Origin of the sequence: Pseudomonas sp. SG20056, assembly GCF_031764535.1 — a bacterium.
In the GTDB taxonomy this organism is placed as follows: Bacteria; Pseudomonadota; Gammaproteobacteria; order Pseudomonadales; family Pseudomonadaceae; genus Aquipseudomonas.
The window spans coordinates 1465743-2388488 of sequence record NZ_CP134499.1; the positions used below are offsets into that span (position 1 = coordinate 1465743).

851 protein-coding genes, 23 tRNA genes, 18 pseudogenes and 1 riboswitch (2 of these 893 running past the window's edge) are annotated in these 922746 nt (G+C 59.2%); of the genes and pseudogenes, 508 read left to right on the top strand and 384 right to left on the bottom strand.

From position 1 onward, the window contains the following. From RHP75_RS07010 to ung, 3 genes are all read left to right on the top strand, one after another. Positions 1-1694: the 3' portion of a multidrug efflux RND transporter permease subunit gene (locus RHP75_RS07010; protein WP_311091101.1), read on the top strand. Its footprint begins 1444 nt before the window's first position; only the last 1694 of its 3138 coding nucleotides appear in the window; the start codon falls outside the window, past its left edge; it ends in the stop codon at positions 1692-1694. Beyond that, positions 1694-3127: an efflux transporter outer membrane subunit gene (locus tag RHP75_RS07015; protein WP_311091102.1), complete on the top strand. Its 1434-nt coding sequence runs from the start codon at positions 1694-1696 to the stop codon at positions 3125-3127. Before RHP75_RS07010 ends, RHP75_RS07015 begins: the two co-directional genes overlap by 1 nt. Positions 3128-3328: 201 nt before the next feature. Then, the gene (gene ung / locus RHP75_RS07020; protein WP_311091104.1) at positions 3329-4021 is read left to right on the top strand and encodes a uracil-DNA glycosylase; all 693 of its coding nucleotides are present in this window, start codon (positions 3329-3331) and stop codon (positions 4019-4021) included. Positions 4022-4028: 7 nt separating this feature from the next. Here the strand turns inward: ung and RHP75_RS07025 are convergent, their stop codons facing one another. The 6 genes from RHP75_RS07025 to RHP75_RS07050 form a co-directional block, all read right to left on the bottom strand. Then, positions 4029-4898 (bottom strand): DUF6279 family lipoprotein, encoded by an 870-nt coding sequence (locus RHP75_RS07025; protein ID WP_311091105.1) that lies wholly within the window; start codon positions 4896-4898, stop codon positions 4029-4031. Positions 4899-5045: 147 nt separating this feature from the next. After that, complete coding sequence (locus RHP75_RS07030) at positions 5046-6077, bottom strand: AbrB family transcriptional regulator (RefSeq protein ID WP_311091106.1); 1032 nt, start codon at positions 6075-6077, stop codon at positions 5046-5048. Beyond that, positions 6070-7578 (bottom strand): tripartite tricarboxylate transporter permease, encoded by a 1509-nt coding sequence (locus RHP75_RS07035; protein ID WP_160087998.1) that lies wholly within the window; start codon positions 7576-7578, stop codon positions 6070-6072. Before RHP75_RS07035 ends, RHP75_RS07030 begins: the two co-directional genes overlap by 8 nt. 2 nt (positions 7579-7580) lie before the next feature. Then, positions 7581-8024: a tripartite tricarboxylate transporter TctB family protein gene (locus RHP75_RS07040; RefSeq protein WP_160087996.1), complete on the bottom strand. Its 444-nt coding sequence runs from the start codon at positions 8022-8024 to the stop codon at positions 7581-7583. Between the two features lie 138 nt (positions 8025-8162). Then, positions 8163-9140, bottom strand: coding sequence for a tripartite tricarboxylate transporter substrate binding protein (locus tag RHP75_RS07045; protein ID WP_311091108.1), 978 nt, complete (start codon positions 9138-9140; stop codon positions 8163-8165). A gap of 29 nt (positions 9141-9169) precedes the next feature. After that, the gene (locus tag RHP75_RS07050; protein WP_311091109.1) at positions 9170-10441 is read right to left on the bottom strand and encodes an OprD family porin; all 1272 of its coding nucleotides are present in this window, start codon (positions 10439-10441) and stop codon (positions 9170-9172) included. A 371-nt stretch (positions 10442-10812) separates the two neighbouring features. On the opposite strand from RHP75_RS07050, the gene RHP75_RS07055 reads away from it, so the two are divergent. After that, complete coding sequence (locus tag RHP75_RS07055; protein WP_311091110.1) at positions 10813-11484, top strand: response regulator; 672 nt, start codon at positions 10813-10815, stop codon at positions 11482-11484. Then, positions 11480-12892 (top strand): sensor histidine kinase N-terminal domain-containing protein, encoded by a 1413-nt coding sequence (locus RHP75_RS07060; RefSeq protein ID WP_311091878.1) that lies wholly within the window; start codon positions 11480-11482, stop codon positions 12890-12892. The genes RHP75_RS07055 and RHP75_RS07060 overlap by 5 nt, the downstream gene beginning before the upstream one ends. Position 12893: 1 nt before the next feature. Here the strand turns inward: RHP75_RS07060 and RHP75_RS07065 are convergent, their stop codons facing one another. The 3 genes from RHP75_RS07065 to RHP75_RS07075 form a co-directional block, all read right to left on the bottom strand. Then, positions 12894-13655, bottom strand: a complete 762-nt coding sequence (locus RHP75_RS07065) for a transporter substrate-binding domain-containing protein (protein ID WP_311091112.1) — start codon at positions 13653-13655, stop codon at positions 12894-12896. Between the two features lie 68 nt (positions 13656-13723). Continuing rightward, positions 13724-14560 carry an HDOD domain-containing protein gene (locus RHP75_RS07070; protein ID WP_311091114.1) on the bottom strand — a complete coding sequence of 279 codons (837 nt, stop codon included), beginning with the start codon at positions 14558-14560 and terminating at the stop codon, positions 13724-13726. Between the two features lie 52 nt (positions 14561-14612). Next, the gene (locus RHP75_RS07075; protein WP_311091116.1) at positions 14613-15554 is read right to left on the bottom strand and encodes a folate-binding protein YgfZ; all 942 of its coding nucleotides are present in this window, start codon (positions 15552-15554) and stop codon (positions 14613-14615) included. A gap of 174 nt (positions 15555-15728) precedes the next feature. On the opposite strand from RHP75_RS07075, the gene RHP75_RS07080 reads away from it, so the two are divergent. Then, entirely contained in the window at positions 15729-15983 is a 255-nt protein-coding gene (locus RHP75_RS07080; protein WP_311091117.1) for a succinate dehydrogenase assembly factor 2, read from the top strand. Further along, positions 15967-16419, top strand: a complete 453-nt coding sequence (locus RHP75_RS07085) for a protein YgfX (protein WP_311091119.1) — start codon at positions 15967-15969, stop codon at positions 16417-16419. Before RHP75_RS07080 ends, RHP75_RS07085 begins: the two co-directional genes overlap by 17 nt. Here the strand turns inward: RHP75_RS07085 and nadB are convergent. Then, positions 16388-18004, bottom strand: a complete 1617-nt coding sequence (nadB, locus tag RHP75_RS07090) for an L-aspartate oxidase (protein WP_311091121.1) — start codon at positions 18002-18004, stop codon at positions 16388-16390. The two genes, RHP75_RS07085 and nadB, sit on opposite strands and share 32 nt — an antisense overlap. 368 nt (positions 18005-18372) lie before the next feature. Here nadB and rpoE point away from each other — a divergent pair, with 368 nt between their 5' ends. From rpoE to pdxJ, 12 genes are all read left to right on the top strand, one after another. Continuing rightward, the gene (rpoE, locus tag RHP75_RS07095) at positions 18373-18954 is read left to right on the top strand and encodes an RNA polymerase sigma factor RpoE (RefSeq protein ID WP_090252003.1); all 582 of its coding nucleotides are present in this window, start codon (positions 18373-18375) and stop codon (positions 18952-18954) included. Positions 18955-18985: 31 nt separating this feature from the next. Continuing rightward, positions 18986-19579: an anti sigma-E factor RseA C-terminal domain-containing protein gene (locus RHP75_RS07100; RefSeq protein WP_311091122.1), complete on the top strand. Its 594-nt coding sequence runs from the start codon at positions 18986-18988 to the stop codon at positions 19577-19579. A 22-nt stretch (positions 19580-19601) separates the two neighbouring features. Continuing rightward, entirely contained in the window at positions 19602-20549 is a 948-nt protein-coding gene (locus tag RHP75_RS07105; protein ID WP_311091123.1) for a MucB/RseB C-terminal domain-containing protein, read from the top strand. Then, the gene (locus RHP75_RS07110) at positions 20546-21001 is read left to right on the top strand and encodes a SoxR reducing system RseC family protein (protein WP_311091124.1); all 456 of its coding nucleotides are present in this window, start codon (positions 20546-20548) and stop codon (positions 20999-21001) included. The genes RHP75_RS07105 and RHP75_RS07110 overlap by 4 nt, the downstream gene beginning before the upstream one ends. Positions 21002-21083: 82 nt before the next feature. Next, positions 21084-22466: a DegQ family serine endoprotease gene (locus RHP75_RS07115; protein WP_409079725.1), complete on the top strand. Its 1383-nt coding sequence runs from the start codon at positions 21084-21086 to the stop codon at positions 22464-22466. 162 nt (positions 22467-22628) lie between these two features. After that, positions 22629-24428, top strand: coding sequence for a translation elongation factor 4 (gene lepA / locus RHP75_RS07120; RefSeq protein ID WP_311091126.1), 1800 nt, complete (start codon positions 22629-22631; stop codon positions 24426-24428). A gap of 6 nt (positions 24429-24434) precedes the next feature. Further along, on the top strand, positions 24435-25289 hold the full coding sequence (gene lepB / locus RHP75_RS07125; RefSeq protein WP_311091127.1) for a signal peptidase I: 855 nt from the start codon (positions 24435-24437) through the stop codon (positions 25287-25289). A gap of 104 nt (positions 25290-25393) precedes the next feature. Continuing rightward, positions 25394-25771, top strand: coding sequence for a DUF4845 domain-containing protein (locus tag RHP75_RS07130; protein ID WP_311091129.1), 378 nt, complete (start codon positions 25394-25396; stop codon positions 25769-25771). After that, positions 25768-26457 (top strand): ribonuclease III, encoded by a 690-nt coding sequence (rnc, locus tag RHP75_RS07135; RefSeq protein WP_160015377.1) that lies wholly within the window; start codon positions 25768-25770, stop codon positions 26455-26457. The genes RHP75_RS07130 and rnc overlap by 4 nt, the downstream gene beginning before the upstream one ends. Then, positions 26450-27352 carry a GTPase Era gene (era, locus tag RHP75_RS07140; protein WP_311091131.1) on the top strand — a complete coding sequence of 301 codons (903 nt, stop codon included), beginning with the start codon at positions 26450-26452 and terminating at the stop codon, positions 27350-27352. Before rnc ends, era begins: the two co-directional genes overlap by 8 nt. 44 nt (positions 27353-27396) lie before the next feature. Continuing rightward, positions 27397-28095 carry a DNA repair protein RecO gene (recO, locus tag RHP75_RS07145; RefSeq protein WP_311091133.1) on the top strand — a complete coding sequence of 233 codons (699 nt, stop codon included), beginning with the start codon at positions 27397-27399 and terminating at the stop codon, positions 28093-28095. After that, positions 28088-28834 carry a pyridoxine 5'-phosphate synthase gene (gene pdxJ / locus RHP75_RS07150; protein WP_311091135.1) on the top strand — a complete coding sequence of 249 codons (747 nt, stop codon included), beginning with the start codon at positions 28088-28090 and terminating at the stop codon, positions 28832-28834. The genes recO and pdxJ overlap by 8 nt, the downstream gene beginning before the upstream one ends. A gap of 71 nt (positions 28835-28905) precedes the next feature. Here pdxJ and cmoB read toward each other — a convergent pair whose 3' ends face one another. The 5 genes from cmoB to RHP75_RS07175 all read right to left on the bottom strand — a co-directional run bounded on the left by cmoB (position 28906) and on the right by RHP75_RS07175 (position 32712). Next, positions 28906-29874: a tRNA 5-methoxyuridine(34)/uridine 5-oxyacetic acid(34) synthase CmoB gene (gene cmoB, locus RHP75_RS07155; RefSeq protein ID WP_311091136.1), complete on the bottom strand. Its 969-nt coding sequence runs from the start codon at positions 29872-29874 to the stop codon at positions 28906-28908. Continuing rightward, positions 29871-30647: a carboxy-S-adenosyl-L-methionine synthase CmoA gene (gene cmoA, locus RHP75_RS07160; protein WP_311091138.1), complete on the bottom strand. Its 777-nt coding sequence runs from the start codon at positions 30645-30647 to the stop codon at positions 29871-29873. Before cmoA ends, cmoB begins: the two co-directional genes overlap by 4 nt. 69 nt (positions 30648-30716) lie before the next feature. Further along, positions 30717-31352 carry a lysoplasmalogenase gene (locus RHP75_RS07165; RefSeq protein WP_311091139.1) on the bottom strand — a complete coding sequence of 212 codons (636 nt, stop codon included), beginning with the start codon at positions 31350-31352 and terminating at the stop codon, positions 30717-30719. Between the two features lie 189 nt (positions 31353-31541). Then, the gene (locus RHP75_RS07170) at positions 31542-31937 is read right to left on the bottom strand and encodes a protease inhibitor I42 family protein (RefSeq protein ID WP_311091140.1); all 396 of its coding nucleotides are present in this window, start codon (positions 31935-31937) and stop codon (positions 31542-31544) included. Positions 31938-31977: 40 nt separating this feature from the next. Then, on the bottom strand, positions 31978-32712 hold the full coding sequence (locus RHP75_RS07175) for a hypothetical protein (RefSeq protein WP_311091141.1): 735 nt from the start codon (positions 32710-32712) through the stop codon (positions 31978-31980). A gap of 238 nt (positions 32713-32950) precedes the next feature. Between RHP75_RS07175 and RHP75_RS07180 the strand changes: the two genes are divergently transcribed. The 5 genes from RHP75_RS07180 to RHP75_RS07200 all read left to right on the top strand — a co-directional run bounded on the left by RHP75_RS07180 (position 32951) and on the right by RHP75_RS07200 (position 38161). Then, positions 32951-33703, top strand: a complete 753-nt coding sequence (locus RHP75_RS07180) for an AraC family transcriptional regulator (protein ID WP_311091143.1) — start codon at positions 32951-32953, stop codon at positions 33701-33703. 166 nt (positions 33704-33869) lie between these two features. After that, entirely contained in the window at positions 33870-34556 is a 687-nt protein-coding gene (locus RHP75_RS07185) for a methylamine utilization protein (RefSeq protein ID WP_409079708.1), read from the top strand. Then, positions 34543-36879, top strand: a complete 2337-nt coding sequence (locus RHP75_RS07190) for an EAL domain-containing protein (RefSeq protein WP_311091144.1) — start codon at positions 34543-34545, stop codon at positions 36877-36879. Before RHP75_RS07185 ends, RHP75_RS07190 begins: the two co-directional genes overlap by 14 nt. Positions 36880-36881: 2 nt before the next feature. Further along, positions 36882-37739 (top strand): DUF3034 family protein, encoded by an 858-nt coding sequence (locus RHP75_RS07195; RefSeq protein WP_311091145.1) that lies wholly within the window; start codon positions 36882-36884, stop codon positions 37737-37739. 2 nt (positions 37740-37741) lie between these two features. Next, positions 37742-38161, top strand: a complete 420-nt coding sequence (locus tag RHP75_RS07200) for a group 1 truncated hemoglobin (RefSeq protein ID WP_311091146.1) — start codon at positions 37742-37744, stop codon at positions 38159-38161. Between the two features lie 40 nt (positions 38162-38201). On the opposite strand, the gene RHP75_RS07205 is transcribed toward RHP75_RS07200, so the two are convergent. Beyond that, positions 38202-38729, bottom strand: coding sequence for a metal-dependent hydrolase (locus tag RHP75_RS07205; RefSeq protein WP_311091147.1), 528 nt, complete (start codon positions 38727-38729; stop codon positions 38202-38204). Between the two features lie 68 nt (positions 38730-38797). Further along, positions 38798-39655 carry an HDOD domain-containing protein gene (locus RHP75_RS07210; RefSeq protein WP_311091148.1) on the bottom strand — a complete coding sequence of 286 codons (858 nt, stop codon included), beginning with the start codon at positions 39653-39655 and terminating at the stop codon, positions 38798-38800. Between the two features lie 720 nt (positions 39656-40375). On the opposite strand from RHP75_RS07210, the gene putP reads away from it, so the two are divergent. From putP to RHP75_RS07380, 34 genes are all read left to right on the top strand, one after another. After that, complete coding sequence (gene putP, locus RHP75_RS07215) at positions 40376-41863, top strand: sodium/proline symporter PutP (protein WP_311091149.1); 1488 nt, start codon at positions 40376-40378, stop codon at positions 41861-41863. A 380-nt stretch (positions 41864-42243) separates the two neighbouring features. Further along, complete coding sequence (locus RHP75_RS07220) at positions 42244-42465, top strand: VF530 family protein (RefSeq protein ID WP_311091151.1); 222 nt, start codon at positions 42244-42246, stop codon at positions 42463-42465. A 93-nt stretch (positions 42466-42558) separates the two neighbouring features. Further along, positions 42559-42888 (top strand): flagellar hook-basal body complex protein FliE, encoded by a 330-nt coding sequence (gene fliE, locus RHP75_RS07225; RefSeq protein WP_311091152.1) that lies wholly within the window; start codon positions 42559-42561, stop codon positions 42886-42888. Between the two features lie 15 nt (positions 42889-42903). Next, entirely contained in the window at positions 42904-44688 is a 1785-nt protein-coding gene (fliF, locus tag RHP75_RS07230; protein WP_311091153.1) for a flagellar basal-body MS-ring/collar protein FliF, read from the top strand. Then, positions 44681-45697 carry a flagellar motor switch protein FliG gene (gene fliG, locus RHP75_RS07235; RefSeq protein ID WP_275963036.1) on the top strand — a complete coding sequence of 339 codons (1017 nt, stop codon included), beginning with the start codon at positions 44681-44683 and terminating at the stop codon, positions 45695-45697. Before fliF ends, fliG begins: the two co-directional genes overlap by 8 nt. A gap of 3 nt (positions 45698-45700) precedes the next feature. Next, positions 45701-46564 carry a flagellar assembly protein FliH gene (fliH, locus tag RHP75_RS07240; protein WP_311091156.1) on the top strand — a complete coding sequence of 288 codons (864 nt, stop codon included), beginning with the start codon at positions 45701-45703 and terminating at the stop codon, positions 46562-46564. After that, a complete protein-coding gene (gene fliI, locus RHP75_RS07245; RefSeq protein WP_311091157.1) occupies positions 46554-47915 on the top strand; it encodes a flagellar protein export ATPase FliI in 1362 nt (453 codons plus the stop codon). The genes fliH and fliI overlap by 11 nt, the downstream gene beginning before the upstream one ends. 3 nt (positions 47916-47918) lie before the next feature. Continuing rightward, positions 47919-48371 (top strand): flagellar export protein FliJ, encoded by a 453-nt coding sequence (gene fliJ / locus RHP75_RS07250; RefSeq protein WP_311091158.1) that lies wholly within the window; start codon positions 47919-47921, stop codon positions 48369-48371. Between the two features lie 157 nt (positions 48372-48528). Continuing rightward, on the top strand, positions 48529-48834 hold the full coding sequence (locus tag RHP75_RS07255) for an STAS domain-containing protein (RefSeq protein ID WP_090383787.1): 306 nt from the start codon (positions 48529-48531) through the stop codon (positions 48832-48834). 15 nt (positions 48835-48849) lie between these two features. After that, a complete protein-coding gene (locus RHP75_RS07260) occupies positions 48850-50544 on the top strand; it encodes a fused response regulator/phosphatase (protein WP_311091159.1) in 1695 nt (564 codons plus the stop codon). A 30-nt stretch (positions 50545-50574) separates the two neighbouring features. Further along, positions 50575-50928, top strand: coding sequence for an Hpt domain-containing protein (locus tag RHP75_RS07265; RefSeq protein WP_311091160.1), 354 nt, complete (start codon positions 50575-50577; stop codon positions 50926-50928). 115 nt (positions 50929-51043) lie between these two features. After that, positions 51044-52294 (top strand): flagellar hook-length control protein FliK, encoded by a 1251-nt coding sequence (locus RHP75_RS07270; RefSeq protein WP_311091161.1) that lies wholly within the window; start codon positions 51044-51046, stop codon positions 52292-52294. 234 nt (positions 52295-52528) lie between these two features. Next, positions 52529-53056, top strand: a complete 528-nt coding sequence (gene fliL / locus RHP75_RS07275; protein ID WP_311091162.1) for a flagellar basal body-associated protein FliL — start codon at positions 52529-52531, stop codon at positions 53054-53056. 13 nt (positions 53057-53069) lie between these two features. Next, a complete protein-coding gene (gene fliM / locus RHP75_RS07280) occupies positions 53070-54041 on the top strand; it encodes a flagellar motor switch protein FliM (RefSeq protein WP_090252087.1) in 972 nt (323 codons plus the stop codon). Positions 54042-54073: 32 nt separating this feature from the next. After that, positions 54074-54544, top strand: a complete 471-nt coding sequence (gene fliN / locus RHP75_RS07285) for a flagellar motor switch protein FliN (RefSeq protein WP_311091164.1) — start codon at positions 54074-54076, stop codon at positions 54542-54544. Between the two features lie 2 nt (positions 54545-54546). Then, a complete protein-coding gene (fliO, locus tag RHP75_RS07290; protein WP_311091165.1) occupies positions 54547-54978 on the top strand; it encodes a flagellar biosynthetic protein FliO in 432 nt (143 codons plus the stop codon). Beyond that, positions 54978-55763: a flagellar type III secretion system pore protein FliP gene (gene fliP, locus RHP75_RS07295; RefSeq protein WP_311091166.1), complete on the top strand. Its 786-nt coding sequence runs from the start codon at positions 54978-54980 to the stop codon at positions 55761-55763. Before fliO ends, fliP begins: the two co-directional genes overlap by 1 nt. Positions 55764-55765: 2 nt before the next feature. Then, a complete protein-coding gene (gene fliQ, locus RHP75_RS07300) occupies positions 55766-56035 on the top strand; it encodes a flagellar biosynthesis protein FliQ (RefSeq protein ID WP_311091167.1) in 270 nt (89 codons plus the stop codon). Position 56036: 1 nt separating this feature from the next. Beyond that, positions 56037-56813 (top strand): flagellar biosynthetic protein FliR, encoded by a 777-nt coding sequence (fliR, locus tag RHP75_RS07305; RefSeq protein ID WP_311091168.1) that lies wholly within the window; start codon positions 56037-56039, stop codon positions 56811-56813. A gap of 3 nt (positions 56814-56816) precedes the next feature. Then, positions 56817-57953 (top strand): flagellar biosynthesis protein FlhB, encoded by a 1137-nt coding sequence (gene flhB, locus RHP75_RS07310; protein WP_311091170.1) that lies wholly within the window; start codon positions 56817-56819, stop codon positions 57951-57953. Between the two features lie 133 nt (positions 57954-58086). Further along, a complete protein-coding gene (flhA, locus tag RHP75_RS07315) occupies positions 58087-60210 on the top strand; it encodes a flagellar biosynthesis protein FlhA (protein ID WP_170048246.1) in 2124 nt (707 codons plus the stop codon). A 15-nt stretch (positions 60211-60225) separates the two neighbouring features. After that, positions 60226-61527: a flagellar biosynthesis protein FlhF gene (gene flhF / locus RHP75_RS07320; protein ID WP_090252103.1), complete on the top strand. Its 1302-nt coding sequence runs from the start codon at positions 60226-60228 to the stop codon at positions 61525-61527. A 77-nt stretch (positions 61528-61604) separates the two neighbouring features. Next, a complete protein-coding gene (gene fleN, locus RHP75_RS07325) occupies positions 61605-62435 on the top strand; it encodes a flagellar synthesis regulator FleN (RefSeq protein ID WP_090252106.1) in 831 nt (276 codons plus the stop codon). After that, positions 62432-63178 (top strand): RNA polymerase sigma factor FliA, encoded by a 747-nt coding sequence (gene fliA / locus RHP75_RS07330; protein WP_160015347.1) that lies wholly within the window; start codon positions 62432-62434, stop codon positions 63176-63178. The genes fleN and fliA overlap by 4 nt, the downstream gene beginning before the upstream one ends. A 97-nt stretch (positions 63179-63275) precedes the next feature. Continuing rightward, on the top strand, positions 63276-63650 hold the full coding sequence (locus tag RHP75_RS07335) for a chemotaxis response regulator CheY (RefSeq protein WP_178091816.1): 375 nt from the start codon (positions 63276-63278) through the stop codon (positions 63648-63650). A gap of 19 nt (positions 63651-63669) precedes the next feature. Continuing rightward, on the top strand, positions 63670-64458 hold the full coding sequence (locus RHP75_RS07340) for a protein phosphatase CheZ (RefSeq protein WP_311091171.1): 789 nt from the start codon (positions 63670-63672) through the stop codon (positions 64456-64458). A gap of 11 nt (positions 64459-64469) precedes the next feature. After that, on the top strand, positions 64470-66695 hold the full coding sequence (locus RHP75_RS07345; protein ID WP_311091172.1) for a chemotaxis protein CheA: 2226 nt from the start codon (positions 64470-64472) through the stop codon (positions 66693-66695). Between the two features lie 43 nt (positions 66696-66738). Next, positions 66739-67854 carry a chemotaxis response regulator protein-glutamate methylesterase gene (locus tag RHP75_RS07350; protein ID WP_311091173.1) on the top strand — a complete coding sequence of 372 codons (1116 nt, stop codon included), beginning with the start codon at positions 66739-66741 and terminating at the stop codon, positions 67852-67854. Next, a complete protein-coding gene (locus tag RHP75_RS07355; RefSeq protein WP_090383884.1) occupies positions 67854-68594 on the top strand; it encodes a flagellar motor protein in 741 nt (246 codons plus the stop codon). The genes RHP75_RS07350 and RHP75_RS07355 overlap by 1 nt, the downstream gene beginning before the upstream one ends. A gap of 12 nt (positions 68595-68606) precedes the next feature. After that, positions 68607-69476, top strand: coding sequence for a flagellar motor protein MotD (gene motD, locus RHP75_RS07360; protein ID WP_311091174.1), 870 nt, complete (start codon positions 68607-68609; stop codon positions 69474-69476). 51 nt (positions 69477-69527) lie between these two features. Then, positions 69528-70316, top strand: coding sequence for a ParA family protein (locus tag RHP75_RS07365; protein WP_090383890.1), 789 nt, complete (start codon positions 69528-69530; stop codon positions 70314-70316). Positions 70317-70403: 87 nt separating this feature from the next. Beyond that, a complete protein-coding gene (locus RHP75_RS07370; RefSeq protein ID WP_311091175.1) occupies positions 70404-71264 on the top strand; it encodes a CheW domain-containing protein in 861 nt (286 codons plus the stop codon). 105 nt (positions 71265-71369) lie between these two features. Continuing rightward, positions 71370-71849, top strand: coding sequence for a chemotaxis protein CheW (locus tag RHP75_RS07375; RefSeq protein WP_090383900.1), 480 nt, complete (start codon positions 71370-71372; stop codon positions 71847-71849). A gap of 3 nt (positions 71850-71852) precedes the next feature. After that, positions 71853-72257 carry a DUF2802 domain-containing protein gene (locus RHP75_RS07380; RefSeq protein ID WP_090383903.1) on the top strand — a complete coding sequence of 135 codons (405 nt, stop codon included), beginning with the start codon at positions 71853-71855 and terminating at the stop codon, positions 72255-72257. Between the two features lie 22 nt (positions 72258-72279). On the opposite strand, the gene RHP75_RS07385 is transcribed toward RHP75_RS07380, so the two are convergent. Continuing rightward, positions 72280-72606 (bottom strand): EscU/YscU/HrcU family type III secretion system export apparatus switch protein, encoded by a 327-nt coding sequence (locus RHP75_RS07385; protein ID WP_311091176.1) that lies wholly within the window; start codon positions 72604-72606, stop codon positions 72280-72282. Beyond that, positions 72603-74141: a flagellar hook-length control protein FliK gene (locus RHP75_RS07390; RefSeq protein WP_311091177.1), complete on the bottom strand. Its 1539-nt coding sequence runs from the start codon at positions 74139-74141 to the stop codon at positions 72603-72605. Before RHP75_RS07390 ends, RHP75_RS07385 begins: the two co-directional genes overlap by 4 nt. 217 nt (positions 74142-74358) lie before the next feature. Here RHP75_RS07390 and ccmA point away from each other — a divergent pair, with 217 nt between their 5' ends. From ccmA to RHP75_RS07440, 10 genes are all read left to right on the top strand, one after another. Next, positions 74359-74940 (top strand): cytochrome c biogenesis heme-transporting ATPase CcmA, encoded by a 582-nt coding sequence (gene ccmA / locus RHP75_RS07395; protein WP_311091881.1) that lies wholly within the window; start codon positions 74359-74361, stop codon positions 74938-74940. Continuing rightward, on the top strand, positions 74937-75608 hold the full coding sequence (ccmB, locus tag RHP75_RS07400; protein ID WP_108490504.1) for a heme exporter protein CcmB: 672 nt from the start codon (positions 74937-74939) through the stop codon (positions 75606-75608). The genes ccmA and ccmB overlap by 4 nt, the downstream gene beginning before the upstream one ends. 73 nt (positions 75609-75681) lie before the next feature. Continuing rightward, on the top strand, positions 75682-76440 hold the full coding sequence (locus tag RHP75_RS07405; RefSeq protein ID WP_311091882.1) for a heme ABC transporter permease: 759 nt from the start codon (positions 75682-75684) through the stop codon (positions 76438-76440). Next, positions 76437-76613, top strand: coding sequence for a heme exporter protein CcmD (gene ccmD, locus RHP75_RS07410; RefSeq protein ID WP_267807376.1), 177 nt, complete (start codon positions 76437-76439; stop codon positions 76611-76613). The genes RHP75_RS07405 and ccmD overlap by 4 nt, the downstream gene beginning before the upstream one ends. After that, positions 76610-77098 (top strand): cytochrome c maturation protein CcmE, encoded by a 489-nt coding sequence (gene ccmE / locus RHP75_RS07415; RefSeq protein ID WP_311091178.1) that lies wholly within the window; start codon positions 76610-76612, stop codon positions 77096-77098. The genes ccmD and ccmE overlap by 4 nt, the downstream gene beginning before the upstream one ends. Next, a complete protein-coding gene (locus RHP75_RS07420) occupies positions 77095-79068 on the top strand; it encodes a heme lyase CcmF/NrfE family subunit (protein WP_311091179.1) in 1974 nt (657 codons plus the stop codon). The genes ccmE and RHP75_RS07420 overlap by 4 nt, the downstream gene beginning before the upstream one ends. Beyond that, positions 79065-79601 carry a DsbE family thiol:disulfide interchange protein gene (locus tag RHP75_RS07425; RefSeq protein ID WP_311091180.1) on the top strand — a complete coding sequence of 179 codons (537 nt, stop codon included), beginning with the start codon at positions 79065-79067 and terminating at the stop codon, positions 79599-79601. Before RHP75_RS07420 ends, RHP75_RS07425 begins: the two co-directional genes overlap by 4 nt. Further along, positions 79598-80080 carry a cytochrome c-type biogenesis protein gene (locus RHP75_RS07430; RefSeq protein ID WP_311091181.1) on the top strand — a complete coding sequence of 161 codons (483 nt, stop codon included), beginning with the start codon at positions 79598-79600 and terminating at the stop codon, positions 80078-80080. Before RHP75_RS07425 ends, RHP75_RS07430 begins: the two co-directional genes overlap by 4 nt. After that, a complete protein-coding gene (gene ccmI / locus RHP75_RS07435; protein ID WP_311091182.1) occupies positions 80080-81282 on the top strand; it encodes a c-type cytochrome biogenesis protein CcmI in 1203 nt (400 codons plus the stop codon). The genes RHP75_RS07430 and ccmI overlap by 1 nt, the downstream gene beginning before the upstream one ends. Then, on the top strand, positions 81279-81605 hold the full coding sequence (locus RHP75_RS07440; RefSeq protein WP_311091183.1) for a hypothetical protein: 327 nt from the start codon (positions 81279-81281) through the stop codon (positions 81603-81605). The genes ccmI and RHP75_RS07440 overlap by 4 nt, the downstream gene beginning before the upstream one ends. A gap of 6 nt (positions 81606-81611) precedes the next feature. Here the strand turns inward: RHP75_RS07440 and RHP75_RS07445 are convergent, their stop codons facing one another. The 4 genes from RHP75_RS07445 to RHP75_RS07460 form a co-directional block, all read right to left on the bottom strand. Further along, entirely contained in the window at positions 81612-82055 is a 444-nt protein-coding gene (locus RHP75_RS07445) for a MerR family DNA-binding protein (protein ID WP_311091184.1), read from the bottom strand. 75 nt (positions 82056-82130) lie between these two features. Continuing rightward, positions 82131-82883, bottom strand: a complete 753-nt coding sequence (locus RHP75_RS07450) for a VacJ family lipoprotein (RefSeq protein WP_311091883.1) — start codon at positions 82881-82883, stop codon at positions 82131-82133. A gap of 16 nt (positions 82884-82899) precedes the next feature. Next, on the bottom strand, positions 82900-84198 hold the full coding sequence (locus RHP75_RS07455; RefSeq protein ID WP_311091185.1) for a serine/threonine protein kinase: 1299 nt from the start codon (positions 84196-84198) through the stop codon (positions 82900-82902). Between the two features lie 143 nt (positions 84199-84341). Beyond that, positions 84342-84914, bottom strand: coding sequence for a hypothetical protein (locus RHP75_RS07460; RefSeq protein WP_311091186.1), 573 nt, complete (start codon positions 84912-84914; stop codon positions 84342-84344). Between the two features lie 104 nt (positions 84915-85018). On the opposite strand from RHP75_RS07460, the gene RHP75_RS07465 reads away from it, so the two are divergent. Continuing rightward, positions 85019-85387 (top strand): hypothetical protein, encoded by a 369-nt coding sequence (locus tag RHP75_RS07465; RefSeq protein WP_311091187.1) that lies wholly within the window; start codon positions 85019-85021, stop codon positions 85385-85387. Here RHP75_RS07465 and RHP75_RS07470 read toward each other — a convergent pair whose 3' ends face one another. The 5 genes from RHP75_RS07470 to RHP75_RS07490 form a co-directional block, all read right to left on the bottom strand. Further along, positions 85388-86947: a beta (1-6) glucans synthase gene (locus RHP75_RS07470; protein ID WP_311091188.1), complete on the bottom strand. Its 1560-nt coding sequence runs from the start codon at positions 86945-86947 to the stop codon at positions 85388-85390. Positions 86948-87053: 106 nt separating this feature from the next. Then, on the bottom strand, positions 87054-87278 hold the full coding sequence (locus tag RHP75_RS07475; protein WP_311091189.1) for a DUF2061 domain-containing protein: 225 nt from the start codon (positions 87276-87278) through the stop codon (positions 87054-87056). 336 nt (positions 87279-87614) lie between these two features. Further along, positions 87615-87691 (bottom strand) — tRNA-Pro (locus RHP75_RS07480). Between the two features lie 9 nt (positions 87692-87700). Further along, a tRNA-Asn gene (locus RHP75_RS07485) sits at positions 87701-87776 on the bottom strand. Between the two features lie 64 nt (positions 87777-87840). After that, positions 87841-89037 (bottom strand): amino acid aminotransferase, encoded by a 1197-nt coding sequence (locus RHP75_RS07490; protein ID WP_304864281.1) that lies wholly within the window; start codon positions 89035-89037, stop codon positions 87841-87843. Positions 89038-89213: 176 nt separating this feature from the next. On the opposite strand from RHP75_RS07490, the gene uvrB reads away from it, so the two are divergent. Beyond that, positions 89214-91229 (top strand): excinuclease ABC subunit UvrB, encoded by a 2016-nt coding sequence (gene uvrB, locus RHP75_RS07495; protein WP_311091190.1) that lies wholly within the window; start codon positions 89214-89216, stop codon positions 91227-91229. Positions 91230-91256: 27 nt separating this feature from the next. On the opposite strand, the gene RHP75_RS07500 is transcribed toward uvrB, so the two are convergent. Continuing rightward, a complete protein-coding gene (locus RHP75_RS07500; protein ID WP_311091191.1) occupies positions 91257-92153 on the bottom strand; it encodes an EamA family transporter in 897 nt (298 codons plus the stop codon). A gap of 245 nt (positions 92154-92398) precedes the next feature. On the opposite strand from RHP75_RS07500, the gene gltX reads away from it, so the two are divergent. From gltX to RHP75_RS07535, 7 genes are all read left to right on the top strand, one after another. Beyond that, positions 92399-93880, top strand: coding sequence for a glutamate--tRNA ligase (gltX, locus tag RHP75_RS07505; protein ID WP_311091192.1), 1482 nt, complete (start codon positions 92399-92401; stop codon positions 93878-93880). A 146-nt stretch (positions 93881-94026) separates the two neighbouring features. Then, positions 94027-94102: transfer RNA gene (locus RHP75_RS07510), tRNA-Ala, on the top strand. 63 nt (positions 94103-94165) lie between these two features. Further along, a tRNA-Glu gene (locus RHP75_RS07515) sits at positions 94166-94241 on the top strand. Between the two features lie 51 nt (positions 94242-94292). Further along, a tRNA-Ala gene (locus RHP75_RS07520) sits at positions 94293-94368 on the top strand. A gap of 60 nt (positions 94369-94428) precedes the next feature. Further along, positions 94429-94504, top strand: a tRNA-Glu gene (locus RHP75_RS07525). Positions 94505-94743: 239 nt separating this feature from the next. Next, the gene (locus tag RHP75_RS07530; protein WP_311091193.1) at positions 94744-95283 is read left to right on the top strand and encodes a TetR/AcrR family transcriptional regulator; all 540 of its coding nucleotides are present in this window, start codon (positions 94744-94746) and stop codon (positions 95281-95283) included. A gap of 10 nt (positions 95284-95293) precedes the next feature. After that, positions 95294-96133, top strand: coding sequence for an alpha/beta fold hydrolase (locus tag RHP75_RS07535; RefSeq protein ID WP_311091194.1), 840 nt, complete (start codon positions 95294-95296; stop codon positions 96131-96133). Here RHP75_RS07535 and RHP75_RS07540 read toward each other — a convergent pair. After that, positions 96103-97959, bottom strand: coding sequence for a diguanylate cyclase (locus tag RHP75_RS07540; RefSeq protein WP_311091884.1), 1857 nt, complete (start codon positions 97957-97959; stop codon positions 96103-96105). The two genes, RHP75_RS07535 and RHP75_RS07540, sit on opposite strands and share 31 nt — an antisense overlap. A gap of 100 nt (positions 97960-98059) precedes the next feature. Here RHP75_RS07540 and RHP75_RS07545 point away from each other — a divergent pair, with 100 nt between their 5' ends. The 5 genes from RHP75_RS07545 to RHP75_RS07565 all read left to right on the top strand — a co-directional run bounded on the left by RHP75_RS07545 (position 98060) and on the right by RHP75_RS07565 (position 102880). Continuing rightward, positions 98060-98740 (top strand): 6-phosphogluconolactonase, encoded by a 681-nt coding sequence (locus RHP75_RS07545; RefSeq protein ID WP_311091195.1) that lies wholly within the window; start codon positions 98060-98062, stop codon positions 98738-98740. Between the two features lie 102 nt (positions 98741-98842). Beyond that, on the top strand, positions 98843-100651 hold the full coding sequence (edd, locus tag RHP75_RS07550; RefSeq protein WP_311091885.1) for a phosphogluconate dehydratase: 1809 nt from the start codon (positions 98843-98845) through the stop codon (positions 100649-100651). Positions 100652-100687: 36 nt separating this feature from the next. After that, positions 100688-101338: a bifunctional 4-hydroxy-2-oxoglutarate aldolase/2-dehydro-3-deoxy-phosphogluconate aldolase gene (locus tag RHP75_RS07555; RefSeq protein WP_269382738.1), complete on the top strand. Its 651-nt coding sequence runs from the start codon at positions 100688-100690 to the stop codon at positions 101336-101338. After that, positions 101335-101784, top strand: a complete 450-nt coding sequence (locus tag RHP75_RS07560) for a thioesterase family protein (RefSeq protein ID WP_108489074.1) — start codon at positions 101335-101337, stop codon at positions 101782-101784. The genes RHP75_RS07555 and RHP75_RS07560 overlap by 4 nt, the downstream gene beginning before the upstream one ends. A gap of 115 nt (positions 101785-101899) precedes the next feature. Then, a complete protein-coding gene (locus RHP75_RS07565; RefSeq protein ID WP_311091196.1) occupies positions 101900-102880 on the top strand; it encodes a tRNA-dihydrouridine synthase in 981 nt (326 codons plus the stop codon). 173 nt (positions 102881-103053) lie between these two features. Here RHP75_RS07565 and RHP75_RS07570 read toward each other — a convergent pair whose 3' ends face one another. Then, complete coding sequence (locus tag RHP75_RS07570; RefSeq protein WP_311091197.1) at positions 103054-103800, bottom strand: SDR family oxidoreductase; 747 nt, start codon at positions 103798-103800, stop codon at positions 103054-103056. 130 nt (positions 103801-103930) lie between these two features. On the opposite strand from RHP75_RS07570, the gene RHP75_RS07575 reads away from it, so the two are divergent. Beyond that, positions 103931-104374 (top strand): Hsp20 family protein, encoded by a 444-nt coding sequence (locus RHP75_RS07575; protein WP_257778627.1) that lies wholly within the window; start codon positions 103931-103933, stop codon positions 104372-104374. A gap of 48 nt (positions 104375-104422) precedes the next feature. Here the strand turns inward: RHP75_RS07575 and RHP75_RS07580 are convergent, their stop codons facing one another. Together RHP75_RS07580 and RHP75_RS07585 are read right to left on the bottom strand one after the other, a co-directional pair. Then, on the bottom strand, positions 104423-107722 hold the full coding sequence (locus RHP75_RS07580; protein ID WP_311091198.1) for a PAS domain S-box protein: 3300 nt from the start codon (positions 107720-107722) through the stop codon (positions 104423-104425). Between the two features lie 103 nt (positions 107723-107825). After that, the gene (locus RHP75_RS07585; protein ID WP_311091199.1) at positions 107826-108719 is read right to left on the bottom strand and encodes a LysR family transcriptional regulator; all 894 of its coding nucleotides are present in this window, start codon (positions 108717-108719) and stop codon (positions 107826-107828) included. Positions 108720-108901: 182 nt separating this feature from the next. On the opposite strand from RHP75_RS07585, the gene leuC reads away from it, so the two are divergent. The 16 genes from leuC to RHP75_RS07665 all read left to right on the top strand — a co-directional run bounded on the left by leuC (position 108902) and on the right by RHP75_RS07665 (position 131221). After that, complete coding sequence (leuC, locus tag RHP75_RS07590; RefSeq protein ID WP_311091200.1) at positions 108902-110329, top strand: 3-isopropylmalate dehydratase large subunit; 1428 nt, start codon at positions 108902-108904, stop codon at positions 110327-110329. A 10-nt stretch (positions 110330-110339) separates the two neighbouring features. Beyond that, entirely contained in the window at positions 110340-110987 is a 648-nt protein-coding gene (leuD, locus tag RHP75_RS07595; protein WP_311091201.1) for a 3-isopropylmalate dehydratase small subunit, read from the top strand. A 50-nt stretch (positions 110988-111037) separates the two neighbouring features. After that, positions 111038-112120, top strand: coding sequence for a 3-isopropylmalate dehydrogenase (gene leuB / locus RHP75_RS07600; protein ID WP_311091202.1), 1083 nt, complete (start codon positions 111038-111040; stop codon positions 112118-112120). Between the two features lie 54 nt (positions 112121-112174). Beyond that, positions 112175-113287: an aspartate-semialdehyde dehydrogenase gene (asd, locus tag RHP75_RS07605; protein ID WP_311091203.1), complete on the top strand. Its 1113-nt coding sequence runs from the start codon at positions 112175-112177 to the stop codon at positions 113285-113287. A 143-nt stretch (positions 113288-113430) separates the two neighbouring features. Further along, positions 113431-114441 carry an aspartate-semialdehyde dehydrogenase gene (locus RHP75_RS07610; RefSeq protein WP_311091204.1) on the top strand — a complete coding sequence of 337 codons (1011 nt, stop codon included), beginning with the start codon at positions 113431-113433 and terminating at the stop codon, positions 114439-114441. 154 nt (positions 114442-114595) lie between these two features. Further along, positions 114596-117415 (top strand): FimV/HubP family polar landmark protein, encoded by a 2820-nt coding sequence (locus tag RHP75_RS07615; RefSeq protein ID WP_311091206.1) that lies wholly within the window; start codon positions 114596-114598, stop codon positions 117413-117415. A 3-nt stretch (positions 117416-117418) separates the two neighbouring features. Then, positions 117419-118285: a tRNA pseudouridine(38-40) synthase TruA gene (gene truA, locus RHP75_RS07620; RefSeq protein WP_311091207.1), complete on the top strand. Its 867-nt coding sequence runs from the start codon at positions 117419-117421 to the stop codon at positions 118283-118285. A 51-nt stretch (positions 118286-118336) separates the two neighbouring features. Further along, positions 118337-118957, top strand: a complete 621-nt coding sequence (locus tag RHP75_RS07625; RefSeq protein ID WP_311091208.1) for a phosphoribosylanthranilate isomerase — start codon at positions 118337-118339, stop codon at positions 118955-118957. A gap of 215 nt (positions 118958-119172) precedes the next feature. After that, positions 119173-120057 (top strand): acetyl-CoA carboxylase, carboxyltransferase subunit beta, encoded by an 885-nt coding sequence (accD, locus tag RHP75_RS07630; protein WP_311091210.1) that lies wholly within the window; start codon positions 119173-119175, stop codon positions 120055-120057. Continuing rightward, positions 120054-121361, top strand: a complete 1308-nt coding sequence (gene folC / locus RHP75_RS07635) for a bifunctional tetrahydrofolate synthase/dihydrofolate synthase (RefSeq protein WP_311091211.1) — start codon at positions 120054-120056, stop codon at positions 121359-121361. The genes accD and folC overlap by 4 nt, the downstream gene beginning before the upstream one ends. Then, positions 121345-121953, top strand: a complete 609-nt coding sequence (locus RHP75_RS07640) for an SPOR domain-containing protein (protein ID WP_311091212.1) — start codon at positions 121345-121347, stop codon at positions 121951-121953. Before folC ends, RHP75_RS07640 begins: the two co-directional genes overlap by 17 nt. Before the next feature lie 148 nt (positions 121954-122101). Continuing rightward, complete coding sequence (locus RHP75_RS07645; RefSeq protein WP_090384421.1) at positions 122102-122656, top strand: CvpA family protein; 555 nt, start codon at positions 122102-122104, stop codon at positions 122654-122656. Positions 122657-122701: 45 nt separating this feature from the next. After that, positions 122702-124210 (top strand): amidophosphoribosyltransferase, encoded by a 1509-nt coding sequence (purF, locus tag RHP75_RS07650; protein WP_090252254.1) that lies wholly within the window; start codon positions 122702-122704, stop codon positions 124208-124210. Positions 124211-124255: 45 nt separating this feature from the next. After that, the gene (locus tag RHP75_RS07655) at positions 124256-125467 is read left to right on the top strand and encodes an O-succinylhomoserine sulfhydrylase (RefSeq protein WP_311091213.1); all 1212 of its coding nucleotides are present in this window, start codon (positions 124256-124258) and stop codon (positions 125465-125467) included. Between the two features lie 232 nt (positions 125468-125699). Further along, complete coding sequence (locus RHP75_RS07660; protein ID WP_311091214.1) at positions 125700-128339, top strand: LuxR C-terminal-related transcriptional regulator; 2640 nt, start codon at positions 125700-125702, stop codon at positions 128337-128339. A 137-nt stretch (positions 128340-128476) separates the two neighbouring features. After that, positions 128477-131221 carry a peroxidase family protein gene (locus tag RHP75_RS07665; protein ID WP_311091215.1) on the top strand — a complete coding sequence of 915 codons (2745 nt, stop codon included), beginning with the start codon at positions 128477-128479 and terminating at the stop codon, positions 131219-131221. A gap of 84 nt (positions 131222-131305) precedes the next feature. Here RHP75_RS07665 and gspD read toward each other — a convergent pair whose 3' ends face one another. Next, a complete protein-coding gene (gene gspD, locus RHP75_RS07670; protein ID WP_311091216.1) occupies positions 131306-133261 on the bottom strand; it encodes a type II secretion system secretin GspD in 1956 nt (651 codons plus the stop codon). 4 nt (positions 133262-133265) lie between these two features. Next, the gene (locus RHP75_RS07675; protein WP_311091217.1) at positions 133266-133835 is read right to left on the bottom strand and encodes a type II secretion system protein N; all 570 of its coding nucleotides are present in this window, start codon (positions 133833-133835) and stop codon (positions 133266-133268) included. Between the two features lie 325 nt (positions 133836-134160). On the opposite strand from RHP75_RS07675, the gene gspE reads away from it, so the two are divergent. The 12 genes from gspE (at position 134161) to RHP75_RS07735 (ending at position 142012) form a co-directional block, all read left to right on the top strand. Then, entirely contained in the window at positions 134161-135648 is a 1488-nt protein-coding gene (gspE, locus tag RHP75_RS07680; RefSeq protein ID WP_311091218.1) for a type II secretion system ATPase GspE, read from the top strand. Next, entirely contained in the window at positions 135648-136865 is a 1218-nt protein-coding gene (gene xcpS / locus RHP75_RS07685) for a GspF family T2SS innner membrane protein variant XcpS (protein WP_311091219.1), read from the top strand. The genes gspE and xcpS overlap by 1 nt, the downstream gene beginning before the upstream one ends. 42 nt (positions 136866-136907) lie before the next feature. Beyond that, a complete protein-coding gene (gene gspG / locus RHP75_RS07690) occupies positions 136908-137294 on the top strand; it encodes a type II secretion system major pseudopilin GspG (RefSeq protein ID WP_311091887.1) in 387 nt (128 codons plus the stop codon). Between the two features lie 5 nt (positions 137295-137299). Beyond that, positions 137300-137842: a type II secretion system minor pseudopilin GspH gene (gene gspH / locus RHP75_RS07695; protein WP_311091220.1), complete on the top strand. Its 543-nt coding sequence runs from the start codon at positions 137300-137302 to the stop codon at positions 137840-137842. Continuing rightward, the gene (gspI, locus tag RHP75_RS07700) at positions 137839-138228 is read left to right on the top strand and encodes a type II secretion system minor pseudopilin GspI (RefSeq protein ID WP_311091221.1); all 390 of its coding nucleotides are present in this window, start codon (positions 137839-137841) and stop codon (positions 138226-138228) included. Before gspH ends, gspI begins: the two co-directional genes overlap by 4 nt. Beyond that, the gene (gene gspJ, locus RHP75_RS07705) at positions 138225-138911 is read left to right on the top strand and encodes a type II secretion system minor pseudopilin GspJ (protein WP_311091222.1); all 687 of its coding nucleotides are present in this window, start codon (positions 138225-138227) and stop codon (positions 138909-138911) included. The genes gspI and gspJ overlap by 4 nt, the downstream gene beginning before the upstream one ends. After that, the gene (gene gspK, locus RHP75_RS07710; RefSeq protein ID WP_311091223.1) at positions 138908-139873 is read left to right on the top strand and encodes a type II secretion system minor pseudopilin GspK; all 966 of its coding nucleotides are present in this window, start codon (positions 138908-138910) and stop codon (positions 139871-139873) included. Before gspJ ends, gspK begins: the two co-directional genes overlap by 4 nt. Beyond that, positions 139870-141006, top strand: a complete 1137-nt coding sequence (gene gspL, locus RHP75_RS07715) for a type II secretion system protein GspL (RefSeq protein ID WP_311091224.1) — start codon at positions 139870-139872, stop codon at positions 141004-141006. Before gspK ends, gspL begins: the two co-directional genes overlap by 4 nt. Continuing rightward, positions 141003-141524 (top strand): type II secretion system protein M, encoded by a 522-nt coding sequence (locus tag RHP75_RS07720; protein ID WP_311091225.1) that lies wholly within the window; start codon positions 141003-141005, stop codon positions 141522-141524. The genes gspL and RHP75_RS07720 overlap by 4 nt, the downstream gene beginning before the upstream one ends. A 125-nt stretch (positions 141525-141649) precedes the next feature. Beyond that, positions 141650-141725, top strand: a tRNA-Val gene (locus RHP75_RS07725). A gap of 33 nt (positions 141726-141758) precedes the next feature. After that, positions 141759-141835 (top strand) — tRNA-Asp (locus tag RHP75_RS07730). A gap of 100 nt (positions 141836-141935) precedes the next feature. Further along, positions 141936-142012, top strand: a tRNA-Asp gene (locus tag RHP75_RS07735). A 362-nt stretch (positions 142013-142374) separates the two neighbouring features. Here RHP75_RS07735 and RHP75_RS07740 read toward each other — a convergent pair. After that, complete coding sequence (locus tag RHP75_RS07740; protein WP_409079709.1) at positions 142375-143415, bottom strand: AraC family transcriptional regulator; 1041 nt, start codon at positions 143413-143415, stop codon at positions 142375-142377. A gap of 231 nt (positions 143416-143646) precedes the next feature. Here RHP75_RS07740 and RHP75_RS07745 point away from each other — a divergent pair, with 231 nt between their 5' ends. The 5 genes from RHP75_RS07745 (at position 143647) to RHP75_RS07765 (ending at position 149913) form a co-directional block, all read left to right on the top strand. Beyond that, positions 143647-145680: an NADPH-dependent 2,4-dienoyl-CoA reductase gene (locus tag RHP75_RS07745; RefSeq protein WP_311091226.1), complete on the top strand. Its 2034-nt coding sequence runs from the start codon at positions 143647-143649 to the stop codon at positions 145678-145680. A 128-nt stretch (positions 145681-145808) separates the two neighbouring features. Beyond that, entirely contained in the window at positions 145809-146177 is a 369-nt protein-coding gene (locus RHP75_RS07750; RefSeq protein WP_311091889.1) for a nuclear transport factor 2 family protein, read from the top strand. Between the two features lie 264 nt (positions 146178-146441). Beyond that, complete coding sequence (locus tag RHP75_RS07755) at positions 146442-147812, top strand: chromosome partitioning protein ParA (protein ID WP_311091227.1); 1371 nt, start codon at positions 146442-146444, stop codon at positions 147810-147812. Between the two features lie 41 nt (positions 147813-147853). Continuing rightward, on the top strand, positions 147854-148762 hold the full coding sequence (locus RHP75_RS07760; protein ID WP_409079710.1) for a 1-aminocyclopropane-1-carboxylate deaminase/D-cysteine desulfhydrase: 909 nt from the start codon (positions 147854-147856) through the stop codon (positions 148760-148762). Positions 148763-148803: 41 nt separating this feature from the next. Next, positions 148804-149913, top strand: a complete 1110-nt coding sequence (locus tag RHP75_RS07765) for a cyclic nucleotide-binding domain-containing protein (protein WP_311091229.1) — start codon at positions 148804-148806, stop codon at positions 149911-149913. A gap of 1 nt (position 149914) precedes the next feature. Here the strand turns inward: RHP75_RS07765 and RHP75_RS07770 are convergent, their stop codons facing one another. Next, a complete protein-coding gene (locus tag RHP75_RS07770) occupies positions 149915-150862 on the bottom strand; it encodes a DUF1853 family protein (protein ID WP_311091231.1) in 948 nt (315 codons plus the stop codon). Between the two features lie 173 nt (positions 150863-151035). On the opposite strand from RHP75_RS07770, the gene RHP75_RS07775 reads away from it, so the two are divergent. The 10 genes from RHP75_RS07775 (at position 151036) to RHP75_RS07820 (ending at position 165342) form a co-directional block, all read left to right on the top strand. Beyond that, positions 151036-151923 (top strand): NAD(+) kinase, encoded by an 888-nt coding sequence (locus RHP75_RS07775; RefSeq protein WP_090252309.1) that lies wholly within the window; start codon positions 151036-151038, stop codon positions 151921-151923. Next, positions 151923-152897 (top strand): metallophosphoesterase, encoded by a 975-nt coding sequence (locus RHP75_RS07780; protein ID WP_311091232.1) that lies wholly within the window; start codon positions 151923-151925, stop codon positions 152895-152897. Before RHP75_RS07775 ends, RHP75_RS07780 begins: the two co-directional genes overlap by 1 nt. Then, positions 152894-153763 (top strand): rhomboid family intramembrane serine protease, encoded by an 870-nt coding sequence (locus RHP75_RS07785; RefSeq protein WP_311091233.1) that lies wholly within the window; start codon positions 152894-152896, stop codon positions 153761-153763. The genes RHP75_RS07780 and RHP75_RS07785 overlap by 4 nt, the downstream gene beginning before the upstream one ends. Before the next feature lie 45 nt (positions 153764-153808). Then, positions 153809-154072, top strand: coding sequence for a YeaC family protein (locus RHP75_RS07790; RefSeq protein ID WP_090384516.1), 264 nt, complete (start codon positions 153809-153811; stop codon positions 154070-154072). Continuing rightward, complete coding sequence (locus RHP75_RS07795) at positions 154072-154908, top strand: DUF2797 domain-containing protein (protein WP_311091234.1); 837 nt, start codon at positions 154072-154074, stop codon at positions 154906-154908. The genes RHP75_RS07790 and RHP75_RS07795 overlap by 1 nt, the downstream gene beginning before the upstream one ends. 54 nt (positions 154909-154962) lie before the next feature. Next, positions 154963-157623, top strand: coding sequence for an aminopeptidase N (gene pepN / locus RHP75_RS07800; RefSeq protein ID WP_311091235.1), 2661 nt, complete (start codon positions 154963-154965; stop codon positions 157621-157623). Between the two features lie 636 nt (positions 157624-158259). Then, the gene (locus tag RHP75_RS07805; RefSeq protein WP_311091236.1) at positions 158260-160251 is read left to right on the top strand and encodes a DUF1302 domain-containing protein; all 1992 of its coding nucleotides are present in this window, start codon (positions 158260-158262) and stop codon (positions 160249-160251) included. A gap of 66 nt (positions 160252-160317) precedes the next feature. Then, entirely contained in the window at positions 160318-161688 is a 1371-nt protein-coding gene (locus tag RHP75_RS07810) for a DUF1329 domain-containing protein (RefSeq protein ID WP_090384529.1), read from the top strand. A 195-nt stretch (positions 161689-161883) separates the two neighbouring features. After that, on the top strand, positions 161884-162972 hold the full coding sequence (locus tag RHP75_RS07815; protein WP_409079711.1) for a WD40/YVTN/BNR-like repeat-containing protein: 1089 nt from the start codon (positions 161884-161886) through the stop codon (positions 162970-162972). 15 nt (positions 162973-162987) lie between these two features. Continuing rightward, a complete protein-coding gene (locus RHP75_RS07820; protein WP_311091238.1) occupies positions 162988-165342 on the top strand; it encodes an RND family transporter in 2355 nt (784 codons plus the stop codon). A 303-nt stretch (positions 165343-165645) separates the two neighbouring features. Here RHP75_RS07820 and RHP75_RS07825 read toward each other — a convergent pair whose 3' ends face one another. The 6 genes from RHP75_RS07825 to RHP75_RS07850 are packed head-to-tail and all read right to left on the bottom strand — an operon-like array spanning position 165646 to position 172461. Next, entirely contained in the window at positions 165646-167286 is a 1641-nt protein-coding gene (locus tag RHP75_RS07825; protein WP_311091239.1) for a BatD family protein, read from the bottom strand. Beyond that, on the bottom strand, positions 167283-169043 hold the full coding sequence (locus RHP75_RS07830) for a VWA domain-containing protein (RefSeq protein ID WP_311091240.1): 1761 nt from the start codon (positions 169041-169043) through the stop codon (positions 167283-167285). The genes RHP75_RS07825 and RHP75_RS07830 overlap by 4 nt, the downstream gene beginning before the upstream one ends. Beyond that, a complete protein-coding gene (locus RHP75_RS07835) occupies positions 169040-170071 on the bottom strand; it encodes a VWA domain-containing protein (RefSeq protein WP_311091241.1) in 1032 nt (343 codons plus the stop codon). The genes RHP75_RS07830 and RHP75_RS07835 overlap by 4 nt, the downstream gene beginning before the upstream one ends. Then, the gene (locus RHP75_RS07840; protein WP_311091242.1) at positions 170064-170558 is read right to left on the bottom strand and encodes a DUF4381 domain-containing protein; all 495 of its coding nucleotides are present in this window, start codon (positions 170556-170558) and stop codon (positions 170064-170066) included. The genes RHP75_RS07835 and RHP75_RS07840 overlap by 8 nt, the downstream gene beginning before the upstream one ends. Continuing rightward, entirely contained in the window at positions 170555-171496 is a 942-nt protein-coding gene (locus tag RHP75_RS07845) for a DUF58 domain-containing protein (protein ID WP_311091243.1), read from the bottom strand. The genes RHP75_RS07840 and RHP75_RS07845 overlap by 4 nt, the downstream gene beginning before the upstream one ends. A gap of 5 nt (positions 171497-171501) precedes the next feature. Then, positions 171502-172461: a MoxR family ATPase gene (locus RHP75_RS07850; RefSeq protein WP_311091244.1), complete on the bottom strand. Its 960-nt coding sequence runs from the start codon at positions 172459-172461 to the stop codon at positions 171502-171504. 185 nt (positions 172462-172646) lie between these two features. Here RHP75_RS07850 and RHP75_RS07855 point away from each other — a divergent pair, with 185 nt between their 5' ends. Then, entirely contained in the window at positions 172647-177488 is a 4842-nt protein-coding gene (locus RHP75_RS07855) for an NAD-glutamate dehydrogenase (RefSeq protein ID WP_311091245.1), read from the top strand. 298 nt (positions 177489-177786) lie between these two features. On the opposite strand, the gene rnt is transcribed toward RHP75_RS07855, so the two are convergent. Both rnt and pyrC read right to left on the bottom strand, forming a co-directional pair. Next, positions 177787-178461, bottom strand: coding sequence for a ribonuclease T (rnt, locus tag RHP75_RS07860; RefSeq protein WP_305589285.1), 675 nt, complete (start codon positions 178459-178461; stop codon positions 177787-177789). Continuing rightward, positions 178458-179504, bottom strand: coding sequence for a dihydroorotase (pyrC, locus tag RHP75_RS07865; protein WP_311091246.1), 1047 nt, complete (start codon positions 179502-179504; stop codon positions 178458-178460). The genes rnt and pyrC overlap by 4 nt, the downstream gene beginning before the upstream one ends. A 205-nt stretch (positions 179505-179709) precedes the next feature. Between pyrC and RHP75_RS07870 the strand changes: the two genes are divergently transcribed. The 3 genes from RHP75_RS07870 to gloA all read left to right on the top strand — a co-directional run bounded on the left by RHP75_RS07870 (position 179710) and on the right by gloA (position 182470). Next, positions 179710-180633 (top strand): OmpA family protein, encoded by a 924-nt coding sequence (locus tag RHP75_RS07870; protein WP_311091247.1) that lies wholly within the window; start codon positions 179710-179712, stop codon positions 180631-180633. 131 nt (positions 180634-180764) lie between these two features. Beyond that, positions 180765-181982 carry an argininosuccinate synthase gene (locus RHP75_RS07875; protein ID WP_090252361.1) on the top strand — a complete coding sequence of 406 codons (1218 nt, stop codon included), beginning with the start codon at positions 180765-180767 and terminating at the stop codon, positions 181980-181982. A gap of 95 nt (positions 181983-182077) precedes the next feature. Then, positions 182078-182470: a lactoylglutathione lyase gene (gloA, locus tag RHP75_RS07880; RefSeq protein ID WP_090252363.1), complete on the top strand. Its 393-nt coding sequence runs from the start codon at positions 182078-182080 to the stop codon at positions 182468-182470. 67 nt (positions 182471-182537) lie between these two features. Here gloA and RHP75_RS07885 read toward each other — a convergent pair whose 3' ends face one another. From RHP75_RS07885 to metG, 9 genes are all read right to left on the bottom strand, one after another. Further along, positions 182538-182717: a PA3496 family putative envelope integrity protein gene (locus RHP75_RS07885; protein WP_269382801.1), complete on the bottom strand. Its 180-nt coding sequence runs from the start codon at positions 182715-182717 to the stop codon at positions 182538-182540. A gap of 249 nt (positions 182718-182966) precedes the next feature. Continuing rightward, the gene (gene nth, locus RHP75_RS07890; protein ID WP_311091249.1) at positions 182967-183605 is read right to left on the bottom strand and encodes an endonuclease III; all 639 of its coding nucleotides are present in this window, start codon (positions 183603-183605) and stop codon (positions 182967-182969) included. Next, positions 183602-184315 (bottom strand): electron transport complex subunit E, encoded by a 714-nt coding sequence (locus tag RHP75_RS07895; RefSeq protein ID WP_311091250.1) that lies wholly within the window; start codon positions 184313-184315, stop codon positions 183602-183604. Before RHP75_RS07895 ends, nth begins: the two co-directional genes overlap by 4 nt. Then, entirely contained in the window at positions 184308-184922 is a 615-nt protein-coding gene (gene rsxG / locus RHP75_RS07900; RefSeq protein ID WP_311091891.1) for an electron transport complex subunit RsxG, read from the bottom strand. Before rsxG ends, RHP75_RS07895 begins: the two co-directional genes overlap by 8 nt. 29 nt (positions 184923-184951) lie before the next feature. Continuing rightward, positions 184952-185983 (bottom strand): RnfABCDGE type electron transport complex subunit D, encoded by a 1032-nt coding sequence (locus tag RHP75_RS07905; RefSeq protein ID WP_311091251.1) that lies wholly within the window; start codon positions 185981-185983, stop codon positions 184952-184954. A gap of 39 nt (positions 185984-186022) precedes the next feature. Beyond that, a complete protein-coding gene (gene rsxC / locus RHP75_RS07910; RefSeq protein WP_311091252.1) occupies positions 186023-188719 on the bottom strand; it encodes an electron transport complex subunit RsxC in 2697 nt (898 codons plus the stop codon). Then, positions 188716-189291 carry an electron transport complex subunit RsxB gene (gene rsxB, locus RHP75_RS07915; RefSeq protein ID WP_167145151.1) on the bottom strand — a complete coding sequence of 192 codons (576 nt, stop codon included), beginning with the start codon at positions 189289-189291 and terminating at the stop codon, positions 188716-188718. Before rsxB ends, rsxC begins: the two co-directional genes overlap by 4 nt. Beyond that, complete coding sequence (gene rsxA, locus RHP75_RS07920; protein WP_311091253.1) at positions 189288-189872, bottom strand: electron transport complex subunit RsxA; 585 nt, start codon at positions 189870-189872, stop codon at positions 189288-189290. Before rsxA ends, rsxB begins: the two co-directional genes overlap by 4 nt. Before the next feature lie 155 nt (positions 189873-190027). Further along, complete coding sequence (gene metG, locus RHP75_RS07925) at positions 190028-192070, bottom strand: methionine--tRNA ligase (RefSeq protein ID WP_311091254.1); 2043 nt, start codon at positions 192068-192070, stop codon at positions 190028-190030. 156 nt (positions 192071-192226) lie between these two features. Here metG and apbC point away from each other — a divergent pair, with 156 nt between their 5' ends. After that, the gene (gene apbC, locus RHP75_RS07930) at positions 192227-193318 is read left to right on the top strand and encodes an iron-sulfur cluster carrier protein ApbC (protein WP_311091255.1); all 1092 of its coding nucleotides are present in this window, start codon (positions 192227-192229) and stop codon (positions 193316-193318) included. 108 nt (positions 193319-193426) lie between these two features. Here the strand turns inward: apbC and RHP75_RS07935 are convergent, their stop codons facing one another. Next, positions 193427-193636: a cold-shock protein gene (locus tag RHP75_RS07935; protein ID WP_004423761.1), complete on the bottom strand. Its 210-nt coding sequence runs from the start codon at positions 193634-193636 to the stop codon at positions 193427-193429. 324 nt (positions 193637-193960) lie between these two features. Here RHP75_RS07935 and dcd point away from each other — a divergent pair, with 324 nt between their 5' ends. Next, on the top strand, positions 193961-194527 hold the full coding sequence (dcd, locus tag RHP75_RS07940; protein ID WP_090384763.1) for a dCTP deaminase: 567 nt from the start codon (positions 193961-193963) through the stop codon (positions 194525-194527). Positions 194528-194586: 59 nt separating this feature from the next. On the opposite strand, the gene nadE is transcribed toward dcd, so the two are convergent. From nadE to RHP75_RS07965, 5 genes are all read right to left on the bottom strand, one after another. After that, positions 194587-195414, bottom strand: a complete 828-nt coding sequence (gene nadE / locus RHP75_RS07945) for an ammonia-dependent NAD(+) synthetase (RefSeq protein ID WP_311091261.1) — start codon at positions 195412-195414, stop codon at positions 194587-194589. A 298-nt stretch (positions 195415-195712) separates the two neighbouring features. Beyond that, a complete protein-coding gene (locus RHP75_RS07950; RefSeq protein WP_409079726.1) occupies positions 195713-198226 on the bottom strand; it encodes a penicillin acylase family protein in 2514 nt (837 codons plus the stop codon). A gap of 155 nt (positions 198227-198381) precedes the next feature. Next, the gene (locus RHP75_RS07955) at positions 198382-198846 is read right to left on the bottom strand and encodes a DUF2489 domain-containing protein (protein WP_311091263.1); all 465 of its coding nucleotides are present in this window, start codon (positions 198844-198846) and stop codon (positions 198382-198384) included. Between the two features lie 7 nt (positions 198847-198853). After that, positions 198854-199057 (bottom strand): SEC-C metal-binding domain-containing protein, encoded by a 204-nt coding sequence (locus RHP75_RS07960; protein WP_311091264.1) that lies wholly within the window; start codon positions 199055-199057, stop codon positions 198854-198856. A 5-nt stretch (positions 199058-199062) separates the two neighbouring features. Continuing rightward, entirely contained in the window at positions 199063-199554 is a 492-nt protein-coding gene (locus tag RHP75_RS07965) for an LEA type 2 family protein (protein WP_311091892.1), read from the bottom strand. A gap of 112 nt (positions 199555-199666) precedes the next feature. Between RHP75_RS07965 and RHP75_RS07970 the strand changes: the two genes are divergently transcribed. After that, positions 199667-200242, top strand: a complete 576-nt coding sequence (locus tag RHP75_RS07970) for a hypothetical protein (protein WP_311091265.1) — start codon at positions 199667-199669, stop codon at positions 200240-200242. 59 nt (positions 200243-200301) lie between these two features. Here RHP75_RS07970 and RHP75_RS07975 read toward each other — a convergent pair whose 3' ends face one another. Next, positions 200302-200772, bottom strand: coding sequence for a YchJ family protein (locus tag RHP75_RS07975; RefSeq protein WP_311091266.1), 471 nt, complete (start codon positions 200770-200772; stop codon positions 200302-200304). 4 nt (positions 200773-200776) lie between these two features. Further along, entirely contained in the window at positions 200777-201274 is a 498-nt protein-coding gene (locus RHP75_RS07980; protein WP_311091267.1) for a DUF6231 family protein, read from the bottom strand. Between the two features lie 437 nt (positions 201275-201711). Here RHP75_RS07980 and RHP75_RS07985 point away from each other — a divergent pair. The 4 genes and pseudogenes from RHP75_RS07985 to RHP75_RS08000 all read left to right on the top strand — a co-directional run. Continuing rightward, a pseudogene (locus RHP75_RS07985) lies at positions 201712-202065 on the top strand (OmpA family protein); the annotation flags it as partial. A gap of 141 nt (positions 202066-202206) precedes the next feature. After that, the gene (locus RHP75_RS07990) at positions 202207-202929 is read left to right on the top strand and encodes an OmpA family protein (RefSeq protein WP_409079712.1); all 723 of its coding nucleotides are present in this window, start codon (positions 202207-202209) and stop codon (positions 202927-202929) included. A 189-nt stretch (positions 202930-203118) separates the two neighbouring features. Then, complete coding sequence (locus RHP75_RS07995; RefSeq protein ID WP_311091269.1) at positions 203119-203427, top strand: DUF1145 domain-containing protein; 309 nt, start codon at positions 203119-203121, stop codon at positions 203425-203427. After that, positions 203420-204181 carry a collagen-like protein gene (locus tag RHP75_RS08000; protein ID WP_311091270.1) on the top strand — a complete coding sequence of 254 codons (762 nt, stop codon included), beginning with the start codon at positions 203420-203422 and terminating at the stop codon, positions 204179-204181. The genes RHP75_RS07995 and RHP75_RS08000 overlap by 8 nt, the downstream gene beginning before the upstream one ends. A gap of 52 nt (positions 204182-204233) precedes the next feature. Here the strand turns inward: RHP75_RS08000 and RHP75_RS08005 are convergent, their stop codons facing one another. Continuing rightward, positions 204234-204698 carry a CopD family protein gene (locus RHP75_RS08005; RefSeq protein ID WP_311091271.1) on the bottom strand — a complete coding sequence of 155 codons (465 nt, stop codon included), beginning with the start codon at positions 204696-204698 and terminating at the stop codon, positions 204234-204236. A 191-nt stretch (positions 204699-204889) separates the two neighbouring features. Here RHP75_RS08005 and dinG point away from each other — a divergent pair, with 191 nt between their 5' ends. The 5 genes from dinG to pdxH all read left to right on the top strand — a co-directional run bounded on the left by dinG (position 204890) and on the right by pdxH (position 212173). Further along, a complete protein-coding gene (dinG, locus tag RHP75_RS08010; RefSeq protein WP_311091272.1) occupies positions 204890-207034 on the top strand; it encodes an ATP-dependent DNA helicase DinG in 2145 nt (714 codons plus the stop codon). A 249-nt stretch (positions 207035-207283) separates the two neighbouring features. Beyond that, entirely contained in the window at positions 207284-209377 is a 2094-nt protein-coding gene (locus RHP75_RS08015) for a beta-agarase (RefSeq protein ID WP_311091893.1), read from the top strand. A gap of 116 nt (positions 209378-209493) precedes the next feature. Then, positions 209494-210639: a serine hydrolase domain-containing protein gene (locus RHP75_RS08020; protein ID WP_311091273.1), complete on the top strand. Its 1146-nt coding sequence runs from the start codon at positions 209494-209496 to the stop codon at positions 210637-210639. 95 nt (positions 210640-210734) lie between these two features. Further along, positions 210735-211421 (top strand): OmpA family protein, encoded by a 687-nt coding sequence (locus RHP75_RS08025; protein ID WP_409079713.1) that lies wholly within the window; start codon positions 210735-210737, stop codon positions 211419-211421. A 104-nt stretch (positions 211422-211525) separates the two neighbouring features. After that, positions 211526-212173 (top strand): pyridoxamine 5'-phosphate oxidase, encoded by a 648-nt coding sequence (gene pdxH, locus RHP75_RS08030; protein ID WP_311091274.1) that lies wholly within the window; start codon positions 211526-211528, stop codon positions 212171-212173. A 7-nt stretch (positions 212174-212180) separates the two neighbouring features. Here the strand turns inward: pdxH and RHP75_RS08035 are convergent, their stop codons facing one another. Continuing rightward, on the bottom strand, positions 212181-212417 hold the full coding sequence (locus RHP75_RS08035) for a hypothetical protein (protein WP_311091275.1): 237 nt from the start codon (positions 212415-212417) through the stop codon (positions 212181-212183). Between the two features lie 175 nt (positions 212418-212592). Here RHP75_RS08035 and RHP75_RS08040 point away from each other — a divergent pair, with 175 nt between their 5' ends. From RHP75_RS08040 to RHP75_RS08085, 10 genes are all read left to right on the top strand, one after another. Beyond that, complete coding sequence (locus RHP75_RS08040) at positions 212593-213054, top strand: glycine zipper domain-containing protein (protein ID WP_311091276.1); 462 nt, start codon at positions 212593-212595, stop codon at positions 213052-213054. 327 nt (positions 213055-213381) lie between these two features. After that, a complete protein-coding gene (locus RHP75_RS08045) occupies positions 213382-216174 on the top strand; it encodes a monovalent cation/H+ antiporter subunit A (protein WP_311091277.1) in 2793 nt (930 codons plus the stop codon). 1 nt (position 216175) lies between these two features. Next, positions 216176-216505 (top strand): Na+/H+ antiporter subunit C, encoded by a 330-nt coding sequence (locus RHP75_RS08050; protein WP_310286413.1) that lies wholly within the window; start codon positions 216176-216178, stop codon positions 216503-216505. After that, on the top strand, positions 216502-218007 hold the full coding sequence (locus RHP75_RS08055) for a monovalent cation/H+ antiporter subunit D (RefSeq protein WP_311091278.1): 1506 nt from the start codon (positions 216502-216504) through the stop codon (positions 218005-218007). The genes RHP75_RS08050 and RHP75_RS08055 overlap by 4 nt, the downstream gene beginning before the upstream one ends. Beyond that, positions 218004-218507 carry a Na+/H+ antiporter subunit E gene (locus RHP75_RS08060; RefSeq protein ID WP_311091279.1) on the top strand — a complete coding sequence of 168 codons (504 nt, stop codon included), beginning with the start codon at positions 218004-218006 and terminating at the stop codon, positions 218505-218507. The genes RHP75_RS08055 and RHP75_RS08060 overlap by 4 nt, the downstream gene beginning before the upstream one ends. Then, complete coding sequence (locus tag RHP75_RS08065; protein ID WP_311091281.1) at positions 218492-218761, top strand: K+/H+ antiporter subunit F; 270 nt, start codon at positions 218492-218494, stop codon at positions 218759-218761. Before RHP75_RS08060 ends, RHP75_RS08065 begins: the two co-directional genes overlap by 16 nt. A 10-nt stretch (positions 218762-218771) precedes the next feature. Further along, on the top strand, positions 218772-219104 hold the full coding sequence (locus RHP75_RS08070; RefSeq protein WP_257779688.1) for a Na+/H+ antiporter subunit G: 333 nt from the start codon (positions 218772-218774) through the stop codon (positions 219102-219104). A gap of 151 nt (positions 219105-219255) precedes the next feature. Beyond that, positions 219256-220161 (top strand): DMT family transporter, encoded by a 906-nt coding sequence (locus RHP75_RS08075; RefSeq protein ID WP_311091282.1) that lies wholly within the window; start codon positions 219256-219258, stop codon positions 220159-220161. Positions 220162-220171: 10 nt separating this feature from the next. Further along, the gene (locus RHP75_RS08080) at positions 220172-221266 is read left to right on the top strand and encodes a PLP-dependent cysteine synthase family protein (RefSeq protein WP_311091283.1); all 1095 of its coding nucleotides are present in this window, start codon (positions 220172-220174) and stop codon (positions 221264-221266) included. An 82-nt stretch (positions 221267-221348) separates the two neighbouring features. Beyond that, positions 221349-222209: an OmpA family protein gene (locus tag RHP75_RS08085; RefSeq protein WP_311091285.1), complete on the top strand. Its 861-nt coding sequence runs from the start codon at positions 221349-221351 to the stop codon at positions 222207-222209. Positions 222210-222251: 42 nt separating this feature from the next. Here the strand turns inward: RHP75_RS08085 and RHP75_RS08090 are convergent, their stop codons facing one another. The 14 genes from RHP75_RS08090 to RHP75_RS08155 form a co-directional block, all read right to left on the bottom strand. Beyond that, complete coding sequence (locus RHP75_RS08090; RefSeq protein WP_311091287.1) at positions 222252-223871, bottom strand: NAD(P)/FAD-dependent oxidoreductase; 1620 nt, start codon at positions 223869-223871, stop codon at positions 222252-222254. A gap of 136 nt (positions 223872-224007) precedes the next feature. Further along, complete coding sequence (gap, locus tag RHP75_RS08095; protein ID WP_311091288.1) at positions 224008-225015, bottom strand: type I glyceraldehyde-3-phosphate dehydrogenase; 1008 nt, start codon at positions 225013-225015, stop codon at positions 224008-224010. An 82-nt stretch (positions 225016-225097) separates the two neighbouring features. Next, positions 225098-225769 carry a hypothetical protein gene (locus tag RHP75_RS08100; protein ID WP_311091289.1) on the bottom strand — a complete coding sequence of 224 codons (672 nt, stop codon included), beginning with the start codon at positions 225767-225769 and terminating at the stop codon, positions 225098-225100. 143 nt (positions 225770-225912) lie between these two features. After that, positions 225913-226245 carry a YegP family protein gene (locus RHP75_RS08105; RefSeq protein ID WP_311091290.1) on the bottom strand — a complete coding sequence of 111 codons (333 nt, stop codon included), beginning with the start codon at positions 226243-226245 and terminating at the stop codon, positions 225913-225915. Positions 226246-227267: 1022 nt separating this feature from the next. Continuing rightward, on the bottom strand, positions 227268-227624 hold the full coding sequence (locus RHP75_RS08110) for a hypothetical protein (RefSeq protein ID WP_311091292.1): 357 nt from the start codon (positions 227622-227624) through the stop codon (positions 227268-227270). Positions 227625-227738: 114 nt separating this feature from the next. Then, positions 227739-228215, bottom strand: coding sequence for a hypothetical protein (locus tag RHP75_RS08115; protein ID WP_311091294.1), 477 nt, complete (start codon positions 228213-228215; stop codon positions 227739-227741). A gap of 100 nt (positions 228216-228315) precedes the next feature. Continuing rightward, complete coding sequence (locus RHP75_RS08120; protein ID WP_311091296.1) at positions 228316-228618, bottom strand: hypothetical protein; 303 nt, start codon at positions 228616-228618, stop codon at positions 228316-228318. A gap of 103 nt (positions 228619-228721) precedes the next feature. Then, positions 228722-229147 carry a hypothetical protein gene (locus RHP75_RS08125; protein WP_311091297.1) on the bottom strand — a complete coding sequence of 142 codons (426 nt, stop codon included), beginning with the start codon at positions 229145-229147 and terminating at the stop codon, positions 228722-228724. A 581-nt stretch (positions 229148-229728) separates the two neighbouring features. Next, complete coding sequence (locus RHP75_RS08130; protein ID WP_311091298.1) at positions 229729-230148, bottom strand: VOC family protein; 420 nt, start codon at positions 230146-230148, stop codon at positions 229729-229731. 89 nt (positions 230149-230237) lie between these two features. Then, positions 230238-230663 (bottom strand): hypothetical protein, encoded by a 426-nt coding sequence (locus RHP75_RS08135; RefSeq protein ID WP_311091299.1) that lies wholly within the window; start codon positions 230661-230663, stop codon positions 230238-230240. A gap of 73 nt (positions 230664-230736) precedes the next feature. Continuing rightward, positions 230737-231153 carry a hypothetical protein gene (locus RHP75_RS08140; protein ID WP_311091300.1) on the bottom strand — a complete coding sequence of 139 codons (417 nt, stop codon included), beginning with the start codon at positions 231151-231153 and terminating at the stop codon, positions 230737-230739. A gap of 651 nt (positions 231154-231804) precedes the next feature. After that, a complete protein-coding gene (locus RHP75_RS08145; RefSeq protein WP_311091301.1) occupies positions 231805-232239 on the bottom strand; it encodes a hypothetical protein in 435 nt (144 codons plus the stop codon). Between the two features lie 103 nt (positions 232240-232342). Beyond that, positions 232343-232726 (bottom strand): hypothetical protein, encoded by a 384-nt coding sequence (locus tag RHP75_RS08150; protein WP_311091302.1) that lies wholly within the window; start codon positions 232724-232726, stop codon positions 232343-232345. Positions 232727-232821: 95 nt separating this feature from the next. After that, on the bottom strand, positions 232822-233100 hold the full coding sequence (locus tag RHP75_RS08155) for a hypothetical protein (RefSeq protein WP_311091303.1): 279 nt from the start codon (positions 233098-233100) through the stop codon (positions 232822-232824). 158 nt (positions 233101-233258) lie between these two features. On the opposite strand from RHP75_RS08155, the gene RHP75_RS08160 reads away from it, so the two are divergent. Further along, positions 233259-234227 carry an integron integrase gene (locus tag RHP75_RS08160; RefSeq protein ID WP_311091304.1) on the top strand — a complete coding sequence of 323 codons (969 nt, stop codon included), beginning with the start codon at positions 233259-233261 and terminating at the stop codon, positions 234225-234227. A 92-nt stretch (positions 234228-234319) separates the two neighbouring features. Here the strand turns inward: RHP75_RS08160 and rimO are convergent, their stop codons facing one another. From rimO to RHP75_RS08185, 5 genes are all read right to left on the bottom strand, one after another. After that, positions 234320-235642 carry a 30S ribosomal protein S12 methylthiotransferase RimO gene (gene rimO / locus RHP75_RS08165; protein WP_311091306.1) on the bottom strand — a complete coding sequence of 441 codons (1323 nt, stop codon included), beginning with the start codon at positions 235640-235642 and terminating at the stop codon, positions 234320-234322. Positions 235643-235786: 144 nt separating this feature from the next. Continuing rightward, positions 235787-236338 carry a cytochrome b gene (locus RHP75_RS08170; protein WP_311091307.1) on the bottom strand — a complete coding sequence of 184 codons (552 nt, stop codon included), beginning with the start codon at positions 236336-236338 and terminating at the stop codon, positions 235787-235789. 136 nt (positions 236339-236474) lie between these two features. Continuing rightward, a tRNA-Met gene (locus RHP75_RS08175) sits at positions 236475-236551 on the bottom strand. Between the two features lie 122 nt (positions 236552-236673). Beyond that, positions 236674-236750: transfer RNA gene (locus tag RHP75_RS08180), tRNA-Met, on the bottom strand. A 120-nt stretch (positions 236751-236870) separates the two neighbouring features. Further along, positions 236871-236947 (bottom strand) — tRNA-Met (locus RHP75_RS08185). 206 nt (positions 236948-237153) lie between these two features. On the opposite strand from RHP75_RS08185, the gene RHP75_RS08190 reads away from it, so the two are divergent. Beyond that, positions 237154-237369, top strand: a complete 216-nt coding sequence (locus RHP75_RS08190) for a zinc-ribbon domain-containing protein (protein ID WP_311091308.1) — start codon at positions 237154-237156, stop codon at positions 237367-237369. 22 nt (positions 237370-237391) lie between these two features. Continuing rightward, complete coding sequence (gene dinB / locus RHP75_RS08195) at positions 237392-238453, top strand: DNA polymerase IV (protein WP_311091309.1); 1062 nt, start codon at positions 237392-237394, stop codon at positions 238451-238453. 73 nt (positions 238454-238526) lie between these two features. Here the strand turns inward: dinB and rhlB are convergent, their stop codons facing one another. The 5 genes and pseudogenes from rhlB to RHP75_RS08220 all read right to left on the bottom strand — a co-directional run bounded on the left by rhlB (position 238527) and on the right by RHP75_RS08220 (position 245180). Continuing rightward, entirely contained in the window at positions 238527-239969 is a 1443-nt protein-coding gene (gene rhlB, locus RHP75_RS08200; protein ID WP_311091310.1) for an ATP-dependent RNA helicase RhlB, read from the bottom strand. Between the two features lie 104 nt (positions 239970-240073). After that, positions 240074-241236, bottom strand: a pseudogene (locus RHP75_RS08205) (dipeptidase). 227 nt (positions 241237-241463) lie between these two features. Further along, a complete protein-coding gene (locus RHP75_RS08210; protein WP_311091311.1) occupies positions 241464-242402 on the bottom strand; it encodes a GGDEF domain-containing protein in 939 nt (312 codons plus the stop codon). 194 nt (positions 242403-242596) lie between these two features. Then, complete coding sequence (locus RHP75_RS08215) at positions 242597-244498, bottom strand: acyl-CoA synthetase (protein WP_311091312.1); 1902 nt, start codon at positions 244496-244498, stop codon at positions 242597-242599. Positions 244499-244520: 22 nt separating this feature from the next. Beyond that, positions 244521-245180, bottom strand: coding sequence for an alpha/beta hydrolase (locus RHP75_RS08220; protein ID WP_311091313.1), 660 nt, complete (start codon positions 245178-245180; stop codon positions 244521-244523). Positions 245181-245658: 478 nt separating this feature from the next. On the opposite strand from RHP75_RS08220, the gene RHP75_RS08225 reads away from it, so the two are divergent. The 4 genes from RHP75_RS08225 to RHP75_RS08240 all read left to right on the top strand — a co-directional run bounded on the left by RHP75_RS08225 (position 245659) and on the right by RHP75_RS08240 (position 249855). Beyond that, complete coding sequence (locus RHP75_RS08225) at positions 245659-246687, top strand: amino acid ABC transporter substrate-binding protein (RefSeq protein ID WP_311091314.1); 1029 nt, start codon at positions 245659-245661, stop codon at positions 246685-246687. 101 nt (positions 246688-246788) lie between these two features. Then, complete coding sequence (locus RHP75_RS08230) at positions 246789-247973, top strand: amino acid ABC transporter permease (protein ID WP_311091315.1); 1185 nt, start codon at positions 246789-246791, stop codon at positions 247971-247973. Between the two features lie 9 nt (positions 247974-247982). Continuing rightward, a complete protein-coding gene (locus RHP75_RS08235) occupies positions 247983-249080 on the top strand; it encodes an amino acid ABC transporter permease (protein WP_311091316.1) in 1098 nt (365 codons plus the stop codon). 10 nt (positions 249081-249090) lie between these two features. Further along, on the top strand, positions 249091-249855 hold the full coding sequence (locus RHP75_RS08240) for an amino acid ABC transporter ATP-binding protein (protein WP_305593780.1): 765 nt from the start codon (positions 249091-249093) through the stop codon (positions 249853-249855). A gap of 186 nt (positions 249856-250041) precedes the next feature. Here the strand turns inward: RHP75_RS08240 and RHP75_RS08245 are convergent, their stop codons facing one another. The 3 genes from RHP75_RS08245 to RHP75_RS08255 all read right to left on the bottom strand — a co-directional run bounded on the left by RHP75_RS08245 (position 250042) and on the right by RHP75_RS08255 (position 253697). Continuing rightward, on the bottom strand, positions 250042-250446 hold the full coding sequence (locus RHP75_RS08245) for an META domain-containing protein (protein WP_311091317.1): 405 nt from the start codon (positions 250444-250446) through the stop codon (positions 250042-250044). Continuing rightward, the gene (locus RHP75_RS08250; protein WP_311091318.1) at positions 250443-250883 is read right to left on the bottom strand and encodes a hypothetical protein; all 441 of its coding nucleotides are present in this window, start codon (positions 250881-250883) and stop codon (positions 250443-250445) included. The genes RHP75_RS08245 and RHP75_RS08250 overlap by 4 nt, the downstream gene beginning before the upstream one ends. Positions 250884-250946: 63 nt before the next feature. Beyond that, on the bottom strand, positions 250947-253697 hold the full coding sequence (locus RHP75_RS08255; protein WP_311091319.1) for an ATP-binding protein: 2751 nt from the start codon (positions 253695-253697) through the stop codon (positions 250947-250949). A gap of 117 nt (positions 253698-253814) precedes the next feature. On the opposite strand from RHP75_RS08255, the gene RHP75_RS08260 reads away from it, so the two are divergent. The 13 genes from RHP75_RS08260 to RHP75_RS08320 all read left to right on the top strand — a co-directional run bounded on the left by RHP75_RS08260 (position 253815) and on the right by RHP75_RS08320 (position 269058). Further along, positions 253815-254525 (top strand): response regulator transcription factor, encoded by a 711-nt coding sequence (locus tag RHP75_RS08260; RefSeq protein WP_311091320.1) that lies wholly within the window; start codon positions 253815-253817, stop codon positions 254523-254525. A gap of 3 nt (positions 254526-254528) precedes the next feature. Continuing rightward, the gene (locus RHP75_RS08265; RefSeq protein ID WP_311091321.1) at positions 254529-255869 is read left to right on the top strand and encodes a histidine kinase sensor domain-containing protein; all 1341 of its coding nucleotides are present in this window, start codon (positions 254529-254531) and stop codon (positions 255867-255869) included. A 136-nt stretch (positions 255870-256005) separates the two neighbouring features. Next, the gene (locus RHP75_RS08270) at positions 256006-258246 is read left to right on the top strand and encodes a TonB-dependent siderophore receptor (RefSeq protein ID WP_311091322.1); all 2241 of its coding nucleotides are present in this window, start codon (positions 256006-256008) and stop codon (positions 258244-258246) included. Positions 258247-258335: 89 nt separating this feature from the next. Beyond that, the gene (locus RHP75_RS08275) at positions 258336-259826 is read left to right on the top strand and encodes a class I SAM-dependent methyltransferase (protein WP_311091323.1); all 1491 of its coding nucleotides are present in this window, start codon (positions 258336-258338) and stop codon (positions 259824-259826) included. Next, positions 259823-260719: an alpha/beta hydrolase-fold protein gene (locus RHP75_RS08280; RefSeq protein ID WP_311091324.1), complete on the top strand. Its 897-nt coding sequence runs from the start codon at positions 259823-259825 to the stop codon at positions 260717-260719. Before RHP75_RS08275 ends, RHP75_RS08280 begins: the two co-directional genes overlap by 4 nt. Then, the gene (locus RHP75_RS08285) at positions 260712-261008 is read left to right on the top strand and encodes an iron transporter (RefSeq protein WP_311091325.1); all 297 of its coding nucleotides are present in this window, start codon (positions 260712-260714) and stop codon (positions 261006-261008) included. The genes RHP75_RS08280 and RHP75_RS08285 overlap by 8 nt, the downstream gene beginning before the upstream one ends. Then, positions 261005-262534 (top strand): PepSY-associated TM helix domain-containing protein, encoded by a 1530-nt coding sequence (locus RHP75_RS08290; protein ID WP_311091326.1) that lies wholly within the window; start codon positions 261005-261007, stop codon positions 262532-262534. The genes RHP75_RS08285 and RHP75_RS08290 overlap by 4 nt, the downstream gene beginning before the upstream one ends. Position 262535: 1 nt before the next feature. Further along, entirely contained in the window at positions 262536-262874 is a 339-nt protein-coding gene (locus RHP75_RS08295; RefSeq protein WP_311091327.1) for a DUF3325 domain-containing protein, read from the top strand. A 94-nt stretch (positions 262875-262968) separates the two neighbouring features. After that, positions 262969-263865: a cysteine synthase CysM gene (gene cysM, locus RHP75_RS08300; protein ID WP_311091328.1), complete on the top strand. Its 897-nt coding sequence runs from the start codon at positions 262969-262971 to the stop codon at positions 263863-263865. Beyond that, complete coding sequence (rlmD, locus tag RHP75_RS08305) at positions 263865-265217, top strand: 23S rRNA (uracil(1939)-C(5))-methyltransferase RlmD (RefSeq protein WP_311091329.1); 1353 nt, start codon at positions 263865-263867, stop codon at positions 265215-265217. The genes cysM and rlmD overlap by 1 nt, the downstream gene beginning before the upstream one ends. A 129-nt stretch (positions 265218-265346) precedes the next feature. Next, positions 265347-267590 (top strand): GTP diphosphokinase, encoded by a 2244-nt coding sequence (relA, locus tag RHP75_RS08310; RefSeq protein WP_311091330.1) that lies wholly within the window; start codon positions 265347-265349, stop codon positions 267588-267590. Positions 267591-267617: 27 nt separating this feature from the next. Then, a complete protein-coding gene (gene mazG, locus RHP75_RS08315) occupies positions 267618-268448 on the top strand; it encodes a nucleoside triphosphate pyrophosphohydrolase (RefSeq protein WP_311091331.1) in 831 nt (276 codons plus the stop codon). Positions 268449-268518: 70 nt separating this feature from the next. Then, the gene (locus RHP75_RS08320) at positions 268519-269058 is read left to right on the top strand and encodes a DUF2058 domain-containing protein (RefSeq protein ID WP_160015168.1); all 540 of its coding nucleotides are present in this window, start codon (positions 268519-268521) and stop codon (positions 269056-269058) included. Positions 269059-269135: 77 nt separating this feature from the next. Here the strand turns inward: RHP75_RS08320 and RHP75_RS08325 are convergent, their stop codons facing one another. The 3 genes from RHP75_RS08325 to purM are packed head-to-tail and all read right to left on the bottom strand — an operon-like array spanning position 269136 to position 271581. After that, on the bottom strand, positions 269136-269852 hold the full coding sequence (locus tag RHP75_RS08325) for a DUF3108 domain-containing protein (RefSeq protein ID WP_311091332.1): 717 nt from the start codon (positions 269850-269852) through the stop codon (positions 269136-269138). Between the two features lie 8 nt (positions 269853-269860). Further along, positions 269861-270511 (bottom strand): phosphoribosylglycinamide formyltransferase, encoded by a 651-nt coding sequence (gene purN / locus RHP75_RS08330; protein WP_311091334.1) that lies wholly within the window; start codon positions 270509-270511, stop codon positions 269861-269863. A gap of 11 nt (positions 270512-270522) precedes the next feature. After that, complete coding sequence (purM, locus tag RHP75_RS08335) at positions 270523-271581, bottom strand: phosphoribosylformylglycinamidine cyclo-ligase (protein ID WP_311091336.1); 1059 nt, start codon at positions 271579-271581, stop codon at positions 270523-270525. Between the two features lie 312 nt (positions 271582-271893). Between purM and RHP75_RS08340 the strand changes: the two genes are divergently transcribed. Together RHP75_RS08340 and RHP75_RS08345 are read left to right on the top strand one after the other, a co-directional pair. Next, positions 271894-272943, top strand: coding sequence for a DUF2066 domain-containing protein (locus RHP75_RS08340; RefSeq protein ID WP_311091338.1), 1050 nt, complete (start codon positions 271894-271896; stop codon positions 272941-272943). Between the two features lie 125 nt (positions 272944-273068). Further along, positions 273069-274139: an AI-2E family transporter gene (locus tag RHP75_RS08345; RefSeq protein WP_311091340.1), complete on the top strand. Its 1071-nt coding sequence runs from the start codon at positions 273069-273071 to the stop codon at positions 274137-274139. A 1-nt stretch (position 274140) separates the two neighbouring features. Here RHP75_RS08345 and RHP75_RS08350 read toward each other — a convergent pair whose 3' ends face one another. The 12 genes from RHP75_RS08350 to RHP75_RS08405 form a co-directional block, all read right to left on the bottom strand. Next, entirely contained in the window at positions 274141-275172 is a 1032-nt protein-coding gene (locus tag RHP75_RS08350) for a tyrosine-type recombinase/integrase (protein WP_311091342.1), read from the bottom strand. A gap of 69 nt (positions 275173-275241) precedes the next feature. Continuing rightward, positions 275242-276522 (bottom strand): hypothetical protein, encoded by a 1281-nt coding sequence (locus RHP75_RS08355; protein WP_311091344.1) that lies wholly within the window; start codon positions 276520-276522, stop codon positions 275242-275244. A gap of 126 nt (positions 276523-276648) precedes the next feature. Then, complete coding sequence (locus tag RHP75_RS08360; protein WP_311091345.1) at positions 276649-277938, bottom strand: zonular occludens toxin domain-containing protein; 1290 nt, start codon at positions 277936-277938, stop codon at positions 276649-276651. 1 nt (position 277939) lies between these two features. Further along, positions 277940-278302: a DUF2523 family protein gene (locus tag RHP75_RS08365; RefSeq protein WP_311091348.1), complete on the bottom strand. Its 363-nt coding sequence runs from the start codon at positions 278300-278302 to the stop codon at positions 277940-277942. Between the two features lie 9 nt (positions 278303-278311). Beyond that, complete coding sequence (locus RHP75_RS08370) at positions 278312-279289, bottom strand: hypothetical protein (protein ID WP_311091349.1); 978 nt, start codon at positions 279287-279289, stop codon at positions 278312-278314. Positions 279290-279758: 469 nt separating this feature from the next. After that, a complete protein-coding gene (locus tag RHP75_RS08375; protein WP_311091352.1) occupies positions 279759-279995 on the bottom strand; it encodes a major capsid protein in 237 nt (78 codons plus the stop codon). A 5-nt stretch (positions 279996-280000) separates the two neighbouring features. Further along, a complete protein-coding gene (locus RHP75_RS08380; protein WP_311091354.1) occupies positions 280001-280255 on the bottom strand; it encodes a hypothetical protein in 255 nt (84 codons plus the stop codon). Positions 280256-280257: 2 nt separating this feature from the next. After that, the gene (locus RHP75_RS08385) at positions 280258-280443 is read right to left on the bottom strand and encodes a hypothetical protein (protein WP_311091356.1); all 186 of its coding nucleotides are present in this window, start codon (positions 280441-280443) and stop codon (positions 280258-280260) included. Between the two features lie 11 nt (positions 280444-280454). After that, positions 280455-280823: a hypothetical protein gene (locus RHP75_RS08390; protein WP_311091358.1), complete on the bottom strand. Its 369-nt coding sequence runs from the start codon at positions 280821-280823 to the stop codon at positions 280455-280457. A gap of 179 nt (positions 280824-281002) precedes the next feature. Next, a complete protein-coding gene (locus tag RHP75_RS08395) occupies positions 281003-281269 on the bottom strand; it encodes a hypothetical protein (RefSeq protein WP_311091360.1) in 267 nt (88 codons plus the stop codon). A gap of 4 nt (positions 281270-281273) precedes the next feature. Next, the gene (pflM, locus tag RHP75_RS08400; protein WP_311091362.1) at positions 281274-281603 is read right to left on the bottom strand and encodes a lysogeny maintenance protein PflM; all 330 of its coding nucleotides are present in this window, start codon (positions 281601-281603) and stop codon (positions 281274-281276) included. Positions 281604-281729: 126 nt separating this feature from the next. Continuing rightward, complete coding sequence (locus RHP75_RS08405) at positions 281730-281954, bottom strand: DNA-binding protein (RefSeq protein WP_311091364.1); 225 nt, start codon at positions 281952-281954, stop codon at positions 281730-281732. A 136-nt stretch (positions 281955-282090) separates the two neighbouring features. Between RHP75_RS08405 and RHP75_RS08410 the strand changes: the two genes are divergently transcribed. The 5 genes from RHP75_RS08410 to RHP75_RS08430 all read left to right on the top strand — a co-directional run bounded on the left by RHP75_RS08410 (position 282091) and on the right by RHP75_RS08430 (position 289227). Beyond that, positions 282091-282363 carry a hypothetical protein gene (locus RHP75_RS08410; protein ID WP_311091366.1) on the top strand — a complete coding sequence of 91 codons (273 nt, stop codon included), beginning with the start codon at positions 282091-282093 and terminating at the stop codon, positions 282361-282363. A 376-nt stretch (positions 282364-282739) separates the two neighbouring features. Then, positions 282740-284194 (top strand): DUF6531 domain-containing protein, encoded by a 1455-nt coding sequence (locus tag RHP75_RS08415; protein ID WP_311091368.1) that lies wholly within the window; start codon positions 282740-282742, stop codon positions 284192-284194. Positions 284195-284332: 138 nt separating this feature from the next. Beyond that, on the top strand, positions 284333-285901 hold the full coding sequence (locus RHP75_RS08420) for a DUF6531 domain-containing protein (protein WP_311091370.1): 1569 nt from the start codon (positions 284333-284335) through the stop codon (positions 285899-285901). A gap of 12 nt (positions 285902-285913) precedes the next feature. Further along, positions 285914-288676: an RHS repeat-associated core domain-containing protein gene (locus RHP75_RS08425; RefSeq protein WP_409079727.1), complete on the top strand. Its 2763-nt coding sequence runs from the start codon at positions 285914-285916 to the stop codon at positions 288674-288676. 14 nt (positions 288677-288690) lie between these two features. Further along, positions 288691-289227 carry a hypothetical protein gene (locus RHP75_RS08430; protein WP_311091373.1) on the top strand — a complete coding sequence of 179 codons (537 nt, stop codon included), beginning with the start codon at positions 288691-288693 and terminating at the stop codon, positions 289225-289227. A 446-nt stretch (positions 289228-289673) separates the two neighbouring features. Here RHP75_RS08430 and RHP75_RS08435 read toward each other — a convergent pair whose 3' ends face one another. Then, complete coding sequence (locus tag RHP75_RS08435; protein ID WP_311091375.1) at positions 289674-290597, bottom strand: hypothetical protein; 924 nt, start codon at positions 290595-290597, stop codon at positions 289674-289676. A gap of 252 nt (positions 290598-290849) precedes the next feature. Continuing rightward, complete coding sequence (locus tag RHP75_RS08440) at positions 290850-291992, bottom strand: hypothetical protein (RefSeq protein WP_311091377.1); 1143 nt, start codon at positions 291990-291992, stop codon at positions 290850-290852. Between the two features lie 742 nt (positions 291993-292734). On the opposite strand from RHP75_RS08440, the gene RHP75_RS08445 reads away from it, so the two are divergent. The 4 genes from RHP75_RS08445 to RHP75_RS08460 all read left to right on the top strand — a co-directional run bounded on the left by RHP75_RS08445 (position 292735) and on the right by RHP75_RS08460 (position 297941). Further along, positions 292735-293703, top strand: coding sequence for a hypothetical protein (locus RHP75_RS08445; RefSeq protein ID WP_311091378.1), 969 nt, complete (start codon positions 292735-292737; stop codon positions 293701-293703). A gap of 216 nt (positions 293704-293919) precedes the next feature. Beyond that, the gene (locus RHP75_RS08450; protein WP_311091379.1) at positions 293920-295923 is read left to right on the top strand and encodes a hypothetical protein; all 2004 of its coding nucleotides are present in this window, start codon (positions 293920-293922) and stop codon (positions 295921-295923) included. A 251-nt stretch (positions 295924-296174) separates the two neighbouring features. Next, on the top strand, positions 296175-297161 hold the full coding sequence (locus tag RHP75_RS08455; protein ID WP_311091380.1) for a protein kinase domain-containing protein: 987 nt from the start codon (positions 296175-296177) through the stop codon (positions 297159-297161). 288 nt (positions 297162-297449) lie between these two features. Continuing rightward, complete coding sequence (locus RHP75_RS08460; RefSeq protein WP_311091382.1) at positions 297450-297941, top strand: hypothetical protein; 492 nt, start codon at positions 297450-297452, stop codon at positions 297939-297941. 78 nt (positions 297942-298019) lie between these two features. Here the strand turns inward: RHP75_RS08460 and hxsA are convergent, their stop codons facing one another. The 5 genes from hxsA to RHP75_RS08485 all read right to left on the bottom strand — a co-directional run bounded on the left by hxsA (position 298020) and on the right by RHP75_RS08485 (position 303163). Next, positions 298020-298655, bottom strand: a complete 636-nt coding sequence (gene hxsA / locus RHP75_RS08465) for a His-Xaa-Ser repeat protein HxsA (RefSeq protein ID WP_311091383.1) — start codon at positions 298653-298655, stop codon at positions 298020-298022. Beyond that, a complete protein-coding gene (gene hxsC / locus RHP75_RS08470) occupies positions 298652-299878 on the bottom strand; it encodes a His-Xaa-Ser system radical SAM maturase HxsC (protein ID WP_311091385.1) in 1227 nt (408 codons plus the stop codon). Before hxsC ends, hxsA begins: the two co-directional genes overlap by 4 nt. A gap of 3 nt (positions 299879-299881) precedes the next feature. Then, positions 299882-301372, bottom strand: coding sequence for a His-Xaa-Ser system radical SAM maturase HxsB (gene hxsB, locus RHP75_RS08475; RefSeq protein WP_311091386.1), 1491 nt, complete (start codon positions 301370-301372; stop codon positions 299882-299884). A gap of 2 nt (positions 301373-301374) precedes the next feature. Further along, entirely contained in the window at positions 301375-301668 is a 294-nt protein-coding gene (gene hxsD / locus RHP75_RS08480; protein WP_311091387.1) for a His-Xaa-Ser system protein HxsD, read from the bottom strand. A gap of 553 nt (positions 301669-302221) precedes the next feature. Next, positions 302222-303163 (bottom strand): restriction endonuclease, encoded by a 942-nt coding sequence (locus RHP75_RS08485; protein WP_311091389.1) that lies wholly within the window; start codon positions 303161-303163, stop codon positions 302222-302224. 326 nt (positions 303164-303489) lie between these two features. Between RHP75_RS08485 and RHP75_RS08490 the strand changes: the two genes are divergently transcribed. Both RHP75_RS08490 and RHP75_RS08495 read left to right on the top strand, forming a co-directional pair. Beyond that, positions 303490-304053: an antitoxin Xre/MbcA/ParS toxin-binding domain-containing protein gene (locus tag RHP75_RS08490; RefSeq protein ID WP_311091391.1), complete on the top strand. Its 564-nt coding sequence runs from the start codon at positions 303490-303492 to the stop codon at positions 304051-304053. Beyond that, entirely contained in the window at positions 304050-304571 is a 522-nt protein-coding gene (locus RHP75_RS08495) for an RES domain-containing protein (RefSeq protein WP_311091393.1), read from the top strand. The genes RHP75_RS08490 and RHP75_RS08495 overlap by 4 nt, the downstream gene beginning before the upstream one ends. 232 nt (positions 304572-304803) lie before the next feature. Here RHP75_RS08495 and RHP75_RS08500 read toward each other — a convergent pair whose 3' ends face one another. Beyond that, positions 304804-305619, bottom strand: coding sequence for a hypothetical protein (locus RHP75_RS08500; RefSeq protein ID WP_311091394.1), 816 nt, complete (start codon positions 305617-305619; stop codon positions 304804-304806). A gap of 219 nt (positions 305620-305838) precedes the next feature. On the opposite strand from RHP75_RS08500, the gene RHP75_RS08505 reads away from it, so the two are divergent. The 4 genes from RHP75_RS08505 (at position 305839) to RHP75_RS08520 (ending at position 309549) form a co-directional block, all read left to right on the top strand. Further along, positions 305839-306144, top strand: coding sequence for a hypothetical protein (locus RHP75_RS08505; RefSeq protein WP_311091396.1), 306 nt, complete (start codon positions 305839-305841; stop codon positions 306142-306144). Between the two features lie 264 nt (positions 306145-306408). Then, positions 306409-307953: an IS21 family transposase gene (istA, locus tag RHP75_RS08510; RefSeq protein WP_311091397.1), complete on the top strand. Its 1545-nt coding sequence runs from the start codon at positions 306409-306411 to the stop codon at positions 307951-307953. Continuing rightward, the gene (gene istB / locus RHP75_RS08515) at positions 307946-308695 is read left to right on the top strand and encodes an IS21-like element helper ATPase IstB (RefSeq protein WP_311091399.1); all 750 of its coding nucleotides are present in this window, start codon (positions 307946-307948) and stop codon (positions 308693-308695) included. Before istA ends, istB begins: the two co-directional genes overlap by 8 nt. Before the next feature lie 2 nt (positions 308696-308697). Beyond that, positions 308698-309549, top strand: coding sequence for a hypothetical protein (locus RHP75_RS08520; protein ID WP_311091401.1), 852 nt, complete (start codon positions 308698-308700; stop codon positions 309547-309549). Here RHP75_RS08520 and RHP75_RS21195 read toward each other — a convergent pair. After that, entirely contained in the window at positions 309467-309772 is a 306-nt protein-coding gene (locus tag RHP75_RS21195; protein WP_409079714.1) for a DUF2607 family protein, read from the bottom strand. The genes RHP75_RS08520 and RHP75_RS21195 overlap by 83 nt on opposite strands. A 201-nt stretch (positions 309773-309973) precedes the next feature. Here RHP75_RS21195 and RHP75_RS21200 point away from each other — a divergent pair, with 201 nt between their 5' ends. From RHP75_RS21200 to hda, 5 genes and pseudogenes are all read left to right on the top strand, one after another. After that, a complete protein-coding gene (locus RHP75_RS21200; RefSeq protein ID WP_409079728.1) occupies positions 309974-310513 on the top strand; it encodes a tyrosine-type recombinase/integrase in 540 nt (179 codons plus the stop codon). 255 nt (positions 310514-310768) lie between these two features. After that, the gene (locus tag RHP75_RS08530; RefSeq protein WP_311091405.1) at positions 310769-311713 is read left to right on the top strand and encodes a DUF4238 domain-containing protein; all 945 of its coding nucleotides are present in this window, start codon (positions 310769-310771) and stop codon (positions 311711-311713) included. Positions 311714-311828: 115 nt separating this feature from the next. Continuing rightward, positions 311829-311972: pseudogene (locus RHP75_RS21205) on the top strand (RHS repeat-associated core domain-containing protein); the annotation flags it as partial. Positions 311973-312337: 365 nt separating this feature from the next. Then, positions 312338-312754 carry a hypothetical protein gene (locus RHP75_RS08540; RefSeq protein WP_311091407.1) on the top strand — a complete coding sequence of 139 codons (417 nt, stop codon included), beginning with the start codon at positions 312338-312340 and terminating at the stop codon, positions 312752-312754. Between the two features lie 531 nt (positions 312755-313285). Further along, the gene (gene hda, locus RHP75_RS08545; RefSeq protein WP_311091408.1) at positions 313286-313990 is read left to right on the top strand and encodes a DnaA regulatory inactivator Hda; all 705 of its coding nucleotides are present in this window, start codon (positions 313286-313288) and stop codon (positions 313988-313990) included. A gap of 58 nt (positions 313991-314048) precedes the next feature. On the opposite strand, the gene RHP75_RS08550 is transcribed toward hda, so the two are convergent. The 3 genes from RHP75_RS08550 to arsC are packed head-to-tail and all read right to left on the bottom strand — an operon-like array spanning position 314049 to position 315404. After that, a complete protein-coding gene (locus RHP75_RS08550) occupies positions 314049-314456 on the bottom strand; it encodes a DUF2069 domain-containing protein (protein WP_311091409.1) in 408 nt (135 codons plus the stop codon). Further along, positions 314449-315054, bottom strand: coding sequence for an NAD(P)H:quinone oxidoreductase (wrbA, locus tag RHP75_RS08555; protein WP_311091410.1), 606 nt, complete (start codon positions 315052-315054; stop codon positions 314449-314451). Before wrbA ends, RHP75_RS08550 begins: the two co-directional genes overlap by 8 nt. Next, positions 315051-315404 carry an arsenate reductase (glutaredoxin) gene (gene arsC, locus RHP75_RS08560; protein WP_311091411.1) on the bottom strand — a complete coding sequence of 118 codons (354 nt, stop codon included), beginning with the start codon at positions 315402-315404 and terminating at the stop codon, positions 315051-315053. Before arsC ends, wrbA begins: the two co-directional genes overlap by 4 nt. Positions 315405-315511: 107 nt before the next feature. Between arsC and RHP75_RS08565 the strand changes: the two genes are divergently transcribed. After that, a complete protein-coding gene (locus RHP75_RS08565; protein WP_311091413.1) occupies positions 315512-316741 on the top strand; it encodes a virulence factor BrkB family protein in 1230 nt (409 codons plus the stop codon). A 166-nt stretch (positions 316742-316907) separates the two neighbouring features. Then, the gene (locus RHP75_RS08570) at positions 316908-317129 is read left to right on the top strand and encodes a hypothetical protein (RefSeq protein WP_311091414.1); all 222 of its coding nucleotides are present in this window, start codon (positions 316908-316910) and stop codon (positions 317127-317129) included. A gap of 49 nt (positions 317130-317178) precedes the next feature. Here RHP75_RS08570 and RHP75_RS08575 read toward each other — a convergent pair whose 3' ends face one another. Continuing rightward, positions 317179-317571, bottom strand: coding sequence for a hypothetical protein (locus tag RHP75_RS08575; RefSeq protein ID WP_311091415.1), 393 nt, complete (start codon positions 317569-317571; stop codon positions 317179-317181). Positions 317572-317710: 139 nt separating this feature from the next. After that, positions 317711-319120, bottom strand: a complete 1410-nt coding sequence (locus tag RHP75_RS08580; protein WP_257779282.1) for a PilZ domain-containing protein — start codon at positions 319118-319120, stop codon at positions 317711-317713. Between the two features lie 30 nt (positions 319121-319150). Between RHP75_RS08580 and RHP75_RS08585 the strand changes: the two genes are divergently transcribed. After that, the gene (locus RHP75_RS08585; RefSeq protein ID WP_257779281.1) at positions 319151-319630 is read left to right on the top strand and encodes a TlpA disulfide reductase family protein; all 480 of its coding nucleotides are present in this window, start codon (positions 319151-319153) and stop codon (positions 319628-319630) included. A 3-nt stretch (positions 319631-319633) separates the two neighbouring features. Beyond that, on the top strand, positions 319634-319909 hold the full coding sequence (locus RHP75_RS08590; RefSeq protein ID WP_311091416.1) for an acylphosphatase: 276 nt from the start codon (positions 319634-319636) through the stop codon (positions 319907-319909). A gap of 72 nt (positions 319910-319981) precedes the next feature. On the opposite strand, the gene RHP75_RS08595 is transcribed toward RHP75_RS08590, so the two are convergent. The 3 genes from RHP75_RS08595 to RHP75_RS08605 are packed head-to-tail and all read right to left on the bottom strand — an operon-like array spanning position 319982 to position 323256. After that, complete coding sequence (locus RHP75_RS08595) at positions 319982-320554, bottom strand: transglycosylase SLT domain-containing protein (protein ID WP_311091417.1); 573 nt, start codon at positions 320552-320554, stop codon at positions 319982-319984. Positions 320555-320560: 6 nt separating this feature from the next. After that, entirely contained in the window at positions 320561-321514 is a 954-nt protein-coding gene (locus RHP75_RS08600) for a hypothetical protein (protein WP_311091418.1), read from the bottom strand. 26 nt (positions 321515-321540) lie between these two features. Beyond that, positions 321541-323256, bottom strand: a complete 1716-nt coding sequence (locus RHP75_RS08605; protein ID WP_170050314.1) for a proline--tRNA ligase — start codon at positions 323254-323256, stop codon at positions 321541-321543. A 115-nt stretch (positions 323257-323371) separates the two neighbouring features. Here RHP75_RS08605 and RHP75_RS08610 point away from each other — a divergent pair, with 115 nt between their 5' ends. Beyond that, the gene (locus RHP75_RS08610; RefSeq protein ID WP_311091894.1) at positions 323372-323779 is read left to right on the top strand and encodes a PaaI family thioesterase; all 408 of its coding nucleotides are present in this window, start codon (positions 323372-323374) and stop codon (positions 323777-323779) included. Positions 323780-323842: 63 nt separating this feature from the next. On the opposite strand, the gene RHP75_RS08615 is transcribed toward RHP75_RS08610, so the two are convergent. Next, a complete protein-coding gene (locus RHP75_RS08615; RefSeq protein WP_311091419.1) occupies positions 323843-325126 on the bottom strand; it encodes an OprD family porin in 1284 nt (427 codons plus the stop codon). 750 nt (positions 325127-325876) lie between these two features. Here RHP75_RS08615 and RHP75_RS08620 point away from each other — a divergent pair. Both RHP75_RS08620 and RHP75_RS08625 read left to right on the top strand, forming a co-directional pair. Then, the gene (locus tag RHP75_RS08620; protein ID WP_311091421.1) at positions 325877-326302 is read left to right on the top strand and encodes an HIT domain-containing protein; all 426 of its coding nucleotides are present in this window, start codon (positions 325877-325879) and stop codon (positions 326300-326302) included. Positions 326303-326305: 3 nt separating this feature from the next. After that, positions 326306-326512 (top strand): SlyX family protein, encoded by a 207-nt coding sequence (locus tag RHP75_RS08625; RefSeq protein ID WP_160015123.1) that lies wholly within the window; start codon positions 326306-326308, stop codon positions 326510-326512. A gap of 54 nt (positions 326513-326566) precedes the next feature. Here the strand turns inward: RHP75_RS08625 and RHP75_RS08630 are convergent, their stop codons facing one another. The 5 genes and pseudogenes from RHP75_RS08630 to RHP75_RS08650 form a co-directional block, all read right to left on the bottom strand. Further along, a complete protein-coding gene (locus RHP75_RS08630) occupies positions 326567-326791 on the bottom strand; it encodes a cold-shock protein (protein WP_169852850.1) in 225 nt (74 codons plus the stop codon). Between the two features lie 105 nt (positions 326792-326896). Next, positions 326897-327169 (bottom strand): annotated as a pseudogene (locus tag RHP75_RS08635) (cold shock domain-containing protein membrane protein); the annotation flags it as partial. A 165-nt stretch (positions 327170-327334) separates the two neighbouring features. Then, positions 327335-328402: a GGDEF domain-containing protein gene (locus tag RHP75_RS08640; RefSeq protein ID WP_311091422.1), complete on the bottom strand. Its 1068-nt coding sequence runs from the start codon at positions 328400-328402 to the stop codon at positions 327335-327337. Between the two features lie 102 nt (positions 328403-328504). Beyond that, positions 328505-328975, bottom strand: a complete 471-nt coding sequence (locus RHP75_RS08645; RefSeq protein WP_167144942.1) for a Dps family protein — start codon at positions 328973-328975, stop codon at positions 328505-328507. 148 nt (positions 328976-329123) lie between these two features. Further along, complete coding sequence (locus RHP75_RS08650) at positions 329124-330242, bottom strand: HD domain-containing phosphohydrolase (RefSeq protein WP_311091424.1); 1119 nt, start codon at positions 330240-330242, stop codon at positions 329124-329126. Between the two features lie 291 nt (positions 330243-330533). Between RHP75_RS08650 and aspS the strand changes: the two genes are divergently transcribed. The 16 genes from aspS to nadA all read left to right on the top strand — a co-directional run bounded on the left by aspS (position 330534) and on the right by nadA (position 343944). After that, a complete protein-coding gene (aspS, locus tag RHP75_RS08655; protein ID WP_311091425.1) occupies positions 330534-332309 on the top strand; it encodes an aspartate--tRNA ligase in 1776 nt (591 codons plus the stop codon). A 103-nt stretch (positions 332310-332412) separates the two neighbouring features. After that, positions 332413-333162, top strand: a complete 750-nt coding sequence (locus RHP75_RS08660) for a YebC/PmpR family DNA-binding transcriptional regulator (RefSeq protein WP_311091427.1) — start codon at positions 332413-332415, stop codon at positions 333160-333162. A 242-nt stretch (positions 333163-333404) separates the two neighbouring features. Then, a complete protein-coding gene (gene ruvC, locus RHP75_RS08665) occupies positions 333405-333929 on the top strand; it encodes a crossover junction endodeoxyribonuclease RuvC (protein WP_160015117.1) in 525 nt (174 codons plus the stop codon). Between the two features lie 23 nt (positions 333930-333952). Continuing rightward, a complete protein-coding gene (gene ruvA / locus RHP75_RS08670) occupies positions 333953-334558 on the top strand; it encodes a Holliday junction branch migration protein RuvA (protein ID WP_311091428.1) in 606 nt (201 codons plus the stop codon). Then, complete coding sequence (ruvB, locus tag RHP75_RS08675) at positions 334559-335611, top strand: Holliday junction branch migration DNA helicase RuvB (RefSeq protein ID WP_311091429.1); 1053 nt, start codon at positions 334559-334561, stop codon at positions 335609-335611. It abuts the gene before it with no gap. 52 nt (positions 335612-335663) lie between these two features. Next, positions 335664-336116, top strand: coding sequence for a tol-pal system-associated acyl-CoA thioesterase (gene ybgC, locus RHP75_RS08680; protein ID WP_311091430.1), 453 nt, complete (start codon positions 335664-335666; stop codon positions 336114-336116). Between the two features lie 2 nt (positions 336117-336118). Further along, positions 336119-336814: a protein TolQ gene (gene tolQ / locus RHP75_RS08685; RefSeq protein WP_090385277.1), complete on the top strand. Its 696-nt coding sequence runs from the start codon at positions 336119-336121 to the stop codon at positions 336812-336814. A 33-nt stretch (positions 336815-336847) separates the two neighbouring features. Next, positions 336848-337300, top strand: a complete 453-nt coding sequence (tolR, locus tag RHP75_RS08690; RefSeq protein WP_311091431.1) for a protein TolR — start codon at positions 336848-336850, stop codon at positions 337298-337300. Further along, entirely contained in the window at positions 337300-338250 is a 951-nt protein-coding gene (gene tolA / locus RHP75_RS08695) for a cell envelope integrity protein TolA (protein ID WP_311091432.1), read from the top strand. The genes tolR and tolA overlap by 1 nt, the downstream gene beginning before the upstream one ends. Then, entirely contained in the window at positions 338247-339545 is a 1299-nt protein-coding gene (tolB, locus tag RHP75_RS08700; protein WP_311091433.1) for a Tol-Pal system beta propeller repeat protein TolB, read from the top strand. The genes tolA and tolB overlap by 4 nt, the downstream gene beginning before the upstream one ends. 66 nt (positions 339546-339611) lie before the next feature. Further along, positions 339612-340109, top strand: coding sequence for a peptidoglycan-associated lipoprotein Pal (gene pal / locus RHP75_RS08705; protein WP_090252626.1), 498 nt, complete (start codon positions 339612-339614; stop codon positions 340107-340109). A gap of 6 nt (positions 340110-340115) precedes the next feature. Further along, positions 340116-340937, top strand: coding sequence for a tol-pal system protein YbgF (gene ybgF, locus RHP75_RS08710; RefSeq protein ID WP_311091434.1), 822 nt, complete (start codon positions 340116-340118; stop codon positions 340935-340937). Positions 340938-341259: 322 nt separating this feature from the next. Continuing rightward, a complete protein-coding gene (gene queE / locus RHP75_RS08715; protein WP_311091435.1) occupies positions 341260-341907 on the top strand; it encodes a 7-carboxy-7-deazaguanine synthase QueE in 648 nt (215 codons plus the stop codon). A gap of 1 nt (position 341908) precedes the next feature. Beyond that, positions 341909-342583, top strand: a complete 675-nt coding sequence (gene queC / locus RHP75_RS08720; RefSeq protein ID WP_311091437.1) for a 7-cyano-7-deazaguanine synthase QueC — start codon at positions 341909-341911, stop codon at positions 342581-342583. Positions 342584-342640: 57 nt separating this feature from the next. Then, positions 342641-342716 (top strand) — tRNA-Lys (locus RHP75_RS08725). A 169-nt stretch (positions 342717-342885) separates the two neighbouring features. After that, complete coding sequence (gene nadA, locus RHP75_RS08730; RefSeq protein WP_160015108.1) at positions 342886-343944, top strand: quinolinate synthase NadA; 1059 nt, start codon at positions 342886-342888, stop codon at positions 343942-343944. A gap of 60 nt (positions 343945-344004) precedes the next feature. Here nadA and RHP75_RS08735 read toward each other — a convergent pair whose 3' ends face one another. Then, positions 344005-345438: a M48 family metalloprotease gene (locus RHP75_RS08735; RefSeq protein WP_311091438.1), complete on the bottom strand. Its 1434-nt coding sequence runs from the start codon at positions 345436-345438 to the stop codon at positions 344005-344007. 106 nt (positions 345439-345544) lie between these two features. On the opposite strand from RHP75_RS08735, the gene RHP75_RS08740 reads away from it, so the two are divergent. Further along, a complete protein-coding gene (locus tag RHP75_RS08740; protein WP_090385318.1) occupies positions 345545-345796 on the top strand; it encodes a sulfurtransferase TusA family protein in 252 nt (83 codons plus the stop codon). Between the two features lie 66 nt (positions 345797-345862). Then, positions 345863-346927: an AI-2E family transporter gene (locus RHP75_RS08745; RefSeq protein ID WP_311091439.1), complete on the top strand. Its 1065-nt coding sequence runs from the start codon at positions 345863-345865 to the stop codon at positions 346925-346927. Between the two features lie 51 nt (positions 346928-346978). Here the strand turns inward: RHP75_RS08745 and RHP75_RS08750 are convergent, their stop codons facing one another. Together RHP75_RS08750 and RHP75_RS08755 are read right to left on the bottom strand one after the other, a co-directional pair. After that, positions 346979-347452 carry a peroxiredoxin gene (locus RHP75_RS08750; protein ID WP_311091441.1) on the bottom strand — a complete coding sequence of 158 codons (474 nt, stop codon included), beginning with the start codon at positions 347450-347452 and terminating at the stop codon, positions 346979-346981. Positions 347453-347461: 9 nt separating this feature from the next. Continuing rightward, positions 347462-348019 (bottom strand): glycine cleavage system protein R, encoded by a 558-nt coding sequence (locus RHP75_RS08755; RefSeq protein WP_160015103.1) that lies wholly within the window; start codon positions 348017-348019, stop codon positions 347462-347464. 226 nt (positions 348020-348245) lie between these two features. On the opposite strand from RHP75_RS08755, the gene dapA reads away from it, so the two are divergent. The 4 genes from dapA to RHP75_RS08775 all read left to right on the top strand — a co-directional run bounded on the left by dapA (position 348246) and on the right by RHP75_RS08775 (position 351503). Then, positions 348246-349124, top strand: a complete 879-nt coding sequence (gene dapA, locus RHP75_RS08760) for a 4-hydroxy-tetrahydrodipicolinate synthase (protein WP_090252647.1) — start codon at positions 348246-348248, stop codon at positions 349122-349124. 17 nt (positions 349125-349141) lie between these two features. Continuing rightward, entirely contained in the window at positions 349142-350260 is a 1119-nt protein-coding gene (gene bamC / locus RHP75_RS08765; RefSeq protein ID WP_311091443.1) for an outer membrane protein assembly factor BamC, read from the top strand. Between the two features lie 87 nt (positions 350261-350347). Further along, positions 350348-351217 (top strand): phosphoribosylaminoimidazolesuccinocarboxamide synthase, encoded by an 870-nt coding sequence (locus tag RHP75_RS08770; RefSeq protein WP_311091445.1) that lies wholly within the window; start codon positions 350348-350350, stop codon positions 351215-351217. Between the two features lie 196 nt (positions 351218-351413). Continuing rightward, positions 351414-351503 (top strand) — tRNA-Ser (locus tag RHP75_RS08775). Between the two features lie 147 nt (positions 351504-351650). On the opposite strand, the gene RHP75_RS08780 is transcribed toward RHP75_RS08775, so the two are convergent. Further along, the gene (locus RHP75_RS08780) at positions 351651-352187 is read right to left on the bottom strand and encodes a DUF3087 domain-containing protein (RefSeq protein ID WP_311091895.1); all 537 of its coding nucleotides are present in this window, start codon (positions 352185-352187) and stop codon (positions 351651-351653) included. A 174-nt stretch (positions 352188-352361) separates the two neighbouring features. Here RHP75_RS08780 and RHP75_RS08785 point away from each other — a divergent pair, with 174 nt between their 5' ends. Continuing rightward, the gene (locus RHP75_RS08785; RefSeq protein ID WP_311091446.1) at positions 352362-352934 is read left to right on the top strand and encodes a hypothetical protein; all 573 of its coding nucleotides are present in this window, start codon (positions 352362-352364) and stop codon (positions 352932-352934) included. Positions 352935-352967: 33 nt separating this feature from the next. Here RHP75_RS08785 and RHP75_RS08790 read toward each other — a convergent pair whose 3' ends face one another. Continuing rightward, entirely contained in the window at positions 352968-353183 is a 216-nt protein-coding gene (locus RHP75_RS08790; protein ID WP_311091447.1) for a CsbD family protein, read from the bottom strand. Positions 353184-353436: 253 nt separating this feature from the next. Here RHP75_RS08790 and RHP75_RS08795 point away from each other — a divergent pair, with 253 nt between their 5' ends. Next, positions 353437-354165 (top strand): serine protease, encoded by a 729-nt coding sequence (locus RHP75_RS08795; RefSeq protein WP_311091448.1) that lies wholly within the window; start codon positions 353437-353439, stop codon positions 354163-354165. Between the two features lie 10 nt (positions 354166-354175). Here RHP75_RS08795 and RHP75_RS08800 read toward each other — a convergent pair whose 3' ends face one another. Next, positions 354176-354730: a hypothetical protein gene (locus RHP75_RS08800; protein ID WP_282876229.1), complete on the bottom strand. Its 555-nt coding sequence runs from the start codon at positions 354728-354730 to the stop codon at positions 354176-354178. A 497-nt stretch (positions 354731-355227) separates the two neighbouring features. Between RHP75_RS08800 and RHP75_RS08805 the strand changes: the two genes are divergently transcribed. Both RHP75_RS08805 and RHP75_RS08810 read left to right on the top strand, forming a co-directional pair. Then, positions 355228-355632 (top strand): DUF4398 domain-containing protein, encoded by a 405-nt coding sequence (locus RHP75_RS08805; protein WP_241693772.1) that lies wholly within the window; start codon positions 355228-355230, stop codon positions 355630-355632. Continuing rightward, positions 355629-356441: an OmpA family protein gene (locus tag RHP75_RS08810; protein WP_311091450.1), complete on the top strand. Its 813-nt coding sequence runs from the start codon at positions 355629-355631 to the stop codon at positions 356439-356441. The genes RHP75_RS08805 and RHP75_RS08810 overlap by 4 nt, the downstream gene beginning before the upstream one ends. Positions 356442-356544: 103 nt before the next feature. Here the strand turns inward: RHP75_RS08810 and RHP75_RS08815 are convergent, their stop codons facing one another. The 3 genes from RHP75_RS08815 to betC all read right to left on the bottom strand — a co-directional run bounded on the left by RHP75_RS08815 (position 356545) and on the right by betC (position 360677). Continuing rightward, complete coding sequence (locus tag RHP75_RS08815; RefSeq protein ID WP_311091452.1) at positions 356545-358110, bottom strand: SulP family inorganic anion transporter; 1566 nt, start codon at positions 358108-358110, stop codon at positions 356545-356547. An 81-nt stretch (positions 358111-358191) separates the two neighbouring features. Beyond that, positions 358192-359115, bottom strand: a complete 924-nt coding sequence (gene choX / locus RHP75_RS08820; RefSeq protein WP_311091454.1) for a choline ABC transporter substrate-binding protein — start codon at positions 359113-359115, stop codon at positions 358192-358194. Positions 359116-359168: 53 nt separating this feature from the next. Continuing rightward, a complete protein-coding gene (betC, locus tag RHP75_RS08825) occupies positions 359169-360677 on the bottom strand; it encodes a choline-sulfatase (protein ID WP_311091456.1) in 1509 nt (502 codons plus the stop codon). Between the two features lie 112 nt (positions 360678-360789). Between betC and RHP75_RS08830 the strand changes: the two genes are divergently transcribed. Continuing rightward, entirely contained in the window at positions 360790-361707 is a 918-nt protein-coding gene (locus RHP75_RS08830) for a choline sulfate utilization transcriptional regulator (protein WP_311091457.1), read from the top strand. On the opposite strand, the gene RHP75_RS08835 is transcribed toward RHP75_RS08830, so the two are convergent. Continuing rightward, positions 361704-362654: a sigma-54-dependent transcriptional regulator gene (locus RHP75_RS08835; RefSeq protein WP_311091458.1), complete on the bottom strand. Its 951-nt coding sequence runs from the start codon at positions 362652-362654 to the stop codon at positions 361704-361706. The genes RHP75_RS08830 and RHP75_RS08835 overlap by 4 nt on opposite strands. A gap of 68 nt (positions 362655-362722) precedes the next feature. Then, the gene (locus tag RHP75_RS08840; RefSeq protein WP_311091460.1) at positions 362723-363304 is read right to left on the bottom strand and encodes an alpha/beta hydrolase; all 582 of its coding nucleotides are present in this window, start codon (positions 363302-363304) and stop codon (positions 362723-362725) included. 262 nt (positions 363305-363566) lie between these two features. On the opposite strand from RHP75_RS08840, the gene oscA reads away from it, so the two are divergent. The 5 genes from oscA to RHP75_RS08865 all read left to right on the top strand — a co-directional run bounded on the left by oscA (position 363567) and on the right by RHP75_RS08865 (position 367761). Further along, complete coding sequence (oscA, locus tag RHP75_RS08845; protein WP_311091462.1) at positions 363567-363749, top strand: sulfur starvation response protein OscA; 183 nt, start codon at positions 363567-363569, stop codon at positions 363747-363749. A gap of 162 nt (positions 363750-363911) precedes the next feature. After that, positions 363912-364922, top strand: a complete 1011-nt coding sequence (locus RHP75_RS08850; RefSeq protein WP_311091463.1) for a sulfate ABC transporter substrate-binding protein — start codon at positions 363912-363914, stop codon at positions 364920-364922. Between the two features lie 141 nt (positions 364923-365063). Continuing rightward, positions 365064-365882, top strand: a complete 819-nt coding sequence (cysT, locus tag RHP75_RS08855; protein WP_311091465.1) for a sulfate ABC transporter permease subunit CysT — start codon at positions 365064-365066, stop codon at positions 365880-365882. Positions 365883-365892: 10 nt separating this feature from the next. Next, the gene (cysW, locus tag RHP75_RS08860) at positions 365893-366765 is read left to right on the top strand and encodes a sulfate ABC transporter permease subunit CysW (protein ID WP_090252919.1); all 873 of its coding nucleotides are present in this window, start codon (positions 365893-365895) and stop codon (positions 366763-366765) included. 3 nt (positions 366766-366768) lie between these two features. After that, positions 366769-367761, top strand: a complete 993-nt coding sequence (locus RHP75_RS08865; protein WP_311091467.1) for a sulfate ABC transporter ATP-binding protein — start codon at positions 366769-366771, stop codon at positions 367759-367761. A 191-nt stretch (positions 367762-367952) separates the two neighbouring features. Here RHP75_RS08865 and RHP75_RS08870 read toward each other — a convergent pair whose 3' ends face one another. Genes RHP75_RS08870 through RHP75_RS08880 form a run of 3 tightly spaced genes read right to left on the bottom strand, consistent with a single transcriptional unit; the run spans position 367953 to position 371104 of the window. Then, a complete protein-coding gene (locus RHP75_RS08870; protein WP_311091468.1) occupies positions 367953-368297 on the bottom strand; it encodes a YdbL family protein in 345 nt (114 codons plus the stop codon). Between the two features lie 11 nt (positions 368298-368308). After that, complete coding sequence (locus RHP75_RS08875) at positions 368309-368500, bottom strand: YnbE family lipoprotein (protein WP_090252927.1); 192 nt, start codon at positions 368498-368500, stop codon at positions 368309-368311. 15 nt (positions 368501-368515) lie between these two features. Further along, positions 368516-371104, bottom strand: a complete 2589-nt coding sequence (locus RHP75_RS08880) for a YdbH domain-containing protein (protein ID WP_311091469.1) — start codon at positions 371102-371104, stop codon at positions 368516-368518. Positions 371105-371252: 148 nt separating this feature from the next. Here RHP75_RS08880 and RHP75_RS08885 point away from each other — a divergent pair, with 148 nt between their 5' ends. From RHP75_RS08885 to rmuC, 4 genes are all read left to right on the top strand, one after another. Next, positions 371253-371621 (top strand): antitoxin Xre/MbcA/ParS toxin-binding domain-containing protein, encoded by a 369-nt coding sequence (locus tag RHP75_RS08885; protein WP_160015068.1) that lies wholly within the window; start codon positions 371253-371255, stop codon positions 371619-371621. Between the two features lie 43 nt (positions 371622-371664). Then, a complete protein-coding gene (locus RHP75_RS08890; protein ID WP_311091470.1) occupies positions 371665-372417 on the top strand; it encodes an RES family NAD+ phosphorylase in 753 nt (250 codons plus the stop codon). A 381-nt stretch (positions 372418-372798) separates the two neighbouring features. After that, positions 372799-373203 carry a sel1 repeat family protein gene (locus tag RHP75_RS08895; protein WP_311091471.1) on the top strand — a complete coding sequence of 135 codons (405 nt, stop codon included), beginning with the start codon at positions 372799-372801 and terminating at the stop codon, positions 373201-373203. A 276-nt stretch (positions 373204-373479) separates the two neighbouring features. Next, entirely contained in the window at positions 373480-374847 is a 1368-nt protein-coding gene (rmuC, locus tag RHP75_RS08900) for a DNA recombination protein RmuC (protein ID WP_311091896.1), read from the top strand. Between the two features lie 27 nt (positions 374848-374874). Here the strand turns inward: rmuC and RHP75_RS08905 are convergent, their stop codons facing one another. From RHP75_RS08905 to RHP75_RS08915, 3 genes are all read right to left on the bottom strand, one after another. Next, the gene (locus tag RHP75_RS08905) at positions 374875-375765 is read right to left on the bottom strand and encodes a metal-dependent hydrolase (protein ID WP_311091472.1); all 891 of its coding nucleotides are present in this window, start codon (positions 375763-375765) and stop codon (positions 374875-374877) included. 11 nt (positions 375766-375776) lie between these two features. Next, entirely contained in the window at positions 375777-376736 is a 960-nt protein-coding gene (locus RHP75_RS08910; protein ID WP_311091473.1) for an alpha/beta fold hydrolase, read from the bottom strand. A 314-nt stretch (positions 376737-377050) separates the two neighbouring features. After that, positions 377051-378307 carry an MgtC/SapB family protein gene (locus RHP75_RS08915; RefSeq protein WP_311091475.1) on the bottom strand — a complete coding sequence of 419 codons (1257 nt, stop codon included), beginning with the start codon at positions 378305-378307 and terminating at the stop codon, positions 377051-377053. A gap of 148 nt (positions 378308-378455) precedes the next feature. Between RHP75_RS08915 and RHP75_RS08920 the strand changes: the two genes are divergently transcribed. From RHP75_RS08920 to RHP75_RS08930, 3 genes are all read left to right on the top strand, one after another. Then, positions 378456-379169: an AzlC family ABC transporter permease gene (locus tag RHP75_RS08920; RefSeq protein ID WP_311091476.1), complete on the top strand. Its 714-nt coding sequence runs from the start codon at positions 378456-378458 to the stop codon at positions 379167-379169. Next, a complete protein-coding gene (locus RHP75_RS08925; protein WP_311091478.1) occupies positions 379169-379498 on the top strand; it encodes an AzlD domain-containing protein in 330 nt (109 codons plus the stop codon). The genes RHP75_RS08920 and RHP75_RS08925 overlap by 1 nt, the downstream gene beginning before the upstream one ends. 129 nt (positions 379499-379627) lie before the next feature. Then, positions 379628-381502, top strand: a complete 1875-nt coding sequence (locus RHP75_RS08930) for an MFS transporter (protein ID WP_311091479.1) — start codon at positions 379628-379630, stop codon at positions 381500-381502. A 57-nt stretch (positions 381503-381559) separates the two neighbouring features. On the opposite strand, the gene sugE is transcribed toward RHP75_RS08930, so the two are convergent. Both sugE and rdgC read right to left on the bottom strand, forming a co-directional pair. Beyond that, positions 381560-381874 (bottom strand): quaternary ammonium compound efflux SMR transporter SugE, encoded by a 315-nt coding sequence (gene sugE, locus RHP75_RS08935; RefSeq protein WP_090387039.1) that lies wholly within the window; start codon positions 381872-381874, stop codon positions 381560-381562. A gap of 153 nt (positions 381875-382027) precedes the next feature. Beyond that, positions 382028-382948 carry a recombination-associated protein RdgC gene (gene rdgC / locus RHP75_RS08940; RefSeq protein ID WP_311091481.1) on the bottom strand — a complete coding sequence of 307 codons (921 nt, stop codon included), beginning with the start codon at positions 382946-382948 and terminating at the stop codon, positions 382028-382030. Positions 382949-383214: 266 nt separating this feature from the next. On the opposite strand from rdgC, the gene RHP75_RS08945 reads away from it, so the two are divergent. The 4 genes from RHP75_RS08945 to RHP75_RS08960 all read left to right on the top strand — a co-directional run bounded on the left by RHP75_RS08945 (position 383215) and on the right by RHP75_RS08960 (position 385112). Then, positions 383215-383290: transfer RNA gene (locus RHP75_RS08945), tRNA-Val, on the top strand. Between the two features lie 21 nt (positions 383291-383311). Further along, positions 383312-383388: transfer RNA gene (locus RHP75_RS08950), tRNA-Asp, on the top strand. Positions 383389-383578: 190 nt separating this feature from the next. Further along, positions 383579-384286 carry an FKBP-type peptidyl-prolyl cis-trans isomerase gene (locus tag RHP75_RS08955; RefSeq protein ID WP_311091483.1) on the top strand — a complete coding sequence of 236 codons (708 nt, stop codon included), beginning with the start codon at positions 383579-383581 and terminating at the stop codon, positions 384284-384286. 370 nt (positions 384287-384656) lie between these two features. Then, positions 384657-385112, top strand: a complete 456-nt coding sequence (locus RHP75_RS08960; protein WP_311091485.1) for a DUF1232 domain-containing protein — start codon at positions 384657-384659, stop codon at positions 385110-385112. An 8-nt stretch (positions 385113-385120) separates the two neighbouring features. Here the strand turns inward: RHP75_RS08960 and RHP75_RS08965 are convergent, their stop codons facing one another. Further along, positions 385121-385843: a transporter substrate-binding domain-containing protein gene (locus tag RHP75_RS08965; protein ID WP_311091486.1), complete on the bottom strand. Its 723-nt coding sequence runs from the start codon at positions 385841-385843 to the stop codon at positions 385121-385123. Positions 385844-385977: 134 nt separating this feature from the next. Here RHP75_RS08965 and RHP75_RS08970 point away from each other — a divergent pair, with 134 nt between their 5' ends. Genes RHP75_RS08970 through RHP75_RS08980 form a run of 3 tightly spaced genes read left to right on the top strand, consistent with a single transcriptional unit; the run spans position 385978 to position 387130 of the window. Continuing rightward, positions 385978-386298, top strand: a complete 321-nt coding sequence (locus tag RHP75_RS08970) for a helix-turn-helix domain-containing protein (RefSeq protein WP_311091488.1) — start codon at positions 385978-385980, stop codon at positions 386296-386298. Beyond that, positions 386295-386660 (top strand): hypothetical protein, encoded by a 366-nt coding sequence (locus RHP75_RS08975; protein WP_160015055.1) that lies wholly within the window; start codon positions 386295-386297, stop codon positions 386658-386660. Before RHP75_RS08970 ends, RHP75_RS08975 begins: the two co-directional genes overlap by 4 nt. After that, complete coding sequence (locus tag RHP75_RS08980) at positions 386660-387130, top strand: sel1 repeat family protein (RefSeq protein ID WP_311091489.1); 471 nt, start codon at positions 386660-386662, stop codon at positions 387128-387130. Before RHP75_RS08975 ends, RHP75_RS08980 begins: the two co-directional genes overlap by 1 nt. Positions 387131-387152: 22 nt before the next feature. Here the strand turns inward: RHP75_RS08980 and RHP75_RS08985 are convergent, their stop codons facing one another. Beyond that, positions 387153-388913, bottom strand: coding sequence for a bifunctional diguanylate cyclase/phosphodiesterase (locus RHP75_RS08985; protein ID WP_311091491.1), 1761 nt, complete (start codon positions 388911-388913; stop codon positions 387153-387155). Positions 388914-389006: 93 nt separating this feature from the next. Continuing rightward, positions 389007-391088 (bottom strand): carboxy terminal-processing peptidase, encoded by a 2082-nt coding sequence (locus tag RHP75_RS08990; RefSeq protein WP_311091493.1) that lies wholly within the window; start codon positions 391086-391088, stop codon positions 389007-389009. A gap of 128 nt (positions 391089-391216) precedes the next feature. On the opposite strand from RHP75_RS08990, the gene RHP75_RS08995 reads away from it, so the two are divergent. The 4 genes from RHP75_RS08995 (at position 391217) to RHP75_RS09010 (ending at position 395608) form a co-directional block, all read left to right on the top strand. Next, complete coding sequence (locus RHP75_RS08995) at positions 391217-392182, top strand: NAD(P)H-quinone oxidoreductase (RefSeq protein ID WP_311091494.1); 966 nt, start codon at positions 391217-391219, stop codon at positions 392180-392182. 116 nt (positions 392183-392298) lie between these two features. Further along, the gene (gene ahpC, locus RHP75_RS09000) at positions 392299-392862 is read left to right on the top strand and encodes an alkyl hydroperoxide reductase subunit C (protein ID WP_090252986.1); all 564 of its coding nucleotides are present in this window, start codon (positions 392299-392301) and stop codon (positions 392860-392862) included. A 152-nt stretch (positions 392863-393014) separates the two neighbouring features. Then, a complete protein-coding gene (gene ahpF, locus RHP75_RS09005; protein WP_311091496.1) occupies positions 393015-394568 on the top strand; it encodes an alkyl hydroperoxide reductase subunit F in 1554 nt (517 codons plus the stop codon). Positions 394569-394813: 245 nt separating this feature from the next. After that, entirely contained in the window at positions 394814-395608 is a 795-nt protein-coding gene (locus RHP75_RS09010; protein ID WP_311091497.1) for an SDR family oxidoreductase, read from the top strand. Between the two features lie 75 nt (positions 395609-395683). Here the strand turns inward: RHP75_RS09010 and RHP75_RS09015 are convergent, their stop codons facing one another. Together RHP75_RS09015 and RHP75_RS09020 are read right to left on the bottom strand one after the other, a co-directional pair. Next, positions 395684-396253: a TetR/AcrR family transcriptional regulator gene (locus tag RHP75_RS09015; RefSeq protein WP_311091498.1), complete on the bottom strand. Its 570-nt coding sequence runs from the start codon at positions 396251-396253 to the stop codon at positions 395684-395686. Between the two features lie 39 nt (positions 396254-396292). After that, positions 396293-396874: a PaaI family thioesterase gene (locus tag RHP75_RS09020; RefSeq protein ID WP_311091499.1), complete on the bottom strand. Its 582-nt coding sequence runs from the start codon at positions 396872-396874 to the stop codon at positions 396293-396295. Between the two features lie 120 nt (positions 396875-396994). Here RHP75_RS09020 and RHP75_RS09025 point away from each other — a divergent pair, with 120 nt between their 5' ends. Together RHP75_RS09025 and lpdA are read left to right on the top strand one after the other, a co-directional pair. Next, positions 396995-398203 carry an MFS transporter gene (locus RHP75_RS09025; RefSeq protein WP_311091500.1) on the top strand — a complete coding sequence of 403 codons (1209 nt, stop codon included), beginning with the start codon at positions 396995-396997 and terminating at the stop codon, positions 398201-398203. Positions 398204-398228: 25 nt separating this feature from the next. After that, positions 398229-399617, top strand: coding sequence for a dihydrolipoyl dehydrogenase (gene lpdA / locus RHP75_RS09030; protein WP_311091501.1), 1389 nt, complete (start codon positions 398229-398231; stop codon positions 399615-399617). A gap of 180 nt (positions 399618-399797) precedes the next feature. On the opposite strand, the gene zapE is transcribed toward lpdA, so the two are convergent. The 7 genes from zapE to RHP75_RS09065 form a co-directional block, all read right to left on the bottom strand. Further along, positions 399798-400919 (bottom strand): cell division protein ZapE, encoded by a 1122-nt coding sequence (gene zapE / locus RHP75_RS09035; RefSeq protein WP_311091502.1) that lies wholly within the window; start codon positions 400917-400919, stop codon positions 399798-399800. 73 nt (positions 400920-400992) lie between these two features. Further along, on the bottom strand, positions 400993-401646 hold the full coding sequence (locus RHP75_RS09040) for an HAD family phosphatase (protein ID WP_289240083.1): 654 nt from the start codon (positions 401644-401646) through the stop codon (positions 400993-400995). Continuing rightward, on the bottom strand, positions 401646-402635 hold the full coding sequence (locus tag RHP75_RS09045) for an ABC transporter ATP-binding protein (protein ID WP_311091504.1): 990 nt from the start codon (positions 402633-402635) through the stop codon (positions 401646-401648). The genes RHP75_RS09040 and RHP75_RS09045 overlap by 1 nt, the downstream gene beginning before the upstream one ends. After that, positions 402632-403426 carry an ABC transporter permease gene (locus RHP75_RS09050; RefSeq protein WP_090387003.1) on the bottom strand — a complete coding sequence of 265 codons (795 nt, stop codon included), beginning with the start codon at positions 403424-403426 and terminating at the stop codon, positions 402632-402634. Before RHP75_RS09050 ends, RHP75_RS09045 begins: the two co-directional genes overlap by 4 nt. Next, on the bottom strand, positions 403413-404252 hold the full coding sequence (locus tag RHP75_RS09055) for an ABC transporter permease subunit (RefSeq protein ID WP_167145738.1): 840 nt from the start codon (positions 404250-404252) through the stop codon (positions 403413-403415). The genes RHP75_RS09050 and RHP75_RS09055 overlap by 14 nt, the downstream gene beginning before the upstream one ends. Beyond that, the gene (locus RHP75_RS09060) at positions 404252-405058 is read right to left on the bottom strand and encodes an alkaline phosphatase family protein (RefSeq protein WP_311091507.1); all 807 of its coding nucleotides are present in this window, start codon (positions 405056-405058) and stop codon (positions 404252-404254) included. The genes RHP75_RS09055 and RHP75_RS09060 overlap by 1 nt, the downstream gene beginning before the upstream one ends. A 56-nt stretch (positions 405059-405114) precedes the next feature. Next, positions 405115-406173, bottom strand: a complete 1059-nt coding sequence (locus tag RHP75_RS09065) for an ABC transporter substrate-binding protein (protein WP_160087428.1) — start codon at positions 406171-406173, stop codon at positions 405115-405117. A 342-nt stretch (positions 406174-406515) separates the two neighbouring features. On the opposite strand from RHP75_RS09065, the gene RHP75_RS09070 reads away from it, so the two are divergent. Next, positions 406516-407232, top strand: a complete 717-nt coding sequence (locus tag RHP75_RS09070) for a UTRA domain-containing protein (protein WP_108489051.1) — start codon at positions 406516-406518, stop codon at positions 407230-407232. A 71-nt stretch (positions 407233-407303) separates the two neighbouring features. Here RHP75_RS09070 and RHP75_RS09075 read toward each other — a convergent pair whose 3' ends face one another. The 3 genes from RHP75_RS09075 to RHP75_RS09085 form a co-directional block, all read right to left on the bottom strand. Next, the gene (locus tag RHP75_RS09075) at positions 407304-408593 is read right to left on the bottom strand and encodes a M18 family aminopeptidase (protein WP_311091508.1); all 1290 of its coding nucleotides are present in this window, start codon (positions 408591-408593) and stop codon (positions 407304-407306) included. A gap of 72 nt (positions 408594-408665) precedes the next feature. Beyond that, the gene (locus tag RHP75_RS09080) at positions 408666-409376 is read right to left on the bottom strand and encodes a 4'-phosphopantetheinyl transferase superfamily protein (protein ID WP_311091509.1); all 711 of its coding nucleotides are present in this window, start codon (positions 409374-409376) and stop codon (positions 408666-408668) included. Positions 409377-409670: 294 nt separating this feature from the next. Then, a complete protein-coding gene (locus RHP75_RS09085; RefSeq protein ID WP_311091510.1) occupies positions 409671-410669 on the bottom strand; it encodes an alpha/beta hydrolase in 999 nt (332 codons plus the stop codon). A gap of 363 nt (positions 410670-411032) precedes the next feature. On the opposite strand from RHP75_RS09085, the gene RHP75_RS09090 reads away from it, so the two are divergent. From RHP75_RS09090 to RHP75_RS09110, 5 genes are all read left to right on the top strand, one after another. Then, on the top strand, positions 411033-412217 hold the full coding sequence (locus tag RHP75_RS09090; RefSeq protein WP_311091897.1) for an MFS transporter: 1185 nt from the start codon (positions 411033-411035) through the stop codon (positions 412215-412217). Between the two features lie 107 nt (positions 412218-412324). Next, entirely contained in the window at positions 412325-412930 is a 606-nt protein-coding gene (locus RHP75_RS09095; protein WP_311091511.1) for an outer membrane beta-barrel protein, read from the top strand. A 63-nt stretch (positions 412931-412993) separates the two neighbouring features. Continuing rightward, complete coding sequence (locus RHP75_RS09100) at positions 412994-413671, top strand: response regulator (RefSeq protein WP_289240090.1); 678 nt, start codon at positions 412994-412996, stop codon at positions 413669-413671. Then, on the top strand, positions 413668-415050 hold the full coding sequence (locus RHP75_RS09105; RefSeq protein ID WP_311091513.1) for an ATP-binding protein: 1383 nt from the start codon (positions 413668-413670) through the stop codon (positions 415048-415050). The genes RHP75_RS09100 and RHP75_RS09105 overlap by 4 nt, the downstream gene beginning before the upstream one ends. Positions 415051-415194: 144 nt before the next feature. Beyond that, on the top strand, positions 415195-416382 hold the full coding sequence (locus tag RHP75_RS09110) for a GGDEF domain-containing protein (RefSeq protein ID WP_311091514.1): 1188 nt from the start codon (positions 415195-415197) through the stop codon (positions 416380-416382). A gap of 328 nt (positions 416383-416710) precedes the next feature. On the opposite strand, the gene RHP75_RS09115 is transcribed toward RHP75_RS09110, so the two are convergent. The 9 genes from RHP75_RS09115 to RHP75_RS09155 all read right to left on the bottom strand — a co-directional run bounded on the left by RHP75_RS09115 (position 416711) and on the right by RHP75_RS09155 (position 422715). Then, positions 416711-417361, bottom strand: a complete 651-nt coding sequence (locus RHP75_RS09115) for a hypothetical protein (RefSeq protein ID WP_311091515.1) — start codon at positions 417359-417361, stop codon at positions 416711-416713. Positions 417362-417440: 79 nt separating this feature from the next. Continuing rightward, positions 417441-417860, bottom strand: a complete 420-nt coding sequence (locus tag RHP75_RS09120) for a hypothetical protein (protein ID WP_311091516.1) — start codon at positions 417858-417860, stop codon at positions 417441-417443. Between the two features lie 133 nt (positions 417861-417993). Beyond that, the gene (locus tag RHP75_RS09125) at positions 417994-418479 is read right to left on the bottom strand and encodes a hypothetical protein (protein WP_311091517.1); all 486 of its coding nucleotides are present in this window, start codon (positions 418477-418479) and stop codon (positions 417994-417996) included. An 88-nt stretch (positions 418480-418567) separates the two neighbouring features. Then, on the bottom strand, positions 418568-419236 hold the full coding sequence (locus RHP75_RS09130) for a hypothetical protein (protein ID WP_311091518.1): 669 nt from the start codon (positions 419234-419236) through the stop codon (positions 418568-418570). 101 nt (positions 419237-419337) lie between these two features. Continuing rightward, a complete protein-coding gene (locus tag RHP75_RS09135; RefSeq protein ID WP_311091519.1) occupies positions 419338-419880 on the bottom strand; it encodes a TonB C-terminal domain-containing protein in 543 nt (180 codons plus the stop codon). A 208-nt stretch (positions 419881-420088) separates the two neighbouring features. Beyond that, positions 420089-420394: a hypothetical protein gene (locus tag RHP75_RS09140; RefSeq protein ID WP_311091521.1), complete on the bottom strand. Its 306-nt coding sequence runs from the start codon at positions 420392-420394 to the stop codon at positions 420089-420091. Between the two features lie 85 nt (positions 420395-420479). Continuing rightward, positions 420480-420947 carry a hypothetical protein gene (locus tag RHP75_RS09145; protein ID WP_311091523.1) on the bottom strand — a complete coding sequence of 156 codons (468 nt, stop codon included), beginning with the start codon at positions 420945-420947 and terminating at the stop codon, positions 420480-420482. Between the two features lie 115 nt (positions 420948-421062). Next, positions 421063-421341: a 30S ribosomal protein S21 gene (gene rpsU, locus RHP75_RS09150; RefSeq protein WP_311091524.1), complete on the bottom strand. Its 279-nt coding sequence runs from the start codon at positions 421339-421341 to the stop codon at positions 421063-421065. Between the two features lie 375 nt (positions 421342-421716). Continuing rightward, entirely contained in the window at positions 421717-422715 is a 999-nt protein-coding gene (locus tag RHP75_RS09155) for an AraC family transcriptional regulator (RefSeq protein WP_233684716.1), read from the bottom strand. A gap of 160 nt (positions 422716-422875) precedes the next feature. Between RHP75_RS09155 and RHP75_RS09160 the strand changes: the two genes are divergently transcribed. The 9 genes from RHP75_RS09160 to trhA all read left to right on the top strand — a co-directional run bounded on the left by RHP75_RS09160 (position 422876) and on the right by trhA (position 434890). Continuing rightward, a complete protein-coding gene (locus RHP75_RS09160; RefSeq protein WP_311091525.1) occupies positions 422876-424015 on the top strand; it encodes an acyl-CoA dehydrogenase family protein in 1140 nt (379 codons plus the stop codon). Positions 424016-424048: 33 nt separating this feature from the next. After that, entirely contained in the window at positions 424049-424879 is an 831-nt protein-coding gene (locus RHP75_RS09165; protein ID WP_311091527.1) for an amidohydrolase family protein, read from the top strand. Positions 424880-424918: 39 nt separating this feature from the next. Further along, on the top strand, positions 424919-426556 hold the full coding sequence (locus tag RHP75_RS09170) for an AMP-binding protein (protein WP_311091528.1): 1638 nt from the start codon (positions 424919-424921) through the stop codon (positions 426554-426556). Positions 426557-426641: 85 nt separating this feature from the next. Next, complete coding sequence (locus tag RHP75_RS09175; RefSeq protein ID WP_311091530.1) at positions 426642-427823, top strand: CaiB/BaiF CoA-transferase family protein; 1182 nt, start codon at positions 426642-426644, stop codon at positions 427821-427823. Between the two features lie 189 nt (positions 427824-428012). Next, entirely contained in the window at positions 428013-428528 is a 516-nt protein-coding gene (locus RHP75_RS09180; protein ID WP_311091531.1) for a molybdopterin-dependent oxidoreductase, read from the top strand. A gap of 2 nt (positions 428529-428530) precedes the next feature. Further along, positions 428531-431572 (top strand): response regulator, encoded by a 3042-nt coding sequence (locus RHP75_RS09185; RefSeq protein ID WP_311091532.1) that lies wholly within the window; start codon positions 428531-428533, stop codon positions 431570-431572. After that, entirely contained in the window at positions 431572-432678 is a 1107-nt protein-coding gene (locus tag RHP75_RS09190) for a two-component system response regulator (protein WP_311091533.1), read from the top strand. The genes RHP75_RS09185 and RHP75_RS09190 overlap by 1 nt, the downstream gene beginning before the upstream one ends. Before the next feature lie 31 nt (positions 432679-432709). Continuing rightward, the gene (locus tag RHP75_RS09195) at positions 432710-434146 is read left to right on the top strand and encodes a response regulator (RefSeq protein ID WP_311091534.1); all 1437 of its coding nucleotides are present in this window, start codon (positions 432710-432712) and stop codon (positions 434144-434146) included. A gap of 126 nt (positions 434147-434272) precedes the next feature. Continuing rightward, positions 434273-434890 carry a PAQR family membrane homeostasis protein TrhA gene (trhA, locus tag RHP75_RS09200; protein WP_311091535.1) on the top strand — a complete coding sequence of 206 codons (618 nt, stop codon included), beginning with the start codon at positions 434273-434275 and terminating at the stop codon, positions 434888-434890. A gap of 13 nt (positions 434891-434903) precedes the next feature. Here trhA and RHP75_RS09205 read toward each other — a convergent pair whose 3' ends face one another. From RHP75_RS09205 to RHP75_RS09215, 3 genes are all read right to left on the bottom strand, one after another. Then, positions 434904-435398 (bottom strand): SprT family zinc-dependent metalloprotease, encoded by a 495-nt coding sequence (locus RHP75_RS09205; RefSeq protein WP_311091536.1) that lies wholly within the window; start codon positions 435396-435398, stop codon positions 434904-434906. Positions 435399-435512: 114 nt separating this feature from the next. Then, positions 435513-436112 carry a Yip1 family protein gene (locus RHP75_RS09210; RefSeq protein WP_090253063.1) on the bottom strand — a complete coding sequence of 200 codons (600 nt, stop codon included), beginning with the start codon at positions 436110-436112 and terminating at the stop codon, positions 435513-435515. A 158-nt stretch (positions 436113-436270) separates the two neighbouring features. Then, positions 436271-436873, bottom strand: a complete 603-nt coding sequence (locus tag RHP75_RS09215) for a DNA-J related domain-containing protein (protein ID WP_311091538.1) — start codon at positions 436871-436873, stop codon at positions 436271-436273. Between the two features lie 97 nt (positions 436874-436970). On the opposite strand from RHP75_RS09215, the gene ttcA reads away from it, so the two are divergent. The 26 genes from ttcA (at position 436971) to RHP75_RS09345 (ending at position 459963) form a co-directional block, all read left to right on the top strand. Beyond that, positions 436971-437795, top strand: coding sequence for a tRNA 2-thiocytidine(32) synthetase TtcA (gene ttcA / locus RHP75_RS09220; protein WP_090253070.1), 825 nt, complete (start codon positions 436971-436973; stop codon positions 437793-437795). 31 nt (positions 437796-437826) lie between these two features. Beyond that, a complete protein-coding gene (locus RHP75_RS09225; RefSeq protein WP_311091539.1) occupies positions 437827-438498 on the top strand; it encodes a DNA-3-methyladenine glycosylase I in 672 nt (223 codons plus the stop codon). 10 nt (positions 438499-438508) lie between these two features. Further along, positions 438509-439267 (top strand): NAD-dependent deacylase, encoded by a 759-nt coding sequence (locus RHP75_RS09230; protein WP_311091541.1) that lies wholly within the window; start codon positions 438509-438511, stop codon positions 439265-439267. A gap of 76 nt (positions 439268-439343) precedes the next feature. After that, positions 439344-439958, top strand: a complete 615-nt coding sequence (locus tag RHP75_RS09235; RefSeq protein WP_311091542.1) for a C40 family peptidase — start codon at positions 439344-439346, stop codon at positions 439956-439958. Between the two features lie 165 nt (positions 439959-440123). Then, positions 440124-440648, top strand: a complete 525-nt coding sequence (locus RHP75_RS09240; RefSeq protein ID WP_311091544.1) for a C40 family peptidase — start codon at positions 440124-440126, stop codon at positions 440646-440648. A gap of 27 nt (positions 440649-440675) precedes the next feature. Beyond that, entirely contained in the window at positions 440676-441338 is a 663-nt protein-coding gene (locus RHP75_RS09245) for a class I SAM-dependent methyltransferase (protein ID WP_311091545.1), read from the top strand. Positions 441339-441344: 6 nt separating this feature from the next. Beyond that, positions 441345-441665: a hypothetical protein gene (locus RHP75_RS09250; protein WP_167144814.1), complete on the top strand. Its 321-nt coding sequence runs from the start codon at positions 441345-441347 to the stop codon at positions 441663-441665. Positions 441666-441729: 64 nt separating this feature from the next. After that, entirely contained in the window at positions 441730-442995 is a 1266-nt protein-coding gene (locus RHP75_RS09255) for an alpha/beta hydrolase (protein ID WP_311091547.1), read from the top strand. 106 nt (positions 442996-443101) lie between these two features. After that, positions 443102-443695, top strand: coding sequence for an MliC family protein (locus RHP75_RS09260; protein ID WP_311091548.1), 594 nt, complete (start codon positions 443102-443104; stop codon positions 443693-443695). A 67-nt stretch (positions 443696-443762) separates the two neighbouring features. After that, a riboswitch (cobalamin riboswitch) is annotated at positions 443763-443988 on the top strand. 109 nt (positions 443989-444097) lie between these two features. Next, positions 444098-444709: a cob(I)yrinic acid a,c-diamide adenosyltransferase gene (cobO, locus tag RHP75_RS09265; protein ID WP_090253090.1), complete on the top strand. Its 612-nt coding sequence runs from the start codon at positions 444098-444100 to the stop codon at positions 444707-444709. Further along, complete coding sequence (locus tag RHP75_RS09270) at positions 444706-446013, top strand: cobyrinate a,c-diamide synthase (protein WP_311091549.1); 1308 nt, start codon at positions 444706-444708, stop codon at positions 446011-446013. The genes cobO and RHP75_RS09270 overlap by 4 nt, the downstream gene beginning before the upstream one ends. Then, positions 446010-446657 carry a 5,6-dimethylbenzimidazole synthase gene (gene bluB, locus RHP75_RS09275; protein WP_311091550.1) on the top strand — a complete coding sequence of 216 codons (648 nt, stop codon included), beginning with the start codon at positions 446010-446012 and terminating at the stop codon, positions 446655-446657. Before RHP75_RS09270 ends, bluB begins: the two co-directional genes overlap by 4 nt. After that, a complete protein-coding gene (gene cbiB / locus RHP75_RS09280) occupies positions 446654-447562 on the top strand; it encodes an adenosylcobinamide-phosphate synthase CbiB (RefSeq protein ID WP_311091551.1) in 909 nt (302 codons plus the stop codon). Before bluB ends, cbiB begins: the two co-directional genes overlap by 4 nt. Then, positions 447555-448547 (top strand): threonine-phosphate decarboxylase CobD, encoded by a 993-nt coding sequence (cobD, locus tag RHP75_RS09285; RefSeq protein WP_311091552.1) that lies wholly within the window; start codon positions 447555-447557, stop codon positions 448545-448547. The genes cbiB and cobD overlap by 8 nt, the downstream gene beginning before the upstream one ends. Continuing rightward, on the top strand, positions 448544-450001 hold the full coding sequence (locus tag RHP75_RS09290; protein WP_311091553.1) for a cobyric acid synthase: 1458 nt from the start codon (positions 448544-448546) through the stop codon (positions 449999-450001). The genes cobD and RHP75_RS09290 overlap by 4 nt, the downstream gene beginning before the upstream one ends. After that, positions 449994-450515: a bifunctional adenosylcobinamide kinase/adenosylcobinamide-phosphate guanylyltransferase gene (gene cobU, locus RHP75_RS09295; protein ID WP_311091554.1), complete on the top strand. Its 522-nt coding sequence runs from the start codon at positions 449994-449996 to the stop codon at positions 450513-450515. The genes RHP75_RS09290 and cobU overlap by 8 nt, the downstream gene beginning before the upstream one ends. Continuing rightward, positions 450512-451567, top strand: a complete 1056-nt coding sequence (gene cobT / locus RHP75_RS09300; RefSeq protein ID WP_311091555.1) for a nicotinate-nucleotide--dimethylbenzimidazole phosphoribosyltransferase — start codon at positions 450512-450514, stop codon at positions 451565-451567. The genes cobU and cobT overlap by 4 nt, the downstream gene beginning before the upstream one ends. Further along, complete coding sequence (gene cobC / locus RHP75_RS09305; RefSeq protein ID WP_311091556.1) at positions 451564-452139, top strand: alpha-ribazole phosphatase family protein; 576 nt, start codon at positions 451564-451566, stop codon at positions 452137-452139. The genes cobT and cobC overlap by 4 nt, the downstream gene beginning before the upstream one ends. Beyond that, positions 452136-452861 (top strand): adenosylcobinamide-GDP ribazoletransferase, encoded by a 726-nt coding sequence (locus tag RHP75_RS09310; protein ID WP_311091558.1) that lies wholly within the window; start codon positions 452136-452138, stop codon positions 452859-452861. The genes cobC and RHP75_RS09310 overlap by 4 nt, the downstream gene beginning before the upstream one ends. A 37-nt stretch (positions 452862-452898) precedes the next feature. Further along, the gene (locus RHP75_RS09315) at positions 452899-453786 is read left to right on the top strand and encodes a hypothetical protein (RefSeq protein ID WP_311091560.1); all 888 of its coding nucleotides are present in this window, start codon (positions 452899-452901) and stop codon (positions 453784-453786) included. A 213-nt stretch (positions 453787-453999) separates the two neighbouring features. Further along, positions 454000-455208, top strand: a complete 1209-nt coding sequence (locus tag RHP75_RS09320) for an MFS transporter (RefSeq protein ID WP_311091561.1) — start codon at positions 454000-454002, stop codon at positions 455206-455208. Then, positions 455205-455330 (top strand): hypothetical protein, encoded by a 126-nt coding sequence (locus RHP75_RS09325; protein ID WP_256665152.1) that lies wholly within the window; start codon positions 455205-455207, stop codon positions 455328-455330. Before RHP75_RS09320 ends, RHP75_RS09325 begins: the two co-directional genes overlap by 4 nt. Before the next feature lie 19 nt (positions 455331-455349). Then, a complete protein-coding gene (locus RHP75_RS09330) occupies positions 455350-455901 on the top strand; it encodes a glutathione peroxidase (protein WP_311091562.1) in 552 nt (183 codons plus the stop codon). Positions 455902-456024: 123 nt separating this feature from the next. Continuing rightward, complete coding sequence (locus tag RHP75_RS09335) at positions 456025-456951, top strand: alpha/beta fold hydrolase (RefSeq protein WP_311091563.1); 927 nt, start codon at positions 456025-456027, stop codon at positions 456949-456951. Between the two features lie 48 nt (positions 456952-456999). Next, positions 457000-458070 carry a lipase secretion chaperone gene (locus tag RHP75_RS09340; RefSeq protein WP_311091564.1) on the top strand — a complete coding sequence of 357 codons (1071 nt, stop codon included), beginning with the start codon at positions 457000-457002 and terminating at the stop codon, positions 458068-458070. Between the two features lie 3 nt (positions 458071-458073). After that, positions 458074-459963 (top strand): ATP-binding protein, encoded by a 1890-nt coding sequence (locus RHP75_RS09345; RefSeq protein ID WP_311091565.1) that lies wholly within the window; start codon positions 458074-458076, stop codon positions 459961-459963. Between the two features lie 4 nt (positions 459964-459967). Here the strand turns inward: RHP75_RS09345 and RHP75_RS09350 are convergent, their stop codons facing one another. The 4 genes from RHP75_RS09350 to RHP75_RS09365 all read right to left on the bottom strand — a co-directional run bounded on the left by RHP75_RS09350 (position 459968) and on the right by RHP75_RS09365 (position 463632). Then, complete coding sequence (locus RHP75_RS09350) at positions 459968-460585, bottom strand: response regulator transcription factor (RefSeq protein ID WP_311091566.1); 618 nt, start codon at positions 460583-460585, stop codon at positions 459968-459970. Between the two features lie 70 nt (positions 460586-460655). Beyond that, positions 460656-461903, bottom strand: a complete 1248-nt coding sequence (locus RHP75_RS09355) for an outer membrane protein transport protein (RefSeq protein WP_311091567.1) — start codon at positions 461901-461903, stop codon at positions 460656-460658. Between the two features lie 163 nt (positions 461904-462066). Beyond that, a complete protein-coding gene (locus tag RHP75_RS09360; RefSeq protein WP_311091568.1) occupies positions 462067-462546 on the bottom strand; it encodes a hypothetical protein in 480 nt (159 codons plus the stop codon). A gap of 231 nt (positions 462547-462777) precedes the next feature. Then, the gene (locus RHP75_RS09365; protein WP_311091569.1) at positions 462778-463632 is read right to left on the bottom strand and encodes a sulfurtransferase; all 855 of its coding nucleotides are present in this window, start codon (positions 463630-463632) and stop codon (positions 462778-462780) included. 163 nt (positions 463633-463795) lie between these two features. Between RHP75_RS09365 and RHP75_RS09370 the strand changes: the two genes are divergently transcribed. Beyond that, the gene (locus RHP75_RS09370) at positions 463796-464473 is read left to right on the top strand and encodes an MnmC family methyltransferase (protein ID WP_311091571.1); all 678 of its coding nucleotides are present in this window, start codon (positions 463796-463798) and stop codon (positions 464471-464473) included. Positions 464474-464518: 45 nt separating this feature from the next. Here the strand turns inward: RHP75_RS09370 and RHP75_RS09375 are convergent, their stop codons facing one another. Continuing rightward, on the bottom strand, positions 464519-465346 hold the full coding sequence (locus RHP75_RS09375) for an HDOD domain-containing protein (protein ID WP_257778548.1): 828 nt from the start codon (positions 465344-465346) through the stop codon (positions 464519-464521). Positions 465347-465511: 165 nt separating this feature from the next. Beyond that, positions 465512-466573, bottom strand: coding sequence for an SMP-30/gluconolactonase/LRE family protein (locus tag RHP75_RS09380; RefSeq protein WP_311091573.1), 1062 nt, complete (start codon positions 466571-466573; stop codon positions 465512-465514). Between the two features lie 141 nt (positions 466574-466714). On the opposite strand from RHP75_RS09380, the gene rnd reads away from it, so the two are divergent. The 11 genes from rnd (at position 466715) to RHP75_RS09435 (ending at position 478646) form a co-directional block, all read left to right on the top strand. Next, on the top strand, positions 466715-467848 hold the full coding sequence (gene rnd / locus RHP75_RS09385; RefSeq protein ID WP_311091574.1) for a ribonuclease D: 1134 nt from the start codon (positions 466715-466717) through the stop codon (positions 467846-467848). Beyond that, a complete protein-coding gene (locus RHP75_RS09390) occupies positions 467845-468138 on the top strand; it encodes a YcgL domain-containing protein (RefSeq protein WP_090253148.1) in 294 nt (97 codons plus the stop codon). The genes rnd and RHP75_RS09390 overlap by 4 nt, the downstream gene beginning before the upstream one ends. Before the next feature lie 29 nt (positions 468139-468167). Continuing rightward, on the top strand, positions 468168-469100 hold the full coding sequence (locus tag RHP75_RS09395; protein ID WP_311091898.1) for a D-2-hydroxyacid dehydrogenase: 933 nt from the start codon (positions 468168-468170) through the stop codon (positions 469098-469100). 92 nt (positions 469101-469192) lie between these two features. Beyond that, on the top strand, positions 469193-469642 hold the full coding sequence (locus tag RHP75_RS09400; RefSeq protein WP_160087331.1) for a YcgN family cysteine cluster protein: 450 nt from the start codon (positions 469193-469195) through the stop codon (positions 469640-469642). A 64-nt stretch (positions 469643-469706) separates the two neighbouring features. After that, positions 469707-470933: a hypothetical protein gene (locus RHP75_RS09405; RefSeq protein ID WP_311091577.1), complete on the top strand. Its 1227-nt coding sequence runs from the start codon at positions 469707-469709 to the stop codon at positions 470931-470933. A 50-nt stretch (positions 470934-470983) separates the two neighbouring features. Further along, positions 470984-471868 carry a LysR substrate-binding domain-containing protein gene (locus tag RHP75_RS09410; protein WP_311091578.1) on the top strand — a complete coding sequence of 295 codons (885 nt, stop codon included), beginning with the start codon at positions 470984-470986 and terminating at the stop codon, positions 471866-471868. Positions 471869-471969: 101 nt separating this feature from the next. Then, positions 471970-473082 (top strand): agmatine deiminase, encoded by a 1113-nt coding sequence (gene aguA, locus RHP75_RS09415; protein ID WP_311091579.1) that lies wholly within the window; start codon positions 471970-471972, stop codon positions 473080-473082. A 9-nt stretch (positions 473083-473091) separates the two neighbouring features. Next, the gene (locus RHP75_RS09420; RefSeq protein WP_311091580.1) at positions 473092-474189 is read left to right on the top strand and encodes an extracellular solute-binding protein; all 1098 of its coding nucleotides are present in this window, start codon (positions 473092-473094) and stop codon (positions 474187-474189) included. Positions 474190-474435: 246 nt separating this feature from the next. Continuing rightward, positions 474436-474975 (top strand): sigma-70 family RNA polymerase sigma factor, encoded by a 540-nt coding sequence (locus RHP75_RS09425; protein WP_311091581.1) that lies wholly within the window; start codon positions 474436-474438, stop codon positions 474973-474975. A gap of 8 nt (positions 474976-474983) precedes the next feature. Beyond that, positions 474984-475949 (top strand): FecR family protein, encoded by a 966-nt coding sequence (locus RHP75_RS09430; RefSeq protein WP_311091582.1) that lies wholly within the window; start codon positions 474984-474986, stop codon positions 475947-475949. Between the two features lie 195 nt (positions 475950-476144). Further along, positions 476145-478646 (top strand): TonB-dependent hemoglobin/transferrin/lactoferrin family receptor, encoded by a 2502-nt coding sequence (locus RHP75_RS09435; protein ID WP_311091900.1) that lies wholly within the window; start codon positions 476145-476147, stop codon positions 478644-478646. A 67-nt stretch (positions 478647-478713) separates the two neighbouring features. Here RHP75_RS09435 and RHP75_RS09440 read toward each other — a convergent pair whose 3' ends face one another. Together RHP75_RS09440 and RHP75_RS09445 are read right to left on the bottom strand one after the other, a co-directional pair. Beyond that, positions 478714-479184, bottom strand: coding sequence for an RNA methyltransferase (locus RHP75_RS09440; protein WP_167144790.1), 471 nt, complete (start codon positions 479182-479184; stop codon positions 478714-478716). A 243-nt stretch (positions 479185-479427) separates the two neighbouring features. Next, positions 479428-479799 carry a YajD family HNH nuclease gene (locus RHP75_RS09445; RefSeq protein WP_311091583.1) on the bottom strand — a complete coding sequence of 124 codons (372 nt, stop codon included), beginning with the start codon at positions 479797-479799 and terminating at the stop codon, positions 479428-479430. A gap of 123 nt (positions 479800-479922) precedes the next feature. Between RHP75_RS09445 and RHP75_RS09450 the strand changes: the two genes are divergently transcribed. Next, positions 479923-480222 (top strand): hypothetical protein, encoded by a 300-nt coding sequence (locus RHP75_RS09450; protein WP_311091584.1) that lies wholly within the window; start codon positions 479923-479925, stop codon positions 480220-480222. An 11-nt stretch (positions 480223-480233) separates the two neighbouring features. Here RHP75_RS09450 and RHP75_RS09455 read toward each other — a convergent pair whose 3' ends face one another. From RHP75_RS09455 to RHP75_RS09465, 4 genes and pseudogenes are all read right to left on the bottom strand, one after another. Further along, positions 480234-480707, bottom strand: a complete 474-nt coding sequence (locus RHP75_RS09455; protein ID WP_311091585.1) for a cyclic nucleotide-binding domain-containing protein — start codon at positions 480705-480707, stop codon at positions 480234-480236. Between the two features lie 117 nt (positions 480708-480824). Next, complete coding sequence (locus tag RHP75_RS21210; protein WP_409079729.1) at positions 480825-481820, bottom strand: methyl-accepting chemotaxis protein; 996 nt, start codon at positions 481818-481820, stop codon at positions 480825-480827. A gap of 150 nt (positions 481821-481970) precedes the next feature. Then, positions 481971-482450: pseudogene (locus RHP75_RS21215) on the bottom strand (Tar ligand binding domain-containing protein); the annotation flags it as partial. Positions 482451-482669: 219 nt separating this feature from the next. After that, on the bottom strand, positions 482670-484700 hold the full coding sequence (locus RHP75_RS09465; RefSeq protein ID WP_311091589.1) for a S9 family peptidase: 2031 nt from the start codon (positions 484698-484700) through the stop codon (positions 482670-482672). A 151-nt stretch (positions 484701-484851) separates the two neighbouring features. Here RHP75_RS09465 and RHP75_RS09470 point away from each other — a divergent pair, with 151 nt between their 5' ends. The 4 genes from RHP75_RS09470 to RHP75_RS09485 all read left to right on the top strand — a co-directional run bounded on the left by RHP75_RS09470 (position 484852) and on the right by RHP75_RS09485 (position 487177). Then, on the top strand, positions 484852-485337 hold the full coding sequence (locus RHP75_RS09470) for an MFS transporter (RefSeq protein WP_311091590.1): 486 nt from the start codon (positions 484852-484854) through the stop codon (positions 485335-485337). An 87-nt stretch (positions 485338-485424) separates the two neighbouring features. After that, positions 485425-485868 carry an HIT family protein gene (locus tag RHP75_RS09475; RefSeq protein WP_311091592.1) on the top strand — a complete coding sequence of 148 codons (444 nt, stop codon included), beginning with the start codon at positions 485425-485427 and terminating at the stop codon, positions 485866-485868. After that, positions 485861-486637, top strand: a complete 777-nt coding sequence (locus RHP75_RS09480; protein WP_311091593.1) for a class II glutamine amidotransferase — start codon at positions 485861-485863, stop codon at positions 486635-486637. Before RHP75_RS09475 ends, RHP75_RS09480 begins: the two co-directional genes overlap by 8 nt. A gap of 15 nt (positions 486638-486652) precedes the next feature. Further along, the gene (locus RHP75_RS09485) at positions 486653-487177 is read left to right on the top strand and encodes a DUF2937 family protein (RefSeq protein ID WP_311091594.1); all 525 of its coding nucleotides are present in this window, start codon (positions 486653-486655) and stop codon (positions 487175-487177) included. Positions 487178-487240: 63 nt separating this feature from the next. Here RHP75_RS09485 and RHP75_RS09490 read toward each other — a convergent pair whose 3' ends face one another. Continuing rightward, a complete protein-coding gene (locus RHP75_RS09490; protein ID WP_311091595.1) occupies positions 487241-488227 on the bottom strand; it encodes a DMT family transporter in 987 nt (328 codons plus the stop codon). A 105-nt stretch (positions 488228-488332) separates the two neighbouring features. Between RHP75_RS09490 and RHP75_RS09495 the strand changes: the two genes are divergently transcribed. Next, positions 488333-489223: a LysR substrate-binding domain-containing protein gene (locus tag RHP75_RS09495; protein WP_311091596.1), complete on the top strand. Its 891-nt coding sequence runs from the start codon at positions 488333-488335 to the stop codon at positions 489221-489223. A gap of 41 nt (positions 489224-489264) precedes the next feature. Here RHP75_RS09495 and RHP75_RS09500 read toward each other — a convergent pair whose 3' ends face one another. From RHP75_RS09500 to RHP75_RS09515, 4 genes are all read right to left on the bottom strand, one after another. Further along, a complete protein-coding gene (locus tag RHP75_RS09500; RefSeq protein ID WP_090253197.1) occupies positions 489265-490443 on the bottom strand; it encodes a VWA domain-containing protein in 1179 nt (392 codons plus the stop codon). A gap of 34 nt (positions 490444-490477) precedes the next feature. Further along, the gene (locus RHP75_RS09505) at positions 490478-490873 is read right to left on the bottom strand and encodes a GFA family protein (RefSeq protein WP_311091597.1); all 396 of its coding nucleotides are present in this window, start codon (positions 490871-490873) and stop codon (positions 490478-490480) included. Positions 490874-490897: 24 nt separating this feature from the next. Continuing rightward, positions 490898-491743, bottom strand: coding sequence for a MoxR family ATPase (locus RHP75_RS09510; RefSeq protein WP_233684776.1), 846 nt, complete (start codon positions 491741-491743; stop codon positions 490898-490900). A gap of 139 nt (positions 491744-491882) precedes the next feature. Further along, positions 491883-492947, bottom strand: a complete 1065-nt coding sequence (locus RHP75_RS09515; RefSeq protein ID WP_311091600.1) for a DUF748 domain-containing protein — start codon at positions 492945-492947, stop codon at positions 491883-491885. 123 nt (positions 492948-493070) lie between these two features. Here RHP75_RS09515 and cysK point away from each other — a divergent pair, with 123 nt between their 5' ends. Then, positions 493071-494045: a cysteine synthase A gene (gene cysK / locus RHP75_RS09520; RefSeq protein WP_311091601.1), complete on the top strand. Its 975-nt coding sequence runs from the start codon at positions 493071-493073 to the stop codon at positions 494043-494045. 68 nt (positions 494046-494113) lie between these two features. Here the strand turns inward: cysK and RHP75_RS09525 are convergent, their stop codons facing one another. Then, positions 494114-495013: a DMT family transporter gene (locus RHP75_RS09525; RefSeq protein ID WP_311091602.1), complete on the bottom strand. Its 900-nt coding sequence runs from the start codon at positions 495011-495013 to the stop codon at positions 494114-494116. 201 nt (positions 495014-495214) lie between these two features. Here RHP75_RS09525 and aceK point away from each other — a divergent pair, with 201 nt between their 5' ends. The 6 genes and pseudogenes from aceK (at position 495215) to RHP75_RS09550 (ending at position 501683) form a co-directional block, all read left to right on the top strand. Then, entirely contained in the window at positions 495215-496945 is a 1731-nt protein-coding gene (gene aceK, locus RHP75_RS09530) for a bifunctional isocitrate dehydrogenase kinase/phosphatase (RefSeq protein ID WP_311091603.1), read from the top strand. Between the two features lie 5 nt (positions 496946-496950). Then, positions 496951-498990 carry a TonB-dependent receptor gene (locus RHP75_RS09535; RefSeq protein WP_311091604.1) on the top strand — a complete coding sequence of 680 codons (2040 nt, stop codon included), beginning with the start codon at positions 496951-496953 and terminating at the stop codon, positions 498988-498990. Between the two features lie 99 nt (positions 498991-499089). Further along, positions 499090-499221 carry a PA1414 family protein gene (locus tag RHP75_RS09540; RefSeq protein ID WP_311091605.1) on the top strand — a complete coding sequence of 44 codons (132 nt, stop codon included), beginning with the start codon at positions 499090-499092 and terminating at the stop codon, positions 499219-499221. A gap of 184 nt (positions 499222-499405) precedes the next feature. Beyond that, positions 499406-499687, top strand: a pseudogene (locus RHP75_RS21220) (PAS domain-containing protein); the annotation flags it as partial. A gap of 309 nt (positions 499688-499996) precedes the next feature. Further along, positions 499997-500971: pseudogene (locus tag RHP75_RS21225) on the top strand (methyl-accepting chemotaxis protein); the annotation flags it as partial. A gap of 91 nt (positions 500972-501062) precedes the next feature. Next, a complete protein-coding gene (locus RHP75_RS09550) occupies positions 501063-501683 on the top strand; it encodes a DTW domain-containing protein (protein WP_311091607.1) in 621 nt (206 codons plus the stop codon). Positions 501684-501689: 6 nt separating this feature from the next. On the opposite strand, the gene RHP75_RS09555 is transcribed toward RHP75_RS09550, so the two are convergent. Genes RHP75_RS09555 through RHP75_RS09565 form a run of 3 tightly spaced genes read right to left on the bottom strand, consistent with a single transcriptional unit; the run spans position 501690 to position 506595 of the window. Then, a complete protein-coding gene (locus tag RHP75_RS09555; protein ID WP_311091609.1) occupies positions 501690-503048 on the bottom strand; it encodes an HlyD family type I secretion periplasmic adaptor subunit in 1359 nt (452 codons plus the stop codon). 8 nt (positions 503049-503056) lie between these two features. Then, positions 503057-505207: a type I secretion system permease/ATPase gene (locus RHP75_RS09560; protein WP_409079730.1), complete on the bottom strand. Its 2151-nt coding sequence runs from the start codon at positions 505205-505207 to the stop codon at positions 503057-503059. Between the two features lie 32 nt (positions 505208-505239). After that, positions 505240-506595: a TolC family outer membrane protein gene (locus RHP75_RS09565; RefSeq protein WP_311091611.1), complete on the bottom strand. Its 1356-nt coding sequence runs from the start codon at positions 506593-506595 to the stop codon at positions 505240-505242. Between the two features lie 438 nt (positions 506596-507033). Between RHP75_RS09565 and RHP75_RS09570 the strand changes: the two genes are divergently transcribed. Next, complete coding sequence (locus RHP75_RS09570; RefSeq protein ID WP_311091612.1) at positions 507034-517374, top strand: retention module-containing protein; 10341 nt, start codon at positions 507034-507036, stop codon at positions 517372-517374. 80 nt (positions 517375-517454) lie between these two features. On the opposite strand, the gene RHP75_RS09575 is transcribed toward RHP75_RS09570, so the two are convergent. Further along, positions 517455-518339, bottom strand: a complete 885-nt coding sequence (locus RHP75_RS09575; protein WP_311091613.1) for a DUF6685 family protein — start codon at positions 518337-518339, stop codon at positions 517455-517457. A 150-nt stretch (positions 518340-518489) separates the two neighbouring features. On the opposite strand from RHP75_RS09575, the gene RHP75_RS09580 reads away from it, so the two are divergent. After that, a complete protein-coding gene (locus tag RHP75_RS09580) occupies positions 518490-518711 on the top strand; it encodes a DUF2835 domain-containing protein (RefSeq protein WP_311091614.1) in 222 nt (73 codons plus the stop codon). An 80-nt stretch (positions 518712-518791) separates the two neighbouring features. Further along, positions 518792-519820 (top strand): quinone-dependent dihydroorotate dehydrogenase, encoded by a 1029-nt coding sequence (locus RHP75_RS09585; RefSeq protein ID WP_311091615.1) that lies wholly within the window; start codon positions 518792-518794, stop codon positions 519818-519820. A gap of 86 nt (positions 519821-519906) precedes the next feature. Here the strand turns inward: RHP75_RS09585 and rmf are convergent, their stop codons facing one another. Beyond that, on the bottom strand, positions 519907-520122 hold the full coding sequence (rmf, locus tag RHP75_RS09590; protein ID WP_090255928.1) for a ribosome modulation factor: 216 nt from the start codon (positions 520120-520122) through the stop codon (positions 519907-519909). A gap of 425 nt (positions 520123-520547) precedes the next feature. On the opposite strand from rmf, the gene rlmKL reads away from it, so the two are divergent. Beyond that, complete coding sequence (gene rlmKL, locus RHP75_RS09595) at positions 520548-522821, top strand: bifunctional 23S rRNA (guanine(2069)-N(7))-methyltransferase RlmK/23S rRNA (guanine(2445)-N(2))-methyltransferase RlmL (protein ID WP_311091617.1); 2274 nt, start codon at positions 520548-520550, stop codon at positions 522819-522821. A gap of 33 nt (positions 522822-522854) precedes the next feature. On the opposite strand, the gene mnmC is transcribed toward rlmKL, so the two are convergent. The 4 genes from mnmC to RHP75_RS09615 are packed head-to-tail and all read right to left on the bottom strand — an operon-like array spanning position 522855 to position 528558. Continuing rightward, positions 522855-524834, bottom strand: a complete 1980-nt coding sequence (mnmC, locus tag RHP75_RS09600) for a bifunctional tRNA (5-methylaminomethyl-2-thiouridine)(34)-methyltransferase MnmD/FAD-dependent 5-carboxymethylaminomethyl-2-thiouridine(34) oxidoreductase MnmC (RefSeq protein ID WP_311091618.1) — start codon at positions 524832-524834, stop codon at positions 522855-522857. 11 nt (positions 524835-524845) lie between these two features. Continuing rightward, entirely contained in the window at positions 524846-525343 is a 498-nt protein-coding gene (greB, locus tag RHP75_RS09605; protein ID WP_311091620.1) for a transcription elongation factor GreB, read from the bottom strand. Positions 525344-525376: 33 nt separating this feature from the next. Then, positions 525377-527875, bottom strand: coding sequence for an ABC transporter permease (locus RHP75_RS09610; protein ID WP_311091621.1), 2499 nt, complete (start codon positions 527873-527875; stop codon positions 525377-525379). Then, a complete protein-coding gene (locus RHP75_RS09615; protein WP_167144446.1) occupies positions 527875-528558 on the bottom strand; it encodes an ABC transporter ATP-binding protein in 684 nt (227 codons plus the stop codon). Before RHP75_RS09615 ends, RHP75_RS09610 begins: the two co-directional genes overlap by 1 nt. A gap of 10 nt (positions 528559-528568) precedes the next feature. Here RHP75_RS09615 and RHP75_RS09620 point away from each other — a divergent pair, with 10 nt between their 5' ends. The 3 genes from RHP75_RS09620 to RHP75_RS09630 all read left to right on the top strand — a co-directional run bounded on the left by RHP75_RS09620 (position 528569) and on the right by RHP75_RS09630 (position 530543). Further along, positions 528569-529174 (top strand): arylesterase, encoded by a 606-nt coding sequence (locus tag RHP75_RS09620; RefSeq protein ID WP_311091624.1) that lies wholly within the window; start codon positions 528569-528571, stop codon positions 529172-529174. 58 nt (positions 529175-529232) lie between these two features. Continuing rightward, a complete protein-coding gene (locus tag RHP75_RS09625) occupies positions 529233-529514 on the top strand; it encodes a hypothetical protein (protein WP_269380922.1) in 282 nt (93 codons plus the stop codon). A gap of 75 nt (positions 529515-529589) precedes the next feature. Further along, positions 529590-530543 (top strand): L,D-transpeptidase family protein, encoded by a 954-nt coding sequence (locus RHP75_RS09630; RefSeq protein WP_311091901.1) that lies wholly within the window; start codon positions 529590-529592, stop codon positions 530541-530543. Positions 530544-530679: 136 nt separating this feature from the next. Here the strand turns inward: RHP75_RS09630 and oprI are convergent, their stop codons facing one another. After that, positions 530680-530931: an outer membrane lipoprotei OprI gene (gene oprI / locus RHP75_RS09635; protein WP_090242095.1), complete on the bottom strand. Its 252-nt coding sequence runs from the start codon at positions 530929-530931 to the stop codon at positions 530680-530682. Between the two features lie 518 nt (positions 530932-531449). Between oprI and RHP75_RS09640 the strand changes: the two genes are divergently transcribed. Then, on the top strand, positions 531450-531731 hold the full coding sequence (locus tag RHP75_RS09640; protein WP_311091627.1) for a GNAT family N-acetyltransferase: 282 nt from the start codon (positions 531450-531452) through the stop codon (positions 531729-531731). A gap of 67 nt (positions 531732-531798) precedes the next feature. Here RHP75_RS09640 and RHP75_RS09645 read toward each other — a convergent pair whose 3' ends face one another. Beyond that, on the bottom strand, positions 531799-532533 hold the full coding sequence (locus tag RHP75_RS09645) for a phosphoadenylyl-sulfate reductase (protein ID WP_310288695.1): 735 nt from the start codon (positions 532531-532533) through the stop codon (positions 531799-531801). Positions 532534-532722: 189 nt separating this feature from the next. Here RHP75_RS09645 and thrH point away from each other — a divergent pair, with 189 nt between their 5' ends. Beyond that, positions 532723-533340 carry a bifunctional phosphoserine phosphatase/homoserine phosphotransferase ThrH gene (thrH, locus tag RHP75_RS09650; RefSeq protein ID WP_311091628.1) on the top strand — a complete coding sequence of 206 codons (618 nt, stop codon included), beginning with the start codon at positions 532723-532725 and terminating at the stop codon, positions 533338-533340. A 54-nt stretch (positions 533341-533394) separates the two neighbouring features. Here the strand turns inward: thrH and pabB are convergent, their stop codons facing one another. Then, positions 533395-534744, bottom strand: a complete 1350-nt coding sequence (gene pabB / locus RHP75_RS09655) for an aminodeoxychorismate synthase component I (protein WP_311091629.1) — start codon at positions 534742-534744, stop codon at positions 533395-533397. Positions 534745-534907: 163 nt separating this feature from the next. Between pabB and RHP75_RS09660 the strand changes: the two genes are divergently transcribed. The 7 genes from RHP75_RS09660 (at position 534908) to RHP75_RS09690 (ending at position 545684) form a co-directional block, all read left to right on the top strand. Further along, positions 534908-537622, top strand: coding sequence for a LuxR C-terminal-related transcriptional regulator (locus RHP75_RS09660; protein WP_311091630.1), 2715 nt, complete (start codon positions 534908-534910; stop codon positions 537620-537622). Continuing rightward, positions 537619-540342 carry a LuxR C-terminal-related transcriptional regulator gene (locus RHP75_RS09665; RefSeq protein ID WP_311091632.1) on the top strand — a complete coding sequence of 908 codons (2724 nt, stop codon included), beginning with the start codon at positions 537619-537621 and terminating at the stop codon, positions 540340-540342. The genes RHP75_RS09660 and RHP75_RS09665 overlap by 4 nt, the downstream gene beginning before the upstream one ends. Positions 540343-540586: 244 nt before the next feature. Continuing rightward, positions 540587-541021, top strand: coding sequence for a DUF6160 family protein (locus RHP75_RS09670; RefSeq protein WP_311091633.1), 435 nt, complete (start codon positions 540587-540589; stop codon positions 541019-541021). Positions 541022-541109: 88 nt separating this feature from the next. Further along, complete coding sequence (locus RHP75_RS09675) at positions 541110-541871, top strand: C39 family peptidase (protein ID WP_269380928.1); 762 nt, start codon at positions 541110-541112, stop codon at positions 541869-541871. A gap of 39 nt (positions 541872-541910) precedes the next feature. Further along, on the top strand, positions 541911-542918 hold the full coding sequence (locus RHP75_RS09680) for a transporter (protein WP_409079715.1): 1008 nt from the start codon (positions 541911-541913) through the stop codon (positions 542916-542918). 18 nt (positions 542919-542936) lie between these two features. Continuing rightward, a complete protein-coding gene (locus RHP75_RS09685; protein ID WP_311091635.1) occupies positions 542937-544529 on the top strand; it encodes an outer membrane protein transport protein in 1593 nt (530 codons plus the stop codon). A gap of 9 nt (positions 544530-544538) precedes the next feature. Then, positions 544539-545684 (top strand): MalM family protein, encoded by a 1146-nt coding sequence (locus RHP75_RS09690; protein ID WP_311091637.1) that lies wholly within the window; start codon positions 544539-544541, stop codon positions 545682-545684. A 64-nt stretch (positions 545685-545748) separates the two neighbouring features. Here RHP75_RS09690 and RHP75_RS09695 read toward each other — a convergent pair whose 3' ends face one another. Genes RHP75_RS09695 through RHP75_RS09705 form a run of 3 tightly spaced genes read right to left on the bottom strand, consistent with a single transcriptional unit; the run spans position 545749 to position 548808 of the window. Next, the gene (locus RHP75_RS09695; protein ID WP_090255909.1) at positions 545749-546735 is read right to left on the bottom strand and encodes an alpha-L-glutamate ligase-like protein; all 987 of its coding nucleotides are present in this window, start codon (positions 546733-546735) and stop codon (positions 545749-545751) included. 4 nt (positions 546736-546739) lie between these two features. Continuing rightward, on the bottom strand, positions 546740-548266 hold the full coding sequence (locus RHP75_RS09700) for an inactive transglutaminase family protein (protein WP_311091638.1): 1527 nt from the start codon (positions 548264-548266) through the stop codon (positions 546740-546742). 5 nt (positions 548267-548271) lie between these two features. Continuing rightward, a complete protein-coding gene (locus RHP75_RS09705; protein WP_311091639.1) occupies positions 548272-548808 on the bottom strand; it encodes an ATP-dependent zinc protease in 537 nt (178 codons plus the stop codon). A 302-nt stretch (positions 548809-549110) separates the two neighbouring features. On the opposite strand from RHP75_RS09705, the gene RHP75_RS09710 reads away from it, so the two are divergent. From RHP75_RS09710 to prpF, 5 genes are all read left to right on the top strand, one after another. Continuing rightward, complete coding sequence (locus RHP75_RS09710) at positions 549111-549842, top strand: GntR family transcriptional regulator (RefSeq protein WP_311091640.1); 732 nt, start codon at positions 549111-549113, stop codon at positions 549840-549842. Then, positions 549839-550723 (top strand): methylisocitrate lyase, encoded by an 885-nt coding sequence (prpB, locus tag RHP75_RS09715; protein WP_311091642.1) that lies wholly within the window; start codon positions 549839-549841, stop codon positions 550721-550723. The genes RHP75_RS09710 and prpB overlap by 4 nt, the downstream gene beginning before the upstream one ends. Before the next feature lie 31 nt (positions 550724-550754). Next, positions 550755-551915: a 2-methylcitrate synthase gene (gene prpC, locus RHP75_RS09720; protein WP_311091643.1), complete on the top strand. Its 1161-nt coding sequence runs from the start codon at positions 550755-550757 to the stop codon at positions 551913-551915. Between the two features lie 11 nt (positions 551916-551926). Continuing rightward, complete coding sequence (gene acnD, locus RHP75_RS09725) at positions 551927-554539, top strand: Fe/S-dependent 2-methylisocitrate dehydratase AcnD (RefSeq protein ID WP_311091904.1); 2613 nt, start codon at positions 551927-551929, stop codon at positions 554537-554539. 106 nt (positions 554540-554645) lie between these two features. Further along, the gene (gene prpF, locus RHP75_RS09730) at positions 554646-555833 is read left to right on the top strand and encodes a 2-methylaconitate cis-trans isomerase PrpF (protein WP_311091644.1); all 1188 of its coding nucleotides are present in this window, start codon (positions 554646-554648) and stop codon (positions 555831-555833) included. 67 nt (positions 555834-555900) lie between these two features. On the opposite strand, the gene RHP75_RS09735 is transcribed toward prpF, so the two are convergent. Continuing rightward, positions 555901-556719, bottom strand: a complete 819-nt coding sequence (locus tag RHP75_RS09735) for a pyruvate, water dikinase regulatory protein (protein ID WP_304867712.1) — start codon at positions 556717-556719, stop codon at positions 555901-555903. Between the two features lie 180 nt (positions 556720-556899). Between RHP75_RS09735 and ppsA the strand changes: the two genes are divergently transcribed. The 9 genes from ppsA to RHP75_RS09780 all read left to right on the top strand — a co-directional run bounded on the left by ppsA (position 556900) and on the right by RHP75_RS09780 (position 565179). Further along, positions 556900-559275: a phosphoenolpyruvate synthase gene (gene ppsA / locus RHP75_RS09740; RefSeq protein ID WP_090255903.1), complete on the top strand. Its 2376-nt coding sequence runs from the start codon at positions 556900-556902 to the stop codon at positions 559273-559275. A 142-nt stretch (positions 559276-559417) separates the two neighbouring features. Then, the gene (locus RHP75_RS09745) at positions 559418-560425 is read left to right on the top strand and encodes an alpha/beta fold hydrolase (protein WP_311091645.1); all 1008 of its coding nucleotides are present in this window, start codon (positions 559418-559420) and stop codon (positions 560423-560425) included. A gap of 48 nt (positions 560426-560473) precedes the next feature. Next, complete coding sequence (locus tag RHP75_RS09750; protein WP_311091646.1) at positions 560474-560773, top strand: Rieske (2Fe-2S) protein; 300 nt, start codon at positions 560474-560476, stop codon at positions 560771-560773. Positions 560774-560803: 30 nt separating this feature from the next. After that, positions 560804-561292 carry a ribonuclease E activity regulator RraA gene (gene rraA, locus RHP75_RS09755; protein WP_090255901.1) on the top strand — a complete coding sequence of 163 codons (489 nt, stop codon included), beginning with the start codon at positions 560804-560806 and terminating at the stop codon, positions 561290-561292. A gap of 20 nt (positions 561293-561312) precedes the next feature. Continuing rightward, positions 561313-562308, top strand: a complete 996-nt coding sequence (locus RHP75_RS09760) for a zinc transporter ZntB (protein WP_311091647.1) — start codon at positions 561313-561315, stop codon at positions 562306-562308. A gap of 54 nt (positions 562309-562362) precedes the next feature. Continuing rightward, positions 562363-562608, top strand: coding sequence for a CrfX protein (locus RHP75_RS09765; protein ID WP_090255899.1), 246 nt, complete (start codon positions 562363-562365; stop codon positions 562606-562608). Positions 562609-562610: 2 nt separating this feature from the next. Then, the gene (locus RHP75_RS09770; protein WP_160014145.1) at positions 562611-563426 is read left to right on the top strand and encodes a mechanosensitive ion channel family protein; all 816 of its coding nucleotides are present in this window, start codon (positions 562611-562613) and stop codon (positions 563424-563426) included. Positions 563427-563514: 88 nt separating this feature from the next. After that, positions 563515-564114, top strand: coding sequence for an RNA polymerase sigma factor SigX (gene sigX, locus RHP75_RS09775; protein ID WP_090386790.1), 600 nt, complete (start codon positions 563515-563517; stop codon positions 564112-564114). A gap of 99 nt (positions 564115-564213) precedes the next feature. Then, on the top strand, positions 564214-565179 hold the full coding sequence (locus RHP75_RS09780) for an OmpA family protein (RefSeq protein WP_311091648.1): 966 nt from the start codon (positions 564214-564216) through the stop codon (positions 565177-565179). 132 nt (positions 565180-565311) lie between these two features. Here the strand turns inward: RHP75_RS09780 and cobA are convergent, their stop codons facing one another. The 11 genes from cobA to RHP75_RS09835 all read right to left on the bottom strand — a co-directional run bounded on the left by cobA (position 565312) and on the right by RHP75_RS09835 (position 577110). Next, complete coding sequence (gene cobA, locus RHP75_RS09785; RefSeq protein WP_311091649.1) at positions 565312-566049, bottom strand: uroporphyrinogen-III C-methyltransferase; 738 nt, start codon at positions 566047-566049, stop codon at positions 565312-565314. 434 nt (positions 566050-566483) lie between these two features. After that, positions 566484-568151: a bifunctional protein-serine/threonine kinase/phosphatase gene (locus tag RHP75_RS09790; protein ID WP_311091650.1), complete on the bottom strand. Its 1668-nt coding sequence runs from the start codon at positions 568149-568151 to the stop codon at positions 566484-566486. Between the two features lie 120 nt (positions 568152-568271). Beyond that, on the bottom strand, positions 568272-569483 hold the full coding sequence (locus tag RHP75_RS09795; RefSeq protein ID WP_311091651.1) for a nitrate/nitrite transporter: 1212 nt from the start codon (positions 569481-569483) through the stop codon (positions 568272-568274). A gap of 812 nt (positions 569484-570295) precedes the next feature. Beyond that, positions 570296-570742 (bottom strand): thioesterase family protein, encoded by a 447-nt coding sequence (locus RHP75_RS09800; protein WP_311091652.1) that lies wholly within the window; start codon positions 570740-570742, stop codon positions 570296-570298. An 81-nt stretch (positions 570743-570823) separates the two neighbouring features. Then, positions 570824-572668, bottom strand: coding sequence for a sulfatase-like hydrolase/transferase (locus RHP75_RS09805; RefSeq protein ID WP_311091653.1), 1845 nt, complete (start codon positions 572666-572668; stop codon positions 570824-570826). A 66-nt stretch (positions 572669-572734) separates the two neighbouring features. Next, positions 572735-572878, bottom strand: coding sequence for a polysaccharide lyase family 7 protein (locus RHP75_RS09810; RefSeq protein ID WP_311091654.1), 144 nt, complete (start codon positions 572876-572878; stop codon positions 572735-572737). A 4-nt stretch (positions 572879-572882) separates the two neighbouring features. After that, entirely contained in the window at positions 572883-573221 is a 339-nt protein-coding gene (locus RHP75_RS09815; protein ID WP_311091655.1) for a polysaccharide lyase family 7 protein, read from the bottom strand. A gap of 143 nt (positions 573222-573364) precedes the next feature. Beyond that, entirely contained in the window at positions 573365-574156 is a 792-nt protein-coding gene (locus tag RHP75_RS09820) for an ABC transporter ATP-binding protein (RefSeq protein WP_311091656.1), read from the bottom strand. Between the two features lie 39 nt (positions 574157-574195). Beyond that, positions 574196-575047 (bottom strand): nitrate ABC transporter permease, encoded by an 852-nt coding sequence (ntrB, locus tag RHP75_RS09825; protein WP_311091657.1) that lies wholly within the window; start codon positions 575045-575047, stop codon positions 574196-574198. Positions 575048-575061: 14 nt separating this feature from the next. Beyond that, entirely contained in the window at positions 575062-576345 is a 1284-nt protein-coding gene (locus RHP75_RS09830) for a CmpA/NrtA family ABC transporter substrate-binding protein (protein WP_311091658.1), read from the bottom strand. 447 nt (positions 576346-576792) lie between these two features. Further along, positions 576793-577110, bottom strand: coding sequence for a transcriptional regulator (locus RHP75_RS09835; protein ID WP_160088470.1), 318 nt, complete (start codon positions 577108-577110; stop codon positions 576793-576795). A 211-nt stretch (positions 577111-577321) separates the two neighbouring features. On the opposite strand from RHP75_RS09835, the gene RHP75_RS09840 reads away from it, so the two are divergent. Beyond that, on the top strand, positions 577322-577714 hold the full coding sequence (locus RHP75_RS09840) for a hypothetical protein (RefSeq protein ID WP_311091659.1): 393 nt from the start codon (positions 577322-577324) through the stop codon (positions 577712-577714). Between the two features lie 36 nt (positions 577715-577750). Here RHP75_RS09840 and alaC read toward each other — a convergent pair whose 3' ends face one another. The 4 genes from alaC to acnB form a co-directional block, all read right to left on the bottom strand. After that, on the bottom strand, positions 577751-578977 hold the full coding sequence (gene alaC, locus RHP75_RS09845) for an alanine transaminase (protein WP_311091661.1): 1227 nt from the start codon (positions 578975-578977) through the stop codon (positions 577751-577753). 139 nt (positions 578978-579116) lie between these two features. Then, the gene (locus RHP75_RS09850; protein ID WP_311091662.1) at positions 579117-579695 is read right to left on the bottom strand and encodes an ANTAR domain-containing response regulator; all 579 of its coding nucleotides are present in this window, start codon (positions 579693-579695) and stop codon (positions 579117-579119) included. 1 nt (position 579696) lies between these two features. Next, positions 579697-580893 (bottom strand): CmpA/NrtA family ABC transporter substrate-binding protein, encoded by a 1197-nt coding sequence (locus tag RHP75_RS09855; RefSeq protein WP_311091664.1) that lies wholly within the window; start codon positions 580891-580893, stop codon positions 579697-579699. A gap of 214 nt (positions 580894-581107) precedes the next feature. After that, positions 581108-583717, bottom strand: a complete 2610-nt coding sequence (gene acnB / locus RHP75_RS09860; RefSeq protein WP_311091906.1) for a bifunctional aconitate hydratase 2/2-methylisocitrate dehydratase — start codon at positions 583715-583717, stop codon at positions 581108-581110. Between the two features lie 406 nt (positions 583718-584123). Here acnB and RHP75_RS09865 point away from each other — a divergent pair, with 406 nt between their 5' ends. Beyond that, positions 584124-584600, top strand: a complete 477-nt coding sequence (locus RHP75_RS09865; protein WP_090386754.1) for a DUF1289 domain-containing protein — start codon at positions 584124-584126, stop codon at positions 584598-584600. 62 nt (positions 584601-584662) lie between these two features. Here the strand turns inward: RHP75_RS09865 and RHP75_RS09870 are convergent, their stop codons facing one another. Then, the gene (locus RHP75_RS09870; protein WP_311091666.1) at positions 584663-585526 is read right to left on the bottom strand and encodes a universal stress protein; all 864 of its coding nucleotides are present in this window, start codon (positions 585524-585526) and stop codon (positions 584663-584665) included. 243 nt (positions 585527-585769) lie between these two features. Between RHP75_RS09870 and RHP75_RS09875 the strand changes: the two genes are divergently transcribed. Beyond that, positions 585770-586375, top strand: coding sequence for a tRNA isopentenyl-2-thiomethyl-A-37 hydroxylase MiaE (locus RHP75_RS09875; RefSeq protein ID WP_311091667.1), 606 nt, complete (start codon positions 585770-585772; stop codon positions 586373-586375). Positions 586376-586424: 49 nt separating this feature from the next. Here the strand turns inward: RHP75_RS09875 and RHP75_RS09880 are convergent, their stop codons facing one another. From RHP75_RS09880 to RHP75_RS09890, 3 genes are all read right to left on the bottom strand, one after another. After that, positions 586425-587759, bottom strand: coding sequence for an SPFH domain-containing protein (locus RHP75_RS09880; protein ID WP_311091668.1), 1335 nt, complete (start codon positions 587757-587759; stop codon positions 586425-586427). 99 nt (positions 587760-587858) lie between these two features. Next, a complete protein-coding gene (gene lpxH / locus RHP75_RS09885; RefSeq protein WP_311091670.1) occupies positions 587859-588587 on the bottom strand; it encodes a UDP-2,3-diacylglucosamine diphosphatase in 729 nt (242 codons plus the stop codon). Further along, positions 588584-589078: a peptidylprolyl isomerase gene (locus RHP75_RS09890; protein ID WP_311091671.1), complete on the bottom strand. Its 495-nt coding sequence runs from the start codon at positions 589076-589078 to the stop codon at positions 588584-588586. The genes lpxH and RHP75_RS09890 overlap by 4 nt, the downstream gene beginning before the upstream one ends. Positions 589079-589241: 163 nt before the next feature. Here RHP75_RS09890 and RHP75_RS09895 point away from each other — a divergent pair, with 163 nt between their 5' ends. Then, positions 589242-590906 (top strand): glutamine--tRNA ligase/YqeY domain fusion protein, encoded by a 1665-nt coding sequence (locus RHP75_RS09895; RefSeq protein ID WP_311091673.1) that lies wholly within the window; start codon positions 589242-589244, stop codon positions 590904-590906. Between the two features lie 206 nt (positions 590907-591112). Beyond that, on the top strand, positions 591113-592495 hold the full coding sequence (gene cysS / locus RHP75_RS09900) for a cysteine--tRNA ligase (RefSeq protein WP_311091908.1): 1383 nt from the start codon (positions 591113-591115) through the stop codon (positions 592493-592495). A gap of 59 nt (positions 592496-592554) precedes the next feature. On the opposite strand, the gene RHP75_RS09905 is transcribed toward cysS, so the two are convergent. Both RHP75_RS09905 and RHP75_RS09910 read right to left on the bottom strand, forming a co-directional pair. After that, complete coding sequence (locus tag RHP75_RS09905) at positions 592555-593385, bottom strand: polysaccharide deacetylase family protein (RefSeq protein ID WP_311091675.1); 831 nt, start codon at positions 593383-593385, stop codon at positions 592555-592557. 253 nt (positions 593386-593638) lie between these two features. Continuing rightward, the gene (locus RHP75_RS09910) at positions 593639-595510 is read right to left on the bottom strand and encodes a sigma-54-dependent Fis family transcriptional regulator (RefSeq protein WP_311091677.1); all 1872 of its coding nucleotides are present in this window, start codon (positions 595508-595510) and stop codon (positions 593639-593641) included. Positions 595511-595771: 261 nt separating this feature from the next. On the opposite strand from RHP75_RS09910, the gene RHP75_RS09915 reads away from it, so the two are divergent. The 6 genes from RHP75_RS09915 to RHP75_RS09940 all read left to right on the top strand — a co-directional run bounded on the left by RHP75_RS09915 (position 595772) and on the right by RHP75_RS09940 (position 601757). Continuing rightward, positions 595772-596866 (top strand): ABC transporter ATP-binding protein, encoded by a 1095-nt coding sequence (locus RHP75_RS09915; RefSeq protein ID WP_311091678.1) that lies wholly within the window; start codon positions 595772-595774, stop codon positions 596864-596866. Further along, positions 596866-597978: an ABC transporter ATP-binding protein gene (locus RHP75_RS09920; RefSeq protein ID WP_311091679.1), complete on the top strand. Its 1113-nt coding sequence runs from the start codon at positions 596866-596868 to the stop codon at positions 597976-597978. Before RHP75_RS09915 ends, RHP75_RS09920 begins: the two co-directional genes overlap by 1 nt. Then, a complete protein-coding gene (locus RHP75_RS09925; RefSeq protein WP_160014187.1) occupies positions 597975-598838 on the top strand; it encodes a carbohydrate ABC transporter permease in 864 nt (287 codons plus the stop codon). The genes RHP75_RS09920 and RHP75_RS09925 overlap by 4 nt, the downstream gene beginning before the upstream one ends. Before the next feature lie 8 nt (positions 598839-598846). Continuing rightward, on the top strand, positions 598847-599647 hold the full coding sequence (locus tag RHP75_RS09930; protein WP_090255867.1) for a carbohydrate ABC transporter permease: 801 nt from the start codon (positions 598847-598849) through the stop codon (positions 599645-599647). An 11-nt stretch (positions 599648-599658) separates the two neighbouring features. After that, a complete protein-coding gene (locus tag RHP75_RS09935; RefSeq protein WP_090386722.1) occupies positions 599659-599931 on the top strand; it encodes a DUF2160 domain-containing protein in 273 nt (90 codons plus the stop codon). Between the two features lie 83 nt (positions 599932-600014). Then, the gene (locus RHP75_RS09940) at positions 600015-601757 is read left to right on the top strand and encodes an ABC transporter substrate-binding protein (RefSeq protein WP_311091680.1); all 1743 of its coding nucleotides are present in this window, start codon (positions 600015-600017) and stop codon (positions 601755-601757) included. 71 nt (positions 601758-601828) lie between these two features. Here the strand turns inward: RHP75_RS09940 and folD are convergent, their stop codons facing one another. After that, entirely contained in the window at positions 601829-602683 is an 855-nt protein-coding gene (gene folD, locus RHP75_RS09945; RefSeq protein WP_311091681.1) for a bifunctional methylenetetrahydrofolate dehydrogenase/methenyltetrahydrofolate cyclohydrolase FolD, read from the bottom strand. A 271-nt stretch (positions 602684-602954) separates the two neighbouring features. Between folD and RHP75_RS09950 the strand changes: the two genes are divergently transcribed. From RHP75_RS09950 to RHP75_RS09990, 9 genes are all read left to right on the top strand, one after another. Next, a tRNA-Arg gene (locus RHP75_RS09950) sits at positions 602955-603031 on the top strand. 34 nt (positions 603032-603065) lie between these two features. Further along, positions 603066-603141 (top strand) — tRNA-His (locus RHP75_RS09955). 52 nt (positions 603142-603193) lie between these two features. Continuing rightward, positions 603194-603278 (top strand) — tRNA-Leu (locus tag RHP75_RS09960). Between the two features lie 127 nt (positions 603279-603405). After that, positions 603406-604716: a trigger factor gene (gene tig / locus RHP75_RS09965; protein ID WP_311091682.1), complete on the top strand. Its 1311-nt coding sequence runs from the start codon at positions 603406-603408 to the stop codon at positions 604714-604716. A 90-nt stretch (positions 604717-604806) separates the two neighbouring features. Then, a complete protein-coding gene (gene clpP / locus RHP75_RS09970) occupies positions 604807-605442 on the top strand; it encodes an ATP-dependent Clp endopeptidase proteolytic subunit ClpP (RefSeq protein WP_275962616.1) in 636 nt (211 codons plus the stop codon). Between the two features lie 113 nt (positions 605443-605555). Next, on the top strand, positions 605556-606836 hold the full coding sequence (clpX, locus tag RHP75_RS09975) for an ATP-dependent Clp protease ATP-binding subunit ClpX (RefSeq protein ID WP_311091683.1): 1281 nt from the start codon (positions 605556-605558) through the stop codon (positions 606834-606836). Between the two features lie 149 nt (positions 606837-606985). Next, a complete protein-coding gene (gene lon, locus RHP75_RS09980; protein WP_311091685.1) occupies positions 606986-609379 on the top strand; it encodes an endopeptidase La in 2394 nt (797 codons plus the stop codon). Between the two features lie 136 nt (positions 609380-609515). Continuing rightward, positions 609516-609788 (top strand): nucleoid-associated protein HU-beta, encoded by a 273-nt coding sequence (hupB, locus tag RHP75_RS09985; protein ID WP_010490206.1) that lies wholly within the window; start codon positions 609516-609518, stop codon positions 609786-609788. A gap of 220 nt (positions 609789-610008) precedes the next feature. After that, complete coding sequence (locus RHP75_RS09990; protein ID WP_311091687.1) at positions 610009-611886, top strand: SurA N-terminal domain-containing protein; 1878 nt, start codon at positions 610009-610011, stop codon at positions 611884-611886. Positions 611887-611954: 68 nt separating this feature from the next. On the opposite strand, the gene fabI is transcribed toward RHP75_RS09990, so the two are convergent. From fabI to RHP75_RS10020, 6 genes are read right to left on the bottom strand one after another with little or no spacing between them, the layout of a single operon-like run. After that, a complete protein-coding gene (gene fabI, locus RHP75_RS09995) occupies positions 611955-612749 on the bottom strand; it encodes an enoyl-ACP reductase FabI (RefSeq protein ID WP_090255858.1) in 795 nt (264 codons plus the stop codon). Between the two features lie 30 nt (positions 612750-612779). Further along, positions 612780-614387, bottom strand: coding sequence for an ABC transporter ATP-binding protein (locus tag RHP75_RS10000; protein WP_311091688.1), 1608 nt, complete (start codon positions 614385-614387; stop codon positions 612780-612782). A 1-nt stretch (position 614388) separates the two neighbouring features. Continuing rightward, complete coding sequence (locus RHP75_RS10005) at positions 614389-615408, bottom strand: ABC transporter permease (RefSeq protein ID WP_160088428.1); 1020 nt, start codon at positions 615406-615408, stop codon at positions 614389-614391. A 1-nt stretch (position 615409) separates the two neighbouring features. After that, entirely contained in the window at positions 615410-616483 is a 1074-nt protein-coding gene (locus tag RHP75_RS10010; protein ID WP_311091689.1) for a microcin C ABC transporter permease YejB, read from the bottom strand. Between the two features lies 1 nt (position 616484). Further along, positions 616485-618338 carry an extracellular solute-binding protein gene (locus RHP75_RS10015; RefSeq protein ID WP_311091690.1) on the bottom strand — a complete coding sequence of 618 codons (1854 nt, stop codon included), beginning with the start codon at positions 618336-618338 and terminating at the stop codon, positions 616485-616487. Beyond that, positions 618335-620164, bottom strand: coding sequence for an extracellular solute-binding protein (locus RHP75_RS10020; protein ID WP_311091909.1), 1830 nt, complete (start codon positions 620162-620164; stop codon positions 618335-618337). The genes RHP75_RS10015 and RHP75_RS10020 overlap by 4 nt, the downstream gene beginning before the upstream one ends. Before the next feature lie 167 nt (positions 620165-620331). Between RHP75_RS10020 and RHP75_RS10025 the strand changes: the two genes are divergently transcribed. Next, entirely contained in the window at positions 620332-621756 is a 1425-nt protein-coding gene (locus tag RHP75_RS10025) for an HDOD domain-containing protein (RefSeq protein WP_311091691.1), read from the top strand. On the opposite strand, the gene RHP75_RS10030 is transcribed toward RHP75_RS10025, so the two are convergent. Further along, positions 621757-623334: a LysM peptidoglycan-binding domain-containing protein gene (locus RHP75_RS10030; protein ID WP_311091692.1), complete on the bottom strand. Its 1578-nt coding sequence runs from the start codon at positions 623332-623334 to the stop codon at positions 621757-621759. It abuts the gene before it with no gap. A 98-nt stretch (positions 623335-623432) separates the two neighbouring features. Next, a complete protein-coding gene (gene gloB / locus RHP75_RS10035) occupies positions 623433-624206 on the bottom strand; it encodes a hydroxyacylglutathione hydrolase (RefSeq protein WP_311091693.1) in 774 nt (257 codons plus the stop codon). Positions 624207-624280: 74 nt separating this feature from the next. Between gloB and RHP75_RS10040 the strand changes: the two genes are divergently transcribed. The 7 genes from RHP75_RS10040 to nudC all read left to right on the top strand — a co-directional run bounded on the left by RHP75_RS10040 (position 624281) and on the right by nudC (position 632257). Continuing rightward, positions 624281-625042 (top strand): methyltransferase domain-containing protein, encoded by a 762-nt coding sequence (locus tag RHP75_RS10040; RefSeq protein ID WP_311091694.1) that lies wholly within the window; start codon positions 624281-624283, stop codon positions 625040-625042. A gap of 37 nt (positions 625043-625079) precedes the next feature. After that, the gene (gene rnhA / locus RHP75_RS10045; protein ID WP_090255849.1) at positions 625080-625532 is read left to right on the top strand and encodes a ribonuclease HI; all 453 of its coding nucleotides are present in this window, start codon (positions 625080-625082) and stop codon (positions 625530-625532) included. Next, on the top strand, positions 625525-626268 hold the full coding sequence (dnaQ, locus tag RHP75_RS10050) for a DNA polymerase III subunit epsilon (protein WP_311091697.1): 744 nt from the start codon (positions 625525-625527) through the stop codon (positions 626266-626268). The genes rnhA and dnaQ overlap by 8 nt, the downstream gene beginning before the upstream one ends. Before the next feature lie 118 nt (positions 626269-626386). Beyond that, positions 626387-628645 carry an Orn/Lys/Arg decarboxylase N-terminal domain-containing protein gene (locus tag RHP75_RS10055; RefSeq protein ID WP_311091698.1) on the top strand — a complete coding sequence of 753 codons (2259 nt, stop codon included), beginning with the start codon at positions 626387-626389 and terminating at the stop codon, positions 628643-628645. A gap of 239 nt (positions 628646-628884) precedes the next feature. Continuing rightward, entirely contained in the window at positions 628885-629697 is an 813-nt protein-coding gene (locus RHP75_RS10060; protein WP_311091699.1) for a crotonase/enoyl-CoA hydratase family protein, read from the top strand. Positions 629698-629747: 50 nt separating this feature from the next. Continuing rightward, entirely contained in the window at positions 629748-631427 is a 1680-nt protein-coding gene (locus RHP75_RS10065; RefSeq protein WP_311091700.1) for a ferrous iron transporter B, read from the top strand. Between the two features lie 2 nt (positions 631428-631429). After that, on the top strand, positions 631430-632257 hold the full coding sequence (nudC, locus tag RHP75_RS10070; protein ID WP_311091701.1) for an NAD(+) diphosphatase: 828 nt from the start codon (positions 631430-631432) through the stop codon (positions 632255-632257). On the opposite strand, the gene RHP75_RS10075 is transcribed toward nudC, so the two are convergent. After that, the gene (locus tag RHP75_RS10075) at positions 632225-633010 is read right to left on the bottom strand and encodes a TSUP family transporter (protein ID WP_311091702.1); all 786 of its coding nucleotides are present in this window, start codon (positions 633008-633010) and stop codon (positions 632225-632227) included. The genes nudC and RHP75_RS10075 overlap by 33 nt on opposite strands. Before the next feature lie 102 nt (positions 633011-633112). Here RHP75_RS10075 and RHP75_RS10080 point away from each other — a divergent pair, with 102 nt between their 5' ends. Then, a complete protein-coding gene (locus RHP75_RS10080) occupies positions 633113-633760 on the top strand; it encodes a hypothetical protein (RefSeq protein WP_311091703.1) in 648 nt (215 codons plus the stop codon). Positions 633761-633814: 54 nt separating this feature from the next. On the opposite strand, the gene RHP75_RS10085 is transcribed toward RHP75_RS10080, so the two are convergent. The 4 genes from RHP75_RS10085 to RHP75_RS10100 all read right to left on the bottom strand — a co-directional run bounded on the left by RHP75_RS10085 (position 633815) and on the right by RHP75_RS10100 (position 636978). Further along, positions 633815-634582 carry an SDR family oxidoreductase gene (locus RHP75_RS10085; RefSeq protein WP_257778482.1) on the bottom strand — a complete coding sequence of 256 codons (768 nt, stop codon included), beginning with the start codon at positions 634580-634582 and terminating at the stop codon, positions 633815-633817. Between the two features lie 37 nt (positions 634583-634619). Beyond that, positions 634620-635687: a phosphotransferase family protein gene (locus RHP75_RS10090; protein WP_311091704.1), complete on the bottom strand. Its 1068-nt coding sequence runs from the start codon at positions 635685-635687 to the stop codon at positions 634620-634622. Positions 635688-635895: 208 nt separating this feature from the next. Then, positions 635896-636207 (bottom strand): SCP2 sterol-binding domain-containing protein, encoded by a 312-nt coding sequence (locus RHP75_RS10095; RefSeq protein ID WP_090255840.1) that lies wholly within the window; start codon positions 636205-636207, stop codon positions 635896-635898. Positions 636208-636267: 60 nt separating this feature from the next. Then, complete coding sequence (locus RHP75_RS10100; protein WP_311091706.1) at positions 636268-636978, bottom strand: histidine phosphatase family protein; 711 nt, start codon at positions 636976-636978, stop codon at positions 636268-636270. A gap of 210 nt (positions 636979-637188) precedes the next feature. Here RHP75_RS10100 and sohB point away from each other — a divergent pair, with 210 nt between their 5' ends. Both sohB and RHP75_RS10110 read left to right on the top strand, forming a co-directional pair. After that, the gene (sohB, locus tag RHP75_RS10105) at positions 637189-638208 is read left to right on the top strand and encodes a protease SohB (RefSeq protein WP_311091707.1); all 1020 of its coding nucleotides are present in this window, start codon (positions 637189-637191) and stop codon (positions 638206-638208) included. Positions 638209-638233: 25 nt separating this feature from the next. Beyond that, entirely contained in the window at positions 638234-639223 is a 990-nt protein-coding gene (locus RHP75_RS10110; protein WP_311091709.1) for a YhdH/YhfP family quinone oxidoreductase, read from the top strand. 53 nt (positions 639224-639276) lie between these two features. Here RHP75_RS10110 and RHP75_RS10115 read toward each other — a convergent pair whose 3' ends face one another. Further along, positions 639277-639714 (bottom strand): hotdog fold domain-containing protein, encoded by a 438-nt coding sequence (locus tag RHP75_RS10115; protein WP_311091710.1) that lies wholly within the window; start codon positions 639712-639714, stop codon positions 639277-639279. A 113-nt stretch (positions 639715-639827) separates the two neighbouring features. On the opposite strand from RHP75_RS10115, the gene RHP75_RS10120 reads away from it, so the two are divergent. Further along, positions 639828-640406, top strand: a complete 579-nt coding sequence (locus RHP75_RS10120) for a TetR/AcrR family transcriptional regulator (RefSeq protein WP_311091711.1) — start codon at positions 639828-639830, stop codon at positions 640404-640406. Between the two features lie 44 nt (positions 640407-640450). Here RHP75_RS10120 and RHP75_RS10125 read toward each other — a convergent pair whose 3' ends face one another. The 5 genes and pseudogenes from RHP75_RS10125 to RHP75_RS21235 all read right to left on the bottom strand — a co-directional run. Continuing rightward, a complete protein-coding gene (locus tag RHP75_RS10125; protein WP_311091712.1) occupies positions 640451-640948 on the bottom strand; it encodes a DUF934 domain-containing protein in 498 nt (165 codons plus the stop codon). Next, a complete protein-coding gene (locus tag RHP75_RS10130) occupies positions 640932-642590 on the bottom strand; it encodes a nitrite/sulfite reductase (protein WP_311091713.1) in 1659 nt (552 codons plus the stop codon). Before RHP75_RS10130 ends, RHP75_RS10125 begins: the two co-directional genes overlap by 17 nt. A 431-nt stretch (positions 642591-643021) precedes the next feature. After that, positions 643022-643639, bottom strand: coding sequence for a hypothetical protein (locus tag RHP75_RS10135; protein WP_090386664.1), 618 nt, complete (start codon positions 643637-643639; stop codon positions 643022-643024). 7 nt (positions 643640-643646) lie between these two features. Continuing rightward, positions 643647-644417: pseudogene (locus RHP75_RS21230) on the bottom strand (methyl-accepting chemotaxis protein); the annotation flags it as partial. A gap of 135 nt (positions 644418-644552) precedes the next feature. Continuing rightward, positions 644553-645281 (bottom strand): annotated as a pseudogene (locus tag RHP75_RS21235) (cache domain-containing protein); the annotation flags it as partial. A gap of 333 nt (positions 645282-645614) precedes the next feature. Between RHP75_RS21235 and RHP75_RS10145 the strand changes: the two are divergent. Together RHP75_RS10145 and RHP75_RS10150 are read left to right on the top strand one after the other, a co-directional pair. After that, positions 645615-646445 carry an undecaprenyl-diphosphate phosphatase gene (locus RHP75_RS10145; protein ID WP_311091716.1) on the top strand — a complete coding sequence of 277 codons (831 nt, stop codon included), beginning with the start codon at positions 645615-645617 and terminating at the stop codon, positions 646443-646445. A gap of 85 nt (positions 646446-646530) precedes the next feature. After that, positions 646531-647499, top strand: a complete 969-nt coding sequence (locus RHP75_RS10150; protein WP_311091717.1) for an alpha/beta hydrolase — start codon at positions 646531-646533, stop codon at positions 647497-647499. 2 nt (positions 647500-647501) lie between these two features. Here RHP75_RS10150 and RHP75_RS10155 read toward each other — a convergent pair whose 3' ends face one another. Then, positions 647502-648401: a LysR substrate-binding domain-containing protein gene (locus RHP75_RS10155; protein WP_311091718.1), complete on the bottom strand. Its 900-nt coding sequence runs from the start codon at positions 648399-648401 to the stop codon at positions 647502-647504. A gap of 123 nt (positions 648402-648524) precedes the next feature. Here RHP75_RS10155 and RHP75_RS10160 point away from each other — a divergent pair, with 123 nt between their 5' ends. Further along, the gene (locus RHP75_RS10160; protein ID WP_311091719.1) at positions 648525-649133 is read left to right on the top strand and encodes an FMN-dependent NADH-azoreductase; all 609 of its coding nucleotides are present in this window, start codon (positions 648525-648527) and stop codon (positions 649131-649133) included. Positions 649134-649202: 69 nt separating this feature from the next. Here the strand turns inward: RHP75_RS10160 and RHP75_RS10165 are convergent, their stop codons facing one another. From RHP75_RS10165 to RHP75_RS10190, 6 genes are all read right to left on the bottom strand, one after another. Continuing rightward, a complete protein-coding gene (locus RHP75_RS10165; RefSeq protein ID WP_311091720.1) occupies positions 649203-650789 on the bottom strand; it encodes an ABC-F family ATPase in 1587 nt (528 codons plus the stop codon). A 281-nt stretch (positions 650790-651070) separates the two neighbouring features. Then, positions 651071-651379 carry an AzlD domain-containing protein gene (locus RHP75_RS10170; protein ID WP_311091721.1) on the bottom strand — a complete coding sequence of 103 codons (309 nt, stop codon included), beginning with the start codon at positions 651377-651379 and terminating at the stop codon, positions 651071-651073. After that, positions 651376-652086: an AzlC family ABC transporter permease gene (locus tag RHP75_RS10175; RefSeq protein WP_311091722.1), complete on the bottom strand. Its 711-nt coding sequence runs from the start codon at positions 652084-652086 to the stop codon at positions 651376-651378. Before RHP75_RS10175 ends, RHP75_RS10170 begins: the two co-directional genes overlap by 4 nt. Positions 652087-652470: 384 nt before the next feature. After that, complete coding sequence (gene sph / locus RHP75_RS10180; protein ID WP_311091723.1) at positions 652471-653985, bottom strand: sphingomyelin phosphodiesterase; 1515 nt, start codon at positions 653983-653985, stop codon at positions 652471-652473. Between the two features lie 133 nt (positions 653986-654118). Next, a complete protein-coding gene (locus tag RHP75_RS10185; RefSeq protein WP_311091724.1) occupies positions 654119-654487 on the bottom strand; it encodes an MmcQ/YjbR family DNA-binding protein in 369 nt (122 codons plus the stop codon). 18 nt (positions 654488-654505) lie between these two features. Next, positions 654506-654784 (bottom strand): peptidylprolyl isomerase, encoded by a 279-nt coding sequence (locus RHP75_RS10190; RefSeq protein ID WP_160014225.1) that lies wholly within the window; start codon positions 654782-654784, stop codon positions 654506-654508. A 143-nt stretch (positions 654785-654927) separates the two neighbouring features. On the opposite strand from RHP75_RS10190, the gene RHP75_RS10195 reads away from it, so the two are divergent. Next, positions 654928-656154, top strand: a complete 1227-nt coding sequence (locus RHP75_RS10195) for a PilT/PilU family type 4a pilus ATPase (RefSeq protein WP_311091726.1) — start codon at positions 654928-654930, stop codon at positions 656152-656154. 10 nt (positions 656155-656164) lie between these two features. On the opposite strand, the gene RHP75_RS10200 is transcribed toward RHP75_RS10195, so the two are convergent. From RHP75_RS10200 to RHP75_RS10245, 10 genes are all read right to left on the bottom strand, one after another. Beyond that, complete coding sequence (locus RHP75_RS10200; RefSeq protein WP_311091727.1) at positions 656165-656827, bottom strand: transporter substrate-binding domain-containing protein; 663 nt, start codon at positions 656825-656827, stop codon at positions 656165-656167. A 153-nt stretch (positions 656828-656980) separates the two neighbouring features. Further along, positions 656981-658936 (bottom strand): acetoacetate--CoA ligase, encoded by a 1956-nt coding sequence (locus RHP75_RS10205; RefSeq protein WP_311091728.1) that lies wholly within the window; start codon positions 658934-658936, stop codon positions 656981-656983. A 216-nt stretch (positions 658937-659152) separates the two neighbouring features. Next, complete coding sequence (locus RHP75_RS10210; RefSeq protein ID WP_311091729.1) at positions 659153-660055, bottom strand: hydroxymethylglutaryl-CoA lyase; 903 nt, start codon at positions 660053-660055, stop codon at positions 659153-659155. Between the two features lie 136 nt (positions 660056-660191). Then, positions 660192-662153, bottom strand: coding sequence for an acetyl/propionyl/methylcrotonyl-CoA carboxylase subunit alpha (locus RHP75_RS10215; protein WP_311091730.1), 1962 nt, complete (start codon positions 662151-662153; stop codon positions 660192-660194). Next, positions 662150-662950: a gamma-carboxygeranoyl-CoA hydratase gene (locus tag RHP75_RS10220; RefSeq protein ID WP_311091731.1), complete on the bottom strand. Its 801-nt coding sequence runs from the start codon at positions 662948-662950 to the stop codon at positions 662150-662152. The genes RHP75_RS10215 and RHP75_RS10220 overlap by 4 nt, the downstream gene beginning before the upstream one ends. Before the next feature lie 61 nt (positions 662951-663011). Further along, complete coding sequence (locus RHP75_RS10225; protein WP_311091732.1) at positions 663012-664616, bottom strand: carboxyl transferase domain-containing protein; 1605 nt, start codon at positions 664614-664616, stop codon at positions 663012-663014. Positions 664617-664713: 97 nt separating this feature from the next. Further along, positions 664714-665877 carry an isovaleryl-CoA dehydrogenase gene (locus RHP75_RS10230; RefSeq protein ID WP_311091733.1) on the bottom strand — a complete coding sequence of 388 codons (1164 nt, stop codon included), beginning with the start codon at positions 665875-665877 and terminating at the stop codon, positions 664714-664716. A gap of 29 nt (positions 665878-665906) precedes the next feature. After that, positions 665907-666308, bottom strand: coding sequence for a MerR family DNA-binding transcriptional regulator (locus RHP75_RS10235; protein WP_311091734.1), 402 nt, complete (start codon positions 666306-666308; stop codon positions 665907-665909). A gap of 143 nt (positions 666309-666451) precedes the next feature. After that, positions 666452-666781, bottom strand: a complete 330-nt coding sequence (locus tag RHP75_RS10240) for a low molecular weight protein tyrosine phosphatase family protein (RefSeq protein WP_311091735.1) — start codon at positions 666779-666781, stop codon at positions 666452-666454. A 19-nt stretch (positions 666782-666800) separates the two neighbouring features. Beyond that, positions 666801-667733 carry a LysR family transcriptional regulator gene (locus RHP75_RS10245; protein WP_311091736.1) on the bottom strand — a complete coding sequence of 311 codons (933 nt, stop codon included), beginning with the start codon at positions 667731-667733 and terminating at the stop codon, positions 666801-666803. A 158-nt stretch (positions 667734-667891) separates the two neighbouring features. Between RHP75_RS10245 and RHP75_RS10250 the strand changes: the two genes are divergently transcribed. Beyond that, positions 667892-669121 carry an acyl-CoA dehydrogenase gene (locus RHP75_RS10250; protein ID WP_311091737.1) on the top strand — a complete coding sequence of 410 codons (1230 nt, stop codon included), beginning with the start codon at positions 667892-667894 and terminating at the stop codon, positions 669119-669121. Positions 669122-669170: 49 nt separating this feature from the next. Here RHP75_RS10250 and RHP75_RS10255 read toward each other — a convergent pair whose 3' ends face one another. From RHP75_RS10255 to xthA, 5 genes are all read right to left on the bottom strand, one after another. Next, positions 669171-669380 carry a hypothetical protein gene (locus tag RHP75_RS10255; protein WP_311091738.1) on the bottom strand — a complete coding sequence of 70 codons (210 nt, stop codon included), beginning with the start codon at positions 669378-669380 and terminating at the stop codon, positions 669171-669173. A 4-nt stretch (positions 669381-669384) separates the two neighbouring features. Then, on the bottom strand, positions 669385-670350 hold the full coding sequence (locus tag RHP75_RS10260; protein WP_409079731.1) for a TerC family protein: 966 nt from the start codon (positions 670348-670350) through the stop codon (positions 669385-669387). Between the two features lie 164 nt (positions 670351-670514). Continuing rightward, entirely contained in the window at positions 670515-671264 is a 750-nt protein-coding gene (locus RHP75_RS10265) for a transporter substrate-binding domain-containing protein (RefSeq protein ID WP_311091740.1), read from the bottom strand. 122 nt (positions 671265-671386) lie between these two features. Then, complete coding sequence (locus RHP75_RS10270; protein ID WP_311091741.1) at positions 671387-672769, bottom strand: phosphate ABC transporter substrate-binding/OmpA family protein; 1383 nt, start codon at positions 672767-672769, stop codon at positions 671387-671389. 104 nt (positions 672770-672873) lie between these two features. Then, positions 672874-673689, bottom strand: coding sequence for an exodeoxyribonuclease III (xthA, locus tag RHP75_RS10275; RefSeq protein WP_311091742.1), 816 nt, complete (start codon positions 673687-673689; stop codon positions 672874-672876). Between the two features lie 143 nt (positions 673690-673832). Here xthA and RHP75_RS10280 point away from each other — a divergent pair, with 143 nt between their 5' ends. The 9 genes from RHP75_RS10280 to RHP75_RS10320 all read left to right on the top strand — a co-directional run bounded on the left by RHP75_RS10280 (position 673833) and on the right by RHP75_RS10320 (position 691452). Further along, positions 673833-674474 (top strand): GNAT family N-acetyltransferase, encoded by a 642-nt coding sequence (locus RHP75_RS10280; RefSeq protein ID WP_311091743.1) that lies wholly within the window; start codon positions 673833-673835, stop codon positions 674472-674474. A 138-nt stretch (positions 674475-674612) separates the two neighbouring features. After that, entirely contained in the window at positions 674613-676301 is a 1689-nt protein-coding gene (locus RHP75_RS10285; protein ID WP_409079732.1) for an autotransporter assembly complex protein TamA, read from the top strand. Further along, positions 676298-679969, top strand: coding sequence for a translocation/assembly module TamB domain-containing protein (locus RHP75_RS10290; protein ID WP_311091745.1), 3672 nt, complete (start codon positions 676298-676300; stop codon positions 679967-679969). Before RHP75_RS10285 ends, RHP75_RS10290 begins: the two co-directional genes overlap by 4 nt. Before the next feature lie 294 nt (positions 679970-680263). Then, complete coding sequence (locus RHP75_RS10295; RefSeq protein ID WP_311091746.1) at positions 680264-681607, top strand: sodium:alanine symporter family protein; 1344 nt, start codon at positions 680264-680266, stop codon at positions 681605-681607. Between the two features lie 289 nt (positions 681608-681896). Further along, positions 681897-682397 (top strand): thiol peroxidase, encoded by a 501-nt coding sequence (gene tpx, locus RHP75_RS10300; protein ID WP_311091747.1) that lies wholly within the window; start codon positions 681897-681899, stop codon positions 682395-682397. 193 nt (positions 682398-682590) lie between these two features. Then, positions 682591-683817, top strand: coding sequence for an MdtA/MuxA family multidrug efflux RND transporter periplasmic adaptor subunit (locus RHP75_RS10305; protein ID WP_311091748.1), 1227 nt, complete (start codon positions 682591-682593; stop codon positions 683815-683817). After that, positions 683814-686912 carry an MdtB/MuxB family multidrug efflux RND transporter permease subunit gene (locus RHP75_RS10310; RefSeq protein ID WP_311091749.1) on the top strand — a complete coding sequence of 1033 codons (3099 nt, stop codon included), beginning with the start codon at positions 683814-683816 and terminating at the stop codon, positions 686910-686912. Before RHP75_RS10305 ends, RHP75_RS10310 begins: the two co-directional genes overlap by 4 nt. Next, the gene (locus tag RHP75_RS10315; RefSeq protein WP_311091750.1) at positions 686909-690016 is read left to right on the top strand and encodes an efflux RND transporter permease subunit; all 3108 of its coding nucleotides are present in this window, start codon (positions 686909-686911) and stop codon (positions 690014-690016) included. The genes RHP75_RS10310 and RHP75_RS10315 overlap by 4 nt, the downstream gene beginning before the upstream one ends. Then, positions 690013-691452 carry an efflux transporter outer membrane subunit gene (locus RHP75_RS10320; RefSeq protein WP_311091751.1) on the top strand — a complete coding sequence of 480 codons (1440 nt, stop codon included), beginning with the start codon at positions 690013-690015 and terminating at the stop codon, positions 691450-691452. The genes RHP75_RS10315 and RHP75_RS10320 overlap by 4 nt, the downstream gene beginning before the upstream one ends. A gap of 60 nt (positions 691453-691512) precedes the next feature. On the opposite strand, the gene RHP75_RS10325 is transcribed toward RHP75_RS10320, so the two are convergent. From RHP75_RS10325 to RHP75_RS10350, 6 genes are all read right to left on the bottom strand, one after another. Then, positions 691513-692520, bottom strand: a complete 1008-nt coding sequence (locus RHP75_RS10325) for a DctP family TRAP transporter solute-binding subunit (protein ID WP_311091753.1) — start codon at positions 692518-692520, stop codon at positions 691513-691515. 263 nt (positions 692521-692783) lie between these two features. Next, complete coding sequence (locus RHP75_RS10330) at positions 692784-693788, bottom strand: TRAP transporter substrate-binding protein (protein WP_311091754.1); 1005 nt, start codon at positions 693786-693788, stop codon at positions 692784-692786. A 318-nt stretch (positions 693789-694106) separates the two neighbouring features. Beyond that, entirely contained in the window at positions 694107-694607 is a 501-nt protein-coding gene (locus RHP75_RS10335) for a disulfide bond formation protein B (protein WP_311091755.1), read from the bottom strand. Between the two features lie 73 nt (positions 694608-694680). Continuing rightward, on the bottom strand, positions 694681-694845 hold the full coding sequence (locus RHP75_RS10340; RefSeq protein WP_311091756.1) for a hypothetical protein: 165 nt from the start codon (positions 694843-694845) through the stop codon (positions 694681-694683). Positions 694846-694871: 26 nt separating this feature from the next. Continuing rightward, complete coding sequence (locus RHP75_RS10345) at positions 694872-695270, bottom strand: cupin domain-containing protein (RefSeq protein ID WP_311091757.1); 399 nt, start codon at positions 695268-695270, stop codon at positions 694872-694874. A gap of 25 nt (positions 695271-695295) precedes the next feature. Then, positions 695296-695487, bottom strand: coding sequence for a hypothetical protein (locus tag RHP75_RS10350; protein WP_269381016.1), 192 nt, complete (start codon positions 695485-695487; stop codon positions 695296-695298). Positions 695488-695707: 220 nt separating this feature from the next. Between RHP75_RS10350 and katG the strand changes: the two genes are divergently transcribed. Together katG and RHP75_RS10360 are read left to right on the top strand one after the other, a co-directional pair. Then, positions 695708-697918 (top strand): catalase/peroxidase HPI, encoded by a 2211-nt coding sequence (gene katG, locus RHP75_RS10355; RefSeq protein WP_311091759.1) that lies wholly within the window; start codon positions 695708-695710, stop codon positions 697916-697918. A 157-nt stretch (positions 697919-698075) separates the two neighbouring features. After that, the gene (locus RHP75_RS10360) at positions 698076-698627 is read left to right on the top strand and encodes an ATP-dependent zinc protease (RefSeq protein WP_311091760.1); all 552 of its coding nucleotides are present in this window, start codon (positions 698076-698078) and stop codon (positions 698625-698627) included. A gap of 90 nt (positions 698628-698717) precedes the next feature. Here the strand turns inward: RHP75_RS10360 and RHP75_RS10365 are convergent, their stop codons facing one another. Genes RHP75_RS10365 through RHP75_RS10375 form a run of 3 tightly spaced genes read right to left on the bottom strand, consistent with a single transcriptional unit; the run spans position 698718 to position 701451 of the window. Beyond that, a complete protein-coding gene (locus RHP75_RS10365) occupies positions 698718-699734 on the bottom strand; it encodes an FUSC family protein (protein ID WP_311091761.1) in 1017 nt (338 codons plus the stop codon). A gap of 4 nt (positions 699735-699738) precedes the next feature. Then, positions 699739-700869, bottom strand: coding sequence for an HlyD family secretion protein (locus tag RHP75_RS10370; RefSeq protein ID WP_311091762.1), 1131 nt, complete (start codon positions 700867-700869; stop codon positions 699739-699741). Positions 700870-700926: 57 nt separating this feature from the next. Next, the gene (locus RHP75_RS10375; RefSeq protein WP_311091763.1) at positions 700927-701451 is read right to left on the bottom strand and encodes a transporter suffix domain-containing protein; all 525 of its coding nucleotides are present in this window, start codon (positions 701449-701451) and stop codon (positions 700927-700929) included. A gap of 434 nt (positions 701452-701885) precedes the next feature. On the opposite strand from RHP75_RS10375, the gene RHP75_RS21240 reads away from it, so the two are divergent. The 5 genes from RHP75_RS21240 (at position 701886) to RHP75_RS10395 (ending at position 704601) form a co-directional block, all read left to right on the top strand. After that, entirely contained in the window at positions 701886-702263 is a 378-nt protein-coding gene (locus tag RHP75_RS21240; RefSeq protein WP_409079733.1) for an MAPEG family protein, read from the top strand. Between the two features lie 52 nt (positions 702264-702315). Further along, positions 702316-702795, top strand: a complete 480-nt coding sequence (locus RHP75_RS10380) for a GNAT family N-acetyltransferase (RefSeq protein WP_311091764.1) — start codon at positions 702316-702318, stop codon at positions 702793-702795. Positions 702796-703208: 413 nt separating this feature from the next. Beyond that, positions 703209-703679 (top strand): GNAT family N-acetyltransferase, encoded by a 471-nt coding sequence (locus RHP75_RS10385; RefSeq protein WP_311091765.1) that lies wholly within the window; start codon positions 703209-703211, stop codon positions 703677-703679. 82 nt (positions 703680-703761) lie between these two features. Further along, on the top strand, positions 703762-704211 hold the full coding sequence (locus tag RHP75_RS10390; protein ID WP_311091766.1) for a hypothetical protein: 450 nt from the start codon (positions 703762-703764) through the stop codon (positions 704209-704211). 48 nt (positions 704212-704259) lie between these two features. Beyond that, complete coding sequence (locus RHP75_RS10395; protein WP_311091767.1) at positions 704260-704601, top strand: YciI family protein; 342 nt, start codon at positions 704260-704262, stop codon at positions 704599-704601. A gap of 104 nt (positions 704602-704705) precedes the next feature. Here the strand turns inward: RHP75_RS10395 and RHP75_RS10400 are convergent, their stop codons facing one another. The 4 genes from RHP75_RS10400 to RHP75_RS10415 all read right to left on the bottom strand — a co-directional run bounded on the left by RHP75_RS10400 (position 704706) and on the right by RHP75_RS10415 (position 711715). Next, a complete protein-coding gene (locus RHP75_RS10400; RefSeq protein ID WP_311091768.1) occupies positions 704706-706109 on the bottom strand; it encodes an efflux transporter outer membrane subunit in 1404 nt (467 codons plus the stop codon). Beyond that, a complete protein-coding gene (locus tag RHP75_RS10405) occupies positions 706106-709285 on the bottom strand; it encodes an efflux RND transporter permease subunit (RefSeq protein ID WP_311091769.1) in 3180 nt (1059 codons plus the stop codon). Before RHP75_RS10405 ends, RHP75_RS10400 begins: the two co-directional genes overlap by 4 nt. A 100-nt stretch (positions 709286-709385) precedes the next feature. Then, complete coding sequence (gene mexE, locus RHP75_RS10410) at positions 709386-710624, bottom strand: multidrug efflux RND transporter periplasmic adaptor subunit MexE (RefSeq protein ID WP_311091770.1); 1239 nt, start codon at positions 710622-710624, stop codon at positions 709386-709388. A gap of 173 nt (positions 710625-710797) precedes the next feature. Further along, positions 710798-711715 (bottom strand): LysR family transcriptional regulator, encoded by a 918-nt coding sequence (locus RHP75_RS10415; protein ID WP_311091772.1) that lies wholly within the window; start codon positions 711713-711715, stop codon positions 710798-710800. A gap of 261 nt (positions 711716-711976) precedes the next feature. Here RHP75_RS10415 and RHP75_RS10420 point away from each other — a divergent pair, with 261 nt between their 5' ends. Together RHP75_RS10420 and RHP75_RS10425 are read left to right on the top strand one after the other, a co-directional pair. After that, positions 711977-712999 carry a zinc-dependent alcohol dehydrogenase family protein gene (locus RHP75_RS10420; RefSeq protein ID WP_311091773.1) on the top strand — a complete coding sequence of 341 codons (1023 nt, stop codon included), beginning with the start codon at positions 711977-711979 and terminating at the stop codon, positions 712997-712999. A 532-nt stretch (positions 713000-713531) separates the two neighbouring features. Then, a complete protein-coding gene (locus RHP75_RS10425; RefSeq protein WP_311091775.1) occupies positions 713532-713801 on the top strand; it encodes a hypothetical protein in 270 nt (89 codons plus the stop codon). An 809-nt stretch (positions 713802-714610) separates the two neighbouring features. Here RHP75_RS10425 and RHP75_RS10430 read toward each other — a convergent pair. Further along, positions 714611-715752 (bottom strand): IS3 family transposase gene (locus RHP75_RS10430; RefSeq protein WP_311091777.1). Its coding sequence is split into 2 segments (ribosomal slippage): positions 714611-715500 and positions 715500-715752, totalling 1143 coding nucleotides; the frame shifts between segments, so codons are not numbered across the junction. A gap of 163 nt (positions 715753-715915) precedes the next feature. Here RHP75_RS10430 and RHP75_RS10435 point away from each other — a divergent pair. Beyond that, positions 715916-716275 carry a hypothetical protein gene (locus tag RHP75_RS10435; protein ID WP_311091778.1) on the top strand — a complete coding sequence of 120 codons (360 nt, stop codon included), beginning with the start codon at positions 715916-715918 and terminating at the stop codon, positions 716273-716275. A 982-nt stretch (positions 716276-717257) separates the two neighbouring features. Here the strand turns inward: RHP75_RS10435 and RHP75_RS10440 are convergent. Then, on the bottom strand, positions 717258-717452 hold the full coding sequence (locus RHP75_RS10440) for a hypothetical protein (RefSeq protein ID WP_311091780.1): 195 nt from the start codon (positions 717450-717452) through the stop codon (positions 717258-717260). Between the two features lie 113 nt (positions 717453-717565). Between RHP75_RS10440 and RHP75_RS10445 the strand changes: the two genes are divergently transcribed. From RHP75_RS10445 to RHP75_RS10475, 7 genes are all read left to right on the top strand, one after another. Further along, a complete protein-coding gene (locus RHP75_RS10445; RefSeq protein ID WP_311091781.1) occupies positions 717566-718954 on the top strand; it encodes a phage/plasmid replication protein, II/X family in 1389 nt (462 codons plus the stop codon). Positions 718955-719089: 135 nt separating this feature from the next. Next, the gene (locus tag RHP75_RS10450; protein ID WP_311091782.1) at positions 719090-719434 is read left to right on the top strand and encodes a DNA-binding protein; all 345 of its coding nucleotides are present in this window, start codon (positions 719090-719092) and stop codon (positions 719432-719434) included. A gap of 15 nt (positions 719435-719449) precedes the next feature. Then, on the top strand, positions 719450-719686 hold the full coding sequence (locus RHP75_RS10455; RefSeq protein WP_311091783.1) for a hypothetical protein: 237 nt from the start codon (positions 719450-719452) through the stop codon (positions 719684-719686). Positions 719687-719832: 146 nt separating this feature from the next. Beyond that, positions 719833-719967 (top strand): hypothetical protein, encoded by a 135-nt coding sequence (locus tag RHP75_RS10460; protein WP_311091784.1) that lies wholly within the window; start codon positions 719833-719835, stop codon positions 719965-719967. Between the two features lie 119 nt (positions 719968-720086). After that, positions 720087-721634, top strand: coding sequence for a hypothetical protein (locus RHP75_RS10465; RefSeq protein ID WP_311091785.1), 1548 nt, complete (start codon positions 720087-720089; stop codon positions 721632-721634). A gap of 1 nt (position 721635) precedes the next feature. Further along, positions 721636-721974, top strand: coding sequence for a DUF2523 family protein (locus RHP75_RS10470; protein ID WP_311091786.1), 339 nt, complete (start codon positions 721636-721638; stop codon positions 721972-721974). Continuing rightward, positions 721975-723165 carry a zonular occludens toxin domain-containing protein gene (locus tag RHP75_RS10475; protein ID WP_311091787.1) on the top strand — a complete coding sequence of 397 codons (1191 nt, stop codon included), beginning with the start codon at positions 721975-721977 and terminating at the stop codon, positions 723163-723165. Positions 723166-724181: 1016 nt separating this feature from the next. Here RHP75_RS10475 and RHP75_RS10480 read toward each other — a convergent pair. Continuing rightward, positions 724182-724376, bottom strand: a complete 195-nt coding sequence (locus RHP75_RS10480; RefSeq protein WP_311091780.1) for a hypothetical protein — start codon at positions 724374-724376, stop codon at positions 724182-724184. Between the two features lie 113 nt (positions 724377-724489). Here RHP75_RS10480 and RHP75_RS10485 point away from each other — a divergent pair, with 113 nt between their 5' ends. The 7 genes from RHP75_RS10485 (at position 724490) to RHP75_RS10515 (ending at position 730089) form a co-directional block, all read left to right on the top strand. Continuing rightward, positions 724490-725878, top strand: a complete 1389-nt coding sequence (locus RHP75_RS10485) for a phage/plasmid replication protein, II/X family (protein WP_311091781.1) — start codon at positions 724490-724492, stop codon at positions 725876-725878. A 135-nt stretch (positions 725879-726013) separates the two neighbouring features. Beyond that, positions 726014-726358, top strand: coding sequence for a DNA-binding protein (locus RHP75_RS10490; protein WP_311091782.1), 345 nt, complete (start codon positions 726014-726016; stop codon positions 726356-726358). Between the two features lie 15 nt (positions 726359-726373). After that, positions 726374-726610: a hypothetical protein gene (locus RHP75_RS10495; RefSeq protein WP_311091783.1), complete on the top strand. Its 237-nt coding sequence runs from the start codon at positions 726374-726376 to the stop codon at positions 726608-726610. Between the two features lie 146 nt (positions 726611-726756). Continuing rightward, entirely contained in the window at positions 726757-726891 is a 135-nt protein-coding gene (locus RHP75_RS10500; protein WP_311091784.1) for a hypothetical protein, read from the top strand. Between the two features lie 119 nt (positions 726892-727010). After that, on the top strand, positions 727011-728558 hold the full coding sequence (locus RHP75_RS10505; RefSeq protein ID WP_311091785.1) for a hypothetical protein: 1548 nt from the start codon (positions 727011-727013) through the stop codon (positions 728556-728558). A gap of 1 nt (position 728559) precedes the next feature. Beyond that, positions 728560-728898, top strand: coding sequence for a DUF2523 family protein (locus RHP75_RS10510; protein ID WP_311091786.1), 339 nt, complete (start codon positions 728560-728562; stop codon positions 728896-728898). Then, positions 728899-730089 (top strand): zonular occludens toxin domain-containing protein, encoded by a 1191-nt coding sequence (locus RHP75_RS10515; RefSeq protein WP_311091787.1) that lies wholly within the window; start codon positions 728899-728901, stop codon positions 730087-730089. It abuts the gene before it with no gap. A gap of 484 nt (positions 730090-730573) precedes the next feature. On the opposite strand, the gene RHP75_RS10520 is transcribed toward RHP75_RS10515, so the two are convergent. Then, positions 730574-731197, bottom strand: coding sequence for a trimeric intracellular cation channel family protein (locus RHP75_RS10520; RefSeq protein ID WP_311091789.1), 624 nt, complete (start codon positions 731195-731197; stop codon positions 730574-730576). A 7-nt stretch (positions 731198-731204) separates the two neighbouring features. Next, complete coding sequence (gorA, locus tag RHP75_RS10525) at positions 731205-732563, bottom strand: glutathione-disulfide reductase (protein WP_311091790.1); 1359 nt, start codon at positions 732561-732563, stop codon at positions 731205-731207. Between the two features lie 82 nt (positions 732564-732645). Between gorA and RHP75_RS10530 the strand changes: the two genes are divergently transcribed. Further along, positions 732646-733068: a VOC family protein gene (locus RHP75_RS10530; RefSeq protein ID WP_311091791.1), complete on the top strand. Its 423-nt coding sequence runs from the start codon at positions 732646-732648 to the stop codon at positions 733066-733068. A 51-nt stretch (positions 733069-733119) separates the two neighbouring features. Here RHP75_RS10530 and galU read toward each other — a convergent pair whose 3' ends face one another. The 9 genes from galU to RHP75_RS10575 form a co-directional block, all read right to left on the bottom strand. Beyond that, positions 733120-733959, bottom strand: a complete 840-nt coding sequence (gene galU / locus RHP75_RS10535) for a UTP--glucose-1-phosphate uridylyltransferase GalU (RefSeq protein WP_311091792.1) — start codon at positions 733957-733959, stop codon at positions 733120-733122. A 44-nt stretch (positions 733960-734003) separates the two neighbouring features. Next, positions 734004-735365 (bottom strand): UDP-glucose/GDP-mannose dehydrogenase family protein, encoded by a 1362-nt coding sequence (locus RHP75_RS10540; RefSeq protein ID WP_311091793.1) that lies wholly within the window; start codon positions 735363-735365, stop codon positions 734004-734006. A gap of 189 nt (positions 735366-735554) precedes the next feature. Beyond that, positions 735555-735641 (bottom strand) — tRNA-Leu (locus tag RHP75_RS10545). A gap of 112 nt (positions 735642-735753) precedes the next feature. Further along, a tRNA-Cys gene (locus RHP75_RS10550) sits at positions 735754-735827 on the bottom strand. Between the two features lie 39 nt (positions 735828-735866). Next, positions 735867-735942, bottom strand: a tRNA-Gly gene (locus RHP75_RS10555). Positions 735943-736009: 67 nt separating this feature from the next. Further along, positions 736010-736570, bottom strand: a complete 561-nt coding sequence (gene pgsA, locus RHP75_RS10560) for a CDP-diacylglycerol--glycerol-3-phosphate 3-phosphatidyltransferase (RefSeq protein ID WP_311091794.1) — start codon at positions 736568-736570, stop codon at positions 736010-736012. A gap of 33 nt (positions 736571-736603) precedes the next feature. Beyond that, a complete protein-coding gene (gene uvrC, locus RHP75_RS10565; RefSeq protein WP_311091795.1) occupies positions 736604-738445 on the bottom strand; it encodes an excinuclease ABC subunit UvrC in 1842 nt (613 codons plus the stop codon). After that, positions 738432-739076: a UvrY/SirA/GacA family response regulator transcription factor gene (gene uvrY / locus RHP75_RS10570; protein WP_160014285.1), complete on the bottom strand. Its 645-nt coding sequence runs from the start codon at positions 739074-739076 to the stop codon at positions 738432-738434. The genes uvrC and uvrY overlap by 14 nt, the downstream gene beginning before the upstream one ends. Positions 739077-739214: 138 nt before the next feature. After that, positions 739215-739304, bottom strand: a tRNA-Ser gene (locus RHP75_RS10575). A 132-nt stretch (positions 739305-739436) separates the two neighbouring features. Here RHP75_RS10575 and RHP75_RS10580 point away from each other — a divergent pair. The 6 genes from RHP75_RS10580 (at position 739437) to RHP75_RS10605 (ending at position 742654) form a co-directional block, all read left to right on the top strand. After that, positions 739437-740105, top strand: coding sequence for a Bax inhibitor-1/YccA family protein (locus RHP75_RS10580; RefSeq protein WP_311091797.1), 669 nt, complete (start codon positions 739437-739439; stop codon positions 740103-740105). A 181-nt stretch (positions 740106-740286) separates the two neighbouring features. Next, positions 740287-740679 carry a sulfurtransferase complex subunit TusD gene (gene tusD / locus RHP75_RS10585; RefSeq protein ID WP_311091798.1) on the top strand — a complete coding sequence of 131 codons (393 nt, stop codon included), beginning with the start codon at positions 740287-740289 and terminating at the stop codon, positions 740677-740679. A 1-nt stretch (position 740680) separates the two neighbouring features. Beyond that, complete coding sequence (tusC, locus tag RHP75_RS10590) at positions 740681-741040, top strand: sulfurtransferase complex subunit TusC (protein ID WP_311091799.1); 360 nt, start codon at positions 740681-740683, stop codon at positions 741038-741040. Then, positions 741040-741339 (top strand): sulfurtransferase complex subunit TusB, encoded by a 300-nt coding sequence (gene tusB, locus RHP75_RS10595; protein ID WP_311091800.1) that lies wholly within the window; start codon positions 741040-741042, stop codon positions 741337-741339. Before tusC ends, tusB begins: the two co-directional genes overlap by 1 nt. Then, the gene (locus RHP75_RS10600) at positions 741336-741671 is read left to right on the top strand and encodes a TusE/DsrC/DsvC family sulfur relay protein (protein ID WP_310285388.1); all 336 of its coding nucleotides are present in this window, start codon (positions 741336-741338) and stop codon (positions 741669-741671) included. Before tusB ends, RHP75_RS10600 begins: the two co-directional genes overlap by 4 nt. Beyond that, positions 741668-742654, top strand: coding sequence for a glycosyl transferase family protein (locus tag RHP75_RS10605; RefSeq protein WP_311091802.1), 987 nt, complete (start codon positions 741668-741670; stop codon positions 742652-742654). The genes RHP75_RS10600 and RHP75_RS10605 overlap by 4 nt, the downstream gene beginning before the upstream one ends. Here RHP75_RS10605 and cysG read toward each other — a convergent pair. From cysG to RHP75_RS10640, 7 genes are all read right to left on the bottom strand, one after another. Next, entirely contained in the window at positions 742639-744033 is a 1395-nt protein-coding gene (gene cysG / locus RHP75_RS10610) for a siroheme synthase CysG (protein WP_311091803.1), read from the bottom strand. The two genes, RHP75_RS10605 and cysG, sit on opposite strands and share 16 nt — an antisense overlap. A 73-nt stretch (positions 744034-744106) precedes the next feature. Then, positions 744107-745387 carry a serine--tRNA ligase gene (serS, locus tag RHP75_RS10615; RefSeq protein WP_311091804.1) on the bottom strand — a complete coding sequence of 427 codons (1281 nt, stop codon included), beginning with the start codon at positions 745385-745387 and terminating at the stop codon, positions 744107-744109. 105 nt (positions 745388-745492) lie between these two features. Beyond that, positions 745493-745873 (bottom strand): fluoride efflux transporter CrcB, encoded by a 381-nt coding sequence (crcB, locus tag RHP75_RS10620; RefSeq protein WP_311091805.1) that lies wholly within the window; start codon positions 745871-745873, stop codon positions 745493-745495. Next, complete coding sequence (locus tag RHP75_RS10625) at positions 745870-747195, bottom strand: replication-associated recombination protein A (protein WP_311091807.1); 1326 nt, start codon at positions 747193-747195, stop codon at positions 745870-745872. The genes crcB and RHP75_RS10625 overlap by 4 nt, the downstream gene beginning before the upstream one ends. 33 nt (positions 747196-747228) lie before the next feature. Further along, on the bottom strand, positions 747229-747855 hold the full coding sequence (gene lolA / locus RHP75_RS10630; protein ID WP_167144629.1) for an outer membrane lipoprotein chaperone LolA: 627 nt from the start codon (positions 747853-747855) through the stop codon (positions 747229-747231). 28 nt (positions 747856-747883) lie between these two features. Then, positions 747884-750286, bottom strand: coding sequence for a DNA translocase FtsK (ftsK, locus tag RHP75_RS10635; RefSeq protein ID WP_311091808.1), 2403 nt, complete (start codon positions 750284-750286; stop codon positions 747884-747886). Further along, entirely contained in the window at positions 750273-750548 is a 276-nt protein-coding gene (locus tag RHP75_RS10640; RefSeq protein ID WP_170049958.1) for a hypothetical protein, read from the bottom strand. The genes ftsK and RHP75_RS10640 overlap by 14 nt, the downstream gene beginning before the upstream one ends. Between RHP75_RS10640 and trxB the strand changes: the two genes are divergently transcribed. The 4 genes from trxB to infA all read left to right on the top strand — a co-directional run bounded on the left by trxB (position 750517) and on the right by infA (position 753293). Further along, positions 750517-751467 (top strand): thioredoxin-disulfide reductase, encoded by a 951-nt coding sequence (gene trxB / locus RHP75_RS10645; protein ID WP_311091809.1) that lies wholly within the window; start codon positions 750517-750519, stop codon positions 751465-751467. The two genes, RHP75_RS10640 and trxB, sit on opposite strands and share 32 nt — an antisense overlap. A 63-nt stretch (positions 751468-751530) precedes the next feature. Continuing rightward, positions 751531-752211 (top strand): leucyl/phenylalanyl-tRNA--protein transferase, encoded by a 681-nt coding sequence (aat, locus tag RHP75_RS10650; RefSeq protein ID WP_311091810.1) that lies wholly within the window; start codon positions 751531-751533, stop codon positions 752209-752211. Positions 752212-752266: 55 nt separating this feature from the next. Next, positions 752267-752974, top strand: coding sequence for an arginyltransferase (locus tag RHP75_RS10655; RefSeq protein ID WP_310285398.1), 708 nt, complete (start codon positions 752267-752269; stop codon positions 752972-752974). Positions 752975-753074: 100 nt separating this feature from the next. Continuing rightward, on the top strand, positions 753075-753293 hold the full coding sequence (gene infA, locus RHP75_RS10660; protein ID WP_002553999.1) for a translation initiation factor IF-1: 219 nt from the start codon (positions 753075-753077) through the stop codon (positions 753291-753293). A 100-nt stretch (positions 753294-753393) separates the two neighbouring features. On the opposite strand, the gene clpA is transcribed toward infA, so the two are convergent. Next, complete coding sequence (gene clpA / locus RHP75_RS10665; RefSeq protein ID WP_311091812.1) at positions 753394-755664, bottom strand: ATP-dependent Clp protease ATP-binding subunit ClpA; 2271 nt, start codon at positions 755662-755664, stop codon at positions 753394-753396. A 29-nt stretch (positions 755665-755693) separates the two neighbouring features. Next, positions 755694-756056, bottom strand: a complete 363-nt coding sequence (clpS, locus tag RHP75_RS10670) for an ATP-dependent Clp protease adapter ClpS (RefSeq protein WP_311091814.1) — start codon at positions 756054-756056, stop codon at positions 755694-755696. A gap of 226 nt (positions 756057-756282) precedes the next feature. Here clpS and cspD point away from each other — a divergent pair, with 226 nt between their 5' ends. Next, a complete protein-coding gene (cspD, locus tag RHP75_RS10675; RefSeq protein ID WP_090386463.1) occupies positions 756283-756546 on the top strand; it encodes a cold shock domain-containing protein CspD in 264 nt (87 codons plus the stop codon). Between the two features lie 79 nt (positions 756547-756625). On the opposite strand, the gene icd is transcribed toward cspD, so the two are convergent. After that, a complete protein-coding gene (icd, locus tag RHP75_RS10680) occupies positions 756626-757882 on the bottom strand; it encodes an NADP-dependent isocitrate dehydrogenase (RefSeq protein WP_090253672.1) in 1257 nt (418 codons plus the stop codon). A gap of 362 nt (positions 757883-758244) precedes the next feature. On the opposite strand from icd, the gene RHP75_RS10685 reads away from it, so the two are divergent. The 14 genes from RHP75_RS10685 to RHP75_RS10750 all read left to right on the top strand — a co-directional run bounded on the left by RHP75_RS10685 (position 758245) and on the right by RHP75_RS10750 (position 774038). Next, on the top strand, positions 758245-760470 hold the full coding sequence (locus RHP75_RS10685) for an NADP-dependent isocitrate dehydrogenase (protein WP_311091816.1): 2226 nt from the start codon (positions 758245-758247) through the stop codon (positions 760468-760470). 125 nt (positions 760471-760595) lie between these two features. Further along, positions 760596-761036, top strand: a complete 441-nt coding sequence (locus RHP75_RS10690) for an NUDIX hydrolase (protein ID WP_311091817.1) — start codon at positions 760596-760598, stop codon at positions 761034-761036. Positions 761037-761096: 60 nt separating this feature from the next. Next, positions 761097-762215 (top strand): tRNA 2-thiouridine(34) synthase MnmA, encoded by a 1119-nt coding sequence (mnmA, locus tag RHP75_RS10695; RefSeq protein ID WP_311091819.1) that lies wholly within the window; start codon positions 761097-761099, stop codon positions 762213-762215. Continuing rightward, complete coding sequence (gene hflD / locus RHP75_RS10700) at positions 762212-762832, top strand: high frequency lysogenization protein HflD (RefSeq protein ID WP_090253665.1); 621 nt, start codon at positions 762212-762214, stop codon at positions 762830-762832. The genes mnmA and hflD overlap by 4 nt, the downstream gene beginning before the upstream one ends. A gap of 4 nt (positions 762833-762836) precedes the next feature. Then, the gene (locus RHP75_RS10705) at positions 762837-763697 is read left to right on the top strand and encodes a DMT family transporter (protein WP_311091823.1); all 861 of its coding nucleotides are present in this window, start codon (positions 762837-762839) and stop codon (positions 763695-763697) included. Positions 763698-763773: 76 nt separating this feature from the next. Beyond that, on the top strand, positions 763774-765144 hold the full coding sequence (gene purB / locus RHP75_RS10710; protein ID WP_311091825.1) for an adenylosuccinate lyase: 1371 nt from the start codon (positions 763774-763776) through the stop codon (positions 765142-765144). Positions 765145-765222: 78 nt separating this feature from the next. Continuing rightward, a complete protein-coding gene (locus RHP75_RS10715) occupies positions 765223-766389 on the top strand; it encodes a cupin domain-containing protein (RefSeq protein WP_311091827.1) in 1167 nt (388 codons plus the stop codon). Then, entirely contained in the window at positions 766382-766807 is a 426-nt protein-coding gene (locus RHP75_RS10720; RefSeq protein WP_311091829.1) for a GNAT family N-acetyltransferase, read from the top strand. The genes RHP75_RS10715 and RHP75_RS10720 overlap by 8 nt, the downstream gene beginning before the upstream one ends. 8 nt (positions 766808-766815) lie before the next feature. After that, the gene (locus RHP75_RS10725; RefSeq protein ID WP_311091832.1) at positions 766816-767457 is read left to right on the top strand and encodes a histone acetyltransferase HPA2; all 642 of its coding nucleotides are present in this window, start codon (positions 766816-766818) and stop codon (positions 767455-767457) included. Continuing rightward, complete coding sequence (locus RHP75_RS10730; protein WP_311091834.1) at positions 767454-768263, top strand: secretin N-terminal domain-containing protein; 810 nt, start codon at positions 767454-767456, stop codon at positions 768261-768263. The genes RHP75_RS10725 and RHP75_RS10730 overlap by 4 nt, the downstream gene beginning before the upstream one ends. A 632-nt stretch (positions 768264-768895) precedes the next feature. Then, entirely contained in the window at positions 768896-770491 is a 1596-nt protein-coding gene (locus RHP75_RS10735; RefSeq protein WP_311091836.1) for an isocitrate lyase, read from the top strand. Between the two features lie 268 nt (positions 770492-770759). Continuing rightward, positions 770760-772760 (top strand): PhoX family phosphatase, encoded by a 2001-nt coding sequence (locus RHP75_RS10740; protein WP_311091838.1) that lies wholly within the window; start codon positions 770760-770762, stop codon positions 772758-772760. Between the two features lie 91 nt (positions 772761-772851). After that, a complete protein-coding gene (locus RHP75_RS10745) occupies positions 772852-773340 on the top strand; it encodes a DUF4442 domain-containing protein (RefSeq protein ID WP_311091840.1) in 489 nt (162 codons plus the stop codon). 59 nt (positions 773341-773399) lie between these two features. Further along, positions 773400-774038 carry a hypothetical protein gene (locus RHP75_RS10750; protein ID WP_311091841.1) on the top strand — a complete coding sequence of 213 codons (639 nt, stop codon included), beginning with the start codon at positions 773400-773402 and terminating at the stop codon, positions 774036-774038. Between the two features lie 37 nt (positions 774039-774075). Here the strand turns inward: RHP75_RS10750 and RHP75_RS10755 are convergent, their stop codons facing one another. From RHP75_RS10755 to RHP75_RS10765, 4 genes and pseudogenes are all read right to left on the bottom strand, one after another. Continuing rightward, positions 774076-775470, bottom strand: coding sequence for a pectin acetylesterase-family hydrolase (locus tag RHP75_RS10755; protein ID WP_311091842.1), 1395 nt, complete (start codon positions 775468-775470; stop codon positions 774076-774078). Positions 775471-775887: 417 nt separating this feature from the next. Then, positions 775888-776904: pseudogene (locus RHP75_RS21245) on the bottom strand (methyl-accepting chemotaxis protein); the annotation flags it as partial. Between the two features lie 141 nt (positions 776905-777045). Beyond that, positions 777046-777570: pseudogene (locus tag RHP75_RS21250) on the bottom strand (cache domain-containing protein); the annotation flags it as partial. Positions 777571-777688: 118 nt separating this feature from the next. Further along, complete coding sequence (locus RHP75_RS10765; RefSeq protein ID WP_311088185.1) at positions 777689-779008, bottom strand: Na+/H+ antiporter NhaC family protein; 1320 nt, start codon at positions 779006-779008, stop codon at positions 777689-777691. Between the two features lie 497 nt (positions 779009-779505). Between RHP75_RS10765 and RHP75_RS21255 the strand changes: the two are divergent. The 3 genes and pseudogenes from RHP75_RS21255 to RHP75_RS10775 all read left to right on the top strand — a co-directional run. Then, positions 779506-780525 (top strand): annotated as a pseudogene (locus RHP75_RS21255) (cache domain-containing protein); the annotation flags it as partial. A gap of 393 nt (positions 780526-780918) precedes the next feature. Next, positions 780919-781431: pseudogene (locus tag RHP75_RS21260) on the top strand (methyl-accepting chemotaxis protein); the annotation flags it as partial. Between the two features lie 115 nt (positions 781432-781546). After that, on the top strand, positions 781547-782143 hold the full coding sequence (locus RHP75_RS10775) for an NAD(P)H-dependent oxidoreductase (protein ID WP_311088187.1): 597 nt from the start codon (positions 781547-781549) through the stop codon (positions 782141-782143). Between the two features lie 27 nt (positions 782144-782170). Here RHP75_RS10775 and RHP75_RS10780 read toward each other — a convergent pair whose 3' ends face one another. Genes RHP75_RS10780 through RHP75_RS10795 form a run of 4 tightly spaced genes read right to left on the bottom strand, consistent with a single transcriptional unit; the run spans position 782171 to position 784781 of the window. Further along, on the bottom strand, positions 782171-783490 hold the full coding sequence (locus RHP75_RS10780; protein WP_311088188.1) for a sensor histidine kinase: 1320 nt from the start codon (positions 783488-783490) through the stop codon (positions 782171-782173). Further along, a complete protein-coding gene (locus RHP75_RS10785) occupies positions 783487-784155 on the bottom strand; it encodes a response regulator transcription factor (protein ID WP_311088189.1) in 669 nt (222 codons plus the stop codon). The genes RHP75_RS10780 and RHP75_RS10785 overlap by 4 nt, the downstream gene beginning before the upstream one ends. Further along, positions 784156-784473, bottom strand: coding sequence for a PepSY domain-containing protein (locus RHP75_RS10790; protein WP_311088190.1), 318 nt, complete (start codon positions 784471-784473; stop codon positions 784156-784158). Next, positions 784473-784781: a PepSY domain-containing protein gene (locus tag RHP75_RS10795; RefSeq protein ID WP_160014321.1), complete on the bottom strand. Its 309-nt coding sequence runs from the start codon at positions 784779-784781 to the stop codon at positions 784473-784475. The genes RHP75_RS10790 and RHP75_RS10795 overlap by 1 nt, the downstream gene beginning before the upstream one ends. A 196-nt stretch (positions 784782-784977) precedes the next feature. Here RHP75_RS10795 and RHP75_RS10800 point away from each other — a divergent pair, with 196 nt between their 5' ends. The 5 genes and pseudogenes from RHP75_RS10800 to RHP75_RS10820 form a co-directional block, all read left to right on the top strand. Next, complete coding sequence (locus tag RHP75_RS10800) at positions 784978-786057, top strand: patatin-like phospholipase family protein (RefSeq protein WP_311088191.1); 1080 nt, start codon at positions 784978-784980, stop codon at positions 786055-786057. Between the two features lie 48 nt (positions 786058-786105). Further along, a complete protein-coding gene (locus RHP75_RS10805; RefSeq protein ID WP_311088192.1) occupies positions 786106-786945 on the top strand; it encodes a hypothetical protein in 840 nt (279 codons plus the stop codon). Positions 786946-787134: 189 nt separating this feature from the next. Next, entirely contained in the window at positions 787135-787404 is a 270-nt protein-coding gene (locus tag RHP75_RS10810; RefSeq protein WP_108487995.1) for a hypothetical protein, read from the top strand. A 170-nt stretch (positions 787405-787574) separates the two neighbouring features. After that, positions 787575-788570 (top strand): GlxA family transcriptional regulator, encoded by a 996-nt coding sequence (locus tag RHP75_RS10815; RefSeq protein WP_311088193.1) that lies wholly within the window; start codon positions 787575-787577, stop codon positions 788568-788570. 22 nt (positions 788571-788592) lie between these two features. After that, a pseudogene (locus RHP75_RS10820) lies at positions 788593-788763 on the top strand (DUF1272 domain-containing protein); the annotation flags it as partial. A 51-nt stretch (positions 788764-788814) separates the two neighbouring features. Here the strand turns inward: RHP75_RS10820 and RHP75_RS10825 are convergent. Beyond that, entirely contained in the window at positions 788815-789198 is a 384-nt protein-coding gene (locus tag RHP75_RS10825) for a hypothetical protein (protein WP_311088195.1), read from the bottom strand. A 187-nt stretch (positions 789199-789385) separates the two neighbouring features. Between RHP75_RS10825 and RHP75_RS10830 the strand changes: the two genes are divergently transcribed. Then, positions 789386-789844, top strand: coding sequence for a hypothetical protein (locus RHP75_RS10830; protein WP_311088196.1), 459 nt, complete (start codon positions 789386-789388; stop codon positions 789842-789844). Between the two features lie 59 nt (positions 789845-789903). On the opposite strand, the gene RHP75_RS10835 is transcribed toward RHP75_RS10830, so the two are convergent. Next, complete coding sequence (locus RHP75_RS10835) at positions 789904-790458, bottom strand: pesticin C-terminus-like muramidase (RefSeq protein ID WP_311088197.1); 555 nt, start codon at positions 790456-790458, stop codon at positions 789904-789906. Between the two features lie 163 nt (positions 790459-790621). Between RHP75_RS10835 and RHP75_RS10840 the strand changes: the two genes are divergently transcribed. The 5 genes from RHP75_RS10840 (at position 790622) to RHP75_RS10860 (ending at position 793699) form a co-directional block, all read left to right on the top strand. Beyond that, entirely contained in the window at positions 790622-791005 is a 384-nt protein-coding gene (locus tag RHP75_RS10840) for a Mor transcription activator family protein (protein ID WP_311088198.1), read from the top strand. 79 nt (positions 791006-791084) lie between these two features. After that, positions 791085-791747, top strand: coding sequence for a DUF2589 domain-containing protein (locus RHP75_RS10845; RefSeq protein WP_311088199.1), 663 nt, complete (start codon positions 791085-791087; stop codon positions 791745-791747). 61 nt (positions 791748-791808) lie between these two features. Continuing rightward, positions 791809-792381: a DUF2589 domain-containing protein gene (locus tag RHP75_RS10850; protein WP_311088200.1), complete on the top strand. Its 573-nt coding sequence runs from the start codon at positions 791809-791811 to the stop codon at positions 792379-792381. A gap of 80 nt (positions 792382-792461) precedes the next feature. Continuing rightward, positions 792462-793061 carry a hypothetical protein gene (locus tag RHP75_RS10855; RefSeq protein WP_311088201.1) on the top strand — a complete coding sequence of 200 codons (600 nt, stop codon included), beginning with the start codon at positions 792462-792464 and terminating at the stop codon, positions 793059-793061. A gap of 422 nt (positions 793062-793483) precedes the next feature. After that, complete coding sequence (locus RHP75_RS10860; protein WP_311088202.1) at positions 793484-793699, top strand: DUF2970 domain-containing protein; 216 nt, start codon at positions 793484-793486, stop codon at positions 793697-793699. 1 nt (position 793700) lies between these two features. Here the strand turns inward: RHP75_RS10860 and RHP75_RS10865 are convergent, their stop codons facing one another. Then, the gene (locus RHP75_RS10865; protein ID WP_311088203.1) at positions 793701-794771 is read right to left on the bottom strand and encodes an ABC transporter substrate-binding protein; all 1071 of its coding nucleotides are present in this window, start codon (positions 794769-794771) and stop codon (positions 793701-793703) included. 189 nt (positions 794772-794960) lie between these two features. Here RHP75_RS10865 and pnuC point away from each other — a divergent pair, with 189 nt between their 5' ends. Further along, positions 794961-795527, top strand: a complete 567-nt coding sequence (pnuC, locus tag RHP75_RS10870) for a nicotinamide riboside transporter PnuC (protein ID WP_311088204.1) — start codon at positions 794961-794963, stop codon at positions 795525-795527. After that, positions 795524-796054 (top strand): AAA family ATPase, encoded by a 531-nt coding sequence (locus RHP75_RS10875; protein ID WP_311088205.1) that lies wholly within the window; start codon positions 795524-795526, stop codon positions 796052-796054. The genes pnuC and RHP75_RS10875 overlap by 4 nt, the downstream gene beginning before the upstream one ends. Here RHP75_RS10875 and RHP75_RS10880 read toward each other — a convergent pair. Next, positions 796043-796510: a DUF3429 domain-containing protein gene (locus tag RHP75_RS10880; RefSeq protein ID WP_311088206.1), complete on the bottom strand. Its 468-nt coding sequence runs from the start codon at positions 796508-796510 to the stop codon at positions 796043-796045. The genes RHP75_RS10875 and RHP75_RS10880 overlap by 12 nt on opposite strands. Positions 796511-796670: 160 nt before the next feature. On the opposite strand from RHP75_RS10880, the gene RHP75_RS10885 reads away from it, so the two are divergent. From RHP75_RS10885 to RHP75_RS10900, 4 genes are all read left to right on the top strand, one after another. Continuing rightward, complete coding sequence (locus RHP75_RS10885; protein WP_311088207.1) at positions 796671-798584, top strand: di-heme-cytochrome C peroxidase; 1914 nt, start codon at positions 796671-796673, stop codon at positions 798582-798584. 14 nt (positions 798585-798598) lie between these two features. After that, the gene (locus tag RHP75_RS10890) at positions 798599-799732 is read left to right on the top strand and encodes a catalase family protein (protein ID WP_311088208.1); all 1134 of its coding nucleotides are present in this window, start codon (positions 798599-798601) and stop codon (positions 799730-799732) included. A 105-nt stretch (positions 799733-799837) separates the two neighbouring features. Next, on the top strand, positions 799838-800194 hold the full coding sequence (queD, locus tag RHP75_RS10895; RefSeq protein WP_090241991.1) for a 6-carboxytetrahydropterin synthase QueD: 357 nt from the start codon (positions 799838-799840) through the stop codon (positions 800192-800194). Positions 800195-800447: 253 nt separating this feature from the next. Continuing rightward, positions 800448-800756, top strand: a complete 309-nt coding sequence (locus RHP75_RS10900) for a TRL-like family protein (protein WP_311088209.1) — start codon at positions 800448-800450, stop codon at positions 800754-800756. 54 nt (positions 800757-800810) lie between these two features. On the opposite strand, the gene ligA is transcribed toward RHP75_RS10900, so the two are convergent. The 4 genes from ligA to RHP75_RS10920 all read right to left on the bottom strand — a co-directional run bounded on the left by ligA (position 800811) and on the right by RHP75_RS10920 (position 808409). Further along, complete coding sequence (ligA, locus tag RHP75_RS10905) at positions 800811-803180, bottom strand: NAD-dependent DNA ligase LigA (RefSeq protein ID WP_311088210.1); 2370 nt, start codon at positions 803178-803180, stop codon at positions 800811-800813. A 61-nt stretch (positions 803181-803241) separates the two neighbouring features. Then, positions 803242-804066 carry a cell division protein ZipA gene (gene zipA, locus RHP75_RS10910; protein WP_311088211.1) on the bottom strand — a complete coding sequence of 275 codons (825 nt, stop codon included), beginning with the start codon at positions 804064-804066 and terminating at the stop codon, positions 803242-803244. A 182-nt stretch (positions 804067-804248) separates the two neighbouring features. Continuing rightward, on the bottom strand, positions 804249-807737 hold the full coding sequence (smc, locus tag RHP75_RS10915) for a chromosome segregation protein SMC (RefSeq protein ID WP_311088212.1): 3489 nt from the start codon (positions 807735-807737) through the stop codon (positions 804249-804251). A 12-nt stretch (positions 807738-807749) separates the two neighbouring features. After that, positions 807750-808409, bottom strand: a complete 660-nt coding sequence (locus RHP75_RS10920; protein WP_275962918.1) for a GntR family transcriptional regulator — start codon at positions 808407-808409, stop codon at positions 807750-807752. A gap of 239 nt (positions 808410-808648) precedes the next feature. Here RHP75_RS10920 and RHP75_RS10925 point away from each other — a divergent pair, with 239 nt between their 5' ends. The 5 genes from RHP75_RS10925 (at position 808649) to guaD (ending at position 816314) form a co-directional block, all read left to right on the top strand. Next, complete coding sequence (locus RHP75_RS10925; RefSeq protein WP_311088213.1) at positions 808649-809788, top strand: alkane 1-monooxygenase; 1140 nt, start codon at positions 808649-808651, stop codon at positions 809786-809788. A gap of 310 nt (positions 809789-810098) precedes the next feature. Next, positions 810099-811538 carry a xanthine dehydrogenase small subunit gene (gene xdhA / locus RHP75_RS10930; protein WP_269381215.1) on the top strand — a complete coding sequence of 480 codons (1440 nt, stop codon included), beginning with the start codon at positions 810099-810101 and terminating at the stop codon, positions 811536-811538. Beyond that, positions 811531-813927: a xanthine dehydrogenase molybdopterin binding subunit gene (gene xdhB, locus RHP75_RS10935; protein ID WP_311088214.1), complete on the top strand. Its 2397-nt coding sequence runs from the start codon at positions 811531-811533 to the stop codon at positions 813925-813927. The genes xdhA and xdhB overlap by 8 nt, the downstream gene beginning before the upstream one ends. A 184-nt stretch (positions 813928-814111) precedes the next feature. Then, the gene (gene xdhC, locus RHP75_RS10940) at positions 814112-814948 is read left to right on the top strand and encodes a xanthine dehydrogenase accessory protein XdhC (protein WP_311088215.1); all 837 of its coding nucleotides are present in this window, start codon (positions 814112-814114) and stop codon (positions 814946-814948) included. A 61-nt stretch (positions 814949-815009) separates the two neighbouring features. Beyond that, positions 815010-816314 carry a guanine deaminase gene (gene guaD / locus RHP75_RS10945; protein ID WP_311088216.1) on the top strand — a complete coding sequence of 435 codons (1305 nt, stop codon included), beginning with the start codon at positions 815010-815012 and terminating at the stop codon, positions 816312-816314. Positions 816315-816385: 71 nt separating this feature from the next. Here the strand turns inward: guaD and RHP75_RS10950 are convergent, their stop codons facing one another. Then, complete coding sequence (locus RHP75_RS10950; RefSeq protein ID WP_090253579.1) at positions 816386-817144, bottom strand: GntR family transcriptional regulator; 759 nt, start codon at positions 817142-817144, stop codon at positions 816386-816388. Positions 817145-817390: 246 nt separating this feature from the next. Next, the gene (locus tag RHP75_RS10955) at positions 817391-817603 is read right to left on the bottom strand and encodes a hypothetical protein (protein WP_311088217.1); all 213 of its coding nucleotides are present in this window, start codon (positions 817601-817603) and stop codon (positions 817391-817393) included. 167 nt (positions 817604-817770) lie between these two features. Here RHP75_RS10955 and RHP75_RS10960 point away from each other — a divergent pair, with 167 nt between their 5' ends. Continuing rightward, entirely contained in the window at positions 817771-819120 is a 1350-nt protein-coding gene (locus RHP75_RS10960; protein ID WP_409079643.1) for an NCS2 family permease, read from the top strand. A 67-nt stretch (positions 819121-819187) separates the two neighbouring features. Next, positions 819188-819814 carry a LysE family translocator gene (locus tag RHP75_RS10965; RefSeq protein WP_090253577.1) on the top strand — a complete coding sequence of 209 codons (627 nt, stop codon included), beginning with the start codon at positions 819188-819190 and terminating at the stop codon, positions 819812-819814. A gap of 150 nt (positions 819815-819964) precedes the next feature. Here RHP75_RS10965 and uraH read toward each other — a convergent pair whose 3' ends face one another. Further along, positions 819965-820318, bottom strand: coding sequence for a hydroxyisourate hydrolase (gene uraH, locus RHP75_RS10970; RefSeq protein ID WP_090253575.1), 354 nt, complete (start codon positions 820316-820318; stop codon positions 819965-819967). Positions 820319-820731: 413 nt separating this feature from the next. On the opposite strand from uraH, the gene puuE reads away from it, so the two are divergent. From puuE to RHP75_RS11005, 7 genes are all read left to right on the top strand, one after another. Then, positions 820732-821673 (top strand): allantoinase PuuE, encoded by a 942-nt coding sequence (gene puuE, locus RHP75_RS10975; protein ID WP_311088218.1) that lies wholly within the window; start codon positions 820732-820734, stop codon positions 821671-821673. Next, positions 821670-822185, top strand: coding sequence for a 2-oxo-4-hydroxy-4-carboxy-5-ureidoimidazoline decarboxylase (uraD, locus tag RHP75_RS10980; RefSeq protein ID WP_311088219.1), 516 nt, complete (start codon positions 821670-821672; stop codon positions 822183-822185). The genes puuE and uraD overlap by 4 nt, the downstream gene beginning before the upstream one ends. 50 nt (positions 822186-822235) lie before the next feature. Further along, the gene (gene alc / locus RHP75_RS10985) at positions 822236-823231 is read left to right on the top strand and encodes an allantoicase (protein WP_160014353.1); all 996 of its coding nucleotides are present in this window, start codon (positions 822236-822238) and stop codon (positions 823229-823231) included. A gap of 59 nt (positions 823232-823290) precedes the next feature. After that, entirely contained in the window at positions 823291-823794 is a 504-nt protein-coding gene (locus RHP75_RS10990; RefSeq protein ID WP_311088220.1) for an ureidoglycolate lyase, read from the top strand. Positions 823795-823841: 47 nt separating this feature from the next. Further along, complete coding sequence (locus RHP75_RS10995; RefSeq protein WP_311088221.1) at positions 823842-825173, top strand: urate hydroxylase PuuD; 1332 nt, start codon at positions 823842-823844, stop codon at positions 825171-825173. A gap of 379 nt (positions 825174-825552) precedes the next feature. Next, complete coding sequence (locus RHP75_RS11000) at positions 825553-827049, top strand: nucleobase:cation symporter-2 family protein (RefSeq protein ID WP_311088222.1); 1497 nt, start codon at positions 825553-825555, stop codon at positions 827047-827049. An 82-nt stretch (positions 827050-827131) separates the two neighbouring features. Beyond that, positions 827132-828004: an outer membrane protein OmpK gene (locus RHP75_RS11005; RefSeq protein WP_311088223.1), complete on the top strand. Its 873-nt coding sequence runs from the start codon at positions 827132-827134 to the stop codon at positions 828002-828004. A gap of 162 nt (positions 828005-828166) precedes the next feature. On the opposite strand, the gene RHP75_RS11010 is transcribed toward RHP75_RS11005, so the two are convergent. Both RHP75_RS11010 and moaA read right to left on the bottom strand, forming a co-directional pair. Further along, complete coding sequence (locus tag RHP75_RS11010) at positions 828167-828988, bottom strand: transporter substrate-binding domain-containing protein (protein WP_311088224.1); 822 nt, start codon at positions 828986-828988, stop codon at positions 828167-828169. Positions 828989-829061: 73 nt separating this feature from the next. After that, positions 829062-830054: a GTP 3',8-cyclase MoaA gene (moaA, locus tag RHP75_RS11015; protein ID WP_409079644.1), complete on the bottom strand. Its 993-nt coding sequence runs from the start codon at positions 830052-830054 to the stop codon at positions 829062-829064. A gap of 215 nt (positions 830055-830269) precedes the next feature. On the opposite strand from moaA, the gene RHP75_RS11020 reads away from it, so the two are divergent. Continuing rightward, complete coding sequence (locus RHP75_RS11020) at positions 830270-830914, top strand: TetR/AcrR family transcriptional regulator (RefSeq protein WP_311088226.1); 645 nt, start codon at positions 830270-830272, stop codon at positions 830912-830914. A gap of 244 nt (positions 830915-831158) precedes the next feature. Here the strand turns inward: RHP75_RS11020 and RHP75_RS11025 are convergent, their stop codons facing one another. Then, the gene (locus RHP75_RS11025; RefSeq protein WP_090386575.1) at positions 831159-831599 is read right to left on the bottom strand and encodes a heme-binding protein; all 441 of its coding nucleotides are present in this window, start codon (positions 831597-831599) and stop codon (positions 831159-831161) included. 338 nt (positions 831600-831937) lie between these two features. On the opposite strand from RHP75_RS11025, the gene gcl reads away from it, so the two are divergent. The 7 genes from gcl to RHP75_RS11060 all read left to right on the top strand — a co-directional run bounded on the left by gcl (position 831938) and on the right by RHP75_RS11060 (position 840347). Then, positions 831938-833713 (top strand): glyoxylate carboligase, encoded by a 1776-nt coding sequence (gene gcl / locus RHP75_RS11030; protein WP_090253555.1) that lies wholly within the window; start codon positions 831938-831940, stop codon positions 833711-833713. A gap of 62 nt (positions 833714-833775) precedes the next feature. Further along, positions 833776-834558: a hydroxypyruvate isomerase gene (hyi, locus tag RHP75_RS11035; RefSeq protein ID WP_311088227.1), complete on the top strand. Its 783-nt coding sequence runs from the start codon at positions 833776-833778 to the stop codon at positions 834556-834558. 17 nt (positions 834559-834575) lie between these two features. Next, positions 834576-835466: a 2-hydroxy-3-oxopropionate reductase gene (locus RHP75_RS11040; RefSeq protein ID WP_311088228.1), complete on the top strand. Its 891-nt coding sequence runs from the start codon at positions 834576-834578 to the stop codon at positions 835464-835466. A 190-nt stretch (positions 835467-835656) separates the two neighbouring features. Further along, positions 835657-836943: a glycerate kinase gene (locus RHP75_RS11045; protein WP_311088229.1), complete on the top strand. Its 1287-nt coding sequence runs from the start codon at positions 835657-835659 to the stop codon at positions 836941-836943. Next, positions 836940-838355, top strand: coding sequence for a pyruvate kinase (pyk, locus tag RHP75_RS11050; protein WP_311088230.1), 1416 nt, complete (start codon positions 836940-836942; stop codon positions 838353-838355). The genes RHP75_RS11045 and pyk overlap by 4 nt, the downstream gene beginning before the upstream one ends. Before the next feature lie 142 nt (positions 838356-838497). Then, a complete protein-coding gene (locus tag RHP75_RS11055; protein WP_311088231.1) occupies positions 838498-839451 on the top strand; it encodes an urea transporter in 954 nt (317 codons plus the stop codon). Between the two features lie 56 nt (positions 839452-839507). Beyond that, positions 839508-840347 (top strand): ion transporter, encoded by an 840-nt coding sequence (locus tag RHP75_RS11060; protein WP_311088232.1) that lies wholly within the window; start codon positions 839508-839510, stop codon positions 840345-840347. A gap of 76 nt (positions 840348-840423) precedes the next feature. On the opposite strand, the gene RHP75_RS11065 is transcribed toward RHP75_RS11060, so the two are convergent. From RHP75_RS11065 to RHP75_RS11115, 11 genes are all read right to left on the bottom strand, one after another. Then, positions 840424-841293: a lipopolysaccharide kinase InaA family protein gene (locus RHP75_RS11065; RefSeq protein WP_311088233.1), complete on the bottom strand. Its 870-nt coding sequence runs from the start codon at positions 841291-841293 to the stop codon at positions 840424-840426. A 167-nt stretch (positions 841294-841460) separates the two neighbouring features. After that, the gene (argR, locus tag RHP75_RS11070; RefSeq protein ID WP_108486437.1) at positions 841461-842441 is read right to left on the bottom strand and encodes a transcriptional regulator ArgR; all 981 of its coding nucleotides are present in this window, start codon (positions 842439-842441) and stop codon (positions 841461-841463) included. A gap of 67 nt (positions 842442-842508) precedes the next feature. Next, positions 842509-843273, bottom strand: a complete 765-nt coding sequence (locus RHP75_RS11075) for an ABC transporter ATP-binding protein (RefSeq protein ID WP_269381195.1) — start codon at positions 843271-843273, stop codon at positions 842509-842511. An 18-nt stretch (positions 843274-843291) separates the two neighbouring features. Continuing rightward, on the bottom strand, positions 843292-844404 hold the full coding sequence (locus RHP75_RS11080) for a M14 family metallopeptidase (protein ID WP_311088234.1): 1113 nt from the start codon (positions 844402-844404) through the stop codon (positions 843292-843294). Positions 844405-844414: 10 nt separating this feature from the next. Continuing rightward, complete coding sequence (locus tag RHP75_RS11085) at positions 844415-845113, bottom strand: ABC transporter permease (protein WP_269381193.1); 699 nt, start codon at positions 845111-845113, stop codon at positions 844415-844417. Between the two features lie 15 nt (positions 845114-845128). After that, positions 845129-845818: an ABC transporter permease gene (locus tag RHP75_RS11090; RefSeq protein WP_170048877.1), complete on the bottom strand. Its 690-nt coding sequence runs from the start codon at positions 845816-845818 to the stop codon at positions 845129-845131. 192 nt (positions 845819-846010) lie between these two features. Then, entirely contained in the window at positions 846011-846790 is a 780-nt protein-coding gene (locus tag RHP75_RS11095) for an ABC transporter substrate-binding protein (protein ID WP_311088235.1), read from the bottom strand. Between the two features lie 527 nt (positions 846791-847317). Then, entirely contained in the window at positions 847318-849273 is a 1956-nt protein-coding gene (acs, locus tag RHP75_RS11100; RefSeq protein WP_311088236.1) for an acetate--CoA ligase, read from the bottom strand. Between the two features lie 246 nt (positions 849274-849519). Beyond that, entirely contained in the window at positions 849520-850437 is a 918-nt protein-coding gene (locus tag RHP75_RS11105) for a DUF4824 family protein (RefSeq protein WP_311088237.1), read from the bottom strand. Further along, complete coding sequence (locus RHP75_RS11110) at positions 850437-851507, bottom strand: DUF2157 domain-containing protein (RefSeq protein WP_311088238.1); 1071 nt, start codon at positions 851505-851507, stop codon at positions 850437-850439. Before RHP75_RS11110 ends, RHP75_RS11105 begins: the two co-directional genes overlap by 1 nt. Before the next feature lie 126 nt (positions 851508-851633). Then, positions 851634-853187 (bottom strand): sigma-54-dependent transcriptional regulator, encoded by a 1554-nt coding sequence (locus RHP75_RS11115; protein ID WP_311088239.1) that lies wholly within the window; start codon positions 853185-853187, stop codon positions 851634-851636. Between the two features lie 258 nt (positions 853188-853445). On the opposite strand from RHP75_RS11115, the gene phhA reads away from it, so the two are divergent. The 6 genes from phhA (at position 853446) to ggpS (ending at position 861197) form a co-directional block, all read left to right on the top strand. Further along, on the top strand, positions 853446-854231 hold the full coding sequence (phhA, locus tag RHP75_RS11120; RefSeq protein WP_269381189.1) for a phenylalanine 4-monooxygenase: 786 nt from the start codon (positions 853446-853448) through the stop codon (positions 854229-854231). Between the two features lie 59 nt (positions 854232-854290). Beyond that, the gene (locus RHP75_RS11125; RefSeq protein ID WP_037056381.1) at positions 854291-854644 is read left to right on the top strand and encodes a 4a-hydroxytetrahydrobiopterin dehydratase; all 354 of its coding nucleotides are present in this window, start codon (positions 854291-854293) and stop codon (positions 854642-854644) included. Beyond that, entirely contained in the window at positions 854641-855837 is a 1197-nt protein-coding gene (locus tag RHP75_RS11130; RefSeq protein WP_311088240.1) for an amino acid aminotransferase, read from the top strand. Before RHP75_RS11125 ends, RHP75_RS11130 begins: the two co-directional genes overlap by 4 nt. Positions 855838-855933: 96 nt before the next feature. Then, positions 855934-857322, top strand: a complete 1389-nt coding sequence (locus RHP75_RS11135) for a DUF2254 domain-containing protein (RefSeq protein WP_311088241.1) — start codon at positions 855934-855936, stop codon at positions 857320-857322. Between the two features lie 215 nt (positions 857323-857537). After that, on the top strand, positions 857538-858833 hold the full coding sequence (locus RHP75_RS11140; protein ID WP_311088242.1) for an MFS transporter: 1296 nt from the start codon (positions 857538-857540) through the stop codon (positions 858831-858833). Positions 858834-858929: 96 nt separating this feature from the next. After that, a complete protein-coding gene (gene ggpS, locus RHP75_RS11145) occupies positions 858930-861197 on the top strand; it encodes a glucosylglycerol-phosphate synthase (protein ID WP_311088243.1) in 2268 nt (755 codons plus the stop codon). Positions 861198-861257: 60 nt separating this feature from the next. Here the strand turns inward: ggpS and RHP75_RS11150 are convergent, their stop codons facing one another. From RHP75_RS11150 to RHP75_RS11160, 3 genes are all read right to left on the bottom strand, one after another. After that, a complete protein-coding gene (locus RHP75_RS11150; protein WP_311088244.1) occupies positions 861258-861677 on the bottom strand; it encodes a VOC family protein in 420 nt (139 codons plus the stop codon). A 30-nt stretch (positions 861678-861707) separates the two neighbouring features. Further along, on the bottom strand, positions 861708-862127 hold the full coding sequence (locus tag RHP75_RS11155) for a YciI family protein (protein WP_311088245.1): 420 nt from the start codon (positions 862125-862127) through the stop codon (positions 861708-861710). A gap of 258 nt (positions 862128-862385) precedes the next feature. After that, the gene (locus RHP75_RS11160; protein ID WP_311088246.1) at positions 862386-863288 is read right to left on the bottom strand and encodes a LysR substrate-binding domain-containing protein; all 903 of its coding nucleotides are present in this window, start codon (positions 863286-863288) and stop codon (positions 862386-862388) included. A gap of 101 nt (positions 863289-863389) precedes the next feature. Here RHP75_RS11160 and RHP75_RS11165 point away from each other — a divergent pair, with 101 nt between their 5' ends. Further along, positions 863390-864598 carry an MFS transporter gene (locus RHP75_RS11165; RefSeq protein WP_311088247.1) on the top strand — a complete coding sequence of 403 codons (1209 nt, stop codon included), beginning with the start codon at positions 863390-863392 and terminating at the stop codon, positions 864596-864598. 13 nt (positions 864599-864611) lie between these two features. On the opposite strand, the gene arfB is transcribed toward RHP75_RS11165, so the two are convergent. The 3 genes and pseudogenes from arfB to RHP75_RS21270 form a co-directional block, all read right to left on the bottom strand. Further along, on the bottom strand, positions 864612-865025 hold the full coding sequence (gene arfB, locus RHP75_RS11170) for an alternative ribosome rescue aminoacyl-tRNA hydrolase ArfB (protein WP_311088248.1): 414 nt from the start codon (positions 865023-865025) through the stop codon (positions 864612-864614). Positions 865026-865180: 155 nt separating this feature from the next. Then, positions 865181-866074: a methyl-accepting chemotaxis protein gene (locus RHP75_RS21265; RefSeq protein WP_409079734.1), complete on the bottom strand. Its 894-nt coding sequence runs from the start codon at positions 866072-866074 to the stop codon at positions 865181-865183. 9 nt (positions 866075-866083) lie between these two features. Then, positions 866084-867103: pseudogene (locus RHP75_RS21270) on the bottom strand (methyl-accepting chemotaxis protein); the annotation flags it as partial. A gap of 313 nt (positions 867104-867416) precedes the next feature. On the opposite strand from RHP75_RS21270, the gene ccoG reads away from it, so the two are divergent. From ccoG to RHP75_RS21280, 5 genes and pseudogenes are all read left to right on the top strand, one after another. Then, the gene (gene ccoG / locus RHP75_RS11180) at positions 867417-868832 is read left to right on the top strand and encodes a cytochrome c oxidase accessory protein CcoG (protein ID WP_311088250.1); all 1416 of its coding nucleotides are present in this window, start codon (positions 867417-867419) and stop codon (positions 868830-868832) included. Between the two features lie 64 nt (positions 868833-868896). Continuing rightward, complete coding sequence (mapR, locus tag RHP75_RS11185) at positions 868897-870306, top strand: GntR family transcriptional regulator MpaR (RefSeq protein WP_311088251.1); 1410 nt, start codon at positions 868897-868899, stop codon at positions 870304-870306. A 127-nt stretch (positions 870307-870433) separates the two neighbouring features. Further along, positions 870434-871513, top strand: coding sequence for a metal-dependent hydrolase (locus tag RHP75_RS11190; protein ID WP_311088252.1), 1080 nt, complete (start codon positions 870434-870436; stop codon positions 871511-871513). A 108-nt stretch (positions 871514-871621) separates the two neighbouring features. After that, positions 871622-872308: pseudogene (locus tag RHP75_RS21275) on the top strand (methyl-accepting chemotaxis protein); the annotation flags it as partial. 306 nt (positions 872309-872614) lie between these two features. After that, positions 872615-873211 (top strand): annotated as a pseudogene (locus tag RHP75_RS21280) (methyl-accepting chemotaxis protein); the annotation flags it as partial. A 13-nt stretch (positions 873212-873224) separates the two neighbouring features. Here RHP75_RS21280 and RHP75_RS21285 read toward each other — a convergent pair. From RHP75_RS21285 to RHP75_RS11250, 12 genes and pseudogenes are all read right to left on the bottom strand, one after another. Then, positions 873225-874106, bottom strand: a complete 882-nt coding sequence (locus RHP75_RS21285; RefSeq protein ID WP_409079735.1) for a methyl-accepting chemotaxis protein — start codon at positions 874104-874106, stop codon at positions 873225-873227. 24 nt (positions 874107-874130) lie between these two features. Further along, positions 874131-875246, bottom strand: a pseudogene (locus RHP75_RS21290) (methyl-accepting chemotaxis protein); the annotation flags it as partial. Positions 875247-875553: 307 nt separating this feature from the next. Next, complete coding sequence (locus tag RHP75_RS11205; RefSeq protein ID WP_311088255.1) at positions 875554-877014, bottom strand: sodium-dependent transporter; 1461 nt, start codon at positions 877012-877014, stop codon at positions 875554-875556. 123 nt (positions 877015-877137) lie between these two features. After that, entirely contained in the window at positions 877138-877797 is a 660-nt protein-coding gene (gene maiA, locus RHP75_RS11210) for a maleylacetoacetate isomerase (protein ID WP_311088256.1), read from the bottom strand. Then, positions 877787-878770: a fumarylacetoacetate hydrolase family protein gene (locus tag RHP75_RS11215; RefSeq protein ID WP_311088257.1), complete on the bottom strand. Its 984-nt coding sequence runs from the start codon at positions 878768-878770 to the stop codon at positions 877787-877789. Before RHP75_RS11215 ends, maiA begins: the two co-directional genes overlap by 11 nt. Then, positions 878770-879909 (bottom strand): homogentisate 1,2-dioxygenase, encoded by a 1140-nt coding sequence (locus RHP75_RS11220; protein WP_311088258.1) that lies wholly within the window; start codon positions 879907-879909, stop codon positions 878770-878772. Before RHP75_RS11220 ends, RHP75_RS11215 begins: the two co-directional genes overlap by 1 nt. Before the next feature lie 4 nt (positions 879910-879913). Then, a complete protein-coding gene (gene hppD / locus RHP75_RS11225; RefSeq protein WP_311088259.1) occupies positions 879914-880996 on the bottom strand; it encodes a 4-hydroxyphenylpyruvate dioxygenase in 1083 nt (360 codons plus the stop codon). A 343-nt stretch (positions 880997-881339) separates the two neighbouring features. Further along, the gene (locus tag RHP75_RS11230; RefSeq protein WP_311088260.1) at positions 881340-883118 is read right to left on the bottom strand and encodes an ABC transporter ATP-binding protein; all 1779 of its coding nucleotides are present in this window, start codon (positions 883116-883118) and stop codon (positions 881340-881342) included. Further along, complete coding sequence (locus RHP75_RS11235; protein ID WP_311088261.1) at positions 883111-883743, bottom strand: DsbA family protein; 633 nt, start codon at positions 883741-883743, stop codon at positions 883111-883113. Before RHP75_RS11235 ends, RHP75_RS11230 begins: the two co-directional genes overlap by 8 nt. A 2-nt stretch (positions 883744-883745) precedes the next feature. Further along, entirely contained in the window at positions 883746-884684 is a 939-nt protein-coding gene (locus RHP75_RS11240) for a rhodanese-related sulfurtransferase (RefSeq protein WP_311088262.1), read from the bottom strand. A 383-nt stretch (positions 884685-885067) separates the two neighbouring features. Continuing rightward, positions 885068-885361: a BolA family protein gene (locus RHP75_RS11245; protein ID WP_311088263.1), complete on the bottom strand. Its 294-nt coding sequence runs from the start codon at positions 885359-885361 to the stop codon at positions 885068-885070. A 12-nt stretch (positions 885362-885373) separates the two neighbouring features. Continuing rightward, positions 885374-885874 (bottom strand): DUF2059 domain-containing protein, encoded by a 501-nt coding sequence (locus RHP75_RS11250; RefSeq protein WP_311088264.1) that lies wholly within the window; start codon positions 885872-885874, stop codon positions 885374-885376. Between the two features lie 265 nt (positions 885875-886139). On the opposite strand from RHP75_RS11250, the gene RHP75_RS11255 reads away from it, so the two are divergent. The 3 genes from RHP75_RS11255 to RHP75_RS11265 all read left to right on the top strand — a co-directional run bounded on the left by RHP75_RS11255 (position 886140) and on the right by RHP75_RS11265 (position 889277). Further along, entirely contained in the window at positions 886140-887150 is a 1011-nt protein-coding gene (locus tag RHP75_RS11255; protein WP_311088265.1) for a DUF2804 domain-containing protein, read from the top strand. A gap of 119 nt (positions 887151-887269) precedes the next feature. Further along, positions 887270-888664: a class II fumarate hydratase gene (locus RHP75_RS11260; RefSeq protein WP_311088266.1), complete on the top strand. Its 1395-nt coding sequence runs from the start codon at positions 887270-887272 to the stop codon at positions 888662-888664. Further along, on the top strand, positions 888657-889277 hold the full coding sequence (locus RHP75_RS11265; protein ID WP_311088267.1) for an NAD(P)H-dependent oxidoreductase: 621 nt from the start codon (positions 888657-888659) through the stop codon (positions 889275-889277). Before RHP75_RS11260 ends, RHP75_RS11265 begins: the two co-directional genes overlap by 8 nt. Here RHP75_RS11265 and RHP75_RS11270 read toward each other — a convergent pair. Both RHP75_RS11270 and RHP75_RS11275 read right to left on the bottom strand, forming a co-directional pair. Further along, positions 889274-889582 (bottom strand): hypothetical protein, encoded by a 309-nt coding sequence (locus RHP75_RS11270; protein WP_311088268.1) that lies wholly within the window; start codon positions 889580-889582, stop codon positions 889274-889276. The two genes, RHP75_RS11265 and RHP75_RS11270, sit on opposite strands and share 4 nt — an antisense overlap. Further along, the gene (locus RHP75_RS11275) at positions 889579-890550 is read right to left on the bottom strand and encodes a DMT family transporter (protein ID WP_311088269.1); all 972 of its coding nucleotides are present in this window, start codon (positions 890548-890550) and stop codon (positions 889579-889581) included. Before RHP75_RS11275 ends, RHP75_RS11270 begins: the two co-directional genes overlap by 4 nt. A gap of 289 nt (positions 890551-890839) precedes the next feature. On the opposite strand from RHP75_RS11275, the gene RHP75_RS11280 reads away from it, so the two are divergent. Further along, positions 890840-891049 (top strand): DUF6316 family protein, encoded by a 210-nt coding sequence (locus RHP75_RS11280; RefSeq protein ID WP_311088270.1) that lies wholly within the window; start codon positions 890840-890842, stop codon positions 891047-891049. 75 nt (positions 891050-891124) lie between these two features. Here RHP75_RS11280 and RHP75_RS11285 read toward each other — a convergent pair whose 3' ends face one another. From RHP75_RS11285 to RHP75_RS11295, 3 genes are all read right to left on the bottom strand, one after another. Continuing rightward, entirely contained in the window at positions 891125-892309 is a 1185-nt protein-coding gene (locus RHP75_RS11285) for a thiolase family protein (protein WP_311088271.1), read from the bottom strand. Between the two features lie 113 nt (positions 892310-892422). Then, a complete protein-coding gene (gene pap / locus RHP75_RS11290) occupies positions 892423-893910 on the bottom strand; it encodes a polyphosphate:AMP phosphotransferase (RefSeq protein WP_311088272.1) in 1488 nt (495 codons plus the stop codon). Positions 893911-893985: 75 nt separating this feature from the next. Next, the gene (locus RHP75_RS11295) at positions 893986-894294 is read right to left on the bottom strand and encodes a class I SAM-dependent methyltransferase (RefSeq protein ID WP_311088273.1); all 309 of its coding nucleotides are present in this window, start codon (positions 894292-894294) and stop codon (positions 893986-893988) included. A 544-nt stretch (positions 894295-894838) separates the two neighbouring features. Here RHP75_RS11295 and RHP75_RS11300 point away from each other — a divergent pair. Both RHP75_RS11300 and RHP75_RS11305 read left to right on the top strand, forming a co-directional pair. After that, a complete protein-coding gene (locus RHP75_RS11300) occupies positions 894839-895783 on the top strand; it encodes a triacylglycerol lipase (RefSeq protein WP_311088274.1) in 945 nt (314 codons plus the stop codon). 81 nt (positions 895784-895864) lie between these two features. Beyond that, entirely contained in the window at positions 895865-896887 is a 1023-nt protein-coding gene (locus tag RHP75_RS11305; protein WP_311088275.1) for a lipase secretion chaperone, read from the top strand. 51 nt (positions 896888-896938) lie between these two features. On the opposite strand, the gene RHP75_RS11310 is transcribed toward RHP75_RS11305, so the two are convergent. Together RHP75_RS11310 and RHP75_RS11315 are read right to left on the bottom strand one after the other, a co-directional pair. Next, entirely contained in the window at positions 896939-897373 is a 435-nt protein-coding gene (locus RHP75_RS11310) for a DoxX family protein (RefSeq protein ID WP_311088276.1), read from the bottom strand. Between the two features lie 126 nt (positions 897374-897499). Next, positions 897500-898885 (bottom strand): transglycosylase SLT domain-containing protein, encoded by a 1386-nt coding sequence (locus RHP75_RS11315; protein ID WP_311088277.1) that lies wholly within the window; start codon positions 898883-898885, stop codon positions 897500-897502. Positions 898886-899121: 236 nt separating this feature from the next. Here RHP75_RS11315 and RHP75_RS11320 point away from each other — a divergent pair, with 236 nt between their 5' ends. Further along, complete coding sequence (locus RHP75_RS11320) at positions 899122-899940, top strand: TatD family hydrolase (protein WP_311088278.1); 819 nt, start codon at positions 899122-899124, stop codon at positions 899938-899940. Positions 899941-900817: 877 nt separating this feature from the next. Further along, positions 900818-901522 (top strand): methyl-accepting chemotaxis protein, encoded by a 705-nt coding sequence (locus tag RHP75_RS21295; RefSeq protein ID WP_409079736.1) that lies wholly within the window; start codon positions 900818-900820, stop codon positions 901520-901522. Positions 901523-901538: 16 nt separating this feature from the next. Here RHP75_RS21295 and RHP75_RS11330 read toward each other — a convergent pair whose 3' ends face one another. The 8 genes from RHP75_RS11330 to RHP75_RS11365 form a co-directional block, all read right to left on the bottom strand. Then, the gene (locus RHP75_RS11330) at positions 901539-902336 is read right to left on the bottom strand and encodes a thioesterase family protein (RefSeq protein ID WP_311088280.1); all 798 of its coding nucleotides are present in this window, start codon (positions 902334-902336) and stop codon (positions 901539-901541) included. Between the two features lie 105 nt (positions 902337-902441). After that, the gene (locus RHP75_RS11335; RefSeq protein WP_311088281.1) at positions 902442-903215 is read right to left on the bottom strand and encodes a CHAD domain-containing protein; all 774 of its coding nucleotides are present in this window, start codon (positions 903213-903215) and stop codon (positions 902442-902444) included. A 74-nt stretch (positions 903216-903289) separates the two neighbouring features. Continuing rightward, complete coding sequence (locus RHP75_RS11340) at positions 903290-905284, bottom strand: DUF3488 and transglutaminase-like domain-containing protein (protein ID WP_311088282.1); 1995 nt, start codon at positions 905282-905284, stop codon at positions 903290-903292. Beyond that, positions 905281-906237: a DUF58 domain-containing protein gene (locus RHP75_RS11345; RefSeq protein ID WP_311088283.1), complete on the bottom strand. Its 957-nt coding sequence runs from the start codon at positions 906235-906237 to the stop codon at positions 905281-905283. The genes RHP75_RS11340 and RHP75_RS11345 overlap by 4 nt, the downstream gene beginning before the upstream one ends. Then, positions 906234-907151, bottom strand: coding sequence for an AAA family ATPase (locus RHP75_RS11350; RefSeq protein WP_311088284.1), 918 nt, complete (start codon positions 907149-907151; stop codon positions 906234-906236). The genes RHP75_RS11345 and RHP75_RS11350 overlap by 4 nt, the downstream gene beginning before the upstream one ends. Before the next feature lie 117 nt (positions 907152-907268). After that, positions 907269-909233 (bottom strand): methyl-accepting chemotaxis protein, encoded by a 1965-nt coding sequence (locus tag RHP75_RS11355; RefSeq protein ID WP_311088285.1) that lies wholly within the window; start codon positions 909231-909233, stop codon positions 907269-907271. A gap of 189 nt (positions 909234-909422) precedes the next feature. Beyond that, the gene (locus tag RHP75_RS11360) at positions 909423-910031 is read right to left on the bottom strand and encodes a flavin reductase family protein (RefSeq protein WP_311088286.1); all 609 of its coding nucleotides are present in this window, start codon (positions 910029-910031) and stop codon (positions 909423-909425) included. Beyond that, on the bottom strand, positions 910031-910309 hold the full coding sequence (locus tag RHP75_RS11365) for a hypothetical protein (protein WP_090386246.1): 279 nt from the start codon (positions 910307-910309) through the stop codon (positions 910031-910033). The genes RHP75_RS11360 and RHP75_RS11365 overlap by 1 nt, the downstream gene beginning before the upstream one ends. A gap of 245 nt (positions 910310-910554) precedes the next feature. On the opposite strand from RHP75_RS11365, the gene RHP75_RS11370 reads away from it, so the two are divergent. After that, complete coding sequence (locus tag RHP75_RS11370; protein ID WP_311088287.1) at positions 910555-911580, top strand: patatin-like phospholipase family protein; 1026 nt, start codon at positions 910555-910557, stop codon at positions 911578-911580. Between the two features lie 89 nt (positions 911581-911669). Here the strand turns inward: RHP75_RS11370 and RHP75_RS11375 are convergent, their stop codons facing one another. The 9 genes from RHP75_RS11375 to RHP75_RS11415 all read right to left on the bottom strand — a co-directional run. Then, the gene (locus RHP75_RS11375) at positions 911670-912365 is read right to left on the bottom strand and encodes a response regulator (protein WP_311088288.1); all 696 of its coding nucleotides are present in this window, start codon (positions 912363-912365) and stop codon (positions 911670-911672) included. 10 nt (positions 912366-912375) lie between these two features. Next, positions 912376-915030: a sensor histidine kinase KdpD gene (locus tag RHP75_RS11380; protein WP_311088289.1), complete on the bottom strand. Its 2655-nt coding sequence runs from the start codon at positions 915028-915030 to the stop codon at positions 912376-912378. A gap of 5 nt (positions 915031-915035) precedes the next feature. Beyond that, positions 915036-915602: a potassium-transporting ATPase subunit KdpC gene (gene kdpC / locus RHP75_RS11385; RefSeq protein WP_311088290.1), complete on the bottom strand. Its 567-nt coding sequence runs from the start codon at positions 915600-915602 to the stop codon at positions 915036-915038. Positions 915603-915687: 85 nt separating this feature from the next. Next, positions 915688-917748, bottom strand: a complete 2061-nt coding sequence (gene kdpB / locus RHP75_RS11390) for a potassium-transporting ATPase subunit KdpB (protein ID WP_311088291.1) — start codon at positions 917746-917748, stop codon at positions 915688-915690. 12 nt (positions 917749-917760) lie between these two features. After that, a complete protein-coding gene (gene kdpA, locus RHP75_RS11395) occupies positions 917761-919461 on the bottom strand; it encodes a potassium-transporting ATPase subunit KdpA (RefSeq protein ID WP_311088292.1) in 1701 nt (566 codons plus the stop codon). Between the two features lie 8 nt (positions 919462-919469). Further along, positions 919470-919559, bottom strand: a complete 90-nt coding sequence (gene kdpF, locus RHP75_RS11400; protein ID WP_090253391.1) for a K(+)-transporting ATPase subunit F — start codon at positions 919557-919559, stop codon at positions 919470-919472. A 210-nt stretch (positions 919560-919769) separates the two neighbouring features. Further along, a complete protein-coding gene (locus RHP75_RS11405; RefSeq protein ID WP_311088293.1) occupies positions 919770-921314 on the bottom strand; it encodes a YdgA family protein in 1545 nt (514 codons plus the stop codon). 178 nt (positions 921315-921492) lie between these two features. Continuing rightward, a complete protein-coding gene (locus RHP75_RS11410) occupies positions 921493-922572 on the bottom strand; it encodes an AI-2E family transporter (RefSeq protein ID WP_311088294.1) in 1080 nt (359 codons plus the stop codon). Between the two features lie 91 nt (positions 922573-922663). Beyond that, a protein-coding gene (locus RHP75_RS11415; protein WP_311088295.1) for a DUF4892 domain-containing protein crosses the window boundary here: on the bottom strand, positions 922664-922746 show its 3' end. It continues 730 nt past the right edge of the window; only the last 83 of its 813 coding nucleotides appear in the window; its start codon lies beyond the right edge, outside the window; the stop codon is at positions 922664-922666.

The following is a 922746-nucleotide window of genomic DNA, read 5'->3' on the forward strand; positions in this document are numbered from 1 at the left end:
CCTTCCTCGCCCTGAGCCTGACGCCGGCGCTGTGCGCCACGCTGCTGCGCCCGGTGAGCGCGGATCATCATGAAAAACGCGGCTTCTTCGGTGCCTTCAACCGCAGCTTCGAGCGCCTTACGGCGAGCTATGCGGCGCGGGTGGCGCTTCTGGTCGGGCGTAGCGGGCGGATGATGGTGGCCTTCGCCGTGCTCTGCGCGGTGCTGGCCATCGCTGCTGCACAATTGCCGTCGTCCTTCCTGCCTGAAGAGGATCAGGGATACTTCATGACCTCCATCCAGTTGCCCACCGGTGCCACCAGCGAACGCACGCTGGACGTAGTCAAGGCCTACGAGGCGCATGTGGCCTCGCGTCCGGGGCTGGACGCCAACCTGGTGGTGTTGGGCTTCAGTTTCGCCGGTTCCGGCCCCAACGCGGCCATGGCCTTCACCATGCTCAAGGACTGGGATCAGCGCGATGGCGCGACCGCAGCCGAAGAAGCCGAGCTGGCGCAACAGGCCATGGCCGACAACGTCGAAGGCACGGTGATGAGCCTGATGCCGCCGGCGATCGACGAGCTGGGCACATCCTCGGGCTTCACCCTGTTCCTGCAGGACCGTGCCAACCGGGGCGAAGCCGCGCTGCTGGCGGCGCAGGCGCAGCTGGTGGAACTGGCGGCGCAGAGCGAGGTGGTCAGCGATGTCTACCCCGATGGTCTGCCGCCCGGCGAGAGCATCCGCCTGGAGATCGACCGGCAGAAGGCCGAGGCCATGGGTCTGTCCTTCGCGGCGGTGAGCAGCACGCTGTCGGCTGCCATGGGCTCGTTGTACGTCAACGATTTCCCCAATGCCGGGCGCATGCAGCAGGTGATCCTGCAGGCCGACGCCCCGGCGCGCATGCAACTGGACGACGTGCTTGGCCTCCGCGTGCGCAATGCCGGCGGCGGCATGGTGGCGCTACGTGAGGTGGTGACGCCGGTGTGGAGCGAGTCGCCACAGCAGATGATGCGCTTCCAGGGCTTTCCCGCCGTGCGTATCGCCGGTGGCGCGGCGGCTGGCGTGTCCAGCGGCGCGGCGATGGCTGAGATGGAGCGCCTGGTGGCGCAGTTACCGCAGGGATTCGCTCTGGCCTGGACCGGGCAGTCGCTGCAAGAGCAACAGTCGGCGGCGCAGGCACCACTGCTGATGTTGCTCTCGGCGCTGGTGGTGTTTCTGGTGCTGGCGGCGCTGTACGAGAGCTGGTCGATCCCGCTATCGGTAATGCTGGTGGTGCCGCTAGGCCTGCTCGGTGCGGTGGCGGCGGTGATGCTGCGTGGCATGCCCAACGACCTGTTCTTCAAGGTGGGGATGATCACCATCATCGGTCTGTCGGCGAAGAACGCCATCCTCATCGTCGAGTTCGCCCGCCAGTTGCATGGCGAGGGGCGCACGTTGATCGACGCTGCCGTGACCGCCGCACGCCTACGCCTGCGGCCGATCCTGATGACCTCGCTGGCCTTCACCCTCGGTGTGGTGCCGCTGATGTTGGCCTCCGGCGCCAGTGCCGAAACCCAGCACGCCATCGGCACCGGGGTGTTCGGCGGCATGCTCAGCGGCACCTTGCTGGCGGTGTTCTTCGTGCCGGCCTTTTTTGTCTTCGTAATTGGCACGCAGGAGCGCTTGAGCGCCTGGCGTGCGCAACGCCGTGTCGCTGCGACACCTCAGGAGAATCGTTGATGCGCCTGTTACTGCTCCTGCCACTGCTCGCCGGCCTCAGCGCCTGCTCGCTGACGCCGACCCTGGAGCGACCAGTCGCACCGGTGCCGACGAGCTTTCCTGTGAACACTACCGCACCGGCCTTGTCGCTGCCGGCCAGTGCCCTGGGCTGGCGCGCGATGTTCGGCGACCCGCGCCTGCAACGGCTGATCGACCTGGCGCTGACCAATAACCGTGACCTGCGCCTGGCCACCCTCAACGTCGAGGCGGCGCAAGCGCAAGCCAACATCCAGCGCGCCGCGCGACTGCCGGCTGTGGGGCTGGATGGAACGCGCACGCGTGAACGCGCCCTGAGCACCGATGCAAATGGCCAGACCAGCCGCGAGGTGAGCCAGCAGACCGGGGTGAACGTCGCCCTGAGCGCCTTCGAACTGGACCTGTTCGGCCGTGTGCGCGCGCTCTCCGATGCCGCGTTCGCTCGCTACCTGGCCAGCGAGCAGGGCCGCGATGCGGCGCAGATTGCGCTGGTCGGTGCGGTGGCCGAAGCCTACTTCACCCAGCGTCTGGCCGATGAGCAACTGCAACTGACCGAGCGTACCCTGGCCGACTGGCGGCAATCGTTGGAACTGGCGCGTCTGCTCAAGCAGGCCGAGCAGAGCAGCAGCCTGGACGTGGCCCAGGCCGAAGGGCAGGTGGCCCAGGCTGAAGCCGATCTGGAGGCACGCCGCCGCGCCCTGGCACAGGCGGACAACGCCCTGCAGTTGCTGGTGGGCAGTGAACTGCCGAGCGATCTCCCTGTTGGCTTGCCACTGAAGCGCCAATCGGTGATCGCGCAGCTACCGGCCGGGTTGCCAGCCGACCTGTTGCTGAATCGGCCGGATCTGCGTCAGGCCGAGCAGATTCTGGTCGCCGCCAACGCCGATATCGGCGCGGCGCGGGCAGCGTTCTTCCCGCAGATTTCCCTGACCGCCTCCTTCGGTTATGCCAGTACCTCGCTCGGCAGTTTATTCGACCCGGTCGGGCAGGTCTGGCGTTTCGTTCCACAGATTTCCCAGCCGCTGTTTCAGGGCGGGCGCCTGCGCGCCGAACTGCGCCTGGCCGAAGTGCGCAAAGACGAGGCGGTCGCGCAGTACGAGCGCGCCATCCAGACCGCCTTCCGCGAGGTGGCCGACGCCCTGGCGGGAACCGCCACCTTCGACCGCCAGATCGAGGCGCAACTGCGCGCGGTGAGCGCCGCAGAAAGGCGCCTACAACTGTCCGACCTGCGTTACCACGCAGGCGTCGACGGCCGCCTGGAGCTGCTCGACGCCCAGCGCCAGTTACAGGCCGCACGGCAGGCGCTGCTGGAGCTGCGCCGCGCAGATAGCGTCAATGCCGTGGTGTTGTTCAAGGCACTGGGCGGGGGGCTTAATCCAGGCGGAGCGTCGATTGCCGCAGTTGATACAGCTGACTAGGGCAGCCTCTGTATGGCGCTGATCTATGAGATTTATAAGGACCGCCTCAGTGAGATGCGGCCAATTCAAGGCTGTTGCCGATACGCGGAGAAGGATTGAACCGCGCGATAAGGTGCGGCTGCTATGTGTCTGAGCTGGTCTTGACTTGCCCCGGCGCCTTCCTTAGCGTGCCGTCTTCGTTGGATTAAGCAGGATTCAGGCATGAGCGCCGCCGATAACGTCAAACTCGAAGCCGGCTGGAAGGCCGCGCTGCATGCAGAGTTCGAGAAGCCCTATATGCGTGAGCTGGGGGATTTTCTGCGCAGCGAGAAGGCCGCAGGCAAGCAGATTTATCCGCCTGGCTCGCTGATCTTCAATGCGCTGAATTCCACGCCGTTAGTGCAGACCAAAGTGGTGATAATCGGCCAGGACCCTTATCACGGCCCTGGGCAGGCCCATGGTCTGTGCTTCTCGGTGCAGCCTGGGGTGAAGACGCCGCCGTCGCTGGTGAACATCTATAAAGAGCTCAAGCGCGACCTGAATATCGACATTCCCGATCACGGCAACCTGCAGCATTGGGCCGAGCAGGGCGTGCTGCTGCTTAACACTTCATTGACGGTGGAGCATGGCATCGCCGGCTCTCACGCCAAGATCGGCTGGCAGACCTTTACCGACAAGGTGATCGAGGTGGTCAGCCAGCAGCAGGAGCGTCTGGTGTTTCTGCTCTGGGGCGCCCATGCGCAGAGCAAGGAAAAACTCATCGATGTCAGCAAGCATCTGGTGCTGAAATCCGTGCACCCTTCGCCGCTGTCGGCGCACCGTGGCTTTATCGGCAATGGCCATTTCAGCCGTGCCAATAAGTTCCTCCAGCAGCATGAGCTGAGCCCGATCGACTGGCGCTTACCTGCGGCTTAACAGCCTGTTAAGCGGCGTCGCACTGCTGCTCGGTCAGGTCGCGGCGCAGGTCGCGCAGGCGGTGACTCAGACGCTCGCGCTGCGCCTTATCGCTGCTGCTCAACAGCTGGCTGAACAGCGTGGCCAACGCCTGGCGTGAGCGACCATAACTGGCACGGTATTCGTCGCTGTAGAAACGCTCGCGTTGTTGCAACAGCGGGGTTAGCCGCTCGGCGAAGTCTGCGCTATCGCGTTCGGCGACCACCTTGCGTAGCTCGGCCTGCCACAGCTGCCGATTCTCCAGCCACAGGCGATTCTGCTCACCGAGGCTGTTGGCCCAGGTGGCGATATGCTCAGTTTGTGCACTGTTCAGGCGGCCGAGCCAAGGCCGTAGACGTTCCTGCATACGCGTCTGGCGTTCGCTGATCTGGATGGCCAGCGGCGGATCGAGAAAGTCCTGGCGATCTTCCAGGTTGTCTTCATCCATCGCGGCGTAAAGCTCGCGGACCTGCTGTTCGCTCAGGCCCGGCAGCAACTCGATGGCGGTGGGGGTGATCTCGATGCCGATACGTTTGAGCGCGGCATCGAACTGGGCGAATTGCTCAAGCAGCTGAGCGCTGTCGGGCTGCGGCTGGGCGAGGATGTTTTCGGTGGTTTTCAGCCAGTCGATATAGCGCGGCAATTCGGCGCTGCAATGCCATTGCAGGTGCGTTTGCAAGCGGGGTTTGAGCCAGGCCTGCTGCTGACTGTCGAGGTTCAGGTAATCGTTCAGTCGCCAGGGCACCAGCCAATCCAGGTTGCGGTACGCCAGGCCGGCACGGCTGCAGGCGCTAATCAGTAGGCTCAGGCAGAGCAACAGCAGCAGGATTTTCACGGCGGGCCAACGCAGTACGCTCATAAAGGATGCCTCGATGGTGAGGGCCTGAGAGTACCGCCGTCGCCTGCGGCTGGGTGGCTACAGACATATCTGTTAAACAAAAACTGCTGTGTTGCAGGCAAAAAAGAGCCCGCACAAGGCGGGCTAAACGTGGTCGTTGTAATCGCATCAGCTGCGTTGCCAGAGCCTGAATAATGGCTCGGCGAGAAACATCACCAGAAACAGCCGCAGCACCTGCAAGGCCGTGACCAGCGCCACCGAGAGGTGCAATGCTTCAGCCGTCAGGCACAGTTCGGTGATGCCGCCGGGCATCATGCCGAGCATCAGTGCATTCTGGTTTTCCCCGGCCAACCAGCCCAGGCCTTGGCCCAGCGCGGCGGCGGCGAGCATGGCGAGCAGGCAGAACAGCAGAATGCGCACGAGAAACCCCGGTGCGCTGCGAAAGAAATTGCGGTCGAAGTGACAACCCAGGGCGCAGCCGATCAGCCATTGGCCGGTCTGGCCGAGGCCATCGGGCAAGCCCAGGTGCAGCTCGAAGCTGACACTGGCTACGGCGCAGACAGTCAGCGGGCCTAGCATCCACGGGTTGGGTTGGCCCAAACGTCCCCATAGCCAAGCCAGCAGCGCGCCAGCTGGTAGCAGTAGCGCCAACCAGGGCCAACTGACCGCTGCAGGTGCTGGCGGTGCGATGGGCGGCAGGCTCCAGGTGAAGATTGCCGGAATCAGCAATACCACCAGCAGTAATCGCAGGCTGTGGGCGGCGGCCACCTTGGCGGTTTCGGCGTTGTGCCGTTGCGCCAGGTTGACCATCTCGCTGGCACCACCCGGCATGCTGGCGAAGAACGCAGTGGCGCGATCGAGGCCGGCGCGGCGTAGCACGACAATACCGATCAGGCTGAGCAGCAGGGTGAGCAGGGCGCCGAGCAGAATCACGCCGAAGTGGCTGAGCAGTTGGCCGAATACTTCACTGGTGAAATGCAGGCCGATGGCGCTGGACACCAGCCACTGGCCGGTCTTGCGCCCGCCGGGCAGCTCGGTGATCAGCCAGCCGCTACAACGTGCGGCGATCACCGCCAGCAGCGAGCCGATGATCCACGGCAAAGGCCAGCCGATCAGGCTGGCCAGATAGCCGCCTGACAAGCCGACCAGGGGCGTGGCCCACCAGCTTTGCCAGCCGGTGAGCATGTGCAACTTAGGCATTGGCCAGTTGCGCCGCACGGCGCGAACGCCACCAGCGCAGACCTGGCAGGGCCAGCATCAGTGCGGTGAGTGCCCACAGGCACAGGCTGATCGGACTGCCCCATAGAATGTTCAGGTCGCCGGCGGAGATCGACAGGGCGCGGCGCAGGTTGTCTTCCATCAACTCGCCGAGAACGAAGCCGAGGATCAGCGCCGACAGCGGGAAGTCCAGCTTGCGCAGGATATAGCCGAACACGCCGAGGCCGATCATCAGGACCAGATCGAAGGTGGTGCTGTGCACCGCGTACACGCCGACCATGCTGATCACGGTGATCGCCGGCACCAGCACCCAGTTGGGCACGCTGAGCATGCGGGCGAACAGGCCAACCAGTGGAATGTTCATCACCAGCAGGATCACGTTGCCGATAAACAGCGAGGCGATCAGGCCCCAGACCACGTCTGGCTGCTGTTCGAACAGCAGCGGGCCGGGGGTGATGTTGTACAGCGTCAGTGCGCCGATCATTACTGCCGTGGTGCCGGAGCCCGGTACGCCGAGGGTCAGCATGGGGATCAGCGAGCCGCAGGCCGAGGCGTTGTTGGCCGCTTCCGGTGCCGCTAGGCCGCGCAGGTCGCCGTCGCCGAACTTACCGTTCGGGCCAGCCATGCGTTTTTCCGTCATATAGGTCATGGCGCTGGCGATGGTCGCACCGGCACCTGGCAGAACGCCGATGACAAAGCCGGCCACGGCGCTACGCACCATGGTCCAGAAGGTGAAGCAGAACTCTTTAAAGTTGAACAGCAGGCGGCCGCTGGCCTTCACGGCTTTCTGGCCGTTGTGGGTTTTTTCCAGCATCAGCAGCACTTCACTGACGCTGAAGAAGCCGATCACCACGATAACGAACTGGATACCGTCCGACAGGCTGACGCTGCCGAAGGTGAAGCGATACACGCCGGTGGTCGAGTCCACCCCAACGGTGGCCAAAGCCAGGCCGATCAACGCAGCCATTAGGGTTTTAACCGGTTTGTCGCCGACCATGCCGCCGAGGCAGGCGATGGCGAAAATCATCAGTACAAAGTACTCGGCCGGGCCGAAGGCCACTGCCCAGTTGGCCAGGATTGGCGCGAACAGCACCACACCGCAGGTGGCGATCATGCTGCCGATAAACGAGCTGACGGCCGACAGCGACAGGGCGATCCCGGCCTTGCCCTGGCGGGCGAGAGGGTAACCGTCGAGGGTGGTCATCACCGCTGCGGCGTCGCCGGGTACGTTAAGTAGAATCGCCGAGATACGTCCGCCGTACTCACAGCCCAGGTATACGGCAGCGAGCAGGATCAGTGCAGTTTCCGGCGACAGGCCGAGGGCGAAGGCCAGTGGCAGCAGCAGCGCTACGCCATTGATCGGGCCAAGGCCCGGCAACAGGCCGACGATGGTGCCGACAAAGGCACCGAACAAGGCGACCAGCAGGTTTTCCGGTCGCGTGGCGACTTCGAAGCCTTGCATCAAGAAATTCAGGGTTTCCATTTTCAGCTCTCCACAAAGGCTTCGAACAGGCCGAGGGGCAGCGGCACATCCAACAGGTAATCAAACAGGCCATACAGCAGCACACCCATTAGCACGGCGCTGATGGCGCAGGGCAGCGGGCGACCGGTAAACAGCAGGCCAAGGGCGAAGGTGGCCAGCGTGGTGCTGATGACAAAGCCGAGCACTTCGAACAGCAGCGCGTAAGCCAGCAGCGCCAGTACACACAGCACCGCACGCACGGCAGCGCGGGTATTCAGCGTCTGCTCCAGCAAGCCGGGCTTGATCACCAGCCACAGGCTGCCAGCTGACATGAGGCTGAGCAGCAGCAACGGGTAGGCGCGCGGCCCGACCGGGTCATAGGCGAAGGGTGCCTGGAAGCCCCAGGCGATGACGGCGAGAACGGCGCAAAACAGCAGCCAGCTCGCGGCGAACAGGCGAACGTACATGGAGGATTACCTCAGAACTTGGGCATCTAAAGCCTGCTCCCAGTGGGAGGAGGTTAGGGGAGGGGATTGGGTGGTGCGGTTTATCACTGCCACCCCTCACCCCGACCCTCTCCCGCCTGGGAGAGGGTGGTGCTGGTGTTATTGCATCAGGCCGAACTCGCCAGCCAGCGCCTTGTATTCCTCAACTTGCTTGAAGACCAAGGCTTTCAGCTCGTCACCAGTGACTGACAGCGGCAGCAGGTCGCGCTGTTCACGCAGGGTGGCAAAGTCTTCACGGGCAAGCAGGCTGTCGAACTGCTGTTTCCACCAGTTGTATTGCTCGTCCGTCACCTCTGGGCCCATATAGAAGCCGCGGATGACCGGCCAGGTGATGTCGTAGCCCTGTTCCTTGGCAGTGGGGATATCGGCCAGTTTGCCTGGCAGACGTTCTTCGGAGAGCACGGCGAGGATGCGTACTTTCTTCGCCGCCAGTTGCGGGGTGACTTCGCCCAGACCGCTGGAGGTGACCTGAACATGGCCGCCGAGCATGGCGGTGAGGGTTTCGCCGCCGCCTTCGAAGGCCACGTAGCGCAGGTTTTTCGGGTCGATGCCGGCCAGACGAGCGATCAGCGCGGTCTGCATCCAGTCCTGGCCGCCGATGGTGGCGCCAGCGCCGAAGACGATGCTGGTTGGATCTTTTTTCAGTGCCTGCACCAGGTCATCCAGGCTCTGATACGGCGAGTCGGCACGTACGGTGATGGCGCCGTAATCGGTGCCCACCGCTGCCAGCCAGCGCACCCCGGTTTCGTCGTAACGGCCGAACTTGCCTTGCGCCAGGTTGAGCAGCGAGCCGCTGGAGAACGCGGTGATGGTGCCTGGGTCATCGGCACGCTGGGCGATTACTGCGTTGTAAGCTACCGCGCCGACACCGCCGGGCATATAGGTGACGCGCATCGGTGCTTTCAGCAGGCCGGCGTCTTTCAGGCCGCTCTGCGCCAGTTTGCAGGTCAGGTCGAAACCGCCGCCGGGCTTGGCCGGGGCGATGCATTCTGGGCGCTTGGGTTCGGCGGCCAGCAGCTGGCCGGCAAAGGCCATGCAGGCGGTGGCCAGGGCGATGCGGGTAAAGGCAGTTTTCATGGGGTATTCCTCTGAGCTCTTATTGTGGATTACCAGATCGGCAGCGTGTAGCCGACGATGACGCGGTTCTCGTCCGCATCGCGGGCGAAGTCGGATTTGAAGCTGGCGTTACGCAGGCGCACGTAGACATCTTTCAGCGGCCCGCTCTGCACCACGTACTTGACCTCGATGTCGCGTTCCCACTCGCCGCCGGTGTCATCAGTGCCAGCGATTTGCGCGTCGCTGCCTTTGATGTAGCGGGTCATAAAGCTCAGGCCGGGAACGCCAAGCTTGCCGAAGTCGTAGTCGTAACGGGCCTGCCAGGAGCGCTCGTTGGCGTTGGCGAAGTCGTTGATCTGCACGAAGTTGACCAGGAACGGGTCGCTGCCATCGATGTAGGCATAACCGGTGTCGCCACTCATGTCCTGAAAGCCCAGGCCCAGTTTGTGGCCGTTGATGCCGTAGGTGAGCATGGCGTTGAAGGCGCGGTTATCGATCTTGCCGGCATTGGCGGCGCCGCTGTCCTTGCTCAGCATCATCCGTACATCAGCGCTGAGGGTGCCGCTGCCCAGCGGTTGGCTGGCGAGCAGGCCGAAGAAATGCTGGCGGTAGATATCGTCGAGATCGGCGAAGTAATAACGCCCTGTCAGGCCCTTGGCGAACTCATAATCGAGGCCCATCAGGTCCAGATGATCCGCCGTGATACCTGCGGCGAAGCGGCGGTTCTTGCTATTGAGGATCAGCTCCTCGGAGTTGGTCGAGGCGCGGTCGATCACCTTGTCCAGGCGTCCGCCGGTAAAGGTCAGGCCGTCGAGTTCGCCGGAGGTCAGCAGGCCGCCTTCGAACACCTGCGGCAGCAGGCGGCTGTCGCTGGCCTTGACCACAGGCAGCTCTGGCACGTGCGAGCCGTAGCGCAGCTCGGTATTGGAAACCTTGACCTTGGCGGTCAGGCCCAGGCGACCGAATTGGTCCGGGGTGCCGCCATCGTCTTGTACGGGGAGCAGGTCGGTGCCGGTGCGGCCGCCGCCGGAATCCAGTTTGACCCCAACCACACCCAGGGCATCAAGGCCGAACCCGACGGTGCCTTCGGTGTAGCCGGACTGAACGTCGAGCCAGAAACTCTGGCCCCATTCTTCACGCTTATTCTGCTGGCTGCTGGTGCCTTCGCGGAAATCACGATTGAGGTAGATATTGGTGGTGGTCAGGCTGGCTTTGCTGTCAGCCACAAAATCGGCATGGGCAGCGGGGGCAAGCAGCGCGGCGGCGATGGCCAGGCTAAGCAGGTGAGCAGGCGCAAGCACCTGATGAGATGCAGTCGGCATCCTGTGGTCTCCATTGTTGTTTTTGTCACGGCTGCGCACCACTGCGTCAGTCGTTCAGGTCGGTGGATCGAGCCACCTGAAACCGATGCTATGGGGTCAAGCTTTCACCAGGCTTTCAGTTTGAAAAAAACGCCTGGAGCGTTTTTTGACGTCGCTTGCGACGGCCCGCAGGGTGGCCGCCAGGGATGGCAGGCTACAAAGAAACGCCTGGAGCGTTTTTTGACGTCGCTTGCGACGGCCCGCAGGGTGGTCGCCAGGGATGGCAGGCCACAAAGAAACGCCTGGAGAGTTTTTTCACGTCACTTGCGACGGCCCCCAGGGTGCCCCGTTACACTGCGCGCACAAGAACAATGTTGTGGAGTGCCATTACCGTGCGAGTCCTACTGGTCGAGGACCATCTGCCCCTGGCTGAAAGCGTGGCCCAGGCCCTGCGTGGCATCGGGCTTAACGTAGACATGCTGCATGACGGCGTGGCGGCCGATCTGGCCCTGAGCAGCGAGGATTACGCCCTGGCGATTCTCGATATCGGCCTGCCGCGCCTGGACGGTTTTCAGGTGCTGGCGCGTTTGCGTGAGCGCGGCAAGACCCTGCCGGTGCTGATGCTCACCGCCCGTGGTGAGGTTAAGGATCGCGTGCATGGTCTTAATCTCGGTGCCGATGATTACCTGGCCAAGCCCTTTGAAGTGACTGAACTGGAAGCGCGGGTCAAGGCGCTGCTGCGTCGCACCGTGCTCGGTGGCGAGCGCCAGCAACGCTGCGGCAACCTGCTGTATGACTTGGATACCCGGCGCTTTACCCTTGCCGATGCTCTGCTGACCCTGACTTCCCGCGAACAGGCGGTGCTGGAGGCGATGATCGCAAGGCCCGGACGGGTCATGAGCAAGGAGCAGCTGGCCGCCCAGGTGTTTGGTCTGGATGAGGAAGCCAGCAGCGACGCCATCGAAATCTATGTGCATCGGCTGCGCAAAAAACTCGAAGGCGGCGGGGTGCGCATTGTCACCTTCCGTGGCCTGGGCTACTTGTTGGAGGCTGTGGGTGATTGAGCATCGCCAACCCGTACCACACGAGCCGGGCAGCCTGCGCGGACGGCTGATCCGCCGCTTGGCGCTGTTGCTGGCGTTGATTCTGCTGGTCAGCAGCCTAAGCGCTTACTGGAGCGCTCGGCATGCCGCCGATACTGCCTACGACCGCACCTTGCTGGCCTCGGCACGGGCGATTGCCGACGGCCTGTACACCACCGCCGAGCGCTTGAACGCCAACGTGCCGTATGTGGCACTGGACACCTTTGCCTATGACAGTGCCGGGCGCATCTACTATCAGGTATTGGACGTACAGGGCGCGTTGGTGTCGGGTTATGAAGACCTGCCGCCGCCCCCGGCCCATATCAAACGCACAGAGGATTATCCGGCGTTGGCGCGTTTCTACGATGCCGAATTTCGCGAGCAGGGTGTGCGGGTGGTCAGCCTACTGCAGCCGGTCAGTGAGCCGGGCCTTAACGGCGTGGCGGAAATCCGTGTGGCGGAAACCCAGGGCGCGCGTGAGCGCATGGCCCGCGAACTGTTGCTCGGCACCTTGCTGCGCATGGGTGTGCTGTCGCTGAGTGCATTGCTGTTGGTGTGGCTGGCGGTAAGCGCTGCGCTGCGGCCACTGGAAGCCTTGCGCCGCAGTGTGGCGGCGCGCACCAGTGATGATCTGCAGCCGCTGTCGGATCTCGGCATGCCGCGCGAGCTGCGTCCATTGATTGATGCGCTGAATCAGTTCAATGCTCGGCTGCGCAGCCTGTTCGAGCGCCAGTCGCAATTTATTGCCGATGCCTCCCACGAGTTGCGCACCCCCCTGGCCGCGCTCAAGGCGCGGGTTGAGTTAGGGCTGCGCGCGCAGGATCCTTCGATCTGGCGCAGCACCCTGGAAGAGGCCGCGCTGAACACCGACAAACTGACCCATCTGGCCAATCAGCTGCTTTCGCTGGCGCGCATCGAAAGCGGTGCGCGGGCGATTGCCGAAGGCGGTGCGCAGCGTCTGGACCTCAGCCAGCTGGCGCGCGAACTGGGCATGGCGCTTGCGCCACTGGCCCACGCCCGAGGTATTGCGCTGGCACTGGAGGCTGAGCAGGCCGTGTGGGTCAGTGGTGAGCCGACGCTGCTCAACGAGCTGCTGTGCAACCTGCTGGATAACGCCTTGGCGCACACCGCTGCCGGCGGCAATGTGATCCTGCGGGTATTGCCGGCTGGGGTGCTGGAGGTTGAAGACGACGGACCGGGAATTCCACCAGAAGAGCATGAGCGGGTGTTTGCGCGCTTCTATCGGCGTAACAACAAAGGTTCTGGGGCAGGCTTGGGTTTGGCGATTGTTGGTGAGATCTGCCGGGCGCATCAGGCCGAGATCAGCCTGCATCAGGCGCAGCCGCACGGTTTGTTGGTGCGCGTCGAGTTTGCCAGCGCAGACGTCTGAATCAGGGCGCGAGGCTGAGCGGCTGCTGGATTTCCAGCAGGTATTGGGCAACCTTGCCACTGTCGCGCAGTTGCGCCAGGCCCTGGTTGAAGCGGGCGATCAGCTCGGCATTGCCGGGTACTTCCCGCGAGAGCAGCAGGTGCAGGCTGTCGCTGCGCAGCGGCTTGGGATGAAAGCTCAGTTGCGCGCGCTCGGCGGCACTGAAGTGCTGATGCAGCATGTCGAAGCCGACCACCTTGTCCATCGGAAACAGATCGACGCGGCCGGCAATCAGTTGGCGAAAGGCGGTTTCATCACTGGTCACTCGATTGATCCGTAGTTGTCCGCTGGCTTCGGCCTGCTGAAAGGCTGTGCCGTAGTCATAGCCGCGGGTGCCGACCAGGCGTCGGCCTTGCAGGTCGCCAATCTGTTGCCAGTCAAAGCTGTAGCCCTTGCGGTGGAACAGGTAGTAACCGCTTTCCACCACCGGGTCGCTGTAAAAGAACTTTTCTTCACGCTCACTGCTGTGCAGCCAGACTGCGCTGCCATCGCGTTTGCCGCGCTCGGCCAGTTGCAGTGAGCGTGCCCAGGGGTGGAATTCCCAGGTCACCTCAATCCCCTGCAGGGCAAAGGCTTCGGCGACGATGCGCGAGGCAACGCCTTTGTGTGGCAGCTGTTCGCCCAGATAAGGCGGCCATTCACCGTTGGTCAGGCGCACCTCTGGCGCAGCGGCCAAACTGGCGCAAAACAGGCTGAGCAGGGTAGATAACAGCAGAACGCGCATGAGCCGTATGCCGATTGAAGGGACTGCGTTCAGTCTAGTTGCATTCGGCTGCATGCGCGTGAAGGGCTTTACTGGAGCATGCTCATGGCTGCTTCCATGGCGGCGGAAAGGTCTTCGTCTTCGTTCAGGTTCTGGTTTGGATCAAGGCCCAGCTTGGCGAATGCCGGGATCTGGCTCCAGTCCAGTTTGGTGTAGGGGTGTTCGCTGCCTATATAGCTCTGCAAGGTAGCGACCTGAACGATATCGACATAATCGACCTTGGCGCTGTCGCGGGCGAAGTCCAGGTACTGGCTAGGCACCATGGCAATCAGTTCGGGGAAGTCCCAGGTGCGCAGGATCTTGTCGCCGATGATTGGGTGGATCTGCTCGATCACGTGGTTGAGGCTGATCGAGTCAGCCAGCAGCTCGCTGTGATCTTCGGCGTAAGTGAGGATTGGTAGCACGCCGATCTGGTGCACCAGGCCGGCGAGGGTGGCCTGGTCGGGCAGCAGGCGGGTGTAGTGCTTGCACAGAACGTGGCAGATGCCGGCGATTTCCGTGCTTTTGTTCCAAACTTCGCGCATTTTGCGGTCAACCACGTCGCTGGTGGCCTGGAACATTTGTTCCATGGCCAGGCCCGTGGCCAGGTTGCAGGTGTAATTGATGCCGAGGCGGCCGACGGCCATCTGCAGGTCGGTGATTTCCTTGTTGGTGCGCAGCAGCGGGCTGTTGACCACCTTGATGATGCGCGCTGTCAGGGCCGCGTCGTTGCCGATCACTTTGCTCAGTTGCGGGATGCCGATGTCCGGGTCCTCTGCTGCCTCGCGGACCTTCAACGCGACCTCCGGCAGGGTCGGCAGGACCAGTTCATCATTGTCGATGGCCTGGGTCAGTTCCTTTTGGACTTTCTCGGCAAGCTTGCTCATGGGCAATTCTCTTTAGGCGGTCAGGCAGTAGTAATTGAGTGTAGTAAAGGGCTTAGCGCTGTATTTCGCGGTCTGAATCCAGTGTATACGGCAAATCGAGTACGCTCAGCGTGCTGCCTTCGGCAGAACCCAGGTGAATAACACCATTTAGTGCGGCTTCGTCCTGCAGCACAGCAAGCAGTTCGACGCCTGCCTGGCTGCGCGCGGCCAGCACCACTTCACCCACGCTGGAGGTGTGGGTGGGCGAAAACAGCGCTGTGGCGGGCTCTGGCAGCTGATTGTCATGCAGCTCCAGGCGATACAGGCGGCGTTTGAGTTTGCCCAGGTACTGCATGCGCGCGACGATTTCCTGGCCGGTGTAGCAGCCTTTCTTGAAACTCACGCCGCCTACGGCCTGCAGATTGATCATCTGCGGAATAAACAGCTCGCGGGTGCTGCCTACGACCTGGCCGATGCCCGCACGGACTTGCGCCAGTAGCCAGTCATTCAACGGTGCTTCCGGCAGTTGGTTGGCCAATTGCGCCTGGATGGCCGCGGTCTGGCTGGTGGGTATCCAGAGTTCGGCGCGACCATCGCTCAGGCGCAGAGCCAGCAATTCATTGCCACGCGCGACGCTGTCAGCGGTCTCTGCGAGCTCCAGACCGAGGCTGCGCAAGGCTTCATCACCGCCACTCAGGCCGATGCGCAGCCAGTCCTGGCTTTCGTCGGTGAGCTTGGATTTGCTGAATACGGCGTATTTTTTCAGGTCGGCGAGCTGTGCTTCGAGCAGATCGCTGGCCATCGCCAGTAGGTAGCCGTCACTCACGCTGAGGATGCGAAAGCTCGACTGCATTCGGCCCTTGGGCGTGCAGCGCGCGCCTAGGCTGGAATGGCTGTCACTCAGGTAGTTGAGGTTGCAGGTAACCTGGCCCTGGAGGAACTTGTTGGCGTCCGGGTCGCGCACGGCGAGGATGCCTTCGTGGCTGAGGATGCAATAGAACGCGGTATCGGCCATGGTGGATTAGGTATCGCTGGATAAAAGTTAGGGGGCTCATCATAGAGCGCGTCTCGCGCCTTGTCAGCGCTTGCCGTTGCTTCACTTATGGGCATTGCCTGGGTGGCTGATGTGTGCGGTCAACAGGTGCGCTTTTCATCGGTATACTGCGCGCCTTATCCAAGGAGCATACCCATGGTTGACTCGATTGAACTCAATCGTCTTTTTTGGCACAGCCGCCGCGGCATGCTGGAGCTGGATGTGCTGCTGGTGCCGTTCGTCAGGGAGGTGTACCCGCACCTCGACGAGGCTGACCGCGAGCGTTACCGCAAACTGCTCGAATGTGAAGATCAGGATATGTTCGGCTGGTTTATGCAGCGCGACGAGCCGGAAGATGCTGATCTAAAGCGCATGGTTCGGATGATTCTGGATCGTGTCCAGCCCAAGTGATGCCTTCGAGTGTCAGTGGCAGCCTTCGCGGCAGCTGCTGGCCTGCTATGCACTGATTCAGGGCTTGGCGCTGCTCAGCTTGGTGCTGGTGGATATTCCCATTTGGGCGCGGTTGCCCGGAATAGGTTTCTGTGTCGCCCATGCTGCCTGGGTGCTGCCACGCCATGTGCTGTTGAGTGCGCCGCAGGCTTACCGGGCTCTGCGTTGCACGCGTGATGGCTGGCAGGTGTACAGCGTGGCGCAGGGCTGGCAGGCCATCGAGTTGCACCCAGATAGCCTGGCTTTACCGCTTGTAGTGCTGCTGCGCTTTCGTCTGGCCGGGCAGCGCCGCGTGCGCTCGCTGTGCATTGCCCGCGATAGCCTGGCGCGTGATCAGCACCGCCGCTTAAGGGTGCGGCTGAAATTCAGTCGCCATAGGTGGGCGGCAGCAGGATAGTGTCCTTGGCCTCGGCCAACTGCTGCGGGTAGTCCAGGGTGTAATGCAGGCCGCGGCTTTCGTGGCGCAGCATCGCCGAACGGATCATCAGCTCGGCGACCTGGGCCAGGTTACGCAGTTCGATCAGGTCGCGGCTGACCTTGTAGTTACTGTAAAACTCGTGAATTTCATCAAGCAGCAGGCGTACGCGGTGTTCGGCCCGTTGCAGGCGCTTGTTGGTGCGCACGATGCCGACGTAGTCCCACATAAAACGCCGCAATTCGTCCCAGTTGTGGGCAATGATCACGTCTTCGTCCGAGTCGGTTACCTGGCTGGCGTCCCAGCTCGGTAACGTGCTCGGTATGCTGATCTGGTCGAGTTGAGCGAGGATGTTCTCGGCCGCTGAGCGGGCATAGACGAAACATTCCAGCAGCGAGTTGCTGGCCATGCGGTTGGCCCCGTGCAGGCCGGTAAAGCTGGTTTCACCAATGGCATACAGGCCGGGTATATCGGTGCGACCGCTTTGGTCGACCAGCACGCCACCGCAGGTGTAGTGCGCTGCCGGCACTACCGGGATCGGCTCTTTGGTGATGTCGATGCCAAAGTCCAGGCAGCGCTCATATACGGTAGGGAAATGCGATTTCACAAAGTCAGCCGGTTTGTGGCTGATGTCGAGGAACACGCAGTCGATCCCCAGGCGCTTCATCTCGTGGTCGATGGCGCGGGCGACGATATCCCGCGGCGCCAGTTCGGCCCGCTCATCGAAACGCGGCATAAAGCGTTCGCCGTTCGGCAGCTTGAGCAGTGCGCCTTCACCACGCAGCGCTTCGGTGACCAGAAAGCTCTTGGCTTTGGGGTGGTACAGGCAGGTCGGGTGGAACTGATTGAATTCCAGGTTGCCGACCCGGCAGCCGGCGCGCCAGGCCATGGCGATACCGTCGCCGCAGGCGCCGTCCGGGTTACTGGTGTAGAGATAAACCTTGGCTGCACCGCCAGTGGCGAGAATCACAAAGCGTGCGCTGAAGGTATCGACCTCGCCGCTGGCGCGATTGAGTACGTAAGCGCCCAGGCAGCGCTGGCCCTCCAGGCCGAGTTTGCGCTCGGTGATCAGGTCAACGGCGACACGCTGCTCCAGCAGTTCGATGTTGCTGCGCTGGCGGGTCTGCTCCAGCAATGTATTGAAGATCGCCGCGCCGGTGGCGTCGGCAGCATGGATGATGCGTCGGTGGCTGTGGCCGCCTTCACGGGTCAAGTGGAATTCGAAACCGCCGTCTTCGCGGGCGTGTTCATCGTCGCGGGTAAAGGGCACCCCTTGGTCGATCAGCCATTGAATGGCTTCGCGGCTGTGCTCTACGGTGAAGCGTACGGCGTCCTCGCGGCACAGGCCGCCACCAGCGTTGAGGGTGTCTTCGACATGCGATTCGATGGTGTCGGTGTCGTCCAGCACCGCCGCCACACCGCCTTGCGCCCAGTAGGTCGAGCCGTTGGACAGATTGCCCTTGCTTAGTACGGCAATGCGCAGGTGCTCAGGCAGCGTGAGGGCCAGGGTTAAGCCGGCGGCACCGCTACCGATAACCAGAACGTCGTGTTGGTGATGTTGGCTCATGTCTGAATTCCGCGAAAAGCGGCCTCTAGTATATAGAGGGGGTGGGCGGCACAATAGCCGGCTTATGACCAAGTGCGTTACTCGGGAACTTTTTAAGCGTTTCGGGTTCCATAGGCGGTTGTTTAGATGGTAATTCGCCTGAGTCAGGCGGCTTTGCAACGGGCCTGCGGTTTTGCCTTGCCGACGGGTGGTCCAGACTACAAGCGCAGCAGTGGAGTCCCTTTGCTGCGCTGTTCCGTGCAGGACTTTTAAGTGTTCTGCAGGAAGCTTGTTTGAAGGAGAGAACTTTTGCGTAATGCCCAAGTCTACTTTGGCAGACCGAGTAAAGGGTTGGCGTTGCGCTCCTTCAAACCTTATGAGGAGTTTTCATGCTAACCCAGGAAGATGATCAGCAGCTGGTTGAGCGTGTACAGCGCGGCGACAAGCGTGCATTTGATCTATTGGTGCTCAAGTATCAGCACAAGATTCTCGGGTTGATCGTGCGTTTTGTGCATGACACCCATGAGGCACAGGATGTTGCGCAGGAAGCCTTCGTCAAGGCGTATCGGGCGTTGGGTAATTTTCGTGGGGACAGTGCGTTCTACACTTGGCTGTATCGCATTGCCATCAACACGGCGAAGAACCACCTGGTTTCGCGTGGTCGGCGCCCGCCAGACAGTGATGTAAGTGCTGAGGATGCCGAGTTCTATGATGGCGATCATGCCCTCAAGGATATCGAATCGCCGGAACGCGCCCTGTTGCGCGACGAGATCGAGGCTACCGTGCACCGCAGCATCGAGCAGTTGCCAGAAGATTTACGCACAGCGCTAACCTTGCGTGAATTTGATGGTCTGAGTTACGAGGACATTGCCAGCGTCATGCAGTGTCCAGTTGGTACCGTGCGTTCGCGAATTTTCCGGGCGCGTGAGGCTATTGATCGATCCCTGCAGCCGTTGCTGCAGGAAACCTGAGACAGCGGCGTCAGCCAAGAGAGGAACCGCCATGAGTCGTGAAACCCTGCAGGAATCGCTGTCCGCGGTGATGGATAACCAAGCGGATGAACTTGAATTAAGGCGAGTGCTGGCGGCCAGTGATGACCCTGAGTTGCGTGCAACCTGGTCGCGTTACCAGATCGCCCGTGCGGTCATGCACAAAGAGCTGCTTGAGCCGCGTCTGGATATTGCCGCTGCTGTATCCGCAGCCCTTGCTGATGATGTTGCCCCGGTTGCGCAGCAAGTACAGCGTGGCCCTTGGCGCACTGTAGGTCGTCTGGCTGTTGCCGCTTCGGTTACCGTGGCAGTCTTGGCGGGTGTGCGTTTTTATAACCAGGACGACATCACCGGTGCCCAGTTGGCGCAGCAATCCAGTCAGCCGGTGTTGAATATCCCTCAGGTCAGTGGGCCGGCCATGCTGGCAGGCTTCAATACGTCCGAAGAGCAACCGGCTCCTGCGGCCAGTGCTGTGGGGCAGGGGCAGCCGGGCTGGCATGAGCAGCGTCTGCCGGCATATCTGCGCCAACATGCACAGCAAGCGGCCATGAGTACGAGTGAAGGTGCGCTGCCTTATGCGCGTGCAGCCAGCTTGGAAAACCGTTAACGGCCCGTTGTTAAGGAATCGCATGCGCTTTATTCCTTTAAGCGTTCTGTTGCTGGGTAGTTGCTTGGCGTTGCCGGCAATTGCCGATGAAGGCCGTGCCTTACTGCAGCGTTTGGCAGAGGCCGAACGCACGCAGAGTTTTCAGGGCACCTTTGTTTATGAGCGCAATGGCAGCTTTTCGACGCACAGCATCTGGCATCGTGTCGGTGAGGGTGGCGCTTTGCGTGAGCGCTTGTTGCAGCTGGATGGTTCCGCGCAGGAAGTGTTGCGTGTCGACGGCCAGGTGCAATGCGCCAGTGGTGCATTGGCTGACCAGTTGATCGATAGTCAACTGTGGCCCGCCCGGGCGCTGAATGCTGAGCAGCTGGGTGAGTGGTATGAGTTGCGTGTGCTCGGCAAGTCCCGCGTGGCGGGGCGAGCTACCAGCGTACTGGCCCTGGTGCCGCGCGATCAGCATCGCTATGGCATCGAGCTGCACCTTGATCAGCAAACGGGCTTGCCGCTCAAGTCCTTGCTGGTCAATGACAAGGGGCAGTTACTTGAGCGCTTCCAGTTTACCCAGCTGCAGACCGAAGTACCTGCAAGCTCTAATCTTGAGCCTGGCGCAGGTTGCCGCCCGGTGCGTTTGTCTCCTGCTCAGGTGGATGCGGTTGAAGCCTGGCGTTCTGACTGGTTGCCACCAGGCTTTAGTCTGAATTCTGTTACCCAGCGCCGCAGCCCTGCATCGGATGAGTCAGTCGCCTGTCAGGTGTATGGCGATGGCCTGGCGCGCTTTTCCGTCTTTATGGAGCCTCTACGCGGCGCCGCCGTTGAGGATGTTCGTACCCAGCTGGGCCCCACTGTAGCGGTTTCGCGCAGGCTGAAAACTGACGATGGTGACGTCATGGTCACCGTGGTCGGCGAAATACCTTTGGGTACAGCCGAGCGAGTAGCTTTGTCGATGCGTTCAGCGGCCGAGGTGGTGCAGTGATTGAGGAGCATGGGCGGGTTGTTGCGGTTGAGTCCGGCGCTGTCTGGGTCGAAACCCTGCGTAAAAGCACCTGCTCCAGTTGCTCCGTCAAAGCTGGTTGCGGCCAGGGTTTGCTTGATCAGCTTGGTGCAAGCGGTCGTCGTGGTTATGTGCGTGCACTGTCAGACCTGCAGCTGAATATTGGCGATGCAGTCATTATCGGTGTGCGCGAAGACCTGCTGGTGCGTGGTTCGCTGCTGGTTTATCTGCTGCCGTTACTCGGCTTGTTTGCTGCGGCTGTTCTGGCTGAGCAGGCGGGCTTGAGCGAGCCCTGGGTAATATTCAGTGCGCTGTTCGGTTTTCTCTTTGCCTGCTGCGCGGTACGCTGGCGCAGTCGTGTCACCGCTGGTGATCCGGCGTTGCAACCGGTGGTTTTACGTCCGTTGCTTGGCGGTGCTGCAGCAGCGTTTTAAGACTTTTGCTGGCCTGATGGGGAGTTGTATGTCGAAGCTTGGTCTGAAATCTTCATTTACTGCGTTGTTTGCCGTGCTGCTGATGGGGCAAGCGTTTTTTGCTCAGGCGAGCCTGCCGGATTTTACCGAGCTGGTTGAGCAGGCGTCGCCTGCCGTCGTCAATATCAGTACTCGGCAGAAGATGCCGGATCGCGCGGTTGCTGGCAGTGGTCAGCTCAATGTGCCTGACCTCGAAGGTCTGCCGCCGATGTTTCGCGAATTCTTCGAACGCAATATTCCGCAGATGCCACGTGCGCCTGGCGGTGGCCGCCAGCGTGAAGCTCAGTCGCTGGGCTCGGGCTTTATCATTTCCGCTGATGGTTATGTGCTGACCAATAACCATGTGATTGCTGATGCCGATGAGATCATTGTGCGCCTGTCAGATCGCAGTGAGCTGGAAGCCAAGCTGGTCGGCACTGACCCGCGCAGCGATGTTGCGCTGCTCAAGGTTGAGGGCGCTGGTTTGCCAACCGTCAAGTTGGGCAAGTCAGAAGAGTTAAAGGTTGGCGAGTGGGTGTTGGCGATTGGTTCGCCATTTGGTTTTGATCATTCGGTAACTGCAGGGATCGTCAGTGCCAAGGGCCGCAGTCTGCCGAACGAGAGCTATGTGCCGTTTATCCAGACGGATGTGGCGATCAACCCAGGTAACTCCGGCGGCCCACTGTTCAACCTTGCTGGTGAAGTGGTGGGTATCAACTCGCAGATTTTCACCCGCTCCGGTGGCTTTATGGGGCTGTCGTTCGCCATCCCCATGAGTGTGGCGATGGATGTGGCCGATCAGCTCAAGGCTGAGGGCAAGGTCAGTCGCGGCTGGCTGGGTGTGGTGATTCAGGAAGTTAACAAGGATCTCGCCGAGTCGTTTGGCCTGGATAAGCCGGCTGGCGCGCTGGTGGCGCAGGTGCTGGAGGAAGGTCCGGCAGCTAAAGGTGGCTTGCAGGTTGGTGATGTGATTCTCAGTCTGGACGGTAAGCCAATCATCATGTCCGCTGACTTGCCGCATTTGGTCGGTGCGCTGAAGCCAGGTACCACTGCCGAGCTGGATGTGGTGCGCGATGGTGCGCGCAAGAAGTTGAAACTGAGCATTGGTGCGCTGCCTGAAGATGGCGAGGCGCTGGCTGGTACTGCTGCGCCTGGGGTTGAGCGGAGCAGCAACCGTCTTGGCGTCAAGGTGGTTGAACTGACTGCCGAGCAAAAGAAGAGCCTTGATCTTAAAGGCGGTGTCGTGATCTCTGAAGTGCAGGATGGTCCGGCGGCGCTGATTGGTCTGCGTCCGGGTGATGTGATCACTCATCTGAACAATCAGGCGATCAACTCGGCCAAGACCTTTACCGAGGTGGCGCAGGCACTGCCGAAGAATCGTTCGGTGTCGATGCGCGTACTGCGTCAGGGTCGTGCCAGCTTCATTACCTTCAAACTGGCCGATTAACGGCGCAGACAGGCTAAAAGGGCGACTTCGGTCGCCCTTTTACATGTTGCCCTTTTAGATAGCGCCGCCGTGCGGCCTTGATGACGTGCAAGGTGGCTTTCGGGTACACTTCGCGGCTATTTTCGGCGGGCAGTCGCCTGCGACCTTTTTGAGTGTTGATCCGTGAGTGATTTGAGTCATATCCGCAATTTCTCCATCATCGCCCACATTGACCACGGCAAGTCGACCTTGGCCGACCGGTTTATCCAGATGTGTGGTGGCTTGGCCGACCGTGAAATGGAAGCCCAGGTACTGGACTCCATGGATCTGGAGCGCGAGCGCGGGATCACCATCAAGGCGCACAGCGTTACCCTGTATTACAAGGCTAAAGACGGCATCACCTACCAGCTGAACTTCATCGATACCCCCGGTCACGTCGATTTTACCTATGAAGTCAGCCGTTCCCTGGCTGCCTGCGAAGGCGCGCTGCTGGTGGTCGATGCCGGTCAGGGCGTGGAAGCGCAATCGGTTGCCAACTGCTACACCGCCATTGAGCAGGGCCTTGAGGTCATGCCGGTGCTAAACAAGATCGACTTGCCTCAGGCCGACCCGGACCGGGTCAAGGAAGAAATCGAGAAGATCATCGGTATTGATGCAACCGACGCTGTGACCTGCAGTGCCAAGACCGGTTTGGGTGTCGATGAAGTGCTTGAGCGTCTGGTGCACACGATCCCGGCACCGACCGGTGATGTTGAGGCGCCACTACAGGCACTGATCATCGACTCCTGGTTCGACAACTACTTGGGTGTGGTCTCCCTGGTGCGTGTGCGCCATGGGCGGATCAAGAAAGGTGACAAGGTGCTGGTGAAATCCACCGGCAAGATCCACTTGGTCGATAGCGTTGGCGTGTTTAACCCTAAGCACACGGCCACCGCTGACCTCAAAGCCGGCGAAGTGGGCTTTATTATCGCCAGTATCAAGGATATTCACGGCGCGCCGGTGGGCGATACCCTGACCCTTGCCGCGACACCAAATGTCGAAGTGCTGCCCGGCTTCAAGCGTATCCAGCCGCAGGTATATGCCGGGTTGTTCCCCGTCAGTTCCGACGATTTCGAAGATTTCCGCGATGCGCTGCAGAAGCTGACCCTGAACGATTCGTCACTGCAATATTCGCCTGAAAGCTCGGATGCTCTGGGCTTCGGCTTCCGTTGTGGCTTCCTGGGCATGCTGCATATGGAGATCATCCAGGAGCGCCTGGAGCGTGAATACGATCTGGATCTGATCACCACCGCACCGAGCGTAATCTTCGAAGTGGTGCTCAAGACTGGCGAGACCATCTACGTCGATAACCCGTCGAAGCTGCCGGATATCTCTTCGGTCGAAGACTTCCGCGAGCCGATCGTGCAGGCCACCATTTTGGTGCCGCAAGAGCACCTGGGTAACGTAATTACCCTGTGTATCGAAAAACGTGGTGTGCAGCGCGATATGCAGTTCCTCGGTTCTCAGGTTCAGGTGCGCTATGACCTGCCGATGAACGAAGTGGTGCTCGACTTCTTTGACCGCCTGAAATCCACCAGCCGTGGTTATGCCTCGCTGGACTACCATTTTGATCGCTACCAGTCGGCTAATCTGGTCAAGCTGGATGTGCTGATCAATGGTGACAAGGTAGATGCTCTAGCCTTGATCGTGCACAAGGACAACGCCCACTACAAAGGCCGGGCGTTGACCGAGAAGATGAAAGAACTGATTCCCCGGCAAATGTTTGATGTGGCTATTCAGGCTGCAATTGGTGGGCAGATTGTTGCGCGGACTACGGTCAAGGCGCTGCGTAAAAACGTATTGGCCAAATGCTATGGCGGTGACGTCAGTCGTAAACGCAAGCTGCTGGAAAAGCAGAAGGCCGGTAAGAAACGCATGAAGCAGGTCGGTAATGTGGAGATTCCACAGGAAGCCTTCCTCGCCGTGCTCAGGTTGGATAGTTAAGGTCCTATGTCGATCAATTTCCCGCTGTTACTGGTTATTGCCGTCGCCGTCTGTGGCGCCCTGGCGCTGTTCGACCTGATCTTTCTGGCTCCGCGCCGGCGAGCGGCTATCAGCACCTACCACGGTCAGGTCAGTGAGCCCGATGAGGCGGTGGTGGAGCGCTTGAACAAAGAGCCGTTGCTGGTGGAGTACGGTAAATCGTTCTTCCCGGTGCTGGCGATTGTATTGGTGCTGCGCTCGTTTCTGGTCGAGCCTTTCCAGATTCCATCCGGTTCGATGAAGCCGACCCTGGAAGTGGGCGATTTTATTCTGGTCAACAAGTTTGCCTATGGCATTCGTCTACCGGTGCTGGACACCAAGGTGATTGAAGTAGGTGACCCGCAGCGTGGCGATGTGATGGTGTTTCGTTATCCGAGCGACCCAAACATCAACTACATCAAACGCGTGGTCGGCCTAGCCGGTGACCGCATTGCCTACAGCAGCGATAAGCGTCTGACTATCAATGGTGAGCCTGTAGCGCAGCAGTTGATTGGCGACGAGCCCGGTAGCCTGGGCAGTGCGACGCTGTATAACGAGAAGCTGGGTGAGGCAGAGCATCAGATCCGTAAAGAAATGCAGCGCTATCGGATTGAGCCGGGCCGCGAATGGGTTGTGCCGCAAGGGCATTACTTCATGATGGGCGACAACCGCGACAACTCCAATGACAGCCGTTACTGGAACGATCCGGCCATCCCCAAGCCGCTGCTGGGCATGGTGCCGGACCAGAATATCGTAGGCAAAGCTTTTGCCATCTGGATGAGCTGGCCGGATCCCAAGTCGCGCAACCTGCCGAATTTTTCCCGCGTAGGTCTGATCCACTGACCTGTTGACGATTTTCCGACGCTGTTAAATGCAGCGTCGCAGGCTATATATAGTCTTGCCTCCAGCCGTAATGGCTTTCACATAACTCGAATTTGGGGACAAATATGAAATCTGCGCATTCGCAAAAGGGAATGTCGATTCTTAGTTGGTTGATGGTGCTGGCGGTGGTCGCTTTTTTAGCCAGTGCGGCGTTCAAGGTGTTGCCGCATTACTTCGACTATATGTCGCTGGAGAAAATGATTACTTCGGTTGAAACTGATAAGTCTTTGAGTGTTCGTAGCGTTGGTGATTTTTATAGTCACATCAGTAAAGGTATGCAGGTCAACAGCATTCGCGATCTAAATATGCAGGACGCAATTAAAGTAAAAGTCGAAAACAACGAATTTCGCGTGCACCTGAAATACGAAAAGCGTGAGCCGTTGATCGAGAATATCGACCTGGTCGTGCGTTTCGATAAAGAATTCCGCGTGCGTATGCCGTGAGTGCGTCGTTAGCCCGTCTCGAGCGGCAGCTCGGTTATACCTTCAAGGATCAGGAACTGATGATCCTGGCTCTTACTCATCGCAGTTTCGCCGGGCGCAATAACGAGCGTCTGGAGTTTCTCGGTGATGCGATTCTCAACTTTGTCGCGGGTGAGGCGCTGTTTCAGCGCTTTCCGCTGGCCCGTGAAGGGCAGCTGTCACGTCTTCGCGCGCGCTTGGTCAAGGGTGAAACCCTTGCCATTCTGGCCCGTGGTTTCGATCTGGGTGAGTACCTGCGCTTGGGTTCTGGCGAGCTGAAAAGTGGTGGTTTCCGCCGCGAGTCGATTCTCGCTGATGCCCTGGAAGCGCTGATCGGTGCCATCTATCTTGATACAGGGATGGATGCGGCTCGCGAGCGTGTGCTGGCCTGGTTGACCACTGAGCTGGACAGTCTGACCCTGGTTGACACCAACAAGGATCCGAAAACCCGTCTGCAGGAGTTTCTGCAGTCGCGTGGCTGTGAGCTGCCACGTTATGAAGTGGTGGATATCCAGGGCGAGCCGCACTGCCGCACATTTGTGGTCGAGTGTCAGATCACCTTACTGAATGATAAAACCCTGGGGCAGGGTGCCAGCCGGCGTATCGCCGAGCAGGTGGCCGCTGCGGCTGCGCTGATTGCCCTGGGTGTGGAGAATGGCAATGACTGATTCACCTGTTACACGCTGTGGCTATGTCGCCATCGTCGGCCGGCCCAACGTGGGCAAGTCGACGTTGCTTAACCACATTCTCGGCCAGAAGCTGGCGATCACCTCGCGTAAGCCGCAGACCACGCGGCACAACATGCTCGGCATCAAAACCGAGGGTGAGGTGCAGGCGATTTATGTCGACACCCCCGGTCTGCACAAGAATAACGAGAAAGCGCTCAACCGCTACATGAACAAGAACGCCTCGTCGGCGCTGAAAGATGTTGATGTGGTGATCTTCGTGGTCGATCGTACCCGTTGGACTGACGAAGACCAGATGGTTCTTGAGCGTGTTCAATATGTTGAAGGTCCAGTGATTCTGGCGATCAACAAGACTGATCGCATCGAAGACAAAGCTGAGCTGATGCCACACTTGGAGTGGCTGGCTACCCAGTTGCCGAAGGCCGAAATCGTGCCAGTCTCCGCCCAGCATGGGCATAACCTCGATACTCTGGAAAAGCTGGTGGGGGAGCATTTGCCAGAAGGCGTGCACTTCTTCCCGGAAGATCAGGTGACCGACCGTTCCAGCCGCTTCTTCGCTGCCGAATTGGTGCGCGAGAAGATCATGCGTCAACTGGGTGCTGAGTTGCCGTACCAGATCACCGTGGAAATCGAGGAGTTCAAGCGCGACGGGCGCATCCTGCATATCCACGCCCTGATCCTGGTCGAGCGTGATGGTCAGAAGAAAATCATCATCGGTGACAAGGGTGAGCGGATCAAACGCATTGGCCAGGAAGCGCGCAAGGATATGGAGGTGATGTTCGACTCCAAGATTATGCTCAACCTCTGGGTCAAGGTTAAAAGTGGCTGGTCGGATGATGAGCGCGCGCTGCGCTCCCTGGGTTACGACAACATCTGAGTTGCCCTCGGGCGCGCCCTTGCGCCCGCTTTGCGAGTAAACCCATGCTTGCCCCTAGTCAGCCCGCCTATGTCCTGCACAGCCGTGCCTACCGCGAAAGTAGCGCGTTGGTGGATTTTCTCACCCCGCAGGGCCGCCTGCGTGCGGTATTGCGTGGCGCACGGGGCAAGGCCGGCAGCCTGGCGCGGCCGTTTATTCCCCTGGAAGCTGAGTTTCGCGGGCGTGGTGAGCTGAAGAATGTCAGTCGCCTCGATCCAGCCGGTATCCCCAACCTGCTGGTCGGCGAGGCGCTGTTCAGCGGCCTTTACCTTAACGAGTTGCTGATTCGCCTGCTCCCTGCTGAAGATCCCCATCCCGCCGTTTTTGAGCATTACGCCATGACTGTCCTGGCCCTGGCTGAAGGCCGTGCCTTGGAGCCGTTATTGCGCTCTTTTGAATGGCGCCTGCTCGATGAGCTGGGCTATGGTTTCGCCCTGGATCTGGACAGCGAAGGCCAGCCCATCGCCCCGGTGGGTTTGTATCGGCTGCATACCGAAACCGGCCTGGTGCCGATTGGCCAGTTGCAACCCGGTGCTTTTCAGGGGGCCGAGTTGTTGGCTATGGCCGAAGCGGACTGGACTGCGCCCGGTGCCCTGGCCGCCGCCAAACGCTTGATGCGCCAGGCCCTAGCCCCCCATTTAGGCGGCCGACCGCTGGTCAGCCGCGAACTGTTTATGACGCTCAAGGAGCCAAGCCGTGACTGATGCCAATCGTATTCTGCTGGGTGTAAATATTGACCATGTGGCCACTCTGCGTCAGGCCCGTGGCACCCGTTATCCCGACCCGGTCAAGGCCGCGCTGGACGCCGAAGAGGCCGGGGCCGACGGCATTACCGTGCACCTGCGTGAAGATCGTCGGCATATCCAGGAGCGTGATGTGCGCCTGCTCAAGGAGGTCATGCAGACGCGGATGAACTTCGAAATGGGCGTCACCGAGGAAATGCTTGCCTTCGCCGAAAGCATTTGTCCCGAACACGTCTGTCTGGTGCCGGAAACCCGCCAGGAGCTTACTACTGAGGGTGGTCTGGATGTGGCCGGACAGGAAGCGCGGATTCGCGCCGCGGTCGAGCGCCTCAGCAAAATCGGCTGCGAAGTGTCGCTGTTTATTGACCCGGACCCACAGCAGATCGAGGCATCCAAGCGCGTCGGCGCCCCGGCGATTGAGTTGCACACCGGCCGTTATGCCGATGCCCATACCCCGGAAGAAGCAGCGCGTGAACTGGCGCGGATTCGCGATGGAGTGGCCTGTGGCCTGCAGCACGGGCTGGTCGTTAATGCCGGTCACGGCCTGCACTATCACAACGTCGAGCCGGTGGCGGCGATTGCCGGAATCAACGAGCTGAATATCGGCCACGCCCTGGTCGCCCACGCGCTGTTCGTCGGCTTCAAGCAGGCCGTGGCAGAGATGAAGGCGCTGATCGTCGCGGCGGCCAACCGCGGCTAGCTAAAGATGTAAGTGTGTCCCGTAGGGTGGACGTGCTGGCGTATGTCCGCCCTACGGGAGCTGTGTGAGGTTTACGGTTTGCGGGCGATCAGCACCGCGCGGCTCGGCGCCGGCAGGCCTTCGACGGTGCGGCTATGGTCGGCTGGGTCGAGGAATTCCGGTAGCGACTGGAAGCGCATCCACTCGGTCGAGCGTTGTTCGTCCACCGAGGTGGTGCTGACATCCACGCAGCGCACATCGACAAAGCCGGCGCGGCGCAGCCACAGCTCCAGTGCCGGCACCGAAGGCAGGAACCAGACGTTGCGCATCTGCGCGTAGCGGTCCTCGGGGACCAGAACCTGCTGCGCATCGCCTTCCACCACCAGGGTTTCCAGCACCAGTTCGCCATCCTTGACCAGGCAATCCTTGAGGTCGATCAGATGATCGATAGGCGAGCGGCGGTGATACAGCACACCCATGGAAAACACCGTGTCGAAGCCTTGCAGCTTGCCCGGCAATTCCTCGAACGCCAGCGGCAGGTGCCAGGCGGGTAGATCGGGTAGGTAGTTCTTCATCGCCAGGAACTGGCAGAGAAACAGCCAGTTGGGGTCTATGCCGATTACGCTGTCTGCACCGGCGCCGAGCATGCGCCACATGTAGTAGCCGTTGCCGCAGCCGACATCCAGTACACGCTTGCCCTTGAGGTCGAGGTAGGGGGCTACGCGTTGCCATTTCCAGTCCGAGCGCCACTCGGTGTCGACATGCACACCAAACAGGTGAAATGGCCCTTTACGCCAGGGGATCAGGCCCTGCAGCGCGGTTTTCAGCGCGTTGCGGGTCGTCTCGTCACAGTGGCCGTCGAAGGTGAAGCTGTGTAGCAGCTCCAGTTGTTCGACGTTCAGCTCCGGCAGGGCCTGTACTGCGCCGTACCAGCGCGGTAGGTCGCCATGGCCGATGGCCAGCTTGGCGTCGATCTGCCCAGGCAGATCGGCCGACCACTCTTGCAGCGGGGTGCCGGCAAGGGTGGCTTGCAGGGCGTCGAGGTCGAGGCGGCTGATCATGGCAGGGCAATCATCGAGGCAAAATTAAGGCACTGGAACCACGGCACGACCTGGCTGAAGCCGGCGGCGAGCAGGCGTTCGCGGTGCTGCTCCAGGCTGTCGGGGAGCATGACTTTCTCGATGGCGCTGCGTTTCTGGGCGATTTCCAGCTCGCTGTAGCCATTGGCCCGCTTGAAGGCGATATGCAGATCGCCGAGCAGGGCGTGCTGTTCGGTATCTTCGAATTGCAGTTTCTCCGAGAGGATCAGCGCGCCGCCGGGCAGCAGGGCCTGGCGAATCCGCGTGAGCAGGTCCAGGCGCTGTTCGGGGCGGATAAATTGCAGGGTGAAGTTCAGCGCCACCAGCGAAGTGGGCTGAAAGTCGAGGCGGAGAATGTCGGCCTCAATCACCTCCACGGGCAACAGCTCTTGAAACATCGAGTCCTGCGCGTGCAGGTATTCGCGGCAGCGCTCGACCATGGCGCTGGAGTTGTCCACGGCAATCACTCGGCAATCGTCGATCTGCACATGCCGGCGCAGCGCTTGGGTCACCGCGCCCAGGGAGCTGCCGAGGTCATATAGCACGCTGTGTGGCTGGGCGAACTGACCGGCCAGTACGCCGATGTTCTCGACAATGGTCGGATAACCCGGCACCGAGCGTTTGATCATATCGGGGAAGACCCGCACCACATCTTCGTTGAACACGAAGTCCGGCACCTGGGCCAGGGGTTGGGCGAAAAGACGGTCGGGCTGTTTGCTCACGATGGCTGCGCACTGGTCAATAAAGCCGGGCATTTTAGCCAAGTGCGCGGTATAGCCAAACCTTGATTGCCGTTATTGGTCGTAAATCTGTATGGCGACGGCTCAGCGGGCCGGTTTGAAGGCCGACGCCGCAATCGCCCATTGCCCCAGCCAGTAGCTGAGCATGATCGCCAGTGGTGCCGCCTCGAAGGGGGCGACAAAGCGGTTGATGCCGATCAGGCTGTCGGACAGCACAAACAGCGCGGCACCTGAGGCGGCCAGGCGTGTTGAGGTACTGCGCAGCCCAGGTTGGCCAAGGCGGGCGAGTGAGCGCCAGAGCATGGCGCTGATGGCCAGGGCGTAACAGGCTACGGGGATCAGCAGTGGGCCCAGATCTGCACTGGCGAGGATGGCGAACATCGTCCCGCCGGTGCCGAGGGCGAGCAGCAGGGCCAACCAGGCCGGTTGTTTGCAGTCACTTAAATAGGCACGCAAGTAGGCCAGGTGCGCGAGCAGGAAGGCGCCGAGGCCGAAGACGAACAGGTCCGCCGGCCAGTCGAGCAGAATGTCGCCCGCCAATGAGGCCAGCAGGCCGAGGCTGATCCAGCGTCGATACAGGCCGCTGGGTGCCGTTCTCAGCCACAGCAACAAAGCGATGACCGGGATGCCTTTACTGAGCAGGCCCAGTTCGCTCAGCCCGCTGAGGCGTGCATAGAGAAATACGGCAGCGCCCAGCAAACCCAGTAGCAAATAACGCATGGCCCCAGTCCTTGATGTACGAAAGGCCAGCACTATGGCGTGTTGCCGATTAACTGACCACGCCGTGGGTGCCACTTAGGTCAGCATTTCGCGCCAGTAGCAGCAGGCTGTTGAAAAAACTACCTACGTTGCCATCGCCGCGTTAAAAACAGGCCTTGGCTGCCTTCGCCTAGGTTTTTCAACGCCCTGCTAGCGAGCCTTGATCGTGCAGTTGAAGCGCTGGGCGGGCACTACACCGACTTCCCAGGGGCGTTCATAGGTTAGGGCCAATTGGCCTTCGCCTGCTTTGATGACCTCGAAACGCCAGGTGGAAACCCCGGCGCTGCCGACCAGACCGGCATCTTCCGGGTTGCTGTAGACCTCGGGGCCAAGGCTTTTCAGCACCTGTGGCGCGGAGTCGCGCAGCAGCCAGCGGAAACCTGTGGTGGGGTTGCTCGGCAGGCGCAGATTGAATTGCTGGCCGACGTGCAACGACAGCGGGCATTTGCTCTGCTGGTTCTGCTCCAGGGTAACGCTGCTAGGCTTTTGCGCGCAGGCGGCGAGCAGTGCAAGGCTGAGTGCCACTGTCAGGCGGGGGGCAAGCATGGTGAGCTCCTGGCGAATATCGAGGCTGCCAGCATAGCCGCTAGGATCGCCCTGCGGGAGCCTGTGCTGCGAACGTCGTTTGCAGTGGCGCGCGCAACTGCTGGACGTATTCATCGATCAGCGGTGTGAGCAGGGCAAAGCACTCGTGGGGTGCCAGGCGTACTTCGCGGCTGTCGATCAGCTCATGCTCCAAGCGCTGCAGCACCTGCTGCAACGATGCGCCAACGGGTGATTGTTCCAGCTGCAGACAGAGTTGTTGAATCTGCTGTTTCAGGCTTGGCGGGCATTGACTGTAATTAGCTGCGCGCACGCTCAGGCCGCGCAGGCGCGCGAGGTTTTCCAGGCCATGACAGGCCTGGGCGATACCCTCTATTTGTGAGTTGCCAACCTGCTGCAGGTGGGCTTCGAGTGTTGCGATAACCTCCAGCAAACCGTCGATAACCTGGCAGTGCGCGGCAAAATCCGCTGGGTTACGCCGCAGGTGTGGCCAATCCTGTTGCAGTGATGCAAGCCCCAGGCTGGGGCCGGGCCAGTTCAGCCAGAGTTGGTCGAGCTGGCGGGCCAGGACATTGCGCTGGCTGGTGCTGCTTAGGTCCTGCTGGGCACCCAAACCTCGGTGTTTCTGCAGGTTCTGCAGCAGGTCAATGGCGCGTTGCAGCAGTTCAGCTTGCAACTCATTGAGATGTTGTTGATGGCGTTTGCCTGCGAGCTGGCTGAGGAAGTGGCCGGCGAGTAACAGCGCCAATGTCAGGGCGAGTGCAATGCTGAGGACCATAAGCGGGTTTCCTGAAACCGAACGGTGTACCGGTCGAGCAAATCCCTTGCCAGGCACCGCAAAGCGCCGGTTTCAGACGTATTAAATACCTTGGCGACCAATTGTTTGCCCTGCAATCGGGCGCTTTTATTGGTGTGGCGATTTCTTGGTGCGGGTGCTGCCCATTTGTCGTGCGGGCTGCAGTTTTACCGGGCAACGGGTTAAAGTTGCACCTCTGTTATTCAGGGTTGCACTTTTCATGTTCAACGCGCGTTTGATGCGTCTTGATGACCAGGCCCATGAACACACCCACGACCATCATCAACTGGTGCTGTCGCTGGCTGGGCGTGCCGAATTTGAAGTCAACGGCCGGGGTGGCGAGGTGTGCCGCATGCGCGCCTGTCTGGTGCCAGGGGATGCCGATCACCAGTTCGCCGGCATGGGTGAAAACCGCATGCTGATTATTGATCTGGATGAGCAGGGTACCTCCAGCGAAGACCTGCAGCTGCTGACTCGCCTGTTCGAAACCCCGCGTTACCCGCAACTGGATGCCGATTTCCAGAACCTGTTGAGCTATGCCGGCGCCGAGCTGGAGCGTTATGGCTCCGATCCGCTACTGCCTCGTGCGCTGGGTGGTGTGCTGCTGCGCGCCTTGCACCTGCGCCTGTTTGGCGAGCCCCATGCGCGGCCTGTGGGCGCGCTGAATCTGGAAAGAATCGACCACTACATCTTCGAGCATCTGGCGCGGCGTATCAGCGTGGCCGAGCTGGCGCAGGTGGCTTGCCTGAGCCCCAGTCATTTCCATGCGCAGTTCAAGGACAGCGTCGGTCTGACGCCGCACCAGTACCTGCTTAAAACGCGCCTGGACCGCGCCGTGCGGCTGTTGCGCGAGAGCGGCCTGCCGCTGATCCGCATTGCTGAAGAATGCGGTTTCTCCAGCCAGAGCGCGCTGACCACCGCCATGCGCCGCTATCTGGGCCTGACGCCAAAACGCCTGCGCAGCGCCGAATAAGCCCTCGCTGACCGCTTTGCTTAGCGGTTTTTATCAGGCGGTGGTTGCCAATCAAGCGTGAACTTCTTCACGCTGCCGACTAAGCTGTGGCTCACAGAGATATTTACTGTGCCTGGGCAAGGATGCTGTCCACTTCAAGTGTGCCCCTAAAGTACGAGTCGTCTTGATGAGCAAGCACTTTCCTTCATTGTTCGCGATCCCCCTGTTCGGCCTGTTGCTGCTCGGCATGCCATTACACGCCGCCAGCCTGCAAGCCGAGCTGGTGGACAGCCAGGGACAGCCCTTGGCCAATGCCGTGCTCAGTTTGCGTGGTGGAGTTGCACCTGCGGTTGCACCTGCTGCTGCGGTGATGGATCAACGTTCACAGCAGTTCGCACCGAATGTACTGGCAGTACGCAGCGGTACTTCGGTATCGTTTCCCAATAGCGACAATATTCGCCATCATGTTTATTCGTTCTCTCTCGCCAAACGCTTTGAGCTGCGTTTGTACCAAGGCACGCCGAGTGAGCCGGTGCTTTTCGACAAGCCCGGTGTAGTGGTGCTTGGCTGCAATATCCATGACTGGATGGTGGGCTATGTCTATGTCACCGACGACCCCTGGTTCGCCGTCAGCGACGCGCAGGGCAAGCTGAATCTGGAGCAGCTGCCGGCCGGTACGTACACAGTCAGCCTGTGGCACCCGCAAGCGCCGGATATGCTGCCGCAGGCTGCCGGCCAGTTGCAGCTGACTGAGGCTGGCAGCCAGCAACGCTTTACCCTGACCACGCAGGGGCCCGTCAGTCAGGCAGCTCCGAGTGCGCCGGCCAGCGCCTTTGGGGATGCATTCAAGAAGGCTCGCGATGCTGCGCAATAGCTTTCAGGCGCGCATCGCCGGCGTACTGGTGCTGCTGCTGTTGGTGGTAGTTGGCGCACTCTATGTAGCCGTGCAAACCGCCACCAATGCCGCTGTACGCAGCCAGGCGCATGAGCAACTGGATGTGGGTAGCCTGGTTTTTCAGCAATTGCTCGAAGTGCGCGGTCGCCAGTTGCACGATGCGGTGCAGGTGCTGGCCGCTGATTTCGGCTTCAAGGATGCAGTAGCCAGTGGCGATAGCGAGACCATCCGCTCGGCGCTGCTCAATCATGGCGCACGAATCAATGCCAGCGCAGTGATGATGCTGGGGTTGGATGGCAATCTGGAGGTCAGCAGTGACCGACAAATCAGCGATGAGACGGCCAAGCGCCTGAGCACTCAGGTGATGCAGCGTCAGCGTGAAGGTGTGCAGATATTTCTGATGCCAATAGCCGACAAGATCTACCTGCTGGTGGAGGCCACTGTTAGCGCGCCGTTGCCGATTGCCCGGGTGATGATGGGCTTTCAGGTTGATGACGTATTTGCCGCCGAATTGCGTGAGTTGACCCATCTGGACCTGACCCTGCGGGCGACCCAGGATGGTGTGGCCGATATCTGGATCAGTACCCTGCAGCCGGCGCAGCGTGAGCAACTGCAAGGCAGCATGGCTGAGCTGGCCAATGATGCGGTAAGTCAGATAGGTGAAGAGGCCTACCTTAATCAGACTCTGGTACTGGCCGGTGGTGAAGGCTATGAAGTGCGTGCGCTGCTGCACAAGTCCCTGAGTCAGGCGCAAGAGGCGTTTGCTCCGCTTGATCAGAATATTCTGCTGATTGCCCTGGTGGCGCTGACGGCGTCCCTTGTCGGCGCCTTATTGCTGGCACGTTCGGTGTCGCAGCCTGTGCAGCAACTGGCGGCCGTCGCCGAACGGGTGCGCCAGGGCGATTATCAGGCCAGCCTGGATCTGCAGCGCAGTGATGAATTGGGGCGTTTGGCCACCGCCTTCAAGGCCATGCAGCAGGGTATCGCCGAGCGTGAACGGCAGCTGGCGCACAACGCGTTGCATGATGCATTGACCGGTCTACCCAACCGCACTTTGGCGCTGGAGCGTCTGGGCAGTGCGATCACCGCCGGGCGGCAGACGGCCTTGCTTTACCTGGGTGTGGCGAATTTTCGTGTGGTCAATGAAAGCCTCGGAGCAGAGGGCGGCGACCTGGCGCTGCAGCAATTGAGTCGGCGCCTGCAGGCGATTCTTCGCCCTGGTGATAGCGTGGCGCGGGTTATTGGTGACGAGTTTCTTCTGTTGCTGGAAAACACGGACAGCGACAGCGCTGTAGGGATCGCCGACAAGGTGCAGCAACTGCTGCTCAAGCCGCTGCGCGTTGCCACCCATGATTTCACCCTGGATTGTCGCATCGGCATTGCCAGCTACCCGGTCGATGGCAATGCCCCGGAAGAGTTGCTGCGCCGGGCGAGCATCGCCATGCAGGATGCGGCCGGTATGCCCAGCCATCTGCAGGTTTACCAGCGTGGCCGCGATGACGCCCAGCAGCGGCAGATTCGCCTGATCCGTGATCTGCGCCATGCCTCCGAAAAGGCTGAGCTGTTGTTGCACTATCAGCCAAAGCTGGACATTACCGCCGGCCAGGTGCGCCAGGCTGAAGCCTTGTTGCGCTGGCAGCATCCGGTGCTGGGCATGGTCTCGCCGGGGGAGTTTATTCCGCTGGCCGAGCGCACCGGCAGCATCCAGCTGTTGACTGCCTGGGTGATCGAGGAGGTCATGCGCCAGTTGCGCGAGTGGGCCGGTCGTGGCCTGCGCGTGCAGGTGTCGCTGAATATCTCCACCGAAGACCTGATTGATCCGCAGTTGCCGGCGCGGGTCAGCAAACTGTTGGCCGATTACCAGGTGCCGGCCGAACAGCTGATTTTTGAGATCACCGAAAGCGGTGTGATGCTCAATCCCGAGCTCGCCCTGAAGGTGCTGCATGGTCTGCGGGCGTGCGGTATCAGCCTGTCGGTAGACGACTTTGGTACGGGCTATTCTTCCCTGACACAACTCAAGCGTATGCCAGTGCAGGAACTGAAGATCGACCAGTCGTTTATCCGTGACCTGGACGATGCCAGCGAAGACTCAGTGATCGTGCGTTCGACCATCGAAATGAGCCACAGCCTGGGCCTCAAGGTTGTGGCCGAGGGCGTCGAGTTCGAGCGCAGCTTGCAACTGCTTGGGCGCTGGCAGTGTGATACCGCCCAGGGCTACCTGATCAGCCGGCCGTTGGCGGCGAAAGCCTTTGAAACCTGGATGGCGCAATACACTCACGCCTCCTCGACTCTGGTGCATTGACCATGACTCAATTGCCACGCTGCATTGCCTTGTTGTTCGGTCTGCTGGCCAATCTGGCCTGGGCCGATGGCCGCTTGCTGGCCACGGGTGGTGCCAGCAGCATTGAAGGCGCTGCGGGTGGTGGAATTACCCCCTGGGCGGTGCTTTCCGGCTATGGCGAGCGCGGCGAATGGGGGGCGGATGTATTCGCCACGCGAGTGGAAACCGGTGATTACCGTCTGGATGTGGCCGGTATTGGCGTTGCGTTCGATAACCGTATTGAGCTGTCCTACGCCCGCCAGCGTTTTGATCTGGGCACTCTGGCGCGTAACCTCAACCTGCCGGAAAACAGCCTGAGCCAGGATATCTTCGGTCTCAAGGTGCGCCTGTTTGGTGACCTGATCTACGACCAGCTGCCGCAGGTTTCATTGGGCATTCAGCACAAACGTCAAAAGGATTTTCTGATTCCCAGCCTGGTAGGCGCGCAGCGCAGTGAAGACACCGAAGGTTATATCACTGCCAGCCGGCTGATCCTCGGTGGTGCCTTTGGCTACAACCTGCTGCTCAATGGCGGTGTCCGTTATAGCCGTGCCAACGAGCTGGGGCTGCTGGGGTTTGGTGGGGATCGCCGCGACCGTCATTCCGTGCTCAAGGAAGGCTCCGTCGCCGTGCTGTTCAATCCGCGCTGGGCGCTGGGCGTTGAGTATCGCGAGAAGCCAGACAACCTGGGTTTTGCCGGAGAAAGTGACTGGGCTGACCTGTTTCTCGGCTATTTCCCCAACAAGAACCTCGCCGTGGTACTGGCGTATGCGCGTCTGGGGGAGATCGCCACGCTGGATAATCAGGATGGGGTCTACCTGTCCGTACAGGGGAGTTTCTAAGGATGCGCAGTCTGCTGTTGGTCGTCGTGTTCACCCTGGCGGCCTGCGCTCAGCAGCCAGCCAAAGACGACAGCCTGTACCGTGACCTGGGCGAGCAGGCCGGGATTACTCGGATTGTTGAAGGCATGCTGCTGAATATCGCCGCCGACCCGCGCATCGTTCGGCACTTCGAGAATATCGACATCGTGCGCCTGCGCGACAAGCTGGTGGAGCAGATCTGCGTTGAAGCCGGCGGCCCGTGCATCTACACCGGCGACAGCATGGAAGAAAGCCACAAAGGCCAGAACCTTACTCCGAGTGACTTCAACGCCCTGGTGGAAAACCTGCAGGATGCAATGAGCGCCCAGGGCGTGCCCATGCCAGCGCAGAACCGCCTGCTAGCGCGGCTTGCGCCCATGCGCGCGCAGGTGATTGATCGTTAGTGTGCTGTCTCGGTGTCAGGTTGGGCGAAGGACTACTGATTTATACCGAGGCGCTGGCTTGGTTGTGGATCGAGGCTTTGCTACGTCGGCGGTAGAGCAGAGCTGCCCATGCCCACAGCCCTAACTCCAGAGCAAAGGACCAATGCAGTAGGAAACTCAGCCACCAGGGGCTGAACCGCGCGGGTACGCTAAAGAGTGCATAGGGTTGGTCTACCAGGGGCGCGAACCACCAGATATCGCCCACGATACTGTCGAGTAGTAGATGCAGCACACCAGCAGCACAAAAGGTGCTGGTCAGTAAGGCTGCTTTGCTGCGATCACTCTGTCGGTAAACAATCAGGCTGAGTATCAATGCGCCGATCCAGGCTATTGGCCAATGGCTGAAGTAGGTGTGGTGGTGATGCTGGCGTTGGTCGATCAGATGGAAATACAGCATATCCAGATCAGGGGCGACTCCACCCAGTAGTCCCGCGCAGATAAAAGCCTTGGCAGGAAGACGTGCAGCGAAAAGCTTGCTGTGTAAGAGCGCCGCAGCGATATAGGCTGCTGGCGCATGTCCGATGATCATCTGTATCTCGTCCCTGAGTTGCGTTCGTATGTCGTATGAGCGGTGCAGATGCTCTGCTTTCAGTTTGCTTAACGCAAGGTCTGGGCAATCGCCAGAATATCGGCGCGGTGGCTGATCACCAGGCTGAGTTCGCCGTTCTCACCGATAAAGTCCTGCGGCGGCATCAGCTTCTGGTAGGCGGCCAGCTCTTGCAGCGGCGGCAGCTCAGCGTCTGGTGTGCGTTCCTTGATGGAGTGGTAGAGCGCCAGGTTGACCAGATCGAGCAATTGCAGGCTATGCCCCGGGCTGCGTTGCCAGTTGCCGGTGTCGCGGATGATCTCGATATATTCGTTATGCACTGACCATTTCTTCAACACGATAATGCCGAGCGATTTGCTGTATTCGCGGCATAGCTTGTAATACAGCTCGCTGGAGGGCGTTACGCTTTCGTTTCTGAACGCCGAGAGCACGGCCAGGGTGCCCACTTCGCTGAGCAGACTGGCCAGCAGGGCGTGTTCCGCCGTCACATGGCCCAGCAGGCGTGCCAGCATGGCGCAGGTGCTGGCTTTGATTACCAGACGCTCCCAGGCATCGACAAACAAGCGCTTATGCCCTGGGCTGTGCAAGGTGAACAGGCTTTTGATGCTGTGCACCATGGTGATTCGGTCGACTTCACCCATGCCGAGCAGGCCGATCACTTCGTGCAGCGTCTTGGGCGCCAAGGTATGCCGATACAGCGCGCTGGACGCATGTTTCATCAGCAGGGCGCTGAGGGCCGGGTCGCGGCTGATCAGGCGCACCAAGTCCTTTAGCGAAATATTCGGGTCACCCAACGCGCGGCGGATATCCAGGGTGATGGTCGGCAGGCTGGGCAATTGCTCTTCGCCTTGCATCAACTGCGAGACTACGCGCCGGTAGATTGAGTAATCGGATGCTTCGCTCTGCAACACACACCTCCAGCCTTATGGATGCAGTCTAGATGGCCGTTACACGCGTGGCACAAGTGGCGATGGATGGCTGTAATCCGCGAAAAGTGTGGCGTTGTGCTTTAAACGGCTGTTTACAGGAAGTTCCTATGCCTGGAGTTTTTTGCAAAAACTCCAGAGCTTTTTGTAAGAAGCGGTCATGCTTCTGCCACTAAATTCCGTGCTCGATTTACGCGGTGCGCAGGTTTCTGCCCATTGGCTTGCTCCGGCAGGCCTGTGCAGTTGGGCTAGACCTAATACATACAGTGAGCAAATAAGGGATAAGGCGTGATCGTAATAGCCCGTCTGACCTTGTCCGAAATTGCGCCTGCACAGGCCGTGGTGAGTGGTGCTGAGTTTTTACCGGCGTGCAGCGGTTGCCAGAACCTTAAATGCGCGCAGGGCCTGGCCAGGTGTAAGGCGCTGGCAGGCAATTAAAAGGATTTTCACGGGCGAATGTCTTGCGGCATACGCCCGTTGTTGTATTGGGGCCTTAAAGCCTTTTTACGATCTCGCGAGCTCAAGCGTTGCAGGGCGGTTTTTAGTCCAGCAGAAAAGACGCGCAGCAGATCGTAAGCAGGTTCTTTGTGTCTCGGTTGCGGTAACCGGCTTCACCTGCATAGGCAGGCGTGCAATGCCACATTGGCGATGGGGGCTACTCCCTGTTGCTTGAATAACAACAATCAAGAGGGGAGCTCCCCAATGACTGCAAATACTCCGATGCTCGTCACCTTCGTGGTGTACATCGCACTCATGGTGCTGATTGGCCTGTTCGCGTATATGCGCACCAAGAACCTTTCCGATTACATCCTGGGCGGTCGTAGCCTGGGCAGTTTCGTCACCGCCCTGTCGGCGGGTGCTTCGGACATGAGCGGCTGGCTGCTGATGGGCCTGCCAGGTGCGGTATACCTGTCTGGTCTGTCCGAAGGCTGGATCGCCATCGGCCTGATTGTCGGGGCTTACCTGAACTGGTTGTTCGTTGCTGGCCGTCTGCGCGTGCAGACCGAGCACAATGGCAACGCCCTGACCCTGCCGGATTACTTCACTCACCGTTTTGAAGACAGCAGCCGCGTGCTGCGCATCTTCTCGGCGCTGGTGATTCTGGTGTTCTTCACCATCTACTGCGCCTCGGGCGTTGTGGCCGGTGCCCGTCTGTTTGAAAGCACCTTCGGCATGTCCTACGAGACGGCGCTGTGGGCCGGTGCTGCAGCGACCATCGCCTACACCTTTATCGGTGGTTTCCTGGCGGTGAGCTGGACTGACACCGTGCAGGCTACCCTGATGATCTTCGCCTTGATCCTCACGCCGGTCGTGGTGCTGATTGCCACCGGTGGTGCCGATGCGACCTTCGCAGCAATCGAACTGAAAGATGCCACCAGTTTCGACATGCTCAAGGGCGCGACCTTTGTTGGCGTGATCTCCCTGATGGCCTGGGGCCTGGGCTACTTCGGCCAGCCGCACATCCTGGCGCGCTTCATGGCCGCTGACTCGGTGAAGTCGATCCCGGCAGCCCGTCGTATCTCCATGACCTGGATGATCCTGACTCTGGCAGGCGCTGTGGCGGTTGGCTTCTTCGGTATTGCGTACTTCTCCGCCAACCCGGACCTCGCTGGCCCGGTGACCGAGAACCCAGAGCGCGTATTTATCGAGCTGGCCAAGCTGCTGTTCAACCCGTGGATCGCCGGCATCCTGTTGTCCGCCATCCTGGCTGCGGTCATGAGCACCCTGAGCTGCCAGTTGCTGGTGTGCTCCAGTGCCCTGACTGAAGACTTCTACAAGGCTTTCCTGCGTAAAGATGCTTCGCAGACCGAGCTGGTATGGGTCGGCCGTGGCATGGTGCTGCTGATTGCGATCGTCGCCATCATGCTGGCTGCCAACCCGGAAAACCGCGTGCTGGGCCTGGTGTCCTACGCCTGGGCAGGTTTCGGTGCTGCGTTCGGTCCGGTGGTGATCCTCTCGCTGGTCTGGAAGCAGATGACTCGCAACGGCGCGTTGGCCGGCATGCTGGTCGGTGCCCTGACCGTGATCCTGTGGAAGAACTTCCTCGGCCACCTGGGCCTGTACGAAATCATCCCGGGCTTTATCTTCGCCACCCTCGCCATTCTGGTGTTCAGCAAGATCGGCAGCGGCCCTTCGGCCAGCATGATCAAGCGCTTCGACGAAGCCGAGAAGGAATACCAGTCGGTCTGATGGGTTGAGATCCCTGGCAACTGACTGGTCGCTCAGTTGCCCCGCGGACCTGCTTCGCGGTGATGTGCGTGCGACCCGATAGCGCTTCGCCGGCCCGCACCTTTGGTGTTGGGCCGGTTTTTTTATGGCTGACCATCCATGGCCGCTACCCTTCGGGCCGTTGCTATGCGACGTTAAAAATTGTTCCAGACAATTTTTATCGCCTGCCTGCCATAAGTCCGCAGCCAGCGAGCAGCGTCTTTACGCGACGTTAAAAATGGCACCTGGCCTTTTTTATGCTCGAAATAAAATCTCAGGCACCGCGCTGCGCTTTCGATTGGCCACGGGTTTGGCTAAGGTGGCGGGGTTTGCCTTAATCGAGCTGTCCGTACAGGTTCTGCATGACTCAATCACCGAAAGACCCGCTGCATGGTGTGACCCTTGAAGCCATTCTCACCGCCCTGGTTGCCCAGTACGGCTGGGATGGGTTGGCCGAGCGGATTGATATCCGCTGTTTCAAGAGCGACCCAAGCATCAAGTCCAGCCTGACTTTCTTGCGCAAGACGCCCTGGGCGCGGGACAAGGTCGAAGCCCTGTATATCCGCTCGCAGGCGCGCAAATAGGCCCTAAGACCCTATTCGAAATCTGGCACCCTTGTTGCAATACCTCTGCAAACGCCGCGAAGCGTCAAAAAACCGCGGCCAGTGGAGGTAGTGATGAGCCAGGGTGTTGAATTCAATCGCTTGATGCTGGAGATGCGCTCCATGCAGGCCGACGCCATGGCGCGTCAGAAGCCTGTCGCCAGCACACCGGAACCCGGTGCGCCGAGCTTTTCCGAGATGCTCGGGCAGGCGGTCAGTAAGGTCAACGAAACCCAGCAGGCCTCCAGCAAGCTGGCAACCGCCTTTGAAATGGGCACCAGTGGCGTGGATTTGACGGACGTGATGATCGCCTCGCAGAAAGCCAGCGTTTCCTTTCAGGCCATGACCCAGGTGCGCAACAAGCTGGTTCAGGCTTATCAAGACATTATGCAGATGCCGGTTTAAGGGTAGGGCTGAATCATGGCTGAAGCCGTCGCTGCAAACGTACCTGCCACCACCGGTGGTGATGAGCCGAAGAAACCGCTGTTCGGCCTGACTTTTCTGGAAAACCTCGCCGACATGTCGATGTTGCGCCAGATCGGCCTGCTGGTCGGTCTGGCCGCCAGCGTGGCCATCGGCTTTGCCGTGGTGCTGTGGTCGCAGCAACCGGACTACCAGCCGTTGTATGGCAGCCTCGATGGTATGGATGCGTCCCAGGTGATGGAGACGCTGTCCGCCGCCGACATCAAGTACACCGTGGAACCGAATTCCGGCGCGTTGCTGGTCAAGTCTGATGACCTGGCCCGTGCGCGTATGCGCCTGGCTGCTGCTGGTGTTGCACCGAAGGACAATAGCGTCGGTTTTGAAATCCTCGACCAGGAGCAAGGCCTGGGCACCAGCCAGTTTATGGAAGCCACCCGCTACCGCCGCGGCCTGGAAGGCGAGCTGGCGCGTACCGTTTCCAGCTTGAACAACGTCAAGGCGGCTCGCGTACACCTGGCCATTCCGAAGAGTTCGGTATTTGTGCGCGACGAGCGCAAGCCCAGTGCCTCGGTGCTGGTGGAGCTGTATTCCGGGCGTGGTCTGGAGCCGAGCCAGGTGATGGCCATCGTCAATCTGGTTGCCAGCAGTGTGCCGGAAATGGACAAGGCGCAAGTCACTGTGGTCGACCAGAAGGGCAACCTGCTCTCGGATATTCAGGAAATGTCCGAGCTGACCATGGCCGGCAAGCAGTTCGATTACAGCCGTCGTATGGAAAGCCTGTTTACCCAGCGCGTGCACAACATCCTGCAACCGGTACTGGGTTCGGGCCGCTACAAGGCTGAAGTGTCGGCTGATGTGGATTTCAGCGCGGTGGAATCCACCTCGGAAATGTTCAACCCGGATCAACCGGCGCTGCGCAGTGAGCAGTCGGTCAATGAACAACGTACCAGCAGCCTGCCGCCGCAAGGTGTGCCGGGTGCTCTGGCCAATCAGCCGCCGGGTGCGGCGGCAGCTCCCGAGCAAGCAGGTGGCGCGGCTGCGGTGCCCGGCCCGGTTGCCGCCGGGCAGCCGCTGCTGGATGCCAACGGTGAGCAGATTATCGATCCAGCTACCGGCTTGGCTATGCTGGCGCCGTATCCGGCGGACAAGCGCGAGCAGTCCACCCGCAACTTCGAGCTGGATCGTTCGATCAGCTACACCAAGCAGCAGCAAGGCCGTCTGCGCCGCCTGTCGGTAGCGGTGGTGGTGGACGATCAGGTCAAGGTCGATGCGGCCACTGGCGAAACCACGCGGGTGCCATGGAGCAGTGATGATCTGGCACGCTTTACCCGTCTGGTGCAGGACTCGGTGGGTTTTGACGCCAGCCGTGGCGATAGCGTCAGCGTGATCAATACGCCGTTCTCCGCCGAGCTGGGCGAGGAGATGATTGATATTCCGTTCTACACCCAGCCGTGGTTCTGGGATGTGGTCAAGCAAGTGCTCGGCGTGCTGTTTATCCTCATATTGGTGTTCGGTGTGCTGCGGCCTGTGCTCAACAACATTACCAATGGTGGCAAAGGTCAGGGCGATGGCCGCGATGGTGATGTCGAGCTGGGTGAAATGGGCGCGCTGGGTGGCGATCTGGCCGAGGACCGTGTGAGTCTGGGCGGCCCGCAAAGCATCCTCCTGCCGAGCCCGAGTGAGGGGTATGATGCACAATTGAACGCCATCAAGAGCCTGGTCGCTGAAGACCCAGGCCGCGTAGCCCAGGTTGTGAAAGAGTGGATTAACGCCGATGAGTGAGAATCGAACTGCCACTAAATTGAGCAAGGTCGACAAGGCCGCGATTCTGCTGCTGTCGCTGGGTGAGACCGATGCCGCTCAGGTGCTGCGTCACCTGGGGCCAAAGGAAGTGCAGCGGGTTGGCGTGGCTATGGCCGGCATGCGCAACATCCAGCGCGAGCAGGTTGAGCAGGTGATGGGTGAATTCGTCGACATCGTCGGCGATCAGACCAGTCTGGGCGTCGGTGCCGACGGTTATATTCGCAAAATGCTGACTCAGGCGCTGGGTGAAGACAAAGCCGGCAACCTGATCGACCGTATCCTCCTCGGCGGCAGTACCAGCGGTCTGGACAGCCTGAAATGGATGGAACCGCGTGCCGTTGCCGACGTGATCCGTTACGAGCACCCACAGATTCAGGCCATTGTGGTGGCCTATCTCGATCCCGATCAGGCCGGTGAAGTGCTTGGCCACTTCGATCACAAGGTACGTTTGGATATCGTTCTGCGCGTATCGTCGCTGAACACCGTGCAACCGGCTGCGCTGAAAGAACTCAACCAGATTCTCGAGAAGCAGTTCTCTGGCAGCTCCAACACCACCCGCGCCGCGCTCGGCGGGGTTAAGCGTGCCGCCGATATCATGAACTTCCTCGACAGCTCGGTCGAAGGCCAGCTGATGGACTCGATCCGCGAAGTCGACGAAGACCTCTCCAGCCAGATCGAGGACCTGATGTTCGTCTTCGACAACCTTGCCGATGTCGACGACCGTGGCATCCAGGCGCTGCTGCGCGAGGTGTCTTCTGACGTACTGGTGCTGGCGCTCAAAGGTGCCGACGAGGCGATCAAGGAAAAAGTCTTCAAGAACATGTCCAAACGTGCCGCCGAACTGCTGCGCGACGATCTGGAAGCCAAAGGTCCGGTACGCGTCAGCGACGTGGAAACCGCGCAGAAGGAAATCCTCACCATCGCCAGACGTATGGCCGAGGCCGGAGAAATTGTCCTAGGCGGCAAAGGCGGCGAGGAAATGGTCTAACGCATGTCCAGTAAAGAGCCGCCTAGCGAGCTGATTCGCGCCAAGGACCTCAAAGGCGTTGATGTCTGGACGCTGCCTAGCTTCGACCCGGAAGTCGAAATACCTGAACCAGGCGAAGAAGAGCAGGTGTCCGAGCAGCCTGTTGAGGCGAGCGAGCAGGCACCGGCCGAAAGCGAAGACGTAGCCCTGGAAGACGTCAAACCCTTGACGCTGGATGAATTGGAGGCGATCCGCCAGGACGCCTACAACGAGGGTTTTGCCACGGGCGAGAAGGACGGCTTCCATGCTGGCCAGCTGAAGGCCAAGCAGGAAGCCGATATGGCCCTGGCCGCCAAACTGGCTGGGCTGGAGCAATTGATGACGCAACTGTTCGAGCCGATTGCCGAGCAAGATCAGCAGCTTGAAGAAGCCATGGTCAGTCTGCTCGGGCAGATGGTGCGCCAGGTGATTCAGCGTGAGCTGGTCAGCGACTCCAGCCAGATTCGTCAGGTGCTCAGCGAGGCGCTCAAGCTGCTGCCGATGGGCACCGGCAATATTCGTATTCACGTCAATCCGCAAGATTTCGAGATGATCAAGGCCCTGCGTGAGCGTCACGAGGAGAGCTGGCGGATTCTCGAAGATGCTTCCTTGCTGCCCGGCGGTTGCCGGGTGGAAAGTGAACTCAGCCGTATCGACGCCACTGTGGAAACCCGTCTGAACCAGGCCATCAAGCAGTTGTTCGAGCAGCAGCGCGAACAGGCGGCGCACCCGCTGGAGGCCGATCTACATACTGATCTGGATGCTCAGCCGCTGGCGGTTCCCCAGAAGGATATGCCCGAGGTAGATGCTCCTCAGGCAGATAACCAGGCGAGCCCGGATGCGCCTTGATCGGGTGAGTTTCGCCAAACGTCTGGCCGGTTACAGTGAGGCCGTGGCACTGCCAACTCAGCCGTTGGTCGAAGGCCGCCTGCTACGCATGGTCGGCCTGACCCTGGAAGCTGAAGGTCTGCGCGCTGCTCTGGGCAGCCGTTGCCTGGTGATCAACGACGACAGCTATCACCCTGTACAGGTCGAAGCCGAGGTGATGGGCTTCTCTAACGGCAAGATCTTCCTGATGCCGGTCGGCAGTCTGGCCGGCATTGCTCCAGGTGCTCGTGTGGTGCCGTTACCGGATACCGGGCGTCTGCCGATGGGCATGTCGATGCTCGGGCGGGTGCTCGATGGCACCGGTCGCGCCCTCGATGGCAAGGGCGGCATGAAGGCCGAAGACTGGGTGCCAATGGATGGCCCAGCGATCAACCCGCTCAACCGTCACCCTATCAGTGAACCGCTGGATGTCGGCATCCGCTCCATCAATGGCCTGCTCACCGTCGGCCGTGGCCAGCGCCTTGGCCTGTTTGCCGGCACGGGTGTGGGTAAGTCGGTGCTGCTGGGCATGATGACGCGCTTTACCGAGGCTGACATTATCGTGGTCGGGTTGATTGGTGAGCGGGGCCGCGAAGTTAAGGAATTTATCGATGAGATCCTCGGTCACGAGGGTCTCAAGCGTTCAGTGGTCGTAGCCTCGCCGGCCGACGATGCGCCGCTGATGCGCCTGCGTGCGGCAATGTATTGCACGCGCATTGCCGAGTATTTCCGCGATAAGGGCAAGAATGTTCTGTTGCTGATGGACTCGCTGACCCGTTTCGCCCAGGCCCAGCGGGAAATTGCCCTGGCCATTGGCGAGCCACCGGCAACCAAAGGCTACCCGCCATCGGTGTTTGCTCGCCTGCCCAAGCTGGTCGAGCGCGCCGGCAATGCGGAGAAGGGCGGCGGGTCGATTACTGCGTTTTATACCGTACTCAGTGAAGGCGACGACCAGCAAGACCCGATTGCCGACGCCGCCCGCGGTGTGCTCGACGGCCATATCGTGCTGTCGCGTCGCTTGGCCGAGGAGGGGCATTACCCGGCCATCGATATCGAAGCCTCGATCAGCCGGGTGATGCCGCAGGTGGTCAGCGAAGAGCATCTGCGCCTGTCACAGCGCTTCAAACAGCTGTGGTCGCGCTATCAGCAGAGCCGCGACCTGATCAGTGTTGGCGCTTATGTACCCGGTGGGGATGCTGACACCGATCTGGCCATCGCGCGCCAGCCAGCCATGGTCAAGTACCTGCGGCAGAACCTGCAGGACAACGAAAGCCTGGAAAGCAGCAGCGCGCAGCTGGCGGCGACCTTCAACCCTGCCGCAGCGGGCGTGTAAGCCATGGCGCAAAGCCGCGCCGCGCGCCTGGCTCCAGTGGTCGATATGGCCGAGCGCGCCGAACGTGAAGCGGCCTTGCAGCTGGGGCGTTGCCAGGGGCTGTTACGCCAGGCCGAAGTGCAGCTGGGCGATCTGGAGCGCTACCGCGGGGATTACCAGCAACAATGGATCAGTGAAGGCCAGCGCGGCGTCTCCGGCCAGTGGCTGATGAACTATCAGCGCTTTCTTACCCAGCTGGAAACCGCCATCGGCCAGCAGCGCAACAGCGTCGACTGGCACCGCGCCAATATGGAAAAAGTGCGTGAGGTCTGGCAGCAGCGTTATGCGCGTCTGGAGGGTTTACGCAAGCTGGTCAAACGTTATCAGGACGAAGCGCGCCTGGCCGAAGACAAGCGTGAGCAAAAACTGCTGGATGAGCTTTCACAGCGCATATCCGCCCGTGATTCGCAGCCTTGAGCGCGACTTGCCGTTTACTTGAAACTGAAGGCGACACATCAACTCAGCCGAAACAGTTGCCGCATGGGCATTGCGATGCTACATCTTGATCATGCATAACCTGCAGTCTGGCCCACCTGAACGTGCGGCCTGGTCTTTTCGTTGATAGGAGTAATTCATGGCCATCACCTCGCTGCCCTCATCCGATGGGCAAGAGCTGACCATTCTGATTCAGGGACGCTTCGATTTCGGTGCGCATCAGGAATTTCGCAATGCCTACGAACGCGTCAATACCACCCCGCAGCGTTACGTCGTAGACCTCAAGGACACCACCTACCTTGACAGCTCAGCGCTCGGCATGCTGTTGCTGCTGCGTGATCACGCCGGTGGCGACAGTGCGCAGATCCGTCTGCTCAACTGCAACCCGGATGTACGCAAGATCCTCGCTATCTCGAATTTCGAGCAACTGTTCAAGATCGCCTGACGCGGGGCGCGTGCCATGGCAGAGCGTCTGTCCATTCTGATTGCCGAGGACAACGCGGCTGACCGCATGCTGTTGTCGACCATCGTCAGTCGTCAGGGCCACAGGGTACTGACTGCCAGTAATGGCCTGGAAGCCGTGGCACTGTTTGAGCAGGAGCGTCCACAGCTGGTGCTGATGGATGCCTTGATGCCGGTCATGGACGGCTTTGAAGCCGCGCGGCGGATCAAGCAGGTCGCCGGCGAAGAACTGGTGCCGATCATCTTTCTTACCTCACTGACCGAAGGCGAAGCCCTGGTGCGCTGCCTGGAAGCCGGCGGTGACGACTTTCTGGCCAAGCCCTATAACCGGGTGATTCTCGAAGCCAAGATCAAGGCCATGGATCGCCTGCGCCGCTTGCAGGACACCGTGCTGCAGCAGCGCGACCTGATTGCCATGCACAACGAACACCTGCTCAACGAGCAGCGTGTAGCCAAGGCGGTGTTCGACAAGGTCACTCATTCCGGTTGTCTGGATGCGCCGAATATCCGTTATCTGCAATCGCCCTACGCGGTGTTTAACGGCGATCTGCTGCTGGCTGCGTTCAAACCCTCAGGCGGCATGCATGTGCTATTGGGCGATTTCACCGGTCACGGTTTGCCCGCGGCAATTGGCGCGATGCCGCTGGCCGAGGTGTTCTACGGCATGACGGCCAAGGGCTATTCGCTGGCCGAAGTGCTGCGCGAGATCAACGCCAAGCTCAAACGCATTCTCCCGGTCGGGGTGTTCTGCTGCGCCACGGTGCTGAATATCAGCTTCCAGCGCCAGGTGGTCGAAGTGTGGAACGGCGGCCTGCCAGATGGCTATCTGCTGCGCGGCAGTGGCGAGCGCTTGCCGCTGGTATCGCGGCATTTGCCGCTGGGCGTGCTGGAGCCAACCGCGTTCAACGACAAGTACGAGGTTTATCCATTGGCGCTGGGGGATCGGGTTTTCCTGCTTTCCGATGGCGTGCTGGAGGCCTGTAACAAGCAGGGCGAGTTGTTCGGGGAGGGGCGTCTGCTTGAGGTGTTTGTCGCCAATCGGCAGCAAACGGCGCTGTTTGGCGAGATTCAGCAGGCGCTGACCCGCTTCAGTGGCGAGCAGCAGGATGATGTCAGTCTGCTTGAAGTCAGTCTGGTCGATGACGCCGAACTGAGCCGGCCGCCGCTGGCCTTCGCCGACAATGGCCAGAGCCATTCACTGGACTGGTCGGCCAGCTTCGAGTTTCGCGGAGAAACTCTGCGCCATTTCAATCCGTTGCCGTTCCTCTTGCAGCTACTGCTTGAGGTGCAGGGCTTACGGCCTCAGGGCGGCGCCTTGTTCAGTGTGCTGGCCGAGCTGTATTCGAATGCCCTGGAGCATGGCGTGCTAGGCCTGGACTCGGCGCTCAAGGCAAATGCCGAGGGTTTTGCCGAGTACTACCGTCAGCGCAGCGTACGGTTGGCAGCGCTGAGCGATGGGTTTGTGCGCTTTCATCTGCAATTGTTGCCAGAGGGCGCGGGTGGACGGTTGGTCGTGCGGGTTGAAGACAGCGGCTCGGGTTTCGATGCGCAGCAATTGCCGACAGAACCCCGTGATGCCCATAGCTTGAGCGGTCGCGGGCTGGCGCTGGTCAGGCAGTTGAGTGAACGTTGCAGTTGGGGCGACGGCGAACCGGGGGTGCGCGTGGAGTTTTCCTGGTTGCCTGGGGCATAATCCAAGGCAATACGCGAGGGGAGCGAGCAGTTGTCCGATATTCACCTTGATAGCGCAGTATTGGCGGCTTTGCAGGACGTCATGGAAGATGAATACCCGGTTCTGCTGGATACCTTCCTGATCGACTCCGAAGAGCGCCTGCTGGTGTTGCGTCAGGCTGAGCGGGCAGCCGATGCGCAGAGCCTGCGCTTGGCAGCTCACAGCTTCAAAGGCAGCTGCAGCAATATGGGTGCACTGATGTTGGCCGGGCTGTGCAAACAGCTGGAGGAGGCCGGGCGGCGTGAGCAGTTGGAGCTGGCCCCTGATCTGGTTGAGCAGATCGAGCGTGAATTTGCCATCGTGCGCATTCTTCTCAAGTCCGAGCGGCAGCGTTATCGGCACTAGCCTTGCTGCTTCTGTCTCTGGTCGCTACATTTTTCCCCGCTGAACCTGCCCGCCAACAAGTTGGCCCGCGCCTTGCAAAACTCTCCACACGACCAACCCCGAGCGGAGAGTATCCATGTCCGTTGCCCCCGATCTGCTGCTCAAGTCGGCACCTGAAGTAAAGCCCAGGGCTGCTGCATCAAAACCGCCGGAAAAACCTGCGCAGCCCAATAGAAATGAAGCTTCCAGCTTCTCTCAGGTGTATGCCAAAGAGCGTCAGGCCAAGGCGGAAGCGCGCAACGATGCGTCCGCCAAGCCTGCGCGTGAGAGCAAAGTTGATAAAGACGAGCCGCAGGATGCGCAGGTGCCAGCTGCCGCTGGGCAGGCCGAGGTTGCCGATAGCGGCAAGCCTTTGCCGACTGACCCGGCAAGCGATGGCGCAGTGCTGGATCCGCTGCTGTTGCTCGGCATAACCGGCGAGATGCCGGCGGAGGAGGCTGAAGAGTTGGCGCCGGACACAGAGCCTGCGCCACTGCTGGTCACTACCGGCAGCCTGACCAGCTCAGGCCCGGCGAGCATGACTGAGGCCAGCTTCGATGCTGAGCTGGATTCACTTAACCAGCTGCCGGCAGTGCGCATGGCGTTGGAAATGGGTGCGAAGGAAAAACTGCAGGCCGATCAGGCCATAACTCCTTCAGCGCAGGCGCAAAACGTCAGTCAGAGCTTGCTGGCCAGTCAAGTGGTACAGGATGAAGCCCCGGTCGAGGTGGATAGCCTGGAACTGCCAGAGATACAGCTCGAAGCCCTCACCGGTAAAAGCCTGGAGGCGTTGAAGGAAGGCACGGCCAATAACGCGCCGGAGAACTTTGTCAGTAAGCTCAATGCCCTGACTCAGGCGATGAACCAACAAGTGACTCAGGCACGCGCGCCCTTATTGGCTGGCCAACCGGTGGCCATGCAGCAGGGTGGCTGGAGCGAAGCAGTTGTGGATCGGGTGATGGTAATGTCCAGCCAGAACCTCAAGTCGGCTGAGATTCAGCTGGATCCTGCAGAGCTCGGCCGTTTGGAAGTGCGCATCAGTGTCAACCAGGAGCAAAGCCAGGTGACATTCGCCAGCCCGCATGCTGGAGTGCGTGAAGCGCTGGACTCGCAGATGCACCGTTTGCGTGAGCTGTTCGCCCAGCAGGGCATGAACCAGCTCGACGTGAACGTCTCTGATCAGTCGCTTAGCCGCGGTTGGCAAGGGCAGGAAGGTGATGGTGGCAAAGGTCGTGGCGGCTCCTCCGGCGAGTTACTTGGCGCTGATGAGGAGCTGCATTCGAGTGCTGTCGAGTCTGCCCGCGCGACTTCTGTGAGTGCTCGTGGGTTGGTCGATTACTACGCATAGAGCGCTTGCTGCTGTAGTTGCATGCCCCACTGATCTAAACTGCATTTCGCCCGGCTCCCATTGTGTGGGAGTCGGGCGATTTTGTTTGGGGCGTGGGTTTATCTGATGCCTTGGTCGTATCACCCTTGGGTGCTACGCCACCCGTATTGAGCAGGTTTGTTAATAGACTGGCATAACACTTGCTCTTAACCCTTTGAAAACGGATAGAACTCCGAATAACGACGGATTATTGGCATGGCTAAGAAAGAAGCAGCACCAGCGCCGGCAAATGCTGAGGCGAAACCAGCCGGCAAAATGAAGCTGATCATTATCATCGTTATTGCGGTGTTGCTCGCTGTGGGTCTTTCCGTGGGTGGCACCTGGTTCTTTCTGAACAAGAAGGATGCCGGCGCTGAAGAGGCCAAGGCCGAAGCCAGTGCCGAGCCTGCGGTGCCAGTCAAGCAAGCGGCGATCTATGAAGAGCTGTCACCGGCATTCGTGGTGAACTTCAATCATCAGGGCCGCGCCCGCTATATGCAGGTCAGTGTGGCCCTGATGACCCGTGATCAGGTCGCTCTCGATGCGCTCAAGGTGCATATGCCCGTGTTGCGTAATCGCCTGGTGATGCTGTTTTCCGGTCAGGACTTTGCTTCTTTGATTACCCCGGTGGGCAAGGAAATGTTGCGTCAGCAGGCCACCGCCAGCGTGCAGGAACTGGCCGAGAAAGAGACCGGCAAGGTTACGGTCGAGCAAGTGCTGTTCACCAACCTCGTGTTGCAGTAATCAGGAGCCGTATATGGCTGTGCAAGACCTGCTTTCCCAAGATGAAATCGATGCCCTGCTGCATGGTGTCGATGACGGCTTGGTTGAAACCGAGGACGAAGCCGAACCGGGAAGCGTCAAACAATATGACCTGACCAGCCAGGACCGCATCGTTCGTGGGCGCATGCCAACGCTTGAGATGATCAACGAGCGTTTCGCCCGCTACACCCGCATCAGCATGTTCAACCTGCTGCGCCGTTCTGCTGATGTGGCGGTGGGCGGCGTGCAGGTGATGAAGTTCGGCGAGTACGTGCACTCGCTGTATGTGCCGACCAGCCTCAATCTGGTGAAGATGAAGCCGCTGCGCGGTACGGGCCTGTTTATTCTCGACGCCAAACTGGTGTTCAAGCTGGTGGACAACTTCTTCGGTGGCGACGGTCGTCACGCCAAGATCGAAGGGCGCGAATTCACCCCAACCGAGCTGCGCGTCGTGCGCATGGTGCTGGATCAGGCCTTTATCGACCTCAAGGAAGCCTGGCACGCGGTGATGGATATCAACTTCGAGTACGTCAACTCGGAAGTGAACCCGGCGCTGGCCAACATCGTCAGCCCCAGTGAAGTGATCGTGGTGTCCACCTTCCATATCGAGCTCGACGGTGGTGGCGGCGATCTACATATCACCATGCCTTATTCGATGATCGAGCCGATCCGCGAGATGCTCGACGCAGGCTTCCAGTCCGATGTCGACGATCAGGACGAGCGCTGGATCAAGGCCCTGCGTGAAGACATTCTTGGCGTCAGCGTGCCCTTGGGCGCGACTGTTGCCCGCCGCCAGCTCAAACTGCGCGACATTCTGCATATGCAACCTGGTGACGTGATACCGGTGGAGCTGCCGGAAAGCGTGGTGCTCTGCGCCAACGGGGTGCCCTCATTCAAGGTCAAGATGGGGGCGCACAAAGGCAAGCTGGCTTTGCAGGTGCTCGGCCCCATTGAGCGTAACCGCTAATCCCCCTATTCAACGCCAGCCGAGGAAAAACGATGGCAGACGAAAACGAGAACGAAGCCAGCTCCCCCGAGGAACAGGCACTTGCCGATGAGTGGGCGGCTGCATTATCCGAAGCCGGTGATGCCGGGCAGGACGATATCGACGCCATGCTCGCCGCCAGCGACCCGGGACCGGCGGCGCCACGTGCGCCGATGGAGGAGTTCGACAGTGCGCCGAAGATGAACCTGCCGGTTAATCTGGATGGGCCGAATCTGGATGTGATTCTGGATATCCCAGTGTCGATTTCCATGGAGGTCGGCAATACCGATATCACTATCCGCAACCTGTTGCAGCTCAACCAGGGGTCGGTGATTGAACTGGATCGTCTGGCCGGTGAGCCGTTGGATGTACTGGTCAACGGCACCTTGATTGCCCACGGTGAAGTGGTGGTGGTGAACGAGAAGTTCGGCATTCGCCTGACCGACGTGATCAGCCCTAGCGAACGCATCAAGAAGCTGCGCTAACCATGCATAGAATTCTTCTGTTGGGCCTGGCGCTCCCTTTCGCTGCAATGGCTGCGGAGCCGGCAGCGCAAACGGCTGTGCCTCTTGCCGGAACAGGCATGGGTGGGCAGCTTGTACAGTTGTTGCTGGGCCTGCTGCTGGTGATCGGTTTGATCTTTCTGCTGGCCTGGCTGATGCGTCGGGTGCAGCAGATCGTGCCGCGTGGCGGTCAGGTCATCAAAGTGCTGGCCACTCAGGCGCTGGGGCCGCGTGATCGCCTGGTGCTGGTGCAGGTGGGTAACGAGCAGGTATTGCTGGGTCTGACCCCGGGCACCATCACGTCGTTGCATGTGCTGAAAGAACCGGTGCATATGCCGGATGCTGAACCTGCCTCGACCGAGTTTGCTCAGCGCCTGATGGAGCTGTTGGGTAAAGACCAGAAGGACAAGTCGTGATGCTGCGTTTGCTGCTGATGCTGGTTTTTAGCCTGGGTGCGTCACTGGTATTCGCTGCCGATCCGCCGACTGCCAGTACCTTGATTCAGTCGGGCAATAACCCGCTGTCGATCCCGGCCATCACCCTGAGTACCGACACAGCTGGGCAGCAGGAGTACTCGGTCAGCCTGCAAATCCTGCTGATCATGACTGCGCTGAGCTTTATTCCAGCGTTTGTCATGCTGATGACCAGTTTTACCCGGATCATCATTGTCTTCTCGATTCTGCGTCAGGCCCTGGGGTTGCAACAGACACCGTCGAACCAGATTCTGGTCGGGCTGGCGCTGTTTCTGACCATGTTTATCATGGCCCCGGTGTTCGACCAGATTAACCGCGAGGCACTGCAGCCCTACCTGAACGAGCAAATGCCGGCGCAGGAAGCGATCCTCAAGGCCGAAGGGCCGATCAAGAACTTTATGCTGTCGCAGACCCGTGAAAGCGATCTGGAGCTGTTTGTGCGTCTGTCCAAGCGCACTGATATCGCCAGCCCGGAAGAGGCGCCGCTGACCATTCTGGTGCCGGCATTTGTCACCTCCGAGCTGAAAACCGCCTTCCAGATCGGCTTTATGATCTTTATCCCGTTCCTGATCATCGACATGGTGGTGGCCAGTATTCTGATGGCGATGGGGATGATGATGCTCTCGCCGCTGATCATTTCCCTGCCGTTCAAGATCATGCTGTTTGTGTTGATTGATGGCTGGGCGCTGATTATGGGCACCCTGGCCGCCAGCTTCGGAGGCACATAGCCATGACTCCCGAGGTGGCTGTTGATCTGGTGCGCGATGCCTTGTGGCTGACGGCCATGATTGTGGGGATTCTGGTGGTTCCCAGCTTGATTGTTGGCTTGCTAGTGGCGATGTTTCAGGCGGCCACTCAAATTAACGAGCAGACCTTAAGTTTCTTGCCGAGGCTATTGGTGATCCTGCTGGTGCTGATTTTTGCGGGTCCCTGGCTGGTGCGCGAGCTGATGGAATACACCGAGACTCTGATCATGAATATTCCGATGCTGATCGGCTGACATGTTCGAGCTAAGCAACGAGCAGATCGGTGCATGGGTGGGCAGCTTTCTGTTGCCGCTGTTTCGTATTGCGGCGCTGTTGATGTTTATGCCGATCATTGGCACCCAGCTGGTTTCGGCGCGGGTGCGCCTGTACCTGTCCCTGGCCATTTGTCTGGTGATCATGCCGACCCTGCCGCCGATGCCTGTCATTGATGCGATCAGCGTGCAGGCATTTATCTGGATTGCCCAGGAAATTCTGATCGGCATGATGCTGGGTTTTGTTCTGCAGCTGTTCTTCCAGGTTTTCGTGATTGCCGGGCAGATCGTCGCCATGCAGATGGGCTTGGGTTTTGCCTCTATGGTTGACCCGGCTAACGGTATTTCGGTGCCAGTGATCGGTCAGTTGTTCATGATTCTGGTGACCTTGCTGTTTCTCGCCATGAACGCCCATCTGGTGGTGTTTGAAGTGCTGACTGAGAGTTTCTTCACCTTGCCAGTCGGCGGTGGCTTTCTGGTGGAAAACTACTGGGAAATTGCCAACAAACTGGGTTGGGTGTTGGGGGCGGCTCTGCTTCTGGTATTGCCGGCAATAACCGCATTGTTGGTGATCAATCTGGCATTCGGGGTGATGACCCGCGCTGCGCCGCAGTTGAATATCTTTTCTATCGGTTTCCCGCTGACTCTTGTGTTGGGTATGGTCATCGTGTGGATCGGCATGACCGACATCCTTGCGCAGTACCAGGTATTTGCCACCGAGGCGTTGCAATTCTTGCGTGAAATGGCGCGGGCGAATTAATCCATGGCCGAATCCGAGAGCGGTGCCGATAAAAGCGAGGAACCCACGGAGAAACGCCTACGCGAATCCCGTGAGAAGGGCCAGATTGCCCGTTCCAAAGAGCTCAATACCCTGGCTGTGACCCTCGGTGGTTTTGGTGGCATGCTGGCTTTCGGCGGCAGCATGGCCAATGCCATGCTCGACATCATGCGTGGCAACTTCTCGCTACCCCGTGACGTGATCATGGATGAGCGCAGCATGGCCCTGTGGCTGGCGGCATCTGGGCAGATTGCGTTGGAGGCCTTGTTCCCGCTGTTTGTGCTGCTGCTGATCGTATCGATTGTGGGGCCGATTTCTCTCGGCGGCTGGCTGTTCTCTGCCGAAGCCATGGCGCCCAAACTCAGTCGAATGGATCCCTTGGCAGGGCTTAAACGCATGTTCTCGACCAGTGCTCTGGTCGAGCTGCTCAAGGCGTTGGCCAAGTTCATCCTGATTCTGCTGGTAGGTGTGGCCGTGTTGTCGGCCTGGCAGGACGATCTGTTGGCGATAGTGCATGAGCCGATAGAGTCGGCCATTCTGCACTCAGCCAGTGTGGTGGGGTGGAGCGCGCTGTGGATGTCTTGCGGGTTGATTCTGATTGCCGCCGTGGATGTGCCATTCCAGCTCTGGAGCAGCAAACAGAAGCTGATGATGACCAAGCAGGAAGTGCGCGACGAGTACAAGGACAGCGAGGGCAAGCCCGAGGTCAAGCAGCGTATTCGCCAGCTGCAGCGCGAAATGGCCGAGCGGCGCATGATGCAGTCGGTGCCTGACGCCGACGTGGTCATCACCAACCCGACGCACTTTGCCGTGGCCTTGAAGTACGACCCGGCCAAGGGCAGTGCGCCCGTGCTGCTGGCCAAGGGCGGTGATTTCACTGCCTTGAAGATTCGCGAAATCGCCAACGAGCACAAGGTCATGGTGCTGGAGTCGCCGGCTCTGGCGCGGGCGGTGTTCTATTCCACCGAACTGGATCAGGAAATTCCCGCCGGCCTGTATCTGGCCATCGCCCAGGTGTTGGCTTACGTCTATCAGCTGCGCCAGTACCAGGCCGGTAAGGGCAAACGCCCAGGGCCGCTACCGGAGATGCCAATCCCGCCGGATTTACGTCGCGACGAGTGACGGTGAGTGCCGATGTAGCTGGGTTAACTGTTGTTTGGTTTGGCCTGGCAAAGTTGGACAGCTTCTTGCAAAACCCTCCCCAAAGGCGCGACACGCGTCAAAAGATTGAATTGGCTGGGGTAGTGGTGTGGCAATAGATCGCTCACAAATGATCGGTGATGTGCGCAGTAACCTGTCGGGGTTGAAACAGGGCAACCTGGGCATCCCACTGTTGCTGCTGGTCATGCTCGGCATGGTCATGCTGCCGATTCCACCGTTTCTCCTTGATGTGCTGTTTACCTTCAGTATTGCCCTGTCGATCGTCGTCCTGCTGGTAGCGATCTACGCCCTGCGCCCGCTGGATTTCGCGGTATTCCCGACCATTCTGCTGGCGGCAACCTTGCTGCGTCTGGCGCTTAACGTCGCCTCCACGCGGGTGGTGCTACTTAACGGTCAGGACGGTCACGACGCTGCGGGTAAGGTGATCCAGGCCTTCGGTGAGGTAGTGATCGGTGGTAACTACGTGGTCGGTATCGTGGTGTTCGCGATCCTGATGATCATCAACTTCGTGGTGGTCACCAAAGGTGCCGGACGTATCTCCGAGGTCAGTGCGCGTTTCACCTTGGACGCCATGCCGGGCAAGCAGATGGCCATCGACGCGGACCTGAATGCCGGGTTGATCGATCAGGCGGAGGCCAAGAAGCGTCGCAGCGAAGTGTCCCAGGAAGCCGACTTCTACGGCTCCATGGACGGTGCCAGCAAGTTTGTGCGCGGCGATGCGATTGCCGGCCTGCTGATTCTGTTCATCAACCTGATCGGTGGCATCGCCATCGGTATTTTCCAGCATGACCTGAGCTTTGCTGACGCGGGCCGCATCTACACCCTGCTGACCATCGGTGACGGCCTGGTGGCGCAGATTCCTTCGCTGTTGCTGTCGACTGCCGCAGCAATCATGGTGACCCGTGTTTCCAGCTCGGAAGACATGGGTGCTCAGGTCAATCGGCAGATGTTCGCCTCGCCGCGTGCGCTGGCGGTTACCGCGGCGGTGATGATCGCCATGGGCCTGGTGCCCGGCATGCCACATTTCTCTTTTATCAGCCTGGGCCTGGTGGCTGCGGGTGCTGCGTACTGGATTGCCAACAAACAGCGTACAACCAAGGAAAACGAGATCAAGGAAGTGCAGCGCCAACAGGAATTGCTGCCAGCGCAGAAGGCTCAAGAGGTCAAGGAGCTGGGCTGGGACGACGTGACACCGGTGGATATGGTCGGCCTGGAAGTGGGTTATCGGCTGATTCCACTGGTAGACCGTAACCAGGGTGGCCAGCTGCTGGCGCGGATCAAGGGCGTGCGTAAGAAGCTCTCCCAGGAGATGGGCTTTCTCATGCCCTCGGTGCATATCCGCGACAACCTGGACCTGCAGCCCAATGCCTATCGCCTGACGCTGATGGGGGTCAGCGTGGCCGAGGCCGAGGTGTACCCGGATCGCGAGCTGGCGATCAACCCGGGCCAGGTGTTCGGTCCGCTCAATGGCATCGCCGCCAAGGATCCGGCATTCGGTCTGGAGGCGGTGTGGATCGACCCGACTCAGCGCGATCAGGCGCAGTCGCTTGGCTACACCGTGGTAGACGCCAGTACCGTAGTGGCGACCCACCTCAACCAAGTCCTGCACAAACATGCCCACGAGCTGCTGGGTCACGAGGAAGTGCAACAGTTGATGCAGCTCTTGGCCAAGAGCTCGCCGAAGCTCGCTGAAGAGCTGGTGCCAGGGATGATTTCCCTGTCAACCCTGCTCAAGGTGCTGCAGAGCCTGCTGCAGGAACAGGTGCCGGTACGCGATATCCGCACCATCGCCGAGGCCATCGCCAACGTTGCGGTGAAGAGTCAAGATCCCGCCGCGATGGTGGCGGCGGTACGCGTTGCGTTGGCCCGCGCAATCGTGCAAAGCATTGTGGGACTAGAGCTGGAGCTGCCTGTTATCACCCTTGAACCCAGGTTGGAACAGATATTGCTCAACAGTATCCAGAAGGCCGGTCAAGGCTCCGAGGAGGGCATCCTCCTGGAACCTGGCATGGCCGAGAAGCTGCAGCGTTCCCTGGTGGAAGCGGCGCAGCGCCAGGAGATGCTCGGCAAGCCAGTGATTCTGCTGGTTGCCGGTCCGGTCCGGGCGATGCTCTCGCGATTCGCGCGGCTGGCGGTTCCGAGTATCCATGTACTGGCATACCAGGAAATTCCGGATAACAAGCAGGTCACCATCGTTGCGACGGTGGGGCAGAACTAACCGAGGTTACAGGCCATGCAGGTCAAACGCTTTTTCGCCGCCGATATGCGTACCGCCATGAAATTGGTGCGTGATGAGCTGGGTGCCGATGCCTCGATCATTGGCAATCGCCGGGTAGCCGGTGGTGTCGAATTGACCGCCGCGCTGGATTATCAGGTGCCAGCCGCACCGGCCCGTCAGCCCAACCCTGCGTTGGAAGCCGAGCTGCGCAAGACTCAGGCGAAAATTGCCACGGCCCAGGCCGAGCTGACCACCCGCACTCAGGTCGATGCCGGCAAAGACCGCCAGCTGTTTGGCGCGGCTGACAGCCTGCCTGCTGACAGCTTGGCGGCTGTGATGCGCAAATCGCAGGCAGCTCCAGCTGCGGCAACCGATCAGCGCGCCCTGGATGCCATGCGTTTCGAACTGCATGGCCTGCGTGAGCTGATTGAAGTGCAGCTGGGCTCGATTGCCTGGGGGCAGTTGCAGAACCGTCGCCCGCAGCAAGCCAATTTGTGGCGTCGCCTGCAGCGCATGGGCTTGTCGGCCGAATTGTCGAAAGCGCTACTGGAGCGTGTGAATACGGTGACTGAACCTCGCCAGGCCTGGCGCATGGTGCTGGCGCACCTGGCTCACGCGATCAAAACGCCGAAGCAGGAACCGATGGAAGAGGGCGGCGTAATCGCCTTGGTAGGCCCTGCTGGCATGGGCAAAACCACTACTCTGGCCAAGCTGGCCGCGCGTTACGTGCTCAAGTACGGCGCCCAGCATATTGCCCTGGTCAGCCTGGACAGCTACCGCATTGGTGCTCAGGAGCAGCTCAAGACCTTGGGGCGTATTCTCAATGTCCCGGTAACGCTGGTTGACCCTGGTCAATCGTTGACTCAAGCCTTGGCTCCGCTGGCGCGCAAGCGGGTGGTGCTGATTGACACTGCCGGCCTGCCCGCCAATGACCCAGCCCTGCGCATGCAGCTGGAAACGCTGGCCAGCCGTGGTGTCAACGCAAAAAATTATCTGGTCATGGCCGCTACCAGCCAGGGCCAAGTGCTGAAAGCCGCCTACCATAGTTATAAGCGTTGCGGCTTGTCTGGCTGCATTCTGACAAAAGCGGATGAGGCCACCAGCCTGGGTGAGGTTTTAGGACTGGCTATTAGCCAGCGTCTACCGGTAGCCTATCTCGCTGATGGGCCACGCATTCCCGATGATTTGCAGATTCCACGCAGTCATCAATTGGTTAGCCGGGCCGTAGGGCTGCAGGCAACCCAGGATCCAAGCGAAGATACGATGGCGGAGATGTTTGCCGGGCTTTACCAGCAACCCGCACGACGCGTCAGTTAAGCGTCCTGCTGTTGGCAATGAACCGCGCTTAGCCAGCCAAGTGGCTCCAGTCGAAGTTAGACAAGGTGTGTAGAAATATGGGTATGCATCCCGTACAGGTGATTGCGGTGACCGGCGGCAAAGGTGGCGTCGGTAAGACCAACGTCTCGGTGAACCTGGCGTTGGCCCTGGCTGATCTCGGCCGTCGGGTGATGCTGATGGACGCCGACCTTGGCTTGGCCAACGTCGACGTGTTGTTGGGCCTCAGCGCCAAACGCACCCTGGAAGACGTCATCAGTGGCGAGTGCGAGCTGCGCGATGTGTTACTGCAGGGCCCTGGCGGCATTCGTATCGTGCCGGCAGCCTCGGGTATTCAGAGCATGGTGCAGCTGTCACCCATGCAACATGCGGGGCTTATCCAGGCGTTCAGCGATATCAGTGACAACCTCGACGTGTTGATCATCGACACCGCCGCGGGTATTGGTGACGGTGTTGTGAGCTTCGTGCGCGCTGCCCAGGAAGTGCTGGTGGTGGTGTGTGATGAGCCTACGTCGATTACCGATGCCTACGCGCTGATCAAATTGCTCAACCGCGACCACGGCATGAACCGTTTCCGCGTACTGGCCAATATGGCTCACAGCCCGCAGGAAGGTCGCAACCTCTTTGCTAAGCTGACTAAAGTCACTGATCGTTTTCTTGATGTTGCCCTGCAGTATGTAGGCGCAGTGCCGTATGACGAGTCAGTGCGCAAGGCCGTGCAGAAGCAGCGCGCGGTCTACGAAGCCTTCCCGCGCTCGAAGTGCGCGCTGGCGTTCAAGGCGATAGCCCAGAAAGTCGACGCCTGGCCGTTACCGGCTAACCCGCGCGGTCATTTGGAGTTTTTCGTTGAGCGTCTGGTGCAGCAACCGATCGCGGACACGGCCATATGACAGCAGCCTCTGGACTTCGTATGTATAGCAAGGCGCAGGCGCAGGATTCCCAGCACCAGTTGATCGAGCGCTACGCGCCCCTGGTCAAACGCATTGCCTATCACTTGCTGGCCCGTCTACCGGCCAATGTGCAGGTCGATGATCTGATTCAGGCCGGGATGATCGGTCTGCTTGAAGCGTCAAAAAAATACGACTCCAGCAAAGGTGCCAGTTTCGAGACGTTCGCCGGTATTCGCATTCGCGGCTCAATGCTTGATGAGGTGCGTAAAGGTGATTGGGCGCCACGTTCAGTGCATCGCAATAGCCGCATGGTTAGCGACGCAATTCGAATAATTGAGGCCAGAACCGGCAGAGACGCTAAAGATCAAGAGGTTGCGGCCGAACTCCAATTGAGTCTCGAGGATTACTACGGCATTCTTGGCGACACTTTAGGCAGCCGCCTGTTCAGTTTCGACGACCTGTTGCAGGACGGCGAGCACGGTGGGCTGGGTGAAGACGCTGGCAGCAACCACCTCGAACCTTCTCGTGATCTGGAAGATGAACGCTTTCAGGCGGCCCTGGCAGATGCCATTGCCAACCTGCCGGAGCGCGAGCGCCTGGTGTTAGCGCTATATTACGATGAAGAACTGAATCTTAAAGAGATCGGCGAGGTGTTGGGGGTTAGCGAATCACGTGTAAGCCAACTACACAGTCAGTGTGCCGCTCGTTTACGCGCTCGTTTGGGCGAGTGGCGTGCACATTGAGTTGTATTCGCTAGCGCTGGGCCGGTTTCACGATTAAAAGCGCACGCAGGTTGCTGTGTGCGTTTGGGACTGTACGGAGGTCGACTTGGACAAGAACATGAAAATCCTCATCGTTGATGACTTTTCAACGATGCGACGGATCATCAAGAACCTCCTGCGTGACTTGGGGTTCACCAACACAGCGGAAGCCGATGATGGCGTCACCGCGCTGCCCATGCTGCAGAGCGGCAGTTTCGATTTTCTGGTGACGGACTGGAACATGCCCGGCATGACGGGCATCGACCTGCTGCGCGCGGTACGTGCAGACGAGCGCCTGAAAACCCTGCCGGTGTTGATGGTCACCGCAGAAGCCAAGCGCGATCAGATCATTGAAGCAGCCCAGGCTGGGGTTAACGGTTATGTAGTCAAACCGTTCACTGCCCAGGTGCTGAAAGAGAAGATTGAAAAGATCTTCGAGCGGGTCAACGGCTGATGTTTGCCATGAGGGTGCTATGGAACATAAAGATTCCGTTCAGGGTGACCTTGAGTCGACCCTGAAACACAACGCTCGCCAACTGGTAGACAGCCTGGAACAAGGCAACTTTGGTGAAGCGGTACAGCTGATACATGAGCTCAACAAAGCGCGTGACCGTGGCCTGTATCACGAGGTCGGCAAGCTGACCCGTGAGCTGCATAACGCCATCGTCAATTTCCAGCTCGACCCCCGTGTGCCACATGCCACTGAGGTTTCGCAAATCACCGATGCCACCGAGCGTTTGAATTACGTGGTGACGATGACCGAAAAAGCGGCCAATCGCACCATGGATCTGGTTGAGCAGAGTGCACCACTGGTTAATGACCTCAGTGATGAGGCACAGAGCCTGAGCGCCGATTGGGGACGCTTTATGCGCCGCGAGATGAGCGCCGATGGTTTCCGCGAACTGGCCAAGCGTGTTGAGCTGTTTCTCGCCCGTAGCGAGCGCGACGGTGCCAAGCTATCTGGGCACCTCAACGATATTCTGCTGGCTCAGGACTATCAGGATTTGACCGGACAGGTGATCAAGCGTGTAACGCAGCTGGTAACCGAAGTGGAAAGCAACCTGCTGAAACTGGTTCTGATGGCCAGTCAGGTGGACCAGTTTGCCGGCATTGAGCACAACCATGAGTTGCTCCGCGCCGAACAAGAAAAACAAAAAGAGCCTTCCCGTGGTGAAGGTCCGCAGATTCATGCCGATAAGCGTGAAGACGTCGCATCCAATCAGGATGATGTCGACGACCTGCTTTCCAGCCTGGGATTTTAGGAGCACGTCTTATGAGCTTCGGCGCCGATGAAGAAATCCTCCAGGACTTCCTGGTAGAGGCCGGCGAGATTCTTGAACTACTGTCCGAACAGCTCGTAGAGCTGGAAAGTCGCCCGGACGACATGAATCTGCTCAACGCTATTTTTCGCGGGTTTCATACCGTTAAAGGTGGTGCCGGTTTTCTCCAGCTCAATGAGCTGGTGGAATGCTGCCATATCGCAGAAAACGTCTTCGACATCCTGCGCAAGGGTGAGCGGCGCGTCGACTCCGCGTTGATGGATGTGGTGCTGGAAGCACTGGATGCGGTCAACAGCATGTTTACCGAAGTCCGTGAACGTACCGATCTGACTCCGGCAACCCCTGAACTGCTTGCTGCCTTGGCGCGTCTGGCTGAACCGGCAGGTGCCGAAGAGACCGCGCCGATTGAAGCGCACGCCGAGCCTGAGCCTGAGCCTGAAACCGAGGTTGCAGTCGAAGAATCCGCTGGCGATATCACCGATAGCGAATTCGAGCAGTTATTGGGTGCCTTGGATGAGTCTCCGACGCAAGCGCCCAGCGCTGCCAGCAGTGATGAAATTACCGATGATGAGTTCGAGTCCTTGCTCGATCAGCTGCACGGCAAAGGTCAGTTTGTAGCGCCTGACGTTGCTGCTGCACCTGCCCCACCTGTTGCGGCTGCACCAGCGGCAGTGGCGGCGGGCGGTGATGAAATCACCGATGATGAATTCGAGTCGTTGCTTGATCAGTTGCATGGCAAAGGTCAGTTTGTTCCGCCTCCTGCGCCAGCACCTGCTACGCCGGCGGCCAAGGCCGAGCCTGCTGAAGCACCGAGTGGTGATATCACTGACGATGAATTCGAGGCCTTGCTTGATCAGCTGCACGGCAAAGGTAAGTTTGTCGAACCTGAAGCGATTAAACCCGTTGTCCCCGCGCCGGTTGCCAAGCCTGTTGAACCAGTCAAGGCCGCAGCTAAACCCGCAGCCAAGCCAGCTGCCAAGGTAGAACCAGCCAAAGCCTCTGCGGCACCGGCTGCCGTGCCAGCCGCTGATAAGGCTGCGCCGCCCAGTGAAGCGGAAACCACTGTGCGGGTCGATACCGCACGGCTTGACGAAATCATGAACATGGTCGGCGAACTGGTGCTGGTGCGTAACCGTCTGGTGCGTCTTGGGGCCAGCAGTGGCGATGAGGCCATGTCCAAGGCGGTGTCCAACCTGGATGTGGTCACGGCTGATCTGCAAACGGCGGTGATGAAAACCCGCATGCAGCCAATCAAGAAAGTCTTCGGGCGCTTCCCGCGTTTGGTTCGTGACCTGGCGCGTAACCTGAAAAAAGAGATCAACCTGGAACTGGTTGGCGAAGAAACCGACCTCGACAAGAACCTGGTCGAAGCATTGGCTGATCCGCTGGTCCACTTGGTGCGCAACGCGGTCGACCATGGCATTGAGACCCCGGAAGAGCGTGAGGCCTCGGGTAAGGCGCGGGGCGGCAAGGTGATACTGTCCGCAGAGCAGGAGGGTGATCACATCCTCTTGTCGATCTCTGACGATGGCAAGGGCATGGACGCGGATGTGCTACGCGCCAAGGCGGTGGAAAAAGGTCTGCTGGATAAAGACGCGGCCGACCGTCTCAATGAGTTCGAGTGCTATAACCTGATTTTCGCTCCGGGCTTCTCGACCAAGACCGAGATTTCAGATGTGTCCGGTCGCGGTGTGGGCATGGACGTGGTGAAAACCAAAATTTCCCAGCTCAATGGCACGGTCAATGTGTTTTCGGTCAAGGGGCAGGGCTCGAAGATTGTTATCAAGGTGCCGCTGACCTTGGCGATCATGCCGACACTGATGGTGATGCTGGCCAATCAAGCGTTCGCCTTCCCATTGGTCAACGTCAATGAAATCTTCCACCTCGACTTGTCGCGAACCAATGTGGTGGACGGTCAGGAAGTGGTCATTGTGCGTGACAAGGCCTTGCCGCTGTTCTACCTCAAGCGCTGGCTGATCGGCAGTGCTGCTCATGTGGAGCAGGGTGAGGGGCATGTAGTGATTCTCACCGTTGGCAGTCAGCGTATCGGCTTTGTGGTCGATCAACTGGTCGGCCAGGAAGAAGTGGTGATCAAGCCGCTGGGCAAAATGCTGCAGGGTACTCCAGGTATGTCAGGTGCGACCATCACCGGTGATGGACGTATTGCCTTGATTCTTGACGTGCCGAGCATGCTCAAACGTTACGCGCGGCGTATCTGATTGTTAGCGGCGCAGCTATCTGTCGCGCCGCTTAGGAGTGTTTATGGCTGTTAAGGTGTTGGTGGTTGATGATTCCGGCTTTTTTCGTCGGCGCGTGTCGGAAATTCTTTCAGCCGATCCGAATATTCAGGTAATCGGCACTGCCACTAACGGCCGTGAAGCCATCGAGCAGGCGCAGGCGCTCAAGCCGGACGTAATCACCATGGATTACGAGATGCCGATGATGGATGGCATCACGGCTGTGCGTAACATCATGCAGCGCTGCCCGACGCCAGTGTTGATGTTTTCCTCGCTGACCCATGAAGGCGCGCGCGTGACGTTGGATGCGCTGGAAGCCGGTGCGGTGGATTTCCTGCCGAAGAATTTCGAGGATATTTCGCGCAATCCAGAGCGGGTCAAGCAGCTGCTTTGCGAAAAAATCCATACCATTGCCCGCAGCAACCGTCGCAGCCTGAGTCCGCCTCCTGTGGCTGCGCCTGTTGCTACACCTGCTGCGCAAAGCAAGCCAGCAGCCCGTCCGGCGGCCACCACTAGCACCTTGGCGCGCCCAGCTGCTTCGCCTACTCCGGCTGTTGCCAGTGCGGCACCTAAGCGCAAGTCCTACAAGCTGGTTGCGATTGGTACCTCGACAGGCGGGCCGGTGGCGCTGCAACGTGTATTGACCCAGTTGCCGGCTAACTTTCCGGCGCCGATTGTGCTGATCCAGCATATGCCAGCGGCCTTTACCAAGGCCTTTGCCGAGCGCCTCGACAAGCTCTGCCGCATAAGCGTAAAGGAAGCCGAGGACGGTGATGTGTTGCGTCCAGGCCTGGCGCTGCTGGCGCCAGGCGGCAAGCAGATGATGGTAGATGCGCGCGGCGTGGTGAAGATCCTTCCTGGCGATGAACGCCTGAACTACAAGCCCTGTGTTGATATCACCTTTGGTTCGGTAGCCAAGTCCTATGGTGACAAGGTGCTGGCGGTGGTGCTGACCGGTATGGGTGCAGACGGCCGTGAAGGTGCGCGCCTGCTCAAACAAGGTGGCAGTCAGGTGTGGGCTCAGGACGAAGCCAGTTGCGTGATCTATGGCATGCCCATGGCCATTGTCAAAGCCAACCTGGCCGATGCCATCTACCCGCTGGATGATATTGGCAGGCACCTGGCGGAGACCTGCATTTAATGGATGTACTGAGCCTTATCGGGGTCATCCTGGCCTTTGTCGCTATCCTCGGCGGCAACTACCTTGAAGGTGGCCATGCTGCGGCTCTGCTCAATGGGCCTGCTGCGCTGATCGTGATTGGCGGCACCCTGGGCGCGGCGTTTTTGCAGGCGCCGATGAATGTGTTCAAGCGCGCTCTGGCCATCATCAGCTGGATCTTCTTTCCCCCGCGTGTGGATCTTGCCGGCGGCATCAACCGGGTGGTTGGCTGGAGCATGACCGCGCGCAAGGAAGGCTTGCTTGGTCTGGAAGCGGTGGCGGATGTCGAAGCCGACCCATACGCCCGCAAAGGTTTGCAGCTGTTGGTTGATGGTGCGGAGCCTGAGGCCATTCGCAGCATTCTTGAAGTTGATCTGTACACCCAGGAAGGCCGGGATATTCAGGCTGCCAAGGTGTTTGAAAGCATGGGCGGCTACGCGCCGACCATTGGCATTATCGGTGCCGTGATGGGCTTGATTCACGTGATGGGTAACCTGGCGGATCCGAGCAAGCTGGGTGCCGGGATTGCCGTAGCCTTTGTCGCCACCATCTACGGCGTGGGTTTTGCCAACCTCCTGCTGCTGCCCATAGGTAACAAACTCAAGGCCATTGCCCAGCGTCAATCGCGTTATCGCGAGATGCTGCTCGAGGGCATTCTGTCGATCGCCGAGGGTGAGAATCCGCGCTCCATCGAATTGAAGCTGCAAGGCTTTATGGATTGATGGGAACAGCATATGGCCCGCAGGCGTCATCAAGAAGAACATGAAAACCACGAACGTTGGCTGGTCTCCTATGCCGACTTCATCACCTTGCTGTTCGCGTTCTTTGTGGTCATGTATTCGATTTCCTCAATCAATGAAGGCAAGTACAAGATTCTTTCAGACAGCCTTACAGGGGTGTTCAATCAGCCTGATCGGGCGATCAAGCCGATTCCGGTAGGTGAAGAGCGGCCACGCACCACTGAGCCTGATCGTTCGCTGGTGGATGAGGAAAGCGCGCAGTCATCCGCTGATGACCTGCAGAGCATTGCCAGCAGCGTGCGTGAGGCATTCGGCGACTTGATTCAGTCCGAGCAGCTCAAGGTCAGTGGCAATGAGTTGTGGATTGAGATTGAACTCAGCTCCAGCCTGCTGTTTACCAGCGGCGATGCCATACCCAACAATGCGGCATTCGACATTATCGAGAAGGTAGCCAAAATTCTGGCGCCTTACGAAAACCCGATTCACGTGGAAGGCTTTACCGACAACCTGCCGATTCAGACGGCTCAGTTCCCGACCAACTGGGAACTGTCTACCGCGCGGGCTGCCAGTATCGTGCGTATGCTGACTATGGATGGGGTCAACCCCAGTCGGTTGGCGGCAGTCGGTTATGGTGAGTTCCAGCCCGTCGCGGATAACACCACGGCCGAGGGACGTGGGCGTAATCGCAGGGTCGTGTTGGTAATCTCGCGCAATCTAGATGTGCGTCGCAGTGTGAGTGGTGTCGGCAGCGCTAATGCCAAACCTGATGCGGCCTTGCAACGGGCTGGCACGCAACCTGCACCAGCTCCGGCAGCGCCGGCCCCGCAAGCGGGTGCCGTCAATCCCCCGTCGCCGGCCCCATAAGGGTGGCCCCGTTCTCGGTCAGGCTGCAGCTGCACCGGGAGGATGATAACGATGAGAGTCTGGGCAGTAGCCAATCAAAAAGGTGGAGTCGGCAAGACCACCACATCAATCGCTCTGGCAGGTCTGTTGGCCGATGCCGGCAAGCGTGTGGTGATTGTCGATCTCGATCCCCATGGGTCGATGACCAGCTATTTCGGGCATGACCCGGATAGCCTGGAACACAGCAGCTTTGACCTGTTTCAGCATAAGGGCAGTGTGCCTCGCGGTTTGCCGCAGCAATTGCTGTTGCCCACCAGTGATGAGCGGATATCTCTGCTGCCCTCGAGTACTGCGCTGGCCACGCTTGAGCGCCAGTCGCCAGGGCAGAGTGGCCTGGGCCTGGTGATTGCCAAGAGCCTGGCGCAGCTCTGGCAGGACTTCGACCATGCGGTGATCGACAGTCCGCCCTTGCTCGGTGTATTGATGGTCAACGCACTGGCCGCTAGCCAGCAGCTGGTGATTCCAGTGCAGACCGAGTTCCTCGCTGTCAAAGGCCTGGAGCGGATGGTCAACACCCTGGCAATGATCAATCGTTCGCGCCAGCAGGCGTTGCCGTACACCATCGTGCCGACCCTGTTTGATCGGCGTACCCAGGCTTCCATGGGTACATTGCGGGTGTTGCGCAACACTTACCCTGAGCATCTATGGCCGGCGTACATTCCGGTGGATACGCGCTTGCGTGACGCCAGCCGGGCTGGGGTTACACCGTCAACGTTCGACAACAATAGCCGTGGTGTCATCGCCTACCGTGCCTTGCTCAAGCACCTGTTATCGCAGCAGATTGCCGCACAGGTCGCCTGAGATGAACGGCTATGCTGAAGATATAGGCTCAAGTCTGTCGCTAGAGCGGCCGATAGTCTGTACAGATCGTTATTGTGGGTTGTGTTCATGAGTCGTCCCCTTGCCACCGCTACACGTCCGCAACTGGCCTTGCAGTCCTACCTGGACGGCTTGCTGCAGGATGCTGCGAACGAGCTGGCCGATAGTCTTGAGGCGGATGACTTCAGCGTCGACAGCATCAGCTTGGATGAGTTTGAGGCCGCTGTGCTGGAAGAGCAGGTGCGTGATGCGCGCATCATTCAGCAGGTCCCTGTCGCCAAACCGGTGATTGAGCTGGCGCCACGCCCGCTGGTGTTGCCGACCATTGAAATGCCTTTGCCTGTGGTTGAGACGCCAGAACCGGTGCCAGTCGTAGTGGCTGAAAACCCGGTGAGTGAAGCTGCGCAGGTCGTACCTGATGCTTTGGTGCTACCTGAGCAGGTGCAGCAAGGGCGGCCCGAGTGGGCCGAAGGGCCATTCGAATGCCTGCTCTTTGATGTGGCCGGGTTGACCTTGGCGGTTCCTCTGGTATGCCTGGGCTCGATCTACCCTCTGCAAGGCCAGGAGCTCACACCATTATTTGGCCAGCCAGACTGGTTTCTCGGCATACTGCCGTGCCAGGCCGGCAATCTGAAGGTGCTGGACACCGCGCGCTGGGTGATGCCGGATCGTTACCGCGATGACTTTCGCGAAGGTCTGCAGTATGTAATTTCTGTTGAGGGCTATGAGTGGGGGCTGGCAGTGCATCAGGTCAGTCGCTCGATTCGTCTTGATCCCAACGAGGTCAAATGGCGTAGTCAGCGCACTCAGCGTCCTTGGCTGGCGGGTACGGTTATCGAACATATGTGCGCTTTGCTGGATATCGCATCTCTGGCTGAGCTGATCGCCAGTGGTGCGGCCAAACGCATGGCGGCCAACCGGGTTCACTGAATAACGCCAGGCTGTGCGATGTGTGCAGCTTTGCATCTATAGTAATGACAGCGGGGTATACACCCGCGATTGCCGCCGCGAGCGGTTCATGACGAGGCTAGGGACATGAAGAAAAGTTCTGCACAAGGCGCTGAAGATCCGATCCTGCAGTGGGTAACGTTCCGTCTGGACAACGAAACCTATGGCATCAACGTGATGCAGGTTCAGGAAGTCCTGCGCTATACCGAGATTGCTCCGGTACCGGGGGCTCCGAGCTATGTGCTGGGCATCATCAACCTGCGCGGTAATGTGGTCACCGTGATCGACACCCGTCAGCGTTTCGGCCTCGATTCAAGTGAAGTCACGGATAACACCCGTATCGTGATCATTGAGGCGGACAAGCAGGTGATCGGGATTCTGGTCGATAGCGTGGCCGAGGTGGTTTACCTGCGCCAATCCGAAGTGGAAACCGCGCCTAACGTCGGTAACGATGAGTCTGCCAAGTTTATTCAGGGCGTGTGCAACAAGAACGGCGAGCTGCTGATTCTGGTTGAACTGGACAAGATGATGAGCGAAGAAGAGTGGTCCGAGCTGGAGAGCATCTAGGCCATGTTCGACGCGCTGCTGATCGCGCTGGCCCTGGTCTGTCTGGGGCTGGTAGGCGCATGCATCTGGCTGACCCGGCAGTTGCGTGATGCCATCAAGCTGCAAGGCGAGCGTGATGCGGTGCGTGATCGGCGGCTCAAAGAGCTCAGTCGGCGTCTGGATGCCTACCTGACGGGCAGTGTGCAGATGGGCGAGGAGTTGCATGAGTTGCGCAGAGTTGTCGCGCCGTTACCGGACAAGCTCAATCAGATCGAGCAGCGTGACCCCAGCAGTCTGTCGTTTACCCAGGCTGCGCGGCTGGCGGGCATGGGTGCCAGCGTGGATGACCTGACCCAGTCTTGCGGCTTGAGCAAGGCCGAGGCCGAGTTGGTCAGCAAGATGCAGCAAGCCAAATTGCAGCGTTCCTGACTCTTCCAGGCATCAACAGGACTTAACGTGTTGGCCCTTCCAACAGGCGCAGCGGTGGTGTGATATCGCTATCACGCTCACTTCCGGCTGGCGCTTTACCCTTCAGATACCAAGCAAAGGCGATGATTTCCGCGATGCAGCGATACAGCTGTTCGGGGATCGCATCACCCAGTTCCAATCGCGCTAACAGGCGCACAAGTTCGGCATTCTCGTAGATCGGCACTTCATATTCGCGGGCAATGGCCAGGATGGCTTCGGCTAGTTCGTCATCACCTTTGGCGCTGAGCACCGGCGCATTCTGGCCGTCGTAGGTCAAGGCGATAGCCTGGCGTGGCGCGGTCTTCTTCATGCGGTTTCATCCACCCAGCGTTGTTCCAGGGTGGTGCGTGGGCCGCGTGGCGGTGTGCCCTGGCTACAGGCCAGCTCGCCAACCTGCACGCCGGAGGCGTTCAGGCGCTGGCGCAGGTTGTCCAGCTCTGCATCAATCAGGCTGACAGTGCTGCTGCGTTCGGCCCAGAGTTGGCTGGAAAGGCGGCCGTGGGCCAGTTGCGCCTTAACCTGTAAAGGCCCCAATGGGTCGAGGTCGAATGCCAGCTCGACCTTCCACAGGGTTTCCTTTTTCTCCGGCTTGCCTTGCGGGTTGCTTTCATCGCGCTGGATTTTTACCTGCAACGGCACCAGCTCCTGCTGGTTGCGCATGGGCAGTTCCAGTTGCCAGGTGGTGAGCAGGTTGCCGTCTGGGCCGACCTGGCTCTGTGCCAGGCTTGAGAGTTGGTGGGTCTGCAAGCGTGAAATGGCGGCGGCGGCAAGTTTCAGCAGGGCTTCCAGATCGGCTTCACCGTCCATGGCCTGGAGCAGGCGCGAGGGCAGGGGAAAGCTCAGTGCCTGTTGACGGTTACTGGCTTTGCCCAGGCTACCCAGTAGATCGCGAGCCAATGCCGGCATTGCCTGTGCCAGGCTGGCATTGGCTGCGGTCAGCGGAGTGCCCGCAGGCAGATTGGGTAGCAGTTGGGTAATCAGGCGCAGCAGGTTGGCCTTGAGGTCGGTCGGCAGTGCCTGACCCTGACCGCCCAGCAGTTTGCTTTCCAGCAGGATGCCACTGTTCTCCAGGGCCGCCGCCAGGCCCTTGGCGGTACTCAGCTGGGCGGCGTCGGGCAGGGCACCGAAAAGTTTGTCGATGCTGGTGCGCAGCCCCTCACTCATCTCGGCATTGCCGCGCAGCCCTTGCAGGGCACCAAAAAGGCCTTCAAGGGAGCCCTGGCGATTGCTTTGGCTGCCCAGTTGCTGGCTCAGTGCGAGCTGATCAAGGCGCCCGCTCAGCGGCAGAAAATTCAACGCCTGGCTGCCTTGGACCTGAGCGCTGAGCAGGCTGCCGAGGGGCAGGGCCAGTGGGGTTTCCAGCGACAGCTTGCTGCCAGCCAGCGGTGTGTTGAGCAGGCTGACCAGCACCTTGTAGATCACCTGCTGCGAGCGCCCTTGCAACAGTTGCTCGCGGGCCACCACCTTGCCCTGCAGCAGGGTGCCAACCGGCAACTGATCAAGGTCCAGGCTGGTCAGGGGCTTGTCACCGCCCATCAGTACGGACAGCGCCAGGCGGGTTTCTGACAGGGCGGTTACTGCTAAGGATGTGCCCTGGGCAATTGGGCGCGGGCTAGTGGCTTCCAGGGTGGTCTGGCTTCCGTTGTTGAGGGTCAGCTTGAGCAGCATCTGAAAGCTTTGCGCCACTTCCTTGAGGGCGATGACTTCGGCCTTGGCAGTTTCACCGCTGGCCAGCAAGCCTTGCATGGGCTGTAACAGTTTCACTGCCAGATCCGCCGCGACAGCGCTGGGGCGGCTGCTGGGGGGAGTTGGCGCAATAGGCCGCGGGCTGCTGATTTCGCTCATTGGCGGGTTACACCCTGTCGAAAATGCCCGCTGCGGGAGGCGCAGCTGGGCATGTATAATCGCGCCCCGTCTGGTTCGGCTGCGCATTCCACGTGCGTCAGTATAGCGGCCAAGACGCTGCCGACTTGAACAGCTTTTGCCATCCATCTTAGGTACCGATGCCTTGACCAGTCCTCTTCTAGAAGCCGTGGCGCTCGCCTGTGAGCGAGACTGGCGCATGCTCTTCGAGCGTCTGGAGCTGCGTCTGGTTCCCGGTGAGATGCTGCAGGTGGCAGGCCCCAATGGCAGCGGCAAGACCAGCCTGCTGCGATTGCTGGCTGGGTTGATGCAACCAACTGCTGGTGAGATTCGTCTGAATGGTCGCCCGCTGGCGGCGCAGCGGGCAGAGCTGGCGCGCAACCTGTTGTGGATCGGCCATGCCGCCGGCATCAAGGGCTTGCTTACCGCCGAAGAAAACCTGACCTGGCTTTGCGCCCTGCATCAGCCGGCCGAACGTGAGGCCATCTGGCAAGCGCTGGCGGCAGTGGGGTTGCGCGGCTTTGAAGATGTGCCGTGCCACACCTTGTCTGCTGGGCAGCAGCGCCGTGTGGCGCTGGCCCGACTGTACCTGCCAGGGCCGTCACTCTGGGTGCTGGATGAGCCGTTTACTGCGCTGGACAAGGCAGCTGTAGCCCAGTTGGAGAACCATCTGGCTGCACACTGTCAGCAGGGTGGTCTGGTGGTGTTGACCACGCACCATGAATTGACGGTCAAGCCGGCCGGTTACCGCGAGCTTGATCTGGGGCAACGCACGTCATGAGCAATGTTTTTACCCTGCTGCTGGCCCGTGAAGCGCGCCTGTTATTCCGTCGCCCGGCCGAGCTGGCCAACCCGCTGGTGTTCTTTGCCATTGTGATTGCATTGTTCCCGCTGGCGGTGGGGCCGCAGACGCAGTTGTTACAAAGCCTTTCGCCTGGGCTGGTATGGGTAGCGGCGCTATTGGCCGTATTGCTCTCGCTGGACGGGCTTTTTCGCAGTGATTTCGAGGACGGCTCGCTGGAGCAGTGGGTCCTTTCGCCGCACCCCCTGGCTCTTCTGGTTCTGGCCAAGGTGCTGGCACACTGGCTGTTCTCGGGCCTGGCGCTGGTGCTGTTGGCGCCGCTGCTGGCGTTGATGCTCGGTTTGCCGGGGCGCTGCCTGCCGGTGCTGCTGATCTCGCTGTTGCTCGGCACCCCGGTGCTGAGCCTGCTCGGTGCCGTCGGTGCGGCCCTGACCGTGGGTCTCAAACGTGGCGGTCTGTTGCTCGCGTTGCTGATTTTGCCGTTGTATATCCCGGTGCTGATTCTCGGCAGCGGTGCGTTACAAGCCAGCCTGCAAGGATTGCCGGCGGTCGGCCACCTGTTGTGGTTGGCCAGCCTCACCGCATTGGCGGTGACCTTGACACCTTTTGCCATCGCCGCTGGTCTGACGATCAGTGTCGCTGAGTAGACAATAAGCCTGAATGGCCGGTTGATCCGGGTGCCTGCCTGCGCCCTGATCAGCCCTAGCACTGATGAGTAACCTGATGAACTGGACGTGGTTTCACAAGCTCGGCTCGCCCAAGTGGTTTTATGAAATCAGCAGCCGCTGGCTGCCCTGGTTGGCACTGGCCGCTGCCGTGCTGCTGGTGGTCGGTTTGGTCTGGGGGCTGGCCTTTGCGCCGCCGGATTACCAGCAGGGCAACAGCTTTCGCATCATTTACATCCATGTGCCAGCGGCATTTCTCGCCCAGTCGATCTACGTGATGCTGGCGGTGGCCGGCATTGTCGGCCTGGTGTGGAAGATGAAACTGGCCGATGTCGCCCTGCAGCAGGCTGCGCCCATTGGCGCCTGGATGACCGTGATTGCCCTGATAACGGGCGCTATCTGGGGCAAGCCGACCTGGGGCACCTACTGGGTGTGGGATGCCCGCCTGACCTCGATGCTGATTCTGCTGTTCCTGTATTTCGGTGTAATCGCCCTCGGCAATGCCATCACCAACCGTGACAGCGCGGCAAAGGCCTGCGCGGTGCTGGCGATTGTTGGCGTGGTGAATATCCCGATCATCAAATATTCGGTGGAGTGGTGGAACACCCTGCACCAGCCCGCCACCTTCAGCGTGGTGGCCAAGCCGGCCATGCCGTTCGAGATGTGGATGCCGCTGCTGATCATGGTGCTGGGCTTCTACTGCTTCTTTGGCGCCGTACTGCTGCTGCGCATGCGCCTGGAAGTGCTCAAACGTGAGGCCCGCAGCAGTTGGGTCAAGGCCGTCGTCAAGGCACAGGTGGAGAAGGGCCTATGAGTTTTGCCAGTTTTAGCGAGTTTCTCGCCATGGGCACCCACGGGCCTTATGTCTGGTCCTGTTATGCCATCAGCCTGGCTGTGCTGGGGCTGAATGTGGCGCTGCCAATCCTGGCGCGTCGCCGTTATCTGCAAGACGAGGCGCGTCGTTTGCGCCGGGAGGAGTTGAAGTGAACCCCGTGCGTAAAAAACGCCTGTATATCGTCCTGGCCATCATTGCCGGTGTCGGTATTGCTGTGGCCCTGGCCCTCAGTGCCTTGCAGCAAAACATCAACCTGTTCTACACCCCGACCCAGATCGCCAACGGCGAAGCCCCGCAGGACACCCGCATCCGTGCCGGCGGCCTGGTTGAGGAGGGCTCGGTGAAGCGCTCCAGCGACTCACTGGACACCGACTTTGTCGTCACTGACGGCGCCAAGAGCGTGACCATCCGCTACAGCGGCATCCTTCCGGACCTGTTTCGTGAAGGGCAGGGCATCGTCGCCATGGGCAAGCTCGACGCCAATGGCGTGTTGATTGCCGATGAAGTGTTGGCCAAACACGATGAAAACTACATGCCGCCGGAAGTTATGCAGGCTCTGGAGCAGAGCGGCATGAAACAGCAGCACGACGCGGCCAAAGCGGCCAAGCAGGCGTCCCCAGCGGAGTACGCGCAATGATCCCCGAACTTGGCCATCTGGCGATGATCCTGGCGCTGTGCATGGCGTTGGTGCAGGCGACGCTGCCGCTGATCGGCGCCTGGCGTGGTGACCGGCAGTGGATGAGCCTGGCCCAGCCGGCCGCCTGGGGGCAGTTCAGCTTTATGTTGTTTGCCTTTATCTGCCTGACCTACGCCTTTATGGTCGACGACTTCACCGTCGCCTACGTGGCCAACAACTCCAACAGCGCGCTGCCGTGGTACTACAAGTTCAGCGCTGTATGGGGTGCCCACGAAGGCTCCTTGCTGCTCTGGGGCCTGATCCTCGCCGGCTGGACCTTTGCCGTGTCGATCTTCTCGCGCCAGTTGCCGGAGGAGATGCTCGCCCGCGTGCTGGCCGTGATGGGCATTATTAGCATCGGTTTTCTACTGTTTCTGATCATCACTTCCAACCCGTTCGAGCGCCTGCTGTTTGATACCCCGGCAAACGGTCGTGACCTCAATCCGCTGTTGCAAGACTTCGGCCTGATCATCCACCCGCCGATGCTCTACATGGGCTATGTCGGCTTCTCCGTGGCCTTCGCCTTCGCCATTGCCGCCTTGCTTGGCGGCAAGCTGGACGCCGCGTGGGCGCGCTGGTCGCGGCCCTGGACCATCGTCGCCTGGGCCTTCCTTGGCATCGGTATCGCGCTGGGCTCCTGGTGGGCCTACTACGAACTCGGCTGGGGCGGCTGGTGGTTCTGGGACCCGGTGGAAAACGCCTCCTTTATGCCCTGGCTGGTCGGCACTGCATTGATCCACTCCCTGGCCGTGACGGAAAAACGCGGCGTGTTCAAAAGCTGGACTGTGCTGCTGGCGATTGCCGCGTTCTCCTTGAGCCTGCTGGGTACCTTCCTGGTCCGTTCCGGGGTGCTGACTTCGGTGCATGCCTTCGCCAGCGACCCTGAGCGCGGCGTGTTTATCCTGGCCTTCCTGCTGTTGGTGGTGGGCAGCTCGCTGGCGTTGTTCGCCATTCGCGCACCAGTGGTCAAGAGCCAGGTTGGTTTTGCCCTGTGGTCGCGGGAAACCCTGCTGCTGGTGAATAACCTGATTCTGGTGGTGGCCGCAGCGATGATTCTGCTCGGCACTCTCTACCCGCTGGTGCTGGATGCCATGACCGGGGCCAAACTGTCGGTCGGTCCGCCGTACTTCAACGCGCTGTTCGTGCCGCTGATGGGCCTGCTGATGGCGATGATCGCGGTCGGCGTGCTGGTGCGCTGGAAAGACACGCCGCTGCAGTGGCTGCTGAGCATGCTCTCCCCGGTGCTGATCGGCAGCGTAGTGCTGGCAGTAATCGCCACCTTCCTGGTCGGCGACTTCAACTGGGCGGTGCTCGCTGTTTGCCTGTTATCCGCTTGGGTGGTGCTGGCCGGTGTGCGCGACATTATCGAGAAAACCCGGCACAAAGGGTTGCTCAAAGGCCTGCCCAGCCTGACCCGCAGTTACTGGGGTATGCAGATGGCGCATCTGGGCATGGCGGTGTGCGCCCTGGGGGTGGTGCTGACCAGTGTGGGCAGCTACGAGCGTGACATGCGCATGGCACCGGGTGAATCGGTGGAAATCGGTGGTTATCAGTTCACCTTTGAAGGTGCTGAGCACTTCGAAGGGCCGAACTTCACCTCGGACAAAGGCACGGTGCGCATCCTCGAAGAGGGCAAGCAGATTGCCGTGCTGCACCCGGAAAAGCGTCTGTATACCGTGCAGCAGTCGGTGATGACCGAGGCGGGCATCGACGCTGGAATTACCCGTGACCTGTTCGTTGCCTTGGGTGAGCCTCTGGAAAACGGCGCCTGGGCGGTACGCGTGCATATCAAACCGTTCGTCCGCTGGATCTGGTTCGGTGCATTGCTGATGGGCCTGGGTGGCTTCCTGGCGGCCGCTGACAAGCGCTACCGGATGAAGGTGCGCACCCGTGTGCGTGACGCACTGGGCATGGCGGGGGCGCAGGCATGAAGCGTTTATTGCTGCTGTTACCGTTGCTGGTCTTTCTCGGCGTGGCGGTGTTTCTCTACCGAGGTCTGTTCCTCGACCCCACCGAGCTGCCATCGGCGCTGATCGGCAAGCCGTTCCCGGCGTTCTCCCTGCCAGCGGTGCAGGATGGCAAAACGCTGAGCGAAGCCGATCTCAAGGGCAAGCCGGCATTGGTCAATGTCTGGGCGACCTGGTGTGTAGCCTGCCGTGTAGAACACCCGGTACTGAACAAGCTGGCCAAGCTCGGCGTGATTATCTACGGGGTCAACTACAAGGATGACAACGCCGCCGCGCAGAAGTGGCTGGTGGAGTTCCATGACCCCTATCAGCTGAATATCAACGATGCGCGTGGCACCCTCGGCCTGGACCTGGGGGTGTACGGCGCGCCCGAGACCTTCCTGATCGACAAGGACGGCATCATCCGCCACAAGTTTGTCGGGGTGATTGATGAGCGTGTCTGGCGTGAACAGCTGGCGCCGCTCTACCAAGAGTTAGTCGATGAGGTGCAGCCATGAAGCGTCTGCTGAGTGCTGTGGTACTTGGGCTGGCCTTGCTGGGCACGGCTCAGGCAGCAATCGACACCTACGAGTTTGCTACTGAGGCCGAGCGCGAGCGTTACCGCAATCTGGTGGAAGAACTGCGCTGCCCCAAGTGCCAGAACCAGAACATTGCCGACTCCGATGCGCCGATTGCCATGGACCTGCGTGCGCAGATCTTCCGCATGCTGGAGGAGGGCCAGAGCAACGAGCAGATTATCGACTTTCTGGTCAGCCGCTATGGCGATTTCGTGCTCTACAAGCCGCCGGTAACCGCGCGCACCTTGCTGCTGTGGTATGGCCCGGCGGGTTTGCTGGTCGGTGGTTTCGTCCTGCTTGGGGTCATCCTGTTGCGTCGTCGTAGCAAGCCAGGCGTTGTCGCCAGCGGCCTGTCTGTCGATGAACAGCAGCGTCTGACTGCTCTGCTTAATCAAACGCCCGTGGATAAGAAAGACTGATGATTGAATTCTGGTTATGCGCTGGCCTGCTGTTGCTGACGGCCCTGGCGTTTCTGCTGATCCCGGTGCTGCGTGCGCGCAAGGTGCAGGCCGAAGAAGACCGTACCGCCCTCAACGTGACCCTCTATCAGGAACGTCTGCAGGAGCTGCAGGCGCAGCATGACGCGGGTGCGCTAAATGCTGAGCAATTGGCCAATGGTCGTGATGAGGCAGCCCGCGAGCTGCTGGCCGATACCGAAGGCGCGTTGGCCAAACCAACCCAGCGTAAGCTGGGCGGCACTATTCCTCTGATCGCGGCCCTGCTGATGCCCTTGCTCGGCTATGGCCTGTATCAGCACTGGGGCGCCATCGATGACCTCGAGCGTGCGCAGATCTTTGCCGCACAGCCAAAAACCATCGAAGAAATGACCGCACGCTTGGAGGCGGCGGTGAAGAATGATCCCAAATCCGCCGAAAGCTGGTACTTCCTCGGTCGCACCTATATGGCTCAGGAGCGTGCCGCTGATGCAGCGGTAGCCTTCGAGCGCGCTGTAGATGTTGCGGGGCGTGAGCCGGAGCTGCTCGGGCAGTGGGCGCAGGCGCTGTATTTTTCCGGCAATAAGCAATGGACCGAACAACTGCAGGCGCTGACCGATGAGGCGCTGAAAGGCGATCCGGCGGAAGTCACCAGCCTCGGCCTGCTGGGTATTGCCGCCTATGAAGCCGGGCAGTTCCAGCAGGCGATTGACCGCTGGCAGCAGCTGGTAGGGGTGCTGCCGGCTGAAGACCCTTCACGCCTGGCGATTCAGGGCGGGATTGATCGCGCCCGTGAGCAGCTTGGCGCGCCTGCGACCGATGCTGCACCGGCGGCTAGCCAAGGCCTGACTGTGCGTGTTGCCCTGGCTGCCGAGCTGCAGGCCAAGGTGCAACCGGGCGATGCCGTATTTATCTTCGCCCGCGCTGTCTCCGGGCCGCCGATGCCGCTGGCGGTCAAGCGCCTGAGCGTGGCTGATCTGCCGGCTGAAGTCAGCCTGTCGGACAGTGATGCGATGATGCCGCAGCTGAAAATCTCCGGCTTCGAGCAGGTGCAGCTGGTCGCCCGTATCTCCCGTAGTGGCAACGCCACGGTCGGTGAATGGATCGGTAGCAGTCAGCCGCTGGCCAGCAAGACCACTGAGTTGCAGCAACTGGTGATCGACAGCGCTGACAGCAAAGCCCCATGAGCTCGTTACTGCGTGGCGTCGTGCTGATAAGCCTGCTGGGGCTCGGTGCTTGCGTGCAGACACCAACTGCTACCGCGCCGATCATCAGTCCAAGCGGTAGCAGCAACCACCCACGCTTTGCCCCGCCACCGGGAGTGGACAGCCAGTGGAATGCGCAATTGGGGGTGTACGTGGTGGGTGGCGCCTCTCACCTGTATTACCGTGAGCGCACTTACTACCGCTGGAACTCTGGCTGGAGCTGGGCGAGTAACCCGCAGGGGCCCTGGTTGCCGACCGACAACAGCGGTGTGCCGCCGGGCTTGTACCACCGCTACGCTCAGTAAGCGTTTTTAGTGCGCAGGGCAGGGCGTCGCCGGACGGCGCTCGATATCGGGCTCGAAATCTTCGATCAAACGGCAGATGGCTTGGCCATCGGGGGCGCATTCGCCCTTGTCGGCCCAGTTGTCGAAGGCATTCTGCATCACCAGTGCCAGGCGTTGGCACTCCTCGATATGCGCCTGTAGCGCCGTCAGGCGTTCGCTGAGCAGGTCACGGACCTCGGCGCAGGGCGCATGGCCGTTATCGGCACTGGCGAGAATCTGTTGTGTGTCTTTCAGGCTAAAGCCCAGGCGCCGCGCACGCGCGATAAAGCGCAGACGTTGCAGGTCGGTGCTGGAATATTCCTGGTAGCCGTTATCCGGATTGCGCGTGGGCCTGAGCAGGCCAAGGTCGGTGTAGTGACGCACGGTCTCACTGCTGACAGCGGCGGCTTTGGCCAATTGGGCGACACGCATAGGTAAAAGCTCCGAAAAACTAAAGGCCGCGCCAGGTTAAAACCTGGGGGCGGCCCTTGGGTCAAGCCTGCAGGCTTATTCGGCGATCTGCAGCTTGCGCGCCTCATGGTAGAAGAAGCGAATTTTCTCGTACTCGAACGGCGAGTTGAGCTGGCCGTAACGGAAGTTCACCGTGGAGCGCTGGTCGACGACTTCCAGCAGGGTGATTTCCGGATGGCTGACACTGGCTTCGGCGACGTTCAACCAGTTGACCTGACTTTTCGCCGCAAAGTCCGCCACCAGACCGCCGGTGTCGCGCAGGTTGGACGGGCCCAGCAGTGGCAGAATCAGGTAAGGCCCGGCTGGGGTGCCGTAATAACCGAGGGTCTGGCCGAAGTCTTCGCGCTGCTTGGGTAGGCCCATGCGTGTCGCCGGGTCCCACAGGCCGGCGACACCCAGGGTGGTGTTGAGCAGCAGGCGCCCGGTGGTCTGCATGGCGCGCTTGCCCTTGAGTTGCAGCGCGCTGTTGAGCAGGTTGGGCACATCACCCAGGTTGCTGAAGAAGTTGCTGACGCCGGTCTGCACCAGGTTGGGGGTGATATAGCGGTAGCCATCGACAATCGGCAGGAACACCCACTCATCGAAACGGTAGTTGAAGTGATAGACGCGGCGATTCCACGACTCCAGCGGGTCATAGACTTGCAGTGCGCTGAGGGTTGAGCGCTCGAACTCACGCTGATCCAGCCCCGGGTTGAATTGCAGGTGCTGCAAGGGCTGTTTGAATCCGTCGTCATCAACGGTGTGCTGGGCATGCGCCAGGCTGCTAGTGAGCGCCAGGGTGAAAAACACGGCAAGAAAGGTTGGCTTAGCCACGGAAGAACTCCAGCATGGCGTCGCTATTGACGCGGTAGTTGAGGTTGCCGCAATGGCCACCCAGCGGGTAAACGGTCAGGCGATCACCCAGGGTGCGGCGCAGAAAGCCCAGGTCACCAGGGCCGAGGATCACATCATCGGCGTTGTGCATGACGGCGATCTTGCTGCTGTTTTTCAGGTAATCGGCCACGCCATACAGGCTGACCTGGTCGATCAGCTGCGCCACGCTGCCGCCATCGGTGCGCGCGCGCCACATGGGGATCAGCTGTTCGGTCAGGTAGCAGTCGAAATCGCATTGCAGGGCACGACGGAAGAACGGCGTGAGGCTGGTGCCTTCGCTAATCGGGTAGTTGATCGGGGTGATCAGGCCGCGGCGGTTGATCAGGTCCGAGGTAAAGGCGATATCGGCTGAGGAAAAGCGGAATGCTGCGCCGATCAGCATGGCCATCTGCTCGTCGCTGAGCTGCTCGGTAGAGTTTTGGAAGTCATAGAGCAGGGCATCGTTGATATCGACGTAGCCCTTGTTCTGGAAGTAGCGGGTCAACTTGCCCAGCACCAGTTCATAGAACGTGGTGCTGTTATCGATGCCTTCAACCTTGGTTTGCACCATGCGGTCGAGGTTGGTGATCGAGGTATAGAGGTTGACCGGTGGGTTGAGCAACAGCACACGCTTGAAGTTAAAGCTGCGACGGGTTTCATCCAGTTCGCTGACAAAGGCTGCCTGCAGCGCGCCCAGGCTGTAACCGGTGAGGTGGTATTCGCTGACTTTCAGGCGCGGATGCTGTGCACGCACGGCCTGCATGGTGCGGTACAGATCGTCGGCGTCTTCGCGGGTGATGCCGGGCGTGGCAAAACGCGAGGCCGAGGTCATAAAGTCATAACTGGTCGGCGAGGACAGTTGCACCACGTGATAACCGGCACCGTAAAACAGCTTCTTCAGGTATTCCGGAGTACTGCTGGCGTAATGCGCACCGGTGCCGGCGATGATAAAGATCAGTGGCGCTTCGCCAGACTGCTTGGCCATGCGGTAGCGCATCTTGGTGACCGGCCAGAAATTTTCCGGCAGCTCAAACTCACGCTCCGGGCGCAGTTTGATCTGGTAGTCATTCTGGTTGATGTCGGCGTCGGTCGGAAGCTTGGGGCGCAGCTCTGGCGGGGTGGTCGCCAGGGTGGCTTCGAATGCGTTTTTTATCGGGTAGCCATAACTGCTGGCATCAATATCGGCCGCGCTGATGGGGGCAATCAGGGCTAGGCAACTGAGAAGGGCAAGCAGACGAGGGACATGCGACATGGCTAAATCTCTTGAGAGCTAGGGCTGATGCTGATGGAGCGGGTCAGATGCGGAACGATTTGACCACATAAGTTCGGCTAAGTGCCGTTTAGTTATAGACCTGCCGGTTTTCAGGCAAAAGCGCCATGTCGAAAGCCGATTTTCTAGGGCAGTACTGCCAGCTGTTCGACCCAGATCAGCTCGCAGGCGCCGTCGCCGGTATCTTCGCGGCTCAGTGAGCTGGTCCAGCGATAGCCATCGTCACCGTCGATCCGCACCAGTTGCCCGCTCAGGCGAATCTGCTGGCCTTCTTTGAGCCCTGCCAGGGTGCTGGCTACTTCAGGGTTGGCGGGTATCAGGTGCATATTGGCGCTGTTGATCTCAATCTGCCGACGCTCGATCGGCAGTTGTTCGGCGCGCCAGAAGTACCAGCGATTGCGCTGGCTGATGCTGATATGGCGCAGCACCTCGGGGTCGGCCATTGGCCCCCAGCCGAGTGCCAGATCGGTCGGCGAGAGTTTGGCACCGCGGTCGAAGTAGTAGTCTTCGCGGCCCAGAATGCGCGCTTCAAGCTGGAAGCTTTCCAGCCTGCTGACGGTGTGCTCCGCCACGCGCCAGCTGCCGCTGGACAGTGGCGCACTGGGCGGCAGCCCGCTGGGGGTGGGCAACAACATGACCCACAGCATCCAGAGGCCGAGCAGGCTTGCGGTGATCAGTATCAGGCGACGTATCAGCATGTCTGGATTCTAGCCGCAGAGGTTGTGAGTCGGCGATCTCGGGGGGTGTTATCCGTGGCGCGGCGGCTTATCCTACGCAGCCTTTTTATCTGCTTGAGTTTCTTATGTCCCGTTATCTGCCCCTGACTGCTCTGCTGATCGCTGCAGCCCTGTGTCTGGCGCTGAGCTTTGCGCTGCGTTACCAGCTGATGGAAGGCGCGCAATGGGTCGGTCTGTGCGTCGATGATCCGCAGCAGTTGGCCTGCCAGGTACGTGCGAGCCTGGGCTGGTTGATCCACTTCCGGGTCTTGGCTTGGGTTGCGCTGATTTTTGCCTTGTTGGCATTTGTCCTGCCGGGCGCTTGGGGCAAGCGCCTGGCGGTGCCGGCATTGCTGCTCGCTCTGCCAGCGCTGGTGCTGTACAGCGCCAGCCTGGCGGTATTTGCCGTGGTGTTGGCGTTGCTGCGCTGGGTGCGCGCGCCGCAAATCGCCTGATCAGGCAGTCTGCGCTTTAACCCGCAGGCTGCGCCATAGCGCGGCCACTAGTAGCGCGCAGGTCAGTGCCCAGCCCAAGGCCTGCCAGTTGCTCAGGGTTTCCTGGTACAGCTGCGGCACAATGCATGCGCCGATCAGCAAGGCGAGCAGGGCGACCTCACGGCGATAACCGCCCACCGGACGGCATAGATAGACCAGAGCCGGTAGCAACAGTGCGGCGCTGGGGAAGCTGCGGTAGCGCGCATCCACTACCAGCGCCAACATCATCACCGCACCGGCAAAGCCGCTTAGCGCCAGCCACAGCGCGCCTTTGCTATGCAGCCAGTTGAATAGCCGCGCGCGCCAGCCAGTCTGCTGGCCGAGTAGTAATGCGGCGTGGGCCAGCACCAGCAGATTCAGTACAAGCAGTGCGCCGGCCCAGAGCCATTCGCCGAGGTAGCGGCTGGTGACCAGCGTCAATTCGGCAAATAGACCGATACAGCCGGCGCCCAGCGCCGCCAACAGTGGCAGCAACAATGCTGCACGTGGCGAGTGCGGGCTGCCGGCCAGCAGTAGAGTGGCTGCTGCCAAGGCCAGGCTGAAAGTCAGCCAGACCGGCCAGTGCGGCAGGTTAGATACGGAGCCGGCGAGGATCGATTTATCCTGGCGATCTGCGTCATACAGGCCCCAGTAACCGCCCACTGCGCCTTCACTGACGCGTTTCCACGGCTGGTCAAACGCCTCGATCAGGTTGTAGCGCCAGCCATTCTGCTCGGCCATGGCGACAAAGCCGCGGATGAACTTGGCTTGATTGACCAGGCTCGGCACAGCGGTTTCACGCTGGCGGCCTTCGCTCGGCCAGCCGGTTTCGCCGATCAGAATGTCCTTGGGTGCATAAGCGTTGCCAAAGGTCTGGCGCACCTCGGCGACTTCATGCAATGCGCTCTCGATGCCGGCGGGGTTGTCTTCCCAGTAAGGCAGCAGGTGGATGGTGATGAAGTCCACAGCGGGGGCAACTTCCGGGTGCTTGAGCCAGAACTCCCAGACATCGGCATAGGTCACCGGCTGCTCGATCTGCGCCTTGACCTGTTCGATCAACGCCACCAGTTGCTGTGGGGTGACTTCCTTGCGCAGCAGTGCCTCGTTACCGACGATCACCGCCTGCACGACGTCCGGGTGGGCATTGGCGATTTTTACCAGGCCAGCGATCTCAACCGCAGTGTCGGCCGGATTGCGGCTGACCCAGGCGCCGACAATCAGTTTCAGGCCATGTTTGCGCGCCATGTTCGGCAGCTCTTCCAGGCCGGTCACCGAATAGGTACGCAGGCACTCGAAGCGCTCGGCCAGCAATGCCAGATCCGCTTCCATGCGCTCGGGGCGCAGCTGCATGGGCTGGTCGAAGGGTGATTGGTCTTTGTCGAACGGCGTGTAGGACGCGCACTGCAGCTTGTGTGTGGGCGTTGCGGCATCCGCCAGTTCGACCGGTTGGCCAATGCCAAACCACAGGCCGAAAAGCGTCAGCAGGCCAAGCAGGCAGGCAAACATGTAGGGAGCAGCGGGGAAGCGAGAAATAGCAGGCATGATCGGGCGCGTATGGTGGCTGAGCCGCGCATAGTAGCGGATTGGCTCAGTACCTCGCTGGCTGTTTTTACGCTCTGCTCAAGGGTTTTATCGTAGCCTCAAACACTTATGCCTGATGATGCAGCCAGGCATGTTTGGGCCGTGCAGCGGCGCCTGTTGCGCGGCCTTCGATACGCTGCCAGACCTTCTCGTGAAAGTAGAAGCCCACCGAGTTGCACAGCGGTTCGATGGCCGCCACCAGGCCACTGGCCGCGATGCTGCCGGTCAGCGCGTACGTGACGGCAAAAGCGATACAAAAGTGCATCAGGGTAAAAGTCAGAGTCTTGAGCATGGTGCACCTCGAGTGAGAATTATTCTTCATTGAGGTGCAGCCTAGTTGCTCAAGAGATATTGGTAAAATGTTGCGATTGAATGGCTCTAATAGTTTTTGTTGATTTTTCACTGACTGGTCCATGCAGCAGTGAGCAAAAAAATGGCCAATAAAGACTGTCTGGAATGGTTTTAACGTCGCGCAGGCGGCGCGAAGGGGATGGCAGGCAATAAAAAACCCGCACTAGGCGGGTTTTTACTTTCAAGCAGGCTTGAAAGGGTGCTGCATGTGGCTTTCTGACTCATGAGTAATCGGTTAAACACCAACTGCTCTACCAACTGAGCCAACGACCAAAAATGGTCGGGGTAGGGGGATTCGAACTCCCGACATCCTGCTCCCAAAGCAGGCGCGCTACCGGACTGCGCTATACCCCGATGAACTACTGGCTCCGCGACCTGGACTCGAACCAGGGACCCAATGATTAACAGTCATTTGCTCTACCGACTGAGCTATCGCGGAACAACGGCGCGTATCCTACTGATTAGAAAGGGGAAGTCAATACCTGATCGACTTCCCAAGTGACTTAGAGAACTGCAGCGATGGCCTGGGTAACCGCTGGCAGGTTGCGCTGGTTCAGCGCGGCCACACAGATGCGGCCGGTGCTGACGGCGTAAATGCCGAATTCGGTTTTCAGGCGCTCGACCTGCTCGGCGGTAAGGCCCGAGTAGGAGAACATGCCGCGCTGCTGGGCGACAAAGCCGAAATCGCGTTTGCAGTTCAGGGCCGCCAGTTGCTCGACCATGGCCATACGCATACCGCGAATACGCTCGCGCATGCCAGCCAGCTCTTCTTCCCACAGGGCGCGCAGCTCAGGGCTGTTCAGCACGCTGGCGACCACGGTGGCGCCGTGTGTCGGCGGGTTGGAGTAGTTGGTGCGGATTACGCGCTTGGCTTGCGACAGCACGCGGCCGGCTTCTTCCTGGCTGCCGGTGACGATCGACAGTGCGCCGACGCGTTCGCCGTACAGCGAGAAGGATTTGGAGAACGAGCTGGAGACGAAGAACGGGATGCCGGAGGCGGCAAACAGACGCACAGCAAAGGCGTCCTGCTCAATGCCGTCGCCAAAGCCCTGGTAGGCGATGTCGAGGAACGGCACGTGCTCGCGCTCGCGCAGCACGTCCAATACGGCTTTCCAGTCGTCCAGCGACAGGTCGACGCCGGTCGGGTTGTGGCAGCAGGCGTGCAGCACGACAACCGAGCGGGCGGGCAGATTCTTCAGGTCTTCAAGCATGCCGGCGCGGTTGATGCCGTGGCTGGCCGCGTCGTAATAGCGGTAGTTGTGCACCGCGAAACCGGCGGACTCGAACAGCGCTCGGTGGTTTTCCCAGCTCGGGTCACTGATGGCGACCACGGTGTTGGGCAGCAGGCGCTTGAGGAAGTCGGCACCGGTTTTCAGTGCACCTGTGCCACCGACGGCTTGAGTGGTGATCACCCGGCCAGCGGCAATCAGTTCGGAGTCGGCACCCAGCAACAGTTTCTGCACCGCGCTGTCATAGGCGGCAATGCCTTCAATCGGCAGGTAACCACGTGGGGCGTGGGCTTCAATGCGGGCTTTCTCGGCTTCGGCTACGGCGCGCAGTAATGGGATGCGGCCTTCCTCGTTGTAGTAAACGCCCACGCCAAGGTTGACCTTGGTCGCACGGGTATCGGCGTTGAATGCTTCATTGAGACCCAGGATGGGATCGCGCGGAGCCATTTCGACGGCAGAGAACAGACTCATGGATGCGGCAGCTCTGAAGAGGAGAGGTGAGTATCAGGCAACACCCTGCTAGGGGTTGCGTAAGTGGGCCGGTAGTATACCGACGCATAACCTGTGCTGCGACAGCAGGCACACGCTTTTCACCGGTTTTGACGTAGGCTTTCAGGCCGCGTCACAGCCGCTTGTCGAGGTTCGTCATGTCCGAGTTTCAATTGGTCACCCGTTTCCAGCCGGCCGGCGATCAACCCGAGGCGATTCGGCAGATGGTCGAAGGCCTGGAAGCAGGTCTTTCACACCAGACACTGCTCGGCGTAACGGGCTCAGGCAAGACCTTTTCCATCGCCAACGTGATCGCGCAGATTCAGCGGCCGACCCTGGTGCTGGCGCCAAACAAGACCCTGGCCGCGCAGCTTTACGGCGAGTTCAAGAGCTTCTTTCCGAACAATGCGGTGGAGTATTTCGTTTCCTACTACGACTACTACCAGCCAGAAGCCTATGTGCCGTCCTCGGATACCTTTATCGAGAAGGATGCCTCGATCAATGACCATATCGAGCAGATGCGTCTGTCGGCGACCAAGGCGCTGCTGGAGCGGCCGGATGCGATTATCGTCACCACCGTGTCGTGTATCTACGGTCTTGGCAGCCCCGAGTCGTACCTGAAAATGGTGCTGCACGTCGATCGCGGCGACAAAATGGACCAGCGCGCCTTGCTGCGCCGCCTGGCCGACCTGCAATACACGCGCAACGACATGGATTTCGCCCGCGCCACCTTCCGCGTGCGCGGCGATGTGATCGATATTTTCCCGGCGGAATCTGACCTGGAAGCCATTCGCATCGAGCTGTTCGATGATGAGGTGGAAAGCATCTCGGCCTTCGATCCGCTGACCGGCGAGGTGATCCGTAAGCTGCCGCGCTTCACCTTCTACCCCAAGAGCCACTACGTCACCCCCCGTGAGGTGTTGCTGGAGGCGGTGGAGAAGATCAAGGTCGAACTGGCCGAGCGCCTGGACTACCTGCGCAGCACCAACAAACTGGTGGAGGCGCAGCGCCTGGAGCAGCGCACTCGTTTTGATCTGGAGATGATCATTGAGCTGGGTTACTGCAATGGCATCGAAAACTACTCGCGCTACCTGTCCGGGCGAGGCCCTGGCGAGCCGCCACCGACACTGTACGACTACCTGCCGGACGAGGCGTTGCTGGTGATCGACGAGTCTCACGTCTCGGTGCCGCAGGTCGGCGCGATGTACAAGGGCGACCGCTCTCGCAAGGAAACCCTGGTGGAGTACGGCTTTCGTCTGCCGTCAGCGCTGGACAACCGGCCGATGCGCTTCGAAGAGTGGGAGGCCGCCAGCCCGCAAACCATCTTTGTGTCGGCCACGCCTGGGCCATACGAAGCCGAGCATGCTGGAAGGGTGATCGAGCAGGTGGTGCGGCCGACCGGCTTGGTTGACCCGCAGATCGAGGTGCGCCCAGCGCTGACGCAGGTCGATGACCTGCTATCGGAAATTCACAAGCGCGTGGCCATTGAGGAGCGCGTGTTGGTCACCACGCTGACCAAGCGTATGGCCGAGGACCTAACGGATTACCTGGGTGATCACGGGGTCAAGGTGCGTTACCTGCACTCGGATATCGATACGGTAGAGCGGGTCGAGATTATCCGTGACCTGCGCATCGGTGCGTTTGACGTGCTGGTGGGCATCAACCTACTGCGCGAAGGCCTGGATATGCCGGAAGTCTCGCTGGTGGCGATTCTCGATGCGGACAAGGAGGGCTTCCTGCGCAGCGAGCGCTCGCTGATTCAGACCATCGGCCGTGCCGCGCGTAACCTCAACGGCCGGGCGATCCTGTATGCCGACCGCATGACCGGCTCAATGGAGCGCGCCATCGGCGAAACCGAACGCCGGCGTAACAAGCAGATCGCCTTCAACGAAGCCAACGGCATTATCCCCAAGGGCGTGTTCAAGGACGTTCAGGACATCCTCGAAGGCGCTACCGTGCCCGGCTCGCGCAGCAAGAAGCGCAAGGGCATGGCCCAGGCCGCCGAAGAAAGCGCGCGTTACGAAAACGAACTGCGCTCACCGAGCGAAATCACCAAGCGCATTCGCCAGCTGGAAGAGAAAATGTACGCTCTGGCCCGCGACCTGGAGTTCGAGGCTGCGGCGCAGCTGCGTGATGAGATTCAGAAGCTGCGTGATCGATTGCTGCAGGTTTGATTGAGCGAATGTGGGAGGGGCTTGCGATTAACGTCGGCCGAAGATAATCAGCACTACACCACCAAGGGTGATGCCACAGGCCAGCATCGCCATCAGGCTGAGTCGTTCGCCCAACAGCAGGTAGCCCAGCAACAACGCCACTATCGGGTTGACGAAGGCGAAGGTCGATACCAGGCTCGGCCGCACCTCGCGCAGCAGCCAGAAATACGCCGGATACACGCCGAGGCTGACCGGCAGTATCAGATACGCCAGCCACAGCCAGGCATTGCTGCTTATGGCGCGCAGGTCGAGTGTTTGCCAATCGCCGTGCCACAGGCCGAACAGCGCCAGCAGCAGTGCACCGATCAGCATCTGCAGGCTCAGCCCCAGCCAGCTGGAGCGAAACGGCGGGCGCTGGCGCATCAGCCAGGCTCCGCCGGCCCAGAGCAGGGTGGCAAACACCACCAACAGTCCGGCGAACCACTGTTCGATAGAGGCGCTGTGATCCAGGCCGTTGTTCATCAGCAGCACGATGCCGCTACAGGCCAGGGCCAGGCCGCACATCACCCACAGTGGCGGGCGCTCACCGAGCAGCCATTCCAGCGCCACGCTCCACAGCGGCAGGGTGGTGTAGAGCATCGCCAGCATGCCGGTGGGCAGGTATTGGTTGGCGTAAATCAGCGCGCCCTGGCCGACGGCAATCAGCGCCAGGCTGCCAATCAGCACGCCGCCCCAGTCGCTGCGCTGCATGCGTAGCTGCCCGCTGAACAGCACCCAGGCCAATGCCAGCAGACCGGCAATCGAGAAGCGCAGGCTGCCGATAACGAACGGCGGCACTTCCAGCAGGAGAAAGTGGTTGGCCAGGTAGGTGGTACCCCAGCCGATATAGATAGTGGCAAAGGCGACGATCAGCAGCAGGCTGCGGGTGCGTGATGGTGTGGGCATGGTGATCTGAGTTGGCGAGTCGGCAGGGCGGGTGGCTGAAAAAGCTGCAAGGCCCGCAGTAGAGGCCGCCAGTCTATGCGGGCTGGCGTTGTTGTCCAGCCTGCTGCGCACTACAGGACAAAGCGTTAACCCTTGGTGGGCGCGGGTGCAGCTGAAATAGCCGCGCTAGCTGGAGCCGGCGGTGGCCAGCCTGTTAATATCGCGGCCTTGAAAGATTGCCCGTTGCACATTCTCTGAGAGCCGCCATGACCACCGTTCGTACCCGTATCGCGCCGTCGCCCACTGGTGATCCGCACGTAGGCACCGCCTATATCGCCCTGTTCAACCTGTGCTTTGCCCGTCAGCACGGTGGCGAATTTATCCTGCGTATCGAAGACACGGATCAGTTGCGCTCGACCCGCGAGTCGGAACAACAGATCTACGACGCTCTGCGCTGGTTGGGTATCGAGTGGAGCGAAGGGCCGGATGTTGGCGGCCCACACGGGCCGTATCGACAGAGTGAGCGCGGCCATATCTACCAGAAGTACAGTGCCGAACTGGTCGAGAAGGGCCATGCCTTCCACTGCTTCTGCAGTGCCGAACGCCTGGACAAGCTGCGCGCCGAACAGATGGAAGCCAAGCAGACGCCGCGTTATGACGGCCACTGCATGCACCTGCCCACCGCTGAAGTACAGCAGCGCCTGGCTGCCGGCGAGCCGAACGTAGTACGTATGAAAGTGCCGACCGAAGGCGTGTGCGTGGTGCCGGATATGCTGCGTGGCGAAGTAGAGATCCCCTGGGATCGCATGGACATGCAGGTGCTGATGAAGACCGATGGCCTGCCGACCTACTTCCTGGCCAACGTGGTCGACGACCATCTGATGGGTATTACCCACGTGTTGCGCGGCGAAGAATGGCTGCCATCGGCGCCCAAACTGATCCTGCTGTATGAGTACTTCGGCTGGGACAAGCCGCAGCTGTGCTACATGCCGCTGCTGCGTAACCCGGACAAGAGCAAGCTGTCCAAGCGCAAGAACCCGACCTCAATCACCTTCTACGAGCGCATGGGCTTTCTGCCGCAGGCGATGCTCAACTACCTCGGCCGCATGGGCTGGTCGATGCCGGACGAGCGCGAGAAGTTCAGCCTCGACGAGATGGTCGAGCACTTCGACATCAACCGGGTTTCTCTCGGTGGGCCGATCTTCGACTTGGAGAAACTGTCCTGGCTCAATGGCCAGTGGATGCGCGAGCTGAGCGTCGAAGAATTCGCCGCTGGCGCGCAGAAGTGGGCGTTCAACAGCAACTATTTGATGCAGATTGCACCGCATGTGCAGGGCAGGGTGGAAACCTTTAGTCAGATCGCGCCATTGGCCAGCTTCTTCTTTGCTGGCGCACTGGCTCTAGATGCCAAGCTTTTCGAGCACAAGAAACTCTCGGCCGAGCAGGTGCGTCAGCTGATGCAGCTGATCCTGTGGAAGCTTGAAGCGCTGCGCCAGTGGGAAAAAGACAAGATCACCGGCTGCATCCAGGCGGTGGTCGAGCACCTTGAGCTGAAACTGCGCGATGCCATGCCGCTGATGTTTGCCGCGGTAACCGGCCAAGCCAGCTCGGTGTCCGTGCTTGATGCCATGGAAATCCTTGGCCCGGACCTGACTCGCTTCCGTCTGCGTCAGGCCATCGAGCTGCTCGGTGGTGTGTCGAAGAAAGAGAACAAAGAGTGGGAGAAGCTGCTGGCGGCGATTGCCTAAGCAGCTGAATGCCCCGTCCGGCCGTCGTTTTGACGCGCCGGGATAGGGTAAGTGGTTGTTCTGTCAGCATAAAGAATGCTGGTGCAGGTAAAAATTTTGTTGACAGGTGTGGGGCGTGCTCTTAACATGCGCCCCGTCCTTGAGATGGGGCTATAGCTCAGCTGGGAGAGCGCTTGCATGGCATGCAAGAGGTCAACGGTTCGATCCCGTTTAGCTCCACCATCTTCAAAGCCGCAAGGCTTGCCACAATCAGCTCTCGTAGCTGGTTGGTTGTAGAAGGGTTACGTCCCCTTCGTCTAGTGGCCTAGGACACCGCCCTTTCACGGCGGTAACAGGGGTTCGAGTCCCCTAGGGGACGCCAGTTTCAAAAAGCAGTGCCGATTTGGGCTGTGAGCCGAGAGGCGATAAATCTGGGGGTATAGCTCAGCTGGGAGAGCGCTTGCATGGCATGCAAGAGGTCAACGGTTCGATCCCGTTTATCTCCACCAATTTTGCAGTAGAACTGCCACGGGGCCAGCGTAAAGCTGGCCTTGTTTTTCGAAGGTTTCGTCCCCTTCGTCTAGTGGCCTAGGACACCGCCCTTTCACGGCGGTAACAGGGGTTCGAGTCCCCTAGGGGACGCCATTTTTGCCCGCTTTGCGGGATTTTGAAGGGTCATTCTTTATTGAATGGCCCTTTTGTTTTTATGGCCTACCATCCCTGGCAGCCACCCTTCGGGTCGTTGCTACGCAACGTTAAAAATCGCTCCCGGCAATTTTTCTACCTCCTGAAGATTGTCCCTCCAGCCGATCAGCGGTTGCCGCGCAGGCTTGCTTAATTATATTTCGCCAATAATATTATGGTTGTAATTTTAAGGGGCGAGCATGGGCGATAAGAAGGCGCAAACCCGCGGGCGCATCCTGGCAGCTGCCAGTGCGGCGTTGCTACAGCGCGGTCCGACTGAGCCTGGTGTGGCTGAGGTGATGGGCGCTGCGGGCCTGACGGTCGGAGGCTTCTACGCGCATTTCGAGAGCAAGGATGCGCTGATGCTGGAGGTGTTCCAGCAGATGCTCTGTCAGCGGCGGGAACGCTTAGCGCTGCTTGATCCAGCCCTGACTGCTCACGAGCGGCGGGTGCTGCTGGCGGCCTTCTATCTGTCACGCAAGCACCGTGATGCCAGTGAACAAGGGTGTCCGCTGCCCAGTTCGATAGGTGAGCTGGTGCGTATGTCGGATGGTTTTCGCGGCGTGCTGGCTGAACATATCGAGCTGATGACGGCGCTGCTGGCGGGCAGTCCTGAGGAGGCTGATCAGGCTCTGGCCGATATCGTCTTGATGGTTGGAGGCCTGGCGCTGGCACGCGCGCTAGGCCCCAGTGAGTTGTCTGATCGAGTCTTGCGTGCCGCTAAATCGGCAATCGTTTGAGGATATGGCAATGAATAGCATGAGCTGGGTTCGTGGTTTCAACGCATCGATTGGTCTGCTGGCGCCGCATGCACTGGCCAGCAAGCTGCGCCGGGAGTTTATGACTCCACATACCCTGCCGCCACGGGACTGGGAATTGCCGCTGCTGGCGCAGGCCGAGCGCATCACGCTGCGCTTCGGTCTGTCAGCGCTGCGCTGGGGCAGTGGGCCGGCCGTGTTGTTGATGCATGGCTGGGAAGGGCGCCCGACGCAATTCGCTGAGCTTATCAAGGCCCTGGTCAATGCCGGTTACGGTGTGGTGGCGCTGGATGCTCCGGCTCATGGCCGTTCGCCTGGGCGTGAAGCCAATGTGGTGCTGTTTGCTCGTGCCTTGCTGGAGGCTGCCAGCGAGCTGCCGCCGCTGAAGGCTGTGATTGGCCATTCCATGGGGGGTGCCAGCGCCTTGCTGGCCACCCAGCTGGGCTTGCGCACTGAGGCGTTGGTCAGCATTGCCGCGCCCAGTCGTATTCTGACCATGCTACGGCGCTTCTCACGCTACATGGGTTTGCCACGTCAGGCCCGCGCGCACTTTGTCCGCCTGGTCGAAGAAAAAGCCGGGATACCCGCCGGCCAGCTTGATAGCGCGCACTACCAATTGGATTTCCCTGGATTGGTCGTGCATGCCGCGGATGATCCGATGGTACCGTTCAGCGAGGCGGAGGCGATTCACCAGAGCTGGTTCGACAGCCGCTTGCTACGTTTGGAAAACGGCGGACACCAGCGGGTGTTGGCTGACCCACGTGTAGTGCAGGCGGTGCTGGAGCTGCTGGAGTCGTTGAGTCAGACATCGTCCAAGGCGCTGGCCTCGTAACCAACAACCCTGTTGCGCCCAGCAGCCTTGGCTTGATACAGCGCCTGGTCGGCGCGGCGCAGCAACTGTTCGCGGTCGCTGCCGGCATCCGGAATCAGCGTGTACACGCCGATGCTCAGACTCAGGTTGATACTCAGGCCCTGGTGCATGCAGGGGTGACTGGCCAGGTCTGCACGCAGCTGTTCGGCCAGGTCCATTGCGCCGGACTGATCAGTGTCGCAGAGCACGGCAGCAAACTCTTCGCCGCCAAAACGTACCAGTAGATCATTACTGCGCATGCGCTGTTGCATGCGCAGGGCCGCGTGTTGCAGGCAGGCGTCGCCGACCAGGTGACCGTGCTGGTCGTTGACCTTCTTGAAATGATCCAGGTCCATCATCAGCATGGCGATTGGTTGCTGGCTGCGTTTGGCCTGGGCGAGCATGCGCTCCAGTTCTTCGTTGAGTACCTGGCGGTTAAATAACCCGGTCAGGCTGTCGCGGCGGCTGAGTTCGGCTAACTGGCGATTGGCGGTAGAAAGCTCCTGCAGAGCCTGCTGCAGGGACGCAGTGCGCTCTTCCACGCGCGCTTCCAGGCCTTCGTTGATCTGTCGCTGCAGATCCAAGCTTTTGGCCTGCTCCATACGCAGTTGGTGCTCGTTGGCGTATAGCTGTTCTTGGGTCAGTTGCTGGGCGTGTTGCGCCAGGCGAATGCGTGAGCCGAGGGCAATCGAGAAAATTACCAACTCAAGCAGGCTGCCGATCTGCTGGGCGTGCAGGGTCAGTAGCGAATTGGCGATCAGGCCGGTGCCGCTGAGCACGCTGAACAGGCTGGCAATAATCAGGGCTGACCAGCCGAGGGCGAAGAGCTTGGCCGGCGGGTAGCCGTCGCGCCAGCGCAGCACGGTGAAGATGCAGCCGAAAATCGCGCAGGCCAGCAGCAGGACAAAACTGCCGATCAACGCCACAAGGTAGGGCGCGGCCAGCGCCAGCGCCATCACCAATAGGCTGCTGCCGACCAGACCGTAACTGATCCAGCTGTAGGCCCGGTGTTGGTCCTTGAGGTCGAGCACGCCATAGGTGAACAGCACGCCGAACAGGGTCGCCAGCGCCGAGCTGAACGGAAAGCTCATCTGCTGCCAGGTTAATGACTCGGGCCAGAACCACTGCAGGGCAAAACCCAGCTGAATGAACTGGTAGAGGCTGAAACTGGCGACAAACAGGCTGTACCACAGGTAGTTGCGGTCGCGGGTGATGATGAAGATCGACAGGTTGTAGATCATCATCACCAGCAGGGCACCGAAGAACAGGCCCTGTAACAGCAGCATAAGTTGTTCGTGCTGGTTGAATGCGTGTGCGCTCATCAGGCTGGCACTGAGGTTGGCCGAGCCGTCGGTCTGCATGCGCAAGATCAGCTCACGTTCTTCCCCGGCAGCCAGGCTGAATGGCAACACCAGTTGGCGGTGATTGACCCAGCGTTGGTGAAACGGCCGCTGATCGCCCGCCTGATATACCCGGCCGTCGTCCAGGCCATAGGCGTCTAGGGTGTCGAGCAGCGGATTACCGATCAACAGTACCCAGTTGATGGTGTTATCGGCCGGATTGTGCAGGCTGAAACGCAGCCAGTAGGCGTGTGTGCTGTAGCCGAAACTGGCGTCGCGGCGTGCCACCGGTTGCCAGGCCGATTCAGGCAGCTGGCGAACGCTGTGAATGTCCGCTAGGCCTTCTGGATCAGCCCAGACATGCATGGCCGGGCCCGGTAACAGCGGCGTGTCGCTGGCCAGCAGAGGCAGGCTGGAGGCCTGTACCAGTGTCGGCAGCAACAGCAGTAGGAGTACGCGCAGCAACACAATCAAAAGAGGCATTCCATGGCAAGGATGTTGGCGGACACGACAAAGGTGCATTATTGCGCGGCCTTATGACATACCGATAGCTTAGCCGGGGTTGCTTATGAGCCAAAACTTGCTGTGTTGCCATGCTGAGCGCGATGCTTGCCTGCACGCGCTGGCTGATGACCTGTTGGCGCAAATTCAGGCTACGTTGGTGCAGCAGCCCCGTGCCGGTTTGATACTGCCCGGCGGCAGTAGTCCGCAGGCTTTGTTGCCCTTGCTGGCGCAGCAGCTGGACATTCAGTGCATAGACCTTAGCCCCAGTGATGAGCGCTGGGTGCCGGCGCAGGCGGCTGAGAGTAACTGGCAGTTGTTGCATCAGGGCTTGCCGCAGGCTAATTGCCTGGATCCGCGCCAGGGCGCGACACTGGAACAATCAGCATCGAACTGGGGCGAGCAGTTGGCGCAGTGGTCGCCGTTTAGTGCAGTGCTGTTGGGCATGGGTGAAGACGGCCATATTGCCTCGCTGTTTCCCGGTATGCCTGGCTTAGCAGGGGCGCTGGATCCGCAAGCCAAACCTGCAGCCTTGCCCGCCCTGGCGCCACAAGAGCCGCGTGAGCGGTTGTCGCTGAACCTGGCGATGCTGCAGCGTGGGCAGTGGCTCGGCTTGCTGGCGTTTGGCGAGCGTAAACGCGGGTTGATTGATGCTGTGTTGGCCGATCAGTCCCTTGCCCGAGAGTTGCCCCTGTACGCTTGGCTGCAACGCAGTCCGTTGCCGGTGCATATCTACTGGGCACCCTGAGAGCATGTTGCGGTCTGCTGCATAAAGGCTCTGTTGCGTTACAGCAGCGGCTAAGCCGTTACACTGCAAGCCAGTACCTCGCCGAGAAAGGACCCCGTCATGTTGCATCCGGTTGTTGAGCAGGTTACCGCCGCGCTGGAGCAGCGCTCGGCCAAACGCCGCGAACGCTATCTGCAACGCCTGGCACAGGCGGCCGCGCGCACCGCGCATCAGGCGCTGGGCTGCTCCAATCTGGCTCATGCCCTGGCGGCACAGCCTGAGGATGCGCGGCTGATCATCAAGCAGGGCGGCTCGCCACATGTGGCGATCATTTCCAGCTATAACGATCTGCTCTCGGCCCACGCGCCGCTCAGGGAGTATCCCGAACGCCTGAAAGTGGCTCTGGCCAAGGCCGGCGCGACCTCGCAGTTCGCGGCTGGGGTGCCGGCCATGTGCGATGGCATTACCCAGGGTGAGGCTGGCATGCAACTGTCGCTGTTCTCCCGCGACCTGATTGCCCAGGCCGCTGCCATCGGTTTGACCCACGGCATTTTTGACGGCGCGCTGTATTTGGGGGTGTGCGACAAGATCGTCCCCGGCCTGCTGATCGGCGCGCTGCATTTCGGCCATCTGCCGGCGGTGTTTGTACCCGCCGGGCCCATGCAATCGGGCCTGCCGAACAAGGAAAAAGCCGCCGTCCGCCAGCGCTACGCCCGTGGCGAAGCCAGCCGTGATGAGCTGCTCGCCGCCGAGTTGGCTGCTTATCACCAGGCCGGCACCTGCACCTTCTACGGCACGGCCAATACCAATCAGCTGCTGATGGAGGCCATGGGCCTGCACGTGCCGGGCAGCGCCTTTATTCACCCCTATACACCGCTGCGCGATGCCATGACTGATGAGGCAGCGCGCCTGGTGGCGCATAACAGTCGCCAGGGTGAGCGCTATTTGCCGGTTGGTCAGCAGATTGATGCACGGGCGCTGATTAATGCGGTGGTGGCTTTGCTTGCCAGCGGCGGCTCGACCAACCACACCCTGCACCTGCCGGCCATTGCTCGGGCGGCGGGTTTTGAACTGAGCTGGGATGATTTCGCCGCGTTGTCCAAGGTGGTGCCGCTGTTGGCGCGGGTGTATCCGAATGGCGCGGCGGACGTGAATCAGTTTCAGGCCGCCGGTGGGCCGGCCTGGTTGCTGCGTGAGCTGCTCGGCGCCGGCCTGTTGCATGATGATGTCGCGACCGCTGCCGGGCATGGCTTGCGTGCTTACACCCGCGAGCCCTGGCTGGAAGGCTTGCGCCTGGCCTGGCGCGAGCTGCCTGCGCAGAGCCCGGCGCCGGATATTGTCCGGCATGTTGCTGAGCCTTTTGCAGAAGAGGGTGGGTTGGTGCTGCTGACCGGCAACCTGGGGCGCGCCATCCTGAAAACCTCGGCGGTGGATCCGGCGTTCTGGCGCATCCGCGCCCAGGCGCGCATCTTCGATTCGGAAGCGGCCGTGCAGGCTGCCTACAGCGCCGGCGAGCTGCAAGGTGACCTGGTGCTGGTGGTGCGCTTCCAAGGCCCACAAGCCAATGGCATGCCCGAGCTGCACAAACTGATGCCCTTGCTGGCCAACCTGCAGCAAGCCGGCCAGCGGGTCGCGTTGATTACCGACGGACGAATGTCCGGGGCTTCGGGGCAGGTTTCCACAGCCTTGCATGTAACCCCGGAAGCCGCTGCCGGCGGCCCCTTGGCGCGGTTACAGGATGGCGACTGGTTGGTGCTGGATGCGCAAAACGGGTTGCTGCAGGTAGAGCTGAGCGAGCAGCAACTGGCCGTACGGCCATTGGCGTCTGCCAGTGCCGAGCTGGAATTGGGCTATGGTCTGGAAATGTTCGCCGCCCAGCGCCGCCTGGTCGGCTCGGCCGAGCAGGGCGCCAGCAGCCTGTTTGAAGACTGAACGCGATGATTGAATCTTGAGAGCGGGGAGCAAGGCATGAGCCTGACGATGGATGTGGTGCTGCAACAGGCCCGCCCGGTATTGCCGGTGTTGGTGATCGACGATATCAGCCTGGCGCTGGATCTGGCCCGTGCGCTGCACGCCGGCGGCATTCGCGTGCTGGAAGTCACCCTGCGCACCCCGGGTGCGCTGGATGCTCTGGCGGCGATGCGCAAGGAATTGCCGGACCTGCTGGTGGGCGCTGGCACCCTGATTCATGCCGAGCAGTTCAGCGAAGCCCGCGACGCAGGGGCACAATTTGCCGTTAGCCCGGGTTGCACCGAACGCCTGGCGGCGGCGGCGGAAGATTCCGGTCTGCCGTATTTGCCGGGGGTGATGACGCCCTCGGAAGTGCTGCTGGCGCTGGAGTATGGCTATCGTTCGCTGAAGCTGTTCCCGGCCAACGGTGCGACCAGCATCAAGATGCTCAAGAGCTTCAAGGGGCCGTTCACCGGCATTCGTTTCTGCCCAACCGGTGGGGTGACCCCGGATAACCTGCTGAGCTTTCTGCGCCTGCCCAACGTGGCCTGCGTGGGTGGCACCTGGATTGCGCCAAGCAATCTGGTGCGCGCCCGCGCCTGGGATCAGATCACCCAACTGGCGGCCGAGGCACGCGCCCTGGCCGGTAGCCTGGAGCAGCCAGCATGAGTTGGGAACTGAGCAATCCCTTTGTCATCGATATTCAGGTGACAGCCGAGGACATCGACGGCCTCGGTCATGCCAACAACGCGGTCTACGTCAGCTGGCTGGAGCGCTGCGCCTGGCGCCATTCGCAGTTTCTTGGGTTGGATCTGGCCGAGTACCGCCGCCTTGATCGCGCTATGGCAGTGCTGCGCCATGAGATCGACTACCTGGCCAGCGCTTATGAAGACCAGCAGTTGCAGATGGCCACCTGGATTGTCGAGTCCGATCAGCGCCTGAAGATGGACCGGCGCTTCCAGCTGATTCGCCCGGAAGACGGCGTGACCCTGCTGCGGGCGAAAACCACCTTTGTCTGTATCGAGCTGTCCAGCGGTAAGCCCAAGCGTATGCCGCCAGAGTTTGTTGAGGGTTATGGCGCCGCCTTGCAGCCGCCTTTTCCCATGGAGCTGTGATGCGCCGTTGGGCTAATGCCTGAGCGTTTCACCCTCACGCCGCGTACACTACGCGGCGTTTTTCTACCTGCGACTTTTAGCCGAAGCGCAGCACCGCATTTTCAAGAGACTGCCTATGCAAATCGCCCTGGCCCCGATGGAGGGGTTGGTCGACGAAATCCTTCGCGATGTGCTCACTCAGGTGGGCGGCATCGATTGGTGCGTGACGGAATTTATCCGGGTCACCGAACGGGTATTGCCCGTCAGCACTTACCAGAAGCTCGCCCCGGAACTGTTCAGCGACGCGCAAACGGCTGCCGGTACGCCGCTGCGTGTGCAGTTCCTCGGCTCCGATCCAGCCTGCCTGGCCGACAACGCGGCGTTTGCCTGCACCCTCGGCGCGCCCGTGATCGACCTCAACTTCGGCTGCCCGGCCAAGACGGTGAACAAGTCCCGTGGCGGCGCGGTATTGCTCAAAGAGCCTGAGCTGCTGCATGCCATCGTCCGTGAGGTGCGTCGTGCGGTGCCGGCCGCGATTCCGGTGACGGCGAAAATGCGCCTGGGTTTTGATCACAAGGACTATGCCCTGGAGTGTGCCGAGGCGCTGGCCGAGGGCGGCGCGGCGCAGATTGTGGTGCACGCGCGGACCAAGGTTGAAGGCTACAAGCCGCCGGCACACTGGGAGTGGGTGGCGCGGGTGCAGGACGCGGTGAAAGTGCCGGTATTTGCCAATGGCGAGATCTGGACCCTGGATGACTGGCGGCGTTGTCGAGAGGTCAGCGGGGTGGAGGACATCATGCTTGGTCGTGGTCTGGTGGCGCGTCCGGATTTGGCCCGGCAGATTGCCGCTGCCAGGGCCGGGCAGGAGGTGGTGGCCATGAGTTGGGCTGAGTTGCAGCCGCTGCTGGCGGATTTCTGGCTGCAGGCGCGGCGCAAGATGTCACCACGCTACGCACCGGGTCGGCTCAAACAGTGGTTGGCAATGCTGACGCGCAGCTACCCCGAAGCGACCGAGCTGTTCAATCTGCTGCGTCGAGAAAGCGACTGCCTGCGTATCGATGCTCTGCTCGGTATCGAGTTTGCCGAGGCTGAGTGTGTCGAGCAGGCGAGCGCCTAGCGGCGGCATGGCAATCCCCACCAAGCGACTCTCTGGTCGCGGCTAAAGCCCCTCCCACTTCCCCTCCCATTATCTAGGGGTAAGAGACATCTACTGGCCTAACCACGGACTTGTCCTGTGGGAGGCGCTTTAGCGGCGAGCTTTTCGGGCACCTGGGCCATGCAATTGCCCGACTAGCGCCCACCGCTCACATCCAGCAGCGCGCCACTGGTGTATGAAGCCTGCTCGCTGACCAGCCAGAGAATCGCTTCGGCCACCTCACTGGCCAGGCCGCCACGGCCCATGGGCACACTCTGGCTGACCCGCGCGACCCGATCCGGCTCACCACCACTGGCGTGAATTTCGGTTTCGATCACCCCGGGACGTACCGCATTGACGCGAATGCCGTCGGCCGCCACTTCCTTGGCCAGACCCAGGGTCATGCTGTCGATCGCACCTTTGGCTGCGGCGTAGTCGATGTATTCCCCAGGTGCACCGAGCCGCGCGGCCACCGAAGACAGATTGACGATCGCGCCGCCGTTACCGCCTTGGCGGAGCGACATCCGCTTGATTGCCTCACGACTGCATAGAAAGCTGCCGAACACGTTGGTGGCGAACACCCGCTGCCAGCGCGCCAGGTCCATCTGCTGCAAACGCATCTGGGTTTCCAGAATGCCAGCATTGTTGACCAGCACATCGAGACGGCCAAAGTGCTGGTCGAGGCGAGCGAACAGTTGCAGCACCTGGCCTTCGTCGGCGACATCGGCCTGTACGGCGATGGCCTGGCCGCCGGCCTGGGTGATTTCTTCAACCAGCGCCTGCGCCGCTGCCTGTTGCCGCTGATAGTTCAGGCACAGTGCATAGCCTTGAGCTGCCGCCAGCCTGGCGGTGGCGGCGCCAATACCGCGGCTGGCACCGGTGATCAGCATGACTTTGCTCATCGAATTGCTCCCTGTAAGAAAATTTTGCAGAGGCTTGAAATCCGGTTGAGTAGCCACATTTTTAGTTATGCGGGATGCCGAAGTCGGGTCTCGCGATTAACCACTCGCTGAATTTCAGGAGATTTACATCATGAGCACTGCATTTTCCATGACCCCACTGTTCCGTCAGTCCGTTGGCTTCGACCGTTTCAATGACCTGTTCGAGTCGGCCATGCGCAATGAGTCGGGTAGCAGCTACCCACCCTACAACGTCGAGAAATATGCCGACGACCAATACCGCATCGTAGTCGCGGCGGCGGGCTTCCAGGAAGACGACCTTGAGTTGCAGGTCGAGCGCGGCGTACTGACCGTCACTGGTGGCAAACGTGATACCAGCGCCGAGAACGTCACTTACCTGTACCAGGGCATCGCCCAGCGTGCCTTCAAGCTGTCGTTCCGCTTGGCCGACCATATCGAAGTCAAGTCCGCCAGCCTGGTCAACGGCTTGCTGAATATCGACCTGGTGCGCATCGTGCCGGAAGAGGCCAAGGCCAAGCGAATCCCGATTGGTGCGGGCCGCGTGCTGCAGAGCTAAGTGCGCTGCGTGTGATCTACAAGGGCACCTGCGGGTGCCCTTGTTGTTTTACAGAGGCGCCGGTATGCGGTTGTCGTGTAGCAACTGGCGGAACTGCTGCAGTGGCACCGGCCGGCTGAACAGGTAGCCCTGGTAGTGATGACAGCCCTGTTGCTGGAGAAACTCCAACTGGTCGATCTGTTCGACGCCTTCGGCAATCATGCCCAAGCCCAGGCTGCGCGCCATGGCGACGATGGCGCGGATGATTTCCGCATCGTTGGCGTCCAGAGTGGCGTCGCGCACGAACGACTGGTCGATCTTCAGTACATCCACCGGCAGGCGTTTGAGGTAGGTCAGCGAACTGTAGCCGGTGCCGAAGTCGTCCATGGCGAAGGTTACGCCGTGGCGCTTGAGGCGATTCATCTTGGCGATGGTGTCGTCGATGTTCTGGATCACGATGCCTTCGGTGATCTCCAGCTTGAGCATGTGCGGCGGCAGGTGGCTGCTGGCCAGGCTGGTTTCCACCAGCTCGACAAAATCATTCTGGCGGAACTGCCGTGGGCTGATATTCACGCACAGGCTGAATTGCGTAGCGTTGATCATGCCCTGCTCAAGCAGCTGGGCGCAGGCGTGGCAAGCTTCGGCGAGCACCCAGCCACCGACTTCGAGAATCAGTCCGCTTTCTTCGAGCACATGGATAAACAGCGCCGGTGATTGCGCGCCCAGTGTCGGATGCATCCAGCGCAGCAGGGCTTCGGTGCCAATGATCTGGTTGTTGCGCGCATCCACCTGGGGCTGAAAGTGCAGCTCGAACTCGCCCCGGGCGAGCGCCAGGCGCAGGTCGTTTTCCAGGCGCAGGCGTTCGCTAGCGGCTTTCTGCATGGTGTTGCGGAACAGTTGGATGCAGTTGCGCCCGGAGTCCTTGGCCCGGTAGAGGGCGATATCAGCGCGTTTGAGCAGATCCGAAGGGGTGTCGCCATGATCGGGAATCAGGGCAATACCGATGCTCGGAGTGACTTGCAGTTGATGGCCGTCGAGCAGCATGGGTTCGGCGAGCAGGTGACGCAGCTTTTCCGCCAGGGCGCGGACCTGCTGGACCACTTTCGAGCGTTTGCCTTCCAGGCCGGAAATCAGCACGACAAACTCGTCACCGCCCAGGCGCGCCACGGTGTCTTCCTGGCGCACGCTGGCTTCCAGGCGTGCGGTGACCAGCTTGAGCACCGCATCACCGACCGGGTGGCCAAGTGAGTCATTGATGTGTTTGAAGTGGTCGAGGTCGATAAACAGCAGAGCGCCGCGCAGTTCATGGCGTTTGAGCAGGGATATCTGCTGCGTCAGGCGGTCAAGCAACAGGGCGCGGTTGGGCAGGTTGGTCAGCGAGTCGTGGTAGGCCAGATGCTGCACCTGGGCCTGGGCTTCCTTGAGCTCGCTGATATCGCGGGCGGTGAGCAGTAGGCAGGGCGTGTCGTTGAGTTCGATGGGTTCAACCGACACCTCGACCAGCTTGACCGTGCCGTCGCGGTGCTTGCCATGCATTTCCATGTGGTAGACATGACCGTCGCGCTGCAGCCGCTGGATCATCGCGTCACGCTCAGCCATATCAGCCCAGACATTGAGCTCCATGGCGCTACGGCCGATCACCTCGTCAGGGCTGTAGCCGGTTAGGCGGCCGAAGCCTTCGTTGACTTCGATATAGCGACCGCTGTCGCGTTCGGTAATGGTGATGGCGTCGGGGCTGGAGTGGAACGCCAGGGCGAACTTTTCCTGGCTGGCCTGCAGCTCGGCCTGGGCTTTCTGCCGTTCGCTGATGTCGCGGAAGGTGGTGAGGATGCAGCGCTGGTTATTCAGCAGCATGGGCCTGGAGGAAACTACGCAGGTGATCACTCGGCCCTGTTTGTCGAGGTAGTCCGCCACTTCGTTATGCAGGCTGTGGTCGCGTTCGAGCTTTTCGTACAGCGCGGCCCGCACCTCGAGGTCCGCCCAGAAATTCAGCTCAGTCATCCGCCGGCCGATGATTTCCTCGGGTTGCCAGCCGAAGGTCTGGCTGAAGCTCGTGTTGATTTCCGTGGCCACACCGTCCGGCAGGGTGGTCAGGGCGACGGGGTCGGGGCTGGCCTGGAATAAACTGGCAAATTTCTCCTCTGAGGCGGCCAGGCTCTGTTCGCGGCGCACCCGCTCAGTGATGTCGATAAGAATGCCGGCCATGCGCTCGGGTTTACCGTCGGTGTCGCGGTAGAGCTTGGCGGTGCTTTCCAGATAATGCACTTCCTGGTTGGCGTACACCGCGCGGTAGGTGACCTGGTAATCCTCGGTCAGGCCCTGCGCCAGGTTGTTGAAGTGCTTGCGCATGGCGTGGCGGTCTTCCAGCGGGACAAAGCTGAAGAACTTGCGAAAATCGTCATGGAAAGGCTCGTCCGCCAGGCCGTGCAGTTTTGAGGCGCGGGCTGAGCCGAACAGCATGTTGCTGGGAATGTGCCAGTCCCAGGTGCCGAGGTCGGCCGAGTCCAGAGCCAGGTTCAGGCGCTCCTGACTGTCGTGCAGGGCGTGCTCCTGCTGGCGTTGCTGGGTGATATCACGCAGCGACAGAACCAGGCAGGGGGTGCCGCCCAAAAGTATTTCGCCGCCAAACAGCAGGTTCCTGCGAATGCTGCCGTCGCGATGGTAGAGCGGTACTTCCAGGCCGTTGAGGGTGTTGCTTTTGATCGCATCCATCATCCGTTGGCGATCTTTGAGGCAGGCCCAGATACCCATTTCCAGCGAGGTGCGGCCCAGGGTTTGTTCGCTGGTCCAGCCAAATTGTCGCTCGAAGCCCGCGTTTATCTCGATAAAGCGCCCGGTGGATTTCTCGGTGATGACCACTGCATCGGGGCTGTAGTTGAAGGCCTGGGCGAACTTTTCCTCACTGCTGCGCAGCGCCTGTTCGCGGGCTTGCTGGCTGGTTATGTCGCGGATGACGCCAATAACACGCTGTTTGCCGTCGGCATCCAGCTGCAGGCTGCCGCTGATTTCCAGCCAGTGCAGGCTGCCGTCCGGCCAGCGAATGCGGTGGCGAAAAGCGCGGTTACTTGGGTTGCCGGCCAGCAGTTGTTCAAACAGGCGCAGAATATCTGGGCGGTCTTCCTCGGGAATCAGCTCGATATAGTCGATGCGCTTTTGCAGCGGCAGCTTGGGGTCGAGGCCGAACAGCGCCTGGGCGCCGCGTGACCAGCTGACGCGGCCACTTTCGATGTCCCAATACCAGGTGCCCAGTTTGGCGCCGTTGAGGGCGCGCAATAGGCGCGGGGCATCGTTCCAGGTGCTTTCGAATTCGGCAGGATCCAGAGCCGGGATAAACGGCAGTGGCGGACGGCGATCACTGGATTTAGCCACGACCAACTCTTCCTTTGTATGCGTGGGTTTCCTGGTCGCTGGCTGAGCAACGGGGCTGAGTCATGCAGAAACCTTTCTTATCGTTATAAGCCCACGTTAGCCCTTAGTCGCTGGCCATTGCAAGGCCATCACGCTGGGCATCCAGCAGGTTCATAAAGGCCCGCGCAGCGTTGGAAAGGGTGCGCTCAGTGTGGCTGATATAGCCCAGCTGACGGGTCAGCTGGATGCCCGGTAATGGCAGGCGCGCGACCTGATCATCGAGCATGGTGCGCGGTAGGACGCTCCAGGCCAGGCCGATGGAAACCATCATCTTGATGGTCTCCAGGTAGTTGGTGCTCATGGCGATATTCGGCATGAGGCCCTGGGCCTCGAACAGGCGCCGCACGATGTGGTGAGTAAAGGTGTTGCCGCCGGGAAAGACTGCAGGGTGATGCGCCACATCGGCCAGGCTGATGACTTGGCTGCGTGCCAGCGGGTGCTCGGGAGCGGCAACGAAATCCAGCGGGTCGTCCCACACGGCCACGGCATGCACCGGCTCGCGGGTTTCCGGGGCCAGGGTGATTACCGCTAGCTCAGCGCGGCCATGCAGCACTTCTTCATAAGCCACCTCGGAGTCGAGAAACTGGATATCCAGCGCCACCTGAGGGTGCGCGCGGGTAAAGGCGCGCAGCAGCGGTGGCAAGCGGTGCAGACCAATGTGGTGGCTGGTGGCCAGGGTCAGGCGACCGCTGATCTCGCCATTCAGGTTGGTCAATGCGCGGCGCGTATCATCGAGCACATTGAGTATCTGGTAGGCCCGCGGCAGCAGGGCGCGGCCGGCCTCGGTCAGGCTGACTTCGCGGCCCAGGCGGTCGAACAGGCGCACATTGAGCTGTTGCTCCAGGCTGGCGATGCGTTTGCTGACCGCTGGCTGGGTCAGGTGCAGGCGTTCAGCTGCCTCGGAGAAGCTGCCCAGCTCGGCGATGGCGATAAAGGCATTGAGGGTGGCGAGATCCATAGGGCTGCTCCTGACGGTTGGTGGCGTGCAGTGTGCGTAACTTAAGCGTGCTTGTATTCCATCAGGGAATGCTTTGAATGAAAAATATGAATTTGAGTAATTTAATGCAAGCCCATAGGATTACCCCATAAGCCAAAGGGCTATTTGCCCAGGCATAGAAACAGGTTGATGAGGGAAAGCTGATGGCCGGCAAAACGCTGTACGACAAGCTCTGGGAAATGCACGAAGTGAAGCGCCGCGACGATGGCTCGTCGCTGATCTACATCGACCGGCATATCCTCCACGAAGTGACCTCGCCCCAGGCCTTTGAGGGCTTGCGTCTGGCCGGGCGCAAACCGTGGCGCATCGACGCCAACATCGCCACTCCGGATCACAACGTGCCGACCACCAAAGCCGAGCGTCAGGGCGGCCTGGAAGCCATTGCCGATGAAGTGTCGCGGATTCAGGTGCAAACCCTGGATGAGAACTGCGATGACTTCGGCATCCTCGAATTCAAGATGAACGACATCCGTCAGGGAATTGTTCACGTGGTTGGCCCAGAGCAGGGCGCGACCTTGCCGGGCATGACCGTGGTCTGCGGCGACTCGCACACTTCGACCCACGGTGCATTCGGCGCGCTGGCCCATGGCATCGGCACCTCTGAGGTCGAGCACGTGCTCGCCACCCAGTGCCTGGTGGCCAAGAAGATGAAAAATATGCAGGTGCTGGTCGAAGGCAAGCTGCCGTTCGGCGTGACTGCTAAAGACATCGTACTGGCCGTGATCGGCAAGATCGGCACCGCTGGCGGCAACGGCCATGCACTGGAATTCGCTGGCAGCGCGATTCGCGATCTGTCCCTGGAAGGGCGCATGACCATCTGCAACATGTCCATCGAAGCCGGTGCCCGCGTAGGTCTGGTGGCGGTCGACGAGAAAACCATCGCCTACGTCGAAGGACGCCCGTTCGCGCCCAAGGGCAGTGATTGGGACAAGGCTGTGGAGCAGTGGCAGGACCTGGTTTCCGATGCCGATGCAGTGTTCGACACAGTGGTCGAACTGAAAGCTGAAGACATCAAGCCGCAAGTCAGCTGGGGTACTTCGCCGGAAATGGTTCTGGCTGTGGATCAGAACGTGCCGGACCCGGCTGCTGAAAACGATCCGGTGAAGAAGGACTCGATCATCCGCGCCCTTAAATACATGGGGCTGACCGCTAACCAAGCGATCACCGATATCCAGTTAGATCGTGTATTTATCGGCTCCTGCACCAACTCGCGCATCGAAGACCTGCGCGCCGCTGCTGAAGTGGCCAAGGGTCGTAAGGTCGCCAGCACCATCAAGCAGGCGATGGTGGTGCCAGGTTCCGGTCTGGTCAAAGCCCAGGCGGAACAGGAAGGTTTGCACCACATCTTTATCGAGGCCGGCTTTGAGTGGCGCGAGCCCGGCTGCTCCATGTGCCTGGCGATGAACCCGGACAAGCTGGGCAGTGGCGAGCATTGCGCGTCCACCTCCAACCGCAACTTCGAAGGCCGGCAGGGCGCCGGTGGGCGTACTCACCTGGTCAGCCCGGCGATGGCCGCCGCCGCTGCGGTGACCGGTCGTTTTATCGATGTACGCGAATTGATCCAGGCCTAAGGAGCTGACGATGAAAGCCTTTACCCAACACACCGGCCTGGTTGCACCGCTCGATCGCGCCAACGTCGACACCGACCAGATCATCCCCAAGCAGTTCTTGAAGTCGATCAAGCGCACCGGCTTCGGCCCGAACCTGTTCGATGAGTGGCGCTACCACGATGTCGGCCAGCCGAATCAGGACAACTCCAAGCGCCCGGTGAATCAGGACTTCGTGCTGAACTTCCCGCGCTATCAGGGCGCCAGCGTGCTGCTGGCGCGGGAGAACTTTGGTTGTGGTTCGAGCCGCGAACACGCGCCTTGGGCGCTGGAAGAGTACGGTTTCCGCACCATTATTGCGCCGAGCTTTGCCGATATCTTCTTCAACAACAGCTTCAAGAACGGCCTGCTGCCGATCATCCTCAAAGAAGACGAGGTCGATGCGCTTTTCCAGCAGGCCGAAGCCACTGTCGGTTATCAGCTGACTGTCGACCTGGTCGCGCAAACCGTGACCCGTCCGGATGGCGTGCAGTACAGCTTCGAGGTCGATGCCTTCCGCAAGCATTGCCTGCTCAATGGCCTGGACGATATCGGCCTGACCCTGCAGGACAGCGATGCGATCAAGGCCTTCGAGAACACTTACCAGCAGCGCAGCCCCTGGCTGTTCGGCGCCATCAAGTAATCAGCGGGCGAGTGCATCCGTCACTCGCCGATTAATGAGTTGAGAAAAGCATGTCCAAACAGATTCTGATTCTCCCCGGCGACGGTATCGGCCCGGAAATCATGGCCGAAGCGGTCAAGGTGCTGGAGCTGGCCAACGACAAGTACAACCTGGGTTTCGAACTGAGCTTCGATGACCTCGGTGGCGCGGCCATCGACCGTTATGGCGTGCCGCTGGCTGACGAAACTCTGGCTCGCGCCAAAGCTGCCGATGCCATTCTGCTCGGTGCTGTCGGTGGCCCGAAATGGGACGCCATCGACCCGGCGATTCGCCCTGAGCGTGGCCTGCTGAAAATCCGCTCGCAGCTGGGGCTGTTTGGCAACTTGCGTCCGGCGATTCTCTACCCGCAACTGGCCGATGCCTCCAGTCTCAAGCGCGAAATCGTCGCTGGCCTGGATATCCTCATCGTGCGTGAGCTGACCGGCGGCATCTATTTCGGTCAGCCGCGTGAGAGCAAGGTGCTGGAAAACGGCGAGCGCATGGCTTACGACACCCTGCCGTACAGCGAGAGTGAAATTCGTCGTATCGCCCGTGTTGGCTTCGACATGGCCCGCGTGCGTGGCAAGAAACTCTGCTCGGTTGATAAAGCCAACGTACTGGCCTCCAGCCAGCTGTGGCGCGCCGTGGTCGAGGAAGTGGCCAAGGACTACCCGGACGTTGAACTGAGCCACATGTACGTCGACAACGCCGCGATGCAGCTGGTGCGCGCGCCGAAGCAGTTCGACGTGATGGTGACCGACAACATGTTCGGCGACATCCTCTCGGATGAAGCTTCGATGCTCACCGGCTCCATCGGCATGCTGCCGTCGGCGTCGCTGGATGCCAATAACAAGGGCATGTACGAGCCGTGCCACGGCAGCGCGCCGGATATTGCCGGGCAGGGTATTGCCAACCCGTTGGCGACCATTCTCTCGGTGTCGATGATGCTGCGTTACAGCTTCAATCAGACGGCTGCAGCCGATGCCATTGAGTTGGCTGTAAGCAAGGTGCTGGATCAGGGCCTGCGTACCGGCGATATCTACAGCGCGGGTACGACCAAGGTCGGCACTGCGGCAATGGGTGATGCGGTAGTCGAAGCGCTGCGTAGTCTGTAATCTTCCTGGCCCGTCGGATATCTCCGACGGTCAGCTTATATAGGTGTAGTGGTTATGAAACGTGTAGGTCTGATCGGTTGGCGCGGCATGGTCGGTTCCGTGCTGATGCAACGCATGCTGGAAGAGCAGGATTTCGACTTGATCGAGCCAGTGTTCTTCACCACCTCCAATGTCGGCGGCCAAGGCCCCGCTATTGGCAAGGAAACGGCACCCTTGAAGGACGCCTACAGCATTGACGAGCTGAAAAGCCTGGACGTGATTCTGACCTGCCAGGGTGGCGACTACACCAACGAAGTCTTCCCCAAACTGCGCGAAGCTGGCTGGCAGGGCTACTGGATCGATGCCGCCTCGTCGCTGCGTATGGATGACAGCTCGGTCATCGTGCTCGACCCGGTCAACCGCAAGGTGATTGATCAGCAGCTGGATGCGGGCACCAAGAACTACATCGGCGGCAACTGCACCGTCAGCCTGATGCTGATGGCCCTGGGTGGTCTGTACGAAGCTGGCCTGGTCGAGTGGATGAGTGCCATGACCTATCAGGCGGCCAGCGGTGCTGGTGCGCAGAACATGCGTGAGCTGATCAAGCAAATGGGCGCGATCAACGCTTCCGTGGCTGAAGAACTGGCCGACCCGGCTAGCGCCATCCTGGATATCGACCGCAAAGTGGCCGAAGCCATGCGCGGTGAGTCGTTCCCGGTCGACAATTTCGGCGTGCCGCTGGCCGGCAGCCTGATTCCTTACATCGACAAGGAACTACCAAATGGGCAGAGCCGTGAAGAATGGAAGGGCCAGGCGGAAACCAACAAGATTCTCGGCCGCTTCAAGAACCCGATCCCGGTCGACGGTCTGTGCGTGCGCATCGGCGCCATGCGCTGCCACAGCCAGGCGCTGACCATTAAACTGAACAAGGATGTGCCGCTGTCGGACATCGAAGGTCTGATCAGCCAGCACAACCCTTGGGTCAAACTGGTGCCGAACCAGCGCGAAGCGAGCATCCGCGAACTGGGCCCGACTGCTGTAACCGGTACCCTGAGCGTGCCGGTTGGTCGTCTGCGTAAGCTCAACATGGGCTCGCAATACCTGGGCGCATTCACTGTTGGTGATCAGCTGCTGTGGGGCGCGGCCGAGCCGCTGCGGCGCATGCTGCGCATCCTGCTGGAGCGTTAATCGCGCTGCGCTGATACGCAAGCACGCCGTCTAAAGGGGCGGGCTGTTGGACATTCGAGTCAAATCGAGCGTCCAGTAGTCCGCTCCTTTGCATTTGGCGGGGGCAGCTATACAGTGCTGGGCTTATTTATTCGAGCCTTGCCATGACCCGTACTTTTGATCTTGCCGTAATTGGCGCCACCGGCAGCGTTGGCGAAACCCTGGTGCAGCTGCTAGAGGAGCGCGAGTTCCCCGTGGCTAATCTGCATCTGGTTGCCAGTGGTGAGTCGGCCGGACGCTCCTTGTCCTACAAGGGCAAGAACCTGCGCGTACGTGATCTGGAAACCTTTGATTTTGCCAGTGTGCGGCTGGTGTTCTTCGCTGCTGGCAGCAAGGTGACGCAGAAATATGCCGCGCAAGCTGCTGCGGCTGGCTGCGCAGTGATTGATCTGGCTAGCGGTTTGCCCGCTGCGCAGGCGCCACGAGTGATTCCCGAGGTCAACCCTGAAGCATTGGCGAGCCTGGCCGCTCCCTACGTGTTGACCAGCCCAAGTGCTCCGGGTATTGCGCTGGCCGCTGTGCTGGCGGCGTTACCTGAGTCTGTCCGCATTCGTCGAGTAACCGTGACCGCCTGCCTGGCGGTCTCCAGCCGCGGACGTGAAGGGGTTTCAGAGTTGGCGCGGCAGACCGCCGAGCTGCTCAATGGTCGAGCATTCGAGCCGCAGCTGTTTGATCGGCAAATGGCTTTCAATCTGCTGGCACAGGTCGAACAGACTGATATTGCCGGGCATGCTGGGCTGGAGCGACAAGTGGCTGACGAGCTCAAGGAGTTGCTGGGGTTGCCTGAGTTGCAGATTGCAGTGACCTGCATCCAGGTACCCGTGTTTTTCGGCGACAGTCTGAGTGTTTCGCTGCAGGCCGAGTCGGCCGTCGATCTGAAGCAGGTGTACGCAGCTCTGGACGCCGCAGCGGCTCTGGAATTGGTGGAATTGGATGATTATCCGACTGCGGTCGGCGACGCAGTTGGCCAGGATGTGGTCTATGTTGGCCGAGTCCGCGCCGGTTTGGCTGATCCAGCTGAACTCAATTTGTGGATTACGTCTGATAACGTGAGAAAAGGCGCAGCGCTAAATGCTGTGCAATTAGCCGAGTTGTTGATAAAACACTATCTGTAAAAGATACTTACCTAGAAATTTGAAGAATCTTTCGAGCTTGGCAATACTGGCTGAGTTGATTGCTGAATGGGGTTGCGTCTTCGGGCGGGGCAGGCAGCAATTTTCAAGATCCTCTCGCTGGTCGAGAAAAAAAGATAAAACAAGGGATAACGCTATGGTTCGGGTTCGCAAACTGGTGCTGGCAATCGCAGCTGCTTCGGCGCTGTCATCCGGTATGGCGCACGCGCTGGGGCTGGGTGAGGTGACCCTGCAATCGGCGCTCAATCAGCCGCTGGTGGCTGAGATTGAGTTGCTGGAAGTGCGTGACCTGGCTTCCAACGAAGTAATACCGACCCTGGCGTCCCCGGAAGCATTCAATAAAGCCGGCGTTGATCGTCAGTTTTTCCTGACTGATCTGAAATTCACCCCGGTACTTAAAGCCAATGGCAAGAGCGTCATTCGGGTTACCTCCAGCAAGCCAATGCGTGAGCCGTACCTGAACTTCCTGGTTGAGGTGCTCTGGCCGAATGGCCGTTTGTTGCGTGAATACACCCTGTTGCTGGATCCGCCGCTGTATACCCCACAGAGCGTTATCCCTGCCACCGCGCAGATGCCTGTAGCAACACCGGCCCCAGCGCCCCGCGTACAGACTCCAGCACCTGCGCCGCGCCCAGCAACTGCTGCGGTTCAGCCGGTCTCTCCAGCAGCACCTGCTGCCCCAGCTGCCAAACCGCTGGAAGGCAATGAATACAAAACCACTGCCAACGACACGCTCTGGGAAATTGCCCAGCGTGCGCGGTCTGGCGGTAGCGTGCATCAGGCCATGTTGGCGATCCAGGACTTGAATCCGGATGCCTTTATCGGCGGCAATATCAACCGCCTGAAAAGTGGTCAGGTACTGCGCCTGCCTGATGAGCAGCAGGTCAAGAGCCGGGCTCAGGGTGAAGCCCTTGCCCAAGTTGCCGAGCAGAATGCCGCCTGGCGCGAAGGTCGCAGTGTTGCCGCCAGCGCTCGCCAGTTGGATGCCACCAAGCGCACCAGCGCCGCCGCGACGCCAGCCAAGGTTGAAACTGGCGATAGCCTGAAACTGGTTGCTGCTGACAGTGGCAAGGCCACTGCCGGCAGTGACAAGGGTGCTGCCGACAGCAAAGCGCTGACTGACAAATTGGCCGTGACCCAGGAAAGCCTGGATTCCAGCCGTCGTGAAAACGATGAGCTGAAAGGCCGCATGACAGATCTGCAGAGCCAGCTCGACAAGCTGCAGCGTCTGATCCAGTTGAAAGACGACCAGATGGCCAAGCTGCAGGCTGATCTCGCTGCGCAAGGTCAGGTGCCTGCTGTTGCACCTGCGGTCCCAGAAACTCCTGTAGCTGAAACCCCGGTCGCACCAGTTGAACCAGCTCCTGAAGCTGCGCCACAAGATCCAGCGGCTGCGGCGCCGGTTGTGCCAGCTGCAACCGGCGAGACAGATTTTAATTACAGCGAAGAGCCGGCTGTTCAGCCGGAGGCCGCAGCGCCTGTTGCGGTAGAGCCTGCTCCGATTGCTGCTCCCGAGCCTGCTCCGGTCACACCTGCTGCCCCTGTTGTCGAAGCGCCTGTAGTGGCCGAGCCGCAGGCTGAAAGCAGCGCTATTGATGATCTGCTGGCCAATCCGATGTTGCTGGGTGCTGCAGGTGGCGGTGCGCTTCTGGTATTGCTGGTTGCGCTGATGATGCTGTCGCGCCGCAATGCGCTGAAAGAAGCCGAATTGCAGGAAAGTCTGGCTGCTGATGAAGGTTCGTCCGATCTGGGTGCTGGTCTGGACCTGCCGGATGACAGCTTTGCTGGCATGGCTGATGATCTGGATGGTCAGCAAGCCGATCTGCCTAGCGAAGAGCGCGTGACTGCGCAAACCGGCGATGCGCTGGGTGAGGCGGATATCTACATTGCCTATGGCCGCTTCCCTCAGGCTGCTGAACTGCTGCAAGGCGCCATCAATGATGAGCCGCAGCGCAGTGATCTGCGTCTGAAATTGATGGAAGTCTATGCCGAGATGGGTGACCGTAATGGTTTTGCCCGTCAGGACAGCGAGCTGCGTGAGATTGGTGGCAGTGCTGCCGAGCTTGATCAGATCAAGGCCCGCTATCCAGCTATGGCAGTTGCGGCCGGCGCTGGCTTGGCCGCCGCAGCGGCTGCTGAAGAGAATCTAGACAGCTTCAGTCTGGATGATCTGGCCCTGGACGAGCCTAGCCCGAAAGCCGCCACTGGCGATCAGGACGATGCATTCGATCTGAGCCTGGATGACCTTGAGTCTGAACTGGATCGTGATCTGCAGGCTGCTGGTAACACTGCTTCGCTGGATGATCTGGATAGTTTGTCTCTGGATGATGATCTGGACTTTAGCTCGCCAGTTGAGCAAGCCGACAGCAAGGATGACGACCTGGGTTTTGATCTGAGCCTGCCTGAAAGCAGCGACAGTGGTCTTGATCTGAGTGGTGATCTGGCTGACTTCAGTCTGGATCTGGATTCTCCGGACAAGCCTGCGGCAGCTGCCGAAGATGACTTCCTGCTAAGCCTGGATGATGAGCCAAGTGCAGCGCCGGTTGTGGCTGAGCCAGGTTTTGATCTGCCGGATGAGCAGGCGAGCGGTGATTTTGATCTGTCGGCTGATTTCGATCTTTCGCTGAATGAAGAGGCGCCTGCTCAGCCATCAAGCGACAGTTTTGCTGCTCAACTGGATGAAGTCAGCGCTGAACTGGACCTGCTGTCTGATGACCTGGATCAGCCAGCTGGCCTGGATGAGCCGGCCAGTGCCGCCACGTCCAGCATGGATAATGACGATGACTTCGACTTCCTCTCGGGTACTGACGAGACGGCAACCAAGCTCGATCTGGCTCGCGCCTATATCGACATGGGTGATACCGAAGGTGCTCGCGATATCCTCGATGAAGTCATCACCGAAGGTAACGAAGGTCAGCAAAGTGAAGCGCGTGAGCTGATCGCTAAATTGGTTTGATACATGTCTGATGGTTTTACTACAACGGCAGCCGACTCGGCTGCCGTTGGCGTTTTCAAGATAGCCCTGGGTGTCGAGTACAAAGGTTCGCGCTATCGCGGTTTTCAGCGTCAGCGTGCCGGTGTGCCTTCAATTCAGGAGTCGCTGGAAAAAGCCCTGGCGAAAGTCGCTGGCGGCGTTCCCGTAACCCTGAGCTGCGCCGGGCGTACCGATGCGCTAGTGCATGCCAGTGGCCAGGTTGTGCATTTCAATACACCGATCGAGCGTTCCATGCATGCCTGGGTCATGGGCGCGAATATGAATTTGCCCGGCGATATCAGCGTGACCTGGGCCAAGTCGATGCCGGCGCACTTTGATGCGCGTTTTTGTGCCCAGGCGCGGCGTTACCGTTATGTGATTTATAACGACCAGATTCGCCCGGCACATATGGCCGAAGAGGTCACGTGGAATCATCGGCCGCTGGATGTCGAACGCATGCGTCAGGCATCCCGTGCATTTATTGGTACTCATGATTTCAGCGCCTTCCGTGCTCGTCAGTGCCAGGCCAAGTCGCCGATCAAAACGGTGCATCACCTCGAGTTATTGCAGCACGGACGGTTTATCGTGCTGGATATCCGCGCCAATGCCTTTCTGCATCATATGGTGCGCAATATCGCCGGGGTGCTAATGACCATTGGCGCGGGCGAGCGGCCGGTTGAGTGGGCACAGGAAGTACTGGAAACCCGTGTGCGACGTACCGGTGGAGTGACTGCGCACCCTTATGGTTTGTATTTGGTGCAGGTTGATTACCCCGAGGAGTTCGACTTGCCCAAACGTTACTTGGGGCCGCACTTTCTTTCCGGCTTGCCGGATGTGGCGGCTGACGCCTGAAAGGCTATTTGCTAGCATCCGGCTTCCACTGAATTTATCGAGGTTCTCCTGTTGTCAGCCGTTCGCAGCAAGATTTGTGGCATTACCCGCATAGAGGATGCATTGTCGGCTGTCGAGGCGGGTGCTGATGCGATTGGTCTGGTGTTCTATGCCAAGAGCCCGCGCGCGGTCACGCTGCAGCAAGCGCGCTCGATCATTGCTGCTTTGCCGCCCTTTGTGACCACGGTAGGTCTGTTTGTCGATGCCAGTCGCTGTGAGCTGGGTGAGATTCTCGACGCCGTGCCGCTGGATTTGCTGCAGTTCCATGGCGATGAGACTCCGGAACATTGTGATGGTTACCATCGCCCCTATATCAAGGCGTTACGCGTCAAACCGGGCGATGACATTGCTGCGCAGGTGGCGCTGTTCAAGAATGCCAGTGGTGTCCTGCTGGACACCTATGTGCCAGGTGTTCCGGGGGGGACGGGGGAGGCGTTTGATTGGTCGCTGGTGCCTCAAGAGTTGAGCAAGCCGGTTATTCTGGCAGGCGGCCTGACGGCTGAGAATGTTGCACAGGCCATCGCTCAGGTGCGTCCCTATGCCGTCGATGTCAGTGGTGGCGTGGAGAAGGCCAAGGGCATCAAGGATGCTGAGAAGATTCGCGCTTTTATGCAGGCGGTAAAGACTGCTTGAGGTGCACAGGCTTGATGTGACGACGCTGCCGGCTTGGCCGTCCATACCCCTGTTGCAGGTTGGATAAACGCTGCAGGCGGGCGTTTGAGGTGGCGGGTGTGTACTGCGGATAGCTTCACCGGCCCCTGAAGCGACTGTACCCATGAATTTTCCCGGTTAGGCCTGGTCGCATTTAGCGCAGCCCGTCCGGTTAACAGCTTTGGAGAGTCAAGAGCATGAGCAACTGGTTGGTAGACAAACTGATCCCATCGATCATGCGATCCGAGGTCAAAAAAAGTTCGGTGCCTGAAGGTCTGTGGCACAAGTGTCCGTCCTGTGATGCGGTGCTGTACAAGCCTGAGCTGGAAAAGACCCTGGATGTTTGCCCCAAGTGCAATCACCACATGCGCATTGATGCCCGTGCGCGCTTGGATATCTTCTTAGATGCTGACGGACGTGAAGAGCTGGGCGCCGATCTTGAGCCGGTTGACCGTCTGAAGTTTCGCGACAGCAAGAAGTACAAGGATCGCCTTGCAGGCGCGCAAAAGCAGACCGGCGAGAAAGATGCCCTGGTGTCGATTCGCGGCACCCTGGAAGGTATGCCGATTGTGACTTGCGCGTTCGAGTTCTCCTTTATGGGTGGTTCGATGGGCGCCATTGTTGGTGAGCGCTTTGTCCGCGCCGCCAATGCCGCTCTGGAACAGCGTTGCCCGCTGGTTTGCTTCTCCGCATCGGGTGGCGCACGTATGCAGGAAGCGCTGATCTCGCTGATGCAGATGGCCAAGACGTCGGCCGTATTGGCGCGGCTGCGCGAAGAAGGCATTCCGTTTATTTCCGTGCTGACCGACCCGGTGTATGGCGGCGTGTCGGCCAGTCTGGCCATGCTCGGTGATGTGATTGTTGCCGAGCCCCGCGCTCTGATTGGCTTTGCTGGCCCGCGTGTGATCGAGCAGACCGTGCGCGAGAAGCTGCCGGAAGGCTTCCAGCGCAGCGAGTTCCTGTTGGAGCACGGCGCCATCGATATGATCATTCACCGCGCTGAACTGCGTCCGCGTCTCGCGCGTTTGCTGGCTCAGCTGATGGGGCTGCCGTCGCCTGTAGCCTTGCCGGCGACTGCATGACCGAGCGCTCCCTTGCCGATTGGCTGAGCTATCTGGAGCAGCTGCACCCCAGCGCCATTGATATGGGGCTGGAGCGCTCGCGGATCGTTTTGCAGCGTCTTGGCTTGTCCAAGCTGGCGCCGCATGTGGTTACCGTCACCGGAACCAATGGCAAGGGTTCGACCTGTGCATTTATTGCTTCGCTGCTGCAGGCCCAGGGTCTCAAAGTCGGTGTCTACAGCTCACCGCACCTGTTGCGTTACAACGAGCGAGTGCAGATTGCGGGCGTCGAAGCCACTGATGCCATGCTCTGTGAGGCCTTCGCCGTGGTTGAGGCCGCGCGTGGTGACACCTCACTGACCTATTTTGAAATGGGCACCCTGGCCGCCTTCTGGTTATTCCAACAAGCTGGCCTGGATGCGCTGGTGCTGGAAGTTGGACTGGGCGGGCGTCTGGATGCAGTGAATCTACTGGACGCCGATGTCGCTCTGGTTACCAGCATCGGCATTGATCACGCCGACTGGCTGGGAGATACCCGTGAGTCGGTCGCTTTCGAGAAGGCCGGTATTTTCCGTGCCGGAAAACCCGCTCTGTGTGGCGATCTTGAGCCCCCGCAGCCTCTACTAGATCAAGTGGCGTTGCTCGACGCTCCGTTCTTCCTGCGTGGCCGTGACTATGACCTGAGTCTGAATGCGCAGGATTGGTCCTGGTACGGCCTCAATCATCAAGGCGAAGTGCTGAAGCTGGCCCACTTGCCGCTGCTCGACCTACCCATGGAAAACGCTGCTCTGGCTCTGCAGGCGTATGCAGTGATGCAATTGCCCTGGCAGCCTGATGTGATCAGCCAGGCGCTGCAGCAGACCCGAGTGACCGGGCGACTGGATCGCAGAATGCTTAATTGGCAAGGCAAGTCACTCACGCTGCTGCTCGATGTTGGGCATAATCCCCATGCTGCCGAGTATCTCGCGCAGCGCCTGGCTAGTCGGGCGTTGTCAGGCAAACGGCTGGCCGTGTTTGGTTTGCTGGCTGATAAGGACCTGCCCGGTGTGGTGGCGCCTTTGCTGAGCGAAGTGGACAGTTGGGCGGTGGCGGCTTTGTCGACCAGCCGTACGCGGGCCGCCACCGAGCTGCAGGCGCATCTGCAAAACTGCGGGGCACCGGTCGTTGGTTATGCCAGTGTGCGGGCCGCGCTTGAGGCTCAGTGTGAGCAGGCTTCGGATGGTGATGAAGTGCTGCTGTTTGGATCTTTCTACTGCGTGGCCGAGGCCCTGGATTGGCTGGCCCGCCAAGCCAATGGGGGCGTGCAGGATGGCTTTGCTGGATAAGGGATTGAAGCAGCGCATGGTCGGTGCGTTGGTACTGCTGGCGCTGGCAGTGATTTTCCTGCCGATGTTACTGTCGCGTGAAGATGAGTCGCAGCGGGTTCAGGTTGATGCACCGGCAATGCCTGCGGCTCCTGAGGCCCCTGAGGTTGAACTGCAGCCGGTGGCCGTTCCCCAGCCGCAAATATTGCCCGATGAGCCGATTGGTGCCGAGGCTGCGCAAAGCCTGGAGCCAAGCGAGCCTGTTGTAGCCGAGCAACCGTCCGCACCAATCACTCCAGCCGCACCGGCTGTAGTACCTGAGCCTGCGACAGCGCCGCCTCAACCTGCGGCGGGTAAGCTGGATGTCAATAGCCTGCCGATAAGCTGGTCGGTGCAGTTGGCAAGTCTGTCCAGCAGCGATGGCGCGCAGAAGCTGCAGAAAACCCTGCGCACTCAGGGCTATAACGCCTATATCCGCAGCGTTGATGGGATGAACCGGGTGTTTGTCGGGCCGCTGATCGAGCGTGCCGAGGCGGATCGCCTGCGCGATCAGCTTAATCGTCAGCACAAACTCAATGGTTTTGTGGTGCGTTTTCAGCCCGAAGCGGGCTGAGCAAGCGGCTTGGCGTGCCTCGCCAAGCCGAGTTGCCTGGGCCGCCACTAGGCTGGTCGGGCATTTCAGCGGTTGGCGAATCCTTTGCTTACGCCCCGCGCAGGTGCTCTGCTAAAATGCAGCGCCTTTCTCGTCGGTAACCTGCATCGTGGCATTCACCTGGGTCGATTGGGCGATTATCGCCGTTGTCGCCGTTTCAAGTCTGATCAGTCTGAGCCGAGGCTTCGTCAAGGAAGCCCTGTCACTGCTTACCTGGATTATTGCTGGCGTGGTCGCCTGGATGTTCGGCGGTGCACTGTCGCAGCACCTGGTGGATTTTATCGAGACGCCCTCGGCGCGCGTGATTGCAGGTTGCGCGATTCTATTTGTGGTCACCCTGTTGGTCGGTGCCCTGGTCAATTACCTGATTGGTGAGTTGATCCGGGTGACCGGGCTGTCGGGGACTGATCGTTTTCTCGGCATGGTCTTCGGCGCGGCGCGCGGCGGCCTGCTAGTTGTGGTGCTGGTCGGGCTGATCAGCCTGGCTCCGGTGCAACAAGACAGTTGGTGGCAGGAGTCAGCACTTCTGCCGCATTTCCTGATGGTTGCTGACTGGTCGAAAAACCTGATCTTGGGTCTGTCCAGTGAGTGGCTGGCCAGCGGCGTTACGGCGCCGGTGGAGCTACCGTTCAAAGAGGCACTGCAGCAGCCTAAACTGCCGTAAGTGCATTGCGAATCATCGTGTTTCATTGAGTAGGGGTTGCGTCACATGTGCGGCATTGTCGGTATCGTCGGTAAATCGAACGTCAATCAGGCGCTGTATGACGGGCTCACCGTCCTCCAGCACCGCGGCCAGGATGCTGCCGGTATTGTCACCAGCCATGATGGCCGCCTGTTCCTGCGCAAGGACAACGGCTTGGTGCGTGACGTGTTTCAACAGCGGCACATGCAGCGCCTGGTCGGTCATATGGGCATTGGCCATGTGCGCTACCCGACTGCGGGCAGCTCCAGCTCGGCCGAAGCCCAGCCGTTCTACGTCAACTCGCCGTATGGCATCACCCTGGCGCACAACGGCAACTTGACCAACGTCGAGCAGCTGGCCAAGGAAATCTACGAGTCTGACCTGCGCCACGTGAACACCAACTCTGATTCGGAAGTGCTGCTTAACGTGTTCGCTCACGAGCTGGCCCAGCGCGGCAAGCTGCAGCCCACCGAAGAAGACGTGTTCGCCGCCGTGACCGATGTGCACGAGCGCTGTCTGGGTGGTTACGCGGTAGTCGCGATGATCACTGGTTACGGCATTGTCGGCTTCCGCGACCCTAACGGTATCCGCCCGATCGTCTTCGGTCAGCGTCATACCGACGAAGGCGTGGAATACATGATCGCCTCGGAAAGCGTGTCGCTCGACGTGCTCGGCTTCACCCTGATTCGCGACCTCGCACCGGGCGAAGCGGTGTACATCACCGAGGAAGGCAAGCTGTTCACCCGTCAGTGCGCGGCGAACCCGAAATATGCTCCGTGCATCTTTGAGCATGTCTATCTGGCCCGCCCGGATTCGATCATGGATGGCATCTCGGTGTACAAGGCGCGCCTGCGCATGGGCGAGAAGCTGGCTGACAAGATCCTCCGTGAGCGTCCGCAGCACGATATCGATGTGGTTATCCCTATTCCGGATACCAGCCGTACTGCGGCGCTGGAGCTGGCCAACCATCTGGGCGTGAAGTTCCGCGAAGGCTTCGTCAAGAACCGTTATATCGGTCGTACCTTTATCATGCCGGGCCAGGCTGCCCGTAAGAAATCCGTACGGCAGAAGCTCAACGCCATCGAGCTGGAATTCCGCGGCAAGAATGTGATGCTGGTCGATGACTCCATCGTGCGTGGCACCACATGCAAGCAGATCATCCAGATGGCCCGCGAAGCTGGAGCGAAGAACGTGTACTTCTGCTCGGCCGCGCCAGCGGTGCGTTACCCGAACGTGTACGGCATCGACATGCCCAGCGCCCATGAGTTGATTGCGCACGGCCGCACCACCGAGGAAGTGTGCGAGCTGATCGGCGCCGACTGGCTGATCTACCAGGATCTGCCAGATCTGATCGAGGCGGTCAGTGGCAGCAAGAAGATCAAGATCGACAACTTCGACTGCGCGGTGTTTGACGGTAAGTACGTGACTGGCGATGTCGACGCGGCCTACCTGGATAAGATCGAGCAGGCGCGCAACGATGCCTCCAAGGTCAAGTCCCAGGCCGTCAGCGCGATTATTGACCTGTACAACAACTAGGTTGCAGTCCGGCCCCCTACGGTGGGCCGGTTGAGGAAATTGGCAATGACGATTGAATGGCAAGCCGGGCGTCTGGACAGCGATCTCGACGGCGTCGGCTTCGATACCCTGGCGGTGCGCGCTGGTCAGCATCGCTCGCCGGAAGGTGAGCACAGCGAGGCGATCTACCCGACCTCCAGCTACGTATTCCGCACCGCGGCCGATGCTGCTGCGCGTTTTGCTGGCGAAGTGCCGGGCAATGTCTATTCGCGCTACACCAACCCGACTGTGCGTGCTTTCGAAGAGCGCATCGCCGCTCTGGAAGGTGCCGAGCAGGCGGTTGCGACCTCATCCGGCATGTCGGCGATTCTGGCCATTGTCATGAGTCTGTGCAGCGCCGGCGACCACGTACTGGTGTCGCGCAGCGTATTCGGTTCGACCATCAGCCTGTTCGAGAAGTACCTCAAGCGCTTCGGCGTGCAGGTTGACTACGTGCCGCTGGCTGATCTTGATGGCTGGGCCGCTGCATTCAAGCCCAACACCAAGCTGCTGTTTGTCGAGTCGCCGTCCAATCCGTTGGCTGAACTGGTGGATATCGCCGCATTGGTGGATATCGCCCACAGCAAAGGCGCACTGCTGGCGGTGGACAACTGCTTCTGCACCCCAGCCCTGCAACAGCCGCTCAAGCTCGGTGCAGATGTGGTGATGCATTCGGCGACCAAATACATCGACGGCCAGGGCCGCAGCATGGGCGGTGTGGTCGCAGGCTCGGCCAAACTAATGACTGAAGTGGTGGGCTTTCTGCGCACCGCCGGGCCGACACTCAGCCCGTTTAATGCCTGGATCTTCCTCAAAGGCTTGGAAACCCTGCGCATCCGTATGCAGGCGCATTGCGCCAGCGCGCTGCAATTGGCGCAGTGGCTGCAGCAACAGCCCGGCATTGAGCATGTCTACTACGCCGGTTTGCCCAGTCATCCGCAGCATGAGCTGGCCAAGCGTCAGCAGAGTGCCTTCGGTGCCGTGGTCAGCTTCGAGGTCAAGGGCGGTAAAGAGGCGGCCTGGCGTTTTATCGATGCCACGCGGGTGATCTCGATCACCACCAACCTCGGTGACACCAAGACCACCATCGCCCATCCCGCGACCACCTCGCACGGTCGTTTGAGTCCTGCTGAGCGTGCTAACGCCGGTATTCGCGATAACCTGATCCGTGTTGCGGTGGGTCTGGAAGATTTGGCTGATCTGCAAGCCGATCTGGCTCGCGGCCTGGCCGCGCTCTAAGTCGTTTTCCTCATCTGGCGGGCCTTTCCGGCCCGCCAGGCCGCTTCATTTCTCCCCAGATGCATTCCGTTTTATCGCCAAATTCTCGGGCGCGCAGGGCTGTGGGCAATCCTTTGGCTAGCGGCGGGTAAAACATGACGCACTTCAAAGTCTGAAGGTGCACAGGCGCTAGCATCTATCGCCAAGTGCGGCGTCTGACCGTGCGAAGAATAATAAGAATAGGGTCTGCCTGATGGACCGACTTCAGCCATGCGTGTTGCCTGCCAATGGTGTGCTCCGCCAGAGCCTGCTGAACCTGTTGGCGCGCAGTGAAGATTTTGCCCTGACTTTGCTGCTGGCCCCGGCCGGCTCGGGAAAGTCGACGCTGTTGCAACACTGGCGCGGCCGTTGCGCTGCCGCGGTGGTGCATTACCCGCTGCAAGCGCGGGACAACGACCCGCTGTGTTTTTTCCGCCGCCTGGCTGACAGCATCCGCGCTCAGGTAGGCGATTTTGATACGTCCTGGTTCAACCCACTGGCGGTGGCTTCCAGCCTGTCACCGCAGCTATTGGGTGAGCTGCTCGCGGATGCCCTGGCGCGAGTCGAGGGCCCGCTGTTTATCGTGCTGGATGATTTTCAGTGGATCGAGTCGCGCAGCATTCTCGAGGTGATGGCGGCGCTGCTGGAGAAGCTGCCAGGCCATGTTCATCTGATCATCGCCAGCCGTAACCACCCAGGCTTTGCCCTGAGCCAGCTGAAGTTGGAAAACCGCCTGCTGTGTATTGATCAGCATGACCTACGTTTGTCAGTTGAGCAGGTGCAGCAGCTCAATACCCACCTGGGTGGTCAGGCGCTCAGTCAGGCGTATGTCGACAGTCTGCTGAGCATGACCGAAGGCTGGGTGGCGGGGGTTAAGATTGCCCTGCTGGCCTATGCGCGCTTCGGTACTCAGGCGCTGCAGCGCTTTAACGGCAGCCAGCCAGAAATCGTCGATTATTTCGGCCATGTGGTGCTGCGTCAGTTGCCGCCGGGCCTACGCGAGTTTCTGCTCTGTTGCGGCCTGTTTGAACGATTTGACGGTGCGCTTTGCGACTATGTGATGCAGCGTAATGGCTCGGCGTTGCTGCTTGAGGAGTTGGCTGAACGCCAACTGTTCTTGCTGCCGGTGGACAATCAGCCCGGCTGGTTTCGTTTTCACGCCCTGTTGCAGGATTTTCTCTGTCGTCGTCTGCAGGTCGAGGAATACGCGTGCCTGGATCAGCTGCACAGCCGTGCTGCCGACTATTACCTGAGCCTGGGCGAGTATGAGCAGGCGTTGCAGCATGCCCGGCACTGTAGCGATCAAAACGTCTTCCTTGGCCTGTTGGAGCACTGCTGCGCGTCATGGGTGCGCAGTGGGCAGTTTGGCGACATTCTGCGTTGGCTTGAACCGCTGCCGGAGACGCAGCTGCTGGCGCAACCCAAGTTGCTCGGCTGGTTGATTGCGGCGCTATCACTGTCGCGGCGTTTTCACCAGGCGCATTACTACCTTGAGTTGCTCGATACTCTTGAACACACCATGCCAGGCGTAAATCTGGAGCCGGCAACGCGGCAGTTTCTTGCCCTGTTGCTGGGCTTGTTCGAGCAGGACAAGGACTTTGTGCCGCCGCCGGCCTGGCGCGACTTGCTGGGTGCGGGGCAGGACCTGGAAATTCGCGCTTGCACCCTGGCGGTGATTGCTTATCAGCATCTATTGGCGGCGCGCCTGCAGGATGCGATTCGTTTTGCCAGCGAGTCCAAGCAGTTGCTCGCGCAATGTGGGCACAGCTTTCTGGAAAGTTACACCGATCTGATTATCGCGCTCTGCCACCGCAATGCCGGGCGGGCCACCCATGCGCGTAAGCAGGTGTGTCTGGACTACCAAAGTACCGATTCTATGTCTCCGGCCTGGGTCAATCGCGCCACGGCCATGGTGGTGGTGCTGTATGAGCAGAATCAGCTGGTTGAGGCGCAGCAGCTGTGTGACGAGCTGATGGCGATGGTCAATTCATCTTCGGCCACCGAGGCGATTGCCACGGTCTACATCACCTTGTCGCGGTTGCTGCATCGTCAGCAGCAGACGGCGCGTGCCAGCCGTTTGCTCGACCAGTTGTCGTGCATCCTGCAATTGGGCAACTACGCGCGTTTTGTCAGCCAGGTGGCCCAGGAAAGCATGCGCCAGGCCTACCTGAGCGGTAAGAGTGCCGCCATGGACGTCGTGGCTCAGCGTTACGATCTGCCGGTGCGGTTGCAGGCTGGGGAGTGGGAGCGCGTGCGCGCCTATGACGAAAGTTGGGAACGCCAGGGTTTGGCGTGCGTGTACTGGTTGCAGGCACGCGGTGCACCGGCGCAGGCCGAGCGGATTCTCAAGGTGCTGGCGGCCTCGTTGCGGCAAAGCGAGATGCGTGCGCGGCTGTTGATCGTCGAAGCCAACCGCCTGGTGCTGGCGGCGTCCCGGCAGAGCAAGAACCAGCAGTTGGCGGCGCTGGGCGGTCTGGTCGAGACCTATGGCATCGTCAATATCAACCGCTCGGTGTTCGATGAAGCGCCAGGTTTTGCCGCCGGTGTGCTGGATCTGGCGCAGTCCGGTTTATTGGTGGTACCGGACAACTACCGTGAGCACTATGCAGAGTTTCTCCAGGGCATTCAGACTGCGCCGCCGCTTGATGCGCTGGCCAGTGGTCTGCTGACCGGGCGTGAGGTGGACGTGTTCGAGTGTCTGCTTAGCGGCCTGTCGAACACCCAGATCAGCGACAAGACTGGTATTGCCTTGTCCACCACCAAATGGCACCTGAAAAACATCTACTCCAAGCTCAACGTCTCCAGCCGCACCGAGGCGATTCTCGCCGTACGGCCGCGCGCCCCGCTCAGCTAGATCTCTCTGCATAACTGATTGGCCATAGCCCCTCCGCTGGAAGGGGGCGTTGCGCCATACCCGTCGATAGGCTTGATCCTGCGCTGCTATGTCAGTAGCCGCCTTGTCCCTACAACAATAAAACGGGAGCAATAGCCATGTCGGTATGGGTCACTTGGCCAGCTTTGACCAAGCTGGGAACGTTGGGCGTAGTCTCCGGGCTACTGGTGCTGGCGGTTGAACGCCAGGCGTTGTTCGAGAACAACCTCTTCGATGTCGAAAATTATGCCGGCTACAACGCCAACATCACTTGCGATGCACGCAGCCTGGCGGCCCGCACCGAGGATGGCACCTGCAACATTCTCAGCAACCCGGCCGAGGGTTCGGTGTATCGGCGCTTTGGCCGCAACGTCAATCCGGCGGTGACCCAGGGTGAAACCACCACCTTACTCAGCCCCAACCCGCGTGAAGTGAGTAACAGCCTGATGGCGCGCGAGGAGTTCAAACCGGCACCGAGCCTGAACTTTATTGCCGCCGCCTGGATTCAATTTATGGTGCACGACTGGTTCGATCACGGCCCGAATGCCGATGCTGATCCGATCCAGTTCCCGTTGCCGCCGGGCGATGTGCTGGGCAGTGGCAGCATGTCGGTCAAGCGTACTCAACCGGACCCGAGCCGCAGCAGCAGTGAAGCCGGCAAGCCGCAGACCTACCGCAACCACAACACCCACTGGTGGGACGGCTCGCAGCTGTATGGCAGCAGCAAGGAAACCAACGACAAGGTGCGCTCGTTTGTCGACGGCAAGCTCAAGGTCAACGCCAACGGTACTTTGCCCACTGAGTTGCTCAGCGGTAAACCGGTAACCGGGTTCAACGAAAACTGGTGGTTGGGCCTGAGCATGCTGCATCAGCTGTTCACCCTCGAACACAACGCCATCGCCAGTAAGCTCAAGCAGAAGTACCCGGCGCAGAGCGACCAATGGCTGTACGACCGTGCGCGGCTGATCAACTCGGCGCTGATGGCCAAGATCCACACAGTGGAGTGGACCCCAGCGGTGATCGCCAACCCAATCACCGAGCGCGCCATGTACTCCAACTGGTGGGGCCTGCTCGGCCAGGGCGGCCCGCGTGATGACTTCCAGGCCGAAGTGCGCATGCTTCAGGCGGATCTGGCGCGCTCCGATTCCTTCGTCAAACGCATCCTCGGTTTCGATCCGAACGTGGCGCCGGGCGTTGGTAACAGTGCCATCGATCACGCCCTGACCGGCATCGTCGGCTCCACTGCGCCGAACAACTACGGCGTGCCGTTCACCCTCACCGAAGAGTTTGTCGCGGTGTACCGCATGCACCCGCTGATGCGCGACAACGTGCAGGTGTATGACATCGGCTCCAACCAGGTGGCGCGCACCATCGCCCTGCAGAACACCCGCGACCGTGACGCTGAGAACCTGCTCAACGACGAGCGACCGGAGCGCCTGTGGTACTCCTTTGGTATCACCAACCCAGGCTCGCTGACGCTGAACAACTACCCGAACTTCCTGCGTAACCTGTCGATGCCACTGGTGGGCGATATCGACCTGGCCGCCATCGATGTGTTGCGTGACCGTGAGCGTGGCGTGCCGCGCTATAACGAGTTCCGCCGGCAGATCGGCCTCAACCCGATCACCAAGTTCGAGGATCTGACCAAGGATGCCGCGACTCTCGCCGAGCTCAAGCGCCTGTACAGCAACGACATCGAGAAGATCGACACCCTGGTCGGCCAATTGGCGGAAACCGTGCGTCCTGAGGGCTTTGCCTTCGGTGAAACGGCATTCCAGATCTTTATCATGAACGCCTCGCGCCGACTGATGGCTGACCGCTTCTACACCAAGGATTACCGCCCGGAGGTGTATACCCCGGAAGGGATCGATTGGGTCGAGCACACCACCATGGTGGATGTGCTGCGTCGGCATAACCCGCAGCTGCAAACCAGCCTGGCCGGTGTGGAAAATGCCTTCAAACCCTGGGGGCTGAATATTCCGGCGGATTACGAAAGCTGGCCTGGGGCCAACAAGCAGGAAAATCTCTGGGTCAACGGCGCGCTGCGCACCCAGTACGCGGCAGACCAGCTGCCGGCGTTGCAGCGTGTGAATATCGGTGGGCTGATTGGTTCGATTCTGTGGAACAAAGTGAAGGTTCGCAGTGACGTGGCTCCAGCAGGTTATGAGAAGCCGATCCATCCGCATGGCGTAATGGCCAAGGTCAAGTTCGTCGCGGTGCCGAACAACCCCTACAGCGGGCTGTTCCAGGGTTCCGACAATGGCCTGCTGCGTCTGTCGGTGACCGGTGATCCGGCTGATCGCGGTTTTGCCCCAGGCTTGGCGTGGAAGGCCTTTGTCGATGGCAAACCGTCGGAGAACGTGTCCGCGCTCTACACCCTGAGTGGGCAGGGCGCTAACCATAACTTCTTCGCCAACGAGCTGTCGCAGTATGTGGTGCCGGAAGCCAACGACACCCTGGGCACGACCATCCTGTTCTCGGCGGTGAGCCTCAAGCCGACGCTGCTGCTGCTCAACGACATGGCAGAAGTCACCCAGGCAGGCGCCGCAGTAGCTAAACCCAAAGCGCCGACGCAGATTTACTTTGTGCCGCGCACCGAGCTGCGTAATCGCTTCGCCAGCACAGCCCATGATTTCCGTACAGATCTGCTGACTCTGAATGCCGGCACCAAGGTCTATGACGTGTACGCCACGTCGATGGAGATCAAAACCTCGATCATTCCGTCGATCAGCCGCAACTACGCCGCGCAACGGCGTAACAGTGCGGTGAAGATTGGCGAGATGGAGCTGACCTCGGCCTTTATCGCCTCGGCGTTCGGTGATAACGGGGTGTTCTTCAAGCACCAGCGTAACGAAGACAAATAAGCGTTAGTCGCGCTAAAGCAAAAGGCCTCGGTAGATACCGAGGCCTTTTTATTTCTCTGCTGCCCTGTGTGTACGGCCGAGAGGTTACTCGCGTAGATCGATAGCCTCAGGCTCGCCCAGGTCAAACAGCTGTACCGGGTCGCGCGGCAGGATGCCGGGACGGTAGTTCTCGCGGATATCGCCAAGCACACGGATATCGCTGTATTTCTTCCCGGACAACGCCGCCATACCGGCCGCGTCGCGAATCACGGTCGGGCGTAGGAACACCATCAAGTTGCGCTTGATGCGGGTTTCCTTGGTCGAGCGAAACAGGGCGCCCACCAGCGGAATATCGCCGAGCAGTGGCACCTTGGAGTCGGCTTGGGTCACGTCATCCTGAATCAACCCGCCGAGCACGATGACCTGGCCGTTTTCGGCAAGGATGGTGCTCTTGATCGAGCGTTTGTTGGTGATCAGGTCGACGGCATTAACGCCCTGGCTGGTGGGGGCAATGGAGGAGATTTCCTGCTCGATTTCCAGGCGAAGGCTGGCGCCATCGTTGATATGCGGGGTGACCTTGAGGGTTACGCCGATGTCCTGGCGCTCGATGGTGGTGAAGGGGTTATCGGCACCCGAAGCGCTGGTGGTGAAGGAACCAGTCTGGAAGGGCACGTTCTGCCCGACCAGGATTTCCGCCTTCTGGTGGTCCAGAGTCAGCAGGCTCGGTGTGGACAATAGATTGCTCTTGCTGTTGGCTGACAGGGCGGTAATCAGCACGCCAAAACTGTCAGTGCCCAGGCCGATGATTGCGCCGTCCGGCAGGTTGGCCAGGGTGTTGTTATCGGTGCCGCTGTCGTTGCCGCTGTCCTGAATGGCTTGCAGTACTCGGCCCACTGACAGCCCGGTGCCGCTGAAATTGGTTCCACCCAGGCCACCGGTGCTGCCACGGGCATCCACGGCCCATTGCACGCCTAGGGCGTCGCTGATATCACCGGAAACTTCGACAATCGCCGCCTCGACCATCACCTGAGCGCGCGGTACATCCAGCTGGCGCACGATATCTTCCAGGGTCGCCACCACGTCAGGTTCGGCCAGCAGCACCAGGGCGTTGAGGCTTTCATCCGCGCGGATCAGGATGGTTTGCGGTTTGCCGGTGGTTTCGCCGCCAGCTTCGGGTTTGAGCTTTTCGGAAATTTCGCCGAGGGTTTCCGCCAGGCTCTTGGCATCGCCATGGCGCAGGCGGATCACTCGGGTATTGGCCGAGCGGCTGGTGGGGGTGTCCAGCGATTGTGCCAGGGCCACCAATTTGGCCCGCGCGGCCGGCGGGCCGAGCAGAATCAGGCGGTTGGTGCGGCCGTCAGCAATCACCTGAGTGCCGGACGCACCCTTGGCCTGACCACGGTCCACGGCATTGCGCAGCACTTCGGCGGTGTCCATGACCCAGGCGTGTTGCAGATTGAGCACGCTGTAGTCGTTTTGGCCTTTCTGGTCGAGCTGACGCAGCAGGTCTTCGATGCGTTCAATATTGGCTGTACGGTCACTGATGATGATCGCGTTGGCGCTGCTGATCGCCGCCAGGTGGCCGTACTGCGGCACCAGTGGGCGGATCAGCGGAATCAACTCGGTGGCCGAGCCGTGCTGCACCTGGATCAGTCGGGTTTCCAGGCGGTCTGGTGCGTTGCGCCCGGCGTCCGCATCGGCCTTGGCCTCGGCGTTGGGCACGATACGCGCCTGATCACCTTGGGTAATGACGCTGAAGCCGTGGGTGGCCATTACCGAGAGAAACAGCTGATAAACCTCGGTCAGCGTCAGCGGGCTGTTGGACACCACACTGACCTGACCCTTGACCCGTGGATCGACGACAAAGGTCTGCCCGCTGATCTGCGCCACCTGGTCGATAAACTCGCGAATATCGGCGCCCTTGAGGTTGATGGTCCAGCTTTCTTCCTGCTGGCTGGCACTCGGCGCGACGGCGGTGACGGCGGCGCTCAGTGGCAGCGGACTGCAGGCGAGGCCAGCGGCCAGCAGGGCGAAGGTAAGGCGCGAGAGAGTCGGGGTCATCGTGTCAGTTTTCTTCCATGGGCTGTTCGGTGGGTTCTGCAGTCTCAGGCAGACTGCCGGAGTCCTGCATCTGCTGGCGCAGGGCGTCCATACGCTCACGCAGTTGGCTCAGATCATCGGATTCCATTTCGCTGAGCTGCTCAAGCGGGTCGGCCATGACCTCCTGAGTGTTGCTCTGCAGGCTGCCAGCGGTCGAACTATTGAGTGGGAAACTGAGGCTTTCGCGGCGGCCATTGCGCAGCAGCTCGACGCGGTCGGCGGCCACCGAATGCAGGCGCACGCCGCTGCTGATTTCGCTGTTGACGCTGTAGCGCTGGGCAGTGCTGCCTTCGCTGAGGATGATGGCAGTGGAGCGTTGCGGATCGGCATGGACAAAGCTGCCGAGCAGGGTAAGGCGCAGGTTGGTACTGGGCGCAGGGCCATCAGTGGCGGCGCTGCTGGTGCCGAACAGTTGGCCGATCTCGGGATTGACTGCTGCCACTGGCGCTTCGCTTGTGCTGTTGCTGCTGGCTGCCACTGGCGCGCGCAGCAAACGTAGCCAGTCGGCGCTTTGCCAGGCCAGGCTGACGCTCATCGCAAGTATCAGCGCGATGCCAGCAAGGGAGGTGGCCTGGCGCTGTAGCCAGCGTTGGGGAGCCGTAAGCTGCAAGGGGGGCGTCACTCCGTAACTTATTATTATGTGGTGTGGTTCGCGCGCTGATCATAGACATTTGCCAAGCATTTGGCAGCCCCTGGTTGGGGTAGTGTGTAGACCAGTTCAATGTGCTAAAGATAGCGCGCTGTTTTTCGCTCTATTGCGGCTAACTTACAACAACTATGTTGCAAAACCCCAGTTTTTGAGCCCTCGCTTGATATTCTTGGGTTCATCATCAGCTTTCTGTGCTTAAGGCATATTACGGATGAATGCGTTGCTTACAGAAGTGCCATCACGGCGTTTACCTTTCAGCTTTGCCAGGCGTCACGGTGTGGTCCTCGTAGTGGAGGGTGGTGTCCCTTGCCTGGCTTATCGTGTGGGTGTCGAGTTGGTGGCGCTGAGCGAGGCGCAGCGTTTTGTCGGTGCACAGCTGTCGTTGCAGGCGCTGTCGGCAGAGGCCTTCGAGCAGGCCCTGGCCAAGGCCTATCAGCATGATTCGGCGTCCATGCAGCTGGCCGAGGATATCGGCGGTAGCCTGGATCTGGCGGCATTGGCCGAGCAGGTGCCGGAAACCGAAGACCTGCTGGAGCAGGAAGACGACGCGCCGATCATCCGCCTGATTAACGCCATCCTCGGCGAAGCGATCAAAGAAAACGCCTCGGACATCCACCTGGAAACCTTCGAAAAACGCTTAGTCGTGCGCTTCCGGGTGGACGGTATCCTGCGTGAAGTGCTGGAGCCCAAGCGAGAACTGGCGGCGTTATTGGTTTCGCGGATCAAGGTCATGGCGCGGTTGGATATCGCTGAAAAGCGCATCCCGCAGGATGGCCGTATTTCCCTGAAAGTCGGTGGCCGCGAGGTCGACGTGCGGGTTTCGACCCTGCCCTCGGCCAATGGCGAGCGCGTGGTGTTACGTCTGCTCGACAAGCAGGCCGGCCGTCTCAACCTGCAACACTTGGGCATGAGCCCGCGTGACCGCGATCAGATGGAAGCCACGGTGCGCAAGCCTCACGGCATTCTGCTGGTCACCGGGCCTACCGGTTCCGGTAAGACCACCACGCTGTACGCCAGCCTGGTCAGCCTGAATGACCGCACACGCAATATTCTTACCGTTGAAGACCCGATCGAATATCACCTCGAAGGCATTGGCCAGACCCAGGTTAACTCCAAGGTCGATATGACCTTTGCCCGTGGCCTGCGCGCCATCCTGCGTCAGGACCCAGATGTGGTGATGGTCGGCGAGATTCGCGACAAGGAAACCGCCGAAATCGCCGTGCAGGCCTCGTTGACCGGCCACCTGGTGCTCTCGACCCTGCACACCAACAGCGCCATCGGCGCGATTACCCGTCTGGTGGACATGGGCATTGAGCCGTTCCTGCTGTCGTCATCCTTGCTCGGCGTGCTGGCCCAGCGTTTGGTGCGGGTACTTTGCCCGCATTGCAAAGAGGCCTATCAGGCCGACGAAGCCGAGTGCACATTACTCGGCGTGCCGTTCGCATCGCCACCGACCCTATACCACGCCCGCGGCTGCGCCGAGTGCCATCAGCAGGGTTACCGTGGCCGCACCGGCATCTACGAGTTAGTGGTGTTTGATGACCACTTGCGCACCCTGATTCACAACGCCGCTTCCGAGCAGGACATGACCCGTCACGCCCGCACCCTCGGCCCGAGCATCCGTGAGGATGGCCGGCGCAAGGTGCTGGAAGGGGCGACCACGGTTGAGGAAGTGCTGCGCGTGACCCGAGAAGAATAATGGCCGCGTTCGAATACCTCGCCCTCGACGGCAAAGGTCGCCAGCAGAAAGGTGTGCTGGAAGCTGACAGTGCGCGCCAGGTGCGGCAGATACTGCGTGAACGGCAATTGGCGCCGCTGGATGTCAAAGCCACTCGCACCCGTGAAAATGCAGGCGCAGGCTCGCACTTCAGTTTTGCTCGCGGTATCTCGGCTCGCGATCTGGCGTTGATCACCCGGCAATTGGCGACCCTGGTGCAGGCTGCGCTGCCAATTGAGGAAGCCTTGCGTGCAGCTGCAGCTCAGGCCAGTTCGCCGCGTATCCAAAGCATGCTGCTGGCCGTGCGCGCGCGGGTGTTGGAAGGTCATGACCTGGCCAGCAGCCTGAAAGAATTCCCTTCGGCTTTCCCCGAGTTGTATCGCGCCACTGTCGCGGCGGGCGAGCATGCCGGCCATCTGGGCCCGGTGCTGGAGCAATTGGCCGATTACACCGAACAACGTCATCAATCGCGGCAGAAAATTCAACTGGCGCTGCTTTATCCACTGATTCTGATGTGCGCCTCGCTACTGATTGTCGGCTTCCTGCTCGGTTATGTGGTGCCGGATGTGGTGCGGGTGTTTGTTGACTCCGGGCAAACCCTGCCGGCGCTGACTCGCGGTCTGATTGCCCTGAGCGATTGGGTCAAAGGCTGGGGCTGGCTGGCGGTGATTCTCGCCATCCTGGGCGTGTTCGCCCTGCGCTGGGCGCTGCGTGATGATGCGGTCAAAGCGCGCTGGCACGGTTTTTTGCTGCGCATCCCGCTGGTAGGGCGCTTGATTCGTGCCACTGACTGCGCACGGTTTGCTTCGACCTTGGCCATTCTGACCCGCAGCGGTGTGCCGTTGGTTGAAGCCCTGGGCATCGGCGCACAGGTGATCGCCAATCTGGTGATTCGCGCTGACGTGGTGATTGCCGCGCAGAAGGTGCGCGAGGGCGGCAGCCTGACCCGCGCGCTGGAGGCCAGCGGGCAATTTCCGCCGATGATGCTGCATATGATCGCCAGCGGCGAACGCTCGGGTGAGCTGGATCAGATGCTGGCGCGTACCGCGCGCAATCAGGAAAACGATTTGGGTGCCCAGGTGGCGCTGCTGGTGGGGCTGTTCGAGCCCTTTATGCTGGTCTTTATGGGGGTAGTGGTGCTGGTGATCGTACTGGCCATTCTGCTGCCGATTCTGTCTCTCAATCAGTTGGTGGGGTAAGCAGTGAACAAGCGTCAATCAGGTTTTACGCTGATCGAAATCATGGTGGTGGTGGTGATCCTCGGCATCCTCGCAGCATTAGTGGTGCCGCAGGTAATGAGCCGGCCTGATCAGGCCAAGGTCACCGTGGCCAAGGGCGATATCAAGGCTGTAGCGGCCGCGCTGGATATGTACAAGCTGGATAACCATGCCTACCCGAGTACCCAGCAGGGTCTGGAAGCGCTGGTGAAGAAGCCCTCCGGCAATCCGCAGCCGAAGAATTGGAACCGCGACGGCTACCTCAAGCGTCTGCCGGTCGATCCGTGGGGCAACGTCTACCAATACCTGGCTCCGGGCACCAAGGGCGCTTTCGACCTGTATTCCCTGGGCGCCGACGGCAAGGATGGCGGCAGTGATCAGGATGCCGATATCGGTAACTGGGATCTCTGATTCCCATGCGCCAGCAACCGAGCCAGGCTGGGGGCTTTACCCTGATCGAACTGCTGGTGGTGCTGGTGATTCTTGGCAGCCTGATCGGTATTGCGGTGCTCAGCGTGGGCATCGCCGGTCCGGGGCGCGAGTTGCATAACGAAGCCGAACGGCTGGCCGGATTGATTGGCGTGCTGGCCGAGGAAGCGGTGCTGGATAACCAGGAGTACGGCCTGCTGCTCAGTCGCGAGGCCTATCAGGTGCTGCGCTACGACTCGGCGAAACAGAGTTGGCAGGCCTTGTCGGCCAAGCCCCATAAGCTGCCGGGCTGGGCCGAGCTGAGTGTCGAGCTGGAAGGTGCGGCGCTGGAGCTACCGCTGCCTGAGGGCGAAAAATCCAGCAAAGGTGCACTGACGCCACAGTTGTTGTTGCTGTCGAGCGGGGAAATCAGCCCGTTTCGTTTACGCCTAGCCGAGCGCCGCGCCGATGGGCTGCGCCTGCAATTGGTCAGTGATGGTTTTCAGCTGCCCAAGGTCGAGAGCGAGCAGCCGGCAGGGCGCAAACGATGAGGCGCGCGGGCGGCTTTACCCTGCTTGAGGTGCTGGTTGCTTTGGCTATTTTCGCGCTGGTCGCTGCCAGTGTGCTGACCGCCACCGCGCGCAGCCTGCAAACCGCCTCGCGCCTGGAAGACAAGACCCTGGCCATGTGGATCGCCGACAACCAGCTGGCGGAGTTGCAGTTGTCGAAGACTCCGGTGGCCGATGGCCGCGACCAGGGCGAGGTGGATTTCGCCGGGCGGCGCTGGCAGTGGCAAAGCGAGGTGCTGGCCACCAGCGAGGCCGATATGCGCCGCGTCACCCTGTGGGTCGCGCCCGCAGAGCAGGGGCGTTCGGGCGGCGATGTACGTGAGCGCGCGGTGGTCAGCCTGAACGGTTTTCTCGGGGTGCTGCCATGAGGGCGGCGCGCGGTTTTACCCTGCTCGAATTGCTGATCGCCATCGCCATCTTTGCGCTGCTGGGGCTGGGCACCTACCGCATGCTCGATAGCGTGCTGCAAACCGATAGGGTCACCCGTGACCATGAACTGCAACTGCGCGAGCTGGTGCGCGCCATGGGCGCATTCGAGCGCGATGTGTTGCAGGTGCAGGCCAGGTCCACGCGTGATCCATTTGGTGATCCGCGCGCCGCTTTGGTTGGTGAGGACCTGGATAACCCAGCTCTGGAGCTGACCCGCAGCGGCTGGCGCAATCCCTTGGGGCAATCGCGCTCCGGTTTGCAGCGGGTGCGCTGGCAGCTCAGTGGTGAGCAGTGGCAACGTCAGTACTGGACGGTGCTGGATCAGGCGCAGGACAGCCAGCCGCAGGTGCAACAGGCGCTGGATGGGGTCACCCGACTGCAGTTGCGTTATCTGGATCAGGAAGGCACTTGGCAGACCAGTTGGCCGCCTCTGGGCAACAACCCGGACGATGCACTCAAGCTGTTGCCGCAGGCCGTTGAACTGGTGCTGGAGCATCGCCGTTATGGTGAGCTGCGCCGTGTGCTGCGCCTGCCCGAAGGCTTGCCGGAGCGTCTGCAACAGGCGCCTGAACCGAGTCCAGATGATTCTGGTGAAGATATTCCCGAGGAGCCGCGCTTATGAGTCGGCAGCGTGGTATGGCGCTGATCACCGTGTTGCTGGTGGTGGCGGTGGTGACTGTGGTCAGCGCCGGGATTATCGCCCGTCAGCAGCTGTCGATCCGCAGCAGCGCCAATCAGCTGCATGTGCGTCAGGCCTGGCATTACGCCCTGGGCGGCGAGACCCTGGCTAAAGCCATTCTGCAGCGCGACCTGCGCGAGGGCGATCCGCGTGCCCCGGTGGATCATCCAGGTGAGGCCTGGGCCAAGTCGCGCGCACCCTTTGCCTTGGATGAAGGCGGCGCCTTGCGGGTGCAGATTAGCGACCCGAGCGGGCGTTTCAACCTCAACAGTTTGCTACGTCAGGGCCAGCCCAACGAGGCCGCCGTGGCGCAATTTCGCCGTCTGCTGCTTGGGCTGCAAATCGAAGCGCCTTACGCCGAGCGCCTGCTCGACTGGCTGGATGCTGACGATCAGCCTAGCGGCGGTTACGGTGCGGAAGACAATCAATATCTGTTGGCGCAGCCGCCTTATCGTGCGGGCAATCGCGAGTTGAAGGATGTCTCCGAGCTGCGCCTGTTGCTGGAAATGACCGAGGCGGACTACCAGCGCCTATCGCCCTATGTCAGCGCCTTGCCGGCGGATGCCACGCTCAACGTCAATACTGCCAGCGCGCGCGTGCTGGCCAGCGTGGCTGAAGGGTTGCCGCTGAGTACTGCTCAGGGCCTGGTCGCCGCACGGGGCAGTGAGGGTTATCGTGATTTACCGAGCTTTACTGCGCAGCTGAGCGGCTTGCAGGTGCAGAGCCAAGGGTTGGCTGTGGGTAGTCAATATTTTCAGGTGCTCAGCGAGGTCACTGTGGGTGAGCGCCGTCAGGTTTTACGCAGTACCTTGCAGCGCGCCAGCGATGGCAAGTTGTATGTTCTAGCCCGTGATTTGGGGCAGGGCGGTATGCCGCCGGCGCCCGTTGAGGAAGTCGAACCATGAGTCAGACCTATGTATTTCTGCCACCCGCCGCTTGTACCGGCGCTCAGGCGGATCTACCCGTGCAGTGGGTGGCCGACGGGGTAAGCGAAACCCTGGCGTTTGGTGACGCGCAGACGCAGCTTGGCGCCAGCTGGACCCTGGTCCTGCCCGTTGAGGCGGTAACGGCCTGCGCGGTCAATCTGCCGACGCGCAAAGCCCGCTGGTTGCGTCAGGCGCTGCCGTTTGCGGTGGAGGAGCTGCTCGCCGAAGAGGTCGAGCTGATGCACCTGGCGTTGGGCGAGCAATTAGCCGATGGCCGTCACCGGGTGTTTGCCGTGCGCCGCAGCTGGCTGGCCGGCTGGCTGGCATTATGCCCTACAGCGCCGCAGGCGATTGTGGTGGATGCCGATCTGTTGCCTGGGCCGGGCACTGCCCTCTTGCCGCTGCACGGCCGCTGGCTGCTGGGCGGCGAGAATGTCACGCGGATGGCCTTGCAAGCTCAGGACTGGCCGCAGCTGAGCCCCTTGTGTGTGCAGCCGCAGGTGGCCTGGTGTGACCCGCAGCACCCGGCGCCGCAACCGGTGGATGAACGCATGGCGCTGGCCGATCCCTATGTCTGGCTGGCCCAGCAACCGCTGCGCAACAACCTGGCTCAGGGCGAGTTCGCCGTGCAAAGCAGTAGCGGCCAGTGGCAGCGCTGGCGGCCATTGTTGGGGCTGGTCGGCATGTGGCTGGTGTTGCAGTGGGGTTTCAATCTGGCGCAGGGCTGGCACTTGCAGCGTCAGGCCGATGAATACGCCGCTGCCAGCGCCGCGTTGTACAAGGAGCTGTTCCCGCAGGACAGCAAGCTGGTCAACCTGCGTGCGCAGTTTGATCAGCATCTGCAGGCAGGCACGGGCAGCGGACAAACCCGTCTGCTCGGCTTGCTTGCCCAGGTTAGCGGCGCACTGGCGGCTGAAGGCGGTCAAGTGCAGATTAGCCAGGTGGATTTCAGTGAGGTGCGCGGCGATCTGGCTATGCAGGTGCAGGCCGCCGGTTTTGCCGAGTTGGAGCGTCTGCGTGAGCGCTTGCAGGAAAGTGGCCTGGCGGTGCAGCTGGGCTCGGCCAGTCGGGAAGGGGCAGGCGTCAGCGCGCGCGTGGTGATCGGAGGATGAGTATGGTTTCGCAAGGCAAGGGCTTTACCGCGCAATTGGATAATTCGCTGTTGCTGCAGCGCTGGCGTGCTCTGGCGCCGCGTGAGCAGTTTTCGCTCGGCAGTCTCGGGGCCTTTCTGCTGCTGGTGCTGCTCTATCTGACGCTCTGGCAACCGGTGCAGGAACGCTTGGCCGCTGCGCGCAGTGCGTTTGAAACGCAGCGCGAGTTGAATGCCTACCTGCATAGCCAGGCGCCGGCGGCGCGCAATCTGGCCAGCACCCCGCAGCAGGCAATTGACCCGGAGCGTCTGCAAGGCATGGTCACGGCCACGGCGGCAACCCAGGGGCTGACTATCGAGCGCTTGGACAATTCCGGCGATGGCGCTGTGCAGCTCAACCTGCAGCCGGCCCCATTTGCTCAGCTGCTGCGCTGGTTCACTGTGCTGCAAGAGCAGGGCGTGCAAATCGCCGAAGCTGGGCTGGATCGCACCGAAGACAATAAGGTGGCTGCTCGGCTCAGTCTGCGGGTAGCGCAATAATGGTGCGGCGTGCCCTGTGATAGCACCTGGCAAGGGCAGCGTTTTTTGCACTTTTTTAGAAAAACTTGAGGCGGGGTGTTGACTTAGGTGCGGCCCTTGCGTAAATTTCGCGCCTCGCAAGCAGCGGGTGATTAGCTCAGCTGGGAGAGCATCTGCCTTACAAGCAGAGGGTCGGCGGTTCGATCCCGTCATCACCCACCACTCTTGTGAAACCGGACGAAAGTCCACCGACGCGCAGCGGTAGTTCAGTCGGTTAGAATACCGGCCTGTCACGCCGGGGGTCGCGGGTTCGAGTCCCGTCCGCTGCGCCATATTTTCCAGCTTGAGTTCGCTCAGGTTGAGATGAAAAAGCCCTAACAGGCTTCTTCATCAGATGAAGCACGAGTTGTACGGACGCAAGTCCACCGACATGCAGCGGTAGTTCAGTCGGTTAGAATACCGGCCTGTCACGCCGGGGGTCGCGGGTTCGAGTCCCGTCCGCTGCGCCATATAGGAAGCCCGCTGATAGCGATATCAGCGGGTTTTTTATTGCCTGTCATCCATGGCGGGCAACCCTTCGGGCCGTCGCAGTGCGACGTTAAAAATGGCTCCCGGCCATTTTTATTGCCTGTAATTTCCTGTGATTGGCCTGAATCTGGTTGCGCGACAAACTGTCATCTTGCGTTCATTTGCCTGCTCTAGCCTGATTGGCATGCTCTTTGTTTATGCAATGAGCGGTTGCTGACATATCGAGTGGGAGGAACCATCAATGGATGACTATCAAGAAGAGCTGCTGGAAGCGCGCGCCACCGAGCAGGATGTGCCGGAGCGTGACGAAGACGCCACCGAGCTCTGATCCGTTTTAGCGCTGCTAGAGGGCCCGACGCTGCTCGCGACGATATTCGCCCGGAGTTTGCTGGTTCCAGCGTTTAAACGCGCGCTGGAAGGCTTCTGCAGAAGCAAAACCGAGCAGGTAGGCGATTTCGCCGAAAGCCAGCTCGGTGTCGCGGATATAGGCCATGGCCAGATCGCGGCGGGTGTCGTTGAGGATGCTGCGAAACTGCGTGCCTTCCTCGGCCAGTTTGCGCCGCAGGGTCCAGGTCGGCAGCTGTAGGCGCGCGGCAACTTCTGCCAAGTCGGGCTCGCGGCCATGCAGCAGCGGGCCGAGCAACTGAGTGATGCGCTCGCGCAGGTTGCGGGTGCGGGTCAGCTGCGTCAGTTCCCGTTCACAGATTTCCAGCAGGTGCCGCCAGGTGCTTGGGCAGTGCTCCGGGTTGCGCAGGTTCAGGCTCTGCTGGCTCAGGCGCAGCTGGTTATGCTCGCTGGCAAACTCCACTGGGCAGGCAAACAATTCGCCGTACTGCGCCGCATAGCTGGGCGCGGGAAATTCGATCTGCACTTTCTCCACGGGCAGGTTCTGTTGCGCCAGCTTGCTCAGCTGTTGCGTCCAACTGGCCAGTACCGAATCGACAACAAAACGGTTGTAGGCGTTGTACGGGCTGATCGAATAGAAGCGCAACCAGGCGCCCCGATTGTCTTCGTGCAGGCTGGATTGACCACGGTAGTTGCTGGCATACAGCGGCTCAAAGCGAATCAGCGCGCGCGCCGCTTCTCGCACGGTCGGTGCCTGCATCGCTGTCACACCAGCCAGGCCCAGTTGGCTCAGGCGGCTGGTTTGCCCCATCAGCAGGCCCAGGCCGGGTTCGCTGCATTGCTGAATTGCACTATGGCCCAGGCGCATATAACGCGGGATCGACAGTCGTGCGCGCGGCTCGGCCAGGCGTGCGGCATCCAGGCCATAACTGTCGAGCAGCGGTTGTGGGTCCTGGGCGCAGCGGCGCATGGCGTCCGCCAGGCTGTCGACAAAACCCACTGACAGATCGCCGAGTTTCACCCGTGTGCTTTTCAGCATTGCGTCGTTATCCCGTCTGCGCCCATTCAATGTCGGGCATTTAGATAAGTCCGTCAGGGTAGGCAGGCGTTTTGGCTTTGCCAAGAGCTGCTGCTCTTTTTAATCATTAGGTTGTTACTTTGGGTCATTGAGCTGTTCGGCGCGGCTGATTATCGTCTAGACCATATTCGACCGCGACCCGCTAAGAGGTTGCGGCATCCGTGAAAGCCAACACCCGATGTGGAGATGTCCATGACTGCTCAGTACCCCCACCTGCTGGCCCCGCTTGATCTGGGTTTCACCACCCTGAAGAACCGCACCCTGATGGGGTCGATGCACACCGGGTTGGAAGAAAAGCCCAATGGCTTTGAGCGCATGGCGGCCTATTTCGCTGAGCGTGCCCGTGGTGGCGTTGGCTTGATGGTGACGGGTGGTATCGGCCCGAACGATGAGGGCGGCGTGTATTCCGGCGCAGCCAAGCTGACCACCCCGGAAGAGGCGGAAAAGCACAAGATCGTCACCCGTGCGGTGCATGAAGCGGACGGCAAGATCTGCATGCAGATCCTCCACGCTGGCCGCTATGCCTACAGCCCGAAATCGGTAGCGCCGAGCGCGATCCAGGCGCCGATCAACCCGTTCAAGCCGAAAGAGCTGGACGAGGAGGGCATCGAGAAGCAGATCCAGGATTTCATCAACTGCTCCGTGCTGGCCCAGCAGGCTGAGTACGACGGTGTGGAAATCATGGGTTCGGAAGGTTATTTCATTAACCAGTTCCTCGCTGCTCACACCAACCATCGCACTGACCGTTGGGGCGGCAGCTACGAAAACCGCATGCGCCTGCCGGTGGAGATCGTCCGTCGCGTGCGTGAGGCCGTGGGCCCGAACTTCATCATCATCTACCGCCTGTCGATGCTCGACCTGGTCGAAGGCGGCAGTACCTGGGACGAGATCGTCTTGCTGGCCAAGGCCATCGAGAAGGCCGGCGCGACCATCATCAACACAGGTATCGGCTGGCACGAAGCGCGTATCCCAACCATTGCAACCAAGGTGCCGCGCGCCGCGTTCACCAAGGTCACTGCCAAGCTCAAGGGCGAGGTCAGCATTCCGCTGATCACCACCAACCGCATCAATACCCCGGAAGTGGCTGAGCAGGTCCTGGCCGAAGGCGACGCCGACATGGTCTCCATGGCCCGTCCGTTCCTCGCCGACCCGGATTTCGTCAACAAAGCAGCCGAGGGTCGCAGCGACGAGATCAACACCTGCATCGGCTGCAATCAGGCCTGCCTGGACCACACCTTCGGTGGCAAGCTGACCAGCTGCCTGGTCAATCCGCGTGCCTGCCACGAGACCGAGCTGAACTACATCCCGACCACCGCTGTGAAGAAGATCGCCGTGGTTGGCGCCGGCCCGGCAGGCCTGTCCGCCGCCACCGTGGCTGCTGAACGTGGTCACAGCGTGACCCTGTTCGATTCGGCCAGCGAAATCGGCGGCCAGTTCAACGTGGCCAAGCGCGTGCCGGGCAAGGAAGAATTCTTTGAAACCCTGCGCTACTTCAAACGCAAGTTGGAAACCACTGGCGTTGATCTGCGCCTGAACACCCGTGTGTCGGTTGACGACCTGGCCAAGGGCGGTTATGACGAGATCATCCTGGCTACCGGTATCGCCCCGCGCACCCCTGCCATTCCGGGCATCGAGCACGCCAAGGTGATCAGCTACCTGGACGCCATTCTGCAGCGCAAGCCTGTCGGCCAGAAAGTGGCAGTGATTGGTGCGGGCGGCATTGGCTTCGACGTTTCCGAGTTCATCACTCATCAAGGCGAGGCGACCAGCCTCAACCGTGATGAGTTCTGGAAGGAGTGGGGCATCGACACCGCTCTGGAGGCTCGCGGTGGCGTGGCGGGCGTGCAGGCTCATCCGCATCCGGCGGCGCGCGAGGTGTTCCTGCTGCAGCGCAAGAAATCCAAGGTCGGTGACGGCTTGGGTAAGACCACGGGCTGGATTCATCGCACAGGCCTGAAAAACAAGAACGTACAGATGCTTAACTCGGTCGAGTACCTCAAGGTCGACGACGCCGGCCTGCATATCAGCATCGCCGGTGGCGAGCCGCAGGTATTGCCGGTGGATACGGTGATCGTCTGCGCCGGTCAGGACCCGCTGCGTGAGCTGCAGGAAGGCCTGGAAAACGCTGGGCAGACTGTGCACCTGATCGGTGGCGCGGATGTGGCCAGTGAGCTGGACGCCAAGCGCGCGATCAACCAGGGCTCGCGCCTCGCTGCCGAACTCTAACGCAACCGACGCCCCGCCTAGTGCGGGGCGTTTTGCATACGGCTTACAACAATAAGGAGAAGCTCGTGTCCGATAATCCTCAATTGCAACCGGCAGCGGCCGCCACGCTCGCTCAGTGGCATGGCCTGATGCAGAACAACGACTTGCGCAGCCTGCCGGAATTGCTGCACCCGCAGGCGGTGTTCCGTTCACCCATGGCGCACAAACCCTATGCCGGTGCTCCGGTGGTGTCGCTGATTCTCAATACCGTGAGTAAGGTGTTCGTCGACTTTGCCTACCACCGCGAGCTGGCCAGCGCCGATGGTCTCAACGTGGTGTTGGAGTTCAGTGCCAAGGTGGGCGAGCGCGAGCTCAAGGGCATCGACATGATTCGCTTCGATGAAGCCGGCAAGATCGTCGATTTTGAAGTGATGGTTCGCCCTATGAGTGGCCTGCAGGCCTTGGGCGAGGAAATGGGTCGGCGCCTGGCTCCATTCCTGGCTGCCGCCAAAGCCTGAGTCGTTGCACCAAATCCATCACAGTTTCGCCCTGTAAGCCGGTTTTTAGCGGCTGGCTGGCAGGGCGACTGCCAACCCAGTCACATTGCTGGCCTTGGTTTTTCCCCTAGACTTGCCTGAACAAGGGTATAGCGCCTGCAGCATAGGCCTTGCTTAGCCCGTCAGATTGTTGGCAGTCTTGCCATGTGCGCCAGTTTTTGCGCAGCATAAGCCGGATGTGTCACGCGCTGAGCGGAGCGTCCGTTTCGGCCTAGAGGAAAACCGATGAGCATGCAGAACAAGCCGCAGATGGTCGAGGCCGTACTGTTCTTCAGTGAGCGCGGCGGCATCTGCAAGCAAATGTTTTTCCCCGAATTCGAAGCCTTGCTCGACGGCGTAGTGAATATGCCGGAGTTCGCCGACGAGCAGATGCGTGTGGCGTACGTGCTGATCAACCCGCGCCTGTTGATTAAGGCGCTGGTGTTTTTCTACCTGGACTTCGACGAAAAGGGCGCGCCGGATTCCGGCTGGAATATCCCTCTGCAGGCCCTGGCCGAGCGAGCTGGGCGTGGGCCTGATCTGGGTGCTGGGCCGATTCGACTGGCGTGCCGCAGTCAGTGCCCGGTGTCCTGGCACCAGATGCACCTCTGGGACCCCAGTCTGACCCCTGGCGATAACGACCTGGCGCTGCTTCGCGATGTGGTCAAGCGCAACAGTCTTGGTTTGCTGGCCGAAGACGAAAATGTCCAGGCGGTTGCGCCAGAGCGGTTGCAGATGGCCTCGGAGGATAAGTGGTACGCCCCGGATCCTGCTCAGGAAGAAGCTGCCAAAGCCACCGAAAAGCTTGATCAGGAGCAACGCCTGAAAGCCGCGCAACTGATCAAGCAGCAGCGCTTGCGCATCAGCAGCCTGACCCAGCAGCATGAAGAAGAACTGGCCAAGTTCAAGTTGGCCAGCGACGAGCAGAGCAAGAACCTGCAGGCGCAAATTCACGGCCTGCACCAGGCCTTGCGACAGCAAGAAGAGCACAATGCTGCGTTGAAGGCGCAGCTGGCTGCTCAGGCGGCGAGCTTCCAGGTCTCCCGTGAGGAGATGACCGAGCAACTGCGGGCGCTGGAACGTGATGGCCGCAGTGAGAGCGACAGCCTGCGTGCGCAGTTCGAAGGCGAGATGCAGGCCAAGATTGCTTCTGCAGTGGCTGAATACAAAGAGCAGATCGCCATTCGCGATGTCGAACTGGCTTATCGCGGTGAGCAGGACACGCAAGCGCTGCAGGAGATCAACCGGCTCAAACGCGCTTATGCCGATCTGGCAAGCCAAGGCGGTGATCAGATTCTCGAGCGCCTGGCCAAGCTTGGTGTGGTCTTCGTGGTCTATCACCCAGGCGCGGGTCACCTGACCATCCCGCTGCAGGATATCGCTTCGTACCAGGACAACCCGCTGGCCTATGCTGCGGCCAAGTGCTTTGTCAGTGAAGAGCAGTACCGTCATTGGCTGGCGCATTACCAGCAACCGAGTTGCGAAGCCTCGCTGCCAAGTGGCGAGCGCTGCGCCATCCCGATCGACCGTATCGACACGCCGAGCCGTTTTGCCCTGGGTGAATCCAATTGCTGTGCGCGGCACAAGGCCAGTAGTCGTTTGCGTACTGTCAGTTAGCCTTGTCTGTTGTCCTCCCCGACTGGGCGCCGCGCGCGCCCTTGCAACCTTTGCGATTGGAGTGGGCGCTAGCTGCCGGGGTTGAACTGGCGGTATTGCGCCTGGATCTTCTTGACCCGCTGATCAGCGGTAATAAATGGTTCAAGCTCTCCGAGCATCTACGCGCCGCAGAAGCCTGTGCTGCCACTGGCGTGATCAGCCTGGGTGGTGCGCACTCCAATCACCTGCATGCCCTGGCCGCTGCTGGTAAACGCTTCAATTTCCAGACGGTTGGGCTTCTACGTGGTCATCCGCAGCAGACTCAGACGGTGGATGATCTACAGGCTTTTGGCATGCACTTGCATTGGTTGGGTTATGCGGGCTACCGGGCTCGTCATGCGGCCGATTTCTGGTTGCCCTGGCAGGTGCACTATCCAGGCTTTTATTCGCTGCCCGAGGGCGGTGGCGGCCTGCCGGGCGCGCTGGGCTGTATAAGCCTGGTGCAGCAGGTTCGCCAGCAGCTGCCAAACCTCGGTTGGGACGATTACGACGCCTGGTGGCTTGCGGCTGGAACGGGCACCACCCTGGCTGGTCTGTTGCTCGGTGAGGCTGCCGCACATCCGGTGCATGCGGCTCTGGCGGTGCCGGCCGACCATGGCGTCGAGCAGCAGGTGCAGGCGATTGTTCAGGCTGCCGGTATGCCAGTCGGGCGTTATCAGTTGCATGAGGCCAGCCGTGGTGGATTTGCTAAGGTGGATGCCGAGTTGCTCAATTTTATGCTGGCGGCGGAAGCGCAAAGTGGCGTGCCGCTGGAGCCGCTGTATACCGCCAAGGCATTAATGGCGTTGCGCCAGCAGGTCGAGGCCGGTTACTTTGCTCGCGGCAGCCGCCTGGTGTTTGTCCATACGGGTGGCTTGCAGGGTCGTGCCGCTGCCATATTGCAGGCGGCGCAAGCATGCTCAGCCGATTAACCCGGCTACACTGAATTTCACCAGCGGAGCCTGGATATTCCATGAGCGAACCCCTTAACCCCGAACAGTTACGCAGCCTGACGCCACTTAACGTGCTGTCCGAGCAGCAGTGGCGCGAACTGCGTGCGCAGTTGGTGCCGCAGCCATTGCTGGCGGGGCAGTTGTTGTTTCGCCCGGGGGATCAGGCACGCTTGACCTACTACCTGTTGGCGGGCGAGTTGCTGCTGCAATCGGTCGACGGCCAGGAGCAGCGCTTGCAGGCCGGTAGCGAGGCCAGTTGTCACCCTTTGTCGCCGAGTCTGCCGCGCCTGCATGAAGCGCGAGCGCTGACCGATGCCAGCGTGCTGGCGCTGGACACTGCGACCCTCAATCGGCTGCTGACCTGGCGCCTGGCTTATCAGGATCTGCTGCTGGAGCTGGGGCAGAACCATGTCGAAGTCGAGTGGCTGGAGCGTCTGCTGGAAAACCCGCTGTTTGCCAAGGTGCCGCCGTCCAACGTGCGTGCCATGCTGGAGCGTTTGCAGCGTGTCGAGTTGGCCGCAGGCAGTACCGTGTTAAAAGAAGGTGATGTGGGTGACAGCTGCTATTTCCTGAAAAATGGTCGGGCCGAAGTGATTCGCGGCGCGGACAGTGCGCAGCAGGTGTTGGCCGAACTGGAGATTGGCGCCTGCTTTGGTGAGGAGGCCTTGCTGGCCGACCGCCCGCGCAACGCCACGGTGACCATGCTGGAAGACGGTGTGGTATTGCGCCTGGATCGCCAGGATTTCTTCGCCCTGCTCAAGGCTCCGGTGGTCGATGAAGTGTCGCTCGGCGAAGCATCGCGTTTGCTCGCGGCAGGCGCGCAGTGGTTGGATGTGCGCCTGCAGGAAGAATACGAGCGTGCCCATGCGTTGCAGTCACTGAATATGCCGCTGCAACTGCTGCGTCTGAAAGCGCGCTTGCTGGATAAAACACGCACCTACCTGTGTTACTGCGACAGCGGCAAACGCAGCGCCAGTGCGGTATTTCTCCTCTCGCAGCTTGGTTATCGCGCCTATGCGCTGCGTGATGGGGTGGATGCCTTACCGGCGATCCAGCGTGATGCGCTGTTGTGTGAAAGTGGCTCGGGTTATCTGGCGCGCTCGGGCGGACGTACTGAACGCAGTCTGTGAGCTAGCTGGCCGATTGCGCTGGCCAGTGATCATCGACCAGAAACACCCGCTCGGCTTCCAGCCATTCATTCTGCGGGCCTTCAGTCAGGCGTACGAGCAACTGCGCGTTGGCATCGCCCGGTAGTGCGGTGAACCACTGATTGAATTGCTCGTGCGACCACAGATGCTCTGCCTCAATCCGCGCTGACGCCAGCCAGGCGTGCCGTGCTAACGGCTGCCAGTGGCCTTGGTTGTGCGTGGCAAAACGCGTCCAGTCAGTGCGATGCAGCCAGCGCCCACGCAGATGCTCAGAGTTGCCATGTTGCGGCGCGGCATAGGATGGCAGCTGCCAGGGATAGAACAGATAACCGCCCAGCCATAACGCCGCCTGAGGTTGCTGAATAGCCAGCTCGATCAACCGCTGCTGGGCTTCCGCGCGGGTGGATAGCGGCAACTGATGTTGGCCCAGGTGCGCCAGTTTGATATCCAGACGGTCATGGCTGCCCGGGCCCAGCCAGTGCGCCAGCTCTGCGCCACTACAATTCTGTTGGCCGAGGTACAGCTTGATCGCCAGTTCCAGGTGATGCACGCCTTCCTCATCGCGCAGCAGCATATCCAGCTCACCCAGGGTATGACCCTGTTGGCGGATGGGCAGGTTGGCGGCCAGTACCTCGACACCCGGTGCGGCATGCAGTGCAAACTGCCAGAGGCGTTCGTAGTACAACCCCAGGCGGCGTACTGAGCTTTGGCTTAGCCACTGCTGTAGGGCATGACTGTCGGTATCCAGACTGAGCAGCCAATCCGCCAGCGCATCGGGTTGTTGGCTCCAGTTACTGGCCTTGAGTGGATGACGCTGTGGCCAGGGCGTCTGTGTCAGCAACGGCGGCGAGAGCAGTGCCCAAGCCAGGTCGCGCACAGTAGGTTGGCGCAACTGCGAGGGCAGGTCGGTGAGTGAGGGGAAGGGCATCATGCTGCGAGCATAGCGCTTTGCGGCTATTTGCGAGCTGCTGCGCGGGTTAAAAGTAACCCCGCTAGCTCTTCAATAAGCGCTTAAGCGCTGTCATGGCCGGTCAGCGGTTTGCCGCTGCCATGGGCTTTCGCCCATAATCCGAGCCACTAGACCCAGAGCCTGGCGGGAGCACCATGGAGCAGTTTCGTAATATCGGCATCATCGGTCGACTGGGCAGCACCCAGGTTCTCGACACCATTCGCCGGCTGAAGAAATTTCTGCTCGCTCGTCACCTGCATGTAATCCTCGAAGACACCATTGCTGAAGTGCTGCCGGGCCACGGCTTGCAGACCTCGTCGCGCAAGATTCTTGGCGAAGTATGCGACCTAGTAATCGTGGTCGGCGGTGATGGCAGCATGCTCGGCGCCGCCCGTGCGTTAGCGCGGCATAAGGTGCCGGTGCTGGGGGTCAACCGCGGCAGCCTGGGCTTTCTCACCGATATTCGCCCCGATGAGTTGGAGGTGAAGGTGGCCCAGGTGCTCGAAGGGCATTACCTGACCGAAAACCGCTTTCTGCTGGAGGCCGAGGTGCGCCGCAATGGCGAAGCCATCGGTCAGGGCGATGCGCTCAACGATGTGGTGCTGCATCCGGGCAAGTCCACGCGGATGATCGAGTTCGAGCTGTTTATCGATGGCCAGTTCGTCTGCAGTCAGAAGGCTGATGGCTTGATCGTGGCCACGCCGACCGGCTCCACGGCCTATGCGCTGTCCGCTGGCGGGCCGATCATGCATCCCAAACTGGATGCCATCGTGATCGTGCCGATGTACCCGCATACGCTGTCCAGCCGGCCGATTGTGGTGGATGGCAACAGCGAGCTGAAAATCGTCGTGTCCAAGGATCTGCAGCTGTATCCGCAGGTCTCCTGTGACGGACAGAATCACTTCACCTGCGCCCCCGGCGATACGGTCACTGTGGCCAAACGGCCGCAGAAACTGCGCCTGATTCACCCGCTGGACCACAACTATTACGAAGTCTGTCGCAACAAGTTGGGCTGGGGTAGCCGCCTTGGCGGGGGGGCTTGATGCACCTAGATCCCGCTCGCGGTTATGACCTGATCGGCGATATCCATGGCTGCGCAAAGACCTTGGAGCGCCTGCTGAGCACCTTGGGTTACCGCCAGCAGGCGGGGGTGTGGCAGCACCCTAAGCGTATGGCGATCTTTCTGGGGGATCTGGTTGACCGTGGCCCGCGTATCCGTGAAACGTTGCATGTGGTGCGCGATATGGTCACGGCCGGAAAGGCGCTGTGCATCATGGGTAACCATGAGTTCAATGCGCTGGCCTGGAGTACGCCGGCCGCCCCAGGCAGCGGCCGGCAGTTTGTTCGTGAGCACACACCACGGCATGCGCGGCTGATCAAGGAAACCCTGGAACAGTTCGACGCCTATCCGGCAGAGTGGCAGGAGTTTCTCGACTGGTTCTATGAGTTACCACTGTTTATCGATGCTGGGCATTTCCGTGTGGTGCATGCCTGTTGGGACGACAGCCTGATTGAGCCTCTGCGTGCGCAGTTTGCCGATGGCTGCATCGATGAGCATTTTCTCCAGGCTGCTGCCGTGCACGGCAGCTTTGCCAATACCGCGCTTGATCGATTGCTGCGCGGCACTGATATGCGTCTGCCGCACGGTATGACCCTGACCAGCGATGACGGTTTTACCCGCGCGCACTTTCGCACCAAATTCTGGGAAGAAGACCCGCAGACTTATGGCGATATCGTCTTCCAGCCCGATGCCCTGCCGGAACTGGCAGCGCAGATGCCGCTCAGCGAGATGCAGAAAACCGAACTGCTTAAATACGGTGCTGATCAGCCACTGCTGTTTGTCGGCCACTACTGGCGCAGCGGCAAACCTGCACCGATTCGCAGCAACCTGGCCTGCCTGGACTACAGCGCCGTGTTGAACGGTAAACTGGTGGCCTATCGGCTTGATCAGGAGACGCGCCTGGATACACACAAGTTTGTCTGGGTTGATGTCGAAAGCCCAGAGGCGCGACCATGAGCGCAGTCGCGGCAATACGTTTGCCTGAGCATATCGATCTGAGTGGCTTTATCTCCTTGTTGCAGCGCTTGCAGGTGCCGCACCGGGTTGCGGAAGAGGCGGGCGAGCAGGTGCTCTGGGTGCCCGGTGAGCAACTGGCCGAGCAAGTGCGCGAACTTTATGGGCGCTACCCACAAGGTGATACTGAGGTATTGGTTGATTTCTCTCCGGCTTCGATCGATGTTGCCCCGGGCTTTATTCAACAGCTAAAAGCTAGTCGTATGACGGCTGTTGTCCTGGTGCTGACCTTTATCGCAGCCGCTATCACCTTGCTCGGCGATAACCTGGCGATTGTCAGCTGGCTAAGCTTTGTCGACTACCGCCTCCAGGGCGATTACATCTACTTCAGCTATCTCAACGACACATTGGCCAACGGTCAGTGGTGGCGGCTGCTGACGCCGATGCTGATTCACTTTGGCATCCTCCATCTGGCGATGAACACCCTGTGGTATTGGGAACTGGGCCGGCGGATCGAGGCGCGTCAGGGTGCCGTAATGCTCTTGGGGCTGACACTGCTGTTTAGCCTCGCGGCCAATTTCGCCCAGTACCTGCATGCTGGCCCATCGCTGTTTGGCGGCTTGTCCGGGGTGCTGTATGGCTTACTTGGGCACTGCTGGATCTTCCAGCGGTTGGCGCCCACTCCCGCCTATCGGCTGCCGCCAGGGGTATTGGTGATGATGCTGGCCTGGCTGTTGATCTGCATGACTGGCATCTTCGAACTGCTGCAATTCGGCGCAATTGCCAACGCGGCGCACGTCGGCGGCCTGCTCGCCGGTTGCCTGACCGGGCTGCTTGGTGGCGCGCTGGCACGTCGGCGACACAGTTAGTTCTTTTACAGGCTGGTAAACTGCCACTTTGCATTTGGAGGCGCCATGTCGTCCTTTCTTGAAGCGATTGAAAACATCACCCCTGAGATCTACCAGAGCCTCAAGCTGGCCGTGGAAATCGGTAAATGGCCCGATGGCCGCAAGTTGACTCAGGAGCAGAAGGAGCTGACCCTGCAGGCGCTGATTGCCTGGGAAATCCACAACCTGCCGGAGGAAGAGCGCATTGGTTACATGGGCCCGCAGGAATGCAGCTCCAAGTCCGAGCCGATCCCCAATCTGTTGTTCAAGTCCTCGGATACCCTGCACTGATGAGCGAGTTGGCCCGTGGTGCCCTGAGCAAAATGGCGGCGCAGCTGGATGCGCCGGTGCAGTACAGCTTTCGCCTGGGCGATGACCTGCTGCCGGTCAACCCGCTGATCGGCAAGACCCTGCGCCTGGAATACCTGGGCGCAATCCATTGCACACATTGTGGACGCAAGACCAAGAGCAGCTTCAGTCAGGGCTATTGCTACCCCTGCATGCAGAAGCTGGCGCAGTGCGATATCTGCATCATGAGCCCCGAGCGCTGTCACTATGATGCAGGCACCTGCCGCGAGCCGAGCTGGGGCGAGCAGTTCTGCATGACCGATCATGTGGTCTACCTGGCCAACTCCAGTGGCATCAAGGTAGGCATCACCCGCGCCACGCAGATTCCCACGCGTTGGATCGACCAGGGTGCGACCCAGGCGCTGCCGATTCTGCGGGTCGCAACCCGTCAGCAGTCTGGCTTTGTTGAAGACCTGCTGCGCAGCCAGGTGGCGGACAAAACCAACTGGCGTGCGCTGCTCAAGGGTGATGCTGCGCCGGTGGATTTGCTAGCCGTACGCGAGCAGCTGTTTGCTACGTGCAGCAGTGGGTTGACCGAGCTGCAGCAGCGCTTTGGTATTCAGGCTATCCAGCCGCTCAGCGATCAGCCCGTGCTGCAGATCAGCTATCCGATTGAGGCCTATCCGGCGAAGATCACCAGCTTCAATCTGGACAAGAATCCGCTGGCCGAAGGCACGTTGCTGGGCATCAAGGGCCAGTACCTGATGTTCGATACTGGCGTGATCAATATCCGCAAATACACCGCTTACCAGCTGGCCGTTCACGAACTGGCCGCCTGAGTTACTTATTCGCGAACCCGGCGCTCGCGCGCCGCAGACAAAGGGCCACACGCCATGCGCACCGAACAGCCGAAGATGATCTACCTCAAGGACTACCAGGCCCCGGATTATCTGATTGATGAAACGCACCTGACCTTCGAGTTGTTCGAGGACCATACCTTGGTGCATGCGCAACTGGTGATGCGCCGTAATCCGGCTGCGGGTAGCGGTCTGCCGCCGCTGGTGCTGGACGGTCAGCAGCTTGAGCTGCTCAGTGTGGCGCTCGACGATCGCGAGCTGAGTGCTGGTGATTACCAGCTGAGCGACAGCCATCTGACCTTGCAGCCCACTAGCGCCAGCTTCGTGATCGACAGCAGCGTGCGCATCCACCCGGAAAGCAATACCGCGCTGGAAGGGCTGTACAAATCCAGCGGCATGTTCTGCACCCAGTGCGAGGCCGAGGGCTTTCGCAAGATCACCTATTACCTCGACCGCCCGGATGTGATGAGCAAGTTCACCACTACCCTGAGCGCCGCGCAGCATGACTACCCGGTGCTGCTGTCCAACGGCAACCCGATTGCCAGTGGTCAGGAGGAGGGCGGCCGACACTGGGCGACGTGGGAAGACCCGTTCATGAAGCCGGCCTACCTGTTTGCACTGGTCGCCGGTGATCTCTGGTGTGTGGAAGACAGCTTCACCACCATGAGTCAGCGCGAGGTGGCGCTGCGTATTTATGTCGAGCCGGAAAACATCGACAAATGCCAGCACGCCATGGACAGCCTGAAGAAATCCATGAAGTGGGATGAGGAGGTCTACGGCCGCGAGTACGACCTGGACATCTTTATGATCGTCGCGGTCAACGACTTCAACATGGGTGCCATGGAAAACAAGGGCCTGAATATCTTCAATTCCAGCTGCGTGCTGGCCAAGGCCGAAACCGCCACCGACGCCGCGCATCAGCGCGTTGAAGCGGTTGTAGCTCACGAATACTTCCACAACTGGTCGGGCAACCGCGTGACCTGCCGCGACTGGTTCCAGCTGTCGCTCAAAGAAGGCTTTACCGTCTTCCGCGATGCCGAGTTCAGCGCCGATATGCACTCGCGCACGGTCAAACGCATTGAAGACGTGGCCTACTTGCGCACGCACCAGTTCGCCGAAGATGCTGGCCCCATGGCCCACCCGGTGCGCCCGGATGCTTTTATGGAAATTTCCAACTTCTACACCCTGACGGTGTACGAGAAAGGCTCGGAAGTCGTGCGCATGATCCGCACCCTGGTTGGCGCCGAGGGCTTCCGCAAAGGCAGCGACCTGTACTTCGCACGTCATGATGGCCAGGCGGTGACCTGTGATGACTTTATCCGGGCGATGGAAGAAGCCAATGGCGTCGATCTGACTCAGTTCAAACGTTGGTACAGCCAGGCCGGCACACCGCGCCTGGAGGTCAGTGAAAGCTACGACGCAGCCGCCAACAGTTATCGCCTGCACTTCCGCCAGAGCTGCCCGGCTACCCCGGGGCAGGCTGAGAAGCAGCCGTTTGTCATCCCGGTCGAGCTGGCTTTGCTTGATGCTCAGGGGCGTGAACTGCCGCTGCAACTGGTCAGTGAAGACGCTGCAGTGGGCACTTCCCGCGTGCTGCAGATAACGGAAGCGGAACAGGCGTTTACCTTTGTCAATCTCGCGGAAAAACCGCTGCCGTCCTTGCTGCGCGGCTTCTCGGCACCGATCAAGCTGAGCTTCCCCTACAGTCGTAATCAGTTGATGTTCCTGATGCAGCACGACAGTGACGGCTTCAACCGCTGGGAAGCGGGGCAGCAACTGTCCGTGCAAGTGCTGCAGGAGATGATTGACCAGCATCAGCGTGGCGAGCCGTTGGTGCTTGATCAACGTTTGGTTGAGGCCTACCGCACGCTGCTGGCCGACGATTCGCTGGATCAGGCCATGGTCGCTGAAATGCTCTCGCTGCCAGGTGAAGCCTATCTGACAGAAATCAGTGCTGTGGCCGATGTCGAAGCCATCCACGCCGCCCGTGAGTTTGCGCGCATGCAACTGTCGGATGCGCTGTTCGATCTGTTGTGGCAGCGCTATCAACGTAACCGCGAGGTGTCCCGCGCTAGCGCTTATGTGGCTGAGGCCGAACACTTTGCCCGGCGCAGCCTACAGAATATTGCGTTGTCCTACCTGATGCTCAGCGGCAAGGCTGAGGTGTTGGCGGCTTGTTTGGAGCAGTTCGAGAACGCTGACAATATGACCGAGCGTTTGACTGCGTTGGCGGTGCTGGTCAATTCGCCGTTCGAAGACGAAAAGGCAACCGCCCTGGCCAGCTTCGCCGATTTCTTCAAGGACAACCCGCTGGTTATGGATCAGTGGTTCAGCGTACAGGCAGCTTGTGCCTTGCCGGGTGCGCTACAGCGTGTTGAACAACTAATGCAGCATCCGGCGTTTACCCTGAAGAACCCGAATAAGGTTCGTTCGCTGATCGGTGCGTTTGCCGGGCAGAACCTGCTGGGTTTCCATCAGGCAGATGGCAGTGGCTACCGCTTCCTGGCCGACCAGGTGATTACCCTCAACGCCCTCAACCCGCAGATCGCGTCGCGTTTGTTAGCGCCGCTGACTCGCTGGGCCAAATACGGCAGTGCTCGTCAGGCGCAGATGAAAGCGCAACTTCAGCGCATTCTGGCCTCGGGTGAATTGTCCAGTGATGTCTATGAGGTAGTCAGCAAGAGCTTGGTTGGTTAATTAGTGAGCGGTAACAACCTAGGGTGGCAGCGCCACCCTACATAAAACACTCAATGTGTTTGAGTGTTTTTTGATCAGTGCATTAACTCTAAAGACCGATCCTGCCTATCTATGTGCAATGCATAGGGTTACAGGTGCTCATACAGTCCTTTTTAACCTCACTAAAGTGTTACCTGGCTTAATCGGGTAACACTTTTTGTGTTACCCGATTAAATGTAAGCAGAGTTTGCGCAATATGGATTGAGCTGCTTGGCTTGACCTTGGCTGATTTGTTTGAAACATCTAGGCGTGCACAACGCAGTAAGGTGACTGATCGCGCCAGATGGTAGGACAAAATAGGAAAAATCTGTCACTGCATGGGCTTGCCTGGCTTGTGAATGATCAGTCACAAAGTGGCTTTATAGTTTGGCTGTGTGTTGAGCTGGATTTTTTATACGCCTGTTTGAATTGGCACTATGGTTGCAGGGAACTAAATTGATTTGACCTCGTCATGGTGCACGCCAAACAGTGAGGTGCGTGTAAGCGCGTTGGGGGCTTGCCTTCCAATCAACATTTAAGGCCGTCATCAGTATGGCCATAACGTGCCCCAGCGGTTGGGGTACAAAAAAGATGATCTGTCCACGGAGTAATGTTTCGATGGAAATTAAGTCCCGTAAGCCCGTATTGCGTTTCGCACCTGCCAAGGCAGGTTTTGCTTTTGTCGGTCTCCTTCCTCTGCTGGTAGCGGCACATGCCCAGGCAGTGGAATTCAGCTTCGCCGACGATGAAATCAGCGGCTCCATCGATACCACCGTGTCTTATGGTCAACTTTGGCGCGTACAGGGCCAGGACAAGACCAACAACGATATCAACACCAACGACGGTAACCGTAACTTCAATACCGGTCTGGTATCTGAGGTGTTTAAAATCACGACCGATATGGAAGTGACCTACCAAAACTACGGCGCCTTTGTGCGCGGTACTGCGTTCTATGACACCCAGATCATGGATAAGCGCAACAATTACTACGACACCAGCCTGGCTTATCAGCCAAGCCAGAACGTACCAAACGATGACAGTTTTACCCGTGGTACTCGTCATTCGGCTGGTCGCAATGCAGAAATCCTTGATGCCTATGTTTACGGTAACTGGGATGTTGCCGATATGCCGGTTGGCGTGCGCTTCGGTAAGCAGGTATTCAACTGGGGTGAAGGCCTGTTCTACCGCGGTGGGGTAAACACTACTAACCCAGTAGATGCCGGTAAGTTCCGTTTGCCAGGTGCAGAAGTCAAAGAAGTGCTGGTTCCTGTTGAGGCGCTGAGCTTTAGCGTTGGCCTGACTGACAATATTTCTATGGATGCATTCTATCAGTTCAACTGGAAAGAGTCGGCGATTGATCCAGTGGGTACTTATTTCTCTGAGACCGACTTGTTCGGTGAGGGGGGTAATACTGCATATAATGATTTCTCAGGTACTACATTAGCGCCTGCTATCACTGGGTATAATAATTTGGCTGCCGGCGCTTTCGGTGGGCCAGCTCTTGCCGGTGCTCGTGCAGCAGGTCTCTATCAGAACGGCGTGAATACCTCATTCGGAAATATTCTAAAAGTTGCTGATGTCAATAGTGATTTGAATGCCAAGAATGATGGTCAATATGGCCTATCTTTCAAATATATTGCTGAGGAGTTGAACTCTACGGAGTTTGGTGCATATCTCGTTAATTATCATGCCAAAGAGCCGACGATTTACGCTGATTTGAATGGTTATACAGGTGTCAATGTTAATAACTTGGCTGCTGCTGTTGGTGGTTTAACCAATGCCGTTGGCTTTGCTACTGTAGATATTCTTGGGGCTACTCAGGCAAAGCGGGAATATGCTGAAGATATTCGTATGTATGGCTTGAGCTTCAATACAACCCTTAATGAAACCTCTGTTTTCGGTGAGCTGGCATATCGACCTAATCTGCCAGTCGGCATTGCAGCTACTAACGATCTTTTAGGCGATCTTGTAATTCAAGGTGCTAAGCTAGCGAATAACTCTGGTCTTATTCCAGGTAGCGGTACAGCTATTATTTCAGGTGAGCAGATTTCTCGTGACGGTTCTGTAAGTAACTATCGCCGCGTTGAGTCATTCAATCTTTCACTTGGTGCAATTCATAATTTTGGTAACGTCCTCAGCTTTGACTCGCTGTTCGGTGTTGCAGAAATTGCTTCCGAGCATTTGCGTGGCGACAGTTTGAAATACACCGGTGTTCGCTCCACAGCAAACCCGTTTGCTCCACAAACGTACACTCGTTGCATCGCAGGTCGTGCTAATACCTCTTATTCGACCGATGAGGCTATGGCTGAGCAGGATTGTGCGTCTAGTGATGCTTACGGCTACACGCTGGTACTTTCCGGCACTTGGAACGACGTTTACGCAGGCGTAAACCTGTCGCCGTTCACTGTTTTTAAACACGACTTCCAAGGCAACTCGCATCAGACCGGTAACTTTATCGAAGATCGTAAGGCTTACACCGTGGGTCTGCGCGCCAGCTACCTGAATAGCCTGGAAGCTGAGATTCAATACACCGAGTTTATGGGCGCCGGTCAGAGCAACTCGGGTCGTGACCGCGACAATATCGGCCTGAACGTCAAATATTCCTTCTAAACATAACTAGAAAATATCGAGTGCCTGCGGGCACTCGGTTGCTGACTTATTTCACGGAGAATCAAGATGCTGAAAAAGCACACGCTGATTGGTGCAGCCATTGCGCTGGCACTGTCCGCTGGCAGCGCGTTCGCTGCGGTTTCGCCTGCGGAAGCGGCCAAGTTGGGCGCAAGCCTCACCCCGTTCGGTGCCGAGAAAGCCGGTAACGCGGCGGGCACCATTCCTGAGTGGACCGGTGGTATTACTCAGGCGCCAGCGGCTTACAAGACGCCAGGCCAGCACCACGTAGATCCGTTTGCTGATGACAAGCCATTGTTCACCATCACTAAAGCCAATCTGGATCAGTACAAAGACAACCTGACCCCAGGTCAGATTGCGATGTTCAATACCTATCCGAACAGCTACCAGATGCCGGTCTATCAGACCCGTCGTTCCGGTTCTGCGCCGCAGTGGGTGTATGACAACACCATCAAGAACGCCAGTACGGCCAAGTTGCTGGATGGCGGTAACGGCTTCTCCGACGCTTACGGCGGTATCCCGTTCCCGATCCCGCAAAATGGCGTAGAAGCGCTGTGGAACCACATTGCACGCTACCGTGGTACCTACATTGTGCGTCGTGCTTCGGAAGTAGCCGTGCAGCGTAACGGCAGCTACTCCCTGGTGACCTCGCAGCAGGAAGCCATGTTCAAGTTCTACAACCCGAAAGGGACTGCAGCTGACCTGAACAACATCATGTTCTACTACCTGTCCTTCACCAAGAGCCCGGCGCGTCTGGCTGGTGGTGCGGTACTGGTGCACGAAACCCTGGATCAGGTAAAAGAGCCACGTCAGGCCTGGGGCTATAACGCTGGTCAGCGCCGCGTACGTCGTGCGCCGAACCTGGCCTACGACACTCCGATCGCTGCCGCTGACGGCCTGCGCACTGCAGACGACACCGACATGATCAACGGTTCGCCAGATCGTTATGACTGGAAGCTGGTAGGCAAAAAGGAAATCTACATTCCTTACAACAGCTACAAAGTCACCAGCCCGGACGTCAAGTACAAGGACCTGCTGCAAGTTGGTCACTTGAACCCAGCCTTTACTCGCAACGAGCTGCACCGTGTGTGGGTAGTCGAGGGTACGCTGAAGTCGGGTTCGCGCCACATCTACTCCAAGCGCACCCTGTTCCTCGACGAGGACAGCTGGCAAGCAGCTGTGGTTGATCAGTACGACGGTCGTGGCGAGCTTTGGCGCGTTTCGATTGCCTACCTGAAAAACTACTACGACCTGCCGACCACCTGGTCTGCGCTGGATACTTTCCACGATCTGCAAGCCCGTCGTTACCACGTGCAGAACCTGGATAACGAAGAGCCAAGCACCATCGACTTCAGCCAGGCTGTGCCGGATGACGGTTACTTCAAACCTGCTGCGCTGCGTCGCCGCGGTACGCGTTAATCCGCGTGTAGGTTGAGCAAAAGGCCGCTACTGTTGTAGCGGCCTTTTGCTATTTGTCAGTCCAACAGGGCATGGTAGACGGGCGGGTTTAACAAAACATAACGTCGCGCCGATTGTCAGGCCTTTTGAAAGCTCAGTAGGATAGGCGCACTGCTATAAGGGTAGTGCTACCTATAAGAATAAGGGGGAAGGTATATGAGTGAGCCCGTCATGCGGCGCACCCAGGCCGGTCGTGTTGTGGGGTTGTCCCGCGCACCGGCGCTCCGCGTCCACTCACCGATAGCCAAAGCGCTGTCGCTGTGTAGTGTGCTATCCGTGCTGATGTTTACCAGTGCGCCATTGCAGGCTGCCAGCGATGACGCCAGTCATTTCTCAGTAGCCTCTGCCCAAGCTCAACAAAGTCTGCTGCTGGATGTCGCTAGTCTGGGTAAGCGCCTGGTCACCGTGGGTGATCGTGGGCATATCCTCTATTCCGACGACAACGGGGCAAGCTGGGTTCAGGCAAAGGTGCCGACCAAGCAGATGCTCACTGCCGTGTTCTTTATCGACGACAGCCATGGCTGGGCTGTTGGTCACGATGCACAGATTCTCGCCAGCAGCGATAGCGGCGCTACTTGGGTCAAACAGTTTGAAGACCTTGAGCGTGAAGCGCCGCTGCTGGATGTCTGGTTCAAGGACCGCAATAACGGTTATGCCGTAGGCGCATACGGCGCCTTGTTGGAAACCACCGATGGCGGTGCCAACTGGGAAGATGTCAGCGACCGCATGGACAACGAAGACGCCTACCACCTCAACGCCATTGTCGAAGTTAAAGACTCCGGCCTGTTTATTGTGGGCGAACAGGGTGCGATGTTCCGTTCCCCGGATTGGGGCCAGACCTGGGAAACCTTGGAAGGCCCTTACGAGGGCTCGCTATTCGGTGCTCTAGGCACTGATGAAGCCGGTGCGCTGCTGGTTTATGGCCTGCGTGGGCATCTGTTCCGTTCGGCAGACTTTGGTACGACCTGGCAGGCAATCAGCCTGAACACGGCCAACAATGGCCCTCTGGAGTTTGGTCTGGCTGACGGCAATCGTCTGGCTGACGGCTCCATTGTGGTGGTTGGGCATGGCGGTACCGTACTCAAGAGCACCGACAACGGCCGCAATTTCAGTGTGACCAATCGTGCCGACCGGCTTTCGCTGGCAGGCGTTGCAGCAATGGAAAACGGCAATCTGATTCTGGTAGGGCAGGGTGGTGTTCATGCTGCTACGCCTACTGGCGCCGATCTGGGCCAACAACAATAAGCCGGGAGCCTTTGCATGAGTAAGCATCAACAACAACCTGCCTCCTTCCTGGAGCGGTTGATCTTCAACAATCGCCCGGCCGTGATTCTGCTGTGCCTGTTGATCAGTCTGTTTCTGTTCTTCCAGGCGGCGCAGGTGCGTCCGCAGACCAGCTTCGAGAAGATGATTCCGCTGGGACATCCCTATATTCAGAAGATGCTCGAGCACCGCAATGACCTGGCGAACCTGGGTAACACCGTGCGTATCTCGGTGGAAGCGGTGGATGGCGATATCTTCAGCAAGGAATACATGGAAACGCTGCGTCAGATCAACGACGAAGCCTTCTACATTCCGGGTGTCGACCGTTCCGGTCTGAAGTCGCTGTGGAGCCCAAGCGTACGCTGGACCGAAGTGACTGAAGAAGGGTTTGCCGGCGGTGAAGTGATTCCGCAAACCTACGACGGTTCTGCAGAAAGCCTTGAAGAGCTACGCAGCAACATCCTCAAGTCCGGGCAGATTGGCCGTCTGGTGGCCAACAACTTCAAGTCGAGCATCGTCGACCTGCCGTTGCTGGAGACCTATGCCGACCCGAATGATCAGAGCAAGCAGATCCCGCTGGATTACCAGAAGTTCTCCCACGAACTGGAAGAGAAGATCCGCGAGAAGTACCAGGCGCAGAACCCCAACGTCAAAATCCACATCATTGGTTTCGCCAAGAAAGTCGGCGATCTGATCGATGGTCTGATTGGCGTGGCGTTGTTCTTTGCCGTGGCCATCGGCATCACCTTCGTTCTGCTGCTGTGGTTCACCCACTGCTTCAAGAGCACCCTGGCGGTGGTCCTGACCACGCTGATCGCGGTGGTCTGGCAGCTGGGTTTGCTGCATACCCTGGGCTTCGGGCTTGATCCGTACTCGATGCTGGTGCCGTTCCTGGTCTTTGCCATCGGTATTTCCCATGGCGTGCAGAAGATCAACGGCATTGCCATGGCATCGGGCGAAGCGACTGATTCGTTGTCCGCCGCACGTATGGCTTTCCGTCAGCTGTTTATTCCGGGTCTGGTGGCGCTGCTGTCGGATGCGGTGGGCTTTATCACCCTGCTGCTGATCGACATCGGCGTTATCCGTGAGTTGGCCATCGGCGCCTCCATGGGTGTGGCGGTGATCATTCTGACCAACCTGATTCTGCTGCCAGTGATGATTTCCTATGTCGGCATCAGCAAGAAGGCGGTGAAGATCAGCCGCGAAGAAGCCGACAAGGAGCATCCGTTCTGGCGCTTTATCTCCAACTGCGCGCACCCGATGGTCGCCCCGATTTCCGTGGTGGTTGCGGTCGCGGCGCTGGCGGGCGGTGTGTGGTACGGGCAGAACCTGAAGATCGGTGACCTTGACCAGGGCGCGCCTGAGCTGCATCCGGATTCGCGCTACAACCTGGATAACGATTTCGTCATCCGCAACTACTCCACCAGCTCCGATGTACTGGTGATCATGGTCAAGACGGCGGCCGAAGGTTGCTCGACTTACCCGACGTTGTCGGCCATGGATGAGTTGATGTGGAAGATGGAGAACACCGAAGGCGTGCAGTCGGCCATTTCCATGGTTACCGTGTCGCGTCAGGTGATCAAGGGCATGAACGAGGGCAACCTGAAATGGGAAACCCTGTCGCGTAACCAGGACGTGCTGAACAACTCCATTGCTCGGGCCGATGGTCTGTACAACGGCGATTGCTCGGTGGCGCCGCTGCTGGTGTTCCTCACCGATCACAAGGCAGAAACCCTGTCGCGTGCGGTCAAGGTTGCTGAAGACTTTGCCAAGGAAAACAACAAGGACGGCCTGGAGTTCATCCTGGCAGCCGGTAACGCGGGTATCGAAGCCGCGACCAACGAAGTGATCGCCAAGTCCGAGACCACCATGCTGCTCGCGGTATACGCCGCAGTGGGCATCATGTGTCTGCTGACCTTCCGTTCCTTCGCGGCAACGCTCTGCGTGATGCTGCCACTGGTGCTGACATCGGTACTGGGTAACGCCCTGATGGCCTTTATGGGCATCGGTGTGAAAGTGGCAACTCTGCCGGTAATCGCTCTGGGTGTGGGTATCGGTGTCGACTACGGCATCTACATCTACAGCCGTCTGGAGACTTACCTGCGTCAGGGCCTGTCGTTGCAGGAGGCCTACTACGAGACCCTCAAGTCGACCGGTAAAGCCGTGCTGTTCACCGGTATCTGCTTGGCGATTGGTGTGGCCACCTGGATCTTCTCGGCGATCAAGTTCCAGGCCGACATGGGCCTGATGCTGACCTTTATGTTCCTCTGGAACATGATCGGCGCGATCTGGCTGTTGCCTGCTCTTGCACGCTTCCTGATCAACCCGGAGAAGCTGCGCAACAAGGCCTAAGCCTGATACGCAGTCGCAACACGAAAAGCCGCGACCTTTAGGTCGCGGTTTTTTATTGTCTACGGGTTAGCTGACATGTCACCCATGTAGGCGCGGACTTGTCCGCGAAGTTGCTGCAGTCTGGCGCAATTCGGGGCAAGCCCGCTCCTACAAAAACGAGCTGCTGGCCCATTATTCGAGGGAAACCGTTTAGCGCTTAGCGGGTTGTCTGGCAGAAACGCTGTGCAGTTGTGGCTCAACTCCAGCCGATGTCTCTGACCAGGTTCCGCCGTGGCGGCGGAGCCTGCTTGCCAATGCCAGTGGCTAGCGCGGATACAGGGGCGGCAAAGCGCTGGTATCCGGGTTGGCGATGCTTTCGAGGTCTTCTACGGCAGGCAGGCTGCGAATCGCCAGCCACAGATTGCGGCCCTGCCAGTGCTGGCCGCTCTCGCTGTACAGCGCGCCATTTAGGCCATCGAGGGCGTCGGACAGTGGGGTAAAGCGCGCGGCCATATCGGCGAGGGTTTCCGGTTGTTGGCGGGCCCAGGCGTCCAGCGCGTGACGAGTAGCTTGCGAATCGTTGGCCATACAGCTGCGTTTGAGGTCATCAAGCAGGTTGCGTTGGCTTGGGCCTGTCTGCTGGCTGGGTAATACCGGAGGCTGACGTCGCGCGCGCCACCACAGAGTAAAACCGAGCAGGGTGGTCAGGCTCAGCAGCGAGGTGCTGAGTTGCCAGGGCCAGAGGTGTGCGTTGTCTACCTCGTTGACTGTGGGGCGGGCTGCCTCAATCGGCAGGGTTTCCAGATTGGGGTTGGCGGCGACCTGCAGGTTGCGCGCAGGCAGGCTGCTGCGTTCGAGCTGGTCGGTCGTAGTGTTCCACCACAGCACTTCGATTGCCGGTAGGGTAATTTCGCCTTCACGGTTGGCCACAAGCGCCTCACGCTCTTCGCGGCTGGCTACCAGGCCGTTGTCGTTGGCCTGGTTGGCTAATTGGGGTTGATCGGGGTAACGGCGCAGGCCGGCAACCTGGGTGGCGGGCAAGGGCGGTAATTGTGCGCTGGCCAAACCTTCAACCTTGAGCAGTAGGCTGCGGGTCAGCGAATCGCCAACGCGGGCGGTTTCCGGCTGGGGGCTCCAGACTTCACTCAGGCTGAGTGCGCGTGCTGGCAGCCAGGGTGCGTCTGCCGGGTAGCTGGCTGGCTTGGCTTTTACCGTCAGCGGAATTTCCGGCGAACGGACCCGCACCACTTTGCCGGGGCGTGGACCGAACGGGTTGTAGGCATTGCTGGCGGCGCGATCAACCGCAGTGGCGGTAAAGGCTTGCGAGGGGATCAGCAGGTCGCCACTTTCCTGGGGGAAGATCGCGTAACGCAGCTCAATCACACCGTGGCGCACGCCGTTGATGTCTTTCTCATACGTGCGCGGTTCACCCAGGGCTTCAACACGCGCCTGGGGCATATCTAGTTGGGTCAGGCTGCTGTCGTCGTAAAGCGAGACGGAGTGGTAGATGCGCAGCGTCAGCACGGTTTGCGCCTGCACGTAGACGCTTTCCTGGTCCAGGCTGGCATCGATAAACACCGGTGCCAGGCGACTGTCATCGGCGCTGGAGGTCTGCTGTACGTGCAGGGTGATGGGTTCGCTTTGCAGCTGGCCAAGGTTCAGCGGCGGGATCACCACATAACCGCTGTGCTTGGGTTGCAGGGTGACTATCCAGCGCGTGCTCGCCTGGGCACCGTTGCTGCCGCTGGTCAGGCGGTTGACCTGGCGGGTGCCGAGCACTTCGAACAGCTCATTGAGCGGCTGCAGATCGGGCTTGCCGAACAGCGTGGCGTCATCCGATTCCAGGGTCAGCTCAACGCTCTCGCCGGCATCCAGGCGGGTGCGGTCGACGCTGGCGGTCAGGCTTTGCGCGCTGACGTTCAGGGCCAGCAGGCCAAGTAGAAGGGTACAGAGCAGTCGGCTCATTGCAGTTGTTCCTGGCGCTGTTGTTGTTCCAGCCTGAATTTACGCCGCAGCAACTCGCCCGGATCATCGGGGATCTGCCGCAGCCATTGTTCCAATGCCTGACGCCGCTCGCCATCGAGGGCCGGCTCGGCGCTGGCGATCTGTTCTTCGCCGCTGTCGCTGTCGTCTTCTTCTGGTTGTTTCGGCGGTGTATCCGCGTCTTCGTTGGCGCCGGGCTGTGCGGGTTTTTCGCCCTGATCTTCAGGCTCTGAAGGCTCGGCCGGCGATTGCTCTGCCTGTTGCTGTGCGTCTGGATCGGACTGGCCTGCCTGCGGCTGGCTGCTGGGCTGATTCTGCTGCTCGTCGGGTTCTTGCGGGTCGTCGGTTTGATTCTGCTGTTGCTGTTGGTTCTGGCGCAGCAGTTCTTCGACCAGGGCTTTGTTTTTTTGCGCTTGGGCCAAGTCGGGTTGCAGCTCCAGTGCCTGGGTGTAGGCGTCCACGGCGGCTTCCAATTCGTTGCTGCGTGCCAGGGCGTTGCCACGGTTGTAGTGGTCGCTGGCGCTTTCGCCATTGGCAAAGCGTTCGGCGGCCGCGGCGTAATCGCCGGCCTGGTAGAGCGCTTGGCCTTGCCAGCGCGGATCGTTGAAACGTTGCGCAGCTTCTGCAGGCTGTTGCGCCTCCAGCAGGCGCTGGCCTTGCTGGTCAGCGCGGAGCCAGAGGTCGTCGAAGCTGAAGGCGTAGCTGTTCTGCGGCAGGCTCAGCAGCAACAGCGGTAAGCACAGCAGCCAGCCGCGGCGGGCGGCGCAGGCGGCCAGTAACAACAGCGGCAGAAGCAACCAGTGGCTCTGGTCTGCCCAGGCTTGCAGCTGGGTCAGCTCACCATCGCGGCGCAGCTGTTGCGGTGCATCGAGTAGGCCCAGGTTGCGCAAGTCGCGTTCATCCAGCGTCACGCCCTGATACTGCCCGCCCAGCTCGTTGGCAAAGCGCTTGAGGCCGTTGCTGTCCAGGCGTGGCAGCAGGATGGTGCCCTGAGCATCCTTGAGGAATGAACCGTCCTCCTGAATGATCGGCGCGCCCTGGGTGCTGCCAATGCCGAGAATGCGTAGGCGCTCACCACGGCGGCCGAGCGCCTGGGTGATGGCCTGGCGTTGCGTCTCGTCGATGCTGCTGGTCAGCAGCAGCAGGCGGCCATTACCCTGTGCACCCTGCTCGAGCAGTTGTAGGGCTTTGGCCACCGCCAGGTCGGCACGCTTGCCAGGCTCCGGCATGATCTCTGGGCTCAATACATCGAGTAGATTGCGGCTGGTGGCAAGGTCGTCGGACAGCGGCACCAGGGTGTGTGCGCTGCCGGCATATACGACGATGGCGGTTTGCGCATCCTGGCGCGCTTCCAACAGATCGAGCAACTTGCGCTTGGCCTGGGCCAGGCGATTGGGCGAGGCGTCGCTGGCGAGCATCTCGGGGGTCAGTTCGAGCAGTACCACCAGCGGGTCGGCAGGCTTGGGGTTCTGCTGCTCGATGCGTTGCCAACTGAGGCCGAGCAGTGCCAGCACTGCCAGTAGCCACGCCAGGCCGAGTGCCAGCCAGGGCAGACGGCTGTTGCGCCCACCGGTGGCGGTCAGCAGCGCGGTCTGGAAAGCGGCCGGCAGCAACGCTTGCCAGCGGCCGCTGCGTTTCTCCCGGTGCCAGAGCTGCCAGAGCAGAAAGCCCAGCAGCGGTATTAGCAGTAGCCAGAAGGGTCGTTGCCAGTGCGGCCAGAGGCTGGTCAATTCGCTCATGACTGTTTCCCCCGCAGCCGTGTCAGCTGATTGCGCCAGCGTTGTTGCAGGCTCGGCCAGAGTGTCTGGCTGACCAGTAGCACGCTTAGCAGTAAGGCCAGGCCCAGCGGCCAGGGATAGAGCGGCAAGGTCGGTCGCGCCAGGGTCGGTTTCTGCGCTACCGGTTCCAGGCGGTCTAGGGTCGCTTCGATGGCTTGCAGCTCCTCGCTGTCGCGGGCGCGGAAGTATTCGCCGCCAGTGGCCTCGGCAATCGCCCGCAGGCTCGGCTCGTCCAGATCGATACCGGGATTAAAGCCAAGCATGCCGAGCACGCCACCTTGCTCAGGGTCGGCACCGATGCCGATCGGGTAAATGGTGATGCCTTCCTCGGCGGCCAGGCGCGCGGCGGTCATGGGGTCGATTTCACCAGCGTTGTTGGCGCCATCGGTGACCAGTACCAGCACGCGGCTCTGCGCCGGGCGCTCGCGCAGACGTTTGACCGCCAGGCCAATGGCGTCGCCGATGGCGGTCTGTGGTCCGGCGATGTTCTTCTGTGCTTCATCCAGCCAGGTATGCACGGTCTGCCGGTCGAAGGTCAGCGGCGACTGCAGGTAGGCGCGGCTGCCGAATAGGATCAGGCCAACCCGGTCACCCTGGCGGCCGTCGATAAAGTCGCCGAGCAGGTGTTTGACCAGGGTCAGGCGACTGACTTCCTGGTCTTCCCAAATCATGTCGGAATAATCCATGGAGCCGGATACATCCACCGCCAGCAGCAGGTCGCGACCGCTGGCGGGCAACGGCAGCGGCTCACCCAGCCATTGCGGGCGCGCGCTGGCGAGCAGCAGTAACAGCCAGATCAGCGCAAACGGTGCTTGTTGTCGCAAGGCTGGCAGTCGTACGCGAGCGCGGCGTCCGCTCAAGCCTTCGAGCTCCGCCAGAAAGCTGATTTTCAACGCTGCCTCGCCGCTGTCCGCAGGCGGTAGCCAGGCGCGCAGCAGCCAGGGTAGGGGAGCAATCAGGAAGACCCAGGGCCAGGCAAACTCAAACATGTTTGCGAATCCAGATCGACACCGCCTGGTTGAGCCCAGCGATGGCCTTGTCATCCAGATTGCAGTGCGGGCGATAAGCGCCTTCCACCAGAATCATCCAGCGGGTCAGGCCGGCCGCAGGGCAACGGCTGTCGAGGAAGGCCAGCCAGGCGCGGCTGCTCAGAATATGGCTGTTGCTTTGCGGGTAACGCTCGCGGCACAGACGTTTGAGAATGGCGTTGAGTTGCTGCAGCCAGGGGCCGGCATCGACGCCGTCGTAGGGTTTGTCGAGGCGTTCGAGTTCGTTCAGCGCGGCCTGGCGCAGCGGGTCAAGCGGTGCTTCGCTCGATTGCTCGGCAGCTTTGCGTGGCAGGCGTTTAAGCAGCTTGAAAGCGGCCCACAGCAGTACGGGCAGGAGCAGGGCGAGCAGCCACCAGCCCGGTGCCGGCGGCCACCAGCTGATCGGCGCGGGGGCGATCAGCGGTTCGAGTTGATCCAGCGGGTTCACAGGGCCTTCCTCGGCCGCTGGGCATTCAGGTGTTCACGCAGCTGCTCGATCATCTCGCTCTGGGTATTGAGGGCCAGCAGCGGCACGCCGAGTTTCTGTGCCAGGCGCTGCCAGCGCGCCTGGCGGGCATCGGCCAGGCTGCGGTAGGCCTGGCGCAGTTCGGCGTCCTGGGTGTCCAGCTCCAGTTGCGCGCCGTGCTCAGTAAAACGCAGCAGGCCGGCATTGGGCAAGGCATGGTCGAGCGGGTCGGAAAGGGGCAGCAACAGCAGGTCGGTATGCCGCGCCAGTAGCAGCAACTGCTGTTCGCTACTGTCGTTCAGCGTGCGCTCATCACACAGAACCACCACCAGGCTGCCGGGGCGCAGCACTTCGCGGGCGCGGCGTAAGGCCAGGCCGAAGCTGTCGCGCCCGCCCTGACTGTCGTTGCTCAGGGCCTGATTGGCTTTGGCCAGGCGGCTGAGCAGTTGCAACAGGCTCTGCTTGCTGCGCCGGGGTTTGATTTCGTGGTGTTCCAGGTCACCGAATACCAGCCCGCCGATGCGGTCGTTGTGGCCCAGCGCAGCCCAGCCTATCAGGCTGGCGGCCTGGGCGGCGAGCACCGATTTGAACATCAGCCCGGAGCCGAAGAACAGCCGCTTGCTCTGCTCGACCATAATGTAGATCGGTCGTTCGCGCTCTTCATGGAACAGCTTGGTGTGCGGCTCCTGGGTGCGCGCGGTCACTCGCCAGTCGATGGTGCGCACGTCATCGCCGGGCTGGTACACGCGCACCTGATCGAAGTCCACGCCGCGTCCGCGCAGTTTGGAGTGGTGTAGGCCGATCAGCGGGCTGCGCCGCGCCGGGGTGGAAAACAGCTGCACCTCACGCACACGGTGGCGCATCTCGATCAGTTCACCGAGGCTGACGCGAATGCCGGGTTGCGTGGGTTGGTCGTGCATGGTGGTTAGGCGACCGCCACAACGTCGAGAATGCGCTGCACTACGCGGTCCTGGTCGATGCCGGCGGCTTCTGCCTCAAAGGACAGAATGATGCGGTGCCGCAGCACGTCGAACAGCACCGCCTGGATATCTTCCGGGCTGACGAAATCCCGCCCAGCCAGCCAGGCGTGGGCCCGTGCACAGCGGTCCAGGGCAATCGAGCCGCGCGGGCTGGCACCGTAGGCAATCCACTCGGCCAATTCCGGGTCGAACTTGGCTGGGGTGCGTGAAGCCATCACCAGTTGCACCAGGTATTCCTCCACCGCGTCGGCCATATAAAGACCGAGGATTTCCTGGCGTGCGGCAAAGATTGCCTGCTGGCTGACCAGTTGCTCGGGCTTGGTTTCACCGTTTAGCGCTTCGCCACGGGCCTGGGCGAGGATCTTGCGTTCCACGCTGGCGTCGGGGAAACCGATCTTCACGTGCATCAGAAAACGATCGAGCTGGGCTTCAGGCAGCGGGTAGGTGCCTTCCTGCTCGATCGGGTTTTGTGTGGCCATCACCAGAAACAGCGGCGACAGCTGATAAGTGCTGCGGCCCACCGACACCTGGCGTTCTGCCATGGCTTCAAGCAGCGCCGATTGCACCTTGGCCGGGGCGCGGTTGATCTCGTCGGCCAACACCAGGTTGTGGAAGATCGGCCCCTGCTGGAACACGAAGCTGCCGGTTTCCGGGCGATAGATCTCGGTGCCGGTGATATCAGCCGGGAGCAGGTCGGGGGTGAACTGGATGCGGTGGAACTCGGCCTCGATACCTTCGGCCAGCTCCTTGATCGCCTTGGTCTTGGCCAGACCGGGAGCGCCTTCGACCAGCATGTGGCCATCGGCGAGCAAGGCAATCAGCAGCCTTTCGATGAGTTTTTCCTGGCCGAGGATCTGACTTGAAAGAAAATGTCGCAGCGCGACAAGCGCTTCACGGTGTTCCATCGTTAAGCTCATCCGGCAAATGTGACCAGCGAGTCTTGAATCTCGCCAGAGTTAAGTGGCAGCCACTTTAATGCAATCGCGGCCTCCTAGACTAACGTTGAACAACAAGGTTGTGGCGAAGGTCATTACTCGTGACTGCCTTGATCGAGTCCCCTGACGAATAACAAGCCAAACGGAGCAAACCCATGGCGTTCTTTACGGCGGCCAGCAAAGCCGATTTTCAGCACCACCTGCAAACGGCGCTGGCGCAGCACGTCAGTGAACAGGCTCTGCCACAAGTAGCCCTGTTCGCCGAGCAATTCTTCGGCATCATCGCCCTTGAGGAACTGACCCAGCGTCGCCTCTCTGATCTGGTCGGCTGCACCTTGTCGTCCTGGCGATTGCTGGAGCGTTTTGAACCGGCCAAGCCCGAAGTGCGGGTATTCAACCCCGATTATGAAAAACACGGCTGGCAGTCCACCCACACGGCCGTGGAAATTCTGCACAGTGACATTCCGTTCCTGGTCGACTCGGTGCGCATGGAGCTGAACCGTCGTGGTTACAGCATCCACACCTTGCAGAACAGCGTGTTTAGCGTGCGCCGCAACAAGAGTGGCGAGCTGCAGGAAATCCTGCCCAAGGGTGCCCAGGGCAAGGATGTACAGCAGGAAGCGCTGATGTTCCTGGAGATTGACCGCTGCGCCAACGTCGGCGAGTTGAAGACCCTGGAAAAAGACCTGCACGAAGTATTCAGCGATGTGCGCCTGAGCGTCGCCGACTTCCAACCGATGAAAGCCAAGGCCAAGGAACTGCTGGCCTGGCTGGATAAAGCCAAGCTCAAGGTTGAAGGTGCCGAGCTGGAAGAGATCAAGGTATTCATGAGCTGGTTGCTCGACGACCACTTCACCTTCCTCGGCTATGAAGAGTTCACCGTTGCCGACAGCGCCGGCGGCGGCAGCATGGTCTACGACGAAAAGTCCCTGCTGGGCATGTCCAAGCGCCTGCGCAGCGGCCTCAAGGTCGATGAACTGCATATCGAACCGGAAGCTGTGGCTTACCTGCGCGAGCCGCAGCTGCTGTCCTTCGCCAAGGCCGCCGTACCGAGCCGCGTGCACCGTCCGGCCTACCCGGATCTGGTGTCGATCCGCGAGCTGGATGCCAAAGGCAAGGTGGTCAAGGAATGCCGCTTTATGGGCCTGTACACCTCGGCCGTGTATGCCGAGAGCGTTTGGAACATTCCGTTTATTCGCCGCAAGGTGGCGGTGATCAAGCAGCGTTCCGGTTTCGACAGCAGCGCGCACCTGGGCAAAGAGCTGGCTCAAGTCCTGGAAGTGCTGCCGCGTGACGACCTGTTCCAGACCCCGGTGGACGAGCTGTTCAACACCACCATGGCCATCGTGCAGATTCAGGAACGCAACAAGATTCGCGTATTCCTGCGCCGCGATCCGTATGGCCGTTTCTGCTACTGCCTGGCTTATGTGCCGCGTGATGTGTACTCCACCGAAACCCGCATGAAGATCCAGCAGGTGCTGATGGAGCGTCTGCAGGCTACCGATTGCGAGTTCTGGACCTTCTTCTCCGAGTCGGTACTGGCGCGGGTGCAGTTCATCCTCAAGGTTGACCCGAAGAACCGCGTGCAGATCGACCCGCTGCGCCTGGAAAAAGAAGTGATCCAGGCCTGCCGTTCGTGGAAGGACGATTACACCAGCCTGATCGTCGAAAGCCTCGGCGAAGCCCAAGGCACCGAAGTGCTCAGCGAATTCCCCGGCGGCTTCCCGGCTGGTTACCGCGAGCGTTTCGCCCCGCACTCGGCAGTGGTAGACATGCAGCACCTGCTTAGCCTGAACAGCGAGCGCCAACTGGTGATGAGCTTCTACCAGCCGCTGACCCAGGGCGAGCAGCAGCTGCACTGCAAGCTGTACCACGCCGACACGCCACTGCCGCTGTCGGACGTGCTGCCGATTCTGGAAAACCTCGGCCTGCGCGTGCTCGGCGAGTTCCCCTACAAACTGCGTCGCGCCGATGGCCGCGAGTTCTGGATTCACGACTTCGCCTTCACCTATGCCGAAGGCCTGGATGTCGATATCCAGCAGCTCAACGACACCCTGCAGGGCGCTTTCGTCAATATCGTTGGCGGCGCGGCGGAGAACGACGGCTTCAACCGTCTGGTGCTGATGGCCGCCATGCCGTGGCGTGATGTGGCGCTGCTGCGGGCTTACGCCCGTTACCTCAAGCAGATTCGCCTGGGCTTCGACCTCAGCTACATCGCCAGCACCCTGGTCAACCACGCTGATATCGCCAAGGAGCTGGTGCGCCTGTTCAAAACGCGTTTCTACCTGGCGCGCAAGCTCACCGCTGATGACCTGGAAGACAAGCAGCAGAAGCTCGAGCAGGCAATTCTCGCCGCGCTGGACAACGTTGCGGTGCTCAACGAAGACCGCATCCTGCGCCGCTACCTGGACCTGATCAAAGCCACCCTGCGCACCAACTTCTACCAGACCGATGCCAGTGGTGCGCCGAAGAGCTACTTCAGCTTCAAACTCAACCCGCGCGCGATTCCGGATATTCCTCGGCCGACGCCGAAGTTCGAAATCTTCGTCTACTCGCCGCGTGTTGAAGGGGTGCACCTGCGTTTTGGCGACGTCGCCCGTGGTGGTCTGCGCTGGTCGGACCGTGAGGAAGACTTCCGCACCGAGGTGCTGGGCCTGGTCAAGGCGCAGCAGGTGAAGAACGCGGTGATCGTGCCGATGGGCGCCAAGGGCGGCTTTATTCCACGGCGTATGCCGGTCGGCGGCAGCCGTGATGATGTGCTGGCCGAGGGCATTGCCTGCTACCGCATCTTTATCAGCGGCCTGCTGGACATCACCGACAACCTGAAAGACGGCGCCGTGGTACCGCCGCAGAACGTGGTGCGCCACGACGGCGACGATCCGTACCTGGTGGTAGCGGCCGACAAAGGCACCGCGACCTTCTCCGATATCGCCAACGGCATTGCTGCCGAATACGGCTTCTGGCTGGACGATGCGTTCGCCTCGGGCGGCTCGGCCGGTTACGACCACAAAGGCATGGGCATCACCGCCAAGGGCGGCTGGGTCTCGGTGCAGCGTCACTTCCGTGAACGCGGCATCGATGTGCAAAAGGACAACGTCACCGTAATCGGCATCGGCGATATGGCTGGCGATGTATTTGGCAACGGCCTGCTCCTGTCGGAAAGTCTGCAGCTGGTCGCAGCCTTCAACCACATGCACATCTTTATCGACCCCAACCCGGATGCGGCCAAGAGCTTTGTTGAGCGTCAGCGTCTGTTCGATCTGCCACGCTCCAGCTGGGCCGATTACGACGCCAAGCTGATTTCGGCGGGTGGCGGGATTTTCCTGCGCAGCGCCAAGAGCATCGCCATCAGCCCGCAGATGAAAGAGCGCTTCGATATCAGCGCTGACAAGCTGGCGCCAAACGAACTGCTGAACGCCTTGCTCAAGGCGCCGGTGGATCTGCTGTGGAACGGCGGTATCGGCACCTACGTCAAATCCAGCAAGGAAAGCCACGCCGATGTCGGCGACAAGGCCAACGACCTGCTACGAGTGGATGGCCGCGAACTGCGCGCCAAGGTTGTGGGTGAGGGCGGTAACCTCGGTATGACCCAACTGGGCCGAGTCGAGTACGGTCTCAATGGCGGCAAGAGCAACACCGACTTTATCGACAATGCCGGTGGTGTGGACTGCTCCGACCATGAAGTGAACATCAAGATTCTGCTCGGCGAAATCGTCGGCGCTGGCGACATGACCGGCAAGCAGCGCAACAAGCTGCTGGTGGAAATGACCGACGCGGTGGGTGGTCTGGTACTGGGCAACAACTACAAGCAGACCCAGGCGTTGTCGCTGGCCGAGCGTCGCGCCCGCGAGCGGGTTGGTGAGTACAAGCGTCTGATGAGCGCCCTGGAAGCAGCTGGCAAGCTGGATCGCGCTCTGGAGTTCCTGCCCACTGACGACGAGCTCAATGAGCGCGCCGCCAATGGCTTGGGCCTGACCCGGCCGGAGCTGTCGGTGCTGATTTCCTACAGCAAGATCGACCTCAAGGAATCGCTGCTGAAGTCCCTGGTGCCGGATGACGAGTACCTGGCGCGTGAGATGGAAACCGCCTTCCCGCCGCTGCTGGCGAAGAAATTCGGTGAGCCGATGCGTCGCCATCGCCTCAAGCGCGAAATCGTCAGCACACAGATCGCCAACGATCTGGTCAACCATATGGGCATCACCTTCGTGCAGCGCCTAAAGGAGTCCACCGGCATGAGCGCGGCGAATGTCGCCGGCGCCTATGTGATCGTGCGTGACCTGTTCCGCCTGCCGCACTGGTGGCAGCAGATCGAGGCGCTGGACTACCAGGTCCCGGCCGAGCTGCAACTGCAGTTGATGGATGAGCTGATGCGTCTGGGCCGCCGCGCGACCCGCTGGTTCCTGCGTAGCCGTCGTAATGAGCTGGACGCGGCCCGCGATGTGGCGCATTTCGCACCGCGTATCGAGGCCCTGGTCGGCCGGCTCGACGAACTGCTCGAAGGCCCAGCCCGTGAACAGTGGCTGGCGCGCTTCCAGGGGTATGTCGAAGCCGGCGTGCCGGAAGAGCTGGCGCGTGTGGTCGCCGGTACCAGCCATCTGTACACCCTGTTGCCGATCATCGAAGCGTCGGACGTGACCGGGCAGGAGCCGGATCGCGTAGCGGCGGCGTACTTCGCCATTGGCGGGTCGCTGGAGCTGTCCTGGTACCTGCAGCAGATCACCAGCCTGCCGGTGGAAAACAACTGGCAAGCGCTGGCCCGCGAAGCCTTCCGCGATGACCTGGACTGGCAGCAGCGCGCTATCACCGTCTCGGTACTGCAAATGGCCGAAGGCCCGGCGGATATCGAGGAAAGGGTCGGTGTTTGGCTGGATCAGCACCGCCGTCTGGTGGATCGCTGGAAGGTTATGCTCGGCGAACTGCGCGCGGCCACCAACACCGATTACGCCATGTATGCCGTGGCTAACCGCGAGTTGATGGACCTGGCGCAAAGCGCCTGATAGATGCAGTGCAGGCCTGGCCTGCGCTGTTCCTGCCCCAATAAAAAGCCCCGCTTAGTGCGGGGCTTTTTATTGGGGCAGGTCAGGCGCCAGCACAGACGCAATTGCTCCCGATCTTGCGAGCTAGAGTCCTGCCAGGCAAAAACAGGCGAGGAAGCGGAGTGCACTGTTGTACATGAGCAGTACTCGTTTCACTCGCCCTTCGGGTCGCGCTGAAGCGCGTTAGCCATAGCGGCTTGCCGAGTCTTTTTAAAACGCCGCAGGGCCGACGCGCAGCAGATCGTTGACCGCCCTAACCCTAGTCGTCGAAATCCATCCAGCCGCCCATCTCCTTCCAGCGGTTGACGATGCCGCAGAACAGCTCGGCGGTTTTCTCGGTGTCGTAACGTGCCGAGTGCGCTTCTTTGCCATCGAAGTCGATACCGGCGGCCTGGCAGGCCTTGGCCAATACGGTCTGGCCATAGGCGAGGCCGGCCAGGGTGGCGGTGTCGAAGCTTGAGAAGGGGTGGAACGGGTTGCGCTTGATGCCGGTGCGGTTAACAGCGGCATTGAGGAAGCCCAGGTCGAAGCTGCTGTTGTGGCCGACCAGAATCGCCCGCTTGCAGCTATTGGCTTTCAGCGATTTGCGCAGACCACGGAAGATTTCCGTCAACGCGTGCTCTTCGGTCACGGCCATACGCAGCGGGTGATCGAGTTTGATGCCGGTGAAGTCCAGCGCCGCCTGTTCGATATTCGCGCCTTCGAACGGTTCGATACGGAAGAACTGGGTGTGCTCTGGGTAAAGGAAGCCGCCTTCATCCATGCCAATGGTGGTGGCAGCAATCTCCAGCAGGGCATCGGTGGCGCAGTTGAAACCACCAGTTTCCACGTCCACTACTACCGGCAGGTAGCCACGAAAGCGCGCGGCCATCGGGTGGCGCGGGCCGGAGTGGCTGCCGCTTTCGGCTTCGTCGTCGTACAGGTCTTCACTCACGCGTGGCGCTCCAGCAGACGCCAGCGCAGGGTTTCACCGGCGCGCAGCGGGATAACGGTTTGCTCGCCCAGCGGCAGGCTGGCCGGTGCGGTCCAGTCTTCACGCACCAGGGTGATGCTGTCGGTGTTGCGCGGCAGGCCGTAGAAGTCTGGGCCGTTGAGGCTGGCGAAGGCTTCCAGCTTGTCCAGTGCATTGCGCTGTTCGAAGGCCTCGGCATACAGCTCGATGGCCGCATAGGCGGTGTAGCATCCGGCGCAGCCGCAGGCTGCTTCCTTGGCATGCTTGGCGTGCGGTGCCGAGTCGGTGCCGAGGAAGAACTTGGCGTTACCGCTGGTGGCCGCATCCAGCAGGGCATCCTGATGGGTGTTGCGCTTGAGAATCGGCAGGCAGTAGAAGTGCGGGCGAATACCGCCCACCAGCATGTGGTTGCGGTTGTACAGCAGGTGATGGGCGGTGATGGTCGCGCCGACGTTGGCCGAAGCGCTTTGCACAAATTCCACCGCATCGCGGGTGGTGATGTGCTCGAACACCACTTTCAAGGTCGGGAAACGCTCGACCACACGGCTCAGGTGCTCGCCGATAAAGATCTTCTCGCGGTCGAATACATCGATCTCGCTGCGCGTCACTTCGCCGTGTACCAATAGCGGCAGACCGACTTCGGCCATGGCTTCGAGCACCGGAAAAATCTTGTCGATGCTGGTTACGCCCGAATCGGAGTTGGTAGTCGCTCCGGCCGGGTAGAGCTTGGCCGCATACACAAAGCCCGAGGCTTTGGCGGTGCGCACATCGTCAGGCTGAGTCAGATCAGTCAGGTACAGCACCATCAGCGGCTCGAAACGGCTGCCGGCAGGGCGGGCGCTGAGAATGCGCTGGCGATAGGCATCGGCTTCGCTGGCATTGCGTACCGGCGGTACCAGGTTAGGCATGATGATGGCGCGGCCGAAGGTGCGGGCTACATCGGCGACGGTGTGGGGCAGGACGCCACCGTCGCGCAGGTGGATGTGCCAGTCGTCGGGGCGCAGCAGGGTAAGGCGGTCAGTCATGGAAGCTTCCAGGCGGGCAAAACGTGGCGAGAATGCTACCGGAAAAGCCCCCTGGCAGCACGTTGAAAGCAGGCGCGGCAGGTAAAGCTGACTGAAGGCGGGATTGAATCATGGCCCGACTTGCAGAAGAGGCATAAAGCGCTGCTCAAGTTTTTCGCCGTGGCACCGATAGACAGAGGGTAAGCCGTATTCCCTGGAGTCTGTCGTGCGACCCTATCCACTCGCGGTGCTTTGCCTGCTGGCAAGCCAGCCCGTCCTAGCCATCAGCTTCCAGACCCGTCTGGAGAAGATCGAGTGGCAGGTCGAAGGCGATCAGTTCGAGTGCCGTCTGTCGCAACCCATTACTGATTTCGGTTCCGGGGTGTTTGTACGGCGAGCGGGTGAACAGGTGACCTTCAGCCTGAAAGCTCGTGAGCGCTGGCTGGGTGCTGGTAATGCCACCTTGTTGGCGGCGGCGGCGCCCTGGCAGCCGGGGCGCGGTGATATCAACTTGGGCTCGGTCAGCGTGGTACCGGCCGAGGTGCTATTCAACAGTTCGCAGGAGCAGGGCACGCGCTTGCTGACGGGGCTGTTGGAGGGGCGCAGTCCTCTGGTACGCCATCGCACAGCCATGGGGGGGGACGCGGTTGAAGTGCGTCTGTTGCCGGCCAAATTCAACAAGGCCTACCACGAATACCTGGATTGCACGGCCAAGCTGCTGCCGGTGAATTTCGATCAAGTGCGCAAGAGTCAGGTCGGTTTTCCAGGTGGTGGTGTTACGCTGGAACCACTGGCCCAGGCCAAGCTCGATATCATCCTCAGCTTTCTCAAGGCCGACCCCAGCGTCAATCGCATTCAGCTAGACGGCCATGCCGACAATGGCGGCAATCGCCTGACTAATCGCGATTTGTCGCGCCGCCGTGCGTTGGCGGTGATGGAATACCTCAAGGCCAACGGCATTCCTGCCGAGCAGATCACCATGCGTTTTCATGGTGAGCGCTACCCGGTGGCACCAAACAACAATGAAGCCAATCGGGCGAAGAACCGCCGAGTAACCATTCTGCTTGACCGGGTGCCGGAAGCGGCAGTGCCCCCTGCGCCAGAAGCGGAGCCGGCGCCTGCTGCTGCGGACCCTGCGGCCACCTCCTAGCGCCTGCAACTCGTCTGTTGTCCAACAATTATCCGTCGCTTGGTCGTCACAAGCTGTCGCGCCTCTGTAAATCAGGCGGCATGGGCAGTAGAATCGTCGGTTTTCCCGCACAACCCCGTGGAGTTGATGGCATGGCCGACGTAAACAAGGTAGTCCTGGCATATTCCGGTGGCCTGGACACTTCCGTGATCCTCAAGTGGCTGCAAGATACCTATAACTGCGAAGTGGTGACCTTCACCGCTGACCTCGGCCAGGGTGAGGAAGTCGAGCCGGCACGCGCCAAGGCACAGGCCATGGGCGTCAAGGAAATCTACATTGACGACCTGCGCGAAGAATTCGTCCGCGATTTCGTCTACCCAATGTTCCGCGCCAACACCGTCTATGAAGGCGAGTACCTGCTGGGCACGTCCATCGCTCGCCCGCTGATCGCCAAGCGTCTGATCGAAATCGCCAACGAGACCGGCGCCGACGCCATCTCCCATGGCGCCACCGGCAAGGGCAACGACCAGGTGCGTTTCGAGCTGGGTGCCTATGCGCTCAAGCCGGGCGTGAAAGTGATTGCCCCCTGGCGTGAGTGGGACCTGCTGTCGCGCGAGAAACTGATGGACTACGCCGAGAAGCACGCCATCCCGATCGAGCGTCACGGCAAGAAAAAATCGCCGTACTCCATGGATGCCAACCTGCTGCACATCTCCTATGAAGGCGGCGTGCTGGAAGACACCTGGACCGAGCACGAAGAAGACATGTGGCGCTGGACCAAGTCGCCAGAAGCCGCGCCGGATACCCCAACCTATATCGAACTGACCTATCGCGCCGGTGACATCGTCGCCATCGACGGCAAGGCCATGAGCCCGGCCACCGTGTTGGCCGAACTGAACCGCATCGGCGGCGAGAACGGCATCGGCCGTCTGGATATCGTTGAAAACCGCTTTGTTGGCATGAAGTCCCGTGGCTGCTACGAGACCCCTGGCGGCACCATCATGCTCAAAGGTCACCGCGCTATTGAGTCGATCACCCTGGACCGCGAAGTTGCCCACCTGAAAGACGAGCTGATGCCGAAATACGCTAGCCTGATCTACAACGGTTTCTGGTGGAGCCCTGAGCGTCTGATGCTGCAACAGATGATCGATGCGTCCCAGGCCAACGTGAACGGTGTGGTGCGCATGAAACTGTATAAAGGCAACGTGATCATCACAGGTCGCAAGTCTGATGACTCGCTGTTCGACGCCAATATCGCCACCTTCGAAGAAGACGGCGGTGCTTACAACCAGGCGGACGCCGGTGGTTTCATCAAGCTCAACGCTCTGCGCATGCGCATCGCTGCGGGCAAAGGGCGCAAGATGCTCTGATAGACTGGAGCACCTGCACCACACCAAGCCCCGGCCATAAGCCGGGGTTTGCATTTATAAGCCCACACAGCCGGGCATTGATGAGGAGACACCTGATGAGACTGCTGCATACCATGCTGCGCGTCGGCGATATGGATAAATCCATCGCGTTCTACACCGAAGTGCTGGGCATGACCCTGCTGCGCCGTAAGGACTACCCGGAAGGGCAGTTCACTCTGGCCTTCGTCGGTTATGGCGATGAAGCGCACAACAGCGTGATCGAACTGACCCATAACTGGGGCGTGGAAAGCTACGAACTGGGCACTGGTTACGGCCATATCGCCCTGGAAGTGGCGGATGTGTACAAGGCCTGCGAAGACATTCGCACCCGCGGCGGTAAGATCACCCGCGAGCCGGGGCCGATGAAGCATGGCACCAGCATTCTGGCGTTCGTCGAAGACCCGGATGGTTACAAGATTGAGCTGTTGTCGCCATCGCGCGCCGATTAAGGCTGGCTGAGTCTGCTGAGCCACAAAAAAGCCCCGCAGTGTAGCGGGGCTTTTTGTTGCCGGCGGGTTAGAGGTCGAAGTCGTATTCTGCCAATTGCTTGTGCAGGCGGCGCTCTTCGAGGAAGTTATCGATGATGCGGCGCTTGGTCAGGTTGGTCTTGGCAACCTCTACCGGCGCTTCGGTGTCATCCGCTTCTTCGGCAACAAAGTCTTCGTCGAGCTCAAGTTCTTCTTTGTCAGTGCTCATAGATTCACTCCAGGCTACCAGGGCCATCCAGCTGCTGTGAAAACTACTGCGCTCGGCCATGCTGCGTTGGAAACCGGCTCACACTGCTCATTTACAGCTCGTAAACTCCGCGTGTTCGCCTATTTCCGTCTTGCCTGACCTTCGCTCGCTACGTTTTCACACAACCTGATTTGCGCACCTTATAGCGACAAAACCTGGGCGGGTAAAAAAGATTTTTTCAATCAGCTTATTGAACTGCTGAATAGCGGCTCAATCGTCGGAGGTTTTCTGTTTGTATTCGCACAGATCTTCGATGCGGCAGCTGCCACAGCGTGGCTTGCGCGCCTGGCACACGTAGCGACCATGGAGGATCAGCCAGTGGTGTGAGTCGAGGAGAAATTCCTTGGGCACGAATTTCATCAGCTTGTTTTCCACTTCCAGCACGTTTTTGCCGGGAGCAATCCCAGTGCGGTTGCTGACGCGGAAGATATGCGTGTCCACCGCCATGGCCAGCTGGCGGAATGCGGTGTTGAGCACCACGTTTGCGGTCTTGCGGCCGACCCCGGGCAGGGCTTCGAGGTCTTCGCGGTTATCCGGTACCTGGCTGCCATGCTTCTCGATGAGGATGCGGCAGGCCTCGATAACGTTCTTGGCCTTGCTGTTGTATAGGCCAATGGTCTTGATGTATTCGCTCAACCCCTCAACGCCGAGTGCATAGATCGCCTCGGGGGTATTGGCTACCGGGAATAATTTGGCGGTGGCCTTGTTGACGCTGACGTCAGTGGCCTGGGCGGACAGGGTGACCGCTACCAGCAGCTCGAACGGCGAACTGTAGGCCAGCTCGGTCTTCGGCTCGGGGTTGTCTTCATGCAGGCGGCGGAAGATCTCGTAGCGCTTGGCGGCGTTCACTCGATCACTCCGGTCACCCGTACGCGGCGGCTTTGCACTGGAGCATCAACCTGCTGCGCCTTGGCTCGCTCGGCCAGCACCTCATCCACACGGTTTTTGCAGGCGATCAGCAAGCCCAGCACGATAAAGGCACCCGGCGGCAGGATGGCCAGCAGGAAGCCCTTGTACTCGGGGATCAGCGTCAGCTGCCAGTTGGCGGCGATAGGGCCGAACAGCAGGTGCATATTGGCAAACACCGCGCCGGTGCCGAACAGCTCGCGCAGCGCGCCGATCATCACCAGCACCACGCCAAAGCCCAGGCCCATCATCAGGCCGTCATAGGCGGCGCGGGCCGGGTCGTTCTTCGCAGCGAAGCCATCGGCGCGGCCGAGGATCACGCAGTTAGTAGTGATCAGCGGGATAAAGATGCCGAGAATCTGGTACAGCTCGTAGGTGAAAGCCTGCATCAGCAGTTCGATGCAGGTGGTCAGGGCGGCGATGATCATCACAAAGGCCGGCAGCCGCACGGCGGTGTTGACCACGCCGCGCACCAGCGACACGGCGGTGTTGGAGCACACCAGCACCACGGCACTGGCCAGCGCCAGGCCGAGGGCGTTGGCCGCCGAGTTGCTTACTCCGAGCAGCGGGCAGAGGCCGAGCAGTTGTACCAGCGCCGGGTTGTTCTTCCACAGGCCGTTAAGGGTGATCTCGCGGTAGCTGGGACTAGCCATTGGACTTCACCTGGGCTGCGAACAGCTGCTCTTGATTGGCATCGAAATACTGCAGGGCCTTGTGCACGGCCTTGACCACCGCGCGCGGGGTGATGGTGGCGCCGGCAAACTGGTCGAACTCGCCACGATCTTTCTTCACTGCCCAGCCATCCTCGCCGGGATTGCTCAATGACTTGCCGTCGAAACTACGAATCCAGGCGCTCTTGGCCAGCTCGATCTTGTCGCCCAGGCCGGGGGTTTCCCGATGACCCAGCACACGTACACCGGCTAGGCGGCCGTCGGCCTGGATACCGATCAGCAAGTGGATCGCGCCGCTGTAACCGTCCGGCGCGGTGGCGCGCAGGATCACGGCGCTGGGTTTGCCGTCTTGCAGGGCGATATAGGCGGTCTGCGGCGACTTACTGCCGAGCAGAGGATCGTGCAGCTGGATGCTGTTATCCAACAGGTGGTTGTCGTAGCTACCTTGCGGCAGGATCTCGCTCAGAGCGCGCACCTGGGCTTCGCGCTCCGCGTTGGCAATACGCTCGGCCGTGGCTTGCTGCAGCATGGCTACCAGGCCCACGGTGGCGATGGCAAACAACCCGAGCACCAGGGCGTTCTTCAGCATCGAGCGGCTAATTTCAGGTAGGGCCACGGTTACTCTCCCAACTTGAAGCCGCGAGTCGGCTTGCGGTGGCCGTAGGTGCGCGGCCGCGTGTAGTAGTCGATGGTTGGGGCGGCCAGGTTCATCAGTAGCACGGCGAAGGCAACGCCGTCCGGATAGCCGCCCCAGGCGCGGATTACATAGACCAGCACACCCACGCCGATGCCGAAAATCAGCCGGCCGAGGTTGCTGGTGGCGCCGCTGACTGGGTCGGTGACGATAAAGAAGGCGCCGAGCATAGTCGCGCCCGTCAGCAGGTGAAACAGCGGTGAGCCGTTGGAGTCCGAGCCCGAGCCGTTCCAGAACAACAGGCTCATCAGGGCCAGGGCGGCGAGCATGCCCACCGGTGCGTGCCAGGTGAACAGACGCTTGTGCAGCAGGTACAGGCCGCCAGCGAGGAAGGCCAGGTTGACCGCTTCGGTGGCGGCGCCACCGAGGTAGCCGAATGCCGGATTCTGTGCCCACAGCTCGTCGACGGTCAGGCTCTTGTTGACCTTCAACGCGTCCAGCGCGGTGGCCTGGGCCCAGCCGTCAGGCAGGTTGGCGATGCCAAGAATCTGTTGCAGCCCTTCAAGCAGGCCGACCGTATGCGGGGCTGGCCAGCTGGTCATCTCTACGGGGAAGGAAATCAGCACCACCACATAGCCGAGCATGGCCGGATTAAAGGGGTTCTGCCCAAGGCCGCCATACAGCTGCTTGCCGAACAGCACGGCAAAACCCACCGCCACCAGGGTCAGCCACCAGGGCGAATAGGGCGGCAGCGCCAGGGCCAGCAGTACAGCGGTGACCAGTACGCTGTAGTCCTTGAGGAAGAACAGCACCGGGCGTTTACGCAGCGCCAGGATAGCCGCTTCAAAACCCAGTGCGCAGGCGCTAGCCCATAGCAGGTTGATCAACGTGCCGGCGCCGAACAGCCAGGTCAGGGCGAGAATCCCCGGCACCGTAGCCAGCAGCACCTGCAGCATCACTTGCTGGGTGCGGTTGCTGCCCTTGGCGTGGGGCGATGTGATACGGGGCAGGGCCATTGGCGCTCCGGTCGTTGAGTTGGCTACGCAGGGCTGTGATCAGCTGCCTGCGTGTTCCTGTAATTGGCGTTCAGCATCCGCCAGGCGCTGGCGTGCAGTGGCCAGGGCGTCGGCTGCACTGTTGTCATCACGCTCCAGCTTGCGCAGATCGGCGCGGGCAAAGGCCACTTCGGTCTTCAGCGCGCGGGTGGTTTCGTCGATCGGCTGCTTGTCGGTGCGCACCAGCTCGGGAGCCGGCTTGCCAGATGCATCCTCGGCCTGGTGCAGCGCCTGCTCGGCGGCGCTCAATGCTTCGCGCAAGCTGCCAAGCGTGGCTTCATCGCTGCCGGCTTTCTCGGCTTTTTTCAGTTCGGCGCGTTTCATTGCCAGTTCGATCTTGGCTTTTTTCAGCGGATCGGGGGCGTCTGCATCAGACGCTTTCGAGGCAGCAGCTGGCGCCTGGGCTTCCAGGCCAGCCAGGAGTTTTTCGGCGGCTTCCAGCTGGCTGCGCAGTTGCTGCAGTTCGCTGTGCTGCGCGTCGTTTGGTGCTTCGAGTTTTTCCAGCTTGCGCACCTGGGCGCGGAGCATGGCGGCGTCGATCTTGGCTTTTTTCAGTGCACCATCGTTGGCAGCCGGTTTGGCGGCCGGTACTGGTGCCTGGGCTTCCAGGCTAGCTAGGAGTTTTTCGGCGGTTTCCAGCTGGCTGCGCAGTTGCTGCAATTCGCTTTTCTGCTCGTCGCTGGGTGCTTCGAGTTTTTCCAGCTTGCGCACCTGGGCGCGGAGCATGGCGGCGTCGATCTTGGCCTTTTTCAGTGCACCATCATCGGCAGCCGATTTGGCCGCAGGCGCTGGCGCTTGAGATTCCAGGCTGGCCAGCAGCTTCTCTGCTGCTTCCAACTGGCTGCGCAGTTGCTGCAATTCGCTGTGCTGCTCGTCACTCGGTGCTTCGAGTTTTTCCAGCTTGCGCACCTGGGCGCGCAGCATGGCGGCGTCGATCTTGGCTTTTTTCACTGCACCATCGTCGACTGCTGGCGCTACGGCCGGGGCTGGCGGGTTGGCGGCCATGGCGCTATCGAGTGCTTGCTGGGCGATGGTTGCAGCGCTGCGCAGTTCGTCGACCTGGGCCTGTAGTTCGGGGCTGGCATGGGTGGCCAGCTGCTTTTCTGCTTTCTTCAGGGCGACCTGGGCCATGCTGGCTTCGATCTTGAGTTTCTTCTGCTCGTCACTCAGGCCGGGTTTCGCCGGTGGCACAGTGCTGTCCGCTGCTGCCGATGCGGTTTGCGCTTGGGCCGCTTTGGCTTGAGCGGCTTTAGCGGAACGGGCCTGGCGTTCGGCTTCTTTCTGCTCTTCGGCGCGGCGCAGGCGTTCCTGGCGCAGCTCGAAGCGTTGTTTCGATTGCTCGGCCTTGAGCTGCTTCTGCTCTAGGTCGCGAATCTCGCCCTTGGCGGCGCGGTAGTACTGCACCAGCGGGATGCTCGACGGGCAGACATAGGCGCAGGCGCCGCATTCGATGCAGTCGAACAGGTTATGCGCCTTGAGCTGTTCATGCTCCTGACCGATGGCGAAGAAGTGCAGCTGCTGCGGCAGCAGGCTGGCCGGGCAGGCTTCGGCGCATTCGCCGCAGCGGATGCACGGCATGGCCGGCGGTGGCGGTGGCAGCTCGGCGGTGGTCGAGGCCAGCAGGCAGTTGGTGGTCTTGATCACGGGTACGGCGAAGTCGGGCAGGGTAAAGCCCATCATCGGGCCGCCCATGATCAGGCGGTTCAACTTGCTGCGGTTCAGGCCAGCAAACTCCAGCAATTCACCCGCCGGCGTGCCGAGCAGTACCTCGACGTTCATCGGTCGGGCCAGGGCCTCACCGGTCAGGGTGGTAATGCGTGAGATCAGCGGTTTGCCGTGCATCACCGCGTCATGGATGGCTACGCAGGTGCCAACGTTCTGGCAGAGCATGCCGATATCCGCCGGCAGGCCACCGCTGGGCACTTCCACGCCGGTGAGAATCTGGATCAGCTGCTTTTCGCCACCGGATGGGTACTTGGTGGGGAATACCTTGAGCTGATAGCTGCGCTCGTTCAGCGCGCTGCGCACGGCGGCGATGGCTTCGGGTTTGTTGTCCTCGATGCCGATCAGCACCTGATCCGGCTGGATCAGCTGCACCAGAATATCGATGCCGCTGATCAGCTCGTTGGCGCGCTCGCGCATCAGCAGGTCGTCGGCGCTGATATAGGGCTCGCACTCGGTGCCGTTGATGATCAGCGTGTGGATCTTCTGCGTCGGCCGCGCGTTGAGTTTCACCGCCGTGGGAAAGCCCGCACCGCCCAGACCGCTGATGCCCGCCTGGCGAATCAGTTCAACCAGAGCGCTGTTTTCCAGATGGCGATAGTCAGGCTGTGGGGTCAGCTCGATCCATTTATCCAGCCCATCGCTGTCGATCACGATGGCCGGAGCGAGCATGCCGGATACATGCGGGTAAGGCTGCGGGCCGATAAAGCTCACGGTGCCGGAGGTCGGCGCGTGCACGGGTACGCTGACAAAGCCGGTGGCAGCGGCGATCAGCTGGCCTTTCAGCACGCGATCACCCACGGCGACTACAGGTTCTGCGGGCGCGCCGATATGCTGGTTAAGCGGCAGCGTCAGACGCTTGGACAGCGGCGCCGGCTGGATCGGCGTGCGGTTGGACAGCTCCTTGCGCTCGGCCGGGTGAATGCCGCCGGGGATATCCCAGATCAGTGCTTCTGCCTTGTGCAATGCGCTCATGCCGCCTGCTCCCGGTCGCTGGCAATCAGTTGGCCGGGCAGCAGGGGTTTTTCCCATTTCCAACTTTGTACGGTGCTGCCGACTTCCAGCATGTCGATGCAGTCCACCGGGCAGGGTTCGACGCACAGGTCGCAGCCGGTGCATTCGCTGACGATCACCGTGTGCATCTGTTTGGCCGCGCCGACGATGGCGTCCACCGGGCAGGCCTGGATGCACTTGGTGCAACCGATGCATTCGGCTTCGCGGATATAGGCGACCATCTGCGGTTTCTCGCCTTCCACGGCGTCCAACGGCTCGGCTTCAACGTCGAGCAGGTCGGCCAGGGCCTGGATGGTCGCTTCGCCGCCGGGTGGGCATTTGTTGATCTTGTCGCCGCCGGCAATCGCCTCGGCGTAGGGCTTGCAGCCTGGATAGCCGCATTGGCCGCACTGGGTTTGTGGCAGCAGGGCATTGATCTGTTCGGCAATCGGGTTGCCTTCGACCTTGAAGCGCACCGCGGCGAAACCGAGGATGGCGCCGGCCACCAGGCACAGGGCGAGCAGGGCGAGAACCGCGATCAGTACCAGGCTCATAGCTTGATCAGCCCGGTAAAGCCCATAAAGGCCAGGGACATCAACCCGGCGGTGATCATGCCGATGGCCGCGCCCTGAAAGGACTTCGGCACGTCGGCAATCGCAATGCGCTCACGCATGGCAGCAAACAGCACCAGTACCAGGGAGAAGCCGAGGCCGGCGGCAAAGCCGTTGGCGGTGGCGGTGATAAAGGTGAATTCGGCCTTGTTAGCGTTGAGCAGGGCCACGCCCAGAACGATGCAGTTGGTGGTGATCAGCGGCAGGAAGATGCCGAGCACGCGGTACAGCAGCGGGCTGGTTTTGTTCACTACCATTTCTGTGAACTGCACTACCACGGCAATCACCAGAATAAAGCTGATGGTACGCAGGAATTCGATATCCAGCGGCTTGAGCACGTACTGCTGCACCAGGTAGCTGCACATGGCGGCCAGGGTCAGCACGAAGGTGGTGGCCAGCGACAGGCCGATAGCCGTCTCGATCTTCTTCGAGACGCCCATAAAGGGACACAGGCCAAGGAACTGGACCAACACGAAGTTGTTGACCAGGATGGCGCTGACCATGATCAAGGCGAGTTCGGTCATTGCGGGTTCCATTGATGGACGGGCAAAGGCCGCAGGAAAGGGGTGGCTATTATCGGTAAGCCGATCCTGCCATACAAGCCGGATCAGCCTTCCTGAGGTGCTGCCATAAGGCTAGCGCAGCCTGATCAGAGTGGCTGCGCTATTGGGTCGCAGGTTTACTTGACCCGCTGGCCTGGTTTGGCACCGCTGTCTGGGCTGAGCAGGTAGATTTCCTCGCCGCCAGGGCCGGCAGCCAACACCATGCCTTCGCTGATGCCGAACTTCATCTTACGCGCTGCCAGGTTGGCTACGTAAAGGGTCAGGCGGCCTTCCAACTTGCTTGGGTCCGGGTAGGCGCTCTTGATGCCGCTGAACACGTTGCGTTTGGCGTCACCGATATCCAGGGTCAGGCGCAGCAGCTTGTCGGCACCTTCAACGAACTCGCATTTCTCGATCAGGGCGATACGCAGGTCGACCGCGGCAAAGGCGCCGAAGGCGATTTCGGCGGCCAATGGGTCTTTGGTTAGTTCGCCGTTGCCAGCGGCTGCTGGAGCGGCTTCGCTGGCGGCCAGGTCTTCTTTGGAGGCTTCGATCATGGCGTCGATTTTCGCAGGCTCGATACGGGTCAGCAGGGCGCTGAACGGGTTCAACTGGTGGTTGGCCAGCAGCGTCTGGTGGTCGTCCCAGGTCAACGGAGCGACATTGAGGAAGGCCTCGGCGTCGCTGGCCAGTTGCGGCAGCACTGGTTTCAGGAAAATCACCAACTGGCGGAACAGGTTCACGCCCAGGGCGCAGATGGCCTGCACTTCGTCCTGCTTGCCGTCCTGTTTGGCCAGGGACCAGGGCGCTTTGTCGGCGATCCAGGCGTTGGCGCGGTCGGCCAGGGCCATGATCTCGCGCATGGCACGGGCGAAATCGCGGGCCTCGTAGGCTTCGGCGATGCTCGGTGCGGCGACCTGGAAGGCTTCGGTCAGTTCCGGCGCGGCATTGCCGGCCACCAGTAGGCCGTTGTTGCCTTTGTGGATAAAGCCGGCGCAGCGGCTGGCGATATTTACCACTTTGCCGACCAGGTCCGAGTTGACCTTCTGTACGAAGTCTTCCAGGTTCAGGTCGAGGTCATCCACGCCACGGCCCAGCTTGGCCGCGTAGTAGTAGCGCAGGTATTCCGGGTTCAAGTGATCGAGGTAGGTGCGCGCCTTGATAAAGGTGCCACGGGATTTGGACATCTTCTGTCCGTTGACGGTCAGGTAGCCGTGCACGGCCACTGCGGTCGGCTTGCGCAGGCCTGCGCCTTCAAGCATGGCCGGCCAGAACAGGGCGTGGAAGTTGACGATGTCCTTGCCGATAAAGTGGTACAGCTCGGCGGTCGAGTCCTTGTTCCAGAACGCATCGAAGTCCAGCTCCGGGCGCTTGGCGCAAAGATTCTTGAAACTGGCCATATAGCCGATCGGCGCGTCCAGCCAGACGTAGAAGTATTTGCCCGGCTCGTCGGGGATTTCGAAGCCGAAGTAGGGCGCATCGCGGCTGATATCCCATTCCTGCAGGCCGGAATCCAGCCATTCGGCGATCTTGTTGGCCACTGCGTCCTGCAGCGCGCCGCCGCGGGTCCAGCTTTTCAGCATGGCCTCGAAGTCCGGCAGCTTGAAGAAGAAGTGCTTGGAATCGCGCAGCTCGGGTACGGCGCCGGAAATCGCAGAGCGCGGGTTCTTCAGCTCGGTCGGCTCGTAGGTGGCACCGCATTTTTCGCAGTTGTCGCCGTACTGATCTTCGGCCGCGCACTTGGGGCAGGTGCCTTTGATAAAGCGGTCGGCGAGGAACATGCCCTTCTCAGGGTCGAAGTACTGGGTCACCGAGCGGGTGGCGATATGCCCGGCGTCACGCAGCTTCAGGTAGATGGCCGCAGACAGCTCGCGGTTCTCTTCGGAGTGAGTCGAATGGTAGTTGTCGAAGTTGACCCCGAAGTCGGCAAAGTCGGCTGTGTGTTCGGCCTGCACATTGGCGATCAGTTGTTCCGGGGTGATGCCTTCTTTCTCTGCGCGCAGCATGATCGCCGAGCCATGGGCGTCGTCGGCGCAGACGTAGATGGCCTGGTTGCCGCGTAGCTTCTGGAAACGCACCCACATGTCGGTCTGGATGTACTCGAGCATATGGCCAAGGTGGATCGAACCGTTGGCGTAGGGCAGGGCGCTGGTAACGAGAATCTTGCGGGCTTGGCTCATGGGATCGGCTGCACTGGTAACTCAGGGAAGCCGGCAACTATATAGGGGCGGCGGATATTTTTCATCCTTGCACGGGCAATGCCTGCCGGTGCGCGCCTATGGAGTTAGCCTGGGGTAAGATGCCCACCTGCTTTACTCAGCCTTTCGGAGCCTTCCATGAGTGTCGTTACCCGCGCAGCGGTCGAAGCCGCCTTGTCCCAATACACCGATCCGCACTTGAATCAGGACCCGGTTAGCGCTGGTTGCCTGCGTGAGGTGGATATTCAGGGTGGGCAGGTCAAGGTGCGTCTGCAGTTGGGCTACGCGGCTGGGCTGTTCAAAAGTGGCTGGGCGCAGATGCTGCAGATGGCTCTGGAAGGGCTCGACGGCGTCGAGCGTGCGCAGGTGCAGGTTGACTGCGTGATCGAAGCGCACAAAGCGCAGGATCAGGTGCCAGCGCTGGCCAATGTGAAGAACGTGATTGCTGTGGCGTCCGGCAAGGGCGGGGTGGGCAAGTCCACTACGGCGGCCAATCTGGCGCTGGCGCTGGCCCGTGAAGGTGCCAAGGTCGGCATTCTCGATGCGGATATCTATGGGCCGAGTCAGGGCATCATGTTCGGTATTCCGGAAGGCACGCGGCCGCAGGTGAAGGACCAGAAGTGGTTTGTGCCGCTCAAGGCCCATGGTGTGGAAGTGATGTCCATGGCCTTTCTCACCGACGAAAACACCCCGGTGGTGTGGCGCGGGCCGATGGTTTCCGGCGCGCTGCTGCAGCTGATTACCCAGACTGCCTGGGATGACCTGGATTACCTGGTGGTCGATATGCCGCCGGGCACTGGCGATATCCAGCTGACCTTGGCGCAGAAGGTGCCGGTGGCGGGTGCTGTTATCGTCACTACGCCACAGGATCTGGCCCTGCTGGATGCCAAGAAGGGCGTGGAGATGTTCCGCAAGGTGAATATCCCGGTGCTTGGCGTGGTGGAAAACATGGCCGTGCACATTTGCTCGAACTGCGGGCATGCCGAGCATCTGTTTGGTGAAGGCGGCGGCGAGAAGCTGGCGGCGCAGTTTGGTGTCGACCTGCTGGCCTCGCTGCCGCTGTCGATGGCCATTCGTATGCAGTCCGATGGTGGCAAGCCCACTGCCATTGCCGATCCGGAAAGCCAGATCGCGATGATCTATCAGGAAACTGCACGCAACGTCGGTGCGCGGATTGCTCAGGGCGGGGCGCAGCATGCGATGCCTTCTATTGTGATCAGCGAAGACTGATCCGGTTGTGGCGCACGCCGGTGCGCCACATCTCGTGCACAGACAAACCAGCGCCCACAAAAAAGCCCCGCACTAGGCGGGGCTTTTTCTCAAGCGGGTTAGCGCAGGTTAGACAACCTGAACTTCCTCAGCTTGCATGCCTTTCTGACCACGGGTGGCCACGAAAGTCACTTGCTGGCCTTCTTTCAGGCTCTTGAAGCCATCGCTCTGGATAGCTTTGAAGTGTACGAACAGATCGTCACCGGATTGCGGAGTGATGAAGCCGTAGCCTTTCTCATCGTTGAACCACTTAACGGTGCCAGTTTGACGATTGGACATGTGAATGTCTCCTAACAAAAGTAATAACAGCCCTGGAAAAGCCCAGGCCGGGACTGAGTGCAACGAGTACTAGGAGTCGGACGATGTTTGATCGAAATCTAGGCATCAAGTAGCGATTCGCGGTGACACATGCAGCACAGTGAGCCCACCATACCCGCTTTTAGCGCTAAGCGCGAATGCTCTGTGCATCTTTCTGTTATTTAGCGACAGACAGGCGCTTTAGCGTTTTGCGCCTGGCACTGGCTCAAGAGCCTTTGAACCCTGCTGCCGGCCCCGGTAAGATGCGTGCACTTTTCACTCTTCGCCATAAGCAGGACACCCGCCATGAGCATCAAATCGGATAAATGGATTCGCCGCATGGCTCAAGAGCACGGCATGATCGAGCCTTTCGTTGAGCGCCAGGTACGTGCCGAGGGCGCACAGCCGCTGATTTCCTATGGCGTTTCCAGCTACGGTTACGACGTGCGCTGCGCCGATGAATTTAAGGTGTTTACCAACATCAACTCGGCCACCGTCGACCCGAAGAACTTCGACGAGAAGAGTTTTGTCGATGTGAAAAGCGATGTATGCATCATTCCACCGAACTCCTTCGCGTTAGCGCGCACTGTGGAGTTCTTCCGTATTCCACGTGACGTACTGACCATTTGCCTGGGCAAGAGCACCTACGCGCGCTGCGGAATCATCGTCAACGTCACGCCGCTGGAGCCGGAATGGGAAGGCCACGTGACCCTGGAATTCTCCAATACCACTACTTTGCCGGCGAAGATCTATGCCAACGAGGGTGTGGCACAGATGCTGTTCCTGCAGTCTGATGAGGCGTGCGAAGTGTCTTATAAGGATCGTGGCGGTAAGTACCAGGGCCAGCTGGGCGTGACCCTGCCCAGAGCTTGATCGGTCGCTTTAACGAAAAAAGCCGGGCAATGCCCGGCTTTTTCATGGTTCTCAGAAACTCAGGGAACCAGCGGCAGTTCGCGCTTATGGCGAGTGGCGTCGTAGGTGCGCACGATGATGGCGTAGGCTTCCTCGCGCACGGGCTGGCCGTGGAGGAAGGCATCGATTTCCACGTAGCTGACGCCGTGGGCTTCTTCATCGGGTTTGCCGGGGCGTAGTTCTTCCAGGTCCGCTGTCGGTACTTTGAATACCAGATTTTCCGGTGCACCCAGGTGTTTAGCGATGGCCCGTACCTGGCCTTTGACCAGGCCCGATAGCGGGGCGAGGTCGCAGGCACCGTCGCCGAACTTGGTGAAAAAGCCCATCACCGCTTCAGCAGCGTGGTCAGTACCGATCACCAGGCCATTGTTGGCGTTGGCTATGGCGAATTGCGCGACCATGCGGATACGTGCCTTGATATTGCCTGTGACGAAGTCGCGGCGGGCGTCACTGAGCTTTTGCAGGTGGGTCACCTGCTCGCCGAGGCCCAGTACGCTGTCCGCGATGTTCACCGTGTCCTCTTCATCGGCACGTATGAATTTCAGTGAGTCCTGGGCGTCCTGTTCGTCGTGCTGAGTGCCGTAGGGCAGGCGCACAGCGATAAAACGGTAGGCCTGATCACCGGTTTCCGCCCGCAACTCTTCTACGGACAACTGAGCCAAGCGGCCGGCAGTCAGCGAGTCAACGCCACCACTGATGCCCAGAACCAGCACCTTGAGGCCGGAGCTGCGCAGGCACTGTTTGATAAAGGCCTTGCGCTTGTCGATCTGCGCCAGCAGTGCAGCGGTATCGGCGAAAGGCGCAACCACATCAAGGGCGGCGGCGATTTCGGCTTGGCGATTGCTCATTTCAAAGTCCTCACTGGGAGCAGAACACGTGGCTTGTGCAGTCGCGCGGCAGCAATGCGCGGCGCTACGGCATCAAACGCGATCAAAGCGCAAAGCTTACGTTGAAGTGGCTGCAAAGTGCACGCTAGAGCTTCATACAGATGCTGTTGAAGCTCTTCTGGCCGAATTGCAGGCAAAAGAAAGGGCGCTAGAGGCGCCCTAAAACGATGATGTGTGGAGTAAGTCCACTTTGTTTGAGCGGCAATCACTGAATTGGTTCAGTGATTGCCGACGAACGGTCATTTTTGGAGTGCTCCGCTCAATTGCCGGGCATCAGCAGTAGGCGTTTGTTGCCGTAGACCTTGTCGAGGTTCTGTGACTGGAACGGGAAGCTCATGTAGCTGCCTTTTAACCAGGCGTCGATACCATCAGCGTAATGCTTGCTGGCCGGGTTGCCGGACTGTCCGGAGCTGTTAACGCCGATCAATGGTTCTTCGCGACCGAAGTCCACGACGATGCGCATGGCAGGGATCAGCCAGGTATCGAAGTTCTCCCCCCATTTGTAGGCCGCAACGTTCAGCGTGCCGTGATCGCCACCGGCCGGGTAGGGGCCACGGTCGAGATAGCCCTTGATGGCGTTGATGCTGGTGCGTTGGCTGGCGCTCATGTATTGGGCAAGTTGGGTGGTCTCGGTAGTCCAGTTGTAGGTATGCAGCTTGCCCCATTGCCAGGCGCTGCGCTCACTGCCCAGTTTGCTCTCCAGCAGAGTCACGGCACCGGCCAGGCTGCGCGCGAGGATCGCGGGTTTGTCTTCGCGTTGTGCGGTGCGGGTGTCATTCCAGAATGGGCTGTCTTCACGGCCCAGCAGATGGTCGGCCTGGGCTGAATAGGAGTTGTTGGCGGTATCGACCAGCGCCTTCCAGGCCGGGCTGCTTTCCGGGCCCAGTTCGTCGAGGAAGGTGTCCCGCGCGATTTGGTAGAGGAAGGCACTGTACAGCGCGGCATCCGCCGAGCTGGCGGCCATCTTGCCGTCGAATTTCATCAGGCGGGCATAGGCCTCGCGGGCTTTGTTGCGTTCGGCTACTGGCAGGGCATCGATAGCGGCTTTCAGGCCTTCAGCCATGCCGGGTGCGCTGAACATATTCTGTAATTTGGCCACGAAGGGCGAGGTTTGGTCGTACTGCATGGCAATCATGCTTTGCGTGTCATGTTTGCCCGTTGCTGCCAATGCGGCGATCCGTTCGGCCCGCTCCGGGTAGAACCAGGAGTTGGACAGTTGCATGCCGTAGCCGCGTGGAACGGTGCGGTGGTTGGCGGTGCCCAGCCAGCCTTGCGGCGGGTCCTGATCGTAGGGGTGCAGCATCGGGTCGGCGAAGCCGTCCCAGGCGTACTGGCTGTCCCAGCCCGGCGAGGGCATTAGGCCCAGGCCGGCGCGGCGGTTGGGGAAGCGCCCGGTCACTTGCCAGCCGATATGCTGCGCATCGGCGAAGACAATGTTCAATGGCATGGCGCGCACTTCGCGGGTGGCCTCGAAGGCCTGTTCAACCGATTGCGCCCGCGACAGGTCGAAGAAGGCGTCCAGGGTCTTGTCGGCTTCGAACTGGGTGGTTTTCAGGGCCAGACCGTAGCGACTGCTCAGCTGCATGGGCTGCAGCATGTGTTTACGCTCGCCCAGTACCGAGTTCAGCAAGGGGCCGTGGCGGGTTTCGAAAATGGTTTCGCGGATCGGCCGCTGGCCTTTTATAAAGAAGGTTTCCTGGCGCTCCTGTGCGGGTAGCCATTTACCGTCGGCCAGGTAGTGCAGGCGGCCGCCTTGCTGCTTGACCTGCTCAAGGAACAGATCCTGATTGTCGCCCATGACCATGGTCATACCCCAGCCCAGTTTGCCGTTGAAGCCGGCCACTACCGCCGGTACGCCAGCAATCGATACGCCTGCGGCTTGGAACTTCGGTGAGCGAATCTGCACGAAATTCCACACTGACGGCATCGACAGCGGCAGGTGGGTATCGTTGGCCAGCAGGCTCTTGCCGCTGCGAGTGCGTTGCGGGGCGAAGGCCCAGTTGTTGGACGCTGCTACGCCGAGCATATGGGTGTCGGCGAATTGGCTGACGGCGGAACTAACCGCGTTGAGGCCGGCCAGTTGGCCCTTGAGATCGAGGCCTTTGAGTTTGTTGGCCTCGTCAAACGGCAATGGCTCGTCTGGGTAGGTTGGCAGCAGCCAAGCCAGCTGGTCGCTACCGACTTTCTGCGCAAGTACCAGTGAGGCGATTTCTTCTTGCAGGTTGACGGCCAGGCCGAAGTTCAGCAGGCAGAACACCAGCACCGAATCTTCGGCTTTCCAATAGGCCGGGCGATAACCGGACTCGGCCAAGTCCATCGGCAGTTTGTCGCGGTAGCGGAACAGGTAGGCGTTGACCCCGCGGGCATAGACTTCGAAGAACTTCTTGATGCGCGGCGAGGCATTGCTGTAGAGCACCTCGGCGCTTTTCTTAAGGTTGACCGCGCGCATGAAACGGTCCATTTCCAGCACGCCGGGGCCGGCCATTTCAGCCAGTCGACCTTCTGCCATCAGGCGTAGGCCGACCATCTGGCTGAGGCGGTCGCTGGCGTGCACATAGCCCAGGGCGAATAGCGCGTCATGGAAGGTGGTGGTTTCGATCAGTGGCATACCCAGCGGGTTGCGGCGAATCACCACGCTTTGCGCCAGGCCCTTGACCCGCACGATGCCCTGATCCGGGTGCACGCTGTCGCTGTAGCGGCTATTGAGCAATGATTGGCAGCCGGTGAGCACGACCATGGCCGTCAAGACGGCAGCGAGGCTGAGGTGGCTCATGGGGCGTAACGCGCGCGCTAGCATGCAGCAGGCTCCTTGCGGGTGGAAAACGGTCAGTTGGGGTGTGCGCTTTCCGACCGGGGCGTGGGCGCGCAGGTGCGGACGTATTACGTTAGCCAGCCGTCCTGCGCCTGACAAGACGCAGGGTGAGGGGATCAGGCGCTTCGGCGCAGTGGCGGTAGAGCCTCATCAAGCAGCCAGCGGGCGGCGGCGCGAGCAGCTGCCTTGTGTTGCAGCTCCAGTTCGCTGAAACGCTGTTCATGCTGGCGGCGCACGCTTTTCTCCAGGGCCTTCCACTCAGCGTGGGTCGGCACCTGGGCGGTTGCCGCGAACAACAGGTGAAAAACCTCACAGCGCTGATCCTTGCTGAGATTGCTGTCGTAGTTATCCAGCAGCACCTTGATCCGAATGGCGCCCTCGATCAGTGGTAACTGTCCCTCGAGCAAACTGCTGGCGAGGATATGCAGATCGCCGCCGATACGTTCGCGCTGGGTGTCGAGTGCCTCGGCCTGGGCTTTTTCCTGAGCCCAGACACGTCGCCATAGCTGCAGGGCGTACAGCGCCAGTGCGGCAATCAATACGCCGCTGCCGATCAGCACGAACAGGGTGAGGTTATTCATCGCAGGCTTATGCGCCGTGGCATTTCTTGAATTTCTTCTCGCTGCCGCACGGGCAGGGGTCGTTGCGACCAACGTCTTTCAGGGCGTTGCGCGCAGGTTCCTGGTGGCCGTGGTTGCAGTTTGGGCCATGCACGTGGCCATGATCATGGTGGTGCGCATGATCGTGGTCATGATTGCAGTCAGGGCCGTGGACGTGTTCTTGCTGGGTCATGCGAGTTACTCCGGGATGTAATCGCCGGGAATTATCTCGCCATTGCGCGACATGTGCACGCTCTGTCCGAACAACCAGCCGGTTTTTACCGCACCTTGCAGGCGGTAGGGAATGGGTTGGTCAGGTTTTTCCAGGGCTTTGACGATCTGCCGCAAGTGGCGCCAGAGGTTGGTGCGCACCGGGATGGAGAAGTTGTGGTGGCCGTGAGCAGGCACAGTAAACGAAACGCTGGATTCACCTTCAGCCAGCTTGACCTGGTTCAGATGCACCAAGTAATCCATCCCGCGTACCGGCAGGCTGAAGTTGTTGGGGTTATCGATGCGAAAGCGCAGCGTGAAATGCTGCTCCAGCAGTTTGGCTTTTACGACGTCGACTTTAACGAGGCGTACTTCGGGCGACTTGAGATCGCCAGGAGAGGAGCAACCGCTAAGGCCCGACAGGAGGCCAAAAAACATCAATAGGCTGAGAATTCTTATCGTTTGCGCCTGATAAAACATTGCATACTCCGAATGACGCATCAGTGTAACAAGCAAGTGCTTGGCTGCAACCTGTTGTGACGGTAAAAAAACCTGCGCCATACTGAGCAACGAATAGGACAGGAGTATGACCATGGCTCGCTACGAAATTGCCTTCAGTGCGCAGTTGGTTCCGGGGGCCCAACTGGAGCTGGTGAAAGCTAACCTGGCCAAGCTGTTTCAGGCGGATGAGCAGCGGCTGGCGCTGCTGTTCTCGGGGCGGCGCATTGTGATCAAAAGCAATCTGGATGCGGCAGGGGCGGAAAAATACCGCTCGACCCTGGAGCGCGCTGGGGCTGTTGCCGAAGTGGCATGCCTGGATGATGAGACCGAAGAAATCGAGTTGGCCGCGCCGCCTGCTGTAGCCGCGGCTCCAGTTGCCGCGCCGGCTGCGTCACCTGTTGAGGCAGCGGTTACCAGCAAATCAGCGGGGCGCCTGCAGGTAGCTCCGCGTGATGAATATATGGCTGCGTTTGCGGAAGTGGATGCCCCGGATTTTGGCATTGCGCCATTGGGTGACGATGTACAGGATGGCAAACCACCGGTGCAGGCTCCGGCCCTGGATTTGTCGCAGTTCAGCCTGGCACCGCCCGGCAGCGATATGGGCGAGGCGAAAAAAGCCCCGGCCGGGCCGCCGCCGGATATCTCTCATCTGAAATTGCAGGATTAGCTTGAGCGTGCAGAAAGTACTTTATTGCCGCTTTCTGCGCGATCAACCCGCCTCAGTCGTCAGAAATAGCCGGCACAGCACTTCTTGAACTTCAGCCCGCTTGCGCAGGGGCAGGCGTCGTTGCGACCAAGTTTCAGCTCAACTGTTGGGTCAATGAAATACCAGTTGCCCTTATTGCGCACGAATGCCGAGCGTTCACGGTGGCTGCGTTCACCGCCCTCATCACGCCAGTGGGCGGTAAAAGTGACATAGGCGTGCTGCGGTTCACCATCAATCAGCTGCGTTTCATCAACCTCAAGTCCGAGCCAGGTACTGCCCAGGCTCCACGCGCGAATAGCCTCGTGGTCGAGGCCTGCTTGCTGGGCCGGTAATGTGCTGTGCACCAAGTAATCGATCAGCCCCAGGGCATAGGCGCTGTAACGCGAACGCATCAAGGCTTCGGCGCTGGGCGCCGGAGTACCTGCGTGATAAAGGCCGCAGCAAGCTGCCAGCAGTTGGCCGCTGCCGCATGGGCAGGTTGTGCTGCTCATGGGCTTACCACCAGTACTTGCCGAAATTTTCCGGGTTGGCCCAGAACTTGGCGTTCAGCCAGTCGGGTACTTGCTTGTAGTCGAGCAGGTCATAGGTGAACAGGTTAAGTGTCTGTTCATCGCGCTGGAAACACTCACTGGCCTGCAGTGCGAGGGCAAAGAAGTCGGTCTCTTGCCAGTCACAGGCGTGCAAATCGACCAGTACAGCCATGCGGCTGGCATTTAGGTTACGAATGCCACCGAGCAGCTCTAGCCCGGTGCGTTTCGGCAAGTGCTCAAGGCAGTCGACAATCAGCGCCAGATCGAAACGTTGGGCGGCCACTTCATCAGGCAGGGCGCCTGCATCCGCGTGCACCAAGTGGCAACTTGGATGAGCCTGGATAAATGCATCAATCGCAGGTAGTTTTCGGCTACCGACTACCAACAGGCGTTCTGGCGTGTAGCGTGCCAATAGGGCGGCAAGGGCTTGCTGGGGTGTTCGGGTGGACGGGGTTGCAGGCATAACGGCTCCTCGCTCAAGTGCGCAAAGACTAACGTGCTGCAGCAGTGCGGCCTAGTGCGGATCGTGCTAGTAATGTGTTTGCATATTCTCTGGCATATTTTGTTACTGGCGTCTTTACTTCGTCAGTATCGGTTTTTGCCGATTTACCAATAGGAGACGTATATATGAGCATCACCAGGAAAGCATTACCCCTGATTGTCGCGAGTACCTTTTTGACCGGTTGTGCCGGGCTGCAGAAAACGGATTGGCCAACCTGTGCCGCGATCGGCGGTGTGGGCGGTGCTGCTCTGGGCGCTATTGAAAGCTCTACCTGGGCTGGCGGTGGTGCAGTCGTTGGCGCTGGCATGGCCGCTGCGTATTGCTGGGTGCATGGTGCCAGTGATGAGCAGGTTGTTGTGGTTGAAGAAGTGGTTGAAGAAGTTGTAGTTGCCGAACCAGCTGAAGCCGTACGTGTAGAACTGGACGTCAAGTTCGACTTCGACAAGGCTCAGGTCAAACCAGAAAGCTACGGTGACATCAAAAACCTGGCTGACTTCCTGACTCAATATCCACAAACCACCACCGTGGTTGAAGGTCATACCGACTCCGTCGGTAGTGACGCTTATAACCAGACTCTGTCCGAGCGTCGTGCCAATGCGGTGCGTGATGTACTGGTTAATCAGTATGGCGTAGGCAGCGATCGCGTTAACGCTGTGGGCTATGGTGAAACTCGTCCGGTTGCGGACAACGCCAGTGCTGACGGCCGTGCCGTGAACCGCCGCGTAGAAGCAGAAGTAGAAGCTCGTCCTTGATCGTCTGACTCCAGACTTTCTGAAGAAAACAAGCCAGACCCTCCGGGGTCTGGCTTGTGCAGCTTGAAGGGTAGGTCTTTACTCCTTAATTACCGGCAGTAGCCGGCATTACAGGAGATTTCTACCATGAGAGTTAGATCCATGATGGGGGTAGCCCCCATTCTCTTGGTCAGTAGTGTTCTTTCAGGTTGTGTCACAACTTCCAGTACGGGAGATGCGCCGCTCAACCAAGGGAACTGGCCCCTGTGCAGTGCAATTGGCGGTCTGACCGGTGCAGGTCTGGGCGCAATCGAAAGTTCTACGTGGGCAGCAGGTGGTGCCGTGGCCGGCGCGGTCATTGGTACGCTGATTTGTTACGCCCAAGATGGTGATGACGACGACGACGGTGTGTTTGACCGCCGCGATCGTTGCCCTGGTACTCCTCCAAATACGCCGGTGCATCACAACGGCTGTCCGATCAAGGAATATGCCAGTACACCTGCCGAAGCAGAGCCTGAGCCCATCGAAATGGTGGAATCGGTTCGGGTGGAACTGGATGTGAAGTTCGATTTCAACAAATCCGACGTCAAAGAAGACAGTCAGGCGGATATCAAGAGCCTTGCTGACTTTATGAAACAGTACCCGCAAACCACTACGACCGTTGAAGGACATACTGACGCTGTAGGCAGTGATGCCTATAACCAGGGGCTGTCTGAGCGGCGTGCCAATGCGGTGCGTGATGTGCTGGTCAATCAGCATGGCATCGACAGTGGCAGGGTTTCCTCTGTTGGATACGGTGAGTCGCGGCCGGTTGCTGATAATGACAGCGAGTCCGGGCGGGCAATCAATCGTCGTGTTGAAGCGGAGGTCGAAGCACAGCCGTAGCTGATGTGATGCGCTGGCAGGCCGTTGCGAACCTATCTCTTTGGTTCGCAACGGCCTGCCAGCGAGAGAGCGGTTTCAACCCAGTAAAAGCTGTGAAGGCATTTGGCCTCCATGGTTTTTACTGGTCTTCTGGCAGCACACTCCCAAAGCAGATAAGGTGCAGCAAAATAAAAACTGCCGGGGGCGGATATGAAGACATTTCTGACGTTGGGTAAGGTGCTGACGGCATTGTTCTGGGGCGTTGTACTGGCAAATCTGCTGCAACCCTTTGCACAACCTTTTGCGCTGCTGTTGAACAGCGCCGGGGCTTTTATTCTGCTGATCCATGTGCTTGAACTGTGGTTCTTTGACAAGCGCATTGCCGCTTGCCCCAAGCCTGTTCAGGAGCGTGTGCAGGTCATGCTATTTGGTATCTTTCAGTTGCTTGGGTTGCCGGCGGAGCAAGCGCCTGTAGTCGAGCCTGAGCAAGCGCTGCCGATGGAGGCCGAAAATGCGTAAGCTGCTCGTACTCGCCGCGTTATTCAGTCCACTGGCACTGGCCCAGGCTGTGATTGAAGTCGACTCCCATGCGGTTATGCGTCTACCAAGCAATACCAGCGTATTACTGCTGGATCGTCTGGAAATTGCCGACCACGGTACCTTGTTGATCCCCCCCGGTCTGACCGAAATTCGTGTGGCGCAGCTAACTCTGGGTCGCGATGCGCGTCTGGCAATTGCTCCCAGTGATCAGGCACTGCGTCTTGAAGTGGACACTGCCGAGATTGCCAGCGGTGCTCAGATCAGTGCGCGCGGCGCCCGGGGCAGTGCTGAAAAACCGGCGTTGCCAGGCCGCAACCTGAGCCTGCGTTTGCAGGCCGTGACCCTGGAAAGCCTGGTGCTGGATGCCCGCGGTGGTACAGGGGCGCCTGGCTATGCGGGTCTAGCTGGCGCCGATGGCAAGCCAGCTGGTTGCACCTGGGGTGAAGCCAGTCGCGGCCATGATGGTTTGAATGGTGGGGACGGTCAGCCGGGTGCTGCTGGCGCGCAGGTGCGCCTGGAAGTCCCGCAGGGCTTTCCGGTTGAGCAGTTGCAGGTGCGTCTGGATGGCGGTAGCGGCGGTCAGCCGGGCGCGCCTGGTGCGGGCGGTCAAGGCGGCGTGAGCAAGGGCTGCTGGTTGTACAGCACTGATGGCGCGCGCGACGGCAAGCCTGGGCAGGCCGGCCAGCCTGGTGAGCCAGGCCCAGCGGGCGCTCTGAATGTCGTGCAGTTCTAACCGGTAATGTGTGTCTAACCGCTGCCCTCGGGCAGCGGTTGCTTGAGCGCCGTTAGAACGAAGGGCGGATGCCGGCGATTGTGACCACCAGCAACCCCAGCAGCAGGTTAATGCCGACCAGTCGGCGAATACGCCCAAGCACGGCGCCGCCATTCGGCCAATCCTCTGCCGCTACAGCGCGGCGCAGTTCAGGCAGTTGCAGGGCCTGGATGCGCAGAAACAGCGCCAACATGGCGATATACAGCCCCATCATGATGTGCACGTAGCGCGGCGCGGTATCGAAACCGCTAAAGCGCAGGTGCAGCATGCCCACGCCGGTGACCGGCAGCACAATCACCGCCGCCCATACCCAGTAGAAAAACCGCGGAAAGACCTCCAGCCAGAGTTTTAGACGGGTTGGGGCTTCCAGTGCGGCGACGGCTGCTGGGCGCAGGATCATCCATGCGAAGAACATACCGCCCACCCAGATCAGGGCGGCGAGCAGGTGCAGGCTGTAGACGAAGGCGTAAGGGGTCATGCAGGCACTCCTGTTGGTTAAAAATCTATTTCCGATCTGCCGCGCGTTGGCCTTGCGGGCTAGAAACAGGCTCTAGCTCGCGAGATCGTAAACAGGTTCTAAGCGGTTCAGCGCTGGATCGATTAGCGCGCTATGATAGCCGCCGATTACAAACACTGAAAATTTATCCAGCCTTTTCGCGCCAAGATCCCATGCTCAGTACCGAACTCAAGTCCCAGATCCAGGGCGCCTATTCCCGTTTTCTCGAAGCCAAGTCGCTCAAACCGCGTTACGGTCAGCGCCTGATGATTGCTGAAATCGCCAAGGTGCTGGGTGCGATCAAGGCTGACGACGAAGGCCGGCGCTTGGGTGATCCCGCAGTGGTCGCGGTTGAGGCCGGCACCGGTACGGGCAAGACCGTGGCCTACAGCCTGGCGGCGATTCCCACTGCCAAGGCGGCGGGCAAGCGTCTGGTGATCGCCACGGCCACCGTAGCCCTGCAAGAGCAGATCGTGCACAAGGATCTGCCGGACCTGATGCGCAATAGCGGGCTGAATTTCAGCTTTGCCCTGGCCAAGGGCCGAGGGCGTTATCTGTGCCTGTCCAAGCTGGATATCCTGTTGCAGGAAGGTCAGGCGCAAAGCGCCACCGCCCAGCTGTTCGAAGAAGAAGGTTTCAAGATTGATGTGGATGAGCAGAGCCAGAAGCTGTTCACCACGATGATCGAAAAACTCGCCGGCAATAAATGGGACGGCGATCGTGACAGCTGGCCGGAAGAGCTGGAAGACACACGCTGGTCGCAGCTGACCACCGATCACAGTCAGTGCACCAGCCGCCATTGTCCTAACTTTCAGCAATGCGCCTTCTATAAGGCGCGTGAGGGCATGGGTAAGGTCGACGTCATTGTCACCAACCACGACATGGTCCTGGCCGACCTGGCCTTGGGTGGCGGGGCGGTGCTGCCGGACCCGCGCGACACCCTTTACGTGTTCGATGAAGGCCATCACCTGCCTGACAAAGCCATTGGCCATTTCGCCCACTTTACCCGCTTGCGTTCGACTGCCGATTGGCTGACTCAGATCGACAAGAACCTGACCAAGTTGCTGGCACAGAACCCGCTTCCGGGCGATCTAGGCAGGCTGATCGAGCAGGTGCCGGAATTGGCGCGGGAGCTTAAAACCCAGCAGCAATTTATGTTCGCCGCCTGTGAGCAGGTGGCCGATTTCAAACCGGGCGAAGATATGCAGGGCCGCGAGCGGCCGCGCCATCGCTTTATCGGCGGTGTGGTGCCGGAGCACTTGACCGAGCTGGGTCTGGAGCTGAAAAAGGGTTTTTCCAAGCTCAATGATCTGTTCACGGGCGTAACGGAACAGCTCAAGGAGGCCATGGACGGTGAGGGCGCTGTCGGTATTGCCAGTCACCAAGCCGAGGAGTGGTACCCGTTGTTCGGCAGCCTGCTGGCGCGGGCCAAGGGCAACTGGGAGCTGTGGCTGGCCTTTACTGCTGAAGACCCCGAGGAAAGCCCGCCGATGGCGCGCTGGCTGACCCTGGCCGACAGCGGTGCGCTGTTCGATATCGAGGTTAACGCCAGCCCGATCCTGGCGGCGGAAACCCTGCGGCGTAATTTGTGGAATGTCGCCTATGGCGCCCTGGTGACCTCGGCGACCCTGACGGCGCTAGGCACCTTTGATCGCTATCGCATGCGCGCCGGCCTGCCGAAAGTGGCAGTTACCACCGTGGTGCCGAGCCCGTTCCATCATGCCGACGCCGGTGTGCTGCGGGTACCCAACCTGAATGCCGATCCGCGTGATGCGGTGGCGCATACGGCGGCGATCATTCGCGATCTACCGGGTCTGGTTGAGGGCTCGCGCGGCACCCTGGTGCTGTTTTCCTCGCGTAAGCAGATGCAGGAAGTCTTCGACGGCCTGGAGCGCGACTGGCGCAAACGAGTGTTTATCCAGGGCAACCTGTCCAAGCAGGAAACCCTGAACAAGCACAAGGCGCGAGTCGATTCCGGTGAGGAAAGCGTGCTGTTTGGTCTCGCCAGCTTCGCTGAGGGTGTCGACCTGCCGGGTGCCTACTGTGAGCATGTAGTGATCGCCAAGATACCCTTCGCTGTGCCAGATGATCCGGTGGAAGCGGCCCTGGCCGAGTGGATCGAAGCACGTGGCGGCAACCCCTTTATGGAAATCGCCGTACCAGATGCGTCGCTGCGTCTGGTGCAGGCCTGCGGCCGACTGCTGCGTACCGAAGCGGATCGCGGCATTATTACCCTGTTGGACCGGCGCGTGGTCACCCAGCGCTACGGCAAGTCGATTCTCAATGCCTTACCGCCATTTCGTCGGGAAATCAGTTAGCTGCGGCCCAGTAAGCAACTCGTTGAGCCTTATCGGCTCCAAATGGCTTGAGCACAATGCCTTGGTGAGCACCAGGGCCTGGATTTTGCCTCCGGCAGTGTTGTCCGAGGCGGTTGAAACAATGGGGGAGTGTGGTTCGTGAAGGTTAAGCGCAGGCTGCAAACGGCTGTTCTGGTATCAGCGCTCGTGGGGTTTGCCGGCGCAGCTGTGGCGAAAGAGTCGCAGGAACTGTTCAACTTTGTCCGGCCAATGGATGCCGTGCAGGTCACAACACAGGATGCCGATCTGCCCAACCGCATTGGCGAGCCCACTCCGCAAGGCGAAGTGCTGCGGCGGGTGACCTTCCATGCAGCTGAACAGCCGAGCCTAAGGTTGACCCCGCAAGACGGTAGCTGGGACTGGTCGCAGCAAACGCAGGTGAGCCTGCGTGTGCAGAACGCCATGGACTGGGCGCTGACTCTGGATGTGCTGATCGAGAGCACTGACGGTCAGCGGCTGAACACGCGTATTGCCTTGCCTGCCGGGCCTGCGCAAACCCTGTTGATTCCTTTGCAGGCAGTCTCGCCCCGCGATCACGGCATGCGTGCCGGCGTACCGATGCCCTGGACGCATAAAGGCCAGCGCCTGCTGTTGGCGGACACGGTCACGGGTGCGCTGGACCTGAGCAAGGTCAGCGCGGTCACTCTATCCATGCCGCAGCCGAAAACCGCGCAACATATTCTGATCAGTCAGTTTGGCGTGAGTACCGAGAAGCTTTCGGCAGCGGCCTATGCTGGCATCGTCGACAGTTACGGCCAGTACACGCGCGCCGATTGGCCGGGCAAGGTAAAGAATGACGCGCAACTGCAGCAGGCGGTGGCCCAGGAGCAGAAGCAACTGCACAGCTGGTTGGCCGAGCGCCCTGCACATGACAAGTTTGCAGGCTGGACCGGCGGGATGCCGTTTGAGGCGAGCGGCTTCTTTCGCACCGAGAAGCGCGATGGCCGCTGGTACCTGGTAACGCCAGAGGGCCATCCGTTCTACTCGCTGGGCGTCAATGCGGTCACCGCGCAGCAGAGCGCCACCTACGTCGAGGGGCGTGAGGCGATGTTTGCCGGGTTGCCGCAACCGGGTGAGGTACTGGCGGCCTATTTCGGCACGTCCGACAGCCGCAGCGACACCGGTGCCAACCAGGGCCGGGCGTTTGCCAGCGGGCGCTGGTTCGATTTCTACAAGGCCAACCTGCAGCGCAGCTACGGTCAGGTTGACCCCGCGGCCTGGCGTACGCTGAGCCAGGACCGTTTGCAGGCCTGGGGTTTCAATACCCTGGGGAACTGGAGTGAGCCGTCCTTTGGCGGCGATACCCGCATGCCGTTCAGCATTCCGCTGTCGATTCATGGCGATTACGCCACCATCAGCACTGGCGTCGATTGGTGGGGCGCGATGCCTGATCCGTTCGACCCGCGCTTTGCCATGGCCACCGAGCGCGCGGTGGCGATTGCCTCGCGTGATCACCGCGACAATCCCTGGCTGCTGGGCTATTTCGCCGATAACGAATTGGCCTGGGCCGGCCCGGCGGATGACCCCAACGGCCGTTACGCCCTGGCGTACGCCACGCTGCGCCTGACCACCGATGTGTCGGCCAAGCGCGCCTTCCTCAAGCAGCTGCGCGACAAGTATCGCAATCAGAATGGCCTGTCCCGCGCCTGGGGTATCGAGCTGTCGGCCTGGGAGTTGATGGAAGATCCTGGCTTTAAGGCGCCGCTGCCAAGCGCCGAGTACCCGGCCATCGAGAAAGACATGCAGGCATTCTTGCGTCTGTATGCCGAGACCTACTTCAAAACCATTGCCGATTCGCTTGAGTGGCACGCGCCTAATCACTTGCTGCTGGGGGGGCGTTTCGCCAGCAGCATCCCCGAGGCGGTGAATGCCTGTGCGACCTTCTGCGATGTGTTGAGCTTCAACTTCTATACCCGTGAGCCGCAGCACGGCTATGACTTTGCTGCCCTGCGCCAGCTGGACAAACCGTTGATGGTCACCGAGTTCCACTTCGGCTCGCGTGACCGTGGGCCGTTCTGGGGCGGAGTTGCCGAGGTTTATAAGGAAGAAGAGCGCGGGCCGGCCTATGCGCATTTCCTGGCCAAGGCCCTGGAAGAGCCGCAGATCGTCGGTGTGCACTGGTTCCAGTACCTCGATCAGCCGGTCACCGGGCGTCTGCTGGACGGTGAGAACGGTCATTTGGGTCTGGTTGCCATTACTGATCGGCCTTGGGATGGCTTTGTCAAAGCAGTGCGCAAAGCCAACCTTGATGTGCCTAAAACGCTGCTAAAGCCTGTAACTGCGCCAGATTCTAAGGCTCCGTAGGGGGCTATTCGCCGAGCTGATAATAGGAATACCAGCCTTGTGCTGGGTTCACCGCAGGCGTCAGAGCTGAAACAATCTGCCGAACATTTGGCCGAGTATAAAAAGGGGGCAGGGTGGTGCAGATACAGGGTTATTTCGACCTCAAGTTCGAAGCGCTGAGAGACGCTTTTGCGGCACTGTTCGATGAGCCGCAAGAGCGCGGCATGGCCCTCTGCGTGCAAATCGGCGGCGAAACCGTAGTGGATCTGTGGGCCGGGGTTGCCGACAAGGATGGTCAGCAGGCCTGGCACAGCGACACCATTCTTAACCTGTTTTCCTGCACCAAGACCTTTACTGCAGTTACCGCGCTGCAACTGGTGGGCGAGGGTAAGCTCGAACTGGATGCACCGGTCGCGCGCTACTGGCCCGAGTTCGCCGCCGCCGGCAAGGACAAGATCACCCTGCGCCACTTGCTCAGCCATCAGGCCGGGCTGCCAGCCTTGCGCGAGATGTTGCCGGCCGAAGCCTTATACGACTGGCAGGCGATGACCACGGCGCTGGCTGCCGAGCAGCCCTGGTGGGCTCTGGGTGAGGGCCATGGTTACGCGCCGATTACCTATGGCTGGCTGGTGGGTGAAGTGTTGCGCCGGGTTGAAGGGCTCGGGCCGGGCGAGTCCATCGTCGCGCGCACGGCCAAACCACTGGGTCTGGATTTTCATGTCGGTCTGGCCGATGAAGAGTTCGACCGGGTGGCAGTCATCTCCCGTGGCAAGGGCAACTTTGGCGATGCGGCTGCCCAGCGCTTGCTCAAGACCATGATGAGCGAACCGGCAGCCATGAGTACGCGGGCCTTTACCAACCCGCCGTCGATCATGACCAGTACCAATAAACCTGAGTGGCGACGCATGCAGCAGCCTGCAGCGAATGGCCATGGCAATGCCCGTAGTCTGGCCGGTTTTTACAGCGGTCTGCTGGATGGTCAGTTGCTGGAAAGCGAGTTGCTGGCTGAGCTGACCCGTGAACATGCAGTGGGCGAAGACAAGACCCTGCTGACCCGCACCCGCTTCGGTCTGGGCTGCATGCTGGATCAGCCCGAGGTTGCCAACGCCACCTATGGCATGGGGCCGCGCGCCTTTGGCCACCCTGGAGCCGGCGGTTCCATTGGCTTTGCCGACCCGGAGCGAGATGTTGCCTTCGGTTTTGTCACCAACAACCTAGGACCGTTCGTCTTGATGGACCCCCGTGCGCAGAAACTTGCGCGTCTATTGGCTGATTGTTTATAGCCAGCTCGGCTAAACTGCTGCGCAACATGGCATGGCCGGCCGTCTGAGCGGGCCACTGACCGGTTTCTTTTTTGCTCATCACGTGTGGATACCCGATGCTCGCCAATAAATCTCTCGCCATCGCTCTGTGTGTACTGATCAGCGGTTGCAGCCTTTTCGAAAAATCCGAAAAGCCAGCGCCGAAAGTGGTGCCAATGCCGCCACCAGCAGTCACTCAGGCCTGGTTGGATGTGTACGAGCCGAAGGTGCGTGAAGCGATCAAAGGTACCCATTTCGAGTTCGAGCGCCGCGAAAACCTGCTAGTCGTCACTGCACCGGTGCAGGGGTCGTTCAACCCGGACCGTCCCCACATGATGCTGCCAACCACCCTCGGCCCGCTGAGCCGCATGGCCAAGCTGCTGGAAAGCGATGAAACCATCGGTGTGCTGATTCTCGGCCACGCCGACAGCAGCGGTGAAGTAAGTGCCAACCGTGAGTTGAGCCACCAGCGCGCTCGAGCGTTCACCTCGATTTTCCGCCTCAGCGGTCTCAAGCAGAACCGTCTGATGGTTAAAGGCCTGGGTTCGGACATGCCGCGTGCCGCCAACGACAGTCAGCAAGGCCGTGCGTTGAACCGCCGGGTGGAAATCCTCCTGACCTCGAAAGCCACCCTCAACGCGCTGATCTCCAAGTACAGCCAACCTGCACCGGCACCCGCTGCTGCGGTAGCCGCTGCCAAGCCTGCCGCTGACAAGAGTGCGAAAACCGTAGCCAAGGCTGATAAGCCAGCCAGCAGCCAGTAAGACACTCCGCCAGTAGCCGCCAGGCAGCGGTGTGTTGCCGCAGATCAAGCCAGATAGAACGCTCGCGGGTAAGCTAGGCAATACTTGTTCGAGAGGATTTGCCGATGACTCAAACCCTGGCTGATATGCGTCGTGACTACACCCGCGACGGCTTGAGCGAGGCGCAAGCGCCGCTTGAGCCCTTTGCGCTGTTCGAGCAATGGTTTGCCGATGCAGTGAAGACCGAGCAGTTGCCGGTCGAGCCCAATGCCATGACCCTGGCGACCGTCGATGCTGAAGGGCGTCCGCATTGCCGGGTGTTGCTGCTGAAAGGGCTGGATGCGCGCGGCTTCACCTTCTTCAGCAACTACGACAGTGCCAAAGGCCAGCACCTGGCCGCCAATCCCTTTGCCGCCATGACCTTCTTCTGGCCCAGCCTGGAGCGGCAGGTGCGTATCGAGGGGCGCGTCGAGCGGGTTAGTGCCGAAGAGTGTGATGCCTACTTTCAGGTGCGTCCTCTGGGCAGCCGGCTGGGGGCCTGGGCTTCGCCGCAGAGCCAGGTGATTGCCGATCGTGCCGAGCTGGAAGGCCTGCTGGCAGAAACCGAGCAGCGTTTTCTCGATCGTGCGCCACATTGCCCGCCGCACTGGGGCGGTTATCGTCTACTGCCGGAGCGTATCGAGTTCTGGCAGGGGCGTTCCAGTCGCCTGCATGACCGCCTGAATTTTCGTTTGCAGGACGCCGCCTGGCTGCGTGAGCGCCTGGCGCCCTGAATTCGTTTCAGTCGCCGGAATACTGCGCGGCGGCTTGCTCCAGCCAGGCGGGCAGGTCGCTGCGCTTGATGCCGGCGGCCTGCGCCTCAGCCAGGCGAGCCAGCATATAGTTGCGTTTGGCCGTTGAGTCGCCAGCCAGCGACAGCGCCAGATCGCGATCCATCCAGCGTTTGATTCGCACATACAACCACCAGTGGAAGTACAGCCCGGCAATACTGGTGATGGCGACGATAAAGTAATCCATAAATCCCCCAGACCAAATCTTAGCTTAGGCTGATTGGATGCCGCGTTTGCACGCGGTGAAGTGTCGCGCCGAGGCCCTGCGCTGCAGCTAGGGTAAAGTTTTGCTGCATATTGGCGGGTGACAGCGGCGCTGCGCAGGCGTTTTAATGAGCACCTGCCTAACTGGAGAAACAATCATGCGTAAACCCGTTCTGTTGGCTGCCTCGTTTGCCGCGCTGGCCCTGTTGGGTGGCTGCGCCTCCAGCCTGACCGGCGACACCTACTCGCGCGACGAAGCACGCACCGTGCAGACCGTGCGTATGGGCACCATCGAAGCGTTGCGCCCAGTGAAGATCGAAGGCACGAAAACCCCGATCGGCGCAGGTGCCGGTGCGGTAATCGGCGGTGTGGCGGGTAGCAGCGTCGGTGGCGGGCGTGGCAGCGCGGTGGCCGCAGTGATCGGTGCAGTGGCCGGTGGTCTACTGGGGGCGATGACCGAGGAAGGTCTGACCCGTACCCAGGGCGTGGAAATCACCGTGCTGGAGGATGACGGCAGCATGCGTGCCTACGTCCAGGCGGTCGAAGAGAATCAGATTTTCCGCGTCGGCGAGCGTGTGCGCATCATGACCGTGAATGGCACCAGCCGCGTTACTCACTGAGTGGTCAGGAAGCCGGATCAGTTCTGACTGATCCGGTTTTTTATTGTCTTTTTTCCAGATAAACCAGATGTTTATCGGCGTTTCGCAGGTTTTTCAGGCAAGCTCGCGGAATACTCAGTGTTTAGTAATAATTCTATCCATGACGGCCGGCCGATAGTTATGGATAATCGCGCACGCTTTTGTGCTGGCGGGCTTTAGTCGGCGCGCAGTGCAATACTTTTGCGCGGGTTGCAGTGCAGGTAAAAGTCTGTGCTTGAACGCCAGTGAGCAGGTTAGGGAGTCAGCCGGGGACGGATACGTTCCGGGTTCGTATTAAGGGGTTTTTCTATGACGCTTGCGCTGATTATCGCCTTGCCATTTCTCGGCATCTTTCTGCCTTTGCTGGCCGAGCGCCTGGGTCGTTCCGCCTGCGCTGCAGCGGCAGGCGTGGCGCCGCTGACGGCCCTGGTATTGCTGCTCTCGCAGCAGTCTGCGGTGTTCGCTGGCGAACTGCTCAAGGTCAAGCTGGAGTGGTTGCCGGCCTTGGGCCTGAACCTCAGCCTGCGCCTGGATGGTTTGGGTTTTCTGTTTGCCCTGCTGATTCTCGGTATTGGCCTTCTGGTCATTCTTTACGCACGCTACTACCTGTCGAAGAAGGAGCCGATGGGACGTTTCTTCGCCTTCCTCCTGTTGTTCATGGGCGCCATGCTCGGCGTGGTGCTCTCGGAAAACCTGCTGCTGATGTTGATGTTCTGGGAACTGACCAGCCTATCGTCGTTCCTGCTGATCGGTTTCTGGGGCGCCCGTTCGGATGCCCGCAAAGGCGCGCGCATGGCCCTGGCCGTGACTGGCGGCGGTGGCCTGGCGCTATTCGCCGGCATTCTATTGATCGGCCATATCGCCGGCAGCTTCGAGTTGTCCCAAGTGCTGGCTGCCGGTTACGCGATCCGCGCCCATGAGCTGTACCCGCTGGCGCTGATTCTGGTGCTGCTGGGCGTGTTCACCAAGTCGGCGCAGTTCCCGTTCCATTTCTGGCTGCCCCATGCGATGGCCGCTCCGACGCCGGTCTCGGCCTATTTGCACTCGGCGACCATGGTCAAGGCCGGGGTGTTTCTCCTGGCGCGTCTGTACCCGGCGCTGGCAGGGTCGGAGTGGTGGTTCTACCTGGTCAGCATCACCGGTCTGGTGACCTTGCTGGTCGGCGCCGGTATGGCGCTGTTTCAGCATGACCTCAAGGGCCTGCTGGCCTATTCGACCATCAGCCACCTGGGCCTGATTACCTTGCTGTTCGGATTGGACACACGCTTGGCCGCCGTGGCCGCGGTGTTCCACATTATCAACCACGCCACCTTCAAGGCTTCGCTGTTTATGGCGGCGGGAATTATTGACCACGAAACCGGCAGTCGCGATATGCGGCGCATCAACGGCATGTGGAAGTACATGCCGCATACGGCCGTACTGGCGATGGTCGCGGCCTCGGCGATGGCCGGGGTGCCGCTGCTCAACGGCTTCCTGAGCAAGGAAATGTTCTTTACCGAAACGCTCAATCAGCACCTGCTGGGCAGCTTCAATTGGGTGATTCCGGCGGCGGCAACCCTGGCTGGGGTGTTCTCGGTGGCCTATTCGCTGCGTTTTATCCACGACGTGTTCTTCAACGGCGAGCCGGTCGACCTGCCGCATTACCCGCCGCATGAACCGCCGCGCTACATGAAAGTCCCCGTGGAGATTCTGGTGTTCCTTTGCCTGCTGGTCGGGATTGTGCCGGCCTACACCGTAGCGCCACTGCTTGCCGCAGCCGCTGCGGCAACCCTGGGCGGTGAAGTGCCGAGTTACAGCCTGGCGATCTGGCACGGTTTCAACTTGCCGCTGCTGATGAGTTTTATCGCCCTGTTCGGCGGGATTCTAGTGTACGTGTTCCGTCAGCCTCTATTTCGCTGGTATGCCGGGCTGCCGAGTGTGGATGCCAAGCTGCTGTTTGAGCAGGCTGTGCAGGTGCTGGTGAAGCTGTGTGCGGTGTTCACCCAGTGGCTGGAAAACGCTTCACTGCAGCGTTATCTGGCGTTGCTGTTGGCTGCGGCACTCTTGGTAGTGACGCAAGGGCTGAGTTCGTTGCCGCAGATCAGCGGGCCGCTAGCGATGACCGAGATCGACGGCATCACCGCCCTGGGCCTGGGCATCATGGCCCTGTCCGCGCTGGTGACGGTGGTGTTCCATCGTCAGCGCCTGGTTTCGCTGTTGATGCTTAGCGTGGTCGGGTTGATGGTGGCACTGGCCTTCGCCCGCTATTCGGCGCCGGATCTGGCCCTGACCCAGCTGTCGGTAGAGGTGGTGACCATTATTCTGCTGATGCTTGCGCTGTTCTTCCTGCCGGCGCATACCCGCATCGAGTCCAGCAGCCTGCGCGGCCTGCGCGATTTCACCCTGGCGGTGGGCAGCGGGGTGATGGTGGCGATGCTGGTGTTCGCCGTGCTGACACGCCCATACGACAGTATTTCGGCGTTCTTCCTGGAGAACAGCGTGCCGGGCGGCGGCGGCACCAACGTGGTCAACGTGATTCTGGTGGACTTCCGCGGCTTCGATACCATGGGCGAGGTCACCGTGCTGGCGATTGCCGCCGTCGGCATCTTCGCGCTGCTCGACGGCCTGCGCCTGTTCCAGCCGAAGGTCGACGCGCAGGGCCGCAGTTGGGCGCGTGACCGCCATCCGCTGATTCTCGCCACTCTGTCGCGGGTGCTGTTGCCGATGGCGCTGCTGGTCTCGGTGTTTATCTTCCTGCGTGGCCACAACCTGCCGGGCGGCGGCTTTATCGCCGGTCTGGTAACGGCCGTTGCGCTGATCCTGCAATACGTCGCCAGCGGGGTGCAGTGGACGCAGTCGCGCCTGCCGCTGAATTACCAGGGCATGGCCGGCCTCGGCGTGATGATTGCTGGCCTGACGGGGCTGGGCAGCTGGCTGTTTGACCGACCGTTCCTGACCTCAGCCTTCGGTCATTTCCATATCCCGCTGATCGGTGAAATCGAACTGGCCACGGCGCTGTTGTTTGACCTGGGCGTGTACCTGACGGTTGTCGGCGCGACCCTGCTGATTCTCGCCAACCTGGGCAAGCTGACCCAGGAAAAAGCTGCACAAGAGGTGCTTTGAGATGGAAGCCATATTTGCTGCGACCCTGGGCATCCTTACCGCCAGCGGTGTGTACCTGCTGCTGCGCGCACGGACCTTCCCGGTGGTGCTGGGGCTGACGCTGATTTCCTACGCGGTCAACCTGTTCCTGTTTGCCATGGGCCGCTTGCAGAGCGGCGTGGTGACGGTGATCGGCAAAGGCAGTGCCTACGCGGACCCGCTGCCGCAAGCGCTGGTGCTGACCGCCATCGTGATCGGCTTTGCCATGACTGCATTCGTGGTGGTGCTGGCGCTGCGCAGCGTTGGCGAAACCCAGACCGACCATGTTGATGGCCAGGAGCCTGCGCAATGAATCACGGCTTGATCCTGCCCATCCTGCTGCCGATGTTTGCCGGCAGCCTGTTGCTGCTCGGCGCGGGCCTGAGCCTGCGGGTCAAACGCAGCCTTTCACTGGTGGCGACCCTGTTGCTGCTGCCATTGAGCGGTTATCTGCTCTGGCTGGCCGATCAGGGCGTGCTGCAGGTGTATGCCGCCGGTAACTGGGCGGCGCCGTTCGGCATCATTCTGCTGCTCGATCGGCTGAGCGCCTTGCTGCTGGTGGTCACGGCGGTGCTTGGCAGCTTTGCCCTCTTGTATGCGGTGCGGGGCGACGATGAGCGCGGGCAGAGTTTCCATGCGCTGTTCCAGTTCCAGCTGATGGGCATCAACGGCGCCTTCCTCACCGGCGACCTGTTCAACCTGTTCGTGTTCTTTGAAATCCTGCTGATCGCCTCCTATGCGCTGCTGGTGCATGGCGGTGGGGTAGAGCGGGTTCGCGCGGGGCTGCATTACGTGGTGCTGAACCTGGTGGGGTCGGCGTTCTTCCTGCTCGCCGTGGGCGTGCTGTATGGCATCACCGGCACTCTGAACATGGCAGATATGGCCATTCGGGTGGCGGCCGCCGGGCCAGATGATGCGGCGCTGCTCGGTGCTGCCGGCTTGCTGCTGCTGGTGGTGTTCGGCCTCAAGGCGGCGTTTCTGCCGCTGTATTTCTGGCTGCCCAAGGCCTATGCCTCGGCCACTGCGCCGGTTGCGGCGCTGTTTGCGATCATGACCAAGGTCGGCCTGTATTCGATCATCCGCGTGTACACGCTGATCTTTGGTGATGAGGCCGGCAGCCTGGCCAATATGGCCAACGACTGGCTCTGGCCGATTGCCCTGCTGACCCTGGCGCTGGGCGTGATCGGCGCGTTGGCGGCGATCAGCTTGCAGGGGTTGCTGGCGTATCTGGTGGTGGTGTCGGTCGGCACCTTGCTCGCCGGTATCGCTATCGGCACCGAGCAAGCCCTGGCCGCAGCCCTGTATTACCTGGTGCACAGCACCTGGGTGGCTGGCGGGTTGTTCCTGCTGGCCGATCTGATTGCTCGCCAGCGTGGGGTTAAAGAAGCGTTGCTGGTGCAGGGTCCGGCGCTGCAGAACCCGCACCTGCTCGGCGGCCTGTTCTTCTTTGGTGCGATTGCCGTGGCCGGTTTGCCGCCGCTGTCCGGGTTTATTGGCAAGCTGCTGCTGCTGCGCTCGCTGGAGCCTGGCTTGCAGGCGCTCATGCTGTGGTCCGTGGTGTTGGGCGGCGGCCTACTCACCCTGGTGGCCCTCAGCCGTGCCGGCAGCATGCTGTTCTGGCGCGTCGGCTTGAGCCAGCTGGACAGTGCCGAACTGGATTACGGCCGGCTGCTGGCCTGCGCCGGCTTGCTGCTGTTCAGCCTGCTACTGATGGTTGGTGCCGCGCCGCTGCTGAGTTATGTCGAGGCTACCGCCAGCCAACTGCATGATTTGGCGCTGTACCGGCAAATCATCGAATCGGGAGCTGCACGATGAAAGCACGTCGCTGGTTACCCCATCCGCTGCTGAGCCTGTGCCTGCTGCTGGTCTGGCTGTTACTGATGAATGACCTGAGCCTGGGCCACTGGCTACTCGGTGCGCTACTCGGCTGGGCCATTCCGCTGCTGACCCAGGTGTTCTGGATCAATCCGCCACGGGTGCACAAACCGTTCAAGCTGTGCCTGTTTCTGCTGCGCATCCTCGGCGATATCGTCATGGCCAACCTGCAGGTGGCCAAGCTGATTCTCGGCTCGCCCGTCAAACTGCGCCCGGCCTTCGTGGAAATTCCCATGCTGCTGGAAGATGAACTGGCCCTGACCATGCTCACCAGCATCATCTCCCTGACCCCAGGCACGGTGTCCGCCGACCTCAGCGATGACCGCAAGATGTTGCTGGTACACGGCCTGGATGTGCCGGACGCCGACGCCTTGGTCGCGGAAATCAAACAGCGCTACGAAGCACCCTTGCTGGAGGTATTCACATGCTCGCCTACGTGATTCCGCTGTGCCTGGTGATTATCGGCCTGGCCCTGATGTTGACCATGGCGCGCCTGATCATCGGCCCGGATCTGCCCGATCGCATCCTGGCCCTGGATACCCTGTATATCAACGCGATTGCCATGCTGGTGCTGTTCGGCATCTGGCTGGGTTCGGACCTGTATTTTGAAGCGGCCTTGCTGATTGCGGTGATGGGCTTTATCGGCACGGTGGCCGTGGCCAAGTACTTGCTGCGCGGCGACATCATCGAATGAGGAGCATCTGATGGCTTTCTGGATCGAAGCGCTGGTGGCGCTGTTTCTGCTGATCGGCAGCCTGTTCGCACTGATCGGCGCAATCGGCCTGTACCGCCTGCCGGACTTTTTTATGCGCCTGCACGGCCCGACCAAGGCCAGCACCCTGGGTGTGGGCGGCATGGTGATCGCCTCGCTGATTTACTTCAGCTTTCGCGGCGAGGGCGTCAGCCTGCATGAGCTGCTGATCGCCCTGTTTCTGTTTATCACCGCCCCGGTCAGCGCCCATATGCTGGCCAAGGCTGCGTTGCAGCAGAAGTTGCGGATCAACGAGCAAACGCGCGGTAAACCCTGGGAACAATAAGGTGCCGCTTGCGTCGCGCTTCCTGTGGGAGGGGCTTTAGCCGCGACGGTTGTCTCGTCTCGAACTACCCCACACAGTTCGCGGTGCTGACTGTATCTGTCGGCGCCGCGCCAGCCTCTCTACACTGCAGTCTTTAGTCAGGGGCTTGGTTATGCGTGAGCAGGGAAGGGGCATCGCGGTCATCTGCCTGGTGATCGCCATGGCGCTGTGGGGCAGTTCCTTTATTGCGCTCAAGTTGGCCTTTGCCGAATTGCCGCCGCTGTGGGTGATCTTCGGCCGCATGGCTCTTGGCAGCCTGGTGTTTCTGCTGGCCTGGCGCTGGCGTGGGCAGATGCACTACCGCACTGGCGACTGGAAGTATCTACTGGGCCTGGCCGCCTGCGAACCCTGTCTGTATTTCCTCTTTGAAGCCCTGGCGCTGCAGCACACCAGCGCCGCGCAAGCGGGCATGGTCACGGCTTTGCTGCCGCTGTTGGTGGCAGTGGGAGCGTTTGTCTTTCTGCGTGAACGGATCAGCCGCACGACGCTGATGGGTTTTCTGCTCGCGATGGTGGGTGCGGTGTGGCTGAGCCTGGCCGGTAGCGCCGATGAACACGCGAGCAACCCGATTCTCGGCAACTTCTACGAGCTGCTGGCGATGCTCTGCGCCATGGGTTACACCCTGTTGCTCAAGCATCTGTCATCGCGCTATTCGCCCTTTTTGCTGACCGCCATGGTGGCTTTTGTCGGCACTGTTTTCTTTCTGCCTCTGGCTTGGTTCAGCGCGCCGTTGCCAACCAGCGTCAGCCCCATGGGCCTGGGCGCGGTGGCGTACCTGGGCATTCTGGTCACGGTGGGCGCTTACGGGTTGTACAACTTCGGCGTCAGCCGCTTGCCGGCCAGCCAGGCGTCGGGTTTTACCAACCTGATTCCGGTGTTCACCCTGCTGTTCGCCATACTGCTATTGGGCGAAAGCCTCAACGGCATGCAAATGCTGGCTGCAGCCTTGGTGTTTGCCGGCGTATTGCTGAGTCAGTGGCGCGGGACGCGTGTAGTACCGGCTGGTGTTTTGGATTAGGGGAAAAGCTATGAGCGAGTCAAGAACCTGGGCGCGCGAAGCGATCCGCATCATCGAGGCGGATTTTCAGCGCAGCGCGGATACCCACCTGATTCCCCTGGCGCTGCCGGGTTTGCCGGGCGTTGAGCTGTATTTCAAGGATGAGTCCAGCCACCCCACCGGCAGCCTTAAGCATCGCCTGGCGCGTTCGCTGTTTCTCTATGCACTGTGCAATGGCTGGCTCAAACCCGGTGCGCCGGTGATCGAGGCCTCCAGCGGCTCCACGGCAATCTCCGAAGCGTATTTCGCCCGTTTGCTCGGGCTGCCGTTTATCGCGGTGATGCCGGCCAGCACCTCGAAGGAGAAGATTGCGCAGATCGCTTTTTACGGCGGCCAGAGCCATCTGGTGCAGGACCCGACGCAGATCTACGCCGAGTCCGAGCGCCTGGCGCGCGAGACCGGCGGGCATTTTATGGATCAGTTCACCTACGCCGAGCGCGCCACCGATTGGCGCGCCAATAACAATATCGCCGAATCGATTTTCCAGCAGCTGCGCAGCGAGCGCTTTCCCGAGCCGAGCTGGCTGGTTTCCAGTCCCGGCACTGGTGGCACCCTGGCGACCCTGGGGCGCTATGTGCGCTATCGCCGCCACAGCACTCAGGTTTTGTGCGCCGATGCCGAGCGTTCGGTGTTTTTCGATTACTACCGCAGCGGCGATGCCAGCCTGTGCCTGAACCACGGTTCGCGTATCGAAGGCATCGGCCGGCCACGGGTCGAGGCGTCCTTTCTGCCGTCAGTGATTGATGCCATGTGCAAGGTGCCGGATGCCTTGTCTCTGGCGGCCATGCATTATCTGGCCCAGCGCCTGGGTCGCAAAGTGGGTGGCTCCAGCGGCACCAATCTGATTGGCGCGCTGCTTGTGGCGCAGCGGATGGTCGCGGCGGGCGAATCCGGTTCGGTGGTGGCGATTCTTTGCGATGGCGGCGAGCGCTATGCTGACACCTACTACGATCAGGCATGGCTCAGCGCTCAGGGTTTCGATCTGACTGGGTTAATCGCCGTGGTAGCGGATTGCGCCGAACGCGGCGTCGCTTTGCCGGCTGACTTGCCCACGGCAGGGTTATAGGCGGCTGCTCGGTAGCGGCTGGTCTAGAGTCACTGCTGTGGGTGGGCGTACACCGCGCCCCGAATGCAGCAGGAGAAATGCCATGGGAACTGTGCGCAGCTGCTTGCACATGCTGCTGTGGTCAGCCGTTTGGCTGAGCGTACCGGTGCTGGCAGCCGATGATACGGCGGGGTCGAAGGACCATCCGCTGCTGTCACGCTACCCGAACTCGCATATCGTCGAGTACGAGCAGAACTACAACGCCGCGCAGTTCGCCACCGGCACTCAGGACGGCGTGCCACAGCGCCAGACCGTGGAAGGTGATGCCACGCAGATTCGCTATTTCCACAACGCGGTAGATAACCAGCCGAGCCCGCTGCAGCTGCTGCGTAACTACCAGAACGCGATCAAGTCGATCGGCGGCGAAGTGGTTTACGAGCGTCTGCCGCAGGACGGCGATGGCGGCGAAACCACGCTGAAGGTCTCGACTGGCGGCAAGGAGGTGTGGGTGCGCCTGGAACCGGAAATCTTCAGCGCACCAACCCAGAGCTACAAGCTGGTGATCGTCGAAGTGGCGGCCATGCAGCAGGTGGTCAGCGCCAACCTGTTGCTCGATGAACTCAACCGCAACGGCTTTATCGCCCTGTATATCAATTTCGACACCGGCAAAGCCGAGCTCAAGGCCGATGGCCAGGCCACCGTGGTGGAGATTGTCAGCATGCTGAAAGCCGCGCCGGCGCTGCGTCTGGCCATCGAGGGCCATACCGACAGCCAGGGCCATGCCGAGGCTAACAAGCTGTTGTCCGAACAGCGCGCGCAGAGCGTGATGAACGCCATAGTCGCTGCGGGTATCGAGGCGCAGCGGCTGACTGCTGCGGGCTTCGGCCAGGAACGGCCAGTGGCGGACAACCGCAGCGAAGAAGGACGGGCGAAGAATCGTCGGGTCGAGTTGGTCAAGCTGTAGTCCATATGCTGCCTGGCTTACAGGCAGCATATGGGTGACCTCTTAGGCCGGTTCGGCAATCCCCAGCATGTCGCGAATCAGCGCTTCGGCCACACGAATGCCATCCACCCCGGCAGAGAGAATGCCGCCGGCGTAGCCGGCACCTTCACCAGCCGGGTACAGGCCGCGAACGTTGAGGCTCTGCATATCCGCGCCACGGGTAATACGCAGCGGCGAGGAGGTGCGGGTTTCGATGCCGGTGAGTACCGCGTCATGCAGGTCGAAGCCTTTGATCTGTTTGCCGAAGGCCGGCAGCGCTTCGCGGATCGCTTCGATGGCGAAGTCAGGTAGGGCTAGGGCCAGATCGCCCAGCTTGATACCCGGCTTGTACGAGGGCTCAACACTACCCAGCGCGCTCGATGGTTTGCCCGCGATAAAGTCGCCAACCAGTTGCCCCGGCGCTTCGTAGGTGCTGCCGCCGAGCAGATAGGCCTGAGACTCCAAACGCTCCTGCAATTCCACCCCGGCCAGTGGGCCGCCTGGGTAATCCTGCTCTGGGGTGATGCCGACGACGATGCCGGCGTTGGCGTTGCGTTCGTTACGTGAGTACTGGCTCATGCCGTTGGTCACCACGCGGTTCGGCTCCGAGGTGGCCGCAACCACGGTGCCGCCAGGGCACATGCAGAAGCTGTAGACCGAGCGGCCGTTCTTGGCGTGGTGCACCAGTTTGTAGTCTGCAGCGCCGAGCTTGGGATGGCCGGCATATTTACCGAGGCGTGCGCGGTCGATCAGCCCTTGCGGGTGCTCGATACGAAAGCCCACCGAGAACGGCTTGGCTTCCATAAATACTTCACGTTTGTGCAGCATGCGGAAAGTGTCACGCGAGCTGTGGCCCAGGGCCAGGATCACCTGGCGGCTGAGAATCTGCTCGCCGCTGTCGAGCACCACGCCTTTGAGCTGGCCATCCTCGATCAGCACATCGCTGACGCGCTGCTGAAAACGCACTTCGCCGCCCAGCGCCTTGATTTCCTCGCGCATGGTGGCGACCACGCCGGTGAGGCGGAAGGTGCCGATATGTGGCTTGCTGACGTAGAGAATTTCCTCTGGCGCGCCGGCTTTGACGAACTCCTGCAGCACCTTGCGCCCGTAATGCTTGGGGTCTTTGATCTGGCTGTACAACTTGCCGTCGGAGAAGGTGCCGGCACCGCCTTCGCCGAACTGTACATTGGACTCGGGGTTGAGCACCTTCTTGCGCCACAGGCCCCAGGTGTCCTTGGTGCGCTGGCGCACTTCGGTGCCGCGTTCCAGCACGATGGGCTTGAGTCCGGCTTGGGCGAGGATCAATGCGGCAAAAATCCCGCACGGGCCAAAGCCGACTACCAGCGGACGCTCGGCGAGGTTCTCGGGCGCCATGCCGACTGGTTTGTAGGCGGTATCCGGGGTGATGCTGATATGCCGGTCATCGCTGAACTTGCTTAGCAGCGCCGCTTCATCGCGCAGCTCGCAGTCGAGTGTGTAGATGAAGTGCATTTCAGTGGATTTCTTGCGCGCATCGTAGCTGCGCTTGAACAGGGTGAAGCCAAGCAGCTCGCTGTCGGCAATCCCCAGGCGCTGGACGATGGCCGGGCGCAGGGCCTCGTCGGGATGGTCGAGGGGCAGCTTGAGTTCGGTGATACGAAGCATGAGGGACGATCCACTTTCAGGGCCGGAGGCAACCCGGCAGCTTTTAAAAGGCGACGATTATACGCCTGATCAGTGGTTAAAGGCCGCTGCCGATAAACGGCAGCGGCCCGTCATGGGGCGCGCTCAACCCATAGTGCTAGCGCACCTCAGGCTTTACCCAAGCCAGCATCACGTCGAGCATGCGGTTGGCGAAGGCCCACTCGTTGTCATACCAGGCCAAGACCTTGACCAGATCGCCCTGCACGCGGGTGTGGCTGAGGTCGACCACGCAGGACACCGGGTAGCCGTTGAAGTCGCTGGACACCAGTGCCAGCTCGTTGCACTCCATAACCCCCGGCGGCAATTGCAAAGCGCCGGCTTTTAGCGCGGCGTTGATCGCTTCACGGCTGGTCGGGCGTTCGCTGGTAAAGGTCAGGTCGACCAGCGACACATTGGGCGTTGGTACGCGTATCGACAGCCCATCCAGGCGGCCGATCAGCTCCGGCATGACCAGGCCGATGGCTTTGGCCGCACCGGTGCTGGTGGGGATCATCGACAGCGCGGCGGCACGGGCGCGGTAAAGATCGCTGTGGGTCTTGTCCAGCAGGTTCTGGTCATTGGTGTAGGAGTGGATAGTGTTGACCAGGCCCTGACGAATGCCCACGGCTTCGTGCAGTACCTTGGCCATCGGCGCCAGGCAGTTAGTGGTGCAGGAGGCGTTGGAAACGATCTGCTGATCGCCCAGCAGCTGGTGGTTGACGCCGTAGACCACGGTCAGGTCGGCACTGTCCAGCGGATGCGACAGCAGCACCCTCGGGCTGCCGGCGCTGATGTGCTGTTCGACCTGGGCGCGTTTTTTCAGCTTGCCGGTGCATTCGAGCACCAGATCCACCGCATGCTCCCGCCAAGGCAGATTAGTCACCTCACGCTCACGCAGCAGTTGGATAGGGTGGCCGTTTACCCGCAAGGTGTCGCCGTCCAGGCTGATATCGCCAGGAAAGCGGCCGAAAGTGGAGTCGAAGCGGGTGAGGTGGGCGAGGGTGCTCTGCTCACCCAGGTCATTGATCGCGGTGAGGTGGATCTGCTGCTCCAGTTTGCGCTCGAACAACGCGCGCACCAGGCAGCGACCGATACGTCCATATCCATTGATAGCAATACGCAGCATAACGATATCCCTTTGGCTGTCTTCCCTTGCAGCTTAGGCCAATCGTCTGCCGCTCGGCTGATCTATCTCAGTTATCTGATTGCTAATCGTTGCGCGCGCCGCCCAGGTAGGCACAGCCCCGCAAGATTTCACCATTAAGGCGTAGCTCGGCGCTCAGGTGCTGCACCGCGCCACTCATGCCGTCGACGCAGCGCTGGCGGGCAACCCACAAATCAAGGCGTTGGCCGTTGGCTTCACTGCTCAGGTTGAGGCGGCCTTCGGGCAATTGCTCTTCCAGGTACGGCAGCGCCTGTGGCTCCTGGCCGGGCCGATTGAGGATCAGGCCCTGATTGCTTACCGCGATATTCCAGTCCGGCTCGTGGCCGCTGGCACGCAGGAGGGTGCGGGCAAAGTTGATATCTGTGCAGCCATGGCCTTCAGCCTGTACCCGGTACACCTGGCTCGGCACGAATTGGCCATCGACACCTTTCTGCGCATTGGCCTGTAGCTGGCCGCGCATATCGACATACAGCGTGGTGTGGCCGTCAGCGAACAGCGTGCTGGCATCGCTGCTCAGCTCGGCGGCGCTGTCTTCCTTGAGGATAAATTGACGTTGTTCCTGGCAGGGGCGAAACAGCAATTGGCCCGCGTTCAGGCTGAGCTCGCCCTGCATGCGCGTCTGCTCGATCACCGGCTCGGCGGGTTTATCGGTAAACACCTGGCAGCTGGCGAGCAGTGGCAACAAGGCAAAGCAAAACGGGCGGCTGAAACGCATCGTGGCACTCCTGAAAAGTGCGCTCACGTTACCTAGGCCCCTGGCGTATCACAAGGGCATGCCGCCAATGGTGACGGCATATTCAACCGCGTCGGGCACAGCAGCTAGGGCGGCAAAGCCTGCTGACTGAAGTGCCCTAAGGGTTAGGCATCAGTCTTGATGGTCGTGGTTGGACCATTGGTCTTGACCGACTCAATACCGCCCTCACGGCTGGCCGCCGCCTTGTACATCTGGCTAGTGCCAATCACCTGATGGTTGGCCGCCTTGAGGTTGAAGTAAAAGCGTCCATCACTGGCATCCTTACGCTCGTAACGCTCATCGGCGGGCGAGTTTTTCTGCACCGAAGCAATGCCACCTTCGGCAGCCGCGCGAGTTTCGTACTGCTCACTGCGCAAAATCACCTCGGCATTGCCTGCCTTCAGCACGAAAAAGAACTGGCCTTTATCGTTCTTCGAAAGTTCATACCAACCAGCCATGGCGGCCTCCATCAGATAAAAGGGAAGGGGTAGAACAGCGATCAACGCAACCACTCGTACGTGATCGACGGGCAAAAGCATAGCAAGGGCGTGTGACAGTGCTCGTTGAACTGCGAATAGTTGCGCAGGCCGTGCTTGAGGTGATTGTTTGAGTTGAGTTATTCACCGGATAGATCCGACTCTTGGTCAGGGGCGCTCAAGAGGAAAGTGTCGCCATTGCTCGCTATTAGAGTAGCGGTACCCAGATTGCGGATAACCCAGTGCCATTAGCCATAGCGGCTTTCCAGCGTGCCACGTGCAGTGCAGGGGCCGTAGAGAAAAAAGTCATGCTGCTGACGTGCGGAAATAAGCATTGCCGCGCAAAGAAGGCCTGTACCTGAGCCTGACTGATCACGAACTTGGCGCAGCCTTCAGACGGTGGGCCGATTCCCTGTTTTTGCACGTGGACTCTGGTGATTGTGCCTACGGGGGATGCTGAGCGGGCCAGCGGGAGCAATAGCATTGATAACAATAGGCCTGCGAATATTCGACAGGGTTTGTGTGTTGGAACCGACGTCAGTTGTTTGGTCATTGCCGTGGGTTAGCGTTTGGTTAAGGGGCGGGCTTTAGCCCGTCCCAGTGAGCGGAGCGAACGTTTTGAACCATTTGTTAGGCGCGGACTTGAGCCGGGCGTTGCAAGTGGTTGCGCCGCGATAGCCAACAGTGCTTTTGCTTTAAATGGCTTCTGCATGCTGTTGTGCTGTTTCATGTGCTTTTCTGCTCCGCAATTTTGGAGCGCCTCAGCGCCGGCACGATGTAATGACTGACGTACAAGGCAATTGCGTAACAAAATTTTTTGCGCCGCCCGCGATTTCAAATACGCCAAATTCCTTTGATGGGAAACACACGGTTTTGAACTATTGATTCCGCGATTTCCCATGCGTACGCAGTCCTTTGCTTTGTGTGCCTAACGTTTGGTTAAGGGGCGGGCTTTAGCCCGTCCCAGTGAGCGAAGCGAACGATTTGAACCATTTGTTAGGAATTTATTGTTTCCACGATTGAGGAACCCCATAAATAATAGCTACAACAAGACAGCAACAAATAACGATTACTGTAAGCCAATAGCCTATAAGCATTGGCGACCTGAATTGATTGCAAAAATTTATGCCTGACATGTTTTCAGATGATAAGTATATTTTTTGTTGTAGGTATTTAATTGTGGGCCATGCACTTAAAATACTTTGATCGCTCCAGATTGTCGGACTACCTGCATGAAGCCATTGTTCTGTATGTGATTTTTTAAGTCTAAGTAAGAAAGTCCATTGAATTACACTAGTAACTAGCATAGTGATAATGATAATAATAACTGCGTAAGTCGTTGGATGGTTGGCGCTTTCCATGCATATTCCTAACGTTTGGTTAAGGGGCGGGCTTTAGCCCGTCCCAGTGAGCGAAGCGAACGATTTGAACCACTTGTTAGGCGCTGTTGCGACTCGTGATGCCGAGCAAAAGAGTTAACCTTGATCGAAGCTCAGGTAGTTCAAATGGTCGTTGGCATACCACACAGCACACCATGAATTTACGTTGCTCTCGTTGGAGAAAAACACCTCGCATCGGTCATCAGCCACATGCTGGAAGTCATGCTTCTCAGCGTTGATAAACCTGTAGCAGTGTTCTTCAAGCGGTCCTTCGGTTTCTGCTGCATCAACTAGCCACCGAAAATCCTCTTCCCAGATTGGATCAACAGCTATTTCACTGACACGCTTAAGCCGCAGCCGCTGAACCATGGCAGGCCAGTTGGAGTTATCGAATAAGCAGCTGATAGCAAGGCGATCATCAATTCCTGTACCGCCAGAATAAAATTTTAATGAATAGATCAAACCGTCTGTTTTAGGCCGAAAGCCGATGAGATTCGCGATGATACCAACGGCTTTTTCCTTCTCAACGTCATTGCTTATGTATTGATAGTCAACACCGTCGTATGAGCGCATCTGAACCTTTCTTGTAAGAGCCTAACGTTTGGTTAAGGGGCGGGCTTTAGCCCGTCCCAGTGAGCGAAGCGAGCGGTTTGAACCAGTTGTTAGGCCGCAGTTATAGCGGAATATAACCAGCTTCGCTAAGCCAAGATATTTCAATTTTTCCTGCAGAACGGAGGTGTTGTACTGCTTCAGAAACAATAGATAGCTGCATGTCCTTGCTAGTTAGCGAAGCTCTTATTCCATTCCGTTTAATGCTAATTATTTGGGCTTTATCTTGATCTGTAGTGTAACTTCGAGCGACTAGCTCTGTGTCGCCATCAACAAAACTATACAAATAATACTCGTAATACCAATCGTAAAAGCCATCAGCGTCTTGCTCTGAGGAATCTATGTGATGTGTGATTTCAACGCGCATTTTTGCCCTTGAAGCCTAACGTTTGGTTAAGGGGCGGGCTTTAGCCCGTCCCAGTGAGCGAAGCGAACGGTTTGAACCAGTTGTTAGGCCTCAAGAATAGGCGCTATAAGGGATATTCATCGTGCCTAGTTACAACGGGAATATCCCCGTCGCTTTTGAGAACGTGCTCAACGATATTAATTATTTCCAATACATCCTTGGTTGAATCAATATTTCGGAATTTTGACCAAGACCACTTTTTAGCTTTTTGTATAGAAGGCATTAGTGCATACCTCTCGGGGGTTTCATGTGCGTCTGGGTCTGAATAAATGCACAGCGCCATTTTGAAGTCGTTGCAAACAACTTCAAGCCACCAACCCCAATCTTCGTTGCAAAAGAAAGGAACGTTAATTCCTGCTTTAGGAAGCTCAGTTTCCAGGTATTGGCAGAGTGCCTTTCCATACATGCGCTCGTTAGTGATTTCCTTATCTTCTCCGTCGAGAATCGGGAATTTTTTGGTCTCAATGAGAAGGCAGGATTGTGGAATCACTAGGTTATCCCTTTGGGGCCTAACGTTTGGTTAAGGGGCGGGCGTTAGCCCGTCCCAGTGAGCGAAGCGAACGGTTTGAACCAGTTGTTAGGCGAGCTTAGAAAACTTAACATTAGCGATTATTGCCATAACAACACTGCTTATTAAGGCCACAAATGTAAATGGTAGAGCAATACTTTTAAAGAATAAGTGGCCAATTACCGCAGCTATTGCAGTGCCAAAAAATACGGAAATTAAAATTGTGCTCCTTGGCTGATATATCTGGGATGCCAAGCCGAATGATACTCCAGAAAATATCGCAGGAAGAGAACCAAAAATGTAAGACCCTGGAATTGCCATGAGCAGGAAAAACAAAATTCTCTCATTCATATAGAAAATTAAAGGCAGTGAAATCAGTAGCGCCCCAATTGGCGGCCCAATTAATAAAAACCTTAATGTAATCTTTAGTGCATGCCGAGCGCTAATTTGCATTGTTTGCCTAACGTTTGGTTAAGGGGCGGGCTTTAGCCCGTCCCGAGTGAGCGAAGCGAACGGCTTGAACCATATGTTAGAAGCCTTACGCGGAACTGCTTTTTGAGCGGTTACTTAGGCTGCCTAATAGTTCTGCATACTGCAGCAATTTTGTTGCCATCTGGGTCGCGGACATAAGCGGCATAAAAATCGCTAGCGTACTGCGGCCGTAGTGCTGGTTCTCCTTCAGATGTGCCACCGTTCTCAATTGCTGCTACGTAGAAATTTTGGACTTCTTCCCAAGTATTGGCACGAAGAGCAACCATTGTGCCGTTGCCAGAAGTTGCAGTGTTTGCGTTGAAAGGCGTGCATACCCAGAGTGCAAGTTCTTGTACCCCTCCTGCCTCATAGGTGCCCCAACCGGCCCAACCTTCCCAATTCGGTTCGTCACCTGTGTTGCATCTATTGAGGCCTAGCGGGGCAAGTGCTGCGTCATAGAATTTAATTGCGCCATTAAGATTGTTTGTGCCGAGGCATATGTATGCAAACACAGATATTTACCTATGGCTTCTAACGTTTGGTTAAGGGGCCGGCTTTAGCCGGTCCCGCAGTGAGCGAAGCGAACGACTTGAACCAGTTGTTAGGCTTTCTCGGATTCTCCGTCGTCACACGGATAAACAGAGAGGCCGAGCGTTATATTAGATTTTCCTAGCGCTAACAGTAAAGCAGGTGGAAAACTGTAACTTTGAGAAAATGGATTTGTTATTTCTGCACCGAAGTCTATGACTGCACCTTCTAAACCTGGGCTTGATGATAAGCGCTCCAGCCACGAGTGGTGCATAGATAGAAAATTAACGGCACTTTCTATCTGTGTTTGGATTTCTGAAAAATCTGCGTTGCTGACGAGAAAATTTACGCCAGAGCTATTGTGCAATTTCAGCATTGTCTGACTTTCAGGAAAACGCCGCTCGCCAATAATCCAGATTTTGTCCGCAACAATAGGGACACTCTGAATTGCTTCTTTGGGGTCGAACTCTTTGCCCCAGAATCGAAGTATGCAGCTCATGTGATTTGCCTAACGTTTGGTTAAGGGGCGGGCTTTAGCCCGTCCCAGTGAGCGCAGCGAACGATTTGAACCACTAGTTAGGTTCTTGCGCAGATTTATATAATAGAGCATCCCATTTTCTTTGCATTTCCTCGGAGGAAAATTTAAAAGGTTGTTCTTTATAAAAAGCTATCGCTTCTTCGATTTGGGTACTGAGTGCTGTGCTGAATTTTTGATTCGGGCGCTTCTCTAAGAAGTCAGCTGCGAGAACGATGCGACTGTAATATCTCTCCTGAGCAAGATTAAGTGCTAAATCGAGTTTGTGGTCGGCGTGTGCTTTAAGCATATAAAAGTCATGCTTGGCCTCGTAGGCTAAGTTCATACTCGAATCGTCAAGATATATTTCTTCAAATGCGTCTTGTGAATATTTTACTCCAACATAATAGCCAGCAAAGCATGATGCAAATATTAGCGCTGCTAAAGCTACAGAAAGGACAACGCGTATTTTCATATGTGGAACCTAACGTTTGGTTAAGGGGCGGGCTTTAGCCCGTCCCAGTGAGCGAAGCGAACGGTTTGAACCAGTTGTTAGGCAGTTCATGTCGTGCGCTCGTTCTGAGGCGTCAGGCTAGATACGCTTGCATAGAAAGAATAGGCAATAGACATACTTCTGGGTTTTAACGAAGGAAGCTCATTGTGCAGAAAGGCTACTTGTGCTTCGAGAGTGCAGCAATCCTCAAGCTGGTAGCAAAATATGACTATTGGGTCGTCAAGGTTTTCGCCCATACATTTAACAGTCGCCCACTTAATAAAATTGTTAACCTCAAACTCAGATTGGATATTAAGCGCTGATACTCGCAAGCCAAATTCTTCGGTAAACGTAAGCTCTATTGGCCTATAAGGAAATTCATAAATTGGTCGTTTAAGACAAGCATCGGGGCCGTCGAGTGATAGCTGGACTAGAGCCTCGTCGGGATTGTTGGATACTCCAATGTGAGCATCAACCCACGCGATTAGTTCTTCTGAGCTTACAAGCCCAAGCTTCCATAATGACAGAGCGATACTCAAAGTTTCCATACAGAGCCTAACGTTTGGTTAAGGGGCCGGCTTTAGCCGGTCCCGAGCGAGCGAAGCGAGCGGCCTTGAACCATATGTTATGTGTTTACTTGATTGGCGTAACATTTTCTTTAGATTCTATTTCATGCATTGGAATGGATATAGGAACATCTACTGCTTTCTCGAAGTCCTCGGTGGTTGTATACGCCTCGCGGAGCTTTTGAAATGACAGACAGTTTGTGCACTCATGGACTTCGATAATGGTAATAGTTGACCCTTTGGGAAGTACAGCAAATGTTACTTCTTCAGGTGCCTTGTGATGAACTTCATATAGCTTGCTAATCATGTAAGTGTCAATTCTAGAGCTGTAGCCTGGAGGAAGATTGATGCCGTGAATGCTCATGTTGTTTTTGAGCACGTATGTTTTCCCGATATATTGCAAGAAATCAGGCTCGGCGCTTATGTTTTTATATGTTGATTTGCAACCTGAAGCTAGTGTGGCAAAGAATATGAATATTGAATAAAGCGCAAGTCGGTTCATGAGGCACCGGCACATAACGTTTGGTTAAGGGGCGGGCTTTAGCCCGTCCCAGTGAGCGAAGCGAACGGTTTGAACCAGTTGTTATAGGAAGTCAACACGTTTTCTATTTGGTTCGGTAGTAGCTGTAAATGCCTTTGGCCTTTGAGTAGCCGTAAAAGGCCAAATAGCCAAAAGCGACAATGGTTATTGCTGGTCCCGCCGCATTTATTCCAGTCATATAGGTTATATAAATTCCGCCTAGGATGATCAGAGCCACGTAAGCGGTAAGCGTTCTATTTTTTGCAGACAGGGCTAATGGCAGCACTGACAGAACAATAAGATGAGTTGCAACTGTGGTAATAATTTCTGAAATCAGATTTATTGGTATGGTGCCAGTTTGTGCATGGGCGATTTTTATAATGGCTTGATACGCAAAGTAATTTAAGCCCGACACAATGGCTGTGCTGAGGAAAAGTATTGGTGCATATTTTTTTATTGCGTTGTGCATAGAGACAGAGTGATTCCTATAACGATTAAGCTAAGGGGCGGGCTTTAGCCCGTCCCAGCGAACGAAGTGAGCGATTTGAGCGCATTGTTATACGGCTATTTCGCATGCAATATTTTGGTGTTGAGGTATTTTAGTATTTCTTTGCAATCGGATTCGTAGCCGTGGTTAGGTATGTTATTTATAATTTTTGCCCAATTTTTAAATTCTTCGCGGTTTTCAGTTTTCGCAACGATTTCCGCACCAGAGCCGAGCCTTGACAAGATTTCGGAATAGCACATGTTTTGACTGAATGAATTTGAAAAGACACCAGCATAAAAAATAATGACGGCAGCAATAATGCTTACGGCAACAGTGTTAACTGTTTTCAGGTACACCGCAGACTCTCCTTAGCCTTATAACTATAATTAGACGACATTCCTGTCGCATAAAACCCCTAGAGGGTGTCTGATAACGTTCCTTGTCGTTCTGCAAGTCCTTGTCTAGCTTGGAGTAGGTCGTGACAAACGCGACATTACCCAGGGAGCAACACGACATGGATGACGGCAAGCCAAAATTGCTGGGGCAGGTGCGCCAGCAGATTCGTTTGAGAAACTATTCGATTCGTACCGAGGCTGTCTATGCCGAGTGGGTGAAGCGTTATATACGTTTTCATCGTTATCGGCATCCCGCTGAAATGGGGGCTGCGGAGATTGAGGCGTTTTTGAGTCATTTGGCTGTCGACCGGAATGTATCAGGCTCCACGCAGAATCAGGCGTTGGCGGCGCTGTTGTTTCTTTATAAGCAGGTTTTGGGGGTTAACTTGCCTTGGCTGGATGACATCGTTCGTGCCAAGAAGCCCAAGCATCTACCTGTTGTGCTGGCCCGTGATGAGGTGGCGCGGGTGTTGGATGAGTTGTCGGGTGTGCAGTGGCTGGTGGCCAATCTGCTTTATGGTGCCGGGCTGCGCTTGCTGGAGGCTTTGCGGCTGCGGGTCAAGGATATCGATTTTGCCCGGGGTGAATTGCTGGTGCGTGATGGCAAGGGGCAGAAGGACCGGGTGACCATGTTACCGCAGCGTTTGATCTTGCCCTTGCAGGAGCATCTTCAGAAAGTCGCTGTTTTGCATCGTACCGATCTGTCGGAGGGTTTTGGTCGCGCCAATTTGCCGTTTGCGTTGGCGCGCAAGTATCCGAATGCGGCGGCGGAATGGGGTTGGCAATTTGTCTTTCCGTCAGGCAATCGTTCGCAGGATCCGCGTTCCCAGGGCATCTTTCGCCATCATGTGCATGAGAAAACCATTCAGCGTGCGGTACGCGAGGCGGTAAGGCGCGCAGGTTTGATTAAGCCGGCAACGCCACACACATTTCGTCATTCGTTCGCGACTCATCTGCTCGAGGCTGGTCAGGACATTCGTACTGTGCAGGAGTTGCTCGGTCACGCGGATGTGAAGACGACTCAGATTTATACCCATGTGCTCAATCGTGGTGCTCTGGGTGTGCTTAGCCCGCTTGATCGTATCTAGTAGGCAGCGTTGTTCGTTGATCCCTGTTGAGGCACTAACAAAAGCCCCGCACGAGGCGGGGCTTTGGGGTGGTTCACGTAGCTGCGTGACGCTTAGATCAGCTCGGCCCACATGTCGTATTCGTCGGCGTCGATGATGCGCACGCGCACCTTGTCGCCCGGATTGACCTCGGTGCTGGCGATAAACACGCTGCCGTCGATCTCTGGCGCATCGGCGTAGCAGCGGGCAACGGCGCCTTGGTCGTCGACTTCATCAATCAGCACGTCCATCTCCTTGCCGACCTTGAGTTGCAGGCGGGCGGTGCTGATGGCTTGCTGGTGGGCCATAAAACGGTCCCAGCGATCCTGCTTGACGTCATCGGGTACCGGGTTGTCGAGCAGGTTGGCCGGGGCGCCCTCTACCGGTGAGTACTGGAAGCAGCCGACGCGGTCGAGCTGCGCTTCGGTCAGCCAGTCGAGCAGGTACTGGAAGTCTTCCTCGGTTTCCCCGGGGAAACCGACGATAAAGGTCGAGCGGATGGTCAGTTCCGGGCAGATCTCGCGCCAGGCTTTGATCCGCGCCAGAGTCTTGTCTTCGAAGGCTGGGCGCTTCATCAGTTTGAGTACGCGCGGGCTGGCGTGCTGGAAAGGGATATCCAAGTACGGCAGGATTTTGCCGGCTGCCATCAGTGGGATCAGTTCGTCAACGTGCGGGTAGGGGTAGACGTAGTGCAGGCGCACCCACACGCCCATGCTGGAGAGTGCTTCGCAGAGTTCGGTCATGCGGGTTTTCACCGGCTGGCCGTTCCAGAAGTCGGTCTTGTATTTCATGTCCACGCCATAGGCGCTGGTGTCCTGAGAAATCACCAGCAGCTCTTTGACGCCGGCTTTGACCAGGCGCTCGGCTTCGCTGAGTACTTCGCCAACCGGGCGGCTGACCAGCTTGCCGCGCATCGACGGGATGATGCAGAAGCTGCAGCTGTGGTTGCAGCCTTCGGAGATCTTTAGGTAGGCATAGTGGCGCGGGGTGAGCTTGATGCCCTGTGGCGGCACCAGGTCGATCAGCGGGTTGTGGTCCTGGCGCGGCGGCACGACTTCATGCACGGCGTTGACCACTTGCTCGTACTGCTGCGGGCCGGTGACCGAGAGCACGCTGGGGTGTACGTCACGGATGCTGCCTTCTTCCACGCCCATGCAGCCAGTGACGATCACCTTGCCATTTTCTTTGATCGCTTCGCCGATCACTTCCAGGGATTCGGCTTTGGCGCTGTCGATAAAGCCGCAGGTATTGACCACCACCACGTCGGCGTCCTGATAGGTCGACACCACTTCATAACCTTCCATGCGCAGCTGGGTCAGGATGCGCTCGGAGTCCACCAGCGCCTTGGGGCAACCGAGTGATACAAAGCCGACTTTCGGCGTGGCGGGGGTGGACATGGCGTTAACCTCAGGCGTGTACGGATGGATGCTGGGCGCTTGACGCGCCTCTGATCAAAAAGTGCGCAATTCTAGCGGCGACGCTGGCAATTGACCAGCGCTGAGCGTCGCCTTGATAAGGGTGGAGCTGATTGCCTGGCGACGTCAGGACTGCTTGCTTGGCAGCATGCGCGTCAAGGTGTTGTCGCGCACGACAAAATGGTGGAGCAACCCAGCGATGGCGTGTAGGCCGATCAACCAGTATCCGGCGCTGCCGGCCAGTTCATGCCATTCCTTTACAGTGCCGGCCAGATCCGGGTTCTTGTCGACCAGTGGTGGTAACTCCAGGCCAAAGAATGGGATGGGTTTGCCTGCTGCGCTGAGGATCAACCAGCCGGCCAGCGGTGCGCCGATCATCAGGCCGTAGAGTGCCAGGTGCATCAGTTTTGCCGGTATGGCTTGCCAGCTGGGCAGTGCGGGTTGGATGGTCGGCGTCGGCGCTATTACACGCGCCAGCAAGCGTAGCCAGACTAGTGCGAAGACTGCGAGGCCGAGCATAAAGTGCCACTGCTTGAGCAGCTCGCGCGTATCGCTGCCTTTGGGGAAATTGCCTTTGAGTTCGATACAGGCGTAGACGCCGACAATCAGAATCAGCATCAGCCAATGCAGGGCGATGGACAGGCTACCGTAGCGCGATTCGGTATTTTTCCAGGACATGGTGGTGTGGGCTCCGGGGCGGTAAGTGAGGATCGGCTCCAGTTTAGATAGGCAGGCCGGGAGCCTTGTTGAGCTTGATCACTTAAATCACGCACAAACAAAAAGGCCACTCGATTGAGTGGCCTTTTTGAGTATCTGGTTGCGGGAGCTGGATTTGAACCAACGACCTTCGGGTTATGAGCCCGACGAGCTACCAGACTGCTCCATCCCGCGCCGGCCATTCTATATAGAAATCACGTGCTGTCAACAAAATAGTGTTTTTAATCAAATGCTTAGCTCGTGTTGGCGAGGGAAACAAAAAAGGCCACTCGATTGAGTGGCCTTTTTTGAGTATCTGGTTGCGGGAGCCGGATTTGAACCGACGACCTTCGGGTTATGAGCCCGACGAGCTACCAGACTGCTCCATCCCGCGCCGGCCATTCTATACAGGAACGGTGCTTTGTCAATTGATTAGTGGTTTTTAATCAATAACTTAAATCGGTTGGGCGGAAATGCAAAAAGGCCACTCGATTGAGTGGCCTTTTTGAGTATCTGGTTGCGGGAGCCGGATTTGAACCGACGACCTTCGGGTTATGAGCCCGACGAGCTACCAGACTGCTCCATCCCGCGGCGCCAATTCTAGCGTCTAAATGCTCCTTGTCAACCTAAAGGTGGCTAGAAGTTGTTTTTATTCAGATGCTTAGCCGTGCGTTGATTGATTTTGCGCTGCAGAACCCTGTGCTAGAGCCTGATTGAGCGGACAGCTTTGCTTTTGGAATAGCCCGCAACCGGGCTGTTGGGCTAGAGTCCGTGCCCATATAAATGGGAGGAATATTATGAGCGTTGAATGCAAAGCCTGTGGTGCTCAGGTGCCAGCCGATGCCAAGACCTGTCCGGGGTGCGGCGCTGCCGTGGCGACGAAGACCAAGCTGGTGCCATTGGCTGCGTTTATGCTGATCGTCATCCTGATTATCCAGTCTTATATGACTAAGTCTGAGGATGCGGCGAGCGAAGCCACGCCGGCAGCGCCTGTCAGCTCAGCCGAGCAGTAGCAGCAAGACTGGTGGCTTGGCGATGAACAGCCGCAAGATCATTCACGTGGACTGTGATTGCTTTTACGCAGCCATCGAGATGCGGGATGACCCGAGCCTAGCCAGTAAACCCTTGGCGGTGGGGGGCTCGGCAGATCGGCGTGGGGTGATTGCCACCTGCAATTATGAAGCGCGCAGCTATGGCGTGCGCTCAGCGATGGCTTCCGGTCAAGCGTTGAAGTTGTGTCCGGATCTGGTCATCGTTAAACCGCGGATGGATGCCTACAAGGCGGTGTCGCGAGAGATTCAGGCGATCTTTCGCGATTACACCGAGCTGATCGAGCCGCTGTCGCTGGATGAGGCTTATCTGGACGTCACCGACAGCCCGCACTTTGCCGGCAGTGCCACGCGTATCGCTCAGGATATTCGTCGGCGGGTCTCGCAGGAGCTGCATATCACCGTCTCGGCGGGCGTGGCGCCGAACAAGTTTCTGGCCAAGATCGCCAGTGACTGGAAGAAGCCTAACGGCCTTTTTGTGATTACCCCGGATCAGGTTGAGGATTTTGTTGCCGCCTTGCCGGTGAGCAAGCTGCATGGCGTAGGCAAGGTCACGGCGGACAAGCTCGGGCGTTTGGGCATTCGTACCTGCAGCGATCTGCGCGAGTGGAACAAGTTGGCGTTGGTCAAGGAGTTCGGCAGCTTCGGCGAGCGCTTGTGGGGGCTGGCGCGCGGGATTGATGAACGAGTCGTGCATAACGACAGTCGGCGCCAGTCGGTCAGTGTGGAAAACACTTTTGATAAGGATCTGCCGGATTTGGCCGCCTGCCTGGAACAATTGCCCGCGCTGCTGGAACAACTGGCCAAGAGAATGGAGCGGCTGGATGCGAGTTATCGGCCGGATAAGCCCTTCGTCAAAATCAAGTTTCACGACTTTAGCCAGACCACCCTGGAACAGGGCGCGGCGCGGAGTGATCTGGAGAGCTATACGCGGCTGATGAGCACCGCCTTCGCCCGTGGCAACAAGGCGGTGCGTCTGCTCGGCGTTGGTGTGCGGCTGCATGACTTGCGCGGCAGACACGAGCAGTTGGAGTTGTTTGCACCCTGAGGACGGATGATCCGGTCTGCACGTATAAAAAAGGCGAAGCCGCAGGGCTTCGCCTTTTTTAGTTACGCATGTATCAGTGCTTGCGCGGTACCGGCTTGAGCAGCTCGTCTGGCGGCATTTCGCAGGCAATCTTGCGGCCTAGCAGGGCTTCGATGGCAGGCAAGGCGTAGGCGTCGTCTTCGCCAGCAAAGCTGATCGAGGTGCCGCTGGTGCCGGCGCGGCCGGTACGACCGATGCGGTGCACGTAGTCGTCCGGGGTTTCCGGCAGGGTAAAGTTGATCACGTGGCTGATGGCGTCGACGTGGATGCCACGGCCGGCCACGTCGGTAGCGACCATCACGCGAATCTTGCCTTCGCGGAAGCCTTCCAGGGCGCGGATGCGCTTGTGCTGTGGCACATCGCCGGACATCTGTACGGCGCTGATGCCGTCGCGCGTCAGGCGTTCTTCAATGCGTCGCACTTCATCCTTGCGGTTGGCGAAGACCATCACACGAATCCAGTCGTTCTGGGTGATCAGGTTGTACAGCAGCTTGTACTTGTCGCTGCCGGCCACGGCATAGACGTGCTGCTCGACGGTATCGCTGGCGACGTTTTCCGGTTCGATCTCGACGATCGCCGGGTCGGTGGTCCACTGCTTGGCCAGGTTCATCACGTCGTCGGTGAAGGTGGCGGAGAAAAGCAGAGTCTGGCGCTCGCCCTTCATTGGGGTCTGACGGATGATCTGGCGGACCTGGGGGATAAAGCCCATGTCGAGCATGCGGTCGGCTTCGTCGAGCACCATCACTTCGACCATGTCCAGGTGCACTTCGCCGCGCTGGTTGAAGTCGAGCAAGCGCCCTGGGGTGGCCACCAGAATGTCGCAGAAGCGCGATTCCAGCAGCTTGAGCTGTTTGTCGAAGTCCATGCCGCCGACAAAGCTCATCACATTGAGGCCGGTGTATTTGGTCAGATCGGCGGCATCTTTTGCGATCTGCACCACCAGCTCGCGGGTCGGCGCAATGATCAGCGCGCGTGGCTCGCCCATATAACGCTCTTTCGGCGGCGGGGTTTGCAGCAGCTGGGTGATGATCGAGATCAGGAAGGCGGCGGTTTTGCCCGTGCCGGTCTGGGCGCGGCCGATGGCGTCGCGACCACTGAGGGTGTAACCCAAGACCTGCGCCTGGATCGGCGTGCAATAAGGAAAGCCGAGATCATGGATCGCATGCATCAACTCGGGGGAGAGCTTGAAGTCATGAAAACGGGTCTTGCCCTCCGCTGGTGCTACGGCGAAGTCTTCCAGCTTCCAAGTGTCGACTGGTTTGGCTGGGCGCTCGCGGCGCGGTTTAGCCGGTTTTACCTTGCTCTGTAACGGTTTTTCAGCGGCTTCAGTGGGACGCGGTGAGGCGCTGCGGCTGGATTTTTCAGCGTTGGCGTCAGGCTGGACGCGCGGTGCGCTGGGCGTTACAGGTGACGGAATTGCTGGGCTAGGCTGCTCGCCCTCGGCTTTGCCGAATATTTTCTTGAGTGCTTTGAGCACGGTCATCTCATCAATTGGTTAAGGAGTGAACGGTCGCCAGTGTAAAGCAAGAAGCCGGCGCGGCGAAGTGCCGCGCCGGATGATGGCTATTGGCTGTTTTTTACTCAATTTTCGGGAAGGCTGGCAAGCAGCAGGCGCTGCACGTTGCCGCCCATAATTGCGGCAATGTCCGCGTGGCTGAAGCCCGCCTTGAGCAGGCCTTCGGTCAGTTGCGGCAAACCGGTGACATCAAACGGCGCATGAATGGTGCCGTTGAAATCCGAACCCAGCGCCACGTGCTGTACGCCAATCAATTCTGCGGTATAGCGCATTGCCTTGACGATGGCCTCGACCGAAGTGGCGCAGACGGCGGCATCCCAGTAACCAATGCCGATGACGCCGCCGGTGGCTGCGATGGCTTTCAGATGTTTGTCGCTGAGGTTGCGCGGGCCTTTGCAGGTGCCTTCGACGCCTGTGTGGGAGACCAAGACCGGGCGCGTGCTGATGGCCAGTACATCATCAATCAGCGGGCGCGAGGCGTGGGCCAGATCGATCAGCATGGCTTTTTCTTCCAAGCGCTTGATCACTTGCCGGCCTAGTGGGGTCAGGCCGCCTTTTTCCAGGCCGTGGGCCGAGCCGCCTACTTCATTATCGAAGAAGTGGGTCAGGCCGGTGATGCGGAAACCGGCGTCATAGAGCACGTCGACGTTTTCCAGCTTGCCCTCGATCGGTTGCAGGCCCTCGGTGGCGAGGATCGCTGCTACACGCTGCGGGTCTTTCTGCCAAGTGCTGATAAAGCTGGCCAGATCGCCACGGCTCTTGATCATGACCAGACGACCGTCGCTGTTGGCGCTGGCCTCATTGAGCTTGTGCGCCTGATAGAGCGCGCGTTGCAGCAGGCTGCTCCAGGTTTCCTTGGGCCAGCGTTGGGCCATGGCCAGTAGGGTGATGTTGTCGGTTTCGCCACTGTTACGTTCATAGTTGATGCCACGCGGGGTTTTGGTCACGGTGGAGAACACTTGCAGGCCGACGTGGCCTTCGAGCATGCGCGGCAGGTCGGAGTGGCCAAAGTCATAGCGCTTGAGCAGATCGCGCTCCCACAGCAGCACGTCGTCATGCAGGTCGGCGATAAACAGTTGTTGATGCAGCTGATTGGCCGATTCACTGGCGGGGTAAGGCGCGGGGATTCGACGCTGTTCATCTTGCGGTCAAGCAAGGAGGGCAGGGCAAACACGCTGCCGGCAGCGATCAACAGGATTATCAGCAGGGTGATCAAAATTTTGCGCATAAGAAGGTGCCATCCGGGCGTTGTTGTTATGCGCAGCACTCTAGCAAGAGTGAGTAAGAAATGTGATCGAGTGGATTGCAGTACGGTGCTTTAACCTTTGTTTACGATCTCGCGAGCTAGAGTCCTGCAAGACAAAAACAGGCGAGGAAGCGGAGTTTACTGGTGTAAATGAGCATTCCGAGCCTATTTTTAACGCAGCAGGGCCGACGCGCAGCAGATCGTAGGGGTCAGCCGCAGAGGCAGTCGCGGCCTTGTTGCTTGGCCTGATACAGCGCGCTGTCGGCGCGGGCGATCACGCCTTGCAGGCTGTCCTTGGGTTGCATCTGCGCGAGTCCGATGGACACGGTCACTCCCGGCAGCACGCCAATCGGTGAGTGGAATGAGCTGACAGTGCGTAGAGCCAGGCGCAGCCGTTCGCCGATGCTACGGGCTTCATCGATGCCGATTTCCGGTAGCAGGATGACGAATTCTTCGCCGCCATAGCGGGTCAGACTGTCCTTGGGCCGCAGCTGATTGCGCAAGGTGTGCGCTACCAGGCACAGGGCATAGTCGCCGGCAAGGTGACCGTGCTGGTCGTTGTAGGCTTTGAAGTGGTCGACATCCAGCATCAGCATGCACAGTGGCTTGCCATTGAAGGCGCTGCGGGTGCTTTCGCGTTCGAAGATATGTTCCAGCCAGCGGCGGTTATAGGCGCCGGTGAGGGCGTCGATATTGGCGGTCTGTTCGCTGTCGAGGATGATCCGGTTGCCCTTACGCACGCGGTCGCAGAGCAGTTCGAGCATGTTTTGCATCAGTGCTGGCGATTGTTGGAACAGGTTGAACAGTGATTCGCGGTGCAGGCGCAGCACGCAGCAGGGTTCGGTCGCCACTACATAGGCAGACGGGTGTTCATTGTCGATAAAGCTGATTTCGCCGGCGCAGTCACCAACTTTCAGGGTGCTGACGGCCTGGCTCTCGAGCGAGCCCAAGTAGACCTTGAGTTGGCCTTTGAGCAGCAGATAGAGATATTGGTTGCGGTTGAAGGGCGACAGCAAGACTTCGCCGGCTTCCAGATCGCAGGCACGAAACTCCTTGAGCAGCTGGCTGATGCTGCTGGCGGCGACGTTGTTGAACAGTCGCAGATGGCGAAGTTGTTGCAGGTCAGCCTGCCATTTGGCGTTTTTCATTGGATCGGCAGGTGTGACGGTGGGTTGGGAATGTTGGGCATCGCTAACGCTCCCTGCATTAAGGGCGAACACCATGCCTGAACATATTCCGCTGCCTGTGGCCTGACAATCCTTGTCAGACGCGCGGGCGACCAGTGGTATTGAAGTTGAATGGTTGGTCACAAATCTGGCGCGATCCTTGCGCCAGCGCTTGCTTACTCCGTGGGGTGCAGTTCTATGGCCACCGCAAAGCCTGCCAGGCGTTGGGTGACGGCGTCGGCCAGCGCTGCCTGATCCTTGGGCAGGTAAATGTGGGCGACCTGACCGCGTTTGTCGTCGCTCTGCACTTCCACGCGCAGGCGTGCATCCAGCTCAGCCAGTGCAGCCTGGTAGACGCGTGCAATGGCATCGAAGCGCAGCGCCGGTTTGAAGGTTTTACCCACAGCGGTCAGCGGAATGGCGTCGATAATCCAGGCGTCCTTGGGGATCGCCGCGCGTTCGGGGATGTGTTCGGCAGCATGGGCCAGCAATTCGGCTTCGCTAACCTGGGCGCCGGGCTTGAGTTGCACGTAGACCACTGGCAGCTCGCCGGCTTTTTCATCGGGCTTGCCGACTGCGGCGGCCATCGCTACGGCGGGGTGCTTGTGCAGCGCTTCTTCGATCATCTGCGGGTCGATATTGTGGCCGCCACGGATGATCAGGTCCTTGCTGCGCCCGGTCAGCCAGATATAGCCGTCGGCGTCCACGCGGCCCAGGTCGCCGGTATTGAACCAGTCGCCGTCGATCCAGATGCCGGCGTTCTTGCTGCTCTGCAGGTAACCCTTGAACACCGTGGCGCCACGGATGCACAGGTTGCCGATTTCATTGCGGCCGGCCTCTCTTAGGTAGTTGCCCTGTTCGTCGAGCACTTTGATTGCCACTTCGCAATACGGCATCGGCAGGCCGATGGAGCCGGGGCGGCGTTCACCGGCAGGCGGGTTGGCGCAGCTGCCGCAGGTGCCTTCGGTAAGGCCGTAGCCTTCGATCAGGGTCAGTCCGGTTTTGCTTTCGAACTGGCGAATAAGCTCTACCGGCATCGGTGCGGCGCCGCACAGCGCGTATTTCAGCGAGCTGAGGTCATGGCCTTCGCTCGGAACCTGCAGCAGACCGGCGTAGATGGTCGGCACGCCGCTGAAGAAACTGACCTTGTGGTGTTCGATGATTTTCCAGAAATTGCTGATCAGGTTGGGGTTGCGGTACCCCTGCGGCGTGGCCAGCAGCACTTCGGCGCCGCCGATGAAAGCAGTCAGACCTGTAACAATCACCCCGTTGACGTGAAACAGCGGCAGACCGCAGAGGGTGACATCGCCCGGTTCGAAGCCAGTGACCAGGTTCATGCTGTAAGCCATAGCCACTTCGTTACCGTGGCTGTGCGGCGCGAGTTTCGGCGTGCCGGTGGTGCCGCCGGTGTGGAAGTAGCTGGCAATGTCGTCAGGTGCGATGACTCGGCCGCTTTCCAGGTGATCATCCGGGCAGGCTGCGATCAGCTCATCGAAATCCAGCACGCCGTCCGGCAATGGCCCGCGCTGCGCCTTGATGGCGGTGCGCTGTGGTTCTGGCAGCAGATTGGCCATGTCCACACAGATAATTGCCTTGAGCGCTGGCAGTTGCTCGCGCAGGCCTTCGACCTTGGCCCACAGGTCGGTACCGGGGAAGGGTGCGAGGGTCACCAGCAGCTCGGAGTCCGAGGCCTGGATCAGCTCGGCGATATGTTCCGGGTCGAGCAGCGGATTGATCGCATTGACGATCCCGGCCGCTTCGCCGCCCCAGATGGTGAAGTGGGTGTGCGGCAGGTTGGGCAGCAGAAACGACACCGCCTTGCCTGGGCGCAGGCCCAGGCGGTGGAAGGCGTTGGCGGTCTGGGTGATCTTACCTAGCAGTTGCCCATAACTGAGGCGGTAAGCCGCCTCATCTGCCGTGCCCTGGAGGATAAACGAGAGTGCCGGGGCATCCGCTTGCCGCGCTGCGCTGCGGCGGATCAGCTCATAGGTACTGGCCGGCAGGTCGCGCTCGGCCAGTGGGGTTTGCTCAATCAGCTGGATATCACGCAGGGTCTTGATCGCAGGGATGGCAGGCATAGATGTTTTCGCTCGCAGGCAGTCAACTGGTGAACCGTTGCTCCAGCCAGTCGGCGATGTCGCGGATTTCCTCATTCACCACTTCGTGGCCCATCGGGTAATCACGCCATTGCACGCTGACGCCAGAGGCACTCAGGTAGTCATGGGCTGCACGGCCCATGGCCGGCAGAACTATGTCGTCGAATGTGCCATGCAAACACAGGACCGGCAGTTGTCTTTTTGTATCTGCCAGGACGACCTCGTCGCTGAATGTAGGGGCGTAGGTTGACAGTGCAATTACGCCACCGAGCGCAAACTGCCAGCGTAGGAAGGCAGCGTGCAGCACCACCGCGCCGCCCTGAGAGAAGCCAGCGAGGACGATGCGGGCCGGGTCGATACCGCTGTCACGTTGCGCTTCGATTAGTTCGATCACCTGTTGTGCCGAGGCTTCCAGCTGTTCGCGGTTGATCGCGCGGGCTGGGCTCATGGCCAGAATGTCGTACCAGCTGGGCATGGCATAGCCGCCGTTGATGGTTACCGCCTGGGTTGGCGCTTGGGGCAGAACGAAGCGGGTGCTGTGTAAACGCTTCTGCAGCATCTCAGCAACCGGCATAAAGTCGTAGCGGTCGGCACCCAGGCCGTGCAACCAAATGACGCACGCGTCTGCGGCAAGTGTGGGCTGAAGAATCAAGGGTTCGCTCATCTGAGGCTCCGCTGTGGTGCGCGCGCGCTGATTTAGTGCGCGAGAAAATTTAGGGGGTGGCGATTCTAGAAAGAAGTTGTCGCCAGGGTGCAAGTTTTGCTCTTGACCTGTCCGTATGGTGCTCAAGGCGCGGCGCTGGTACGGGCCTTGCTATACACCTTAGGGACTGATGACGTTGCCTGGTAGTGGTAACACTGCCACCAAACTGGGCACGGAGCAGACTGAAATGCCTTTGCTGGCGTTTCACAGGTTCGCCAGGCGCTGCATGCTGTGCGACAAGTCACTTGCTATCTGTCTCTAGCCCATTCAAATAATGGGCGGGTGAGAGTTTATGGCCGCTGGAGCAATCGGCAACTAAACTCGCGCTAAGGTTTGATCCCCGGTTGAGTGTGTTGCTGCCGACACAGTCAACGAGCCCCATAAGGGTACGGTGGTAGAACCGAGACTCCAAACACAACAAAAGCAACTGGAGGTTTTAATGAAGATGGTGAAATCCACATTGGCAGTACTGACCACCGCCGCTGTTCTCGGTGTCAGCAGTTTTGCTCAAGCAGGCGCTACTCTGGACGCGATCCAGAAGAAAGGTTTCGTACAGTGCGGTATCAGCGATGGTCTGCCTGGCTTCTCCTACGCCGATGAGAAGGGTAACTACCTGGGTCTCGACGTTGACGTATGCCGCGCAGTTGCTGCCGCGGTATTTGGTGACGCTACCAAGGTCAAGTACAGCCCGCTGACCGCCAAGGAGCGCTTCACTGCGCTGCAGTCGGGCGAAGTCGACATCCTCTCGCGTAACACCACCTGGACCAGCTCGCGCGATGCCGGCCTGGGTCTGAACTTTGCCGGCGTGAACTACTACGACGGTCAAGGCTTCCTGGTTAACAAGAAACTCGGCGTTTCCAGCGCTAAAGAACTCGACGGCGCAACTGTCTGCATCCAGGCAGGTACCACCACCGAGCTGAACCTCTCCGACTACTTCCGCGCCAACAGCCTGAAGTACACCCCGATCACTTACGACACCTCTGACGAGAGCGCCAAATCGGTTGAAGCGGGCCGTTGCGACGTGCTGACTTCCGACCAGTCGCAGCTGTACGCACAGCGCATCAAGCTGGCTGATCCGGACTCCTATGTGGTACTGCCGGAAGTGATCTCGAAAGAGCCACTGGGCCCGGTCGTACGCCAGGGTGACGAAGAGTGGTTCGATATCGTGCGCTGGTCGCTCTACGCGATGGTCAACGCTGAAGAACTGGGCGTGACTTCGGCCAACGTTGAAGAGCAGGCCAAGTCCACCAAGAACCCCGACGTAGCACGTCTGCTCGGTGCTGAAGGTGAGTTCGGCAAAGATCTGAAACTGCCGAAAGACTGGGCTGTACAGATCGTCAAGCAAGTGGGCAACTACGGTGAGAGCTTTGAGCGCAACGTCGGTACCGGCAGCGAGCTGAAGATCGAACGTGGCCTCAACGCCCTGTGGAACAAAGGTGGTCTGCAGTACGCACCGCCGGTGCGCTGACCGTCCGCTGCCAGTCGCTCGTCCTGAGTGGCTGGCATTGTTCTGATTGATGTGAACCTCATGCCCGCTGATGCGGGCATGAGGGTTCCAAGAGGGCTTCTATGCAAACCACTGCAAATGTCCCGCGCCCCGGTGGATCGGTCTGGACCGACCCCAAGGCGCGTGCCTGGCTATTTCAAATTCTTGCCGTTATCGCCGTTGTGGCGCTCGGCTGGTTTCTGTTTGACAACACCCAGACCAACCTGGAAAAACGCGGGATCACCTCCGGTTTTTCCTTTCTCAATAACAGCGCCGGTTTTGGCATTGCCCAGCACCTGATCGACTACGACGAAAGCAACTCCTATGGGCGTGTTTTCGTGGTGGGTTTGCTCAACACCTTGTTGGTGTCGGTGATTGGTATTGTTCTGGCGACGTTGTTGGGCTTTCTGCTGGGTGTGGCGCGTCTGTCGCCGAACTGGCTGGTCAGCAAGCTGGCCACCGTGTACATCGAGACGTTCCGCAATATCCCGCCGCTGCTGCAGATTTTCTTCTGGTATTTCGCCGTCATGCTCTCCCTGCCAGGACCGCGGCAGAGCATGGGCATTGGTGAAACCTTTTTCCTCAACAGCCGTGGCCTGTATATGCCGGCCCCAAGTCCGACGGACAGCTTCAGCCTGTTTGCTGGTGCGGTGATCGTCGCAATCATCGGCGTGGTGCTGCTGGCGCGCTGGTCGAAGGCGCGCTTTGAGGCCACTGGCAAATATTTCCCGGTGTCTCTGGGGGCTGTGCCGCTGTTGCTGGTCTTGCCTGGTCTGGCTGTGCTGTTGGGCGGTAATCCGCTGCAGTGGAGCGTGCCGGAGCTGACGGGCTTCAACTTCCGTGGCGGCTGGGTGCTGATCCCTGAACTGATGGCCCTGACCCTGGCGTTGACCATCTACACCGCAGCCTTTATCGCCGAGAACGTGCGTTCCGGGATCATGGCGGTCAGCCACGGGCAGACCGAAGCGGCGCGCTCTCTGGGTCTCCCCGCAGGCAAGACCTTGCGTCTGGTGATCATTCCGCAGGCGCTGCGGGTGATCATTCCGCCGTTGACCAGCCAATACCTCAACCTGGCGAAGAATTCCTCGCTGGCCGCCGGTATCGGTTATCCGGACATGGTCTCGCTGTTCGCCGGTACGGTACTCAACCAGACCGGGCAAGCGATCGAGGTGATTGCCATCACCATGAGTGTGTACCTGGCGATCAGTATCAGCATTTCCATGCTGATGAACTGGTACAACAAGCGCATTGCGCTGATCGAGCGGTAAGGGGCAGCCATGCAAACTCATACGTTCAAACCTGATCTACCGCCACCCGCACTCAGCGTCGGTGTGCTCGGTTGGTTGCGCGCCAACCTGTTCTCCAGCTGGTTCAACACCCTGCTGACGCTGTTCGCTGCGTATCTGGTGTGGCTGATTATGCCGCCGTTGATTCAGTGGGCCTTTATCGATGCGGACTGGACCGGTACTACCCGTGCCGACTGCACCAGTGGCGGGGCCTGCTGGGTGTTTGTGCAGCAGCGCTTCGGTCAGTTCATGTACGGTTTCTACCCGAGTGAACTGCGCTGGCGCGTTGACCTGACTCTGTGGCTGGCGATCATCGGTGCTGCACCGCTGTTCGTGCCGCAGATGCCGCGCAAGGCCTTATATGGTCTGGCTTTCCTGGTGGTGTATCCGCTGCTGGCCTTCTGGCTGCTGCACGGTGGCTTTGGCGGCATGTCGACTATACCGACCAGCCAGTGGGGCGGCCTGATGCTGACCCTGGTGATCGCCGCTGTGGGTATTGCCGGCGCCTTGCCGCTGGGCATTCTGCTGGCGCTGGGACGCCGTTCGGATATGCCGGCGATTCGGGTGATCTGCGTGACCTTTATCGAGTTCTGGCGCGGGGTGCCGTTGATCACCGTGCTGTTTATGTCCTCGGTAATGTTGCCGCTGTTCCTGCCTGAGGGCCTGAGCTTCGACAAGCTGATGCGTGCACTGATCGGGGTGATCCTGTTCCAGTCGGCCTATATCGCTGAAGTGGTGCGTGGTGGTCTGCAGGCGATTCCCAAAGGTCAGTACGAGGCCGCTGCGGCCATGGGCCTGGGCTACTGGCGGATGATGGGCCTGGTGATTCTGCCGCAAGCTCTGAAGCTGGTTATCCCGGGCATCGTCAACACCTTTATTGCGCTGTTCAAGGACACCAGCCTGGTGATCATCATCGGCCTGTTCGACCTGCTCAACAGCATCAAGCAAGCCACCACCGATCCGGCTTGGCTGGGCATGGCCACTGAAGGCTATGTGTTCGCCGCGCTGATTTTCTGGATTTTCTGTTTTGGTATGTCCCGCTACTCCCAACATCTGGAGCGCAAGCTGGACACCGGCCACAAGCGTTAGGAGCTAACCCATGAGTGAAGCAAACAAACAGCCTGCGCCTGCTGACGGCATGATCCAGATGCAGGGCGTGCACAAATGGTACGGTCAGTTCCATGTGCTCAAAGACATCAACCTGAATGTGCAGGCCGGTGAGCGTATCGTGTTGTGCGGGCCGTCCGGCTCGGGCAAATCGACCACCATCCGCTGCCTCAACCGTCTGGAAGAACACCAGCAGGGGCGCATCGTTGTTGATGGCACCGAGCTGACCCACGACCTCAAGCACATCGAAGCGGTGCGTCGTGAAGTCGGCATGGTGTTCCAGCACTTCAACCTGTTCCCGCACCTGACCGTGCTGCAGAACTGCACCCTGGCACCGATGTGGGTGCGCAAGATGCCCAAGCGTCAGGCGGAAGAGATTGCCATGCACTTTCTCGAGCGTGTGCGCATTCCTGAGCAGGCCAACAAGTACCCAGGCCAGCTCTCTGGCGGCCAGCAGCAGCGTGTGGCAATTGCCCGTGCGCTGTGCATGAAGCCCAAGATCATGCTGTTCGACGAGCCGACCTCGGCCCTCGATCCGGAAATGGTCAAGGAAGTGCTGGATACCATGATTGGCCTGGCTGAAGACGGCATGACCATGCTCTGCGTAACCCACGAAATGGGCTTTGCCCGCACCGTGGCGAACCGGGTGATCTTTATGGACAAGGGCGAGATCGTAGAACAGAACGAGCCTAACGCCTTCTTCACCAATCCGCAGAACGAGCGCACCAAGCTGTTCCTCAGCCAGATCATTCACTGAGTTCCAGCCGCAACAAAAAAGGGAGCCTTTGGGCTCCCTTTTTATTTGTGCATGGTTTGTGCGCTTAGAGTCTGTTTCGGGTCCCGTGAGCTGGAGCAAAACAAGGCGCTACGTTAGTAACAACCTGCCGCTGTTACTGCGTTGTAACGCAGTTTTGCCGACGCGCAGCAGATCCGAGACGGGCTCTTATTTGCTCTCAGGCCATAGGCGCAATGGCTTGCCTTCGGCGGGCCACAGTTGCAGCTGCTCGGTGGCGGAGAAATCCCAGCGCTTTACCGTGCTCAGGCTGTCGAGAAAGCGCGCTTCCTGCTCCATCAAGGCTGGGGCGCACATCTTGCGGGTGCTGCCGGCGGCGCTGAAGCTCAGCTTGTCGCCCTCCAGGGTGTAGCTGGCAAACCAGTGGTTGCAGCCGGCGTTGCCATAGGCGCGGCCGTCGTCGCCGAGGGTGATGGTCAGGTGGCTGCGGTCGATCAGTGGACGTTCGCCGATCCATTCCACCCGGTAGCTGTGCTCGGTTTCCAGCTGTGGCGCGGATGTGGCGCAGCCTACGAGGCCGGCAGCCAGCAGGCTGATAGTCAGTACGCGTTTCATATAGCCTCCTTGTTGATGCATTTCGGGCACAGGTGCTTGGCGTTTTTCGACTGCCAGCCCAGTTCCTTGATTCGCGCTTCGGCAGCTGGCGCCTGGGCTTTTTTGCCGAGTGCGGCGTCGACGGCAAACTCGAAGTCCAGCTGCGCATCGCAGCTGTCGCAGTTGGCCTGCCAATTGAAGATCGCCAGCTCCTTGAACGCCGGGCCGGTGGCCACCGCCACCCACTGGCCACGCGGGTTGATCAGATGACGAACCTTGTCGGCCTGCAGGCGCATCGACAATTCGCGGCTACCTTTGAGGGTGACCAGCAGGGTGTCGCCGCTCTGGATCGAACCGCCATTACCGGTGACCTGGTAACGGCCCGGCGCCAAAGCACGGCATTCAATCAGGGTGTGTTCTGGGTTGAGCAGGTTGTAGCGAAAATCGTGTTCAGCCATGGAGCCTCCAAATAGGCGCAAATGCTACCACGCAGCCGCTATTGGCTGCGTTGGCCTGCTGCTTCAGGCGTTGACTTCAGCTTCGCGGGCCAGCCGATCGATGGCGGCATCCAGCTCATCCAGGGCGTGTTGGGCGGCCGGATCATTCTGTTTCAGCAGGGTTTCGCTGCGTTGGCAGGCGGCGCGCAGCTGCGGCACGCCGCAGTAGCGGGTAGCGCCGTGCAGGCGGTGCACGCGTTCGATCAGGCTGTTGCGCTCGCCGCTGTCGCGCGCCTGGCGAATGGCCTGACGGTCGCCGGGCAGGCCGGCGAGCAACATGCTCAACATATCGGCGGCCAGGTCCGCCTTGCCGGCAGCCAGGCGCAGGCCTTCGTCAGCATCTAGTACGCTGAGGTTGTTATGCGTGGTGCTGATGCCAGTGTGCTCATTGCTCTGGTTGCGCAGGGCCAGGCCGGTCCATTTGAGTACCACCTGGGCCAGTTGCCGCTCGCTGATCGGCTTGGTCAGGTAGTCATCCAGGCCGCTTTGCAGCAGGGCGCGTTTCTCGTTGGCGAGGGCGTGGGCGGTCAGCGCGACAATTGGCACCGGGCCCTGGTTGCGCTCGTTTTCCCGTTGGCGAATCGCTTCGGTGGCCTGGCGGCCGTCCATGCCGGGCATTTGTACATCCATAAAGATCAAGTCGAACGTCTGCTCGGCGGCTTTCTCCACAGCCTCATAGCCGCTGTTGGCGATGCTCACCTGTGCACCCATGTCGTCCAGCAGGGTTTGCACCAGGAGCAGGTTGGCCGGGTTGTCGTCGACGCAGAGAATCTGCGGCGGGCGACTCGGGGCGCTCTGCTTGTTTTCTGCGCGGTTCTGCCGTGGGCTGACCAGCTCGGCCAGGCCGCGTTGCAGCTTACGGGTGCAAGCGGGCTTGGCCTGCAGCTGGCTGTATGCATCCGGCAACAGGCTGTGATAGAGCGACTGTTCGGTGGTGGGGCACAGCAGCAGGGTTTTGCAGGCCAGGCGTTCGAGCTCCCAGATGCGCTGATCGAGGCGCTCCGGCGGCAAGGTCTGGGTGCTGACGCCGAGCACCGCCAGTTCGATTGGCTGGGCGCTATGTCGCGCCTCGGCCACGGCGCTGAGCAGGCTGTCGAGGTTGTCGAAGCCGCTGACCTGAAGGCCGCAGTCTTCCAGTTGATGTTGCAGGGCCTGACGCGCCAGGTCGTGGTGTTCCAGGGCGGCCGCGCGGCGGCCGAGCAGCGGTGGCCGCGGCAGGTCTTCGGCATCGTCGCGGGCCTTGGGCAGGCTCAGGGTGATCCAGAACTCCGAGCCTTCTTCAGGCGTGCTGTCGACGCCGATTTCGCCGCCCATCTGTTCGATCAGGCGCTTGGAAATCACCAGGCCCAGGCCGGTGCCGCCGGCCTGACGGCTGAGCGAGTTATCGGCCTGGCTGAAGGCCTGGAACAGCTCGCGCAGGTCGTCATCGGACAGGCCGATGCCGGTGTCCTGCACGCTGATACGCAGCTGCGCGCGGTCGGCGCTTTCGTCTTCGAGCATGGCGCGAATCACGATGGTGCCCGCACGAGTGAACTTGATCGCGTTGCTCACCAGGTTGGTCAGCACCTGCTTGAGCCGCAGCGGGTCGCCGATCAGCGACAGCGGCGTGTCGCGGTAGACCAGGCTGAGCAGCTCCAGCTGTTTGGCGTGGGCGGCGGGGGCGAGGATGGTCAGGGTGTCCTGCAGCAGATCGCGCAGGTTGAACGGAATATTTTCCAGGACCAGTTTGCCGGCTTCGATCTTCGAGAAATCGAGAATCTCGTTGATGATCGCCAGCAGGCTGTCGGCGGATTTTTCGATGGTGCCCAAGTAATCCTGCTGACGCGGGGTAAGTTCGCTTTTCTGCAGCAGGTTGGTGAAACCGAGGATGCCGTTGAGCGGAGTACGGATCTCGTGGCTCATATTGGCGAGGAATTCGGATTTGATCCGGCTGGCCTCCAGGGCTTCTTTGCGCGCCAGATCGAGTTCGATGTTCTGGATTTCGATGGTTTCCAGGTTCTGCCGCACGTCTTCGGTGGCCTGGTCGACGCTGTGTTGCAGTTCTTCCTGGGCGTTTTGCAGTGACTCGGCCATGCGATTGATGCCCGAGGCCAGTTCGTCCAGCTCATGGCTGCCGAGGGGCGGCAGGCGGGTTTCCAGGTGGCCGTCTTTAAGTTGAGCGACGCTCTGTTTGATCTGCCGCAGCGGGTCGTTGATGGTGCGGCTCATGCGCACGGCGAGCAGGGCGGTGACCATCAGCCCGGTGGCAATCAGCAGCAGGCTGGCCAGCAGGCTGCGGTAGCCGCTGAGCAGGGTGCTGTGATGGGACAGCTCCAGCTCGACCCAGCCGAGCAGCCGGGTGCCTGGCTCATCATTGGCTTTGCCGGTGATGCTCAGGTGCTGCTGATACACCGGCAACAGAAAGCGCGTGGCGTTCTGGTTGCTGTTCTGCGCGGGTTGCGGCTCGCCAGCAGCCGGCGAGGGATTAAGCATGCTCGGCCCAGCATGGGCCAGGGTGTTGCGCTCGGCGGCGAGAAAACTCACGGCACGCACATCTGGTTGATCGAGTGCCTGGCTGGCAATGCGCTGCAGCACCTCGCTGTCGCCAGCATGCAGCGCTGGCGCGGCCAATGGCGCGAGCTGCTCGATGATCATCTGCCCGCGCTGCAGCAGTTGTCCCTGCAGGCCGGACAATTGCACCCAGGTGAAATAGCCGCCCAACACCAGCGCCAACAGGCTGGTGGGCAACAGGGTGAGCATGAGCACACGGCCTTTAATGCCTAAATCCTTTAACACGCGCTGCCTCCTTGGGTGATGTTTTGGCAGTGTAGCGATTCAGCCGGCGAGAATCTGTAGGTGAGTGCAGCGTGGTTAGTAGGTAGAATTATTCTCATTTGAGTCGGTGGATTATTCGTGCTCACTTGTACCCGTCCAGCCGCGCGGATTCTTGCGGTTGAAGATGACCCGCTACTAGCCAGCCATTTGCAGCAGCATCTGCAGGACAGCGGTTATGGCGTCACCCTCAGTCGCGATGGCAGTGAAGGGCTGCGACTGGCAGCCGAGGGTGACTTCGATTTGGTCCTGATGGACATCCTGCTGCCTGGCATCAGCGGCCTGCAGGTATTGCAGAGCCTGCGTGAGCAGCGCGGCGTGCCGGTCATTCTGATGTCGGCCTTGGGTGGCGAACAGGACCGGATTGCCGGTTTCAGTCAGGGCGCGGATGACTACCTACCCAAGCCCTTCAGCATGGATGAACTGAAAGTGCGCATCGAGGCAGTGCTGCGTCGGGTGGCGTATGAACGGCGTGAATTCACTACACCGGGGTTGGATCCGCAGTTGCAGTTTGATGATTCCCGCACGGATGTGTGCCTGCGCGGGCAATGGGCGGATCTAACCCAGACTGAGTTTCGCCTGCTTGAGCTGTTTGTGCGCCATCCGGAAGGCTTGATGACCAAGGCCTTTCTCTACCAGCAGGTGCTGCGCCGCGCCTATTCACGGCACGACCGCAGCCTGGATATGCATATCAGTCATATCCGGCGCAAGTTGCTGGCTCTTGGCTATAGTGCCGGGCGCCTGGAAACCGTGTGGGGCAAAGGTTATCTCTTTACCCGCGAGGGCGTTTGAGCCATGCCGGGACGTCACTCGTTGTTCTGGCGGCTGGCTTTGCTGGTCATGGCTTTCTGCCTGCTGATCATCTGGGTTAGCTGGTCCTGGGGCGGGCGTATCGAGTTTCGCGGCTATCTGCTTAGTGAGGCGGCGCAGCAGCAACTGCTTGGCTATGCCGCTGAGGCTGAGCAGGTCTGGCGCAGCGCTGGTGCCGAAGGCGTCGAGCGCTGGGAGGCGCAGATGCAGCAGCGCGAGTCAGTCTGGCTGGCGGTGCTTGGTCGCGATTTGCGCGCCCTCGGCACGCGGACCTTGAGCCTGGCAGAAACCGAGCGGCTTACGGCCATGCGGCATATCGACTGGCCGATGAGTAAGCGCGCCAGTGGCCTGCCGGTCATTGCCTTGCCGTTTCCGCAGCAACCACAGGATGGCCAACTGGTGATCGAGTTGCCGGAGCGTTTTCTGCCGCAGGGTTTTACCTGGCACGCCCAGTTGTTGGTGCACGGCCTGCTGCCCTGCGGGCTGGCGCTGCTGCTCTGTGCTTTGCTCTATCGCCTGCTGATTACCCCGTTGCAGCACCTACGTGAGCAGGCCAACGCCCTGCGTGATGAGCAACTGAGTGTGCGCACGGCCAGTCAGATCAGTACCCGTCAGGATGAGCTGGGCGAGCTGGGCCGCGCCTTTGATCATATGGCCGAGCGCCTGCAGGGCATGCTCAGCTTACAGCGTCAGCTGCTGCGCGATCTTTCCCATGAGCTGCGTACACCCTTGAGCCGCTTGCGGGTGGCCTGTGAGAGTGGTCTGGATGCCGAGCAACTGCGTCAGCGCCTGGAGCGTGAAGTCGGCGGCATGCAGCGCCTGGTGGATGACACCCTGGAGTTGATCTGGCTGGGTACCGAGCGTCCGCAACCTGAGCTGGAAGCGATCAGCCTGCCTTCGCTGTGGGCCTTGCTGGCCGAGGATGCCTGCTTTGAAAGTGGCTGGCCGCAGGCCCAGCTGCGTTGTCTGCTGCCTGAGCACTGCTGCGTGCGCGGGCACCTCAATGGCCTGGCGCAGGCGCTGGAAAACGGTTTGCGCAATGCCATTCGGCATTCCCACCCTGGCGCAATGATCAGCCTGGATGGGCGCTTGGAGCAGGGCGAGTGGCTGTTCTGGCTGGAGGATCAGGGTGGTGGCGTGGCGGCTACGCAGCTGGAGCAGATGTTCCTGCCGTTTATTCGTTTGTCAGCGGCTCGCCCCGGCGGTGATGGCTTTGGCCTGGGCCTGGCGATTGCCCGCAGCGCCATGCAGATGCAGGGCGGGGCGATGTGGGCCGAGAACACGGGTCAAGGTTTGCGTCTGAATTTTCGGCTGAAAAGTGTATAGATTGTAAATGAGCTTTACTCACAAATAAGAATGAGTAGCATCTGCGCCGTTCCCGCGTACCGGTCGGGCTGGCGTAGCGTGTGACTGCCTGCCCTTGAGCCTGGATGCGGACCATTCGCCACAGGAGAGGGTGTTCATGCAGTCGCGATTCAAACTCAGTCATTTGTCGTTGGCCATCGTTGCGGCCAGTCTTTCCCCCTGCACGCTGTTTGCCGCCGACGTGGTAGATGCCGAGATCGATGCCCTGAGTGCAGCCGCCGAACCTACTGATGCGATCACGCTCAAGGATGCTGTGGTCACCGCCAAGCAGGAGCTCAAGCAGGCGCCGGGTGTGTCGATCATCACCGCCGAGGACATCAAGAAGCGTCCGCCGGCCAATGACCTCTCCGATGTGATCCGCCGCGAGCCTGGGGTCAATCTGACTGGTAACAGCACCAGTGGCAGCCGGGGTAACAATCGTCAGATCGACCTGCGCGGCATGGGCCCGGAAAATACCCTGATTCTGATCGATGGCCGTCCCTCCAGCTCGCGTAACGCCGTGCGTTACGGTTGGACCGGTGACCGTGACACCCGTGGCGAAACCAACTGGGTACCGGCTGAAGAAGTCGAGCGCATCGAAATCCTCCGCGGCCCGGCCGCTGCACGCTATGGCTCGGGGGCCATGGGCGGGGTGGTGAATATCATCACCAAGCGGCCGACCGAGGAGCTGCGTGGCTCGGTCACCCTGTATGCAATCCAGCCGGAAGACGACGCCGAGGGCGCCGGCCAGCGTGCCAACTTCAACCTCAGCGGTGCGCTGAACGACAGCCTGGCCTTCCGCCTGTATGGCGGCGCCAACAAGACCAATGCCGACGATGCCGGCATCAACGCCGAACGTCAGGTGGGTGCCGATACCCTGGTGGCGGGCCGTGAAGGCGTGCGCAACAAGGACATCAGCGGCCTGCTCAGCTGGCAGATAAACCCCGATCACAGCCTGGACCTGGAGGCTACCTACAGTCGTCAGGGCAACATCTACGCCGGTGACACCATGCTTAACGGCGGTGGTGCGTTTGTGAACCAGCTGTATGGCAAGGAAACCAACATTATCCAGCGCAGCAGCTACGCGCTGACCCACAACGGTGAGTACGACTGGGGCAGCTCCACTGCCTCGCTGGCTTACGACTACACCCGTAACGAGCGCCTCAACGAAGGCCTGGCGGGTGGTGGTGAGGGCGCGCCGTCGGAAGGGGCCGGGGTGTTTATGTCGCGCCTGCGCAACACCCGCGCCAATGCCGAGGTCAACTTGCCGCTGGAAATGGGCGCGCCGCAGGTGCTGACCCTGGGCGGCGAATACCTGTATGAGAGCCTGAATGACCCAGGCTCCATGCGTGCGCAAACCTGGGATCCAGGTGTCGGCGGCGTGCCAGCGATTCCTGGCTTTGACCGCAGCCAGACCAAGACCACCGCGCACAGCTTTGCCCTGTTTGCCGAGGACAACATCGAGGTAGGCGAGCGCACCATCGTCACCCCAGGGTTGCGCTATGACGACCATGAAGAGTTTGGCGGTAACTGGAGCCCGAGCCTCAACGCCTCCCATGAACTGACCGATGAGCTGACCCTCAAAGGCGGTATCGCGCGGGCCTACAAGACCCCCAACCTGTATCAGTCCAACCCCAACTACCTGCTCTACAGCATGGGCTTTGGTTGTAACGCGGCAGAAGCCAACGCCGGTGGCTGCTACCTGATCGGCAATCCGGATCTGGAGCCGGAAACCAGCATCAACAAGGAAATCGGCCTGGCCTTCGATAAAGGCACCTGGCGTACCAGCGCGACCTACTTCCGCAACGACTACAAGAACAAGATCGTTTCCAGCAACACGGCGGAGTTCCGCCTGGCGAACGGTCGTCGTGTGCAGAACTGGGAAAACTCCGGTAAAGCCGTCGTCGAAGGGGTTGAAGGCAACCTGTTCGTCACCCTTAGCCCGACGCTGGAGTGGAACACCAACTTCACCTACATGCTCGAGTCCAAGGACAAGGACAGCGGCGAGCCGCTGAGCATCATCCCCGAGTACACCGTCAACACCAGTCTGGACTGGGCCGCCACCGAGAAGCTGTCGCTGCAGGTCAGTGGCACCTACTACGGCACTCAGGAGTCCCCGAGCTACAACGCTCGGCGCAACGTGGCGATCGACAGCCAGGCGCAGAAGGACATCGATCCTTACGGCCTGATGGGCGTCAGCGCCGGCTATGCCTTCAATGAGCAGTACAGCGTGCGCATGGGGATCAACAACCTGTTCGACAAACGCATCTACCGCGAAGGCAACGCCACCGAAGCCGGGGCCAACACCTACAACGAAGCTGGGCGTGCCTACTTCGCCTCGGTCACCGCATCCTTCTAGGTCATCGTGCTCCTTACCCGTCGCTACGGCGGGTTTCGGCTCCGTCAGGCGTGTCCTGGCGGAGCCTTTTCAGTGCAGGAAAACGCTTAATGCAAGTGTGGAATCAGGGGTATCTGGCCGAGTTGCCCTATCCTCATCATGTGCAGCCGCAGTTGGCGCCCAGCTGGCTGGTGGCGCTGCAGACGGCCCTCGGGCAGCGCGCAAGTAACCTGTTGTCGGGGTTTCGCTATTGCGAGCTGGGTTGTGGGCAAGGCCTGAACAGCCTGTTGCTGGCAGCCAGCAATCCCGAGGGGCAGTTTGTGGCGGTGGATTTCAACCCCCAACATATCGCCCATGGCCGTCGACTGGCCGCCGCTGCGCAGTTGAGCAATATCGAGTTTGTGCAGGCCGATTTCACCGAGCTGCTCGGGCAACCGGGCGAGGGCTATGACTTTATCGTGGCCCATGGCGTGTACAGCTGGGTGGCGCCCGCGCAGCGTGAGGCTATCCGTGGCTTTGTCGAGCAGCGCCTCAACGCCAATGGGCTGCTGTGCCTGGGTTATATGTGTCAGCCCGGCATGGCGCCCTTGGCGGCGGCTCAGCGGTTTATCTGGCAGCACGCGCAACACAGCAAAGGTTCACCGCCGCAGCGTGTGCAGGCGGCGCTGGAGGCATTGCAGGCCTTGCAACAGGGCGGCGCCGGCTATTTTGTCGAGCAGCCTGAGATGGCCCGGCTGCTGGCGCGCAGTGCCGAGCAGGGGGTGGACTATCTGGCCCATGAGCTGCTGTGTGAGCACTGGCAGCCGTTGCCGGTGGCCGACGTTATGGCAGAGTTTGCTCGCCTCGGTTGCCAGTTGATCGGCAGCGCCATTCCACTGGAAAACATCGATGCACTGTCGCTGCCCGGTAACTGCCTGGCTGCGATTAAGGGCCTGAGTGACCCGGCGCTGCGGGAAACTGCCAAGGACCTGGCACGCAACCAAGCCCAGCGCAGTGACCTGTACCAACGCGGCGATCAGGCCCTGTCGGCCACGGCACATCGACAAGCCTTGCTGGGCAGCTGCTGGACCCTGTTACCCGCCGCGCCGGCACCGGGGGCGGTGGAATTTTCAACGCGCATCGGCCCGCTGCAGGGCGCTGCCGAGTTGTATCAGCCACTGCTGCAGGCCCTTGGTGAGGGGCCGCAGAGTTTTGCCGAACTGGCGCGGCGGCCTGCCCTGGCGGCGCAGGTCGGCCAGCTCAGCGGTGCTTTACAGCTGCTGACCTGGGCGGGCTATGCCCATCCGTTGCTGCACGCGCCGGTAGATGTTACTCGCTGCCAGGCGCTTAACCGCCTGCTGGCTGAGGGAGCGTTGCAGGGCGCCGGCTACGCGCACCTGGCTGCGCCAAGCCTGGGCGCGAGTGTGCCGGCGGATACGCTGGAAATGGCCGCCGTCCGTGTGCTGCTGGAGCATCCGCAGTTACGCGGCGTTTTACTGAGTGAAACCATTCAGGCCCTGCTACGCCGCCACGGCGTAACGGTGGAACAGGCCGCCGAGCGCGTGCAGCGCTTCGAGCAATACACCTTGCCCCGTTGGCAAGTGCTGGGGGTAGTGCCATGAAGCGCTGCTGGTTGTGGTTGTTCTGTCTGTCCTCGCTGAACGTGGTGAATGCTGCGGATTATCCCGGTTACCAACGGCTTGCGCCGTTTCATGTGCAGTCGGCAGATGCCCAGCGCAGCTATCAGGTGCAGTTGCTGGTGCCGGCGCGTGCAGCACCGGCCAGCGGCTTCCCGGTGCTTTATCTGCTTGATGGCCATGCCGCGCTGGCGGCGCTGAAGGCGCAATGGCTGGACGAGCTGAAGGAAGGGACGCCGCCGCTGCTGGTGTTTATCGGGCATACCGGTGAGCGGCCCTTCAATGTGCCGGCACGCACCCTCGACTACACCCCGGCACGCCGCGATGGCCTGCCCATGCAGGCCTTCAATGGGGTGCAGGGCGGAGGTGCTGCAGTCTTTCTGACACTGCTGGAGCAGCGCATCAAGCCGCAGGTGGCCGCACTGCAACCGGTAGATCCGACGCAACAGGCGCTCTGGGGGCATTCGTTCGGCGGGTTGTTCGTGCTCAATACCTTGTTCACCCAGCCGGCCAGCTTTAGCCGCTATATCGCCGCCAGCCCGTCGCTGTGGTGGCAGTCCGGGCTGTTGCTGGAGACTGAGCGTGACTTTGCCGGGGCCACTGCCCAGCTGTTGATCGTGCGCGGCAGTGACGAAGGCCTGCCCGGCAACGCCCGACCCGGTGTCGATCCGGCACTGCTGGAGCAGCGGCGCAAAGCCATGGCTGCGGTTCCGGCTGATGCCGCGCGGCAGATGGCCGAGCGCCTGACGCGTTGGTCGGGGCTGCAGGTGACGTATCAGGAATTTGCCGGCTTGGGCCATGGGCCGATGTTGGCCGCGTCCTTGCGGCCGGCACTGCGCATGGCGGCTGGTTTGGCGCAGGAGGGACGCGATGAGTAAGGCCGCAGGAACAACCCAGGCATGGCCGATCTGTTCACGGGTGCTGGCCGGGCTGCTGGGCGGCTATGTGTTCACCTACGCATTGACCGCTGCCCTGGCGCAGTTGCTGCCGCTGGACCGGGTGGATGCGCTGCTGATCGCCAGCTTGCTGTCATTTACCGTCTACACCCTGGCGATTCTCTGGGCGTTTGCCGCACGTAGCGTCTGGCGCGCCTGGGCGCTATTGCCAGCCGCTGCGCCGCTGGCGCTGATCGGCTTCTGGCCGCACCTGCTGGAGCGCCTGGCATGAAACAGACCCTGACCCAATCCATGGCCTGGCTGCACACCTGGGGTGGACTGCTGTTCGGCTGGCTGCTGTTCGCCATCTTTCTCACCGGCAGTCTGGCGGTTTTCGATCAGGAGATCGATCACTGGATGCAACCGGAGATCAAGCAGACGTCGGTCAGCAGCGCTCAGGCTGTCGAGCACGCCGTGGCTTACCTGCAGCGTCAGCATGCCGATGCCAGCGCCTGGAACATCAGCTTGCCCAGCGAGCGCATGCCTGCCTTGCGGGTGACGGCGGGCGACCGGCGCTCGGGCATCAGCACCTACTTGGATCCACTCACCGGTGAACCCTTGGTGGTGCGCGACACGGCCGGCGGGACATTTTTCTTTCGTTTTCACTACAGCCTGAGCATGCCACGCAACCCGGGTATCTGGATTGTCGGGTTGGCGGCGATGGCCATGCTGGTGGCGCTGATCAGCGGCATCATCATTCACAAGAAGTTCTTCAAGGAGTTCTTCACTTTCCGCCCGAACAAGGGCCAGCGCTCCTGGCTCGATGCACACAATGCCAGTGCAGTGTTGCTGTTGCCGTTTCACCTGATGATCACCTACACCGGCTTGTTGATCTTTGCCCTGATCTATATGCCGGCGGCGCTGGATAGCCTCTACAAAGGCGATTTCGCGGCGTTTTACCGCGAACACATCGACGTTATGGAGGAACCGCGTCAGGCGCCGACTCACCCGGCGCCGCTGACGGCGCTGGCTCCACTACTGGCTCAGGCCGAAGCACGTATGGGGCCGCTGAGCGGTGTGGTGATCGAGCATCCTGGGCGCAGTGATGCGCATATCGAAATGCGTCGGGTGCTGGGTAACCGGATTGCCCTGACCAAGGGCCACAACATGGTCTTCGACGGTGTCACCGGTGAGTTGTTGGCCGGGCCACCGGAGCTGCGCCCCACTGTGCTGGTGCAACGGGTGATGTTTGGCCTGCACTTTGCGCAGTTCGGCGGCTACCCGATGCGCTGGCTGTACTTCGTCTGCGGTTTGCTCAGCAGCGCGATGATCGCCACCGGGCTGGTGCTGTTTACCGTCAAGCGGCGGCGTAAATACGCCAGTGAAAGTGCGCTGGGGCAGCAGCTCTATCGCCTGGTGGAAAGCCTCAACGTGGCGACAATTGCCGGCCTGGCTGTGGCCTGCATCGGCCTGCTGTGGCTCAACCGCCTGTTACCACAAGAGCTGGCCCAGCGTGGCGGATGGGAACTACGCGGCTTCTTTGCGCTCTGGCTGCTGAGCCTGCTGCACGCCTGGCTGCGCCCGCGTCTGCAGGCCTGGCGTGAACAACTGAGCCTGGCCGCGCTGCTGTGCCTGGGCTTGCCGCTGCTCAGTGCACTCAGCTATGGCCAGGCCTGGGGCGACAGCATGCGCCTGTGGCTGGAGGTGACGGTGGTGGCACTGGGGCTGCTGCTGGCCTGGAGTGTCTGGCGTTTGCGTCAGCCACAGGTGCGACACAGCGAACGGCGGGTGCGGCACGCACAGGCGCAGGTGAATTGACATGATGACGGCATTCTTGGGCAGTCTATTGCTGGCCTACAGCAGCATGCTGGCGCTGTGTCAGGGCCTGGAGCGGCATTACAAGCAGGTCTGGGGCAGGGCGCCGACGCTGCTGCAACGTCGCGTTCTGCGTGGCGGCGGCTGGTTGCTGCTGGTGGCCAGCCTGTGGGGTTGCGCGCAAGCCTGGGGCTGGGCGATGGGGCCGGTGGGCTGGTTCGGCATGCTGTCGCTGAGCGGCTTGGCCCTGGCGCTGCTATTGCCCTATGCACCGCGCCTGGCGGTGTACGCGCCGGTGCTGGGGCTGCCGTGCTGGCTGTTGCTGTACGCTCTGGCGGGGTAATTTTGCTGCCGTGTAGTGGTGTTCGCTGATATGGCCGAGCGCAGTTTGCCGTTATCATGGCGGCCTTCTTTGCTTCTGGATCATCTCGTTCGCCATGAGCCTGCATTACCCAACCATCGCCGATTGCGTCGGCAACACCCCACTGGTGCGCCTGCAGCGCCTGCCGGGCAACACCAGCAACACCCTGCTGTTGAAGCTGGAAGGCAACAATCCGGCCGGTTCGGTAAAGGATCGTCCGGCGTTGTCGATGATTACCCGCGCCGAACTGCGCGGCGACATCCAGCCCGGTGATGTGCTGATTGAAGCCACCAGTGGCAACACCGGCATCGCCCTGGCCATGGCCGCGGCGATCAAGGGTTACCGCATGGTGCTGATCATGCCGGACAACTCCACCGCCGAACGCAAGGCGGCGATGACTGCCTACGGCGCGCAGCTGATTCTGGTCGGCGGTATGGAAGAAGCCCGCGACCTAGCCCTGCAGATGCAGGCGTATGGCAAGGGTAAAGTGCTCGATCAGTTCGCCAACGGTGACAACCCGATTGCCCACTACACCAGCACCGGTCCGGAAATCTGGCAGCAGACGGGCGGGCAGATCACCCATTTCGTCAGCTCGATGGGCACCACCGGGACCATCATGGGCGTTTCGCGTTTCCTGAAAGAGCAGAAGCCCGAGGTGCAGATCGTCGGTCTGCAGCCGATGGAAGGCGCGGCGATTCCCGGTATCCGCCGCTGGCCACAAGAGTACCTGCCGAAGATTTATCAGGCCGAGCGGGTTGATCGCATTATCGACATGGGCCAGCAGGAAGCCGAAGACGTGATGCGCCGCCTGGCGCGTGAAGAAGGCATCTTCTGCGGCGTGTCTTCCGGCGGATCGGTGGCGGCGATGTTGCGCCTGTCTCAAGAGGTCGAGAACGCGGTGATGGTGGCGATCATCTGCGACCGCGGCGACCGTTACCTGTCCAGCGGCGTTTACGACGCCCCGAGCAACTGATGGCCAAGAAAGACGGCGGTCTGCGCTTTCAACCCAGCGGTGGTTCCCGAGCGCCGCAGGTGCCGGTGGGCAAGAAGCAGAAGCTCACCATCGAGCGCCTGGCCAACGACGGCCGCGGCATCGCTTTCAGCGAAGGGCGCACCTGGTTTGTCAGCGGCGCACTGGCCAGCGAGCAGATCGAAGCGCGAGTGCTGGGTGCCCACGGCAAGGTAGTCGAGGCGCGGGTTGAGCGCATTCTCACCGCCAGTGCCGAGCGCCGCAGCGAGGCCTGCTCACATGCCAAAGTCTGCGGCGGCTGCAGTCTGCAACATATGCCCCATGCCGATCAGCTTGCCCTGAAACAGCGCATGCTCGCCGAGCAACTCAGCCGCTTGGCCAATCTTGAGCCGCAAGAGTGGGCTGCGCCATTGGTCGGCCCTGAGCTGGGCTATCGCCGCCGCGCACGGATTGCCGTGCGCTGGGACAACAAGGCCAAGCGCCTGGATGTGGGTTTTCGCGCAGCGGCGAGCCAGGACATTATCGCCATCAGCGATTGCCCAGTGCTGGTACAACCTTTGCAGCCGATCCTGCGCGCGTTACCTCAGGTGCTGCGTGCGTTGGATAAACCTCAGGCCATTGGTCATGTCGAGTTGTTCAGCGGCAGCTCCAGTGCTGTGCTGATAAGGCATACCGCTGTATTGAGCGAAGCGGACCTGGCCCGTTTACAAGCGTTCTGCATGGCACAAAATGCGCAGCTCTGGTTACACGGTACGGACGAGCCGCAGCCGTTTGATCCAGCGCAGCAGCTGAGTTATCGCTTGGATGCGTTTGATCTCGATCTGGCGTATCGGCCTGGTGATTTTGTTCAGGTCAACCAGCCGGTGAATGACGCCATGGTCGCGCAGGCGCTGGATTGGCTGGCTCCGCAGGCCGATGAGCGGGTGCTGGATCTGTTCTGCGGTCTGGGCAATTTTGCCTTGCCACTGGCCCAGCGAGTGCGCGATCTGGTGGCGGTGGAGGGCGTGCAAACCATGGTCGAGCGCGCCGCCGAGAATGCCGCGAGCAATGGCCTGGGCAATGCGCACTTTTTCCAGGCCGACCTGTCCAACCCGCTGGCCGATTCCAGCTGGGCACAGGGCGGTTTCGCTGCCGTGCTGCTGGACCCACCGCGTGACGGTGCGCTGCAGGCGGTACAGCAGATGTCGGCGCTGGGTGCCAAACGGGTGTTGTATGTGTCGTGCAACCCTACGACTTTGGCCCGTGACAGCGCCGAATTGCTGGCGCAGGGGTATCGGTTGGCACGTGCCGGTATCCTCGATATGTTTCCACAAACCGCGCACGTCGAAGCGATGGCGCTGTTTGTCAGGCAGTAGATAGAAGCGCCGTATCCCGGCGCTGCAGGGGCGCGCAGGGAGTGCGCCTTAAGTGGTTAAACCGACCGGCTCATAGAAGGCGGCGACTGTTCGGTGTGCATGCCGCGCACCGTAGGGAAGGTAAGCAAGATGGTTCAGGTCAGAGCGCATCAGCCGATCAACGACGACGGCAGCATCAACCTTGAAGCCTGGCTCGGGCATGTACTGAGTGTCGATCCGGCACTGGATCGCGAAGCCCTGCGCGAGGCCTGTGAGTTCGCCCGCGAGGCTGAGCAGCAGGCCAATGCCGCAAAGAATCTATGGACTGAGGGCGCGTCGAGTTTCCGCTCCGGTCTGGAAATCGCCGAAATTCTCGCCGACCTCAAGCTCGATCAGGACTCCCTGGTCGCAGCCGTAATCTACCGCTGCGTGCGCGAAGGCAAGGTGCCGTTGGCGCTGGTGCATCAGCGTTTCGGCCCGGTGGTGGCCAAGCTGGTCGAGGGCGTGCTGCGCATGGCCGCGATCAGCGCATCCTTGAATCCGCGTGATTCCCTGGTGCTCGGCTCCCAGGCGCAGGTAGAAAACCTGCGCAAGATGCTTGTGGCCATGGTCGATGACGTGCGCGTGGCGCTGATCAAGCTGGCCGAGCGCACCTGTGCGATCCGCGCGGTGAAAGAGGCCGATGACGAGAAGCGTCAACGCGTGGCCCGCGAGGTGTTCGATATCTACGCGCCGCTGGCTCACCGTCTGGGTATCGGCCATATCAAGTGGGAGCTGGAAGACCTGTCCTTCCGCTACCTGGAACCCGAACAGTACAAGCAGATCGCCAAGCTGCTGCATGAGCGTCGGCTGGATCGCGAGCATTACATCAATGAAGTGATGGGTCAGCTGCGCGTCGAGCTGGAGGCTACCGGGGTCAAGGCTGACATCAGCGGGCGGGCCAAACACATCTATTCGATCTGGCGCAAAATGCAGCGCAAGGGCCTGCAGTTCAGCCAGATCTACGACGTGCGCGCGGTGCGCGTGCTGGTGCCGGAAGTGCGCGACTGCTACACCGCCCTCGGTATCGTGCACACCCTGTGGCGGCACATTCCCAAGGAGTTCGACGACTACATCGCCAACCCCAAGGAAAATGGCTACCGCTCGCTGCACACCGCCGTGCTCGGCCCGGAAGGCAAGGTGCTGGAGGTGCAGATCCGCACCCAGGCCATGCATGAAGAGGCCGAACTGGGCGTTTGCGCGCACTGGCGTTACAAAGGCACCGACGTTAAAGCCAGCTCCAATCATTACGAAGAGAAGATTTCCTGGCTGCGTCAGGTGCTCGAATGGCACGAGGAGCTGGGCGATATCGGCGGTCTGGCCGAACAGCTGCGCGTGGATATTGAGCCGGACCGGGTCTATGTGTTCACTCCGGACGGTCACGCCATTGATCTGCCCAAGGGCGCCACGCCGCTGGATTTTGCCTACCGCGTGCACACCGAGATCGGCCACAACTGCCGTGGCGCGAAGATCAACGGGCGCATCGTGCCGCTCAACTACAGCCTGCAGACCGGCGAGCAGGTGGAGATCATCACCAGCAAGCACGGCACGCCGAGCCGCGATTGGCTGAACTCCAACCTCGGTTACGTCACCACCAGCCGGGCACGGGCGAAGATCGTCCACTGGTTCAAACTGCAGGACCGTGACCAGAACGTCGCCGCCGGCAAACAGCAGCTTGAGCGCGAGTTACTGCGCCTGGGCCTGCCGCATGTGGACTTCGAAAAACTGGCCGAGAAGGCCAATATGAAGACCAGCGAGGACCTGTTCGCCTCCCTCGGTGCCGGCGACCTGCGCCTGGCGCAGCTGGTCAACCTGGCGCAGCAGCTGGTCGAGCCGGATCGGGTTAACGAGCAGTTGGAGTTGATCCCGCGCAAGGCACTGGGCTTCAAACCGGGCAAGCGCGGCGATATCCAGATTCAGGGCGTCGGCAACCTGCTGACGCAGATGGCCGGTTGCTGCCAGCCGCTGCCGGGCGACCCGATTGTCGGCTACATCACTCAGGGCCGTGGCGTGAGCATCCATCGTCAGGACTGCGCCTCGGTGCTGCAGTTGGCCGGGCGCGAGCCGGAGCGGATTATCCAGGTCAACTGGGGCCCGGTGCCGGTGCAGACCTATCCGGTGGAAATTGTCATCAAAGCCTATGACCGTTCCGGCCTGCTGCGTGACGTGACCCAGGTGCTGCTCAACGAGAAGCTCAATGTGCTGGCGGTAAATACCCGCTCGAACAAGGACGACAACACCGCGTCCATGTCGATAACCGTGGAGATTCCGGGGTTGGATGCACTGGGCCGGCTGCTGGGGCGGATTTCGCAGCTGCCGAATATCATCGAAGCCCGTCGCCATCGGGTTTCCTGAGGCGCTTGCGGCTTAACTGGATTTGCCATGTACCAACTCGACGATCTGCTGCACCTGATGGCCCGCCTGCGTGACCCGCAGCATGGTTGCCCGTGGGATCTCAAGCAGAACTACGCGACGATTGTGCCGCACACCATCGAAGAGGCGTACGAGGTGGCCGATGCCATCGAACGCGGTGACTTCGATCATCTGCCGGGCGAGCTGGGCGACCTGCTGTTCCAGGTGGTGTATTACAGCCAGCTAGCGCGCGAAGAAGGGCGCTTCGAGTTTGCCCAGGTGGTTGATGCAATCACCACCAAGCTGATTCGCCGTCATCCCCATGTGTTCCCCGATGGCGATCTGTACGGCGCTGTGGACGTGGCCAAGCTGGAAGAGGCTGCGGTCAAGCAGCGTTGGGAAGAGATCAAGGCCGAAGAGCGCGCCGAGAAGGCTACTGCCCCTGAGCAACTCTCGCTGCTTGACGACGTGCCCACGGCGTTGCCGTCGCTCAGCCGGGCAATCAAGCTGCAGAAGCGCGCAGCCCAGGTCGGTTTCGATTGGCCCGAGGCCTTGCCGGTGGTCGACAAGGTGCGCGAAGAGCTGGATGAAGTGCTGGAAGCCATGAGCGAGAACGACCCTGAGGCGATTAGCGAAGAGATCGGCGATCTGCTGTTTGTGGTCAGTAACCTGGCGCGGCACCTGAAGGTCGATCCGGAAACCGCCCTGCGTGCAGCCAACGCCAAGTTCGAGCGACGTTTTCGTTTTATCGAGCAGGCATTGCGCGAAGCGGGGCGCACCATGGAAGATTGCGCTCTGGATGAATTGGATGCGCTCTGGGGCGAAGCCAAAAAACTGGAAAAGCTGACCCCGAGTTGCTGATTGTGCGGGTGCAGTCTGCCCGCTGATGGTGGGCACGCCCGCTTTAAATTGATGGTTGGAAAGGTAGGTTATGGCTCTCTCACTACGCGATCAGCTGCTCAAAGCCGGGCTGGTCAATGAAAAGCAGGCCAAGCAGGCCGGCAAGCAGCAGCAGAAACAACAGCGCCTGGTGCATAAAGGTCAGGCCGAGAAGGACGAATCGCAAAAGCTCGCCGCCCAGCAGGCCATGGCCGAAAAGGCCGCGCGTGACCAGGAGCTGAACCGTCAGCAGCAGGAAAAAATCGAGCAGAAGGCCCGTGCCGCGCAGATTAAACAACTGATTGAAGTCTCGCGTTTGCCCAAGCTGACCACTGAGGATTACTACAACTTCGTCGACGACAAGAAGGTCAAGCGCCTGTCGGTCAACAGCCTGATGCGCAACAAGCTCAGCAGCGGCTCGCTGGCCATCGTCCGCCACGGTGGTGGCTATGAAGTGATCCCGCGTGAGGCCGCACTGAAGATTCAGGAGCGCGACGCCCAGCGTGTGGTGCTGCTCAACACCCCAACCGAAGCGCCGGATGCCGATGATCCGTATGCGGCCTATCAGGTACCGGATGATCTGATGTGGTGATTGCGCCGAGCCTCAGCTACAGACACCCGCCCACAAAAAAGCCGAGCATTTAGCTCGGCTTTTTTATTCGCTATAACTCAGTCCTGGCGACCTTCAACGGCTTTGCCGTCGACTGTGCCTTCCTTGAGCATGATCTGGTATTCCTTGCCGTCTTTCTCGACCTGATGCAGGCGCACCAGCAGGAATTCCCAGTCCTTGGCAAACCAGAGGATGGTCTTGCGGCTGCTTTGTGTTGGGTCACGTACGCGTTCTACCTTGATGGCGTCGATCAGGCCAGCTTTGGTACGCACGGTTTCTTCACCCAGCACGCGGAAATCGTAGGTTTCCACTTCGTCGCCATCGACCACCTGGTAGCTCATGCTCTTGGTGCCGGCGGCCACGTCATATTGCAGGGCCAACTGGTAGGTCGACTTGTCCAGCAGGCCACGGTTCAGCGGCAGGCGCACCGGAGTGTCGCGGTCACTGCCGATCACCTGCTTGGCGCTCCAGTCGAAGTCGTGCTCTATTTTCTTGCCTTTGCCCAGGCCGTTGCGCTCGTACAGGTAGGTCTGCGGCAGGAAGACTTCTTTATCCACGCGCAGGGTACTTTGCTCGGTCAGGCTGGCGACCAGCATGGAGGCTTCAAAATTGAGCTGCCACAGACCGTTGTCCAGCGCTTCAAGGCTGCGTTCGGCGCTGCCGCTGACGGGCAGTTGCTTCCAGTCGGCGGTGTAGCTGGCGGAGAAGGGTTTCAGCTCGACGGCCAGTGCCGGCAGGCTCAAAAGTGTCAGTGCGAACAGTAAGGTGCGACCCATGGTGTCTCCTAAGTTCGAATAAGGTGTCCGGTACTCGGTAACAGTTGCTCGTCCAACATCGCCCCCTGCGCGGCCAGCTGCAAACGGCCTTCGGCAAACCAGCGCACGGCCAGCGGGTAAATCACATGTTCCTGTTCGTGTACGCGCTGTGCCAGGCTGGTAGGCGAGTCATCCGACTGTACCGGTACCACTGCCTGTACGACCAGTGGTCCGCCATCGAGTTCCTCGCTGACGAAGTGCACGCTGCAGCCGTGTTCGCTGTCACCGGCGTCCAGCGCACGCTGGTGGGTGTGCAGACCTTTGTATTTCGGCAGCAAGGAAGGGTGGATATTCAACAGGCGACCAGCGTAATGACGGACGAAACCGGGGGTGAGAATGCGCATAAACCCGGCCAGTACCACCAATTGCGGATTAAACGCATCAATGGCCCCGACCAGCGCAGCGTCGAAGGCTTCGCGACCGTCGAACTGCTTGTGGTCGAGCACGGCGGTGGCTATGCCGGCTTGTTTTGCGCGCTCCAGGCCATAGGCATCGGCGCGGTTGGAAATCACCGCGGCGATGCGTGCCGGATTGCCGTCATGGGCGATGCTGTCGATCAACGCCTGCAGGTTGCTGCCGGAGCCGGAGATCAGTACCACCACATTACAGTCTGTTGACATCGGTGCCGACATCAGTGCTGTTTCAGGTTGTTCAATACGACCTGGGCAGCACCTTCGGCGGCTTCACCAATCTGGCCAATCACCCATGGCTGCTCGCCAGCAGCGGCCAGGGTTTGCAGGGTGACTTCGACTTGATCCTGCGCCACGCAGATAACCATGCCGACGCCGCAGTTGAGTACGCGGTGCATCTCGTGCTCATCGACGTTGCCTTTTTCCTGCAGCCAGTCGAAGACCGCCGGGCGCGTCCAGCTGGCGACGTCGACCACGGCTTGTGCGCCTTTCGGCAGCACGCGCGGGATGTTGTCGAGCAGACCACCACCGGTGATGTGGGCCATGGCTTTGACTGCGCCAGTGTCCTTAATCAGTTTGAGCAGCGGTTTGACGTAAATGCGGGTTGGCGCCATCAGCAGTTCGGTCAGCGGCTTGCCGTCGACCTGGGTGGTTTCGATTTCAGTGCCCGACACTTCGATGATCTTGCGGATCAGCGAGTAGCCGTTGGAGTGTGGGCCGGAGGACGGCAGGGCGATCAGCGCGTCACCAGTGGCGACTTTCGAACCGTCGATGATTTCGGCTTTTTCCACCACACCGACGCAGAAGCCGGCCAGGTCGTAGTCTTCGCCTTCGTACATGCCCGGCATCTCAGCGGTTTCACCGCCCACTAGCGAGCAGCCCGCCAGTTCGCAGCCGTCGCCAATGCCGGTGACTACGGTGGCTGCGACATCGACATTGAGCTTGCCGGTGGCGTAGTAGTCGAGGAAGAACAGCGGCTCGGCGCCACATACCACCAGGTCGTTGACGCACATGGCGACTAGGTCCTGGCCGATGCTGTCGTGCTTGTTCAGGTTCAGCGCCAGGCGCAGCTTGGTGCCGACGCCGTCAGTACCGGAAACCAGGACCGGTTGCTTGTAGCCCGCCGGGATCTCGCACAGGGCGCCGAAGCCACCCAGCCCACCCATGACTTCCGGACGCGCGGTGCGCTTGGCCACGCCTTTGATGCGTTCGACCAGGGCTTCGCCTGCGTCGATATCTACACCTGCGTCCTTGTAGCTGATGGAGGGTTGCTTGCTCATAGATCCAGGCCTTTAGGGGGAAATGCGGATTGGCACCGCCGCTTATGGCGGCGGTCTGCGAAGGCGCGCGATTTTATCAGGCTTACCCGGCAGCGGCCACCCGCTAAGGTTGCGGCTATTGGGGCGGCTGTTTAAGCTCGAAATCTCGCTGTTGTTGGCAGTCTGCGGCTGAAAAGGGCTTTGGAATGCACCTTAACAGCACCTAAACTCGCACTCTTGAGCCAGCGCCGCCGGCTTTATGTGGCGTGGGTTGGCCGCAACTGTTGTTAAACCTGGCCTGCGCGCCACTTTCCGTCCGTCGAGAATTCATCCATGCGTTTGACCGCTCGCCTGCTTCTAGTCTGTTTGTCGCTGTCCGGCCTGCCGGCGTTTGCCGCGCCGGTGAGTGATCTGTACCAAGTCCGCGAAGCGGTCAGCAGCCAGCAACCGGAAGAGCGCGCTGCCGCCCTGAGCCGCGCGCTGGATACCCTGGTGTTGCGACTGACCGGTAAGGCCGATGCGGCGCAGAGCCCTGCACTGGCGGCGCTGCGCAAGGATCCGCAACAGATCGTCAGTCAATACGGCTATGAAGGCGACAAACTGTTGGTCGATTTTGACCCGCTGAGCACCGACCGCAGCCTGCGTCAGGCGGGCCTGGCGCTGTGGGGCGCCAATCGTCCGAGCATTCTGCTGTGGTGGTTGAGCGATGCCAGTGATGGCAGCCGCCTGCTGGGTGATGGTCAGGCTGCTGCCGCACCGCTTAATCAGGCCGCACAGCACCGCGGCCTGCCGCTGCGTCTGCCATTGGCCGATCTGGCCGAACAGCTGGTGGCGGTGCCGGAAAACCTTACGGCGAATGACCCAGCTGCCCTGCGTGAAGCCTCCGAACGCTACGCCGCCGATGCCTTGCTGGCAGTTGTGGCGCGCGAAGCAAACGGCCAATGGCAGGCCGAATGGCGCCTGTGGCTGGGTGATGAGCGGGAGCAGGGCACTGTGCAAGGTGCCGATCAAGCCGCGTTGGCCGATGCCATCCTGTTGGCAGTTAATCAGCGTCTGGCACCACGCTTTATTGTCGCTGCCGGCGCGGCCAGCGGTCTGACCGTGGAAGTGCAGGGCGTCGACCTGGCGCGTTATGCCGAATTGCAGCGCATTCTCGAACCGTTCGCAGCCCAGCTGCGCAAGGTGCAGGGCGATACGCTGACCTTTGCGGTCAATGCCAATGCCGAGCAGTTGCGTGCGCAACTGGGCCTGGCGCGCTTGCAGGAAGTGCCGGTAGAAGCCCCTGCGCTCGATGCCAGTCAGTCTGTTACGCCGCCGGCTACTGCGACTGAGCCCGCTGCCGCAGCGGTAGCACCTGACAATGTGCTGAGGTTTCGCTGGTAGACTGCGGCTATTACACCCGGTCCCTGACTTTAAAACCGCAGCTATTAAGCTGCGGTTTTCTTATGTAACGGGCCTCGCGGGTTTGGATATTTCTGGATAAAACGTTGGCATATGGAGCGCTGGGCATGATCGATTCGCACCGTTGGATATGGATAGTCGGGGCGCTGCTGCTGTGCGGCCTGTTGTACCTGCTGGCGCCGATTCTCTCGCCGTTTCTGATCGGCGTCCTGCTGGCCTATATGGGAGACCCGCTGGTCGACCGTCTGGAGCGATGGAAACTCTCGCGGACTTGGGGCGTGGTGGTGGTCTTTGCACTGATCACCCTGATCATGGCCATCCTGCTGCTGGTATTGGTGCCCATGCTGGGCAAGCAGCTGGTGCGTCTATATGAGTTGATCCCGGAAATGCTCGATTGGGCGCAGAATCAAGCGCTGCCATGGATTCAGCTCCAGCTGGGTTTGAGCGAGGGCTTCTGGCGCTTTGATCAGCTGAAAACCGCACTGTCCGGCCAACTGGGTAAAACCACCGATATCGTCGGCATGCTACTGTCCACGGCCACCTCTTCAGGCCTGGCGCTGCTGGCCTGGCTGGCCAACCTGGTGCTGATTCCGGTAGTGAGCTTCTACCTGATGCGCGATTGGGACCTGATGGTCGCCAAGCTGCGCAGCCTGCTGCCGCGTGGTCGTGAAGGCTTGGTTGTGCAGCTGTTCGGCGAATGTCACGAAGTGCTCGGCGCTTTCCTGCGCGGTCAGTTACTGGTGATGCTGGCGCTAGGTGTGATGTATGCCACCGGGCTGATGGTGATTGGCCTGGAACTCGGGCTACTGATCGGCGTACTGGCCGGCTTGGCCAGTATCGTGCCGTATTTGGGCGTGGTGGTCGGCATCGGTGCGGCATTGACGGCTGGCCTGTTTCAGTTCGGCATGGACCCCTACCCACTGGTGGCCATCGCTGCAGTCTTTATCGTCGGGCAAATGCTCGAAGGCATGCTGCTGACGCCGATGCTGGTAGGCGATCGCATTGGCCTGCACCCGGTTGCGGTGATCTTCGCCATCATGGCCGGCGGCCAACTGTTCGGCTTCACCGGCGTCCTTCTGGCCTTGCCAGTTGCTGCAGTGATTATGGTGTTAGTGCGTCATCTGCATGATTTCTATAAACAATCGGATACTTATGGCGCTACGCCTGAAAGCGATTGATTTATAAGGAATTTATTTCGCGCTGTTTTTCGTGTGTCGAAGAAGTGTCGAAACCATCCAGCGGGTTGAGACGCAGCGCATCACGCAGGTGAGAAGGGGACAAGTGGGCATAGCGCATGGTCATGGTCAGCGACGAATGCCCCAGCACCTCCTTTAAGGTCAGGATATTGCCGCCGTTCATAATGAAGTGGCTGGCAAAAGTATGACGTAACACGTGCGTTGCCTGACCACGCGGCAGCTTGATTGCACTGTCCTTTAAAGCAGCCCGAAACGAATGCATGCAGGACGTGAAGCGGCCGTGCTGTTCAAAGTAGGCGTGCAGCCGTTGTTGTAGCTGGATGCTGATTGGAATAGTGCGGGTGCGCTTCGACTTGGTATTGATGAAGGTCACCGAGTCATTCCTGACCTGTTCCGGTAGCAGCGACTCAGCCTCAGACCATCTAGAACCAGTCGCCAAACAGACTTCAGCAACCAGTCGCGCACTGGGTGAGCGTTTGAGCTTGTCCAGCGATTCGATCAGTAGCCGAATTTCCTTGATCGAAAGGTACGATAACTGCCGTTCCTGGAACTTGAGCGGCTTAACTGTATCCAGCGGGTTGGCATAGTCGATATCGCCCAGGCGGCGCAGCTCATTGAATACGGCCTTGAGGTAGGTGAAACGATTGTTGATCGACTTGGCCACGGCACCGGCTTCCAGCTCTACCCGACGAAGTTGGGCCAAGTGGCTACCTGTCAGCTTGATCGCCACCGGATCACCGAGACGGGAGGCCATCAGCAGAAGGGTATTTTTGCGCCGTCGCCCGCTGGTGATGCTGTGACCATGCAGGTCATACCAACGCTCAATCAGCTCAGATAGCTTGCGCTTGTCCTTTGGCTTCGGGTTCCAGGGCTGTGCCTGGATGCAGCTTGCGCGGCACGTTGCCTCAAAGCGCTGGGCCTCGCCTTTGGTCTTGAAGGTCTTACGAAAGCGTTTGCCCTTGATCGGTTCTACATCGACCTTCCAGCGGCCATCAGGTAATTGTTCAATCGCCATGATGTCGGGCCCGGCCAGGCGCTTGAGCGTCAGTGTGTTTGTCTTGTTTGTGTATTTGACAAACAAACATCAGACGGCACGCCCCCACCGGACGTTGCGCTCTTCCAGCAGGTTTTTGATGTGTTTGTAGATGTCGTGCTCGCTCATGTCCTTGGCGGCATAGTGATCACGAATGACCGGCCAGCATTCCCAGGTTTGCAGCCGATCAAACGCCTTTTTTGCGCCCACCCGTTCCCTTGCCAGCAGGCTGACGAAGTTTCCCAGGAACAGTTCGACGTTCTTCCCTGAGAAGCCACGGGAGGTCTTGTAGTAGCGTTTGTATTCGGTGTCTTCGAGTAAGGAATCAACAGGTAGATCCACGCGCACGTCCTCGCGAATGAGTGTCCAGATGGGGGAGAAATAGCCAGGGCGATCCATCAACTTGAATTGGCGCAGGCCATAGCGCCACAGGCCGTCCAGATGCCCGGCAAAGGCTGCAAACGAACGGGTGTCGATGGCTTCACCGGTTTTCACATCCAGGGAACCGCTGGCGAATTGCTGGATGATCGAGTGGTGATAACGCAGCTCTACACGCCATACGGTTTGCTTGGGGTTGTAGTTGTCCGGGTCGTTTTCGTCGAAGCTATCGCGGCGCTTCCAGACGCTTTCCCAGTAGTCGAGCTTGTCGCAGGCTTTGGCCTGTTCGGTCTTGTTGTAGATGCAGAGCTGCACGCCGCTGGCAGAGCCAAACATCGAGGTTTCACCACGTCCGTAGGTGCTGGATTTGGTCGCCCAGTTGATTTCACTGATGCCCGAGATGTCGCGCTGTGTTCGGGCTTTGCAGTGCATGCGGGCCACCAGATCGGCGGGAGGTGACCAGCCCTGCAGGTCTAATGCAAGGTGGACTGCACATTGGTTGATTTCCACATGGGTCATTAACTGGGCGGCGTAGAAGTCCAACCGCGCCTGCAAGCGTTCAGGTGACAGGCTGTCGATGGCATGGGGCGACACTTCGATTTTCAGATGCGGGCCGATGCAGTCCAGTTTGGCGTTGAAGTTCTTCACCAACAGGATGATCCCGAGGTCTGCGTTCTGCAGCTTGTACTGGTAGCCGGAGTCACGGCCTACACGGCCCGAGTGCCAACGCTGGCCCGCAAAGTCGACCAGAGTGCCCGGGTTGTCGAATAGCTCCATGATTTCCGGGCGGATCAGCCCCTTGTAGAGCTGGCGCACGGTATCGACGCCACAACGGAGCAGGCGAACGCCTGACAGGTCAGTGAGTGCCGCGGTGGCCGCATCGATAAACAAACGGCCCCGTTTGCATTCCAGGCCGGTTACTCGATCAAGCCTTCTTTGGTCTTTCACGCTCATGTGTTTTTCCTTTATTAACCAGTAATGACCACTTTCATTCGGACTTATATGACGTGTTACAGGGACGTCAGCGCGTGCCGCGCCGGGATCGCTCTGGACCTAGCCGCTCCCCGGCGCGCGGCCGCGCTAGTTGGAAAACGGCTTTTCATCACGCGACGTGTCCTCAATGACGGTCACCCGTACAGCGTTCTTTTCGAAGCGCTGCTGGGCGGTGAGCTGTTCTTGTTGTTGTGCCTGGGTGCCCGCTTGGGCTTCTTGCTGCGCAGGTGCGGTGCCTTTACACATGGACACACCACTCCAGCCATCGCGGCGCAGTTCGACGTAGCACGGGGTTATCACGGTGATGCGGTAGCCGAGGGCGCGCAGGTCGTTGCCGGTCTGGCCGAAGTGGGAGCCGTCCTCACTCAGGACGTGGAAAAGCACCACCTCTTTACCCCGTTCGTTCTGGTAGCCGGTCATGGCGGCTTTGACGACGAGGGTTTGTTTCCAGAATGGGTGGGAACCGGGTGGGTCGGTGGCTACATAAGCTGGCTGATCAGTTTGGCGATCAGCCAGATCATCAGGAGCCACACCAGCAGGCGCAGCAGGAGTTTGCCCAGGAGCCTGAGCGGGGGCAGTAGCAGGCTTTTGAGGCTGGTGGTGAGTGAGCCCGTTAGTGAACAGAGATGCGGAGTCGTCAGCGAAAATAGAGTAGAGAAGAGCGGCAATAAAACCCAGGAGGCCCAGAACCTTAGGCGACAGCAGTAGGTTCTTACCTGCTGCTGTATCGCGGACGGTGCCGGTGGAGGTTGAGTCGTAGAGCTTGAAGGTGGTGGCGCTGATTTTCTTGAGTTCGACGATGGATGATCCATCGCTGTGGGGGCGGTTTTCCTGTGCATCATGCATGGCCTCTTTGTAGCGACCTTTCACCCCGATCAAGGCGAGGTTGGCGTGCAGGTAGGCCTTCTCGCAGGTCAGGCGGATATCGTCGCGGATGTAGCGGATGTTGGGAGTGGTTAGAACAACGTCCCAGTTCCAATGCCGGTGGCGGGTCCAGCCGTCGAGCCAGCCGGTAGGCCTATCCGCCTCTTTGGCTTTTTCGATGCCACCGGGAAAGTCGAATTGCTCAAGGTCTTTGTCGCGCCAGGATTTCGGAAAGAGGATCTGGGTTTCATCGAAGATCAGAAACGCGCCCTTGGGTGCCCACATAAACCAGCGACGGAGCTTTTCGAGATCCTCGGTGGATTCCATCGAGAGGTTGATGACCTCGGTGCTCTTCGGGCAGTCCGGAAAGACTTCATAGACCCGATCCAGGGTGAACCCCCGGATGTTGGTGATGATGGTGCGCCCCTCTTTGATCGCGGGAATCGCATCATCCTGCAGGGCGCCAGAAGTCTTGTAGCTGCCATTGGGACCGTGATGGATCTTGATCGACATATCAGCGGCCTATGAACGGGACAAACTTCATCGCCATCTTGGTAGGGATGGCGGAGAAGATGATGGTCAGGGCCTCGGGGATGCGGAAGAACGCCAGGGTGTTGCGCATGTCTTCGGGGATGGTCGAATAGGCGCTCTGGATCTGCTGGGTGATGCCCAGGCCCTGAACAATGTCCTGCACCACTTCATAAGCAATCTCGGCGGCGAAGATCATGCTGCTGAAGTAGGCGTAAATCATGGCCTTAGTCATCACGACCATGACCTCTTTGGTGAAGTCGTACAGGCCTTGGTAGATCCAGTGCCACATGTCCTGGATAAAGCCATTCATGCCGGTGAAGAAGTCGGTGATGAAAGAGAAGTCCATGGCTGATCCTCAGTCTTTGATGAAGATGATGTAGGCGGCAAACAGGGTGGCCAGGAAGAGGATCACCACGCCGATGCCAGACAGTTCATCGGCGAACTGGCTTAGGCAGAGTTCGTAGGTCTTGCTCATGACGACGAAGGATTCGCAGTAGAGCTGGCCACCCGAGCCGGACAGGTTGGGGCTGACGATGCCCTCGAAGAGGTCACCAAACTGGTTGGTGACGGTGGCAAATTCGAGCTTGGCCTCGGCAATCTTTTCGTCCCATTCATCCCCATCCAGCGAGCCGCGTTCACCGGGGTTTTCCAGGCCATTGCTGGGGCCATCGGTGGTTTCGGTCAGGGCGTCTTTGATCGCTTCGAGCTTGTCGCCAAGACCTTCCTGAAGGTCGCTGATTGCTTTGTTGGTCGCTGCCTTGTCAGAGCCTTGGGCACCACCGCCAACCACGACTTGACCTTGTTTCTGTTCGTCGTTGTTGGTGTTGCCATCGGCATTGCCGCCGTTCTTCGGGTGGTCGGGGCTGTCGTAGGTGATCTTCTCGCCGGTCTTGGGGTTGATGCATTCATAGCTGCCGTCGGCGTAGCTGCACTTGCGTGCACCGTTGGGAAAGCAGATGTGCTGACCGTTGACCTCACCGCAGCTGTCGCCCTCACCGAAGCAGAACGGGTTACCGCCACGGGTGCCGCAGTTGGGCTGTTTGGGGTCGATGCAGGTTTCATAGGCGCCGGTTTTGAAGCACGCCGGGTCGGTGTCGTTTTCATCCGGAATCGGGGCGCTGTTATCGGCGGGGATGTCGTCGACGCCTTCGCCTGGGTTGAGCGTTTCACCCGTGGGTGAGAAGCGTGCGATGCAATAGGTCTTCGCAGGGTCGTCGTAGTTGGGGTAAGCCTTGAAGAAACCACCGGGTTGGGTGACGTACTCACACAGGCCAAAGCTGACCCGGTCGTTATGCACGTAGTTGCCGCCCTGATTGGTGCAGCTGACGGTCATGTAGCGCGACTCGGAGCCGAAGGCCGGGCACGGTTCAGGCGGGGCAACACAGGCACCATTGGCCGTATCTAGCTCCGTGCCTGGGGGACAGCCATCGCCGGAACGCGTAACCGTTACAGAGCTGGGAGTTCCCTGAGCGTTTTTATAGTTGCAGGTGTATTTGTCTGAGGCCGTTTGAACCAATGAAACAAACGGATAGTTGTTGCCAACTAACAGTGCATCACAAGCGGCGCGCGCAGTAGGAAAACGAGAACTTGTATTAGGAAGGTCATAGGAATAGTTCGCCGCAAAAATAAATTGCCCCCATGACATGAGGGTAATAGCGAGAAAAAATCGAAAGAAATGTACAGGCTTCATCAATTAAAAAGGGGCCTTGCGACCCCTTGCCTCACAGGTACTCGGCAGAACGAATGCCTTGAACAAGAGCGCCCGCCATGAGGACGCCGAGTAGAAGCGACCAGATCATGGATCAGATCTTTTTCACGACCGCGATCACGATGCCGATGACCACCAAGGCGGCAACAGCAGCAATAACGGATTGGCCAACGGTGAGGCCATCGGCTTCAGCGGCTGCAATAGCCGTTTCCACCGCGGCGGTGTCGATGGCATGGGCGTTGGCGGCAGCGAAGCCGACCATGCCGATGCAGGCGTTGCGGAAGGACAGTTGGCGGCCGAACTTGGCCATGTTGGTTTTCAGTTGTTTCATCGGGTCTAGCCTCTTTTCAGTTTGCGGAGTTGGGAAATGATCAAACCAACCCCGAACCCCACCGCGAACATGGACAAGGTGCCCAGGAAGCCGATGCGGAAAAGTTCGGGGTCAAAACCGCCTTGGATCAGCAGGTCGAGTTGACCCCCTGCCTCAGGCGGCAACACATAACCTTGAACCCAATCAATCGCCGAGCAGGACACGGAGCTATCCGGGTTGGTTGTCCAGGCGCGGCAGACTTGAATGAATTCGAGGGCCATGTTTATGCGTCTACCAATTCAGGCCAAAGCTCGGCAGCGAGCTGAGAGGTCTGGCAATCCGGGCAGACGGCGTAGTCGGGGGCCGTGCGGAAGTCGCTGAGCAGGTCGCTCTGTGCGGCAGGCAGGTGATGGAGCTGGCCCATCACACACAGGCATTCGTCACAGACGACGCGATCAAGGATCAGCACGGCCCTGGCCCTCAGCCTTTAGCCGGATCAGCAGCCTGGGCGGCTGGCTTGGCTTGTTGCTGGGCGTTGGCTTGTGGAGCAGCAGCGCGGGCGGTTGGCTTGTCTACCGCTTCGATGTGCAGGGCGAGATTCTTGCCCTTGTTTTGGCCGCCCCGGGCAACGTCGAAAGTGATACGCACCAGTTGCAGGGGTTCGAACTGAGAGCCGGCGTTAAACACTTCGTCGGCGGCGTCTTCGGAGATGGCCATGCCGATGATGGACAGGCCGTGTTCGGTCTTGCCGTCCGGCTCATCGCCGTAAAAGACCTTGGCGTATTTGGTGTCCTCGACCTGGGTCATCTGGGTGCCGAGAAATGCAACTTCCATAGTTGAACGTGCCATCTTTGTTTCCTCGCTGAGTTGCGCGTTAGTGCGCGGTTTTGCCTTTCTGCAGGCCGAGCGATCCCGAGCAGGTGAACTTTCACAGTTCGAATCTGCTGGGTTGTTTCGGCTTGCCGGGGTTTTAAAGCCGGGTGATGCGTTGAACCGTTATGCGGTGGACACCAAGGGCCTCGCCCTTGTCATCCCGTTTCGCCACCTGCGCCCGCGACTGGTAAACCAGCCCCGGACACAGGCGGCGATCCTCGGTTGGGTGGTTCGGGTGGGATGGCGCAGGCGTCAGCCACTCGGGTGATGGAAGCGTCTAGGGCTTCATCGAGCAGTTCGACGCCTTCCTGTACGCCCTGGATAGCCAGCACGGAGGCGAACACAGCGCCGAATGTGAATGGCAGCGACCAGTGCCAGAGCAGAGCCAACAGATAGCGGCCAACGCGGAAAGAGACTTTCATACGCTCACCCTGTCAGCTCGAAAGGTTCGTGCAGCGGAACGAAAGGCACCGGCTTGCCGATGTTGACCACAACGCTCCAATACTTGGGGGGGCGGTCGCTTGGCGTGTGTTTGGCGCAGGTAAAGGCCGGGGTGATTTCCCACTGGGAAAGCAAGGGCGTCCAGGCACCAGCGACGAGGCGCATCTTGAGAGCGCGCACGGGTTGGACAAACGCGGGGCGGCATTGGTCGCAGGGTGTGGACGGGCAAGGATCGGGCTTGGCCATCTCGACCTTTGACCAGCAGACAGAGCAGCCGCAATCCGGTGTATGTGGGCGGCGGAGGTAGTTGTCCATCGTCAGTTATCACCATGCGATGCTTGCCGAGCTTTATGGTGGGGATGGCGCCACGCATGGCCCAGTTATGGGCGATTTCGTAAGCGACGCCGCAGCGATCTGCTAAGGCCTGAATGGTTTCAAGTTTCATCCTTGGAACTCCTTTTCCATCAGGTACTGGGTGAACAGCGCGACGTTGACCATCACATGCTTGCCGACCTTGTGAGACGGGATATAGCCGTTACGAATCCAGCCCCAAACGGTGTCGTGGTCTTCAGTCATGCGAATCCAGTTCGCGAACTCGCGCCAAGGCATCACCGGAGGAGGAGCCAAAAGGTCTTTAAGCGTGAGGTTGATTCCTTCCCCATTCATGGCCTTTCCTGCACTATGTTGGTCTTTATTGGGCTACGCCTAAGGCTCTCTTGTGAGCTTTAACGTAATCTACGTCTGTAATACACATCAGATGTGGAGGCGTTTGTATATTACAAATGTAGATTGATAGACGATTATGGAATCGATAGACGACCGTGTTAGATCGCTTGTTGATAAAACCGGCTTGGACGAGCTGGTTAAGAAAACCGATATCGGGGGAACTCGATGGAGGACTGTGCGCTATGACAAGCGGACACGGATTAGCACACAGGAGGTCGAGGCTTTGACGTCGATCTATCCGCAGTACTCGCTGTGGCTTGCCAGCGGGCAAATTGCCCCTGAAAGCGGTCAGACGAGCCCCGAGTACGACGAAGCCAACCGAAACTTGACCAGTCAGAACGCGGGATAGCGATCACCAAGGAAGTGACTAGGCGCTGGTACGCCCGAGGGACAGGGAGAGGTAAGAGTGAGGCTGATTGGAGCGACGCACCTGAGTAAATCAGAACAACCTTCCGTAGAAACAGTGGTAATGCCTGGATCATTCCAGGCGATCACCACTGAGTGGCATACGAGCTGTTCCAGCCTGTCACATTTACCTAACTCATTAGTATCGAACCTAGCACGCGCCGCCCGGAGACTGCATCTAGTTATAATCATGCAAGGGTTTGTATAAAAGTTGATAAATAAGCATCTGAGAAAATAAAGTGTGAATTTTTTGTTAGTGAAAATTCTGCTCTTACATTTTTTTCGATGAAGTTAACTATTTTATAATAGAGTTTATAAATATGCGTGCTTTATCTGCAATTAGTGCTGTTTTGTTGCTCGTGTTTTCTGATGTTTCGTTTGCGAGCACATATACATGGTCCATCGTTTCTGGGCGACCATTCAGTAGTCCGGGGGCTGTCTGTGAGTGGTTGAAAGTTAATACTGGGACATCTACCCGAGCGCACGAAGTAGTCAGATATACTGACAAAATGTTTTCATGTCGGTACGAGTATTATGCGTCTGGGGCCGGTCAGTGGGCTCTAACATCACAAACAGTTAACCGTATTGGCAAAAGGTGTGAGGAAGGAAAGGTCTTTAACGCTGTCAATGGCGAGTGTGTTGAAGGTGAGCGTGGAGCGCCCGCGCTAAACAGTTGCGTTGGCAACCCAATCAATGCAGCGAATGGTAATAAATTCCAGGTTGAAACGGACTTTGACAGTAGAGGTGCTACCCCGCTGAGTTTCACGCGTACATATAATAGTCTCGACGGTGTATGGCGGCATAAATATTCCGCCAGACTTGAGAAAATTGGATTCGATATTAAGTTAACAAAAGGTGATGGGAAGGAGTCATACTTCAATAGTGGTAGTAAGCCAGCAGCAAAATTTTCGCCTCTAGAGCTGGGGGATCTTGTTGAGATAAGCGGCGGCTGGAGATATACCGATGTGGATAACCAGGTTTTCACCTTTGATACTGCTGGTCGTTTAACGCAATGGCGTAAAAGTAGCGGTGCAAAGGAACAGCTGGTCTATGCGGGTAACGTCGTTACAGTCACAAATGATCTAGGGGGAAGTATTGCTTTCACTCAGGACTCGCTATATCAGCCACTTACACTGGATTCAGGTGATTTACACATCGATTACAGCTATAACGTCAATATGCGTCTGGCGCAGCTGACCCGCGTGCAAGGTGGGCAAACTGAACAGCGCACCTTTCACTATGAAGATCCGCGCAATAATGGATGGCTTACCGGTATCACCGATGAGCGAGGCGTGCGTTATGCCACGTGGGCTTACGACGATAAGGGCCGGGCTATTTCGAGTGAACATGCCGGAGGCGTCGATAAGGTAATGGTGAGTTACAATGCCGATGGCTCCAGTACGGTAACCAATGAACTGGGCAAGAACACGGTGTACCGTTTTACGACCATTAGTGGCACCAAGCGTGTAGTGGCCGTGGACGGTGAGGCTTCGGCCAACTGCCCTAACAGCAACTCCACCTTCACCTACGACACCCGTGGGCTGCTAAAGACCAAAACCGATAACAAAGGTCACCTAACAACCTATGACTACAACGCCCGTGGTTTAGAGGTATCTCGCACCGAAGCCGCTGGTACGGCACAAGCTCGAACAACAACTACCGAGTGGCATCCGACACTGTTTCTGCCTGTCACTGTTACTGAACCCAGTCGCATTACCACCTACACCTACGACGCACAGGGCCGGCAGCTCAGCCAGTCCGTTACACAGCACTAAAAATAGGATGGCCAGTATTTAAAGTCAAAACAAAGGGATGTACACAGCAATATCTTCTAATTACTCAAAGGGATTTAACGTGATTTTACATTTTGCTACCGGCATATTTTTTCAGGCGTCCCAGTTTAGGAGGAACTCATGATGAGGCATGGGTTTAATTATACTAAGTTCACGGATTTCAACTTTATTGCCAGATTTTTTTTATTGCTTCTGGCGGTGATCGTTATGTCTGTTTTCCTCACTTTTCAGGTAGAGGCTGCTAGTCGAAAGCCTGAGTTGTCGTATGGTGGTTATAAAAAAGCTATTGATTTAAAGCGGGCGGTATATTCATCTTGGATTCGTTGGTATGGAAAATATAACTGCGGATTTGGTCAGTGGAATTGGACACAAAATTCAAGTTTCATCACAGGTATTCCAAATACAAACCAAGCGTGCGGGAGCGGGCACGTTGTAGGTACTTGGCAAATAAAATTAGTATGCCCACCAGGGTATGTTCCGGACAACGCTAGTGCACCTACCGATTGCACACTCCCAGAAGACACTGTAGACCCAGCAAAAGAGACGGGTTCTCCGGATGATGGTCTTAATTGCTCTGCAACCAAGTCCAGAGGGAATCCAATAAATATTGCCACAGGAAACAAGTTTCAAACTGAAGTTGACTATGTTGGCACAGGATCGTATCCGCTACAATTTGTCAGGAAATACAATAGTCAGGATGGTTTGTGGCGTCATAATTACTCTGCACACCTTCGCATTGCTACAGACAACATAGTTATGGTCGCTGAGGACGGAAGGGAGTCGTACTTTGAACTAAATGGTGACTTTGCGACTCCTGAGCCCAATGAGCTTGGAGTTTTGCGAAAACAAAATGACCACTGGGCTTATTCTTCACCGCAAAATAAAGAACTTCTATTTGATGAGGGTGGGCAACTAATACGAGTCTCTCGCTCGCCGGAAGAATTTCATACTCTGGCATATGATGATTTTGGTGTTGTTATCTCGGATGGCTTGAGCAACGCAATAACCATCCACTTCAACAATCTAGCTAAAGGGCAGCCGCTCAAGCTAATAACTAATGGAATCCAAATTACTTACAGGTATGACTCTCGAGGTAACTTAATTGCGCGAGACATTGTAAATGGCCCTGTGCCAGTAGTTACTAATTACAGCTATGAGGATAGCAGGAATCCAAGTTTACTTACGGGGATCACAGATGGGCGCGGTGTTAGATATGCGACCTGGAAATACGACGCACAAAGTCGGGCAATATTGAGTGAGCATGCAAATGGTGCTGAACAAGTCAAAGTCAGCTACAACCCCGATGAGTCTTCAACTGTTACTAATGCGTTAGGCCAACAAAGCACTTACCAATTCGAAATTTATCAGGGTATCAAACGCATCACGGCTATTGAAGGTCACCCCTCTGTCAACTGCCCCAACAGCAACTCCACCTTTACATATGACGAACGCGGTTTGCTCAAGACCAAGACCGATAACAAAGGCAACCTGACGACCTACGACTACAACACTCGTGGCCTAGAGGTCTCTCGCACCGAAGCTGCTGGCACGCCACAAGCGCGCACTATTACCACTGACTGGCACCCGACTCTGTTCCTGCCGGTCACGGTTACCGAGCCTACCCGCATTACCACCTACACCTACGACGCACAGGGCCGGCAGCTCAGCCAGTCCGTGACGCAGCGCTAAGAGCAGAAGGACCTGATGATGAATGTATTTGTAAAACGCGTGAGCCTGCTTTCACTCGCTCTGGCCGGCAGCTTTGTTTGGTCGTGTGCTCAAGCGACTGAGCGCAACTGGGCTTACACCTACAACAGCCTTGGCTTGATCGAAACTGCCAACGGTCCGCGCACTGATGTGCAGGATTTCACCACTTACGCTTATGACGCTCAAGGCCGCCTGACAACCGTTACCAATGCTCTTGGTCATATCACTCAGTTGTCCAACTTCGACAACTACGGCAATCCGCAGAGTGTGGCTGACGCTAATGGTGTGCAGACGAGCCTGACCTACACCCCGCAAGGTTGGTTAACCTCAGCCAGTACGGCAGGCAGCACCACCAGTTTTGAGCACGATGCCGTTGGCTTAATCACCAAGGTCACCCGTGGCGATGGCAGCTGGCTGAGTTACACTTGGGATGATGCTCGTCGCCTGACCAAGATCACCAACAACCTTGGCGAGACCATCGAGTACAGCCTCGACGCCATGGGCAATCGCACAGCACAGCGTCTCAAGGATGCGTCCAGCAGCCTCACCCAACAGCAAACCTGGGTATATGACGAACTCGGTCGTTTGCTGCGCTCGGTTGGTGCTGGTGGACAAACCAGTGCTTACCAATACGACCTCAATGACAACCCGACGGTCAGCACCAACCCCAAGCAGCACAGCAATACTCAAGCCTACGATGCCCTTGATCGGCTGGTTAGCAGTACAGATCCGCTTAATGGTGTAACCGCTTTGGCGTATGACGCCCAGGACAACCTAACCCAGGTGCAAGACCCGCGTGGTGTTACCACCCAGTACCAATACGACGGCCTCGGCAACCTCACCAAACAGATCAGCCCGGACACTGGCACCACCACCTTTAGTCACGATGCTGCCGGTAATGTCATCAGCAAAACCGACGCGCGTGGCGTGGTCACCACCTACACCTATGACGCACTCAATCGTCTGACTGGTCGCCAGTATCCAGCGAATCCAGCGCTTAACGTGCAGTACCACTACGACATGACGGCCGATGGCAACAAAGGTATTGGCCGGCTAACTGCAGTACAGGACGCAAGCGGTGTGCTCGGCTACAGCTACGACGAGCGTGGCAATCTAATCGGACAACTACGCTCGGTAGCGCTCAGCAATGGCGATCACTACGACAGCCTCGGTTATGCCTATGACGGCGCTAACCAACTGGCGCGGATCGACTACCCGCAGGGCTTCAGCATCCTTTATCCGCGTAATGCCGCCGGCCAAGTCAGCCAGGTGCAAGTGCAAGTCGGCAGCGGTCAGCCAAGTAGTTTTGCTAGTGGCATTAGCTATATGCCTTTCGGTCCACTGAAAAGCCTTACCTGGGCCAATGGTGTGAGCCTTAGCCGTAGCTATGACCAAGATTACCGTCTGACTGAACAAACCGTGGGCGGGTGGAATAGCACTTACGGTTACGACGCCAACAGCAATATCACCACGCTAAACAGCAGTCTGCTAGGTGATTTGAACTACATCTACGATGCTCTCGACCGCCTGACGGCTGAGCAGAAGGCCAACCTGCAGCAAACCTACAGCTACGACGCCGTAGGCAACCGCACTGGCAAAACCTCCACACCTATTGTGAGTGGTGAAGCGCAGACCAGCACCCTGCAAACCTATCAGTACGCCAGCAACAGCAACCGCCTGACCCAGATCGATGCGCAGACAGTTATCACCGATGCGGTCGGCAATCTGACTCAGGATCGCGCCAACCGTGAGCTGGTATACGACGCACAGAACCGACTCACTAGCGTCAAGCTTGACGGCAACACCGTGGCAGAGTTCCGCTATAACGCTTTGGGCCAACGCACCCACAAGATCAGCGCGCAAGGCACTACCACCTTCCTCTACGGGCCGGATGGTCAGCTATTGGGTGAGCAGCAGTTCAACAGCCAAGGCAGCAAGCTCAGCGGCCAGTACTACATCTGGCTCGATAGCATGCCGTTGGGTGGTGTCAGCATCACTTTTGACGCTCAAGGTGCTATCGCCAGTAGCGAGCCGTTCTACTTGCACAGCGACCATCTCAACACACCGCGTATGGCCACTAACCAGACCCAGCAAAATGTTTGGCAGTGGCAGTCGGATGCGTTTGGAGTGGGTCAAGCAAGCGGTAGTTTGGCAATGAATCTGCGCTTCCCTGGGCAGTATTTCGATCAGGAAAGCGGGCTTCACTACAACTACTTCCGCGATTACGACCCGGAGACGGGGCGCTACGTTGAAAGCGACCCGATTGGGTTGGACGGTGGCCTCAATACCTATGGGTATGTGAGTGGAAACCCAATTACAGCATTTGATCCATTAGGTTTGTGTGGGCCTGCTACACCGCTATGTGTTTGGGTGATGGCTAATGCAACTGCGATTAATACTGTTGGAATTGCTGCCGCTGAAATCGGTGCGGGTGTGTCTTTAAGTGGAGCCTTTACTGGTAGGGTGGCTACTCAAGCTGCATATGATGTTTATTTGGGCGCAAGAAATGGCGAAATTGTATATGCCGGTATTTCTAGTCAAATTGCGTCAAGGGCCGCACAGCATGGCGGAAGATTTGATGAAATAATAAAAATCAATAGCCAGTACTTAACAAGAGATCAGGCAAGGGCCGTTGAGCAGGTCTTGATAAATAGAAATCCACAGCTTGAGAATATGATTAACTCAATAAGCCCGCAGCGAGAGTGGTATGGTGAGGCTGTTAAATGGGGCGAGCAATACTTGCAGTGTAAACCTTGATTTTGGTGGGTTATATGAAATTAGATTTAATGAGGGACGCATCGAGCGCTTTCCCGAAGTTTGAAGATTATGAAAGTGTAACTGAGATGCGTGTGTGGCACTGTAAGTATAAAAGCATGCAGGATATTGGCCGATTCGTGAATTTGAAAGAGCTTGTTATAGCTACTCTTCCGGAGAGTTCGCTTGATTTTTTGTTGCCTTTAAAAAATCTTGAGTATTTGAAGATAGTTCATCTTCCGAAAGTGGAAGATATTTCTCCATTGTCAGAGCTTAAATCGCTGGTTTGTTTATCGCTAGCAACTCTCCCAAACTGGGATTCCAGCAAGAAGCTTACAAAGATAAAAACACTTGAGCCTATCTCTAGCCTTCCTAGGTTAAAAAATATAGAGCTGTTTGGAGTTGTTCCTGTTGATGGGTCTTTAGACTATCTAAAGAATGTTAAAACGTTAGAGACTGCTCGATTTTCTGGATATATCGATGAGAAGGTAGAAAGTTTCTACTCTGGAAGTAATATAAGCCGTGACTTTGTTCCTAAATCTAGCTTTAGCTAGATGTGAATCATATGGTGCTTGGCGCATTGCTCTTGTTGTTCGTACGATAAAGTCAGCTGGTGATTATGGCTGATGATACCCGGTGTCGCGGAGTTCGATAAAAGCTGAAAGGCCATCCGCGCTACCTGTATCAATTTCACCAGCAGGGTGTTCAGGCTTTTTCGGTTCAAGCTGTCAGGTTAGGCCAGCAGGGTGTTCAGGTTGGGCCAGCGCCTACAGATGTGGGGGCCGGAAAGATTGATACGGCCTGCTGGTCAAGTTTGATACACCGTGCCGGAAAAATGCGAACACTCTGCTGGTGAGACTCATGGAGTATAGAGCGACTACCACCTGCGCCTCACGGCACATGTCCCACAGCAAGCCTGTCAGTGCTGGTACTAGAAAGTGATATAGGGCCGCGGTCTTGGTGGGTGATCCTCTCTAACCATGAACTTTGGCTGTGACAATCATTGAGTCGCATTGATGCCGCATTTTTCAACACGAAACGTGTAGCCTGCCTTTTCATCTGGTGTAGCTACTACGATGCGGTCATTGCTTATCAGGGCTAGTCGGTTAGGTTTTTTCAGTTCTGGTAAGCAATCTATTTCTGAAAAATGGAATGAAGCGAAAACAATTAGCTCATTAGTGAAAATTGTGAATTTTTCACTTTTCACGATTAATTCATTTGCTTTTATTATCGACACCGTCGTAAATGCCAGCCCTACAAACATAGCAAGATAAACCATCTCATTGTCTTCATGTCTTGATACTTTGATATTGTCCTTTGAAAGCATAAGTTGGTTATTTTTTATTGCTCGACGGCTTGAGGTTTTTAATGTTCCAGCGAGAAGTATCAGTGCCGCACTTAAAAGATATAGTCCGGTCGATATAATTATTAGTAGGAATGACCATATGATGGGGAACAACATTAGCGTCAAGGCTTTCTGCGCCGCAGGCAGTTCAGAGCTGATGATTTTTATAGTGCTAGTTATATGTGCATCAGCATATATATTCGATATAAACAGTATGGCTGCAGTTATCAAGCCTGCGATTATATTGAAACTTGTCGGGCTCGACTTATAGATAGATGTGGCTCTGAATATTATCGCCGTGAGAGCCAGGGTTGATCCGCATTGCATGATAAACACAACGGTAATTAGTGAGGTGCTGATCTTTCCGCCTGATAGAGAATAGCCAGCCAAAATAAATGTAATATAAAGGCTAAGGCAAATCAGCACGGCAAGAATGTGCGTAGCAGGTGTTTGATAGGTTCTATTTGTAATTCTTAAGTCGGTTGTTAGGTAATGGTTTTCTCTCGCGTAGCCTAGTGCAAGCGCTAAAGTTATAGGTGATACGAAGTAGGTAACAAATAGTATGTAAAGCGTTGTCACGCTGCGTCCCTGTCCATGTAGTTACAGCAAGCATCACGTTTGCTGTGATAGTCGATATAATTAAACTATGTCAATTTAACTATTATATTTAATAAGCGGCCAGCGCGGGTGAGTCTGTGCCCCTGCATTGGGTGGTGCTGTCGTCACCACATACACCCACCGTTCTTCCCCTTGTACCAATAGCAGCGCCTCAATGGGCCAGATGAGTACGTTTTGAAGTTCGCAGCCCCCCTGCGTTTCAGCTTTTCGAGTCTAGGCAGTGCCGTTGTCCTGTAGCGCGAAAATAGGCTCAATCTCCCACTCGACCCCGTCCACCTTAACCAGTGTCGCCAGCGTGCGAGCTTGAAGCGCCTCCAGGCGTTCTTGGGGCAGGCATCCCTTCACTAGGACTTCAATGCTGAACATTCCTTCAGTGAAGCGCACGGTGACTCCATCCACGACCACGTTGTACTCGTCGTACCCATCACCTTCAGTAGGCGGGGGCGCGTCATCATCGATTCGATAAAGCTTGGCTAGTTCGACGAAGTTCGGGGCACCCTCGAATTTCCAATCGTGTGTGATACCGAGATGAGGATTCTCATGAGACCAAAGGGCTCGCCGCAGGTCCCACAGGCGGTTAACTTTTCGATCAATGCGGCGAATTGACCATTGCTGCCAGTCGAGCGAGGTCAGCCGGGTCCAGCGTCCCGAGCTGACATCCAGCGACCAGCTATCGATGTTTTCAATCATCGAGCGGTTTTCACCAAGCCAGCAGGTGCCTCCGGTGACCACAACGGAATGGCCATCCTCGGAAAGCTCTGCGGAATGGCCGTGAATCCATCCAGGAGATTTGCCATCAGTGGCCGCGCGCTCAATACACCAAGTGTCTAACGACAGACGATAAACAGGTGTGACGCCTGCGATGCGGGCGGCGGGATAACCAAGGCAGCCAATGATCAGAATTGAGTTTCCGATCGGGGTGGCGGAGTGAAAGTCGGTGGCCTCGAACTGAGCCCTTGAGTAGCCACGTATATGGATGGTGCCGTCTGGGTCGATGACGACCACATCGTTATAGATATAAAAATCCGGGTCATAGTGGTCTTCATGCTCGCCACCGACATACACAACACGTCCATCAGACAGGGTGGTCTGCGACATTCCGAACCGATCAAAGCACCACATCGGCCCGGCTTCGTACGATGAAGGGCCTTTAAATATTTCATTACCGCTATATGCCGAAAGCTGCGTACGCACGAGCCAATGCCACGTTGGGTTGTCCAGCAACTCTGGGCCGGACTGCACCTCGCGTGGGGAACGCCAAGCAAGAAACTCGTCCCTGCTTAGGGTTGCCGGAGGCTGCGTTTCAGCCTCGTATTCCGCCTTTTCAGCGTGCCTGTACTCTTCCTTGTCAGACATGTGCACTGCTCTCGTCGTAGTCGGATGCGATCATACCCTTACACGAATGAGAGTGTCTGGCATTGAGATCGTGCTCAAGCGGGTGGCGGGCAGCCTGATTGTATTGCCTGCTGCGAGCAACCTCGTAGGGTCGATCCTGCCGGTAGCTGTCGGCCGATTCTGTTGAACAAGTCGGTCTCGGTGGCCGTCGCCTTTTCAGAGCTCAAAAAACGCGCGCTTTAGACTCTGCTGCGTAAAAACCAAGGCAATTACGCCTTCCAAATGATTCAGATTTTAACGTCGGTAACGCTCGTTCGTGAGTAGAAATCGCGAAGCGACTTTTTCAACAGAATCGGCCAAAAGCGGATGCTGCCAGCAGTCCGCCCTAGGAGGGTGCGCTCACAACTCGCCAGCTATCAGGCGTGCCCATAACGTCACCCTCGCAACATAAAGCTTAAGTATGGCAGTTTCATCTCGGGGAGACGCCTCGCCGTCGAGCGCTCCCATGTCTTAGCGGCTGTGTTACGCAGGCCGATGGGATCGCACAAATAGAAAAGCCCACTTCTGGTGGGTGGGCTTTCGGTCTTCAAGGGGGGCTAGGTGCCAACTAATTCTCGGAGCAAGCGACATTGAGATACTCGCTTTCCTGAAGTACCGCTAACGGCTAGGGGCAGACACTGCAAAGCGTTCTATGGTGGTGGAGCGACTCACAGAGGGGGCTTTTGTGGGATTATCGAACTTTCCGAGATAAGGGAGATTGACGATGCCGGAGTACGGATTTCTCGATCATGATGGAAGATTTGGGGCGCTGTGGTACGAGACGGGAGATTACATTACAGTCTTTCTTCCTCACACGTCGTCAAAAATACTAACAAGCTCACTTGATCTCTGGCGCAAGTACGATGAGTACGTCGGTACGCCCGACGACAAGCAGAACTATAGTTCTGAGATAAACGCCGCAGCGCTGGCCATGAGCCAGGAAGGCTCGTACATGGACAAGGGGACTCTGAAGCCCCTTATACGTCCACGTGGGGATTACCACGCTCGAGTCTGGAGAGGAATTCCACCGAAGCATCTTTTGGATAGCGGGTACAGCGGCCTAACTCGCGATCAAGCTGAACACCATCTCTATATGGAGAGCACTCATTCGGCGACAAGTTTGCTAGAGGAGCTGACAAGACTGTTTAGGACTATCGCGCCAGCACCTGCTAATGACTTAACGTATGGCCATCGTGTACGTGAGCTCTTGATCCTAGCTTGCACTGAAGTAGAGGCGTCATGGAGAGGCATCTATACGGCCAACTGCTCGACCCCCAAGAAATCATATTCGACAAAGGATTACGTAAAACTAAAGCCTTTGCTAAGGCTGGATGAATGGATTGTGCGCTTGAAAAATTATCCAGGTTATCCAGATATTAATCCATTTAAAGAGTGGGACGAAGCTGAGAGGATGACCACAAAAAGTCTAACTTGGTATGACGATTACAACGCTATAAAGCACAATAGGGAAAACGAGTTTCACAGGGCCTCATTAGGAGCATTAATCAAGGCCATGGCTGCAGTGCATGTGCTCCAAGTTGCCCAGTGGGGTCCAGAGTTATATCACCGTTTTCACGGAAATAGATATTCGGCCTTCGAAACTATTTCACTCCCAGAATATGGCCCCGAGGAGCAGTATATCTCTGTACCAGCAGGGTTGCATCCTATTAAAAAAGTACCGTACTTCGGTTGACTTTTGGCGCTCCCTTTAACGAGGTCAGGCGCCGCAACTTACAGGGTGAGTACGTGACTGTATGGTATGGCTGCTTTTAGCCTGTTCAGCGGTGTTTGTTTCTGGCTGGAATCGGCCAGTTGCTGCTGGCCACTGCCGGCCCAAAGCCGTCACTCAGTAGCATCTACGAAATTAGGGCGACTCACTTCCTCTGTCTCTAGGAGTCAGTTATAAAATATGGATATTTTGCGTTTCATTGAAGTATGCGATGGCGTCATCAGCCGTCAGGACAGACTGCAAATATTGTCTAGCCACGAGGCCTATGAGGCTCTCCAACAGGCTGCTGGCGGTGTGGCGCAGGACGTTTTCTATGCTGTAACTGCGCTCCGCAAACACCTTGCAATTAAGGTTGAATCCGGAGCCATCAAGAAGAATCCCTATCTTTCTATATTGGCGGTCATCCGTGACGCCGTTCGGTGCGCTGACAATGCTCATGGAGAAGCTGGCATTAACTGGGAGCGGTTAGTTGAACTTGTTCTATCCGCTCGCTCAACACTGCATTGGTTTCGCGAGGGAGGGGCAGAAAAGTTCATTGACCAAGAGGAGGCATTAGCGCTTGCATGTCTGAGGCTTTCACGACGTGGCATTGTAATTAGTGAAGATAATATGTCGGTCAAAATATCCGACGATTCGCACGCGTTGATCCAAACCGAAATCTCTCAAATGGCTAGCGCTGTTGGTGGAATAAAAATTCTTGAGTTGGTCTTCGCAAATCTTGAGTCGTCGTACCATCAGCCATTTGGCCGATATCTGTTTGGTCGCAGGGTGTCGACTGGATTTACAGCCATTTTTCCGGTAGTGCCCTGGGGTTATTTGATTGCACTTGGGGTCAAGCATCTCACGGACAAGCGACAGACTGAGAGCGAGCAGAAGTTCGATCAGCTTGTCAGCCTTCTCAGAGACCTCATCACGGTTTTCGAAATTCAGCCATACAGCTTATGGAGTGGGTTGTTTCTGGATGCGCAACGCTTTTTACCTCACCTCCAAGAGACCGTCATATATGACAATCTTGTGGCGATTCAGCAGATTAGCGGCCGTCATGCCAAGCTAATCCTCAATTCGCTAACTAAGCCATTTATTGCTGGCAAACATGAAAGTTACGGTGTCCGCCTCAAAGATGCTCTCAAGGTCGCGTTGGCTGTGATTGATCTTGCTTCTGCTAGGCAGATGTCCAAAGTTTCTTTGGAGAAAATTTCTCGGCAGGCGGGGCTGCGTAAGGATTTAGTTTCATCGGTACTGAGTAAAATTTTGGCATTTCCAGAAAACTCGTCGAACCGGGAACTTAACTTTCCGCCTTCCAACGAACAAATAAATTCAAATTTCAAACCACTATTTTTGTACGGAGATGGATATTTGTTGCTGCCGCGACCAATGACGGCTCTGGCGGCACTTAATGCTGTTCTGAATATGATATCCAGGCCGAGCGATATGCACGACAGAAAACTCGATAAGTCGCTCGGAGAGGTCTTGGAAAATTTTATTCGCGTGCAGCTTCAGGCTTCGGGTGTACCTGTTTATACGGGCGACATCCAGTCTAATGGTCGCGACACACTTGGAGAGTGTGATGCGCTGATTGAGACGCCGAAAGGCTTATTCATTTTTGAAGTCAAGAAGAAGGGACTTACCAGGAGGGCAATGGCTGGTGTAGACGCTCAGCTATTAGTTGACCTTGGTGACAGCCTGATGAAGTCCCATGCGCAGGCCTACAAAGCTGAAATGCATCTTCGTAAAACAGGACGATTGACGCTCAAAAATAAGCAAAACGTAGAGGTCACCGTTGAGCTTGGGGACAAGGAAATTGAAAAAGCTTCAATTAGCTTAACTGACTTCGGTGGATTTCAGAGTCGGTCAGTTTTGCAAGTAATTTTGGCGACTGCAATTGACCTAGAATATAAAGCTGCTGATGAAAAAGAAGACAAACGCCTAGAAGACTGGCGCAAGTCGGTTAAGGCACTGCGCCAATATGTGATTGATGAGGTGCCGGAACGCGCGTTCTCGAATTCGTCTTTCCTGAGTGTTCCGCAAATACTCACCATGCTTGAGCGAGTCGAAAGCGCGAGTGATTTCTTCGAGGAAGTGACTCGCGGAAGGTGGATGGTCTATGGGCTCCAAGATTTTTATAGCGAGTATGCGCAGGCCCTTAAAATGGCGAAGTTGGCGCATAGCCTACCGAGTGGATGAACCAACCTCTTATTCTACTGAATGTCTGTACCTGAATAGGTCATCAACCTAAGGTATAAGTGGTCTCTGGTTTTGAAGACTTTCCGAAGGACCGCTCCTAGCCGGTGTCGGCCAATCGTAGATATTGTTGTTGAAGCGCCTAGGCCGCGCGAACAGGGTATTTCAAGCCGCGCTTGCTAAGCACAAATTTTCGCCCATCAAAGAATCCCGCCTCTTAAACAATGATATATCGATTTAAATGGAGTAATTCAGTGTCAACAAGTGCACCAAATAATGTTACAACTCCCCAAGGAGTAACTGTAGACGGTCAGTCAGTTCTAACGCCTGGTTTTAATATTGTCCGCGAAATTGGCCGAGGAGCAAATGCGGTAGTTTTTGAGGCTGTTGATGAGCTTTTGTCCCGAAGAGTCGCGTTAAAGATATGGAATAAGCGCGGTTTGTCTCGAGCCCAATTTGAAACAGCAAAAATTGCTCCGCTAGAACATCCCCTTGTCGTGAGAACTTATCAGTTCAACTGGCTGAAAGGGCATGCATATGCTGTCATGGAGCTAGTTCCCGGAGTCTCATGTAAGGAATGGCTCAAGGAAAGTCAACCCCTTGATTCTCGCATATCGGTTTGGAAACTGTATTCTGCGGCCCTAAAGTACATATACAACTTCGAAGAAACTCATGGCGATCCACATGTTGGAAACATTTTAGTATTTCCCGATGTTGATCGCTTCTATGATAGATACGCAGAATTTCAGGGTGCATCGATTGGTGTAAAAATTGCCGACATGGGCACCAGTAAAGTACATAATCTCGTAAAAAAAATGCAAATTCGCGAAGCAAAAATAATTTGGGAAACCGCAGGTAGAATTTTCAAGGACCAGTCCCTTTCTCGCCTTTGGTTTCACCCAAATGGCTTGTCCCATAAAACAACCTTGAATTTGCTTGACGACCTCTGCGAATTTATTTCGTTCAGTAGTAATTCAGCGTATTCCGATAGAGCATCTGAAAATGCATCGATACTGGCCAATCTAATCATTAAGACCCCTTTATTTAAATTGGAGGAAGTCTTTGCCTGCATTAAAAAATCCCACATTACGACTTCCGAGCGCCTGGCGCGCAGAATTAATAGCAGGTTATTTGGAATCACCAACACATTGGATGCCAATGAGATTATTAATGAAGAGTCAGAGCGAGCATACGCGGCCCTTAGGGAAGATTTTTTGAAAAAACTCGCACTTGACTCTTAAAAAATAGCAAGTTCCAAACTAAAATATCATTGATTCGTTATATTAAATTTCGTTTCTGGCGGGTATCTGCCGGTCCCGCCGGCAGCTTAGGGTCGGCTCCCGTCAGTCGAGACCGACGCCTCAGGGCCAGAATCAGCCGGTCAGTGGTGGGTGACTACGAAATGAGAACCGAATCAACCTAGCCATTTCACTCTCGTGAACTTACATAGGCCGTAGGCTACAGTGATGCCTTGCAATCACCTTTTAATAAGCGGCTAGGACAGCCAGACTCTCGAAAGGAACTCGACAATGCCTATTCTTCGCTACCTCACTGTTTCACTTGCCTCTGCTCTGGTGGCTGCTTATGCGGCCCTTTGGTACGCGTCTCCCGCACCAATTGAACAGTCCCATGCCATAACAGTGCCGCGACTAACTGTGCAGGAGCATCAAGGGAATTTGCTAATTTGGGGGAGTTGGAAAACGGTCGCAGGGTATGAACAGCCCGGCAAGAACGCCATCGAGATTCGCTGCAATGCAGCCAAAACCGCGTGCAGTGAGGCATATGCCAACCTGCTGCACCACGATGAAGGCGAGGACATCGAGGCCCAAGTGTTTAGCTACCAGGTCGTGGAGTGGACTGATTCGTTACTACACGCCGTAGCCAAAGGCGCGATGGAGGAGTGTATCGACCGCAACCTCTATGTAAGCCTGAACGACAAAACGGCAAGCCTGGAATGGATGCCTCAAGAAGACTGTGAGGGGGACGTAGGTGCTGCGGTTTTGGTGGGTGACCCACTTTAATTCGCTCTGTTGCAGCGTTATGGCTAACTACCTATGTGTATTAGTGGCCGCAATGCCTAAATAGCAATGCGGACCTCCCTAAGGAATCGCAATGCCTAGGGCATTCAAAGTTGGCGTATCCGCCCGACCGTTAATCTCAAGTCCCGAATCGGCCTGGAATGCCATGATTGCACCACGAGTTTGTTTGCCCATCATCCCGTCCAGCGGGCCGGTGTAATACTGTTTGACCATTAGTGCCATCTGCACACGTGCAAGAAGCTCGGCAAGATCGTTGCTAGCGGGTTTAACCCGCTGGGGTGTTGTAGTGGGTTGGGTAATGGAGTTCAGGGATCTGGTAGTCGAGCCGTTCAAGTTGGAGCCATTACCGTAACTGGTCCCAGAGCCAGAACTGTCGTAGATAGTACTTGGCCGAGGTGTTGTCGCCGGTGTCGAGTAAACGGTCCGAGGTGCACTGTAGCCACCTGAACCGCTGTAGTGAGAGCGGTGTGAGCTATGGGATCTGTGAGAACTATGTGAACGATGCGCGGCATAGATGTTTACCGCGTCCTCCGCATTAAGGGTGTTCTTGAATACGGGCGGTTCATCATTGGAATTCTTGCTCCAGTCGAACCCTTCAAGTGCCATCTGGTTCCCATGGGCAAGCGGTGTGCTCACTATGGGAATTAGTGCCATAGTCTGGCCGATCAGTAGCTTCCAGCGAGTAAGCAACCTCATGATGCTCTCCTTGCGTATTCAGCGAATTCGTCTGCAGTGAGTGAATGAATTCCTCGGCTCTGCCAGCGGGCAGAGTGTGACTTGAAGAATCCTGCGCACCGAGTAATACCCGCGCAACTTTGGCAGGTGTCGATGAAGAGATTTTTCCAGTCCGAAATGCTCTGTCGATAGAGGGGCATGAGTGACGGCCTCAGAGTACAGAGCGGTAGGTTATACACCGACACTGCCACGCCTCGTGCGTCCAAAAAGTGCGCTGCCTGACTGAGCTCTTCCTGATAGTCGACCGGATCGATCCAGAGCTCTTCGTAATGCTTCTTAGCAAGCCCCATGTTTTCAATCCCCATAAGGGCCACATGCTCAACGAACGGCATGTTTCGGAAGATGAAATGTGCAAGCTCGGGCAACCGGGGTGTGGTCAGTCGACTCAGTACCACGCGAATCTCTATTCGCTGGTTTGCCCTGGCGAGGTTGTAGATGCCCTGCATCGTCTCACTGAATGCGCCAGGGGCTTGAACCACATGGTCGTGGTCTCTGGCATTGTCTGCATAAAGCGGGATACCCCAGGTCAGCTGGGCGTGATTGACCTGCCGCAAATCTGAAATCCAGGATTTGTCGTGTAGTAGGCGGCCATTACTGAGGAGGTGCAGCGACTTTTCTGGGAGCACGGCCTTGGCTTTCGCGAGGATTTGCAGCAGCCCTTCGCGATATAGCGTCGGCTCGCCACCGCTGATTCCAAGCTGCTCCTCACCCGGATCGAGCAGATCTATTAGCCGAAGGTTTTCTTCCACATGCCAAGCGTCATCGATGTCCTTCGGCGGCTGGGAACACATCAGGCACAGGCTGTTACAACGGTCGGTCATGAACAGCAGGTTGCTGTTGGAGCCACGGCGATACAACACTCGCACTACCGGTGATCCAGGAGACACGACTATCACATCACCTGGTTGTACTACCTGGGAATCATGGGGGTTGTAGAGCTGAGGGCCAGAGAATGCATTCGATGGCGTGGTCTTTGTTGGGAAAAGTAAGCCTCCAACCGGTAACGACAGCAGTTGCAGGTTGGTTGCGTCCGGGGCTTCTATCCACAACATCAGGTCATCAAAGCCCGTCGACCCAGTACAGGCGGCGGTCCCTTTCTCGATTAGCTCTGAAGGGGTGATCACCTTGAACAGCCTTGTGCTGGAAAGGTTGTGAATTTCGAACTGCGTATCAAGCCTGAGCACATCTCACCCCTTGTATCCAGCAGATGGAAGGTCAGCAAGCGAGCGACGTGAGACCCAGGACAGTAGAACGCGCCTGGTTTGCTCATCGCCATCGCGCAGCAATCGGAATATATGTGTCAGTAGCTCCATATTTCGTTGGCAGAATGCACTGAATGCTCGGTGACCGATCGGGTCTCCTTGGCGAGCATAGTGCTCAATAGGGTCGGCTCCGCAGTAAGGAACCAGAGCGCAGTCGGAGCAGCCTGGGAGTGCCTCTGCCACACCCGCGGAAAGGAGCAGCTTGATCACGGGGGACGTGAGTAGTTCTTTCAAGGGCTGGCTAACGGCACCGAGCCGAAGCCCATCCTCACCCATTTCCAGCAGCATCCGCGCTTCGTCCGAGGGATAGACACTGCCATCGTAGTTGTATACCAGGGCTCCTAAGCCTGCTCCTGCCGGCGAGCGGAGGTCTACGTAGCCCGTAGAAAATGGAGTCAGGATGTTGGTCAACAACAACGAGGCATAGCCTTCGGACAAGTAGGCCCCCTGGGTGTTAACGGCGATAAGGTATGTCAGTGCCTTCTTGTAGAAGTCGGTGTACTGGCTTACTGAGTAGTCCAGTCGTGACTCCGACTTTTTGGCAAAGCCATAGGGACTCAGCGGCCGTAGTGAGATGCTGTTAAAGCCTTGCTCGACATACTCATCGATAATCGCCTGTGGGTGCTCCAGACTCCTCGCAGTCAACGTGGTCAGTGCGGAAACTCTGTCATGCCCTAGCCTTTCCCGCACCCTGTGAATGCCATCAAGGGTGCGTTCATAAGAGTTCTTCGCCGGTGTCGGACGATTGGCGTTGTGTAGGAAAGCTGGGCCATCCAGAGACGTCGAAAAATGCACGCCGTGTTCATTTGCGAAGTCGAGGATCTCCTCGCTCAAATGATGCAGGGTGCTGCTGATGACGAACTGGATGCTGCGCTGCTCAACCTCATTTCGCCTCTGAGCAGACTCAATTACTTGCCGGATGCGATCAAATGCTAGAAGGGGCTCACCACCTTGGAACTCAACTGTTAGCACGGGGGACGGGGATTCGAACAAACGATCTACTGCATGAGCCGCATGTTCGGCGGACATGTCGTGACCAGAACCACCAACCGGTGCACGTGAGACCTGACAGTACTGGCAAGTGTGGTTACAACGCAGTGTGACGACGAAGAGATGAAGCGCGGGACCTCCGAACATGAAGCTTTTCCGGCTACGGTACTGGGCAGCCATTTCCGGCAAGGGGTCATGTACACCAGGCTCGTAAATGAAGTGGCGTGCAAGCAGGTCTCGGTACAGGTTCGTATGACGATCAATCTGCTTGTGTACGAGTTGGTTCAGTTCGGTATCTGAGAGGAACAGGTATTCGCCCGTCTCTGCCGTCACTAACACACCATCCTGTCGCCCATCATCCATACGCAGGAAGCGAAATGGCAAAAGACGATAGTTCGTCTCTTTGGCAATCAACTGGACCTGCATGCTCAAACACCTGCCTCTTTAAGGGCTGTGCGGGCCAGCAATTCACGGATGCCTGAAGTCTCTTTAAACACCTGCTCGCGCAAGGCAAAATCATTCAGGGTGCGGATGATTAGTATCCGAGCGGCGGATTCTGTAAGGACAATGGTGGGTGCTGCGGGGCTAACGAGAAGATCAAAGCCTTCTGAGGATTGCTGAATCAGAATCGAGAGCGAGTCGGCCAAGGCGTAGGCTGCTTTTTGGGCCACCTGCACAGGGTAGATTCGCGCGTCGATTGTTATTGTTACTGACCACAGCATTCGGGTGCCATCCTAGATCCCTGATAGTTAGTATGGATACTGCTCTTAGTGAAAGCATTTTGCCATCCTTAGCTTGGCATCGAGTGGTCACATGCGGCTAACGGTCGTTGGCGGCACTTAAGGAAAGCGAGTATAAGGAGTACGGAAAGTTAAGACTTGACGCACTCATGAAGGAAACGAACAACATAATAACACGCAAGGAAATAAAGTTCCGCTTTAGAGAGCAGAACAACACCAGGCTTTTTGAGTACTTCGACCTATACTTTTCAATAAGCTTGGTTTCGGAGAACAAATCTAGATTTAAAAAGGTAAGGCATCGGCTTGTCACCCGCATAAATAAACTTAAGGCGACAAAAAATTATTACTTGTAAATTTCTGTCACTGAGAACCAAGCCTTGACCAACTTTAATCAGACTAGCCAGTACCAAGCTCAGGCAGACAGAGCTGGAGTGACTGTGGTCTTAATCAAGGGTAGCTATCGGCCAATACCAGATGCTTAACTTTTGACTAATTTTCAGCCGAATCGCTACTTTTGGCTGAGAAATAAGATGAGTTAAATAGTACCTTCGTAAAGGAGATCTATTATGCCGCCTTCTGGATACATTACCCCTTGCCTAGACTTCGTGTAGCGCTTGCATAGCGAGAAGATTTTTTCTTTTTCACCAAGTCTAAAGGTACTTCGTTCAATTTCAGTGAGTAGACTGATGGATTGCTCAGAATATCCACTGGACGATAGAAATAGCCCCCCATCAACCTCTTCCTTAATAATAACCTCCAAAAAGTTACTGAGATGAGATCTCTCAACTTTCTTTTTTGACCTCCAATGCTTTACCTCAACAAAGTAAGTGTACTGCTTTTCACCGAAAATGCATTTAAGGACAATGTCTTTTCCACCATCCTTTCCGGCCGAAGTGATTTTTGAATCAAACCCGATTCCCTCCAGGGTTAACTGCAGAACATACTCAAGCTCTCTCCACTCAATCTGATCAAGATAGTCAGGGTCGAGTGCTATTCGTTTTGCGAGCTCGTCACTAAAAGCTCTACGAAGGAGAGCGACGCAGGAAGGTGGGCTATCTTCGAGATCGTACTTACCAATGAATTTTAGGTGAAAATCTACTGTATCTCTTAAATTCCCCTGCATGTCGGGGTGCTGTGTTAGGACATGCTTTGAATACCTGCACTCCCCTAGGAATTTTGACTCATCCCTGGAAAAAACCTCGAATAATAGAATTCTTCTGTTATTGCTCTGGTGGTCACATATAGCTAAATTGCTTCCACTCATTACCACATTGCCGCGCTGATCCGCGCCCGTATATATGAATGTATCTCCATCTGTGAACCCTGCACTGTCCTTGAGATTCCTGCGCTCTCTTGTAAATAAAAATATATAAGGAGACTCCTTAGGTATCACAATTCCGCCTTGAGGAGACCCTCCATACACGGAGTTAATATCTTTTTGACGGCTATATATCTGGCCAGGCTCGAGTATCTTCATAGATCTCCAAGGAGCAAATTGTACGCATAGTACAGAGAAGGCGTATTCCCCTTCGCAGTTTTATCAAAGCTCGTGACTCAAACGCTCGTTTTCCAGAAATTCAACCTGAGTTTATTAAAGCGCAGTGCACCCTTCCGAAGCAGGTGCATCGCGCTAATTGCAAAAATGGCTGGTCACCCCCTCAATGAAATGGTCCGACCTCAGTACCAGTGAGGCCGAGCGACTAGCTGTATTCCGAACGGTACTGGCGTGGCTTCTGAAACAGGCGCACACTTTCGGCACATGGCGCAATATTCAGCGTCACGTGACGAAAAAGGGAGGTGCTTATGGAAGCGGCAGCCCCCGGCAGAGCCGGAAAAGCCAAAGCAGGCGTCGTAAAAAGTAAGAGCGTGCTATTTAAAACGAGTTACGCAGCCAAGCGCTACAAAGCCACGCTCGAAGGGAAGAGTACAGATATCTCCAAGAGTGCGCTGGTGGCCAGCCTTCTCAATGGCGGAGCTTCGCCTGATGATCTGGGCGCGGTGTATCGCGTGACCAAAGAAGGGATCACGATTGCCGCCCTCACTGAGTTCACGAAGTCGCTCCAGATGTTCAATAGCGACTATCTGCTAATGGCTCTGACAGGCCTTTCTGAACGAACCATTCAGCGACGTCAGCAGAAACCAGCAGAGCCATTGAACTCAGAGCAGAGTGCCCGAGCATTCCTGGGCGCTCAGATCCTAGAACAGGCAATCAGAGTGATCGGTACCCCCGAGCTTGCAGAGGCATGGATGTCAAAACCTGCCATCGGCCTTGATGGCAGGAGACCCATCGACCTGCTGGATAACTCAATCGGCACGCAACTGGTGAGTGAGTTCCTGACCCGCCTGGAGTACGGGGTCTACCAATGATCATGAGGCCAGGGAGCGGCGACCTGTTCATTTGGAGATTGGACCCTGAAGAGTTTGGGGCAACATGGGATAGCGGGATTGGTGCCGAGAAGGTCGGTGGCCGGTGGAACTCGAAAGGTGTTCGAGTGGTTTATGGCAGCCTGGACTCGTCAACTGCCATCCTAGAAGTTGCTGTGCATAAAGGCTTCGAGTCCTTAGATACTGTGCGGATGATGCTGACCTGTGCACGGATTACAGATTTATCGTCTGTTCTCACTATCGACGACCAGTCTGTTCCGAACCCAAACTGGCTTTTTCCTGGAACTCCCAGTGGTGGCCAGCAGCAATTTGGCGACACCTTGCTTGCCCAACATCCATTCCTGTTGGTGCCTTCTTCTGTGAACCCACACAGCTGGAATCTACTCATGAACCCCGAGTTAGCTACCGGCAAGTATGAGGTGGTTATGCAAGAGCGCTTGCGCCTGGATACGCGTTTGAACCCGCCGCGGCCACCAATAGTTACAAGTGTTCACGGCTAATCGCCTCTCATCGGGGGGCGTTTAACCAGCCGTGTACTGACATCGACAGTCCGAGAGTAACTGGAATCCCTGGCATAACTGCTTCTCTAATGGGCTTTTGATACATCGAGCTTATTGGAGCGCTTTTTCACTGGCGCACCGTGGTCGGTCCAATTAACGCTCCTGATGTAACTCGGTGAAAAAATACTCGCCGCCTGTTATAGGTTAAATATTTTCAGTAGCCAGAGGCGACTTAGGCAGCCCGATTACATCTCAATATTTCACTGTATTTACCATCATGACTTGCCCGGCCAGCTGAGACTTTTCTAATAATTTTAAGCATCCACTCAGAATCCTCTAGAGCCAGTATCTGAGCAAACATAAGGAACATCTCTCCATCACATTTTTCGCCACATATAACATCGCTAATTCTTCTGTGTACCTCTTCATATAATTTTTCGATTATTTCATCGAATTCAGCCATCAAGCTGAGTTCCACAAAGAAGCTTTTTGTTAATTCTCTTAGAAGTCGAGAAACATTATATTCGCCTCGCATTTCATGAGATTCAATTGCGATCACCAAAGCGGCGAGTTCATCTAGGCTGCGCAGATCAATCGTACGTAAAAAATGCGATCCAGACCTGAACCACCCACGGTATTTTGAGAGACTTCTGAGATCTATAGCATAAGTATCTTCATCATATTTAAGAAGGAACTGGTGAAGGTTCGGCTGCAGCTTTTGAGCCAGCTCTATTAGCACTTCCTTTTCGGCACCGCGAGTCGAGAGTAACGACCAGATTGGGTGGTGAACAATTCTCGCAGTACCCGGCAGCAGGTTGTCGACCGCCTTTACAAGATTCTCGTTCTTTATATTCCCACCGTTCATATAGCGATAAAAGTCGGCGCGATATTTAGAATATATAGTGGCGTTCTCATAGCCCGCCATCTCAATGAGAGCTGAAGTAACTTGTGCAACCCTCCTAACGCCTAGCCTCCGGAGCAGCACATTCACATAGTACCTGCCGCGAATAGCTATTACAGGATTGGATAATATGAAAAAACGGTTCAAGGGGGAGTGCCTTGTGAAACGGATACACGCGAGACATGTATCCACGCCTGCAACTTGGAGCAGCCTTAGTCCATATGACTACAGTTAGAAAATTTAGTCTCAGTTTTTGAATGTATTGCGACTTTTCAGAAAAAAGCGACGAAGTGCGGAGGTTTCGAGGGTGGCTAAACTCCAAGAAATTACGTAACGCTTAGTCACTAACGACTTGGATTTGCCGCGATGGATGCTGCCGAGAAAGCCCTGCTGATTGAAGAGCTGGCCAACAGCCTTGAGAGCGATTTGCTGGGTCGCCATGGCCCCGTGATGACCGGGGATGAGTTACTGCGCGCGTTGGGCTATCCGTCGCGCGAGGCGTTTCGGCAATCGCTGGTACGCAACACGGTTGCAATCCCTCTTTTTGACCTGGAATACCGGCGCGGGAAATACGCGTTGGTGAAGGACGTTGCCCGCCATTTGGCCGAGCAGCGCTTTAGCGCCAAGTTCGGCGTTTCACTCAATCGTGAGCAAGGAGGTGATCCTAAATGAGCTAGCTACTTCGCGCGTAACAAACACAGCGAGGCGCGGATAAGAAAAAGCCCCCGAGGCGGTAACCCCGGAGGCCTTTTGCGACAGTCGATTTGAACACCCGACTGCATCAGTCTTATCCCCGAAGCCCGGTCTGTCAAGCGAGAGCCAGTGTCCAGCCGCTGGCTTTGGGGCCTCTCTGTATCCCGATTTTGATTGCGTCTAACGATGCCGGCCCAGCTTGCCCTTTGAATAGCTGGAGCCGACCTCGTGGAGGGTACGGTCATGCAGGCACAAACATATCGTAAGGTGTTGCAGCTACGCTGCTGCGCTGGAATGAGCCAACGGGAAATCGCCAGACAGACTGGCATCTCCGTCGGTACTGCAGGGAAGGTTCTGTCCGTCGCTGATGCCAATCAGTGGTGCTGGGCAACAGTCCAAGAAATGGACGATAACCGGCTTAAAAATTTCTTCCACGGCACCCGACAGCAAGAGAATGGCAAGGTCATGCCGGACTGGATTGCCGTTCATAAACTGATGCAAGCCAGACACCAGACCCTTATCCAGCTCTGGGAGGAATATCGCGACCAGCTTAAGGCGGCTGCTTACAGCTATTCGCAGTTCACTTTTTATTACCGCGAGTTCCTGAGCAAGATCGATATCACAATGCGGCTGGTTCATTATGCCGGTGACTGCATCTTTGTGGACTACGCAGGCCAGACTATTCCGTGGTTTGACTCGGAGCAAGGCAAGCTGCGGCAGGCTCAGGTCTTCGTCGGTGTGCTGGGTTGCTCCAGCTACACGTTTTCCTGGGCCAGTGCCAGCCAGAGGCTTTGCGATTGGATCGATGCCCACAACCGGATGCTGCAATTTTTCGGCGGCGTGCCGGCGACAATTATTCCGGATAATCTCAAGGCGGCGGTGACGACTCCGGGCAGTGAGCCAGTCCTCAACAAGACATATCAAGAGCTGTCCGAATTTTATGGATTCGTGGTGGTGCCAGCTAGGGTTCGGAGGCCCCAGGACAAATCGAAAGCCGAGCTCGGCGTAAAGCTGGTCACCCAATGGATCACAATGCGGTTACTCCGAAGGCAATTTTTCAGCCTGGAGGAGATAAACGCTGCCCTGGCTGAGTTGCTGGAGCAATTGAATCGGCGCTCTTTCAAGCGGTTGCCCGGTAATCGTTTCGAACGATTCCAGGAGCTGGATAAACCCGCTCTGAAGCCGCTGCCACCAGAACCGTACGAATACGGCGAATGGATGGCAGCTCAGAAAGTGGGTCCCGATTATCACCTCTATGTGCTGAATCACGCGTACTCCGTCCCTTGGCGCTTGGTCGGTGAGAAAGTGGAGGCGCGGGTTAGTCCGTCAACAATCTCAATTTTTCACCTGAACAAGCGGGTAGCAATCCACCCGCGCGATGACACGCCTGGAGCAGCGACAACGAACCCCAACCATCGCCCAGAGTCTCACCAGGTCTATGCCTCACGTACCGCTCATCATTACTTGGAGTGGGCCTATCGCTTAGGTACGGCTACTGCGCAGGTCGTGCAGGCTCAGTTCCAGGGCAAAAACGATTTCTCCATCGCCGGCAGCAAGGCCTGTCAAAATCTGCAGCACCTGGCCAAGCACTACGGGAACGCCCGGTTCGAAGCGGCCTGCGCGCGCGCTTTGGCCATTCAGTCACCGACGGTCAAAAGCCTACGCTCGATCCTGCAGCACCGTTTGGATGAACTGCACAGCTCCACGCACCCCACAGCCACTCTGATCCCGCCCCACGCCAATGTACGCGGCCCCGATTACTACGCTGGGGAGAGCTGCCATGAATGAACAGCAAACGATTCAGCAGCTCCGGGAGCTTAAGCTGAATGGAATGGCTCAAGCGCTGGAGGCCCAGTTAGACAGCCCTGGCTTTCAGAGTCTCCCATTTAGTGATCGTGTGGCGCTGCTCGTGGAGGCCGAGTGCTACTGTCGCGACAATCGCCGCCAGCAACGCCTACTGACGCAGGCGAAGCTTAAAGTCCGCAGTGCGTGCCTTGAGGATGTCGATTACAGGCCACGGCGAGGTTTGGACAAAGCACAAATGTTGTCGCTGGGACAATGCAGCTGGATCGAACGTCACCAGCACCTGTTGATTACCGGCCCCACCGGCGTGGGTAAAACATGGCTCAGCTGTGCTTTTGGCATGCAGGCTATTCGCCGCGGCTGGTCTGTCGCTTATTACCGCGTCAGCCGACTGTTGGAAGAGATTGAAATTGCTCGGGCCGACGGCTCCCTTTCCAGCCTTCGTAGCAAAATCGCCAGGTGTCATCTGCTAATCCTTGATGACTTTGGAATGTCCCCTCTGACTGATATCGGCCGCCAGGATTTGCTGGAGATTGTCGACGACCGTACGGGTACCGGTGCCATTCTGATTGCTGCTCAGCTCCCCGTGAGCAAGTGGTATGACTACATCAACGAACCCACGCTTGCGGATGCGATTCTCGATCGCATCGTTCATCGCGCGCACAAGGTTGAGCTGCGAGGCGAGTCCATGCGCAAGAAGCGTGGCCTCGATGATGGGGAAGGCTAGCCATGTACGAACCCCATCAAACTCAGAACCAGGATGTAGTGATTCACCAACCGATCGTTCGCTGTACCTACAACGACGGCATGGCTGATGGTTTGGTGATTGGCCAGGTGGTCGACTACTACACCGAGAGCTTACGCAGCCATACCAAGGCCCTGACTTTTTTGCAGCACAGAGGCCTTTGCCATGCCGATCTGCTGACCCAGTTTCGGCTGGGTTTTGCGGATCGCACATTGGGTTTGCAGCTACACAAGCTGAATTACCTTCAGGAGGAAACAGTCAGAGGTGCGCTGCAACGTGTCGGTCTACTGAAGGTGTCAGGGCATGAGCTGTTTCGTGGCGCGCTAGTGTTTCCAATGCTCGATCAGGACGGGCGGATACTGGGTGGATATGGTCGTCGGATCACACCCAAGCTGACAGCGCACTCGGCCTACCACGTCCACTGGCACCTTGAGCAAGCCGGTTTCTTCAACCAGAAGGTGCTGTTCGAATTCCCTGAGCTGATTCTCTGTAAAAGCCCGATAGAAGCACTGACCTGGTGGTGCCATGGATATCGCAACGTGGTTGCCATCCTGGGGTTCGCTGGATTTGACGATGAGCACCTGAGCATCCTAAAAAGCTGTCTGGTCAGGCTGGTGTATCTCGCCTTTGGTTCATCGCGGCCAGAGCTGGATGAGGCTAGGCGAATTGCCTACCTGCTTACTGACAACGACATCGATGTGCGCTTCGTTCTGTTTCCGCAGGGTGTAGATAGCAATGCTTTTGCCCTTACGGTTAGCGACCCCGCCAAAGAGCTCTCACTCCTGCTGAAGGAGTCATTAGTGTTTCCGAAGAGAACGGGAGGTGATTATGACTAATGAGACTTATCCAACCGGCCTGTCCGCGTGTGTAACCTTTTACGTGGATGACTGCCTGGCTCGTGGTCAAAGCGATGCGACGGCCTATGCCAAGACGACAGTGCTGCAAATGTTTGTGCTCTGGTGCGAGCCTCAAGGCATCAGCGATGTTTCGCAGGTCGATCTGGATCTGTTGGAGCGCTATCGCAAACACCTGTACCGCTATCGCAAGCCGGGGGACCACGAACCTCTGGAGCTTGCAACACAGCGTATGCGGTTAATGGCCGTGACAGGCCTGCTCAAGCGACTGCACTACTTCGGCATTGTGCAGTCGGATTTCTACTCCAGATTTCCGTTGCCCAGGGCTCCTCGCCAGATACCCAAGCAGATCCCCGACGAAGATGAGATTGCTCCGATTCTGCATCAGACGACCACGAGGGGGCGCATGGGGTTGAGGGATCGGGCGATCTTGGAGGTTTACTACGCCACAGGAATACGCCGAGCAGAACTGGCTGGGTTGGATATCCGAGATGTGGATTTCAAGCAGAAGGTCGTTACCGTCCGGAAAGGTAAAGGCGGCCTGGACCGGCGTGTTCCCATTGCAGAGCGGGCACTCGACTGGGTTGAAAAATACCTCAAGGAACTTCGTAGCAAATTGACGACAATGGCTAGCGGTGAAGCGCTATTTCTAGGCATAACAGGAAAGCGCATTCAGAAGAGCAAACTGACTACGATGGTAGGTGGTTACATCCGTCGGTCCGGCATCGGCAAAAGTGGTTCATGCCATGCGCTCCGACACGCGACAGCGACGCATATGCTGCGCCACGGGGCGGACATCCGTTATGTACAGGAAATGCTGGGGCACCAGTGCATCGAAAGCACCCAGATATACACTCACGTGACCATTATGGATCTTCAGAGTGTGTACAGTAAGACACATCCTGCAGCCCAAGAGTCTGAATTAAGTTTGACCAAAGATCGCTGATAAGTGCGTTTTTATATTTTAATAATGAGGTAATTAACTATTTTAATAATTAGGTAATTAACTATTTTATAATCGATCACGGTTGCACAGTCCTGAAAGTTTCTGAATTCCAGAAAAGGAAGCTTGTGTCTACTGACGTAGCCTGCCTGAAGAATCATTGAACCTCTAGCCGTCAAGCACTATCCTTGATAGTTACAGGTAAAAGAAGACCGCTATTTTCGCTCAGCGCTAGCAACTAAATGAATAGAGGGAAATATGAATAAAAAAACCAAGAAACAGCATTTTGTTAGCCAGTTCTATCTAAATCGCTGGGCAAACGAAGATGGGATGATTTCCGCAAGAGGTGAAAAAGGCTCATTTACTACGACTTCGCTAAATATAGCCCACATGAATCACATGTACAGAGTAGAGGGGATTGAGGACGCTGAGCGGAAAATATTATTAAAAGGCGCAGAGAAGACGGCTGAGCCTATGAAGGGACTTCTTAAATCGCTAATAGAGGCTTGCCATAAATTTAAAGTTCTATCAAGGATGGAGATGAGTGAGGCCGATGCGCACAAATTAGAGGTATTTAAACAAAATATAATTGAAGAGTTCTATGGGGTATTTGAAAGTCAGGTCCAGGAGGCTTATACCATTGTCCTCGAAGATAAATATGAAGAGTTTAATATAAATCATTATCAGGACATCCTGCGTTTCGTAATTCTACAGCTTTCAAGGACCACCAAAACAAAAGAAAAAAGTAAAGAACTGTTGGAACCTCTACTTTTAGAGAAGGGTATTAGCTTCAGGGACTTTGATACGCTTTATTCTGCGATAATTTCCGAGCAGATTACATTGAGCCTAATCGAGAAGCTTTACCAAATCGAGGTGATAGAAAATAACACTATAATAAATTTTATAACTAGCGATAACCCTGTAAAGAATATGCTTGCTATAGAGGAAAAGCACGTAGAAATTTACTGGCCTATCAGCCCAAGAAAAGCCATTATGATTAAGCGTACAAATTTCACCCCAGACGAGGCGAGTTCAATAAAGCAAGGGATATTGCATCACGATCGCAAGGCTGAACACATAATCAGAGTTAAAGCACTGCTTGACGAAGATGAAGTTAGCAAGCTAAATTTAATGGTCTGGGATAATAAACAACTACATACGTTCTATAAGCTCGAGCAGGACATGCAATTTCTTGGGGTTTAAATGCTCATGGTCAATATGGATGGGTTGTAATTCCAACAAAGCGGGAGACTTTTATTTTTAATTGATATTTTTATGAATCGAGGTGTGAGTGCAGTAGGGAAAGACAGCTCTAGCATTAGTTTACAACTACTTCCGCGATTACGACCCCGAGACCGGGCGCTACGTCGAAAGTGACCCGATTGGGCTAGATGGCGGACTGAATACTTACGGGTATGTAGAAGGGAATCCCAATACAAACCTCGATTTCTACGGACTGAGTGGCACGTCTGTAATCCCGACGGTATGCCGGGGCTGGTACTGTGCTGCGGCAGCGGTAGCCCAAGCATGTACAGACATAGCACCTAATCTAACCGATGCGTGGCAGGACCTGCAGCGTCAACAGACTGAGCTAATAGCTTCAGGAGTTGGTGCTTTATTAAAAGCGCAGGATAGCGGCAAGAATGAAAAACACGGCGATGGTGGACGCGCAAAAGATAAAGCCAACGACCGAATTGCGGAACTTGAAGAGCAAAGCCGAAATGCGTCAGGAAATGAGCGAAAGAAAATAGAACAAAAAATTAAAAATATTAAGCGCGACGCTGCTAGAAAAGCAAAAGGCGAAGAGCACAGTCGAGCGGGGAAACGATGAATATTCTTTGGGATTGGACACCAAACAAGAGCTTGGGTCCTGTAAAAATCGGCTCATCGATAGATGCATATATATTGTCTTTAGGATTTATATATGATGAGGATTCGGACCCTGCAGATGGATGGGTTTCATACATAGACAAGGCAGGAGATGTTTACATAGACGTTTCTGACGGCCTAGTTGTATCAATTACTTCTTATGGTGAGTTCTATTACAAGAGCTTAAATTTAATAGGGGCAACCATTCTAGAACTTGGTGCGCTTGTCGGACGAGTAGCGGATGAGGTAGGCAGTGCGGTAGAGTTTGATGATGGTGATATAAAAAACTCTTACGATTATTTTGACCTGGGCCTTCAGGTCTGGGCTAGTCAGGGAGTTATAACTTCAGCCACTTGTTTGTCATATGATAGCTGATAACAGAAATGGAGCTTAGTTAGCGGATCTGGCTTTTTATCCTGGGCATTTTAAAATTGATAAGAGCTTCTTGCATATGACGACCTAGCTCAGGATAAAGTTGATCGAGCTCGTTCATTTCTTGATGTACACCATAGGAATTAAAAAGTACAGGGCACTGGGTATCTCTCATTCTTCAGTGCCCGCCCATCATTTCTCGAATATCTGTCTCCAACGCTAGATGTATCAATTTCACCAGCAGGGTGTTCAGGCTTTTTCGGTTCAAGGTGTCAGGTTAGGCCAGCAGGGTGTTCACGTTGGGCCAGCGCCTACAGAGTGATGCTTTCAAGCGGCGAGAGGTTACGTGTCGAAAAACTGTCGAAATCACTTGCCAGTGTTGGTCGATAAAGCCCAAAGCCGGACGGGCAGGGGGCTGGGAACGACCAGTAAAGACTAGCGTTATCCATCAATGACTTAGCGCGCGGAAGGCTATAAACTTTCTGATCTTTATGGTGAGCCAGCCAACGGCTCCGACGAGCCGCCCAACCCAGCATGACACCCATACAACTGCCTTTAGGTGTGCGTCTGCGTGATGACGCCACCTTCGCTAACTATTACCCCGGTGCCAACGCGGCGGCCCTCGGCTATGTCGAGCGGCTGTGTGAGGCCGAAGCTGGCTGGACCGAAAGCCTGATCTACCTGTGGGGGGGGGAGGGCGTTGGGCGCAGCCATCTGCTGCAGGCGGCGTGTCTGCGTTTTGAGCAGCGTGGTGAGCCAGCGGTTTATCTGCCGTTAGGCGAAGTGGTCGAGTACGGCCCTGCGCTGCTGGATAACCTTGAGCAGTGCGAGCTGGTCTGTCTGGATGATCTGGATGCTGTGGCTGGTAACAGTGAGTGGGAAGAGGCGCTCTTCCACCTGTTCAATCGTCTGCGTGATAGCGGGCGACGTCTGTTGTTGGCTGCAGGCACTTCGCCGCGTGAGCTGCCAATCAGGTTGGCGGATCTGCAATCGCGCCTGACCTTGGCGTTGGTGTTTCAGATGCAGTCGCTGTCCGATGAGGACAAGTTGCGCGCCCTGCAATTGCGCGCGTCGCGCCGTGGCCTGCACCTCAGTGATGAGGTTGGGCGCTTTATCCTGACTCGCGGTGAGCGCAGCATGAGTGCGCTGTTCGAATTGCTTGAGCGTCTGGATCAGGCCTCGTTGCAGGCTCAGCGCAAGCTGACCATTCCCTTCCTCAAGGAAACTCTGGGCTGGTAACTGCCCACCTCAAAGCAACGGCACTTGCGTGTGTTGCTTTGAGGTCAGGAGTGCGCCGCTATTCCCCGGCCAGCTTGCGTTCGTACTGAAAGCGCCAGCGGGTGTACATCAGCGCTGCGCAGAACAGGCTGAAACTGAGCAGGCTGAGTAGCCAGCCATACAGTGCTTTGCTTGGATCGAAAGCGGCAAGTACGCCCTGGATAAAGTACAGGTTGACCACGAAGCAGGCCCAGGCATGCGCACGCGCGTTGCCCAGTAGCAGGCCAGGGGTCAGCAGCAGCAGCGGGGTCATTTGCAGGCCAAGGATGACCCACAGCAGTTTGCCCGGGATGTTGGCGTAGTGCAGATTCCACACCAGCAGCAGGGCGGTCAGGCTAAAGAAGCTCAGCAGGCTGGCGACGCGGCTGATGTTCAGGCGCGGTTGCAGCCATTCCAGGCTGGGCAGCGGTTTGGCGATTCTAGCCACGGACACTCTCCAGTTTGATTGCGGTGTACGCTAGGCGCTGGCCGAGCGCGCGGCACAGGGCCGTTTCGTGTTCGTCCAGGGCGCGTTTGCCATCGGCGCCGGCATGGTGGCTGGCGCCATAAGGCGTGCCGCCGCCACGGGTTTCCAGCAGTGCGGCTTCGCTGTAGGGCAGGCCAGTGATTAGCATGCCGTGGTGCAGCAGCGGTAATAGCATCGACAGCAGGGTGGTTTCCTGGCCGCCGTGCAGGCTGGCGGTTGAGGTGAATACCCCTGCCGGTTTGCCGACCAGGCCGCCGGTCAACCACAGGCCGCTGGTGCCATCGAGAAAATACTTCAGTGGTGCGGCCATATTACCGAAGCGGGTCGGGCTGCCGAGCGCCAGGCCGGCGCAGTCCTTCAGGTCATCCAGGCTAGCGTATAACGCGCCTTCGGCCGGGATGTCCGCAGCCACTGCTTCGCATTCGTTCGATACGGCAGGCACGGTGCGTAGGCGCGCTTCGAGGCCACCCATTTCTACGCCACGGGCGATCTGGCGGGCCATTTCGGCAGTTGCGCCATGGCGGCTGTAATACAACACCAGAATGTAGGGTGCGCTCACGGCAGAATCTCCAGAACATTTTCAGGTGGGCGACCGATGACGGCTTTGTCGCCGACGACCAGAATGGGTCGTTCAATCAATTTGGGCTGCTCAACCATGGCCGCGATCAGCTGTGCGTCGGTTAGCTGCGGGTCGTTCAGGCCGAGGGTTTTGTATTCATCTTCGCCAGTGCGCAGCAGTTGCCGTGGGCCGATGCCGAGCTTATCCAGCAGTGTCTGCAGCTGGGGGGCGCTCAGCGGTGTTTCCAGGTAGCGCACGATAGTTGGGCTGTGGCCGCGATCTTCCAGCAATTGCAATGCACTGCGCGATTTTGAGCAGCGCGGGTTATGGTAGAGCGTCATAGCGGTCATGTTCGGGTCGCCGGTTACCTTCGATGGCGGCTATTCTAACCGCTAACGACATTCACGCCTGCGCCTGGAGTGCAGGTTGCGGGGATGCAAATGGCTAAGGAGAGGGCATGCTGCAGCGTGTTAACAATCTGTTGGAGTTCTGGCGTTTTCTGTTGCAGCGTTTTATCGCCGACCAAGGCACCAGCAATGCTGCGGCCTTGACCTACACCACCCTGTTTGCGGTGGTACCGATGATGACGGTGACCTTTTCCATGCTCTCAGCCATTCCGGCGTTTCAGGATACTGGAGAGCAGATTCAGAGCTTTATCTTCCGCAATTTCGTGCCCTCTGCAGGTGAAACCCTGCAGCAATACCTGCGTGACTTCACCACCCAGGCGCGCCAGCTGACCTGGATCGGTGTGGCAGTCTTGGCTGCGACGGCATTCTGGATGCTGGTTACGATCGAGAAAACCTTCAACACCATCTGGCGTGTGCGCCAGCCGCGCCGTGGTGTGTCGAGCTTTTTGCTGTACTGGGCGATCCTCAGCCTGGGGCCGTTACTGCTTGGGGGTGGCTTTGCTATCAGCACTTACTTCACATCGCTGTCGCTGATCTCCGGGCCGGATGCACTGATCGGTGCCCAGGCCCTGCTGAAATTTATGCCGCTGCTATTCAGTGTGGCGGCATTTACCCTGCTGTATGCCACGGTGCCGAATGCACAGGTCCCCGTTCGCCATGCATTGCTGGGTGGCTTGTTTGCAGCGGTGCTGTTCGAAGTGGCGAAGATGCTATTCGGCCTGTATGTGCGCCTGTTTCCCGGTTATCAGCTGATCTACGGGGCATTTGCCACGGTGCCGTTGTTTCTGTTGTGGATCTATCTGTCCTGGCTGATTGTGCTGTTTGGCGCCGAACTGGTCTGTAACCTGGGGTTCTCCCAGCAATGGCGCAAGCGTGCGATACCGCGTCTGTTGATGGTGCTTGGTGTGCTGCGGGTGTTCTATGAGCGTCAGCAATCGGGTTTGAAAGTGCGCTTGCTGGATGTGCAGCGTCAGGGCTGGTCGCTGGCTGAGCATGAATGGGAAGAGATTCTGGTGTTTCTTGAGCAGCAGAAGCTAATCGCCCCGACCGGTTCTGGAACCTGGGTGTTGAGTCGCGATCTTGGCCATTATTCACTGCAGCAGCTGTTGAGCCATAGTCCCTGGCCGCTGCCTAGGGCAGAGAACCTGCCCGAGCAGCTCGATGAGGTCTGGTATCCGGCGCTGCGCAGTGGCTTGGTGAAGCTGCAGGAAGAGCAGATTGCGTTATTTGGCGAAGACCTGGCAGCGTGGTTGCAACCAGAGTCAGAGTCGGAAAAGTGACGTAAAACGTCAGTTTGCGGCGTTGTGCTGATGGCGCATGATGGCACGGCGACCATGAAGGTCGCCAAACGCGGTTAAAGGGAAGCTGGCACGCTTCTGGCTATCTGTCCTGCAGATAGCGATCAGGTTGCCAGCAGGGCAGGGATTGGCGGAGTGTGAAGGCGTTATGACAGCCACTAAAGGCAAAGTGATTCATCTGTATCAGCGTGATCCGCAAGAGGCACTCGAGCGCCTCAATCGTATTACCGGCCTGCGCTTCAGCAGCTGGCCGCAGTCCTTGGTCAATTCCAGTCCATCTGAGTCGTCAGTTGTTGCAGGCTCATCTGAAGCCGTTGTGCAGCCTGATTCCGACGCCAAGTGTGGGCCGGCTGGAATGTTCTCGCGCTAAATGCAAAACCCCGCGTCGGTGCGCGGGGTTTGTGTGTTGCTGAGTGCCATCAGGCGAGTGCTTGGCGGCTATCGGTTTGGGGCAGTTCGACTGCTTGTACGAACAGCTCCTCAACCACCAGACTGGTGGCCGGAACGGCAGAGCGCAGACGTACCTGCATTTCTTCGATCTTCTGCTTCACTGGCAGGCGAGCCACGCTGGAAAGCAGAATCTTGCTGTGCTGATTGACCTTGCCGTGGTCGACCATCACTTCACGGCGGGTGGTTCCGTCACGATAGCTGATCAACAGGGATACGGGCAGGTTGGCCAGCCCTGGCAGGTGCAGCCAGGCGGCTACGTTGAATTCAGCGACGCGCCCTTCGTACGGGGTGACCTGTAAGCGGGCGAGATTGACGATGGCAGATGGCACGGGGCCGACCAACTTATCGAGGGCTTGGGTCATGGTTGTGTTCCAGGGTAATAACAGATCGCATCATGCGTGAGTGCGATCAATTATAAGTGGAGCCTTCCCGATGAAACTGTGCGCTTGGCCGATGTTCGGCGTGACCTTTCTCGCAGTTTTAGCGTAACGGCAAACCCATTTAAGCCAACTGCATCGGGTAACGGGTGACCGAGGCTGTCATCAGGTTGGCGGCAGGCAGCGGCAGAATGGCCTGATTGTGTGCGCTGGCCAGTTGCAACCAGACGTTTTCCCCTTCGACGAACTGTCCATTGGGCAGCCATAGCCCGTGGTGCCAGCCATTACCCGGTGCCGGTGTGCTTTGCAGCACACCGGGATGGGTTTGTGCACTGGGTGCACGGCGCAACCACACGGGGCGTGGCAGGCCTTTCAAATAGCGCAGACCGAGGTGCAGACCTTCACTGTTCAGATGGCGCCAGCGCACCAGGGCCAGGGTCGGGGTGTCGCTGCCGGTGAGCAGCAGCACCAGTTGACCAACCGAGAGTTGAACGGCTTGATCGGCATTGCACAGCAGTCGGGCGCCACCGGGGCTGGCGTCGAGCATCTGTGCGGCAGTGCGGGCAGGTCGTTGTTCCAGCAGTTGGGCATGGATGCCCGTCAGCCCAACCACCAGCTCGCATGTGGAGCTGTGGTCGGCACGGGCGTGGCGACGCTGCTGACGTCCCAGCCAGTGTTGCTGTACACGCTCCAACACCTGACGCTCAGCCTGGCTTTGCAGTGGCGCGGGTTCATGCAGGGCGACCAGTAGAGCGCCCAGCTCAAAGCGGCGCAAATAGGCCGGACTGCCTTCGGCAACCTGGTCGTAACTCAGGCAGGGTTGAGATTCGGTCAGGTCGATTGTCGGGCCTTCGATGTCTTCGTCTTCATCCCAGGGCAGCAGGCGAGCCAGGCCGGATAGAGGGGAGAGGGCGCCAAACAGCAGTGCGCATTCACCATCAGCCAGGTGGAACGGGTTACTCAATGCCAGTAGCAGCATCTGCTGGTAGATGCCGCGTAGGGTGCTGGCGGGCTGCGGCAGGAATGCGGCGGCAACCGGTTCATCCAGGCAATCCTGATGTTCACCGATCCAGTACAGCAGGTGGCTGTCGCGCCACAGGCTGGGCGGTGGTTCCTGATAAAGCTGGTAGTGCCGCAACAGGCTCTGCGCCAGGAAGTGCTGGGCCATGTATAGGCACCAGGCCAGATGTGGACGTGACGGCTGGCGCCCCTGGAGAATCTGCAGCAACAGGCGCTTGAAGCCGACCGCCAGTTCGCCGCACAGATGAACAAACAGTGCGCTGGGCGGCGTCTCGCCCTGATAGGCCTTGCTGTAGTGGCGGTATTGATCGCTGAAGCTTTGCAGTGCGCGCTGCCTTTCGAGTAAGGTCATGGCACTGCGGTTCAGCCTGAAGAGCAGGCTCAATACCTGTTGCAGAGCCTGTTCTGCTGGCTGCAGGCGCGCTTGGGCCAGTTGCTCGTTGAGATCGGCCAGCGGCGCGACGTCGTTCTCGAGGATGTCTGGCACTTCCAGGCGCAAGGCATCTAATGTCATATCAACCTTATCGAATCAGGGAGCGAATGCATGGGAATGCGTTTCCAGGCGATCATTCGTGCTGTGGCAGGGGTCGGCATAGGTCTGATTCTGGCTGGGTGCGCGGAAGACATAGGCGTCGATCAATATGGACGAAAGGTAGCGGTTGAGCGCCTGGAAGGCCAGTGGTTAGTGATTAATTACTGGGCGCAGTGGTGTGCGCCATGCCGCACCGAGATTCCCGAGCTTAACGCCCTGGAGAAACAGCTCAAGGCACAATCGGTGCAGGTGCTCGGGGTGAATTTCGATGGGCTGCTGGATGAGAAATTGAGCCAGGCCTCGCAGGATATGGGCATTTCCTTCACGGTACTGGCGCAGGACCCGGCCGAACGTTATCAATTGCCACGCGCAGAGGTACTGCCCGTGACCTATATCGTCGATCCTCAGGGGCGGATGCGCGAGCGTTTGTTGGGCGAGCAAACAGCAGCCGGCTTAACAGCACGTCTGGCCGCGCTCAAGGCACAGGAGTAGGCCATGGCGCGTATTTGCATGCATGGTTATGTCAGCGGGCATGTGCAGGGGGTGCGCTTTCGGCAGACGACAGCGGAGCAGGCTGAGCGCCTTGAGCTGAGTGGCTGGGTGCGCAACCTGGCTGATGGTCGGGTTGAGGTGCTGTTTGAGGGGGATGAGGCCGCTGTGAGCGAATTGGCCAGTTGGTTGCAGATTGGCCCGCAAGCCGCTCAGGTTACCGCTCTTGAATTGCAGGAGCAGGCTGTACAGGGAATTGCCGGGTTTATTGTGCGGCGCTGAGTCGTTGATGGCTTATGCGGCGCGCAGGGTTCGCCGTTATGTGTGCCTTGTACTTTGCGCCGCTCACCCATCCTAGGGTTTGACGTACCAGAAGTCGTGCCAGAAACCGACCACCTTGGCCGGATAGGCATGCTTGCCGAGGCTGCCGTTATAGCGTGCCAGCGCGCGATTCAGATCGCCGTTTTCCTTGCGCAGATAGAAACTGAGGATGGTGCAGCCGTAGCGCAGGTTGGTGGCGTTGTCGGTGAGGTTGTCATGCGGCCGCCCCAACTCGGCTTTCCAGAACGGCATCACCTGCATCATGCCCTGAGCACCGACCGAAGAAATGGCGAAGCGGTCGAAATGGCTCTCGGCATGAATCAGTGCAATCACCAGATCAGGACGCAAACCCGCCTTGCTGGCTTCACGATGCACGAGCCGTAGCAGGCTCAGGCGTTCCTCGGCATCCGGGATATAGCGGCGAATGCGTGTGGACATATCCAGCAGCCAGACTTCGGCCTCGAAGCGATCCTGAAAGCTGTCGGCCTGGGCCACGGTTTGTTGCAGCAGTGTGCGCAGCTCCGGTTCTGGCGCTTGGCGCACTTGCGCATACGTCGCGCTGCAGAGCAGCAGGCTGAGTAGGGCGCAGGTCAGGCGCTGCCGCATGATGCGTCAGTCGTTGCCAGGGTCGGCGACCAGGCGACCGGCGTCTTTGGTCAGGGCTTGCAGGAAGATTTTCTGCAGCTCCGGATCGTTGCGCGTCAGTTCGATCAGACTCTGTTCAAGTTCGCTGGCTTCCTCTTCCAGGCCCAGTTCCGACAGGCGTTTGACTCGGTGCACCCATTGGGCAACGTCATCACCCTCAAGGTCGTCATAAATCAAGTCGTGGGCTTCCTGCAGCTTGCCGCGCAAGGTACGGCTGACCAGCAGTGAGGCATCGGCGCGCGCCGAGCCCTGATCATCTTCAACTGTCAGCAGCAGGGTGCTGATGCGCGTGACATCCTCTTCGGCAAACGGACTGTCGAGCAGGTTCAGGCGCAGGATGCCGTTACGGTCTGTGAGCAGTTCATGGTTTTGTTCGCCGGCCTTGACCCGTACCGGGCGTTCGGCCCACGGCAGGCTGGAATACTCCATGCGCGCATCCTGGCGGCGCTCTTCGAGGCTGGCGAGACTCTGCTGTGAGCGGCCGTTCGATTCGACGTTCATTGCCGGGTTAAGCCCGGCAAAGCCATAACTGATCCAGTCTTTGGTGACGCTATCCGGCAGGCTGCCGAGCAGTACCACGTTCAACACGTTGGCGCCGATGCCGCCGACCACTGCCAGTGCTCCCAGCGGTACTTCATAGAGTTCGCGCCAAGGTTGGTAGGGGGTGTAACGGTCGTAGCGGCGTGTCACATCAAACGCCGTGACCTCGAAGGTCTTCTGCTCATGCACGCGCACGCGGCGTTGCGGCAACTCCAGCACGCGTGGTTCACCCACATCGATCTGCAGGCTGTGATCGAGCAGTTTGCGCTCGACGCGCTCCTCATGCTCGCTGCGTTGCGGCAACTGGTTGGCGCAACCACTGAGTAGCAGACAGCCACCCGCAAGGATGGCGATGAGGCTGAGGGTGTTTCGCTTGAACATGACGACTCTTGCTAAAGGGGCTGAGATCAGTGGCTGATGCGGGCCTGGATAAAGCTCAGGATATCGGCCACAGGCACTGCCTGGGCTTCGGTTTCCTGGCGGCTCTTGTACTCGAGGTTGCCTTCGGCCAGGCCGCGATCGCTGACTACGATGCGATGCGGGATGCCGATCAGTTCCATATCTGCGAATTTGATGCCCGGGCTGGTCTTTTTGTCACGGTCATCGAGCAGTACTTCGAAACCGGCAGCGGTAAGCTCGGCATACAGCTTGTCGGTGGCTTCGCGCACGGCATCGGTTTCGTAACGCAGCGGCACCAGGGCGATATGGAAAGGCGCAAGGGCGTCATTCCATAGAATGCCGCGGTCATCATTGTTCTGTTCGATAGCGGCCGCCACTACGCGGGAAACGCCAATGCCATAACAGCCCATGGTCAGCGTGACCGGCTTGCCGTTTTCGCCGAGCACCTGGCAGTTCAGCGCTTCGCTGTACTTGGTGCCCAGTTGGAATATATGCCCGACTTCGATGCCGCGCTTGATTTCCAGGGTACCTTTACCATCCGGGCTCGGGTCGCCTGCCAGCACGTTGCGCAGGTCCGCTACTTCCGGCAACGGTAGGTCGCGTTCCCAGTTGACGCCGAAATAGTGCTTGTCGTCGATATTTGCGCCGGAGGCGAAGTCGCTCATCAGAGCAACCGAGCGGTCGATGATGCAAGGGATCGGCAGATTGACCGGGCCTAGCGAGCCAGGGCCAGCGCCGATGGCTGCGCGAATTTCGGCTTCGTTGGCGAAAACCAACGGGCTGGCAACCAGTTCCAGGTTGGCGGCCTTGATCTCATTGAGTTCGTGGTCGCCACGTACGATCAAGGCGACCAAGGTGCCTTTTTTCGCGCCGTGCACCATCAGGGTCTTGATGGTTTTCTCGATGGCCAGACCAAAGCCTTGTACCAACGCGTCGATGGTCTTGGTGTTCGGGGTTTCAACCATACGCATGCTTTCAGTCGCCGCGCCACGGCTGCCTTCGCGCGGAACTGCCTCGGCTTTTTCGATATTGGCGGCGTAATCGGAGCTGTCGCTGAAGGCGATATCGTCTTCGCCGGAGTCGGCCAGTACGTGGAACTCATGGGAGCCAGTACCACCGATCGAGCCGGTATCTGCCTGCACAGGGCGGAAGTTCAGGCCCAGACGGGTAAATACGTTGCAATAGGCCTGGTGCATGCGGTCATAGGTTTCTTGCAGCGAAGCCTGGTCGACATGGAAGGAGTAGGCGTCCTTCATTATGAATTCGCGGCCACGCATCAGGCCGAAGCGCGGGCGAATCTCGTCGCGGAACTTGGTCTGGATCTGATACAGGTTGATTGGTAGCTGCTTGTAGCTGTTCAGCTCATTGCGCGCCAGGTCGGTGATCACTTCTTCATGGGTTGGGCCTGCGCAGAAATCGCGGCCGTGGCGATCCTTCATGCGTAGCAGCTCAGGGCCGTACTGCTCCCAGCGACCGGATTCCTGCCACAGCTCTGCTGGCTGAATGCCGGGCATCAGCACTTCCAGCGCGCCGGCGGCATTCATTTCCTCGCGCACGACCTTCTCAACCTTGCGCAGCACACGCAGGCCCATGGGCAGCCAGGTATATAGGCCAGAAGCCAGCTTGCGGATCATGCCGGCACGCAGCATCAGCTGATGGCTAATCACCACGGCATCGGACGGGGTTTCTTTCAGAGTCGAGAGCAGGAACTGGCTGGTACGCATATTTGGCTGTTCTGTCGGTTGCAAGAGATTTTGAATGGCCCGCATTGTACGGTGCCTGTACAGATGCGTACAGGATGACGGCGTGTGCTTATAAAAGGAGGGGAGTGTGTCGATATTGACGGCGGAACAGGTGCAGGCGCTGATTCGGGCGGGGCTACCGATGGCAGAAGACATCAACCTGTGTATTGATCGGCTCGACACAGAAGGTGCACTGGCGCGGGTGCCATTTCACAGCAAATTGATTCGACCCGGCGGCACCTTGTCAGGGCCAACCATTATGGCGCTGGCAGATGCGGCGATGTATGCGGTGGTGCTGGGCAGTCTCGGTCGGGTGGAAATGGCCGTGACGTCTAATTTGAATATCAACTTTTTGGTTAAGCCAAAGCCAGTCGATCTATTAGCCGAGGCGCGAATATTGAGGTTAAGTCGCAGGCAGGCTGTTTGCGAAGTGTCTGTGTATTCGCAGGGTAATGAAGAAGAGTTGGTGGCGCATGTAACGGGGACTTATGCGTTGCCATTGTAAGTTTTAGCAGGCAAGAAAAAGCCCGACCTAGGTCGGGCTTTTTTACCAGCTAAACGGTCTGAATTACAGAACGCTCAGTGGGTATTCAACGATCAGACGGAAATCGTTGTTGTCGGAGCCATAGTTGGCATTCTGCGAGTTGTTGGCGCGGTAGATGGCGCTACGTACGCGGAACGACAGGTCTTTGGCTGCGCCTTCTTGGATTACATACTTGGTTTCGAAGTTGAATTCGTTCTCTTCGCCTTCATCAACACCAACACCGTAGTCGATGTTGTCGCCGGTGATATAGCGAGTCATGAAGCTCAGGCCTGGTACACCGTAGGTGGCCATGTCTAGGTCATAACGAACCTGCCAGGAACGCTCATCTTTGCGGTCGAAGTCAGAGTACTGAACCGAGTTTGACAGCCAGATGGTGCCGCCGCCGTCAACGCCATAGGCATAAGCGGTGTCGCCAGAAGAGCGCTGGTGGGCAAGGGTGAATTTGTGTGCGCCCAAGGAGTAAGCTGCTGCCAAGCTCCAGATCTTGTTGTCCACTTCGCCCGACAGTTTGCGGCCGTCGTCATTGGTTCTGTAGAAGTTAAAGTCGAAGTTCAGGCCTTGGTCTTCAGCCAGGGGCAGGTTGTAGTTCAGGTTGGCATATTGCTTCTTGAAGTGATCTTCAACATCGGATGCGTGAATGGCACCGCTGAAGTTGTCAGTGAAGCTGTAGCTGGCGCCAACAATGTTGGCTTCGGTCAGCTCGCGGCCATCGCGACCGGTAGGCGCTTGGCGGCTGATCGCAGTGAAGCGACCGGCAGTCAATTCCAGGCCTTCGATTTCGTTGCTGGTCAGCAGAGTACCAGTAGCAACTTCTGGAAGAATGCGGCTGTCGTCCGTAGAGAATACTGGGCTGCCAACAATCTGGTTGCCATATTTCAGAACGGTATCAGAGATACGGAACTTGATCGCGCCGCCTACTTCACTCTGAGTATCTTCTGCTTCGCCAGAGCCATTCTTGGAGAATTGACCAATGCCTGCACGGCCTTTGCCGGTATCCAACTTGATGCTGCTCAGCGAGTGAGCGTCTACACCCACGCCAACCGTGCCCTGAGTGAAGCCGGACTCGTACATCAGGCGGATGCCCAGGCCAAACTCTTCGCTGTAGCCATTGCGCTTGCTTGATGCGTTGTCGGTGGTAGTGTCTGCGCCGTTTTTGTAATCACGGTTATGGTACAGAGCGCGGTTGAAGATATTGAAGCTGCTGTCTTCAATAAAGCCCTTGGATTCGGACTGGCTGGAAGCCACTGCCATTTGGGTGGTGCCCGCTGCTACTGCGAGGGCGATTACGCTCCACTTCATCACTTGCATCGTGATTGCTCCTTGGTTTAGAAAAGTTGCGCCGTCCGGCTGTTTGTTATATGGACGACTCTTTCTTTTTGTGTCGGCGGTAACTTATAGCACGCTGCCAATGTTGGCGATAGTTGCAATCTATTCATTACGATTTCTTCACGCCTGTGTCGCAAAAGCTTATGAATCATGTCGCATTTTTGTAGATGCTGCTGGCGTACTCGAAGTCAATGCTGACGGATTTTGCGCCTGCTCGCCGGTTGCCTGCGGCAGCTAAACGGTGCAGTGCGATTCGTCATGGATTACTAAGCAATAGTCGTGCACAAAATCCGGAAAGCCAATTTTTTATCCTGGTTTTTGCTTGTGTGGCCATTGTTTTCGGGGTTTGTAGTGGTTTGTCGGTAGTTTTTTAGCGGTTATCTCTGATTTTGTTGTCAGTGAAAGGTGTTTTTGTGGGCGCTTTCTACTCTGTTTTCAGTCGCTTGCCGGCATGTGGTGGTCGTGCGGCATTTGGCTGCTGCGTGGGGATTACCGAAGGGAACAGTTTTGGTGCGCTTGTTTGAGGTGGTTCTGTTGTGTGCTGTCTATTGGTGCGTGGGGTGGGGTGATCGAGGGTGCCGTGTTTTCAGCTTCGGCGTATCCTGTACTGCCGGTGTTTACTGGCTTTGGTTTGGCTACCAGTAGGCTGGTCAGGTCTATAGGTGTCGCTGCTTGATCTGTTCGACTTCAGCCAGAACTGAGGTAGTGGGTTTTTCTTAAAGGTAGATGGTTATGTTTGTTCTGGATTCGCGGTTGCAGCAGGACACTGTTTGGTTGGGTGATTACCCGTTATGCAGTCTGCTGTTGATGAATGATGTGCAGTACCCTTGGTTTATTCTGGTGCCGCGTCGTGAAGATGTCAGTGAGTTGTTTCAGTTGGATGCGGCTGATCAGCTGCAGCTATGGCGGGAAAGCACTGCACTTGCAGAGGTGCTCAAGGATTGTTTTGCGGCAGACAAGATGAATGTCGCGACCTTGGGTAATGTGGTCAGTCAGCTGCATATGCATGTCATCGTGCGGCGCCGTGAGGATGCGGCGTGGCCAGCGCCCGTTTGGGGTAGGCACCCTGCGCAGGCGTATACCCCTGAACAATTTGCGGCGTTGAAAGCCCGCTTACGCCTGGTTTTGACCGGGGATTTTTGTTTTGCTGAGAGCTGACTGGTGGAAATAGAAGAGCGCATCAACGATCTGCAAAGCCGACTGGCTTTTCAGGACGACACTATTCAGGCACTCAACGATGCATTGGTGGCGCAGCAGCGACTTCTTGAGCGTTTGCAGCTGCAGGTAGCAGCATTGATTAAGCGCCAGGATGAGGTGAGTTCGCAGTTCGGTATGGCTGAGGATGAGGCGCCACCGCCCCATTATTGATTGGTTATAAAGCGCAAAAGGCCCGCGGTGTGCGGGTCTTTTGCGTTGTGGCATTTAGCGCCGAGCGGGCAGTGCGGCGATGACATCTTCGGCTTGCAAGCCTTTGTCACGTTGCATCACGGCAAACTCAACTCGCTGGCCTTCGACCAGGACGCGGTGACCTTCGCCGCGAATGGCACGAAAGTGCACGAAAATATCGTCGCCCGAGTCACGGGAGATAAAGCCGAACCCCTTCGAGGTGTTGAACCACTTTACGGTACCTGTTTCGCGGTCGCCCAGATCTTGCGAGCTTGAGGTGCTGCGCGATTTTAGGCGTAGATTGGCCGCTAGGTGTACGACAACAGCGGCAGAGATGATCAGCAGGCTGAACAGGCTGGCCGGTTGGTTGGCAATGACGGGCAGTGGGGCGAGCAGAATCAAAGCTTGTAGCAGGGTGCCGAGTACCAGTAACGCGGACACCAGGTTTTGCGCTTGATGGCGCAGGCCGGCGTGCCAGATGGGTAGTTGTGGGGCAAGCAGCAGGTTCAGCAGCCCGAACAGGGCGAGGCACAGTGCGTTGGGTTGCTCTAAGAATGAATCTGGTGTGTTGCCGAAGGATGGAGCAAAAGAAAGCAGCAGGGCGAGAGCGCCCGTCAGAAGGTGGACAATTTTCAACATGTTCGATGAGCTCGCTTAATTTAAAGAGTCAACAGGAGGGCTGGTTGCGCGTATTTGGCGTTGCGGGGGAGGACTAAAAGCGCGTGGTGCCAGCCTATGCGCTGAACCCTGAGTATGGTTCAGCGGCACGGGGCGTATTTAACAGTAAAGAGGTGGGGTTCTCAATCAAGCACTGAGCGCTGTTTCACTCGGGATGGGGCTTACCTGGTTGCGTCCATCGCGCTTGGCCTGATAAAGCGCATCGTCAGCGCGGGTGAGCAGGGTTTCCAGCGTATCGCCTTGTTCTGCAAGGGCGAAGCCGAAGGAGGCGGTAATGCTATCCAGTACTTCGTCGGTGCGACGCACTTTGATGCGCAGTGACTGGATCTTCAGGCGTAGTTGTTCGGCAAAGGCGTAAGCCGTGGCGTTGTCAAAGCAATCACGCAGGATGATGCAGAACTCCTCACCGCCATAACGCGCAGCCATGGCGCGTGGCGGTAGTAGGTCGCGTAACAATTGGCCAACGTGCTGCAGTACGCGATCACCCAGTGGGTGGCCGTATTGGTCGTTGAACTGTTTGAAATGGTCGATATCCAGCATCACCAGAGCGACGCCATCATGCTCAGTACTCAGGGTTTGTTCCAGCAATCTACTGAAAGCGTTACGGTTGAAGACCTGGGTCAGGCTGTCCAGTGTTGCAGCGATATGTGCGCGTTCGAGCTGGCTGCGCAGGCTCTTGATCTCTTGCTGGGCGGCATTCAGGCGATAGAGGAACTTGTCCTGCTGGTCCTGCATCAGTTGCGTGCTGTGCTGCAGCTCGTTCAGGACATTCGGCAGGTCATCGATGATGGGTTCCTGTAATGCCGCCAGGCCATGTTCCAGGCTGGCCTGGTAGTTGCGGCTGCCAATGATGCTGCGTGACACATTGCCTTCGATATCATCGACCAGCTCAATCACCTGCTGTTGGCCGGCGCGGGCTTCTTCGAGTTCACCATGGATGATGTAGTCGCGAAACAGCTTGGCCGCAGTCTCCGGTGGGAAGCTGTCGAAGTCGGCGACGGTCTTGTCCAGGCGACGATTGAGTTCGGGCTCCAGACCTTTGCTGTAGGTGTACCAGAGGGCGTAATGCACTGGGTTAGGTGGAATATCGTGGCGCATCATCAACGGTACCGCCTTTTTCAGAAGCGCCGCAGCGTCGCGGGTTTCCTCGGGGTACAGTTCCAGAATGCTGGGAGCTTTAGCGGGTTTGTTCATGCACGTCACTGTGGCCAAGTTGCAATTGACCAAAGCATAGAACAGCTGCTGGGCAAGCGCCTAGCAAAAGGCCCGTGAGTACGGGCCTTTTACATGATTTACCTAGGCTGCCAGGAGGCTGCGTAGCATCCAGGCGGTTTTTTCATGGACTTGCATGCGCTGGGTCAGCAAGTCCGCGGTAGGCTCGTCGCTGACTTTGTCCAGCAGGGGGAAGATGCCGCGAGCGGTGCGCACGACGGCTTCCTGGCCTTGAACCAGCTGTTTGATCATGTCTTGTGCGTTCGGCACGCCTTCTTCTTCCTTAATGGAGGACAGGCGGGCGTAGGCGGCGTAGGTGCCGGGTGCCGGGAAGCCCAGTGCGCGGATGCGCTCGGCAATCTGGTCGACAGCCAGCGACAGTTCGGTGTACTGGCCCTCAAACATCAGGTGCAGTGTGTTGAACATCGGGCCGGTGACGTTCCAGTGAAAATTGTGGGTTTTCAAATACAGGGTGTAGGTGTCGGCAAGCAGGCGCGATAGGCCTTCGGCGATGGCGGCGCGGTCTTGTTCGGCAATACCGATATTGATTTCCATACCATTTCTCCTCTCAGGTGGCTCGGGGCTTGGCTGCCCGCTAATGGGCAGAGACTACCATGGGTTTTACCGAGCTTTATCGTGGTTTATATCAATGAAAGTGATGGTTGGAGGCTATTGCTTGGCGTGGGTTCAATTTTTCGAGGGCTTAGCGGTGTGCCAGCTCTGGGTGTTGTTGCAGTGTCTGGTTGAACAGCTCAACCCAGTGTGCGCTGAACTGCCGTCCGGCGAGGTTGTTGATTTCCAGAATGGCACGCAGCAATGGGCGTTTGTTCAGGGTTTGATGAGCGCGCTCATGGGTACGGGCGTCAAAGGTGTCGACGATGTTGATGATCAGGGCGCCAGGGCTGGTTTCGATTTCCCTGAGGCCTTTGGGGTAGCCGCTGCCGTCGGCATGCTCCTGATGTTGTAGGGTGATTTCTGCTGCTGCGTCCCAGCGGGGCATGCGTTTGAGCAGGTCGTAGGCCAGGCGCGGGTGTGACTGCATCTGCCGGCGTTCTTCGCGATTGAAATGCGCCTCTTTGTGCAGCATGTCCAGCGGCAGAAAGGCCATGCCCAGATCGTGCAGGCAGATGGCTGCCGCCAATTGCTCGGGTCGCTCCGGATTACCGCCCAGCTGGTTGATCGCCAGGCCTAGGTCCAGCTGGCGTAGGCCGCGTCCTTGCCAGAAATGCGAGCGGCGTTCGCTGGCTTGCATCAGGTCGACAAAGAACAGCAGGTCAGCGTCGGGTTCGATGCCGTAGCGTCTGAGCAAATCCGCAGCTGCAGGTTCGTCGGTTGCAATGGCGGTAGGCGGTTTTGAGCTGGGGTCGAGCTGTTGCAACAGTGCGCTGCGGAGGCCAGTTTGTTGCGCTGCTGGGGCTATTGCCAGAGCGCTGAGTGCCTGGCTAAGCGCCTTGCTTTGGGTCGCACTGAGTTGTGCTGGCGCACCGCCGAGCGCGTGCTGAATCAGCTCTTTGAGGTGGTCGAGGGTTAATAGAAGGATATCGCCTAGTAGGCTGTCGAAATGCAGCTGGCTCTCGCGTAGGCAGGACAGTACGTCCTCCATGGCTTGCGGCACGCTCATCAGCGAGTCCAGGCCGATATACCCCAGGTTACCCTTGAGGGTATGCACCAGGCGAAACAGCTCGCGCAGGCGCTCGCGGTCGTCGGGTGCGTGCTCAAGCTCGATCAGTAATTGTTCGCAACGCTGGAATTGCTCGCTGGATTCCAGGCGAAAATCTGCCAGCAAATCGCTGGGGATTTCAGCCAGATTCGGCGTGGCCATAAGCCTCTCCATTATTCGACGGTCAGGTGCTGCATGCCTGAGTATAGGAAGGGCTGGGAAAAGCGCGTGGGGCGGCGGCTGCAAGTGGCGGCTTAACCATATATAATCCCGCGCTTTGCCGCGTTTTGTCGGGCGAACAGTGGGCTGCGTATGCGCCGCTGATCGTTTCGCGCCCCTTAAAGGCAGCACAATTGCGGAAAATGGCGCCTGCGCCAGCCGGTTGACCGGCCCACGAGCGTCGCAGTCACTGCGGCCCAACGAATTAAAGACTCAAGAGAAGCGACCACCACCATGATGCGCAGCCATTATTGCGGCCAACTGAACGAGAGCCTGGACGGCCAGGAAGTCACCCTTTGCGGTTGGGTACATCGCCGTCGTGACCATGGCGGGGTGATTTTCCTCGACATCCGTGACCGTGAAGGTCTGGCCCAGGTGGTATTCGACCCGGATCGTGCGGCGACCTTCGCCACTGCCGATAAAGTGCGCAGTGAATACGTGGTCAAGATCACCGGTAAGGTGCGTTTGCGTCCGGCTGGTGCCGGCAATGCCAACATGGCCTCCGGCGCTATCGAAGTGCTGGGCTATGAGCTGGAAGTGCTGAACGAAGCGGAAACTCCGCCGTTCCCGCTCAACGAATACACCGATGTGGGCGAAGAAACCCGTCTGCGCTACCGCTTTATCGACCTGCGTCGCCCGGAAATGGCGGCCAAGCTGAAACTGCGCTCAAGCATCACCAGCAGCATCCGTCGTTACCTGGATGACAACGGCTTCCTCGACGTGGAAACGCCGATCCTCACCCGTGCCACCCCTGAGGGTGCGCGTGATTACCTGGTGCCAAGCCGCACCCACGCCGGCAGCTTCTTCGCGCTGCCGCAGTCGCCACAGTTGTTCAAGCAGCTGCTGATGGTTGCTGGCTTCGACCGCTACTATCAGATCGCCAAGTGCTTCCGCGACGAAGACCTGCGTGCTGACCGTCAGCCGGAATTCACCCAGATCGACATCGAGACCAGTTTTCTCGATGAAGCCGACATCATGGCCATCACCGAGAAGATGATTCGCCAGCTGTTCAAGGAGGTGCTGAACGTTGAGTTCGGCGAGCTGCCGCACATGACTCTGGCAGAGGCCATGCGTCGTTTCGGTTCCGACAAGCCGGATTTGCGTAACCCGCTGGAGCTGGTGGACGTGGCGGATCAGCTCAAAGATGTTGATTTCAAAGTCTTCGCCGGCCCAGCCAACGACCCGAAATGCCGCGTGACCGCGCTGCGCGTACCGGGCGGGGCGAGCATGCCGCGCAGCAAGATCGACGAATACACCAAATTCGTCGGTATTTACGGTGCCAAAGGTCTGGCCTACATCAAGGTCAACGAGCGCGCCAATGGCGTCGAGGGCCTGCAGTCGCCGATCGTCAAGAACATCCCGCTGGACAATATCAATGTGATCCTTGATCGCGTCGGCGCTGTTGATGGCGACATCGTGTTCTTCGGTGCGGATAAAGCCAAGATCGTCAGCGAGGCCTTGGGCGCTCTACGCATCAAGCTGGGCCACGACCTCAATTTGCTGACTTGCGAGTGGGCGCCGCTGTGGGTTGTCGACTTCCCGATGTTCGAAGAGAACGATGACGGCAGCCTGACCGCCATGCACCACCCGTTCACCGCGCCGAAGTGCACCCCGGCTGAGCTGGAAGCCAACCCGGCGGCCGCGCTGTCGCGTGCTTACGACATGGTTCTGAACGGCACCGAGCTGGGTGGCGGTTCGATTCGTATCCACGACAAGGCCATGCAACAGACTGTGTTCCGTGTACTGGGCATCAGCGAAGACGAGCAGCAGGAGAAGTTCGGCTTCCTCCTTGATGCCCTGAAGTTCGGCGCACCGCCCCATGGTGGTCTGGCCTTCGGTCTGGATCGCCTGGTGATGCTGATGACCGGTGCGCAGTCGATCCGCGAAGTGATTGCCTTCCCGAAAACCCAGAGCGCGGCCTGCGTGATGACTCAGGCGCCGGGTGAGGTGGATAACAAGTCGCTGCGTGAACTGCACATTCGCCTGCGCGAGCAGCCGAAAGCGGAATAAAGCGTCACAAGAAGCCTGGTTTACCAGGCTTCTTCTTTATAGCGGCCTGAGAGACTCGAACTCTCATGCCTCGAAATTGAATGTGAAACAACCGGAGTGAGTTATGGCTGGTCATTCCAAGTGGGCCAACATCAAGCATCGCAAAGGGCGTCAGGACGCCAAGCGCGGCAAGATCTTTACCAAGCTGATTCGTGAGCTTACGGTCGCTTCCAAACATGGCGGTCCGATCCCGGCGGACAACCCGCGTCTGCGCCTGGCGGTGGACAAGGCGCTGACCAACAACATGTCGCGCGATGTAATCGACCGCGCCATTGCCCGCGGTGCTGGTAATAACGAAGCCGACAACGTTGCCGAGCTGAGCTACGAAGGCTACGCGCCGGGCGGTGTGGCAATCATCGTTGAGGCCATGACCGACAACCGCAATCGCACGGCCGCTGAAGTGCGGCATGCGTTCAGCAAGTGCGGCGGCAACCTGGGTACTGACGGTTCGGTGGCCTATATGTTCGACCGCAAAGGGCAGATCAGCTTTGCTGCAGGTGTGAGCGAAGATGCCTTGATGGAAGCTGCGCTGGAGGCCGGTGCCGATGACGTGGAAATGGCCGAGGACGGCTCGGCGCTGGTGTCCACCAGCTTTGCTGATTTCCATGGGGTCAACGAGGCGCTCAGTGCGGCTGGTTTCAAGGCTGCTGAGGCGGAAATCGCCATGATCCCGTCGATCAGTGCACCGATTACCGACCTGGAAACTGCGCAGAAAGTCATCAAGCTGATCGACATGCTCGAAGACCTTGATGATGTGCAGGAGGTTTATCACAACGCTGAGATTCCTGACGAGCTCATGGAGCAGCTTGGCTGATTGTTTGCGGGCAGAGCAGAGCCGGAGGTATTCAGGTCATTGGCCTGAGCGCTCCGGCTTTTTTATGGCTGGCTTGCCAAGTTGCTGAGTCTTAGATCGCCTTGATCCGACATGAATGATGTGCGGTCACTTTTTATAGTCTGTACCTGGATGACGTGGGTGCAGGCGAGCTCTATACTCGCGAGCTGGATAAATAGACAGTGTGCCGGCTAAGTGGCTGGTGCCTTGAGTGGGCGGAAGGCATGACCTTGATCCTTGGCATCGACCCGGGCTCGCGTATCACCGGTTACGGCGTGGTGCGTGATACCGGGCGCAACTGCGAATATGTTGCCTCTGGCTGTATTCGTACGGGCAACGGTTCGATGCCGGAGCGTTTGCAAGTGGTGTTTCGCGGCGTGCGCGAGGTGATTGAAACCTACGGGCCGGTGACCATGGGCATCGAGCAGGTGTTTATGGCGCGCAACCCGGATTCCGCGCTTAAGCTTGGTCAGGCGCGCGGCGTGGCCATCGTCGCGGGTATCGAAGCGGGGCTGGATATTGCCGAATACACCGCCACCCAGGTCAAGCAGGCGATTGCCGGCACCGGCGGGGCGGATAAGGAGCAGGTGCAGCTGATGGTCATGCACTTGCTCAAACTGGTGCAGAAGCCGCAGATCGATGCCTCCGATGCCCTGGCGATTGCCCTGTGTCATGCCCACCATCGGCAGAGTCTGATTCCCCATGGTCTGGTCGGTGCCAAGCGGCGCGCCGGTCGCCTTCGTTTGTAACGTGATTTTTAAGGAAAGCAGCGGTGATCGGACGTTTACGTGGCACCCTGGCGGAAAAGCAGCCGCCCCATGTGATTGTGGACATAAATGGTTTGGGTTACGAGCTGGAAGTGCCCATGACCACCCTGTACCGTTTGCCCGCAGTGGGTGAGCCGTTGACCCTGCACACCCATCTGGTGGTGCGCGAGGATGCACACCTGCTCTATGGCTTTTTTGAAAAGCGCGAGCGCGAGCTGTTTCGCGAGTTGATCCGCCTTAACGGCGTTGGCCCGAAGCTGGCGTTGGCCTTGATGTCCGGGCTGGAGGTCGATGAATTGGTGCGTTGTGTGCAGGCGCAAGATACCTCGGTGCTGGTGAAAATCCCGGGGGTCGGCAAGAAAACCGCCGAGCGCCTGCTGGTTGAGCTGAAGGATCGCTTCAAAGCCTGGGAAACCGTGCCAGGCATGTCGACTCTGGTGGTGGAACCTCGCGGTGCTAGCGCAGTCACAAGCGCGGAGAATGATGCTGTCAGTGCACTTATTTCGCTCGGCTACAAACCCCAGGAAGCCAGTCGCGCCGTCTCAGCTATTAAGGAAGACGGTTTGAGCAGTGAAGATATGATTCGTCGAGCCCTGAAGGGAATGGTCTAAGTGCTAGAAGCTGATCGCCTGATTACTGCCACCAGTCGTGACCGCGACGAGCAGGTTGACCGTGCCATTCGCCCGCTGAAACTGGCCGAATACATCGGTCAACCGAGCGTGCGCGAGCAGATGGAGCTGTTTATCCAGGCCGCCCGTGGCCGCAGCGAAGCGCTCGATCACACCCTGATCTTTGGGCCGCCCGGCCTGGGCAAGACCACCCTGGCCAATATCATCGCCCAGGAAATGAACGTTTCGATCAAGAGCACCTCGGGTCCCGTGCTGGAGCGGCCGGGTGATCTGGCGGCGCTGCTGACCAATCTTGAACCGGGCGATGTGCTGTTTATCGATGAGATTCATCGCCTGTCACCGATTGTCGAGGAAGTGCTGTATCCGGCGATGGAGGATTTCCAGCTCGACATCATGATCGGTGAAGGTCCTGCCGCACGTTCGATCAAGCTCGATCTACCGCCGTTTACCCTGGTCGGTGCGACCACGCGGGCAGGCATGCTGACCAATCCACTGCGTGACCGTTTTGGTATTGTCCAGCGCCTGGAGTTCTACAACACCGAAGACCTGGCGACCATCGTCATGCGCTCGGCAGGGATTCTTGGCTTGTCGATCGAGCCCCATGGCGCCTTCGAGATTGCCCGTCGCGCGCGCGGTACGCCGCGGATTGCCAATCGCCTGCTGCGCCGCGTGCGTGATTTTGCCGAAGTGCGCGGGCAGGGCGACATTACCCGGCCGATTGCCGACCTGGCGTTGAATCTGCTGGATGTTGATGAGCGTGGCTTCGATCACCAGGACCGACGTCTACTGCTGACCATGATCGAGAAATTCGATGGTGGTCCGGTGGGTATCGATAATCTGGCTGCTGCCATCAGTGAAGAGCGCCACACCATCGAAGACGTGCTCGAACCCTATCTGATTCAGCAGGGCTATATCATGCGCACCCCACGCGGCCGAGTCGTCACCCGGCATGCCTATTTGCACTTTGGCCTGAATGTGCCCAAACGCATGGGCGAACTGCCCACGGCGGACTTGTTTGGGCGTGATGATGACTAAGAAAAAATACTTGTCGAAGACGATTGGCAAGATCGGGAGCTGGCACTAGAGTATGCGCGCGCAAAACGGAGTTACGCCGTTCACCCATCGTTGTCGGGTTTATTTCGAAGACACCGATGCAGGCGGCATCGTCTACTACGTCAATTACCTCAAATTTATGGAACGGGCTCGTACCGAGCGCCTACGTGATCTGGGCTTTCTCCAGTCGACGTTGGCCGAGGAGGGCCTGTTGTTCGTTGTGCATTCGGCTGAAGCGCGCTACCACGCGCCAGCCAAGCTCGACGACGAGTTGCTGGTAAGCGCTGAAGTCATTGAATTAAACCGTGCCAGCCTGCGTTTTCGTCAACAGGTCCGGCGGGTAACGGATGATGTGCTGCTGTGTGAAGGGCAGTTTATGGTGGCCTGTGTGCGCGCCGACAATTTGAAACCCCGGGCCATTCCCCAAACTCTGCACACGGCCTTTGCCGGGCAGGGCGGCGCGGGTACATCTAGAGCAGGAGAGTAAGCGTGGAAGCCAACGCCGTTGACCACATGTCGATGTGGAGTCTGATCAGCAACGCCAGTCTGGTGGTGCAACTGGTAATGCTGACGTTGGTGGCCGCTTCGGTCACTTCGTGGGTCATGATTTTTCAGCGCACCGCATTGCTGCGTGCGGCCAAGCGTGCTCTGGATAATTTCGAGGAGCGCTTCTGGTCGGGCATTGATCTGTCCAAGCTGTACCGCCAGGCGGGCAGCAACCCAGACCCGGATTCTGGTCTGGAGCAGATCTTCCGCGCTGGTTTCAAAGAATTCTCGCGTCTGCGTCAGCAGGCCGGTGTGGATCCGGATGCGGTGATGGACGCCGTGGCGCGTGCCATGCGTGTGGCCATCTCGCGTGAAGAAGAGAAGCTTGAGCAGAGCCTGCCGTTCCTTGCCACCGTTGGCTCGACCAGTCCGTATATCGGTCTGTTCGGTACCGTGTGGGGCATCATGAACTCCTTCCGTGGCCTGGCTCAGGTGCAGCAAGCAACCCTGGCCACTGTGGCGCCGGGTATTGCCGAGGCGCTGATCGCCACTGCCATCGGTCTGTTCGCCGCGATTCCTGCGGTTATCGCCTACAACCGTTTTGCTGCCCGTGGCGAAATGCTGATCGGTCGTTACTACACCTTCGCCGATGAGTTCCAGGCGATTCTGCACCGCAAAGTCCACACCAGCGACGACTAAGCCTTAGGCACTCTTTACGAAAGGTTTTAAGCCATGGCCAGAATTCGCAACAGACGCAAGCCCGTCGCCGAGATGAACGTGGTGCCTTACATCGATGTGATGTTGGTACTGCTGGTGATCTTTATGGTGACCGCGCCGATGCTCAATCAAGGGGTCAAGGTCGATCTGCCGCAAGTCAGCAGTGAGGTCTTGCCGCAGGACAATAACGCTCAGGTGTTGACTATTTCCATCAAGGCCGACAAGACCTATTTCTGGAATATGGGCACCGAGGTTGATGTCGATACCGTGCAGGACCAAGCGCTGACCCTGGAAGAAATGACCCGTGCGGTGACTGCGATCATCAGCCAGAGCCGCGCAACCGGTAAGCAGGTGCAGGTGTTTGTGCGCGGCGACAAGACTGTTGATTACGGCACCATCATGGCGGCCATGGGTGGCTTGCAGCAGGCTGACGTGGGTAACGTCGGGCTGATTACCGAGGCCCCCTGATGCACGACCAGCGCGAGCGTTCGCCCTCGGAAAGTCTGTTCTGGCCGGTCGTATGGGCTGTGGGGCTGCACGTCATCATGTTTGCCATGTTGTTCGTCAGCTTTGCCTTTGCCCCGGACCTGCCGCCGGCCAAACCGGTGGTGCAGGCGACCCTGTACAAGCTGCAGTCGCAGAGTCAGGCCACTACTCAGACCAATCAGAAGATCGCGGGCGAAACCAAGAAGACCACTGCCCCGGTGTATGAAACCGAACAGCTTGAGCAGAAAAAAGCTGAGCAGGAAAAAGTAGCGGCCAAGGCAGCGGAACAAAAGAAAGCGCAAGAGGCTCAGAAAGCAGAAGCCGCGAAAAAGGCTGACGCCGATAAAAAGGCCGCCGAGCAGAAGAAGCTCGCCGATGTCGCCAAGAAGAAAGCGGCGGATGAGGCAGCTAAGAAAAAAGCTGCCGAAGATGCCAAGAAAAAAGCTGCTGAAGAGGCGAAGAAGAAAGCTGCTGCAGAGGCTGCAAAGAAGAAAAAGGCTGATGACGCCAAGAAGAAAGCGGCAGAAGCGGCCCAACGTAAAGCGGTAGAAGACAAAAAAGCTGCCGCACTGGCCGAGTTGCTGTCTGAAGATGTCGGTCGCCAGCAGGCAATTGCCGATACCGTTGGCGATGAAGTTGCCGGCAGTCTGGATGATCTGATTGTTATGCTGGTCAGCCAGCAATGGCGCCGCCCGCCATCGGCGCGTAATGGCATGAGCGTAGAAGTACTGATCGAAATGCTGCCCGATGGCACCATTACCAATGCCAGCGTGACGCGTTCCAGTGGTGACTCGCCATTTGATAACTCGGCCGTGCAAGCGGTACGCAACGTCGGTCGCATTGCCGAAATGCAGCAGCTGGACCGCGCCACTTTTGATCGCCTTTACCGGCAGCGTCGCGCTGTCTTCAAACCGGAGGATTTAGGTCTGTGAATACCCTGATGCGTATTGTTCTGCTCGGTCTGACCATGCTGGTCGGCACCGTTCAGGCCGCTGATCCACTGGTGATCAGCAGTGGCACCGACCGTGCCACGCCCATCGCTGTGGTGCCTTTTGGCTGGCAAGGCGGCACCGTGTTGCCTGAGGATATGGCTGAAATCATCGGCAATGACCTGCGTAACTCCGGTGTATTCGAGCCTATCCCTCGGCAGAACATGATCAGCCTGCCGACTCAGGCCACTGAAGTGATCTACCGCGATTGGCAAGCTCTGGGCGCACAGTATGTTCTGGTCGGCAACATTGTGCCGAACGCCGGTCGTCTGCAGATCCAGTTCGCCTTATTCAACGTTACTACTCAGCAGCAGGTCATGACCGGCAGCGTGGGTGGCGGTGTCGACCAGTTGCGTGACATGGCGCACCATATCGCCGATCAGTCCTTCGAGAAGCTCACTGGTGTCAAAGGCGCGTTCTCGACGCGCATGTTGTATGTGACTGCCGAGCGTTTTGCGGTCAACAACACTCGCTACACCCTGCAGCGCTCCGACTATGACGGCGCACGTGCAGTAACTCTGCTTCAGTCGCGTGAGCCGATCCTCTCGCCATCGTTCGCTCCGGATGGTCGTCGTATCGCTTACGTCTCGTTCGAGCAGAAGCGTCCGCGTATTTTCGTGCAGCACATCGATACCGGTCGCCGCGAGCAGATCACCAATTTTGAAGGCCTGAATGGCGCGCCAGCCTGGTCGCCGGACGGTAACCGCTTGGCGTTTGTGCTGTCGCGTGACGGCAACCCGGAAATCTACGTGATGGACATGGGCACTCGCCAGCTGCGCCGTGTGACCAATCAGCCATCGATTGATACCGAACCATTCTGGGGTAAGGACGGTCAGACCCTTTACTTCACCTCGGATCGTTCCGGTAAGCCGCAGATTTATAAAACCAACATCAATGGTGGTTCGGCAGAGCGTGTGACCTTTATCGGTAACTACAACGCCAACCCGAAACTTTCCGCTGATGAAAAGACCCTGGTCATGATCCACCGCCAGGATGGTTACACCGTGTTCAAAGTGGCGGCGCAAGACCTGCAGCGCGGCAATTTGCGGATACTTTCAGACACCAGTCTGGATGAGTCGCCTACTGTTGCGCCTAACGGCACCATGGTAATCTACGCCACCCGCCAGCAGGGTCGGGGAGTCTTGGTATTAGCGTCCACCAATGGACGCGTGAGGCTCCCTCTTCCTACCGCTCAAGGCGAAGTTCGAGAGCCTTCTTGGTCCCCTTACCTGAACTGATGCGGCGCTACACCGTTGTTGTTTGAAATACTGCTTAACACACTGGGGTTCATTAGGAGTTACATGATGGAAATGCTGAAATTTGGTAAGTTCGCCGCGCTGAGCCTGGCTCTGGCCGTTGCAGTTGGTTGCTCCTCGAAAGGCGGCGACGCTGCTGGCGAAGGCGCTACCGATCCTAACGCTGGTTACGGTGCCAACACTGGCGCTGTTGATGGCAGCCTGAGCGAAGAAGCTGCTCTGCGCGCTATCACCACTTTCTACTTCGAATACGACAGCTCCGACCTGAAGCCAGAGGCCATGCGCGCTCTGGACGTGCACGCCAAAGACCTGCAAGGCAATGGCGCTCGCGTAGTTCTGGAAGGCCACGCTGACGAGCGCGGTACTCGTGAATACAACATGGCTCTGGGCGAGCGTCGCGCCAAGGCTGTGCAGCGTTACCTGGTACTGCAGGGCGTTTCGCCAGCTCAACTGGAACTGGTTTCCTACGGTGAAGAGCGCGCAATCGCCACTGGCAACGACGAGTCCTCCTGGGCTCAAAACCGTCGCGTCGAACTGCGTAAGTAATTCGATATGCGTACGTGCCGCCGTGCTTTAACCGTTTTGGCGCTCAGCCTGCCGCTTGCGGCATGGGCTGAGGTTCCCGTGGTGGATAACAATGCCGGTTACGGCAGCAGTTACCCGCCTGCTGGTTACGGTACGTCCGGCACCTCCGTCGCGACAGGGGCTGCGGCCCCTGTCACGGCGCAGGGCATGCTGTTCAACCAGTTGCAGCAGATGCAGGAAGAGATCGCGCAGCTGCGCGGTACGCTGGAAGAACAACAGAATGAAATTCAGCGTCTGAAACAAGAGAGCCTGGAGCGTTATCAGGATCTTGATCGGCGTGTAAGTGGTGGTGCAGCAGGTGCTGCAATCGGCCAGAATTCTTCAGCTGCTGGCGTAATCAATGCCAGTGGTACACCTACTCCGCCAGCGGCAGGGCAGGCGCAAGCGCCAGCCAGTAATGAACCGGCCGATCCGGCAAAGGAAAAGCTGTTTTACGAAGCTGCCTTTGACCTGATCAAGGTCAAGGACTTTGACAAGGCCAGTCAGGCTTTTGCCGCTTTCCTGCGCAAATACCCGAACAGTCAGTACGCCGGCAACGCGCAGTATTGGCTGGGCGAGGTAAACCTGGCTAAGGGTGATTTGCAGGGCGCTGGTCAGGCCTTTGCGCGGGTCAGTCAGACTTACCCGAGCCACGCCAAAGTGCCGGATTCGCTGTTCAAACTGGCTGATGTCGAGCAGCGTCTGGGCAACAGTGACAAAGCCAAGGGCATTTTGCAGCAAGTAATTGCGCAGTACCCGGGCAGCTCGGCAGCTCAGCTGGCGCAGCGTGATTTGCAGCGTTTGCCTTAAGAACTGAATGCTTGATCAAGAACCCGCGCCTGGCGCGGGTTTTTTATTGGTGAATATTCACTGAGTCCGCCGATGCATCGTCATGCGGCGCGATGAGTTTTATGGTCAGCCACCCTTGGTGCCCATCCTCCGGGCTGTGCTGCGCGACGTTAAAAACAGCTCCCTACCGTTTCTTATGGTCAACCATTCTTTGCACCCAGCCTTCGGGTTGTAGCCGTGTGACGTTAAAAATTTCACCCGGAATCTATTTCGTATACAATCCGCGCCCCTTTTCCCGCAACGGAGGCGGACAGCCTGTTTAGCTGTCACGCCCGTGGCTGATATGCAAGATACCCTGCGCATTACCGAGATTTTCTACTCGCTGCAGGGCGAGACGCGCACCGCCGGCTTGCCGACTGTGTTCGTTCGCCTGACCGGCTGTCCTTTGCGTTGCCAATACTGCGACACTGCCTATGCCTTCAGTGGCGGCGAGATCATGTCGCTGGACGCCATTTTCGAGCAGGTCGCCGGCTACAAGCCTCGCTATATCTGTGTGACCGGTGGTGAGCCGTTGGCCCAGCCCAATTGCATTCCTTTGCTCAAGCGCCTGTGTGATGCCGGCTATGAAGTGTCGCTGGAAACCAGCGGCGCCTTGGATGTTTCCGCTGTCGACCCGCGGGTAAGCAAAGTCCTCGACCTGAAAACCCCAGGCTCAGCCGAAGTGGCGCGTAACCGCTATGAGAATATTGACCTGCTGACGCCGAATGATCAGGTCAAGTTCGTGATCTGCTCCCGTGAGGACTATGACTGGGCGGTGAGCAAGTTGATCCAGTACCGCCTGGATCAGCGCGTTAGCGAAGTGCTGATGTCGCCCAGTCACCATGAGCTGGATGCACGTTCGTTGGCTGAGTGGATCATTGCCGACAACTTGCCCGTACGCCTGCAAATGCAGCTGCACAAAATTCTCTGGAATGATGAGCCAGGACATTGATATGAGTGATAAGAAAGCGGTAATTCTTCTGTCTGGCGGCCTGGATTCGGCCACCGTGGTCGCTCTGGCCAAGGCCGAGGGCTACAGCTGCTACACCATGAGTTTCGATTACGGTCAGCGGCATCGCTCCGAGTTGCAGGCGGCCGAGCAGGTAGCGCGGCAATTGGGTGTGGTCGAGCACAAGGTAATTGGCCTGAACCTGAATGGTATGGGGGGCTCGGCGCTCACTGACTCCAGCATCGAGGTGCCGGAAAGCCCGACCGAGGGCATCCCGGTGACCTACGTGCCAGCGCGCAATACGGTTTTCCTGTCGCTTGCGCTGGGTTGGGCCGAGGTGTTGGGCGCTCGGGATATTTTTATCGGTGTGAACGCGGTGGATTATTCCGGTTACCCCGATTGCCGTCCGGAGTTTGTTGAGGCTTTCGAGCGCATGGCCAATCTGGCCACCAAGGCCGGTGTAGAAGGGCAGGGCTTCCGTATTAAGGCGCCGCTGCAGGCCATGAGTAAGGCCGAGATCGTCCAGGCTGGGGTTCAACATGGCGTCGACTACGCGCTGACCGTTTCCTGTTATCAAGCTGATGATCAGGGTCGCGCCTGCGGAAAATGCGACAGCTGCCGCCTGCGTGCGGCGGGCTTTGCTACCGCTGGGTTGGTAGATCCCACTCGTTATTTCTAAATTTTTTTCTCGAAGTGTTGAATTTCTGAATTAAATCAGTATCATGCGCCTCGCGTCGGGTCGTTAGCTCAGTTGGTAGAGCAGTTGGCTTTTAACCAATTGGTCGTAGGTTCGAATCCCACACGACCCACCATATTTCCTTCCTCGGAAGGTCAAGAAGCCTGAAAGTTCTGTTAAAGGAATTTTCGGGCTTTTTTGTACCTGTAACTTTTGCCGTCTTTGCGTGGGTGCAAGCTGCCTGCTCCGGCACCATCCAGGCGGGTATACTCGCTGGACTGAAAGCATATTCAGAGCCTGATGACATGACCCAGATTTCCGAACGCCTGCTGGTACAAGCCCATCTCGATGCCAAGCAGCCCAAGCCGCTCACGCCTGAGCAAGAGGCTTTCTACCGAGCCGAGATTGCTGCCGAGCTGAAAAAGCAGAACGCCGTGCTGGTGGCGCACTATTACTGCGATCCGGTGTTGCAGGCGCTGGCCGAAGAAACTGGCGGCTGCGTTTCCGACTCGCTGGAAATGGCCCGCTTCGGCAATCAGCACCCGGCGCAGACCGTGCTGGTGGCCGGCGTTAAATTCATGGGCGAAACGGCAAAAATCCTCAATCCGGAAAAGCGCGTATTGATGCCGACGCTTGAAGCGACCTGCTCGCTTGATCTGGGTTGTCCGGTGGAAGAGTTTTCGGCGTTCTGCGATCAGCACCCACAACGCACGGTGGTGGTGTATGCCAATACCTCGGCGGCGGTGAAGGCGCGGGCTGATTGGGTGGTGACCTCCAGTTGTGCGGTGGAGATCGTTGAGCACCTAATGGACAACGGTGAAAGCATCATCTGGGCACCGGATCAGCATCTGGGCCGTTATATTCAGAACAAGACAGGCGCCGACATGCTGCTGTGGGACGGCGCCTGCATCGTTCATGAAGAGTTCAAGGCCAAGCAGCTGGCAGATATGAAGGCGTTGTATCCGGATGCCGCCGTGCTGGTTCACCCGGAGTCACCGACGGCAGTCATCGATCTGGCTGATGCAGTAGGCTCTACCAGCCAACTGATCGCCGCGGCGCAGCGCCTGCCGAATAAGACCTTTATCGTCGCCACCGACGCCGGCATCTTTTACAAGATGCAGCAGCTGTGTCCGGATAAGGAATTTGTCGCCGCCCCGACCGCCGGCAACGGCGCTGCTTGCCGTAGCTGCGCGCATTGCCCGTGGATGGCAATGAATACCCTGCAGCGCACTCTGGAATGCCTGCGTGAGGGCAGCAATGAGATATTTGTCGACCCGGCATTGATCCCTAAAGCGATCAAACCGCTCAAGCGTATGCTCGATTTTACTCAGGCTGCGCGGCTCAAGTTGAGCGGCAACGCTTAAGCGAGCTGTATAAAAAAGCCAGGCATTTGCCTGGCTTTTTCGTTTCTTGGGCGCGCAGTGCTAGCGAAGCATCTGCTCGATGATGCGCTGTTCTTCCATCAGCTCGCGCTGCCTGGCGTCGATGCGTGAGGCGAGTTGGAAGTTGTTGCTGGCGCGGCGCTTGGCAAAATCGAGCTGTTCCAGGGCCTGGTTGTAGTCGCCGACCAGGGCGAAGAATTCGCCACGAGCTTGATGCAGGCCGATGGTATTGCCGCTCAGGCCGCGTACTTCGGCCACCTGATACCAGACGTCTGGGTCCTTGCTGCGACTCTTCAGCATGTCGTCGAGGGCGCGCTCGGCTTCCTGAATGCGGCCCTGCTTCATCAGCAGGTCGATATGTGCCTGATTGACCGGGTAGTTGTTCGGGTAGAGGGTCAGTAGTCGGGTGGTCCGGCTTTGCGCCTCGCTCAGGCGGTTGGCGGCCATATCCAGTTCAATCTGGGCGAGGTTGTAGGACACATCGTTGGGTGAATTCGCCAGTAGCGGTTGCAGGGACTCGCGGGCCTGCTTGTGCTGGCCGCTTTTTATCTGAGCAATCGCCAGCCCGTAGCGGGCGGCTTCCAGTTGTGGGTTTTCGTCAAGCATATTGCGAAAGCGTTTGGCGGCGACGCCGGGGGTCTCTTCATAGGTCAGCTGCACGCGGGCGCGCATCAGCTGGTAACGCACGCTGTCGGTGATCCCCGCAGCTTTGTATTGCTCGGCGCGGTTGCGGGTATCGGCGATACGCGATTCCGACACGGGGTGAGTGAGGAGGAATTCCGGAGGCTTGCGGTCGTAGCGGTACTGGCGCATCAGGCGTTCGAACATGCTCGGCATGGCGCGTGGGTCGAAGCCGGCTTTTTCCAGGTTGACCAGACCAATACGGTCGGCCTCCTGCTCGTTCTGTCGAGAGAAGCGCCGTTGCTCTTGCATCGCTGCTGCCTGGGTCGACGCGATGGCTGCAATACCCAGATCGCCAGCGCCAGCCGCCGCCGCGACGATGCCTGCGAGCAGGCCGGCCATGACCGGAATCTGCATGCGCTGCTGCGCTTCTAGCCCTCGAGCGAAGTGGCGTTGTGACAAGTGCGCCAGTTCGTGAGCCATGACTGAGGCGTACTCGGCTTCGGTCTGCGCATACAGAAACAGGCCGCCGTTGACCCCGACAATCCCGCCAGGAGCGGCAAAGGCGTTGATCTGCGGGCTGTTGAGCAGAACGAACTCCAGGCGCCGATCCTGCAGCTGACTGGTTTCGCTCAGGCGGTACACGCTGGTTTCGACGAAGTCCTTGAGCTGTGGGTCGTCGAGCTGGCTGACCTGGCCGCGAACCAGGCTCAGCCAGGCGCGGCCCAGTTGGTGCTCTTGCTGTGGGGAAACGATGGCGGAACTGGCATCGCCAAGGGAGGGCAGGTCACTGGCCGTGGCGGGGGCTGCCAGCAGGCAGGCCAGCGTCAACAGGGTAGGGCGCAGAAGGCTCATGCACAAAGCTCGTGTCGAACAAAGGCGCTACTGTAGCTGGCTGGCGGCTGTGCTGGCCAGGGTTGTGCGGCCTTGGGTATCCTTGCGGCCTTCCTGGAGTAGCTTAATGACTGATATGCAATGGCGCGCTGAAGACTTCGACGCGCAACTGGACGCTTGCGGGCTGAACTGCCCGCTACCTTTACTTAAAGCCAAGTTGGAGCTCAATCGCCTGGCCAGTGGCGCGGTGCTCAAGGTTGAGGCCACGGACGCAGGCTCACAGCGGGATTTTCGTGCCTTCGCCAGCCTGGCCGGGCATAGTCTGCTGCGTGAAGAGGTCGACAATGGCGTTTACCGCTATTGGCTGCGCAAGGCATAAGGCCTGAGGCGGAAACGCTGCTTGTAAGGCGGCATAAACACGGTGTTTTCCGGGTGAGGAGTGACGATGTTCAAGGTGTTTCAGGATTGGCTGCATCGCTATTTTTCCGATGAGCAAGCGGTGGTGCTTGCGGTATTGCTGGTGCTTGGCTTTGCCGCGATCCTGAATCTGGGCGGCATGCTGGCTCCGGTGCTGACGGGCCTGGTGCTGGCGTTTCTGATGCAGGGGCTGGTGAATGCCTTTGAGCGTCTGCGTTTGCCGCAGGTGGTGGCGGTGTGGCTGGTGTTTACCCTGTTTCTAAGCATGCTGGGCCTGTTTCTGCTGGTCTTGATGCCACTGCTCTGGCAGCAGCTGAGCACCTTGTTCAATGAGCTGCCGCGGATGGCTACGGAGTGGCAGTCGGTGTTTATGCTGCTGCCCGAGCGTTATCCAAACTTGATTACTGACGCGCAGATCGTGCAGCTGATTGACAGTATGCGCGGCGAGGCCGGCAAGTTCGGTCAGTGGGCGCTGTCGTTCTCTCTGTCCAGTCTGCCGATGCTGCTCACCATCATGATCTATCTGGTGCTGGTGCCGATTCTGGTGTTCTTCTTCCTCAAGGATCGCGAGCTGATCAGTGCATGGTTTCGCGGTTATCTGCCGCGTGAGCGTGCGTTGATCACTCAGGTGGCGGAGGAAATGAACAAGCAGATCGCCAACTACATCCGCGGCAAGGTGATCGAAATCATCATCTGTGGCGTAGTCACCTATATCGCGTTTGCCTACCTGGGCCTCAACTATGCGGCGTTGCTGGCATTGTTGGTGGGCTTGTCGGTGGTGGTGCCGTATATCGGTGCGGTGGTGGTGACAGTGCCGGTGGCGCTGATCGGGTTGTTCCAGTGGGGCTTTGGTGACCAGTTCATCTACTTGATAGTGGTCTACGGGATTATTCAGGCGCTGGATGGCAACGTTCTGGTACCGCTGCTGTTTTCCGAAGCGGTCAACCTGCACCCGGTGGCGATTATCTGCGCGGTGCTGTTGTTTGGCGGCATGTGGGGGTTCTGGGGCGTGTTCTTCGCCATCCCGCTGGCCACGTTGTTCAAGGCCGTGATCGATGCTTGGCCGCGCAGTGAGCAGGTGGCGGCGAAATAGCTGCTGGCAATAAAAAGCCGGTCAATTGACCGGCTTTTTCACGCGTGCGATTCAGGCTTTATTCAGCGCCTGGGCTGCGGCCAATACCGCATCGACATGCCCGGGTACTTTCACGCCACGCCATTCCTGGCGCAGTACGCCGTCTTTATCGATCAGGAAGGTGCTGCGGTCGACGCCCAGGTATTCCTTGCCGTAGAGCTTCTTCAATTTGATCACGTCGAACAGCTGGCAGACGGTTTCATCTTTGTCGGAGATTAGCTCGAAGGGGAACTCCTGCTTGCACTTGAAGTTCTCGTGGGATTTCAGGCTGTCACGCGATACACCGAAGATCAGCGTGTTGGCCGCCTGAAACGCCGGGAATTGATCACGAAAACCCTGGCCCTCGGTGGTGCAGCCGGGGGTGCTGTCCTTCGGGTAGAAGTAGATCACCACTTGCTGGCCTTTGAGTGCGGACAGTTTGACGGTCTGGCCGCTGGTGGCCTCTGCCTGAAAATCTGCAACCGGGGTGTCGAGTGCTACGGCCATAAAATGCTCCTATGGGTTCTGTGGACGCCAAGGCTCAATGAGTGCATCTAGGTTCAACGCATCGGCAAAGTCGAGGAACTGATCACGCAACCAGCTGATCTGCGTACCGGCTGGCAGGGTCACGGTCAGGGTGGCGTTGAGCATGGTACCGCCGGTCTGCGGGGCCTGGTAGGTGTCGCAGGTGAGGTTTTCCAGCTCGACGTGATGGTCGAGAAAGAACTGGCACAGCTCATTAAGGATGTCCGGGCGGTAGGCCGAGCTGACATACGCCACATAAGGCAGCGCCTGTGGGCGGCTTTCCGAGGCTGCGCTGCGAATGACATTGACCGAGAAGCTGTGTTTCTTCGCCAGCGCCGGCAGGTTCGACTCCAAGCGCGCCAGGGCATCCCAGCTACCGGACACCTGTAGCACCAGTGCGCTGTATTCGCCATGCCGGCTGAGGCGGGTGCTGACCACGGCGCAACGGTTCTCATGGCTGGTGCGGCAGAGCACATTGGTCAGCTCCATGGCATTGGGGCCAAGAGCGCTGATAAGCAGGAATTGTTCGCGAACTGGGGGGGTGGACATGCAGCCTTCCTAAACGATAAGCGGTCGAGCTGCTGGCGCAGCGCCGATCAAAGCCGGAAGGGTAGCGAAAAGCACCGCTCAGGGGAATGCCGACAGGGCTTGCCGATGAGTAATGTGCCGCGTTTGCCTGATAAAGATTGTATACGCGTTGCCGAGGTACTTCGCTTGTGCAAGGCAGGTGGCCCCAGTACCATTACGGCTCTCTTTTTCCGGCAGGAGCGGTTGCATGATTGCGGGCAGTATGGTGGCACTGGTTACGCCCATGGATGCACAAGGTGGTCTTGATTGGGACGGCCTGAGCAAACTGGTGGATTTCCACCTGCAAGAGGGCACCAACGCCATCGTCGCGGTCGGCACCACAGGTGAGTCCGCCACGCTTGACGTGGGTGAGCACGTAGAAGTGATCCGTCGTGTGGTCGATCAGGTAGCCGGACGTATTCCCGTCATTGCCGGTACCGGTGGCAACTCCACCCGAGAGTCAGTCGAACTGACCCGCGCTGCTAAAGACGTCGGCGCCGACGCCTGCCTACTGGTAACTCCGTATTACAACAAGCCGACTCAGGAAGGCCTGTACCTGCACTTCCGCCACATTGCCGAATCGGTTGCCATCCCGCAGATTCTCTACAACGTGCCGGGCCGTACGGTTTGCGACATGCTGCCGGAAACCGTTGAGCGTCTGGCCAAGATCGACAACATCATCGGTATCAAGGAAGCCACCGGCGACCTTCAGCGCGGCCAGGAAGTGCTGGATCGCGTGAGCAAGGACTTCCTCGTCTATTCCGGCGATGACGCCACCGCCGTCGAGCTGATGCTGATGGGCGGCAAGGGCAATATCTCGGTAACCGCCAACGTCGCCCCGCGCGCGATGAGCGATCTGTGCGCAGCAGCCATGCGCGGTGAAGCCGCCATTGCCCGCGCTATCAACGATCGCTTGATGCCGCTGCACAAGGCGCTGTTTATCGAATCCAACCCGATTCCGGTGAAATGGGCTCTGCATGAAATGGGTTTGATGCCAGACGGTATCCGTCTGCCACTGACCTGGCTCAGTCCACGTTGTCATGAACCGCTGCGTCAGGCCCTGCGCCAGTCCGGCGTATTGGTTTAATTGAGGAATTACTACGCATGAAGCGACTCACCGGACTCTCCGCCCTGGCCCTGATCATCGCTGGCACCAGCGGTTGCGGCTGGATCTATGGCGAAAACGGCTATTTCCGTGACCGTGGCAGCGATTACCTCGAAGCCCGTCAGACGGCCACGATGCAAATGCCGCCAAACGTCGACGCCAAGCGTATCGACCCACTGTTGCCCGTGCCGCAGCAGGTAGCCACCACCACCGATACCGGCGAATTTATCGTACCGCGCCCGCAGGCTCTGGCTGTGGCAGGTGATGCCAGCGAGTTCAGCCTGCAGAAGAGCGGCGAGTCGCGCTGGGTTGTGGCGCAGCGTGTACCGGCTGAAGTTTGGCCAGTGGCACGTCAGTTCTTCGCTGACAACGGTTTTCAGATTGCTGAAGAGCGTCCGCAAACGGGCGAATTCAGCACCTCCTGGCAGCGTTTTGATGCCCTGTCTGAATCCATGGCCCGTCGTCTGAGCAGCCGCGTCTCTGGGGTGAATCCCGAGGCCGAAACCCGCGTGCGGGTGCGTATCGAGCCAGGTGTGCAGCGTAATACCAGTGAAATCTTCGTGGTCAGCGCCGAGCGTCCAGCCGGTAGCACGGCCGATGTCGCCTTCACCAACCGCAGCAGCAACCCCAGCCTGGATGCTGCGCTGCTCGATGAAATGCTTGTGACCCTGGCGCGCAGCGCCGAGCAGGGCGGTTCGGTCTCCCTGCTGGCTGCTCGTGATTACGACGCCCCGAATCGCGTAAGCCTGTCCGAAGACGGCAACGGCAACCCAGTGCTGAGCCTGGGTGCTGATTTCGACCGCGCCTGGTCCGGTGTCGGTCGCTCCCTGGAAATGGCTGATGTGCGCATCGACGACATCAATCGCAGCCTGGGCGTGTACTACATCAATCTCGCCGAGCGTGCGCAGAAGCCGGACGACAAGCCTGGCTTCTTCGGAAGCGTATTTGGCAGCGCGCCGAGCAAGGAAGAGATCGATGCCCGCGCCGAGCGCTATCAGGTACGCCTGACCGCCGTTGGCGACAGCGTGCAGGTCACCGTGGAAAAAGACCTCAACACCATTGCCCCCGCCGACGTAGCGCGCAAGGTGCTGGACCTGATCCAGGAAAACCTTGGCTGACAGCAGGCAACTGCTACACCGGCACTACCAATAGGCGAAACCCGGCGGGTTTCGCCTGTTTTGTTTACCAAAGGCGGAAATTCCGACATGAGCACAGCCACCACCCTGAGCCTGAAGAAAATCTATTCGGGCAAAGTCCGTGATCTATACGAGATCGACGACAAACGCATGCTGATGGTCGCCACCGACCGCCTTTCGGCATTCGACGTGATCCTCAGCGAGCCGATCCCGGAAAAGGGCAAGATTCTCACCGCCATCTCCAACTTCTGGTTCGACAAGCTCAAGGATCTGGTACCCAACCACTTCACCGGCGACAAGGTCGAAGACATCGTACCAGCGGCAGAATTACACCTTGTGGAAGGCCGCGCAGTGGTCGCAAAGCGCCTCAAGCCAGTCGCGGTGGAAGCCATCGTGCGCGGCTATATCGTTGGCTCCGGTTGGAAGGAATACCAGAAGAGCGGCACCGTCTGCGGTATTCAACTACCAGCAGGCCTCAAAGAAGCGGCCAAACTGCCTCAACCGATCTTCACCCCCTCGACCAAGGCCGCCGTAGGTGACCACGACGAGAACATCAGTTTCGAACAGTGCGAAGCGATCATCGGCGCCGAGCTGGCCGCCAAAGTGCGCGATACCTCGATTGCCCTGTACAGCGCAGCGGTTGAATATGCCGCCACGCGCGGCATCATCATCGCCGACACCAAGTTCGAATTCGGCCTGGACGAAGACGGCACCCTGACCCTGATGGACGAAGCTCTGACCCCGGACTCCAGCCGCTTCTGGCCAGCAGACAGCTATGCAGAAGGCACAAGCCCGCCAAGCTTCGACAAACAGTTTGTGCGTGACTGGTTGGAATCCACCGGCTGGAATAAAGAGCCGCCAGCCCCAGCAGTACCCGCCGACGTCGCGCAGAAAACCGCCGACAAATACCGCGAAGCCCTGACGCGCCTCACCGTATAAACCGCAGCACTACGCGCGCAAGCGCGACAGAGAGGGGCGCTGCGGCGCCCCTTTTTGTGGGCGACTGTTTGGCTTCCCACTAGCCAGATTTTGCAGCGGTGAACCGCCTTTGATCGCAAGCATCTGAAAGTATGTGAAAAAATTCAAAACTGGGGTTCGCCAAACGTACTTCAGCTGTTATCATGCGCGCCGCCACGGGAAGATGCCGGAGTGGCCGAACGGGACGGATTCGAAATCCGTTGTATCAGCGATGGTACCTAGGGTTCAAATCCCTATCTTCCCGCCATATTGAAGTACGCAAAGCCCGCTGAAGTCTTGATAGATTCCAGCGGGCTTTTTTGTGGGGCGCAGGTTTAGGGTAAAACTGTCCTAAAAATGCTCCATGTCAGTCCTTTTTTATTCTGTATCCCATCGGCCAGCGTTTACTTGCAGGTTAGCGGGGCAAGGGCTGGATCTTTTTCACAGCTTCAAGCCAGCCCGCCTTGAGTTGCAGTTGGTCAATATCCATACCCAGTTCTTCCATACGTTCCTGGTGTTGGTTGATTTCCGCCACCGCTTCACTCAGGGCGCTGGAGTTGCCATCCAACTGGTGCATTTGGGTCAGGCCCAGGTGGTAGAAGCGCAGTAGCTGCATGGCGGCTGGATCGCGGGCGGCGACGCCGGCTTTGACGTGGTGCATCAGGTTGGTCACGCGCATCAGGCTGCGTTTCAGGCGCCAGCCGTATACGGCAGCGGCCATAAAGGGCTGTGGCCACAACACTACGCGCACCAGGACCACGGTCAACGCTAATGCGGCGATAACCCCACCAAGGTTCCAGCGGAAGTTGTCGCCGCCTGGGGTGCCGAATAGCAGCACAGCGCTGCTCGACAGCAGCATGGCCAGGGCGACGAAGATCGCCGCGATCGTCAGGGTGCTGCGGCGGGTTTGCTGACGGTAGATTTCAGGAGTGCGGTGCTGGATTTTGAACATCGGGGCCACGGTAATTCTCACTTGAGCAGGTGGTAGCGGCGTTGCTTACAGGTTGGGTAGGGCAGGCCGGGGTTGTCGAGGCATGCTCCCAATGCTGCAAATTATGCGCGATTGCTCGGCAACAGGTATCTTCGCCCATCCGTTGACCTCATCGCTTAAGGATTTACCGGGTTTATGAGTCGTACTGTGTTTCAGGCTGTGATTATTTGCGTGGCCGCGCTGTGTTCGGGCTTCGCGCTGGCCAAGGTTGAGGTGCAGGCCGGGCAGCATAAGAGTCTTGGACGGATTCTCATCGCCAAGGTCTCTGAGGATATTGCGCCGGGCGATTACGAGGTGCTGCTCAAGGGCATCAAAGCCAATCCGGGCAAGTACACGAAGAAGATTGTCATGCTCGACAGCATTGGCGGCAGCGTAGCCGAGGCGATGCGTATGGGGCGCTTGCTGCGTGAGACCGGCTTTGATGCTCTGGTACCGTCTACCGGAGTTTGCCAGGGCAGCTGTGTGTATCTGCTGGCAGCGGGGCATGGAAAAAATGTGCGCGGTCATGTCGGCATTCACCGGCCGTATTATGCGGGCAGTGATTCGGTGCATTCGGCATCGTCCTTTGGGCCGAGCCGTGCCACTCAAATCGCCTATTTCAGAGAAATGCAGATTTCACCGGAGCTGCTTGAGGCGATCAACAGCACCGAGCCGCGGCGCATGCGCGTGCTGACGCCGGCTGAGCTGGCACGCTATCGCTTGAAGTGAGGCGGGCGCTTGCTTGCCAGCGTTCGCGCGCTATCAGCTGGTGCGGTGCCTTTCAAAGAAACTCATGACCTGCTTGCTGGCGTCCTCGCGGGGCATGTCGTAGCGCTGCTGCACCAAGCTGGTCAGTTTCTGCGCATCGCCTTCGGATTTAATCAGTTCATCCAGGGTCAATTCGTCCCAGACAATCAGGGCGAGGCCGGCCAGTTTGCGCCAGTTCTTTTGGATGATTTCGGCAAGGGGTCTGCTCATGTGTGGTGCTCCTGAGGTTACCGCGCTGGGCCGGTTGCGCGGTCAGAGCGGAATTGTGCTGATGCCAGCCTGTCAAAGCTGAGGTCGCCAGTCGGTGCGCTACAGCGCTTATGCGGGTTTGCGTACCGACGCCATGGCGCTGCGCCGGTAGCCTGATTGCCGCGCCGTAGGTGAAATGGCGTGGCAATTGCTCTGTTAAGAGCCTCATGGGCCTGTTCTGGCATGCCTGCCGTCAATTCAAGGATATGCCGCAATGTCGATGATCGAACCTGTGCTGCTGACGGCTGCACGCGTCTGTACCTTTGCCGGGGAACAGTTGCTGACCAACGCCAGCGGCTTTTACTTCGCCCGCGATGAGCGTCTGTTCTTGGTAACCAGTCGGCACGTGATGATTGATGAGCCGAGCCGGCATTTTCCCGATCGTGTCGAGATCGAAGTGCACACCGATTTGCACAATGTGGCGCAGACCACCGGCTTCTCCATGCCGCTCTATCGCGATGGCCAGAGCCTCTGGCGGCAGGGCTGCGATGGCGCCGGTGATGTGGATGTGGCGGTGCTGGAGATCGAGCGCGCGGCGCTGCCAGAGAGCATGGTCTATCACGCCTTTACTCCGGAGCATCTGCTGCAGCCGCAAACCCCGGTCGAGGTTGGCACGTCCTTGCTGGTGGTGGGTTTCCCACTGGGTTTTCACGACACCCTGCACCATATCGCGGTGGTGCGGCATGCCGTGGTGGCGTCGTCATTCGGCCTGCGTTTTCAGGGCCAGGGGTACTTTCTGACCGATGCCCGCACACACCGCGGCACCAGTGGTGCGCCAGTGGTAATGCGCATACCGGACAGCGAGACAGATGAGTTGCCATGGGTGCTGCTGGGCGTGCATTCGGCGCGGCTCGATCTGGGTAGCCGGGATATAGAGGTGGACGAGGCCCTAGGGCTCAATTGCACCTGGTATGCCGATATTCTGCTGACCCTGACTCAGTAAGGATCTGGGCTCAACGTTGCTGCTGCAGCTCGGGTGCAGCGGCCATGTTGATGTCCTTGACCAGGCCTGATGTGGCCCTGATCACCTCGCGTGCCATGCGAGTCTCCTGCTCGTTGTGGGTCTGTGCCACCAGCACCACATCACCGTGGGTTATCGCCTTGCTCACCAGCTTGGCAAAGCGTCCGTGATGCTGGCCAGCGCCGGATGAGGCGCCGATCACACTGCCGAGAAAACCGCCGATAAAGCCCCCCATGCCCATCAGGGAGAAGGGCGCAAGGATCGGGCTGGCGTGGAACAGGCTGACTTCACTGACGATCAACGCCACCGCGATCAAGGCACCAATGCCGATACCAATACCGGTACCAATAGCGATGTCCACCAGCATGTCCTTGAGCACCTTGTTGCTTTTCCCCTGCGGTGCAGGAGCGGGTGGGGCATCGGTGTTGCCTGCAACGATCTCCAGCTGTTCGTGGTGCATGCCGCGCTGAATCAACTGGGCCAGTGCCTGTTCAGCGGTGCTGCGTTGGGTAAAGAAGCCTGAAACGTGGTGGCGATAGAGGTCCATCTTGCTGCTCCTGATCGTGAGCCGTCGTCGACGACCGAACGCAAGCTTAAGACGCGTAAATGGACGTGTCTGTGCGCCTGCGTACGCAGGGCGTATCGCGATACCCGCGATTGTGCGGTCTATGCGCGCCAGCGTACCGACAGGACTGCGCCGAGCTGCGATTGTCGCTCCAGGCGAGCTGCAGCCGTGGCGTGAGTGCCGTGTTTCAAAGTGGCGTTTAGCCTGCAGTTGCCTGTGCATTAATCGTCGGAGATGCGCCATGAAAATCCACTACCGCCCGCTCTTGCTGGCGTTTGCCATTGCCTATGCCGTCCTTGCCGTGAGCAGTCTGCTGATTGCCATGAGCCTGGCGCAGAGCGCCATGCCATAGGCCATTGATCTGGCGACCGAGAATGCTGTCTGCCGCGCTGATCGAGCGCTGTGGCTTAGCTCACCTGGGCCCGTGTGCGGCGAAAGCTGTGGCGTGCTTATCCGTAATTGTTTTTGAGGACATTCCTATGAACAGGACTTCATCCATCGTTGATGGCATGGCTGCGTTGCGTTTTGCCGGCCTTTGCGCCGGGCTGCTGATGCTCAGCGCCTGCGCTTCACCGCCGCTGCCGCCGAGCCAGGCGTTGCAAGCTGCCGAGTCGGCGATCAGCAATGCCGAACAGGCCCGCGTGGCCGATTACGCCTCACCGGAGCTGGGTGTCGCTCGGGAAAAACTGACCGCCGCCAATATGGCTGTGCAGCGTGAGGAGATGCTGCTCGCCGAGCGCCTGGCAGACCAGTCGCGGGTAGAGGCCGAGCTGGCCCTGGCCAAGTCACAGGCGACCAAAGCCAAGGTAGTCAATGACGAAATGCAGAAAAGCACCAACAGCCTGAAACAGGAAATGCAACGCAACACGGGAGCTCAACAATGAACCTTGCTCATAACGCGAAGCACCTGCTGCTGGTCAGCGCAATCAGCCTTGCGCTGGCCGGCTGCGCCGCTAAACCGAGCATGCCGGAAGGCGCCGCCGATGTGCGCGGCAAGCTCACCCGCTTGCAAGCCGATCCACAGCTGAATACTCGCGCGCCTGTCGCGCTCAAGGCTGCTGAAGATGCGGTGATCGTTGCCGAGCAGCCGCGTAAGGATCAGGACGCAGAGCAGGCCTTGGGCCAGCATCTGGTGGTGATGGCTGACCGCAAAGTGGAAATCGCCACGGCGCTGGCGCAGACACGCTTCTACGAGGATCAGCGTAAAATCCTCAGCCAGCAGCGTGAAGGCGCGCGTCTGGATTCGCGCACCCTCGAGGCCGATCAGGCGCAGCTGCAGAACAGCCAGTTGCAGCAACAGATTGATGAGCTGAATGCCAAGCAAACCGAACGTGGTTTGGTCATGACCCTGGGTGATCTGCTATTCGCTACCGGGCGCTCGGAGTTGCGTGCAGGTACGGCCAATAACCTCGGCAAGCTGGCGATTTTTCTCGGCCAGCATCCTGAGCGCCAAGTACTGATTGAAGGGCATACCGATAACGTCGGCAGCGAAGAAATGAACCTCAGCCTGTCGCAACGTCGCGCCGACTCGGTGATGCATTACCTGACCTATCAGGGGGTTTCCCCAAGCCGCCTGGGTGCTTCGGGCAAGGGCGAGAGCATGCCAGTTGCCGGTAATGAGTCGGCTTCAGGTCGGCAGATGAACCGCCGAGTGGAAATCATCATCAGCCATGACATGGCATCACAACGCTGATGCCATGTTCTGACCTGCAGCCTTTGTAGGTCAGCTAAGCGCAGGTCGGAGCCCTTCCGACCTGCACGGCCTTACACCTCTGTCTGGCGGCTTTTTCGGGCGATTAGGCGAACTGCACCGGGCAGCGCTCCGGGCCTTCCAGCTTGCGAATTTCGTCGATCACTTGTGGCCGTGCGTGGTGCAACACCAGATGCCGCTGCTGGCTGTGCAGGCGGCGTGCTTCCTGGTGCAGCATGGTGACGCCGGCGTAGTCGATAAAGTTGATATGCCGCGCGTCGATCATTACCCACGCTGCACCGCTGCGTTGCAGGCGTTGCTGCAGGTAATGACAGGCACCGAAGAAGATCGAACCTTCTATACACAGCCATTCCTGCTCGCCGTCCTGCCACTGGCGCACGCGCGGCTGTGAAGTGCGCTTGAGGTAGACGATCAGTGAGGCCAGTACGCCGGCGTAGATGGCGCTTTGCAGCTCCAGCACCAGGGTCGCCAGCACGGTCAGCAGCATCACCAGAAACTCACTGTGGCTCACGCGCCTCAGGGCCTTGACGGCGGTGAGGTCGAACAGTCCCCAGCAGATCAGCAGAATGCTCGCCGCCATGGCGGGAATCGGCACATAGGCAAACAGGCGGCTGCCATACAGGGCGAACAACGCCACCAGCAGGGCAGAGAACACCCCGGCCATGGGCGAGCAGGCACCGGCTTGCTGGTTGAGCGCTGAGCGGGTGAAGGAGCCGGCCGACAGCGAACCGCTAAACCAGGGGCCAAGGATATTCGACAGGCCCTGGGCGCGGACTTCCTGATTGGCATCGAACAGTTGCTGGGATTTATCTGCCAGGGCGCGGGCAATCGACAGGCTGGTGACCAGACCGAGCAATCCGCAGGCCACGGCCGCAGGCAGCAGTTGCAGGATGTGGCTGAGGTTGAAATCCAGCAGGGCGAAGGGCGGCAGGCTACCTTCGAAACGGCTGACCAGTGCGACGTGCTCAAGCTGCTCAGGCCAGGCCATAACCAGCAGGCTGGCGGCCACAATCCCAATAAGCAAGGCTGGCGCACGTGGCCACAAACGCCTGCTTATCAGGCTGATGCTCAGGGTGAACACTGCTACGCCCAGGGTGCGCCAGTCACTCTCGGCCAGGTGCTCGCCGAGGTTGAGCAGGCTTGTGAGCGCGGTGGCCTGGCTGGTAACCGTCAGGCCGAGCAGGTTGGGCAACTGGCCGATGCCGATCACCAGTGCCGCGCCCAGGGTGAAGCCGAGTACCACCGAATGCGAGACGAAATTCACCAGCGCGCCGAAGCGCAGCAAGCCGAGCAGCCATTGGCATACACCAGCTAACAGGGTCAGCAGCAGAATCAGGGCAATAAAGTGGTCGCTGCCTGGTGTCGCCATCGGGCTGACACTGCTGAACAACACGATGGAGATCGCGGCGGTGGGGCCGCAGATCAGAAAACTGGAGGAACCCCACAGGCAGGCGATCAGCACCGGCACGATGGCCGCGTACAAGCCGTATTGCGGCGGCAGCCCGGCGATCAGGGCGTAGGCGATGGATTGCGGCAGCGCCAGGATGGCGCCGTTGAGCCCCACCAGCAGGTCTTTACCGAGGCTGCGTTTGCTGCAATGCGGCAGCCAGCGCAGAAAGGGCAACAGGGACTGAAGGCGGAGCAATGGCATGCGTGGGCTTCTTGTGCGGACGATGGACAAGGCCGCTGCACAGCAGCGGCCCGTCTACTTTAGGGAATCAAGCCGGCCGGTTCAAAGCTTGGCGTTAACTGCGGCCAGGCCATCACCGCCAGCGCGGCTGGTTACACCTTCGAGCCAGCCGGCAACCACCGCTGGGTTGGCCTTGAGCCACGCCTTGATTGCCTCATCGTTGCTGGCTTGCTTGCTCAGCACTTTATCCATGATGGCGTTCTCCATTTCCTGGGTGAATTTCAGGTTGCTCAGCAGCTTGCCGACATTCGGGCACTGCGCGGCATAGCCTTTGCGGGCCAGGGTGTTGACGCTGCCGCTGGCACCGAAGTACTTCTCGCCGCCCTTGAGGTAGCGCATGTCGTATTGCACGTTCATCGGGTGCGGGGTCCAGCCCAGGAACACCACAAATTGCTCGCGCTTCACTGCGCGGCCAACCTGCACCAACATGGCCTGTTCACTGGATTCGACCAGGCTCCAGTCCTTGAGACCGAATTCGTCGGCGGCGATCATCTTCTGGATGGATTCGTTGGCCGGTGCGCCGGAACCGATGCCATAGATCTTGCGGCTGAACTTGTCGGCATGCTGATCGAGGTCAGCAAAGGTTTTCACCCCAGCCTCATAGGCGTAGGTAGGCACGGCCAGGGTGTACTCGGTGCCGCTGAGGTTTTCCACCAGTTGCTCGACTTCACCGCTGCTGACGAACTTGTCGTAGTTGCTCTGCTGCGCCGGCATCCAGTTACCGAGGAACACATCCACCTGACCTTTCTGCAGCCCGGCGAAAATGATCGGCACGGCCAGGGTCTGCGGCTGCGCCTTGTAGCCCAGACCGTCGAGCAGGAAGCTGGCGATGCCATTGGTCACGGCAATATCACTCCAACCCGGATCACCGAGTTTCACCGTGGCGCAACTGGCGTCTTCGGCGAAGGTGTAGCTGCTGGCGGCCAGTAACAGGCCGCCGATAAGTGCTGTGCGAAGTGTGTGCATGGCAATGTCCTCTTGAATTATTAGTTTTGGATCAACGCGGCAGTGGCTTGCAATCAGGGTTGCGGAAAACGGGCGCGACGTTCGAGGTCGTCGAGATCAATGTGGTTGCGCATGTACTGTTGGCTGGCATCGACCATTGGCTGATGGTCCCAGCTGGTCAGGTGCCCCTGGGTCAGGGCGCTGGCAACAAAACGCCGGCGACGCTGGCTGGCCAGAGTGGCCTGATGAATCGCCTGCATGTCCCAGCGCGCCTGGGCCTGGTTGATAAAGTCAGCCAGCCGGCTTTGGTGCTCGGCGGACTCTGCCAGGTTTTCGCGCTCTTGCGGGTCGTGGCGCAGGTTGAACAGCAGCAGGGGGTCGTGTTCTGAATAGATAAATTTCCACTCGCCCTGGCGGATCATCATCAGCGGGCTGATGCTGCCTTCGGCCATGTATTCGCCAATCACTTCATCATGCCCCAGGCGACCTTCGAGGTGCGCCAGCAGCGAGCGGCCGTCCAGCGGCAGGTCGGCTTGCAGCGTGCCGCCGGCCAGTTCCACCAGAGTCGGCAGTAGGTCCATGGTCGAGACGTTCTGGCTTACCCGGCGCGCGGCGAATTGCTTGGGTGCATGCACCAGCAGCGGCACGCGGGCGGCCATTTCAAACCAGTGCATCTTGTACCAGAGGCCACGCTCGCCAAGCATGTCGCCGTGGTCGCCGGAGAACACGATGATGGTGTTGTCGCTCAGGTTGCACTCCTTGAGGGTTTTCAGCAGCTTGCCGATATTGCTGTCGATATAGCTGCAGGCACCGAAGTAGGCGCGGCGGGCGTCCTTGATCTTCTGCTCGGGCAGCGGCTTGTCCCACAGATCGATAACTCTCATCAGGCGTTTCGAGTGTGGGTCTTGCTCATTCTGCGCAATGGTGTGGCGCGGCAGTGGGATGTCCTCATCGCGGTAGAGGTCCCAGAACTCGCTCGGGATGGTGTAGGGGTCATGCGGGTGAGTCATCGACACGGTCAGGCAGAAGGGTTGCTCGCCATCGCCGCGCACGTGGTCATAGAGGTACTGCTGGGCCTTGAATACCACCTCCTCATCGAAATCCAGCTGGTTGGTGCGCACGCACGGCCCGGCCTGCAGCACCGAGGACATGTTGTGGTACCAGCTGGCGCGCATGTCCGGCTCATCCCAGTTCACCGCCCAGCCGTAGTCGGCGGGGTAGATGTCGCTGGTCAGGCGTTCTTCATAGCCATGCAGTTGGTCCGGGCCGCAGAAATGCATCTTGCCCGACAGCGCGGTGCGATAGCCCAGGCGGCGCAGGTAATGGGCATAAGTCGGTACATCGGCGGGGAAGTCGGCGGCGTTGTCGTAAGCGCCGATCTTCGAGGGCAATTGGCCGCTGACCAAGGTGAAGCGCGACGGCGCGCAGAGCGGGCTGTTGCAGTAGGCCGCATCGAACACCACAGCTTCGGCGGCCAGGCGCATCAGGTTGGGCATCTGGATCGGTGAGGCGGCATCGTGCAGCGGCAGAATCGGCGCGGCCATCTGATCGGCCATGATAAAGAGGATGTTCGGTCGTTTCATGGCAGCCGGTATTCCATATAAAATATTTATGCGAGAGTGCTGGCTTGATCATCCAGCTAACAAAAATCCTGGTAAACCTGTTGTCAGTACATGCATTGGATAACCTGAGCTTATGTTTAAAAGCATCGATGGCGTGTCGCTGGATGTGCTGCGGGTGTTCGAATCCGCCGCGCGTCAGCTGAGCTTTACCGCCGCAGCCAGCGAGCTGGGCACCAGCCAGCCGGCGATCAGTCAGCAGATCAAACGCCTGGAGCAGCAGCTGGCCACGCGTCTGTTTGATCGGGTCTACCGCGGCATTGTCCTCACTGATGCCGGCGAGCTGTTGCTGCGCTATGTGCAGGACGGCCTGCAGAGCCTGGATGCCGGTCTGCAGGCCGTAACTGCGCAACAGCAGCATGAGGTGCTGCAGGTGGCCACCGACTTTGCCTTTGCCGCCTACTGGCTGATGCCGCGCTTGCAGCGTTTCCACCAGCTTCATCCGGAGGTGGATGTCAGCCTGATTACCAGCGAGCGTGATCAGGGCGCGCTGCCGGCGGAGATCGATGTGGCGATCAACTTCGGCGATGGCCGCTTCAAGCACGCCGAGGCGCAGCTGCTATTTCGCGAAGAGGTGTTCCCGGTGTGCAGCCCGCAACTGCTCAAGGGGCAAACGTTGCCTTTGCCACCGGCTGCGCTGGCCAGCTTGCCGCTGCTGCATCTGCGCCCGGAAAACCGTTCGCGCTGGTTCGATTGGGCGGGACTGTTTCGCGCTTTTGGCCTGCAGCAAACCCCCAGCCCAGGCAGTCTGCGTTTCGACAACTACACGCTGCTGATTCAGGCGGCCATCGCCGGGCAGGGCGTGGCCATCGGCTGGCGGCATCTGGTCGATGAACTGCTGACGCAGAACCTGTTGTGCCGCGTGGGCGATGAAGTCGCGCATTCGGAACTGGGTTACTACCTGGTGCTGCCCGAGCGTAAACGCCGCCAGCGTTTGACTCAGGTGTTTGTCGATTGGCTGCAAGCCGAACTGGCCAAGGGGCCAGGCGTTTAACCGCCGAGCTGGTTCAGGCGCTGTTTGGTTTGCTGCAGCAACTGACGCAGGCTAGCCAGCTGCTGCGGATCGGCATCGCCAAGTAACTGTTCAACGCCCTGCTGAATAGCCGTCAGGGGCGCAACGCTGCCCGTCAGGTTGAGGTGCTGGCTGAGGATTTCCTCACCGCTGCTGACCAGCAGGGCGAAGTGGATGACGTTCTCCAGCTCGCGGGTATTGCCCGGCCAGCTGTGGGCCTCTAGGCGCTGCTGTGCGGCATCGCTGATGACTGGCAGCGGCAGACTCAGGCGCTGGGCGTAGATGCCGAGGAAGTATTCCGCCATGGGCAGAATATCGCCGATGCGTTCACGCAGTGGCGGCAGGTCAAGGCGGCCGTCGCTGAGATAACCGTATAGCCGCTCATTGAATTTGCCAGCTGCCACGGCCTGAGCCAGGTCGATGCTGGTTGCAGCCAGCAGCCTGACATCTGCCTGGCTCGGCTGGCTGGCGCCGACCCGCAGCACTTCACCGGTTTCCAGGGCGCTAAGCAGTTCAGCTTGTAGTGGCAGCGGCAGGTCGCCGATTTCATCCAGATACAGGGTGCCGTTGTTGGCTGAACCAAACCAGCCGGCCCGGCTGCTGGCGCTGCCTTGATAGGCGCCGGCGACATAGCCGAACAGCTCGGCCTGAGCATGCTGGCTGCTTAGGCCGCTGCAGCTGAGTGCAACAAACAGTCCTGGCCGTTCACTGGCGCGGTGGATATGCCGCGCTAACAACTCTTTACCGGTACCGGTTTCACCTTCGATCAGCAGGGGCAAGGGTTGTGTGGCAAGCAGCTCGACCTGATCGCGCAGCTGCCGGGAACGTGGATCGATAAACACCAGCGCCTTGGCGCGGATGCTTAGCGGGCTTTTCTCTGCATCGGGAAAGGTCAGCAGCGGCTGGCCACTGAAATGGTTCTGGCTCATCAATGAGTCTCCAGCCCGCTCGGGCTAGGAGCGGGCAGGTTGCTTGATCTAGAAAGGGCCAGCGGGCTTCAGGCGCGGCGGCGGTCGGCTTGTTCGATCCGGCTCTGCAGGCGATAGAGGTAGGCGAAACCTTGCTCCCAACGCTGATGCCCCGACTTCACATTGATATGCCCAGCGCCGCTGAGAATCGCCACATCACTGCCCCAGTGATGGGCCAGCTTAATAGCCCGCTTAGCACTCGCAGCGGTGTCGTTGTCCGAGCCCACCAACTGGCTGGGGAAGGGCAGTGAGTGCTGGGGAATCGGGGCAAAGTTCTGCAGCGCTGGTGGGCAGTTAGCTCGTTCCACATCGGCAGGGGCGACCAGGAGCGCGGCCCTCACCCGGCGCAGCGATTCCAGCGGTGCCTGCGCGGCCCAATGCGCCACGGTGATGCAGCCCAGGCTATGGGCAATCAGGATGGTCGGGCGTGGGTCGCTGGCGATGCTGCGCTGCAGTTCGGCGACCCAGTCTTCACGCTTGGGGTTTAGCCAGTCGGCCTGTTCTACCCGGGCGCTGTTCGGCAGGCTGCGCTGCCAGTGACTCTGCCAATGCTCGTCGGCCGATCCTTGCCAGCCCGGCACTATCAGGTAACGGATAGTTTGGTTGCGCATCGTGCGCCCTCCTGCAGATGTGAATGGCTGCAGTGTAGGGAGGACTGATGAATAGCAAAAAGAATAAGAACTTATTTGCTTATTCCTGAAATATCATTTCTTTGCGCGAGAAGGTCATGAATTGGTATATGCAAAAAAAGTATATAAATGTTCTTAAATAATATTTTTAAGAATATCAGCGGCTCTCTACTATCCGCTCCACGCCCACTGACCACGACCCGTTTTCGTCGCTCGCAGTGGAGCTATTTCAAGGAGCACTACCATGACCGCAACCCTAAAAAACCTTGAAGGTCAGGACGACGCCAGCATCCTGCGCGAGATCCAGGCTGCGCTGAATGGCCTGAAGTTCGGCTCGGTGGAAATCACCGTGCACAACGGCCAGGTCGTGCAGATCGAACGCAAGGAAAAGTTTCGTCTGCCAGCCCCAAGCAACAAGATCAACTAAAACCAGCGACGCCACCAGCAGCAAGGCCCGACCGGACCACCGGAGGGCGTGCAATGAAAAGAGTCGAGCCCATGCGCACCGCGCCGTATAGCCGCGGCAGATCGCGAGAGCAGTCGACCCATTGAACGCCAACCCCGTATTTGTCCCAGTAGGAGCCGCACCATGTCCATTCGCCGTTTTGCCTTTGCCGCCCTCGCCAGCGCACTGACTATTGCCGGGGCCGCAGGCCCGGTTGCCGCCGCTGAAACCCTGCTCAACGTGTCCTACGACCCGACCCGCGAGCTGTACAGTGAATTCAACGCCGCGTTCAACAAGCACTGGCAAGCCCAGGGCAATGAAGCCATTACCATCCAGCAGTCCCACGGTGGCTCGGGCAAGCAGGCCCGTGCGGTAATCGATGGCCTGCGTGCTGACGTGGTAACCCTGGCCCTGGCCGGTGATATCGATGAGCTGTACAAGCTCGGCAAGCTGATCCCCGAGAACTGGCAGGAGCGCCTGCCGCAATCGAGCACGCCCTACACCTCGACCATTGTGTTTCTGGTGCGCAAGGGCAACCCGCAAGGCATCAAAGACTGGGATGACCTGGTCAAACCGGGCGTGGACGTGATCACCCCGAACCCGAAAACTTCCGGCGGTGCGCGCTGGAACTTCCTTGCGGCCTGGGCTTATGCCCAGCAGAAATACGGTAGCGAAGCCAAGGCGCAAGAGTTTGTTGGCCAGCTCTACAAGAACGTGCCGGTACTCGACACCGGTGCCCGTGGTTCGACCATCACTTTTGTTAACAACCAGATCGGCGACGTGCTGCTGGCCTGGGAAAACGAAGCCTTCCTGGCATTGAAGGAAGAGGGCGGCGACAACTTCGAGATCGTTGCTCCGTCGCTGTCGATCCTGGCTGAGCCGCCGGTGGCTGTAGTCGATGTAAACGTCGACAAGAAAGGCACGCGCAACGTGGCTGAGGCCTACCTCAACTACCTGTACAGCGATGAAGGTCAGCGCCTGGCGGCCAAGCACTTCTACCGTCCGCGTAACCAGGCCGTCGCCGCCGAGTTCGCCAAGCAGTTCCCGGCGCTGACGCTGGTGACCATCGACAAGGACTTCAACGGTTGGAAAACCGCACAGCCGAAGTTCTTCAATGACGGTGGGGTGTTCGACCAGATCTATCAGGCGCAGTGAGCTCGAAGAGCGAACGTAGGATGGGTTGAGGCGCGCAGCGCCGATACCCATCGCCGCGCGTCATGGGTATCGCTGCGCTCGACCCATCCTACGACTCTCACCAGGTCATGACTTCGTTGCATAACCAGCCAAGGACAGACAATGTCTCGTCGTACTTCCCCGGTCATACCCGGCTTCGGGCTGACGCTGGGTTACACCCTGGTGTATCTCAGCCTGTTGGTGCTGATTCCTCTGGGTGCCATGTTCGTTCACGCAGCCCAACTCACCTGGGCTGAATTCTGGGCGATCATTTCCGCACCGCGGGTACTGGCAGCGCTCAAGCTGAGCTTTGCCACTGCCTTCGCGGCCGCCGTAATCAACGGCATTATCGGCACGCTGCTGGCCTGGGCACTGGTGCGATACAGCTTCCCGGGACGCAAGGTCATCGAAGCGATGATCGACTTGCCATTCGCCCTGCCCACCGCCGTGGCCGGTATTGCCCTCACCGCGTTGTATGCGCCTAGCGGCCTGGTTGGTCAGTTCGCCACCGATCTGGGCTTCAAGATTACCTACACACCTATCGGTATCACTCTGGCGCTGACATTTGTAACCCTGCCGTTTGTGGTGCGCACCATTCAGCCTGTGTTGGCTGATATCCCCCGTGAGGTCGAAGAAGCGGCCGCCTGCCTCGGCGCCAAGCCGTGGCAGGTGTTCCGCCATGTGCTGCTGCCAGCGCTGTTACCGGCCTGGCTGACTGGTTTCTCCCTGGCCTTTGCTCGTGGTGTCGGTGAGTACGGTTCGGTGATCTTTATCGCCGGCAACATGCCGATGAAAACCGAGATTCTGCCGCTGCTGATCATGGTCAAACTCGACCAGTATGACTACACCGGCGCCACGGCTATTGGCGTGTTGATGCTGGTGGTCTCCTTCATTCTGCTGCTGCTGATTAACCTGCTGCAGCGCCAGATCGCCAAGTCCTGAGGAGGTCGCCATGTCTTCTGTAACCCTAAGCGCGTCAGCCTCGGCCAACGCCGCACGACGCGGTAATGTGCTCGGTCGCAGGCTGCTGATCATCAGCGCCTGGCTGGTGTTTGTGCTGTTCCTCGTGTTGCCGCTGTTTATCGTGCTGAGTGAGGCGTTAAAGCACGGTTTTGGCACCTTCTTCGGCGCGATCTTCGAACCTGACGCGATTAGTGCGTTGAAGCTGACCCTGCTCGCGGTGGGCATTTCGGTGCCGCTCAACTTGGTGTTCGGCGTGGCCGCAGCCTGGTGCGTGAGCAAGTATGAGTTTCGCGGTAAGAGCATTCTGGTCACCCTGATCGACCTGCCGTTCTCGGTATCGCCCGTAATCGCTGGTCTGATCTACGTGCTGCTGTTCGGCGCCCAGGGCTTCTTCGGCCCGTGGCTGCGCGAGCACGATATTCAGATCATCTTCGCCTTGCCGGGCATCGTCCTGGCCACGGTGTTTGTCACCGTGCCCTTTGTTGCCCGCGAGCTGATCCCGCTGATGCAGGAGCAGGGCACCCAGGAAGAGGAGGCCGCGCGCCTGCTCGGCGCCAACGGCTGGCAGATGTTCTGGCACGTGACCCTGCCCAATATCAAATGGGGCCTGATCTACGGCGTGGTGCTGTGTACTGCGCGGGCCATGGGCGAGTTCGGCGCGGTGTCGGTGGTTTCCGGGCATATCCGTGGTTACACCAATACGCTGCCGCTGCATGTCGAGATTCTCTACAACGAATACAACCACGTTGCTGCCTTCAGCGTCGCCAGCCTGCTGCTGTTGCTGGCGGTGTTTATCCTGCTGCTCAAGCAGTGGAGCGAGTCACGTATCAACCGCCTGAAAGCCAGTGCTGGCGAGGAATAAGTCATGTCGATTGCAATCTCTAACGTCAGCAAGAATTTCAATGCGTTCAAAGCGCTGAACGATATCAACCTGAATATCCAGAGTGGCGAACTGGTCGCTTTGCTCGGCCCGTCTGGCTGCGGCAAGACCACTTTGCTGCGCATCATCGCCGGTCTGGAAACCCCAGACAGCGGCAGCATCGAGTTCCACGGCGAAGATGTCTCCAACCACGATGTGCGCGACCGTAACGTCGGCTTCGTGTTTCAGCATTACGCCTTATTCCGTCATATGACCGTGTTCGACAACGTTGCCTTCGGCCTGCGCATGAAGCCCAAGGGTGAGCGGCCGAACGAGAACGTGATCAAGAAAAAGGTCCACGATCTGCTCGATCTGGTGCAGCTCGACTGGCTGGCGGATCGCTACCCGGAACAGCTTTCCGGCGGCCAACGTCAACGTATCGCTCTTGCTCGCGCGTTGGCGGTGGAGCCGAAAGTACTGTTGCTCGACGAACCCTTCGGCGCCCTGGATGCCAAGGTGCGCAAGGAGCTGCGTCGCTGGCTGGCGCGTCTGCACGAAGAAGTGCACCTGACCTCGGTATTCGTCACCCACGACCAGGAAGAGGCCATGGAGGTGGCTGACCGTATCGTGGTGATGAACAAGGGTGTGGTCGAGCAGATCGGCTCGCCGGGCGAGGTATACGAGAAACCGGCCAGCGATTTCGTCTATCACTTCCTCGGTGATGCCAACCGCCTGTACGTCGGCAACGACACCCACGTGCTGTTCCGTCCGCACGAGATTCATCTTTCGCGCCAGGCCGAAGCAGGTCACCAGGCCGGCGAAGTACGCGACATCCGCCCGCTCGGCGCAATCACCCGGGTGACCCTCAAAGTTGCCGGGCAGAGCGAGCCGATCGAAGCCGAAGTGGCCAAGGATCACCTCAGCCTGGCCAACCTCGCGCGTGGTGAGACGCTGTACTTCAAACCCAAGGCGGGGCAGCCAGTAATTCAGCAGCGCTGAGAGCCTACATATGATCTGCTGCGCGTCGGCCCTGCTGCGTTAAAAACAGGCTCAGAATGCTCATGTACAAAAGTACACTCCGCTTCCTCGCCTGTTTTTGCCTTGCCGGACTCTAGCTCGCGAGATCGTAAGTAGGCTCTAGATAAATAAACAAGGAGCGCAATGCGCTCCTTGTTGGTTTTCGCGGCAAGTTATTTGCGCTGCCATTTGCCTTCAAGCTGGATGTATTGTCCCGCCGGGGTCTTGTCGATAGCTTTCTGCCCGGCAATCGCTTCCACATCGCTGAGCTGGATGCCGTTCTGCGCCGCCAGCTTCTGGTATTCGGCGCGCCGCGCCTGGTTGATCAACTGGGCGATTTCGGCGGCCTGGCCACCGTTACTTACCACGCCGAGATAGCCATTGGGCATTTCGCCCAATTGGCCGCTGGCTTTGGCGTCACCCAAGGCGGACATGGCTTCGTTAAGGTTCAGGGCTACGGCCGGCAGGCTTAGGCTGAGCAGCAGTAACAGGCCGGCAAGGCGCTTATAGATATTCATGTTCGGGCTCCTTAGAACAATCCGCTGGATTCGCTGAACATGCTGTCCAGGGCTTTATCCACCTTGATATAGATTTCGTGCTCGATCTTCACATTGAGGTTGATGTTGATCGGCTCATTGGGCATCGCCAGCTGTACGGTCGGGGTGCAGGCCGTGCTGAGCAGCCCTAGTAGCAGGACGGCGAAACAACTACGCAAGCGCATGGCGCTTCTCCTTGGTCATGGCTCTGTTGGGGCCGTTTTGGCATTGCGTTCCAGCATACGCTGTTGCACACGCTGCTTGATGATATCGCTGACTTTGTCGGTCAGTTGCAGGCTGGCCAGCAGGGTTGGAATGTCTTCTTCCAGGTTGATATTGAAGTGGATCGGCCGGCCATGTTCGATGGCTGGGTTCTGTCCCTCCAGGCGCATGGCCAGCGCCAACTTGCCTTGCTGATCGTAGTTGACCTGGCTGCTCAGAGTGGTAAAGCGAAAATCCTCCAGCGATTGGGTCACCAGCTGCATCGCCGGGTTGCTGCGGCCGAGGGCGCGGATACGTTCGGAGTGGAACTGCAGTTTGCCGCCCGGTGCGCGTGCGCTGAGTTGGCCTTGTTCGATGGTTACACCCTGGCTGCTGATCTGCAGCGGCAGACGACCATCGAGGGTACCGGTGCCTGCCAGGCCCTCTGTGGGATAGAGGATAAACAGCTGCTCAAGTTCCAGGCCTTGCACCTGTACGGGAAAAAGTAGCGGCGCGGCGGCCAGGCGCCATTGCCCGGGGGCCAATTGCAGCTTGCCGCCCATCAGCGCTGCTTCGGCCTGGCGTAGCTGCAACTGGCCTTGGGTTGGTGTTTGCAGCGCGGCGCTGTAGCTGCCGCTGAGCTGCACCGGGCCCAGCGGTATGCCAGGGTTGGCCTGAGCCAGGCGCAGCTCGCTCAACTCAAGCTGCAGCTGTTTGGGGTCGACCCGCACACTGATACGGCTATCCAAACCCTCCAGCGCGGTGCGGTCATAAATCCCGCCCAGGTCCTTGCTGGTAAGTTCGAGTTTGACCGTGGGCAGCTGTTGATCGCTGGCCAGAGTCAGGCTGGCGTTAGCATTCAGGCGACCGTTGTTCAGCTCCAGCAGGGCTGGCCATGCTGTGAAGCTGTCTTTTAAAGGGTTGCCGCCGCGCAGAAAAAGCTCTGCCAGTTGCGCTTGCAGGCTCAGGCCCTTGGCGCTGCTGCGTTGCGCCTGCAGCTTGAGTTGCAGCCCGGCATCGTTGCGCAGTGTGCCGTCCACCTCCGCTTGCTGTTGGCTGGCATTCACGGGGCCTTGCCAGTACCAGCGCTGGGGTTGCAATTGCCCATGCTGCAGCTGCGCACTGAGGTCGAGCGGGCCTTTTAGCTGCCAGTCGAGCAGCGCGCTTGCCGCCAGTTTTGCCTGCAGTTGCAGCCCGCTGCTGCTGGCCTTGAGTTGCTGCGCCTGCACATCCGCATTGCGCAGATGCTGCAGGCTGAGCTGTGAGCCTTTGCCGAGGGCGAGATCCAGCTGCTGTGCATCCAGATAGGCGTCGAGTCGCAACTGCGTCTGCAGTGCGCCGATTTCCCAGCCCTCCAGCTGAAATGCCGGGGTGGATGCGCTAAGGCTGCCGCTCAGCAGCTGTAAACCCCAGGGCAAGCCATTGGCCAGGGCCAACGTGCCCTGCAGTGCAAATCGGCTGCGACCTTGACCACTCAGCTGAAGTTGTAAGGGCAGGGCGCGGTCAACCAGTTGTGCAGCCAGGTTGTCGGGCGTTTCGGTGGCCTGGATCGTCAGCTGCAGCGCTTCGGGATACAGCTCTGCCGGTACGCCACTGATAAGGTCATGGGCAATCTGCTTGAGGTTGAGGTCGGCGTTCAGGCTATCGGCCAGCCACTGCCCATCCAGCGCCTGGGCGGACAAATCGAAGCTGCCCTGCAACTGACCGAGAGCGGGGATTGGCCAGGGCTCTGGCAGGTTGGCGCTGGCTTGCAATTGGCCGCTGGCCTGCTGCAGCTGCGCCACGTTAAGTGGACCAGGTGCAAGCTGCAGTTGCCAGCTTGCCTTCAGCTGCGCTGCCGTCGGAGCCTCAGGCAGTGTGCCTGCTGCACTGGGCAGCCATTGGCTTAGCCAGCTGTGTAGCACCGCGCTTTGCTGCAGATCACCGGTGAAATCACCTTGCCAGAGTTGCCAGCCGGCACTCTGTTGCAGGCTGCTGCTGAGCCGCAGTTGCGGTTGTTGATTGATCGCCAGGCTCAGCTGCAGCGCTGCAGTTGTGGCGTCGCCCTGCAACTGCGCGTGCCAACTCAGTTGCTCCTGTTGATGCTGCAGATTTAGCTGCGCATCAAGCTGTGCGGCGTCTTTGCGTAGCAGCAAATCGCCCAGCAGCTGGCAGCGTGTTTCGGCGCAAGGTAGCTCGATCTGCAGTGCATCGACCTGCACGCGTTGCGGCAATAGGCTGATAACGGCGGCGAGTTGCTCCAGTGGCAACGCAAAATCCGTGCTGTCGTCAGTTGCTGGCTCGGGTTGAGAGGGCAGATTCAGTTGCAGGGCGGCGATCTGCACCTGCTGCCAGAAGGGCAGTGCCAGGCTGAATCCGCTCCAGTGCAGTTGCACCTGTTGCAGCTGCACTGCGCCGCTCGGGTGCTGCAGGCTGAGCTGGTCAAGCTGGATGCCCTGGGTGGATAGGCCCAGGCCGTGCCATTCAAGGTTTTCGATCTGCTCGCGTTCGAGCAGGCGGCTCAGGCTCAGGTAGCCATAAGCGCCAAGCAGTATGAGCAGTAAAACCAGGCAACTGATAAGTCGCAGCCAGGTGCGCCGGCTGGGCATAAGCACTGATCCATAGTGAGAGAGTTGCGTGGCAGGACGTTAACCCATGTCTGGCAGGCTGCCAATCAGAGGTTATTCTGTTCTGTGTAATTGCAGCATTTAGTGGTATTTTTGCTGTAAACAGACATTGTGAAAGTAGGAGGCCGTGATGAGCGCATTGATTCGACCGGTTGCCGACGCCGATGCGGTGCTGGCCAAGGCGCTGCTCAATACCCGAGAACAATTGGGGCTGACCCAGCAGGAGTTGGCGGACATCATTGGCGTACACCGTACAGCGATCTCGCGCTGGGCCGAGGGTGGCCTGCGCGTGCACAGCAAGACCGGTGAGCTGGCCCTGTTGCTGATTCGCGTATACCGCTCACTATTTGCCCTGTTCGGCGGCAATTTGCCGGATATGCAGCATTTTCTGCGCACCGATAACCGTCATCTGGATGCGCCGCCCTTATCCCTGATGATGCAGGTGCAGGGGCTGGTGCGGGTGGTCGAATACCTCGATGCGATTCGTGGCAAAGGCTAGCGCTCAGTGCCCAACAATAATAAAAGTTAAGGACAACGCCACCATGGATATCTGGCAACACTGCCAAGGCCCGACCCAGATCAAACCATTGCGCGGGCGCCTGGTGCGTCTGGTCGAGAGCCAGGCCCAGGTCGCCACGTTGCAACTGGTGGATACTCTCGCCGAGCAGGCGCTGCTTGAGGAATTGCTGGAAACCAGCAAGCCGCCGCTGCCGCAGAGTGCCGAGCCGCTGCATTACCTGTTGAAAACTCCGTTCCGTTATCCACCGCTGCGCTGGGGCTCGCGCTTTGGTTCGGTGCATGAGCCGAGCCTGTTCTACGGCGCGCTGCGTATCGACACCGCCATGGCCGAGGCGGCCTATTACCGCTTTCTGCTCTGGGAGGGCATGAGCATCGCGCCACCCAGCGGGCGCATCCTTTCCGAGCATTGCACCTTCGAGGCGCGCTATCAGGTTGAGCGCGGCATTCAGTTGCAGCATCCGCCGTTTGCGGATTTCCAGGCGGAGCTCTGTCACGCCAGCGCTTATCAACCTTGTCAGGCGGTGGGCGCAGCCATGCGTGGGGCAGGGGTTGAGGCGTTCGAGTACCGTTCGGCGCGCTGCCCGCTGAAGGGCAATAATGTTGCGCTATTCGTTCCAGGCGCGTTGGCAGAAAAGCGCCCGCGTAATCTGCTGAGCTGGCTGTGCGAAACCACGGACGACTATGTCGCCTTCAAGAATGCCCAGGTTCCGGATACCCCCAGAGTCTTTCGCCTAGATGCCTATCAGGTGGATGGCCGTCTGCCACGCCCGGCCTAGACAGGGCGGCTTTTTCAGGGCGTTTTGCCCTGAAAAAGGGCAGTGCGACGGCGTGACGCAGCGACTTGTGCACAATTGCGATGCGCCTTGTCAAGCAAGATGCAGTGCTTGACGTAAACCCTTGATTCTTTTTATTGATTTTATAAGTCAATGAAATATATGGATTTTTTACGCTGGTGAAAAAATCACCAGTTTGACCTTGGGCCCCACGCCATAGGCGCTGAGGCCGCTTGTTCCCATGTTATCCACGAAGTTATCCACAGCTTCTGTGGATTAACCCGAGCGCTTGCTCTAGACCGCCAGTCAGCACTTTTTTGCAAGACTTTACCTGGCTGAAAAAAGGAGTAGAGTTGCGCGCCTTCCCGGCTACCGCTGCTTTTTATGCCTCGCGCAATCACTCGACTACCTATCGCTTCAACCTCGGTTCCTCGCCTGCCCACCCGTGTAGCGCTCTGGCTACTGGACAGTCCTCGCCTCGGTAATGCCCCCAGCGTCAAACGCTTCGCCGGTCGCCTGCTTAAGCAGCCTGCTTTGCAGGGTGTGGTGCAGGCGCAGAGTCGACTGGGGCAAATGCTTTGCCGTGATTGCGGCAACCCGCGTGATCGACGCATAGGTTTTGAGCTGCTGCGCCAAGCGGCGCGCGCAGGCGATATGGGCGCCCAGCTGGAGCTTGGTCAGCTGTATAGCCAGCCGCGAAACAACGAGCCGCAGCAGGCGCGCCATTGGCTGGAACTGGCAGCGGGACAGGGCTCGCTAGAAGCGAGGCAACTGCTTAAACAGCTCTAGAGCCAGCTCAAAGTCTGCTGCGCGCCGGCCCTGCTGCGTTTAAAAAGCTCGCATGACACTAGCTCGCAATACTTTGAGCAGTCTCTGACGCAATGGGCCGCTCTGTAAGAATACTGGTTATACTGCCAGTACTTTTCTGCGGAGCTGCTTATGCCCATCGATCTCTCCACCGCGTTGGCACCTGCGTTGCTCGGTTTTACCGCCGCAGCACTTCCTCTTCTATATATGGCTTGGTCGCTGCAACGCCGCCAGGCCAGTCAGCAGCTGGAATTCAGCCTGCTACAAGAGCGTCTGAATAATGCGCAGCTGGCTCAGACCGGCCTGACGGCGCAGCTGGAAGATTGCCGCGAGGAAGTCGCCGAGATCAGCGAGATCAAGGCCGATCAGCAGGCCGAACTGGCGGCGCTGCGTCGTGAAGCCGACTTGCTGCAACAGGAGCGGCAGATCGCCCGTGAAGCCGCCCAGGCTTGGAGCAATCAGCGCGAACAGCAGGAGGCTGAAATTCGCCGTCTGGATGCCCAGCGTGCGGCCCTCAGCGCCGAACTTAAAGAACAGCAGGACAGCCATCAGCAGCGCTTGAGCGATCTGCAAGGCTCGCGCGATGAGTTGCGCGCGCAGTTCGCCGAGCTGGCCGGAAAGATCTTCGATGAGCGCGAGCAGCGTTTTGCCGAGACCAGCCAGCAGCAGCTCGGCCAGTTGCTCGACCCGCTCAAAGAACGCATTCAGTCCTTCGAAAAGCGCGTGGAAGAAAGCTATCAGCAGGAAGCCCGCGAGCGCTTTTCTCTGGGCAAGGAGCTGGAGCGCCTGCAACAGCTCAACCAGCGCCTGGGTGATGAGGCGACCAACCTGACCCGCGCCCTCAAAGGGCAGAAAACCCAGGGCAACTGGGGCGAATTGGTGCTAGAGCGCGTGCTGGAACACGCCGGCCTGGAGAAAGGCCGCGAGTATCAGACCCAGGTCAGCCTAAAAAGCGCCGATGGTGAACGCTTCCAGCCCGATGTGCTGATTCAGCTGCCCGGCGACAAGCAAGTGGTGGTGGACGCCAAGGTAAGCCTCACCGCGTACCAGCAATATATTGCTGCCGAGGACGACGCTAGCCGGCAGCTGTCGCTGAAGCAGCATGTGCTGTCGCTACGCAGCCACTTGAAGGGCCTGTCGCTCAAGGATTACCAGCGCTTGGAAGGCCTGCACAGCCTAGATTTCGTGTTGCTGTTCGTACCGATTGAAGCGGCCTTTGCTGCGGCGTTGCAGGCCGATCCGGGTCTGTTTCAGGAGGCTTTTGACCAGCATATCGTCATCGTCAGCCCGACCACCTTGCTCGCCACCCTGCGGGTGATCGACAGCCTGTGGCGGCAGGAGCGGCAGAGCCAGAACGCTCGCGAGATTGCCGAGCGCGCCGGCGCGCTATACGACAAGTTCGTCGCCTTTATTCAGGATCTGGATGAAATGGGCGCACGCCTGCAGCAGCTGGATAAGGCCTATGCCGGCGCGCGCAATAAGCTCTGCGAGGGCCGCGGCAATATCATCAGCCGGGTGGAAAACCTCAAGATGCTCGGCGCCCGTGCCAGCAAGAGTCTGCCCGTCGAATTGCTCGAACAGGCCGCCGGGGTGGTGGTGGTGCTGGATGATGAGGCGGCCGAGTAGGGCGCGCCTCTGTTTGTTGACGAGTTATCAGGCCGTGACCTGGGCTTTTTCTACTGCCGCGCGTTGCGCCGCCGGTGAGTTGGCCAGGTAGTCCAGCGCTACGCGGATATCGCCTTCGCTGCGTGGGTGATAGCTGGGATTGAAATAGCGCAATACCGAACGGCCGATGCTGCCCATGCGCGGCAGCAAGCCGCGCTTGCCCAGGTGGTACCACAGGCGCAGAAAGCCAGGGCGGTAACGGGTGACCGGGTCCTGGCGCATCATGGTTCTCATCCCCATGCTGAACAGGAAGATCAGTGCGGGCGTGGCAATTAACATATACACCCAGCGCATCAGCACACTGCCGCCGATATGCACGTGCAGGTCATGGGCCACGCTGCGGTGTTCGACTTCCTCGGCGCCGTGCCAGCGCAGCAGGTCGAGCATCACCGGGTCAGCGTGGTCGAGGCTGCGGGTGGTGATGATCCAGTCACCCAGCACGCAGGTGAAGTGCTCCACTGCGGCGATCAGCCCGACTCGCTGACGCAGCCACCAGGGCTGCAGAGCGTGGCTGATGGCGTTGTTGCCGAGGGGAAAGTCGCACAGCACGCGCTCGAACAGCCAGTGGATGGGGCCGGTAAACGGCGTCGGATCGATGCCGTGGCGCAGCAGGTAGGGCGTCAGTGCGCTGTCGTGGGCGCGGGCGTGCTGTGCTTCCTGTTTGACGAAACCCTGCACGTCTTCGCGTAGTTGCGGGTCGCTGACCAGAGGCAGGGCCTTGTTGTAGACCCGGCAGAACCAGAACTCGCCGGCCGGCAGGATCAGATGCAGGCTGTTCATGATGTGCGAGGCTTCCGGCTCGTTCGGCACCCAGTGCAGCGGCGTGTTGGCAAAGTCGAAGCGTACTTTGCGTTGTTGCAGGCGGTGCTGTTCGCTCATCTCGACCCTCCTTATCGTCCTGCCGGTTTTTGGCCTGCAGGCGCAGTACTGCCGGTCTCGCTGTGGATATGGGTGGTGAGTTCACGCAGCCATTTGGCCAGTTGTTGCGGCTCAGCCAGCAGTTGCCAATGCCCGGCATCTGCCTCGCGCCGTTGCAGTCTGGGTGCCCAGTGCTGCAACTGGTCGAACAGTTGCGGGCGGACGAAGCGGTCGTGGGTCGGCACGATCAACTGCACCGGCACCTGGGTATGACGCAGACGCGGCTGGAACAGGCTGCGAATAAAGTTGGCGCGGTACAGCTTGACCCCGTGCACACCGTCCGAGCGCTGGCTGCTGCTGGCTGGCACATTGCGCAGCCCTTCGACCTTGCGCAGCAGTTGCGGCCAGGCGCGGTCTAAACCTAAGCGCCAGGTCAGTTCGGGCAGTAGTGGGGTGTGGAACATCGCGATATACCAGGAGCTGAGCAACTGGCCGAGCACCTGCAGCAGCGCGCGCGGCGTCTTTTGCTTGAGCTTGTCGCGCATCCAGTGGCCGACATGGTCCAGGCAAGGCCCGGAGATGCTCGTGTAGGAGGCCAGTAATGGCTGAATACGCGGCTCGGTGACTGCTTCCCAGGCCTGAATCGAACCCCAGTCATGGGCCACCAGATGCACCGGGTGGTCGGGGCTGAGGGCCTTGATTACTGCTTCCAGATCATTTGCCAGTTTCTCCAGGTGATACTCCAGGCGCTTGCGTGGAATATCCGATGCGCCAAAGCCGCGCACGTCGTAGGCGATGATCTGGTAATCACCTGCCAGCTCGCGCACCAGGGGTAGCCAAATTTCATGATTGTCCGGATAGCCATGCACCAGCAGCAGAGTTGGGCCGCTTGGATTGCCCCAGCGATAGGCCGCCAGCTGTACGCCATCGCCCTGAACCCAAAGCTGTTCGGTCTGCAACTCTATATATGGCAGCACTGCTGGCGCGTTCATACGACTGCCCGATGCAGAGCGAGCGTTAGTGAGTAGCGCTGGGTGATAAAGGCGAGGTCGATGGGCATGCGGCGTCTCCGGATTGTCATGGCTGACCGTTACATCATTGGATGTCTCGGGCAGTGTTGGACGCTCGGGAGGGGTCTGCCTAGCCAACTTTTGGGCTAACAGCAGGGCCTGTTACGGTGTTACTGAGGTGGCTGAACCGCTCTGCAATAGGGCTGTGCGCGGGTTATGCGCGGGCAGATGAGCCGCTTGGCAAAGCAAATCCAGCCCTTGGTTGGGGGGATTATTGCCGTATTGCCGGGGCGCTATTAATACAGCAGCAATGCCACCGCACCGGCCAGCAAGCCAGCGGCCATCACCGGCAGAGTCATCAGCGCCAGTTTGCGGCCACCGATCAAGATCACGAGAAAGCCTTTGACCAGGCTGTTGCTCAGCGCTGCGAGAAAGATCCCCTGCACCGCTACCTGTGCACCCAGTGCGCCCTTGGCACTGCGCGCCAGCGACAGGGTGATGGCATCCACGTCGGCCAGACCCGCGAGCAGCGCCACCAGGTAGACGCCGGCATCGCCCAGCCAGTGCTGGGCGCCTTCGACCATCAATAGAATCAGCGCCAGCAACGCGGCAAAGCGCAGCGCGGGGCCCAGCTCGAAGGGGTTTTTCAGGGGCGGTTCGGCTTGTTCGCTACTTTCCGTGCCAGCGCGGCGGAAGAACAGCAGCGCGCCAACGGCATACACCAGGGTGGCGATGCCCAGCGGCCAGATCAACTGTGGCAGCAAGCTGGCGTTGACCAGGCCGACCTCCAGCAATACCCGTGGAAACATCAACGCTGAGGTGGCGAGCAGGCCACAGGCCAGAATCGCCTGCAGGTTGCGCCCTTGAGCCAGGCGCGCCAGGGTCACGGTCATCGCCGTGGACGACACCACGCCGCCGAGCAGTGCGGTGATCAGCAGGCCGTGGCGCATGCCGACTAGACGAATCGCCACATAGGCGGCAAAGCCGATACTGGCGATCAGCACCACCATCCACCAGATGGCGTAGGGGTTGAAGGCCTGCCAGGGGCCGTATCCCTGGTTGGGCAGCGCCGGTAGCAACACCAGGGAAATAAACAACAGTTTCAGCGCGCCGGACAGTTCCGCCTCGCTGAGCCGTTGTAGGGCGCCATGCAGCGATTGCTTGAGGCTCAGCAGCAGTGCCACCGCCACTGCGCCGGCCGCCGCCAGCCCGGCATAATCGGCCATGGCCAGGCTGCCGAGCAGGAAGGTGATCAGCAGTGCCACTTCGCTGGTCAGGCCCATATCACCCAGGCGTTGCAGTTCGCCAAAGTAGGAAGCGACCACCAGCAAGGCAAAACCGCTGAAGATCACCGCCCAGGCGACTACGCCGAAGTGCTCGCCGAGCAGCATGGCAAAGGCCCCGAGCAAGCTGCTCAGGGCGAAGGTGCGAATCCCCGCGACCAGCTGCGTGTCCTCGGTATTGCGCCCCTGCCAGCCGCGTTCGGCACCAATCAGCAGGCCAGCGGCCAAGGCGCTGGCAAAGTTCAGCAGGGTGTCGAGGGCTTCCGGCATGGGCAGATCCTGAGTGGGCGATGTGGGCAGTCTAGCCAGTGCGTGTTGGGCTGTATTGCGGCAGGTCAGCCAGCGGCGTTATAGCTGCGCAAGATTGTTCAAGACGCCGCGGCCGCGATGCGCCAGGCTATGCAGCAAAGGAGGGCGCATGAGCCGTTTGCAGCAGTTTCTCTATGGAGTTCGCGACAGTATCCCGATGATTGTCGGCATTCTGCCGTTCGGTCTGATCTATGGCGCGTTGGCCAGCCTGGCCGGGCTGAGCCTGGGGCAGGCGCTGGGTATGTCCTTGCTGGTGTATGCCGGCTCGGCGCAGTTTATTGCCATCAGCCTGCTGACCCTGGGTAGCGGCGCGGTGGTGATCCTGCTGACCACGCTGGTGGTCAATCTGCGTCATGTGCTCTACAGCGCGGCGCTGCAGCCCTATGTCGGCCGTTTGCCACAGCGTTGGCGGGTGCCGTTGGCGTTCGGCCTGACGGATGAAACCTTTGCCGTGGTGCAGCGCCGTTACCTCTCGCGTGGCATGACTGAGCACGGCCAGTGGTATCACGCCGGTGTGGCGCTGGCGTTGTACCTGTCCTGGGTATCCAGCTCACTGGTGGGGGCGTTGTTTGGTCAAAGTGTGCCGAACCTGGCGGGCTGGGGGTTGGACTTCGCCATGCTGGCGACCTTTATCGGCATTGTGGTGCCGGCGCTGCGCAATCAGCCGCAGATTGCTGCGGCTCTGGTAGCCGGTGCGGTGGCGCTGCTGTGCCACGCCTGGCCCTACAAGCTCGGGCTGATGGCGGCTGCGCTGAGTGGCATCCTGATCGGTGTATGGCTGGAGCAACGCAAAACGCCGGTGACTGTCGGGGAGGGCGCGTGATGGCTATCTGGTTGCTGATTGTCGGTATGGCGCTGATCACTTTTGCGATTCGCTACAGCCTGTTTGCCTTTCCCGATCTGCGTTTCCCGCCGCTGGTGCGCCAGGGCCTGCATTACGTGCCGACCGCTGTGCTGAGCGCCATCGTGCTGCCGGGCATGCTGATTCCCGATGGCCAGCACTGGGCGTTCAGCCTGGACAATGCCTATTTGCTGGCGGGGCTGGCGACCATTGCCATCGCCGCGCTGACCCGGCACTTGCTGGCGACCATCGGCGGCGGTCTGCTGGTGTTTTTTATCGTGCGTTGGTTATTGGGGCAGTTGCCCCTGTAAGCAGCGTTATTTGCCGGCTGGATTTGTAGAAAATGCAGCAAAAGGCAGGTTTTGCTGTGGCTTTGTCGGGTGTTCTTGCAGTCAAATGCCTGACAACCCGCTTGGCCACTGCAGACAGGTACACGGACGATGACCGAACAATCACAATTCGCATTGCTGGGTAAAAAGCGCTTTTTGCCGTTTTTCATCACCCAGCTGTTGGGTGCTTTCAACGACAACATCTTCAAGCAATCACTGATTCTCGCCATTCTATTCAAGATCAGTTCCGGGGCCGACAAGGCCCTGCTGGTCAACCTCTGCGCGCTGCTGTTTATCCTGCCGTTCTTCCTGTTCTCGGCCCTCGGCGGTCAGTTCGGTGAGAAGTTCGCCAAGGATTCGCTGATCCGCAAGATCAAGTTCGCCGAGATCGTGATCATGCTGCTCGGCGCAGTCGGTGTGTTGCTTGGCAACCTGCCCATGATGCTCGCGGTGCTGTTTGCCATGGGTACGCAGTCGGCGCTATTCGGCCCGGTGAAGTATTCGATTCTGCCGCAGCACCTTGAAGAGCAAGAGCTGGTGGGCGGCAACGCGCTGGTGGAAATGGGCACGTTTTTGGCCATCCTCGCCGGCACCATTGGTGCGGGCATCATCATGGCCAGCAGCGGCTACGCGCATATCGTCGCTGCCTGTGTGGTGCTGGTGGCGGTGTTTGGCTACCTGGCCAGTCGCGGCATTCCTGCAGCATCGGCGGCAATGCCGCAGCTCAAGCTGGATTGGAACATCCTGCGTCAGTCCTGGCTGATCATGAAGCTCGGCCTGGGCCAACGTCCGGCCGTATCGCGCTCGCTGGTGGGCAACTCCTGGTTCTGGTTTCTCGGCGCGGTGTACCTGACGCAGATTCCGGCCTATGCCAAAGAGTGGCTCTACGGCGATGAAAGCGTGGTCACGCTGATTCTCACCGTGTTTTCGGTCGGCATCGCGTTGGGCTCGATGCTCTGCGAGCGCATGAGTGGGCACAAGGTGGAAATCGGCCTGGTGCCGTTCGGCTCGATCGGCCTGACCTTGTTCGGCATTCTGCTCTGGTGGTTCTCCGGCGGCTTCCCCGAGGCGGCAGAGGCGCATGACTGGCTGGCGGTGCTGAGCATTGGCCAGGCCTGGTGGATTCTCGGTTCGATCCTCGGCATCGGTCTGTTTGGCGGCTTCTACATCGTGCCGCTGTATGCACTGATTCAGTCGCGCACTGCAGAGCATGAGCGGGCGCGGGTGATCGCTGCCAACAACATCCTCAATGCGCTGTTTATGGTGATCTCGGCGATTGTCTCGATCCTGTTTCTCAGCGTCGCCGAGCTGTCGATTCCGCAGCTGTTCCTGACCATTTCGCTGATGAACATCGCGGTCAACAGCTACATCTTCAAGATCGTTCCCGAATTCAGCATGCGCTTTATGATCTGGCTGCTCAGCCACTCGATGTACCGGGTGGAGCACAAGGGGCTGGAGGCGATCCCGGATGAAGGTGCGGCGGTGCTGGTGTGCAACCACGTGTCATTTGTCGATGCGCTGCTGATCGGCGGTGCGGTGCGCCGGCCGGTGCGCTTTGTCATGTACTACAAGATTTACAATTTGCCGGTGCTCAACTTTATCTTCCGCACCGCCGGCACTGTGCCGATTGCCGGGCGCAACGAAGACCTGCTGATCTACGACGCTGCGTTCAAGAAAATCGCCGAATACCTGCGTAACGGCGAAGTGGTGTGCATCTTCCCTGAGGGCAAGCTGACCACCGATGGCGAACTGAATGAGTTCAAAAATGGCATCGAGCGCATCGTCGAGGCCAACCCGGTGCCGGTGATTCCTATGGCGTTGCAGGGCTTATGGGGCAGCTTCTTCAGCCGCGATCCGCACAAGGGGTTGTTCAAGCGCCTGTGGTCGCGCATCACCCTGGTGGCCGGTACGCCGGTTGCGCCCGAGCTGGTCAAACGCGAGTTGCTGCAGGCCCAGGTGGCTGAGTTGCGAGGTGAGCGGCGTTAAACTGCAGAGATGAAAAAGCCCGCCAATTGGCGGGCTTTTTTGTGCAGCTTAAGCGGCTTAGTGGCTGAGTTTTAGCCCGATCAGGCCGCAAACGATCAGCGCCACGCTAGCGATACGCAGTAGCGTCACGGCCTCGCCAAACAGCATTATGCCGGCAATCACCGTACCCACGGCGCCTACACCGGTCCAGATTGCATAGGCGGTGCCCAGCGGCAATTCCTTCATAGCCAGGCCAAGCAGTGCCAGGCTGACGATGATCGCCGCAACAGTCAGTAGAGTGGGGAGAGGGCGGGTAAAACCGTCGGTGTATTTCAGGCCAACAGCCCAGCCTACTTCGAACAGGCCGGCTAACAGCAGAATGAACCAGGACATACAAACCTCCAAAACAGATAGAGGGGCCGTCCCGTGGTGATCACTCGTAGAGTGGTGAGGTCGTCCTCACGCTGTGCAGTATTTTGCACATTGGTAGGTTCAGGGCAAGCCGCAGAGGACCAGTGGTCTATTTCTCTGCGGCTGTGCAATGGTTTAAATCCCCTGAGGAATCTCTTCGCCGCCCAGGGCTTCAAACAGCGCTGGCAGGAAGTCCACTAGGGTCAGCATCATCAAGGTGAAGCTGGCATCCTGCTGGCCGAGGTCGTCGTCGCCGCCGTCCTGTTCGGCTTGATCCTGTAGCAGGTCTTCGAAGCGCAGGCGCTTGACCACCAGCTTGTCGTCGAGGACGAAGGACAGTTTGTCTTGCCAGGCCAGGGACAGCTGAGTGACCTGCTTACCCGAGCTCATGTGCAGCTGGATCTCGTCGCTGGTCAGGTCCTGGCGCTTGCAACGCACCACGCCGCCATCTTCATGGGTGTCACGCAGCTCGCACTCGTCCAGCACGTGGAAATCTGGCGCGGCTTGCTGAACCTTGACCCAGTCGGTGAGGGTGGCACTTGGCGCGATTTTCACCGTCAGTGGGCGTACCGGCAGCGAGCCGATGGCTTCACGTAGAGTCGACAGCAAGTCTTCGGCACGCTTGGCGCTGGCCGAGTCGACCAGGATCAGGCCTTGTTTCGGCGCGATAGCGGCGAAGGTAGCGGATTTGCGGATAAAGGCGCGTGGCAGGAAGGTCTGCACGATGTCGTCCTTGAGCTGGTCGCGCTCCTTCTTGTAGACCTTGCGCATCTGCTCGGCTTCGATCTCGTCGACCTTGTCCTTCAGCGCATCGCGCACCACGCTGCCCGGCAGGATGCGTTCTTCCTTGCGTGCAGCGATCAACAGGAAATCACCACTGACGTGTACCAGTGGTGCATCGCCGCCCTTGCCGAAAGGCGCGATAAAGCCATAGGTGCTGAGCTCCTGGCTGGCGCACGAGCGGGCCGGTTTGGCTGAGAGGGCCGTTTCGAGTGCCTCGGCGTCAAACGGGATGTCCTGGGTGAGGCGATAGACCAGCAGGTTACGAAACCACATAAGAGGGTGTATCTCCATTAACAGACCTGCCGGCAGCGGCAGGTATCACAAGTCGTCAGTACCCTATATGGGTGCTGTTTCAGGTTGGCCGCAGCGCTATGACCCGTTGGGCAACCTGCGCGTTGCATTGGGGGCGCATTATTCCCCCGAGCGGTGCCTGAGGCCAAGTCTGCGCTAAGCCTTTGCTGCATCAATAAAAAATTTTCAAAACAGTGCTTGCCAAGGTGCGGATCGCTCTCTAGAATGCGCCCCACTTCGAGAGTGAAGGGTGATTAGCTCAGCTGGGAGAGCATCTGCCTTACAAGCAGAGGGTCGGCGGTTCGATCCCGTCATCACCCACCAACTCGCTTTTTGAAGTTACGCGCAGCGGTAGTTCAGTCGGTTAGAATACCGGCCTGTCACGCCGGGGGTCGCGGGTTCGAGTCCCGTCCGCTGCGCCATTTTTCTCCTCGCTTCATCCCCTCTGTGACACATCGCAATACCTCGCAAAATCCTTTCTGAATAATCAGCTAAACATCTGAACTTATACGCATTTTCTGCCTCCTAACACGGTAGCCAGTGATCGCGGCAGCCTGCTAAGCTCGCGCTTTCACACCATTAGCCCTAGGGCGCACCGGACAAGGAACAAGCATGAAACAGCATCGTTTAGCAGCGGCGGTCGCCCTGGTAGGTTTGGTTCTCGCAGGTTGCGATTCGCAAACCAGCGAAATCACTCTGGAAACCCCTGCACAGAAAGCGTCCTACGGTATCGGCCTGAACATGGGCAAAAGCCTGGCTCAGGAAGGCATGGATGACCTGGATTCCAATGCCGTTGCTCAAGGCATCGAAGACGCCATTGGCAAGAAAGAGCAGCGCCTGAAAGACGAAGAGCTGATTGAAGCCTTTGCCTTCCTGCAAAAGCGTGCCGAAGAGCGCATGGTTGCGCTGAACGAAGAGTCGGCCAAAGCCGGCAAGAAGTTCCTTGAAGACAACGCCAAGCGTGAAGGTGTGACCACCACTGCTTCCGGCCTGCAGTACGAAGTGGTGAAGAAGGCTGATGGCGCTCAGCCGAAAGCCACCGACGTGGTGACTGTTCACTACGAAGGCAAGCTGACCGATGGCAGCGTGTTCGACAGCTCGGTTGAGCGCGGTAGTCCGATTGATCTGCCGGTTAACGGCGTGATCCCGGGTTGGGTTGAAGGCCTGCAGCTGATGCACGTCGGCGAGAAGTACAAACTGTACATCCCAAGCGAGCTGGCTTATGGCGAGCAAAGCCCGACTCCGGCGATTCCAGCCAATTCGGTGCTGGTGTTTGATCTGGAGCTGATTGCGATCAAAGACGCAGCCACTCAAGAGTAATTTCTAGCGTTTCCTGCAACGCCCCGTCTCGACGGGGCGTTGTCGTTTCTGTGGGTCGCAATCGGCAATTTTTGCTTGACTCGTGGGTCTTAAACAGCGTGTGTAGGGTTTGCGGTGTTACGGTTATGCACATTTCCCTTATAGGCCGTGACAGGTTAGGGTAACTCTCTTGAAGAAACCCTTTGCCATTTTTAACTTATTGATTTATATGAATTTTTACTGTGTGGGCAAAAAATGTCCGATCTGTGGCGAGGCCGCATGGGCTGGGCGTTTGCCAGGGTTATCGAGAAACTGTTCACAAGGTTATCCACAGCTTTAGTGGATAACCATGGTCAGCCCAGTGGACACGCGGGGTTGCCGGGAGAGGGCGATGAAAACACCGAAAAATTTCGCGCGTTACCAGTTTTTGGCCAAGCGTTTTCTCAAGGCCGGACGGTTACCTGCGTTGCTGTTATCCGTCGCTCGAAAGCGTGAAAAACTCGGCAATGGCTTTGCCGAGTTGGCCGACCAGCTGAAGCTGCTGCAGGCACTTTGTCTGGCCTGGTGGCGCGGTGAGTATCGAGCAATCGACTCTCGGGCATTACTGGCGGCGGTGGCGGCCTTGCTGTACTTCGTTACACCGCTGGACGCCATACCGGACTGGTTGTTTGGTATTGGCCTGGTCGATGATCTGGCTATGCTGGCCTGGGTGTTGCGCACCTGGCAGGCCGAGCTGGCGGCGTTTCAGCAGTGGCGAGCAGCCCAGGCACCTGAAGTGCTGCGGGTTGTTGAGCGGCTACCAGAGCTGGATGAGTCACTGACACCCGTGCAGGGGCGCGTGGAGTAGGCGAAGGTCTATATGTCGTTGAGCATCTGTTCGATCAGGCCCTGGTCGCGCAACCCTTGCAGTGTCCTGTCCAGTAACTCAGCGCTGACCGGCAATTGTGGGCTGTACGTGCAGTGCATGTCGTAGCGTTCGATTACCCAGGGGTTTATCCGTAGCGGTGTGTCAGCGCGTTTGGCCAGCTGGAAGCGCAGTGGCCGGCGCATATCGATGATCGCGTCCAGGCGCTGTTTGCGCAGCAGGTTAAGCCCGGCACTGTGGTCACGCAGATCCTGGCGGATGATCTGCTGCTTGGCGAACGCCTCCATCAGTTCTCCGCTGTAGACGTAACCCAGTTGAGTGCCGACAGTCTTGCCGTGGAGTTCGTGCAGGTTGCTGATTGGTGCATGCTGACTGTGCAATAAGAGCACGTCCTCTTCGCTGTAGAGTGGGGCTGACCAGTGATAACGCTCGGGCTTGTCTATCCACTGTGGGTTGCTGTTGCAAATCACATGGATACGCCCGCGCTGCATGAATTCATCGATGCGCTTGTTCGGCGTTTCGACAAATGCGGCTTTGAAGCCCAGTTGCTGGCTGGCTAGCTGGCCCAGTTTGTAGATGACGCCACCACGCAATTGCTGTTCATGTACATCGACATAGGGCATGCCGTCAGCCGTGGCAAAGCCCCAGCGCAGCTCATCTGCACAGGCCCAGCTGCTACAGCCAATCAACAGCATTGTTATCAGTGTGCGCAAAACCTGCCCCCAGCTGCTGCTTGATAACCTTGGGGCAGTATAGATCACGCTCTTTATCGTGCCGGGCTGTTAAGATGGCCGCCTGTTCTGGAGTTGCCGAGAGTGATGGAAGTGCTCTGCATGGAGATTTACAGATGAATGTGCAAGTGATCGAGCGCGATGGTCAGCCGGAATATGCGGTGCTGTCCTGGGCGCAGTATCAAGCCTTGCTGCAGGCCGCAGGGCGCGCGCCTGAGGTTGCCGCTGTGGCGGTGGATGCAAGCAAGCCGGCGCTCAGCCAGCTGGTGACTCTGCGCGAAGCCAAGGGCATGAGTGCTGAGCAACTGGCACGCAATGTTGGCATCAGCCCGCATTATCTAAGCATGATCGAGAGTGGCGAACGCCTGCCGGATGCCGCCATCCAGCGCGCGCTGGCCTGGCATCTTGGGGTTGATGGGTGGGAGGCACAGCCTTGAGCGTAAGCATCAGTCGGCAACATTGGCAGGCGTTGCTCGGTGAGCTTGAGGATGCCCAGCGTCAGCGTCACCTGCTGACTTATCGTGCTTTGATCGAACGTCTGGCTTTGCCCAGCCCGGCCATGCAGACTTTGGCAGCCGCGTTGGAGCACCTGGCCGCACTGGATGCACGTGCCGAGCGTCCGCTGCGCAGTGCGCTGGTAATCAGCCAGGGCGCCAGTCGCTTGCCGCGCACCGGCTTCTTCGAGTGTGTCAGCCGCCTGGGACGCTTCAGTGGTGCGTCCGATGGCATTGCTGCGGCATCCTGGCATGCCGCCGAAGTGGCCCGCGTGTTCGAGTTCAGCTACCCGGAAGATGCCTGATGTTCGGCACGCTACGCGCACGTATCGGCTATCTGCTGGCGCGTCGTCTGTTCCACTGGGCATGGTTGGTTAAACAACCGCGGGCCTGGCGCTGGCTGGAGGGGCAGTTCGCCCGCATGGCCGCTCTGGGTGATACCCAGGCGCAAAGCTTCTACGGGCACATTCTGCTATTTCGCGGCCAGGGCCTGAGCGCACGCAACGAAGGGCGACGTTTGCTCGGTTTGGCGGCCAAGGCCGGCGATGCCAAGGCCGCTTACCAGCTTGGTGTGTTAAGTCTGTCCGGTGATACTCAGCACGCAGCGGATGCACCGAAGGCCATTGAGTGGTGGACGCTGGCTGCGCAGGCAGGCCACCCAGCTGCTGCCTATCGCTTGGCTGAGCTGTACCGCAGTGGCGCTGTGGGTGTTGCCGTCAATGCGCAGCAGGCGGAACATTTTGCCGCGCTTTCCAGTCGCCTCAGCGGCCTCTGATTCAGCGGTCCAGCTTCCGCCGTCAGGCCGCCGTATCCGCCTTAGTGTCGATGATATGCAGGCTATAACCCGGCACCGCCTTGGCATGGCGTTTGGCCTCTGAAGCCATCGCCGCCAGCTGGCTGGCATCCAGTTGTGCGCATTGTTCGGGGTGCACATGCACCACCCCGAGTGACAGGGACAGCAGTGCGTACTCCTGGCGTTTACCACTACGGTCATGGGCGATAAAGCAGCCCGCATGCAGGTCTTCTTCACGGTAGAAACGTCGGCACTGGCTCTGGAAATCCTCCAGCAGTCGATTGAGCCGTGCGCGCCAGTCCTGTGAGCTGAGTACCAATAGAAAATCATCGCCGCCAATATGGCCGACAAAATCCCGTGTTGGGTCGACCCGGTCGTTCAGGCACTGCGCCAGGCTCAAAAGCACTTCGTCGCCTTTGGCGTAGCCGTAGATGTCGTTGAACGGTTTGAAATTGTCGATATCCACATAACACACCACGGTCTCGCGGCCCTGCTGCAGCAAGCGGGTCAGGCACTGCTGGATCGGCACATTGCCCGGTAGCAGAGTCAGAGGGTTGGCGTAGCGGGCCTGCTGGATCTTCAGTTCGGTGATCAGCTTGAGCACGTCGATCACGCGCCCCAGTCCGATATAGCCGCCATCCTCGATGATGATGAAGTCTTCTTCGATACGCTGGCGTGCGCGGCTGGTAAGCAGACGGCTGACCTGCTGCAGCGACTGGCTGGATTCCACCGCCAGGTAGTCATCGCTCATCAGGCGGCTGATCGGTTTGCGGGAGAACAGCTCGTTGGCAAAAGGCTTGAGCAGGGCTTCAGCCAGTGAGTGACGATGCACGATGCCGACGGGTTGCTGCACCTCGTTAAGCACCGCCAGCGAATTCAGGTTGGCCTGAGCGCGAAACATTTCCAGCACTTCGCTGGTGGATGTGCTCAGGGCCACTGCGCGTTGCGGGTTGAGCAGACCACGCAGGTCGCTGGCTTCTTCGCTGAGTGGGCTGCTGGCTGTGGCGCTGGGCAACAGATTGATGGCGTCACGCGGCGGCTGTTCCTGCGGCCGGCAGAGCAAATAGCCTTGTAGAAGGTCGACGCCCATTTCTGCAAGCACGGCGAGTTCTTCAGGCAGTTCGATGCCTTCGGCGATTACCTGAGCGCGAGAGGCTTTGGCCATTTTCAGAATGGAGCCGACGAACTCGCGCTTGACCGCATCCTGATGAATGCCGTCGATAAAGTGGCGATCGATCTTCACGTAATCCGGGCGCAGTTCCGACCACAGACGCAGGCTCGAATAACCGGCGCCGAGGTCATCCAGGGCGATGGAAAAGCCCATGGCGCGGTAGTGATGCAGGGCGGTGTCGAGCAGGGCGAAATCGTCGGTGGGCGATTGCTCGGTCAGCTCGATTACCACCTGGCTCGGTGGGATGCCCAGGGTTTGTAGCAGTTGCAGGGTGCGTCCTGGCTGGTGCTTGGGTTCCATCAGCGAGTCAGGCGAGACGTTGAGGAACAGCTTGCCTTCAAGCTTGAGCTGGCTGAATCGCTGGCAGGCATTCTTGCGGCACAGCAGCTCCAGCTCACTGAGACGGCCTGCGCTGCGCGCCACGGCAAACAGGTTGATCGGCGAGTGCAGGGCGCTGTTGGACGGCCCGCGGCTGAGGGCTTCGTAGCCGAGAATGCGCCGCTCGGAGAGCGAAAAAATCGGCTGAAACAAACTATGCAGGTCGCCATTGGCGAGGATGCTGTCCAACGCGCTGAACTGCTCGGTGACGATCATGGCGGCTCTCTGTGCATAAAAACGGGGACTGGCATTGCTACCAGTCCCCGCATTTCACGACAGTTTGATGACCCTTTGATGACGCTCGCTGTTTTACTGCTTGGCCAGGCGTGTATTCAAGCCCAGGTAGTCGAGCAGAATGCGCCCGCTTTCGGCGAGGTAGGCGTCATCTTCCGGTTTGGTTTTTTCATCTTCCACCGGCAGTGCGTCTTCGTCTTCTTCCTTGAGTTTGTTCAGCAGGGTTTCGCCTTTGGCTTTGCGCCGGCTGTTCTCGATCGCCAGCTGCTGGCCTTCGATATTGGTCTGCTGAGCGCGGCGTTTGGTTTCATTGAGGCTGACGGTATTTTCTTCCATCAGCTTCTGCGCCAGTTGCAGGCGTTCACGGGCGAAGGTGAAGTCCGGGTTCTGCGCGGTACGGCCTTCAAAACGGCTTTGCAGTTCGGCGAGGAACGGCTTGATTGGGTCCAACTCCGGTTTGATCGCCGGCTTGATGCTGTCCCATGGCAGGGCCTCGGGCAGGGCGCTCTCACCGATTTCTTTGGTATCCATGATGTCAGGATACTGGATGTCAGGAATCACCCCCTGGTGTTGGGTGCTCTGCCCGGAGACGCGGTAGAACTTGGCCAGGGTCAGCTTCAGTTCACCATGGTTGAGCGGCTGGATGGTCTGCACGGTGCCTTTGCCGAAAGTCTGCCCGCCGAGAATCAACGCACGGTGATAGTCCTGCATTGCACCAGCGAAAATCTCTGAGGCCGAGGCCGACAGGCGATTGACCAGCACGGCCAGCGGGCCTTTGTAGTAAATACCGGTGTTTTCGTCGGCCAGTACATCGACGCGGCCGTCACTATTGCGCACCAGCACGGTGGGGCCTTGGTCGATAAACAGGCCGGTCAGTTCGGTGGCTTCCTGCAGCGAGCCGCCGCCGTTATTGCGCAGGTCGATGACCACGCCGTCGACTTTTTCCTTCTCCAGTTCGGTCAACAGACGTTTGACATCACGGGTGGTGCTTTTGTAGTTCGGGTCGCCGGCACGGAAGGCTTTGAAATCCAGGTAGAACGCCGGTATCTCGATGACCCCGAGCTTGTAGTCACGGTTGTCGTGCTTGAGGTTGAGGATGGATTTCTTCGCGGCTTGCTCTTCCAGCTTGACCGCTTCACGGGTGATGGAGACCACCTTGCTGGTTTGATCGTTTGGCGCATTGCTCGCGGGGATCACTTCCAGGCGCACAGTGGAACCTTTCGGCCCGCGAATCAGCTTGACCACTTCATCCAGACGCCAGCCGATCACGTCGACCATTTCCTTGCTGCCCTGGGCCACACCAATGATCTTGTCGGCGGGTGAGATCTGTTTGCTCTTTTCTGCTGGGCCAGCCGGTACCAGGCGCACGACTTTGACGTGTTCGTTGTCGCTTTGCAGTACGGCGCCAATACCCTCGAGCGACAGGCTCATGTTGATATCGAAGTTTTCCGCGTTGTCCGGCGACAGGTAGGTAGTGTGCGGGTCGTAGGACATGGCAAAGGCGTTGATGTAAGCCTGGAACACGTCTTCACCGCGGGTCTGCTTGAGGCGCGCGAGCTGATTGTTGTAGCGCTTGGTCAGCAGTTCCTGAATCGCCTTGGGCTCTTTGCCGGCGATTTTCAGGCGCAGCACTTCGTCTTTGACGCGCTTGCGCCAGAGGTCATCCAGTTCGGCGATGTCCTTGACCCAAGGGGCGTTCTCGCGGTCGATCAGCAGGGTTTCATCGCTGTCGAGGTCAATCTTGTCGACGCCCTGTTCGAGCATGTTCAGGGTGAATTGCAAACGGCTCTGCAAGCGCTCGAGGTGGCGTTTGTAGATGGCAAAGCCGGGTTGCAGGTCACCGTTCTTCAGCAAATCGTCAAAGCGTGTGCGCCATTGATCGAACTCGGCGATATCGGAAGCAATAAAGTAGCTGCGCGAGGGGTCGAGCATCTTCAGGTAGCCCTGATAGATCTTTTCCGAGCGCTCGTCATTCAGCGGTGGCTTGTTGTAGTGATGGCGCTTCAACAACTCCACGACGTTGAGGCTGGCGATGACCTGTTCGCGGTCAGGCTGCAGGTATTCCCAGGAGTCGTCACTGGTGGTTTTCGCCGCGAGCGGCAGGGCGCTCAGGGCAAACGAAAAGGCGAGGGTGACGCTGAGTAGGGATCGCTTCATGCTAATTCGACGTGTGGGCAGTTGATAACGCATATTAGGCCGTCTTTAAGGGCGCCAGGTTCCATCGGCGCAATGCAAAAGCCCGGCGGTCAGCGCCGGGCTCGGTTCAAATGCACTATGGAGGCAGCGTGAAGGCATTGCAAGGCGTTGAAGGCCGTGTGGAATGGGCGCAACACCCAGCGCCGGCCTGTGATGTAGGGGAAATTCGCATCCGTGTAGCGGCCGCCGGGTTGAATCGTGCGGACTTGTTGCAGCGTGCTGGGCTTTATCCGCCGCCGTCTGGCGCCAGCGAGGTGCTTGGGCTGGAGTGCGCCGGTATCGTCAGCGAGGTGGGTGCCGGTTGCGACTGGAAAGTTGGCGATCGGGTTTGCGCGCTGTTGAGCGGTGGCGGCATGGCTGAAGAAGTGGTGGTCGATGCGCGGCACGCCTTGCCGGTGCCCGAAGGCATGACGCTGGCCGAGGCGGCGGCGTTGCCTGAGGTGTACGCCACGGCCTGGCTCAATCTGTTCCAGTTGGCGGCGTTGAAGCCCGGAGAAAAGGTGTTGCTGCATGCCGGCGCCAGTGGCGTGGGCTCGGCTGCTATTCAATTGTGTAAAGCCTTTGGCAGCCCTTGCTGGGTCAGTGTCGGTTCTGCTGATCGTTTGACCTACTGCGAAAGCCTGGGCGCCCAGGGTGGGGTGCTGCGTGGCGAAGAGCAGCTACAGGCCCTGCGCGATTTTGCTCCGTTCGATGTGATTCTTGATCCTGTGGGCGGCAACTACGCTGCGCTGAATCTGGATCTGCTGGCGGTGGATGGTCGCTGGGTGAACATCGGTTTGCTCGGTGGGCGCAAGGCTGAGCTGGATCTGGCGGCAGTGTTGGGTAAGCGGATTGCGCTGATAGGCTCGACCCTGCGCAATCGTGATGAGCAGTTCAAGGCTGATCTGTTACGCGATTTGCAGCAGTTTGTCTGGCCGCTTTTCGCCGAAGGGCGCCTTAAACCGCAACTTCAGCAGGCTTATGTGCTCAAAGATGCCGAGGCTGCCTTTGCTGCGTTGGCGAGCAATCAGGTCAATGGCAAGTTGGTGCTGGTCATAGACCCAACCTTGGAATGAAGCCTAGGGTCGATTGGCTTAATCAATCGGAATCATGGCGGCAATCAATAAGCTTTTTTTGCATAAGGCGCTAAGATGCGCCCTGTAAATTTCTAACCCTCAACAAGGAATCAGAGATGAATCTCATCAACACCCAAGTTCAACCGTTCAAGGCTAACGCTTTCCACAACGGCAAATTCATCGAAGTGACCGAGCAGTCCCTGAAAGGTCAGTGGTCGGTGCTGATCTTCATGCCAGCTGCCTTCACCTTCAACTGCCCGACTGAGATCGAAGACGCGGCCAACAACTACGCTGCGTTCCGCGATGCCGGCACCGAAGTTTACATTGTCACCACCGACACCCATTTCTCCCACAAAGTCTGGCACGAAACTTCGCCAGCTGTAGGCAAGGCTCAGTTCCCGCTGGTTGGTGATCCAACCCACGCTCTGACTCGCGCTTTCGGCGTGCACATCGAAGAAGAAGGCTTGGCTCTGCGTGGCACCTTCCTGATCAACCCGGAAGGCGTGATCAAGACCGTTGAAATCCACTCCAACGAAATCGCTCGTGACGTATCGGAAACCCTGCGCAAGCTGAAAGCTGCTCAGTACACCGCTGCTCACCCAGGCGAAGTGTGCCCAGCCAAGTGGAAAGAAGGCGAGAAGACTCTGGCTCCGTCGCTGGACCTGGTTGGCAAGATCTAAATCTGCCAACACCCTCTCTGGGCTCAGGCTCGGGGAGGGGAGTACTTAGCGCTGTCAGGGTCGATACCCGACCCTAGTGGTGCCCGATGCCCGGGCGCGATCCGCCCGGGCATTTTATTGCCCAGAATTTTTGTCATTGAGGACTATCCGCCATGTTGGACGCTAACCTGCAAACCCAGTTGAAGGCCTACCTGGAAAAGGTCACCCTGCCGTTCGAGATCGTCGCGTCCCTCGATGACAGCGCGAAATCCCAGGAGCTGCTTGAGCTGCTCCAGAGCATCGTCGGCTTGACCGACAAGATCACCCTGAAAACCGATGGCAGTGACGCCCGCCGTCCGTCGTTCTCGCTCAACCGCCCAGGCGTAAACATCGGCCTGACCTTCGCTGGCATCCCCATGGGCCACGAGTTCACCTCGCTGGTACTGGCGCTGCTGCAGGTGGGCGGTCATCCGTCCAAGCTGGATGCCGAAACCATCGCGCAGATCCAGGCCGTTGAAGGCACGTTCGAGTTCGAGACCTATTTCTCGCTGTCTTGCCAGAACTGCCCAGACGTAGTCCAGGCGCTGAACCTGATGGCCGTGCTCAACCCGAATATCCGCAACGTCTCCATCGACGGCGCGCTGTTCCAGGAAGAGGTCGAGCGCCGCCAGATCATGGCCGTGCCGAGCATTTACCTGAACGGCGAGGTGTTTGCCTCCGGCCGTATGGAAGTGAAGGAAATCCTCGCCAAGATCGACACCGGCGCAGCCAACCGCGACGCTGAGAAGATGAGCGCCAAAGAGGCTTTCGACGTGCTGGTGGTGGGCGGTGGCCCAGCTGGCGCTGCGGCTGCTATCTACGCTGCGCGCAAGGGTATTCGTACCGCGATTGCCGCCGAGCGTTTCGGCGGTCAGGTGTTGGATACCATGGCCATCGAAAACTTTATCTCGGTAAAAGAAACCGAAGGGCCAAAGCTGGTGCGCGCCCTGGAAGAGCACGTGCGTGAGTACGAAGTCGACATCATGAACCTGCAGCGTGCCAGTGCACTTGTACCGGCCAGCAGCGCAGGCGGCCTGCATGAGGTGAAGTTCGAGAACGGTTCCAGCCTCAAGGCCAAGACCGTAATCCTCTCCACCGGTGCGCGCTGGCGCGAGATGGGTGTGCCAGGCGAACAGGAATACAAGGCCAAGGGTGTTTGCTTCTGCCCGCACTGCGACGGCCCGTTGTTCAAAGGCAAGCGCGTTGCGGTGATCGGCGGCGGTAACTCTGGCGTCGAGGCAGCGATTGATCTTGCCGGTATCGTCGCTCATGTGACTCTGCTGGAGTTCGCCGACACCCTACGTGCCGACGCCGTGCTGCAGAAAAAGCTCTACAGCCTGCCGAACGTCACCGTGATCAAGAGCGCGCAGACCACCGAAGTCAAAGGCGATGGCCAGAAGGTCAATGCGCTGGTCTACAAGGACCGCACCACCGAAGAGCTGCACAGCGTCGAGCTGGAAGGCATCTTCGTGCAGATCGGCCTGCTGCCTAACAGCGATTGGCTGAAGGGCAGCGTGGAGCTGTCGCGTTTCGGTGAGATCATCGTCGACGCCAAGGGTGCTACCAATATCCCGGGTGTATTTGCTGCCGGTGACGTGACGACTGTGCCGTACAAGCAGATCGTCATCGCTGTAGGCGAGGGCGCCAAGGCCTCCCTGAGTGCCTTCGATCACTTGATCCGCAGCTAACAAGCTCGACGATCTACGTCGCACCAGAGCGGACAACCTTTGCGGGTTGTCCGCTTTTTTGTGCTCTGCCATCAGGCGGTTAGCGATCCTTATTCGGGTGTTTTTATGTCTCAAGTGTTTGCGGCATGGCTGTCGATAGTTTTTATTATGGTCGACATATAATATTTATATTATGTGTGTAATATGAATTGGCGCACTATACCTCCAGACGCACCGCCTACCCCCGCACAGCCAGGAGACGCACCATGAACACACATAACGAGAAAGGCACTGCATTGATCACCGGCGCTTCATCAGGCATTGGTGCCACCTACGCCGAGCGCCTGGCGCAACGCGGTTACGACCTGCTGTTGGTTGCCCGCGATCTGCCGCGCTTGCAGGCACTGTCTGCGCGCTTGACCGAGCAGTACGGGGTAAAGATCGAAACGCTGAAGGCCGACCTGACTGACAAGGCTGCTCTGCATACCGTTACCCAGCGCCTGCGGACCGACAAGGCCATCAGCACGCTGGTCAACAACGCCGGTATGGCCATGAACGGTCAGCTGGCCGAGGCCGATCTCGACACCGTTGATCGGATGATTCTGCTCAACGTGGTTTCGCTGACTCACCTGTCCACCGCAGCCGCTGCCAATTTCACCGCCGCTGGGCGCGGAGCAATCATCAATATCGCCTCGGTGGTGGCCTTGGCTCCGGAAATGTTCAATGCCGTGTACAGCGCCACTAAGGCCTATGTACTGAGCCTGACCCAGACCCTCAACGGTGAAGTGAAGGCGCAGGGCCTGCAGGTGCAGGCTGTATTACCCGGCATTACCCGCACCGAGATCTGGGAGCGTAGCGGCATGGATGATTCGGCACTGCCGGCGAGCATGATCATGGAGGTCGGCGAAATGGTCGATGCGGCTCTGGCCGGTTTCGACCAGGGCGAGCTGATCACCATTCCATCGCTGCCTGATGCGGCGGATTGGCAGGCCTTTACCGATGCCCGTGGCAAGCTGGCGCCGAACCTGTCGTACAGCAGCGCCGCTGCTCGTTACAAGTAAAGCGCTGGCCGTAACAAGAAAAGCCCTGGCTGGAGACAGTCAGGGCTTTTGCTGTGTGCCACTAATTTTCTGCAATCAGGTCGCGTCGCCGGTGTTCTGCTCAATCAGCAGGCGGCGGGTGGTTTTCAGCAGCCGGTCAGACAGTTCCGGGTCGCTTACGCTGCGTGACAGCAGCAGGGCACCGACCATGGCGCTAAGAATCAGCACGCTCTGCTCATCGGCATGCTCAACGCTAAGACCGGCTTCGATGGCTTGCAGGCGGTCGCGGATCAGCTCATCGGTCACCGGGCTGGGTGCGCCGCGCTGGCCCAGCTCGGCGGACATAGTCGGCAGCGGGCAGCCATCGCCAGGGTTGGCACGGTGGGCGGACGACAAGTAGCCGCTGATCAGGTGGGTCAACGGTTTATCGCTGTTGGCTATCTCGTTGGTGACCGCCGTCAGCTTGTCAGCGCTGTGGCGCAGGGCGGTTTCCACCAGTTCATCCTTCGATTTGAAGTGGGCGTAGAAACCGCCATGGGTCAAGCCGAGGGTCTTCATCAGCGGCTGCAGGCCGGTGGCGCCAACGCCGTCGCGGCGGAACAGGCGCGCGGCCTCTTCGATGATGCGCTGATGGGTCTGGGCTTTGTGGTCTTCGGAATATCGCATGGAGTACCTGGCCGCTGGTTTCAGATGTTGCCTGCCATCTTACTCGCTTCGCCCCGGTGTTTCAGTGCCGGGTGCAGGCGATGTCCCAGGCATGCTGAGAATCAGGCAGGTGGTTGAGCCGACGGCATACAGGCGGTCGTCGACATCGTAGATGCGCCCTTCGGCCAGCGCTGTGGTGCGGCCGATATGCACGATGCGGCCTTCGGCGCGAACCGGCCCGACCTTGGTGCTGAGGGCGCGAATGTAGCTGATGCGCAGATCGGTGGTGGTGTAACCCTGGCCGCGCTGCAACTGGGTGTGGATAGCGCAGCCCATGCAGGAGTCGAGCAGGGTGGCTGCATAGCCGCCGTGTACGCTGCCCAGCGGGTTGTAGTGGCGCGCATCGGGCGTGCCCTGGAAGACGAAGCGCCCCAGTGACCATTCCAGCGGAACAAAATCCAGCAGATGGCCGATGGGCGGCGAGGGCAGTTCACCGCGGCCGATGCCGTCAAAGAACTCCTGTGGCAACAGTTCGCTGACCTGCGCCAGGCTCATGCTGCCGGGTGCACCGAGGCGGGCGCGCATGGCCTGTTCAGCGGCGAGCCATTCGGCCAGTTTTTCTTCGCGTGATGGGATGCTCATGGATCAGGCCTCGTCGGCTGGTGGATTTAAAATTATAAGCGTAATTTAATTGTTTATATTATGGTTAAAATATTATTGTTTGGCGAGCCACGTCAGCCCGTGATCACAGGACCCACACCCATGCATCCCTATCCTTTGCCGTCGCGCAGCCTGCTGCTGATTCTGGTGGCCCTGACCGCCCTTGGAGAGATTTCCACGCAACTGATCATTCCCAGCCTGGGCGCTATCGAACTGATCATGAGTGCGCGCCCAGGCAGCAGCCTGCTGGCTTTATCGGCTTTCGTCGCCGCCTTTGGCTTGGGCCAGTTGTTGCTCGGTCCGCTGTCGGATCGTATCGGCCGGCGTCCGGTGCTGATCGCCGGGTTGCTGGTCTATCTGCTCGCCACCTTATGGATGCTGCTGGCCAGCAGCATGGGCGAATTCATTGCTGCCCGCGTGCTGCAGGGGCTTGGGGCTTGCGCGGCATTGGTTCTGGCGCGGGCCATCGTTCGCGATGTGTGGCAGGCGCAGGCTGGGCCTGCATTAGCGCTGACGGTGATTGGCATGCTTTGCGCCATCGTCCTGTCGCCGATGCTGGGCGGCGTGCTGACGCTGTATGGCGGCTGGCGTGCGCCGATTGCCTTGGCACTGCTGATCGGCGTAGCCATCGTTTGTGCGGTGTTGGGCCTGTACCGTGAAAGCAATCGGCAACTCGACCCTCAGGCTGGGCAACTGAGCAGCTTGGCCGGCAACTATGCCGATCTGCTGCGCTCCTCCTCGTTTCGCGCGCTGGCCCTGACGCTGGCCTGTACCTATGGCGCGATGTTTGCGGTAATTGCCGGCTCCTCAGCTGTGTATATCGGCCTGCTCGGGTTGAGTTCGGCGCAATATGGCATCACCTTTGCGGCAATTGTTTCGGCGCTGATCGCCGGCGCGCTGTTTACCCAGCGGCGCATTCTGCAGTTGGGCCCCGAGAGAATAGTGGGCATAGGTGCGGCGCTGGTGGCGAGCGGCGCCTTGGTCACCTTGGCGATTTATCTACTGTTTGGTTTGTCGTTGCTCGGCCTGTCGTTGCCCCAGGTGTTGGTGACCTTGGGCGGCGGCATGTTGCTGCCGGCATCGGTGGCGGGCGCGGTGATCCCCAATGCCCACCGCGCCGGTCTGGCTGCAGGCTTTATGGGCTTTGCGCAAATGGCCGGTGCTACCTGCAGCGGCGTCCTGCTTAGCCTGCTGGCAGATGGCTCGGCGTGGCCTATGGTGTTGCTGAACAGTTTATTCGCCGCCGCGGCGTTCTGCGCCTTCCACCTGCTGCGCCCACGGCCGGCAGCGAACGCGGCCCTGGTTCGCTAAACCTCTGCAGCCTAGGAGTAACTCAATGAGCAACTATGACGTGCTGATCATCGGTGGCGGCCCCGGCGGCTATAACGCCGCCATCCGCGCCGGGCAACTGGGCCTGAAGGTCGCCTGCATCGAGGGCCGCGAAACCCTGGGCGGCACCTGCCTGAATGTCGGTTGTATGCCGTCGAAGGCTCTGCTGCATGCCTCGGAGCTGTACGAGACGGCGACCAGCGGCGAACTCAACAACCTCGGTATCGAGGTCACGCCGACGCTCAATCTGGCGCAGATGATGAAGCAGAAGGATGAGAGCGTGACGGCCCTGACCAAGGGCATCGAGTTTCTGTTTCGCAAGAATAAGGTCGAGTGGATCAAGGGCTGGGGCCGATTGAATGGGCCGGGCAAGGTCACGGTGACCCTCGCCGATGGCAGCGTGCGCGAGTTGCAGGCCAAGGACATTGTGATCGCCACCGGCTCGGAACCGACGCCGCTGCCAGGGGTGACGATTGATAACCAGCGCATTCTCGATTCGACTGGCGCGCTGGCCTTGCCACAAGTGCCCAAGCACCTGGTGGTAATCGGCGCAGGGGTGATTGGCCTGGAACTGGGGTCGGTGTGGCGGCGTTTGGGCAGCGAAGTGACGGTGGTGGAGTACCTCGACCGCATCTGCCCAGGCCTGGATAACGAAACCGCGAAAACCCTGCAGCGCACCCTGAGCAAGCAGGGCATGAGTTTCAAACTGGCAACCAAGGTCCGTGCCGCCAAGGCTACGGCCAACGGCGTGACCCTTGACCTGCAGCCCGCTGCTGGCGGCGCGGTCGAGCAACTACAGGCTGACTATGTGCTGGTCGCCATTGGCCGTCGCCCCTATACCGCCGGCCTGGGGTTGGAGACCGTGGGTCTCGCCACCGACAAGCGCGGCATGCTGGAAAATCAGCAGCACCGCAGTAGCGTGCCGGGTATCTGGATTATTGGCGACGTGACCTCCGGGCCAATGCTTGCACACAAGGCCGAAGATGAAGCCATCGCCTGTATCGAGCGCATCGCCGGGCATGCTGCCGAGGTCAATTACGATGCGATTCCCGGGGTGATCTACACCAAGCCGGAAGTCGCCACCGTGGGCAAAACCGAGGAGCAGTTGAAGGCCGAAGGGCGCGCCTACAAGGTCGGCAAATTTCCCTTTACCGCCAACAGCCGGGCGAAGATCAATCACGAGGCTGAAGGCTTCGTCAAAGTGCTGGCCGATGAGCGCACCGATCAGATTCTCGGCGTGCATATCATCGGTCCCAGTGCCGGCGAGTACTGCGTGGCTCTGGAGTTCAGCGCATCGGCCGAAGATATTGCGCTGATCTGTCACCCCCACCCAACCCGCTCGGAGGCGCTACGCCAGGCAGCGATGAGTGTGCATGGCTGGGCCATGCAGGCCTAAGCCTACTTACAGTCTGCTGCGCGTCGGCCCTGCTGCGTTAAAAGCAGGCTCGGAATGCTCATGTACAAAAGTACACTCCGCTTCCTTGCCGCTTTGACCAGCCGGAGGCTGTTACTAACGTAGCGCCTTGCATGGCTCTAGCTCGCAAGACTTCAAAAAGATTCTTAAAGCCCCAAAGCATTACGCGCCGAAACGCTGGAGTTGCATCTCTTGCAAGCGGCTCAGGGTGCGGCGAAAGGCGAAGCTCAGGTAGCCCTCGGTATAGAGTTCGGCGAGCGGCACCAGGGCTTCGAGGTACAGCGGCACCTTGCGGTCGTAGCACTCATCCACTAGGGCGATAAAGCGCCGCACGCTGTCATCCTTGACCGACAGCGCGGGTAGCTGGCGATCACCGGCCTGCACCCGCTCGACGCCATCTTCGGTGCCGCGGGCGATCTTCGCCGCGCGTTGCGGGCTGCTCAGGTTGGGCACTTCGCTGAGCAGAATGGCCTGGAAGCGGTCACACAGGGCGATAAAGTCCGGCGCGGCCAAGGGCTGCTCACACAGATCGGCAAAGCGGCACCAGAGCACGCCGTCGCAGTGGCGCAGGGTCTGTACGCTGCGATTGCCGAGCGTAAGCGGTTGATCGCTGCTGGGCCTACCTGCGGCCAACTGACTGAAGGTCCGGCTGAGCACACTGGGCAACCCAGGCGTGGCGACCCAGTAACGGGTATGCGCGATACCTGGGTGCAGGCGATGATCTTCCTCACCGTTGATGCTCACCACCTGCATATGCCGCTGCAAGGCGGCCACCGCAGGCAGAAAGCGCTCGCGATTAAAGCCTTCGGCATACAGCAGTTCAGGTGGCTGGTTGGAAGTGGCCACCAGCACCATGCCCTGTTCGAACATCACCTGAAACAGGCGGCCGAGAATGATCGCATCGCCGATATCGCTGACAAACAGCTCGTCGAAACACAGCACGCGCACCTCTTGGCTCAGCTCAACGGCCAGCGCCTGCAATGGGTCAGGCGTACCGGTGAGCTGAAACAGGCGCCTATGCACCCAACGCATAAAGTGGTGGAAGTGCTGACGCCGCGCCGGGACTTTCAGGCCTTTGTAGAAGCTGTCCATCAGCCAGGTTTTGCCACGGCCCACCGGCCCCCACAGATACACCCCGTTGATCGGATGCGCGGATGTGGCCTGCTGCAAGGCCTGATGGCTATCATGCAGGGCTTGGGCGGCCTGCCACTGCGCAGGGTCGGATTTGAAACCGTCGCGGTCGATGGCCTGCTGGTAGGTGACAAGGGGCGAATTGCTGGGCATGAAAACAGGCGCATGGCGGTGAGGTGACGCGTTATAGCCTGTAGACAGGCCTACGCGCCACATCCAGCCTCAATCAGCGCCAGTTAAGGATCGGCCAACCGGCCTGCTGGGCGTGCGCAAGCAGAGTGGGGTCGGGGTTGACCACATAGGGCTTGTCGACCACCTGCAGCAGTGGCAGGTCGTTGCGTGAGTCGGAGTAGAAGTAAGCGCCGTCGAGGACTTCACCGTGCTCTTGCAGCCAATCACGCAGGCGCGTGACCTTGCCTTCGCGGTAGGTCATGACGCCCTGGGTACGGCCGCTGTAGTGGCCGTGCTGAACTTCCAGGTCGATAGCCAGCACTTCTTCGATCTTCAGGCGTGCGGCAACGGCGCTGACCAGAAAATGCGCCGAAGCGGAAATCACCAGCACGCGGTCACCGGCGGCGCGGTGGTTGGCCAGGCAGCGGGTGGCGTCGCTGTAGAAAATCGGCTCGATCACGTCTTCGACAAAGGGCTCGACCACGTGGGCGACTTCTTCCGGTGTGCGGCCCACCAAGGGCGACAGGGTGAAGGCCATGTAGTCTTCCATGGCCAGGCTGCCGGCGGCGTATTGGCGCATCAGCTCCTGCTCATGGGCGATAAAACTGTCGGCGTCGGCCCAGCCGAGTTTGACCATTTCCTGGGTCCACAGGCTGGCGCAGTCGCCGCCGATCAGGGTTTCGTCCAGGTCGAAAATTGCCAGGGCCATCAGGCCACCTCACAGATTGCGTTGTCTTCAATGTTCAGGTTGATGCGTTGCCCGCTGGCGTGCAGGTCCGCCGGGGAGCGGTTGAGCACGTCCACCAGCAGTTCGACGCCGCGCGCCTCAATGCGGTAACGGATCACGTTGCCGAGCAGACGATGGCTGCGGATCTGCCCTTCGATGCTGCCCTGGGCGCCAATCTGGATGGCCTCCGGGCGGATTGCCACGCGGCTGTTGACCGGGCGTAGCAGCAGGCGGCTGGCGGTATCGGCGTCGAGCAGGTTGTAGTTGCCGATAAATCCAGCTGCAAAAACATCGGCCGGGGCGGTGTAGAGGGTTTCCGCGTCGCCGCTCTGGACGATCTTACCGGCGTTCATCAGGAAGATACGGTCGCTCATGACCAGGGCTTCTTCCTGGTCATGGGTGACGAAGATGGTGGTCAGGCCCAGCTCCTGCTGGATGCTGCGGATCTGTTCGCGCAGATGCTTGCGAATCCGCGCGTCCAGCGCTGACAGCGGCTCATCGAGCAGCAGCAGGCGCGGGCGGGTGACCAGCGAACGGGCCAGAGCTACGCGTTGGCACTGGCCGCCGGACAGTTGCTGCGGGTAACGGCCGGCGAAGTCATTCAGCTCGACCAGCTCCAGCACTTCCTTGACCCGTTGCTCGGCTTCGCTGCCTTTGACCTTCTGCATGCGCAGGCCGAAGGCGACGTTCTGCTGCACGGTCATATTGGGGAATAGCGCGTAGCTCTGGAACACCATGCCGATGCCGCGTTTTTGCGGGGCTACGGGCACCAGGTCCTCGCCGTCGAGCAGAATCTGCCCGCCATTCACTCCGGTCAGGCCGGCGATGCAGCGCAGCAGGGTGGATTTGCCGCAGCCAGAGGGGCCGAGCAGGGTGATGAATTCGCCCTTGGCGATCTCGCAGTTGATATCGCTGAAGATCGCGGTATCGCCGTAGCTCTTGTGCAGGCCTTGAATACTCAGATAACTCATGACTTGTCCTTATTCAGGCGGTTAGCCGCCCAGGTCATCAGCAGCACGAACATGAAGTAGGAAATCACCAACGCGCTGGTGAAGTGACCGCTGTCGTTGCGCATGTTGTAGAGGTACACCTGCAGGGTTTCATAGCGGCTGCCGACCAGCAGGTTGGCGAACACAAACTCACCAAACAGGAAGCTGAAGGAGAGAAACACCGAGACCATCAAGCCCTTGCGCAGATTAGGCAACACCACCATAAAGGCCGCGCGCCAGGTGCTGGCACCGAGCAGGTGGGCGGCGTCCATCAGGTCGCGCAGGTTGATCGCCTGCAGGTTGTTACTGATGGCTCGGTACATAAACGGCAGGGCGATGGTGAAGAAGCAGCCAATCAGAATCCACGGCGTACCGAGGATTGGCAGCGGGCCGCCAGCGAACAGCTGCATCAGGCCGACTGAGGACACCACCGGCGGGATGGCGAACGGCAGCAGGATCAGCACGTTCATTACCGCATCGAGCTTGGGGAAGTGATAACTGACCACAAACAGCAGCGGCAGAATCAGCACCAGCGACAGCGCAAGCGCGGCCAGGCAGACCAGCAACGAGCGGCCAAACGCGGCGAGAAAGCGTGCATCGCTCCACAGTGCCAGGTACCACTTGAAGGTCAGCCCGCTGGGCAGCACGCTGGCCGACCAACTGGTGGAGAACGAGTAGAGCAGGGTGCCGAGCAGCGGCAGCAAAAGGATCAGCAGCAGGCTGTAGACCACCAGCTGGTGGAACAGCGGCGAGCGTTTTTCAGCGTGGGACATGGTAGCTCCGGCGCAGCAGCCATTGGTGGACGATGGTGATCAGGGTCATCAGGCCAACCAGAATCATCGCCAGGGCACTGGCCATATTCGGGTCGAGGAAGATGTCGCCGGAAACCATGGCGGCAATCCGAATCGGCAGGATATTGAAGTTGCCAGTGGTCAGCGCATACACCGTGGCGTAAGCGCCGAGTGCGTTGGCCAGCAGAATCACGAAGGTGCCGAGCAGCGCGGGGGTCAGGACGGGCAAGCCGATATGCCGCCAGAACTGCCAGTTGCTCGCGCCGAGCAATTCAGCCGATTCGCGCCAGTCTTCACGCAAGGCGTCGAAGGCTGGGTAGAGCAGCAGCACACCCAGGGGAATCTGGAAGTAGGTGTACAACACGATCAGGCCGGTTTTCGAGTAGAGGTTGAAATCCTCGATGATCCCCGCCTGCTTGAGCAGGATGGTCAGTGCGCCGTTAAACCCCAACAGGATGATAAAGGCGAAGGCCAGCGGCACCCCGGAGAAGTTGCTGGTCATGTTGGAAAACGCCATGACGAAGTCGCGCAGCTTGCTGTCGACTTGCCGCAGCGAGTAGCTGCCGAGAATGGCAATGCTGATGCCGATCAGGCTCGACCAGAACGCCACTTCCAGGCTGTGACGCATCGCCTGGCGGTAGAACGGTGAGGAGAAGGCCTGCTGGAAATTGCCCAGGCCCCAGCCTTCAGCGGTGTGCAGGCTGTTGCTGGCCACCCAGAGCAGCGGGGCGATCTGAAAGGCGATAAAGAACAGGGCAAAAGGCAGCAGGCACAGCAGCGCCAGCCATTTGCCGCGCAGGGCAGACATCATGCGAGAAGCTCCCGGCAGACAGGTTTGTCGTGGGCCACGCCGAGCAGCTCGCAGACCGTGCCACACAACTCCAGCTGTTTCGGCTGGGCGTTGGGGTTGAGGCTGAAGGCGCTGCCAAGTACCAGCAGCGGTACTTCGCGTTCTTCCGGCAGCAAGCCGTTGTGGCTGCGATCGTTGTTCATGCCGTGGTCGGCGGTCACCAGAATCTGGTAGCCGGCATCGAGCCAGGGCTGAATATATTCGGCCAACAACACATCGGCCATGCGCGCGCTGTTACGGTACTGCGCGCTGTCGAGGCCGTGCTTGTGGCCGGCGTCGTCGATATTCATCGGATGCACCAGCAGTAGGTTGGGCGTATGGCGCAGGCGCAGGCTTTCCGCGTCGGCAAACAGGTGCGAATCCGGGTAATGATCGGCGTAGTAGAAGTGGCCGTACTGAATCGGCAGGTTGGCGTCTGTCGTGTGACGGTCGCGCGCCGCTTGGAATGGCGAGCGGTTATACAGCTCGCTGACCCAGTGATAGGCCGCCGCAGCGGTAATCAGCCCAGCGTCGCGGGCGTAGTGGAACATGCTGCGCTGGGTCGACAGGCGCGAGACATCGTTATTGACGATGCCGCTGTCGATGGGCGCAATACCGGTCAGAATCGCTTCATACAGCGGGCGTGACAGGGCCGGGAGTTCACAGTCGAGCTTGTACAGCGCGGCGCGTCCAGCCTGGCAGTAAGCCTGCAGATGCCCCAGCGCGTGCTGAGCCACCTGATAGCTCAAGCCATCCAGAACCACGAGGATGACGTTGTGCGACATGATTGAAAGCCTTAGCAACCGAATCGGCCCCGGAGTGTATCCGGGGCCAGATTGCATTAGTTCATATTGATGATGACGTGTTCCTGCCACAGGCGCGGCAGTGCTTTGGAAGTGGCTTCCCAGGCTGCAGCATCCTTGATCGGCTGAACCTTGGCGTATTGCTCCTGCGGCAGCAGCTTGGCTTGTACTTCGGCTGGCAGGGTCAGGTGCTCGGCACGGATAGGCCGGGCGTTGCCTTTTGCCAGGTTGATCTGGCCGGCGTCGCTCAAGATGTACTCACGCGCCAGTTTGGCCGCGTTGGGGTTTTTCGCCCACTTGTTGATGATGGTGCTGTAGCCGGAAATCACCGAACCATCGGAAGGAATCAGTACTTCGAAGCGGCTTGGGTCGATCTGGTCGCGGTAGCTCAGGCCGTTGAAGTCCCATACCACGCCCACTTCCACTTCGCCTTTTTCCAGGGTCTGGATGGTTGGGTTGGCCAGCGACAGACGGCCTTGTTTGGCCAGCTCGCCGTAGAAATCCAGCGCCGGTTGCACGTTGCTTTCATTACCGCCCATGGCGATGGCGGCAGCCAGTACACCGTTTACGGCTTGTGCGGCGGTGCTGACATCACCGGCAGAAACTTTGTAGGTGCCCTTTTTCAGGTCAGCCCAAGAGCGCGGGATATCCTTGACCAGCTGCTTGTTGACGATAAAGGCGATGGAGCCGGTGTAGGCGAGCATCCAGTGGCCGTCAGCGTCCTTGGCCCAGGTTGGAATCTGTTCCCAGGTGCTTGGCTTGTAGGGTTGGGTAACACCCTGCTGCACGGCGATGGGGCCAAAGGCTGCGCCTACGTCGCCGATATCGGCGGTGGCGTTGTCTTTTTCAGCGGCGAACTTGGCAATTTCCTGGGCCGAGCTCATGTCGGTATCCATATGCTTCAAGCCATACAGTTTGTTCAGGTCGGCCCAGGTGTCTTTCCAGTTGGCCCAGCTATCCGGCATGCCCACACTGTTCACCGCGCCTTCAGCGCGCGCGGCCTTTTCCAGTGCTTGCAAATCCGTTTCAGCAGCCATGGCCGAGGTGGCCAGGGCGATGGCTGAGCCCATCAGTGAAGCCAGCAGCAGTTGTTTCATTGGAAACTCCTTTGCGATTGAAGTGCGTGCAGTGAAAAGTTCTGGTCTAGATCAGCAAGACCCAGGCCAATTTAGGCTTGTTAAATGACAGTTTTATGTACGTTGGTCATTTACCGGCTCGAGCCGGGTTGCACAAACTGGCGCACCACTAGCGTAGACCATGAGCAAATTCAGTCATGTATGGCCTGCAGCCCAAGTTTTATCAGCTTTTGCTGCTACTGAAAGAAAGTTGTCATGGCGTGGTCATCAAGACTGCTTAAACTTGAAACATGGTTTTTACTGCTGCACCCACAGGTTGATGCCCCGAAATGGGGCTGGACTAGTCCAATTTTGGAGGTCTTGATGCGCGATGAAGCGCCGCGGGCAGTTACAGCTATATGCCGGGCATTGGAAGAGCAGATCGAACACGGCCTGTTGCCGTCGGGAAGTCAGTTGCCGGCCGAGCGTAAGCTCAGCGAGGTATTCGATACCACGCGCATTACTCTGCGCGAGGCGCTGGGCCAGCTGGAGGCTCAGGGGCTGATCTATCGCGAGGAGCGCCGCGGCTGGTTTGTTTCGCCGCCGCGCGTGGCCTATAACCCGCTGGTGCGCAGCCACTTTCACGCCATGGTCGGCGAGCAGGGCCGGGTGCCGGCCACCGAAGTGCTTAGCGCCAAACTGATTCCGGCCAGCGCCGAGATCTGCCAGCTACTGGCTTTGCCGGCACTCTCCAGCGTCTACCAGATCCGCCGCGCCCGGCGTATCGATGGCCGTTTGGTGCTGTATGTCGAGCACTACCTCAATCCGAATTACTTCGCCGGTATTCTGGATTTCGACCTAACCCGCTCGCTGACCGAACTGTATGCCAGCGAATACGACATTCATTACGGCCGAGTGCGCTTCGATATGGTGCCCACGGCGTTGCACAGCGAAGCCGCATCGGCATTGAAAGTAGCGGTGGGCAGCCCGGCGCTGCGCATTGTGCGGATCAACCGCGACCAGCATGGCCGACTGATTGATTGCGATCTGGAGTTCTGGCGCCACGACGCTCTGCATGTGAGCGTCGAGGTACCGGAGTGACGGTAACAGCGTAGGGCGGATGGCGCTTTTTCATCCACCCTACAATGTCGTGAGCTTTTAGATAATGAGCGTCATGGCAGCTCAGCGCTGGCGTAAAACGCCGTCAGCACTTTGACCAGATGCGCCAGGTCATGGCTGCCGGCCAGTTCGCGGATCGAGTGCATGGCGAAGGTCGGCAGGCCGATGTCCACGGTGCGTACGCCCAGCTGGCTGGCGGTGATCGGGCCGATGGTCGAGCCGCAGCCCATGTCGCTGCGAGTGACGAAGCTCTGCACAGGCACTTCATTTTCCAGGCACAGGTGACGGAAAAATCCGGCGGTTTCGCTGTTGGTGGCGTAGCGCTGGTTGCTGTTGATTTTGATCACTGGCCCGGCGTTGAGCTTGGGGCCGTGGTTGGCGTCATGCTTGTCGGCGTAGTTGGGGTGTACGCCGTGGGCGTTGTCCGCCGAGACCAGCAGCGAGCGTTGGATGGTGCGCACAAAGGCATCACCGTCCGGCAGCACGCGACGCAGCACCTGTTCGAGCATCGGGCCGTCGGCGCCGCAGGCCGAGCATGAGCCGACTTCCTCGTGGTCGGTGCAGACCAATACGCAGCTTTCTTCATCCGGTGCAGCCAGCAACGCCTGCAGCCCGGCGTAGCAGGACAGCAGGTTGTCCAGTCGCGCACCTGCAATAAAGTCGTTGTTCAGACCAATCACTGCCGCGCTCTGGGTGTCGTAGAAGCTCAGCTCGTAATCGAGCACCGCATCGGCGCTGAAGTCGTGTTCGCGGGCCAGTTGATCGGTGATCAGTGCGCGAAAGTCGGCCGGCTCATCGCCGGATATCTGCGCGAGGATTGGCGGCAGCTCGATCTGCTGGTTGATCGCCCAGCCCTGGTTGGCTTCACGGTTGAGGTGGATAGCCAGGTTGGGAATGACCGCAATCGGGCTTTGAAAATCGATCAGCTGGCTTTCCACCTTACCGTCGCGGCGGTAGGTGACTCGGCCGGCCAGCGACAGGTCGCGGTCGAACCAGGGCGCCAGCAGCGCGCCGCCGTAGACCTCAACGCCAAGTTGGAAAAAACCCTGTTGCTGCAGCTCCGGCTGCGGTTTGACCCGCAGGCACGGGCTGTCGGTGTGCGCACCGACCAGGCGGATACCGCCTTCCAGCGGCGCGCGCTTGCCCAGTTTGAAGGCGATGATCGAGGAATCGTTGCGCGTGACGTAATAGCGACCGCCGGCCTCAGTGTGCCAGCTGGCGCGCTCATCCAGGTGCTGAAAACCGGCCGCTTCGAGGCGCTGAGCCAGGCTGGCGGTGGCATGAAAAGGGGTAGGCGAGGCCTTGAGGAACTCGATCAGGCCTTGGTTCAAATCTTCGCGCATAGGGCACTCCAGACGGCAATCGGCCGAGTTTAGCGGATTTGCCTGGCGCTTTGGGCTGCCGCGCTCGACAGATCAGCGCGGGATGCTGATCAGGCTGAGCAGATAACCGTCGAACTCGGCAAATTGGCCTTGCAGCTCGCTGCCAGCGGGCCAGTCTGCATGCAGGTCAATCAGCAGGCGCATACACACTTTATTGTCGGCGTCGACGTTGAGCAGTTCGGCATCCTGAAAATAGAAGTGGCGCAACACTTGCGGATAAAGCGCTTTGAACAGGCTTTCCTTGAGCGAGAAGGTCAGGCTGATGCGTTGCGCGCGCTGCTCGCTCGGCAAGGCTTCCAGGCGGAACAGCTCGGCTGGAGTGAGGATCTCCCCAGCCAGGCGTTCGGCGCGGCTGGCCGGCATGATCTGCTCGATATCCAGACCCAGGCCGCGCCAATCCGTGCTGTTGCCCACCACTGCGCCGGCCCAGCCGCTGCCGTGGGTGATGGAGCCGACCGTACCGATTGGCCACTGCGGCGCGCGATCTTCACCAGAAGTGGGAACCGCTGCTGTACCGGTCACACGTAGCAAAGCCTCACGCGCACACAGGCGTCCGGCAAGGTATTCAGCCTGGCGTTTGGCTACCCCGCGCACCGGTTCGATGGCGCAGCGGCTGAAGTCCGCTATATCCAGAAGCTCTGGAGTAAAGAGGGCGCTGATCAGCTGCACCGCCGGCAGCTTGTGCGGCAACGGCCAGTGGTCATTCAGCGGGCTGCAGCAGGATGGCAAGTAGGCTGTATTCATTGGCCTATTTTGCCGCGCGGCGGTTTGTACGGCCAGCCGGCGCGGGCGTTTACATTTCTTTGCAAAGCCGCAACAAAGCTAAACGGAGTTGCCGAGGCTTTTTTGCCACACTGCGGCATGCGTTTCTTCGGGGACGCAGGTGAGGTTGTAGCTGGCGCAGGCGTGAGGCTTGTTCCGGCATTTCTCTGAGAATGAGTACGGGAGCCCGTTTGGGCTCCCGTTTTTTTTGCAGGCTATCCCTGGCCGCCACCCTGCGAGCCGTCGCGCTGCCTGTCTAACGCTCCAAACCCTGTGCTATTTGCCCACCAGGCTTAAACGTCTGCTGCCTGGTATCCGGCCGCGCGCGGCAATGATGCTGCGATCCAGATCGCCCTTGAGGGTTTCGAACAGGTCGCGGGTGAACACGCGGTTGCCGATGTACCAGGAGTGGTCTTCGCTGCCGAGAAAGCCCTGTGGCTGATCGCGGGCCTGCATGGCTTTATCGCTGAGCAGCAGCTGATGGTAAGCGGTGCAGTCGACATCGGCTGTCGAGTCCGGTGCGTTGTCCGGCAAGCCCACCCGGCCTGCGCGTGGTGCCACGCCGGCGCGTTTGACGTTGGAGAGTTTCAGCACGCTGTCGCCAAAGCTGAAGTAGTTGGTCAGGCGCGTGCAGTGGCGGTAAAGCGAGTCGCTGCTGGCATGGCCCTGGCTCAACGATGAGGCCGAGACATCGGAGCCGATAAAGCACAGCTGGCTGATCATCCAGCTGTTGTTTTCCAGCCGTGCATCGTCGGCGTCATCGAAGGCTTCGCGCACCACATAGGTGCCCATGGAGTGGGCAAGAATGTGCGTGTTTACTGCGCAATCCGGGGTCTGCTTGGCGGCCAGCAGGGCAATTAGGTCGGTAACCAGCTGCATCGCGCTGAGCTTGGCGTCGTGGCGGTCTTCCAGGTAACCGACGGTCTTGTTGTCGCTGGGCCAGTCGAACGACACCACAACGCCTTTCCAACCCAGGGCCTTGAGGTCGCTCTGCAACTGGCGATGGCGCTTGAGTACTTCAGGGGCGCTGTTGTTGTAGCCATGCACGTAGACCAGGATGTCGCCGCGCTCGGCGCCTGTACGCTCATCCGTGCCCCAGATGGCCTCGGCCAGTAACTGTTGCACCCAGGCCTTGACCCAGTTTTCACCCATGCGTCCGTGTTTGGGGATGGGTTCGCTGGCATCCGCAGGCACCAGCAGCATATGTGAGGGGCCGGGTTCGGCATCGAACGCAGCTTGTTTGACACGGCGGGCGCTGACTACAAAGTCGTTCATCGCGAGTACTCCTTGTCTGTTGCACAAGTGGCTCCATGCGCTGCGTATACGACCTGGCTGGCGTATCTGAGCCGATAAGGCCCAGTCGGCTTGCGTGCCGAAATCACTGGGTAGGTGGTGAGAAATGCCAAGCAGGGGGCGCTGTATCGCGGGCTCTGATTGCGCCTTTTCTCGCCTGTTAGTCAGGCTAGCTTCAGCGCCCAGGTGGAACAAAAAACTGCAGTGGATGGGTGACGAATGGCTTTGACGCTAAGCGGCTGCTCCAGTACGCACAACGGCTATGCACAGCGCGCAAAACCAGCCCGGCTGGCTGCGTGCTAATCTGCCGGAACGGCCGATTTAGAGCCTTTTGTGAGCCTGCCGATGCCTGCTGCCAATTCCTCAGCGCACCTGATGCGCGGTACTCCCGCCTACCGGCGTGCAACCCTGGCGCTGTTCTGCGCCGGGTTTGCCACCTTTGCCTTGCTCTACTGCGTGCAGCCGCTGTTGCCGCTGCTGGCCGCGCATTTTTCCGTATCGGCGGCAGGCAGCAGCCTGGCGTTATCGCTGACCACCCTGAGCCTGGCCATCTGCCTGCTGGTATCCGGCGCGCTGGCCGAGAGCTGGGGGCGCAAGCCGGTGATGGCGGCGGCGCTGGGCCTGGCGTCGTTGCTGGGGATTGCCTGCGCGCTGGTGGATAGCTGGGATCATCTGCTCTGGCTGCGCGCCTTGCTTGGCCTGGCGCTGAGTGGATTGCCGGCGCTGGCCATGGCCTATGTCGGCGAGGAGTTCGACCCCGCGGCGCTGCCGGCGGCGATGGGGCTGTATATCGGCGGCACTGCTTTAGGTGGCTTGCTTGGGCGGCTGCTAGCCGGTTTGCTCAGTGATCTAGGCGGTTGGCCGCTGGCTTTGGCCGGGATTGCCGGCATGGGCTTGCTGGCGCTGGGGCTGTTTGTCTGGCTGCTGCCGCCGTCGCGGCATTTCACCGCGCAGTCGCTGTCGCTGCGCGGCCTGCTGCGCAACTTTGCGATGCACCTGGGCAACGGTGAGTTGCGTCGCCTGTTTCTCCTGGCGTTTCTGTTGATGGGCGGCTTTGTCGCGCTGTTCAACTACGTTGGCTTTCGCCTGGCGGCGGCGCCGTTCAACCTGTCGTCCAGTCTGATCGGCCTGCTGTTTACGGTGTATCTGCTGGGTATCGTCAGCGCCGGTTGGGCAGGGCGATTGGTGCCACGTTTGGGCGCGCGCCAGGTTCTGCTCGGTGGTATTGGCATCATGCTGCTGGGTGTGGCGCTGTGTGCCACGCCATGGCTAAGCGCGGCGGTGGCGGGTTTGGCCTTGTTCACCCTGGGTTTCTTTGCTGCTCATGCGGTGGCCAGCGGCCAGGTTGGGCAACGCGCGAACGGTGCTAAGGCGCAGGCATCTGCGTTGTACCTGTGCGCCTATTACCTGGGCTCCAGCGTGATTGGCTACGCCGCCGGGTATATCTGGGAGCACGCGGGCTGGCTGCCGATGTTGGCTGTGCTGGCGGCTTTGTTTGTCGCTGCGGGAGTCAGTGCACGCAAGTTGTAAGAGGGTCGTTCAGGGTTTGTTCAGCATGGGTTCAGTGGGCGTTCAGCTTGGGGTAGGCAACATGGACCTCGAGTTAAGCAACACCGACTAACCACTGAGGACACACCATGAACCGCACTCTTAGCAAACTGGCCCTGGCAACTTCCCTGACCTTCGCTGCGGCTGCGGCCAATGCCGGCGACAACTTTGTTGGCCTGACCTGGGGGCAGACCGACAACAACATCCAGAAATCCAGCGCGCTCAACAGCAACCTGAACAGCCCCAAGCTCGACAAAGTAATCAACGACACTGGCACCTGGGGCGTGCGTGCCGGTCAGGTCAGCGAGACAAACCGTTACTACATGACCTATGAGAATGTCTCGGACAGCGATAGCGGCAACAAGCTACGTCAGCAGAACCTGCTGGGTAGCTACGATGTGTTCCTGCCCATCGGCGACTACAGCACCAAACTGTTCGGTGGTGCCACCGCCGGCCTGGTCAAGCTGGAGCAGGAGAGCAAAGGCTTCAAGCGTGACAGCGATATCGGCTTTGCCCTCGGCCTGCAGGCTGGCATTCTGCAAGACATCAACCAAAATGCCTCGATTGAAGCCGGCTACCGCTACCTGCGCACCAATGCCAGCACGGAAATGGCGCCACACGGCGCAGGCAAGGTCGGCTCATTGGACCTGCACAGCAGTGGCCAGCTGTACCTGGGCGCCAACTACAAGTTCTAATCAGCAGATAGGCCAAAAGGGCCGGGCAGCATGCCCGGCTGCTTTATTGGAGGAATGTGCAGGATGAAACTGTTGGTCGTGGAAGATGAAGCGCTGCTGCGTCACCATCTCTATAGCCGGTTGGGTGAGCAGGGCCATGTGGTCGATGCCGTGGCCAATGCCGAAGAAGCGCTGTACCGCGCTGCGGAATACAACCATGACCTGGCGGTGATCGATCTCGGCCTGCCAGGTATGAGCGGGCTGGACCTGATTCGCCAGTTGCGCAGTCAGGACAAAAGCTTCCCTATTTTGATACTCACCGCCCGTGGCAACTGGCAGGACAAGGTCGAAGGCCTGGCCGCCGGTGCCGATGATTACGTGGTCAAACCCTTTCAATTTGAAGAGCTGGAAGCGCGCCTGAACGCTTTGCTGCGCCGCGCTTCGGGCTTTACCCAGGCGAGTATTGCCGCCGGGCCGCTGCTGCTCGACCTCAACCGCAAACAGGCGCTGCTCGATGGCGAAGCCCTGCAACTGACAGCCTACGAGTACCGCATTCTTGAATACCTGATGCGCCACCAGCAGCAGGTGGTGGCCAAGGAGCGATTGATCGAGCAGCTCTACCCGGATGACGAAGAGCGCGATCCCAACGTGATCGAAGTATTGGTCGGCCGCCTGCGTCGCAAACTTGAAGGTCAGCTGGATTTCAAGCCTATCGAAACCGTGCGCGGCCAAGGCTACCTGTTTACCGAGCGCTGCCGATGAGCGAGGCCGAGTTGAGCAAACCGGCCGCCCGCCGTCGCGGTGAGTCCCTGCGTCTGCGTCTGATGCTCGGCACGGCGGTGCTGGCCGTGCTGTTTATGCTGGCGCTGCTGCCGGTCTTGCGCGGCGCCTTTGTGATTGCCCTGGAGCAGTCCATCGAAAAACGTCTGGCTTCGGACGCTGCCGGGCTGGTTTCTGCCGCGCGTAACGAGCAGGGCCGATTGAGCATGCCCGACAAACTGCCGGCTGAGGAATTCGACACGCTGGAGGCCAAGCTGTTGGGCTTTATCTACGACCGCCAGGGCACGCTGGTCTGGCAGTCGCGCTCCTCGCTGGATGAAAGCGTTAGCTACCGCCCGCGCTATGACGGCCGTGGTCACGAGTTTGTGCGCATCACCGATGCTCAAGGCCACGAGTTCTTTGTCTACGACGTGGAGATCGATCTGCTGCGTGGACAGAGCGCCGCCTTCAGCGTGGTGACCATGCAGCCGGCCAGTGATTACCAGGCCATGTACGACGGCTTTATGGGCCAGCTCTACCTCTGGCTCGGTGGCGCGCTGCTGGTGTTGCTTGGGTTGCTGTGGTTCGGTCTGACCTGGGGCTTTCGCAGCCTGCGCGGGCTTAGCGCCGAATTGGATCAAGTAGAGGCTGGCACCCGTGCCGGCTTGAGCGAAGAACACCCGCGTGAGCTGCTGCGCCTGACCGGCTCACTCAACCGCCTGCTGGAAAGTGAACGCCAGCAACGTGAACGCTACCGGCATTCTCTGGATGACCTGGCCCACAGCTTGAAAACCCCCTTGGCCGTGCTGCAAAGCGTGGCGGAAGTGATCGATAAACAGCCACAGAACCGCGAACAGTCGCAGGTACTGCAACAGCAGATTGAACGCATGAGCCAGCAAATCGGCTATCAACTGCAGCGCGCCAGCCTGCGCAAAAGCGGCTTGATCCGCCACAGCACACACTTGGCGCCTTTACTCGATACGCTCTGCGGTGCACTGGATAAGGTCTACCGCGACAAGCAGGTCCAGATGCTGCGCGATTTTGCCAGCGAGCAGCACCTGCCTATGGAACGCGGCGCGTTGTTGGAGTTGCTCGGCAACCTGCTGGAAAACGCCTACCGCCTGTGCCTTGGCCAGGTGCGTGTGAGCGTGCGCCAGCAGGGCGACAGGCTTGAACTCTGCGTCGAAGACGACGGCCCAGGCGTGCCGGCTGATCAGCGTGAGCGCATCCTGCGCCGTGGCGAGCGTCTGGATGCTCAGCACCCGGGGCAAGGCATCGGCACCGCAGTAGTTAAAGACATCATCGAAAGCTACGACGGAGAGTTACTGCTGGAGGATTCGGCGTTGGGCGGCGCGAGCTTTCGTGTACGGTTTAGCGACTGAAACAAGCCCGTGTGGATGCGCAGTGGCAGAAGCGCAGAGATGAATTGCTCTAGTACGCGTATTGGTCGGCTATTGTCAGCGTTAGTGAAACTTCCTTAAACCTTCGCCATAGGCCAGCCGACAAGGCTCGCTGCGAGGTCAGCCATGCCGTCTCAAGCTGAATCAGCCGTTGCCCAGCACCACGTCGCCGCTGTAAATCGGTTAGCAACAGGTTTTGCCTTACGCCGCTTCGTGCCTGAAATTGAGGCCGAATACCGTGATTTCTCTTATCGCAGCTACCGGCAAACCCGGCGCGTGGCTATCTGCTTACTGCTTGCCAGTTTTTTGGCCTTCTTCGCCTTTGATCTGCTGTTGCTCTACAGCGTTGGCACCAACCCGATAACCCTGCCGGTCATGCTGGTGCGTCTGTGTGCGTTGCTGATTATTGTGTTTGCTGCCTATCGGGTATTGAAGTCTCCAGATGTTGCCACTGGCTATCGCTGGATACCTATCGGCCTTGGCTGTCTTAGCTTGGGTATGCTGCTGGTGACGCTGATATATCACCAGGGCCTAGAGCAGATGCAGCTGCCCTATGGCCTAGAGGGCATGATGCTGATCCAAATGGTGATCTTCGTACCCATCGGCTACAGCTACCGCAACAGCCTCTACCTGGGCATCGCTACGCTGTTATGTACCGGCCTGGCATTACAGTTGACCACTTCGGTCGAGCCACGCGTCCAGTACTTGGTTTCGCTGACCTACCTGGTGGTGGCAACCATTGCAGCCGCAACGGCCGGTTACTGCCAAGAGCACTCAATGCGCGTGCTGTTTCTAACCAAACGCGATCTGCGAACCATGGCCGATACCGACGGCCTGACCCAGCTCTACAACCGCCGTAGTTTTGATCTGTTGCTACAGCGTGCATTACAGGAGGCCCAGCGTGAGCAAACGCGCATCGCGTTGATCATGCTCGACCTCGACCACTTCAAGGCTTACAACGATTACTACGGTCATCCAGCCGGCGATCTTGCCTTGCAGCGCACTGCTGGCGTGCTGGCCAGCCATCCGCGCCGCGACCTAGACTTTGCCGCGCGTCTGGGTGGTGAGGAATTCGCCCTGGTGCTGCGCCACCCTGACAGCGCCTACCTGGCCAGTACCTGTGAAAGCATCCGCCGGAAAATCTGCGAAGAACTGGCGATTGAGCACCTGAAGAACCCCGCGCAGGTCATGACCGCCAGTCTGGGTGCGAGCTTCAGCAACGCCAGTGATACAACCGCCAGTCTGTATCAGCGAGCGGATCTGGCGCTGTATCGGGCCAAGGCTAGTGGCCGTAATCGTGTGGAAATCGATTAAACGGTGATGTGTTTGTGCCTAGCGTTCGAGCGGCAAGAGGTTTTACAGCGCTACACGCTGGCTATGTGGAAGAGGCTTTAGCCGCGAGCATTTGCTGTTTTTGGCTTTTTTCGGGCTTTCGACTGTGAGGTTATGAGCGTGGTGACTTTGGGTTTCGCCCCTTTTGGTAATCGCCAGACTTACTAGTGATGCGGCTATTCGGGCGTGAAGCTGCCGTATAGGAACTCATGAACTATGTAACGTTTGGTTAAGGGGCGGGCTTTAGCCGGTCCCGAGTGAGCGAAGCGAGCGGCTTGAACCACTAGTTAGGTGCCACTCAATATCAAGGCTATAGAGAGGGGCTTTCACTGGAAATATTTTCCCAGAGAGTGGCTCTTACAAGTTTTAGTATCGCAATTGCGGTCTCATGGCTGCTGTGTTCAATAGAAGTTTTCATTGCCTCCGGAACTTTAGAGCAAACATACCCTAGCGGGCCTGTATAGTTTCTTGTGGCATTAAACTCTTCATGGATTTGTTTTTTATTTTCAAGTGTGATTTTTATGTTGGAGATTATGCTGCTGAATGCAATGGCGTCAGTTGTAAATATTCTTTTCTTTATGTTGAATTTTGTTTTCATGCTGGTTGTGGTTACTAAAATTACTGCGTCATAGTTTTCTGGGTTGAAATTATTTGTTGTGCCAACTAACTCTACTGATTGAAGAGATGCTTTCAGTGTCTCATGTATAAGCTTTGTGTAAGGTTCGCTTACATCATAAGGGAAGTCATATAATGCACATGCTGTTGAGGTTGAGTGGTAAATGCCCCGCATGTTTTCAGATTCTACAATAAGAGCATACCTGCCAAGTATTTTGCTTTTTATTGGATCTATAGTTTCGGGTGAAATAGGTTCGATATTGGTAACAGGTGTTTGAGCACAGCCTGATAAAAGCAGTACTGCGGCGAGAGAAGCTATTTTAAATTTAGAGCGGAAGGAATGCATAGAAAATAAACCTAACGTTTGGTTAAGGGGCGGGCTTTAGCCCGTCCCAGCGAGCGAAGCGAGCGATTTGAACCAATTGTTATACGATTGTGATTTTGAGTTTTCCTGAAACATTAAACTGAACATCGCTTCCAAATTCTGAATCCCACATTACATCTCCCGTGCCTGACCAGATAAAGTTGAGTTCTTGTCCCGATGCAATGCCAAAAGTAATTTTATTATTATTATTTGTTTTGGCGTGGCCAAACACGCTCAGTATTCCTACTTCTGGGTGAGGATTGTTTTCCGATGACCACTCGCTCACAAGCCCATCTAGATCTTCCAGCGACTTCGCTTTTAGAATCAAATCCTGATGACTTAGTGATGGTGCCCAGTTAGACTCTTCGAATTCAATTTCTTTTGTGGTTATCTCTAGGTAACAATGGAGTTCATTTTTCAGGAACTTCCCATGCATATTTGCCTCGTAGATTTCAAATTCTCTATCTTTGAGAAGAAACACGATAGCCTCCGAGGTATAACGTTGCTGTAACGCGCGCCGAACCGGGAGCAGAGTGTAGCGCATAAAATGGCGAAGCCATGCGCGAAATTCTGCGAAAGTTTGACGTCGCGCTGACGGCCTTGTTATGCGATTTCTAATAGAATTTCTCCCAATCGATTGGGAGAGACGAATATTTTACCCAAGTAAAGTTATTGTTGAGTGGCACACCATTTACATAGGAACATAATATTTTTAGTGCATCATCCTTATTTGTCAGGCACGCCCTTGGAATAGGCGCAGGATTCCCTCCGCATTCTCCTATAGCCAAATCTTCACAATCGACTGCTTTTCCAAAATATGGCGTCATTTCGCCCACCAGTATAAAGAACAATCCCTTTTCTGGTTGCTGCATGACCACCCAGGGAGTAAAAGGATCAACTCTATAAGTGCGTTCTTTTGACTTGTAAATTATTGTGCTTTTTATCCATATTTTGTAGGAGGGAAGATTTTTAAAAAGAATAGTTTCTCCATTCCCTCCTTGATTCCAATAGGAGTAATCTTCCTTATACAGTCGCTCTTTAAGCCAATGCTTATTTGGGTTCTCGGTAAACTTAAATTCAGAGCTTAAAAATATATACATTTGTCAGCTTATCCGAGCGCATAACGTTTGGTTAAGGGGCGGGCTTTAGCCCGTCCCAGTGAGCACAGCGAACGGTTTGAACCAGTTGTTATGTATGGTTTGCGAGTACATCAGGAAGATTTTTCTTGATTTGCTCTACAAATGGCTCCATGCGCATATATGCTCGCTTGGATAAATCCAGTTGATAGTCAAGGCTCTTTCTTATTTCAGCATGAATGTGAATTGAATTTCGGGCTTCATAGAATTCAATGATTTCATCCTTGAGCCACTCGTCAATTAGGCCTAGTTTTTCAGCGCATTCTGCTTTTCGGTCAAATCTGACTTTCGTGACATCGGTTTTTCCGATGCCTTCATATGTAGGTATTATTTCTTTCCCATCGTGTTCAAGAGCGCCTTTTAGTATTGCTTGTTTTGCTGCTGGAATAGAAATGACTTTCTTCATCTTGAATTCAGTGAGTGACTGAACGTCAGGATTTGAAGATAAATTTTCAAACAATATATGATGGATTACTGCTTCATAAATTGAGGCGTACGATAGAACTTGGAGACGAATCTGTGCCCGTAATAGCCATGAGTCAGCTGATAGGCCTTCGAGGAGCTTATAAACATACCTGGCAGAAATAAACTCATCTGCAAGCCGATCCCGCAATGTTGTATCTGTAATAAAGTCGAATCGCTCTTTGTGCCAGTTCCAATCTGCAAGATGGGCGTCAAGATAATTGTTTATTGCTAATTTAGTTTCGTCCGAAAATGCCATGGAGCTTCCTTGTAATACATAACGTTTGGTTAAGGGCCGGGCTTTAGCCCGTCCCAGTGAGCGCAGCGAACGATTTGAACCAGTTGTTGACCTATGCGCTATTAGTTGCCCGATTGTATAAGTTGGCTAAATTTAATTTTATGAAATTTGAAATATTTATTATAGTCAGCTTCGCTAAGGTTTTTTACTTCACTGAATATGCCAATACTACGTATTGCCAAAATTGCTGAGTTATCGAATTGATATTCACCGCTAGTCTGGGCTATCTCAATTGATGAAATTTTACCGTCAGCGCTCATTTGAACGTCAAGGATAAGGTGCGCTTCAGGCTTTATGTCTTTGGGTATTGTAAATTTGTTAAATATTTTGGTTGTATAGAGTGTAAACAAGTCTTCTGGGTTGTTAGTATTTAAAGTATGCGTTTGCTGATAGGTGAAGTCCTCGGATAAAAGCTCTCTAAGGGCACGTTGCTTCTTCGACTCTGCCGGTTCAGCTGGAAATGAGTTCTGAGGCGAAATCTCCTGTACTTGAACAGGCGTACTAACTGCTAGTTCATTCTGATTGGTATTTATAACTGTTTCTGTGGAATTGCAGCCTGACAGCAATGAGTAAGAAATAATTAGAGCGATTACGCATAGTTTCATGACACACAAGTTCCAAGGTTGAGTCTAACGTTTGGTTAAGGGGCGGGCTTTAGCCCGTCCCAGTGAGCGAAGCGAACGGTTTGAACCAGTTGTTATGCGCTTTGTGGTAGTGATCTTTGTTTTTTAAGATAAAAAAGTGCCCCGCCAAATATTGCAGCGGCTATTGTGTAGCCGCCAAGTATGACTATGGCAGTAGATTTGAAAGCGGTTATGAAGTCGACTTTTCTGCATGCATTATAAAATACAAAGCGCCAAAGCTACCGCCAGATATAGCGCACAACGCAAGGGCTGATACATAGCCAAGTAAGATAAATAACTGCCCTTTTAGGTTATTACTTTTGGATAAAAAAATTGCGGCAAAAAATAGCCAGGAGATACACGCGGCACTTGTGAACATTCCCAGGCTCATTGCCCAGTGATGGAGTTCTCTAGTGCCTACTGGGGAGGTGTAAATAGCAAGAAACGTGTTAAATGCAGCAATGCCGCCAGTAATGACAAGATTAGCTGAACGCATATTTTCCCTTTAGTGCATAACGTTTGGTTAAGGGGCCGGCTTTAGCCGGTCCCGAGTGAGCGAAGCGAACGGCTTGAACCACTAGTTAGGAGCCATTACTCTCATTTTCTTTGAGAAAATTGGTGAGGCTAGATGTAAATGCAAATGCTATGGCAAGTGTGGCGACTAGTGCGAGGGCGAAGAAAGTGAGCGATCGTGAGTTGATAAAGTAAAGTAGTGAGCCTAAAGCTACTAGTAAAGGAATTCCGCCTCCCAAGTAACCGAGAAATATAAATATTTGGGCGTTTGTTGAACGATAATGTGCGTAGCTTTGCTTTCCGAGCAAGATATAGTATTCGTAGATTGTTCCAAGCAGTATCCAGAACGGAAGTGCTATTGCAGAGCAATATAGGGTTAGGTTTAGGGCTTTTGAAGGCTTCCATATTTGAGCCAGAAGCGCTATTAAAATCAGAGAAATTCCTGCGCCGCTGTAGGACAGAGTGCGATACATTTGCAGCTTTGATTCGCTTGGGTAGCGCAAGATTTTTGTACTTATTAGGTCTTTTTTTTGCATACGGCTTCTCCGGCCAAATTTGGCTCCTAACGTTTGGTTAAGGGGCGGGCTTTAGCCCGTCCCGAGTGAGCGAAGCGAACGGCTTTGAACCAATTGTTAGAAGCCAATTGCACGACTAACGACCGGCGGCCGAACCACCATTTTTTGAAAATTGCTCTTTTAATCCAATTTTCAGCCATAACGTGCCGCCTGATTGGATTGTAAGCTTCTTCATTTTCTTACTCTTTCGCTTAAGCGTGGACGGCTTCTCATAGTAACCAAAACGCCGCTTATACCAGCGCCGATCCATTTCGCTTTTGACTTTTCTGCTTAATTTTCTAAGCGCTAAATCAATTGACTCGTCGTTCTCTATTTTTATTGTCACTGGCATTTTTGGCGTTTTATGGACTGACACCTGTCCTTCTTTGGCTTCTAACTATAATTAGACGACATTCCTGTCGCATAAAACCCCTAGAGGGTGTCTGATAACGTCCTTTGTCATGCAGTAATCACTTGATTTGCATAGAGTCGCGAATGCTGAACGCGACTAAACAAGGTGATAAAGCGACATGATGGCTACATCTATCAAGCCAGCCCACGCGTCGTGATGTTCAGACGCTACTGAACGGTTACACGGCTGTCTAGCTGGCATGTCGAAAACGTTTCGAGATCACAGCGGTCGATGCGCATCAAAGCAAGCATGCCTTAGCTTGCATATCCAAATCGCAGGGCTTTAGTCGATTGTTGATCACGGCATAACCTTCTGGATTTCTGTCGCTGTTCGGCAGCCTCACCCTTCCTGCGCTCTATAAGCCCCAGGCGTTAATCCCGTCCATTTCTTAAACGCCCGATGAAACGCCGATGGCTCGGAAAAGCCCAGCTGTTCGGCAATATCCTGAATCGCCAGCTCATCGCGCCCCAGGTGATAAATCGCCAGGTCGCGGCGCAGATGATCTTTGAGCTCCTGAAAGCTTGAGCCTTCCTCGCGTAAGTGCCGGCGCAATGTTTGTGGGCTCATGTGCAGTTGTTGGGCGACGGCATCCAGGTCCGGCCAATTGCTGCAGTCGCGGCCAAGCAGGCGGCGGATTTGGCTGATCAGGCTGTCGCCGCCATCCGGGCGGGCCAGCAGGTCGGCGGGGGAGTGCTGGAGGAATTGTTTGAGGGTGCGTTCATCCTGCAACAGCGGCATGGCCAGGTAGCGCGCGTGGAACAGTAGGCTGGTGCGCCCGGCGGTAAAGCGTCGGGTGCAGGGGAAGAGCAGTTCGTACTCGCTGGCATGCGCTGGTTGGCTGTAGGTAAAGGTGGCTTCTTCCAGGCGGATGCGTTGGCCGATCAGCCAACTGCCGAGGCGGTGCCAGATCACCAGCAGGCTTTCCACCAGAAAGTGGTCAGGGTCCCACAGAGTTGAGTCGTCCACGCTTAGCCGCGCCCAGTCGCCTTCACGCTGGATGCTGATGGCTGGGGCTTCGGGGAACAGGCTGTAGAACAGAGCGCCACGGCCCAGGGCTTTTTCCAGGGAATGGCAGTGGATGATCGCGTAGCACATCATGGCGAAGGTGCCGCGTTTGCTGCGCATCCGGCCGAAACCCAGGTATTCGTCGTCGAGGCTTTCCCACAGCAGTTGCACCAGGCGGGCGAATTGCTCGGGCGCGACCCGTGCGCGCGGTTCGTCGAGCAGCGCTGGTTGGATGCTCAGCTGGCGCAGCAGCGGTGTGCAGTCGTGGCCCTGGCGTTCGGCGCCGCGTAAGGCCGCGCGGACAAAGTGGCTGGCGATGGTGCGTTCGCGCATGACGGCTCCTTGAAAGTTCGCCGATGGTAGGCAGCACATTGCGCCGCCGACAAGCCGGTCGAGCGATTGGGTCAATCCAGGCTGAGCGCATGGGTCATTGAGGCGGCGGGGGCGTGGGGCCTAACCTGCTGCACGACTTCAGCTCAGGGAGCACACCCGCATGCAGCGCCTTATTTTCGATACCGAACACACTATGTTCCGCGACGCTTTTGCCGCCTTTCTGAAAAAGGAAGTGGTGCCTTATCAGGATGAATGGGAAGCGGCGGGCGTAGTCAGCCGCGAGGTGTGGAAGAAGGCTGGTGATATGGGCTTTCTGCTGCCCTGGGCGGATGAGGAATACGGCGGTGCCGGGCTCAAGGACTTCCGCTATGAGCAGATCATGTGCGAGGAACTGGCCAAGATTAACGAGCCAGGCTTCATGATCCCGCTGCATTCGGCATTGTGCGGCCCCTACATCGCCGAGTACGGCAATGCCGAGCAGAAAGCGCGCTTTATGCCGGGCATCATCAGTGGCGAACTGATCCTCGCAGTGGCGATGACCGAGCCGAGCGCCGGTTCCGACCTGGCCGGTATGCGCACCAACGCGGTGGACAAGGGTGACCACTACCTGCTTAACGGCTCCAAGGTGTTTATCTCCAACGGCTTATTGGCCGATGTGGTGATCGTGGCGGCCAAGACTGATCCGAACAACAAGCACGCCATGGGCCTGTTCCTGGTCGAGCGCGGCATGGAGGGTTTCGAGCGCGGCAAGAACCTGGAAAAACTCGGCATGAAGAGCCAGGACACCGCCGAGCTGTTCTTCAACAACGTCAAGGTGCCCAAGGCCAACCTGCTGGGTGACGCCAAGGGCGGCTTCTTCTACCTGATGAACATGCTTGCCCAGGAGCGTCTGACCAATGCCTGCGGCGCGGTGGCAGGTGCTGAAGCTGCGCTGCAGACCACCATTGAGTACGTGAAGGAGCGCAAAGCCTTCGACCGGCCGATTTCGCACTTCCAGAACACCCGTTTCAAGCTGGCCGAAATGCGCACGCAGATCGACGTGGCGCAGGTGTTTGTCGACCGCTGTGTAACCGACCACAACGAGAAGAAACTCACCCCGGAAGTAGCCGCCGAGGCCAAGCTGTTCACCACTGAACTGCTGTGCAAGGTGGTCGACGAAGGTGTGCAACTGCACGGCGGCTGGGGTTATATGTGGGAATACCCAATCTGCAAGATGTACGCGAACGCGCGCATCCAGCGCATCTTCGCCGGCACCTCGGAGATCATGAAAGAGATCATCAGTCGTGGCATGAAGCTCTGATCTACAGCATTCGCGACTGAACAGGAGGTGCTTATGTCCACCACTGCCACGACCATCGACGCCTGGGCGCAACCCGCCAGCGGCCGCACTCGCGAGCTGATGCCTGAGGTCGCGAGATCGTTCGAGAAATCCGGCTCCGGCCATTTGCTTGATCAGCGCCTCACGCCTGAGCAGACGGTGGCCGAGATGGACAAGGCCGGCGTCGACAAACTGATGCTCGCCGCCTGGTGTCGGCCGGAGCACTGGGTGTGTACGAATGATGAGGTGGCTGAGTTTACTCGCGCCTTTCCCGAGCGCTTTGTCGGCGTGGCCACGGTTGATTTGAGCAAGCCCGTGGCTGCGGTGCGCGAGCTGGAGCGGGCAGTCAATGAGCTGGGCTGCAAGGCGCTGCGCATCGTGCCCTGGTTGTGGAAGCTGCCGCCCAACCATCGTCTGTACTACCCGCTGTACGTGAAATGCATCGAGCTGGATATTCCGTTCTGCACCCAGGTCGGCCACACCGGCCCGCTGATGCCCTCGGAAACCGGGCGGCCGGTGCCCTATCTGGATGAGGTGGCGCTGGACTTCCCCGAGCTGCGCATCGTTGCCGGGCATATCGGCCATCCCTGGACCGATGAGATGATCGGCGTGGCCTGGAAGCACGATAACGTCTATATCGATACATCGGCCTACCTGCCGCGCTACTACCCGGCGCAGTTGCTGCAATTTATGCAGAGCTATGGAGCGGACAAGGTGTTGTTTGGCAGTAACTTCCCGCAGCTGTCGCTCAGTCGCTGTATGGCCCAGGTCAAGGAGCTTGGCTTGAGCGCGGAGGTTGAGGCCAAGTTTTTGTACGGCAATGCGCGGCGGGTATTCAAGCTCTAAGCGCGGTGACACCTACAACAATAAGAACGAGGGATTGCGATGATCGATCAACTGCCCCTGGAGCGTCTGGCGCTCTGGGTTGAAAAACGCCCCGATGCGGTCTGGCTGAGCCAGCCGGTAAACGGCCAGTGGCATGACTTTACCTGGGCGCAGGTAGATGATCAGGCGCGGCGTATGGCCACGGCCTTGCACGCGCTGGGCTGCGCGCCAGGTGATCGGGTCGCGCTGTTGGCGAAGAATTGCGCCGAGTGGATCATCGCCGACCTGGCGATCATGCTCGCCGGGTTGATCAGCGTGCCGCTGTATCCGTTGCAGTCGGCGGAAAGCATCGACTATGTGCTGCGTCATTCGCAGTGCAAGGCGATCTTCCTCGGCAAGCTGGATGAGCCGGCCAAGCTGGCGCCGGGTATTCCGGCAGAGGTCATGCGAATCGCCATGCCGTACCCGACCATCGAAGCCGGTCACGGCTGGCATGCCTTGCTGGCAGCGCATCAGCCGTTACGCGATGGTCATTCTCAGTTGCCGGATGAGTTGCTCAGCATTCTCTATACATCCGGCACCACCGGTCAGCCCAAGGGCGTGATGCTCTCGGCCAAGGCCTTTGCCATTGCTGGTGGGCGCTCGGTTAAAGAGCTGCAGATTACCGAGCAAGATCAGTATTTCTCCTATCTGCCGCTGTCGCATGCCGCCGAACGTTTTCTAGTGGAAATGACGGCACTGTACAGCGGTGGGCGAATCGCCTTTGTCGAGTCGCTGGAAACCTTTGCCAGTGATCTGCGCCATGTGCGGCCGACTGTGTTCTTCTCTGTGCCACGCCTGTGGACGCGCTTTCAGCAGGGCGTGCTGGAAAAGCTGCCGCAGCCCAAGCTGGCGCGGTTGCTGGGTATTCCGCTGATCGGCGGCTTGGTGGCGCGCAAGATTCGTAGAGGCCTGGGCCTGGATCGTGCGCGCATTCTGGTCAGCGGCGCGGCGGCGATTCCACGTGCGTTGCTCGATTGGTATCAGAGCATCGGTATCACCATCTGCGAGGGCTACGGCATGACCGAGCACCTGGCCTATGGCTGTTTCAACCGGCCGGGGCAGGTGCGTTTTGGCACCGTGGGCCGGCCAATGCCGGGCAATGAGCTGCGCATCGCCGAGAATGGCGAAATCCTCCTGCGTTGCCCGAGCCTGATGCTGGGCTACTACCAGGACCCGGAGAAAACCGCCGAAACCATCAGCGATGGTTGGCTGCATACCGGCGACAAGGGCGAGGTCGACGCGGCTGGTTACCTGAAAATCACCGGGCGGGTTAAGGACATCTTTAAAACCAGCAAGGGCAAGTACATCGCCCCGGCGCCGATTGAAGGTGAGATTGCCAAGAACCTTTGGGTCGAGCAGGTGTGCCTGATGGGCAGTAACCTCGATCAGCCCCTGGCGTTGATCGAACTGTCGCCGGCTGCCCGTGAGCAGGCTCGCGAGCAGGTGGCGGCCGACCTTGCGCAAACCCTGCAGCAGCTTAATAACCAGCTGCAGCCCCATGAACGCCTTAGCCACTTTGTACTGGTGCGTGAAGCCTGGACCGTGGACAACGGCTGCATGACCCCGACCATGAAAATCCGCCGCAACGTACTGGAAGCTCGCTTTGCCGATCAGCTCAGTGAGCTGGATGCCAAGCAGCCGCTGCATTGGCAGTAGCTGCACTGCGTAGGATGGGCGCGGGCCGCAGAGGTTGAGCGCAGCGATACCCATCGGTGTTAACGATTACCCCCAAGGAGCTGTTATGTCAGGCCCGCTGTCGTCACTGAAAGTGCTGGATTTCTCCACCCTGTTGCCAGGGCCGTTCGCCTCTTTGCTGCTGGCTGATATGGGCGCTGAGGTACTGCGCGTGGAATCGCCCAGCCGTATGGATCTGGTGCGTGTGCTGCCGCCGCATGATGGCGGCGTATCGGCCAGCCATGCCTACCTCAATCGCAATAAGCGCTGCATCGCCCTGGACCTGAAAAAGCCCGAAGCGGTGGAGATGGTCAAGCAGTTGGTGGCCGAGTACGACATCGTGCTTGAACAGTTCCGCCCGGGGGTGATGGACAAGCTCGGCGTGGGTTATGAGGCGCTGAAGGCGATCAATCCGAAGCTGATCTACGTGTCGATCACCGGCTATGGCCAGAGCGGACCGTACAAGGACCGCGCCGGCCACGACATCAATTACCTGGCCCTGGCCGGTATTGCCAGTTATACCGGGCGGCGCGACAGCGGACCGTTGCCACTGGGCATTCAGGCGGCGGATATCGCCGGTGGTTCATTGCATGGGGTGATCGGCCTGCTCGCGGCGGTGATCCAGCGTCAGGCCACGGGGCAGGGCCAGCAGGTGGACATCAGCATGACCGACTGCGCGTTTAGCCTGCATGGCATGGCCGGTGCAGGGTATCTGGCTGCCGGGGTGGAGCCGGCGATGGAAAACCAGGCGCTGAATGGCGGCAGTTTCTACGACTACTACCGCACCCGCGACGGCCGCTGGTTCTCGGTTGGCAGCCTGGAACCGCAATTTATGCAGCAGTTCTGCGCCGCCATCGGCCGTCCGGAGCTGGCCGCGCGCGGGCTGTCGCAGAAGCCGGAGGATCAGCAAGCGCTCAAGCGCGATATCGAAATCGAGTTCGAAAAGCGCGATTTTGCCGAGTGGAGCCAGGTGTTCGCCGGGCTGGACGCCTGCGTGGAACCGATGCTCAACCTCAGCGAGGCAGTCGAACATCCGCAGATCAGGGCCCGCGGCCTGGTTACCGAAGTGCCACGTGCGGGCAGTGGCCCACAGGCGCAGATTGCCTGCCCGATTAAATTCTCCAGCGGTTTGCCTGAGCCTCGGCATATCGGCGCAACCCTGGGTGCACATACCAGCGAGGTGCTGGCGGAACTGGGTTACAGCGACGAGCAGATTGCCCAGCTCAAGGCGGCCAAGGTGGTGGCCTGATTCAGGCCACCGGGCATCAATATTGAGGCTGGCGTTGTCTCTCAATCTCATGCATTAATCGGCGCAAGCACGGCTTATCGCGCGCATCTGTTCTACGCTTCGAGAATCATTCGCTGTTCTGCGCGGATGGTTGTCATGGACAGTGCCGCTGTTTGCCGTGATATCTCCGAATAATGGATGTTGAGGGGAATGCCTGTGTCTACCAGCCACTATCACTTGCGAGCTTTTGCGCTGAGCGCATTGCTACTGTTCTCGGGCCTCAGCCTGGCGCTCGAGAAGCCCATCGGTCCTGCTGTGCTGCGTATCTCCGGGCTGGTGACACAGCCGAATATGCAGCAGCAGGCTGTTTTCGATATGCCGATGCTGCAAGCCTTGCCGCAGCACAGTTTCACCACGCATACGCCCTGGTATGCCGAGAAGGTGAAGTTCACGGGGCCCTTGCTGCGTGATGTGCTGGCCGCCGCCGGTGCCAAAGGCGAGGGCATTACCGCGATTGCCCTGAATGATTACCGCACCGAAATCCCTTTCAACGACGCCGTCAAATACGACCTGATTGTGGCCATCCTGATGAATGACCAGCCCATGCCGGTGCGTGAAAAGGGCCCGTTGTTTCTGGTTTACCCGTTCGATAGCAAAGCCGAGCTGCAGGCCGCGACTTTCTACAATCGCTCGGCCTGGCAACTGCGCGCCCTGCAGATCAAATAACCATGCGCCAGTTCCGCCTGCTGTGGCTGTTGATCATCAGCCTGGTGCTGCTGTACTTGGCAATCGGGGCAATTCTTGCTCATCAGTACCGCAACCTCAGTGAGGTTATGCGCAGTGGTGACGACAACGCGTTGTGGGCCTTTGCCCAGCTGAGTACCGAGTACCAGCGCTTTGACCACGCGCTGCACACTTACATCCTTGATCCGGTGAGGTCGCGACGTAATCAGGCGTCCGACGAGCTGGGCAGCATTGGCATCGATGAGCTGCTGCTGCGTTACGACATCTTCGTCAGTCGTGTTAGCACCATCAAAACCGAGTCGGCGCGGCGCCTGATGGGCGATGAGGCGATTTACCAGCAAACCCTGCAGGACCTGGAACGCTTTATCGAGACGGCCGACGCTGCCCTGGAAAACTTCGCCCGACATGCCACGCCGCTGGATGCCGCCTCGCTGAGGGAACAGTTGCAGCTACTGCAGGATGATGTGCAGGAGCTGGGCTACACCTCGGCCCAGCTGGCGGCGCGAACTGTTGATGGGCGCAACGCTGAGCTGCGCTCTCAGGTTGTGGTCACCACTGGGCTGACCCTGTTTCAAGGTTTTCTCACCCTGATGTTCGGCCTCGCCATGCTGCGACAGTCGCGCCAGCGCGTTCGGGCCCAGCGTGAGCTGCTGGCGGCGCAAGGCAAGTTGGTGGAAGCCCTGCAGGAAAATGAAGAAGTATTGGAAGGTCGCGTACAGCAGCGCACCCAGGAGCTGGCCGAAGCCAACCAGACGTTGCGTGAGCATGAAGAGGAACTGCAGATCGCCCGCGCCAAGGCCGAGAGCGCGTCGCAGCTGAAGTCGGACTTCCTGGCCAATATGAGCCATGAGATTCGCACGCCGATGAATGCGGTAATTGGCATGAGCCACCTGGTGCTCAGTAGCGACTTGACCGCCAAGCAGCGCGACTATGTAGAGAAGATCCAGCGCTCAGGCCAGCATCTGCTGGGGTTGATCAACGACATCCTCGACCTGAGCAAGATCGAAGCCGGCAAGCTGGATGTCGAGTCGGTGCCGTTCGAGCTGCAGGCCGTTTTGGAGAACATGGCCAGCCTGATCGGTGAAAAATGCGCCGCCAAGGATCTGGAGCTGATTTTCGACATTGATCCACAGCTGCCCGAGAGTTTTATCGGTGATCCCCTGCGCCTGGGCCAGGTGTTGATCAACTACGCCAACAATGCGGTCAAGTTTACCGAGCACGGCGGTGTAGTGATTCGCGCACGCCTGTTGGCGCAGGATGCCAAGGGCGTCCGGGTTCGCTTTGAGGTCGAGGACTCCGGTATCGGCCTCTCGCCCGAGCAGCAGGCGCGGCTGTTTCAGTCATTCCAGCAAGCCGACAGCTCGACCACGCGCAAGTACGGGGGCACCGGGCTGGGCCTGGCCATTTCTCGCAAGCTGGCCGAGCTGATGCATGGCGAGGTCGGTGTCGACAGCGTGTTGGGGCAGGGCAGCACCTTCTGGTTTACCGCCCGCCTGGGCGTGGTCGCTGCGCCAAAAACAGTGCTGTCGCTACAACCCTCGCCGGATTTGCGTAACCGCCGGGTGTTGGTGGTGGACGATAACCCACAGGCGCTGCATATCCATGCCAGCTTGCTGCGCTCCATGAGTTTTCAGGTGACGGAAGCTGACTGCGGCGAGCTGGCGCTGGAACTTGCAGCCAAGGCCTGCACTACCGGAGCACCCTTTGAAGCTGCATTTGTCGATTGGAAAATGCCCGGTATCAACGGCCTGGAAACCTGTCGCCAGCTGGCCTTGCTCGAGCCGGCACCGCAGCCGGTGATTGTCACAGCTTATGGGCGCGAAGAAGTGTTCCACGAAGCCGAGCAGGCCGGGATAGCCTTGCTACTGGTCAAACCGGTAAGCCCGTCGCTGCTGTTCGATGCGGCGATTCGCGCCCTGGGCGGCAACACCGTCAGCGACACCAGTCTGCGCCCGGCCAGTAATGTCAGTGTGCAGGACCTCAGCCCGCTGCAGGGCGCACAGGTGTTGTTGGTGGATGATAACGAGCTGAACCAGCAGGTCGGCCGCGACCTGCTTGAAGCAGCTGGGGTCTGCGTGGCTGTGGCCGAGAATGGCCAGGTAGCCCTGGATATGCTGGCCAGCAACGATTACCAACTGGTGCTGATGGATATGCAGATGCCGGTAATGGATGGCCTGACTGCTACCCGGCAGATTCGCGCCAATCCGCACTGGGCTGATTTACCCGTGTTGGCCATGACTGCCAACGCCATGAGCAGTGACCGTGAGCAGTGCCTGGCGGCAGGCATGAATGCACACCTGGCCAAACCCATCGACCCGGATGAGCTGTTCGCGCTGCTGCTGAAATGGCTGCCGGCGGCTAGCAGAGGCGCAGCGGCGCCAACAGCGCTGACACCGGCCCAGGCCGAAGCAGGCTTTCCCGAAATTGCCGGTGTCGATGTGCAGGGCGGCTTGCGCCGTGTGCTGAACAAACGCGCGGCCTATGAGTCGATGCTGCGCAAATTTGTTCAGGGGCAGGCGGATGCCGCCCAGCAGACGCGGCGTCTGCTTGCCGAGGGGCGGCACGAGGATGCCTTGCGTGCCCTGCATACCCTCAAGGGTACTGCCGCGACCATCGGTGCCAATGGCTTGGCCGAACAGGCCGGCGTGCTGGAAGACCACCTCAGGCAGGGGCCGCCAGATAGCCAGTTCGATGCCCAGCTCAGTACGCTAGGGGAAAACTGCGCTGAGTTGATCGCGCGCTTACAGGCGGTATTGCCCGCGCAAGCCGTCACGCAGGCCGCAGCAGGTACTATCGACTGGCCACGTGTACGTCAGCTGGTGGCTCGCCTGGAATACCTGCTCAGTGATGACGATGCCGATGCCATCGAGTTGTTCCAGCAGGAAGCAGCCTTGTTCAAGGTTGTACTGGGCGCCGGATTTTCGGCTCTTGAGCGAGCCATCAACAGTTATATTCTCGACGACGCCCTGGCGGTTCTGCGGGCGGCGATACAGAACAATCCGGCACTGGGTAAGGATGCGACGTAATGGACAGGCTACTGGCCGGCAGGGAAAAACCGACAATTCTGGTGGTGGACGACACTCCCGATAATCTCTCGCTGATGAGCGGCCTGTTACGCGAGGACTATAAGGTCAAGCTGGCACCCAGCGGCGAACGCGCGCTACAGATTGTCAGCGGCGAGGCCAAGCCCGACCTGATTCTGCTCGACATCATGATGCCCGGGCTGGACGGCTACGAAGTGCTGCGCCGCCTGCAACAGGACGCTGGTACTGCGGCTATTCCGGTGATTTTTCTCACCGCGATGACCGCTGTCGAAGATGAGAAGATCGGCCTGGACCTGGGCGCTGTCGATTACATCAGCAAACCGATCAATCCGGCGATTGTTCTGGCCCGTGTGCACGCGCAGCTGCAACTCAAGTTCGCCCGTGATTTTCTGCAGAACCAGAATGCCTTCCTTGAGCGCGAAGTGGAAAAGCGCACCCGTGAAGTGATGGCGATTCAGGATGTAACCATTCGGGCGATTACCTCCCTGGCGGAAACCCGTGACAACGAAACGGGCAATCACATTCGTCGTACCCAGTTCTATGTAAAGGCCCTGGCCGAGCATCTACAGGCCCATCCGCGGTTTGCCGGTGAACTAACCGCAGCGACGATCCAGTCGATATTCAAATCAGCGCCGCTGCATGACATTGGCAAGGTCGGCATTCCCGACAGCATTCTGCTCAAACCGGGCAAGCTTGATTTCGACGAGTTTGAAATCATGAAAACCCACACCACTCTGGGCCGCGATGCCATCGTGCATGCGGAGCAGGAGCTGGGCGAGTCCATCGCTTTTTTGCGTCACGCCAAGGAAATTGCGCTAAGTCACCAGGAAAAATGGGACGGCAGCGGATACCCGTACGGTCTGGTGGGGGAGGCGATTCCCCTGTCGGCGCGCTTGATGGCCCTGGCCGATGTGTATGACGCACTGATCTCGCGGCGGGTATATAAGCCGCCCTTTAGCCATGAGCAGGCTCTGGAGATCATCCGCGAGGGACGTGGCAGTCATTTTGACCCGGATATCGTTGATGGCTTTGTGCAGATCAGCGACGCCTTTGCCCAGATCGCCCAGCAATACAGTGACGAGCCTTAAGAGCTCGAGCATAAGCGGAGGTGTTGGCAGCATGTCAGAACAAGCCCCAACCTTGTTAGTTGTCGATAGCGATCCCGTGTTGACCCGTGCTCTGGTTGAGGCGTTGCGGCGTCATGGCTTGGCCAAGGTCCTGCAGGCCAATGATGTGGCGAGTGCCTTGCAGCAGTTGCGGCAGATCCCGGTGTCGCTGGTGCTCAGTGAACAGAACCTGGCGGGCTCCACTGGGCTGGCGTTGTTTGAAGGCATGCGCAGCGATGAAGCGCTGGCGGAGATTCCTTTTGTGCTGATGTCCAGCGCCATGCAGCGTCAGGATGTGCAGCGGGCGATTCAGCTGGGCATCCGCGATCTGCTGGTCAAACCATTCACCACCCAGCGCCTGCTGGAGCGTATTCAACGTTCCCTGCAGCGTGATGATCTGCTGGCTCAAACCGGCCTGCCGCAAGGCGAGGAGCGCGCAAGCATTCTGGTGGTCGACGACACACCGGAGAATCTGCAGCTGCTGGCCGGGCTGTTTCGCGATCAATTCAAGGTGAAACTGGCGCACAACGGCGAGAAAGCCATCGCTATCTGCCATTCCGATAATCCGCCGGACCTGATCCTGCTGGACGTGATGATGCCCGACATGGACGGCTTCGAAGTGGCGCGTAGGCTGCGTCAGCATCACGCTTCGGAACATATTCCGATCATCTTCGTCACCGCCCTGAGTGATGAACGTTCTCGTGAGCAGGGGTTGTCGCTGGGTGCGGTGGACTATGTGTTCAAACCGATTGATCCGACCCTGCTGCGTATCCGTGTGCGTAACCTGATGCGTTATGTCGAGCATCGTCGACAATTGCAGACGGACCTGGATCAGTTGCTGGAACTGGCCGCCCTGCGCGCGGACATGCTGCATTTGATCAGCCATGATCTGCAGCAGCCGCTTAATCAATGCACCGATGCGTTGCAGAGCCTGGCACAGGATGCAGCGCTCAATCCGGTACAGAAGCAGCAGGTGCAATTGGCCACGCAAAGCGGCCAGCAGATGAAGGAGCTGCTGGAGCTGGCGGGCGAGCAGTTGTCCCTTGAGGCCGGGCAGCGTGAATTGCGTCCTGAAAGCATCCGGCTTAATCCGCTGCTGCGTGAACTGATTGGCGAGCTGCGCCAGCGCTATGGCGATCGCGGTGTTGATATCCAGCTGGAAACCGCGCTGGGCAGCAGCGTGGCGGTGATGGCCGATCCGGGGCTCTGCCATGCCTTGCTCTACCGCGTGCTTAAACACGCCCATGCGGCATGCCCCGTGGGCAGCCAGTTGAGCCTGGTGATGATTGATGAGAGCCCGGCGCAGGTGAAACTGCTGCTACCTGCGCGCCCGTCCAGCAACAAACCGCTCGCCGCCGCCCGCGCCTTGGCCCGCGCTCAGGGTGGCGATGTGCAACAGGAAGATGACGGCGAGAGTTGCGTGATTCGCGTCAGCCTGCCGCGCGCCTGAGTGTATGCCGAGGTCGTGATTGACCCCGTACTTTGTGTGGGGCGTTAACGTGACGCTCGTCAAATAGGTTTTTTTCCGGCATAAGCCTGGGCATTCGCGCCAGTGGGCAGCTTGAGAACGGAAAACATGTATTACGGGGAACGCTTCAACGCCTGGACCCATCTGGTCGGGGCGCTTCTGGCCTGCGCGGGCGCGGTGTGGCTCTTGGTGTTGGCGAGCCTGGACGGTGAGCTGCGTACGATCATCAGTGTGGCGATTTATGGCCTGACCCTGGTGCTGCTCTACAGCATCTCCACGCTTTATCACAGCGTGCAGGGGCGGGCGAAAGTGCTGATGCGCAAGCTCGATCACCTGTCGATCTACCTGCTAATCGCCGGCAGTTATACGCCGTTTTGCCTGATCACCCTCGAAGGTGCCTGGGGGTGGACGTTGTTCGGCATTGTCTGGACGCTGGCAATCATCGGCATGCTGCAGGAGATCAAGCCACGCTCCGAGGCGCGCGTGTTGTCGATTGTGATCTACGCCGTGATGGGCTGGATTGTGTTGATTGCGGTCAAACCGTTGATCGCTGCCCTGGGCATGGAAGGGTTTATCTGGCTGGCCGGTGGCGGGGTGCTGTACACCGTGGGGATCATCTTCTTCGCCTATGACAGCCGCTTCCGCCATTGGCATGGCATCTGGCACTTGTTTGTCATGGGCGGCAGCCTGATGCACTTTGTCGCGGTGTTGCGTTACGTCCTCTAATGCCAACATCGGCTTATTCGACGCGCTGTTCGCCTGTATAGCTCAAGGTCACCTTGCAACGCCGGCAGAAGTAGCGCCGGCCTTTGCTGACCAGGGCATGACGCTGGGCTGAAAACGGAAACTCGCCCTGAGGGCAGCTGCATCGGTATATATAGCGGCTAACCGTGCGCCGCTGAACCGCATAGCTGTGGCAGCGATTGGGCGGCAGCTCATACACGCCGCGCATGATCAGTTGCCATTCCTCACCATGAGGTTGAATCTTCAGGCCGAACAGCTGATGCGCGATCAGATGCGCCACTTCATGCGGCACGGTCTGTTTGAGAAAGTCTTCGCGGTTTTCCCGGTAAAGCTGCGGGTTGAAGCGCAATTTGTTTTCCGTCAGGTGCGCTACGCCAGCCTTTTGTCCACGCAACTTGAAACTCACCTCGGCACGGGCAAAGGGGCGTTTGAAAAAGGCTTCAGCCTGCTGGTAGCACTGTTCTACGCGGCTTAGAAGGTGTTCGGACATAAGTGCGGTGATCAGGATCGGGGCGGCGATTATGCCCAAGCAGCGCAGCGATCACAGCCCTGAAACGACGAAACCACCCGCAGGTGGTTTCATCTTGTGTCATCAAGTGTTGCGTTAGCTGGTGTAGACCGGGCCGACCCCAAAGCCCCAGAGAATCACCGAACTGGCGATCATCGCCACCAGCACCACCAAACCTACAGCGAGCACCGAGCTGGAGAACATGAAGCCTTCGTCCTCGGGTATGCCCATGAAAGTCGGTATGCCGACGTAGAGTAGATAAACCGTGTAACAAATAGCCGCCGTGCCCACTACCATGGCTAGCCAAAGGTGTGGATAGAGCGCCGCTAAGCCACCGATAAACAGCGGTGTAGCGGTATAAGCCGCAAATACCACGCATTGCGTGAGGTTCGGGCTGGCATCGTAGGTGCGTGCCATCCAGTGGATAAACGCGCCCATCACTGCGATCCCGGCAAGCATTGCCAGGTAGGTCATGACGGTCATTTGTAACGCACTGGCCTCGGTCAGCATCACCGGCGCTCGATCGCCGATTGCCCAGCCGACCTGGGTGGTGCCGATATAGGCCGAAACAGCGGGAATAGCCGCGAGAATCAGTACGTGGGTGAGATACATGTGGCTGATGGTTTCTTCTTCGCCACGGATCTCCTGCCATTCCTGGTCAGGATGGGTGAATAGCCCCCAAACGTGATGGATCATGCCAGACCTCCTATTTTTATAGCGGTCGCCCCCCAGCGCAGCGCCTGATTCGCGTGTACAGCGTCATCAGGTACAAGGCCGAACCTATGCGACCGTATGTCGCAGTATAGGCAGAGCTCGCGATTGGCAAAGGCTGGGCATTAGAGCAAATCGGACTCTCAAGCGCGCCCGTAATAGCGTTCGAGGATTTCCATGGCCTTGTTGATCGACTGCAGGCGCGCCGTGTTACCGCCGCGATCCGGGTGATGCAGGCTCACCAGTTGCCGGTAACGGTGCTTGATAGTGGCGAGGTTGAGCGTCTGCTCGCGGCCTTCGAGCTCGAACAGCTCCAGCGCCGCCTGTTTCTCTTCGCTGCCATGCATGCGCGTCCAGAAGCTCAGCAGCAATTTGGCTACATCCTGCTCGTCGGTGTCGTTGAGCTGACTGAGATCGAGGTAATAGTCACGCAACGGGTCGTGTTCGCTCAGTTCCGCGCTTCCGGGCTGATAGGGCAGCAACTGGATATTCAGCGCACTGATCTGCAGATAACCGCTTTGCGTCGCCCACAGCTGCTCGCGCAGCCGGTAAAGGGCGTTGAACAGCAGAAAATGGGTGCGGAATAGCACCAGCTTGTCGGTCAGCGGCAGGTTGGGGATGTGCACACACTGGCGGGCTTTCAGCAGCTGGATCAACTGGTATTCGCCAAGGCCTTCAGGGGCCGCGCGCAGCAGCTGGTGCAGTTGTTCGGGCAGGTCGAGGCCCGGGTCGAAATCGTCGTTCATCGGCGCAGCCTAGCATTTCACTTTGATTGGGGTAGGGCGCGTCACGCTTTCTGCGTAAAATGCCGCATCCTCAACGACTTCCGGACTCCAGCGCACCATGGGCACCCTCTCGGTCAATCAGAACAAACTGCAAAAACGCCTGCGTCGCCAGGCCGGCGAAGCCGTTGCCGACTTCAACATGATCGAGGATGGCGACAAGGTCATGGTCTGCCTGTCCGGTGGCAAGGACAGCTACACCATGCTCGACGTGCTGCTGCACCTGCAGAAGGTCGCGCCGATCAAGTTCGAAATCGTAGCGGTGAATATGGACCAGAAGCAGCCCGGCTTCCCCGAGCACGTGCTGCCAGCCTATCTGGAGTCCATCGGTGTGCCGTACCACATCGTTGAGAAGGACACCTACTCGGTGGTCAAGGAGAAGATCCCGGAAGGCAAGACCACCTGCTCGCTGTGCTCGCGCCTGCGTCGCGGCACGTTGTATACCTTTGCCGATGAGATCGGCGCGACCAAGATGGCCTTGGGGCATCACCGCGACGACATCCTGGAAACCTTCTTCCTCAATATGTTCTATGGCGGCACGCTCAAGGCCATGCCGCCCAAGCTGCGCGCCGACGACGGGCGTAACGTGGTGATTCGCCCGCTGGCCTACTGCAACGAGGCAGATATCGAGGCTTACAGCCAGCTCAAGGAATTCCCGATCATCCCGTGCAACCTGTGTGGTTCCCAGGAGAATCTGCAGCGTCAGGTGGTCAAGGAGATGTTGCAGGACTGGGAGCGCAAGTCGCCGGGGCGTACCGAGATCATGTTCCGCGCCCTGCAGAATGTGGTGCCTTCGCAGCTGGCTGACCGCAACCTGTTCGACTTCAAGAGCCTGAAGATCGACGACAGCGCCACCCCGCGCTTCCTTGATGTGATGAACCTCTGATCCAGCAGTTTCCCGCCTCAAGGAATCCCCGATGCGTGATTACAAATGGCTGCATGAGTACTGCCTGAACCGTTTCGGCTCGGTCGCTGCGCTGGAGTCGATCCTGCCGCAGCCGCGCACTGCTGATGAGCTGCGCGCGATCAGTGATGATCGCTACCTCTCAGTGCTCAGCCTGAGGGTGTTCCGCGCGGGCCTCAAGCACAGCCTGGTCGATGCCAAGTGGCCTGCATTCGAGCAGGTGTTCTTTGGTTTTGATCCGGAGAAAGTGGTGCTGATGGGCGCCGAGCGTCTGGAAAACCTGATGCAGGATGCGCGCATCATCCGTCATCTGGGCAAGCTCAAGAGTGTGCCGCGCAATGCCCAGTTCATCCTTGATGTGCAAAAGGAAAAGGGCAGTTTTGGTGCGCTGATTGCTGATTGGCCCGTGAGCGATATCGTTGGTCTATGGAAGTATTTGGCTAAACATGGCTGTCAGTTAGGCGGGCTGTCCGCACCGCGGTTCTTGCGCATGGTTGGCAAGGACACCTTCGTCCCTAGTGATGACATGGTTGCCGCGCTGAAGGCGCAGAATATTATCGATAAGGTGCCGACCAGCCTGAAAGAGCTGGCCGCCGTGCAGGCGGCGTTTAACCAATGGCAGGAGCAGAGCGGGCGGCCGCTGTGCCAGCTGTCGGTGATGCTGGCGCATACGGTCAACCACTGAGGGTTTGGCTATGCAGCGGGCGATAAAGCAAGTCGCAGAGCAGCTCAAGCAGGCTGAACGTATCCTGCTGATTACCGGTGCCGGGTTGTCCGCCGACTCCGGTTTGCCCACCTATCGCGGCCTCGGCGGCCTGTATAACGGTCACACGGCTGAAGGTTTGCCGATTGAGGCGGCGTTGTCCGGCTCGATGCTGCAGCGTGATCCGGCGCTGTGCTGGAAATACCTGGCGGAGCTGGGCAAGGCCTGCCTGGGCGCTCAGGCCAACGCAGGGCATTACGCGATTGCCGAGCTGCAGCGCAGAAAGCCGCAGTGCTGGCTGCTGACCCAGAATATCGACGGCTATCACCGCGCTGCAGGTAGTCCGATGGAGCGGGTGATCGAGATTCATGGCGAGCTGGCGCCGCTGTATTGCCAGTCCTGTGGCGCTGTCGATACCGAGCTGGCAGAACATCTCGATCGGCCGCTGCCGCCCAAATGCCGGCAATGCGCCGGGGTGCTGCGTCCGCCCGTGGTGCTGTTCGAAGAAATGCTGCCAGAACAGGCTATCGACACGCTTTATGCTGAAGTGCGCAAAGGCTTTGAGGTGGTGATCAGTATCGGCACCAGCGCGAGCTTCCCGTATATCGTCGAACCGCTGCTGCGTGCACGGCAGGCAGGCGGCTTTACGGTGGAGATCAACCCGCAGCGCACCGACCTGAGCGCTCGGGTGACCGTGCATCTGCAAGGGCGGGCGTTAGATGTTTTGCCGGAACTACTGAGTCACATTTAGAGCCATAGAATTTGCAAATGCATGCTATAGAGGGCATAGTCGCGCTCTTGTGAAATTCACCGACACGGTCGTGCCCATGCTCAAACGCCTCGCACCCCTCGTGCCTATCGCACTCTCCGTGGTTTTGGCCGCCTGCGCCAACCATGCCCCACAGCCGGAGCTGGCAACCCAGCCTGCAGTGTTCTCCTCGACAGAACTTGCCGAGTTTGACGAACAAGCCAAAGAAGCGGCTCTGGGCGACTTCACTGAAGACAAATCCTACAAACTGCCGCAACTGGCTGACAGCATCCTGACTCACGGCCTGTCGCTGGTGGGTACCCGCTATCGTTACGGTGGCAGCTCGGTGAAATCCGGCTTCGATTGCAGCGGCTTTATCGGTTATCTGTTCAAGGAAGAGCTGGGCATGAAACTGCCGCGCTCGTCCCGCGACATGATCAATATCGACGCCCCGCTGGTATCGCGTGATGAGCTGGAGCCGGGCGATCTGCTGTTCTTCAGCACCAATGGCCGTAATCGCGTCAGCCATGCCGGTATCTATATGGGCGATAACCAGTTTATCCACTCCAGCAGCAGCCGCAGCGGCGGCGTGCGGGTCGATAGCCTGGATGATCGCTACTGGTCGCGTACCTTTATCGAGGCCAAACGTGCCCTGGCGCTGGCTCCCAGTGACAGCGTGACACGCCATCCTTGAGCCTGCGGACGGCGGCTGCCGGTTGTGCAGCCGCTTTCCAGCTTTTCGTATTTGATGCATCTCGATAGTTTTCAATGCCTTACCAGGCAAAACTAATCTAAAGCTTGCTCTGTGGTGCGCAAGTCGGCAGAGTAGGGCGCATCTCGGCTCAGGATCGCCTTATCCATGACCGCTCTCGCCCGTTTCAGTCTGCTGGTTGTTGTCGCGCTGCTCAGCGCCTGCTCCAGTCGTGCTCCTGCACCAATCCCGCAACCCGTCGTGCAAGCGCCCCACAGCAGCTTTAACGGCAATGCTGAAGATGTGCTGTTTCGCGCCCTCGGCCTGGTCGGCACACCCTATCGCTACGGCGGCAATACCCCGGATGGCGGCTTTGATTGCAGCGGTCTGATTGGCTATGTCTACCGCGATGCGGCGGGCATTAAACTGCCACGTTCGACCCGCGAGCTGATCAGCATGCGCGCCCCAACCGTCGGCCGCGACCGCCTGCAAAGTGGTGATCTGGTGTTCTTCGCCACCAATGGCGGCAGTCAGGTTAGCCATGCTGGCATCTATGTCGGCGATGGCCGTTTTGTTCATGCACCTTCAAGCGGCGGCACCGTACGCCTGGACAGCCTGAGCAATACGTATTGGCAGCGCACCTACCTGAATGCCAAGCGCGTGTTCACCCCGGAACTGGCGCGCAACCCCTGACAGCTTTGGTTTGCAGAGGGAGTAGGCATGACCAACCGAACGCTCAATCTCGATTCCGCCCTGTATCAATATCTGCTGGATGTTTCCCTACGTGAAACACCGCTGCTCAAACGTCTGCGCGAGGAAACCGCACAGCTGAGTACGGCGCGTTGGCAGATTGCCCCTGAGCAGGGGCAGTTTATGGCCTTGCTGGTGCAGTTGACCGGCGCGCGGCGGATTGTCGAAGTGGGCACCTTTACCGGCTACAGCGCCATTTGCATGGCCCAGGCCATGCCCGAAGGTGGTCGACTGATCTGCTGCGACATCCCCGCTGAGTACAACGCCACTGCCGAGCGTTATTGGCGCGAAGCGGGATTGAGTGGGTGTATCGAACAGCGTTTGGCGCCGGCGCTACAGACCCTGGCGGAGCTAGAAGCTGAAGGTTTGGCTGGCAGTATCGACCTGCTGTTTATCGACGCCGACAAGGCCAATTACCCAGCCTATTTGGAACATGCCCTGCGCCTGGTGCGCCAGGGTGGACTGATCCTGTTCGATAATACCCTGTGGAGCGGACGTGTGCTTGAGCAGAACCCCGAAAGCGACGACACCCGAGCCATTCAGGCGCTTAACCTGGCGCTGCGGGATGATCCACGCCTCGACCTGTCCTTGTTGCCGTTGGGCGACGGTTTGAGCCTGTGCCGTAAACGCTGAACCCGTATGCCTGAACCGATTCGTCTGCCCGAACAACCTGATGCCTGCGAGCTCTGCGCCCGTGCGGCCGCTTTGACGCGTCACCATTTGATCCCCAAGGCGCTGCACAACAAGGTTTATGTGCAGAAGCGCTTCGGCAAAAGCGAGCGCATCAGCGCCACGCTCTGGGTCTGCCGTGCCTGCCACAATCAGATCCACCGGCTGTTCAGCGAAAAGGAGCTGGCGCTGACCTATAACAATCGCGACAGCCTGCTCAGCGACGAACGCCTACGTACGTTTGTTGAGTGGCTGGCCAGCAAGCCGGCGGGCTTTATGCCCAGACATTGAATCGCGGCTAGGCTTGCTGCTTGTTTGTGATGACCTTCTGACCCCTTAGTAGTGGCGACTGCCGATGACCTGTTTACGCGCGCTGTCATGTGTATGCCTTGCTCTGCTGTTGGGCGCCTGTGCTGGGCCAACGCCGCTGATGCTGATGAGCACGCCGGTGATTTATCACCAGGCTGCTATCGATCCTTTCGCCCATTTGTCACCGGCAGAACGGGTGCCCGATGTGGCACTGTTCTACGCCACTACCCGGGCGCCAGAGGGCGTGGGCTATGGCAATCGCGTCAGTCCAACCTTGCAACTGGGGCGTGCCCAGGTGCGTTTGGGCGACCAGCAGAGTGATTGGTCGCAATTGCATTCGGCTTCGGTTAGCGAGCTGCGCGCGCGTGAGCTGCCACTGAGTCTGATTGCGGCTCAGCAAACAGCGGTACTGCCGGTGCTGCGGCCGATTGATGTGCCTTTGGCGCCGCCGGTGCAGAGCTATGTCGATGCGATCAACCTGGCGCTGGACAACGCCCGCGACAAGGAAATCATCATCTATGTGCATGGTGCCAAGGTGGATTTCGCCAATGCCTGTGAACTGACGGGCGAGCTGGTACATTTTGCCGGGCGCGACTTTGTCGGTCTGGCGTTCGACTGGCCGTCACACCAGAACATTGCCAGCTATCTGCTCGGCATTGATGTGAATCGCGCTCGTGATTCTAGCCAGGCGTTGGCGCAGTTGATCGAACTGCTGGCGCGGCATACCGCTGCCGAGCGGATCAACCTGATCGCCTATAGCGCCGGTGGGCGCGTGGCATCTCTGGCGTTGCAGACGTTCCAGAATCGTCATCCGGATTTGAATACCGCGCAGTTGCAGGCGCGTTATCGGATTGGCGCAGTGGTGTTTGCCGCTGCGGATGTCCCCGAGGAAGTATTTGAGGGGCGTCTGCCGGCAATCAGTCGCGTCGCTGAGCAGGTGATGATCACTGTGTCCGATCAGGACGAGGCACTGGATTACGCGCAGCGCCTGATGCCTGGTGGCGCACGGATTGGCAGCAGTCGGGCCGAGCAGAGCCTGCACCAGTTCACCCGCAGGCGGCACTTGAACAATGTCACTCTGCTGGATGTGTCCGGTAATAGCAGCGAGCGCGGCTTTGATATCGTCGGGCATCACTACTGGTACCGTCACCCCTGGGTCAGCAGTGATGTGATCTTGCTGCTGCGTACCAACCTGCCGCCGGATCAGCGGGCGCTCTCTGTCACCGAGCACCCGGCAGTCTGGTACATGAATACTGACTACCCGCTGACGGTACGTGAAGCAACCCGGCGGGTACTCAAGGGGCAGTGGTAGGTGTTCTGGTCTGGCCTTAAGTGACGAAACATGCAGCTTGGTGCCAGCAGGATGTAAGTCTGGATATGGCTAGTAAAAACCAACGGATAGCGAATGAGGAATCAGCATGTTCACCCCTAAGCGTTTTGCCATTTTGGCTCTGCTCGGCCTGCCGTTAGCGACCCTGCAGGCGGCTGAGCCAGCGTTCAGCTGTGCCAAGGTAGCGGCTGGCAGTATCGAGGAGCTGATTTGTCAGACGCCTGCTCTGGCCGAACTTGATCAGAAAATGGCGAGTGTTTATCAGCAGGCTTCGGCCAAGGCCGAAAATCAGCATCCTCCTGTACTCAAGGCTGAGCAGAGAGGTTGGATAAAAGGCCGCAATGACTGCTGGAAGGCCGCTGACCGTGAGCAGTGTGTAGCCGAGAGCTATCGCCTGCGGATTGCCGAATTGCAGGCGCGCTACGCGTTACTGAAAGGGACCGGTCCGGTGCATTTTCAATGCGATGACCTGCCAGCCAAGGAAGTCATCGTCACCTACTACCCCACCGAGCCTGGGACCCTGCTGGCCGAGTTTGCTGACAGCGTGGCGCTGATGTACCAGCAACCTGCAGCCAGCGGCAGCAAATATCAGGGGCGCAACGAATCATTCTGGGAGCACCAGGGTGAGGCGAGCGTGGTGTGGGGCTATGGCTCGCCCGAGATGAAGTGTCAGGCCAAGTAATCCTGGTGGCTTAAGCAGTCTGCGCCAAATGGCGCATTCGTTTGACGCTTAATCATGAACTCTCTAACCTTCGCGCCTTGTAGCAGGTGCCCCCAACGCATTGCGTGTGCGGGGTGAAACAGGGAAGTCGGTGCGCTGTGCGTGTGAACGCCCGCTATTCCGACGCTGCCCCCGCAACGGTAAGTGAGTCAAACGCCGCAAGAGCCACTGTGCGTGATGCATGGGAAGGTGCGGTCGTGAGCCATTCGGCTCGCTCACAAGCCCGGAGACCGGCCTGCTGCAGTCCACGGCATCGCGGAGGGCGATGGCTGGCGTGTGGTGTGCGCTGTGCGCAGGCCCGCGCTTTCCCTATCCCCGCATGCTTTTTCAAGCCAGATCGCCCTGTGGCGGTGGAGCAGTGCGATGACTGAATCGATTGAACGTGACGCCCGGCACAAGGCGCGCATGGCCCGCAAGAAAGCCCTTATCGATGAAAAGATTGCCCAGGCCCAGGATGAGTATGGCCTGCTGCTGGTGCACAGCGGCAATGGCAAGGGCAAGAGCAGCAGCGCCTTCGGCATGGTCGCCCGCGCCCTGGGCCACGGCCTCAAGGTGGGCGTGGTGCAATTTATCAAGGGTGCAGCCAGCACTGGCGAAGAAGCCTTCTTTCGCCGTTTTCCCGATGAAGTCAGCTACCACGTGATGGGCGAGGGCTTTACCTGGGAGACCCAGGATCGCCAGCGTGATATCGACAAGGCGCGCGAAGCCTGGACGGTGGCGGCGCAGCTGCTGAATGACCCGGCCATCGGTCTGGTGGTGCTCGACGAGCTGAATATCGCTCTGAAATACGGATATCTGGAACTCGACGCGGTGCTCGCCGATATCGAGGCGCGGCCGCTGCTACAGCATGTGGTAGTAACTGGTCGGGGCGCGTTGCCGGGCATGATCGAGGCCGCGGATACCGTGACCGAGATGAGCCTGGTCAAGCATGCGTTCAAGGCCGGGGTTAAGGCGCAGAAGGGTGTGGAGTTTTGAACAGCGCCCGCTCATGCCCCGCGTTATTGATCGCGGCACCGGCCTCCGGTCAGGGTAAAACCACGGTCACCGCGGCCTTGGCGCGCTTGCATGCACGCCAGGGCAAGCGCGTGCGGGTGTTCAAATGCGGCCCGGACTTTCTTGACCCGATGATTCTCGCTCGCGCCAGCGGTGCGCCGGTGTATCAGCTCGACCTGTGGATGGTCGGTGAAGCCGAGAGCCGTCGTCTGCTCTGGGAGGCGGCGGGTGAGGCTGACCTGATTCTGATTGAAGGGGTGATGGGCCTGTTCGATGGTACGCCTTCGGCAGCCGATCTGGCCCGGCACTTTGGTGTGCCGGTGCTAGCGGTGATCGACGGTTCGGCCATGGCGCAGACCTTCGGCGCCATGGCGCATGGCCTGGCGACCTTCCAGGCGGATCTGCCGTTTTCTGGCGTGCTCGGTAACCGGGTTGGCAGTGTGCGGCATGGCGAGATCCTGCGTGATGTGCTGCCGGCCTCGATCCGCTGGTACGGCGCATTACCACGCAGCGCCGAGGTCGGTTTACCGAGCCGCCATCTCGGCCTGGTTCAGGCGGGCGAACTGCTCGACCTGGATGCCCGTCTGGACGCCGCCGCCGATGCTTTGGCTGCCAGTGCCGATACCAGTCTGCCGCCGCCAGTCAGCTTCGCCGCACCAGAGCAGGCAAGGCCCGCGCAATTGCTCAAGGATGTGCGGATTGGCGTAGCACGCGACAGCGCTTTTGCCTTTCTCTATCAGGCCAACCTCGATTTGCTGCGCGAACTGGGTGCCGAATTGCAGTTCTTTTCGCCGCTTACAGATGAGCAGTTGCCGGATGTCGACAGCCTGTACCTGCCCGGCGGTTACCCAGAGCTGCATCTGGAGCAACTTGAAGCCAACCAGGCTATGGCCGAGGCAATCCGCGCTCACCACGAGGCAGGCAAACCGATCCACGCCGAGTGCGGTGGCATGCTTTACCTGCTCGACAAACTGACCGACAAGCAGGGCGCCAGCGGGCAGATGCTCGGTTTGTTAAACGGCGAGGCGACCCTGCAACCACGTATGACCGCCATGGCCCTGCAACAGGCTGAGCTGCCAGAAGGGCTGCTGCGCGGCCACAGTTTTCACTACTCGGCGCTCAGCAGCGAACTGCAACCGCTGACCCGTGGAGAGTGCCCGAACTACAAGCGCACCAGTGAGGCGGTCTATCGCCAGGGGCGGATGACCGCCTCCTATATTCACTTCTATCTGCCGTCCGACCCGGTTGCCGCTGCCGCGCTGTTTTGTCCCGGTGCGCCGGCATGAGCGAGCAGGCCTTCAGTGCCGAAGAGCGTGCGGCGGTCTACCGCGCCATCGCTGAGCGCCGCGATATGCGCCATTTCAGCGGTGGCGAGGTGGCTCCCGAGTTGCTCGCGCGCTTGCTCGAAGCTGCGCATCAGGCGCCCAGCGTGGGCTTGATGCAGCCCTGGCGGTTTATTCGCATCACCCGTCCGGCCTTGCGCGAAGCGATCCACGGCCTGGTAGAGGAGGAGCGCACGCGCACCGCCGAGGCGTTGGGCGAGCGCAGCGACGAGTTTATGCGGCTGAAAGTCGAGGGTATTCGCGACTGCGCCGAACTGTTGGTGGTGGCCCTGATGGAGGGGCGTGAGGCCCATGTGTTTGGCCGCCGCACCTTGCCGGAGATGGACCTCGCATCCCTGGCCTGCGCGATTCAGAACCTCTGGCTGGCGGCCCGTGCAGAGGGTTTGGGCATGGGCTGGGTGTCGCTTTTCGAGCCCCAAGCCCTGGCGGATCTGCTCAATATGCCGACGGGTAGCAAACCGTTGGCGGTGCTGTGCCTGGGGCCAGTGACGGAATTCTATGAGGCGCCGATGCTGGTGCAGCAGGGTTGGGCTGAGCCTCGGCCGCTCAGCGAGTTGCTGTTCGAGAATCAGTGGGGCACGCCATGAGCCTGGTGCTGAGTACCTGCGCCGGAGTCGTTCTGGATGCGATTTTTGGCGAACCCAAGGGCTGGCACCCGCTGGTGGCCTTTGGTCGTATGGCCGAGCGTATCGAGCAACGCTTCAATCCGGCGGGCAGCGGTTGGCGCAGCCATGGCGTCAGCGCATGGTGCCTGGCGGTATTGCCGCTGACCCTGCTGGCCTGGCTGTTGAGTGAGATCAGCGGGCTGGGTTGGGCGGTGGAGATCATGGCCTTGTATGCCGCCCTGGGTCTGAAAAGCCTGGGTGAGCATGCCATGCCAGTGGCGCAGGCGCTGCGTCTGGGCGATTTGCGCCTGGCCCGCGAGCGGGTTGGCTATATGGTCAGCCGCAATACCGCGCAACTGGATGCCACGGGTGTGGCCCGCGCTGGCAGCGAATCGGTGTTGGAAAACGGCAGCGACGCGGTGTTCGCCGCGCTGTTCTGGTTTGTGTTGGCTGGCGCACCGGGGGTGGTGCTGTATCGCCTGAGCAATACCCTGGACGCTATGTGGGGCTATCGCAATGAACGCTTTGAACGCTTCGGCTGGGCCGCGGCGAAGATCGACGATGCACTCAATTACCTGCCTGCGCGGCTGGTCGCCTTGACCTACGCGTTGCTGGGTAAAACCCTGTTGGCGCTGCGTTGCTGGCGCACCCAGGCGCCGCTGTGGGACAGCCCGAATGCTGGCCCCGTGATGGCAGCGGGTGCAGGGGCCTTGGGCGTCAGCCTGGGCGGGGCGGCGGAATATCACGGTGAGGTGCATGTGCGGCCTGATCTGGGTGCGGGGCCGCCGCCCCGGGCGCGGGATATCGAACGGGCAGTCAATCTGGTCTACGGCGGCGTGCTGCTGTGGCTGGCGCTGCTAGTGCTGTGGGGGCTTGCTTATGCTTGAACATGGTGGCCGGCTACGCGCAGCCTCGCTGCGTTATGGCATAGCCCTGGCGGAGTGGCTGGATTTGTCCACCGGCATTGCGCCCTACGGCTGGCCCTTGCCCGCCATTCCGGCCAGTGCCTGGACACGCTTGCCCGAGCAGCAGGACGGCCTGGAAATCGCTGCGCGCGATTACTACGGCGTCGCCAACCTGCTGCCGGTGGCGGGTTCGCAAGCCGCCATTCAGGCGCTGCCGCGTCTGCTGCGACACGTCACCGTGGGCATTGTTTCACCCGCTTATGCCGAGCATGCGGCGGCCTGGCAGCGCGAAGGGCATCGTTTGCTGGAACTCAGCGAAGGGGCCATCGAGCGGGCGCTGGAGCGCATCGATGTGCTGTTGCTGGTCAACCCGAATAACCCTACCGGCCGCTGCATTGAACCTGCACGCTTGCTGGAGTGGCATCGGCGGTTGGCCGAGCGGGGCGGCTGGCTGGTGGTGGACGAGGCCTTTATCGATTGCACGTCGGCGTTCAGCCTGGCGGCGTTCAGTGAGTTGCCCGGGTTGATCGTGCTGCGCTCGTTTGGCAAGTTTTTCGGTTTAGCGGGCATTCGTCTGGGTTTTGTCCTGGCGCAACCGCAGCTGCTGGCGCAACTGGCCGAATTGCTCGGCCCCTGGGCCATCAGCGGACCGAGCCGCGTGGTGGCCACGGCGTTGTTGCAGGACATGGTTGGTCAGCAGGCGCAACGTGAGCGGTTGCTCGCCGATGGTGAACGCCTAGCGGCACTGTTGGCTGCGCATGGGTTCAGCCCCACAGGTGGTTGCGCGTTGTTCCAGTTCTGTTGCACACCGCAGGCTGCCTTGCTGCATGAGTTTCTCGCCCTGCAAGGCATCCTTACCCGCCTGTTTGAAAAGCCGCTGAGCCTGCGTTTTGGTTTGCCACCGGATGAGGCCGGCTGGCAGCGTTTGCAGCAGGCGCTGGCGGTCTTCGCTGGAGAGCTGACATGAGCACACTGATGGTGCAGGGCACCACTTCCGATGCCGGTAAAAGCACCCTGGTCACTGCGCTGTGCCGCTGGCTCAAGCGCCAGGGCGTTAGCGTAGTGCCGTTTAAACCGCAGAATATGGCGCTCAACTCAGCGGTCACCGCCGACGGTGGTGAAATCGGCCGCGCCCAGGCAGTACAGGCCCAGGCTGCCGGGCTGGCGCCGCATACCGACATGAATCCGGTGCTGCTCAAACCCAATAGCGACACCGGCGCCCAGGTGATCATCCACGGCCGCGCCCTGAGCAGCATGGATGCCGTGGCGTACCACGATTACAAAAAGGTGGCGATGCAGGCGGTGCTGCAGTCGCACCAACGTCTGAGCGGCGCTTATCCGGTGGTGATGGTGGAGGGCGCCGGTTCGCCAGCGGAGATCAACCTGCGCGCCGGCGATATCGCCAATATGGGCTTTGCCGAGGCGGTGGATTGCCCGGTGATCCTGATTGCCGATATCGACAAGGGCGGGGTGTTTGCCCATCTGGTCGGCACCCTGGCGTTGCTTTCCGAGAGCGAACAGGCACGGGTCCAGGGTTTTGTGATCAACCGCTTTCGCGGTGATATCGCCCTGCTGCAACCGGGGCTGGATTGGCTGGAGCAGCGCACCGGCAAACCGGTACTGGGCGTATTGCCTTATCTGATGGATTTTCATCTGGAGGCCGAAGACGCCATTGATATTCGCCAGAGCGCCAAGACGGACGAGCGGATCAAGGTTGTGGTACCGGTGTTACCCCGCATCAGCAACCACACCGATTTCGATCCGCTGCGCCTGCATCCGCAGGTCGAGCTGACCTTTGTCGGCCCGGGCCAGGCCATTCCTGCGGCCGACCTGATTATCCTGCCCGGTTCGAAAAGCGTACGCAGCGATCTGGCCTTTCTGCGTGAGCAGGGTTGGCCGGCGGCCATCACCAGGCACTTGCGCTATGGCGGCAAGTTACTGGGTATCTGCGGCGGGCTGCAGATGCTTGGCACGCAGATTGACGACCCGCATGGGTTGGAAGGCGCGGCGGGTTCCAGCCCTGGGCTGGGGCTTCTGGATTTCCGCACGGTGCTGGAACCGGAGAAGCAGCTGCGTAATGTACGCGGCCAGCTGTGTCTGGAAAATGCCCCGGTCAGTGGCTACGAAATTCATGCTGGGGTCAGCTCTGGCCAGGGGTTGAATGCGGCTGTGCGCCTCGATGATGGTCGCAGCGACGGCGCGCTTAGCGCGGATGGCCAGCTGCTCGGCACCTATTTGCATGGCCTGTTTGAAACCCCGGAGGCGTGCAGCGCCTTGCTGCGCTGGGCGGGGCTGCGCGAGGTGCAGACAGTGGATTACCACGCCCTGCGTGAGCGTGATATCGAGCGTCTGGCCGATCTGGTCGAGGCGCATCTGGATACGGCCCGGCTGCGCGAATTATGTGGAGTAGGCCATGCATGAACTGATTCTCGGCGGTGCCCGTTCCGGCAAAAGCCGTTTGGCTGAGCGGCTGGCGGCCGAATCCGGCTTGGCTGTGACCTATATCGCCACCAGCCAACCGCTGGATGGCGAAATGAATACGCGTATTCAGCATCACCGCGAACGTCGCCCAGCGCATTGGGGGCTGGTGGAAGAGCCGCTGGCTCTGGCCCGGGTGCTGCGTGAGCAAGCCGCTGCGGATAAGTGCTTGCTGGTCGATTGCCTGACCCTGTGGCTGACCAATCTGTTAATGCTGGAAGACTCTTCGCGTCTAAGCGCCGAGCGTGATGCGCTGCTGGACTGCCTGAGCGGCCTGCCTGGGCGGATTCTGTTGGTCAGCAATGAAACCGGCCTGGGCGTTGTGCCATTGGGCGAGCTGACCCGGCGGTATGTCGACGAAGCGGGCTGGTTGCATCAGGCCCTGGCCGAGCGTTGTGAGCGTGTGGTGTTTACTGTGGCGGGTCTGCCGATGGTTCTCAAAGGAGAGGCGCTGTGAGTGAGCAATGGTGGCAGCAAGGTTGTCAGGCGTTGGACAGGCCTGCACGCAACACCGCCGAGGCGCGGCAGCTGCAACTGACCAAGCCGGCCGGCTCCCTCGGCCAGCTGGAGCAGCTGGCGATTGAGCTGGCGGCCATGCAAGGCAGCCAGCGGCCGCAGGTCGAGCGGCTGTGGATCAGCATTTTTGCCGGTGACCATGGTGTGGTGGCTGAAGGGGTTTCGGCATTCCCCCAAGCCGTCACCGGGCAAATGCTGCGCAACTTCGTCAATGGAGGTGCGGCGATCAGCGTACTGGCCAAACAACTGGGCGCAACGCTTGAGGTGATTGACCTGGGCACCGCGCTGCCGCTGGAACCGCTGCGCGGCGTGCGTCATCTGCATCTCGGTGAAGGTACGCAGAATTTCGTCCAAGGCCCGGCGATGACTGCCGCGCAGTTACTGATGGCCCTGGATGCAGGGCGAGTCAGTGTGCAGCGTGCCCGTGAATCCGGCAGCCAGCTGTTTGTCGGCGGCGAGATGGGCATCGGCAATACCACTGCCGCCACAGCCATGGCCTGCCTGCTGCTGGAGTGTCCGGCGCAAGAGTTGGTCGGCCCCGGCACCGGCCTGGATAGTGCGGGTATGGCGCATAAAGCCAAGGTCATCGAGGCAGCCCTGGCCTTGCATCGCCCGGCGATCAGCGACCCCATCGATATCCTGCAGCGCCTCGGCGGCTTTGAGATTGCGGCGCTGAGCGGCGCTTATCTGGCTTGCGCGCAGCGGGGCATTACTGCACTGGTGGATGGGTTTATCTGCAGCGTGGCAGCGCTCATGGCGGTGCGCCTGAATCCGGGTTGCCGCGACTGGCTGTTGTTTGCTCACAGCGGCGCCGAGCCGGGCCATCAGCGGGTGCTCAAGGCGCTGCAGGCCGAGCCGCTGCTTGATCTGGGCCTGCGTCTGGGTGAGGGCAGTGGCGCGGCCTTGGCGGTGCCACTGCTGCAACTGGCCTGCAGCCTGCACAACGATATGGCCACCTTTGCCGAGGCGGCGGTGGCCGAGCGTCCGCTATGACGGTCTATCTGGAACTGCTGCGCCACGGTGAAACCGAACTGGGCGGCGGCCTGCGCGGTAGCCTCGACGATGCCCTGACCGAAACTGGTTGGGCGCAGCTGCGCGCGGCGGTGGCTGACGGCAGCCGCTGGGATCGCTTGATCAGCTCGCCTTTGCAGCGCTGCGCGCGTTTTGCCGAAGAGCTGGCCGCGCAGCATGGCGTGCCACTCAGTCTGGAGCCTGATCTGCAGGAACTGCATTTCGGCGCGTGGGAAGGGCGCAGTACCGCCGAACTGATGCACACCAGCGCAGAAGAGTTGGGCCGTTTCTGGAACGATCCCTATGGTTTCACCCCGCCCGAAGGCGAGCCCTTGCTGGCCTTCGAGGCGCGGATACTGGGTGCCTTGCAACGCTTGCAGGCCCGGTATGCCGGCGAGCGCTTGTTGCTGGTCACCCATGGCGGGGTGATCCGCCTGCTGCTGGCGCGTGCCCGTGGCTTGCCGCGCAATGATCTGCTGCAGGTTGCTGTGGGGCATGCAGAGCGCTATCAATTGTGCCTCGATGAACAAGGCGAGCTGTGGGAGCGCGCATGACGCCTTGGTGGATTGCCCTGCAGTTTCTTACCCGTTTACCGGTAACCTTGGCCGGCATGCCGACGCCTGAGCAGGTCGGCCGCTCGCTGCTGTTCTACCCGCTGGTGGGGCTGCTGATCGGCCTGTTGCTGCTCGCCGCGCAACACTTGCTGGGCGATAGCGCGGTGCTGCTACAGGCGGCCCTGTTGCTGACGCTGTGGGTGGGTATCAGCGGCGGCTTGCACCTGGATGGCCTTGCCGACAGTGCCGATGCCTGGGTCGGTGGTTTTGGCGATAAGCAGCGCACCCTGGCGATCATGAAAGACCCTCGCAGCGGGCCGATCGCAGTGGTGGTGCTGGTGCTGCTGTTGCTGCTCAAGTTCGTCGCCCTGGTGGCCTTGCTGCAGAGCGGCGCCGGATTGCTGTTGCTGCTGGTGCCCTGGCTGGCGCGTTGTCTGTTGCCGCTGCTGTTTCTGACCACGCCCTATGTGCGCGCCGGTGGCCTGGGCCAGGCATTGGCCGAGCATCTGCCGCGCCGACAACTGCCCTGGGTGTTGGCCGCCAACGCGCTGGCTATGTTGCTGTTTGGCTGGGCAGCGCTGCTCGCCTTGCTGGTGGCCGGAGGTATTTTTATCTGGCTGCGCAGCTTGATGCTCAAACGTCTGGATGGCACCACCGGTGATACCGCCGGAGCACTGCTGGAAATTGCCGAGTGCGCGGTGCTGGTGGCATTGGCCTGCTAGCGTGTAAGGACAGCAAGATGTAGCAGGGATGTATATGGTGCGCAGGCCGTTTTACTCGACGCTGTTGGCAACGTTGCTTGGGGCCTTGCCCTGTGCCGGTGTATTGCAGGCCGAGGAGCTGGTGTGGGGCGTTGTACCGATACCCGGCGCCTTCAATGTGCGCGACGGTGAGGTGGTTGATGGCGTGCTGTACGAGGTCATGCAACTGCTGGCTGCACGCCTGCCCGAGCTGCAGATGCGCTATGAGGTATTGCCCATGGCTCGCGTCGAACAGCGCATGGGCGAGCAGGGCGAAATGTGCAGCAGTGGCCAGCTGCAGAGCCCCGAACGCGACCAGCAGGGTTACTTCGTACCCTATGTGGCGACCACGCCGATCCATGTGCTGGTACGCCGGCAGACTCTGGATCAACTGCTGATCGAAGACGGTCAGGTCAGTCTCGACTGGCTGTTCGGCAATCCCTATCTGCGCGGCGCTCTGGCCAAGAGTCGGGTTTACCCCGCGCCGATTCGCGAGCGCCTGCTCCAGGCTCACGCCGAAGGGCGCTTACCCGAGCTGGGTGGCAGCCTGGCGGGGGAGAATTTGCTGCTGATGGTCAGCCATCACCGTCTGGATTATGTCTTCGACTACCCGGTGATCTACACCGAGGTAATGCGCCATTTCAGCCTCAGTGATGCGCTGGTCAGTGTGCCGCTGCGGGAAAATGCTGAACTGGTGACGGTGGGCATCTATTGCTCACGCACGCCATGGGGCGCGCGCATGGCTGGGCGTCTCGATCAGGCCATTCGTGAGCTTTCGGCCGCACCCGCCAGCACCCTGGCGATCTACCAGCGCTGGCTGCCACCTGAGGTCTACAGCCACTACCAGAAGCAGTTGCTGGCGTTCTTCGCCCAACGCGCCAGCGCCACACCGCTGCTGTTCGATTAGCCGGCCGTTTTCAACGCAGGCTTGCCCACGCAGGTAATTTCCTCAGCGGCCTGTTAGCCGATGGTCGGCTTGCCGGCACGGCAAACTCGGGGTGCAATCTGTAGCACTGCATTGCCGAACAGCTGTAGCTGTTACCTGAAAGGGTAGCGGTATATACCTGCGCCATATTGCCGATTTCTCGATAAGCGGGTCGCTACCCGTAAAGGACAACCTATGAATTCGCTTTGGCGCACCAGTGGCTGGATATTGCTGGGCGCATCTCTGGTCCTGGCTCTGTCGCTGGGCATTCGCCATGGTTTTGGCCTGTTCCTGCCACCGATGAGCGCCGAGTTCGGCTGGGGGCGTGAGGTGTTCGCCTTCGCCATTGCCTTGCAGAATCTTATCTGGGGTCTGACTCAGCCGTTTACCGGCGCCCTGGCTGATCGTTTTGGCGCCAAACGTACGGTGATTGTTGGCGGCATTCTGTATGCCATTGGCCTCGGCTGCATGGGCCTGGCCGATTCGCCCATGAGTCTGTCGCTGAGCGCCGGGTTGCTGATCGGCATCGGCCTGTCCGGCACCTCGTTCTCGGTGATTCTCGGTGCAGTGGGCCGCGCCGTGCCGATGGAAAAACGCAGCATGGCCATGGGCATCGCGGCGGCGGCGGGCTCCTTTGGTCAGTTTGTCATGCTCCCCGGCACCCTGGGCCTGCTTAGCTGGCTCGGTTGGTCGGTGGCGCTGATGGCCTTGGGGCTGCTGGTGGCATTGATCGTGCCGCTGGCGGCAATGCTCAAGGACACGCCGCTACCGCTTACCGGCCAGGAACAGACCCTCGGTGAAGCGCTGCGCGAGGCCTGTAGTCATTCGGGCTTCTGGCTGTTGGCATTAGGCTTTTTTGTTTGCGGCTTTCAGGTGGTGTTTATCGGCGTGCATCTGCCGGCCTACCTGGTCGATCAGCATCTGCCCGCGCTGGTTGGCACCACGGTGCTGGCCCTGGTGGGCTTGTTCAATATTTTCGGCACCTATATCGCTGGCTGGCTGGGTGGGCGGATGTCCAAGCCGCGACTGCTCAGCGCTTTGTATCTGGCCCGTGCGGTGGTGATTGTGGCGTTTCTTATGACGCCGCTGACGGTCTGGAGCGCCTATGCCTTTGGTGTGGCCATGGGCCTGCTCTGGCTGTCGACGGTGCCACTGACCAACGGCACGGTGGCGACCCTGTTCGGCGTGCGCAACCTGTCGATGCTTGGCGGCATCGTCTTTCTGTTCCATCAGCTGGGAGCGTTTCTTGGCGGCTGGATGGGCGGCTATCTGTATGACCACACTGGCAGTTATGATCTGGTCTGGCAGATTGCCGTGCTGCTCAGCTTGCTGGCCGCAGCGCTGAACTGGCCAGTACGTGAGCTGCCTGTGGCGCGCTTGCAACAACAGGAGGTGAATGCATGAATACCGACTATGGCTGGAACACCGCATTGGTGATGGGCGGCATGTTGGCCCTGGGCCTGGCCTGGTGGGGCTGGCTACAAAGTGGTCTGGCTTTTCTGCAGCTGGGTTTGGGTGTTTGCTGATGTCATCAAGGTGATCCGTATGTGGCGTTTTTCCCTGCTGGTTGTCGTCCTGCTAAGTACCTGGATTAGCCCCGCGCAGGCCGCCGAATGCCCGGTGTTGCTGCAGGGCGAGGTGCAGAAGCTGCGCAGCGAGGAACGTATCGACCTGTGCGCGCAGTTCGCCGGCAAGCCGCTGATAGTGGTTAATACCGCCAGCTTCTGCGGCTTTACCCCGCAATTCAAAGGCCTTGAAGCGCTCTACCAGCGCTATAAAGAGCAGGGCTTGCAAATCCTCGGTGTACCTTCCGATGACTTCCGCCAGGAGGCCGACAGCAGCGAAGAAACCGCCAAGGTCTGCTACGTCAATTACGGCGTGACCTTTCCCATGAGCGAAACCCAGCGTGTGACCGGTAGCGATGCGCTGCCGCTGTTCAAGGAGCTGGCCACGCAAAGCCAGGCGCCGCGCTGGAATTTCTCCAAGTATGTGATCGACGCCCAGGGCAAGGTGATCGCCAGCTTCCCCAGCAGCATCACCCCGGATGATCCGGCATTCCTGGCCGCCGTCGAGCAGGCGATTGCTTCGCAGCGTTGACGCCAGGGTGGGTTAGCGCCTCACCCATCTGGGCGATAGCCCACCACCCAGTAGCTCCTTAGAGTTGTGAGTACGCCGGACGCAGTTTCCCGGCGTGCCAACAAGAAAAATAAGGAGGCACCCATGCGTCGCGTTATTACTACTGCTCTAGCTGCCGTTGCCCTGGTCGGCGCGGTTGAGGCTCAGGCCAACTACACCAAGACCAAATACCCGATCGTGCTGGTACACGGCGTAACCGGTTTCAACACCATCGGCGGTCTGATCAACTACTTCCACACCATCCCCTGGAATCTCGAGCGCGATGGCGCCAAGGTTTATGTGGCCAGCGTTTCGGCGCTCAATGACAGCGAGCAACGCGGTGCCGCACTGGCGCAGCAGATCGTGCCCTGGGCCGGTGCCAATGGCGGCAAGGTCAATCTGATCGGCCACAGCCAGGGCTCGCCAACCTCGCGCGTCGCTGCCTCGCTGCGCCCGGATCTGGTGGCCTCGGTGACGTCGGTCAACGGCGTCAACAAAGGCTCAAAAGTCGCCGACGTACTGCGTGGCGTAATCCCGCCGAACAGCGCTATCGAAGGCGGTGCCAATGCCCTGGCCAACGCCCTGGGTGCGGTAATCAACCTGCTGTCCGGCAGCAGCAATCCGCAGAGCGGTATCGATGCGCTGAAAACCCTGACCACTGCAGGTACGACTGCGTTGAACGGTCGCCACCCCTGGGGCGTAAACAGCAGCAGCTACTGCGCTAAATCCACCGAAGTGCACAACGTGCGTGGGCACAATATCCGTTACTTCTCCTGGACCGGTAATACCTCCTACACCAACATTTTAGATGCGGTTGATCCATTCCTGGCAATCACTGGTTTGGCCTTCGGTAGCGAGAAAAATGATGGCCTGGTTGGCGTCTGCTCCACCTACCTGGGTCAGGTGATCGGCGATGGCTACAACATGAATCACGTGGATGCGATCAACCACCTGTTCGGCATCCGTGGCTGGACTGAGCCGGTTTCGTTGTATCGCCAGCATGCCAACCGCCTGAAAAACAAAGGCGTCTGACCTTCGCACCAGCGGGCTGCGCCATGCAGCCCGCATTCTGGAGGTCCTATGGCCCTGTCGTTGCGTTCAACTGTTCCTCTTTTGCTACTGGCCGGCAGCGTTGCCGGCCTTACGCTTTACTGGCAATGGCCAGCCACTGCTGTAGCCGTCGCGCCTGTTACAGCGGTTACCGCCAAGACTCCTCTTACTGTCGCACCGAGTCCGCTATTGCCAGCCGCCAAGCCCGATATCGCTACTGCTGGCGCGCCGGCGAGCCTGCCGGGATTGCAGGGAACCGAAGTGGATGGCGAGCTGAAGGCGGATAGCGCCGGCAATCTGCAGCTGAATGTGGCGCTGCGCGATTATCTGGATTACTTCCTCAGCGCCGCCGATCAGGCCGGGTTGGAAACTGTGGTGGAGGCCATGCTGGCCGATGCACGCGGACGTTTGCCGGAACCCGCTCTGGGCCAGTTTATTGGCCTGCTGGGCGACTATATGGACTACAAGCGCGCCAGCCTGGCGCTGTTGCAGCAACCCTTGAGCGCTGCTCAGCAAAGTACCCCGGATGGCCAGCTGGTTGCCTTGCAGCGAGCCTTCGAGCAGTTGGCGCAGCTGCGTCGGACGCACTTCTCCAGCGCGGCGACCGAGGCCCTGTTCGGCGCCGAGGAAGCCTACGGCCGTTACACTCTGGATAACCTGGCGCTGATGGCCCGTGAAGATCTGAGCGAGCACGGCAAAGCCCTGGCGCAGGAGCGTTTGCGTGCTCAGTTACCTGAAGCCATGCGCGCCAGCGAAGAGCGTCAGGCCCAAGCGCAGGCCTTGCAGGTCCAGACAGACAAGCTCTGGCAGGAGGGGGCAAGCGAAGAGCAGGTGCGCCAGCTGCTTGCCTTGACCTATGATCCGCCCACGGTCGAACGTCTGCTCAGCGAGCAGCGCAACGAGCGCGCCTGGCAACAACGCTATGCCACCTACCAGCAGGAACTTGCCGCCTTGCAGGGCAATGGCCTCAGTGCTGCGGATCAGCAGCAGGAGCAGCAGCGTTTGCGCCAGCGCCTATTCAGCGCCGAAGATCAGCATCGGGTGGAAACCTATGACGCCATTGCCGCCAAGCAGCAGGACAGCCAGTCACCCGAGTTATAAGCCATGAGTCTCGAGCGTCAGGAGTCCCTGCTGTTGACGCAACAGCGCCGCGGCTACCGGCAGCTGCGTTTTACTGGTGTGCTGGAAGACGAGTTTGTTGAGCACCGGGTGCAGCGTATCCGTCGCCGTCTGCTGCTGATCATCAGCACCGCGGTGATCTTTCAACTGGTCTACACCGTCCTCGATCTGTTGCTGCTGCCCCTCAACGCCAGCCTTGCCACCCTGCCAGTACGGATGCTGGGCATATGCGGTGCGCTGCTTTCCTTCTTCTACTGCCGCCGCCCACAGAGCCCGCCGCGCAGAGCCTTGCTGGTCTATGTGGCCGCTTATGCCCTCAACGGTGTTTGCGTCGCCGTGATCATTCATCTGTGTTGGAGCCTGGGCGTAGCCATGCCCTATGACGGGCTGTTTCTGGTGCTGCTGTTTGGTTACGTGCTGCTGGGGGTGTCGTTCCGCTCCGTCAGCCTGGCGTCTTGGGGTGTGTGCGGGCTGTTCCTCTGGTTGGGGCTGATCGCTACGGGGGGCAGCGTGGCGCTGGGTTATCAGGGCTTGTTTCTGTTTTGCGCCAATCTGATTGGTAGTGTCGGCGCCTACCTGCAGGAGCACGGCCAGCGCGGCGCTTGGCTTAATCTGCGTTTGCTGGATCTGGCGCGGCAGCGCGCCGAAGCCGACGATGCGCGCAAGCTGCGCCTGCTGGCGGCCGCCAGCCATGATCTGCGCCAACCGCTCAACGCCATGGGCCTGTATGCCCAGCACCTGCTGGAACAGAACCAGGACCCCGGTGTACACCGCATCAGCAGCCGCCTGGCGATTGCCGTGGAGCAGCTCAGCCGACTGTTGCAGTCGCTGTTTGATTACACCCGTCTGACCCTGCCCGGTGGTGTGCAGGCCAAGCCGGAAGTATTTGCCTTGCGCCCCTTGCTGGCGCGTCTGAGCGGTGAAAGCCGCGCCGAGGCCGACGCCCAGGGTGTCGAGCTGCAGCTGCAATGCGCGGACCTCTGGGTACGCAGTGACCCGCTGCTGCTGGAGCGCGTGTTGCGCAATCTGCTGAGCAACGCCTTGCGCCATGCCCAGGCGCGGCATGTCTGGCTGCATGCCCGTATCGAGCAGGGTGTTGTGCGGCTGGAGGTCGGTGACGACGGCCAGGGCCTGGGTGAGGAAGAACAGAGTCAGGTATTCGAAGAGTTCCGGCAGCTGGATAACCCAGGGCGTAATGCCGAGCGCGGCCTTGGTCTGGGCTTGGCCATCGTTCAGCAACTGGCGCAGTTGCTGGGGCATCCACTGCGGCTGGATTCGAGCCCAGGCGCGGGCGCACGCTTTATCCTGCAACTGCCGCAGGCTGAAGCCGGCGAGTGGCAAGCACCAGCAGCCGTTGCCGCAGCATTGAGCGGGCGGGTGCTATTGCTGGAAGACGATGCTGCTGGACGGGAGGCGCTGTCCGGTTTGCTGCAGCGTTGGGGTTGCGAAGTCTGGGCCTGCGCCGATCCATCTGAGGCTTTGCAGTGTTTACCCGAGGCGCAGCCGCAGGTGCTGATCAGCGACTATCGCCTGGCCGCCACCGAGGACGGCTTGCGCGTTATCGAGCGTTTGCGCGAAGAGGCCGGACGCATGCTGCCGGCCTTGCTGATTACCGCCGACGTCAGCGCCGACCTGCAGGAACGCTGCACCCGCGCCCATGTCACCTTGCTCGGCAAGCCGCTGCTGCCGGCTCGTTTACGTCAGGCTTTGGCGGTGCTGTTGCCCGCGAATACAGCGGGGGGGAGCTATTCAACGTCTCGCGAGCTAGAGGCCTGCAAGGCAAAAGCAGGCGAGGAAGCGGAGTTTACTGGTGTAAATGAGCATTCCGAGCCTGTTTTTAACGCAGCAGGGCCGACGCGCAGCAGCGTTGAATAGACTCCTACAGCCAGCCCCGTTGCCGCGCCGCACTAACGCAGGCGGTCCGGGTATGTACGGAAAACTCCTGAAACAGTGATTTCAGATGGGTTTTCACCGTGTCTTCGGAGACGCCCAGCTGACGGCTGATGGACTTGTTTGGCAAGCCTTCGGCGAGTAGCTGGAGGATTTCCATCTGCCGGGGTGTGAGCTGCGGTTTGTCGCCAGACTGCGGTGCGGGCAGGGTTTCTCCCAGCAGTACGCGGGTTACTGCCTGGCGCAATTCATCGCTATTGGCACTTTTCGGGATAAAGCCCAGCGCGCCGGCTGCCAGTGCGGCCTGTGCGTCCAGGTTGGAGTCGCTGGCGCTAAGGATCGCCACTGGGGTCATGCGGCCTTGTTGTTGCCAGCGTTGCAGCAGCTCCAGACCCGGCATATCGGGTAGGCGCAGGTCGAGCAGGATCAGGTCGAAGGTGGCTTGTTGCAGGCAGGCTTCGGCGGCGGCAGCGGATTCGGCGGTGCGAATCTGCAGGTCGGCGCAGAGCGGGGTGAGGGCCAGGCTGAGGCCGTCGAGAAAGATCCGGTGGTCATCCACCAGTAACAGGCTGAGCTGTTCGGGCAAGTCAGTGCAGAGTGCAGTCATAAGGGCTGTCTCAGGCGGCGTTATTATTTTTGTGGGCGCCGCGCGAGTTTAACCCAAACCGCTGGTTGAATTAGAAGCGGTATGTCACTTGTGCGCCCAGGCCGTGGGCAGTGTTTTTGTAGGTTGCGCGGTAGTCGTCTTTCTCGATGTGAGCGTCGTCTTCCATCAGGTAGGAGTAGGCCAGATCGATGGTCACGTCATCATTCGGGCTCCAGGCTGTGCCCAGGCTGAAGATCGTGCGGTCGCCGGTGGGGATGCGTGGCGAACGGTCGAGGTTATTGGTTGGCGACTGATCTACGGCCAGGCCGGCGCGCAGGGTCCACTGTGGGTTCAGCTTGTAGGCAGCGCCCACAGCGTGAGCCCAGGTGTCGTGCCAGTTCTGCGGCTCGCTGATGCTGGTCAGGCCGGGAGCCAAGAGGCCACCTACGCCTTTGTTATCGGCGCGGATTTCTTCCAGACGGCTCCAGCGCGTCCAGGTGCTGCCGGCGTAGAGGGTCCAGTCGGCATCCAGCTCGTGGGTGACGGAGAAATCCACCGACTCCGGGGTGGTCAGCTCTAGCGAGGCATCGTAGGTGCCGGCGGAAGTAGCAATGACCCCTGGACCGGAAACCGTGGTGTCACCCTTCAGGCGATAATCCACCTTGGAGTGGTAAGTCAGGCCGAAACGGGTCTGCGGGGTGATTTCAAACAGCACGCCGACGTTGTAGCCCAGCGCGGTGTCATCGCCCTTGATTTCGACCTTGCCGTCACCCGCGCCAGGAATCGGGTTGTTGATGGCCGAAGTCAGCTCACCGTCGATACGGTTGATGGTCGGGCCGAAACCGATCGACAGTTGCTCGTTGAAGCGATAGCTCAGGGTCGGCTGCAGGGTAATCACCCGCACTTCGCTGCGGTCGCCGTGATAGCGGCCCTGGAAGTTGCGCTCGTAATCGGTCACCAGGCCAAACGGCACGTACAGGCCCAGACCGAAGCTCCAGTTGTCGTCCAGCGGTTTGACGTAATAGCCCATGGGCGCGCCGATAAACGGCACCATGTCGCCGTCATTGCTGCCGCTGGCAGAACCGCTGGCGTTGTCGATCTCGGTTTTTGCGTGGATCAGGGCAATGCCGCCGCTGACTTGTTCACGCTTGATGCGCGCCATACCGGCCGGGTTGCCGAATACAGTGCTGGCGTCATCGGCCGAAGAGGAACGGCCGGCGAAGGCGGTGCCCATGCTGCTGACGCTTTGTTCGTTGATGGCAAAACCACTGGCAAAGCCATGGCTGGCGGCAGAAGCAAGGGCAAGGGACAGGCAGGTCTTGACGACTCTTCTAGTCACGGAGGACTCCTAGGTTTTAGCGGGGGGCGGAAACTAGCAACTTTCCATGACCCTTGCCAAGCCTTTGGAGTTCCCGAGATAGAGCGGATTATGCTTTTAATGTGGCACTAATTTCTGCTAACTGCGCTGAAGTTGTCGGACAATTCAGGTCGGATTTTGCGCTTCAGGCCACTTGGCTGAGGCTGCCGATGCAGCGTTGCCAGGCGGCGATAAAGTCCTTGGTGCGGCCGTGGGGCCTGAATACCCGGCGCCAGACCTGCGCCATGCCGAGCAGATCATCGGCGGCCGGTAATTCGCGGTGTTCGGCTTCGATCAGCATCCAGGCAATCGCCGTGGCGTAGCGCAGGTTGACGGTCAGTTCCAGGTGCGGCGCGGCGAGGAAGGCATGCTGGCTGGCGAGGCCGCGTACTTGGCTGGCGAGGTCCGGGTCCAGCGCCAGGTGCTGATCCCAGAGCTGCTGGTGGCGCAGCGCGGCGATACGGTAGAGGCCGTGGCCGTGTTTGTCATCGAGGGCGGAGCCGAGCCCGGATTGGCTGGCGGCGGCTCCGAGCAACAAGGCTTCGGCGGCGGTGGAGTGGCGGCCCAGATAGAGCAGGGTAGGGCGGATGACGTACTGGCTTAACTCGCAGGCGGCAATTCCCATATAGCCCTCGGCGAAAGGTGACCGATGGGGCCGGGGCGCTGGCAGCTTCGACTTATTCTGATAAAGGCCCCACCGGGAGCGGGGTTAGCCGCTCATGTTGAAGTGTAGTGCGACCTTTCTACTGTAAAGGGCTGTTTTTAAATTGTTTTCGGCTTTCGGTTATTGCCTATATTCCAGTTGGTGCTTAACCAGCCTACGGCTGACGCGGCTAGCGGCCGCGTCGTCGGCCAGTCAGTCGCCGGTGGCCACTGGCCGAGTCGGGTCGGTGATCCATTCGCTCCAGGAACCGGCATACAGTGGTGCCAGTGGGTAGCCAGCCAGGCACAGGGCAAACAGGTTATGGCAGGCCGTCACACCGGAGCCGCAGTAGGCCACCAGCTCACTGGCCGGACGCTCGCCGAGTTGCGCGGCAAAGCGCTGGCGCAGTTGCTCCGGGCTGAGGAAGTGACCGTCGCTGTCTAGGTTGTCGGTAAACGCCGCGCACTGCGCGCCGGGGATATGCCCGGCAACCGGATCGATTGGCTCTACCTCGCCCCTGAAGCGCGGCAGGCCGCGGGCATCGAGCAGGGTCATCTGTTGATCGCCCAGACGCTGCTGCAGCTGCGCGGCATTGACCAGCAGGCTGGCGTCGGCTTTGCCAGTGAACGTGCCGGGAATAGGCGTGGGCAGGTCATGGGTCAAAGTGCCGCCGGCTTCGCGCCAGGCTTTTAGGCCGCCGTCGAGCAGGTACACGCCTTCACGTTTGCCCAGCCAGGCCAGCAGCCACCAGGCGCGTGCTGCAAAGGCGCCGGGGCAGTCGTCGTACAGCACCACCTCACTGTTATTATTCAGTCCCCACTCACGCAGACGACTTAGCAGTTGCGCAGGCTCTGGCAAAGGGTGACGGCCGGTGATGCCTTTGTGGATTGGCCCGGACAGGTCGCGCTCCAGATCGGCAAACTGCGCGCCAGGGATGTGGCCTTCGGCATAGCTGCGTTGGCCGTAAGTCAGATCCTCCAGGGCAAAGCGGCAATCAAGAATCAGCAGACTCGGGTCGGCAAGGCGCTGTTGCAGTTGAGCAGCAGTGATCAATTGGGCGAGGGGCATGCCAGTCATCCTGTGGGCAAAAGGTCGGTCTGCATCATAAACCCTGGTGTTGAGCTGTCGAGACGCCGTATGCAGAAGAAATTCTGCCGATTGGACGCTGCATCTTGGACTGATTGTGTGCATGCTGCCTGCCCGTTTTCTCTGACCCAGGTTGCCGCACGCCATGAAGCGTTTTGTACTGCTCGATACCGCCCCGATTCCCGATGGCTCGGGCGCCCTGTGCCTGTTCGAGTACGGCGAGGATTTTGTCATCAAGATCGCCGGCGGTGATGGCGGCCAGCTGATGAATACGCGTATGCATGGCTCCGAAGACGCCCTGGCGGCGATTCCCTGCAAGAAGGTTGCGGGTCGCCCCGACTCACGGGTGCTGATCGGTGGTCTGGGTATGGGTTTTACCCTGGCCGCAGCCTTGCAGAACCTGGGCAAGAGCGCCGAAGTGGAAGTGGCCGAACTGGTGCCTGGGGTGGTGGAGTGGAACCGCGGCCCGCTGGGCGCCAAGGCCGGTTACCCGATCCTCGATCCGCGTACCCGGGTGATTCAGGACGATGTCGCCAATTGCCTGAAGAACGCCGAGCAGCGTTATGACGCAATCATGCTGGATGTCGACAACGGCCCGGAAGGGCTGACCCAGAAACGCAATAGCTGGCTGTATTCGGCCCAGGGCCTGCAACGCTGTTACCAGGCATTGCGCCCCAAAGGCGTGTTGGCAGTGTGGTCAGCGAGTGCCGACCGAGTATTCAGCGACAAGGTGCGCAAGGCCGGTTTCAAGGTCGAAGAAGTGCAGGTCTATGCCCATGGCAACAAGGGCACCCGACACACCATCTGGATTGCCAGCAAGTAGCGCTAGCCACCACTGAACGCCGCCAGGCGCTCAGTGGTGTTCGGCTCAGCCAAGCAACTCGGCAAAGCCTTTGTCGGCATCCAGAATTGCCGGCAGTTCATCCAGCAGGCTGGCCACATCCAGCCCTTCGAACAGTGGCCCCTGTAGCGTGTCCACCGCTTTGGACATGGCGCCCGGGTGTTCGCGCAGCGCCTCGGCAATCGATACCGCTTGCGCCAGTACGCGTGGCAAGGGCATGTCCACCGGTGCCTGGAACGGCCGGCTCTGGTAGGCGATGGCATGCTGGATCAGCTCCGGCAGTTGCCAGCGCCGTGCCAGTTCCGCACCCACTTCAGGGAAGCCAAAGCCCAGTTGCAAGGTTTCCAGTGCCACACGCTGTGCGGCCCCGACATCCTTGCCGTTCTGGTTGAGGCGTTCGGCCAGTTCAGGCACGCCGGTCTGGATCAGCAGTTCGCCGATGTTGTGCATCATCCCGCAGGTAAATGCAGTTTCCACGGCAACTCCGCGGTTTTTTGCCAGCAGTCGACTGATACTGGCCACCTGGAAACTGTGCGTCCAGAAGCCCTTGAGATCAAAACCTGGCGGCGCCTGAAACGCGCCGGTCACGGCCGAGGCCAGTACCAGCGTGCGCAGGGTGTTGAAGCCCAAACGCATCGCGGCATCTTCAACGCTGGTGGACTCGCGTGCGCCGCGAAAACGTGCCGAGTTGGCCAGGCGTAGCACTTTGGCGGCAATCACCGGGTCCAGGGCGATATTGCGTGCGACGCTGTCCAGGCTGGTGTGGGGGTTATCGAACTGTTGAATCAGATCCTGGGCGACGCGGGGTATACAGGGCAAGCTGTGAACTTGGGAAAACAGGGCGCTTATATCCATGACAGGAGCCTGCTTGAGGGGTGGGAGTAATCACGATAGCAGCGATTTGCAGGGACAAATGTGCCGTGCGCGCTTCTCCTGATCTGGATCAGGAAAACAGCTGCAGGAGGCGCTGGGAAGGGCGCAGAAAGGCCCGCCACAGTTGATGGGCGGGCCTGAGGTGTATCAACGGATTTTCAGTTTGCCGATGCGGTCGTTGTCCAGGCTGCCGAAGTACAGATAATCGCCCACCGGTTTGACCGAGGTGATCATGCGCAGGTGGGTGCCGCTGGTGTCGTGCAGGCTCTGGGTGATTTCGCCTTGTTCATTGAGGGCGATGGCAAAGCCGTAAGGCACGGCCTTGGGCCAGAAGGCACGCGGCAGTTTGGCCAGCTGCGATTTTGCCCAGGGTGAGCGGTGCAGCATGTCGGCGTCGGCTTTGCGTGGGGTTGGCAGGGCCACCCAGAAGGTGCCTTTACGGTCGCCTTGCAGGTTGTCCGGCAGGCCCGGCAGGTTGTCGATAAAGATATCGTGGGTGCCGGCCTTGTCACCGCTCAGCCAGTAACGGGTGATGCGGTAGCGGTAGGTTTCGTTGACCAGCACGAAGTCCTCATTGGCTGACAGCGCCACGCCGTTGGCGAAGTACAGGTCCTTGAGCAGTACCTTGGTTTCGCCGTTGGCCGGGTTGTAGCTGAGCAGGCGACCATGGGGGCGGGCTTCGAGCAGGTCGAGCAGGTAATCCGGTTGCTCGAAACGCTGGCTGGCATCGCTGAAGTAGATGGTGCCGTCGCGGGCGATATCCAGATCGTCGGTGAACTTGAACGGCACGCCCTCGGATTCAGTGGTCAGTACTTTGATCAGGCCCTGGGCGTCGATACTCAGCAAGCCCTTGTAGGCGTCGGCGACGATCAGGTTACCGGCGGCGTCAAAGTCCATGCCCAGCGGGCGGCCTTTGGTGTCGACAAAAGTTTCCACGCTGCCATCGGTCTTGATGCGCACGATGCGGCCATCATGCAGGCCGGCGTACACCTGGCCCTGGGCATCCACCGCCGTGTCTTCCGGGCCATGCACCTGGTCACGACCGAGCAGTTCGGCCTTCATCAGCGTGTCGTTGGGCTCCAGTACGCCGGTCATCGGTGGGATGGCCGGGGCTTCCCAGGCCAGCGGATCAATCGGGCTGGGCGTGACGGCGAGGTAGATCGCCGCCGCCGCAATCAAGGCCACAAGCAGGCCAAGCAGTTTCTTCATTGTTGTTATTCCCTGTGCTGAAGGTGGTTCTGGATGCAAGCGGGCGCAGAATAGCGCGTCTACCGGTTGTCGCGCATTGCCAATGCCCGGCTATTGGGTGTGGCGATATATACTGCGCGGCATTCTTGATGGGAGAGCCGCGTGGCGATTGATATTCAGTGGATTGGTGATAACGCCAGCCTGGCGCAGCATTGTGCAACCTGGCGCAGCTTGGCGTTTGTCGCGGTTGACACCGAGTTTATGCGGGTCGACACCTTTTACCCGATTGCCGGCCTGCTGCAGGTCAGCGAGGGAGATCGGGCGTATCTGATTGATCCACTGCTGATCAGCGACTGGACGCCCTTTGCCGAGCTGCTGCAGGACCCCGCCGTGGTCAAGGTGCTGCATGCCTGCAGTGAGGACCTGGAAGTGTTTCTGCGTTTGACTGGCAGCCTGCCAGCGCCGCTGTTCGACACCCAGCTCGCCGCTGGTTATCTCAACCTGGGTTTCTCCATGGGCTATTCGCGCCTGGTGCAGGCGGTGCTGAATATCGAACTGCCCAAGGGCGAGACCCGGTCTGACTGGCTGCAACGGCCGTTGTCGGCCACTCAAGTCAGCTATGCCGCCGAAGATGTGCTGCACCTGGCTGAGGTATATGCGCAGCTCAAGGCGCAGCTGTCAGCCGAGAAATACGCCTGGGTGCTGGAAGACGGTGCCGAGCTGGTCTGCAACCTTGGTCGTGAAGTCGATCCCGAACTGGCCTACCGCGAAGCCAAGCTGGCCTGGAAACTCTCCCGGCAACAGCTGGCGGTGTTGAAAGCGCTGTGTACCTGGCGTGAAGAGCAGGCGCGCAAACGTAACCAGCCGCGTAATCGGATTATCCGTGAGCATTCGTTGTGGCCACTGGCGCGCAGCCAGCCGGATAACCTGGTGGCCCTGGCGCGGATCGAGGACATGCACCCGAAAACCGTGCGCCAGGACGGCGAGTTTATTTTGCAATTGATCAAGCAGGCCGCAGCCACCCCACCTGAGGATTGGCCTGAGGCGTTGCCAGAGCCGTTGCCGCTGGAAGCCGCGTCGCTGCTGAAAAAGCTGCGTGCCATTGGCCAGCGCGAAGCTGAGCGCCTGAACATTGCTCCGGAGCTGATGCTGCGCAAGAAAACCCTCGAAGCTCTGCTGAAAACCGGCTACCCCAATGGGCCGTACCAGCTGCCGGAGTCGCTGCGCGGCTGGCGGCGTGAATTGATGGGCCAGGCGCTGCTGAATTGCCTGGCTGCAACCGGAGAGTCCGCGTGAAACGTATCTGCTCAATCTACAAAAGCCCGCGCAAGAACGAGATGTATCTCTACGTGCTGCGCAGTGACGGTCTCAAGCGCGTGCCGGAAAACCTGCTGCTGGCCTTCGGCCCGCCGGCCCTGGCCTTTGAGATGGTGCTGACGCCCGAGCGCGTTCTCGCCCGCGAAGACATCCACAAGGTGCTGGCCAACCTCGACGAGCAGGGCTACCACCTGCAGATGCCGCCACCGGAAGATGAATACATCGAGCATCTGCCCGATGAGCTGTTGCGCCGTAACGACCCGATGTAACCGCCATGCCCACCACTGTGATTGCCCCTATGCGCGTGTTGATTGCCGAAGCCGAACACGCGCTGTATGCCGAGTTGCTGCGTCAGCAGGCACCTGAGTTTGAGCTGTGCGGCAGCAATCGGCCTGCCGAGTTAGCCGAATACGCCGTGAGCTGTCCGTTATGGCTGGGCCAGCCGGATCTGCTCGCGCCTTTGCTGCGTCAGGGCAGCCGGCCACAGTGGCTGCAATCGACCTGGGCGGGCATCACGCCGCTGCTCGCCAAGGATTTGCCAACGGATTACGCGTTAACCCGTGCCGTGGGCATCTTCGGCCAGGTGATGGCTGAGTATGTGCTGTGCCATCTGCTGGCCCATGAGCGCCAACTGTTTGCTGCACTGGCCTCTCAGGTTGAGCAGCGCTGGGACAATCGTCTGCCGCGCAGCCTGGCCGGGCGCAAGGTGCTGATCGTTGGCACCGGTGATATCGGCCTGAGCGTGGCGCAGTTTCTGGCGCCGTTCGGCATCGAGCTATTGGGCATCGCCAGCCGTCCGCGCAATCTGCCGCCGTTTCGTCAGGTGGCTGGGCTTGATGAACTGCCAAGCCTGGCGGCTGAGGCCGATTACCTGATCAACTTGCTGCCCGATACGCCTGCCACCCGTGATATTTACGATGCCGAGCTGTTTGCTGCCTGCAAGACCAGCGCGCTGTTTATCAATGCCGGACGCGGTGTGGCAGTGGTCGATCAGGCACTGGTCAGTGCCTTGCAGCGGGGGCAATTGGCCGGCGCGGTGATTGATGTTTGCCGTCAAGAGCCGCTGCCTGCTGGCCACCCATTCTGGGATGCACCGCGTTTGCTGCTGACCGGGCACAGTGCTGCGCCGACTGATCCGCGCCTGCTGGTGCAGCTGTTTGTCGATAACCTGCAACGCTGGCGTGCTGATAAGGCCTTGGTGGGACAGGTGGATTTCACTCGGGGTTATTGAGTCAGGCGGCAGCCGTTCGGCTCGCCGCCCTTGGCCGCGCCAGGCCGAGCGGCTAGACTGCCGGCCTTTTCGCCCCTCACCGTACCCTCGCCATGGCCGCCAAAGTCGAACCCTTCTGGAAACGCAAAACCCTCGAACAGCTGGATCAGGACGAGTGGGAGTCGCTGTGCGATGGCTGCGGCCTGTGCTGTCTGCAAAAGCTCGAGGATGAGGATGATGGCAGCGTCTATTACACGCGCATCGCCTGCAAACTGCTGGACCTGCAAACCTGCCGCTGCACTGACTACAGCAACCGACGCAAATTCGTCGCCGACTGCATCCAGCTTACCCCGGCCCAGGCCGACCAGTTTCAGTGGCTGCCGCCGACCTGCGCCTACCGCCTAGTCAGCGAAGGTAAGGATCTGTTGCTCTGGCATCACCTGGTCTGCGGCGACCCTGAGCAGGTGCACAAACAGCGGATTTCCCAGGCTGGGCGCATGCTCAGCGAAAACAGCGTGGCCGAGGATGAGTGGGAAGACCACATGATTTTCCGCGCTGGCTGAACCTCGCCGGTAAATGCCAGCCTAAACTCGCCTGAATAAATGATTTGCACTGTGGAGCTTTGCCATGTTGATGCGCCGTTTGCTGCTGTCCGTTGTTCTGCTGAGCCTGAGCACGCCACTGTGGGCAAAGAAGGTCGACCTGGATTATCGCGTGCGGTTTTTGCCCGACACCGAACAGGCCGAGGTCAGCCTGACCCTGGAAGACGGCGCGCAGGTGATCAGTCTGGCCTTCAACCTGGGCGAGCAGGGCGCCTACAGCGATTTCAAGGCCGACGGCCAGTGGACGCAGAACAGCTCTGAGCTGGGCACCTGGCAGCCAAGCAAAGGCAAATCGACCCTGACTTACCGCGTGCGTATCAATAATGAGCGCAGCGCGGGGCGCTTTGATGCGTTGATCACCAAAGACTGGGCGCTGCTGCGCGGGGATGATCTGGTGCCGGCAGTCAAGCTGCGCCAGGAAGATAAAACCGAGCTGGTTTCGCGCCTGCAATTCGACCTGCCCAAGGGCTGGAAGAGCGTCGAAACCGGTTGGCCGCGTATCGGCAAGAACAAATTCCGCATCGACAACCCACAGCGCAAGTTTGATCGCCCGACTGGCTGGATGGTGGCCGGTAAGGTTGGCACGCGCCGCGCCAAATTGGGTGAGACCGATGTGGCGATTGCCGCACCAGTGGGCGAGGGCATGCGTCGCATGGATGTGATGACCCTGCTGACTTTTATCTGGCCGCATGCTCAGGACGTGTTCCCGCGCGACCCGGCCAAACTGCTGATTGTCGGCGCCGGTGACCCGATGTGGCGCGGTGGCCTGTCGGCAGCCAATTCCTACTACATGCACACGGACCGTCCGCTGGTCAGCGAGAACGGCACCAGTTCGCTGGTGCACGAGTTGGTGCATGTGTTCAGCCGAATCAAGGCACGTGATCGCAGCGACTGGATCACCGAAGGGCTGGCCGAGTACTACGCCATCGAACTGATGCGCCGTGCCGGTGGCCTCAGCGAGGAGCGTTATCAGAAAATTCGCGAGCAGCTGATTCGCTGGAGCAAACCGGTGGACAGCCTGCGTACCAATAACTCCAGCGGCCCGGTCACCGCCCGTGCAGTCTTGCTGCTGCAGGAGCTGGATCGGGAAATCCGCCAGACCACCAAAGGCACCACTCAGCCACGTTCGCTGGATGACGTAACCCGCGGCCTGATGCGCCTCGACAAAGTCAGCACCAAAGACTTTATCGAGATCAGCGAAAACGTTATGGGCGCTGCCTCCGAGGTGCTGGACAACAAGCTGTTGCGCTAGCCCCACGCCCTGAGTAAGCATGCGGCGCAGTTGCCGATCTGGAGCCTCGCATGCGCCGTCTACCGTCTCTCACTGCTTTGCGCACCTTCGAGTGCGCCGCCCGGCATGCCCACTTTGGCCGCGCGGCGGCCGAGTTGTGCGTCACCGACAGTGCAGTCAGCCACCAGATCCGCCAGCTAGAAGAGCAACTCGGTACAGTGCTGTTTGCCCGTGAAGGTCGTCAGGTCGTGCCGACGCCTGCCGCGCGGCGTTTGCTGCAGCGTTTGCAGCAGGCTTTCGAGCTTATTGGCGAGGCCTGCGACGAGTTGCGCGATCCCGGCTCGCAGGTGGTGTTGCGTATCGCGGTAACCCCTGAGCTGGCGCAGAAGTGGCTGGTCAGTCGGCTGGCCGACTTCAGCGACCGTTACCCGCAGATCACCCTGCATCTACACGAGCAGCCGCTGGAAGCCTGCCTACCGAGCCCGGATATCGACCTGGCGATCACCTACGGTACCGGGCCCGAGGATGCCAGTGCCTATTTTGTGCGGCCGCTGCCGACTCTGCAGTTCTTTCCCGTGTGCAGCCCCAGCCTGTTCAACCAGGGTGGGCTCAAGCACCCGCGTGACCTGGCTCGCCACAGCCTGCTGCACGATGATCAGGACGGTAAAACCTGGACCGCCTGGCTGACCACCCATGCCGGCGACATCCAACCGTCGCGTCATCTTTACCTGGGGCATGCCGGCCTTGCGTTGGAAGCGGCGGCACAAGGACAGGGCGTGGCTATGGGCGACAATCTCACAGCTGCCGAAGACCTGGCCTGTGGTCGGCTGGTGCGCCCGTTCAATGCCAGTGTGGCTGCGCTTGGGCAGTATGCGCTGGTCTGTGAACGCATTCGTCTGGAGAAGCCGGCAGTGGCGGACTTCTTAGATTGGCTGAGTGATCACCTGGCTGAATGATGAATTGAATTCAGCTATTCCGTAATTATCGTCGTTGGAACCTCGGCCAGAGCGCCGCGTACTGTGTGGCCATCTTCCCCACAGGCATAAAGGTGCATTCGATGGCGCGTTCCCTGACTTCCCTCCCCAAAGCCGATGGCTTCCGTCTGCCCGGCGAATTCGAACCCAAGGCCGGTTGCTGGCTCGGCTGGCCGGAGCGCACCGACGTGTGGCGCAACGGTGCCAAACCGGCGCAGAAGGTCTGGGTGGATATTGTTACAGCGATTGCCAGCAGCGAGCCGGTCACCGTATGCGCCTCGGCTAGCCAGTACGCCAATGCTCGGCGCCAACTGCCGGCGCATGTGCGGGTGGTGGAAATGACCTGCAACGACACCTGGTTCCGCGACAGCGGCCCGGCCTTCCTGGTCAATGATGAGTCCGGTGAAGTGCGCGGTGTGGACTTCGAGTTCAACGCCTACGGCGGCCTTGATGGCGGCTTGTACTATCCGTGGGACAAGGATGATCAGATTGCGCAGAAAATCCTAGAAATCGAAGGTTACGACCGCTACCGCGCGCCCTTTATCGCCGAAATGGGCGGTATTCAGACCGATGGCCAGCGCACCCTGCTGACCACCGAGCAGTGCCTGCTCAACCGCAACCGTAATGCACATCTGGGCAAGGAGGAGATGACTCGCCGCCTACAGGACTATCTCGGCGCCGAGCAGGTGATCTGGTTGCCACGCGGCTGCAAGTTCGATGAAACCGACGGCCATATCGATGACCTGGCCTGCTTTGTCCGCCCCGGTGTGGTGGTGATGCAGTGGACCGACGACCGCAACGACCCGCAGTGGGAAATCTACCAGGAGGCCTACGACATCCTGCGCAGTACCCGCGATGCCCAGGGGCGCGAGCTGCAGATCCACAAGCTGCCGCAACCGCGTGTACTGGAATGGACGGCTGAAGAGGCCGAAGGCCTGGATCAGGATGATTCGACCCACACCCGTCAGGCCGGCACGCAGATCTGCGCCTCCTACATCAACTACTACGCCGGTAACTCGGCCATCGTCGTGCCGCTGTTCAACGATCCCTGCGACCGCGTGGCCCAGGCGACCCTGGCCGAGCTGTTCCCCCAGCACCGGATTATCGGTATCGAAAACTCCCGGGAAATCCTCCTCGGTGGCGGCAACGTCGCCTGTATCACCATGCCGCAATACGCCGCGCCCAAGCGCGCCTAGGAGGCCTCGATGAAACTGCATACCAGCATGTTGAGCATCGCGATCGGTCTGGCGGCCAGCGTTCAGGCGCTGGCGGCCGAAGTGCCGAAGCAGGTCAATCTGTTTATCTGGGGCGAGTACCTGGCACCGGATACCCTCAGCAGCTTCGAGCAGAGGACCGGGATCAAGGTGGTGGTCGACCACTTCGACTCGCTTGAAACCGTGGAAACCAAGCTGCTTACCGGACGCAGCGGTTACGACCTGGTGCTCACCGCTGGTCAGCATCTGCAGCGGGCGATCCAGAGTGGCGCGCTGCAACCGCTAGACAAGGCCGCGCTACCGCATTTCAACGGGCTTGATTCGGAATTCACCGGGCATATGGCCGCGTTTGACCCAGGCAATCGTTATGCCGGCCTCTATGTTTGGGGAACTACGGGTTTTGGTTATCAGCAGCAGGCTATTCATAAGCGCATGGCCAATGCGCCAACCGACAGCTGGGCCATGCTGATGGACCCAGCCGTCGTGGCGAAGTTTGCCGACTGCGGGGTGAGCTTTCTCAATGACCCCAATGAGGTGTTCGCAGCGGCGTTCCGTTACCTGGGCCTGGATATCAACCAACAGAGCCTGGATGATCTGAAACTGGCCGAAGCGCATCTGGCCAAGGTGCGGCCGTCGATTCGCTATTTCGACAACGACCGCAATATCACCGACCTGGCCAACGGCGATACCTGCCTGGCGATGTCATGGAACGGCAACGTGTCGATTGCTGCCGGCCAGGCTGAGCAGGCGGGCAAGCCCTACAGCCTGCACTACAGCATCCCGCGTGAAGGCACGCTGATCTGGTTTGATGCGATGGTAATCCCCAAGGATGCTCCGCATCCTGAGGCCGGCCTGGCGTTGATGGATCATCTGATGACACCCGAAGTGATCGCTGCCATCACCAACACCATCTATTACGCCAACGCCGTGCCAGCGGCTAATGCCGCGGTCGATCCAGCCATCCTCGCTGACTCTGGCACCTACCCAGCCGCAGACGTACGTGCGCAGCTGTACACCAAGAACGACAACGCCAAGGCCTTCAACCGCGCCTTGACCCGCGCCTTTAGCCGGCTTAAATCCGGTCTCTGAAGGCTCGTATTGTGCGCCGCGCCAACGCCATCCAGTGCTATGCCACTGGGTGGCGTTGCTGTTTCAGTGCCGAAGTTTGCTCAGTCTTGGCACTGCCAGCTTGACCCTGATGTGTCGATCAATATCTAATGATAAGCATTATCATTTGGTGCTTGTCGATCCACGCTCCTTGTTGCGTGGTCAGATTGATGCGGTGCAGGGGTGTGGCGGTGTTAGCGAACAATACGGCGTACGGGCGCCACGGCCATGGATAAACAACTCCATGGCCCGATTTCCCTGGTCTATCGCACCCTGCATGGCGAGCTGCTGAAGTTTCTCGGCAAGCGCCTGGACAGCTCCGCCGATGCGGCCGATCTGGCTCAGGATGCCTTCACCCAGTGGCTTGGCCGGGATGGTCGGGGTGATGTGCAACAGCCCCGCGCGTTTCTCTTTCAGATTGCACGCAACCTGCTGCGTGATCACTGGCGCCGCCAACAGTCACGCCCTCAGCTCTGCGCGGATGACGATGCACAGCATGGGTTAGACGCCATGGTTGATGAGCAGGGCGCCGGCCCCTTGGAAAAAGTCGAACAGCAGCAGCGTTTGCATCTGCTGGCCAGTGCCCTGGATGATCTGCCGCCGCGCCGGCGCGAGGCCTTCGTGCTGCATAAATTCGATGGTCTGTCCCAGGTTGAGGTGGCCGAGCGCATGGGGATTTCTCTGAGCATGGTGGAAAAGCACATTGCCAGTGCCTTGCTGCACTGCAAGCGACGTGTGCTAGGCCAACCCGTGTTGGAGCAGCTATGAGCCCAGGCATGCACAGGGAACATTCGCTTTCCATCGATGAACAGGCGGCCATCTGGTTTAGCCGGCGTTGCCGTGGCCCGCTATCGAGTGTTGAGCAGACGCAGCTGGATGCCTGGTTGGCGGCTGACCCGGCCCATGGGCGGGCACTGGCGGATATGCAACTGATCTGGACCGATCTTGATCTGCTGCCGCGACCCGCTTTGCCGGCGGCAGCTGTGCTGACCTCACGGCCGAAGCGCCGTTGGCGACCGGGGCGCGCCTTGGCGGCTGCGGTGGTGCTGGCATGTGCGGTGTTGGTAGCGCCGCAGAACTGGTTTAGCGCGCCGCCAACCCAGGAATTGAGCCTGTCCAGCGCGCCGGGCGAGCAACGCCAGGTCGAGTTGGCGGATGGCACACGTATCGATCTGAATGTGGATAGCCAACTGCGTGTGCGCCTCTTTGAGGATCACCGCGAAGTTGAACTGCTGGCTGGTGAAGCCTTTTTCGCCGTGGCGGCTGATGCTTCTCGGCCTTTTGAGGTGATGGCTGGCGAGAGCAGTGTGCGGGTGATCGGTACACGTTTCAGCGTGCGCCGCAGTGACGAGCGCCTGGCGGTGGCAGTGGAAAGCGGCAAGGTGGCGGTGCAGCCACAGGCCGGCAAGGCGCAGCAAGCGCTGCTGGGCGCGGGTGAGGGCGTCGACTTCGATTACCGCAGCAAGACCTTGCAGCAACTGCGTCTGGGTAGCGAAGAGATTGCCAGCTGGCGACGTGGCCAACTGGTGTTTCGTGATCGGCCTTTGGCGCAGCTGCTGGATGAGCTGTCGCATTACCGCGCAGCTCCGGTGCGTCTGGCCCAGGCCAGCCTGGGCGAGCGACGCCTGTCCGGCAGCCTGAATATCGCCAAGCCGGATGACTTTCTCGCTGCGTTGCCGCAACTCTTGCCGGTTCGGGTTGAGCATCGCGGCGATGGTGTTGTGCTGATTCATCCCCTCTAAAAGCGAGCCTGCCTGGCAGGCTACTTTGCATTTTTCTAAATGAAAATATTTTGCATTTGCATATGTGGGTTTCTCGGCCTGCTGCGTCTTCCTGTTGTCCGCCTTATGCGAGGGCGGTTTTGCAGTATCTGGGAGACTTGCATGAAAACCCGCACCACCCGTTTAGCCCTGCGCCAGCTCTGTGCCGGCACCGCCATGGTTACCTGTCTGCTGAGTGGCAGTGTTCTGGCTCAGGAGTTCAGCTTCAATCTGCCGGCACAACCGATGGCCAGCGCCATCACCGCACTGGCTCAGCAGAGCCAGTTGCAGATCCTTTTCGATGAATCGCAACTGCGTGACCTGCAGGCTCCGGCGCTGCTGGGAAGCTTCAGCGCGCGCGATGCGCTGGAGAAGCTGCTGGGTAATTCGGGCTTGGAGCTGCTGCCCGCAGGTGAGGGCTATGTGGTGCGCAAACGCGTTCAGCACAGTAGCCAGCAAAACACGATTCAGTTGGACGCCCAGACTATTGTCGGCAGTGGAACCAGTGTCGACGCCAGCAGCGTGGGCCGTTCGACCTTGACCAGCAACGAGATCGAGCGCCAACAGGCCGATAACATTCCCAGTTTGCTGCAGACCCTGCCTGGCGTGAGCATGGGCGGCTCGGCCAAGCCTGGCGGGCAGACGATGAATATCTGGGGCCTCGGCGATGCTGAAGATGTGCCCTTTACCCTCGACGGCGCCACCAAGAGCGGTTTCGAGCGTTATCAGCAGGGCACGGTATTTATCGAACCGGAGCTGATCAAGCGCATCGAGGTGGAGAAGGGCCCACATTCGGTGTTTACCGGCAATGGCGGCTTTGGCGGCACCGTGCATATGGAAACCAAGGATGCGCCGGACCTGTTGAAGGAAGGGCGCAACCTGGGGGCCATGCTCAAGTACGGCTACCACAGCAACGATCAGCAGAAAATCTACAGTGGTGCGGTGTATGGGCAGACGCCGGATGGTCGAGCCGATGGTTTGCTGTACCTGACCAGCCGAGATGGACGCGACATGAAGCTGGCCGGGACTATTCCTGATCCGGAAAACCGCTATCCGGTTAATCCGCAGCGTTTGCCGAACTCGGCGCAGGATCTGGATGCCGGTTTGTTCAAGCTCAATCTGTATGCCAGCGATGAGCATTCGTTCGGGCTGTCCTGGGCGCGTTCGAAAAGTGCTCGCTGGACGCCGTTTTCCTCGGCCAGCTTTCCGACGCCGCCCACCCAGAGCAATATCAACCAATACGGTTATGAAGCGGCTTTGCGGCGTTTTCTGGCCCATCGGGAAACCATCGACACCACCTGGTCTGGTAAGTATCACTACCAGCCGCTGGATAATCCGCTGCTGGATATGAGCCTCAGCTACTCGCAGTCCGATGTGGAACAGGTGGATGAGCGCGAGCCTGGAGCTTTCGTGCAGCCCTCAACCGGTGGGCGCAAGATGGACACCGGTTACCGCGACAAAGTCATTGAGCTGCGCAATACCAGCCGCTTCGACACCGGTAGCCTGTCCCATGCGCTGACTCTGGGCGGCGCATGGCGCCAGCACAATCGTGACACGCTGATGTATATCGATACCGCCACCTACAACAAGCCGAGCTACAACCATGGCCTGTTTCAGCCAACCTTTATGCCCAGCGGCGAGCAGCTGACCCACAGTTTCTATGTGCAGGACGCCATCAGCTACGGCCGCCTGACCGTTACGCCGTCCATGCGTTTCGACAGTGTGCGTAACGAAGCTGAGGCGAACCTGGCGCCGATCTACAACAATGCGGCCCTCGGTCACGACTACAGCAGCCAGAGCTATTCGGGCTGGTCGCCACGCTTGTCGCTGTTCTGGACCGCGACCGAGCAACTTGGCTTCTTTGCCGACTACACGCAAACCTGGCGTGCCCCGCTGATCGATGAACAGTACGAAGTACAAAACAGCAGCAGTCGTCCGGCCACCAGCCGTGATCTAGACCCGGAACGTATGCACGCCCTGCGCGCCGGCAGCGTGTTGAACCTGTCCAGCCTCTTGGTCGAAAGCGATAGCCTGCAGATTCGCACCACCTTGTTTCGCAACCGCATCAAGGATGAAATTTTCAAGAACGTCGGGGTGGGCTGTGAGGAGCAGTCCATCAGCAACGGTTCCTTGTCTGGCAGCTGCGCGGCTTATCTGCCGCAGGGCAACTACCGCAATATCGGTGATCTGACGATCAAAGGTGTTGAAGTCGAGAGCTTCTACGACAGTGCACGGGTGTTTGCAGCGCTGTCGTATTCCTGGATGAGCGGCGAGCACGAGGGCGCCTATACCAACCCCTGGGGACCGAATGTCTGGGCGAGGGGCATTCAGCCGGTCAAGTGGGTCGCGACGCTGGGGGTGAAAATCCCGGAAATCGACACGCGAATTGGCTGGCAGGGTGAGTTTGTACGCAAGAGCGACCGCCTGCCCAGCGACCGCTATTCAGGAGGCATGGGCAGTTCGGTGGGAGACACCTATTACGATCACTTCGACAATGCCAGCTACGACACTCAGCGCATCTTCGCCAACTGGAAGCCGCAGCTCGCCGGGCTGAAAGATACCGAGGTGAATTTCGTCGTGGACAACCTGTTCAACCGCTTCTACCAACCGGCATTCAGTGGTGATCGGGTTTACAGCCAGGGGCGCAATGCCAAGCTGAGCATTACCCAGTTCTTTTGAATAATCGCCGCCAGGCTGGCCATTTGTTGTTCAGCCTGTGCGGACGTGTTGAGTCGAGACGGGTAGGTTACTTGAGCCCAGGTCCGGACTTGGTGTTGATGCCTTTGGCCATGCGGTCGTAGAGCACCACATTGACGGTGGCGGCGAGGTTCATGCAGCCCTGGGTGGGGATGTAGATCACGTCCTCGCACCAGTCGAGGACTTCCTTGCTCAGCGAGCCGTCTTCGGGGCCGAAGATATAGATGGCGCGGTCGGGGTGGGTGTATTGCGGCAGCGGCCGTGCGCCTTCGACCAGCTCCACGGCCACCGGCGTGCAGCCGATGGGGATGATCTGCTGCAGGTCTTCCACACCGATCAGCGGAATATCCATATAGATACGCTGGGTGTCGGTAATAAAGTCGCGGGCGCGGGCATAGCGCTTACCGCTGTAGAACACCGAGGCGGCGCCATAGCAGCCGGCTGCGCGCATCACTGAGCCGACATTTTCTGGGGATTTGGGGTTGAACAGGCCGATGCAGGCGTATCTCTTGTTGGCCACGGTGGCACTCGCACAGAATTTTCGAAGGGATTATTGAGGCCGCGCCAAGGGGGCGGGCAACAAAAAAGACGCAAGTATACCTGTATGGCAGCGAGCTGATTTTTTGTAGGAGCCAGCTCGCTGGCGATAAGAGGCCCCACAGCATCGCCAATGAACAGGTTGGCTAGGGACGGCGCCAGCGAAACCAAGTCGGATACTGCCGTTGGACAATGCCGTAGCCCGGATTTCACCCAGGCTAAAGCATCAGCTCTTTTTCATCCTGGCCGCCAGATCGGCGAAGGGGTTGTGGGTCGCCTGGGCGGTCTTCGGTGTGCTGAGCGAACCTTCGCTGAAGTACTGCTGGTCGGTGTAGCGCGCGTGTTCGTTGTCATGACAGTACAGGCACAGCAGCTCCCAGTTGGAGCCGTCCTGCGGGTTGTTGTCGTGATTGTGGTCGCGATGGTGCACGGTCAGTTCGCTCAGGCGCTTGCCGGAAAACTCGCGGGCACAGCGGCCGCAGACGTGCGGGTACATCTTCAGCGCCTTGTCGCGATAGCCTTCTTCGCGTGAGCGCTGGGCCTCGGCGAGAATGCGGTCAAGCTTGCCGGTGGCGGAGGGGGATTTGTCGCTGCTCATCTGGAATCTCGCACGGTGGTCATGTCGCCAGTCTAGCCTTGCCGGTGGTCAGTGAGAACCGCCCGTGCGGCACTTAACGCCGTGGTTGCGGCCCAACTGAGTAACTGTATGGGAGATACCCACATGCGTCTGACTACTCTGTTGTTTGTTCTAAGCGCGCTTGTCAGCACTTCGCTGCTGGCTCAACAACCGCCGAAAATGCCGAGCACAGCACCAGCGGCAGGTGCCCCGGGTACTGCAACGCCGCAACCCTACGCACCGGCTGCGCCGCAGCATCTGCCGGCGCCAACCCACAATAATCCACCGTTGCTCAAGCAGGCACCGCTGCCGGAATCCAGCAAGCCGCGTCGCGATCAGGAGCTGCCGTTGCTGAAAGAACAGCGCGAACGCAATACCCAGCCGCTGCCAAAAGCCGACGAGTGAGTGGCTAGTCGCTATAGCTGCTGCTCGACCAACTGCCCATCGGCCATACGCAAGCGTCGTGACATGGCGATAGCGATGGCGCGAATCACCTTGGCGGCGGTCTTTGGCGCTTCGCCGAGCATCTTGTCCAGGGAGTCCCTGGCCAGCATCAGCAGGCTGCAGTCACTTACGGCGATGCAAGTGGCCGAGCGGCGTTCGCCGTCGAGCACCGCCATCTCGCCAAAGGCGCGCCCCTTGCGCAGTTTGGCCAGCTCGATGGTTTCACCGCTGGAGTTGATCTTGCGTACCGAGATGGCCCCAGCATGGATGATGCACATAAAGGTGCCGGGGTCGCCTTCGCGGCAGATGCTTGCGTCCGGGGCGCATTTGCTGATGTTGAAGTAGCCGGCGGCGCTGAGCAGTTCGTTCGGAGTGAGGCTGTCGAACAGGCCACAATCGAGCAGCATGTCGCGTATTTCATCAATCAACTGGGAGTGGGCGGGCATGGACGGCAGCCTGGGATAGCGCGACATCAGTCGCATGCTTTGACCTTAGCTGTCGCCCATCACGCTTGCCAGCGCTGCTCGGTGCCTGCCGCCGAGTGGCGCTGGTGCGGCATAAGTCTAGAAACTGAAACGCTGCATGACGCCCTGCAAGCGCCCGGACATGGCTTGCAGGGCCTGAATAGCTTGAACAATGCCGCCCTGAGCCGCCGAGTTTTCTTCGACGATTTGCGCCACCCGCTCCACGCTCATGGCCACCTGCTCGCTGGCGGCGCGTTGCTCCTGCAGCGACAGCGATATCACGCTAACCGCTTGCAGTGATTCATTCAGGGCCTGGCGAATCCCGGTCATCGAACTGCCCGCTTGATCCACCAACTGAGTACCGATGCTGACCCGCTCACAGCCAGCGGCCATGCTGTTCTTGGCTTTGTGCATGCCGCTATGAATGGCATCGACCAGGGCGATGATTTCCGTGGTGGAGTGGGCGGTGCGCCCGGCCAGGCTGCGGACTTCATCGGCGACCACGGCAAAGCCGCGACCTTGCTCGCCGGCGCGCGCCGCTTCAATGGCGGCATTCAGAGCGAGCAGGTTGGTTTGTTCGGCAATGCCGCGAATCACGTCGACAATTGCGCTGATATTGCGTGATTGCGCGGCCAGGGTTTCGACATCCTGCGAGCTCTCGGCCACCAGTTCGGCGATCTTGTGCATTTCTGTGGTGGCGCGGGCCATCACCTGAATGCCTGCGTCGGTCATATCGCCGGCTTTCTTGGCCATGTCGTAGGTTTGCTGGGCATTTTCGGCGATGTGGTTGATGCTCACCGCCAGCTGTTCGACGGTCGCGGCCATGGCCGAGGCAGTATCGCTCTGCACGTTGGCGCTGGTCAGTACCTGTTCGGAGGAGGCGGCCAGTTGCAGGGTGGCGCATTCGATCTGTTCGGAGGCTTCGCCGATATTGCCGATCATGTCCTGCAGGCCACGGCGCATGCTTTGCACGGATTTCATCACGCCGGTCATTACCTGGTTGCCCAAGCTCTTGCCGCCGCCCAGACGGCCTTCAGCAATCCGTGCACTGATTTCTTCCAGTTCACCGGGCTCGGCGCCCAGTTGCCGGCTCATCAGGCGAATAAAATAGAACACCTGCGCCAGGCCAACCAACAGGGCAATCAACAGCACACTGATGCTCAGATTGAGGTTGCTGGCATAGGCGGCTTCGCCCAGCTGGTATTGGCGCTTGGCTTCAAGCAGTTGCACATCGATCAGTTCGGCAAATTTCTCCGACAGCGGATCGATTAGTGGATAGAGGCGCTGACTGGCGAAGCCGTCGATGCCCGCTTTATCGCCACGGTTGAGCAGGCTTTGCAGCTCATTCAGTGGTTGCTGCGCCTGTTGCATCAGCGGCTTGATCTGCTCGATCAGCTGGGTTTCTTCGACAATCAGGCTGGTGTTCAGGTAGGCGTTCCAGGTTTCCTCGATACGCACCTGAGCCTGCTCGATCAGCTGTTGCGCCGCCTTGTCATCCAGCTCGCCGCTGCGCGCCTTGTGCGTGGCGTCGACGATATTAACGGCGTACAGGTCGGCAATCAGTTTGAGGTCGCGCAGCGGCACCACGCGGTCCAGGTACACCGTTTGCAGTCCTTTGACGGTGGCCTGCAAGCCATACAGGCCAAGGCCGCCGACACACAACAGGCCAAGCAGTAGGCAGCCGGCAAGCAGGAATAGGTGGGTTCTGATCTTCCAGTTTTTCATCACAGACCGTCCATGGTGAGCAGGCAGCGAAATGGGGGAGATGGCAGTAAGCCAGCGTGCAATTCAGCGTAGTTGAACTTGTACGTCAGGCCGGTTAAATCTGTATGAACGGTCAAGTATTTTTTCGCGCTAAACGTCCGCTGTTTAGTGCGAATGGCTCTGAGCGTGTGTCGCGCGGCTTAACCGCCTGACAGCAGGCGGCAGCGCGGTGGTGGCGAGTCAAACCAGGCCGAGTACCTTGAGAATAAAGGCGTATTCCAGGGCAACATCTTTGAGCGCCTGGTAGCGACCGCTCATGCCGCCATGGCCAGCGTCCAGTTCGGTTTTCAGCATTAACAGGTTGTTGTCGGTTTTCTGTGCACGCAGCTTGGCCACCCATTTGGCGGCCTCCCAGTACTGCACGCGGCTGTCGTTGTAACCGGCCACCGCGAGAATCGCCGGGTAGGCCTGAGCCTGGATGTTTTCGTAGGGCGCATAGGCTTTGATCCGCTCGAAGACTTCGGGCTGGTTAGGATCGCCCCATTCGTCGTACTCGGTGACGGTGAGCGGCAGGTCGGGGTTCTGCATGGTGTTGAGTACATCGACAAACGGCACCTCGGCGATGGCGGCGGCGAACAGCTCAGGGCGTTGATTGAGCACCGCGCCCATCAGCAAGCCGCCGGCGCTGCCACCGCTGATCACCAGTTGCTGGGCGCTGGTGTAGCCAGTGGTGATCAGGTGTTCGGCGCAGGCGATAAAGTCGCTAAAGGAATTCTGCTTGTGCTCCAGCTTGCCGGCGCGATACCAGGCTTCGCCTAGCTCACCGCCGCCGCGCACATGGGCGATGGCAAAGATAAAACCGCGCTCAAGCAATGACAGGCGCGCATGGGAGAACCAGGGGTCGAGGCTTTCGCCATAAGCGCCATAACCGTACAGGTAGAGTGGGGCGGACGTGCCGAGCACTTCGCGTTTGGCCACCAAGCTGATCGGCACCTGGCTGCCATCGGCGGCAGTAGCCCACAGGCGCTGGCTGACATAGTCGTCGGCATCGAACGGCCCAAGCACCGGGGTTTGCTTGAGTACCACTTGCGCGCCTGTAGCCAGTTCCAGCTGACGCACCTGCGCCGGGCGATTGAGCGCTTCATAGCGCAGGCGAATCGCCGGGCTGTCGAATTCCAGGCTGTCCTGTACATACAGGCTGTAGGCAGCGTCAGGTAGCTGCACGCGGTAGGTCGCTTGCCCCTGCGGTTGCACTTCGATAATCGGCAGGCCGTTCTCGCGCAGGCTGAGCACCAGCGCTTTTTGATTAAGCGTGAAGCCTTCCAGCATCACTTGCGGGTCATGCTCGCGCAGCAACTGCCAGGCGCTGCGGCTCGGCGCGGCTTCGCCGGTAGCGAACAGGGCGAAGTTGATGCCGTGCTGGTTGCTGCGAATAAACCAGTACCACTGGCCGTTCAGGATGCCGTGGTCCACGTCGTATTCGTGGCCTTCTTCGCGCGGGGCCACGCAGCTGAAAGCGACGTGTGGTGTGGAAGCGTCCAGAACCCAGGCTTCGCTGGTGGTTTTGCTGCCCAGTTGCAGAATCAACTGGCGCTCGGAGCTGCTGCGGTAGCAACTGAGAAAGAAGCGTCCATCCGGCTCGTGGAACACCAAATCGGCTGCGTTGGTGCCGAGGCGGTGGCGGTAGAGTTTGTGTGGCCGGTGAGTGTCGTCCAGCTCGCCGAAGAACAGGGTCTGGCTGTCGTTGGCCCAGGTCATGCTGCCGTCGCAGTTCTCGAACGGCAGCTCAATCAGGCTGCCGTCGGCCAGTTCCTTGACGAACAGCTGGTAGGTTTCCTCGCCGCTGGTGTCCAGGCTATAGGCCAGACGGTGGTGGTCGGGGCTGATGCTGAAGGCGCCCAGTGAGATAAAACCGCCATCGGCCAGGGCATTGGGGTCGAGCAGCAGCTGTTCGCTGACCTCATCGACCGTCAGTGAGCAATCAGCGGGTTTGCGGCAGCGGTAATGCCGTGGGTACTCATCGCCAGCGGTGGTGCGCTGGTAATACAGATAAGGGCCCCAAGGCGACGGCAGGCTGAGGTCGGTTTCGCGGATGCGCCCCTTGATCTCCTGAAACAGTGTTTCGCGCAGTTGCAGTTGCTCACTGAGCTGCTGTTCCAGGTAGGCATTTTCCGCCTTGAGGTAATCAAGTACCTCAGCGTTGTCGCGGTTTTCCAGCCAGCGGTACGGGTCGGCAGCGTTGTCGACGCGGGCGATGGGGGCGTGGGACATGTAGCAACTCCTGTAGATGACGGCCGACAGCGGGGACGCCGAAGCAGGCAAAAGCCGTTATCATAAGCGCCACTTCGCCCGTCGGCTGCTGAAATCTGCGCGCTTGTGCGCGTGCGCCGCCCGGTCTTCAATGCCAGAGAATTTGCGCTTTATGACTGAAAACGACTACCTGCTTGCCTGGGGCGCCTACGTGGTGGCGGCTCTTGGTTGCCTGTTGGTGTGGTTTCGCCTGACCAGTTGGATGTGGCGTTACCTGCGTGAGCCACTGCGCGTGTTGGTGTTGGTGCTGCTCTTCAGCCCGACGATTGTTGACCCCGGCAAGGAGCAGTTCGCGCCTGCAGTGGCGATCACCGCCATGGATCTGTTACTGGATGTGGGCAACAACGCTTGGCGCGCGGTGGCAGATCTGAGCATGTATGGCCTGATCATGTTTACCCTGTACCTGCTGTTTGTCGCCGTGCGCTGGCCCGTGGAGCGCTGGTGGCAAGCGCGCAAGGGGCCAGCCCCGATTGCCGATGACGAGCCGACCCTGCGCGAGATGATGGCGCGTGACGAGCAGGATTTCGGCGACACCCGTTACGACACCCGTTACGATGCCCGTGGCGACCGCCGCCTGCGCGTAGAACCCCGTCTGTAACGCAAAGCGGCGTCGCCTGACGTCGCTGCCCTTGCGCCAACGCACACAGCCGTTCAGCATGGCCCCTCACTGACTAAGGAGGGGGTTATGGAGTGTGTGTTCTGTGCAATTGCCGCTGAGCAATTGCCTGCCGAGCGTATTTATGAGGACGAGCACTTTATCGTCCTGCTGGATATCTTCCCCCTGCGCCCGGCCCATGTGCTGATTGTCAGCCGCGAACATGCGCCCTTTCTCAAAGACCTTTCCACTGCTGCCTGTGAGCAGTTACTGCCACTGGCGCAGCGCATGACCGCTGCCTTACGTGCGGCTGGCTATGGCGAGCAGGGCATCAATTTTCTGATCAATGACGGGCCGACCTCCAATCAGCATGTGCCACACCTGCATCTGCACCTGATCCCACGGCGTAGCGGCGATGTCACGCAGTTGCTGTGGCGCGCCTTGACGCGGTTTTTGCCGTTGGCGCGCAAACGTATTGAGGCGCGTCTGGCGATTGAGGCGCAGCAACTGCGCGAGGCGTTGCGCAATGTGTGAATTGCTGGGCATGAGCGCCAATGTGCCGACCGATATCGTCTTCAGCTTTACCGGCCTGATGCAGCGCGGCGGACGTACTGGTCCGCACCGCGATGGCTGGGGCATCGGTTTTTATGAAGGGCGCGGCCTGCGCCTGTTTCAGGACCCGCGTGCCAGCAGCGAGTCGGAAGTGGCGCAGCTGGTACAGCGCTACCCGATCAAGAGCGAAGTGGTGATCGGGCATATCCGTCAGGCCAATGTCGGCCGCGTCTGCCTGGCCAATACCCATCCGTTCGTACGCGAGATGTGGGGGCGTAACTGGTGTTTTGCCCATAACGGCCAGTTGGCCGATTTTGTCCCGCAACTGGATAACTATCGGCCTATTGGCGATACCGATAGCGAAGCGGCTTTCTGTGATTTGCTCAATCGCCTGCGCCAGGCCTTTCCCGAACCGATGGAGGTAGAGGAATTGCTGCCCACCTTAGTCAGTGCCTGCGCCGGGTATCGTCAGCACGGCGTGTTCAATTGCCTGCTCAGTGATGGCGATTGGCTGTTCAGCTTTTGCAGCAGCAAGCTGGCGCATATCACCCGGCGTGCGCCGTTTGGCCCGGCGCATCTGAAAGATGCCGACATGCAGGTGGATTTTCAGGCGGAAACCACGCCCAATGATGTGGTCAGCGTGTTGGCGACTGAGCCGTTGACCGATAACGAGAGCTGGACGCTATACCAGCCGGGTGAGTGGCGCTTGTGGCACGGTGGTGAATGTGTGGCGCAAGGCCTAACGGACTGAATTGGGGGAGGGGACATGTTTAGAAGCTATGTGCGGTTGGCCTTGTTTGCCCTGGGTTTGCTGGTTGGGGTGCAGGTGCCGGGGTTTATCGACGACTACAGCAAGCGCGTCGAGGCCCATCGGATTGAATCCGAGCAAGGCCTCAAAGGCTTCCGGGAAACGGCGAAGCGCTTTTTCAAAGGTGATCTGGTGGCCCTGGTCGGCCATTACCAGGCCAGCGCTGACCCGGTAATGCGCAGTGACGCGCAGAGCCTGGGTACGCTGGTCGAGCGTTCGGCATTCCTTGAGCGTGAATCCAAGGCCATGCAAGGGCCCTGGTACGACCAGGTCTGGCATCTGGCTACCGCAGCAGACCATGAGTTGCTGGAAGAAACCTTTGCCGCCTACCGCTACCAGGTGCTGCTGGCCCCCGAAGCCATCGCCTGGGGCATTGCCTGCGCCATGTTGCTGGCCTGGCTGCTGGAAAGCCTGGCGCTGCTGGTCGGCATGCTGTTTGGTGCGGGCCGCAGCCAGAAGGTGCAGCAGCGGCATTGGCGCTAAGTTGCATCACTCTCAGGGCTCGCAAGAGCCCTTGTTGTTTCTGCTGATAAACCGCTTCTAAGCCTACTGGCCGGGTGAAACCGGCGTGGCGAGTGCCTGCTTGCTAGGGTGAACATCCTCGGCAGCAGGTGCGGGCTGAACAGGCACTGTTTTACGCCGCGACACCAGCAATACCCCCGCCAGTACCAGGCCTGCCCCCGCCAGCTGGGCGAACGACACCGGCTCCGATAACAGCACCCAGGCGAAGACAATCGTCAGGATCGGCCCCAGCGTGCCAATCAGCACAGTACGCGCCGAGCCAATCAGGCGCAGTGCAGCCGATTGCCAGAATATCGGCAGCACGGTGGAGAAAATCGCCATCGCCGCGCTGTAGGCGTAGACCTCAAGCGGCAGTTGCAGTGCGCTAAACGGCTGGGTAGCGAGGAAATGCAGCTGCGTGGCAAAGGTGGACACGATAATCGCCAGGGCCGCGAAGCGGATGGTGCCCAGCCGATGAATCGCCACTTCGGCCCCCGAGCTGTACAGCGCGTATGACAACGCAGAGCCGAAAACGAACGCCGCGCCGATCAGCACCACCTTGAGGTCTTCTGCCACCTGCAGGTCATGGGCGAAGGCCAGGCCGATACCGGCGTAGGTCAGCAGCAGTGCGGCAATCTGACGTTTCTCCAGGCGCTTGCCCATAAACAGCACGCCGATCAGCACGGTCATGGTTGGGTAGATAAACAGAATCAAGCGCTCCAGCGCCGCCGAGATGTACTGCAGGCCAATAAAATCAAGAATGCTGGCCCCGTAGTAACCGAGCAGCCCCAAGGTAATCAGCATGCCCCAGTCTTTGCGCGTGAGCGGCGGCGCTGCGCGACACAGCCACAGCGTGGCCCACAGCGCGATAGGCAGAGCAAAGCTCATGCGCAGCGTCAGCAGAGTGATGGCGTCCACCGGTGCAGCGGCATAGGCCAGCTTGACGAAAATCGCCTTGAACGAGAAGCCAAAGGCGGCAAGGATCGCCAGTGCGATACCCACGCGTTCAGTTGACCAGGTTTTCCATGGCATCTTGGGGTGAGTCCTTAAGTGTTGTGCTGCGTCGAATGATGAAGGGTATAGAATTGCCTTGGAATTGGCTTTTCCATAACTGATCGTTCGGATTTAACTAACGCTATGCAGTATGACCTGACTGATCTGCGCCTGTTTGTCGCCATCGCCGAGGCGAAAAACCTCACCCGTGGGGCTGAGCGCGTGCACCTGGCGGCTTCGTCGGCCAGCCATCGCCTGCGTCAGCTCGAAGCATCGATTGGCACGCCGCTGCTGCTGCGCGAGCCGCGCGGCGTCAGCCTGACCCGCGCCGGCGAGGCGCTGCTGCGCCATGCGCGCCAGGTGTTTGCCCAGCTCGAACAGATGCACGCTGACCTTACGCCCTACGCCAAAGGCGTACGCGGTCACGTCAGCCTGTGGGCCAATACCCACGCCACCCATACCTTTCTGCCCGACAGCCTTTCGAGCTTTTTGCAGCGTCATCCGCAAGTCAGTATTTCGCTGGAAGAGCACACCAGCCCGCACGTGCTGATGGCCGTGGCGCGCGGCGAGGTGGAGGTCGGCGTGGTGGCGGGGACGATTGCGGACGCGGAGGTTGAGCTGATCCCATACAGAGCTGACCGGTTGGTGCTGATTGCCCCGGTCGATCATCCGCTCGCAATACACGTCAGCAGCCTGTTTGCCCAGGTGCTGGATTATCCCTTTGTCATGCTGCATTCAGGCTCGGCGATTCACACCTTTACCATGAACGCAGCCGCCGCATTGGGGCGGCACCTCGAGGTGCGGATTCAAGTGCGCAGCTTTGAGGCGGTGTGCCGCATGGTCAGCGCAGGGGTTGGTATTGGCCTGGTGCCGCGCAGTGCGGTAACCGCTGGGGCGCAGCTGGCGGTAATTGAGCTGGAAGAGCCCTGGGCGCAGCGCGATTTGAAGGTTTGTGTGCGCAAGCGCGAGCTGTTGTCGGGGTTTGCTGCGGCACTGGTCGATTGCCTGACAGGCAGCGATACCAGTCCCAGTTAACGCATCTTAAAGAACAACGGGCCCTGATGGGCCCGTTTGGTTTACTTGGAAAGAAACTTCATCCCGTCTTCTAAGCCCTGCAGGGTTAGCGGGTACATCTGGTCTTCCAACAGCTCGCGCATGATGTTGGTCGAGGCGGTGTAGCTCCAGGTGTCCTTGGGGTAGGGGTTAATCCAGATAAGCTTCTTGTACTTTTCCATAAAGCGCTTGATCCAGACGTAGCCCGGCTCCTCGTTCCAGTGCTCGACGCTGCCGCCGGCCTGGGTGATTTCATAAGGGGCCATGGCTGCATCGCCAACGAACACCACTTTGTAATCCGCGCCGTATTTGTGCAGCAGATCCTGGGTGGAGAAGCGCTCAGAGGTACGACGCAGGTTGTTCTTCCACACCGACTCGTACACGCAGTTATGGAAGTAGAAATACTCCATATGCTTGAACTCGGTCTTGCAGGCGCTGAACAGCTCTTCGCAGACCTTGACGTGGGCGTCCATCGAACCGCCGATGTCGAACAGGATCAGCAACTTCACCGCATTGCGCCGTTCCGGGCGCATCTGGATATTCAGCAGGCCGCCATCTTTGGCGGTGTGGTCGATGGTGCCGCTGAGATCAAGTTCGTCTTCAGCACCCTGGCGCGCAAACTTGCGTAGGCGGCGCAGAGCTACCTTGATATTGCGCGTGCCCAGCTCGACCTGATCATCGAGGTTCTTGTACTCGCGCTGATCCCAGACCTTGACCGCTTTGCCCTGACGCTTGCCGGCGTCACCCACGCGGATGCCTTCCGGGTTGAAGCCGCCGGAGCCGAATGGGCTGGTGCCACCGGTGCCGATCCACTTGTTGCCGCCTTCGTGGCGTTCCTTCTGCTCTTCGAGGCGCTTCTTGAATTCTTCGATCAGCTTGTCCAGGCCACCGAGGGATTCGATTTTGGCGCGTTCCTCGTCGGTCAGCGAACGTTCGAACTCCTTGCGCAGCCACTCATCTGGGATCAACGCCTCGATATGCTGATTAAGGTTTTCCAGGCCCTTGAAGTAGGCCCCGAACGCGCGGTCGAACTTGTCGAAATGCCGCTCGTCCTTCACCAGAATGGTGCGCGAGAGGAAATAGAACTCGTCCATATCGGCGAACACCACGTTGTGTTTCAACGCGTTGATCAGGTCGAGCAGCTCACGCACCGACACCGGCACCTTGGCGGCGCGCATTTCGTTAAACAGGTTGAGCAGCATGGCTGCGCCCTCGTAAATTCAACTGACTATGGCGCTAGGAGCGCCGCTCCAATGGCAGGCCATCGTTGATGGCGTACCAGTCGGCCTTCGATTCCGGAAAAATATGCTTCTGCGCGATTTCACCCACTTGTGTATCCAGCGTGCCCAGCGCGACTGACAGCCAGTTCGGGTGGGGCTGTTCGCTATACCACTGCAGGGTCGAGCCACAGTGCTTGCAAAAAGTCCGTGTCACGCCTGGCGAGGACTGGTAGATGCCCAGTGATTCCTCGCCTTGGGTGAAGTGGAAATCCTTGCGCCGCACATTGGCGTAAGTGGCGAATGCCGCGCCATGGGCTTTGCGGCACATCGAACAGTGGCAATGAGTCGCCGTCTCGATAGGTGCATCGATGCGGTATTTCACTGCAGCGCAAAGGCAACTACCGCTGTGCATGGATTCGCCTCCCACGGCCAATGCTTAACGCGAAGCGCGACGGCTCATAAAGGCCAGGCGCTCAAGCAGCTGCACATCCTGCTCGTTCTTCACTAAAGCACCGGCCAGAGGCGGGATGGCCTTGGTGGGGTCGCGTTCGCGCAGCACGGCTTCGCCGATGTTGTCGGCCATCAGCAGCTTCAGCCAGTCGACCAGTTCGCTGGTGGACGGCTTCTTCTTCAGACCCGGCACCTTGCGCACATCGAAGAACACGTCCAGCGCTTCGGCGACCAGATCCTTCTTGATGTCGGGGTAGTGCACATCGACGATCTTCTGCAGGGTCGCGCGATCCGGAAAGGCGATGTAGTGGAAGAAGCAACGACGCAGGAAGGCGTCTGGCAGTTCTTTTTCGTTGTTCGAGGTGATGATGATGATCGGGCGCTGCTTGGCCTTGATCGTCTCGTTGGTCTCGTAAACGTAGAACTCCATCTTGTCGAGTTCCTGCAGCAGGTCGTTGGGGAACTCGATGTCGGCCTTGTCGATTTCGTCGATCAGCAGAATGACGCGCTCTTCGGACTCGAAGGCCTCCCAGAGCTTGCCCTTCTTGATGTAGTTGCGTACGTCGTGAACTTTGTCGGAATCCAGCTGCGAGTCGCGCAGGCGGCTGACCGCGTCGTACTCGTAGAGGCCCTGATGGGCCTTGGTGGTGGACTTGATGTGCCAGGTGATCAGGCGCGCGCCAAAGGATTCGGCCAGTTGTTCGGCCAGCATGGTTTTACCGGTGCCCGGCTCACCCTTGACCAGCAGCGGACGCTGCAGGGTGATGGCGGCATTGACCGCGAGCTTGAGGTCGTCGGTGGCGACGTAGGACTGGGTGCCTTCGAACTTCATCGGTAAATCCTCGAACGGTAACGCGCAGGGCCATACCCGCGGGTTCAGTATTTGAAAAACAGACTATAACGCGCGGCCCCGGTGACTGTGAACGTAGACGGGCCATTCAGTCACTGAATGGCGGGTCACTTGTCTACTGTCATGGTTGCTGGTTGTCAAAACGGCTGTCGAAGGCGCGCACGAAGGCGTTGCGCAGAATCGCCTTGAAGGCCTGCCAGCGGCTGACGTCATAGGCTTTGAGGTCGCCGTTGATGTTCACCCGGGTGGCGAACTGGTCTTTACGCTGGTTTTTCAGCAGCCAGCTGCTGCCACCGACCAGGGCTTCCCAGGCGCCGGTGAGCAGGTTCTTGTCCTTGGCCGCGACATCCTGCTGCCAGTCGAAGACTTCCATATCGCGCAGCAGCGGTTTGGCGTAGCCCTTGAGCTTGCCCTGGCGGGCATCCAGCTCCATGACGAAGTCGCCTTGGCCCGCGGCAAAGTCGAAGTCGGCATAGGCGCGGGTAAAACTGTTGAGCTGCTTGAGCTGGATATCGGTGATGCGCAGACGCAGGTCGAAGTCATCCAGTTGGCCGAGCGGGTCGAAGTTGGCACTGGCTTGCACAGGGGCTTGCTCGAACACCTTGGCGGTGGCCTGCAGGCTGGCGGGGCGCGGATTGTCCGCGACGCTGACGTTGCTCAGATTGAGGATGCTGCCATTGATCTCGCTGGCCTGCAGGTTGACCGGCGGCTTGGCGGTGAAGTTGCGAAAAGCCAGGGTGCCATCGATTACGCGGATTTCGTTGATATGAATTGGCAGCAGGCCCCTGAGCTGGGCGCGCCAGTCGACGCCTTCACCGGTTTGTGAATTGGCGGCGTTACCTCCGTCAACAAAGGTCAGCTGCGGACGCTCGAAGGCCACTTCGGCGACTATCGAACGGTTATTCCACAACTCGCGCCAGCTGACGGCCAGGTCGATGACCGGGGCTTCGAGCAGCGGCACCGGTACCTGGCCATTTAGCTTGACGATATTCAGGCCGTTGATCTGGTAAGCCCCGCGCCATAACACCAGGTCGATGTCGCTGATCTGCCCGCGGTAATCGCCCATATTGGCCAGCCGGTCATTCAGGTAATCGCGCAGTAGCCAGGGCAGGGCGATATGCAGGGCCAGCAGGGCAATGGCCAGGGTGAGGAGTGTCCAGAGGGGGAGGTGGTAGCGCTTCTTCATATGGAAACAGACTTATCCAATAACAATAGGTTTCCTGCCGGGCTGTGCGTATGGCTGGACTGCTGCCCAAACGGGCCTTAGGCTTGGGAGCTTACTCGGCAACGCATGAACAAGGATCTCGCCATGAGCCGCATCTTCGCAGACAACGCACAAGCCATCGGCAATACACCGCTGGTTCGGATCAACCGCCTGGGCCCGGCAGGGGTGACCATCCTGGCCAAGATCGAAGGACGCAACCCGGCCTATTCGGTGAAATGCCGCATTGGCGCCAGCATGGTCTGGGATGCCGAAGAGCGCGGCGTGCTCAAGCCGGGCATGACGATTGTCGAGCCAACCTCGGGTAACACCGGCATCGGCCTAGCCTTCGTTGCCGCCGCGCGTGGCTACAAACTGCTGCTGACCATGCCCGCTTCGATGAGCCTGGAACGGCGCAAGGTGCTCAAGGCCCTGGGCGCCGAACTGGTGCTGACCGAACCGGCCAAGGGCATGAAGGGCGCCATCGAGAAGGCAGCGGAAATCGCCGCCTCCGACAGTGCCACCTACTTTATGCCGCAGCAATTCAACAACCCGGCCAACCCGGCGATCCATGAAAAAACCACCGGCCCGGAAATCTGGAATGACACCGAGGGCGCGATTGACGTGTTGGTTGCTGGCGTCGGTACCGGCGGCACCATCACCGGTATTTCGCGCTATATCAAAAAGACCCAGGGCAAGCCGATCCTCTCGGTAGCGGTCGAGCCGATTGGCTCGCCGGTCATCACCCAGACCATCGCCGGTGATGAAGTCAAACCCAGCCCGCACAAGATCCAGGGTATCGGCGCCGGCTTTGTCCCAGGCAACCTCGACCTGGACATGGTCGACCGGGTTGAACTGGTGAGTGACGACGACGCCAAGGCTGTAGCCCTGCGCCTGATGCGTGAAGAAGGCATTCTTTGCGGCATCTCCTGCGGCGCCGCCATGGCTGCTGCCCTGCGTATCGCCGGCGAACCCGGCATGCAGGGCAAAACCATCGTGGTGATCCTGCCGGACTCAGGTGAGCGCTATCTGTCGAGCATGTTGTTTAGCGATATGTTTACCGAGCAGGAATTGCAGCAATAAGCATCGATCCCCACAAAAAAAGCCGCCTATCAGGGAGGTTTTTTTATGGGCACGGGTTTTGTGAGCGATCAGGCTGGTGCTTTGGTCGGGCTACTCGGACGCACCACCAGCCATAGCGCGATGGCGATCAGCACGCCGCCGTACAGGTAGGCCCAGGACAGCGGCTCATCCAGCAGCAAGGCGCCCCACAGCACGCCGAATGGCGGGATGAGGAAGGTGGTGGTGCTGGCCTTGATCGGGCCGATGTCGCTGAGTAGGCGGAAATACAGTACGTAGGCGAATGCGGTGCAGATAAAGCCCAGTCCGGCCAGGGACAGCCAGACGTCGAGTCCGCCCCAGCTAGCGGGTGGCTGTATCAGCAGGGAGCCGCTGAAGAACGGCAACAGGAACAGGCTGGCGCCGCACAGGCTGGCAAAGGCGGTAAGACGGTTATCCAGGCCGCCTTGTTGGCCGATCCAGCGCCGGGTAAGAAAGCCAGCAAAGCCGTAGCAGGCGGTTGCCACCAAGCAAGCGGCGGCGCCCCAGAGCAGTGGTAAATCAAACTCCACCGGGCCGGTGCGGGTCAGCACCGCTACCCCGAACAGGCCGATGGCTACCCCGGCGGCTTTGCTCCAGGTCATGGCTTCAGCAAAGAACAGCATGCCGATCAGCACGCCCATCATCGGCGTGGTGGCATTCAGAATCGCCGAGTAACCCGCGGGCAGTACCAGCGCTGCTAGGCAATACATGGCCGAGGGCAGACCTGCGTTGATCACCCCGAGCATCAAACAGTGCTTGAGCTTGCCGCGGAAATCCCAGCGCACGCGCATCAGCAGCAGAATCACCAGCAGGCCGAGCATGCCCAGGCTGGCGCGGAAAAATGCGGTTGGCATGCTGCCCAGTACCGGCGCGACGATGCGCATAAACAGAAAGCTTGCGCCCCAGATGGCAGCAAGCAACAGCAGACGGATCAGGTCGGCAGGGCGCACAACGGACTCCACTACGGTGAGAAAGGCGAGCAGTGTTGCCGGGCGCGCACGCCAAGGCAATTCGAAATGCGCTTTCAAAGCCGTTGCTTGGCAATATTTCGTGGTAGATAAGCGCATATCCAGGTGTTGCCAGCTTTTACTTGATGCGCTCACTGGATAAGCTCGGTGGATTGTCCGCATTTCATCTGCAGGGGTTTGTTTATGCCACAGCAATGGCCGGCCAGCGAGATTGCCGCGCTTATCCTCGAAGGCTTCGACGATTATCGTGAGCAGTTCCGGCAGATTACCAACGGCGCGCGGGTGCGTTTCGAGCAGGCGCAGTGGCAGGAAATTCAGCAGGCGTCAGCAGCGCGTATTGCCCTCTATGAAGAGTGTGTCAGCGCAGTCAGTGCGAATCTGCGCCAGGCCTATGCCGAAGAGGTGCTGCTGGATGTAGCGCAGTGGCCGTTGGTTAAATCGGCCTATATCGCCCTGATCGACCTGCGCTACGACGATGAACTGGCGGAAACCTGGTTCAACTCGATCTTTTGCGGGCTGTTCAGCCATGACCAGATCAACGATGGCTGCATGTTTATCCACACCACGCGCCCGGCGCTGCGGGTGAATGAGCGGGCGCCGCAAACACGGCTGTACGAACCCAAGGGCAATGTGGAGCAGGCGCTGCGGCAGATTTTCGAGGATTTCAGTTTCGAAGTCGGCTATGAAAACCTCGCGCGCGATCTGGCGCGGTTGCTCAAGCAACTGCATGCCAATTTGCCGGATTGGGTGTGCAAGGATCCGGACCTGCGCATAGAGCTGTTCGCCTCGCGGCTTTACCGCAACAAGGGTGCGTACCTGGTCGGGCGCATCTACACCCGCGATGAGCAATGGCCGTTGGTGATTCCACTGCTGCACCGCGAAGGGCAGGGTATTCAGATTGATGCGCTGATCACCGATGAAGCGGAGGTGTCGATCATCTTCTCCTTCACTCGTTCCTATTTCATGGTGAGGGTGGGCTATCCGGCGGAGTTTGTCGGCTTCCTTAAACGCATTCTGCCCGGCAAGCATATTGCCGAGCTGTACACCTCAATTGGCTTCTACAAGCACGGCAAGTCGGAGTTCTACCGCGCGCTGATCAATCACCTGGCCACCACCGATGACAAGTTCGTCATGGCCCCCGGGGTGCGCGGCATGGTGATGAGCGTGTTTACCCTGCCGGGTTTCAATACCGTATTCAAAATCATCAAGGACCGTTTTTCACCGTCGAAAAACGTTGACCGCAATACAGTGATCGAGAAGTACCGCCTGGTGAAAACCGTCGACCGGGTAGGGCGCATGGCCGATACCCAGGAGTTTGCCGATTTCCGCTTCCCGTTGAGCAAGTTCGACCCCGAGTGCCTGGCTGAGCTGCTGGAAGTGGCGCCATCCACCGTCGAGGTCAATGGCGACACGGTGCTGGTGCGCCACTGCTGGACCGAGCGGCGCATGACCCCACTCAACCTGTATGTGGAAAGCGCCAGTGCAGCCCAGGTGCGCGAGGCGCTGGATGACTACGGCCTGGCCATCAAGCAGCTGGCAGCAGCCAATATCTTCCCTGGCGACATGCTGCTGAAAAACTTCGGCGTGACCCGTCACGGCCGCGTGGTGTTCTACGACTACGACGAGATCTGCTTCCTCACCGAGGCCAACTTCCGGCGCATTCCGCCACCGCGTTACCCTGAGGATGAAATGTCGTCCGAGCCCTGGTACTCCGTGGCGCCGCTGGATGTGTTCCCCGAGGAGTTTCCGCCGTTCCTGTTTGCCGATATGCAGCAGCGCAAGCTGTTCAACGAGCTGCATGGCGAGCTGTATGACGCCGATTACTGGAAAAGCCTGCAGGAGGCGATACGTGCCGGTAAGGTCATCGACGTGTTCCCTTATCGGCGCAAGGACCAGGCCGACAAGGAGTATTGAACGGCGTGCGCTTTGGACTCGGAGTTGTCGCCGTCGGACTTTGGCTGCTGAACGACGCTGCCGTTGTGCGGGCGGCCGAGGCTGAAGACAGTGCAGTCGAACTGGCGCCCTTGTTGATCACCTCGCCACGCAGCACCACGCGCTGGTTGAGTACCCCGACTGCAGTGACGGTAATTGATAGCGCTGCTGCGCCAGGTGAGCAGAACTTGGCGCTGGATGCTTTGCTGGCCCGCGTGCCAGGCGTGTTCAGCCTCAATCGATACAACCTGGCTCAGGGCCTGCGCCCAGCGATTCGCGGTTTTGGCGCGCGCGGTAATTTCGGCGTGCGTGGCATTCGTGTGCTGGTCGATGGCGTGCCGTTGACCATGCCGGATGGCCAGACCGAACTCGACGGCCTCGACCTGGGCCTGGTCGAGCGAATGGAAGTGCTGCGCGGCCCTGCCTCGGTGCTGTACGGCAATGCCGCGGGTGGTGTGCTGGCCATCGAAACCCGCGAGCCACCGGCCTTGCCCTCGATGCAGCTGGACCTGAGTGCGGCCGGTCTGGGCTATCAGCGTACGCGCGGCGAAATCGGTGGCAGCGAGGGTAACCTGGGCGGTTTGCTGGCATTTAATAGCACCGTTCTAGACGGCTATCGCGAACACAGCCGGGCGCAAACCAACAGTATTACCGGCAAGCTGCGCTGGTATGCCCCCACAGGGCGTTTGCGTCTTAACTTCAATGCCATCGACAACCGTGCCGAAGACCCAGGTGGCTTAACTTCCGCCGAAGTAAAGGCAGATCGCCGCCAGGCCGCGCCGAACAACCTGCGTTTCGATGCCGATGAATACATTCGCCAGCAGCGCCTGGGCCTGGTTTGGGATGGTTACGCAGTCGGTGACGATGAGTACCAGCTACGCAGTTATCTGGGGCATCGCGAGTTTGGTAATCAGCTGGGCTTTGCCACCAGCGGGCAGACGACTTTTGAACGTTATTTCAGCGGGGTTGGTGGGCAGTACAGCCATCACCGTGAGCTAGTCGGCCTGGCGAATAAGATCACCACCGGCTTTGACCTTGAAGCGCAGCGCGATGATCGAAGGCGCTATGACAACCTGCTCGGTGAGCGTGGACAATCACGTCAGCAGCAGGATGAGTCGGCACTGAGTCAGGGACTGTTTATTGAGGATCAGATTGATCTGAGCGAGCAGTGGCAGGCCACCCTCGGACTGCGTTATGACCAGGTGCGGTTGGCGGTGGATGATTTTTATCTGGCCGATAGCCGCGATGATTCAGGCTCGCGCAGCCTGGAGGACTGGAATTACAGCATCGGCCTGAGTTACCGCTTTACCCCACAGCAATCGCTGTATGCGCGACTGGCCAGTTCATTTGAAACACCCACCATTAGCGAACTGGGCAACCCGCAAGGCGGCGGTTTCAATACCGCGTTGCAACCTGCCCAGGCGTTCAGTCGTGAGCTGGGCATCAAAGGCGAATGGCCCTCGCTGCGTTACAGCCTGTCGCTTTACCGAATTGAGCTGGAGGATGAGCTGGTGGCGTTCAGCTTGCCGGCCCAGCCTGGGCGTAACTTCTATCGCAATGCCGGTGAGTCGCGCCGCGATGGTCTGGAGTTGAGTCTGGAGTGGCAGTTTGCTGATGCCTGGCGCTGGTCAGCGGCTTACGCCTACAACCGCTACCGTTTCGAGGATTATCAAACCACCTCAGGCGACTTTTCCGGTAAGCGCATACCCGCTATTCCACGGCAAACATTATTCAGCGAACTGGCCTATGAGCATCAAGGTGGCTATGTGCGCCTCGGTGTTACGGCTCAGGCTCGGGTGTATGCCAATGATGCCAATACGCAGTCCGCACCCGGCTATGCCTTGTTCAATCTGCGCCTCGGCAAGCGCTTTCAGCTTGGCGAACAGAGCCTGGAGCCTTACCTGGGCGTCGATAACCTGTTGGGGCGTGAGTATTTCGATAACCTGCGCATCAACGACGGCAACGCGCGCTACTTCGAACCAGGGCCGGGGCGTACTTTGTATGCCGGTTTACGTGTGTTGTTTTAGAACGTAGTGACGAAGTGGGCGGCAGTTTCAAACCACCTGAACTAGGCTGAGAAAAGGTGTCCAAGCACCTATTCGATGTCCTTGGTTGGAGGCTACTTTATGAGCGCCAAGTTGCAGAATGCCTTGCTTGATCTGTTGGTTGCCCTTGGCCTGTGTGAGCGACCAAAACTGCAGCCAATTCCTGTACGTAGCAATTCGCCTGATTCCAAAGCTGTTCCCCCTCGACCCTAGGTTCTCCTGCCTCTCTTAATGTGATCGGCTACGGTCAGATAATGTCTGGCTGTGGCTGTGGCAGCGACTAATTGTCCTAGATCATTATTACGTGCTTTAAAACAAGCATTTGCTAGCGCCTTGGCACTGCTGTGCTAGACCTACACCTGCAGTTATGCAAATAGCTCAGACAGGGACAGCTCCCATGCGCCAGAACCTCCCAGTGACTCAGCGGGAAAGAACCTTTCCTGCGAATGAACGGCTGATTTCCACCACCGATCTGAATAGCAATATCACCTACTGCAACGACGCCTTTGTCGAAATCAGCGGCTTTACTCGCGAAGAGCTGATCGGTCAACCGCACAATCTGGTGCGCCATCCTGATATGCCCCCCGGTGTGTTCGGCCATATGTGGGAAACCATCAAACAGGGCAAACCCTGGATGGGGATCGTCAAGAATCGCTCAAAGAACGGTGATTACTACTGGGTCAGCGCCTATGTCACGCCAATCTATGAGAATGGCCGGGTTGCTGGTTACGAGTCGGTGCGCTCCTTGCCCGATGAAGCACAGAAGCGTCGTGCTGAAAAACTCTATGCCCGCTTGCGTGAGGGCAAACCGCCGGTGCCAAAACTGGAGTACTGGACGTACGACATTATCCAGTCATGGCCGCTGATTCTGGCTGGTCTGCTGATTCTCGGTGCGCACTTTGTGCTGAGTGGTCCCTGGTTATGGGGCTTTATTTTTGCGGCCATGTTTTGCCTTGGGTCCTACCAGCTGTATGCCAAACGCAGCTTGATCAGACGCACGCTTTCCGAGCATCCCAAGGCGTTTACCAGCGCTCTTGTCGCTTTGACGTATACCGACAGCCGTGGCGCCCAGGCCCTGCTGGATATGGCAATGATCAGCGAGGACGCGCGCTTGCAGACGGCGTTGACGCGCATTGAAGACGCCGGAGCGAACGTCAAGACGCACGCCACCCGCTCTGCCGATCTGTCGCGCTCTGGGGCGAAAATGCTCGATCAACAGCGTAGCGAAACCGATCAATCGGCCACGGCGATCAACCAGATGGCGGCAACCATTCAGGAGGTGACGCATAACGTGCAGAGCACCTCACATGCCGCCGAAGAAGCGGATCGCTTGGCCAAGCAGGGCCTGCAACTGGCCAGCGGCAGTCTCGATTCCATGCAGCACATGGCCAAGGCCGTGGTGGACATTGGACAGGCAGTCAATGACCTGGCTAACTCCACTCAGTCAATCGGCAGTGTGGCGGATGTGATTACCTCGATTGCTGAGCAGACCAACCTGTTGGCGCTCAACGCAGCTATTGAAGCGGCACGTGCCGGCGAGCAGGGGCGCGGCTTTGCGGTGGTGGCTGATGAGGTACGCTCGCTGGCTTCACGCACACGAGAGTCGACTGAGCAGATTCACCAGATCATTTCCTCACTGCGCGCCGGCGCTGAACGGGCGGTGGTGACGGCGGGCAAGGGCGAGGCGATTTCCAGGCAGAGTGTCGATAGTGTGGAGAGTGTACGTACCGCGCTGGATGGCATCAGTGAAGCGGTTAGCCGCATCACCGGTATGAGTCAGCAGATGGCTTCGGCTTCCGAAGAACAAAGCCATGTGGCGGAAGATATTAGCCGGCAGATTACTCAGATTGCCCAGCTCTCTGACCGCAGTGCCGAGCAGGCGCATCAGGGCGCGGCCATTGGCCAGGAACTGGAAGACATGGCGGACTATCTGCACAGCCTGGCGGAGCGCTTCAACCGCTAAGCGACGGTTCGTTTATATGTCTATCGGCCCACCTCCCATGTGGGCCGATTTTCTATCTGGTATGGCAAACTGCGCGGCTGAGGAGAAACCGATGTCCCGCCCGCAATGCCCACGTTGTACCCGCCCAACCGAGCGCTGTTTATGTGCGCTTATTCCCTGCTTGAGTAGCCGTACTCGGGTGCTGATCCTGCAGCATCCTAGCGAGGTCAAGCATGCGCTGAATACCGCACGTCTGGCCGCTCTTGGCTTGAACAACGCTGAGCTGCTGGTGGGCGAGGTCTTCGAGTCGCTTGCGACGCTGTTGCAGCAGCCAGGCTATCGCGCGTGTTTGCTGTTCCCTGGCGAGCAGGCGCAAGCGCTGCTGCAGTTTGCTGAACAACAGCACAGTGAGCAGCCGCTGTTATTGGTGGTGCCCGATGGCACCTGGCGCAAAGCGCGCAAGCTGTTGCACCTCAATCCGTTGTTGGCGGCTTTGCCCAGAGTTGTGCTGCCGGAGGGTTTGCAGTCACGTTATCGCTTGCGTAAAGCCCCGATGCCCGGTGCCTTATCAACCATCGAAGCGATTGTTACTGCACTGAATACCGTCGAGGCACCGGTCTGCTTCGATGCACTGCTCAAGCCCTTTGAAGCATTGATTGAGGGGCAGATTGAGGCGATGGGAGAGCAGACTTTCCAGCGCAATCACGGCAAGCCGGGAGCATCAGCCAGTTAAGGCATTTCAGCGCTCACGCATGGCTTCCGAGCGCGCCTTCAGCACCGGTTTGAGCAGGTAATCGAGCACGCTCTTCTCACCGGTGATGATGTCCACGGTGGCGACCATACCGGGGATGATCAGCAGTGGATGTTCTTCGCTGCCCAAATGGCTTTTATCGGTACGTACCTGGATCAGATAGAAGCTGTTGCCTTCTTCATCGGTGATGGTATCGGCGCTGATCAGCTCTAGGTTGGCCCTCAGTCCGCCGTAGATGGTGTAGTCATAAGCGGTGAATTTGACCATGGCCTTCTGCCCGGGATGCAGGAAGGCGACATCCTGCGGGCGAACCTTGGCCTCAATCAGCAGGCTGTCATCCAGCGGCACGATTTCCAGCATGTCACTGCCAGGCTGAACCACGCCGCCAATGGTGTTGACCTTGAGCTGCTTGATCACCCCGCGCACGGGGGATACCACGGTGGTGCGACTGACACGGTCATCGATGGCCACGCTGGTGGCGGTGAGCTTCTGCAGCTCGGTGCGGATTTCATTGAGTTCCTTGAAGGCATCAGAGCGAAAGCTCAGTTCGGACTCTTCAATCTTGCTCTTGATTTCATCCATCGCCGATTCGGCCCGTGGAATTGCCAGGTTGGTAGCGTCCAGCGAGCCGCGTACTTCAACCAGGCTGCGGCGTAGGCGGAGGATTTCCACCTGGGAAATCGCACCGGTTGCGACCAGGGGTTGCGACATATTCAGCTCCTGCTGCAACAGACCCATGCTGGAGCGGTATTGCTGAGCCTTGGCGCGAAATTCGGCCAGTTCCTGCGTTTTTTGCCGCAGCTGTTCGCCGAGGGTGCGTTGTTCGCTTTGCAGGCGATCCTGTCGAGATTGATAGAGCGCCAGCTCATCCTCAGCCAGTTGCGGGGCTTCACGCAGAATATTCGCTGGCATGCTGATAGGGCGCCCTTCAGCTTCTGCGGTTAAGCGTTCGACCCTTGCCACCAGAGCCAGGCGATCTGCTTCGGCTTCGCCTCTGTTGGAGAGAAAGCGTGTGTCGTCCAGGCGCAGTAGCACAGCGCCTTTTTCGACAATCTGTCCTTCGCGTACAAATATCTCGCTGACGATACCGCCTTCCAGGTTCTGAATAACCTGGATCTTGCTGGAGGGAATCGCTTTGCCTTCACCAGTAGTGACTTCTTCCAGCACGGCAAAGTTGGCCCAGACCAATGCTACGATCAGGCATGTGCTGACTACCCAGACGGTGATGCGGGTAAACCAGGGCGAGTCTTCGAGAATGGCGCCGTCGACTTCCGGCATAAACTCGGTGTCCTGCTTGCGCTGGTGCATGCTGGCGAAGTAGTCGCGAATCGAGGTGCTTATTTGCATGAGCGTTCCTATACCGCGGCAGGGCCAACTCGACCTTTGCGTAGCGCTTCAATCACTGCTTCTTTCGGACCGTCTGCAACTATATGGCCGTTATCCAGCACCACCAGACGGTCTACCAGGCTGAGCATTGAAGCGCGGTGGGTGATCAGCAGCATGGTTTTACCCTGGGCCCAGGTTTGCAGGCGGTTGCGCAGGATTTCCTCACTGGTGTTGTCCATCGCGCTGGTGGGTTCGTCGAGCAGCAGAATGGGTGGGTCAAGTAACAGCGCGCGGGCCAGCAGCACGGCCTGGCGTTGCCCTCCGGACAGCAATTGGCCGCGCTCACCCACGGGGCGATCGAAACCTTGCGGATGTTGCCGGGCCAGATCGACCACACCGGTCAGCTCGGCCACTTCTAGCATGCGTGCATCGCTGACATAGCGTGCGCCTAACGTCAGGTTGTCGCGCAGGCTGCCGGCCAGCAGCGGTAGGTCGTGAGCGACGTAACCAATCTGATGGCGCAAATCGGCCACGTCGAGCTGACGCAGGTCGAGGTTGTCCAGCAGGATCTGCCCTTTGCTGGGCGTGTAGAAGGCCATCACCAAGCGCGCCAAGGTGCTCTTGCCGGAGCCGCTGCGGCCGATGATGCCGATGCGTTCACCTGCTGTCAGGCGCAGGCTGACGCCTGCAAGCGCCGGGGTGCTTTGTCCCGGGTAGCTGAATGTGACGTCACGTACATCCAGTGCTCCGTGCAGTTGGGTGCGGTCCAGTGGGCGTTGTTTAGCCTGACGCTCCTGCGGCAAAGCCATCAGCGCATCGGTGCTGGTCATGGTCAGGCGCGCTTGCTGGTAGCGGGTGATCAGTCCAGCAATCTGCCCAAGCGGCGCGAGAATGCGGCTGCCCAGCATGTAGCAGGCCACCAGCGCGCCAACGCTGAGCTGCCCGGCGATGATGATGTAAACCCCTGCGACGATAGTGGCCATGCCGGCGAACTGTTGCAGAAACAGCGTGCCGTTGGTGGCGATGGCCGCCAGCGAACGGGCGTGTATATCCAGCCGGGTGAGGGCACCGTGGGTTTTCTCCCACTGGTGCTGGCGTTCGCTTTCCGCGCTGCAGGCTTTCAGGGTTTCCAGACCGCCGAGGGTTTCGATTAACAGTGCTTGGCGTTGTGAGGCCAGTTGCAGGCTTTTTTCCACGGTATCGCGCAGACGCGCCTGGATGATAAAGGCGAACAGCGCGGTGATCGGAAACGCCAGCAGGGGGATAACCACCAGCCAGCCACCGATCAGCCAGATCACCGTGATCATCAGAAACGAGAAGGGCAGGTCGATCAGGCTGGTAAGGGTTACGGCGGTGAGAAATTCGCGCAGGCCCTGGAAGTCATGAATGCTTTGGGCAAAGCCGCCTATGGTGGCCGGGCGGGCTGTCATCGACATGCCAGTGATGCGTTCGAATAAAGTGGCTGACAGCACCACATCGGTTTTCTTGCCTGCAGTATCAAGTAAGTGTGAGCGTAGGATTTTCAGTAACAGCTCGAAGCCCATGCCGATGAACAAGCCGATGGCCAGTACCCAGAGGGTTGAGGTGGCCTGGTTGGGTACGACGCGGTCATAGGTCTGCATGACGAACAGCGGCACCATCAGGCCGAGCAGGTTGATCAGCAGGCTGGCGAGAATTGCATCGGTGTACAGCCAGCGTGACAGCTTCAGGGTGTCGCGAAACCAGGCCTCGATGCGCGGTACGAGCGGTGAGCGTGCCTCTTCCAACTCGTGTCGCGGGCGGGCAAAGAAGGCCTGGCCGCTGTATTCGGTGGCCAGTTGTTCACGGCTGACCCACTGTTCGCCGCCATCGGCTTCGCAGGGCAGTATCTGCGCCTGGTTCTTCGGGCCCCATTGACGTAGCACAGCGCTACGGCCGTTTTTCAACAGCAGCAGAACGGGCAGGTTGAGGGTTGAGATGCTGGCCAGATCGCGTTGTAGCAAACGCCCTTGCAAACCCGCCCGCGCTGCAGCACGGGGTAGTAACTCAGGAGTCAGGCGCTGCTCTGGCAAAGGCAGACCTGCACTCAAGCTGCCACGGCTGGCTGAGCAGCCGTGGAGTTTGCAAAGAATCAACAAGCCATCAAGCAGCGGGTCGTCGTGGTTGAGACGCGGATCGCTGGATGACCCCGGCCGTTCCATGGTGGTCAAGGTGTACTACTCCTTATGCCGGTTCACTTCATGTCCGGCAGACGGGCCTCGCTCTTCACTTCGGTGAGGGCTACAGCTTCTGCCGGTACGACCACTTGTTGCTGACGCAACAAGTCACCCATCGCTGCGGTTACCCGGTACATCGAGAACTCTTCGCTAAAGCGTACTTCGCTGTAACGGCGGTTGGCGGTAAAGAGTTCGTTTTCACTGTCCAGCAAGTCGAGCAGGGTGCGTTGGCCCAGGCTGAACTGCTGTTGATAGGCTTCGCGAACACGCGCGGTGTAATCCGCGTAATCACGTGCTTTTGGCGTTTGCAGTCGGGCGTTTTCCATGGCATTCCAGGCCAGGGAAAGGTTTTCGTTAAGTACACGCAGGGCGTTGTTGCGGATGTCCATCGACTCATTGATCTGATGGGCAGTCGATTGCAGGCGCGCCTTGTCGCGCATACCGTTGAACAGGTTGTAGTTCATTACCACAGCCGCACGCCAACCGTTGTTATGACCTTCATCGCCCTGGGTGTTGTTGTCGGCATTGGTGGCTAGCTCAAGATCCACGCGTGGGTAGAAGGTCGATTTGGCAACCTCGTATTGTTTCTCGGCTGCCTGCACATCGGCCTGTGCGGATTTCAGGAAGGGGTTGTTATCGATTACCGCTTGCCGAGCGTCGGTGAGATTTTCCGGCAATGAGCCTTTCAGTGAGGCAGGGGAGGCCAGTTCGTCGGGCATACGACCAACGGCACTGAAGAAGTTGGCTTCGGCATCGGCCAGGTTTACCTGCTCGGTATAAAGGTTGTTCTCTGCCAGCGCCAAACGCGCTTCGGATTGGTCAAGGTCCGCCGTGCTGCCAACGCCTTGTTGGCTGCGCAGGCTGATCTGATCATGAATACGTTGGTGAGCCTGCAGGTTGTTGCGTGCGAGCTCGACCATTTCGCGACGCATCAGTAGGTCCAAATAGACCTCAACGGTACGCAGGGCCAGGCTTTCCGAGGTGCCGAGCAAGCGATAAGCGCGGGAGTTCACAACGGCTTTGGTGCGCGCTACTTCATTGGGTGTATTAAAGCCATCAAAGATCATCTGCCGCAGGCGCAGCTCGGAGGTGCCGTAGGTCAGTGTTTCGGTGTTGTGATTGCCCAGTGCTCGGGTGCTGGGGCTGTCGGTGTTTTCTCGACCATAACCCATCAGCAGGTCGACGGTTGGCAGATAACCGCCTTTAGCAATCTTGACTTCTTCATCCGATGAAAGGCGGCTGTTTGCCCCAGCATGAACCTCCGGGTGGTTGTCCAGCGTGCTCTGGATCGCCTCCGACAAGGTGATGCCTTGTGCCTGGGTACAGACCGCTGCCAGCACGATACTGCTCCATAAAGGGTTGAGTGCGCGCATCTGGTAACTCTCCTTATAAGATTCTCTAAATCCCGTCGCCAAAAAAATGGCTTATCTGTCTTGTGGATTACTCTCAGCCTGTAACATCACAGCTAAGAACAGTTTCAAGCGTAGCTAAGAAAAAATTGTTACAAGCCCTATAAGAAAAAAATCTTATGCAGTCTGCGAAAAGCAGCACATTGTTTTCATCCAGAAGCCGTGCATTTCGTGCTCTTAAGTGGCGTGCGCGGCTAAAACAGATGGTCAGATGCAAATAGGGGCGGGATCTTTCTGGTGTGGTGGGCGACGCGGGTCAGGGTGACAGTTTTTTGTCGTTTTTGTTTTTGAGTGTGACGTCGTTGTAATCAGCCAGTGGCTTTGTTCTCTCCTTGAAAGGTATTCAGACCTTTTTTGGCATACGTGTCGGCGGTGGTCGGCAGTTGTAGTGAGGATGGAATCATGGCTACTTTGATTGGTGTCGTCAGCCAAGTTATCGGCGAAGTCTATGCAGTAGCTGGCGACGGAACGCGTCGGCCACTCAGTGAAGGTGATCGGGTTTTTGCGGGGGAACAAATCGTTACTGGGGCCGCTGGATCTATTGCGGTTGCCATGAGCAATGGGCAGCAACTTACTCTGGGCCGCGATAGCAGCCTGAACCTCAACGAGCAAATGCTCGCAGGCAATTCCAGTCAGCCAGCACCAACCGCAGAAACGCCTCCGGCTGCGCCGAGTGACGGCGATCTGACCGATGTTGAGCAATTACAGGCCGCCATTGAGGCCGGTGTCGACCCGACCCTTGAAGGCGAAGCAACCGCAGCGGGCCCAGGTGCGGGTGGTGCAGGTGGCGCTGGCGGTGTGGGCGGTGGCCATTCCTTTGTATTGCTGGGTGAAACCGGCGGCGCGCTTGATCCGATCATTGGCTTCCCAACCGAAGGGCTGAGCACAGGGCCGGAGTTTCCCGATCCTGAGCCAGTGGTTGCTGATGAGGCGCCGGACTCTTCGCCCACAATTGAAATTATCTACTTCGATCAGGAAGGCTCTGTTGTTACAGGCCCAGGTGTCGTTGAGGAAGCAGCGCTCAACCCCGACGCAGTAACCAACCTTGATGGCCAGGCAGGTTCGAACCCTGGCAGCAACGCAGAAAATGTCTCCGGCTCATTGATCATCAACTCCCCCGACGGTATCTCGGCCATCCAGGTGCTGGACAAGGATGGTGTGTGGATCAACGTGCAAGGCGGTGGGGTGGTTCAGGGCGTTTATGGGCAGTTGGTATTTGATGCTGCCGGCAACTGGACCTACACCCTGGCCGACAACACGCTCAACCATTCCATTCCCGATGCTGTTGGGGCCGATGATCAACTGCTCGACCCGTTCTTTGTTCGTGTGTTTGACGACGATGGTGATGTATCACCCACTGCGCCACTCACAATCGCCATATATGACGATGGTCCCAGCATCCTGCGCTTTGACATTTCTGAGCAGGGAGGACTGCTGGTCGTCGATGAGTCCGTTGGTACCGGCGGCTCGACTAAAGATGAGTCTGGCTACGCGTCAAATAACGATGAAACCGGTTATTCAGGCAGTGAAACCGGCGTTATTGGCTACGCCAGTTTTAACTTGGAAAGTATCTTTTCCCTGGCCGTTGATCCAGGTGCTGATGGTGAAAACCTTGAGGCCAGGACCTTCTCCCTGACCTTGTCGGAAGATGACGCTGACTCGGGCCTTACCGCCACGGCGGGTGGCCCGATCTTGCTGTCGTTTGTTGGTGGTGATGGTGCAGACGCAGGCGACATTCTTGGCATCGCCGACGGCGGCCTGGTGGTGTTCCGTATCAGCATCAACTCAAGCACGGGTACTGTTTCTGTCACCCAATATGCGGCTGTTGATCATGGCGATGACGGTAATAACCACGACACCATGGCTGCCATTGGCGAAGGCCTGGTCGGCGTGACCGTGAAGATCTTCGACAACGATGGCGATTCGGCAACCTCTCCCATCGTCGAGTTGGGATCGCGTATTGGCTTTGAAGATGACGGTCCACAAGCCTGCATATTCCTCAAAGGTCCATGGGCACAAGTAACCCATGATGAAAGCGCAGGGCTACAGAACTTCCTGACCTCTTGGTGGAAACCGGGTGATTGGGATAACGATGTCAGCTTTGTATCAGCATTCAATGGTGTGACTGACAAGGGTGGGGATATCGACCCTACAGGCTTTGCACGTAGCCTGACGCCCATCGTGAGCACATTTGGCAGCAGCTACGGTTCAGATCTTGCCGGTGCCACTACGGTCCTCAGCCTCGAACTGACAGGTGCGTCGGGTAGTGATTCTGGTCTGAAAACCACCGATGGTACCCCCATCAATCTTTACCTCGAAGACGGCTTGGTTGTTGGCCGTGTTGCCAGTGGTGATTTCGCTGGGCAGGCAGCCTTTGCTGTAGCCATCGGTGCCGATGGCTCGATCAGCATTGCCCAATACATGTCGCTGGAACACCCGGTTGGTGGCAGCAGCTATGACGAAGCGGTAACCCTGGCTGGCAAGATCAAGGCCGTGGTTACCGTGACAGACGGTGATGGTGATGTGGCGGTGGATAAAGTCAGCGTCGGCCATGTGATTGGTTTCGAGGATGATGGCCCTGTTGCCAATATCAAATCTGTGCATGGCGTGCGTGTGGTGCATGACGAATCGCATGGTTTGCAGAATGCCACGGCCACCCCAGCACCAGCTGAGGACGCCAACGATAACGACGTAAATGGCATCTCCAGTCTGTTCAACAGTGTTGTGAACAGAGGCGGTGATCTTTCTCCAAAAGGCTATGCGCAAAGCAATGGTCCGTTGGTTTCGACTGCCGGCAGCAGCTATGGGCAGGATCAGGAAGGGGCGACTTCACAGCTCAGCCTGGCAGTGGTCGGCGGTAATGGGGCTGATTCTGGGCTGGCGACCACTGCTGGTTTTGCCATCAAACTCTATGTCGAAAACAATCTGGTGGTTGGGCGTATCGTCGGTGGGCCGGATGCCGGCAAGGCCGCCTTTGCCGTTGCCATTGGCGCGGATGGCACAGTCAGCGTTGCGCAGTACGTATCGCTGGAACATCCAATTGGCGGCAGCAGTTATGACGAAGCAGTAAGCCTGGCCGGCAAAGTGCAGGCAGTGCTGACAGTGACAGATGGTGACGGCGACGTGGCTGTCGATAAGGTCAATATTGGCAGCTCGATTCGCTTCGAAGATGACGGCCCCACTGCGCACATCAATCTCAAAGGCCCTTGGGCTGATGTGACCCACGATGAAAGCGCTGGCTTGCAGAACTTCTGGAACACCTGGGCACTGGGCGATATTACGGACAATGATGTGGCTTACCTGTCGGTATTTGATGGCGTTGCCAACAAAGGTACAGACATCAGCCCGACTGGCTTTGCCAAGAGTGCAACTCCCGTAGTAACTACCCTGGGTAGCAGTTACGGTGAGGACGAAGAGGGTGCGACTGTCCAGCTGAGCTTGGTGGTGAAAAACGGCAATGGCGATGATTCCGGCCTGCGTACCACCAGTGGTTACAGCATTACTTTGCATCTTGAGGGCGCATTGATCGTTGGTCGCATCGTGGGTGGTGCAGATGCCGGCAAGGCCGCATTTGCTATTGCTATCGGTGCCGACGGTTCGCTGAGCGTGGCTCAGTATGTGTCGCTTGAGCATCCGATTGATGGCAGCAGCTTTGATGAAGCCGTCAGTCTGGCGGGCAAGATTCAGGCGGTTGTGACGGTCACTGATGGCGACGGCGATGTAGCGGTTGATAAGGTCGATATTGGTAGCGTGATCCGTTTCGAGGATGACGGCCCCACCGCGAACATCAGCCTGGTGAGAAATGCTGGGGTTACCCACGACGAGTCTGCAGGGCTGCAAAATGCAGTCGCCACTCCACTCATTCCAGGGGATGCCAACGACAATGATGTGGCTGATCTGTCAGCACTCTTTGCTGCGGTTGGTACACCGGGTACTGATCTGGATCCTGTCGGATACGCGCAAAGCAGTGGTGCGGTTGTAAGTGTTGCGGGTAGTAGTGTTGGCCAGGATGAAGAGGGCGCAACAACCGTTCTGAGCCTGGCCCTGCAGGGCAGCAATGGCATGGACTCAGGGCTGAAAACTACAGACGGCTTCACTATCCGTCTGTATGTCGAGGGTGATCTGGTCGTCGGCCGTGTTGATGGCGGCGCCGATATTGGCAAGGCAGCATTTGCCGTAGCGATTGGCACTGACGGCACGCTGAGTGTTGCGCAGTACATCTCCCTTAAACATCCGGATGGCAGCAATGCAGACGAGTCGCTTAGCCTCAGCGGCAAAATCAAAGCAGTGCTGACTGTTACTGATGGCGACGGTGATGTTGCGGTCGACAAAGTCGATATCGGCCATGTGATTCGCTTCGAAGACGATGCCCCAACTGCCGGCCAGGTCACCGCAGCAGTTGTTCTTGATGACGAAGGCCTCCCTGGCGGTATCAATGGTGGTCCGGGCGACGTTGGCGGGGCAGCTACCAGCACCAGTGGGAATTTGGCATTCAATGCCGGCGCTGATGGCCTCAAATCCATCGCGCTCAGCGGTCCGATGAGCCTGGGGTCGGAGGCTGTGACATCCAGCTGGGATGCTCCCTCCAATACCCTGACCATTAGCTCTGCCCGCGGGGCATTGCTGAAAGTGGTGCTCACTGACCCAGCCAGCGGCGCCTACACCATCAACTTGCTGCAACCGCTGATGCACCCTGTCAGTGGTACCGAAGACGATATCACCCTGAATCTCGGTTACACGGTGACTGACGGTGATAACGACTCGGCCACGGGCTCGTTGGTCGTGACGATCGATGACGATACTCCGACCATTCAGGCCGGGAATATTGGTGTGACTTCCTTTGTCACCTTCCAAGGCACCGATGCGGGCTTCAGCAACTCCTATGGTTACTACAACAAGGCGCCAGATGGTTCACCAGTAGACGGCAAAGTGATCTGGGCCAATGTGCATGGCCAATCCGTCGGCGATGTGGCTGACCTCAGTGGTCTGGATCCAGCCAATACCGGCTTTTTTATCATCCCTAATGGCGGAGCCAATCCAGGTTTGGCAAACGGCTCGGTCGTGACCTTCGAGTTTGTCGCTGGTCAGTGGCAGGCTCAGTTGGGTGGTGTGCCGCTAGTGGGAGCGGACGGTGCCAATGTGCTGTTCAGTGATGCCAGTCTGAATCCTGGCGGCTCGCATTTGCAGGATACCGGTAACGCAGGTAATCAGAACTGGGAGGACAAAACACTCACCTCGGATTACGACTACAACGATGTCGGCACTAATGTCACTTGGGGCTCTGCACTGCAGGTTGATGAGTCAACCTTCCATATTGATGTCACGGCTAATTTCAGTGGTGTGTTCAACGTGCAGCCTGGGGCTGATGGTCTACAAAGCCTGACCTATAACCTGAGCGTGCAAAACGCCAACTCAGGTTTGATCGATACCGAAACCAATCAGGAAGTGATCCTTAGCCTGAATGCCGGGGTCATTGAAGGCCGTACTTCAATCAGCAATCAGCTGGTATTTACCCTGAGTGTCAATCCGACAGGCACCGTCACTCTTGATCAGATTCGCGCCATTGTTCATCCAACAGGCGATCCAGATGAAGCCAAGTTCCTTGGCGCGGGGCATGTCAGCTTGAATGCTGTCGTGACTGATGGGGATGGTGATCAGGCCAGCGCCAGTCTTGATATTGGTACGGTCATCAGTTTCAAAGATGACGGCCCGAGTGTGCTACCGAATGCCTTGGTGCAACTCGACGACGACGCCCTTACTAATGGTATTCCGGGTGGCACGAATGATGACGTTGACGCACTAAACGTCAGCGGTACGCTGGGGCTGAACTTTGGTGCTGACGGTGCTGGCAATGTGCAGTGGCTTACCAGCGGTGCGCCTACAGACTTCACCTATTCGGCAGGCCCTGGCGGTTCGTTGTTGATTAGTCAGGGCGCAACCCTGGTGCTGACTGTGACGTTGAATAGCGCGACCGGTGCCTACACCGTTACGCAGAACGCACCAATCCTGCATGCCGATGCTGATCAGGAGAATAATCAGGCCTTTATCCTCAATTATCGGGTTACCGATAAAGATGGAGATACAGCCGACGGGACTTTGGCCATCAATGTAGATGACGATACCCCGGTGGCTCAGGACGATGTGGCCTATGTCAGCACCGGTCAGACCGAGAACATCAATATGGTGTTCGTTCTCGATTTCAGCGGCAGCATCGACAATGACGAGCTGGATCAGATGCTGGATGCTGTACGCACGGCCGGTCAGGAGCTGTTCAACAACGCTGCCGGTGCTGTGCAGATTCAGATCGTGGCGTTTTCACACGACTCGATCGGTTATCCGGTAAGCAGCGATATCACTACGTTTACCGACTTGGTGAACTCGCTTAACCCCTTAGAACTGGGTGGCTCGCGGCCACTGGATAGCACTACTGACTTCACCGATGCAATCCAGCAGACCATGGTTTCCTATGTGCCACAGCCAGGCTGGAACAACCAAGTCGTATTTATCAGTGACGGTAACCCCAATGAACAGACGGGGACCGGAGGCCATTCACTGGCTGACGCAACTGCGGCGGCTTGGAATACCTTTGTCGACACTAACGGAATCACTGTCACTACCATCGGCGTAGGCAACGGCATCATTGATCAGCGTCTAGAAGACGTTGATATGGATGCAGGACCGGACAACGACCCGTTGCGAGCAGGTGACTTTGACGACCTGGTCGACACGCTGCTTGATAACGTGGTGGGCGGCCTGGTCAGTGGCAATGTGCTGCATGGCAGCGACGGTGTCGATAATGGCGGCACTGGTGACGATGATGGCTATGGAGCAGATGGCCCCGGCCGGATCATGTCCATCGAGATCAAAGGCACCACCTATACTTGGGATGGTGTGCTTGATGGCGACCAGATACTGAGCAATATCCCCACCACCCATGGCGGTAAGTTGGACTTCAACTTCGCCACAGGTGCTTGGACCTATAAGGCTCCAAGTAGTGGTGGTGGCGACAAGGTTGAAACCTTCAGCTATGTCATCGTCGATAAGGATGGTGATCCGTCTGAAGCGACTTTGACTGTGTATGTGGAGGATATAAGCCCGGTCATTGCCAAAGTTGTTGAAGACGAATTGCCAGGCGGTATCACTGATGGCGATGGGGAAACTACTATCGCCACCGGCAGCGTCAGCAACTTGGTGGTCGGGCCATCTGTCGGCGTTCTGTTCAGCCTGTCTGGTAATACCAGCGGTTTGGATGGTGCCTCATCCGGTGGGACTCCTCTGGTATACAGCGTGGTTGGCGATATGTTGAGCGCCAAGGCGGGTACGGAGACCGTCTTCACCCTGCAGGTGGAAAGTGACGGTGACTACACCTTTACCTTACTCAAACCACTCGACCACCCATTGGGCAACGGTGATGACGACGAACTGCTGGTGATGAATTTCGCCAGTATTTTGCAGGCCAGCAACGGGGTTAATCCTGTGCCACTGGCGGGCAGCTTCTTGGTACAGATTGAAGACGATGTGCCAACCGCTAGTGCCAATGCACCCGTGCAATTGGACGATGACGCGCTGGCGAATGGCATAGCGGGTGGCCCCGGCGGTACCGACGATGCCGACTCGGTGAATGCCGGTGGCACTTTGCAGCACAACTTCGGTGCTGACGGTGCAGGTACGGTGAAATGGCTAGAATCCGGAGCGCCGGGTGGCTTCACCTACCAGGCAAGCCCGGATGGCTCGCAACTGCTGGTCAAGCAAGGCACCACCACAGTGCTGACGCTGACGCTGAACACCGCTACGGGTGCCTACACCGTCACCCAGAGCGCACCGATCCAACATGCCAATGCCGATTTGGAGAACAACCAGGCTTTCACCCTGAGCTATCAGGTAACCGACAAGGATGGCGACAAGGCTGAGGGCACGCTGTCGATCAACGTCGATGACGATAGCCCGCAAGCATTGAACGATAGTGCCTCGGTTGCCGAAGGCAGTGGCGAGGACTTTAACGTTGCCTTTGTACTGGACTCCAGTGGCAGTATCGACGACGACGAGCTCGAAGAGATGATGGAGGCCGTGCGGGAGGCGGGTGAGGCGCTTTTCAACGGTACCAGTGGCGATGTGAAAATAACCATGGTGGCTTTTTCTACGGGAGCTACTTCCTATGCCCCTGTGACCACTTTGGCCGCTTTCAACGCCCTTGTAGATGACATCATTGATGATCGTCCATTCAACGGTAATACCAACTTCACTGCTGCTGTGGAAGAAACCATGGATGTCTATGCCCCGCTATCGGGCTGGAATAACCAAGTGTTCTTCATTAGTGACGGCAATCCAAATGTGGATACCCAAGGCGGTAATTCGCTGCTCAGCGACACTGCAGATGAGTGGAATGATTTCATTGATAACAACGGAATCAATGTCACCACTATCGGTGTAGGCAATGGCATCAACAATGCTCGTTTGCAGGATGTAGATCTAGATGGTAGCGGTTCGCCGATTTTGGTTGACAACTTCGACGACCTGATCGATACGCTGCTGGGGCAAATTGTTGGAGGCGATGTCAACGGCAATGTGCTGTTGGGTAATGACAATGCTGCTGGGGGCGTGGGTGCCAATGCTGATGATAGTTTTGGCGCTGATGGCGCAGGTCGAATTCTGTCTATCGAAATCAACGGCATTACCTACGCCTGGAATGGCGCTGGCACCATTGACCCGAGTAGTGGGCCGAACATCGCTGGCAATCAGCTGAGCAATATCAGTACGGCGCTGGGAGGCAAGTTGAGCTTCAACTTCGCCACTGGAGCCTGGAGCTATGTCGCACCTGCTTCGGTCAGTGCGGATGTTAGTGAGTCCTTCAACTACGTCATTGTCGACAAGGACGGCGATCCGTCTGGTGCAAATCTGACGGTGACTGTACTGGACGTTAATCAGGCACCGAGTGGCAGCGATGCAACTCTTAGCGTGCTTGAAGACGGTAGTAAGGTGTTCTCCGGTGCAGACTTTGGCTTCAGCGACTCGGACGGCGATAGCTTGATGTCGGTGAAAATTACCGCGTTCAGTGGCGGTGGTACGCTCAGCTACAACGGCGGTGCTGTGCCGGCTGAGATCGCTGTAGGCAATCTCGGTCTGCTGGTGTTCACGCCGGCCGCAAATGCCAATGGCAATGGTTACGCCAATATCACCTTCCAGGTGCGTGACAACGGCGGGGTTGTGAACGGTGGTACGGATCTTGATCCGACGTCGAATCAACTCACTATCGATGTGACACCCGTCAATGATGCACCGGCGGCAACTATCACCAACGCAAGCTACAACGCTACAGAAGGCAGCAGTTTGGTGTTGAGTGGTACTGGTTTGTCGGTAGGGGATATTGATGGCGGAACAGGGCTGAGAACAGTCACTCTGGCAGTTTCTCAGGGAACTTTGAATGTCATTGCGGGCAATAGTGGTGTTACCAACCTGAGTGGTAGTGGGACCTCGCAAGTAACATTCAGAGGCACTCTCAATCAACTGAATAACCTGCTGGGAGGGGTCGATGCGGGTAGTGGTTCGGCTGGCAGCATCAGCTACAGCGCGGTCCACGCACCTGTACTGGCTGCCACACTATTACTAATGATCAATGATGAAGGCCAAGTTGGCGGCGGCGCACTGAGTGTGCTCGATACGGCGACTATCAACATTACAGCGAGTGGTGATAGCACTAGTACCAGTGGTGATGCTGTTCGCACTAACGTCGGCAACGTTTCTGTCGCAATACCGGAATGGGCGTTGCTGTGGGACGATAGCGATCCGGATGGCCGCCTGGATATCACCAGTATCAGCTCCGTTACTGGTGGCGCGGCCTTACATACTGCAGGGACCAGCTTCTACGGAGCGGTCAACTTCAACGATAACAACGGCAATACAGGTGGAGGGAATAGCAACTCGGACTTCGACTACACAGCCTCCTCTGGGGGTGGGGCGAGCGACACCTCCACGGTATCGATCACGCTGGACACCAGTGGTGCTTTGGATGGCACGAATGGCGACAATATTCTGGTCGATGGCCTAGTCGGTGGTCACACCCTCAATGGAGAGAGTGGCAACGACATCCTGATCGGAAACGACGGTAACGACACTCTCAACGGTGGCAATAACAACGACCTATTGGTGGGGGGCAGCGGCGACGATGCTCTCAACGGTGGTTCGGGTACTGATACTGCTGGGTATTTCGATGCCATTAGCGGTGTGACGGTGGACTTGAGTATTGGAACCGCTCAGAACACCGGTGGTGCTGGTTCAGATACGCTGAACTCCATAGAGAACCTTGTCGGCTCGCGCTTCGACGATGTTCTGACCGGTACCAGTGGTACCAATTCATTGGTCGGCCTTGAAGGTGACGACATTTTGATTGGCAATGGTGGTAGCGATACGCTGACCGGTGGTGAGGGTGCCGATACCTTTAAATGGCTTCTAGGTAATACAGGTATCACTACGGTGACCGACTTTGTTAAAGGCGTCGACTCACTGGATCTGTCGCAGTTGCTGGTTGGAGAGGATGATACCACCGGAAGTTTGAGTCAGTACCTGACGTTTGCCTTCAGCACCAACACCACCATTACGGTGGATGCTAACGCTGGAGCCGGTGGCGGAACCGGTCAAACCATTGTCTTGGAGGGGGTCAACTTGCAAGCCGCCTATGGGGCAATGGATGCTGCTGGTGTGATAACTGCGATGTTGGGAGATGACAGCCTCAAAGTAACTGTTTGATCTGAGTACAGATGATTAACCCGCTGTCTTAAAGGCAGCGGGTTTTTTATGTCTTTAGAGTTGAGGCAGCCTAAACGGAATTAGCTCTGTGCCTGCAATTTCTGCAGATACCCCACCACATCTGGTGCACCCGCAAGGCGCAGACCTTCACCCAGTGCTGTGGCTTCGCTGGAGTGTTTGGGTAGCAGAAGAAATTCCGGTGAGCTTGGGCCACCCAGTAGGGATAAGCGCGCATAGGGCAGGCCGTTATCCAGCAGTAGCGCCATAAAGGCAGGATCGCTCCAGGCCGCATTGGGCATACCCAGCACGTGGTAGTGCTGTTGCAGGTTGCTGAGGCCTTGCTCGCTCAAGCGGTAATGGCTGAGTTCGGCCGGCAGGTTGACCTCTAGTTCGCGCCTGCGAGCGTAGGCGATGGCGCAGGCAAAAGCTTCACTGTGATGTTCGCCGGCCCAGAACACACGGTCACCGCGCCAACTGGCTTGGCGCAGGCTGATACGTTCGCCAGCGAGAAAACGTGGTAGCGCCTGGCTGATGGCTTTGACGAAGTCCTTGTAACTGATGATGCGTACCTGGCGGCAGGGTTCGCTGGCGGCGAAAGCCTCGAAGCTGGCGTGGTTGGCTTGCTGAGGGTTGCAGGTCGATAGGCCGTCGATCATGCGCAGATCGAACGATGTCAGCTGCTGTTCTTGCGCTTCAATCACCCGTACCAGCATGGCGTGGGCTTGCGCCTTGTCTTCCTGAACCGGGCCGGAGAGGGCGCTGCGGGGCAGGTCTGTCAGGCGGTGTAGCTGTGGGCCGTCTTGCCAGCAGATACTGTCACGCAGTTGCGGCAAAGGGCTGAAGGGCAGACGAAGCTGGCTGGCGCGCTCGAGTATCTGGCGTTGCCCACGGCCGATAAGGCCTAGCCGTTGCGCTAAGGCACCGAGGCGTGAGCTGAGGGTGGAAGGCTGCTCAGACAGACTCATGGCCAGGTACGAACTCCAAAATCACCATTGCCAGTTTGGCAGAGCCCACAAGGCCCTGCACAGGCTTTATCGGCCGTAGAGACAGGTTTTTTACCGGGCATGCGCACGGCGTATGGCAAAATTGGTGCAATCAGTTGCAAAGGTGCCTCCATGCCCAGTTTGGTGTTTGATATTGCGTTACCGGCCGAGCGCTTGCGTGTGGTCTATCAAGGGCGTGCCAACCGGATATTAGTGCAAAGTCGCGACGGACGGAGCGTCAGTGTGCCGGCCCACCATTTTCGGCCGTTTCTGACCCATGATGGAGTCTATGGTTCCTTCGAACTCGAGTTCAGCGCTGCCGGTGAGTTACTCAGCCTGCGCCGCTTGGGCTGATAGCGCCATGCGCCTCGCCTATCAGGTGCGCAGCCGGCTATAATCGCGGCCTTTGTAACTTTATCGAGCTAAGCCTGCCCATGTATACCCTGGCCCGCGAGCTGCTGTTCAAACTTTCCCCCGAAGCCTCCCATGAACTGTCCATCGACTTGATCGGTGCTGGCGGTCGTCTGGGGCTTAACGGTTTACTGACCAAGAGGCCGGCCGCGCTGCCGGTCAAGGTGATGGGGCTGGAATTCCCCAACCCGGTCGGTTTGGCTGCCGGCTTGGACAAGAACGGCGACGCCATCGATGGTTTTGCTCAGTTGGGCTTCGGTTTTGTGGAAATTGGCACCGTGACGCCGCGTCCGCAGCCGGGTAACCCCAAGCCACGTCTGTTCCGTCTGCCTGAGGCGGAGGCGATCATCAATCGCATGGGCTTTAACAACCACGGTGTAGATCACCTGCTGGCCCGTGTGCAGGCAGCCAAATACAAGGGCGTGCTGGGCATCAATATCGGCAAGAATTTCGATACGCCGGTCGAGAACGCAGTGGATGACTACCTGCTGTGCCTGGACAAGGTCTATCAGTACGCCAGCTACGTCACCGTTAACGTCAGCTCGCCGAATACGCCGGGGCTGCGCAGCCTGCAGTTCGGCGACTCGCTCAAGCAATTGCTCGAAGCCCTGCGTAAGCGTCAGGAAGATCTGGCCGCGCAGTACGGCAAGCGTGTGCCGCTGGCGATCAAGATCGCGCCGGACATGAGCGATGAAGAAACTATCGAAGTTGCCAATGCGCTGGTTGAAGCCGGCATGGATGCGGTGATCGCCACCAACACCACGCTGGGCCGCGAAGGTGTGCATGGTCTGGAGTGTGCCGATGAGGCGGGCGGGCTGTCTGGCGCACCGGTGCGTGAGAAGAGCACGCACATTGTTCAGGTGCTGGCCGGTGAATTGAAAGGCCGTTTGCCGATCATCGCCGTGGGCGGGATTACCGAAGGCAGGCATGCGGCTGAGAAGATCGCTGCAGGTGCCAGCCTGGTACAGATCTACTCGGGGTTTATCTACAAGGGCCCGGCATTGATCCGTGAAGCGGTGGATGCAATTGCGGCGCTGCCACACAAGGCCTGAAACTAAAAAGGGCTCCCTAAAGGAGCCCCTGGGCTCGCGCCCGCCGCTCGGATGGAGCGCGCATGGTGAGTCGGTAGGTTCCTGAATCAGCCGACAGCGTGAAGTTCGTTGAGTCGATGGATGCCGGCGGTGCCGGTCATGCCGTCCCAATTGTCACCGCGGCCTTCGCGCCAGCCGTTTAACCAGGCTTGGCGGACAGAGGGGAGGGTGAATGGACAGAGTTCGCGGGATTTACCACTGATGCCGTATTGATAGCCGCGCAAAAAAGCTCTTTCTAACGGATCACGCTTAAGTCTTCTCATAGGGTGTAGCCCTCAATGTTGACTGTTATGTCCCTTAGACCTTGTAGCAAGGTCAGGCAGAAACGTTCTGCCTACGGAGTCCGCTGCCGGCGTCGCGAGCCTCCTTGCCAGCACCGTTGCAGTGCTGACCTAGGTAGATTTCTAACGAATGCGCGGGTGCCTGTGAATGACCGTTTCGTCATAAGGCCGTAACCTTTTTGAGGGTCGGGCCATAAGGCGTTATGGCAAGTGCCCGGTTTTTTCGCTGCAGCGCCTATGCTGTGGGCGTATGCGTCGGGTGTGCTGGTGTTTTGCTATCGCGAATGAATTGCGATTGAGACTGTTGTTTATTCCGACGAAGGGTCGCGCTGCGACGCTTTGTCACTTATTTTGGCCGTGCCGATTTGTCGGTGCGCCGTTGATTGCCTTAGGCACTGGAAACTCCCATGTCGGATCGTTACGAACTCTTCCTCACCTGCCCCAAGGGTCTTGAAGGCCTGCTGCTCGAAGAAGCCAGCAGCCTCGGCCTTGAAGATGCGCGTGAGCACACCTCGGCCATCCGTGGCATGGCCGACATGGAAACCGCCTACCGTCTGTGCCTGTGGTCGCGCCTGGCCAACCGCGTGCTATTGGTGCTCAAACGCTACAGCGTGCAGGACGCCCAGAGCCTTTATGAAGGCGTGCTGGAAGTTGATTGGTTCGAGCACCTGGAATCCACCGGCAGTCTGGCCGTGGAATTCAGCGGTAACGGCTCGGGTATCGACAACACCCATTTCGGCGCCTTGAAGGTCAAGGATGCCATCGTCGACAAGCTGCGCCTGAAAGACGGTACGCGGCCGTCGGTCGACAAGCTCAACCCGGACCTGCGCATTCATCTGCGCCTGGATCGCGGTGAGGCGATTCTCTCCCTCGATCTCTCCGGCCATAGCCTGCACCAGCGCGGTTACCGCCTGCAGCAGGGTGCTGCACCGCTGAAGGAAAACCTCGCCGCTGCCGTACTGATCCGCGCCGGCTGGCCACGTATCGCGGCAGAAGGCGGCGCATTGGCTGACCCGATGTGCGGCGTCGGCACCTTCCTGGTCGAGGCGGCGATGATCGCCGCCGACATCGCGCCGAATATGACCCGTGAGCAATGGGGCTTCAGCAAATGGCTGGGCCATGTGCCGGCCTTGTGGAAGAAGGTGCACGCCGAGGCCGAAGAGCGCGCAGCAGCAGGTATGGCCAAGCCACCGCTGTGGATTCGCGGTTACGAAGCCGACCCACGGCTGATTCAGCCGGCGCGCAATAACATTGAACGCGCGGGCATGAGCGACTGGGTCAAGGTCTATCAGGGCGAAGTGGCGACCTTCGAGCCGCGTCCAGACCAGAACCAGAAAGGCTTGGTGATCTGCAACCCACCCTATGGCGAGCGCCTGGGTGATGAAGCCAGCCTGCTGTATCTCTACCAGAATCTCGGCGAGCGTCTGCGTCAGGCTTGCATGGGCTGGGAAGCGGCGGTGTTTACCGGCGCGCCAGACCTGGGCAAGCGCATGGGCATCCGCAGCCACAAGCAATACGCCTTCTGGAACGGCGCTCTGCCGTGCAAATTGCTGCTGATCAAGGTGCAGCCCGAGCAGTTCGTCACCGGTGAGCGCCGTACGCCTGAGCAGCGTGAACGCGAGCGTGAGCAGGCTGAGGCCGATAAGGCGCCGCTTGAACCGGTGGAGCGCCAGTACAACAAGAACGGTAACCCGATCAAACCGGCGGCTGCACCGGCTCCGGTGGTCGAACAGGCGCGCCTGAGTGAAGGCGGGCAGATGTTTGCCAACCGCCTGCAGAAGAACCTCAAGCAGCTGGGCAAATGGGCGCGTAAGGAAGGCGTTGAGTGCTACCGCCTGTACGACGCCGATATGCCGGAATATTCCATGGCGGTGGATCTGTATGGCGATTGGGTGCATGTGCAGGAATATGCTGCGCCCAAGTCGATTGACCCTGAGAAAGCCAAGGCGCGCATGTTCGACGCCATTGCCGCGATTCCGCAGGCGCTGGGCGTCGACAAGAGCAAGGTGGTGATCAAGCGCCGCGAACGCCAGAGCGGTACCAAGCAGTACCAGCGCCAGGCCACTCAGGGCCAGTTTATGGAAGTCAGCGAGGGCGGCGTAAAGCTGCTGGTCAACCTCACCGATTACCTGGATACCGGGCTGTTCCTCGATCACCGTCCGCTGCGCCTGCGCATTCAGAAAGAGGCCGCCGGCAAGCGCTTCCTCAACCTTTTCTGCTACACCGCCACCGCGACTGTGCATGCGGCCAAGGGCGGCGCGCGTACCACCACCAGCGTCGACCTGTCGAAAACCTATCTGGACTGGGCGCGGCGCAACCTGTCGCTCAATGGCTATTCGGACAAGAACCGCCTGGAGCAGGGTGACGTGATGGCCTGGCTGGCCGAAGACCGTGGCGAATACGAGTTGATCTTTATCGACCCGCCGACCTTCTCCAACTCCAAGCGCATGGAAGGCATCTTCGACGTGCAGCGCGACCATGTGCAAATGCTCGATCTGGCCATGGCCCGCCTGACCAAGGACGGTGTGTTGTATTTCTCCAACAACTTCCGCAAGTTTGAGCTCGATGAGAGCCTGGCGGCGCGGTATCAAGTGGAAGAAATCAGCGCTTCGACCCTGGATCCAGATTTCGCCCGCAACCCGAAAATCCACCGCGCCTGGCGGTTTAGCCTGCGCGGTTGACCCGTGCGCGCGCCTGCTGACAGGCGCGCCGGGTTAAGCCTTGTTGCGGATCAGCGCTCGCAATGCGAAGCGATTCGGATGGCAGGCTTGCGCCACGTCGGCGGGCACGGGTAACGGCTCGTTGTTCAGCCAAGCGGCGATCAGCTCGCCGGACAGCGGCGCGGTAATCAGCCCGCGTGAGCCATGCCCGCTGTTGATATATAGGCCATCCAGCCAGGGGCAGGGTATTTCTGGCACTTGGCGGGCATCCTTGCTTAGCACCGCATAGGCCTCGGCAAAGGCGGCGGCGTCAGCTAACGGGCCGACAATCGGTAGATAGTCCGGGCTGGTACAGCGAAACGCGGCGCGGCCTTGCAGGTGTTCGGGGTTGAGTGCTGCGGCGTTTAGTGCGCCGGAAAGCTCGGCTGATATCTCGTCCAATAACTGCAGATTGCTTGCGTGATCGGCGCTGTTCAGCGTCATATCATCACTGTTGAAATCGAAGCTCGCACCCAGGGTGTGTTCATCCTGGCGTGCCGGCGCAACGTAGCCCTCGGCGCATACCACAGTGTTCAATGCGCGACTGGCTGCGGTGGCTGGTAAGCGAGTGATCTGCCCGCGAATGCGCTTAAGCGGTAAGCCTGCGCTTTGGGTAAACCCTTTGATCTCGGCGGCACTGGCCAACACCACCACGCTGGCGCTGGCCAGCAACTGCTCGCCATTCCAGGCCTGCCAGTTGTCACCGTTACGACGCAGCTCCAAGGCTTCCTGATGCAGTAGCAGCTGGATAGTCGGCTGCTGGCTAAGCAGTGCACACAGCGCAGGTGGATGCACCCAACCCGCCTCTGGGTAGAACAGACCGCCGGCGGGCAGGGCTATGCCGGCTTTGGCTTCGGCGGCGCTTCTGTCCAGGTTCGTCAGCAAATCGGCCGGAAAGGCCGCAGCGAGTTGCGTTTGGCGCTGCGCTTCTTTGGAATCGAAAGCCAGTTGCAGTACGCCGCAGTTATCCCAGTCCTGGCCTTTGTGCAGGCGCTCCAGCAGCCGGCGTGTATGGCCGAAGCCGCTGACGATCAGACGTGACAGCGTGGTGTGATGGGCTGAGAGCTTGAGGTAGAGCACGCCTTGCGGGTTGCCCGAGGCTTCCTGGGCAATGGCGCCGTGCCGCTCCAGTAGGGTGACCTGCCAGCCGCGCTGGGCCAGGCTGGCGGCAGTGGCGCAGCCGGCCAGGCCTGCGCCGATCACCAGTGTGCTGCGCTCGCCAACCGGTTGCGGCGGGCGGGCAAACCAGGGCTTTTCGGTCGCCTCGGCTGTACCAACAAAGACACCTTTAAGCACTTCCCATTTCTTGCCCAGGCCCGGCACACGCTTCATCTTGAAGCCGGCATCGTTCAGGCGACGGCGTACATAGCCAGTGCTGGTGAAGGTGCCCAGGGTGGTGCTGGCGTGGGACAGTCGGGCCAGTTCGGCGAACAGTTCGGGCGTCCACATATCCGGGTTTTTCGCCGGCGCAAAGCCATCGAGAAACCAGGCGTCGACCTGAGCATCCAGTTGCCCGAACAGCTCACGTGCATCGCCAATCAGCAAGGTTAGAACAATGCGTCCGTCGGCAAATACCAGGCGCTGAAAGCCCGGGTGCAGCGCCACGTACTGCGCCAGCAGCTGTTCGGCATAAGGCGCCAGTTCTGGCCACAGCGCCAGTGCGCGCTGCAGGTCAGCACAGTTCAGCGGGTACTTTTCCACGCTGACAAAATGCAGGCGCGCAGTTGCCGTGGCGTGCTGCTCGAACAGCTGCCAGGCGCATAGGAAGTTCAGCCCGGTGCCGAAGCCTGTTTCGCCAATCACCATCTGCTGATCGGCCGTCAGCGCGGCAAAGCGTTCCGGCAGTTGGTTGTTGGCGAGAAACACGTAGCGGGTTTCGGCCAGCGCGTTCTCGTTGGAGAAGTACACGTCGGCGAATTGGCTGGACAATGGCTGGCCCTGCTCATCCCACTCAAGGCTAGCTTGCTGGGTTGGGGCGTCAGGTACGGAGGGCATGCGCGGCTCGGTCACAGGTAGTCGATGGCAACGATGTACCAGGTCTTCTCGCCGCTCGGGGTTTGCACCCGCACTTCGGCGTCCAGGCTTTTGCCGATCAGGGTGCGGGCCAGGGGCGAGTCGATGCTGATCAGGTTGTTTTTCAGGTCCAGCTCATCCGGGCCGATGATGCGGTAGCGCGACTCGATGCCGTCCTCATCTTCCAGGGTGACCCAGGCGCCGAAGTAGACCTTATCCGGATCGCTGGGCCGGGCGCTGACGACCTTGAGGTTTTCCAGGCGCTTGGTCAGAAAACGTACGCGGCTGTCGATTTCGCGCAGCATCTTCTTGCCGTAGGTGTATTCGGCATTCTCCGAGCGGTCCCCCTGCGCGGCAGCTTCACTGACCGACTGGGTAACCTGGGGGCGGCGTACATGCCACAGCTCATGCAGCTCGGCGCGCATGCGCGCCGAGCCCTCGGGGGTGATCAAGGGCGTGCCGGCGGAGCGGGGTGGGCGATAACGGCTCATGGTTCAGCTTGCTGAGGGTGGTGCGCGAGTTTATCAGCCCTCGCGCAGTACCGTCAGCGGGCTGATATTCAGGGCGCGGCGGGTACCGAGAACACCGGCCGTACCCACCAGCAGTGCGCCAATCAGCGGCAGCAGAAGCAGCCAGGGATGCGGTTGCCAGGCGAGGTCGAAGGCAAATCGATAGAGCAGGAAGCTGATCAGCTCACAACCAAAGGCCGCCAGCAGGCCGCTGGATGCGCCAAGCAGACCGAATTCGGCGCGGCGCGCCTTGATCAGCAGCTTGCGCTCGGCACCCAGCGCGCGCAGCAGAGCGCCCTGGCGAATGCGTTCATCCAGGGTCGCTTGCAGCCCGGCGAACAGCACTGCGAGGCCAGCAGCCAGCACGAACAGCAGAACAAACTCGATGGCCAGGGTGACCTGGGCGAGAATGCTGCGCAGTTGTTCCAGCAGCGCCTCGACCTGCAGCAAGGTCACGGCCGGGAAGGCACGCGACAGCTCAACCAGTTGCTTTTCGTACTGCGGCGGCAGGTAGAAACTGGTCAAGTAGGTGACCGGTAGATCCTGCAGGGTGCCGGGCTGGAAGACCATATAGAAGTTGGGCTGGAAGTTATTCCAGTCCACTTCACGCAGGCTGCTGACCACCGCATCGCGGTTAAGGCCGCCGACGCTAAAGCTCAAGCGGTCGCCGAGTTTCAGTTGCAGGCTTTCGGCCAGTTCGGACTCCACCGATACGCCCGGTAATTCGCTGGTATTGGCATCCGTCCACCAGTTACCGGCGATCAAGTTGTTATCCGCTGGCAAATCCTCGGCCCATGTCAGGCTTAGGTCGCGGCGAATCGCGCGCTCGCCCTGGGATTCCTTGCTGACGATCTGTCGCACTGGTTCGCCATTGATCATCACCAGTCGACCGGGCACCACGGGGAACAGTGGCGCGGGATGCGGTGATAGTTCATTAAGGCGAGCGGCGAAGGCGTCCTTGTCTGCCGGCAGGATATTCAGGGCGAAGTGGTTAGGCGCATTTTCGGGCAGCTGATCCTGCCAGGTGTCGAGCAGTTCGCCACGCAGCAAGGCGATCAGCGCCATGGCCAGAATGATCAGGCCGAAAGCCAGCGACTGTCCGGCTGCAGCCAGTGGGTGACGCAACAATTGGCCCAGGCCCAGCCTCCAGGGCAGTGAAGCGCCGGCCAGCATACGGCGTAGACTTTGCAGGCCGAGCAGCAGCAATCCACCCAGTAGTAGTGCGGTGACCAGGCCTCCACCGAGCAGGGCGAAGGTCAGCTGCAGATCAAGGCTCAAGCGCCACATGATCAAGCCGAGTGCCAGCAAGGCGGCGCCATACACCAGCCAGGAGCTGGCCGGCACCGGCAGCATATCGCGACGCAGGACTCGCAACGGCGGCACACGGCCGAGTGCCGCCAGTGGCGGCAAGGCGAAGCCTGCGAGGGCGACCAGTCCGGTAGCCATGCCGGCCAGTGCGGGCCACAGCCCGCCAGGCGGAATCTGCGCTGGGAGCAGGTTCTGTAGCATATTGAACAGAGCCAGCTGAGCCAGCCAGCCCAGTAATGCGCCGATCAGGCTGGCGGTAATCCCCAGCAGCGCCAGTTGCAGGCTGAACAGGCCGAGTGCCTGGTTACGGGACAGCCCCAAGCAGCGCAGCAGTGCACTGGCATCGAAACGCCTGGCGGCAAAGCGTGCTGCCGAAAGGGCCACGGCCACCCCGGCCAGTAGCACGGCGGCCAGGCTGGCGAGGTTCAGATAGCGTTCGGCGCGGCCCAGGGCGCTGCCGACCTGGCGATTGCCATCTTTGGCATCTTCCAGGCGCTGGTTGGGGGCGAGGGTGATGCCCTGGCGATACTGCGCCAATGCATCCGCCTCACCGCGCCATAACTCCTGATAACGCACGCGGCTGCCTGGCTGCACCACGCCGGTGGCGGCGAGGTCATCCAGGTGCATCAGCAGGTGCGGCGTCAAGCTGTAGAAATCACCGGCTTCATCCGGGAGGAAGGTCAATACACGGGTCAGGCGCAGGGTTTTTGCGCCGACCTCGACGCTGTCGCCGGGTTTCAGATTGAGTGCGACAAACAGACGGGCTTCGGCCCAGGCTTCACCGGGCTGCGGGCCGGTGCCGATTTGTTCAGTGTCATACAGCGCGGCGGCACTCTTCAGTTCGCCCCGCAGCGGGTAAGCGCTGTCCGCTGCCTTGATGCTGGCCAGTTGGATGCCGGCATCGCTGGCCACCACGCTGGAGAACTCGACCAGCTGCGCGTGTTCCAGCCCCAGCTGTTTACCTGTGCTGATCTGCTCGGGTGTGCTGGGCGAGCTGCCGGTCAGGCGCAGGTCGGCAGCAAGAAATTCGGTGGCACGCAGCAGCATGCCGTCGTTCAGGCGTGCACTGAAATAACCGATGGCCGTGCTGGCGGCGACCGCTATCAGCAGGGCGAAAAACAGCACGCGCAACTCACCGGCGCGGGCATCGCGCAGTAACTGACGGCTAGCGAGGGAGAGCAGGCGGGTAAATGGCAGCTGTTTCATCAAGGTTCCACGTGGTCGACCAGGTGGCCGCCTTCCAAGCGGATCAGGCGTTGGCAGCGGTGCGCCAGGCGCTCGTCATGGGTAACCAGTACCAGGGTCGCGCCGCGCTCCTGGTTCAGTTCGAACAACAGGTCGCTGATGCGCTCGCCGGTGTGGCTGTCGAGGTTGCCGGTGGGCTCGTCGGCAAACAGCACCGCAGGCTCGGCGGCAAAGGCGCGGGCGATGGCCACGCGTTGCTGTTCGCCACCCGATAGTTGCCGTGGGTAATGGGTCAGACGTTGGCCCAGGCCGACCCGTTCGAGCAGGGTGCGGGCGCGCTGGCGGGCATCGGCATGGCCCTCAAGCTCCAGCGGTAGCATGACGTTTTCCAGGGCATTCAAACTGTCGAGCAACTGGAAGGACTGAAAGACGAAACCGACGTGCTCAGCGCGAACGCGCGCACGCTGATCTTCATCGAGGCTGGCCAGGTCGTTGCCAGCCAATACCACGCTGCCGCTACTGGGCAGGTCGAGCCCGGCGAGCAGGCCGAGCAGGGTGGATTTACCCGAACCGGAGCTGCCGACAATCGCCAGGCTGCCACCGGAAACCAGCTCCAGTGACAGATCATGGAGTATGGTGAGTTCGCCTTCCGTGCTGGGGACCACTTTGCTAAGGTTTCGCGCGGTGAGAATACTTGAGCTCATGGAGAATCCAATGCGTAAGTGGTTGATCGGTACTGCCCTGAGCCTGCTGCTGTGGGGGCCTGCGGCGTTCGCGGGTACCGTACTGGTCGTCGGCGATAGTATCAGCGCGGCTTTTGGCCTGGATACCCGCCAGGGGTGGGTCGCTTTGCTGGAAAAACGCCTGGCGGAGGAGGGTTTTGAGCATCAGGTGGTCAATGCTTCGATCAGCGGCGATACCAGCGCAGGCGGCGCCGCACGGCTGCCTGCGCTGCTTGCAGAGCATCAGCCGGAGCTGGTGATTATCGAGTTGGGAGGCAACGATGGCCTGCGTGGCCAGCCCCCGGCGCAATTGCAACAAAACCTTGCGGCCATGGTGCAGGCATCGCAGCAGAAGGGCGCCAAGGTGCTGATCCTTGGCATGCAGCTACCGCCCAATTACGGTGTGCGCTACACCACGGCGTTCGCTGAGGTGTTCCCCAAGGTGGCGCAGGCGCATGACGCTGCCCTGGTGCCTTTCGTGCTGGAGGGCGTAGGTGGTGTGCCTTCGCTGATGCAAAACGACGGCATTCACCCCACTGCCGAAGCGCAACCCAAGCTGCTGGAAAACGTCTGGCCGACCCTGAAACCTTTGCTCTGACAGGCTTTTCTGCACCGTGCCTTTCGGCTAATGTGGCGGCCCCGCACTGGAGCCCTCAATGCCGCGCCCTGCCTGGTCCTTACACGCCTATCAACTGATCGAGCCCGACGAACAGCTTGACCTGTTCGCCTGCCGCGAAGTGCGCGTGCATCTGCTGGCGCGTCAGCTTGAGTTGGGTCAGTTTGCCGATCGCACATTGTGCGGTGGTTTACTGCCCGCGCAGCCAGTGTGGCGCGACCTGGATAAGACAATGCTGCGTGATAAGCGCTTGTGTCCGGCGTGCCGGGCCACACTTGAGGCGCAGAAACGCGGCGATCGCCCAGCATTGCCGGGGCGTTGAGCTATCCAAGCGGCTGATCAATCGGTGTACAATCGCTTCTTACTTTTACCAACCATTTTCGTCAGGAATTTCCGGATGTTGTCGCGTGCCCTTGCCGTCACCCGCTGCCTGCCGCTTGCCGCTGTCTTCGCGGTAGCCTCTGCCAATGCCCTTGAGTTTCCTCTGCCATCACCTGGCGAGGATATCGTTGGCGAAGTGCAGGTGATCAAGGCCAAGTATGAAGATACCTTTGCCGATCTGGGTGTAGTCAATGATCTGGGTTATCTGGAGATGGTTGTGGCTAATCCGGGTGTTGATCCTTGGCTTCCGGGTGCAGGCAACGAGATTATTTTGCCGACGCGCTACATCCTGCCGCCTGGTCCGCGCGAAGGCATCGTGATCAACCTTGCGGAATACCGCCTGTACTACTACCCGAAAGGTCGTAACGTGGTTTACACCTATCCACTTGGCATTGGTCGCGAAGGCTGGAGTTCGCCGGTTGCCAATGCGCGTATCACGGCCAAAACGCCTAACCCAGGCTGGACTCCACCCAAGTCGATCCGCGAAGAGCATGCTGCCGATGGCGATCCGTTGCCGGCTTACGTGCCGCCAGGCCCTAATAATCCGCTTGGCCCATACAAGTTAGGTTTGTCGGTGCCGGGTTACCTGATCCATGGCTCCAATAAGAAGTTTGGTATTGGTATGCGGGTAAGTCATGGTTGTTTCCGCATGCTCAACCACAACGTACTGAAGCTGGCATCGATGGTTTCCGTGGGTACTTCGGTGCGCATTATCAACGAGCCTTACAAGTTCGGTCGCAGTGGCGGTAAGGTTTATCTGGAAGCGCACGCACCTTTGGATGATTCTGGTGATGCTTCGGTTGTCGATAAACACACCGCTGTAATCAACGCACTGCTGAAAAATGATCAGTTTGCCGACCTGCGTCTGGACTGGGAAATGCTGCGCGAAGTAGTTGCTGCTGAAGACGGTTTGCCGGTTGAAATTGCTCAACCTGATCAGGCCATGGCGGCGAGTGAGCCTGCTATCTGACTTCAGTTTGTTCAAAGAGCCCGTTATGCGTAAGCGCTGACGGGTTTTTTATTGCCTGTTGAAGGGCGACGTATTCTCTTGGCAATAAAAAAGCCGACCCAGAAACTGGGTCGGCTTGTCATAGCCTTGTGAGCTATTACTTGCGGCTGGCTTTTTCCAGCATACGCAGAGCGCGCTCATTGGCTTCGTCAGCAGTTTGCTGAGCCTTCTGAGCAGCAGCCATAGCGTCATCAGCCTTACGGTAGGCTTCGTCGGCACGGGCTTGAGCGCGAGCGGCTGCATCTTCAGTTGCAGTCAGACGAGCTTCAGTTTCTTTGGACATGCTGCTGCAACCGGTAGCCAGAACTGCGGCCAATGCCAGAGCAGAGAATTTCAGAACGTTGTTCATCGTGTTCCCCTTGAGGTGGAGTTTTTCCATAAAAGCAATTTCCTGATGGTAGGAAATTAGCCGGCGTACATACTACCTGTAACTTGTAGTAAGTAAACGGAGGCAAGGCAAGCCGCCAGAGTTTTTTTCTGCTTAATGCATAGTCGGCCGCCTATTCGGTATCTTTTGGTTAAAAAACAATCAGTTCTAGGGCGTTTGGCAGTTCTTTGCGCAGTGCTTAAGAGCACTTTTCTAGCTGCGCGGACTGTTGAAGGTGGCTGATAAGTGAGGCCGTAGTTTTTCATGCGTGAATTGCCAGAGGGAGCAGGGTCTACATGCATCGCTGACAGAGGCAACCCTTGGCTTGTGTGAGTATCGAAATACCCTGCCAGGCGATCTAAGTTATTGATTCGCGTGACCTCGCAGGTTTTGGCCTGATAAGCTCGTAGTAATTGCCTACAACTTAATAGGTGCAAGGTGCTGTAACCCGATGGCTGCAGAAGCGAAAACGGGTTGCGTGAGTTAACAGAGGAGTTGCGATGAGCGAGGCGTTGTCCATTCACCATGACCTGGCAGGCCATCAATTCGAGACCACAGTGGATGGTGATCGGGCATACCTGGCCTATATGGATCTTGGGAAGCAAACCCTGGATATCTATCGCACCTTCGTGCCCAATTCGTTGCGTGGGCGCGGGATCGCGGCGGCGTTGACCGAGCATGCGCTGCAGTATGCCGAGCGGCTAGGCTATACGGTGATTCCTTCATGTTCCTACGTAGAGCGCTACATGGTCCGCCGTCAGCGTCAGGCGGATAAAAGCTGAGTGAAACAGACAAGAAAAAGGCCAGTCAGTGACTGGCCTTTTTTATATCTGTCTTTGTGCCTGCGAGTCAGATTTTGGCGATCAGATTGCCGGCATGCAGACCGCATTCTTTCTGCGTGGCCTCTTCCCACCACCAGCGGCCTTCACGTTCGTGCTGATTGGGCAGTACCGGGCGGGTGCAGGGTTCGCAACCGATGCTGATAAAACCGCGCTCATGCAAACTGTTATAGGGCAGCTCAAGCATGCGGATATAGGCCCAGACGTCTTCGCTGCTCATCTGCGCCAGCGGGTTGAACTTGTATAGGGTGTTATCCGCTGTAGAAAAGGCACCGTCGATTTCCACCACGGCAACCTGGCTGCGCGTGCCGGGGCTTTGGTCACGGCGCTGGCCTGTGGCCCAGGCTTTTACCGTGGCAAGTTTGCGGCGTAGTGGGGCAGTTTTGCGGATGCCGCAGCATTCACCATGGCCGTCCTTGTAGAAGCTGAACAGACCCTTTTCCTTGACGAAGGGCTCCAGCGCGGCGGCCTCCGGCGAGAGTATGTCGATGCTGATGTTGTAGTGCTCGCGCACCTGATCTATAAAACGGTAAGTCTCCGGATGCAGGCGGCCAGTGTCGAGGCTGAAGACTTTGACGTTCTTGTTGAGTTTCCAGGCCATGTCGACCAGTACCACATCTTCCGCGCCGCTGAAGGACAGCCACAGTTCATCGCCAAAGTGTTCAAAGGCGAGTTTGAGAATGTCTTGGGGCGACTTATTGGCGTAGCTCGCCGCCAGCTCGGCTGCATCGAAGGGTTGGCTCATCGGCTGAATTCCTAGTTATGGTGACGTCGCGCGTCTTTGTGTGGCGATGGTAGCAAAAGCCGGTTATACGACTAAATAACCAAGTGCCGTAGTAGACCTCTGATTTGGGTATAAAGCTCTGCGTTGCAGAGCTTTAGGGGAGCGGCTAGAGTGCCGCCTTCTCAAATAAATCCAAGCTAGGAGTGTCCTGTGGAAATCGCGTGTCTCGACCTGGAAGGCGTGTTGGTCCCGGAAATCTGGATCGCCTTCGCGGAAAAAACTGGCATCGAATCGCTGAAAGCGACCACCCGGGATATTCCGGACTATGACGTGCTGATGAAACAGCGCCTACGCATCCTCGATGAGCACGGCCTGAAACTGTCCGACATTCAGGAAGTGATCGCCACACTCAAGCCGCTGGAGGGCGCGGTGGAGTTTGTCGATTGGCTGCGCGAGCGCTTTCAGGTGGTGATTCTCTCGGACACCTTCTATGAGTTCTCCCAGCCGCTGATGCGTCAGCTGGGTTTCCCGACTCTGCTATGCCACAAGCTGATCACCGATGAAACGGATCGGGTAGTGGATTATCAGTTGCGCCAGAAGGATCCCAAGCGTCAGTCGGTGATTGCGTTCAAGAGCCTTTACTACCGCGTGATTGCGGCGGGCGACTCGTACAACGACACCACCATGCTCAGCGAAGCCCACGCCGGTATCCTGTTCCATGCGCCGGACAATGTGATTCGCGAATTCCCGCAATTCCCAGCGGTACACACCTATGAAGACCTCAAGCGCGAGTTCCTCAAGGCGTCCAACCGCCCACTGAGCCTGTAATAGGCCCGGTATTGAATAGCCCGCTTTTGCGGGCTTTTTTGTACGTGGGTGTTTTTAGTCGCAGAACTGTTCCAGTGTCTCCAGCAGCACCCTGACTTTGGTAATCGACTCCTGGTATTCAGCCTGGCCATTGGAGTCGGCGACGATGCCACCGCCGCCCCAGCAACTGATCTGCCCATCCTTGGCCAGCAGGCTGCGGATGGCGATCGAGCTGTCCATTTCGCCGCGCACATCCAGGTACAGCAGCGATCCGCAGTAAAGCGCGCGGCGGGTCGGCTCCAGTTCGTCGATGATCTGCATGGCGCGGATTTTCGGTGCGCCGGTAATTGAACCGCCGGGGAAGCTACCGGCGATCAGGTCCAGGGCGTCCTTGTCGGCCGCCAGTTCGCCGGTTACGGCGCTGACCAGGTGATGCACATTGGGGTAGCTCTCCAGAGCAAAGAGTTCCGGCACTCGCACCGAGCCTACTTGGCAGCTACGCCCCAGGTCATTGCGCAGCAGGTCGACAATCATCAGGTTTTCCGCACGATCCTTCTGGCTGCTGAGCAGGGCGTCGGCCTGGGCTTGATCCTGCTGCGGGTCGGCATGCCGTGGGCGGGTGCCCTTGATCGGTCGGGTTTCCACCTGACCTTCGCTGATGCGTAAGAACCGCTCAGGCGACAGGCTGATAACTGCCCCGCCGCCTGGCAACGCCTGATAGCCCGAAAATGGCGTTGGACATGCGGCGCGCAAGGCCTGATAAGCCGTCCATGGCGAGCCTTGATAGCCTGCACGGAAGCGTTGCGCAAAATTAACCTGATAGCAGTCGCCGGCCTGGATATAGGCCTGAATACGTGCAAAGCATTGCTGGTATTCGGCTTCGCTAATGTCGGACTGGAAATGCTCCAACAGCCTGAAAGGTTGCGGCTCGGGCGTTGTCGACGTTGCGAATAGCTCACTCAGACGTTGGCGTTCCGCCGTGTCCAAGCTTGGGTGAAACATCAGCTGGCTGCGCTGTTGTTGGTGATCGGTGATCAGGGCCCAGGCGTAGAGGCCAAAACGGGCATCGGCCAGATTTAGGTCATCGACTGCCTGGGCCGGCAGCTGTTCCAGCCTGCGGCCGAAGTCGTAACTCAGGTAGCCAATCAACCCACCGACGAACGGAAGCGGATTATCTGCCGGCGACTGGCAAGTGCCGAGGCCTGCAAGGCTCTGGCGCAGACGTTGCAGGAAAGCGTTGGCCGTTTCGTCAGGTGTCGGTGCCAGCTCTGCCAATGGCCAGGCGCTGATAAGGTCATAGCGTCCACGCTGCGCGGTCGGGCGCCCGGCATCCAGCAAGACTGCACCTGGGGCATGCATGACGCTGCTGAAGTAACGCGAAGGGTCTGCGAGGTAGGGCAGAGCCTGTACAAGGCAAGTAGGCATATGACACTTTCAAGGTGCGCGGACGCCGATTGTAGAACGTCGCCAACATTCATCCTAGAGCTTGCGCGTGGGTTTACTCGGGATGCTTGAGCTCATTAGTATGGAAAGGTCCCCAGATGTTCGATGTGACTCATAAAACAATAATTATTACGGGATCAAGGCCATGGATGAAGTAATGGATCCTGCCGCAGGCAGCCTTTTGCGCGCCAAGCTAATGCCTCCCCAGGCTTCTACGGAATACCTGGTCAGGCCGCAGCTTGAATCTGCCCTGAGCGCCAACCAACATGCGCGGGTGCTGCTATTGGCAGCTCCGGCTGGCTTTGGCAAAACCAGTGCGTTGGTCGCATTGGCCCATGCTCGCGAACAAAGTGGTCAGGCGGTGGCCTGGCTGTCGCTTGGCCCGGGTGACGATGAGCCATCGCGGTTTCTGTTGCAGCTGATTGAGGCGCTTTCCCGCTTGTTGCCGGGCTTTGGTGCAGAAGCCCTGGCTTACCTGCAGAACACCATGCGTGTGCCGGTTTCTGCGGTAATGGAGGGCCTGCTGGTCGATCTGGCGCAGCTGGAAAGCCCGCTGTTGCTGGTGCTGGATGACCTGCACCTGATCCAGGATCCGGAGTTGCTCAGCGCACTCAATCGTCTGATCAAATTTGCCCCTGAAGGCTTCACCCTGGCCATCGGCAGCCGCTCGCAACCGGCGCTTAACCTGGCCACTTTGCGCGCCAAGGATCTGCTGGTGGAGATTGGTGAGCAGGAGTTGCGCCTAAGCAAGGCGGAAACCCGCGATTACCTGCAGCGCTGTGGCCTGCAGTTGGATGCAGTGGCGTTTTCTGCGCTCTACAGCCAGACCGAAGGCTGGATGGTGGGGGTGCACCTGGCCAGCCTGTGGTTACGCCATCAGCCTCAGGCTGCAGCACAGATTGCCGATATGGGCACCGATCAGGCGGCCGTGGGCGCGTACCTGCTGCGCAGCGTGTTCGAGCAGTTGCCCGCCGACAAACAGGAGTTGCTGCTGGCTCTGGGCGTGGCGCAGCAGCTCAGTGGTGATCTGGCCAATGCGCTGACTGGGCGGCATGACGGCCAGCATCTGCTGGAAGAGCTGGAGGCCATGCAGCTGTTCCTCCTGCCGCTGGACCGCGAGCGTCAGTGGTACCGCTTCCACAACCTGTTTGCCGAGTTTCTGCGCGGCCGCCTGAAAGAGCGCGACCCGGAGCGTTTCAAACAACTGCATTTCAACGCCAGCCTGTGGTTCACCAATCACCATATGCAGAACCTGGCCATCGAGCATGCCTGCCTGGCGGAAGACCCGGAAATGCTGGCGGCATTGGTCGACGGTTGCGGCCTGGAGTTGATCAACCGTGGTCAGCTCAACCTGATCTACAAATGGCGTCAGCACGTTCCGGACGAGATTGCCGAGCGCTTTCCGGTGCTGGTGCTGGCGGATGTCTGGACCCGTGCGGCTGAGCTGGGCCTGGTGGAAGCCAATCGCATGCTCGATGAACTGCTTGAGCGTTGGACTGAGGCCAAGCCGGGGGCGCCGTTAAGCGACAAGCTGCTGGCGACCCTGGCGATCAAGTCGGTTATCGCCTTGCAGAAGGATGATTTGCAGACCTGTATAGCCCTGGCGCGCCGGGTTGAAGTGCAGTTGGGTCAGCACACCGCCTTTCTCGAAGTGGCAATGCTGATCGTTGGCGCACTGGCCAATGTGATGATCGGCCAGCCAGATCAGGCCAAGCGCTTGCTGGCTCTGGCGCAACAACGCAATCACTTCCTTGAAGGGCGCTATCTGGATATGCAGCTGGCCAACGTCGAGGTGCTGCTGAGCCTGGAACAGGGGCAGATCCGTCAGGCCGAGTTGTTGTTCGCCCAGTTGCGCGCCCGTGTCATACCCTGGTTTGCCGATAGATCGCGGGCCCTGGCGCTGCCGACCATCACCGAAGCCCTGATTGCCTATAACCAAGGACGCCTGGAAGGTATCGAAGAGCGCCTGCGCTGGGCGCTGGCCACGGTTGATGTGATCAATCCGATCGACCTGTATGCCCAGGGCATGTTGTGCATGGCCCATGTACAGCGAATGCAGGACAACCCCAAGGATGCCTATGCCAGCTTGGTGCTGATGCAGAACCTAGCCGCACGCAATCAGTCCTGGCGCTTTTACGCCCAGGCGGTTGCCGATGAGGTGGTGCAGATTCTTCAGGAGCCTGCGGCGGACCGGCTTAAACGCGCCGAACAGCGCCTCAAGACCGTGGACTGGAACAAGCTGGCCGAGCATTACCAGCATATGCGCTTCAACCCGGTGCTGTGGGTGCGCGGTCTGACCCGTATTCGTCTGCAGCAGGCGCGCGGTCATTACAGCGAAGCGCTGCATGAAATTACCCAGCTGCGCGGCATGTTGTTGGATAACTGGCATGGCCTGCAGCGCCTGCGGCTCGATCTGTTGGCGGCGCTGAGTTATCAGCGTCTGGGCTACCAGGAGCGTGCGCAAAGCCTGTTGGTGCAATGCCTGATCGGTGCCGAGCGCGAAGGTGTACGCAGCCTGTTTGTCGAGGAAGGCGAAGCCATTCGCTTGTTGCTGCAGCAGTTGGAGGCCGCCGAACGCCAGCCGGCGCTACAGGGCTTTATTCGCGGCTTACTGGCCATCTGGCCGGGCAATAGCGCACGGCAGTCGCTGGAAGTGCTTGAGGAAGGGCTGACCGAGCGCGAGCGCGAGGTGGTCTGCCTGGCGGCTCAAGGCATGTCGAACGATGAGATCGGTCAGCAGCTGTCACTGGCGCTGGGTACGGTCAAATGGCACCTGCACAATATTTACGAAAAGCTCAAGGTGCGTAACCGCACACAAGCCATCCGCCGCGCGCGCGAACTGAGTCTTCTTGATCAATGAATAGCCAATCGAAACCCCGTCCGGGCAAGTTGCCGTTACTGCGCACCAAGCTGTTTCCTGCTGAGTCTACTGGCCGGCCTTTGTTGCCCCGTGATGCCTTGCTTGACCGGTTGTTCAAGGCCCGCGAGCAGCGTCTGATTCTGCTCAGCGCACCGGCTGGCTTCGGTAAAAGCACGGTGCTCAGCCAGTTTCGTCTGCGTTTGCTGGAGACCGGCGCGCGGGTTGCCTGGTTGTCCTGCGATGAAGCCGACAGCGAGCCACAACGTTTGCTGCATTACCTGATTGCGGCCATCGAAGCGCAGCTGCCGGGCTTTGGCGCAAGCACCGCACGTCTGTTGCGTGACGACCTGAGTGTGCCCAATGAATTGTTGCTGGATTCCTTTATCGGCGACCTGAAGAGGGTTCAGGGCGACCTGTATCTGATTTTTGATGATTTTCATCGGGTGCGGCATGTCGATCTAGGGCCGCTGGTCAATTATTTCGTCAAGCACGTGCCGGCCAATGTGCGAATGATCGGCAGTACCCGCTACAAGCCGCGCTTTCTCGATGAGCAACCGGTTATTTCACCCTGGGCGCTGTGGATCAAGGCAGACGAGCTGCGCCTGACTCGTAGCGAAACTGAGGCCTATTTCCACGAACTCAAGCAATTGCAGCTGAGCAGCGCCGAGCTGGATTTGCTGCACCGGCGTACCGAAGGCTGGATAACGGCCTTGCACTTGGTGGCGCTGGCACTGGCGCGGCAGCCTGAGCGCGCTGCATTTCTCTCTGGGCTGTCAGGTACTGAGCGCAATATTGCCGATTACCTGGCCGAAGACGTGCTTGATCATCTGCCGCAGGATCAGCAGCTGTTTCTTGATCAGACTTCGGTGCTTGACGAGTTCAATGCAGAGTTGTGCAACGCTCTGACGGGGCGCACGGACGGCGCGCAAATACTCAAGCGCCTGCAGACTGCCCAGCTGTTTATCATCGCGCTGGACGAACAGGGCGAGTGGTTCCGTTATCACCATCTGTTTGCCGAGTTCCTCCAGGGGCGCCTGAGCCGGGCGGGTGACCCGACCCATCTGCTGCACGCTGCTGCTCGTTGGTGTGAAAGTCATGAGTTGACCGATAAATCGGTGAAGTACGCCTTGCGCGCACGTGATTACGCTTTCGCCGCCGAGCTGCTGGAGCGCCAGGGCGCGACACTGATTGCTGGTAATCAGGTGTACGGCATTCTGGCGATCCTCAAGGATGTGCCGGCCGAAGTGATTCGCGAGCATCCGGTGTTCCAGATTTTCTACGCCTGGCAGTTGGCTTTCGAGCAGAAGTACGCCGAGGCTGAAGCGCTGATCGAGGAGGTCAGCACGCGCCTGATGCAGGGGCGTGGCAAGCCGATGCACTTTGGTTTGGCAGTGTTGTTGGCGGTGGCCCAGGTACTCAAGGCGCTGGTGCTGCTGTACCAGGACAAGCTGGAGGGCGCGCTGAAGGTGGCGCGTCACTGGCTGGCATTGGTGCCAGATAATCAGCCGATTTTCCGCGCGAGCATGTCCTGTATTCAGGCTGCGGCTTACGCATTGTTGGGTGAGTTCGGCGATGCCGCCAAGTCGATTGCGGTCGCGCGCGACAACCTGGAGCAGGCCGATAGCGAGTACCTGCATGCGGTGGTCAGCCTGATTGAAGCATTAATCTGCAAGGAGCTGGGCCAGCCTGAGCGCGGCCGCACATTGGCGGAAAGTGCACGGGCGCGGGTCGAGCAGGTATTTGGCCGGCGCAGCCGCGTAGGCGGGCCGCTGGCCCTGGCTTATGCGGATTTGCTCTATGAGCAGGATCGACATGCAGCCATTCTGGCCGAGCTTCCACTGGCCACAACCTGGCGTGATGTGGCGACACCGATTGAGCTGATCAGTCGCGGCAAGCTGGTCATGGCCAAGGCACGTTTCTTTGCCGGTGAAGGTGAGTCGGCCCTTGCGGAGCTGGATGAATGGCTGGCCGGCTTGCATGGCCCAGGTTATGAACGCGTTTACGCCCTGGGCATGAGTTGCAAGGTGCAGTTCCTACTGTGGCTGCGTAAGCCCAATGAGGCTGAGCGAATCTGCCTGCAGCTGCAGCGCCATCTGGCGGTATTGCCGCCGGGTCGGTATGCCGATGCGGAAACCGTGCAGGTACTGTCTGAAGCGCGGCTGGCTTTGTCCGAACGTCGTGCCGACAAGGCGCAAGCGGTGCTAGAGGCCTGCCTGGCCAAACAGACGGCCGAGCATCAGCGAGATCGGCGCCTGCGTCTTTCCTTGTTACTTTCTGTGGCGTACTGGCGCAAAGGTAACAGCGACAAGGCCTTCGTCTTGCTCAAAACCACGCTTGAAGATGCCTGGACAAGCGGTTACCGGCGCATGTTTCTGGATGATGCACTCTGGCTGCTACCGCTCTGGGATGCCTGGCACAGCGCCGAACCCAAACGCGCCAGTGCCTGGCAAGGGCTGGCCGAGCAACTGCGCGAGCAATGCCGTCGGTTGTCTATCGATCTAGAAACTTTCGATGAAAATCAAGATGTTAGCCATCGTGAGCGAGAAATTCTGCGCTTTGTCGCGGCTGGTTTGTCGAACCGTGATATCGCCCAGGCGGTGCATTTGTCAGAGGCCACGATCAAATGGCACCTGCACAACCTGTTCGCCAAGCTGGGCGTACGCAGCCGTACGCAAGCGGTATTGAAGGGCAAGAGCCTGGGGTTGTTGAGCGAAGCCTGAGCGTTTGCTGCCGGATTTGCGCCAGATGGGCGCTCCATCCCTTGGATGGGCTGGCAGCCAGGACATGCACCAGTAGTTTTAACGTCAGGACGAGAAGCATGGTGCTTCACGATTCCAAGCCTGACGCGAATAGGGAAGCAGTGTCAGACCTGGTGAGCGGCGCACGCCGCTGTAGCTGAGACGGACAGGAGTCCAGAGCAGCCTGCCGGGGACAACCCATTAGTGAACTGTGGAGACAATAACAATGAAAACCCTCAAGCAACTGGCCCTGGCCACCGCTGTTCTGGCTGTTCCTTTCATGGCTCAGGCTGAGCTCAAGGCCATGGATGACACTGCTCTGGCAACCGTAACCGGTCAGGATGGCATCAGCATCTCCGGTAGCTTCAACGGCACCATCGGTAGCCTGGTTTACACCGACGGCGACGCTGGCGGCGGTTCGCTGCGTATGGAGACCGTTTCCTTCACTGGCTTCAACATCTCTGACACTGCACCAGTAAAAGTTGACGTGGTTGAAAACGCCAGCGGCACCCAGCAGCTGCAAATCAGCCTGCCGACCATCACTGGTCAGCTGAGCGTTGGCGCTATCAAAGTTGGCGATAGCAGCGCTGCCAGCATTGGCTCCCTGGCTGTTAACGACATGAACATGGCTGGTACCACCGTAAAAGTCTGGGGCCACTAAGTTCGCTTAGTTGTTCCGCGTGATGAAAAGTCTTACCGGCTTCGGCCGGTAGGACTTTTCTCTTGTTGGATAGGAGTGCGGTTGGCTGATGATCGAGATTCTGCTGGGCAGCCTGATCGGTGTGTGGGGCTTTACCGAGGCGGTGGATACCAAACCGCCGGCGCCGGGCACTGTGCATATCAATCAGCACTTGCTGCCGAATGGGCCTTTGCGTGAGACGGTGACGCTTGAGCCGATGAGCCAGTTGCAGTTTCGCAATGTGATTCGTCAGGCTTATGACTACAGCTGTGGATCGGCTGCGCTGACCTCGCTGCTGGATTATTTCCTTGGCCGTAACCTGCAGGAACGTCAGGTGATGGAAGGCCTGTTGCAGTTTGGCGAGGCCGACAAGATCGTTGAACGGCGTGGTTTTTCCCTGCTCGACATGAAGCGGTTTGTCACGGCGCTGGGTTACAAAAGTGGTGGCTTTCGCGCGGCCTTTGCCGATCTCGACGCGCTTGAGCATCCGGCCATCGTGCCTATCGAATATGCTGGCTTCAAACACTTTGTGGTGGTGCGCGATGTGTACAACGACCATGTATTTGTGGCGGATCCGGCACTCGGCAATATCAGTTTTACCCGTACGCGTTTTGAGGAAATCTGGGATCAGAACGTGCTGTTTGTGATTTTCCCCAACGGCAATGAACCGCCGAATGCCCTTGCCTTGAGCGAGCAGGATTTGCGCATCATCGATGACCGCACCACCAGCTTGCTGGCATTTCGCGAGTTTCCACAGATGACCAAGTTCACCGAGAACCAGGCCACAGAGCTGGGTTCCGAGGGCGATATTCGCTATATCCGACGCAAGTAAGAACGCCCGGCATAACAATAAATATTTGGGGGCTGCGCCATGAGAGTTTTGCATTATGTATGGCTGGCCATGCTGGCAGGGGCTGCCAGTTCAGCGGTGTTTGCCGACGACCCGACTTCGGTCGATCAGGCACGTGAAGCATTGAGCAAGCAGGAAGACGACGCTGATAGCGCCAAGGCGCTGGAGGAGGTGTTTCAGGCTGCGGAAAAGAGCTACACCTTGCTGAAAAAGGGTGAGCGAACCCTGACCTATGGCTTCGATTATTCGCTGCTGCGCGATACGGTTATCGAGACTGTGCGTACCGGCAACAACGTATTCAGTGTGATTGGCCAGAGCGAGGCACAGCACACCTTTACCAACTCGTTCACCTTCGACTATGGCGTATGGGACAACCTGACCTTCAGCGTGCGTTTGCCTATGGTCGCCAAGTACGATACCGAGCGTGACCTGGATGCTTATAGCCTCGGCGATATCTCCGCCAGTCTGCGTTGGCAGCCGTGGACTTCCTTACGCGGCAAGCCGGTTACTACTCTTTACGCGACCCTGGGTTTACCAACGGGTAATAGCCCTTACGACATCAATACCGCGAGCGACCTGTCTACGGGCAGCGGCACCTACAGCCTGGGCGTAGGTGCGAATATGTCCTATGTGATCGATCCGGTCGTGCTGTTCGGCTCCGTTGGTTATACCTACAACATGCCAATCACCGGCATTGGTCAGGTACGTGGCGGTCGTTTGCTCGAAGAGGTCGACCCCGGCTCGTCATTCTCCCTGAGCATGGGCTTTGCCTATGCACTGTCCTATGACGTGTCGTTGGCGACGTCCTATCAGATGTCGCATTCGCTGAAGCCGACCTTCACCTTCGCTGACGGTGAGGCTGAAGGCAAAGGCCAGACCAGTGCGGTGATGAACTTCTCGCTGGGGCTGCGTACTTCGCCGGAGCGCATCGTCAACGTCAACGCAGGTTTCGGGATGACCGAGGATTCGCCAGATGTGCTGTTGGGCATTTCCATGCCTTTGGATATCAAAGGCCTGAAGGCCCAGTAGACGCGAGCGAACCTTCCTATGAACACGCGAATTTCGCTGCTCACGCAGGCGATTTTTTGGACAGCTTCGCTCAGCTGTGGGCTTGCCCAGGCCCAGCTAGCGCAGAACCTGACGATTGGCAGCCCCAAGGCCATGGCACTCGGCAATGCGGTAACCGCCGATTTCACCGGCATTGATGCGGTGCATTACAACCCGGCAGCTCTGAGCAAACTCAAGGGCCGGCAGACCACGGTTAAATTCATCACCGGGATGATGGATATTCGCGCCGATTTTGATGCGCCTGATGGTTATGGCAGCAATTTTCTCGGTCTGGATAACGACCCCGTGGCCAACTCGTCGAGCCGCGCGGGGGCGGCAATGATGTACCTGCCGGGTGTTGGTGGAGCTACTGAGTTGCCGATGCTGTTTGCCCCGCTGGCAGGGCTGTCCATCACACCGCCAGGTTCCAAACTGACCTTCGCCACCAATATGTACACGCCCCAGGCGCTTGGCTTTGCCCGTGACGACGACGATCCTGGACGCTATCAGGGCAAGGAACTGGTGATTCAGCGCCTGACCTACTTTTCACCCTCGCTGGCATATCAGGTCAACGATGAACTGTCGCTGGGGTTGTCTATCGGCTTTTCCCATCAGGCCATGGCGCTTAATCAGGATTTCCGTGCGCCAGGCATCCTCACTGGGTTTGTCGGGGTGGCTCAGGATGCACTGTGCCTGGTGGACAATAATCCGTTCGAAATTTTCCTGAATATCTGCGGCGGTGAGCTGGGGCCTTTCACCGACATCGCCAATATCGACATCGATATGCAGCAGACCCTTTCGCCCACCTGGAACGTCGGTTTCCTGTGGGAGCCAAGCGACTGGTTTGCATTGGGCGCGGTGTATCAGAGCGAGGCCAAGATGCGCTTGAAAGGGCGCTATGTAGTGGATTATTCGGAGAACTGGCAGGGCTTCTGGCAGGGCTTGGACAGCTCGTTTATCGGTGCGGTGTTCAATACCCTGACGCCCGACGGTTTGTTCGATAAGGAGCAGGGCAACGTCTCGTTGAACATGACCTACCCGGCGCACTTTGCCAGTGGCATCAAGTTCAAGCCACATGAGCGTTGGCAAATCAACCTGGATGTGAAGTGGACCGACTATGCCGCGTGGGACAAATTCGAGCTGGAGTTTGATCGCCAGCTGGATATTCTCACCATCGCCAGCCTGTTCTCTCCGGAGAACGCCACCTCGACCAGCATCATTCTTGACCGTGGTTATGAGTCCGTCTGGAGCTGGGCCGTTGGTGTCGAGTATCAGGTCAATGATCGCTTGAGCCTGCGGATGGGATATGAACCAAGGCCTTCAGCAATTCCTGGCAACAAGGCCGACGTGCTGGCGCCTTTGGGCGATGCCAAGCTCTATGGCCTGGGGCTGGGTTACCAGTGGGATAAGGATACGGTGATCGACCTGGGCTTCAACTACCTGGTCAGCAAGCAGGACATTCCGGCGCGCTCCAGTTGCAATATCAGCTGCTCATCCATCGACAGCATGGTGTACAACCCCTATGCCGACCTGGATGTTAAAACCAGCGTCAAAGCCTATGTGTTGGCGTTGACCTATCGCACCACTTTCTAGGGTTCAGTCATGCGTATTGTGCTGATGCTGATAGGGTTTTGGGCGGCTACGCAGGCTAGCGCCAGCGGTCGTTACCTGACCTGGGTGGATGATCAGGGGCGGGTGCACAACAGCTTTGTAGACAATCGCTATATGGCTCATCAGCGCGCTGCAACCGGCAATATTCAGCGCAGCGATCAGGCGCGCTTGAATGACGGTGAAACAGTCTGGCCTGGTAGCAAGAGCAGTGGTGAAAGCAAGCGGCGCTATTTCACCTGGGTGGACGCCAGCGGCAATCTGCAGAACAGCTTCTACGCCGGTCAGCAGGTGCAAGCCGGTGGCAATGAGATTCTTCTGGGAACCGGTGAGCGCTCCAGTGCTTACATAAGCTCGGATGTATTGGAAGGACGAGATTTTGCCCGTGATGAGCAGGATGGCCGCTACTTCACTTGGGTTGACGAACAGGGCCGCATGCGTAACTCCAAGGTGCCGCCCAAGGGAGCCAAGGCGCCGACACCCACCTTGCACAATGTGCCGCTTACCCAGGGTAGGGAAGTGATCTTTGACGCCAAACCACAAGCCTTGCCGGGGCTGGATGGGCAGCCCACCGCCGCGATGCAGGTCTTGCTGGTCGGAGCTGAAGAGAAGGTTGAGGGGCGCTATCAGGAGCTGGTCGAGCGTTGCTGTGGGCAATTGAGTGAGGAAGATTTCACCCCTATAAGCGCCGATGAACCACGTTATGAAGAGCTCAATCGCTTTTCCCCCAGTCTGGATTTCCCCATGGGCAAGAGCTACTACGCTGCCCTGAAACTGCCACGCTCGCAGTACGACTTCGGTTTGCGTATTCGCAGCTTCGCCAACAAGCAGGTCGCTTATCCCTCCTTGCTGTTCCTTGATCAGGCCAAGCAGCCGACACGCCTGGTGAGTGATGCGGTGTATCAGCTGCATGCGGAAACCTGGTATCGCTATGCCTTTATCGAAGGCACTGTGCCGGTAAGAGCCGCCGCCGGTGAGCACTATGTGCTGCTATTGACTACGGATGAAGATCGCAGCCTGCAAACCCTGGATAACAAACCCTTCAAGCGGCCCCTGCAGGCGCTGGCAGTCGATGAGGCTGGTATGCAGACCCATGCACACAGCGATGAAGGCGCATTCGAGTTGGCGATTGTGCGTTAGTGACTCAATCAAACAGCCACAAAAAAGCCCGGAATTGTCCGGGCTTTTTTGTTTGTGCGATCAATCAGATTTGCGCAATCGAGACATGGCCAAACAGCTCTTGCGAGAAGCGCACGCGCTCTTCGGCGGTTTCGACGATGCCTTTTTTCTGCAGTTCGGCGATACGCGCCTCGACTGCGTGGGCACGGTGGGTGAGGCCGCAGTCGTTGGCGATCTGGATGTTCAGGCCAGGGCGGGCGTTGAGTTCGAGAATCAACGGGCCCTTGTCCTGATCCAGCACCATGTCCACGCCGATATAGCCCAAACCGCAGAGCTCGTAGCAGCCGGCGGCGAGCTTCATAAAGCCGTCCCAGTTAGGCAGTTGCACACCGTCTACCGCATTGGTGGTGTCCGGGTGCTTACTGATCTTGTTGTTCAGCCAGGTGCCGCGCAGGGTCACGCCGGTGGCCAGGTCTACACCGACACCAATGGCGCCCTGGTGCAGGTTGGCCTTGCCGCCGGATTGGCGCGTCGGCAAGCGCAGCATCGCCATGACTGGATAGCCCATCAGCACGATGATGCGGATGTCCGGCACACCTTCGTAACTGATGCTTTTGAATATCTGGTCTGGGGTGACGCGGTATTCGATCAACGCGCGATCACGGTGACCGCCCAGGGAATAGAGGCCGGTGAGGATGCTGGAGATCTGATGCTCGATCTCCTCGTGGCTGATGATCTTGCCTGAGACAGTTTTATACTTCTCTTCAAAGCGATCCGCGATCACTAGGATGCCGTCACCGCCAGCGCCTTGCGCTGGCTTGACCACGAAGTCCGGGCGGTCACCGATGATTGCGCGCAGGTTATCGATGCCTTTTTCAGTATCGATGATGCCGTACATTTCCGGTACATCGATGCCTGCTTCGATGGCGCGCATCTTGGTGATGATCTTGTCATCGACGATCGGGTACAGGTGCCGTTTGTTGTACTTCAGCACGTAGTCCGCGTTACGCCGATTGATGCCCATGATGCCTTTGGCTTCTAGGGCTTTCCACGTCTTGATCAGACCGAACATGGCATTAGTCCTTGAGGAAGGCTTTGAAGCGGAACAGTTCGGTCAGGCGATAGCCACGGTAGCGACCCATCGCCAGCATGAAGCCCACCAGAATCATCAATACGGCCGGGAAGGTGAAGATGAAGTAGTTCAGCTCCGGCACGCTCATCAGCAGGTGCGCCAGAGTTGCCGCGAACAGTGTGCCGATAGCCACTTTAAAGGCATGGCCACCGCCGCGCTCTTCCCAGGTGATCGACAGACGCTCGATGGTCATGGTCAGAATCACCATCGGGAACAGGGCGACCGACAGGCCGCGTTCCAGGCCCAGCTTATGGCTGAACAAGCTGATCACCGCGATCAGAACCACGACAAAGGTCAGCACCACCGATAGCCTCGGCAGCATCTGCAGCTTCAGGTGTTCGAGGTAGGAGCGCAGTGAAAGGCCTGCGGCAGTGATCACGGTAAACAGGATAATGCCGAAGCCCAGCTGAGTTTCACGGAAGGCCAGGGCGATCAGCACCGGGGTGAATGTGCCGAGTGTCTGCAGGCCACCGAGGTTGCGCAGGACAAGGATCACCAGCACGCCGATCGGGATCATGACCATGATCATGAACGTCTGCTGGGTCTGCAGCGGCAGGCCATAGAGTGTGTATTCGAGGAAGTCGGCGTCGGTGTTTTCGTCGGTCAGTTTGGCCAGGCGAATAGCGTTCATCTCGCTATTGTTCAGGCTGAAGCTGACTTGCGCCTGCTTGCCGCCTTCCAGCGTGACTAGGCTGTCATCGCCGATCCACCAGACTAGGCGATCAACCGGTAGGCCTTGTTCGCCGCTTTCCGGGTTGAAGTACAGCCAGTTCTCGCCGTTGAAGCTGCGCAGCCACAATTCAGGGTTCTGCTGGATATCGGCGGCCAGGCGAATGGTGTGCACGCGCTCCATCGGCACGTGGGCGATGGACAGCAGCAGCTCGATGACTTTGGCTTTGTTCGGGGTGGAGGCATCGCCGCCTAGCAGCAGTTTGACGTTGTCATCATTGCTGTTGTTGACGCGTTTGATGGTCTCGCTGATAAAAGTTTCGACGTCTGCCGAGTGCTGGCGAATCGGTGCAAGCAACGCTTCTGCAGCAATCTTCTCGGCTCCCTCAACCGGGATGCTGTCGCGGAAGATCGGGCCTTTGGCCTTGGCTTGTTCACCGCTGTAGCGCTTGGTCAGCACCAGGCGGTAGTAGAGGGTCTGCTTGCCACTGGCACGACGGGCCGACCAGGTGACTTTGCGGTTGCCGTCGGCGCGGTTGATGCTCACACCGTAGTTATTCGAGATAAAGCTCTCATTCAGGCTGACGTAATCCTGGGCCAGGGGCGGCACGAACATCTGCAGTTTGACCGGCTCGCGTGGATTGGCCTGGAACTCGACTTTGGCGTCGATGTTCCACAGGTCATCAGTTTCGTCCTCGGTCATCGGGATGCCGAGAATGAAGATCTGATAAGCCGTGATCAGAATGCCCAGACTCACCAGGAGTATGACCAGGACTTTCAGATGGAGGGTAAGAGAGCGCATGGGAGTTACTCGCCAAGGTTTGCGTCAGGGGCACAAGCAGGTTTGCCTGCTGCGTATTTAAGACTCGGATCGACCAGCGCCGAAAAGCGTTTGAGTGCTTCGGAGCCTATCAACAACGGGTATTGGAAAGCACTGCGGTCGGTCAAGTTCACTTCAATTGTGCGTAGGCTGCTGCCCATGCACACATCCATTTCGATCACGGGGCGGGCCGTATAGGTTTTTTCTTCCTGTGGATCATAGTCGCCTGCGCGGCGTTTGATCTTACTGATGCGCGCCAGGGGGCGTTCGATCGGGCTGCTGTGCGCCTCGTCGATAGCCAAATAGAAGCGTACCCAGGTTTCGCCATCGCGCTTGAAGCGTTTGATGTCGCGAGCACTGAGCGATGCGGTCTTGGCGCCGGTGTCTAGCTTGGCGGCAAGTCTTAAGTCGAGGTCGAATAAGCGGACGTATTCATTAAGCCCATAGACTGTCTTCTCCGCGGCGAAGCTCAGGCCGGGAGCAAGTAGCAGGCATAGCAAAAGGATGGAGGGCTTTAGTGTCATAAGTCCTGGGATATGGTGTTGATGAGGGGTCGAGCAATGCCGGGTGCGCGCGTTGCGGTTGGCGCTCCTGGGCTTGGAGTCTAGCAGGCAGTCAGAAATTCCTCTGCAAGCGTTAAGCGGGCAGCATTCTACCATGGGCTTTTTCAGTCGTGACAGGCGCTTATAGGCGTTTATGCAAGTAAGGTCGCGACTGCAGGCGACTAAAGTAGTGCTGCATATTGTCAACAATGTTCTTGGTTCGTTTGACACTAATGCTGTCTAGGCGTAATTTTCAGGCACTTAATTTTCGCAGTGTCGACAATATGCTTGATGTAATTGAGCCGCTCGAGTCCAGTCAGGAAGATTCGGAAACCCTTTCTGAACAGGTTTTCCGGCGTATTCAGGCGGCTATCGTCAAGGGCGAGATTGCCCCCGGCAGCAAAATTTCTGAGCCTGAACTGGCGCGCACCTATGGCATCAGCCGTGGCCCGCTGCGTGAAGCGATTCACCGCCTGGAAGGCCAGCGTCTGCTGGTGCGCGTACCGCATATCGGTGCGCGGGTGGTATCGCTCAGTCACGCCGAGCTGATCGAGCTTTATGAAATTCGTGAATCCCTGGAGGGCATGGCTTGTCGCCTGGCCGCCGAGCGCATGACCCAGGCGGAGATCGACGAGTTGCGTCAGGTACTGGACCTGCATGAGCAGGACGCCGCCTTCAAGGCGGGCGTCGGCTACTACCAGCAGGAAGGCGATTTCGACTTCCATTACCGCATCATCCAAGGCAGCGGTAACAAGACCCTGACCCAGATGCTCTGTGGCGAGCTCTATCAACTGGTGCGCATGTACCGCCTGCAGTTCTCCGCGACGCCCAATCGTCCGCGTCAGGCCTTTGCCGAACACCACCGTATTCTCGATGCCATCGCCGACCGAGACGGTGAGTTGGCCGAGTTGCTGATGCGCCGGCATATCGGGGCGTCCAAACGCAATATCGAGCGCCATTTCTCCAGCAGTACGGGCGCACACACCAAGACAGCCAAACCACGAGGTGAGTCATGAATCAGCTTTCCCCAGGCCAGCGTTTCCGTCAGGCGCTTGCCATTGAGTCGCCCTTGCAAGTAATCGGTGCGATCAATGCCAACCACGCCTTGCTGGCCAAGCGCGCGGGTTTCAAGGCCATCTACCTGTCCGGTGGCGGGGTGGCCGCCGGTTCTCTCGGTTTGCCCGATCTGGGCATCAACACCCTGGATGACGTGCTCACTGATGTACGCCGCATCTCCGACGTGTGCGACCTGCCGCTTTTGGTCGACATCGATACCGGCTTTGGCCCTTCGGCTTTTAATATCGAGCGCACCATCAAGAACCTGATCAAGGCCGGCGCAGCCGCCGCGCATATCGAAGATCAGGTGGGTGCCAAGCGTTGTGGCCACCGTCCGGGCAAGGAGATCGTCTCCTGCGAGGAAATGGTCGACCGCGTGCGCGCTGCCGCCGATGCCAAGACCGATCCTGACTTCTTCCTGATTGCCCGCACTGACGCGATTCAAGCCGAAGGTGTGGATGCCGCCATCGAGCGCTGCCAGCGCTACGTGGAAGCCGGTGCCGACGGTATTTTCGCCGAGGCCGCCTATGACCTGCCGACCTACAAGCGCTTCGTCGATGCGCTGAATGTGCCGGTGCTGGCCAACATCACCGAATTCGGTGCCACGCCGTTGTTCAGCCGTGACGAACTGGCCTCGGTCGGCGTGGCCATTCAGCTCTACCCGCTGTCGGCCTTCCGCGCCGCCAACAAGGCTGCAGAAAGTGTTTACACCTCGATTCGCCAGAACGGCCACCAGAAAGATGTGATCGAGTTGATGCAGACCCGCGCCGAACTCTATGACCGCATCGGTTACCACGCCTTCGAGCAGAAGCTCGACGCCCTGTTTGCCGCAAAAAAATAACAACGCATCAACCGGATTTGAGGAGATAAGCATGAGCGCAACCCCGGAAACCACCCCAGGCTTCAAGCCGAAGAAATCCGTGGCCCTCTCTGGCACAGCTGCCGGCAACACTGCCCTGTGCACCGTCGGCCGTACTGGCAACGACCTGCACTACCGTGGCTATGACGTGCTGGATTTTGCCAACCGCTGCGAGTTCGAAGAAATCGCTCACCTGCTGGTACACGGCAAGCTGCCCAATGTGGCCGAACTGGCCGGCTACAAGGCCAAACTCAAGGCCCTGCGCGGGTTGCCTGCAGCGTTGAAGGTCGCGCTCGAACAACTGCCGCCATCTGCCCATCCGATGGATGTGATGCGCACGGCTGTGTCGGTGCTCGGTTGCGTGTCGCCGGAAAAGGACGACCACAACCACCCCGGTGCTCGTGACATTGCCGACAAGCTGATGGCTTCGCTGGGTTCCGCGCTGCTGTACTGGTACCACTTCAGCCACAACGGCAAGCGCATCGAGGTGGAAACCGACGACGATTCCATCGGCGGGCATTTCCTCCATCTGCTGCACGGCGAGAAGCCGCGCGAGTCCTGGGTGCGCGCCATGCACACCTCGCTCAACCTGTACGCCGAGCACGAGTTCAATGCGTCGACTTTCACCTCGCGGGTGATCGCCGGTACCGGCTCGGATATGTACAGCTGCATCGCCGGTGGCATCGGCGCATTACGTGGCCCGAAACATGGCGGCGCCAACGAAGTGGCCTTCGAGATCCAGAAACGCTACGACAACCCGGACGAGGCCGAGGCCGACATCCGCGCCCGTGTCGAGCGCAAGGAAGTGGTCATCGGCTTCGGTCATCCGGTCTACACCGTGGCGGACCCGCGCAACAAGGTGATCAAGGAGGTGGCGCGCGAGCTGTCGGCTGAGCAAGGCAATATGAAGATGTATGACATCGCCGAGCGTCTGGAAACCATCATGTGGGACATCAAGAAGATGTTCCCCAACCTCGATTGGTTCAGCGCCGTCAGCTACCACATGATGGGCGTGCCCACCGCCATGTTCACTCCGCTGTTCGTGATTGCGCGCACTTCCGGTTGGTCCAGTCATGTCATCGAGCAGCGCATCGACGGCAAGATCATCCGTCCGAGCGCCAATTACACAGGTCCTGAGGACCTGACGTTTGTGCCGCTCAAGGACCGCAAATAATGAGCAGCCCAGTGAACACTCAATACCGCAAACCGCTGGCCGGCACAGTGCTGGACTACTTCGACACCCGTGAGGCGGTCGATGCCATCACTCCGGGGGCCTACGCCAAGCTGCCATACACCAGTCGCGTGCTGGCCGAGCAACTGGTACGCCGCTGCGAGCCGGAGTTGCTGACCGATGCGCTCAAGCAGCTGATCGAGCGCAGGCAGGAGCTGGATTTCCCCTGGTATCCGGCGCGGGTGGTGTGCCACGACATTCTTGGCCAGACCGCTTTGGTCGACCTGGCTGGCCTACGTGATGCCATCGCTGAGCAAGGGGGTGACCCGGCCAAGGTCAACCCGGTGGTGCCGACCCAACTGATCGTCGATCACTCGCTGGCCGTGGAATTTGCCGGCTTTGACCCGGATGCGTTTGAGAAGAACCGCGCCGTGGAAGAGCGCCGCAACGAGGACCGCTTCCACTTTATCGAGTGGACCAAGACCGCGTTCAAGAACGTCGACGTGATCCCGGCCGGAAACGGCATCATGCACCAGATCAACCTGGAGAAAATGAGCCCGGTGATTCAGGCACGTGGCGGCATCGCGTTCCCGGATACCTGCGTCGGCACCGACTCCCACACTCCGCACGTCGATGCTCTGGGCGTGATCGCCATTGGTGTCGGTGGCCTGGAAGCCGAGACGGTGATGCTCGGCTTGCCGTCGATGATGCGCTTGCCCGATATCGTCGGCGTTAAACTGACCGGCAAGCGTCAGCCTGGGATTACCGCCACCGATATCGTCCTGGCGTTGACCGAGTTTCTGCGCAAGGAGCGCGTGGTCGGCGCCTGGGTCGAGTTCTTCGGCGAAGGCGCAGACAGCCTGTCCATCGGTGACCGTGCAACCATCTCCAACATGTGCCCGGAATACGGCGCCACGGCGGCGATGTTCTATATCGATCAGCAGACCATCGATTACCTCAAGCTCACTGGTCGCGAGCCGGAGCAAGTGGCGCTGGTCGAGCACTACGCCAAAACCACCGGCCTGTGGGCTGATGCCCTGGCCACTGCCGAATACGAGCGCGTGCTGAGTTTCGATCTGTCCACCGTGGTACGCAACATGGCCGGCCCGAGCAACCCGCACAAGCGCCTGCCGACCTCGGCGCTGCACGAGCGTGGCATTGCCGATGAGGCCAAGTTGGCCGCTGGCAAGCTGGAGGAGGGTGAGGGCCTGATGCCAGATGGCGCGGTGATCATCGCCGCCATCACCAGCTGCACTAACACCTCCAATCCGCGCAACGTGGTGGCGGCCGGCCTGCTGGCGAAAAAAGCCAACCAGTTGGGTCTGCTGCGCAAGCCCTGGGTCAAAACCTCGTTCGCGCCGGGTTCGAAAGTCGCCAAGTTGTATCTGGAAGAGGCTGGCCTGTTGAGCGAGCTGGAACAGCTCGGCTTCGGCATCGTCGCCTACGCCTGCACCACCTGTAACGGCATGTCCGGTGCGCTGGATCCGGTGATTCAGCAGGAAATTATCGACCGCGACCTTTACGCCACCGCTGTACTCTCAGGTAACCGCAACTTTGATGGGCGCATCCACCCGTATGCCAAGCAGGCCTTCCTGGCTTCGCCACCGCTGGTAGTGGCCTACGCCATTGCCGGCACCGTGCGTTTTGACATTGAGCAGGATGTGCTCGGTCATGACCAGAACGGCAACCCGATTACCCTCAAGGACCTGTGGCCGAGCGACGAAGAGATCGATGCCATCGTTGCCTCCTCGGTGAAGCCTGAGCAGTTCCGGCAGATCTATATCCCGATGTTCGATTTGGGCACTGTCACCGAAGCCGAAAGCCCGCTGTACGACTGGCGTCCGATGAGCACCTATATCCGTCGCCCGCCTTACTGGGAAGGCGCACTGGCCGGCGAGCGCACGCTCAAGGGCATGCTGCCGCTGGCGATCCTGCCGGACAACATCACCACCGATCACCTGTCACCGTCCAACGCCATCCTGCTGGACTCTGCCGCGGGTGAGTACCTGCACAAAATGGGCTTGCCGGAGGAGGACTTCAACTCCTACGCGACTCATAGGGGGGATCATTTGACCGCGCAACGCGCGACCTTCGCCAACCCGCAGCTGGTCAACGAAATGGCCGTGGTTGACGGTGTGGTGAAGAAGGGCTCGCTGGCCCGCGTTGAGCCGGAAGGTCAGGTCATGCGCATGTGGGAAGCGATCGAAACCTACATGAACCGCAAGCAAAACCTGATCATCGTCGCCGGTGCTGACTACGGCCAGGGTAGCTCGCGTGACTGGGCGGCCAAGGGCGTGCGCTTGGCGGGCGTGGAAGTAATCGCGGCCGAAGGGTTCGAGCGTATTCATCGCACCAACCTGGTGGGCATGGGCGTGCTGCCGGTTGAGTTCAAGCCGGGCACTACCCGCCTGACTCTGGGCCTCGACGGCACCGAGACTTACGACATCCAGGGCGATGTGTCGCCCCGCTGCGACTTGACCCTGGTGGTCAATCGCCGCAACGGTGAAGTGGTCAAGGTGCCAGTGACCTGTCGTCTGGACACTGCCGCTGAAGTGCATGTGTACAAGGCCGGTGGCGTCCTGCAGCGCTTTGCTCAGGACTTCCTCGAGTCGACGGCGGCAGTTTAAGCGCAGTGTTGTGGGAGTGGCTTTGCCGCGTTTAGCGTTAAAAAGCTCGCGGCTAAAGCCCCTCCTGCATGCGCAGCCTTCACATAATTTGGAGTAGCTCTTAGCCATGCCCCACGCACCTCAAATCAAAATCCCCGCCACCTATATGCGTGGCGGTACCAGCAAGGGCGTGTTCTTCCGCCTGCAGGACCTGCCGCCAAGCTGCCAGGTGCCGGGCGCCGCGCGCGACAAGCTGTTTATGCGGGTGATCGGCAGCCCTGACCCTTATGCAGCGCAGATCGACGGCATGGGCGGCGCAACATCCTCGACCTCCAAGTGCGTGATCCTGTCGAAAAGCAGTCAACCGGATCACGACGTTGATTACCTCTATGGCCAGGTTTCGATCGATAAGGCCTTTGTCGACTGGAGTGGAAACTGCGGCAACCTGTCTACTGGTGCCGGTGCCTTCGCCATTCATGCCGGTCTGCTTGACCCTGCGCTTATCCCGGACAACGGCGTGTGCGTGGTACGGATCTGGCAGGCGAATATCCAGAAAACCATCATCGCCCATGTGCCGGTCAGTAATGGTCAGGTGCAGGAAACCGGTGACTTCGAACTGGACGGGGTGACATTCCCGGCGGCCGAGATCGTGCTGGAGTTCCTTGATCCATCCGACGACGGCGAGGAGGGTGGCTCGATGTTCCCCACCGGCAACCTGGTGGACGACCTGGATGTGCCGGGTGTTGGCACCTTCAAGGCAACCATGATCACTGCGGGCATTCCGACCGTGTTCGTAAACGCCGAAGATATTGGCTATCAGGGCACTGAGTTGCGCGAGCAGATCAACGGTGACCCTGAACAGCTGGCGCGTTTCGAGAAGATCCGTGTGGCGGGGGCGTTGCGCATGGGGCTGATCAAAACGGCGGATGAGGCACTGACCCGCCAGCACACGCCGAAAATCGCCTTTGTCGCCAAACCCAAGGATTACGTTTCTTCCAGCGGCAAGACGGTACAGGCTGCGGAAGTTGATCTGTTGGTGCGGGCGCTGTCCATGGGCAAGCTGCACCACGCCATGATGGGGACCTGCGCGGTGGCCATCGGCACTGCAGCGGCGATTCCTGGCACCTTGGTCAATCTGGCTGCGGGCGGCAGTGCGCGCGAAGCCGTGCGTTTTGGTCATCCATCCGGCACCTTGCGCGTGGGTGCGCAGGCCGCGCTGGTCGACGGTCAGTGGACGGTAACCAAGGCGATCATGAGTCGCAGCGCGCGGATTTTGATGGAAGGTTGGGTACGTGTGCCGGGCGATGCTTTGTAGCATTTATAAATGAGAAAAGGCTCGAAGAGTTCGAGCCTTTTCTTTTAGCTTCAATGAGTTGTGCAGGTTATTTGAGGCGGCGCTCAACACCTTTTTCCACCAGGATCTTCGCGGAGATCTCTTCCACTGAGAAGTAGGTGGAGTTGATAAAGTTGATGTTCTCGCGGCGAAACAGGTTTTCCACTTCGCGCACTTCAAACTCGCACTGAGCGAAACTGGCGTAACGACTGTTGGGTTTGCGTTCGTGGCGAATGGCGGTGAGGCGGTCCGGGTCGATGGTCAGGCCGAACAGCTTGTCCTTGTGCTTTTTCAGCACGGCTGGCAACTGGAGGCGTTCCATGTCGTCTTCGGTCAGCGGGTAATTGGCGGCACGAATGCCATATTGCATAGCCATATACAGGCAGGTAGGGGTTTTACCGCAGCGCGAGACGCCAACCAGGATCAGGTCAGCCTTGTCGTAGTAGTGGGTGCGCGCACCGTCGTCGTTGTCCAGGGCGAAGTTGACCGCCTCGATGCGCTCCATGTAATTGGAGTTGTGGCCGATGGAATGAGATTTGCCGACCGAGTACGAGGAGTGCGAGGTCAGTTCCTGCTCCAGTGGGGCGAGGAAGGTCGAAAAGATATCGATCATAAAACCATCGGACTCGGCCAGGATGTCACGAATGTCCTGATTGACGATGGTGTCGAAGATGATCGGTCGCGCGCCGTCTTTTTCTGCGGCGGTGTTGATTTGTTGTACCATTGCGCGCGCTTTTTCCACGCTGTCGATGTAGGGGCGCGTGAGTTTGGTGAAGTCGATGGTTTCAAACTGTGCCAGCAGACTTTGGCCCAGGGTTTCGGCGGTTATGCCGGTGCCATCGGAGATGAAGAAAGCGGTTCGTTTCATTTGCACCATGGGCCTTAAGCTGAGGACGAATCTTGGCTATCATAGGCCCGCCTTTGCAGGGCCGATCTGGCCGGCATTGTTACTTATTTTCCAGGGCCAGGCCACAATCGTGCGGGCATGTGTACCGCCGAGCTTCCCCAGCCCCTTGAGCTTTTCCAACACCTTAGTGGAGAGATCACCTTGGTAGAGTACGTAGTTTCCCTCGATAAGCTCGGCAATCACGATGTTGAGCACGTAGGGGGCAAGAACGCCTCCCTGGGCGAGATGATCAGCAACCTTGCTGGTGCCGGAGTTTCGGTGCCCGGCGGTTTCGCCACTACGGCCCAGGCCTACCGTGACTTTCTTGAACTGAGCGGTCTGAACGATCAGATCCATGCCGCGCTCGATGCCCTTGATGTCGATGACGTCAATGCCCTGGCTAAGACCGGTGCGCAGATTCGTCAGTGGGTGATGGACGCTGCTTTCCCCGAAGAGTTGAACGCGCAGATCCGCACCGCCTTCGCCGAAATGGCCGGTGGTAACGACAATATGGCCGTTGCCGTGCGTTCCTCGGCCACCGCCGAAGACCTGCCAGATGCCTCGTTTGCTGGCCAGCAGGAAACCTTCCTGAACATTCGCGGTGTGGACAACGTGATCCGCGCGGCCAAAGAAGTATTCGCTTCGCTGTTCAATGACCGCGCCATTGCCTACCGCGTGCACCAGGGCTTTGACCACAAACTGGTCGCCTTGTCCGCTGGCGTGCAACGCATGGTGCGCTCGGAGACGGGAACCGCCGGGGTGATGTTCACCCTGGACACCGAATCGGGCTTCCGTGATGTGGTGTTTATCACCGGCGCCTATGGTTTGGGCGAAACCGTGGTGCAAGGGGCGGTGAACCCTGACGAATTCTATGTGCACAAACAAACCCTGGAAGCGGGTCGCCCTGCCATTCTGCGTCGCAACCTGGGCAGCAAAGCCATCAAGATGATCTACGGCGACGAAGCCAAGGCCGGTAAATCGGTCAAGGTGGTCGATGTGGACCGTGCCGAACGTGCGCGTTTCTGCCTGACTGATGCTGAGGTCAGCGAGCTGGCCAAGCAGGCGATGATCATCGAGAAGCACTACGGTCGCCCGATGGACATCGAATGGGCCAAAGACGGTGATGACGGCAAGCTGTATATCGTTCAGGCGCGTCCTGAAACGGTGAAAAGCCGTACCAACGTCAATGTGATGGAACGCTACCTGCTCAAGGAAACCGGCACCGTGCTGGTGGAAGGCCGCGCGATCGGTCAGAAGATTGGTGCAGGCCGCGTGCGGGTGATCCATGACGTGTCCGAGATGGACAAAGTCCAGCCCGGCGACGTGCTGGTCTCCGACATGACCGACCCGGATTGGGAGCCGGTGATGAAGCGCGCTAGCGCCATTGTCACCAACCGTGGCGGGCGTACCTGCCATGCCGCGATCATCGCCCGTGAACTGGGTATTCCGGCGGTAGTCGGTTGCGGCAACGCCACCCAGGTGCTGAAAGACGGCATGGGTGTGACGGTTTCCTGCGCCGAAGGCGACACCGGTTTTATCTTCGAAGGCGAATTGGGCTTCGACATTCGCAAGAACTCGGTCGATGCCATGCCCGAGCTGCCGTTCAAAATCATGATGAACGTTGGCAACCCGGACCGCGCCTTCGACTTCGCCCAGTTGCCCAACGAAGGTGTTGGCCTGGCGCGCCTGGAATTCATCATCAACCGCATGATTGGCGTGCACCCGAAAGCGCTGCTGAACTTCGCTGGCTTGCCGCCGGAGATCAAAGACAGCGTCGAGAAACGCATCGCCGGTTACGATGATCCGGTCAATTTCTACGTTGAGAAGCTGGTTGAGGGCATCAGCACCCTGGCTGCGGCGTTCTGGCCGAAGAAGGTCATCGTGCGCCTGTCGGACTTCAAGTCCAACGAATACGCTAACCTGATTGGCGGCAAACTCTACGAGCCGGAAGAAGAGAATCCGATGCTCGGTTTCCGTGGCGCTTCGCGTTATATCAGTGAATCGTTCCGTGACTGCTTCGAGCTGGAGTGCCGTGCGCTGAAGAAAGTGCGCAACGAGATGGGCCTGACCAACGTCGAGATAATGGTGCCGTTCGTGCGTACCCTGGGTGAAGCCAGTCAGGTGGTCGACCTTCTGGCTGCCAACGGTCTGGCCCGTGGTCAGGATGGCCTGAAGGTCATCATGATGTGCGAGTTGCCGTCCAACGCGATCCTGGCAGAAGAGTTCCTCGAGTTCTTCGACGGTTTCTCCATCGGTTCTAACGACCTGACTCAGCTGACCCTGGGCCTGGACCGTGACTCGGGCATCGTCGCGCACCTGTTCGATGAGCGTAATCCGGCCGTGAAGAAGCTGCTGAGCAATGCCATCCAGGCCTGTAACAAGGCGGGCAAGTACATCGGCATCTGCGGTCAGGGCCCTTCGGATCATCCAGATCTGGCGCGCTGGCTGATGGAGCAGGGCATCGAAAGCGTGTCGCTGAACCCGGATTCGGTGCTCGATACCTGGTTCTTCCTGGCTGAAGGCCAAGCGCCAGCCTGATAGCGCGTTTAAATCTCTGTTCAAGGGCGGGTTGATCCTGCCCTTTTTTGTGCCAGCACATCCTGTGCTTACCCCCACCGGGCCGTCGCTTGCGACGTGAAAGAATTGCTCCCGGCAATTGGTTGTACCAGAGCGAAGATAGATGCAAAGCAGCAGTGAGCTTTTCCCCGTCACCTTGATCAGTGCCGAGTTTCGGGGCGATTTGAGCGAGGATGTCTATCGTCTCAAACCCGGTAATAGCCCGGACAGCAGTGTCGAATTGGCCCTGACCCGTCTCGGTCGTGCCGGCCATGAACAAGTGCGTGGCGTGCCGGTGATTCTGATTCCCGGTAGTTTTTCCAACCGGCGCTTCTGGTATTCACCCAAGTGCATTGGCCTTGGGCCTTACTTGGCGCGCGCTGGTTTTGATGTGTGGATCGCCGAGATGCGTGGTCATGGTCTGTCGCCGCGTAACCGCGACTACTCACGCAACACGGTCAGTGACTACGTACGCTATGACCTGCCGGCAATTGCTGATTTTATTTATGAGCAGAATCCGCAGAAGGCCCATTGGCTGGGGCACTCCTTAGGCGGGATCATTCTGGCGGGTGCACTCGGTGGGCATTACCTGGGTGAAAGTAAAGTCGCCTCTGGCGTGTTGTTCGGTAGCCAAATCAGCAGGGTTTACTGGCCGCTGAAGGTGCCACCACTGGAGTGGGGTAGCCGTTTGTTGCTCAAGCGTTTTTCGGTGATTTCTGGTTCGCGACTCAAGCGCGGCCCTGAGGATGAGCCGATTGGTCTGGCGGTCGAGAGCCTGCGCTGGCATGGCTTGTTCGGCCGTTTTGGCGATGCTGACCGCGATTGGTGGGCTGGCCTGGCTGAGGTGCGCGTGCCGGTTATGGCTGTAGCTGCGCTGGGTGATCACCAGGATCCGGCCTGGGCCTGCGAGAAGTTGCTCAAGCAGTTCGGTTCACCCTTGAGCGAATTTCTCTGCCTGGGTAAGAAGCATGGCTTTAGCGGTGATTTTGGTCATGTCGAAATGCTCGTCAGTAAAGAAGCGCAGCGCGAGGTCTGGCCGTTGGTCGAGCAGTGGCTACGCAAGAGCCCACAGGTGGCTGCGGAGCTGGAAAGCCGCGAGCTAGAAGGCAATAAAGCCGTTTCCGCTGAGTGAGCTTGCGGCTAGTATCGCGTTCACGTTTGCGGTGAAGGCGCAGCTGCGATGTTTATTGCTCTTGAGCGCTTGCTCAACCTTGACGACGGCTACCGACAGGTTTTTCAGCTGCAGGGGCGTAGTCTGCTGTTGATGGTGGTCGAAGGCCGTACCTTGCTGCTGGAAAACCGCTGCCCTCATCAAGGAGCAGCACTGGATAAGGCCAGCGTCACCGCTGGTGTGCTGCGTTGCCCGCGGCACGGAATAGAGTTTGACCTGGCCAGTGGCAGCGCGCTGAGTGCGCCCTGCGCCAGTCTTGTGTATTTGCCTGTAGCTTATGAAGCGGATCGGGTCGGGATCGACCTGTAAGCACCCTCACACTATCCAAGGAGCTTTGCCATGCACTACATCACTCCCGATCTGTGCGACGCCTACCCGGAACTGGTTCAGGTAGTTGAGCCAATGTTCAGCAACTTCGGTGGTCGCGATTCCTTCGGCGGCGAGATCGTCACCGTTAAGTGCTTCGAGGACAACTCGCTGGTCAAGGAGCAGGTCGACCTGCCGGGCAAAGGCAAAGTGCTGGTGGTGGATGGCGGTGCCTCCATGCGCCGCGCGCTGCTGGGCGACATGCTGGCCGAAAAAGCCGCAAAGAATGGCTGGGAAGGCATTGTGGTGTATGGCTGCGTGCGCGATGTCGACGTGCTGGCGCAAACCGATCTGGGCATCCAGGCTCTGGCCAGCCACCCGATGAAAACCGACAAGCGTGGCATCGGTGACCTCAATGTCGCAGTAACTTTTGGCGGCGTGACCTTCCGCCCGGGTGAGTTTATCTACGCCGACAATAACGGCGTGATCATCTCGCCGTCTGCGCTGCAGATGCCGGAGTAGGTCGCTTGCGGGAAACTGTCATGCACGAAGGTGACAACGCGCAATGGGGCCTGGTGCACGCTTTTGTCCTCAATGGTCAAGGCGGCGCCCGCAGTATTGCCCGGCAAGAGCTACACGGCCTGGTGCTGGGTGAACAGGAAAGCCTCTGGCTGCATTGGGATCGCAGTCATCCGCAAACGCAGACTTGGTTGCGTGCAGAAAGTGGTCTAAGCGCTTTTGCCTGCGACCTGCTGCTGGAAGAGAACACTCGCCCACGTCTGCTGGCGTTGCCTGAGCAGCAACTGTTGCTGTTCCTGCGTGGCCTTAACCTCAATCCAGGGGCCGAGCCTGAAGACATGGTCTCGGTGCGCATTTTTGCCGATACCCAGCGCGCGATCTCCCTGCGCTTGCGGCCTTTGCACGCAACAGAAGCCTTGATCGAGGATTTGCTGGCGGGGCGAGGGCCGAAAACCTCGGCTGAGCTGATTTTGCGCCTGGCGCATTACCTAACCGACAAGATCGAGCTGCTGGTCGGCGAGTTATCCGAACAGGTCGATGATCAGGAAGAGTGCGCCGATGCGTTGGAGGGGCAGGCACCTGACCATGCCACGCTGCTGCAAATCCGTCGGCGTGCCGCCAGCTTGCGACGTTTTCTGTCGCCACAGCGGGATATCTATGGGCAGCTCACAGCCAGCGCCCAGGCTTGGCTGGTCGGCGCCGATAGCAGTTACTGGAATGAATTGAATAACCGCCTGACGCGTTACCTCGAAGAGCTGGAGTTGAGCCGTGAACGGGTCAATCTGCTGCTGGAAGCGGAAAATCGACGCATGGATGAGCGGATGAACCGCATCATGTACCGCTTCGGCATCATCACCGGGATTTTCCTGCCGATGAGCTTTCTAACCGGTTTGCTCGGCATCAATGTCGGCGGTATTCCAGGCTCGGAAAGCCCCCATGGCTTTCTTCTGGCATGTTCGCTGATGGCTGTAGTGGCGCTGGTGCAGTGGCTGCTGTTTCGTCGCTTGCGCTGGATCTGATGTGACTTGCCCTGTACTCGCCTCGTCTAGCCGACACATCCTGTGAGGTGCGCCATGCACGATCCCTTTGAAGAATCACTGCGCGATTTGCTCAAGTCGCCCACCTCGAGTCACGACGATGACGCTTGTTTGCATCGTGTGCTGAAAACCGCCAATCGCCAGGTCGGCGCAGGCGATCTGTTTGCCTTGATGGGGCACTGGGCTGGCGCCCTGATGCTCGCGCTGAACAACGGCTCGGCGCATGTGGCGCCGGTCTCGCGCCGTAAAACCACCGATTCAACTGTTAATAAGGCTGACTGAGCATGGAATTTACTCAAGTTCTGGTTGACGCGATGGCCAGCGTTTGGACCCCGATTGCCGCCTTTATCCCGCGCCTGTTTGGCGCCATGGTGGTGGTACTGCTGGGTTTTGTGGTGGCCAAGTTCCTCGATACGCTGTTGTCGAAATTGCTCGGCAAGATCGGCCTGGATCGCCTGATGGCTGGCACTGGCCTGACCAAGCTTCTGAGCCGTGCCGGCATTCAGGTGCCGGTGTCGACCCTGATCGGCAAGATCGTCTACTGGTTCGTGCTGTTGATCTTCCTAGTGACCGCCGCCGAGTCGCTGGGCCTGGAGCGAGTTTCTGCGACCCTTGATGTACTGGCTTTGTACCTGCCAAAAGTCTTCGGTGCGGCCCTGGTGCTGCTCGCGGGCGTATTACTGGCGCAACTGGTCAGCGGCCTAGTGCGCGGTGCCGCAGAAGGTGTAGGGCTGGACTATGCAAGTGGCCTGGGCCGCGTGGCTCAGGGGCTGGTGATCATCATCAGTATTTCGGTGGCGATCGGTCAGCTTGAAGTGAAAACCGATCTGCTCAACAACGTGATCGCCATTGTGCTGATCTCGGTCGGTCTGGCGGTCGCTCTGGCGTTGGGCCTGGGCAGCCGGGACATTGCCAGCCAGATTCTGGCCGGTATTTATGTGCGCGAGCTGTATGAGGTCGGGCAACAAGTGCAGGTTGGCGCGGTCGAAGGGCAGATCGAGGAAATCGGCACGGTGAAAACCACGCTGCTGACGGAAGCCGGCGAGCTGGTTTCAGTGGCCAACCGTACCTTGCTCGAGCAGCAGGTAAGCAGCCGCTAAGGCCAATCCCTGTTATTGTATGCGGCCAATCCGCAGCCTGACTTACAGGCTGCGCTGGCTTATGTCCTGACTGTCGGCCCGACTCGTTTTGAATAAAGCCCACTCTGCGTCTCTGCGTTACGATCCCCGCGAACTCTCGGACGAAGAGTTGGTGGCGCGTGCCCACGACGAGTTATTCCATATAACCCGCGCCTATGAAGAGCTGATGCGTCGTTACCAGCGCACGTTATTCAACGTGTGCGCGCGTTATTTAGGTAATGATCGTGATGCTGACGATGTTTGTCAGGAGGTCATGCTCAAGGTCTTATATGGCCTGAAGAACTTTGAGGGCAAATCAAAGTTCAAAACCTGGTTGTACAGCATCACTTACAACGAATGCATTACTCAATATCGCAAAGAGCGGCGTAAACGCCGTCTTATTGACGCCTTAAGTTTGGACCCGCTTGAAGAAGCGTCCGAAGAAAAGGCCCCAAAGCCTGAAGATAAAGGCGGTCTTGACCGTTGGCTGGTGCATGTCAATCCGATTGATCGGGAAATTCTGGTGCTACGTTTTGTCGCAGAGCTGGAGTTCCAGGAGATCGCCGACATTATGCACATGGGCTTGAGTGCCACGAAAATGCGCTATAAACGCGCACTTGATCGTTTGCGCGAGAAATTTTCGGATAGCACTGAAACTTATCTTGAATAAAGCCATCATAGCTAACGGTTAATTCTGTTAGAATTGCCGGCTGAGTTGTCTTGTGTCTGTCAGACAACTTACTGACCACCAAGATAGGGAACATTAGTAATGAAATTGAAAAACACTTTAGGCGTTGTCATTGGCTCGTTGTTGGCCACATCCTCCCTCAGCGTTCTGGCTCAGGGTCAAGGCGCTGTCGAAGTGGAGGGTTTTGCTAAGAAGGAAATGTTCGACAGCGCCCGTGACTTCAAAAACAACGGCAACCTGTTCGGCGGTAGCATCGGCTACTACCTGACTGACGACGTTGAGCTGCGTCTGGCCTACGACGAAGTGCACAACGCTCGTGGCGAAGACGGCCGCAACATCAAGGGCTCGAACACCGCTCTGGATGCTCTGTACCACTTCAACAACGCTGGCGACGCACTGCGTCCTTACGTTTCTGCAGGTTTCTCGGATCAGAGCATCGGTCAGTCCGGTCGCAATGGTCGTAACGGTTCCACCTTCGCCAACATCGGCGGCGGCGCCAAGTACTACTTCACTGACAACTTCTACGCCCGTGCTGGCGTTGAAGCTCAGTACAACATCGACCAGGGCGACACCGAGTGGGCTCCAAGCGTTGGTATCGGCATGAACTTCGGTGGCGGCAGCAAGCCGGCTCCGGTTGCCGTAGCTGCTGTTGAACCGACTCCTGAGCCAGTTGCTGCTGAAGAGCCGATGGAACTGGTTCGCGTTGAGCTGGACGTTAAGTTCGACTTCGACAAAGCCAGCGTTAAAGAAGAAAGCTATGGCGACATCAAGAACCTGGCTGACTTCATGAAGCAGTACCCACAAACCACCACCGTGGTTGAAGGTCACACTGACTCCAAAGGCAGCGACGCCTACAACCAGAACCTGTCCGAGCGTCGTGCAAGCGCTGTTCGTGACGTGCTGGTTAACCAGTACGGTGTAGACGCTGCTCGCGTTAACGCTGCTGGCTACGGCGAATCTCGTCCGGTTGCTGACAACGCTACCGACGCTGGCCGCGCTGTTAACCGTCGCGTAGAAGCTGAAGTAGAAGCTCAGATCAAGCAGTAATCGATCTGGCTGTATAGAAAACCCGGCTTCGGCCGGGTTTTTCTTTATGGGCCGCCATGGATGGCGGCCCATAAAGAAAAACCCATGTAAAAAAGCCCGCTGGTGGCAGGCAAGGGGAACTTAGCGAAGCAGTTAGGCGCTGATAGCAGTGAGCTGTATGTTCGGTTGAGCGGCCACCTCACCAATCACCAGAATGGCCGGGCTTTTCAATTTGAAGTCGTGGGCGGCTTGTTGCATGGCCGCAAGGCTGCTGCGGCACTCGCGCTGGTATGGCAGCGAAGCGTTCTCGATCAAGGCCACTGGCATGTCGGCGCGCATGCCGCCTGCCAGCAGGCTCTCGCGGATTTCTGCCAGTTTGGCCACGCCCATATACACCACCAGGGTTGTGCCGCTCTGAGCCAGAGCGGGCCAGTTGAGACTGCTGTCATCCTGGGTGTGAGCGGTAACCAAGGTGACTCCGCGTGCTACGCCGCGCTGTGTCAGAGGGATGCCGCAGTTGGTTGCTCCGGCCAGGCCTGCTGTAATGCCATTGACCATTTCCACCTCGATACCGTGCTCGCTCAGCCAGTCGGCTTCTTCGCTGCCACGGCCGAAGATGCAGGGGTCGCCGCCTTTCAGGCGCACCACGCATTTACCCTGGCGGGCATAACGCAGCATTAGGCGATGGATAAACGTCTGTGGCGTGGAGCGACAACCGCCGCGCTTGCCTACCGGCACGATCCTCGCGTTGATGCAGTGCTCCAATACGGCGGGATTGACCAGATCATCAATCATCACGATCTCTGCCTGGTTCAGGGCTTTGACCGCCTTGAGGGTCAGCAGCTCCGGGTCACCGGGGCCTGCGCCTACTAGCCAGACTTTTGCGCTCATATTGATTTCCTCAGCCTTTGTGCATCACCAGCAGTAGTTTGATTTGGCTACGCAGCCGCCATGTTGCAGCAGTCATTTATGTAGCCATCAAGCTGCTGAATAAAACTCACGCAAAACAAAATATTGTCGGGAGCAATTTTTGACGTCGCCCCGCGACGGCCCGTAGGGTGGTCGCCATGGATGGCTGGCCACAAAAAAGGCGTCCCGCTAGTCACCTAGCGAGGACGCCTTTGTCCAAGTCCCGTTCTATCGGGAAGTGCAGCCTTCTTCGTTGAGACCGCGCTTTATTAAATTGTGTAATCAGCAATGCAGAGCCTGTGCCAACTTGTATGGTGCGTATTTTAAAGGCTTATCAGTAAGTTACAGCTGTTTTTTGAGGGTTTTACGCACCATTTAAAGGCGCTTTGCGCAGTATTGGTGCGCAAGTGACGGCTTTAATGCAGCAGCCCGATCAGCAGGAGCAGATTCAGCAGCAGGGAAAACAACGCCACGCCTCGCCAGACCAGCAGCGGTTCACGTTCCAGCAGTGGCCGTGGCCGGCTGTTAAGGGACTTACGTTCCGCCTGTTCCAGATAGAGCAGCCATTCCTCGGCGGTTTCATAGCGCTGTTTGGGTTCGGCGCTGAGGGCTCGGTTGAGGCTGTCGTCGACCCAGCTGGGTAAATCCGGTCGATAACGGCTGGCTGGGGTCGGCTGACCGAAACGAGGATGCTGGAAGGCTTCAATTTCGCCATAGGGGTAATGTCCGGTAAGCAGGAAATACAGGGTTACGCCTGCGCTGTAGAGATCCTGTTGCGGGCTGGGGGCGGCGCCGCTAAAAGCTTCCGGAGCGATATAACTGGGTGTGCCGGGTAGCTCGTAGGCTTCATCGCGGGTCAGGCCGGGGCAGTAGGTCAGGCCGAAATCCAGCACGCGCAGCTCGCCGTCATCGCCCCACAGCAGGTTTTCCGGCTTGATATCGCGGTGCAGGATGTTGCGCCGATGCAGCATACCGAGGGCCTTGATCAGCCTAGGGGCAATGTCCAGCCATTCCGGAAGGCCCAATGGGCCGCTCAGACGCAGATGTTCGGCCAGGGTTTGCCCGGCATATTCGCGCTGCACGTAATACAGATGCTGACGCTGCGGCAGCGGATGCACTTCGGCGAAGAAGCGCCCGGCCACGCGACGCAGAAACCATTCTTCGAGCAACAGTGCGGGGCCGGCTTGCGGCTCATCGCTGCGGCTGGGTGGCAGGGTTTTCAGCATCCAGCGCCGCGCTTGGGCATCGCGCACCCGGTAGACCAACGACTGGCGCGATTCGGCCAGCACTCGCTCGACCTGCCAGCCTTCGAAGTTCTGTCCTTCACGCAGTTTTGTCGGTAGCGGCCAGTGCTGCAGTTGCGCCAGGGTGTCGGCCAGATCGCTTTGCGGCAATGCCTCAACGCGCAGCAATAGGGCACTGGCATTGTCCTGGCTGCCGGCCAGGTGCGCGGCATTGACCAGCGCACTGCTTGCGGCTGGCAGATCCTGTTCATCGTGGAGGATGCGCTGAATGCCCGCGTCGCCCAGGGTGGCCCAGATACCGTCACTGACCAGTACGAAACATTCGCCTTCGCGCAGCTCGCCATCCAGGTAATCCATCACCAGATGCTGATCCAGGCCCATGGCGCGCTTGAGCACATGCTGCATGCCGGGTTGTTCCCACACATGGTCTTCGCTGAGGCGCTCGAGCGTGCCGTTCAGCCAGCGATAGGCCCGGCAATCACCGACGTGCGCCAGGGTAAAACGCCGGCCGCGCAGGATCAGTGCGCTCAAGGTGGTGAGCAGCGGCTGACCGCCGCCATTGGCTTGCAGCCAGCGGTTGTGCGCGACCAGTACGCGGTCCAGCGATTGGGTGACCGCCCAGGTTTCTGGGGTGGAGTAGTAATCCAGGGCCAGGGCCTGCAGAGTGGCGCGCGCCGCCAGGCCGCCGTCGGCGCATTGGCTGACGCCATCGGCGAGGGCGAACAGGTAGCCCTTGCTGGCTGCCAGCGCTGGAGCCGGGGTGACCACGCGAATGGCGTCCTGGTTTTCGCTACGCGGGCCGGTAGCGCTGGCTTCGCCGAATGTCAGTTGCAAGGCCATGCAGAGGTTCCTGGATAGGCGGCTGAAGAAGCGCTGAGGCAAAGGGGTGGATCGCGCTTTACCGATCTACCGTCGCTCCAGGGTGAATAAAAAAGCGTTCATCCACCCTGAGTTGTGTAATTACACCCGCGCGGCGGTCACTGCGGCGCTGCCCCAGGTGGTGCGCCAGCGCAGCTTGACCCCGTAGAGGCCGAACCAGGCGAGTACACCGAGGCTGGCGAACAGCCACAGGCCGAGCTGGTAATCACCGGTTTGCTGCTTGATGGTGCCCAGGCCTGCAGCGAGGAGGAAGCCGCCGATGCCGCCGGCCATGCCGATCAGTCCGGTCATCACGCCGATTTCCTTGCGAAAGCGCTGCGGCACCAGTTGGAAAACTGCACCGTTACCTGCGCCAAGGCCGAGCATGGCGGTGACGAACAGGGCCAGTGCGGCGGTCGAACTTTCCAGATTGAAACCCACAGCGGCAATGCTCAAGGACGCCAGGGTGTACATCATCAGCAGCGAACGGATACCGCCGATACGGTCGGCCAATGCGCCGCCGAGTGGGCGTAACAGGCTGCCGGCACAAACGCAGGCGGCGGTGTAGTAGCCGGCGGTCACCGGATTGAGGCCGTACTGGTCGTTGAAGTAACCGGGCAGGGCGCTGGCAAGGCCGATAAAGCCGCCGAATGTCACGCTGTAGAAAAACATAAACCACCAGCTGTCGCGGTCACCCAGGGCTTTCAGGTAGTCAGCCAGGGCTTTGGGCTTGGGCCGCTCAGGGGCGTTCTTGGCCAGCAGGGCAAAAATCAATAGGGTTGCCAGCAGCGGGACCAGTGCCCAGCCGAAGACGTTCTGCCAGCCGAACAGTGCCGCCAAACCCGGGGCAAACAGTGCAGCCAGCACGGTGCCGGAGTTGCCCGCACCGGCAATGCCCATGGCCTTGCCCTGGTGCTGCGGCGGATACCATTGCGAGGCCAGCGGCAGGGCTACGGCAAAAGCCGCGCCGGCAAAACCGAGGAACAGACCTAATAACAAGGCATGTTCATAGCTGCTGATGCCGATCTGCCAGGCGCAGAACAGCGCCACGATGACAATCACCTGGCCAATCAGGCCGGCGGTTTTGGGTGATAGGCGGTCGGCCAGAAAACCCATCAACAAGCGCAGCACGGCGCCGGCGAGAATCGGCGTGGCAACCATCAGGCCGCGCTGTTGCGCGGTCAGGTCGAGATCGGTGGCGATCTGCACAGCCAGCGGGCCGAGCACGTACCAGACCATAAAGCTCAGGTCGAAATACAGAAACGCAGCGAACAAGGTTGGGGTGTGGCCGGATTTCCAGAAACTTGTATTCATCGAAAACCTCATTCAGCAAAAAAGGGTCCCGGTGGGGTGCGGTACGCCATGCTCGTGGACACGGCGGCCGCAACCCATCGGGGAGGTGGTGTACTTGTGGTACGCCACCCTGAGGCCGAAGCCACAGCTGGGTTGAGAGCGTTACTAGCGCGAGTCCTGGATCGCAGGGCAGGTGCCAGCCCCAAACGCTGGGGCATAAAACGCAAAACGCCGCATGAGCCGAACGCCTTGGGGCGTGGTTTATGCGACGTCTTTGTCGTTTGTTGAGCAGCCGCCATTGGCTACCTGTAACAGGGCTGTAGCAAGAGCTGCGCCAACCGGGCAATTCATGGATTCACGGGGCTTTTAGCTGTTGGATATCTGCGGCTGTGCTGTAAAAGGAGGCGCTGGCGGACGGCTTGCCCTTGAATGGGGCGCAGAGTCTGTTCCCAGCTCTGGCAAACCAGGTTTGATAAGGTCAGGCCGCGATGGGCCTTGGTTAGAGTGCGTCAGCTGGTAAGCGTTAGCGCACTGCAGCGTGACTCACTGGGGGTGATGTCGGCGGCTGCATATGCAGCCTGGGTCGGTAAGGGAAGGGTCAGGAGGGCCAGAGCGAGTAGGTTGCTCAAGAGCCCGGCGTGGCGGACATGGCTGCGCGTGGTCGGCATAGCAATTCCCCTGCTTTTGTTGTTATGCCTAAGGCGTAGCAGAGGATGTGCCAGTTGTCACGGCGGTAGTCGAATAGTCGCGCAATTAAGCTTCGATCTGCTCGTATTGTCGCGATCAAGCGTGATCAGGCGAGCAATCAACCGCTTTATGCGGGTAACCCCGGACTATTTGCCCAGCCAGTTGACCTTGCTGAATTTGCTGCTGAAAGTCACCGGCATCTGCACCACTTTGCCCAGTTTGTAGTTGAAGAAGACAAACCCGGACTTGGCCATGGCCACCAGCGTGTTGTCGGCGGGGCGGGTGATGCGGAAGGTAATGTCGCCGCCATAGGTGTTGAAGTCCATCACGCCGACTTCAAACAGCAACTGATCGCGGGCGTGAGCCTCGGCGCGGTAGGTGGTAGCGAGGTCCGTGACGATGATGCCTGTGCCGTCTTCCTGGGTTTCCTCGATGCCGAACTCGAACAGAAAGCGTGCACGCGCCTCGGAAATCATCGAGATCATCGAATCGTTGCCCAGGTGGTTGGCAGCGTTGATATCCGTCACCCGCACCGTTAGGTGGGTGCTGTAGCAGAACTGGTCTTCGGGGAACTCAAGGGTCAGGCGGGCCATGGGCAAAATCGCAGTCGAGAAAGACCGCCAGTTTACCCACTAGGGGTGGGCGCCATCCATGGCTGTATACGTCCGAGCCAGTTAATGCGCGAGAAAGCGGCGAATGCCCTGCAGTTCGCTGCGTATCACCGGCATGGCCAGTGGCAACAATCGCGAAGCATCGGCAATTGGGCGATCATCGGCGTGGCTGGTTTGCATGGCGGTGAAGCTGCCGCTTGAAAATGGCAGTACCACCTTGTGCTGGCCGTCCATAAAGGCCAAACGATCCCAGTCGCCGGCAATCAGCATGCGTGTGGCGCTGGGTTTGAACAGGCTTTGGCCGATGCTGTAGTCGCGCGGGGGGTTATTCACCCCAAGCAACGGCAGCACGGTTGGCAGCAGGTCGACATGGCTGGTAGGCAGCGCTTCGCGATGCGCCGCCTGGCCCGGCACCCAGAGCACTAGCGGAACCTTGATCTGCTCATCGACAAAGGTCGAGTTATGGCCCCAGCGGCCTTTTTCCATAAATTCTTCGCCGTGGTCGCCGGTGATCACGATCAGCGTGTTGTCGAGCAGTCCTTTGGCCTGCAGATGCTCGGTGATGCGTGCTATCTGGCTATCAAGATGGTGCACCGAGTTGAGATAGCGCTTGTAGATCCCCTGGATGTCCCGCTCCAGATCCATGCTGGCGTAGCTGAAGTCCGGTAGGTAATCCGGCTCAATGACCGACTCAGGAGGAAATTCGTAGTTGGCGTGGGGCGACTCGAAAAACATAAAGGTCATAAAGGGCTTGGCCTGCGCGCGCTGGTCAATGAACTGCAGCAGGTCATCGACATTCTTGCGGTCACGCTGCCAGCTGTGGCCTTGGTCAAAGGCCTGCATCTGTTCTGCGGGGACTTTGACGAAGAGGGTTTTGTCGAACTCCGGGTAGCTGAATTTGGCACTGGTGAAGAGCTTCATCTGGTACTGCTGCTGTTGCAGTACATCAATCAGCGGGCTGCCCACCCGCGCATCCAGCACCGGGAACCAGAGGTTGGCCGGCAGCCCGTAGAACTGGCTGAACATGCCGATGCGCGTGCCGTTACCGCCGGAAAAGTGATTGTCGAAACGCTGCGCGCGCTCGGCGAATGCATAGGTTTGCGGCATTACCCGCGGATTGAGGCTGTCTGCCCGCCAGGACTCGGCCACCAGCCAAACCACGTTCAATGGCTTGGCCGGCGGTTCAATGCGCAAGGGGGCTTGCGGGTAGGCCAGCTGGCCCTTCAGCGCGACATTTTCCACTTCCATGCGCTGCGGGCGCTCCAGGCCCAGGCGTTTCTCGAGGAAGCCGCGCATGGTCAGAGGTTGATAAAACGGCATGCGCTGAGCGGTTTCCAGCAGAGGGCTGTAGCCATAGAAATGGCTGAGCGCATAGCTGGTTCGCTCACCCACGGCCAGCAGGATAAACAGCGGCAGCACCCAGAGCAGACGTGGCACCGGTACGCCGCGAGCCTTGCGCACCAAGCCAGCAGCCAGCAGGTAGAGCACACCTTGGCCGGCCACTGTGGTGAGGGCAATCAAGGCAAAACCGCGCTCGCTGGATTCCGATGAGCCCAAGGCCGCGATTCCGCCGGGGGTGGTCAGAATGTTCCAGACAAAACCGTTGAGATGAAAACCATAGAGTTTCCACAACAGCATGTCTGCGTAGATCAGCAGTTGCAGCGCACTGGCCAAGGTAATCAGCAGGACAATTCGCGCCGCCCCCAACCAGCGTCCGCACAGCCGGCATAGCAGCCAGAACGGGCTGATAAACAGCAAGGCATAGCTGCTGATCAACAGCCCCTGATATACCCCCATGCCCAATGACTCGGCTGGTTCGAACAGTTGGCTAAGGTGGACGGCTACAGCCAGCCAGGTAAACAGCCAATACAACGCGTCAACGCGGCGAGCGGGCGCAAAGGGGGGCATAGACAGTTCCTTATTAGGGGGATGGCACGAAGCTTTGCAGCGTAAGGCAGCTTGCTTAAGCGGGGCTTAACGTAGACGAGGGATTAACGATGCCTGCTGTCGAGCCCCATAGAAGGTCACTTTGCTGCCTTCGCTGGAGGGGCCGTGGTGATCCTGGATGTAGGCGCCGGCCTTGAAATACAGCTGCTGGTTGCCCCAGTGCGTACTCAATGCCTTATGCAGGGCGCCATTGTCGCCAGCGGCATGCTGACACTAACTGCCAGCATGCCGCTGGGGCTGAGGCGCAGATCATAGCCGAAGCGCTCGCCCAGCCTGATGTTTTCCGCCAGCGGATATTTTCCACCTCTTCGTCGCCAGGGCGTTTGCGCAGCAGCAGTTTGAGACGGGCGTCGGTGGTGCGCGAGCCATTGACTGCTACCCAGAACGTCACGCTGTCATCGGCGTTGCGGCGGAAATACTGGCTGCTGTAACCATTGTTTAGGCGGGCCGTGCTGATGGTGCTCGGCGCTGGGGCGCTGGGTACGGAGAGATTCCAGGTAGTGAGGTCGAACACAGGTGATCCTTAGAAAAGAGGGGCTGGCTCCTGTTCGTTGAATATCGTTGGGTAAAGTTCAATCAGTCTGATCGGTGGGCCAGCGGTTTTACCCGTCGCGCTCGGTGCCCAGGGGCGGCAAATACGACGGGTAAAGCCCTGCCTCAGGCTGCCGGGCGTTGCTGGCGCTGGTAGAGAAACTCCAGCACGGCGGTGCGGTAGGCGTGGTAGTGCGGGTCATTGGCCAGAGCCAGGCGATCGCGCGGGCGCGCCAGCTCGACCTTGACGATATCGCCCACGGTCGCCGCCGGGCCGTTGGTCATCATTACGATGCGATCGGACAGCAGCACCGCTTCATCGACATCGTGGGTCACCATCACCACCGTGCTGTGGGTTTCGCCAACGATGCGCAGCAGCTCGTCCTGCAGGTGCGCGCGGGTCAGGGCATCCAGCGCGCCGAAGGGTTCGTCCATCAACAGCACCTTGGGTTGCATGGCCAGGGCGCGGGCGATACCGACGCGCTGCTTCATGCCGCCGGAGATTTCATTGGGATGCTTGTAGGTGGCGTGGCTCAGGCCAACCATAGCCAGCGCCGCTTCGGTGCGCTCCTTGAGCTGGGCCTTGCTTTCCTTGCCAGTGAAGACCTTTTCCACCGCCAGGTAGACGTTGCCGTAGCAGGTCATCCAGGGCAGCAGGCTGTGGTTCTGGAACACCACGCCGCGCTCCGGCCCGGGGCCGTCGATCTCGCGGCCGTTGCAGATCAGGCCGCCTTCACTGGCCTCGAGCAGGCCAGCGATCAGGTTGAGCACGGTGGATTTACCGCAACCCGAGTGGCCGATCAGGGTGACGAACTCGCCCTTGGCGATGCTCAGGTTGACGTCGGTTAGGGCCTGGAAGCGGCCTTTCTTGGTGTCGAAATGCTTGCCGACCTGGGTCAGCTCCACGAATTTATCCATGTTGCGGCTCCTTAAACTGGCGTAATCAGCTGGTCTGCTTTAACTGGCGTAGTCGAAACGTTTGGCCAGCAGCAGCAACAGCTGCTCCAGGGCCAGGCCGACCAGGCCGACGATGATGATGGCGATCAGGATGTGTTCGACGTTGAGGTTGTTCCACTCATCCCACACCCAGAAGCCCAGGCCGGTACCGCCGGTAAGCATCTCGGCGGCGACGATCACCAGCCAGGCCACGCCAATGGCCAGGCGGATGCCGGTCATCAGATGCGGCAGTACGGCGGGGAAGAGGATGCGGGTGAGCACCTTGAACTCCGACAGCTTGAGCACCCGCGCCACGTTCAGGTAATCCTGCGGCACGCTGGCCACGCCAGCAGCGGTGTTGAGGATGATCGGCCAGATCGAGCTGATAAAAATCACCCAGATCGACGCCGGGCCAGCCGCTTCGAACACCAGCAGGCCGATAGGCAGCCAGGCCAGCGGCGAAACCGGGCGCAGCAGGCTGATGATCGGCGAGAGCATGCCGGCGAGAAAGGCAAAGCGGCCGATGGCAAAACCTAGCGGAATGCCCACCAGCGCCGCCAAAACAAAGCCGATACCGACGCGGCCCAGCGAATGCAGGATGTTCCAGCCGATGCCCATGTCATTCGGGCCGTTGTCATAGAACGGGTTGGCAAACAGCTCCAGCGCCGCCGCCCAGGTACTTACCGGGCCAGGCAGGCCCTCGCTCTTGGTCGCAATCAGCGCCCACACGCCGATAAACAGCAGGATGCCGAGCAATGGCGGCACAACCGCCTTGAGCAGACTGGTCAGTGCCGCCACGCCTGGCAGAACCTGGCGTGGCGCTTTGCTGATCGGCGCAGCTAACGGCAATGGGGTTTTCAGTGGTGCGTTCATCACGAACCTCCCAATCAGGCTTTAATCGCAAAGGAGTTGGCGTAGGCAGCCGGGTCGGAGCCATTCCAGACGTTGCCGTCGATCAGCGTGCTGCTGCGCAGTGAGCTGGCCGGCACTGGGATGTTCAGCGCACTGGCGGCTTCCTTGTACAGCGCAACCTGGTTGACCCCGGCGGCGACGGCGGCGTAGTTCGGGTCTTCCTTGATCAGGCCCCAGCGCTTGAACTGGGTCATAAACCACATGCCGTCGGAGTGATACGGGAAGTTCACTGTGCCGTTTTTGCAGAAGGCCATGGCGTGGTCGTCCTTCCAGCTGTTGCCCAGGCCGTCCTCGTAGTGGCTGAGGAAGCGCGGCTCGATCACTTTGACCGGTGCATTAACGTAAGCCTTGCCGGAAATCAGCTTGGCCGTGCTCTTGCGGTTTTCCTCGCTGGCCTCGATAAACTGGCTGGCTTCCAGCACGGCCATGATCAGCGCGCGGGCTGCGTTTGGGTACTGCTCGATAAAGGTGCGGGTGGTGCCGAGGACCTTTTCCGGGTGATCCGGCCAGATCTGCTGGCTGGTCACGGCGGTGAAACCGATCTTGTCGGCAATCGCTCGCGCGCCCCAGGGCTCGCCGACGCAGAAACCGTCCATATTGCCGACACGCATATTGGCGACCATCTGCGGTGGTGGCACGACGATGGTTTTCACATCGCTCATCGGGTTGATGCCCAGGCTTGCCAGCCAGTAATACAGCCACATGGCGTGGGTGCCGGTGGGGAAGGTCTGGGCGAAGGTCAGCGGGTTGCCGCCTTTTTTTACATGCTCGGCCAGTTGCGCACCGTTGGTGACGCCGGCTTCCTTGAGCTGCTTGGATAGGGTGATGGCCTGGCCGTTCTGGTTCAGACCCATCAGTACGGCCATATCCTTCTGCGGCCCGGCGATACCCAGTTGTGCGCCGTACATCATGCCGTACAGCACGTGGGCGGCATCCAGTTCGCCAGTATTCAGCTTGTCACGCACTCCAGCCCAGGAGGCTTCCTTGCTCGGGGTGATGGTCAGGCCGTATTTCTCGCCAAAGCCCTGAGTCGCGGCGACGACTACTGATGCGCAATCAGTCAGTGGGATAAAGCCGACTTTCAGCGCCGCCTTTTCTGGCGCATCGGAGCCGGCGGCCCAGGCCACGCTACGCAGCGAGGCGGGTGCACTGAGGCCAAGGGCGGCGACACCGCCGACGGTGCCGGCGACGGCAATCGAGGTTTTCAGGAAATTACGGCGGCTGTGCAGGCTTGGGTTTTTCGAATCACGATCAGTCATAGGTCTGTCCCTTCTGGCCGATAAAACGGCTGAAACAAAAAACGGCGTACGCCAGGCCACCTCTAAGGAGGGGACCTGACGGACGCCGTTGTCCGTGATCCGCGGCTCACCGCCGTTGGTGGGCTGCGCAGGAATCTTGTGAGGACAACTGCAAGGGGCTTGCCAGTTTTACTGGGGCACGGCGGCTAACAACCGCCAGTGCGCGCTGAGAATGGCTCGAACGAGCCTTAGGTTGGCAGGCTTAAACGCTATAAATCATAGGCTTAAGCGCAGTATTGAATGTTGGCTAGAGCAGAGTTTTCTTGCTGTAGCAGTGCGTCATGCCGCAGATCAGCAACGCTTCCAGCCGGCTTATTGAGCCAATGCTGTGCATGGTCAAGCCGCTGCCAAGCGCTTTTGCTTCGCCTTGGTGCTGGCTAGCTCAAGTATTGATCGCGTGCCACAGCCTTAGCGGGATAACGATTTGCCCTGAGCTTCCTCGACAAACTCCTTGAGCCAGCGCAGCACCTCCACCGCTTCCCAGCGCGAAGGGTCGAACATGGCATAGGCCAGGCCCTGATAGCCGACTACATCAAGTTGGCGGTGATAGCCGGCGCGCTGCAGCAAGGCTTCGATCTCGGCAAAACAGGTGTTGAAGTGCACCCGGGAAAACGGCGTCTTGCCCTCGGTGACGATGCCTTCAAGCTGCAATTCATTGACGGTGGCCCGGATTTTTTCCAGGGGCATGCGGTTTACGCTGTGTTTCAACTGCAGTACGTCGAGCATCTGGGTACTCCTGTTAACGCCTTGTATGGGCCCGATCTGCCGGGTGGCAAGGTTGGCTGGATGGCACGACCAAGGGTAATCGAAAAATACTGTACAAATAAACAGTATTCGATAATAGTAAGCCCATGGCCTTAACCGGCACCTACTCGATCACTCGCGCCATCTGCCCGCAAAGCCAATGGCCACAGGCACTGCAGAGGAGTCACTAACAATGCAACAGATGCTGATGACAATTGTGCTGTTGGGTCTTTTGGCCGGTTGTGCGCAGCCACAGCTTGATCAACCCAGGGCCAATGGCACCTATCTGGTGATTGAGAACGGGCAGGCCTGGGCGGTGCTGGTATCCGACGGAAAACGCGTGGAAGAGCAGGGCACGGTGGTGGATGTGATCAGGCTGCCGAGCGAGGACTCTGCCGTGGCGGCCAGTTATGTGATCGAAACGGCCAACTGCGGCCGTGTGCAGTGGCTGAGCGAGCGCTCGGATGCGGCGGATGGCATGACCAATCTGATGTCGCTGCACAGCAATAATCAACTCGGGCAGAGCGGCTGCGTCATTACCGATGGCCTTACCCGGGTTTGGACGGTACTGGATTACTCCGGTTGAAACCAAAGAGGGCACCCTAAGGTGCCCTCTGTTTGTTTACTCGTCGGCCTTGGCCTTCTTGCCGGGTAACAGGCCATCGGCGCGGAACATCGTCTTGATCCCGCGAATTGCCTGACGGATGCGGTCCTGGTTTTCGATCAGGGCAAAGCGCACATGGTCATCGCCGTAGTCGCCGAAGCCAATGCCCGGGGAGACGCAGACCTTGGCTTCCAGCAGCAGCTTCTTGGCGAACTCCAGCGAACCGAGCTGTGCGTATTGCTCAGGAATTTTCGCCCAGACATACATCGAGGCTTTCGGGTTCTCAACCATCCAGCCCAGCTCGTGCAGGCCTTTAACCAGCAGGTTGCGGCGCTGGCGGTATTGCTCGGCGATATCGCGCACGCATTGCTGATCACCTTCCAGTGCGGCAATCGCCGCCACCTGCAGCGGAGTGAAGGTGCCGTAGTCGTGGTAGCTCTTGATTCGCGCCAGGGCGCTGACCAGCTCCTTGTTGCCCACCATGAAGCCGATGCGCCAGCCGGCCATGTTGTAGCTCTTGGACAGGGTGAAGAACTCCACGGCAATGTCCTTGGCGCCCGGCACCTGCATGATCGACGGGGCTTTCCAGCCGTCGTAGACGATATCGGCGTAGGCCAGGTCGTGAATCACCAGCACATCGTATTGCTTGGCCAGGGCCACCACGCGCTCGAAGAAGTCCAGCTCCACGCACTGCGCGGTGGGGTTGGAGGGGAAGCCGAGGATCATCATCTTCGGCTTGGGGATCGATTCGCGAATCGCCCGCTCCAGCTCGGCGAAGAAGTCCACGCCAGGCACCAGCGGCACTGAGCGCACCTGGGCACCGGCGATCACCGCGCCGTAGATATGAATCGGGTAGCTGGGGTTGGGCACCAATACGGTATCGCCATGGTCCAGAGTGGCCAGCATCAGGTGCGCCAGGCCTTCCTTGGAGCCGATGGTGACGATGGCTTCGCTTTCCGGGTCTATCTCGACCTCGTAGCGGTCCTTGTACCAGCGTGAAATGGCACGGCGCAGACGCGGAATGCCGCGTGAGGTGGAGTAGCCATGAGTGTCTTCACGCTGGGCGACCTGCACCAGCTTCTCGACGATATGCGGCGGCGTGGGGCCATCCGGGTTGCCCATGCTGAAGTCGATAATGTCTTCGCCACGGCGTCGCGCGGCCATCTTCAGCTCGGCGGTGATATTGAAAACGTAGGGGGGGAGTCGATCAATGCGCGCAAAGCGGCGCGAAGCTTGGTCAGCCATGCTTTCCTCGGATACGTAAGCGCCCGGAACCGTCCGAGCGACGTTGGCCAGTGCGCTGGCCAGGCGGCGAAGATAAGCGCCGCGCCACCCGGCTGTCCAGCACAGTCAAGCGGCTCTGCGGCATAACAGTGCGATTGGCTTAGCCGCCGAGCATGTCGTGCATGGCGATGATCTGTTCGGCCACCTGCGCGAGCTTCTGCTGACGGCTCATGGCCTGACGGCGCATCAGGGTGTAGGCCTGTTCTTCGTCGCAGCTTTTCATCTTCATCAGCAGGCCCTTGGCCAGTTCGATGCGCTTGCGTTCGGCCAGTTGGGCATCGCGGGCCTGCAGCTGCGCGCGTAGCGCCTGATCGCTCTCGAAGCGGGCCATGGCCACGTCGAGAATCGGCTGCAGACGCTGGGCGTGGATGCCCTCGACGATATAGGCGCTTACGCCGCTCTGAATCGCCTGGCGCATTACGCCGGGGTCGTGCTCGTCGGTGAACATGACAATCGGCCGCGGTTGATCACGGCTGACCAGTACCACCTGTTCCATCACGTCGCGGCTCGGTGATTCGGTGTCGATCAGGATCACGTCAGGCCGAACTGCCTCGACCCGTTCCGGCAGGTCGATGGTCAATCCGGATTCGTCGATGACCTCGAAACCGGCCTCGGTCAGGGCGTTTTTCAGGCGGCCAACCTTCTTTGCGGTGTCGTTGATCAGCAGGATGCGCAGCATATTAACGGCTCTCCTGTTGGGCGCTGAGGGGCGCATCGGCCAGGGCGTGTAGGGCAAAGCTGCGCGCGTAGGCGGCCGGGTCGCTGCCGTCCCAGACCTGGCCGTCGAGCAACTGGCTGCTGCGCATGTCGCTTGGTATATAGATTCCGAGTGCTTCGGCGGCTTGGCGGTAGAGGTCCAGTTGCTGCACCTGGCGAGCAATAGCCAGGTAGTCCGGGTCGTCACGCAGCAGGCCCCAGCGACGGAATTGGGTCATAAACCACATGCCGTCGGACAGGTACGGCTGGTTGACGGCGCCGCCTGCGTGGAAGCGCAGCGGGTGGGCATCCTGCCAGGCATGGCCGAGGCCGTCCTGATACTGGCCGAGAAAGCGCGGCTGGATCGCCGACAGCGGCGCATCGACATACTCGCTACCACTGAGCAGTTGCGCGGTGCTGCGTTGGTTTTCTTCGCTCTCATCGATAAACCGGCTGGCTTCCAGCACCGCCATGATCAACGCACGCGCGCTGTTGGGGTACTGCTCAGCAAACTCACGGGTGCAGCCCAGAACTTTCTCCGGGTGGTCCGGCCAGATGGCCTGGCTAGTTATAAGAGTGCAACCCATCTGCTCATTCACGGCCTGAGCGCACCAGGGTTCGCCGACGCAGAAACCATCGATGCGCATGGCTTTAAGGTGGGCGAGCATCTGCGGTGGCGGTACGACGACGCTGTCCACGTCGCTCAATGGGTGAATGCCTTGGCTGGCCAGCCAGTAATTCAGCCACATGGCGTGGGTGCCGGTGGGGAAGGTCTGGGCGAAGGTCAATTTTGCGCCAGGCTGGTGCGCGCGTTGCGCCAATGCGCTGCCAGTGCTCACGCCATCTGCTTGCAAGGCGGGCGACAGGTTGATGCTTTGGCCGTTTTGGTTCAACCCCATCAGCACCGCCATATCTGTGGCTGGTGCGCCGCCCAGGCCGAGCTGCACGCCATAAATCAGGCCGTAGAGGCTATGCGCTGCATCGAGTTCGCCGCACAGCAATTTGTCGCGCAGTGTGGCCCAGGAGGCCTGGCGCTGCAGGTTGAGGGTCAGCCCATGCTTCTCGGCGAAGCCCTGGGTGGCGGCCACGATGACCGATGCGGCGTCTGTGAGGGCCATAAAGCCGATATTCAGTACCGGTTTTTCCGGTGTATCGCTGCGGCTGATGTCGTGCTCATTCATGGTGCGTTTCCTGTGCCCACACAAAAAGGTGCCGTACCAAACGCTGACTTCAGTCCGCGATCAGAACGACACCATTGTCTATTTCGGCCATTTCCGCCGTTGGAAAGGTCTAATGGCTTAAGCCAAAGCAAGGCATATGCCATCTGTCTGCGGGTTTTACGGCGGGAAAGAAAAAGCCCCGCACTAGGCGGGGCTTTCTTGTTGCGGGTAACGCTTAGACCTGAACAGCAGGGATCTGGGCGTTTGCAGCAGCTTCACGGAACTCGGCGATCTGGTCGAAGCTCAGGTAGCGGTAAACGTCCGCAGCCATGGTGTCGATTTTCTTCGCGTAGTCCATGTACTCCTCAACAGTCGGCAGTTTACCGGTGATTGCTGCAACAGCCGCCAGCTCGGCCGAAGCCAGGTAGACGTTGGCGCCATCGCCCAGACGGTTGGGGAAGTTACGGGTGGAAGTCGAAACTACGGTGGAGTTCGCCTCAACGCGTGCCTGGTTACCCATGCACAGCGAGCAGCCCGGCATTTCCATGCGCGCGCCGGCTTTGCCGTAGATGCCGTAGTAGCCTTCTTCGGTCAGCTGATGCTGGTCCATCTTGGTCGGCGGCGACAGCCACAGGCGGGTCGGCAGGGTGCCTTCGACTTTTTCCAGCAACTTACCAGCCGCGCGGAAGTGACCGATGTTGGTCATGCACGAACCGATAAACACTTCGTCGATCTTCTCGCCCTGAACGCTGGACAGCAGACGAGCATCGTCCGGGTCGTTCGGTGCGCATAGAACCGGCTCGTTGATGTCGGCCAGGTCGATTTCGATGATTTCGGCGTACTCGGCGTCCTTGTCGGCTTCCATCAGCTTCGGATCGGCCAACCAGGCTTCCATCGCTTGAGCGCGACGTTCCATGGTGCGCGCATCGCCGTAGCCTTCGCTGATCATCCAGCGCAGCAGGGTGATGTTCGAACGCAGGTACTCGGCAATCGCCTTTTCCGGCAGCTTGATGGTGCAACCAGCGGCGGAACGCTCGGCAGAGGCGTCGGACAGCTCGAAAGCCTGTTCAACGGTCAGCTCGTCCAGACCTTCGATCTCGAGGATGCGGCCGGAGAAGATGTTCTTCTTGCCTTTCTTCTCGACGGTCAGCAGACCTTTCTGGATGGCCACGTAAGGGATGGCATGCACCAGGTCACGCAGGGTAATGCCCGGTTGCAGTTTGCCCTTGAAGCGCACCAGTACCGACTCCGGCATGTCCAGCGGCATTACGCCAGTGGCAGCGGCGAAGGCAACCAGGCCCGAACCGGCCGGGAAGGAGATGCCGATCGGGAAGCGGGTGTGCGAGTCACCACCGGTACCAACGGTGTCCGGCAGCAGCATACGGTTCAGCCAGCTGTGGATGATGCCGTCGCCAGGACGCAGGGACACACCGCCACGGGTGCGGATGAAATCCGGCAGGGTGTGGTGGGTGGTGACGTCGATTGGCTTCGGATAGGCAGCGGTGTGGCAGAACGACTGCATCACCAGGTCAGCGGAGAAGCCTAGGCAAGCCAGGTCTTTCAGCTCGTCGCGGGTCATCGGGCCAGTGGTGTCCTGGGAGCCGACGGTGGTCATCTTCGGTTCGCAATAGGTGCCAGGACGCACGCCTTTGCCTTCTGGCAGGCCGCACGCCTTGCCGACCATCTTCTGCGCCAGGGTGAAACCCTTGGTGCTAGCAGCAGGTGGCTCAGGCAGCTTGAACAGGTCGGTTGGACCCAGGCCCAGTTCGGCGCGCGCTTTCTCGGTCAGGCCGCGACCGATGATCAGCGGGATACGGCCGCCGGCGCGAACTTCGTCGAGCAGTACTGGGGTCTTCATTTCGAAGGTGGCCAGTACTTCGTCGGTGCCGTGCTTGCAGACTTTGCCAGCATGCGGGTACAGGTCGATCACGTCGCCCATGTGCATGTTGGAAACGTCGAACTCGATTGGCAGAGCGCCAGCATCTTCCATGGTGTTGTAGAAGATCGGAGCAATCTTGCTGCCGAAGCAGAAGCCGCCAGCGCGCTTGTTCGGCACGTTAGGGATGTCGTCGCCGAAGAACCACAGCACCGAGTTGGTGGCGGATTTACGCGAGGAGCCGGTGCCGACTACGTCACCGACGTAGGCAATTGGGAAGCCTTGGCCGCGCATGGTTTCGATCTGCTTCATCGGGCCGGTTACGCCTTGCTCGTCCGGCACGATGCCGTCACGGGCCATTTTCAGCATGGCCAGGGCGTGCAGCGGGATATCCGGACGCGACCAGGCGTCTGGAGCCGGCGACAGGTCGTCGGTATTGGTTTCGCCGGTGACCTTGAACACGCGCAGGCTGATCTTGTCGGCCAGGGTAGGGCGGTTCTTGAACCACTCGCCGTCAGCCCAGGATTGCAGTACGGCTTTGGCGTGAACGTTACCGTTCTTAGCTTTCTCTGCAACGTCGTGGAAGGCGTCGAACATCAGCAGGGTGTGCTTCAGTTGCTCGGCAGTCACGGCAGCCAGTTCACTGTTGTCGAGGAGCTCAACCAGGGTGGCGATGTTGTAACCGCCTTGCATGGTGCCGAGCAGTTCAACTGCGTGTTGCTTGCTGATCAGTGGGGAAGTGACTTCGCCTTTGGCAAGGGCAGAGAGGAAACCGGCCTTGACGTAGGCGGCTTCGTCGACGCCTGGCGGCACGCGGTTGGTAATCAGGTCGAGCAGAAAAGCTTCTTCGCCGGCTGGCGGGTTTTTCAGCAGCTCGATCAGGCCTGCGGTTTGTTCGGCGTTCAGCGGCTGGGGCACGATACCCTGAGCGGCACGCTCTGCTACATGTTTGCGATAGGCTTCAAGCACAGTTATTACCCTCATCAGTGGTCCCAAAGGGTTGTCCGGGACGCGATCCAGAAAACAACAAACCAGGCGCTTCGTGGCTTTATGGGCCGCTCAGCCGAGGTTGCGCTGCTTTCTTGCAGAAGCTGTTTTCAAAGTTTTACGCCGGCAGGACGGGCTGGATGAGGGCTGGTGCAGACACTTGAAGGGTGGCTCAAGGGTCGGCACCAACATCGAACCTGCAGGATTGACTGTGCTCGTGACGCTTTGAAAACAGCTTCCAACGGACGTTGCTGCCTCTAAAAGGCCGGCCAATTCTACTGGAAAGCTTTGATAAAGTTAAGCCAAAGGCCCTGTTTATCTGGGGGTGATCTGCCTTAGACAAAGGGCTAAGATGCCGCCTTGTCCGCCAGTACCCATGCCTTTCGTTATGTCCAACCAACGTATCAAAACCCCTTGTGTCGGCCTGTGCTCCACTGTTTACGGTGATTTGGTCTGCCGTGGCTGCAAGCGCTTCCATCATGAGGTGATTAACTGGAACGGCTATAACGACGAGGAAAAGCGTGCCGTTTGGCTGCGCCTGGAGGTGCTGTTGGTGCAGGTTATGGCAGCTAAGTTGGAAGTTTTCGATGCTGATCGTCTGCGAATGCAGCTGGAGCAGCGCAAGATCCGTTTTGTCCCGCAACAGTCACCGTATTGCTGGGCCTATCAATTGATCGCCCGTGGTGCGCGGGTCATTAGTCAGCTGGAGGCCTATGGCATGGTGCTGCTGCCAGAGTTTCGCAGTTGGGGCCTGCCGGAATTGCGCGATGCGATTGATCGCGAGTTCTTTCTGCTGTCCGAGGCGCACTACGAGCGCTACATCGCGCCGCGTTTTCTGCTTGAAGGGCTTGAGATAAGAGTCTGAAACCCTCTTTCAAATGAAAAAGCCGCCTGTTCAGGCGGCTTTTTTGTTGTGCGGCACAGAGGTTAGCGCTGAGCGACCAGCTCTTCCAGGTGGGCAATGATGTCGTCCGGTTTGAGCACCAGAATGTCGCTTTCCAGCGAGTCGAGAATCACCTCGGCGGTATTGCCGATCAGCGCGCCAGAAATGCCGGTGCGCGCTACGGTGCCGATCACCGTGACGCCGGCGTTGAGGCGGTGCGCAACCTGCGGGATCAGCACATCGGCCGGACCTTCGGCGATATGCAAGCGCTCATCGCTGATCTCGTACTCGGCTTGAAACGCCTTGCATTGCTCGCGGTAGCGCGCCTCGATGGTTTCCTTGAGTTGGAAGGTCGGGTCGGCCGCCGAGAGCATGGGCGCAGGGTGAGCGCTGATTACATGTAATTCGGCCTTGGCCAGGGCGGCAATATCAAAGCCATGGCTGACGATGCTGGTGTGCAGAGTGCGGTGTTCGCTGTCAGCATTTCCCACATCAACCGCTGCCAGAATCGCGGTGCCCGCCCAGGATTTTTCGGTTTTCACCATCAGCACTGGCGCCGGGCAGTAGCGCAGCAGTTTCCAGTCATCGGGGGTGAGCAGAGCTTTTTTCAATGGGTTGTCGGGAAAGTGCTGCTTGATCACCAGGCCGCAGCCTTCGGCCTGCTGCACGTTGATGATGGTCTGGTGCTGGTTTTCATCCCAGGCCTGCTGGCTGGAGGTGCTGAACCCTTCACTATTGAGCAAACCGGTCAGGTCGCGCAGGTAGCCGGTGTGATCACTTTTCTTATCGCACACCAGCAGATGCAGGTGCGATTGAGTGACGCCGGCAATCAGCTTGGCACGTTTGAGGGCCAAGTCTTCCGTGTGATTGGGCTCCATCACCACCAGAATGCTGCGAATAGCTTGCATGATCATCTCCATGTGCAGTCGGTTGTACTGCTTATCACTATAGATCGCTGCCACTGGCTTGATGCTTGACCGGTGTCAATCGAGTGGCTGTTCGCGTGTTCATTCGTATAATGGCGGCCCTGCAGCCGCACTGCTCAAGCCCGCTCATTTTTGTGAATTTATGTATCTGTCAGCCCAAATCGATCATTTGCTGCGTTGCGCTACCTTTCAGCCCGGGTATAGCCCGATGTTGAGTGCGCACCGATGAACCTGCCGGAAATCCACGAGTTTCTCGGTTGCCGCACACCTGATGCCTGGATCACAGCCGCCTTGGCTGATCAGCAGACCTTGCTGATTGACCACAAGAATTGCGAATTCAAGGCCGCCAGCACGGCCTTGAGCCTGATGGCCAAGTACAGCACCTATGTCGACCTGCTCAACGCCATGTCGCGCCTGGCCCGTGAGGAGTTGGTGCACCATGAGCAGGTGCTGCGCATCATGAAGCGCCGCAAGATCGGCCTGCGCCCTGTATCGGCGGCGCGCTACGCCTCGGGCTTGCGCAAGGTGGTGCGCACCCATGAACCGCACAAATTGGTGGATACCCTGGTGGTCGGTGCGTTTATCGAGGCGCGCAGCTGCGAGCGTTTCGAGGCCCTGGTGCCGCACCTGGATGAAGAGCTGGGCAAGTTCTACTTCGGCTTGCTGAAAAGCGAGGCGCGGCATTTTCAGAACTATCTGAAGCTGGCTTATCAGTACGGCGATGAACGCGACGTAAACCAGGCCATCGAACGAGTGAGGGCGGCGGAGCGCGAGCTGATCGAGTCACCGGACACCGAGTTTCGTTTTCACAGCGGTGTGCCGCCGCTCTAAAGCAAAAAGCGCCCAATTGGGCGCTTTTTTGTTGGTGAATGTGCGGTGCTTACTGCTGCACTTTCAGATCCAGCGACAAGTCGCGCGCGGCCTTGGTGGCCAGTACGCCCATCAGTTGGCTGATTTCATCCTGGCGGCTGCTGGCGCCATCGCTACCGCCACCCATCATCACGCTGGGAACCGGTGCCTGGGCGGCGGCTTCGGCCCAGACCTTGTTAATCGCGATCAGCGCATCGAGCTTGGGTTGCAGCGCACCGTCAGCCTTGATTACCGCTTCACGGGCGTGGGCTTCGGCATCGGCGGTAATTTTCGTGGCATCGGCGGTGATCGCCGCTTTATCGCGCAACAGTTCGGCGGTCTGTTTTTCGATCTCGGCGCGGCCTTTCTCGCGCTCGGCGTTGATGATCGCCAGTTGCTTCTCGGTTTCTGCCTGGGTGGTGCGTTCGATCTGGTCGCGCAGGGTTTCCTGGCGGCGCGCTTCCACTTCCTTTTCACCTCGGGCGGTCACCAGCAGCTTCTCTTCTTCTTCCTTCAGGCGGTTCTGCCGCGCGACAGCCAGCTCAGCCAGGGCCTGCTGGACCTTGACCATGCGCTGTTTGTACTGCGGGTTAGGGTCGACATTGGTGATGCGCGCCTCGACCACTTCCACGCCGTATTTGCGGAACTGCTGCTGCTTGCGTACCGGGATGCCCTTGTTGTCCATGACCTTCTCGGTGACGAACTGGCTGACGTTGTTGTCGCCGAACGCGCCTTGCTCGGTGCCTGCTTGCAGAATCGCGGTCTGGCTTGGCTGATGGCCGCGCGGGCCACGAATTTCCTTGCGCTTGATCAGGTACAGGCCGTCATTCAGCTGGTTTTCGAACTCGGCGGCGAACTCGCTGCGCGCGCCGGCATAAAAGTCATCGGCGCTCATCAGCGAGGCGGTGGCCTGCAGAGTTTCCTTGATGGCAGGCACCAGCGCGGTCTTGATGAAGTTTTCCGGGTTGCGGTATTCCTGGGCGATCTTCAGGAACTGCTCGCCCGCCGGCAGGCGGAAACGCGCCGAGGACTCGACCTTGGCGTCGACGTTGCCGAGAAACACGATGGGGAAGGCTTCGATGGTGGCGCCGAGCGAATCGTTGTCGCTGCTGTCGTCGATGGCCAGGGCTTCGGTGAGCACCGATTGCACACTCAGGGCCTTCTTCCAGGCGGTGGCGCGGCCGAACCATTTGGTGGCGTAGCCGACGTCGTCGACCACTTTTTCTTCGCCGAATATGGTGCGCACGTGTGTGGCGAAACCGGCTTCGTTATAGAAGAACACGCTGTTGAAGGTGACGAAGCTCACCGCAACCAGTGCGGCCGGTGCGATGGCGTATTTGAAAAGGTGTTCCTTGCTGAGCAGCATGGTCGATCCCTGATGGCGTTTTGAGGTCGCCGATGCTGATGATCGGCGAATCGCCCGTCAAGTGGGGTGGCTCAGCGCTTTGTGCGCGGCGTCAAAGTTTCACGCAGGTTGAAGATCGAAGGCGCTTTGCTGCAAGCCTTGGCGGTCTGCCTGCAGTGCCCAGCCCAGTTTGTCCCAGTCGCCAAGCACAATGCGCTGCGCCGCCTGGCCGTTGACTTGCAGTTGATGGGTGGCGGGGCGATGGGTGTGGCCGTGGATCAGCGTGCGCACACCGTACTCGGCCATGATGCGCGGCACTTCATCCGGGGTGACGTCGACAATTTCACTGGCTTTCATCCGTGTTTGCGTACGGCTTTCATTGCGCAGCTTGCGCGCCAGTTTTTGTCGGGTGCGCAGCGGCAGATTGCGCAAAACCAACAGTGAAATCGGGTTGCGCAGCCAGCGCCGCAGCTTCATATAGCTGATGTCCTGGGTGCACAGGCTGTCGCCGTGCATCAGCAGCACGCGCTCGCCATTCAGCTCGATTACGCTGGGGTCGGGCAGCAAGGTGCAGCCAGCTTCGCGGCAGAAGGCTTTGCCGATCAAGAAGTCGCGATTGCCATGCATCAGGTAGATGCGCGTGCCGCGCTCGCTAAGTTGGCGCAGGGCCTGGGCAATCGAACGTTGAAAGGGGCTGATGGCGTCGTCGCCGATCCACACTTCAAAGAAGTCGCCGAGGATATACAGCGCCTGAGCCTGAACCGCGCGGGTTTCAAGAAAATGCAGAAACGCCCGGCTGATGTCCGGGCGCTCCTGTTCAAGATGCAGATCGGAGATCAGTAGAATCACTCAACGATCTCAGCGCGCTCGATGATCACGTCATCAACCGGTACATCCTGGTGGCCGGATTTGCTGGTGGTGGCAACGGCCTTGATGGCATTCACCACGTCCATGCCTTCAACTACTTCACCGAAAACCGCATAACCCCAGCCTTGCACGGTCGGCGCGCTGTGGTTGAGGAAGCTGTTGTCGGAAACGTTGATAAAGAACTGCGCGGATGCCGAATGCGGCTCCATGGTGCGAGCCATTGCCACGGTGCCGATCTTGTTGGCGACGCCATTGTTGGCTTCGTTCTTGATCGGGGCGCGGGTGGTTTTCTGCTTCATGCCCGGCTCGAAACCGCCGCCCTGGATCATGAAGTTGCTGATCACGCGGTGGAAAACGGTGTTGTCGTAGTGACCTTCTTTAACGTACTGCTTGAAGTTGGCCACGGTCTCCGGGGCTTTGTCTTCGAACAGGTTGAGGGTGATAACGCCGTGGTTGGTGTGCAGCTTGATCATGGAGGTAATCGCTCTGTCGATAAATCCGTGCGCCGCTGAATTTCCAGCAAAGGGCATTGCAGCGGTTCTTGGGCCTGTCAGGGGGTTGACAGCTTCGGCTATGATAAGCGCTTTGTTTTAGTCGGCCTACCCTGTGCCGCGCACCTGCATGATCAAGGACACCATGAGCAAGCCAGAAACTGTCGCCGCCGCTAACTTTCTTCGTCCCATCGTCCAGGCCGATCTGGATGCCGGCAAGCACGCGAAGATCATTACCCGTTTTCCGCCGGAGCCCAATGGCTACCTGCATATTGGCCACGCCAAGTCGATTTGCCTGAACTTCGGCCTGGCCAAGGAGTTTGGTGGCGAGTGCAACCTGCGCTTTGATGACACCAACCCGGCCAAGGAAGACCAGGAATACATCGACGCGATCAAGAGTGACGTGCAGTGGCTGGGCTTTCAGTGGGCGGGCGAGGAGCGTTATGCCTCCAATTATTTCGACCAGCTGCATGCCTGGGCCATTGAACTGATTAAGGCAGGCAAGGCTTTTGTCTGCGACCTCAACGCCGAAGAAATGCGTGCTTACCGCGGCAATCTCACTGAGCCGGGCAAGAACAGCCCGTTCCGTGAGCGCAGCGTCGAGGAAAATCTTGACCTGTTCGCCCGCATGAAGGCCGGCGAATTCGCCGATGGTGCCCGTTCGCTGCGCGCGAAGATCGACATGGCCTCGCCGAACATCAACCTGCGCGATCCGATTCTGTACCGCATTCGTCATGCTCACCACCACCAGACCGGTGACAAGTGGTGCATCTACCCCAGCTATGACTTCACCCACGGTCAGTCGGATGCCATCGAAGGCATCACTCATTCGATCTGCACCCTGGAGTTCGAAGACCACCGTCCGCTGTACGAGTGGTTCCTTGCGCAACTGCCAGTGCCGGCGCAGCCGCGTCAGTACGAATTCGCTCGTCTGAACCTGAACTACACCATCACCAGCAAGCGCAAGCTCAAGCAGTTGGTGGACGAGAAGCACGTCAATGGCTGGGACGATCCGCGTATGTCGACCCTGTCGGGCTTCCGCCGTCGCGGCTACACCCCGGCGTCGATCCGCGCCTTCTGCGACATGATTGGCGTCAACCGTGCTGGCGGCGTGGTGGACATCGGCATGCTGGAGTTCGCCATTCGTGATGACCTCGACGCCAATGCCGCGCGTGCCATGTGCGTGCTCAAGCCGTTGAAGGTGGTGATCACCAACTACCCGGAAGGCCAGACCGAGAATCTCGAGCTGCCGCGCCATCCCAAGCAGGACATGGGCGTGCGCGTGCTGCCGTTCAGCCGTGAAATCTATATCGATGCCAGCGACTTCGAAGAAGTCCCGCCGGCCGGCTTCAAGCGCCTGATTCCGGGCGGCGAAGTGCGGCTGCGTGGCAGCTACGTGATTCGCGCCGATGAGGCGATCAAGGATGCTGACGGCACTATCGTTGAACTGCGTTGCAGCTACGACGAAAACACCCTGGGCAAGAACCCCGAAGGGCGCAAGGTCAAAGGCGTGATCCACTGGGTGCCGGCGGCAGAAAGCGTCGAGTGCGAAGTACGCCTGTACGATCGCCTGTTCCGGTCTGCTAATCCGGAGAAGGACGAAGAAGGCGGCAGCTTCCTCGACAACATCAACCCGGATTCGCTGGTGGTGCTCAAAGGTTGTCGCGCCGAGCCATCCCTGGCCGAGGCTGCGCCGGAAGAGCGCTTCCAGTTCGAGCGCGAAGGCTATTTCTGTGCCGACATCAAGGACAGCAAGCCGGGTGCCCCCGTCTTCAACCGTACCGTAACGCTGCGCGATTCCTGGGCCTAAGAGCCAGGCTCGGATCTGCTGCGCGTCAGCGATACTGCGTTAAAAATGGTCTCGGAATGCTCATTTACAGCTAGTAAACTCCGCTTCCTCGGCCATTTTTGCCTTGTCTCGCTCTAGCTCGCGAGATCCGAAACAGGCTCTATTGCTCAGATGCTCTGATTAGAACCGGGCTGGTACGCTGGTCCATGGTTTTTCAAGGAACCCCGATGCTCTCGATCTACAACACGCTGACCAAAAGCAAAGACGTCTTCAAACCGCTGGTGGGTAACCAGGTGCGCATGTATGTGTGCGGCATGACGGTTTACGACTTCTGTCATATCGGTCATGCGCGGGTGATGGTGGCGTTCGATGTGGTGACTCGCTGGCTGCGCCATCGCGGCTATGACGTGACCTACGTGCGCAATATCACTGACATCGACGACAAGATCATCAAGCGCGCCAATGACAACGGTGAACCGTTCGAAGCGCTAGTCGAGCGCATGATCGCGGCTATGCACGAAGACGAGGCGCGTCTCAATGTCCTGCGTCCGGACCAGGAGCCGCGTGCCACCGGGCATATCGCCGGCATGCACCAGATGATCCAGACCTTGATCGACAAGGGTTTTGCCTACGCGCCCGGCAATGGCGACGTCTACTACCGCGTTGGCAAATTTGTCGGTTACGGCAAGCTGTCGCGTAAGAAGATCGAAGACCTGAAGATCGGCGCGCGCATCGAAGTTGATGAAGCCAAGCAGGATCCGCTGGATTTCGTGCTGTGGAAGGGCGTCAAGCCGGGCGAACCGAGCTGGGAGTCGCCATGGGGCGCTGGTCGTCCGGGCTGGCATATCGAGTGCTCGGTAATGTCGACTTGCTGCTTGGGCGAGACGTTTGACATCCATGGCGGCGGCCCTGATCTGGTTTTCCCGCACCACGAAAACGAGATTGCACAGAGTGAGGCGGCCACCGGCAAGCTCTACGCCAACGCCTGGATGCACGCCGGCGCGGTGCGCGTTGACGGCGAGAAGATGTCCAAATCCCTGGGCAACTTCTTCACCATTCGTGAGGTGCTGGAAAAATATCACCCGGAAGTGGTGCGCTACCTGCTGGTGTCCAGCCACTACCGCAGCCCGATCAACTACTCCGAAGACAGTCTGCGCGAAGCCAAGGGCGCGCTGGAGCGTTTCTATAACGCGCTCAAGGGCCTACCTGATGCTGAGCCGGCTGGCGGCGAAGCCTTCGTCGAGCGCTTTGCGGCGGCCATGGACGATGACTTCAACTCGCCAGAAGCCTGCGCCGTGCTGTTCGAACTGGCCCGTGAGATCAATCGCCTGCGTGAAACCGATCTGCAGGCCGCTGCTGGCTTAGCCGCGCGCTTGAAGGAATTGGCTGGGGTGCTGGGTGTGTTGCAGCTTGAGCCTGAAGCATTCCTGCAGGCCGGTGCTGCCGGTAAGGTTGATGCGGCCGAGGTGGAGGCATTGATCGCTGCGCGTCTGCAGGCCCGTGCCGAGAAGAATTGGGGCGAGTCAGACCGTATCCGCGACCATATCACCGCCATGGGCGTGGTACTGGAAGACGGCAAGGGCGGTACGACCTGGCGCTTGGCAGACTAGATTCGTTGCTGGAATGACAAGGCCGCTTTCGAGCGGCCTTTTTTATTGCGTACGGTTTGCTAGTTCCACAGCCAGTTCCATAGGCCTGGCAGCCGAGCGTACTGCTGTGGGTCGCCGAGGGCGCGTCTTAATGCAGCACGTTGTAAGGCGTCGCGTTGGCCATAGAACGGTTGCTTGTCGGTGGCCAGGCCCACATCTTCGGCTACATCCAGAAGGATCTGCAGGTACTCCTGCATATGCCGCGCGGTATAGGAGTTGAGGTCGTGGAAAGTCACCACTACGGGTATGACCCCATCGACAGCGGGCAAGGCGCCGACGCTGATCTGCTGCGCGGCCCGCGCCAGCTGGTCACGCAGGTTACTGCGCCGGCGCAGGCTGCCATTGATGCCCCAGGTCTTGCCATCGTTGGCGCTCAAATCGGTGAGCAGTATGCGCAGACCGTGCGTCTGGTAGGCGGCGAATGTGCGCTCGTCGTAGTTCCAGAAGGGTGGTCGCACCAGGCGCGGGGCGATGCCGCTGATGGCGCTCAGATCGGCTACGCCGTCGGTAAGAGATTGATTGAGTGCCTCAGCGCTGAGAAAACGGTGGTTGGAGTGTCCAGAAGTCGCGGTGTGAAAACCTAGCAGATGGCCCTCACGTTGCTGGCGCCGTAGCAGCGTCTGGCCGTGAACGCTGCCGCCAGCTGCTGCGGCGCGGGTCTGGACAAAGAACAGCGCCTTGATCCCTGGCTGGATTGGGTTGTCTGCCAGGGTGTCGAGAATCTGTTCGGTTGGATTGTCACGGGTATTGCCGCTTGGGCCGTCATCGAAACTCAGGAGAAAACGTATCGGTTCAATCTCGGGGTTTGGCTGTGGCGGTGCCATGCTGCTGCAGGCGCTCAACAGCAGCATGCTGATTAAGATGCAGGTCAATGGCGTGCTTCGCGCAAAAGCGTCTGTTGGAGTTGAGGGGTAACGCATTAGGCTTGGACTCGCGAAGGAGAATGGTTGCCCTGATGGCGGCGCTGGAAGAGAGAGGGCACGGGTGAGCGCAGTGCGGACCCGTAAAGGCTACCCAATGGGTTCGACCCTAGCTGGGCCGTATAAGTCCATGACGGGCTAAGAAGGCTGACTCAGACGAGGTTTACAAGGGCGGCGGCGTGCTCTAGCGCGCCGTCAGCCCTGTTTCCCGTAAGCGTTTGTACAGTGTGTTACGGCTAACCCCTAGGCTGCGCGCCAGGTGCGAGATATTGCCGCCGCAGGCCTGGTATTGGCTGGCCAGATCATCCGCGCTGGTGCTGGCCAAAGGTTGCGGTGACGCTTGGGTGGCGGCTGTTTGCTCAGCAGCGGGCTGCAAATCGGCAAAGAAATCATCCGGCAGATGTTCGGCGCGGATTTGCTGGTCATCGGCCATGGCCAGGGCAATCTGCAAGACGCTGCTCAGTTGGCGCAGGTTGCCGGGCCACGGGTGACGCTCGAACAGGCTCATCACTTCATGGCTTAGCCCGGCCCATTGCTGTGGTTCGCGGTGGTAATCCCAGATGCGCTGGACCATAGCGGCCTTGTCGGTGCGTTCGCGCAGCGGCGGCAGTTCGAGGTTGAGGCCGCTGATGCGGTAGTAGAGGTCCTGGCGAAACAGCCCGCTCTCCACATCCTGGCGCAGCGGGCGGTTGGTGGCGGAAATCAGGCGGATATCCACCGGGTACAGCTCGCTGCTGCCCAACGGTTGCACGCAGCGCTCCTGCAGTACCCGCAGCAGACGGGCCTGCACGCGCAGTGGCATATCGCCGACTTCGTCGAGAAATAGCGTGCCTTTGTCGGCCTTGCGGATCAGGCCGATGCTGCCTTTCTGGTTGGCCCCGGTAAACGCGCCTTTTTCATAGCCAAACAGCTCGGACTCCACCAGCTCTGCGGGAATGGCCGCGCAGTTGACCGCGATAAACGCCTGGCTGGCGCGCGAGCTGGCGTGGTGCAGGGCTTTGACGAAAACCTCCTTGCCTACTCCGGTTTCACCATGCACCAGGATCGGGATGTTCTTTTCCAGTAACCGCTCGGCCTGACGCACGGCTTTATCGACACGCGGGTCGCCGAGGTTGAGCGAAGCAAGGGTAAACGGGTTGCGCGTGGCGTTGGCAGGCGGCTGCTGGGTTTGGCGAAAGTCGCGGGCCTGGATCGGCGCGGGCTGCTGCGGGCGTTTGATCTGCGCGTGAAAGCGAAAGCGCCCACTGGCGCGCAGGTTGAACGGCAGCGCTTCGGGTTGGTTGAGTAATTGCTGCAGCGGTACGTCGAACAGGCTTTCGATATTCACCTGGGCCATGCCCACGCCCAACAAGCTGTCGGCACGCCGATTGGCGGATACCACCTGGCCTTGCTCATCAAAAATCAGCAGCCCAGCCCAGGGGCTGCTGAGGTTATCCAGGCTGGTGTTGAAGCTCAGCTGGAAGTAGCGCTGCTGGAACAGGTTGAGGATCAGCCGGTTCTCCACCGACTGGCTCATCATCTTGACCATGCCCAGGGTGTGCGAGGGCGGCAGGTAGCTGTCGCTGGACACATCCAGCACCGCGATCATCTGCCGTTGCTCGTCAAAAATCGGCGAGGCCGAGCCAGTCATAAAGCGGTTGGCCTTGAGGAAGTGCTCATCGTGCTGAATATGTACGGCCTGGGCGCAACTCAGGGCGGTGCCGATGGCATTGGTGCCGGTATAGCGCTCCAGCCAGGTGGCCCCGGCGACAAAGCCGGCGGCGCGGCTCGGTTCGATAAAGCGTTGGTCACCCCAGGACTGCAGCACCTGGCCTTGGTGGTCGGCCAGCATGATCAGGCAATTGGAGTTGGCCAGGATGGTGCCGTAGTAGGGCAGCACTTCCTTGTGGGTGGTGTGCACCAGGGCGTGCTGGCTTTCCAGCAGGGCGCTGACTTCGCCGCGCTCGGGCTGGTTGAAGATCGGTGTGCTCTGGTGGGTCAGACCGTAGTCGCGGCAGCGTGTCCAGGAGTCCTGGATGATGGTCTCGTGAGGCAGGGCAGTGACAGCGTCAGCCATGACAGGTCTCTCGCACGGGTTCTTGTTGTTATGCACCACGGTCTGCGCCGGGTCTGTGCAGTGTCGCCGAAGGCTGTTCAATGTCAACGCTGTGACTGTTCAGTTGTTCACTGTGCACTGTTCAAAAGTGTTCAGTGCGGTCTCCGTGTGTTGTTTGTGTTTGGTCGTAGTTGTTTTAAATCAATGGCTTGGGATTTTTTAGAGGTGTTGGCACGGAACTCGCCTTGTAGCTGGGGGAGATAACAAGAAAAAGGACGGCCCATGTCACTTACCCTGGAGCATGTCACGCGGATCGTTGATCACCAGCTGTATATCGACGATGCCTGCCTGAGCTTCGAACCTGGCTCCTTCAATGTGCTGCTGGGGCGCACGCTGTCTGGCAAGACCAGCCTTATGCGTTTGATGGCGGGCCTGGATAAGCCCAGCAGCGGGCGCATCCTGATGAATGGCGCCGATATGACCCAGGTGCCGGTACGCCAGCGCAACGTGTCGATGGTCTATCAGCAGTTCATCAATTACCCGACCCTGACGGTGTTCGAGAACATCGCCTCGCCGCTGCGTCAGGCCGGCGTGAGCAAGGCCGAGATTCTGGAAAAAGTCCATGCCACGGCGAAGATGCTGCGTATCGAGGCTTTGCTCAAGCGCTACCCGCTGGAGCTGTCCGGCGGCCAGCAGCAGCGCACCGCCATGGCCCGCGCCCTGGTCAAGGATGCCTCGCTGATTCTGTTCGATGAGCCGCTGGTCAACCTCGACTACAAGCTGCGCGAAGAGCTGCGCCAGGAAATGCGCGAGCTGTTTCAGGCCCGCCACACCATTGCCATCTATGCCACCACCGAGCCCAACGAGGCTCTGGCCCTGGGCGGTACCACCACCATTCTGCATGAAGGGCGAGTGGTGCAGAGCGGCAAGACCGCCGAGGTTTATCACCGTCCGCAGCAGGTGCTGGCCGCCGAGCTGTTCTCGGAACCGGCGATCAACCTGATGCCAGGGCGCGTCAGCGGCACCGAAGTAAGCTTTGCCGATACCGTGCATTTCCCGCTCAACCCGGACCTGCAAGGTATTGCCGAGGGTGAATACCGCTTTGGTGTACGCCCCAGCCATATCGGCCTGGTGCCGTCCAATGATGACGATCTGGAACTGGCGGTAACGGTTGAACTGGCTGAGATCAGCGGTTCGGAAACCTTTCTGCATGTGCGCAACGAGCAGTTCGTGCTGGTGCTGCATCTGCCTGGGGTACATGAGTACGACGTGGACACGCCGATCCTCATCTATATCCCTACCCACAAGCTGTTTGTCTTTGCCGCTGATGGGCAGTTGATTCAGGCGCCCAGCCGCCGTCTGGAGAGGGTTGCCTGATGGCCGAGATCCGTTTGCACAACCTGGCCCACAGTTACAGTCGCGCGCCGACTGGCGCGGCCGACTACGCCATCCGTGAGATGAATCATGTGTGGGAGCAGGGCGGCGCCTATGCGTTGCTGGGGCCTTCGGGCTGCGGCAAGTCAACTCTGCTGAATATCATTTCCGGGCTGCTTAGCCCCTCCCATGGCGAGGTGCAATTCGATGGCAAGGTGGTCAACGCACTGCCGCCGGAGCTGCGCAATATCGCCCAAGTTTTCCAGTTTCCGGTGGTCTACGACACCATGACGGTGTTCGACAACCTGGCTTTTCCGTTGCGTAACCAGGGCATGAACGAGGCGAAGATCCTCACCAAGGTCAATGAAATTGCCGAGGTGCTGGAGTTGCACCCCTTGCTGCACAAACGCGCCCGTAATCTGACCGCCGACGAGAAGCAGAAGGTCTCCATGGGCCGCGGCCTGGTGCGTGACGACGTCTCGGCGATTCTCTTCGATGAGCCGCTGACGGTGATCGACCCGCACCTGAAATGGAAGCTGCGGCGTAAGCTCAAGCAGATCCACGAGCAGTTCAATATCACCATGGTTTACGTCACCCATGACCAGCTCGAAGCCTCGACCTTCGCCGACAAGATTGCGGTGATGTACGGCGGGCAGATCGTCCAGTTCGGCACGCCGCGTGAGTTGTTCGAGCGCCCCAGCCACACCTTTGTTGGCTACTTCATCGGCAGCCCGGGAATGAACCTGATTGATGTACTGCCTTATGCCGGCGGTGTGCGTTTCAACAACACCGTGCTGCCGTTGTCGGCGGCGCTCAATCGGCGCCTTGCGGAGCTGCCTGGGGCCAAGCTGAAAATCGGCATCCGTCCGGAGTTCGTCCACGTCTGGGATGGCCCAAACGAGGACGCGCTGTGCGGCGAGGTGGTGCATGTGGAAGATCTTGGCACCTACAAGATTCTCACCCTAAAACTCGATGGCCAGGCGCTCAAGGTGCGCTTGCAGGAAGATCAGCCCGTGCCGCAGCAGCAGGTGTACCTGAGCTTTCCGGCGCAGTGGTTGATGGTTTACGCCGATGACGTTCTGGTTGAGGCGCAAGCGCAGGAGGTGCAGCCATGAAGGTGCAGAACAACAAGGCCTGGTGGTTGGTGCTGCCGGTATTCCTGCTGGTGGCGTTCAGCGCCATCGTGCCGATGATGACTGTGGTCAACTACTCGGTGCAGGACATCTTCGACCATTCCACGCGCTATTTCGTCGGCGTCGACTGGTACAAGCAGGTGCTGCAGGACACCCGTCTGCATGACTCGCTGCTGCGCCAGTTCATCTTCTCCGCTTGCGTGCTGCTGATCGAGATTCCCTTAGGTATCGCCATCGCTTTGTGCATGCCGACCAAGGGGCGCATGGCCTCGCTGGTGCTGATCGTGTTGGCGATTCCGCTGCTGATCCCGTGGAACGTGGTCGGCACCATCTGGCAGATCTTCGGCCGCGCCGACATCGGCTTGCTGGGCTGGAGCCTGAACAGCCTGGGCATCAGCTACAACTATGCCTCGAATACCAGCGACGCCTGGGTCACGGTGCTGATCATGGACGTCTGGCACTGGACCTCGCTGGTGGCGCTGCTGTGCTATTCGGGGCTGCGCGCGATTCCCGATGTGTATTACCAGGCTGCGCGTATCGACCGCGCATCCGACTGGGCTGTGTTCCGCCATATCCAGCTGCCCAAGCTGAAGAGCGTGCTGCTGATCGCGGTGATGCTGCGCTTTATGGACAGTTTCATGATCTACACCGAGCCCTTCGTGCTGACAGGCGGCGGGCCGGGTAACGCCACCACCTTCCTTAGCCAGACCCTGACGCAAATGGCCATCGGTCAGTTCGACCTGGGCCCGGCAGCGGCGTTTTCGCTGGTGTACTTCCTGATCATCCTGTTGGTGTCCTGGCTGTTCTACACCGCCATGACCCACAACGATAAGACTCGCTGAGGCCGACCATGACCCTACGCAAGAAGGTGGTATTGGGGCTGTATGTCCTGTTCCTGCTGGTGCCGATCTACTGGCTGCTGAACATGTCGTTCAAGAGTAATACCGAGATTCTCGGCGGCCTGACGCTGTGGCCGCACGGCTTCACCCTTGATAACTACAAGGTGATCTTCACCGACCCGAGCTGGTACGAGGGTTATCTCAACTCGCTGTACTACGTGTGCCTGAACACGGTGATCTCGCTAACGGTGGCGCTGCCGGCAGCCTATGCGTTTTCGCGCTACCGTTTTCTCGGCGACAAGCACCTGTTCTTCTGGCTGCTGACCAACCGCATGGCGCCACCGGCGGTTTTTCTGCTGCCATTTTTCCAGCTGTATTCGTCGATCGGCCTGTTCGATACGCATATCGCTGTGGCGCTGGCGCACTGCCTGTTCAACGTGCCGCTGGCGGTGTGGATTCTCGAAGGCTTTATGTCCGGGGTGCCGAAGGAAATTGACGAAACCGCCTATATCGACGGCTACAGCTTCCCGAAATTCTTCGTGAAGATCTTTATCCCGCTGATTGGCTCGGGCATCGGCGTCACCGCGTTCTTCTGCTTCATGTTTTCCTGGGTCGAGCTGTTGCTGGCGCGCACCTTGACCTCGGTGGATGCCAAGCCGATTGCCGCGGTGATGACGCGTACGGTGTCGGCATCGGGGATCGATTGGGGCGTGCTGGCGGCGGCGGGGGTATTGACCATTCTGCCGGGTATGCTGGTGATCTGGTTTGTCCGTAACCATGTGGCCAAGGGCTTTGCCCTGGGCCGGGTATAGGAGTCGCGACGATGGATTGGATGGCCTGGACTCTGCCGACGGCGTTGTTTTTCGGCTTTATCGGCATGCTGCTGGTCGGCATGACGATCTGGGAGCTGCGTTCGCCCTGTATCGAGCGCAAAGGCTTGTTGCCGATCAGCACCACCCGTGGTGATCGGCTATTTATCGGTCTGCTTGGGAGTGCCTACCTGCACCTGCTGGTGGTGGGCGCGACCGATTGGAGTGTCTGGATAGCTTCGGTGCTGTCCCTGTTCTGGTTGTTTGCAGTGATGCGTTGGGGCTAAGTCGGGCTGCCTTGGGTGCGCCTGCTGGTTGGGCGCGGCCATGACCCGCTTGCCTCATTCCAAACCCTGAGATGGAGGTCTCTATGTTCGACAATAACAACAAAACTCGACATAGCATGGCGCTGGCTGCCCTGCTGACGTTGTCCGGCTTGAGCGGCGCGGCCTGGGCTGATGCCTACGAAGAAGCGGCAAAGAAGTGGATCGGCGAGGAGTTCAACCCCTCGACCCTGACGCCTGAGCAGCAACTCGAAGAGTTGAAGTGGTTTATCAAAGCCGCCGAGCCGTTTCGCGGCATGAGCATCAGCGTGGCCTCGGAAACCATCGCCACCCACGAGTATGAGTCCAAGGTGCTGGCCAAGGCCTTCAGCGAAATCACCGGGATCCAGCTCAAGCACGACCTGATGCAGGAAGGTGACGTCGTCGAGAAACTGCAAACCCAGATGCAGTCGGACAAGAACATCTACGACGGCTATATCAACGACTCTGACCTGATCGGTACGCACTTTCGCTACGGTAAGGCCGTGGCCATCAGCGACATGATGGAGGGCGAAGGCAAGGCTGTGACCTCGCCGACCCTGGATCTGCAGGACTTTATCGGCATTTCCTTCACCACCGGGCCTGACGGCAAGCTCTATCAGCTACCGGATCAGCAGTTCGCCAACCTGTACTGGTTCCGCGCTGACTGGTTCGAGCGCCCGGAGCTGAAGGCCAAGTTCAAGGAAATCTACGGCTACGAGCTGGGGGTGCCGGTCAACTGGTCGGCCTATGAAGACATCGCTGAGTTCTTCTCCGAGAAGGTTAAGGAAATCGATGGCCAGCGCATCTATGGCCATATGGATTACGGTAAGAAAGACCCCTCCCTCGGCTGGCGCTTCACCGATGCCTGGTTCTCCATGGCGGGTGGCGGCGACAAGGGCCTGCCTAATGGCTTGCCGGTGGATGAGTGGGGTATTCGTGTAGACGGCTGCCGTCCGGTGGGCTCCAGCGTTGCCCGTGGCGGCGATACCAATGGCCCGGCGGCGGTGTATGCCACCACCAAGTATGTCGACTGGATGCGTAAATACGCGCCACCGGAAGCGCAGGGCATGACGTTCTCCGAGTCCGGCCCGGTGCCAGCGCAGGGCAGCATCGCCCAGCAGATCTTCTGGTACACCGCTTTTACCGCGGACATGACCAAACCAGGCCTGCCGGTGGTTAATGAGGACGGCACACCGAAGTGGCGCATGGCGCCTTCACCTAAAGGTCCGTATTGGGAAGAGGGCATGAAGCTGGGCTACCAGGACACCGGCTCCTGGACCTTCCTCAAGTCCACCCCGGAGAAACAGCGCCTGGCCGCCTGGCTGTATGCGCAGTTCGTTACCTCGAAAACCGTATCGCTGAAGAAGACCCTGGTTGGCCTAACGCCAATTCGTGAGTCGGATATCAACTCGCAAGCCATGACCGACGTTGCGCCGAAACTCGGCGGCCTGGTGGAGTTCTATCGCAGCCCGGCTCGAGTGCAGTGGACCCCGACCGGCACCAACGTACCGGACTACCCACGTCTGGCGCAGCTGTGGTGGCAATTCATTGCTGAAGCAGCCAGTGGCGACAAGTCGCCACAAGAAGCGTTAGATGGTTTGGCGGCGGCGCAGGACACCATGTTGGGTCGTCTGGAGCGCTCCGGCGTACTGGGCGAGTGTGGTCCCAAACTCAACGAGCCGAAAGATCCGCAGTACTGGCTGGATCAGCCGGGCGCACCGAAGCCCAAGCTGGCCAACGAGAAGCCTCAGGGTGAAACCATCAGCTACAACGAGTTGCTGAGATCCTGGGAGCAAGCCCGCGACTGATGCAGTATTTTTGTAAACGGCATAAAAAACGGCACCTAAGGTGCCGTTTTTTATTTTTGCCTGCGTCGCACTCAGTCGTGCAAATGCTCGGCGGCGTGCAGGGTGTTTTCCAGCAGGCAGGCGCGGGTCATTGGGCCAACACCGCCCGGTACCGGTGTGATCCAGCCGGCGCGGGGCAGGGCGGTTTCATACACCACATCGCCAATCAGCTTGCCGTCGGTCTGACGGTTGATGCCAACGTCGATAACGATGGCGCCAGGTTTGATCCACTCGCCCTGTACCAGGCCAGGCTTGCCGGCAGCTACCACGACGATATCGGCCTGGCCGACATGCATGGGCAGGTCTTTGGTGAAGCGGTGAGTCACTGTCACGGTGCAGCCGGCCAGCAACAGTTCCATTGCCATCGGTCGGCCGACGATATTCGAGGCGCCAACAACCACTGCGTGCATGCCGTACAGGTCTGCACCGGTGCTTTGCAGCAGGGTCATAATGCCTTTCGGGGTGCAGGGGCGCAGCAGTGGCATGCGTTGGGCCAGGCGACCAATGTTATAGGGGTGAAAACCATCAACATCTTTATCCGGGCGAATGCGCTCAAGCAGTAAAGAAGCGTCGAGGTGTTCTGGCAATGGCAGTTGCACCAGGATGCCGTCAATGCTCGGCTCGTCATTCAGGCGGTCGATCAATGCCATCAGCTCGGCCTGACCGGTGGTGGCCGGTAGGTCATAAGCCTGTGAGACGAAGCCTACTTCTTCGCAATCTTTACGCTTGTGCGAAACGTAGACTTGGGACGCAGGGTCGCTACCGACGAGAATTACTGCCAACCCGGGTGCGCGCAGGCCTTGCTGACGTCGTTCGGCGACACGTTGGGCGATCTGCTGGCGCAGGCTGGCGGCAATTGCTTTGCCATCGATCAGTTGTGCGGTCATTGCGCTTGGTTAACCATAAAGAAAGGATGGAAAAAGGACGCGCATTCTCGCATGACCGTGCTGTGGGGCAAAGGCGCACGCCACGGTTTTCGCGTAACTCCTTTAAATGGCTGAATTTTTTTAACTTTTCCTGTTGACGACCTGAAACGGCCTCTATAACATTCGCCCCGCTTGTCGAGCACAGCCAGTCGCTGGGTAAGACGGCAAAGGTCGAAGCTGCAAAGTTTTTTCCGAAGCCGAAAGCTTTAAGTCTGCATATGCAGATGGACAGGCGCCCGTAGCTCAGCTGGATAGAGCATCCGCCTTCTAAGCGGATGGTCGCAGGTTCGAGTCCTGCCGGGTGCGCCATTTGGCGGTCTTGGCTCAAGCAAAATGCAATATGGTGGGCGTAGCTCAGTTGGTAGAGCGCAGGATTGTGACTCCTGTTGTCGTGGGTTCGATCCCCATCGTCCACCCCATATTCCAAAGCGCCAGGTTAATTCCTGGCGTTTTTGTATAAAGCTTTACCACGCGGACGTGGTGGAATTGGTAGACACACTGGATTTAGGTTCCAGCGCCGCAAGGCGTGAGAGTTCGAGTCTCTCCGTCCGCACCATCTTTTAGCTCCCTCCCGTTTGCCGCCTGCATCTAGGGTGACTTCTGCAAATCGACCCTCTAGAATGCATGCCCTTGATTAGGGGCCGGCAAGCGGCCGGCTTATGTCTGTGCAACGAGGATTATCCATGCAAGTTTCTGTTGAAAGTACTTCTGCTCTCGAGCGCCGTATGACCGTTGGCGTCTCTGTTGAGCGCATCGAGACTGAAGTCAACAAGCGTCTGCAGCAGACTGCCCGTCGTGCCAAGGTCCCTGGTTTCCGTCCTGGCAAAGTGCCAATGAGCGTGATCCGCCAGCGTTATGAAGATGCTGCGCGTCAGGAAGCCCTGGGTGATCTGATCCAATCCACTTTCTACGAAGCCGTTGTTGAGCAGAAGCTCAATCCAGCTGGCGCCCCGGCCGTTGAGCCGAAATCGTTCGAGAAAGGCAAAGATCTGGAATACGTTGCAACCTTCGAAGTGTTCCCGGAATTCACCGTTGGTGGCTTCGAGTCCATCGCCATTGAGCGCCTGCAGGCTGACGTAGCTGACGCTGACGTCGACAACATGCTGGAAATCCTGCGCAAGCAGAACACCCGTTTCGAAGCCGCCGAGCGCGCTGCCGAGAATGGTGACCAGTTGAACATTGATTTCGTTGGCAAGATTGACGGCGAAGCCTTTGCTGGCGGTTCGGCCAAGGGCACTCAGCTGGTTCTCGGCTCCGGTCGTATGATTCCTGGCTTTGAAGATGCTCTGGTTGGCGCTCAAGCTGGCGAAGAGCGTGTAATCAATCCGACTTTCCCGACTGATTATCAGAACCTGGACCTGGCCGGCAAAACTGCCGAGTTCACCGTCACCGTCAACAGCATCGCCGCACCTCAGTTGCCTGAGCTGAATGACGACTTCTTCGCCCTGTTTGGCGTGAAAGAAGGCGGTCTGGAAGGCTTCCGTGCTGAAGTACGCAAGAACATGGAGCGCGAGCTGCGCCAGGCCATCAAATCCAAGGTTAAAAACCAGGTGATGGACGGTCTGCTGGCTGCCAACCCGATCGAAGTGCCGAAGGCACTGATCAGCAACGAAGTGAACCGTCTGCGCGTGCAGGCCGTTCAGCAGTTCGGTGGCAACCTCAAGCCTGAGCAGCTGCCTGCTGAGCTGTTCGAAGAGCAAGCCAAGCGCCGCGTTGTGCTGGGTCTGGTCGTGGCTGAAGTGGTCAAGCAGTGCGAGTTGAAGCCGGACGACGCCCGCGTTCGCGAAATGATTCAGGAAATGGCTTCGGCTTACCAAGAGCCTGAGCAGGTTGTGGCCTGGTACTACAAAAACGACCAGCAAATGAACGAAGTACGTTCGGTTGTACTGGAAGAGCAAGTTGTAGATACTGTTTTGCAGAAGGCCAACGTGACCGATAAAGCGGTCTCGTACGAAGAAGCTGTCAAGCCGGTAGAAGCACCACAAGCCGCCTGATTTCTTTACCTCGTTCGAACACGCCATAAGCCAGCCTCCGCGCTGGCTTATGCGTATTTGTGACATGACTATTTAGGGAGCGAGTGCAGCATGTCCCGCAATCCTTTTATGCAGCAAATGCCTGATATCCAAGCCGCTGGTGGCCTGGTGCCTATGGTTGTCGAGCAGACGGCTCGCGGTGAGCGCGCTTACGACATCTATTCGCGCCTGCTCAAGGAGCGAGTGATTTTTCTTGTCGGTCCTGTAGAGGACTACATGGCCAACTTAATCTGTGCGCAGCTGCTGTTCCTTGAGGCGGAGAATCCGGACAAGGACATCCATCTGTACATCAACTCCCCGGGTGGTTCGGTGACGGCGGGTATGTCGATCTACGACACCATGCAGTTCATCAAGCCTAACGTATCCACTACCTGTATTGGTCAGGCATGCAGCATGGGTGCATTCCTGCTCACCGCTGGTGCTGAGGGCAAGCGTTACTGCCTGCCGAACTCACGCGTGATGATTCACCAGCCATTGGGCGGTTTCCAGGGGCAGGCGTCGGACATCGAAATCCACGCGAAGGAAATCCTCTTCATTCGTGAGCGTCTCAACATGCTGATGGCCAAGCACAGTGGGCGCACCTTGGAAGAAATCGAGCGCGATACCAATCGTGATAATTTCATGAGCGCTGAAGCTGCTCGTGAATACGGGTTGATCGACGCGGTGATTGAAAAGCGCCCCGCTTAATATAAGCAACTCAAAAATAGGGCTGGACGGCGTGTCCGGCCTCTGGCGGGCTTGAAAAAGCCCGCATAAGCCTTCATCTTGTGTTGCAAGCCTATCGGATTTGGATCGAACGAATGACTGACACCCGCAACGGCGAGGACAACGGCAAGTTGCTTTATTGCTCCTTCTGCGGCAAAAGCCAGCATGAAGTGCGCAAATTAATTGCCGGCCCCTCGGTCTTTATCTGCGACGAGTGCGTCGACCTGTGCAATGACATCATCCGCGAGGAGGTGCAGGAAGCCCAGGCCGAGAGCAGCGCGCACAAATTGCCTGCTCCAAAGGAAATCAGCACGATCCTCGATCAGTACGTGATCGGCCAGGAGCGTGCGAAGAAGGTTCTAGCGGTAGCGGTGTACAACCATTACAAGCGACTCAACCAGCGTGACAAGAAAGATGATGTTGAGCTGGGTAAGAGCAATATTCTGCTGATTGGCCCAACAGGCTCGGGTAAAACCTTGCTGGCGGAAACTTTGGCGCGTCTGTTGAACGTACCGTTCACTATCGCCGACGCCACCACTTTGACCGAAGCCGGTTATGTGGGTGAAGACGTCGAGAACATTATTCAGAAGCTGCTGCAGAAGTGTGATTACGATGTGGAAAAAGCCCAGATGGGCATCGTCTACATCGACGAAATCGACAAGATCTCACGCAAGTCGGATAACCCGTCGATTACCCGCGACGTGTCGGGTGAGGGCGTGCAGCAGGCGCTGCTCAAACTGATCGAGGGCACTGTGGCTTCCGTGCCGCCGCAAGGCGGTCGCAAGCACCCGCAGCAGGAATTTCTGCAGGTTGATACGCGTAATATTCTGTTCATCTGCGGTGGTGCTTTTTCAGGCCTGGAGAAGGTCATCCAGGGGCGTTCGACCAAAGGCGGAATCGGTTTCAATGCCGAGGTTCGCAGCAAGGAAGAAGGCAAAAAAGTTGGCGAGTCACTGCGCGCCGTTGAGCCTGATGATCTGGTCAAGTTCGGACTGATTCCTGAGTTTGTAGGCCGTCTGCCGGTTATTGCCACGCTGGATGAGTTGGACGAAGCTGCTCTGGTGCAAATTCTGACCGAGCCGAAGAACGCTCTGACCAAGCAATACGCCAAGCTGTTCGAGATGGAAGGGGTAGAGCTGGAGTTCCGTCCGGATGCGTTGAAGTCAGTTGCGCACAAGGCACTTGAGCGTAAAACCGGTGCACGCGGCCTGCGTTCGATTCTCGAAGGTGTTCTGCTCGATACCATGTACGAGATTCCGTCGCAGTCCGATGTCAGCAAGGTCGTTATCGATGAAAGCGTTATCGATGGCACCTCCAAGCCGTTACTCATTTATGAGAACAACGAGCTGCCAGCCAAGGCTGCGCCTGACGCGTAACAGCGTTGTAACATGTTGAAAGCAAGGGGCCTGCGGGCCCCTTTGCTTTTGCTGCGCCAGCGCTTGTTTTTTGTTTGGGCTGCCCCCATCTTAGGGCTAAGGGTCATCCCATCTGTTTACGGCCGTATGGCCGCCGTAGAGCCGAAATCATGAAGACAACCATCGAATTGCCTCTCCTGCCGTTGCGCGATGTTGTGGTCTATCCGCACATGGTCATTCCGTTATTCGTCGGGCGTGAGAAATCCATTGAGGCTCTTGAAGCCGCAATGACGGGCGAGAAGCAGATCCTGCTTCTCGCGCAGAAAAATCCTGCCGACGATGACCCCGACGAGGCTGGCCTCTATCGCGTCGGTACTGTGGCTACTGTGCTGCAGTTGCTGAAACTGCCAGACGGCACTGTCAAGGTGCTAGTCGAGGGTGAACAGCGTGGCGAAATTGAGCGCTTTATCGAGGTCGACGGGCATTGTCGGGCTGAAGTGCAGCTGATTGATGAGGTTGATGCCGCCGAGCGTGAGTCCGAGGTTTTCACCCGCAGTCTGCTCAGCCAGTTCGAGCAATACGTACAGCTTGGCAAGAAGGTACCTGCCGAGGTGTTGGCGTCGCTCAATGGCATCGATGAGCCGAGCCGCCTGGTCGACACCATGGCTGCGCACATGGTGCTGAAAATCGAGCAAAAGCAGGAAATCCTGGAAATCACCGATCTGCAGGCGCGGGTCGAGCATGTTTTGGCGCTGCTTGATGCGGAAATCGACCTGTTGCAGGTCGAGAAACGCATCCGTGGCCGGGTCAAGAAACAAATGGAGCGCAGCCAGCGCGAGTACTACCTGAATGAGCAGATGAAGGCCATTCAGAAGGAGCTGGGCGACAGTGAAGAAGGCCACAATGAACTTGATGAGCTGAGAAAGCGCATCGACAACGCCGGCCTCACAGCTGAAGCGCTGAACAAAGCCAATGCGGAGCTCAACAAGCTCAAGCAGATGTCGCCGATGTCGGCTGAAGCCACCGTGGTGCGTTCTTACATCGATTGGCTGGTCAATGTGCCGTGGAAGGCGCAGAGCAAGGTACGCCTTGATCTGGCGCGCGCTGAAGCGATTCTTGATGCTGACCATTACGGTCTGGATGAGGTCAAGGAGCGCATCCTTGAATACCTCGCCGTGCAAAAGCGCGTGAAGAAAATCAAGGGGCCGGTCCTTTGCTTGGTCGGTCCGCCTGGCGTGGGTAAAACCTCGTTGGCCGAGTCGATTGCCAGCGCCACTAACCGCAAATTTGTGCGCATGGCCCTAGGGGGGGTGCGTGATGAGGCGGAGATTCGCGGTCACCGGCGCACCTACATTGGCTCCATGCCAGGTCGTCTGATTCAGAAGATGACCAAGGTCGGCGTGCGTAACCCACTGTTCCTGCTCGATGAAATCGACAAGATGGGCCAGGATATGCGCGGCGATCCTGCGTCTGCATTGCTTGAGGTGCTGGATCCGGAGCAGAACCACAACTTCAACGATCACTATCTGGAGGTCGATTACGACCTGTCCGATGTGATGTTCCTCTGCACGGCTAACTCGATGAATATTCCGGGGCCGCTGCTGGATCGTATGGAGGTGATTCGTCTTCCGGGTTACACCGAAGCCGAAAAGATCAACATCGCGATCAAATATCTAGCACCCAAGCAGGTTCAGGCTAATGGTCTGAAGAAGGTCGAATTGGTGTTTGAGGATGCAGCAATCCGCGACATCATTCGTTACTACACCCGCGAAGCAGGTGTGCGTGGTCTGGAGCGGCAGATTGCCAAGGTGTGCCGCAAGGTGGTCAAGGAGCATTCCACGGAGAAACGCTTCCAGGTCACTGTTACGGCAGACTCGCTCGAACATTTCCTTGGCGTGCGCAAGCATCGCTATGGTCTGGCCGAGCAGCAGGATCAAATCGGTCAGGTCACCGGACTTGCCTGGACTCAAGTTGGTGGTGAGCTGCTGACCATCGAGGCAGTTGTGGTGCCTGGTAAAGGCCAGCTGATCAAGACCGGCTCGCTCGGCGATGTCATGCTGGAATCCATCACCGCTGCGCAGACCGTTGTGCGCAGTCGGGCCAAGAGCCTGGGCGTGCCTGTGGACTTCTATGAGAAGCAGGACATCCATATCCATATGCCGGAAGGCGCGACGCCTAAAGACGGCCCTAGCGCAGGCGTTGGCATGTGCACGGCGCTGGTTTCAGCACTGACGCAGATCCCGGTACGTGCCGATGTTGCCATGACTGGGGAAATTACCCTGCGTGGGCAAGTATTAGCCATTGGCGGTTTGAAAGAAAAACTGCTGGCAGCTCACCGCGGTGGAATCAAGACCGTCATCATTCCGGAAGAGAATGTGCGCGATTTGAAAGAGATTCCGGAGAATATTAAGCAAGACCTGCAGATTAAACCGGTTAAATGGATTGACGAGGTCCTGCAAATTGCGCTGCAATACGCCCCGGAGCCCTTGCCTGATGCGGCTCCCATGGTTGCAAAGGATGAAAAACGCGAGACTGATTCCAAGGAGCGAATTAGCACGCATTAGCCGGAGGGGTTTCTTGACACATTTTTAGAGCCCTTGTTATAAAGCGGCTCTTATCGTGTCGGCAGGCTCTCCGCACCAGCTTCGCTTACATTTAAAAGCAAGAAATAAACTCAACAGAAATTAAGGGGACTTAAGAGTGAACAAGTCGGAACTGATCGATGCCATCGCTGCATCTGCTGATATCCCAAAAGCTGTTGCTGGCCGTGCGCTGGACGCAGTAATTGAATCCGTTACTGGCGCTCTGAAGGCTGGTGACTCCGTAGTACTGGTTGGCTTCGGCACTTTCGCTGTTAAAGAGCGTGCTGCTCGCACTGGCCGTAACCCACAAACTGGTAACCCGATCAGCATCGCTGCTGCCAAGATTCCAGGCTTCAAAGCCGGTAAAGCTCTGAAAGACGCTGTCAACTAAGCTTCTTTCGGTTTTGCCCAGCAGATCAGTTGAATGGCTGATCTGATGCGGGGCGGGATGTTCAGTCAGGCATACCTTGCTGAACACGACGAATCAGTTGCTTGAGCTCGATCCGCTTCGCCAGTTACGAGAAGGCGCATCCACTGATGCGCCTTTCTTCTATCCGGATTTTACCCACACTGCGCGACTGCTTTATTTGTACAGTCGTTCTGGGGGACGCATGCTGCAAAACATCAGGGACAATTCACAGGGTTGGATTGCCAAAACCATCATCGGCATCATTGTCGCGCTGCTTGCGCTGACGGGTGTGGATGCCATTTTTACCAGCACCAGTAATAGTCAGAATGCCGCTGAAGTGAATGGCGAGAAGATTACTTCTGCCGAGCTCAGCCAGGCTGTCGAGATGCAGCGTCGTCAATTGCTGCAACAGTTGGGGCGCGATTTTGATGCCTCCCTGCTGGACGAGAAGCTGTTGCGTGAAGCCGCCCTGAATGGCCTGGTTGAGCGTACCTTGCTGCTCGATAGCGCCAAAGACGCCAAGTTCGCGTTTTCGCAACAGGCGCTTGATCAGCTGATCCTGAAAACACCTGAGTTTCTTGTCGATGGTCAGTTCAACGCTGAGCGTTTCGATCAGGTTATCCGTCAGCTGGGCTACAGCCGCTTGCAGTTCCGCCAGATGCTTGAGCAGGAAATGCTCATTGGTCAGTTGCGCGCAGGCCTGGCCAACAGCGGTTTTGTGACTGATGCCCAGGTGCAAGCTTTTGCCGCCCTGGAAAAGCAGACCCGTGACTTCGCCACGCTGACCCTCAAAGCTGATCTGGATGCAGTCACGCTCAGCGATGACGATATCAAGGCGTATTACGACGCTCAGGCCAGTGAGTTCATGAGCCCTGAGCAGGTTGTGCTGGAATACGTCGAATTGAAGAAGGATGCCTTCTTTGATCAGGTTGAAATCACCGATGAGGCGCTGCAAAGCGCTTATCAGAGCGAAATCGCCAATCTCGCCGAACAGCGCCGTGCCGCGCACATTCTGATTGAGGTCAACGATAAGCTGAATGACGAGCAAGCCCAGGCCAAACTGGTCGCGGTGCAGAAGCGTCTTGAGCAGGGCGAAGATTTCGCCGCGCTGGCTAAAGAAGTTTCCGATGACTCGGGTTCGGCAGGTGAGGGCGGTGATCTGGGCTTTGCCGGCCCTGGTGTATATGACCCGGCCTTTGAAGAGGCGCTGTATGCGCTGGACGAGAATGCTGTATCGGCTCCCGTACGCAGCGAGTTCGGCTGGCATCTGATCAAGCTGTTGGGCGTTCAGGCGCCGGAAGTGCCAAGTTTCGCCAGTCTGGAAGAAAAACTGCAGCGTGACCTCAAGGCGCGTCAGGTTGAGCAGCGCTTTGTCGAAGTCTCCAAAGACCTTGAAGATGCCGCGTTTGAAGCGTCTGACCTGGCCCAGCCAGCACAGGAATTGGGTCTTGAGGTCAAGACCACTGAAGCGTTCGGTCGTCAGGGTGGCACTGAAGGTCTGACTGCTAATCGTCAGGTAACTCAGGCGGCATTCAGTGATGAAGTGCTGGAAGACGGCAGCAACAGCAGTGTGATCGAACTCGACCCCAACACTGTGGTGGTGGTGCGTGTTAAAGAGCACAACAAGCCTGAGCAGCTGCCGCTTGAGCAGGTTGCCGATAGCATCCGCGCCCAGCTGACCAAGGTTCGCGCAAGCGAAGCCGTAAAAGCCAAGGGTGAAGAGCAGTTGGCTGCTCTGCGTGACGGTCAGACGCCGGTTACCCAGGCCGATGCCAAGCAGGGCTGGAATGTGGTCGAGGCAGCGACGCGTAGCCAGGAAGGCGTTGAGCCGGTAGTGCTGCAGGCGTTGTTCCGTATGCCCAAGCCTGAAGCGGCTGACAAGCCGACTTTCGCCGGTATCAGTCTGAGCAACGGTGATTTCATGATCATCCGTCTCAATGGCGTGAGCCAGCCGGAGCAAGCGCTGTCGGATGAGGATAAGGCCATGTACAGCCGCTTCCTTGCCTCGCGCGTCGGTCAGCAGGACTTTGCTGCGTTCCGCAAGCAGCTGGAAGAGACAGCGGATATCGAGCGTTTCTGATCGATATCACTGACAAACAAAAAGGCCGCTTAATTCAGCGGCCTTTTTTATTGCGGCGATTTAACTGCTTACTCTTCCATGGCGCCCATGGCTGTGGTGTTGAAGCCACCGTCGACATACATGATCTCGCCGCTGACGCCCGAGGCCAGGTCGGAGCAGAGGAAGGCGCCGGCGTTGCCGACTTCTTCGATGGTCACGTTACGACGCAGTGGGGTCTGCTTCTCATTGGCTGCGAGCATTTTGCGGAAGCTCTTGATACCAGAGGCGGCCAGGGTGCGGATCGGGCCTGCAGAGATGGCGTTGACGCGTGTGCCTTCTGGGCCGAGGCTGCCAGCCAGGTAGCGTACACCGGCTTCCAGGCTGGCCTTGGCCATGCCCATCACGTTGTAGTTAGGCATGGTGCGCTCGGCGCCCAGGTAGGACAGGGTCAGCAGGCTACCATTGCGGCCTTTCATCATTTCGCGGCCGGCTTTGGCCAGAGCGACGAAGCTGTAGGCACTGATGTCGTGAGCGATGCGGAAGCCTTCGCGGGTGGTGACGTCGGTGAAGTCGCCGTCCAGTTGGTCGCCTGGGGCGAAGCCAACGGAGTGCACGATGCAATCCAGGCCGTCCCACTTCTTGCTCAGGGCTTCGAAGACCGAGGCGATTTCCTCATCGTTTGCCACATCGCATGGGAAGCACAGGTCAGCGTTCGAGCCCCAATCAGCGGCAAAGCCTTCAACGCGGCCTTTGAGCTTTTCGTTTTGATAGGTGAAGGCCAGTTCGGCGCCTTCACGGTGCATGGCTGCTGCGATACCGGAGGCAATGGACAGTTTGCTGGCGACGCCAACGATCAGTACGCGCTTGCCGCTTAGAAAACCCATGGGTGTGATTCCTCTTCCTGTCTACAAGAATTAGCCAGCTGGGACCATAAAGGCCGCTTCCAGCAACTGTTGTGTATAGATGTCCTGTGGCGCGGCAAAGACACGTTCAGCCGGGCCTTGTTCGACCACTTTGCCTTGTTTCACCACCATCACCTGGTGGCTAAGGGCCCTGACCACGGCCAGGTCATGGCTGATGAACAAGTAGGTCAGGTTGTATTTGGCCTGAAGCGAACGCAGTAATTCGACGACCTGGCGCTGCACGGTGCGGTCGAGGGCCGAAGTTGGCTCATCCAGCAGGATCAGTGCAGGTTTCAGCACCAGTGCGCGGGCGATGGCGATACGTTGGCGCTGGCCGCCGGAGAACTCATGGGGATAACGGTGGCGGGTTTCCGGGTCAAGGCCGACCTCTACAAGTGCGGCGATGATGGCTTGTTCCTGCTCGGCCTCGCTGCCCATACGGTGAATCTGCAAACCCTCGCCAACAATCTGGCCCACTGACATGCGCGGGCTGAGGCTGCCAAAGGGGTCCTGAAACACCACCTGCATCTGCCGGCGCAGTGGGCGAACGTCATGTTGCGAGAGCTGGTCGATCGCCTGGCCCTGGAAGCGGATGCCGCCTTGGCTGCCGAGCAAGCGCAGGATCGCCAGACCCAGGGTGGATTTTCCCGAGCCGCTTTCACCGACGATGCCCAAGGTATGACCCTGCGGCAGGCTGAAGTTGATGCCGTCCACGGCTTTGACATGGTCGACCGTGCGGCGCAGCAGGCCCTTCTTGATCGGGAACCAGACACGCAGGTTGTCGATTTCCAGCATAGTTTTGCCAGGCGGCTGATCGACCGGGCCGCCAGTGGGTTCGGCTCCCAGCAGCTCGCGGGTATAGGGGTGTTGTGGGTCTTTAAACAGCGTTTCGCAGGCCGCCTGTTCGACGATATGCCCGCGCTGCATCACGCACACACGGTGGGCAATCCGTCGCACCAGGTTGAGGTCGTGGCTGATCAGCAGAATCGCCATGCCCAGGCGCGCCTGCAGGTCCTTGAGCAGTTCAAGGATCTTCAACTGCACGGTGACGTCCAGCGCGGTGGTGGGCTCGTCAGCAATTAGCAGTTCCGGCTCATTGGCCAGGGCCATGGCGATCACCACGCGCTGGCGTTGGCCACCGGATAACTCATGTGGGTAGGCCTTGAGGCGCTTGTGCGGTTCAGGAATACCGACCAGCTCGAGCAACTCCAGGGTACGTGCTGTGGCGGCCTTACCGCGCAGGCCTTTATGCAGGGCCAGCACTTCGTTGATCTGCTTCTCGATGCTGTGCAGCGGGTTCAGCGAGGTCATGGGCTCCTGAAAGACCATGGCGATGCGGTTGCCACGGATGCCACGCAGTTTGTTCTCGTTCAGTTTGAGCAGGTCTTGCCCGGCGTAGTGAATGCTGCCGCTGGGGTGTTGAGCCAGCGGGTAGGGCAGCAGGCGCAGGATGGAGTGCGCGGTGACCGATTTGCCGGAGCCGCTTTCGCCCACCAGGGCCAGGGTTTCGCCGCGCTTAATATCGAAGCTGACGCCTTCCAGCACACGCTGTTTCAGACTGCCGGTGACGAATTCGACAGCCAGGTCGCGGACTTCGATGAGGGTGTTGGAGTCGGTCATGTCATTTCCTCGGATCGAAGGCATCACGTGCCGCTTCGCCGATAAACACCAGCAGGCTGAGCATCAGGGCGAGCACGGCAAAGGCACTAATACCGAGCCAGGGCGCTTGCAGGTTGGATTTGCCCTGGGCCACCAGCTCGCCGAGTGACGGCGCGCCAGGAGGCAGGCCGAAGCCGAGGAAATCCAGCGCGGTGAGGGTGCCGATCGCGCCGGTGAGGATAAACGGCATAAAGGTCATGGTGGAAATCATCGCGTTGGGCAGGATATGGCGGAACATGATCGAGCCGTTCTGCATGCCCAGGGCACGGGCTGCGCGTACGTATTCCAGGTTGCGCCCACGCAGGAACTCGGCGCGCACCACATCCACCAGGCTCATCCAAGAGAACAGCAGCATGATGCCCAGCAGCCACCAGAAGTTCGGCTGCACGAAGCTGGCGAGGATGATCAGCAGGTAGAGCACAGGCAGGCCGGACCAGATTTCCAGAAAACGCTGCCCGGCCAAGTCGACCCAGCCGCCATAGAAGCCCTGCAGGGCGCCGGCAAACACGCCGATCACCGAGCTGGCCAAGGTCAGGATCAGGGCAAACAGCACGGAAATGCGGAAGCCATAAATCACCCGTGCCAGAACATCGCGGCCCTGGTCATCAGTGCCCAGCAGGTTTTCCGCTGAGGGTGGCGCTGGGGCGGGCACTTGCAGGTCGTAATTGATGCTGGAGTAGCTGTAGCGGATCGGCGGCCAGATCATCCAGCCGTCCTTTTCCTTGATCAGCTCTTGGATGTAAGGGCTTTTGTAGTTGGCCTGCAGCGGGAATTCACCGCCGAAGGTGGTTTCCGGGTAGCGCTTGAATACCGGGAAATACAGTTCGCTGTCGTAGCCCACCACCAGCGGTTTGTCGTTGGCGATCAGTTCTGCACCGAGGGTGACGAAGAACAGTGCGAGGAACACCCACAGCGACCACCAGCCGCGTTTGTGTGCCTTGAACAGCTGGAAGCGGCGTTGATTGATTGGGGACAGTTTCATCTCAACCCTCCCGGCTTTCGAAGTCGATACGCGGATCGACCAGTGTGTAGGTAATGTCGCCGATCAATTTCACCACCAGGCCCAGCAACGTGAAGATAAACAGGGTGCCGAACACCACCGGGTAATCGCGGTTGATTGCGGCCTCGAAACTCATCAGGCCCAGGCCGTCGAGGGAGAAGATCACCTCGATCAGCAATGAGCCGGTAAAGAAAATGCCGATAAAGGCCGCCGGGAAGCCGGCGATGATGATCAGCATGGCGTTACGGAACACATGGCCATAGAGCACGCGGTTGTTACTCAGGCCCTTGGCGCGAGCGGTGACCACGTACTGTTTGTTGATCTCATCGAGAAAGCTGTTTTTGGTCAGCAGCGTCAGGGTGGCGAAGTTGCCGATTACCAGTGCCGTGACGGGCAGCGCCAGGTGCCAGAAATAGTCGAGCAGCTTGCCGGTAAAGCTCAGTTCGTCGAAATTGTTCGAGGTCAGCCCGCGCAGCGGGAACCAGTCCCAGTAGCTGCCGCCAGCAAACAGCACGATCAGCAGAATGGCGAAGAGGAAGGCAGGGATGGCGTAACCGATGATGATCGCCGAGCTGGTCCAGACGTCGAAGGCGCTGCCGTGGCGGGTGGCCTTGGCAATGCCCAGCGGGATCGACACCAGGTACATGATCAGCGTGCTCCACAGCCCCAGGGAGATCGACACCGGCATCTTCTCGATGATCAGGTCGATGACCTCCGCATCGCGGAAGAAGCTCGAGCCAAAGTCCAGCTGCGCGTAGCTCTTGAGCATCAGCCAGAAGCGTTCCGGGGCGGATTTATCGAAGCCGTACATGCGCTCAATTTCTGCCACCAGCTCGGGGTCCAGGCCCTGGGCGCCGCGGTAGTTGGAACCGGCCACCGAAACTTCGGCACCGCCGCCGGCAATCCGGCTGGTAGCGCCGTCAAAGCCTTCCAGCTTGGCGATCATCTGCTCGACCGGGCCACCGGGGGCGGCCTGGATGATGATGAAGTTGATCAGCAGAATGCCGAACAGCGTGGGGATGATCAGCAACAGCCGACGAAAGATATACGCCAGCATGTTATTGCTCCACGTCTACGGCGGGGTGAGCGGCAGCTTCGTCGGCTACGGCTTCAGGTGATTTCTCGCGGGCCCACCAGGTGTAGAGGCCTATGTCGTATTTCGGGCTGATCTTGGGATGTTCAAAGCGGTTCCAGTAGGCCACGCGCCAGGTCTTGATGTGCCAGTTGGGCACCACGTAGTGGCCCCACAGCAGTACGCGGTCGAGGGCGCGAGTATGGGTGATCAGGCTCTGGCGCGAGTCGGCGTTGATCAGACCCTCGACCAGGCTATCCACGGCCGGGTCTTTCAGGCCGATAAAGTTACGGCTACCGGGATTGTCGGCGCTGCTGGAGTGCCAGTATTCGCGCTGCTCGTTGCCAGGGGAGTTGGACTGACCAAAGCCTCTTACAATCAGATCATAGTCACGCGAGCGCTCCCGATTGACGTACTGGGATACATCGACGCGGCGGATCACCAGTTCAATGCCCAGGTCGGCTAGGTTGCGTTTAAACGGTAGTAGAACTCGCTCGAATTCGGCTTGCGCCAGCAGGAATTCGATGGTCACCGGTTTGCCCGTGCTATCGAGCATCCTGTCGCTATCGACACGCCAGCCGGCTTCCTGGAGCAATTGATAGGCGCGGCGCTGCTGCTCACGAATGATGCCGCTGCCATCGGTGACCGAGGGCTGATATTCGTCGGTAAATACCTGAGGTGGAATCTGCGCGCGCAGCGGCTCCAGAAGCTTCAACTCATCAGCGGATGGTAGGCCGATGGAGGCCAGTTCGGAGTTGTCGAAATAACTGCGCGTGCGTGTGTAGGCGCCGTTGAACAGTTGACGATTGGTCCACTCGTAATCGAACAGCAGGCCCAGGGCTTCGCGCACACGGCGGTCACTGAACAACGGACGGCGGGTGTTGAAGATAAAGCCCTGCATTCCGGTGGGGTTGCGATTGGCGATCTCTTCCTTGATCAGCTGTCCATTGGCAACTGCGGGGGTGTTGTAGGCGGTGGCCCAGTTCTTTGCGCTGGTTTCCAGCCAATAGTCGAATTGCCCAGCCTTGAGTGCTTCAAGGGCGACGGTGTTGTCGCGGTAGTAGTCGATTTCCAGGTTGTCGAAATTGTAGAACCCGCGATTGACCGGCAAGTCCTTGCCCCACCAGTCCTTGACCCGCTCATAGCGAATTGAACGGCCGGCCTGCACGTCCGCCACCTTGTAAGGCCCACTGCCCAGCGGCACATCGAGGCTGCCTTTACTGAAGTCACGTTCTGCCCACCAGTGCTTTGGCAAAACTGGCAATTGGCCGACGATCAGCGGCAGCTCACGGTTCCCAGCCTGCTTGAAGACAAAACGGACACTGTTGGGTTGTTCGACCTCGACCTTTTCGACATCGGCGTAGTAGCCGCGGTACATCGGTGCGCCTTTGCTCATCAGCGTATCGAAGCTGAACTTGACGTCTTCGGCGGTCACCGGCTGACCGTCATGGAAGCGTGCCTCGGGGCGCAGATAGAAGCGTACCCAGGCGTTGTCCGGGGCTTTTTCGATTTTTTCCGCGAGCAGGCCGTAAACGGTGAAGGGTTCATCCAGGCTGGGGCGCGTCAGGCTGTCGTAGATGATGCCTATATTTTCTTCAGATACGCCCTTGGAAATGAAGGGGTTGAGGCTATCGAAGCCGCCAAAACCGGCCTGGCGCAGGGTGCCGCCCTTGGGCGCATCGGGGTTTACGTAGTCGAAGTGTTTGAAGTTGGCCGGGTATTTCGGTGGTTCGTCATACAGGGTTTGTGCGTGCTTGGGGCCGGCCAGGGCCAGGCTGGCGACACCAAGCAGGGCAATGCTGCTGATGTGGATAAACAGGGCGCGCAATGCATGGGTCATTCAGCGTTCTCCATGGATTTCAGCCACCAGGTACGCAGGCCCAGGGTGTAGGGCGGCGTGGTGACGAAGGCAAATCGGTTGCGGTAAGCCAGGCGGTGGTAATCGATATACCAGTTCGGAATGCTGTAGTGCTGCCACAACAGTACCCGGTCAAGGGCGCGGGTGGCGGCGACTTGCTCGTCGCGGCTCTGTGCTGACAGTAGTTTTTCAATCAGTGCATCGACCACCGGATGGGTGACCCCGGCGTAGTTCCTGCCGCCTTTGATCTTGGCCTGGGAGGAGTGGAAATACAGCGACTGCTCCAGGCCCGGGCTGAGAGTTTGCGGCAGGGTCAGCAGAATCATGTCGAAGTCGTATTGGTCGAGGCGCTGCTTGTATTGGGCGCGGTCGACGGTGCGCAGGTTGGCCTGGATGCCAATGCTGGCAAGGTTTTCGGTAAAGGGCTGAAGAATGCGTTCAAGGTTTGGGTTGACCAGCAATATTTCAAAGCGCAGCGGCTGCCCCTCACTGTTGAGCAGGCGTTGGCCGGATGGCTTCCAGCCGGCTTCGGCCAATAGACCGAGGGCGCGGCGCAAGGTTTCCCGCGGGATGCCCCGGCCATCGGTCTGCGGCATGCTGAACGGCTCGCTGAACAGGCGCGCCTGCAGCTGCTTGCGGTAGGGCGAGAGCAACAGCCATTCTGCGCCTTCCGGTTTGCCTCGCGCCGAGAACTCGCTATTGGGGTAGTAGCTTTTCGCGCGGGTGTAGGAACTGTTGAACAGTGCGCGGTTGGCCCATTCGAAGTCGAACATCAGGCCCAGGGCTTCGCGTACCTGGCGGTCGGCAAATACCTCGCGGCGGGTATTCATAAACAGCGCCTGGGTCTGAGTCGGTATCTGGTGCGGGATCTCGGTGCGGATCACTTCGCCACGGCTCAAGGCCGGGAAGCGATAGCCGTTGGCCCAGTTCTTCGCCTGCTGTTCGATATAGATGTCGAACTCGCCGGCCTTGAACGCCTCGAATGCCACATGGCTGTCGCGGTAGAACTCTACGTCGACCCGATCGAAATTGTATTTGCCGCGGTTGACCGGCAGCTTGGTACCCCACCAGTCCTTGACCCGCTCAAAGCGCAGGCTGCGCCCGGGGCTGACCTGGGTAATGCGGTAAGGCCCGCTGCCCAGCGGCGGTTCATAGGTGGTGGCCTTGAAGTCGCGGCTTTTCCAGTAGTGCTGCGGCAGCACCGGCAACTCACCGAGGCGCAAGATCAGCAGGGAGTTGCCGGCGCGCTTGAGTACAAAACGGATGCTGTGGCGGTTGAGGATGTCAACGCGTTTTACTTCCTGCAGGTTGGTGCGGTACTGCGGGTGACCGTCCTTGAGCAGCAGGCGGTAGGAGAAGGCCACGTCATAGGCAGTGATCGGTTTGCCGTCGTGAAAGCGCGCTTCGGGGCGCAGGTTGAACACCACCCAGCTGCGGTCATCGCTGTATTCCACGGACTCGGCGATCAGGCCGTAGCTGGAGGCCGGTTCGTCACCGGACGGGTCATAGGCGCCGGTGCCGACCATCAGCGGTGCGTTCAGCTCGTTGACTCCGTACTGCAGGAAGTTGGCCGTGCTGATCGGGCTGCTGCCCTTGAAGGTGTAGGGGTTGAGTGTGTCGAACGTACCGTTGGCCATCATCCGCAGCGTGCCACCTTTGGGGGCTTCCGGGTTGACCCAGGCGAAATGGGTGAAGCTGGCGGGATACTTCAACTCGCCAAACTGGGCGTAACCGTGGCTTTTATACAGGGTGGCCCAGGCAGATGAACTGATGGCCATGCAGAGAAGTAGCGAGAGGAGGGGACGTATCAAGTGAAATATCCGATCCGTGGCGTCTTGTGGGCTGCTGGTCAGGCACATTAACAGCTTGTATCGGCTGGAAAAAGGGTAGGCTCGACAGCCGTCGACGGCGGCACTTTGACTACACTCAAACTATCCACTGCGAGGGCATCATTTTGGTAACAGCCTGCCATGGTTTGCAGTCATGGATCGATCGCTTCAACCAAGCCGAATTACCCGCCCTGGCCGCGGTGGTGCAGGATCTGCATCGTTTGACCCTGGGTGACAAATCGTCTGTGCAGCAACTGGCAGACGTTCTGCTACGCGACGCGGCCTTGACCACCAAGGTGCTGCGTATCGGCAATAGTGTGTACTACAACCCCTCTCAGGAACCTATCCGCACTATTTCAAGGGCCATCGTGTTGATCGGCTTCGATAATGTGCGGCAGATCGGTCTATCGGTGAGCCTTATCGATGGCCTGTTGGCGCGCAGCTCCCGTGATCAGCTTGCCGAACTATTGGCGCGCTCGTTTCATGCCGCCGTGCAGGCGCGCAATATCGCCGGCTACGTGCTGACGAAAAATGATGAGGAAGTGTTTATCGCCGCCTTGCTGCATAACGTCGGTGAACTGGCGTTCTGGGGCTGTGCTGGCGATGCGGCGGATGATCTGGCCAGTGCTCTGGCTCAGCCGGGTGTCGATGAAGATGAGGTGGTGATGCAGCTGCTGGGCACCAGTTTTCGCCAGCTGAGTTTGGCGCTGGTGAAAAGCTGGAATCTGGGCGACACCGTCAGCCTGGCGCATCAGTCAACCAGCCAGAATGACCCGGCCGTCAAGGCTGTGACCCTGGGGGCAAAGATCAGTCAGACCGCGCTGGATGGCTGGGATACTCCAGTAATGGAGGCGCTGGTAGGGCAGTTGGCCAGTTTCATCGGGGTGACCCCTAAAGAAGCCATGCAGCAGGTGCTGGCCAGCGCCGAGGAAACCGTGAAGATGGCGGCGACCTTTGGCGCCAGCCAGCTGTGCAAACTGATCCCCAATACCGACCCGGAACAGATCCGTTTACAGCAGGAACAGCGCAAGGCGCGGCTGCTGCAGCCCAATTTGCTGGTTTTGCAGCAGGCTTTGCAGGATCTCGGCCTGATGGTTTCGCGGCGCGCCGATCTCGGTCTGGTGCTCGACACCTTGTTCAAGGGCTTGCATCAGGGCGCGGGGCTGGAACGCATCATGCTGGTGGTATTGGCGGACGGGCAGAGCTGTTTCCGCACCAAGCGGGTGATTGGCGAAGGCACTGAGGGCTGGAGCCATGACTTTGTTCTGCCCGTGGCGCAGCAAGAGCAGCCGCATATTTTCAGTTATGCACTGCGTAATAAAGAAGCGCTATGGATGGGCGTGCCGGCCAGTTACAACCTTAATGAGCTGGTCACTCAACCCATTCGGCAGCGCCTGGGGCAGGGCATGTTCTTTATTGCGCCCCTGTTGGCAGGTACTCGGGAAATTGGCCTGCTGTATGCCGATAGCCGGGTGTCCGGACGGGCGTTGAAGCATGAGCAGTTTGTTGCCTTTCAGCGTTTCACCCAGTTGACCGGGCGCTGCCTGGAGGCAATGAGCAAGAAGGCTTGATCAGTTGACACTGTACAGCGTCAGGGTCTGGCCTGGCTTGAGCGCCTTGCCGGCTTTGGGGTTCCAGTTTTGCAGACTCTTCATCGGTACCTTGAAGCGCTTGGCGATCAGATACAGGGAGTCACCCTGGCGCACCTTGTAATAGGTCGCGCTCTGCCGTGGCGCACCACCACTGCTGCCGCTCGCACCGCTGCTGGGTTTTCCGGCTTGCAGGGTGAGCACCTGACCGACCCGCAAGCTGTTGCCGGAAAGCTTGTTCCAGCGCTGCACATCCTTGACCGCAACCTTGTGGTTCTTGGCTATCTGCCAGAGGTTGTCGCCGCTTTTTACCCGGTAGGTCAGGCTCGGAGCACTGTGTGCAACGCTGCGCTGGAATACTGGTTCACGTGCCACTACACCGGGTTGCGCGGGAATGCTTAGTACCTGGCCGATGCTCAGGTTGTTGCTTGAAAGCTTGTTAATGTCCTTCAGGGTGTTCACGGTCAGCTGATGGCGGTTGGCAATGCTGTGCAGGCTGTCGCCTGAGCGCACCCGGTATTGCTGCCAGTCCACCAGTTCCTGCGGTTTCATCAATGACAGGTTGGCGGTCAGCAGCTCGGCCTTGTCGGTTGGTACCAGCAGGTGCTTCGGGCCGTCGAGGGTTATGCCTTTCTTGAATGCGGGGTTGAGCAGGTACAGTTCGTCTTCATCCAGGTCCGCCATGGCGGCGACGCGCGAGAGATCCATGCGTTGGGTGAATACAACCTTCTCGAAGTACGGCTCGTTAGCAATCGGTGCGAGGCTGACGCCATAGGCTTGTGGCGTCATCACCACTTGGGAGAGAGCCAGCAGCTTGGGTACATAATTCTGGGTTTCCACCGGCAGCGAAAGGTTCCAGTAGTCGGTCGGCAGGCCGAGCTTCTGGTTGCGCTCAATCGCCCGGCTAACACGGCCTTCGCCAGCGTTGTAAGCAGCGAGGGCTAGCAGCCAGTCGCCGTTGAACATTTCCTTGAGACGAGTCAGGTAGCTGATTGCCGCATCGGTTGAGGCCATCACGTCGCGGCGGCCGTCATACCAGTTGGTCTGGCGCAGGTTGAAGTTGCGCCCGGTGGACGGGATGAACTGCCACAGCCCAACCGCATGAGCATGGGAGTAGGCCAGCGGGTTGTACGAGCTTTCGATCATCGGCAGCAGCGCCAGCTCCATCGGCATATTGCGCTGTTCCAGGCGCTCAACGATGAAGTGGATATAGGGACTGCTGCGCTCGCCGGCTTTTTCGATAAACGTAGGGTTGCTGACGAACCACAGACGTTGCTGCTCGATACGCGGGTTGAGGGTGATGGTGTCCTGCAGCTGGTAGCCGTTGCGCACCCGTTCCCAGATGTCCTTGGGCTCTTCGGGCGCTGGTGCCACGCCGCTGTTAAGCCATTCCGGCTCTTGCTCAAGACCGACCGCGCGATCGGTATCGCGGCCGCTGTCAGGGCGGTATTGGTTGCTGGTCTGACAACCGGCCAGGGTTACGCACATGATCACCACAAGCGTCTGAGCGCTTTGTGCCAATGCCTTTAAATTCAAGGTCTTGCGTGGTGATAGAGGCATTGGCGGCGATGTACTTCCCGGCGAAAAGGTCGGGCGATTCTAGGAAGCAGCATGCCTCTGGTCAAGTTTTAACCAGTCTTTTGTGTGGTTGTCGAGGTTTAGAAATGGTCCTTCCAGGCGCGCAAAGCAGCAAAAACCTGCACTGGCGAGCGACTTGCCGACCCTTCGCGCTCGCTGATACGGGCGCCGACCGACGGTTGTGCGCTGCGTAAAAACGGATTGGTGGCACGTTCCAGACCGATCGATGACGGCAGACTGATTTGCCCGGCCTCGCGCCATTGGCTGACTTGTGCCAGACGTTGTTGGATTTGCGGATTATCGGGTTCAACAGCCACAGCAAAGCGCAGGTTGCTCAGGGTGTATTCATGGGTACAGAACACCTGAGTCTGTTCGGGGAGGGCGGCCAGGCGGCTGAGCGAGTTGTGCATCTGTTCCGGGCTGCCTTCGAACAGGCGACCACAGCCGCCAGCAAACAGCGTGTCGCCACAGAACAGCCAATGCTGCTCGGGCTGGATATAGGCGATATGCCCGAGTGTGTGTCCCGGCACTTCATATATGTCGAATCGTTGGCCCAGCACTTCAGCCTGGTCGCCGTCGAGCAGCGCCAGGTCGCGCCCTGGAATTTTTTCGTTGGCCGGCCCCATTACTCGAGCACCGGTGGCCGCCTTCAGTCGTTCAATGCCTCCGACGTGATCGAAATGATGGTGGGTGATCAGAATATCGCTCAACTGCCAGCCTGGGTTGGCCGCCAGCCAAGCCTCCACCGGCGCGGCGTCACCCGGGTCAACAACCGCGCAGCGGCGCTGCTTCAGGTCTTGCAGCAGCCATATATAGTTGTCAGAGAATGCAGGCAGGGCGTCGATTTTTATCATCAGTTGGTCGCTAAGCAAGGCACAAAGGTGCATCTTAGGGTGCAATGGCGGTGCTGGCTACGCAGGTATTTCTTATGTCCGATCACCCTTTTGCCCATGCAGACAGTGAATGGCTCGATCTTATTGCCTCAGCGCGTACCTGGCTGAGCGGCCCGCTCGGGCAGTTGTTGTTGGAGCAGGAGCGGCAATTGCTGGAGGACGAGTTGGCGCGCTTCTTTGGCGGTTATCTGGTGCATTACGGCCCGGCCGCAGATACGCCGCCGGACGCTCAGCAGATTCAACGCAGTGTGCGCCTGGGCGCGCCATTCAAGGGGGTGGAGATCGTTTGTGAGGAGCAATCCTGGCCGCTCACTGAACATGCCGCCGATGTAGTGGTGTTACAGCACGGCCTGGATTTCAGTCTATCTCCCCACGGTCTGCTCCGTGAGGCGGCACGTAGCGTGCGGCCAGGTGGGCATCTGCTGATCGTGGGTATCAACCCGATGAGCAGCTGGGGTATGCGTCATTTCATAACACGCGATGCTTTGCGTCAGGCGCGCTGTATCGCGCCCAGTCGGGTCAGTGACTGGCTGCACCTGCTGGGTTTCGCGCTGGAGAAACGCCGCTTCGGGTGCTATCGTCCGCCGCTTTCTTCGCCGGCCTGGCAGACGCGATTGGCGGGGCTGGAACGTTTAGGCGCAGCGTGGCAGCCACCCGGTGGCGGTTTTTACGTGCTGGTGGCCCGTAAGCTGGTCGTGGGGCTGCGGCCATTGCGCCAACCCAACCGGCAGCCGGTCGGTAAATTGCTGCCGATGCCCGTGGCCAAAGTCAGCCGCCGCGAAACACCTCAGAAATAGCACCGGCCGGACTAATTGAGCGAGAGATTGCAGATACATGAGTGAACAGGTCGAGATCTACACCGACGGCGCCTGCAAGGGCAACCCAGGCGTCGGTGGCTGGGGGGCGTTATTGATTTGCAAGGGTGTAGAGAAAGAGCTATGGGGCGGTGAACCCAACACCACCAATAACCGCATGGAACTGATGGCCGCGATTTGTGCCTTGATCGCGCTGACGCGCCCCTGTTCGGTTCGCCTGGTTACCGACTCGCAGTATGTGATGAAGGGCATTCAGGAGTGGATGCCGAACTGGAAGAAACGTGGCTGGAAGACCGCCGCCAAGGAACCAGTGAAAAACGCCGACCTTTGGCAGGCGCTGGACGAGCAGGTCAATCGGCATAACGTTACCTGGCAGTGGGTGCGCGGTCATACCGGCCATCCGGGTAACGAGAAGGCCGATCAACTGGCCAACCGCGGTGTGGATGAAGTGAGGGCAAAGAAGCATGCGTAGCGTCGTACTCGATACCGAAACCACCGGTATGCCGGTGGCCGATGGTCACCGGATCATCGAAATCGGCTGTGTTGAACTGATCGGCCGGCGTCTGACCGGACGGCACTTTCACGTTTACCTGCAGCCTGATCGCGAAATCGACGAGGGCGCGATTGCGGTGCACGGCATCACCAACGACTTTGTCAAAGACAAGCCGCGCTTCAAGGAAGTCGCCGATGAGTTCTTCGAATTCATCAAGGGCGCGCAGCTGATCATTCACAACGCGGCGTTCGACGTTGGCTTTATCAACAACGAATTTGCCCTGATCAAGCAGGACGACCGCGCCGATATCAGCGAGCACTGCTCGATCCTCGACACTCTGATGATGGCCCGCGAGCGCCACCCAGGGCAGCGCAACAACCTTGATGCCCTGTGCAAACGCTATGGCGTCGACAACTCCGGTCGCGATCTGCACGGCGCTTTGCTCGACGCCGAGATTCTCGCTGACGTCTACCTGACCATGACCGGCGGGCAGACCAATCTGTCCCTGGCTGGCGATGGCTCGGAAGGCGACAGCAATGGCCGTCAGCAGCCCAGTGCGATCCGCCGCCTGCCCGCCGAACGCGCGCGTACACGGGTGATCCAGGCCAGTGCTGCCGAGCTTGCCGAGCATGCCGCGCGTCTGGCGATTATCGAAAAAACCGCAGGCGCACCGCCGCTCTGGGTGCAGATGGAACAGCCCAAGATCGAAGCCTGAGTTATCCACTCGCGACCTTTTCGTACAGCGTCACGCAGAGGGGGTTCCGCCTGACGGAGCCAGCCTCTACCCTGAGGTGATAGGCAGGCTAGGGCCTGTCACTCCCAGGGACGCCATAATGTATAAAGACCTCAAGTTCCCCGTCCTGATCGTGCACCGTGACATCAAGGCCGATACCGTGGCCGGTGACCGGGTTCGCGCCATCGCCCAAGAACTGGAGCAGGACGGCTTCAGCATTCTTTCCACCGCCAGCTCCGCCGAGGGGCGCATCGTTGCCTCCACCCATCATGGCCTGGCCTGCATTCTGGTCGCGGCCGAAGGCGCGGGTGAAAACAAGCACCTGTTGCAGGACATGGTCGAGCTGATCCGTATAGCTCGCCGTCGTGCGCCGCAGTTGCCGATTTTTGCCCTCGGCGAGCAGGTGACCATCGAGAACGCCCCGGCCGAGGCCATGGTCGATCTCAACCAGTTGCGCGGCATTCTCTATTTGTTCGAAGACACCGTGCCGTTTCTTGCTCGCCAGGTGGCCCGCGCCGCGCGCAATTACCTGGACTGCCTGCTGCCGCCGTTCTTCAAGGCGCTGGTGCAGCACACTGCGCAGTCCAACTATTCCTGGCACACGCCCGGCCATGGCGGCGGCGTGGCCTATCGCAAGAGCCCGGTGGGGCAGGCGTTTCACCAGTTCTTCGGCGAAAACACCCTGCGCTCCGACCTGTCGGTGTCGGTGCCGGAGCTGGGTTCGCTGCTCGATCACACCGGCCCGCTGGCCGAGGCCGAGGCCCGTGCGGCGCGTAACTTCGGCGCGGATCACACCTATTTCGTGATCAATGGCACCTCGACCGCCAACAAGATTGTCTGGCACAGCATGGTCGGTCGTGATGACCTGGTGCTGGTGGATCGCAACTGCCACAAATCGATTTTGCATTCGATCATCATGACCGGCGCGATCCCGCTGTACCTGTGCCCGGAGCGCAACGAGCTGGGGATTATCGGGCCGATTCCGCTGAGCGAGTTCAGCCGTGAATCGATCCAGGCCAAGATTGATGCAAGTCCGCTGGCACGCGGCCGTGTGCCGAGCAGCAGCGGGGCGATGGTCAAGCTGGTGGTGGTGACCAATTCGACCTACGACGGCCTCTGTTACAACGCAGAACTGATCAAGCAGACCCTGGGCAATAGCGTCGAAGTGCTGCATTTCGATGAGGCCTGGTACGCCTATGCGGCGTTCCACGAGTTCTACGCTGGGCGTTACGGCATGGGCACCGCGCGCAGCGAAGACACGCCACTGGTGTTCACCACTCATTCCACCCACAAGCTGCTGGCTGCGTTCAGCCAGGCCTCGATGATTCATGTGCAAGACGGTGGCAAGCGTCAGCTGGATCGGGATCGCTTCAATGAAGCCTTTATGATGCACATCTCGACTTCGCCGCAGTACGGCATCATCGCTTCGCTGGATGTGGCCTCGGCGATGATGGAAGGCCCGGCCGGACGCTCGCTTATTCAGGAAACCTTCGATGAGGCTCTGAGCTTCCGTCGTGCCCTGGCCAACCTGCGGCAAAACCTCAGCAGCGACGACTGGTGGTTCAGTATCTGGCAACCGGCCAAGGCCGAAGGCACCGATGATGTGGTCACCGAGGATTGGCTGCTGCAACCGCAGGCCGATTGGCACGGTTTTGGTGAGGTGGCAGAAGACTATGTGCTGCTTGACCCGATCAAGGTCACCCTGGTGACGCCGGGATTGACTGCTGACGGCAAGCTGGACGAGCGCGGCATTCCGGCGGCCGTGGTCAGCAAGTTCCTTTGGGAGCGTGGCCTGGTGGTGGAGAAAACCGGCCTGTATTCCTTCCTGGTGTTGTTCTCCATGGGCATCACCAAGGGCAAGTGGAGCACGCTGCTGACCGAGTTGCTGGAGTTCAAACGCAGCTACGACGCCAACTTGCCATTAAGTGATGTGCTGCCGTCGATTGCTCAGGCTGGCAAGGCTTTCTATCAGGACATGGGCCTGCGCGATCTGTGCGATGCACTGCATGCCTGTTACCGCGAAAACGCCACGGCCAAGGCGCTTAAGCGCATGTACACGGTGCTGCCAGAAGTGGCGATCAAACCTGCCGATGCCTACAACCAGTTGGTGCGTGGCGAAGTAGAGGCAGTGCCGATTGAGCAGTTGGAAGGCCGCATTGCCGCGGTGATGCTGGTGCCCTATCCGCCAGGTATTCCGCTGATCATGCCGGGTGAGCGCTTTACCGCGCAGACCCGCTCGATCATTGATTACCTGGCCTTTGCCCGCACTTTCGACCGCAGCTTCCCCGGTTTCGATGCCGATGTGCATGGCCTGCAACGTGAGGAAGGCGTCTATACCGTGGACTGCATCAAGGCCTGATGCTGCTCTGGCTTGCAGCTTTGCTTGGCGGCGTCGGCGTTATTCGTTGGCTGCCGCCAGTCTTTCTCAGTAGATCAAGCGCTTATCGCCGATAAGTAAAAATTGAGCTTAACTTTGATGACGTGTTCTGCGTCACAGTGGCCAGCATCGACATTTGTCGGTTGGTTGTTATAGTTGCTCGATTTTTAGCATAAGAATATTTCCATCTTGCGCTTGCGCCCCTGCTGAGGATGACTGCCGTGTCCGACTACAAAGCCTTTAATGTCGTGTTGGCAGATAAGGTCGCCCATGTGGTGATCAATCGCCCGGAAAAAGTCAACGCGATGAATGCGGACTTCTGGCGCGAAATCATCGAGATTTTCCGCTGGGTCGATGACACCGATGAGGTGCGCGCAGTGGTGATCTCCGGCGCGGGTAAACACTTTTCCTCGGGCATCGACCTGATGATGCTGGCCTCGGTTGGCAGTCAGCTGGGCCCGGATGTTGGCCGTAATGCCGAAAAACTGCGGCGCAAGATTCTCGAACTGCAAGCCTCGTTCAATGCTGTAGACAATTGCCGCAAGCCGGTGCTTGCAGCCATTCAAGGCTATTGCCTGGGCGGTGCGATCGATCTGATTTCGGCTTGCGACATGCGTTACTCGACGACCGATGCACAGTTCTCGATCAAGGAAGTCGATATCGGCATGGCCGCCGACGTGGGCACCCTGCAGCGTCTGCCGCGCATTATCGGTGATGGCATGATGCGCGAACTGGCCTTTACCGGTCGTACCATCGATGGTGACGAGGCGCGCAGTATTGGCCTGGTCAATCGCACCTATGCCGATGTTGATGCCTTGCTTGATGGCGTGATGGGCATCGCCCGCGAGATTGCCAGCAAGTCGCCTGTGGCGATTCGCGGCACCAAGGAAATGATTCGCTACATGCGCGACCACCGCGTTGATGATGGCCTGGAATATATCGCCACCTGGAACGCCGCCATGCTGCAATCGGCCGACCTACGTGTGGCCATGACGGCTCATATGAGCAAGCAGAAACCGGAGTTTGCTGACTGATGTTGCCCTTCCATCTGTTCTTATCACCAACGCGGGAGGCGCAATAGCTCATGGTTTCTGGAGCCACGTCGCTTAATCTGGTGCGCGATGAACTGTTCACCACCATGGAAGAGGCAGAGTCGAGCCTCGAACACTTTATCGCCGACCGCCACAACGGCAGCTTGCTGCAACAGGCCGTGGAAAACCTGCATCAGGTACGCGGTACGCTGAACCTGATCGAACTGGCCGGTGCCGAGTTGCTGGCCCAGGAAGTGCTGGATCAGGCCACCGATATTCCTGCCGGCGCCGGTGAAGAGCGCGATGTGCAGCTTTCCGCCCTGAGTAACGCATTGCACGTGCTACGCCGTTATCTGGAAAACGTTGAAGCCCATCGCCAGGAAATGCCGGAACTGCTGCTGCCGGCGATCAACGATCTGCGTCAGGCCGGCGGTCAGCCTGCCTTACCGGAAAGCTTCTTTTTCAGCGTGCGTCTTGATCATGCTCGTCCGCGTACCGCTCCGCCATCGGTCGATGGTGCGGCGCGCGAAAGTGAGGGGCGCCGTCTGCGCCATATGTATCAGGTGGGTTTGCTGGGCTTTATCCGTGAGCAGAATCCACAAGCCAGTCTCAAGCTGATGGGGCGGGCATTGACGCGTCTCGATAGCCTGTTTGCCAACGAGCCACGCGGTCGCCTGTGCTGGGTCGGTGCTGCCGCCGTTGAAGCGCAAGTCGATGGCCAACTGCTAGCGCGCAAATCGCGTAAACAGCTGTTCTCGCGGATTGACCGCGAACTCAAACAGATGCTCGCCAACGGGCAGTACGAAGCGCCGCGTGGTCTGCTCAAGGAATTACTCTATCTGGTGGCCCTGGCGGACAGTCGAGGCCCGCAAGCAGCAGCCCTGAGCGAAGTATTCGGCCTGACGCCGCTACCCTTTACCGATCACCTGCTGGAAGAGGAATACCAGCGCCTGTCAGGCCCGGGGCAGGCGGTCATGCGTTCGCTGAGTTCGGCGATCCGCGAAGAACTCAACAGCGTCAAGGATATGCTCGACCTGATCGAGCGCGGCACCCTGCAAAGTGACAGCCTCAATAGTCTGCATGCCCTCCTTGGTAAGCTGAGTAAGACCTTGGGTATGGTTGGCCTCAGTTCGGCGGGCAACTCCCTAAACGCTCAACTGCAGACTGTCGCCAGCTGGAGCGAGGAGAGCGCGCCGCAAGCGCAGGAGCTACACAAGCTTGCCGATGCGGTTCTGTACGTCGAAGGCATGGTTGCCAGTCTGGATCGCGGCGAGCGCCGTGAAGTAAGACCCACGCAGGCTCAGCCTGGTGAAGAAGCTGACTCCTTTGCCCTGCATCAGCTCAATGAGGCCCGTATTGTGGTGGTCGATGAGGCTCAGGCTGGTCTGGCTCTGGCCAAGCGTGCAATTACCGCGTACCTGGAGTCGGGTGGCGAGCGTATGCACCTGTCCAACGTGCCATTCAGTCTGCAGGCCGTGCGCGGTGGGTTGTGGTTCCTCGGTCAGGAGCGTGCTGCGTTGTTGGTAGGCGCCTGCGCTGATTACATTCAGCAGCATATGTTCGACGCGACGCAGATGCCGTCCGAGCAGATGCTGGAAACCCTTGCCGACGCGCTGAGTAGTCTGGAGTACTATCTCGAGGCCGGCGCGGTGATGCGGCCGGAAACGCAGCCAAGCGTGCTTGATCTCGCCGCAGAAAGCGTGCGGGCCCTGGGCATGCCGCTGGAGGCTTGAGTATGCAACGCTGGCAACCCACTCTGCTCGATAACCAGCAATCCGGTGGCTGGGTGGTCGCGCACTGCAAGCAGCATTTTCTCGCGGACAGCAATGGCGTGCTGTTTCCCCGCGAATGGCTGAAGAAGCAGGATTTGCCGATTATCGCCGAGCATGGCCTCGGCCATTATGATGGTGATGCGGTCTACCTGTTGGAGCTGAGCCAGCCCTTCGACATGCCAGGCTGCGCTTGGCAGAGCCTGCGCCAATTTATGCTGCAAGGCGATGCCGATACCTTCAAGTTGCTCAGCTACGCCACCCAGATTGGCACTTGGGCCAGTCAGCATCGTTTCTGTGGCAGCTGCGGTGGCGCGATGCAACATGTGCCGGGTGAGCGCGCGATGCACTGCGTACGCTGTGAGCTGCAGCATTATCCGCGGCTTTCACCGAGCATGATCGTACTGGTTACTCGCGGTGATGAGATTCTGCTGGCGCGCTCGCCGCGCTTTGTTTCCGGGGTCTACAGCACTCTGGCTGGCTTCGTGGAAGCCGGGGAGTCGGTCGAGCACTGCGTAGCCCGTGAAGTGCGCGAAGAGGTCGGGGTCGAAATCAGCAACCTGCAGTACCTGGGTAGTCAGGGTTGGCCGTTTCCGCATTCGTTGATGCTGGGCTTCCATGCTGAATACGCCGGTGGCGATATCGTCATGCAGGTTGATGAAATCGAAGATGCGCAGTGGTTCAGCGTGCATGACCTGCCGCCACTACCGGCTTCGCGTTCGATTGCTCGTTATCTGATTGACGTCTACGTGGCGCGCCGTCTAGGCCAGCCCGAACCAGTGCTGCCAGGCTAGGCGTGCGGTCAACGCCAGTACCACCAGGATAAATACCGGTCGGATAAACTTCGAGCCGCCCTTGATTGCCGTGCGCGCCCCGAGAAACGCGCCGACCATCAGCGCCAACCCCATGCAGATACCCAGCAGCCAGGCCACTTGTCCGCTGATAACAAACACGGTCAGGGCGCAGATATTACTGACGAAGTTCATGCTGCGGGCCACGCCGCTGGCCTTGACCAAGTCGAGCGGATAGAGCAGCAGGCTGCTTACTGTCCAGAAGGCGCCCGTACCAGGGCCTGCAACCCCATCATAGAAACCCAGGCTGAGGCTTTGTGGCCACTGCCGGCCTTTGGCAATCGGCACCTCGGCAAGCAGAGGCGCATCCGGAGTTTTGCCAAACAGCAGGTACAGGCCGCAGCCAAATACCACGGCGGGTAGCAGCTGGTTCAACCACTCTGACGGCAGCCATTGCGCCATGGCAGCGCCTAGCAGCGCGCCGATGGCCGTGCCAATCAACGCGTTGCGCCATTGGCCGGGGTCAAACAATTTGCGCCGGTAGAAGGTGTAACTGGCAGCAGCCGAGCCAAAGGTCGAACTGAGTTTGTTGGTGCCCAGGGCCAGGTGCGGCGGTAGGCCGGCCGTCAGCAGTGCAGGAATGGTCAGCAAGCCGCCACCGCCGGCAATTGCATCGATAAAGCCGGCAATAAACGCGACCAAGGCGAGAATCGCCAGGGTGGTCAGGTCAACACTGAGCTCAAACGGGAAAGCCATTGAAAAACACGTCCTGTGTCTAATTGTGGTGTTCTCTGGCTGTTCTATAGCCAGGTAGCTGCGCATAATGCCGGCAATTTCAAGCATAAGGAATGCACGGCGATGCAATACGGCGGACTGGCATGGGCAACGGCATTGCTGGGGTTACTGGCGGCGTTTGTTGCGGCGCGCATCCTGTTCAATCGGCACTGGTTTCTCGGTTGGTTGCGTGGCACCTGCGGCCTGGCATTTCTCGCCTTGGCGGCGCTGATTGGTCTGTTGGCCAACGATTTGCGCAGCTACGCAGCAATTCCTGAAGGTAAGCCACTGGCCACGTTGAGCTTCAAGGCCGACGGCCCGCTGTATCGCGTCAGTGTGCTGGAGGGCGGTCGTGAGCGCATGCTGACCATGGAGGGCGACCTCTGGCAGCTGGATGCGCGATTTCTGCAGTGGAAGGGGCTGGCTGAGTTGATTGGTTTGCAGCCAGGTTATCGTCTGGAAAAGCTTTCGGGGCGTTTTCTTTCCATCGAACAGCAGAGTCTGGCGCAGCATGCCCGTGTCGAGCTGGCGCACAGCCCGTATGGCATCGATCTTTGGCGCTGGCTGCGGTTGGGTCAGCATGATCTGTTTATCTTTGATCCACAGGCGCGTCGGGTAACGTACTTGCCGCTGGCCGATGAGGCGGTGTACAGCATAAACCTGACGCCTGCTGGCTTGCTCGCCGAGCCAATGAATCCGGCTGCCAAGCAGGCGCTGAAGGACTGGCAGTAAATTCCAGGCTGCAAAAAAGGGACCCGAGGGTCCCTTTTTTATTGATTGGCTATCTCAGGAGAGGAAGCCGCCATCCACATTCAATGCCACGCCGGTGGTGTAGCTGGATGCATCGCTGGCCAGGTACAGCACGGTGCCAGCCATTTCACTCGGGTCAGCCACACGCTTGAGCGGGATGCGCTGCAAGGCGACTTTGAGGATGGCATCGTTCTTGGTCAGCGCTGAGGCAAACTTGGTGTCGGTCAGGCCAGGCAGCAGGGCGTTGCAGCGAATGCCGAACTGCGCGCATTCCTTGGCGAAGACCTTGGTCATGCTGATGACGGCAGCTTTGGTGACCGAGTAAATACCTTGGAATTCACCCGGCGAAACGCCGTTGATCGAGGCCACGTTGATGATGCTGCCACCACCGTTGGCCTTCATCAGTTTGCCGCCCTCGATGGACATGAAGTAGTAACCGCGAATGTTCACATCAACGGTCTTCTGGAACGCGCCCAGATCGGTGTCGAGCACGTTGCAGAACTGCGGGTTGGTGGCGGCGTTGTTGACCAGGATATCGAGGCGGCCGAACTGCTCTTTGATCTGTGCGAAGACATTGCTGATCTGCTCCATCTCGCCAATGTGGCAGGCAATTGCCGTGGCCTTACCGCCGTCAGCGATGATGGCGTCAGCGACTTTCTGGCAGTCGTCGATCTTGCGGCTCGATACGATGACGTGAGCGCCTTGTTGGGCCAGCAGTTTGGCAATGGCCTCGCCGATGCCACGGCTGGCGCCGGAGACGAAAGCGATCTTGCCGTCGAGGTCGAACAGATGGGTCTTGGACATGGGCTTTTCCTTTCTTATGAGAGGCCTGTTCGGCCGTTTACAGCTGCGATTTATTGATGACCTGCAGACTCATCTGCTCCAGCAGCTTGTTCATGTGAATGAACTGCGCGAAGCGTTTGTCCTGAGTCTGGCCATGGAAGTAGCGGTAGTAGATCTGCTGCACGATGCCAGCCAGGCGGAACAAACCGTAGGTGTAGTAGAAGTCGATGCTCTTGATCTCGATGCCTGAGCGCTCAGCGTAGTAGTCGGCAAACTGCTGGCGAGTCAGCATGCCAGGGGCGTTGCTCGGCTGGCGGCGCATCATCTGAATTGGCGCTGAGTCGCTGGCTTCGATCCAGTAGGCGAGGGTATTGCCCAGGTCCATCAGCGGATCGCCGATGGTGGTCAGTTCCCAGTCCAGCACGCCGATGATCTGGCTTGGATTCTGTGGGTTGAGAATCACGTTATCGAAACGGTAGTCGTTGTGCACGATGCCGGGCTTATGGTGGTCGGCTGGCATCTTGTCGCGCAGCCAGGCTTTGACCGGTTCCCACAGCGGTGCGTCGGGGGTCAGCGCCTTGTCGTAGCGATCACTCCAGCCGCCGATCTGTCGTTGTACATACCCTTCGGGCTTGCCCAGGTCGCCCAGGCCGCAGGCCTGATAGTCGACGTTGTGCAGCTCGACCATCTTGTCGATAAAGCTCTTGCACAGCTCGCGGGTCTGCTCGGCGCTGAAGTTCAGTTCAGCCGGCATGTCTGAACGCAGGATGATGCCGTTGACCCGTTCCATCACATAGAACTCGGCGCCGATCACCGACTCGTCGGTGCAGTGCACATAGGCTTTCGGGCAGTAGGGGAAGCCGGCGTTGAGCTGATTGAGAATGCGGTACTCGCGGCCCATATCGTGAGCTGACTTGGCTTTGTGGCCGAAGGGCGGGCGGCGCAGGACGAATTCCTGGTTGGGGTATTCAAGCAGGTAGGTCAGGTTCGAGGCGCCACCAGGGAACTGGCTGATGCGCGGCTCGCCCGCCAAGCCGGGGATATGCGCCTTGAGGTACTGGTCGATGACCGCGGCGTCGAGCTCTTCGCCTTCGCGGATTCGGGTGGACTGGTCAGTAAGCGCCATGTTTATCCCTTCTGCTTATGATGGGTGCCTAAGATAATTAGCTAATCTAATGCTGCTGCCTGAAGCTCACAAGCAATACCCGCCGTTATAGGTGGGCGTGTTGCTGCTTAATCAAGCTACCTGATTGGCCATTTAAGCCTGGTTTTTAGCCATAAAAAAACCGGAGTCAATGACTCCGGTTTTTTCTGCCGCGCAGTAGCTTTACCGCTTAAACCGGGAACAGTTCGCCCAGTTTCATGGCCAGCATCATGTCGCCTTCGGCGCGCAGTTTGCCGGACATGAATGCTTGCATACCGTCGGTTTCGCCGCTGGTGATGCCTTTCAGGGTCTCGGTATCCATGATCAGGGTCACGTTGGCGTTGGCGTTATCGCCTTTCTCAACGGCACAGGTGCCATCCTTGACGATCAGCGCGTAGTTTTCGCCGTCTTCGATGTTGAATTGGAACACCAGGTCCAGGCCTGCAGCGGCACCGGCGTTGAATTTGGACTGCATGGTATTGACGATGTCTGCAACGCTCATGGTTTCTTCCTTTTTCTCAGGTTTTTTCTAGCGCCCGTGATGGGTGCAGTGGGCCGCAGCTCAGCGATAAGTGATGAGCTCCGGCGCCTTCAACAGCTGCAAATGCACATGGCTGTTGAAGGAAGCCAGGCTCACTTGGCTGCCGCGAAACTTCAGGCAGCTTAGTGAGGTGTTAACAATTTGCCAGTTCAGCTCGAAAGCCTGCGCAGGCGCGATACCGGTAATCAGATGCAGCAGGGCGGTAATAGTGCCGCCCGAGGTGAATACGGCAATGTTCTGTTTGCTGTCGGCCTGCTCCAGCAGGCGGGTGAGACCGCCTTGGACCTGTTCGACGAAGCCTTGCCAGCTTTGCAGATCCGGCGAGTCGTGCTCACCGGAAATCCATCGACCAATCAGCTTGGCGAACAAGCGCTGAAACTCGGCTCGGTTCTGCGCGCCATTGCGCAGGATATGCAGGGCTTCAGGCTCTTCACCAAGCATGCTCGGCAGCAGGCTGCGGATCACTGCATCGGCATCGAACTCATTAAAGGCCGAGTCAATGTCCAGTGGCGGTATGGCAATGCCGGCATTGTGCAATTGCTGTAATGCACTGTTGGCGGTGTGCTGTTGGCGGCGCAGATCACCACTGACACTGCGATCAATCCGTGTGCCGAGTTGTGCAAGGTGCGCGCCCAACACTTCGGCCTGGCGAATTCCAATGGGCGATAGCACATCGTAATCGTCTGCACCGAAGGAGGCTTGGCCATGTCGAATCAGGTAGATGCTGCCCACGTCCGCTCGATTCCGGTACGTTGAAAGTTTCGCGAGGGTATGAGGAAGCTTAGAAGCTGTCAACGTAAAAACATACGCTTGTTTGAATTGCATGAGTGCGCTGAATAGCGGTGACCTGTTTGCTGGTCGCCAACCCATGGCCTCGGTATGCTTGAGCACTATTCAGCGCGGCCGATGAGTGTGCGCTGCCATTGGAGCAAGGGGGAATTCGTGGAGTTTTTTGCAGAGTACATCGGCTTTCTGGCCAAGACAGTGACCCTGGTTGTGGCCATTCTGGTGGTACTGGTAACGATTGCTGCGCTGCGCAGCAAGGGCCGGCAGAGCACTGGCCAGCTGCAGGTGAACAAGCTCAATGACTTCTTCAAGCAGCTGCATCAGCGAATGGAGCACGCGGTGCTCGACAAGGAGCAACTGAAAGCGGCGAGCAAAGCCGAAGCCAAAGCTGCCAAGCAGGAGAAGAAGGCTGGCATCCACAAGCCGCGCGTCTACGTGCTGGACTTCGACGGCGATATCAAAGCCTCGGCCACCGACAGCCTGCGTCACGAAATCACTGCTTTACTGACTATGGCGACGCCGCAGGATGAAGTGGTGCTGCGTTTGGAAAGTGGTGGTGGCATGGTGCACAGCTATGGGCTGGCCTCTTCACAGTTGGCGCGCATTCGTCAGGCGGGCGTACCGCTGACTGTCTGCATCGACAAGGTCGCTGCCAGCGGTGGCTACATGATGGCCTGCATTGGCGAGAAGATAATTTCCGCGCCGTTCGCCATTCTTGGTTCGATTGGTGTGGTAGCCCAGCTGCCTAACGTGCACCGTTTGCTTAAGAAGCATGACATCGATTTTGAAGTGCTTACTGCCGGTGAATACAAGCGCACCCTGACCGTGTTCGGCGAGAACACCGAGAAGGGCCGGGAGAAGTTCCAGGAAGACCTGGAAACCACCCATGAGTTGTTCAAGGGCTTTGTTGCTCGCTACCGGCCGCAGCTGGACATCGACCAGATTGCCACGGGTGAAGTCTGGCTGGGCCTGGCGGCGTTGGAGAAGCAACTGGTCGATGAGCTGAAGACCAGTGACGAATACCTGGCAGAACGCGCCAAGAGCGCCGAGCTGTTTCATTTGCACTATGCCGAGAAGAAAACCCTGCAGGAGCGCGTTGGGCTGGCGGGCAGCGTTGCGCTGGATCGTTTCGTGCTGAACTGGCTGAGTCGTTTGAATCAGCAACGCTTCTGGTAATCGGTCAGTCATACAGAGGAAGAACATGAGCAAGTTCAGTGCATTGCAAGCCCGTGAAGGCGCAGCGGGCGGTTTCGAACAGGTGATTGTGCAGCGTGATATCGATGACTTGCCCGCCGGCGAACTACTGATTCGGGTCAAGTATTCCTCGCTTAACTACAAGGATGCGTTGTCCGCGAGTGGCAACCGTGGCGTGACCAAAAGCTTTCCACACACACCGGGTATAGACGCCGCGGGCGTGGTGGAGGCCTCAAGTGTGACTGAGTTCAGCGTGGGGGATGAGGTGATCGTCACTGGCTATGACCTGGGGATGAACACGTCGGGCGGGTTGGCTCAGTACATTCGCATTCCCGCCGGCTGGGCGCTGAAACGACCTAAAGGATTATCGCTGCGCGAGGCCATGGTGCTCGGCACCGCTGGGCTGACGGCTGCGCTGTGTGTCGACAAGCTGGAGCAAAGCGGGCTGACGCCGGATGCTGGCACCGTACTGGTGACGGGTGCCACAGGTGGTGTTGGCAGTGTCGCGGTGGCTTTGTTAACTACCCTGGGTTACCGCGTGGCAGCATCGACTGGCAAGGCCGAGCAGGCGAATTACCTCAAGGCGCTAGGCGCGCAGCAAATTGTGCTGCGTGCCGAACTGCAGGACGGTACCGACAAATCGATGCTCAAGGAGCAGTGGGCCGGCGCGGTGGACTGTGTGGGTGGGGATATCCTGTTCAACGTGGTCAAGTCGCTGCGTTACGGCGCCAGCGTTGCCTGCTGCGGTCTGACGGCTGGCGTCGGCTTCAAGGGCAGTGTGCTGCCGTTTATCCTGCGCGGGGTGAATCTGCTCGGGGTCGATTCGGTCGAGCTGCCGTTGGTGGTCAAGGCTTCGATGTGGGACAAGCTGTCGCTGCAGTGGAAGGTCAAGCTGGATGCGCTGGTCACCGAGGTGACGCTTGAGCAGCTGCCAGATGCGATTGCGCAGATCCTTGCGGGCAAGCAGGTTGGTCGGGTGTTGGTCAACCTGGCTTGAGTGGGTGCATGGCTACAGAGGCCCGGTATTACCGGGCCTTTGTGTTTCTGGGCTCAGGCCTGACTGACGTACATGGTGATGTCCGCGCGAAACACTGCTTTGTCACCGACAAAGGCTTGTACAGGCACGATCACGTCGCCCAGTTGGCTCCAGTCGATGGCGCTGCCATCGGCCACGGCGCGAACATCGCCATCGGCTTTGGCCAGGTATTCCACGCTCATGCCGCGCGGAATCCAGCGGCAGCCTTCGGGGATGGAGGCGTCGGTCATGGTTCCGGCAACCAGCTCAGCTGCGTTGCACAGGGCTATCGCGTGCACGGTGCCGATATGGTTGAGCACCTCGCGGCGTTTGGGGAAGGTGACTTCGGCGTAACCTGGGCGCAGCTCGACAAATTGCGGGGCGATGCTGGCGAAGTAGGGCGCGACCTGGCCGATCATGGCGCTGAACTGCAGCGGGCCTGCCTGCTGGAACATCTGTAACATCTGGCTCATGGGGTTCTCCTGGTCTGTTTACTGATTGAAGAGACGTGCGCGCCAGGGCAGTATACGAATATTGGAATTTAATTCTAGAAATATATTCTAGTTAGGTTGTCGCCGAGGAAAGCATGGCCCGTCGTTCCCGCAAAGATGAAATCCTCCAGGCCGCGCTGGCCTGTTTCACCGAGGTCGGAGTCGATGGCACCACCATCGAGATGATCCGTGATCGTTCCGAGGCCAGCATCGGCAGCCTGTATCACCACTTCGGCAACAAGGAGCGAATCATTGCTGCGCTCTATCTGGCAGGTACGGCTGAGTACGCGGCGATGTTGGAGGAGGGCTTTGCCACGGCTGACTGCGCCGAGGCCTGCGTCAAGCTGCTGGTCACCAGCTATATCGACTGGGTGGCGGCCAATCCTGACTGGGCGCGGTTCGTCCTGCACAGCCGCAGCCGGGTGGAAGCGGGGGAAATGGGCGAGCAGCTGCGTGAAGCCAATCGCGAGCACTTTCAGCGCATATTTGCCGCACTCTCGCGCTACCGCGAAGAGGGGCTGTTCAAGGCCATGCCGGTGGACTGCTTTGCTTCAGTGATCATCGGACCCACCCACGACTTCTCGCGCAACTGGCTGGCCGGGCGTACGCAGACACAGCTGGCGGATTGTCGCGAGCTGTTGGCTCAGGTGGCCTGGGATAGCGTGAAAGCCTGAAATAAAAAAGCCCCGCAGAGCGGGGCTTTTCAGTGCTGAGCCAATCAGGCGCGGCGACGGAATAGCGGCAGTGGCTGGTCCGTGGAGGCTTGATAGACCTCGCTGAACTCCTCGAAGGCTCTCAGGGCATCCAGCGGGTCTTTGTCCTCACGCAGGGCGAAGGCATCGAAACCCACGCGCAGATAAGAGAACAACTGATCGCGCAGCACATCGCCAATGGCACGCACTTCGCCTTTGTAGCCGTAGCGGTTACGCAGCAGGTAGGCAGTGGAGGTGTGGCGTCCATCAGTAAAGGCCGGGAAGTTCAGCGCGATGACCTGGAAGTTATCCAGCTGATCGGCGATTTCCTCGATTTCCTCACCCGCGTCCAGCCACACGCCCAGGCCGCCATCGCGGGCCTTGAGCGCGGTGCTGTGCTCGACCCACAAGCCCAGCGGCACGATCAGATCGTCGCAGTTGGGAATGCCGTCCAGCGTGGCGTCCTTAGGCAGCAGGTGCCAGCTTTCATCGATCAGCTGGCCGTTCTTAATGATTCGCTGCATATACGCGCTCCTTGAACGGGTCAACGCCGATACGGCGGAAAGTGTCGAGGAAACTCTCTTCTTCGGTGCGGCGCTCGACATAGACCTTGATGATCTTGTCGATCACGTCAGCCATGTCGGCTTCGGCGAAGGAGGGGCCGAGGATCTGTGCCAGGCTTGCGTCACGACCGGCGCTGCCGCCGAGCGACACCTGGTAGAACTCCTGACCTTTCTTGTCCACCCCGAGGATGCCGATATGGCCAACGTGGTGGTGACCGCAGGCGTTCATGCAACCGGAAATGTTCAGGTCGATATTGCCGATGTCGAACAGGTAATCCAGGTCGTCGAAACGGCGCTGGATGGCTTCGGCAATCGGGATCGACTTGGCGTTGGCCAGCGAGCAGAAGTCGCCGCCCGGGCAGCAGATGATATCGGTCAGCAGACCGACGTTCGGCGTGGCGAAACCGTTTTCACGCAGCTCGCCCCACAGGGTGAACAGCTGCGCCTGCTCAACATCCGCGAGGATGATGTTCTGGTTGTGGCTGTTGCGCACTTCGCCAAAGCTGTAGCGGTCGGCCAGGTCGGCAATTGCATCAAACTGCTTGTCGGTGACATCGCCCGGTGCCACACCGGTCGGCTTCAGCGACAGGGTGACGGCAACATAGCCCGGCTTCTTGTGGGCGAAGGTGTTGCGCTGACGCCAGCGGGCAAAGCCAGGGTGTTCGGCATCCAGGGCAGCTAGAGCGGCATCCTGATCTTCGAGGGCTTTGTAAGCCGGGTCAATGAAGTGTGCGGAAACCCGTGCTACTTCAGCTTCGGTCAGGGTGGTCGGGCCATCTTTCAGGTGCGCCCACTCGGCGTTCACGCGCTCAGCGAACACTTCGGGGGTGAGGGCCTTGACCAGAATCTTGATGCGCGCCTTGTACTTGTTATCGCGACGGCCATAGCGGTTGTACACACGCAGAATGGCGTCGAGGTAACTGATCAGGTGCTGCCACGGCAGGAATTCGTTGATAAAGCTGCCAACGATTGGCGTACGGCCCAGGCCGCCACCGACGGACACGCGGAAGCCCAGCTCACCGGCGTCGTTCTGTACCGCTTCCAGGCCGATGTCGTGCACTTCAATCGCGGCACGGTCGCTCACTGCACCGTTTACCGCAATCTTGAACTTGCGCGGCAGGTGGGTGAACTCGGGGTGGAAGGTCGACCACTGACGGATGATCTCGCACCACGGACGTGGGTCGATGAGTTCATCCTTGGCCACACCGGCGAACTGGTCGGTGGTGGTGTTACGGATGCAGTTGCCGCTGGTCTGGATCGCGTGCATCTGTACGGTGGCCAGCTCGGCGAGAATGTCAGGCACATCTTCCAGGTCCGGCCAGTTGAACTGGACGTTCTGACGGGTGCTGATGTGCGCGTAGCCCTTGTCGTAGTCACGGGCAATCTTGGCCATCATGCGCACTTGGGCGGACGACATCAGACCGTACGGCACGGCAACGCGCAGCATGGGCGCAAAGCGCTGGATGTACAGGCCATTCTGCAGGCGCAGCGGGCGGAATTCTTCACCGCTCAGTTCACCTGCAAGGTAACGGCGGGTTTGATCGCGATACTGCTTGACGCGGTCTTCGACGATTTTTTGGTCGTACTGGTCGTATACGTACATGGAGTGTCCTGTTATCAGGCTTTTTACAGCTATCAGCGCGCACGGCCGCGCACTCCCTGCGGAGCCGGAGGAAGATACCAGCTCAGGGTTATGCGCAAAAGTGATGTTTGAGTATATGGAAAGAACTTAAAGGGATAAGACCGCCGTTGAACATAGCCCTACGGCTTGAGTAAGCGAGCATGCTGGTCTTAACTGCAGAGGACGATTCACCCATAAACACAACAAGAGGGGTAGTCCATGAGTGAACACAGTGAACCGGATAATGCGGATAGCGTGGTCGATGCCAAGGCTATTTTCGCCTTGATTGTGATTTTCGTTGTTACTGCCGTGTTCTGGGTCAGTCAGCAATAAGACCTGGCTCGGCTAAAGCACAAAGCGGGCATCCGTTAACGGATGCCCGCTTTTTTATTGTCTACCGAGCAGGTTAGTAGTCAGTGGCAGCTGAGGCTGTCGGCCTGGCGATAGAGCATCAGCAGCTTGCGCGTAATGGACTGCTGAATATCGTCACGCTCGAAGGTCGATAGTCGCGTCAGGCGGCTGACCTGCAGGCGGTGCAGGTGGATATAGGGCATCTGCTGATCGAACTCGCGCAGATCGCCCTTCATCATGATTGGCAGGAAGATATCGCCGGCCTTCTTCTGGTTGCTGATGATTTGTGCCAACGCCGGTTTGAAGGGCATGGTTTTCGGTGCCGGGCCACCTTCCTTGATCATCGTGGTCAGCAGCAAGCCCGGCTTGCGCAGAACCACGCCGGGCAGCACGCACAGCCCGGTTTTACGGACGGCATGCGCCTCGATGCCATGCAGGGTGTCGTGAAACGCATAGGGATTGGGCAGCACCACCATCTTGCGGCCCATATCGCTGGGGAAGTGCAGGTCGTAGTTGGTGTACAGCTGGCGCGTCGACTCCGAATACACGCACAGGCGGTTTTCGAACAGTTTGATAAAACGCTCCGCCAGCTCGCGTCGGGCGATGCTGTCCAGGTCCCAGATCAGGTCCTGGTTCTGCGGTTTGCTCAGGTCGACTTCCTGGTGCTCCATATCGCTCATTGCGTTTTTATACCCTGAACTGTCCAAGCAGCCGGTTGAGCTGCTCGGCCAACTGACCTAGGTGTTGCCCGGCATCACTGGATTGTTGCGCCGCCAGGGCATTGTTATGGGCCAGGCTGGCTGCCTGGGTGACATTCTGGTTGATGTCTTCGACCACGTGCGATTGTTGCAGTGTCGCGCTGGCGATGGAAGCGTTCAGACCAGTGAGATTGCGCAGGCCGCTGGCGATCAGGGTCAGGCTGGCGCCGGCCTGGCTGGCTTGCTCGATGGTCAGCTGCGAGGCTTTGCTGCTGTCGTTGATCACCTTGACCGCGGCTTCCGAGTTGCCTTGCAAGCGCTCAATCATCACTTGGATTTCCGCCGTGGATTTTTGCGTGCGCTGCGCGAGCAGGCGCACCTCATCGGCAACCACGGCAAAGCCACGGCCTTGCTCGCCGGCTCGCGCGGCTTCGATGGCGGCATTGAGCGCCAGCAGGTTGGTCTGTTCGGCAATCGAGCGGATTACCTCCAACACGCTGCCGATCTGCGTGCTTTCCTGGGCCAGGGCTTGAATCACCGTTACGGCCTGGTCGATGGTGCCGGACAATTCGTTGATCTGCCGCAGGCTTGCTTCAATGCTCTGCTGGCCTTGCTGTGCTTGTTCTTCGGCGGCGTGTACTTCGGATGAGGCATGCTCGGCGTTTTTCGCCACATCCTGCACGCCGTAAGTCACTTGATTGATCGCCGTAGCGACCAGCTCCATCTGCTGCGACTGCTGTTCGCTATGCTGCTGGGCCTGGCCGGAAACTTCGCCAAGGTTGCGCGCGGCGGCATCCAGTTGGCCGGCAGAGTCGAGGGACTGCTTGATCACCAGACGCAGTTTGTCGGTGAATGCATTGAAATGACGGGACAGTGCGGACAACTCGTCATTGCCGTGGGTATCGAGGTTGCGTGTCAGATCACCATCGCCGCTGGCGATATTGGCCATGGCGCTGACAGCCTGCTGCAGGGGCTGGGTGATGCTGCGTACGATCAGCACAATCAGCAGGGCCACTAATGCCGCAATCACCAGGCCGATCAGCATGGCTTTTAGCGCCTGGGCCTGGAACTCGGCCTGTACATCGTCGACATAAACGCCCGAGCCGATGATCCAGCCCCAGGGTTGGAACAGTTGTACATAGGACACCTTGGGTACTGGGTCGCTGGCGCCCGGTTTTGGCCAGCGGTAATCGACATGGCCGGCGCCCTGGCTTTTGCTGATGGCGACCATTTCATTGAACAGCGCCTTGCCGTCGGGATCCTTGAAGCCCGAGAGGTTTTGGCCTTCCAGTTTGGGATTGGTCGGGTGCATGACCATCACCGGGGTCTGGTCATTGATCCAGAAATACTCCTGGCCGGCGTAGCGCAGACCGCGAATGGTTTCCATCGCCTGCTTCTGCGCATCCTCGCGGGGCATGCTGCCGGCAGCTTCCAGGGCGTGGTAGTGCTGCAGAATGCCGGCTGCGCTCTGTACCACGTGCTGGGTTTTCTCGGCTTTGGCGGCGTACAGATCGGTGTGGATCTGCTTAAGCAACAACGCGCCCTGAATAATCAGCATGACTATGGCGACCACCAGGATCAGCCATAGACGGCGGTTGATGGGCAGGCTACGCAGGCTGTTCATGGAAGTGTCCTCCCTTGTTGTTTACGCCTCTATGTAGGTCAAGGGCGTTTATTAGCTACGTTAGACCTTAGGCTAATTGGCGGATAAGCAAAGTGTAGGTGAGCGATCTCCTGGGGTTCTCTGTTGTTGGAGTCGGGGGCTGTGCAGCGCGGCATGCGCTAATTGCGCAGGTTCTCTGCTAGGATTTGCGCCATTGCAGGTTAAGTATGTGATTTGATTATTTATTCTGCCCGGCAAGAACCTTTTCTAAACAAATAGGTCAGACGCCCTCGCGAGTTCACCATCATATTTTTTGCTGTTCGTGCCGGATAACGCACGTATTTAGGAGTGGGGATGGATCTTTGGGTCGCGGTTCAGGCATTGATTCTGGGCATTGTGGAAGGCATTACCGAGTTTTTGCCGATTTCCAGCACCGGGCATCAGATCATCGTTGCTGATCTGATCGGTTTTGGCGGCGAGCGGGCGATGGCCTTCAATATCATCATCCAGCTTGGGGCGATTCTCGCGGTGGTCTGGGAGTACCGGCGCAAGATCCTCGACATTGTCATCGGTCTGCCCAAAGAGCCGCAGGCTCAACGTTTTACCGCCAATTTGCTGATCGCCTTTCTGCCGGCCGTGGCGCTGGGCGTGCTGTTCGCCGATCTTATTCATCATTACCTGTTCAACCCGATCACCGTGGCGCTGGCGTTGGTGGTGGGTGGGGTGATCATGCTCTGGGCCGAGCGGCGCACGCACTTGGTACACGCCGAGAGCGTGGATGACATGACCTGGAAGGATGCGCTGAAGATCGGTTTTGCCCAGTGCCTGGCGATGATTCCGGGTACTTCACGCTCCGGTGCGACGATTATCGGCGGCTTGTTGTTCGGGTTGTCGCGCAAGGCGGCCACCGAGTTTTCCTTCTTCCTTGCCATGCCGACCATGGTCGGTGCTGCGGTGTACTCAGGCTACAAGTACCGCGACCTGTTCCAGGCCAGTGATCTGCCGGTGTTTGCCATTGGCTTTGTCACCTCGTTCATCTTCGCCATGATCGCGGTGCGGGCGTTGCTCAGCTTTATCGGTAAGCACAGCTATGCGGCGTTTGCCTGGTACCGCATCGGCTTTGGTCTGCTGATTCTGGCGACCTGGCAACTGCAGTGGATTGACTGGAGCACGGCGCAGCCTTGATTGCTGGCGCTGTATTCGGCGGATAAATAAAGGCGCACTCCAGGGTGCGCCTTTGTCATAGTGGCCTCGGTTAATGGAGGCGCATATGCATCAGCTCGAGCAGCAAGTCCTTCAGGTCAACGGCATTGACCTGAGTCTATACAGCGCCGGCCCCGCGAGCGGTCGGGCGGTCTGGTTACTGCACGGCTTTCCCGAGTGCTGGCACTCCTGGCGTCAGCAGATCGAGCCGTTGACGGCTGCCGGTTATCGCGTGCTGATTCCGGAAATGCGGGGCTATGGCCAGAGCAGCGCGCCGCGTGATCCTGCGGCCTATGACCTGCTGACCATATGCGCCGATATTCAAGCCGCCATGGATCAGCTTGGCCAGCAGCAGGTGTGTGTGGTCGGCCACGACTGGGGCGCACCGATTGCCTGGCACCTGGCCTTGCTTGAGCCTGAACGGGTGCAGGCGGTGGTCGGCATGGCGGTGCCGTTTGGCGGACGCCCCAGGCAGCCGGCCATCGAGATCATGCGTCAGCTGTACGCCGAGCGCTTTCACTACATCCTGCATTTTCAGCAGCCTGGAGTAGCCGATGCGGAAATGGATGCCGATATTCCTCGCACTCTGCGCATGATGATGCACAACACATCGGCGGCCGTGCCAAAGGACCACTTTCTGCAGGAAAAGCCGGCTGGGGCAGGGTTGTTCGATGGCATGCTTGACCCCGGTGAACTGCCTATCTGGTGTGATAACGCCGCATTCGAGCACTACCGGAAAACCTTCGAGGGGCGTGGTTTTTACGGTGCCCTGAACTGGTACCGCAATTTCGAGCGTAACTGGCTGCGCACTGAGGCCCTGGCGGATCGGCAGATCGAACAGCCAGCGCTGTTTCTACTCGGTGATCAGGACCCGGTCGGTACCCTGGAGGCTTATACCCTCAAGCAGATGCCCAAGCGCGTGCCCCAGTTGGAGCAGCATGTGCTGCAGGACTGCGGGCACTGGATTCAGAACGAGCAGGCGGCACAGGTCAATCAGCTGTTGCTGGCCTTTCTTGCTCGGCATTTTCCCAGTTAAACCTAGATCGGCTGATCCCAGCGGCTGAAGGCTTCGCTGATATGTTCGATCCACGCCCGCACGGCCGGCAGCATGCCGCGTCTGTGGGTGTACACCGCTTGTAGATTGGCGGCCGGCAGTGCCCAGTCAGGCAGCAGGCGGATCAGTCGGCCATCAGCCAGTTCATCCAGGCACAAGGGCGCGGGCAGCATGGTAAAACCCAGGCCGCTCATTGCGGCGTGTTTGCGCACGTTGAAGTCCTCAATGGCCAGGCGCGCTTCCAGCACAATTTCCTGTACGCGTCCGCTGTCATGCTGCAACCGCAGGTGAATTCTGCGGTCCGCTTCCAGCGCACCCAGTGCCGGCAGTGCGGATAGGTCGTCAGGTGTGCTGATCTTGGCGTCCAGCAGCAAGGCCGGTGCGGCAACCATAAAGGCCTGTGCCGGACGCAGGCGGCGAGTGATCAGCGTCGGGTCTTCATCCTCGGCGCTGCGCACACGCAAGGCGACGTCAACGCCCTCGTTAAGCAGGTCGATGCGCCGGTTGGTTTGAATCAGTTCCAGTTGCACCTTGGGGTAAGCCGCGAGAAAACTCACCACCAGCTCCGAGAGCAGGGCGATGCCGCCTGGCGCGCTGACTCGCAGGCGGCCACGCGGTTCGCTGGTCAGGCTGGCCACGGTTTCTTCGGCTTGCTCGGCCTCCTGCAACATGGCCTGGCAATGGCGCAGGTAACGCTCGCCGATATCGGTCAACGCCAGCTTGCGCGTGGTGCGTTGCAACAGGCGTGCGCCAAGGCGGTTTTCCAGCTCGGCAATGCGCCGCGACAGGCGTGATTTGGGGATGCCAAGGGTGCGCCCGGCTGCAGCGAAGCCGCCGGCTTCGACAACCTTGGCAAAGTAGAACAGGTCATTGAGGTCGTGCATGGCTTTATCGTCCTATCAGTGGGACGAACTATCGCATTTGTGCTGACTAATCGGCTATTGCTTTCATCGATAGTATCTCCAGCATCTTGATCGCCGTGGGGCGATCTCAATTTGGAGATTGTCATGAAATTACTGCACCTCGATTCCAGCATCCTCGGCGACTCGTCCGCTTCCCGCCAACTCAGCCGTGCCGTAGTCGACGCCTGGCTTGTGGCTGAACCTGACGCGCAGGTGAGCTATCGCGACCTGGCCAGCGATGCGTTGAGCCATCTATCGGCAGCCAGCCTGGTGGCCGGCGGTACTCCAGCCGAACTGCGCAATGCTGCGCAGAAACATGAAGTCGAGCTGGCCGAAAGCACCCTCAATGAGTTTCTTGCGGCCGATGCCATCGTGATTGGTGCGCCGATGTACAACTTCACCGTACCCACTCAGCTCAAGGCCTGGATTGATCGTGTGGCGGTCGCCGGCAAGACCTTCGCCTACGACGAAAACGGTCCCAAGGGCCTGGCGGGCGGCAAGAAGGTGGTGATCGTTTCCACCGCTGGTGGCATTCACGCCGGTCAGCCAAGTGGTCAGGCGCACGAAGAGTATCTGCTGCTGGTACTGCGCTTCCTTGGCATTACCGATATCGAAATCGTCCGCGCCGAAGGCCTGGCCTACGGTGACGAGCCACGCGCCAATGCTTTCGCGGCGGCGCAGGCGAAAGTTGCGGAGCTGTTCGCCACTGCCTGATGGCAGCGCACAAAGTAAAAAGCCCGCTCAATTGAGCGGGCTTTTTCTTGGGTGCGGGTTACTGCCGGTTCAGACGATCACGCCCTGGCTGCGCAGGTAGTCATCGTAGGTGCCGCTGAAATCGGTGATGCCGTTGGGCGACAGCTCGATGATGCGGGTTGCCAGGGAGCCAACGAATTCACGGTCATGGCTGACGAAGATCAGTGTGCCGGGGTAGTTTTCCAGCGCAAGGTTGAGCGACTCGATGGATTCCATGTCCAGGTGGTTGGTCGGTTCGTCCATCACCAGTACGTTCGGCTTCTGCACGATCAGCTTGCCGAACAGCATGCGGCCTTGCTCACCACCGGAGATGACCTTGACCGACTTGAGGATCTCGTCGTTGGAGAACAGCATGCGGCCGAGGGTGCCGCGCACCATCTGCTCGCCCTGAGTCCACTGGCTCATCCAGTCGAAGAGTGTCACGTCGTCTTCAAAGTCGTGGGCGTGGTCCTGGGCGTAGTAACCGATTTCCGCGCTATCGGTCCATTTCACGCTACCGGCGTCCGGCGTCAGTTCGCCGACCAGGGTGCGCAGCAGGGTAGTCTTGCCGATACCGTTGGGGCCGATGATCGCCACACGCTCGCCGGCTTCAACCTGGAAGCTGAAGTTCTTGAACAGGGTTTTGCCTTCAAAACCCTTGGCCATTTTCTCGACCATCACGGCCTGGCGGTGAAGCTTCTTGTTTTGTTCGAAGCGGATAAACGGGCTGACGCGGCTGGACGGTTTGACTTCGGCCAGCTGGATCTTGTCGATCTGCTTGGCGCGGCTGGTGGCCTGCTTAGCTTTCGAAGCGTTCGCCGAGAAGCGGCTGACGAAGCTCTGCAGCTCGGAAATCTGTGCTTTCTTCTTGGCGTTATCCGAGAGCAGCTGCTCACGCGATTGGGTTGCAGCCGTCATGTACTCGTCGTAGTTGCCCGGGAACAGGCGCAGTTCGCCGTAATCCAGGTCGGCCATGTGGGTGCAGACCGAGTTGAGGAAGTGACGGTCGTGGGAAATGATGATCATGGTGCTGTTACGCGCCGTGAGGATGTTTTCCAGCCAGCGGATGGTGTTGATATCCAGGTGGTTGGTCGGCTCGTCGAGCAACAGCACGTCCGGGTCGGAGAACAGTGCCTGGGCCAGCAGTACACGCAGCTTCCAGCCGGGGGCGACTTCGCTCATCGGGCCAAAGTGCTGCTCCAGCGGAATGCCGAGGCCAAGCAGCAGCTCGCCCGCACGGGATTCAGCGGTGTAGCCGTCCATTTCGGCAAACTCACCTTCAAGTTCACCGACCTTCATACCGTCTTCTTCACTCATCTCCGCCAGGGAGTAGATGCGGTCGCGCTCGGCTTTGACCTTCCACAGCTCTTCGTGGCCCATGATCACGGTGTCGATCACGCTGAATTCTTCGTAGGCGAACTGGTCCTGGCGCAGCTTACCCAGGCGCACGTTTGGCTCCAGCATCACCTGGCCACCGCTCGGTTCCAGATCGCTGCCAAGAATCTTCATAAAGGTCGACTTACCGCAGCCGTTGGCCCCGATCAGGCCGTAACGGTTGCCGTTGTTGAACTTCACGGAAACGTTCTCGAACAGGGGCTTGGCCCCGAATTGCATGGTGATGTTGGCGGTGGAGATCACGAATCTTGGTCCAGATAAACGGGCGCACGGGCGCGAAAGGGGCGCGATTGTAGCGGTTTACGGCCACAAAAGGCAGCAGATGGGACGGGTGGAGTGTCTATTCGAGCTGTTTGGCCGTGGCTCGGAGCATGTTTGGGTGCTGCTCTGGCGAACGCCCTGTCAATACGGAAAGCCCAATTGGCTTATCGGCACATCACAGGTGGTTCGCCAAGGGGGGTTATCGCCTAGGCTCAGCCGCAGTCGTAATCGGCCGTGTTCTGCGCGGCAAGCAGGCGCGATCTTCAGAATTGCCTGCTGATAGCTGCGACCAATATGCCGGCTGCGATTGCCGGCAGAGGTTTCTTTACCAGCAGCATGACAATTGCGGTAGTCAGCAAGGCCAGGCGTGCACTCATATCGCCATCAATTGCCATGGGCGTAAGAATGGCCACCAGCACTGAACCGGACATCGCGCTGATGAATTGCTTGACCCTGTAGCTGATCGGCACATACGACATCACGAACACACCACCCCAGCGGGTCGCCAGTGTCACGGCCGCCATGATCAATATGATGATCAGCGTGCCAAAACTCGTCGTAGCAATGCTCATTTCGTCTTCTCCATCCACAGCGCACCCAGGACGCCGCCAGCCAGTGCACCGACAACCACATGGCTATTGTCCGGTATATACCAGTAGGCCAGCAGCGAGGAACCGGCGGCGACTGTCCAGATGAGCAACAAGCGCAGATTCTTCTCGCCACCCACGGCCATTGCCAGCAGGAAGCAACCCATCACCATGTCCAGGCCGAAGCTCTTGGGATCATGGATGGCACCGCCAAAATAGATGCCCAGCCAGGTGCCAAATATCCAGAATGACCACAGTGCAAGGCCGCCGCCGAGCAATAAGCCGAAGCCTGGTTTACCGCGATTGAATGCCTGTATGGCCAGGGCCCAGTTGGCATCGGAAGCAACCAGCATTACGCCATAGCGCTTTGCCGGAGATAAATGACGCAGCCAGGGATAGAGCGATGCGCCCATCAGCAGGTGACGCGCATTGATGGCAAATACGGTGAGGGCCAGTGGCACGATGGGGATGTGCACACCCCACAGCTCCAGCGCGGCGAACTGTGAGGCGCCGGCGAAGACCAGGGTGCTCATCAGCACGGTTGAGGAGTTATTCAAGCCAGTCTGTACTGCCGCCAGGCCAAAAGCAGCGCCGAAGGCGATCACGAAAATGGAAAGAGGGACGAGCTGCTTGAAACCCGCCCACACATCCTGGCGGCTGAATTCATGCAACTGCGTGGTGTTGTCCGACATCTTGCAGCCTCTACTTCATCTCTAGTCTGTTTATTACCGATCCTGGCACTGCGTTCCTCACTGGTGAGTGGGCGACGCGTGGCTCGGCAGGGCAGAACTATGCACCTAGGCGCCTTCTGAAGGAAAACACAGAATTCAGCAGCGGCTTGCCCGCGTTCTGTGAACAAGCCACTCAGGCTGGCTGCAGTGATTCGGCAAGCACCCAGCGTTTTATCAAGCCCTTCGTGTGAGGACGGCAGACTGTGCAGCTGCTGGGGCCATAGCCAAATGCCGCGCTTGGCCACCGTGTGGATTAGCAAAATGACGGCTGAGGGAATGGCCACTCAGCCAGTTGTGCCTGGAAGGGGCATAAAAAAGGCGACTATTGCAGCCGCCTTGTGTGCATCAGTAGTGCAGTTTGCTGCTCCAGTCCGGGTAGTGTGCCGGGCGTTTGAGATGTACGCGGAACTGTTCGGCAGCGGCCGCTGAGCTGCTCCACAGGTACAGGTGCTCTTTCCAGCTACCGGACGCCCAGTTCTGCAGGTAGTAATCAGTGCCGCGCACGGTGTCGCGGTCGCGCAGGCTGATGCTGTCGCCATCCTTGAGGCAGCCGTTGTTGTTGACCAGCTCGATGCGCAGCTGGTTGGATGAATCACCTGACTTCATGTAGTAGGCGTAGTTACCGCCGCCACCGCCCAGCCACCAGTTGAGCCAATAGCCGGGATGGCGACGTGATTCCACCTCGATGTAGTCGCCACTGCGGATGCAGAAACTCTCCGGGTGATACCAGTTGCGCAGGCTGAACAGGCTTTCTGGTTCCAACCCGTTACCACTGATCTTCACCCAGTCGTTGGCCTTGCTGCTGCCGGCACGCAGGGTTTTGCCGGTGGTGGTGCTTTGCAGAACAACTTCGCCGTAGAGGTTTTGTTGCGGCTTGCTGGCGCGGGTTGGCGTCGTGCTGTCGGCACGGGTAAAGCCGGCCACCGGTGAATGATCGGAGTAATCTTGGAATTGCCAGGTCGCGCCCGCTAGGTTGACTGTCCAGCGGGGCGCCGGGGTATCCAGGGCCTGGTTGTGCCAGAAGGGCAATTGCCGGTGGTTGCGCGAAATGAAGATGTAATCCAGGTATTCCGGGGCGTGATTGGGGTATTGGTAGTTGGCGATGCCGTTGCGTTTGGTATCAAAGGTGGTATCGCTGCCGGCATAGCTATCCGGTGCGTTGACCTGCAGGCGGGCGAGCATGTCGTGGTACTCGCTGCTGTCCTTGATGACATTGAAGTCTCCGCCAATAAACACCAACTGATCAAGGCTAATGCCGCGGGCGCTGATGAAGTTCTGCAGTTCATCAAACTGGCTGGCCCGTACCGCTGCACCTTTGCCATCCGGGCAACCGGTGTCCGCTGCCTGCGCGTGGGTGCCGATGATATGCACGGCCTGGCCATTGCGATTGAGTTTGACGTAGACAAAGCCCTTGTTGGACAGGTAATCCGCCCCGCAGCCTTGGCTGTAGACATATTGCACGCGTTGCTCAATTGGCCAGCGGCTGACGATGGCTACGCCGCCGTCTTCCGGGGTGGTGTCCGAATAAGCGCCTAGCGTGGCATCCCAGCCAGTGCGGCTGCGGCCGAGCACGGGCGTCTGATACGGGTACTGGTTTTGCAAACCATTGAGCAGAATGGTCGACGCCGGGTTATCGAACAGTTCGTTGAGAATCACCGCATCCTGGCCCTGGATATACGCCGCTTCCGCGATCAGTGCCGCACGCTGTTGCTGGCCCCAGCCCGGTTTTATCGTGCTGGGTAGCAGAAATACGTTATGTGCCAGCAGTTTGAACTGCTCATCCGGGTTTGCCTGGACAAAGGTCGGGGCGGATAGGGCAAGCGTACTGAAACACAGCAGTGGCAACAGGCATCGATGCATGGGGTGGCCTCCGGGTAGGGGAATGGCCAGTCTTCCAGTCACCATGAACTGCGGAAATGATCGAAAGGTGGGTGGGCTAGACCAGCGCCAGCGCAGTCTGCTTGGAAAGGGTTACATCGGCATGACGCGGCTGTTACGAATCCACTGCTGGTGGGTCGAGCAACAGGGCCAGCTTCAGGCGTTTGGGCAGTTTGGCTACCACCAGTTGATGGGAGCGCGTCAACAGCTCGCGCAGTTCGCCATCACTTAGCGGGTAGGGCGCGGCCATGCTTATCCAGTGTGCGCGGGCCAGATAAGGGGCAGGGCGGATGCCCGGGCGGTCGCAATAGCCGAGAAACAGGTCGGCATCGACTTTAAAAGCGAGACCGTCGCGGCTGTCCAGGTGGAACAGGGTGAACATCTTGCTCTCGGCCACCGAGAACACCCGCACGCCGCCCCATTTGATGTCCTCACGGGCACCCGGCAGGCTCAGGCAGAACGCGGCGATTTGCTCGATGGTCATGCCGGGGACGCTCCTGTGTTACTCGCGGTAGAAAACCTGCACCAGATGATAGCCAAACTGGCTTTTCACCGGGCCGTGTACTTCACGTACCGGCTTTTTGAAGATCACCTGGTCGATGGCGCGCACCATCTGTCCTGGGCGCACCTCACCCAGATCGCCGCCTTTCTTACCGGAGGGACAGGTCGAGTATTTGCGTGCCAGCACATCAAAGGCCTCACCAGCGGCAATGCGTTTCTTCAGCGCGGCGGCTTCTGCTTCGGTTTTCACCAGAATATGGCGGGCCATTGCCTTTGGCATGACGGGCTCCTCGGATTTGAATGAACGTATTGTGCCAGTATTTTCAGCCGCTTAGCGCTTGAGCCGAGCACGCGCCGAATTTCTTGGGAGCGATGCGTAATCTTCGCCTAACGTAATAAATCCAACTCGCGGGAAATATCGTTATGGACCTCAATGCCATGCTGAAAATCCTGTCCAGCCAGGACGGGTCCGACCTTTATCTTTCCACCGGGGCGCCGCCCTGCGCCAAGTTTAATGGCGTGCTCAAGGCGCTCAGTGCTGAGCCACTAAAGGCCGGCGAGGTGGCGGCGATTGCCGATTCGGTGATGGATAGCGCGCAGCGTGAGGAGTTCGAGCGTGAGCTGGAAATGAACCTGGCCATTTCGATTGCCAGCGTTGGGCGCTTTCGTATCAACATCTTCAAGCAGCGCAACGAAGTGTCGATCGTGGCGCGCAATATCAAGATGGACATTCCTAAGTTCGAAGACCTCAAGCTGCCGGAAGTGCTGCTCAAGACGGTGATGGAAAAACGCGGTCTGGTGTTGTTTGTCGGTGGCACGGGGTCGGGCAAGTCGACCTCACTGGCGGCGCTGATCGACTACCGCAACCGCAACAGCGGCGGCCATATCATCACCATCGAAGACCCTGTGGAGTATGTGCACAAGCACAAGAAGTCGATCATCAACCAGCGCGAAGTGGGCGTGGACACGCGCAGCTTTCACGCGGCGCTGAAGAACACCCTGCGTCAGGCCCCGGACGTGATTCTGATCGGCGAAATTCGCGACCGCGAGACCATGGAGCATGCCCTGGCCTTTGCTGACACCGGCCACCTGGCAATCTCCACGTTGCACGCCAACAACGCCAACCAGGCGCTGGACCGCATCATCAACTTCTTCCCGGAAGACCGCCGTCCGCAGCTGCTCAATGACCTGGGCAACAACCTCAAGGCATTTGTCTCGCAGCGGCTGGTCAAGACCATCGATGGCAAGCGGCGGGCGGCGGTGGAGGTGTTACTGGGGACGCCAACGGTGCGAGATCTGATCAAACGCAACGAGTTTTCCGAGATCAAGGAAATCATGGAAAAGTCGAAAAACCTCGGCATGCAGACCTTCGATCAGGCGCTGATCGACCTGGTCAACGATGGCTCGATTGATGAAGAGGAAGCGGTGAAAAACGCCGATTCGGCGAACAATGTGCGCCTCAAGCTCAAGCTCTACCGCGACAACCCCGGTACCTCCGCGCCTGCCGCCCCCGCGCCAGTAGCTGCTGCACCGACGCCTGCTGCGCCTGCGGCCCCGGCCGCTTCGGCGGGTGAGTGGGGGCTGGAGTTGAAGCTGGAAGATATTGAAGAAGAGCAACTGCCGGAGGATCCTGGGCGCAAAGGTATTTGAACCACCGGTTTCACTGAGGCTGTTCGCCTGAGCGCTCAGGGCGGTAAGCGTCCTGAAAACGCTGGATCATGCCGTCGGCGCGCAGCGCTTCAACGGCCTTGCGCAGATCTTCCTGCAACTGCGCATCGCAGTCTTTCGAGCAGGCCAGGTACATGTCGGTACTGGCCAGCACGGGGCTCATCTGCAATCTGGTGTTGCTCTGTGGCCACAGATACAACCCTTCCGGCACTCCAGTAAACCAGGCATCGACGCGGCCCAGCTCGAGCAGGCGTGCGGGATTATCGCCAAGCTTGAGGCTGACAATCTGCGTTTCACTAAACCCCTCGCTCTTGAGTATTTCCATCTGTGCGGTGCCCAGGCCGACGGCGATGCGCTGGTAACGTTGGCGGGCTTCGGCAAAATCGGCCACTGGTGCGTCAAGGCTGAAGAAGGCACGCTCAAGCGGCATGATCGGGGCGATCCAGCTGTACAACGCTTCGCGCTCCGGGGTGCGTGAAAGCGGGATGATCAGCATATTCTTCCCGCGATTGACCCGCTGCTGGGCACGAGCCCAGGGGGTTACATGGATATGGCTGAGATATCCCGCACGGGCAATCGCGGCCAATGCCACATCGCCGACCATGCCGTAACCGCCCTGAAAGCTGACAAAGGTCAGCGGCGGTGCGTCCGGCATGTGCAGCTCCAGCGGCTCCTGTGCTGTTGCGCTCAGGCTCAGCGAGGTTAGGACAGCGAGACAGATCCAGCGCAGAGCCACGGCAGTACTCCAGCAACGACTGGCTTGGAGTATAAGCACTGCGCGCCGTGCCCGGCTGGAGTTTTTAGTACGTCAGTTCCGCAGCTCTGCCAGGTCGCGGTACAGCTCCAGCGCCTGTGGGTTGGCTAGCGCATCGGTGTTTTTTACCGGTTTGCCGTGCACCACGTTGCGCACCGCCAGCTCGACGATCTTGCCACTGATGGTGCGCGGGATATCCGCCACGGCGATGATCTTGGCCGGCACATGGCGTGGGGTGGTGTTGGCGCGGATTACCTGGCGGATCTGCGTTTGCAGGGCATCGCTCAGCTCCAGGCCTTCGCGTAGACGGACAAACAGCACCACACGCACGTCATCGTCCCATTCCTGGCCGATGGCGATGGATTCCAGCACGGCTTCGACCTTTTCCACCTGGCGGTAGATCTCGGCGGTGCCGATCCGCACCCCGCCGGGATTCAGCACCGCGTCACTGCGGCCGTGAATTACCAAACCGCCATGGGCGGTGACTTCGGCGTAATCGCCATGGGCCCAGATGCCGGGGAAGGTGTCGAAGTAAGCCGCCTGAAACTTGCTGCCGTCGGTATCCTTCCAGAAGCCAATCGGCATCGATGGGAAATGTTGTGCGCAAACCAGCTCGCCTTTTTCCCCGCTTACCGGCTGGCCGGCGTCGTTCCACACCTGCACGTCCATGCCCAAGCCCTTGCATTGCAGCTCACCGCGCCACACCGGCAGCACCGGGTTACCGAGGGCGAAGCAGGAGACGATATCGGTACCGCCTGAGATCGATGACAGGCAGATATCAGCTTTGATCTCGCGGTAGACGTACTCGAAACTCTCATGGGACAGCGGCGAGCCGGTCGACAGAATCGCTTTAAGGCGTTGCAGCTGGTGGGTTTGGCCTGGTTTGGCACCGGCTTTTTCTAGGGCCGCGAGGAATTTGGCACTGGTGCCGAAGATGCTGATGTTTTCCGCGTCGATCAGGTCGATCAGGCGTTCGGCATCTGGGTGGAACGGCGAGCCGTCGAACAGCACCAGGGTCGCGCCCAGGGCCAAGCCGGAGACCAGCCAGTTCCACATCATCCAGCCGCAGGTGGTGTAGTAGAACAACGTGTCGTCGGCATGCAGGTCGGTGTGCAGGCCGAGTTCCTTTACGTGCTGCAACAGAGTGCCACCAGTGCCATGCACGATGCACTTGGGCACGCCGGTGGTGCCGCTGGAATAGAGGATATACAGCGGGTGGTCGAACGGGATCTGAGTGAATTCGGGTTCGCCGCCGGCCTGGTAGAAGTCCTGCCACAGCGCGACCTTGGCCGCTGAATGGAAGTCGGCGACTTTGGCCTGGGTATTGGAGTAGGGCACCACAATCAGCTGTTCAAGCGAGGGCAGGCGTTCGAGGATCTCGTTGAGCTTGGCCGTCAGATCGAGGTTCTTGCCAGCGTAGCGGTAACCGGCTGCAGCGATCAGCACCTTGGGTTCGATCTGGCCAAAGCGGTCGATCACGCCCTGGGTGCCGAAGTCTGGCGAGCAGCTCGACCAGGTGGCACCGAGACTGGTGCAGGCGAGCATGCCGACCAGGGTTTGCCAGGTATTGGGCATAAAGGCAGCAACGCGGTCGCCAATACCTACGCCAGCTTCACGCAGGCTGCGTTGCAGGCCCGCGACATGGGCGGCCAGTTCGGCGTAGCTCAGTTGTTCGCGCGAGCCGTCTTCGCCAATGGCGATCAGGGCTGGGTGATTATCACGACGGCGCAGCAGGTGTTCGGCAAAGTTCAGCGTTGCGCCAGGAAACCAGTGCGCGCTGGGCATGGCCTTGCCTTCCTGCAATACGGCGCCGGGTTGTGCACTGAAACGCACCTCGAAGAACTCGACCACCGCCTGCCAGAAGGCTTCACGTTGCGTCACGCTCCAGGCGTGCAGGGTGGGGTAGTCGACCAGCTGCAGGTCGTGGCGCTGATTGACGAAGCGGCGAAAGCTGTCCATCCGAGTGGCGGCGATACGTTCGGCAGAAGGCGTCCACAGGGGCTGTTGCATCGTGCTTCCTCATCATTCTTGTTATGCCGACATTGATGGTCGGCTGGTGCGGCAAGCCTACTGACTGATGGCGGGCTTGCGTCGAGCAGTTGCGTCGCCGTTTTGATCAGTCTCAGCTGTAGCTGTAGTCACTTTGCACCGCCCTCAGGCAATAGGCCGTGAGTCTGAGGCGTGTGCTTTACAGTGCGTAAATAAAACCTTACGCACTACCTGCCGCTAGGCATTGGCCAGTTTGGCCCGTGCCACCCGCGAACCATTGGGCTTGTCCAGCACTGCGCAAATACGCTGGCCAGCTGCGATCAATCGGTCCATGTCGATACCGGTTTCAATGCCCATACCGTTAAGCAGATACAGCACGTCTTCGGTTGCGACATTGCCGGTGGCGCCTTTGGCATAAGGGCAGCCGCCCAGACCCGCCACCGAACTGTCGAATACGCTGATGCCTTCCAGCAGGCTGGCGTAGATATTCGCCAGCGCCTGGCCGTAGGTGTCGTGGAAGTGCCCGGCCAATTTGTCTCTGGGAATATCGCGGCCAACGACCTCGAACAGCTTGCGGGTATCGTCCGCCGTGCCGGCGCCAATGGTGTCGCCCAATGACACTTCGTAGCAGCCCATGGCAAACAGCTCGCGAGCCACGCTGGCGACTTGCTCGGGTGGCACGCTGCCGTCATAGGGGCAGCCCAGTACGCAGGAGACATAACCGCGCACGCGGACGCCATGCTGCTTGGCGGCGTCCATGACCGGGATAAAACGATCCAGACTCTCGCGGATCGAGCAGTTGATGTTCTTTTGCGAGAAGGCTTCCGACGCGGCAGCAAACACCGCCACTTCGCGCACGCCGGCTTCACGTGCCGCTTCAAAGCCTTTCAGGTTGGGGGCCAGAGCGGCGTAGGTAATGCCGGGGTGCTGCTGAATCTGCGCAAACACCTCGGCGCTGCCCGCCATTTGCGGCACCCACTTGGGCGAAACAAAGCTGCCCACCTCGATGTAGCGCAGGCCTGCGGCCGACAGGTCATCGACCAGGCGCACCTTATCGGCCACGCTGATCGGCTGTTTCTCATTCTGCAAACCATCGCGCGGGCCGACTTCGACCAGGCGAACCTGTTTGGGTAGGTTCATCGTTGCCTCGCTGTTCTCGGTGATGGGTAACGCGTTGCCCAACCCATCCTACGTTGCTGTACTTTGCCTGTAGCAGGGGCTTTAGCCGCGAGCGTTTATCGCTGTTGTCGCGGCTAAAGCAACTCCCACTTATCCGCTATGCGCCGGCCTCTTCCAGCTCCACCAGCACAGCGCCTTCGCTGACCATTTCGCCTTCGCGGCAATACAGCGCCTTGACCGTTCCGGTCTGCGGCGCGCGGATGCTGTGTTCCATCTTCATCGCCTCAAGCACCACCAGCGCGGTGCCGGCTTCTACGTACTGGCCGGCTTCTACCAGCACCCGCACGATACTGCCGTTCATCGGGGCTGTCAGGCCGCCGTGTTGCTGATGGCTGGCTTCGACCTCGGCAATCGGGTCGTAGAGGCGGACCGCCTGCAACGCACCCGCATAGTGCAGATACAGGCAATCGTCGCGGCGAATGGCGCGGTGTTGCTGACGCATACCGTCGCGCTCGACGTGCAACTGCTCACCGTGCAAGTGGATGGCAGACGGTGTCGCATGGCGCAGGCGAACCACCTGACGCTCATTTTGGCAACTCAGGTGCAGATCAATTTCAGCCGGTAAACCCAGGCGCATGCCGTTGTGATGCGCCCAGGGCGAGTGATAGTCGTCGTGGCGTTGCAGCGGCGCTTCACTCTGCACAAAGGCCTCGGCAGCCAGTTGCCAGAATTCGGGCGGCAACTCGCTCACAGGCGGCAGCAGTTGAGCCTCATGGCGCGGAATAAAACCGGTATCCAGCTCTGCGTTGGCAAAGGCCGGATGGGCCAGCACACGCTGCAGGAACGCCAGGTTGGTTTTAACGCCGCCGACGCAGGTTTCCTTGAGCATGGCCACCAGGCGCAGCCTTGCTTCCTCGCGGTTTGCGCCCCAGGCGATCAGCTTGCCGAGCATGGGGTCATAGAACGGCGAGACTTCATCGCCTTCGCTGACGCCGCTGTCGACCCGGCGGCCATGGCCCGCATTGGCTTCGCGGTACAGCGCCAGGGTGCCGGTGGCAGGCAGAAAGTCGTTGTCCGGGTCTTCCGCATACAAGCGCACTTCAATGGCATGGCCAATCAGCGGCACCTGCTCTTGTGTCAGCGGCAGTGGCTCACCACGTGCGACGCGAATCTGCCAGGCGACCAGATCCAGGCCTGTGATCAGCTCGGTTACAGGATGCTCGACCTGCAGACGGGTGTTCATCTCCATAAAGAAGAAGTCACCACGCTCATCCAGCAAAAACTCCACGGTGCCTGCGCCGACATAACCGATAGCCTGCGCCGCCTTGACCGCCGCTTCGCCCATGGCTCGGCGCAGTTCGGCTGACAGCCCCGGAGCCGGCGCTTCTTCGACGACCTTCTGGTGGCGACGTTGGATCGAGCAGTCGCGCTCATTGAGGTACAGACAGTTGCCATGCGAGTCGGCAAACACCTGAATTTCCACATGGCGCGGCTTGAGCACGTATTTTTCCACCAGCATGCGCGCGTCGCCGAACGAGGATTGCGCCTCACGCTGGGCGCTGGCCAGGGCTTCGGCCAGCTCGCTTTGGCGTTCGACCACCTTCATACCTTTGCCACCACCACCGGCAGCGGCTTTTAGCAGCACCGGATAACCGATCTGTTCAGCTGCCTTGCGGAAGGTTTCCACATCCTGCGCCTCGCCGTGATAGCCAGGCACCAGCGGCACACCGGCGGCGTCCATCAACGCTTTGGCGGCGGATTTGCTGCCCATGGCGTCGATGGCCGAGGCGGGTGGGCCGAGGAAGATCAAGCCGGCGGCTTCGATGGCGCGGGCAAAGCCGGCGTTCTCCGAAAGAAAGCCATAGCCAGGATGGATGGCCTGAGCACCGCTGGCTTTGGCTGCGGCAATGATCGTGTCGATCAACAGGTAGCTGTCCGCCGGTTTGGCACCGCCCAGATTGACCGCCAGATCGGCTTCGCGCACATGGCGCGCGCTGGCGTCGATGGCGCTGTGCACTGCCACCGTTTTCATGCCCATTGCCTTGGCCGTGCGCATCACCCGGCAGGCGATTTCGCCACGATTGGCCACCAGCAGGGTGTCGATAGGCTTAAGGCTCATGGGGTTGGCTCCTGCCAGGCGGGTTTGCGTTTATCCAGAAAGGCGCGCAAGCCTTCCTGACCTTCGGCGCTGACGCGGATACGGGCGATGGCGTTCTCGGTATAGCGACGCAGCGCCGGGTTCAGTACGCCGCTGCCGACTTCGCGCAGCAGATCCTTGCTGGCGAGCATGGCCTGCGGGCTGTTGAGCAGCAGGTTATCGACCCAGGTGTTTACTGCCTCATCGAGCTGCTCTGCCGGGTAGCATTCTGCAAACAGCCCCAGCTCCTGGGCGCGCTGGCCGCTAAAGCGCTCAGCCGTCAGGGCGAAGCGCCGCGCGGCGCGCTCGCCAATCGCCTGCACGACAAAGGGGCTGATCACCGCTGGTGCCAGACCGATGCGTACTTCGGACAGGCACAGCTGGGCATCAACGGCGCCGATGGCCATGTCGCAGCAACTGATCAAGCCGAGTGCCCCACCAAAAGCCGCGCCTTGCACCACGGCCAAGCTTGGGATCTTCAACTGATGCAGGTTGTACATCAGTTCGGCCAGCTCGCGTGAATCGGCCAGGTTGGCGGTGTAGTCCAGGGTCGCCGCGTGTTGCATCCAGGCCAAATCCGCGCCGGCGGAAAAGTGCTTGCCACGGCCGCGCAGCAGCAGAAAACGCAGGCTTTTGTCGGCCATCACCGCGTCGAGGGCGAGAATCAGCTCGCGGATCATCTCGGCGTTAAAGGCGTTGTTCTTGTCCGCGCGGTTAAGCCAGAGCGTGGCAAAACCGCGTGGGTCTTTCTCAAGTTGTACGGTGGTGAAGTCGGTCATAGCGGCTCCAGACATTGTGTTTTTACTCCCTCTCCCATTTATGGGAGAGGGGAGTTGATGTTTACATGCGGAAAACGCCAAAGGTGGTCGGCTCAATCGGCGCGTTCAGGCTGGCAGACAATGCCAAACCGAGTACATCGCGGGTCTGCGCCGGGTCAATCACGCCGTCATCCCACAGGCGGGCGCTGGAGTAGTAAGGATGGCCTTGGCGCTCGTACTGTTCGAGGATCGGCTGCTTGAGTTTGGCTTCATCTTCGGCAGAGAAGCTCTGCCCGGCGCGAGCGGCCTGTTCGTACTTGACCTGCACCAGTACGCCGGCGGCCTGTTCAGCACCCATGACGCCGATCCGTGCATTCGGCCACATCCACAGAAAGCGCGGGTCGTAAGCGCGGCCGCACATGCCGTAGTTACCGGCGCCGAAGCTGCCGCCGATGATCACGGTGAATTTCGGCACCTTGGCGCAGGCCACGGCGTTGACCAGTTTGGCCCCGTGTTTGGCAATACCGCCGGCTTCGTACTTCTGCCCGACCATAAAACCGGTGATGTTCTGCAGGAACAGCAACGGAATGCCGCGCTGGCAGGCCAGCTCGATAAAGTGCGCACCTTTTTGTGCTGACTCGGCAAACAAAATGCCGTTATTGGCGAGGATCGCCACCGGATAGCCGTGGATATGCGCAAAGCCGCACACCAGCGTTGTGCCGAACAGCGCCTTGAACTCATCGAATACGCTGCCGTCAACGATGCGGGCAATCACTTCGCGCACATCGAAGGGCTGCTTGGCGTCGGCCGGAATCACCCCGTACAGCTCATCCAAGCTGTACAGCGGGTCGATTGGCGCACGAGCGTTCAACACGCCGAGCTTGCGCCAGTTCAGGTTGCTGATGCTGCGCCGTGCGAGGGCCAGAGCATGTTCGTCGTTGTCGGCGTAATGGTCGGCCACGCCGCTGGTCTTGCAGTGCACATCGGCACCGCCCAACTCTTCGGCGCTGACCACCTCACCGGTGGCGGCTTTTACCAGCGGCGGGCCGGCGAGAAAGATGGTGGCCTGGTTGCGCACCATGATCGCTTCATCGGCCATGGCCGGCACATAAGCGCCCCCCGCAGTGCAAGAGCCCATGACCACGGCGATCTGCGGGATGCCCATGGCGCTCATATTGGCCTGATTGAAGAAGATTCGGCCGAAGTGCTCGCGGTCCGGAAACACCTCATCCTGACGCGGCAGGTTGGCACCACCGGAATCCACCAGATAGATGCACGGCAGGCGGTTCTGCTGGGCGATGGTTTGTGCGCGCAGGTGCTTTTTCACGGTCAGCGGGTAATAGCTGCCGCCTTTTACCGTGGCGTCGTTGGCCACGATCATGCATTCGACACCCTCGACTCGGCCGATGCCGGCCACTACGCCCGCCGCCGGCACCTCTTCGCCATACACCTCATGGGCGGCCAGTTGACCGATTTCGAGGAACGGTGAGCCGATATCCAGCAGGCGGTTGATCCGTTCGCGCGGCAGCAGCTTGCCACGCGAGGTGTGGCGCTCTTGCGCCTTGGCACCGCCGCCTTCATGCACACGGGCGAGCAGGGCGCGCAGCTCGTTGACCTGAGTGAGCATCGCCGCGCTGTTGGCGGCGAACTCCGGCGAGCGGGTGTTGATCTGGGTGTGCAGGATCATGGCTTACTCCGTAAGCGCTGCAAGCGACAAGTTTTAAGCCGCAAGAGGAACGCGCTCTTGCTTGCAACTTGTGGCTTGCCGCTTATAGCTGCGAAATTCATTTCGTTTCGTTAAACAACTCGCGGCCGATCAGCATGCGGCGGATTTCGCTGGTGCCGGCGCCGATCTCGTAGAGTTTGGCATCACGCAGCAAGCGGCCAGCCGGGTACTCGTTGGTGTAGCCGTTGCCGCCGAGCAGCTGGATGGTGTCCAGCGCCATCTTGGTGGCCATTTCAGCGGTGTAGAGGATCACGGCGGCGGCGTCCTTACGCGATTCCTCGCCGCGGTCGCAGGCCTTGGCCACGTTATAGAGGTAGGACTTGGAGGCGTTCATACCGGCGTACATGTCGGCCAGCTTGCCCTGTACCAGCTGGAACTCGCCGATGGACTGCTTGAACTGCTGGCGCTCGTGCACGTAGGGCAGCACCACGTCCATGCAGGCGGTCATGATCCCGGTCGGGCCGCCCGACAGTACGGTGCGTTCGTAGTCCAGACCGCTCATCAGCACGCGCACGCCGCCGCCTTCGGCACCGAGGATGTTTTCTTCTGGTACTTCGCAGTCCTCGAACACCAGTTCGCAGGTGTTCGAGCCGCGCATGCCCAGCTTGTCCAGCTTCTGGTGGCGGGAAAAGCCCTTGTAGTCGCGCTCGACGATAAACGCGGTCATGCCGCGTGAGCCGGCGCTGACGTCGGTCTTGGCGTAGATCACGTAGGTGTGGGCGTCGGGGCCGTTGGTGATCCACATCTTGTTGCCGTTTAGCACGTAGCGGTTGCCACGCTTTTCCGCGCGCAGCTTCATCGACACCACGTCGGAGCCGGCATTGGGCTCGCTCATGGCCAGGGCGCCGACGTGTTCGCCGGAGCACAGCTTGGGCAGGTACTTGGTCTTTTGCTCGTGGGTGCCGTTTTTGCGGATCTGATTGAGGCACAGGTTGGAGTGCGCGCCGTAGGACAGACCGACCGAAGCGGAGGCACGGCTGATCTCTTCCATCGCCACCACATGGGCCAGGTAACCCATGTTGGTGCCGCCGTATTCCTCTTCCACGGTCATGCCGAGCAGGCCCATGTCGCCGAACTTGCGCCACATGTCCATGGGGAACTCGTTGTCACGGTCGATCTGCGCCGCGCGCGGGGCCAACTCGGCCTGGGCGAACTGGCGCACCGAGTCGCGCAGCATGTCGATGGTCTCGCCGAGACCGAAGTTGAGGGTCGGGTAGCTCATGGTTCCACCTGTAATTGTTCGAATTAAGATCAGGAGATAACACTTTGTTTTGAAACAGTTTCAGCTAATGCAGCTAAACAGCGCTCTTCGGCGGTATCCAGCTCAAGTTGCATCTGCTCGATGTCCAGCAGTTGCTGCTGCAACTGCGCGCGACGCTCAGCGATCTTGGCCATAAAGGTGTGTAGCTGCTTGTGATTGCCGTGCACAGGGTCGTACAGCTCGATCAGTTCCTTGCACTCGGCCAGCGAAAAGCCGATGCGCTTGCCGCGCAGGATCAGCTTGAGGGTGACCTTGTCCTTGGCGGTGTAGATGCGCTCCTGACCGCGACGCTCGGGGCTGAGCATCTGCTGTTCTTCGTAGAAACGAATGGCGCGGGTGGTGATATCCAGCTCGCGGGCTAGTTCGGAAATGGAGTAGGTGATGGCGGACATACAGCAGCTCTCGTTTACCTTTACGTTAACGTAAGCTTGCCGGCGCCTGTAGTCAACCAGAGCGCGTGCTGCATGATCGGCTTGATCAAACCTGATGCGGATTTATGAACTAAAAACTTTTATCCAACAATGGATTACGGAGTTTATCTAGAAAGGTAGGGAGGTACACGTTGCTGCAGTATCTGCACCAGCGCGGGGTCCATAAACGCGTAATCGTCGGGGATGTTCAGGCTGTGAATGCGCTTGTTGCCAAGCTGGCGGCGAAATTTCTCGGCCAGTTTGCGGCGATGACGGCTTTCCATCACCAGAATCAACTCGGCCCATTCCAGTAGCTCTGGGCTGACTGGATTATCGGCGTCACGGTTGACCCCAGCTGACGCCGTTTCAACCCCAGGCCAATCGGCGAAAACATGTTCGGCGGTGGGGCTGCGCAGGCGGTTCTTGGCGCAGATAAACAGAACCCTGAGTGACATGTACTTGCTATCCGATGGCTCAGACCTGGGCCTTCTGGTTTTTCTTTTCCTGGGCCGTAGCCTGCTGGGAAATTTCGATGATCTGTTCGCGCATCCAGCGGTTGGCGGGGTCCTGGTCGGTGCTTTCGTGCCAGTAGAGATGGGTCTCCAGCGGAGTCATGTCTTTGACTGGCAATTCGACAAAATGCAGGTCATTGCGGCGGGCAAAGCGCTCCGGCACGGTCATGGCCATGTCGGTGCCTTGCAGTACGGTGGTGGCCATCAGGTAATGCTGCGAGCGCAGGGCAATCTTGCGCTGGATACCCATGCGACCTAGGGCCAAGTCGACGTGGCCGAGACCGCTGCGGCGGCTGGAGATGTGGATATGGGTCAGGCCCATGTATTCGTCCAGGCTGATTTTCTCTTTAGCCAACGGATGGCCACGGCGCATGGCGCACACGTAGCGGTCTTCCATCAACTTGACGTGACGCACCTGTGGGTCGGTATTCAGCGGTGCGTCCACAGCAAAATCCAGGCGGCCAGCAGCCAGCTCCTTGGTGGTTTCGCGGCGCCGGGCCAGCATGCTTTCGATATTCACATTGGGTGCCATACGGCGCAGACGCTGGAACAGCGGTGGCAGGACGATGGCCTCGGTGAGGTCGGTCATGCTGATGCGGAAAGTCTTGTTGGCCTGAGCCGGATTGAAGATGCGGCTTTCCTGCACGGAGATGCGCAGCTGCTGCAGCGCGTTGCGCACCGGGCCGATGATGTTCTGCGCCATTGGCGTGGGCACCATGCCTTGGGCGGTGCGTACGAACAGCGGGTCATTGAAGGTTTCGCGCAGGCGCGCCAGGGCGTTGGACACGGCGGGTTGGGTAATACCAACGATCTGCCCGGCGCGGGTCAGATTAGCCTCGGTGTAGATGGCATCGAAGACGACAAAGAGGTTGAGGTCGACCTTGTTCAGATTCATTACACGCTCGCTCCGCAGGTTGTCGGTATCAGTGGATCATATATCGGTGATGAATGTTTATACACGGTGAGAATAGATTAGATAAATCCTAAGCCCTGTTCTAGCATCATTTCCACTTCACCGAATTCCCCAAAAATCAGCGTCAGAAGGTAGCCATCATGGATTTCGCCTACTCCCCCAAGGTTCAGCAGCTGCGTGAGCGCGTCACCGCGTTTATGGAGACCCATGTCTATCCAGCCGAAGCCGTGTTCGAGCAACAGGTCAATGAAGGCGACCGCTGGCAGCCCACCGCGATCATGGAAGAGTTGAAAACCAAGGCTAAAGCTGAAGGCTTGTGGAACCTGTTTCTGCCGGAGTCCGAACTGGGCGCCGGGCTGACCAACACTGAATACGCGCCGCTGGCGGAAATCATGGGCAGCTCGTTGATCGGTGCCGAGCCGTTCAACTGCGCCGCGCCGGATACCGGCAACATGGAAGTGTTGGTGCGCTATGCCAATGAAGCGCAGAAGGAACAGTGGCTCAAGCCGCTGCTGGACGGCACCATCCGTTCCGCCTTCGCCATGACCGAGCCCGGTGTAGCGTCCTCCGATGCCACCAATATGCAGGCCAGCGCTGTGCGCCAGGGTGATGAGTGGGTGATCAACGGCCGCAAATGGTGGACATCGGGTGCGTGCGACCCGCGCTGCAAAATCATGATCTTTATGGGCCTGACCAACCCGGATGGCCCGCGCCACGCACAGCACTCGATGATTCTGGTGCCGATGGATGCCCCAGGCGTGAAGGTGCTGCGTCCGCTGCCTGTATTCGGCTATGACGATGCGCCGCACGGTCACGCCGAAGTGCTGTTCGAAAACGTCCGCGTACCTTACGAGAACGTGCTGCTGGGTGAGGGCCGTGGTTTCGAGATTGCTCAGGGTCGCCTTGGCCCTGGCCGTATTCACCACTGCATGCGCTCCATCGGCATGGCCGAGCGCGCACTGAAGTTGATGTGCGAGCGCTCCATCAGCCGCACCGCTTTTGGCAAGCCGCTGGCGCGTCTGGGCGGCAACATTGATCACATCGCCGACTCGCGTATGGAGATCAATATGGCGCGTCTGCTGACGTTGAACGCGGCGTACATGATGGATACCGTGGGTAACAAGATTGCCGCCAGTGAGATCGCCCAGATCAAGGTGGTCGCACCGAACGTGGCGCTGAAGGTGATTGACCGCGCCATCCAGATTCACGGTGGTGCTGGGGTTAGCAACGACTTCCCGCTGGCCTACTGGTACGCCATGCAGCGCACCCTGCGCCTGGCTGACGGTCCGGACGAAGTGCATCGCGCGGCCATCGGCAAGTTCGAGATTGGCAAGTACGTGTCCAAGGATGTGATGAAAGCCAGCCGCTAAGGCGCATCACTGGGAAAAGCACAAGGCCCGCAATTGTGGGCCTTGTGCGCTATGGCGAATGCGGTGTCCCTGGTGGGGCAACTTCATCATCCGGGTTGGCATGCTGTTGCAGCCAGAGCAGGCGCATATGCAGCTGCGCCGCGAAGGCACGGGCGGCTTGTTCTTGATGAAAGATCAGGCTGCGGCGGCCCATACGCACTTGCCAACGCAGCTTGCCGCGCTGCACCAGCGGCTCGATAACAATGCTCGGTGAACTCAAACGATCAAGGCTCCTGTCTGGGGGCGCGGGTCTTCAGTAGCGACAGTATCACTCCGCCCGCCAACAAGCCGAGTGTCATGCACAGCGAGAGCAGGGCGGGCACCTTGACGATATCGTGGAGAAAGATCTTGCCGCCGATAAACATCAGCACCAGCGCCAGGGCGTACTTCAGGTAGATAAAGCGGTGCATCAGCGCCGCCAGGGCAAAGTACAGCGCGCGCAGGCCAAGAATCGCAAAGATGTTCGAGGTGTAGACGATAAACGGGTCCTGGGAGATGGCCAGCACCGCCGGCACGCTGTCCACGGCAAACACCAGGTCAGCCAGTTCGATCAGTACCAGCGCCAGCAGCAGCGGCGTGGCATGCAGCAGGTGCTTGCCCGACGTTCTATCCGGCTGACGCACCAGGAAACGCCCGCCGTGCATATCCTCCGTTACTCGAATATGCCTGCGTAGGAACTGCAGCAGGCGGTTCTGGCTGAGGTCGGGGTGCTGTTCTTCCTTGGCTGAGAGCATGCGCACGCCGGTAAACAGCAGAAACGCACCGAACAGGTACAGCACCCACTCGAAGCTCTGCACCAGCGCCGTGCCCAGGCCAATCATCGTTGCGCGCAGCACGATCACCCCGAGAATGCCCCAGAACAACACGCGGTGCTGGTAACGCCGAGGGATGGCGAAGAAGTTGAGAATCACCGCCATAACGAACACGTTGTCCATCGACAGTGATTGCTCGACCAGAAAGCCGGTGTAGAACTCCAGCGCCTTGGTGGCGCCCAGCTGCCACCAGATCCAGCCGCCAAAGGCCACGCCAACGCTGAAGTAGCCGCTGTACAGCAGCAGGCTTTCGCGCATCTCGATTTCATGCTGATCGCGGTGCAGCACGCCGAGGTCGAGTATCAGCAAACCGAGGATGATCAGCAGAAAGGCCAGCCAGAACCAGCTTGGGGTGCCGAATAATGGAGTGGTGAGCATGCTTGCCAGGCTATCCACGGAGCCACCTCGCTTGTCTGCCTAAGTTGAGACTCAACTCAGTGACTCCGACATCACGGTGAAGGCTCACCGCCAGAGGGGCCCGGCGTCACGCTGATTAAGCAATAGGCCTTGCTGGCAAGTTCGGCAAGCGCCGGAGCGGGGGATTAGTTGCTGTACTGGTAGATGATTGGGGCAAAAATGCCCGTGTCGTGGCCCTTCTTCAGGCACTGATTGAACTGCTCCAGGAACCAGCCCATCTTCAGCGATTTGGCGATGCCCATGTGCTTGCTGTCGCTCTTGAACGGCACCGGTAAGGTGGTGAAAGCATCGGGTTGCAAGCCAGGCCAGCTCTGGGCGAGCCTGCGAATATCGACGCTGGAACCGAGCAGGATCGCATCGATGCGACCACGCTGCAGCATGCCCAGGCCACTGCGAGTGTCGTTGAAACCGACAATGGTCATGTTGCCGTTGGCCACGGCTTCGTCATACGCAGTGCCATAGCTGGTGCCGATGGTCGTGCCGATCAGCTTGTCTTTCAGGTCGGTGATGTTCTGGTAGGCAAACTCGCGGCCTTTCTGCACCACCAGCACGATATGTTCGGTGAAAATCGGTTCGGAAAAGTCGAACAGGGCCAGGCGCTCATCACTGATCGACAAGCCAATCACGCCGCCTTCGCTGCGTTCGGCCATGGTATAGGCACGTTTCCATGGCAATAGCTGAATCTGATAGGGCACCTGCATCTGGTTCAGGCAGTGTTTACTGATGTCTACGACAATGCCCTTGGCCTCGCCATCCTCCTCAAAGTACTTGGGGAAGCCATCGTGTGCGCCAAACACCCGGAACATCTCAGCCTGGGCGGTTTGTAGGACCAGCAGGGCTAGTAGCAGGATCAACCGCAGAGGTGTAGCGGGCATGGCAGAACCTCAGGTTGAGGCGAGAAAGTCTGTTCAGCTTAGCCACTCGGCGTTGTTAATCATTGCTTGATGCAGCAATTGCTGCAAACAACGCCGGGTTTTCTGTGGAGTTGTTTGCAGGCTTAGTACACCCAGACTTCCACCCGGCGGTTCTTGATCCGTCCGTCATCGCCGCTGTTAGCGGCTACCGGCAGTTCATCGCCCATACCAATGATGTCGCGGAAGATTACGCCGCCCTTGTTCAGCTCACGGCGCACGGCCATAGCCCGCAGTTTTGATAGCAGCTCGGCGCGGGCGGTGTCCGCCTTAGCATCACCGAAGCCCACCAGCACCACCTTGTCGCGCAGCTTGTCTTGCTCGCGTAGGTAGGCCATCAGCCGGTTGAGGTCGCGTAAGGCCTTGTTGTCGAGATTGGCGCTACCTTCCTGAAAGCGGAAGTTCACTGACAAGCGCTGGGCGTTCTGCGCCAGAGCCTGGTAGTTCGCCGGCATTTGCGCGTTGGCGGGGATTTTCACTGCCTGCACGGTCTGCGCGATAAACCCACTCTGGTCGACAATCGCCTGGCCACGGGTACTGTGAGCGAACTGCACCAGTGCACGGCCCCAAGGGTTACTCAGCTCCGGCTGGTTATACAGAAACAGCCGGCGCGACAGCGGGTAATCCTCGGTGGCGATCAGGGTCAGGCTCGGCAGCATCGGTTGCGAGTCGCCGGCGGCAATCGCCACGGCCTTGGCCTGGCGGATGTAGGGCAGGCCGATAAAACCGATGCCGTTAGGATCCTGGCTGACCGAGTCGGAGAGCTTTTCGCTGGACTCGAAGCGTTTGGCGTTGGCGGCCAGGGCTTTGCCGTTGGCACTGAGTACCAGCTCCTTGAAGGTGTCGAAGGTGCCGGACTTGTCATCACGGGCGTACAGGGTGATGGCGCCGGCCGGGGCACCGAGTTGCGCCCAGTTACTGATTTCCCCGGCGAATATCTGCGCCAGCTGCGCGGTGTTCAGCGCGGCCAGTGGGTTGCTCGGGTGCAGAATGATGGCCAGGCCGTCAAGGGCGATGATCTGCTCGGCACTGGCGCTTTTTAGGTCGCCCAGGCTTAGTAAACTGGTGGCTTCGCTATCCTTGATCGGCCGGGACGAGGCAGCCAGTTCGGCGCTGCCATCGGCCAACGAAGTAAAACCGGTGCCCGAACCGTGGGCCGCCACTTCAATGCTGACGCTACGGCCATCGGTGGTTTTACCAATGATCTTCTGCTCGTTTTCCGCAGCGCCGGCCTCGATGCGGATGGCGCTCAATCCCTGTTCTTCCATTAGCCCCTTGACCAGCGCGGGGCCGAGTCGTGCACCAATGGTGTTGGAGCCTTGGATACGCAACACGCTGCTGTTATCGCTGGGGATGGGTAAGGCGGCGAATACCGACCAGGGCAGGGCGTAGCAAATGGAGCCAAGCAGCAAAAAGCTGACAGTACGAATCCAGGTATCACGTTCGAAGGCAGAGGAGGCGCGCAACATGCGGCAAACACCTTATATGGGTGAGTGAAAGTGCCGCGACGATAAGACAAAAAAGTGACTGCAATATGACAGTCACTTATCTATGTGGAGGCTCTATCGCAGGCCTACTGCGCCAATTCCAGCCAGATGGGCGCGTGGTCCGATGGCTTTTCCATACCGCGCAGGTCGTAGTCGACGCCGGCGTCCTTGATCCGCGCCTGCAACGCCTGGGAGGCGAGAATCACGTCGATGCGCAGGCCACGCTTGGGTTCGTCTTCGAAGCCGCGGCTGCGGTAATCGAACCAGCTGAAACGGTCATTCACTGTGGGGTTGAGATGGCGGAAGCTGTCAACCAGGCCCCAGTTCTTCAGGGTGGCCAGCCACTCGCGCTCTTCTGGCAGAAAGCTGCATTTGCCGGTTTTCAGCCAGCGCAGACGATTAGGTTCACCAATGCCGATGTCGCAATCTTCTGGCGAGATATTGATATCACCCATCACCACCAGCGCCTGCTCGGGGCTGAACTGATTGAGCAGCAGTTGCTGCAGGTCGGCATAGAAACGTTGCTTGGCCGGGAACTTGGTTGGGTGGTCGCGGCTTTCACCTTGCGGGAAGTAGCCGTTCATCACCGTCACCGGGTTGCCCTGGGCATCGGCAAAGGTGCCGTAGATAAAGCGCCGTTGCGCGTCCTCGGTATCACCGGGAAAACCCTTGTGCAGGCTCAAGGGTTCCTGGCGCGAGAGCAGGGCAACGCCGTAATGGCCTTTCTGGCCGTGGTAATGCACGTGGTAGCCGAGCTGACGGATATCCGCCTCGGGGAACTGCTCGTCGGCAACCTTGGTTTCCTGCAGGCCGATAACATCCGGCTGGTGTTTCTCGATCAATGCGGCCAGTTGATGCGGGCGTGCACGCAGGCCGTTGATATTGAAGGAGACGATCTTCATGGGCGGCAGTCCTGGCTGTGGCTCTGGAAAGCCCGCGATGCTAGCCGATTAGCGGCCCTGCCGGCCAGCCTGTGGCGGCGCTGGGTGCGCGGTGCTAACGTGGCTGCAGGCCCAGTAAATCAAGAACAACAGAGGTCAAGCAGATGCCCAACAGTCTCGCCGAAGTACGTATGCTCGATGGTGGCTATGCCCGCGAAGCACGCTCGCTGCTTTATCACGCCTATCGTCACGACCCTACCTTTGCCTACCTGTTTGAAGCCGAGCGGCCAGGCTATGACCAACGCGTGCGCGCTACGGTGCGCGAGCTGGTACAACAGCACTTTGCCGAAGACCTGCCCGCCATCGGTTTACTAATCGACGATCGTCTGATCGGTATGGCGCTGATCGCACCGCCACAGCGGCGCATGGACATCACCGAAAGCTGGGGCTGGCGTATGCGTATGCTGCTGACCACCGGTTTTCGTTGCACCAAGCGCTACTTGGAATACCACGACGCCGTGATCGCCTGCCTGCCGCCAGGGCCGTACCACGTGTTGCCGCTGCTGGGCATTCACCCGGAATACCAGGGTAAGCACCTCGGCGAACAACTGCTTGAAGCGCTGCACAACTGGTGCGCCGAAGACGCCAGCTCCCAGGGGGTGGTGCTGGATACGGGCAATGGACATTACCTGGAGTTCTATAAACGCCAGGGTTACGAGGAAATCGGCGAGGTGGCCATCGGCCCGATTATCGAGCACGTGTTTTTCCATCCCAGTCCGCAACTGGCAATCAAGGCCAGTGCCTGAAAACGGCCTGCTCGGTGTGTCTGTCGACACATCGAGTCGCAACTATTTGCCCGCACTGCGGCTCTAAGTCGGCCCTGAGCTCGTGCTAGCATCGCCGTCATGCCTGTTTCCTCTCACCTTTTCACCGCGCTGTTTCTTATGCTGCTGAGTGCTACGGCCCTGGCCGAAGCACAGCTGCGTGTGCGGGTTGAGCCGGCCAACAGCGCGCTGAAAAGCAATATCGAGGGCTATATCGGCAGTCTGGGCGAGCGCGATGCCGAGGCCTTGCAACGCTATCGTCGGGTCGCCGAAAACCAGGCCGAGAAAGCCGCCCAGGCTCTTGGCTACTACCAGGCGCAGATCACTACTGAAGTCAGCGAGGGCGCAACACCGCGCCTGACCGTGCGTATTAAGCCGGGTGAACCGGTGCGTTTGCGTAATGTGGTGGTGCGCGTCGAAGGGCCAGCGGCGCAAATGCGCGCCTTTCGCACGCCCAATGACCCGCAATTGCGCAGCGGGGCGCAGCTTAACCACGGTCAGTACGACGCCGCGAAACGCGAAATTCAGAATCAGGCTTCGCGTTATGGCTTCTTCGCCGGGCGCTTTAGTCGTCAAAAACTCACAATCGACCCCGAGGCCGGGGTTGCCGATGTCGAGTTGATCTATCTCAGCGGGCCGCGTTACCAACTCGGTGAAGTGAGTTTTGCCGGTGATGCGCCCTTCGATGAGCAATTGCTGCAGCGCATGGTGCCGTTCCCGGCCAATACGCCCTATGACTCGACGCTGATTGCCGAGCTTTATCAGGCGCTGCGCTCCAGCGGCTATTTCGAATTGGTGCAGGTGGATGCCAATCCGAGCAGCGCCGCCGCCGAGCAGATTCCTGTGCAGGTTCAATTGCAGGCGCGCAAGCCACGCAGCATGGGCCTCGGGTTAGGCTTTTCCACCGATGTCGGACCGCGTGGCCGTGCCAACTGGACGAGGCACTGGGCCAACCCGCAGGGCCATAGCTATGGCGCGGAGCTTGAGCTGTCGGCGCCGCGGCAGAATGTCGGCCTGTGGTACGACGTACCGCTCGATCCGCCGCTGACCGACAAATTGCGCGTGGCTGGCGGTTACCAGGCCGAAGACCTGGCCAATACCGACAGCAGCAGTCGCCTGCTGACCGTCGGCCCGGAATGGCACAGCAAACTCGACAGCGGCTGGCAGCGCGTGCTGTCACTGAAGTGGCAGCACGAGGAGTACGACCTCGGCGATGATGCCGGCACCAGTACGCTGCTGATGCCGGGCCTGAGTTATTCCTACCTGCAGAGTGACAACCAGATCGACCCCAACCACGGCTACCGTCTGCAGTTCGATCTGTCCGGCGCGGCCAAGGGGCTGTTGTCTGATGCCAATGTGCTGCACGGCAATATCCAGCTTAAAGGGCTGACCACTTTATTTACCCGGCACCGGCTGCTCGGTCGTGTGCAGGTGGGCGGCACTGAGTCCGACGGTTTTGCCAACGTGCCGCCGTCGCTGCGCTTCTTTGCCGGTGGCGATCAGAGCGTGCGCGGCTATGACTACCAGAGCCTGTCACCGGAGAACCGTGCCGGCGACAAGATCGGCGGGCGCTACCTATTTACCAGCAGCCTGGAATACCAATACAGCCTGACCGAACGCTGGCGCCTGGCGAGCTTCTTCGATCAAGGCAATACCTTTGACTCGCTGGAGATTCCGTCGCTAAAAAGCGCGGTGGGCGTTGGCGTGCGCTGGGTGTCGCCACTGGGGCCGTTACGCCTGGATCTGGCACATCCGCTGGATGATCAGGGCGGTGTGCGCCTGCATTTCTCCATGGGGCCGGAACTGTGAAGCGCGGGCTACGTAATCTGCTGTTCAGTCTGCTGGGCCTGCTGCTTGTGCTGACTATCAGCCTGAGTCTGCTGCTGGGCACCCAGGGCGGCAGCCGCTGGTTATTGACGCAGGTGCCGGGCTTGCAGGTGGACGATTTCAATGGCCGCCTGGGCGGTAGCTGGAGCGCGACACAGCTGCGCTGGCAGCAAGGCGAGAATAGCGTGCAGGTAATGGCGCCTCGCCTGGATTGGTCGCCAGCCTGCTTGCTGCGCCTGACCCTGTGTATCGAGCAACTGCACAGCGGGCCGATCAGCCTGGTGTTCCCTGACGATGAGCAGCCCAGCAGCGAGCCGTTCAGTCTGCCGGAGCTGAGCCTGCCGCTGACGTTGCATCTGGGCCAGGTGCGTATCGACAGCCTGCAGCTCAATGGCGTCGAACAGTTGCAAGGCCTGCAGTTGGCCGCGCGCTGGACTGCGCAGGGCATTCAGATCGATAACCTCAGCTTGCATAACGCCGATCTGCAGGTGGCGTTGCAGGGCCAGCTGCAAACCTCCGGCAACTGGCCGCTGCAACTGAACGGACAGCTGCTATTGCCGGCGCCCGAGCAGCAGGCCTGGCCGGTGGCGCTGCAGCTCAAGGGTGAACTGCGCGAGCGGGTGCAACTGACAGCCAGTAGCAGCGGCTATCTGCAAGGTGAACTGACGGGCTGGTTGCAGCCGCTGGCTGAACTTATGCCGGCGCAACTGCGTTTGCAGGTCGCCGCCTTTAAGGCCAGCGCCGAACTGCCCGACACGTTGAATCTTGAGAAGGTTGAGCTAAATGCCCAAGGCGATCTGCAGGATGGCTACCATGTCACCGGCAGTGCCAGCCTGCCAGCAGCCGAGGGGCCGATTGCTCTGGCGTTGGCGGGGCTGCTTAAGGCGGACGGCGCGACCATCAGCAGCCTCAGCCTCACCGCCGAACCTGAGCAGCAGGTACAGGTAAGCGGCGAGTTGAACTGGCAGCAGGGCCTGAGCCTGGACAGCCGCTTCAACTGGCAGAACTTCCCCTGGCAGCGCCTCTATCCGCTGGAGGAACCAGCGCCCGTGGCGTTACGGGTGCTCAATGGTGAGCTGGCCTATCAGGATGGCAATTACCTCGGGCATTTCGCCGCCGAACTGGATGGCCCGGCTGGTGCCTTTAGCCTGCAGAGTCCGCTGAGTGGCGATCTACAGAAGCTGTATCTGCCTGAGCTGCGCCTGCAAGCCGGACAGGGCCGCGCCGAAGGCCAGGTCAGCTTGGGTTTTGCCGAGCAGCTGAGCTGGGATGTGCGCCTGCAGTTGAGTCAGCTTGATCCGGCCTACTGGTTGGCCGAACTGCCTGGCACGCTGGCCGGGCCGTTGAATAGCTCCGGCAGCCTGATCAATCAGCAGCTCAAGCTGAGCGCCGATATCGACCTCACTGGCCGTTTACGTGGTCAGCCGGCCAAGTTGCTGGCGAAGTTTGCCGGCGGCCTGGAGCAGGGCGAGCTGAGTGCTCTGGATATCCGCCTGGGTGATAACCGCATCAGCGGCAAGGCCGCCTTGCAGCAACAACTGAGCGGCCAGTTATTGCTGGCGATGCCGCGACTGGGCCAGCTTTGGCCGGGACTGCAAGGGCAGCTCAATGGTCAGCTGGATCTGGCCGGCAACCTGCAAGCACCCCAGGGTCAGTTGCAGCTGCAAGGTCAGCGCCTAGCTTTTGACGACCAGCGCCTGCAACAGCTCAAACTCGACGCCAGCCTGAACAGCGCCCAACGTGGCCGGCTAACCCTGGATGCGCAGGGCATTCAGCTGGGCGAAACCGAGCTGGGGCGCTTAGACGTCACAGCCGCCGGTAATCAGCAGCAGCAAAGCCTTGAACTGCAACTGCAAGGCCCCCTGTTGCAAAGCCAACTGGCCCTGGCCGGCAAGCTGGACAAGGGCAACTGGCGCGGCAGCCTGAACCGTGGCGAAGTGCAAAGTGGCGGGCAGGACTGGCGCCTGCAACAGCCAGCCACGCTGGTGCGGCTGGCCAATGGGCAGCTTAGTTTGGGCGCGCAGTGCTGGCGCTCGGGTAGTGCCAGCCTGTGTGGTACGGAGCAGCGTCTGTTGCCGCAGCCCAAACTCGACTATCAGCTGAGCAACTTCCCCATGGACAGCCTGGCGCAGTGGTGGCCCAAGGACTTTGCCTGGCAGGGGCAGCTCAATGGCCGACTGCAGCTGGATCTGCCGGCCAGCGGGCCGAATGGCAGCCTGGAGCTGGATGCCGGCAGCGGTATCTGGCGCATTCGCGATCAGCAGCAGTGGCTGGAGTTTGCCTACGACAGCCTGCGCCTGAGTACGCAATTACGCCCGCAGCGTATCGATAGCCTGCTGGAGCTGCGTGGCCCGGCCATTGGTGAACTATCCCTGCAGGCTCAGCTTGACCCGCGCCCGGCGAGCAAGCCGCTGTCCGGTAGCTTCCGCCTAAATGGCCTGGACCTGGCGCTGACTCGCCCGTTTGTGCCGATGGTCGAGCGTATCGCCGGGCAATTGAATGGCGCTGGCACGCTGTCGGGCGGGCTGTTGGCACCGCAGGTCAACGGCAACCTGCGCGTGGTTAATGGCGAAGTAGCCGGTGGCGAGCTGCCGATGGATATCGAGCAGCTGCAACTGCAGGCGCAGATCGAGGGCGAACGGCTGCTGCTGGAGGGCGATTGGCGCAGCGGCGAGCAAGGGCAGGGCAGCCTGAATGGCGAGCTGAGCTGGGCCAATGGGTTGGTGGCGGATATGCAGCTGCGTGGCAGCCGCCTGCCGGTCACGGTGGAGCCTTACGCCGCGCTGGAAGTCGAACCGGATTTGCGCGTGAGTCTGCGTGATGAGCAGCTGTCCGTGGCTGGCAAGGTGCTGATCCCCAGCGGCAAGATTGAAGTGCGCGAGCTGCCGCCCTCGACCGTGCAGGTTTCCAGCGATGCCCAGGTGGTTGGCCGCGACAGCGCGCAGCAGCAGGCCACGGCGATTGCCATGGATATTGATGTTGAGGTCGGCCAGCAGCGCCTGACCTTCAGCGGTTTTGGCCTGGACGCCGAACTGTTTGGCCGCGTGCATATAGGCAATGATCTGGACACCCGCGGCGAACTGAGCCTGAACAAGGGGCGCTTCCGTGCCTATGGTCAGCGCCTGAATGTGCGCCGCGCGCGCCTGCTGTTCGCCGGGCCGATTGATCAGCCGTTTCTCGATATCGAGGCGGTGCGTCAGGTGGATGATGTCACCGCTGGTTTGCGCCTGAGCGGCAATGCCGCGCAACCGACCAGCGAAGTGTTTTCCGAGCCGGCGATGAGCCAGGAACAGGCGCTCTCGTACCTGATCATGGGGCGGCCGCTGGGGCAGGGCGGTGGTGGGGACAACAGCATGTTGGCGCAAGCCGCGCTGGCCCTGGGCATGGCCGGCAGTGCGCCGCTGGTCAATAACCTAGCGCAGGGCCTGGGTATCAGTGACTTTCAGCTCGACACCCAGGGCTCTGGGGTAACCACCAGCGTGGTGGCCAGCGGCAACCTCTCCGAGCGTCTGAGCCTGCGCTATGGCGTGGGGGTGTTTGAGCCGGCGAATACCATTGCCTTGCGCTATGAACTGAGCCGCAGGCTCTACCTTGAGGCTGCCAGCGGGTTGGCCAGTTCTCTGGATTTATTCTATCGGCGCGATTTCTAGGCCATGTTTCTGCGGGCCGGCGCTGGATTAACCCAGTTAATTCGCGTTTAAATTGCGCCCCTCGCTCAAAACGTCTGAGCGTTGAAATCTAAACAGTGAAAACCACTATCACAGTCTTCATATACTGACCGCCGCTGATCACCGGGCAGTCGTTGTGCTGACTGGTATAGCCCGATCCGTTGTTTGCAGGCGCGCCAACCCGGCTCGCGTTCTGCGTAACAGCACGGCCTACCCGGCAATCGGACAAGCGAAGGCTACCCACCTCGCGTTCACTACAAGAATAAGGAAATGAGCATGGAATTCGTCAACACCCTGGTCAATCAACTCAATGGCGTGGTCTGGGGCCCGCCCATGCTGGTGCTGATTCTCGGCACTGGTCTGTTCCTCATGTTGCGCCTGAAATTCATGCCGCTGAGCAAGATCGGCGCAGGCTTCAAACTGATGTGGCAAGGCCGCCAGAAAGGCGATGCCGAGAGCGGTGAGATCAGCCCTTTCCAGGCGCTGATGACCTGCCTGGCCGCCACAGTTGGTACCGGCAATATCGCCGGTGTGGCCACCGCGATTTTCCTCGGCGGCCCGGGTGCATTGTTCTGGATGTGGTGTACCGCACTGGTCGGTATGGCCACCAAATACTGCGAAGTGGTGCTGGCGGTGCATTACCGCGAGAAGGACGAGCGCGGCGAGCACGTCGGCGGTCCGATGTACGCAATCAAAAACGGCCTGGGCAAGAAGTGGCTGTGGCTGGGCACCGCGTTCGCCATCTTCGGCGGTTTTGCCGGTTTCGGTATCGGCAACATGGTGCAGGTCAACAGCATGGCTGCGGCCCTGCAAACCACCTTCAACATTCCGCTGTGGGTTACCGGTGTGGTGACCATGGTGATTGTCGGCCTGGTGATCCTCGGCGGCATCAAGCGCATCGGTAAGGTCGCAGCGACCCTGGTGCCATTCATGTGTGTGGCCTACATCATCGCCGCCATGGTGGTGCTGGTGGTCAATGCCGCGGAAATCCCGAAAGCCTTTGAAATGATCTTCACCTACGCCTTCACCCCGATTGCTGCTACCGGTGGTTTTGCCGGTGCGGCGGTGATGGCGGCGATTCGCTTCGGTGTGGCGCGCGGTATTTTCTCCAACGAAGCAGGTCTGGGTACTGCAGGTATCGCTCAGGCGGCCGGCACCACCAACAGTCCGGTACGTTCGGGGATGATCGGCATGCTCGGGACCTTTATCGACACCATCATCATCTGCTCGATGACCGGCCTGGCTATCATCACCTCTGGCGTGTGGACCAGCGGTGCCAGCGGCGCAGCACTGTCGGCGGCAGCCTTTGAACAGGCGATGCCTGGTGTCGGCGGTTATATCCTGACGTTGGCCCTGGTGGTGTTTGCCTTTACCACCATCCTCGGTTGGAGCTACTTCGGTGAGAAGTGCTGGGAATATATGGTCGGCACCAAGTCGATCCTGCCATTCCGCATTCTCTGGGTAGTGGCCGTGCCGTTTGGTGCGATTGCTCAGCTGGACTTCGCCTGGTTGGTGGCCGATACCCTCAACGGTCTGATGGCGATTCCTAACCTGCTGTCGCTGCTGTTGCTCAGCCCGATCGTGGTCAAGCTGACCAAGGATCACTTCGCAAAAAATTGATGTGTCGCCTGGGCGGGCAGGGTAGTCTGACTCCATGGTCAGCTATGCTTGCCCACCCTGGCAAACCGTTGAAAAACTACCTGCGTTGGCAATACCGCGTTAAAAACAGGCTCGGAATGCTCATTTACAACCCCGTAAACTCCGCTTCCTCGCCTGTTTTTGCCTTGTCTTGCCTGCCTCGCCTACGTTTTTTCAACGGCCTGCTTCAAGAGGGCGCGGGCTTGCCATTTGGCGGGTTCGCGCCCTTACTTGTTAGCCCTCTCCAATTTCGTTGATAAGGATCGTTCCCATGGCACAAGTCACCCTCAAAGGTTCCCCGGTTGAAGTCACCGGTCAACTGCCGCAGATTGGTCAGCAAGCGCCGGCGTTTAGCCTGGTTGCCGGTGATCTGAGCGATGTGAGCCTGGCCAGCCTGGCCGGCAAGCGCAAAGTCCTGAACATTTTCCCAAGCGTCGACACCCCGACCTGCGCCACCTCCGTGCGTACCTTCAACGCCGAAGCGAGCAAACTGGCCAACACCGTGGTGCTGTGCATTTCCACCGATCTGCCGTTTGCCCAGGCGCGTTTCTGCGGTACCGAAGGTCTGGAAAACGTGATCAACCTGTCGACCATGCGTGGCGCTGACTTCCTGCAGAACTACGGCGTGGCCATTGCCAGCGGCCCGCTGGTGGGTGTTGCTGCCCGCGCGGTAGTGGTGCTGGATGAACACGACAAGGTGCTGCACAGCGAGCTGGTCGGCGAAATCGCTGACGAGCCGAACTACGCAGCTGCGATTGCCGTGCTCAAGTAACACCCGCTAAATGCTTGTCCAACGGCCTGCTTTGCAGGCCGTTTTTTTGGGTGCAGGTTTTTATGACAAGCACTTTTCATTTGTGGATCAGACATTTAGTTACGTAAGGAAAAGGTAAATAGGGGGTAAAGAGGCTTTGCAGGCCTGCTGATACTGCATATCGTTCACGCTCCCCAAGGAAGTGATCGTCGCCATGCCTGATACACAGTTCACCACCCGTCCTCGCAACCTGTCGCACCAATGGCTGCTCGGCTCACTCGCGCTGGCTGTTCTCGCCGTACTGCTGTGGTGGTTCTGGCCCAGCCCGCCGGAAGCGCCACAACGTGGCGGCCCTTGGCGTGATGGCGGGCCGGTGCCGGTGCGCGTGGCGACTGTCAGCCAGGGCGACTTCCCGGTTGAGCTCAAGGCCCTGGGTACCGTCACGGCCTATAACACGGTGAATGTTCGCGGCCGGGTTGAGGGTGAGCTGGTCAAGCTGCTGTTCAAGGATGGTCAGCAGGTCAAGGCAGGCGATCTGCTCGCGGTGATCGACCCGCGCTCTTATGAAATCGCCTTGCAGCAAGCCCAGGGCGCGCTGCAGGAACACCAGGCGCAGCTGCGTAATGCCGAGCTGGACTTGGCGCGCTACCGCGGTCTGTATGCCGAAGACTCGATTGCCAAACAGACCCTCGATACCCAGGAAGCGCTGGTCAATCAATTCCGCGGCAGCCTCAGGAGCCTGCAGGCGGATGTTGCCACCGCGCGACTGAACCTCGATTTCACCCAGATTCGCGCGCCTATTACCGGTCGCTTAGGCATCCGTCAGGCCGATGTCGGCAATCTGGTCAGCAGTGGCGATACGCTGCCGCTGGTGGTGATTACCCAGACCCTGCCCATCGCCGTGATGTTTACCCTGCCTGAAGCCGATCTGCCGGCGGTGGTGCAGCAACTGCGTGCAGGGGAAACCCTCGTGGTCGAAGCCTGGGATCGCAGTGAAAAACTCAAACTGGCTGAAGGCGAACTGGAGAGCGTCGACAACCTGATCGACACCGCCACCGGCACGGTCAAGCTCAAGGCGCGTTTCGCCAACGCCGAGGAAATGCTCTTTCCCAACCAGTTCGTCAACGTGCGTCTGCGCGTGAAAACCTTGCAGAACGTCACCCTGATGCCGGCGGCCGCGCTGCAGTTCGGCGCCAGCGGCACCTTTGCCTATGTGGTGGATGCTGAGGACAAGGTGCAGCTGACGCCGATCAGCGTTGGCGCAAGCAACGGCCAGCTCAGCGTGGTCGAGCAGGGCCTCAAAGCAGGTGATCGCCTGGTGCTGGAAGGCACTGACCGTTTGCGCTCCGGCAACAAGGTTGAGGTGATTGGCGACACACCGGTCGCCGCCCAGAGCGCGCCGGCCACGCCTGAAGGCAAACGAGCACCGCGCGCCCAATGAACGCCTCCCGCCTGTTTATCCTGCGCCCGGTCGCTACCACGCTGATCATGTTGGCGATCTTCCTGAGTGGCCTGATTGCCTACCGATTGCTGCCCGTCTCGGCGCTGCCGGAAGTGGATTACCCGACCATTCGGGTAATGACCCTCTATCCCGGCGCCAGCCCGGACGTGATGACCAGTGCGGTTACCGCGCCGCTGGAGCGCCAGTTCGGGCAGATGGCCGGGCTGAAACAAATGTCCTCGACCAGCTCCGGTGGCGCATCAGTAATTACCCTGCGCTTTAACCTGGAGGTGAAGCTGGATGTCGCCGAGCAGGAAGTGCAGGCGGCGATCAATGGCGCAAGCAATCTGCTGCCCAATGATCTGCCGGCACCGCCGGTGTACAACAAGGTCAACCCCGCCGATACCCCGGTACTGACGCTGGCCATCAGCTCGAAAACCATGCCGCTGCCGCAGGTGTTCGATCTCGTCGATACCCGCCTGGCGCAGAAGCTCGCGCAAACCAGCGGTGTTGGTCTGGTCACCCTGGCTGGCGGTCAACGTCCGGCCGTACGTTTGCGGGTTAATCCAGAGGCGCTGGCTTCCTATGGTTTGAACCTCAGCGATGTGCGCACGCTGATCACCGCCAGCAACGTCAACCAGCCCAAAGGCAACTTTGACGGCCCGACCCGGGTGTCGCAACTGGATGCCAATGACCAGCTGAAGTCGGTTGACGAGTACCGCGAGCTGATCCTCGGCTATAAGGACGGCGCCACGCTGCGCCTGAAAGATGTTGCCGAAATTATCGATGGTGCGGAAAACCAGCGTCTGGCGGCCTGGGCCAACCGCAGCGAAGCGGTGCTGGTCAATGTGCAGCGCCAGCCCGGAGCCAACGTGATTGATGTGGTCGACAGTATTCAGACGCTGCTGCCCAATCTGACCCAGGGTCTGCCGGCCAGCGTCGAGGTCAGCGTGCTGACCGACCGCACCGAAACCATCCGCGCAGCGGTCAAGGGCGTGCAGCATGAGCTGCTGCTGGCCATTGCCCTGGTGGTGCTGGTGACCTTCCTGTTTTTGCGCAAGGTGTCGGCGACCATCATCCCGTCCATCGTCGTGCCGCTGTCGTTGATCGGCACCTTTGGCGTGATGTACCTGGCCGGTTTTACCATCAACAACCTGACGCTGATGGCGCTGACCATCGCCACCGGCTTTGTGGTGGACGATGCCATCGTCATGCTGGAGAACATCGCCCGCCACCTGGAAGAGGGTGAAACGCCGCTGAATGCGGCGCTCAAAGGCGCCAGGCAGATCGGATTTACCCTGGTGTCGCTGACCATTTCCTTGATTGCCGTGCTGATTCCGCTGCTGTTTATGGCCGATGTGGTGGGGCGGCTGTTCCGCGAATTTGCCATCACCCTGGCGGTGGCGATTCTGATTTCCCTGGTGGTGTCGCTGACCCTGACGCCGATGATGTGCGCACGCCTGCTCAAGGTGGAAAAGCCCGAAGCAGAAGGGCGTTTCTACCGCGCCGCTGGGGCAGTGATCGACGGCATGATCGCCCGTTACGGCGTGTGGTTGACCTGGGTTCTCAAGCATCAGCCGCTGACCCTGCTGGTGGCCATCGGCACCCTGGCGCTGACCGTGGTGTTGTACCTGGCGGTGCCCAAGGGCTTCTTCCCGGTGCAGGACACCGGGGTGATTCAGGGTATTTCCGAGGCGCCGCAGTCGATTTCCTTCCGCGCCATGAGCGAGCGTCAGCAGCGCTTGGCCGAGGTGATTCTGCAGGACCCGGCCGTGGCCAGCCTGTCGTCCTATATCGGCGTGGATGGCGACAACCCGACGCTGAACAGCGGCCGCCTGCTGATCAACCTGACGCCACGGGCCGAACGCGATGTCAGCGCGAGCCAGATTATCGAACGGTTGCGCCCGGAATTGGCACGGATTCCCGGAATCGAGCTGTATCTGCAACCGGTGCAGGACCTGTCCATCGAGGATCGGGTCAGCCGCACGCAGTTCCAGTTCAGCCTGGAATCGCCGGATATCAGCCTGCTGGAAGAATGGGTGCCCAAGCTGGTCAGTGCGCTGCGCGAGCAACCGGAGCTGACCGATGTGGCCAGCGACCTGCAGAACCGTGGGCTGCAGGTGTTTCTGCAGATCGACCGCGACATGGCCGGGCGCCTTGGCGTGAGCATCGCCGATATCGACAACGCCCTGTACGACGCCTTTGGCCAGCGGCAGATTTCCACCATCTACACCCAGGCCAGCCAGTACCGCGTGGTACTGGAAAGCGAGAATGCCGGCAGCATCGGCCCGGCCGCGCTGCGGCAGATTCACGTCAAGGCCGCCGACGGCCAGCAGGTCGCGCTGTCGACCCTGGCTCAGGTCGAGGAGCGCGCCGCCAGCCTATTGATTAACCATATCGGTCAATTCCCGGCCGCCACCCTGTCATTCAACCTGGCCAGCGGCGTATCCCTGGGCGAGGCGGTTGCAGTGATCGAGCGTGTCGAACAGAAGATCGGTATTCCGCCGGCGGTGCAGACGCGTTTCCAGGGCGCGGCAGAAGCCTTCCGCGCCTCCTTGTCGAGCACCTTGCTGCTGATTCTGGCGGCCATCGTCACCATGTATATCGTGCTCGGCGTGCTCTACGAGAGCTATATCCATCCGATCACCATTCTCTCCACCTTGCCCTCGGCCGGTGTGGGCGCGCTGCTGGCGTTGCTGCTCAGCGGTAACGAGCTGGGGTTGATTGCGATCATCGGCATCATCTTGCTGATTGGCATCGTCAAGAAGAACGCCATCATGATGATCGACTTCGCCCTCGACGCCGAACGCAACCAGGGCATGCTGCCGGAAGCAGCGATTTATCAGGCGGCGCTGCTGCGTTTCCGGCCGATTCTGATGACCACCCTGGCCGCGCTGTTTGGCGCGATTCCACTGATGCTGGCCAGCGGCTCCGGCGCCGAGCTGCGCCAACCGTTGGGTCTGGTGATGGTCGGTGGATTGCTGCTGAGCCAGATCCTCACGCTGTTCACCACACCGGTGATTTACCTGTACTTCGATCGCCTTTCGCGGCGCATCAGTGGCCGTAGCGCGGCCGGGCTTGTGGTCAGCCGATGAACCTCTCTGCGCCCTTTATCCGCCGGCCGGTGGCGACCTTGCTGCTAAGCCTGGCGATTCTGCTGCTCGGCGGCGTCAGCTTTGGTCTGCTGCCGGTGGCGCCGCTGCCGCAGATGGATTTCCCGACGATTACCGTGCAGGCCAGCCTGCCGGGCGCCAGCCCGCAGATCATGGCCTCCAGCGTGGCCACGCCGCTGGAGCGCTCGCTCGGCACCATCGCCGGCATCAGCCAGATGAACAGCCGCAGCAGCCAGGGCAACACGCGGATCATGATCCAGTTCGATCTGGACCGTGATATCAACGCCGCCGCCCGTGAAGTGCAGGCGGCGATCAATGCCTCGCGCGAGCTGCTGCCCAGCGGCATGCGCAGCATGCCCACCTACGCCAAGGTCAACCCGTCGCAGGCGCCGATCATGGTGCTGTCGCTGACCAGTGACGTGCTCAACAAGGGCCAGCTGTACGACGTGGCCTCGACCATCCTGGCGCAGAAGCTCGCCCAGGTCACCGGCGTCGGCGAAGTGCAGATCGGCGGCAGCTCCTTGCCCGCCGTGCGTGTGGCGTTGGAGCCACGCTTGCTCGATCAGTACGGCATCGCCCTGGATGAAGTGCGCCAGAGCATCAGCGCCGCCAACGCCAAGCGGCCGAAAGGCGCCGTTGAAGATGCTGAGCGGCACTGGCAGGTGCAGGCCAGCGATCAGCTGGAAAAAGCCGCCGATTACCTGCCGCTGATCATTCGCTATCAGGATGGCGCGGCGGTGCGCCTGGGTGATGTCGCGACCGTGACCGATGGCGTCGAGGATCGCTACAACAGCGGCTTCTTCAACGATGAACAGGCCGTATTGCTGGTGATCAACCGCCAGACCGGGGCCAATATCATCGAAACTATTGCCGGTATTCGTGAGCAGTTACCGGCCTTGCGTGCGGTGATTCCCGCCAGTATCGACCTGCAAGTGGCGATGGACCGCTCGCCGGTGATTCGCGCCACCCTGCACGAGGCCGAGCAGACCCTGCTGATCGCCGTGGTGCTGGTGATTCTGGTGGTGTTCGCTTTTCTCGGCCGCTGGCGCGCGGCACTGATACCGGCGCTGGCTGTGCCGGTATCGCTGGTCGGCACCTTTGCGGTGATGTACCTGTTGGATTTCTCCCTGAACAACCTGTCGCTGATGGCGCTGATCATCGCCACCGGCCTGGTGGTGGACGACGCCATCGTCGTGCTGGAAAACATCTCGCGACATATCGAGGCCGGCGAAACGCCGATGACGGCGGCGTTCAAGGGCGCGCGCGAGGTGGGCTTCACCCTGCTGGCAATGAACCTGTCGCTGGTCGCAGTGTTTATCTCGATCCTGTTTATGGGCGGTATCGTCGAGCGCCTGTTCCGCGAGTTTTCCATCACCCTGGTCGTGGCCATCGTGATCTCCCTGCTGGTGTCGCTGACGCTGACGCCGATGCTCTGTGCGCGCTGGCTCAAGGCCGAAACCGCCGAGCACCAGCCCAGCGCCATGCAGCGTTGGGGCGGGGCCGTACAGACACGTGTGCTGGCGTTTTACGCGCGTGGTTTGGACTGGGCGCTGAAGCATTCCTTGCTGATGCTGTTTAGCCTGCTGGCGACCATCGCGCTGAATATCTTTCTGTTTGTCAGCGTGCCGAAAACCTTTATGCCGCAGCAGGACACTGGCCAATTGATCGGCTTTATTCGCGGCGATGACGGCCTGTCATTCCAGGTGATGCAGCCGAAAATGGAGATTTATCGCCGTGCCGTGCTAGCCGATCCTGCAGTGGAAAGCGTTGCCGGGTTTATTGGCGGCGGTGGCGGCATCAACAACGCCTTTATGATTGTGCGCTTGAAGCCGATTACTGAGCGCAAGGTCGCCGCGCAGGCGGTGATCAACCGCCTGCGCCAGTCGGTGCCAAAAGTGCCGGGCGGGCGGATGTTCCTGATGCCCGATCAGGACCTGCAGATCGGCGGGCGGGAAGGGCGCAGCTCGGAAAACGAGTACATGCTGCTATCCGGCGATCTCGACGAACTGCGCAAGTGGCTGCCGCCGGTGCGCGAAGCGCTGCGAGCGTTACCGGAACTCACCGATATCGACGCCAAGGAGGCCGAAGGCACCCAGCAGATCCGTCTGGTAGTCGATCGCGACATGGCCAAACGCCTGGGCGTGGACATGAACATGATCACCGCAGTGCTCAACAACGCCTTTAGCCAACGCCAGGTGTCGACCATCTACGACAGCCTGAATCAGTACAGCGTGGTCATGGAGATCAATCCGCAGTTCGCCCAGTACCCGGAAACCCTTGATCAGATACAGCTGATCACCGCCGAGGGCGCGCGGGTACCGCTGTCCAGCTTCGCCCGCTGGGAGCGCAGCCTGGAAGAAGACCGCGTGCACCACCAGGGCCAGTTCGCCGCAGAAAACATTGGCTTTGCCCTGGCCGAAGGCGTCAGCCTGGAGCAGGCCAGCGCGGCGATCAACAACGCTGTTGCCCGAGTCGGGTTACCGACTGAAGTGCAGGGCATGCTCGGCGGCACCGGCGGCGCCTTCCAGAAAACCCAGCAGAACCAGCCGTGGATGATCCTGATGGCCCTGGTGGTGGTGTATATCGTCCTCGGCGTGCTGTACGAGAGCTATATCCACCCGCTGACTATTCTCTCCACCTTGCCATCGGCCGGCGTCGGCGCATTGCTCGCGCTGCAATTGATGAGCATCGAGTTCAGCCTGATTTCATTGTTGGGGCTATTCCTGCTGATCGGCATCGTCAAAAAGAACGCGATTCTGATGATCGACCTGGCCCTGCAGCTGGAACGCCAGCAGCATTTGAGCCCGCATGAGTCAATCCGCCAGGCATGTCTGCTGCGTTTCCGCCCGATCATGATGACCACCCTGGCGGCGATTCTCGGCGCATTGCCGCTGATGCTGAGCAGCGCCGAAGGCGCGGAAATGCGCCAGCCGCTTGGCATCACCATTGTCGGCGGGCTGGTATTGAGCCAACTGCTGACCCTCTACACCACGCCGGTGATCTACCTGTACTTCGACCGCCTGCGCCACCGGGTCAACCGCTGGCGCGGTGTGCGCACTGACGCTGCTCTGGAAACCCCGTTATGAAAGCTCTAATTGCCTTACCTACTTTGTTGGCGCTAAGCCTGGCCCTAAGCGCCTGCGCCATCGGCCCGGATTACCAGCGCCCAGAGTTAACCACCCCGGCGCAGTTCAAACAGATTGAGGGCTGGACCCAGGCCACGCCCGGCGATGTGCTGGAGCGCGGCAACTGGTGGCAGTTGTATGGCGACAGCGAGCTGAATGCCCTGGTCGAGCGGCTGAATGTCTCCAACCAGAACCTGGCCGCCAGCGAAGCGCAGTACCGCCAGGCCCGTGCGTTGGTGCGCGGCGCGCGAGCGGCGTTTTATCCAAGTCTGTCGAGCAGCGCCGTTGCTACCCGCAGCAGTCAGGGCAGCGGCACCACCAATACCAACAGCAGTACCAGCGGCGTCAGCAAGAGCTATGACCTGAGCCTGAATGCCACCTGGGAGCTGGATATCTGGGGCAAACTGCGCCGCTCGCTGGAGTCCAGCCGCGCCGGCTTCGAGGCCAGCGCAGCGGATCTCGCCGCGCTAAAACTCAGCCTGCAGGCGGAACTGGTGCAGAACTACCTGCAACTGCGCGTGCTGGATGATCAGCAGCGCCTGCTCGATGCCACCGTCGCCGCCTACGCCCGGTCGCTGAAACTCACGGAAAATCAGTACAACGCCGGCATCGTGCCGAAATCCGATGTCAGCCAGGCGCTGACCCAGTTGAAAAGCACCCAGGCTCAGGCCATCGACCTGAAATGGCAGCGTGCGCAGCTGGAGCATGCGATTGCCGTACTGATCGGCGTGCCGCCAAGCGAACTGAATATTGTTGTGCGTGAACAACTGCCGACGCTGCCGGAAATTCCCGTGGCGCTGCCTTCGCAACTGCTGGAGCGTCGTCCGGATGTCGCCGCCGCCGAGCGCCGGATGATTGCAGCCAACGCTGAGATCGGCGTCGCCGAAGCCGCCTGGTACCCGGACCTGACCATTTCCGCCAGCGGCGGCTACCGTGGCAGCAGCTTTGCCGACTGGATCGATCTGCCCAACCGGTTCTGGTCGCTCGGCCCGCAGTTGGCGCTGACCCTGTTCGATGGCGGCGCGCGCAGCGCCGAGCTGGAACGCAGCGAAGCGGCCTACGACCAGACCGTGGCGCAATACCGCCAATCGGTACTCGACAGCTTCCGCGAGGTGGAGGATTACCTGGTGCAACTGCGTGTGCTTCAACAGGAAGCCGTGATCCAGCAGGAAGCGCTGGATGCCGCCCGCGAATCCCTACGCCTGATCGAAAACCAATACCGTGCCGGCACGGTGGACTTCAACAGCGTGGTCAGTGTGCAGGCCACGGCGCTGAACAATGAACGCAGCACCCTCAGCTTGCTGGGCAATCGTCTGACCGCCAGCGTGCAGCTGATCGCGGCGCTGGGCGGTGGTTGGCAGGGGGAGTTAGAGGTGCCGGAGCAAGCAGACCGCTAAGTGAACTCAAGCGTCAGTACGGATAACCGCTGTATTGACGCTTGAGACTTAGGGGAAGGATTAGTCGCGGGATTTGCGATTTACCGTTTGCGCAGCTTTGAGTATGTCTGCACCGATCTCAGCCTCAAATTGCTGCCAAACCGGTTGCATGGCGGTACGCCAGGCAGCGCGTTGTTCGTCAGTGAGGGTGATGATCTGGCTGCTGCCGGACGCCTCAATACGCTGACGGTCTGCACGGTTGGCCTCTTCGGATTGACGGTTCACCGCGAAACTCACCTCATCGATGATGGCTTCCAGCTCGCTGCGAATCTGGTGAGGAATGGAAAACCAGAAGCGCTGGTTGCTGACCAGCATGTAGTCGAGTGCGCCGTGGTTGGTCTCGGTGATAAACGGCTGCAGGGTATGCAGCTGCTTGGTGTAGATGTTCGACCAGGCATTCTCGGTACCTTGTACCTTGCCGCTTTGCAGCGCGTCGAAGACTTCGGCAAAAGGCATCGCCAAAGGCGCGGCACCGATCTGATAGAACTGCGCTTCCAGCACGCTGGAGGGTTGAATGCGGAACTTCAACCCTGCCGCATCACTGGGCACCTGCAACGCTTTGGTTGCCGAGAGCTGCTTCATACCGTTATGCCAATACGCCAGGCCAATAATGTTGTGCGCTTCCATGGAACGCAGCAATTGGCGGCCTTTGGCACGCTTCTGGAAGCGTGTGACGGCTTCCAGGTCATCAAACAGGAAGGGCAGGTCGAATACCTGCAACTGTTTGGTGTATTTCTCGAACTTGGCCAGCGATGGTGCTAACAGTTGCACTTCGTTGTTGGCCAAGGCCTGCAATTCGTTGTCATCACCAAATAGGCTGGAAGTCGGGTAAACCTCGACATTGACCTTGCCTGCCAGGCGTTGATCGACCAGCTGTTTGAACAGCAAGGCACCTTGACCCTTGGGTGTATGCTCATCGGCGACATGGGCAAATTTGATCAGGATGGGTTCCTGTTCTTGAGCGTGGCAAAGGTTGAATGCACTGAACAGCAGGGTGCCAATGGCTATAGCAGCAATCGACTTGAACATAGGAGAGTCCTTGGTTGAGGCAGGCGAGCAGTCTTGAATAATCGGGATCATCAGGCCCTATACGCACTGTCAGCGTAGCGGCTTTTTGCCAGCGCCCCGGGTGATTAGCCAGAGGCGATAGAAGGGGTTAGTTAGAACGGCGCGGAGGTTACTGCACTTGGTGCAGACGTGGAGTGCGATGGCGCACGTCTTAGAGCCAGCTCACGATCTGCTGTGCGCTGGCCCTACTGGGTTAAAAGCCTCGTGAAATCGTGAGCAGGTACTTAACGCTTGTTGCGATTAACCGTTTGCGCAGCCTTCATCACGTCAGCCCCGATCACGCCTTCGAACTGTTGCCATACCGGCTGCATGGCTTTACGCCAGGCGTCGCGTTGTTCGTCGTCAAGGGCGATCACCTGGGTACCGGTGACAGCGGCGATGCGGTCGCGGTCGGCCTGGTTGGCGGCTTCGGCCTGGCGATTTACCTCGTAGGTCACTTCGTCGATGATGCCTTCCAGTTGCATGCGGATCTGGTGCGGAATGGCGTACCAGAAGCGTGGGTTACTCACCAGCATGTAGTCGAGTACACCGTGGTTGGTCTCGGTGATGAACGGCTGAACGCTGTGCAGTTGCTTGCTGTAGATGTTCGACCAGGGGTTTTCCGCGCCCTGGACCTTGCCACTTTTCAGCGCGTCGAAGACTTCGGCAAACGGCATGACCACAGGCGTTGCACCGAGCTGGTTGAACTGCGCCTCAAGCACAGAGGACGGCTGGATGCGGAACTTCAAACCCGCCGCGTCGCCCGGCACCAGTAGCGCTTTGGTCGCTGAGAGCTGCTTCATACCGTTGTGCCAATAGGCCAGGCCGACGATGTTGTGGTCTTCCATGGAACGCAGCAATTGACGGCCTTTGGCGCGTTTCTGGAAGCGATTGACGGCGTCCAGATCATCGAACAGGAAGGGCAGATCGAACACCTGCAATTGCTTGGTGTATTTCTCGAACTTGGCCAACGACGGCGCCAGCAGTTGCACCTCGTTTTTAGCCAACGCGTCGAGCTCGTTGGCATCGCCGTACAGGCTGGAATTGGGGTAGACCTCAACTTTTACCTTGTCGCCCAGACGCTCCTCGGCCAGCTTCTTGAACAGCAATGCCCCTTGGCCTTTGGGGGTGTTGTCTGCAACCACATGGGCAAACTTGATCACGATTGGCCCCTTGTCGGTTGCCGCGTGAAGTGTGGTAGACGCCAGCAGCAGGCTGCCAGCGGCGATAGCGCAGATCGACTTGAACATAGCGTTGTTCCTGATTGTTCTTATGTTGTTGTGTTGACGGCGTGCCAGGATAAGTTTCAGCAGGCTGGCTGGTGCAGGCTGTCAGGTTAGCGCGGCAGCACGATGGATAGCCGTGCGCAGTGCACCGGCTATATCGCAATGCCTATGCCAGAGTGGTCACTTGCCTGCAGGGCTGTAACAGCTGCGAAATGCCCGTGATGGAGCGCACAGTGGCTGGCGAAAAGTCGCCATTTGCGTCTAAAAATCGGCAAATAACCGCTTATTGGAGGCGAGGGTGGCGTTTTACCGCCACCTGCAGGGGGGAGTGCTGCCGGTGGATCAGCGGCGCACGGCGCGCCTGGCAGCAAACAGGCATAGGATCAAGAGAAGGGCGACGCTGAGCAGGGTCCAGTGGGTAAACGACAGCCCGAGAATGCTGTAGTCGTTCTGTCCGCACACGCCAGCGCTCATAAATACGCTAGGCAGCCAGTCATGCAACGGCAGATAGAACGCGTAGAACGGGAAGGGCGAACAACTGGAGCTTTCCAGTACACCGGTTTCGATCAGCACCAGGTGCGTGTTGTCATACACCGCCATACCCGCAGCGGCCAACAGCAAAGGCCATAGTGGCAAGGTCAGCCAGCGCAGACCGAGGGCTTCTACCGTCAGAATCAGCAGGCTGACAACGCCAGCACAGAGCAGCCAGAGGCGAATCTGAATGCACAGGGTACAGGGCTCCCAACCGGCTAAATGCTGCAGCAGCAAGGCCCCGCCAAGCATGGCAAAACAGGCGAGCGTAATCAGGGTGAGCAGGGGCTTAAGCGAGGTGGCGCGGGACATCTGAATCTCCGAAAGGGCCTGGCGCGTTGGGTACGTTAGGACTGTGCCGACGTATCTGATGCGTGACGCAGAGTTAAGTTGCAGACCTGTTTGAGCGATCCAGATACAGGGTCAGCAGCGCAAGGATGATCGCCAGCGAATAGGCAAACAAGCCCAGATTGATGCTCAGGATCATTTTTTGCGAACCATCGGACAAGACCATTGACCCGCCATAGAGGTCACGCAAGGCATAGGCCAAGAGAAAGCCGCCGGTGACGAAGAAGGTCAGACAGGACGATGCTCGGTGCTGGCCCCAGGCGTAAGAAACAGCAAGGTGGTGGGTTGTGTCGTTCTGGCCGTATGCCACACACCCTGTGGCACCAGAATGTAGCTGCCAACCGTATCAAGCAGTTGCTCACGCTCGCCGTCTGCTTCTTCAAGCAGCAACATTGCACTGCCACTGAGCAGCATGACCAGCTCTTCACCAGCCGGATGGCGTTCCCAGCTGGGCCAGTCTGTCGAAAAACTGAAGGCAGACATCAACCTGCCCTGATCCAGCTCAGGCCTGGCGCCGCTGACCAGATCTCCCCAGAACTGCTCGGAAACGGCAACCTGCTTGGTTTTCCCGCCGTCCTGCACGTGCAGGTAAGTGTGCAGAATATTTTCGGGCTGCTCGGCGCTCATCCTGTGCTCCTCGTCTTTTCCAGGCTCAGCGTTTAAGTAGGGAAGAGTCCAGCTGATTGAAGCACTGCACGATGCGCTCATGGCTGACATCGGCAAACTCCTTCTGCGTCAAGCTCACCAGTACGCTGGTTTTAACTCTGCCGGAGCGCAGCTGACGCTGCATATAGGCCAGTACGTCGGCGTCACTGGCAGGTGGTGTTTGGTGGTTCTGTTCCACGGTGCATGCGCTCAATGAGGGTGAGTTGGAACGGTGAATCTCGGCGCGAATAGGCGCCAATGCTCATCACTTTATCAGCTGTTTTACGGTTGTGACTCTATAGTCACTGAGTCATATACCCGGACTACTATAAAGGTCATACCCAAATCCTATTGGCTCGTTTGCAGTCCAGCTACCAAGCTGAATCCACCCCGTTAGGTGAATACAACAGGAGAGAATCATGTCCAATGAAGCGAAGTGCCCGTTCTCGGGTGGTGCCGGCAAGAACACCTTGACTGGAGGCGCCCCGAAGAACGCCGACTGGTGGCCCAATCAGCTCAACCTGAAGATTCTGCACCAGCATTCTGCCAAGTCTGACCCCATGGGGGCGGGCTTCAACTACGCCGACGAATTCAAGAGCCTTGATCTGCATGCCGTGATCAAGGACCTCACAGCCCTGATGACCGACTCTCAGGACTGGTGGCCCGCAGACTGGGGCCACTACGGCGGCCTGATGATCCGCATGGCCTGGCACGCTGCGGGGACTTACCGCATCCACGATGGCCGTGGTGGCGCAGGTACTGGCAACCAGCGTTTTGCCCCGCTCAACAGCTGGCCGGACAACGGCAACCTGGACAAGGCTCGCCGTCTGCTCTGGCCGATCAAGCAGAAGTACGGGCGCAAACTGTCCTGGGCTGATCTGTTCGTCCTGGCTGGTAACGTCGCTCTGGAGTCCATGGGCTTCAAGACCTTCGGCTTTGCCGGCGGCCGTCCGGATATCTGGGAGCCGGAAGAAGATACCTACTGGGGTTCGGAAACCGAGTGGCTGGCCACCAGCGACAAACCGCACAGCCGTTACACCGGCAATCGTGAACTGGAAAACCCGCTGGCTGCCGTGCAGATGGGCCTGATCTACGTCAACCCGGAGGGCCCGGATGGCAACCCGGATCCCGTCGCCTCGGGGCGTGATGTGCGTGAAACTTTCGCTCGCATGGCCATGAATGATGAAGAGACCGTGGCCCTGGTCGCGGGTGGTCATACCTTTGGTAAAGCCCACGGTGCCGGTGATCCTTCCCTGGTTGGCCCTGAGCCGGAAGCTGCGCCGCTGGAAGAGCAAGGCCTGGGCTGGATCAACAAGCTCGGCACTGGCAAAGGTGTGCACACCACCACCAGTGGTATCGAAGGCGCCTGGAAGCCCAACCCAACCAACTGGGACAATGGCTATTTCGACATGCTGTTCGGCTACGAGTGGGAGCTGACCAAGAGCCCGGCGGGTGCCCATCAGTGGACACCGAAAAACGTCAAACCCGAGCACTTGATCCCGGATGCCCACGACCCGGCGAAGAAACACCCGCCGATGATGACCACTGCCGACATGTCGCTGCGTATGGACCCGGCTTACGAGAAGATCTCCCGCCACTTCCACCAGAACCCGCAAGCGTTTGCCGATGCCTTCGCTCGCGCCTGGTTCAAGCTGACTCACCGTGATATGGGCCCGCGTGCTCGTTACCTCGGCCCGCTGGTGCCGCAAGAGGAGCTGATCTGGCAAGACCCGGTCCCGGCGGTCAACCATGCGCTGGTAGATGCCCAGGACATCGCAGGCCTCAAAGCCAAAGTCCTGGCATCCGGCCTGTCGATTGCGCAGCTGGTCAACACTGCCTGGGCCTCTGCGTCTACCTTCCGTGGCAGCGACAAGCGCGGTGGGGCCAACGGCGCGCGTATTCGTCTCGCTCCGCAGAAGGACTGGGAAGTTAACCAACCTGCCGAACTGGCCAAGGTATTGGCAGCGCTGGAAGCTATCCAGAAGGACTTCAACGCCACGGCTGCTGGCGGCAAGAAAATCTCCCTGGCGGATCTGATCGTTCTCGCCGGTTCTGCTGCGGTGGAAGCTGCCGCGAAGAAGGGCGGTGTTGATGCCGTGGTGCCGTTTGCCCCAGGCCGTACTGACGCCACGCAGGATCAGACCGATGTCGAGTCCTTCGCAGTGCTGGAGCCCAAGACCGACGGTTTCCGCAACTATGCGCGCAAGGGTTACGAAAGCGTTGTCGCTGAGTTGCTGGTAGACAAGGCGCAACTGCTGGAATTGACCTCGCCGGAGATGACCGTACTGGTCGGCGGTCTGCGTGCGCTGAATGCCAATGCCAGCAAAGCCCAGCATGGTGTGTTCACCAAACGCCCGGAAACCCTGAGCACTGACTTCTTCGTCAACCTGCTCGACATGGGCACCAAATGGCAGAAGTCTGCCAGCGAAGGTGTGCTGGAAGGTCGTGATCGCAAAACCGGCGACCTGAAATGGACCGCCACCCAGGTCGATCTGGTGTTCGGTTCCAACTCCCAGCTGCGCGCTCAGGCGGAGGTTTACGCCACCAGCGATGCACACGCGAAGTTTGTTCAGGACTTTATCGCCGCCTGGACCAAGGTGATGAACCTGGATCGCTTCGATCTCAAGTGAGCCGTATAGAGGCCTAACTCGCCTCAACTGAAACCACTTCGCCCCGCCATGGTCATTCATGGCGGGGCGAAGTTTTTTATAAGTGCTTGATTAAGTTTGAATTCAGCCAGTGCGGTTAACCTTGCCCCATCTTTTTAAATGCCTTTGGAGTTTCCTCATGTCCACCATCGCCAGCGTACCGCTCAAACAGGTTCCGGCAGCCCTCGCACTCTGCGCCGCACTGTTCGCCACCGGCGCGATAGCCAGCCAGCCGCAGATATACGGTCTGCACGAGCAGGTTTCGCTGCATGAGCTGGCTCTGGAGCTGCCCGCCAAGCTCGATACAGGCGCCGAAACCGCCTCGCTGAGCGCCAAGAATATTGAAATGTTCAAACGCGATGGCGGCGAGTGGGTGCGCTTCCAGTTGGGCCTGGAAAACGCCAAGCAGGCGCAGATCATAGAAAAACCGCTGGCACGCATGAGCTATATCAAACGCCGCGCCGATGACCGCAAGCCCGGTGACAAGCAGCTGTATACCGCCCGCCCGGTGATCGAGATGGATATCTGCGTAGGCGATGAACTGAAGAACATCGAAGTCAATCTGACTGACCGCAGCGCCTTTGAGTTTCCGCTGCTGATCGGCTCATCGGCCCTGAAAGAATTCAACGCCGCAGTCAGCCCTGGCGTACGTTACTCGGCTGGGCAGCCGAGCTGTACGCAAACCAGTTGAGTGGTGCGAGGGCTTATACAGCACAGCCCTGACGCTCCAGACTATTTCCACCACGCTAGGAGGCCGTTCGACCCGGCGATGAAGCGCATGCTAGCGCGGCCTGGGCCAGAACAGGCTGGCCATGCACAAGGCATACAGAGCCGCGAACAGCACATAGGCAATTCGTGTGGAAAACAGCTCTGGGGTCTCGCCGGGCAATGGTGAAACCCCAAGGCCAAAGAGAATCAGAAAGGTCGTCAAGCCGCCGCCAAACACTTTGCCCGTAACAGCGCCCAATACGGCCCGTCCGGCAAACAGCAGGCTGACCAGCAGCAGGCTGAGGATGACCCACAACAGGCTGGGCCGCAGTTCGACCACGGTAAATGCAAGGGAGGCAGCAACCCCGCCAAGCAGGTTGATCATGATCAGTGCGGCAGCAGTTCGGGTGCTCATTCCCAGCTCGAACTGGCTGAGCAGCGAGGCGACAGTAATCGGTATGACCATCGCCGTGGCCAGACGTGAGTCGATCAGGCACAGCGTAACTATGCTCAGCAGAATGACCCCGCTGACCATGGCCTGGCGCGTTACGCGCTCCAGTTCAAGGCGCGACACAGGTGCAGGGTTTACCTGTGTTTGGCCCACATCGGGGAATACCGCGTGAGCGCCCCAAGTAAGCAGCAGGGCGATGCTGACTGCCTTGGCCAGAATCAGCACAATCGACTCACCGAGGTCGCGCTGGAGGATGTCGAGCAGCGGCACCACAATCGCGATCACCAGCGTCAACGCCGGCCCAGCGCCGCCTATCTGGCGACCCTGGGCGAAAAAGCAGCTGAAGTAACACAGCCAGAGCAACGGCAGCAGTGCCAACGGCCGATCACCGAGCAAGCCGGTGAGGAAGATCAGCAGCGCGCCAACCATCAAGATCAGCAGCACAGTGCCCAATCCCTGCCGTAAACCGGGCGGGTTGTAGCTGGCCAGAAGAAACTGGGTGGCAAATAACGGCGCGAGAAAGGGCAGCACACTGCCGTGGACTAAGCCCAGGCTGAATCCCACCGTTACTGCCAAGACCACACGCAAGCCCTGGCGCTTGGCGCGCGCCAGATCGATTGACGGGGAAGGGCCATCCAAGGCCTCAGCTGACATAGGTCAGTAGCGCCACAAGCCGCGCGGTGATTACGCCAAACATATTCGCCAGCGGGTTATCGCCGGTGTAAATCACCACCGTAACCTGTGAGCCATAGCGCAGGCCTTTTGGGTAAGGCTCCATCACCACAAGGCGCACGGGGAAGCGTTGCGGGTCACGTACCCAACCGCTCTGGTTGCGCACCGAGGGCAGGGCAGAAGAGTTGCTGCCTTCCGTTGCAACGCCCCAGCCGACGCTCTCGACCCGCGCATTGAACACGCGTCCTGGCAACACGTCGAACACCAGTTCGGCCCTATCATCGGCCTGCACATGCTCCAGGCTGTTTTCTTTAAAGGCAGCGGAAACCCATACGGTGCCTGCGTCGATAAAGGTCAGCGCGGGCTGGCCGGCGTTGACTACCTGGCCAACAGCGAGCTGCAGATTGGTGATCACGCCATCTGCGGGCGCCTTAATCTCCGTACGCACCAGATCAAGCCGAGCCTTCTCCAGTTGCGCGAGGGCCTGCTTGAACTGCGGATTATCCGTACCTGTGGGGCCCAGTTCCTGACGAGCACGCTGCAAATCAGCCTGTGCCTTGGCCACTGCGGCCTCGGCGGTATTCAGCGACGCGGTGGCTTCATCCAGGCGCGCACGGGCATAGACGCCGCGTTCAACCAACTGCATCACCCGGCGCGTTTGCTCACGCACATTGTCGCGTTGGGCGCGGGCAGACACGACCTGAGCCTGGGCCGCATCCACCGATGCGGTGTTGGCTCCCAACGACTGGCCTGTTTGCTCAAGGCGCGCCTCGGCTTCGGCAATGGCGATCTTGTAAGGTTGCGGATCAATGCGGAAAAGCAACTGCCCAGCTTCCACCCGAGCATTGTCGAGCACCGCAATTTCCACCACGCGACCACTCACTTCGGAAGCCATCTGCACCACATAACCCTGTACCACCGCCTGCGAGGTAGAAGGGGTGCTGCGCTCCATCAGGATAGACAGCACAAACAGTGCGGCGGCAACTGACACCACGATCAACGCAATACGTCGCAGCGGGTTGGCCGGCGGTACGGTTTTTTCGGCGCCAGCCCGTGTTTCGGTCGGTGGCGTGCTGTCAGGCGCCTCTAATGCTTCAGACATATGGATTCCCCTAAGGCAGGTGCAAGCACAAAGGTCGGCTCGGTAGTGCTAGGACGATCACGCAGCGTCTGTGCTGCTAACCCGTGCAGTGCGAATAAACAGCGCGCGCAGCTTCTCCCAGAAATTGCCGCCCAAAACGAAGAAGCTGCCAATCAGCAACGCGTCGCCAAGCATTTGCAACGCCCAGCTATTGGGGCGCAGACCAGGCGCGATAGCATCGATATAAGGCTCAAGAAAGGATGAAATCAACGGCAGGCAGAACATCACCAAGCCAATACGATGGCGCATCGGGCCGATCTCAACCTCGGTACTCGGCACCATCGAAGACATATAGCCATAGATATGCTGTTTCAGCTCCTGAAAACCCGCCTTGCCCATGATGGCGATAACCAGCAGCAAGAGAATTTTATTAAAGATAAACAGCGCCCCAGAAAGCGCCGCCACCTTGGAACCCGGCACATCCGCTGCCGCTGCCAGCGGCACCAGAAGCCACAACAGCGGAATCAAACAGATAATCGCGATACCCAATTTAAAGCGCCATTGGGCGGACTTGGGCTGGGCTGTGTGCTGCTCTATCTTCATGTGTGGGTACCGTCCATTGCCATTATTGTTTTTGCTCTTCTAAAAATGGTTAACGCCATCAGCTAAATATCTAGCACAAAACCAGCGTGACAGAGCTTTATCAGGCTATGCCTGCTTAGCGTCAGCGCGTTGCCGGCCAGGTGCACCTTTTAAGGGGACGCTTGTTGAGCTTGGCGAACTGAGGATTGGCGTTGCGCTGGTGCTACTGAGGAATTGTTTGAGGGCTGCTAGACAGTAAGGCGGCAAAGACGTAGGTTCTGCCTCATTGAGGATATGTCACTACTTCTCAATAACCATATAGGTTTGCTAAACCGGCGGCTTGTGAGAAATGATCTTGATTTTTGCAAAATAAAGCGCCCCTAATAAGTAGGCTGGCTAATTTTTGCCGTTGAATTTTCCGTGGGGCGCATGAATTGAATCTACTCATACTCCCTATGGCAGCTCACATAGCGCTAGCCTCTTTTCTTTACGTGCTGTTAACTATCGCGCGCGCACCAAAAGTGTGGGGAATAGGCAGAAACCCAGATGGAACTAACCCTTGGGCAGCAGTAGAGCCTCGTATTAGCGCGAATCTTTCAAACCAGTTTGAATGGCCTGTGTTTTTCTATGCCGCGTGCATTTTATTAATTCAAAGCCAATCAGACTTGGCTGTTGCAGCTGGGTTGGCGTGGATTTTTATTTTTGGTCGTGTGGCGCATAGCTGTGTACAGGTATTCACCACGAACGTAAGGATACGCGGCTTAGTTTTCACTATAAATTTTCTTGCTACTTTAGGCTTGTGGGTTGTTTTGATTTTTACTTTAAAAGAATAATACCTATATTGGGTCGTATAGAAATCATCATTTATCCGAGTATTAAGCGATCATGACATATACAGAATACGAAGACAGGTATCGCGAGTCGGCCATTGAATTAATGTGCTTGCTACAAGAGCATGAGCGATCCATCAGTAATGACAGACCTCCTGCTATTGAGGTTTCGCAAGCGCAGCTGGACTATCTGGTTGCAGCTATAGCCAATACACCAGGAAAAATATTTCTTGCTGTTGAGTCTGAGCGTGCCGTTGGCTTGCTGGTTTTATTCCAGGACAGTGAACACCAAGGTACATGCCACGTATATCCCGAGTTTTTAAGATATGGATTGATCACAGACCTTGTAGTGGCAGAGTCGCATCGTGGTTTATCAGTTGCAGCCGAACTTATGCGGCTTGCGGAGGACTATTGTAAATCGGAAGGCCTATCTACAATAAAGCTTTCGGTATTAAACTCAAACTCCAGCGCCCGTAGCTTTTACGAAAAGCAAGGCTATTGTGTGCAAGATGTAATATATCGAAAAATAATTTAATTGCGACATTAAACAGGTCGTGACCAAGCCAGGGAGTGGTGAAGCCTATGCATCCAATTCAATATCAATGCGGTTCTGTTAGAGGGCTGCTCGACAGCATTGGTATTTGTAATCGTTTTATCTGCTATTTCCCGGATTGCTGAGCATTCGCACATTTTCTTGGCAAAGTGTCTTTGTGGGCTCTTTGGCATAATTGCGCGATTTATCTGGACTGTGGCCACGAACCGTCTCAGCGGGTGATACAAAAAATCGCCTCTGTTTAGCTCATCAGTTTTGCCTCGGGCTATCCCGAAAATATTAGAGCCTGACGAACTAGGCCGTTTGAAAAGTGCTGTGTGCACACGAGTCATATCGCTAGCTCCCGTTAGCTAAACCCAACGATTAACCAAACTCATACCGCAGAGAATATAAGCATGCGCGTGCAGCTAGAGCATCCGAACCAGCCTGAAGTTATTTCGCTTATCGCGGAGTTGGACGCGTATCAGGATTCCTTATATCCGGCCGAGGCCCGCTATGCGTTGGACCTGACCACGCTGGAACAGGACAACGTGTTATTTGCAGTCGCCAGAGGCAATGACGGAGCAGCTATTGCTTGCGCTGCGGTGGTGCTTGGCAATGGAGTGGGAGAGCTAAAGCGCATGTTTGTACGCCCAGCCAACCGCGCACAAGGTGCAGCTGCGCAGGTGCTGCTACAGCTCGAAGTTGAGTCGATTAAGCGCGGCTGTCGGTTGCTGCAACTTGAAACGGGCCCTTACCAGGCGGAGGCGCTGGCGTTTTACCAGAAACATGGTTTCCAGACCTGCGACGCATTCGGTGACTACCCGGAACATCCGTTGAGCGTGTTTATGCACAAGAGGCTCAGTGGCACGCCTGTGGCTAGCTAACCATGCAAATTGACACCTGTAACACCTGGGCATAAACCAGTGTTTACGGCCTTGGTATAGGTATTAGATATCTGGAGAAACCTTGAACAGTATTCAGCTTTTTTGCTGGCGTTTGCTCGTTGCTGCTACCGCTGGGCTTATGTTGTTCGGGCTTGTGCTAGTGGTTATGCTGGGTTTTACCCTGCAAGCATTCAGTTTGATGGTTTACGCATCGGCGGCACACCTCAATACATTCGGCCCTGAGGCGTTGGCATATATCAGCTTGGTTCATGCTGTGCTGGGTTCGCTGATGTTCGGCTGGGGCGCTGTGCTGATGTTTCTTGCGCTTGGTCCCGTGCGCAGAGGCAGCAAAGAGGCATGGTGGATGTTTGTTGTGTCATTGGTTGCCTGGTTTATCCCCGACACAGCTTATTCGCTGTTATCGGGCTTCTGGCAAAACGCGCTACTCAATGCCGGATTTGCGCTGTTGTTTGCAATTGCACTTAACGGCTTACGCTCATTCACGACTCAAGCGCCTATGACAAGGTGCTGAGCGCGCTCACCGTGGTTAACTGGGCTAAAGCCCGGTGCAGGAGACGTTATGGCGCAATATCTAGTGGCTATCCATCACCCCAACGATTACGACCCGGCTATAGCCGAAGATGAGGCGATGAGCCGCGATATTGATGTGCTTAACGACGAGATGGTGGCGGCCGGTGTTCGCGTTTTCGTCGGCGGCCTGCATCCGACTCGTTGCGCGAAATCGCTACGGACGCAGCCTGATGGTGACGTGCTTGTCAGCGACGGGCCGTACCTGCAGACCAAGGAGCATGTGGGTGGTTTCTGGGTGCTGGAGGCGGCTGATCTGGATGAAGCATTGGTCTGGGGACGCAAGGCCGCCATCGCCTGCCGGGCGCCGGTTGAGGTGCGGCCGTTTCACTGAGGGAAGATTTATCGCCCTCATAAAAAAGCCCCACGGCAAGGAGCAACTGCCGTGGGGCGGGAAGGGGTTGGCTAGGCCAACCTGGGGGAGAGTCGTTGAGCAAGTCAGGCGTTAGGCTGCCACCCGCCGCCGAGGGCCTTGTAGATGGCGACGATGCCGCGATACAGCTCGACTTCTGCCTGGGCCTGGGCGTCTTCGGCGCTCAGGCGTTCGCGTTCGGCGTCGAGCAATACCAGAAAGTCCACTTCACCTTCGCGGTAGCGCACGCGGGCTTGTTCGGCAGCGGCGCGGCTGGCGTCGGATTGGCGTAGCAGGGCGAGCAGGCGCTGTTGGCGTTTGCCGTAGTCGCTAAAGGCGTTAGCCGATTCCTCCAGGGCCAGCAGCACGCGTTGCTCATAATTGGCCAGCGCGCCATCGGCTTCTGCTTCAGCCCCGCGCAGGCGTGCACGCACGCTGCCCAAGTCAAACGCGGCCCAGCTGATGGTCGGTGCCAGGCCCCAGGCTTGCGCTGCCGACGAGCCCAGCTGCGAGCCACGTCCGGCAGTGAAACCGAGGAAACCAGACAGACTCACCCGTGGAAACAGGTCTGCTGTGGCCACGCCTATATTGGCGGTAGCGGCGGCCAGTTGCCGTTCGGCGGCGCGAATATCCGGGCGGCGGCGCAGTAACTCGCCTGGGTCGCCCACCGGCAGTGCCTTGGCGATGGCGGGCAGATCCTGGGCCGAGAGGTCCACACTCAACTGATCCGGACGCTGGCCGAGCAGGGTGGCGATGCGGTGCTTGGCGCGCTGCTGTTCGGCCTGAAGTTGCGGCAGGCTGGCTTCGGTGCTGGCCAGGCGAGCGTCACTGCGCAGCACATCCAGCTGGCTACCGACGCCGGCTTCACGCAGCTGCTCGGTGATGGCGCGGGATTCCTGCTGATTTTTCAGGTTGGCGCGGGCAATCCGTTCACGCAGTTGTGCGCCGCGCAGGCTGCCGTAGGCATCCACCAGCTCAGCGATCAGGCTGACCTGCAGTTGCTGGTAATCCGCTTCGGCCACCTCCAGTTCGGCGTCGCTGGCTTCCAGTTGGCGCTGGATGCGGCCAAACAGGTCCAGCTCCCAGAGCATGTCCAGGCCCAGGTCATAACGCTCGCCGCGCACGCGCTGTTCGGTGACGCCGGGTTGCTGGGCTTTGCCGAATTCACCGCTGGCGCGGCTGGTGATGGTCGGCAACTGATCGTTGCCAATATCATCACGGATGGCCTGGGCCGCCCGCAGGCGGGCAAAGGCCACGCGCAGCTGGCGGTTTTCCTTGAGTGACTCTTCGACCAACTGGTTGAGCACCGGGTCGTCGAACTGCTGCCACCAGCTGGCTTCAAAGCGCGACCGATCATAGCTGCTGCTTTGCGCGCTGCTCAGCAGGGCATCTGCGGTTTGCGGGGCCTGGTAATCCGGGCCGACGGCGCAGGCTGTCAGCGCCAGGGTCAACAGGCTGATGGCCAGCGGTTTGCCGTTAAAACTGTTCATACCTGCACCTCCTGCAAACGCGCGGTTTTCTGTGCTTCGCGTTTCTCCACAAAGGCGCGGATCAGCACGTAGAACACCGGGGTCAGCAGCAGGCCGAAGAAGGTCACGCCTAGCATGCCGCTGAACACCGCGACGCCCATGGCATGACGCATTTCTGCGCCGGCGCCGGAAGACAGCACCAACGGCACCACGCCCATGATGAAGGCGAAGCTGGTCATCAGAATCGGCCGCAGACGCAGGCGGCAGGCTTCCAGCACTGCGCTCACGCGGTCCATGCCTTCTTCCTGTTTCTCCTTGGCGAACTCGACGATCAGAATGGCGTTCTTGCAGGCCAATCCCACCAGTACGATCAAGCCGATCTGGGTAAAGATGTTGTTGTCGCCCCCAGCCAGAATCACCCCGGTGATGGCCGACAGCAGGGTCATCGGCACGATCAGGATCACCGCCAGCGGCAGGCTCCAGCTTTCGTACTGGGCGGCCAGCACCAGGAAGGCCAGCAGCACGCAGAGCGGGAAGACGAAGATCGCGCTGTTACCGGCCAGAATCTGCTGGTAGGTCAGGTCGGTCCACTCGAAGCTCATGCCATTGGGCAGTTCCTCCTTGAGCAGTTTGGCCATCGCCGCCTCGGCCTGGCCGGAGCTGTAACCGGGCGCTGCCGCGCCGTTGATTTCGGCAGTGAGGAAGCCGTTGTAATGCATTACCCGATCCGGCCCGGAGCTGGCGCTGACTTTAAGGAAGGCTGACAGCGGAACCATTTCGCCACGGTTGTTGCGCACCTTGAGCTGGCCAATCTGCTCCGGCTCCAGGCGGAACTGTTGCTCGGCCTGCACGTTAACCTGATAAGTACGGCCAAAACGGTTGAAGTCGTTGGCGTACAGCGAACCCAGGTAGATCTGCATGGTGTCGAAGATGTCGCTGATCGCCACGCCGTGGGTCTTGGCCTTCTCGCGGTCGATGGCGGCATCGATCTGCGGCACGTTCACCTGATAGCTGGTGAACACCGACATCGGGTCCAGCTCTGGCAGCGCGCGGGCCTTGGCGATGACGTTCTGGGTTTGCACGTACAGTTCGTCGTAGCCTAGGTTGCCACGGTCCTGCACCTGCAGGCGGAAGCCGCCGATGGTGCCCAGACCCTGCACTGGTGGTGGTGGGAAGATGGCGATATAGGCGTCCTGGATCTCGCTGAACTGGGCGTTCAGCTCGGCCGCAATGGCGGTGGCGCTCATCGACGGATCACTGCGCTCATCGAACGGTTTCAGTGGGGTAAAGACGATGCCGCTGTTCGGGCTGTTGGTGAAGCCGTTGATCGACAGGCCAGGGAAAGCCACGGTGTTTTCCACACCGGGGTGCTTGCCGGCGATTTCCGACATTTTCTTGATCACGTCTTCGGTGCGGTCCAGGGTCGCCGCATCCGGCAGTTGGGCGAAGGCGACCAGGTATTGTTTGTCCTGCGCCGGTACGAAACCGCTCGGCGTGCTGGCAAAGCCCAGGTAGGTCAGCCCCATCAAGCCGGCGTAGACGAACAGGGCGATGCCGCTGCCGCGCAATACGCGCTTCACGGTGCCGACATAGCCATGGCTGGCGCGGTCGAACAGGCGGTTGAATGGAGTGAACAACCAGCCGCCAAACAGCTTGTCGAGCACCCTGGAGAAGCGGTCTTTCGGCGCGTCGTGGCTTTTCAACAACACGGCAGCCAGGGCAGGGGACAGGGTCAGCGAGTTGAAGGCCGAGATCACCGTGGAAATGGCGATGGTCAGCGCAAACTGCTGGTAGAACTGCCCGGTAAGTCCAGAAATAAACGCCGTGGGAATAAACACCGCGCACAGTACCAAGGCCGTGGCCACGATCGGTCCGGTGACTTCCTTCATTGCCTGCTTGGTGGCCTCTACCGGGGTTTTGCCCAGGCCGATATTCCGTTCAACGTTTTCCACCACCACGATGGCATCGTCCACCACGATACCGATGGCCAGCACCAGGCCGAACAGCGACAGGGCGTTGAGCGAGAAGCCAAACATGTGCATCACGGCGAAAGTACCGATCAACGACACCGGCACGGCAGCCAGCGGGATGATCGACGCGCGCCAGGTTTGCAGGAACAGGATCACCACCAGCACCACCAGGATGATGGCTTCGAGCAGGGTATGCACCACCGCCTCGATGGAACCACGCACGAAGATGGTCGGGTCGTAGACGATCTCGTAGTCCACGCCCTGCGGGAAGCTCTGTTTCAGCTCAGCCATGCGCGCGCGCACCGCATCGGAAATCTCGATGGCGTTGGAGCCCGGACGCTGGAACACCGGGATGGCAACCGCCGGTTTGTTGTTGAGCAAGGAGCGCAGTGCATACTGGCTGGAACCCAGTTCAATGCGTGCGATGTCTTTCAAACGGGTGATTTCACCGTTCTCACCGGCGCGAATGATGATGTTCTCGAACTCTTCCTCGCTGACCAGACGGCCCTGGGTGTTGATCGACAGCTGGAAGCTGTTGCCGGCATCCGAGGGCGGTGCACCGAGCGAGCCGGCTGCAACCTGGCGGTTCTGCTCGCGAATGGCGTTGACCACATCGCTGGCGGTGAGATTGCGCGAGGCCACCTTGTTCGGATCGAGCCACACGCGCAGCGAGTAGTTGCCCAGGCCGAACAGCTGCACGTCACCCACGCCATCCAAACGCGCGAGCTCGTCCTTGACGTTTAGCGCGGCATAGTTGGACAGATACAGCATGTCGTAGCGGTCGTCCGGCGAGGTCAGGTGCACAACCATGGTCAGGTCGGGCGAAGCCTTGTCGACGGTCACGCCGAGTCGCTGCACTTCGGTGGGCAGGGTCGGCATGGTCCGGGTTACGCGGTTCTGTACCTGCACCTGGGCTTTGTCCAAGTCGGTACCGAGGGCGAAGGTCAGGGTTAGGGTCATCTTGCCGTCGGCAGTGCCCTGGGAAGACATATAGAGCATGCCTTCCACCCCGGTAATCGCCTGTTCCAGCGGTGAGGCAACGGTTTCACCGATCACCTTGGGGTTGGCGCCGGGGAAGGTGGCGCGCACTACCACGGTGGGCGGCACGACTTCCGGGTATTCGCTGATCGGCAACTGGAACAGCGAGATGGCCCCGCCAATCAGGATCAACAGTGACAGCACAGCGGCGAAAATCGGCCGCTGGATAAAGAATTGCGAGAAGTTCATCAGAAAATCCTCGGACGCCGTTGCACCAGGCCCTAATGGCCACGCGCGAGCTACGAATCAAGTTGTCGGGTAGGGGGCGCAGTGCGCCCCAGGCGTCATGTCAGCCGCGCGGCTTGCCGCTACTGATGTCCTGTTTGGCGACCCGTGGCGCATCGCGCTCGTCGACCGACTGGCGCAGGCGCAGCAGTTGGGCGAGGGTGGCTTCGTCCGCCATCGGCACGCTCTGCGGATCAACAGTTGCACCGGGGAATGCGCGTTGCAGGCCGTTGACCACGATCTTCTCGCCCTTGACCAGGCCCTGACGCACGATACGCAGGCCTTCCAGTTTCGGCCCCAGCTCAATGGCGCGGTATTGCACGGCATTGTCCTTATCGAGCACCAGGACGAACTTCTTGCCCAGGTCAGTGCCGACCGCTTCATCCTTGATCAGCGCAGCGGCGTACTGACCACTGCCAACCAGCTTCAGGCGTGCATACAGGCCCGGCGTGAAGCGGCCATCACGGTTATCGAACACCGCGCGGCCACGGATGGTGCCGGTCTGCGGGTTGACCTGGTTGTCGAGGAAATCCAGCTCACCCAGGTGCGGGTGGCCGTCTTCGCTGGACAGCCCCAGGTACACCGGGCTGGCATCGCGCGTCTGAGCGCCGGCCTGGCGTGCCAATTCGACGTATTTGAGAAACACGCGCTCATCGGCATCGAAATAGGCGTACACCTTGTCAGTGCTGACCAGGGTGGTCAGCAGGCTCTGACCGGCATTCACTAGGTTGCCTTCGGTGATTTCCGCCCGGCTGACGCGCCCATCAATCGGCGCGGTAACCCGGGTGAAGCTCAGATTAAGACGGGCGTTATCCAGTTCCGCCTGAATACCGGCCACCGCAGCTTTGGCTTCGGCGGCGGCGCTGGCGCGAGCATCCGCCAGTTCGGCAGAGATGGCGTTGCTCTGGCGCAGGCGCTCACCGCGATTGGCTTCACTTTGCGTGCGTGCCTGGCTGGCACGGGCCTGTTGCAGCTGAGCTTCCAGGCGTTTGACTTCGGCCTGGAACGGCCGGGGGTCGATCTGGAACAACAGATCGCCTTTCTTCACCAGGCTGCCTTCGGCAAAGGCAACGCGATCAACAAAACCGGAGACCCGTGGGCGAATTTCCACCGACTCAGGTGCTTCCAGGCGCCCGGTGAATTCATCCCATTCGTTGATCGGCTGTTCGATGACCTCTGCCACACTGACTTTTGCAGCTGGCATCTGCTGTGCGGTTTCCGGCGCTTTACCGCATGCACTCAAGACCAGCACTGCGGCAAGGGCCAAGGGGAAATGCCAGCGATTGTTATTGGACTGTTCCATGTGTGTATCCGCCCGAGGGTGTTGTGATGGGGCGGAGTCTGCTGCGCGCTCTGGCGTGGAACGAATCGAATGCCGCGAAGGTGACTATCATCGTGAATGATGATTAAGGGGCTTTTATCGATTTCAACTATGTGAACAAAGTGCCTGAACGCACCTTTGCTGCGGTGTTGGGTCTACTCCAGGCTGTCCGGATCACCACAGAACATCTGGATGCGCGAACGCAGCCAACGTTCCGCCGGGTCGTTGTCCTGAGCGCCGCGCCAGGCCATATGCAGCTCGAAAGTCTGCGTCGGCAGTGGAAGCTCTTCGGCGCGTACCCCGCCTGCAGAGGTTAATGCTGCTGCGGTGTAATCCGGCACGGTGGCCAGAATATCGGTACCGGACAGCAGGGTACCCAAGCCGTTGAACTGGGGTAGGGCGAGCACCACGCGCCGCTTGCGCCCCAGCTTTTCCAGTTCGGTATCGATAAAACCACCCAAGTCGCCGGCAAAGGACACCAGCGCGTGCGGCCTGGCGCAGAAATCATCCAGGCTCAGTGCACCAGGCGCGGTATCGGCACGCAGCAGTTTCGGTTTGCTACGGCGCAGCACCTTGCGCTTGGCGTTGGCCGGCAACTCTTCGGTGTAGGCCACGCCGACGGAAATCTCCCCGGAGGCAAGCAAGGCCGGCATCAGCAGGTAGTTGGTGCGGCGAATCACCAGCACCACGCCGGGAGCTTCGGCGCGCAGACGTTTGATCAGCGGCGGCAACAGGCCGAACTCAACGTCATCCGACAATCCGATGCGAAACACTGCAGTGCTGGTGGCCGGGTGGAAATCGGCCGCACGGCTGACCGCCGTGGAGATCGAATCCAGCGCCGGCGAGAGCAGGGCGGCAATCTCCATAGCACGGGCAGTGGGCTCCATGCTGCGGCCGGTGCGCACAAACAATGGGTCATCGAACAGACTGCGCAAACGGGCGAGGGCAGCACTGATAGCCGGCTGGCCGAGAAACAGTTTTTCCGCCGCACGGGTGACGCTGCGTTCATGCATCAGCGTTTCAAAGACGATCAGCAGGTTGAGATCGACGCGGCGAAGATCGTTACGGTTCATCCGGTGTCCATTCTGGAGTGGCTGCGGTTTTGCGCGCGAATCAGGCTAATGCCGAATGCTGTTGCCAGGCAATATGCACGGCAAAATGATGTGTGCGTGACGCATCATCATCGACAAGCATGGTGAATATCAGCCCTGAGCGGTGGAATTGCTGGCAAAGCCCGGATAAAGTCCGTGGCCATAAGAGGTCGCCATGGCTGTATCGCGCAGAAATGCTGAACAGTTGCCGCGACCTGAATGGGTCAACCGAAGAGGTTTGCGATGTCCCGCATAGTGCGTTTCCACGAATTTGGTGAGGCCGATGTCCTCAAGATCGAAGAGCGTCAAGCACCGGCGCCCGCCGCAGGTGAAGTGCTGGTCGGTGTTGAAGCCGTAGGTATCAGCTGGTACGACGTGCTCTGGCGGCAGAATCTGGCCAATACCCCGACGCAATTGCCAGCAGGCCTGGGTCACGAACTGGCCGGTGTGGTACTGGCCGTCGGCGATGGCGTTACTGATCTGGCCGTGGGCGATAAAGTGGCCAGCTTCCCGGGGCATAGCGCCAACCGTTATCCCAGTTACGCCGAGCACGTGGTGTTGCCACGCAGTTCCTTGGCGCGTTACCCGGACAATCTGAGCGCACAGCAAGCCGCCGTGCACTATCTGCCGTCAATGGTCGGCTGGTTCGGTTTCAGCGAACTGGCACGTTTGCAGCCCGGTGAAACCGTGTTGGTAACGGCCGCAAGCCGCTGTTGGGGCCCGTATATCGTGCAGATGGGCAAAGCCCTAGGCGCAACAGTCATTGCAGCCACAGCTTTTGCCGAGGACAGCGACTTTCTCAAGCAGCTGGGCGCTGATCACATCATTCTCACTGAGGAGCAGGATCTGGTCAGCCGCGTCAGCAAACTGACCGATGGCCGCGGCGTCAACGTGGTCATGGATGCACTTGGCGGCCCGCAGATGTGCCTGCTGGGCGACGCTATCGCGCCGCGCGGTCGACTGATTCTGTTCGATCTGCAAGGCGGCAATGAAACGCCATTCCCAGCCTGCGCAGCGTTTCAGAAGAACATTCAGTTCTTCGTGCATTGCATCGGTAACTTCACCGGCAAGGAAGAACTGAATATCCCGCAGGATGCAGTGGCCGTGGCCAAGGCTGTGCAAGGCATCAATCAGCTGACAGCAGATGGTTTGCTCAAGCCATTGATCGACAAGGTTTACAGCTTCGATGACGTAGTCGAAGCGCATCGTTATATGGAAACTTGCCCAAGCCGTGGTCGTGTATTGCTGGATCTCGGCGCGCGTTAAACATAACTCACATTATGTGAAGCTCGAATTGGGGCGAGAGCGGTGAATCCTGAGTGATCTGGATTCACCGCTCGGCAAACAATAGTTCGTATAATTCACAGGCATTACGTTTAGTCGGGTCTGGAAGCTAGTCACCACTCCAGGCCCGATTTAATGTAATGGCCATTATGCGAACGCCCCTCGAAGTACCTTCCCACCTAATTAAGCAGGCGCAGCTCTACGCCCCAGGGCGCGAGGCCTCTGATGCTGTCTGCCATATTCTTGAGGATTACCCGCGGCTCGTTGCCCAGGTGCGAAAACTCAGCGCCGGCCTAGCCGACTTTCAGCATGAAAGCGCCGATTTCGACCGTCGCTTAGCTCTCCTGCAGGACGCCTGCAGGCAGATTCTTGATATTTGATCAGGTACCAAAATGCCCGCCGGCGCCGTTCGCCTAGGATCAATTTAGGTACCACTTTCTCTTTTTGCTCTGGTACCATAATTCGCACCTGGTCGAGATCGAACTGGGTCTATTTGGTACCAAAGGAGAACGCCATGCCCCTAGTCAAATTCCAGGCTGATGACGCAGATGCAGATATGCTGATGCAGCACACCGGCCAGCGTGTTGCCTCTAAGGCCTTCATGCTTTCCGCTTTAGCTTCCCCTGGTCTCGCCATAGAGCTGAATGATGCGCGCCAGGAAATTGCCCGACTTCGCAGGATCATTGCCCGCCAGCAGCAGGTTTTAGAATCCGCCCGATCTGCTGCCTCTCTTCTGGTTGAAGCTGCTGGCCAGGGTGATTTGTTTATGGCAAACGGTACCTAAATTTTCCCGGGTGAGATCCTGCAGGCGATTCCTTGGAACAGAATTAGTACCTTTTATTCGCCATACCTCGACCTCGCCCGCAGGGCGATTAGGCGCTTGCATTTCCTTCGCCTGTTTCCACCACTCTCGGCGCGCCGGTACCCGCGTAGCGGCCTATCTCCAGTCAAAGAAAAGCCCCCAGCGTCCGTATAGGCACCCTGGGGGCTTTTTCGCGTCCTGCTGGCTCATTGCTCCACCGATGGCACTTCGCGCCCTAATCACCCGCTTTTAGGTTTTCCAGGCGCCGCCGATCTGGCCGAAAAGTCGGTATAGGTGATACCCGACTTTTGTCCCATTTTGGGACTCGCAAATTATCGGCTCCAATGAATTCAATGGTTTACGTTTTTCGGCCTCACGAATTCCTGTGCTGCTTTGTAATTACAGTGCAATGCATTTGCACGTACTGAAACTACTATGTATGCTCGGCGTACTTACAAAGTAACTGCGAGGTGATACATGTCTTCCGGAGATTCTCCCGAGCTCGACCGATTTCAAAAGCGCACCGAAGCCGTCAAGGAAAAGCAAACGCTTGCGAACGGCACCTTTGCTCTTCATCAGGTTGGTGAAGAGCTGGATTCGACTATCAATTTTCGAATCAACTTAGGCCTAAAGACTGAGTTCGAGAAGGTGTGTAAGCAGAATCACAGTAGCGTTAGTCGCGAGCTGAAACGCTTTATGACTGAGGCTGTTCGGACTCAAAGTATTCTTTGATTTTTTCACTAATTGGCCGGTAGTGTTGTGGTCAACGAATTCTGGACAGGGGTTTAGGTCTATCCGGCCAGTAATTCGGCCTCCACTGGCGTTTTGCATCCGTTGTAGCTGTGTGGCCGTTGATGGTTGTAGTAGTCCGTCAGATAGCGCAGCACGTCCGCCTCAGCGTGGCCTTGACTGGTATAGCCGTGCTCCGGCATCCACTCCGTTTTCAGGCTTCTGAAGAAACGTTCCATTGGGGCGTTATCCCAGCAGTTGCCACGGCGGCTCATGCTCTGTTTGATCTGGTAACGCCACAGCATCTGGCGGAACTCGATGCTGGTGTAATGGCTGCCTTGGTCAGAGTGAAACATCAGCTGCTGCGGGCAACCACGGGACTCAAACGCCACGCGCAAAGCGCGCGTCGTAAGTTGCGAGTCTGGTCGATTGGACAACGCCCAGCCCACGATGCGGCGCGCATACAGATCCATCACCACCGCCAGGTAGATCCAGCGATTACCCGCCCAGATGTAGGTCACGTCGCCGCACCACACTTGGTTGGGGCCGCTCACTGTGAACTGCCTATCCAGCTCATTCGCCGCGATGGCATTTTCACCATCAGCCCGCCGATAACGATGCTTGCGCAATTGCGAACTGAACAGCCGGGCCTCTTTCATCAGGCGTCCGGCAAGGAAACGACCCACCGCGACACCCTGTATCCGCAGCGCCGCTGACAATGTTCTTGCCCCAGCTGAGCCTCGACTTTGTAGATGAAGCTCAGTGGCCAGCTGGCGCAATACAATCCGCCGATGATCTATCCGGCGGCGGCGCTTGCAGGCGTCGTAGACACTGCTGCGATGTACGCCAAATACGCGGCACAGCTCGGCTCGTGGATATCGCTCGCCCAATACCTCGATCAGGCTTATTGATCGAGGGAGTCCGACATTAAGAGAGCGGTAGCCTTTTTTAGGATCTCTTTCTCCCGCTCTAAACGCCGAACCTGGGCCTCAAGGTCTTGTATGCGTTTCTGCTCGGGAGTCATGGCCTTACTGCGCGGCGGGGTTGTGCCACCACGCTCACTGCGCAGTTGCTCTACCCATCGGCGCAATGCCGTCGGGCCTACGCCCATAGACTTGCATGCTTCGGGAATTGAATAACCTTGATCCAGAACCAGGCCGGCTGCTTCGAGTTTGAAATCTGTACTGAAAGATCTTCTGGTCACGTAAACACCTCATTGCTGGGCGAAGCTTAACGCCCTATCGGGGTGTCCAGAATCATTGAGCCACAACAGTAGGCCATGGCCCGAATGGGCAAAAGATCGCAGGGCAGGGGAGTTACAGCTCCCCTAACCCTGCTTACCAAAAGCGATCGATAGGAGATCGAAAATGGCTGTTCACAATTCTACTGAAACCCTTGCTGCGCCTGCGTTTCTTGCATCTCAACAAAACACGTCATTCCCGACCCAACGTGAAAAAATATCATGCTGGGATGGGCGTCTTTTGCTCATTGATCCGTTTCAGCTTATGGACAAACGTGTTCGTGTTGGTGAGTCGACCCATGGTGCCGATTTGGATTTCGAAGGCTTTATACCTGAGACGCTGATTTACGAAGCAACAGTCGTTGCCGTTCAGTTCGGTTCTCGTTGCCATGGGATCGAAACAAGTCTTTTGCTTAAACACGACCATGGCGACGCTCTTGCTTACGTGGATGTCTCGAACCTGACTGTCCTGGCGGTGCTCCAGTGACCTGCGAATCTCCTGTTTTGGAGTGCCGCCAGCTATCACCTGGAGCGCGTTTTCCTGTTCTTACTTTGTCCCTGCCGTCTGTAACTGGCTTTCGTGGCGAAGGGGTTTTTACCCATACCGGAGGCCGCGTAGCGGTCTTGGGTATGGGTCAATTCTTCATCGCTTTGCTTAGCGACCTTTTTGCTCGCGCGCTTAGTGTTTGGCCTTTGAAATCTCCGTTTCCTGTTGATTTCTGCCGCCACCTCAAGCCTGGAGCTTCGCAGGATCGCTTTACAGCGATTTTCAGCAAAAGCCACTGTGTGATACCAGATCGCGTAGAACGCAAAGCACAGCGCTGTTCTACTGCCTTCCTGATGTAAGGCTTCGCATAATAGACAGGCGTTACGTTCAAGCGGCTCTGGATACTGGCAACGCCTCCAGGGCCGATTTAATGTAACGGCCATTATGCGAACGCCCCTCGATATCCCGCCTCATCTGATCAAACAAGCACAGCTCTACGCACCGTCCAGGGATGCCCTGGATGCGGTGTGCCATGTGCTGTCTGATTACCCGCGACTTGTTGCTGATCTTCGGCAGATGCGCTCTAAGCTCGCCCAGCTCGATGCTGAATCCTCGAGCCTCGATGCTCTCGTTTCTGACCTTCAGGTACTTGCCCGGAAGATCCTCGACCTCTGACCACCCCCTTCATTGATCAACCCGCTTTTCCGCATCGGCAGAAGCACGTCAGGTTCATTCGGTGGTGGGTCCCGGAGGTAAATCCCCTCAGGTACACACGCGACAGCAAATCGGCTCTTAGCGTGCCTCAGTGTTCGTCGTCATAGTCATTTGGGGTAGCGCTCTGCGCGAGGGGGAACCCCTGGCAAGCCGGCACGAATGTGCAGAGCGTTGCCGCAGTTGATTCCCTGGACGCGCAGCGGTCAGGGTCCACCATCTCTAATGGTGGACTCTTGTCTCATGGTGAGAATAATTGTTCGTTTTTTGATCAATCAACACGGTGCGTTATCGCACCTGAAGCGCTCACTTCGAGCGACGAAATCACCTTCTCTAGAAAGGCGTGCACAAGCTCGGAATCCTTCATTGGCTGCATGCCGCGTTTAACCAATTCTTTATTGATTTCAACGGCTTTCCTCCGCAGAGCTTCTTGCTCTGCGTTCGTCAAGCGGATGTTAGTCGGCATGTCTGCTCTCATTCGGTTTTCCTCAATATGCATGTGTGCATGTTATTAGTGTTGACGTGTGCAGGTTCACGAGTCTACATTTCGCGCAAATGTTATTTGTGTGCATGCATCCAATGCTTGATCGAATCCACATGTTTATCCCGTTTCTCGACGATGCCATCGACACGATTGGCACCATCGAGCACCCGTTCAAGGTGGTTGACCTTGAGTCCCTCGGCATCGCAATGCGCGCCGCTGGTGGTGTTACTCGGCGTGATGACGGTGGCTTTGATTGCGAAGACCTTTCTCATGCATGGGAGTCGCTGCCATCTAGCTATACGCCTCTGGCTTTTAAGGTTTTCCACCAGAGTTTAGGTAAGCGCTTGATGCCTGGCGTTGAACTGAAAGCCAGTCCTGCAAAGTTGCTCCAGGGTCACAACGTATTCGGCCCGACCTCGATCCGCAGCGGGGCAGAGGTGATGCTTAAGTGGCTTGCTGGCTCGTATCCGCTGCTCTGGGCACGTTTGGATTTCAAAGCGATTGAGGTTTACGCCCTCGACTGCACTTATTCGGCCCGCATGCCCAACGAACAGACCGCTCGCCAAGTTATCGACTTCATGCGTGGCGTCAGTAACGGTCAGACCCGCAACCGCGGCGACAGTTACGAAACAACCGCTTACTGGGGATCGAAAGAAGGCCGTATCAAGAAGATCAAGGCCTACTTGAAAGGGCCTGAATTTGCCAACGAACTGGACCGCATCAGGAAGGCCGCTCGCGGTGGTTCTGGTGACCCTGAGCGTCGCCATGATCTGGATAACGCACATGTTCGCGAGTTCAAGATTCATCGCCGCAACTCCCGCGCGCCAATGTCGATTCTTTCCGCTGCCCGCACCTTGCGGGTAATGGAAGACCCCCGGTTACAGGAATTCGCGAAGCTGCTCCTTCGCATGGAAGCAACCGTTATGCATCGGTGGCTTGAGCGTCGGGAATTACCTACGCACTTGTGGCCGCTGTGTGACCACCAAGAAGCGCTTGCAAGTGAGGATCGCTGTTTTATCCAGGAGTGTTTTAGCGCTGTTACTGCTGAGCTGTTCGCGGCCTTTGAAGGTATGACTATGAAACGAATTGACGACGATAAGGTGCTGGCCGCACTGATTGAGAAGTACACCAAAGAAGGGAAGGGCAGATGGACCCCGGCCAAAGCCGATAAGGCTACAGGCTCCATCATTCCCCGACTTTTCATCCCTGGTAAAACCAGCGACTCCCACGCCCGCAACCTCTTTCGCACTTATCGCAGCATCAAGGATTACGGGTGGGAAGAGACCATGAACTCCATGTCTCGGGCGACGTTCTATCGCCACATTGCTGACATTGAAGCCTGCGGTCTTTCCAAGGCGATGCTCCAAAACCTCGCCCAGCACGACAACGTTCGCAATGTTGTTCCGGTTCTCCAACTGATCCACATCGACTTCGCCAGCCAGCGCCCTGACTGGTACGTCGAACCGTGCGTGGAGGCTGCATGACACCGCCTGAGGATGATTTTTTAGTACTCCTAATTTTCGTTCCAATCGGTCTTCTGACTATCTGCGCCTATGTGGTTCTTCTCCTTTAACAACCGGGCCAGCCGGCCCTAATTTTGCTCCTGTGAGGTAAACATTATGTCTCTAGTTCTGCTCGGCTTGTGCCACGGCTACACCACCAACGTTAAGACCTTCGGTGAAAACAGCTTCACCGATCACCTGATCCTTGTTGAGGTTGAACAAACCAGTCAGTACGGCACCGCTGAGGTGAAAACCATCCCGGTCAAAATCTCCAAACGCCTGATGGATCAGGGCATCCAGCACGTCTGGAATCAGTACAAGGGCAAGCCGGTATCGGTTCCCGTATTCGTCGCCCCGTGGGCCTCCAAGGCCGGTAACGCTGGTTTTGATTTCCAGCTCGCCGGTGACGGCAAGCCCGTCAATGTGCAGCTCATTCCGGCCGCTGTAAAAGCCGCCAGCTAAGGGGAGGGCGCTGCCATGGTTACCGCCGAATTTCATCAAGAACGCCAGCGCCTGCTGTGCCTCATGAAGTCCGCCCCCGATCACTACGAGTTGGCATTTTCCAGCTCTGAACACTCTGGCTATCTGCGTGGCCTACGTGACTCCGGAGCCATCGGCGGCGCTGCCTACGAATTTCATCAAGCCGAAGCTGAGAAAGTTGCAAGCGTTGCTTTTGAACGTCTTGCCGCTGAACTCGATGCCGAGGCCGCATAAGTGCCTGAGTCACTAACCACATTAACGGTGGAAGGAATTATCTCCGTGTACACCGCAGCTTTCTTGCTCACTGTCACCTGTTGGTTCATGGGCATGAATATCGGCGTCGCTATTGGCGTCATTCGTAAACTTTGAGGAGCTTCAAAATGGATCCGATTCTTGCTGCTGTTGACCTTACTGCTGTTGCTGCCTGGGTCAGTCTCGCCGGTGTAACCATCATCGGCATCACCATGGCGTTCAAGGGCATTGACCTTGGCAAACGCGGCGTTAAAAAGGCCTAAGTGCCTGGGGGAGGGGGCAGCAATGCTCCCTCTAATTCAATGGAACAATTAGCAATTACCCCAGCTGATATAGCGATGCTTGCTTATTCGCTGATCTTCATGGGGGGAGTAATAGGCGGATGGGCATTTATTCTCGGTATTCAGCAGCGCTTCTAGCTCTCGCGTTAATCTCCCCGCAAGTCTTCTCCGCAGTTCGCGTTCCAGTAATTCAAAACGACGAATACATACGCCAAGTCCTTTCTAAGCAAACAGCTGCAGCTGGTGCAATTAGCACACCTGCCGGTGATGTGGCTTTTTATGGCGCTGAAAAGGTTTATTCATTTGCAACTGGTGATTCTGTAGCCCCAACTGTTCGCGAGGTTAAGCCCTGGCTCCCTGGTCAGACTGCAACTACAGGTTCTTCTTCTTTTCCATACGGCCCAGGTGCTGCTTATCCAAATGATCCAGCTTATAGCCCTGCAAATGCCACTAAGCTCAATGTTAAGCCCCAACTTGTAACGCCTAAATCAAACATCCTTGCAGGTTTGAAAAACGGCTTAAAGTCAAATCCTGGTCAATTAGCTCTTACCGCAACTGTTGCTGCTGCTGTTTCCGCTGTTGGCTGGGTAATGACCGATGGGGCAGTTGTCAAAAAGATAGCTGACGAAGAAAAACCACCTGTCAGTCAATTTCATTTCAAACTTAGCGCTTGTGGCAATACCAGTCGCCCTTTTACAAGTGGTTCAGAATTCGTTGGCTGCATGAATGCCACGTATCCGTCTCGCACCTATACTCTCGTAACAGACACTGGCTGGAACTCCTCGGGTACTAACTATTATTTCCAGTGGACAAACAATGGCGCTCTTCAGACTACAAACGCTGGTGCCGTTGGCACCTGCTCTGCGCCTTACTCAATCTCAAACGGCCGCTGCATCATCCCTGGTACTGCTCAGTACGGCCCTTTGAACGACGCCGACCTAGACACCCTTGACCCTTGGGTTTCCTCTCAGTCAGCTGAGTGGCTCGGCGGCTTAATAAGGGACGTTTGCAACGGTTCGCCTAACCCAGGCGGCTGCTATAGCCAGATGGTTGATCGCTCCAAGGGCATGATCAGTGGTCCTTCAGTTGTCCAGGGACCAAGCACGACAAAGACAACTACCTATACAAAGCCAGACGGCACCCCTGGTACAAAGACGCAAATAACCTCCACTAAGTTCGACATTACTTACGGCAAAGACCACTTCGTTGTTGATACCGAAAAGAAAACAACAACCACTGAGGACGGTCAAGTAACTGAGGAAGTAACAGAAAACGACACGTCAGTTCCCGAGGATATTGCCGATAATCCCCAAGAAGAACCTGAGCCAGAGCCAGAATATACTTTTGACGACACACCCTTTCCCGAAGTTGAACCATTTTACGAACAGAAGTACCCCGATGGCCTCCAGGGCGTTTGGGATCAAGCAAAGGCAGATATTGATAATTCAAATTTTCTCAGTTTCTTGCGCAGCTTCGTTCCTTCCTTCTCTGGTAGCTGCCCAAGCTTCGGTATGTCGTTTGCAATAGGTAGCATGGCTAACTTCGGAACCCATGACTTTCCCTCTCTTTGTTATGTATTCGACTTTGTAAAAGTAATCCTGATGGTCAGTGCTGTTTTTCTTGCTCGCCAACTAACTTTCGGTGGTTGATATGTCCGGTATATTCAATTTCTTTACCGCGATACTCAAAAAGATTTCAGACTTCGCCGCCTGGATAATCTCCATCTTCAAGCAGATATTCCTAGACCTTTGGAATATCTGTACGGACGTATTTTGTTGGCTGTTTGAGGGTTTTCTATCTATTGCAGTCGGTGCCCTGGACGCTATCGATACGCCGTTTGATCCCCAGACCTACTACGCAATGATTCCCGCAGAAACCGCATCATTAATGGGTTACATCGGTGTAACTCAGGCTCTGACAATTGTTGTCGCCGCCTTGGTAATCCGTTTCTTACTTCAAACTATTCCGTTCGTTCGCTGGGGTTCCTAAATGCAGCACTTGATTATCGGTAAATCAGGTTCAGGCAAGGGCTATGAAGTTTGCGCTTATCACATTCTCGTGGCGCTCACCCAGGGCCGTAAAGTCATCACCAACATGCCACTGGTCATCGAAAAATGGGCCGCCATCGATCCTTCTTTCCCTGCTCTCATTGAGATGCGCAAGCGTGCTATGCCTATCCGCGGCACCTGGGAACCGACAAGGGAGCAGGGCGCTTATCACCTTTTCGAAGACCCTTCTGACATCATCATCCCAGACGTTATGGCTCGACCCTTTGCCAACGTCTGGGACTACTACGACACGTGGCGCCACCCTGAAACAAAGACCGGCGCTTTGTTCGTTATCGACGAAGCCCAGAACGTAATCCCTCGAGGCAAAACTTCCCAGGATGTTGAGGAGTGGTCAGCGCTCCATCGTCACTTCGTCAATGACGTGCTGTTCATCACCCAGAGCTACGGCAAGCTTTCCCAGGCCATCCGCGACAATATTCAAATGGTCTACCGCCTCACTAAAAAGGTCGCCTGGGGTCAGCCAAATAAGTACATCAGAAAGGTTCAAGACGGCATCAGGGGCGAGGTTCTCAACGTCACCGAGCGTACCTACAACCCTGCCTATTTCGGACTCTGGGTAAGTCAGACGCAAGGTGGCAGCGGCGAGGAATACGGTGCAAACGACATTGTTCCTCTCTACAAGCACTGGTCTTTCAAAGGTGCCGCTATCTGTTTCATAGTTGTCCTCATCGGTACCTCACTGATGCTCAACCGCGACAAGCAAACCCAGCCACCACCAAAGGTCCAAGCCGTTCACGTCGAACAATCAGCGCAGCCAGCACACGTAGCACCTGATCAACCTCCAACGGTCGAAGCGCAACCACGCGGCCCAGATCAAAAGGTTCACCCTTATCAGGGCAACAGCATGCACCTCGCCGCCATGGCTCGCGGTAAGCGTTTTCGCGATGGCGTCGAGCAAAATTACCTCAACGGATTTATCACCATCGCGCAGAACGGCCAGCCTGTTTCCCGGGTCAGTTTTGATGATCTTCGCGAGGCCGGTTACCAGATCGAAGCTCAGTCGAACCGCATCGTTTCTGTCACCTACAAGGGCTATGACGTTGGCTATGTCGTCGATGATCTGCCTCAGGTTGGTTTGCGCGGCAAGGTCGCAACCGCCGCAACTCCGTAACCCCCTGGTTTCTCTCGCATCACTGGTGGCAGACTGTTCAGAAAGCGGGAGGGCTCCCGCTTGCGGGAGGGACCCGCATTTCTGAACAGGAGGCCAAACCATTGGGCATGTACGACCGAGACTGGTACCGCGAGGAACGCCGTCAAGCGCGACAGGCAGCACGCGAATCAGCCCAGCAGCAACCGACTCAACCTACTCAAACCATTCAGCAAGGCCCGCCAGATGTTTTTAGCGTTAAGTCGATTTTCATCCTCAGCATTTTTCTAATCGTTGGCTTGATCGTCTACGGCTTCCAATAAGCGCATTACAGTGCTTTTTCTCAAAAGCCACTGCCTGATACCAGATCGCACAGATCGCAAAGCACAGCGCAGTTCTGCTGCCTTCCTGACTAGAGGCTTCGCATAATAGACAGGCGTTACGTTCAAGCGGCTCTGGATACTGGCAACGCCTCCAGGGCCGATTTAATGTAACGGCCATTATGCGAACGCCCCTCGATATCCCGCCTCATCTGATCAAACAAGCACAGCTCTACGCACCGTCCAGGGATGCCCTGGATGCGGTGTGCCATGTGCTGTCTGATTACCCGCGACTTGTTGCTGATCTTCGGCAGATGCGCTCTAAGCTCGCCCAGCTCGATGCTGAATCCTCGAGCCTCGATGCTCTCGTTTCTGACCTTCAGGTACTTGCCCGGAAGATCCTCGACCTCTGACCACCCCCTTCATTGATCAACCCGCTTTTCCGCATCGGCAGAAGCACGTCAGGTTCATTCGGTGGTGGGTCCCGGAGGTAAATCCCCTCAGGTACACACGCGACAGCAAATCGGCTCTTAGCGTGCCTCAGTGTTCGTCGTCATAGTCATTTGGGGTAGCGCTCTGCGCGAGGGGGAACCCCTGGCAAGCCGGCACGAATGTGCAGAGCGTTGCCGCAGTTGATTCCCTGGACGCGCAGCGGTCAGGGTCCACCATCTCTAATGGTGGACTCTTGTCTCATGGTGAGAATAATTGTTCGTTTTTTGATCAATCAACACGGTGCGTTATCGCACCTGAAGCGCTCACTTCGAGCGACGAAATCACCTTCTCTAGAAAGGCGTGCACAAGCTCGGAATCCTTCATTGGCTGCATGCCGCGTTTAACCAATTCTTTATTGATTTCAACGGCTTTCCTCCGCAGAGCTTCTTGCTCTGCGTTCGTCAAGCGGATGTTAGTCGGCATGTCTGCTCTCATTCGGTTTTCCTCAATATGCATGTGTGCATGTTATTAGTGTTGACGTGTGCAGGTTCACGAGTCTACATTTCGCGCAAATGTTATTTGTGTGCATGCATCCAATGCTTGATCGAATCCACATGTTTATCCCGTTTCTCGACGATGCCATCGACACGATTGGCACCATCGAGCACCCGTTCAAGGTGGTTGACCTTGAGTCCCTCGGCATCGCAATGCGCGCCGCTGGTGGTGTTACTCGGCGTGATGACGGTGGCTTTGATTGCGAAGACCTTTCTCATGCATGGGAGTCGCTGCCATCTAGCTATACGCCTCTGGCTTTTAAGGTTTTCCACCAGAGTTTAGGTAAGCGCTTGATGCCTGGCGTTGAACTGAAAGCCAGTCCTGCAAAGTTGCTCCAGGGTCACAACGTATTCGGCCCGACCTCGATCCGCAGCGGGGCAGAGGTGATGCTTAAGTGGCTTGCTGGCTCGTATCCGCTGCTCTGGGCACGTTTGGATTTCAAAGCGATTGAGGTTTACGCCCTCGACTGCACTTATTCGGCCCGCATGCCCAACGAACAGACCGCTCGCCAAGTTATCGACTTCATGCGTGGCGTCAGTAACGGTCAGACCCGCAACCGCGGCGACAGTTACGAAACAACCGCTTACTGGGGATCGAAAGAAGGCCGTATCAAGAAGATCAAGGCCTACTTGAAAGGGCCTGAATTTGCCAACGAACTGGACCGCATCAGGAAGGCCGCTCGCGGTGGTTCTGGTGACCCTGAGCGTCGCCATGATCTGGATAACGCACATGTTCGCGAGTTCAAGATTCATCGCCGCAACTCCCGCGCGCCAATGTCGATTCTTTCCGCTGCCCGCACCTTGCGGGTAATGGAAGACCCCCGGTTACAGGAATTCGCGAAGCTGCTCCTTCGCATGGAAGCAACCGTTATGCATCGGTGGCTTGAGCGTCGGGAATTACCTACGCACTTGTGGCCGCTGTGTGACCACCAAGAAGCGCTTGCAAGTGAGGATCGCTGTTTTATCCAGGAGTGTTTTAGCGCTGTTACTGCTGAGCTGTTCGCGGCCTTTGAAGGTATGACTATGAAACGAATTGACGACGATAAGGTGCTGGCCGCACTGATTGAGAAGTACACCAAAGAAGGGAAGGGCAGATGGACCCCGGCCAAAGCCGATAAGGCTACAGGCTCCATCATTCCCCGACTTTTCATCCCTGGTAAAACCAGCGACTCCCACGCCCGCAACCTCTTTCGCACTTATCGCAGCATCAAGGATTACGGGTGGGAAGAGACCATGAACTCCATGTCTCGGGCGACGTTCTATCGCCACATTGCTGACATTGAAGCCTGCGGTCTTTCCAAGGCGATGCTCCAAAACCTCGCCCAGCACGACAACGTTCGCAATGTTGTTCCGGTTCTCCAACTGATCCACATCGACTTCGCCAGCCAGCGCCCTGACTGGTACGTCGAACCGTGCGTGGAGGCTGCATGACACCGCCTGAGGATGATTTTTTAGTACTCCTAATTTTCGTTCCAATCGGTCTTCTGACTATCTGCGCCTATGTGGTTCTTCTCCTTTAACAACCGGGCCAGCCGGCCCTAATTTTGCTCCTGTGAGGTAAACATTATGTCTCTAGTTCTGCTCGGCTTGTGCCACGGCTACACCACCAACGTTAAGACCTTCGGTGAAAACAGCTTCACCGATCACCTGATCCTTGTTGAGGTTGAACAAACCAGTCAGTACGGCACCGCTGAGGTGAAAACCATCCCGGTCAAAATCTCCAAACGCCTGATGGATCAGGGCATCCAGCACGTCTGGAATCAGTACAAGGGCAAGCCGGTATCGGTTCCCGTATTCGTCGCCCCGTGGGCCTCCAAGGCCGGTAACGCTGGTTTTGATTTCCAGCTCGCCGGTGACGGCAAGCCCGTCAATGTGCAGCTCATTCCGGCCGCTGTAAAAGCCGCCAGCTAAGGGGAGGGCGCTGCCATGGTTACCGCCGAATTTCATCAAGAACGCCAGCGCCTGCTGTGCCTCATGAAGTCCGCCCCCGATCACTACGAGTTGGCATTTTCCAGCTCTGAACACTCTGGCTATCTGCGTGGCCTACGTGACTCCGGAGCCATCGGCGGCGCTGCCTACGAATTTCATCAAGCCGAAGCTGAGAAAGTTGCAAGCGTTGCTTTTGAACGTCTTGCCGCTGAACTCGATGCCGAGGCCGCATAAGTGCCTGAGTCACTAACCACATTAACGGTGGAAGGAATTATCTCCGTGTACACCGCAGCTTTCTTGCTCACTGTCACCTGTTGGTTCATGGGCATGAATATCGGCGTCGCTATTGGCGTCATTCGTAAACTTTGAGGAGCTTCAAAATGGATCCGATTCTTGCTGCTGTTGACCTTACTGCTGTTGCTGCCTGGGTCAGTCTCGCCGGTGTAACCATCATCGGCATCACCATGGCGTTCAAGGGCATTGACCTTGGCAAACGCGGCGTTAAAAAGGCCTAAGTGCCTGGGGGAGGGGGCAGCAATGCTCCCTCTAATTCAATGGAACAATTAGCAATTACCCCAGCTGATATAGCGATGCTTGCTTATTCGCTGATCTTCATGGGGGGAGTAATAGGCGGATGGGCATTTATTCTCGGTATTCAGCAGCGCTTCTAGCTCTCGCGTTAATCTCCCCGCAAGTCTTCTCCGCAGTTCGCGTTCCAGTAATTCAAAACGACGAATACATACGCCAAGTCCTTTCTAAGCAAACAGCTGCAGCTGGTGCAATTAGCACACCTGCCGGTGATGTGGCTTTTTATGGCGCTGAAAAGGTTTATTCATTTGCAACTGGTGATTCTGTAGCCCCAACTGTTCGCGAGGTTAAGCCCTGGCTCCCTGGTCAGACTGCAACTACAGGTTCTTCTTCTTTTCCATACGGCCCAGGTGCTGCTTATCCAAATGATCCAGCTTATAGCCCTGCAAATGCCACTAAGCTCAATGTTAAGCCCCAACTTGTAACGCCTAAATCAAACATCCTTGCAGGTTTGAAAAACGGCTTAAAGTCAAATCCTGGTCAATTAGCTCTTACCGCAACTGTTGCTGCTGCTGTTTCCGCTGTTGGCTGGGTAATGACCGATGGGGCAGTTGTCAAAAAGATAGCTGACGAAGAAAAACCACCTGTCAGTCAATTTCATTTCAAACTTAGCGCTTGTGGCAATACCAGTCGCCCTTTTACAAGTGGTTCAGAATTCGTTGGCTGCATGAATGCCACGTATCCGTCTCGCACCTATACTCTCGTAACAGACACTGGCTGGAACTCCTCGGGTACTAACTATTATTTCCAGTGGACAAACAATGGCGCTCTTCAGACTACAAACGCTGGTGCCGTTGGCACCTGCTCTGCGCCTTACTCAATCTCAAACGGCCGCTGCATCATCCCTGGTACTGCTCAGTACGGCCCTTTGAACGACGCCGACCTAGACACCCTTGACCCTTGGGTTTCCTCTCAGTCAGCTGAGTGGCTCGGCGGCTTAATAAGGGACGTTTGCAACGGTTCGCCTAACCCAGGCGGCTGCTATAGCCAGATGGTTGATCGCTCCAAGGGCATGATCAGTGGTCCTTCAGTTGTCCAGGGACCAAGCACGACAAAGACAACTACCTATACAAAGCCAGACGGCACCCCTGGTACAAAGACGCAAATAACCTCCACTAAGTTCGACATTACTTACGGCAAAGACCACTTCGTTGTTGATACCGAAAAGAAAACAACAACCACTGAGGACGGTCAAGTAACTGAGGAAGTAACAGAAAACGACACGTCAGTTCCCGAGGATATTGCCGATAATCCCCAAGAAGAACCTGAGCCAGAGCCAGAATATACTTTTGACGACACACCCTTTCCCGAAGTTGAACCATTTTACGAACAGAAGTACCCCGATGGCCTCCAGGGCGTTTGGGATCAAGCAAAGGCAGATATTGATAATTCAAATTTTCTCAGTTTCTTGCGCAGCTTCGTTCCTTCCTTCTCTGGTAGCTGCCCAAGCTTCGGTATGTCGTTTGCAATAGGTAGCATGGCTAACTTCGGAACCCATGACTTTCCCTCTCTTTGTTATGTATTCGACTTTGTAAAAGTAATCCTGATGGTCAGTGCTGTTTTTCTTGCTCGCCAACTAACTTTCGGTGGTTGATATGTCCGGTATATTCAATTTCTTTACCGCGATACTCAAAAAGATTTCAGACTTCGCCGCCTGGATAATCTCCATCTTCAAGCAGATATTCCTAGACCTTTGGAATATCTGTACGGACGTATTTTGTTGGCTGTTTGAGGGTTTTCTATCTATTGCAGTCGGTGCCCTGGACGCTATCGATACGCCGTTTGATCCCCAGACCTACTACGCAATGATTCCCGCAGAAACCGCATCATTAATGGGTTACATCGGTGTAACTCAGGCTCTGACAATTGTTGTCGCCGCCTTGGTAATCCGTTTCTTACTTCAAACTATTCCGTTCGTTCGCTGGGGTTCCTAAATGCAGCACTTGATTATCGGTAAATCAGGTTCAGGCAAGGGCTATGAAGTTTGCGCTTATCACATTCTCGTGGCGCTCACCCAGGGCCGTAAAGTCATCACCAACATGCCACTGGTCATCGAAAAATGGGCCGCCATCGATCCTTCTTTCCCTGCTCTCATTGAGATGCGCAAGCGTGCTATGCCTATCCGCGGCACCTGGGAACCGACAAGGGAGCAGGGCGCTTATCACCTTTTCGAAGACCCTTCTGACATCATCATCCCAGACGTTATGGCTCGACCCTTTGCCAACGTCTGGGACTACTACGACACGTGGCGCCACCCTGAAACAAAGACCGGCGCTTTGTTCGTTATCGACGAAGCCCAGAACGTAATCCCTCGAGGCAAAACTTCCCAGGATGTTGAGGAGTGGTCAGCGCTCCATCGTCACTTCGTCAATGACGTGCTGTTCATCACCCAGAGCTACGGCAAGCTTTCCCAGGCCATCCGCGACAATATTCAAATGGTCTACCGCCTCACTAAAAAGGTCGCCTGGGGTCAGCCAAATAAGTACATCAGAAAGGTTCAAGACGGCATCAGGGGCGAGGTTCTCAACGTCACCGAGCGTACCTACAACCCTGCCTATTTCGGACTCTGGGTAAGTCAGACGCAAGGTGGCAGCGGCGAGGAATACGGTGCAAACGACATTGTTCCTCTCTACAAGCACTGGTCTTTCAAAGGTGCCGCTATCTGTTTCATAGTTGTCCTCATCGGTACCTCACTGATGCTCAACCGCGACAAGCAAACCCAGCCACCACCAAAGGTCCAAGCCGTTCACGTCGAACAATCAGCGCAGCCAGCACACGTAGCACCTGATCAACCTCCAACGGTCGAAGCGCAACCACGCGGCCCAGATCAAAAGGTTCACCCTTATCAGGGCAACAGCATGCACCTCGCCGCCATGGCTCGCGGTAAGCGTTTTCGCGATGGCGTCGAGCAAAATTACCTCAACGGATTTATCACCATCGCGCAGAACGGCCAGCCTGTTTCCCGGGTCAGTTTTGATGATCTTCGCGAGGCCGGTTACCAGATCGAAGCTCAGTCGAACCGCATCGTTTCTGTCACCTACAAGGGCTATGACGTTGGCTATGTCGTCGATGATCTGCCTCAGGTTGGTTTGCGCGGCAAGGTCGCAACCGCCGCAACTCCGTAACCCCCTGGTTTCTCTCGCATCACTGGTGGCAGACTGTTCAGAAAGCGGGAGGGCTCCCGCTTGCGGGAGGGACCCGCATTTCTGAACAGGAGGCCAAACCATTGGGCATGTACGACCGAGACTGGTACCGCGAGGAACGCCGTCAAGCGCGACAGGCAGCACGCGAATCAGCCCAGCAGCAACCGACTCAACCTACTCAAACCATTCAGCAAGGCCCGCCAGATGTTTTTAGCGTTAAGTCGATTTTCATCCTCAGCATTTTTCTAATCGTTGGCTTGATCGTCTACGGCTTCCAATAAGCGCATTACAGTGCTTTTTCTCAAAAGCCACTGCCTGATACCAGATCGCACAGATCGCAAAGCACAGCGCTGTTCTACTGCCTTCCTGACTAGAGGCTTCGCATAATGTATATTATGTTAAATAAGATATATGAGACTGTTGCTGACAACAGGATTCAATCCCTGTTGTCTCCGCTCATTCCTGTTTAGTCACGATCCAATAAATGAAAACTGGGCAACGCCACATGCCAACGGATGGCTGCCAGGCGAATTAGCAACACGCTCAACATCGCTACACCGGTATCTAACCAATGCGGCGTGTCCAGTGCGCGCATCGCGATAAACACCAGGGCACCGGCAATGCAGGCTGTTGCATAGATTTCTTTCTGGAAGATCAGCGGAATCTCATTGCAGATCACATCGCGCATTACGCCGCCGGCCACACCGGTCATCACGCCCATGATCACTGCCGTACTGTGTGGCACGTTGTGTTGCATGGCGATCTCGGTGCCAATCACGGTAAATACCGCCAACCCGAAAGCATCGGCCAGTAATAGGCCTTTCTCGTGAATCGGCTGCGTCAGGCGTACCCAGACCACCGTAGCCACGGCTGCCAGTGATGCGACAACGATATACAGGTCGTTGCGAATCCAGCTGACTGGATGGTTGTCCAGAATCACATCACGCAGCGTGCCACCGCCCAGTGCGGTAACGATGGCAATCACCAGCACACCGAACAGGTCCATGGACTTGCGCCCGGCCATCAGTGCGCCGGTGATGGCAAAGACCGCAACGCCGAACAGATCGGCCAGATAGAACAGTTGCGCCATGCTGACCTCAGGAGGACACAGGAGTACGCATGGTGACGAACTCTTCGGCGGCCGTTGGATGCACACCGATGGTTTCATCGAACAGCTGCTTGGTCGCGCCTGCTTTAAGCGCCACCGCCAGGCCTTGAACGATTTCACCGGCGTCGGGGCCAACCATATGACAACCCAGCACTCTGTCTGTATCGGCGTCCACAACCAGTTTCATCAGGGTGCGCTCCTGGCTTTCGGTCATGGTCAGTTTCATCGGTCGGAAGCGGCTTTCGAAAAGCTGGACGCTGTAGCCCTCCTCCTTCGCCTGCTCTTCGCTCAGTCCGACCGTGCCGATATTGGGCAGGCTAAATACTGCCGTCGGGATCAGCCGGTAGTCGACCTTGCGGTACTCCTCTGGTTTGAACAAACGCCTGGCGACCGCCATGCCTTCAGCTAACGCTACCGGTGTCAGCTGCACACGACCGATTACATCGCCGATAGCGAGAATCGAGGGTGTACTGGTCTGGTATTGCTCGTCCACTTCGATAAAGCCGCGCTTATCGAGCTGCACATGGGTATTTTCCAGGCCCAGGTTATCCAGCATCGGCCTACGGCCGGTGGCATAGAAAACACAGTCGGTCTCAAGCGCGCGGCCATCCTTTAGAGTGGCCAGCAGGCTGCCATCAGCTTGTTTGTCGATGCGGGCGATATCGCTGTTGAACTGCAGATCGACACCGCGCTTGTTCAACTCATCCTGCAAGTGCAGACGCACGGCCTTGTCGAAACCACGCAGGAACAGGTCACCTCGATAGAGCAACGAGGTTTTTGTGCCAAGACCGTTAAAGATCGAGGCGAACTCCACGGCGATATAACCGCCACCTACAACCAGTACACGTTTGGGCAGCTGCTCTAGAAAGAACACTTCATTCGAGCCAATGGCATATTCATGTCCCGGCACTTCAGGAATCTGCGGCCAGCCGCCGGTGGCAATCAGGATGTGTTTGGCGCTGTAACGCTGTCCGCCCAGTTCAACGCTGTGCTCATCAACAATTCGCGCGTGGCCTTCAAGCAAGGTCACACAGCTGTTAACCAGCAAGTTGCGATAGATGCCATTGAGTCGTTCGATTTCACGGTTTTTGTTGCTGATCAGGGTCAACCAGTCGAACCTGGCTTCCCCCAGTTCCCAGCCGAACCCTTGCGCCTGTTCGAAGTCGTCGGCGAAATGCGCGCCATAGACCAGCAGCTTCTTCGGTACGCAGCCAACATTGACGCAGGTACCACCGAGGTAGCGGCTTTCGGCAACCGCCACGCGCGCGCCATAGCCGGCAGCAAATCGCGCAGCCCGCACACCGCCGGAACCGGCACCAATTACAAACAGGTCGAAGTCGTAGGTCATTTCAGCCTCCAGAACAGGCTGCCAGCATACCCCAAGGCGCGTCAGTGCCTAAACTTGATGCATGCAGAACAGGAGAACCGTGATGCGCCCTACCCTTACTCACCTGGCCTTGCATGTGCCTGATCTCGACTCCTGCGTAAGCTTTTACGAGCAGTTCTGTGCGATGCAGGTGATTCACCAGCGTGCTGGCAAAGGCTCACGGATTGTCTGGATGGCCGAACAAGGTAAGGAACACAGCTTTATTTTTGTGATCATGCCGGGTGGACAGGATCGCCAATTGGCTGCGGATGACTACAGCCACTTTGGCTTTGCCCTGGAAAGTCGAGAACAGGTTGATCGCATCGCAGCGAGAGCGCGAGCTGCAGGTTGTCTGGTCTGGGAACCGCGTGATGAACCCTACCCCGTTGGCTACTACTGCGGCCTGCGTGACCCGGCAGGCAACTATGTTGAGTTCAGTTACGGCCAGCCGCTAGGGCCTGGCGCTGAGCATATGCCCTTGCCCTGAATGCAAACAGCCACCCGAAGGTGGCTGTGTAGTCTGGTTATCAAGCCTGAATCAGTAGGCTTTGCCAGTCTTGTAGAGGTTCTCGAAGCAGAAGTTGGTGGCGTCGATATAGCCTTCAGCGCCGCCGCAATCAAAGCGTTTGCCCTTGAATTTATAGGCCATCACGCAGCCGTTCTGCGCCTGCTTCATCAGCGCGTCGGTGATCTGGATTTCCCCGCCCTTGCCTGGCTCGGTCTGTTCAATCAGATCGAAGATATCCGGGGTGAGGATATAGCGACCAATAATCGCCAGGTTCGACGGGGCATCTTCCGGCTTGGGTTTTTCGACCATGCTGTTTACCCGGTAGATGTCTTCACGAATCATTTCGCCAGAGATCACGCCATATTTGTGGGTTTCTTCTGGCGGCACTTCCTGGATGGCCACGATCGAGCAGCGGAATTGGTTATACAGCTTGACCATCTGCGTCAGCACAGCATCGCCGTCCAGGTTCAGGCACAAGTCATCGGCCAGCACCACAGCGAAAGGCTCATCACCAATCAGCGGACGGCCACAGAGAATGGCGTGGCCCAGGCCTTTCATTTCCACCTGACGGGTGTAGGAAAAGGTGCATTCGTCGATCAGGCGACGAATGCCGACGAGGTATTTTTCCTTGTCGGTATCGCGGATCTGGTGCTCAAGCTCGTAGCTGATATCGAAGTGATCTTCCAGCGCGCGTTTGCCGCGGCCGGTGATCATGGCAATTTCCGTCAACCCGGCTTCCAGCGCCTCTTCGACGCCGTACTGGATCAGCGGCTTGTTCACGATCGGCAGCATTTCCTTGGGCATGGCCTTGGTGGCTGGCAGAAAGCGGGTGCCGTAACCGGCTGCTGGGAACAAGCATTTCTTGATCATGGGAAACCTTGGGTAGATGGGGTGAAAATTGCGTGCGCAGTTTATCAGGCTGCACTGGCCTTACAATGCCCCTGCGCGGGCCGGCCAATGCCTCGGTAAAGAAAACCCAGCTCTGCCAACTGCATGGCATCGTAGATATTGCGCCCGTCAAACAGCACAGGCATGCGCATCAGGCCGCGAATACGGACAAAGTCAGGCTGACGGAATTGCTTCCACTCGGTGACGAGCACCAGTGCATCGGCACCCTCAGCGACGCTATACGGCGACGTACTCAAGCGCAGCTGACCACTACCAATCGCTTGGCCGTAGCGTTCTGCCAGAGCCGTTGTCGCGACCGGATCACAGGCCTGAACGGTAACGCCGACGGCTAGTAAAGCATCCAGCAGAACCAGGCTGGGCGCTTCACGCAGATCATCGGTGCCCGGCTTGAACGCCAGGCCCCACAGCGCAACCACTCGCCCTTGCCAGTAACCAGAAAAATGCTCACGCAGGGCCTGGAACAACAACGTCTTCTGTAACGCGTTACGGGCTTCGACTGCGCGCAGAATGCCTGGTTCAATGCCTTCCTGCTCTGCGCAGCGAATCAGCGCCCGCACATCCTTGGGAAAGCATGAGCCGCCATAGCCGCAACCGGCGTAGATAAAGTGAGTACCAATGCGTTTGTCGCTGCCGATGCCACGCCGCACGTCCTCGATGTCTACATCCAGGCGTGCGCAAAGGCTGGCCATTTCATTGATAAAGGAAATCTTGGTGGCCAAAAAGGCGTTGGCGGCATATTTGCTGAATTCAGCCGCCCGCAATCCCATGCACAACAAACGCTCGTGATTACGCAGGAATGGCGCATAGAGTCGGCGTAGCAACTCATGACCCTGGGGTTCGTCGCAGCCGACAATCACTCGATCTGGCCGCATAAAGTCGTCAATCGCCGAGCCTTCCTTGAGAAATTCCGGGTTACTTGCCAGCGTCACCGCAAAGCGTTTGCCTCGTTTGCTCAAGCGACTGTTAATGCGCTGTGCAACACGCTCGGCCGTGCCCACCGGCACCGTTGACTTGTTCACCACCACGCAGTTCTGCTCAAGCAGATCGCCCAGCTCATCGGCCACGGCCAGGACATGTGACAGGTCAGCCGAACCGTCCTCCCCGCTCGGCGTGCCGACTGCGATAAAGATGATTTCAGCCTGCTTGATGCCTTCATGCAGATGCTGACTAAAGCTCAGCTGACCGCTACTCAGGTGGGTCTGCAGCATGGCCTCCAGCCCAGGCTCATAAATCGGCGACTGGCCACGGGCAAGCCGCGCCACACGCTGCGCATCGCGCTCAACGCAGATCACCCGATTGCCCATCTCGGCAAAACAGGCTGCCGATACCAGCCCCACATATCCTGCGCCAATCACACAAATCCGCATCGCCTGCACTCCTCGCTGAGTTACCGCGATTGCAGCTAAAGCAGATGGCAGGGGTATGACATGCGTACGACATCCAGATGACAAGCCTAGATAAAGGCATGCGTACAAATTTCAGGCACAAAAAAACCGGCAAGAGTGCCGGTTTTAGTGGGTTTCAGGTTCATACAGGAACATCTGAAATCATGTACATGGTGCCCGAAGCCGGAATCGAACCGGCACGAGGTTACCCTCGAGGGATTTTAAGTCCCTTGCGTCTACCGATTTCGCCATTCGGGCGGTAGCGCTGCATTGTGAGGCTTGGACTATATACAGCCCTTGGATGCCTCGCAAGGTTTCAAATTTAAATGAAAAAGCCTCGTAAATCAGTGATCTACGAGGCTTTTCTAATTGGAGGCTGAGGTCGGAATCGAACCGGCGTTCACGGATTTGCAATCCGGTGCATAACCACTCTGCTACTCAGCCTTGAAACTAAAAGGACCGTGTAAAACGGCCCGTTAAAAATGGAGCGGGAAACGAGACTCGAACTCGCGACCCCGACCTTGGCAAGGTCGTGCTCTACCAACTGAGCTATTCCCGCTTGTCGTGCTGACGGCCGCCATTCTATAGCTTCAGAACGCCCCGTCAACCCCTTGATTCAAAAAAGCTTATTTCTTTTCCGAGGTGATTCGCAGGTGTGGCCATGCGGCCAACAGATACTGCGCCATCGACCACAGGGTGAGTACGGCGGCAATGATCAACAGCGCGTAACCGAGCACAACCCAGGCGGTAAAGGTCGGCGGATTGGCCAGCAAAATAACCAGAGCAACCATCTGCGCGGCGGTTTTCCATTTGGCCAGTTTCGATACGGCAACATGCGCGCGAGCACCGAGCTCTGCCATCCATTCACGCAGTGCCGAAACCACGATTTCGCGACCGATGATGATCGACGCAGACAGGGTTAGCCAGAGATTGGCGTGTTCGGCCACCAGCAACACCAGGGCAACCGCTACCATCAGCTTGTCGGCAACCGGATCGAGGAAAGCACCAAAAGGCGTGCTCTGCTCCCAGCGACGGGCCAAATAACCATCCAGCCAGTCAGTTGCCGCTGCGACTGAAAACACCGCGCTGGCGGCCCAATAGCTCCAGCTGAAAGGAAGGTAGAACAGCAGAATAAACACCGGGATCAGCAATACACGGAGCACGGTCAGCAGATTGGGGATATTCATCGACACAACTTGGCGGTAAAGAGAGCCGGCATTCTACTCACTGTGCAGGGCCGCATAAATCAACTCGGCGAGTTTTTTACTGATTCCAGGTGCTTTGGCGATTTCTTCAATGCTGGCGCGGGACAACTCCTGCAGTCCACCGAAGTGGTTGAGCAGCTCACGCCGGCGCTTAGGGCCTACACCGGCAACGTCTTCAAGCGTGGAGGTGCGGCGGGTTTTGCCACGGCGGGCGCGGTGCCCGGTGATGGCAAAACGGTGCGACTCATCGCGGATCTGCTGGATCAGGTGCAAGGCCGGCGAATTGCCTGGCAGCGTAAATTCATGGGCGACGTCATTCAGGTAGAGGGTTTCCAAACCCGGTTTGCGCGTAGTGCCTTTAGCAACGCCCAGCAGAATCAGGTCTGGCACCGACAGCTCTTCGAGCACTTCGCGGGCCATGGCCAGCTGGCCTTTACCGCCGTCGACCAGCAGGATATCTGGCAGTTTGCCTTCGCCATCCTTGATCTTGCTGAAACGCCGAGTCAGCGCCTGGTGCATGGCGGCGTAGTCATCGCCTGGCGTCACGCCCTCGATGTTGTAACGGCGGTAATCTGATTTCAGCGGGCCTTCCGGGCCAAATACCACACACGAAGCAACCGTCGCCTCACCACTGGAATGGCTGATGTCGAAGCACTCCAGGCGCTGCGGCACTTCATCCATATCCAGCGCCTGAGCCAGAGCGTCAAAGCGTGCGGCAACGTGCTGTCGATTGGCCAGGCGCGCGGCTAAAGCCTGCTCTGCATTGGTCACGGCCAGCTGCTGCCAGCGCGCACGGGTGCCGCGTACGCGATAGCTGATGCTCAGCTCGCGGCCGCGTGACTCATCGATGGCTGCGATCAGCGTGGGGAAGTCTTCGTGTTGGGCGTTGACGATCAGCTCGCTCGGCAGGTCGCGTTCATGGCTGCTCAGGTAGTACTGCGCCAGAAAGGCCAGAAGAACATCACTGCCCTCCTCCTCAATCGCTACCTGAGGAAAGAGGTTTTTGCTGCCAAGCACTCGGCCACCGCGCACACTGATCAAATGCACGCATGCGCCACCTGGGTTGACCATGGCGGCAACCACGTCCACATCACCGGTGCCGCCTTCCATGCTCTGTTGATCCTGCACCCGGCGCAGCAGCGAAATCTGGTCGCGCAGCGCGGCGGCGCGCTCGAAGTCCAGGCTTGTGGCCGCAGCCTGCATGCCACTCGATAATTCATCGGTCAGCGCGTTGCTGCGGCCCTCAAGGAACATCACCGAGTGGCGAACATCTTCGGCGTACTCGGCCGGCTCGACCAAGCCAACACAGGGGCCTTTGCAGCGCTTGATCTGGTACTGCAGGCAGGGCCGTGTGCGATTTTTGTAAAAGCTGTCCTCGCACTGGCGCACCAGAAAGGTCTTTTGCAGCAGGTTGAGGCTTTCGCGGATAGCTCCGGCGCTGGGATACGGGCCGAAGTAACGGCCCTTCTGCTTTTTCGCGCCGCGGTGAATGCTCAGCCGCGGGAAATCACCATCGGATAGAAACACATAGGGATAGGACTTATCGTCGCGCAGCAGAATATTGTACGGCGGTCGCCATTCCTTGATCAGCGTCTGTTCAAGCAGCAGCGCTTCGGTTTCATTGGCGGTGATGGTGGTTTCGACCTGCGCGATTCGGCCCACCAGAGCGGCGGTCTTCGGTGCTAAACCGCTTTGGCGGAAATAGCTGGCCAGGCGCTTTTTCAGGTTCTTGGCTTTGCCGACGTAGAGCAGCTTGGCGTCCACATCAAACATGCGATACACGCCAGGGCGACCGCTGCAGGTGGAGAGAAACGCGCTGGAATCGAAAGCTGCGCGACTGTCGTCAGCTGCTGGCATCAATCATGCCGTGGCGCACGGCCAGCAGGGCCAGCTCGACATCGCTGGTGATCGACAGCTTTTCGAAGATGCGATAGCGGTAGGTATTCACGGTTTTCGGCGACAGGCAGAGCTTGTCGGAGATGGCCTGAACCTTCTGGCAGCCGGCAATCATCAGCGCGATCTGGATTTCACGCTCGGAGAGCAGATCGAACGGCGAATTACTGCTTTGTGGCTGGAACGACTTGAGGGCCAGCTGCTGAGCGATCTGCGGGCTGATATAACGCTGGCCACTGAACACCATGCGGATGGCCTGAACCATTTCTTCCAAGGCGGCACCTTTGGTCAGGTAACCAGCAGCACCGGCTTGCAGCAGGCGCGTAGGGAACGGATCTTCTTCGCATACGGTAACCGCAACGACTTTCAGGTCGGGATGGCTGCGAATCAGTTTGCGCGTAGCCTCGAGGCCGCCGATACCCGGCATCTTGATGTCCATCAGGACAACATCGGGCTTCAGTTCGCGGGCTTTCTTCAGGGATTCTTCGCCAGACTCGGCTTGACCAACTACATGCAAGCCGTCGATATCAGCCAGCATACGGGTGATGCCGGTACGTACCAGGTCGTGGTCATCAACAACTAGCACCCTGATCAAGCGACACCCCGTTTGCATCAGCCGCCAAGAGCGGCTGGTTGGGTTGGAAGGCTGGAGATTTGTTAAACCCAGCTTGGCGCATAACCGTCAAAATGCAAGCGCCAATAAAGCTGCGCTAGGGTGACGGCCAGAGGAATATGGCGGAAGCGGTGAGATTCGAACTCACGGAAGAGTTTCCCCTTCGACGGTTTTCAAGACCGTTGCATTCAACCGCTCTGCCACGCTTCCGGCGATTGCGGGCGGCAATCTTACCCGAACGCAACACGCTGTCAAACTCTGCGTATTGGCTCTTTATCTGCCTCTGCTATGATCGGGCCTGACCTTGGTCACGGAACCATCAGCCATTTCAGGAGTGTCGCCATGAACGAACACAATTATGCACTTGACCATACGCAGGTTGAGCAGCAAGAAGTCAGCCGCGTCCTGCGCAACACTTATGGCCTGTTGGCCATCACCCTGGCCTTCAGCGGCCTGGTGGCGTACATAGCACAGCGCGCCAATGTGCCTTACCCGAATATCTTCGTGGTGCTGATTGGCTTCTACGGCCTGTTCTTCCTCACCGCCAAACTGCGTAACTCGGCCTGGGGCCTGGTTTCGACCCTCGCGCTGACCGGCTTTATGGGCTACACCCTCGGCCCGATCCTCAATCGCTACATGGGCATGGCCAACGGTGCTGAAGTTGTCAGCTCGGCTTTCGCCATGACGGCCTTGGTGTTCTGCGGCCTGTCGGCATACGTGCTGACCACCCGCAAGGACATGAGCTTCCTCAGTGGCTTTATCACTGCTGGTTTCTTTGTTCTGCTGGGTGCGATGGTTGCTGGCTTCTTCTTCGAGATCAGCGGGCTGCAACTGGCGATCAGCGCAGGTTTCGTGCTGTTCTCCTCCGCCTGCATCCTGTACCAGACCAGCGAAATCATTCACGGCGGTGAGCGCAACTACATCATGGCGACCATCAGCCTGTATGTATCGATCTACAACCTGTTCGTCAGCCTGTTGCAGATTTTCGGCATCATGGGCAGCGACGACTGATTCAACGTGCTGTGCAAAGCCCGCTTCGGCGGGCTTTTTTATGCTTGCCATCCATGGCTCGCCCCCTTCGGGCCGTCGCTAGCGACGTTAAAAATGACTCCCGGTCATTTTTTATGCCTGCCGCGCGCATCTTGGCGACTCAGGCTTTATCATTCCGCCAAATTGGCTCGCCAGGTTTGCTATGAAGTTCGCCATCGCCCTGTTCTCCCCTCCCCATGCGCCCTCCTCGCGCCGTGCGCTGCGTTTTGCTCAGGCAGCATTGGCGGGTGGGCATGAGATTGTGCGGCTGTTCTTTTATCAGGATGGCGTACACAGCGCCTCGAGCAATGTAGTTTGCGCGCAGGATGAGGTGGACCTACCCCGCGAATGGCGAGAATTTGTGCAAACGCAGCAGCTGGATGGCGTGGTGTGTATCGCCGCCGCCTTACGCCGTGGCGTGTTAAATGACGATGAAGCCCAGCGCTACTCGCGCACGGCTGCCAACCTGAATGCGCCCTGGGAGCTTTCCGGCCTAGGCCAATTGCACGAAGCGGCGCAGCTGGCGGATCGCATTGTGTGCTTTGGGGGGGCTTGAAATGAGCAAGTCGCTGTTGATCATCAGTCGCCAAGCGCCTTGGTCCGGCCCCAGTGCGCGGGAAGCGCTGGATATCGCGCTGGCCGGCGGAGCCTTCGATTTGCCGATTGGCATGCTATTTCTCGATGACGGGGTATTCCAGCTGAGTGGCGCGCAGCAACCGGCCACCCTGCAGCAGAAAGACCTCAGCGCCAACCTGCAGGCCTTGCCGATGTTCGGTGTCGAGGCGCTGTATGTCTCGCAGCGCAGCATGGCCGAACGTGGCCTGCAGGATCAACCCAGCAGCCTCGCTGTCGAGCGCCTCGATGACTCATCAATAAGCGCCTTGATTGACCGTTACGACCAGGTGATTACGCTCTGATGGCTACCTTGCACGTACTTTCGCACTCGCCCTTTACCGATAGCCGCCTGAGCAGCTGCCTGCGCATTCTCGGCCGCCAGGATGCCCTGCTGCTCTGCGGTGATGCCGTATACGCCTTGCAGAACGACAGCGTGCAGCGTCAGGCGCTTGAATTGATGCCTGAAAGCATTGCGCTGTATGCGTTGGATGAAGACGTGCAGGCTCGCGGCCTGCTGTGCCCTACCCGCCTCAAGCAGGTCGATTACCCCGGTTTCGTTGCGTTGAGCTGTCAATACGACAAGGTAAACACCTGGCTATGACGGCATTGAATGTTGAAGGTCGCAGCCTGGCGCTGGACAAAGATGGCTATCTGCTCGACCTGGCGGATTGGTCCGAAGCTACCGCGCACGCCCTGGCGCAACGTGAAGGCATCAGCCTGAGTGCCGAACACTGGGAAATCCTTTGGCTGGTGCGCAGCTTTTACGACGAATTTCAGTTGTCCCCGGCCAACCGTCCGCTGATCAAATTTATTGCCGTAAAAATCGGCCCCGAGAAAGGCAATAGCCTGAACCTTAATCGCCTGTTCAATGGCGCTCCCGCCAAACTCGCCGCCAAGCTGGCGGGCCTGCCCAAACCGACCAATTGCCTATGAACCTTGTTACTCCGCCGGAACATCCTTTCGCTCAATTTGTACGCATTCTAGGTAAGGGCAAGCGTGGCGCACGTAACCTGACTCGCGAGGAAGCCCGAGACGCCATGGGCATGCTGCTTGAGGGGAAGGCTGAAGACACCCAGTTGGGTGCCTTTTTGATGCTGTTGCGGCACAAGGAAGAAAGCGCCGAGGAAATGGCCGGCTTTGCCGAAGCCGTGCGCGCGCGCCTGCAAGCGCCAGCGATTCAGGTGGACCTGGATTGGCCGAGCTATGCCGGGAAGAAGCGCCACCTGCCTTGGTTCCTGCTAGCCGCCAAAGCACTGGCCAATAGCGGTATTCGCATCCTGCTGCATGGAGGCGGCCCACACACTGCCGGGCGGATGTACAGCGAACAGCTGCTCGAAACCCTGCACATCCCGCTGTGCCGCAACTGGGATAGCGTCGAGCAGGCATTGGCACACCAGCACCTGGCGTTTATCCCGCTGGGCGACTGGATGCCGCAACTGCAGCGGATGATCGACCTGCGCAATATCCTCGGCCTGCGCTCACCGATTCATTCCCTGGCGCGCATTCTTAACCCGTTGGGGGCACGTTGCGGCCTGCAGAGCATCTTTCATCCGGGTTATCAGGCAGTGCACCGTGAAGCCAGCCAGTTGCTCGGCGATAGCGCGGTGGTGATCAAGGGTGAAGGCGGCGAAATCGAGATCAACCCGGACGCCACCAGCCACCTGTATGGCACGGCCAATGGCGAAAACTGGGATGAAGAATGGCCGGCGCTGTCGGCGCTGCGCCACGTCAAACCCGAATCGCTGCAACCCGCTCATCTGGCCGCCTTCTGGCGCGGTGAAGCTGCCGATGATTACGGCCAGCTTGCCGTTATCAGCACCATGGCGTTGGCCTTGCGCGCCCTCGGCGAGCCGCGTGAGCAAGCCCTGGAGCACGCGGCCCAACTATGGGCCGCGCGCAATCAGACGCTCGCCTGAGCCCCTTCGAACCAGGCCAGTTTCTCCCGCAGCTGCACCACTTCGCCGACTATGACCAACGTCGGCGCATGCACCTCATGCTCCGCCACCAGCTCCGCCAGATTGGCCAGGGTGCCCGTAAACACCCGCTGGTTCTGCGTGGTGCCCTGCTGGATCAATGCTGCCGGAGTTGTCGCGGCGCGGCCATGGGCAATCAGCTGCTGACAGATGATCGGCAAACCTACCAGGCCCATATAGAACACTAGGGTCTGGCTGCTGGCCGTCAGCTCGTTCCAGGGCAGATTGCTGCTGCCATCTTTCAGATGACCGGTAACAAAGCGCACCGACTGTGCATGGTCACGGTGGGTCAGCGGAATCCCAGCATAAGCCGCACAGCCTGAGGCTGCGGTGATGCCCGGTACCACCTGAAACGGAATGCCGTGAGCGGCCAACTCTTCGATTTCCTCGCCGCCTCGCCCGAAAATAAACGGGTCGCCGCCTTTAAGGCGCAGCACTCGTTTGCCTTCTTTGGCCAGACTGACCAGGCGCTGATTGATCTGCTCCTGCGGCACGGCATGTTCGGCGCGCTGTTTGCCGACATAGATGCGCTCGGCATCACGGCGGCACAGTTCGATAATCGCAGGCGCCACCAAACGGTCGTAAAGCACTACATCGGCTTGCTGCATCAGGCGCAAGGCGCGGAAAGTCAGCAGATCAGGATCCCCCGGCCCTGCGCCCACCAGGTACACCTCGCCCAAGGTGCGCGGGGCAATGCCGGCAATCTTCTCTTCCAGCAGGCGCTGACCTTCCTGCAATTTGCCGGCGAAGACGCTTTCGGCCACCTGGCCCTGGAATACATCTTCCCAGAACACCCGGCGCTGCTGCACATCGGGAAAGAGCGCTTTGACCTGGGCACGAAAACGCTTGGCCAAACCGGCCAGCTGACCATAGGTCGCGGGAATCCAGGTTTCGATCTTGGCGCGAATCAGTCGGGCCAGCACCGGTGCATCGCCACCGCTGGTAATCGCCACGATTAGCGGCGAGCGGTCGACGATAGCCGGGAAAATCACGCTGCACAGCTTCGGCGCGTCCACCACATTGACCGGAATACCCAAAGCCTGAGCTTCGGCCGAGATTTGCGCATTCAGCGGTTCGTCATCGGTGGCGGCAATGATCAGCGCCACGCCCTGCAGATCAGCCGACTGATAATCACGCAGCAGCACCTCACCATTGCGCGCGCTGGCCATCTCACGCAGTTCATCCCGAACCTCAGGCGCCACCACCCGCAACGTCGCACCGGCATCACTGAGCAAGCGCGCCTTACGCACGGCAACTTCGCCGCCACCGACCACCAGTACCAGGCGATCCTGCAGTTTGTGGAACAGGGGCAGAAAATCCATGACGCACGCTCTCAATCGGGTAAACAAAACGGGGCGGCACTGGCCGCCCCGTCACAGGTAACTGAAATTCGGATTAACCGATGATTTCGATACCGCCCATATAGGGCTTCAGCACGTCCGGCACGCGGATGCTGCCATCGGCCTGCTGGTAGTTCTCCAGCACGGCAACCAGTGTGCGACCTACTGCCAGGCCGGAGCCGTTGAGGGTGTGCACCAACTCGGGTTTGCCGGTTTCCGGGTTGCGGTAGCGTGCTTGCATGCGACGCGCCTGGAAGTCGCCGCAGTTAGAGCACGAGGAAATCTCGCGGTACTTATCCTGGCTCGGCACCCAGACTTCCAGGTCGTAAGTTTTCACTGCACCGAAGCCCATGTCACCGGTACACAGCGCCAGTTTGCGGTATGGCAGCTCAAGCAGCTGCAACACGCGCTCAGCATTGGCGGTCAGACTTTCCAGAGCTTCGAAAGATTTGCTCGGCTCGACGATCTGCACCATCTCAACCTTGTCGAACTGGTGCTGACGGATCATGCCGCGGGTATCACGGCCGGATGCACCAGCTTCACTGCGGAAGCATGGCGTGTGAGCAACCAGCTTCAGCGGCAGTTGCTTGGCGTCGAGAATCTCGCCGGCAACGATATTGGTCAGCGATACTTCAGCGGTCGGGATCAGATACAGATCGGCTTCACCTTCGCGGGCGATCTTGAACAGGTCTTCCTCGAACTTCGGCAGCTGGCCGGTGCCTTGCAGCGCCGGCGCCTGTACCAAATACGGCGTGTAGGCTTCTTCGTAGCCGTGCTCGCCGGTGTGCAGGTTAATCATGAACTGTGCCAGGGCGCGGTGCATACGGGCGATGGGGCCGCGCAGCAAGGCAAAGCGCGCGCCAGAGAGCTTTGCGGCAGTCTCAAAGTCCAGCCAGCCGTGCTGCTCGCCGAGGGCAACGTGATCCTGAATCGGGAAATCGAAGCTACGCGGCGTGCCCCAGCGCGACACCTCAACGTTACCCTCTTCGTCTGCACCCACCGGCACCGACTCATGCGGCAGATTGGGGATATTCAGCAGCAGGTTGTCGAGCTCAGTCTGAATGCTGTCGAGGTCACGCTTGCCCTGCTCCAGATCGCTGCCCATCTGATCCACTTCTGCTAGCAGCGGCGCAATGTCTTCACCGCGTTGCTTGGCTTGGCCAATGGATTTGGAGCGACTGTTACGTTCGGCCTGCAGCTGCTCGGTGCGGGTCTGCAGCGTCTTGCGCTGAGCCTCAAGCGCTTCGAAGCGCGCAACATCAAGGACAAAACCACGGGCGGCCAGGCGCTCGGCCACTTCATGGAGCTGGGTACGAACGAGTTTGGAATCAAGCATGTTCTGGTCTCAACACTTCACAAGGGTTTGCATGGCTTTGGCCATGACGCGCAATGCCGCGCAGTTTAAGGCTTTAGCGGGGGGAAGTGCCAATCGACAACGCCGTTACTGACACAGGCGCGCCAAGCTAAGTCCCGCCCAGGTCGCTAGCAGGCTACCCAACACGCTGACTGCCGCATAGCCCAGGGCCAGCGGCAGCTGGCCGCTCTCCAGCAGGCGCACGGTGTCGAGGGAAAAAGATGAAAAGGTGGTCAGGCCGCCGAGAAAGCCAACAATCAGCCCCGCGCGCAACTCCAGCGGCAGCTCAGGACGCAGCAGGAACAGGCCATACAGGTAGCCGATCAGCAGGCAACCGAGAATATTCACTGCCAGGGTCGCGCCGTAGAAGTGCTGCGGCCAGTTTGCGCTGACCCAGTTGGCCGTGGCGAAGCGCAACAGCGTGCCGAACATACCGCCCAGGGCTACGGCAACCACTACACCGATCATGGTTTTCTCCGCTGCCGAGGGCTATTGCGGTCCTGGCTTTTCAAATGCTGCAGCTTGTCGCGAATCTTCAACTCCAGACCACGTGGCACTGGCTGGTAATACTCGCGCGGCTCGAAGGTTTCCGGAAAGTAATCCTCACCTGCCGCATAGGCATCGGGTTCATCGTGGGCGTAGCGGTATTCGTCGCCATACCCCAACTCTTTCATAAGTTTGGTCGGTGCGTTACGCAGGTGCAGTGGGACTTCCTGCGAGCCATGCTCGGCAGCGTCACGCTTGGCGGCGTTGAAGGCGTTGTAGACCGCATTGCTTTTCGGCGCGCAGGCGAGGTAGATAATCGCCTGAGCCACTGCCAGCTCGCCCTCGGGACTGCCCAGGCGCTCTTGTACATCCCAGGCGTTTAGGCACAGGGTCAGCGCCCGTGGGTCGGCGTTGCCGATGTCTTCGCTGGCCATGCGCACCACGCGCCGGGCGATATACAGCGGATCACAGCCGCCATCGAGCATGCGCGCAAACCAGTACAGCGCGCCGTCGGGGTTGGAGCCACGCACGGATTTGTGCAGCGCGGATATCTGGTCGTAAAAGGCTTCGCCGCCCTTGTCGAAGCGCCGACGGGTATCGCCAAGCAGATTGAGCAGCAAATCGCTGCTGATCTCGCTGCCGTCTTCGGCCAGATCCGCAGCGTTTTCCAGAAAATTGAGCAAGCGCCGGCCATCACCATCGGCGGCGGCTTGGAGAATCTGGAAGCTTTCTTCCGGCAGGATAAGTTGGCGCTCGCCCAAGCCCTTTGGGTCGCTCAAGGCGCGATCGACCAGTTTGCGCAGCGCGCTTTCATCCAGGCTTTTCAGTACGTACACGCGGGCGCGTGAGAGCAAGGCGTTGTTCAACTCGAACGAGGGGTTTTCCGTGGTGGCGCCGATAAAGATCAGCGTGCCGTCTTCCACGTAAGGTAGGAAGGCATCCTGCTGCGACTTGTTGAAGCGGTGCACTTCATCGACAAACAGGATGGTCTGACGGCCATATTGCGCGGCATGCTGCTGCGCGACTTCCACGGCCTGACGAATCTCCTTGACCCCGGAAAGCACCGCAGAAATGGTCTCGAAATGCGCATCGGAAACCTGCGCCAGCAGCCGCGCCAGGGTGGTCTTGCCGACGCCTGGCGGGCCCCAGAAGATCATCGAGTGCAGCGCGCCCTGCTCCAGCGCTTCACGCAAGGGTTTGCCACGTGCCAGCAAGTGCTCTTGACCGACGTACTCATCCAGGCTGGCTGCACGCAAACGGGCAGCCAGGGGTTGAGCAACGGGAGCCTTGCGAAACAGATCCATGACTGCGGTTTAACGCCTCTTGCTTTAAGCTTTCTACTCTTGAATTACGTCCGCGCCGGCCGGTATCTCGAAGGTGAACTGCGCATCGTCCTGAGGCTCATTCATTTTCACGTTGAGGAAAAGAATGTTGGTGCGCTGGCCGATGCTGTCGATCAGCTGCATATCGTTGAGCACCTTGTTGCGGAACGACAGACGCAGGCTGTCGAACAGAGTGTCCTTGGATTTTGGCTTGAGAATAAAGTCGACCACGTTGCCACCCTCTTTGTGGCTGATCTCGAAGTTCTCACGAATCTTCGACACATCGCCGGACAGCAGCAGCGCCGGGGTGTGGGTCAGGCGCTGATCGAGGGTCTGAATGGTCACCTGTTGCAGGTCCGGGTCATACAACCAGACTTTCTCGCCATTGGAGACCAACAGTTGCTCCATTGGCGCATCGGTGTGCCAGCGGAACAGGCCCGGACGTTTCAGCGCGAGCTGGCCAGCAGTTTCCTGCAGCTGGGTACCACTGCCGTCTAGGGTCAGCTGGGAAAAGCGTGCGTTGATGGTCTGCGCCTGGTTAAGCAGCTCGGTCAAACGCTGCACGGCAACTTCATCGTCGGCCATGGCGGCAACGCTGGTAAAACTCAGTACGGTCAGCAACAGCATGCGAATCAGGCGCATGGGACTCCTTATCAGATCGGGCTAGGCGTTAATCGCGAACGGGGCTTGGTGCTATGACCTCGCGAGAGCCATTGGTGTTCATTGAGGTGACGACGCCGGCCATTTCCATGGCTTCAATCATTCGCGCGGCGCGGTTGTAGCCGATCTTCAGCTTGCGCTGCACGGCAGAGATAGACGCACGGCGACTTTCCAGTACGAAATTGACCGCCTCATCGTAAAGCGGGTCGGCCTCGCTGCCTTCACTGCCCTCGCCGCTGCCACCCTCAAAACCGCTACCGGACTCTTCGACGCCCGCGAGAATGTCGTCAATATAGTCAGGTGTGCCACGCTGCTTCCAGGCCTCGACCACGCGGTGCACTTCTTCATCAGAAACGAAAGCGCCGTGTACGCGAATTGGCAGTCCAGTACCTGGCGGCATATAAAGCATGTCACCGTGGCCCAGTAGCTGTTCGGCGCCGCCTTGGTCGAGGATGGTGCGCGAGTCGATCTTGCTCGATACCTGGAACGCCATACGGGTCGGGATGTTGGCCTTGATCAGACCGGTGATCACATCCACCGAGGGGCGCTGGGTCGCGAGAATCAGGTGAATCCCTGCAGCACGGGCTTTCTGCGCGATACGGGCGATCAGCTCTTCAACCTTCTTGCCGACGATCATCATCATGTCGGCGAACTCGTCGACCACCACCACGATGGTCGGCAGGGTTTTCAGCAGCGGCGCTTCGTCGTGCATGCTTTCGCGCTTGTAGAGCGGGTCGCTCAGCGGCTCGCCCGCCTCTTCGGCGTCTTTGACCTTGCGGTTAAAGCCGGCCAGGTTGCGCACGCCCATCTTCGACATCAGCTTGTAGCGACGCTCCATCTCGGCCACCGACCAGCGTAGGGCGTTGGCGGCTTCCTTCATGTCGGTCACCACTGGGCAGAGCAGGTGCGGAATGCCTTCGTAGATCGACAGTTCGAGCATTTTCGGGTCGATCATGATCAAGCGCGCCTCTTCCGGCGTGGACTTGAACAGAATCGACAAAATCATTGCGTTAACCCCGACCGACTTACCGGAGCCGGTGGTACCGGCCACCAGCAGGTGGGGCATCTTCGCCAGGTCGGTGATCACCGGCTTGCCGCCGATATCGTGGCCCAGAGCCAGAGTAACCGGCGACTTGGCTTCGTCGTACTCGGGTGATGACAGCACTTCGGAGAAGCGCACGATCTGCCGGTCTTCGTTGGGAATTTCGATACCGACGGTGGTTTTGCCCGGAATCACTTCGACCACGCGCACGCTGATGATCGCCATCGAACGCGCCAGGTCCTTGGCCAGGCCGGAAATACGGCTGACCTTGACCCCAGCTGCGGGCTGAATCTCGAAACGGGTAATCACCGGGCCCGGATGAACCGACTCGACGATAACCTCGACGCCAAACTCCTTGAGTTTGATCTCAAGCAAGCGCGACATGGCTTCCAGGTATTCGGGCGAGTATTTCTTCTGAACTTTCTCGGCCACATCGAGGATCGAAATCGGCGGCAGACTGCCGGCCAGCGCACTGTCTTCAAACAGGTTGACCTGCTTTTCTTTCAGCACGCGCTTGCTCGGCTCAGGCGCTTTCGGCGCTGCCGGCGGCGTGATCACTGGGGCTGGGCGGTTGACCCGCTCGCTCATGTGTTTGTTCAACGACTCTTCACGCTCGATCAGCCGTTCTTTGACCTTGGCCTGTTCGCGGCGATCCAGCACTATTGGCGCGGAGACTTCACTGACGCGCTCATCGACCTCACGTAGCTGCGCCACCAACTGCTTGCGCTCAACTCGCGCACTCCACCAGCGGTTAGCCAGGCTCTGGATCAGCTCGATCAGATCGAGGGTGATCTTCCCGGTCAGGTCCATCACCTTGAACCAGGACAGATCGGTAAACACCGTCAAACCGAAGAGAAACAGCGCAATCAGAAGCAGAGTACTGCCTTGCACATTCAGTGCATTGATCGCCAAGGCCCCAAGGCTTTCGCCCAGCGCGCCACCTGCGGAGGCCGGCATGCTAGAGCTGGCTTGAAAATGGATATACGCCAGCGCGGCACCGGATAGCACCAGAAAGACCAAACCAATCAGCCGCCAGGAGAACAGCCAGCCGCTCCACTGCCACGGCTGATGGCGGGCACGGAACACTTGCAGGGTTTTTACCGCCAACAGCAGCGGGAATAGATAGGCAAAATAGCCCAGCGCCATAAACAGAATGTCGGCAAACCAGGCACCGGCGCGCCCGGCGGCGTTCTGCACCTGCTCAACATTGCTGGTGTGGGTCCAGCCCGGATCGGCCGCATCATAGGTCAGCAGAGCCATCCAGAGATAAAGGCAAAGTGCGCCCAGGCCAATCAGCGCGCCTTCTTTGAGTCGATAAGGCAGCTGCTGACGCCAGAGAGGGGCTTGTGCGGTTGGGCTAGATTTCTTCAAAACGCATCTGTTCCTGCGCCAGAGGCGCCGAATAATTGGTTAACGGCAAAATATGCAGCGATTGTACGGGTTTAACCGCACGATACCAGACCGAGCTGTATGCATAAACAGCTATAGCGGTTGACTCCCGCTCTTCGCCCGCTTCGGTGTAGCATATCTGCCAATATCTTCCGTGCGGCTCAATTGGAGCATGCATTCTCTTTTGTGACAAAGGCTTATGAGGTGTTTTTATGAGCGAAGTCAAGCATTCACGCTTGATCATCCTGGGCTCCGGCCCTGCCGGTTATAGCGCTGCCGTTTACGCTGCCCGCGCCAACCTCAAGCCTGTGATCATTACTGGCATTCAGCCCGGCGGTCAGCTGACCACCACCACCGAAGTGGACAACTGGCCGGGTGATGTCGAAGGTCTGACCGGCCCAGCGCTGATGGAACGTATGCAAAAGCATGCCGAGCGCTTTGAAACCGAGATTGTCTACGACCACATCCACACCGCCGAGTTGCAGTCGCGCCCTTTCACCTTGAAAGGCGACAGCGGCACCTACACCTGTGACGCACTGATTATCGCCACGGGCGCATCGGCGCAATACCTGGGCCTGCCGTCCGAAGAAGCGTTTTCCGGCAAGGGCGTATCGGCGTGCGCCACCTGCGATGGCTTCTTCTATCGCAATCAGGTGGTCGCGGTGATTGGCGGCGGCAATACCGCGGTCGAAGAAGCGCTGTACCTGTCGAATATCGCCAAGGAAGTGCACCTGGTGCATCGCCGCGACAAGCTGCGCTCCGAGAAAATTCTTCAGGACAAGCTGTTCGAAAAAGCAGCCAACGGCAACGTTGTACTGCACTGGAACCACTCTCTTGAAGAAGTGCTGGGCGACAACACTGGCGTTACCGGCGCGCGCCTGAAAGATACACAGAGTGGTGCAAGTAAAGATCTGCCTTTGGCTGGCGTGTTTATCGCCATCGGCCATAAGCCCAATACCGAGCTGTTCCACGGTCAGCTGGAAATGCGCGACGGCTATCTGCTGATCAAAGGCGGCAATGAAGGTAATGCCACCGCCACCAGTATTGAAGGTGTGTTTGCAGCGGGCGACGTGGCTGACCACGTTTACCGCCAGGCCATTACTTCTGCCGGTGCTGGCTGCATGGCCGCGCTGGATGTCGAGAAATTCCTCGACGACAATTGATCCATTCGGGGCGGACACACAGTCCGCCCTACCCTCCTCCTCTGTCCAACTCCGGCCCTGCACATGCTGACGTGGCTGCAACGCGACTCACTGGATTTTCCGCCTCTCAATAAAGCCTTGCGCGAGCCGAACGGTCTGCTGGCGGCAGGTGGCGACCTGCGCCCGGAACGCTTGATCCAGGCTTATCGCCACGGCTGCTTCCCCTGGTTTCAGGATGGCCAGCCGATTCTCTGGTGGTCGCCGGACCCGCGCACCGTGCTGCTGCCTGACAAGCTGCACATCTCGCGCAGTCTCACCAAGGTGCTGCGCCAGGGCCGTTATCGGGTGACCTTCGACCAAGCTTTCGTTGATGTCATCCGTGCCTGCGCCGCACCGCGCAGCTATGCGGCAGAAACCTGGATCACCAGCCCTATGCAGGACGCCTACGTGGAACTGCACAGGCGCGGTATTGCTCATTCGGTTGAGGTTTGGCGCGATAACGAGCTGGTTGGCGGGCTCTATGGTCTGGCCATGGGTCAGCTGTTCTTTGGCGAGTCGATGTTCAGTCGCGCAGATAATGCATCCAAAGTGGGCTTCGTTACCCTGGTCGAACACTTGAAAGACTGGGGCTTTGTGTTGATCGATTGCCAAATGCCGACCGAGCATCTGCTCAGCCTCGGCGCTCAGACGATTCCCCGTAGCGAGTTTGCCGGCTACCTGAGTGACCATCTTGATCAATCCAGCCAGGCGGACTGGGTCGCCTAGGCGAGTTTGCCAGCCTGGCTTACACTTGATTCAAGACCGATCCCGAGAGTCGATCATGACTGAGCTGGCCCGCCTAAAGTTTTACGCCACTCAACCGCACCCCTGCAGCTATCTGCCCGATGAGCAGGCCACCACCCTGTTCCTCGACCCCAGCCAGCCCATGGATGCGGATGTTTACGCTGAGCTTTCGGAAATGGGCTTTCGCCGCAGTGGCGACCACCTCTATCGCCCGCATTGTCAGCGTTGCACCGCTTGCGTCCCGGCGCGCATCCCTGCCGCCCAGTTCAGCCCGAATCGCCAGCAACGGCGTATATTCAAACGTAATCAGGACATCCAGGTTCGCCTCGTGCGCCCGGCTTTTACCGAGGAATATTATGCGTTGTACGTGCGCTACATTGAGCAGCGGCATGCCGATGGCGATATGTACCCGCCCAACCGCGAGCAGTTTTCGACCTTTCTGGTACGCGACCTAGCCTTCTCGCGTTTCTATGAGTTCCGTCAGAACGACCGCCTGCTGGCAATTGCCGTCACCGATGTACTGCCCAATGGATTGTCGGCGGTTTACACCTTTTACGAGCCAGGCGAGGAACGACGCAGCCTCGGGCGCTTTGCCATTCTCTGGCAAATTGCCGAAGCGGCGCGATTAGGGCTGCATGCGGTCTATCTAGGCTACTGGATCAAGAACTGCCGCAAGATGAATTACAAGACCCAGTACAGGCCAATAGAACTGTTCGTCAATCAACGCTGGGTCAGTCTTAACTGAAGCCCTTGGCGCAAACCCCAAATTTCGGGCACAATGCACGCCGCTTTTGCCTGGCGCCAGTTGCACCGGGCCATTCATTGGATACCGAGGGCTTTACTGCATGTCGAAAGAAGACAGCTTCGAAATGGAAGGCACTGTCGTCGACACCCTGCCCAACACCATGTTCCGTGTGGAGTTGGAAAATGGGCACGTCGTTACTGCGCACATCTCCGGAAAGATGCGCAAAAATTACATCCGCATTCTGACTGGCGACAAAGTTCGCGTTGAACTTACGCCTTATGACTTGAGCAAAGGCCGCATTACTTACCGCGCCCGTTAACAGGCCAGCGAAAACTCAGTTTTCCGGCATCTGTTACACCAAGCTCCAGTAAAAACGCCCGGCAATGCCGGGCGTTTTTGTGCGCGTAAGAAAACTACGCCTAGGCCATTTCCGCCGTAGTTTCGAAATCGAAGGTCAACTCGCCACCTTCAATATCGATATGCACCACACCGCCGTGCTCGGCCAGCTCACCAAACAGGATCTCTTCCGCCAGCGGACGCTTGATCTTGTCCTGAATCAGGCGAGCCATCGGTCGAGCGCCCATCTGTACGTCATAACCGCTCTCAGCCAGCCAGCTACGTGCGGCATCGCTGACTTCCAGGGTGACACGCTTGTCCTCAAGCTGCGCCTGCAGTTCGGTGAGGAACTTATCGACGATGCTTTTGATCACTTCGTGGCTCAGGCGGCCGAACTGGATGATGGTATCCAGGCGGTTGCGGAACTCCGGCGTGAAGCTTTTCTTGATCACTTCCATGGCATCAGACGAGTGGTCCTGATGGGTGAAGCCAATGGATGCCCGCGCCGCTGTTTCAGCGCCAGCGTTGGTGGTCATGATCACGATCACATTGCGGAAATCAGCCTTACGGCCATTGTTGTCGGTCAGGGTGCCATGATCCATAACCTGCAGGAGCAGGTTAAAGACTTCCGGGTGAGCCTTTTCGATCTCATCAAGCAGCAATACGCAATGTGGCGTTTTGGTGATCGCTTCGGTCAGTAGACCGCCTTGATCAAAGCCTACATAACCGGGTGGAGCACCGATCAGGCGCGACACAGTGTGGCGCTCCATGTACTCGGACATATCGAAGCGAATCAACTCTACACCTAACGCTTTGGCCAACTGGCGTGCAGCCTCAGTTTTACCAACCCCAGTGGGCCCGGCAAACAGGAAGGAGCCGACAGGCTTGTCAGGGGCTTTGAGGCCGGCACGCGACAGCTTGATCGCGGTCGACAGCGAGTCAATTGCGGCGTCCTGGCCAAATACAGTGAGCTTCAGGTCACGTTCCAGGTTACGCAGCAGTTCTTTGTCCGAGCTGCTGACATGTTTTGGCGGAATACGGGCAATTTTCGCCACGATGTCTTCGACCTGCGCCACATCGATACGCGTCAGGCGTTTTTCCAGCGGCTGCAAGCGCTGATAAGCGCCTGCCTCATCGATTACGTCAATGGCCTTGTCCGGCATATGGCGGTCATTGATATAGCGCGAAGCCAGCTCAGCCGCTGCGCGCAGTGCCTCATCGCTATATTCGATGCTGTGATGCTGCTCGAAGCGACCTTTCAGACCACGCAAAATGCCGATGGTGTCTTCTACCGACGGCTCAACCACATCAACTTTCTGGAAGCGCCGAGCGAGAGCGCGGTCTTTCTCAAAGATGCCGCGGAATTCCTGGAAGGTCGTCGAGCCGATGCAGCGTATTTCACCCGAAGACAGCATAGGTTTCAGTAAGTTGGACGCATCCATTACTCCACCCGATGCCGCGCCCGCGCCAATAATGGTGTGGATTTCATCAATAAACAGGATGGCGTGCGGACGTTTACGCAACTCATTGAGAAGCGCCTTCAGGCGCTTCTCAAAATCACCACGGTATTTGGTACCGGCCAGTAATGCGCCGAGATCCAAGGAGTAGACCACGCTGTCCGCTAGCAAGTCAGGTACCTGATTATCGACAATGCGCTTGGCCAGGCCTTCAGCAATGGCGGTTTTACCGACACCCGCTTCACCCACTAATAGCGGATTGTTCTTACGCCGACGCGCAAGAATCTGCGCCACACGTTCGACTTCCGACTCGCGGCCGACAAGCGGATCAATGCGGCCCTGGCGAGCCAGTTCATTCAGGTTGCTGGCATAAGCATCCAGCGGATTGCTCGAGCTGGAGGACTCGCCGCTTTCGTCGTCCTGCATTTCCTGTTCGGTTTCCGAATGGCCACCATGGCCCGGAACCTTGGAGATGCCGTGGGCAATAAAATTGACCACATCGATACGCGCGACGCTCTGCTGCTTGAGCAGAAACACCGCCTGACTTTCCTGCTCGCTGAAGATTGCTACCAGTACATTGGCACCGGTCACTTCACGCTTGCCGGAACTCTGTACGTGGAACACCGCGCGCTGCAGAACGCGCTGGAAACCCAAGGTAGGCTGCGTTTCGCGCTCTTCATCGTGTTGTGGGATTAGCGGCGTGGTGGAGTCGATAAACTCTTGCAGATCATGCCGCAGCTTGTCCAGGTTGGCCCCGCACGCACGCAGTACGCTGGCAGCGGCCTCGTTATCCAGGAGAGCCAGCAACAAATGCTCAACCGTCATAAATTCATGACGCTTGGTACGAGCCTCCTTGAAAGCCAGATTGAGGGTGACTTCGAGCTCTCGATTTAACATAGCTTCACCTCATGCCCAAGTGGCCGGCGTTAACCGTCCTTCTCTATTTCACAGAGTAGCGGATGCTGGCTCTCTCTCGCATATTGATTCACCTGTGTCGCTTTGGTTTCAGCAATATCGCGGGTAAACACTCCACATACTGCCCGCCCCTCTGTATGGACGGTCAGCATGATTTTGGTCGCTATCTCTCGATTCAGGTTGAAAAAAACCTCGAGAATCTCGACCACGAAATCCATGGGCGTGTAGTCGTCATTAAACAAAATCACTTTATACATAGGAGGCGCCTGCAGGGCGGGCTTTGATTCCTGAACGGCTAAGCCGAAGGAATCGTCCTCATGCTCTGCGGGGCGATCCTGATTGAATGTTAGTCGAATCTGGCTACGTGCATGCATGCTGAATAGCTTCGTTGATGGGCGAATAGTCTGTGCTAGACAGAGTTTGAACGGCTTCTCAGCCAGTTACAGCATTGCCTTGACTATCGGCAAAACGGTGTTACAAACAATGAATACCCAGCGTGGGTATTAAGGGGTTTCACACGCGGCCCGCCTTGGCGAACCATGTGTGGGATTGAAGTGGATGATACTCCAGTGATGGAGTCCTTTGCAGAGGGATATCAGCATGGTTAGCGGTAAGGTCAAGTGGTTCAACAACGCCAAAGGCTATGGGTTCATCCTGGCCGATGGTCGAGATGAGGACCTGTTCGCCCACTACTCGGCTATCCAGATGGACGGCTATAAAACGCTGAAGGCTGGCCAGCCGGTAAGCTTCGATATTATTCAAGGTCCAAAAGGACTCCACGCCGTAAACATCAGCGCGGCTACTGCCGCCAGTGAAGCGCCCGCCGCTGTCAAGCAACACCAGGGCTCAACGGTTGAAGTCTGATTAGTCATCTGGGCAGTTAATCGCCCACAAAAAAGGCCGGTCATTTGACCGGCCTTTCTTTATGTAGAAGCTGATTGGCTTACATGTGCGAAATCAGCGCATCACCGAATGCCGAGCAGGACAGCAGCTTGGCACCGTCCATCAGGCGCTCGAAGTCATAGGTCACGGTTTTGGCACCGATGGCGCCATTTGTACCCTTGATGATCAGATCAGCCGCTTCGGTCCAGCCCATGTGGCGAAGCATCATTTCGGCGGAGAGGATCAGTGAGCCTGGGTTCACCTGGTCCTTACCAGCGTACTTCGGTGCAGTACCGTGGGTAGCTTCGAACATCGCAACGGTGTCGGACAGGTTGGCACCTGGAGCGATACCGATACCACCGACTTCAGCCGCCAACGCATCGGACAGGTAGTCACCGTTGAGGTTGAGGGTGGCGATTACGTCGTACTCGGCCGGACGCAGTAGGATCTGCTGCAGCATGGCGTCGGCGATGGCGTCTTTGACAATGACATTCTTGCCGGTTTTCGGGTTCTTGAACTGCATCCAAGGACCGCCATCGAGCAAGGTTGCGCCGAATTCTTCAGCGGCAATTTCGTAGGCCCACTCTTTGAAGGCACCTTCGGTGAACTTCATAATGTTGCCTTTGTGCACGATGGTCAGCGAGTCGCGGTCGTTATCGACTACGTACTGCAGCGCTTTACGTGCCAGACGCTTGGTACCTTCTTTTGAAACCGGCTTAACACCGATACCGCAGTCTTGGTCGAAGCGAATCTTGGTTACACCCATTTCCTCTTTGAGGAACTTGATCACCTTAGTTGCTTCTGGCGAGCCAGCTTTCCACTCGATACCGGCGTAGATATCTTCCGAGTTCTCACGGAAGATTGTCATGTCGACGTCGCCAGGCTTCTTCACCGGACTTGGCACGCCTTCGAACCAGCGTACTGGGCGAAGGCAGACATACAGGTCAAGCTGCTGACGCAGCGCAACGTTGAGGGAGCGGATGCCGCCACCGACTGGCGTGGTCAGCGGGCCTTTGATGGAAACGACGTAGTCTTTGACTGCATCCAGAGTTTCCTGAGGCAACCAAGTGTCCTGGTCGTAAACCTGAGTGGCTTTCTCGCCTGCGTAAACTTCCATCCAGGAGATCTTGCGTTCACCGCCGTAGGCTTTCTGTACGGCCGCATCAACTACTTTGATCATCACCGGGCTGATATCGACACCGATACCATCGCCTTCGATAAAAGGGATGATTGGATTGTTCGGTACGTTCAGGGATGTATCGGCATTGACGGTGATTTTGTCACCGGTGGCAGGCACCTGGATCTTTTGGTATCCCATGCTGGACTCCGTCTTGTGGTTAAAACAGTCAGATCGCCCCAGAGTAACCCACTTGAATCGGGCGAAACCATATGTTCGTTGGTCTTATGCGCCAAGGCATTCTGCGACGCGTTAGCGCGGTGGTATACTTCACAGATGACTCACAGGTCATAAGGCGCGGATCGTTCAAACAGGTTGTCCGCCTCTTGAAACCGTCGAACTGCTACAGCGCTTCAACGGCTCGAAACGCTTAACACTCTACTGGTGCATCCAACATCACCGCGGCAAGTCCTCGACTTCTGGTTCATCCATATGGGCCTCAGCGCTTACCTGCGCATGTCGAGTCGCTATGCACGCTCAGCAAAGAAGAGAGTTCACTCAGAATGTCCACCCCCTCGAAGATCATCTACACCTTCACCGACGAAGCTCCAGCCCTTGCGACCTATTCGCTTCTGCCTATTGTAGAAGCCTTCGCAGCCTCTGCTGAGATTGCCGTCGAAACACGCGACATCTCTCTTGCAGGGCGCATCCTTGCAAGCTTTGCCGACCAGTTGGATGCTGACAAGCAAATCGCCGACGACCTCGCCAAGCTGGCCGTACTGGCCACCTCGCCAGATGCCAACATCATCAAGCTGCCAAACATCAGTGCCTCGGTGCCGCAGCTCAAAGGTGCAATCGCCGAGCTGCAAGCCCAAGGCTTTAACATCCCGAATTTCCCGGAAGACCCACAAACTGACGCCGAAAAAGACGCCAGTGCCCGTTATAGCAAAGTGCTTGGCAGTGCGGTCAACCCGGTGCTGCGTGAAGGTAACTCCGACCGCCGCGCGCCTTCCGCAGTCAAAGCCTTCGTACGCAAGCACCCACACTCCATGGGCAAGTGGAGCATGACTTCGCAATCCCACGCCGATTACATGCGCGGTGGCGATTTCTTCTCCAGCGAGCAGTCGATCACCATGGCCAAGGCCGGTGACGTGCGTATCGAGTTTGTCGGCAAGAACGGCAAGATTGAAGTCAAGAAGCAGCTCGCCCTGCAGGAAGGCGAAGTCTTCGACAGCATGTTTATGAGCTGCCGCAAGCTGCGCGATTTCTTTGAGCGCACCCTGCAGGACTGCAAGGAAAACGGTGTGATGTGGTCCCTGCACGTCAAGGCGACCATGATGAAAGTCTCCCACCCGATCGTGTTCGGCCACGCTGTCAGCGTCTACTACAAAGACGTGTTCGATAAATACGGCAAGCTGTTCGAAGAGCTGGGCGTCAACCCGAACAACGGCATCAGCAGCGTTTACGACAAGATCAAATCCCTGCCAGCGTCGCAGCAGGAAGAAATTCTCGATGATATCCACGCCTGCTACAGCCACCGCCCGGAAATGGCCATGGTTGACTCGGTCAAGGGCATTACCAACCTGCATATCCCAAGCGACGTGATCGTCGACGCCTCGATGCCGGCGATGATTCGCAGCTCCGGGCAGATGTGGGGCAAGGACGGCAAGCTCAAGGACACCAAAGCGGTGATGCCGGAAAGCACCTACGCCCGCATCTACCAGGAAATGATCAACTTCTGCAAAACCAACGGTGCGTTCAACCCCACCACCATGGGCAGCGTACCGAACGTTGGCCTGATGGCGCAGAAAGCCGAAGAGTACGGCTCCCACGACAAGACCTTCGAAATGAGCGCCGATGGCACCATGCGCGTAGTACTGGCAGATGGCACAGTGCTGATGCAGCACGAGGTCGAGGCTGGTGACATCTGGCGTGCCTGCCAGACCAAAGATGCGCCGATCCGCGATTGGGTCAAGCTGGCCGTGACTCGTGCTCGCCAATCCAACACCCCAGCAATCTTCTGGCTCGACCCGGAGCGCGCCCATGATCGCGAACTGCAGAAGAAAGTCGAAACCTACCTGCAGGAACATGATCTGACCGGTCTGGACATCCGCGTTATGGACTACAACCAGGCCATTCGCGCCAGCATGGAGCGTTTGATTCGTGGCCAGGACACCATTTCGGTAACCGGCAACGTACTACGCGACTACCTGACCGACCTGTTCCCGATCATGGAACTGGGCACCTCGGCCAAAATGCTCTCCATCGTCCCACTGATGGCCGGTGGCGGCATGTACGAAACCGGCGCCGGCGGCTCGGCACCCAAGCACGTGCAGCAGCTGATTGAAGAAAACCACCTGCGTTGGGATTCGCTCGGCGAGTTCCTGGCCCTGGCGGTTTCCCTGGAAGAGACCGGGATCAAGACCAACAACCCGAAAGCCAAACTGCTGGGCAAAACCCTCGATGCGGCCACCGGTAAGTTGCTCGACAACAACAAGTCGCCATCGCGCAAAACCGGCGAGCTGGACAACCGTGGTAGCCACTTTTACCTGGCGCTCTACTGGGCTCAGGAACTGGCCGCACAGAACGATGATGCCGAACTGAAAGCGCAGTTCGCGCCACTGGCCAAAACTCTGACCGAGAATGAAGCAACCATCGTTGCCGAACTCAGCGCCGTACAGGGCAAGCCCGTGGACATCGGCGGTTACTACCGCTCCAACCCGCAATTGACCAGCCAGGTCATGCGCCCGAGCGCGACCTTCAATGCCGCACTCGCTGCGCTGAACTAAGACGTAGCACCCTGTGCCCCCGGGCACAGCAACACCGCAAACCCCGGCCATGTGCCGGGGTTTGTGCATTCAGGGTAGAGCGAATCAGGATAAGATCGCCTTTTCTCATAACAGGTAGCACGTTTATGCAGTGGCAGCCGCATATCACCGTGGCCACGGTCATCGAAGACCAGGGCCGTTTTCTGTTGGTCGAAGAAATGGCCGAAGGCCGTGCCGTGTTCAACCAACCTGCCGGCCATCTGGAAGCCAATGAAAGCTTGCTACAGGCCGCGCTGCGCGAAACCCTTGAGGAAACTGGCTGGGATGTCGAGCTGACTGGCGTTACCGGCATTTACCTGTACATCGCCCCCAGTAACGGCATCACCTACCAGCGCGTGTGTTTTGCCGCCAAACCTTTGCAGCAAAGGCTCAATTATCCGCTGGATGACGGCATCATCGGTCCACGCTGGCTGACCCGTGACGAGTTGGCAGCTCAACCCGAGCGCTGGCGCAGTGAATTGGTGCTGCGCTGCATTGATGACTACCTGAGCGGCCAGTGTTATCCCCTGAGCCTGATCCGCGATTAACGGCCACAGCTCTGCGCCTGCTAGAATCGCCCTCTTTTTAAGCCCGTGCCCCGTATCCCCATGCCAGATCCAACTACTCAGCGCGTAATCGTCGGTATGTCCGGCGGCGTCGACTCCTCGGTTTCAGCTCTACTCCTGCTTGAACAGGGTTATCAGGTCGAAGGCCTGTTTATGAAGAACTGGGACGAAGACGACGGCACCGAATACTGCACCGCTATGGACGACCTGGCCGACGCGCAGGCCGTGTGCGACAAAATTGGCATCACGCTGCACACCGCCAACTTTGCCGCTGAATACTGGGACAACGTGTTCGAGCACTTTTTGGCTGAATACAAGGCCGGACGCACGCCGAACCCAGACATCCTGTGTAACCGCGAGATTAAGTTCAAAGCCTTCCTCGACTACGCCCTGATGCTCGGTGCAGACCTGATTGCCACCGGCCACTACGTGCGCCGCCGTGATATCGACGGGCGCACCGAGCTGCTCAAGGGCCTCGATCCGAATAAGGATCAGAGCTATTTCCTGCATGCGGTCGGTGGCGAGCAGATTGCCAAGACGCTTTTTCCCGTAGGCGAGCTGGAAAAACCAGCGGTACGTGCCATCGCAGAGAAATATGCGCTGGCCACGGCGAAGAAGAAGGACTCCACCGGCATCTGCTTTATCGGCGAGCGGCGTTTCAGCGACTTCCTCAAACAATATCTGCCAGCTCAGCCCGGCAATATCGAAACCACCGAAGGTGAAATTATCGGCCGTCATCACGGCCTGATGTACCACACCATCGGTCAGCGCCAGGGACTGGGCATTGGCGGTTTGAAAGACGCCAGTGACGAGCCCTGGTATGTCCTGCACAAAGACCTGACCCGCAATGTGCTGGTGGTTGGTCAGGGTAATGAACACCCATGGCTGTTCAGCCGCGCCCTGCTCGCCTCGGAAATTTACTGGGTCAACCCGATTGATCTGAGCACGCCGCGTGAGCTGACGGCCAAGGTGCGCTATCGCCAGAGCGATCAGACCTGCACGCTGGAGAAAACCGCCAGCGGCTACCGCGCTGTATTCAATGAACCGCAGCGCGCTGTGACACCGGGACAGTCCGTGGTGTTCTACGACGGTGAAATCTGCCTGGGTGGCGGCGTGATTGAAACCGCTGAACCCTGGACTGTGCGGGAGCAAACGGCGTGAATCCTATCCGCGAGCAACTGATCGCCCTCGGCGCGGTATTCGAATCAGCCGTATTGGTCGACAAACTGGCGCGTACCGGCCAGATCGGCGAGCCCGCCGTGGCCTGCATGATCAACAGCTTGTTAGTACGCGACCCGAAAGACACGCTGGACGTTTACGGCGGCGATGACCTCAACCTGCGTGATGGTTACCGCGCCCTGGTCAGCGCCCTGGAGCGCGACCCGGCCAGCCTGCAACGTGATCCACTGCGTTATGCCTTGGCGCTGCTGGCCCTTGAGCGTCAGCTGGATAAGCGCGGCGATATGCTGCAAGTCATGGGCAGCCGCCTTGATCAAGTACAGCAGCAGGTTGAGCACTTCGGCCCGACCCATGAAAACGTGATATCCAACTGCGCCAGCCTGTATCAGGACACCATCAGCACCTTCCGCCAGCGCATCCAAGTGCAAGGCGATATGCGCCACCTGCAACAGACAAACAATGCCGCGAAGATCCGTGCGCTACTGCTCGCAGGCATTCGCTCGGCACGCCTGTGGCGCCAACTGGGCGGCCATCGCTGGCAGATGGTGTTCAGCCGCAGCAAGCTGCTCAAGGAACTCTACCCGCTGCTGCGGTCCTGAGCGCATGAGCACGCGCTCGGTCAAGCCGCTGCAGGGCGCTACATTGCTGGCGCTGTCCGCCTTGCTGTTTTCCCTGATGGGTGTGGGCATTCGCGAAGTGTCGGTCAGCGTCAACAATGAATCGGTGGTGTTCTTTCGCAACCTGGTCGGTGTGCTGTTCTTTATCCCGCTGGTCTTGCTCAAAGGGGTTGGCCCGCTCAAGACCACCCGCTTGAAGTCTCACCTGTGGCGCACCACCTACGGCCTGGCGGCGATGTATTGCTTCTTCTACGCCATTGCCCACCTGCCACTGGCCGATGCCATGCTCTTCACCTACTCGGCACCGCTGTTCACCCCACTGATTGCCTGGTGGTGGCTCAAGGAGCCGCTCAGTAAGCGCATGCTGCTGACCACTGGCATCGGCCTGGTTGGCGTACTGTTGGTGGCCAAACCCTCAGCTGCACTGCTCGACAGTCAGGCCCTGATCGGCCTCGCTGCCAGTGTGCTGGCGGCGTTCGCCTTTGTCTCAATTCGCGAAATGAGCGACACCGAGCCGGCTTTTCGCATCGTCTTCTACTTTTCCCTGTTCAGCGCTCTGATCTCGGCCATCCCGCTGACCTGGGCCTGGCAGCCGATGACCCAACACGAGCTGGGCTTGCTGCTGGTGATCGGCCTGCTGGCAACCGCCAGTCAGATCGTCATGTCCAAGGCCTACAGCCTGGCACCACCCGGCCTGATCGGCCCCTTCGCCTATCTGGCGATTGTGTTCGCTGGACTGATTGCCTGGTTGCGCTGGGGTGAAACGCCCGATTTGACCTCGTTGCTAGGCGCCGCACTGATTTTCAGTGCCAGCCTGCTGTCGATCAGTCGTCGCAAAGGCAGCTGAAGCAATCGCGGCCGGGCGTTGATTTCATGTATGATACGCGCCCTTTTCAATGCCCGATTGTCCGAGAACGCCTCCCATGCAGCTTTCCTCGCTCACCGCGGTTTCCCCCGTCGATGGCCGCTACGCCGGCAAAACCAGCGCTCTGCGCCCCATTTTCAGCGAATACGGCCTGATCCGTTTCCGTGTTCTGGTTGAAGTACGCTGGCTGCAGCGCCTGGCCGCCCATGAAGGCGTATCCGAAGTAGCCCCCTTCTCCGCCGAAGCCAACGCTGTGCTCAATGAGCTGGCTGACAACTTCGCCGTCGAGCACGCCGAGCGCGTCAAAGAAATCGAGCGCACCACCAACCACGACGTCAAAGCCGTGGAATACCTGCTCAAGGAGCAAGCTGCCAAGCTGCCTGAGCTGGACAAGGTCAGCGAGTTCATTCACTTCGCCTGCACCAGCGAGGACATCAACAACCTGTCCCACGCCCTGATGCTGCGCGCCGGCCGTGACGACGTGCTGCTGCCACTGATGCGTCAGACCGCCGAAGCCATCCGCGAGCTGGCGATCAAATTCGCCGACGTGCCGATGCTTTCGCGTACCCACGGTCAGCCTGCATCGCCGACCACCCTCGGTAAGGAACTGGCCAACGTGGTCTACCGCCTGGAGCGCCAGATCGCTCAGGTTGCGGCGGTTCCACTGCTGGGCAAGATCAATGGTGCGGTGGGCAACTACAACGCTCACCTGTCGGCCTACCCGCAGATCGACTGGGAAGCCAACGCCAAGCAATTTATCGAAGGTGACCTGGGCCTGCAATTCAACCCCTACACCACGCAGATTGAGCCGCACGACTACATCGCCGAGCTGTTCGACGCCATCGCCCGCTTCAACACCATCCTGATCGACTTTGATCGCGATATCTGGGGCTATATCTCCCTGGGCTATTTCAAACAGCGCACCATCGCCGGCGAAATCGGCTCCTCGACCATGCCGCACAAGGTCAACCCGATCGACTTCGAGAACTCCGAAGGCAACCTGGGCATCGCCAACGCGCTGTTCCAGCACCTGGCCAGCAAGTTGCCGATCTCGCGCTGGCAGCGTGACCTGACCGACTCCACCGTGCTGCGCAACCTCGGTGTCGGCTTTGCTCACAGCGTTATCGCTTACGAAGCCAGCCTCAAGGGCATCGGCAAGCTGGAGCTGAACGAAGTCCGCATCGCAGCCGACCTGGATGCTTGCTGGGAAGTGCTCGCCGAGCCGATCCAGACCGTGATGCGCCGTTACGCCATCGAAAACCCCTACGAGAAGCTCAAGGAACTGACTCGCGGCAAGGGCATCAGCCCCGAAGCGCTGCAGACCTTTATCGATGGCCTGGACATGCCAGCAGAAGCCAAAGCCGAGCTCAAGCTCCTGACCCCTGCCAGCTACATCGGCAACGCGGTCGCTCAGGCCAAGCGCATCTAACCGGCAACAGCCTCCCAGACGCCCGGCTGCGCCGGGCGTTTTTATTTATGGGTACTTACTGACTTCAAGGGCTTAGCGATGAATCCTGATACTCCGCTGCAACTGTTGGGTGGCCTTACTGCTCGCGAGTTCATGCGTGACTACTGGCAGAAGAAACCCCTGCTGGTACGCCAGGCCATCCCCGGTTTTGAGAGCCCGATTTCCCCCGACGAGCTGGCCGGCCTGGCGCTGGAAGAAGAAATCGAATCGCGCCTGGTCATCGAACATGGCGAGCGCCCTTGGGAGCTGCGCCGCGGCCCGTTCGCAGAAGACGCCTTTGCCGATCTGCCCGAGCGCGACTGGACCCTGCTGGTGCAGGCGGTCGACCAGTTCGTCCCTGAAGTAGCCGAACTGCTGGAAGAGTTCAAATTTCTGCCCAAGTGGCGCATCGATGACGTAATGGTCAGCTTCGCCGTACCTGGCGGTGGCGTTGGCCCGCATTTCGACAACTACGATGTGTTCCTCCTGCAGGGTTACGGCAAGCGCCGCTGGCAGGTCGGTCAGGTGTGCGATTCCGACAGCCCAATGCTGCAACACGCGGATCTGAAGATCCTCGCCGAATTCGTTAAAACTGAAGAATGGGTTCTGGAACCCGGCGACATGCTCTATCTGCCGCCGCTTCTGGCCCACTGTGGTACCGCTGAGGATGACTGTATGACGTATTCCGTAGGCTTCCGTGCGCCAAGCGCCGCTGAAGTTCTCACCCATTTCACCGATTTTCTCGGCCAGTTCCTGCCTGACGAAGAGCGCTACAGCGACGCTGACGCGCAGCCGACCAGCGACCCTACGCAGATCCAGCGCGACGCCCTGGATCGCCTCAAGGCCCTACTCACCGAACACATGAGCGATGAGCGGCTGCTGATGACCTGGTTCGGCCAATTTATGACCGAACCCAAGTACCCGGAGCTGATTGCCGGCATCGAGATTGACGAAGAAGGCTTCCTCGCCGGCCTGGAAAATGGCGCGATCCTGATCCGCAACCCCAGCGCACGTATGGCCTGGTCGGAAGTTGGTGAAGATCTGGTGCTGTTCGCCAGTGGCCAGAGCCGTCTGCTTTCGGCCGGCCTGCGTGAGCTGCTGAAACTGGTCTGTTCCGCCGATGCCCTGCATATCGAAAACCTCGGTGCGTGGCTCGCCGATGACGAAGGGCGTAACCTGTTGGTTGAACTGGTCAAACAAGGCAGCCTGGAGTTTGCTGATGAGTGAGATACACGTTCGTCTGGCCGACTGGCAGAAGGACAACGCTGACCTGCGGCGCATTCGCGAAACCGTGTTTATCGCGGAACAAGCGGTGCCGCCGGAGCTCGAATGGGATGCCGAAGACGCCGATGCCTTGCATTTTCTGGCCCTGGAAGGCGACTACCCGATCGGTACTGCACGCCTGTTGCCCGATGGCCATATCGGCCGAGTGTCGGTACTCAAGGACTGGCGCGGTCTGAACGTCGGTGTCGCGCTGATCCAGGCGGTGATCGCAGAAGCGGAACAGCGTGGCCTGACTCAGCAAATGCTCAGCGCCCAGGTGCACGCCACTGCCTTCTATGAAAAGCTCGGGTTTGCCATCGTCAGCGGGGAATACCTCGACGCCGGCATCCCCCACGTGGACATGGTGCGTCATAGCGCCTAGAGGCCAAGATGAACGACGAAAACGCCCCGAGTGACCCTACCGAGCTGGTGGAGCCCATAGAGCTCCCTGCCATCGAGTTTCAGTCACCGGGGCGTTTTGCTGTGCACAATCCGGGCAGCCCCAACTCGGATAGCCCACGGGCGGAGCCGGCGCCGTTTAGCCTCGGCGCACATGCCACGCTGGAACGCTTCAACCAGCCCGAACAGGCCCGCGCTCATGCCCTCGCGCTGTTGCAGCAAGCACAGCGCAGCCTGTGCATCTACAGTCACGACCTGGAGCCTTGGCTCTATCATCACAGCAGTGTGCAAGACGCCTGCACGCGTTTTCTGCTGGCCAGCCCGCGCAACCAACTGCGCATTCTGCTGCGCGACCCCAGCCGTGCAGTCAAGGAAGGCCACCGCCTGCTCAGCCTTTCGCGCCGGCTGTCCTCCAACCTGCAGATCCGCAAGCTGCACCCGGATTACCCTAGTGAGGAGCTGGCGTTTCTGCTGGCCGATGATCGCGGCTTGCTGCTCTTGCCGGAAATTGGCCAGGCCAGCGGCTATGCCCTTTACCAGGACCCCGGTCGCAATCGCCAGCGGCGCGCACAGTTTGATCAAGCCTGGGATACCAGCATTACCGACGCTGATTTACGGAGTTTTCTGCTATGAAGGTTCGCACCCTGCTCGCCGCCGCGCTGTTTGCTTGTAGCCTGCCCCTCAGCGCCGCTACCGAAGTGATTCCGCTGAATTTCCGCACGGCTGATGAGGTGCTCAGCGTGGTGCAATCGGTTCTCGGCCATGAGGGCAAGGTCAACGCCTATGGCAACCAGCTGATCGTCAATGCTGAACCGGCGAAGATTGCCGAAGTGCGCGCCCTGCTGCAGCAACTCGATACCGAGCCACGGCGCTTGCTGATCAGCGTCGACACCAATGAGTCGGGTTTTCAGTCCGATCGCGGCTACCGCGCCGACAGCACGATCAGCGCCGGCGATGCCGAGGTGCAGATCGGCCAGGGTGAAATCAATGGCCGCGACCAGGTACGCATCATCCGCCGCAGCACCGATAGCCGCAGCGGCGGCACTCAGCAGGTGCAGGCCACCGAGGGCTACCCTGCTTTAATTCAGGTTGGCCAGAGCGTACCGCTGACCACCCGAGGGCGTGATGTCTATGGCCAGCCCTACAGCAATACCCAGTACCGCAACGTCACCCGTGGTTTTTACGTCACTGCCAGCCTAAGTGGCGAGTTGGTGCACATCAACATCAGCAGCAACCGTGACCGCCTGAGCCAATCGCAACCCGGCGCTATTGATGTGCAAAGCACCGATACGCGGGTCACTGGCCGCGTGGGTGAGTGGATCAGCATTGGCGGCGTCAGCGAGCAGAGCCAGGGCGAGCAAGGCGACTTTCTGCAACACCGCTCGACCCAGGGCCGCGAAGACATGAGCATGCGCGTCAAAGTCGACGTTGTGAACTAGACCCCGCCGCCCCTCCCTCGCACTGGGCCGCCCCTGGCCCAGTACCGATAACCGCTCATCGGCTGATTTTCGCCGCTGCTGCAAAGCAAATACCTCGCAACCATTGCCCAACCCCGCAAGCCGCCGGATAGAGCCGTAAAAGCTGACTTGCCGGTCGCTTTCGGATTTATGTAGTAGTCATACGAAAAGCACTACAAAATAATTGACGAACACTTTTGGCAGAGGCATGATGGCCCCGCTCCCGCTAATCAGAGGTGCTGAAAGGCCCTCCGAATCGCGCTCCAACTTACCGTCAGAGCCGATTTGCGTTGTAAAGCCCACAAGGCCGTTCGATGAGATTGCGACTGGAACGAAGTTGTCCTGAGGGACGGGGAAGCGTTTAGCAACAGCGCGCATCGAGCACAGCAAGTTGAGTCGTGCAACGGTATCTTTGATCCGGTGAACGCCAAATGACCCAGTCATTTGCAACAGCTGAAGCCGCGAACTGTTTAGCTCGTCACCCTCCTCCCGGATCAATTCCGTCTCAAGTCGATGTCTCGGCGTTCTGCAGTTGGCTACAACAACCTCCAGCAACACAGGTGTTCAGTGGGGAAGTCGGTGCTCAACCAAACACATACTTTGAAGGATTGACCATGTCAGCTTATCAAAACGACATCAAAGCCGTAGCCGCCCTTAAAGCCGCCGCAGGCAGCAGCTGGAGCGCTATTGACCCTGAGTCTGTGGCCCGCATGCGCGCCCAGAACCGCTTCAAAACCGGTCTGGAAATCGCTCAGTACACTGCCGACATCATGCGCAAAGACATGGCTGAGTACGATGCTGACTCCTCCGTCTACACCCAGTCCCTGGGCTGCTGGCATGGTTTCATCGGTCAGCAGAAGCTGATTTCGATCAAGAAGCACCTGAAGACTACCAACAAGCGCTACCTCTACCTGTCGGGCTGGATGGTTGCTGCTCTGCGTTCGGATTTCGGTCCGCTGCCGGATCAGTCCATGCACGAGAAAACCTCGGTTTCCGGCCTGATCGAAGAGCTCTACACCTTCCTGCGCCAGGCTGATGCCCGTGAGCTGGACCTGCTGTTCAGCGCTCTGGACGCTGCCCGCGCTGCTGGCGACAACGCCAAAGCTGCTGACCTGCAGAACCAGATCGACAACTACGAAACTCACGTAGTACCAATCATCGCCGACATCGACGCTGGCTTCGGTAACCCGGAAGCCACCTACCTGCTGGCCAAGAAGATGATCGAAGCGGGTGCTTGCTGCATCCAGATCGAAAACCAGGTTTCCGACGAGAAGCAGTGCGGCCACCAGGACGGTAAAGTAACCGTTCCTCACGCCGACTTCCTGGCCAAGATCAACGCTGTTCGCTACGCATTCCTCGAACTGGGCATCGACAACGGCGTGATCGTTGCGCGTACCGACTCCCTGGGTGCTGGCCTGACCAAGCAAATCGCCGTGACTAAAGAGCCGGGCGACCTGGGCGATCTGTACAACAGCTTCCTGGATTGTGAAGAAATCTCTGAAGCCGAACTGGGCAACGGCGATGTAGTCATCAAGCGTGAAGGCAAGCTGCTGCGTCCTAAGCGTCTGCCGTCCAACCTGTTCCAGTTCCGTGCTGGCACCGGTGAAGCACGCTGCGTACTGGACAGCATCACTTCGCTGCAGAACGGCGCTGACATGCTGTGGATCGAAACCGAGAAGCCACACGTCGGCCAGATCAAAGGCATGGTTGATGAAATCCGTAAGGTCATCCCTAACGCCAAGCTGGTTTACAACAACAGCCCATCGTTCAACTGGACCCTGAACTTCCGTCAGCAGGCTTACGATGCATTCGTAGCCGAAGGCAAGGACGTTTCCGCCTACGACCGCGCCCAATTGATGAGCGTCGAGTACGACGAAACCGAACTGGCTCAGGTTGCTGACGAGCGTATCCGCACCTTCCAACGTGACGGTTCTGCTCAGGCTGGTATCTTCCACCACCTGATCACTCTGCCGACTTACCACACCGCCGCGCTGTCCACCGACAACCTGGCCAAAGGTTACTTCGCAGACCAAGGCATGCTGGCTTACGTGAAAGGCGTTCAGCGTCAGGAAATCCGTCAAGGTATCGCCTGCGTTAAGCACCAGAACATGTCCGGTTCCGACATCGGCGACGCTCACAAAGAGTACTTCGCTGGTGAAGCGGCCCTGAAAGCCGGCGGCAAAGACAACACCATGAACCAGTTCAGCTAAGAACCGGCTCACTCAACCGAGGCCACGATCAAGGTTGAGGGTGTTGAGAAAATCCCAGCAGAAATGCTGGGATTTTTTTATGGCCGGCCATCCATGGCGGCCACTCTTCTGGCCGTCGCTGTGCGACGTTAAAAATGGCTCCCGGCCATTTTTTTGCCCGCGATTCGCCCTTCTTCCGGTTTTGTGCGCTTTCGCACAACCGCTGTCATGTTTACGTCAATTTCCTTGGATAGCGTCAGACACCCGTCGATTAATCCAAGGAGCCTGCATGAGCCAGAATAATGACAACTCAGTGCTGTTCGGCAATGGCGATGAATTGCCCAGCAATGCGTCCGATAACCCGCATATCAATCAGCTGATCGACGGCGTAGGCCGTAGGCAGGTGCTGGCCGCCGGTGCAGCGCTCGGCACCCTGGCGTTTCTCGGCAGTGTTATGCCTGGCGCCGCGGTTGCGGCAGAGCCAGCCGCCAAAGGCCTGGAAAAAATGCACTTTAGACCGCGCAGCAAGCTGCCCTTCACGGCTATCGCGACCAACCGCCTAGACAGCATCAGCGTACCGACCGGTTACCGTGCCACCCCCTTTATCCCTTGGGGTACGCCGATAACCGGTAATTACCCGGCTTACCTGAGTGACGGCAGCAACAGTGCCCAGGATCAGGCCGAGCAACTGGGCATGCACCATGACGGTATGCATTTCTTCCCGATTGATGCACAGCGCGGCGGCAAGAAAAGCGATCACGGCCTGCTGGTACTTAACCACGAATACATCGACGCGCCGCTGCTGCACCCCAACGGCCCGACGCTGGTGGCCGGCAAACGCAGCAGCGCCGAAGAAGTACGCAAGGAAATCAACGCCCACGGCGTTTCCGTGGTGGAAGTCCGCCGTGGCCTGAATGGCGAGTGGAGCGTATTGCCGAGTGCCAGAAATCGCCGAATCACCGGCGCAACGCCCATGCAGATCAGCGGCCCGGCGCGCGGCCATGCGCTATTGAAAACCCGCTACAGCCCAAAAGGCACGGCAACGCGCGGCACCTTGAACAATTGCTCCCATGGCTTTACCCCGTGGGGCACCTACCTGACCTGCGAAGAGAACTGGGCCGGCTACTTTGCCAGCCGCGATACCGATTTGCCGCGCGAGCTGAGCCGCTACGGCTTGCGCAGCAGCAGCCGCTACGGCTGGGATCACCTCAAGGGCGATGAGTTCGAGCGTTTCGATGCCACGCGCATGACCACCACGGCCAGCGCGGACTATCGCAACGAGCCCAACCACTTTGGCTGGATTGTCGAAATCGATCCATTTGCGCCGGAGTCCGTGCCCATCAAGCGCACGGCGCTCGGTCGCTTCGCCCACGAAGGCCTGGTGTTCGCCCCGGTGAAATCAGGCCGCCCAGTGGTCTGCTACTCCGGCGACGACTCGCAGAACGAGTACATCTACAAATACGTCAGCCGTGACAAATACCGTCCAGGGCGTAGCAATGGCCGTTTGCTCGACGAAGGCACACTGTATGTCGCGCGCTTCGATGCCAGTGGCAAGGGAGAGTGGCTGGCGCTGGATATCCACGACAAGAAATTCCAGAAAGCCTGCAAGGCCGCCGGTGTAAGTTTTGCCGACCAAGGTGATGTATTGATCAATACCCGCCTGGCCGCTGACGTGGTGGGCGCCACCAAGATGGACCGTCCGGAATGGGGCGCAGTCAATCCGGACAACGGCGAGGTGTACTTCACTCTGACCAACAACAGTGCCCGGACCAGCCCCGATGCGGCCAACCCGCGGCCCGCTAACGCGTTCGGCCATATCATCCGCTGGCGTGAGCTGAGCAAGGATTACGCCGGTCGGCAGTTTGCCTGGAGCCTGTTTATGCTGGCAGGCCCGGAGACCGACTGCATCGGCCCGAATGGCAAACCGCTGACGGCGGATAACCGCCTGGCCAGCCCTGATGGGCTGTGGTTCGACGAGGAAGGCCGGCTGTGGATTCAGACCGACATGAGCGGCAGCCAATTGAGCAGTGGCCCGTTCGGCAATAACCAGATGCTGGTGGCCGAGCCGCGTACCGGTGAGCTGAAACGCTTCCTGGTGGGGCCCGTGGGCGCCGAGGTGACCGGCATTACCGCCACTCCGGACTTCCGCACCCTGTTCGTCAATATCCAGCACCCGGGGGAAGGCTCAACGGCGACCAACCTGCTTAGCACCTGGCCCGATGGTCTTGGTCAGCGTCCGCGCTCGGCCACCGTGATCATTACCCGCGAAGACGGCCGTCGATTGCTCTAATCGACTGGCAACAATGTGACCGGCCAGCCCTGGCCGGTCACATTTCGCTATGACAGACTCATGCCCTTTCCTCTGCGCAAAGAGCATCAGCATGTCCAGCAACCGCTTGAGCCGTATCGTCGGCAAAATCCAGCAACTGCCCACTGCCCTGCAAAGCCCGGCACTGTCGCTGCTGTTTGGCTCCCAGGTGAAGTTCGCCGGTACCGCCAAGGTACGCGTGCATACGTTGACCCAACAGCAGGCGGTCATGAGCATCGCCAATAAGCGCAAGGTGCAGAACCACATCAAAGGCGTGCATGCTGCCGCCATGGCGCTGCTGGCTGAGTCCGCCACGGGCTTTCTGGTCGGCATGAATGTGCCGGATGACAAACTGCCGCTGATCAAAAGCCTCAAGGTCGACTACCTCAAGCGCGCCACCGGTAGCCTGCGCGCCGTGGCCAGCCTGACAGCCGAGCAGATTCAAGCCATTCACACCCAGGAGAAAGGCGAAGTACTGGTTGCCGTAACCGTGACCGATGAAGCCGGCATCCAGCCGATCCAGTGTGAAATGCTCTGGGCCTGGGTCAGCAAGAAGCGCTGAATGCAGACTGGTCTAAGCTGATAACGCCGCACGGTGCGGCGTCATTCAGGAGATCGCCGATGCAGGGAAAACCTCTTCTAGTGGGTGGTGGGCTGGTGCTGATTGCCGTGCTCGGCACCTTGTATTGGCGCCTACAGAGCGAGCCGCAGGTAGTTGCGCAGGCCAATCAGGCCGACAACACCACAAGCCGGCTCTCGGACGTTAGCCCGGCAACACCGATGCCCACCGAGGCGCAGCTACAAGAGCTGCTGCAAAACCCAGCCGTGAAAAACCAGGAGCAACGCCTGGCATTCCATCAGGCCTACCGCGACTTTGTCAGCGGCGCCGCCGAGCTGTCAGCCGCGCAACGTGAAAGCCAGGCGCAGGCCTTGCGTGAGCAGATCGAAACGTACGAGCAACGCAGTGAACTGGCCATGAGTGAGTCGCTGTTACTGCAACTGGGGCTGATTCAGCTCACCGCTGGCGATGAACAAGCACAGAAAGATCAGGCCGCTGCATTGGTCGCCCGCTACAAGGCAATTAGCGCCGAGCGCGAAGCCAAGGCTACGACACCTAGCGCCGAGTTTCGTCGTTACAAGACCGATGAGAAGCGCATCGTTGAGGAAGTGCTGAGCATGGACAGCTTCCCCGATGGGCTGAGCCGTGATGAGTACCTGCGCCAACGCTTGCAGCAAGCGCGCGAACAACACTATCAATAACCCGACCTGAGCAGGTTGCTCAGGTCGGGCGACAGCGTTACAGCAGTTGGTCGAGTGCGTAGTACAGCAGGTTGAAGGGTTTGTTGCGGTCGGCGGTGTCGCTCTGCTCAGAGGCATCCAGTACCGGGCCGCTGCCATTCATCACGTTATTGACGAAATCATCCAGCTGCAGGTTCTGCTCCTGAATATCCGCGTTGGCAAACTCGATGATGCTGGTGCAGTGGCTTTCATTAACCGCACGGTACTGCGGGAAGTAACCGCCGACATTCGGCAGGTTGGCCAGCTCGTTACGCAGCCTGCCGGTGTCCACATCCCACTTGGCGTGAATCAGCGCCTCCTTGGCGGCCTGGTTCGGTGCATTGATGATTTCCGGGTAGAAACGCTCATAGGAATAGGACGAGTAATTCAGGTCCTTCCAGAAGTGCGTATGGCCCATGCGATCAGCCGCCAGGTTGCTCGACAACGCCGGGTAAATGGTGCCCAGGTTGTTCAGGTTAAGCCCCGGCAAACGCGACTGCAGGTACGGTAACGGCCCAGCGTCCAGCCCCCAGGCATTGCGGATAAAGCCCTGCAACGGCAGAGAGGGATAAGCCTCGTTACCACCGCCAGTGATGGCCGAGAACACCGGGCCGGAGTCATTGATCAGGAAGCTGCGCGTCGGCGCAATGTCCTGCCGGGTTGGTGCATAGTTGGTCAGGCTGCCGGCACCGCCTGCGCTGCAACCGGTGGTCAGCATCTGCGTGGGGCGCGGCAGGTTGTCTTTCAGCCAACCCACCACCGCGCGCATATTGCGCAGGCCGTTGTGGTGCCAGACCAACGGCGCCTGCTGGCTTTGCGGGTCTTCATAGACCGCGACCTTGTCGCCGGAGTAAATGTCGCCGGTGCAATACGGCACATAGACCATGTTCCAGTTCTGGGTCTTTACCCGCGTCCAGGGATGCAGACGCACCACGAAGGGGCTGACCAGACTGGCACCCGGATTGAGTAGGCTCATGTAGTCATTGGGAATGCCGTCGGGGTTACGTGCGCCGCGAATGCCGCTTTGCCCGGTGCAACTGGCGTAATCCCAGCAGGCCCCGCCGCCCTCCAGATAGATGATGGTGTTGCGGGTATTGGGCACGCGGTTGACGAAGAATTTGTACGGCGAGCCATTGCCACACACGGCACCGGTTTGCGGGGCCATCTGCACGGTTTGCCAGGCGTAGTAGTTGGCTGGTTTGAAGCCGCTGTTGAAACCGCTCGGGTTCGCCAGCAGCGGGTACGGGCCGAGGCGTTGCGCCGGGGTGACCTTGTTATCTGCTGCCGGTGCCACCACCAGGTTGCTCAGGGTTTGCCAGAAGTTGTAATCGCCCTGCTCGGCCTGCACCGGCATGGCCAGTGCAGAAACCATCAGCGGCGCAGCACAGCGCCGAAGTGTTATCGCTACAGACATGGTGAGTCCCTCATCTTGTTGTTATCGATGGGTCCACATACCCAAGCCGTTGTACGAATCCCCTCCAGCTGTCACCCGAAATCAGCCCATCACCCACTGGAGACTGCTCATACACCGCGCCGAAGCAGCAGTAACTGCGCGCACCCAAACGTGTCGCCGCCGCTCGACATTCAAGCCAGCCTGGCGATTCGTGCACGTTAGTCCAAGAAACTTCCGCTAACCACAGGGCTGCATACTTATTGGATATAGCGCGGCGGGTTTTAAGCTGCTGCAGTTATCTACCGGTGCGCTATTTCCGTAGGAGCGGGCCATGCCCGCGAAACGATTATCGCGGGCATGGCCCGCTCCTACGGACTAATGCTCAGAACAATAAAAAAGGAAAGCTGGGCTTCCCTTTCATTGTGGCTGCGTCAGGTACTAGATGCGGAACTGACGCACCAGTGCGCCCAAGCGTTCGCCCAGCCCGGCCAGGTTGCGCGCGGTCTGTGCGCCCTGCTGGGTTTCGTCGGCCACGCTGTCTACCGCCACGGCAATCTTGTGCACGCTGCGGTTGATCTCTTCGGCCACGGCGGTTTGTTCCTCGGCAGCGCTGGCAATCTGCGCGTTCATCGCATTGATGGTGCCGATCAGTTGCGCGATGGCATCCAGCGACGTACCGGCGCGATTAGCCTGCTCGCTGGTGACATCACCGGCATCGCTGGAGCGGCGCATCGCTGTCACCGCATCCTGGGTGCCCTTCTGCAGGCGGTCGATCATGCCCTGAATTTCCTGGGTGCTCTGCTGCGTACGGCTGGCCAACGCGCGCACCTCGTCGGCGACCACGGCAAAGCCGCGCCCCGCTTCACCGGCCCGCGCTGCCTCAATGGCGGCGTTGAGAGCCAGCAGGTTGGTCTGTTCGGCGATGGAGCGGATCACGTCGAGCACGCTGACAATCGACGACACGTCTTTCTGCAGGGTGTCGAGGGAAACGCCACTGTCGCGGATGTCCTGCACCAAGGTGTGGATGCGCTCGATGCTGCCATCGACCACCTCTTTCGCCGCCTGGCCTTCGGTGTCGGTCTTCTGCGCCGCCTCTGCTGCACCCTGGGCGCTTTGCGCGACCTCATGGGCGGCGGCGGACATTTCATTAATGGCGGTCGCCACCTGATCGGTCTCATGGCGCTGACGCTCCATGGCCTCTTCGGAACGCTGCGCCTGGGCCGATACCTGGCCGACCAGTTCGGTGAGCTGGCCGGTCATGTCGACGATCTGCCGCACCAGGCCGTGAATCTTCTCGACAAAACGGTTGAACGAGCCCGCCAGTTGGCCAAGCTCATCGTCGCCATTGATTGGCAGGCGACGAGTCAGGTCGCCTTCACCGGCGGCGATGTCATCGAGGTTGTCCTTGATCTGCTGCAGCGGGCGCAGGAAGGTGTTGCTCAGAACCACTCCGACAATGCCGAATATCACCAGCAGTACGGCAGCAATCACCATGATGCTGGTGATGATGGTGCTGATGCGCTCGTCGATTTCACCTTGTACCTGAGCAATCTGCGCTTCGACGCCGTCGAGGTTGATTGCCGTGCCCAAGGCCATATCCCATTTCGGCAGGTAATAGCTGTAAGCCATTTTTGGCACCAGCACCGAATCATCGGTCGGCAGTGGCGAGCTGTAATTGACGTAGTAGCTGTTGTTCTTGGCGACATTCACCAGTTCGCGGTTGATGTACACGCCATTCGGGTCGCGGCGGTCCGCCAGGCTTTTGCCGACGTCTACCGGACTATCGCCGCGGAACAGGCGCACCACATTGGAATCGTGGCCGAAGAAGTAGCCGTCCTTGCCGAACTTGATCTTCGACAGGATCGTCACGGCCTGCTCACGACTGGCCATATCGCCTTGCGCAGCCCCGTCATACAAGGTCTGCACCGACCCCAGGGCGATCTGCACGTAATGCTGCAGCTCATTGCGGCTTTCCTGTAGCAGGCGCTCGCGGGTTTCTTCAACTTCTTGGGCAGCCAGGTTCTGTAACACCTTGGCAGCGGCACCACTGAGCACCAGGGCAAACAGCACCACCGGTATCAGTGCCAACAGCACGACTTTTGATTTCAGGGTAAGGCGCATCGGCAGATCCTTGCTTAGCAGAACAGCGGAATGAAAACGGGGCTACCGGTTTATCGGTAGCCCCGCTGAAAGGTTGAATCGCCTGACGCTGTTGCGCTGCAGGCGAGCAATGCCCCGGTCAGATCACCATAGCTGCTGCCCAACCGAATACCAGCAACGGCAGGTTGTAGTGCAGGAAGGTCGGTACCACGCTGTCCCAGATGTGGTTGTGCTGGCCATCAACGTTAAGCCCAGCGGTTGGCCCGAGGGTCGAATCGGAGGCAGGTGAACCGGCATCGCCCAAGGCACCGGCAGTGCCGACGATGCACAGAATGGCCAGCGGGCTGAAGCCCAGTTGTAGCCCCAGCGGCACGAAAATCGCCGCGATGATTGGCACGGTGGAGAACGACGAACCGATGCCCATGGTCACCAGCAGGCCGACCAGCAGCATCAGCAGCGCACCCAGGGCCTTGTCGTGGCCAATCAGTTCGGCGGAGCTGTCGACCAGGCTTTTCACTTCACCGGTAGCCTTCATCACTTCGGCAAACCCGGCTGCAGCGATCATGATAAAGCCGATCATCGCCATCATTTTCATGCCTTCGGTAAACAGGCCATCGGCCTCTTTCCAGCGCACCACGCCAGACACCGAGAAGATGATAAAGCCAGCCAGGGCCCCGATAATCATCGAGTCCAACCACAGCTGCACGACAAATGCCGCAACAATCGCCACGCCCGCCACCAGCAGACTCAACGGGTTGTAGGCGACATCCCCGCGCTCGGCCTGCTCGATCTTGCTCAGGTCATACACACGCTTTTTGCGGTAGCTGAACAGCACCGCCACCAGCAGGCCGAACAGCATGCCCAGCGCCGGAATCGCCATGGCCTTGGTTACGTCCAGGTTGCTGGTATCGACACCGCCGCTGGCCACATTGGCCAGGAGAATGTCATTGAGGAAGATTCCGCCAAAGCCAACCGGTAGAAACATGTACGGGGTAATCAGGCCGAAAGTCAGCACACAGGCGATCAAGCGACGGTCGAGTTGCAGCTTGCTCAATACATACAGCAGTGGCGGCACCAGTAGCGGGATAAAGGCGATATGGATCGGCAGAATGTTCTGCGAGGAAATTGCCACCGCCAACAGCAGCGCAATCAGCAGCCACTTGAGCAGACCCGCGCCTTTGGCGTCCTGTTTGCCGACTATGGCCAAGGCCTTGTCCGCCAGTGCGTGGGCCAGACCGGATTTGGCAATCGCCACGGCAAAGGCACCCAGCAAGGCATAGGACAACGCCACTGTCGCCCCGCCGCCTAGTCCTTTATTAAAGGCCGCCAGAGAACCCTCAATACCCAGGCCGCCAAGCAGGCCACCGGCCAAGGCGCCGACGATCAGGGCTACCACCACATGCACGCGGCACAAGCTGAGAATCAGCATGATCCCCACTGCCGCAACGACTGCGTTCATCGATTTACTCCCGCAATTTAAATAGGTCCGCGAAGGTTTCGACCTTCTCTGGATGCTGCGCCGGCTCGGCGAAGGGCGCGTACTCTGCACAATGCTGACTGACCTGTCAAAACACCCGTAAATTATTCTGTACAAGCCGTTGCTAATTTCGATTACCCTGCCATTTCAAAGCTGCCGCTGGCCTGCAACTTGCTCTGCTTTACTTGACGTGAAACTTAAAGAAAAGCGCCTAAGCGCCGATAGGCGCTCTAAGCCTCTGCCATATAAAGGTCCTGAAAATGCTGTTCAGCCGACTTTCCATCCAGTTGAAGATCACCCTACTGGCCGGCCTGTGCTTGCTGGCCATTGTTGCGGTGCTGGTTTCCGCTTCGGTCATCCAGGCATCGCGTAGCGCCAGCCTGGTCAAGCAGGCCAGCACAGCCATGCTGCAGGAGTCCGCGCAGTTGCGTATGACAGCACGCGGCGAGTCGCAGGCACTGCAAATGCAGCGCTACTTTATGGACGCCTACCAGTACGGGCGCGGCGCCGCCACCCAGGTGCTGTTTATCCGCGAACAGGCGGAAAAACGCTTTCTTGATGCCTTCGACCTGCGCGAAGACCTGACCCGTCAGGTACGCAGCGCTTTGGAGGCCAACCGCAGCCTGTTGGGTATCTATGTGGCGTTCGAGCCCAACGCTCTGGACGGCAAAGATGACCTGTTTACCGATCAGGAAAACCTCGGCAGCAACGACAAGGGCCGCTTCTCAATCTATTGGGCACAAGGCGATGACGGCGAACTCAGCGCCGAGGCGATGAAAGAGGCAGACCTGAATGACGCTACGCCCGGTATCAGCGGCGCGCCTTATAACGCCTGGTACAGCTGCCCCTTGCAGCAGAAGAAGGTGTGCCTGCTCGACCCCTATATCGACGAAGCCGACGGGGTGAAAACCCTGATGACCAGTATCGCCTTCCCGCTGGAACAAGGCGGCAAGGTAATTGGCGTACTTGGTGTGGACATTAGCCTGGCCAGCCTGCAGGAGCTCAGCACTAGTGCACACAAGGATCTTTTCGACGGCGCCGGGCATGTCAGCATCATTAGCCCTGCGGGCCTGCTTGCCGGCCACAGCCGTGACAGCAGCCTGCTGGGCGGCAAACTGGAACAAGCCTTCGCAGACCAACACCGCGAAATGACCAGCCTGGTGGCCAGTAACCGCCCGGAAGTTTTGCACCACGACGGTGCGCTGCAGGTACTGCAACCGCTGCTGCCAATTCCTGAGTCCCAGCCGTGGGGCGTTCTGATGGAGGTACCAGAAAGCGTTCTGCTGGAGCCCGCCACTCGCCTAGAAACGCAAATGGATGCAATGGGTACACGCAGTACGGCGGTATCGCTGGGGCTCGGTCTGGCTGCCGGGGTGGTGGGTATTCTGCTGATCTGGCTGACAGCACTGGGCGTGACCCGGCCGATTCTCGGCGTCGCGGCAATGCTGAAAAATATCGCCAGCGGTGAAGGCGACCTGACCCGCCGCCTGGAATACGCCAAGCAAGACGAACTCGGCGAACTGGCCAGTTGGTTCAACCGCTTCCTCGACAAGCTGCAACCGATCATCGCTGACGTTAAACGCAGCGTTCAGGACGCCCGCAGCACGGCCGATCAGTCCGCACTGATCGCCAGCCAGACCAGCGACGGCATGCAGCAGCAATACCGTGAAGTCGATCAGGTGGCCACCGCATTCCAGGAAATGAGCGCTACAGCGCAGGATGTGGCGCATAACGCCGCCCAGGCCGCAGAAGCGGCACGCACCGCCGACCAGGCCAGCCGGGAAGGTATGAGCGTGATCGGTAAAACCACCTCGACCATCGAACTGCTGGCCAATGAGATGAACGTGGCCATGCAGGAAGTCGAAGGCCTGGCCAATAGCAGCGAGAAGATCGGTTCGGTACTCGAGGTGATCCGCTCAATCGCGGAACAGACCAACCTCCTCGCCCTCAACGCTGCCATCGAAGCCGCCCGCGCCGGTGAAGCCGGCCGTGGTTTTGCCGTGGTGGCCGATGAAGTGCGCAACCTGGCCAAACGCACCCAAGACTCGGTGGAGGAAATTCGCCAGGTGATCGAAGGTCTGCAAAGCGGTACCAAGGAAGTGGTCAGTACCATGCACAGTAGCCATCGCCAGGCCCAGGGCAGCGTCGAACAAGTGGAACAAGCCGTGGCCGTGCTGCAGCGCATCAGCCAGGCGGTTAGCGTGATTACCGACATGAACCTGCAGATCGCCAGCGCTGCTGAAGAACAGAGTTCGGTGGCCGAGGAAATCAACCGCAACGTGGCCTCGATCCGCGATGTCACCGAGTCGATTTCCGCCCAGGCCGATGAGTCGGCAAAAATCAGCCAAGGTCTGAACAAACTGGCCAACCACCAACAGAGTCTGATGGACCAGTTCCGCGTGTGACCGTCAGGCGTGGCACCATCGGACCGCCACTCTGGCGGCTGTTTCCTTGTGACGCAGGCTAGCAATCGTTAGCCTGCGTTTTTCATTTATGACTCGTAATTAAGAGAGGTGCACGATGCTCAATATCGCTCTGGTGGCCGGTTCCAGCCGCAGTAACAGCCAATCGGGAAAGGTCGCCCGCTTCTTGCGCCAGCGTCTGATTCAGTTGGGCCACACCGATGATGCGCAGAGCAATGTGATTGACCTGGGCCTCGCACCGCTGCCGCTCTGGCCCGCTGACGATACCGGCCCATGGGGGCTTTACAGCAAGCAACTGGCAGCTGCCGACGCTGTGGTGATCGTTTCTCCGGAGTGGAATGGCATGGCTTGCCCGGCCATCAAGAACTTCTTTATTTACGCCAGCAAGGCGGAGCTGGCGCACAAACCAGGGTTGCTGGTGGGCGTATCGTCAGGGGTTGGAGGGGCTTATCCGATCAGCGAGTTGCGCGCGTCCAGCTACAAGAACTGCCGCCTCTGCTACCTGCCTGAACATCTGATCGTGCGCAGCGTCGAGAAGGTGCTGAACACGCCAGAGCCAAGCAGCGAAGACGACCAGCGTCTGCATGCGCGCATCGATTACGAGCTGGATATTCTGGCCAAGTACGCGCATGCATTGCTTCCGGTGCGCGCCAGTATCGATATGAGCAACCCGGCATTTGCCAACGGCATGTAAGCCTCGGTTTGAGCGTGCCTGATGAACTCAGGTGCGCTTCACTGGCAAGCTGACCGTGACGCGCAAGCCACCTAGCGGGCTATCTGCCAGCTGCAATCTCCCGGCCCAGGCATCAACAATATCGCGCACGATGCCCAAACCTAGCCCATGACCGGCCACCTGTTCATCCAGACGGCTACCACGGCTGAGCACTTCGTCGCGCTGCGCGGCGTCAATGCCCGGTCCATCGTCATCAATCGCCAGCTGATAGTCCTCTCCTACCCTGCTGATTTGCAGCTGTACCTGGCTGTCGGCCCATTTACAGGCGTTGTCCAGCAGGTTGCCGAGGAGTTCCAGCAGGTCTTCACGGTCCCAGGGCAACCGCAACCCAGGCTCGGCCTGCCACTCCAGTTCTAAGTGGTTGCCATGGATCATCGCCAGTGTCGAAAACAGCTCAGGCAGCTCGCTGGCGCAGTCAAAATGCGCGCCCGGCAAGGCTTCCCCAGCTAAGCGTGCACGCCCCAGTTCGCGGGCAATACGCTGCTCGATCTGTTGCAGCTGACCATTGAGGCTTTCGCGCAGTTGCGGCAACTGCTTGAGCTCTTCCCGGGTGGCCAGGCTGACCAGCACCGCCAACGGCGTTTTCAGCGCATGGCCGAGGTTGCCTAGGGCGTTACGCGAGCGTTTGAGGATGTCCTCGGTATGCGCCAGCAAGTGGTTGATCTGTGCCACCAGCGGCTCCAGTTCCAGCGGTACCTGTTGGTCCAGCTGGCTACGCTGGCCCTGCTGCAGCTGTATCAGCTGCCGGCGGGTCTGTTCCAGGGGGCGCAACGCGCGGCTGACGATCAAGCGTTGCAGCAACAGAATTAGCACCAGCGCGGTAATCCCCAGACCCAGAACAATCCTCTGCACCTGACTGAAACTGTTGAGTATCGGGGTGTAATCACGCGCCACGTGAATCACGATGGGCTGGCCATAACGCTGATAGTCAGCGCGGTACACCAACCACTGCTGGCCTTGTGGCCCGTCGCCCAACGCATCCTGCAAGCCAGCTTCTGCAACCGGACGCAGATTGCGATCCCAGAGTGAACGTGAACGCCAGGTCTGCTCGCCAAGGTCGATACGGAAATACAGGCCGGAATAAGGCCGTTTGAACGCAGCGCTGAGGCGCCGCTCATCCAGTTGCAGGCCATTGGGGCCACGCACAATTGCGCCGAGCAGGGTCTGGGTTTCATCCTGCAGAGTTGTCTGCAAATAACCGCGCAGGCTGCGATCGAACAGCCAGAGGCTGCTTTGCGCCAGCAGCAGACCAATAACCAGCAAAACACTGATCAGGCCTAGGCTCAAACGCCGCTGAATCGACCTCAAGCAACATCACCGTTAAAGCGATAACCCTGACCACGGCGAGTTTCGATGATCTCGCGTCCCAGCTTGCGCCGCAGGTGGTTGACGTGCACCTCGATAACATTCGAATCGCGCTCGCTTTCACCGTCATACAGGTGCTCAGCTAGGTGGCTCTTGGACAGTAATTGCCCGGTATGCAGCATGAAATAGCGCAACAAACGAAATTCGGCGGCGGTCAGCTGTACCTCTTCGCCATTACGTTGTACCGATTGCCTACTTTCATCCAGCTGTAAGCCCGCCGCTTCCAGTTGCGGCTGGTTGGCCAGACCATGGGCGCGCCGCAGCAGGGACTGGATACGCAATTGCAACTCTTCCGGGTGAAAGGGTTTGCTCAGGTAATCATCCGCACCCGCCTTGAGACCTTCGATGCGCTCGGCCCAGGAGCCGCGCGCCGTAAGGATCAATACCGGTGTAGTAAGGCCGCCAGCGCGCCATTCCTGCAACACCTCAAGCCCCGGTTTGCCAGGCAAACCGAGGTCAAGAATGATCAGATCATAGGGTTCGGTTGCGCCCTGATAGGCGGCATCACGGCCGTCGGCCAACCAATCCACCGCATACCCCTGACGGGTTAAACCGGCGAGCAGCTCATCAGCCAGGGGGACATGGTCTTCAACCAGCAGCAGGCGCATTCAGTCTTCCACCTCGTCCTTGAGTACTTCACCGGTGCTGGCGTGTAACTCCAGTTCGCGCACGATGCCCTGCTCGGTCACCAATTCAACTTCATAAACCAGCACACCGTCTTCCTCCTCCAGCTCGACTTCCAGCAAAACCGCACCGGGATGACGCTGCAAGGCCATCTGCAACAACTGCTCGAGGGGCATGATCAACCCCTCGCGGCGCAGGCGTAATGCTTCATCCTGATCCAGATCGCGCGCGCTGCTGCTGAACGTCAATGTCAGCAGCAGGCAGGCCAGGAGTGCGCGTGCAAGCCAAGCAGTGGTGTTCATCAATCGTCTCGTTGGTTCTTCAGAACTTGTGCGTTAGTGGCATCCAGCTCGACGTCCCACTGCACGCCTTGGGCGTCGCGAACTTCAACCTGATAGATGTAGCGGCCGTACTCTTCTTCCAGCTCGGTGTCTTCAGTCGTGCTGCCTGGGTGCAGCGCTAGCGCTGCAGCGTTGAGTTTTTCGAAGGACTGGATAGTCCCGGCGTCACGCAGCTTGAGTGCTTCATCCGGACCCAGGTCACGGGCTTGAGCCAAGCCAGCAGTCAGGGTCAGGGCAGCAGCGGCAAATACGGCAGTCAGTGTTTTCATGTTCAGATTCCTTAATGGAGTTGGCTTTCGACGGAGTCCAAGTTACTGCACACGACTTAACTCAAGCTGAATTTGCTTAAGGCATTGCTCAGACACTGATTTATCCCAACCCACGCGCGCATCATTCACGCGCTGAAGTCGCTTGGCCTGGCAACCCAGCGCTCTATAATCGCTGCCTTGCGCGATGGAGGCCAGCATGAGTGCGATATTAATCAAGTCCCCTGCTTTGACAATCAAGGCCGGCAAACGCGCCCTTGCGCGGATTCGCGAGCACGGCCTGCAACCGGCGGATGTCGGTATTCTGCCCGGCGCAGCCGGTGGCCCGAAGGCGTTGGGGATTCAGGGGCTGGATCTGGCGCTGTTCGGCGACTGGCTGCAACGCGCGCCGCGCGAGCGTTCGCTAATTGGGGCATCCATCGGTTCTTGGCGTTTCGCCAGCGCCTGTTTGCCGGATGCTGCAGCAGGCCTGCGTCGCCTCGGCGAGCTGTATACCTCGCAGCGCTTTGCCAAAGGCGTGAGCATGGCGCAAGTGTCGAGTAGCTGCAGCCTGATGCTTGATCAACTGCTCAGCAACGACGACGCCAACATCCTCAGCAACCCGCATTACCGTTTGAATATCGTCGTGGTAAAAAGCCATGGCCTGCTACAACACGACCATCGCGGCGCGCTCGGCCTGGGCCTGTCTTCGGTGATTGGCAGCAATCTGCTGGGCCGTCCGCGACTGGCCAAACACTTCGAGCGGGTGATTCTGCACGACGCCCGCCTTGCTCCGCCCTTAGGGACGCTGAGCGACTTCCCCTCGCGTTATCTGCAACTCGACAGCGGTAATCTGCGTCATGCATTGCTGGCCTCCGGCTCCATCCCGATGATCATGCAAGGGGTCCGCGATATCCCCGGCGCCGGCCCTGGTACCTACCGCGATGGCGGCCTGCTCGACTACCACCTCGACTTGCCTTACAGCGGCGACGATATCGTGCTCTACCCGCACTTCACCGATAAGGTCATCCCCGGCTGGTTCGACAAGGGCATGCCCTGGCGCCGAGGTGATGGCGAGCGCCTGCAGGATGTTCTGCTGCTGGCCCCCTCACGCGACTACCTGGCGCGCCTGCCCCATGGCAAACTCCCCGACCGCAAGGACTTCAGCCGTTACCTGGGCGATGATGCCGGCCGCGAGCGCTATTGGCGCACGGCCATGAGCGAAAGCCAGCGGCTTGGCGACGAGTTTCTCGAACTGGTCGACAGCGGCCGCCTCGGCGGGCGTCTGCAGCCACTCTAAAAACTGAAGCCGACCGAACACCCAGCAACATGACCAAGGATGGGCAGGATGAAACTCGCAGTCGCCATTATCCACGGCATCGGCACGCAGCCTGACCTGCGTGACGACGAAGGCCAGCACGCCTTCGCCCACAGTCTGATCGCCGGATTGCGCCAACGCCTTGGTGCCGAGGCCGACCAGGTGGCCTTTCAGACGCTGTACTGGGCTAGCGTGCTGGACAAGCGGCAACTGGCTTTTCTCGACAAGCTGCGCGACCAGCCCGTGCGCTGGCGCTGGCTACGCCGCATCGTTACGCTGTTTCTCGGTGATGCCAGCGGCTATCGCAAAGTCAGCCAGGCCTACGACACCACCTATGAAGAAGTCCATCAGTGCCTGCGCAGTGGCCTCAATGCCTTGCGCGCCAAGGTCGATGCCGATACCCCGCTGGTGGTGCTGGCGCACTCACTGGGTGGGCATATCTTCTCCAATTTCGTCTGGGATCAGCAGCGCATCAATACCGCCGAGGAATGCCCGCTGGATCCCTTTCTGGCCTTGGAAACCCTGAGTGGCCTGATCACCTTTGGCTGCAATATCCCGCTGTTTACCTTTGCCTATGACCCGGTCGTGCCGATCCGTTTCCCCGGTCATTGCCTGACCGACGCGGTAACCGAACAGGCGCGCTGGCTAAATCTTTACGCGCCCGCCGACCCGCTGGGTTATCCGCTACGCCCATTGCCCAATTACGCCGCGGTGGTCGCCGAAGATCGCGCCATGCCAGTGGGGCCCTGGTACAAGCGCCATACCCCACTGAGCCATTTGGGCTATTGGGATGACCGCGGCTTTCAGCGTTATGTCGCGCGTTATCTACAGCAATTACTGGCGGCCTGCAAAGGCTCAGAGAAGGCCTAACCACCCTATTCCTCGCCCAATTTCTCGGCTTGCACGATTAAAACTGTGATTTATCGGACAATTCCGTGCATTTTTTCGCCAACATGTGACTTAGCGGTCAGCTTCGTTCATCAACGCATATGACTGGCAAGCGTGAATCTACCGTTTGCCCCTTTGTGTATTTGGGATCACCTCGGAGAAACCGACCCCATGAACGCACCGCTGCGTTTTAACGAAGCTTTGCTGATTGCCGACCGCGCCTTTCAACCTTTCCAATGCGTCGCCTGGGCCCCGCAAGATGGCACTGGTAACCTAAGCCTGAGTGTGATCGACCGTACCAGCACTCGTCTGCTCGGCCGCACCCAACTGTCCAGCACCATCTACAGCGACCCAGTGCAATTTGCCGACGTGCTCAAGCAGTCTCGTGAGCAGCTCAGTCAGCAAGGCTTCACTCTGGAGCCATGGAGCATGCCCGAGTAATCGGCTGCTGCAACAAGGGCTCTGAGCTGCCGATTGGCCCCTCTTGTCAGAGCCCTTCTCTCCCTCGCCACGCCGACAACGCCACAATGGCCATATCTGTGGGCTTATTGTCCTTGTTGCCAATAACTCGTTAAGCGCAGACTGCATCCAACGCTTATCGAGAAACGCCTATGGATGCCCCGCGAACCATCGCCTGCCTGCTTTATCCGCATGTCATGAGCCTGGACCTGACCGGCCCATTGCAGGTGTTTGCCTCTGCCAATGACGAACGTCAGCGCCAGGGCCTGCCCGCCGCTTATCGCCTGCTGGTACTCGGCCAGCAGGCGATGGCAATGCCTACCTCCGCCGGTTTCCAGCTGGTCGCCGAACAGGCCTGGAGCGCCGAAGACCCTGCGCATATCGATACATTGCTGATCCCCGGCGGCCAGGGTGACAAAGCGCAGTGCCAGAACCCTGAGTTGCTGGCTTGGCTACGCAGCGCCGCACCGCAGATCCGGCGCGTCGGCTCGGTCTGTTCCGGTGCGCTGATTCTCGCCGCCGCCGGCCTGCTCGATGGCCGCCGCGCCACCACTCACTGGGCCGATCTCGACTGCCTACGCCGGGAACACCCGCAGGTGGAAATCAGCGCTGATTGCCTGCACACCTATGATGCGCAAGACCCCACCGGTAATGGCCATATCTTCACCTCGGCGGGGGTTACTGCAGGGATTGATCTGGCGCTGGCTCTGGTTGAAGCCGATCTCGGTCGTCCGCTTGCCTTGGCCGTGGCCAAACGTCTGGTGCTGTTTCTGCGCCGCCCCGGCGGGCAAGCGCAGTTCAGCGCGCTGCTGACTCCGGAACCCAACCGAGTGCCACGCCTGGCCAGCCTGCTGGAATGGATACCGCTGCACCTGCATGAAGACCTGTCGCTTGCAGCCCTGGCGACGCGAGCCAATATGACGCCGCGCACCCTGTCGCGAATTTTCAACCAGGAACTCGGCATGGGCCCAGGCCGCTATGTGGAGATTGTGCGCTTGGAGGCAGCACGCAACCTGCTGCAGAACGCCCAGGCGTCGATCAGTACAGTGGCGCGTTTGAGCGGCTTCACCCACCCGGAAAATCTGCGCCGCACCTTTCACAAGCACCTGGGTGTCAGCCCTCAGGAATATGCCGAACGATTCGCTTAAACCGCCCAGTCAGGAGACCAACATGCTGGAATTACGCGCCCAATGCGAGTGCTGTAATCGTGCCCTTCCGGCGGACAGCCAGGACGCATTCATCTGCTCATACGAGTGCACATTTTGCCGCGACTGCGTCGACAGCACATTGCATGGGCGTTGTCCGAACTGCAGCGGAGAATTGTTGCAGCGACCACGACGCATCATTGCCGAGGCGAAATAGAAAGCGCTCCAGAGGAGCGCTTAGCCAGCGTCAGTTTGGCGCTAACAATGAGCGAAAACGCGAGTCACTGCGCGTCGGCGCCAGGGTATACAACTGCTCCTTCTTGTCGACCCAGGTGTACAGCTTGTATTCCTTGTCACTGTCGCCGCAGTGCTTGCCCAGGCCGTAGACCGTCAAATGGCTGGGAGTATTGCCGTAGGTGAAAAACATCGAACAGGTGCGATTGCGCCCTTTGTCGCGCCAAGTGTAGTGGCGCACTGCTTGCTGGCCGATGTACAGAGCCTCACCGTCAACCGTCAGGTTGCCGCGATCAAGACGATCAAAAAGGAAGTTCATCGCCTCGATTTCAAAACCGTCATGGTTGAAATCAGCGAGGTTGCCTGCAAGCGTGATAGCTGGATTCAGAGTGGGCATATCAGGTCTCTCCTTGTGAAATAGCTGCCAATTGGCAGACCTATCTCAGCGCCCTGTCACCTTGCGCTGCAGCAGGAAATACTTCCGCAGCGATCTAGCGACCAGCCGTAATGGGCAGTATTTCCCGCTGAACAGCTGCCGGTTGCCCGGGCACCTTGCCAGCTCCATTACCCATCGGAGCTTGATCATGTTGATACGTAACCTGTCCTTCCTGCTGATTCTGGCCAGCGGCTTGAGCCATGCCATGAGTACGGAAAACCTGCCTGAATCCACCCTCAAAGCCTACGGCCAGTCCCTTGCTGTCGGAGCTGGAAGCAGCCAATGGCAACAGCTTTGGCAGCGCACCCGAGCCGCCGGATATTTCAACCAGGACGGTGCGCAAGCACGCTTCACGCTGCCCATGAAGGAGATTCCCGAGCTGGTCAGCAGCACCTTGCGTGACGCCCACAGCGTGCAGCCAGACAAAGGCACACAGGCGCTGTACCGCCGCGACTTTGCTCCACGTGTGGTCGGCACTGAAGGTCCGCAGCCGCTGACAGCGATCTGCTTGAACGTGGATTGGCGCAGCCTGCCCGATCACACGCAGGTAACTGATAGTGCCCAAATGGGCAGTGTCAGCCTGTTGCTGGTCCAGCCCTGCCAGTAATCTTTACCCCTGCAATTAGCGCCATAACTGCCCAGCCTTGCGGCTGGGCAGTGTGCTGCTCAGGACATTGCCTGGGACAGCAGTTCGGCTTCCTGACGCCGCCGGCTGGTGTAGCGATCGCCAAAGTTCAGCAGGTTGCTATGGGCGGCATTCCAGTCATGCGCCACCACCTGTTTCCAGAAGTTCGGCGTGCGCGATGCAAGATCACCGTACTGAAAGGCCACTGAGGCGATAACGGTCTGCATCTGCGCTGGCAACTGGGCAAAATCGCCGCCGCCGGACTTGGCATAACTGGCCGCCAGACGATTGATAAAGGGCTCCTTGTACGCCTCATCAATCTGCTCTGCCTCTGCCGCTGTGATGTTCAGCGGTTGTGTGGCCAGCTGCGTTACTGCTGCCTGCCCAGTCAGGCCAAGGTAAGGGCGTAAACGCTCAAGCAGCGGATCAGGCAAATCCAGCGCCTGCAGATCAGCCAGCTTGCGCTGCCCGAGGTCAAACCCCGTTGCAATGGTGACGCCGCTGCGGCTATTGCCTGCGTCGGGGACATAACCCTTGGTGGCTGGCCCGCCTTCCAGGTTGGCGATAAAACTGAAGTAAATCGAGTAGTGAGACATGTGCAATCCTCCGTTGATGGGGATTGGCAGTCGATCACCGGCCGCAAATACATATCAGCTTGAAGCATTTCCCCGCGCATTCAGGGGGGATATTTCCTGCTGAAAAACAACCCGTCCTATTCCTAGCATCCTTGGCAGTCCACGAGACAACAAGGAGGACCCCATGGACGAGAATGACCTGCAACAGGTCGACATCAAGCTATTGCCACACTCACTGCAGGAACTGATCGAGTGTATCGGTCTGGAAAGCGCATACCGATTGACTTGCGCCTTCGGTGGCCGCCCCAAATACATTCCCAAATACCCTGCTCGCTCCTCGCTAGCCCTGCTCCTGTCGCCGCAAGCGCTGGACGCTCTGATCGAGCGTTACGCCGGAATCGCTATCGAGATCCCCAAAGCCGACCACTTCTGTCGACAGATACGCAACCTGAAGATCGTCCAGCAAAGCTCGGATGGTCTGTCACGCAGCGCCCTGGCTGACAAATACGGTTTGAGCCTGCGCCAGATCGGCAACATCCGCCGCCAAGAGCATGAAACTCATAGGTAAGTAGTTCCTGCTGAACCTCAACTACGAGGCTCCATAGCCTGAGACTGCGCATTTCGCGCATACGATAAGGAGATTGACTATGTCCCAGATTGATACCGGCCTGATCGGTTCCGTCATCAACGCATTGCCGCTTGATCGCATGATTTCAGGGCCATTGCAGGCCATGATCACGGCTCAGGTGCAGGCGAGCAAAGCCTATGCCGACTTCCTGATGGCGGTGTGCATCAAGGATGGTAAAGCGGTGTCCGTACAGTTCGACTACGACGAAACCCTGGTCGACGAAAACGGTGTGTACAAGGGCACCGTAACCAAGAAGATGCGCATCCCGCTGCTGGCGGCCATCAGCCACCCCAACATCACCATCGAAGAAGGCTCCATCGACTTCGAACTGACCATCAGCCAGCAGGCTGAGGACACCAGCGAAACTGCTGGTGAGGGCAGCTTCGAAGCCAAACTCGGCTGGGGGCCGTTCAGTGTCACGGTGAAGGGCTCGGTCAGCCACAAGTCGACCCAGACGCGCAAAACCGACACCCGTGCACGTTATGCCATCAGCACCAAGATTGCCCGTCAGGACCCACCTGAAGCACTGATGCGGGTGATCGACTTCCTCACTGACGCGGCGACCAAACCGGTGCTGCTGCCGAGCGAGAAAGCCACGCCTGCAACTGATCCGCTGCCCACTGACGCCGTGCTGGAATCGCCAAAACCAGCCACAGCCGATGACGGCACAGCCAAGAAGTAAACGCAATTCTGACCCCGCTTCGGCGGGGTCTTCCTTAGATCAGTAAGCGAGGAGTTCACCCATGGCACTGTTTTCCAACAAGAAAGAACCGATGAGCGCCAGTGATTTGAGCCACATCACCCGCGGTCTGCACCAGGCCGCTGCGGCGACCCACAACCTGGTTGCCCAGCAGTACATCAAGTTGTTCGATCAGTTTTTTGACTACAACCCGGACGACCTCGGCACCCCCATGAAGGCGAAGATGGTGGAAGTTGGCCTGGATGAGCAACACACCATGAACATTCCACTGATCGCCCTGGTCGCACCGCGCGGTCTGGGGTTGGAAAGCATGAAGGTCGATCTCTCCGTCAAGATGCACGGCACCGAACTCGAAAAAGCCAGCCACGCCCTGGAGAACGGCGAACTGCAGAGCGAACGGTTCTTTGTCACCTTCGGCCGTGAAAAGCGCCAGGGGCAGGAGCGTGACCCGGATGAAATAACCATCAGCATGGAATTCAAGGCCTGCGAGCCTCCGGAGGCCGTGCATAGACTGATCGAGGAATACACCAACCTGATCAGTCCAATTCGTATGGCCAAACCCTCACCCGCCGTGATTGAAAGCGAGCCTGCAGCGCCTCAACCTGGCACGCCCTGATCATGCACAGCGTGGCGATAAGCCTGGTGTACAGCCTTAGTGCGATAGCCTGGTTGCTGTTCTGGCGTCGCAGTCTCGCGATGCCAGCCCTGCTGCAGCGCTATCCGCTGTTGCTGGCCCCCTGGTTGGGCGGCGCACTGGTGCAGTTGGTTGGCGCCGCGCTGGTGCTACATCCTGATACATCGGCAGACAAGGAGTTTGAAGCCGTGCTGTTCGATGTGCTGCATGCCCGCGCTGACCTCGTGCTATCCGCCTCAGCCAGTATTCTGGTGGTCGCCACAGTGGTCTACGGCATGCAACAGCAATCGCCACCGCCACAGACCTTTATCCGCCTGATGTCTTACGCCATGGTGGCGCTATTGGGTTTTATGCTGCCGATAGTCTGGATACCGCACACTCAGACCGAGTGGATGCGCCTTTTGCGGCATATACAGACAGCTGCCTTCAACTGGGGCCTGCTACTGGTTTGCGCAGGCTTGATAACCTTGCTCGAAGACCTGATGCGTAACGAAAACAGCGCCGTAACCAGCGGCCACGGCACCGAACCCTTAGTCGGAGCCCAGGGTCATGTTCCGGTCACCGCTGCTGGCGCTGATTCTCCAGCGCTGACCAAGGGCGTAGAACACCCCCAATCCGCCGAAGAACGCCATAAACACACCGCCGGCCAGCAGCACCCATAGCTCACTGGTGGCAACGGGATCAGTGGCTGCGGCGTGGATCATCCACAGGCCCATCAACGACAGGCACAGACCGACACTAACGCCCAGTACTGTGCGTAGCCGGCTGCTGTGATGACCTTGATGTTTCTGGATCAGCTCCAGCAGTTCCTCGATATCCTCCGGCTGTACGCCAGTGTTCGCGTCATCAACCAGCTCCACTGCACCAAATACCAGGCGCATACGGATGGCCTTATCCAGCCACCCCTGCTCACTGGTGTTGATAATTACCGACTTGCTCATGATGAAACCCCTTGCTAGGTATGGAATCTCAGCCTAGGGGTCGGTACTCAAGCAACTTCAGCAGGAGTCGTTTCCACGGCAAACATCCTGCCTCCGGCTAGGCTTTACTGAGTAAGCACTCAGTCTGAGTAACGGAGAGACACATGAGCGAAGAGGAAAACAAACCGCTGACGCTATGGGAGATGTTGCAAAGCGTGCTGAGTGCAGCGCTCGGTGTGCAAAGCGGGAAAAACCGTACTCGCGACTTCTCACGCGGCAAGCCTAGCCACTTCATCATTCTCGGCGTGTTATTCACGGTCGTGTTTGTGTTGGTGATCTTCGGCATCGTCAAACTGGTGCTGCACCTGGCCGGCGTCTGACTTACGGCAACAGCGGTTTGATGGAGAAGCCGTAGTCCTTGATCTGCGGATGGTACACCGCGCTGAACTGGCGAAAATCCAGGCCATAGCCGGGCATCTTGAGGCGCTGTTTCAAGTAAGCAGCCTGCTTGGCATCCAGCAGGCTGAACAGCTGATCAACCCGGTCCTTACCGCCGCGTGCGGCAAAATCCAGCCCGGCATGGTAGTCATGCAGCATCACCATGGCCCAGCCGCCGAGGGTGAAATGTCCACCGACCAGGACACAAAGCTTACGGTCTATACGCGCCTGCAGGACCTCATCTGAATTATTCAGCGCCGACAGGTAAATATCCTGCCCTGGCTGCCTGCCCAATTCCTCTGCGGCCTGCATCACGCCAAAGGCCATTTCATCATTGGCTGACCACACCAGCTGCACTTCGGGATGGCGCGGTAGCATCAACTGCGCTTGCTCATAGGCGCGCTGACGTTTCCACTCGCCCTGCAGCGTCTGCTGCAGCTTGATCTCAGGGTGTTCGCGCAAGGCGCGGTGCAAGCCGTCTTCGCGCAGGCTGGAGGATGGTGTTAACCGAACACCAGCAAACGCCAGTAGGCTACCCGGTTTACCTTTCAGCTTGGCGATCAAGGCTTTCGCCATCCAGTAACCGGCTTGCTCGTCATTGGGGATCAGGCTGCCAATCCAGTTGCGGTAACGCTCACGCGAGGTGCCGATGCGCTGTTGCTGTTCTGGGGTCAGGGTGCTGTGCAGGGAAAACAGCTTGATCGGACTATCGGCAAACAGCCTGAGCAACTCGGGCGCGGTATACATCTCGTTGACGAATATCAGGTAGTCCGGCTGGTTATCGCGAGTGAGTAGATCGCGGGCTTTTTCCAGCAACTGTGGCGGGTTGCGCTCGCCATAGATAATTTCCAGCTGCATGCCCAGATCATCGGCCGCGGCCTGCATAAAATCGCTATAGCCCACCCAGAATGGCTCGTCAGAAAAGCCCGGGTTGAGAAATACCACCGATGCCGGTGCCTTGTCCGTGACGCGCGGGTTTTCGGCGAGAGCCTGAGCTATCAGGCAAAACGTCAATAAACATACTGCACTAACAGCAATTAAAAGGGACCTGAACACGCCATGCCTCCTGAAGGGACGCAGAGTATATCGGCAAAGCCATAGCAATTAGCCATCTAGCGCGAGATGCATGGCTGTGCAACCAAGACGACGCCCCACGCAATCGTTACAATCGCGGCCACTCCCGCCCTCGCTCATCGGTGTTTTATGTCGCCTCTGGAAATCATCGCTTCAGCCTTTGGCGTATGGGCCGTCTGGCTGACCGTGCGGCAAAACCGCTGGTGCTGGCCGCTGGGCTTGCTGATGGTGCTGATGTACGCCTGGATCTTCTATGACGGCAAGCTGTACTCAAACATGCTGCTGCAAGGCGTGTATGCGGTATTGCAGGGCTACGGCTGGTGGCAATGGACGCGTGGCGGCAGCAGCCATACGGGCGTGCAGGTCAGCCGGCTTAGCCAGCAGGGCATATCGATCAGCCTAGCTATGGGCACAGTTGGCGCCCTTGTGCTCGGTTACCTGATGGCGACCTTCACCGATGCTGCCGCGCCCTGGCAGGATGCCGCACTGAGTGCCTTCAGCCTAGTCGCCCAAGTCTGGATGGCGCAGAAACGTGTTGAATGCTGGCCACTCTGGATAGTTCTCGACCTGCTCTTCGTGGCGCTGTTTGTACAACAGGGCCTGTACCCGACGGCAGCACTCTATGGGCTGTTTACCCTCTTGGCAGTCAATGGCTGGCTAACCTGGCGACGTGATCGCGCGCTGGTCAACGCATGAAGGTACTGGTGCTCACTGGGCCTGAATCCAGTGGCAAAAGCTGGCTGGCCGAACATATTCAGGCGACTTTTGGTGGATTGCTAGTCGGCGAGTACGTGCGGCATTTTATCGAGCGCGAGCAGCGCGACACCTGCTACGCCGACATCAGCGCAATCGCTCAGGGCCAACTGGCCTGGGAAGACCAAGCCAGAGCGGCGCGGCCCGAGCTGCTGATTCTCGATACTCACCTGCTGAGCAATATGCTCTGGAGTCAGCAGCTGTTTGGTGATTGCCCCGCCTGGATTGAGCACGCCTTGCTCGAACGTGATTACCACCTGCACCTGTTGCTAAACCCGGTGGATGTGCCCTGGGTCGATGATGGTCAACGCTGCCAGCCGGAATTGGCCCAGCGCCTGACGTTCTACCAACAGTGCGAGCACTGGTTGCGGCTCCACCAACAGCCGCTGCAGTGCATTCAGGGCGACTGGGCGCAGCGCCGTGAGCAGACGCTGAAGACAGTGGCGCACTGGCTCAATTCAATGCAGTAGCACACTGGCCCAGGCCAGTAACAGGCTCAGGCAGACGATAATCGTCAGCGGCCGGCGCAGGCTGGGATACCACTGCGGCGCCAGGCCCAGTTTCACTGCACGCAAGTCGGCGGCATACAACCCACCAAACGCCAGCAAGCACAGAGGCAAAGCCAGGCTAGTTGGCATGCCGCCACTGATCGCCAACCAACCCAGCAACGGCGGTACCACCGACAGCCCCAGCTGTATCTGCGCCGGCTCACCGGCATTTTCCGCGCGCATGGCCAGCCCCCAGTGAATCGCCCCCATAAAGGCCAGGATCACTGCCGCGTAGTCCAGCAAGGCAGCCAGTACTACCACCCGCCAACCCTCTGGCGTCACCCAGATGCCCAATGCCCCAGTGACAAAAGGCACCAGCCCGGCATAGCCCAGTAACAACGCCAATTTAGGCGGTTGTGATGCGTCGAATGGATGCATGAACTCACTCCAGTGAATTAATTCGTCATAAACCGCACTGTAAAACCATCTTCAGGCCTAAAAGAAGACTATTTACTGGGTTTCGTAGTAATGGCTGCTTGCCATAGGCTGCGGCAATTGGCATAAAAACAACAAATAAAAACGCCACAAGGAAGTATCCATGCGCATTCTCCGTCGAGCCCTGTATGGGCTTCTTTTGTTGCTGGTGGTAGGGCTGCTGGTCGCCCTGTACTTCATCGCCAACCCCAACCTACCGGTCTATCAGCAACCCGACAAACTGCACTACCTCGATCAATGGTCCGCAGAAGAACGTCAGACCTACTACTACACCCCTCAGGGTACCCAGGTGAAAGGTCTGCGTTATGAATGGTTCAGCGCTCTGGAGCTGCCATTCAGCAGTAACAAGTTCGCCACCCCGGATTATCTTGCGCGTTTCGGTTTTCTCGTCGACCCCGCCCAACAGCCCACGCAGCTGAACCCCGGCAACCTGCCTGTCGGCTTTGCCCGGCATGCCGATGCGGAAAGTGGCGAGCATTACCTGGATATCAGCTGCGCCGCCTGCCACACCGGCGAGCTGCGCTATAAGGGCCAGGCCGTGCGCATCGACGGCGGCGCGGCGCTGCATTCGTTGGCGTCCACCGTACCCACAGTGCGTGGCGGCAGTTTCGGCCAAGCGCTCGGCATGAGTATGGCCTTCACCTATTACAACCCGCTGAAATTCCGCCGCTTCGCCAAGCAGGTACTCGGCGATGAATACACCAGCCAAAAAGCGCAATTACGCCGCGACTTCAAGGTCGTACTCGACCGCCTGCTCGGCACCGCGTTCAATGATTGGCACCGCGGCCTTTATCCGACCGAGGAAGGTTTTGGCCGTACCGATGCCTTCGGCCGGATTGCCAACAGCGTTTTTGGTGATGCCATTGACCCGAGCAACTACCGAGTCGCCAATGCCCCAGTGAGCTATCCGCAGGTCTGGGATATCTGGAAATTCGACTGGGTACAGTGGAACGGCTCAGCCATGCAGCCCATGGCACGCAACGTTGGCGAGGCCCTGGGGGTCGGCGCCACCTTGCGCCTGCTGAATACCGACGGCCACCCGGTGGCAGAGGCCGAGCGCTACGCCTCCAGCGTACGCCTGCGTGACCTGTTCACCCTGGAGGAAACCCTCAAGCAACTACAACCGCCTACTTGGCCAGAAGAGGTGTTCGGCAAGGTCGATCTGCCGTTGGCCAGCCGTGGCCGCGCACTGTTTGCAGAAAACTGCGCCTACTGCCATGCACCTGATCCGAAGAAGCCAGATGAGCGTTTTGCCCCTGCCCGCGACCCGGAATGGCGTATGCGTGTGGTACCAACTTCCATAGTCGGCACCGACCCGACCACAGCGGACAATATCGCCGACCACCGCTTCGATATCAGCAAACTGGGCTGGACCAAGGCCGAGCTGAGCAAGCTGGATGTACGCCTGTTTGGCGCCACGCTGGACGATATCGATATGCGCAGCATCTCCAGCGCCAAGGCCCTGGCCTATGTCACCGCCTATGTGGAAAACCGCGCCTATCAGGATGCCGGCATTTCCGAGCGTGAACGCTGGCGTATGGACGGTTTTGGCCTGCCGATTGGCGTGCAGGAAAAACGCGGCTACAAGGCGCGTCCTCTGGATGGCATCTGGGCCACGCCGCCGTTCCTGCATAACGGCTCGGTGCCGACTCTCTTTCAGTTGCTGTCGCCAGTGTCTGAGCGACAAACCCAGTTCTGGGTGGGCAACTTCGAGTTCAACCCAAAACAGATTGGCTATAACAGCGAAAAATTCACCGGCGGTTTCCACTTCGATACCCAGGTCACCGGCAACAGCAATCGCGGCCATGAATTCCGCGCGGGATGCCGTGAAGACGGCGTGATTGGCCGCGCCCTGCAACCGGAAGAGCGCTGGGCGCTGATCGAATACCTCAAGGTCTTGGGCAACCCGGCTCTGGAACAGCAACTACAGCCTGTGGCCGCCAAAGAGTGGCCCCCGGCCCGTCTTGCCAGAACTGAAACGCATGCGGTCTGTGAACCGCACACTGAGAATAATTAAAAGGAATTGACTCCATGTTTAAACGATTCTGGCTCTGGCTTGGCCGCGTACTGGGCAAATTGCTAGCGCTTGTATTGGCCATAGGCATTGGCGGCTGGGCCATCGGGGCGGCCTATTACGGTTGGAAGTTCTCCGGCCCGGTATCCACTGAAGAGCAGATCCCTGCCGATGAAGCCGCGCTCACCCAAGGCATCATCGAGGATGCCATTCGTGTGGTCGAGCAGCACCGTGACAACACACGAGTACTGCGCGATGCCCACGCCAAGGCGCATGGCTGCGTAAAGGCCGAAGTCACCGTCAGTGCTGATATCGATAGCAGCCTGCAACGCGGTGTGCTCAGCGAACCAGGGAAAACCTGGCAAGCCTGGATGCGCCTGTCCAACGGTAATGCCTACCCGCAATTTGACCGTGCTCGCGATGCGCGCGGCATGGCGATCAAGCTGTTGGATGTCCCCGGTGAAAAACTGACGCAAAGCCCGCAGCACGCCAGCGAGCAGGACTTTGTGATGTTCAACCACCCAGCGTTTTTCGTGCGCAACGTGGCCGAGTACAAAAGCAATTTCGCCGCCCAGGCCGACGGTAAAAAGGCCATGGCCTTCTTCCCCAGCTGGAACCCTAGCACCTGGGAAATCCGCCACCTGATCATCGCCCTGAAAACACTGTCCCCTGCCCCTGAAACCCCCGTGGCAACCACCTACAACTCTATCGCCCCATTCAAACTGGGTGAGCACAACATCAAGTACCGGGTTATTCCTCAACCGGAAGCCTGCCCGGAGTACCAGTTGCCTGAACAGAATCAGGACCTGCCGAATTTCCTGCGCAATGCGCTGTACCAGCAGTTGTCGCTGGATCGCGTACCCGCCTGTTTTGCCCTGCAGATTCAGCGGCAGAACGCGGAGTACTACATGCCCATCGAAGACCCCAGCGTTGAATGGAGCGAAGCCATTTCGCCGTTCGAAACCGTCGCCACCATCAAAGTGCCTGCGCAGGACTTTGATAGCCGCGAGCAGAACCTGTTCTGTGACAACCTCTCCTTCAATCCCTGGCATGCGCTGCCCGAACATCGCCCGATTGGCGGCATCAACCGTCTACGCAAGGCGGTCTATGAGGCCGTCAGCATTTACCGGTTGGAGCGAAATCAGCCATAAAACTGTATCCAATTCTCTGTGCTACTCGGTTAACAGCTGCTGAGCTGGTAATATTCGCGCCTTGCTAAACACGCTGTTAGCCGCGTACCACCTGAGAGAAAGACCGTGGAATTGTTCAAAGAGTTTATGTTCGAGGCCGCCCATCGCCTGCCTCACGTCCCTGAAGGCCACAAATGCGGGCGCCTGCATGGCCACTCCTTCAAGGTCGCGGTGTATATCGAAGGTGAAGTTGACCCCTACACCGGCTGGATTCGTGATTTTTCCGAGATCAAGGCAATCTTCAAGCCGCTCTATGAGCAGCTCGACCACAACTACCTGAACGATATTCCTGGCCTGGAAAACCCCACCAGTGAAGTGCTGGCTAAATGGATCTGGCAGCAACTCAAGCCGTTGCTACCTGAGCTGTCGCGTATTCGCATCCACGAAACCTGCACCAGTGGTTGCGAATACCGCGGCGATTGATTCGCCGCCTGGCGCCTGATCGAGGCGCCAGACCCCGCCTGTTCCTTACCGTTCTCCATTGGATTGCCAAATCAATTGTGCTGAGCACAAGAACAACGACTGGCAAAAAATCCACCGAAAGATTTCATAAATTTGAAACCGGTTTGAAAACAAGCAGGCGAACTTGTTATTGCCCGTGCACTGCTTTAGGGTGCCCGGGCACTTTACCTGGATGGGTAAAGCTTCTTATGGATAAGCGAAAAGGAATCACAACATGTTGAAGAAAATTGCTCTGGCTGCCGGCCTGGTTACCCTGCTCAGCGGTTGCGCTTCTGGCCTGTCGCCAGTCAGCGTTGGCCTGATCACCGACGTTAAAGGCCCGATCACCGCCACCACCGCTTCCGGTAACAAAACCGGTACTGCTTGCGCCAGCACCATCATTGGTCTGATCAACAAAGGCGACGCTTCCATTGCTGCCGCCAAGGCCAATGGCAACATCGGCACCATCGCTACCGCTGATTACCACACCAAAGGCTTCTACCCGTTCTTCGGCGAAACTTGCGTGAACGTAACCGGTAACTAAGTTGCCCTACTGCCCCCAAACCCAGTTTGGGGGCAGTACAGAAACCCCGCCGTTTTAGAGGCCGTAGCCCGCCAGGGCAGACAAGAACTGCGCCTCGTCAATCACCCGCACTCCCAGCTCACTGGCTTTTGCCAGCTTCGAACCGGCTCCAGGCCCAGCCACCACACAACTGGTTTTTGCCGAAACCGACCCTGCCACCTTGGCCCCCAGGCTTTCCAGCTTTTCCTTGGCGACATCGCGGCTCATCACTTCCAGCGTGCCGGTCAGCACCCACGTCTGCCCAGCCAACGGCAAGCCTTCGATAACTTTTTTCTCGCTCTGCCAGTGCATGCCAAAGGCCTTCAGCTGAGCCTCAATGGCGCGCGCGCGTTCAGCGTTGGCTGCAACCTCGAAAAACTCACGCACCGCATTGGCCTGCTTTTCGGGCAAGGTCTGACGCATATCCAGCCAGTCAGCCGCCAGTACGGCCTCCAGGCTGCCAAATTTATCCGCCAGCTTCTGCGCGCCACCGGGGCCTACGGACGGGATATTCAGCTTGTCGAGCATCCCGGCCAGGGTAGCGCTGGCACTGAACTCGGCACTCAGCTCGCCTTGCTCCTGCAGCTGCAAGCCGCATTGATCACTGGCCAACAAGGCCGCAATCACCTGCTGGTTATGGCTGTCGGCAAAGAAGCTGTGAATCTCATGCGCCACTTCCAGACCAATATCCGGCAAATAGGTCAGCACTTCTGGCAAGGCCTGCTGTACGCGCTCCAGAGACGCCAACGCACGGGCCAGCACCTTGGCGGTTTCTTCACCCACATCGGGTATACCGAGGGCGTAGATAAAACGTGCCAGGCTCGGTTGCTTGCTGTCGGCAATGGCCTGCAGCAGCTTGTTGCTGGAAACCTCGGCAAAGCCTTCAAGGTTGATGATCTGTTCATATTTCAGCGTGTACAGATCGGCCGGCGAGGCAATCAGTTGCTCATCGACCAGTTGCTCGATGGTCTTATCGCCCAGACCTTCGATATCCATGGCGCGGCGCGAAACAAAATGGATGATCGCCTGCTTGAGCTGCGCGCCACAGGCCAGACGGCCGACGCAGCGGTACACCGAGCCTTCGCTGAAGGTTTCCTTGCCCTTGCTGCGCTTGACCAGTTGGGTGCGCTCGACATGAGAGCCGCACACCGGACAGCTCTCGGGGATCTGCACGGGCCTGGCATCCACTGGGCGCCGCTCAGGCACTACCTGCACCACTTGCGGAATTACATCACCGGCGCGGCGGATGATCACCGTATCGCCAATCATCACTCCCAGACGCGCAACCTCATCCATATTGTGCAGCGTGGCATTAGACACCGTAACGCCCGCCACCTTGACCGGTTTCAGGCGTGCCACCGGGGTGACCGCACCCGTCCGCCCAACCTGGAACTCCACATCGAGCAGCTCGGTCAGCTCTTCCATCGCCGGGAATTTGTGCGCAATCGCCCAGCGCGGTTCACGCGCGCGGAAACCCAGTTCGCGCTGATAGGCCAGGCTGTTGACCTTGAATACCACGCCGTCGATTTCATAGGCCAACGACTCGCGGCGCTCGCCAATGCTGCGGTAATAGGCCAGGCATTCATCGGCACCTTTGGCCAGTTTCAGCTCGCGACTGATCGGCATACCCCATTGTTTCAGGGCCTCAAGGATGCCGATATGCGTTTGTGGTAGCTCGCCTTGCACCTGACCAATGCCATAGCAGCAGAATTCCAGCGGACGGCTGGCGGTAATTTTCGAATCCAGCTGGCGCAGGCTGCCGGCCGCCGCATTACGCGGATTGGCGAAAGTCTTACCGCCCTGCTCCAGCTGCCGTGTATTCAGCGCCTCGAAACCGGCCTTGGACATAAAGACTTCGCCACGTACTTCCAGCACAGACGGCCAGCCCTCGCCCTGCAGCTTTAATGGCACATTACGAATGGTACGCACGTTAACGCTAATGTCCTCGCCCGTGCTGCCATCGCCACGCGTAGCGCCACGCACCAGCAGACCATCGCGGTACAACAGGCTGACCGCCAGGCCATCAAGCTTGGGCTCACAGCTGTATTCAACTTCGGTGCCGCCACCAAACAGATCGCCTGCAGGCAGATCCAGCCCTTCACGTACTCGGCGATCGAAATCCAGCAGGTCGGTTTCTTCGAAGGCGTTACCCAGACTGAGCATCGGCACCTCATGCTTGACCTCGCCGAAGGCAGAAAGCGCCAGGCTACCGACGCGCTGGGTCGGTGAGTCAGCTGTGACCAGCTCTGGGTGTTCGACCTCCAGGGCTTTGAGCTCATGGAACAAGCGGTCATATTCGACGTCTGGAATACTCGGCTCATCGAGTACGTGATAGCGATAGTTATGCCCATCCAGTTCGGCGCGCAGGTGCACTATGCGCTGGGCAGCAATCGAGGCGTCGGTCATTGCGGTGTGCTCTCAAACGAAAAGAGCAGCCTTGGCTGCTCTTGGTATTTCATCGGTTAAATCAGCGCTTATTGGTCAGTTGCTTGCGTTCATATTCAACGATGCGCTGACGATAGTGTTCGATTGTTTGCGCGGTCATCACGCTGCGCTGGTCATCCTTCAACTCACCACCCAGCTCATGGGCCAGTTTACGCGCCGCCGCCACCATCACATCAAACGCCTGTTTGGGATGACGCGGGCCCGGCAGACCGAGGAAGAAACTCACGGCGCGGGTGCTGAAGCCTTCAATATCGTCGAGATCAAAAGTGCCAGGCTTCAACGCATTGGCCATGGAGAACAGCACTTCACCATTACCCGCCATGCTTTCGTGACGATGGAAGATGTCCATCTCGCCGAAACGCAGGCCACTTTCCAGAATATTCTGCAACAGCGCCGGGCCTTTGAAGCCTTCTTCATCGCGGGCAATCACGTTGATCACCAATACTTCTTCAACCGGTGGCAATTCCTTATTGCTGCCCTGGCTATGACTGACGGGTTTGACCACATCGTCATCAACCGGATTAAGCAGCGTTGGCACGGGTTCTTCCAGGCCCAGATTAAGGTCGCCTTGTTGCGGCTCACCGCTGCGGCGACGATTCAATTCACGCGCGCTCAGCGACGGCAGGTCTTCCTCATCAAAAGCGGGCTCATTACTGCGATCAATAACCCGCGGTGGGCTGAGCAAATCGGGATCGCTGTCATCATCCGGCAGGTTGGCAAAACTGCGGTCAAGTTTGAACTTGAGTTTGCCCTTACCACCGCGCATCCGCCGCCAGCCATCAAACAGGATGCCGGCAATCACAATAATGCCGATGACAATCAGCCACTCGCGCAGACCGAATTCCATGAAATACCTTAACCCCTAATAAAAATGTGATGAAAAAGGCCTTCCTGGGCCATTTTGCTAATTCTTTTTCGCGACGCCAAGCCTATGTTCTGCCAGGCCTTTCCCTGAGTTATAACGCCACGTCTAATAACAATGCGCATTAAGCTAGCACGACGAAAGATAACTTTACACCGCCCTGGCCATCATGATTCAACCAAGGCCAGCGCTTCCTCTACATCCACGGCTACCAAACGCGAACAACCGGGCTCGTGCATGGTTACGCCCATCAACTGATCAGCCATTTCCATGGCAATTTTATTGTGGGTGATATAGATAAATTGCACCGTTTCCGACATCTCTTTCACCAGCCGTGCATAGCGCCCAACGTTGGCATCATCCAGCGGCGCATCCACTTCATCGAGCATGCAGAACGGCGCCGGATTGAGCTTGAAGATGGCAAATACCAGGGCCAATGCCGTCAGCGCCTTTTCCCCACCAGAGAGCAAATGAATGGTGCTGTTTTTCTTGCCAGGCGGACGCGCCATGATGGTTACGCCGGTATCCAGCAAATCTTCACCGGTCAACTCCAGATAGGCGTTACCGCCACCGAAGACTTTCGGGAATAGCGCCTGCAAGCCGCCGTTGATTTGATCGAAGGTTTCCTTAAAGCGATTGCGGGTTTCCTTGTCGATCTTGCGAATAACGTTTTCCAAAGTATCCAGCGCTTCCACCAGGTCGGCGTTCTGCGCGTCCAGGTAACGTTTACGCTCGGATTGCTGCTGGTATTCGTCGATGGCCGCCAGGTTGATTGGGCCAAGGCGCTGAATACGTGCAGCCAGGCGCTCCAGTTCTTCTTCCCAGGCTTTCTCGCTGGCTTCAGCTGGCAAAGTCGCCAAGACGCCGTGCAAATCGTAGTTGTCTTCGAGCAACTGATCCTGCAAGGCCTTACGTCGCACGGTCAGTGATTGCCAATCCATGCGCTGCTGTTCTAACTGACTACGCAGCAACTGCGACTGTTGCTCGGCCTGAGTGCGGCGTTTCTCCGCATCGCGCAGTTCACGGTCGGCATCTTCCAGAGCCAGGCGCGCAAGCTTGAGTTCGTCTTCCACCGCCATGCGTTTATCGAGTTGCTCTTCGAGCTTCATCCTCAGCTCTTCCAGCGGCGCTTCGCCCTCCTCCAGATTAAGGTTGAGCTGCTCGCGCTTCTCGTGCAGACGCTCGGCCTGCAGCTCCAGGCGTTCCAGGGCCTGGCGGGTGGAATCATGCTGGGCTTTCAGCGAGCCCAGGCGCACAGCCAGCTGATGGGCGTGATCCTTGTGCTGACGGGCTTCCTGGCGCACGCGATCAAGCCGTTCGCGCAGGCTGTCGCGGCGGGCCAACAGGCTTTCGCGCTGTTCGTTGTCAGTCGCCATAGCATCTAGGGCGTCTTGCAGTTGCAGGCGTGACTCACCCAGTTGCTCGTGTTCGATTTCGCGCTGCTCGCCCAGCTCCAGCAGTTCGCTGTCCAGACGGCTTCGACGCAGGATCAGTTGTTCAACCTTGGCCTGGCCGGCAGACAGCTGAGCCTTCAATTCACCGAGACGACGGGCCAGGTCCTGCGCTAAGCGCCGCTGCTGCTCGCGCTGTTCTTCCTGAGCACGCTGGTTGTCGCGCAGATGTGCCAAACGCTCATCAAGGACAGCTAGCGCGGCTTCGCGCTCATCGCGCTCCAGGCTTAACCGTTCGATCTCCTGACCGCGAGCCAGCACGCCGCTTTCCGCTTCACTGGCGCGGCTCACGCGCAGAAAATGCCGGCCGACCCAGTAGCCATCACGGCTGATCAGACTTTCACCTTCGGCCAAGTTCAAGCGCGCGGCCAGCGCTTCATCCAGGCTTTGCACCGGTTTGACCTTGCCCAGCCAGGGTGCCAGATCGACGCTGGCTTCAACCTTGTCCAGCAGGCTGCCGGCAACCCGCGCACAGTTCTTACTCGGGCTAGCCAGGCGTAAATCGCCCTGGGTCAGGCCGGCAAAATCCAGGCCCTGAAAATCATCCAGCAGCACGGCCTGCAGATCGGCACCCAGCACGGTTTCCACCGCCAGTTCCCAGCCGGCCTCAACCCGCAGGCCCTCGGCCAGACGCGGGCGTTCGCTCAGCTGCTGCTCGCACAGCCATTCACCGGCGCCTTTGCCGGGATCCAGCGCCGCTTGCTGCAGCGCTTCCAACGAAGCTAGGCGGCCATTCAGGCGCTGCAATTCACCTTGTGCCTGCTGCTGGGCTTGCCCGCTGTGCTGCAGATCATTACGCAGCTGCTGCAGACGCTCGGCCTGCTGCTCTTCTTCAAGCTGCAGGTCTTCCAGGCTGATTTCGCCGGCGGCAATCTGCTCGCTCAGTTCGATAATCGCGGCATCTTCCGGGTCGGCCGCCAGTTGCTGCAGCTCATCGGTGAGACGGCGCTGACGCTCGGCCAAACGCTCCAGGCTCTGCTCCAGCTGGGCGATTCGGGATTGCTGCACCTCGGCCTGACGCCGTGGTTCGGCGCTGCGCTGGTTGAAGCTGTCCCACTGTTCCTGCCAGCCATGCATGGCTGTTTCGGATTCTTCCAAGCCGGCGGCGGACTCTTCGGCCGCCGCTGCAGTCAGCTCCTGCTCAGGCTCGAGCATGGCCAGCTCTTCGCCCAGAGTTGCCAGTAGCGTGCGGTCGTGACCCAGATGCGATTCGGTTTCCAGGCGCGCGCGCTCGGCTTCATTGAGGTCGTCCTGCAACTGGCGCAAACGCTGGTGGCCGTGCTGGATGCTCTGCTCAATACGCGCGATATCGCCGCCCACCGAGTAGAAACGGCCCTGCACCAGGTTAAAGCGCTCGCTCAGCTCATGATGGCCATCGCGCAAGCGCTCAATGCTCGCATCGGCGTTGCGCTGCTCGGCCACAAGCGCTTCGAAGCTAATTTCCTGGTTGCTGATGACCGCCTCGCGGCTACCCACCTGCTCATTCAGCGCCTGCCAACGCAGGGCAGTGAGCTGGGCCTTGAGCTGACGCTCCTCGGCCTTATATTCCTGATACTTCTCCGCCGACTGGGCCTGACGGTGCAGGCGGTCGAGCTGACGCTCCAGCTCTTCGCGCAGGTCAGTCAGGCGCGCCAGGTTTTCGTGGGTGCGGCGGATGCGGTTCTCGGTCTCGCGGCGGCGCTCCTTGTACTTGGAGATGCCGGCTGCTTCTTCGATAAAGTTGCGCAGGTCTTCCGGCTTGGCTTCGATCAGTTTGCTGATCATGCCCTGCTCGATAATCGAGTAGCTGCGCGGGCCCAGGCCGGTGCCGAGGAAGATGTCGGTAATGTCGCGGCGACGGCATTTGGTGCCGTTTAGGAAGTAGGTGTTCTGGCTGTCGCGGGTAACCCGGCGGCGGATCGAGATTTCGTTGTAGCCGGCGTATTCGCCCGTCAGGGTGCCGTCGGAGTTGTCGAAGATCAGCTCGATGGAGGCCTGAGTCACCGGTTTGCGGGTATTGGAGCCATTGAAGATGACGTCAGTCATCGACTCGCCACGCAGGTTCTTCGCCGAACTTTCGCCCATCACCCAGCGCACGGCGTCGATGATGTTCGACTTACCGCAGCCGTTAGGTCCGACCACCGCCGCCATATTACTGGGGAAGGTCACCGTGGTCGGGTCAACGAATGACTTGAAACCGGCCAGTTTGATGCACTTGAGCCGCATAGACAGCCTTCCTTAAGCGTCGGCCAGTGCGGCCAGCACTAGCTGGCAATTGTGCTCACCGTAACCCAGCAACACCTCACGGATGGCCTGGTGATCACGGGCGATGATCGCCTGCAGCAAGGCGGCAAAGGTATTGAGGAACTGGCCCATTTCACCTTTGCGCCGCTCCAGCGCCAGATGATAGGTACGGCTAATGGCCGGCAGCAGGTTCTCCACGGTTTCCTGCAGGTAGGGATTATTGGAGAACGGGAAGGCGGCACGCATGATGTCGAAGCTGCTTTCGACAAAAGCGTTGATATCTTCGCGTTGCAGGCTGTCCTGCAGGCGCTGCTGAATCACCAGGAACGGGCCGAGATCAGCCTCGACCTGCCAGCTATCCGCCACCGCCTTGCCCAGCAGGATGTACAGCTCCATGACCAGGGCGTAGAGGCTCTTGACGTTATGCGGCGTCAGTTCAGCCACCTGCGCGCCACGGCGCGGCGGAATCACGATCAGGTGCCGGCGCTCAAGAATCAGCAGCGCTTCACGCACCGAACCCCGGCTGACATTCAGCGCCTGGGTGACTTTCTGTTCCTGAATCCGCTCACGCGCCTTCAACTCACCACGAATGATGCGTTCGGCAAGGTGATGGGCGATCTGCTCAGCGAGGCTATCCGGTGCCTTGAACGTCATGATGATCCTTAGGCTCTATCTGACCTATTGGGGGGCAAACAAGGGTCTCAACCCCACGCCAGGCTTGGCTTGGGCGGTACAGCGCAGGGCGCGAGTGTAACACAGGGTGTTACCGGGCCAAGGCCGCCTGCGCCCTGCTTTCAAACCAAAAGGTGGGCTGCCAGGGGATGGGCAGCAATACGGATTGTCCTACAATCCAACCAACACCCTACTCCAACAATAATAAGTACGGAGCCACCATGTTCGAACGCCTGCCCTCCAACTGGATGCTTGTGATTAAAAGCATCGGCTACTGGTTCTGGTTGATCCCGGTACTGGGTATCCCATTGAGCTATTACTGGTCATTAGACAGCCAATACGCTAACGCCTGGCCCTGGCTGGTCATCGTGGTGGTCTTTGGGATTATCCCGCTGCTGGACTTCATTATTGGCCGCGACCCGGCTAACCCGGATGAAACCGTGCAGGTGCCGCAGATGGAGCAGCAGGGCTACTACCGCTTATTAAGCCTGGCCACTGTGCCAGCACTGCTAGGCATGCTTGGCTGGGCCGGCTGGGTATTCGTCAACCACGAAGCCTGGAGTTGGGTTGGCCAGCTGGGCTGGGTGCTGTCGGTTGGCACCGTGACTGGGGCGATAGGCATCACCGTGGCTCATGAGTTTATCCATAAGGACCCACAGCTGGAGCAGAACGCCGGCGGTTTGTTGCTGGCGGCCGTGTGCTACGGCGGCTTCAAGATCGAGCATGTGCGCGGTCACCATGTACACGTATCGACCCCGGAAGACGCCAGTTCTTCACGCTACGGCCAGAGCCTGTATGCCTTTCTGCCGCATGCCTACAAGCACAACTTCCTCAATGCCTGGAAACTTGAAGCTGAACGGCTGAAACGCAAGAACCTGCCTGCCCTGCACTGGCGCAATGAGCTGATTGCCTGGTACGCCATCAGTGCACTGTTCCTGCTCGGTTTCAGCCTGGCTTTCGGCTGGCTCGGTGCACTGTTCTTTGTCGCGCAGTCGGTGGTCGCCTTTACCCTGCTGGAAATCGTCAACTACGTCGAACATTACGGCCTGCACCGCCGCAAGCTGGACAGTGGCCGTTATGAGCGCACCAATCCGACGCATTCCTGGAACAGCAATTTCCTGCTGACTAACCTGTTCCTCTTCCACCTGCAGCGCCATTCCGACCACCACGCTTACGCCAAACGCCGCTACCAGGTGCTGCGCCACTTTGATGACAGCCCGCAGCTACCCAATGGCTATGCGGGGATGATTGTCCTGGCGCTGTTCCCGCCGCTGTGGCGCGCGGTGATGGACCCACGAGTACGCGCCTACTACGCCGGTGAAGAACACCAACTGACTGATTCGCAGCTGACCCACTCTTAACATTCAGACACCACAACAAAAAAAACGCCAAGGGCCCGCACCCTTGGCGTTTTTTTGTTTGCTGGGCTCCATGTTTTCGCAACGCCTGCTTGGCACAAAAGCAGCTAGCGTTTAGCTGAACCACGGGCTTTTCGCGCTCATAACTGAATCGTATGACAATCGCCTGACCAAAGAGTCAAATATTTATTGACCCTAAAGTCAGAAAACTCTAGATTCGCCTCATGCCAAGCCGTGTGGAAACGCTGCGCCTTTGTGCGCAGCGTTTCAGCAGAGCCTGATACGAGAACAATAAAGTGCCTGGAGGTCGTCCTTGATCCAGTTTTTACTCAACCGGGAGCTGCGTACTGAGCATGCCCTCGACCCCAACGTCACCGTGCTCAATTACCTGCGTGAGCATGTCGGCAAATCCGGAACCAAAGAAGGCTGCGCCTCTGGCGACTGCGGTGCCTGCACCGTAGTGGTCGGTGAGCTGGATGGCGAGCGCGTGCGTTATCGCACCCTCAACTCCTGCCTGACCTTCGTTTCCAGCCTCCACGGCAAACAGCTGATCACGGTTGAAGACCTCAAGCATCAGGGCAAACTGCACAGCGTGCAGCAGGCCATGGTCGACTGCCACGGCTCACAATGTGGCTTCTGCACCCCTGGTTTTGTCATGTCGCTGTTCGCCCTGCAGAAAAACAGCAGCGGTTTCGACAAGGCTGACACCATGGAAGCCCTGGCCGGCAACCTGTGCCGCTGCACCGGCTACCGCCCGATTATCGATGCCGCCGAACAGGCCTGCTGCCAGAAGCAGCCAGACCAGTTTGACGCTGCCGAAGCGCAAACCGTTGCGCAACTGAAAGCCATCGCCCCGCAGGATACCGCCGAGCTCAACAGTGGCGACAAACGCTGCCTGTTGCCGCTGACTGTGGCGGACCTGGCCGATATCTACGCGGCCAACCCGGAAGCGCGCCTGCTGGCTGGCGGCACTGACCTGGCCCTGGAAGTCACCCAGTTCCACCGCGAACTGCCGGTGATGATCTACGTTGGCCATATCGAAGCGATGAAACGCGTCGAAGTGACCGCCGAGAGCATCGAAATCGGTGCTGCAACCGCACTTTCCGATTGCTACGCCGCTCTGGCTCAGGACTACCCAGACTTTGGCGAACTGCTGCACCGCTTCGCCTCTTTGCAGATCCGCAACCAGGGCACCCTGGGCGGCAACATCGGCAACGCCTCGCCGATTGGCGACGCCCCGCCGCTGCTGATCGCCCTTGGTGCGCAGATCGTGCTGCGCAAAGGCAACAGCAGCCGCACCCTGCCGCTTGAAGATTACTTCCTCGATTACAAGGTGACTGCCCGTCAGGAAGCCGAATTTATCGAGAAGATCATCGTGCCGCGTCATCAGGCCAATCAGGCGTTCCGCGCCTACAAGGTGTCCAAGCGTCTGGACGACGACATCTCCGCCGTCTGCGCGGCCTTCAATCTGGTGGTTGAAGATGGCGTAGTGCAAAGCGCCCGCATCGCCTTTGGCGGCATGGCGGCGATCCCGAAACGCGCTGCTGCCTGTGAAGCCGCACTGCAAGGCGCGGCCTGGTATCCGGGCGTGATCGAACGCGCCTGCGCTGCATTGGCCGAGGATTTCACCCCGCTCAGTGACTTCCGCGCCAGCAAGGAATACCGCCTGCTCACTGCACAGAATCTGCTGCGTAAATTCTTCCTCGAGCTGCAAGCTCCCGAAGTCGAAACCCGGGTGACCGCGTATGTCTAATCATCATGTAATTAAAAGCCAGGCCGAACTGGCCGAACTGTTCCGCGCCGACATCACCACTGGCGTCGGCAAGAGCGTCAAACATGAAAGCGCGGACAAGCACGTCTCCGGCGAAGCTATCTACGTCGACGACCGCCTGGAATTCCCCAATCAGCTGCACGTCTATGCCCGCATGAGCGACCGCGCCCACGCGCGCATCGTCAGCATCGATACCAGCCCCTGCTACCAGTTCCCGGGCGTGGCGATTGCCATCACCAAGGATGACGTACCTGGCCAGCTGGACATCGGCCCGGTCGTGGCCGGTGACCCGCTGCTGGCGGACGGCAAGGTTGAATACGTTGGTCAGGTGGTATTGGCCGTAGGTGCCGATAGCCTGGAAACCGCACGCAAGGCGGCCATGGCCGCGATCATCGAGTACGAAGACCTTGAGCCAGTGCTCGACGTGGTCGATGCGCTGCGCAAGAAGCATTTCGTCCTCGACAGCCACCAGCACAAGATCGGCAATTCCAGCGCCGAACTGGCCACTGCGCCACGTCGCCTGCAAGGCAGCCTGCATATCGGCGGCCAGGAACACTTCTACCTGGAAACCCAGATTTCTTCGGTTATGCCCACCGAAGACGGCGGCATGATCATCTACACCTCGACGCAGAACGCCACCGAAGTGCAGAAGCTGGTGGCTGAAGTGCTCGGCGTGCCAATGCACAAGATCGTCATCGACATGCGCCGCATGGGTGGCGGTTTCGGCGGCAAGGAAACCCAGGCCGCAGGCCCGGCGTGCCTGTGTGCGGTGATCGCCCACCTCACCGGCCGGCCGACCAAGATGCGCCTGCCGCGCGTCGAAGACATGCAGATCACCGGCAAACGTCACCCGTTCTACGTCGAGTACGACGTCGGCTTTGACGATAACGGCCTGCTGCACGGTATCGAGATTGAACTGGCCGGCAACTGCGGCTATTCGCCGGACCTGTCCGGTTCCATTGTTGACCGCGCGATGTTCCACTCGGACAACGCCTACTTCCTCGGCAACGCCACCATCAATGGCCACCGCTGCAAGACCAACACCGCGTCGAACACCGCCTACCGCGGCTTCGGCGGCCCGCAGGGCATGGTCGCCATCGAAGAGATCATGGATGCGGTCGCCCGCAGCCTGGGCAAAGACCCGCTGGAAGTACGCAAGCTCAACTACTACGGCAAGACCGAGCGCAACGTCACCCACTACCACCAGACCGTCGAGCACAACGTTATCCACGAGATGACCGCCGAACTGGAAGCCAGCAGTGACTACGCCAAGCGCCGCGAAGAAATCCGCGCATTCAACGCCAAGAGCCCAGTATTGAAGAAAGGCCTGGCGCTGACCCCGGTGAAATTCGGCATCAGCTTTACCGCCACCTTCCTCAACCAGGCCGGCGCACTGATCCACATCTATACCGATGGTTCGATCCACCTGAACCACGGCGGCACCGAGATGGGCCAAGGCCTCAACACCAAGGTCGCGCAGATCGTTGCTGAAGTGCTGCAGGTGGACATTTCGCGCATCCAGATCACCGCCACCAACACCGACAAGGTGCCGAACACCTCGCCGACCGCAGCCTCCTCGGGGGCCGACCTGAACGGTAAGGCAGCACAGAATGCCGCCGAGACACTCAAGCAGCGCCTGGTTGATTTTCTGGTGCGAGAATACAAGGTCACCCCGGAAGATGTGGAGTTCCGCAACAGCCAGGTGCGCGTACGCGACCTGTTCCTGAGCTTCGAGGAAGTGATCCAGAAGGCCTACTTCGGCCAGGTGTCGCTCTCCAGCACCGGGTTCTATCGCACGCCGAAGATCTACTACGACCGTGACAAAGCCGCCGGCCGCCCGTTCTACTACTTCGCCTACGGCGCCGCCTGCTCCGAGGTGATCGTCGACACCCTAACTGGCGAGTACAAGATGCTGCGCACCGACATCCTGCATGACGTCGGTGCCTCGCTAAACCCGGCCATCGATATCGGTCAGGTCGAAGGTGCCTTCGTTCAGGGCATGGGTTGGCTGACCATGGAAGAGCTGGTGTGGAACGGCAAGGGCAAGCTGATGACCAATGGTCCGGCCAGCTACAAGATCCCGGCCATTGCCGATATGCCGCTGGACCTGCGCGTTAACCTGGTGGAAAACCGCAAGAACCCGGAAGACACCGTGTTCCACTCCAAGGCCGTTGGTGAGCCGCCGTTTATGCTCGGCATCGCCGTGTGGTGTGCGATCAAGGACGCCGTGGCCAGCCTGGCTGACTACCGCGTACAGCCGCAGATCGACGCACCAGCCACGCCTGAGCGCGTGCTCTGGGGTGTGGAGCAAATGAAGAAACTGCAGCAGACCGCCAAGTCGGCGGCCGCCGCAGAGGTTGAACCGGCGTAATGCCAAACCGCCTGGGTGGTCACCCACCCAGGCACTGCACACACAGGTGTACAACAATGACAAAACACACCGAGCCAAAAACCCAGACACCCCGACCGATACCCGTTCCCATACTGGATCCGTCACCGAGCAACTGGCGCTTACCACGCCCCGGACAGACCACGCCTTCCTGGAGGCTGAGCAAATGAGTTGGATCAGCGCCCTCGCCGACCTGCAGCAACGCGGTGAACCCTGCGTGCTGGTGACCATCATCGAAGAACGCGGCTCAACCCCGCGCAATGCGGGCTCGAAAATGGTGGTCACCGCTGACCGCATCTTCGAGACCATCGGTGGTGGTCATCTGGAGTTCAAGGCGATGGAGCTGGCCCGCGAAATGCTCAGCAGCCGCAGCCAGGACACCCGCCTGGAGCGCTTCAGCCTCGGCGCCAGCCTTGGCCAGTGCTGCGGCGGTGCCACTGTGCTGCTGTTCGAACCCATGGGCCAGCCCCAGGCACAGATCGCCGTGTTCGGCGCTGGCCACGTTGGCCGCGCCCTGGTACCACTGCTCGCCAGCCTGCCATGCAAGGTGCGCTGGATCGACTCGCGGGAAAACGAGTTTCCCGAGCAGATCCCCGCCGGCGTGGACAAGGTGGTCAATGAAGAGGTGATCGACGAGATCGAACGCATGCCCGCCGGCAGCTACTTTATCGTCATGACCCACAACCATCAGCTCGACCTGGAGCTGACCGCCGCAATCCTCAAGCGCAATGATTTTGCCTACTACGGCCTGATCGGCTCGCAGACCAAGCGCGCCAAATTCGAACATCGCCTGCGTGATCGCGGTTTCGACCCAGGCGTTGTCGCGCGCATGCGCTGCCCCATGGGCATTGCCGAGGTGAAAGGCAAATTACCGGTGGAAATTGCCGTATCCATCGCCGGCGAAGTAATCGCCACCTACAACGCGGCCTTTGGCCAAGAGAGCAAAAAGGGCCAGCCCAGCGTGGCCAAGCTGCTGCCCGCCTCTCGCCGAAGCCAGGCCTGACTATCTGCCCAGGCGCCCGCGTGCCTGAGCGACCAACTCCATAGATTGAGATCAGCGTTACATGACTAGCCCAGTGAAAGCCTACCGCGCCGCCATCCTGCACAGCATTGCCGACCCTGCCGTGGTGGGCGTTGAGCAATCCTATGAGTATTTTGAAGACGGTGTACTGGTCGTCGACAACGGTCAGGTGGCCAAAGTCGGCCACGCCGTAGACCTGCTGCCATCGCTCAAGGGCGTTGAAATCACCGAATACCGCGACGCGCTGATCACCCCCGGCTTTATCGACACCCATATCCACTACCCGCAAACCGGGATGATCGCCTCCTACGGCGAACAGCTGCTTGATTGGCTGAACACCTACACCTTCCCCACCGAGCAGCAGTTTGCCGACAAGGCCCATGCCGCGGACGTGGCCGGTATCTTCCTGAAAGAGCTGCTGCGCAACGGCACCACCACCGCCCTGGTGTTCGGCACGGTGCACAAGCAATCGGTAGACGCCTTCTTCGAGGCCGCCCAAACGCTGAACCTGCGCATGATCGCTGGTAAGGTGCTGATGGACCGCAACGCCCCGGACTACCTGACCGACACCCCGGAATCCGGCTACGCCGACAGCAAAGAGTTGATCGAACGCTGGCACGGCAAAGGCCGCCTGCATTACGCGGTGACCCCACGTTTTGCCCCGACCAGCACCCCGGAACAGCTGACCCTGGCTGGCAAGCTGCTGGGCGAGTACCCGGACCTGTATATGCACACCCACCTCTCCGAGAACCGCAAGGAAATCGAGTGGGTCAAGGCGCTATTTCCCGAGCGCAAGGGTTACCTGGATGTGTACGACCACTACAAGTTGATCGGCGCCCGCTCGGTATTCGCCCACGGCGTGCACCTTTGCGACGACGAGTGCAAACGCCTGGCCGAAACCGGCTCGGCAGTGGCCTTCTGCCCGACTTCCAACCTGTTCCTTGGCAGCGGCCTGTTCGACCTCAATAAGCTCGAAGAACACGGCGTGCGCGTCGGCCTGGGTACCGATGTGGGCGCGGGCACCAGCTTCAGCCAGCTGCAATCGCTGAACGAGGCCTACAAGGTCATGCAGCTGCAAGGCAAGAAGCTCGACCCGTTCAAGTCGCTGTACCTGGCCACCCTTGGCGGTGCCAATGCGCTGTACCTGGACGACAAGATTGGTAACTTCGCAAGCGGCAAAGACGCCGACTTCGTGGTGCTCGACTATAACGCCACGCCGCTGATCAGCTACCGCATGCAACAGGCCAAGACCCTCGACGAAAAACTCTTCGCCCTGACCATGCTCGGCGACGACCGCGCGGTGAAGGAAACCTTCGCTGCCGGCCAATCGGTGCATCGCCGCGACTAAGCCTGGTTGATCAACCACCACAAAAAAGCCCGCTGATTAAGCGGGCTTTTTGTTGGTGCCGACTACGCTGCTTAGCGACTTGCAGCTTTCTTCTTGCTGCCCGGCAGCAGGTGCGAGAACACCGCGTGCAGGTCATCGGAGGCGGTTTCGCCATCCAGATTGAGCTTGGCGTCAACGCTGTCCATGTGGCGCATCATCAGGTCCACCGCCACTTCAACATTGCCGGCTTCGATGGCGTCGATCACCTGGTCATGCTCGGCATCCGAGCAGTGGGTGCGGCTGTTGCTTTCATACAGGGCGATGATCAGCGAGGTCTGGGAAATCAGGCTGCGCAGAAAGCCTAGCAAGGTCAGGTTACCGGCGGCTTCCGCGAGTTTCAGGTGGAACTCACCCGACAGACGAATGCCCATGCCACGGTCACCACGGGCGAAGCAGTCACGCTCATCAATAACCATCTGGCGCAGCGCGGCAATCTGTTCCGGCTTGGCGTTCTTGCAGGCCAACTCGGTAATCGCCCGTTCGATCATGCGGCGCACATAGAAGATCTGCCGAGCTTCTTCCGCCCCCGGGCTGGCCACTACCGCGCCACGGTTAGGCCGCAGCAGCACCACGCCTTCGTGGGCCAGGCGCGACAAGGCACGACGGATAATGGTGCGGCTGACGCCGAAGATTTCACCGAGCGCCTCTTCACTTAGCTTGGTGCCAGGAGCCAGACGCTGTTCGAGAATGGCATCGAAGATATGGGCGTAAACGACATCGTCCTGAGTCCCGCTGCGAGTGCTCTTGCCTTCGCGCGTCTGCTTCTTAAGGGGCTGCAATTGTTCGTTCATTGTGGCTCGCGTGATCAAGGTTCGGCGGTTGCTGATGCAACTCTACTGTGTCTCACCTACCTTCTGGCAAGCAGCACATCAGTAAAAAGTCACAAATAAAAAGCCCTTGCATTGTACACAATGTGATCAATGCGTACACCGCTACCAATGCATAACGATCGTGCAAACGTGCATTTGCACGCGCTTTCCAGACGCATTCCTCGGCCACCCCATCCGCAGTGCCAGAATAATTTCTTATATGCAGCATTATTCTTGTTCGAGAATCTGCTTAGCAACGCTGAAGACGACTTGCCATTCCTGCACCAACGCAGCGGCAAATAATGCTGAACCTCCACCAATCAGGGCGCTGTAAGCGCCTTGGCTGGCTGTATTGCTGAGCGACCCGGCACACAGCGTAGAAATCATCGGTAATCCGTAAGTAAAAAAACCGAGTACATACCGAATTTTAACCAGAAACATTATTTGCTTTTTTTGTATACAACATCATAATCGGCCTCAGTGTTATTTCTTGACCGATAGGTCAGCTAAGCACGCCAGCAAGGCAAAAAACACCACCTACCTCAAGAGTCGAGCAGTGCGCAGCACAGGCTCTGGGTGGCACACAACAAGAGATGAGGAGTACCCCTGTGGAAAGCGCTAAACAAGAACAACAGGCGACGCAGATGCAAGAGCTGATCAAACCCGGTCTACTTGACCGCTTCTTCAAGCTGACCGAACACCGCACCACAATCAAAACCGAGCTGCTGGCGGGCCTGACGACTTTCGTCACCATGGCTTACATCATCTTCGTTAACCCCAACATCATGGCTTCGGCCGGCGTCGACCATGGCGCAGCCTTTGTTGCCACGTGCATCGGTGCAGCCCTGGGCTGCTTCCTGATGGGGCTGTATGCCAACTGGCCTGTTGGCCTGGCACCCGGCATGGGCTTGAACGCCTTCTTCACCTACACCGTGGTCGGCGAAATGGGCTACAGCTGGCAGATTGCCCTGGGCGCGGTGTTTATCTCCGGCGTGCTATTCATGATCATGAGCCTGTCGAAGATCCGCGAATGGCTGCTCAACAGCATCCCCATGAGCCTGCGTTTTGCCATGGGTGCGGGGGTGGGTCTGTTCCTTGGCCTGATCGGCCTGAAGACCGCCGGTATTGTCGTCGACAGCCCGGCAACACTGCTGACCATGGGGTCGTTCGGTGAACCGAGCGCGATCCTGGCTGCCGTTTGCTTTCTGCTGATTGCCGTACTGAGCCACCGCAACGTGTTTGGCGCCATCCTGTTCAGCATGCTCGGCGTCACCGCCCTGGGCTGGGCACTGGGCCTGGTTGAATACAACGGTCTGGTTTCCATGCCGCCGAGCCTCGCCCCGACCTTTCTGGCCATGGACATCGCCGGTGCCTTCAACGTTGCCATGGTCAGCGTGATTCTGGCCTTCCTCTTCGTCAACATGTTCGACACCGCTGGCACCCTGATGGGCGTTGCCCATCGCGCTAACCTGGTGGATGAAGACGGCAAGATCCAGAACCTTTCCAAAGCCCTCAAGGCGGACAGTACCTCCAGCGTGGTTGGTGCCATGGTCGGTTGCCCACCGGTAACCAGCTATGTGGAAAGTGCTGCTGGCGTTGCTGCCGGTGGCCGTACCGGTCTGACCGCTGTCGCTGTGGGCGTGCTGTTTCTCTGCGCGATGTTCTTTGCCCCACTGGCCGGCATGATCCCTGCCTACGCTACTGCTGGCGCACTGATTTATGTAGCAATGCTGATGATGAGCGGCATGGCGCATATCGACTGGAAAGATCATACCGACACCATCCCGGCGATCGTTACCGTGGTCATGATGCCGCTGACTTTCTCGATCGCCAACGGTATTGCTCTGGGCTTCCTGACCTACGCGACACTGAAACTGCTGACCGGTCAGCGCGACAAGGTATCGGTAAGCTTGTACGTTCTGTGCATCATCTTTATCGCCAAGTTCGCCTTCCTGTAAGGTTGGCCGGCTGGTAACCAAGCCCCGGCGCACGCGTCGGGGCTTTTGCGCATCTGGAGAATCGCTAATGAGCCTGGAAACCTGGCTGTTGTTCGCAAGTGCTGCACTGGTGGTGATTCTGATCCCCGGGCCGCTGTCACTGTTGATGGTCAGCAACAGCCTGAACTATGGCCTGCGCCGCTCGGCCCCAGCCTTTATAGGTGGGGTGTCCGCCTCGATCTGCCTGTTGAGCGCTTCGGCACTCGGCCTTGGCGCGCTGCTACTGGCCTCGGAGCAGCTATTCAGCCTGCTGAAGATTGTCGGCGCGCTGTACCTATTCTACCTCGCCTGGCAAAGCTGGCAGGAATCGCGCAAAGCCGCAAAGCCGGTGACGGCGGAAGAGCAGCCGGTCAATCCGAGCTTTCGCGCCATGTTCTGGAAGGCCTTCGGCCTGGGCGCCAGTAACCCCAAGGACATTCTGTTCTTTGCCGCATTTCTGCCGCAATTCATCAGCGCCGAGCGACCCATGCTTGGCCAGCTACTGGTAATGATCGCCACCTGGGCAGTGTTGGATCTGGCCTGCAAACTGTTCTACGGCCTCAGCGCTCAGGGCGCGGCGCGCTACCTGCGTTCAGGCAAAGGCCAGGTGTGGTTCAACCGCATCAGTGCTGCCTTGTTTGGCGGTGCCGGCGCCGCATCGCTGCTTAGTCGCTGACGTTATACCGAACTCGCGAAGTCCGCAGCTATGCGGCTTCGCACACTCACCGCCCCACTCAGCCCCCCTCAAAGCGCAGGCAAAAAAAAGCCCGCAGTGTGTACGGGCTAAGGACTCTTAAATTGAGTCAGAGGGTGACAAGCATTCGGTTCAGCTACCGCGGTAGGTGGAGTAGCTGTAAGGGGAAATCAGCAATGGCACGTGGTAATGCTCCTGCCCGGCATCGATGCCGAAGCGCAGCACAACAACATCCAGAAAAGCCTGTTCAGGCAATTTGACGCCGCGTGCGCGGTAGTAATCGCCGGCATGGAAATGCAGCTGGTAAACCCCGCTGCGGTAATCGTCACCTTGCAACACTGGCGCATCGCAGCGGCCATCGTGGTTGGTGACAACGCTATTGAGCAGCTCCATCTGAGCCCCTTCAACGCGATACAACTCAATCTTCAATTCGCTGCCTGGGCAACCATGGGCGGCATCCAGTACGTGTGTGGTCAATCGTCCCATCGCTTATGGGCACCTACGCAGACAAGCCAACGCAGGCACCGCACCTCCTCTACTTTTATTGAATTCGGCAGATTTATCAGGCTAAGCAGCCTTGACTGAGCTCAAGCATAGCATGTTGAAATCACAAAATAAGACACTTTTTCAAAAAAGTGTACACAATAATCCGAACATTAAGCCGGCTTAGCGCACCGTTATCGAGCAGTAAATCGGCCATAAGTGCTTGCGAGCACTGCTTTTGCACAGAAACAGCTGACGAAGTGGACAGATTCATCATTAAGGCAAAATTTCACAAAATAAGTGAATTTTAGATTTACAAGATGCAAAGCACTTTGTATACAATTAGCCCATCACGGTCGTGCAACGCATCCATGCCTGCCCACTGACCGCCACAAACAGCAAGAAGGAAGACTGCAGTGAGCGCTGACTACCCACGCGACCTGATCGGTTACGCCAACAACCCACCCCATCCGCATTGGCCGAATGATGCGCGAATCGCCCTGTCCTTTGTTCTCAACTATGAGGAAGGCGGCGAGCGCAGCATCCTGCACGGCGACAAAGAGTCCGAGGCGTTTCTCTCCGAGATGGTTTCGGCCCAGCCACTGCAAGGCCAGCGCAACCTGTGCATGGAGTCGCTTTACGAGTATGGCAGCCGTGCCGGCGTCTGGCGTTTGCTGAACCTGTTCCAGAAGCACAACATCCCGCTGACCATCTTTGCCGTGGCCATGGCTGCGCAGCGTCATCCAGATGCGATCAAGGCGATGGCCGCCGCAGGCCACGAGATCTGCAGCCACGGCTACCGCTGGATCGACTACCAGAACATGAGCGAAGCCGAAGAGCGCGAGCATATGCTCGAAGCCATCCGCATCCTGACTGAACTGACCGGCGAACGCCCGGTGGGCTGGTACACCGGCCGCCTCGGCCCGAACACCCGCCGCCTGGTACGTGAAGAAGGTGGTTTCCTGTATGACAGCGACACCTACGACGACGACCTGCCCTACTGGGATCCGGCCAGCACCGTGGAAAAACCGCACCTGGTGATCCCTTACACACTCGACACCAACGACATGCGCTTCACCCAGGTGCAGGGCTTCAACAAGGGCGATGATTTCTTCGAGTACTTGAAGGACGCCTTTGATGTGCTCTACGCCGAAGGCGTAGCCGGCGCGCCGAAAATGCTTTCGATTGGCATGCACTGCCGCCTGCTCGGCCGCCCCGCACGCCTGGCCTCATTGGCGCGCTTCCTTGAATACGTGCAGAGCCACGAAAAAGTCTGGTGCGCCCGCCGCGTCGACATCGCCAAACACTGGCACGCGACCCATCCGCTGCAAGAGCCATCCAAGGAGAGCTCGAAATGAGCCGTTTTCAAACCCTGACCCCGTCCCGTTTGACCCGTGAAGACTTCGTCAAAGTCTTCGCTGATATCTACGAGCACTCGCCCTGGGTCGCCGAAAAGGCTTTTGACCTGGGCCAGGACGACAGCATCAACGAAATCAACGGCCTGCATCAGCGCATGGCCGATCTGTTGCTCAGTGCCAGCCACGCTGCACAACTGGCACTGATCAATGCTCACCCGGACCTGGCCGGCAAGGCAGCCGTACGTGGTGAGTTAACCGCCTCTTCGACGTCGGAGCAGGCCGGTGCGGGCATTCATGAATGCACCGCAGAAGAGTTCGCCCGCTTTACCGAACTGAACGATGCCTACAAAGCCAAGTTCGGCTTCCCCTTCATCATGGCGGTGAAAGGCAGCAATCGGCACCAGATCCTGGCGGCCTTCGAGGAGCGGATTCACAACTCCCCGGAGCAGGAATTCGCCTGCGCCCTGGCCGAGATCAACAAGATCGCGCTGTTCCGCTTGCAGCAGCTGTAGGCCGCAAGCCCTCCGCCCTCCCCAACGCCATCATCTAAGGCAGACATTTCATGAAAGCTTACGCCGTACCCTTTGAGAAATACGTCAACCTCGCCGACGCACGCCTGGGCACCAAGGCCATCTCGGTCACCGACGACTGGTTCGCCGACGTTAACCGTCTGTTCCAGCCGACCCCGGCCGTATGGAAGGAGGGCGTGTTCGATGACAACGGCAAGTGGATGGATGGCTGGGAATCGCGCCGCAAGCGCTTCGAGGGTTACGACAGCGCGGTAATCCGCCTGGGCGTGCCGGGCTCGATCAAGGGCGTGGACATCGACACCAGTTTCTTCACCGGTAACTTCCCGCCGTCGGCATCCCTGGAAGGCTGCTTCGTCGCCGAAGGTGACCCAACCGACGCCACCCAGTGGACTGAGGTGCTGGGCGCTGTCGAGTTGCAGGGCAACAGCCACCACTATCACGAAATCAATAACGCCCAGGCCTTCACCCACCTGCGCTTCAACATCTACCCAGACGGCGGCGTCGCTCGTCTGCGCGTTTACGGCGTACCGTTCCGTGACTGGAGCAACGTTGGCGACAACGAGCAGATCGACCTGGCAGCCGCACTGAATGGCGGTCGCGCCCTGGCCTGCTCGGACGAACACTTCGGCCGCATGAGCAACATCCTCAACCCGGGTCGTGGCATCAACATGGGCGACGGCTGGGAAACCGCACGTCGTCGCACGCCAGGTAACGACTGGGTAATCGTCGCCCTCGGCCATCCGGGCGAGATCGAACGCATTGTCGTAGACACCCTGCACTTCAAAGGCAACTACCCGGACAGCTGCTCGATCCAGGGCGCCTTCGTCAAAGGCGGCACCGACAGCCAGATCGAAACCCAGAGCCTGTTCTGGCGCGACCTGCTGCCGAGCCAGAAACTGCAGATGCACGCCGAACACGAGTTCAGCGAGCAGATCAACGCGCTGGGCCCGATCACCCACGTACGGGTGAACGTGTTCCCGGACGGTGGTATCAGCCGTCTGCGCCTGTTCGGCAAAGTCGCCAAGTAAGCCAATAAACCCCTCTCCCTCAGGGAGAGGGGCATAAACGAACGAACAAGAAGACCAACATGCGCAAATTGATCATTGAGCCGCTGAGCAAAGAAGCCTTCGCCCCCTTTGGTGACGTTATCGAAACCGAGGGTAGCGAATTCTTCATGATCAACAATGGCTCCACTCGCCGTTATCACAAACTGGCCACGGTCGAGACCGCACAGCCGGAGGATAAGGCGATCATCAGCATCTTCAGTGCCGAGGCGCTGGATATGCCGCTGACCATTCGCATGCTGGAGCGCCATCCGCAGGGCAGTCAGGCGTTTATTCCACTGCTCGGCAACCCCTTTCTGATCGTGGTCGCGCCAGTTGGCGATGCACCTGAATCAGAGTTGGTCCGCGCCTTCCGTAGCAACGGCAGGCAGGGCATTAATTACCATCGCGGCGTCTGGCACCACCCGGTGCTGACGATCGAAAAGCGGGATGACTTCCTGGTGGTTGATCGCAGTGGTACTGGCAACAACTGCGATGAGCATTTCTTTACCGACGACGAGCAACTGCTCCTCGCCCCCCACCAATAAGAGAAGCCCAGCACCGGCGTGCCGGTATTGGGAAAGAGGTACTGATTGTGGAAGCGCATTTTACTGAGTGGCTGAACCTGGGTATCCGCTGGATCCATATGATCACCGGCATTGCCTGGATCGGCGCATCCTTCTATTTCGTCTGGCTGGAAAACAACCTCAACCGCAGCAATCCCCGCGAAGGTCTGTCGGGTGACCTCTGGGCGATTCACGGTGGCGGCATCTACCACCTGGAAAAATACAAACTGGCCCCGCCGAAAATGCCGGAGAACCTGCATTGGTTCAAATGGGAGGCTTACGCCACCTGGCTGTCGGGCGTGGCGCTGATGCTGGTGGTCTACTACCTCAACCCAAGTCTGTACCTGGTCAAGCCGGGCGTTGATCTGGCACCGGAAATGGCCATTGTCATCGGATTTGGTTCGATGATTGCCGGTTACATCGCCTATCACTTCCTCTGCGATTCGCCGCTGGGCAAGCAGCCTGCCCTGCTTGGCGCCGTGCTGTTCGTACTGATCATCGCTGCCGCTTATGGCTTCAGCCAGATCTTCAGCGGCCGCGCTGCCTATATCCATGTCGGCGCCATTATCGGCACCATCATGGTCGGCAACGTGTTCTTCACCATCATGCCGGCCCAGCGCGCACTGGTTAAGGCCATCGAAGACAACACCACGCCAGACCCAACCCTGCCGGCCAAAGGCCTGCTGCGTTCGCGCCACAACAACTACTTCACCCTGCCGGTGCTGTTCATCATGATCAGCAACCACTTCCCGAGCACCTACGGTAGCCAATACAACTGGCTGATTCTGGCGGGCATCGCGATGCTGGCGGTACTGGTGCGCCACTACTTCAACACCCGCCATGACAGCAGCAAGTACGTCTGGACCCTGCCTGCTGCGGCACTGGGCATGATCTGCCTGGCCTTTGTCACCGGCCCGAGCATGAAAGCTGCTGCACCGCAGGAGCCGCAAGCTGCAGTGATCAAGTACGCTCCGGTTCCGGCCACGGGCATCAGCGGCCATCCGGAAGTTGCCGCCAAGGCGGCCGAAGCAACCAGCAAACCGGCAGACGCCGCAGCGGCACCTGAGGCCAGTGCTCCAGCCAAAGCGACCACGGGTGCTGGCGACTTTGCCCAGGTCAACAGTGTGATTCAGGAACGCTGCAGCGTGTGCCACTCGGCTACGCCCAGCAGCCCGATGTTCAGCGCCCCGCCGGCCGGCTTTATCCTCGACACACCAGAGCAGATCAAGGCGCAAGCCGCAAAGATCCACGCGCAAAGCGTTGCTTCGCAGATCATGCCGCTGGGCAACATCACTCAGATGACCCAGGAAGAACGCGAGCTGATCGGCTCGTGGATCGATCAGGGCGCACAGCTCAACTGATCCACCCAAATGCCGCGCCATGGGCGCGGCATTTTCCTATCGACTCCCCGCCAACACTCCGCACTGCAACTCGCCCTTCTTGATTGCCATCCGCAGCCCGCTAAGTCTGACTGTCAGTGATGCAAACCGCCGCGAATCACCTGGCTTTCAGCCTCAAAAACTATCCGGGAAGAACCACTCAGAACGGCAGTTTCAGACACCTGACTGACGGTTCATTTTTTGTGCACAATTTTAAAATAAATTGTTTTTATAGATGTGAACAAGTTGCTATAGTCGAACCATTCTGACCAGCCGGACAACTTCTCGCAGGTACAGAACAGAGGCGCCGTGAAGCCTCGCCAAGCCCATGACCGTATAAAAACAACTGGCAGGCTCTGAAATGACCACGACTCGCAGCACAGAGACCACAGCTCCGCCTGTGGCAAACAACGACCTGATCTACCAACTGCATGACACCCCGGCCTTTGCCCCGGCGATCTTCGCCGCGCTGCAGCACGTACTGGCCAGCTTCGTCGGCATCATCACCCCTACCCTGATTGTCGGTGGCGTCCTTGGCCTCGGCGCCTATGTGCCGTATCTGGTCAGCATGGCGCTGTTCGTTTCCGGCCTCGGCACCTTTATCCAGGCCAAACGCATTGGCCCAGTCGGCTCCGGCCTGCTGTGCCTGCAGGGCACCAGCTTCGGCTTTCTCAGCGTGATTCTCAGCGCCGGGTTTATCGTCAAGGGCCGTGGCGGCAGTGAGGAGGAAATTCTCTCGACGATCTTTGGCGTGTGCTTCTGCGCAGCCTTTGTCGAGATCGCCTTCAGCCAGTTCATCAACAAACTGCGCCGCGTCATCACCCCGGTCGTCACTGGCACCATCATCTGCCTGATGGGTTTGTCACTGATCAAGGTGGCCATGACCGACATCGCTGGCGGCTACGGCGCGGCGGATCTCGGCGCCCTGCACCACCTGGGCCTCGGCGGCCTGGTGCTGGTCACCATCGTGATTCTCAACCGCTTCCCGTCGCAGGTCGTACGCCTGTCGGCCGTGATCATCGGCCTGGTGCTGGGCTTCAGCGTGGCCTGGTTCACCGGCAAGGTGGACTTCGCCAACATGGCCCAGGTGCCGCTGCTCAGCGTGCCGGTGCCGTTCAAATACGGTTTCAATTTCGACTGGGTGGCGTTTGTACCGATTGCCGTGATCTTCCTGATCACCCCGCTGGAAACCGCAGGCGACCTGACGGCCAACTCGATCATCTCCAAGCAGCCGGTCAAAGGTCCGCTGTATATGCGCCGGATCAAATCCGGGGTACTCGCCGATGGTTGCAACTCAGCCATGGCGGCGATGTTCAACAGCCTGCCGATGACCACCTTCAGCCAGAACAATGGCGTGATCCAGCTGACCGGCGTGGCCAGCCGCCACGTGGCCTTCTATATCGCTGGCATCCTGGTGCTGCTAGGCCTGTTCCCGGCGGTGGGTGCGGTGCTCCAGCTGATGCCAAAACCGGTTCTCGGTGGCGCCACCCTGATCATGTTCGGCACCGTGGCCGTCGCTGGCATCAAGATTCTCACCGAAGCAGGCCTGCATCGTCGCAATGTACTGATTGTGGCTATCTCACTGGGCCTCGGCCTGGGTGTTGCAGCCGTGCCGGAAGTGCTCTCGCAGATGCCCGATGCGCTGAAGAACATCTTCGGCTCACCCATCACCATCGGTGCCTTCAGCGCCATTCTGCTGAACATCTTCCTGCCGGAAGAGCATCTGCAGCTGGAAGAAAACGACTACGACCCCGAAGCCCATCTGCACACCGTGCTGCAAAACCCGCAGGACGACAGTGACGCAGATGCACTGGACAACAGCCGCAACGCACTAAACGTGGCCCCGCGTACCAGCTGAGCCATCACCCCTTTGCCTCACTGAGCCTGCGGTTAGCCGCAGGCTCAAGAAACCTTGTAAGTCCAATAATAAGGAAACCATGATGAAACTGAAGCACCTGCCTTATAGCATCGCCCTCTCGGCCGGACTGTTTTCCGGTCAACAAGCCTTGGCTAGCGATGCCTTCCTTTGGCAAGACACCAGCCTCTCCTACCTCTATGGCAGCAACTTCCAGCGCCTGAACAACAACGAGGAAGAGCAGCGTTCGCAAACCACCTTCACCCTGGAAAACGCCAGTGGCTGGACCTGGGGCGATACCTTCTTCTTCCTCGACTACATCAAGGCCGACAACAGCCAGGCGCGTGGCAGCAACTTTGGCAATCTGGATGTTGATGAGAAGAACAGCTTCTACTACATGGAATTCTCGCCACGCGTCAGCCTCAGCTGGCTGACCGGCCAGGACCTGTCCGTAGGCCCGCTCAAGGACGTCTACGCAGCCTTTACTTATGAAAAAGGTAACGGCGGCCCTGGCACCGAGAACTACCTGTACGGCATCGGCACCGCCTGGAACGCTCCAGGCTTCGCCTACCTGAACGCCAACCTGTATGCGGTGAAGGTCAATAACCACATCTTCTTCGATCATGACTTCAAGGCATCGGACAAGGGCAACGGCCACACCTACCAGCTGACTGTGAACGGCGCTTATCCGTTTGCCATTGGCGAACAGGACTTTGTGGTCGACGGCTACATCGACTGGCGCGCGCCATCCAAGGATGCCGGCACCCAGACATCAGTCGGCTCCTCAATCCAGATCAAATGGGATGCGGGCAAGGCGCTGTTCGGTGAAGGTCGCAAACTGTATGTCGGCACAGAACTGAACATGTGGCACAACAAGTACGGCATCAAGCCAATCGACGGTTCCACCGATGGCTTCGATCAGACCGCAGTACAAGCGCTGGTCAAGTACCACTTCTAAGCCTATGGGCTTGATGCGGATCGCCGGGTAGGCGGCAACCCGCAACAAAAAGGGGATGGCAACGATGCCATCCCCTTTTTTATTGCGTCTGATACCACGCACTGCTTTTTATGATGCAAATAAAAAACCGCTCATCAGGAGCGGCTTTTCTCATCGCGTTGATCACTGCGACTGCGCATCCTTGAGCTTTTTGCGTTCGATAAAGTCCAGCTTCCACTGCTCCAGACCGATGCGATCGGCATCCAGATTTGCCTCGACTTTGTACTGGCTTTTCAGCGCAGCAATTTCGCTCTGTTGCTCGATCAGGAAGCGGTCGAAACGTTGCATAAAAGCCGCGTGTTTGAGGGTAGAGAGCTTGAAGCTGCCACGGTTATGCGGCAACTGCGCGTCGAAGATCAGTGCGCCCGGTCGTGCGCGGATGTTGTCCAGGTAATGGGTCGCCACCACCACGTTGAAGTAAGCACCGTCAGTGTCCTTCTTCAGCGCCTGACGGATCATCTGGCGTAGATCATCGCTGTAGGTCAGTTCGATCTGCCCGGCATCAATCCGCTCCTGATAACCCCAGGGCGTCCAGCCGTTGACCATGGCCAGGCGCTTGATTTGTTCAATGGGCTGACCATGGCGCTGCGGAGCAACCAGTACACCATCGACATACTCAACCACGCCCTGGCTGTAGCTCAGGGGCTTGCCTGCCTTCTGCGCCTGCGCCCAGGTTTCGCTGTCGGGGTATTTGAAATCCACTTGGCCGCTGAGCAGCGCGGGTAACAGCTGTTCCACAGGCAGCACCTTGTAGCTCAGCTCAACCCCGCTGGTCTTCGCGAACAGGTCGAACAGCTCACGGGCAAAGCCCTGGTACTGGCCTTGTGCGTCGATGCTGTAGTGCGGCGCAAAGGCCAGTTTCTCTACACCAATCACATAACTTTCAGCGCTGACTGCGCTGGAACAGACAACGGCGAACAAACTGCAGACGTGCAAGGGCTTCACAGCAAACCTCCTGTTTAGATTGTGAGAGTGAAACGAATGAAACCGCCCAAGGCGGTAAAGAAACGGCTAAGGGCTAGCCACCGGTCATGCTCATAAAGCGAATCACCTGCACCTGGGCATCACTCTCGAAGTGATGGCGCTCAGGCTTCAACCGCAAAGCCTGCATCAGAGCATCACGCAGACGCTGACTGTCACCAGGGTGGGTACGCATCAGGCTTTTCAGATCCAGGGCATTCTCATGCCCCAGGCAAAGCACCAGCTTGCCCTCGGCGGTGACCCGCACGCGGTTGCAGTCGCCGCAGAAGTTGTGGCTGTGCGGTGAGATAAAACCAACCTGGGTGTCGCTGCCAACCAACTGCCAGTAGCGCGACGGCCCGCCGGTCAGCTTGCTGCTGCGCACCAGGGCATAACGCTGTTCGATGCGCTCACGCACCTCGTCGCTGGAGCAGAAGGTCTGCTCGCGCTGGTGGCTGGAAATACTGCCCAGCGGCATTTCTTCGATAAAGCTGATATCCAGGCCCCGCGCCATGGCGAACTCGACCAGGTCGAGCACTTCATCATCGTTACGGTTTTTCTGCACCACGGCGTTGAGTTTGATCTTGCGAAAACCCGCAGCGCGCGCAGCCTCGATACCTTCCAGCACCTGATCGAGTTTGTCGCGCCGGGTAAAAGCCGCAAAACGCTCACGCTGCAATGAATCGAGGCTGACATTCAGGCGCTTGACCCCGGCCGCGCGCAGTTGCGGCGCCAGCTCGGCCAGTTGTGAGCCATTGGTGGTGATAGCCAGGTCTTCCAGCTCCGGGCGCTGGCCGAGACGGGTCAGCAGGCTGAGCAGGTTCTTGCGCACCAGCGGCTCGCCTCCGGTGATACGGATGCGCTTAACCCCTAGGCCGATAAAGGCGTCCGCTACCGCATAGAGCTCTTCAAGGCTGAGGATCTGCTCGCGCGGGGCAAACACCATGTCCTCACTCATGCAATAAGTGCAGCGGAAATCACAGCGATCGGTAACCGATAACCGTAGATAGGTGATGCGCCGACCGAAGGGGTCAACCAGCTGATTGTTCACTACGTGTCTCCTGGAGCTCAACGAGCCGAGACTTTTTGTTATGAATGCATATGGCGAGATAAAAACAGAAAAATTAAATTTTGTATACAACAACCTGACCTGCAAGTCAGATAGCCCGCCAGAGCCCAGGCCACAAGCCTTGAGCGCCGCGTAAAGCCGGTGCTACCATCCCGGCGCTGCCCAGCGACGGGCGTTCGACAGAAGCAAAGAGGCTTATGACCAGTATTCGCGAGCGTAACAGAGAGCTGATTTTACGCGCAGCCAGTGAGGAGTTCGCCGACAAAGGCTTTGCTGCCAGCAAAACCAGCGATATCGCCGCCAAAGCCGGGGTGCCCAAGCCCAACGTCTACTACTACTTCAAGTCGAAGGAAAACCTCTACCGCGAAGTGCTGGAAAGCATTATTGAACCGCTGCTGGAAGCCTCCGCGCCGTTCAATCAGCCAGGCAAGCCTGCCGACGTGCTGCGCGCCTATATCCGCTCGAAAATCCGTATTTCCCGTGAACTGCCTTCCGCTTCCAAGGTGTTCGCCAGCGAAATCATGCACGGTGCGCCGCATCTGTCCGCCGACCAGACCGCGCAGCTGAATGCCCAGGCCAAACACAATATTTCCTGCATCCAGGGCTGGATCGACCAGGGCCTGATGGCCAAGGTTGACCCCCATCACCTACTGTTCAGTATCTGGGCTGCGACCCAGACCTACGCCGACTTCGACTGGCAGATTTCTACCGTCACCGGCAAAGCCAATCTGGATGAAGTCGACTATGAGGCCGCCGCTCAGACCATCATTCGCTTGGTGATCAAGGGCTGCGAGATCGACGAAACCCAGCCCAGCCCATCCGAGCAGGTCACCAAGGCCTGAGGTTGGTTATCCGCCCTGCCCTTGACTTAAGGCGGCCATAAAAATGGCCAGAAGCCATTTTTAACGCTGCGTAGCAACGGCCCGAAGGGTCGCGGCCAGGGATGGCACGCCATAAATAAAAAACGGTGAATGCCGCAAAGCATTCACCGTTTTTTATTAGCTGCCAAACCTGTTGAAGGCGCTTTAGTGGCGAGCTGTTAATTGCTTCAGTCGCAGCCGAACCCATCCCACAAGTCGCGCATTATCAGGCGGCGATACCCGCATCCGGTTTCAGCCCGACCGACTCCACCGCGCTCACCGCGCACTGCTCATCAATATCCGAGGTATCACCAGTGATACCCACTGCGCCGATTACCTCGCCGCGCTCATCACGGATCAGCACACCACCCGGTGCCGGCACCAGTTGACCGTCTGCCAGGTTGTTAACCGCGCCGATGAATGCCGGACGCTGCTGTGCGTCGGCGGCGATCAGGCGCGAGCCCTTGCCCAGTGCCAACGCACCCCAAGCCTTGCCGATGGCGATTTGCGGGCGTAGCAGGCTGGCGCCGTCTTCGCGCTGCAGGCTGATCAGGTGGCCGCCGGCATCCAGCACGGCAACAGTCAGCGGTGCGGCAGAGATTTCCCGGCCGACCGCCAGAGCGCGGTTACTAATGGTGGTGGCGATTTGCAGATTCAACGTACTCATCTTGGGTCTTCCTCAATGCTGATAAATCCAACGAAACACCCAGCGCTGCGCAGTCTGTAGGGCGATTGACAGCTGCCGGGCAATCCAAAGCTCGCCACCACTATCCCACCAGAAACAAAAAACTCAATAGTCGAATACAATACAAATAGTCTTTGTATACAGTTATGAGCATCGCTTTCCGCATCAGATCAAGCACCCCAGCTAAAACGGTTGTTTTAAAAGATTTTTTGCCAGATAGCCGCTTGGCGACAAAACGTGTTGACCAGAAGGTCAGGCGATGAATAGAATCCAAGCCAGCTGTTTTGTATACAATCTGATAACAAACGAGGCACAAGACAATGGCCAAAATGAGAGCAATCGAGGCCGCCGTACTGGTGATGCGCCGCGAAGGCGTTGACACTGCGTTCGGCATTCCCGGCGCCGCCATCAACCCCCTGTACGCTGCACTGAAAAAAGTCGGTGGTATCGACCACGTCCTGGCTCGCCACGTCGAAGGTGCCTCGCATATGGCTGAGGGTTATACCCGCACCAATGCCGGCAACATCGGTGTGTGCATCGGCACCTCCGGCCCTGCGGGTACCGACATGGTGACCGGGCTGTACTCGGCATCGGCCGACTCCATTCCAATTTTGTGCATCACCGGCCAAGCGCCGCGTGCCCGTATGCACAAGGAAGACTTCCAGGCCGTCGACATCACCAGCATCGTCAAGCCGGTGACCAAGTGGGCGACTACCGTGATGGAGCCAGGCCAAGTGCCGCGCGCCTTCCAGAAAGCCTTCTATGAAATGCGCAGCGGTCGTCCAGGTCCGGTACTGATCGACCTGCCGTTCGACGTGCAGATGGCCGAGATTGAATTCGACATCGACGCCTACGAGCCGCTGCCGCTGGCCAAACCGGCCACCAACCGCGTGCAGGCAGAAAAAGCCATCGCCATGCTCAACGACGCCGAGCGTCCGTTGCTGGTTGCCGGTGGCGGTATCTTCAATGCCGACGCCGCCGACAAGCTGGTGGAATTCGCCGAACTGACCGGCGTGCCGGTTGTACCGACCCTGATGGGCTGGGGCGTGATCCCGGATGACCACAAGCTGATGGTCGGCATGGTCGGTCTGCAGACTTCACACCGTTACGGCAACGCCACCCTGCTGGCTTCCGACCTGGTGTTCGGTATCGGTAACCGCTGGGCCAACCGCCACACCGGTTCGGTTGATGTCTACACCGAAGGCCGCAAATTCATCCACGTCGACATCGAACCGACGCAGATTGGCCGCGTCTTCAACCCGGACCTGGGCATCGTCTCTGATGCAGGCTCGGCGCTGGACGCCTTCCTGGAAGTGGCCCGCGAGTGGAAAGCCGCTGGCAAGCTGAAAGATCGCAGCGCCTGGCTGGACAGCTGCCGCGAGCGTAAGCGCACCCTGCAGCGCAAGACCCACTTCGATAACGTGCCAGCCAAGCCGCAGCGCGTGTACGAAGAGATGAACGAAGCGTTCGGCAAGGACACCTGCTACGTCACCACCATCGGTCTGTCGCAGATTGCCGGTGCGCAGTTCCTCCACGTCTACAAGCCGCGTCACTGGATCAACTGTGGTCAGGCCGGCCCGCTGGGCTGGACCATTCCGGCAGCGCTGGGTGTGGTCAAGGCCGACCCGAGCCGTAAGGTTGTGGCGCTGTCCGGCGACTACGACTTCCAGTTCATGATCGAAGAGCTGGCGGTGGGCGCGCAGTTCAACCTGCCGTACATCCACGTGCTGGTGAACAACTCCTACCTGGGTCTGATCCGTCAGGCGCAGCGCGGCTTTGAGATCGACTACTGCGTACAGCTGGCGTTCGAGAACATCAACGCGCCGGAAATCAACGGTTACGGCGTTGACCACGTTGCCGTGGTTGAAGGCCTGGGCTGTAAGGCAATCCGCGTGTTCGACCCGAACGAGCTGCAGAACGCCTTCGCCGAAGCCAAGCGCCTGATGGCTGAGCACCGCGTACCGGTGGTGGTGGAAATTATCCTGGAGCGTGTCACCAACATCTCCATGGGTACCGAAATCAACGCCGTCAACGAGTTCGAAGAACTGGCCGAACGCGGCGTCGACGCCCCGACTGCCATCTCGCTGCTCGACTAAATCGCTTTCTGAACCAGTAGCCCGGATAGGTTATCCGGGCTGCGCAAGACAAGGAGCACAACATGCCCCGTTTTGCCGCCAACCTGTCGATGCTGTTCACCGAAGTGGACTTCATGGACCGTTTCGCCGCTGCCGCCGATGCTGGCTTTAGCGGTGTTGAATACCTGTTCCCCTACGATTTTGCCGCCGAAGAAATCAAAGCGCGCCTGGATGCCAACAAGCTTGAGCAGGTGCTGTTCAACCTGCCGGCTGGCGATTGGGCAAAAGGTGAGCGTGGTATCGCCTGCCACCCTGACCGCGTTGAAGAGTTCCGCGCTGGCGTGGACAAAGCCATCGCCTACGCCAAGGTATTGGGCAACACGCAGATCAACTGCCTGGCCGGTATCCGCCCGCAAGGTCTGGATTGCGCCACCGTCGAGCAGACCTTTGTCGACAACCTCAAGTTTGCCGCCGGTAAGCTCGAAGCTGCGGGCATCAAGCTGGTCATGGAAATGATCAACACCCGCGACATTCCGGGCTTCTACCTGAACACCACGAAGCAGGCCCTGGCGATTCGCGACAAGGTCGCAAGCAGCAACCTGTTCCTGCAATACGACATCTACCACATGCAAATCATGGAAGGTGACCTGGCGCGTACCGTCGAGGCCAACCTGCCTGTGATCAACCATGTACAGCTGGCCGACAACCCGGGCCGTAACGAGCCGGGTACTGGCGAGATCAACTACCGCTTCCTCTTCGAGCACCTGGACCGTATCGGTTACCAGGGCTGGATCGGCTGTGAATACAAGCCGGCCACCACCACCGCTGCCGGCCTCGGCTGGATGAAAGCGCACAACGCAATCTGAATCAGAGGATATTTCTCATGGCAAAAATCGGATTTATCGGCACCGGCATCATGGGCAAGCCTATGGCGCAGAACCTGCAAAAAGCCGGGCACACCCTGTTCTTCTCCGAGCACTTCGACAAGGCTCCGGCCGACCTGCTGGGCGACAACGGCATCGGTTTGGCCAACCCGCGCGAAGTGGCGCAGGAAGCTGAATTCATCATCATCATGGTGCCGGATACCCCCCAGGTTGAAGACGTACTGTTCCGCGAAGACGGCGTTGCCGCAGGCGTGGGCGCTGGCAAAGTAGTGATCGACATGAGCTCGATCTCCCCTACTGCCACCAAGCAGTTCGCCGAGAAGATCAAGGCCACTGGCGCGGCCTACCTTGACGCGCCGGTATCCGGCGGTGAAGTCGGTGCCAAGGCTGCCACCCTGTCGATCATGATCGGCGGTTGCCCGAATGCCTTCGAACGCGCGCTGCCGCTGTTCCAGGCCATGGGCAAGAACATCACCCGCGTCGGTGGTAACGGTGACGGTCAGACCGCCAAGGTCGCCAACCAGATCATCGTTGCTCTGAATATCCAGGCAGTGGCCGAAGCCCTGCTGTTCGCCGCCAAGAACGGCGCCGACCCAGCCAAGGTGCGTGAAGCGCTGATGGGCGGTTTCGCCGGCTCGAAGATCCTTGAAGTGCACGGCGAGCGCATGATCAAGGGCACCTTCGACCCAGGCTTCCGTATCAGCCTGCACCAGAAGGACCTCAACCTGGCCCTGGCCGGCGCGCGCGAGCTGGGCCTTAACCTGCCCAACACCGCCAACGCCCAGCAAGTGTTCAGCACCTGTGCGGCCATCGGTGGCAGCAACTGGGACCACTCGGCGTTGATCAAAGGCCTGGAACACATGGCCAACTTCAACATCCGCGGCGAGTAAGCAACAGGTTTCAGAGCGGGGTCAGCCGCCCTGAAACAACCCTTTCGATCTGTCCGGCAGGCGGTGTCACGGCCTGCCTGCCGGGTGGGTCGATTCTAGTGCGCAGCGTCTTGGTCCAGGGCGCTGCGCACTAGAATCGAACGTGCTTCAGTAATAAAAAGTGGCTCCGGCCCTATCAAGAGAGATCGCCATGTCCATCGATCCGTCTTTCAATCCAACGTCCCTGCTGCGCGAGCTGTTCGCCAGCGCCATCGACGCCGCCCACCCGCGCCAGGTTCTGGCTGATTACCTGCCGGAAGATCGCAGCGGCCGCGTTATCGTTATCGGCGCAGGTAAAGCCGCTGCAGCCATGGCCGAAGTGATCGAGCAGGAATGGCAAGGTGAAGTCTCCGGCCTGGTGGTCACCCGTTATGAACACGGCGCCAATTGCCAGAAGATCGAAGTGGTCGAAGCCGCCCACCCGGTTCCGGATGACGCCGGTGAACGTGTGGCGCGCCGCGTACTGGAACTGGTCAGCAACCTCAGCGAAACCGACAAGGTGATCTTTCTGCTGTCCGGTGGCGGCTCTTCTCTGCTCGCCCTGCCCGCTGAAAGCATCAGCCTGAAAGACAAACAAGCGGTCAACAAAGCCCTGCTGAAATCCGGCGCCTCGATTGGCGAAATGAATTGCGTGCGCAAGCACCTTTCTGCGATCAAGGGCGGCCGTCTGGCTAAGGCCAGCTGGCCGGCCAGCGTCTACACCTATGCGATTTCCGATGTACCAGGCGATGAGGCCACGGTAATCGCTTCCGGCCCAACCGTGGCCGACCCGACCACCTCGGCTGAAGCCCTGGCGATTCTCGCCCGCTATAGCATCGAGATCCCAGCCAACGTGCGCGCCTGGCTGCAGAACCCAGCCTCGGAAACCGTCAAACCGGGTGACCCATGCCTGGCTCGCAGCCACTTTCAACTGATCGCCCGTCCGCAGCAATCCCTCGATGCAGCGGCCGCCAAGGCGCGCGCCGTCGGCTTGCCAGTGCTTATTCTCGGTGACCTGGAAGGCGAGTCGCGGGACGTCGCCAAGGTGCATGCCGGTATCGCCAAACAGGTGCGCCTGCATGGCCAGCCGATCAAAGCGCCCTGCGTGATTCTTTCCGGCGGTGAAACCACCGTGACCGTGCGCGGCAATGGCCGTGGCGGACGCAACGCGGAATTCCTCCTCAGCCTGACTGACAGCCTCAAGGGCCTGCCCGGCATCTACGCACTGGCCGGAGACACCGATGGCATCGACGGCTCGGAAGACAACGCCGGGGCCATCATGACCCCCGACAGCTATGCCTGCGCCCATGACCTGGGCCTGAGCAGCAGCGATGAGCTGGATAACAACAACGGCTACGGCTACTTCGCCGCCCTCAATCAACTGATTGTTACCGGGCCGACGCGTACCAACGTAAACGATTTTCGCGCCATTCTGATCCTTGAGAACCCTGCCAAATGAACGCCGACAAGAAAGTAAAAATCCTCGCCACCCTTGGCCCAGCGATCAAAACCATCGACGACATCCGCCAGCTGGTGGAGGCCGGGGTCAACCTGTTCCGCCTCAACTTCAGCCACGGCGAACACGCCGACCACGCTCAGCGCTACGACTGGGTGCGTGAAGTCGAGCAACAACTGAACACTCCAATCGGCATCCTCATGGACCTGCAAGGGCCGAAGCTGCGCGTCGGCCGTTTTGCCGAAGGCAAGGTCAACCTGCAACGCGGTCAGACCCTGCGCCTGGATCTGGATAGCACCCCAGGTGACGTTAATCGGGTCAACCTGCCCCACCCGGAAATCATCGAAGCGCTGCAACCGGGCATGAGCCTGCTGCTCGACGATGGCCGCCTGCGTCTGCAGGTCACCGCCAAGCACAGCGATGCGGTAATCACCGAAGTAATCGCCGGTGGCGAGCTGTCCGACCGCAAGGGCGTCAACGTGCCGGAAGCCGTGCTGCAGCTGAGCCCGCTGACCGAGAAAGATCGCCGCGACCTGAGCTTCGGCCTGGAGCTGGGCGTGGACTGGGTCGCGCTGTCGTTCGTGCAGCGTCCGGAAGACATTATCGAAGCTCGCCAGCTGATCGGTGATCGCGCCTTCCTGATGGCCAAGATCGAGAAGCCATCTGCGGTGATTCACCTGGAAGAGATCACCAAGTTGTGCGACGCGATCATGGTCGCCCGTGGTGACCTGGGCGTGGAAGTACCGGCCGAGAACGTGCCGCGCATCCAGCGCGACATCATCCGTACCTGCCGTCAGCTCGGTAAGCCGGTGGTAGTGGCCACGCAGATGCTCGAATCCATGCGTTTCTCCCCTGCACCGACGCGCGCCGAAGTCACCGACGTGGCCAACGCCGTGGCCGAAGGCGCCGATGCAGTGATGCTCTCGGCGGAAACCGCCTCGGGCGACTACCCACTGGAAGCCGTGCAGATGATGAGCAAGATCATTCGCCAGGTGGAAAACGGCCCGGAATTCCAGGCCCAGCTCGACGTCAGCCGCCCGCAAGCCGAAGCCACTGCCTCGGATGCAATCAGCTGCGCGATCCGCCGCATCAGCACCATCCTGCCGGTGGCCGTGCTGGTCAACTACACCGAGTCGGGCAACTCCAGCCTGCGCGCCTCGCGCGAGCGGCCGAAAGCACCGATTCTCAGCCTCACCCCCAGCCTGGATACCGCGCGGCGCCTGAGCGTGGCCTGGGGCGTGTACTCGGTGGTCAACGAGCGCCTGCACAAGGTTGAGGAAGTCACCCGCACCGCTCTGGAAACCGCCCGTTCAGCTGGGCTGGCGAAAACCGGCGATACCGTGGTGATTACTGCCGGCGAGCCATTCGGCCAACCGGGCAGTACCAACAGCCTGCGTATCGAAATTCTGCACTGATCCAGTTCTGCGGCAGGTTGTAAGACCCGCTGCAGAACGCAACTCCCACGCTGGCTTTGCCAGTTTGAAGGCACTCACTGTTCCCGCGGTGGGTGCCTCTTTTTATTCCCGCCCCGGTGATTGTTTATTCAGGTTCGTCTGTATGTCGCCATTACCGCTCCCCACCCACGCCCTGCAAGGCTTTCGCGCATTACTCAACGGCTTTAGCCAGATATTTCTGCAAACCAATCCCGCCTGCGGCTTGCTGGTGCTGTTGGCGATTGCCATCGGTGCGCCGCAACTGCTCGGCGGCGCCCTGCTTGGCTGCCTGAGCAGCACACTGACGGCTCAGCGTCGCGGTTATGCCAAGGCAGATATTGAAATTGGCTTGTATGGCTATAACGGGGTCCTGCTGGGCATGCTGATCAGCCTGCAGTTCGCCTGGTCAGCACTGTTGCCGCTGCTGATCATCGTCAGCGCCGGGGCATCCAGCCTGCTGCTGGCCGCCTGGATGCAGCGCATGCGCGAGCGTCAGTGGCTGCCTGCGTTCACCTTCCCCTTTGTCGGCTTGAGCTGGTTGCTGTTGTGGTTGGCTCCTGCGCTGCAGCTTGAGCTGGCACAGACCATACCTAGCCAGGCGCAGCCACTCGATTGGTGGGCCAGCCTGATTGCCATGGCGCGCGGCTTAGGTCAGGTGATTTTTCTCGATCAACCATTGGCCGGTGTCTGTCTGCTGCTTGGCCTGTTACTGGCGGATCGACGCGCCGCCTGCTGGGCGCTGCTCGGCTCCACTGGTGGCCTTGCTCTGGCGCTGTATCAAGGACTGCCGCAGCACAGTGCGCTGACCGGCCTGTATGGCTATAACGCCGCCCTGGCGGCTATCGCCCTCAGCCAGGTGCATCGCCGTCCTTGGCTGCCAGCTCTCGGTATCGCCCTGGCGCTGGTGCTGCAACCCGGCTTTAGTGCACTGGGCCTGCCAGCCCTGACCATGCCGTTTATTCTCACCTGCTGGCTGGTAAGCGCCACCCAGCGACTACTGCGCAAAGCCGCGGCCGACTGCACACCGCTGCCTCCCAGCAAAGGTAAAGGCTTGCATCACCGCGACAAAACTCCCTAGGCTGCTTGCCTGTTCGCGTTATCAGCGAACACCGCATACGGAGCAGCCAGAGCATCATGGACACGCCGCAGAACCTGCGTCAGCAGCTGTACAGCATCATCTTCCATACCGACACACCAGCCGGTCAGCGCTTCGACCGCTACCTGTTGCTGACCATCATGGCCAGTCTGGTAGTGGTGATGCTCGACAGCATTGACAGCGTGCACAGCCAGTACGCACCGCTGCTAGCGGGTATTGAGTGGGGCTTTACCGCGTTGTTCGCCATCGAATACGTGGTGCGCCTGTACTGCTCACCGAAACCACTGCGCTACGCCTTCAGTTTCTTCGGCCTGATTGACCTGCTGGCGATCCTGCCGGGCATTCTCGCCCTGTTCTACGCCGACGCCCAGTATCTGCTGATCATCCGAGTGATCCGCATGCTGCGGATCTTTCGCGTATTCAAACTCAGCCCTTATCTACGCCAGGCCAACTTTCTGCTCACCGCGCTGCGCGGCAGCAAGCAGAAGATCATCGTGTTTTTCGCCTGCATCGCCACCATGGTCACGGTATTTGGCACCCTGATGTACGTGATCGAAGGCCCCGCGCACGGCTTTACCAGCATTCCCAAGGGCATCTACTGGGCCGTGGTCACGCTAACCACCGTCGGCTTCGGCGATATCGTGCCGAAAACCCCGCTGGGCCAGGCGCTGTCGACTCTGGTGATGATCACTGGTTACTCGATCATCGCCGTGCCCACCGGCATCTTCACCGCCGAACTGGCTAATGCCATGCGCGGTGGCGACCAGCTGATTCACGACTGCCCAAGCTGCGCCAAAAACACCCACGAACACGGCGCCGCCTTCTGCACTCGCTGCGGTAACCCGCTGTTTCCGAGGCAAGTCGACAAAATTGAGTAATCCCGGCCAATAAAAAACCGCAGCTCGCTGCAGTTTTTTATTGGGGGAATATCGTTGAGCTAACCCGCAGGACTAGCTAGCGACCCTGCAACTTCTCACAGAATGCCTGCTGTGCTGGCTGCGAAGTCATCACTGAATAGCGCGTAGTACGTCCAACTTTATGGTCACGAAAACGCAGATAAACCGGCTCAAACACACTGCGCTTTAACGCCGGGTGGGCTCTGCGCAAGTAGCTATCACTGACGTCGTGATAGCGTTCCTTACTGATAAAGCGCTGAAACCAGTAGGTGTAGAAATAGCCGTGGAGAAAGCCCAGCGCGAAGTTCTGCTCCAGCACTTGATGAGCACAGCACTCGAAATCAATCAGACGCAACTGCTGGTCTGGCCCGACCAGAATATTCTTCGGGTGCGGGTCGAGGTGACAAAACCCCAAGGCCAACATGCGGCTAAACAACTCGAAAATCTGCTCCAGTAGCTGTTCAGCCTGCTCTGGATTGCTTTGCAAACGCTTGTCGACATCGCAATGGTCAGCGAAAAAGTTCACCAGCAAATACTCCTCTTTGAGGAAAACCAACCTACGCGTGCGGTAGCCATAGGCAGCTACTCGTGGCACGAAGTCGGCGGCTGGGTTGATTCGCTGCAGGTTGATAAATTCGTTGGTCAGGTCGTGCAGACCGTAACTCTTCTTTCTGCCGAAGAAATTGGTTAGCTGCTTCTTCCAACTGGTCAGGTGGTTGTACTTGAGTACCCACTGCTGCGTACCTTCAAGCAGGTAAACGCCGCGAGTTTCCTCCAGCGGATCGAGAGTTTTGCAGTCTTGCGGCGCGTCGAAGAAACGCCGCAATGCGGCCTGGACACCGGAGAACTGATCACGTGCGATCAGAAACTGATTACGCTGCAATTTAGCCCGAACAAACCCTTTGCTGATCGACTTGAGATGAAACATGCAACGTCCTTGTGGAAAGTTCATTACGTTGGATAACACGTACTGAAAATCTAAATTCGGCGCGCATTAGAACACATGGCGACAGGCCAGTAATGGCCGCCTACACGACACGCATCACAGATCAATTGCGCCGCGGGGCGCGCAAGCATCCTGCTTACGCTCAATCGCTAGCCGCGTTCGATTGGCGTAGAAGTCAGCTCGAATGGGCTGTTGCTGCGACGCTGGTTGCGGTCTTCGCGCGGGGTGGCGCCGAAGAAGTTGCGGTAGGCGCTGGAGAAATGCGGGCCGGAAGAAAATCCGCAGGACAGGCCGATCTGGATGATCGATTTGCTGGTCTGCATCAGCAGTTGGCGCGCCTTGTTTAGACGCAGCTCCAGGTAGTACTGACTGGGGACGCGGTTGAGGTACTGCTTGAAGATGCGCTCCAGCTGACGGCGCGATACGCAGACGTGCTGGGCAATTTCGTCGGTAGTCAGCGGCTCTTCGATATTGGCTTCCATCAGCAGCACGGCCTGAGTCAGCTTGGGGTGGCTGGAGCCCAGACGGTTCTGCAACGGAATACGCTGACGCTCGCCGCCTTCGCGAATACGCTCGACCACCAATTCTTCGGAAACCGCACCGGCCAACTCAGCGCCGTGATCACGGGCGAGCAAGGCCAGCAGCAAGTCGAGCACTGCCAGGCCGCCACAAGCGGTCAGGCGATCACGGTCCCAATCGAACAGATGGCTGGTGGCGATCACCTTGGGGAAACGTTCACTGAAATCGTCCTGCCAGCGCCAGTGCACCGAAGCGCGGTAGCCATCGAGCAAGCCCAGCTGCGCCAGCGGGTAGACACCGGCGGCAATCGCGCCGATAACGCAACCGCCGCGCACCAGTTGCTTTAGCGCACCTGAGAGTGCCGCAGGCATCGGCCCTGGCGGCTCATCGGCGAGCAGAAAGAGCTTCTGGCAGCCTTCCAGCTTGCCCACCCAGGATTCCCCTGGAAGCCGCCATGCACCTTCAAGCGGTGCTTCAGCCTGCAGAAACACCAGCTCATAGACCACCTCGGGGTGGACGCGCTGGGCAACGCGCAGCGCTTCTTCCGCCAAAGCCAGGGTCAGGGGCTTGGTGTTGGGCCAAAGCAGGAAGCCAATTCGGTGGGCATTCATGGGGGGCAGTTTAGGCTCTGTTGGCGATTATGGGCATAGCACGGATGCTTGCAGATGTTGCCGCGGGTTATTTGAGACTGCCAGAGAGGAACTGCTGCAGGCGTTCGGATTGCGGATTGGCCAGCACTTCTTTCGGGCAGCCGCGCTCTTCCACCACGCCTTTATGGAGAAACACCAACTGGTTAGATACTTCCCGGGCAAAGCCCATTTCGTGGGTCACCACGACCATGGTGCGACCTTCCTGGGCCAGGTCCTGCATGACTTTCAAGACTTCACCCACCAGCTCCGGGTCCAGCGCCGAGGTTGGCTCGTCAAACAGCATCACCTCAGGCTCCATGGCCAGGGCGCGGGCAATCGCTACACGCTGCTGCTCGCCGCCAGACATATGCGCCGGGTATGCATCCTTACGATGGGCCACACCAACCTTGTTCAGGTAATGCTCGGCTTTTTCCAGGGCTTCTTTCTTGCTCATGCCGAGCACGTGCACCGGGGCTTCCATGACGTTTTCCAGGGCGCTCATGTGCGACCACAGGTTGAAGTGCTGAAACACCATGGACAAGCGCGAGCGCATGCGTTGCAGCTGCTTGGGATCGGCAGCTTTCAGGCCGCCATCCTTGCTGGCCACCAGTTTCAGCTCTTCGTTGTTGAGCAGAATCTTGCCGCCGTGGGGCTGTTCCAGCAGGTTGATGCAACGCAGGAAGGTACTCTTGCCCGAGCCGCTGGAGCCGATGATGCTGATCACATCGCCGGCCTTGGCCGCCAGTGACACGCCCTTCAATACTTCGTGGCTGCCGTAGCGCTTGTGCAGATCCTGAACTTCAAGTTTGTACATGGTTTCCACTCTCTTGAATCAGTCGCTGAGCAAGCGACCCTGGCGAATTGGGGTACGACCGGCCACTTTGGCCAGCCACAAACCGGGCTGAGCAAAACGTAGCCGCTCACGCGCATAGAGCACACCATCTGTAGCGGCACAGACAGTTGTGTGGCGATCGTCCAGTGGATCGATCACCTCAAACAGAGGGTCGCCGGCCAAAACCCGCGCGCCCACCGGTTGCAGAAAGCTCACCACTCCGGCATGCGGGGCATAGGCGTATTGCGCGCCATTAAACGGCGTGGCCTCGCAGCTTTCAGCCGGCGCTGGGGGCCAATCACCGGCAATCAGGCCCTGTTCGGCGAGGAACGCCAGAATGCTTTCGGCACTGGCCTCGGCTTGCGGTTTTCCGGTATCGGCCATGCCGCCCAGCTCAACCGTCACCGCCAGGCAAGCTAATGGCACAGCCGCCTGAGGAAATTGCCGCGCCAGATGCACCCAGGGCAAGGCACAGGCTTCATCGAAAGAACTGCCACCGGAGTCCTCGACGGTCAGCGCCGCACCGGCCTGCAGGCGTGCGGCCAGCGAACGCAGCTGCGGCCACTGCTGCGGCAGCAGGTACAGATGCACGGCCGCATCAAAATCACAATGCAGATCGAGCACCACATCGGCATCGCAAGCGTGTTTGAGCAGCAGGCGCTGCATGCCTTGCAGCTCAGAGCCTGCTGGCGGCAGGGCCTCCAATGCGGCCTGCATGGCGGCGCGAATCAGCCGCACATTGCTCGGCCCGTCATTGCCCAGACAGCCTTCCAGCGCTGGCGCAATGGCAGCAGCCAGGTCAAAGAAATCACGGTTAAAGTTCTTGCCGCTGCCCATCTCAAAACGGCCCTGATGGGTCGCCTGAAACATCTGCCCCAAGCCAACCGGGTTGGCCACGGGCACGAGCTCAATCACCCCGGTCAAACGCCCCTGGGCTTCAAGCTGGCGCAGGCGGTGCTTGAGTTCCACCGCCACACGCATCCCTGGCAACTCATCAGCATGCAGCGAGGCCTGGATATAGGCCTTGCACGGGCCTTGGCCGAAACGGAACACACTCAAGCGGCGTTCGGTGCCAGGGCAGCCCCAGGGCAGTGGATGATCGATACGCTGCATGTTCTGTTCCTCAGGCCTTGCGCGGGGCCAGATAGGCCAGCCAGCGGCGTTCGGCCAGCTTGAACAGCCGTACGAGGATAAAGGTCAGGCACAGGTAGAACAGGCCGGCAGTGATAAACGCCTCGAACGGCAGGTAGTACTGCGAGCTGACGGTGCGTGCCGCGCCGGTGATGTCGATCAGGGTGACGATCGAGGCCAGCGACGTGGTGTGCAGCATCATGATCACTTCGTTGCTGTACTGCGGCAGTGCGCGGCGCAGGGCAGACGGCAGCAGGATGCGGCGGTACAGCTTAAAGCGCGACATGCCCATGGCCTTGGCGGCTTCAATCTCGCCATGGGGCGTGGCTTTCAGGCTGCCGGCGAGAATCTCCGCGCTGTAGGCGCTGGTGTTGATGGCAAACGCCAGGCAGGCGCAAAAGGTGGCGCTGGAAAAATACGGCCACAGCGCGCTCTCACGCACTGCCTCGAACTGCGCCAGCCCGTAATAGATGAGAAACAGCTGCACCAGCATCGGCGTGCCGCGAATCACATAGGTGTAGAGCCAGGCTGGAAAGTTGACCAGCGCCGATTTGGAGACACGCATCAGCCCCAGGGGAATGGCCAGCGCCAGACCGCAGGCCAGGGAAATCAGCAGAATTTTCAGGGTGACCAGTACACCGCCAAAGTACAGCGGCAGGTTTTCCAGAATTACGTTGTAGTCAAAGATCATCGCTGCGCTCCCCGCTTACAGATCAGCGGCTTTGATGCCGACCGAGTAACGTTTTTCCAGGTAACGCAAAGCCAGCAACGACACGCTGGTCAGCACCAGATACAGGGCCGCGACGGCCAGGTAGAAGGTGAACGGCTCACGGGTGGCATCGGCGGCGCTTTTCGCCTTGAACATCATGTCCTGCAGACCGACCACGGAAATCAGCGCGGTAGCCTTGGTCAACACCAGCCAGTTGTTGGTGAACCCAGGAATGGCGAAGCGAATCATCTGCGGCACCAGGATGCGAAAGAACACCTGCATGCCATTCATGCCATAAGCCGCACCGGCTTCAGCCTGACCTTTGGGGATGGCCATAAAGGCTCCACGGAAGGTCTCCGACAGGTAAGCACCAAAGATAAAGCCCATGGTGAACACGCCGGCAATAAAGGGGTTTATATCGATGTAGTCGTCATAGCCGAGCATCGGCGCCAGACGGTTCACCATGTCCTGACCGCCGTAGAAGATCAGCAGGATCAGCACCAGATCGGGAATCCCGCGGATTACCGTGGCATAGGTTTCACCCAGCAGCGCTAGCCACTTGATCGGTGACAGGCGAAACGCCGCACCCAGCAAACCCAATACGATGGCCACGGCCATCGAGGTCAGCGCCAGAATCAGGGTGAGCCAGGCACCCTCCAGAATGGTCGAGCCGTAGCCGTTGAGCATGCTCTGCTTACCTCATGCAAACGCCGGGCGGCGCCTGGGAGTACTACGAAAAACTACCGGGAGCAATTTATGACGTCGCTCCACGACGGCCAGAAGAGTTTTCACCAACAATGGTGATCACAAAAAGTGGCGCAAGCTTCAGGTTATTGACAGCCTGCGCCACTTTCAGTGAAAGCGACTGAGCGAACTCAATCAGTCGCCGTAGACGTTGAAGTCGAAGTACTTGTCCTGCACTTCCTTGTACTTACCGTTGGCGCGGATGGCCAGGATGGCAGCGCTGATCTTGTCAGCCAGGGCCTTGTCACCCTTGCGCACGGCAATACCGGCGCCCATGCCGATGTATTTCTCGTCGGTATAGTCTGGGCCTACCAGGGCGAAGCCTTTACCGGCGTCGGTTTTGATAAAGCCATCGTCGATATTCACAACGTCAGCAAAGGTGGCGTCCAGACGACCGGAAGCCAGATCAAGGAAGGCTTCGTTCTGCGAGCTGTAACGCACGATCTCGATACCGGCAGGGGCAAAGATATCGGTGGCGTAACGGTCGTAAGTGGATGCGCGCTGTACGCCGACTTTCTTGCCTTTCAGATCAACCAGCGGGTCGTTGAGTACGGTACCCGCTTTCATCGCCAACTTGCCCGGGGTCTGGTAGTACTTGCCGCTGAAATCAACCGATTTCAAGCGATCTTCGGTGATGCTCATCGAAGACAGTACGGCGTCGAACTTACGCACTTTCAGGGCAGGGATCAGGCCGTCGAATTCCTGCTCGATCCATTTGCATTCCACTTTCATCTCTTCGCACAGGGCGACGCCGATGTCGTAGTCGAAACCGCTGATGGCACCTTCAGGGGTTTTGAAAGCGAACGGCGGGTAAGCCGCTTCGATACCGATACGCAGAGGCTTAGCCTCTTCAGCCATGGCCAGCGGCGACAGCATGGACAGCGCCAGTGCGCCGAGAAGTGCAATCTTCTTCATTTTGTGACTCCTTCGAATGGGAATGGCATCGGTTGGCAGAGATTGTTCGGGTATGCATCCAGCTTTGCATGAATTGTAGTGAGTCACCGCCAAGCTGCGCGCTACGCAGGCGCCGGACGGCCCCAGCCGGGTGAGCGGCATTCTAGCGACAGCTCGAAAGTCGATATTTCTTCAATGCGACAAGTAATTACAAAAGGCCCGGACGGGTATAGCGAGGATATTGACAGCCTCTGAAATATATGCAGAGACAGAAAAGACAGTTAACCATGGAATAAAGCAATTAACGCGCCCACTTATAACAAAGCCTTTATTTTCGAGGCCTGATGGCGGTTTTTATTTTCATAGCAACATCGAACAATGCGCCATCTTGGAGCAAAACGTTCCCGCACACCCCATAAAAGTGCGCGCTGTTACGCCCCAGTGGTGAGTAAATACCCAGATGAAAATCGGTAACACCCGACAAAGCACAACGCCCTGCCCGGCTTGTGGCCGAAACAGGGCGTTGTTTACAGGCGATTCAGCCGAAGTCAGGCAGCCTGCATGTCGCGGTGAGTGTCGATAAGGTGCTGCACCACGCCAGGATCGGCCAGCGTGGAGATATCGCCGAGTGCATCGTACTCGGCGGTTGCGATCTTGCGCAGGATACGGCGCATGATCTTGCCCGAGCGGGTTTTCGGTAGGCCTGGGGCCCACTGAATCACGTCCGGTGAAGCAATCGGGCCGATTTCCTTGCGCACCCAGTTTTTCAACTCCTGGCGCAATTGTTCGGACGGCTGCTCGCCACCATTCAAGGTGACGTAGACATAGATGCCCTGCCCTTTGATGTCATGCGGCACGCCAACCACGGCAGCCTCGGCGACTTTCGGGTGAGCAACCATGGCGCTTTCGATCTCGGCGGTGCCCATACGGTGACCAGAGACGTTGAGCACGTCATCGACGCGGCCGGTAATCCAGTAGTAACCGTCTTCATCACGGCGCGCACCGTCACCAGTGAAATACATGCCCTTGAAGGTTTTGAAGTAAGTGTCGACGAAACGGTCGTGGTCGCCATACAGCGTACGCGCTTGGCCCGGCCAGGAGTCGATGATCACCAGGTTGCCTTCGGCAGCACCCTCGATCAGGTTACCCAGGTTGTCCACCAGCGCCGGTTGCACGCCAAAGAACGGACGGGTCGCTGAACCCGGCTTGAGTGCAGTAGCGCCCGGCAGCGGGCTGATCAAGATGCCGCCGGTTTCGGTCTGCCACCAGGTATCGACAATCGGGCAACGCTCTTTGCCGACGGTCTTGTAGTACCAGCTCCAGGCTTCCGGGTTGATCGGTTCACCAACCGAGCCGAGCAGGCGCAGGCTAGAACCATCGGCACCGGCCACCGCAGCATCACCCTGGGCCATCATGGCGCGAATCGCTGTAGGTGCGGTGTAGAGGATATTGACCTTGTGCTTGTCGACGATCTTCGACACCCGGGTGATATCCGGATAATTCGGGATGCCCTCGAACAGCAGCGTGGTCGCGCCATTGGCCAGCGGGCCATAGACGATATAACTGTGGCCAGTGACCCAGCCCACGTCGGCGGTGCACCAGTAGATATCGCCCGGCTTGTAGTCGAACACCCGCTCATGGGTCAGCGCGGCATACACCAGGTAACCGCCGGTGGTGTGCTGTACGCCTTTTGGCTTACCGGTGGAGCCGGAGGTATAGAGGATAAACAGCGCTTCCTCGGCGCCCATTTCCTTCGGCGCGCAATGGCTGGAGGCCACGGCCATCAGGTCTTCGTACCAGATGTCGCGATGCTGGTTCCACTTGATCGGGCTACCGGTGCGCTTGCAAACGATGACCTTCTGCACACTGCTGGTTTCCGGGTTGGTCAGCGCGTCGTCGACGTTGGCCTTCAGCGGGGTTTTCTTGCCGCCGCGCAGGCCTTCATCGGCGGTGATCACCACCTTGGATTGACAGTCGATGATGCGGCCGGCCAGTGCTTCCGGGGAGAAGCCACCGAACACCACCGAGTGGATCGCGCCGATACGGGTACAGGCCAGCATCGCCACCACCGCCTGCGGAATCATCGGCATATAGATGGTCACTACGTCACCGCGGTGCACGTCTTGGCCGCGCAGGGCGTTGGCGAACTTGCAGACTTGTTCGTGCAGCTGGCGGTAGGTGATTTCCTCGTGCTCAGACGGGTCGTCGCCTTCCCAGATGATCGCCACCTGATCGCCACGCTCTTCCAGGTGACGGTCCAGGCAGTTGTAGGAAACGTTAAGGGTGCCATCGGCAAACCACTTGATATCGACATGGTGATCGTCGAAGGAGGTCTGCTTGACCTTGGTGAACGGCTTGATCCAATCCAGCCGCTGGGCCTGCTCACGCCAGAAACCGTCAGGGTTGATCACCGACTGCTGGTACATGGCTTTATAGGTGGCCTCATCAGTCAGCGACTGGGCCGCCACCTCAGGGCGCACGGGATACAAGGACGCAGCACTCATCAGAAACACCTCGGTGGGTAGTTGTTGTTCTATGGCCCATTTTGTAGCCAGGACCCCACCTTTGAGCCATTCGACCATGGTCTTAACGCTCTACGACAATGGTTGCAGAGGGAAATCGCGAGCAAAAAAAAGGCGGTCATCTGACCGCCTACCCAAATCATTCCAGGGAGAGGAATGGAGAAACGCTTGCATCCAAACCACGCAGGATTGGAACGCCGCCACTTTCGCCCAGCACACTGTGCTGCACTATTGCACCTTGGTCGTAGACTGCGGCGCGCTCACCTGCCGGGCGCTTAAATCAACAAACCAGGGCTCCAGCCTGCGGCCAAAGGCAACATCGGCGCTAAACAGCTTCTGATAACTCGGGTAATCAACGCCGGGCTGCTCATCCTGCTGCGGCAGGCTGTCGAACGTTGCATGCCAGCGATGCGGCAGATTGAGGCTCTGCACCCCTGGGGTTTCGGCCGAACCGCCGAGCTGCCAGGTCCAGCGCTGGTTATCCGGGCGCGGGTCATCGCCCTCTCCATCCCAGTCAGTCGCTACGCTGCTGGCCTGCACCTCGATGATGCTGCGCACAATGGCGTAGCGCGTGCGATCAGGGTAACGCTCGCGCAATGCCTGCTGATCCATTCCAACATCGACCACCAGCAAGCGAGTAGCGCGCCGCCGCTCATAATCCAGCGCATTAGCAGCATGCTGAGCCGCCTCGCGCAGCTCTTTGCTGTCCGGCACAGACTTCTGCAAGCGCAAGGCCTCAGCATGGGCGGCAACCATCAGCGCGACCTCACGCTGATAGGCCGGACCATCGAGTTCCAACACCAACAGTGCATCACGGTCCAGCTGACGACGGTAAAGCCGCACGGTCTGCTCGTTAAGCTCAGTGGGTACATGGAAGCCCAGTTCCGCCATCTTCTCGGCATTGATCGACAGGTAGTAGTGGTCATCATCCGCCTGGCTCGGCCAGCGATAATCCAGACGCAGCGCCAAGCTGCTGTTGTCCTTGCGCCAATAGGCATAGGTCGCAGCCAGCTCGCGCTCGGACAGTTGCAGGCGGCTTTCTTCAGGCGGCTGGCGATTCCAGGCCACACCCGCGAGGATGATGGCGTTGACCACACCAATCAGCGCCAGGCCGGCAATTAGATAACGTACGCGCTCCCTGTTCATTACACACCTCCCAGCAGCCCATGGCGACTGCGCAAACGCCGCAGCACCAGCAAAATCAGCACCGCACTCAGGCCCAGTACCAGGAAGAACAGGTACTTGGGCATGATCTCCCACCACCAGTCGAACAGCTTGGTGTACAGGAAAATCACAAAGAAACTCAGACCGGTGTTCACCACATCCGACCAGCCACGGCGCACGCCTAGCCAGATCACCAACGCCGCGAGGATAAAACCGCCGACGTGGTAGGCATTCTCGATGTATTCGGGCGGATAGTCGAAGTAACTGCCCGCCCCCCAATGCGCCAGCACCAGTACCGGTAGAAACACCCCGAGCAGGCCAAATATCCGGTAAATCACCGCAAAGCCATCGAAACGGCGCTGATCAATCAGCAGCGGTAGCACGAAAATCAGCAGCGCCGCCGGGATGAAGTTCTCCGGCCGCTGAGCAAACCCCAGCCAGTAGATGCCATCCCAGCTACCGATGCGCGCCGCGACAAAGGCCAGTAGGCAGCTCAGCCCTGCCGCCAACAGCAGGCGTGCACCGCAGGCATAGGCCAGCAGCAGCGCGTAGAGCGCCCAGGGCAGCAAGGCGTTGTTCGATGGGGTGATATTGAATATCTGCCCGAGCATGACGATGTTCAGCACAAAGCAGGTAAAAGCCACCAGCGCCGCCAGTTTGCTGAAGTAACCCGAGCTGTCGAGGCGCTGCACCCATAACGTCAAACCGAACGAGGCGAGGCTCGCGGTCAGCAGAATCGCCACCTGGCTCCGGGTGCCGAACAAACCCCAGAACTGATAGAACAGGAAAAACACACTGGCCGCCAACGCCAACGCACCCAGAAACGAGGCAATGCGCATCCCCAGCGACAATTGCCGGGCCTGAATATCGTGATCAATATCGAAGGCCGCCAGATAGCGGTTAAGCAATTGCTGCTGATAGCCATGCAGACTGGCGCGCTGGCTGTCACTCAGGTTCAACACCTGCTCGGCCTCAAGGCGCGCCAATTCGCGGTTGAAAACGCCGATCTCATCGGCACGTTGCTGGGCATCGCTGCGGTTTATGTTGGGCATGGCAATCCTTGCTGCTGGGCCATCAGGTCATAAGCTGATCAGCACACTCTAGCGCTAAATTTTCGGCGATGGGCTGATCCAGTAGAGGGTTCGTAACTGCGAACAGCCCTTACGGCTAAAGGCCCGCTATTCCTTACCCAAGCCATGCTGACGCAGCTTGTTGGCGATAGTGGTATGCGACACACCGAGGCGCTTACCTAACTGACGGCTGCTGGGGTGGTCATGGAACAGACGCTCCAGCACGGCTTTCTCAAAGCGCCCGAGAATCTCGTCCAGGCCGCCCTCTACCGAAAACTCGCCCAGCGGCTGCGGCGCGCCGTAGTCCGGCAGGCGGATATGTTCGCCCTTGACCACCCCGCCATCGCAAAGCGAAACGGCCTGAAACAGCACGTTCTCCAATTGGCGCACATTACCCGGCCAGTGGTAGTGACCGAGCTTATCCAGTACCACTGGTGCCAGCTTGGGCAGCGGGCAGCCGATCTGCCGGCTGGCCTGATCAAGAAAGTGCTCCACCAGCGGCGGCAGGCCATCCAGGCATTCGCGCAGCGGCGGGATATGCAGGCTGAGCACGTTGAGGCGGTGATACAGATCCTGACGGAACTCGCCCTTGGCGCACAGTTCGGACAGATCCACCTGGGTGGCGCAGATCACTCGTACATCCAGGTACACCTCCTCGTCACTGCCGACCCGGCGGAAGCAGCCGTCCTGCAGAAAACGCAACAGCTTGGCCTGCAGACGCGGGCTCATCTCGCCGACGCCATCGAGAAACAGCGTGCCGCCAGCGGTCAGCTCCAGTAGGCCAAGCTTGCCTTCCGGCCGCGCACCTTCGAAGGCGCCAGGGCCGTAGCCAAACAGCTCGGTTTCGGCCATGGATTCCGGCAAGCCGGCGCAGTTCAGCGCCATAAATGGCGACTGCCCACGCGGACTGGCCAGGTGGCAGGCGCGGGCCAACAGCTCCTTGCCGGTGCCGGTTTCACCCTCGATCAGCAACGGTGCATCCAGCGGAGCCATACGCCGCGCTTCGCGCACCACGGCGGCCATCACTTTGGAACTCTGGAAGATCGAATCGAAGCCGCGCAGCTCTTGTTTGCGTACGTTGTAAATTCGCTCGCCCACACGGTCCGCTCGATGCAGCGTAAGTACCGCGCCGGCCATGGCATCACTCTCTTCATGCTCGGTTTGCAGCGGCGCGATATCGGCGAGAAACACATCGCCCTTCACCTTCACCCGCAGGCCGTTGATCCGCGACTTGTTGGCGCGCACCAGCTCCGGCAGGTCGAAATCCTCGGCATACCGCGACAGCGGAATCCCCGGCACCTCATCCACCCGCACACCGAGCAGCTGCGCCGCGCTGCGGTTGGCCGCAACGATGCTGCCGCCCATATCAATGGACAGCACCGGGAAATCCAGCGCACCGAGCAACGCATTCAGCTCCAGATGACGGCGCTCGCTGGGCATAAGGCCGACGCGTTTGACGCCGAACACCCCGGAAATCGCCTCGAACTTAGGCCGCAGCGATTGGAACTGCAGGTTGATCAGGTTCGGACAGTGCAGGTAGATGGCGTTGCCCTGCTCGCCACCGACCTCGCCACGGGCTACGTTGATGCCGTATTCGACCAACAGGTTGAGGATGTCGCGCAGGATGCCAATTCGGTTCTGGCAGTGGACTTTGATACGCATGGCAGGGCTCTTGTGGGTCTTGTTATGGCCGGCCAACGGCGAACAATCGACGAAGGCGGCGGATTATTTGTCAAGAATATGTGACAGATCAGCGCAGCAGCAAGACGAGAGTTCGCCACACCGCCGCACACGTAACCAATTCTTTACGAAATAACCGCCTTTTCCTCCTGCATCAGGTTCAGCTCTGGGCTGCATAAGCGCAGCGACTGGCGTATTCCTGAGTCCAATAAAACAACAAAGCCCCAGCAGGAGGCAGCGATGAAGAGCACGCAATACCTGGCGCGCGAACCGGATGACAGTGGCTTTATCCATTACCCGGAAGCCGAGCATCAGGTGTGGAATACCCTGATTACCCGCCAACTCAAGGTGATCGAAGGCCGCGCCTGCCAGGAATACCTGGACGGTATCGAGCAGCTCGGTCTGCCTCATGAGCGTATTCCGCAGCTCGGCGAGATCAACCAGGTGCTGCAAGCCACCACCGGCTGGCGCGTGGCGCGGGTGCCGGCGCTGATTCCCTTCCAGACCTTCTTCGAGCTGCTGGCCAGCAAGCAATTCCCGGTGGCGACGTTTATCCGCACACCTGAAGAGCTGGATTACCTGCAGGAGCCGGATATCTTCCACGAGATCTTTGGCCACTGCCCGCTGCTGACCAACCCCTGGTTCGCCGAATTCACCCACACCTACGGCAAGCTCGGTTTGGCCGCCAGCAAGGAAGAGCGCGTGTACCTGGCGCGGCTGTACTGGCTGACCATCGAGTTCGGTTTGCTCGACACCAGCCAGGGGCAGCGCATCTACGGCGGCGGCATCCTTTCTTCACCGAAGGAAACCCTCTACTGCCTGTCCGATACCCCGCAGCACCTGGCCTTCGATCCAATCGAGGCAATGCGCACGCCGTATCGCATCGACATCCTGCAGCCGCTGTATTTTGTGCTGCCCGAGCTTAAGCGCCTGTTCGAACTGGCCCATGAAGACATCATGGCCATGGTGCAGCAAGCCATGCGCCTGGGCTTGCATGCGCCGAAGTTTCCGCCGAAAGCGGCATAACCTTTGTAGGATGGCCCGCCCCCATCCTACGGCCCACTTTTGACCCTTGGAGAATCCCCATGTCCCTTGCCCAAGCCCAATGCGAAGCCTGCCGCGCCGATGCGCCGAAAGTCAGCGATGAAGAGTTGGCCGAACTGATCCGCGAGATTCCGGACTGGAACATCGAAGTGCGCGGCGACCATATGGAGCTGGAGCGGGTTTACCTGTTCCGCAACTTCCGCCATGCCCTGGCCTTTACCAACGCGGTCGGCGCCATCGCCGAGGAAGTCGGCCACCACCCGGCGCTGCTCACCGAATGGGGTAAGGTCACCGTGACCTGGTGGAGCCATGAAATGCGCGGCCTGCACCGTAATGACTTCATCATGGCCGCACGCACCGATGTACTCGCCGCCAGCGCCGAGGGCCGCAAGTGAGCCATTTCCACAACATTGTGCGAGTGCCGGGCGATCCGATTCTCGGCCTAATGGACGCCTACCGCGCTGACCGCAACCCGGCCAAGCTCGACCTCGGCGTAGGCGTGTACAAGGACGCTCAGGGCCTGACGCCGATTCCCCGGGCGGTCAAACTTGCCGAACAGCGGCTGGTAGAAAGCGAAACCAGCAAAAGCTATATCGGCGGCCACGGCGACCCATTATTTGGCAGTCTGCTTAGTCAGCTTGTGCTGGGTGTGGACAACCCGCTGCTGACTGAACGCGCTGGCGCCACCCATACACCTGGCGGCACCGGGGCGCTGCGTCTGTGCGCGGACTTTATCGCCCACTGCCTGCCGGGCCGTGGCATCTGGCTAAGTGACCCGACCTGGCCGATCCACGAGAGCATCTTCGCTGCCGCCGGCCTGCGTGTTGGTCATTACCCCTATGTCGGCGCGGACAACCAGCTGAATGTCGAGGCAATGATTGCCGCCCTCGCCCATGTGCCCAAAGGCGATGTGGTGCTGCTGCACGCCTGCTGCCACAACCCTACCGGCTTCGACCTCACCCCACGTGACTGGAAGCGCGTACTGGAAGTGGTCAAAGCCCGCGAGCTGCTGCCGTTGATCGACTTCGCCTACCAGGGTTTTGGCGATGGCTTGGAGCAGGACGCCTTTGCTGTACGCCTGTTTGCCGCGGAATTGCCTGAGTTGCTGATCACCAGTTCCTGCTCGAAGAATTTCGGTCTGTACCGCGAGCGCACTGGAGCGCTGATCGTCTGCGCCGAGACGGCGACAAAACTGCAGGACGTGCGCAGCCAGCTGGCCTTTATCGCGCGCAATCTGTGGTCCACCCCGCCGGCTCACGGCGCGGCAGTGGTCGCCAACATCCTGGCTGACACTGAACTGCACAGCCTGTGGGTCAGCGAACTGGACGCCATGCGCCAGCGCGTTGCCAGCTTGCGCGGCGGCCTGGTTGAAGCCCTGCAACCGTATGGTCTGAGCGAGCGTTTTGCGCATATTGCGCTGCAACGCGGCATGTTCTCTTACACCGGCCTGTCGCCGGTCCAAGTGCAACGCCTGCGCGATGAGTTCAGCGTGTATATGGTCGGCAGCGGCCGCGCGAATATGGCCGGGCTCGATGCTGAGCGACTGGATCAGTTGGCCAGCGCCATTTCGCGCGTCTGCAGTGACTGACATGCACCAGAGCCCCGCACAGCGCTGGGGCTCTGGTAGCAGCATGTGCCGATAAGCTTGCTATAGTCGCCGCACGCCCATCGCACCGAGACGCCCGTGGCCCGCTTGTTGAATTTAGCCTTCCGCCTGTACCAGCGCATCTTGCACAGCCTGGCCCTCTACCCGACGCTGATCGCATTGGGCTTCTTCGTTTTGTGCCTGCTGAGCATGAGCATCGAATACCAGCCCTGGATGATGTCGCTCAAAGACGAGATTGATGTCGGCCTGGTGCGCAATGCCGACAATGCCCGCTTGATTCTCGGCACGCTGGTCGGCGGCATCCTCTCACTGATGGTGTTCAGCTTCTCCATGGTCATGGTGGTGCTCAACAATGCCGCTGCCGCGCTGTCACCGCGCGTAGTGCCCGGCCTGATCAGCGATAAAAGCCACCAGAAGACCCTGGGTTTCTATCTCGGCACCATCCTTTTCTCGCTGCTGCTGATCACCACGATTGAACTGGACAACTCGGCCCAGGTACCCAGCCTCGGTGTACTGATGGCACTGGCGATGGGCATCGCCTGCCTGGGCCTGTTTGTGCACTTTATCCACTCGATTTCCCGCTCTATTCAAGTGGAGTACATTCTCAACAATCTGTACCACACCACCCTGGCGAAACTCGCCGCGCGCGCAGCCAAGCTGGCCGCTATCGACAACCTGCCCAGTTGGCCAGAGGAGCAAAACTGGCAGGAGGTCTGCGCGCAACGCAGCGGTTATTTCAAAGAGCTCAACGTCAACACGATCAACAGCATCCTGTGTGAGCACGACCTGCGCATGACCGTGATGATCCACCGTGGGTTCTTCGTGATGAGTGGCCGGCCGTTGTTCAAGCTCAATCGTGAGGTCGATTCGGCAATCAGCGATGCGCTGCTCGACTGCTTCGATTTCTTTCTCGAGGAATACGCGCACACCCACTACCTGTTTGGCTGCACGCAGATGTCGGAAATCGCCGTCAAGGCGCTCAGCCCCGGCATCAACGACCCCGGCACGGCGATTACCGCCATCGACCTGCTCAGCGTGTTATTCAGCAAACGCCTGGCGTTGCCGGACCTGGATGTCACCCTGGCGGACGATGGCCCGCCACGTCTGCTGCATTATGAACTCTCGCTGGATGAGTTACTGCAACGGGTATTTGGCCCCATTCGTCACTACGGCTGCGCCGATGTGAGTGTGCTGATCGGTTTGCTGCAAGCCTTTAAGAACCTGCTCTACCAGCCGCTGCGTGCTGCGCAGAAAACCGATCTGCTACGGCATGTGCGCAGCGTGCAGGAAACCGCCGATCAGCACCTGAGCAACAGTCGCGATCGTGAAGCGATCAACCAGCTGCTCGAACGCATCAGCCAGAACAGTTCAGCCCTGGAGCCGATTGCCCTGCTTGGCATACCGGACAGCAAGAGTGCGGAAAACAACACCCAGCAACCTTCTACCGGTTCGCGGGAAGCCCTGTAAGCGCGAAGGAAGCCTAGGGCGGAGCGCGAGCAGTATTGGTGCAGCACGACGTTTCAGCGCCCTCGGCGCACGCACAGGTAATGCGTGGAAAAATCAAAAGACCGTTTATCTATAAAATTAACTGTTTAAAAACAACATCTTAATTCGTTACCTGGCTAAGCACTGGCACCCTTCATGCTTGCACTCAGCGGCATAGTTCCCTAGGGTAGTTCGCCATGTGGTCCCTGATTGCCCCTATCAGCTCGTTGCTCGGTGGGGTTGCTTTACTCCTCCTCGGCAATGGCCTGCTCAACACCCTACTGACCTTGCGTGGCGTCGCCGAAGGCTACTCCACCTCGATGCTCGGCCTGATTATGTCCGGGTACTTTGTCGGTTTTCTCCTTGGCACCTGGCTGGCGATTCCGCTGGTCCGCCGCGTTGGGCATATCCGTGCGTTTGCCTTTTGCGCCGCCCTCGCTGCCATCACCGCCCTGCTGCATGTGCTGATCGTCGACCCGTGGGTCTGGCTGGGCCTGCGTGTGCTCTACGGCCTGGCGCTGGTCAGCCTGTATATGGTGATCGAGAGCTGGCTTAACGCCCAGGTGCCCAACGACAAACGCGGCCAGGTGTTTGCCGTGTATATGGCGGTCAACCTCGGCGCGCTGGCCGCCGCGCAGCAGTTGCTCAATCTGGCGTCGCCGAGTGACTTCGTGTTGTTCGTGCTGGCCGCCATGCTCATCAGCGCGGCGTTGATGCCCATAACCCTCACCCGGCAGATCCAGCCCAGCGTGCCGGATACCCTGCACACCAATTTGCGCCAGATCGCCGGTATAGCCCCATTGGCGCTGGCCGCCGCTGGCTTATCCGGTCTGGCCCTTGGCGCGTTCTGGGGTATGGCGCCGGTATACGCCAGCCTGAACGGCTTCGATGCCACCGGCGTGGGTTTGCTGATGAGCAGCACGATTCTCGGCGGCGCGTTGCTGCAATGGCCGATTGGCATCTACTCGGATAAACACGACCGCCGTCTGGTGCTGTTCTGGGTGGTGGCGCTGGCCGTAGTGGTCGCCGTGCTGATGAGCCTGTTGCCGGCCGGTCGCCTGCTGCTTGGGCTGATATTTATCTGGGGCGGTTTGGCCTTTGCCATCTACCCGATTGCCGTGGCGCAGTTAATCGACCAATTGCACAGCGATGAAATCCTCGCCGGCTCCAGCAGCCTGCTGATGGTCAACGGCATTGGCTCAGTGTGCGGCCCGCTGCTCGCCGGCTTGCTGATGCAGCACCTAGGCGCCCAGGCACTGCCGCTGTATTTCGCCGCCACGCTCGGCCTGCTGGCAGCTTACACGCTGTACCGTCTGCGCCATGTCAGCGACCTGGTCAGCGCACCGGCCGGGCACTTTATGCCCATGCTGCGAACCAGCCACACGGTGCTTGAGCTGATGCCCGATGCACCGCCCACAGACGACCCAGACCCAACTGACCCAACTGACTCACATGAGGACCCGCCCAACCCGGCGCCGCAGATGCCGGGGTAAACCAAGAGACGAACGCCCCATGGCGCAATCGTCCATAGCTCGTCGGCTTTTGTCGGCGCGTCACTGCACCCACTTAACTGGACAGGAAGACAGCGCATGTTACTTGCCACCGATCTCGATGGAACCTTTCTCGGCGGCGATCCCAAGGATCGCCTGAGCCTCTATCAGACCATCGCCGCCCACCCGGAAATCCGCCTGGCCTACGTCACCGGCCGCAGCCTGGAGTCAGTGTTGCCACTGCTGGCAGACCCGACCCTGCCGCAACCGGATTTCATCATCTCCGACGTTGGCGCCAGCTTGGTGCACGGCGACACCTTGCAGCCAATCCAGCCGCTGCAAAGCGCGGTGGACGCCCTCTGGCCCGGCGATAGCCAGGTTGCCAGCGCCATCGAACGCTTTGCCCTGGAGCGCCAGGACGTACCGCAGGTGCGCCGCTGCTCCTACTTCTGCGACCCGGAGCAAGCGGCTAATCCAGCCCTGCTGGAAGTCGCTGAGAGCCTGGGCTGTGACCTGCTCTACTCGGCCGAGCGCTACCTGGATTTTCTGCCCAAGGGCGTTAACAAGGGCAGCAGCCTGCAGGCGTTGATCGACTGGCTGGAACTGGACAACGACCAGGTGCTGACCGCCGGCGACACGCTCAACGACCTCTCCATGCTCAGCGGCCAGTTCAAGGGCGTGTGTGTGGGCGAATCCGAAGACGGCCTGCTGCAGGCCACGCGGCAATATTCGCGAGTATTCCACGCCGAACGCGCCGGGTGCGGCGGCATTCTTGAAGCCTTTGTGCACTTTGGCTTTCTCGGCAAACAGGGCATCGCTGCCGAAGGCAAGCAAGTAGCCGACCCAGGCAAAGCCGATCTGGTGATGGTCTACCATCGCCTGCCCTATGAAGAATTCCGTGGTGCCGATGGCAAGCTGCAACGCCGCCGCCCGACCTCACCCAACGGCATTATTCCGACCCTGCTGAGCTTCTTTGGCGATGGTCGCGCCGGTTCCTGGGTGGCCTGGGCTGAGCATGACGAAAACAGCGGCGAAACCTTCGATAGCCACACCACCGTGGATGCCGAACGCTACCCGAAGCTGACCGCCGCACGGGTGGCGCTGAGCAAGGAAGAGGTCGACATCTTCTACAAGCGTTTCTCCAAGGAAGCCTTCTGGCCGACCCTGCACACCTTCTGGGAGCGCGCACAGTTCCGTGAAGACGACTGGCAGGTGTTCCTCAAGGTCAACCGCGCCTTTGCCGAACGCACCGCCCTGGAAGCCGCCGAAGGCGCCACCGTCTGGCTGCACGATTACAACCTGTGGATGGTCCCCGGCTATCTGCGCGAGCTGCGCCCGGACCTGCGCATCGCCTTCTTCCACCACACCTACTTCCCCTCGGCGGATGTGTTCAACGTATTGCCCTGGCGCCGGCAGATCATCGGCAGCCTGCTGCAGTGCGACTACATCGGCTTTCATATCCCGCGCCAGGTGGAAAACTTCGTCGATGCCGCACGCGGCGTGATGCCGCTGCAAACCGTCAGCCGACAGAACTGCGCACCACGCTTTATCACCTATGGCTGCGCCGTGGGCCTGGAGCGCATGACCACCGCCGTGGACACCGGCAACCGCGTGGTCAAACTCGGCGCCCACCCGGTGGGCCTGGATATCGAGCGAGTACGCAGCGCCCTGGCCGCGCCGAAGATCAGGGAAATGATGGAACGTCTGCGCAGCGAACTTGCCGGGGTCAAACTGATTCTCTCGGTGGAACGCCTCGACTACACCAAAGGCATTCTGGAAAAGCTCAACGCTTACGAGCGCCTACTGGAAGAAAACCCCGAACTGCTCGGCAAGGTCACCCTGGTAACAGTGTGCGTGCCGGCGGCCAAGGAAATGACCATCTATGACGAACTGCAAGGGCAGATCGAGCAGGCCGTGGGCCGCATCAACGGCCGCTTCGCCCGCATCGGCTGGACGCCGCTGCAGTTCTTCTTCCGCAGCCTGCCGTTCGAGGAAGTCAGCGCCTGGTACGCCATGGCTGACGTGATGTGGATTACCCCACTGCGCGACGGCCTCAACCTGGTGGCCAAGGAATTCGTCGCCGCTCAAGGCCTGCTGGATGGCCGTGGCGTGCTGGTGCTTTCGGAGTTTGCCGGCGCTGCCGCCGAGCTCAAAGGCGCACTACTGACCAACCCGCATGACCCGGTGGATATGACGCAAACCTGTTATGTGGCACTGAACATGCCTAAGGCCGAGGCCCAGGCGCGCCTGCGCGAGCTGTTCGATATCGTCAACTACAACGATATCCGCCGCTGGGGTGATGAATTTCTCACCGCTGTCAGCGACCCGCAGGATCAACTGGACCGCGCCCTCGGGCTGGTCGGCTAGGCGGCAACGGCGCAGCTGCGTAGTTCAACTGCGTAGCTGCGCCGAGCCAATCCCGCCTTCCTAGCCCATCTGCGCATCCACATCGCAGTTGATCATCCAGCTCACACCGAAGCGATCAGTGAACATGGCAAAGCGCGTGGCCCAGAAGGTCTGCTGCAACTCCATCTGCACCGTGCCACCCGCCGACAGCGCCTTGTACAGACGCTCAGCCTCCGGCACGTTTTCCACCTGCAGGGAAATCGAACAACCCTTGATGCCCTCATACGGCATGCCAGGCATATTGTCAGACGCCATCAGCAGCTGATCGCCCACCGTCAGACAAACGTGCATCACGCGGTCGTGAAACTGCTCCGGCACATTGCCGGCTTCCGGGCTTTCGCCAAAACGCATCAGCTCCAGGCTACCGCCCAGGCATTCGGCGTAAGAGTTAAAGGCCGCTTCGCACTGACCATCGAAAATCAAATAGGCATGAATCTTCATTTGCACTCTCCTTAGTACGGTTTTGGGGTTTTACGACTCAAGCCGCGCGCGCAGGCGTTCTTCCTGCTCACGCAACTCTGGGGTGAATTCGTCACCAAAATCCTCGGCCTCGAAAATCTGCCGGATCTCGATTTCGCTATCGCCGGGCATCGGATTAGGGCAACGCTTGACCCACTCGATGCACTCCGCAAGAGACGCCACCTGAAAAATCCAGAAACCGGCAATCAGCTCCTTGGTTTCGATAAACGGGCCATCCGTGACGCTGCGCTGACTGCCGGAGAACTTCACCCGCGCGCCTTTGCTGCTGGGCTGCAGGCCCTCGCCGGCGAGCATCACGCCGGCCTCAACCAGCTCTTCGTTGTAACGCCCCATCGCCGTCAGCAGCTCCTCGCTGGGCATAAAACCGGCTTCGGAATCTGCAGTTGCCTTGACTATCACCATAAAACGCATGCCGCTGTCCTCGCGTAATTGATTGATCAGCCTGCCGCCAGGGGTTTGTCCGGGTATGTAATGGCAGACCGCAAACCCAAGGCTGGGTTCTATAAAGTAGTCGAACAGCACAATGGCCAATCGACAGGCGCGCCAAAAAATATCGAATTAAATCCAGATCAGGTGATTGCAGTGGCAAGGTAGGAGCAACCTGACCGCGATATTGCGCAGCTACGTCAATGCGCGAGCCAGCCCGCAACTACCAAGACAGCAAAACGCTTAGCCCGTCTGCACAGGCTCAGTCAGCTGACTGCTCAGGTAATCAAGAAAACAGGTGATGCGCGACGCCAGCGCGGTGTTGCGGTAGTACACCGCATGAATAGGCTGGCGCACCTCGACGGTGTCGCGCAGCAACAGTTGCACCAGCTCGCCGCTGGCGCGGTCGGCGGCGGTCATAAAATCCGCCAGACAAACGATCCCTGCACCACTCAAAGCTAATTGACGCAAGGTCTCGCCGCTGGAAGCACTCAGGCTGGGGCTGATGTTCAGCGAGTCGCCCAACGGATGACGCAGCGGCCACTGGTTAAGGCTGTCTGGCTGGGTAAAGCCGAGCAGGCTGTGCTGGGCCAAGTCGGCAACGGTCTTCGGTGTGCCATGGGCTTTGAGGTAGGACGGGCTGGCGAGAATGCGCAGGCGATTACTGCCCAGCGGCCGCGCATGCAGAGTGGAGTCGCGCAGCGCACCGATGCGGATGGCCACGTCGGTGCGCTGTTCCAGCAGGTCGATAATCTGATCACTGCTGTGCAACTCCAGCTGAATGTCCGGGTACTGCGCCCGAAACCCCGCCACCAGCGGCACCACCACATGCAGCATAAAAGGCGCCGCAGCATTCACCCGCAAACGCCCTGCTGGCTTCTGCCGCCGCACCTTCATCTGCTCTTCGGCGCTTTCCACCGCATCGAGAATCTTGCGCGCCTGGGCGAGAAAAGCCTGGCCTTCTTCCGTCAACTCCAAACGCCGCGTAGTGCGGCGCAGAAGCGTGACATCGAGCTTTTCTTCCAACCGGCTCAGGGCGCGGCTAACGCCTGAGGCTGTCTGCGTCAGCTGTTCGGCGGCGGCACTGATCGAGCCACTGTCCACCACGCTGACAAAGGCCAGCAGTTCATCGAGGGTCGTTTTCATTCGTGCATATTAGTCAAATATATTGTGCTGAATACCCTATTTTTCGGCATCAGTGATCCGGTGAGACTGCGCCCCACACAGTTTCCCTTGGAGCCTCTAGCATGCCCATCGCCCTACTGGCGCTCACCCTGAGCGCTTTCGCCATCGGCACCACCGAGTTTGTGATCGTCGGTTTGCTGCCCACCATCGCCGCCGACCTCGGCGTCAACCTACCCTCCGCCGGCCTGCTGGTCAGCCTCTACGCCCTCGGCGTGGCCATCGGCGCGCCACTGCTTACCGCACTCACCGGTAAAGTGCCACGCAAGGCCCTGCTGCTCGGCCTGATGGTGCTGTTTACCGCTGGCAACCTGCTGGCCTGGCAAGCGCCGAGTTATGAATCACTGATCATCGCGCGCATCGTTACCGGCCTCGCTCATGGGGTGTTCTTCTCCATCGGTTCGACCATCGCTACCAGCCTGGTGCCCAAAGAGAAAGCCGCCAGCGCGATTGCGATCATGTTTACCGGCCTGACTGTGGCTCTGGTGACTGGTGTGCCGCTGGGCACCTTTATCGGTCAGCATTTCGGCTGGCGCGAAACCTTCCTCGCCGTATCCGCCCTGGGCGTAATCGCCTTTGTCGGCAGCCTGCTGTATGTGCCCAATAACATTCAGCACAACAAACCGGCCTCGGTTCTGCAGCAGCTGCAGGTGCTCAAACAACCACGCCTGTTGCTGGTATATGCGATGACGGCCATTGGCTACGGCGGCACTTTTACCGCTTTCACCTTTCTTGCACCGATCCTGCAAGACCTCGCCGGTTTCAGCGCTGGAAGCGTCAGCCTTGTGCTGCTGGTGTATGGCGTATCCGTGGCTTTCGGCAATATCTGGGGTGGCAAACTGGCGGATAAGCGTGGGCCGATCAGCGCACTGAAAATCATCTTCCTGCTGCTCGCCGCCGTGCTATTTATGCTCACCTTTACCGCCCACAACCCATGGTTGGCGCTGCTGACCGTATTGCTCTGGGGCGCGGTGGCATTCGGCAACGTGCCGGGCCTGCAGGTGTATGTAGTGCGCCAGGCCGAACATCACACGCCGCAGGCCGTCGACGTGGCATCGGGCCTGAATATTGCCGCCTTCAACCTCGGCATCGCCGGCGGCGCCTGGGGTGGTGGGCTGATTGTCGCCCATCTGGGGCTGGTCCATACCGCCTGGATTGGCGGCCTGGTGGTACTAGTGGCTTACGCACTGACGGTCTGGAGCGGCCATCTGGATCGCAAAAACCCACTGCCGCAACCAAGCAGCGACAGCTCCGCATTCGTCGCTGGTCACTGAGCCCGCTCGGTAACTAGAAATCGACCTTGCCGCGCCCTGCCTTGATCGTGCCGCGAATGCTCTTGCCTTCCAGGCGGCGCTTTTTCGAGCCCAGGGTTGGCTTGGTCGGACGACGGGCTTTTTCAGTTTTGGCGGCGCTACGAATCAGCTCGGCCAGACGCTCCAGAGCATCGGCACGGTTCTGCTCCTGGGTGCGGTACTGCTGAGCTTTGATAACCACCACCCCTTCGGCGGTAATACGGCTGTCGCGCAACGTCAGCAGTCGTTCCTTGTAGAACGGCGACAAGCTGGATGCCTGAATGTCGAAGCGCAGATGGATCGCACTGGACACCTTGTTGACGTTCTGCCCGCCCGCGCCCTGGGCGCGGATGGCAGTCAGTTCGACGTCATCGTCAGGCAGGTGAACGCTGTTGGAGATAACCAGCATGGACAGGCTTCAGCACAGAAAAGGACGCTCAGGATAACGCGAACACCGCACAACTGCCCGCTCAGGTTGCCAAGCGGTTATGGGCTTAGTTGCTGATGAAGTGGCGGAAAATGCCAGAGGCCGTGGCGGGTTGCCACGGCCTGCTAGTTTGTCCGTTAAACGCGGAAGCGGCTGACCAGCGTTTGCAGCTGATTGCCCAGGCGCGCCAGCTCGGCGCTGGAGGCGGCGGTTTCGTCGCTGGCGGTGGCGGTCTGCTCGGAGACGTCGCGCACGCTGAGGATGCTGCGGCTGATTTCCTCGGCCACCGCACTCTGCTCCTCGGCGGCTGCGGCAATCTGCTGGTTCATCGACTGGATGTTGGACACCGCATAGGTGATGTTGCCCAGCGAGTCGCCGGCCTTGCGAGTCAGCTCGACGCTGCTGTCGGTGAGGCTGCAACTGTTGCGCATCGCCGCTGCCACTTGCTTGGTGCCGTTCTGCAGACCGGCGATCAACGCTTCGATTTCCTCAGTGGATTTCTGCGTGCGCTGGGCCAGGCCACGTACTTCGTCGGCGACCACGGCAAAACCGCGACCGGCTTCGCCTGCGCGCGCGGCCTCGATAGCGGCATTGAGGGCGAGCAGATTGGTCTGCTCGGCCACCGCCTTGATCACGTCCATCACGCTGCCGATCTTGTTGCTCTCCTGCTGCAAGCCATTCATGGCCTCGCTGGAGCGGCTGACCTCGGCGGCCAGGCGTTCGATCTGAGCAATCACCTCGCCCACCACCTGATCACCCAAACGCGCCTGGCCGTCCGCCTCGTTGGCAGCCTGCGAGGCTTGCTCGGCGTTGCGCGCCACTTCCTGCACAGTGGCCGACATTTCATGCATGGCGGTAGCCACCTGATCGGTTTCGCTCTTCTGGCTATTGGCACCGGCACTGGTCTGCTCGGTCACCGCCGACAGCTCTTCCGCAGCACTGGCGATCTGCGCCACGCCATCGCGGATGCCGCCGATCAACTCACGCAGGGTCGCGGCCATATACTGGATGCCTTGCTGCAGCTGGCCCATCTCATCACGGCGGTCGACCTGCACAGTGGCGGTCAGGTCACCATCGGCAATGCGCTGCACCGCGCTCAGAGTGTCCTGCAGCGGACGGGTGATCTGCCGAGTAATCACCCAGGCAGCCAGCACGCCGAACAGCATTGCCAGCAACGTGGCGCCGATTTGCAGACTACGCGCCTGGGCGCTCTCGATGGCCAGACGGTCCATCTGGAACTGATACAGGGTTTCGCTGATACGCACGATTTCGCCCTGCTGCGCGGTCATTTCCTGGCGAGTGCGGGCGATATCGCCAGTGGCCAGCTTGAACGCCTGCAGCGTCGCCTCATACTGGCCCAAGGCCGTCGCGATACGGCGTAGTGCATCCTGCTGTCCGGCACCGAAGGCCTGCTCAAGTGGTGCAAGGCTGCTACGGGCGGCGGCAATGCGCTCAACCAGCGCCTGCTCGGTTTGCGCATCCGGGACGCTGTCATAACGCTCCAGCAGGTAGCGCAGACTCAGCAACTCGCCTTGAGTGCGGGTCAGCGCCTGCAACTGGGCAAAACGGCCGCCGTCGTATTCCGGCAGCACCTCAACGCTGCGCTGCATGGTACCCAGCAATTCGCCGAGCTGTTGCGTCTCGCTTGCCACCTCGCGCCGTGCAGTATCGGCTGCCGCGTAGGCGGCGCGCATACCGCTCAGCGAACGCTGGTAATCCTGGTTATAGCGATCCTGCTCCTGCAGCAGCTTGACGTTGACCGGATTGGTAAAGCTGCCGAGCAGCTTCTTCTGCTGCTGCAAATAGATATCGAGGTTGCTCAGCACGCGCTCACTGCTCGCGGCATCGCCCTTGGCTAGCATGAACTGCAGGCGAGCAATACGCAGATTGGTCAGGGTGGTGTTGAGCTGGGTGATATCGCTCATCCAGCTGCTGCGCTGGATCACGCTGCCCAGGCCGGTCCAGGCGACCCATGCCAGGGCGAGAGTCAGGGTCAGCACCAGGCCGAAGCCGAGAGCCAGCTTGCGGGTGACGCTAAGGTTGGCAAACCAGGTGTTCATAAGAATTCTCCAACTGTCGTTCTGACAGGCAGTTCAGGTTTCGCTGGAGAATTGTTTTTGTTGAAGCCAGCACAAGGCCTGTGCTGACGCTCTACGACGGGGTTGCGACACATATCTGCAGCACGCTCAGCGCAATTAGCCGGCAGCGCCCTGAGATAGCGTGATAACCAGGCAGTAACAGACCACGCAGCGGCACATAGCGTATCGGTGCCCAGCCATCTGATCCGTTTTTTATTGGAAAACCTGAGTCTGTTATCCAAACAGCTGCGCTCGCATCATGCGCCTCGCCTGATAAAGCCCGACGAGGCCCGTAATGAGCGAACGAATTCCCGCGCAGATCATCGAGACCATCGACCCGCGCCAGCCTATCCGCCTGACGCCGTCCCAAGCCGGCGGACCTATCCATACCCGCAGTTTTAGCGGCCGCTTTCGCAATCTGCGCCTGTACGGTGCCGGCCTGCTGTTTCTGATCTTCTTCGGCACCGCCTGGCTGGACTGGGACGGCCGCCAGGCGGTGCTGTGGAACCTGGCCGAGCACCGCTATTACATCTTCGGCGCAACCTTCTGGCCGCAGGATTTCACCCTGCTCTCGGCGCTGCTGATCATTGCCGCCTTTGGCCTGTTTACCATCACCGTGGTGGCTGGGCGGGTGTGGTGCGGCTACACCTGCCCGCAGAGCGTGTGGACGTGGGTGTTTATGTGGGCTGAGAAAGTCACTGAAGGTGAGCGTAATCAGCGCATCAAGCTCGATGCCGCACCCTGGTCGCTGAACAAGCTGGCGCGGCGTAGCGCCAAGCACGCGATCTGGCTGGGCGTCAGTCTGCTCACGGCGCTGACCTTTATCGGTTATTTCACGCCGATCCGCCCGTTGGCCAGCGACCTGCTGCACCTACAACTGGACGGCGGCACGCTGGTGTGGGTGCTGTTCTTTATGGCCGCCACCTACCTTAACGCTGGCTGGCTGCGCGAGAAGGTCTGCGTGCATATGTGCCCCTACTCGCGCTTCCAGAGTGCGATGTTCGACGATGACACTCTGCTGGTGGCCTACGACGCTAAGCGCGGCGAAGGCCGTGGCCCACGCAGGAAGGACAGCGACCACAAGGCCGAGGGCCTGGGCGACTGCATCGACTGCACTATGTGCGTGCAGGTGTGCCCCACCGGTATCGATATTCGCGATGGCCTGCAGATCGACTGCATCAGTTGCGGTGCCTGTATCGACGCCTGCGATTCGGTGATGGACAAGATGGGCTATGCCCGAGGCCTGGTCGGCTATCACTCCGAGCGCGAACTGCAAGGTGGCAAAACCCACTGGCTACGGCCACGGCTGATCGGCTATGGGATTGCTCTGGTGTTGATGCTCGCCGCCTTTGTCTGGGCCTTGAGCGCGCGTTCGATGCTGTCCATCGACTCGGCCAAGGACCGCAGCATGTTCCGCGAGAACCAGCTGGGGCAGATTGAGAACACCTACCTGCTCAAGGTGATCAACAAGACCCAGCAGCCGCAGCGTTATGCCCTGAGCTTGCTCGACAGCCCTGGCATGCGCCTGGACGCGCCGCAGCAGTTGCAGCTCAACCCCGGAGAAATTCTCGATGTGCCGGTGACCGTGGTCCTGGAAAATCAACAGGCCGCCACCAGCACCCTGCCCGTGCGCTTTGCGATCCACAACCTGGCCGATGTCAGCGAACAGGCACAGACGCAGAGCATTTTTCTCTCCCCGAGCGGGCGCTGACAGTCGCATGGCCAGGCAACTCCCCGTAGAGTGCGCGGATCTGCAGCGCGCACCGACGGACACGATGAAACGCTACGAGAAATTTGCCGACCAGATTGCCGAACTGATCCGCAGCGGCATGCTCGCCCCTGGCGAAAAAGTGCCCTCGGTGCGCCACGCCAGCCGCATCTATGGGGTCAGCCCGTCCACTGTGTTCCAGGCCTATTACCTGCTGGAAGACCGTGGCCTGATCCAGGCCCGCGCGCGCTCCGGCTACTTCGTCCGCGAGCTGGCGCGGCATTCTCTGGCCGAGCCGCAAACCTGCCAGCAGCCGGCGCAAACCACCGATGTGGATGTCAGCGAACTGGTGTTCTCGGTGCTCGCCTCACTCAAAGACCCCAGCACCGTGCCATTCGGTTCGGCCTTCCCCAGCCCGCAGCTGTTTCCCCTGCCGCGCCTGGCCCGCTCCATGGCGCAGAGCGTGCGCGATATGCAACCGCAAGCGGTGATCGCCGATATGACCGAGGGCAACCCCAACCTACGCCGGCAGATTGCCCTGCGCTATATGGTCAGCGGCGTGATGCTGCCGCTGGATGAGCTGGTGATCACCAGCGGCGCTATGGAAGCGCTCAATCTCTGCCTGCAAACGGTCACCCAGCCCGGTGATCTGGTGGCCATTGAGGCGCCAGCCTTTTACGCCACACTGCAGGTCCTGGAGCGCTTGAAGCTCAAGGCGGTGGAAATACCGGTCAACCCGCGTGACGGCATCGATCTGGATGTATTGAGTGAGCGCCTGGCCTGCCTGCCGATCAAGGCCTGCTGGTTTATGAGCAGCCTGCAGAACCCGCTCGGCGCGAGCATGACTGATGACAAGAAGCGCGCCCTGTATGAACTGTTACAGCGCCATCAGGTGCCGCTGATTGAGGATGACGTGTACGCCGAACTGTATTTCGGCAGCCAGCCGCCTAAACCGGTCAAGAGCTTCGATCGCGATGGCCTGGTGATGCACTGCGGCTCGTTCTCCAAATGCCTGGCGCCCGGTTACCGGGTCGGTTGGGTGGCCGGCGGGCGCTATGCCGAGCAGATCAGCCGGCTCAAGCTGATGACCACCATCTCCCCCTCCGTACCAGCTCAGGCCGCCCTGGCCGATTACTTGCAGCACGGCGGCTATGACCGACACCTGCGCAAGCTGCGCCATGCCCTGGAGGCGCAACAGGCGTCGATGCTCGCTTCGGCCGCGCGGCATTTCCCGGCCAATACCAAGGTCACCCGCCCCAGCGGCGGTTACTTCCTCTGGTTCGAGTTTCCCGAACAGGTTGATGCGCTGCGCCTGTTCCAACTGGCCCTGGCCCAAGGCATCAGCCTGGCTCCTGGGCCGATCTTCTCGGCCACCCGGCGCTTCGGTAATTGCGCACGGCTGAACTATGGCCATCCCTGGAACGCACAAAGCGAACACGCCATGGCCGTACTGGGGCGGATCATTTCCTCCTTCTAGCGCTTGGTTCGGCGAACCGGTTACACCCGTGACGTGGACATGGGCTGAAATCTTTTTTAGAGATTTTTCGCAGCAAACGGCCCGCAGCTCAGCTAACTTAGCCGCCTGTTTAATCCAGAGAGCGGTCATGGACTCGATAACCCAGGCGGTACTTGGCGCCACTATTCAAGGCGCTCTGCTCGGTCGTTGGCAGGGGCGCAAGGCGCTGCTTTATGGAGCCATGCTCGGCACATTGCCAGATCTAGATGTGGTCATCGATTATGGCGACGCCGTGGCTGACATGACCTACCACCGGGGTTTCAGCCATTCGCTGTTTGTCCTCACCGGTCTCGCGCTGTTCCTGACGTGGATCACACGACGCTTTCGCAACCACCCTGGTTATTCCGCCCAACGTCTGTTCGTGACGGTATGGCTGGTGCTGATTACCCACCCATTGCTCGACAGCTTTACCAGTTACGGCACCCAGTTGCTCTGGCCGCTAACCCCTGTGCCAACTGCATGGTCGAGCATCTTTATTATCGATCCGCTCTACACCGTGCCACTTTGCATCGCCGTAGCGCTCGGGCTGCTTTATGGCTTACGCGACACCACTGGGCAGAAGACAGCCACCAAGGCGCCCGCACTGGCCTTACTGGTTTCTTCGCTGTACCTGGGTTTTACCGTCGCGGGTAAGTACATGGCCGAGCAACGCGTGGAAGCCGAACTGGCGCGTCAGGGCATCGAGGCTCAGCAAATCTTCAGCACCACCACGCCGTTCAACAGCCTGCTGTGGCGGGTGATCGTGCTCGATGGTGAGGATTACCACGAGGCGCTGGTCAGCTGGTTTGACGATGCACCGCCGCAGCTCGCACGCATCCCGCGTGGCACACACCTCGCTGCGGCACTGGCCGACTCCCCGGCGCATGCGCGGCTGGCCTGGTTTACCAATGGTGTGCTGCGCTATGACCAGCTGGGCGAACAGCTGGTGGTCACCGACATCCGCCTGGGCATGACCGGTTTTCATCCCTTCCGCTTCGACTTCGCCACCCTGGAAAACGGCGAGTGGCGCGTGCATGACAATATCCAGCGCTTGCCGGTAGAACGTGGTGATGTATCGCGTCTGCAGCTGCTGTGGGCGCGCATCTGGCAACCCGAGGTGCAAATACCGCTACTAGCCTGGGCTGATGAGCTGCGTAAAGTGCCGCTGGCCAGCAGTGACTTGCCATAACCGCGCCTGCCGGCCTGCATGGGCCGGCCCTACAGAGATGCTGCGCATGGTCTAGGCTGAATTCCAACCTCTATCCGTTGGAGTCTAGCCATGAATATCCGGCAGAAAATGATCGCCTGTGGTGCTATCAGCGTACTCGCAGCCACCCTGCTGGGTAGCATCGGTTTCTGGGGGCAAACCCGCCTGGCCAGTGCGCTCAACGAGAATCAGCTGAGCGTCAGCGCCCTGCGCAACCACCTGGAAGGCGACATGATGCACGACGCACTACGCGCCGATGTGCTCGCCGCCTTCTATATCGACCCTGCCGACAGTGCGGCGGTGACCCAGGTACGCGATGACCTGCGCGAACACAGCGAATGGTTCACCCGCACCCTGAATGACAACGCCAAACTGCCGCTCAGCGCGGATATTCGCCAGGCCATCAGCCAGTCGCAACCGGCCCTGGCCAGCTACATTCAGCAGGCCGAGGGCATCGTCAATCTGGCTCTGACTGACCCACAGGCCGCACGGCAACAGATGGCTGCCTTCGATGCAAGCTTCGGCGATCTGGAAGAAAAGAACGAAGCCCTCAGCGGCCTGATCGAAGCGCACTCGGCAAAAACTCGCAGCGACGGCGAAGCCGCCGTGCAACAGGCAGCCTGGTTGCTGATTGGCGGCATTCTGGTGGTCTGCTGCCTGCTCTGCCTGCTCACCACCCAACTGATGAAAGCCGTCCTGCGCCCGCTGGAGAAAATCATCGGAGTGGCGCGCAATATTGCCCAGGGCAACCTGCGTAGCACCATCAGCGTCGACAGTAACGATGAAGCCGGGCAACTGCAGCAGGCACTGGCGGATATGCAGGGCAACCTGCGGCAGATGATCGACGGCATCCGCCAGGAAGGTGAGCAGTTGCAGCAAACCGCGCGCAGCCTCAACGGCGCCTCGCAAAGCATCGTGCGCAGCACCACGGAAGAGTCGCAGAGTGCCAGCAGCATGGCCGGGGCCATGGAACAGATGATGCAGAACATCGAACAGATCGCCGGCCACGCGCGCAATGCCCAGGAAATTTCCTCGCATTCCGAGCACCTGGCCAGCAACGGCGGCCAGGTGATCATGGGCGTGGTCGATGGCATGAGCCGGATTGCCGAAGCCGTCAACGAATCCAGCGCCACCATCACCGCGCTCGGCGAATCATCGGAAGAAATTCACTCGATCATCCAGGTGATCAAAAGCATTGCCGAACAGACCAACCTGCTTGCGCTTAACGCCGCCATTGAGGCCGCGCGCGCGGGCGAGGCCGGCCGTGGCTTTGCCGTGGTGGCCGATGAGGTACGCAACCTGGCTGCACGCACCGCGCAATCGACCCAGGAAATCACCGGGATGATCGAACGTATCCGCACCAGCACCGAGCAGGCGGTCAACAGCATGCAAACCGGCGTTACCCGGGTGAACGATGGCGTGTCCCTTGCGCGTCAGGCCGGTGAGTCGATCAGTGAAATCCGCGGCGGCGCACAACGCGCGGCCGAGGTGGTGGAAGAGATATCGCAGACCATCGACGAGCAGAGCCGCGCCAGCAGCGAGGTGGCGCAGCAGGTCGAACATATCGCGCAGATGTCGCAGCAAAACAGCCGCACCGTGAGCGAATTGGCCGATGCAGCACAAATTCTCGACCGCGTGGCGCGCAGCATGCAGAACGCGGTGCTGCAGTTTCAGACCTGAGCGAGGCGCCTCTTTAGCTGCGGAACTGCGCCACGAGCCCCTGCAACTCAACCCCCAGGCGCGCCAGCTCGGCGCTGGATGCTGCGGTCTGTTGGCTGGCGCTGGCGCTTTGCTCGCCGATATCGCGCACCCGCGTCACGCTCTCGCTGATGGTTTCCGCTACCGCGCTCTGCTCTTCGGCGGCGGCAGCGATCTGCTGGTTCATCTGCTCGATGGTGCTTACCGCCTGGGTAATACGGCCCAGTGCAGCGCCGGCTTCGCCCGCCAACGTGACAGTGCGTTGGGTCAGATTGCGGCTGCTATCCATCTTCTCCACCGCGCCCTTGGCCAGGCGTTGCAGGCTGGCGATCAGCCCTTCGATTTCTTCGGTGGAATCCTGCGCACGCTTGGCCAGGGCCCGCACTTCATCGGCCACCACGGCAAAGCCACGGCCCTGCTCGCCAGCCCGCGCGGCTTCGATGGCGGCGTTCAATGCGAGCAGATTGGTCTGCTCGGCGACGTTGCGAATCACCTCCAGCACGCCGCCAATCCGCGCGCTTTCCTGATTCAGCGCGGCGATGGCTTCGGCTGACTCCTCCACTTCAGTGGCCAGGTGACCAATCTGGCTGACTGCCTGCTGCACCACCTGGTTGCCCTGTTGCGCTTCCTGATCGGCAGCACGGGCAGCCAGGGAAGCCTGCTCGGCGTTCTGCGCCACTTCCTGCACGGTTGCGGCCATTTCATGCATGGCGGTGGCGGTCTGTTCGGTTTCCATTTTCTGGTTCTGCACACCAACGCTAGTTTGCGCGGTAATAGCCGACAGCTGCTCGGCGGCAGCAGCAATCTGGCTGACGCCACCGCCAATCCGTCCAACCAGGGTACGCAGGCTCACGCTCATCACCTGCATGGCGGCCATCAGCTGACCTGGTTCGTCACGACGATCCTGTGGCAGATCGTGGGTCAGATCGCCGGCAGCAATGCGCTGAGCAAACACCACGGTCTGCTGCAAGGGCGCAACAATCAAGCGGGAGATAATCAGCGCCGCCAGCATGCCAATAATCACCGCCGCAACGCCCATCGCGCCGAGCAACAGCATGGCCTGGCGACTATCAGCGGCCATGGCCTGCTCCTGCTGAACCTTGGCTTCATCCACCAAGGCCAGCACGGCCTGGGCACGTTCAACCATGGCCACTTCGCTCTGCTGGCTCTGCCCGCGTACCTGTTGGTAATTAGTGAATGCCTGCTGATAGAGGGTCAACGCCTTCAAGGCGGTTTCAATGGCGCCTTTCTGATCGTCATCCAGCCAGACCATCAGGCTGCGTGCGACGGTTTGCAGGTCGTCATTGATATAGGTCCACTCTTCCAGCGCTTCGGCCGAGCCATCAATAATGTACTGGCTCTCATGGCCGCGCAGATCGAGCATACGTTTGCTCAGGCCCGAGGCGGTTTCCGCAAGAGTCAGCGGGTCGCTGCCACGCAGCTTGTCACCTTCCAGGCGCAGCTCACGTACCGCGTCGTACATATCCAGCTCGATCACATCGAACTGATCACGCGCTTCGCCGGCCGCCTCACGCATCTGCGTGCGTGCCGCGCGGGCATTGTTCTGCTGCTCGACAAAGCTGTCGAACTGCCGGCGATAGTCGTCGATGGCCTGCTGCATGCTTTTCAGTCGCACCTGATCGGCGCCGGAAGCGGCCTCCAGCTGCTGGGCAAGTGTCGCGCCGACCCGGTCCAGTTGCTCATGCACCTGAGCGGCTGCTTCGCTGGTCTGCCGCAGAGCAAAGTCACGCTCGGCACGGCGCGCCTGCAGAACCTGAGCGTCGATTGCCGACAAGCCACTGGTACTGGCATGCCCATCCAACACGGCTTGCACCGCCAGAAAGCCACTGCCGGTAACGGCAACTGTGAGTAACAGCACCAGGCCGAAGCCACACATAAGCTTTTTTCCGACAGACAGATCGGCGAACAGACGCGCGGCAGAAGAGGACATAACAACAACTCCGTTTTTATTATCGAGCGCAGCGAGGCGGCATGATGGCGGCCCAGGCAAGCACATGAACAACTGATGGCAGTTTAGCCCCGCTTTATTGCAACCCTTGCGCCAGAGGCCTACTCGCAGCCCAGGTAAAAATGCCAAGGCCCAAGCTAGAGGCGCTGGCGGTTACTCAACGAAGCAAAGCCAAAAATCGAATGCGGCAGATAATGCGGTTTATCGGCAGGTTTCCGCTGATCCTTTATTGGGAATGGCGAGTTATCGCCAAAAAGCCCGCGCCAAGGTTATGGCGGACCAATCTGTAAGTAAGAAAAAGGGCGCACGGCTTTTGCCAGTGCGCCCTTTTCTACTACGGCTCAGCTTGGCGTGATTACCGCCCGGCAAGTACCGGCACCACCCGTGGCCGCAGCACTTCACCCAGTACCGCGAGCAGGCCGATAGCCCCGGCAATCCAGTACCACTGGGCAATCGGGTCAAACATCAGCCAGCCCAGGGCATGCAGGAACACCACCATGATCAGCACCGGGCTGACGTAGCGCACCATAAACAGCCACAGCGTATAGCCCAGAGGCGGCAGGCCCAGCTCATCCCGCATGATCTCGCTGCGCAGGGCGTAACCGGCCAGCAACACCATAAAGATCCCGCCCAGCGGCATCATCCAGCGTGAAGTCAGGTAATCCAGCCAGTCGAAGAAGTTCTTGCCCAGCGGCGTCCAACCGGCCAGCAGGTTGAACGAGAGCATCGCCAGCAGACTGATCACCAGCAGTACCACACCGGAAGTGGCTGCGGCCTTGAAGCGGCTGATGGCGTACTTCTCATTCAGGTAGGCCACCGTGGCTTCGATCATGGAAATCGCCGAAGTCAGCGCGGCAATCGACACCATGGCGAAGAACAGCACGCCGAACGCAGTACCGAACGGCATCTGCTGGAAGGCCAGCGGCAGGCTCATAAAGATCAACCCCGGCCCGGCGCTCGGGCTCATGCCGTTGGCGAAGATGATCGGGAAAATCGCCAGACCCGTCAGCAGCGCCACGCAGGTGTCGCAGATGGCCACAACAAAGGTGGTACGCGCCACCGACTGGCCGTCCGGCAGGTAGGAGCCGTAGGTGAGAATCGCCCCGGAGGCCAGGCTCAGGGTGAAGAACGCATGGCCCAGAGCGGCCAGCAGAGCTTCACCAGTGATTTTCGAGGCATCGAAGGTAAACAGGAAATCGAAGCCAGCACTGAAGCCGCCACTGGTAAAGGCGTAGCCCACCAGAATCAGCAGCATCAAGGCCAGGCCCGGCATCATCCAGCGTACGGCATTCTCGATGCCCTTCTGCACGCCCTTGGCGACGATCCACAGGGTCAGCAGCGCCACCAGCACGCTCCAGCCGCCGAGCTGCCAGGGGTTGGCGTTATGTGCTTCGAACACCCCGCCGAGCGCCTCGACACTGGTGGCAGCGAGCGAGCCGTCGAGCATTTTCACCGTGTAGGCAAAGGCCCAACCGGCCACCACCACGTAGAAACACAGGATCATAAAGCCGGCCAGCATGGCCATGCCGCCGACCGCCTTCCACAGCGGGTTGCCGTTGTTTTCCTTGACCACCCGACCGATCGCATCAATGGGGCTGCCACGACCGCGTCGGCCAATGGCGATCTCGGTCATCATCACCGGAATACCAATGGCCAGGATGCAGGCCAGGTACATCAGCACAAACGCGCCGCCGCCGTATTCGCCGGTGATGTAGGGGAATTTCCAGATATTGCCCAGGCCCACAGCGGAGCCGGTTGCAGCAAGAATAAAGCCCCAGCGCGAGAGCCAGAGGTTCTTCGGTTTTTCACGGGTCATGCGTCACCTGTTTGTTTTTATCTGTGACGAAATAGAACCCGCAGCGCTTGTGGCGCGGCGGAGTGGCAAGGCTTTTATCGAGCCGGATTCGCCTGACCCTAGCGGCGGCGAAGCCGGCTGGGATCACTGAGCGTCGGGTTGCACCTCCGGCGCCGCCTGTTTAAAGGCTTCCAGGGATTCACAACGCGCCGCCATGGCGAGGATGCGCGGGTACGCATCAAGGTCACAGTTAAAACGGCGCGCATTATACAGCTGTGGAACCAGACAGGCTTCCAGATATCCCGGCCGCTCGCCGAGCGACAGGCGATCATTGAACACCGCCAGCCCCGCCTCGACCGCCGCCAGGCCCTTGTGCAGCCAATGGCGATACCAAAGGTCCTTGGCATTTTCGCCAACGCCCAGCTCACCGGTCAGGTACTGCAGCACCCGCAGGTTGTTCAGCGGGTGCAGATCGCAGGCGATATGCAGGGCCAAGGCACGCACCTGGGCGCGCTGCGCCGCATCACTGGGCAGCAGCGCCGGCGTCGGGAACATCTCATCCAGGTATTCAAGAATCGCCAGCGACTGGGCAATCCGCCCCCCGCCGTTGCCCTGATCCACCAGCAACGGCAGCAGCTCTTGCGGATTCAGCGCCTGGTACTCGGCCGAATGCTGCTGGCCGCCATCCTTGACTAGGTGCACCGGCACTTGCTGGTAGGCCAGGCCCTTGAGGTTCAACGCGATGCGCACCCGGTAGGCGGCGCTGGAGCGCCAGTAACCGTAGAGCGTCAACTCAGTGCTCATAACGCTCTACCGCCTGGTCGATAGCGCCGAACAGGCTATGGCCGGCGGCATCGAACATCTCGATGCGCACGCGGTCACCGAACTTGAGGAACGGGGTTTTCGCCTCGCCACTCTCGATGACTTCCAGCATGCGCTTCTCGGCCAGGCAGGAGGAACCCGCGCTGCGGTCGTAGTTCGACACGGTGCCGGAACCGATGATGGTGCCGCTGCCCAGCGGGCGGGTCTTGGCGGCGTGAGCCACCAGCGTTGGGAAGTTGAAGGTCATGTCAACGCCGGCATCCGGCTGACCGAACAGCGCGCCATTGATATGCGACACCAGCGGCCGATGCACCTTGCCATCGCGCCAGGTATCACCCAGCTCATCCGGGGTAATCGCCACCGGCGAGAAGCTCGATGACGGTTTGCTCTGGTAGAAGCCAAAGCCCTTGGCAAGCTCGCCGGGGATCAGGTTTCGCAGCGATACATCGTTGACCAGCATCAGCAACTGGATATGCCCGGCAGCCTCGGCAGCGGTCGCGCCCATCGGCACGTCATCGGTGATCACCGCAATCTCGGCTTCCAGGTCGATCCCCCAGGCTTCGTCAGCCATCTGAATCGGGCTATGCGGCGGGATAAAGCAGTCGGCACCACCTTGGTACATTAGTGGGTCATGCCAGAAGCTTTCCGGGATTTCGGCGCCGCGCGCCTTGCGCACCAGCTCCACGTGATTGACGTAGGCGCTGCCATCGGCCCAGTGATAGGCACGCGGCAACGGGCTGTGGCAGGCCGCCTGATCGAAGGCAAACGCGCCCTCTTCCAGACCATCGTTCAGACGCTGATACACCGCTTCCAGCTTGGGCTTGCTCACCGCCCAGTTATCCAGCGCGGCTTGCAGGGTAACGGCAATCGCCGGGACTTCGGTGGCGCGGCTTAGATCGCGGGACACCACGACGAGTACACCGTCGCGGCCTTGCTTCAGTGATGCGAGTTTCATCAGGATTCCTTGCCCGGCGCACGCCAGGAATTCACATATTCGGGAACATCCACACCGGCGGCGGCTTCGCCGACTTCCAGGGCGCGGCGGGTATCGATCATCACCGCCACTTCATCGATAAAGGTCGCCGGATCGGTCTGCGCCTTTTTCAGTGCTTTGGGGTGCGGGCCGTGGGGGAAGCCGCAGGGGTGCAGGGTGACCATGCCCTGCTCGATATTGTCGCGGCTGAAGAAGTTGCCACGGTGGTAGAACAGCACTTCGTCGTAGTCGTCGTTGTTGTGATAGAACGGCACCTTCAGCGCGCCGGGGTCGCTTTCCACTGGGCGCGGAGTAAAGGTGCAGATCACAAAACCATTGGCGACGAAGGTGGTGTGCGCCGACGGCGGCAGGTGATAACGGTGGCTCATCAGCGGGCGGATATCGCGCCAGTTCAGCCGCACCACGGTGTTGTCGCCATGCCAGCCGACCACATCCAGCGGGTTGTACGGATAAGTCACAGTGCTGACCTGACCACGGCGCTTGATGCGAATCTGCCAGGTGTTCTCGTCCTGCTGGGCCTTGAAAGCGTCATCGATGCGCGGATGATCGAGCACCGCCGGATCGAAGATTGCCTGCGGGCCGAGCAAGCCCTTGTCCGGTAGCTGATAGGCACCGTCGGTGCTCTCGATCAGCAACATAAAGGTCGGCTCGCTGGCCTCTATGCGCCAGGCGGTGCCGCGCGGGATCAGCAGGTAATCGCCGTCGCGGTAGCTTAGGTGGCCGAAATCGCAGTAGAAGTGCCCTGCCCCTTCATGGATAAACAACAGGTCATCGCCATCGGCATTGCGCACCAGATGGCGCATGGCGCCGTGGGTTTTCCACACGCGCAGCTTCACATCGCTGTTATGCAGGGTCAGCGGTGCGGCCAGCGGGCAATCACGCTCGCTGGAAATATCGTTGAAGTTGAACGCATGCGGGCGTAGCGGCCCCTGCCAGTCGATCCAGCCAGTCGGCGGATGCTTGTGGTGCAGGTGCGCCGTGGGGCCGAAAAAGCCCTCGCGGCCCATCTCGCGCTCATAGGTGCCTTCAGGAAAGTCGCAGTGCGCCTGACGCGAGCACTCGCCTTCACGCAAAGGGAAACTGATCCATTGCCGGCTCATGGCATCACTCCTCGGAGATCACGCCGCGCTTGATCTGGTCTTCTTCAATCGACTCGAACAGCGCCTTGAAGTTGCCCTCGCCAAAGCCCTGGTTACCCTTGCGCTGGATGATCTCGAAGAAGATCGGGCCAATCACCGTATTGGTGAAAATCTGCAGCAGGATGCCGTCATCGCCCGGCGCGCCGTCGATCAGGATGCTCAGCTCGCGCAGCACATCTGTCGGTTCGCCGTGCCCGGCAACGCGGGTGTCGACCTTGTCGTAATAGGTGCCGGGGGTGACCATGAATTGCACACCATTGGCGCGCAGCTGGCGCACGGTGGCGTAGATGTCCTCGGTGCTCAGGGCAATATGCTGGATGCCCTCGCCCTGGTACTCGCGGATAAATTCCTCGATCTGCGACTTGTCGTCAGCCGACTCATTGATCGGGATGCGAATCTTGCCGCACGGCGCGGTCATCGCCCGCGACAGCAAACCGGTAAGCTTGCCTTCGATATCGAAGTAGCGGATCTCACGGAAGTTGGCGATGCGCTCGTAGAAGCCCGACCACACGTCCATCTGCCCGCGTTTGACGTTATGGGTCAGGTGGTCCAGCTCTTTCAGGCAGACCGCGTTGTCGTTCGGCGCGCGGCCTTCGATGTACTCGAAGTCGACGTCGTAGATGCTTTTGTCGCCGTAACGGTCGACCAAATACAGCAGCGAACCACCGATGCCTTCCACACAGGGAATATTCAGCTCGCCGAAATTGGCGTGGCTGCCCACTAGCTTGGCGCCCTGAGACTCCACATAGGCGGCGGCCTGGGCGGCGTTTTGCACGCGGAAGGCCATGGCGCAGGCACTCGGGCCGTGCTTCAGACCGAACTCGCGCACGTGCCCAGTAGGGCTGCCGTTCAGCACGAAGTTGATGTCGTTCTGCTGGAACAGCCAGACCTCTTTCGAGCGGTGCTTGGCGGTTTCGGTAAAGCCCATGGCGGTGAACAGCTCACGCAGCTGCTGGATGCCTTCGGGGGTCGGTGCGGTGTATTCGACGAACTCGAAGCCGTCGGTACCGATGGGGTTGTGCTGCTCGATCTTGTTCACGGCGTTCATTGCGCCTCCTCGTTGTTGTTTTGATCAACCGCTGCATCAGCGGGATTGACCTCATAACAACCGAGCGCAGGCCCGCTAACAAGCCGGCCCAGAGCGCCCTACCCCAAGCTTGGCCAAGGCTTTCGGCAATTTTTTAATACAGCTAGAGAAACAGCGGGAATCCTGACCGAAAGCACCCACCATGCGTAACGATAAATTTACAAAGCGGTCGATTTAACTGCCAGGTGCGAGGCCGCAGGGGTTCAGGCCCGATTGAAACCCACAACAAATCGCGGGCATGGGCCGCTCCTACGCTGGCAGAAGCGGCCCATGCCCGCGAAATAACGATGCGTTTAATGCTTTGCTAGTGCTGCAGATGGCCGTAGAGCTTGGCGTAGAGCCCACCTTCGGCAATCAACTGCTGGTGGCCGCCGTCTTCGGCGATGCTGCCGCCGTCGAATACCAACACCCGATCGGCCTGCTTAACCGCACTCAGGCGGTGAGCGATGATCAGCGTGGTGCGGCCATGCAGAAACTGATTGAGCGCCTGGTGCAGGGCGTATTCGGTAGCGGCGTCCAGGGCCGAGGTGGCCTCATCCAGAATCACCACTTTCGGCTCGGCCAGCACCATACGGGCTATCGCCAAGCGCTGACGCTGGCCACCGGAGAGGCGCACACCGGAACGGCCGACAATGCTGTCCAGGCCTTGCGGCAGGCCGTGAATGGTGTCGGCCAGCTGAGCAATCTCCAAGGCGCGCCAGCAGGCGTCGTCCCCTCGTTCCCGGCCCATACACAGGTTGGCGCGCACCGTGTCGTTGAACAACGCCGGATGCTGCAACACCACCGCGACGTGTTCACGCACGCCTTCCAGGCCAATCTCTTCCTGGCTGCTGCCACCAAAACGGATAGTCCCAGCCTGCGGCGTATACAGCCCGAGCAGAAGCTGCACCAGGGTGCTCTTGCCGCCGCCGCTGGCGCCGACGATGGCGACCTTCTCGCCTGGGGCGATGCTCAAATTAAGCTGGTTAAGCACCGGTTCGTCGTTATAGGCAAAGGTCAGCCCACTGACTTCGATGCCCACGGTGTCGCGGCCCTTGAACGGGTCGGCGCGGCCGGGATACTGCGGCTCGTCCTTGCGCGCCAGCAACTCGTTGATCCGGCTCAAAGCGCCGCCGGCGGCGTAGAAGGCATATTGCAGGCTGAGCAACTGCTCGACCGGGCCGATCATAAACCACAGGTAACTGAACACCGCGAGCATCTGGCCGATCGACAGGTCAGAGAACAGTACGGTGAGCATCGCCGCAGCGCGGAACACGTCGATACCAAACTGGAACAGCAGACCGCTGGCACGATTCGAGGCGTCGGTCTTCCACTGCGAGGCCACGGCGTAGTCGCGCACTTCCTTGGCACGACCACCGAGGCGACCTAGGAAAAAGCCCTGGCGGTTGCCGGCGCGGATTTCCTGAATCGCTTCGAGGGTTTCGGTCAGCGCCTGGGTAAAGCGCGAGGTACTGTCGTTCTCCAGCTTCTTCAGGTGTTTGACCCGCTTGCCTAGCTGCACCGTCGCGTAGATCACCAGCGGATTGAATAACAAGATCAGCAACGCCAGCTGCCAGTGCATCCAGATCAGGATCGCCGAGGTGCCTGCCAGGCTGAGCATGGCCACCAGAAAGCGGCTGAGGGTCTCGCCGACAAACTTATCCAGGGTATCAAGGTCGGTAACCAGGTGCGTGGTCACAGTGCCGCCGCCGAGGCTTTCATATTCGCCAAGGGAAATCCGCTTGAGCCGTTCGATCAGGCGAATGCGGATCCGGTAGACGATGTCTTTCGACAAGCGGGCAAACAACCGCGCCTGCAGTACGTTGAAGATCAGCGCACCGCCGCGCAGAAACAGGGTCAGCACCAGCATCAGGCCGATATAGCCGGCGGCGGTTTCCCAGTGCGCTGGCAGGAAGTTGTCCATGACCTTGAGCGCGGCGTCACCGTCGTTGAGCAGCACTTCGTCGACCAACAGCGGCAGCAACAGCGGGATCGGCACGCTACATAGAGTGGCCAGCACGGCAACCAGGTTGGCCCAGATCAACGCCTTCTTGTGCTGCAGGGCCAGCCGACGAACTTCCGCCCAACTTAAACGATCAGGCATGAGCAACCCGCTCCAGCCAGCGCGCCAGCAAGGGCTGCAGCACATCCAGAGGCTGATAGCCGTTGGTCAGCAGCGCCAGTTGGCCGTTGCGTTCAGCGAGCAGCGTGGGAAAGCCGGCAATGCCCAGATCCTGGGTCCAGCTGAAGTCGGCGGCGGTGGCAGCGCGTTGTGCGGCGCTGTCGAAAGCTTCGGCAAACACGATGCGCGGAATCCCGGCGCGCTCGGCCAACTCCACCAGCACACTGGCGCGGGTGACATCCACACCTTCGGTGTAGAACGCCCGCTGAATCAGTCGGGCCAGCGGCCAGACCAGCTCGGGCGCCAGGTTGCGTGCAGTCACCAAAGCGCGGCAGGCCGGCTCAGTGTCATAGACCAAACCCTCAGGCAAACCGGCATTAAAGTTGAACAGCTGCCCGGTGCTGGCATTCACAGCTTGCCAATAGCCCAGGTAGCGCACGCGGGCGGCGGCATCAATGGCCACACCATCACGGCGCAAGCCGCCCAAGACCAATTCCAGCCCCACACCTGCGGCAGCGGCCTGCTCGGCGAGGGACTCCAGCACCGGGGCAAAACCCCAGCACCATGAACACATCGGGTCCATCACATAGAGCAAGCGTGCGTGCATGCTTAAGCCTCGCGGTTTTGTCGGGGGTTGTAGCCCAGTGGGTGCGGCTGATTGCGCTCTTTAGCCAATTCAATCTGCCGTTGACGCTCGCGGGCGCCGGCGCGGGTTTTCTCTGGCAGCGAATCCCAGCAATGCGGACAGCTGACGCCAGGGGTGTAGAACTCGGACTGACGATCTTCCACCGACACCGGCGTGCGGCAGGCGTGGCACTGGTCGTAATCGCCTTCGCTGAGGTCGTGACGCACAGTAACCCGGTTATCGAAAACGAAGCAGTCGCCCTGCCACTTGGTCTCTTCCTGCGGCACTTCTTCGAGGTACTTGAGGATGCCGCCCTTGAGGTGGAACACCTCCTCAAAACCCTCACCGAGCATATAGCTGGAAGCCTTCTCGCAGCGGATGCCGCCAGTGCAAAACATCGCGACCTTCTTGTGTTTTGCCGGGTCGAAGTGCGCTTTGATGTAATCGGGAAACTCACGGAACGACTTGGTTTTCGGGTCTACCGCACCTTCAAAGGTGCCAATCGACACTTCGTAGTCGTTGCGCGTATCGATCAGCAGCACTTCGGGGTCTGAGATCAGCGCGTTCCAGTCCTTGGGCTCAACGTAGGTGCCGACCTTCTGGTTCGGATCGACGCCGGGTACGCCCAGGGTGACGATTTCCTTCTTCAGCTTGACCTTGGTGCGGTAGAACGGTTGCTCGTCGCAGTAGGATTCCTTGTGGTCGATATCAGCCAGGCGCGGATCCTGGTCAAACCAGGCCATCAGGCCATCGATACCGGCACGCGAACCGGAGACAGTGCCATTGATGCCCTCTTCGGCCAGCAGCAAGGTGCCTTTTACCGCGTTATCCAGCATGCATTGCAGCAGCGGCTCACGTAGGTCATGGAAGTCAGGCAGGGAAACGAACTTATACAGCGCGGCGACAACGATCTTGTCAGTCATATGCATGTCCTTCAGTAGTCGCCCACGTAAAGGGCGGACCGGGATACAAACGTGACCAGCAGCGGCTTTGCCAGGCTGGTGGACCACAAAAAATTGCCGGGAGCAATTTTTGACGTCGCTCCGCGACGGCCTCGCAGGGTGGCCGCCATGGATGGCTGGTCACAAACAAAACCGCCGGCGCTAGGCCGGCGGGGTGCGCAGTTTACTGCCCTTGAGAAGCGCCGTGTAGAGGCGAATTGCCTCAGAACCTGTTTACGATCTGCTGCGCGTCGGCCCTGCTGCGTTAAAAGCAGGTTCGGATGCTCATGTACAACTCGTACACTGCAAGTCCTCGCCTGCTTTTGCCTTACGGGGCTCTAGCTCGCGAGATCGTAAGCAGGTTCTCAGTGGCCGCCCTTGCAGGTCGGCGAAGCCGGAGCCACGCCCTGCTGTGACCACTCATCGGGTGTATAGGTGTGCAGCGCCAGGGCATGGATCTGCCCCATCAGTTCACCTACGGCGGCGTAGACTTTCTGATGGCGTTTAACCGCATTCAGGCCAGCAAACTGCTCGCTGACGATCACCGCCTTGTAATGGGTTTCCAGACCCCGGCTGTGCATGTGGCTTTCATCCAGCACATCGAGCTGCTGGGGCTGCAGGCTTGCCAGAGCGGCCTGCAACAAATCGATCTTCGGCATAGGGACTGTCACTCAGGGCTTCTTTGGAGTCAGCTTGGTGGTCATTTCCGCCAACAGCTGGTTGACCTTGGGTACCGCGGTTTCCAGCTTGCCCTGGGTCAGCTGCGCCGACTGTGCGGTCAGTGTTGGCATCTTCTCCAGGACTTTCTTGCCCAGCGGCGATTCGTAGAAACGAATCAGGTCTTTCATTTCCTGCTCGTCGAAGTTGCTGGTGTAGAGCTTGACCATATCCGGCTTGAGCTTGTCCCAGCCCACGGCCTGCTCCAGAGCCGCATTGGCCTGAGCCTGGTAGGTTTCCAACACCGCTTTGTCGCTCTGCGGCGCATTACTCTCGGCAAAACGCTGGGCAAACATCTGCTGCACCTGGGCATACACAGGTACTGCCAGCTTGTCGGCACGAGCCAGCAACAGGAAACGCTCGGCATCGGCAGCGTGGCTTTTGGCATCGGCGAGTACCTCAGCACTACCGCACGTCAGTATTAAGGCAGCGCAAAAGGCAGGTAAACGTGACATGTACTACTCCTGAGGAAGGGAATGAGTGCTGTTGGACTCAATTGCCGGCATTTTGTGCCCAAGCGCTGGTCACACTCAAGTCAGTAAGAGCGTCGATCAACTCACGCTACAACTGTGCACTGGCGCACTGCCTGCATAAAGGCCAAAATGCCAGCACTTGCCGAGCAGGCCAATGCCTGTGCATGCTCAGCGAGATAAGCCATCTTCTGCTTCAGCGCGCCTTTGAGCCCACAAGGTAGGCGCCAGCACACACATGGACGTGTCGATGAACAGTTTCACTCACCCAGAGCCTTTTGCCGCCATCGCACTATGCGATAGCCGCGGCCTGCTCAACCCGCAGGCAATCGGCTGGTCGCCAAGGCCCATGATCGATTGCGCCATACCCGGGCACTTCGGTCGGCGCAAACGCTGGAACCATTGGTGCATCACCACCCCGCAGTGGATGCTCTCCTTCACCCAGGCCGACCTCGACTACCTGGGTTACGCCGCCGCCTACTTCCTTGATCTGCAAAGCGGCCAAGCCGTCGCCTACAGCCAGTACCGCCTGTTCGGCCGTGGCTGTGACCTGCCAGACCAGCCGCAGGCAAGCCACGAATTCAACCACCCACGCCTACAACTGCGCGTGGCTGAACACACCGGCCGCACACGCATCACCATCAATGCACCCGATATTGGCGGGCAACCGCTGCAGGTCGCCCTGGACATTCAGCGCCCTGCCCACCTGGACTCGGTCAACTTGGTCGCTCCACTTGGCCCACATAGCTTTCACGCCACCAGTCGTCAGCTTGGCCTGCCCTGCAGCGGCAGCGTGCAACTGGGCAAACAGCATTACAGCTGCGTAACCGGGCAAAGCTTTGCCTCGCTGGATTTCGGCCGTGGCGTCTGGCCGCTCAACAGCCACTGGACCCGCGCGGCTTTTGCCGCGCCGGGTGGCATCGCTGGTAACTTCGGCTCTGGCTGGACGGATCACAGTGGCCTGTCGGAAAACACCCTGTGGTTTGGTGGCGAGCTGCAGCATCTGAACTCCCCTATTGCCATCACTCAGGCACCGCACAACCCGCTGGCGCCCTGGCAGCTGCGCAGCACGAATGACAGCGTCAACCTGACCTTCACCCCACGCCAGCGTCACCAGGCCTACCGCCGGCTTGGGCCGTTCTATGCTGACACGCAGCAGTGGTTCGGGCATTTCGAGGGGGTTTTGCGCGGCCCGGAAGGTGAGCGCGTACCCGTCAATAGCGCCCTTGGCTGGCTCGGTGAAACCCGCGCCCGCTGGTAGTTACCTGTGGCAGTTGAACCTCTGCTGATGCACAGCGACCTAAGCTGAGATACGCCCAGGCTGGCAGCTGCTGGCCTGGCAATCCCTTTGCTACACGTGCAACCATCAGGAGAGCCGCCATGAGCCGCACTGAAACCGACAGCCTCGGCCCCATCGACGTACCGTATGAAGCTTACTGGGGCGCACAGACTCAGCGCTCGCTGATCAACTTCGCCATCGGCCAGGAGCGCATGCCCTTGCCGGTGGTGCATGCCCTGGCACTGATCAAGAAAGCCGCCGCGCGGGTTAATCAACGTATCGGTGAATTGCCCGCAGATCTGGCCCGACTGATTGAACAGGCCGCCAATGAAGTCTTGGCCGGCCAGCATGATGAGCAATTTCCCCTGGTGGTCTGGCAGACCGGCAGCGGTACGCAAAGCAACATGAACGTCAACGAGGTGATCGCTGGGCGCGCCAACGAACTGGCCGGCAACGGCCGTGGTGGCAAAACTCCGGTGCACCCCAACGACCACGTCAACCGCGCACAAAGCTCCAACGACAGCTTTCCCACCGCCATGCATATCGCCGCCGTGCAAGCGGTGCAGCAGCAACTTCTGCCCGCACTGCGCGAACTGCGTGATGGCTTGCAGGAGCAGGCTGAACGGCATGCTCGGCTGGTCAAGACCGGTCGCACACACATGATGGACGCCACACCGATGACCTTTGGCCAGGAGCTATCGGCCTTTGTCGCGCAGCTGGGTTATGCCGAACGCGCCATCCAGGCTGCGCTGCCAGCCGTCTGCGAACTGGCCCAAGGCGGTACGGCCGTCGGCACCGGACTGAATTCACCGCAGGGCTTTGCCGATGCTATGGCTGCCGAACTGGCCGCCTTAAGTGGCCTGCCATTGGTCAGTGCGCCGAACAAGTTTGCCGCCCTCTCCGGCCATGAACCTTTGGTGGCGCTGTCCGGTGCCTTGAAAACTCTGGCGGTGGCCCTTATGAAACTGGCTAACGACTTGCGGTTGCTGGGTTCCGGCCCGCGCGCAGGCTTGGCCGAGGTACGTTTGCCGGCCAATGAGCCGGGCAGCTCGATCATGCCGGGCAAGGTCAACCCCACTCAATGCGAGGCGCTGTCAATGCTGGCGTGCCAGGTACTGGGTAACGACACCACGATTACCTTTGCCGCAAGCCAGGGCCATCTGCAACTCAACGTGTTCAAACCGGTGATCATTCACAACCTGCTGCAATCGATCCGCTTGCTGGCGGATGGCTGCCATAACTTCCAACAACACTGCGTCTCTGGCCTGGAACCGGACGCAGGGAAAATGGCCGAGCACCTAGAACGCGGTCTGATGCTGGTCACGGCGCTGAATCCACATATCGGCTATGACAAAGCCGCACAAATCGCCAAACAGGCCTACCAGGATGGCACCACCTTGCGTGAAGCAGCACTGCAGTTGGGCTACCTGAGCAATGAACAATTCGACGCCTGGGTGCGTCCTGAAAACATGCTGGAGGCGGGTCAACATGAGTGACGCGGCAAAGAGCGGCGCAACACCACTGGAAGGTGATGGCAAACGTATCCTGATGATTCTCGGCACACCAAAGGGCAATAGCTTCTGCCATGCCCTTGGTGAAGCCTATGCCCAAGGCGCTCGTAGCAAGGGCCACGTGGTGCGCCAGCTGAAGCTCGGCGAGATGAGCTATGACCCAGTGCTGCGTGATGGCTACGAGCAAAGCCAGCAACTGGAACCCGACCTGCTGGAAGCACAGCGGCAGATTCATTGGGCCGAACATCTGGTGTTCGTCTATCCGGTCTGGTGGGGCGGCATTCCCGCGCTGCTCAAGGGGTTCTTTGACCGCACCTTTCTGCCCGGCTTTGCCTTCAAGTACCGCAACCGCTCGCAACTCTGGGACAAGCTGCTGACTGGGCGCACGGCTGACCTGCTGGTGACCATGGATACGCCGCCCTGGTACTTCCGCTGGATTTACGGCGCCCCCGGGCATCGGCAGATGACTCGTACCATCCTCGGTTTCAGCGGCATCAAAACTCGCCGCCTGGCCGAGTTCGCACCCGTGCGCCCCTCCAGCGAAGCACAGCGCCAGAGTTGGTTGCGCCGTGCGGAAAGTCTGGGCGTAAAAGCCTAGTCGCCGAGGTATTCACGGGCTTTCAGGCCGACATAGCGACGGCCTGGATTGTCTTCACTGGCGCTCCACTCCTCCGGCGAAAACAGCTGGAACAGACCAATGCGGCAGAGCGCAGGAATGGCTAACGCCAACTCACGCTCGACCTCGCCGCGCTCACCCCGGTTGTACAGTTCGATGTTGTGCAGCATGGTGGCCACCGTGCCCGTCTGGACACGGCTGCCATCGCGCAGGGGCACCGCCGGCAAAGATTGCTCTCCGGCAGCCAGTATCTTGGCGTTGACTCGCGCCAGTTCATCTTGGCTCATTTCAGGGCTCCTACAGGTATTACGCCACTCTTACGGGCCTTCCAGCTGGCGAGAAGCGATGGACCAAGTGCCGTCAGCGCTGACCCCAACACCACCAGCACCGCTCCGCCATAGGCCAACCAATTGATCTGCTCAGGTTGCACATGATCAGGCCACCAACTGGCGGCCAGCGCCACCGAAGCAAAGGTTACCAACGGAGTAATCGCCAATGCCGCGCTGACCCGCGAAGCCTCCCAGTGCGCCAGCGCTTCGGCAAAGGCGCCATAAGCCACCAGGGTATTCAGGCAGCAGGCAAACAGCAGCCAGCCTTGCAGCGAGCTCAGCTCGAACGCCTGCTGCGGATGTGCCCAGGGTGTCAGCAGCAGAGCGCAGGCGAGGTAGATCACCATCATCACCTGCAACGAATTCCACACCGTGAGTAACTGTTTCTGCGCCAGACCATAAAAAGCCCAGACAAAAGCGGCCAGTAGCACGATCAACACCCCAGTGGTGTAGGCCGTCAACGAGGTCAGCAGCTCATCCAGACGCTGATTGAAAAACAGCGCAAAACCAATCAGCAACACCAGCAAACCCAGCCCCTGACCGAGACTGAAACGCTCGCGAAAGATAAAGATGCTGCTGATCAACAGCAGGATCGGCGCCACCTGAATCACCAGCTGCGTCGTGCCGGGGCTGAGCAGATTGAGCCCGGCCAGGTACAGCACGTAGTTGGCGGTCAACCCGGCTATCGCCAGCAGCAACAGCCAGGCGCCTTTCTTGCCCAATGGGCGGAATGCCGGCAGACGCTTACTGGCCGCCAAGTAGGCGAACAGGATGGAGCCGGAAACCAGCAGGCGATACCAGGTCACCGTAACCGGGTCCATCACCTGTAGCACTTCCTTGAGTTTGATCGGCAGCACGCCCCACAACACGGCTGTCAGCAGCGCGAGAAACAGACCATAGAGCCAGCGACCGGAAGAAATATGCATAAACGCCTCACAACCAGCACCGCAACCTTTGCCCGATGCAAGTTGGAGCGCTAATGCAGCATTTTAGGTCGTGCCTACAGACCGGCACAGCCACAGCCACGAGCGGCTATTAACAGCAACTGTACTGATAGCCGCACAACATCAAGCCGACATTTTGGCGTCAATAAATATAAAAAACGGGGAAAACATGCCGAATTTCGGCAAAAACGACCATTTATCGCTATTTAATGCAGCCAGAAAAACGCCGTTTAGACTGACTTCAGCAGCTCATTTTGCGGGAGGTTCATCTATGTTCGGCCAACGCCATATCGACCATAACCCCGGCACCCACTACCGCAGCGAACGCGTTAGCGCGGTCAACGGCCAGTTTTTCTTCTCCACCCGCGAGGGCACCCTGGAAGGCCCCTACTTCAACCGAGCGGATGCCGAACGCGAGATCGCTTTTTATATCCGCCGGATGATCCAGGCCAACGAGATTATCGAGAGCCGCGCGTTTTAAAAAACCAAACACCAGCCAATAAAAAACCGCGAATAGTCGCGGTTTTTTATTGGCTGACGCTTATGGCGCCGCTGATCAGCGCACGGCTTCAAACAACCCGGTCGCGCCCATGCCGCCGCCCACACACATGGTGACGATGCCGTAACGCAGCTTGCGCCGCTGAAGCTCACGCACCAGATGGCCGACCTGACGCGAACCCGTCATGCCGAACGGATGGCCAATGGAGATCGAGCCGCCGTTGACGTTGTACTTGGCGTTGTCGATTTCCAGACGGTCGCGGGCATACAGGCACTGCGAAGCAAACGCCTCGTTAAGCTCCCACAGGTCGATGTCGGCAATGCTCAGGCCCTTGGCCTTGAGCAGCTTGGGCACCGAGAACACCGGGCCAATGCCCATCTCGTCCGGCTCACAACCGGCGGCAACAAAGCCACGGAAGAACGCCAGTGGCTTGAGACCCAGCTCGATGGCTTTTTCCAGGCTCATCACCAGGGTCATCGACGCGCCATCGGAGAGCTGAGAGGCGTTGCCAGCGGTGACCGAACCGTCGTCGGCAAACACCGGCTTGAGCGCGGCCAGGCTTTCCAGCGTAGTGTCGGCACGGTTGCAGTCGTCGTGAGCAACGATGCCGTCGACGATGCTCTTCTCGCCGGTGGCTTTGTCTTCAACCTGGTACTTGACGTGCATCGGTACGATTTCATCGTCGAATAGGCCTTCGGCCTGCGCCCGCGCCGTGCGTTGCTGGCTCTGCAGAGCGTAAGCGTCCTGGGCTTCGCGGCTGACGTTGTAACGGCGGGCGACGATCTCAGCGGTCTGGCCCATCGGGTAATAGATGCCCGGTACCTCTTTTTGCAGCAGCGGGTTGAACAGGTTCTGCGTGTTCATGCTTTTCAGGGTCATGGTGATCGACTCAACGCCGCCCGCCACGATTACATCGCTGCAGCCCGACGCCACCTGGTTGGCTGCAATCGCAATGGCCTGCAGGCCCGAGGAGCAGAAACGGTTGAGGGTCATGCCCGCCACGTTGGTGCCAAGGCCAGACAGCACGGCCACGTTACGGCCAATGTTCATGCCCTGAGCGCCTTCATTGGAGCCAGCACCAACGATGCAGTCATCCACCAGCGCTGGGTCGATACCAGTGCGCGCCAACAATGCATTGACGCAATGAGCAGCCATGTCGTCTGGACGGGTCAGATTGAACTTGCCACGGAAGGACTTGGCCAAACCAGTCCGTACGCTGTCAACGATCGCCACTTCACGCATGTCGCACCTCATTGTTATTCGGTTGAGTTGCCAACAAGAATAAAGCCGGACAATCTCGCTCAGCGATGATCATTCATCAGCCGTATGCGCGACCATCCTCTTGCCCATGTGCCTTAGTCTTTGCTGAACGCCGCTTCGAGCGCTTCATTGATGGTGCGCAGCACCTTGATCCGGGCAAAGCGCTTGTCATTGGCTTCCACCAACGTCCATGGGGCGATTTCCGTGCTGGTGCGGTCGACCATATCGCCTACCGCATCGCGGTACAGCGGCCATTTCTCACGGTTGCGCCAGTCTTCTTCGGTGATCTTGAAGCGTTTAAAGGGGATCTGTTCGCGGGCTTTGAAGCGCTCCAACTGGGTCTGCTGATCAATCGACAGCCAGAACTTCACCAGCACTACGCCGGCTTCGCTGAGCTGCTCCTCGAAATCATTGATCTCGCCATAGGCGCGTAGCCAGTCGCCGGTGCTACAGAAGCCCTCGACCCGTTCCACCAGCACCCGGCCATACCAGGAGCGATCAAATACGGTGAACTTACCGCGCGGTGGAATATGCCGCCAGAAACGCCACAGATAGGGCTGCGCGCGCTCTTCTTCGGTCGGCGCGGCAACTGGAACGATGCGGTACTGGCGGGGATCAAGCGCACCAATCACCCGGCGAATCGCGCCGCCCTTGCCGGCTGCATCATTACCTTCGAACACCGCAATCAGCGAATGGCGGCGCATGCGCTTGTCGCGCATCAGGCTGGACAAGCGCGCCTGCTCAACCACCAGTTGCTCGTTGTAGCTGTCCTTGTCCAGCGCCTGGGTCATGTCCAGGCTGTCGATCAGCCCACGTTCATCCAGGCTGGATGTCAGCGGCGCGGCATGAGGATGAGGCACCGGGCGCGCCTTGGCCTTCAACGCGGCTTGCAAGCCATCGAGCAAGATGCGTCCGACCGTCAGGCTGCGGTAATACTCGTCAACCCCTTCGACCACATACCAGGGCGCGTAATCGCGACTGGTGCGGCGCAGCACGCGCTCGCCAACGCGTACAAATTTGTCGTAGGTTTTTGACTGTTGCCAGTCCAATGGACTGATACGCCAGCTGTGCAGCGGGTCATCCTGCAGCGCCTTGAGCCGCGCCTTCATCTGCTGTTTGGACAGGTGGAACCAGAACTTGAAGATCAGCGTGCCCTCATCGCAGAGCATGCGCTCCAACCCAAGGGTGGTATCGATGGCCTGATCGAGCACAGCATTTTTGATCCGCCCGTGCACCCGTCCCTGCAGCATTTGGCTGTACCAGTTGCCGAAGAAAATGCCGATACGCCCCTTGGGCGGCAGTTGCCGCCAGTAACGCCAGGCCGGCGGGCGCGCAAGCTCTTCATCAGTCTGCTGATCGAAGGTACTGACCTGAATCAGTCGCGCATCCATCCACTCATTGAGCAGCTTGACCGTCTCGCCCTTACCCGCACCTTCGATGCCGTTAATCAGAATAAGTACGGCAAAACGCCCTTGCTGCTGCAGCTCATACTGCGCTTCCAGCAGTGCTTCGCGCAGCGCGGGGGCCTCGGCCTCAAAGGTTTCTTTATCAATGCTGCGGCCGATCTCGGCGGATTCAAACATAGCCCACTCCCTGACAATATCGTTTGAGCCTAGCGGATCGGCGGTGGCTTTGGCCAAAGCTATTGTGGGATTCACTCAGCGCCGGGTAATCAGCCCCTGCTTGGCTACGCGCGTCAACTGCCGCACGGTTTCATCCAGCTGTGCGGCAGTTGGCGCCTGGATCACCGCCATATCGAAATGATTGCTGGCAAAACGCGCCAGGGATTCGCCGTCATGCACAAAGCTGATCAGAAAGGTCCGCGGTCCCGGCCAACGCTTAGGCCAGCCATCGAGATAGCGCAGCAGAGTCGGCTGGTGGCTACCGCCAAGGAGGATTTTCGGATTGTTCAGGGTTAGCCCGGACGTGATCGGGGCCAAGCGAATAAGCGGTTGGGGACAGTGCATCGATATGTCTCCGCCTCATTGAGTCCGCTGGGCAGCGGTGAGAGGCGACACCGAACCAGCGCTTTAGCGGAATTTCAAAGCCTCAGAAGAGTGCTTCTCAGGGCACTGCAATCAGCAGTAAACCCGGCGCCCCGCAAGTAGCTGTTTAAATCGGCGCATGGGTCGGCATCCTAGAGAAGCCCGCGCAGCACTGTCAAGGCGCGCAACTACGCCCCTACCCAGCCACCCCAACCTTTGGTTGGTGACCGCACTCATTCGCCTGAAAATTTGGCCTTTTGCCACCTGCGCGCAGGCCGCAGTTCTGCCATATGGGGCCTAACTCCAGACTGGCGTCGTTTCACCCCGTAACAAACCCGCAGCACTGCACCAAAGCCGGTATGCACATAACTTCGATGCAGCGCCCGTGGCAGAGGGCTACGCGGCTGTTTGCGGCTACTGGCATGGTTTCTGCCAATACCCTTGGGCTGATGTACGCGCCACGGGATGGGCGTTTTGGCTGCATGGATTGCCTTGAACTGCCCGATAAACCCTAGCGAGAGCACCAATGAACAACAATAAAACCCTGCTCGCCCTCTGCCTGGGCGCCGGCTTGCTGGCCTCTGGCAACACTCATGCTTTCTGGTTCGGCTCATCCGGCTACACCCAGACCAAGTACCCGGTTGTACTGGCCCACGGCATGCTCGGTTTCGACAGTATCCTGGGCGTCGACTACTGGTACGGCATTCCTGCGGCGCTGCGGCGCGACGGTGCCAGCGTGTACATCACTGAAGTCAGCCAGTTGAACACCTCGGAAGCCCGCGGCGAAGAACTGCTGGCCCAGGTGGAAGACATTGTCGCCATCAGCGGCAAACCCAAGGTCAATCTGATCGGCCATAGCCATGGCGGGCCGACCATTCGCTATGTTGCTGCTGTCAGCCCCAACCTGATTGCTTCGGCCACCAGCGTCGGTGCACCGCACAAAGGCTCGGCCACGGCCGACTTTATCCGCCAGGTGCCGCCAGGTTCGACCGGGGAAACCCTGCTGGCCGGCATCGTCAATGGCCTCGGCACGCTGATCAACTTTCTCTCCGGCAGTTCCAGCACCAGTCCGCAGAACGCGCTGGGCTCGCTGGAATCGCTCAACAGCGAGGGCGCGGCGCGCTTCAATGCCAAGTTCCCGCAGGGTATTCCTACCACCGCCTGCGGTGAAGGCGCTTACAGCGTCAATGGCGTGCGCTACTACTCCTGGAGCGGCACCAGCCCGGTGACCAATATCATCGACCCGAGCGACCTGCTGCTGGGTGCCACCGCGCTGACGTTCAAGGGCGAAGCCAACGATGGTCTGGTTGGTCGCTGCAGCTCACGCATGGGCAAGGTAATCCGCGATAACTACCGGATGAACCACCTCGATGAGGTCAACCAGACCCTCGGCCTGACCAGCCTGTTCGAGACCGACCCGGTCACGGTCTACCGCCAACATGCCAACCGCCTGAAAAACGACGGCCTGTAACGGCTTCACCAGGGGCTGCCGTGCAGCCTCTGGTGCTGTTGTCCGTTTCGCCGAACTAGCCTGTCCGCCTGAAGAGTGCCTGTGAAAAAATTTCTGCTGCTCTCCCCGCTTTTGTTCGCCGCCTGCCTGGCTCTCGCGCTGTACCTGCAACCCGTGGATATTCCCGCGCAGCTCAGCAGCGATGCACCACGGCCGACTCAACGCACTGATACGCCGCCGGCCACGCCCAACCAGACCGTCTCGCCAAACAAGGTAGAGCCACTAAAAACCCTGCCCGCTTCATTCGGCGGTACCACAGTGGATGGCGTCTTTCGACTGGACGCCAACGGCAACCTGCTGATCAGCGAAGACATTCGGCGCATCTTCGATTATTTCCTTGCCGCAGCCGGCGAAGAACCGCTGCGTACCAGCGTCGAACGGCTGCGCGCCTATATCGCCGCAGAACTGCCGGCCAATGCCCGCGAACAGGCCCTGATCCTGCTCAACCAATACCTCGACTACAAACGCGAACTGGTGCTGCTCGAACGCGACCTGCCGCAGATGGCCAATCTAGATGCCCTGCGCCAGCGCGAAGCCGCCGTGCAGGCACTGCGCGCGCGGATTTTCGACCGTGAAACGCAGCAGGCATTCTTCGCCCGCGAAGAGGCCTACAACCAGTTCACCCTGCAACGTCTGGCGATTCTGCAGAACAGCCAGCTGGACGATGCCGGCAAAGCCGCCGCCGTTGACCAACTGCGCAACAGTCTGCCTGCCGAGATGCAGGACACCGTGCTGCCGCAACTGCAGAACGAGCTGCGCCAGCAAACCGCGCGACTGCAGGCGGCAGGCGCCAAACCGGAACAGATCCGCCAGCTGCGTCAGCAACTGGTCGGCGCCGAAGCCACCCAGCGCCTCGAAGTGCTCGATCAGCAGCGGCAAACCTGGAAAAAACGCATTGCCCAGTACAGCACTGAAAAAGCCGCCATCGAAAACAACCCAGGCGTGAGCGCCAGCGACAAACGCGCCGCCATTGCCCAGCTGGCCGCAGAGAACTTCAATGAGCGCGAACAACTGCGCCTGGAAGCAGCTGAACAGCTGGCGACGCAGAACAAACCCCAGCCCTGAAACGTAAAAAGCCCACCGATGTGGGCTTTTTACTGGCTGCTGCCGTATCGATTAACCAGCGATGCGCTTGTCCAGCGATAGCTTGCCAGCACCTTCAATCAGGATCGCTACGCTGATCGCCAAGAGTGCCAGGGCAAACTCATAACCGTTGTTACTCATAAAGAAGCCGTTAGCCAGGTGCACAGTGGCAATCGCCACCACCATGGTCACTGCCAGAGCCGCTGCAGCGGGGCGCGCCAGCAAACCGATAATCAAGGCAATGCCACCGAAGAACTCGGCGCTACCGGCCAGCAGAGCCAACAAGTAGCCCGGCGCCAGACCGATGCTTTCCATCCACTGGCCTACGCCTTCCAGGCCGTAACCGCCAAACCAGCCAAACAGCTTCTGCGCACCGTGAGCGGCAAAGGTGATGCCGGCGATGATGCGCAGCACGGTAAGGCCATAGCCAGCTTGAGTTGCAACAACAGATTTGATCAGAGCGTTCATGTGCAGCAGTCCTTGTAGTGGGGAGTTGATGGAATGAAGATTAAACCAATTAACCAATATTTAAAGCGCATAAAATCGCTTTAAAATATCGAATAAATTAATAAGTCAACACTCTCAACCTGCGCGCTAGGGCTCCAGCAGATAGCGCTCGCGGTCATAAGCAAGGTAGTACTTATTCACGCTATTCACATAGCTGACCACGCCCATACCCATCTGCTCCATCGCCACCCGTTCAACCTGAAAGAACCACTGGTTGGGGTTCAAGCCACGCCGACGCGCTTCTGCCCGCAAGCTCTGCACCCGCTGCGGGCCCATGTTGTAGCCGGCCAGGATAAAGGCCATGCGTTCACGCTCGTTGAGCTGCGGGCTGTTGAAGTAGTTGCGGCGAATCATCGCCAGGTACTTGGCGCCGGCTTGCACATTGTTATCCAGCACGCTGATATTGCTCACACCAACGCTGCGCGCCGCCGCCGGGGTGATCTGCATCAGCCCGGTCGCGCCACCGGCCCCACGCGCAGCGGGGTTAAGGGTGGACTCCTTGAAGGCCACAGCAGCCAGTGCCAGCCAATCGAAATCATGCTGGGTCGCATAGCGTTGTAGCACCGGGCGGACTTTTTCCAGGCGCTGACGTTCGGTGCGACCCAGTGGGTAATGCACCTTGTACAGACGCCGATAGACGCGTTGGAACGCAGCATCCTGATCCGCCGGGTCACGATAGCCCTTGAGGAAGCGGTCGATGCTCGCGCCGAGCATGGGGGTGTCGCGACGCACATACCAGCGCATATCACCGTCGCTGGCCAATTGCAGGTGACGGTCCAGGCGTAGCTTGGGCATCACCTTGGCCCAACGCTCGGCAATCGGCTGCTCGACCGCCGTGACGCTAAAGATGCCGGCCTGAACCATTTCCAGCACATCCTCGACCGCCAGGCTCGGGTCAACCCACTCGACGATGATCGGCGAACGCTTGCTGTCGATCAGCCGCTGATTGAGCGCCCGCACCGCCTCGCCCGCCACACTGCCCGCAGGCAAGGCCAGGCTACGTCCGGAAAGTTGCTCGAGGTTCTGGTAACTGCGATTGCCTTGTTTGGCGACGATGATCAGCGGCACGTTATTGCGGATAGCCGCGCTGGCGCTGAGCTTGCTGCCGCGCGGCATATTGAGCAGTTCACCGGGAGCGACCAGGTCACCCTCGCCGCGCTGCAAGGCGGCCAGCAGCTGATCCTTGGCACGCGGAATGATCTTCAGTTTGAGCGTGCGGCCATCGCGCGAGTTGCGATTGAGGTATTGCTCGAAAGCGCGCATGCGCTGGTACTCGACGCCAATGCTCTGGCCTTTGACTTCCCCCGAACTGTTGCGGCTCTGGTTGACCAGCACGCGCAACTCACCACTGCTGCGAATACTCGCCAGGTCGCGGGCGGCCTTTGGCTGTTCAACTTCCAGCGGGCCAGCCACGCGCGCCGCCGCTGTCAAGGACAGCAGCAATAGGCAGCAGGTGAGCAGCACTCGCAACATCAAGGCTCCAGGGGCAGAATCAGCCGACAGGTCAACGCAGCAGCGCGTCTGAACTGGCTGCGCAGAAGGCAACTGCCCCCTCGCGTGGGGCGCGGAGGTTCGCACAGCCTGCCTCCGGACGCCAGCCAACAATCATACGCAACATCATGTATAGGCTTTAAGTAGCTGTATTTATTGACTTTTAATCTATTAAAAAAGCTCTGTTATGCTGCCCAATCAATTCAGCAGGTAGCACCATGCAACTCATCGACATCGGCGTCAATCTGACTCACCCAAGCTTTACCGAACAACGCGAAGCACTCCTCGCTCGCGCTTACGCGGCGGGCATTGAGCAAATGCTGCTGACCGGCACCAGCCTGACGGAAAGCCAGCACGCCCTGGAACTGTGCCGGCAATTGGATGACAGCGCAGAACATTTGTTCAGTACCGCCGGTATTCACCCCCACGATGCCAGCAGCTGGAACAGCGACAGCCATGCCCAGCTCAAGGCCTTGCTGGCCGATACCAGGGTGCGCGCGGTGGGCGAATGCGGGCTGGACTTCAATCGCGATTTTTCACCACGGCCACAACAGGAGCAGGTGCTAGAGCAGCAGCTGGCCCTGGCGGTAGAACTGCAACTGCCGGTGTTTCTACATGAACGCGATGCCGACGAGCGGCTGCTGGCCATCCTGCGGCATTTCCGCGACCAGTTGCCGGCGGCCGTGGTGCACTGCTTTACCGGGGAGAAGCGTACGTTATTCAACTACCTGGACATGGACCTGCACATCGGCATCACCGGCTGGATCTGCGACGAGCGCCGCGGCAGCCATCTGCACCCACTGGTCAAGGAAATACCCCGTGGCCGCCTGATGCTGGAAAGTGATGCCCCCTTCCTGCTGCCGCGCAGCCTGCGGCCGAAACCGAAGAACGGCCGTAACGAGCCCGCCTTTCTGGTTGAAGTGTTGCGTGAAGTGGCGCTGCATCGTGGTGAAACCGAGCAGGTGGTGGCGATCCATACCAGCGCAGCAGCGCAGGCTTTCTTCAGACTGCCCGCGCTCAAGGGTGTCGCCAGCTAATCGTCCAGTAGCGCGGTGCCGGCTGGCTTGTTGATAAGGATCAATAGATCCACCGTGAGGCTGAGCGACACTACTGGCACTTTGCCAAGCCTTCACCTCACACAGAGACACCTGCATGGGCCATTGGATCAGCGACCTTTCCCTGAAGTACAAATTCTGGGCCGTAAATGCCGTGGCCTTCTTTACCACGCTGCTATTGGTGCTCTACGCACTGCATCTGGAGCAACAGGTGCATCACGCCGCCGCCAAGCAGGCCGCGCAGCAGCAAGCCCGACTGTTGAGCCAATGGCCACAGGAGCAGTCCCTGCCAAGCGCGAGCAACCTGTTGAGCTTTGCCACGGGCCAGGCTCCGCGCCTGCCGGACAATCAGGGCAGCGCCCTGGCCAACGCACTCGGCTGGGTCGATTTAAATGGCAGCGCGGGGCTGATCGGCGCCGAAGTCATCGTCCGCGAAGACGGTCAGCGCCTGGCCATCACCGCCTCGGCGCCAAGCCTGCCCGAGGTGTTTTTCGACCGTGCCCCTAGTTACGCCCTGGTCGTCGCGCTATTGATGCTGCTGTTGCTGGCGGCCTCGCAGTTGCTGATTCGCTTTCTGCTCAGCCACCTCAACACCCTCAAGGATGTGATGCTGCAGGTGGAAAAAAGCGGTGACCTCCGCGCCCGCGTACCGCTCGACAGCAAGGATGAAGTGGGCCAGATGGCCAGCGCCTTTAATGCCATGCAGGCCGGTTACCAGCGCGTAGTTGGCATCGTCGCCCAGTCAGCGGCGCAACTGGATGAAGGTGCCGAGCATCTGGCCGGCAATATGCGTGATGTACGCCAGGGCATGCTCGAACAACAGAGCGAAACCGAACAGGCGGCCACGGCGATCAATGAGATGTCCGCCACCGTGCACCATATTGCCGAGCATACGGCCGACACCCGCGACCAGTCACAAAACGCCGAGCACCTGGCGCGCAGCGGTCAACAGGCGGTCAACCGGGTGAGCCTGTCGATTTCCGGGCTGTCCAGCGGCGTGCAGCAGACCGCACAGATGATCGAGCAGCTGGCGATCGACAGCCAGAAGATCGGTGGCGTAGTCAGTGAAATTCACGGCATAGCCGAGCAGACCAACCTGCTCGCTCTGAACGCAGCCATCGAAGCTGCTCGCGCAGGGGAAATGGGCCGTGGCTTTGCCGTGGTCGCCGATGAAGTGCGCAACCTGGCAAAACGCGTGCAGGACTCCACCGACGTGATCACCCAGATGATCAACACCCTGCAAAGCGGCACCCGCGATGCGGTGGACTTTATGCAGGACAGCTCGATCAAGGCCGATGAATGCGTCAAACAGGCTGGTGAGGCCGGTCAGGCGCTGGTCGCCATCACCGAGTCCGTGGCGCACATGCGCGAAAGCAATACGCAGATCGCCGTCGCAGCGGAGCAGCAGAGCCAGGTGGCCGAAGAGATGAACCGCGCGGTGATCCGCATTCGTGACGTGACTGAACAGACCGTCGGCCAGACCGGTCAATCGGCCGTTACCAGTGCCGACCTGGCCAACCTGGCTGGCGAGCTGAACAAGGCGATTCGCCAGCTCAAGTTGTAGAGCTGGCGCAACAGGCTTAACCGAACACAGCGACTGTCTGTCGGCTGATCGCCAGCAACTCACCAGCTGGCGACCAAAGTGCCGCCGCGACATGGCCATAGCCATCGCGGGCGTGCTCGATCTGCGCACGGTACAGGCACCAATCCAGTGTGCTCAATTCGCTCATTGGCTGGACAAACTCGATCGTCCAGGTCAGTGAGCTGCCCGGCGCTGGCGCGCTCAAGTGCGGCAATACCGCAGGTGGCCAGGCGTCGACCAGGGCCAGCAGATGGGCCTCATTGGCCTGCTCGGCGCTGCCTTGATCACGCAGGCGCACCCAGCCACCCATGTCGCGTGACGGATTATTGGTAAATGGCATGCCACCAAACGCCCAGCGCATGGCCAGGTAACGGGTAAATTCAGGGGTGACGTTGGGGATATATGGCAGTTCCGGGCAATCTTCCACCGCCTTGGCTTGCGGCGCGGGATCGGCCTGCACGGCGATGCGCGACTCGCGCCCGGCACCGAAGCTGCCCTGTACCAGGGTCACCACCTGGCCATCCTGTATCGCTCGCCCCAGCACCTGACTGACAGCCTTGCCTTCGCGCAGCACTTCCACTTCAAAGCGCACTGGCACATCAGGCGCGGCTGGACCGACAAAGGTAATCGCCAGTGAACGCGGCGGTCGCCCGCTCGGCACCCGAGCGCGCATGGCCTCATAGACCAGCGCCGCCACCAGGCCACCAAAGCTGGCACGGCCCTGCCCCCACTGCGCGGGAATCAGCACCGCCTGAGGGTTGTCACGCACCGCCTGGAGTAATTCAGAAAAGCCCATAACCACCTCGCACACTGAAGATGCCGGTGATCTTAGGGCAAAGACGAGCACAGATGACACGACATTTCGGCCAAACAGCCGAAGGTATAACGACTTTCCGCCAACTCAGCTGCTGGTGCGAGCAAAACCTGCAGTCAATCCCTGCAAGGCCAGATCGGCCTGCTGCTCGGCACTCAGCATTGCCTCACGCCAAGCCGGCACAGAGGGCAACAGATCCACTTCCGCTTCGGCGCGCAGCAGCCACTGCCAGTGGTCGTGCCAATCGCCCAGCGCTGACTGCGCCTGTTTAAGCTGCATGCGCATACGCCCGGACAAATCGGCCAACTGTGGATAGGCCTCGGCGGCATAACGCAGACGCTTGACCAGCAAGCGCAGGCGATGACGGTCATGGCCGGGGTCAAGCAATGCCTGCGCCAGGCGCTTGCGATCCTTGCGCAAACGTTGTCTGATCAGTTTATCCAGGCCACGCAGTTGCCCGTAGCTGGCAGCCTGGCGCCACTGCTGCGGCCAGTCATCCAATGCATTGAGCAGATGAGCCAACGGGGCGCTGTCCAACAGCTGCAGGTAGCCCTGCTGTAACAGAGGCAAGCGGGACTGTACGGCGCTATCGAGCCCTTGCTGTTGCAGATAGCCCTGCAGCACTTCAAGGTCGCGCAGCGGGCCGGTCAAGCGGCCCAGTTCGGCCGCACGTTGCTGCAAGGCCTCACAGACGGCGACCGAAGATAAAGGCCGCAGCAGGCTGCGCAACTGGCGCAAGGCAATACGCAGATCGTGCAGGGCCTCATCATCGGTGGTCACCCGCAGCCGTTCACGACAGGCAAATAAACGCATCTGAATGCGCAGTACGTGCCGTGGCACTTCATCAATCAAGCCTTGCATCGCCTCACTCCTGTGACATCGCACCCCAGCTTATGCGCTTATTGATTAGCCACAAGTGGCCAATGGTCGCGGTACTAAGGCTCTAGACGAGTAAGCCGCCAAGGCAGCGCGCGCCTGAGGGCCCTCAGGTGCAGGCGCAACTGCACAGTAGAAGGTTCTTGCCCGGCATAACGCTGCGCCTCGAAGGCCGCCGCAAAATCGCTAATTGCTTGCGCCTGAGCGGGCATTTGCTTGGCTGCCCGCATGGCATAGTCACGCGGCCCTTCGCCAGATCTACGTGGCACGCCATGGCGCGCGAGCAGCCCTTCAAAGCGGCGAAACAGCCGCTGTTGCACATCACGTTCACGCTGCCAGGGTTTGAACAGCCAGAGTGATAGCAAACCAAGCAGCAACGCCCCACCACCGACTAAACCGATCACCAGCGACTGGGCATCCACCCGCCCCAGCCAACGCTGAAGAAACTCCAGCTGCTGCTGGCTCTGGTAGCCCAACACCCAGCGCTGCCAGCCGTAATTGATATTGTCCCAGGCCAGCCGCAACTCATTCAGCCAACTGAGGTTGCGGTAGCGCAACGGCGAGAAAGGCGAATCCTCAAGGAAGCTCTGCTCACCTGCAAGGGCCTCTTCCAGGCCCATTTCAACCCTCTCGGGTGCCACCTGGAAAGTCGGATCGACACTGACCCAACCCCGCCCCTCCTGCCAGTACTCAACCCAGGCATGGGCATCAAACTGGCGCACCTGCACATAGTTGCCCGCCGGATTGAACTCGCCGCCCTGATAACCGGCCACCACCCGCGCCGGAATGCCCGCAGCGCGCAGCACATAGGTCATGGCTCCGGCGTAATGCGCACAGAAGCCGCTGCGGGATTCAAACAGGAAATCATCAATATTGTTCACACCTAACGTTGGTGGAGTCAGGGTGTAAGCAAAGGGCTCGCGGTTGAAATGGCTAAGCAGTGCCTGCACCAACAGTTCGGGCTGCGGATGCTCGCGCTTAAGCTGCTCTGCCCAGGCGCGGGTGCGCGGCTCGCCTTGCTCCGGCAACTGCAAGGCGCGGCGCAAGGTTTCCCGAGGCGGTTGCGGCTCGCGTAGCGCCTGCGGCCAGGAGGTGGCCTGATAGATCAGCGAGCGGTCCACTGGCTGCCGCCGCTGCAGACGGAAATCACTCATCTGCCGGGTCTGTTCCAACGTGGTCTCCGCCACATCCAGAGCAAACAGCCAGCGCTGTGAACTCGGTTGCATCACGATGCTGTAACTCAGCGCCTCGCCGCGTTTCTGCCACTGCGCACCGGGGCCAAACTCGGCGTAATCGGATTGCGACCAGCGCCGCCCATCAAAACGATCCAGGGTTAGTGCACGCCAGTACAACTCACTGCGCGGCGGCGTTTCGCCGTTGAAACTGGAGCGAAACGCCAGAGCGGCGGAGCGGCTCAGGTCGGCGATATCCGCCGGCGCCATGCTGTCCGACAAGCCGGTGGTGGCCTTGTCATTTGGCACGGGTAACGACCACAGCGGGCCCATGCGCGGGAAAAAGACAAACAGCAGCAACATCACCGGCAACGCCTGCAACAGCAGCCCGCCAGCCAGCCGTGCGGTCGGCCAGGGTTGCGCGGCCAAGCTGCTCTGCTGCAGGCCAATCAAGGCTGCAAGCAAGGCGGTTACCGGGAGCAGGCTGTAGAAGGCCATCAGCATGCTGTCATCGAACAGGTAGGCGGTGACCACCACAAAGAAGCCGAGAAAGATCAGCACCAGCGCATCACGCCGCGTGCGCATCTCCAGCAGTTTCAGGACAAAGGCAGCGACCAGCAGCACCACTCCGGCATCCAGGCCAATCAGGCTGCCACGGGAGAGAAACACGCCAAGCGCTGCGGCCAGCATCAGACTGCCCTTTGCCCAGGCATTCGGGTAGCGCGCGCGCATACGGAAAATCTGAATACGCCAAGCTGCACTGCCCAACCACAGGCCGATAATCCACAGCGGTAAATGCGTCAGATGAGGGATGATCACCAGTACCTGAGCCACTAGCAGCCAGGTCAGGCTGATGCGCGGAATCGCGGTAACCGGACTCATGGCGCACGCCCGAACAACGCCAGGGCGCGCAGGCAGGCATCACGGTGCAGCTCGCCACTGTCGGCGCCCAGCACCTGGCCCGGCAGGCTCAGTACAAACGGCTGCTGCCGCTCGGACAGCTGCAATACCCAATGGCAGAGCAGCGACAAGCGAGTTTCGACATCACCGGCCAAAGCGTCAAAATCCAGATACAGGTCACGTCCGGTGATTGAGGCAAAATCCTTGACCAGCAGGCCCTGACCACGGGAATAGGCTTTCCAGTGCAAACGGCGCTTGGAGTCGCCCGGCTGATAGGTCTTCAGCCCCTGGTAATCGTCTACGCCCTGACCGTGGGGCCGACTGCCCTCTTCGTCCTGATCCTCACTGGCACCAGCGGACAACGGCAGATCACCCGGCAATGGCCGTGGGTAGACAAGCACCTGCTGATCCAGATCGACCCAACTCCAGGCCACCAGAATTCCCAGGGGGAAACGGCTTTCAACCCGCAGGCGACCGGGGCGCAGCCAGCCGCGCAGCAGCGCTGGCAGGTTTAGCTGGCATTCACTCACACCCTGTTGCGGCACATCCAGGGTCTGCAAATCAGCCGGAGGCCAGCCCAGACTGACGGCCTGATGGGGGCGCTGACTGCTTTCCAGGCGTACGCGAAAGCCGGCAGGTTCACCGACAAATACCGCCGGCGCACTGCCGGCCTTGAGGATCAGCCCGGCCAGGTTGCGATAAGTGTGCAAAATGGCCACGACAAACACCGAGGCCAGCAGAAAGGTCAGGCCATAGGCCAGGCTGTTCTGGTAGTTGATCGCCGCCAACAACATCAACAGCAGCGCCAGCATAAAAGCCGCGCCGACTCGGCTGGGGATGATAAAGATCCGCCGCTGATTCAGGCGTACGCTGGCAGCCGCCGGAATGCGACGCGCCAGCCAGCGGTTCCAGCGCGGTCGGAGCTGGGCAATCAAAGCGCCGGCACCTCACGCAACAACCACTGCACCAGACTGCCGGCACCATGCCCAGCGGGGTCGGCGCGCTCGCGCAGGCGGTGACCGACCACCGACGGCAGCACGGCCTGCACGTCCTCGGGAATCACGTAATCACGCCCGGCAAGAAAAGCCCAGGCCCGCGCCGCCGCCAGCAACGCCAGGCTGGCCCGTGGTGACAGGCCCCAGGCGAACTGCGGCTGGGTGCGCGTGGCATCGACCAGGCGCAGTACATAGTCGATCAATGCATCGCTGGCGCGCACCTTGGGGATTTCCGCCTGCACCAGCGCCAGTTCGGCATGATCCAGCAGTGCTGGCAGAGTGGGCAGCACGGAGCGCCGCGAGTCGCCCAGCAGCAGGGCCTTTTCCGCCGCCTTGCCGGGATAGCCGAGCGACAGACGCATCAGAAAACGATCCAATTGCGACTCGGGCAAGGCGAACGTGCCGCCCTGACTGACCGGATTCTGCGTGGCAATTACAAAGAAGGGTTCAGGCAGCGGCCGGGTCGCGCCTTCGATGGTGACCTGGCCCTCCTCCATGGCTTCAAGCAGCGCACTCTGGCTTTTCGGCGTGGCGCGGTTGATCTCATCGGCGAGCACCAGCTCGGCGAAAATGGGCCCCGGATGGAAGATAAATTGCCCGGTGTCCTTGTCGAACACCGAGGTACCGAGGATGTCACCCGGCAAAAGGTCAGAGGTGAACTGGATGCGCTGGAAACTCAGGCCCAGCACCTTAGCCAGGGCATGGCTGAGGGTGGTTTTACCCATGCCGGGCAAATCCTCGATCAGCAGGTGGCCGCGCGCCAGCAGGCAGGTCATGGCCAGGCGAACCTGCGCCTCCTTGCCCAGTACCACCTGATTGATCGATTCCAGGCAGGTATCTAATTTCGTGCGCATCGCTCACTCCTTATGCAAGTGAACCGATGCTACTGGGCTGCACGGGGTCGGCAAAGAGCAAAGTAACCTTTGCTCACGAATCTTTTACTTCAGCTGCGACATACATCGCAGGCACAGCTACAGGCGGAAACGCCCAGCCATACCCTGCAGCTCGCGACCCAACTCAGCCAGCTCAATACTGGAGTTGGCGGACTCATCCATGGCCAACGCGGACTGATCGGCAATATCGCGAATCGAGGTCACGCTACGGCTGATTTCTTCCGCCACCGCCGTTTGTTGTTCGGCGGCAGCGGCAATCTGTTGGTTCATCTCGAAGATTTGGCTGACTGCAGCGGCGATTTCCGCCAGCGCGCCTTCGGTCTGATTGGCATCTGCCACTGTCTGCGTCACCAATGCGCCGCTCTGGCGCATGTCCTCGACAGAGCGCCGAGTGCCATCGCGCAGGGTGGCGATCAGCCCTTCGATTTCCGCCGTGGACTGCTGGGTACGCCGCGCCAAGGCGCGTACCTCATCGGCCACCACGGCAAAACCACGACCCTGCTCACCCGCCCGCGCGGCTTCGATAGCCGCGTTGAGTGCCAGCAAGTTGGTCTGTTCGGCCACGCTCTTGATCACATCCAGCACTGAGTCAATGCGCTGGGTGTCCTGGCTGAGCCGCTCGATGCTCTGGGTGGTGGTCTGCATGGCACTGGCCAACTGGTTGATTCGCTCCAGGGTCTGCTGCACCACGGCCACGCCGCTATTGACGCGGCGATCCGCCTGTTCGGTAGACGCCGCCGCAGCCTCGGCATTGCGCGCTACCTCATGCACGGTAGCGGTCATTTCACTCATGGCGGTGGCGACCTGATCGGTTTCCACCTTTTGCCCATTCACGCCCTGACGCGTTTGCTCGGTACTGGCTGACAGCGACTGCGCAGACGCGGATATCTGCAGCACCCCGCCCTGCAGCCGTCCCACCATCTCGCGCAGATTGCTGGACATGCCCTGCATAGCCGCCTGCAACTGGCCAATTTCGTCGCCACGCTGTACCTCGACCTGCACGCTGAGGTCACCGTCGGCAATGCGCCGCGCCTGTTCGATCACCTGTTTGAGCGGGCGCACGATCAGCAGGGTGATGGTCAGCGTTGCCAGCAGACCAATCAGCAACGCCAATGCCGTGGCCAGCACAATCAGCCAGGTGCTGGCCTGCAGTTGTCCATGCAGACTGGCCTTCTGCCGTCCGTAGGCCTGATCAACCAGGCTGAGGATGCGTTCAGCCTGTTGCACCAGGCTTTGGTATTCGCGTTTTTGCTGCTGCAGCAATCCGGTGTATTCGCCCAGCCGGTCATTGAAGGAATTGACGTTGCCGATCACTTCGGCCAGCACCGCGGCATAACCGGGGTCATCCATGGCATCGCGCAGCTCACCGGCTAACTGTTGGGCGTCGACGGCTTCCTGAATACGGGTCGGGGTCGCTTCGCCACTGCTGCGACTTTGCTCCAGCAATACGCGAGCCTGATCCAGCGCACGCAGCAACAGCTGATGCACCTGACTGATCTGCCCCGCCTGCAGCACAGACTCACCGCCCTGCTGGCCCTGGCTGCTTTTGAGCAGATCGACCCCGTCTTCAGCCAGACCGTCCTTGAGCAGATCGAGGCTGTTGGACGCGCTGACTACCAGCCAGGTCGCGGCCTCCAGCGACAGGTGCATATTGTCGCTCTGCTCGACATAGCGATCGAAGGCTGCGCGGTAGGCCGTCATGGCCTCGGCCACCTGATCCAGCCCGGCCCGCTCAGCCTCCGGCAACAACGCTTGCAGCGCAGCACTGGCATCGAGAATCTGCTGCGCCTGTTCGTGCAGCCGGGTGGCGTGCTGCTTATCGCCACTGAGGACGAAATCCTGCTCGCTGCGGCGGATCTGCATGACCTGGCTATTGATCGCACTCATGCGCTCCAACAGCGTCGAGCGCGCGCTGACATCACGCAGCGCCAGAAATCCGGTGGCCGCCACCAGAGCGGTGAGCGCCAGAACAATGCCAAAGCCCGAGGCCAGTTTGCTCGCCGTGCTCAAACTGGCGACCTGCCGCTGCACCACAGTCCACATAGCTCCCCCTGCCGAATGACCACAAGGCAGCCCGGCGCTACCTGCATTCAAGATTGGCAACATAGGAGCACAGCCGTGCTGGCGACAAGCCAGCAGGCTGATGCGTGGTGCTAACAGCTAAACAGAGGTCGCTTTTGGCCTGATTGTCGCGCTGACCGACTCCCCCGTAGGAGCCGGCCACGATCAGGGCTAGCTGGGACGCTGCATCTCGAACGTATCGCGGGTGCGGCTATAGGCCATACCGCCCAGGCGCCCGACCAGATCGAGCTTGTGCGCATCGATACGGCCCTGCTCATTGAGCACCGCATCGTCGATATGTGCCAACAGCACCTCGGCGAAGATCAGATGGCAATTGGGCTTATCCGCTGGGTAGGCCTGGATCTGCGCTACCCGGCATTCAAAGGCCACTGCCGCACCAGCTACCCGAGGCGGCGCCACCCGCTGCGAGGGCAGGCTGGCGATGCCGCACTGCTCGAACTCGCTGATGCCATAAGGCAACACCGCCGCACTGGCATTCATCGCCTCAGCCTGGGTAAAGGACACCAGTTGAATCACCAACTCGCCGTTGGCCTGCACATTCAATAGGGTGTCTTTCAGGCCACCATCGGCGCGGTGATTGACGTTGACCATCAGCGTCGGTGGATCATCACTGATCACCTGAAAGAAGCTGAACGGGGCCAGATTGCTGACACCCTCGGCCGATTGGCTGGAGACCCAGGCAATAGGCCGAGGCGTGATGGTCGACGCCAGCCAGCGGTAGCGCTCGAGCGGTTGCAGTGCACTGAAGTCCAGTTGCATCAGCGGCCTGCCCGCGACTCACGGATATAGAAACGGGCGCGCTCGGACTTCGCCGTACAGCCCTTGTAACCCTCGAACTGCTGCTGGGTTTTCGCCGCAGTCAGCAGCGACAGCGCCTTGGAGTAACTCACCGTACCGGCGAAACCCTCGGCCTTGGCCAGGTCCAGCTCGCGCCAGGCGGCGTCCAGCTGATTGGCGCAGCTGTTGCGATAAGCCGTTTTCCCCGCACAACCGCTCAGCACCAACAGCAGCATGGGCAACACGATCCACAGTTTCATCAGGTAACTCCTGCAAATAGACAGACAATTGACTCGGCAGCACAACGCATCGCCGTCAATATTCGCGATGCATCAATACAGCCACTAAGACGCGTATAACGGGCAAAAGTGCCAACACCCTTGCAACCGCTCTAGCAAGCCGCAGCGGATAAACTCGAATGCGCTGGATACTAGCAAATCGCGCCTTGGCGGCGTGCGACACGGCGCGTATGTTCGCTACATAAATAGTGATGGGGGACATCAGGATGAGTAAGCGCATTGCGCTGGTATTGGGCTCCGGTGGGGCGCGCGGTTATGCGCACATCGGCGTGATCGAGGAGCTGGAAGCCCGTGGCTATGAAATCGCCTGCATTGCCGGTTGCTCCATGGGCGCGGTGGTCGGCGGCATCTACGCAGCCGGCAAACTCAATGAATACCGCGAATGGACGCAAAGCCTGGATTATCTGGACGTTTTGCGCCTGCTTGATGTGAGCTTTCGCCTAGGGGCGATTCGCGGTGAAAAGGTCTTCGGCAAGATTCGCGAAATAGTCGGCGAGATCAATATCGAAGAGCTGCCGATCCCCTTCACCGCCGTGGCCACCGACCTGACCAACCAGCAGGAAATCTGGTTCCAGGAAGGCTGCCTGCATCAGGCCATGCGAGCCTCGGCGGCGATCCCCAGCCTGTTCACCCCGGTAGTGCAAGGCAAGCGCATGCTGGTCGACGGCGGCCTGCTCAACCCCCTGCCCATCGTTCCGGTGGTGTCCGCGCACTGCGATCTGATTATTGCGGTCAACCTCAACTCGGCCCATCAGCAACACTACGAGCTGCCAATTATCGAACGCGCCCCCGCGCTCAAAGGCCGCTTCGATCTGCTGATGAGTTCCCTCGGCTCACGCCTACCCTCGTTCAAACGCAAGCCCGGAGACGATGACGAACTGCTTCTACTGGAAGACCAGAGCCCTGCACTACAGCCTGAAGCCATCAACCCCTGGCAGCAGAACGTCCGTGGCAACCTGGACAAACCCGCCGCGCCGAAATCCGCCAGCGGCTCACGAGTCGCCGACCTCAGCGGCCCGGCCTCGCTGCTGGAGCTGATCAACCAGAGCTTCGAGGTGATGCAAACGTCCTTGGCCCAATACAAGATCGCCGGCTACCCGCCGGATATCCTGATCAACGTACCCAAGCGGGTGTGCCGCTTCTTCGAGTTCTACAAGGCGCCGGAACTGATCATGCTCGGCCGGCAGATCGCCAGCGATACCCTCGATAAGTACGAGCGCGGCGACCGTTAAGGGTCGCTCTAAACAAAACTGTTTGAGATCTCGCGAGCTAGAGTCCTGTTTTTAACGCAGCAGGGCCGACGCGCAGCAGATCGTAAGCCTTACGCCGATTCACGCAGGCGATAGCCAACCCCGGCCTCGGTGACGATAAAGCGCGGCGCGGTGGGATCGTCGCCGAGCTTCTGCCGCAGGTGGCCGACCACCACGCGCAGGTAGTGGCTGTCCTCGCCATGGGTTGGGCCCCAGATGTCTTTGAGCAGTTGCTGCTGGGTCACCACACGGCCAATATGTTTGGCCAGTTGCGCCAGCACCGCGTATTCCTTACGGGTCAGGCTGACCTCGACGCCATCGAGGCTGACCCGGCGGTAGGCAAAATCCACCTGCAAGGGACCGCTGCTAACCGCCGCGCTGGCCTGCTCCACACCGCCGGCCAGGCGCAGCAACACGCGCACGCGGGCGAGGAATTCCTGAATGCCAAAGGGTTTGGTCACGTAATCATTGGCGCCGCCATCCAGCGCGAGGACCTTTTCGCCCTCACTGGCGCGCACCGAGAGCACCAGTACAGGCACCTGCGACCAGGCGCGCAGCTCACGCAGCACCTGTTGGCCGTCCATATCCGGCAGGCCGAGGTCGAGCACCACCAGGTCCGGCTTGCCCAGCGCGGCCTGGGCCAGGCCTTCCTGCCCAGTAGCGCCTTCCAGCACCTTGTAGCCCTGCGCCGTGAGGCTGATGCGCAGGAATTTGCGAATCTGCGCTTCGTCATCGATAACCAGAATGGTCGCGGGGTTTTGGCTCATAGGCTATCCGTCACTGTTCTTCTTCCATTTGCGGCTGAGTGTGCAACGGCAGGTGCAGGGTCAGACTGGTACCCAGGCCGTCCAGCCCCTCGCTCACCGTCACCCGGCCGCCATGGGCACCGAGCATGCCCTGGCAAATCGCCAAACCCAGACCTGTGCCCTGCCCACCGCGATCACCACGGGCGGCGGTGTAGAACATATCGAAAATCTTCGTGCGCTCGTGCTCGGGAATGCCCGGCCCCTGGTCACTGACACTAAAGCGCAGTTCCTCGGCATCCGCTTCGATGGCCACGCGCAAACGCCCCTGAGACGGGGAAAAGCGCGCGGCATTCTCCAGCACATTGACTAACGCCTGCTCGATCAGCGCCGCATGCACATAGAGCAGCGGCAGCTGTTGCGGCACCTGTATCTCCAGCTGCAAGGCGGACAATACCGGGCGCAAGCGCTGGGTCGCACTGGCGACTATATCCGCCGGGGCCACCCAGTCGCGTGCCAGTTTCAGCCCGCCGTGGCCCAGGCGGGTCATGTCCAGCAGGTTCTGGATATAGCGGTCGAGGCGCTCGGCTTCATCACGGGTGCCTTCCAGCAGCTCGCGGCGATCACTCAGGGGAATCTGCTCACCCAGCGCCAACAGGCTGTCGATCGAGCCGCGCATCGCGGTCAACGGGGTGCGCAGATCATGGGACACCGACGCCAGCAGCGCGCTGCGCAACTCCTCAGTCTGTCCGTGCAGGCGCGCGGCTTCCAGGTCCTCAGCCAGTTGCGCGCGTTCCAGGGCCTGGGCCAAGGGCTGGCCCAGCGCCGTGAGCAGGCGCCGTCGCTCAGCAGGTAGGCTCCTGCCATCCTTGGGGCTGATGCCGAGCAGCAACAACGGCCTTTCTTCGCCGGATAGCGGCAACCACCACCAGCGCCCATCCGGCAAGGTGCCGGTACCCAGTCCGGCCGGCTGATCGTGCTGCCAGGACCAGTCCGCCGCAGCCCGCTCCTGGTCGGTGAGCAAGCGCTGTGCACCCGCCTCGACTTTCCATACACCGTCCTGGCTGCGTGACAGCAGGCCGATTTCCACGTCCTGCCACAGCGCCAGTTGCTGCGTCGCCGCAGCCAGCACGGCCTTCCGATCAGTGGCGGCGGTCAGCTTGCGTGACAATTCCAGCAGCGCGCTGGTCTCACGCTGCGTCTCACGCAAGGCCTGTAACTGGCGACGCTGACGGCTGGCCAGATTACCGGTGAGGCCGGCCATGAGCAGAAAGAACAGCAGAGTCAACACGTCCTCCTGACGGTCAATGGTCAGGGTCAAGGTGGGCGGGATAAACAGAAAGTTGTACGTCAGAAACGACAGCCCGGCGCAGGCCATGGCCGGCCCAAAGCTGCTGCGCACGGCCACCATCAGCACCGCAGCGAGCATGATCAGCGAGATGTTCGGCAGCTCCAGTACGCGGGATAACCCCAGCGCCACGGCTGAGGCCAGCACAGTGGCCAACAACGCCAGCAGGTAATGACGCCAGACCAGCGGTTGCCGCGCCCGCGACAATGCCGGCGCATGACTCACCTGAGTGTCCAGCACGCTGACTTCCAGGCCCTGCCCCAGTTGTAGCAAGCGCTCGGCCAAACCACGGCCCAGGCGCCAGATACGCCGCAAGCGTTGCCGACTGCGGCCCACCAGAATTAGGCTGGCGCGGCGTTCGCGGGCATGCTCGATCAGGGTTTTCGCCACCTCGCTGCCGCGCAGGCTGACCACTTCACCGCCCAGACGTTCGGCCAGCTGCTGCGCGCCCTGCAGGTAGCTCAGACGGGTTTCATCGCGCTCACCGCCAGTGTCCACATACACCACCGACCAGGGCAAATGACGGCGCTCGGCCACCCGACAAGCATGCCGCACCAGGCGTTCGGCCTGCTCATCACCGTCGATACCGACCAGCAAGCGGCCACGCAGCGCAGGCGCTTGCTGACCTTGCTGGCGGTAGCGTCGGCTGAGGTCCGCATCGACCCGCGCAGCAGCCGTCTGCATCGCCAGTTCACGCAACGCAGTGAGGTTGGTCTGGCTGAAAAATGCATCGATGGCGGCGCGCGCCTGTTCCGGCACATACACCTTGCCTTCACGCAGGCGCTCCAGCAGCTCGCGCGGCGGCAGGTCGATCAGCAGAATTTCGTCGGCTTCCTGCAACACCCAGTCCGGCAAGGTTTCGCGCACCTGCACGCCGGTGATGTCGCGCACCTGATCATTCAGTGCTTCGAGGTGCTGCACGTTGACCGTGGTGTACACGTCGATGCCAGCATCCAGCAGTTCCTGCACATCCTGCCAGCGTTTGCTGTGGCGGCTGCCGGGGGCATTGCTGTGCGCCAGCTCATCGACCAGCAGCAGCTTTGGCGGCGTGGCCAGAATGCCGTCGAGGTCCATCTCGCTCAGCGCCACACCACGGTATTCCAGCCGTTGCTGCGGCTGTTGCGGCAAGCCGGTCAGCATCGCCTCGGTTTCCGCGCGGCCGTGGGTTTCCACCACGCCCACGCGCAAGTCGACGCCCTGGCGCAATTGCGCCTGCGCCGCCTGCAACATGGCGTAGGTTTTACCTACGCCAGGCGCCGCGCCGAGAAAGACCTTTAGCCGGCCACGACCTTCTCGCGGCATCTCATCGAGCAGGGCATCGGCGCGTACGGCATCACTCATGCAGGTTACTCAGCTTTTGCGGGAGGCGAATTGTCGGCCAGCGCCAGGTTCAGCGCCAGCACATTGACCACCGGCGGCCCCACCAGCGGGCTTTGCACATGCTGCTGGATCAGTCGTTCTAGACGGCTGGCCGGAATTCCCCGCGCGGCGGCAATCCGCGCGACCTGATAACGGGCAGCCTCGGGTGACAGATGCGGATCAAGACCGCTGCCGGAGGTGGTCACCAGTTGCATGGGTACTGGGCCCTGAGCTTCAACCTGCAAGCGCTGCGCATCGGCAGCGATACGCTCGGCCAACGCCGGGTTACTCGGTGCCAGGTTGCTCGCACCACTGGCCACGGTGGCGTAACCGCCGGCCGACAGGCGCGGCTGAAACCACTGCGCGCCCTCGAAGGGTTGCGCCAATAACGCGCTACCGAGCACGTCGCCTTGTTGATTGTGCAACAGGCTGCCATTGGCCTGTGCCGGGAATGCCAGCTGCGCCACGCCGGTAACGGTCAGGGGATAAACCACACCGGTGACCAGTGTCATAAACGCCAGCACGCTAATGGCTGGGCGGATTTGCTTAAACATGATGACTCTCCAGTTTCTGTGTAGCCCGGCTGCAACCCGGGGATGGGATCTCCCGGACTTCATCCGGGCTACGGATTGCGCTTGCTTAAACGAGGCCGACGGCCACCAACAGCAGATCAATCAGCTTGATCCCGACAAAGGGCGCCAGCAGGCCGCCCAGGCCGTAGATCAACAGGTTGCGGCGCAGCAGGCTGGCGGCATCGGCGGCCTGCACGCGCACTCCACGCAGGGCCAGCGGAATCAGCACGACGATGATCAACGCGTTGAACACAATGGCCGAGAGAATCGCGCTCTGCGGGCTGTGCAGTTGCATCAGGTTAAGTGCGCCGAGCTGCGGGTAGATGCCAGCGAACAGCGCCGGCAGGATGGCGAAGTACTTGGCCACATCGTTGGCCACCGAGAAGGTGGTCAGCGCGCCGCGGGTCACCAGCAACTCCTTGCCCACCTGCACCACGTCGAGCAGCTTGGTCGGATCACTGTCCAGGTCGACCAGGTTGGCCGCCTCGCGCGCGGCCTGGGTGCCATCGTTCATCGCCAGGCCCACATCGGCCTGGGCCAGGGCCGGGGCGTCGTTGGCACCGTCGCCGCACATGGCGACCATCTTGCCTTCGGCCTGCTCACTGCGGATGCGCTGCAGCTTCTTCTCCGGGGTGGCCTCGGCAATTACATCGTCCACGCCCGCTTCGGCAGCAATGGCGGCTGCGGTCAACGGGTTATCACCGGTCACCATCACGGTGCGGATGCCCATGGCGCGCAGTTCGGCAAAGCGTTCACGAATACCCGGCTTGACCACGTCCTTGAGATGAATGGCGCCGAGCAACTGACCGTCACCGGCTACCAGCAAGGGAGTACCGCCACTCTGGGCGATCTTTTCGATTTCACGGGCCAATACCGGCGGCACGTCGCTGCGCTGGATGCCCAGATAAAGCAGCACCGCATCCACTGCACCCTTGCGGTAGCTGTGGCCGTTGTAGTCGGCGCCGGACAGGCGCGTCTCGGCACTGAAGGCAATCGATTTGATCGCACTGCGCTCAGGCTCAACCAGGGTATTCAGCGCACGCAGGTATTCGACAATCGACTTGCCTTCGGCGGTGTCATCCGCCAGCGAAGCCAGCAGTGCCGCGTCGCTGAGTTGCTTACCGGAGACGCCCGGCGCCTTGTACAACGCGCTGCAACGGCGATTACCGAAGGTGATGGTGCCGGTCTTGTCGAGCAGCAGTACGTGCACGTCCCCCGCCGCTTCCACCGCGCGGCCGGACTTGGCGATCACATTCAGACGCACCAGGCGGTCCATGCCGGCGATACCGATGGCCGAAAGCAAGCCGCCGATGGTGGTCGGAATCAGCGTCACCAGCAGCGCCACCAGGTACACCAGCGGCAGGTCGCCGTCGGCAAAACGAGCGAACGGCTGCAGCGTCGCCACCACCAGCAGGAAGATCAGGGTCAGGCCAATGAGCAGGATATCCAGCGCCACTTCGTTGGGCGTCTTCTGCCGCTTGGCACCTTCAACCAGGGCGATCATCCGGTCCAGGGTCGACTCGCCGGGGTTGGCGGTGATCTGCACCAGCAACCAGTCGGAGACCACTCGGGTGTTGCCGGTGACGGCCGAACGGTCGCCGCCGGACTCACGGATCACCGGCGCGGATTCGCCGGTAATCGCCGCTTCGTTGACTGCGGCGATGCCTTCGACGACTTCGCCGTCACCGGGGATCAGCTCGCCTGCCTCGACCCGCACGATATCGCCCCGGCGCAGGCTGCTGGCCGCCACGGTTTCGAACTGCTGGCCCTTCTTGCGCCGCGCATTCAGCCCCTGACTGCCGGCCTTGAGGCTGTCGGCACGGGCCTTGCCACGACCCTCGGCGAGGGCCTCTGCAAAGTTGGCAAACAGCACGGTAAACCACAGCCACAAAGCAATCTGCACGGCCAGGCCGGTGGAAACCTGAGGGTTGGGGATAAAGCACAGCACGGTGGTCACCACAGCCGTCAGCTCGACCACCAGCATGACCGGCGAACGCAACAGCTGGCGTGGATCAAGCTTGACGAAGGCCTGACGCAGCGCCGGTTTCCACAATGCAGCGAGCGAGGTTTTCGGGTGTTGCTTGGCGCTGTTCAGCGCCGGGCTTTTTACTTGAGTTTGGGCATTCATCATGGTTCTCCCTTAGAAGCCCTGAAACAGAGTCATGTGCTCGGCAATCGGGCCGAGGGCCAGTGCCGGCAGGAAGGTCAGGCCGCCGACCAGCAGAATGGTCAGGGTCAGCAAGGTGACAAACAGCGGGCCGTGGGTCGGGAAGCTGTTGCTGCCCACCGGCGCGCGTTTCTTCGCCGCCAGGCTGCCGGCAATTGCCAGAATCGGCAGGATGTAGCCAAAGCGGCCGAGCAACATGGCCAGACCAATCATAAGGTTGTGGTACGGCGTGTTGGCACCGAAGCCACCAAAGGCCGAGCCGTTGTTGGCGGTACCCGAGGTGTAGGCATAAAGAATCTGGCTAAAGCCGTGGGCGCCTGGGTTGGTGACCGAGGCCGCCGGGCCAGGCAGGCTGGCCGCTAGGGCGCCGAATACCAGCACACCAATCGGCATCACCAGCAAGGTGGCAACCAGCAAGCGCACTTCGCGGGCTTCGAGCTTTTTGCCGAGGTATTCCGGGGTGCGGCCGATCATCAGGCCGGCGAGAAATACCGCGATCAGCACAAACAGCAGCATGCCGTAGAGGCCAGCACCGACACCGCCGAAAATCACTTCGCCAAGCATCATGTTGAACATCGGGATCATCCCGCCCAGCGCGCTGAAGCTGTCGTGCATCGCATTGACCGAGCCGTTGGAGGCGGCCGTGGTGGTCACCGCCCACAGCGCCGAGGCCGTGGTGCCGAAGCGGCTTTCCTTGCCTTCCAGCGAACCGCTTTGCTCAATCGGCAATGCGGCCAACGCAGGGTTCGGCTGATGCTCGGCATACAGCGTGCCGCCCAGACCGACACTGAACAAAATCAGCATGCAGGCCAACAGCGCGCGGCTCTGGCGCAGGTCTTTGACGTAATGGCCAAAGGTGAACAGCAGCGCAGCGGGAATCAGGATGATCGAGGCCACCTCGAACAGGTTGCTCCAGGCCGTTGGGTTCTCGAACGGATGCGCCGAGTTGACGCCGAAGAAACCGCCGCCGTTGGTACCCAGCTGCTTGATGGCAATCTGGCTGGCTGCAGGCCCAAGTGGCACAACCTGATCGGTGCCGCCGATGGTGTGCGCGGTGACGTATTCGAGGAAGGTTTGCGGCACGCCCTGCCACACCAGAAACAGCGCCAGTACCAGGCAGAACGGCAGCAGGCCGTAAAGCGTGGCACGGGTCAGATCGACCCAGAAGTTGCCGACGCTGTTGCTCGAACGCCGGGCGATGCCGCGGCAGAACACCATCAGCACGGCCAGACCGACTGCCGGGCTGACGAAGTTCTGCACGCCCAGACCAACCATCTGGCTGAAATAGCTCATCTGCGCTTCGCCGCTATACGCCTGCCAGTTGGTATTGGTGACGAAGCTCACGGCGGTGTTGAACGCCAGCGTCCACTCCAACCCCGGCAATTGCTGCGGGTTGAGCGGCAAACTGCCTTGCAGCATCAGGATGGCGAACAGCGTCAGCAGGCTGATCAGGGTGAAGGCCAGCAATGCCAGGCTGTAGGTTTTCCAGTCCTGCTCGCGGTTGCTATCGACACCGGCAATCCGGTAGCACAGCCGCTCGACCGGCTGCAGCACGGGGCTCAGCCAGGTTTTCTCGCCTTCCATCACCCGGTACAGGTAACGCCCGATAAAGGGCGCCGGCAGCAGAACCAGGACGAAGAACGCCAGGATCAAAGTGAAATCGTAACTGTGCATATGCGCTCCTACGCCTGATCAGCGCGCAGCAGCGCAACCAACAAATAGATGAAAAGTCCCAAGGCCAGGCCCAGCGACACCCCGTCGAGAATGCTCATGTGTTTGCTCCTTATTGCGGTGGCTACCGCGTGGGGCAAATTGTCGGCAGACAGGGCGTAAAGGAACGAGTGCGGGCAATGCCGCCCGGCATAAAGAAAGCGTAAAGATCGCAGGCCGCGGACAAACAAAAACGGCCAGGCGCCCTGCTCTACAGGTCGTCTGGCCGTATTTACCGCGCAGGCTACGCCTAGGGCGTAGCGCTGAAGGCTTTACTGAAGGGTGCTTTCAACCTCGTTTTCGTCCAGCAGCGCTTCATCGGCCGGGGCTTCATTGCCCATGCCAGCCAGACCGCCGCCACTGCTCATGGCCAGCGCCACAAACTGGTCCACGGTCATCTGCTTGCCGTTGAAGGTCACCTGGTCGTTGGCGTAATGCAGGCTGGAGCTGATGTCCTCGCCCTGCAGCACCGCCAGCTCGCTGGCCACCGCCATACCACTGGCCATTTCACCGACCATTGCAGCCTGCTGAGCAATTGCTTCCTTGTCGGTTTCCCCGGCCAGGGTGGCCTGCACGCCAATCACATCAGTAATCATCGCCTTGGACACCAGCAGTTTGGCATCCAACTGAGCGATCAACTGCTTGGCCAGTTCAGGCGCCGGCAGGTCAAAGGACACCGGCTTGTTCAGGTCCAAGCCAAAGCTGAAGCTGCTCTCACCATTGGCAGTTTTGAACGCCAGTTTTTCCAGGGCCAGCCCCGGTTTGCCGGCCAGCAGTTTTTCCAGATCAGTCTTGAATTGCGCAGTCTGCGCGTCGGTCAGCTCCGGCATACCGCTTTCAGTGTCGACCTTGCCGCTCTGCAGCAGCGTGCCGTACAGCTCGATCATCGACTGCAGCGCCGCCGCGTCGAGGTTCTTCACGGTCCAGAGCATCTGCGAGGAGCCGATGTCATTACCCTGATAGCTGATCATGCCGACGTCATAGCTGTAGCGTGCCGACAGCTGCTGATTGGCTTCGCTGGTCTCATCGCGCTGGACGAAATCCTTGAACAGGATTGGCGCGCTGTCGCCAACCTGCAGCTCGATCTGCTGCAAGCGCACCTCGTTCTGTCCCAGGTAGAAGTCGCTGGTGCCCTTGCGGGTGTTGCTGGTGAGGTTCATGCCCTTGAACTCAAGGCGCATGCTTTCATCGGTGGACAGGGTTGAGGTGACCTTGAAACTGTCCATCACGCCACTGGCACTGATTTTCTCGACATTCGCGCTGCTGTCGAAGTCGATCTCCAGGCCGCTGAAATCAATCTGGCTCTGTTCATCCAGCGCCATCTGCAGCGGTTGCACGCGCAGGTTGCCGCTCAGCGAACGGTCATAACCGAGGCTGACCTGGCCCTGTAGCGGCGCACCGCCCTGGCTGCCGGCGAACCATTTTTCCAGCTCCGGGCTGCGTTCCAGCGCATAGTTGCTGGTGGCCATAACGGGCAGCAATTTGAGAGCTTGCAGCCGTGACAGCGGGAAAGGCCCATGTTCGATGCGGTCAGTGACGAACCACTCGAAGTTGCTCGACGATTCGCCATCCAGGCTGCCAGCAAACTGAATGCGATAGCGCGCGTTGCTGCTGAACAGCTGACGCTCCAGGGAAACCAGCTCGATGCTGGCGCTGAGGCCCAGGGCCGGCAGGGTTTTGCCCATATCCTGGTTGGCTTGCTGAATCGAGGTTTCCAGCACCGCTGGAAGCTGCTGGCCGGTATACCAGGCGCCTGCGGTACTCAATGCGCCGAGGACGACAACTGCGCCTAGGGCGCTGCCTGCAATTTTCTTCATGGGGGGAGTATCCTGCGTGTCCGTTATAGGTGTGGTGCTTCCCTGCTACCGCCTGTTGCGGTTTGAGGCGCAAAGCGCAGCAAGGCTAACACCCCGACTACGGGCGACCAAGGCGCCACCGGGGAAATTTGCCGAGAATGCCAACCCGCTCGAACACCAGCACGGTGGCGCTGCGAACTCAGCTGAGCGGCTTGTCCACAGGCTCAGCGCTGCTCGCCGCGGTGTTTACAACTGGGCTACCAACCCAGTCGCTGAGCAGGCTGTACGCCACGGCCAACAAGGTTGGGCCGAGGAACAAGCCCATAAAGCCAAACGCCAGGATGCCGCCGAACACCCCGAGTAGCACCACGATCAATGGCAGGTTGCCGCCCCGGCTGATCAGGTAGGGTTTGAGAATGTTGTCGACGCCGCTGATCACCAGGAAACCCCAGATCAACAGAAACACGCCCATGCCGACTTCGCCCTGCCAGAACAGCCAGGCCACGGCTGGGCCCCAGATCAGCGGCGGCACCATGATCAGGCTGAAGCCGAAAGTCAGGATCCCCAGCACCAGCGCGCCGGGTATACCGGCGATGGTGAAACCGATCCAGGCCAGGATCGCCTGTGCTGCGGCAGTACCGATCACCCCGTTGACCACCCGTTGCACGGTGCCGGCAACCAGTTCCAAGTAATGCTCGGCGCGATCACCGATCAAACGTTGCAACAGGCTTTCGGCAAACGCCGCCAGGCGCGGCCCGTCGCGGTAGAAAAAGAACACCAGAATCAGGCTCAGGGCCAATTCCAGCATGCCGCCACCGATCTGCGCACTGCGCGCCAGCAGCCAGTTGCCAACCTGCCCCAGGTACGGCCGCACGGTGGCGAAAAACGCCGCCCCCTGCTGGTCGATGGTCATCCAGAAGCCCACCAGACGCTCCCCCACCAGCGGCACGCCAGCCAACCAAGCGGGTGCCGGCGGCAGCCCTTCGACCTGAAAATCCTTGAGCAAGGCGGTGACATCCTTGATGTGATCCGCCAGGTTGAAGCCCAGCATCACCAACGGCACAGCCACCACCACGGTCCAAACCAGGGTCAGCAGCCCCGCGGCCAGGGCCTGACGGCCACCAAGCAGGCGTGTCAGCACGCGCATCACCGGCCAGCTGGCAAACGACAACACCGCAGCCCAGAACAGCGCCGACCAGAACGGCGCCAATACCCACAGGCTGGCACCCAACAGGACCAGCAGGAGAATCTGCACCAGCAAACGATCGTTATTGGCCATTCAACCAGCTCCCTGCACAACGCAAAAAGGCTCTGCCACAAGGGACAGAGCCGGATCAATTAATAATGGCAAGAGTACCGACAGTGACGTCTTAGCGCAGCACGTTGAGTTGTACGCCGCTCACATCAGCATCACCCAGCTCAAGACGGCTGGCGCGTACGCGTTGTTCAACCA

Coding starts and splice junctions, on each gene's coding strand:
- RHP75_RS10185 (WP_311091724.1), bottom strand. CDS start 654,487: ATGACCATCGAGCAAATCGCCGCGTTCTGCCTGAGCCTGCCGGGTGCC.
- RHP75_RS10215 (WP_311091730.1), bottom strand. CDS start 662,153: ATGAGCCTTAAGCCTATCGACACCCTGCTGGTGGCCAATCGTGGCGAA.
- RHP75_RS07500 (WP_311091191.1), bottom strand. CDS start 92,153: ATGCCCACACCATCACGCACCCGCAGCCTGCTGCTGATCGTCGCCTTT.
- RHP75_RS07755 (WP_311091227.1), top strand. CDS start 146,442: ATGAGCATGCAGAACAAGCCGCAGATGGTCGAGGCCGTACTGTTCTTC.
- RHP75_RS10130 (WP_311091713.1), bottom strand. CDS start 642,590: ATGTACGTATACGACCAGTACGACCAAAAAATCGTCGAAGACCGCGTC.
- RHP75_RS08050 (WP_310286413.1), top strand. CDS start 216,176: ATGGAAGCCATATTTGCTGCGACCCTGGGCATCCTTACCGCCAGCGGT.
- RHP75_RS21200 (WP_409079728.1), top strand. CDS start 309,974: ATGGGGTTGAGGGATCGGGCGATCTTGGAGGTTTACTACGCCACAGGA.
- RHP75_RS07575 (WP_257778627.1), top strand. CDS start 103,931: ATGAGCACTGCATTTTCCATGACCCCACTGTTCCGTCAGTCCGTTGGC.
- RHP75_RS11250 (WP_311088264.1), bottom strand. CDS start 885,874: ATGTCACGTTTACCTGCCTTTTGCGCTGCCTTAATACTGACGTGCGGT.
- RHP75_RS11315 (WP_311088277.1), bottom strand. CDS start 898,885: ATGTTGCGAGTGCTGCTCACCTGCTGCCTATTGCTGCTGTCCTTGACA.
- RHP75_RS09215 (WP_311091538.1), bottom strand. CDS start 436,873: ATGAACGACGATTTCGACCCGGGCCTCGACCTGCCCGAACAACTGCAC.
- fliH (WP_311091156.1), top strand. CDS start 45,701: ATGTCCAGTAAAGAGCCGCCTAGCGAGCTGATTCGCGCCAAGGACCTC.
- rpoE (WP_090252003.1), top strand. CDS start 18,373: ATGCTAACCCAGGAAGATGATCAGCAGCTGGTTGAGCGTGTACAGCGC.
- RHP75_RS08800 (WP_282876229.1), bottom strand. CDS start 354,730: ATGGACCTCTATCGCCACCACGTTTCAGGCTTCTTTACCCAACGCAGC.
- RHP75_RS10110 (WP_311091709.1), top strand. CDS start 638,234: ATGAGCAAGTTCAGTGCATTGCAAGCCCGTGAAGGCGCAGCGGGCGGT.
- RHP75_RS09455 (WP_311091585.1), bottom strand. CDS start 480,707: ATGCCCGCCCACTCCCAGTTGATTGATGAAATACGCGACATGCTGCTC.
- RHP75_RS08505 (WP_311091396.1), top strand. CDS start 305,839: ATGGATGCTGCCGAGAAAGCCCTGCTGATTGAAGAGCTGGCCAACAGC.
- aceK (WP_311091603.1), top strand. CDS start 495,215: ATGCCACAGCAATGGCCGGCCAGCGAGATTGCCGCGCTTATCCTCGAA.
- recO (WP_311091133.1), top strand. CDS start 27,397: ATGCTTGCCCCTAGTCAGCCCGCCTATGTCCTGCACAGCCGTGCCTAC.
- RHP75_RS10520 (WP_311091789.1), bottom strand. CDS start 731,197: ATGGCGCAACTGTTCTATCTGGCCGATCTGTTCGGCGTTGCGGTCTTT.
- RHP75_RS09580 (WP_311091614.1), top strand. CDS start 518,490: ATGCCCAGTTTGGTGTTTGATATTGCGTTACCGGCCGAGCGCTTGCGT.
- RHP75_RS09890 (WP_311091671.1), bottom strand. CDS start 589,078: ATGATCAAGCTGCACACCAACCACGGCGTTATCACCCTCAACCTGTTC.
- RHP75_RS10125 (WP_311091712.1), bottom strand. CDS start 640,948: ATGCAGCGAATCATTAAGAACGGCCAGCTGATCGATGAAAGCTGGCAC.
- RHP75_RS09020 (WP_311091499.1), bottom strand. CDS start 396,874: ATGAGCATCCCATCACGCGAAGAAAAACTGGCCGAATGGCTCGCCGCT.
- RHP75_RS09445 (WP_311091583.1), bottom strand. CDS start 479,799: ATGAGCAGCGACAAATCCCCCTCCGCCACCGGCAAGCTTGACCGCATT.
- RHP75_RS10830 (WP_311088196.1), top strand. CDS start 789,386: ATGTTGATACGTAACCTGTCCTTCCTGCTGATTCTGGCCAGCGGCTTG.
- rsxA (WP_311091253.1), bottom strand. CDS start 189,872: ATGACCGAACTCGCCTTGATCATGGTCAGCGCCATCCTGGTCAACAAC.
- RHP75_RS10330 (WP_311091754.1), bottom strand. CDS start 693,788: ATGTTCAAGTCGATCTGCGCTATCGCCGCTGGCAGCCTGCTGCTGGCG.
- RHP75_RS10135 (WP_090386664.1), bottom strand. CDS start 643,639: ATGAGCGATATGGAGCACCAGGAAGTCGACCTGAGCAAACCGCAGAAC.
- RHP75_RS08405 (WP_311091364.1), bottom strand. CDS start 281,954: ATGAATGGGGAAGGAATCAACCTCACGCTTAAAGACCTTTTGGCTCCT.
- RHP75_RS09805 (WP_311091653.1), bottom strand. CDS start 572,668: ATGCCCCCCTTTGCGCCCGCTCGCCGCGTTGACGCGTTGTATTGGCTG.
- RHP75_RS09840 (WP_311091659.1), top strand. CDS start 577,322: ATGCAACAGATGCTGATGACAATTGTGCTGTTGGGTCTTTTGGCCGGT.
- RHP75_RS10460 (WP_311091784.1), top strand. CDS start 719,833: ATGGATCCGATTCTTGCTGCTGTTGACCTTACTGCTGTTGCTGCCTGG.
- cobU (WP_311091554.1), top strand. CDS start 449,994: ATGCATGAACTGATTCTCGGCGGTGCCCGTTCCGGCAAAAGCCGTTTG.
- accD (WP_311091210.1), top strand. CDS start 119,173: ATGAGCAACTGGTTGGTAGACAAACTGATCCCATCGATCATGCGATCC.
- tolA (WP_311091432.1), top strand. CDS start 337,300: ATGCACGACCAGCGCGAGCGTTCGCCCTCGGAAAGTCTGTTCTGGCCG.
- smc (WP_311088212.1), bottom strand. CDS start 807,737: ATGCGGCTCAAGTGCATCAAACTGGCCGGTTTCAAGTCATTCGTTGAC.
- RHP75_RS08815 (WP_311091452.1), bottom strand. CDS start 358,110: ATGCCATTGCTCCGCCTTCAGTCCCTGTTGCCCTTTCTGCGCTGGCTG.
- RHP75_RS10385 (WP_311091765.1), top strand. CDS start 703,209: ATGCGCGTGCAGCTAGAGCATCCGAACCAGCCTGAAGTTATTTCGCTT.
- RHP75_RS07490 (WP_304864281.1), bottom strand. CDS start 89,037: ATGAGTCTGTTCTCTGCCGTCGAAATGGCTCCGCGCGATCCCATCCTG.
- RHP75_RS09800 (WP_311091652.1), bottom strand. CDS start 570,742: ATGGCCCGCCTGACCCTTGAGTTCCCCGAAGACCAGTTCTGCTACAGC.
- RHP75_RS10920 (WP_275962918.1), bottom strand. CDS start 808,409: ATGACGTTCAAGGCACCGGATAGCCTCGCTGAGCAGATCGCCCATCAC.
- rdgC (WP_311091481.1), bottom strand. CDS start 382,948: ATGTGGTTTCGTAACCTGCTGGTCTATCGCCTCACCCAGGACATCCCG.
- fliM (WP_090252087.1), top strand. CDS start 53,070: ATGGCTGTGCAAGACCTGCTTTCCCAAGATGAAATCGATGCCCTGCTG.
- RHP75_RS11365 (WP_090386246.1), bottom strand. CDS start 910,309: ATGAAACTGTGGATCGTGTTGCCCATGCTGCTGTTGGTGCTGAGCGGT.
- RHP75_RS10685 (WP_311091816.1), top strand. CDS start 758,245: ATGTCCACCCCCTCGAAGATCATCTACACCTTCACCGACGAAGCTCCA.
- RHP75_RS07040 (WP_160087996.1), bottom strand. CDS start 8,024: ATGTACGTTCGCCTGTTCGCCGCGAGCTGGCTGCTGTTTTGCGCCGTT.
- RHP75_RS11060 (WP_311088232.1), top strand. CDS start 839,508: ATGGACACGCCGCAGAACCTGCGTCAGCAGCTGTACAGCATCATCTTC.
- rlmKL (WP_311091617.1), top strand. CDS start 520,548: ATGTCGGATCGTTACGAACTCTTCCTCACCTGCCCCAAGGGTCTTGAA.
- RHP75_RS08225 (WP_311091314.1), top strand. CDS start 245,659: ATGAAGATGGTGAAATCCACATTGGCAGTACTGACCACCGCCGCTGTT.
- ccmB (WP_108490504.1), top strand. CDS start 74,937: ATGAGCAATGTTTTTACCCTGCTGCTGGCCCGTGAAGCGCGCCTGTTA.
- RHP75_RS09625 (WP_269380922.1), top strand. CDS start 529,233: ATGCCGCGCCCTGCCTGGTCCTTACACGCCTATCAACTGATCGAGCCC.
- RHP75_RS11295 (WP_311088273.1), bottom strand. CDS start 894,294: ATGCACTGTCCCCAACCGCTTATTCGCTTGGCCCCGATCACGTCCGGG.
- RHP75_RS10400 (WP_311091768.1), bottom strand. CDS start 706,109: ATGAACAGTTTTAACGGCAAACCGCTGGCCATCAGCCTGTTGACCCTG.
- RHP75_RS08905 (WP_311091472.1), bottom strand. CDS start 375,765: ATGAGCGAACAGCACCGCCTGCAACAACGCAAAGTACGCTTCGACTTT.
- RHP75_RS09055 (WP_167145738.1), bottom strand. CDS start 404,252: ATGTCTGCCCTGCGCGGCAAATGGCTGGCGCTGCTGTGCCTGCTGCCT.
- fliO (WP_311091165.1), top strand. CDS start 54,547: ATGCATAGAATTCTTCTGTTGGGCCTGGCGCTCCCTTTCGCTGCAATG.
- RHP75_RS11220 (WP_311088258.1), bottom strand. CDS start 879,909: ATGAGCCGGCAATGGATCAGTTTCCCTTTGCGTGAAGGCGAGTGCTCG.
- RHP75_RS09790 (WP_311091650.1), bottom strand. CDS start 568,151: ATGGCCTTGCAACTGACATTCGGCGAAGCCAGCGCTACCGGCCCGCGT.
- cysG (WP_311091803.1), bottom strand. CDS start 744,033: ATGGATTTTCTGCCCCTGTTCCACAAACTGCAGGATCGCCTGGTACTG.
- uraH (WP_090253575.1), bottom strand. CDS start 820,318: ATGGGACGATTGACCACACACGTACTGGATGCCGCCCATGGTTGCCCA.
- lon (WP_311091685.1), top strand. CDS start 606,986: ATGAAGACAACCATCGAATTGCCTCTCCTGCCGTTGCGCGATGTTGTG.
- RHP75_RS08115 (WP_311091294.1), bottom strand. CDS start 228,215: ATGCGCTCATACGACGGTGTTGACTATCAATACATAAGCAATGACGTT.
- RHP75_RS10840 (WP_311088198.1), top strand. CDS start 790,622: ATGGACGAGAATGACCTGCAACAGGTCGACATCAAGCTATTGCCACAC.
- RHP75_RS08745 (WP_311091439.1), top strand. CDS start 345,863: ATGTTCAAGGTGTTTCAGGATTGGCTGCATCGCTATTTTTCCGATGAG.
- RHP75_RS09895 (WP_311091673.1), top strand. CDS start 589,242: ATGAGCAAGCCAGAAACTGTCGCCGCCGCTAACTTTCTTCGTCCCATC.
- RHP75_RS08595 (WP_311091417.1), bottom strand. CDS start 320,554: ATGCGGCAGCGCCTGACCTGCGCCCTACTCAGCCTGCTGCTCTGCAGC.
- RHP75_RS10580 (WP_311091797.1), top strand. CDS start 739,437: ATGAACGAACACAATTATGCACTTGACCATACGCAGGTTGAGCAGCAA.
- mnmA (WP_311091819.1), top strand. CDS start 761,097: ATGCCAGATCCAACTACTCAGCGCGTAATCGTCGGTATGTCCGGCGGC.
- bluB (WP_311091550.1), top strand. CDS start 446,010: ATGAGCGAGCAGGCCTTCAGTGCCGAAGAGCGTGCGGCGGTCTACCGC.
- RHP75_RS11095 (WP_311088235.1), bottom strand. CDS start 846,790: ATGAAGAAGATTGCACTTCTCGGCGCACTGGCGCTGTCCATGCTGTCG.
- RHP75_RS10775 (WP_311088187.1), top strand. CDS start 781,547: ATGCTCAATATCGCTCTGGTGGCCGGTTCCAGCCGCAGTAACAGCCAA.
- RHP75_RS07895 (WP_311091250.1), bottom strand. CDS start 184,315: ATGGCTAGTCCCAGCTACCGCGAGATCACCCTTAACGGCCTGTGGAAG.
- RHP75_RS09365 (WP_311091569.1), bottom strand. CDS start 463,632: ATGCCCCTCGCCCAATTGATCACTGCTGCTCAACTGCAACAGCGCCTT.
- RHP75_RS08835 (WP_311091458.1), bottom strand. CDS start 362,654: ATGAGCCAGAACCATTTCAGTGGCCAGCCGCTGCTGACCTTTCCCGAT.
- bamC (WP_311091443.1), top strand. CDS start 349,142: ATGAAGCGACTCACCGGACTCTCCGCCCTGGCCCTGATCATCGCTGGC.
- clpS (WP_311091814.1), bottom strand. CDS start 756,056: ATGCATGCACGTAGCCAGATTCGACTAACATTCAATCAGGATCGCCCC.
- RHP75_RS07115 (WP_409079725.1), top strand. CDS start 21,084: ATGGGGCAAGCGTTTTTTGCTCAGGCGAGCCTGCCGGATTTTACCGAG.
- RHP75_RS10420 (WP_311091773.1), top strand. CDS start 711,977: ATGTCCCGCATAGTGCGTTTCCACGAATTTGGTGAGGCCGATGTCCTC.
- RHP75_RS07370 (WP_311091175.1), top strand. CDS start 70,404: ATGAGTCGTCCCCTTGCCACCGCTACACGTCCGCAACTGGCCTTGCAG.
- RHP75_RS09905 (WP_311091675.1), bottom strand. CDS start 593,385: ATGCTGCTGTTGAGCGCCTGCAGCAGCATGGCACCGCCACAGCCAAAC.
- uvrC (WP_311091795.1), bottom strand. CDS start 738,445: ATGCCAGCAGCTGACGACAGTCGCGCAGCTTTCGATTCCAGCGCGTTT.
- istA (WP_311091397.1), top strand. CDS start 306,409: ATGCAGGCACAAACATATCGTAAGGTGTTGCAGCTACGCTGCTGCGCT.
- RHP75_RS11355 (WP_311088285.1), bottom strand. CDS start 909,233: ATGTGGACTGTGGTGCAGCGGCAGGTCGCCAGTTTGAGCACGGCGAGC.
- RHP75_RS07045 (WP_311091108.1), bottom strand. CDS start 9,140: ATGAAAACTGCCTTTACCCGCATCGCCCTGGCCACCGCCTGCATGGCC.
- RHP75_RS10445 (WP_311091781.1), top strand. CDS start 717,566: ATGCTTGATCGAATCCACATGTTTATCCCGTTTCTCGACGATGCCATC.
- RHP75_RS07935 (WP_004423761.1), bottom strand. CDS start 193,636: ATGTCCAATCGTCAAACTGGCACCGTTAAGTGGTTCAACGATGAGAAA.
- RHP75_RS09100 (WP_289240090.1), top strand. CDS start 412,994: ATGAAACTGTTGGTCGTGGAAGATGAAGCGCTGCTGCGTCACCATCTC.
- RHP75_RS09205 (WP_311091536.1), bottom strand. CDS start 435,398: ATGTCCGAACACCTTCTAAGCCGCGTAGAACAGTGCTACCAGCAGGCT.
- RHP75_RS08915 (WP_311091475.1), bottom strand. CDS start 378,307: ATGCCGGAAGCCCTCGACACCCTGCTGAACTTTGCCAGCGCCTTGGCC.
- RHP75_RS08190 (WP_311091308.1), top strand. CDS start 237,154: ATGAGCGTTGAATGCAAAGCCTGTGGTGCTCAGGTGCCAGCCGATGCC.
- RHP75_RS11040 (WP_311088228.1), top strand. CDS start 834,576: ATGGCAAAAATCGGATTTATCGGCACCGGCATCATGGGCAAGCCTATG.
- prpF (WP_311091644.1), top strand. CDS start 554,646: ATGCCCCACGCACCTCAAATCAAAATCCCCGCCACCTATATGCGTGGC.
- mazG (WP_311091331.1), top strand. CDS start 267,618: ATGTACCAACTCGACGATCTGCTGCACCTGATGGCCCGCCTGCGTGAC.
- RHP75_RS07960 (WP_311091264.1), bottom strand. CDS start 199,057: ATGACCCAGCAAGAACACGTCCACGGCCCTGACTGCAATCATGACCAC.
- RHP75_RS10320 (WP_311091751.1), top strand. CDS start 690,013: ATGAAAGCTCTAATTGCCTTACCTACTTTGTTGGCGCTAAGCCTGGCC.
- RHP75_RS10490 (WP_311091782.1), top strand. CDS start 726,014: ATGTCTCTAGTTCTGCTCGGCTTGTGCCACGGCTACACCACCAACGTT.
- RHP75_RS08045 (WP_311091277.1), top strand. CDS start 213,382: ATGACGCTTGCGCTGATTATCGCCTTGCCATTTCTCGGCATCTTTCTG.
- RHP75_RS09290 (WP_311091553.1), top strand. CDS start 448,544: ATGAGCACACTGATGGTGCAGGGCACCACTTCCGATGCCGGTAAAAGC.
- hda (WP_311091408.1), top strand. CDS start 313,286: ATGACACCCATACAACTGCCTTTAGGTGTGCGTCTGCGTGATGACGCC.
- cbiB (WP_311091551.1), top strand. CDS start 446,654: ATGAGCCTGGTGCTGAGTACCTGCGCCGGAGTCGTTCTGGATGCGATT.
- RHP75_RS10450 (WP_311091782.1), top strand. CDS start 719,090: ATGTCTCTAGTTCTGCTCGGCTTGTGCCACGGCTACACCACCAACGTT.
- RHP75_RS10210 (WP_311091729.1), bottom strand. CDS start 660,055: ATGAACCTACCCAAACAGGTTCGCCTGGTCGAAGTCGGCCCGCGCGAT.
- RHP75_RS11255 (WP_311088265.1), top strand. CDS start 886,140: ATGAACAGTTTCACTCACCCAGAGCCTTTTGCCGCCATCGCACTATGC.
- RHP75_RS08540 (WP_311091407.1), top strand. CDS start 312,338: ATGAATATTCTTTGGGATTGGACACCAAACAAGAGCTTGGGTCCTGTA.
- RHP75_RS09770 (WP_160014145.1), top strand. CDS start 562,611: ATGGAATTTACTCAAGTTCTGGTTGACGCGATGGCCAGCGTTTGGACC.
- cspD (WP_090386463.1), top strand. CDS start 756,283: ATGGTTAGCGGTAAGGTCAAGTGGTTCAACAACGCCAAAGGCTATGGG.
- RHP75_RS07720 (WP_311091225.1), top strand. CDS start 141,003: ATGAGTATGGTTTCGCAAGGCAAGGGCTTTACCGCGCAATTGGATAAT.
- RHP75_RS11155 (WP_311088245.1), bottom strand. CDS start 862,127: ATGCGTTTTATGGTGATAGTCAAGGCAACTGCAGATTCCGAAGCCGGT.
- rsxC (WP_311091252.1), bottom strand. CDS start 188,719: ATGAGCGCATTGCACAAGGCAGAAGCACTGATCTGGGATATCCCCGGC.
- RHP75_RS11165 (WP_311088247.1), top strand. CDS start 863,390: ATGCCCATCGCCCTACTGGCGCTCACCCTGAGCGCTTTCGCCATCGGC.
- RHP75_RS07180 (WP_311091143.1), top strand. CDS start 32,951: ATGTTCAACGCGCGTTTGATGCGTCTTGATGACCAGGCCCATGAACAC.
- RHP75_RS08085 (WP_311091285.1), top strand. CDS start 221,349: ATGGGAACTGTGCGCAGCTGCTTGCACATGCTGCTGTGGTCAGCCGTT.
- RHP75_RS09435 (WP_311091900.1), top strand. CDS start 476,145: ATGGTTACCTGTCTGCTGAGTGGCAGTGTTCTGGCTCAGGAGTTCAGC.
- RHP75_RS07805 (WP_311091236.1), top strand. CDS start 158,260: ATGGAAATTAAGTCCCGTAAGCCCGTATTGCGTTTCGCACCTGCCAAG.
- cysS (WP_311091908.1), top strand. CDS start 591,113: ATGCTCTCGATCTACAACACGCTGACCAAAAGCAAAGACGTCTTCAAA.
- RHP75_RS07615 (WP_311091206.1), top strand. CDS start 114,596: ATGGTTCGGGTTCGCAAACTGGTGCTGGCAATCGCAGCTGCTTCGGCG.
- RHP75_RS09430 (WP_311091582.1), top strand. CDS start 474,984: ATGCACAGGGAACATTCGCTTTCCATCGATGAACAGGCGGCCATCTGG.
- ung (WP_311091104.1), top strand. CDS start 3,329: ATGAGCGCCGCCGATAACGTCAAACTCGAAGCCGGCTGGAAGGCCGCG.
- RHP75_RS07070 (WP_311091114.1), bottom strand. CDS start 14,560: ATGAGCAAGCTTGCCGAGAAAGTCCAAAAGGAACTGACCCAGGCCATC.
- RHP75_RS09130 (WP_311091518.1), bottom strand. CDS start 419,236: ATGGCATTTTCGGACGAAACTAAATTAGCAATAAACAATTATCTTGAC.
- RHP75_RS08615 (WP_311091419.1), bottom strand. CDS start 325,126: ATGCAAGTGATGAAGTGGAGCGTAATCGCCCTCGCAGTAGCAGCGGGC.
- RHP75_RS09240 (WP_311091544.1), top strand. CDS start 440,124: ATGACCGCTCTCGCCCGTTTCAGTCTGCTGGTTGTTGTCGCGCTGCTC.
- RHP75_RS07740 (WP_409079709.1), bottom strand. CDS start 143,415: ATGCTGAAAAGCACACGGGTGAAACTCGGCGATCTGTCAGTGGGTTTT.
- greB (WP_311091620.1), bottom strand. CDS start 525,343: ATGAGCCGTTATCGCCCACCCCGCTCCGCCGGCACGCCCTTGATCACC.
- RHP75_RS08840 (WP_311091460.1), bottom strand. CDS start 363,304: ATGCGCAACCAAACTATCCGTTACCTGATAGTGCCGGGCTGGCAAGGA.
- lolA (WP_167144629.1), bottom strand. CDS start 747,855: ATGCGCCTGATTCGCATGCTGTTGCTGACCGTACTGAGTTTTACCAGC.
- fliN (WP_311091164.1), top strand. CDS start 54,074: ATGGCAGACGAAAACGAGAACGAAGCCAGCTCCCCCGAGGAACAGGCA.
- RHP75_RS09250 (WP_167144814.1), top strand. CDS start 441,345: ATGCCTGAACCGATTCGTCTGCCCGAACAACCTGATGCCTGCGAGCTC.
- RHP75_RS21285 (WP_409079735.1), bottom strand. CDS start 874,106: ATGGCCGCCATGCAGGTGATGAGCGTGAGCCTGCGTACCCTGGTTGGA.
- RHP75_RS09410 (WP_311091578.1), top strand. CDS start 470,984: ATGCGCCGTCTACCGTCTCTCACTGCTTTGCGCACCTTCGAGTGCGCC.
- RHP75_RS09070 (WP_108489051.1), top strand. CDS start 406,516: ATGCGCGATGAAGCGCCGCGGGCAGTTACAGCTATATGCCGGGCATTG.
- RHP75_RS09480 (WP_311091593.1), top strand. CDS start 485,861: ATGTGTGAATTGCTGGGCATGAGCGCCAATGTGCCGACCGATATCGTC.
- RHP75_RS09490 (WP_311091595.1), bottom strand. CDS start 488,227: ATGCCATGGAAAACCTGGTCAACTGAACGCGTGGGTATCGCACTGGCG.
- pap (WP_311088272.1), bottom strand. CDS start 893,910: ATGTTTGAATCCGCCGAGATCGGCCGCAGCATTGATAAAGAAACCTTT.
- RHP75_RS07545 (WP_311091195.1), top strand. CDS start 98,060: ATGAGCCAAAACTTGCTGTGTTGCCATGCTGAGCGCGATGCTTGCCTG.
- RHP75_RS08170 (WP_311091307.1), bottom strand. CDS start 236,338: ATGTCCTGGAAAAATACCGAATCGCGCTACGGTAGCCTGTCCATCGCC.
- arfB (WP_311088248.1), bottom strand. CDS start 865,025: ATGCTGGTTATCTCCAACAGCGTTCACCTGCCTGACGATGACGTCGAA.
- RHP75_RS09575 (WP_311091613.1), bottom strand. CDS start 518,339: ATGAGTCTGTCTGAGCAGCCTTCCACCCTCAGCTCACGCCTCGGTGCC.
- RHP75_RS08870 (WP_311091468.1), bottom strand. CDS start 368,297: ATGAATATCTATAAGCGCCTTGCCGGCCTGTTACTGCTGCTCAGCCTA.
- RHP75_RS08750 (WP_311091441.1), bottom strand. CDS start 347,452: ATGGCCGTAGCACTCGACACCCCGGTTGCAGATTTTCAGGCAGAGGCC.
- hxsD (WP_311091387.1), bottom strand. CDS start 301,668: ATGCTGTGGTCAGTAACAATAACAATCGACGCGCGAATCTACCCTGTG.
- RHP75_RS07365 (WP_090383890.1), top strand. CDS start 69,528: ATGAGAGTCTGGGCAGTAGCCAATCAAAAAGGTGGAGTCGGCAAGACC.
- rraA (WP_090255901.1), top strand. CDS start 560,804: ATGCACTACATCACTCCCGATCTGTGCGACGCCTACCCGGAACTGGTT.
- RHP75_RS10725 (WP_311091832.1), top strand. CDS start 766,816: ATGAACGACGAAAACGCCCCGAGTGACCCTACCGAGCTGGTGGAGCCC.
- xthA (WP_311091742.1), bottom strand. CDS start 673,689: ATGAAGATCGTCTCCTTCAATATCAACGGCCTGCGTGCACGCCCGCAT.
- alaC (WP_311091661.1), bottom strand. CDS start 578,977: ATGGCTGACCAAGCTTCGCGCCGCTTTGCGCGCATTGATCGACTCCCC.
- RHP75_RS11080 (WP_311088234.1), bottom strand. CDS start 844,404: ATGCAGCGTATCGATCATCCACTGCCCTGGGGCTGCCCTGGCACCGAA.
- RHP75_RS09820 (WP_311091656.1), bottom strand. CDS start 574,156: ATGGATAAATTCGTGGAGCTGACCCAGGTCGGCAAGCATTTCGACACC.
- RHP75_RS09665 (WP_311091632.1), top strand. CDS start 537,619: ATGAATAGCCAATCGAAACCCCGTCCGGGCAAGTTGCCGTTACTGCGC.
- RHP75_RS09875 (WP_311091667.1), top strand. CDS start 585,770: ATGAACCTGCCGGAAATCCACGAGTTTCTCGGTTGCCGCACACCTGAT.
- RHP75_RS09500 (WP_090253197.1), bottom strand. CDS start 490,443: ATGCTGCTCAACCTGTTTAACGAAATGCGCGCCGCCAAGGTGCCGGTG.
- RHP75_RS08980 (WP_311091489.1), top strand. CDS start 386,660: ATGTTCGGCACGCTACGCGCACGTATCGGCTATCTGCTGGCGCGTCGT.
- betC (WP_311091456.1), bottom strand. CDS start 360,677: ATGAAACGACCGAACATCCTCTTTATCATGGCCGATCAGATGGCCGCG.
- RHP75_RS07025 (WP_311091105.1), bottom strand. CDS start 4,898: ATGAGCGTACTGCGTTGGCCCGCCGTGAAAATCCTGCTGCTGTTGCTC.
- RHP75_RS07260 (WP_311091159.1), top strand. CDS start 48,850: ATGGCAGAGCGTCTGTCCATTCTGATTGCCGAGGACAACGCGGCTGAC.
- leuB (WP_311091202.1), top strand. CDS start 111,038: ATGTCCAAACAGATTCTGATTCTCCCCGGCGACGGTATCGGCCCGGAA.
- RHP75_RS08485 (WP_311091389.1), bottom strand. CDS start 303,163: ATGAAGATACTCGAGCCTGGCCAGATATATAGCCGTCAAAAAGATATT.
- RHP75_RS10825 (WP_311088195.1), bottom strand. CDS start 789,198: ATGCCCACTCTGAATCCAGCTATCACGCTTGCAGGCAACCTCGCTGAT.
- RHP75_RS09370 (WP_311091571.1), top strand. CDS start 463,796: ATGAAGCGTTTTGTACTGCTCGATACCGCCCCGATTCCCGATGGCTCG.
- RHP75_RS08570 (WP_311091414.1), top strand. CDS start 316,908: ATGACAGCCACTAAAGGCAAAGTGATTCATCTGTATCAGCGTGATCCG.
- RHP75_RS07445 (WP_311091184.1), bottom strand. CDS start 82,055: ATGCGTGTCGCCCAATTGGCCAAAGCCGCCGCTGTCAGCAGTGAGACC.
- RHP75_RS09155 (WP_233684716.1), bottom strand. CDS start 422,715: ATGCGCGAACGCACCATCGCCAGCCACTTTGTCCGCGCGGCCTTACGC.
- RHP75_RS08780 (WP_311091895.1), bottom strand. CDS start 352,187: ATGTTCAAAATCCAGCACCGCACTCCTGAAATCTACCGTCAGCAAACC.
- RHP75_RS08220 (WP_311091313.1), bottom strand. CDS start 245,180: ATGAGCGAACCCTTGATTCTTCAGCCCACACTTGCCGCAGACGCGTGC.
- fliP (WP_311091166.1), top strand. CDS start 54,978: ATGCTGCGTTTGCTGCTGATGCTGGTTTTTAGCCTGGGTGCGTCACTG.
- RHP75_RS07555 (WP_269382738.1), top strand. CDS start 100,688: ATGAGCCTGACGATGGATGTGGTGCTGCAACAGGCCCGCCCGGTATTG.
- RHP75_RS09050 (WP_090387003.1), bottom strand. CDS start 403,426: ATGTCCCACGCTGAAAAACGCTCGCCGCTGTTCCACCAGCTGGTGGTC.
- RHP75_RS09185 (WP_311091532.1), top strand. CDS start 428,531: ATGCGCCAGTTCCGCCTGCTGTGGCTGTTGATCATCAGCCTGGTGCTG.
- RHP75_RS09025 (WP_311091500.1), top strand. CDS start 396,995: ATGCATCCCTATCCTTTGCCGTCGCGCAGCCTGCTGCTGATTCTGGTG.
- fliG (WP_275963036.1), top strand. CDS start 44,681: ATGAGTGAGAATCGAACTGCCACTAAATTGAGCAAGGTCGACAAGGCC.
- RHP75_RS09395 (WP_311091898.1), top strand. CDS start 468,168: ATGCGCGTGTTGATTGCCGAAGCCGAACACGCGCTGTATGCCGAGTTG.
- RHP75_RS09075 (WP_311091508.1), bottom strand. CDS start 408,593: ATGCGCGAAGATTTGAACCAAGGCCTGATCGAGTTCCTCAAGGCCTCG.
- RHP75_RS07200 (WP_311091146.1), top strand. CDS start 37,742: ATGCGCAGTCTGCTGTTGGTCGTCGTGTTCACCCTGGCGGCCTGCGCT.
- RHP75_RS09710 (WP_311091640.1), top strand. CDS start 549,111: ATGCTTGATGTAATTGAGCCGCTCGAGTCCAGTCAGGAAGATTCGGAA.
- cysW (WP_090252919.1), top strand. CDS start 365,893: ATGTCTTCTGTAACCCTAAGCGCGTCAGCCTCGGCCAACGCCGCACGA.
- RHP75_RS10085 (WP_257778482.1), bottom strand. CDS start 634,582: ATGTCCAAGACCCATCTGTTCGACCTCGACGGCAAGATCGCTTTCGTC.
- ligA (WP_311088210.1), bottom strand. CDS start 803,180: ATGACCGACGCCTCGATTGCTGCCCAGCGCATAGTGCACCTGCGCGCC.
- RHP75_RS08890 (WP_311091470.1), top strand. CDS start 371,665: ATGGATATCTGGCAACACTGCCAAGGCCCGACCCAGATCAAACCATTG.
- ggpS (WP_311088243.1), top strand. CDS start 858,930: ATGTTACTTGCCACCGATCTCGATGGAACCTTTCTCGGCGGCGATCCC.
- RHP75_RS10790 (WP_311088190.1), bottom strand. CDS start 784,473: ATGAACACCACTGCTTGGCTTGCACGCGCACTCCTGGCCTGCCTGCTG.
- xdhB (WP_311088214.1), top strand. CDS start 811,531: ATGTCTAATCATCATGTAATTAAAAGCCAGGCCGAACTGGCCGAACTG.
- RHP75_RS08755 (WP_160015103.1), bottom strand. CDS start 348,019: ATGTCCACCCCCCCAGTTCGCGAACAATTCCTGCTTATCAGCGCTCTT.
- RHP75_RS11245 (WP_311088263.1), bottom strand. CDS start 885,361: ATGCCGAAGATCGATTTGTTGCAGGCCGCTCTGGCAAGCCTGCAGCCC.
- RHP75_RS09850 (WP_311091662.1), bottom strand. CDS start 579,695: ATGCTGCGCATCCTGCTGATCAACGACACCGCAAAGAAGGTTGGCCGC.
- folD (WP_311091681.1), bottom strand. CDS start 602,683: ATGACCGCACAACTGATCGATGGCAAAGCAATTGCCGCCAGCCTGCGC.
- RHP75_RS09555 (WP_311091609.1), bottom strand. CDS start 503,048: ATGCAAATAAGCACCTCGATTCGCGACTACTTCGCCAGCATGCACCAG.
- hyi (WP_311088227.1), top strand. CDS start 833,776: ATGCCCCGTTTTGCCGCCAACCTGTCGATGCTGTTCACCGAAGTGGAC.
- RHP75_RS11045 (WP_311088229.1), top strand. CDS start 835,657: ATGTCCATCGATCCGTCTTTCAATCCAACGTCCCTGCTGCGCGAGCTG.
- ybgF (WP_311091434.1), top strand. CDS start 340,116: ATGCGTACGTGCCGCCGTGCTTTAACCGTTTTGGCGCTCAGCCTGCCG.
- ruvC (WP_160015117.1), top strand. CDS start 333,405: ATGACCTTGATCCTTGGCATCGACCCGGGCTCGCGTATCACCGGTTAC.
- pgsA (WP_311091794.1), bottom strand. CDS start 736,570: ATGAATATCCCCAATCTGCTGACCGTGCTCCGTGTATTGCTGATCCCG.
- RHP75_RS09910 (WP_311091677.1), bottom strand. CDS start 595,510: ATGGCTGACGCTGTCACTGCCCTGCCTCACGAGACCATCATCCAGGAC.
- leuC (WP_311091200.1), top strand. CDS start 108,902: ATGGCCGGCAAAACGCTGTACGACAAGCTCTGGGAAATGCACGAAGTG.
- RHP75_RS08160 (WP_311091304.1), top strand. CDS start 233,259: ATGGATGACGGCAAGCCAAAATTGCTGGGGCAGGTGCGCCAGCAGATT.
- RHP75_RS09550 (WP_311091607.1), top strand. CDS start 501,063: ATGTCCCGCCCGCAATGCCCACGTTGTACCCGCCCAACCGAGCGCTGT.
- RHP75_RS07350 (WP_311091173.1), top strand. CDS start 66,739: ATGGCTGTTAAGGTGTTGGTGGTTGATGATTCCGGCTTTTTTCGTCGG.
- purF (WP_090252254.1), top strand. CDS start 122,702: ATGTGCGGCATTGTCGGTATCGTCGGTAAATCGAACGTCAATCAGGCG.
- RHP75_RS10625 (WP_311091807.1), bottom strand. CDS start 747,195: ATGGATCTGTTTCGCAAGGCTCCCGTTGCTCAACCCCTGGCTGCCCGT.
- RHP75_RS10285 (WP_409079732.1), top strand. CDS start 674,613: ATGCTGCTGAGTGCTACGGCCCTGGCCGAAGCACAGCTGCGTGTGCGG.
- relA (WP_311091330.1), top strand. CDS start 265,347: ATGGTTCAGGTCAGAGCGCATCAGCCGATCAACGACGACGGCAGCATC.
- RHP75_RS08910 (WP_311091473.1), bottom strand. CDS start 376,736: ATGAACGCGCCAGCAGTGCTGCCATATATAGAGTTGCAGACCGAACAG.
- RHP75_RS08230 (WP_311091315.1), top strand. CDS start 246,789: ATGCAAACCACTGCAAATGTCCCGCGCCCCGGTGGATCGGTCTGGACC.
- RHP75_RS10600 (WP_310285388.1), top strand. CDS start 741,336: ATGACGGCATTGAATGTTGAAGGTCGCAGCCTGGCGCTGGACAAAGAT.
- RHP75_RS09630 (WP_311091901.1), top strand. CDS start 529,590: ATGTTGTCGCGTGCCCTTGCCGTCACCCGCTGCCTGCCGCTTGCCGCT.
- kdpF (WP_090253391.1), bottom strand. CDS start 919,559: ATGAGCATTCTCGACGGGGTGTCGCTGGGCCTGGCCTTGGGACTTTTC.
- RHP75_RS09135 (WP_311091519.1), bottom strand. CDS start 419,880: ATGAAACTATGCGTAATCGCTCTAATTATTTCTTACTCATTGCTGTCA.
- RHP75_RS11310 (WP_311088276.1), bottom strand. CDS start 897,373: ATGAACGCTCTGATCAAATCTGTTGTTGCAACTCAAGCTGGCTATGGC.
- RHP75_RS07990 (WP_409079712.1), top strand. CDS start 202,207: ATGATGGGGGTAGCCCCCATTCTCTTGGTCAGTAGTGTTCTTTCAGGT.
- galU (WP_311091792.1), bottom strand. CDS start 733,959: ATGATCAAGAAATGCTTGTTCCCAGCAGCCGGTTACGGCACCCGCTTT.
- RHP75_RS08875 (WP_090252927.1), bottom strand. CDS start 368,500: ATGCGCTTGCGTAGTTGTTTCGCCGTCCTGCTACTAGGGCTGCTCAGC.
- fliL (WP_311091162.1), top strand. CDS start 52,529: ATGGCTAAGAAAGAAGCAGCACCAGCGCCGGCAAATGCTGAGGCGAAA.
- prpC (WP_311091643.1), top strand. CDS start 550,755: ATGAGCGCAACCCCGGAAACCACCCCAGGCTTCAAGCCGAAGAAATCC.
- RHP75_RS10705 (WP_311091823.1), top strand. CDS start 762,837: ATGAGCACGCGCTCGGTCAAGCCGCTGCAGGGCGCTACATTGCTGGCG.
- gorA (WP_311091790.1), bottom strand. CDS start 732,563: ATGACCTACGACTTCGACCTGTTTGTAATTGGTGCCGGTTCCGGCGGT.
- RHP75_RS07640 (WP_311091212.1), top strand. CDS start 121,345: ATGGCTTTGCTGGATAAGGGATTGAAGCAGCGCATGGTCGGTGCGTTG.
- RHP75_RS07790 (WP_090384516.1), top strand. CDS start 153,809: ATGTCGTCCTTTCTTGAAGCGATTGAAAACATCACCCCTGAGATCTAC.
- RHP75_RS07430 (WP_311091181.1), top strand. CDS start 79,598: ATGAAGCGTCTGCTGAGTGCTGTGGTACTTGGGCTGGCCTTGCTGGGC.
- RHP75_RS08365 (WP_311091348.1), bottom strand. CDS start 278,302: ATGGACTTCTCTTTCATCACCGACTTCTTCACCGGCATGAATGGCTTT.
- RHP75_RS07205 (WP_311091147.1), bottom strand. CDS start 38,729: ATGATCATCGGACATGCGCCAGCAGCCTATATCGCTGCGGCGCTCTTA.
- RHP75_RS08270 (WP_311091322.1), top strand. CDS start 256,006: ATGCAGTCGCGATTCAAACTCAGTCATTTGTCGTTGGCCATCGTTGCG.
- RHP75_RS10030 (WP_311091692.1), bottom strand. CDS start 623,334: ATGCCTCTATCACCACGCAAGACCTTGAATTTAAAGGCATTGGCACAA.
- sugE (WP_090387039.1), bottom strand. CDS start 381,874: ATGTCCTGGTTCATTCTGCTGTTAGCCGGCCTGTTCGAAGTAGGCTGG.
- fliA (WP_160015347.1), top strand. CDS start 62,432: ATGACAGCAGCCTCTGGACTTCGTATGTATAGCAAGGCGCAGGCGCAG.
- pal (WP_090252626.1), top strand. CDS start 339,612: ATGGAAATGCTGAAATTTGGTAAGTTCGCCGCGCTGAGCCTGGCTCTG.
- RHP75_RS10845 (WP_311088199.1), top strand. CDS start 791,085: ATGTCCCAGATTGATACCGGCCTGATCGGTTCCGTCATCAACGCATTG.
- purB (WP_311091825.1), top strand. CDS start 763,774: ATGCAGCTTTCCTCGCTCACCGCGGTTTCCCCCGTCGATGGCCGCTAC.
- RHP75_RS10795 (WP_160014321.1), bottom strand. CDS start 784,781: ATGAAAACACTGACTGCCGTATTTGCCGCTGCTGCCCTGACCCTGACT.
- RHP75_RS07255 (WP_090383787.1), top strand. CDS start 48,529: ATGGCCATCACCTCGCTGCCCTCATCCGATGGGCAAGAGCTGACCATT.
- RHP75_RS08275 (WP_311091323.1), top strand. CDS start 258,336: ATGCAAGTGTGGAATCAGGGGTATCTGGCCGAGTTGCCCTATCCTCAT.
- RHP75_RS08575 (WP_311091415.1), bottom strand. CDS start 317,571: ATGACCCAAGCCCTCGATAAGTTGGTCGGCCCCGTGCCATCTGCCATC.
- RHP75_RS09670 (WP_311091633.1), top strand. CDS start 540,587: ATGAAAACCCTCAAGCAACTGGCCCTGGCCACCGCTGTTCTGGCTGTT.
- choX (WP_311091454.1), bottom strand. CDS start 359,115: ATGCACACACTTCGCACAGCACTTATCGGCGGCCTGTTACTGGCCGCC.
- RHP75_RS07080 (WP_311091117.1), top strand. CDS start 15,729: ATGGTTGACTCGATTGAACTCAATCGTCTTTTTTGGCACAGCCGCCGC.
- RHP75_RS09345 (WP_311091565.1), top strand. CDS start 458,074: ATGAGTCTCGAGCGTCAGGAGTCCCTGCTGTTGACGCAACAGCGCCGC.
- RHP75_RS08150 (WP_311091302.1), bottom strand. CDS start 232,726: ATGCACAACGCAATAAAAAAATATGCACCAATACTTTTCCTCAGCACA.
- truA (WP_311091207.1), top strand. CDS start 117,419: ATGTCTGATGGTTTTACTACAACGGCAGCCGACTCGGCTGCCGTTGGC.
- RHP75_RS08640 (WP_311091422.1), bottom strand. CDS start 328,402: ATGAACAAACCCGCTAAAGCTCCCAGCATTCTGGAACTGTACCCCGAG.
- RHP75_RS09680 (WP_409079715.1), top strand. CDS start 541,911: ATGAGAGTTTTGCATTATGTATGGCTGGCCATGCTGGCAGGGGCTGCC.
- RHP75_RS10265 (WP_311091740.1), bottom strand. CDS start 671,264: ATGCCCGCTACACCTCTGCGGTTGATCCTGCTACTAGCCCTGCTGGTC.
- RHP75_RS10950 (WP_090253579.1), bottom strand. CDS start 817,144: ATGAACGAACAATTGCAGCCCCTTAAGAAGCAGACGCGCGAAGGCAAG.
- RHP75_RS11065 (WP_311088233.1), bottom strand. CDS start 841,293: ATGTTTCATCTCAAGTCGATCAGCAAAGGGTTTGTTCGGGCTAAATTG.
- RHP75_RS10205 (WP_311091728.1), bottom strand. CDS start 658,936: ATGCAACAGCCCCTGTGGACGCCTTCTGCCGAACGTATCGCCGCCACT.
- RHP75_RS10495 (WP_311091783.1), top strand. CDS start 726,374: ATGGTTACCGCCGAATTTCATCAAGAACGCCAGCGCCTGCTGTGCCTC.
- RHP75_RS07675 (WP_311091217.1), bottom strand. CDS start 133,835: ATGAGCGTCAGCCTGGCCTGGCAAAGCGCCGACTGGCTACGTTTGCTG.
- putP (WP_311091149.1), top strand. CDS start 40,376: ATGACTGCAAATACTCCGATGCTCGTCACCTTCGTGGTGTACATCGCA.
- RHP75_RS11320 (WP_311088278.1), top strand. CDS start 899,122: ATGCAACTCATCGACATCGGCGTCAATCTGACTCACCCAAGCTTTACC.
- RHP75_RS09335 (WP_311091563.1), top strand. CDS start 456,025: ATGCGTCGCGTTATTACTACTGCTCTAGCTGCCGTTGCCCTGGTCGGC.
- RHP75_RS10270 (WP_311091741.1), bottom strand. CDS start 672,769: ATGTTGCGCGCCTCCTCTGCCTTCGAACGTGATACCTGGATTCGTACT.
- RHP75_RS07795 (WP_311091234.1), top strand. CDS start 154,072: ATGAGCGAGTTGGCCCGTGGTGCCCTGAGCAAAATGGCGGCGCAGCTG.
- RHP75_RS09610 (WP_311091621.1), bottom strand. CDS start 527,875: ATGAAACAGCTGCCATTTACCCGCCTGCTCTCCCTCGCTAGCCGTCAG.
- RHP75_RS10500 (WP_311091784.1), top strand. CDS start 726,757: ATGGATCCGATTCTTGCTGCTGTTGACCTTACTGCTGTTGCTGCCTGG.
- RHP75_RS09310 (WP_311091558.1), top strand. CDS start 452,136: ATGACGCCTTGGTGGATTGCCCTGCAGTTTCTTACCCGTTTACCGGTA.
- RHP75_RS10335 (WP_311091755.1), bottom strand. CDS start 694,607: ATGTCCCGCGCCACCTCGCTTAAGCCCCTGCTCACCCTGATTACGCTC.
- RHP75_RS11335 (WP_311088281.1), bottom strand. CDS start 903,215: ATGCAAGGCTTGATTGATGAAGTGCCACGGCACGTACTGCGCATTCAG.
- RHP75_RS10145 (WP_311091716.1), top strand. CDS start 645,615: ATGGATCTTTGGGTCGCGGTTCAGGCATTGATTCTGGGCATTGTGGAA.
- RHP75_RS10240 (WP_311091735.1), bottom strand. CDS start 666,781: ATGTCACTCAGGGTTCTGTTTATCTGCGCCAAGAACCGCCTGCGCAGC.
- RHP75_RS08080 (WP_311091283.1), top strand. CDS start 220,172: ATGAGCGAGTCAAGAACCTGGGCGCGCGAAGCGATCCGCATCATCGAG.
- lepB (WP_311091127.1), top strand. CDS start 24,435: ATGTCGATCAATTTCCCGCTGTTACTGGTTATTGCCGTCGCCGTCTGT.
- RHP75_RS21240 (WP_409079733.1), top strand. CDS start 701,886: ATGGCAGCTCACATAGCGCTAGCCTCTTTTCTTTACGTGCTGTTAACT.
- RHP75_RS07185 (WP_409079708.1), top strand. CDS start 33,870: ATGAGCAAGCACTTTCCTTCATTGTTCGCGATCCCCCTGTTCGGCCTG.
- queC (WP_311091437.1), top strand. CDS start 341,909: ATGAGTGATAAGAAAGCGGTAATTCTTCTGTCTGGCGGCCTGGATTCG.
- RHP75_RS09515 (WP_311091600.1), bottom strand. CDS start 492,947: ATGAAGAAGCGCTACCACCTCCCCCTCTGGACACTCCTCACCCTGGCC.
- RHP75_RS08590 (WP_311091416.1), top strand. CDS start 319,634: ATGGCGCGTATTTGCATGCATGGTTATGTCAGCGGGCATGTGCAGGGG.
- RHP75_RS09750 (WP_311091646.1), top strand. CDS start 560,474: ATGTTTATTGCTCTTGAGCGCTTGCTCAACCTTGACGACGGCTACCGA.
- RHP75_RS10470 (WP_311091786.1), top strand. CDS start 721,636: ATGTCCGGTATATTCAATTTCTTTACCGCGATACTCAAAAAGATTTCA.
- fliQ (WP_311091167.1), top strand. CDS start 55,766: ATGACTCCCGAGGTGGCTGTTGATCTGGTGCGCGATGCCTTGTGGCTG.
- RHP75_RS09160 (WP_311091525.1), top strand. CDS start 422,876: ATGCAGCGCCTTATTTTCGATACCGAACACACTATGTTCCGCGACGCT.
- RHP75_RS07130 (WP_311091129.1), top strand. CDS start 25,394: ATGAAATCTGCGCATTCGCAAAAGGGAATGTCGATTCTTAGTTGGTTG.
- RHP75_RS10000 (WP_311091688.1), bottom strand. CDS start 614,387: ATGACCGACTCCAACACCCTCATCGAAGTCCGCGACCTGGCTGTCGAA.
- RHP75_RS07030 (WP_311091106.1), bottom strand. CDS start 6,077: ATGCCTAAGTTGCACATGCTCACCGGCTGGCAAAGCTGGTGGGCCACG.
- zipA (WP_311088211.1), bottom strand. CDS start 804,066: ATGGAATTCGGTCTGCGCGAGTGGCTGATTGTCATCGGCATTATTGTG.
- RHP75_RS07585 (WP_311091199.1), bottom strand. CDS start 108,719: ATGGATCTCGCCACCCTCAATGCCTTTATCGCCATCGCCGAGCTGGGC.
- RHP75_RS08620 (WP_311091421.1), top strand. CDS start 325,877: ATGTTTGTTCTGGATTCGCGGTTGCAGCAGGACACTGTTTGGTTGGGT.
- RHP75_RS08355 (WP_311091344.1), bottom strand. CDS start 276,522: ATGAGCGTGAAAGACCAAAGAAGGCTTGATCGAGTAACCGGCCTGGAA.
- RHP75_RS09705 (WP_311091639.1), bottom strand. CDS start 548,808: ATGACACTAAAGCCCTCCATCCTTTTGCTATGCCTGCTACTTGCTCCC.
- RHP75_RS10715 (WP_311091827.1), top strand. CDS start 765,223: ATGAATCCTGATACTCCGCTGCAACTGTTGGGTGGCCTTACTGCTCGC.
- RHP75_RS10540 (WP_311091793.1), bottom strand. CDS start 735,365: ATGCGGATTTGTGTGATTGGCGCAGGATATGTGGGGCTGGTATCGGCA.
- RHP75_RS10785 (WP_311088189.1), bottom strand. CDS start 784,155: ATGCGCCTGCTGCTGGTTGAAGACCATGTCCCCCTGGCTGATGAGCTG.
- RHP75_RS08320 (WP_160015168.1), top strand. CDS start 268,519: ATGGCTCTCTCACTACGCGATCAGCTGCTCAAAGCCGGGCTGGTCAAT.
- RHP75_RS09855 (WP_311091664.1), bottom strand. CDS start 580,893: ATGAATGAGCACGACATCAGCCGCAGCGATACACCGGAAAAACCGGTA.
- pepN (WP_311091235.1), top strand. CDS start 154,963: ATGCGCACCGAACAGCCGAAGATGATCTACCTCAAGGACTACCAGGCC.
- RHP75_RS10765 (WP_311088185.1), bottom strand. CDS start 779,008: ATGAACGCAGTCGTTGCGGCAGTGGGGATCATGCTGATTCTCAGCTTG.
- RHP75_RS11055 (WP_311088231.1), top strand. CDS start 838,498: ATGTCGCCATTACCGCTCCCCACCCACGCCCTGCAAGGCTTTCGCGCA.
- RHP75_RS10055 (WP_311091698.1), top strand. CDS start 626,387: ATGTATAAAGACCTCAAGTTCCCCGTCCTGATCGTGCACCGTGACATC.
- RHP75_RS08955 (WP_311091483.1), top strand. CDS start 383,579: ATGAAACAGCATCGTTTAGCAGCGGCGGTCGCCCTGGTAGGTTTGGTT.
- RHP75_RS10885 (WP_311088207.1), top strand. CDS start 796,671: ATGCGCATTCTCCGTCGAGCCCTGTATGGGCTTCTTTTGTTGCTGGTG.
- RHP75_RS09255 (WP_311091547.1), top strand. CDS start 441,730: ATGACCTGTTTACGCGCGCTGTCATGTGTATGCCTTGCTCTGCTGTTG.
- dnaQ (WP_311091697.1), top strand. CDS start 625,525: ATGCGTAGCGTCGTACTCGATACCGAAACCACCGGTATGCCGGTGGCC.
- RHP75_RS09505 (WP_311091597.1), bottom strand. CDS start 490,873: ATGCACAGCGGTAGTTGCCTTTGCGCTGCAGTGAAATACCGCATCGAT.
- RHP75_RS07425 (WP_311091180.1), top strand. CDS start 79,065: ATGAAGCGTTTATTGCTGCTGTTACCGTTGCTGGTCTTTCTCGGCGTG.
- RHP75_RS09140 (WP_311091521.1), bottom strand. CDS start 420,394: ATGCGTTCAGCTAATCTTGTCATTACTGGCGGCATTGCTGCATTTAAC.
- RHP75_RS08460 (WP_311091382.1), top strand. CDS start 297,450: ATGCCTATTCTTCGCTACCTCACTGTTTCACTTGCCTCTGCTCTGGTG.
- cobC (WP_311091556.1), top strand. CDS start 451,564: ATGACGGTCTATCTGGAACTGCTGCGCCACGGTGAAACCGAACTGGGC.
- RHP75_RS08865 (WP_311091467.1), top strand. CDS start 366,769: ATGTCGATTGCAATCTCTAACGTCAGCAAGAATTTCAATGCGTTCAAA.
- RHP75_RS08805 (WP_241693772.1), top strand. CDS start 355,228: ATGAACAGGACTTCATCCATCGTTGATGGCATGGCTGCGTTGCGTTTT.
- RHP75_RS08740 (WP_090385318.1), top strand. CDS start 345,545: ATGACTGATATGCAATGGCGCGCTGAAGACTTCGACGCGCAACTGGAC.
- RHP75_RS09685 (WP_311091635.1), top strand. CDS start 542,937: ATGAACACGCGAATTTCGCTGCTCACGCAGGCGATTTTTTGGACAGCT.
- RHP75_RS09880 (WP_311091668.1), bottom strand. CDS start 587,759: ATGCTGCTCAGCAAGGAACACCTTTTCAAATACGCCATCGCACCGGCC.
- RHP75_RS07530 (WP_311091193.1), top strand. CDS start 94,744: ATGGGCGATAAGAAGGCGCAAACCCGCGGGCGCATCCTGGCAGCTGCC.
- RHP75_RS10375 (WP_311091763.1), bottom strand. CDS start 701,451: ATGAAGATAGAGCAGCACACAGCCCAGCCCAAGTCCGCCCAATGGCGC.
- RHP75_RS08495 (WP_311091393.1), top strand. CDS start 304,050: ATGATCATGAGGCCAGGGAGCGGCGACCTGTTCATTTGGAGATTGGAC.
- RHP75_RS09915 (WP_311091678.1), top strand. CDS start 595,772: ATGTCACTTACCCTGGAGCATGTCACGCGGATCGTTGATCACCAGCTG.
- aspS (WP_311091425.1), top strand. CDS start 330,534: ATGATGCGCAGCCATTATTGCGGCCAACTGAACGAGAGCCTGGACGGC.
- RHP75_RS08735 (WP_311091438.1), bottom strand. CDS start 345,438: ATGAGCCTTCTGCGCCCTACCCTGTTGACGCTGGCCTGCCTGCTGGCA.
- RHP75_RS10095 (WP_090255840.1), bottom strand. CDS start 636,207: ATGAGCGTTGCAGACATCGTCAATACCATGCAGTCCAAATTCAACGCC.
- RHP75_RS09190 (WP_311091533.1), top strand. CDS start 431,572: ATGGACAGGCTACTGGCCGGCAGGGAAAAACCGACAATTCTGGTGGTG.
- RHP75_RS10360 (WP_311091760.1), top strand. CDS start 698,076: ATGTCCACCATCGCCAGCGTACCGCTCAAACAGGTTCCGGCAGCCCTC.
- RHP75_RS07190 (WP_311091144.1), top strand. CDS start 34,543: ATGCTGCGCAATAGCTTTCAGGCGCGCATCGCCGGCGTACTGGTGCTG.
- RHP75_RS07380 (WP_090383903.1), top strand. CDS start 71,853: ATGTTCGACGCGCTGCTGATCGCGCTGGCCCTGGTCTGTCTGGGGCTG.
- RHP75_RS11075 (WP_269381195.1), bottom strand. CDS start 843,273: ATGTACAAACTTGAAGTTCAGGATCTGCACAAGCGCTACGGCAGCCAC.
- dinG (WP_311091272.1), top strand. CDS start 204,890: ATGCTCAGTACCGAACTCAAGTCCCAGATCCAGGGCGCCTATTCCCGT.
- RHP75_RS07785 (WP_311091233.1), top strand. CDS start 152,894: ATGAGCGCAGTCGCGGCAATACGTTTGCCTGAGCATATCGATCTGAGT.
- RHP75_RS08440 (WP_311091377.1), bottom strand. CDS start 291,992: ATGTCTGACAAGGAAGAGTACAGGCACGCTGAAAAGGCGGAATACGAG.
- RHP75_RS08245 (WP_311091317.1), bottom strand. CDS start 250,446: ATGAAACGCGTACTGACTATCAGCCTGCTGGCTGCCGGCCTCGTAGGC.
- RHP75_RS08145 (WP_311091301.1), bottom strand. CDS start 232,239: ATGAACCGACTTGCGCTTTATTCAATATTCATATTCTTTGCCACACTA.
- RHP75_RS11410 (WP_311088294.1), bottom strand. CDS start 922,572: ATGGCCAATAACGATCGTTTGCTGGTGCAGATTCTCCTGCTGGTCCTG.
- RHP75_RS08830 (WP_311091457.1), top strand. CDS start 360,790: ATGTTTAAAAGCATCGATGGCGTGTCGCTGGATGTGCTGCGGGTGTTC.
- RHP75_RS09330 (WP_311091562.1), top strand. CDS start 455,350: ATGTGGCGTTTTTCCCTGCTGGTTGTCGTCCTGCTAAGTACCTGGATT.
- mexE (WP_311091770.1), bottom strand. CDS start 710,624: ATGGAACAGTCCAATAACAATCGCTGGCATTTCCCCTTGGCCCTTGCC.
- RHP75_RS10090 (WP_311091704.1), bottom strand. CDS start 635,687: ATGGCGCTTACTGACCAGTCCACCCGAATCCGCGAAGGCGAAGAGCTC.
- tusD (WP_311091798.1), top strand. CDS start 740,287: ATGAAGTTCGCCATCGCCCTGTTCTCCCCTCCCCATGCGCCCTCCTCG.
- RHP75_RS10295 (WP_311091746.1), top strand. CDS start 680,264: ATGGAATTCGTCAACACCCTGGTCAATCAACTCAATGGCGTGGTCTGG.
- RHP75_RS10175 (WP_311091722.1), bottom strand. CDS start 652,086: ATGTCGGACAACACCACGCAGTTGCATGAATTCAGCCGCCAGGATGTG.
- RHP75_RS08035 (WP_311091275.1), bottom strand. CDS start 212,417: ATGGATTACTTTATCGTCGCCATCACCAGTATTGCCGGGCTGTACTTC.
- RHP75_RS11215 (WP_311088257.1), bottom strand. CDS start 878,770: ATGAAACTCGCATCACTGAAGCAAGGCCGCGACGGTGTACTCGTCGTG.
- RHP75_RS09105 (WP_311091513.1), top strand. CDS start 413,668: ATGAGCGAGGCCGAGTTGAGCAAACCGGCCGCCCGCCGTCGCGGTGAG.
- RHP75_RS08645 (WP_167144942.1), bottom strand. CDS start 328,975: ATGGAAATCAATATCGGTATTGCCGAACAAGACCGCGCCGCCATCGCC.
- RHP75_RS09165 (WP_311091527.1), top strand. CDS start 424,049: ATGTCCACCACTGCCACGACCATCGACGCCTGGGCGCAACCCGCCAGC.
- lpdA (WP_311091501.1), top strand. CDS start 398,229: ATGAGCAACTATGACGTGCTGATCATCGGTGGCGGCCCCGGCGGCTAT.
- RHP75_RS09735 (WP_304867712.1), bottom strand. CDS start 556,719: ATGAAACGAACCGCTTTCTTCATCTCCGATGGCACCGGCATAACCGCC.
- RHP75_RS08040 (WP_311091276.1), top strand. CDS start 212,593: ATGCGTAAACCCGTTCTGTTGGCTGCCTCGTTTGCCGCGCTGGCCCTG.
- RHP75_RS08350 (WP_311091342.1), bottom strand. CDS start 275,172: ATGGCGATTGAACAATTACCTGATGGCCGCTGGAAGGTCGATGTAGAA.
- RHP75_RS08395 (WP_311091360.1), bottom strand. CDS start 281,269: ATGAAAGTCTCTTTCCGCGTTGGCCGCTATCTGTTGGCTCTGCTCTGG.
- RHP75_RS08240 (WP_305593780.1), top strand. CDS start 249,091: ATGAGTGAAGCAAACAAACAGCCTGCGCCTGCTGACGGCATGATCCAG.
- rlmD (WP_311091329.1), top strand. CDS start 263,865: ATGGCCAAGAAAGACGGCGGTCTGCGCTTTCAACCCAGCGGTGGTTCC.
- RHP75_RS08925 (WP_311091478.1), top strand. CDS start 379,169: ATGGCTATCTGGTTGCTGATTGTCGGTATGGCGCTGATCACTTTTGCG.
- RHP75_RS07830 (WP_311091240.1), bottom strand. CDS start 169,043: ATGAGCGAATTGACCAGCCTCTGGCCGCACTGGCAACGACCCTTCTGG.
- RHP75_RS08100 (WP_311091289.1), bottom strand. CDS start 225,769: ATGCGTTTCAGCCGCCCGTTTTGCTTTGCCTTGTTGCCACTGCTCGCC.
- RHP75_RS09865 (WP_090386754.1), top strand. CDS start 584,124: ATGTCCAACCAACGTATCAAAACCCCTTGTGTCGGCCTGTGCTCCACT.
- RHP75_RS08605 (WP_170050314.1), bottom strand. CDS start 323,256: ATGCGTACCAGCCAGTTCCTGCTCTCGACTCTGAAAGAAACCCCGTCC.
- RHP75_RS07340 (WP_311091171.1), top strand. CDS start 63,670: ATGGAACATAAAGATTCCGTTCAGGGTGACCTTGAGTCGACCCTGAAA.
- cysM (WP_311091328.1), top strand. CDS start 262,969: ATGAGCCTGCATTACCCAACCATCGCCGATTGCGTCGGCAACACCCCA.
- RHP75_RS07075 (WP_311091116.1), bottom strand. CDS start 15,554: ATGGCCGATACCGCGTTCTATTGCATCCTCAGCCACGAAGGCATCCTC.
- RHP75_RS09570 (WP_311091612.1), top strand. CDS start 507,034: ATGGCTACTTTGATTGGTGTCGTCAGCCAAGTTATCGGCGAAGTCTAT.
- RHP75_RS07845 (WP_311091243.1), bottom strand. CDS start 171,496: ATGCACGACCAACCCACGCAACCCGGCATTCGCGTCAGCCTCGGTGAA.
- dinB (WP_311091309.1), top strand. CDS start 237,392: ATGAACAGCCGCAAGATCATTCACGTGGACTGTGATTGCTTTTACGCA.
- RHP75_RS10965 (WP_090253577.1), top strand. CDS start 819,188: ATGAGCCTGGAAACCTGGCTGTTGTTCGCAAGTGCTGCACTGGTGGTG.
- flhB (WP_311091170.1), top strand. CDS start 56,817: ATGGCCGAATCCGAGAGCGGTGCCGATAAAAGCGAGGAACCCACGGAG.
- mapR (WP_311088251.1), top strand. CDS start 868,897: ATGAAACGCTACGAGAAATTTGCCGACCAGATTGCCGAACTGATCCGC.
- RHP75_RS10405 (WP_311091769.1), bottom strand. CDS start 709,285: ATGAACTTCTCGCAATTCTTTATCCAGCGGCCGATTTTCGCCGCTGTG.
- RHP75_RS09560 (WP_409079730.1), bottom strand. CDS start 505,207: ATGGAACGGCCGGGGTCATCCAGCGATCCGCGTCTCAACCACGACGAC.
- RHP75_RS11360 (WP_311088286.1), bottom strand. CDS start 910,031: ATGCAACTGGACTTCAGTGCACTGCAACCGCTCGAGCGCTACCGCTGG.
- RHP75_RS08120 (WP_311091296.1), bottom strand. CDS start 228,618: ATGCGCGTTGAAATCACACATCACATAGATTCCTCAGAGCAAGACGCT.
- ttcA (WP_090253070.1), top strand. CDS start 436,971: ATGGGCACCCTCTCGGTCAATCAGAACAAACTGCAAAAACGCCTGCGT.
- RHP75_RS08880 (WP_311091469.1), bottom strand. CDS start 371,104: ATGCCCAGCCGGCGCACCTGGCTGCGACTTATCAGTTGCCTGGTTTTA.
- RHP75_RS10280 (WP_311091743.1), top strand. CDS start 673,833: ATGCCCAACAGTCTCGCCGAAGTACGTATGCTCGATGGTGGCTATGCC.
- RHP75_RS08770 (WP_311091445.1), top strand. CDS start 350,348: ATGAGCACAGCCACCACCCTGAGCCTGAAGAAAATCTATTCGGGCAAA.
- RHP75_RS10475 (WP_311091787.1), top strand. CDS start 721,975: ATGCAGCACTTGATTATCGGTAAATCAGGTTCAGGCAAGGGCTATGAA.
- RHP75_RS11000 (WP_311088222.1), top strand. CDS start 825,553: ATGACCACGACTCGCAGCACAGAGACCACAGCTCCGCCTGTGGCAAAC.
- RHP75_RS08105 (WP_311091290.1), bottom strand. CDS start 226,245: ATGGCTGGTTGGTATGAACTTTCGAAGAACGATAAAGGCCAGTTCTTT.
- gcl (WP_090253555.1), top strand. CDS start 831,938: ATGGCCAAAATGAGAGCAATCGAGGCCGCCGTACTGGTGATGCGCCGC.
- ccmD (WP_267807376.1), top strand. CDS start 76,437: ATGAGTTTTGCCAGTTTTAGCGAGTTTCTCGCCATGGGCACCCACGGG.
- RHP75_RS10155 (WP_311091718.1), bottom strand. CDS start 648,401: ATGCACGACCTCAATGACCTGTTCTACTTTGCCAAGGTTGTCGAAGCC.
- tig (WP_311091682.1), top strand. CDS start 603,406: ATGCAAGTTTCTGTTGAAAGTACTTCTGCTCTCGAGCGCCGTATGACC.
- RHP75_RS11235 (WP_311088261.1), bottom strand. CDS start 883,743: ATGCACGCACGCTTGCTCTATGTGATGGACCCGATGTGTTCATGGTGC.
- phhA (WP_269381189.1), top strand. CDS start 853,446: ATGAAGAGCACGCAATACCTGGCGCGCGAACCGGATGACAGTGGCTTT.
- RHP75_RS07745 (WP_311091226.1), top strand. CDS start 143,647: ATGACTGCTCAGTACCCCCACCTGCTGGCCCCGCTTGATCTGGGTTTC.
- maiA (WP_311088256.1), bottom strand. CDS start 877,797: ATGAGCACTGAGTTGACGCTCTACGGTTACTGGCGCTCCAGCGCCGCC.
- RHP75_RS08600 (WP_311091418.1), bottom strand. CDS start 321,514: ATGTTCAAGCGAAACACCCTCAGCCTCATCGCCATCCTTGCGGGTGGC.
- gspD (WP_311091216.1), bottom strand. CDS start 133,261: ATGACCCCGACTCTCTCGCGCCTTACCTTCGCCCTGCTGGCCGCTGGC.
- RHP75_RS09615 (WP_167144446.1), bottom strand. CDS start 528,558: ATGAGCTCAAGTATTCTCACCGCGCGAAACCTTAGCAAAGTGGTCCCC.
- RHP75_RS08380 (WP_311091354.1), bottom strand. CDS start 280,255: ATGGCCCTCGAATTCATTCAAGTCTGCCGCGCCTGGACAACCAACCCG.
- RHP75_RS11330 (WP_311088280.1), bottom strand. CDS start 902,336: ATGGGCTTTTCTGAATTACTCCAGGCGGTGCGTGACAACCCTCAGGCG.
- RHP75_RS07955 (WP_311091263.1), bottom strand. CDS start 198,846: ATGAATAACCTCACCCTGTTCGTGCTGATCGGCAGCGGCGTATTGATT.
- RHP75_RS10655 (WP_310285398.1), top strand. CDS start 752,267: ATGACTGAGCTGGCCCGCCTAAAGTTTTACGCCACTCAACCGCACCCC.
- gspH (WP_311091220.1), top strand. CDS start 137,300: ATGCGCCAGCAACCGAGCCAGGCTGGGGGCTTTACCCTGATCGAACTG.
- RHP75_RS07980 (WP_311091267.1), bottom strand. CDS start 201,274: ATGCCTGCAACCCCGTCCACCCGAACACCCCAGCAAGCCCTTGCCGCC.
- RHP75_RS09080 (WP_311091509.1), bottom strand. CDS start 409,376: ATGAATACAGCCTACTTGCCATCCTGCTGCAGCCCGCTGAATGACCAC.
- RHP75_RS09110 (WP_311091514.1), top strand. CDS start 415,195: ATGCCGTCTCAAGCTGAATCAGCCGTTGCCCAGCACCACGTCGCCGCT.
- RHP75_RS08235 (WP_311091316.1), top strand. CDS start 247,983: ATGCAAACTCATACGTTCAAACCTGATCTACCGCCACCCGCACTCAGC.
- RHP75_RS09040 (WP_289240083.1), bottom strand. CDS start 401,646: ATGGCCCTGGCAATTTTCGACCTGGACGAAACCCTGATCGGCGGCGAC.
- RHP75_RS09225 (WP_311091539.1), top strand. CDS start 437,827: ATGCGTGATTACAAATGGCTGCATGAGTACTGCCTGAACCGTTTCGGC.
- RHP75_RS10955 (WP_311088217.1), bottom strand. CDS start 817,603: ATGTTTCTGGTTAAAATTCGGTATGTACTCGGTTTTTTTACTTACGGA.
- RHP75_RS07850 (WP_311091244.1), bottom strand. CDS start 172,461: ATGGAACACCGTGAAGCGCTTGTCGCGCTGCGACATTTTCTTTCAAGT.
- RHP75_RS09760 (WP_311091647.1), top strand. CDS start 561,313: ATGCACGAAGGTGACAACGCGCAATGGGGCCTGGTGCACGCTTTTGTC.
- RHP75_RS10065 (WP_311091700.1), top strand. CDS start 629,748: ATGGTTTCTGGAGCCACGTCGCTTAATCTGGTGCGCGATGAACTGTTC.
- RHP75_RS10235 (WP_311091734.1), bottom strand. CDS start 666,308: ATGTCCGCCATCACCTACTCCATTTCCGAACTAGCCCGCGAGCTGGAT.
- RHP75_RS10005 (WP_160088428.1), bottom strand. CDS start 615,408: ATGAAACTGTCCCCAATCAATCAACGCCGCTTCCAGCTGTTCAAGGCA.
- RHP75_RS08415 (WP_311091368.1), top strand. CDS start 282,740: ATGCGTGCTTTATCTGCAATTAGTGCTGTTTTGTTGCTCGTGTTTTCT.
- hxsA (WP_311091383.1), bottom strand. CDS start 298,655: ATGAGGTTGCTTACTCGCTGGAAGCTACTGATCGGCCAGACTATGGCA.
- RHP75_RS07195 (WP_311091145.1), top strand. CDS start 36,882: ATGACTCAATTGCCACGCTGCATTGCCTTGTTGTTCGGTCTGCTGGCC.
- RHP75_RS07175 (WP_311091141.1), bottom strand. CDS start 32,712: ATGGTCCTCAGCATTGCACTCGCCCTGACATTGGCGCTGTTACTCGCC.
- RHP75_RS07875 (WP_090252361.1), top strand. CDS start 180,765: ATGGCCGACGTAAACAAGGTAGTCCTGGCATATTCCGGTGGCCTGGAC.
- gap (WP_311091288.1), bottom strand. CDS start 225,015: ATGCTGCGTATTGCTATCAATGGATATGGACGTATCGGTCGCTGCCTG.
- ahpC (WP_090252986.1), top strand. CDS start 392,299: ATGAATCTCATCAACACCCAAGTTCAACCGTTCAAGGCTAACGCTTTC.
- RHP75_RS09765 (WP_090255899.1), top strand. CDS start 562,363: ATGCACGATCCCTTTGAAGAATCACTGCGCGATTTGCTCAAGTCGCCC.
- aguA (WP_311091579.1), top strand. CDS start 471,970: ATGGCGCGTTCCCTGACTTCCCTCCCCAAAGCCGATGGCTTCCGTCTG.
- RHP75_RS10245 (WP_311091736.1), bottom strand. CDS start 667,733: ATGAATCTGAACAAGGTCGACCTCAACCTCTTTGTCGTCTTCGATGCC.
- cysT (WP_311091465.1), top strand. CDS start 365,064: ATGTCTCGTCGTACTTCCCCGGTCATACCCGGCTTCGGGCTGACGCTG.
- dapA (WP_090252647.1), top strand. CDS start 348,246: ATGATTGCGGGCAGTATGGTGGCACTGGTTACGCCCATGGATGCACAA.
- RHP75_RS07885 (WP_269382801.1), bottom strand. CDS start 182,717: ATGAGCACTGACAAAGAAGAACTTGAGCTCGACGAAGACTTTGTTGCC.
- RHP75_RS09195 (WP_311091534.1), top strand. CDS start 432,710: ATGTCAGAACAAGCCCCAACCTTGTTAGTTGTCGATAGCGATCCCGTG.
- RHP75_RS10925 (WP_311088213.1), top strand. CDS start 808,649: ATGTTCGAACGCCTGCCCTCCAACTGGATGCTTGTGATTAAAAGCATC.
- RHP75_RS09340 (WP_311091564.1), top strand. CDS start 457,000: ATGGCCCTGTCGTTGCGTTCAACTGTTCCTCTTTTGCTACTGGCCGGC.
- RHP75_RS09175 (WP_311091530.1), top strand. CDS start 426,642: ATGTCAGGCCCGCTGTCGTCACTGAAAGTGCTGGATTTCTCCACCCTG.
- RHP75_RS08265 (WP_311091321.1), top strand. CDS start 254,529: ATGCCGGGACGTCACTCGTTGTTCTGGCGGCTGGCTTTGCTGGTCATG.
- kdpA (WP_311088292.1), bottom strand. CDS start 919,461: ATGCACAGTTACGATTTCACTTTGATCCTGGCGTTCTTCGTCCTGGTT.
- RHP75_RS07820 (WP_311091238.1), top strand. CDS start 162,988: ATGAGTAAGCATCAACAACAACCTGCCTCCTTCCTGGAGCGGTTGATC.
- RHP75_RS09400 (WP_160087331.1), top strand. CDS start 469,193: ATGGCCGCCAAAGTCGAACCCTTCTGGAAACGCAAAACCCTCGAACAG.
- RHP75_RS10640 (WP_170049958.1), bottom strand. CDS start 750,548: ATGATCAAGCGTGAATGCTTGACTTCGCTCATAAAAACACCTCATAAG.
- RHP75_RS08580 (WP_257779282.1), bottom strand. CDS start 319,120: ATGACATTAGATGCCTTGCGCCTGGAAGTGCCAGACATCCTCGAGAAC.
- RHP75_RS21295 (WP_409079736.1), top strand. CDS start 900,818: ATGTCCGCCACCGTGCACCATATTGCCGAGCATACGGCCGACACCCGC.
- RHP75_RS11270 (WP_311088268.1), bottom strand. CDS start 889,582: ATGAGCCAAGATGAACTGGCGCGAGTCAACGCCAAGATACTGGCTGCC.
- RHP75_RS10010 (WP_311091689.1), bottom strand. CDS start 616,483: ATGCTGGCGTATATCTTTCGTCGGCTGTTGCTGATCATCCCCACGCTG.
- RHP75_RS11140 (WP_311088242.1), top strand. CDS start 857,538: ATGTGGTCCCTGATTGCCCCTATCAGCTCGTTGCTCGGTGGGGTTGCT.
- RHP75_RS10480 (WP_311091780.1), bottom strand. CDS start 724,376: ATGCCGACTAACATCCGCTTGACGAACGCAGAGCAAGAAGCTCTGCGG.
- RHP75_RS07105 (WP_311091123.1), top strand. CDS start 19,602: ATGCGCTTTATTCCTTTAAGCGTTCTGTTGCTGGGTAGTTGCTTGGCG.
- RHP75_RS07655 (WP_311091213.1), top strand. CDS start 124,256: ATGACGATTGAATGGCAAGCCGGGCGTCTGGACAGCGATCTCGACGGC.
- cmoA (WP_311091138.1), bottom strand. CDS start 30,647: ATGCCCGGCTTTATTGACCAGTGCGCAGCCATCGTGAGCAAACAGCCC.
- gltX (WP_311091192.1), top strand. CDS start 92,399: ATGACCACCGTTCGTACCCGTATCGCGCCGTCGCCCACTGGTGATCCG.
- cysK (WP_311091601.1), top strand. CDS start 493,071: ATGAGCCGCATCTTCGCAGACAACGCACAAGCCATCGGCAATACACCG.
- RHP75_RS21210 (WP_409079729.1), bottom strand. CDS start 481,820: ATGAGCCGGCAACTGGGCGCCGAGCCCGGTGAACTGGAAGAAATCAGT.
- RHP75_RS09925 (WP_160014187.1), top strand. CDS start 597,975: ATGAAGGTGCAGAACAACAAGGCCTGGTGGTTGGTGCTGCCGGTATTC.
- RHP75_RS08340 (WP_311091338.1), top strand. CDS start 271,894: ATGCGTTTGACCGCTCGCCTGCTTCTAGTCTGTTTGTCGCTGTCCGGC.
- RHP75_RS10150 (WP_311091717.1), top strand. CDS start 646,531: ATGCATCAGCTCGAGCAGCAAGTCCTTCAGGTCAACGGCATTGACCTG.
- RHP75_RS11300 (WP_311088274.1), top strand. CDS start 894,839: ATGAACAACAATAAAACCCTGCTCGCCCTCTGCCTGGGCGCCGGCTTG.
- RHP75_RS08345 (WP_311091340.1), top strand. CDS start 273,069: ATGATCGATTCGCACCGTTGGATATGGATAGTCGGGGCGCTGCTGCTG.
- RHP75_RS09935 (WP_090386722.1), top strand. CDS start 599,659: ATGGATTGGATGGCCTGGACTCTGCCGACGGCGTTGTTTTTCGGCTTT.
- RHP75_RS08410 (WP_311091366.1), top strand. CDS start 282,091: ATGGAATCGATAGACGACCGTGTTAGATCGCTTGTTGATAAAACCGGC.
- pyrC (WP_311091246.1), bottom strand. CDS start 179,504: ATGACTGACCGCCTTACCCTGCTGCGCCCCGACGACTGGCACATCCAC.
- RHP75_RS08585 (WP_257779281.1), top strand. CDS start 319,151: ATGGGAATGCGTTTCCAGGCGATCATTCGTGCTGTGGCAGGGGTCGGC.
- RHP75_RS08920 (WP_311091476.1), top strand. CDS start 378,456: ATGAGCCGTTTGCAGCAGTTTCTCTATGGAGTTCGCGACAGTATCCCG.
- RHP75_RS09085 (WP_311091510.1), bottom strand. CDS start 410,669: ATGAACGACTTTGTAGTCAGCGCCCGCCGTGTCAAACAAGCTGCGTTC.
- RHP75_RS08970 (WP_311091488.1), top strand. CDS start 385,978: ATGAATGTGCAAGTGATCGAGCGCGATGGTCAGCCGGAATATGCGGTG.
- RHP75_RS08285 (WP_311091325.1), top strand. CDS start 260,712: ATGAGTAAGGCCGCAGGAACAACCCAGGCATGGCCGATCTGTTCACGG.
- RHP75_RS09510 (WP_233684776.1), bottom strand. CDS start 491,743: ATGAAGTTCGAAGGCACCCAGTCCTACGTCGCCACCGACGACCTCAAG.
- RHP75_RS07770 (WP_311091231.1), bottom strand. CDS start 150,862: ATGATGCCCTTCCCCTCACTCACCGACCTGCCCTCGCAGTTGCGCCAA.
- RHP75_RS08960 (WP_311091485.1), top strand. CDS start 384,657: ATGAAAACACCGAAAAATTTCGCGCGTTACCAGTTTTTGGCCAAGCGT.
- RHP75_RS07050 (WP_311091109.1), bottom strand. CDS start 10,441: ATGCCGACTGCATCTCATCAGGTGCTTGCGCCTGCTCACCTGCTTAGC.
- RHP75_RS07475 (WP_311091189.1), bottom strand. CDS start 87,278: ATGCTCAAGACTCTGACTTTTACCCTGATGCACTTTTGTATCGCTTTT.
- RHP75_RS08005 (WP_311091271.1), bottom strand. CDS start 204,698: ATGACCCCTTACGCCTTCGTCTACAGCCTGCACCTGCTCGCCGCCCTG.
- aat (WP_311091810.1), top strand. CDS start 751,531: ATGCTGACGTGGCTGCAACGCGACTCACTGGATTTTCCGCCTCTCAAT.
- RHP75_RS07975 (WP_311091266.1), bottom strand. CDS start 200,772: ATGAGCAGCACAACCTGCCCATGCGGCAGCGGCCAACTGCTGGCAGCT.
- RHP75_RS08885 (WP_160015068.1), top strand. CDS start 371,253: ATGAGCGCATTGATTCGACCGGTTGCCGACGCCGATGCGGTGCTGGCC.
- oprI (WP_090242095.1), bottom strand. CDS start 530,931: ATGAACAACGTTCTGAAATTCTCTGCTCTGGCATTGGCCGCAGTTCTG.
- RHP75_RS09065 (WP_160087428.1), bottom strand. CDS start 406,173: ATGAAACAACTGCTGCTGGCTTCACTGATGGGCTCAGCCATCGCCCTG.
- RHP75_RS10455 (WP_311091783.1), top strand. CDS start 719,450: ATGGTTACCGCCGAATTTCATCAAGAACGCCAGCGCCTGCTGTGCCTC.
- RHP75_RS10880 (WP_311088206.1), bottom strand. CDS start 796,510: ATGCATCCATTCGACGCATCACAACCGCCTAAATTGGCGTTGTTACTG.
- gspL (WP_311091224.1), top strand. CDS start 139,870: ATGAGTCAGACCTATGTATTTCTGCCACCCGCCGCTTGTACCGGCGCT.
- RHP75_RS10080 (WP_311091703.1), top strand. CDS start 633,113: ATGCAATACGGCGGACTGGCATGGGCAACGGCATTGCTGGGGTTACTG.
- RHP75_RS08375 (WP_311091352.1), bottom strand. CDS start 279,995: ATGAAACAACTGAAAACCAACATGGCCAAGTTCGGCCGCCAACTGTCC.
- RHP75_RS10040 (WP_311091694.1), top strand. CDS start 624,281: ATGTCCGATCACCCTTTTGCCCATGCAGACAGTGAATGGCTCGATCTT.
- nadB (WP_311091121.1), bottom strand. CDS start 18,004: ATGAGCCAACATCACCAACACGACGTTCTGGTTATCGGTAGCGGTGCC.
- RHP75_RS11025 (WP_090386575.1), bottom strand. CDS start 831,599: ATGAGTACGTTGAATCTGCAAATCGCCACCACCATTAGTAACCGCGCT.
- RHP75_RS08990 (WP_311091493.1), bottom strand. CDS start 391,088: ATGAAGCGATCCCTACTCAGCGTCACCCTCGCCTTTTCGTTTGCCCTG.
- RHP75_RS11110 (WP_311088238.1), bottom strand. CDS start 851,507: ATGCCCAACATAAACCGCAGCGATGCCCAGCAACGTGCCGATGAGATC.
- RHP75_RS10190 (WP_160014225.1), bottom strand. CDS start 654,784: ATGCCAAAGGCAATGGCCCGCCATATTCTGGTGAAAACCGAAGCAGAA.
- clpX (WP_311091683.1), top strand. CDS start 605,556: ATGACTGACACCCGCAACGGCGAGGACAACGGCAAGTTGCTTTATTGC.
- RHP75_RS09230 (WP_311091541.1), top strand. CDS start 438,509: ATGCAGCGGGCGATAAAGCAAGTCGCAGAGCAGCTCAAGCAGGCTGAA.
- RHP75_RS09420 (WP_311091580.1), top strand. CDS start 473,092: ATGAAACTGCATACCAGCATGTTGAGCATCGCGATCGGTCTGGCGGCC.
- RHP75_RS07535 (WP_311091194.1), top strand. CDS start 95,294: ATGAATAGCATGAGCTGGGTTCGTGGTTTCAACGCATCGATTGGTCTG.
- fliJ (WP_311091158.1), top strand. CDS start 47,919: ATGGCGCAAAGCCGCGCCGCGCGCCTGGCTCCAGTGGTCGATATGGCC.
- RHP75_RS08650 (WP_311091424.1), bottom strand. CDS start 330,242: ATGGCCACGCCGAATCTGGCTGAAATCCCCAGCGATTTGCTGGCAGAT.
- RHP75_RS08390 (WP_311091358.1), bottom strand. CDS start 280,823: ATGGCACGTTCAACTATGGAAGTTGCATTTCTCGGCACCCAGATGACC.
- RHP75_RS11380 (WP_311088289.1), bottom strand. CDS start 915,030: ATGAGTGATGCCGTACGCGCCGATGCCCTGCTCGATGAGATGCCGCGA.
- dcd (WP_090384763.1), top strand. CDS start 193,961: ATGAGCATCAAATCGGATAAATGGATTCGCCGCATGGCTCAAGAGCAC.
- RHP75_RS09245 (WP_311091545.1), top strand. CDS start 440,676: ATGACCAACCGAACGCTCAATCTCGATTCCGCCCTGTATCAATATCTG.
- RHP75_RS10395 (WP_311091767.1), top strand. CDS start 704,260: ATGGCGCAATATCTAGTGGCTATCCATCACCCCAACGATTACGACCCG.
- RHP75_RS10510 (WP_311091786.1), top strand. CDS start 728,560: ATGTCCGGTATATTCAATTTCTTTACCGCGATACTCAAAAAGATTTCA.
- RHP75_RS10075 (WP_311091702.1), bottom strand. CDS start 633,010: ATGGCTTTCCCGTTTGAGCTCAGTGTTGACCTGACCACCCTGGCGATT.
- RHP75_RS09095 (WP_311091511.1), top strand. CDS start 412,325: ATGAACCGCACTCTTAGCAAACTGGCCCTGGCAACTTCCCTGACCTTC.
- RHP75_RS09320 (WP_311091561.1), top strand. CDS start 454,000: ATGAATTCGCTTTGGCGCACCAGTGGCTGGATATTGCTGGGCGCATCT.
- RHP75_RS09780 (WP_311091648.1), top strand. CDS start 564,214: ATGAAATTGAAAAACACTTTAGGCGTTGTCATTGGCTCGTTGTTGGCC.
- RHP75_RS10465 (WP_311091785.1), top strand. CDS start 720,087: ATGGGCATTTATTCTCGGTATTCAGCAGCGCTTCTAGCTCTCGCGTTA.
- RHP75_RS10325 (WP_311091753.1), bottom strand. CDS start 692,520: ATGTTCAAGTCGATTGCTGCTATAGCCATTGGCACCCTGCTGTTCAGT.
- RHP75_RS11280 (WP_311088270.1), top strand. CDS start 890,840: ATGTTCGGCCAACGCCATATCGACCATAACCCCGGCACCCACTACCGC.
- RHP75_RS08135 (WP_311091299.1), bottom strand. CDS start 230,663: ATGAGCTGCATACTTCGATTCTGGGGCAAAGAGTTCGACCCCAAAGAA.
- serS (WP_311091804.1), bottom strand. CDS start 745,387: ATGCTTGATTCCAAACTCGTTCGTACCCAGCTCCATGAAGTGGCCGAG.
- RHP75_RS09375 (WP_257778548.1), bottom strand. CDS start 465,346: ATGGATATAAGCGCCCTGTTTTCCCAAGTTCACAGCTTGCCCTGTATA.
- RHP75_RS08795 (WP_311091448.1), top strand. CDS start 353,437: ATGTCGATGATCGAACCTGTGCTGCTGACGGCTGCACGCGTCTGTACC.
- RHP75_RS09210 (WP_090253063.1), bottom strand. CDS start 436,112: ATGATCCATCACGTTTGGGGGCTATTCACCCATCCTGACCAGGAATGG.
- RHP75_RS07825 (WP_311091239.1), bottom strand. CDS start 167,286: ATGAGCCGACTGCTCTGTACCCTTCTACTTGGCCTGCTGGCCCTGAAC.
- RHP75_RS10250 (WP_311091737.1), top strand. CDS start 667,892: ATGGATTTCGCCTACTCCCCCAAGGTTCAGCAGCTGCGTGAGCGCGTC.
- RHP75_RS08065 (WP_311091281.1), top strand. CDS start 218,492: ATGCTCGCCTACGTGATTCCGCTGTGCCTGGTGATTATCGGCCTGGCC.
- RHP75_RS07420 (WP_311091179.1), top strand. CDS start 77,095: ATGATCCCCGAACTTGGCCATCTGGCGATGATCCTGGCGCTGTGCATG.
- RHP75_RS08895 (WP_311091471.1), top strand. CDS start 372,799: ATGCCTCGCGCAATCACTCGACTACCTATCGCTTCAACCTCGGTTCCT.
- RHP75_RS11160 (WP_311088246.1), bottom strand. CDS start 863,288: ATGAAAACGACCCTCGATGAACTGCTGGCCTTTGTCAGCGTGGTGGAC.
- RHP75_RS09045 (WP_311091504.1), bottom strand. CDS start 402,635: ATGAGTTATCTGAGTATTCAAGGCCTGCACAAGAGCTACGGCGATACC.
- uraD (WP_311088219.1), top strand. CDS start 821,670: ATGAGCCGTTTTCAAACCCTGACCCCGTCCCGTTTGACCCGTGAAGAC.
- RHP75_RS07065 (WP_311091112.1), bottom strand. CDS start 13,655: ATGCGCGTTCTGCTGTTATCTACCCTGCTCAGCCTGTTTTGCGCCAGT.
- RHP75_RS10835 (WP_311088197.1), bottom strand. CDS start 790,458: ATGTCTCACTACTCGATTTACTTCAGTTTTATCGCCAACCTGGAAGGC.
- RHP75_RS11350 (WP_311088284.1), bottom strand. CDS start 907,151: ATGCGCACGAAATTAGATACCTGCCTGGAATCGATCAATCAGGTGGTA.
- RHP75_RS07385 (WP_311091176.1), bottom strand. CDS start 72,606: ATGAAGAAGACCGCGCCACGCCAGGCTATCGCCTTGACCTACGACGGC.
- gspG (WP_311091887.1), top strand. CDS start 136,908: ATGGTGGTGGTGGTGATCCTCGGCATCCTCGCAGCATTAGTGGTGCCG.
- cobO (WP_090253090.1), top strand. CDS start 444,098: ATGACTGAATCGATTGAACGTGACGCCCGGCACAAGGCGCGCATGGCC.
- gspJ (WP_311091222.1), top strand. CDS start 138,225: ATGAGGGCGGCGCGCGGTTTTACCCTGCTCGAATTGCTGATCGCCATC.
- RHP75_RS09585 (WP_311091615.1), top strand. CDS start 518,792: ATGTATACCCTGGCCCGCGAGCTGCTGTTCAAACTTTCCCCCGAAGCC.
- RHP75_RS10740 (WP_311091838.1), top strand. CDS start 770,760: ATGAGCCAGAATAATGACAACTCAGTGCTGTTCGGCAATGGCGATGAA.
- RHP75_RS10425 (WP_311091775.1), top strand. CDS start 713,532: ATGCCCCTAGTCAAATTCCAGGCTGATGACGCAGATGCAGATATGCTG.
- RHP75_RS10170 (WP_311091721.1), bottom strand. CDS start 651,379: ATGAGCATTGCTACGACGAGTTTTGGCACGCTGATCATCATATTGATC.
- RHP75_RS09540 (WP_311091605.1), top strand. CDS start 499,090: ATGAGCGCCAAGTTGCAGAATGCCTTGCTTGATCTGTTGGTTGCCCTT.
- RHP75_RS09645 (WP_310288695.1), bottom strand. CDS start 532,533: ATGAGCCAACCCTTCGATGCAGCCGAGCTGGCGGCGAGCTACGCCAAT.
- RHP75_RS09170 (WP_311091528.1), top strand. CDS start 424,919: ATGATCGATCAACTGCCCCTGGAGCGTCTGGCGCTCTGGGTTGAAAAA.
- RHP75_RS08090 (WP_311091287.1), bottom strand. CDS start 223,871: ATGCTTCGTATCACCGAACTCAAGCTGCCCCTCGACCATCCCGACGAG.
- RHP75_RS07855 (WP_311091245.1), top strand. CDS start 172,647: ATGGCGTTCTTTACGGCGGCCAGCAAAGCCGATTTTCAGCACCACCTG.
- gspE (WP_311091218.1), top strand. CDS start 134,161: ATGAATGCGTTGCTTACAGAAGTGCCATCACGGCGTTTACCTTTCAGC.
- RHP75_RS09090 (WP_311091897.1), top strand. CDS start 411,033: ATGCCTGCTGCCAATTCCTCAGCGCACCTGATGCGCGGTACTCCCGCC.
- RHP75_RS07995 (WP_311091269.1), top strand. CDS start 203,119: ATGAAGACATTTCTGACGTTGGGTAAGGTGCTGACGGCATTGTTCTGG.
- RHP75_RS09830 (WP_311091658.1), bottom strand. CDS start 576,345: ATGACTGATCGTGATTCGAAAAACCCAAGCCTGCACAGCCGCCGTAAT.
- motD (WP_311091174.1), top strand. CDS start 68,607: ATGGCCCGCAGGCGTCATCAAGAAGAACATGAAAACCACGAACGTTGG.
- RHP75_RS07455 (WP_311091185.1), bottom strand. CDS start 84,198: ATGTCGCATGTCCCTCGTCTGCTTGCCCTTCTCAGTTGCCTAGCCCTG.
- RHP75_RS11190 (WP_311088252.1), top strand. CDS start 870,434: ATGGACTCGATAACCCAGGCGGTACTTGGCGCCACTATTCAAGGCGCT.
- RHP75_RS10605 (WP_311091802.1), top strand. CDS start 741,668: ATGAACCTTGTTACTCCGCCGGAACATCCTTTCGCTCAATTTGTACGC.
- RHP75_RS09620 (WP_311091624.1), top strand. CDS start 528,569: ATGCGTAAGTGGTTGATCGGTACTGCCCTGAGCCTGCTGCTGTGGGGG.
- RHP75_RS10200 (WP_311091727.1), bottom strand. CDS start 656,827: ATGCCGGACGCACCGCCGCTGACCTTTGTCAGCTTTCAGGGCGGTTAC.
- icd (WP_090253672.1), bottom strand. CDS start 757,882: ATGGGATACCAAAAGATCCAGGTGCCTGCCACCGGTGACAAAATCACC.
- gspI (WP_311091221.1), top strand. CDS start 137,839: ATGAGGCGCGCGGGCGGCTTTACCCTGCTTGAGGTGCTGGTTGCTTTG.
- RHP75_RS10120 (WP_311091711.1), top strand. CDS start 639,828: ATGGCCCGTCGTTCCCGCAAAGATGAAATCCTCCAGGCCGCGCTGGCC.
- RHP75_RS07390 (WP_311091177.1), bottom strand. CDS start 74,141: ATGAGCGAAATCAGCAGCCCGCGGCCTATTGCGCCAACTCCCCCCAGC.
- cobD (WP_311091552.1), top strand. CDS start 447,555: ATGCTTGAACATGGTGGCCGGCTACGCGCAGCCTCGCTGCGTTATGGC.
- rimO (WP_311091306.1), bottom strand. CDS start 235,642: ATGTCCACCCCCGCCACGCCGAAAGTCGGCTTTGTATCACTCGGTTGC.
- RHP75_RS08530 (WP_311091405.1), top strand. CDS start 310,769: ATGAATAAAAAAACCAAGAAACAGCATTTTGTTAGCCAGTTCTATCTA.
- rmf (WP_090255928.1), bottom strand. CDS start 520,122: ATGAGAAGACTTAAGCGTGATCCGTTAGAAAGAGCTTTTTTGCGCGGC.
- RHP75_RS10220 (WP_311091731.1), bottom strand. CDS start 662,950: ATGACCGACTTCACCACCGTACAACTTGAGAAAGACCCACGCGGTTTT.
- flhF (WP_090252103.1), top strand. CDS start 60,226: ATGCAGGTCAAACGCTTTTTCGCCGCCGATATGCGTACCGCCATGAAA.
- RHP75_RS09700 (WP_311091638.1), bottom strand. CDS start 548,266: ATGCGCTCTCTTACCCTCCATCTGAAAGTCCTGGTCATACTCCTGGTG.
- RHP75_RS10345 (WP_311091757.1), bottom strand. CDS start 695,270: ATGAGCGCCGAGCAGCCCGAAAATATTCTGCACACTTACCTGCACGTG.
- RHP75_RS10850 (WP_311088200.1), top strand. CDS start 791,809: ATGGCACTGTTTTCCAACAAGAAAGAACCGATGAGCGCCAGTGATTTG.
- RHP75_RS09940 (WP_311091680.1), top strand. CDS start 600,015: ATGTTCGACAATAACAACAAAACTCGACATAGCATGGCGCTGGCTGCC.
- RHP75_RS10690 (WP_311091817.1), top strand. CDS start 760,596: ATGCAGTGGCAGCCGCATATCACCGTGGCCACGGTCATCGAAGACCAG.
- RHP75_RS11105 (WP_311088237.1), bottom strand. CDS start 850,437: ATGAACAGGGAGCGCGTACGTTATCTAATTGCCGGCCTGGCGCTGATT.
- RHP75_RS10815 (WP_311088193.1), top strand. CDS start 787,575: ATGGATGCCCCGCGAACCATCGCCTGCCTGCTTTATCCGCATGTCATG.
- argR (WP_108486437.1), bottom strand. CDS start 842,441: ATGAATGCCCACCGAATTGGCTTCCTGCTTTGGCCCAACACCAAGCCC.
- RHP75_RS07460 (WP_311091186.1), bottom strand. CDS start 84,914: ATGCTGATACGTCGCCTGATACTGATCACCGCAAGCCTGCTCGGCCTC.
- RHP75_RS07355 (WP_090383884.1), top strand. CDS start 67,854: ATGGATGTACTGAGCCTTATCGGGGTCATCCTGGCCTTTGTCGCTATC.
- gspK (WP_311091223.1), top strand. CDS start 138,908: ATGAGTCGGCAGCGTGGTATGGCGCTGATCACCGTGTTGCTGGTGGTG.
- RHP75_RS07610 (WP_311091204.1), top strand. CDS start 113,431: ATGACCCGTACTTTTGATCTTGCCGTAATTGGCGCCACCGGCAGCGTT.
- trhA (WP_311091535.1), top strand. CDS start 434,273: ATGTATTACGGGGAACGCTTCAACGCCTGGACCCATCTGGTCGGGGCG.
- RHP75_RS09495 (WP_311091596.1), top strand. CDS start 488,333: ATGCAGTATGACCTGACTGATCTGCGCCTGTTTGTCGCCATCGCCGAG.
- istB (WP_311091399.1), top strand. CDS start 307,946: ATGAATGAACAGCAAACGATTCAGCAGCTCCGGGAGCTTAAGCTGAAT.
- pdxH (WP_311091274.1), top strand. CDS start 211,526: ATGACTCAAACCCTGGCTGATATGCGTCGTGACTACACCCGCGACGGC.
- RHP75_RS10900 (WP_311088209.1), top strand. CDS start 800,448: ATGTTGAAGAAAATTGCTCTGGCTGCCGGCCTGGTTACCCTGCTCAGC.
- asd (WP_311091203.1), top strand. CDS start 112,175: ATGAAACGTGTAGGTCTGATCGGTTGGCGCGGCATGGTCGGTTCCGTG.
- rnhA (WP_090255849.1), top strand. CDS start 625,080: ATGAGTGAACAGGTCGAGATCTACACCGACGGCGCCTGCAAGGGCAAC.
- RHP75_RS11240 (WP_311088262.1), bottom strand. CDS start 884,684: ATGACTGACAAGATCGTTGTCGCCGCGCTGTATAAGTTCGTTTCCCTG.
- RHP75_RS07165 (WP_311091139.1), bottom strand. CDS start 31,352: ATGCGTTATTTGCTACTGGGTTTGCTGGGCGCTGCCGTATTTCTCTAT.
- RHP75_RS10855 (WP_311088201.1), top strand. CDS start 792,462: ATGCCAGCCCTGCTGCAGCGCTATCCGCTGTTGCTGGCCCCCTGGTTG.
- era (WP_311091131.1), top strand. CDS start 26,450: ATGACTGATTCACCTGTTACACGCTGTGGCTATGTCGCCATCGTCGGC.
- nudC (WP_311091701.1), top strand. CDS start 631,430: ATGCAACGCTGGCAACCCACTCTGCTCGATAACCAGCAATCCGGTGGC.
- RHP75_RS07560 (WP_108489074.1), top strand. CDS start 101,335: ATGAGTTGGGAACTGAGCAATCCCTTTGTCATCGATATTCAGGTGACA.
- RHP75_RS10370 (WP_311091762.1), bottom strand. CDS start 700,869: ATGTCTGAAGCATTAGAGGCGCCTGACAGCACGCCACCGACCGAAACA.
- RHP75_RS07220 (WP_311091151.1), top strand. CDS start 42,244: ATGACTCAATCACCGAAAGACCCGCTGCATGGTGTGACCCTTGAAGCC.
- tusC (WP_311091799.1), top strand. CDS start 740,681: ATGAGCAAGTCGCTGTTGATCATCAGTCGCCAAGCGCCTTGGTCCGGC.
- RHP75_RS10160 (WP_311091719.1), top strand. CDS start 648,525: ATGAAATTACTGCACCTCGATTCCAGCATCCTCGGCGACTCGTCCGCT.
- kdpC (WP_311088290.1), bottom strand. CDS start 915,602: ATGTTTAAGCAAATCCGCCCAGCCATTAGCGTGCTGGCGTTTATGACA.
- RHP75_RS09405 (WP_311091577.1), top strand. CDS start 469,707: ATGTTGATGCGCCGTTTGCTGCTGTCCGTTGTTCTGCTGAGCCTGAGC.
- acs (WP_311088236.1), bottom strand. CDS start 849,273: ATGAGTGCTGCGTCCTTGTATCCCGTGCGCCCTGAGGTGGCGGCCCAG.
- tolR (WP_311091431.1), top strand. CDS start 336,848: ATGGCCAGAATTCGCAACAGACGCAAGCCCGTCGCCGAGATGAACGTG.
- RHP75_RS07950 (WP_409079726.1), bottom strand. CDS start 198,226: ATGAGCCACCTCAGCCTCGCTGCCGTCTTGACGGCCATGGTCGTGCTC.
- fabI (WP_090255858.1), bottom strand. CDS start 612,749: ATGGGTTTTCTAAGCGGCAAGCGCGTACTGATCGTTGGCGTCGCCAGC.
- RHP75_RS08290 (WP_311091326.1), top strand. CDS start 261,005: ATGAAACAGACCCTGACCCAATCCATGGCCTGGCTGCACACCTGGGGT.
- purM (WP_311091336.1), bottom strand. CDS start 271,581: ATGAGCAAGCAACCCTCCATCAGCTACAAGGACGCAGGTGTAGATATC.
- xdhC (WP_311088215.1), top strand. CDS start 814,112: ATGAGTTGGATCAGCGCCCTCGCCGACCTGCAGCAACGCGGTGAACCC.
- RHP75_RS07810 (WP_090384529.1), top strand. CDS start 160,318: ATGCTGAAAAAGCACACGCTGATTGGTGCAGCCATTGCGCTGGCACTG.
- hxsB (WP_311091386.1), bottom strand. CDS start 301,372: ATGCAGGTCCAGTTGATTGCCAAAGAGACGAACTATCGTCTTTTGCCA.
- RHP75_RS07335 (WP_178091816.1), top strand. CDS start 63,276: ATGAAAATCCTCATCGTTGATGACTTTTCAACGATGCGACGGATCATC.
- prpB (WP_311091642.1), top strand. CDS start 549,839: ATGAATCAGCTTTCCCCAGGCCAGCGTTTCCGTCAGGCGCTTGCCATT.
- RHP75_RS09465 (WP_311091589.1), bottom strand. CDS start 484,700: ATGTCCCACGCCCCCATCGCCCGCGTCGACAACGCTGCCGACCCGTAC.
- RHP75_RS07775 (WP_090252309.1), top strand. CDS start 151,036: ATGGAGCAGTTTCGTAATATCGGCATCATCGGTCGACTGGGCAGCACC.
- infA (WP_002553999.1), top strand. CDS start 753,075: ATGTCGAAAGAAGACAGCTTCGAAATGGAAGGCACTGTCGTCGACACC.
- RHP75_RS07750 (WP_311091889.1), top strand. CDS start 145,809: ATGCAGAACAACGACTTGCGCAGCCTGCCGGAATTGCTGCACCCGCAG.
- RHP75_RS10305 (WP_311091748.1), top strand. CDS start 682,591: ATGCCTGATACACAGTTCACCACCCGTCCTCGCAACCTGTCGCACCAA.
- RHP75_RS10735 (WP_311091836.1), top strand. CDS start 768,896: ATGTCAGCTTATCAAAACGACATCAAAGCCGTAGCCGCCCTTAAAGCC.
- kdpB (WP_311088291.1), bottom strand. CDS start 917,748: ATGAATGCCCAAACTCAAGTAAAAAGCCCGGCGCTGAACAGCGCCAAG.
- alc (WP_160014353.1), top strand. CDS start 822,236: ATGAAAGCTTACGCCGTACCCTTTGAGAAATACGTCAACCTCGCCGAC.
- RHP75_RS07660 (WP_311091214.1), top strand. CDS start 125,700: ATGGACCGACTTCAGCCATGCGTGTTGCCTGCCAATGGTGTGCTCCGC.
- RHP75_RS21265 (WP_409079734.1), bottom strand. CDS start 866,074: ATGGGCCAGCTGCAGCAAGGCATCCAGTATATGGCCGCGACCCTGCGT.
- pyk (WP_311088230.1), top strand. CDS start 836,940: ATGAACGCCGACAAGAAAGTAAAAATCCTCGCCACCCTTGGCCCAGCG.
- fliF (WP_311091153.1), top strand. CDS start 42,904: ATGGCTGAAGCCGTCGCTGCAAACGTACCTGCCACCACCGGTGGTGAT.
- RHP75_RS07565 (WP_311091196.1), top strand. CDS start 101,900: ATGCAAATCGCCCTGGCCCCGATGGAGGGGTTGGTCGACGAAATCCTT.
- RHP75_RS10230 (WP_311091733.1), bottom strand. CDS start 665,877: ATGAGCTACCCGACCCTCAACTTCGGTCTCGGCGAGACCATCGACATG.
- RHP75_RS09010 (WP_311091497.1), top strand. CDS start 394,814: ATGAACACACATAACGAGAAAGGCACTGCATTGATCACCGGCGCTTCA.
- RHP75_RS11260 (WP_311088266.1), top strand. CDS start 887,270: ATGAGCCGCACTGAAACCGACAGCCTCGGCCCCATCGACGTACCGTAT.
- RHP75_RS08370 (WP_311091349.1), bottom strand. CDS start 279,289: ATGACCGTCAGCTGCACCAATCAGGGCGGCAACTACGTGCATAACGAC.
- mnmC (WP_311091618.1), bottom strand. CDS start 524,834: ATGCCCTCCGTACCTGACGCCCCAACCCAGCAAGCTAGCCTTGAGTGG.
- RHP75_RS10380 (WP_311091764.1), top strand. CDS start 702,316: ATGACATATACAGAATACGAAGACAGGTATCGCGAGTCGGCCATTGAA.
- fliI (WP_311091157.1), top strand. CDS start 46,554: ATGCGCCTTGATCGGGTGAGTTTCGCCAAACGTCTGGCCGGTTACAGT.
- sph (WP_311091723.1), bottom strand. CDS start 653,985: ATGCATCGATGCCTGTTGCCACTGCTGTGTTTCAGTACGCTTGCCCTA.
- RHP75_RS07965 (WP_311091892.1), bottom strand. CDS start 199,554: ATGTTTTATCAGGCGCAAACGATAAGAATTCTCAGCCTATTGATGTTT.
- RHP75_RS11085 (WP_269381193.1), bottom strand. CDS start 845,113: ATGATCTTTGACTACAACGTAATTCTGGAAAACCTGCCGCTGTACTTT.
- RHP75_RS08490 (WP_311091391.1), top strand. CDS start 303,490: ATGGAAGCGGCAGCCCCCGGCAGAGCCGGAAAAGCCAAAGCAGGCGTC.
- pabB (WP_311091629.1), bottom strand. CDS start 534,744: ATGCCTACTTGCCTTGTACAGGCTCTGCCCTACCTCGCAGACCCTTCG.
- RHP75_RS08660 (WP_311091427.1), top strand. CDS start 332,413: ATGGCTGGTCATTCCAAGTGGGCCAACATCAAGCATCGCAAAGGGCGT.
- metG (WP_311091254.1), bottom strand. CDS start 192,070: ATGAGCCAAGCCCGCAAGATTCTCGTTACCAGCGCCCTGCCCTACGCC.
- nadA (WP_160015108.1), top strand. CDS start 342,886: ATGACCCAGATTTCCGAACGCCTGCTGGTACAAGCCCATCTCGATGCC.
- RHP75_RS11090 (WP_170048877.1), bottom strand. CDS start 845,818: ATGCTCAACGGCTACGGCTCGACCATTCTGGAGGGTGCCTGGCTCACC.
- pflM (WP_311091362.1), bottom strand. CDS start 281,603: ATGGACAACTACCTCCGCCGCCCACATACACCGGATTGCGGCTGCTCT.
- RHP75_RS09350 (WP_311091566.1), bottom strand. CDS start 460,585: ATGACTGCACTCTGCACTGACTTGCCCGAACAGCTCAGCCTGTTACTG.
- RHP75_RS08295 (WP_311091327.1), top strand. CDS start 262,536: ATGATGACGGCATTCTTGGGCAGTCTATTGCTGGCCTACAGCAGCATG.
- ntrB (WP_311091657.1), bottom strand. CDS start 575,047: ATGAACGCACCACTGAAAACCCCATTGCCGTTAGCTGCGCCGATCAGC.
- RHP75_RS11375 (WP_311088288.1), bottom strand. CDS start 912,365: ATGAGCCAAAACCCCGCGACCATTCTGGTTATCGATGACGAAGCGCAG.
- RHP75_RS08450 (WP_311091379.1), top strand. CDS start 293,920: ATGGATATTTTGCGTTTCATTGAAGTATGCGATGGCGTCATCAGCCGT.
- leuD (WP_311091201.1), top strand. CDS start 110,340: ATGAAAGCCTTTACCCAACACACCGGCCTGGTTGCACCGCTCGATCGC.
- RHP75_RS08565 (WP_311091413.1), top strand. CDS start 315,512: ATGCTGCAGCGTGTTAACAATCTGTTGGAGTTCTGGCGTTTTCTGTTG.
- RHP75_RS07815 (WP_409079711.1), top strand. CDS start 161,884: ATGAGTGAGCCCGTCATGCGGCGCACCCAGGCCGGTCGTGTTGTGGGG.
- rsxB (WP_167145151.1), bottom strand. CDS start 189,291: ATGAGCCTGGTACTGATCGCGGTTCTCGCCCTGCTCGCCCTGTGCCTG.
- ccmI (WP_311091182.1), top strand. CDS start 80,080: ATGATTGAATTCTGGTTATGCGCTGGCCTGCTGTTGCTGACGGCCCTG.
- RHP75_RS09015 (WP_311091498.1), bottom strand. CDS start 396,253: ATGCGATATTCCGAAGACCACAAAGCCCAGACCCATCAGCGCATCATC.
- rsxG (WP_311091891.1), bottom strand. CDS start 184,922: ATGCTGAAGAACGCCCTGGTGCTCGGGTTGTTTGCCATCGCCACCGTG.
- RHP75_RS08110 (WP_311091292.1), bottom strand. CDS start 227,624: ATGGAAAGCGCCAACCATCCAACGACTTACGCAGTTATTATTATCATT.
- RHP75_RS09180 (WP_311091531.1), top strand. CDS start 428,013: ATGCCTGTGTCTACCAGCCACTATCACTTGCGAGCTTTTGCGCTGAGC.
- RHP75_RS09930 (WP_090255867.1), top strand. CDS start 598,847: ATGACCCTACGCAAGAAGGTGGTATTGGGGCTGTATGTCCTGTTCCTG.
- RHP75_RS08785 (WP_311091446.1), top strand. CDS start 352,362: ATGAGTCGTACTGTGTTTCAGGCTGTGATTATTTGCGTGGCCGCGCTG.
- RHP75_RS07835 (WP_311091241.1), bottom strand. CDS start 170,071: ATGTTTGAGTTTGCCTGGCCCTGGGTCTTCCTGATTGCTCCCCTACCC.
- fliE (WP_311091152.1), top strand. CDS start 42,559: ATGAGCCAGGGTGTTGAATTCAATCGCTTGATGCTGGAGATGCGCTCC.
- RHP75_RS10485 (WP_311091781.1), top strand. CDS start 724,490: ATGCTTGATCGAATCCACATGTTTATCCCGTTTCTCGACGATGCCATC.
- arsC (WP_311091411.1), bottom strand. CDS start 315,404: ATGACCGCTATGACGCTCTACCATAACCCGCGCTGCTCAAAATCGCGC.
- RHP75_RS08930 (WP_311091479.1), top strand. CDS start 379,628: ATGACCGAACAATCACAATTCGCATTGCTGGGTAAAAAGCGCTTTTTG.
- RHP75_RS11275 (WP_311088269.1), bottom strand. CDS start 890,550: ATGCATATTTCTTCCGGTCGCTGGCTCTATGGTCTGTTTCTCGCGCTG.
- RHP75_RS09470 (WP_311091590.1), top strand. CDS start 484,852: ATGACTGAAAACGACTACCTGCTTGCCTGGGGCGCCTACGTGGTGGCG.
- RHP75_RS11020 (WP_311088226.1), top strand. CDS start 830,270: ATGACCAGTATTCGCGAGCGTAACAGAGAGCTGATTTTACGCGCAGCC.
- RHP75_RS08250 (WP_311091318.1), bottom strand. CDS start 250,883: ATGGCTGAACACGATTTTCGCTACAACCTGCTCAACCCAGAACACACC.
- clpP (WP_275962616.1), top strand. CDS start 604,807: ATGTCCCGCAATCCTTTTATGCAGCAAATGCCTGATATCCAAGCCGCT.
- RHP75_RS07170 (WP_311091140.1), bottom strand. CDS start 31,937: ATGCTTGCCCCCCGCCTGACAGTGGCACTCAGCCTTGCACTGCTCGCC.
- RHP75_RS10810 (WP_108487995.1), top strand. CDS start 787,135: ATGAACGCACCGCTGCGTTTTAACGAAGCTTTGCTGATTGCCGACCGC.
- hppD (WP_311088259.1), bottom strand. CDS start 880,996: ATGAACGCCGTGAACAAGATCGAGCAGCACAACCCCATCGGTACCGAC.
- RHP75_RS08280 (WP_311091324.1), top strand. CDS start 259,823: ATGAAGCGCTGCTGGTTGTGGTTGTTCTGTCTGTCCTCGCTGAACGTG.
- RHP75_RS08025 (WP_409079713.1), top strand. CDS start 210,735: ATGCTCGCCAATAAATCTCTCGCCATCGCTCTGTGTGTACTGATCAGC.
- RHP75_RS11285 (WP_311088271.1), bottom strand. CDS start 892,309: ATGCGTGAAGTGGCGATCGTTGACAGCGTACGGACTGGTTTGGCCAAG.
- RHP75_RS09425 (WP_311091581.1), top strand. CDS start 474,436: ATGGATAAACAACTCCATGGCCCGATTTCCCTGGTCTATCGCACCCTG.
- RHP75_RS09695 (WP_090255909.1), bottom strand. CDS start 546,735: ATGTTCGGTCTGATCAAGACGTGGAAAGCCCTAGAAGCCAAAGGCATC.
- RHP75_RS11405 (WP_311088293.1), bottom strand. CDS start 921,314: ATGAAGAAAATTGCAGGCAGCGCCCTAGGCGCAGTTGTCGTCCTCGGC.
- apbC (WP_311091255.1), top strand. CDS start 192,227: ATGAGTGTCGTTACCCGCGCAGCGGTCGAAGCCGCCTTGTCCCAATAC.
- RHP75_RS11115 (WP_311088239.1), bottom strand. CDS start 853,187: ATGCGTATCAAAGTCCACTGCCAGAACCGAATTGGCATCCTGCGCGAC.
- RHP75_RS08810 (WP_311091450.1), top strand. CDS start 355,629: ATGAACCTTGCTCATAACGCGAAGCACCTGCTGCTGGTCAGCGCAATC.
- RHP75_RS08060 (WP_311091279.1), top strand. CDS start 218,004: ATGAAAGCACGTCGCTGGTTACCCCATCCGCTGCTGAGCCTGTGCCTG.
- trxB (WP_311091809.1), top strand. CDS start 750,517: ATGAGCGAAGTCAAGCATTCACGCTTGATCATCCTGGGCTCCGGCCCT.
- RHP75_RS10015 (WP_311091690.1), bottom strand. CDS start 618,338: ATGACCCATGCATTGCGCGCCCTGTTTATCCACATCAGCAGCATTGCC.
- fleN (WP_090252106.1), top strand. CDS start 61,605: ATGGGTATGCATCCCGTACAGGTGATTGCGGTGACCGGCGGCAAAGGT.
- RHP75_RS09565 (WP_311091611.1), bottom strand. CDS start 506,595: ATGCGCGCACTCAACCCTTTATGGAGCAGTATCGTGCTGGCAGCGGTC.
- RHP75_RS11230 (WP_311088260.1), bottom strand. CDS start 883,118: ATGCCTGATCGTTTAAGTTGGGCGGAAGTTCGTCGGCTGGCCCTGCAG.
- RHP75_RS07665 (WP_311091215.1), top strand. CDS start 128,477: ATGTCGGTATGGGTCACTTGGCCAGCTTTGACCAAGCTGGGAACGTTG.
- RHP75_RS09835 (WP_160088470.1), bottom strand. CDS start 577,110: ATGCTCGACGTACTGCAGTTGAAACACAGCGTAAACCGCATGCCCCTG.
- RHP75_RS10505 (WP_311091785.1), top strand. CDS start 727,011: ATGGGCATTTATTCTCGGTATTCAGCAGCGCTTCTAGCTCTCGCGTTA.
- RHP75_RS10195 (WP_311091726.1), top strand. CDS start 654,928: ATGGACCTCAATGCCATGCTGAAAATCCTGTCCAGCCAGGACGGGTCC.
- crcB (WP_311091805.1), bottom strand. CDS start 745,873: ATGATCGGTGTAGTGGTTGCCGTAGCCCTGGGCGGTATGTTCGGCACG.
- RHP75_RS10755 (WP_311091842.1), bottom strand. CDS start 775,470: ATGTCTGTAGCGATAACACTTCGGCGCTGTGCTGCGCCGCTGATGGTT.
- RHP75_RS08790 (WP_311091447.1), bottom strand. CDS start 353,183: ATGAGCAGACCCCTTGCCGAAATCATCCAAAAGAACTGGCGCAAACTG.
- oscA (WP_311091462.1), top strand. CDS start 363,567: ATGACCGCAACCCTAAAAAACCTTGAAGGTCAGGACGACGCCAGCATC.
- RHP75_RS10260 (WP_409079731.1), bottom strand. CDS start 670,350: ATGCTCACCACTCCATTATTCGGCACCCCAAGCTGGTTCTGGCTGGCC.
- RHP75_RS10860 (WP_311088202.1), top strand. CDS start 793,484: ATGAGCGAAGAGGAAAACAAACCGCTGACGCTATGGGAGATGTTGCAA.
- RHP75_RS07765 (WP_311091229.1), top strand. CDS start 148,804: ATGAGCGAACCCCTTAACCCCGAACAGTTACGCAGCCTGACGCCACTT.
- RHP75_RS08210 (WP_311091311.1), bottom strand. CDS start 242,402: ATGAAAAACGCCAAATGGCAGGCTGACCTGCAACAACTTCGCCATCTG.
- RHP75_RS08360 (WP_311091345.1), bottom strand. CDS start 277,938: ATGTCGATCAAGATCCATCACGGTCCCAATGGCAGCTACAAGACTTCT.
- RHP75_RS09125 (WP_311091517.1), bottom strand. CDS start 418,479: ATGTATATATTTTTAAGCTCTGAATTTAAGTTTACCGAGAACCCAAAT.
- uvrB (WP_311091190.1), top strand. CDS start 89,214: ATGTCCGAGTTTCAATTGGTCACCCGTTTCCAGCCGGCCGGCGATCAA.
- RHP75_RS09325 (WP_256665152.1), top strand. CDS start 455,205: ATGAATACCGACTATGGCTGGAACACCGCATTGGTGATGGGCGGCATG.
- ccoG (WP_311088250.1), top strand. CDS start 867,417: ATGAGCGAACGAATTCCCGCGCAGATCATCGAGACCATCGACCCGCGC.
- RHP75_RS11005 (WP_311088223.1), top strand. CDS start 827,132: ATGAAACTGAAGCACCTGCCTTATAGCATCGCCCTCTCGGCCGGACTG.
- RHP75_RS08520 (WP_311091401.1), top strand. CDS start 308,698: ATGTACGAACCCCATCAAACTCAGAACCAGGATGTAGTGATTCACCAA.
- RHP75_RS08430 (WP_311091373.1), top strand. CDS start 288,691: ATGAAATTAGATTTAATGAGGGACGCATCGAGCGCTTTCCCGAAGTTT.
- ybgC (WP_311091430.1), top strand. CDS start 335,664: ATGCGCGCGCAAAACGGAGTTACGCCGTTCACCCATCGTTGTCGGGTT.
- xcpS (WP_311091219.1), top strand. CDS start 135,648: ATGGCCGCGTTCGAATACCTCGCCCTCGACGGCAAAGGTCGCCAGCAG.
- RHP75_RS10225 (WP_311091732.1), bottom strand. CDS start 664,616: ATGATCCTGCACACCCAGATCAACACCCGCTCGCCGGAGTTCGCCGCC.
- RHP75_RS08055 (WP_311091278.1), top strand. CDS start 216,502: ATGAATCACGGCTTGATCCTGCCCATCCTGCTGCCGATGTTTGCCGGC.
- RHP75_RS09920 (WP_311091679.1), top strand. CDS start 596,866: ATGGCCGAGATCCGTTTGCACAACCTGGCCCACAGTTACAGTCGCGCG.
- RHP75_RS07970 (WP_311091265.1), top strand. CDS start 199,667: ATGGCTCGCTACGAAATTGCCTTCAGTGCGCAGTTGGTTCCGGGGGCC.
- RHP75_RS08015 (WP_311091893.1), top strand. CDS start 207,284: ATGGATGCCGTGCAGGTCACAACACAGGATGCCGATCTGCCCAACCGC.
- fliR (WP_311091168.1), top strand. CDS start 56,037: ATGTTCGAGCTAAGCAACGAGCAGATCGGTGCATGGGTGGGCAGCTTT.
- RHP75_RS11205 (WP_311088255.1), bottom strand. CDS start 877,014: ATGACCCGTGAAAAACCGAAGAACCTCTGGCTCTCGCGCTGGGGCTTT.
- RHP75_RS09795 (WP_311091651.1), bottom strand. CDS start 569,483: ATGAATACAAGTTTCTGGAAATCCGGCCACACCCCAACCTTGTTCGCT.
- RHP75_RS10875 (WP_311088205.1), top strand. CDS start 795,524: ATGAAGGTACTGGTGCTCACTGGGCCTGAATCCAGTGGCAAAAGCTGG.
- RHP75_RS09640 (WP_311091627.1), top strand. CDS start 531,450: ATGAGCGAGGCGTTGTCCATTCACCATGACCTGGCAGGCCATCAATTC.
- RHP75_RS09745 (WP_311091645.1), top strand. CDS start 559,418: ATGCAAAGCAGCAGTGAGCTTTTCCCCGTCACCTTGATCAGTGCCGAG.
- clpA (WP_311091812.1), bottom strand. CDS start 755,664: ATGTTAAATCGAGAGCTCGAAGTCACCCTCAATCTGGCTTTCAAGGAG.
- RHP75_RS07570 (WP_311091197.1), bottom strand. CDS start 103,800: ATGAGCAAAGTCATGCTGATCACCGGTGCCAGCCGCGGTATTGGCGCC.
- pnuC (WP_311088204.1), top strand. CDS start 794,961: ATGTCGCCTCTGGAAATCATCGCTTCAGCCTTTGGCGTATGGGCCGTC.
- RHP75_RS08420 (WP_311091370.1), top strand. CDS start 284,333: ATGATGAGGCATGGGTTTAATTATACTAAGTTCACGGATTTCAACTTT.
- RHP75_RS09870 (WP_311091666.1), bottom strand. CDS start 585,526: ATGCAAGCTATTCGCAGCATTCTGGTGGTGATGGAGCCCAATCACACG.
- RHP75_RS09060 (WP_311091507.1), bottom strand. CDS start 405,058: ATGTCGCACAACGTCATCCTCGTGGTTCTGGATGGCTTGAGCTATCAG.
- RHP75_RS10805 (WP_311088192.1), top strand. CDS start 786,106: ATGAAACTCGCAGTCGCCATTATCCACGGCATCGGCACGCAGCCTGAC.
- gloA (WP_090252363.1), top strand. CDS start 182,078: ATGAGACTGCTGCATACCATGCTGCGCGTCGGCGATATGGATAAATCC.
- RHP75_RS09450 (WP_311091584.1), top strand. CDS start 479,923: ATGCGTCTGACTACTCTGTTGTTTGTTCTAAGCGCGCTTGTCAGCACT.
- RHP75_RS09115 (WP_311091515.1), bottom strand. CDS start 417,361: ATGCATTCCTTCCGCTCTAAATTTAAAATAGCTTCTCTCGCCGCAGTA.
- RHP75_RS11370 (WP_311088287.1), top strand. CDS start 910,555: ATGAGTAAGCGCATTGCGCTGGTATTGGGCTCCGGTGGGGCGCGCGGT.
- ccmA (WP_311091881.1), top strand. CDS start 74,359: ATGCTCTTCGAGCGTCTGGAGCTGCGTCTGGTTCCCGGTGAGATGCTG.
- RHP75_RS09475 (WP_311091592.1), top strand. CDS start 485,425: ATGGAGTGTGTGTTCTGTGCAATTGCCGCTGAGCAATTGCCTGCCGAG.
- RHP75_RS08000 (WP_311091270.1), top strand. CDS start 203,420: ATGCGTAAGCTGCTCGTACTCGCCGCGTTATTCAGTCCACTGGCACTG.
- RHP75_RS07470 (WP_311091188.1), bottom strand. CDS start 86,947: ATGCCTGCTATTTCTCGCTTCCCCGCTGCTCCCTACATGTTTGCCTGC.
- folC (WP_311091211.1), top strand. CDS start 120,054: ATGACCGAGCGCTCCCTTGCCGATTGGCTGAGCTATCTGGAGCAGCTG.
- RHP75_RS07780 (WP_311091232.1), top strand. CDS start 151,923: ATGCACCTAGATCCCGCTCGCGGTTATGACCTGATCGGCGATATCCAT.
- RHP75_RS08215 (WP_311091312.1), bottom strand. CDS start 244,498: ATGCCTGCCATCCCTGCGATCAAGACCCTGCGTGATATCCAGCTGATT.
- ahpF (WP_311091496.1), top strand. CDS start 393,015: ATGTTGGACGCTAACCTGCAAACCCAGTTGAAGGCCTACCTGGAAAAG.
- RHP75_RS08070 (WP_257779688.1), top strand. CDS start 218,772: ATGGCTTTCTGGATCGAAGCGCTGGTGGCGCTGTTTCTGCTGATCGGC.
- RHP75_RS07270 (WP_311091161.1), top strand. CDS start 51,044: ATGTCCGTTGCCCCCGATCTGCTGCTCAAGTCGGCACCTGAAGTAAAG.
- purN (WP_311091334.1), bottom strand. CDS start 270,511: ATGTCAACAGACTGTAATGTGGTGGTACTGATCTCCGGCTCCGGCAGC.
- RHP75_RS09235 (WP_311091542.1), top strand. CDS start 439,344: ATGCTCAAACGCCTCGCACCCCTCGTGCCTATCGCACTCTCCGTGGTT.
- RHP75_RS11265 (WP_311088267.1), top strand. CDS start 888,657: ATGAGTGACGCGGCAAAGAGCGGCGCAACACCACTGGAAGGTGATGGC.
- RHP75_RS10435 (WP_311091778.1), top strand. CDS start 715,916: ATGGCTGTTCACAATTCTACTGAAACCCTTGCTGCGCCTGCGTTTCTT.
- guaD (WP_311088216.1), top strand. CDS start 815,010: ATGACTAGCCCAGTGAAAGCCTACCGCGCCGCCATCCTGCACAGCATT.
- RHP75_RS08445 (WP_311091378.1), top strand. CDS start 292,735: ATGCCGGAGTACGGATTTCTCGATCATGATGGAAGATTTGGGGCGCTG.
- RHP75_RS07345 (WP_311091172.1), top strand. CDS start 64,470: ATGAGCTTCGGCGCCGATGAAGAAATCCTCCAGGACTTCCTGGTAGAG.
- RHP75_RS11340 (WP_311088282.1), bottom strand. CDS start 905,284: ATGAGTCCGGTTACCGCGATTCCGCGCATCAGCCTGACCTGGCTGCTA.
- RHP75_RS10440 (WP_311091780.1), bottom strand. CDS start 717,452: ATGCCGACTAACATCCGCTTGACGAACGCAGAGCAAGAAGCTCTGCGG.
- RHP75_RS11125 (WP_037056381.1), top strand. CDS start 854,291: ATGTCCCTTGCCCAAGCCCAATGCGAAGCCTGCCGCGCCGATGCGCCG.
- RHP75_RS10115 (WP_311091710.1), bottom strand. CDS start 639,714: ATGAGCCAGATGTTACAGATGTTCCAGCAGGCAGGCCCGCTGCAGTTC.
- RHP75_RS10720 (WP_311091829.1), top strand. CDS start 766,382: ATGAGTGAGATACACGTTCGTCTGGCCGACTGGCAGAAGGACAACGCT.
- RHP75_RS09380 (WP_311091573.1), bottom strand. CDS start 466,573: ATGAAGAAACTGCTTGGCCTGCTTGTGGCCTTGATTGCGGCGGCGGCG.
- RHP75_RS10800 (WP_311088191.1), top strand. CDS start 784,978: ATGAGTGCGATATTAATCAAGTCCCCTGCTTTGACAATCAAGGCCGGC.
- RHP75_RS07035 (WP_160087998.1), bottom strand. CDS start 7,578: ATGGAAACCCTGAATTTCTTGATGCAAGGCTTCGAAGTCGCCACGCGA.
- RHP75_RS09260 (WP_311091548.1), top strand. CDS start 443,102: ATGTTCACCCCTAAGCGTTTTGCCATTTTGGCTCTGCTCGGCCTGCCG.
- RHP75_RS10315 (WP_311091750.1), top strand. CDS start 686,909: ATGAACCTCTCTGCGCCCTTTATCCGCCGGCCGGTGGCGACCTTGCTG.
- RHP75_RS09360 (WP_311091568.1), bottom strand. CDS start 462,546: ATGGGAATTGCCGCCTGCGAGTTAAGCCAGTACGTCATCCGCCCTACC.
- RHP75_RS10415 (WP_311091772.1), bottom strand. CDS start 711,715: ATGAACCGTAACGATCTTCGCCGCGTCGATCTCAACCTGCTGATCGTC.
- zapE (WP_311091502.1), bottom strand. CDS start 400,919: ATGCCCAGCAATTCGCCCCTTGTCACCTACCAGCAGGCCATCGACCGC.
- RHP75_RS10745 (WP_311091840.1), top strand. CDS start 772,852: ATGTCCAGCAACCGCTTGAGCCGTATCGTCGGCAAAATCCAGCAACTG.
- katG (WP_311091759.1), top strand. CDS start 695,708: ATGTCCAATGAAGCGAAGTGCCCGTTCTCGGGTGGTGCCGGCAAGAAC.
- RHP75_RS08985 (WP_311091491.1), bottom strand. CDS start 388,913: ATGATCGTCACCGAGCAGTTCAGCGCGTTGGACAGCATCCTCGCCAAT.
- tusB (WP_311091800.1), top strand. CDS start 741,040: ATGGCTACCTTGCACGTACTTTCGCACTCGCCCTTTACCGATAGCCGC.
- RHP75_RS10515 (WP_311091787.1), top strand. CDS start 728,899: ATGCAGCACTTGATTATCGGTAAATCAGGTTCAGGCAAGGGCTATGAA.
- gloB (WP_311091693.1), bottom strand. CDS start 624,206: ATGATAAAAATCGACGCCCTGCCTGCATTCTCTGACAACTATATATGG.
- RHP75_RS08075 (WP_311091282.1), top strand. CDS start 219,256: ATGCGTGAGCAGGGAAGGGGCATCGCGGTCATCTGCCTGGTGATCGCC.
- RHP75_RS09690 (WP_311091637.1), top strand. CDS start 544,539: ATGCGTATTGTGCTGATGCTGATAGGGTTTTGGGCGGCTACGCAGGCT.
- RHP75_RS07440 (WP_311091183.1), top strand. CDS start 81,279: ATGAGCTCGTTACTGCGTGGCGTCGTGCTGATAAGCCTGCTGGGGCTC.
- RHP75_RS10530 (WP_311091791.1), top strand. CDS start 732,646: ATGCGCCCTACCCTTACTCACCTGGCCTTGCATGTGCCTGATCTCGAC.
- RHP75_RS07905 (WP_311091251.1), bottom strand. CDS start 185,983: ATGGCCCTGCCCCGTATCACATCGCCCCACGCCAAGGGCAGCAACCGC.
- RHP75_RS10990 (WP_311088220.1), top strand. CDS start 823,291: ATGCGCAAATTGATCATTGAGCCGCTGAGCAAAGAAGCCTTCGCCCCC.
- RHP75_RS09660 (WP_311091630.1), top strand. CDS start 534,908: ATGGATGAAGTAATGGATCCTGCCGCAGGCAGCCTTTTGCGCGCCAAG.
- RHP75_RS07375 (WP_090383900.1), top strand. CDS start 71,370: ATGAAGAAAAGTTCTGCACAAGGCGCTGAAGATCCGATCCTGCAGTGG.
- RHP75_RS09145 (WP_311091523.1), bottom strand. CDS start 420,947: ATGCAAAAAAAAGACCTAATAAGTACAAAAATCTTGCGCTACCCAAGC.
- RHP75_RS09675 (WP_269380928.1), top strand. CDS start 541,110: ATGATCGAGATTCTGCTGGGCAGCCTGATCGGTGTGTGGGGCTTTACC.
- cmoB (WP_311091136.1), bottom strand. CDS start 29,874: ATGATCAGCCGCCTCGACCTCGACGCCCTGCAAGCCACCCTTGCCGGC.
- RHP75_RS07100 (WP_311091122.1), top strand. CDS start 18,986: ATGAGTCGTGAAACCCTGCAGGAATCGCTGTCCGCGGTGATGGATAAC.
- RHP75_RS07465 (WP_311091187.1), top strand. CDS start 85,019: ATGTCCCGTTATCTGCCCCTGACTGCTCTGCTGATCGCTGCAGCCCTG.
- RHP75_RS10730 (WP_311091834.1), top strand. CDS start 767,454: ATGAAGGTTCGCACCCTGCTCGCCGCCGCGCTGTTTGCTTGTAGCCTG.
- nadE (WP_311091261.1), bottom strand. CDS start 195,414: ATGAGCAATCGCCAAGCCGAAATCGCCGCCGCCCTTGATGTGGTTGCG.
- RHP75_RS08140 (WP_311091300.1), bottom strand. CDS start 231,153: ATGAAAATACGCGTTGTCCTTTCTGTAGCTTTAGCAGCGCTAATATTT.
- RHP75_RS10310 (WP_311091749.1), top strand. CDS start 683,814: ATGAACGCCTCCCGCCTGTTTATCCTGCGCCCGGTCGCTACCACGCTG.
- cobA (WP_311091649.1), bottom strand. CDS start 566,049: ATGAGCGCAAAAGTCTGGCTAGTAGGCGCAGGCCCCGGTGACCCGGAG.
- RHP75_RS10890 (WP_311088208.1), top strand. CDS start 798,599: ATGTTTAAACGATTCTGGCTCTGGCTTGGCCGCGTACTGGGCAAATTG.
- tpx (WP_311091747.1), top strand. CDS start 681,897: ATGGCACAAGTCACCCTCAAAGGTTCCCCGGTTGAAGTCACCGGTCAA.
- RHP75_RS08850 (WP_311091463.1), top strand. CDS start 363,912: ATGTCCATTCGCCGTTTTGCCTTTGCCGCCCTCGCCAGCGCACTGACT.
- RHP75_RS10750 (WP_311091841.1), top strand. CDS start 773,400: ATGCAGGGAAAACCTCTTCTAGTGGGTGGTGGGCTGGTGCTGATTGCC.
- RHP75_RS09990 (WP_311091687.1), top strand. CDS start 610,009: ATGCTGCAAAACATCAGGGACAATTCACAGGGTTGGATTGCCAAAACC.
- RHP75_RS08325 (WP_311091332.1), bottom strand. CDS start 269,852: ATGGGTCGCACCTTACTGTTCGCACTGACACTTTTGAGCCTGCCGGCA.
- RHP75_RS07015 (WP_311091102.1), top strand. CDS start 1,694: ATGCGCCTGTTACTGCTCCTGCCACTGCTCGCCGGCCTCAGCGCCTGC.
- queE (WP_311091435.1), top strand. CDS start 341,260: ATGCAAGATACCCTGCGCATTACCGAGATTTTCTACTCGCTGCAGGGC.
- RHP75_RS11150 (WP_311088244.1), bottom strand. CDS start 861,677: ATGAAGATTCATGCCTATTTGATTTTCGATGGTCAGTGCGAAGCGGCC.
- RHP75_RS09485 (WP_311091594.1), top strand. CDS start 486,653: ATGTTTAGAAGCTATGTGCGGTTGGCCTTGTTTGCCCTGGGTTTGCTG.